Annotated in this window: 800 protein-coding genes, 11 tRNA genes, 1 other RNA gene, 7 pseudogenes and 7 riboswitches (2 of these 826 running past the window's edge); of the genes and pseudogenes, 453 read left to right on the forward strand and 366 right to left on the reverse strand. The window is 69.2% G+C overall.

Features of this window, described 5'->3' with window-relative positions:
* The 4 genes in view from FU260_RS02025 to FU260_RS02040 are tightly spaced (at most 47 nt apart) and all read left to right on the forward strand, a layout consistent with a single transcriptional unit that may run on beyond the window.
* Window positions 1–526, forward strand: partial view of a DctP family TRAP transporter solute-binding subunit gene (locus tag FU260_RS02025; RefSeq protein ID WP_244951264.1) — the 3' portion only. It extends 488 nt beyond the left edge of the window; 526 of the gene's 1014 nt are visible here — the last part of the coding sequence; its start codon lies off the left edge, out of view; it ends in the stop codon at window positions 524–526.
* Entirely contained in the window at window positions 523–1131 is a 609-nt protein-coding gene (locus FU260_RS02030) for a TRAP transporter small permease (protein WP_147915549.1), read from the forward strand. The genes FU260_RS02025 and FU260_RS02030 overlap by 4 nt, the downstream gene beginning before the upstream one ends.
* Window positions 1128–2408 (forward strand): TRAP transporter large permease, encoded by a 1281-nt coding sequence (locus FU260_RS02035; protein ID WP_147915550.1) that lies wholly within the window; start codon window positions 1128–1130, stop codon window positions 2406–2408. Before FU260_RS02030 ends, FU260_RS02035 begins: the two co-directional genes overlap by 4 nt.
* Window positions 2409–2455: 47 nt before the next feature.
* Window positions 2456–3559: a mandelate racemase/muconate lactonizing enzyme family protein gene (locus FU260_RS02040; protein ID WP_147915551.1), complete on the forward strand. Its 1104-nt coding sequence runs from the start codon at window positions 2456–2458 to the stop codon at window positions 3557–3559.
* A 1-nt stretch (window position 3560) separates the two neighbouring features.
* Here the strand turns inward: FU260_RS02040 and FU260_RS02045 are convergent, their stop codons facing one another.
* From FU260_RS02045 to FU260_RS02060, 4 genes are all read right to left on the reverse strand, one after another.
* Window positions 3561–4259, reverse strand: coding sequence for a GntR family transcriptional regulator (locus tag FU260_RS02045; RefSeq protein WP_147915552.1), 699 nt, complete (start codon window positions 4257–4259; stop codon window positions 3561–3563).
* Complete coding sequence (locus tag FU260_RS02050; protein ID WP_147915553.1) at window positions 4256–5707, reverse strand: aldehyde dehydrogenase (NADP(+)); 1452 nt, start codon at window positions 5705–5707, stop codon at window positions 4256–4258. The genes FU260_RS02045 and FU260_RS02050 overlap by 4 nt, the downstream gene beginning before the upstream one ends.
* A gap of 7 nt (window positions 5708–5714) precedes the next feature.
* Complete coding sequence (locus FU260_RS02055) at window positions 5715–7031, reverse strand: enolase C-terminal domain-like protein (protein WP_147915554.1); 1317 nt, start codon at window positions 7029–7031, stop codon at window positions 5715–5717.
* A 181-nt stretch (window positions 7032–7212) separates the two neighbouring features.
* The gene (locus FU260_RS02060; protein WP_147915555.1) at window positions 7213–8832 is read right to left on the reverse strand and encodes an HNH endonuclease signature motif containing protein; all 1620 of its coding nucleotides are present in this window, start codon (window positions 8830–8832) and stop codon (window positions 7213–7215) included.
* A 500-nt stretch (window positions 8833–9332) separates the two neighbouring features.
* Between FU260_RS02060 and FU260_RS02065 the strand changes: the two genes are divergently transcribed.
* Both FU260_RS02065 and FU260_RS02070 read left to right on the forward strand, forming a co-directional pair.
* A complete protein-coding gene (locus FU260_RS02065; RefSeq protein WP_210418177.1) occupies window positions 9333–9623 on the forward strand; it encodes an MDR/zinc-dependent alcohol dehydrogenase-like family protein in 291 nt (96 codons plus the stop codon).
* Between the two features lie 149 nt (window positions 9624–9772).
* Window positions 9773–10981 carry a DUF1593 domain-containing protein gene (locus FU260_RS02070; protein ID WP_147915556.1) on the forward strand — a complete coding sequence of 403 codons (1209 nt, stop codon included), beginning with the start codon at window positions 9773–9775 and terminating at the stop codon, window positions 10979–10981.
* Between the two features lie 15 nt (window positions 10982–10996).
* Here the strand turns inward: FU260_RS02070 and FU260_RS02075 are convergent, their stop codons facing one another.
* Window positions 10997–11485, reverse strand: a complete 489-nt coding sequence (locus FU260_RS02075; protein WP_147915557.1) for a hypothetical protein — start codon at window positions 11483–11485, stop codon at window positions 10997–10999.
* A 189-nt stretch (window positions 11486–11674) separates the two neighbouring features.
* A complete protein-coding gene (locus FU260_RS02080; RefSeq protein ID WP_147915558.1) occupies window positions 11675–12595 on the reverse strand; it encodes an oxygenase MpaB family protein in 921 nt (306 codons plus the stop codon).
* 149 nt (window positions 12596–12744) lie between these two features.
* Between FU260_RS02080 and FU260_RS02085 the strand changes: the two genes are divergently transcribed.
* Window positions 12745–13134, forward strand: coding sequence for an LbetaH domain-containing protein (locus tag FU260_RS02085; protein WP_147915559.1), 390 nt, complete (start codon window positions 12745–12747; stop codon window positions 13132–13134).
* Between the two features lie 185 nt (window positions 13135–13319).
* Window positions 13320–13700, forward strand: a complete 381-nt coding sequence (locus tag FU260_RS02090; protein WP_210418178.1) for a DUF1330 domain-containing protein — start codon at window positions 13320–13322, stop codon at window positions 13698–13700.
* A 61-nt stretch (window positions 13701–13761) separates the two neighbouring features.
* Here FU260_RS02090 and FU260_RS02095 read toward each other — a convergent pair whose 3' ends face one another.
* The 3 genes from FU260_RS02095 to FU260_RS02105 all read right to left on the reverse strand — a co-directional run bounded on the left by FU260_RS02095 (window position 13762) and on the right by FU260_RS02105 (window position 16635).
* Entirely contained in the window at window positions 13762–15123 is a 1362-nt protein-coding gene (locus FU260_RS02095; RefSeq protein WP_147915560.1) for a helicase C-terminal domain-containing protein, read from the reverse strand.
* 52 nt (window positions 15124–15175) lie between these two features.
* Window positions 15176–16303, reverse strand: coding sequence for a hypothetical protein (locus FU260_RS02100; RefSeq protein WP_147915561.1), 1128 nt, complete (start codon window positions 16301–16303; stop codon window positions 15176–15178).
* An 89-nt stretch (window positions 16304–16392) separates the two neighbouring features.
* Window positions 16393–16635: a hypothetical protein gene (locus FU260_RS02105; protein WP_147915562.1), complete on the reverse strand. Its 243-nt coding sequence runs from the start codon at window positions 16633–16635 to the stop codon at window positions 16393–16395.
* Window positions 16636–16884: 249 nt separating this feature from the next.
* On the opposite strand from FU260_RS02105, the gene FU260_RS02110 reads away from it, so the two are divergent.
* The 7 genes from FU260_RS02110 to FU260_RS02140 all read left to right on the forward strand — a co-directional run bounded on the left by FU260_RS02110 (window position 16885) and on the right by FU260_RS02140 (window position 28010).
* Entirely contained in the window at window positions 16885–18339 is a 1455-nt protein-coding gene (locus FU260_RS02110) for a sulfatase-like hydrolase/transferase (protein ID WP_147915563.1), read from the forward strand.
* 52 nt (window positions 18340–18391) lie between these two features.
* Window positions 18392–19897, forward strand: coding sequence for an ABC transporter substrate-binding protein (locus FU260_RS02115; protein ID WP_147915564.1), 1506 nt, complete (start codon window positions 18392–18394; stop codon window positions 19895–19897).
* Complete coding sequence (locus FU260_RS02120; RefSeq protein ID WP_147915565.1) at window positions 19894–20859, forward strand: carbohydrate ABC transporter permease; 966 nt, start codon at window positions 19894–19896, stop codon at window positions 20857–20859. The genes FU260_RS02115 and FU260_RS02120 overlap by 4 nt, the downstream gene beginning before the upstream one ends.
* Window positions 20856–21734 carry a carbohydrate ABC transporter permease gene (locus FU260_RS02125; RefSeq protein WP_235912150.1) on the forward strand — a complete coding sequence of 293 codons (879 nt, stop codon included), beginning with the start codon at window positions 20856–20858 and terminating at the stop codon, window positions 21732–21734. Before FU260_RS02120 ends, FU260_RS02125 begins: the two co-directional genes overlap by 4 nt.
* 106 nt (window positions 21735–21840) lie before the next feature.
* Complete coding sequence (locus FU260_RS02130; protein ID WP_168211609.1) at window positions 21841–25833, forward strand: glycoside hydrolase family 2 TIM barrel-domain containing protein; 3993 nt, start codon at window positions 21841–21843, stop codon at window positions 25831–25833.
* Window positions 25826–26944, forward strand: coding sequence for an enolase C-terminal domain-like protein (locus FU260_RS02135; RefSeq protein ID WP_147915567.1), 1119 nt, complete (start codon window positions 25826–25828; stop codon window positions 26942–26944). The genes FU260_RS02130 and FU260_RS02135 overlap by 8 nt, the downstream gene beginning before the upstream one ends.
* A gap of 19 nt (window positions 26945–26963) precedes the next feature.
* Window positions 26964–28010, forward strand: coding sequence for a LacI family DNA-binding transcriptional regulator (locus FU260_RS02140; RefSeq protein ID WP_147915568.1), 1047 nt, complete (start codon window positions 26964–26966; stop codon window positions 28008–28010).
* A 52-nt stretch (window positions 28011–28062) separates the two neighbouring features.
* On the opposite strand, the gene FU260_RS02145 is transcribed toward FU260_RS02140, so the two are convergent.
* The 5 genes from FU260_RS02145 to FU260_RS02165 all read right to left on the reverse strand — a co-directional run bounded on the left by FU260_RS02145 (window position 28063) and on the right by FU260_RS02165 (window position 33976).
* Window positions 28063–29076, reverse strand: a complete 1014-nt coding sequence (locus FU260_RS02145; protein ID WP_147915569.1) for a Gfo/Idh/MocA family protein — start codon at window positions 29074–29076, stop codon at window positions 28063–28065.
* Window positions 29073–30362, reverse strand: coding sequence for a sulfatase family protein (locus FU260_RS02150; RefSeq protein ID WP_147915570.1), 1290 nt, complete (start codon window positions 30360–30362; stop codon window positions 29073–29075). Before FU260_RS02150 ends, FU260_RS02145 begins: the two co-directional genes overlap by 4 nt.
* Window positions 30359–31984, reverse strand: a complete 1626-nt coding sequence (locus FU260_RS02155) for an extracellular solute-binding protein (RefSeq protein ID WP_147915571.1) — start codon at window positions 31982–31984, stop codon at window positions 30359–30361. The genes FU260_RS02150 and FU260_RS02155 overlap by 4 nt, the downstream gene beginning before the upstream one ends.
* A 64-nt stretch (window positions 31985–32048) precedes the next feature.
* Window positions 32049–32996 carry a carbohydrate ABC transporter permease gene (locus FU260_RS02160; RefSeq protein ID WP_147915572.1) on the reverse strand — a complete coding sequence of 316 codons (948 nt, stop codon included), beginning with the start codon at window positions 32994–32996 and terminating at the stop codon, window positions 32049–32051.
* Window positions 32993–33976, reverse strand: coding sequence for an ABC transporter permease (locus FU260_RS02165; protein ID WP_235912151.1), 984 nt, complete (start codon window positions 33974–33976; stop codon window positions 32993–32995). The genes FU260_RS02160 and FU260_RS02165 overlap by 4 nt, the downstream gene beginning before the upstream one ends.
* A 155-nt stretch (window positions 33977–34131) precedes the next feature.
* Between FU260_RS02165 and FU260_RS02170 the strand changes: the two genes are divergently transcribed.
* Entirely contained in the window at window positions 34132–35130 is a 999-nt protein-coding gene (locus tag FU260_RS02170) for a LacI family DNA-binding transcriptional regulator (RefSeq protein ID WP_235912152.1), read from the forward strand.
* 145 nt (window positions 35131–35275) lie between these two features.
* Here the strand turns inward: FU260_RS02170 and FU260_RS02175 are convergent, their stop codons facing one another.
* The 17 genes from FU260_RS02175 to FU260_RS02260 all read right to left on the reverse strand — a co-directional run bounded on the left by FU260_RS02175 (window position 35276) and on the right by FU260_RS02260 (window position 59157).
* Window positions 35276–37084 carry a glycoside hydrolase family 2 protein gene (locus FU260_RS02175; protein ID WP_147915574.1) on the reverse strand — a complete coding sequence of 603 codons (1809 nt, stop codon included), beginning with the start codon at window positions 37082–37084 and terminating at the stop codon, window positions 35276–35278.
* A 74-nt stretch (window positions 37085–37158) separates the two neighbouring features.
* Complete coding sequence (locus tag FU260_RS02180; protein WP_147915575.1) at window positions 37159–39027, reverse strand: FUSC family protein; 1869 nt, start codon at window positions 39025–39027, stop codon at window positions 37159–37161.
* 19 nt (window positions 39028–39046) lie between these two features.
* Window positions 39047–39982, reverse strand: coding sequence for an L-lactate dehydrogenase (locus FU260_RS02185; RefSeq protein ID WP_147915576.1), 936 nt, complete (start codon window positions 39980–39982; stop codon window positions 39047–39049).
* A 186-nt stretch (window positions 39983–40168) separates the two neighbouring features.
* Window positions 40169–40987, reverse strand: coding sequence for a glycerophosphodiester phosphodiesterase (locus FU260_RS02190; protein ID WP_235912361.1), 819 nt, complete (start codon window positions 40985–40987; stop codon window positions 40169–40171).
* Between the two features lie 86 nt (window positions 40988–41073).
* Entirely contained in the window at window positions 41074–42468 is a 1395-nt protein-coding gene (locus FU260_RS02200; protein ID WP_147915577.1) for an ABC transporter substrate-binding protein, read from the reverse strand.
* A 35-nt stretch (window positions 42469–42503) separates the two neighbouring features.
* A complete protein-coding gene (locus FU260_RS02205) occupies window positions 42504–43406 on the reverse strand; it encodes a carbohydrate ABC transporter permease (protein ID WP_147915578.1) in 903 nt (300 codons plus the stop codon).
* Complete coding sequence (locus tag FU260_RS02210) at window positions 43403–44308, reverse strand: carbohydrate ABC transporter permease (protein WP_147919271.1); 906 nt, start codon at window positions 44306–44308, stop codon at window positions 43403–43405. Before FU260_RS02210 ends, FU260_RS02205 begins: the two co-directional genes overlap by 4 nt.
* Window positions 44309–44913: 605 nt before the next feature.
* A complete protein-coding gene (locus tag FU260_RS02215; protein ID WP_147915579.1) occupies window positions 44914–47166 on the reverse strand; it encodes an FAD-dependent oxidoreductase in 2253 nt (750 codons plus the stop codon).
* A 7-nt stretch (window positions 47167–47173) separates the two neighbouring features.
* Window positions 47174–48103, reverse strand: a complete 930-nt coding sequence (locus tag FU260_RS02220) for a MurR/RpiR family transcriptional regulator (RefSeq protein ID WP_147915580.1) — start codon at window positions 48101–48103, stop codon at window positions 47174–47176.
* Between the two features lie 98 nt (window positions 48104–48201).
* On the reverse strand, window positions 48202–49107 hold the full coding sequence (locus FU260_RS02225) for a carbohydrate ABC transporter permease (protein ID WP_147915581.1): 906 nt from the start codon (window positions 49105–49107) through the stop codon (window positions 48202–48204).
* Entirely contained in the window at window positions 49100–50032 is a 933-nt protein-coding gene (locus FU260_RS02230) for a carbohydrate ABC transporter permease (protein ID WP_147915582.1), read from the reverse strand. Before FU260_RS02230 ends, FU260_RS02225 begins: the two co-directional genes overlap by 8 nt.
* On the reverse strand, window positions 50032–51342 hold the full coding sequence (locus FU260_RS02235) for an ABC transporter substrate-binding protein (protein WP_147915583.1): 1311 nt from the start codon (window positions 51340–51342) through the stop codon (window positions 50032–50034). The genes FU260_RS02230 and FU260_RS02235 overlap by 1 nt, the downstream gene beginning before the upstream one ends.
* 194 nt (window positions 51343–51536) lie before the next feature.
* Window positions 51537–53207 carry an acyltransferase gene (locus FU260_RS24325; protein ID WP_147915584.1) on the reverse strand — a complete coding sequence of 557 codons (1671 nt, stop codon included), beginning with the start codon at window positions 53205–53207 and terminating at the stop codon, window positions 51537–51539.
* Entirely contained in the window at window positions 53204–55957 is a 2754-nt protein-coding gene (locus tag FU260_RS02245; protein ID WP_147915585.1) for a hypothetical protein, read from the reverse strand. Before FU260_RS02245 ends, FU260_RS24325 begins: the two co-directional genes overlap by 4 nt.
* Before the next feature lie 20 nt (window positions 55958–55977).
* Complete coding sequence (locus FU260_RS02250) at window positions 55978–56904, reverse strand: carbohydrate ABC transporter permease (RefSeq protein ID WP_147915586.1); 927 nt, start codon at window positions 56902–56904, stop codon at window positions 55978–55980.
* The gene (locus FU260_RS02255; protein ID WP_413038347.1) at window positions 56894–57844 is read right to left on the reverse strand and encodes a carbohydrate ABC transporter permease; all 951 of its coding nucleotides are present in this window, start codon (window positions 57842–57844) and stop codon (window positions 56894–56896) included. Before FU260_RS02255 ends, FU260_RS02250 begins: the two co-directional genes overlap by 11 nt.
* Window positions 57841–59157, reverse strand: a complete 1317-nt coding sequence (locus FU260_RS02260) for an ABC transporter substrate-binding protein (RefSeq protein WP_147915587.1) — start codon at window positions 59155–59157, stop codon at window positions 57841–57843. The genes FU260_RS02255 and FU260_RS02260 overlap by 4 nt, the downstream gene beginning before the upstream one ends.
* A gap of 116 nt (window positions 59158–59273) precedes the next feature.
* Between FU260_RS02260 and FU260_RS02265 the strand changes: the two genes are divergently transcribed.
* From FU260_RS02265 to FU260_RS02275, 3 genes are all read left to right on the forward strand, one after another.
* Window positions 59274–60365, forward strand: a complete 1092-nt coding sequence (locus FU260_RS02265) for a substrate-binding domain-containing protein (protein WP_147915588.1) — start codon at window positions 59274–59276, stop codon at window positions 60363–60365.
* Window positions 60366–60598: 233 nt separating this feature from the next.
* The gene (locus FU260_RS02270) at window positions 60599–60991 is read left to right on the forward strand and encodes a hypothetical protein (protein ID WP_147915589.1); all 393 of its coding nucleotides are present in this window, start codon (window positions 60599–60601) and stop codon (window positions 60989–60991) included.
* Between the two features lie 20 nt (window positions 60992–61011).
* Window positions 61012–61677 carry an RES family NAD+ phosphorylase gene (locus FU260_RS02275; RefSeq protein WP_235912386.1) on the forward strand — a complete coding sequence of 222 codons (666 nt, stop codon included), beginning with the start codon at window positions 61012–61014 and terminating at the stop codon, window positions 61675–61677.
* 171 nt (window positions 61678–61848) lie between these two features.
* On the opposite strand, the gene FU260_RS02280 is transcribed toward FU260_RS02275, so the two are convergent.
* The gene (locus FU260_RS02280) at window positions 61849–62604 is read right to left on the reverse strand and encodes a FadR/GntR family transcriptional regulator (RefSeq protein ID WP_147915591.1); all 756 of its coding nucleotides are present in this window, start codon (window positions 62602–62604) and stop codon (window positions 61849–61851) included.
* Window positions 62605–62709: 105 nt separating this feature from the next.
* Here FU260_RS02280 and FU260_RS02285 point away from each other — a divergent pair, with 105 nt between their 5' ends.
* The 8 genes from FU260_RS02285 to FU260_RS02320 are packed head-to-tail and all read left to right on the forward strand — an operon-like array spanning window position 62710 to window position 71812.
* A complete protein-coding gene (locus FU260_RS02285) occupies window positions 62710–63864 on the forward strand; it encodes a mandelate racemase/muconate lactonizing enzyme family protein (protein WP_147915592.1) in 1155 nt (384 codons plus the stop codon).
* On the forward strand, window positions 63864–64823 hold the full coding sequence (locus FU260_RS02290) for an MBL fold metallo-hydrolase (RefSeq protein WP_168211611.1): 960 nt from the start codon (window positions 63864–63866) through the stop codon (window positions 64821–64823). The genes FU260_RS02285 and FU260_RS02290 overlap by 1 nt, the downstream gene beginning before the upstream one ends.
* Window positions 64820–65869, forward strand: a complete 1050-nt coding sequence (locus tag FU260_RS02295; RefSeq protein ID WP_147915594.1) for a Gfo/Idh/MocA family protein — start codon at window positions 64820–64822, stop codon at window positions 65867–65869. The genes FU260_RS02290 and FU260_RS02295 overlap by 4 nt, the downstream gene beginning before the upstream one ends.
* A 59-nt stretch (window positions 65870–65928) precedes the next feature.
* Window positions 65929–67149, forward strand: coding sequence for a CaiB/BaiF CoA transferase family protein (locus FU260_RS02300; protein WP_147915595.1), 1221 nt, complete (start codon window positions 65929–65931; stop codon window positions 67147–67149).
* The gene (locus tag FU260_RS02305) at window positions 67146–68267 is read left to right on the forward strand and encodes a carbohydrate ABC transporter substrate-binding protein (protein WP_147915596.1); all 1122 of its coding nucleotides are present in this window, start codon (window positions 67146–67148) and stop codon (window positions 68265–68267) included. The genes FU260_RS02300 and FU260_RS02305 overlap by 4 nt, the downstream gene beginning before the upstream one ends.
* Window positions 68264–69046, forward strand: a complete 783-nt coding sequence (locus FU260_RS02310) for an enoyl-CoA hydratase/isomerase family protein (RefSeq protein WP_147915597.1) — start codon at window positions 68264–68266, stop codon at window positions 69044–69046. Before FU260_RS02305 ends, FU260_RS02310 begins: the two co-directional genes overlap by 4 nt.
* Before the next feature lie 58 nt (window positions 69047–69104).
* Window positions 69105–70301, forward strand: a complete 1197-nt coding sequence (locus FU260_RS02315; RefSeq protein ID WP_147915598.1) for a fumarylacetoacetate hydrolase family protein — start codon at window positions 69105–69107, stop codon at window positions 70299–70301.
* On the forward strand, window positions 70298–71812 hold the full coding sequence (locus FU260_RS02320; protein WP_147915599.1) for an aldehyde dehydrogenase (NADP(+)): 1515 nt from the start codon (window positions 70298–70300) through the stop codon (window positions 71810–71812). Before FU260_RS02315 ends, FU260_RS02320 begins: the two co-directional genes overlap by 4 nt.
* An 88-nt stretch (window positions 71813–71900) precedes the next feature.
* Here FU260_RS02320 and FU260_RS02325 read toward each other — a convergent pair whose 3' ends face one another.
* The 4 genes from FU260_RS02325 to FU260_RS02340 are packed head-to-tail and all read right to left on the reverse strand — an operon-like array spanning window position 71901 to window position 76971.
* Window positions 71901–74057, reverse strand: a complete 2157-nt coding sequence (locus FU260_RS02325; protein ID WP_147915600.1) for a right-handed parallel beta-helix repeat-containing protein — start codon at window positions 74055–74057, stop codon at window positions 71901–71903.
* Between the two features lie 51 nt (window positions 74058–74108).
* A complete protein-coding gene (locus FU260_RS02330) occupies window positions 74109–75008 on the reverse strand; it encodes a dihydrodipicolinate synthase family protein (protein WP_147915601.1) in 900 nt (299 codons plus the stop codon).
* Window positions 75005–75814, reverse strand: a complete 810-nt coding sequence (locus tag FU260_RS02335; RefSeq protein ID WP_147915602.1) for an SDR family NAD(P)-dependent oxidoreductase — start codon at window positions 75812–75814, stop codon at window positions 75005–75007. The genes FU260_RS02330 and FU260_RS02335 overlap by 4 nt, the downstream gene beginning before the upstream one ends.
* Window positions 75811–76971 carry a mandelate racemase/muconate lactonizing enzyme family protein gene (locus tag FU260_RS02340; RefSeq protein ID WP_210418179.1) on the reverse strand — a complete coding sequence of 387 codons (1161 nt, stop codon included), beginning with the start codon at window positions 76969–76971 and terminating at the stop codon, window positions 75811–75813. The genes FU260_RS02335 and FU260_RS02340 overlap by 4 nt, the downstream gene beginning before the upstream one ends.
* Before the next feature lie 172 nt (window positions 76972–77143).
* Between FU260_RS02340 and FU260_RS02345 the strand changes: the two genes are divergently transcribed.
* Genes FU260_RS02345 through FU260_RS02365 form a run of 5 tightly spaced genes read left to right on the forward strand, consistent with a single transcriptional unit; the run spans window position 77144 to window position 82355 of the window.
* Complete coding sequence (locus tag FU260_RS02345; protein ID WP_147915604.1) at window positions 77144–78061, forward strand: nucleoside hydrolase; 918 nt, start codon at window positions 77144–77146, stop codon at window positions 78059–78061.
* Complete coding sequence (locus FU260_RS02350) at window positions 78058–78933, forward strand: transketolase (RefSeq protein WP_147915605.1); 876 nt, start codon at window positions 78058–78060, stop codon at window positions 78931–78933. The genes FU260_RS02345 and FU260_RS02350 overlap by 4 nt, the downstream gene beginning before the upstream one ends.
* Entirely contained in the window at window positions 78930–79883 is a 954-nt protein-coding gene (locus FU260_RS02355) for a transketolase family protein (RefSeq protein WP_147915606.1), read from the forward strand. The genes FU260_RS02350 and FU260_RS02355 overlap by 4 nt, the downstream gene beginning before the upstream one ends.
* Complete coding sequence (locus FU260_RS02360; protein ID WP_147915607.1) at window positions 79880–81355, forward strand: FGGY family carbohydrate kinase; 1476 nt, start codon at window positions 79880–79882, stop codon at window positions 81353–81355. Before FU260_RS02355 ends, FU260_RS02360 begins: the two co-directional genes overlap by 4 nt.
* A gap of 25 nt (window positions 81356–81380) precedes the next feature.
* Window positions 81381–82355, forward strand: a complete 975-nt coding sequence (locus FU260_RS02365) for a sugar phosphate isomerase/epimerase family protein (RefSeq protein ID WP_147915608.1) — start codon at window positions 81381–81383, stop codon at window positions 82353–82355.
* A gap of 77 nt (window positions 82356–82432) precedes the next feature.
* Here FU260_RS02365 and FU260_RS02370 read toward each other — a convergent pair whose 3' ends face one another.
* Window positions 82433–82669, reverse strand: coding sequence for a DUF1272 domain-containing protein (locus FU260_RS02370; protein ID WP_147915609.1), 237 nt, complete (start codon window positions 82667–82669; stop codon window positions 82433–82435).
* A gap of 112 nt (window positions 82670–82781) precedes the next feature.
* Between FU260_RS02370 and FU260_RS02375 the strand changes: the two genes are divergently transcribed.
* The 3 genes from FU260_RS02375 (at window position 82782) to FU260_RS02385 (ending at window position 86623) form a co-directional block, all read left to right on the forward strand.
* A complete protein-coding gene (locus tag FU260_RS02375) occupies window positions 82782–83393 on the forward strand; it encodes a TetR/AcrR family transcriptional regulator (RefSeq protein WP_147915610.1) in 612 nt (203 codons plus the stop codon).
* Between the two features lie 210 nt (window positions 83394–83603).
* Window positions 83604–84584 (forward strand): sugar-binding transcriptional regulator, encoded by a 981-nt coding sequence (locus FU260_RS02380; RefSeq protein ID WP_210418180.1) that lies wholly within the window; start codon window positions 83604–83606, stop codon window positions 84582–84584.
* 2 nt (window positions 84585–84586) lie between these two features.
* Window positions 84587–86623: a beta-galactosidase gene (locus FU260_RS02385; protein WP_210418181.1), complete on the forward strand. Its 2037-nt coding sequence runs from the start codon at window positions 84587–84589 to the stop codon at window positions 86621–86623.
* Window positions 86624–86738: 115 nt separating this feature from the next.
* Here FU260_RS02385 and FU260_RS02390 read toward each other — a convergent pair whose 3' ends face one another.
* From FU260_RS02390 to FU260_RS02400, 3 genes are all read right to left on the reverse strand, one after another.
* Window positions 86739–87740 (reverse strand): glycoside hydrolase family protein, encoded by a 1002-nt coding sequence (locus tag FU260_RS02390; RefSeq protein ID WP_147915611.1) that lies wholly within the window; start codon window positions 87738–87740, stop codon window positions 86739–86741.
* Window positions 87737–89977, reverse strand: coding sequence for a family 78 glycoside hydrolase catalytic domain (locus FU260_RS02395; protein ID WP_147915612.1), 2241 nt, complete (start codon window positions 89975–89977; stop codon window positions 87737–87739). Before FU260_RS02395 ends, FU260_RS02390 begins: the two co-directional genes overlap by 4 nt.
* Before the next feature lie 79 nt (window positions 89978–90056).
* Window positions 90057–92132 carry a hypothetical protein gene (locus tag FU260_RS02400; protein ID WP_147915613.1) on the reverse strand — a complete coding sequence of 692 codons (2076 nt, stop codon included), beginning with the start codon at window positions 92130–92132 and terminating at the stop codon, window positions 90057–90059.
* 79 nt (window positions 92133–92211) lie between these two features.
* On the opposite strand from FU260_RS02400, the gene FU260_RS02405 reads away from it, so the two are divergent.
* A complete protein-coding gene (locus tag FU260_RS02405; RefSeq protein ID WP_147915614.1) occupies window positions 92212–93228 on the forward strand; it encodes a LacI family DNA-binding transcriptional regulator in 1017 nt (338 codons plus the stop codon).
* A 1-nt stretch (window position 93229) separates the two neighbouring features.
* On the opposite strand, the gene FU260_RS02410 is transcribed toward FU260_RS02405, so the two are convergent.
* The 7 genes and pseudogenes from FU260_RS02410 to FU260_RS24535 form a co-directional block, all read right to left on the reverse strand.
* Window positions 93230–94300: a Gfo/Idh/MocA family protein gene (locus tag FU260_RS02410; protein WP_147915615.1), complete on the reverse strand. Its 1071-nt coding sequence runs from the start codon at window positions 94298–94300 to the stop codon at window positions 93230–93232.
* Complete coding sequence (locus tag FU260_RS02415; protein ID WP_147915616.1) at window positions 94297–95154, reverse strand: amidohydrolase family protein; 858 nt, start codon at window positions 95152–95154, stop codon at window positions 94297–94299. Before FU260_RS02415 ends, FU260_RS02410 begins: the two co-directional genes overlap by 4 nt.
* Window positions 95151–95609 carry a MaoC family dehydratase gene (locus FU260_RS02420; RefSeq protein ID WP_147915617.1) on the reverse strand — a complete coding sequence of 153 codons (459 nt, stop codon included), beginning with the start codon at window positions 95607–95609 and terminating at the stop codon, window positions 95151–95153. The genes FU260_RS02415 and FU260_RS02420 overlap by 4 nt, the downstream gene beginning before the upstream one ends.
* Window positions 95596–96717, reverse strand: a complete 1122-nt coding sequence (locus tag FU260_RS02425) for an extracellular solute-binding protein (RefSeq protein ID WP_168211612.1) — start codon at window positions 96715–96717, stop codon at window positions 95596–95598. Before FU260_RS02425 ends, FU260_RS02420 begins: the two co-directional genes overlap by 14 nt.
* On the reverse strand, window positions 96714–97910 hold the full coding sequence (locus tag FU260_RS24525; RefSeq protein WP_148239416.1) for a CaiB/BaiF CoA transferase family protein: 1197 nt from the start codon (window positions 97908–97910) through the stop codon (window positions 96714–96716). Before FU260_RS24525 ends, FU260_RS02425 begins: the two co-directional genes overlap by 4 nt.
* 2 nt (window positions 97911–97912) lie before the next feature.
* Window positions 97913–98344: a glycoside hydrolase family 95-like protein gene (locus FU260_RS24530; RefSeq protein WP_425328563.1), complete on the reverse strand. Its 432-nt coding sequence runs from the start codon at window positions 98342–98344 to the stop codon at window positions 97913–97915.
* Window positions 98244–100469, reverse strand: a pseudogene (locus FU260_RS24535) (glycosyl hydrolase family 95 catalytic domain-containing protein); the annotation flags it as partial. The pseudogene FU260_RS24535 and the gene FU260_RS24530, both read right to left, overlap by 101 nt.
* Before the next feature lie 259 nt (window positions 100470–100728).
* Between FU260_RS24535 and FU260_RS02435 the strand changes: the two are divergent.
* The 6 genes from FU260_RS02435 to FU260_RS02460 all read left to right on the forward strand — a co-directional run bounded on the left by FU260_RS02435 (window position 100729) and on the right by FU260_RS02460 (window position 111276).
* Window positions 100729–101706, forward strand: a complete 978-nt coding sequence (locus tag FU260_RS02435) for an ABC transporter permease (RefSeq protein WP_147915620.1) — start codon at window positions 100729–100731, stop codon at window positions 101704–101706.
* A gap of 77 nt (window positions 101707–101783) precedes the next feature.
* A complete protein-coding gene (locus FU260_RS02440; protein ID WP_147915621.1) occupies window positions 101784–102626 on the forward strand; it encodes a carbohydrate ABC transporter permease in 843 nt (280 codons plus the stop codon).
* Between the two features lie 65 nt (window positions 102627–102691).
* Entirely contained in the window at window positions 102692–104353 is a 1662-nt protein-coding gene (locus FU260_RS02445) for a type 2 periplasmic-binding domain-containing protein (RefSeq protein WP_147915622.1), read from the forward strand.
* Window positions 104354–104574: 221 nt separating this feature from the next.
* Window positions 104575–105477, forward strand: a complete 903-nt coding sequence (locus FU260_RS02450; protein ID WP_147915623.1) for an aldo/keto reductase — start codon at window positions 104575–104577, stop codon at window positions 105475–105477.
* A 40-nt stretch (window positions 105478–105517) separates the two neighbouring features.
* Window positions 105518–108550, forward strand: coding sequence for a glycoside hydrolase family 2 TIM barrel-domain containing protein (locus tag FU260_RS02455; RefSeq protein WP_147915624.1), 3033 nt, complete (start codon window positions 105518–105520; stop codon window positions 108548–108550).
* A 35-nt stretch (window positions 108551–108585) separates the two neighbouring features.
* Window positions 108586–111276, forward strand: coding sequence for an alpha-L-rhamnosidase (locus FU260_RS02460; RefSeq protein ID WP_147915625.1), 2691 nt, complete (start codon window positions 108586–108588; stop codon window positions 111274–111276).
* 59 nt (window positions 111277–111335) lie between these two features.
* On the opposite strand, the gene FU260_RS02465 is transcribed toward FU260_RS02460, so the two are convergent.
* The 4 genes from FU260_RS02465 to FU260_RS02480 form a co-directional block, all read right to left on the reverse strand.
* Window positions 111336–113987 (reverse strand): beta-L-arabinofuranosidase domain-containing protein, encoded by a 2652-nt coding sequence (locus tag FU260_RS02465; RefSeq protein WP_147915626.1) that lies wholly within the window; start codon window positions 113985–113987, stop codon window positions 111336–111338.
* Window positions 113981–115342: a four-carbon acid sugar kinase family protein gene (locus tag FU260_RS02470; RefSeq protein WP_147915627.1), complete on the reverse strand. Its 1362-nt coding sequence runs from the start codon at window positions 115340–115342 to the stop codon at window positions 113981–113983. The genes FU260_RS02465 and FU260_RS02470 overlap by 7 nt, the downstream gene beginning before the upstream one ends.
* Window positions 115339–116586: a RuBisCO large subunit C-terminal-like domain-containing protein gene (locus FU260_RS02475; protein WP_147915628.1), complete on the reverse strand. Its 1248-nt coding sequence runs from the start codon at window positions 116584–116586 to the stop codon at window positions 115339–115341. The genes FU260_RS02470 and FU260_RS02475 overlap by 4 nt, the downstream gene beginning before the upstream one ends.
* A 137-nt stretch (window positions 116587–116723) precedes the next feature.
* A complete protein-coding gene (locus FU260_RS02480; protein WP_147915629.1) occupies window positions 116724–118082 on the reverse strand; it encodes a pectinesterase family protein in 1359 nt (452 codons plus the stop codon).
* Between the two features lie 136 nt (window positions 118083–118218).
* On the opposite strand from FU260_RS02480, the gene FU260_RS02485 reads away from it, so the two are divergent.
* Window positions 118219–119553, forward strand: a complete 1335-nt coding sequence (locus FU260_RS02485) for a glycoside hydrolase family 28 protein (protein WP_147915630.1) — start codon at window positions 118219–118221, stop codon at window positions 119551–119553.
* A 1961-nt stretch (window positions 119554–121514) separates the two neighbouring features.
* Here FU260_RS02485 and FU260_RS02490 read toward each other — a convergent pair.
* Genes FU260_RS02490 through FU260_RS02520 form a run of 7 tightly spaced genes read right to left on the reverse strand, consistent with a single transcriptional unit; the run spans window position 121515 to window position 129848 of the window.
* On the reverse strand, window positions 121515–122828 hold the full coding sequence (locus tag FU260_RS02490; protein WP_147915631.1) for a DUF5605 domain-containing protein: 1314 nt from the start codon (window positions 122826–122828) through the stop codon (window positions 121515–121517).
* A complete protein-coding gene (locus FU260_RS02495; protein WP_147915632.1) occupies window positions 122825–124243 on the reverse strand; it encodes a DUF5060 domain-containing protein in 1419 nt (472 codons plus the stop codon). Before FU260_RS02495 ends, FU260_RS02490 begins: the two co-directional genes overlap by 4 nt.
* Window positions 124240–125349: a sialidase family protein gene (locus FU260_RS02500; RefSeq protein ID WP_147915633.1), complete on the reverse strand. Its 1110-nt coding sequence runs from the start codon at window positions 125347–125349 to the stop codon at window positions 124240–124242. Before FU260_RS02500 ends, FU260_RS02495 begins: the two co-directional genes overlap by 4 nt.
* Before the next feature lie 41 nt (window positions 125350–125390).
* A complete protein-coding gene (locus FU260_RS02505) occupies window positions 125391–126464 on the reverse strand; it encodes an ABC transporter ATP-binding protein (RefSeq protein ID WP_147915634.1) in 1074 nt (357 codons plus the stop codon).
* Window positions 126461–127603: an ABC transporter ATP-binding protein gene (locus tag FU260_RS02510; RefSeq protein ID WP_147915635.1), complete on the reverse strand. Its 1143-nt coding sequence runs from the start codon at window positions 127601–127603 to the stop codon at window positions 126461–126463. Before FU260_RS02510 ends, FU260_RS02505 begins: the two co-directional genes overlap by 4 nt.
* On the reverse strand, window positions 127581–128846 hold the full coding sequence (locus tag FU260_RS02515) for an ABC transporter permease (protein WP_210418183.1): 1266 nt from the start codon (window positions 128844–128846) through the stop codon (window positions 127581–127583). The genes FU260_RS02510 and FU260_RS02515 overlap by 23 nt, the downstream gene beginning before the upstream one ends.
* Window positions 128847–128849: 3 nt before the next feature.
* A complete protein-coding gene (locus tag FU260_RS02520; RefSeq protein ID WP_147915636.1) occupies window positions 128850–129848 on the reverse strand; it encodes an ABC transporter permease in 999 nt (332 codons plus the stop codon).
* A gap of 446 nt (window positions 129849–130294) precedes the next feature.
* Here FU260_RS02520 and FU260_RS02525 point away from each other — a divergent pair, with 446 nt between their 5' ends.
* Complete coding sequence (locus FU260_RS02525; protein WP_147915637.1) at window positions 130295–132610, forward strand: Ig-like domain-containing protein; 2316 nt, start codon at window positions 130295–130297, stop codon at window positions 132608–132610.
* Between the two features lie 111 nt (window positions 132611–132721).
* Here the strand turns inward: FU260_RS02525 and FU260_RS02530 are convergent, their stop codons facing one another.
* Together FU260_RS02530 and FU260_RS02535 are read right to left on the reverse strand one after the other, a co-directional pair.
* The gene (locus FU260_RS02530; protein WP_147915638.1) at window positions 132722–133825 is read right to left on the reverse strand and encodes a hypothetical protein; all 1104 of its coding nucleotides are present in this window, start codon (window positions 133823–133825) and stop codon (window positions 132722–132724) included.
* Entirely contained in the window at window positions 133822–134514 is a 693-nt protein-coding gene (locus FU260_RS02535) for a GntR family transcriptional regulator (RefSeq protein ID WP_168211613.1), read from the reverse strand. Before FU260_RS02535 ends, FU260_RS02530 begins: the two co-directional genes overlap by 4 nt.
* 218 nt (window positions 134515–134732) lie before the next feature.
* Between FU260_RS02535 and FU260_RS02540 the strand changes: the two genes are divergently transcribed.
* Both FU260_RS02540 and FU260_RS02545 read left to right on the forward strand, forming a co-directional pair.
* Window positions 134733–135710 carry a dihydrodipicolinate synthase family protein gene (locus tag FU260_RS02540; protein WP_168211614.1) on the forward strand — a complete coding sequence of 326 codons (978 nt, stop codon included), beginning with the start codon at window positions 134733–134735 and terminating at the stop codon, window positions 135708–135710.
* A 50-nt stretch (window positions 135711–135760) separates the two neighbouring features.
* Window positions 135761–137776 carry an ABC transporter substrate-binding protein gene (locus FU260_RS02545; protein WP_168211615.1) on the forward strand — a complete coding sequence of 672 codons (2016 nt, stop codon included), beginning with the start codon at window positions 135761–135763 and terminating at the stop codon, window positions 137774–137776.
* Window positions 137777–137890: 114 nt separating this feature from the next.
* On the opposite strand, the gene pdxA is transcribed toward FU260_RS02545, so the two are convergent.
* From pdxA to FU260_RS02560, 3 genes are read right to left on the reverse strand one after another with little or no spacing between them, the layout of a single operon-like run.
* The gene (gene pdxA, locus FU260_RS02550; protein ID WP_235912363.1) at window positions 137891–138916 is read right to left on the reverse strand and encodes a 4-hydroxythreonine-4-phosphate dehydrogenase PdxA; all 1026 of its coding nucleotides are present in this window, start codon (window positions 138914–138916) and stop codon (window positions 137891–137893) included.
* Complete coding sequence (locus FU260_RS02555) at window positions 138903–140102, reverse strand: four-carbon acid sugar kinase family protein (protein WP_147915642.1); 1200 nt, start codon at window positions 140100–140102, stop codon at window positions 138903–138905. The genes pdxA and FU260_RS02555 overlap by 14 nt, the downstream gene beginning before the upstream one ends.
* Window positions 140099–140887, reverse strand: a complete 789-nt coding sequence (locus FU260_RS02560) for a DeoR/GlpR family DNA-binding transcription regulator (RefSeq protein WP_147915643.1) — start codon at window positions 140885–140887, stop codon at window positions 140099–140101. The genes FU260_RS02555 and FU260_RS02560 overlap by 4 nt, the downstream gene beginning before the upstream one ends.
* A gap of 117 nt (window positions 140888–141004) precedes the next feature.
* Here FU260_RS02560 and FU260_RS02565 point away from each other — a divergent pair, with 117 nt between their 5' ends.
* A complete protein-coding gene (locus tag FU260_RS02565; protein ID WP_147915644.1) occupies window positions 141005–141982 on the forward strand; it encodes an aldo/keto reductase in 978 nt (325 codons plus the stop codon).
* Between the two features lie 34 nt (window positions 141983–142016).
* Window positions 142017–144134 carry an MGH1-like glycoside hydrolase domain-containing protein gene (locus tag FU260_RS02570; protein WP_147915645.1) on the forward strand — a complete coding sequence of 706 codons (2118 nt, stop codon included), beginning with the start codon at window positions 142017–142019 and terminating at the stop codon, window positions 144132–144134.
* A 100-nt stretch (window positions 144135–144234) separates the two neighbouring features.
* Here FU260_RS02570 and FU260_RS02575 read toward each other — a convergent pair whose 3' ends face one another.
* The 4 genes from FU260_RS02575 to FU260_RS02590 all read right to left on the reverse strand — a co-directional run bounded on the left by FU260_RS02575 (window position 144235) and on the right by FU260_RS02590 (window position 147993).
* Window positions 144235–144570 (reverse strand): type II toxin-antitoxin system PemK/MazF family toxin, encoded by a 336-nt coding sequence (locus tag FU260_RS02575; protein WP_147915646.1) that lies wholly within the window; start codon window positions 144568–144570, stop codon window positions 144235–144237.
* Window positions 144567–144803, reverse strand: a complete 237-nt coding sequence (locus FU260_RS02580) for a hypothetical protein (protein WP_147915647.1) — start codon at window positions 144801–144803, stop codon at window positions 144567–144569. Before FU260_RS02580 ends, FU260_RS02575 begins: the two co-directional genes overlap by 4 nt.
* Window positions 144804–144853: 50 nt before the next feature.
* The gene (locus tag FU260_RS02585) at window positions 144854–145399 is read right to left on the reverse strand and encodes a P-loop nucleotide/nucleoside kinase family protein (RefSeq protein ID WP_147915648.1); all 546 of its coding nucleotides are present in this window, start codon (window positions 145397–145399) and stop codon (window positions 144854–144856) included.
* Between the two features lie 161 nt (window positions 145400–145560).
* Window positions 145561–147993: a glycoside hydrolase family 95 protein gene (locus FU260_RS02590; protein ID WP_147915649.1), complete on the reverse strand. Its 2433-nt coding sequence runs from the start codon at window positions 147991–147993 to the stop codon at window positions 145561–145563.
* Window positions 147994–148386: 393 nt separating this feature from the next.
* Here FU260_RS02590 and FU260_RS02595 point away from each other — a divergent pair, with 393 nt between their 5' ends.
* Both FU260_RS02595 and FU260_RS02600 read left to right on the forward strand, forming a co-directional pair.
* Entirely contained in the window at window positions 148387–150045 is a 1659-nt protein-coding gene (locus FU260_RS02595; protein WP_235912364.1) for a TIGR04028 family ABC transporter substrate-binding protein, read from the forward strand.
* Between the two features lie 81 nt (window positions 150046–150126).
* Window positions 150127–151071 carry an ABC transporter permease gene (locus FU260_RS02600; protein ID WP_244951265.1) on the forward strand — a complete coding sequence of 315 codons (945 nt, stop codon included), beginning with the start codon at window positions 150127–150129 and terminating at the stop codon, window positions 151069–151071.
* Here FU260_RS02600 and FU260_RS02605 read toward each other — a convergent pair.
* The 3 genes from FU260_RS02605 to FU260_RS02615 are packed head-to-tail and all read right to left on the reverse strand — an operon-like array spanning window position 151068 to window position 153433.
* Window positions 151068–151685, reverse strand: a complete 618-nt coding sequence (locus tag FU260_RS02605; protein WP_235912365.1) for an NAD(P)H-dependent oxidoreductase — start codon at window positions 151683–151685, stop codon at window positions 151068–151070. The genes FU260_RS02600 and FU260_RS02605 overlap by 4 nt on opposite strands.
* Window positions 151682–152743 (reverse strand): LLM class flavin-dependent oxidoreductase, encoded by a 1062-nt coding sequence (locus FU260_RS02610; protein WP_147915650.1) that lies wholly within the window; start codon window positions 152741–152743, stop codon window positions 151682–151684. Before FU260_RS02610 ends, FU260_RS02605 begins: the two co-directional genes overlap by 4 nt.
* Before the next feature lie 42 nt (window positions 152744–152785).
* The gene (locus tag FU260_RS02615; RefSeq protein WP_147915651.1) at window positions 152786–153433 is read right to left on the reverse strand and encodes an FMN-dependent NADH-azoreductase; all 648 of its coding nucleotides are present in this window, start codon (window positions 153431–153433) and stop codon (window positions 152786–152788) included.
* 107 nt (window positions 153434–153540) lie between these two features.
* Here FU260_RS02615 and FU260_RS02620 point away from each other — a divergent pair, with 107 nt between their 5' ends.
* Complete coding sequence (locus tag FU260_RS02620; RefSeq protein WP_210418184.1) at window positions 153541–153987, forward strand: MarR family winged helix-turn-helix transcriptional regulator; 447 nt, start codon at window positions 153541–153543, stop codon at window positions 153985–153987.
* A 122-nt stretch (window positions 153988–154109) separates the two neighbouring features.
* Window positions 154110–155192 carry an IS110 family RNA-guided transposase gene (locus FU260_RS02625; RefSeq protein ID WP_147915652.1) on the forward strand — a complete coding sequence of 361 codons (1083 nt, stop codon included), beginning with the start codon at window positions 154110–154112 and terminating at the stop codon, window positions 155190–155192.
* Window positions 155193–155506: 314 nt separating this feature from the next.
* Here FU260_RS02625 and FU260_RS02630 read toward each other — a convergent pair whose 3' ends face one another.
* Genes FU260_RS02630 through FU260_RS02640 form a run of 3 tightly spaced genes read right to left on the reverse strand, consistent with a single transcriptional unit; the run spans window position 155507 to window position 157910 of the window.
* On the reverse strand, window positions 155507–156142 hold the full coding sequence (locus FU260_RS02630) for a TM7S3/TM198-like domain-containing protein (RefSeq protein ID WP_168211616.1): 636 nt from the start codon (window positions 156140–156142) through the stop codon (window positions 155507–155509).
* A gap of 43 nt (window positions 156143–156185) precedes the next feature.
* On the reverse strand, window positions 156186–157559 hold the full coding sequence (locus FU260_RS02635; protein WP_235912366.1) for an RNA polymerase sigma factor: 1374 nt from the start codon (window positions 157557–157559) through the stop codon (window positions 156186–156188).
* A 3-nt stretch (window positions 157560–157562) separates the two neighbouring features.
* Window positions 157563–157910 carry a YciI family protein gene (locus tag FU260_RS02640; RefSeq protein WP_147915654.1) on the reverse strand — a complete coding sequence of 116 codons (348 nt, stop codon included), beginning with the start codon at window positions 157908–157910 and terminating at the stop codon, window positions 157563–157565.
* 310 nt (window positions 157911–158220) lie between these two features.
* Between FU260_RS02640 and FU260_RS02645 the strand changes: the two genes are divergently transcribed.
* From FU260_RS02645 to FU260_RS02690, 11 genes are all read left to right on the forward strand, one after another.
* Window positions 158221–159099 (forward strand): ABC transporter permease, encoded by an 879-nt coding sequence (locus FU260_RS02645; protein ID WP_235912367.1) that lies wholly within the window; start codon window positions 158221–158223, stop codon window positions 159097–159099.
* Window positions 159096–160808 carry a dipeptide ABC transporter ATP-binding protein gene (locus FU260_RS02650; RefSeq protein ID WP_147915655.1) on the forward strand — a complete coding sequence of 571 codons (1713 nt, stop codon included), beginning with the start codon at window positions 159096–159098 and terminating at the stop codon, window positions 160806–160808. The genes FU260_RS02645 and FU260_RS02650 overlap by 4 nt, the downstream gene beginning before the upstream one ends.
* The gene (locus FU260_RS02655; protein ID WP_147915656.1) at window positions 160805–161833 is read left to right on the forward strand and encodes a putative FMN-dependent luciferase-like monooxygenase; all 1029 of its coding nucleotides are present in this window, start codon (window positions 160805–160807) and stop codon (window positions 161831–161833) included. The genes FU260_RS02650 and FU260_RS02655 overlap by 4 nt, the downstream gene beginning before the upstream one ends.
* Window positions 161830–162726: a CMD domain protein gene (locus FU260_RS23985; RefSeq protein WP_235912368.1), complete on the forward strand. Its 897-nt coding sequence runs from the start codon at window positions 161830–161832 to the stop codon at window positions 162724–162726. Before FU260_RS02655 ends, FU260_RS23985 begins: the two co-directional genes overlap by 4 nt.
* Window positions 162727–163263: an alkylhydroperoxidase domain protein gene (locus FU260_RS23990; RefSeq protein ID WP_235912369.1), complete on the forward strand. Its 537-nt coding sequence runs from the start codon at window positions 162727–162729 to the stop codon at window positions 163261–163263.
* A gap of 374 nt (window positions 163264–163637) precedes the next feature.
* Window positions 163638–165878: a sigma-70 family RNA polymerase sigma factor gene (locus FU260_RS02665; RefSeq protein ID WP_147915657.1), complete on the forward strand. Its 2241-nt coding sequence runs from the start codon at window positions 163638–163640 to the stop codon at window positions 165876–165878.
* A 339-nt stretch (window positions 165879–166217) separates the two neighbouring features.
* Window positions 166218–167558, forward strand: a complete 1341-nt coding sequence (locus FU260_RS02670; RefSeq protein ID WP_210418185.1) for an amidohydrolase — start codon at window positions 166218–166220, stop codon at window positions 167556–167558.
* 114 nt (window positions 167559–167672) lie between these two features.
* Complete coding sequence (locus FU260_RS02675) at window positions 167673–168614, forward strand: cation diffusion facilitator family transporter (protein ID WP_147915658.1); 942 nt, start codon at window positions 167673–167675, stop codon at window positions 168612–168614.
* Window positions 168615–168845: 231 nt separating this feature from the next.
* A complete protein-coding gene (locus FU260_RS02680; protein ID WP_147915659.1) occupies window positions 168846–169880 on the forward strand; it encodes a TRAP transporter substrate-binding protein in 1035 nt (344 codons plus the stop codon).
* The gene (locus tag FU260_RS02685; RefSeq protein ID WP_147915660.1) at window positions 169877–170413 is read left to right on the forward strand and encodes a TRAP transporter small permease; all 537 of its coding nucleotides are present in this window, start codon (window positions 169877–169879) and stop codon (window positions 170411–170413) included. Before FU260_RS02680 ends, FU260_RS02685 begins: the two co-directional genes overlap by 4 nt.
* Window positions 170413–171690 (forward strand): TRAP transporter large permease, encoded by a 1278-nt coding sequence (locus FU260_RS02690; protein ID WP_147915661.1) that lies wholly within the window; start codon window positions 170413–170415, stop codon window positions 171688–171690. Before FU260_RS02685 ends, FU260_RS02690 begins: the two co-directional genes overlap by 1 nt.
* An 82-nt stretch (window positions 171691–171772) precedes the next feature.
* Here the strand turns inward: FU260_RS02690 and FU260_RS02695 are convergent, their stop codons facing one another.
* Window positions 171773–172801 carry a LacI family DNA-binding transcriptional regulator gene (locus tag FU260_RS02695; RefSeq protein WP_147915662.1) on the reverse strand — a complete coding sequence of 343 codons (1029 nt, stop codon included), beginning with the start codon at window positions 172799–172801 and terminating at the stop codon, window positions 171773–171775.
* A gap of 281 nt (window positions 172802–173082) precedes the next feature.
* Between FU260_RS02695 and FU260_RS02700 the strand changes: the two genes are divergently transcribed.
* From FU260_RS02700 to FU260_RS02720, 5 genes are read left to right on the forward strand one after another with little or no spacing between them, the layout of a single operon-like run.
* Window positions 173083–174282, forward strand: coding sequence for a CaiB/BaiF CoA transferase family protein (locus tag FU260_RS02700; RefSeq protein WP_168211617.1), 1200 nt, complete (start codon window positions 173083–173085; stop codon window positions 174280–174282).
* Window positions 174279–174707, forward strand: coding sequence for a MaoC family dehydratase (locus tag FU260_RS02705; protein ID WP_147915664.1), 429 nt, complete (start codon window positions 174279–174281; stop codon window positions 174705–174707). The genes FU260_RS02700 and FU260_RS02705 overlap by 4 nt, the downstream gene beginning before the upstream one ends.
* On the forward strand, window positions 174704–175864 hold the full coding sequence (locus tag FU260_RS02710; protein ID WP_147915665.1) for an acyl-CoA dehydrogenase family protein: 1161 nt from the start codon (window positions 174704–174706) through the stop codon (window positions 175862–175864). Before FU260_RS02705 ends, FU260_RS02710 begins: the two co-directional genes overlap by 4 nt.
* The gene (locus FU260_RS02715) at window positions 175861–176622 is read left to right on the forward strand and encodes an SDR family NAD(P)-dependent oxidoreductase (RefSeq protein WP_147915666.1); all 762 of its coding nucleotides are present in this window, start codon (window positions 175861–175863) and stop codon (window positions 176620–176622) included. Before FU260_RS02710 ends, FU260_RS02715 begins: the two co-directional genes overlap by 4 nt.
* Complete coding sequence (locus FU260_RS02720) at window positions 176619–177842, forward strand: AGE family epimerase/isomerase (RefSeq protein ID WP_147915667.1); 1224 nt, start codon at window positions 176619–176621, stop codon at window positions 177840–177842. Before FU260_RS02715 ends, FU260_RS02720 begins: the two co-directional genes overlap by 4 nt.
* Window positions 177843–177924: 82 nt before the next feature.
* On the opposite strand, the gene ald is transcribed toward FU260_RS02720, so the two are convergent.
* Complete coding sequence (ald, locus tag FU260_RS02725; RefSeq protein ID WP_147915668.1) at window positions 177925–179025, reverse strand: alanine dehydrogenase; 1101 nt, start codon at window positions 179023–179025, stop codon at window positions 177925–177927.
* Between the two features lie 252 nt (window positions 179026–179277).
* Here ald and FU260_RS02730 point away from each other — a divergent pair, with 252 nt between their 5' ends.
* Window positions 179278–181572 (forward strand): heavy metal translocating P-type ATPase, encoded by a 2295-nt coding sequence (locus FU260_RS02730; RefSeq protein ID WP_147915669.1) that lies wholly within the window; start codon window positions 179278–179280, stop codon window positions 181570–181572.
* On the opposite strand, the gene FU260_RS02735 is transcribed toward FU260_RS02730, so the two are convergent.
* The 3 genes from FU260_RS02735 to FU260_RS02745 form a co-directional block, all read right to left on the reverse strand.
* Window positions 181560–182465 carry an ADP-ribosylglycohydrolase family protein gene (locus tag FU260_RS02735; protein WP_147915670.1) on the reverse strand — a complete coding sequence of 302 codons (906 nt, stop codon included), beginning with the start codon at window positions 182463–182465 and terminating at the stop codon, window positions 181560–181562. The genes FU260_RS02730 and FU260_RS02735 overlap by 13 nt on opposite strands.
* 146 nt (window positions 182466–182611) lie before the next feature.
* Window positions 182612–183601 (reverse strand): diacylglycerol/lipid kinase family protein, encoded by a 990-nt coding sequence (locus FU260_RS02740; protein ID WP_168211618.1) that lies wholly within the window; start codon window positions 183599–183601, stop codon window positions 182612–182614.
* A gap of 66 nt (window positions 183602–183667) precedes the next feature.
* Complete coding sequence (locus FU260_RS02745) at window positions 183668–185290, reverse strand: patatin-like phospholipase family protein (RefSeq protein WP_147915672.1); 1623 nt, start codon at window positions 185288–185290, stop codon at window positions 183668–183670.
* 139 nt (window positions 185291–185429) lie between these two features.
* On the opposite strand from FU260_RS02745, the gene FU260_RS02750 reads away from it, so the two are divergent.
* A complete protein-coding gene (locus FU260_RS02750; protein ID WP_147915673.1) occupies window positions 185430–186242 on the forward strand; it encodes an MBL fold metallo-hydrolase in 813 nt (270 codons plus the stop codon).
* A 133-nt stretch (window positions 186243–186375) separates the two neighbouring features.
* Here FU260_RS02750 and FU260_RS02755 read toward each other — a convergent pair whose 3' ends face one another.
* Window positions 186376–187332 (reverse strand): LLM class flavin-dependent oxidoreductase, encoded by a 957-nt coding sequence (locus FU260_RS02755; protein ID WP_147915674.1) that lies wholly within the window; start codon window positions 187330–187332, stop codon window positions 186376–186378.
* Between the two features lie 237 nt (window positions 187333–187569).
* Between FU260_RS02755 and FU260_RS02760 the strand changes: the two genes are divergently transcribed.
* Window positions 187570–187848 (forward strand): HesB/IscA family protein, encoded by a 279-nt coding sequence (locus FU260_RS02760; RefSeq protein ID WP_147915675.1) that lies wholly within the window; start codon window positions 187570–187572, stop codon window positions 187846–187848.
* Window positions 187849–187965: 117 nt separating this feature from the next.
* Window positions 187966–188670 carry a VOC family protein gene (locus FU260_RS02765; RefSeq protein ID WP_147915676.1) on the forward strand — a complete coding sequence of 235 codons (705 nt, stop codon included), beginning with the start codon at window positions 187966–187968 and terminating at the stop codon, window positions 188668–188670.
* A 96-nt stretch (window positions 188671–188766) separates the two neighbouring features.
* Here FU260_RS02765 and FU260_RS02770 read toward each other — a convergent pair whose 3' ends face one another.
* From FU260_RS02770 to FU260_RS02780, 3 genes are all read right to left on the reverse strand, one after another.
* A complete protein-coding gene (locus tag FU260_RS02770) occupies window positions 188767–190269 on the reverse strand; it encodes a hypothetical protein (protein WP_147915677.1) in 1503 nt (500 codons plus the stop codon).
* A 346-nt stretch (window positions 190270–190615) separates the two neighbouring features.
* Complete coding sequence (locus FU260_RS02775) at window positions 190616–192610, reverse strand: thioredoxin domain-containing protein (RefSeq protein WP_147915678.1); 1995 nt, start codon at window positions 192608–192610, stop codon at window positions 190616–190618.
* 162 nt (window positions 192611–192772) lie between these two features.
* Window positions 192773–193855: a Fic family protein gene (locus FU260_RS02780; RefSeq protein ID WP_147915679.1), complete on the reverse strand. Its 1083-nt coding sequence runs from the start codon at window positions 193853–193855 to the stop codon at window positions 192773–192775.
* Between the two features lie 211 nt (window positions 193856–194066).
* On the opposite strand from FU260_RS02780, the gene FU260_RS02785 reads away from it, so the two are divergent.
* Entirely contained in the window at window positions 194067–194795 is a 729-nt protein-coding gene (locus tag FU260_RS02785; RefSeq protein WP_168211619.1) for an NAD-dependent epimerase/dehydratase family protein, read from the forward strand.
* Window positions 194796–194804: 9 nt separating this feature from the next.
* On the opposite strand, the gene FU260_RS02790 is transcribed toward FU260_RS02785, so the two are convergent.
* From FU260_RS02790 to FU260_RS02810, 5 genes are all read right to left on the reverse strand, one after another.
* A complete protein-coding gene (locus FU260_RS02790) occupies window positions 194805–195740 on the reverse strand; it encodes a pyridoxal-phosphate dependent enzyme (RefSeq protein ID WP_147915681.1) in 936 nt (311 codons plus the stop codon).
* Window positions 195741–195850: 110 nt separating this feature from the next.
* Entirely contained in the window at window positions 195851–196903 is a 1053-nt protein-coding gene (locus FU260_RS02795; RefSeq protein ID WP_147915682.1) for a LacI family DNA-binding transcriptional regulator, read from the reverse strand.
* Between the two features lie 17 nt (window positions 196904–196920).
* Window positions 196921–198432 carry a sulfatase family protein gene (locus FU260_RS02800; protein WP_147915683.1) on the reverse strand — a complete coding sequence of 504 codons (1512 nt, stop codon included), beginning with the start codon at window positions 198430–198432 and terminating at the stop codon, window positions 196921–196923.
* 8 nt (window positions 198433–198440) lie between these two features.
* A complete protein-coding gene (locus tag FU260_RS02805) occupies window positions 198441–198764 on the reverse strand; it encodes a hypothetical protein (RefSeq protein ID WP_210418186.1) in 324 nt (107 codons plus the stop codon).
* 5 nt (window positions 198765–198769) lie between these two features.
* Window positions 198770–199735 (reverse strand): DUF6772 family protein, encoded by a 966-nt coding sequence (locus FU260_RS02810; RefSeq protein WP_210418187.1) that lies wholly within the window; start codon window positions 199733–199735, stop codon window positions 198770–198772.
* Between the two features lie 305 nt (window positions 199736–200040).
* Between FU260_RS02810 and nikB the strand changes: the two genes are divergently transcribed.
* The 8 genes from nikB (at window position 200041) to FU260_RS24330 (ending at window position 207143) form a co-directional block, all read left to right on the forward strand.
* A complete protein-coding gene (gene nikB / locus FU260_RS02815) occupies window positions 200041–200967 on the forward strand; it encodes a nickel ABC transporter permease (protein WP_147915684.1) in 927 nt (308 codons plus the stop codon).
* Window positions 200964–201866: an ABC transporter permease gene (locus tag FU260_RS02820; protein WP_147915685.1), complete on the forward strand. Its 903-nt coding sequence runs from the start codon at window positions 200964–200966 to the stop codon at window positions 201864–201866. Before nikB ends, FU260_RS02820 begins: the two co-directional genes overlap by 4 nt.
* The gene (locus FU260_RS02825; protein WP_147915686.1) at window positions 201866–202861 is read left to right on the forward strand and encodes an ABC transporter ATP-binding protein; all 996 of its coding nucleotides are present in this window, start codon (window positions 201866–201868) and stop codon (window positions 202859–202861) included. Before FU260_RS02820 ends, FU260_RS02825 begins: the two co-directional genes overlap by 1 nt.
* Entirely contained in the window at window positions 202854–203672 is an 819-nt protein-coding gene (locus FU260_RS02830; protein ID WP_147915687.1) for an ABC transporter ATP-binding protein, read from the forward strand. The genes FU260_RS02825 and FU260_RS02830 overlap by 8 nt, the downstream gene beginning before the upstream one ends.
* Complete coding sequence (locus tag FU260_RS02835) at window positions 203669–204313, forward strand: histidine phosphatase family protein (protein WP_147915688.1); 645 nt, start codon at window positions 203669–203671, stop codon at window positions 204311–204313. Before FU260_RS02830 ends, FU260_RS02835 begins: the two co-directional genes overlap by 4 nt.
* Window positions 204310–205089 carry an exonuclease/endonuclease/phosphatase family protein gene (locus FU260_RS02840; protein WP_147915689.1) on the forward strand — a complete coding sequence of 260 codons (780 nt, stop codon included), beginning with the start codon at window positions 204310–204312 and terminating at the stop codon, window positions 205087–205089. The genes FU260_RS02835 and FU260_RS02840 overlap by 4 nt, the downstream gene beginning before the upstream one ends.
* 207 nt (window positions 205090–205296) lie before the next feature.
* Window positions 205297–206820 (forward strand): ABC transporter substrate-binding protein, encoded by a 1524-nt coding sequence (locus FU260_RS02845; RefSeq protein ID WP_147915690.1) that lies wholly within the window; start codon window positions 205297–205299, stop codon window positions 206818–206820.
* Window positions 206821–207014: 194 nt separating this feature from the next.
* Window positions 207015–207143 carry a hypothetical protein gene (locus FU260_RS24330; protein WP_268957799.1) on the forward strand — a complete coding sequence of 43 codons (129 nt, stop codon included), beginning with the start codon at window positions 207015–207017 and terminating at the stop codon, window positions 207141–207143.
* 32 nt (window positions 207144–207175) lie between these two features.
* Here FU260_RS24330 and FU260_RS02850 read toward each other — a convergent pair whose 3' ends face one another.
* Window positions 207176–208171: a helix-turn-helix transcriptional regulator gene (locus FU260_RS02850; RefSeq protein ID WP_147915691.1), complete on the reverse strand. Its 996-nt coding sequence runs from the start codon at window positions 208169–208171 to the stop codon at window positions 207176–207178.
* An 84-nt stretch (window positions 208172–208255) separates the two neighbouring features.
* Here FU260_RS02850 and FU260_RS02855 point away from each other — a divergent pair, with 84 nt between their 5' ends.
* The gene (locus tag FU260_RS02855; RefSeq protein ID WP_147915692.1) at window positions 208256–208825 is read left to right on the forward strand and encodes a DinB family protein; all 570 of its coding nucleotides are present in this window, start codon (window positions 208256–208258) and stop codon (window positions 208823–208825) included.
* 67 nt (window positions 208826–208892) lie between these two features.
* Here the strand turns inward: FU260_RS02855 and FU260_RS02860 are convergent, their stop codons facing one another.
* Window positions 208893–209789: a class I SAM-dependent methyltransferase gene (locus FU260_RS02860; RefSeq protein ID WP_147915693.1), complete on the reverse strand. Its 897-nt coding sequence runs from the start codon at window positions 209787–209789 to the stop codon at window positions 208893–208895.
* Between the two features lie 164 nt (window positions 209790–209953).
* Here FU260_RS02860 and FU260_RS02865 point away from each other — a divergent pair, with 164 nt between their 5' ends.
* Window positions 209954–210226 (forward strand): DUF7218 family protein, encoded by a 273-nt coding sequence (locus tag FU260_RS02865; RefSeq protein WP_147919286.1) that lies wholly within the window; start codon window positions 209954–209956, stop codon window positions 210224–210226.
* Between the two features lie 142 nt (window positions 210227–210368).
* On the opposite strand, the gene pgm is transcribed toward FU260_RS02865, so the two are convergent.
* Window positions 210369–212045, reverse strand: coding sequence for a phosphoglucomutase (alpha-D-glucose-1,6-bisphosphate-dependent) (gene pgm, locus FU260_RS02870; protein ID WP_147915694.1), 1677 nt, complete (start codon window positions 212043–212045; stop codon window positions 210369–210371).
* A 284-nt stretch (window positions 212046–212329) separates the two neighbouring features.
* On the opposite strand from pgm, the gene FU260_RS02875 reads away from it, so the two are divergent.
* From FU260_RS02875 to FU260_RS02895, 5 genes and pseudogenes are all read left to right on the forward strand, one after another.
* On the forward strand, window positions 212330–213292 hold the full coding sequence (locus tag FU260_RS02875; protein WP_413038348.1) for an alcohol dehydrogenase catalytic domain-containing protein: 963 nt from the start codon (window positions 212330–212332) through the stop codon (window positions 213290–213292).
* Window positions 213289–214065 carry an SDR family NAD(P)-dependent oxidoreductase gene (locus FU260_RS02880; protein WP_147915695.1) on the forward strand — a complete coding sequence of 259 codons (777 nt, stop codon included), beginning with the start codon at window positions 213289–213291 and terminating at the stop codon, window positions 214063–214065. Before FU260_RS02875 ends, FU260_RS02880 begins: the two co-directional genes overlap by 4 nt.
* A complete protein-coding gene (locus tag FU260_RS02885) occupies window positions 214046–214858 on the forward strand; it encodes a nucleoside/nucleotide kinase family protein (protein ID WP_342355249.1) in 813 nt (270 codons plus the stop codon). Before FU260_RS02880 ends, FU260_RS02885 begins: the two co-directional genes overlap by 20 nt.
* 75 nt (window positions 214859–214933) lie before the next feature.
* Window positions 214934–215833, forward strand: a complete 900-nt coding sequence (locus FU260_RS02890; protein WP_222847990.1) for a DUF5926 family protein — start codon at window positions 214934–214936, stop codon at window positions 215831–215833.
* Between the two features lie 93 nt (window positions 215834–215926).
* A pseudogene (locus FU260_RS02895) lies at window positions 215927–216643 on the forward strand (glycosyltransferase family 2 protein); the annotation flags it as partial.
* Between the two features lie 185 nt (window positions 216644–216828).
* Here FU260_RS02895 and FU260_RS02900 read toward each other — a convergent pair.
* Window positions 216829–219285, reverse strand: a complete 2457-nt coding sequence (locus FU260_RS02900) for an alkaline phosphatase family protein (protein ID WP_147915696.1) — start codon at window positions 219283–219285, stop codon at window positions 216829–216831.
* An 85-nt stretch (window positions 219286–219370) separates the two neighbouring features.
* On the reverse strand, window positions 219371–220546 hold the full coding sequence (locus FU260_RS02905) for a diacylglycerol/lipid kinase family protein (protein WP_147915697.1): 1176 nt from the start codon (window positions 220544–220546) through the stop codon (window positions 219371–219373).
* A 283-nt stretch (window positions 220547–220829) separates the two neighbouring features.
* On the opposite strand from FU260_RS02905, the gene serS reads away from it, so the two are divergent.
* From serS to FU260_RS02935, 6 genes are all read left to right on the forward strand, one after another.
* Window positions 220830–222104: a serine--tRNA ligase gene (gene serS, locus FU260_RS02910; protein WP_147915698.1), complete on the forward strand. Its 1275-nt coding sequence runs from the start codon at window positions 220830–220832 to the stop codon at window positions 222102–222104.
* A 16-nt stretch (window positions 222105–222120) separates the two neighbouring features.
* The gene (locus FU260_RS02915) at window positions 222121–222975 is read left to right on the forward strand and encodes an HAD family hydrolase (protein ID WP_235912370.1); all 855 of its coding nucleotides are present in this window, start codon (window positions 222121–222123) and stop codon (window positions 222973–222975) included.
* A 16-nt stretch (window positions 222976–222991) separates the two neighbouring features.
* The gene (locus FU260_RS02920) at window positions 222992–224002 is read left to right on the forward strand and encodes a LacI family DNA-binding transcriptional regulator (RefSeq protein WP_147915699.1); all 1011 of its coding nucleotides are present in this window, start codon (window positions 222992–222994) and stop codon (window positions 224000–224002) included.
* A gap of 434 nt (window positions 224003–224436) precedes the next feature.
* Window positions 224437–225813, forward strand: coding sequence for an ABC transporter substrate-binding protein (locus tag FU260_RS02925; protein WP_328593011.1), 1377 nt, complete (start codon window positions 224437–224439; stop codon window positions 225811–225813).
* 80 nt (window positions 225814–225893) lie between these two features.
* Entirely contained in the window at window positions 225894–226877 is a 984-nt protein-coding gene (locus tag FU260_RS02930) for a carbohydrate ABC transporter permease (protein ID WP_235912371.1), read from the forward strand.
* Window positions 226874–227794 (forward strand): carbohydrate ABC transporter permease, encoded by a 921-nt coding sequence (locus FU260_RS02935; protein ID WP_147915700.1) that lies wholly within the window; start codon window positions 226874–226876, stop codon window positions 227792–227794. Before FU260_RS02930 ends, FU260_RS02935 begins: the two co-directional genes overlap by 4 nt.
* Before the next feature lie 186 nt (window positions 227795–227980).
* On the opposite strand, the gene FU260_RS02940 is transcribed toward FU260_RS02935, so the two are convergent.
* Complete coding sequence (locus FU260_RS02940) at window positions 227981–228592, reverse strand: bacterial proteasome activator family protein (RefSeq protein ID WP_147915701.1); 612 nt, start codon at window positions 228590–228592, stop codon at window positions 227981–227983.
* Between the two features lie 78 nt (window positions 228593–228670).
* Between FU260_RS02940 and FU260_RS02945 the strand changes: the two genes are divergently transcribed.
* Entirely contained in the window at window positions 228671–229903 is a 1233-nt protein-coding gene (locus FU260_RS02945; protein ID WP_147915702.1) for an AGE family epimerase/isomerase, read from the forward strand.
* A gap of 63 nt (window positions 229904–229966) precedes the next feature.
* On the opposite strand, the gene FU260_RS02950 is transcribed toward FU260_RS02945, so the two are convergent.
* The gene (locus FU260_RS02950; protein WP_147915703.1) at window positions 229967–231313 is read right to left on the reverse strand and encodes an MFS transporter; all 1347 of its coding nucleotides are present in this window, start codon (window positions 231311–231313) and stop codon (window positions 229967–229969) included.
* Between FU260_RS02950 and FU260_RS02955 the strand changes: the two genes are divergently transcribed.
* Window positions 231300–232073: a hypothetical protein gene (locus FU260_RS02955; protein WP_147915704.1), complete on the forward strand. Its 774-nt coding sequence runs from the start codon at window positions 231300–231302 to the stop codon at window positions 232071–232073. The two genes, FU260_RS02950 and FU260_RS02955, sit on opposite strands and share 14 nt — an antisense overlap.
* A gap of 25 nt (window positions 232074–232098) precedes the next feature.
* Here FU260_RS02955 and FU260_RS02960 read toward each other — a convergent pair whose 3' ends face one another.
* Window positions 232099–233139 carry an NAD(P)H-quinone oxidoreductase gene (locus tag FU260_RS02960; RefSeq protein WP_147915705.1) on the reverse strand — a complete coding sequence of 347 codons (1041 nt, stop codon included), beginning with the start codon at window positions 233137–233139 and terminating at the stop codon, window positions 232099–232101.
* Between the two features lie 89 nt (window positions 233140–233228).
* Here FU260_RS02960 and FU260_RS02965 point away from each other — a divergent pair.
* Window positions 233229–233311, forward strand: a tRNA-Ser gene (locus FU260_RS02965).
* A 37-nt stretch (window positions 233312–233348) separates the two neighbouring features.
* The gene (locus tag FU260_RS02970; protein WP_147915706.1) at window positions 233349–234278 is read left to right on the forward strand and encodes a hypothetical protein; all 930 of its coding nucleotides are present in this window, start codon (window positions 233349–233351) and stop codon (window positions 234276–234278) included.
* A 3-nt stretch (window positions 234279–234281) separates the two neighbouring features.
* Here the strand turns inward: FU260_RS02970 and FU260_RS02975 are convergent, their stop codons facing one another.
* Window positions 234282–234962: a DUF5701 family protein gene (locus FU260_RS02975; RefSeq protein WP_147915707.1), complete on the reverse strand. Its 681-nt coding sequence runs from the start codon at window positions 234960–234962 to the stop codon at window positions 234282–234284.
* 91 nt (window positions 234963–235053) lie between these two features.
* Here FU260_RS02975 and FU260_RS02980 point away from each other — a divergent pair, with 91 nt between their 5' ends.
* The 8 genes from FU260_RS02980 (at window position 235054) to FU260_RS03015 (ending at window position 240698) form a co-directional block, all read left to right on the forward strand.
* Entirely contained in the window at window positions 235054–235707 is a 654-nt protein-coding gene (locus tag FU260_RS02980; RefSeq protein WP_147915708.1) for a TetR/AcrR family transcriptional regulator, read from the forward strand.
* Between the two features lie 83 nt (window positions 235708–235790).
* A tRNA-Ser gene (locus FU260_RS02985) sits at window positions 235791–235879 on the forward strand.
* A gap of 248 nt (window positions 235880–236127) precedes the next feature.
* Complete coding sequence (locus FU260_RS02990; RefSeq protein ID WP_168211621.1) at window positions 236128–237234, forward strand: tyrosine-type recombinase/integrase; 1107 nt, start codon at window positions 236128–236130, stop codon at window positions 237232–237234.
* A 70-nt stretch (window positions 237235–237304) separates the two neighbouring features.
* A complete protein-coding gene (locus FU260_RS02995) occupies window positions 237305–237565 on the forward strand; it encodes a hypothetical protein (RefSeq protein ID WP_147915710.1) in 261 nt (86 codons plus the stop codon).
* A gap of 43 nt (window positions 237566–237608) precedes the next feature.
* On the forward strand, window positions 237609–238382 hold the full coding sequence (locus FU260_RS03000; RefSeq protein ID WP_147915711.1) for a hypothetical protein: 774 nt from the start codon (window positions 237609–237611) through the stop codon (window positions 238380–238382).
* 432 nt (window positions 238383–238814) lie between these two features.
* Window positions 238815–239399, forward strand: a complete 585-nt coding sequence (locus tag FU260_RS03005) for a type IV toxin-antitoxin system AbiEi family antitoxin domain-containing protein (protein ID WP_147915712.1) — start codon at window positions 238815–238817, stop codon at window positions 239397–239399.
* Between the two features lie 95 nt (window positions 239400–239494).
* Complete coding sequence (locus FU260_RS03010) at window positions 239495–240301, forward strand: nucleotidyl transferase AbiEii/AbiGii toxin family protein (protein ID WP_235912372.1); 807 nt, start codon at window positions 239495–239497, stop codon at window positions 240299–240301.
* 40 nt (window positions 240302–240341) lie between these two features.
* Window positions 240342–240698 (forward strand): hypothetical protein, encoded by a 357-nt coding sequence (locus tag FU260_RS03015; protein ID WP_147915714.1) that lies wholly within the window; start codon window positions 240342–240344, stop codon window positions 240696–240698.
* 152 nt (window positions 240699–240850) lie between these two features.
* Here FU260_RS03015 and FU260_RS24540 read toward each other — a convergent pair whose 3' ends face one another.
* The 8 genes from FU260_RS24540 to FU260_RS03050 all read right to left on the reverse strand — a co-directional run bounded on the left by FU260_RS24540 (window position 240851) and on the right by FU260_RS03050 (window position 257645).
* Window positions 240851–241144 (reverse strand): helix-turn-helix domain-containing protein, encoded by a 294-nt coding sequence (locus tag FU260_RS24540; RefSeq protein ID WP_147915715.1) that lies wholly within the window; start codon window positions 241142–241144, stop codon window positions 240851–240853.
* Between the two features lie 151 nt (window positions 241145–241295).
* Window positions 241296–241958: an AMIN-like domain-containing (lipo)protein gene (locus FU260_RS03025; RefSeq protein WP_147915716.1), complete on the reverse strand. Its 663-nt coding sequence runs from the start codon at window positions 241956–241958 to the stop codon at window positions 241296–241298.
* Between the two features lie 209 nt (window positions 241959–242167).
* The gene (gene mobF / locus FU260_RS03030; protein ID WP_147915717.1) at window positions 242168–245941 is read right to left on the reverse strand and encodes a MobF family relaxase; all 3774 of its coding nucleotides are present in this window, start codon (window positions 245939–245941) and stop codon (window positions 242168–242170) included.
* 293 nt (window positions 245942–246234) lie between these two features.
* The gene (locus tag FU260_RS03035; protein WP_147915718.1) at window positions 246235–246801 is read right to left on the reverse strand and encodes a hypothetical protein; all 567 of its coding nucleotides are present in this window, start codon (window positions 246799–246801) and stop codon (window positions 246235–246237) included.
* A gap of 648 nt (window positions 246802–247449) precedes the next feature.
* Window positions 247450–248268: a hypothetical protein gene (locus FU260_RS03040; protein ID WP_147915719.1), complete on the reverse strand. Its 819-nt coding sequence runs from the start codon at window positions 248266–248268 to the stop codon at window positions 247450–247452.
* Window positions 248258–254719 carry an ATP-binding protein gene (locus tag FU260_RS03045; RefSeq protein ID WP_147915720.1) on the reverse strand — a complete coding sequence of 2154 codons (6462 nt, stop codon included), beginning with the start codon at window positions 254717–254719 and terminating at the stop codon, window positions 248258–248260. Before FU260_RS03045 ends, FU260_RS03040 begins: the two co-directional genes overlap by 11 nt.
* Window positions 254720–255640: 921 nt before the next feature.
* Window positions 255641–255811: a helix-turn-helix domain-containing protein gene (locus FU260_RS23460; protein WP_168211622.1), complete on the reverse strand. Its 171-nt coding sequence runs from the start codon at window positions 255809–255811 to the stop codon at window positions 255641–255643.
* Window positions 255812–256094: 283 nt separating this feature from the next.
* Window positions 256095–257645: an alkaline phosphatase D family protein gene (locus FU260_RS03050; protein ID WP_187368398.1), complete on the reverse strand. Its 1551-nt coding sequence runs from the start codon at window positions 257643–257645 to the stop codon at window positions 256095–256097.
* A 607-nt stretch (window positions 257646–258252) separates the two neighbouring features.
* Between FU260_RS03050 and FU260_RS03055 the strand changes: the two genes are divergently transcribed.
* From FU260_RS03055 to FU260_RS03065, 3 genes are all read left to right on the forward strand, one after another.
* On the forward strand, window positions 258253–260664 hold the full coding sequence (locus FU260_RS03055) for a DUF7507 domain-containing protein (protein ID WP_147915722.1): 2412 nt from the start codon (window positions 258253–258255) through the stop codon (window positions 260662–260664).
* Between the two features lie 238 nt (window positions 260665–260902).
* The gene (locus tag FU260_RS03060; RefSeq protein WP_147915723.1) at window positions 260903–261595 is read left to right on the forward strand and encodes a histidine phosphatase family protein; all 693 of its coding nucleotides are present in this window, start codon (window positions 260903–260905) and stop codon (window positions 261593–261595) included.
* Complete coding sequence (locus FU260_RS03065; protein ID WP_147915724.1) at window positions 261582–262382, forward strand: endonuclease/exonuclease/phosphatase family protein; 801 nt, start codon at window positions 261582–261584, stop codon at window positions 262380–262382. Before FU260_RS03060 ends, FU260_RS03065 begins: the two co-directional genes overlap by 14 nt.
* Here FU260_RS03065 and FU260_RS03070 read toward each other — a convergent pair.
* The gene (locus FU260_RS03070; RefSeq protein WP_210418189.1) at window positions 262379–263176 is read right to left on the reverse strand and encodes a DeoR/GlpR family DNA-binding transcription regulator; all 798 of its coding nucleotides are present in this window, start codon (window positions 263174–263176) and stop codon (window positions 262379–262381) included. The two genes, FU260_RS03065 and FU260_RS03070, sit on opposite strands and share 4 nt — an antisense overlap.
* Window positions 263177–263348: 172 nt before the next feature.
* Here FU260_RS03070 and FU260_RS03075 point away from each other — a divergent pair, with 172 nt between their 5' ends.
* The 3 genes from FU260_RS03075 (at window position 263349) to FU260_RS03085 (ending at window position 266619) form a co-directional block, all read left to right on the forward strand.
* Window positions 263349–264335, forward strand: a complete 987-nt coding sequence (locus FU260_RS03075) for a carbohydrate ABC transporter permease (RefSeq protein WP_210418190.1) — start codon at window positions 263349–263351, stop codon at window positions 264333–264335.
* Complete coding sequence (locus tag FU260_RS03080) at window positions 264332–265216, forward strand: carbohydrate ABC transporter permease (protein WP_210418191.1); 885 nt, start codon at window positions 264332–264334, stop codon at window positions 265214–265216. Before FU260_RS03075 ends, FU260_RS03080 begins: the two co-directional genes overlap by 4 nt.
* A 92-nt stretch (window positions 265217–265308) precedes the next feature.
* Complete coding sequence (locus FU260_RS03085; protein ID WP_168211623.1) at window positions 265309–266619, forward strand: ABC transporter substrate-binding protein; 1311 nt, start codon at window positions 265309–265311, stop codon at window positions 266617–266619.
* 128 nt (window positions 266620–266747) lie between these two features.
* Here FU260_RS03085 and FU260_RS03090 read toward each other — a convergent pair whose 3' ends face one another.
* The 4 genes from FU260_RS03090 to FU260_RS03105 form a co-directional block, all read right to left on the reverse strand.
* Window positions 266748–268208 carry a sulfatase family protein gene (locus tag FU260_RS03090; protein WP_147915728.1) on the reverse strand — a complete coding sequence of 487 codons (1461 nt, stop codon included), beginning with the start codon at window positions 268206–268208 and terminating at the stop codon, window positions 266748–266750.
* Between the two features lie 35 nt (window positions 268209–268243).
* Window positions 268244–269077, reverse strand: coding sequence for a carbohydrate ABC transporter permease (locus FU260_RS03095; protein ID WP_168211624.1), 834 nt, complete (start codon window positions 269075–269077; stop codon window positions 268244–268246).
* Entirely contained in the window at window positions 269074–269964 is an 891-nt protein-coding gene (locus FU260_RS03100; RefSeq protein ID WP_168211625.1) for a carbohydrate ABC transporter permease, read from the reverse strand. Before FU260_RS03100 ends, FU260_RS03095 begins: the two co-directional genes overlap by 4 nt.
* 85 nt (window positions 269965–270049) lie before the next feature.
* Window positions 270050–271459, reverse strand: a complete 1410-nt coding sequence (locus tag FU260_RS03105; RefSeq protein ID WP_168211626.1) for an ABC transporter substrate-binding protein — start codon at window positions 271457–271459, stop codon at window positions 270050–270052.
* A 103-nt stretch (window positions 271460–271562) separates the two neighbouring features.
* Between FU260_RS03105 and FU260_RS03110 the strand changes: the two genes are divergently transcribed.
* Window positions 271563–272519 carry a sugar-binding transcriptional regulator gene (locus FU260_RS03110; RefSeq protein WP_147915732.1) on the forward strand — a complete coding sequence of 319 codons (957 nt, stop codon included), beginning with the start codon at window positions 271563–271565 and terminating at the stop codon, window positions 272517–272519.
* A gap of 154 nt (window positions 272520–272673) precedes the next feature.
* Here the strand turns inward: FU260_RS03110 and FU260_RS03115 are convergent, their stop codons facing one another.
* On the reverse strand, window positions 272674–273552 hold the full coding sequence (locus FU260_RS03115; RefSeq protein ID WP_147915733.1) for a M48 family metalloprotease: 879 nt from the start codon (window positions 273550–273552) through the stop codon (window positions 272674–272676).
* 161 nt (window positions 273553–273713) lie between these two features.
* Window positions 273714–274073 (reverse strand): BlaI/MecI/CopY family transcriptional regulator, encoded by a 360-nt coding sequence (locus FU260_RS03120; RefSeq protein ID WP_147915734.1) that lies wholly within the window; start codon window positions 274071–274073, stop codon window positions 273714–273716.
* Window positions 274074–274190: 117 nt separating this feature from the next.
* On the opposite strand from FU260_RS03120, the gene FU260_RS03125 reads away from it, so the two are divergent.
* Genes FU260_RS03125 through cydC form a run of 3 tightly spaced genes read left to right on the forward strand, consistent with a single transcriptional unit; the run spans window position 274191 to window position 280103 of the window.
* Window positions 274191–275621, forward strand: a complete 1431-nt coding sequence (locus tag FU260_RS03125; RefSeq protein ID WP_147915735.1) for a cytochrome ubiquinol oxidase subunit I — start codon at window positions 274191–274193, stop codon at window positions 275619–275621.
* Between the two features lie 13 nt (window positions 275622–275634).
* Window positions 275635–276633, forward strand: a complete 999-nt coding sequence (cydB, locus tag FU260_RS03130) for a cytochrome d ubiquinol oxidase subunit II (RefSeq protein WP_147915736.1) — start codon at window positions 275635–275637, stop codon at window positions 276631–276633.
* Window positions 276630–280103, forward strand: a complete 3474-nt coding sequence (gene cydC / locus FU260_RS03135; RefSeq protein WP_147915737.1) for a thiol reductant ABC exporter subunit CydC — start codon at window positions 276630–276632, stop codon at window positions 280101–280103. The genes cydB and cydC overlap by 4 nt, the downstream gene beginning before the upstream one ends.
* On the opposite strand, the gene FU260_RS03140 is transcribed toward cydC, so the two are convergent.
* Window positions 280093–280497, reverse strand: coding sequence for a PIN domain-containing protein (locus FU260_RS03140; RefSeq protein WP_147915738.1), 405 nt, complete (start codon window positions 280495–280497; stop codon window positions 280093–280095). The genes cydC and FU260_RS03140 overlap by 11 nt on opposite strands.
* The gene (locus FU260_RS03145; RefSeq protein ID WP_147915739.1) at window positions 280485–280751 is read right to left on the reverse strand and encodes a type II toxin-antitoxin system Phd/YefM family antitoxin; all 267 of its coding nucleotides are present in this window, start codon (window positions 280749–280751) and stop codon (window positions 280485–280487) included. The genes FU260_RS03140 and FU260_RS03145 overlap by 13 nt, the downstream gene beginning before the upstream one ends.
* Window positions 280752–281016: 265 nt before the next feature.
* Here FU260_RS03145 and FU260_RS03150 point away from each other — a divergent pair, with 265 nt between their 5' ends.
* Window positions 281017–282270 carry a glycosyltransferase gene (locus FU260_RS03150; RefSeq protein ID WP_147915740.1) on the forward strand — a complete coding sequence of 418 codons (1254 nt, stop codon included), beginning with the start codon at window positions 281017–281019 and terminating at the stop codon, window positions 282268–282270.
* Between the two features lie 110 nt (window positions 282271–282380).
* Here the strand turns inward: FU260_RS03150 and FU260_RS03155 are convergent, their stop codons facing one another.
* Window positions 282381–283046 (reverse strand): GntR family transcriptional regulator, encoded by a 666-nt coding sequence (locus FU260_RS03155; protein WP_168211627.1) that lies wholly within the window; start codon window positions 283044–283046, stop codon window positions 282381–282383.
* Between the two features lie 99 nt (window positions 283047–283145).
* On the opposite strand from FU260_RS03155, the gene FU260_RS03160 reads away from it, so the two are divergent.
* From FU260_RS03160 to FU260_RS03210, 11 genes are all read left to right on the forward strand, one after another.
* A complete protein-coding gene (locus FU260_RS03160; protein ID WP_168211628.1) occupies window positions 283146–284150 on the forward strand; it encodes a substrate-binding domain-containing protein in 1005 nt (334 codons plus the stop codon).
* Window positions 284151–284185: 35 nt separating this feature from the next.
* Window positions 284186–285709 (forward strand): sugar ABC transporter ATP-binding protein, encoded by a 1524-nt coding sequence (locus FU260_RS03165; RefSeq protein WP_147915743.1) that lies wholly within the window; start codon window positions 284186–284188, stop codon window positions 285707–285709.
* Window positions 285706–286713: an ABC transporter permease gene (locus FU260_RS03170; protein ID WP_147915744.1), complete on the forward strand. Its 1008-nt coding sequence runs from the start codon at window positions 285706–285708 to the stop codon at window positions 286711–286713. The genes FU260_RS03165 and FU260_RS03170 overlap by 4 nt, the downstream gene beginning before the upstream one ends.
* A complete protein-coding gene (locus FU260_RS03175) occupies window positions 286710–287471 on the forward strand; it encodes an SDR family NAD(P)-dependent oxidoreductase (protein ID WP_147915745.1) in 762 nt (253 codons plus the stop codon). Before FU260_RS03170 ends, FU260_RS03175 begins: the two co-directional genes overlap by 4 nt.
* A gap of 47 nt (window positions 287472–287518) precedes the next feature.
* Window positions 287519–288718, forward strand: a complete 1200-nt coding sequence (locus tag FU260_RS03180) for an enolase C-terminal domain-like protein (protein ID WP_147915746.1) — start codon at window positions 287519–287521, stop codon at window positions 288716–288718.
* 48 nt (window positions 288719–288766) lie between these two features.
* Window positions 288767–290002 carry an AGE family epimerase/isomerase gene (locus tag FU260_RS03185; RefSeq protein ID WP_147915747.1) on the forward strand — a complete coding sequence of 412 codons (1236 nt, stop codon included), beginning with the start codon at window positions 288767–288769 and terminating at the stop codon, window positions 290000–290002.
* A 17-nt stretch (window positions 290003–290019) separates the two neighbouring features.
* Window positions 290020–291015 carry an alcohol dehydrogenase catalytic domain-containing protein gene (locus FU260_RS03190; protein WP_147915748.1) on the forward strand — a complete coding sequence of 332 codons (996 nt, stop codon included), beginning with the start codon at window positions 290020–290022 and terminating at the stop codon, window positions 291013–291015.
* 48 nt (window positions 291016–291063) lie between these two features.
* The gene (locus FU260_RS03195; RefSeq protein WP_147915749.1) at window positions 291064–291741 is read left to right on the forward strand and encodes an RraA family protein; all 678 of its coding nucleotides are present in this window, start codon (window positions 291064–291066) and stop codon (window positions 291739–291741) included.
* Window positions 291742–291855: 114 nt separating this feature from the next.
* Window positions 291856–292986, forward strand: coding sequence for a Gfo/Idh/MocA family protein (locus FU260_RS03200; protein WP_147915750.1), 1131 nt, complete (start codon window positions 291856–291858; stop codon window positions 292984–292986).
* Window positions 292983–293708, forward strand: coding sequence for a ThuA domain-containing protein (locus FU260_RS03205; protein ID WP_147915751.1), 726 nt, complete (start codon window positions 292983–292985; stop codon window positions 293706–293708). The genes FU260_RS03200 and FU260_RS03205 overlap by 4 nt, the downstream gene beginning before the upstream one ends.
* A gap of 49 nt (window positions 293709–293757) precedes the next feature.
* Entirely contained in the window at window positions 293758–296019 is a 2262-nt protein-coding gene (locus FU260_RS03210; protein WP_147915752.1) for an alpha-glucosidase, read from the forward strand.
* Between the two features lie 58 nt (window positions 296020–296077).
* On the opposite strand, the gene FU260_RS03215 is transcribed toward FU260_RS03210, so the two are convergent.
* The gene (locus FU260_RS03215) at window positions 296078–297073 is read right to left on the reverse strand and encodes a helix-turn-helix transcriptional regulator (RefSeq protein WP_235912373.1); all 996 of its coding nucleotides are present in this window, start codon (window positions 297071–297073) and stop codon (window positions 296078–296080) included.
* 32 nt (window positions 297074–297105) lie between these two features.
* Here FU260_RS03215 and FU260_RS03220 point away from each other — a divergent pair, with 32 nt between their 5' ends.
* The 3 genes from FU260_RS03220 (at window position 297106) to FU260_RS03230 (ending at window position 299833) form a co-directional block, all read left to right on the forward strand.
* Window positions 297106–297447 (forward strand): YdeI/OmpD-associated family protein, encoded by a 342-nt coding sequence (locus FU260_RS03220; protein WP_147915753.1) that lies wholly within the window; start codon window positions 297106–297108, stop codon window positions 297445–297447.
* A gap of 84 nt (window positions 297448–297531) precedes the next feature.
* Window positions 297532–297957 (forward strand): VOC family protein, encoded by a 426-nt coding sequence (locus tag FU260_RS03225; protein ID WP_147915754.1) that lies wholly within the window; start codon window positions 297532–297534, stop codon window positions 297955–297957.
* A 442-nt stretch (window positions 297958–298399) separates the two neighbouring features.
* Complete coding sequence (locus FU260_RS03230; protein WP_147915755.1) at window positions 298400–299833, forward strand: HNH endonuclease; 1434 nt, start codon at window positions 298400–298402, stop codon at window positions 299831–299833.
* Window positions 299834–299892: 59 nt separating this feature from the next.
* Here the strand turns inward: FU260_RS03230 and FU260_RS03235 are convergent, their stop codons facing one another.
* The 5 genes from FU260_RS03235 to FU260_RS03255 form a co-directional block, all read right to left on the reverse strand.
* Window positions 299893–300627 carry a ubiquinone/menaquinone biosynthesis methyltransferase gene (locus FU260_RS03235; RefSeq protein ID WP_147915756.1) on the reverse strand — a complete coding sequence of 245 codons (735 nt, stop codon included), beginning with the start codon at window positions 300625–300627 and terminating at the stop codon, window positions 299893–299895.
* 167 nt (window positions 300628–300794) lie between these two features.
* Window positions 300795–302792 carry an FtsX-like permease family protein gene (locus FU260_RS03240; protein ID WP_147915757.1) on the reverse strand — a complete coding sequence of 666 codons (1998 nt, stop codon included), beginning with the start codon at window positions 302790–302792 and terminating at the stop codon, window positions 300795–300797.
* Window positions 302789–303544, reverse strand: coding sequence for an ABC transporter ATP-binding protein (locus FU260_RS03245; protein ID WP_147915758.1), 756 nt, complete (start codon window positions 303542–303544; stop codon window positions 302789–302791). The genes FU260_RS03240 and FU260_RS03245 overlap by 4 nt, the downstream gene beginning before the upstream one ends.
* Before the next feature lie 119 nt (window positions 303545–303663).
* Complete coding sequence (locus FU260_RS03250) at window positions 303664–304353, reverse strand: response regulator (protein WP_147915759.1); 690 nt, start codon at window positions 304351–304353, stop codon at window positions 303664–303666.
* Window positions 304350–305597: a sensor histidine kinase gene (locus FU260_RS03255; RefSeq protein ID WP_147915760.1), complete on the reverse strand. Its 1248-nt coding sequence runs from the start codon at window positions 305595–305597 to the stop codon at window positions 304350–304352. The genes FU260_RS03250 and FU260_RS03255 overlap by 4 nt, the downstream gene beginning before the upstream one ends.
* A 183-nt stretch (window positions 305598–305780) precedes the next feature.
* Between FU260_RS03255 and FU260_RS03260 the strand changes: the two genes are divergently transcribed.
* Window positions 305781–306383 carry a hypothetical protein gene (locus tag FU260_RS03260; protein WP_210418193.1) on the forward strand — a complete coding sequence of 201 codons (603 nt, stop codon included), beginning with the start codon at window positions 305781–305783 and terminating at the stop codon, window positions 306381–306383.
* A gap of 5 nt (window positions 306384–306388) precedes the next feature.
* Window positions 306389–307498, forward strand: coding sequence for a hypothetical protein (locus FU260_RS03265; RefSeq protein ID WP_210418194.1), 1110 nt, complete (start codon window positions 306389–306391; stop codon window positions 307496–307498).
* Between the two features lie 380 nt (window positions 307499–307878).
* On the opposite strand, the gene FU260_RS03270 is transcribed toward FU260_RS03265, so the two are convergent.
* Window positions 307879–308820 carry a GlxA family transcriptional regulator gene (locus FU260_RS03270; protein ID WP_147915761.1) on the reverse strand — a complete coding sequence of 314 codons (942 nt, stop codon included), beginning with the start codon at window positions 308818–308820 and terminating at the stop codon, window positions 307879–307881.
* A gap of 108 nt (window positions 308821–308928) precedes the next feature.
* On the opposite strand from FU260_RS03270, the gene FU260_RS03275 reads away from it, so the two are divergent.
* The 6 genes and pseudogenes from FU260_RS03275 to FU260_RS03300 all read left to right on the forward strand — a co-directional run bounded on the left by FU260_RS03275 (window position 308929) and on the right by FU260_RS03300 (window position 313963).
* Window positions 308929–309240: a putative quinol monooxygenase gene (locus FU260_RS03275; protein ID WP_068102119.1), complete on the forward strand. Its 312-nt coding sequence runs from the start codon at window positions 308929–308931 to the stop codon at window positions 309238–309240.
* Window positions 309241–309395: 155 nt separating this feature from the next.
* Complete coding sequence (locus FU260_RS03280) at window positions 309396–309782, forward strand: GlcG/HbpS family heme-binding protein (RefSeq protein ID WP_235912374.1); 387 nt, start codon at window positions 309396–309398, stop codon at window positions 309780–309782.
* Between the two features lie 140 nt (window positions 309783–309922).
* Window positions 309923–310201: pseudogene (locus tag FU260_RS03285) on the forward strand (transposase); the annotation flags it as partial.
* 238 nt (window positions 310202–310439) lie between these two features.
* Window positions 310440–311510, forward strand: coding sequence for an IS110 family RNA-guided transposase (locus tag FU260_RS03290; protein ID WP_147915764.1), 1071 nt, complete (start codon window positions 310440–310442; stop codon window positions 311508–311510).
* Window positions 311511–311524: 14 nt separating this feature from the next.
* Window positions 311525–312520: pseudogene (locus FU260_RS03295) on the forward strand (IS3 family transposase); the annotation flags it as partial.
* A gap of 111 nt (window positions 312521–312631) precedes the next feature.
* Window positions 312632–313963: an ISL3 family transposase gene (locus tag FU260_RS03300; RefSeq protein WP_147915765.1), complete on the forward strand. Its 1332-nt coding sequence runs from the start codon at window positions 312632–312634 to the stop codon at window positions 313961–313963.
* Window positions 313964–313998: 35 nt separating this feature from the next.
* Here FU260_RS03300 and FU260_RS03305 read toward each other — a convergent pair whose 3' ends face one another.
* Window positions 313999–314541 carry a TetR/AcrR family transcriptional regulator gene (locus FU260_RS03305; RefSeq protein WP_168211629.1) on the reverse strand — a complete coding sequence of 181 codons (543 nt, stop codon included), beginning with the start codon at window positions 314539–314541 and terminating at the stop codon, window positions 313999–314001.
* Window positions 314542–314606: 65 nt separating this feature from the next.
* Here FU260_RS03305 and FU260_RS03310 point away from each other — a divergent pair, with 65 nt between their 5' ends.
* A complete protein-coding gene (locus FU260_RS03310) occupies window positions 314607–316433 on the forward strand; it encodes an amidohydrolase family protein (protein WP_147915767.1) in 1827 nt (608 codons plus the stop codon).
* Between the two features lie 13 nt (window positions 316434–316446).
* Here the strand turns inward: FU260_RS03310 and FU260_RS03315 are convergent, their stop codons facing one another.
* From FU260_RS03315 to FU260_RS03340, 6 genes are all read right to left on the reverse strand, one after another.
* Entirely contained in the window at window positions 316447–317565 is a 1119-nt protein-coding gene (locus FU260_RS03315) for a phage baseplate protein (RefSeq protein ID WP_147915768.1), read from the reverse strand.
* Between the two features lie 105 nt (window positions 317566–317670).
* Window positions 317671–319017, reverse strand: a complete 1347-nt coding sequence (locus FU260_RS03320) for an alkaline phosphatase family protein (protein ID WP_147915769.1) — start codon at window positions 319015–319017, stop codon at window positions 317671–317673.
* A gap of 73 nt (window positions 319018–319090) precedes the next feature.
* Entirely contained in the window at window positions 319091–319765 is a 675-nt protein-coding gene (locus FU260_RS03325) for a glycerophosphodiester phosphodiesterase (RefSeq protein WP_187368399.1), read from the reverse strand.
* Window positions 319766–319794: 29 nt separating this feature from the next.
* Window positions 319795–321180, reverse strand: a complete 1386-nt coding sequence (locus FU260_RS03330) for an extracellular solute-binding protein (protein ID WP_147915771.1) — start codon at window positions 321178–321180, stop codon at window positions 319795–319797.
* 78 nt (window positions 321181–321258) lie between these two features.
* Entirely contained in the window at window positions 321259–322212 is a 954-nt protein-coding gene (locus FU260_RS03335; RefSeq protein ID WP_147915772.1) for a carbohydrate ABC transporter permease, read from the reverse strand.
* Window positions 322209–323174 (reverse strand): carbohydrate ABC transporter permease, encoded by a 966-nt coding sequence (locus FU260_RS03340; protein WP_147915773.1) that lies wholly within the window; start codon window positions 323172–323174, stop codon window positions 322209–322211. The genes FU260_RS03335 and FU260_RS03340 overlap by 4 nt, the downstream gene beginning before the upstream one ends.
* A gap of 229 nt (window positions 323175–323403) precedes the next feature.
* Between FU260_RS03340 and FU260_RS03345 the strand changes: the two genes are divergently transcribed.
* Complete coding sequence (locus FU260_RS03345) at window positions 323404–324357, forward strand: bile acid:sodium symporter family protein (protein ID WP_147915774.1); 954 nt, start codon at window positions 323404–323406, stop codon at window positions 324355–324357.
* Window positions 324358–324382: 25 nt separating this feature from the next.
* Here the strand turns inward: FU260_RS03345 and FU260_RS03350 are convergent, their stop codons facing one another.
* Complete coding sequence (locus tag FU260_RS03350; protein WP_147915775.1) at window positions 324383–325354, reverse strand: helix-turn-helix transcriptional regulator; 972 nt, start codon at window positions 325352–325354, stop codon at window positions 324383–324385.
* A gap of 62 nt (window positions 325355–325416) precedes the next feature.
* Between FU260_RS03350 and FU260_RS03355 the strand changes: the two genes are divergently transcribed.
* Both FU260_RS03355 and FU260_RS03360 read left to right on the forward strand, forming a co-directional pair.
* Window positions 325417–326643: an epoxide hydrolase family protein gene (locus tag FU260_RS03355; protein WP_147915776.1), complete on the forward strand. Its 1227-nt coding sequence runs from the start codon at window positions 325417–325419 to the stop codon at window positions 326641–326643.
* 302 nt (window positions 326644–326945) lie between these two features.
* Complete coding sequence (locus FU260_RS03360; protein ID WP_222847994.1) at window positions 326946–328349, forward strand: MDR family MFS transporter; 1404 nt, start codon at window positions 326946–326948, stop codon at window positions 328347–328349.
* 4 nt (window positions 328350–328353) lie between these two features.
* Here FU260_RS03360 and FU260_RS03365 read toward each other — a convergent pair whose 3' ends face one another.
* Together FU260_RS03365 and FU260_RS03370 are read right to left on the reverse strand one after the other, a co-directional pair.
* A complete protein-coding gene (locus tag FU260_RS03365; protein ID WP_147915778.1) occupies window positions 328354–329676 on the reverse strand; it encodes an FtsX-like permease family protein in 1323 nt (440 codons plus the stop codon).
* Window positions 329673–330587, reverse strand: coding sequence for an ABC transporter ATP-binding protein (locus tag FU260_RS03370; RefSeq protein ID WP_147915779.1), 915 nt, complete (start codon window positions 330585–330587; stop codon window positions 329673–329675). Before FU260_RS03370 ends, FU260_RS03365 begins: the two co-directional genes overlap by 4 nt.
* A gap of 250 nt (window positions 330588–330837) precedes the next feature.
* On the opposite strand from FU260_RS03370, the gene FU260_RS03375 reads away from it, so the two are divergent.
* Window positions 330838–330910, forward strand: a tRNA-Arg gene (locus FU260_RS03375).
* 111 nt (window positions 330911–331021) lie between these two features.
* On the opposite strand, the gene FU260_RS03380 is transcribed toward FU260_RS03375, so the two are convergent.
* The 3 genes from FU260_RS03380 to FU260_RS03390 form a co-directional block, all read right to left on the reverse strand.
* Window positions 331022–331780: a hypothetical protein gene (locus FU260_RS03380; RefSeq protein WP_147915780.1), complete on the reverse strand. Its 759-nt coding sequence runs from the start codon at window positions 331778–331780 to the stop codon at window positions 331022–331024.
* Window positions 331777–332271, reverse strand: a complete 495-nt coding sequence (locus FU260_RS03385) for a hypothetical protein (protein ID WP_147915781.1) — start codon at window positions 332269–332271, stop codon at window positions 331777–331779. Before FU260_RS03385 ends, FU260_RS03380 begins: the two co-directional genes overlap by 4 nt.
* A gap of 257 nt (window positions 332272–332528) precedes the next feature.
* A complete protein-coding gene (locus FU260_RS03390) occupies window positions 332529–333098 on the reverse strand; it encodes a TetR/AcrR family transcriptional regulator (protein ID WP_168211630.1) in 570 nt (189 codons plus the stop codon).
* A 67-nt stretch (window positions 333099–333165) separates the two neighbouring features.
* Between FU260_RS03390 and FU260_RS03395 the strand changes: the two genes are divergently transcribed.
* The gene (locus FU260_RS03395) at window positions 333166–334500 is read left to right on the forward strand and encodes a cytochrome P450 (protein ID WP_147915783.1); all 1335 of its coding nucleotides are present in this window, start codon (window positions 333166–333168) and stop codon (window positions 334498–334500) included.
* Here FU260_RS03395 and FU260_RS03400 read toward each other — a convergent pair.
* On the reverse strand, window positions 334497–334940 hold the full coding sequence (locus FU260_RS03400) for a hypothetical protein (protein ID WP_147915784.1): 444 nt from the start codon (window positions 334938–334940) through the stop codon (window positions 334497–334499). The genes FU260_RS03395 and FU260_RS03400 overlap by 4 nt on opposite strands.
* 184 nt (window positions 334941–335124) lie before the next feature.
* On the opposite strand from FU260_RS03400, the gene FU260_RS03405 reads away from it, so the two are divergent.
* From FU260_RS03405 to ribH, 8 genes are all read left to right on the forward strand, one after another.
* Window positions 335125–335523: a hypothetical protein gene (locus tag FU260_RS03405; protein ID WP_147915785.1), complete on the forward strand. Its 399-nt coding sequence runs from the start codon at window positions 335125–335127 to the stop codon at window positions 335521–335523.
* 96 nt (window positions 335524–335619) lie between these two features.
* A complete protein-coding gene (locus FU260_RS03410; RefSeq protein WP_147915786.1) occupies window positions 335620–336360 on the forward strand; it encodes a sugar phosphate isomerase/epimerase family protein in 741 nt (246 codons plus the stop codon).
* Between the two features lie 41 nt (window positions 336361–336401).
* Window positions 336402–337487, forward strand: coding sequence for a Gfo/Idh/MocA family protein (locus tag FU260_RS03415; RefSeq protein WP_235912378.1), 1086 nt, complete (start codon window positions 336402–336404; stop codon window positions 337485–337487).
* Between the two features lie 232 nt (window positions 337488–337719).
* Complete coding sequence (locus tag FU260_RS03420; RefSeq protein ID WP_147915788.1) at window positions 337720–339087, forward strand: dicarboxylate/amino acid:cation symporter; 1368 nt, start codon at window positions 337720–337722, stop codon at window positions 339085–339087.
* Between the two features lie 200 nt (window positions 339088–339287).
* Window positions 339288–339830, forward strand: coding sequence for a MarR family winged helix-turn-helix transcriptional regulator (locus FU260_RS03425; RefSeq protein WP_147915789.1), 543 nt, complete (start codon window positions 339288–339290; stop codon window positions 339828–339830).
* 111 nt (window positions 339831–339941) lie between these two features.
* Window positions 339942–340072, forward strand: a riboswitch (FMN riboswitch).
* Window positions 340073–340168: 96 nt separating this feature from the next.
* Window positions 340169–341365: a bifunctional diaminohydroxyphosphoribosylaminopyrimidine deaminase/5-amino-6-(5-phosphoribosylamino)uracil reductase RibD gene (gene ribD, locus FU260_RS03430; protein ID WP_235912379.1), complete on the forward strand. Its 1197-nt coding sequence runs from the start codon at window positions 340169–340171 to the stop codon at window positions 341363–341365.
* A complete protein-coding gene (ribB, locus tag FU260_RS03435; RefSeq protein WP_210418195.1) occupies window positions 341358–342809 on the forward strand; it encodes a 3,4-dihydroxy-2-butanone-4-phosphate synthase in 1452 nt (483 codons plus the stop codon). Before ribD ends, ribB begins: the two co-directional genes overlap by 8 nt.
* Window positions 342806–343309, forward strand: coding sequence for a 6,7-dimethyl-8-ribityllumazine synthase (gene ribH / locus FU260_RS03440; protein WP_147915791.1), 504 nt, complete (start codon window positions 342806–342808; stop codon window positions 343307–343309). Before ribB ends, ribH begins: the two co-directional genes overlap by 4 nt.
* A gap of 78 nt (window positions 343310–343387) precedes the next feature.
* Here ribH and FU260_RS03445 read toward each other — a convergent pair whose 3' ends face one another.
* Window positions 343388–343696, reverse strand: a complete 309-nt coding sequence (locus FU260_RS03445; protein ID WP_147915792.1) for a helix-turn-helix domain-containing protein — start codon at window positions 343694–343696, stop codon at window positions 343388–343390.
* A 54-nt stretch (window positions 343697–343750) separates the two neighbouring features.
* Between FU260_RS03445 and FU260_RS03450 the strand changes: the two genes are divergently transcribed.
* Window positions 343751–347173 (forward strand): helicase-related protein, encoded by a 3423-nt coding sequence (locus FU260_RS03450; protein WP_244951266.1) that lies wholly within the window; start codon window positions 343751–343753, stop codon window positions 347171–347173.
* Window positions 347174–347236: 63 nt separating this feature from the next.
* Here the strand turns inward: FU260_RS03450 and FU260_RS03455 are convergent, their stop codons facing one another.
* The 3 genes from FU260_RS03455 to FU260_RS03465 all read right to left on the reverse strand — a co-directional run bounded on the left by FU260_RS03455 (window position 347237) and on the right by FU260_RS03465 (window position 349331).
* The gene (locus FU260_RS03455) at window positions 347237–347566 is read right to left on the reverse strand and encodes a PIN-like domain-containing protein (RefSeq protein ID WP_147915793.1); all 330 of its coding nucleotides are present in this window, start codon (window positions 347564–347566) and stop codon (window positions 347237–347239) included.
* Between the two features lie 111 nt (window positions 347567–347677).
* Window positions 347678–348358 (reverse strand): DUF433 domain-containing protein, encoded by a 681-nt coding sequence (locus FU260_RS03460; RefSeq protein ID WP_147915794.1) that lies wholly within the window; start codon window positions 348356–348358, stop codon window positions 347678–347680.
* Window positions 348359–348437: 79 nt separating this feature from the next.
* Window positions 348438–349331 carry an HNH endonuclease gene (locus FU260_RS03465; RefSeq protein WP_147915795.1) on the reverse strand — a complete coding sequence of 298 codons (894 nt, stop codon included), beginning with the start codon at window positions 349329–349331 and terminating at the stop codon, window positions 348438–348440.
* 330 nt (window positions 349332–349661) lie between these two features.
* Between FU260_RS03465 and FU260_RS03470 the strand changes: the two genes are divergently transcribed.
* From FU260_RS03470 to FU260_RS03480, 3 genes are read left to right on the forward strand one after another with little or no spacing between them, the layout of a single operon-like run.
* Complete coding sequence (locus FU260_RS03470; protein ID WP_147915796.1) at window positions 349662–352448, forward strand: DUF1156 domain-containing protein; 2787 nt, start codon at window positions 349662–349664, stop codon at window positions 352446–352448.
* Window positions 352449–352468: 20 nt separating this feature from the next.
* Window positions 352469–354424 (forward strand): DUF262 domain-containing protein, encoded by a 1956-nt coding sequence (locus FU260_RS03475; protein ID WP_147915797.1) that lies wholly within the window; start codon window positions 352469–352471, stop codon window positions 354422–354424.
* 1 nt (window position 354425) lies between these two features.
* Complete coding sequence (locus FU260_RS03480; RefSeq protein WP_187368407.1) at window positions 354426–357827, forward strand: DUF499 domain-containing protein; 3402 nt, start codon at window positions 354426–354428, stop codon at window positions 357825–357827.
* A 97-nt stretch (window positions 357828–357924) separates the two neighbouring features.
* Here the strand turns inward: FU260_RS03480 and FU260_RS03485 are convergent, their stop codons facing one another.
* Complete coding sequence (locus FU260_RS03485; protein WP_147915798.1) at window positions 357925–358656, reverse strand: glycerophosphodiester phosphodiesterase; 732 nt, start codon at window positions 358654–358656, stop codon at window positions 357925–357927.
* 219 nt (window positions 358657–358875) lie between these two features.
* Window positions 358876–359547: a trimeric intracellular cation channel family protein gene (locus tag FU260_RS03490; protein ID WP_147915799.1), complete on the reverse strand. Its 672-nt coding sequence runs from the start codon at window positions 359545–359547 to the stop codon at window positions 358876–358878.
* A gap of 132 nt (window positions 359548–359679) precedes the next feature.
* Between FU260_RS03490 and FU260_RS03495 the strand changes: the two genes are divergently transcribed.
* A complete protein-coding gene (locus tag FU260_RS03495) occupies window positions 359680–360291 on the forward strand; it encodes a GNAT family N-acetyltransferase (protein WP_235912381.1) in 612 nt (203 codons plus the stop codon).
* 26 nt (window positions 360292–360317) lie between these two features.
* On the opposite strand, the gene FU260_RS03500 is transcribed toward FU260_RS03495, so the two are convergent.
* Window positions 360318–360632: a histone-like nucleoid-structuring protein Lsr2 gene (locus FU260_RS03500; RefSeq protein WP_147915800.1), complete on the reverse strand. Its 315-nt coding sequence runs from the start codon at window positions 360630–360632 to the stop codon at window positions 360318–360320.
* Between the two features lie 112 nt (window positions 360633–360744).
* Here FU260_RS03500 and FU260_RS03505 point away from each other — a divergent pair, with 112 nt between their 5' ends.
* From FU260_RS03505 to FU260_RS03515, 3 genes are all read left to right on the forward strand, one after another.
* Entirely contained in the window at window positions 360745–361389 is a 645-nt protein-coding gene (locus FU260_RS03505) for a hypothetical protein (protein ID WP_147915801.1), read from the forward strand.
* Window positions 361386–362093 carry a hypothetical protein gene (locus FU260_RS03510; protein WP_147915802.1) on the forward strand — a complete coding sequence of 236 codons (708 nt, stop codon included), beginning with the start codon at window positions 361386–361388 and terminating at the stop codon, window positions 362091–362093. The genes FU260_RS03505 and FU260_RS03510 overlap by 4 nt, the downstream gene beginning before the upstream one ends.
* A gap of 215 nt (window positions 362094–362308) precedes the next feature.
* Window positions 362309–362815, forward strand: coding sequence for a hypothetical protein (locus tag FU260_RS03515; RefSeq protein ID WP_147915803.1), 507 nt, complete (start codon window positions 362309–362311; stop codon window positions 362813–362815).
* Here FU260_RS03515 and FU260_RS03520 read toward each other — a convergent pair.
* The 3 genes from FU260_RS03520 to FU260_RS03530 form a co-directional block, all read right to left on the reverse strand.
* Window positions 362724–364322, reverse strand: a complete 1599-nt coding sequence (locus FU260_RS03520; protein ID WP_147915804.1) for a hypothetical protein — start codon at window positions 364320–364322, stop codon at window positions 362724–362726. The two genes, FU260_RS03515 and FU260_RS03520, sit on opposite strands and share 92 nt — an antisense overlap.
* Window positions 364323–364359: 37 nt before the next feature.
* Window positions 364360–365334, reverse strand: a complete 975-nt coding sequence (locus FU260_RS03525) for an alpha/beta hydrolase (protein WP_147915805.1) — start codon at window positions 365332–365334, stop codon at window positions 364360–364362.
* A gap of 230 nt (window positions 365335–365564) precedes the next feature.
* Window positions 365565–366986 (reverse strand): aminotransferase class V-fold PLP-dependent enzyme, encoded by a 1422-nt coding sequence (locus tag FU260_RS03530; RefSeq protein WP_147915806.1) that lies wholly within the window; start codon window positions 366984–366986, stop codon window positions 365565–365567.
* A 30-nt stretch (window positions 366987–367016) separates the two neighbouring features.
* Window positions 367017–367132, reverse strand: a riboswitch (SAM riboswitch).
* A 236-nt stretch (window positions 367133–367368) separates the two neighbouring features.
* On the opposite strand from FU260_RS03530, the gene FU260_RS03535 reads away from it, so the two are divergent.
* The 7 genes from FU260_RS03535 (at window position 367369) to FU260_RS03565 (ending at window position 374787) form a co-directional block, all read left to right on the forward strand.
* Window positions 367369–368133, forward strand: a complete 765-nt coding sequence (locus FU260_RS03535) for a hypothetical protein (RefSeq protein ID WP_147915807.1) — start codon at window positions 367369–367371, stop codon at window positions 368131–368133.
* A 259-nt stretch (window positions 368134–368392) separates the two neighbouring features.
* Window positions 368393–369112: a hypothetical protein gene (locus FU260_RS03540; RefSeq protein WP_147915808.1), complete on the forward strand. Its 720-nt coding sequence runs from the start codon at window positions 368393–368395 to the stop codon at window positions 369110–369112.
* 275 nt (window positions 369113–369387) lie between these two features.
* The gene (locus tag FU260_RS03545; RefSeq protein WP_147915809.1) at window positions 369388–369579 is read left to right on the forward strand and encodes a hypothetical protein; all 192 of its coding nucleotides are present in this window, start codon (window positions 369388–369390) and stop codon (window positions 369577–369579) included.
* A gap of 153 nt (window positions 369580–369732) precedes the next feature.
* On the forward strand, window positions 369733–372630 hold the full coding sequence (locus FU260_RS03550; RefSeq protein ID WP_168211632.1) for a helix-turn-helix transcriptional regulator: 2898 nt from the start codon (window positions 369733–369735) through the stop codon (window positions 372628–372630).
* A 135-nt stretch (window positions 372631–372765) separates the two neighbouring features.
* A riboswitch (SAM riboswitch) is annotated at window positions 372766–372864 on the forward strand.
* Complete coding sequence (locus FU260_RS03555) at window positions 372858–373154, forward strand: DUF1737 domain-containing protein (RefSeq protein WP_147915811.1); 297 nt, start codon at window positions 372858–372860, stop codon at window positions 373152–373154. It overlaps the preceding riboswitch by 7 nt.
* A complete protein-coding gene (locus FU260_RS03560; protein WP_147915812.1) occupies window positions 373151–373564 on the forward strand; it encodes a rhodanese-like domain-containing protein in 414 nt (137 codons plus the stop codon). The genes FU260_RS03555 and FU260_RS03560 overlap by 4 nt, the downstream gene beginning before the upstream one ends.
* Complete coding sequence (locus FU260_RS03565; protein ID WP_147915813.1) at window positions 373561–374787, forward strand: O-succinylhomoserine sulfhydrylase; 1227 nt, start codon at window positions 373561–373563, stop codon at window positions 374785–374787. The genes FU260_RS03560 and FU260_RS03565 overlap by 4 nt, the downstream gene beginning before the upstream one ends.
* Window positions 374788–374907: 120 nt before the next feature.
* Here FU260_RS03565 and upp read toward each other — a convergent pair whose 3' ends face one another.
* From upp to FU260_RS03580, 3 genes are all read right to left on the reverse strand, one after another.
* Window positions 374908–375546, reverse strand: a complete 639-nt coding sequence (gene upp, locus FU260_RS03570; protein WP_147915814.1) for a uracil phosphoribosyltransferase — start codon at window positions 375544–375546, stop codon at window positions 374908–374910.
* Window positions 375547–375682: 136 nt separating this feature from the next.
* Window positions 375683–375988, reverse strand: a complete 306-nt coding sequence (locus FU260_RS23995) for a UBP-type zinc finger domain-containing protein (protein WP_147915815.1) — start codon at window positions 375986–375988, stop codon at window positions 375683–375685.
* A gap of 34 nt (window positions 375989–376022) precedes the next feature.
* Entirely contained in the window at window positions 376023–377531 is a 1509-nt protein-coding gene (locus tag FU260_RS03580; RefSeq protein ID WP_147915816.1) for an MFS transporter, read from the reverse strand.
* Between the two features lie 150 nt (window positions 377532–377681).
* On the opposite strand from FU260_RS03580, the gene tadA reads away from it, so the two are divergent.
* Window positions 377682–378170 carry a tRNA adenosine(34) deaminase TadA gene (gene tadA, locus FU260_RS03585; protein ID WP_147915817.1) on the forward strand — a complete coding sequence of 163 codons (489 nt, stop codon included), beginning with the start codon at window positions 377682–377684 and terminating at the stop codon, window positions 378168–378170.
* 5 nt (window positions 378171–378175) lie between these two features.
* On the opposite strand, the gene FU260_RS03590 is transcribed toward tadA, so the two are convergent.
* A complete protein-coding gene (locus FU260_RS03590) occupies window positions 378176–379000 on the reverse strand; it encodes an NAD-dependent protein deacetylase (protein WP_235912382.1) in 825 nt (274 codons plus the stop codon).
* 125 nt (window positions 379001–379125) lie between these two features.
* Here FU260_RS03590 and FU260_RS03595 point away from each other — a divergent pair.
* A tRNA-Ser gene (locus FU260_RS03595) sits at window positions 379126–379214 on the forward strand.
* 215 nt (window positions 379215–379429) lie between these two features.
* On the opposite strand, the gene FU260_RS23465 is transcribed toward FU260_RS03595, so the two are convergent.
* A complete protein-coding gene (locus tag FU260_RS23465) occupies window positions 379430–379600 on the reverse strand; it encodes a hypothetical protein (protein ID WP_168211633.1) in 171 nt (56 codons plus the stop codon).
* Between the two features lie 307 nt (window positions 379601–379907).
* Here FU260_RS23465 and FU260_RS03600 point away from each other — a divergent pair, with 307 nt between their 5' ends.
* Complete coding sequence (locus FU260_RS03600) at window positions 379908–380651, forward strand: DUF8017 domain-containing protein (RefSeq protein WP_483407250.1); 744 nt, start codon at window positions 379908–379910, stop codon at window positions 380649–380651.
* 99 nt (window positions 380652–380750) lie between these two features.
* On the opposite strand, the gene FU260_RS24000 is transcribed toward FU260_RS03600, so the two are convergent.
* Window positions 380751–381578, reverse strand: a complete 828-nt coding sequence (locus FU260_RS24000; protein ID WP_235912383.1) for a C40 family peptidase — start codon at window positions 381576–381578, stop codon at window positions 380751–380753.
* Window positions 381578–381729, reverse strand: a riboswitch (cyclic di-AMP (ydaO/yuaA leader). Its footprint overlaps the gene before it by 1 nt.
* Window positions 381730–382208: 479 nt before the next feature.
* On the opposite strand from FU260_RS24000, the gene FU260_RS03610 reads away from it, so the two are divergent.
* The gene (locus FU260_RS03610; protein ID WP_147915820.1) at window positions 382209–382934 is read left to right on the forward strand and encodes a TetR/AcrR family transcriptional regulator; all 726 of its coding nucleotides are present in this window, start codon (window positions 382209–382211) and stop codon (window positions 382932–382934) included.
* Between the two features lie 145 nt (window positions 382935–383079).
* On the opposite strand, the gene FU260_RS03615 is transcribed toward FU260_RS03610, so the two are convergent.
* Genes FU260_RS03615 through FU260_RS03630 form a run of 4 tightly spaced genes read right to left on the reverse strand, consistent with a single transcriptional unit; the run spans window position 383080 to window position 385111 of the window.
* Window positions 383080–383814, reverse strand: a complete 735-nt coding sequence (locus FU260_RS03615) for a glutamine amidotransferase (RefSeq protein WP_147915821.1) — start codon at window positions 383812–383814, stop codon at window positions 383080–383082.
* Window positions 383815–383822: 8 nt separating this feature from the next.
* The gene (locus tag FU260_RS03620) at window positions 383823–384143 is read right to left on the reverse strand and encodes a DUF4190 domain-containing protein (RefSeq protein WP_147915822.1); all 321 of its coding nucleotides are present in this window, start codon (window positions 384141–384143) and stop codon (window positions 383823–383825) included.
* 1 nt (window position 384144) lies between these two features.
* Entirely contained in the window at window positions 384145–384768 is a 624-nt protein-coding gene (locus FU260_RS03625; RefSeq protein WP_147915823.1) for a LytR C-terminal domain-containing protein, read from the reverse strand.
* A 49-nt stretch (window positions 384769–384817) separates the two neighbouring features.
* On the reverse strand, window positions 384818–385111 hold the full coding sequence (locus tag FU260_RS03630) for a type II toxin-antitoxin system VapB family antitoxin (protein WP_147915824.1): 294 nt from the start codon (window positions 385109–385111) through the stop codon (window positions 384818–384820).
* A 151-nt stretch (window positions 385112–385262) separates the two neighbouring features.
* Here FU260_RS03630 and FU260_RS03635 point away from each other — a divergent pair, with 151 nt between their 5' ends.
* Window positions 385263–385466, forward strand: coding sequence for a hypothetical protein (locus tag FU260_RS03635; RefSeq protein ID WP_147915825.1), 204 nt, complete (start codon window positions 385263–385265; stop codon window positions 385464–385466).
* Window positions 385467–385515: 49 nt separating this feature from the next.
* Here the strand turns inward: FU260_RS03635 and FU260_RS03640 are convergent, their stop codons facing one another.
* Window positions 385516–386541 carry an FAD-dependent monooxygenase gene (locus FU260_RS03640; RefSeq protein ID WP_168211635.1) on the reverse strand — a complete coding sequence of 342 codons (1026 nt, stop codon included), beginning with the start codon at window positions 386539–386541 and terminating at the stop codon, window positions 385516–385518.
* A 38-nt stretch (window positions 386542–386579) separates the two neighbouring features.
* On the opposite strand from FU260_RS03640, the gene FU260_RS03645 reads away from it, so the two are divergent.
* Complete coding sequence (locus FU260_RS03645) at window positions 386580–387173, forward strand: TetR/AcrR family transcriptional regulator (protein ID WP_147915827.1); 594 nt, start codon at window positions 386580–386582, stop codon at window positions 387171–387173.
* Here FU260_RS03645 and FU260_RS03650 read toward each other — a convergent pair.
* The 3 genes from FU260_RS03650 to FU260_RS03660 form a co-directional block, all read right to left on the reverse strand.
* Window positions 387141–387596 carry an SgcJ/EcaC family oxidoreductase gene (locus tag FU260_RS03650; RefSeq protein ID WP_147915828.1) on the reverse strand — a complete coding sequence of 152 codons (456 nt, stop codon included), beginning with the start codon at window positions 387594–387596 and terminating at the stop codon, window positions 387141–387143. The genes FU260_RS03645 and FU260_RS03650 overlap by 33 nt on opposite strands.
* 81 nt (window positions 387597–387677) lie before the next feature.
* Window positions 387678–388514 carry an SDR family oxidoreductase gene (locus FU260_RS03655; RefSeq protein WP_147915829.1) on the reverse strand — a complete coding sequence of 279 codons (837 nt, stop codon included), beginning with the start codon at window positions 388512–388514 and terminating at the stop codon, window positions 387678–387680.
* Complete coding sequence (locus FU260_RS03660) at window positions 388511–388855, reverse strand: DoxX family protein (RefSeq protein ID WP_147915830.1); 345 nt, start codon at window positions 388853–388855, stop codon at window positions 388511–388513. Before FU260_RS03660 ends, FU260_RS03655 begins: the two co-directional genes overlap by 4 nt.
* A gap of 159 nt (window positions 388856–389014) precedes the next feature.
* Between FU260_RS03660 and sigJ the strand changes: the two genes are divergently transcribed.
* From sigJ to FU260_RS03685, 5 genes are all read left to right on the forward strand, one after another.
* Window positions 389015–389914 carry an RNA polymerase sigma factor SigJ gene (gene sigJ, locus FU260_RS03665; RefSeq protein WP_147915831.1) on the forward strand — a complete coding sequence of 300 codons (900 nt, stop codon included), beginning with the start codon at window positions 389015–389017 and terminating at the stop codon, window positions 389912–389914.
* A gap of 103 nt (window positions 389915–390017) precedes the next feature.
* A complete protein-coding gene (locus tag FU260_RS03670) occupies window positions 390018–390956 on the forward strand; it encodes an ABC transporter ATP-binding protein (RefSeq protein WP_187368408.1) in 939 nt (312 codons plus the stop codon).
* A complete protein-coding gene (locus FU260_RS03675; protein ID WP_147915832.1) occupies window positions 390953–392569 on the forward strand; it encodes an ABC transporter permease in 1617 nt (538 codons plus the stop codon). The genes FU260_RS03670 and FU260_RS03675 overlap by 4 nt, the downstream gene beginning before the upstream one ends.
* Window positions 392566–393090 carry a GbsR/MarR family transcriptional regulator gene (locus FU260_RS03680; protein WP_147915833.1) on the forward strand — a complete coding sequence of 175 codons (525 nt, stop codon included), beginning with the start codon at window positions 392566–392568 and terminating at the stop codon, window positions 393088–393090. The genes FU260_RS03675 and FU260_RS03680 overlap by 4 nt, the downstream gene beginning before the upstream one ends.
* Complete coding sequence (locus FU260_RS03685) at window positions 393090–394334, forward strand: glycosyltransferase (protein WP_147915834.1); 1245 nt, start codon at window positions 393090–393092, stop codon at window positions 394332–394334. The genes FU260_RS03680 and FU260_RS03685 overlap by 1 nt, the downstream gene beginning before the upstream one ends.
* Window positions 394335–394415: 81 nt before the next feature.
* Here FU260_RS03685 and FU260_RS03690 read toward each other — a convergent pair whose 3' ends face one another.
* Entirely contained in the window at window positions 394416–395069 is a 654-nt protein-coding gene (locus FU260_RS03690) for an NADPH-dependent F420 reductase (RefSeq protein WP_147915835.1), read from the reverse strand.
* 90 nt (window positions 395070–395159) lie between these two features.
* Here FU260_RS03690 and FU260_RS03695 point away from each other — a divergent pair, with 90 nt between their 5' ends.
* The 4 genes from FU260_RS03695 to FU260_RS03710 all read left to right on the forward strand — a co-directional run bounded on the left by FU260_RS03695 (window position 395160) and on the right by FU260_RS03710 (window position 397866).
* Window positions 395160–395513: a winged helix-turn-helix transcriptional regulator gene (locus tag FU260_RS03695; protein WP_147915836.1), complete on the forward strand. Its 354-nt coding sequence runs from the start codon at window positions 395160–395162 to the stop codon at window positions 395511–395513.
* A gap of 58 nt (window positions 395514–395571) precedes the next feature.
* A complete protein-coding gene (locus FU260_RS03700; protein WP_147915837.1) occupies window positions 395572–396162 on the forward strand; it encodes a TIGR03086 family metal-binding protein in 591 nt (196 codons plus the stop codon).
* A 92-nt stretch (window positions 396163–396254) separates the two neighbouring features.
* Window positions 396255–397061: an aminoglycoside adenylyltransferase domain-containing protein gene (locus tag FU260_RS03705; RefSeq protein ID WP_147915838.1), complete on the forward strand. Its 807-nt coding sequence runs from the start codon at window positions 396255–396257 to the stop codon at window positions 397059–397061.
* Window positions 397062–397110: 49 nt separating this feature from the next.
* Window positions 397111–397866 carry a phosphotransferase family protein gene (locus FU260_RS03710; RefSeq protein ID WP_210418197.1) on the forward strand — a complete coding sequence of 252 codons (756 nt, stop codon included), beginning with the start codon at window positions 397111–397113 and terminating at the stop codon, window positions 397864–397866.
* Window positions 397867–398614: 748 nt separating this feature from the next.
* Here the strand turns inward: FU260_RS03710 and FU260_RS03715 are convergent.
* The 3 genes from FU260_RS03715 to FU260_RS24545 all read right to left on the reverse strand — a co-directional run bounded on the left by FU260_RS03715 (window position 398615) and on the right by FU260_RS24545 (window position 400571).
* A complete protein-coding gene (locus FU260_RS03715) occupies window positions 398615–398989 on the reverse strand; it encodes a hypothetical protein (protein ID WP_147915839.1) in 375 nt (124 codons plus the stop codon).
* 291 nt (window positions 398990–399280) lie between these two features.
* A complete protein-coding gene (gene lepB / locus FU260_RS03720) occupies window positions 399281–400042 on the reverse strand; it encodes a signal peptidase I (protein WP_147915840.1) in 762 nt (253 codons plus the stop codon).
* A 124-nt stretch (window positions 400043–400166) separates the two neighbouring features.
* A complete protein-coding gene (locus FU260_RS24545; protein WP_425328561.1) occupies window positions 400167–400571 on the reverse strand; it encodes an AMIN-like domain-containing (lipo)protein in 405 nt (134 codons plus the stop codon).
* Window positions 400572–400601: 30 nt separating this feature from the next.
* On the opposite strand from FU260_RS24545, the gene FU260_RS03730 reads away from it, so the two are divergent.
* The 3 genes and pseudogenes from FU260_RS03730 to FU260_RS03740 all read left to right on the forward strand — a co-directional run bounded on the left by FU260_RS03730 (window position 400602) and on the right by FU260_RS03740 (window position 404739).
* Window positions 400602–401390 carry a hypothetical protein gene (locus FU260_RS03730; RefSeq protein ID WP_147915842.1) on the forward strand — a complete coding sequence of 263 codons (789 nt, stop codon included), beginning with the start codon at window positions 400602–400604 and terminating at the stop codon, window positions 401388–401390.
* Window positions 401391–401712: 322 nt separating this feature from the next.
* Window positions 401713–402555 (forward strand): annotated as a pseudogene (locus FU260_RS24685) (recombinase family protein).
* A 1098-nt stretch (window positions 402556–403653) separates the two neighbouring features.
* Window positions 403654–404739, forward strand: a complete 1086-nt coding sequence (locus FU260_RS03740) for a Fic family protein (RefSeq protein WP_210418198.1) — start codon at window positions 403654–403656, stop codon at window positions 404737–404739.
* Window positions 404740–405095: 356 nt separating this feature from the next.
* Here the strand turns inward: FU260_RS03740 and FU260_RS03745 are convergent, their stop codons facing one another.
* The 3 genes from FU260_RS03745 to FU260_RS03755 form a co-directional block, all read right to left on the reverse strand.
* Entirely contained in the window at window positions 405096–406007 is a 912-nt protein-coding gene (locus FU260_RS03745) for a DUF2971 domain-containing protein (RefSeq protein ID WP_147915844.1), read from the reverse strand.
* A gap of 378 nt (window positions 406008–406385) precedes the next feature.
* The gene (locus FU260_RS03750) at window positions 406386–407621 is read right to left on the reverse strand and encodes a tyrosine-type recombinase/integrase (protein ID WP_147915845.1); all 1236 of its coding nucleotides are present in this window, start codon (window positions 407619–407621) and stop codon (window positions 406386–406388) included.
* Between the two features lie 142 nt (window positions 407622–407763).
* A tRNA-Ser gene (locus FU260_RS03755) sits at window positions 407764–407851 on the reverse strand.
* Between the two features lie 129 nt (window positions 407852–407980).
* On the opposite strand from FU260_RS03755, the gene ffs reads away from it, so the two are divergent.
* From ffs to FU260_RS03790, 7 genes are all read left to right on the forward strand, one after another.
* An RNA gene (gene ffs, locus FU260_RS03760) (signal recognition particle sRNA small type) lies at window positions 407981–408077 on the forward strand.
* 85 nt (window positions 408078–408162) lie between these two features.
* A complete protein-coding gene (locus FU260_RS03765; RefSeq protein ID WP_235912384.1) occupies window positions 408163–411306 on the forward strand; it encodes a DNA polymerase III subunit gamma and tau in 3144 nt (1047 codons plus the stop codon).
* A complete protein-coding gene (gene recR / locus FU260_RS03770) occupies window positions 411303–411908 on the forward strand; it encodes a recombination mediator RecR (protein ID WP_147915847.1) in 606 nt (201 codons plus the stop codon). The genes FU260_RS03765 and recR overlap by 4 nt, the downstream gene beginning before the upstream one ends.
* On the forward strand, window positions 411901–412479 hold the full coding sequence (locus tag FU260_RS03775; RefSeq protein WP_147915848.1) for a DUF5063 domain-containing protein: 579 nt from the start codon (window positions 411901–411903) through the stop codon (window positions 412477–412479). Before recR ends, FU260_RS03775 begins: the two co-directional genes overlap by 8 nt.
* A gap of 69 nt (window positions 412480–412548) precedes the next feature.
* Window positions 412549–413379, forward strand: coding sequence for a TSUP family transporter (locus tag FU260_RS03780; protein ID WP_413038349.1), 831 nt, complete (start codon window positions 412549–412551; stop codon window positions 413377–413379).
* Window positions 413380–413681: 302 nt separating this feature from the next.
* The gene (locus FU260_RS03785) at window positions 413682–414953 is read left to right on the forward strand and encodes an IS110 family RNA-guided transposase (protein WP_147915849.1); all 1272 of its coding nucleotides are present in this window, start codon (window positions 413682–413684) and stop codon (window positions 414951–414953) included.
* Window positions 414954–415184: 231 nt separating this feature from the next.
* On the forward strand, window positions 415185–416231 hold the full coding sequence (locus FU260_RS03790) for a hypothetical protein (RefSeq protein WP_147915850.1): 1047 nt from the start codon (window positions 415185–415187) through the stop codon (window positions 416229–416231).
* Between the two features lie 173 nt (window positions 416232–416404).
* Here FU260_RS03790 and FU260_RS03795 read toward each other — a convergent pair whose 3' ends face one another.
* Window positions 416405–417676 carry an IS110 family RNA-guided transposase gene (locus FU260_RS03795; RefSeq protein WP_147915851.1) on the reverse strand — a complete coding sequence of 424 codons (1272 nt, stop codon included), beginning with the start codon at window positions 417674–417676 and terminating at the stop codon, window positions 416405–416407.
* A gap of 425 nt (window positions 417677–418101) precedes the next feature.
* Here FU260_RS03795 and FU260_RS03800 point away from each other — a divergent pair, with 425 nt between their 5' ends.
* From FU260_RS03800 to FU260_RS03820, 5 genes are all read left to right on the forward strand, one after another.
* Window positions 418102–419370 carry an aspartate kinase gene (locus FU260_RS03800; RefSeq protein ID WP_147915852.1) on the forward strand — a complete coding sequence of 423 codons (1269 nt, stop codon included), beginning with the start codon at window positions 418102–418104 and terminating at the stop codon, window positions 419368–419370.
* Window positions 419367–420410 carry an aspartate-semialdehyde dehydrogenase gene (locus tag FU260_RS03805; RefSeq protein WP_147915853.1) on the forward strand — a complete coding sequence of 348 codons (1044 nt, stop codon included), beginning with the start codon at window positions 419367–419369 and terminating at the stop codon, window positions 420408–420410. The genes FU260_RS03800 and FU260_RS03805 overlap by 4 nt, the downstream gene beginning before the upstream one ends.
* Before the next feature lie 6 nt (window positions 420411–420416).
* Complete coding sequence (locus FU260_RS03810) at window positions 420417–421046, forward strand: IMPACT family protein (protein ID WP_147915854.1); 630 nt, start codon at window positions 420417–420419, stop codon at window positions 421044–421046.
* Window positions 421047–421304: 258 nt separating this feature from the next.
* Entirely contained in the window at window positions 421305–421694 is a 390-nt protein-coding gene (locus tag FU260_RS03815; RefSeq protein WP_210418199.1) for a hypothetical protein, read from the forward strand.
* A 105-nt stretch (window positions 421695–421799) separates the two neighbouring features.
* Window positions 421800–422549 (forward strand): DinB family protein, encoded by a 750-nt coding sequence (locus FU260_RS03820; protein ID WP_147915855.1) that lies wholly within the window; start codon window positions 421800–421802, stop codon window positions 422547–422549.
* A gap of 113 nt (window positions 422550–422662) precedes the next feature.
* Here FU260_RS03820 and FU260_RS03825 read toward each other — a convergent pair whose 3' ends face one another.
* Both FU260_RS03825 and FU260_RS03830 read right to left on the reverse strand, forming a co-directional pair.
* Window positions 422663–424210 carry an MFS transporter gene (locus FU260_RS03825; protein WP_235912415.1) on the reverse strand — a complete coding sequence of 516 codons (1548 nt, stop codon included), beginning with the start codon at window positions 424208–424210 and terminating at the stop codon, window positions 422663–422665.
* An 8-nt stretch (window positions 424211–424218) separates the two neighbouring features.
* Entirely contained in the window at window positions 424219–425619 is a 1401-nt protein-coding gene (locus FU260_RS03830) for an amidohydrolase family protein (protein WP_147915857.1), read from the reverse strand.
* A 134-nt stretch (window positions 425620–425753) separates the two neighbouring features.
* Between FU260_RS03830 and FU260_RS03835 the strand changes: the two genes are divergently transcribed.
* The gene (locus FU260_RS03835; protein WP_147915858.1) at window positions 425754–426659 is read left to right on the forward strand and encodes a GntR family transcriptional regulator; all 906 of its coding nucleotides are present in this window, start codon (window positions 425754–425756) and stop codon (window positions 426657–426659) included.
* An 88-nt stretch (window positions 426660–426747) separates the two neighbouring features.
* Here the strand turns inward: FU260_RS03835 and FU260_RS03840 are convergent, their stop codons facing one another.
* The gene (locus FU260_RS03840) at window positions 426748–428550 is read right to left on the reverse strand and encodes a prolyl oligopeptidase family serine peptidase (protein WP_147915859.1); all 1803 of its coding nucleotides are present in this window, start codon (window positions 428548–428550) and stop codon (window positions 426748–426750) included.
* The gene (locus FU260_RS03845; protein WP_147915860.1) at window positions 428547–429266 is read right to left on the reverse strand and encodes a copper resistance CopC family protein; all 720 of its coding nucleotides are present in this window, start codon (window positions 429264–429266) and stop codon (window positions 428547–428549) included. Before FU260_RS03845 ends, FU260_RS03840 begins: the two co-directional genes overlap by 4 nt.
* Window positions 429267–429491: 225 nt before the next feature.
* On the opposite strand from FU260_RS03845, the gene FU260_RS03850 reads away from it, so the two are divergent.
* The 9 genes from FU260_RS03850 (at window position 429492) to FU260_RS03890 (ending at window position 436533) form a co-directional block, all read left to right on the forward strand.
* Complete coding sequence (locus tag FU260_RS03850) at window positions 429492–431009, forward strand: MmgE/PrpD family protein (RefSeq protein ID WP_147915861.1); 1518 nt, start codon at window positions 429492–429494, stop codon at window positions 431007–431009.
* Between the two features lie 58 nt (window positions 431010–431067).
* Window positions 431068–431982 (forward strand): methylisocitrate lyase, encoded by a 915-nt coding sequence (prpB, locus tag FU260_RS03855; RefSeq protein WP_147915862.1) that lies wholly within the window; start codon window positions 431068–431070, stop codon window positions 431980–431982.
* Between the two features lie 61 nt (window positions 431983–432043).
* Window positions 432044–433165, forward strand: a complete 1122-nt coding sequence (locus FU260_RS03860; RefSeq protein ID WP_147915863.1) for a bifunctional 2-methylcitrate synthase/citrate synthase — start codon at window positions 432044–432046, stop codon at window positions 433163–433165.
* 71 nt (window positions 433166–433236) lie between these two features.
* A complete protein-coding gene (locus FU260_RS23765; RefSeq protein WP_187368418.1) occupies window positions 433237–433380 on the forward strand; it encodes a hypothetical protein in 144 nt (47 codons plus the stop codon).
* 33 nt (window positions 433381–433413) lie between these two features.
* Entirely contained in the window at window positions 433414–433698 is a 285-nt protein-coding gene (locus tag FU260_RS03870; protein WP_147915864.1) for an ArsR/SmtB family transcription factor, read from the forward strand.
* A 2-nt stretch (window positions 433699–433700) separates the two neighbouring features.
* Window positions 433701–434090, forward strand: a complete 390-nt coding sequence (locus FU260_RS03875; protein ID WP_147915865.1) for a VOC family protein — start codon at window positions 433701–433703, stop codon at window positions 434088–434090.
* 319 nt (window positions 434091–434409) lie between these two features.
* Window positions 434410–435480 carry a 3-deoxy-7-phosphoheptulonate synthase gene (locus tag FU260_RS03880; protein WP_147915866.1) on the forward strand — a complete coding sequence of 357 codons (1071 nt, stop codon included), beginning with the start codon at window positions 434410–434412 and terminating at the stop codon, window positions 435478–435480.
* A 135-nt stretch (window positions 435481–435615) separates the two neighbouring features.
* On the forward strand, window positions 435616–435993 hold the full coding sequence (locus FU260_RS03885) for a DUF4342 domain-containing protein (protein ID WP_147915867.1): 378 nt from the start codon (window positions 435616–435618) through the stop codon (window positions 435991–435993).
* A 60-nt stretch (window positions 435994–436053) separates the two neighbouring features.
* On the forward strand, window positions 436054–436533 hold the full coding sequence (locus FU260_RS03890; protein WP_147915868.1) for an NUDIX hydrolase: 480 nt from the start codon (window positions 436054–436056) through the stop codon (window positions 436531–436533).
* Between the two features lie 24 nt (window positions 436534–436557).
* Here the strand turns inward: FU260_RS03890 and FU260_RS03895 are convergent, their stop codons facing one another.
* The 4 genes from FU260_RS03895 to FU260_RS03910 all read right to left on the reverse strand — a co-directional run bounded on the left by FU260_RS03895 (window position 436558) and on the right by FU260_RS03910 (window position 441862).
* On the reverse strand, window positions 436558–437580 hold the full coding sequence (locus FU260_RS03895; RefSeq protein WP_168211636.1) for a LacI family DNA-binding transcriptional regulator: 1023 nt from the start codon (window positions 437578–437580) through the stop codon (window positions 436558–436560).
* 69 nt (window positions 437581–437649) lie between these two features.
* Window positions 437650–438654 carry an adenosine deaminase gene (gene add / locus FU260_RS03900; RefSeq protein WP_147915870.1) on the reverse strand — a complete coding sequence of 335 codons (1005 nt, stop codon included), beginning with the start codon at window positions 438652–438654 and terminating at the stop codon, window positions 437650–437652.
* Window positions 438655–438692: 38 nt separating this feature from the next.
* On the reverse strand, window positions 438693–440456 hold the full coding sequence (locus FU260_RS03905; RefSeq protein ID WP_147915871.1) for an adenine deaminase C-terminal domain-containing protein: 1764 nt from the start codon (window positions 440454–440456) through the stop codon (window positions 438693–438695).
* Complete coding sequence (locus FU260_RS03910) at window positions 440456–441862, reverse strand: purine-cytosine permease family protein (RefSeq protein ID WP_147915872.1); 1407 nt, start codon at window positions 441860–441862, stop codon at window positions 440456–440458. The genes FU260_RS03905 and FU260_RS03910 overlap by 1 nt, the downstream gene beginning before the upstream one ends.
* 291 nt (window positions 441863–442153) lie before the next feature.
* Between FU260_RS03910 and FU260_RS03915 the strand changes: the two genes are divergently transcribed.
* Window positions 442154–443452, forward strand: a complete 1299-nt coding sequence (locus tag FU260_RS03915; protein ID WP_147915873.1) for a uracil-xanthine permease family protein — start codon at window positions 442154–442156, stop codon at window positions 443450–443452.
* A 283-nt stretch (window positions 443453–443735) separates the two neighbouring features.
* Here the strand turns inward: FU260_RS03915 and FU260_RS03920 are convergent, their stop codons facing one another.
* Together FU260_RS03920 and FU260_RS03925 are read right to left on the reverse strand one after the other, a co-directional pair.
* A complete protein-coding gene (locus tag FU260_RS03920; RefSeq protein WP_147915874.1) occupies window positions 443736–444389 on the reverse strand; it encodes a response regulator in 654 nt (217 codons plus the stop codon).
* Window positions 444389–445540: a sensor histidine kinase gene (locus tag FU260_RS03925; RefSeq protein ID WP_147915875.1), complete on the reverse strand. Its 1152-nt coding sequence runs from the start codon at window positions 445538–445540 to the stop codon at window positions 444389–444391. Before FU260_RS03925 ends, FU260_RS03920 begins: the two co-directional genes overlap by 1 nt.
* 185 nt (window positions 445541–445725) lie before the next feature.
* Between FU260_RS03925 and FU260_RS03930 the strand changes: the two genes are divergently transcribed.
* Window positions 445726–446145: a DUF6069 family protein gene (locus FU260_RS03930; RefSeq protein ID WP_147915876.1), complete on the forward strand. Its 420-nt coding sequence runs from the start codon at window positions 445726–445728 to the stop codon at window positions 446143–446145.
* A 103-nt stretch (window positions 446146–446248) separates the two neighbouring features.
* Here the strand turns inward: FU260_RS03930 and FU260_RS03935 are convergent, their stop codons facing one another.
* From FU260_RS03935 to FU260_RS03950, 4 genes are all read right to left on the reverse strand, one after another.
* Window positions 446249–446800, reverse strand: a complete 552-nt coding sequence (locus FU260_RS03935; RefSeq protein ID WP_210418200.1) for a Uma2 family endonuclease — start codon at window positions 446798–446800, stop codon at window positions 446249–446251.
* Window positions 446801–447027: 227 nt separating this feature from the next.
* Window positions 447028–447101: transfer RNA gene (locus FU260_RS03940), tRNA-Pro, on the reverse strand.
* 116 nt (window positions 447102–447217) lie between these two features.
* Complete coding sequence (locus FU260_RS03945) at window positions 447218–448195, reverse strand: metallophosphoesterase (protein ID WP_342355250.1); 978 nt, start codon at window positions 448193–448195, stop codon at window positions 447218–447220.
* A gap of 12 nt (window positions 448196–448207) precedes the next feature.
* The gene (locus FU260_RS03950) at window positions 448208–450739 is read right to left on the reverse strand and encodes a penicillin-binding protein (protein ID WP_147915878.1); all 2532 of its coding nucleotides are present in this window, start codon (window positions 450737–450739) and stop codon (window positions 448208–448210) included.
* 189 nt (window positions 450740–450928) lie between these two features.
* Between FU260_RS03950 and FU260_RS24550 the strand changes: the two genes are divergently transcribed.
* From FU260_RS24550 to FU260_RS03965, 3 genes are read left to right on the forward strand one after another with little or no spacing between them, the layout of a single operon-like run.
* Window positions 450929–451357 (forward strand): WhiB family transcriptional regulator, encoded by a 429-nt coding sequence (locus tag FU260_RS24550; RefSeq protein ID WP_147915879.1) that lies wholly within the window; start codon window positions 450929–450931, stop codon window positions 451355–451357.
* Between the two features lie 10 nt (window positions 451358–451367).
* Window positions 451368–451523, forward strand: a complete 156-nt coding sequence (gene sp36 / locus FU260_RS03960) for a Sp36 family protein (protein ID WP_147915880.1) — start codon at window positions 451368–451370, stop codon at window positions 451521–451523.
* Window positions 451520–451987, forward strand: coding sequence for a RidA family protein (locus FU260_RS03965; RefSeq protein WP_147915881.1), 468 nt, complete (start codon window positions 451520–451522; stop codon window positions 451985–451987). Before sp36 ends, FU260_RS03965 begins: the two co-directional genes overlap by 4 nt.
* 161 nt (window positions 451988–452148) lie before the next feature.
* Here FU260_RS03965 and FU260_RS03970 read toward each other — a convergent pair whose 3' ends face one another.
* The 4 genes from FU260_RS03970 to FU260_RS03985 form a co-directional block, all read right to left on the reverse strand.
* Window positions 452149–452826: a Crp/Fnr family transcriptional regulator gene (locus FU260_RS03970; protein WP_147915882.1), complete on the reverse strand. Its 678-nt coding sequence runs from the start codon at window positions 452824–452826 to the stop codon at window positions 452149–452151.
* A gap of 133 nt (window positions 452827–452959) precedes the next feature.
* Window positions 452960–453868 carry an alpha/beta fold hydrolase gene (locus FU260_RS03975; protein WP_235912417.1) on the reverse strand — a complete coding sequence of 303 codons (909 nt, stop codon included), beginning with the start codon at window positions 453866–453868 and terminating at the stop codon, window positions 452960–452962.
* A gap of 127 nt (window positions 453869–453995) precedes the next feature.
* Window positions 453996–455975, reverse strand: a complete 1980-nt coding sequence (gene acs / locus FU260_RS03980) for an acetate--CoA ligase (RefSeq protein ID WP_147915883.1) — start codon at window positions 455973–455975, stop codon at window positions 453996–453998.
* A gap of 255 nt (window positions 455976–456230) precedes the next feature.
* The gene (locus FU260_RS03985) at window positions 456231–457403 is read right to left on the reverse strand and encodes a hypothetical protein (protein WP_147915884.1); all 1173 of its coding nucleotides are present in this window, start codon (window positions 457401–457403) and stop codon (window positions 456231–456233) included.
* Window positions 457404–457855: 452 nt separating this feature from the next.
* Between FU260_RS03985 and ssd the strand changes: the two genes are divergently transcribed.
* The 4 genes from ssd to FU260_RS04005 are packed head-to-tail and all read left to right on the forward strand — an operon-like array spanning window position 457856 to window position 461308.
* Window positions 457856–458854 (forward strand): septum site-determining protein Ssd, encoded by a 999-nt coding sequence (gene ssd / locus FU260_RS03990; protein WP_168211637.1) that lies wholly within the window; start codon window positions 457856–457858, stop codon window positions 458852–458854.
* On the forward strand, window positions 458854–460029 hold the full coding sequence (locus FU260_RS03995) for a TadA family conjugal transfer-associated ATPase (protein WP_147915886.1): 1176 nt from the start codon (window positions 458854–458856) through the stop codon (window positions 460027–460029). The genes ssd and FU260_RS03995 overlap by 1 nt, the downstream gene beginning before the upstream one ends.
* A complete protein-coding gene (locus tag FU260_RS04000) occupies window positions 460026–460751 on the forward strand; it encodes a hypothetical protein (RefSeq protein WP_147915887.1) in 726 nt (241 codons plus the stop codon). Before FU260_RS03995 ends, FU260_RS04000 begins: the two co-directional genes overlap by 4 nt.
* Window positions 460751–461308, forward strand: a complete 558-nt coding sequence (locus FU260_RS04005) for a type II secretion system F family protein (protein ID WP_147915888.1) — start codon at window positions 460751–460753, stop codon at window positions 461306–461308. Before FU260_RS04000 ends, FU260_RS04005 begins: the two co-directional genes overlap by 1 nt.
* 169 nt (window positions 461309–461477) lie before the next feature.
* Here FU260_RS04005 and FU260_RS04010 read toward each other — a convergent pair whose 3' ends face one another.
* A complete protein-coding gene (locus FU260_RS04010; protein WP_147915889.1) occupies window positions 461478–462329 on the reverse strand; it encodes a phytanoyl-CoA dioxygenase family protein in 852 nt (283 codons plus the stop codon).
* Between the two features lie 179 nt (window positions 462330–462508).
* On the opposite strand from FU260_RS04010, the gene FU260_RS04015 reads away from it, so the two are divergent.
* The 7 genes from FU260_RS04015 to FU260_RS04045 all read left to right on the forward strand — a co-directional run bounded on the left by FU260_RS04015 (window position 462509) and on the right by FU260_RS04045 (window position 467389).
* Window positions 462509–463249 (forward strand): helix-turn-helix domain-containing protein, encoded by a 741-nt coding sequence (locus FU260_RS04015; RefSeq protein ID WP_147915890.1) that lies wholly within the window; start codon window positions 462509–462511, stop codon window positions 463247–463249.
* Window positions 463250–463344: 95 nt separating this feature from the next.
* Complete coding sequence (locus FU260_RS04020) at window positions 463345–465012, forward strand: DUF4091 domain-containing protein (RefSeq protein WP_147915891.1); 1668 nt, start codon at window positions 463345–463347, stop codon at window positions 465010–465012.
* Window positions 465013–465129: 117 nt separating this feature from the next.
* Window positions 465130–465840 carry a hypothetical protein gene (locus FU260_RS04025; protein ID WP_147915892.1) on the forward strand — a complete coding sequence of 237 codons (711 nt, stop codon included), beginning with the start codon at window positions 465130–465132 and terminating at the stop codon, window positions 465838–465840.
* A gap of 115 nt (window positions 465841–465955) precedes the next feature.
* The gene (locus FU260_RS04030; protein ID WP_147915893.1) at window positions 465956–466189 is read left to right on the forward strand and encodes a DUF4244 domain-containing protein; all 234 of its coding nucleotides are present in this window, start codon (window positions 465956–465958) and stop codon (window positions 466187–466189) included.
* Window positions 466190–466265: 76 nt separating this feature from the next.
* Entirely contained in the window at window positions 466266–466625 is a 360-nt protein-coding gene (locus tag FU260_RS04035) for a TadE family type IV pilus minor pilin (RefSeq protein WP_187368419.1), read from the forward strand.
* A gap of 62 nt (window positions 466626–466687) precedes the next feature.
* Entirely contained in the window at window positions 466688–467014 is a 327-nt protein-coding gene (locus tag FU260_RS04040; RefSeq protein WP_168211638.1) for an Rv3654c family TadE-like protein, read from the forward strand.
* Window positions 467015–467125: 111 nt separating this feature from the next.
* The gene (locus FU260_RS04045; RefSeq protein WP_147915895.1) at window positions 467126–467389 is read left to right on the forward strand and encodes a type II toxin-antitoxin system prevent-host-death family antitoxin; all 264 of its coding nucleotides are present in this window, start codon (window positions 467126–467128) and stop codon (window positions 467387–467389) included.
* A 400-nt stretch (window positions 467390–467789) separates the two neighbouring features.
* Here the strand turns inward: FU260_RS04045 and FU260_RS04050 are convergent, their stop codons facing one another.
* Window positions 467790–468521 (reverse strand): NYN domain-containing protein, encoded by a 732-nt coding sequence (locus FU260_RS04050; protein WP_147915896.1) that lies wholly within the window; start codon window positions 468519–468521, stop codon window positions 467790–467792.
* A gap of 369 nt (window positions 468522–468890) precedes the next feature.
* Here FU260_RS04050 and FU260_RS24335 point away from each other — a divergent pair, with 369 nt between their 5' ends.
* Together FU260_RS24335 and FU260_RS04055 are read left to right on the forward strand one after the other, a co-directional pair.
* Window positions 468891–469025: a hypothetical protein gene (locus FU260_RS24335; RefSeq protein ID WP_268957808.1), complete on the forward strand. Its 135-nt coding sequence runs from the start codon at window positions 468891–468893 to the stop codon at window positions 469023–469025.
* A 308-nt stretch (window positions 469026–469333) separates the two neighbouring features.
* The gene (locus FU260_RS04055) at window positions 469334–471757 is read left to right on the forward strand and encodes a DEAD/DEAH box helicase (RefSeq protein ID WP_328593013.1); all 2424 of its coding nucleotides are present in this window, start codon (window positions 469334–469336) and stop codon (window positions 471755–471757) included.
* 66 nt (window positions 471758–471823) lie between these two features.
* Here FU260_RS04055 and FU260_RS04060 read toward each other — a convergent pair whose 3' ends face one another.
* From FU260_RS04060 to FU260_RS04070, 3 genes are all read right to left on the reverse strand, one after another.
* Window positions 471824–472576: a nucleotidyltransferase family protein gene (locus FU260_RS04060; RefSeq protein ID WP_168211639.1), complete on the reverse strand. Its 753-nt coding sequence runs from the start codon at window positions 472574–472576 to the stop codon at window positions 471824–471826.
* A gap of 193 nt (window positions 472577–472769) precedes the next feature.
* Entirely contained in the window at window positions 472770–474002 is a 1233-nt protein-coding gene (locus FU260_RS23475) for a hypothetical protein (RefSeq protein WP_168211640.1), read from the reverse strand.
* The gene (locus FU260_RS04070) at window positions 473999–474502 is read right to left on the reverse strand and encodes a sigma-70 family RNA polymerase sigma factor (RefSeq protein WP_147915897.1); all 504 of its coding nucleotides are present in this window, start codon (window positions 474500–474502) and stop codon (window positions 473999–474001) included. The genes FU260_RS23475 and FU260_RS04070 overlap by 4 nt, the downstream gene beginning before the upstream one ends.
* 241 nt (window positions 474503–474743) lie before the next feature.
* On the opposite strand from FU260_RS04070, the gene FU260_RS04075 reads away from it, so the two are divergent.
* Together FU260_RS04075 and FU260_RS04080 are read left to right on the forward strand one after the other, a co-directional pair.
* Window positions 474744–477047, forward strand: a complete 2304-nt coding sequence (locus tag FU260_RS04075; RefSeq protein WP_147915898.1) for a sodium-translocating pyrophosphatase — start codon at window positions 474744–474746, stop codon at window positions 477045–477047.
* Between the two features lie 70 nt (window positions 477048–477117).
* Window positions 477118–477921, forward strand: coding sequence for an SDR family NAD(P)-dependent oxidoreductase (locus tag FU260_RS04080; RefSeq protein ID WP_235912418.1), 804 nt, complete (start codon window positions 477118–477120; stop codon window positions 477919–477921).
* On the opposite strand, the gene FU260_RS04085 is transcribed toward FU260_RS04080, so the two are convergent.
* Window positions 477896–479242, reverse strand: a complete 1347-nt coding sequence (locus FU260_RS04085; protein ID WP_147915900.1) for an MFS transporter — start codon at window positions 479240–479242, stop codon at window positions 477896–477898. The genes FU260_RS04080 and FU260_RS04085 overlap by 26 nt on opposite strands.
* A gap of 150 nt (window positions 479243–479392) precedes the next feature.
* Between FU260_RS04085 and FU260_RS04090 the strand changes: the two genes are divergently transcribed.
* From FU260_RS04090 to topA, 3 genes are all read left to right on the forward strand, one after another.
* Window positions 479393–480961, forward strand: coding sequence for a DUF7059 domain-containing protein (locus tag FU260_RS04090; RefSeq protein WP_235912419.1), 1569 nt, complete (start codon window positions 479393–479395; stop codon window positions 480959–480961).
* A complete protein-coding gene (locus FU260_RS04095; RefSeq protein WP_147915902.1) occupies window positions 480958–481635 on the forward strand; it encodes a phosphatase PAP2 family protein in 678 nt (225 codons plus the stop codon). Before FU260_RS04090 ends, FU260_RS04095 begins: the two co-directional genes overlap by 4 nt.
* 216 nt (window positions 481636–481851) lie before the next feature.
* Entirely contained in the window at window positions 481852–484536 is a 2685-nt protein-coding gene (topA, locus tag FU260_RS04100; protein ID WP_235912420.1) for a type I DNA topoisomerase, read from the forward strand.
* A gap of 233 nt (window positions 484537–484769) precedes the next feature.
* Here topA and FU260_RS04105 read toward each other — a convergent pair whose 3' ends face one another.
* Window positions 484770–485243 carry an SRPBCC family protein gene (locus FU260_RS04105; RefSeq protein WP_147915904.1) on the reverse strand — a complete coding sequence of 158 codons (474 nt, stop codon included), beginning with the start codon at window positions 485241–485243 and terminating at the stop codon, window positions 484770–484772.
* Window positions 485240–485626: an ArsR/SmtB family transcription factor gene (locus FU260_RS04110; protein ID WP_147915905.1), complete on the reverse strand. Its 387-nt coding sequence runs from the start codon at window positions 485624–485626 to the stop codon at window positions 485240–485242. The genes FU260_RS04105 and FU260_RS04110 overlap by 4 nt, the downstream gene beginning before the upstream one ends.
* Window positions 485627–485791: 165 nt before the next feature.
* Here FU260_RS04110 and FU260_RS04115 point away from each other — a divergent pair, with 165 nt between their 5' ends.
* The 7 genes from FU260_RS04115 to FU260_RS04145 all read left to right on the forward strand — a co-directional run bounded on the left by FU260_RS04115 (window position 485792) and on the right by FU260_RS04145 (window position 491730).
* Window positions 485792–486814, forward strand: a complete 1023-nt coding sequence (locus FU260_RS04115) for a Gfo/Idh/MocA family protein (protein WP_147915906.1) — start codon at window positions 485792–485794, stop codon at window positions 486812–486814.
* A gap of 52 nt (window positions 486815–486866) precedes the next feature.
* The gene (gene tmk, locus FU260_RS04120) at window positions 486867–487487 is read left to right on the forward strand and encodes a dTMP kinase (RefSeq protein WP_147915907.1); all 621 of its coding nucleotides are present in this window, start codon (window positions 486867–486869) and stop codon (window positions 487485–487487) included.
* On the forward strand, window positions 487484–488620 hold the full coding sequence (locus FU260_RS04125; protein WP_147915908.1) for a DNA polymerase III subunit delta': 1137 nt from the start codon (window positions 487484–487486) through the stop codon (window positions 488618–488620). Before tmk ends, FU260_RS04125 begins: the two co-directional genes overlap by 4 nt.
* A gap of 23 nt (window positions 488621–488643) precedes the next feature.
* The gene (locus FU260_RS04130; RefSeq protein ID WP_147915909.1) at window positions 488644–490161 is read left to right on the forward strand and encodes an alpha/beta hydrolase; all 1518 of its coding nucleotides are present in this window, start codon (window positions 488644–488646) and stop codon (window positions 490159–490161) included.
* Between the two features lie 82 nt (window positions 490162–490243).
* A tRNA-Thr gene (locus FU260_RS04135) sits at window positions 490244–490319 on the forward strand.
* Between the two features lie 164 nt (window positions 490320–490483).
* A complete protein-coding gene (locus tag FU260_RS24020; protein WP_147915910.1) occupies window positions 490484–491164 on the forward strand; it encodes an excalibur calcium-binding domain-containing protein in 681 nt (226 codons plus the stop codon).
* A 158-nt stretch (window positions 491165–491322) separates the two neighbouring features.
* Window positions 491323–491730, forward strand: coding sequence for a GNAT family N-acetyltransferase (locus FU260_RS04145; RefSeq protein ID WP_210418201.1), 408 nt, complete (start codon window positions 491323–491325; stop codon window positions 491728–491730).
* Between the two features lie 99 nt (window positions 491731–491829).
* On the opposite strand, the pseudogene FU260_RS24555 reads toward FU260_RS04145, so the two are convergent.
* The 5 genes and pseudogenes from FU260_RS24555 to FU260_RS04170 form a co-directional block, all read right to left on the reverse strand.
* Window positions 491830–492123, reverse strand: a pseudogene (locus FU260_RS24555) (type II toxin-antitoxin system RelE/ParE family toxin); the annotation flags it as partial.
* Window positions 492084–492338, reverse strand: coding sequence for a ribbon-helix-helix protein, CopG family (locus FU260_RS04155; RefSeq protein WP_147915911.1), 255 nt, complete (start codon window positions 492336–492338; stop codon window positions 492084–492086). The gene FU260_RS04155 and the pseudogene FU260_RS24555, both read right to left, overlap by 40 nt.
* A gap of 317 nt (window positions 492339–492655) precedes the next feature.
* Window positions 492656–493297 (reverse strand): response regulator, encoded by a 642-nt coding sequence (locus tag FU260_RS04160; protein WP_147919311.1) that lies wholly within the window; start codon window positions 493295–493297, stop codon window positions 492656–492658.
* 8 nt (window positions 493298–493305) lie between these two features.
* A complete protein-coding gene (locus tag FU260_RS04165) occupies window positions 493306–494577 on the reverse strand; it encodes a sensor histidine kinase (RefSeq protein WP_147915912.1) in 1272 nt (423 codons plus the stop codon).
* 8 nt (window positions 494578–494585) lie between these two features.
* On the reverse strand, window positions 494586–495653 hold the full coding sequence (locus tag FU260_RS04170; RefSeq protein WP_147915913.1) for a hypothetical protein: 1068 nt from the start codon (window positions 495651–495653) through the stop codon (window positions 494586–494588).
* Between the two features lie 207 nt (window positions 495654–495860).
* Between FU260_RS04170 and FU260_RS04175 the strand changes: the two genes are divergently transcribed.
* Complete coding sequence (locus FU260_RS04175; RefSeq protein WP_147915914.1) at window positions 495861–497063, forward strand: NAD(P)/FAD-dependent oxidoreductase; 1203 nt, start codon at window positions 495861–495863, stop codon at window positions 497061–497063.
* On the opposite strand, the gene FU260_RS04180 is transcribed toward FU260_RS04175, so the two are convergent.
* Entirely contained in the window at window positions 497060–497539 is a 480-nt protein-coding gene (locus tag FU260_RS04180; RefSeq protein WP_147915915.1) for a hypothetical protein, read from the reverse strand. The genes FU260_RS04175 and FU260_RS04180 overlap by 4 nt on opposite strands.
* A 38-nt stretch (window positions 497540–497577) precedes the next feature.
* Window positions 497578–497696: riboswitch (SAM riboswitch) on the reverse strand.
* A gap of 450 nt (window positions 497697–498146) precedes the next feature.
* Between FU260_RS04180 and FU260_RS04185 the strand changes: the two genes are divergently transcribed.
* Entirely contained in the window at window positions 498147–498689 is a 543-nt protein-coding gene (locus FU260_RS04185) for an RNA polymerase sigma factor (protein WP_147915916.1), read from the forward strand.
* 165 nt (window positions 498690–498854) lie between these two features.
* On the opposite strand, the gene FU260_RS04190 is transcribed toward FU260_RS04185, so the two are convergent.
* The 4 genes from FU260_RS04190 to FU260_RS04205 form a co-directional block, all read right to left on the reverse strand.
* Entirely contained in the window at window positions 498855–499889 is a 1035-nt protein-coding gene (locus FU260_RS04190; RefSeq protein ID WP_147915917.1) for a Gfo/Idh/MocA family protein, read from the reverse strand.
* Window positions 499890–499898: 9 nt separating this feature from the next.
* Window positions 499899–500753 carry a Gfo/Idh/MocA family protein gene (locus FU260_RS04195; protein WP_168211641.1) on the reverse strand — a complete coding sequence of 285 codons (855 nt, stop codon included), beginning with the start codon at window positions 500751–500753 and terminating at the stop codon, window positions 499899–499901.
* 115 nt (window positions 500754–500868) lie between these two features.
* Window positions 500869–504621, reverse strand: a complete 3753-nt coding sequence (locus FU260_RS04200) for a hypothetical protein (RefSeq protein ID WP_147915919.1) — start codon at window positions 504619–504621, stop codon at window positions 500869–500871.
* Between the two features lie 106 nt (window positions 504622–504727).
* Entirely contained in the window at window positions 504728–507127 is a 2400-nt protein-coding gene (locus FU260_RS04205) for an NHL repeat-containing protein (RefSeq protein ID WP_147915920.1), read from the reverse strand.
* 659 nt (window positions 507128–507786) lie between these two features.
* Between FU260_RS04205 and FU260_RS04210 the strand changes: the two genes are divergently transcribed.
* The 7 genes from FU260_RS04210 to FU260_RS04240 all read left to right on the forward strand — a co-directional run bounded on the left by FU260_RS04210 (window position 507787) and on the right by FU260_RS04240 (window position 517929).
* Complete coding sequence (locus tag FU260_RS04210) at window positions 507787–510147, forward strand: FIMAH domain-containing protein (RefSeq protein ID WP_147915921.1); 2361 nt, start codon at window positions 507787–507789, stop codon at window positions 510145–510147.
* A gap of 253 nt (window positions 510148–510400) precedes the next feature.
* Complete coding sequence (locus FU260_RS04215) at window positions 510401–512164, forward strand: peptide ABC transporter substrate-binding protein (RefSeq protein ID WP_147915922.1); 1764 nt, start codon at window positions 510401–510403, stop codon at window positions 512162–512164.
* Between the two features lie 54 nt (window positions 512165–512218).
* Window positions 512219–513271: an ABC transporter permease gene (locus tag FU260_RS04220; protein WP_147915923.1), complete on the forward strand. Its 1053-nt coding sequence runs from the start codon at window positions 512219–512221 to the stop codon at window positions 513269–513271.
* Window positions 513268–514155: an ABC transporter permease gene (locus FU260_RS04225; protein ID WP_147915924.1), complete on the forward strand. Its 888-nt coding sequence runs from the start codon at window positions 513268–513270 to the stop codon at window positions 514153–514155. Before FU260_RS04220 ends, FU260_RS04225 begins: the two co-directional genes overlap by 4 nt.
* Window positions 514145–515803, forward strand: a complete 1659-nt coding sequence (locus FU260_RS04230) for a dipeptide ABC transporter ATP-binding protein (RefSeq protein WP_168211642.1) — start codon at window positions 514145–514147, stop codon at window positions 515801–515803. The genes FU260_RS04225 and FU260_RS04230 overlap by 11 nt, the downstream gene beginning before the upstream one ends.
* A 109-nt stretch (window positions 515804–515912) precedes the next feature.
* Window positions 515913–516935 (forward strand): Gfo/Idh/MocA family protein, encoded by a 1023-nt coding sequence (locus tag FU260_RS04235; RefSeq protein ID WP_147915926.1) that lies wholly within the window; start codon window positions 515913–515915, stop codon window positions 516933–516935.
* Between the two features lies 1 nt (window position 516936).
* Window positions 516937–517929 (forward strand): Gfo/Idh/MocA family protein, encoded by a 993-nt coding sequence (locus FU260_RS04240; protein WP_147915927.1) that lies wholly within the window; start codon window positions 516937–516939, stop codon window positions 517927–517929.
* A gap of 83 nt (window positions 517930–518012) precedes the next feature.
* Here the strand turns inward: FU260_RS04240 and FU260_RS04245 are convergent, their stop codons facing one another.
* Window positions 518013–518948, reverse strand: a complete 936-nt coding sequence (locus FU260_RS04245; protein WP_147915928.1) for a CPBP family intramembrane glutamic endopeptidase — start codon at window positions 518946–518948, stop codon at window positions 518013–518015.
* A gap of 164 nt (window positions 518949–519112) precedes the next feature.
* On the opposite strand from FU260_RS04245, the gene FU260_RS04250 reads away from it, so the two are divergent.
* The 3 genes from FU260_RS04250 (at window position 519113) to FU260_RS04260 (ending at window position 527234) form a co-directional block, all read left to right on the forward strand.
* On the forward strand, window positions 519113–521653 hold the full coding sequence (locus FU260_RS04250) for an NHL repeat-containing protein (protein WP_147915929.1): 2541 nt from the start codon (window positions 519113–519115) through the stop codon (window positions 521651–521653).
* 122 nt (window positions 521654–521775) lie between these two features.
* The gene (locus FU260_RS04255; RefSeq protein ID WP_147915930.1) at window positions 521776–524634 is read left to right on the forward strand and encodes a carbohydrate binding domain-containing protein; all 2859 of its coding nucleotides are present in this window, start codon (window positions 521776–521778) and stop codon (window positions 524632–524634) included.
* Window positions 524635–524690: 56 nt separating this feature from the next.
* Window positions 524691–527234, forward strand: coding sequence for a hypothetical protein (locus tag FU260_RS04260; protein WP_147915931.1), 2544 nt, complete (start codon window positions 524691–524693; stop codon window positions 527232–527234).
* Window positions 527235–527324: 90 nt separating this feature from the next.
* On the opposite strand, the gene FU260_RS04265 is transcribed toward FU260_RS04260, so the two are convergent.
* The 3 genes from FU260_RS04265 to FU260_RS04275 form a co-directional block, all read right to left on the reverse strand.
* Window positions 527325–528203 (reverse strand): carbohydrate ABC transporter permease, encoded by an 879-nt coding sequence (locus FU260_RS04265; RefSeq protein ID WP_147915932.1) that lies wholly within the window; start codon window positions 528201–528203, stop codon window positions 527325–527327.
* Window positions 528200–529114: a carbohydrate ABC transporter permease gene (locus FU260_RS04270; RefSeq protein WP_210418202.1), complete on the reverse strand. Its 915-nt coding sequence runs from the start codon at window positions 529112–529114 to the stop codon at window positions 528200–528202. The genes FU260_RS04265 and FU260_RS04270 overlap by 4 nt, the downstream gene beginning before the upstream one ends.
* Before the next feature lie 81 nt (window positions 529115–529195).
* Window positions 529196–530452, reverse strand: a complete 1257-nt coding sequence (locus tag FU260_RS04275) for an ABC transporter substrate-binding protein (protein ID WP_147915933.1) — start codon at window positions 530450–530452, stop codon at window positions 529196–529198.
* A gap of 277 nt (window positions 530453–530729) precedes the next feature.
* Between FU260_RS04275 and FU260_RS04280 the strand changes: the two genes are divergently transcribed.
* From FU260_RS04280 to FU260_RS04295, 4 genes are all read left to right on the forward strand, one after another.
* Window positions 530730–531725 (forward strand): LacI family DNA-binding transcriptional regulator, encoded by a 996-nt coding sequence (locus FU260_RS04280; RefSeq protein WP_147915934.1) that lies wholly within the window; start codon window positions 530730–530732, stop codon window positions 531723–531725.
* Between the two features lie 248 nt (window positions 531726–531973).
* A complete protein-coding gene (locus tag FU260_RS04285; RefSeq protein ID WP_147915935.1) occupies window positions 531974–532972 on the forward strand; it encodes a hydroxyacid dehydrogenase in 999 nt (332 codons plus the stop codon).
* 18 nt (window positions 532973–532990) lie between these two features.
* Window positions 532991–534331, forward strand: a complete 1341-nt coding sequence (locus tag FU260_RS04290) for a mandelate racemase/muconate lactonizing enzyme family protein (protein ID WP_147915936.1) — start codon at window positions 532991–532993, stop codon at window positions 534329–534331.
* The gene (locus FU260_RS04295; protein ID WP_147915937.1) at window positions 534328–535284 is read left to right on the forward strand and encodes a prolyl oligopeptidase family serine peptidase; all 957 of its coding nucleotides are present in this window, start codon (window positions 534328–534330) and stop codon (window positions 535282–535284) included. The genes FU260_RS04290 and FU260_RS04295 overlap by 4 nt, the downstream gene beginning before the upstream one ends.
* Here FU260_RS04295 and FU260_RS04300 read toward each other — a convergent pair.
* Window positions 535217–536491, reverse strand: a complete 1275-nt coding sequence (locus FU260_RS04300; protein WP_147915938.1) for an AGE family epimerase/isomerase — start codon at window positions 536489–536491, stop codon at window positions 535217–535219. The genes FU260_RS04295 and FU260_RS04300 overlap by 68 nt on opposite strands.
* A gap of 267 nt (window positions 536492–536758) precedes the next feature.
* Between FU260_RS04300 and FU260_RS04305 the strand changes: the two genes are divergently transcribed.
* The 4 genes from FU260_RS04305 (at window position 536759) to FU260_RS04320 (ending at window position 543312) form a co-directional block, all read left to right on the forward strand.
* Window positions 536759–537502: a 6-phosphogluconolactonase gene (locus FU260_RS04305; RefSeq protein WP_168211643.1), complete on the forward strand. Its 744-nt coding sequence runs from the start codon at window positions 536759–536761 to the stop codon at window positions 537500–537502.
* Window positions 537503–537577: 75 nt separating this feature from the next.
* Window positions 537578–538969 carry a hypothetical protein gene (locus FU260_RS04310; protein WP_147915940.1) on the forward strand — a complete coding sequence of 464 codons (1392 nt, stop codon included), beginning with the start codon at window positions 537578–537580 and terminating at the stop codon, window positions 538967–538969.
* 149 nt (window positions 538970–539118) lie between these two features.
* The gene (locus tag FU260_RS04315; protein ID WP_413038351.1) at window positions 539119–542049 is read left to right on the forward strand and encodes an FAD-binding and (Fe-S)-binding domain-containing protein; all 2931 of its coding nucleotides are present in this window, start codon (window positions 539119–539121) and stop codon (window positions 542047–542049) included.
* Between the two features lie 54 nt (window positions 542050–542103).
* On the forward strand, window positions 542104–543312 hold the full coding sequence (locus FU260_RS04320) for a hypothetical protein (protein WP_147915941.1): 1209 nt from the start codon (window positions 542104–542106) through the stop codon (window positions 543310–543312).
* Window positions 543313–543328: 16 nt separating this feature from the next.
* On the opposite strand, the gene FU260_RS04325 is transcribed toward FU260_RS04320, so the two are convergent.
* On the reverse strand, window positions 543329–544030 hold the full coding sequence (locus FU260_RS04325; protein ID WP_147915942.1) for a maleylpyruvate isomerase N-terminal domain-containing protein: 702 nt from the start codon (window positions 544028–544030) through the stop codon (window positions 543329–543331).
* Window positions 544031–544126: 96 nt separating this feature from the next.
* Between FU260_RS04325 and FU260_RS04330 the strand changes: the two genes are divergently transcribed.
* Window positions 544127–545122 carry a Gfo/Idh/MocA family protein gene (locus FU260_RS04330; protein ID WP_235912422.1) on the forward strand — a complete coding sequence of 332 codons (996 nt, stop codon included), beginning with the start codon at window positions 544127–544129 and terminating at the stop codon, window positions 545120–545122.
* Between the two features lie 191 nt (window positions 545123–545313).
* Here FU260_RS04330 and metX read toward each other — a convergent pair whose 3' ends face one another.
* Together metX and FU260_RS04340 are read right to left on the reverse strand one after the other, a co-directional pair.
* The gene (metX, locus tag FU260_RS04335) at window positions 545314–546522 is read right to left on the reverse strand and encodes a homoserine O-acetyltransferase MetX (RefSeq protein WP_425328562.1); all 1209 of its coding nucleotides are present in this window, start codon (window positions 546520–546522) and stop codon (window positions 545314–545316) included.
* 26 nt (window positions 546523–546548) lie between these two features.
* On the reverse strand, window positions 546549–547901 hold the full coding sequence (locus FU260_RS04340; RefSeq protein WP_147915945.1) for a bifunctional o-acetylhomoserine/o-acetylserine sulfhydrylase: 1353 nt from the start codon (window positions 547899–547901) through the stop codon (window positions 546549–546551).
* 417 nt (window positions 547902–548318) lie between these two features.
* Here FU260_RS04340 and FU260_RS04345 point away from each other — a divergent pair, with 417 nt between their 5' ends.
* The 4 genes from FU260_RS04345 (at window position 548319) to FU260_RS04360 (ending at window position 552033) form a co-directional block, all read left to right on the forward strand.
* Complete coding sequence (locus FU260_RS04345; protein WP_147915946.1) at window positions 548319–548945, forward strand: winged helix-turn-helix domain-containing protein; 627 nt, start codon at window positions 548319–548321, stop codon at window positions 548943–548945.
* Window positions 548942–549400 carry an SRPBCC family protein gene (locus tag FU260_RS04350; protein ID WP_147915947.1) on the forward strand — a complete coding sequence of 153 codons (459 nt, stop codon included), beginning with the start codon at window positions 548942–548944 and terminating at the stop codon, window positions 549398–549400. The genes FU260_RS04345 and FU260_RS04350 overlap by 4 nt, the downstream gene beginning before the upstream one ends.
* A 61-nt stretch (window positions 549401–549461) precedes the next feature.
* Window positions 549462–550268: an SDR family NAD(P)-dependent oxidoreductase gene (locus FU260_RS04355; protein ID WP_147915948.1), complete on the forward strand. Its 807-nt coding sequence runs from the start codon at window positions 549462–549464 to the stop codon at window positions 550266–550268.
* A 289-nt stretch (window positions 550269–550557) separates the two neighbouring features.
* Complete coding sequence (locus FU260_RS04360; RefSeq protein ID WP_147915949.1) at window positions 550558–552033, forward strand: C40 family peptidase; 1476 nt, start codon at window positions 550558–550560, stop codon at window positions 552031–552033.
* A gap of 14 nt (window positions 552034–552047) precedes the next feature.
* Here FU260_RS04360 and FU260_RS04365 read toward each other — a convergent pair whose 3' ends face one another.
* Window positions 552048–552593, reverse strand: a complete 546-nt coding sequence (locus tag FU260_RS04365) for a dihydrofolate reductase family protein (protein ID WP_147915950.1) — start codon at window positions 552591–552593, stop codon at window positions 552048–552050.
* Window positions 552594–552761: 168 nt separating this feature from the next.
* The gene (locus FU260_RS04370) at window positions 552762–553277 is read right to left on the reverse strand and encodes an inorganic diphosphatase (RefSeq protein WP_147915951.1); all 516 of its coding nucleotides are present in this window, start codon (window positions 553275–553277) and stop codon (window positions 552762–552764) included.
* Window positions 553278–553504: 227 nt separating this feature from the next.
* Here FU260_RS04370 and dacB point away from each other — a divergent pair, with 227 nt between their 5' ends.
* Window positions 553505–554902 (forward strand): D-alanyl-D-alanine carboxypeptidase/D-alanyl-D-alanine endopeptidase, encoded by a 1398-nt coding sequence (gene dacB / locus FU260_RS04375; RefSeq protein WP_147915952.1) that lies wholly within the window; start codon window positions 553505–553507, stop codon window positions 554900–554902.
* Window positions 554903–554921: 19 nt separating this feature from the next.
* Here dacB and FU260_RS04380 read toward each other — a convergent pair whose 3' ends face one another.
* A complete protein-coding gene (locus tag FU260_RS04380) occupies window positions 554922–556472 on the reverse strand; it encodes an NCS1 family nucleobase:cation symporter-1 (protein WP_147915953.1) in 1551 nt (516 codons plus the stop codon).
* 276 nt (window positions 556473–556748) lie between these two features.
* Between FU260_RS04380 and FU260_RS04385 the strand changes: the two genes are divergently transcribed.
* The 17 genes from FU260_RS04385 (at window position 556749) to FU260_RS04460 (ending at window position 574994) form a co-directional block, all read left to right on the forward strand.
* Complete coding sequence (locus tag FU260_RS04385) at window positions 556749–557840, forward strand: zinc-dependent metalloprotease (protein WP_147915954.1); 1092 nt, start codon at window positions 556749–556751, stop codon at window positions 557838–557840.
* Window positions 557840–558994, forward strand: coding sequence for a tRNA lysidine(34) synthetase (locus tag FU260_RS04390; RefSeq protein ID WP_147915955.1), 1155 nt, complete (start codon window positions 557840–557842; stop codon window positions 558992–558994). Before FU260_RS04385 ends, FU260_RS04390 begins: the two co-directional genes overlap by 1 nt.
* Window positions 558995–559549 carry a hypoxanthine phosphoribosyltransferase gene (gene hpt, locus FU260_RS04395; RefSeq protein WP_147915956.1) on the forward strand — a complete coding sequence of 185 codons (555 nt, stop codon included), beginning with the start codon at window positions 558995–558997 and terminating at the stop codon, window positions 559547–559549.
* Window positions 559550–559663: 114 nt separating this feature from the next.
* Window positions 559664–561955 (forward strand): ATP-dependent zinc metalloprotease FtsH, encoded by a 2292-nt coding sequence (ftsH, locus tag FU260_RS04400; protein ID WP_147915957.1) that lies wholly within the window; start codon window positions 559664–559666, stop codon window positions 561953–561955.
* Window positions 561956–561993: 38 nt separating this feature from the next.
* Complete coding sequence (gene folE / locus FU260_RS04405; protein WP_210418282.1) at window positions 561994–562581, forward strand: GTP cyclohydrolase I FolE; 588 nt, start codon at window positions 561994–561996, stop codon at window positions 562579–562581.
* Window positions 562582–562609: 28 nt separating this feature from the next.
* Window positions 562610–563434, forward strand: a complete 825-nt coding sequence (gene folP, locus FU260_RS04410; protein ID WP_413038352.1) for a dihydropteroate synthase — start codon at window positions 562610–562612, stop codon at window positions 563432–563434.
* Window positions 563435–563480: 46 nt separating this feature from the next.
* Window positions 563481–565472, forward strand: a complete 1992-nt coding sequence (gene folK / locus FU260_RS24025) for a 2-amino-4-hydroxy-6-hydroxymethyldihydropteridine diphosphokinase (RefSeq protein WP_168211644.1) — start codon at window positions 563481–563483, stop codon at window positions 565470–565472.
* A gap of 32 nt (window positions 565473–565504) precedes the next feature.
* Window positions 565505–565951, forward strand: a complete 447-nt coding sequence (locus FU260_RS04420; protein WP_168211645.1) for a DUF3180 domain-containing protein — start codon at window positions 565505–565507, stop codon at window positions 565949–565951.
* 127 nt (window positions 565952–566078) lie between these two features.
* Window positions 566079–566567 carry a PH domain-containing protein gene (locus FU260_RS04425; protein WP_147915960.1) on the forward strand — a complete coding sequence of 163 codons (489 nt, stop codon included), beginning with the start codon at window positions 566079–566081 and terminating at the stop codon, window positions 566565–566567.
* A 131-nt stretch (window positions 566568–566698) separates the two neighbouring features.
* Complete coding sequence (locus FU260_RS04430; protein WP_147915961.1) at window positions 566699–568525, forward strand: PH domain-containing protein; 1827 nt, start codon at window positions 566699–566701, stop codon at window positions 568523–568525.
* A gap of 54 nt (window positions 568526–568579) precedes the next feature.
* Window positions 568580–570511, forward strand: a complete 1932-nt coding sequence (gene panC, locus FU260_RS24455; RefSeq protein ID WP_328593014.1) for a pantoate--beta-alanine ligase — start codon at window positions 568580–568582, stop codon at window positions 570509–570511.
* Window positions 570508–570945: an aspartate 1-decarboxylase gene (gene panD / locus FU260_RS04440; protein ID WP_187368420.1), complete on the forward strand. Its 438-nt coding sequence runs from the start codon at window positions 570508–570510 to the stop codon at window positions 570943–570945. The genes panC and panD overlap by 4 nt, the downstream gene beginning before the upstream one ends.
* Window positions 570946–570974: 29 nt before the next feature.
* On the forward strand, window positions 570975–572525 hold the full coding sequence (lysS, locus tag FU260_RS04445) for a lysine--tRNA ligase (RefSeq protein WP_147915963.1): 1551 nt from the start codon (window positions 570975–570977) through the stop codon (window positions 572523–572525).
* Entirely contained in the window at window positions 572525–572695 is a 171-nt protein-coding gene (locus FU260_RS23495; RefSeq protein WP_168211646.1) for a hypothetical protein, read from the forward strand. Before lysS ends, FU260_RS23495 begins: the two co-directional genes overlap by 1 nt.
* Before the next feature lie 97 nt (window positions 572696–572792).
* Window positions 572793–573119 carry a histone-like nucleoid-structuring protein Lsr2 gene (locus tag FU260_RS04450; protein WP_147915964.1) on the forward strand — a complete coding sequence of 109 codons (327 nt, stop codon included), beginning with the start codon at window positions 572793–572795 and terminating at the stop codon, window positions 573117–573119.
* A 46-nt stretch (window positions 573120–573165) separates the two neighbouring features.
* Entirely contained in the window at window positions 573166–574182 is a 1017-nt protein-coding gene (locus FU260_RS04455) for a lactonase family protein (RefSeq protein ID WP_168211647.1), read from the forward strand.
* 74 nt (window positions 574183–574256) lie between these two features.
* The gene (locus FU260_RS04460) at window positions 574257–574994 is read left to right on the forward strand and encodes a phosphoglyceromutase (RefSeq protein WP_147915966.1); all 738 of its coding nucleotides are present in this window, start codon (window positions 574257–574259) and stop codon (window positions 574992–574994) included.
* 203 nt (window positions 574995–575197) lie between these two features.
* Here FU260_RS04460 and phoU read toward each other — a convergent pair whose 3' ends face one another.
* Window positions 575198–575854 (reverse strand): phosphate signaling complex protein PhoU, encoded by a 657-nt coding sequence (gene phoU / locus FU260_RS04465; protein ID WP_147915967.1) that lies wholly within the window; start codon window positions 575852–575854, stop codon window positions 575198–575200.
* 161 nt (window positions 575855–576015) lie between these two features.
* Between phoU and FU260_RS04470 the strand changes: the two genes are divergently transcribed.
* Window positions 576016–577203 (forward strand): sensor histidine kinase, encoded by a 1188-nt coding sequence (locus FU260_RS04470; RefSeq protein ID WP_147919316.1) that lies wholly within the window; start codon window positions 576016–576018, stop codon window positions 577201–577203.
* Complete coding sequence (locus tag FU260_RS04475; protein ID WP_147915968.1) at window positions 577200–577889, forward strand: response regulator transcription factor; 690 nt, start codon at window positions 577200–577202, stop codon at window positions 577887–577889. Before FU260_RS04470 ends, FU260_RS04475 begins: the two co-directional genes overlap by 4 nt.
* 6 nt (window positions 577890–577895) lie before the next feature.
* Here FU260_RS04475 and FU260_RS04480 read toward each other — a convergent pair whose 3' ends face one another.
* On the reverse strand, window positions 577896–578375 hold the full coding sequence (locus FU260_RS04480) for a hypothetical protein (RefSeq protein ID WP_147915969.1): 480 nt from the start codon (window positions 578373–578375) through the stop codon (window positions 577896–577898).
* 252 nt (window positions 578376–578627) lie between these two features.
* On the opposite strand from FU260_RS04480, the gene FU260_RS04485 reads away from it, so the two are divergent.
* The 4 genes from FU260_RS04485 to FU260_RS04500 all read left to right on the forward strand — a co-directional run bounded on the left by FU260_RS04485 (window position 578628) and on the right by FU260_RS04500 (window position 581298).
* Complete coding sequence (locus FU260_RS04485) at window positions 578628–579110, forward strand: CarD family transcriptional regulator (protein ID WP_147915970.1); 483 nt, start codon at window positions 578628–578630, stop codon at window positions 579108–579110.
* Window positions 579111–579133: 23 nt separating this feature from the next.
* Entirely contained in the window at window positions 579134–579841 is a 708-nt protein-coding gene (ispD, locus tag FU260_RS04490) for a 2-C-methyl-D-erythritol 4-phosphate cytidylyltransferase (RefSeq protein WP_147915971.1), read from the forward strand.
* Window positions 579838–580341, forward strand: a complete 504-nt coding sequence (gene ispF, locus FU260_RS04495) for a 2-C-methyl-D-erythritol 2,4-cyclodiphosphate synthase (RefSeq protein ID WP_147915972.1) — start codon at window positions 579838–579840, stop codon at window positions 580339–580341. Before ispD ends, ispF begins: the two co-directional genes overlap by 4 nt.
* A gap of 126 nt (window positions 580342–580467) precedes the next feature.
* Entirely contained in the window at window positions 580468–581298 is an 831-nt protein-coding gene (locus FU260_RS04500) for a type II CAAX endopeptidase family protein (RefSeq protein WP_168211648.1), read from the forward strand.
* 95 nt (window positions 581299–581393) lie between these two features.
* Here the strand turns inward: FU260_RS04500 and FU260_RS24340 are convergent, their stop codons facing one another.
* A complete protein-coding gene (locus FU260_RS24340; protein WP_187368422.1) occupies window positions 581394–581843 on the reverse strand; it encodes a MarR family winged helix-turn-helix transcriptional regulator in 450 nt (149 codons plus the stop codon).
* 91 nt (window positions 581844–581934) lie between these two features.
* Between FU260_RS24340 and FU260_RS04510 the strand changes: the two genes are divergently transcribed.
* Window positions 581935–583737, forward strand: coding sequence for an ABC transporter ATP-binding protein (locus tag FU260_RS04510; RefSeq protein ID WP_147915974.1), 1803 nt, complete (start codon window positions 581935–581937; stop codon window positions 583735–583737).
* A gap of 9 nt (window positions 583738–583746) precedes the next feature.
* On the opposite strand, the gene FU260_RS04515 is transcribed toward FU260_RS04510, so the two are convergent.
* Together FU260_RS04515 and FU260_RS04520 are read right to left on the reverse strand one after the other, a co-directional pair.
* Entirely contained in the window at window positions 583747–584226 is a 480-nt protein-coding gene (locus FU260_RS04515; RefSeq protein ID WP_147915975.1) for a methylated-DNA--[protein]-cysteine S-methyltransferase, read from the reverse strand.
* A gap of 191 nt (window positions 584227–584417) precedes the next feature.
* Window positions 584418–585281 (reverse strand): DNA-3-methyladenine glycosylase family protein, encoded by an 864-nt coding sequence (locus FU260_RS04520; RefSeq protein WP_168211649.1) that lies wholly within the window; start codon window positions 585279–585281, stop codon window positions 584418–584420.
* A gap of 76 nt (window positions 585282–585357) precedes the next feature.
* On the opposite strand from FU260_RS04520, the gene FU260_RS04525 reads away from it, so the two are divergent.
* From FU260_RS04525 to FU260_RS24465, 7 genes are all read left to right on the forward strand, one after another.
* Entirely contained in the window at window positions 585358–585759 is a 402-nt protein-coding gene (locus tag FU260_RS04525; protein WP_147915977.1) for a PPOX class F420-dependent oxidoreductase, read from the forward strand.
* An 89-nt stretch (window positions 585760–585848) separates the two neighbouring features.
* Window positions 585849–587279, forward strand: coding sequence for a cysteine--tRNA ligase (gene cysS / locus FU260_RS04530; protein WP_147915978.1), 1431 nt, complete (start codon window positions 585849–585851; stop codon window positions 587277–587279).
* Entirely contained in the window at window positions 587269–588240 is a 972-nt protein-coding gene (rlmB, locus tag FU260_RS04535; protein WP_147919318.1) for a 23S rRNA (guanosine(2251)-2'-O)-methyltransferase RlmB, read from the forward strand. Before cysS ends, rlmB begins: the two co-directional genes overlap by 11 nt.
* 156 nt (window positions 588241–588396) lie before the next feature.
* Window positions 588397–589653: a hypothetical protein gene (locus FU260_RS04540; RefSeq protein ID WP_147915979.1), complete on the forward strand. Its 1257-nt coding sequence runs from the start codon at window positions 588397–588399 to the stop codon at window positions 589651–589653.
* 228 nt (window positions 589654–589881) lie between these two features.
* Window positions 589882–590583, forward strand: a complete 702-nt coding sequence (locus FU260_RS04545) for a ThuA domain-containing protein (protein ID WP_413038353.1) — start codon at window positions 589882–589884, stop codon at window positions 590581–590583.
* The gene (locus FU260_RS24460; RefSeq protein ID WP_328593015.1) at window positions 590580–591158 is read left to right on the forward strand and encodes a Gfo/Idh/MocA family protein; all 579 of its coding nucleotides are present in this window, start codon (window positions 590580–590582) and stop codon (window positions 591156–591158) included. The genes FU260_RS04545 and FU260_RS24460 overlap by 4 nt, the downstream gene beginning before the upstream one ends.
* Entirely contained in the window at window positions 591140–591691 is a 552-nt protein-coding gene (locus FU260_RS24465; RefSeq protein ID WP_328593016.1) for a Gfo/Idh/MocA family protein, read from the forward strand. Before FU260_RS24460 ends, FU260_RS24465 begins: the two co-directional genes overlap by 19 nt.
* A 104-nt stretch (window positions 591692–591795) precedes the next feature.
* Here FU260_RS24465 and FU260_RS04555 read toward each other — a convergent pair whose 3' ends face one another.
* The 4 genes from FU260_RS04555 to FU260_RS04570 form a co-directional block, all read right to left on the reverse strand.
* Window positions 591796–593043 (reverse strand): DUF4032 domain-containing protein, encoded by a 1248-nt coding sequence (locus FU260_RS04555; RefSeq protein WP_147915981.1) that lies wholly within the window; start codon window positions 593041–593043, stop codon window positions 591796–591798.
* Between the two features lie 86 nt (window positions 593044–593129).
* Complete coding sequence (locus FU260_RS04560; protein ID WP_147915982.1) at window positions 593130–594254, reverse strand: ABC transporter ATP-binding protein; 1125 nt, start codon at window positions 594252–594254, stop codon at window positions 593130–593132.
* 120 nt (window positions 594255–594374) lie between these two features.
* Window positions 594375–595175 (reverse strand): trehalose-phosphatase, encoded by an 801-nt coding sequence (gene otsB / locus FU260_RS04565; RefSeq protein ID WP_147915983.1) that lies wholly within the window; start codon window positions 595173–595175, stop codon window positions 594375–594377.
* Window positions 595168–596589: an alpha,alpha-trehalose-phosphate synthase (UDP-forming) gene (locus FU260_RS04570; protein ID WP_147915984.1), complete on the reverse strand. Its 1422-nt coding sequence runs from the start codon at window positions 596587–596589 to the stop codon at window positions 595168–595170. Before FU260_RS04570 ends, otsB begins: the two co-directional genes overlap by 8 nt.
* A gap of 299 nt (window positions 596590–596888) precedes the next feature.
* Here FU260_RS04570 and FU260_RS04575 point away from each other — a divergent pair, with 299 nt between their 5' ends.
* From FU260_RS04575 to FU260_RS04600, 6 genes are all read left to right on the forward strand, one after another.
* Window positions 596889–598571, forward strand: coding sequence for a serine/threonine-protein kinase (locus FU260_RS04575; RefSeq protein WP_147915985.1), 1683 nt, complete (start codon window positions 596889–596891; stop codon window positions 598569–598571).
* A 148-nt stretch (window positions 598572–598719) separates the two neighbouring features.
* Window positions 598720–599280: a hypothetical protein gene (locus tag FU260_RS04580; protein WP_147915986.1), complete on the forward strand. Its 561-nt coding sequence runs from the start codon at window positions 598720–598722 to the stop codon at window positions 599278–599280.
* Window positions 599281–599412: 132 nt separating this feature from the next.
* Window positions 599413–600180, forward strand: coding sequence for a DsbA family protein (locus FU260_RS04585; RefSeq protein WP_147915987.1), 768 nt, complete (start codon window positions 599413–599415; stop codon window positions 600178–600180).
* A gap of 246 nt (window positions 600181–600426) precedes the next feature.
* Window positions 600427–600502: transfer RNA gene (locus tag FU260_RS04590), tRNA-Thr, on the forward strand.
* Window positions 600503–600622: 120 nt separating this feature from the next.
* Window positions 600623–601465: a hydroxymethylpyrimidine/phosphomethylpyrimidine kinase gene (locus FU260_RS04595; protein WP_147915988.1), complete on the forward strand. Its 843-nt coding sequence runs from the start codon at window positions 600623–600625 to the stop codon at window positions 601463–601465.
* Between the two features lie 102 nt (window positions 601466–601567).
* On the forward strand, window positions 601568–603664 hold the full coding sequence (locus FU260_RS04600; protein ID WP_147915989.1) for an alpha/beta hydrolase family protein: 2097 nt from the start codon (window positions 601568–601570) through the stop codon (window positions 603662–603664).
* Between the two features lie 6 nt (window positions 603665–603670).
* Here the strand turns inward: FU260_RS04600 and FU260_RS04605 are convergent, their stop codons facing one another.
* Window positions 603671–605578 carry an acyl-CoA dehydrogenase family protein gene (locus FU260_RS04605; protein ID WP_147915990.1) on the reverse strand — a complete coding sequence of 636 codons (1908 nt, stop codon included), beginning with the start codon at window positions 605576–605578 and terminating at the stop codon, window positions 603671–603673.
* Window positions 605579–605731: 153 nt separating this feature from the next.
* Between FU260_RS04605 and FU260_RS04610 the strand changes: the two genes are divergently transcribed.
* Window positions 605732–606613 carry an alpha/beta fold hydrolase gene (locus FU260_RS04610; protein WP_147915991.1) on the forward strand — a complete coding sequence of 294 codons (882 nt, stop codon included), beginning with the start codon at window positions 605732–605734 and terminating at the stop codon, window positions 606611–606613.
* Between the two features lie 110 nt (window positions 606614–606723).
* Here FU260_RS04610 and FU260_RS04615 read toward each other — a convergent pair whose 3' ends face one another.
* From FU260_RS04615 to FU260_RS04635, 5 genes are all read right to left on the reverse strand, one after another.
* Window positions 606724–607176, reverse strand: coding sequence for a nuclear transport factor 2 family protein (locus FU260_RS04615; protein ID WP_147915992.1), 453 nt, complete (start codon window positions 607174–607176; stop codon window positions 606724–606726).
* A gap of 64 nt (window positions 607177–607240) precedes the next feature.
* Entirely contained in the window at window positions 607241–607828 is a 588-nt protein-coding gene (locus tag FU260_RS04620) for a TetR/AcrR family transcriptional regulator (RefSeq protein ID WP_187368423.1), read from the reverse strand.
* A 103-nt stretch (window positions 607829–607931) separates the two neighbouring features.
* The gene (locus tag FU260_RS04625; protein WP_147915993.1) at window positions 607932–608156 is read right to left on the reverse strand and encodes a hypothetical protein; all 225 of its coding nucleotides are present in this window, start codon (window positions 608154–608156) and stop codon (window positions 607932–607934) included.
* Window positions 608149–609054 carry an SGNH/GDSL hydrolase family protein gene (locus FU260_RS04630; RefSeq protein ID WP_268957810.1) on the reverse strand — a complete coding sequence of 302 codons (906 nt, stop codon included), beginning with the start codon at window positions 609052–609054 and terminating at the stop codon, window positions 608149–608151. The genes FU260_RS04625 and FU260_RS04630 overlap by 8 nt, the downstream gene beginning before the upstream one ends.
* A complete protein-coding gene (locus FU260_RS04635; RefSeq protein ID WP_147915994.1) occupies window positions 609051–609773 on the reverse strand; it encodes a uracil-DNA glycosylase in 723 nt (240 codons plus the stop codon). The genes FU260_RS04630 and FU260_RS04635 overlap by 4 nt, the downstream gene beginning before the upstream one ends.
* A 107-nt stretch (window positions 609774–609880) precedes the next feature.
* Between FU260_RS04635 and FU260_RS04640 the strand changes: the two genes are divergently transcribed.
* Together FU260_RS04640 and FU260_RS04645 are read left to right on the forward strand one after the other, a co-directional pair.
* The gene (locus FU260_RS04640) at window positions 609881–610177 is read left to right on the forward strand and encodes a DUF3263 domain-containing protein (protein WP_210418203.1); all 297 of its coding nucleotides are present in this window, start codon (window positions 609881–609883) and stop codon (window positions 610175–610177) included.
* A gap of 28 nt (window positions 610178–610205) precedes the next feature.
* Window positions 610206–610844 carry a LytR C-terminal domain-containing protein gene (locus tag FU260_RS04645; protein WP_147915996.1) on the forward strand — a complete coding sequence of 213 codons (639 nt, stop codon included), beginning with the start codon at window positions 610206–610208 and terminating at the stop codon, window positions 610842–610844.
* A gap of 144 nt (window positions 610845–610988) precedes the next feature.
* Here the strand turns inward: FU260_RS04645 and FU260_RS04650 are convergent, their stop codons facing one another.
* The gene (locus tag FU260_RS04650) at window positions 610989–612311 is read right to left on the reverse strand and encodes a glycoside hydrolase family 15 protein (protein WP_147915997.1); all 1323 of its coding nucleotides are present in this window, start codon (window positions 612309–612311) and stop codon (window positions 610989–610991) included.
* A gap of 374 nt (window positions 612312–612685) precedes the next feature.
* On the opposite strand from FU260_RS04650, the gene FU260_RS04655 reads away from it, so the two are divergent.
* The 10 genes from FU260_RS04655 (at window position 612686) to FU260_RS04700 (ending at window position 626805) form a co-directional block, all read left to right on the forward strand.
* On the forward strand, window positions 612686–617569 hold the full coding sequence (locus tag FU260_RS04655; protein ID WP_168211650.1) for a YPDG domain-containing protein: 4884 nt from the start codon (window positions 612686–612688) through the stop codon (window positions 617567–617569).
* A gap of 124 nt (window positions 617570–617693) precedes the next feature.
* A complete protein-coding gene (locus FU260_RS04660) occupies window positions 617694–618497 on the forward strand; it encodes a DUF5819 family protein (protein WP_222847996.1) in 804 nt (267 codons plus the stop codon).
* Entirely contained in the window at window positions 618494–619732 is a 1239-nt protein-coding gene (locus FU260_RS04665; RefSeq protein ID WP_235912423.1) for an HTTM domain-containing protein, read from the forward strand. Before FU260_RS04660 ends, FU260_RS04665 begins: the two co-directional genes overlap by 4 nt.
* Window positions 619729–621204 carry a phytoene desaturase family protein gene (locus tag FU260_RS04670; RefSeq protein WP_147915999.1) on the forward strand — a complete coding sequence of 492 codons (1476 nt, stop codon included), beginning with the start codon at window positions 619729–619731 and terminating at the stop codon, window positions 621202–621204. Before FU260_RS04665 ends, FU260_RS04670 begins: the two co-directional genes overlap by 4 nt.
* Before the next feature lie 276 nt (window positions 621205–621480).
* On the forward strand, window positions 621481–622458 hold the full coding sequence (locus FU260_RS04675; RefSeq protein WP_168211651.1) for a tripartite tricarboxylate transporter substrate binding protein: 978 nt from the start codon (window positions 621481–621483) through the stop codon (window positions 622456–622458).
* Window positions 622455–623015 (forward strand): tripartite tricarboxylate transporter TctB family protein, encoded by a 561-nt coding sequence (locus FU260_RS04680; RefSeq protein ID WP_147916001.1) that lies wholly within the window; start codon window positions 622455–622457, stop codon window positions 623013–623015. Before FU260_RS04675 ends, FU260_RS04680 begins: the two co-directional genes overlap by 4 nt.
* Window positions 623015–624517: a tripartite tricarboxylate transporter permease gene (locus tag FU260_RS04685; protein WP_147916002.1), complete on the forward strand. Its 1503-nt coding sequence runs from the start codon at window positions 623015–623017 to the stop codon at window positions 624515–624517. Before FU260_RS04680 ends, FU260_RS04685 begins: the two co-directional genes overlap by 1 nt.
* Entirely contained in the window at window positions 624514–625296 is a 783-nt protein-coding gene (locus FU260_RS04690) for a VOC family protein (protein ID WP_147916003.1), read from the forward strand. The genes FU260_RS04685 and FU260_RS04690 overlap by 4 nt, the downstream gene beginning before the upstream one ends.
* A gap of 62 nt (window positions 625297–625358) precedes the next feature.
* Window positions 625359–626387 carry a quinone oxidoreductase family protein gene (locus FU260_RS04695; RefSeq protein WP_187368425.1) on the forward strand — a complete coding sequence of 343 codons (1029 nt, stop codon included), beginning with the start codon at window positions 625359–625361 and terminating at the stop codon, window positions 626385–626387.
* The gene (locus FU260_RS04700) at window positions 626380–626805 is read left to right on the forward strand and encodes a PaaI family thioesterase (protein WP_147916005.1); all 426 of its coding nucleotides are present in this window, start codon (window positions 626380–626382) and stop codon (window positions 626803–626805) included. The genes FU260_RS04695 and FU260_RS04700 overlap by 8 nt, the downstream gene beginning before the upstream one ends.
* A 24-nt stretch (window positions 626806–626829) precedes the next feature.
* Here the strand turns inward: FU260_RS04700 and FU260_RS04705 are convergent, their stop codons facing one another.
* Window positions 626830–627609, reverse strand: a complete 780-nt coding sequence (locus FU260_RS04705) for a GntR family transcriptional regulator (protein ID WP_147916006.1) — start codon at window positions 627607–627609, stop codon at window positions 626830–626832.
* Between the two features lie 59 nt (window positions 627610–627668).
* Here FU260_RS04705 and FU260_RS04710 point away from each other — a divergent pair, with 59 nt between their 5' ends.
* Window positions 627669–630173, forward strand: coding sequence for a GcvT family protein (locus tag FU260_RS04710; RefSeq protein WP_147916007.1), 2505 nt, complete (start codon window positions 627669–627671; stop codon window positions 630171–630173).
* A gap of 97 nt (window positions 630174–630270) precedes the next feature.
* Window positions 630271–630780: a cyclodeaminase/cyclohydrolase family protein gene (locus FU260_RS04715; RefSeq protein WP_147916008.1), complete on the forward strand. Its 510-nt coding sequence runs from the start codon at window positions 630271–630273 to the stop codon at window positions 630778–630780.
* 134 nt (window positions 630781–630914) lie between these two features.
* Here the strand turns inward: FU260_RS04715 and FU260_RS04720 are convergent, their stop codons facing one another.
* Window positions 630915–631691, reverse strand: a complete 777-nt coding sequence (locus FU260_RS04720; RefSeq protein WP_147916009.1) for an IclR family transcriptional regulator — start codon at window positions 631689–631691, stop codon at window positions 630915–630917.
* A 138-nt stretch (window positions 631692–631829) separates the two neighbouring features.
* On the opposite strand from FU260_RS04720, the gene FU260_RS04725 reads away from it, so the two are divergent.
* The 7 genes from FU260_RS04725 (at window position 631830) to FU260_RS04755 (ending at window position 640728) form a co-directional block, all read left to right on the forward strand.
* Complete coding sequence (locus FU260_RS04725; protein WP_147916010.1) at window positions 631830–633059, forward strand: glycine cleavage T C-terminal barrel domain-containing protein; 1230 nt, start codon at window positions 631830–631832, stop codon at window positions 633057–633059.
* 52 nt (window positions 633060–633111) lie between these two features.
* Window positions 633112–635673 (forward strand): formate--tetrahydrofolate ligase, encoded by a 2562-nt coding sequence (locus tag FU260_RS04730; protein WP_342355251.1) that lies wholly within the window; start codon window positions 633112–633114, stop codon window positions 635671–635673.
* A 115-nt stretch (window positions 635674–635788) separates the two neighbouring features.
* Window positions 635789–636742 carry a protein kinase family protein gene (locus FU260_RS04735; RefSeq protein WP_147916012.1) on the forward strand — a complete coding sequence of 318 codons (954 nt, stop codon included), beginning with the start codon at window positions 635789–635791 and terminating at the stop codon, window positions 636740–636742.
* A 318-nt stretch (window positions 636743–637060) separates the two neighbouring features.
* Entirely contained in the window at window positions 637061–638689 is a 1629-nt protein-coding gene (gene groL, locus FU260_RS04740) for a chaperonin GroEL (RefSeq protein ID WP_147916013.1), read from the forward strand.
* 127 nt (window positions 638690–638816) lie between these two features.
* The gene (locus FU260_RS04745) at window positions 638817–639428 is read left to right on the forward strand and encodes a hypothetical protein (RefSeq protein ID WP_147916014.1); all 612 of its coding nucleotides are present in this window, start codon (window positions 638817–638819) and stop codon (window positions 639426–639428) included.
* Window positions 639429–639466: 38 nt separating this feature from the next.
* Window positions 639467–640114, forward strand: a complete 648-nt coding sequence (locus tag FU260_RS04750; protein ID WP_147916015.1) for a hypothetical protein — start codon at window positions 639467–639469, stop codon at window positions 640112–640114.
* A gap of 107 nt (window positions 640115–640221) precedes the next feature.
* Window positions 640222–640728: a hypothetical protein gene (locus FU260_RS04755; RefSeq protein WP_147916016.1), complete on the forward strand. Its 507-nt coding sequence runs from the start codon at window positions 640222–640224 to the stop codon at window positions 640726–640728.
* Here FU260_RS04755 and FU260_RS04760 read toward each other — a convergent pair.
* The 3 genes from FU260_RS04760 to FU260_RS23780 all read right to left on the reverse strand — a co-directional run bounded on the left by FU260_RS04760 (window position 640715) and on the right by FU260_RS23780 (window position 643803).
* On the reverse strand, window positions 640715–641617 hold the full coding sequence (locus FU260_RS04760) for a DUF4031 domain-containing protein (protein ID WP_235912424.1): 903 nt from the start codon (window positions 641615–641617) through the stop codon (window positions 640715–640717). The genes FU260_RS04755 and FU260_RS04760 overlap by 14 nt on opposite strands.
* A 178-nt stretch (window positions 641618–641795) precedes the next feature.
* Complete coding sequence (locus FU260_RS04765) at window positions 641796–642086, reverse strand: WXG100 family type VII secretion target (RefSeq protein WP_147916018.1); 291 nt, start codon at window positions 642084–642086, stop codon at window positions 641796–641798.
* 151 nt (window positions 642087–642237) lie between these two features.
* A complete protein-coding gene (locus FU260_RS23780) occupies window positions 642238–643803 on the reverse strand; it encodes a hypothetical protein (protein ID WP_187368426.1) in 1566 nt (521 codons plus the stop codon).
* A 169-nt stretch (window positions 643804–643972) separates the two neighbouring features.
* On the opposite strand from FU260_RS23780, the gene FU260_RS04775 reads away from it, so the two are divergent.
* The 5 genes from FU260_RS04775 (at window position 643973) to FU260_RS04795 (ending at window position 647481) form a co-directional block, all read left to right on the forward strand.
* On the forward strand, window positions 643973–644455 hold the full coding sequence (locus FU260_RS04775; protein ID WP_147916019.1) for a MogA/MoaB family molybdenum cofactor biosynthesis protein: 483 nt from the start codon (window positions 643973–643975) through the stop codon (window positions 644453–644455).
* Complete coding sequence (locus FU260_RS04780) at window positions 644455–644880, forward strand: molybdenum cofactor biosynthesis protein MoaE (RefSeq protein WP_147916020.1); 426 nt, start codon at window positions 644455–644457, stop codon at window positions 644878–644880. The genes FU260_RS04775 and FU260_RS04780 overlap by 1 nt, the downstream gene beginning before the upstream one ends.
* Before the next feature lie 178 nt (window positions 644881–645058).
* Window positions 645059–646075, forward strand: a complete 1017-nt coding sequence (gene moaA, locus FU260_RS04785) for a GTP 3',8-cyclase MoaA (protein ID WP_147916021.1) — start codon at window positions 645059–645061, stop codon at window positions 646073–646075.
* Window positions 646076–646173: 98 nt separating this feature from the next.
* Window positions 646174–646668, forward strand: a complete 495-nt coding sequence (locus FU260_RS04790) for a hypothetical protein (RefSeq protein ID WP_147916022.1) — start codon at window positions 646174–646176, stop codon at window positions 646666–646668.
* Between the two features lie 27 nt (window positions 646669–646695).
* Window positions 646696–647481 carry an inositol monophosphatase family protein gene (locus tag FU260_RS04795; protein WP_147916023.1) on the forward strand — a complete coding sequence of 262 codons (786 nt, stop codon included), beginning with the start codon at window positions 646696–646698 and terminating at the stop codon, window positions 647479–647481.
* Window positions 647482–647649: 168 nt separating this feature from the next.
* Here the strand turns inward: FU260_RS04795 and FU260_RS04800 are convergent, their stop codons facing one another.
* Entirely contained in the window at window positions 647650–647886 is a 237-nt protein-coding gene (locus FU260_RS04800; protein WP_147916024.1) for a MoaD/ThiS family protein, read from the reverse strand.
* Between the two features lie 161 nt (window positions 647887–648047).
* Between FU260_RS04800 and FU260_RS04805 the strand changes: the two genes are divergently transcribed.
* The 3 genes from FU260_RS04805 to FU260_RS04815 are packed head-to-tail and all read left to right on the forward strand — an operon-like array spanning window position 648048 to window position 650493.
* Window positions 648048–649508, forward strand: coding sequence for an alpha/beta fold hydrolase (locus tag FU260_RS04805; RefSeq protein ID WP_168211652.1), 1461 nt, complete (start codon window positions 648048–648050; stop codon window positions 649506–649508).
* Window positions 649505–650026 (forward strand): RNA polymerase sigma factor, encoded by a 522-nt coding sequence (locus FU260_RS04810; protein WP_147916026.1) that lies wholly within the window; start codon window positions 649505–649507, stop codon window positions 650024–650026. Before FU260_RS04805 ends, FU260_RS04810 begins: the two co-directional genes overlap by 4 nt.
* Window positions 650023–650493, forward strand: coding sequence for an SRPBCC family protein (locus FU260_RS04815; RefSeq protein WP_147916027.1), 471 nt, complete (start codon window positions 650023–650025; stop codon window positions 650491–650493). The genes FU260_RS04810 and FU260_RS04815 overlap by 4 nt, the downstream gene beginning before the upstream one ends.
* Before the next feature lie 76 nt (window positions 650494–650569).
* Here the strand turns inward: FU260_RS04815 and moaC are convergent, their stop codons facing one another.
* The 4 genes from moaC to FU260_RS04835 all read right to left on the reverse strand — a co-directional run bounded on the left by moaC (window position 650570) and on the right by FU260_RS04835 (window position 654401).
* The gene (gene moaC, locus FU260_RS04820) at window positions 650570–651043 is read right to left on the reverse strand and encodes a cyclic pyranopterin monophosphate synthase MoaC (RefSeq protein ID WP_147916028.1); all 474 of its coding nucleotides are present in this window, start codon (window positions 651041–651043) and stop codon (window positions 650570–650572) included.
* Window positions 651043–652290, reverse strand: a complete 1248-nt coding sequence (locus tag FU260_RS04825) for a molybdopterin molybdotransferase MoeA (RefSeq protein ID WP_147916029.1) — start codon at window positions 652288–652290, stop codon at window positions 651043–651045. The genes moaC and FU260_RS04825 overlap by 1 nt, the downstream gene beginning before the upstream one ends.
* A complete protein-coding gene (locus FU260_RS04830; protein ID WP_147916030.1) occupies window positions 652287–653543 on the reverse strand; it encodes a ThiF family adenylyltransferase in 1257 nt (418 codons plus the stop codon). Before FU260_RS04830 ends, FU260_RS04825 begins: the two co-directional genes overlap by 4 nt.
* Before the next feature lie 87 nt (window positions 653544–653630).
* The gene (locus tag FU260_RS04835) at window positions 653631–654401 is read right to left on the reverse strand and encodes an SDR family NAD(P)-dependent oxidoreductase (protein ID WP_147916031.1); all 771 of its coding nucleotides are present in this window, start codon (window positions 654399–654401) and stop codon (window positions 653631–653633) included.
* A 244-nt stretch (window positions 654402–654645) separates the two neighbouring features.
* On the opposite strand from FU260_RS04835, the gene FU260_RS04840 reads away from it, so the two are divergent.
* Genes FU260_RS04840 through FU260_RS04855 form a run of 4 tightly spaced genes read left to right on the forward strand, consistent with a single transcriptional unit; the run spans window position 654646 to window position 657965 of the window.
* On the forward strand, window positions 654646–655032 hold the full coding sequence (locus FU260_RS04840; protein WP_147916032.1) for a TOBE domain-containing protein: 387 nt from the start codon (window positions 654646–654648) through the stop codon (window positions 655030–655032).
* A complete protein-coding gene (gene modA, locus FU260_RS04845) occupies window positions 655029–655934 on the forward strand; it encodes a molybdate ABC transporter substrate-binding protein (RefSeq protein ID WP_147916033.1) in 906 nt (301 codons plus the stop codon). Before FU260_RS04840 ends, modA begins: the two co-directional genes overlap by 4 nt.
* Window positions 655931–656791, forward strand: a complete 861-nt coding sequence (locus FU260_RS04850) for an ABC transporter permease (RefSeq protein ID WP_413038354.1) — start codon at window positions 655931–655933, stop codon at window positions 656789–656791. Before modA ends, FU260_RS04850 begins: the two co-directional genes overlap by 4 nt.
* Before the next feature lie 13 nt (window positions 656792–656804).
* Entirely contained in the window at window positions 656805–657965 is a 1161-nt protein-coding gene (locus tag FU260_RS04855; RefSeq protein WP_222847997.1) for an ABC transporter ATP-binding protein, read from the forward strand.
* On the opposite strand, the gene FU260_RS04860 is transcribed toward FU260_RS04855, so the two are convergent.
* From FU260_RS04860 to FU260_RS04920, 13 genes are all read right to left on the reverse strand, one after another.
* Complete coding sequence (locus FU260_RS04860) at window positions 657932–659455, reverse strand: sensor histidine kinase (protein ID WP_235912425.1); 1524 nt, start codon at window positions 659453–659455, stop codon at window positions 657932–657934. The genes FU260_RS04855 and FU260_RS04860 overlap by 34 nt on opposite strands.
* Entirely contained in the window at window positions 659442–660173 is a 732-nt protein-coding gene (locus tag FU260_RS04865) for a response regulator transcription factor (RefSeq protein ID WP_147916034.1), read from the reverse strand. Before FU260_RS04865 ends, FU260_RS04860 begins: the two co-directional genes overlap by 14 nt.
* Before the next feature lie 108 nt (window positions 660174–660281).
* The gene (locus tag FU260_RS04870) at window positions 660282–661292 is read right to left on the reverse strand and encodes a glycoside hydrolase family 43 protein (protein WP_147916035.1); all 1011 of its coding nucleotides are present in this window, start codon (window positions 661290–661292) and stop codon (window positions 660282–660284) included.
* Between the two features lie 203 nt (window positions 661293–661495).
* A complete protein-coding gene (locus FU260_RS04875) occupies window positions 661496–663304 on the reverse strand; it encodes a glycoside hydrolase family 2 protein (RefSeq protein ID WP_147916036.1) in 1809 nt (602 codons plus the stop codon).
* Between the two features lie 88 nt (window positions 663305–663392).
* Entirely contained in the window at window positions 663393–665771 is a 2379-nt protein-coding gene (locus tag FU260_RS04880; RefSeq protein WP_168211653.1) for a glycoside hydrolase family 43 protein, read from the reverse strand.
* Window positions 665772–665798: 27 nt separating this feature from the next.
* Window positions 665799–666794: a LacI family DNA-binding transcriptional regulator gene (locus FU260_RS04885; protein ID WP_147916038.1), complete on the reverse strand. Its 996-nt coding sequence runs from the start codon at window positions 666792–666794 to the stop codon at window positions 665799–665801.
* 55 nt (window positions 666795–666849) lie between these two features.
* Entirely contained in the window at window positions 666850–667905 is a 1056-nt protein-coding gene (locus tag FU260_RS04890) for a glycoside hydrolase family 43 protein (protein WP_147916039.1), read from the reverse strand.
* A gap of 31 nt (window positions 667906–667936) precedes the next feature.
* Window positions 667937–668821 (reverse strand): carbohydrate ABC transporter permease, encoded by an 885-nt coding sequence (locus FU260_RS04895; RefSeq protein WP_147916040.1) that lies wholly within the window; start codon window positions 668819–668821, stop codon window positions 667937–667939.
* The gene (locus FU260_RS04900) at window positions 668818–669849 is read right to left on the reverse strand and encodes a carbohydrate ABC transporter permease (protein WP_147916041.1); all 1032 of its coding nucleotides are present in this window, start codon (window positions 669847–669849) and stop codon (window positions 668818–668820) included. Before FU260_RS04900 ends, FU260_RS04895 begins: the two co-directional genes overlap by 4 nt.
* On the reverse strand, window positions 669849–671198 hold the full coding sequence (locus tag FU260_RS04905) for an ABC transporter substrate-binding protein (protein WP_168211654.1): 1350 nt from the start codon (window positions 671196–671198) through the stop codon (window positions 669849–669851). The genes FU260_RS04900 and FU260_RS04905 overlap by 1 nt, the downstream gene beginning before the upstream one ends.
* Window positions 671199–671513: 315 nt before the next feature.
* Window positions 671514–672086: an NYN domain-containing protein gene (locus FU260_RS04910; protein WP_147916042.1), complete on the reverse strand. Its 573-nt coding sequence runs from the start codon at window positions 672084–672086 to the stop codon at window positions 671514–671516.
* A 254-nt stretch (window positions 672087–672340) separates the two neighbouring features.
* Window positions 672341–673093 carry a PspA/IM30 family protein gene (locus FU260_RS04915; RefSeq protein WP_147916043.1) on the reverse strand — a complete coding sequence of 251 codons (753 nt, stop codon included), beginning with the start codon at window positions 673091–673093 and terminating at the stop codon, window positions 672341–672343.
* Between the two features lie 68 nt (window positions 673094–673161).
* Window positions 673162–675228, reverse strand: a complete 2067-nt coding sequence (locus tag FU260_RS04920) for a TPM domain-containing protein (protein ID WP_147916044.1) — start codon at window positions 675226–675228, stop codon at window positions 673162–673164.
* A gap of 203 nt (window positions 675229–675431) precedes the next feature.
* Here FU260_RS04920 and FU260_RS04925 point away from each other — a divergent pair, with 203 nt between their 5' ends.
* Window positions 675432–676187 (forward strand): type 1 glutamine amidotransferase, encoded by a 756-nt coding sequence (locus FU260_RS04925; RefSeq protein ID WP_235912428.1) that lies wholly within the window; start codon window positions 675432–675434, stop codon window positions 676185–676187.
* An 82-nt stretch (window positions 676188–676269) separates the two neighbouring features.
* On the opposite strand, the gene FU260_RS04930 is transcribed toward FU260_RS04925, so the two are convergent.
* Together FU260_RS04930 and FU260_RS04935 are read right to left on the reverse strand one after the other, a co-directional pair.
* Complete coding sequence (locus tag FU260_RS04930) at window positions 676270–677415, reverse strand: alpha/beta hydrolase family protein (protein ID WP_147916045.1); 1146 nt, start codon at window positions 677413–677415, stop codon at window positions 676270–676272.
* Window positions 677416–677474: 59 nt separating this feature from the next.
* Entirely contained in the window at window positions 677475–678182 is a 708-nt protein-coding gene (locus FU260_RS04935; RefSeq protein ID WP_168211655.1) for a head GIN domain-containing protein, read from the reverse strand.
* A gap of 178 nt (window positions 678183–678360) precedes the next feature.
* On the opposite strand from FU260_RS04935, the gene FU260_RS04940 reads away from it, so the two are divergent.
* Complete coding sequence (locus FU260_RS04940) at window positions 678361–679077, forward strand: YqeB family protein (protein ID WP_147916047.1); 717 nt, start codon at window positions 678361–678363, stop codon at window positions 679075–679077.
* Entirely contained in the window at window positions 679046–679642 is a 597-nt protein-coding gene (locus FU260_RS04945) for a TetR/AcrR family transcriptional regulator (protein ID WP_147916048.1), read from the forward strand. Before FU260_RS04940 ends, FU260_RS04945 begins: the two co-directional genes overlap by 32 nt.
* 42 nt (window positions 679643–679684) lie before the next feature.
* On the opposite strand, the gene FU260_RS04950 is transcribed toward FU260_RS04945, so the two are convergent.
* The 11 genes and pseudogenes from FU260_RS04950 to FU260_RS04995 all read right to left on the reverse strand — a co-directional run bounded on the left by FU260_RS04950 (window position 679685) and on the right by FU260_RS04995 (window position 690987).
* Window positions 679685–680662 carry an ABC transporter permease gene (locus FU260_RS04950; RefSeq protein ID WP_147916049.1) on the reverse strand — a complete coding sequence of 326 codons (978 nt, stop codon included), beginning with the start codon at window positions 680660–680662 and terminating at the stop codon, window positions 679685–679687.
* A gap of 5 nt (window positions 680663–680667) precedes the next feature.
* The gene (locus FU260_RS04955; protein ID WP_147916050.1) at window positions 680668–682188 is read right to left on the reverse strand and encodes a sugar ABC transporter ATP-binding protein; all 1521 of its coding nucleotides are present in this window, start codon (window positions 682186–682188) and stop codon (window positions 680668–680670) included.
* Window positions 682185–684311 carry a glycoside hydrolase family 20 zincin-like fold domain-containing protein gene (locus tag FU260_RS04960; RefSeq protein ID WP_147916051.1) on the reverse strand — a complete coding sequence of 709 codons (2127 nt, stop codon included), beginning with the start codon at window positions 684309–684311 and terminating at the stop codon, window positions 682185–682187. Before FU260_RS04960 ends, FU260_RS04955 begins: the two co-directional genes overlap by 4 nt.
* A 39-nt stretch (window positions 684312–684350) precedes the next feature.
* Window positions 684351–685406: a sugar ABC transporter substrate-binding protein gene (locus FU260_RS04965; protein ID WP_147916052.1), complete on the reverse strand. Its 1056-nt coding sequence runs from the start codon at window positions 685404–685406 to the stop codon at window positions 684351–684353.
* The gene (locus FU260_RS04970) at window positions 685403–685873 is read right to left on the reverse strand and encodes a RidA family protein (protein WP_147916053.1); all 471 of its coding nucleotides are present in this window, start codon (window positions 685871–685873) and stop codon (window positions 685403–685405) included. Before FU260_RS04970 ends, FU260_RS04965 begins: the two co-directional genes overlap by 4 nt.
* A gap of 8 nt (window positions 685874–685881) precedes the next feature.
* Window positions 685882–686841: a DUF4432 family protein gene (locus FU260_RS04975; RefSeq protein WP_168211656.1), complete on the reverse strand. Its 960-nt coding sequence runs from the start codon at window positions 686839–686841 to the stop codon at window positions 685882–685884.
* A gap of 64 nt (window positions 686842–686905) precedes the next feature.
* On the reverse strand, window positions 686906–687499 hold the full coding sequence (locus tag FU260_RS04980) for a Gfo/Idh/MocA family protein (protein WP_425328564.1): 594 nt from the start codon (window positions 687497–687499) through the stop codon (window positions 686906–686908).
* 57 nt (window positions 687500–687556) lie between these two features.
* A pseudogene (locus FU260_RS24560) lies at window positions 687557–687846 on the reverse strand (Gfo/Idh/MocA family oxidoreductase); the annotation flags it as partial.
* A complete protein-coding gene (locus tag FU260_RS04985; protein ID WP_147916055.1) occupies window positions 687843–689042 on the reverse strand; it encodes a M20 family metallopeptidase in 1200 nt (399 codons plus the stop codon). The pseudogene FU260_RS24560 and the gene FU260_RS04985, both read right to left, overlap by 4 nt.
* The gene (locus FU260_RS04990; RefSeq protein WP_147916056.1) at window positions 689039–690187 is read right to left on the reverse strand and encodes an aminotransferase class V-fold PLP-dependent enzyme; all 1149 of its coding nucleotides are present in this window, start codon (window positions 690185–690187) and stop codon (window positions 689039–689041) included. Before FU260_RS04990 ends, FU260_RS04985 begins: the two co-directional genes overlap by 4 nt.
* Complete coding sequence (locus tag FU260_RS04995) at window positions 690184–690987, reverse strand: amidohydrolase family protein (protein WP_168211658.1); 804 nt, start codon at window positions 690985–690987, stop codon at window positions 690184–690186. The genes FU260_RS04990 and FU260_RS04995 overlap by 4 nt, the downstream gene beginning before the upstream one ends.
* 311 nt (window positions 690988–691298) lie before the next feature.
* Here FU260_RS04995 and FU260_RS05000 point away from each other — a divergent pair, with 311 nt between their 5' ends.
* Together FU260_RS05000 and FU260_RS05005 are read left to right on the forward strand one after the other, a co-directional pair.
* Window positions 691299–691862, forward strand: coding sequence for a CGNR zinc finger domain-containing protein (locus FU260_RS05000; protein ID WP_147916058.1), 564 nt, complete (start codon window positions 691299–691301; stop codon window positions 691860–691862).
* Between the two features lie 231 nt (window positions 691863–692093).
* Window positions 692094–692306, forward strand: coding sequence for a type II toxin-antitoxin system VapC family toxin (locus FU260_RS05005; protein ID WP_147916059.1), 213 nt, complete (start codon window positions 692094–692096; stop codon window positions 692304–692306).
* 81 nt (window positions 692307–692387) lie between these two features.
* Here FU260_RS05005 and FU260_RS05010 read toward each other — a convergent pair whose 3' ends face one another.
* On the reverse strand, window positions 692388–694037 hold the full coding sequence (locus FU260_RS05010; protein ID WP_147916060.1) for a DNA repair helicase XPB: 1650 nt from the start codon (window positions 694035–694037) through the stop codon (window positions 692388–692390).
* Window positions 694038–694147: 110 nt separating this feature from the next.
* Window positions 694148–694462 (reverse strand): hypothetical protein, encoded by a 315-nt coding sequence (locus tag FU260_RS05015; RefSeq protein ID WP_147916061.1) that lies wholly within the window; start codon window positions 694460–694462, stop codon window positions 694148–694150.
* A gap of 387 nt (window positions 694463–694849) precedes the next feature.
* Between FU260_RS05015 and FU260_RS05020 the strand changes: the two genes are divergently transcribed.
* The 6 genes from FU260_RS05020 to FU260_RS05045 all read left to right on the forward strand — a co-directional run bounded on the left by FU260_RS05020 (window position 694850) and on the right by FU260_RS05045 (window position 700609).
* On the forward strand, window positions 694850–696388 hold the full coding sequence (locus FU260_RS05020) for a sugar ABC transporter ATP-binding protein (RefSeq protein ID WP_147916062.1): 1539 nt from the start codon (window positions 694850–694852) through the stop codon (window positions 696386–696388).
* Window positions 696385–697398, forward strand: coding sequence for an ABC transporter permease (locus FU260_RS05025; RefSeq protein ID WP_147916063.1), 1014 nt, complete (start codon window positions 696385–696387; stop codon window positions 697396–697398). Before FU260_RS05020 ends, FU260_RS05025 begins: the two co-directional genes overlap by 4 nt.
* 45 nt (window positions 697399–697443) lie before the next feature.
* Window positions 697444–698421 carry an ABC transporter substrate-binding protein gene (locus FU260_RS05030; protein ID WP_147916064.1) on the forward strand — a complete coding sequence of 326 codons (978 nt, stop codon included), beginning with the start codon at window positions 697444–697446 and terminating at the stop codon, window positions 698419–698421.
* 13 nt (window positions 698422–698434) lie between these two features.
* A complete protein-coding gene (locus tag FU260_RS05035) occupies window positions 698435–698827 on the forward strand; it encodes an MmcQ/YjbR family DNA-binding protein (protein ID WP_147916065.1) in 393 nt (130 codons plus the stop codon).
* On the forward strand, window positions 698824–699192 hold the full coding sequence (locus FU260_RS05040; protein ID WP_147916066.1) for an MmcQ/YjbR family DNA-binding protein: 369 nt from the start codon (window positions 698824–698826) through the stop codon (window positions 699190–699192). The genes FU260_RS05035 and FU260_RS05040 overlap by 4 nt, the downstream gene beginning before the upstream one ends.
* A gap of 133 nt (window positions 699193–699325) precedes the next feature.
* Window positions 699326–700609 (forward strand): guanine deaminase, encoded by a 1284-nt coding sequence (locus FU260_RS05045; protein ID WP_235912429.1) that lies wholly within the window; start codon window positions 699326–699328, stop codon window positions 700607–700609.
* A 62-nt stretch (window positions 700610–700671) separates the two neighbouring features.
* Here the strand turns inward: FU260_RS05045 and FU260_RS05050 are convergent, their stop codons facing one another.
* The gene (locus tag FU260_RS05050; RefSeq protein ID WP_147916067.1) at window positions 700672–701322 is read right to left on the reverse strand and encodes a TetR/AcrR family transcriptional regulator; all 651 of its coding nucleotides are present in this window, start codon (window positions 701320–701322) and stop codon (window positions 700672–700674) included.
* Window positions 701323–701427: 105 nt separating this feature from the next.
* On the opposite strand from FU260_RS05050, the gene FU260_RS05055 reads away from it, so the two are divergent.
* Window positions 701428–701970 carry a dihydrofolate reductase family protein gene (locus FU260_RS05055; protein WP_147916068.1) on the forward strand — a complete coding sequence of 181 codons (543 nt, stop codon included), beginning with the start codon at window positions 701428–701430 and terminating at the stop codon, window positions 701968–701970.
* Window positions 701971–702271: 301 nt separating this feature from the next.
* On the opposite strand, the gene FU260_RS05065 is transcribed toward FU260_RS05055, so the two are convergent.
* Window positions 702272–702553 carry a PIN domain-containing protein gene (locus FU260_RS05065; protein ID WP_147916069.1) on the reverse strand — a complete coding sequence of 94 codons (282 nt, stop codon included), beginning with the start codon at window positions 702551–702553 and terminating at the stop codon, window positions 702272–702274.
* A 216-nt stretch (window positions 702554–702769) separates the two neighbouring features.
* Between FU260_RS05065 and FU260_RS05075 the strand changes: the two genes are divergently transcribed.
* The gene (locus FU260_RS05075; protein WP_147916070.1) at window positions 702770–703291 is read left to right on the forward strand and encodes a hypothetical protein; all 522 of its coding nucleotides are present in this window, start codon (window positions 702770–702772) and stop codon (window positions 703289–703291) included.
* A gap of 77 nt (window positions 703292–703368) precedes the next feature.
* Window positions 703369–704352, forward strand: coding sequence for a beta propeller repeat protein (locus FU260_RS05080; RefSeq protein WP_147916071.1), 984 nt, complete (start codon window positions 703369–703371; stop codon window positions 704350–704352).
* A gap of 10 nt (window positions 704353–704362) precedes the next feature.
* On the opposite strand, the gene FU260_RS05085 is transcribed toward FU260_RS05080, so the two are convergent.
* Together FU260_RS05085 and FU260_RS05090 are read right to left on the reverse strand one after the other, a co-directional pair.
* Window positions 704363–705412 carry an LCP family protein gene (locus FU260_RS05085; protein ID WP_147916072.1) on the reverse strand — a complete coding sequence of 350 codons (1050 nt, stop codon included), beginning with the start codon at window positions 705410–705412 and terminating at the stop codon, window positions 704363–704365.
* Window positions 705413–705418: 6 nt separating this feature from the next.
* Window positions 705419–705997, reverse strand: coding sequence for an arsenate reductase/protein-tyrosine-phosphatase family protein (locus FU260_RS05090; protein WP_147916073.1), 579 nt, complete (start codon window positions 705995–705997; stop codon window positions 705419–705421).
* A gap of 178 nt (window positions 705998–706175) precedes the next feature.
* On the opposite strand from FU260_RS05090, the gene FU260_RS05095 reads away from it, so the two are divergent.
* Window positions 706176–707258, forward strand: coding sequence for an IS110 family RNA-guided transposase (locus FU260_RS05095; RefSeq protein ID WP_147915652.1), 1083 nt, complete (start codon window positions 706176–706178; stop codon window positions 707256–707258).
* 281 nt (window positions 707259–707539) lie between these two features.
* Here FU260_RS05095 and FU260_RS05100 read toward each other — a convergent pair whose 3' ends face one another.
* Window positions 707540–709228, reverse strand: a complete 1689-nt coding sequence (locus FU260_RS05100; protein ID WP_168211659.1) for a tyrosine-protein kinase domain-containing protein — start codon at window positions 709226–709228, stop codon at window positions 707540–707542.
* A 354-nt stretch (window positions 709229–709582) separates the two neighbouring features.
* Between FU260_RS05100 and FU260_RS05105 the strand changes: the two genes are divergently transcribed.
* A complete protein-coding gene (locus FU260_RS05105; protein WP_147916075.1) occupies window positions 709583–710773 on the forward strand; it encodes a glycosyltransferase family 4 protein in 1191 nt (396 codons plus the stop codon).
* Window positions 710774–710894: 121 nt separating this feature from the next.
* On the opposite strand, the gene FU260_RS05110 is transcribed toward FU260_RS05105, so the two are convergent.
* From FU260_RS05110 to FU260_RS24345, 11 genes are all read right to left on the reverse strand, one after another.
* Window positions 710895–711494 (reverse strand): glycosyltransferase, encoded by a 600-nt coding sequence (locus tag FU260_RS05110; RefSeq protein ID WP_147916076.1) that lies wholly within the window; start codon window positions 711492–711494, stop codon window positions 710895–710897.
* 443 nt (window positions 711495–711937) lie between these two features.
* Window positions 711938–712777 carry a D-glucuronyl C5-epimerase family protein gene (locus FU260_RS05115; RefSeq protein ID WP_168211660.1) on the reverse strand — a complete coding sequence of 280 codons (840 nt, stop codon included), beginning with the start codon at window positions 712775–712777 and terminating at the stop codon, window positions 711938–711940.
* Window positions 712778–712833: 56 nt separating this feature from the next.
* Window positions 712834–713982, reverse strand: coding sequence for a glycosyltransferase family 4 protein (locus tag FU260_RS05120; protein WP_147916078.1), 1149 nt, complete (start codon window positions 713980–713982; stop codon window positions 712834–712836).
* A complete protein-coding gene (locus tag FU260_RS05125; RefSeq protein WP_147916079.1) occupies window positions 713979–715088 on the reverse strand; it encodes an O-antigen ligase family protein in 1110 nt (369 codons plus the stop codon). Before FU260_RS05125 ends, FU260_RS05120 begins: the two co-directional genes overlap by 4 nt.
* Before the next feature lie 62 nt (window positions 715089–715150).
* Window positions 715151–716470, reverse strand: a complete 1320-nt coding sequence (locus FU260_RS05130; RefSeq protein ID WP_268957812.1) for an oligosaccharide flippase family protein — start codon at window positions 716468–716470, stop codon at window positions 715151–715153.
* Window positions 716467–717108, reverse strand: coding sequence for a NeuD/PglB/VioB family sugar acetyltransferase (locus FU260_RS05135; protein WP_147916081.1), 642 nt, complete (start codon window positions 717106–717108; stop codon window positions 716467–716469). The genes FU260_RS05130 and FU260_RS05135 overlap by 4 nt, the downstream gene beginning before the upstream one ends.
* Window positions 717105–717719: a sugar transferase gene (locus FU260_RS05140; RefSeq protein ID WP_147916082.1), complete on the reverse strand. Its 615-nt coding sequence runs from the start codon at window positions 717717–717719 to the stop codon at window positions 717105–717107. Before FU260_RS05140 ends, FU260_RS05135 begins: the two co-directional genes overlap by 4 nt.
* Entirely contained in the window at window positions 717716–718843 is a 1128-nt protein-coding gene (locus tag FU260_RS05145) for a DegT/DnrJ/EryC1/StrS family aminotransferase (RefSeq protein ID WP_147916083.1), read from the reverse strand. Before FU260_RS05145 ends, FU260_RS05140 begins: the two co-directional genes overlap by 4 nt.
* The gene (locus tag FU260_RS05150; protein ID WP_147916084.1) at window positions 718840–720636 is read right to left on the reverse strand and encodes a nucleoside-diphosphate sugar epimerase/dehydratase; all 1797 of its coding nucleotides are present in this window, start codon (window positions 720634–720636) and stop codon (window positions 718840–718842) included. The genes FU260_RS05145 and FU260_RS05150 overlap by 4 nt, the downstream gene beginning before the upstream one ends.
* Before the next feature lie 247 nt (window positions 720637–720883).
* Complete coding sequence (locus FU260_RS05155; protein WP_147916085.1) at window positions 720884–721924, reverse strand: aldo/keto reductase; 1041 nt, start codon at window positions 721922–721924, stop codon at window positions 720884–720886.
* A 32-nt stretch (window positions 721925–721956) separates the two neighbouring features.
* On the reverse strand, window positions 721957–724212 hold the full coding sequence (locus FU260_RS24345) for a helicase-associated domain-containing protein (RefSeq protein ID WP_147916086.1): 2256 nt from the start codon (window positions 724210–724212) through the stop codon (window positions 721957–721959).
* A 101-nt stretch (window positions 724213–724313) separates the two neighbouring features.
* Between FU260_RS24345 and FU260_RS05165 the strand changes: the two genes are divergently transcribed.
* From FU260_RS05165 to FU260_RS05180, 4 genes are all read left to right on the forward strand, one after another.
* The gene (locus FU260_RS05165) at window positions 724314–724697 is read left to right on the forward strand and encodes a cold-shock protein (protein ID WP_147916087.1); all 384 of its coding nucleotides are present in this window, start codon (window positions 724314–724316) and stop codon (window positions 724695–724697) included.
* Window positions 724698–724725: 28 nt separating this feature from the next.
* Window positions 724726–725802 (forward strand): DUF3027 domain-containing protein, encoded by a 1077-nt coding sequence (locus FU260_RS05170; RefSeq protein WP_147916088.1) that lies wholly within the window; start codon window positions 724726–724728, stop codon window positions 725800–725802.
* A 151-nt stretch (window positions 725803–725953) separates the two neighbouring features.
* A complete protein-coding gene (locus FU260_RS05175) occupies window positions 725954–726277 on the forward strand; it encodes a hypothetical protein (RefSeq protein WP_147916089.1) in 324 nt (107 codons plus the stop codon).
* Window positions 726278–726389: 112 nt separating this feature from the next.
* Entirely contained in the window at window positions 726390–727628 is a 1239-nt protein-coding gene (locus FU260_RS05180) for an MFS transporter (RefSeq protein ID WP_235912430.1), read from the forward strand.
* A 33-nt stretch (window positions 727629–727661) separates the two neighbouring features.
* Here FU260_RS05180 and FU260_RS05185 read toward each other — a convergent pair whose 3' ends face one another.
* Window positions 727662–728096: a hypothetical protein gene (locus tag FU260_RS05185; RefSeq protein ID WP_147916090.1), complete on the reverse strand. Its 435-nt coding sequence runs from the start codon at window positions 728094–728096 to the stop codon at window positions 727662–727664.
* A 189-nt stretch (window positions 728097–728285) separates the two neighbouring features.
* Here FU260_RS05185 and FU260_RS05190 point away from each other — a divergent pair, with 189 nt between their 5' ends.
* The 4 genes from FU260_RS05190 to FU260_RS05205 all read left to right on the forward strand — a co-directional run bounded on the left by FU260_RS05190 (window position 728286) and on the right by FU260_RS05205 (window position 733021).
* Window positions 728286–729140, forward strand: coding sequence for a Vgb family protein (locus FU260_RS05190; RefSeq protein ID WP_147916091.1), 855 nt, complete (start codon window positions 728286–728288; stop codon window positions 729138–729140).
* A 77-nt stretch (window positions 729141–729217) separates the two neighbouring features.
* The gene (locus FU260_RS05195) at window positions 729218–729814 is read left to right on the forward strand and encodes a hypothetical protein (RefSeq protein WP_147916092.1); all 597 of its coding nucleotides are present in this window, start codon (window positions 729218–729220) and stop codon (window positions 729812–729814) included.
* A 159-nt stretch (window positions 729815–729973) separates the two neighbouring features.
* Window positions 729974–731812 (forward strand): HNH endonuclease signature motif containing protein, encoded by a 1839-nt coding sequence (locus FU260_RS24350; protein ID WP_147916093.1) that lies wholly within the window; start codon window positions 729974–729976, stop codon window positions 731810–731812.
* 219 nt (window positions 731813–732031) lie between these two features.
* Window positions 732032–733021 (forward strand): adenosine deaminase, encoded by a 990-nt coding sequence (locus FU260_RS05205; protein ID WP_147916094.1) that lies wholly within the window; start codon window positions 732032–732034, stop codon window positions 733019–733021.
* A 49-nt stretch (window positions 733022–733070) separates the two neighbouring features.
* On the opposite strand, the gene FU260_RS05210 is transcribed toward FU260_RS05205, so the two are convergent.
* Window positions 733071–733673 carry a TetR/AcrR family transcriptional regulator gene (locus FU260_RS05210; protein WP_147916095.1) on the reverse strand — a complete coding sequence of 201 codons (603 nt, stop codon included), beginning with the start codon at window positions 733671–733673 and terminating at the stop codon, window positions 733071–733073.
* A 96-nt stretch (window positions 733674–733769) separates the two neighbouring features.
* On the opposite strand from FU260_RS05210, the gene FU260_RS05215 reads away from it, so the two are divergent.
* The 3 genes from FU260_RS05215 (at window position 733770) to FU260_RS05225 (ending at window position 736538) form a co-directional block, all read left to right on the forward strand.
* Window positions 733770–734651 carry an SDR family oxidoreductase gene (locus FU260_RS05215; protein WP_147916096.1) on the forward strand — a complete coding sequence of 294 codons (882 nt, stop codon included), beginning with the start codon at window positions 733770–733772 and terminating at the stop codon, window positions 734649–734651.
* 43 nt (window positions 734652–734694) lie between these two features.
* A complete protein-coding gene (locus FU260_RS05220; RefSeq protein ID WP_147916097.1) occupies window positions 734695–734985 on the forward strand; it encodes an EthD family reductase in 291 nt (96 codons plus the stop codon).
* Window positions 734986–735224: 239 nt separating this feature from the next.
* Complete coding sequence (locus FU260_RS05225; RefSeq protein ID WP_147916098.1) at window positions 735225–736538, forward strand: exo-beta-N-acetylmuramidase NamZ family protein; 1314 nt, start codon at window positions 735225–735227, stop codon at window positions 736536–736538.
* Here the strand turns inward: FU260_RS05225 and FU260_RS05230 are convergent.
* From FU260_RS05230 to FU260_RS05240, 3 genes are all read right to left on the reverse strand, one after another.
* Window positions 736520–737566, reverse strand: a complete 1047-nt coding sequence (locus tag FU260_RS05230) for a hypothetical protein (RefSeq protein WP_147916099.1) — start codon at window positions 737564–737566, stop codon at window positions 736520–736522. The two genes, FU260_RS05225 and FU260_RS05230, sit on opposite strands and share 19 nt — an antisense overlap.
* A gap of 102 nt (window positions 737567–737668) precedes the next feature.
* On the reverse strand, window positions 737669–738598 hold the full coding sequence (locus FU260_RS05235) for an NAD(P)-dependent oxidoreductase (RefSeq protein ID WP_328593018.1): 930 nt from the start codon (window positions 738596–738598) through the stop codon (window positions 737669–737671).
* A 2-nt stretch (window positions 738599–738600) separates the two neighbouring features.
* Window positions 738601–738849, reverse strand: a complete 249-nt coding sequence (locus FU260_RS05240; RefSeq protein WP_147916101.1) for a DUF2530 domain-containing protein — start codon at window positions 738847–738849, stop codon at window positions 738601–738603.
* Between the two features lie 447 nt (window positions 738850–739296).
* Here FU260_RS05240 and FU260_RS05245 point away from each other — a divergent pair, with 447 nt between their 5' ends.
* Window positions 739297–739698: a MarR family winged helix-turn-helix transcriptional regulator gene (locus tag FU260_RS05245; RefSeq protein WP_235912432.1), complete on the forward strand. Its 402-nt coding sequence runs from the start codon at window positions 739297–739299 to the stop codon at window positions 739696–739698.
* On the forward strand, window positions 739695–741026 hold the full coding sequence (locus FU260_RS05250; RefSeq protein WP_147916103.1) for an MFS transporter: 1332 nt from the start codon (window positions 739695–739697) through the stop codon (window positions 741024–741026). The genes FU260_RS05245 and FU260_RS05250 overlap by 4 nt, the downstream gene beginning before the upstream one ends.
* A gap of 145 nt (window positions 741027–741171) precedes the next feature.
* On the opposite strand, the gene FU260_RS05255 is transcribed toward FU260_RS05250, so the two are convergent.
* Window positions 741172–741687, reverse strand: coding sequence for a hypothetical protein (locus FU260_RS05255; RefSeq protein WP_147916104.1), 516 nt, complete (start codon window positions 741685–741687; stop codon window positions 741172–741174).
* A 179-nt stretch (window positions 741688–741866) separates the two neighbouring features.
* Window positions 741867–741978: riboswitch (TPP riboswitch) on the forward strand.
* Window positions 741979–742046: 68 nt separating this feature from the next.
* Here FU260_RS05255 and FU260_RS05260 point away from each other — a divergent pair.
* From FU260_RS05260 to FU260_RS05270, 3 genes are read left to right on the forward strand one after another with little or no spacing between them, the layout of a single operon-like run.
* Window positions 742047–742682, forward strand: coding sequence for a YkoF family thiamine/hydroxymethylpyrimidine-binding protein (locus tag FU260_RS05260; protein ID WP_147916105.1), 636 nt, complete (start codon window positions 742047–742049; stop codon window positions 742680–742682).
* Complete coding sequence (locus tag FU260_RS05265; protein ID WP_147916106.1) at window positions 742679–743332, forward strand: ECF transporter S component; 654 nt, start codon at window positions 742679–742681, stop codon at window positions 743330–743332. The genes FU260_RS05260 and FU260_RS05265 overlap by 4 nt, the downstream gene beginning before the upstream one ends.
* Window positions 743325–745808 carry an ATP-binding cassette domain-containing protein gene (locus FU260_RS05270; protein ID WP_168211661.1) on the forward strand — a complete coding sequence of 828 codons (2484 nt, stop codon included), beginning with the start codon at window positions 743325–743327 and terminating at the stop codon, window positions 745806–745808. The genes FU260_RS05265 and FU260_RS05270 overlap by 8 nt, the downstream gene beginning before the upstream one ends.
* A 217-nt stretch (window positions 745809–746025) precedes the next feature.
* Here the strand turns inward: FU260_RS05270 and serC are convergent, their stop codons facing one another.
* Window positions 746026–747129 carry a phosphoserine transaminase gene (serC, locus tag FU260_RS05275; RefSeq protein ID WP_147916108.1) on the reverse strand — a complete coding sequence of 368 codons (1104 nt, stop codon included), beginning with the start codon at window positions 747127–747129 and terminating at the stop codon, window positions 746026–746028.
* Between the two features lie 146 nt (window positions 747130–747275).
* Here serC and FU260_RS05280 point away from each other — a divergent pair, with 146 nt between their 5' ends.
* From FU260_RS05280 to FU260_RS05290, 3 genes are all read left to right on the forward strand, one after another.
* Window positions 747276–747959 (forward strand): iron-dependent transcriptional repressor DtxR, encoded by a 684-nt coding sequence (locus FU260_RS05280; protein ID WP_147916109.1) that lies wholly within the window; start codon window positions 747276–747278, stop codon window positions 747957–747959.
* Window positions 747960–748101: 142 nt separating this feature from the next.
* Window positions 748102–748287, forward strand: a riboswitch (cyclic di-AMP (ydaO/yuaA leader).
* 3 nt (window positions 748288–748290) lie between these two features.
* Complete coding sequence (locus FU260_RS24355; RefSeq protein ID WP_147916110.1) at window positions 748291–749127, forward strand: C40 family peptidase; 837 nt, start codon at window positions 748291–748293, stop codon at window positions 749125–749127.
* A gap of 209 nt (window positions 749128–749336) precedes the next feature.
* Window positions 749337–750281 carry a universal stress protein gene (locus FU260_RS05290; protein WP_147916111.1) on the forward strand — a complete coding sequence of 315 codons (945 nt, stop codon included), beginning with the start codon at window positions 749337–749339 and terminating at the stop codon, window positions 750279–750281.
* A gap of 16 nt (window positions 750282–750297) precedes the next feature.
* Here the strand turns inward: FU260_RS05290 and FU260_RS05295 are convergent, their stop codons facing one another.
* From FU260_RS05295 to FU260_RS05320, 6 genes are all read right to left on the reverse strand, one after another.
* Window positions 750298–751194, reverse strand: coding sequence for an RNA polymerase sigma-70 factor (locus FU260_RS05295; RefSeq protein WP_147916112.1), 897 nt, complete (start codon window positions 751192–751194; stop codon window positions 750298–750300).
* Between the two features lie 77 nt (window positions 751195–751271).
* Window positions 751272–752522, reverse strand: a complete 1251-nt coding sequence (locus FU260_RS05300; protein ID WP_147916113.1) for an NAD(P)/FAD-dependent oxidoreductase — start codon at window positions 752520–752522, stop codon at window positions 751272–751274.
* A gap of 182 nt (window positions 752523–752704) precedes the next feature.
* Entirely contained in the window at window positions 752705–753601 is an 897-nt protein-coding gene (locus FU260_RS05305) for an RNA polymerase sigma-70 factor (protein WP_147916114.1), read from the reverse strand.
* A gap of 23 nt (window positions 753602–753624) precedes the next feature.
* The gene (locus FU260_RS05310) at window positions 753625–754857 is read right to left on the reverse strand and encodes an NAD(P)/FAD-dependent oxidoreductase (protein ID WP_147916115.1); all 1233 of its coding nucleotides are present in this window, start codon (window positions 754855–754857) and stop codon (window positions 753625–753627) included.
* 132 nt (window positions 754858–754989) lie between these two features.
* Window positions 754990–756198 carry an ornithine--oxo-acid transaminase gene (rocD, locus tag FU260_RS05315; protein ID WP_147916116.1) on the reverse strand — a complete coding sequence of 403 codons (1209 nt, stop codon included), beginning with the start codon at window positions 756196–756198 and terminating at the stop codon, window positions 754990–754992.
* A 119-nt stretch (window positions 756199–756317) separates the two neighbouring features.
* The gene (locus FU260_RS05320; RefSeq protein WP_147916117.1) at window positions 756318–756770 is read right to left on the reverse strand and encodes an SRPBCC family protein; all 453 of its coding nucleotides are present in this window, start codon (window positions 756768–756770) and stop codon (window positions 756318–756320) included.
* Between the two features lie 98 nt (window positions 756771–756868).
* Between FU260_RS05320 and FU260_RS05325 the strand changes: the two genes are divergently transcribed.
* From FU260_RS05325 to FU260_RS05380, 12 genes are all read left to right on the forward strand, one after another.
* Window positions 756869–756944, forward strand: a tRNA-Arg gene (locus FU260_RS05325).
* Between the two features lie 207 nt (window positions 756945–757151).
* Window positions 757152–757565: a GNAT family N-acetyltransferase gene (locus tag FU260_RS05330; RefSeq protein WP_328593019.1), complete on the forward strand. Its 414-nt coding sequence runs from the start codon at window positions 757152–757154 to the stop codon at window positions 757563–757565.
* Between the two features lie 594 nt (window positions 757566–758159).
* The gene (locus tag FU260_RS05335; protein WP_147916119.1) at window positions 758160–759131 is read left to right on the forward strand and encodes a GlxA family transcriptional regulator; all 972 of its coding nucleotides are present in this window, start codon (window positions 758160–758162) and stop codon (window positions 759129–759131) included.
* Window positions 759132–759225: 94 nt separating this feature from the next.
* Window positions 759226–759399, forward strand: a complete 174-nt coding sequence (locus tag FU260_RS24565; protein WP_210418204.1) for a ribbon-helix-helix domain-containing protein — start codon at window positions 759226–759228, stop codon at window positions 759397–759399.
* A 349-nt stretch (window positions 759400–759748) separates the two neighbouring features.
* Window positions 759749–760387 (forward strand): nucleotidyltransferase family protein, encoded by a 639-nt coding sequence (locus FU260_RS05345; RefSeq protein ID WP_147916120.1) that lies wholly within the window; start codon window positions 759749–759751, stop codon window positions 760385–760387.
* Window positions 760387–760791 carry a hypothetical protein gene (locus FU260_RS05350; protein WP_147916121.1) on the forward strand — a complete coding sequence of 135 codons (405 nt, stop codon included), beginning with the start codon at window positions 760387–760389 and terminating at the stop codon, window positions 760789–760791. Before FU260_RS05345 ends, FU260_RS05350 begins: the two co-directional genes overlap by 1 nt.
* A gap of 282 nt (window positions 760792–761073) precedes the next feature.
* Window positions 761074–761877 (forward strand): AbiTii domain-containing protein, encoded by an 804-nt coding sequence (locus FU260_RS05355; protein WP_147916122.1) that lies wholly within the window; start codon window positions 761074–761076, stop codon window positions 761875–761877.
* Window positions 761878–762296: 419 nt separating this feature from the next.
* Complete coding sequence (locus FU260_RS05360; protein WP_147916123.1) at window positions 762297–764585, forward strand: AAA family ATPase; 2289 nt, start codon at window positions 762297–762299, stop codon at window positions 764583–764585.
* A gap of 361 nt (window positions 764586–764946) precedes the next feature.
* Complete coding sequence (locus FU260_RS05365; protein ID WP_168211662.1) at window positions 764947–765951, forward strand: quinone oxidoreductase family protein; 1005 nt, start codon at window positions 764947–764949, stop codon at window positions 765949–765951.
* 79 nt (window positions 765952–766030) lie between these two features.
* Complete coding sequence (locus FU260_RS05370; RefSeq protein ID WP_147916125.1) at window positions 766031–766783, forward strand: MerR family transcriptional regulator; 753 nt, start codon at window positions 766031–766033, stop codon at window positions 766781–766783.
* Window positions 766784–766888: 105 nt separating this feature from the next.
* Entirely contained in the window at window positions 766889–767407 is a 519-nt protein-coding gene (locus FU260_RS05375; protein WP_235912433.1) for a small multidrug efflux protein, read from the forward strand.
* Window positions 767404–768105: a GOLPH3/VPS74 family protein gene (locus FU260_RS05380; RefSeq protein WP_147916126.1), complete on the forward strand. Its 702-nt coding sequence runs from the start codon at window positions 767404–767406 to the stop codon at window positions 768103–768105. The genes FU260_RS05375 and FU260_RS05380 overlap by 4 nt, the downstream gene beginning before the upstream one ends.
* A gap of 30 nt (window positions 768106–768135) precedes the next feature.
* Here the strand turns inward: FU260_RS05380 and FU260_RS05385 are convergent, their stop codons facing one another.
* On the reverse strand, window positions 768136–768987 hold the full coding sequence (locus FU260_RS05385; RefSeq protein ID WP_210418205.1) for a TIGR03619 family F420-dependent LLM class oxidoreductase: 852 nt from the start codon (window positions 768985–768987) through the stop codon (window positions 768136–768138).
* A 72-nt stretch (window positions 768988–769059) separates the two neighbouring features.
* Between FU260_RS05385 and FU260_RS05390 the strand changes: the two genes are divergently transcribed.
* Window positions 769060–769908, forward strand: a complete 849-nt coding sequence (locus FU260_RS05390; RefSeq protein WP_147916127.1) for an alpha/beta fold hydrolase — start codon at window positions 769060–769062, stop codon at window positions 769906–769908.
* 23 nt (window positions 769909–769931) lie between these two features.
* Here FU260_RS05390 and FU260_RS05395 read toward each other — a convergent pair whose 3' ends face one another.
* Window positions 769932–770537, reverse strand: coding sequence for a TetR/AcrR family transcriptional regulator (locus FU260_RS05395; protein WP_147916128.1), 606 nt, complete (start codon window positions 770535–770537; stop codon window positions 769932–769934).
* Window positions 770538–770664: 127 nt separating this feature from the next.
* Here FU260_RS05395 and FU260_RS05400 point away from each other — a divergent pair, with 127 nt between their 5' ends.
* From FU260_RS05400 to FU260_RS05440, 9 genes are all read left to right on the forward strand, one after another.
* Window positions 770665–771231, forward strand: coding sequence for a hypothetical protein (locus tag FU260_RS05400; RefSeq protein ID WP_147916129.1), 567 nt, complete (start codon window positions 770665–770667; stop codon window positions 771229–771231).
* Between the two features lie 27 nt (window positions 771232–771258).
* Entirely contained in the window at window positions 771259–773274 is a 2016-nt protein-coding gene (locus FU260_RS05405; protein WP_147916130.1) for a S9 family peptidase, read from the forward strand.
* 184 nt (window positions 773275–773458) lie between these two features.
* Window positions 773459–774481, forward strand: a complete 1023-nt coding sequence (locus FU260_RS05410; RefSeq protein WP_147916131.1) for a LacI family DNA-binding transcriptional regulator — start codon at window positions 773459–773461, stop codon at window positions 774479–774481.
* Window positions 774482–774611: 130 nt separating this feature from the next.
* Entirely contained in the window at window positions 774612–775877 is a 1266-nt protein-coding gene (locus FU260_RS05415; protein WP_147916132.1) for a sugar ABC transporter substrate-binding protein, read from the forward strand.
* Window positions 775878–775939: 62 nt separating this feature from the next.
* Window positions 775940–776920 carry a carbohydrate ABC transporter permease gene (locus FU260_RS05420; protein WP_147916133.1) on the forward strand — a complete coding sequence of 327 codons (981 nt, stop codon included), beginning with the start codon at window positions 775940–775942 and terminating at the stop codon, window positions 776918–776920.
* Entirely contained in the window at window positions 776917–777747 is an 831-nt protein-coding gene (locus FU260_RS05425) for a carbohydrate ABC transporter permease (RefSeq protein ID WP_147916134.1), read from the forward strand. Before FU260_RS05420 ends, FU260_RS05425 begins: the two co-directional genes overlap by 4 nt.
* Before the next feature lie 15 nt (window positions 777748–777762).
* Window positions 777763–779736, forward strand: a complete 1974-nt coding sequence (locus FU260_RS05430; RefSeq protein ID WP_147916135.1) for a glycoside hydrolase family 127 protein — start codon at window positions 777763–777765, stop codon at window positions 779734–779736.
* Between the two features lie 38 nt (window positions 779737–779774).
* The gene (locus FU260_RS05435; RefSeq protein WP_235912434.1) at window positions 779775–781862 is read left to right on the forward strand and encodes a glycoside hydrolase family 31 protein; all 2088 of its coding nucleotides are present in this window, start codon (window positions 779775–779777) and stop codon (window positions 781860–781862) included.
* A 211-nt stretch (window positions 781863–782073) separates the two neighbouring features.
* A complete protein-coding gene (locus FU260_RS05440) occupies window positions 782074–784836 on the forward strand; it encodes a LamG-like jellyroll fold domain-containing protein (protein WP_147916136.1) in 2763 nt (920 codons plus the stop codon).
* Window positions 784837–784904: 68 nt separating this feature from the next.
* Here the strand turns inward: FU260_RS05440 and FU260_RS05445 are convergent, their stop codons facing one another.
* From FU260_RS05445 to FU260_RS05455, 3 genes are all read right to left on the reverse strand, one after another.
* Window positions 784905–786110 (reverse strand): acyltransferase family protein, encoded by a 1206-nt coding sequence (locus tag FU260_RS05445; RefSeq protein WP_168211663.1) that lies wholly within the window; start codon window positions 786108–786110, stop codon window positions 784905–784907.
* Between the two features lie 349 nt (window positions 786111–786459).
* Window positions 786460–787122 carry a response regulator gene (locus FU260_RS05450; RefSeq protein ID WP_147916138.1) on the reverse strand — a complete coding sequence of 221 codons (663 nt, stop codon included), beginning with the start codon at window positions 787120–787122 and terminating at the stop codon, window positions 786460–786462.
* A 198-nt stretch (window positions 787123–787320) separates the two neighbouring features.
* Window positions 787321–788676: a sensor histidine kinase gene (locus FU260_RS05455; RefSeq protein ID WP_235912435.1), complete on the reverse strand. Its 1356-nt coding sequence runs from the start codon at window positions 788674–788676 to the stop codon at window positions 787321–787323.
* Between the two features lie 318 nt (window positions 788677–788994).
* On the opposite strand from FU260_RS05455, the gene FU260_RS05460 reads away from it, so the two are divergent.
* The 3 genes from FU260_RS05460 to FU260_RS05470 are packed head-to-tail and all read left to right on the forward strand — an operon-like array spanning window position 788995 to window position 793805.
* A complete protein-coding gene (locus FU260_RS05460; protein WP_147916139.1) occupies window positions 788995–791250 on the forward strand; it encodes a hypothetical protein in 2256 nt (751 codons plus the stop codon).
* A complete protein-coding gene (locus FU260_RS05465) occupies window positions 791138–793579 on the forward strand; it encodes a hypothetical protein (protein WP_147916140.1) in 2442 nt (813 codons plus the stop codon). The genes FU260_RS05460 and FU260_RS05465 overlap by 113 nt, the downstream gene beginning before the upstream one ends.
* Window positions 793548–793805 carry a hypothetical protein gene (locus FU260_RS05470; RefSeq protein ID WP_147916141.1) on the forward strand — a complete coding sequence of 86 codons (258 nt, stop codon included), beginning with the start codon at window positions 793548–793550 and terminating at the stop codon, window positions 793803–793805. The genes FU260_RS05465 and FU260_RS05470 overlap by 32 nt, the downstream gene beginning before the upstream one ends.
* Before the next feature lie 103 nt (window positions 793806–793908).
* On the opposite strand, the gene mscL is transcribed toward FU260_RS05470, so the two are convergent.
* The 3 genes from mscL to FU260_RS05485 all read right to left on the reverse strand — a co-directional run bounded on the left by mscL (window position 793909) and on the right by FU260_RS05485 (window position 795487).
* On the reverse strand, window positions 793909–794334 hold the full coding sequence (gene mscL / locus FU260_RS05475; protein WP_235912436.1) for a large conductance mechanosensitive channel protein MscL: 426 nt from the start codon (window positions 794332–794334) through the stop codon (window positions 793909–793911).
* 8 nt (window positions 794335–794342) lie between these two features.
* Entirely contained in the window at window positions 794343–795041 is a 699-nt protein-coding gene (locus tag FU260_RS05480) for an SAF domain-containing protein (protein ID WP_147916142.1), read from the reverse strand.
* Window positions 795042–795136: 95 nt separating this feature from the next.
* Entirely contained in the window at window positions 795137–795487 is a 351-nt protein-coding gene (locus FU260_RS05485) for an FmdB family zinc ribbon protein (protein WP_147916143.1), read from the reverse strand.
* 121 nt (window positions 795488–795608) lie between these two features.
* Here FU260_RS05485 and FU260_RS05490 point away from each other — a divergent pair, with 121 nt between their 5' ends.
* Window positions 795609–798326 carry a penicillin acylase family protein gene (locus FU260_RS05490; RefSeq protein WP_147916144.1) on the forward strand — a complete coding sequence of 906 codons (2718 nt, stop codon included), beginning with the start codon at window positions 795609–795611 and terminating at the stop codon, window positions 798324–798326.
* A gap of 167 nt (window positions 798327–798493) precedes the next feature.
* On the opposite strand, the gene FU260_RS05495 is transcribed toward FU260_RS05490, so the two are convergent.
* Window positions 798494–799114, reverse strand: coding sequence for a 5-formyltetrahydrofolate cyclo-ligase (locus tag FU260_RS05495; protein WP_147916145.1), 621 nt, complete (start codon window positions 799112–799114; stop codon window positions 798494–798496).
* A 158-nt stretch (window positions 799115–799272) separates the two neighbouring features.
* Between FU260_RS05495 and FU260_RS05500 the strand changes: the two genes are divergently transcribed.
* The 5 genes from FU260_RS05500 to FU260_RS05520 all read left to right on the forward strand — a co-directional run bounded on the left by FU260_RS05500 (window position 799273) and on the right by FU260_RS05520 (window position 803277).
* Window positions 799273–800166, forward strand: a complete 894-nt coding sequence (locus tag FU260_RS05500; protein WP_147916146.1) for a UTP--glucose-1-phosphate uridylyltransferase — start codon at window positions 799273–799275, stop codon at window positions 800164–800166.
* 4 nt (window positions 800167–800170) lie between these two features.
* Window positions 800171–801388 carry a molybdopterin molybdotransferase MoeA gene (locus tag FU260_RS05505; protein ID WP_147916147.1) on the forward strand — a complete coding sequence of 406 codons (1218 nt, stop codon included), beginning with the start codon at window positions 800171–800173 and terminating at the stop codon, window positions 801386–801388.
* Window positions 801388–801960 (forward strand): GNAT family N-acetyltransferase, encoded by a 573-nt coding sequence (locus FU260_RS05510; protein ID WP_147916148.1) that lies wholly within the window; start codon window positions 801388–801390, stop codon window positions 801958–801960. Before FU260_RS05505 ends, FU260_RS05510 begins: the two co-directional genes overlap by 1 nt.
* A 394-nt stretch (window positions 801961–802354) precedes the next feature.
* Window positions 802355–803098, forward strand: coding sequence for a hypothetical protein (locus FU260_RS05515; RefSeq protein WP_147916149.1), 744 nt, complete (start codon window positions 802355–802357; stop codon window positions 803096–803098).
* Between the two features lie 103 nt (window positions 803099–803201).
* Window positions 803202–803277, forward strand: a tRNA-Ala gene (locus FU260_RS05520).
* A 165-nt stretch (window positions 803278–803442) separates the two neighbouring features.
* Here the strand turns inward: FU260_RS05520 and FU260_RS23505 are convergent.
* From FU260_RS23505 to FU260_RS05530, 3 genes are all read right to left on the reverse strand, one after another.
* Complete coding sequence (locus tag FU260_RS23505; RefSeq protein WP_168211664.1) at window positions 803443–803580, reverse strand: hypothetical protein; 138 nt, start codon at window positions 803578–803580, stop codon at window positions 803443–803445.
* A 226-nt stretch (window positions 803581–803806) separates the two neighbouring features.
* Window positions 803807–804451 carry a DsbA family oxidoreductase gene (locus FU260_RS05525; protein WP_147916150.1) on the reverse strand — a complete coding sequence of 215 codons (645 nt, stop codon included), beginning with the start codon at window positions 804449–804451 and terminating at the stop codon, window positions 803807–803809.
* Between the two features lie 41 nt (window positions 804452–804492).
* On the reverse strand, window positions 804493–806118 hold the full coding sequence (locus FU260_RS05530; protein ID WP_210418206.1) for an MFS transporter: 1626 nt from the start codon (window positions 806116–806118) through the stop codon (window positions 804493–804495).
* Between the two features lie 164 nt (window positions 806119–806282).
* Here FU260_RS05530 and FU260_RS05535 point away from each other — a divergent pair, with 164 nt between their 5' ends.
* The gene (locus FU260_RS05535) at window positions 806283–806870 is read left to right on the forward strand and encodes a helix-turn-helix domain-containing protein (RefSeq protein WP_147916151.1); all 588 of its coding nucleotides are present in this window, start codon (window positions 806283–806285) and stop codon (window positions 806868–806870) included.
* Between the two features lie 194 nt (window positions 806871–807064).
* Window positions 807065–807205 (forward strand): MerR family DNA-binding transcriptional regulator, encoded by a 141-nt coding sequence (locus FU260_RS05540; protein WP_147919338.1) that lies wholly within the window; start codon window positions 807065–807067, stop codon window positions 807203–807205.
* Between the two features lie 97 nt (window positions 807206–807302).
* On the opposite strand, the gene fmdA is transcribed toward FU260_RS05540, so the two are convergent.
* From fmdA to FU260_RS05560, 4 genes are all read right to left on the reverse strand, one after another.
* Complete coding sequence (gene fmdA, locus FU260_RS05545; RefSeq protein ID WP_147916152.1) at window positions 807303–808550, reverse strand: formamidase; 1248 nt, start codon at window positions 808548–808550, stop codon at window positions 807303–807305.
* Between the two features lie 72 nt (window positions 808551–808622).
* Entirely contained in the window at window positions 808623–809234 is a 612-nt protein-coding gene (locus FU260_RS05550) for an AmiS/UreI family transporter (RefSeq protein WP_147916153.1), read from the reverse strand.
* A 3-nt stretch (window positions 809235–809237) separates the two neighbouring features.
* A complete protein-coding gene (locus FU260_RS24570) occupies window positions 809238–809522 on the reverse strand; it encodes a zinc ribbon domain-containing protein (RefSeq protein WP_147916154.1) in 285 nt (94 codons plus the stop codon).
* A gap of 138 nt (window positions 809523–809660) precedes the next feature.
* Entirely contained in the window at window positions 809661–810770 is a 1110-nt protein-coding gene (locus FU260_RS05560) for a substrate-binding domain-containing protein (RefSeq protein WP_235912438.1), read from the reverse strand.
* Window positions 810771–810935: 165 nt separating this feature from the next.
* Between FU260_RS05560 and FU260_RS05565 the strand changes: the two genes are divergently transcribed.
* Entirely contained in the window at window positions 810936–811337 is a 402-nt protein-coding gene (locus tag FU260_RS05565) for a MarR family winged helix-turn-helix transcriptional regulator (RefSeq protein WP_168211665.1), read from the forward strand.
* 86 nt (window positions 811338–811423) lie between these two features.
* Here the strand turns inward: FU260_RS05565 and FU260_RS05570 are convergent, their stop codons facing one another.
* The 9 genes from FU260_RS05570 to FU260_RS05610 form a co-directional block, all read right to left on the reverse strand.
* On the reverse strand, window positions 811424–812110 hold the full coding sequence (locus FU260_RS05570) for an AroM family protein (protein WP_147916156.1): 687 nt from the start codon (window positions 812108–812110) through the stop codon (window positions 811424–811426).
* Between the two features lie 15 nt (window positions 812111–812125).
* Window positions 812126–813406 carry an alpha/beta fold hydrolase gene (locus FU260_RS05575; protein ID WP_147916157.1) on the reverse strand — a complete coding sequence of 427 codons (1281 nt, stop codon included), beginning with the start codon at window positions 813404–813406 and terminating at the stop codon, window positions 812126–812128.
* Between the two features lie 2 nt (window positions 813407–813408).
* Window positions 813409–814476, reverse strand: a complete 1068-nt coding sequence (locus tag FU260_RS05580; RefSeq protein WP_147916158.1) for a 2,5-dihydroxypyridine 5,6-dioxygenase NicX family protein — start codon at window positions 814474–814476, stop codon at window positions 813409–813411.
* A 41-nt stretch (window positions 814477–814517) separates the two neighbouring features.
* On the reverse strand, window positions 814518–816200 hold the full coding sequence (locus FU260_RS05585; protein WP_147916159.1) for an OPT/YSL family transporter: 1683 nt from the start codon (window positions 816198–816200) through the stop codon (window positions 814518–814520).
* 28 nt (window positions 816201–816228) lie between these two features.
* A complete protein-coding gene (locus tag FU260_RS05590) occupies window positions 816229–816984 on the reverse strand; it encodes an IclR family transcriptional regulator (RefSeq protein ID WP_147916160.1) in 756 nt (251 codons plus the stop codon).
* A 122-nt stretch (window positions 816985–817106) separates the two neighbouring features.
* Window positions 817107–818051, reverse strand: coding sequence for a DUF1177 domain-containing protein (locus FU260_RS05595; protein WP_147916161.1), 945 nt, complete (start codon window positions 818049–818051; stop codon window positions 817107–817109).
* 9 nt (window positions 818052–818060) lie between these two features.
* Window positions 818061–818771, reverse strand: a complete 711-nt coding sequence (gene pepE / locus FU260_RS05600; RefSeq protein ID WP_147916162.1) for a dipeptidase PepE — start codon at window positions 818769–818771, stop codon at window positions 818061–818063.
* 80 nt (window positions 818772–818851) lie between these two features.
* On the reverse strand, window positions 818852–819493 hold the full coding sequence (locus FU260_RS05605; protein WP_147916163.1) for an NAD(P)-dependent oxidoreductase: 642 nt from the start codon (window positions 819491–819493) through the stop codon (window positions 818852–818854).
* Entirely contained in the window at window positions 819490–820404 is a 915-nt protein-coding gene (locus FU260_RS05610; protein WP_328593022.1) for an EamA family transporter, read from the reverse strand. The genes FU260_RS05605 and FU260_RS05610 overlap by 4 nt, the downstream gene beginning before the upstream one ends.
* A gap of 79 nt (window positions 820405–820483) precedes the next feature.
* Between FU260_RS05610 and FU260_RS05615 the strand changes: the two genes are divergently transcribed.
* Window positions 820484–821356 carry a LysR family transcriptional regulator gene (locus tag FU260_RS05615; RefSeq protein ID WP_147916164.1) on the forward strand — a complete coding sequence of 291 codons (873 nt, stop codon included), beginning with the start codon at window positions 820484–820486 and terminating at the stop codon, window positions 821354–821356.
* Between the two features lie 32 nt (window positions 821357–821388).
* Here the strand turns inward: FU260_RS05615 and FU260_RS05620 are convergent, their stop codons facing one another.
* Window positions 821389–821964 carry a TetR/AcrR family transcriptional regulator gene (locus FU260_RS05620; RefSeq protein WP_147916165.1) on the reverse strand — a complete coding sequence of 192 codons (576 nt, stop codon included), beginning with the start codon at window positions 821962–821964 and terminating at the stop codon, window positions 821389–821391.
* A gap of 37 nt (window positions 821965–822001) precedes the next feature.
* Here FU260_RS05620 and FU260_RS05625 point away from each other — a divergent pair, with 37 nt between their 5' ends.
* Window positions 822002–822988, forward strand: a complete 987-nt coding sequence (locus tag FU260_RS05625; protein ID WP_147919341.1) for an alpha/beta fold hydrolase — start codon at window positions 822002–822004, stop codon at window positions 822986–822988.
* Window positions 822989–822997: 9 nt separating this feature from the next.
* Here the strand turns inward: FU260_RS05625 and FU260_RS05630 are convergent, their stop codons facing one another.
* Window positions 822998–823549 (reverse strand): CGNR zinc finger domain-containing protein, encoded by a 552-nt coding sequence (locus FU260_RS05630; protein ID WP_147916166.1) that lies wholly within the window; start codon window positions 823547–823549, stop codon window positions 822998–823000.
* A 25-nt stretch (window positions 823550–823574) separates the two neighbouring features.
* Here FU260_RS05630 and FU260_RS05635 point away from each other — a divergent pair, with 25 nt between their 5' ends.
* The gene (locus FU260_RS05635) at window positions 823575–823781 is read left to right on the forward strand and encodes a hypothetical protein (RefSeq protein WP_147916167.1); all 207 of its coding nucleotides are present in this window, start codon (window positions 823575–823577) and stop codon (window positions 823779–823781) included.
* A 22-nt stretch (window positions 823782–823803) separates the two neighbouring features.
* Here the strand turns inward: FU260_RS05635 and FU260_RS23510 are convergent, their stop codons facing one another.
* Window positions 823804–824388, reverse strand: coding sequence for a TetR family transcriptional regulator (locus FU260_RS23510; protein ID WP_168211666.1), 585 nt, complete (start codon window positions 824386–824388; stop codon window positions 823804–823806).
* A 92-nt stretch (window positions 824389–824480) separates the two neighbouring features.
* Between FU260_RS23510 and FU260_RS05645 the strand changes: the two genes are divergently transcribed.
* Complete coding sequence (locus FU260_RS05645; protein ID WP_147916168.1) at window positions 824481–825356, forward strand: SDR family oxidoreductase; 876 nt, start codon at window positions 824481–824483, stop codon at window positions 825354–825356.
* A complete protein-coding gene (locus FU260_RS05650; protein ID WP_147916169.1) occupies window positions 825353–826549 on the forward strand; it encodes an FAD-dependent monooxygenase in 1197 nt (398 codons plus the stop codon). Before FU260_RS05645 ends, FU260_RS05650 begins: the two co-directional genes overlap by 4 nt.
* A gap of 6 nt (window positions 826550–826555) precedes the next feature.
* Here the strand turns inward: FU260_RS05650 and FU260_RS05655 are convergent, their stop codons facing one another.
* Window positions 826556–827113 carry a TetR/AcrR family transcriptional regulator gene (locus FU260_RS05655; protein WP_147916170.1) on the reverse strand — a complete coding sequence of 186 codons (558 nt, stop codon included), beginning with the start codon at window positions 827111–827113 and terminating at the stop codon, window positions 826556–826558.
* Window positions 827114–827193: 80 nt separating this feature from the next.
* Between FU260_RS05655 and FU260_RS05660 the strand changes: the two genes are divergently transcribed.
* Together FU260_RS05660 and FU260_RS05665 are read left to right on the forward strand one after the other, a co-directional pair.
* Window positions 827194–828237, forward strand: a complete 1044-nt coding sequence (locus tag FU260_RS05660) for a DUF2867 domain-containing protein (protein ID WP_147916171.1) — start codon at window positions 827194–827196, stop codon at window positions 828235–828237.
* 128 nt (window positions 828238–828365) lie between these two features.
* The gene (locus FU260_RS05665) at window positions 828366–831470 is read left to right on the forward strand and encodes a putative Ig domain-containing protein (protein WP_235912443.1); all 3105 of its coding nucleotides are present in this window, start codon (window positions 828366–828368) and stop codon (window positions 831468–831470) included.
* Between the two features lie 36 nt (window positions 831471–831506).
* Here the strand turns inward: FU260_RS05665 and FU260_RS05670 are convergent, their stop codons facing one another.
* Window positions 831507–832343 (reverse strand): carbohydrate deacetylase, encoded by an 837-nt coding sequence (locus FU260_RS05670; RefSeq protein ID WP_147916173.1) that lies wholly within the window; start codon window positions 832341–832343, stop codon window positions 831507–831509.
* A gap of 324 nt (window positions 832344–832667) precedes the next feature.
* Between FU260_RS05670 and fdhD the strand changes: the two genes are divergently transcribed.
* From fdhD to FU260_RS05695, 5 genes are all read left to right on the forward strand, one after another.
* Window positions 832668–833516 carry a formate dehydrogenase accessory sulfurtransferase FdhD gene (gene fdhD / locus FU260_RS05675; protein ID WP_147916174.1) on the forward strand — a complete coding sequence of 283 codons (849 nt, stop codon included), beginning with the start codon at window positions 832668–832670 and terminating at the stop codon, window positions 833514–833516.
* A gap of 74 nt (window positions 833517–833590) precedes the next feature.
* Complete coding sequence (locus tag FU260_RS05680; RefSeq protein WP_147916175.1) at window positions 833591–833896, forward strand: nucleotidyltransferase family protein; 306 nt, start codon at window positions 833591–833593, stop codon at window positions 833894–833896.
* Window positions 833880–834284: a HepT-like ribonuclease domain-containing protein gene (locus tag FU260_RS05685; RefSeq protein WP_210418209.1), complete on the forward strand. Its 405-nt coding sequence runs from the start codon at window positions 833880–833882 to the stop codon at window positions 834282–834284. The genes FU260_RS05680 and FU260_RS05685 overlap by 17 nt, the downstream gene beginning before the upstream one ends.
* Window positions 834285–834557: 273 nt before the next feature.
* Window positions 834558–835901: an MFS transporter gene (locus FU260_RS05690; RefSeq protein ID WP_147916176.1), complete on the forward strand. Its 1344-nt coding sequence runs from the start codon at window positions 834558–834560 to the stop codon at window positions 835899–835901.
* 126 nt (window positions 835902–836027) lie between these two features.
* Window positions 836028–836852 carry an LLM class F420-dependent oxidoreductase gene (locus FU260_RS05695; RefSeq protein WP_147916177.1) on the forward strand — a complete coding sequence of 275 codons (825 nt, stop codon included), beginning with the start codon at window positions 836028–836030 and terminating at the stop codon, window positions 836850–836852.
* 53 nt (window positions 836853–836905) lie between these two features.
* On the opposite strand, the gene selB is transcribed toward FU260_RS05695, so the two are convergent.
* From selB to FU260_RS05710, 3 genes are all read right to left on the reverse strand, one after another.
* Window positions 836906–838714 carry a selenocysteine-specific translation elongation factor gene (gene selB / locus FU260_RS05700; RefSeq protein ID WP_147916178.1) on the reverse strand — a complete coding sequence of 603 codons (1809 nt, stop codon included), beginning with the start codon at window positions 838712–838714 and terminating at the stop codon, window positions 836906–836908.
* 84 nt (window positions 838715–838798) lie between these two features.
* Window positions 838799–840157 (reverse strand): L-seryl-tRNA(Sec) selenium transferase, encoded by a 1359-nt coding sequence (selA, locus tag FU260_RS05705; protein ID WP_147916179.1) that lies wholly within the window; start codon window positions 840155–840157, stop codon window positions 838799–838801.
* A gap of 18 nt (window positions 840158–840175) precedes the next feature.
* Window positions 840176–840271, reverse strand: a tRNA-Sec gene (locus tag FU260_RS05710).
* Between the two features lie 315 nt (window positions 840272–840586).
* Between FU260_RS05710 and selD the strand changes: the two genes are divergently transcribed.
* Window positions 840587–841570 carry a selenide, water dikinase SelD gene (selD, locus tag FU260_RS05715; RefSeq protein WP_147916180.1) on the forward strand — a complete coding sequence of 328 codons (984 nt, stop codon included), beginning with the start codon at window positions 840587–840589 and terminating at the stop codon, window positions 841568–841570.
* Window positions 841571–841630: 60 nt separating this feature from the next.
* Here the strand turns inward: selD and nrfD are convergent, their stop codons facing one another.
* From nrfD to FU260_RS05735, 4 genes are read right to left on the reverse strand one after another with little or no spacing between them, the layout of a single operon-like run.
* Window positions 841631–842719, reverse strand: a complete 1089-nt coding sequence (nrfD, locus tag FU260_RS05720) for an NrfD/PsrC family molybdoenzyme membrane anchor subunit (RefSeq protein ID WP_147916181.1) — start codon at window positions 842717–842719, stop codon at window positions 841631–841633.
* A complete protein-coding gene (locus tag FU260_RS05725) occupies window positions 842716–843816 on the reverse strand; it encodes a 4Fe-4S dicluster domain-containing protein (RefSeq protein ID WP_147916182.1) in 1101 nt (366 codons plus the stop codon). Before FU260_RS05725 ends, nrfD begins: the two co-directional genes overlap by 4 nt.
* Window positions 843817–843850: 34 nt before the next feature.
* Window positions 843851–847177 (reverse strand): formate dehydrogenase, encoded by a 3327-nt coding sequence (gene fdh / locus FU260_RS05730; protein ID WP_147916183.1) that lies wholly within the window; start codon window positions 847175–847177, stop codon window positions 843851–843853.
* Between the two features lie 40 nt (window positions 847178–847217).
* Window positions 847218–847757, reverse strand: coding sequence for a hypothetical protein (locus tag FU260_RS05735; protein WP_147916184.1), 540 nt, complete (start codon window positions 847755–847757; stop codon window positions 847218–847220).
* A gap of 68 nt (window positions 847758–847825) precedes the next feature.
* Between FU260_RS05735 and FU260_RS05740 the strand changes: the two genes are divergently transcribed.
* From FU260_RS05740 to FU260_RS05750, 4 genes are all read left to right on the forward strand, one after another.
* A complete protein-coding gene (locus FU260_RS05740; RefSeq protein ID WP_147916185.1) occupies window positions 847826–848422 on the forward strand; it encodes a class I SAM-dependent methyltransferase in 597 nt (198 codons plus the stop codon).
* Window positions 848423–848531: 109 nt separating this feature from the next.
* The gene (locus FU260_RS24070) at window positions 848532–849035 is read left to right on the forward strand and encodes a PadR family transcriptional regulator (RefSeq protein WP_147916186.1); all 504 of its coding nucleotides are present in this window, start codon (window positions 848532–848534) and stop codon (window positions 849033–849035) included.
* 13 nt (window positions 849036–849048) lie between these two features.
* Entirely contained in the window at window positions 849049–849813 is a 765-nt protein-coding gene (locus FU260_RS23515) for an ABC transporter ATP-binding protein (protein WP_148239491.1), read from the forward strand.
* Window positions 849810–851780: an FtsX-like permease family protein gene (locus FU260_RS05750; RefSeq protein ID WP_147916187.1), complete on the forward strand. Its 1971-nt coding sequence runs from the start codon at window positions 849810–849812 to the stop codon at window positions 851778–851780. Before FU260_RS23515 ends, FU260_RS05750 begins: the two co-directional genes overlap by 4 nt.
* 31 nt (window positions 851781–851811) lie before the next feature.
* Here the strand turns inward: FU260_RS05750 and FU260_RS05755 are convergent, their stop codons facing one another.
* From FU260_RS05755 to FU260_RS05770, 4 genes are all read right to left on the reverse strand, one after another.
* Complete coding sequence (locus tag FU260_RS05755) at window positions 851812–852660, reverse strand: amino acid ABC transporter permease (protein WP_147916188.1); 849 nt, start codon at window positions 852658–852660, stop codon at window positions 851812–851814.
* A gap of 28 nt (window positions 852661–852688) precedes the next feature.
* Window positions 852689–853336, reverse strand: coding sequence for an amino acid ABC transporter permease (locus FU260_RS05760; protein ID WP_147916189.1), 648 nt, complete (start codon window positions 853334–853336; stop codon window positions 852689–852691).
* A 72-nt stretch (window positions 853337–853408) separates the two neighbouring features.
* On the reverse strand, window positions 853409–854347 hold the full coding sequence (locus FU260_RS05765; protein ID WP_235912439.1) for a transporter substrate-binding domain-containing protein: 939 nt from the start codon (window positions 854345–854347) through the stop codon (window positions 853409–853411).
* Window positions 854348–854643: 296 nt separating this feature from the next.
* The gene (locus tag FU260_RS05770) at window positions 854644–855450 is read right to left on the reverse strand and encodes an NAD(P)H-dependent oxidoreductase (RefSeq protein WP_187368429.1); all 807 of its coding nucleotides are present in this window, start codon (window positions 855448–855450) and stop codon (window positions 854644–854646) included.
* Between the two features lie 70 nt (window positions 855451–855520).
* On the opposite strand from FU260_RS05770, the gene FU260_RS05775 reads away from it, so the two are divergent.
* Window positions 855521–855889: a winged helix-turn-helix transcriptional regulator gene (locus tag FU260_RS05775; RefSeq protein WP_147916191.1), complete on the forward strand. Its 369-nt coding sequence runs from the start codon at window positions 855521–855523 to the stop codon at window positions 855887–855889.
* Window positions 855890–856006: 117 nt separating this feature from the next.
* On the opposite strand, the gene FU260_RS05780 is transcribed toward FU260_RS05775, so the two are convergent.
* From FU260_RS05780 to FU260_RS05790, 3 genes are all read right to left on the reverse strand, one after another.
* A complete protein-coding gene (locus tag FU260_RS05780; protein WP_147915851.1) occupies window positions 856007–857278 on the reverse strand; it encodes an IS110 family RNA-guided transposase in 1272 nt (423 codons plus the stop codon).
* Between the two features lie 266 nt (window positions 857279–857544).
* On the reverse strand, window positions 857545–858378 hold the full coding sequence (locus FU260_RS05785) for a phosphosulfolactate synthase (protein WP_147916192.1): 834 nt from the start codon (window positions 858376–858378) through the stop codon (window positions 857545–857547).
* Window positions 858379–858438: 60 nt separating this feature from the next.
* Window positions 858439–859815 carry an MmgE/PrpD family protein gene (locus FU260_RS05790; protein WP_147916193.1) on the reverse strand — a complete coding sequence of 459 codons (1377 nt, stop codon included), beginning with the start codon at window positions 859813–859815 and terminating at the stop codon, window positions 858439–858441.
* A gap of 190 nt (window positions 859816–860005) precedes the next feature.
* Here FU260_RS05790 and FU260_RS05795 point away from each other — a divergent pair, with 190 nt between their 5' ends.
* The gene (locus FU260_RS05795; protein WP_147916194.1) at window positions 860006–860722 is read left to right on the forward strand and encodes a TetR/AcrR family transcriptional regulator; all 717 of its coding nucleotides are present in this window, start codon (window positions 860006–860008) and stop codon (window positions 860720–860722) included.
* A 68-nt stretch (window positions 860723–860790) separates the two neighbouring features.
* On the opposite strand, the gene FU260_RS05800 is transcribed toward FU260_RS05795, so the two are convergent.
* Both FU260_RS05800 and FU260_RS05805 read right to left on the reverse strand, forming a co-directional pair.
* A complete protein-coding gene (locus tag FU260_RS05800) occupies window positions 860791–861312 on the reverse strand; it encodes a hemerythrin domain-containing protein (RefSeq protein WP_147916195.1) in 522 nt (173 codons plus the stop codon).
* Between the two features lie 82 nt (window positions 861313–861394).
* Complete coding sequence (locus FU260_RS05805) at window positions 861395–861841, reverse strand: OsmC family peroxiredoxin (RefSeq protein WP_147916196.1); 447 nt, start codon at window positions 861839–861841, stop codon at window positions 861395–861397.
* A 308-nt stretch (window positions 861842–862149) separates the two neighbouring features.
* Between FU260_RS05805 and aztD the strand changes: the two genes are divergently transcribed.
* The 3 genes from aztD (at window position 862150) to FU260_RS05820 (ending at window position 865226) form a co-directional block, all read left to right on the forward strand.
* Window positions 862150–863586, forward strand: a complete 1437-nt coding sequence (gene aztD / locus FU260_RS05810) for a zinc metallochaperone AztD (protein ID WP_147916197.1) — start codon at window positions 862150–862152, stop codon at window positions 863584–863586.
* Window positions 863579–864460: a metal ABC transporter substrate-binding protein gene (locus tag FU260_RS05815; RefSeq protein WP_147916198.1), complete on the forward strand. Its 882-nt coding sequence runs from the start codon at window positions 863579–863581 to the stop codon at window positions 864458–864460. The genes aztD and FU260_RS05815 overlap by 8 nt, the downstream gene beginning before the upstream one ends.
* A 109-nt stretch (window positions 864461–864569) precedes the next feature.
* Window positions 864570–865226: an SGNH/GDSL hydrolase family protein gene (locus tag FU260_RS05820; RefSeq protein ID WP_147916199.1), complete on the forward strand. Its 657-nt coding sequence runs from the start codon at window positions 864570–864572 to the stop codon at window positions 865224–865226.
* Between the two features lie 39 nt (window positions 865227–865265).
* Here FU260_RS05820 and FU260_RS05825 read toward each other — a convergent pair whose 3' ends face one another.
* The 3 genes from FU260_RS05825 to FU260_RS05835 form a co-directional block, all read right to left on the reverse strand.
* Window positions 865266–866183, reverse strand: coding sequence for an alpha/beta fold hydrolase (locus tag FU260_RS05825; RefSeq protein WP_147916200.1), 918 nt, complete (start codon window positions 866181–866183; stop codon window positions 865266–865268).
* A gap of 14 nt (window positions 866184–866197) precedes the next feature.
* The gene (locus FU260_RS05830) at window positions 866198–866866 is read right to left on the reverse strand and encodes a TetR/AcrR family transcriptional regulator (RefSeq protein ID WP_210418211.1); all 669 of its coding nucleotides are present in this window, start codon (window positions 866864–866866) and stop codon (window positions 866198–866200) included.
* Window positions 866867–866970: 104 nt separating this feature from the next.
* Window positions 866971–868770 carry an FAD-dependent oxidoreductase gene (locus FU260_RS05835; RefSeq protein WP_147916202.1) on the reverse strand — a complete coding sequence of 600 codons (1800 nt, stop codon included), beginning with the start codon at window positions 868768–868770 and terminating at the stop codon, window positions 866971–866973.
* 47 nt (window positions 868771–868817) lie between these two features.
* Between FU260_RS05835 and FU260_RS05840 the strand changes: the two genes are divergently transcribed.
* A complete protein-coding gene (locus FU260_RS05840; protein WP_147916203.1) occupies window positions 868818–869390 on the forward strand; it encodes a helix-turn-helix domain-containing protein in 573 nt (190 codons plus the stop codon).
* A gap of 209 nt (window positions 869391–869599) precedes the next feature.
* Window positions 869600–871468 carry an HNH endonuclease signature motif containing protein gene (locus tag FU260_RS05845; RefSeq protein WP_147916204.1) on the forward strand — a complete coding sequence of 623 codons (1869 nt, stop codon included), beginning with the start codon at window positions 869600–869602 and terminating at the stop codon, window positions 871466–871468.
* 156 nt (window positions 871469–871624) lie between these two features.
* On the opposite strand, the gene FU260_RS05850 is transcribed toward FU260_RS05845, so the two are convergent.
* Window positions 871625–874864, reverse strand: a complete 3240-nt coding sequence (locus tag FU260_RS05850) for an efflux RND transporter permease subunit (RefSeq protein ID WP_147916205.1) — start codon at window positions 874862–874864, stop codon at window positions 871625–871627.
* Window positions 874865–874944: 80 nt separating this feature from the next.
* Between FU260_RS05850 and FU260_RS05855 the strand changes: the two genes are divergently transcribed.
* Complete coding sequence (locus FU260_RS05855) at window positions 874945–875403, forward strand: MarR family winged helix-turn-helix transcriptional regulator (protein ID WP_168211669.1); 459 nt, start codon at window positions 874945–874947, stop codon at window positions 875401–875403.
* A gap of 2 nt (window positions 875404–875405) precedes the next feature.
* On the opposite strand, the gene FU260_RS05860 is transcribed toward FU260_RS05855, so the two are convergent.
* On the reverse strand, window positions 875406–876482 hold the full coding sequence (locus FU260_RS05860; protein ID WP_147916207.1) for a YeiH family protein: 1077 nt from the start codon (window positions 876480–876482) through the stop codon (window positions 875406–875408).
* A 100-nt stretch (window positions 876483–876582) separates the two neighbouring features.
* On the opposite strand from FU260_RS05860, the gene FU260_RS05865 reads away from it, so the two are divergent.
* The 3 genes from FU260_RS05865 (at window position 876583) to FU260_RS05875 (ending at window position 879775) form a co-directional block, all read left to right on the forward strand.
* Window positions 876583–877467 carry a LysR family transcriptional regulator gene (locus tag FU260_RS05865; protein ID WP_147916208.1) on the forward strand — a complete coding sequence of 295 codons (885 nt, stop codon included), beginning with the start codon at window positions 876583–876585 and terminating at the stop codon, window positions 877465–877467.
* Between the two features lie 299 nt (window positions 877468–877766).
* On the forward strand, window positions 877767–878450 hold the full coding sequence (locus FU260_RS23790; RefSeq protein ID WP_187368370.1) for an ArsR/SmtB family transcription factor: 684 nt from the start codon (window positions 877767–877769) through the stop codon (window positions 878448–878450).
* Complete coding sequence (locus FU260_RS05875; protein WP_147916209.1) at window positions 878447–879775, forward strand: MFS transporter; 1329 nt, start codon at window positions 878447–878449, stop codon at window positions 879773–879775. The genes FU260_RS23790 and FU260_RS05875 overlap by 4 nt, the downstream gene beginning before the upstream one ends.
* Window positions 879776–880137: 362 nt before the next feature.
* On the opposite strand, the gene FU260_RS05885 is transcribed toward FU260_RS05875, so the two are convergent.
* The 3 genes from FU260_RS05885 to FU260_RS05895 all read right to left on the reverse strand — a co-directional run bounded on the left by FU260_RS05885 (window position 880138) and on the right by FU260_RS05895 (window position 883943).
* Complete coding sequence (locus FU260_RS05885; protein WP_168211670.1) at window positions 880138–881784, reverse strand: MFS transporter; 1647 nt, start codon at window positions 881782–881784, stop codon at window positions 880138–880140.
* Window positions 881781–882797, reverse strand: a complete 1017-nt coding sequence (glsA, locus tag FU260_RS05890; protein WP_147916211.1) for a glutaminase A — start codon at window positions 882795–882797, stop codon at window positions 881781–881783. The genes FU260_RS05885 and glsA overlap by 4 nt, the downstream gene beginning before the upstream one ends.
* Window positions 882798–882908: 111 nt before the next feature.
* Entirely contained in the window at window positions 882909–883943 is a 1035-nt protein-coding gene (locus tag FU260_RS05895) for a glutathione S-transferase family protein (protein ID WP_147916212.1), read from the reverse strand.
* A gap of 104 nt (window positions 883944–884047) precedes the next feature.
* Between FU260_RS05895 and FU260_RS05900 the strand changes: the two genes are divergently transcribed.
* A complete protein-coding gene (locus FU260_RS05900) occupies window positions 884048–884845 on the forward strand; it encodes a siderophore-interacting protein (protein ID WP_147916213.1) in 798 nt (265 codons plus the stop codon).
* A gap of 69 nt (window positions 884846–884914) precedes the next feature.
* Window positions 884915–886366 (forward strand): family 20 glycosylhydrolase, encoded by a 1452-nt coding sequence (locus tag FU260_RS05905; protein WP_168211671.1) that lies wholly within the window; start codon window positions 884915–884917, stop codon window positions 886364–886366.
* 25 nt (window positions 886367–886391) lie between these two features.
* Here FU260_RS05905 and FU260_RS05910 read toward each other — a convergent pair whose 3' ends face one another.
* Window positions 886392–887519: an epoxide hydrolase family protein gene (locus tag FU260_RS05910; protein ID WP_147916215.1), complete on the reverse strand. Its 1128-nt coding sequence runs from the start codon at window positions 887517–887519 to the stop codon at window positions 886392–886394.
* A gap of 94 nt (window positions 887520–887613) precedes the next feature.
* On the opposite strand from FU260_RS05910, the gene FU260_RS05915 reads away from it, so the two are divergent.
* Window positions 887614–888252, forward strand: a complete 639-nt coding sequence (locus FU260_RS05915; RefSeq protein WP_147916216.1) for a TetR/AcrR family transcriptional regulator — start codon at window positions 887614–887616, stop codon at window positions 888250–888252.
* 22 nt (window positions 888253–888274) lie between these two features.
* Here FU260_RS05915 and FU260_RS05920 read toward each other — a convergent pair whose 3' ends face one another.
* The 5 genes from FU260_RS05920 to FU260_RS05940 are packed head-to-tail and all read right to left on the reverse strand — an operon-like array spanning window position 888275 to window position 893928.
* Entirely contained in the window at window positions 888275–889855 is a 1581-nt protein-coding gene (locus FU260_RS05920; RefSeq protein ID WP_147916217.1) for an inositol monophosphatase family protein, read from the reverse strand.
* The gene (locus FU260_RS05925; RefSeq protein ID WP_328592992.1) at window positions 889852–890910 is read right to left on the reverse strand and encodes an ABC transporter ATP-binding protein; all 1059 of its coding nucleotides are present in this window, start codon (window positions 890908–890910) and stop codon (window positions 889852–889854) included. The genes FU260_RS05920 and FU260_RS05925 overlap by 4 nt, the downstream gene beginning before the upstream one ends.
* A gap of 14 nt (window positions 890911–890924) precedes the next feature.
* A complete protein-coding gene (locus FU260_RS05930; RefSeq protein WP_147916218.1) occupies window positions 890925–891746 on the reverse strand; it encodes an ABC transporter permease in 822 nt (273 codons plus the stop codon).
* On the reverse strand, window positions 891746–892717 hold the full coding sequence (locus FU260_RS05935) for an ABC transporter permease (RefSeq protein ID WP_147916219.1): 972 nt from the start codon (window positions 892715–892717) through the stop codon (window positions 891746–891748). Before FU260_RS05935 ends, FU260_RS05930 begins: the two co-directional genes overlap by 1 nt.
* Window positions 892714–893928, reverse strand: coding sequence for an extracellular solute-binding protein (locus FU260_RS05940; protein WP_147916220.1), 1215 nt, complete (start codon window positions 893926–893928; stop codon window positions 892714–892716). The genes FU260_RS05935 and FU260_RS05940 overlap by 4 nt, the downstream gene beginning before the upstream one ends.
* A 168-nt stretch (window positions 893929–894096) precedes the next feature.
* On the opposite strand from FU260_RS05940, the gene FU260_RS05945 reads away from it, so the two are divergent.
* On the forward strand, window positions 894097–895176 hold the full coding sequence (locus FU260_RS05945; protein WP_147916221.1) for a LacI family DNA-binding transcriptional regulator: 1080 nt from the start codon (window positions 894097–894099) through the stop codon (window positions 895174–895176).
* Between the two features lie 12 nt (window positions 895177–895188).
* Here the strand turns inward: FU260_RS05945 and FU260_RS05950 are convergent, their stop codons facing one another.
* From FU260_RS05950 to FU260_RS05960, 3 genes are all read right to left on the reverse strand, one after another.
* Window positions 895189–895626 carry a DUF1905 domain-containing protein gene (locus FU260_RS05950; protein ID WP_147916222.1) on the reverse strand — a complete coding sequence of 146 codons (438 nt, stop codon included), beginning with the start codon at window positions 895624–895626 and terminating at the stop codon, window positions 895189–895191.
* Window positions 895623–896141 carry a DoxX family protein gene (locus tag FU260_RS05955; RefSeq protein WP_147916223.1) on the reverse strand — a complete coding sequence of 173 codons (519 nt, stop codon included), beginning with the start codon at window positions 896139–896141 and terminating at the stop codon, window positions 895623–895625. Before FU260_RS05955 ends, FU260_RS05950 begins: the two co-directional genes overlap by 4 nt.
* Before the next feature lie 139 nt (window positions 896142–896280).
* A complete protein-coding gene (locus tag FU260_RS05960; RefSeq protein ID WP_147916224.1) occupies window positions 896281–896895 on the reverse strand; it encodes a TetR/AcrR family transcriptional regulator in 615 nt (204 codons plus the stop codon).
* Between the two features lie 107 nt (window positions 896896–897002).
* Between FU260_RS05960 and FU260_RS05965 the strand changes: the two genes are divergently transcribed.
* A complete protein-coding gene (locus FU260_RS05965) occupies window positions 897003–897905 on the forward strand; it encodes an aldo/keto reductase (RefSeq protein ID WP_147916225.1) in 903 nt (300 codons plus the stop codon).
* A gap of 23 nt (window positions 897906–897928) precedes the next feature.
* On the opposite strand, the gene FU260_RS05970 is transcribed toward FU260_RS05965, so the two are convergent.
* Window positions 897929–899707 carry a dolichyl-phosphate-mannose--protein mannosyltransferase gene (locus tag FU260_RS05970; RefSeq protein WP_168211673.1) on the reverse strand — a complete coding sequence of 593 codons (1779 nt, stop codon included), beginning with the start codon at window positions 899705–899707 and terminating at the stop codon, window positions 897929–897931.
* Between the two features lie 129 nt (window positions 899708–899836).
* On the opposite strand from FU260_RS05970, the gene FU260_RS05975 reads away from it, so the two are divergent.
* Window positions 899837–900481 (forward strand): thymidine kinase, encoded by a 645-nt coding sequence (locus FU260_RS05975; RefSeq protein ID WP_147916227.1) that lies wholly within the window; start codon window positions 899837–899839, stop codon window positions 900479–900481.
* A 43-nt stretch (window positions 900482–900524) separates the two neighbouring features.
* Window positions 900525–901367, forward strand: a complete 843-nt coding sequence (rsmI, locus tag FU260_RS05980) for a 16S rRNA (cytidine(1402)-2'-O)-methyltransferase (RefSeq protein WP_147916228.1) — start codon at window positions 900525–900527, stop codon at window positions 901365–901367.
* Window positions 901368–901400: 33 nt separating this feature from the next.
* On the opposite strand, the gene FU260_RS05985 is transcribed toward rsmI, so the two are convergent.
* Together FU260_RS05985 and FU260_RS05990 are read right to left on the reverse strand one after the other, a co-directional pair.
* Window positions 901401–902114: a hypothetical protein gene (locus tag FU260_RS05985; protein WP_147916229.1), complete on the reverse strand. Its 714-nt coding sequence runs from the start codon at window positions 902112–902114 to the stop codon at window positions 901401–901403.
* A 55-nt stretch (window positions 902115–902169) separates the two neighbouring features.
* Window positions 902170–902745, reverse strand: a complete 576-nt coding sequence (locus FU260_RS05990) for an isochorismatase family protein (protein ID WP_147916230.1) — start codon at window positions 902743–902745, stop codon at window positions 902170–902172.
* 34 nt (window positions 902746–902779) lie between these two features.
* Here FU260_RS05990 and FU260_RS05995 point away from each other — a divergent pair, with 34 nt between their 5' ends.
* The 9 genes from FU260_RS05995 to FU260_RS06035 all read left to right on the forward strand — a co-directional run bounded on the left by FU260_RS05995 (window position 902780) and on the right by FU260_RS06035 (window position 913372).
* The gene (locus tag FU260_RS05995; RefSeq protein ID WP_147916231.1) at window positions 902780–903550 is read left to right on the forward strand and encodes an SDR family NAD(P)-dependent oxidoreductase; all 771 of its coding nucleotides are present in this window, start codon (window positions 902780–902782) and stop codon (window positions 903548–903550) included.
* On the forward strand, window positions 903550–904440 hold the full coding sequence (gene folP / locus FU260_RS06000) for a dihydropteroate synthase (RefSeq protein WP_147916232.1): 891 nt from the start codon (window positions 903550–903552) through the stop codon (window positions 904438–904440). The genes FU260_RS05995 and folP (FU260_RS06000) overlap by 1 nt, the downstream gene beginning before the upstream one ends.
* On the forward strand, window positions 904437–905249 hold the full coding sequence (locus FU260_RS06005; protein WP_168211674.1) for a pyrimidine reductase family protein: 813 nt from the start codon (window positions 904437–904439) through the stop codon (window positions 905247–905249). The genes folP (FU260_RS06000) and FU260_RS06005 overlap by 4 nt, the downstream gene beginning before the upstream one ends.
* 331 nt (window positions 905250–905580) lie before the next feature.
* Window positions 905581–907377 carry a methionine--tRNA ligase gene (metG, locus tag FU260_RS06010; protein ID WP_147916234.1) on the forward strand — a complete coding sequence of 599 codons (1797 nt, stop codon included), beginning with the start codon at window positions 905581–905583 and terminating at the stop codon, window positions 907375–907377.
* Window positions 907367–908275 carry a TatD family hydrolase gene (locus FU260_RS06015; RefSeq protein WP_147916235.1) on the forward strand — a complete coding sequence of 303 codons (909 nt, stop codon included), beginning with the start codon at window positions 907367–907369 and terminating at the stop codon, window positions 908273–908275. Before metG ends, FU260_RS06015 begins: the two co-directional genes overlap by 11 nt.
* A gap of 190 nt (window positions 908276–908465) precedes the next feature.
* Window positions 908466–909578, forward strand: coding sequence for a resuscitation-promoting factor (locus tag FU260_RS06020; RefSeq protein ID WP_147916236.1), 1113 nt, complete (start codon window positions 908466–908468; stop codon window positions 909576–909578).
* A gap of 301 nt (window positions 909579–909879) precedes the next feature.
* Entirely contained in the window at window positions 909880–911475 is a 1596-nt protein-coding gene (locus FU260_RS24360) for a resuscitation-promoting factor (RefSeq protein WP_280527387.1), read from the forward strand.
* A gap of 56 nt (window positions 911476–911531) precedes the next feature.
* Window positions 911532–912437 (forward strand): 16S rRNA (adenine(1518)-N(6)/adenine(1519)-N(6))-dimethyltransferase RsmA, encoded by a 906-nt coding sequence (gene rsmA, locus FU260_RS06030; protein ID WP_210418212.1) that lies wholly within the window; start codon window positions 911532–911534, stop codon window positions 912435–912437.
* Window positions 912434–913372: a 4-(cytidine 5'-diphospho)-2-C-methyl-D-erythritol kinase gene (locus tag FU260_RS06035; protein ID WP_147916238.1), complete on the forward strand. Its 939-nt coding sequence runs from the start codon at window positions 912434–912436 to the stop codon at window positions 913370–913372. Before rsmA ends, FU260_RS06035 begins: the two co-directional genes overlap by 4 nt.
* A gap of 7 nt (window positions 913373–913379) precedes the next feature.
* Here the strand turns inward: FU260_RS06035 and FU260_RS06040 are convergent, their stop codons facing one another.
* On the reverse strand, window positions 913380–915137 hold the full coding sequence (locus tag FU260_RS06040; RefSeq protein ID WP_147916239.1) for a siderophore-interacting protein: 1758 nt from the start codon (window positions 915135–915137) through the stop codon (window positions 913380–913382).
* A 1-nt stretch (window position 915138) separates the two neighbouring features.
* On the reverse strand, window positions 915139–916104 hold the full coding sequence (locus FU260_RS06045; protein WP_235912221.1) for an ABC transporter substrate-binding protein: 966 nt from the start codon (window positions 916102–916104) through the stop codon (window positions 915139–915141).
* Window positions 916105–916245: 141 nt separating this feature from the next.
* Between FU260_RS06045 and FU260_RS06050 the strand changes: the two genes are divergently transcribed.
* Genes FU260_RS06050 through FU260_RS06060 form a run of 3 tightly spaced genes read left to right on the forward strand, consistent with a single transcriptional unit; the run spans window position 916246 to window position 919192 of the window.
* Window positions 916246–917316, forward strand: coding sequence for an iron chelate uptake ABC transporter family permease subunit (locus FU260_RS06050; RefSeq protein ID WP_147916241.1), 1071 nt, complete (start codon window positions 916246–916248; stop codon window positions 917314–917316).
* Window positions 917313–918365: a FecCD family ABC transporter permease gene (locus tag FU260_RS06055; protein WP_147916242.1), complete on the forward strand. Its 1053-nt coding sequence runs from the start codon at window positions 917313–917315 to the stop codon at window positions 918363–918365. Before FU260_RS06050 ends, FU260_RS06055 begins: the two co-directional genes overlap by 4 nt.
* On the forward strand, window positions 918362–919192 hold the full coding sequence (locus FU260_RS06060) for an ABC transporter ATP-binding protein (protein ID WP_147916243.1): 831 nt from the start codon (window positions 918362–918364) through the stop codon (window positions 919190–919192). Before FU260_RS06055 ends, FU260_RS06060 begins: the two co-directional genes overlap by 4 nt.
* Here FU260_RS06060 and FU260_RS06065 read toward each other — a convergent pair.
* Window positions 919189–920733: an HNH endonuclease signature motif containing protein gene (locus FU260_RS06065; protein ID WP_168211675.1), complete on the reverse strand. Its 1545-nt coding sequence runs from the start codon at window positions 920731–920733 to the stop codon at window positions 919189–919191. The genes FU260_RS06060 and FU260_RS06065 overlap by 4 nt on opposite strands.
* Window positions 920734–920999: 266 nt before the next feature.
* On the opposite strand from FU260_RS06065, the gene FU260_RS06070 reads away from it, so the two are divergent.
* Window positions 921000–921827: a carbohydrate ABC transporter permease gene (locus FU260_RS06070; RefSeq protein WP_147916245.1), complete on the forward strand. Its 828-nt coding sequence runs from the start codon at window positions 921000–921002 to the stop codon at window positions 921825–921827.
* A gap of 156 nt (window positions 921828–921983) precedes the next feature.
* On the forward strand, window positions 921984–922746 hold the 5' portion of the coding sequence (locus tag FU260_RS06075; protein WP_147916246.1) for an ABC transporter ATP-binding protein. 203 nt of this gene lie beyond the right edge of the window; 763 of the gene's 966 nt are visible here — the first part of the coding sequence; its start codon is at window positions 921984–921986; its stop codon lies beyond the right edge, outside the window.

Consider the following 922746-nt stretch of genomic DNA (forward strand, 5'->3'; position numbering starts at 1 on the left):
CCAGATCACGTCCAACGTGGAAGTCACGGTCCCCGCAGATCTCGAAGGACTGAAGATCCGGACCCCCGACGCACCGCTGTATCTGGATGTGATCGAGCTGATGGGCGGGACCGGGACGCCGATGGCACTCGGCGAGGTGTACACCGCACTTCAGCAGGGCACGATCGACGCGCAGGAGAACCCGGTGCCGACGATCGCCTCGTCCGGGTTCCAGGAAGTGCAGGACTACATCAACATCACCAACCACATCGTGCAGTCGGTGGAGATCGTGACGACCGATGCGGTGACCGAGCAGCTGGACGCTGAGCAGCAGGAGGCCCTGCAGTCCGCGCTGGATGCTGGCTCCGAGGCCACGCAGGAGTGCATCGTGGCGCAGGCGGAGGAGACGCTGGACGAATGGCGGGACTCGGGAGAGATCACCGTGAATGAGGACGTCGACCAGGAAGCGTTCGAAGAGGCCGTCGCTGGCGGTCTGCCCGACCGGGTCGAGTGGGGTGACCTGTACGAGGAGATCCGGAACTCGTGACCGGGCCTGAGCCGGATGCGACCGGGGACGAGTCGTCCCAGGTCGACATCGATCCTGAGGGCGATCCGACCACACCGGACCCTTTGGAAGAGAGGTCTCGGGCCTACCACGGCCTGGTGGTAGCGGAGCGGGCCCTCTCCGTGTTCTTGTTGGCGGCACTGTTCGTGACCGTGCTGCTCCAGGTGTTCACGCGCTACGCGCTCGGCCTGCCGCTGCCCTGGACGGAGGAGATCGCGCGGTATCTGCTCATCTGGACCACGTTCATCGCTGCGGCCTATGTGGGTGCACGGCGGCTGCACATCTCGGTGGACCTACTGGTCGCCAAGCTGCGCCCGGCGGCGGCCACGGTGGTGGACGTGCTGGCGCAGGTCATCGTGGTGGCGATCTGCGCCGTCCTGGCCACGGGCGCCACGACGGCGGCCTATCAGTTGGCGGATGTCACGTCACCGGCCACCAACACGCCGATGTGGGTGGTCTACGGCTCGGCCGTGCTCGGGTTCGGCCTCATCGGCCTGCACGCGTGCTTCGGCATCTATATGGACCTTCGGTACAAGGACGCAAGGCCCGAAGCGTTCGAGGGCATCGAGCGAGGGAGTGCGTTTTGACGCTGCTGCTCATGGTCGGGGCCCTCCTGCTCCTGCTCTTCATCAGGGTGCCGGTGGCGTTCGCGCTACTGGTGCCGGCGGTCGGGTATGTGCTCCTGGACGAGACCGCATCGACGAACACCGCTGTCCAGCAGACGCTCGCCGGTGTGAATCAGTTCCCCGTGCTGGCAGTGCCGATGTTCATCCTGCTCGGGAACCTGGCGAACCAGTCCGGCGCGACCGATCGCATCTATGACACTGCGATCGCGTTCCTCGGCCGCATTCGCGGAAGCCTGGGCTATGTCAACGTCGCGACCAGCTTCGGCTTCTCCTGGATGTCCGGTGCGGCGATCGCCGACGCTGCCGCGATGGGCCGGGTGCAGGTGCCGGCGATGATCAAGCGCGGGTACGACCCGCGGTTCTCCGTCGGCATCACCGGTGGATCGTCGATCATCGCGCCGCTGATCCCGCCCAGCATCCCGGCGATCATCTATGCGGTCACTGCCGGGCTTTCGGTCGGGGCGCTGTTCCTGACCGGCATCGTGCCGGCGCTGGTGCTGATCCTGGTGCTGTGCCTCCTCGTCTTCTGGTTCACCCGGAAGCAGGAGCCGGCCAGCGGTCCGAAGCCGAGCTGGGCTGCTCGCGGGAAGAGCCTGCTCGCCGCGATCCCGGTGGCGGGGGCCGCTGTGGTGATCCTCGGTGGCATCCTCAGCGGGATCGTCACACCGACAGAGGCATCCGCAGTGGGCGTGCTGTACATCCTCATCCTGTCCGTGATCTACCGGCAGATGACGTGGAAGAAGCTGTACCACGTCGCGATCCGCACGCTCGAGACCACCGGATCGGTGCTCCTCATCGTGTGCGCCGCTGCGCTCTTCGGGTGGGTCCTCGCCAGGGAGCGGGCGCCGCAGGAGGTGTCCGAGCTCATCCTCAGCATCACGAACAATCCGATCGTCTTCCTGTTGCTGGTGAACGTCTTCCTGATCCTCGTCGGCGCCCTGCTCGAGCCCACCTCCGCGATCCTCATCGTGGTTCCGGTGCTGGCACCGATCGCGGACACGTTCAGTATCGATCCGCTGCACTTCGCGGCGATCGTGATCTTCAACCTGATGCTCGGGCTGTTGACGCCACCGGTCGGACTTGTCCTCTTTGTGCTCTCCAGCGTCACCGGTATGTCCGTACCCCATGTGGTGCGGGGCGTGATGCCTTTCTTCGCCGCGATGCTGGTCGTGCTGCTGGCGATCACCTATATCCCGGCGCTGAGCCTGTGGCTGCCTGGGGTGTTCGGGGTCGGGTAGGCAGTCCTCGGCAGCGATGGAGAACCGACCGTGAGAGGAAGTAGAAGATGGCACGAATCGTCAAGGTGAGCGCGCGGCTGGTGAACATCCCGGTGGAGACCGAGCGCACGGACGCGATCCAGGCGTTCCTGGTGCAGGAGACTCCGTTCGTGGAGATCGAGACCGACGACGGTCTGGTCGGCCGCGGGTACAGCTACACCATCGGCACCGGAGGATCGGCGGTGCTCGCGCTGCTGCACGACGTGTTCCAGCCCCGGTTGATCGGAGCGGACGCCCGCGCCGTCGAGGCGCTCTGGCACACGCTCTGGTCCTCCACCCGGGCCACCACGCCAGGTACGTTGACCGCGTTGGCGCTCGCCGCCGTCGACACCGCCCTCTGGGACTTGCGTTGCCAGCGGAACGCGGAGCCACTGTGGATCGCTGCCGGGGGATATCGGCAGCAGATTCCCGCCTACGACACCGAGCACGGCTGGCTACACCTAAGCGAGGCAGAACTGGTCGACGGGATGCGTTCGCTGGTGGATGCAGGCTGGACTGCAGCCAAGATGAAGGTCGGCCGGGAGTTGCTGCCGGAGGACGTCCGCCGGGTGCGGCGGGTACGCGAGGCGGTCGGGGAGGACTTCACCCTCTTCGTCGACGCCAACCAGGGGTTCACCCGCTCCGAGGCGCTCCGCCGGGCGCGGGCGATCGAGCCCTTCGATATCGCCTGGCTGGAGGAGCCGCTACCGGCCGACGACCGCGAGGGTCACGCCTGGCTCGCCGGGCAGACCGGGATACCGATCGCCGTGGGCGAGACCCTGAACACGATCGCGCAGTGCGTGGCGTACCTGAGCAGCGGCGCCGCGAGCATCATGCAGGTCGACGCCGCTCGGGTCGGGGGAGTGACCCCGTGGCTCAAGGTGGCCCATGCCGCAGAGGCGATGAATATCGACATCTGCCCGCACTTCCTGATGGAGCTGCATGTCAGCCTGGCCGGCGCCACCCCGGCGGGCACCTGGGTGGAGCACATCCCGCAGCTGCGGTCGGTGACCAGGACGGAGGTGCAGGTGGAGGCGGGCGTGGCCTATGTCCCCGATACTCCGGGTCTCGGGATCGACTGGGATATGACGAAGATCGACGAGTTCACGGTGAGCCCGATCCTGACCGTCTGACTCAGAAGACCTGGTGCGGATCCTGTTCCCGGAGCGCGGGCATCGTGGTGTCGAACGCCGCGGCGAATCGTGCGTAGGCGTTGGTCAGGTGGGTGCGCATGGCGTGCTCTGCGGCGTCCGGGTCGCAGGCGTCGATGGCGGCCTGGATGGCTTCGTGCTCGGCGAGCGTCAGCGAGCCGTCAGCGTCGGCGGAGTAGAGGCGGAAGGTGTGCAGGTGGGTGTGCGTCTGTTCGTGGGCGCCACGGATCACTTCGTTTCCGACTGCCTGCAGGATGAAGCCGTGGAACCGGGTGTCGTGTGTGACCAGCTCGCGCGGTACGTCGACGTTATCGCCCTGTAGTGCGCTGAACCGGCGGATCTCGTCCCCGAGCACCGGGCCGGGGTTCGACAGCCGGTTCACCGCGACCGAGCGGGCTGACCAGACCTCCACTAGCAGGCGAAACTCGAAGAGGTCGCGCAGGCCATCGAGGTCGAGCAGCGGTGTGGTCTGGTACCCCTTGCCGGGGACCCGTACGACCAGCTGGTCGCCCTCCAACTGACGGATCGCCTCACGTACGGGGGTCTGGGAGACCCCCAGGTCACGGGCGACGGCGTCGATTCCGATCCGCTCGCCCGGCGCCATCCGATTCTCCAGGATCTGGGTACGGAGCCGGTGGTAGACATCCTCCGAGGCGTTGCGCCGCAGCCTCTCGCCGGTCATCGGGGTTGCCAGCGCCCGTCGACTCGGCGAGCGATGCCCCACGAATTCTCCTCGCGCAACGCCGCCGGCAGCGCCTCGGTGGGGAAGTCCTGGAACGCGACCGGGCGGAGGAAGCGCCGGATCGCGGCGGTCCCGACTGAGGTGGTGCCGGGAGCGGTGGTCGCGGGATGGGGTCCGCCGTGTTGTTGCGCGTAGGAGACGGTGACGCCGGTGGGCCAGCCGTTCCAGAGCACCCGGCCCGCCTTGGCCACCAGGAGGTCGACGAGCTCGGCCGGGCGTTCGCCGGATTCACCGTGGATCGTTGCGGTGAGCTGTCCGTCCAGCAGCGCCGCGAGCTCCGGGAGCCGGTCCTCCTCGCCGTACTGGATCACGAGGCCGGCCGGTCCGAACATCTCCGTGCTGAGCAGTTCCGGGTTGGCGCGGACCTCGTCGGCGCCGGTGAGGAGCAGGCTCGGGGCGGGGGCAGGGCCGTGCTCGCCGTCGATCAGCGTCTCGACGCCGTCGGTCGCCGCGACCGTGGCGACAGCACTTCCGTAGCCCTCGGCGAGGCGTTCGCTGAGCATCTCGAACCGTGGCGCAGCGGAGAAGGTCTCCTCGAGGGCGGTGCGCGCCGAGTCGTCGAGCTCCGGGACGAACAGCAGGCCGGGCTTCGTGCAGAACTGGCCCATCCCCAGCGTCAGCGACGCCGCGTATCCGGAAATGATCTCCTCGGAGCGTTCCTCCCACGCACGCCGGGTGACGAAGACCGGATTGGTGCTGCCCAGCTCCCCGAAGAACGGGATCGGTTCGGGCCGCGCCGCTGCCCGCTCGCTGAGCAGCATGCCGACTCGGGTGGAGCCGGTGAAGCCGATCGCGCGGACCAGCGGATGGTCCACCAGCGCCTCACCAGCCTGGCGTCCAGTGACGGCGGCGAAGAGACCCTTCGGTGCAGAGGTGCCGGCCAGCGCAGCGACGACGATCTCCGCGGTCCGGGTGCCCAGGCGCTGGTGTGCCTCGTGGATCTTGTGCACCACGGCGCAGCCGGCCGCCAGTGCCGAGGCGGAGTCGCCGCCGAGCACGGAGAAGGCGAACGGGAAGTTGGACGCACCGAAGACGCCGACCACGCCGAGCGGCACGTTCACCCGCCGGAGGTCTGGTCGAGGTCCCATGCCCCAGTCCGGGTCGGCATGGTCGATCGTCGCCTCCAGGTGGTGGCCGGCGGCGATCTCTTCGCCGAGCAGGCGCAGCTGGAACGTGGTCCGGGTCAGTTCTCCGCGCAGCCGCGGCCCCGGCAGGTGGGTCTCCTCCTGCGCGAGCGGCACGAGCTCGTCGGCGGCGCCGTCCAGTGCGTCGGCGATCGCGGTCAGCCACCCGGCGCGCACCGTCGGAGCGACGGCGGACGCCTCTCGATAGGCGGTGTGCGCGGACTGGACCAGCCCGTCCAACTCAGACGGCGTCGTCGTGCTCATCACCGGTTCACTCCTTCAGTGCTGTCGGCTTCGCACCGGCCCAACCGGGACCGGTCGGGAACTGCCAGGTGGCGACCGAGTCAGCGTACATTTGCGCGCCGATCCCGGGCTCGGTCGGAGCGAGATACCGCCCGCCCTGCACCCGCACCGGAGTGACGAAGTGCTCGTGCAGGTGATCGACGTATTCGATCGCCCGGCCGGCCATCGAGCCGGACAGGGCCGCGTAGTCGAAGAAGGAGAAGTGCTGGACGAGCTCGCACAGCCCCACACCGCCGGCGTGCGGGCAGACCGGCACGCCGAACTTGGCGGCGAGCAGCAGGTTCGCGAGGTTCTCGTTCACCCCACCCACCCGGGTCGCGTCGATCTGCAGCACATCGATCGCCTCGGCCTGCAGCAGCTGCTTGAACACGATCCGGTTGGCGACGGCCTCCCCGGTAGCCACCTTGATCGGCGCGATACCCCGGCGGATCTCGGCATGGCCGAGGATGTCGTCGGTGGAGGTGGGCTCCTCGATCCAGTACGGGTCGAACTCCGCGAGCTGGCCGAGCCAGTCGATCGCCTCGCCCACCTCCCATCGTTGGTTCGCGTCGATGCTGATCCGGATGTCTGGGCCGACGGCTTCGCGCGCCAGCTGCATCCGCTCCCGGTCCTCGGCAATGTTCCCGCCGACCTTGAGCTTGATCATCTCGAAACCGTCGGCCACGGCCTCCTTGCTCAGCCGGACCAGCTTCTCGTTGCTGTAGCCGAGCCAGCCGGGGGTGGTGGTGTAGGCGGGGAAGCCGCGCTCGCGGAGCTCGGCGATCCGCTCGGCCTTGCCGGCCTCGCCGCGGCGGAGCAGCTCGAGTGCCTCGTCCTTGGTGAGCGCATTGCTCAGGTGGGTGAAGTCAACAGCGGAGATGATCTCTTCCGGAGTCATCTCGGCCAGGAGCAGCCATAGTGGCTTGTCTGCCCGGCGGCACTTCAGGTCCCACAGGGCTCCGAGCAGGCCCCCGGCTGCCATCTGCTGGACCCCTTTCTCCGGGCCCAGCCAGCGCAGCTGGGAATCATGCACCAGCAGCCTGGACGCGCCGCCGAGATCTGCCAGCAGCGCCTCGGTGTCCATGCCGATCAGGAGTGCGCCGAAGCTCTCCATCGCGCGGCACACGATGTCGTTGCCGCGACCGACGGTGAAGACCAGGTTGTGCCCCTGCTCGCCGTCGGAGGTGGTCAGCGTCAGGTAGGCGGCGGAGTAGTCCGGATCGACGTTCACTGCATCAGAACCGTCCAGGTCCAGGGAGGTCGGGAAGCGCACGTCCCGGACGTCGACAGAACTGATGTGAGACATGCGTGCTCCTCGGGCTGGGGGTGGCCGCTCGCGTCCAAAATCTACCTATAGGAATCGGTCATAGCCTATATGTCTTGGTATTGCGCGAGCAACTGCTCAGTCTGTGGGCGGCAGGCGTTCCGATGGTCATGGCTACATCGACTGACTCGGCTACCTCGCCAGCGCGACGGGAGGGACACGGCTAGCCGGTGTCTGGCCAATCTCGGTGCTTGGCTGGTGGGTCGAGGTTGGTGTTGATGGTGGTGCCGTTGGGGTGGGTGAAGATCCATACCCCGTTTTGTCGGGTCATGGTGATGGTGCGGGCGTCGACGACGGTGTGGTGGTGGTAGCAGAGCAGGGCGCCGTTGGTGGTGTTGGTGGGTCCGCCGTTGGCCCAGTGGATGCGGGCGTGGTGGGATTCGCAGATTGCTGGTGGTGCGGTGCAGCCGGGCCAGGTGCAGCCTTGGTCGCGGGCGATGAGCGCGCGTCGTTGTGCTGGGGTGAAGAGTCGGCGGGTGCGGCCGAGGTTGATGACTTCGCCTTCGGGGGAGAACAGGACGCGGTAGAGGTCTCCGCAGGTGGCGAGTCGGCGTAGTAGTGCTGGTGGGACGGGGCCGGTGCCGTCGTCGAAGGTTGGTGGCTGGTTGTTGAGTTGGGTGGCCCAGTCGATGCCGATCAGGTTGTGTAGCGGGATGGTGTCCCAGCGGCTGTCACCGGGGGCGGGAGTGGAGCAGGGGGTTTGTTCTGTCGGCGCGGTGGTGTGTTCGCGTGCTTGGCGGAGGAGCCTGTCGAGGTCGGTGGGGTTGATCAGGACGCCGAGGTGGGGTCGGACGGAGGCGTGGGTTCCGGCCAGGCCTTGGTCGAGGGCGAGGTGGGCGAGGTCGGCGAGGGCTTGTGCGCGGCGCTGGTCGCCGGTGCGCTGGTCATCGGGCGCGGGTGGGGTGATGACGGCGTCCATGGCGGCGCGCACCAGGCGTCCGTTCTCTTCGGTGAGGAAGCCGGACAGGTGCCAGCCGTCCAGGGTGCGGGCTAGTTCGAGGTATTCGCGTTCTTTGGCTTGGCGGTAGCCGCGCTCATCGGCCTCGGGGTCGGCGACCTGGGCGAAGTGCTTACCGAGCCGGCGGATCTGGTCCACCCGCATGTCCTGGGCCTGCGCGAGGAGAAAGTCCTCCACCGTCTGAGCAGTGTTGTCGGTGGCTGCCTCCTCGCGCCCAGTCTCATCCACGGTTCCGTTCCCGGCCTCGTCGCCGGCCGCGTTCCCGGTCTCGTCCGCTTCCACGTCGGCGTCGGATTCACCTGCCCCCGGACTCTCCGCGGTCGTGGCATCCGTGGTGATGGGTTCGGCGAGGGCTGCGATGCGGGTTGGTGAGGTCAGGGCGGTGGTTGCTAGGGCGTCGATCTGGTCGGGCCCGATCTGTCCGGCTCGTAGGGCGGCGCCGAAGCGGGGGATGTCATCGCGTAGTTGGCGGGCCAGGCGCACACTGCGGCGCGCGTTGGCGTAGGAGATGCCATGGGTGTGGGCAACGTGCGAGGCATAGGTGCGGGGGTGGAACGCGGTGGTGGCCCACCGCCCGTCTGCTTCCTCCACGGTCAGCCATTGGTAGCGCTTGCCGGTCAGCCGGGTGCACAGGCGGTGCACTCGCACGCTCGCCACGCCGAGTTCGGGTCCGGTGTGCAGGTCACGTTCGTCCTGGAGGTCGCCGGCGGTGATCGCAGTGCCTAGGGCTTCCAGGGCCGCGAGGCGGGTGGGTAGATCGGCCTCGATGAGCTCGCCCAGGGGTGTGCCATGCAGGACGTCGGCACTCATCGTGGAGTCCGTCACCGTTGCTCACCTCCTTATGGGCTGCTCTGCCATGTGCTCGTACATCCATTCTACGAGAAAGTTGGTGTTGTGTGGGGTGGACACGCGTGCGTGTTGAATCTGTGGACCGTCCACCACTTATCCACAGAATCATGGTGATGGCCTGCTTTCGCCCGCAGAATGTCGGTACTACGTGGTAGCCGCAACCACGGACCTCCGTGTGTGTGGCGATGCTGCGCCGATTTTCGCTCACATCAACGTTCGCCAATCGTCGTTGCGCGAATTGTTTTGTTAATTCCCGGAATGATTGGAAAGCTATCGCCCGATGCGCGCACGAGACTAACCGCCGCCGTCGATAGCGGAGTGGCGGCCACGATCGACAGCCATCACGGTCATCTCGATCGGCCACGGCCGGAACGTCCCCAGCCCGGCCTGACTGGAGAAGTAGCCGGGAACACGACGTCGTCATCGACACCATCTCTGCACCCCACTACCTCGCCCCCTATCTGAAGGTGGTGGCGATGGACGGCACGCTGAGCCTCCTGGGATATCTGGGCCCAGTCAGTGCCGAGGTGATGGACCTGCTCCTTGGCCGGAAGAAGCTCAGCTCCGCTGGCAGCGGTGGGCGCCCCGCGACGGCCGAGATGCGCCAATTCTGCGCCGACCACGGTATTGGCGCTGACGTCGAAGTGCTCCCCTCCGCTCGCGTGGACACGGCACTCGACCGGCTGCGGCGAAACGACGTGCGCTTCCGCTTCGTACTCGACCTGTCCGACCTGGACGGGAGAACCGGCGAGCCGCCCGCGGCCTGAGACGACCCCGACCCGGGGCGACCAGACAACGCCACGCATGCTCCGCCGTCGGGCAGCGATGCATTTTCAGTCACTCAGGACTGACGGCGCGCCGTTGGCCTAGGATGGCTGCTGCCCGGTGCTGAGATCCGGCGAGGAGAGGTCCGCCGATGCCCGCTTCCCGCCCGCGCGTGCTGGTCAGTACCGACATCGGCGGCACGGACCCGGATGACTTCCAGTCTATGGTTCACCTGCTGCTGTACGCGGACGTCCTGGACATCGAGGGGCTGATCGCCTCCCCCTACGGCAAGGGCCGGGCGGCGGACATCCACCGCGTGATCGACCACTACGCGCATGATCTCGACCAGCTCCGCCGGCACGCCGACTACCCCGATCCGGCGGCCCTGCGCGCGGTCGTCAAACAAGGCTCCGAGCACCTGGCGGACCACACGGGCGCTACCGGCGCCACCGAGGGGTCGGAGTGGATCGTCCAACGAGCGCGCGACGGCGATCCTCGCCTTCTCGAGGTACTGGTCTGGGGCGGTCTGGACGACGTGGCCCAGGCCCTGCACGACGCCCCCGACATCGCTGACCGCCTCCGGGTGCACTACATCGGCGGGCCGAACACGATGTGGAGCGTCAACGCCTACGACTATCTCGAGCAGCAGCACCCCACGCTGCGGATGATCGAGTCGAACTCGACCTATCGCGGGTTCTTCGAGCAGCACCCGGAGGATCCGGAGGGCCCGGACAACGCGGAGTTCGTCCGCCGGCACGCAGCCGGGAACGGCGCCCTCGGGGCGTTCTTCGCCGCACAGCTGCCCGAGCTGAAGATGGGCGACTCGCCGACGGTCACCTGGCTGCTGCACGGTCCCCGGGACCCGGCGGTCCCGAGCTGGGGCGGGAAGTTCGTTCCGCTCTGGGCCGGTCGGAAGCGGACCTTCGACCGGCTGACGACGATCGATGATCTGGTCGAGGTCAATGCCGTGGTGGAGATCTCGCTGCTGAAGTCGGCGGACTACTCCGAGGCCGACCATGCCCGGCTGGTGGTGGACGAGCGGATGCAGGGACCGTTCCCGGCCGGGATCGACGAGGGAGAGCAGCTACGGTTCCGGCTGAGCGTGTACCACGCCGGCGTGGTGACCTACCGGGTGCAGAGCTCGCACGCGGAGCTGGACGGACTGGCCGGTTCGTTGACCGCAGTGCTTCCGAGCGTGGCCACCGCTGCGACGGCATCGACCCGGCACCCCCGGTGGTGGAGCGATGACCCCGACCCCGACCAGGCGATCGGGCCGTGGCCCGGGGCGCGGTGGATCAGCGCGTACCGCCAGGAGTTCCTCGGTGACTTCGCCAAGCGGCTGGGGTGGTGCGGCCCGTAGGCGTGCCGAGGCGGGCTAGTCGATCAGGCGCCGCAGGCCCAGCGGCGGGCAGCGGATTTCGCCACCCGGGAAGCGGCCGGTGGGGTGATCCAGGTGGACGATCGCGTTGTGGTGGGCCCAGCCGGTCACGGTGCCCGTCGCGCCCTGCAGGTACAGGGGGCGGATGCCCTCGGTGAGCGCAACGCGGTCACCAATCTGGAACTGTGCAGCCGCCTGGTTGGACGCGTCCCGCCTGCGGTCCTGGTGACGCTTGCTGATGGCCGCCTGCAGCGTGCCGAGATGCGCATCGAGCGTGCCGGTGGTGATCAGCCCGACCATGACCTGGAGCTGAGCGGCCGCGTTGCCGGACTGGTCGCTGGCGCCGGACTGAGCACCCGCGGTGGCGGGGCTGGTGAGCTGGCCGGAGCGAGGCTCCGGACGCGGCCGGGTTCCGCTGCTGGGCCGGCGGTTACCGCCGCCTGAGGGACGTTGCCGATTGTGGTGGCGACGCTTCTTCTTGCTCATCGCTCCAGCGTGCCGGACCTTGGCTGAGGGCGTGAGGGTGGGTGTGGATAACCGGCGAAGGCGGCGCCCAGGGCGCGGACGTCCGGGGAGACGTGGATAGGGGTGATAGCCCGTCCTACCGCAATGCTGGGCGTACGGGCGAAGAGCCGGGCAGCTCACCGGCCGCGGCCTGTTGGTCCGAGCTCGTGCTCAGCCCGGGGTCACCGGCGCCACGCTGCCTGCCTGGTTCCGGATCTCGCTTGGGTCGCCGGTCGCCCACCCCACCACCGAGGTGCCCAGCTGGCCGAGCGGGATTGCCATCCTGCGCATCACCGCAGTGTCCGCCCGCCGCAGCGGGCCGCGCAGCCGCAGTCCGAGCAGGTCCCGGGCGTAGCCGGGCAGAAGGCCGACTGCACCCGCGGCGAGCAGGGCGAAGCCGGGGCGGGCGGCGCGGGGGAGGGGTGGCTCGCGGAGCAGGAAGCGCACCACGTCCAGTGCGCCCGGGGATGCTTCCAGCTCGGGGCGGTAGTCCGCCAGTTGCACGTGCAGTTCGGTCACCGTGCGTGGCGGGTCGGTGATCCCGAGTCGGGTGGCCACATACGCAGTCTGGTCCACGTACCGGTCCGCCTCGGCCGGGGTGAGCGGCGTGCGAGCGTAGTGCTGGTGTGCAGTGAGGAAGCTGTCGATCTCCGCCACGTGCACCCAGGCGAGCAGGTGCGGATCGGTCGCCGAGTAGGGCCGGCCCTCGCGGTCGGTGCCGGAGACCGTCTCGTGGATCCGGTTGATCTTGTCCAGCATCCGCTCGGCGGAGTCCACGGGTCCGAACGTAGTCATCGCGAGGAACTCGCTGGTGCGCTGCAGTCGGCCCCACGGGTCGTCCCGGTAGCCGGAGTGCTCGCCCACACCGGCCATTGCCAGCGGGTGTAATGCCTGCAGGAGCAGTGCTCGGATACCGCCGGGATACATCGCGGCATGTCCCTGCACCCGGCAGATCGGGGCATCCGGGGCGAACCGCCGCTCGCCGGGCGCTAGCCAGATCGCCTTCGAGCGGCGCTCGGCCTGCGGCCCGGCGACCCGGTCGCGCAGCGAGCGCGCCAGTTTGGCGCGGGCGGCGGCGATGGGTGAGATCACTTGATCACGATAACCCGAGCAGGGGTGTCAGGAGCTGGTCGCGCGGCGACACTGCTGGCATCCGTTGTCGGCGTCGCCGATCGGGAATGCAGTGCCAGCCGACGGTGTTATGTCATTCAGTGCACACATCATCGAAGGAAGGGGTGCCGATGGCCAGGAAGAAGTACGAGGAGCTCGAACTCGACGACGGCACGATCGTCCGGTATCGCCGGCACGAGAACGGCGGCGGCATGGTCGCGACCCGTTCCGCCGTGGACCCGAGCGCACGCATCGAGGAGAACGCCTGGATCGACCAGGGCGCGAGCGTCGGCGCCGAGGCACGCCTGGGCGCCGGGTGTTGGCTGGAGCCAGGGGCGCAGGTCGGGGCCGGCGCCTATCTGGAGACCGCCGTGCGGGTGGGCCCGGGCGCCGTGGTGGGCGAGCGTGCGCGCATCGGCAGCCGCAGCCACATCGGCGCGGGTGCGCAGCTGCGCCCGGGCGCATTCGTCGGCCCGGACTCGGACATCCCAGCGGGCGGGCAGTACACCCGCGCCGCGTGAGCGGGCATAGCCCCGCCCGCAGGGCTCTTCCGGTGTGATTCCGACGCACCCATGCGTTGGAACCGCACCGCAGGGGCTCCTCGGTCCCGGCGGCCATGACCTCAGAGGTCATCGCCAGCCCGACTCCAGACTGCCACGCTGACCAGATCCGCAGCACCGCGGGCCTCCTCGGAAGGACAGTAGCGATGAACGATGTGATGGCTCAGAACGTGGCGACACCCCGCGGCTACGCCGTGGCCCTGCTTCGCGACGTCGAGCTCGGCCCGGAGATCTGGCAGTACATGGAGACCATCGAGGCCACCTTCGCTCCGTTCGGCGGCGAGTGGGTCATCCATGGCACGTCGCCGCACGTCGTCGAAGGCGTCTGGCCCGGCGACCTGGTGATCATCGGCTTCCCGTCCCTGGACGCCGCGCGGGCCTGGTACGACTCCGCCGAGTACGCGGCGATCCTCGCCCTGCGCGCGGACCACTCCGAGGGCGCGGTCGCGCTGGTGGAAGGAGTGCCGGACGGCTACCGCGCCGCGAGCACCGTCGCCGGGATGAAGGCTGCGGCTGCAGTTGGGTGAGTTGCTCGACGCTCACCACGTCAGGGTCGGCACTGTCTCGTGGGCGATGATGCGTCGCGGGTCAGAAGGGCGCCGGTGACACGGCCAGGATCTGATCGAGGCGGAAGGTGCGGTCGCCCTGTTTGCTGTGGCAGTAGCCGGCCAAGTGCCCACCCAGCACCTCCAACTCTGACACCACCCGCATGCTCACTCCGTCAGCGGCCGAGCGGTAGCGGATCTGCACCGGTCGGGACTGCTGCACCGCGTCGGCGAGCTCGTGCACCTCCGCCGACGTCAGGTGCCGGGCATCGGCAGCGATCTGCTGCTCCAGGCCTCCCTCCTCGCCGGGAGTGTCGGGTGCGCCGGCTCCGGTGATCAGTCGCTGCGCGACCTCGGCAGCAGTCTCCGGCTCTGGTCGCGGCCGCGACGGCTGCTGTTCGCCACGTATCGAGGCAAGGAAATCCTCGACGGTCGCCTGAAAATCGTCCTCGGCGGGCTCGTCCACCTCGTCGAGATCATCGAGTCCCGCGCCCGGACCGGACGTGTCGCCTGGCTCAGCCGGCTCGCCGGACTCGGCCATGCCGGCCGGGCGACGGAGCTGCACCACCGGAGCGCCGCCGTCGTCCATCTCCACCGGCAGGTACCCGGCCTTACGCAACGAGGCGAGCACCTGCTCCACCGGCCGATCGGAGACCGCCACGGTGGGCGCCACCATGCTCAGGCCCAGGGTGCGGACGCTCTTCGATGCCACCACCTCGGCCAGCAGCGGCTCATCGGCCGAGGTGATCACCGCCGCGGCAGGACGCACTTCCAAGTGCCCGTGCTTCCGGGCGACATCCCGCAGGAGGTACTCCAGCGCCTGCGGCAGGTCCTGGCCGGCCAGCCGGCGCAGCGCCACGATCAGATCCTCGACGGCGTAGCCCGAGTCGAGCGCGCCACGCACCGATCCTTCGCTCACCCGCCAGGTCCCCACCACTCCGTGGCCCTCCCGGGCAGCAAGAACGTCGAGCAGGTCTACAGCGGCCGGGTCCGGACTTCCTGGGATCACGATCGTCAGGTCGGAACCGAACATCACCTGGTTGCTCTGCGCGGGCAGCACCTGGTCCAGCAGCTCGGTCGCGGCCTCGTTATCCCCCGTGGAGACTGCGGCGCCCAGCGGGGTGAGCGCGCCGTCGGCGAACAGGCCGAGCTGGTGCGCCTCGGCCCAGGTGTGCTCGATGGAGCCGGGCACCGTATTGGCAACCGGGTGATACCAGCGGAGCAGCGCGGCGACATCGTCGGCGGAGACGACACCCTCGCCGGGGAGGGTGGAGAGCAGCCGGCAGAGCACGAGACCGACCGGCAGCCCGGAGTCCGCCGGCGCCCGCCCGAACGCCGTCAGATAGGTCCCGTCCGGATCGCGCTCCAGGGTGGGCGCCAGGCTCATCGGCAGCCAGGCGGACACCAGGTCGGTGGCCCGCTGGGCGGGTGAGTTGTGCCGCCACCGGTCGAAATCGTCAGTGGTGGACAGCTGGGTGGGGCCGGTCTGGTTGATCAGGTGCAGCGTGGCGGCCAGGTATGAGGGTGAGCCGCAGAGTGGTCACCTCGGTGCCTAGTTGTTTGGCGTACCGGGCGAGCTCACGGGCGCCGACACCGCCACTCTTGTTCACCTTCAGGCCTTGCCGCGCGATCCCTTCGAGGATCGCCATCGCCGTGCCGAGGAACTCCGACAGCGCCGCCGCATAGCTGCGTTCCACCTGTTCCGCAGGTGCCGGGACGGTGGCCACCACCGGGGTGTCCGGGGCAAACGCGACCCGGAACTCTGGTGGCGCGAGCGCCAGGTACGCCTCGGTGGGCAGCTCGGCCTCGTAGACGAAACCGAATCCGGTGTAGCCGAAGGCCAGCCCCGCGGAGGCGGCCCACTGCCACATCGCCTTCTCTGCGGCGTAGGTGTGGGGGTCGAAGGTGTAATCGTCCTCGAAGTCCTCGGCGGTCAGGTCCGAGGAGGTGACGGTGCTTGACTCGGCCAGGCGCTTGGTCACGTGCGCGGTGAGTGCGGTGAAGACATCCTCCGGGGCGGTGCCGGCGATACGGCGCAGGGCTGCGGTATCGGCGAAGCAACGGCGCACCGCAGCGATCCTCTCGGGCTTGCGCGCGGGTGCCTTCACTTCCCAGGCGCGCAGGATCTGCTGCAGCTTGTCAGTCGTCTCCTCTGCCAGAACGGCTCGCACCGGTCGGGACAGGGCCAGCGGTCCGACGATCAGCTGGTCCAGGCCGGGATTCACCCGGACATGTTCGCCGTCGAGCCAGACCAGGGCGGTTGCCGTTGCCACGCCGAGCCAGTGTTCGACCTGGGCGCGGTGTGCCTCCCGGACCGCGCCGCCGGTGCTGAGCAGCTCAGTCAGTCGGTCCAGGGTGGCGGCCTCACCGAGGGCGCTCGCGGTCTCTACCAGTTGCAGCAGCGGTGCGGGGGCGCTCATCACCGCCTGGCTGACCATCGACGGGTGCTGCAACCGCATCGCGAGCTCGTCCAGGTCCCGCACCTGTGCACCACGAAGGGTGAGCGGGCTGTGCTCGAGGACTGTTTCCAGCTGGTCGGAATCGAGGGTGTCGAGCCAGGCGCGCAGCGTGGTGCGATCCGTCATGGACACCAGTGTGCGGCAACGGGCACATCGGTGGGAACGGGCTGTGGATGCTGCCCGGAGCGGTCAGTCGACGAGCAACTGCGGCTCGGTCACTCGTGCTCCAGCCGTTCCAGGTGCAGTTCGTCGCGGGACCAGCGTGGTCCGGGCTCGCTGCTTCCCGGCTCCGATCGGGCGATCGCGAGGAAGGTATCGGCGGCGTATGTACTGCCGCTCGACGCGTAACGGGCGAGCTCTTCGCGCAGCACCGCGTTCACCGACGTGCCCTGGTGGGCCGCCCGCACCCGCGCGCGACGAAGTGTGGTGTCGTCCACGGCGATCGTGAGCTTGGCCATCAGTCAACGATGACACGGGAGCAGTGCGACGGCGAGAGTGGTGAGGCGGGGTGTGGGTCGAGTTGTGCGGGTCGATGTGCGGGAGCCGCGGAGCTCTGCCGAAGTAAGCGCTAGAACGTTCTGCCGCGAAGTTCTGGACAAATCAGATTACAGCGCTGTAATGTTTCGATGCAGAACCGGACAGACAGGGTCCGAGGTTGGACCGAACGGGGTGCGATGCGCGCGCCGGAAGAGGGAACAGAGGCGTTCATGACATCGAGCACGCGGCCGAACATCGTCCTGGTGATGACCGATCAGCAGCGGGCCGGACTCACCGGCGGTGAGGGCGGCCCGGACACGATGCCCCGCCTCGACGCGCTCCTGGCCGACGGAGTCCGATTCGACCGCGCCTACACCAGCTCCCCGGCCTGCGTGCCGGCCCGCACCAGCCTGCTCACCGGCCGGTTCCCCAGCGCACACCACGTGCGGCAGAACAGCACCGGCCGGCACGCCCAGTACGCCACCGACTTGCTCGATGTGCTCCGTGGCGCCGGCTACGCACTGCACTTCAGCGGCAAGCCGCATATGCATCCCGGGCCGGAGGACTTCGATACCTTCCACGGCCCGTTCCTGCACGACGGCGGTCCTCAGGCCGGGCAACAGCACGCCGCCTTCGATACGTGGTTGAGCGAGCTGGACCACTCGGTCTCGGAGGAGCCCACACCGTTCCCGGTGGAGAGCCAGCTGCCCTACCGGATCGTCGACGGTGCGATCGACGCGGTCGCAGACGAGGAGGATCAGCCGTTCTTCCTCTGGCTGTCCTTCCCGGAGCCGCACAATCCGTATCAGGTTGCTGAGCCGTACTTCAGCATGTTCGACGAGGCCGAGGTTCCCGAGCGGCTCGCCGGTCCGGAGGCGTTGGAGCGGCTCGGCTGGCGCTACCGCTGGCTGCACCGGCTGATCGAGGAGAAGCGGCCCGGCTTCGACCAGGAGTGGCGGCGCTACCGAGCGAACTACCTTGGCATGCTCCGCCTGATCGACGACCAGATCGGCCGGCTCCTGGACCACCTCGGCGAGAGGGCCGAGAACACCGTGTTCCTTTTCCTCAGCGACCACGGTGACTACTTCGGTGACTACGGGTTGCAGCGCAAGGGCGCCGGGATGCCGGACGCACTGATGCGCATCCCGCTCGCGATCAGCGGGCCCGGGATCACCTCCCAGCACCGCACCGAGCTCGTCTCCATGGTGGACCTGCTCCCCACGATCGCCGAGTGGCTGGAGGAGCCGATCCCCGCCGGAGTGCAGGGCCGGTCACTGGCTCCTCTGCTGCGGGGCTTGGAAGCCCCGGCCACCGAGTTCGGCAGCGTCCTCGGCGAAGCAGGCTACGGCGGCGTCTCCTACACCGAGCACGACCGCCCGCCGCTGCACTTCCCTTACGAGGGCTCCACCTTCGACGAGCTGAACAGCGTCACCCAGAGCGGTGAGATGCGCATGGTCGTCGAAGGCCGCTTCAAGCTGATCGTCGACGATCGCGGTGAGGACGTGCTCTACGACCTAGCCGACGATCCCGCCGAGACCGAGAACCTCAGCGACGACCCCGCCTACCGCGAGGTTCGCGAGGCTCTCTACCGCAGGCTCGTCCAGTGGCTGATGCGCGCCGCTGACGACCTGCCTGAAGGGCATTACACCCCGAACGTCCGGGCCCACAACTGGCGTTGGGCCTGAACCCACGAGGAGTGCGGGTTGCGGCCCGCGCCCCAGAGACGAAGGAGTCTTCATGAGTGCACGGCAAACCCCCACATCCAGCGTCCCCGAATGGCTTTCGCTCGATCGCCGACGGTTCCTCGGAGTCACCGGAAGCGGTGCGTTAGCAGCAGTCCTGGCGAGCTGTACCGGTGGTGGTCAGAGCGCATCGGAGGAGGACGGTGAAGGCGGAGGGGACGGCACGATCCAGTGGTGGGACCAGTTCCGCCCGTTGACCCAGATGCTCCAGGAGGACCTGTTCGACCCCTACATGGCCGAGCACTCCGGCGTCACCATCGAGCGGCGCCAGCTCGCCGCCGCCGACCTCGGGCAAGCACTGCAGGTAGCGCGTCGGAGCAATCAGCTCCCCGATGTGCATACTCTGGTCGGGTTGGACTCGGCGCCAGCGGCGTTGGTCAGCGAGGACTGGTTCCAGCCGATCAGCGAGTTCGTCGATATCGAGTCCAGCCCGGTGGCCGACCAGATCTTCGACGGCATGCACCGGTTCGACGGCGCCGTCTACTCGGTGCCGCTGTTCTCCGCGCGCCAGCACCAGACCATCCCCTGGTATAACACCGAATTGCTCACCCAGGCCGGCGTCGACCCGGAGGACGAGCCGGTCACCTGGGATGACCTGCGCGCGGTGGCGCGCCAGGTGAATGACACTACCGACGCCTTCGGGATCTTCATCCCGGCGCAGAACCCCGGCTACCTCAGCACCGTGGTGAACCAGCTCGCGATGACCGCAGGTGCGCCCGGGGAGATCGACTGGCGCACGGGCGAGTACATCCAGGACTCCGACGCGTTCGTGGCGGCCGTGGAGTTCCTGCTGGCACTGCAACAGGACGGGCTGGTGCACCCGGCCTCTGCGGCGATGATCCCGCGGGACGCGCTCGCTCGCTGGGCAGCCGGCGAAGGAGCGATCTTTCCGTGGGGACCGTGGTTCATCGGCGACCTGATTACCGAGTCCCCGGAGATCGTGGACCGCGGCCTGGGCTGCTGGTCCATCCCGCGACCGGACGCTGAGCGCCGGTCCGTGCGCGCCGCGCCGGCCGGTGGCGTGTTCTGGGTCTCGGTGGACTCCGGCCAGCCCGAGGTTGCGGCCGACATCCTCCTGCAGATGACCGGTGCGGAGTTCCAGGCAGCGCTGGCCGGTGCTATGGATCAGCCGCCGGCGCTGCTGGAGGCGGTCGAGACCGCTGATGTGCACCCCGCCTACCAGGACTGCGTCGCCCGGTTCGCCGAGGACGTCCGGATCGCACCGGCACCGGCGATCGGTCACCCGGAGGCCTGGCGGGTGATCGCCGAGATGCGCCCGATCGACCGCGACCTCGGCATCATCCTGCAGTCCGCGCTCAGCGGGGAGGACATCGACGTCGCCAGCGAGCTGACCACCTACCGGGACGCGATCAGTGCCGAGCGGGACCGCGCCCTGGCTGCGGTCCAGGAAGAGGGCATCGACGTTGATCTCGATGCCTGGGTGTTCTCCAACTGGGAGCCCGAGTCCGACTACGCGATCGAGGACTACGACGCACGATGACGGCTGACCCGACTCGCCTGGCTGAACCCCCAGGGGCGACGGCCCGCACCAGCGGTGGTGTGCTGCGCCGGCTGCGCAAGGACTGGTGGATCTACCTGTTCCTGCTGCCGACGGTGCTGGGCTACGGCGCGTACACGGTGTACCCGCTCGTCGCCTCGTGGTGGTTCGCCCTCCTGGACTGGCCCGGCTTCGCCGATCAGGGCACCTTCATCGGCATCGAGAACTTCGAGCTGCTGTTCGCCGACGGACTGTTCTGGAACTCCTTCCGGCACTCGCTGGTGTTCCTGGTGGCCGCCGTTCCCCTGCGGGTCGGTCTCGCCCTGTTCCTCGCCATCCTGCTGAACCGGAAACAGACACCGTTCAAGGGATTGCTGCGCACGCTGTTCTTCCTGCCGGTAGTCACCACCGGGGCGATCATCGGCGTCGCTTTCACGCTGCTGCTCGACGGCGGCGGGCCGATCAGCCTCGCGCTGGTCAAGTCCGGACTACTGGACTCGCCAGTCAACTTCGTCGCCGACACTGGCACCTCCCTGTTCGCCGGTGCTGCGGTCTGGGTCTGGAAATGGCTGGGGATCACGATGATCTACTGGCTCGCCGCACTGCAGACGATCCCACAGGACGTGCACGAGGCAGCGATGCTCGACGGCGCTGGTCCCGGCCGGGAGTTCCGGTACATCACCTTGCCGCTGCTCGTGCCCTTCTTGGTGATCATCACCCTGATCGACACCGTCGGTGCGCTGAACGTGTTCGACCTGATGTACACGCTCACCGCAGGAGGGCCCGCCTTCTCCTCGGAGGTCATCGAGATCTTCATCTACCGGACGGCCTTCGGCGCCAGCGTCCCGCAGCTCGGCTACGCCTCGGCAGCGGCGGTGCTGTTCGGACTGATCACGATGGGTCTGGCCGTGGCGCAGGCAGTCGGGTTGCGCTGGGCGCGCCGGGCGACGGGAGGGATGAAATGAGGCGCGCGGTGGCCGGCGGCCTCGCCCGCGCGCAAGGATGGCGCCGAGTGTTCGCTCGGCCCGGGAACACGATGACCTTCCTTGGCCTGCTACTGCTCGGCGTGATGTGGATCTACCCGTTCATCTGGCTGCTCTCGGCATCGCTGAAGACCCAGCCGGAGATCTTCGGCTCCGGTCTGGGTCTGCTGCCCGATCAGCCGATCTGGGAGAACTACGCCAGGGCCTGGACGACCGTCGGCTTCGACCGCTACTTCCTGAACACGGTGATCATCACCGGCGGCACCGTGCTGCTCATCGTGGTCCGTAGCGCACTCGCCGGCTACGTACTCGGCCGGTACAAGTTCATCGGCAAGAAGGTCCTGATCGTCGTCTTCGTGGTGACCTTCTTCCTGCCGGAGGGGTACACGATCATCCCGGTGGTCCAGCTGACCGACCAGCTCGGCCTGCTGAACACCTATCTCGGGGTGATCCTCGGCCTCGGCGCAGGCGGCCAGGTGGCTGCGACGCTGCTGTACGCCGGGTACTTCAGTGGGCTGCCCAAGGAGCTCGAGGAGAGCGCCCGGATCGACGGCGCCGGACCGTTCCGGATCTTCGCCCAGGTGATGCTGCCGCTGTCCTGGCCGATCACCGCCACGGTAGTGATCCTGAACTTCCTGTTCGCCTGGAACACCTACCTGCTCCCGTTGGTATTCACTCTCAGCGAGCCGGCGATGCGCACCCTCGCGGTCGGGATGACTGCGTTCGTCGGGGAGTACAGCACCGACTGGTCCGGCCTCGCCGCCGCGGCGATGATCTCGCTGGTCCCAGTGATGGCCGTGTTCATCGCGCTGCAGCGGAAATTCGTGGACAGCATCGCTGGAGCAGTCAAGCAATGAGGCCAACCACCTACGCGCCTGGAGAGGCACCATGTCGAGAAGATCAGCCAGGTACTCCGTCCGAGCAGGGGCGACCTTCGTCGCGGTGTGCGCACTGCTGCTTCCGATGACCGTAGCCAGTGCTTCGCCTGGCGCCGCACCGCAGCCGCCCGCCGACGAACCGGACGGCGCAACGGTGACCGTGCGCGGTCAGGTGACCGACGCCACCACGGGCGACCCGATCGAGGGCGCGAGCGTGCACGCCTCTCGCACCGACGTCGTCGCCACCTCCCAGTCGGACGGCACCTTCGTGCTCGAGGAGGTGCCCGCGGAGGCGGCGCTGGTGATCGCCGCCAAGGAGGGCTACGCCTTCACCTCCACCACGGTGAGAAACTCAGTGCTCCTGGAGCTGGAGCCCGATACCGATCCGGCTCGGGGGGAGTACCCCCGCCCGGACGCGGACCGCCGGCCGTTCACCGACGACGCCTGGCTCTCCCTGAACGGCACCTGGTCGTTCGCCTTCGACCCGGAGGACGTCGGTGAGGCCGAGCAGTGGTACGACCCGGGCCATCGGCTCGGCCGGGCCATCCGAGTGCCGTTCGGCTATCAGTCCCTGGCGGCCTGGGGTGAGGAGGAACTCGCGACCACCGAGATCTTTCACGGCGCCTACGCCGACTACCGCGGCCCGGTCTGGTACCAGCGGTCCTTCACCGTGCCGGCCGATTTCCCCCGCGATGCACCTGTGCGTCTGCGCATCGGCGCCGCGGACTTTGGCGCCGCTGTCTGGCTGGACGGCGAACCGGTGCTGCCCTACTCCGGCGACGGCTACACCGAGATCAGCGCCGACCTGGGTGACCTGGAGCCTGGATCCACCCACACGCTGGCGATCCGGGTAGTCGCGCCGTCCACCGATGCCCAGACTCCCTACCCGCAGGGCAAGCAGACCGGTGACCCGCCGATCGAAGGAGCCAGCGAGGGGTGGTTCAGCGACGTCGGTGGCATCTGGCAGTCGGTGTGGATCGAGCCCTATCCCGGGGCACGGCTCACCCAGACCCACGTCACCCCGGAGCTGATCTTCGAGCCAGACTCCAGAACGCCGTCGGAAGCGTTCGTGACGATCGATGTGAGCGCCGAAGGCGTTCGCGGACGGCCAACGGTGACGGTGACGATCAAGGACCCGGACGGGCGCACGGTGTTCGCCCGGGTCCGGGTGCCGCTGACCGATGGTCGCGGCAGCGTCCGGTTGCCGATCGAGAATCCGCACCTGTGGGATATCGACGACCCCGCGATGTACACCGCGGACTTCAGGTTGCTGGACGAGGACGGGGTCCGGACGTTTTTCGGCATGCGCAGCATCGAACGAGACTGGGCTCCCGGGCAGGAGGGGGAGTACCAGTACCTGTACCTGAACAACCGGCCCCTCTACGTGCGCGGAGTCCTGGACCAGGGCTACAACCCGTGGGGGCTGTACACCTACACCGGCGTCACCGCCGGCCCCGACCTGCACACCGGGACCGTGGCAGACCCAGGGCGGGGGTCGATGGTGGGGGACCTGCAGAACGCCCGCGACCTCGGCTTCAACGTGGTCCGGCACCACCTCAAGGTCAACGAACCGGCCTACTACCACTGGGCGGACACGCTCGGGCTGCTGATCTGGTACGACATGCCCAACGCCGGCTGGGAGTCCCAGGGTGACCCGCAGGCCGAGCGGCTCTACGAGGAGCTGCTGACCAACACCCTGCACCGCGATCACAACCATCCCTCGATCGTGATCTGGACCGTGTTCAACGAGGCCTGGGGACTGGCTGACCGGCCGTTCCAGCAACCGATCCCGCCCCAGGCGTTCGACTACGTCCGGCGAATAGTGGACCTGACCCGGGAGAACGATCCGTCCCGGCTGGTCGTGGACAACTCTCCGTGCTGTCAGAACGGGCACCTCGAGGGCAGTACCGATCTGAACGACTTCCACTTCTACCTGGACACCTACGATGCCTGGAAAGACCTGCTCGACCGGTTCGCCGCTCAGCTGGAACCGGGCTCGAGCTGGAACTTCAACGACGGCGTCCAGGAGGGCCAGCCCTGGCTGAACTCCGAGTTCGCCGTGAAGAGCGGTCAGTTCCAGCACAACGTCAGCCTGTTCCGCAGCTACCCCGAGATGACCGGCTACGTCGGCGTGCAGCTGGCCGAGACCGAGCAGGAGGTGCAGAGCCCGTTCCGCTACGACCGGCAGCCCAACGCTGCCGAGTTCCTCGACCACGAGGGCAACGCCCGGACGATCGAGATGTTCCAGCAGGACGACGCGATCGCTCTGATGACACCGACCTCGCACACCCTCGAACGTGGCGAGAGCATCGACGTGCCGGTCCGGATCAGCCACTACAGCGACCTGGACCTCTCCGGAGCGCAGCTGCACTGGCGGATCGGCGGCTACGACGACGCCGGCCGCTGGCACGGCGACGTGACCAGCGGCGCCCAGGGAATCGACGCGGAGCGGTACACGGTGACCGAGGCCGGCACGATCTCGGTGAGCACTCCGGAGCACCTGCGCAACGGATACGTCTGGTTCTGGATCGAGGTCGACGGCGAGACCGCCGCCGAGCAGTACCTCACCTTCGACACCCCGGGAGAAGAGAGCGAGGCAGGGTTCTCTCCCACGGACGTCGCCGACCATGCATGGACCGGTGGGGTCGCCACACACGGCAGCTCCGACTGGGTCACCGGGTACGGCCGCGGCCACTTCGACTACGACGTGACCGTGCCGGAGGAGGTCCGCAGCGGGCAGGCCGATGAGGCCACCCTGGTGCTCGAGGTGGCCTCGGCCCAGGCGGACGGGCGCTATGACCGCAACCTCATCACCAGCGCTCGCCGGTACCCGACGAACCTCACCGTCTCGGTCGGTGGCGAGGAGTTGCCGGCGGTCCTGCTGCCGGACGATCCGAACGGCCCGCTGGCCTTGGCCGGGCGGTCCCGAGGCACGCCGACCGGCGACTTCGGCAACCGGTACGGGTACCGGATCGCGGTGCCGATCAGCGCCGAACAGCTCGGCACCGAGAACACGGTCAGAGTACGGCTCGCCAGTGACGGCGGAGGGTTGTCGGTCTTCGGCGCCCAGTCTGGTCGTCACGGCCAGCCGCCGGTGCTGCTGAGCTCAGACGTGAGCGTCACCGATGAGCGGCCCAGTCACGAAGGGGTGGACACTCGGCTGTCCGTCTACCAGACCGGCGCGCAGATCTCGCCGGCGACCGGGTCCGGCACTGCGGTCGTCTCGGTGGTCAACGACACGGCCGAGCAGGTCGAGGACGTCGAGGTACGCCTCGACGCTCCGGCCGGCTGGACGGCCAGCGCCCAGGACCCGACGACGATCGGGGCCCTGGAACCAGGCGAGGGGCGGCACGTGGCGTTCTCGGTCGAGACCGACGCTGAGCTGTCCTCCGGGGAGGCGGTGGATCTCACTGCTACCGCGGGCTGGGGTGATCACGCCATCCAAGCCGTGGGTTCCTCGACGGTGGTCTTCGACCCCGCTGCGTACTCCGAGGTCGGGGTGATCGATGGCTTCGACGCCGACAGCAGCGCCGAGTACACCCTGCACTCACCGCCGGGGAGCCCGCTGCTTCCGGAGGTGAGCATCGATTCCGGCAGGCTACGGACCCAGGCGGACTCGCCCTACTTCGGGATGCTCGCCCACCAGGCCGGGCCGGTGGGATCACAGGCGGTGGTCGTCGTGGAGCACGGGAGGTTCGCCGACAACGGCATCACCCCGGACGCCCAGTTCAACGGGCTGCTGAAGGACGAGGACAACTACGTGATGGCCTGGACCGGGATCGGTGGGAACTTCGGCATCGATCTGATGATCGACGGCGAGCTCACGAACTCCTGCTGCACCCCGTACCGGATCCAACCAGGGGACCGGTGGGCGTTCGTACTGGACGGCAACTCGATCGCCATCTGGATCGACGGTGGGCTGGGCTGGTCACGACTACGGGCCGCTACCACGCAGGGCCGGATCGACTTCACCGCACCGGGCGCGCTGGACGGTTGGCACTACGCTGTCGGGATGCGCAGCGGTGGGATGCAGAGCATCGCCTCCTTGGCGGGTCGCAGCCGAGCCAGCGATGAGTAGCCCCGCCCTGGCGAGGCTCGCGGACGAACGGTTGACCGCCGTCGAGCCGAGCACCCTCGGCGTCCGCTACCCGCGGACCGTGGGCCGCAACGCCCGACTAGGCAGTCACGGCTCCGGCTTTTCCACCACCGCCATCACGCTGCGCACCCACTCCGGGCATAGTGGCTGGGGTCTGGTGGAGGGCGGCGCCGGCGAGTTGCAGCAGTGGGTGGGCCGGCCGGTTGGGGAACTGTTCGACTCGGCCGTGGGTGTCCTGGACGCGGCCGCCGCTCCGCTCGACTTCGCGCTGCACGACCTGGCCGCGCGCATCCTCGCTCAGCCCGCGCACGAACTGCTCGGCGGGCACGGCGAGCCGACGGTGTCCTGCTACTCGGGTGCGATCTACTTCGACGACCTCGACCCTGAGGACACCCCACGCGGGATCGCGGCCGTACTGGCGAACTGTGCTGCAGACTGGGCCGCCGGCTATCGGGCCGTCAAGCTGAAGATCGGTCGCGGGTACCGGTGGATGGACAGGCGCGCCGGGTTCGCGCGGGACATCGAGGTCACCCGCGCGGTGCGCGAGGCCTACCCGGCCGCGCGGATCCTGGTGGATGCCAACAACGGCTACACCCCCGCTGAGACCGTGGAGTACCTCCGGGCGGTCAGCGACTGTGGGTTGTTCTGGATCGAGGAGCCGTTCCAGGAGGAGATGGCCGGCCTCGGACTGGTGCGCGAGTACCTCCGGGAGTCCGGCTCGACCGTGCTGGTAGCGGACGGGGAGTTCGAACCGGACGAGCAGCAGGTCCTTGAGCTGGCTCGCCTCGGGCTCGTCGACGTACTGCTGATGGACGTGATCTCGTACGGGCTGACGGCCTGGCGGCGGGTGATGCCGATCCTTGCCGAGATCGGGGTAGCGGCCTCGCCCCATGCCTGGGGCCAGCCGGTGAAGACGGCCTACGCCGCACAACTGGCCGCGGGACTGGGCAACGTGCTGACCGTGGAAGGCGTACCCGGGCGTACCGACGGGGTCGATGCCGAGGCGTTCACCGTGCACGACGGTGCCATTACTGTCCCGGACACAGTCGGATTTGGTCTGTCCCTGACCGGTCGACGGCCTCACGCGGAATGAACCGGGTAGCCTGACCGCCGTGGCACAGGACCGGAGGTCACCGCAGCCTCGCCTCACCGATGTCGCCGAGATCGCCGGCGTCTCGATGAAGACTGTCTCCAACGTGATCAACGGCAACGTTCGCGTCGCCGAGAGCACCCGCGAGCGGGTGCTGGCAGCAGTGCAGACAGTCGGTTACCGGCCCAACCTGTCCGCGCGAAACCTGGCGCGAGGGCGCTCCGGGGTGATCGCCCTGGTGGTGCCGCGGTTGGAGATGCCCTACTTTGCCGCCCTCGCCGGGCGGGTGATCGACCACGCGGAGGCGCGCGGGTGGTTCGTGCTGATCCACGAGACCGGTTGGGACCGGGCGGCCGAGCGCGCCGCGCTCGAGGCGCAGTTCCCGCAGCGGATCGACGGCCTGATCGTCAGTGCACAGCAGTTGCAGCTCTCTGATCTGCAGGAGCGGACGGCCACCACACCGCTGGTGCTGCTCGGTGAACGCACCTTCGGCGATGCCGCCCACCACGTGGCGATCGATAACGCAGCCGCCGCGCAGCTGGCGGTGGAGCACCTGATCGCCCAGGGCCGCCGCAGGATCGCGATGGTCGGCTCCTCGGAGAACATCGGTGACGACCCGCGGATGCGCGGCTACCTCCAGGCGCTCGAGGCGGCCGGTCTGGCGGCGGACCCGGAGCTGATGCTGCCGATCCGGGAGAACTCCGGTGAGGAGGGCGAGCTGGTGGTCCGCACCCTGCTGGAGTCCCAGGTGGAGCCCCCGGACGGGATCTTCGCGGCCACCGACTGGGTGGCGCTCGGCGTGATGCGGGCACTGCACCTGCACGGTGTGCACGTGCCGGACGAGGTGGCCCTCGTCGGGTTCGACGACATCCCGTACGCCCGGGCGGTGACGCCGTCGCTCACCACGATCGCCCCGGACCGGTCCGCGCTTGCCGAGCTGGCGCTGCGCATGCTCGAGGCCCAGATCAACGCCACCGGCGGCCTGGCCGATCCGGTGGACGAGACCGTGCCGTTCGAGCTCGTCGTCCGGGAGAGCACCACCCAGATCGGCGGCGCCGGCACCTCCTGACCAACCAGGGCCGGCCCGCCGAATGTCGCCGCATGGTGCGCGGCGGGTGCGTTCAGCGTGCCGCGACCGCCCGGGTAGTGGCGTCCAACGCAAGCCGCGTCGCCGCGAGCCCGTCCCGCCCGGTCGGCAGGGCGTGCTCCTCACCGTGCAGCGCGGCGGCCAGGTCCAGGTACATCCCATCGAACGACTTCTCCGGTGCCCAGTCGAGCTCGTGCGTCCCGGCGCTGTCGACGAGCACGAAGTCTCGCTCCTCGCGGCGGTAGCGGATGACGCCGTCGGTCCCGATCACCTCGTAGCCGAACGACAGCAGCCTCGTCGGCGAGCGGTGGCTGTAGGCGAAGCTCACCTCGACGAGGACGTGGGCGCCGCCACCGGACAGGTGGGTGGTCAGGTGTTCGGGGGCGTCCACGCCGTCGAGGTCGTCGAACCAGATCCCTCGCGCATGCTCGACATGGAGTTCGCTGCCGAGCCACCACCGCGCCAGGTCGATCTGATGCACACCACAGTCGACCAGCGGCCCACCCTCAAGCATCCGTCCGATCCGGCGCTCGTTCACGCCGGTCCGTGCCTGCCGGTCCTCGAACGCCCCGTGCAGGTCCCAGAGGTAGACCATCCGCAACGACCGGACGTCGCCGACCGCTCCCGTAGCCACCAGTTCCTGGATCCGCCGCGCGACCGGCGAGAACCGGTACGTGAAGCCGACCCAGAGCGCCGCGCCGGCCGCCTCCATCTGCTCGATCATCGCGACCGCCGCCTGCTCGTCCAGCGCGATCGGCTTCTCGCACAGCACCGGCACACCGCACCCTGCCGCCCACGCGACATGCTCCGCGTGCACGCCGGCCGGTGAGGTGATCACCAGCGCGTCGAGGTCGGGCATCTCGTCCAACGAGGTGCAGCGTGCCACCTCCGCCGGGACCGGTGCTGCCGCGAGTCGATCGGTCGACACGTCGCACACTCCGACGAGCTCGAGTCGCTCGGCTCGCAGGAGGGCCGGGAGGTGGCCATAGCGCGCCACCTCCCCGCATCCGACCACACCGATCCTGCGCGGGCGCGCGGAGATCGTCATCGAGCGACTCCGGAGGCGTCGGGGACCGGTGCGGGGATGGGGCCGCGGAGCAAGGGGTCCTCGGTCAGGGTCATAAAAGTGTCGAGGCGCTCGCGGAGGTCGCCCAGTACCTCGACGAGAGCGGGATCGTCGACGGCGTTGGTGGACTCGGTCGGATCGGCGGTGAGGTCGTAGAGCTCCTCGCTCGCTCTCGGTGCCAGGTGTGCATCGCCCATCCCGCGTCGCGTGCTCGAGGACTCGAGGTCGGGAGGCAGCGCGAGCTTGGGCCGAGGCTCGAAGTTGCGGATGTACTTGTAGGAGTCGGTCCGGATCGCTCGGATCGGGTCGTAGTCCGCGTGGTACGTCTTCTCCAGGAACACCTCGTGCCGCCGCAGTGGCGAGTCGTCCCGGAGGGTGTCGGCGAAGCTCGTGCCCTGGACGTCGTCGGGAATGTCCGCTCCGGCCAGCTCGAGCAGCGTCGGAACCAGGTCGACGTGGCTGACCAGCCCCGGTTCGCGGCGCGGCTGCGGGGCGGCGGATCGCGCCGGCATCCGCATCATCAGGGCGACGTGCACCCCAGGGTCGTACAGCGTGCTCTTGGCGCCTGGGAAGGGGGCGCCATGATCAGTGGTGAAGATGACCACGGTGTTCTCGTCCAGACCGCTGCGCTCCAGTGCCGCCAGGATGTCGCCCAGACCGCGGTCTGCGACGGCGATCGACCCACCGAACGCTGCGAGGTCCTCCCGGGTGAACTCGTTGTCCGGGAGATAGTCCGGCACGTCGACCTCATCGAGGGGAGCCGGTGGATACCGGTCGGCGGGCCAGTCCCGGTGCACCTCGAGCATCCCGCACACCAGTAGGAACGGATCGTCGCCGGAGCCCTGATCGTCGAGCCACGACGATGCGGCCTCGGCGACGTCCGCGGCATGCGGGCGTCCGCGGGACAGATGTTCGTCGAAGCCCAGCCGGCCGACGTCGCGGGTCTCGTGCTGGAGGCCGGCGAGAACAGTGCGGTACCCGGCGGCCCGGAGCTGCGCCGGTAGCGGGCGCTCGCCCTCGCCGTACTCCCAGCCGCGATGCGTCAGTCCCTGCAGTCCGTTGCTGTGCGGGTAGCGACCGGTCCAGAGTGCACCGCGGGCCGGGCTGCACAACGGGCTGGTGCTGAAGCACTGCTCGAACAGCGTCGACTGGCTGGCGAGTGCCTCGGTGTGCGGTGCCTCGACGCGATGACCGTAGGACGGCAGATAGGTCCCGAGGTCATGCCAGTGCACGATGAGGATGTTCGGTGGGCGCATGGCTGTGCTCATCCTTGGCTCTGCTCGTATGCCTCAGTCAGTTCATCGCGGATCTTGTCGCCGCCGTCGCGCTTCCAGCGTTCCACAGCATCGGTCCAGGAGGACACCGGTTCGCGTCCCTCCAGGATGTCTGTCTGTGCACTGCCGAGCGCGCTTCCGATCTGGGACCCCTTGCGTGATTCGGTCTCGCTGAACAACGCCGACGCGGGGTTGCCGATCGCAGTCGGGACTAGGGCGGTCTGAGTATCGAACTGTGCTTCGGCCACTTCGGGCTTGCCGGGCACGTAGTTCACCCACGGTCCTTCGGCGACGTACTTGAGACCGAGCTGGGTCTCGCTCTGGCCCTTCTCGGTGAGTACCGGGTCGCCATCGACCATCGTGTGGTGCTCGCCGTCGAGCCCATAGTTCTTGAACAGGTGCTCCTCGCTGCCGAACGGAGCCGCCAGGTAGTTCAGAACCTCGAGTAGCGCGGGGGCCCGGTCGGCGGAACCGATACTGATGCCGGTCAGGTTGTGAGTCGCCGGTCCCAGCCAGATCGGCATGGTTCCGCCGCCGTCGACCTTGGGCGGAACCATCACGCCGAGACGCATCTGGCCGGCATTAGGCCGGGCCGCCAGACTCGACCAGGCGGCGTACGTGCCCTCGAAGAACAGCGTGCGGCCGCCGACGACCCACGCCTGCCGTTGCTGGTTGTCCGACGACGTGGTGTCCGGGTGCACCACACCCTTCTCCACCAGCTCCCGGCCCTTCTCCAGAGCGTCGAGCTGGCGCTCGTCCTCGTTGGTGCTCACCAGCATGCCGTCAGAGCCCAGCTCCCAGCCGTTCGCGATGCCATGGGCTTGCCGGATCAGCTGCATCGGAACGTTCGACAGCGCCCAGGTGTTGCCCCCGGTCAGCTCCTCGAAGATGGTCACCAGATCGGCCCAGCTCTGAACCTCGGGATCGAGACCTTGCTCCTCGAGCACGTCATCTCGCCGGTAGAGCGCCGGGCTGCTCTGTGCGCCACGTGCGATCGGGACGCCGTAGATCCGACCGCCGTAGATGGAGTACTGCCAGCTCTCGGTCGGGATGTTGGCGAGGAAGGGGTAGTCCTGGATGGCGTCCCCACTGAGGAGGTCGGTGAGATCGGCAGCACGCTCCTGCAGCAGGGACGGCAGCCCGGGGATGCCACCTGGGAAGTAGGTGAACAGGTCCGGAAGCTGATCGCCGGCGACCGTCGTCTGAAAGCGGTCGGTGAAGTCGCCACTCGGTACCAGGGAGACGTCCAGGGTGAACCCGAGGCGCTCGTTCAGCGCTTGCCAGTAGGCGTTCTGGTCCATGGACGGCGGCACCGGGGTGTTGGTCACGGCGAAGACGCCGACGTCCTCGCCGTCTCCCGGTGGACCGTCGGTCACGGCAACGGGATCGGCCGGGTAGTGCAGCACGGTGTCGCTGACGCCGTCCTCGCCCTTGAAATCGGGTTCGAAGCCGGTGTACGGGATATAGGTGGGCAACTCGACGCTGTTGTTCTCCGCCTGTGAGCCGGCTCCACCCCGGCCCTCGTTGCTGCAGCCGGTGAGCCCGAGGGCGGCGAGGCCACCCATGGCGAGAGTGCCCTGCAGCAGACGGCGTCGGGCGATGATGGGTTCAGACATGGTGGTGCTCCTTGTCGGTCGTGGCCGTCAGGCGGCCGGATCGGGGGTGTCTTCTGGTGCGGGGTCAGCCCTTGACGGCGCCAGTGAGCATGCCCTTGGCGAAGTGGCGCTGCAGGAACGGGTAGACGATCAGCACCGGCACGATCGAGATGACCAGAATCGCCATCTGCAGTGAGGTCTGCGGCGGGAGAGTCACCTCCGCGCCGAGGTCCTGGATGCCGATCTGGTTGCCGTCGACGACGTAGGTGCGCAGGACCAGCTGCATGGGCCACTTCGAGGTGTCGGAGATGTACAGCAGGGCGTTGAAGAAGGCATTCCAGTACCCGACGCCGTAGAACAGCCCGATCACGGCCAGCACCGGCTTGGCCAGAGGTAGGCCCATGTACCGGAACATCTGCCACTCGCTCGCGCCGTCGATGCGGGCGCTGTCCATCACCTCCTGCGGGAGGCCGACGAAGAAGGCCCGGACGACGATCACGTTGAAGGCCGAGACCGACGTCGGGATGATCAGCGCCCACAGACTGTTCAGCAGCCCGAGCTGCTGGACCACCAGGTAGCTCGGAATGATGCCGGGGCTGAACAGCAGGCTCACCAGGACCAGCACCAGCAGCTGACGGTTGCCGACGCTGCCGCGACGGCTGAGCGCCCAGCCCAGCATCGCCGTCATCGTGAGGCTGATCAGGGTGCCGACCAACGTCACGAACATGCTGACGCCCAGCGCCTGCGTGACGACCCCGCCGGCGAAGACGGAGCGGTAGGCGGTGAGATCGATGCCCTCCGGGAACAGGACGAAGCCACCCGCCTCGACCACCTGCTCCGGCGTGGCGAGCGATGTCGAGATGATCCCGAGGAACGGCAGCACCACCAGGAGGCAGGCGATGCCGAGCACGATGGCTTTGATGAAGGTCTCGACCGGTCCGGGCCGAGGCACCCCGTCGATGAGGGCGCCGCTGCGCCGACGCCGCTTGCGCTGCTGCCGGGCACTGGGCGCGTCGGTGTGAGTCGCGGTCATGCCTTGTACACCCCTTCCTCGCCGAAGATGTGAGCCACCTTGTTCGCGACCAGCACGAGCACCAGCCCGACCAGTCCCTTCACGAGACCGACAGCGGCCGAGACGCCCCACGCACCGCCGACCACGCCGTTGTTGTAGACGTAGGTATCGAGCACTTGGGCGACGTCTAGCCCGACGGCCTGCTGCTGCAGCAAGAGCTGTTCGAAGCCGACGGACAACGAGTCACCGAGCTTGAGGATGAACAGCAGGATGATGATGGGGCGCATCCCCGGCAGCGTCACGTGCCAGGTCTGCCGCCACCGGGTCGCGCCATCCATCGCCGAGGCCTCGTACAGCGACCGGTCGATCTGGGAGAGCACCGCGAGGAAGAGGATCGTTGCCCAGCCGGTGTCCTTCCAGATGATCTGAGAGGTGATGAGGGCGTAGAACACATCGCTGTTGCCGATGATGTCGATGTTTTCCCAGCCGCGGGCACGGAGCCAGTTGTTCAGCATCCCGGCACCGCCGAGCATCTGCTGGAAGATCGCCACGACGATCACCCAGGAGAGGAAGTGCGGCAGGTAGAGCACCGACTGCACGGCCTGCTTCACCCGGTTGGACACCAGGCTGTTCAGCAGCAGCGCCAGCACAATCGGTGCCGGGAACACAAAGAGGGTTTGCAGCGCTGTAATAAAAAGCGTGTTTCGCAGCGCTCGCAAGAACTCCGGGTCGCCGTTGAACAGGATCGAGAAGTTCTCGAAGCCCACCCAGAGCGAGCGGTCGATGCCGAGGTAGGGCTGGAAGTCCTGGAAGGCGATGACGTTGCCACCGAGGGCGATGTACTGGAACACCACGATCACCGTCATGGCCGGTAGCGCCAGCAACAGGACCGTGCGGTCTCGCACGATACGGCGCCACAGTGGCATCCGGCGGCGTGGTTCGCCAGCTGCGGGGGTCTTTGCCTGAGCGAGCTTCTTGGGGCGGTTGGTGGTGGTCGTCACGAGGCGGCCACCGGAGAATGGGGTTGCGCCACGGCGGGGCAGCATGACCGGTGCACAGCACTCCTTCGAGCTAGTGGGTCTGGTCGACACGTCATAGTGATCGTTCACTTCACGATAAGGTGATCGTTCACTCTGAGTCAACTAGGATGCGAACAATGGAGCACCGACGCCCGACTCTTCGGGAGGTGGCGAGCCTCGCTGGAGTCTCGCACCAGACGGTCTCGCGGTACCTGCGGCACGAAGGCGGGTTGCGTGACAAGACCGTCGAGCAGGTCGAGGCCGCGATCAGCGAGCTCGGCTATCGGCCGAATCTGGTCGCGCGGTCGATGCGGACCCGCCAGACCGGTCTGCTGGCCATCGTGCTGCCAGGCTGGGCCGGTGCTGAACGCACGATGGCCGCTGCCTCCGAAGAGGCGCGTGCAGCGGGCTACCGGGTCGAAGTGGTGATCGCCGTCGGGGAGGATCCGGCCGCGCTGGGGACGCATGCCCGGGACCTGTTGGCAGCCGGTCTGGTGGACGGCGTCCTGTCCGTCACCCCGATCCCGCCCGCACCGCCGGACGATGAGCTGCTGGTCCAAGTAGGCGAGTACGACACGCTGCTGCGCGCCGTCGATGCGGTCGCTGATGACACCACCACGATGGAGGATCTGGTGGAGAAGCTTGCCGGGATGGGGCACCGTCACCTGCTGCATATCGGTGGTCCCGAGGACTGGCTCTCGGCCCGACTTCGTCTCGAGGGATATCGCAATGCCGTCGCCCGGCTGGGCCTGGTCTCGCACGGAGAGCTGCCGGGGCCGTGGCTGCCCGCGCGAGGCCTCGAGGTGGTCTCGGCGTTGCCGGAGGACAGCCCCGTCACTGCGGTGGTCGCGGCCAGCGATCACATTGCCATCGGAGCGGTCCGCGCGGCGCTGCAGCGCGGCTGGTCTGTACCGGAGCGGCTGAGTGTCACCGGGTGGGACGACTTGTGGCTAGCCCGGTTCGTGACGCCCGCCCTCTCCACAGTCGTGGTGGATCGCGAGAGCGCGGGGCGGCACTCGATGCGTCGGCTGATCGCTGCCGTGCGCGGTGAGCCGGAGCCCGAGCCGCCCAGCGGTCCCCTCACCCAGATCACGTTTCGCGAGACGACTGCGCCGCCGGCAGACCAGGCGCCGTGAGGGCCTGCACCTCACCATGACCGGGCCTCCGTGTCGCGAACGCGTGCCTCCTCCTCTCCCCCGTTGGAACGCCCTTAGCGCATTCGAACCTGTTTACGGGGTGGTTTGAGTGCGCCGAGGGTGTTCCGATGTGGTTGTGGGTGGGTTATTGCTGTTCGTAGGCGGCGGGTTGTTGTTGGGCGGTGCGGATGCGGGTGGTGTTGAGTTTCTGGGTGCGGTCGAAGTGGTAGATGCCGTTTTGTTCTTGGAAGGTGTCGGTGAGTTGGGTGTAGCAGTAGCCGAACATGTGGGGGTTGTTGAGTAGTACTGCGGTCAGGCCGGTGAAGCGTTGGTGGAACTCTTCTTCGGTGGCTACGCGTTGGCCGTAGCCCCAGGAGGCGTCGCGTTGTTCGCCGCTGGCGTGGGCGGCGGCGAGTTCGGCGTTCCACCAGATGCCGCCGTATTCGGAGACGAAGAAGGGTTGGCCGGCATAGGGCAGGGAGAATTCGCCGTCGGCGGGTTTGTTGCGCTGCGGGTGGCCGTGGGCGAGGCCGGCTTGTTCGGCGGCGAAGGCTGTGGGGTCTTGTTCGTAGGAGTGGGAGTCATAGACGTCGGTCTCGGCGACGCGGTGGGAGTAGCCGGAGGCGTCGATGACTGGTCGGGTGGTGTCGGCGGCTTTGGTGGCGAGGAACATGCCGCGGGTGATGTCGTCCAGGACGGTGATGCGGTCGTGGATGACTTGGTGGGTCTCGTTCAGGGGGCACCAGCCGATGATCGCGGGTTGGTTGTAGTCGCGTTCGAGGACTTCCAGCCATTGGGTGGTGAAGGAGGCGGTGGGTTGCTGGTTGTGCCCGCGGGTTCCTTGTCCGGACACGCCCCAGTCGCCGAACTCGCCCCAGAGGAGGTAGCCGAGGCGGGCGGCGTGGTAGAGGTAGCGTTCCTCGGCGACTTTCTGGTGGATTCGGGCGCCGTTGAACCCGGCCGCGATGCCGAGTTCGATGTCGCGGACCAGCGCCTCATCGCTCGGGGCCGTCATCAGCGTCTGGGGCCAGTAGCCCTGGTCCAGGACCAGGCGTTGGAACACCGGTTTGCCGTTCAGTAGTAGGTGTTGGCCGTCGATGCTGACCGAGCGCAGCCCGGCGTAGCTCTCGACGGCGTCCATCACCTGGTCTGTCTCGTCCAGCAGTTCGATGTGGAGGTCGTACAGGTGTGGGTCGGTCGGGGACCACAGGCGCACGCTCTCGGCCGGGATGGTGAGCTGTAGGGCGGGGGCGAGGTCTAGATCCGCCCGGACCTGCGCCGTCGTGATCTCGATCCCGTTCGCGCTCAGGGTGGCGCGCAGGCGGTACCCGGCCCGGTTGGCGCTGACCGGTGCCTCGATACGGAAACACTCGCCGCCGACATCGGGGGTGATCCGCGGGCGCTTGAGGTGCACGGGTGGGACTGGTTCGGCCCAGACGGTCTGCCAGATTCCGGTGGTGCGGGTGTACTGGCAGTGCGTGTTCGAGTACCAGGTGGCCTGTTTGCCGCGGGCCTGGACCTCTTCGCGCAGGTCCCGGGCCCGTACGGTGATGGTGCCGCGGCCATCGGTGAGGGTGTCGGTGATGTCGGCGGTGAACGGGGAGAACCCGCCACGGTGGCGGACCACTTCGGTGCCGCCCACCCACACCGTGGTGTCGTGATCGACCGCGCCGAAGTGCAGCAGCACCCGCTGCCCGGCCCAGTGCTCGGGCACCGCGATCTCCCGCCGGTACCAGACCGCCTGCAGGAAGTCGGTCTCCCCGATCCCGGAAGCCTGCGACTCCGGAGCGAACGGCACCAGGATGCTCCGAGTCAACGGCGCCTCGACCAGGCCCCGCTCCAGACCCGAATCACCCTGATCGACCTCGAAGTCCCACCAACCATTCAAGTTCAACCACTCCGAACGCACCATCTGCGGACGCGGATACTCGGGTCGAGGGATCTGGTTGGACATGACGTCTCCATCGTTGAAGCGAAAGTGTGGTGGCAATCTAGCAAGAATTGCAGCGCTGTAAAAACAGTACGGCACTACCCGTCAGCCGGCGTCAAGCAGTCGTGAAGGTTGGCCAGCTCGCGCTCGAGGACAGGCGGCAACGGCCCGAGCGGTGCAGGCGAACGGCCCTCGATGATCGCCTCCGTCAGTACCGCCAGCGCGGCCCGAAACTCGGCCTCACCGTGTGTGCCGAAGAGTTCGAGACACCGGGCCGGCACCTGCTCGGGTGCCTCGTGCTCCAGGAACCAGCACAGCGCGAGCGTGCGGTAGGCCAGCTGCTGGGTCGCTGCGATCACCGGCCAGGAGTGCTCGGCCAGTCGACGTTGTGCAGCCGAGGCGGACACGGCCACGTGGTAGGTGTCGTCGAGCACGAAGGTCCCGTGCTGCAGGTCCCGGCGCACTGCCCGGGCTCGTTCGGAGGTGACGTCGCCCGTGGCTACGTGCGGGGCCAGGGTGTCGAGCCTGCGCAGCAGCCGGACCATCAGGCTGGGCAGCGCGGGGGCGGATCGCGGCCGGATCGTCAGGCAGACCAGCAAGGCCACAGTGCAGCCGACCGCGGTGTCGATGCCACGCGCCAACACGAACGCCCCTACATCGGGTACCCGGTGCCCACCGCTGGCCAGGACCAGCGCTGCCGAGGTGATGAACACGACGGCGAGCGAGTAGGTGCGCAGCACCAGCATCTCGATCGTGAACTGCAGCACCAGCACGACGAGCGCCAGCATGACGCCCTCGGGGTGCAGCAGCAAGATCCCGGCCGCCAGCAGTAGACCGATCCAGGTTCCGGTGATCCGTTCCACCGCGCGAACGGCAGTCCGCTTCCAGTCGAAGCCCTGGTGGAGGATCAGCACTGCGGCGGCCACCGCCCAGTAGGAGCGCTCCAGGTGAAACTGGGTCCCGATCACGCCGACGACCGCTGCCGCGACGCCCACTCTGAGTACTGCGGTCCGGATCGAGGCACCCGGTGCCAGCGCATCGGTCAGCGCGGCCAGCGGCCCCGGGTGGCCGAGCGGGACCACCCCTGGTGCCATCCCCGGGGGTAGTGCGTCCGCAGGCACCTTGCCCTTGCCGCGGGCGAGCGCCTGCAGCGTACGTACTTCCTCGAGTAGCGACTCCGGTGCAGGATCGCCGCGAGCGCCGGCGTGGACGGCATCGGCGAACAGTGCGTGCAGCCGGCGGTTGACCGCCCGCAGCGACGCCAGCGTCTCGGTTGACCGCACCCGGGAGGGCTGTTGGTTGACCAGCACGGTCCACGCCCGGTGCAGGGCCCGGGCCGCCGCATGCCGAGCGGAGGACTGCTGATCGGTGCCGAGGGCCTGAGCGTGCGCTGCCACGGCATCACCGGCTGCTAGCACCACTGTGCGCTCCGGGCCGCGGGGCGTGGCGACGGCACCGATCAGGCTGAGCAGCCAGGCAAAGCCGCCACCGGCCAGCACCAGCAGACCTGCGGTCAGTGGGTCACCCGCCTGGTTGAGACCACTGCTCGCCGCGGCGGTGGCGAGCAGGAACATGTAGGGGCCCGGCGGACCGATCTGGAAAGCGTTGCCGAGCCAGGTGGCAATCATCGCGATCAATGCCAGGGTGATCGTCACGGCCACGCTGCCGAGCGGATAGACCGCCAAGCCCACCGTCGTCGCGGTAGCAAACCCGAGCGCGATCAGCGCGAGCTCACGGGCACGGCTCAGGTACGGCCGGCCCCCTCCGTACAAGGCGGTGAAACCACCGGTGGCGGCCACCATCCCTGCCTCGGGATGACCCAGCAGCCATCCGACCAGGATCGGTACAGCCATGCAGACTCCGGCCCGCAGCGCGAACAACCACCGGCGCGGCGGTGCGCTGCCCGGCCGGAGAAGTCCGCGAAACTGCTGACCGACGCCCGGCGGGCCAGGGGGTGGAGTGGACACGATCGGACGATACGCGCGATCAGAACCCGAGGCTGCGTGCGACCGCGCGGATCTCCTCCGCACTGGCGCGCAGCCCCGCGATCTCGTGGTCGGTCATCGGCACGTGCAGCTGGCGCTCGATCCCGCTCGCACCGACGACCGACGGCATGGACAGGCAGACGTCCTCGATGCCGAGATGGCCGTCGACCCTCGCGGATACCGGCAGCACACGGTGCTCATCACGCAGGACGGCTTCGAGGATCCGGCCTGCAGAGACGCCGATGGCGTAGTTGGTCGCCCCCTTGCCGGCGATGATCTCGTAGGCGGCGTGGACGACGTCGGAGGCCATCTGGTCACGTTCGGCCTCGTCGATCAGGTCGGTGACCGGGATCGCTCCCGCCGTCGCGGTACTCCACAGCGGGATCTCGCTGTCCCCGTGCTCGCCCACGATGTAGGCGTGCACGTTCTGCACGGCGATCCCGCAGCGCGAGGCGATCAGGCCGCGCAGCCGCGCCGAGTCCAGCACAGTGCCCGACCCGAACAGCCGCTGCGGTGCCAGACCGGTCAGCTTCTGCGCCACGTAGGTGATGACGTCGACCGGGTTGGTCACCATGACGATGATCGCCTCCGGAGCAACCTCCACCAGCTGCGGCATCAGCGTCCGCATCAGCGCCGTGGTCGAGGCTGCGAGGTCCACCCGGGTCTGGCCGGGCTGCTGCTTTGCACCCGCCGTGACCGCGATGACGTCGGCGCCGGCGCAGACTCCGATGTCGTCAGAACCCTCGACGTGCGCCGCCGGGACGAACTGTAGCCCCTGGCGCAGGTCCAGCGCCTCCGCGCGCACCTTGGTGGCATTGACGTCATACAGCGCGACCGATCGCGCCAGGCCGCGGATCAGGGCGGCGTAGGCGAGCGTCGAGCCGACCGAGCCGGCCCCGACGATCGCGAGCTTCGTTCCCGTGCTGCTCTCGATCACCCGTCCATGCTGTCAGGCGTGGCGTGATCTGTCCGGTCAGACTGAGCGGGCGGCGTCCTGGCACCCGCTCAGTCTGACGGAGGCACCTTCCGGGATCGGAGCCAAGGTAGAACCTGGCTCCGATCCCGGAGGTTGCCTCCGATAGGGGCCGACGGCGGTGATCCGGCCGTGAGCTGGCGCGCGGGGCTACACCACGGCCGGGGCCGGCCGCGGCACGCCCGTCGTCGCGGTCAGCCAGCCGGCGAGCCGGTCCGGACGGTCGGTGATGATCCCGTCCACGCCCCAGGCCAGTGCCTGCGCCCACTGCTCCGGCTCGTTCAGCGTCCAGACGAACACCTGCATCCCAGCCGCGTGGATCTCATCTACCACCTCCGGGTGGCGGGCGATCAGATCGTAGCGCGGGTTGCACGCGAACGCCCCCACCTCGGTGCTCAGCGGCAGCATCACGCTGTCCGGGGCCACATGACTGCCCACCAGCAGTCCGAGGCGCACGCCTGAGTCCGTGGCGCGCAGCGACCGGATCGTCTGCGGCCAGAACGTCTGCACCACGGTGCGGTCACTCATGCCTGCGGCGGCCAGAGTGCTCAACACTCCGGCGGCCTGCGCCTCGGTGTAGTCGCCTTTCAGCTCGAGCAGCAGGTCGGTGCCCGGGTGGTCGGCAAGAAACTCCGCCACGTCCGCCAGCAGCGGCACGCCCGTTCCGGCAAACACGGACGAGAACGGGGTGCCGGCGTCCAGCCGTGCCAGCTCGGTCGCGCTCATCCGGCTCACTTCCCCGGCCGCGGTGGTGGTCCGGTCCACAGTGGCGTCGTGGATCACCACCCCGATCCCTTCCTGAGTCAGGCGGAGGTCCACCTCCACCAGGTCGGCCCCGGCGCGCCAAGCGCCCTCCACGGCCGGCATGGTGTTGCCCGGGGCTACCGAGGCGTTGCCCCGGTGTGCGATCACGAGCAGGCCGGGCTCCGCCGTCGTGCTGGGGGCGGGCTCCCCGCCGGGGGCGGGCACCGCCGAAGCGGCACCCGCCCCTGAAGCGGCACCCGCCCCTGAAGCGGCATCCGCCCCTGAAGCGGCACCCGCTACCCCGTCCCCACTCACAGGTACGGCTCGACGTTGTCCTCGTAGGCACGGTCGAGCTGGGTGGTCACCTGCGGGAACACGTCCTCCGGGGTGCCGCCACCGAGCACCAGCTCCTCGATGCCGTCGGTGATGATCTGGTCCCCGCCGGGGGTGAACACGCGCACCCAGTCCTGCACCCGGGTCTTCTGCTGCAGCTGGTCCACCGAGGTGCGGAACTGCGGCGTCTCCTCGTACACGGAAGCCATCGTCTCGCCCTCGATCGCCGAGGTGCGGACCGGCATGTAGCCGGTCTCTTGGGAGAAGACCGCGGTGTTCTCGGTCTCGGTGAGGAACTTCAGGAACATCGCCGCGGCCAGCTGCTGCTCCGGGGAGCGCGAGGACGGGATGGCCAGGCCGGTGCCGCCGGTGGGCACGTTCGGCACATCCTCCGGACCGTTCGGCAGGAACGAGGTGCCCACCTCGAAGTCGGCGGCCTCCAGGTGTCCGGTCAGCGACCCGGTGGAGCCGATCAGCGAGGCGAAGATCTCGGTCTGGAAGTCGGCGTTGGTGTCCGAGCCGAACCCGGCGAAGGCGTTGTCGCCGTTGTACATCTCGACCACGAAGTTCCCGGCGGCGATCGCTTCCTCGGTGTCCAGCGTGACGGTCCAGTCGTCGCTCATCGCGCCGCCCTGGCCCCAGATCACGTTGGAGAACCACCAGCCGGACCAGGACGGGCCGATGCTCAGCGCGAGCGCCGCGCCGTCGCCGGGCACCTGCTCCTTCAGCGCCGGTGCCCACTCCTGGAGCTCGTCCCAGGTCTCCGGGCCGCGGTCCGGCAGCCCGGCGGCGGACCAGATGTCCCGGTTGTAGTAGAACAGCGGCGTCGAGCGGGCGTAGGGCGCCGCGTAGTGCTTGCCCTCGTACTCGTAGTCGCTGAACAGGGTCTCCACGTAGTCGCCCGTGTCCACACCGAGGTGCTCGAACACGCTGTCGATCGCCATGATCTGGCCGTTCACGAAGTACCGGAACCACCACACGTCCGAGGCGATCACCAGGTCCGGGATCTCGTCCGTGCCGGACGCCGCCTGGAACCGCTGGGCGATCTCGTCATAGCCCGCGCCGGCGGTCACGTGGTTGATCGTGATCTCCGGGTACTCCTCGTTGAACGCCTCGATGTAGGAGGCCTCCAGGTCCTTGGTGTTGCCCGGGTGGTTGGACCACCAGGTGATCTCCGAGGCAGGCTCGATGCTGGCCCAGTCGATCTCGTCGGCGGGGTCCTCCTCCTCGCCACCACCGCCGCCGAGGGAGGGGCCGCAGGCGGCCAGCATGCCCGCGGCGGCACCGGCGCCGGTGAACTGCAGTAGCTGGCGTCGGGTGGGGCGGGCGAGCCGGCGGCTCGGGACGGTGAGGCGGTTACGCGATGAGGACATGGTCGTCTCCTTGGGGGTGATGAGGCGGGGGTCGGTCAGCCGGTCACAGCACCGGCGGTGAGTCCGGCGACCAGCCGGCGTTGCAGGATGAGGAAGATGAGCAGCATCGGCAGGGTGACCACCACAGTGGCGGCCATCAGCACACCCCAGGCCTGCATGCCGTCCAGGCTCTGCAGCAGGGTCAGCCCGACCGGCAGGGTCATCGTGTCGGTGTTGTCGGTGACCAGCATCGGCCACAGGTAGTCGTTCCACTCGTTCACCAGCGAGATCAGCCCGACTGCCGCGATCGTGGGCACCGACATCGGCACCACGAACTTCCACAGCCGGCGCCAGTGGTTAGCACCGTCCACCTGCGCCGCCTCGAGGACGGAGATCGGCAGGGAGAGGAAGTGCTGGCGGAACAGGAACGTGCCGAACGCGCTGGCCAGCCCGGGCACCAGGATGCCTTGGTAGGTGTTCAGCCAGCCGAGGTTAGCGATCAGCTCGTAGTTCGGGATGATGGTGATCTGGCCCGGGATGAGCAGGGCGAACAGCACCACCACGAACACGGCCTTGCGGAACGGCACGTCGATGAACACCACGGCGTAGGCGCAGCACAGGCCGAGGAAAACCTTCAGCCCGGCACCGGCGATGGTGATGCCCACACTGTTCAGGAACATCCGCCCGATCGGGATGCTGGTGGCCACCTGGTCATAGTTGAAGAAGGCGAACTGGTCGGGCAGCCACTGCAACGGCATCGAGTAGATCTCGCCGTTGTCCTTGAAGCTGGCCAGGAACATCCAGATCAGCGGAACGGACATCACCAGGATCGCGGCGATCATGGTCAGGTACAGCCCGGCGTCCAGATGTGCACGGAACGGCCGACGGCGTTTGTTCGGTGTGGTCTGGCCGGGTGGGTCGGTCTGTGCTGCTTGGGTGCGCTGCGCGGTGGTGGTCATGCGTAGTGCACCTTCTTCTCCATGTACTTGAGCTGCACGGCGGTGATCACCAGCAGGATGATGAACAGGATCGTGGCCGAGGCCGAGGCGTATCCGGCGCGGCCGGTCTGGAAGCCCTCGATGTAGATCTGGTACATCAGGGTGGTGGTCGATCCCAGCGGTCCACCGTCGGTCATCGCCTTGATCAGGTCGAAGGACTGCAGCGAGGACAGGATCGTGGTGATCAGCAGGAAGAAGGTCACCGGACCGAGCAGCGGCAGCACGATCGAGCCGAAGGTGCGCACCTTGGTAGCACCGTCCAGGGAGGCGGCATCGCGCAGGTCCTGCGGGATCCCCTGCAGTCCGGCCAGGTAGATCAGCGCGACGTACCCGATGTGTTTCCACAGGTACACGATGATGATCATGATCAGCGCCCAGGGGGAGGTGGTGTACCACTGCGGGGAGTCCAGGCCGATCGCGCCGAGCAAGGTGGACAGCAGGCCGTACCGGGGGTCGAAGATGTACAGCCAGAGCATGCCGACGGCGATCCCGGACAGGACGTACGGCGCGAACACCACGGTGCGGGCCACACCGCGGCCCCAGAGCTTGCGGTTCAGCAGCAACGCCATCGCCAGCCCGAGTACCAGCGCCCCACCCACAGTGGCGACGGCGAAGATCGCCGTGGTGCCCATGATCTGTGGGGTGTCCGGGTCGGTGAACCAGCGGATGTAGTTCTGCAGGCCGACGAACCGGGCCACCGAGGAGCCCATGTTCCACTGCAGCAGCGAGTAGTAGAAGCTCAGCAGCAGCGGCCGGTAGACGAACACCAGCAGCAGTACCACGTTCGGTCCGGCGAGCAGGGCGAAGATGCCCAAGTTGCGCAGGCGGCGGCGATTGATCAGGGCCCGGCGGTCCTTGGGCATGCCCGTGTTCCGGGCGGCCTTCGGTGCCGTCGGCGCTTGCGCCGTCACCGGCGGCACCGCGCCACAGTGGGCGTCACGGCTAACAGTCGTGGAAACACAGTCTCTCCCTCGGGACCAGCATCTCGAACGGCACCACTGCGGCGCGTCCGTCTCGCGCCGGACCGCACCGTAGCGGACCAGTGGCTGACGGCGATCCAGCGCGATGAGGTCCACAACGTATACAAGCCGCAGCCGGTATAGCAATAGCCAACATCGTCCGAACGAACGGTGAAAACTAGTAACTCGGGGTCGGCCACCCGGACATTTATGGCGTGTTCTTCGCATCGGCCGGCCGATCCTGGCTCAGACCGGTGGCCCGATGCTGAGCAAACGTGCTCTCATCCGCTCGTTCGTTGAGCAATTGTGCTGCGCTGTCGGTCACGGTAGCGGCGGTGAACGACGGTCACCATGGATGATCGGGCTACCATACTTGGACTATTCCAGCGTTGGCACACGGCCAGCGCCGCGACCCTTCTCTGGTGCGCCAGGAACGCCTGCTCTGGTGCGCCAGGAACGCGTTTTCTGGCCACACCAGAGCAGGCTCGGGGACACGGGGACGGGCGAGGTCAGCTGGCCCAGGTGCGCAGGGAGACCACTCGTGCGCTCTCGGCACCGTTGGTGGCCTCGACCACCAGCCGGACGCCGTCGACCTCGATCGGTTCGGTGAGCCGGTGCCGACGGTGCCGGTGCCGGTTCTCGGTCACCTGCGCCAGCGTCTGCCACCGGTCACCGGAGCGGGCCTCGATCCGGTAGTCGCGGACCAGGGTGGGCAGCACGTCGAACGGAGTGCGGTGGTGGTGCAGGTTGATCAGGTCCTCGTCCAGGTCGTCATCGAAGACCGCGGCTACCTCGGCCACGGTCACCGGCTCGTCCCAGGCCAGCTCCAGATGCGGCGCCGGGTCATGGTCCAGCGGGGCGGAGATCCACAGCTGCGGACCTCCCCACGGTCGCGCGTACCCGCCCACGGCCCGCTGGGCAGCGAACGCGTCGGTCGCCTCGAGCAACCGCAGGCACACCGAGGAGCGCTGCAGCACCTGCTTCCACTCCCGCCACTGCTCGGTGTAGGCCTCCTCCGCCGGCAGATCTCGGTGAGTGAGCGTGAGCACGCCCGGTAGTGCGCCGTCGGCGGTGTGCAGCCGGACCTGAGCATTCGCCCGGAGCACCACGAACGCGTTCTGCGGATCCTCGAGGTCCCAGTCCAGTGGCAGCGTCACCCACTGCTTCTCCCCGGCGGCCACCTTCACGGTGACGGTGCCCACCTTCCGGTGCGGGACGTAGTTCTGCGGCCGGCGGACCTCGTGTACCTCGACCACCAGCTCGGTATCGGCAGCGGCGTCCAGGAGTACTTCCAGGTCTGCCACGGCCGGGTCGGCCGGCAGTACGATCGCCAGATGGTCGGTCAGCGACCAGTGCCCCGTCGGCGGTCCGGCAGCGAGCGTGCGCAGCGTGGAGGAGGCGCTCACCCGAGCGCGCACCGCGTGGTCGTCCGGATCGTCGTGGAGCACGCCCAGCACCGAGGCGTCGGAGCGCACCAGCGCACGGTGCACGCTCGCCATCCGCTCGGCAGCGAGCTCGCGCGGCGTCACCTGCTGCTGCACCGCCAGTGCGGCTGCGGTTCCCGCCGCTTCACCGATGACGGCGCAGGTCGCCATCACCCGAGTCGTCCCGAAGGCCACGTGGGAGGCGGAGATCGTCCGCCCCGCCAGCCACAGGTTCGTCACGTTCTGCGAGTACAGGCTGCGCAGCGGGATGTGATAGTTCCCGTCCGGGTGCCAGTGCCGCGAGCCCTTCTCGCTCGCGTACATCCCACCCGGAGGATGCAGGTCGATCGACCAGCCACCATGGGCGACCCGGTCATCGAAATGCACCTGGTCGAGGACCTCGTCCTGGACCAGGGTGTGGTCGCCGATGAACCGCCGGTACTCGCGTTTACCGGGCACTGCACCGATCCACTCCAGGGTGAGGGTGTCCGCGTCGTACTCACCGGAGTTCTTGATGTGGTCCCAGATGCCGTAGATCACGCCCTGCAGCTCGTCCCGGATGCGCTCGTTGTCGGCGACCACGTCCAGCTCGCCGCCCCACTCGATCCACCAGTAGTCGCAGCCGTTCGCCTCCACCCGGATACCGCGCAGCTCCGGGATCGGGGTGGTGGTGATGTCCTTGGCGAACGAGGGCGGCACGAACTTCTCCGGCCGTCCGGTGTCCTTGGTGTAGAACAGGATCGTCGAGCCCAGGGTGTTGTCGTCCGGAACCTCCGGCGCCCAGGACTCGCCGAACACCGAGCGGGCTTCCCGTCCGGTGCGGAACCGGGCTCCGGCGAGGTAGCCGACCAGCCCGTCCCCGCTGGCGTCCACGAACGCCGGTGAGGTGAACTGCAGCGAGCGCTCCGAGCCCATCTGCCAGCCGGTGACCGACTCGATCCTGCGGTCGGATTCGGGTCCGGTGGCGCGCACGTGCCGGATGTCGGTGTTCAGGAACAGCTCGATGTTCTCCTCGGCGCGCACGGCCTCGAGCACCACCAGGTCCCAGTAGTAGGGGTTGCCCTCCGGGTTGGTGAACTGGTTCTGGACGAACAGCTCGCCCATGATCCCGGTCTCCCGGGCATAGTGCTGCGCCCCGTGTGCGGTCGCCCCGCAGACCCAGACTCGCACCTCGGACGAGGAGTTGCCGCCGAGGACGGGGCGGTTCTGCACCAACGCCACGTGGGTCCCTTGCCGGGCCGCGGCGATCGCTGCGCACACGCCCGCCAGGCCACCGCCGACGACGGTCAGGTCGGTGGCGATCTCCTCGGTGGGGATGTCTCGGTCTGGGGTGGTCATCGGCTCCTCAGCTTTTCGTCGATGGTGGGGGAGGGGGTACGGATCCGGTGTCCGGGCCGATCACGAACTCGATCCCGAGCGCGTCCGGGATGCGCTGGGCCACCAGGACCCAGAGCAGCGCGGCGGTCAGGGTGTCGCTCGCCCGGCCGGCGAAGTAGTCGGTCCAGGCGCTGCCCTCGCGGGTGCCGGTGTACAGGGCTACTTCCACCTCGCGGGCGAGCGTGCAGCCCGGATCGCTGATGATGGCGACTGTGTGCGCGCCACGTGCCGCGGACAGTCGGCAGAACTCCAGGGCGGCCACATCCTCGGTGGAGCGGGCGAGCACCAGGGCCACATCGCCGGGACCCATCAGGCTCGCGGCGACCCGGCTCGCCTGCTGGCTCTCGTGCCGCCACACCGGCCGGCCGATGCGCAACAGTCGCAGGTACAGCTCGTGCAGGGCGACCGAGTCGCCCCACTCGCCGTGCAGGTGGATCCGGCCGGCCGCGGCGATCCATCCGGCAGCGCGCGAGGCGCCGTCCAGGTCGAGGGCACCCATCAGATGGCGGGCGGCCCGGGTCTGCGCCGAGACGAGTACTCCGAGCACGTCCTCGGCGGTGTCCGCCGGGTTGATCGCGGTGCCGATGTCCCGCTGCCAGCCGCCCTGCACCTCTCGGCCGTGCTCGGTGGCGATCGCCGCTCGCAGCGCCGGGAAGCCGGAGTAGCCGAGGACTCCGGCCAGCCGGGTCAGGGTGGCCGGCGAGACGTCCGAGGCGGCGGCCAGATGGGTGATCGACATCCCGCTCACCTCGGCCGGGGAGGCGACGATATGTGCGGCCGCGCGTGCGGTGGCACCGCTGAGCGTGGGCAGCGTGTCCCGCAGCGCCTGCAGCGGGCTGGCGTCGTCCGCCTGTGATCGTCGCGGGCGGGCGGGGTGGTCGGGCTTGTCCTGGGCCATCGGGGCTCCCGGTTACGTGGAGTACAGCTGAGCAGTGGGATGGCCGCCATTCTCGCCGACCCGCTGCGCGCCGGGTGTGGCCGGGGCTGCGATCGTGCTCATTTGATCCCGGTATGGGTGAGTGCTCGGATGAACCGCTTCTGCAGCACCAGGAAGACGATCAGCACCGGAATGATCGAGACCACCGAGGCGGCCATGGTCAGGTTCGCGGAGATCGCCCCCTGCTCGTCGGTGAAGCCGGCCAGCGCCAGGGGCAGCGTGTAGGTCTCCGGGCTGGAGATCAGCACCAACGGGGTCTCATAGTCGTTCCAGGACCAGACGAAGGTGAGAATGCCCAGTGCGCTCATCACCGGGGTGGCCATCGGCAGGTACAGCCGCCAGAAGATCTGCCACTCGTTCGCGCCGTCGATCCGAGCAGCCTCGGCGAACGCCGCCGGCTGACCGACGAAGAACTGGCGCATCAGGAACGTACCGAGCACGGTGAACATCCCGGGCAGGATCAGCGCCCAGAGTGTGTCGTAGAGGCCGAGCTGCTGGAAGTAGATGAACCGCGGTACCAGCAGGAGCTGAGCCGGAATGATCGACGTGGCCAGATAGGCCAGGAACACCTTGTCCCGGCCGCGGAAGTACAGCCGGGCGAACGCATAACCGGCCATCGTGGCGGTGAACACCTCACCGAGAACCCGCACGGTGGCCACGATCACCGAGTTGGCGAACGCCGGCAGGATCGAACCCTCACCGGTGAGTACCTCCACGAAGGCGTCCCAGTGCACGGGGTCCGGGATCCACTCCATCGGTACGACGAAGGCTTCGGCATTGGTCTTCAGCGAGGTGGAGAGCATCCAGACGAACGGCAGCAGGAACGCCAGCGCGAGCAGCCACATCGGGATCGCCCACAGCCACCGGCTCCGGGCAGCGCGGCGCTGGCGTGGCGTGCGGCCGGTGCGGTCTCGGGTCGAGGCGGCGGCGGGTGTGGGTCGGGGGCGCACAGCGGTGTCAGTCATGCAAGGCCCTTCCTCGTTGTGCCCGCCACATCGCCAGGGTCAGCAGCAGCACCCCGACGAAGGTGACCAGCCCGATCGCGGCCGCATAGCCGAACCGGTAGAACTGAAAACCGGTCTGATACATGTAGTACGGCAGCACGGTGGTGGAGTCGCCCGGGCCGCCGGAGGTGAGCAGCGCCACCAGACCGAACCCCTGAGACGTACCGATGAACAGGGTGACCAGCAGGAACACGGTGGTGGGCAGCAGCGAGGGCCAGGTGATGGCGCGGAACCTACGCCACGGTCCTGCGCCGTCGACCTCTGCCGCCTCGTACAGATCGGTCGGAGCATCCTGGAGCGCCGAGAGATAGATGACTGCTGCGTACCCCAGACCGCTCCAGATCGCGACGATGATCAACGCCGGCAACGCCCAGTAGGAGGAGGCGAACCAGCCGGGTAGATCGGCGAGCCCGAGGAGGGAGAGGAACTGGTTTACCACTCCGGCGGAGGGGTTCATCAGCATCAGCCAGGTCATCCCGACGGCTACGGTCGAGACGATGTACGGCATGAAGAACATCGCCCGCAGCACGCCGCGTCCCGGAATGTCGCGGTCCAGGGCGAGAGAGAGGGCAAGGCCGCAGACGACGGTCATCGGCACGCTCACCCCGGCGTAGATGACCGTGCGCCCGACGCTGCCCCAGAACGTCGGGTCCTGGAGCACGTTGACGAAGTTGTCCGCGCCGATGAACTCGATCCCACCGAGGCCAGAGACCAGGTTCCAGTCGGTGAACGCCAGCACCACCACTGAGAGCAGGGGGACGAACGTGAACAGCGTGACTCCCACCAGGTTCGGCAGGATGAACAGCCAGCCGGCGCGGGCGCGTGGGCCCGCCTGGCTCGCCGGGGGTGTTGGAGCTGCGGGTGCCTGTGCGGCGGTGACCACCATCAGCTCTGCTCCCCGAACCGGTCGATCGCGGCCTGAGCCTGCGAATCGATCGAGTCGATCGCCGCCTGCGGCGACCGCTCACCGAGCCAGCACACGTCGCGCTGCTGCTGGTAGGCGAGATCGATCTCGGGATAGGCGGTCAGGTTCGTGTCCACGTACAGCTCGGTCTCGTCCTCGAAGAACACCCGCCGGAAGGAGTCGACGTCGAACCACTCATCGGCGTCCTCACCGAGCAGGCCGGTCAGGACGGTCTCATCGTCGACGTTCTCCAGGGTGGGGATCCGTCCCCCTGGTGCCAGGTAGGGCGGGCCCTCCTTGATGTAGAAGCGGATGAACTCCCAGGCGAGGTCCTGCTTGGTGGATTTCGGGTTGATCATCATGAAGTCCCCGAACGGTCCGCCGTTCCAGCTGTCCGGGCCGACAGTGGGCATCGGAGCCGCGGCGACGGTGAAGTCGTGCGGGTACTCCTCAGGGTCATAGAGGTAGCGCAGGCTGTAGGGCTCGGTGGCCCACAGGCTGAACTCCTCGGCAACGAACCCGTTCTGCTGAAAGACCTCCAGCTGTCGGGCGAGTACCTCGGTCCACGGGAAGAGGACGCCCTCGTCGATCATCGTGCGACTGAGCTGCATGTGCTCCAGGAATGCCGGGTGGGAGAGGTTGGAGTCTCCGCTGTCGGTGTACCAGTAGTTCGGGCCGAGCTCGAGCCGGGGCAGGTCCGGCAGGCGGTAGCAGCCGAACCGTTCGCCGGTGGTCAGCTCGCGCGACATGGCGACGAACTCCTCCACGGTCCACTCGGTCGGCACCTCCAGCCCGGCAGCGTCCAGGTGTGCCGTGTTCAGCAGGATGAGCGCCCGAGAGCGGGCCGTGGCCAGCGCGGTGATCCGCCCGTCCTGCCAGTAGGCCTTCGGGGTCTCGGTGTCCAGGAAGGGCTCGAAGCCGGGCTCCGTCTCGACCCGGTCGGTCAGGTCCAGTCCCATCCCCGAGCCGGACCGCAGCGCCAGCGACTTCATCGGATAGGTGATGTAGACGTCGATGTCCACGCCACCCTGCAACGCGGTGTCGAGCTTGAGGTTGCCCCGGTCATCGTTGATGAACCGGGTGTAGTTCACCGTGTACTCGGGGTAGGCCTCCTCGAATGCCGCGATCACGTCGGCCGGCCCGGACTCGGCGGGTACACCGCCCCAGACGTTCAGCGTGGTGGCAGCCGAGGACGCTCGTCCACCGCCGCAACCGGTCAGTGCGGTGAGGGCGGTGGCGCCCAGGCCGCCAGCGAGGAGGTTGCGGCGGCTGAGCCGCGGTGCGGCGCTCACCCGCGCGCTCGCTGCGGTGTTGTGAGGTGCTGCATCGGATCTCCCTCGATCGGGTCTGCAAGAAGTTACCGACCAAGAGGAGAGAAATCAAGACATCATGAAAATTACTTGCGAACCGTGGGTTCGCGAACGCTTGCTCGTGCGGCATTCTGGGCGATTTGCCGCGCCAGGCAGCGTTCGCGGAAAGGTCTGGGTCAGCCGAGGTGGGCGGGTTCGGGCCGGTGCACACCGCGGGGCCGGTAGCCGAGGGCGCCGGCGAGGCCGAGCAGGTCGGCGAGCAGCCAGATAATGGTCAACCACATCTCCGTGCCCTGCAGTCCGGGCTCGGCATCGGCTCGGGAACCATCGGCGCCGCCCGCGCTGAACCCGAACCCCGCGCTGTCTTGCCAGCGCGCCAATGCCTCGCGGAGCAGCCGCTCGGCGAGCCGGGTCTGGTCGTCCTTGCGGTAGCCGGTAGTGCGCACCAGCCACAGCGGGTGCGCGACGTCGAGCACGTTGCAGGCGTTCTGCCGCTCGGCGGTGAAGTACCGAGCATCCTGGGCATGCCGGAGCACGGTGTCGACGATCCGTTCCGGATGCGGCACAGCGATCCCGAACTGGGCAAAGGTGCCTCGGCTGGCCCGGTAGAAGCCGTTCACCGGCTGCAGCAGGCCGTCCTCGCCTGGCTGGCCCCACATCCCGGTCTGCGGGTCCGCCCGGCGCACCAACCAACCGATCAGTGCATCGAGCGGTGCTGCCGGCGGGGTCGGGCTGCGCCGGCTGTTCCACAGCATCGCGGTACCGAGCGCATCCACCCAGTGGCCCGCACGCCACGCTTTGCGCTGCCACGGCAGGCCCGCCACGAAGCTGACCACCTCCTCCGCCGACAGGTCCGCCACCGCGTGCACACCGGTGAGGAACTCGCTGCCGAGGATGTCGAGCGCGTAGCCGACGCTGAGCACGTGGTAGGCGGCTGGCGGGTCGGAGAGGGACAGCGGCTGCGCCGGGTCCCGGCCCAGCTCGCCGACCAGTCCGGTGCGCGGGTCCTGCCAGCCGCGGAGCAGCGCGATCGTCTCCTCGCCCGAGCGTTGCACCGGGGGTGCGCCGGTAAGCAGATCACTGATCTCCACCGCGTCGCACTGGGCGCGCACCGTGACCGGGCTGCCGGGCTTGTCGCCGAACAGGGCGGCTTCGGCGTTCCAGGCCCGGTCCAGGACCTGCGCTGCCTGCTCTCGTGCCCGGTCGGCGAAGTCCCGCAGCCGCTGCTCCAGGTCGCCTGCCGGAGCAGTAGGCGATCCGGGAACGGGGCGGTGACCGTCGGCCAGCTCCGGAACCCGCCAGCGCAACACCCGGGCGGGATTGCCACCCACCACAGCGCCGGCGGGTACGTCCTTGGTGACCACGGCACCCGCGGCGATCACCGAGCGGTCCCCGATCTGCACGCCGTCGAGGATCACGCAGTGCGACCCGATCCAGACGTCATCACCGATCTCGATGCCTCGTTCGCTGATCGGCTGGCGGAACACCTCCACGTCCGGATCGGTCATCGTGTGGTTGAAGCCGATGATTGAGGTGTGCGCACCCACGCGGACCGCGCTGCCGAACCGGACCGGCCCGCGGATGATCGAGTATGCGTTGATCGTGCAGTGTCGGCCCATCTCGATCGCACCGGTGACCAGTGCGCCGGCAGCGATGTAGCTGCTGCGCCCCATCGTCAGCGCCGAGCACTGCACCGAGGCGAGCGCGGAGACGAAGGCCTTCTCCGCGAACTGGTAGTCCGGGGCGGTGGCGCTCAGCTCGGCCTGCACGGCGAGTTGTTCGGCCTGTTCGGTCTCGGTGGCCTCCGCCCAGAACCGCCAGGGGGAGAACTCGAGGTCCCGGTTCATCGGGTGGCTCCTTCCGGGAGCTGGCTGGTGAGCAGGTGCTGGAGCAGGTCGGGTGGTGCGTCGCCTTCGTCGCCGGCGTCCCGGTGGCTGAACTCCTGATCGGCGGCAACGGCGCCGAGTACCAGATAAGCGCCGGGTCCCGGGGTGAAGGTGTGCTGGCCCGCCGGGAAGCGGAACGCGTGCACGTCCACCCAGAGCCGACGAGTCTCGTCGGATCGGGCGGCCGGGATCGAGACCTCGAGCGCCGACTTCAGCACCGGGTCGAGCCCGCCCTGATCGTCCGCGTGGGTGTTCACCTCCAGGTCCGGCACCTGCAGCCACTCCGGGTCCGGGCTCTGCACGTAGCCGATGAGCAGGTGGCCGGATTCTGGCAGGTCAACCTCCAGCGCCACCTGGGCGGCGCTCGAGGCCTCGAAGGAGATCCGGGACGCGGTGACGCCCGCGAGCTCGGGGGCAATGCGCTCGATCAGCACACTGCGGTCGGTGAACACCGACTGCCCGGCGATCAGGTCGAAGCCCTCGGCCGGGGTCACGTCCACCTCCGCGGCGCGGAACGGGACCACGTCGGCGCCCTCGGGCACCGACCCGGGTAGGGGCCAGCCCTGTGCGGCGATCTCGCGGGTCGCCGCCGCGAACGCCACCGCCTCCTGCTCGAACTCCGGCAGGCACGCCGTCCAGTGGCCATAGACCTTGCCGTTCCGAAACGGCACCCGGCGTTGCGGTGTGCGCATGCTGTTCGCGTACCGGTAGGTCTGTTCGGTGAGCTCGGCCAGCTCGCGGTAGCGTGCCACGCTCTCGGCGATGAGGTCCGCGGCGTGGGTCAGCTGCGCGGGGTCCACCTGCCCGCCGCGCACGGACAGCGCCCGCTGGGTCAGCACGATCGCCGCCGCCTCGATCCGAAGCGCGTAGAACTCCGCGATCAGTGCGAGCGCCCGGGCATCCTGACGGAGCCGGGTGAACTCCTCGGCGTCGCGGTGCACGTGCCTGTTGCCGGCGTCCGCAGCAGCGCAGGCGCGGGCGGCGAAGTGCCGGATATCGTCCACCACGTCCAACGGGGTCTCCCCGAGGTGCGCGTCCCCGCGGACCTCCCGTTCGGCGTACTCCTGCAGCCGCTCACCGCCGGGGGCGTGCGACTGCCACAGGTCCGGCCAGGTCCGGTGCGCCTCCGGCTCGAGCAGTTGGCTCATCGTCATCCCCAGGCTGAGCGTCTGCCGGTTGCCCTCGGTGATGCCCACCCGGCGCACCAGCAGCGGCGCGATCTGACCCATCGCCTCGTACGTCTCCAGGGCGGCCGCACCAGCCTCGGCAGTGCCGAACTGCTCGGCGAGCACCTCGGTCCAGTAGGCCTCCTCGGCCACCGGGTCCCGATCGGCCTGCCAGGCGTACCGGAGCCAGGCCCGGAACCAGATCGCGTCCCGGTCGATCTGGCGCAGCCGCGGCTCCGCCCGGTCCGGCGACCACGGCCAGTCCCAGTAGAACAGCGGGTACAGGTGCAGACCCTGAGCGTGCAACCGGTGCTTCATCGCCTGCGCGCTGCGCTGGATAAAGCCGACCGCGCCGAACCGGAACGGTTCGAGGTTGGCCAGGATGTGTACGTTTGCGATGTGCGTGCTCTCCAGCGAGGAGAGGAACTGGTGCTGCTCCTGCCACTCGCCCCGCGGGTTCCAGGTGGTCAGCGACTCGCCGTTGTACTTGGCTTCGGTGTACAGCCGCGGATAAACCTCGCGGGCGGCGGTGACCACCGGGAGTGGGTCGATCGCGTGACCGCGCAGGATCAGCGGCGGGAGCTCGGCCAGCCCCGCCTGCTGCACACCGTCGAGCACACCCGGAATGATCGTCTCCAGTAGCCACTCCTTGCCGTACAAGTCACCCTGCAGCACCTCACCGAGGCAGGTGTACAGGCCGATGTTCGGGTACTGCGCCACGAACGCGCCGATCGTGGCACGGGTGTAGCTGCTGGTCAGTGGCGTCGGCTGCGGCTGGCGCAGTGGGATGCCGTGGTGCTCGGCGAACGGGAGGGGGATGTGGATGTTGTAGAACTTCACCACGATCCAGATGCCGCGTCGGTCCGCCTCCTGGGTCAGCCACTGCAGCATCGACGCGTTCAGGTCCAGCTCGTCGTCGGTGACCTCCTGCGCCTCCGGAAAGTCCGGCAGCGAGACGAAGGAGGAGAACGGATGACCGCTCCACAGGTAGATCACGTTCGCACGCTGGTCGAAGAGCTCGTCCAGCACTCTCAGCCAGTGCTCGCGGTCGTAGAACCACGGAAACCGTTCCGGCGTCACCGGGTACTCGTACACCTGGCGCGGCGGCTCGACCTCGGTCTTCTGCAGCCCGATCGCAGGACCCCGCAGCACCATGTCCGGAGTCTCGCCGCGGTCCAGGTCTCGCGGGATCCTGCCGGTGCGGGTGACGATGCGAGCGAGCTCCTGGCAGCCGTAGAGCACTCCGGCGTCATCACCACCGGTGACCACCACGACGCCGCCGGGCAGGTGGGAGAGGTAGTAGCCACCCTCGCCGGGGGCGCCGGTGTTGTAGAGCAGGACGTCCTGGTCCTCCAGCTCCCGGATCTGCTCGCTCGAGGTGCGTACGCCCAGCAGGATCCGGAGCGTATCGGCGGACCGGGGCGGTAACTGACCTTCGTGGCGCACCTGGAGGCCTTGGGCCGCCAGCGCCGCTGTGATCAGCTCGAGCCCGTAGCGGATCCGCGGGCTCTCGCTCGAGGTGAGCGTGATCGATACTCGGTCCATCTTCAATTCTTGGTTCCTACCTACTTGATTCCGGTGGTGGCGATGCCGTCGACAAGGTACTTCTGGCCGGCGATGAAGAATCCGATTACCGGGGCGAGTGAGAGCGTCGACATGGCGAAGATCTGACCCCATGAGCTGAGACCCTCGGCGTTCATGAACTGCCGAAGGGCGAGGGGCACGGTGTAGAGCTCGGGACTGGTCAGGTACAGCAGTGGCGAGAAGAACTCGTTCCACGTCCAGATGAAGGTGAAGATCGCAGTGGTCGCGAACGCTGGAACGCACAGTGGCGCGACGATGGAGAGAAAGATCCGGTAGTTCCCGCAACCGTCGATCCTCGCCGCATCATCGAGTTCTTTCGGCAGGGCGCGCATGAACTGCACCATCAAGAAGATGAAGAACGCGTTGCTCGCCAGGAACGCGGGCACCACTAGCGGCAGGTAGGTGTTTAGCCAGCCGAGGTTGGAGAAGATCACGTACTGCGGCACCAGGAGCACGTGGGAGGGGAGCATCAAGGTGCCCAGCATGATGGCGAAGAACGCTTTCCTGCCGACGAACTGCAGCCGGGAGAAGGCGAACGCCGCCATCCCGCAGGAGATGACGTTCCCGATGATGCTCAACACCACGATGATGAGGGAGTTGACCAGATAGAGACCGAACGGGTGGTCGAGCGCCACCCAGCCGTCGGAGTAGTGGCTGAAGTCGAACTCGCTCGGCCACAGGCTCGAGTCGGTGAAGATCAGCCCGTCGGGTTTGACCGAGCTCGACAGCATCCACAGCAGCGGATAGAGCAGGATGATTCCGATCCCGCAGGCGGCGACGTGCCGCACGAACACTCTCCGTGAGGAGAGGCCGAACCGGTCGAGGGCCGGTAGCGTCGACCGCCGCGGTGGCGCCTTCGTGGTGGTGCGCTGAGGCGCGACAGGCCTGCTTTGCTGATCAGTTTTCATAGTAGACCCAGTACTTCTGGCCGATGAAGTTGATGGCGGTAAACGCCGCGATGACCAGCAGGAGCAGCCAGGCCATCGCGGAGGCGTACCCCATATCGAAGCTGGTGAAGCCCTGCTGGTACAGGTAGAGGTTGTAGAACAAAGTCGAGTTCGAGGGACCACCGGTGCCATTGGAGACGACGTACCCCTGGGTGAACGTCTGCATCGAGCCGATCACGGCCAGGATCAGGTTGAAGAAGATCACCGGGCTGATCAGCGGCAGGGTGACCGAACGGAACTGTCGCCACCGGGAGGCGCCGTCCAGGGCGGCGGCCTCGTAGTACGCCGCCGGCACCTGGCGCAGCGCGGCCAGGAAGATCACCATCGGTGCACCGAAGGTCCACACGTTCAAGGTGATGAGCACGCCCAGCGCCGTGTCCGGGCTGCCGATCCAGGACTGGGTGTGCTGGATGCCCAGGGTGGCAAGCAGATCGTTCACGATGCCATCGGCGCCGAAGATCGCCCGCCACAGCATCACCACGGCTACCGAGCTGCCGATCAGCGACGGGAGGTAGAAGACGGAGCGGTAGATCTTCAGCCCGGACATGCCCTTGTTCAGCAGGACAGCCACGCCCAGGGCCGCGATCAGGGAGAGCGGCACCGAGATGAACGTGTACAGAAACGTCACGCCCAGGGAGTGGTGCAACGTCGTGTCGGTGATCATCCGCTTGATGTTCGTCAGACCGGAGAACTCCGGCGGGTTGAGCAGGTTGTAGTCGGTGAACGCCAAGTAGAGGGACCACAGGAACGGGACGATGGTGAACAACATCCCGCCGAACCAGGGCAGCAGGAAGACGTAACCGGACCAGTCCTGGCGCCGGCGCCTTGAGGACGACTGAGTCCCGGCGCGCACGCGGCCGGACCGCTGGCGTGGCGTGGGGGTGAGGACGGGCGCCGTCACTCCTGCGCCCACGACTGCTGCGCTGCCTCGACGAGCGCTTCCCCCGCCTCGGCGGGCGACAGCCGGGCGAACCGGACCTCGTCGGCGATCGTCGACATCTCTTCCATGAACTCCTGTGCGCCGACTGGGGCGGGGATGGGGTCGACCAGGTCCAGCTCCCCGAGGCTGAGGATGTGCTCGTAGGCGACCTGCTCGTCCTCGTCCAGGTCCTGCACCAGGGCGGAGACCACCTCTTGGTTGGCCGGGATGCCGTTGGTGCCGGCCATGGCTTCGTTCCCGCCCAGGTCGTTGACGAGGAAGTCCACCAGGGCTACAGCTGACTCCGGCGCTGCGGTGGCCGAGCTGATCGACCAGAACAGGGCCGGAATGAGCTGCATGCCGCGGCCCGCCCCGGTCGTCTCGCCCGGCAGGTAGCCCATCTCCAACTCGCCGCCCGCTGCCGTGTTGAAGGAGGCGAACGAGTTGGACGGAATAACCTGTGCGGCGGTCAGTCCCTGAGCCAGTGCGGACTGGTCGGCCGCCGCGCCGAGGACATCGATGGCGCCGCCCGCCGGGACAGCGCCCATCGCCTCGAGCTCGACCCAGAGTTCGTACCAGGGCGTGACCTCCGGCGCGGTAAAGCCGATGCTGCCGTCCTCGTTCCAGAGGTCCAGACCCTGCTGTCGCAGCCAGGTGCCGAACGTCTGCAGCTCGCCGATGGGCAGGTCGCCGCCGTAGACCTCGCCGTTGCTGGCCTCGCTGAGCTCTGCGCTCACCTGACCGAAGTCCTCCCAGCTCCAGGAGGTCATATCGGGCGCCTCGACGCCAAACCGGGTGAAGGCGGCATGATCGATCACCATCGACATTGACGTGACCCCGCCGGCAACGCCGAGGAGCTTGCCGTCGACGAGACCGGCATTGAGTACCGACTCCGGCATCTTGTCGGTACGGAGCACGTCGGAGTACTCGTTGAAGTCGAGCAGGACGCCGCGATCGCCATAGTCCCGCAGCGACTCGCGCGCCATCCGCATGACATCCGGGGGACTGTTGGAGGCGAAGCGGATCGCCAGCTTCTGGCGATACTCCGACCCGGACTGGTACTCGGTGGAGACCTCCACGTCCGGGTGGGCTTCGATGAACAGGTCGACGGCGGCCCGCATCTGTTCTGCCCGGGTGGCATCGCCCTTCCAGACGAAGTTGAGCTCGCCGGCCGCCGCGTCGGCACCGCCGGTGTTGGTAGATCCACCGAAGCGGCCACAGCCGGCAACACCAATTCCACCTGCGGCACCCAGGCCGAGACCGAGGAGAGCGCGCCGGCTCAAGTTCGCTGTCATCGTTGACTCCAGATCGTTTCCTGTTCGGGTACCCTCAGAAAAGTCCAGATACGCACGCGTTACAACCAGATCGCACAGACTCGCACAGGCAGTTGTTCGAGTCCGGAGGATCTCCGATGACTGCAGAACGCCCCGATCCGCTGCCCGGTCAACGGCAGGAACGGCTGCTGCGCGCGCTCCGAGCCACCGGGTCGGTCGTGGTGAGCACCCTTGCACCCGAGCTCGGTGTCTCGGAGATGACCTTGCGCCGCGATCTCAATGCCTTGGCAGCGCGGGGGCTGGCGGTGCGCGTGCATGGCGGCGCCACCCTGCCGGATGCGCCGGGCCAGGAGGGTGTCGGCCCGGGGTCGGAGGCGCCCCAGCTGACCATCGGCCTGGTCCTTCCCGGCGTGGAGTACTACTGGTCGCCCGTAGTGGTCGGTGCTCGTGAGGCCGCGGCGCGGGTCAATGCCCGGTTGATCCTGCGGTGTACGGGTTACGACCCCATCGAGGACCGCAAGCAGGTGCAGTCGCTGCTGTCCTACGCCAATGTCGACGGCCTGATCATGGCGCCGACGCTCGACTCCCTCGAGAACGGTGAGCTGGTGACCTGGCTCGATTCGCTTCCGGTGCCGGTGGTGCTCGCGGACCGGAGATCAACGGCGGTCCCGGTGCGCAACCTCGAGTGGGTGACCTCCGACCATGCGGCCGGTGGTGCACTGGCGGTGCAGCACCTGGTGGCCCAGGGGCACCGCAGGATCGCGGTCTGCTCCGGGCCGACGGCCACGACTGACCAGCTCCTTGGCGGGTGGCATCGTGAGTCGATCCGGCTCGGGCTGGACCCGGCCGAACAGTTCGCGATGCGCACCGACCTGACCGAGCGCGATCGGCGGCACGCCGCGGACGAGCTGCTGGAGCGGTGCACCAGTACTGGTACGACCGCGGTGATCGTCCACCCGGACATCCTCACGCTCACTCTGGTGCAGCAGTGCTTGGATGCCGGCATCGCCATCCCGGACGATCTCGCCGTGGTCAGCTATGACGACGAGGTCGCGGCTCTCGCTGATCCGCCGCTGAGTGCCGTGATGCCACTGAAGCAGGATGTGGGGCGGATGGCGATGGAGATGGTGCACGCCCGGCTGATGGCCGGCGACCGGCGCCCGCCCAACCGGCTCACCGTGATGCCAGTGCTGAACGTCCGCAGGTCCAGCACCACGCGCCGCGGCTAGGAAGCCATCATGGGCCCCACTGACATCGACGTAGTGCGTCGCCGGGCCGTCACGGGCCCGGCTGGAGTCCGTGTTCGTGCGGGTGGCAGGCCCGAATGCGGACAGCGAAGCGAACTTGAGGTCGCTCTTGAGGTCGGATCGCATGCGCGTATCTCGGCAATGTTGTATCGTAACCGTGTCGGAACGCTCTCGGAAGTCGATCGAAGCGGCCGGCTGACGAAGGAGAGTGCGCGATGGCTGCCGCGACCCACACCAGGAGTCACGCCCCAGTAGCAGGCGAAACGCCGCGGCGACCCGAGGACTGGAGCGTGCCGGAGATCGCTGAGTTCCTGAACGAGAACCTCGGCCCGAAGCTGACGGCATACCTGGTCGGCAAGGACCCGCAGACCGTAGCTCGCTGGATCAAGCGTGAGCAGATTTCGCCGCAGCCAGATGTAGAGCGGAAGCTGCGCGGGGTGTTCCAGATCTTCGACCTGCTGGTCAAGACCGACTCTCGGCACGTCGTGCGCGCATGGTTCATCGGAATGAACCCCCAGCTCGACGATCACTCGCCCGCCGAGGTGCTTGCCGGCGGTGACACGCGTTCGGCGATGGCTGCCGCTCGGTCGTTCTCGGCAGGCGGGTGAGTGTTCCGGGGCCCGCCGTGGTGTGGCCTCCAGGGCTCTTGTGGCGGGTCGCCCGGACAGGCAGGGGCTTCACTTTCGCTGAGGTCGATCTGGATGATGCCATGGAAGGGCGAGGTGTCAACCGGTTCGATGTCGCTGGTTCCGGCGTCCTGTACGCATCCACCGACATCGAAGGCTGTTTCCGGGAGGTGTTGGCCCGGATGCGCCCCGCGCGTGGCATGGCCGACCTGGACGAGGACAACTCGAACGCATTCATGGGAGCGGGCCAGCTGCCGGCGTCCTGGCGCGAGAACCGACGCCGGTTCGCACTCGCCGTCGACAGCGATCTGCCCTTCGTCGACGTGGAACAGCAGGTCACGTGGAACGCGATCGAGGCCACTCCGGGTGCGCTGCCGCCGTTCGACCCCAAGAAGGACGACGGGCACCTGGATATCGGTGACATCCGCGGGAGTGATCGTCGCCTGACGCAGCGAATCGCGCGTTGGGCCTACGACGAAGAGTCGATCGATGGCAAGCCCCGCTATGCCGGGATCCGCTACATGTCCCGCACCGGTCATTTTGAGTGCTGGGCGATCTTCCAGCGTCCGGCGGTGCAGGTGGTCGAGGTCCGACCCGCGGGCGAGATCGACATGAGCGACCCCGACCTCAGTAGGGTCTGCCGCGCGTTCGAGTTGACCCCGCACTAGTTTTTCGCGCGATCAGTCAAGAGTGAGGACCGGCGTGCGGCATCGGCCGAGCGGGGTGAGTAGCGCGCTCTCTTGAGGCAAAGCGCGCCATTCTCGATCAGCTGAGTCAGGTGACCGGCTCCATCGCACGGCTGCCGGGTTAGGGCTAGCAGCGCCGCGGTCAGCCGCGCCTCACCGCCGCGAGCGCCGCTTCGCCGACGGCAGCCGGCGCCGCTGCCAGGAGTTGAGGATGTGCTCGCTCATCGCGATCCGGGCTGCCTCCCGGTCTCCCGCCGAGATCGCCTCGACGATCTGCTCGTGCTCGGTGAGGGTGAGCTCGAAGGCGTGCGCGGGGTCGAGGCCGGTGTAGCGCTCGCTGCCGACGGCGTGGGCGATCAGCGTGCGCGCGATGTTCTCCGCGAGGGTGTTGTCCGAGAGCTCCATCACGGCGAGGTGGAACTGCACGTCGGCATCACGGAAGGCGGTGGAGTCCTCGATCAGCTCGGCCATCACCTCTAAGCGCTCGGCCAACTGGGCGCGAGCCTCGTCGGTCACGGCTCCAGCGGCTGCGGCGGCCATCGCAGCCTCGAGCGAGCCGCGGACCACGCTGAGGTCGTCCAGCACCCCGAGCGTGCTGTCATTTCCGATCATCGTGGCCAGTACCAGCGGGTCGAGGACGTTCCAGTTGGTGCTCGGCAGCACGTGCGTCCCCCGGCCCTGGACGACGGTGATCATACCCTTCTCCTGAAGGCGCTTCATCGTCTCCCGGATCACCGTGCGGCTCACCCCGAACTCGGTGCTGAGCACGGCCTCGGGCGGCAGGATGTCACCGGCGGCGTACTCGGCGGTGACGATCGAGCGGACGAGCTCGTTCAGGACGGTCACCCCGATGCGGTCGATCGGCGGTCTGGTCCGGCCGGGCGATCCCGGTCCTAACAGTTCAGGCATGGGACCAATCTATTGATGTTTTCGGCCGAGGGGTGCAGGACACCCCAAAACCTAAGACATATGATGTATGCTGGCTGCTCTTCCGGTCTCCACCTCGAGGACGATATGAAGGTCACTGGCTATCGCACGCTGCGGACGGTCCACCGCTGGGGTCGCCCGGTCGGCGACGTCAACGGGTTCATCGCCTCCGGCGTGACCGACGTGCCGGTGGTGATCGTGGAGACCGACGTCGGCATCGAAGGCGTCGCGATCGGTTCGCACGCCGATCTCGACCGACTCTTCCCGGCGATCGAGGGGCAGGACCCGCGAGCGGTCACAACGCTGTACGACGCCATGCTGGCGCGGGTGTTCAAGTCCTCGCACGCCGGGGCGACCTTCGGCGGCCTTGGCACGCTCGACAGCGCGCTGTGGGACATCAAAGCCAAGGCGGCTGGCGAACCGCTGTGGCGGCTCCTCGGCGCCGGGGACCGGTTCGTGCACGGCTACGCCTCCGGTCTTGACGCCGCACTCTCCGCTGAGCAGCTCGAGACGTTGTACCGCTCCTTCGCCGAGCGTTCCTTCACCTCGGCCAAGCTGAAGGGCGGGCGCAACGTCGAGGCGGATCTACGCCGGTTCGCCGTCCTGACCGACGTGCTCTCCGTCAACACGCCGACGCCCGCGCTGATGCTCGATGTGAACGAGTGCTGGAACCTCAAGCAGGCCGTGCGCTACGTGAGCACCCTGGAGGAGCAGGTCGACCTCACCTGGATCGAGGAACCGCTCCGGCGCTGGGACGCCACCGGGCACGCCCGGCTGAGCCGGTCGGTCAAGGCTGCCGTGGCGACCGGGGAGAACCTCACCGGACTGGAGCTGTACCGTCCGCTGCTGGACGCGGGCGGCGCCGACATCGTCCAGGCGGGTGCGATCTGGGGAATCACGCACTTCCTCCGGGTGGCTGTGGCCGCGCACAGCCGGGACCTCCCGGTCTCACCGGTGGGCCTGACCGCGAACTACGCCGTCGCCGCTGCCGCAGCCGCCGTTCCGAACCATCTGTCCGCAGAGGTCCAGGATCTCGGTGTGCCGGTGGGGCTGGCGCTGGACCAGCAGATCGTCGACGGCGGGATCGTCCTGGGGGACCGGCCCGGCGGCGGGATCGAAGTCGACCAGCACCTGATCGCCGCGGCGCGCGAGGCCGGCGACTGGGAAGAACCCGCAGGCCCGCACGTCCGCCCGATCCGGGCCGGCCTGCGGCTGGTGGACAACGGAACGTGGGGAGAATGATGGAACTGCGACCAGGACTGCACCGAATCCAGGCACCGCTGGGCGAACGCTTCATCGCGATGTATCTGCTCACCGGTCCCGATGGTGCCCTGCTCTTCGACACCGGTGTGGCCGAGTCGGTACCAGGCACCCTCGCGCCCTATCTCCAGCGCATCGGCTTCGACCCGGCCGGGCTGCGCTGGGTGATCAGCTCGCACTGCGACTTCGACCACACCGGTGGCAACGCCGCGCTACGCGAGCTGGCACCGCACGCCGAGCTTGCCGCCGGCCGCGCCGATGTGCCGATGACCGAGGACCTCGAGCTGCTGATCACCGGGCGCTACGGCGAGTTCGCCGCGCTGGACCGGTTCGATGATCCCCCGGAGACCACCGCCGAGATCCGGCGCAGCACGGCACTGGTCGGCGTCGATCGTGCCCTGGACGGAGGGGAGAGCTTCGACCTCGGCGGCGGCCGGCAGATCGAGGTGATCGCCGCACCCGGGCACTCGCCCGGCCACCTGGCGCTCTGGGATCCGGCCAACAGTGCACTGCTGATCTCCGATGCGGTACTCGGCGAGACGGTACCGACCGCGGACGGCCAGCCCGCCTTCCCGCCGACCTACCGGGACACCAGCGCCTACGTGCAGACCATCCGCACGCTCGGCGAGTACCCGGCGGACCTGCTGCTGACCGCCCATTACCCGATCTACGAAGGCAGCGAGGTGAGCACCTTCCTCGCCACCTCGCTCGCCTACACCGAGCGGGTCGACGCCGTGATCGCCGAGGTCCTTGCCGCCGGGGAGGAGCTGACCTCGCTGGAGCTGATCCACCGCAGCGCGAAGGCGCTCGGCCCCTGGAACGCCGAAGCCTGCGAGTACCTGATCTTCCCGATGACCGGAAACCTGGAACGACTGACCCGGGACGGCCGGGTCGTCGAGGGCACCCGGGACGGCCTGCGGACCTGGCGGTGGGCAGCATGAGCGCGGTACGCCTGGGCGCGATCGGCGCCGGCTGGTGGGCCACCAGCAACCACTTCCCGCTGTTCGCGGCACGCAAGGACGTCGAGCTGGTCGGGGTGTGCGGGCGCGGCCCGGGACTGGAGGACATCCGCGCGCAGTTCGGCTTCGACTTCGCCACCGAAGACGCTGACGAGCTGCTCGCCGCGGACATCGACGCCGTCGTGATCTCCACTCCGCACGACCTGCACCACCCGCTCGCCGCACAAGCGCTCGACCGCGGACTGCACGTGCTCTGTGAGAAGCCGATGACCTTACGCGCCGATCAGGCGTGGGACCTTGCCGATCGCGCGGAGCGCGCGGGCACCGTGTTCCTGGTGCCGTACGGCTGGAACTACAAGCCGTTCACCGTGGCAGCCAAACAGATGCTCGACGGCGGTCGCATCGGTCAGATCCAGTACGTGCTCTGTCATATGGCCTCACCCACCCGCGGGCTGTTCGGCAGCGACCCGACCCACATGCTGGCGCGGTGGAACTCCGATACCGCCCCGAACCCGACCACCTGGTCCAGCCCAGAACACGGCGGCGGGTACGCCCACGGTCAGGTCACGCACTCCTCGGCCCTGCTGTTCTGGCTCACCGGCCTGCGCGCCGCCACGGTCGCGGGCCGGGTGAGCAATGCCGGCGCCGCGGTGGACCTGTTCGATGCCGGTGTGGTCCGGTTCGACAACGGAGCCCTCGGCACCCTCTCCGGCGCAGCGACCCTCGCCGACGGCGACCGGTACCAGGTGGACATCCGGCTGTTCGGCACCGAAGGCGTGCTGATGATCGACGCCGAACGGGAACGGGTCAGCCTGAGCCGCTACGACGGGCAGCGCGAAGACATTCCGATCGCCCCCGAGGAGGGCGACTACGAGTGCCTGGTCCCACCGGCGCGGTTCATCGACCTGATCACCGGAGCCAGCCAGGAGAACAATTCCGACGCCGCGGTGGCAGCGCGCTCGGTCGAGCTGATCGACGCGCTGCTGCGTTCCTCGGCCGCCGAGGGGCGCGAGACCCCCGTGCACTGAGAAGCCATCGCTGCACTGGGCAGCCACCGCACCACCCCGACCGACCAGTAGAGGAAGTCATGGCAGAGAAGTCCACCGGCAAGATCCTGGACGGCTACCGGGTGATCGACTGCTCGATCGCCATGGCCGGCCCGTTCGCCGCCCAGCGTCTGGGTGACCTCGGCGCCGATGTCCTCAAGGTCGAACCGACCAAGGGGGAGTGGCAGCGGTACGCCGCGGCCGGTGGCGCCCAGGGGAACACGGTGAACGTCTCGTTCCTCTCCCTGAACCGCAATAAGCGCTCCCTGGCCGTGGACCTGAAGTCCGACGACGGTCGACAGATCGTCCGTGACCTGATCGCCACCGCGGACGTCTTCCTGCAGAACTACCGGCCCGGCGTCGCCGCCCGGCTCGGCCTGGACTACGAGACTCTCGCGGCGATCAACCCCTCGCTGGTGTACGTGTCGATATCCGGCTACGGCGAGGACGGACCTTACCGGGACCGCCCAGGCCAGGACCTGATCCTGCAGGCGATGACCGGGGCGATGCTCTCCGCCGGCCGCGCCGGTGAGCCGCCCACACCCGCCGGTCTGTTCCTCGCCGACGCCGTCACCGCCTCCACCGCCTTCGAAGGAGTGCTCGCCGCCCTGCTGCACCGGGAGCGCACCGGGGAGGGGCAGCTGGTCACCGTGAACATGCTCGACGCCCTGACCACGCTGCAGATGCAGGAGTTGTCCGTCTACACCGTGGGCGGAGTGCCGCAGGAGCGCGGCGAGGAGCCGAACGCACACGTCTACATCCGCGCCCCGTACGGGGTGTTCGCCACCAGCGACGGCTACCTCGCGCTCGCGTTCGCGGACCTGAGCACCCTCAGCGAGGTGCTCGACGAACCCTCGCTGGCCGGGCTCGACCCGGAAGAGCACGGCTGGACCCACCGCGACGAGCTGTACGCCACAGTGGCGCGCCACCTCAAGGACCGGACCACCCAGCACTGGCTTGATGTGCTGCTCCCGGCCGGGCTGTGGGTCGGGCCGGTGCAGGGTTACGCGGACCTGGTCGAGGACCCGCAGATCCTCCACAACGGCACCTTCGTCGAGTACGAGCACCCCACCGAGGGGTGGGTGAAAACCCCCGGGTTCCCCTACAGGTTCGCCAAGACCCCGCCGTCGGTGGACCGCGGCGCCCCGCTGGTCGGTGAGCACACCCGGGAGATCCTCACCGAGCTTGGCATCGAGTCCGAGCGGGTGCAGGCTCTGGAAGAATCTGGCGCGATCGCCGCCACCGCCCCGGTGCGGCAGTGACCGACTTCCTCGGGCTGACCTGGGACCACCCGCGCGGCCGGAACGCCCTGGCGGCAGCCGCCCCTCGGCTCGGCGGCGGCGACCGCCTGCACTGGCACGTCCAGCCGCTGGAGGGGTTCGAGTCCGCACCGATCGACGAGCTCGCCCGCAGCTACGATCTGCTCGTGCTGGACCACCCGCACCTCGGTGACGCGCTCGCCACCGCCAGCCTGCGGCCGTTGGACGAGCTGGTCGACGCCGAGCAGATCCGTGCCTGGGAGCAGGCGGCGATCGGGCCGACGCTCGCCTCCTACCGGATGGCCGGGCAGCTGTGGGCGCTGCCGCTGGACGCCGCGACGCAGGTCTCCGCCCGGCGCCGGGACCTGGTCCCGGACGCCCCGACCACGTGGGGTGAGGCAGAGCAGCTGGCCGAGCGGGGCCTCCTCGCTCTGAGCCTGGCCGGACCGCACGCCTTCCTCTCCCTCTGTTCGGTCGCCGTTTCCTTCGGGGACAACCCGGGCAGCACGCCCGGCGGGCTGTTCCACCGCCCGACGGCGCAGCGCGCCCTGGCACTGCTGACTCACCTGGCCGCTCGCGCACCCGAAGGCACGGAGCTGCTCAACCCGATCGGGCTGCTGGGCCGGATGCGCGATCACGGCGATATCGGCTACCTGCCACTGGTGTACGGCTACGTCACCTACTCCGCACCGGAGCTGGCCTTCGGCACCGTGCCGACCGAGAACGGGCGGATCGGCTCCACTCTGGGTGGCACCGGGATCGCCGTCACCCGCCGGTCGGAGCCGTCGCCGGCGCTGCTGGACCACCTGCGCTGGTTGCTCCGGGAGCAGACACAGCGCACCTTCATCCCCGCCCACGACGGCCAGCCGGGCATCCGCGCAGCCTGGACCGACCTGGACGTCGATACCGCGGCGCACGGCTTCTACTCCGGCACCCGCGCAGTGCTCGAGGCCGCCTGGGTCCGGCCCCGCCTCCCGGGCTACATCCCGTTCCAGTCCGCGGCGTCGGCCATCGTGCGCGCGGCGATCAGCGGCGGACGCAGCGGCGCCAGCGCGCTGGACGAGCTTGAGGAACGCTTCGCGCAGCTCGGCACGCACCCCAGCAGAGAGGACCTGCCATGACTGTCACCTCCGACACCGACCTGATCGTGGTCGAGACCACCGGCGCCGTCGCCACTGTGCGGCTGAACCGGCCGGAGAAGCTGAACGCCGTCACCCAGGCGATGAGCGACTCCCTGGTCCGGATCGTCCGCGCCCTGAACGAGGACCCCGGCATCCGCGCGGTGGTCTACACCGGCACCGGCCGCGCGTTCAGCGCCGGTTCGGACATCGCCACCCTCGACCAGTACGCCACGCCCTGGCAGTTCCGGAACCGGTGGGACTACTGCGATGCGCTCCGCGAGCTGCGCAAGCCGGTGATCGCCGCGGTGAACGGGTACGCCTTCGGCGGAGGCCTGGAGGCCGCCCTGACCTGCGACATCCGGCTGGCCGCCGAGACCGCCACGTTCGCTGCACCGGAGATCAAGCTCGGCTGGATCGGCGGCGGCGGGATGTCACCGCTGCTCGCGCAGTCCGTGGGCGCGAGCAACGCCGCGCTGATGCTGATGACCGGCGACCCGATCGACGCCGCGCGCGCCCTCTCCTGGGGGCTGATCAGCGAGGCAGTCCCCGCTGCGGACCTCCTGGCCCGGGCGCAGCAGCTCGCCGCCACCATCGCCGCCCGGCCACCGATCGCCGCCGAGACCGGGAAGGCCAACCTGCGGGCGTCCTGGAACCTTCCCCTGGACCAGGCGATCGGCTACGAACGAGAGATGCAGGCGATCACCTTCGCCACCCAGGATGCGGCCGAAGGCCGCGCCGCCTTCGCCGAGAAGCGAACCGGTACGTTTCAAGGACACTGACGCTCCGCCGTCGACCTGTGTGCAGTCCCGCGGGTGAGGGCCTCGAACAAGGAGAGAGATGACCGAAAGCTGGGCCGGGCCGGTCGAGACCGTGCTGCCCGACGATGCCGACGATGCACTGCTGGCCGGGCGGGTGTGGCTGCCGGAGGTCGGTGGGCCTGCGGTCGTCGTCTGCCGCAACGGCCAGGTGCTGGACCTGTCTGGCTCGTTTGCCACGATGCGGGATCTGACGGAGGAGGCGGACCCGGCGGTCGCCCTGCGCGGCGCGGACGGTCCGGTGGTCGGTTCACTCGCGGATCTGTGGGCGAACACGAACCCGGACGCTCGGGACCCGCGCCGGCCGTGGCTGCTGTCGCCGATCGACCTGCACGTAGTCAAGGCGGCCGGGGTCACCTTCCCGGTCTCCATGCTGGAGCGGGTGATCGAGGAGCGGGCCGGTGGTGAGGCGGAGTCGGCCCAGGGAATCCGGGAGACCGTGCTGGCGGCGCTCGGCGGGGACATCCGCGATCTGGTGCCCGGTTCGGACCAGGCCGCCCGGCTCAAGGAGGTGCTGGTCGCCGAAGGGCTGTGGAGCCAGTACCTGGAGGTGGGGATCGGGCCGGATGCGGAGATCTTCACCAAGGCGCCGGTGCTGGCCACGGTCGGCGGCGGGGTGGACGTCGGCGTGCTCGCCGAGTCGGAGTGGAACAACCCGGAACCCGAGGTGGTGCTGGCGGTCTCCGCCGCCGGAACGATCGTGGGCGCGACGCTCGGTAACGATGTGAACCTGCGCGATATCGAGGGGCGCTCGGCGCTGCTGCTCGGCCGGGCGAAGGACAACAACGCCTCCGCCTCGCTCGGACCGTTCCTCCGGCTCTTCGACGACCGCTTCGACCTGGCGGACGTGCGCGAGGCGACCGTGCAGCTCACCGTGACCGGAGCGGACGGGTTCGCCATGTCCGCCAGCTCGCACATGGACCAGATCAGCCGCGACCCCGCCGATCTGGTGCAGCAGGCGATCGGGAGGCACCACGCCTACCCGGACGGGTTCGTGCTCTACCTGGGCACGATGTTCGCCCCGGTGGAGGACCGCGACGAACCGGGGCACGGCTTCACCCATCACCTCGGCGACGTGGTCCGGATCTCCTCCCCGCGGCTCGGCGCCCTGGTGAACCGGGTACAGCACAGCGAGTCGCTCGAACCCTGGAGCTTCGGGATCTCCGCGTTGATCACCAGCCTCGCCGAACGAGGCCTCGTCGGAAGGACACGACCGTGACCACCCTCACCACCACCGACCCCCGCACCGGCACCAGCCGCGACACCGACCTGACCAAGACCGGAGCCGAGGAGGTCGCGGCGATCACCGAACACGCCAGTGCGGCCTTCGCCCAGTTGCACGAGCAGCCGCGCAGCTGGCGCGCCGGTCTGCTCCGTGCGCTGGCCGACGGCCTGGAGGCCGACCGGGACGGCCTGGTGGAGGCGGCGATGAGCGAGACCGGGCTGCCCGAGGCCCGGCTGAACGGCGAGCTGAGCCGCAGCGCGTTCCAGTTCCGGCTTTTCGCCGACGCCGTGGCCGAGGGCGGGTACCTCGAGGCGATCATCGATCACGCCGGTCCGACCCCGCTCGGCCCCGGCCCGGATGTGCGCCGGATTCTGGTGCCGATCGGCCCGGTGGCCGTGTTCGGTGCGAGCAACTTCCCGTTCGCGTTCTCGGTGGTGGGCGGGGACACCGCCTCGGCGCTCGCCGCCGGGAACCCGGTGGTGATCAAGGCGCACAGCTCGCACCCGGTCACCTCACAGCGATCCTTCGCCGCGCTCGAGCGCGCAGCCGCTGCGTACGGCGCACCGGCCGGCACCTTCGGGATCGTCTACGGCCAGAAGGCCGGCTCGGCGCTGGTGGCCGACCCGCGGATCGCCGCCGTGGGATTCACCGGATCGCTGTCCACCGGCAAGATCCTGCAGCGGATCATCGACGAACGACCCACGCCGATCCCGTTCTACGGAGAGCTCTCCAGCCTGAACCCGCTGGTGATCACTGCCGGCGCTGCTGCCGCACGCACCGCCGCGCTCGGTGAAGGACTGTTCACCTCGGTGACCGGTTCGGCCGGCCAGCTGTGCACCAAGCCCGGACTGGCCTTCGTCCCTGCTGGTGCTGCCGGTGACGAGCTGGTGGCGGACGTCGTCTCCCGCGCCTCTGCCGCGGGGGCGCAGACCCTGCTCAACGCGCGCATCCACAGCGCCTTCGACGAGATCCGCAGCCGGCTGATCGGCGACGGGCAGGCGCGCAGCCTGGTGGCGCCTCAGCACGGGGATGCGGGGTTCTCGCTCACCCCCGGCGTCCTCGAGATCGACGCCGCCGACGTCACCGCCGCGGTGACCGAAGAAGCCTTCGGACCCCTGGTGGTCCTGGTGCGCTACCGCAGCATCGAGGAGATCCGCACTGCGCTGCAGGCGGTGCCGCACTCGCTGACCGCCACGATCCACTCCACGGCCGAGGAGACGCAGCAACGCGCTGCGCTGACCGAGGCGGTCACGCCCCTGGTCGGGCGGATCGTCTACGACGGCTTCCCCACCGGGGTGCGCGTCTCCTGGGGGATGCACCACGGCGGGCCGTGGCCGGCCACGAACACCCAGCACACGTCAGTGGGGGTGACGGCGATCCGCCGGTTCCTGCGCCCGCTCGCCTGGCAGGACGCACCGGCCGACGTCCTGCCGGCGGAGCTGCGGGACGGGACGGTGGACCTTCCGCGCCGGGTGGACGGGGTGCTGCAGCTCGCCGGGAGCTGAACAACGGCTATCGCTGCGCGGCGCAGCGCCTGCCACGATCAGCGCGTCCCAAGCCGGGAGGCGCCGGCGCCCGGCGGTGCCCGCCCGGTCAGAACACCGACCGGGCCCGGGTCGGCGGCTGCGGATCGGGCAGCGTCGGCTGACCGAGCGGATGCCGGCGTTCGGCCGGCGGGCGGGGTCCGGCATCAGCAGTCCCGTGCAGCCGTCGGATGAGCTCGTGCGCCGGTGATCCCGGCCGGAGCGAGAAGTCCCGGGACTGCGGATCTGCGAGCAGCGGGTCCGCCACCACCGAGTGCCGGTCGCGCCCGGCGGCGAGCCAGTCGTCGTCGGCTGGGCCGGTGAGCTGCCAGCGCCGGGCTCCGTCAGCATCTGGCGCTGAAGTGCCGTTGGCCGCGATCACTGCGCCAGCGGCGGGGGAGTAGTCCCAGACCAGGTTCAGGTCGCTGCGCACGTTCAGGGACCGGACGTCATCGGGACGGCCCTCGTGGCCGGTGAACGCCGGCCGGCCAGATCCGAGCAGCATGTTGCCCAGCAGGGTCAGCCCCACGTGCTCCTCCGGCCTGCTCACCGTGACCTGACCGTGGCCGCCGAACGCGAAGAGGTTGTCCCGCACGATGTTCTCCCGGCCGTAGTGCAGGTGCAGGCACTGGCTGGAGGAGTCATGCACGGTGTTCTGCTCGATCACCACGTGGGAGGACGCCTCGTCCAGGTAGATGCCCCAGCCGCCGTAGTTGCGGCAGCGGACGTCGTGGATGTGGTTACCGCGGACGATGGTCCCGGGGGCGATCCCGAGCAGGTAGACGCCGCCCATATCGTTCAGCTCGCCCTGCCCGAGGTGGTGCAGGTGATTGCCCTCGACGAGATTCCCCACCGACGCACTGGGGTGGTAGTCCCACACCCAGCCGATGGACACCGCGCTGTAGTAGAAGTCCGCAACCTCGTTATAGGCCACGATGTGGTGCGCAGCGTGCTGGAGCAGGATGGCCACGCAGCCGGGGTAGACGCGGCCGCCGGAGCGGATCGTGCAGTCGCTGATCTCGTTGTGGCTGACGAACCCGGGGCTGGCGGGATCGGCAGAGCCGCCGGCCCGCACCGCCCCGGCGCCGAGGTCGGTGAAGGAACTTCCCGAGATCAGCGCGCCGCGGGTTCCGTCGCCGAGCTCGATACCGTACCCGCCGATGTGCTCGAGGGCGCAGTCGAGGAACACGCACCCGTGGGCGTAGCGCAGCTGGACGGCGGCCGGCACCTGGCTCGCGGCCTGCACCTCCGTGCCGTACTCACCGGCCGGCAGTATCGGGTCCTCTCGGACCCCGAACGGCGGCACAGCCGGCGGTGAAGTCGTGAAGTCGGCGTAGGCGAAGTGCACCTGCTCGAACCGCACCTCCCGAACCGGATCGGACTCGTGGCCGGCCACAGTCACGAACGCCTCCACCACCGGCAGCCGGGCCTGGAGGTTCTCCGCTGTCTCGTTTGCGCGGGGCACGTAGAGCACATGGGCACCGTCGAGCCCGCAGACGGCGCCGGTCGCGTCCAGGTACCACTCACCCGGTTCGTCGCCCAGGGCCTCCGCGACGTTGTCGAGGTAGTAGGTGGCGAACGTCTTCGCAGCGTCGTCGCGCAGCGCGAACAGGCTCCGATACGGGCTGACGATGGTGCGGGTGCCGTAGTCGATGCTGCCGATCGGCAGACGTTCCTGCACCCAGTAGTGCGGGACGACCACCTCGACCCGGTCCGGTTCGGACAGTTCCGGGAGGTCGCCGTCGGCGTAGGTGAAGGTGTCACCGCCGTCGAACATGGTGCCGACTCCGTGCGCGTGGGGATCGAGCCCGCCGGCACTGGCCATCTGCAGCCGCCGGCCGCGGGGGAGTCGCGGTCGTGGCCGTCGTTCCCCGTCGACGTAGAGCGACTTTCCGCCGTCGGCCGGGGCCGGTGCGGCGAGCATCGACCGGCCGTTGACTCGCACGGACCGCCAGTCGGTGACCGGCACCGATCCGTCGAAGACTGGCGGGTTCGCGGGATCGATTGCCACGAACGAGGTAAAGGAGTCCGCCGGGCCGAGGCTGAGCGTCTCGTGGTGCCGGTAACGGCCGCCGGCGATCCAGACGACCGCGCGCTGGCCCACCTCGCGGCGGGCTCGGATCACCTGAATCGCTCCGTGCAGGTCGCCCACCGGATAGCCCTGCGACCCGTCGCCGTACCGTGACCCGCTCGGGTGGACGAACACTTCGATCCGGTGGGTGACCATTCCTCGACTCCAGTGGCGATCGGTGCGCAGCGGGCGCAGGTAAAGCTCTCGTCAGCGCGGGCTTCCCGCAGTGGTGGCCGTGGACCGGACGACGCCGAGCCGGGAGCGTGCGTCCTCGTCGAGCTCGGCGTGCGGGGGGCGCACTCCACCAGCCTCGATCCCCTGCCAGCGCAGCAGCTGCTTGATCGTCGCGACGTTGTACCGCCCACCGTGCTCGGCGCGGAGTGCTTCGACCGGTTCCACGAAGTCACGCACCAGGTCACGGAGCTGGCCGAGGTCACCGTCGGTGACCGCTCGGTGCACGGCGAGGGCGATGTCCGGGCGGGCGTTCGCGATACCAGACGTGAACGACGTCACGCCCAGCGCGCCGAAGGACGCCACTGCCGACTCCGCGAGCCCGTTGATCCAGGTGCATTGCTCGCCTGCCGGTCCGGCCAGCAGCGTGGCCAGCGTGTGCAGGTCGTTGCGGGCGTACTTGACGCCGACGACCGCCGGGAGCGCGGCCAGCTCGGCGAGGTGGGTTGGCTGCAGCCGGGTGGATCGCAGATAGAGGACGGTCGGCAGGGCCGAGGTCTGGGCCAGCTGCCGGTAGAAGGAGGTCAGGCTGTCCGGATCGCCGAACGGGTCTGCGGGTTCGTGCACCATAGCGGCGTGGTAGCCCAGCTCCCGGGCCGTCTCGATCTCGGACAGCATCGTCGGCATGCCGCCGCAGACTCCGGCGATTCGAGTGACCGGCTGGTCGACTGCCGCCACCGCCCTCAGCACCGCCAGTCGCTCATCCGGCCCGAGCTGCTGGACCTCCGCCGTGTTGCCGAGCGCCGTCAGCACCGGGACACCGGCCGCAGCGGCCCGAGCGGCGATAGCGGTGACGGTGTCCTCGTCGACCTGCGCGGTACCCTCGCGGTAAGCGGTGATGAGCACGGCGGTGACGCCGTCGAGGTCGGTAGTCACTGGTCTTTACCTGCTTCCGTGTCGATCTCGATCTCCGAGGAGGCCTGCCGCACCTGAGCGGTGAGACCGCCGTCGACAGTGATCACCTGACCGGTGATGTAGGCGGCGTCGGCAGAGGCGAGGAACGCTGCGAGACCGGCAACATCAGCGCCGCTGCCCGCGCGGCCGAGCGGGATGGGGGCGACCTCCCGAGCCTGGACCGCCGGATCCAGGCCCTGGAACCGGGCGTTCGAGATGGCTCCCGGCGCGATCGCATTCACCAAGATGCCGCGGGTGGCCAGCTCGAGCGCTGCCGCGCGGGTGAAAGCCTCGATCGCCCCCTTGCTGGCGTCGTAGGCTACGGCGGCCCGGTGCGCTTTGGTGGCACCCACCGAGGAGATGTTGATGACTCGGCCGCCGGTTCCCATCAGCTGCGCAGCCGCATGCGTGCACAGGTAGGTGCCGCGGGCGGCGACGTCGAACTGCCGGTCCCACTCGGCCAGGGTGAGCTCGAAGAACGGTACTCGCCCCAGCATCGGCAGGGCGGCGTTGTTCACCAGCACATCGAGGCCACCGAGCTCATCGCCGATCGCGGTGAACATCTGCGCCACCTGGTCCGGGTCGGAGACGTCCGCCGGCATCGCGATGGCGCTCTGGCCGGCGCCGCGGAGCTCGGCGGCGAGGCTCTCTGCCTCACCGGGCACCACGGAGTTGATGGCAACGTGGGCCCCTTCGGCCGCGAAGCGTTCGACGATCGCGCGGCCGATGTTCCGCGAGCCGCCGGTGACCAGCACACGGGTTCCGCGCTGCCGCAGCTCGGTGCTCATGAGCTGGTCCCCGCGCGGTCGATGATCGAGGTGGTCGCGCCCGCGTCCCACCGCAACGGCCCGGCGACCTCCTGCAGTCGCTCGGGGTCGATCTCCATCCCGAGGCCCGGTCCGGTAGGAGCAAGGAGCTCACCACCGGAGTAGGTCACCGGCGCCGCGACCACATCGGATCGGTACAGCAGCGGGCCGACCGGGTCGCTGGCGATGGTGACGCACTCGGTGGCCACGCCGAGGTGGACAGCTGCCGCTGTACCGATCGACAGCTCCTGGGTCGTGCCGATCAGGCACTCCACCTGCGCGGCCTCCGCGATCGCGATCACCCTCAGCGCCGGGGTGATGCCGCCGAGGGCGAACAGGCCCACGTTCAGCACATCGACGGCACGGGCGGACACCAGCCGCAGTGCAGCGGAGGCGTCGTAGACATGCTCGCTCACCGGGACGAGCGCTCGACGACGTACCTGGGCCAGGCCGTCGAGGTCACCTTCGTGCGCCGGTGCTTCGACCAGAGCGTAGCCCACGTCCAGAGTGCGCTCGATGAACCGGGTCGCGGCGGCGGCGTCGAGCAGGTTGGAGAAGTCCAGGGACTTGATCTCGATACGGTCGCCGAAATGGTCGCGAAGCGCGCGCAGGAACAGCTCGTCGAGCCCGAGGTCGCCGCCGACGTAGACCCGGAACATCGTGAAGCCCTCGTCCAACCGGTTCGCGACGAGCTCCAGGTTCGCCTCGATATCGGCTGCGCTGCGCTGGCGGAAGATCGGGTAGGCCACCGGCAGGGCGTTCCGAACGGCCCCACCGAGCAGCGAGCCGACGCTGCGGCCGCTCACCTTTCCGCGCAGGTCCCACAGGGCGATGTCGATACCGCAGCGGATGACAGCGCCTTTGTCGTAGAGCGAGCCGCTGGAGGGGAAGGACCCCTCCAGCAGTCCGGAGATCTGGTTCGCCGCCCAGAGGTCGATCCCGGTGAGCATCGCGGTGAGCGTGCTGGTCAGATCGCCGATATCGGGGTGGAACCGGGGGAGGTGCTGGAAGTCCGACATCTCACCGATGCCGGTCTGCCCGTCGTCGGTATCCAGTTCCACGATGACGTGACCGCAGACCACCCCGGTCGTCCGGGCGACGTTGACCGGGGTGAGCCGCACCGCGGTGATCCTGGTCAACGTCTCTTCCCGTCCATATCGGCACCCTAGCAGTCGAGTGCATACACAGCGAAAGACGAATAGATATGCCGTCTCGCGTTGACAAGAGAGTTCGGCATACGGCAAGATCGGCGCAATAGCAGGCGAGGATGAATAAATATGCATCCCTTGGCCCCAGCGAACAAGGAGCGGGATGGCCCAGGACCTACGGCGGCGGGTGATCGTCAACACCGACGCGAAGAACGAGGCGGACGACCAGTTCGCGATCGTGCACGCGCTGCTCTCGCCGACCCTGGATATTCGAGGGCTTGTTGCCGCTCACTTCGGTCGCCATCGCTCCGCCCACAGCATGGCGGACAGCCGCACCGAGATCGACCTGCTGCTCGACCTGCTGCAGCTCGAGCACGAGGTGCCGGTGGCCGACGGCGCTGAGCACCAGCTCCCGGACGAGCGCACCCCGGTGGACTCGCAGGGTGCCCGGCTGATCATCTCCGAGGCGCACGAGGACGGCGAAGGTCCGCTCTACCTGGCCTTCCTCGGCCCGCTCACCGATATGGCCAGCGCGCTGCTGCTCGATCCGAGCATCGCCGAGCGCGAGCTGGTGCTGATCTGGATCGGCGGCCACCACTACTACGACCCCACGGCGCCGATCGAGCCGAAGGTGGAGTTCAACCTCGGCAATGACATCGCTGCGGCGAACGTGGTGATGGCCTCGTCCCTGACCGTCTGGCAGGTGCCCAGCTCCACCTACCGGCTGGTCGGTGTGGGCTATGCCGAACTCGACGCACGCGTTGCTCCGCACGGTCGGATCGGGCGCTACCTGGTCGATCAGCTGCACGACTGGAACGCCGCCCACCACAACGGTCCGATCGAGCACCGCTCCCTCGGCGACTCACCCGCGATCGGGCTGATGCTGAACCCGCACAGTGCCCGCTTCTCCGTGCGCACCGCTCCCGTGTTCGCCGCCGACGGCACTACCACCGGGGTGGCCGACGCCGAGCGCACCATTCGAGTGGTGGAGAACTACGACACCCGCTGGCTGCTCGAGGACATGTTCCACAAGATCGCCCAGCACGCCCAGCACGCCCAGCCGAACGGCGGCCCGGCATGATCGCCGATGCGGGCCAGGTACAGGCCTGGCGACAGCTACGCGTCGAGGCAGCGGCAGCATCCGAGAGTCACCGAGCGACGTTGCTGGCTGACCAGTCCCAGGCCATCCGCCGCGCGGTGCTGACCATGATCGACGGTGCCCGAGCCGGCCATATCGGTGGTGACTTCTCGGTCACCGACATCCTGACCACCCTATTCTTCGGGGTGCTCCGGATCGATCCCGCGCAGCCGGCGGCGCCCGTCCGGGACCGGTTCATCCTCTCCAAGGGGCACTGCTCCGCCTCGCTGTACGCGACGCTCGCCTTCTGCGGCTACTTCAGCCTCGACGAGCTCGGCACGTTCATGGCGCCGCACTCCTCGCTGAACGGGCACCCGAACCGCACCAAGGTTCCCGGCGTGGAGACCAACACCGGCCCGCTCGGCCACGGACTCCCGGTGGCGGTCGGGGAGGCGATCGGCACCCGGCTGCTTGGCCAGGACTCCCGCGTCTACGTCGTCTGCGGCGACGGCGAGATGCAGGAGGGCAGCAACTGGGAGGCTCTGATGGCGGCGGCGCACTACCAGCTGGACAACCTCACCGTGGTGATCGATCGCAACCGGCTGCAACAGGGCGCACGCACCGAGGAGACCAACGCCCTCGACCCGCTCGCGGACAAGCTGGTCGCCTTCGGCTGCGAGGTGCGCGAGGTCGACGGCCACGACCACCTCGCCCTGCTCGAGGCGTTCACCACGCCGGGCGCCGGCCGGCCGATCGCCGTCATCGCCCACACCATCAAGGGCAAAGGCGTCTCGTTCATCGAAGATCGGGTCGAGTGGCACCACAAGGTACCCACCGCCGAGCAGGTCGCGCTCGCGGCGAAGGAGCTGGCATGACCCTCACCGACGCGGCCGTGCCCGTGTACGACAACCGCACCGCCTTCGCCGAGGAGCTGGTGGCGCTCGCCACCGAGAACCCGCGCATCGTGGCGGTCTGCAACGACTCGGTGGGCTCCTCCAACCTGGTGGCTTTCCGCGAGGCGTTCCCGGACCGGCTGATCAACGTCGGCATCGCCGAGCAGAACATGGTGGGGGTCGGGGCCGGGCTGGCTGCCGCCGGACTGGTGCCGTTCGTCTGCGCCGCCGGGCCGTTCCTCACCGGTCGAGCGCTGGAGCAGATCAAGGCCGACATCGTCTACAGCCGCCATGACGTGATCCTCTGCGGCATGAGCCCGGGGATGGCCTACGGCGAGCTGGGCCCGACGCACCACTCCGTGGAAGATCTCTCCTGGCTGCGCGCACTACCCGGGCTGGACATCGTGGTCCCCGCCGACCGGCACCAGACCCGGCAGGCGGTACGACAGGCGGCGGCCGACCCGCGCCCCACCTACATCCGGGTCGGCCGGTTCAAGGTCCCGGACGTCACCGACGCCAGCGATCCGCTCACCCGTGGCACGTTCCTGCTCGCCCGGCCGGGCATCGACGCCACCATCATCGCCACTGGCACCCTGGTCTCCCACGCCCTCCAGGCCGCCGAGACCCTTGCCGAAGAGGGCGTCAGCGTTCGGGTGCTGAACGCCAGCTATATCGCCCCGCTGGACGAGGCGGCGATCCGGTCCGCCGCCGCCGAGACCCACGCTGTCATCACCGCCGAGGAGGCCACGGCCTCCGGCGGGCTCGGCGCCGGAGTCGCGCTCACCGTGGCAGCCGAGGGCAGCAGTGTCCCGGTGAGAGCATTGGGTCTGACCGAGTTCGCCCCGACCGGGAGTACCGAGATGCTGCTGGAGCACTTCGGCCTCAGCGCCACCGCGCTCGCTGCTGCAGTCCGGGAGGCGCTCAGGGCATGACGGGGCCGGGGGAGTCCGGCACCGATGCCGGCCAGGGCGTGATCGTCGCGATCGATCAAGGCACGTCTGCCACCAAGGCGATCGCGCTCGACGGCGGAGGCCACCTGGTCACGTCCGTCACCGTGCCAGTCACTCAGTCGCATCCCCGCCCCGGCTGGGTGGAACAGGATGCGACCGCGATCCTCGCTTCGGTCCGGGACGCCGTGCGGCAGCTGGTCGCGCAGTTGGATATACCGGTGCTCGGCGTGGGCATCAGCTCCCAGCGCGAGTCCGCGCTGCTCTGGGACACCGGTACCGGGCAGCCCCTTGGCCCGATGCTCGGCTGGCAGGACCGGCGCACCAGCGCCGCCGCGGCTGCGCTGGCCGAGAACGCTGACCTCGTCCGGCAGCGCACCGGACTGCCCCTGGACCCGATGTTCTCGGCGTTGAAGCTGTCCTGGCTGCTGGACCAGGTGGACCCCGACCGCCGCCGCAGTGCTCGGGGGGAGATCGCCGCGGGCACGGTGGACTCGTGGCTGGTATACGCCCTCACCGGCGAGCACCGGATCGAGATCGGTAACGCCAGCCGCACCCAACTGCTGAACCTGGTCACCGGCACCTGGGATCCGGACCTGCTGGACCTGTTCCGGATTCCCGCCGCTGTGCTGCCCGCGGTGTTTCCCTCTACGGCAGCCACCGGGCCGTCCGATCTTCCCGGTGCGCCCGCGATCCACGCAGTGCTCGGCGACTCCCACTCCGCGCTCTACGCCCACGGCATCCGCACCCCGGGCCAGGTGAAGGTCGGCTACGGCAGCGGATCTTCGGTGATGGGCCTGACCGCCGGCCAGGAGGCGGCGCCAGAAGGGCTGACCACCACGATCGCCTGGCAGCTTGGCGGTGCCGCCCACCAGCTGGCGTTCGAGGGCAACATCCTTTCCACCGGGGCCACGGTCGCGTGGCTCTCCCGACTGCTGAACCGGCCGGTCGGCGAACTGATGACGCTGGCCCGCTCCGCGGAGCCTGGTCCGGTCTTTCTGGTGCCGGCGTTCGCCGGGCTCGGCGCGCCCTGGTGGGATCCTGGTGCGAGTGCCGTGCTCAGCGGGTTCGATCTGGGTACCGATGCCGGCACACTCGCCCGCGCCGGAGCAGAGTCGATCGTGCACCAGGTGGAGGACGTGCTCGCTGCTGCCGACTCTCAGGCCCCGGTCACCGAGATCCTCGCTGACGGCGGACCGGCGGCGGACGACTGGCTGATGCAGCTGCAGGCCGATATCAGCGGCCGGCCGGTGCGCCGCGAATCCCGAGCGGAGCTGTCCGCGTGGGGTGTGGCGCTGCTGGCCGCCGAGGGACTCGGGCTGACCATCCCGGGAGCGGGTCCGGGTGCGATGTTCACTCCCATCGCAGCGCCGGAGACGATCCGATCCCGCCACGACGCGTGGCGTGACGCCGTCGCACTCGCGCGAGCAACGCCGTCGGGCAGGACAACACCGTGATGAGCCGACCACCAGAGGAGACCCTATGAGTACCCAACGCTACGGCGCCGGCATCTGGCACTTCGCCACCTACGTGGACCGGTACGCCACCGACGGCTACGGCGATCCGCGCACCGTGCTGGATGCGATCGAGCTCGCCGGACGGGTCCGCGACCTGTCCGTGGTGGACCTGAACTATCCGTTCTTCGGCGGTGAGTTCAGCAACGAGCAGGTCGGCGCCGCACTGGAGACCGCCGGCCTGGACGTCATCGGCATCACCCCGGAGATCTACACCCGCACCTTCTCCCGCGGCTCGTTCACCAGTCCGGACCCGGGCGTGCGACGGCTCACCCACGAGCTGTGCACCGAGGCGGCCGACGTCGTTCGCCACTTCGGCGCGGAGTACGTCAAGCTCTGGCCGGGTCAGGACGGCTGGGACTACCCGTTCCAGGTGGACCACGGCGCCCTCTGGAAGGCCTCCCTGGACGGAGTCGGCCAGCTGGCGAGCGAGAACCCGGACCTGAAGTTCGTGATCGAGTACAAGCCGCGCGAGCCGCGGGTGCACATGAGCTTCGACTCGGTGGCCCGCACCCTGCTCGGCATCGAGAAGATCGGGCTGCCGAACGTGGGCATCCTGCTCGATTTCGGCCACTCTCTCTTCGGTGGCGAGTCCCCGGCCGATGCGGCGCAGCTGGCGATCGACTACGGGCGGCTGTTCGGGATGGACGTCAATGACAACCTGCGCGGCTGGGACGACGACATGATCGCCGGCACCGTGCACCCGATCGAGCTGTTCGAGTTCTTCTACACCCTGCGCAAGAACGGCTGGGAAGGCGTCTGGCAGCTGGACCAGTTCCCGTTCCGGGAGGACTCGGTGGCCGCCGCCGACCTGGCGATCGACTTCCTGAAGAAGATCGAGCGCGGCCTGGACACCCTGGACATGGCCGCCGTCGCCGAAGCTCAGTCCCGCCAGGACGCGGTGGCCGCGATGCGGCTCGTCCAGCAGGTGCTGTTCGCCTGAGCCGGTTCGGCTGGCGCGGTCATCGGAGGTGCCGGGTGTGATCGGAGGGAGGCGCGGCGTCCCTCCGATCGCCGGAGCTACCTCCGATCGCGGGCGAGCCGGCGCCGTGCTCGAGCGGGTAGGCGGCCCGCGATCGCCGCTGCGCCGGTGGTGCGCTTCGGTCGCCGCACCAGCTCACCGCCGCAATTGGGGCAATCGGTGTGACTGCGCGCGCACGCGGTGCAGTACGTGCACTCGTAGCTGCAGATCCAGGCCTCACCGGCCCGCTCCACACCGCCAGCGCAGAGCTCGCAGCGATCATGCATCTTCAACATCGTCAACTCCTGCTCAGGTACCTCGACGGAAAGGCAACGGTGCGTTGCATATCGTCAGAGTAGGACTAGTCCTAGGTCGGATGCAACGCTACGTTGCATTAAGGTGGGGCCTATGAAGGTCACGGTCAGCAAGCCGCGGAAGGCGCAAGCCATCTTCGCCGCGACGCTCGAGCTGCTTGCGGAGCGTGGCTACGACGCATTGGCGATCGAAGCTGTCGCGGCCAGGGCGGGGGTGAACAAGACGACGATCTATCGGTCATGGGCCGCCAAGGACGAGCTCCTCGCCGCTGCCTTTCGCGATGCTCCGGTGCTTGCGCTCCAGGTGCCCGACACCGGGAGTCTGCGCGGTGACCTGATCGACGTGGCGCAGCAGATCGCGACGCTGCTCAGCGAGGAGCCGAGCCGTCGCATTGCCGCCGTCATGCTCGCCGCTGCGCCCGACCGACCTGCCACTGCACAGGTGACCGCAGCGTTCTTCGCGGATCGACTCCAACAAGAACGCTGCATTTTCGAACGCGCCGAGCATCGGCGCGAGCTGAAACCCGGAACTGACCCCGCCGCGATCATGGACCTGCTCGGCGGCGCCCTGTGGTTCCGGATCTTGATCCGCTCCGAACCGGCGGGCGCGGGCTACATCGCTGCTCTCGTCGACGCGATCTTGGCTGGCGTCGCCAGCGGTGTGGCCGGGCCGGCCATCGGAGGTCACCCACGCGATCGGAGATAGGCGCGGGCGTACCTCCGATCGCGTGGGTGACCGCTGACGGCGGGAGAGCCGGCCTCTTGTCTCCGTGGCGCTACGACGTGGCACGTTGGGGTGCAACAAGGGTCACGGATGAATTACTATTCATGTGGCGTCCATCCGTGCGATCCTGGCTGCGGCTACGCCTGAACTTGTCCGCTCCCGCCAGGAAGGTGGCGCAGTAGGGTGCACTCCATGTCTGCAGGTTCCCCCAGTCCCGCGCGCGTCTCCGGCGACCGGATGTCGCTGCTGGTCAAGATCGCCCGGATGTACCACGAACAGGGTCTGCGCCAGCCGGACATCGCCGCACGGCTGCACATCTCCCAGTCCCGCGTCTCCCGCTTCCTGAAGGAGGCGGTCTCGCTGGGCATCGTGCGCACTGTGGTGGTCCCGCCGCCGGGCACCTTCTCCGAGCTGGAGGAGGCGGTCCAGGAGCGGTACGGACTGGCCGATGTGGTGGTGGCCGGCCCCTCCACCGATGACGAGTCGGCGGTCCTGGCCGCGATCGGCGGCGCAGGTGCCGCCTACCTGGAGACCACGCTGCTGGGCAGTGAACGCGTGGGAATCTCGTCCTGGTCGGCGTCGCTGCTCGCCGTGGTGGAGGCCATGGCCCCCCGAGCCACTCGCAGCGCCGAGGTCGTGGTCCAGCTCCTCGGCGGCGTCGGCGACCCCCAGGCACAGGTCCGCGCGACGCGGCTGGCCGACCGGCTGGGGCAGGCCACCGGAGGAACGGCGATGTACTTCCCGGCACCCGGTGTGGTGGCCTCGCCGGTGGTGCGCGATGCCCTGATCGCCGATCCGTACATCTCCGACGTCGCCGAGGCGTGGGCCTCGCTGAGTGTGGTGCTGCTCGGGATCGGTTCTGTCCAGCCGTCCCCGTTGCTGGCCGCCTCAGGTAACGCTCTGCCCGAATCGGATCTGGATGCGTTGCGCACCGCCGGCGCCGTGGGGGATGTCTGCCTGCGGTTCTTCGACGCCGACGGCTCCCTGGTCTCGACCGACCTGCACGAGCGGGTGCTCGGTATCGGTGCCGACACCCTGCGCGCCATCCCGCGCAAGATCGGAGTGGCCGGTGGGCCGCGGAAGTTCGAGGCGATCCGCGCCGCCGTGTTGGGCGGCTGGATCGACGTGCTGATCACCGACAGCTTCACCGCCCGCCGCCTGGTCGAGCAGTGAGCGTGGGGGTCGGATTCGGGGCTGCGTACTACACCGAGTACCAGCCCAGCCCGCGCCTGGCCGAGGACATGCGGCTGATGCAGGAGGCAGGCTTCAGCGTGATCCGCGTCGGTGAGTCGACGTGGAGCACCTGGGAGCCCGAGGACGGCCGCTTCGAGACCGGCTGGATGACCGAGGTCCTCGACGCGGCGCACTCCCACGGCATCGAGGTCCTCCTCGGCACACCCACCTACGCGGTGCCGCCGTGGCTGGCCCGCGCGCACCCCGAGATCGCCGCCGAGACCAAGACGGGTGTGCGCCGTCCCTGGGGTGCCCGCCAGGAGATCGACATCACCCACCCGACCTTCCGGCAGTACGCCGAGCGGGTGATCGCCACGATGGTGACAGAGTTCGCAGACCATCCGGCCGTCGTCGGATACCAGCTCGACAACGAGCCCGGTGTACTGCTCCTGCACAACGAGGGCGTGTTCGCCGGTTTCAAGACCTGGCTTGCGAACCAGTTCGACGACGTCACCACGATCAACGACCGCTGGGGCCTGGCCTACTGGTCCCACCGGCTGAGCACCTGGGACGACCTCTGGCGCCCGGACGGCAACGCCCAGCCCCAGTACGACCTGGCATGGCGGCTGTACCAGGCGGAAGTCGTCGCGGAGTTCATCGCCTGGCAGGCCAGGATCATGCGTGAGCTCGCCCGGCCCGAGCAGTGGCTGACCACGTGCATCGCCTACGACCGGGTTGCCGCTGACGACCTGCGCATCGCCGCGGAGCTCGACATCGCCTCGGGCAACGCGTACTACCGGATGCAGGACGGGCTCGCTCACCCGGCCACCACTCGGCCGCAGACGTGGATGAGCGACGGCACCTGGAGCGTATTCCTGCAGGCGGACCGCATGTTCGGCTCGAAGCAGGCGCCGTTCCTGGTCACCGAGACCAATGCGGGCGCGATCAACTTCGCCAACGTCAGCGAACCCGGCTGGGACGGGCAGTGGCGGCAGGCCGCCTGGGCGCAGATCGGCCGCGGCGCGCGGCTGATCGAATACTGGCACTGGCACACCAACCACTACGGCACCGAGACCCACTGGGTGGGCGTGCTTCCGCACGACCAGCTCCCGGGCCGGGTGTACCGCAACATTGCCGAGCTCGGGCAGGAGATCCAGGACATCGGTGAGCGAGTGGCCGCCACCACACCCGATGCCGATCTCGCCTTCGTGTTCTCCACGCCGTCCAAGTACGCGCTCGCATTCGAGCCGGTCTTCGGTGACGAGGGCGCGGCGCCGCACTCGCGCGGCTACCAGCGGATCTTCGAGGCGTTCTACAAGGGTGCCTTCGACGCCGGACTGCAAGCGCACGTGCTGCACGACCGCGCACTGCCCAGCGGGGCCGAGCTGGCCGAGCGGTATCCGGTGCTGGTGGTGCCCGGGTTGTACAGCGCACCCGACGGCGTCCTGGCCACCCTGCGCGAGTACCACGCCGCGGGAGGCCATCTCGTGCTCGGACCTCGCACCGGGTACGCCGACGAGTGGGCCGTGGTGCGCCGAGACCCCCAGCCCGGCGGCCTCGCCGATCTCGCCGGTACCCGCTACCAGGAGTTCACTACCCTGCGCGCGCCGGTGCCGATCATCGGCCGGGACGGTGCGACGCTCGGCGCTGCGCACGGCTGGACCGATCTCCTCGAGCCCGACGTCGCGGAGCCGATCGCCCGGTTCGACCACCCCGAGCTCGGGGCGTTCGCGGCCGCGACCACGATGACGTACGGACCCGGCCGCGTGACCACGGTGGGTTTCGTACCGGACGATGCGGCCGCCGTCGCGCTCCTGGAGACGGTCAGCGAGCTGAGCAATCTGCGCCCGTTCAGGTGCAACGCGCCCTCGGTCACGCACAGCTCCGCGACCGGTGAGCACGAGCGCTTGCACTTCTACTTCAACTGGTCCGGCGAGCCCGTCACGATCGGCTGGCCGGCCGGTCAGCACAGCGACGACGGCAGCAGCCAGCCGCAGCTGGAGCTCGGCGCCTGGGACGTGCAGCTCCTCTGGGAGTGACTCGGCTGAGCGCCCCGCCGATGCACCGACTGCATCTGGTGGGTGGGATTTCCGTCGCTCGCGGCCCGAAAAGCGACGGAAACCTCACCCGCGGATGATGACCACTGGGTGAGCGTCAGGACCGGGCGACGGCGATCCCGCGCCGCTCCCGCTGCCGGAAGTCACCGATCAGCACCGGCTCCGCCAGCCGGGCGACCGCGCAGTAGTAGTGCTCCAGCCGGCCGTCGGTGGTGATCACCGCCGGTTTGTGTGCGTAGGCGGAGTCGATGCTCCCGTCCGGGCCGACGTCGATCAGCACGTGTTCGGACCGCTGCCAGGTGAGCAGATCCGTGGACGTCGCGAACGTCTCCCGGGCGCGGCCGTCGCTGCACAGCCCGAAGTAGAACATCACCCACAGATCACCGTCGCGCAGCACGCACGGGTCGGAAGCGAACCGGTCGTCGATCGCGCCGGGCTCCCCGTTGCGGACCAGCGGCTGGCTGCCCACCCGTTCCCAGTGGTGCAGGTCGGTAGAGCGCGCCGCTCCGGTCTGTTCCTGCCAGCCGCGGGGGGAGGCGTCCTTGGCGTTGTAGAACAGCCAGAACTCACCTTCGTGATGCATCAGCCAGGACTTGTACAGACCACCCCGTTCCCACGCTGCACCATCCTGCGGGCGGAGCAGCCCGCCGTACTCCTGCCAGTGGCGTAGGTCGCGGCTGCGGACGATGCCGACGACGCCCGGACCCTCCTCGTACCCCGCACCCGGATAGGCGTGATAGGTGCCGTAGTACCAGCCGTCGACGGCGAGCAGCTCACCGTCGCCAGCCAGGTCCACCTCCCGCATGATCGAGGTGAGAGCCGCGTTGTACCGGCGGTGCGCGGACGAGGGGTCGCGGCCGAAGACCAGCTCGGGCTCGGACCACGCACTGCCGTCGAACCAGGACAGACCACTCTGGTAGCCGATCCCGTCCCAGCCGATCACCGTCATTCCCAGGCGGCCCTGGTGCCGGAACACGAACGGGCAGTCCACGCCGTGGGAGTAGAAGTCGCCCGCCCGGAAGCTGGGGGCGAGCACCAGCTCGCCCTCCTTGTGCGGGGTGGCCAGCCGCTCCGTGAGCCGTCCGGTGGGTGCCGTCATCGGGCCCTCCTGGTGTAGGTGATCTCATGCCGGCCGGAGCCGCGGACCTCGACCGGCCCGGAGTAGCCGGGCGGTGGCACACACTGGGCCTCGGCCTGCGCCGGGACGTCGAGACGGATACGCAGCTGATCGGCCTCGCGCTGCCAGTCGAGTACGTAGGTACCGCCCGGGCTGTCGAACGTCAGCGACGCCGTCGGCACCGAGTCGAGCGGGCGAGGTGAGACGACGGCGCGCCGCCAGCCCACGCCGTCGGAAGCGTGCCGCAGCCCGGCCACCGACTCCAGGAACCAGGTGCCGATCGCGCCGAGCATGAAGTGGTTCGCCGACTTCCGGCTGCGCATACCGGTCCAGTGCTCGACGAGCGCCGTGGCACCGTCGGCGAGCATCTGCCCGTAGCTCGGACCGGCGGTCTGGGTGACGAACCGGTAGATCTGCTCGTGTTCCTCGGCCGCTACCAGCGTGCGGAGCACGGCCGGCAGAGCGATCTCGCCGACAGTGAGCTGGTCGTCGCCCTCCCGCAGCAGGGTGATCAGGTGGTCCACGGCGCGTGCCTGGTTGTCCTCGTCAAGCGCGCCCGAGTCGGCCAGCAGCGCCGCAGTGGCCTGTGAGCCGGACGCCAGCTCCCCGGTGTACTGCTCAGCGATCTGCCCGCGCACCTCGGCTGCGCGGCTGCGCATCCGGCGTTCGTCGGCCGGCCGGCCGAGGGCCCGGGCGAGGGTCGCGGCGCTGTCCAGTACGCGGGCGTGCCCCCAGGCGGCGACCAGCGGCCGGGGAGTGCTCTCGTCCAGGGCGATCCAGTCACCGAGCCCGGTGGCGAGCAGACCGTCACCGGCGCGGTCGTCGAGATAGGACAGGTAGCGCAGCCCTGCTTCCCACGCCTGTTCAGCGGGTTCCAGAGTGCCGTAGTGCCGCCACAGCAGCGCGGGCAGGTGCCAGATCGCGCCGCCCCAGTTCACGTCGTCGCGAAAGCCCGGCTCCCAGTCGAAATCGAACACGACGAGCTCGGGCGCGATGTCCGGGATCAGCCCGGTGCTGGTCTGGGCGTCGCCCATGTGCGTGATCATGTCGTGGAAGTGCTCGCGCACGTCCCACCGGAAGGCCAGCGGCTCGAACACCAGGTGCAGCTGCTCCAGCCAGCCGAGCTTCTCCCGGTGCGGGCAGTCGGTCGGTACCGTCATCAGGTTCGACTGGGCCGCGTTCGTGATCAGGTCATCGATGCCCTGCAGCACCGGATCGCCCAAGTGCAGCGCCCCGGTGGGGCGGTCATCGGTCATCACCTGCAGCGCCTGCACGCGGATCTGCTCCGGGTCGGGCGCCACCGGCCGGCCGGCGGGATCGCGCTGCTCGACCTGGAGATACTGGAAGCCGTGGTAGACCAACTGGGTTTGCCACACTGCCGGTGTTCCGGCGCTGGTGTAGGTGTCCAGGATCGGCGACCCGGTCGAGCACTGGTCCACCTGCCCCTCGCTCAGGTACTCGGCGGGCCGCAGGACGAGGCTCGCGCCGCGGTCCAGGCCGGTGATGGTCACCTTCGGCACCCCGGCGATGTTCCGGCCCAGGTCCACCACGAACGAGGTGGGGTGGCGGGTGATCGCGGCTGGCTCCACCACCTGCTGCACGCGCATCGCCGGTGCCCGGCGGCGCCACGGCGTCGGGCCGTCGGCGGGGCCGCCGAGCACGGCGACCGGCCCCCAGCCGTCGTTGCTCGTGGTCGCGGTGAGCCAGCCCGCCGGCTCGAGGCGCGCGTCGTAGTCCTCGCCGCCGTACCAGTGGCAGAACACGGTCGGACCCAGGCGTGCCTGCCAGCCGCTGTCGGAGCCGAGCAGGTGCCGCCCGGTGGCGTCCTCGAGCTCGAGTACCACCCGGGCGCGGGGGCCGAGGGTGCCGCCGACGAACTTGGTGTACCGGCCGGGAGCGGCCCGCACATGGGCAGGCCCTTCGCCGAGCTGCAGCACCAGCTCGTTCTCCCCGGCGCGCAGCAGGCCCGTCACGTCGTAGCTGCGGGCGCTCACCCGCGTCTCGAACGTGCTCACCCCCGGTTCCAGCAGGTCGGCGCTCACCGGGACGCCGCCGATCCGCGCGTGCCAGACGCCGAGCCCGAGCACGTGCAGCACGGCTCGAACCGGGGGACCGGCGAGGTGCCACCGGGTGCGCAGAGTCGGCTGTTCCCAGGGTGGGTCATCGCTGGCCCACGCGGGGTGCGTCACCCACTCGCCATGGCTGGTCAGGGCATCCATCGGTGGAGGGCTCCTCGTCTCGGTCGGGCTCAGGTCAAGTCGGCGTGGTGTGCGCGTTCCCCGTCACCATCACGCGTGGTCATGGTCGGGCCGGAAAGCCCTCGGCGACGGCGGCCCATCCGGTGGGTAGGTCGGCTCGCCTGGGGGTGCCGTCGGCGCCGGTCCAACCACCGAACAACAGGGCGGCGGCCATCAGCAGGGCGCCGTTGCCGGGCAGGTACAGCGGCATCCGGTGCGGCACCTGCCGGTTGTGCCCGTTCGCCAGGAAGGTGTTCTTGTCCTCGGTACGCAGCAGCGCGTCGAGGGCGATGTCGGCGCGGCCCAGCCGGGTCGCGCACATCGCGATCATCGGGAAGTCCCAGCCCCACGCACTGCGCCACTCCCAGCGCTCGCAGGCACGCTCCAGCGTGCGCAGCATCGCGGCGTGGTCGATCGCCCCGGTATCGGGCACCACCCCGAGGGCGCCGAGCATCGCCGGATGGTCGGTGTAGACGGTGCGCGGCGGGTCCTGTACGGCGTCGTAGTGGCCGTCGTCGCTGACCACCGGGCGCAGCCCGGCCGCCACCTGTGCCCACTCCGACGGCTCCTCGCGGCCGTCGGCCCGGCGCCAGCCCAGGGCCACCTGCAGCGCCCAGCGCACGTAGGACACCTCGAACAGCGGGTCCCACGTGCGCGCGGCGCCGTACACCTCCTGGGCCGGCATCAGCGGCGGCGGCAGGTGGTAGCTGCCATCGGATCCCGCCAGCGCGAACGAGACGAGGAACTCCGCCGTCTCGTCCACCAGCTCGCGGTACCGGTCCCGCACAGTGCCCGGACGGGCGGCCGAGGCCCGGAGCAGCTCTGCGTAGTGGATCACATGCGGCTGCTGCCAGAGCAGCAGCGGCCCGATCTCGTTCGGGCTCTCCACGCCTTCGGGCCCGACATGCTTGGGCCACCGGGCTCCGCGGAACCCCTGAGCGGCGGCGATGCGCCGGGCCACCGGGAGGATGGCGGCGTACCAGCCGAGGCTGCGCTCGAGCAGCTCTGGGCGGCCCCACGCGGGGAAGTGTGCGGCGTGCCACCAGTGCATCTCCAGGTGGAAGGTGCCACCCCAGCTGTTGCACACCAGACCGGTCTCCTGCGGCGGTGTGCTACCGGAGCAGTGCACCGCGGTCTGGTATTGGGAGAGCACGATCCGTCGCTCCAGCTCCCGCGCCCGCGGGTCGCTGCTGGCGTCCAGGTCGAGCGCGGCGCCACGGGTCCAGAACTGCTCCCAGCCGCGGGCTGAGCGGTCGAAGACCGCCCGGGCGTCGTCGAGCACCTCGGCACCCAGAGCGGGGGCGAGCTCGACGACGGCGCGCAACGTGTCGCCGTCGGGCGTGAGTACCCAGTGGTGCCCTTCGCCGGTGACGGCGAAGGTACCGGCCGCGCGCACCTGGTAGGTCGCCTCATCGAGGCGGCGATCCCACACCTGCGCGCCGGCCTCGCTCCGGGAGGAGGTGCTGTGCGCCTCCGGCCGGTCCCAGACCGGCGGCGCTTCGAAGCTCTCCTGCACGTACGGGAACGCGATCTCGACGGCCAGGCGCCCGTCGGCGAGCAGGGGCGAGGCGACCTCGACGGCGATCGCATCGCGGTCGGGGTCGACGGCGGTGCGCACCTCGACGCCGATGCCGGCCAGGTCGAAATGGCTGACCACCAGGCCGGTCCACAGGTCCAGTTCCTGCGAGCGGGCGCGCACCTGGTCCCACTTCGGGGCACGGCCATCCAGCAGGAGGCCGATCCGGGCCAGGTGCAGCCGCTGCGGGTTGGTCCAGAAGTAGTAGCCGGCCCCGCGCCCGGAAGCCTCGGAGGCGGCTCGATCCTCGCGGAAGTCGTACGCCGTCGGGTACTGGATCGGCCCGCGCGGGCTGGAGTAGGCCTCCGAGGTGTCGCTCAGCCGGTAGCCCTCGGGGTTGGGTGCCCAGTGGTAGCCCCACTGGGCCTGGGTACCCAACGGCGTGGCAGCCTCACCGCGCTCGCGGGCGGCGTCGCGTTCGTACCGGTCGGCGAAGGTCTGCAGACCGGTGTGGTCCACGGTGAAGGCCAGCTCACCGTTGCCCACGGACAGCGGTGCCTCCGGCTCCGGCTGCTGGTAGCGGATCGAGTGACGGCGGACGACGGCTTCTCGGTCGATCACAGGAGGGACTCCGATCGGGGGACGAACTCGTTGGTGAATCGTTTGTGCACCGGGCGCCCAGCGCTACTACGATCCGAGGATGGTGACGCTGCGAGATGTGGCCGGCCACGCCGGGGTGTCGGTGTCGGTCGTCTCACGCGTGCTCAACTCCGACCCGTCGATCAGGATCCGGCCTCAGACCCGCGAACGTGTGCTGGCCTCGGCCCGGCTGCTGCGCTACGCCCCGAACTCCGCCGGCCGGTCGCTGCGCCGCTCGCGCACGCATCTGCTCGCGCTCGTGGTCCCGGATGTCACCAACGCGACCTTCACCGACCTGGTCAACGGCGTGGAGTCGCGCGCTCTGGACCAGGACTACTCGGTGCTGCTGGCGTCCAGCCCGCGGATGCAGCCCGGCAGTGACGGGTTCACCCGCCTGCTCAGCGAACGGCTGGTGGACGGTGTGCTGCTGCAGAAGGGCGACGATGCCCCCGCCGAACTCGTCGCCCAGGCGCTCGGCCGGCCGGAGCGTACGGTGATGATCAACTCCGGCCCGGTACCGGGGGTGGCGACGGTCGCCATCGACGACACCGCGGCCGGCGTCCTGGCCACCCGCCATCTGCTCGAGCTCGGGCACACCGTGATCGGTTACGTCGGTGGCGTTCGAACCTCCGACACCAACGACCGCCGTCGAGCCGGAGTGGTGCAGACCCTCGCTGAGGCCGGGCTCACGCTTGCACCGGCACACCAGACCAGCCTGGGCTACACCTACCGGTCGGCACGGGACGCGGTCCGGCTGCTGCTCAGCCGCGAACCGACCCCGACCGCCCTCGTGGTCGGTAACGTCAACGCCGGTATCGGCGCCCTGACCGAGGCTGGCCAGATGGGCTTCGACGTGCCCCGGGACCTCTCCGTGGTGGCGATCCACGACATCTGGCCGGCGATCACCTGCGCGCCAGCGCTGACCACGATCCGGCTGCCGATGGCCGCACTGGGCTCCACAGCGGTGGATGTCTTGCTCGCCGGCCTGCAGACACCGGACAGCCGCAGCCGGATCATCGACGATCCGGCTGCAGAGCTCATCCTGCGGGCGTCGACCGCACCGCCCGGCGGGAGCTGAGTCACGGCAGCGGATGGCCACCTGCCTGACCGGCGGTGTGTGCCGCCTCGAGCACGGCCATGGTCCGCAGCGCGTCGGTGGCCGCCGTCGGCAGGGTGGCCGCCTCGCCGGTCACATAGCGTTGCAGCGCGCCCATCGAGCCGATGAAGGCGTCCGGGAACCAGGAGCCGTCCACCTCGATCGCCCGCCAGCCTGTGCCGGTGGTCACCTCGAGCAGGTCCGGTCCGCCGCGCGGGTAGTCCAGCAGCAGCCCGAGCTGGGCGCGGATCGCCCCTTCGGTGCCGTGCCAGAGCACCGCGGCCTCCTGGTGCGCCGGCCCGAACGTGTGGTCGTGGTTCGTGCTGACCGTCACCCGCAGCGGGCGGTGGGCGTAGTGCAGCAGGTAGGCGCTGCGGGTGCTGGCGAGCTTCTTGTCCGGATGGGCCGTCGTCATCGCGCTGACACCGGTGGGGTCGCCGACGAAGGAGCGGACCAGGTCCACGTAGTGCACCGAATGCATCGGCATCTCCATCCGGTCCAGCGCGAACACGCTCGGGAACAGCTCCCACCGGGTCTCCACCCGCACCAGCACCTCGAGGTCGATCAGCTCACCGATCGTCCCGGCGGCGATCAGCCGGCGGGCGGCGGCCACCTGGGGTGCGAACCGCAGCTGGGTGTTTACTGCGGCGACCAAGTTCTTGCGGGTGACGAGGTCGACCAGTTCGCCGGCCTGGGCGTAGGTGTAACCGAGCGGCTTCTGCAGCTGCACCGCCGCGCCGTCGGGCAGGGCTTCGAGGATCGAGGCGAAGGCGTCCGGCATCACCGCGACGTCATAGACCACGTCTCGGCCGTGGGCGGCGACAGCCTCGGCGATGTCGGTGTGGGTGGTCGGTACGCCGAAGTCGGCGGCGAGGCCCGCCGCGCGGTCGCCGTCGACGTCGACGATGGCGGCCACCGGAAATTGCGCCTTGCGGTAGGCGGGCAGGTGCGCGTCCCGAGCGATCCCGCCGGCACCGACGAGCACGATCGGCACCGGTTCGCTCGGCGGCCCGGCCAAGTAGGCGGGGTCCGGGTCGCGATCGATGAGCGTCATCGGTTGTCCTGTGGCGCTGCGCGGTCCAGTCCGTACACCCGCGAGGCCGTATCCGCGCGCAGCGCCTGCGCCTGCTCCGGCGGCAGCCGGTCGACGGCAGCGGTGAGCACGTTCATCGTCACCTCGGTGCCACCGGAGACGGTGCACATCGGCCAGTCGCTGCCGATCATCAGCCGGTCAGCGGAGAACACGGCCAGCGCGGTGGCCAGTACGGCATCCATCTCCTGGGCGGAGACGGCCGCGCCATCGGCCCGGTAGATCCCGGACACCTTGGCCACCACATTGGCCAGCGACCCGAGCTCGGCGAGCTGATCCTGCCACCGGCGGTAGTCGCCGTCGAGCCCCACCGGCGGCTTGCCGAGATGATCCAGCACGAAGGGGAGGCCGGGATGGTCGCGAGCGAGCCGGATGAGGTTCTCCAGGTGCCGCGGCAGTACGGACACATAGTCGAGCGGGACGCCAGCCTCCTCGATCAGCGCGAGGCTGCGGCGTTGATCGGTACCCAGGATCCAGTCCGGGTCGCTCCGGTCGTGGGTGAGGTTGCGGATCCCGACGAAGTCCGGCGTCGCGGTGAGCACCGGCAGTTGCGCCGCGACGGTCTCCGGGTCCTCCAGCGGCAGGTAGCAGACGGCGCCGGCCAGGCGAGGGTCCGCGGCCACCAGCTCGAGCAGATAGTCGGTCTCGGCGAGCGTCTCGTCGGCCTGCACGAGCACGGCCTGCTCCACCCCGGCCCCGGTCAGGGCCTCGAAGGCCTGTGCCAGCGAGTGGTCGGCGCGCAGCGGTTCAGGCGCGCCGTCCAGCCAGGCGTACCGCGACCGCGCCCGGTCCCAGACGTGCAGGTGGGCGTCGATCACGTGCGTTCACCCCGCTTGTTGACCACGTACAGATGCACCAGCGAGAGCACGATATCGCCGTCGGAGTTCGTCACCGTCACCTGCTCGTCCACCCGGCCGAGCTCGGGGCGGCGGGGATGGTCGGCGATCTCGGTGATCTCCGCCCGGACGGTGATGCTATCGCCCAGGTAGACGGGTTTGATGAACCGGATCCGGTCGTAGCCGTAGCTCATCGCCTGCGGGTTGACGTCCCCGGCGGTCATCCCCACGGCGATCGAGATGATCAGCGTGCCGTGCGCGATCCGGCCCGGCAGACCGGCCTCCTCGATGCACCAGCGTTCGTCCATGTGGTGCGGGAAGAAGTCGCCGGTCTGGCCGGCGTGCAGGACCACGTCCGCTTCGGTGATCTGGCGGCCGAGCGTGCGCCGCTCCTCGCCGAGGCGGTAGTCCTCCAGGTAGCGGTCAACGACCTGCATGCTCGGCCTCCTCTGCCAAAGCTGTGAACATCCGGTCCAGGTCTTCGAGCACCGGGGCTGCCGCCTCGCGCTCCCACAGCCCCCGGTGCACCCGCTCGCAGGCGGCGTCCTGCACCGCCATGAAGTCCGGGTGCTGGGGACGCAGGCTGGCCTGGTCGAGGGTGCGGCGGGTGCCGGAGAAGAAGCCGTGGGTGAGGGCGTCCAGGTCCGGGTCCATCCACGCGGTCAGGTGCCCGGGCTGGCCGCCGCCGAGCGCGTACACCCCGCGCTGCACCAGGCCGGTGGCCACCCAGGTGGCGAAGGCGATCGCCTCCTCCGGATGGGCGGTCCGGGCGGAGACCGCCAGCCCGGCACCGCCGAGCATCGAGCCCCGCGGCTGGCCGTCGATCTCCGGGATGTCCCTCCAGCACAGCAGCTGGTCGCGGAACCCGGGGCGGGAGTAGTTCGTGTACCCGTACAGCAGCGGTGCGTAGGCCCAGCGGTTCTCGGTCGCCATCCGGTCGGCCACCTGGATCGGGTTCGCGCTACGGCACTCGGGCGGGACCAGATCGCGCAGCCGGCCAAGCAGGTGCCAGGCCTCGGCGAACGCGGCCGGGTCCGCGAAGCGGCCCTGGCCCGCGTCCGCGCCCTGCAGGCCCGAGACGAGCGTGAAGGTGGAGGCGAACGCGTCGATCGGCTTCGCCGGCCAGAGCACGACGCCGTCCCTCGCCAGGTCGAGCACTTCCGCCCAGGTGCGTGGGGGCTCGGGGAGGAGGTCCGGCCGGTAGGCCGCGACCTGGGCGGCCGCATCGATGGCCAGGCCGTACCGGGCGCCCTGCCAGCAGTAGCTCTGCGCACTGCGACCGACGAACTCCGCTGGACCGTCGCCGTCGGGCAGGGCAGCGAGCAGCCCGGCGTGCGCCGCCTCGGGGATGTGCGGGTGATCGATGACCAGCAGGTCGTAGGACTCGGTGAGCGAAGCCAGACCCTGGTCGGCGAACGCCTGCAGCGAGCGGGCGTCCCAGTCGATCTGCACGCCGCTGCTCGCCGCATAGGCCCGGCTGGCGGCCACGATGCTGCCGTGACCACGGGGATGGTCCCAGGTGATCCCGCGCAGTCGGAGGGTCACGGCAGGCTCCCGGCCACCTGCGGGGCAAGCTCGCCGTGCACCTGCTCGGTGTCCGCACCGAGCACCGGGGCACCGCCGCGGCCCCAGACGCGCTGGCCGTCCAGACGGATCGGCAGCCGGGTGGTGGTCACCTCGGTGCGGGCGCCATCGGCTTCGTCACGGGTGAGGGTCTGCACCATGTCGATCGCGTGAAAACCTTCGTGCTCGACCAGCTCGTCCACGGTGTGCAACGGGGCGCACCAGACGTCGGCGGCATCCAGCACCGCGAGCCAGTGCTCCGTACTGGCGGTGCGCAGCCGGGCGGCGAGCAGCATCTCGATCCGCTCGCGCTCGGTCCACCAGGTCTCCGGTTCGGTCAGCACGGTCAGCTCGGGGATCTCCAGCAGCTCACCGAGCTGCGGCACCGGGTTCATCGCGATCGACAGGTGACCATTCGCGGTCGGGTACACCCCGTAGGGCGCGGGGAGGTAGGTATGGGCACTGTGCGGGCCCCGCGGGCGAGAGGTGATCGCCCCCGGTTCGGTCAGCCGCACCGACAGCATCTCGAACTGCAGGTCGAGCATCGCCTCCAGCAGCGAGGTCTGCACCTGGCCGCCGATCCCCGTACGCAGCCGGCGCAGCAGCAGCGCGGTGATGCCGTGCGCGAGGTGGCAGGAGGCCAGGTGGTCGGCGATCGAGATCCCGAACGCGTTCGGTTCGGGATCGGCCTGCAACCAGGGCAGGCCGGAGATCGACTGGGCGAGCAGATCCTGACCGGGCCGGTCCACCCAGGGGCCGGCATCGCCGTACCCGGTGATCGAGCCGTACACCACCCCGGGGTTCACCGCCCGGATCGCGTCGTAGTCCAGTCCGAGGCGGGTCATCACTCCGGGGCGGAAGTTCTCCACCACCACATCGGCCTGTTCCACCAGGCGGCGTACGAAGGCGAGCTGCTCGGGGTCCTTGAGGTCGGCGGCCACGCTCTGCTTACCTCGGTTCATGGCGTGGAACGAGACGGTGTCGCCACCGGCCCGGGCGCCGGCGAACGCCAGGCCGCGGCCGATGTCGCCAGTGCCGGGACGCTCGATCTTGATCACCCGGGCGCCGAGATCGGCGAGCCGGAGTGCCGCCACCGGTCCGGCGAGGAACTGGCTGAAGTCGAGGACCAGGAACCCCTCCAACGGCAGGGGAGCTCCGGGCTGAGGGACTGTCATGGCTAGGACTCCTGAGAGAGGTCGGCGCCGGTGAGTACGGCTGAGCCGGTGGGTGGAAGGTCGACGGTGAGCTCGTCTGCGCCGCAGCGCACCCGCACCGTCTGGGGCTCGCGGTTCTCGGAGGTGATCCGCGCCTCGGTGAGCTCTCCGGCACGCCACTGCAGGTCGACGCTCAGCCCGGTGCGGGCGCGCAAGCCCCGGACCTGACCATCGGGCAGGTGCGGCGGCAGCGCCGGGAGCAGATCGAGAGCACCCGCATGCGACTGCAGCAGGCACTCGGCGAGCGCCGCGACGATGCCGAGGTTGCCGTCGATCTGGAACGGGGTGGGCGGAGAACAGGTTCGGGTAGAGCCCGCCACGCCAACGGCCGCCGGTAGGCCCGGGCTCGACCTCCACTGCACGGCGGATGAACTTCTCGAGCAGCCGGCCGGCACCGTCGGCCTGGTGCAGTCGTGCTCGCATCGCCATTTTCCAGGCGAGCGACCAGCCGGTGCCCTCGTCGCCGCGGGCGTCCAGGCTTCGGCTCGCTGCCGCTGCGACCGGTTCCGACGGCGTTCGGTCAGTCGGGTGGATCGCCACCAGGTGGGCGATGTGTCGGTGGTGCGGGTCGGCCATCTGCTCCACGTCGGCCCACTCGCGGAGCAAGCCGGCGCTGTCCACGCCGGGGGTGAGGATCCGAGGCAGCGCAGCCTCGGCTTCCTGGCACAGCTCGGGGCTGCTGGCGCGCAGCGCGTAGGTGTCCGCCAGCCGCAGCAGTGAGTCGAGCAGGTGGCGGGAGAGCACCAGGTCCATCGTGGCGTCGGCGGCGACCGAGGAGGTCTGGTCGGTGCCGGGGACCAGGAACCGGTTCTCCGGTGAGGTGGCCGGCGAGGTGCCGAGCGACCCGTCCGCGCGCGGCTCGAGCCAGTCGAGCACGAATCTGGCCGCACCGCACAGGGTGGGCCAGAACCGGCGGGCGGCGGCCTCGTCGCGGCTGAACGTGACCCGGTCCACCAGGTGCGTGGTCAGCCATACGCCCGCGAACGGCCAGAAGGCCCAGGCCGGGTCGTGGTGGCCGTCCCCCATCGGGTCGGCGAAGGCCCAGATGTCGCTGGCGTGGTGTGCCACCCAACCGGACGAGCCGTAGATCCGGCGGGCCGGTTCGCGGCCCCGTCCGGCGAGCGCCTCGATGAACTCGAAGAGCGGCTCGGCGCACTCGGCCAGGCCGGTGGTCTCGGCCAGCCAGTAGTTCATCTCCAGGTTGATGTTCATCGTGAAGTTCGAGCTCCACGGTGGCTGCATCCGCTGGTTCCAGATGCCCTGCAGGTTGGCCGGTGTGCCACCTGGGCGGGAGCTGGAGATCAGCAGGTACCGGCCGTACTGGAACAGCAGCGCGACCAGCTCCGGGCCGCCGGCGGCAGCCGCGCCGCCGGCATCGGCGGCGTCGATCAGCGCGGTGGTGTTCGTGGGACCGGCGTTCGCCCCGGTGCGGGTGCCGAGCTGCAGTTCGGCACGGTCGTAGAGCTCCCGGTGTGCCGCGACGTGCTTGCCGTGCACTTCCTCCAGACCGGCAGCCACCGCGTCCCGGCAGAGCTGGCGCGCCCGTGCGAGTGCCGGGCCGACATCGTCGGCAGGATCCTGACCCAGGTGCGTGAACGTGGTGCGCACCGCCACGACCAAGGTGGCATCGCCGTCGACCTCGATCACCAGCCCGTCCGCCGTGGCCCGGGTGCGGGCAGCACCACCGAGCACGCGCATGACGACCGCTGCCTGCACCCCGCGCGGGTCCGCCGCCCAGCGGATCGGATCCGGCTCGCGCTGCACGGCGGGAAGGACATCGTCCGGGGCGCGGAGCACGGCCCAGGCCTCAGTATCCTCAGTGCCGGTCTGTTCCAGCTGGAGCGGTGAGTCCAGCGTGAAAGAGACTCCTCCGCGGGCGCCGGCGACGTCGATGACCAGCACCTGGTGCGGTGCACTGGCGAAGACTCGCTGACTGATCGTGGCACCGGCCGCATGGGCCGAACTGACTGCACCGGCCCGGGTCCAGGCCGTCGCGGTTCGCAGGTCCAGACCACGGGCGTAGCCCTCCGGCGCGACAGCGCTCACCGCACCGGCGTCGCTGACCGCGCCGGCGTCCTGTGCCGGCACCACCTCCGCCTGTCCGGCGGGCTCGGCCGCCGGAGCGCCGATTCGCCGGCGCAGCCGCGCCAACGGCTGGAAAGACTGTGGGGAGGAGTGTTGCAGTGCGTGCAGTGCGTGCTCGGCGGCGACGTAGTCCCCGGCCGTTGCCGCGGTCCGGGCGGCAGAGAGCGCCGCTCGCGCCGTCTCCGGGGTGACCGGGTGCGGCTGCGGCCGCCGCGGCGGCCCCGACCACACCGTGCCCTCGCTCAGCCAGATCAACTCGTCGTCGGCTCCGCCGTACACCATCGCGCCGAGGCGGCCGTTTCCCACCGGCATCGCCTCCACCCACTCGGCCGCCGGAGTGCTCAGCTCGAGGCAGTGTGCAGAGTCGGCGGACTCGGGGACCGCCGCTGAGCCGCTCGGCTGAACTGTGGACGAGAACGTTGACGACACCGTCACCTCGGAGAATCGATTTTACTGAGTGGAGACACCATAGACCGTAGCCAGGTAATCCTGGCAACCCCTTCATACAAGCCTATTCAACGAATCTGTAGTTGGGGGTTGCGAATCGCTAGTAAGACATATTACCATCTGGACAAACGATTCACCAGACGAAGCGGTCACAGGTGCGCGACCCGGCTCCCGAGTCGCACGCGCCACGGCCGGGCGCTCATCGAGAGGAGCACGTAGCGGTGCAGACACAGGCCGGGCGTCGGCGATGACACAAGCGCCTCCACTGCCCACCCTCGCGGCGAACAAGTTGCCGGCTGACCCGACGCCGCACCGGCGACCCGGACGGCTGCGCAAGGCGCTGCGCCGGCGCTGGCAGCTCTACCTGCTGGTGATACCGCCGCTGGCCTACTTCGTGATGTTCCAGTACGTGCCGATGGCGAACGGGATCATTGCGTTCAAGCACTACAACGTGATCGAGGGCATCTGGGGCAGCGACTGGGCCGGCCTGGAGTACTTCGAGCGGTTCTTCACGAACCCGATGTTCACCACAGTGGTCAGCAATACCTTCCTGCTGAGCCTGTACGCGCTGATCGCGAGCTTCCCGATCCCGATCATCCTCGCGCTCGCGCTGAATGAGATCCGCGGCCGCTTCTTCAAGCGGACCGTGCAGATGGTCACCTACGCGCCGTACTTCATCTCCACGGTGATCGTGGTGTCGATGGCGATCCTTATTCTCTCCCCGAGGATCGGGCTGATCAGTGAAGTGACCGGCTTCTTCGGGCTGCCGGCCACCGACTACCTGGCCCAACCGGACTTCTTCCGACATGTCTATGTCTGGACCGAGGTGTGGCAGACGGCCGGCTACTCCGCGGTGATCTACCTGGCCGCGCTCGCCGGTGTCGACCCCGCCTTGTACGAGGCGGCGAAGGTCGACGGCGCGAACCGGCTGCAGAAGATCTGGCACGTGGATCTGCCCAGCATCACTCCCACGATCGTGGTGGTGCTGATCCTTTCGGTCGGCAGCATCATGGCGGTCGGCTTCGAGAAGGCCTTCCTGCTGCAGAACCCGCTGAACCTGTCCCAGTCGGAGATCATCGCCACCTACACCTACAAGCTGGGCATCCAGAATGCCGACTTCAGCCTGGCGACGGCCGTGGGGCTGTTCAACTCGGTGATCAACCTGGTGCTGCTCCTCGTGGTGAACAAAGTGTCCAAGCGAGTGACGGGGAGCGGACTGTGGTGAACCTGCTGACTGCCCGACGGCGTTCTCGCTCCCGGCGGCCTACCCGGCCACGGGAGTCGCCCGTCGACCGAGTCTTTATGATCGGCGTCTACATCCTGTTGGTCACCTTCCTGCTCGTGGTGCTGCTGCCGCTGTGGTACATCGTGGTCAGCTCGGTGAGCAGCCCGGGGGCGGTCTCCGCCGGCCGTGTGTTCCTCTGGCCGGTGGAGTTCACCCTTCGTGGCTACGAGGTCGCGCTGACCAATCCGAAGATCCTCAGCGGCTTCGCCAACTCGCTGTTCTACACCGCGGTCGGAACTCTCCTCAGCGTCGCGCTGACGGTGATGCTCGCCTATCCGCTCTCCCGGGCGGACTTCGTCGGTCGCAAAGTGCTCACCGGGGCGGTCGTGTTCACCATGCTGTTCGCCGGCGGGATGATCCCGACCTACCTGGTGGTGCAGGCCACCGGGATGCTCGATACCCGCTGGGCGATGATCATTCCGAAAGCGGTGGCGGTCTGGCCGGCGATCCTGGCGATCACCTACTTCCGGTCAGCGATCCCGGACGACGTCCGCGAGGCCGGGGAGATCGACGGTGCCAGTGACCTGCGCATCCTGTGGAAGCTGATCCTTCCGCTTGCCACGCCGATGATCGCGGTGATCGCGCTGATGTACGCGATCGGACAGTGGAACTCCTACTTCGATGCGCTGATCTATCTGCGCGACGACAGCCTCTACCCCTTGCAGCTGGTGCTGCGCAACATCCTCATCCTCAATACCGACTCCGGCGCCGATGCCGCCTCGGCCCTGGAGCGACAACAGTTGGCGAACTTGCTGAAGTACTCCCTCATCGTGATCTCGACGGTCCCGATGATGCTCATCTATCCGTTCGTCGCCCGTTACTTCACCAAGGGTCTGCTCCTCGGCGCGGTCAAGGGCTGACCCCCGTGTACATCCCCTGCCGTCGACCCTCGCCGGCACCCCCTCACAACGAAGAGAGGCACCATATGACACGCCGACACCGGATTGCGGCGGCGACGATCGCTACCGGCCTGGCCCTGACCATCGCTGCCTGTGCACCAGGCGGAGGAGGAGGTGGCGGCGATGGTGGTGGCGAAGATGACGGTGTCATCACCATCTACAGTCAGCAGGGCCCGGAATCGGATCTGAACACCAACGAGCTCACCCTGCTGCTCGAGGAGGAGTTCGACGTCGACCTGCAGTTCGAGACCACCACCTGGGACGCGGGTGCAGCCTCGGAGTCCCGCCAGATCACCCTCGCCAGCGGCGACTACCCGGATGCGTTCCTGCTGATCCCGTGGGTGGATCAGTTCACCCCTGCTGAGCTGCTCAAGCTCGGTGACCAGGGAGTGATCCGGCCGCTGAACGATCTGCTCACCGAGAATGCCCCGAACCTCCAGGCGGCCTGGGAGCAGACACCGGAGTGGGAACAGCTCTCCACCGCGCCGGACGGGACGGTCTGGGGCCTGCCGCAGTGGAACGACTGCTTCCACTGCACCTACCCGTCCAAGCTGTGGATGAACTCCGCCTGGCTGGACGCCGTCGGGATGGAGCAGCCGACCACGCCGGAAGAGTTGCGGGCGGTGCTCACCGCCTTCAAGGAGGACGACCCGAACGGGAACGGCCAGGCGGACGAGATCCCGATGACTGGCTTCTCCAGCTCGGTACTGCCGTACTTGATGAACCCGTTCGTCTACATGGCCTCGCCCACCGATGACGGCGTCATCCCGGCCTCGCTGGCCCTCGACGGCGACACGGTCACGCTGCAGCCGACCCTCGACGCCTGGCGTGAGGGGCTGACCTACGTCCACGCCCTGTACGAGGACGGCCTGCTGGACGAGTCCACCTTCACGCAGAACCAGGATGCCCTGCTCGCTACCGGCGACGTCGCGGGAGACCCGATCCTGGGCTCGACGGTGGTCGGCCACCCGGGCGTGTTCGTCACCATCGGCCAGGAGGACGGCCGGGACCGGAACTACGATCCGGTGCCGCCGTTGACCGGACCGAACGGGTCGCCGGCCTCGGAGATGCTCTCCTCGGTGGTGGGAGCGTCCTTCGCGATCACGTCGAATGCCAGTGATGAGGAAGCCGCGACGCTGGTGCAGATCGTCGACTGGATGATCGATTACGACAACCACCTCCGTGCCGAGTTCGGCGAGGAGGGCGTCGCCTGGGACTACCCCGAGGAAGGGGACGTCGCACTGGACGAGTCGCTGGACCCGCTGTTCGTGCGACACCGGCTCAGCGGTGCAGAGGCCACCGAGAACAGCAATGTGGCCTGGGGTCCGATCGCGCAGTACTACGGCGACGAGGTGTTCCGCGGCTCCCAGGTGGTCGGCGAGGACATCTATGAACTCGCCAGCTATGAGCGGCGGCTGTTCGAGGCCACTGAGCCGTACGCGGAGAACAGCCCGGACGCGGCCTTCCCGTACTGGAATCTGTGGATCCCGGCGGAAAGTTCGGCCGAGTTGTCCACGGCACAGACCAATGTGGAGAACCTGGTGCTGCAGGCTGACGCCGAGTTCATCACCGGTGTGCGGGATATCGACAGTGATGCCGACTGGCAGGAGTTCCAGGATGCCCTGGTGGCCAACGGCAGTGAGCAGTACCTGCAGATCTACCAAGAGGCGTACGACGCCGCTGGCTGATCAGCGCGCCCACGGGGACGGTCCGGTGCGCCAGGTACCGGGCCGTCCTCGTGGGGCGAGCCTCGGGGCCCGCGACCTGTGCAGGCATATATATTCACATGTGCACGGAGTTGACAGTGAGATGTGGGCGCTCCTACCATCCGTTGAATCGCTTCAAAACAGGAAGCAGTTTCGAGGAGAAAACATGGTCAGCCAGAAGATCATGAAGGGACTGACTTCCGGTGCCGTCAAGGGCTGACGCGACACTCACCCCCTCGGCCATCACGCTGGGAACCTCCGGCCTCGGTGACCGGGCCGATGCAGTGGCGACCGCCCGGGCCCTCCTCCGGACCGAGCACGCCATGATCGACACCTCGAACGCCTACGACGGTGGGCGCAGCGAGCAGGTCATCGGCCGGGCGATCGCCGACCTCGGCGGGCTGCCCGCACACGTCCAGGTGATCTCCAAGGCCGATCGGGATCTCGGAACGGGCACCTTCGACCGGGACCGGGTGCTGCGCTCGTTCGAGGAGTCGACCTCCCGTCTCGGCCTGGACAGCCTGCCGCTGTACCAGCTGCACGATCCGTACACGATCACCGTGGCCGAGGCGATGGCACCGGGCGGCGCGGTGCAAGGACTGGTGGAGCTGCGGGAGCAGGGGGCGGTCGGCGCGATCGGGGTGGCGGCCGGCCCGTCGGCCCTGCTCACCGCGTACCTGGAGACCGGGGCGTTCGACGCTGTGCTCAGCCACAACCGGTTCACCTTGGTGGACCGCTCCGCGGCGGACCTGTTCGATCGCGCCCGGCGGCGCGGCATCGTGGTCTTCAACGCCGCCCCGTTCGGCGGGGGCATGCTTGCCGACGGCGCTCGTTCCGGTGCTCGGTATGCCTACCGGGATGCGCCGGCCGAGCTGCTCGCCTGGGTACAGCGCGCCGACGAGGTCTGCGCGAGGCATCGGGTGCCGCTGGCCGCTGCGGCGCTCGCCTTCTCCACCCGCCAGGTGATGATCTCCTCCACGGTGGTGGGGCTGGGCTCGCAGGCTCGGCTGACCGAACTGGCTGCCCTGCTGGCCACGCCGATCCCTGAGGACCTCTGGCCCGCCCTGGACGCGCTCGGCCCACCGCCGTCGCCACTGACCGACTGACTGCACCCAACTGACTGCACCGACTGACTGCACCCGAGGATTGGACCTGAGCTCCGTGCCGTACTACGACGACCCGGCCCCTGGTTCCGGGCGCCGCCACCCCCGCGCCGACTTCACCTCCGACGCCGCCCGGCTGAACCTGAACGGACAGTGGGCCTTTGCGCTCAGCCCCACGGCAGCCGGCACGGGGGAGAGCTTCTCCGACCCGGACCTGGACCTGACCGGCTGGGGCGAGATCGACGTCCCCTCGCACTGGGTGCTGCGTGGCCACGATGTGCCGCTCTACACCAACACCGCATTCCCGTTCCCGATCGATCCCCCCTACGCGCCGACGGCGAACCCCACCGGGGACTATCGGCGCACCTTCGACCTTCCGGCCGGGTGGCGCGCCGAGGGCAGCGTGCTCCGGTTCCAAGGAGTGGACTCCTGCGGGCGGGTCTGGCTGAACGGGGTGGAGCTGGGGCACTCGAAAGGCAGCCGGCTGCCGTTCGAGTTCGACACCGGCGCCGCCCTGCGGGAGTCCGGCAACGTGCTCTGCGTCCGGGTGCACCGGTGGTCCTCCGGCAGCTACCTGGAGGATCAGGACATGTGGTGGCTGCCCGGGATCTTCCGGGACGTCGAGCTGCTCGAGCGGCCGGCCGGCTGCCTGGACGACCTGTTCGTGTATGCCGATTACGACCACCACACTGGCGCCGGCCGGCTCCGGGTGGAGACCACCGGGCGTGGCGGCGCTGCGGTCACCGGAGAGCTGAGCATCCCCGAGGTCGGCCTGGTCGGTGTACCCACCAACGCTGACCACCGGATCGCCCACGTTGAGCCCTGGAGTGCCGAGGTGCCGCGGCTGTACCAGGCCACGGTGCAGGTCGGCGCCGAGCAGGTGGACGTGCCGGTGGGCTTTCGCACGATCAGCGTGGCTGACGGTGTGCTGCGGGTGAACGGCCGCCAGGTGCACCTGCGTGGCGTCAACCGGCACGAGCACGACCCGGACCACGGCCGGGCACTGAGTGTGGCCACGATGCGCCAGGACATCCTGATGATGAAGCAGCACAACCTGAACGCGGTGCGCACCGCCCACTACCCACCGCACCCGGAGTTCCTCCGCCTGTGCGACAAGCTCGGGCTGTGGGTGGTGGACGAGAGCGACCTGGAGACGCACGGCTTCATCTACGCCGACTGGGACGGTAACCCGGTCGACGACCCCACCTGGGAGCCGGCGCTGCTGGACCGCACCGCCCGGATGGTGGAGCGGGACAAGAACCATCCGTCGGTGATCATTTGGTCGCTCGGCAACGAGAGCGAAGGCGGCAGTGGCTTCGCCGCGATCGAACGCTGGCTGCGCGAGCGGGATCCGAGCCGGCCGCTGCACTACGAGCGTGACAGGACCTACGCCCAGTCCGACTTCTACTCCCTGATGTACCCCTCCCTGGACGATCTGCGTGCGATCGCACAGCGCACCGAGCCTCCCCCGGAGGCGCTGGCCGATGACCCGGCGCTGGAGGAACGCCGTCGAGCCCTCCCGTTCCTGCTCTGCGAGTACGCCCATGCCATGGGCAACGGCCCCGGCTCGCTGGCCGACTATCAGGAGATCCTGGAATCCTCGGACCGGATGGCCGGGGCGTTCGTGTGGGAGTGGATCGACCACGGCATCCGCCGCACCGAGCCCGATGGCTCGCACGACTTCTGGCACGGTGGCCGATTCGACTATGAACCGAACGGGGGCAGCTTCTGCCTCGACGGGCTGGTCCGTCCCGATCGCACGCCCTCGCCCGGTCTGATCGAGCTGGCCAAAGTGCTCGAACCGGTGCGGCTGAGCGTGACCGAGCAGGCCGTGCTGGTGCGGAACGCCCACGACGTGCTCAGCAGCGCCCACCTCGACTTCGTCTGGGAGATCACCCGGGACGGTGAGGTGTGCGGCAGCGGGGAGCTTCCGGTGCCAGTGCTCGAGCCTGGCGCGCAGGCCAGCGTGCCGTTGCCCACGCTGCCGGAGCCGGTCGAGGGGCCGGGAGAGGTCTGGCTCACCGTGTCCGCGCGGCTGCGCGCCCCGACGCCGTGGGCCGAGGCTGAGCACGAGGTGGCGTGGGGGCAGGGCCGGCTCACCCCGGAGCTACGCACTCCGCCGCAGAGCCCGGCCGCCGCCGGCCGCATGACCGGGAACGCACCTGCTGGCGCGGCCGCCGGGAACCCACCTGTTGGCGCCGCCCCCGGGAATGCACCTGCTGGCGCCAGACCCGCCGTGCTGCAGGTCGGCCCGGCGCGTCTGGATGCTCGGACCGGGGAGGTGCTCGCTCTCGGTGACTGGGAAGTCAGTGGCTTCGGACTGCACGTGTGGCGCGCCCCGACGGAGAACGACCGGGGCCAGGGAGAGCTGAACAACCTGGTGAAGGTGTGGCGCGCCGTCGGCCTGGACCGGATGGCCCACCGCACTACCAGCGTGACACCGCTCGAGCAGGGTCTGCAGGTCAGCGCACGGGTGGCGCCCGCCACCCAGGCGTTCGGGCTGGACGTCACCTACACCTGGACTCCGGCCGAGGACCACTCCGTGCGCCTGCAGGTGGGGGTCGCGCCCTATGGGCCGTGGCAGGACACCCCGATCGGTCACCATCAGGTGACGCTGCCGCGGCTGGGTCTGCGCCTGGAACTTCCCGCTGGACTGGACCAGGTGAGCTGGTTCGGGCTGGGCCCGGGGGAGAGTTACCGGGATAGCCACACTGCCGCCAAGGTGGGCAGCTACCGCGCCCGGATCGACGATCTGGACTTCGGCTACGTGGTGCCGCAGGAGAGTGGGAACCGGCACCGCACCCGCCGGCTCGAGCTCATCGGCCCGGGCTTCGCCCCGCTGCGGGTCAGCGGCGTGCCGACTTTCGACTTCAGCGCGCGCCGATGGTCGGACGAAGCACTCGACACCGCGGTCGCCGCGTACCAGCTCCGCGCCGAGGACCGGGTGTACCTGCATCTCGACCACGCCCAGCACGGCCTCGGCAGTTCCTCCTGCGGGCCCGCCACCCCGGCGCGCTACCGGGTCGAGCCCGCGGCCACCACGTTCACGGTGGTCTTCGCCACCGACGCACCCTGACGCCGATCACGAGCAACGAGAGAGTGACCCGATAGATGACCAGCCTTGAACCGTACGCCCTCCGCGTCGAGCACCTGAGGAGCCCACTCGGCCTGGACGAGCCGCGGCCGCGCTTTGCCTGGCGACTGCGCAGCACACGAGGCGGCGCCCGGCAGAGCGCGTACCGCCTGGTGGTCTCGGCCGGGCAGCAGACCTGGGACAGCGGAAAAGTGGCCTCTGCCGAGCAGCTCGAGATCGCCTATGCCGGGACCGACCTGCAGCCGTACACGCGCTACACCTGGACGCTGCAGGTCTGGGACGAGAACGATCAGCCCAGCGAGCCGAGCGACTCCTGGTTCGAGACCGGGCGGCTCGGGCGCCCCTGGGTGGCCCGCTGGATCGGCCGCGACTCCCGGGACCGGTCAGCCTTCCTCGCCCCGGTCGACGACGACCTGACCTGGAACAGTCGCCCGCTCGCCCCGCCGGCACTGCTGCGGACCACGTTCACGCCACGCCGCGACGTAGTCTCGGCACGGCTGCACATCACCGCGCGCGGACTGTACGAGGCCCGCGTGAATGGCAGGACGGTCGGGGACAGCACCCTCAACCCCGGGTGGACCGACTACCGCCGCCGGATCCACTACCAGACCTACGACGTCACCGAGGCGGTGCGAGCCGAGGAGAACGTCCTGGCCGTGGCACTCGCCGATGGGTGGTGGAGCGGATTCGTCGGCTACGACCCGCGCAACGCTGGCCGGCTCTATGGTGACGCCCCGGCCCTGCTCGCCGAGCTGCACCTGGTGGCCGCCGACGGCGCCACCGAAGTGATCCGCACCGACGACTCCTGGCGCGAGTCGGCCGGGGAGTGGCTCTACGCGGACCTGCTGATGGGTGAGGGGGTGGACGCCCGCCGGCGTCCGGCCGGGTGGGACTCGCCGGGTTTCGACGACGCCAGTTGGCGGCGTGCCCGAGTGCTCGGCGACGACACCGCCACAGTGACCGGGTCGGTGACGCCACCGGTGCGCCCGGTCGCTGAGCTCACGCCGGTGAGCATCGAGCCGGAACCTGGCTCCGACGCCTGGCTGGTGGACTTCGGGCAGAACCTGGTGGGCCATGTGCGCCTGCGGCTGCACCGGCCGGTCGCCGGGCAGCTGATCGAGCTCACCCACGGCGAGACCGTGGACGCCGACGGCCGGCTGTACACCGACAACCTGCGCCGGGCCGAGGCCAGGGATCTGTACTACCCGCGCGGGGAGGAGACCGAGACCTTCGAACCGCGGTTCACCTTCCACGGGTTCCGCTACCTGCGGATCGCCGGCCTGGCTGGGCCGCCCGCGGCCGCGGACGTCACCGCGATCGTGGTCAGCAGCGACCTGGAGGAGACCGGTAGCTTCGACTGCGATAACCCCGATGTGCTCCAGATCGTCGCGAACACTCGGTGGAGCCAGCGGGGCAACTTCCTCTCCGTGCCCACCGACTGCCCGCAGCGGGACGAGCGCCTCGGCTGGCTGGCTGACGCCCAGGTGTTCCTGCCTACTTCGGCGCGGCTGTGTGACGTGTCCGCGTTCTTCGCGAACTGGATGACCGATGTGATCGGTGGCCAGAGCTCCGACGGCGCGTTCGGGGACATCGCACCGGCCGGCCCGTGGATGGGCGAGGGAGCACCGGCGTGGGGCGATGCCGGGGTGATCATCCCGATGGCGCTGTTCGACCTCTACGGCGACCGCCGCCAGCTGCAGCGCAGCTTCGGCGCGATGGCGGGCTGGGTGGAGCACATCCGCCGGGCGAACCCTGACCTGATCTGGCGCAAGCGGGTGGGCTCGAACTACGGCGACTGGCTGCATGTGGGCCCGGAGACCGACCGGGCCGTGCTGGCCACCGCCTACTTCGCGAACTCCGCCTCGCTGGTGGCCAGGGCCGCTGCGGTCCTCGGCCGGGACGCTGAGGTGCAGGAGTACACCGAGCTGGCGCAGCAGATCCGGGTGGCGTTCAACGCCGAGTTCGTCGACGGCACCGTGATCACCTCGGATACCCAGACCTGCTACCTGCTCGCCCTGGACTACGATCTGCTTCCCGCTGAGGCGGTGCCGGCCGCGGTGGACCGGTTGGTGGAGCTGGTCCGCGAGGCGGGGAACCGACTCACCATCGGGTTCGTCGGCGTCTCCAAGATCTGCCGGGTGCTTAGCGAGCACGGGCACGACGACCTCGCGCACGCGCTGCTGGTGCAGGAGGCCTATCCGAGCTGGCTGTTCCCGATCAGGCACGGCGCCACCACGGTCTGGGAGCGCTGGGACGGCTGGACCCCTGAGGGCGGCTTCCAGTCGGTGACGATGAACTCCTTCAACCACTACAGCCTGGGTGCGGTGGTGGACTGGATCTACTCCTGCCTCGGCGGGATCGATCAGGCCCCCGGATCGACGGCTTACCGCGAGCTGCTCATCCGGCCGCGGCCAGGCGCCGGGGTGAGTCGGGCGTCCGCGGCGCTGGAGACCCCGCTCGGCCGGGTCGCGACCCGGTGGGAAATCTCCGGCGAGAGGTTCGAGCTGGACGTGGAGGTCCCGCCCGGTGCCCGCGCCCTGCTGTCCTTGCCGGCGGCGGACCTTGACTCAGTCACCGGGGTGTCCGGTGCGCCGGAGCTGGCCGCCGACGGCAGTGTGCAGGTGCGGGTGGGCAGTGGCCGGCACCGGGTGAGTGCCGCCTACCGGCCCGCCGCAGCTCTGGTCGGGTCACTCGACCGGCGAAAGTGACGGAGATATGACACGCGGTGGGCCATACGGCCATGCGTGACGTATATCCGTCACTTGCACTACTGCGAGCCGAGTAGCGCCGCCGCGCGGCGCACGCCCAGCTCGGGGCTGGTCAGCACCGGGGTGTCGACCGCCGCTGCCGCGCTGGCCATCGAGGCCTGGGCGAGCACCACCACATCAGCCTGCGAGGCCCGCTTGGTGATCGCCTCGGCGACCAGCCGGTCGTGACCGGTCTGGTCCCCGGTGCTGACCGCCTCGAACGCGCCCTGGACCAGCACTTCCGCCACCTCGATCTCCTTCCCGGCCAGTTCCGCCCGCTCGTGCAGCAGGGCGACGGTCGGCGCCAGCGTGGTGGGCAGGGTGGCGAGCACGGCGATCCGTGTGCCGAGACCGGCCGCTTCGTCGGCCATCGCCTCGTCGATGCGCAGCACCGGGAGGTCCAGCTCGGCCTGCAGACCGGCCGCGAAGCCGGAGATCGAGGAGCAGGAGAACATCACCGCATCGGCACCGCCGCGCTTGGCGGCGTGCACCAGGTCGCGGAGCCGGTCCCGCACGCCGCTGCCCTCTGGGTCGCGGCCGAGGTCGGCGACGATCTTGTCGTCGAGCAGGTGGTGGGTCTCTACGCCGGGCAGGTGGTCGGCGGCCAGGGCGCTGATGGTGGGGATCACCACGGCCCCGGTGTGGATGAACGAGAGGCGGGTCATGAGTCTCCTCCGGAGAGTCGGACAGAGCGGAGCAACGGCAGCCAGACGGTCATCTCGCCCGGGGCCGCGGTTCGCCCAGTGGGCGTAGGGGACGAGCACCAGGTCCAGCTCGGTGCCCGGCTGCTCGACCAGCTCGCCGTACAGCGTGCCGTGCGGGACGGTGGCGGGCAGCGTCACGGCTCGGGTGCGCAGCAGCACCTGGTCGGTGAACAGCCCGGTACCGGCTTGTTCCTGCCACTCGGCCGGGAACGGTAGGTGCACGGACTCGATCCCGAGACTGTCGGGCAGGTCGGCACTCTCCACGCAGTACACCACCGGTCCGCGCACGACGGCGGCCTGGTTGGTGCTCTCCTCGAGGAAGTGGTGGGCCACCGTCACCCGGGGCCGCAGCGGGATCTCCACGGAGATCTCCTCATCGCTCCAGGTGCGATCGATCACCAGGTAACCGTTCTCGACGGCGGTGACCGGCTCTGACTGGACCCGCACCTCGGTCCCCGGGGCCCACCCGGGCCGCCGGATCCGGATGCTCGCTCGTACCGGGGACTGTGCCTTCACCCGGATCCGGATGCTGCCCTCGCTCGGGTACCGGGTGGTCTGGGTGATCTCCAGTGGTACCCCGGCCACCTCCAGCTGCGCCGTTCCGGGCACGAACTGGTGCACCCACACCGACTCGGCGTCCTGGGAGTAGAGGTAGTACGGCAGCTCGGCGATCACCCGGGCAATGTTCGGCGGGCAGCAGAAGCAGTTCGTCATGTACTCCTGGCGGGAGCGGTCGTCCGACGCGGGGGGAGTGGTGCGTTCCGGGTCCCCCGCCCGGCGCATCGGGAACGGCAGGTCGCGCACCTGGCGCAGCGGGTTGGTGTAGAAGTAGGCGAGGCCCTCGGCGTCGAGCATCGCCGGGAGGGAGTTGAACAGCACTCGTTCGATCTCGTCGGCGAACCGGGCCTCACCGGTGAGTAGCAGCATTCGCCAGGACCACAGCACGAAGCCGAGCGTCGCGCAGGACTCGTTGTACGCCGTCGTGTGCGGCAGCTGGTAGGGCCGGCCGTACGCCTGGTGCGTTTTCGAGATCGTGCTGTAGTCCTGGGCGGCATCCGGGGAAGCGCCGTCGTACACGGCGCCGCAGCCACCGGTGAGATAGAGCTTGCTGGCGACCACGTCCTCCCATAGCCGGGTGACGGCGGCCCGGAACTCCTCGTCCCCGCTCTCCAGGGCGTAGTCGGTCATCCCGGCGAACAGGTAATTGGCGCGCACGGCGTGCCCGGTGGCCACCGGTTGGTCCTGCACCGGGTAGACGTCCTGGTTGTCGTCCCCGCCGGCGCCGCCTTTCCCGCCGTGCAGGTCCAGCAGCGTGCGCGCGAGAGTGAGATAGCGCTCGTCCCGGGTGCTGCGGTACAGCTCGATCACGGCCATGTAGTGCGAGGGGCAGATGTTGCAGTCCGCGATCGCCTCCGGCTGCTCGCGCACCGCCTGGAGCAGGTAGTCGGCGGCCCGGACCGCCATCGCGAAGTAGGTCTCGTCGCCGGTCAGGCGCCGGTGCAGGCAGCCCAGGGTGATCAGATGGCCGAGGTTGTAGGTCTCGAAGTTCAGCCGGTCGGTCAGCGGGGCGATCGCGCGGTCGGTGCGGGCAGCGATCGTGGTCTTGGTGTGCACGTACCCGTCCGGCTGCTGCGCCGCTGCGATCACATCGAGCGCTTCGGCCACCCGGCCGGCGAGCTGTGGTGCGTCCGGTGCGGCGACGACCGCGGACTCGAGCCACTTGTACAGGTCGCCGTCCATGAACGGTGCGGCCCGATGCTCCCCCTCGGCGCGGCCGGCGGCGATCCGGAAGTTCTCCACGGCGTGGGCGATGTCCGGATCGAACATCAGCTCGCCCATCGAGGGAATCGTGACGTCGAGGGCTCGCTGGCGCAGCCGGCCGAGCGGGCCGGTCGCGGTCATCGTCACCGACCCCGCCGGTAGCGAGGTCATCACGGCGAAGCGGCTCGTGGCGGTGTCGGTCAGCATCGGCTGGTCTCCTTCTCTGGCGGGTCCATCGGTTCAGGTGGCCGGCTCGATGATGTGGCTGGTTCGGTGGTGTGGCCGCGGCGGACGTCCTCGAGCAGGTCCACGTGGCCCATCTGGCCACCTTTGAGCACCACCTCGACACTGTCGTAGCCGCGGCCGGGTGCCTGCGCGGCGCAGAGCGCCACATTGCCCCACGGGCAGCTCTCGATCGTCAGCGCGGCCACTCCGAGCCGGCGCAGCACCGTGCCGCTGGTGTCGCCACCGCAGAGCAGCAGCCGGGTGCGCGGTGCGGCCTGCAGGCGGGGTAGCGCCACCTCGAGCAGCGCCTCGGTCACCTCGGCGGCCTGGAGCTGCCCGCCGCCGGGGGTGCTGGAGTGGAACACCGTGTCCGCACCGGCGGCGTGTGCGGCGATCGCGCGGGCTGCGGCGCCGGGCCCCCGCAGGTCGATGCAGGTCCAGCCGGCGTGGGTGGCGGCCTCGATCTGCGCCCAGGTGCGCGCCGAGCGGCTGCCGCTGAGTGCCAGGCACGGACCGTCGGCAGCACTGGCCCGCTCGGGCAGCGGCGCAGCCGTGCCGCCGATCGCTCGGCCGAGACCCAGACTCAGTCCGCCGGCACCGAGGACGAAGCGGGTGCCAAGCTGGTCTGTCCCGGCTCCATCGCTGCTGGCGGTGCTGCCGAGCTGACCGGAGCGGTGGCTGATCGCGCGACCGAGGAGGTCCAGGTGGGCGTCGGTGAACCCGTCGCAGACCACAGCAGCAGCGCCGGACTCGGCCAGCGTCTGCGCTACGTGGCGGGCCGGGTCCGGGCCGGTCTCGTACTGCGGCCAGGCGAGGGCGCCGATCGGCAGCTCGGTCTGTGCCCCGAGATGGCGGGCCAGGTCCGACTCCGTGCTCGGGGTGCTCGGATGATCGCGCATGGTCGGCTGCCGGTCCAGGCGGAATACCCGGTCGTCGTCTCGGGCGAAGTGGTGGCCGAAGAAGGTGTACCGACCGAAGTCCGGCTGGGCGAACACCGCCGGGACCGCAGCGGCGCCGAACACCTCTCGGCCGAGCTCGATCACTTTGCCCAGGCTGCCGACCTCGGGCGAGGAGTCAGCGGTGGAGCAGGCCTTGTACTGCACGATCGGGGCGCCGCGGCCGGCGAACCAGCGCAGCGCCGGCAGCACCTCGGCGGGCAGGTCGGCAGTACGCAGCGAACGGGCCACCCCGGCGATGCCGACAGCCTCGGAGTCGCTGCGCAGCGACTCGGCGTGTGCCACCGAGGTCGCGAGCACCCCGGTGAGCCCGGCGCGGCGCAGCTGGAGCAGAGCGTCGATCGAGCCGGTGAAGTCGTCACCGTAGAAGCCGACCTTCACCGTGGCGGTCCGAACGTGTCCAGCGCCTCGGCCAGCTCTGGCACCTGCTCGGCCCGTTCGGCCAGCTCGACCCCCTCCAGCGCCGCCTCCCAGGCCGCCCGCATCGCCCGCACCCCCGATGCGGAACCGCTCGGGTGACCGTGGATACCGCCGCCGGCGAGCACCAACAGTCGCTGCGAGGCGACCTGCTGGTAGGTACGGGTGGCGAGTGCCGCCGTCTGCCCGGAGGAGAGCACCGGGACTGCGCCGTAACCGCCGAGGAACGGCGTCTGCACGGCGGCGATCGAGGCGAGCACCTGCTCGTCGGTCTCGTAGAACTTATTGCTCAGGCCGTTGGTGTGTACATGGTCGGAGCCGAGCAGCCGGGAGAGCTTCTGGAACACCTGGAAGTCGATGCCCAGCTGGGGTGAGCGGGAGTAGGCGCCGAACATGGTGCGGTGGCCGTGGATCGGCAGCTCGGAGCGGGCGCGCAGATACTGCAGCCCGGCCAGACCCACGGTGTTCACGCAGACCATCACACACCTGCCGCCGGCAGCCGCGACCAGATCGTGGTTCGGGCCGAGCCGGTCGATATCGTCGGTGATGTTGAAGGCGTACATCGGCATCCGGCCGTTGCGGTCGGCAGCCGCCTGCAGCGCACCGGTCACCACTCGCACCCGTTCGGCCAGCGGCAGGTGTGGAGCGTTGCCCTGCAACTCGTCGTCCTTGATGAAGTCGATCCCGGCGTCGGCGAGCTCGGTGACCAGATCGGCAAGCTGATCGGCGTCCAGACCGATGCTCGGCTTGACGATCGTGCCGAGCAGCGGGCCGGAGGTCCGGCCGGTCAGCCGCGCCGTCCCGTCCCAGCCGAACTGTGGTCCCGGGTAGGCGGCAGCGAACTCCTCGGGCAGGTCGAGGTCGACCAACCGTAGGGCGCCCACCTCACGGATCTCGAACAGGTTGCCGGCGACGGCGGCGAGCAGGTTCGGTACCGACGGGCCAAAGTTGTCCAGTGGGAACTCGATGCTCACCCGGGCCCGGCGTACGTCGGTCCAGTCGCCGGAGGCCCCGGGCAGCGGTGGACGACCGCTCGCCGGCAGCTCGGTGATGTTGGTGACCCGGGCAGCGAAGCGCCGCTTGAGCTCGTCAGTCTCCCGAGCGACGGAGACGAATGTGCCGCTGGACTGCTCCGAGGCCATCACGGCGGCGGCCCGCTCCGGCGGCAGCGCGGTCTCGATCTCGTAGTCCGCGGTGACGACGCTCATCGGTACCTCGTGCTCTCTGAGCGTTGCATCAATGCTCCTTCGCATGGCTACCCGAGGACTGGGTGGCCACTCCACCCTCAAGCCTATGCATCAATGAATGGACGTGCAACCACGTCCGCGGGCCGGACGCCGTAGCCTCAGCGAGGGTCCCAGCCGCCCAGCAGGGAGGCAGGGTTCCGGAAACGTGCGGCCTCCTCGGCAGTCAGGGGGCTCGCCACGCTCGAGCGTTCGCTGAGATCGAGCGGACGGCCGTCCAGGTCGGTGCTGCCGTGCTCCTGCAGGCGCAGCCTTGAGGTGTCCCACTGGTCGCCGGCATCGGTGGTGACCCAGCCTGTGGCGGCGATGTGCGCGTCCATCGCGGTATCGATGAACACCACCTGGCTCCAGCCGAACCGGGAGAGCTCCACTCTGCTCAGGTAGCTCGCCCCGTCCGGCACGCCTGGACCCCTGGTCAGCTGAACGTCGGCGAAGACCGCCCCCGGACCGCCGTCGACGTTCCGGATCTGGGTGTAGTAACCCGGGCCGAGCGCCTTCAGCTCGGTTCGTTCGACGAACAGCCCCCCGGTTCCCCAGACGAAGTCCACATCGCCCTCGATATAGCTGTCCGCCACGTAGCAGCGGCCCTGCAGGCGCAGGGTGTCCTGATGGCTGTGCAACGAGATGCGGCGCGCGATGATCCGTTCGCCGTTGCCTCGTAGCGCCTCGGCCTGGCCTCCGCCTGCCGGGGTGCTGTTCCGGATGGTCAGGTTCTCCACTCGTACGTCGTCGGCATCGATGCCGAACACGGCGCGCCAGCAGTTGAACCGGTCCGAGCGCTCGATCACCCGTTTCGGGCAGCAGGCGATCTCGATCGGCTCCTCGCGCATCGCCGCGTCCCCGTTGAGCACGTCGTTGTTCGCGTAGCTGATCACGGTCCGACGGCGGTCCTCGCCGCGGAAGGTCAGCTGCGGTTTGGTCTGCGGTACATAGATGATCTCGGTGTAGGTCCCGGCCGCGATCGCGATCAGCACCTCCTGCTCGTTCTGCTCCGGGACGAAGTCGACCGCGCCCTGCACCGTGCAGAAGTCCCCCCCGCCGGCCGCGTCCACCACGATCCGGGTGGCGCCGGCCGGGGGTAGGCTTCGGGTGCTGAAGTGCCAGCCGTCCTCCTGCGTGATGCCGCTGTGGCCGCGGACGAAATCGGCGTCCATCGTGACGTCATAGTCCTGGTCCGGATCGAGGCTGCGGTGCAGGACGATGGTCACGTTCTGGTCCTCGACGAGCACCGGGTGGTAATTCCACAGGTGGAGCTCGCCATAGTCGGAGCGGGCACCGCCGATCGGTCGCTTGCCCACCTCCGGATCGGCGAGGTCGATGGTCTCGACCACGGCGCCGTCGCCGCGATGCACCTGCAGCCGGCCGCGCGGGCCGATCTCGACCGGATGGTCGAAGGACAGCTGTAGGCCAGCGTCCACACAGATGCCTGCGCCGGTCGGTGACAGCCGAGCGCCGTCCATGCCGATTCACCCCACTGATGCCAAAGGCCGTCACGATGTGGCGGGCGACCGTCCATCCGCGACCGATCCTCCGCCGTCTGCGCAGTATACGCATTTGCCGCTAGGCTTACTGCGCAGATTGCGCGAAGGGAGCACGATGAGTGACGTCAGTCCGGCTCGACCGATCAGCGCCGAGGCGCGGGCCACGCAGATCCTGGCCCGGGTGTCCCCACCGGTGTTCCCCGACCGGGTCCTGGACGTCACCACCTTCGGCGCCATCGGGGACGGAGCGACCGACTGCACAGCGGCGATCGCGGCTGCGATCGCGGCCTGCTCTGCGGCCGGCGGAGGGCGGGTGCACGTGCCGGCCGGGACGTTCCGCACCGGCGCTGTTCATCTGCTCGACGACGTGGAGCTGCACCTGGCCGCCGGAGCGGTGCTGGCCTTCAGCCAGGAACCCGAGGACTACCTGCCTGTGGTCCGCACCCGTTACGAGGGGGTCGACTGCTACAACTACTCGCCGTTCCTCTATGCCGTCGGGCGGCGCAACATTGCCCTGACCGGCGAGGGGGTGGTGGACGGCGGCGCCGATGAGCAGCACTGGTGGAACTGGGTGAAAGCACCGGCGCCGCACGAGGGGCCGGCCAAGCAACGGCTCCTGGCAACCGCCGCTGCGGGAATGCCCGCCGGTGAGCGGGTGTTCGGCGAAGGGAGCCACCTGCGCCCGAACCTGCTGCAGTTCCTCGAGTGCGAGAACGTGCTGATCTCCGGGGTGACGTTCCGGCGTTCACCGATGTGGACCATCCACCCCCTCCGCTGCCGCAACGTGACCATCCGCGGGGTGCTGGTGGACAGCCACGGGCCGAACAACGACGGCTGCAACCCGGAGTCCTCCCGCGATGTGCTGATCGAGGACTGCACCTTCGATACCGGTGACGACTGCATCGCGATCAAGTCCGGGAAAGGTCCGGACGGCTGGCAGCCCGGTCAGGCCACCACCGGTGTGGTGGTGCGGGACTGCCGGATGCGGGCGGGCCACGGCGGGGTCACCATCGGCAGCGAGGCAAGCGGGGGAGTCTCGGACGTGGTGGCCTACCGCTGCCAGATGTCCAGCCCCGAGCTGAAACGGGCGCTGCGGATCAAGACCAATGCCGAACGCGGGGGCTACATCCGGGACATCCTGTTCGCCGATATCGAGGTCGGCGTGGTGCGCCAGGCGGCGTTGGAGATCGCCCTGGACTACGGCCGGGTGAGTGAAGGCTCGCACCCGCCGGAGGTCGCCGATATCGAGGTGCAGCGCCTCAGCGCCGAGTCCGCCGGCTGTGGTCTGCGGCTGATCGGCCTGCCGGACGCGCCGATCCAGCGGCTACAGCTGCGGGACTGCTCCTTCGGCGCGGTCAGCGGGCCGGACGTCGTCCAGCACGTGATCAACTCCGTCGGCGTCGGCGTCGGCGTCGGCCGCGGCGAAGCGGAGCAGCTGCCACAGCGGTAGCGCGATCACCCAGGACGGGTTCCAGGTATTGCTGTGGCCGCGGTCCTGCCAATTCGTGACGAAGAACGCCTCCGCCTGCTCACCGACCACCCCGAAGCCCCACTCGCCAGGTTCGGTGCATACCCCCTGGCCCATCGCCGCCACGATCGTGCGCGCCCAGTGCTGCAGGTGAGCCTCGCCGGTGAGCCGGCCCAGCCGCCACAGGTCGAAGGTCGGGAAGAACACGTCCAGATGGTGGTTCTGCACACTGACCCCGGGCCAGCCGGTCGCGGTGAAGCCGGCCTCGCGCAGTGGTGCTCCCCGGTCGTGCTGCGGGTTCCAGTGGTAGACCCAGCTGAGTAGCCAGTCCGCCACCACTTGCGCGCGGGGTAGGTACCTCTGGTCGCCGGTGAGGTCGTGCAGTGTCATCAGCAGCTCGAAATAGGCGAGGCCGCCCTCCTTGTCCTCACAGGCAGCGTCCAGGGTGGAGTGAGCGAACGGCCGGAAGGTCCGCCCGTGCAGCTCGTGGTACGCCTCGGCAAGCTCCACGGCCCGGGCGAGCAGCTGCGGCTGCGCGCAGACCTGGGCGGCCTTGGCCACGGCGCGCACGGCCGGGATGCCGGCCGACCATGGCGGGTCGGTCACTGGTGTCCCGTCATCACTCCACCCGAGGGGAACCAGGCCTGATTCCAGCGTGGACGCGGTCATGAACTCGGCGGACTCCTGCAGTGCCGCGGTCCAGGCCGGCGGCACCGGCTCCCGGTAGTCGCGGAGCAGGGTGATCAGGTCGGCGAGATCGCTCATCGTCTCGCCGTGCGCCCGTGCGGAGATCACCTCGCGGCCCTGGCGGCGCAGCCCTTGCCAGCGGAGCTCGTCGTGCAGGTAGGAGTTGTATCGCAGACCAGGCACACCGGTACTGGACCCGGTCAGGTAGAAGTCGGTGACGGAACGGGCCCGCTGGAGGCGGTCGGGTTCGCCACGGTCCAGACCCACCCACGCCTCACACCAGGCCAGCCGCAGGCACTGCCCGGTCCAGCCGTAGAGGAAGTCGACCTCCGGACGGCCGGCGCGTTTGCGTGGCTCGCCCCAGGCGGGGAACTTCAGATAGCCGGCCACGTCGCCGTCGACGAATGCCCGGGCATCCAGGGCGGCCAGGCGCAGGTCGAGATGACGGCGATCGGCCAACGGACCGGGCAGCGCACGCTCACCGCCGCCGAACAGGGTGCGACCGAGCCGTACCAGCTGCCGGAACCCGTGGCCGGGTGCTACCTGTCCCCGGTGCACCAGGAATCGTTGGTGCAGCGACTGGCCCGGGAGCAGCTCCCGGTAGCCCGCCTCGGTCGGCGCCGTGCGCGCCTTGTGCACGTAGGTGATGTCCGGCTCGCCGTCGAACAGGGTGACTCCGCTCAGCCCGAGGGCATAGGTGCCCTCGCCGGCCACCGCGCCGAGCGAGCCGTAGCGCACCCGGCCTGCAGCGTCCTCGTCGGCGTCCGGCCAGGACACCAGGGTCAGCGTGTCGCCGCTGGCGTCCTGCAGACAGACCGCAGGGATCGGCAGCCGGTGCAGCTCGGTGACGAAACCGCCCCGGCTGACATGCGGCACCACCCGGGCGGGATCGGCGGACGGATTATCGTGCTGGATCACCTGCGGGATCGTCACCTGGGCATCGGCCGGGCCGGGCAGCCGCAGCCCGACCACCAGATCCTCGATGCCGGACGCGGCGTCGTTCTGCCACTCCAGGTCCAGCTCGAGGATCGCCTCGGTCAGCTGCGCGCGGACCTGTACCTGCACCGGACCGACCCGGCCGGTGACCTGCAGGGCCTCGCCGGCAGGAGTGGTCTGGGCATGGGTCAGTCCCGGTGTCTGCTCCCGCCATGGGCGCCCGGTGGAGAGCACGAGCATCCGGCCGAGCAGCGCTGGCCAGTCCGGCAGGTCTGCGGTGGCCGGGTGCCCGGTGAGGAAGGCGGTCAGGGAGTCCGGGTTCAGCACCGGGTGATCCGCACTGCCAGGTAGGGCTGGCGCGGCAGGTCGAGCACGAACTCGCCGCTGAACGTCCCCGGCAACCGTTCGACGCTCAGGTTCCAGGTATCCAGCAGCTCGACGATGAACTCGGCATCGTCGGGCACGGAGTAGGCATGGGTGGAGTAGCGGTGCAGCCCGTGGTACTGCAGGTAGTACTGCCCGGGCTGGGACAGAGTGAAGGTCTTCGACTCCTCGGGGTCGCGCGCCAGATCGGCCGGAGCGCCGGCGAGTACCTCGCGCAGGAACGCCAGCTGCGGGACACACTCCCCGTGCAGCTGGCCGCCGTGCCGGCTCCAGGAATGCCGCGCGAACTCCTCGGCGTGCCAGAAGTAGCCGCCGCGCACCAGCGCCCACCACGCGAGCGAGACCAGCTCCTGCGCGGTCCGGCCGCCGGTCGGGGTCGGGAGATCACCTTCGGTGCCCACATCCAGCAACGCCGGTTTGCCGAACGCGCGCACCGGGTCGATCGCGTCCAGCTGGAGGTCGTCGCGCACGCTGGTATGGCTGATCAGGCGGCGGCCGAAGTCGAACCTCGGTCCGGCATGGATGGTCAGCGGCCGCCGGCCGTGGTCCGCCTCGGCGACCAGGCGTAGCGCCTCGTCCCAGGTCCAGGAGTCGACGTCGGACCGGTCCGCATCCAGCGCGAGGCACCACCACACGTTCCGGTACGCCGCGAACCGGTGCACGATCTCGCGCAGGTACTCGGCCCAGCCCGGTCGCCCCGGAGCCTGCGCGCCGGCGGCGAAGAGCACCAGCTCGGCTTGGAACCCGGTGTCCCGCAGCGCCACCACAGCCCGTTCCAGCTCGTCCAGCTCGCCGGGCGTGGGCCAGCCGGTCGCACCGGGAGCGAGCACGGACATCCGCACCCCGGTGAATGGTGAGCGCGCCAGGGCGGCCAGTGTGCCCGCCCGGGTCTGCGCATCCTGGCGGTGCCAGCACAGAGCGGTAGTGCCGAGCGGATGGTGCGCGGCGCCGTCGGCCGTGCAGAACCGGGTGCCGGCAACGCGCACCGGGCCGGGGTCCTCACCCTGCGCGGCGATGCACTCCAGCGACCCGGTGGAGAGCGGGCGGCCGTCAGCATCGGCCACCGTGTACTCCCAGGCGCCGATCGCCTCCGGTGCGAACCGGACCAGGCGCCGGCCGCCGACGGTCACCGGTTCGACCACGGCCTCCCGGTCGGCGTGGGTGAAGGTGGCGGCTGCTGCTGCGTCGGTGACGTCGAGCTCGATCAGGTCCCACTGCCGGGCGGTGGGTGCGGAGGCGGTGGTGCTCATCGGACCCTCCGAACCCGGATAGCAAGATCGGTGCGGTCCGGCAGCGGGATCCGGCACCGGCCGCGGTAGCTGCCGGGCAGCGGGGTCACGGTCATCTCCCAGGTGTCGATCAGGTCCACAGTGTGCTCTGCCTCGTCCAGTTCCAGGTCGTGGTAGGCGTACCGGCGCTCGCCCAGGTAGTCCAACCGGTAGCCGTCGGCGCGGGCCGCGATCCAGTCCGGCGGGCCCTCGGCAATCACTTCGCGCAGGAACGCGATCCGTGCGGGACTGGTGCCGATCAGGCGCCCGCCGGCGGAGATCCAGGCGGGCTTGGAGTCCACGTAGCACTCGCCATGGCCGGCGTAGCCGCCATCTGCCACGATCTGCCAGCACCGGCGGGTCATGTCGCGTCCGCTCAGGTTGCCCCACCGGCGGTCGATGTCACCCTCGTAGCCGATCTCGTCGATCACTACCGGGCCGGCGTTCTGGCGGCGCCAGTCGGCGGTGAACCGAGCCTCCCAGTGCTGGATGCTCTGGTGTGTCGTCCACGGCTTGCTGAAGTCGTAGACGGAGGCGTGGATGTACATCGCGGTGCCGTTGTGGATCGAGGCCAACCGGCGGTAGGGGTCGATCCGTTGCAGGTACTGCAGCAGCTCGTCCCAGTCGGTCATCGTCTTCGCGTCGTTGAAGTCGAACTCGTTCGCGATCGACCACCACACGTTGCGCATCGCTGCCATCCGGGCGACGACGTAACGCACGAACCGCCGGTCCTCCTCGGCGGTCATGTTGTCCACTCCCCACTCACCCTTGTCATAGGGGTGGAACAGGATCAGGTCCGCCTCGATGCCGAGCCGCTGCAGGTCCAGCACCCGCTCTTCGAAGTGGCGGAAGAACTCCGGGTCGAAGCGGGTCTTGTCCAGCCGGCCGGGCTCGTCACCGAGGAATGCCAGCCGTGGCGGGCGCATCCCCCCGGTGGGGAGGAGGCACATGCGCACCTTGTTGAAGGGGGAGCCGGCGAGCGAGGCAAGGGTCTCCTCCTCGTGCGCCCGGTCGCCGGTGTGCGTCCAGTGGTAGCAGGTGGTGCCGAACGATTCGTGCCGGGTGCCGTCGGCATAGCGGAAGGTCGATCGTCCAGCGACGTGCACCGGGCCATGGTTGCCCGCTGCGGGTGGGGTGACCTGGAGCTCTCCGGTCACACTATCCAGCTCCGCTGCGGAGCTGCGGGTACGGAACGTCCACCGCCCCTCCTGATCGGGGCTGAACCGGATCCGGTAGGTGCCGTCGCCGTCGTAGAAACCGTCGACGTTCACCTCTCGGTTGCGATAGGTGAACGTGGCCGTCAGCTCCACGTCGAGGAACGGGTTGCCAGCCGAGGGGCCGCTCAGCTCGATCTCGTGCAGGCCCCACCGTTCGACGGCGGAGGTCTGGATGGTCATGTCGCGTCCTCGGTCGTATCCAGCGCCGGACCCTCATCTTCCTGCGCCGCGATCCAGTCCGGCTCCAGCCGGACGTGCTTGATCGTCTTGCGCAGATAGGAGTACGCGACGTGCAGCGCACCGTCCGAGGCCTGGATGATCGTCGGGTAGGAGTAGCCGGTGGGGCGATCCTTGTACTCGATATCGGCCACCTGAAGGTTGCGCTGGTGGGGCCAGGACCGGCCGCCGTCCTCGGACAACGCGATGGTGAGCGGGGTGCGGACGGCCTTCTTCCTCCAGCCATCCCCCGAGGGGACGAACCGGAACTGGTCGCGTTCCATCGTCGCGTTGTTGAAGACCACGGCGAGCCGGCCGTCGGCCAGGGCGATCTGGTGCACGGCGGAGTTGTTGTTCGGCAGCGCGGTGCGCACCGGCGGCGTCCAGGTGCGGCCCAGATCGGTCGACTCCGAGGCGTAGACCCAGTCGGCTGCGCGGGAGCGGAACAGACCGAGCAGGCTGCCATCGGTGCGCACGGCGATGCTCATCTGCACGCGGTGCCGACTGCCCGGCACCTCGCGGACCTCCCAGCTGCGGCCCTGGTCGCTGCTGTGCGCCACCACGCTGTACTCGCCGTCGGCATCGACCTGGTAGGCCGGCAGCAGCCAGGTGCCGTCCGGGAGGAAGAGCGGCGGGTTGCGCAGGAAGAAGCCCGGACCGGCGAACAAGGTCTGTGCTGGCGACCAGCTGGACCCATCGTCGTCGGAGATGCGGGCGAGCACCTGGGCATCGGTGCGCTGATGCGGGGTGTTGGCGGTGTGCAGCAACCAGATCCGGTCGTCCGGGTCGCGGAACAGGACCGGGTTCTGCTCGGACCGGTCCGGGTCGGCGGACATCGGCCGGGGCTGCTCCCACTGATCGGAGCCGGCGGGCAGCCGGGACAGCACCACATTGGTCTGCCGGTCCCCCTCCTGCGGGCCGTTGAACCAGGCGCAGAGCAGATCGCCGCTGTGGGTCTCGACCAACGCCGCCGCGTGGCTGTCCACGGGGTGCAGCACTGGCAGGAGCGCTTCGCTCAGCTGCGGATCCGTGCCGGAGGGCGCAAGCTTTCCGGTCAGTCGCGAGTCCATCTCAGCCTTTCTGGTGCTCAGGTCAGGATCGGCGGCAGCCCTCATGCCGCGCCCAGGTCCTCGATACCGCGCAGGCCGAGCTGCTCGCTGAAGTGGCAGGCCACGCGGCGCCCTGGTGCGACCTCGCGGAGCTCCGGCACCTCCGTGCTGCACTTCTCCTGCGCGTAGGCGCACCGGGTGCGGAACGGGCAGCCGGACGGGACGTTGCTCGGGTCCGCGACCTCCCCCTGGAGCACGATCCGGTCCCGGCCGCGGGCCGAGGACGGGTCGGGGTTCGGTACCGCCGAGAGCAAGGCCTCGGTGTAGGGGTGCTGCGGGCGGCGATACAGCTCGGCGGTCGGACCGGTCTCGACTACATGGCCGACGTACATCACCACGACCTCATCGGCCATGTACTCCACCATGCTCAGGTCGTGGGAGATGAACAGGTAGGTCAAGTCCTCATCGTCCTGCAGGTCCTTCATCAGGTTGAGGATCTGGGCGCGGACCGAGACGTCGAGGGCGCTGACCGCCTCGTCGGCGACGACCAGGCGAGGGTCCAGGGCGAGCGCTCGGGCCAGCCCGACGCGCTGCCGTTCGCCACCGCTGAAGGCGTTCGGATAGCGGCGCAGGTACTCCGGGCGCAGCCCGACCCGGCGGAGCAGCCCGGCCACCCGGTCCTCGACCTCCGACTCCTTCACCACGTTGTTCACCCGCAGGGGCTCGCCGACGATGTCGGCGAGCGTCATCCGCGGATTCAGGGAGGAGAACGGATCCTGGAAGATCATCCGGATATCCGGCCGGTACGGCTTGAGCTGGCGCTCGCTCAGCGGAGCCAGGTCCACCACAGTGCCGTCGGCTTTGCGGTAGAGGATCTCTCCGGAGGTGGGTTCGTAGGCGCGCAGGATGCATCGGCCCAGCGTGCTCTTCCCGCAACCGGACTCACCGACCAGGCCCACGGTCTGGCCCTGCTTGACCTGCAGGTCGACCCCGTCGACGGCCTTGACGTGACCGACGGTGCGTCCCCACATGCCCTTCTTGATTGGGAAGTACTTGCTCAGCTTGCGGGTCTCCAGCAGCAGGTCGGAGGTGTCCGCCTCGGCATCCTCGCGCACTTCCTGGGTGTCCTGGCTCATTTCGTCTCCTCGTAGAGCACGCAGCGAACTTCGTGGCCCTGCTCGTCGCGGATCAGCGGTGGTGGTGCGGTATCGCACCGACCGGGCTGGAAGAAGTCGCACCGGTCGTGGAACGGACACCCGCTCGGCCGGGCGAACGGGTGCGGAACCATCCCGCGCACCGGTGCCAGCCGGGTCTGGTTCCCCTGGCCCAGCTTCGGGATCGAGCGCAGCAGTGCCTGGGTGTAGGGATGGCGAGGGTTGCGGAAGAGCTCCGCGAGGTCCCCGCGCTCGACCACGTTGCCCAGGTACATCACCGCCACCGAGTCGGCGAGCTGTGCGGCCACACCGAGGTCGTGGGTGATCAGCATGATCGCCATCCCGCGTTCATCGCGAAGCGAGGCGAGCAGCTCCAGGATCTGTGCCTGGGTGGTGACGTCGAGGGCTGTGGTCGGTTCGTCGGCGATGAGCAGCTCGGGGTCGCAGGAGAGGGCCATCGCGATCATCACCCGCTGCCGCATCCCACCGCTGAGCTCGAACGGATAGGAGTCGACCCGCGTCTCCGGCGCGGCGATGCCGACCCGGTCGAGGAGGTCGATCGCCCGCTCTCGGGCGACCTCGTCGCTCACCGGGTCATGCAGCTGGATCGCCTCGATGATCTGGTCGCCCACCTTGTGCACGGTGGACAGGGACGTCATCGGTTCCTGGAACACCATCGCGATGCGCTTCCCCCGCACCGCGCGGATCACGGCCGGGTCGGCGCCGATCATGCCGACCATTCCCTCGGGGGCATCGCTGGCGTCCACCTCGGGCTTGATCGTCCGCCGGCGCTTCCTGCGGAAGAAGGCGGACCTGCGCGCGGTCTCCTCCACCTCGGCGGCCGGGGGGCGCGGCACCCACACCTGGCCGCCGACGATCTTCCCGGGCCGGTCCACCAGCTGCAGGATCGAGCGGGCCATCACACTCTTCCCGCAGCCGGACTCGCCGACTACGGCGAGGGTCTCGCCACGATGGATGGTGAGGTTGACGCCGTCGACGGCTTGGACCACGCCGTCCTCGAGCTGGAACTCGGTCCGCAAGCCGCTGAGCTCAAGCACCGGTGGTGCGTCAGGATCCAGCCGCCGCTCGGCTACCGGGTCACTTGTAGGGGTCTGCTGCATCACGCAATCCATCTCCGACGAAGTTCATGGCCAGGACAGTGATAAAGAGCGCCAGGCCGGGGAGCATCAGCCAGGGTGCGGTCTCGATGGTTCGGATGTTCTGTGCGTCCTGGAGGAGCACACCCCAGCTCACCGCGGGTGACTGGAGGCCGAGTCCGAGGAAGCTCAGTGCCGTCTCGCCCAGGATCATTCCGGGCACCGACATGGTGAGTGATGCGATCAGGTGGCTGGAGAAGGACGGCACCATGTGCCGGAAGATGATCCGGGGTCTGCTGCAGCCATCCAGCAGCGCGGCAGTGATGAAGTCCTCCTCTCGTAAGGAGAGGAATTTCCCTCGCACTTCTCTGGCCATGCCGGTCCAGCCGATCACCGACAAGATGGCGGTGATCGCGAAGTATCTCCCCAGGGGCCCCCAGGTGGCTGGAATAGCTGCCGAGAGCGCCAGCCAGAGCGGCATCGTCGGGATCGACATCAGGAACTCGATGATCCGCTGGATCAGCGTGTCCGGCTTTCCGCCGTAGTAGCCGGAGATGCCGCCCAGGGCCACGCCCAGGATCAGGCTCACCCCGACACCGACCAGACCGATCGACAGCGAGATCCGGGAGCCGTAGATGATTCGGCTCAGCGAATCTCGCCCGGCCCGGTCGGCTCCCCAGAGGAACATCGGCTGGTCCGGGTCTTCGGGACCGATGAGGTGCAGGTCCATCGGGAACAGGCCCCACAGCTCGTACGGTGTACCACTGACGAACAGCCCGACGGGGATGTAGCTGTCCTCGTCGATCTCAAACTCGTTCGCGAAGGTCTCCGAGTTCCGCGTGACGGTGAAGTCGTTCACGTAGAGACCGAAGCCCTCGGTCTCGTGGTAGATGTGCAGCTGCTGGGGCGGAGCGTAGGTGTACTCCGGGCGCTGTGCCGTGGCCGTGGTCGGCGCCAGGATCTCAGCGAACGCCACCACGAAGTAGATGGCTATCACCACCCAGACGGAGACGAAAGCGACCTTGTGCCGGCGGAAGCGTCGGTAGATCAGGCGCCACTGCGACTGTGTCCCACCCTGCACGGCCGCAGTGCGGCTCGGTGCGGGGGACTTCGAGGTGACCGCTGCGTCGTCCCCGGGGGCGGGGGTGGGGATCTCCATCCCGTCCTGCGCCATCGTGGTGCCCTCAGCAGCCGAACTGCTCACCTCGAGATCGTCGGTGGTGGTGCTCCCGACCCGGTCGAGGCTACGGTCTGTCTCTTCCGTCATGGTTCAGCTCTCTTGGTAGCGGCGTCGGATTCGGGGGTCCCACCAGGCGAGTGCCAAGTCGCTGATCAGCGTCCCGATCACAGTGAGCGCACTGAGGATCAGGATGAAGCTGCCGACCAGGTACATGTCTTGACTGAGCGTCCCTCCGAACAGCAGGGGTCCGGTGGTGGGCAGGCTGAGCACGATCGAGATGATCGTCTCGCCGCTGATCAGGCCGGGCAGCAGCCACCCGATCGTGCTGAAGAACGGGCTCAGTGACATCCGCACCGGGTACTTCAGCAGCAGCTTCCACTCCGGCAGGCCCTTGGCTCGTGCCGTGATCACGTACGGCTTGTAGAGCTCGTCCAGCAGATTGGCTCGGGTAATGCGGATCAGCCCGGCGGTTCCGGAGATACCGATGATCAGGATCGGTAGCCACAGGTGCGCGAGCAGGTCGAGCACCTTGCCGAGGTTCCAGGCCGCATCGACGTACTCCGGTGAGAAGAGTCCACCGGCACTCTGATCGAAATATCTGACTCCCAACCAGAGGAAGAACAGCGCCATCAGGAAGCTCGGGATTGCCATGCCCACGAAGCCGAAGAAGGTGGCGACGTAGTCACCGATGGAGTACTGCTTCACCGCGGAGTAGATGCCGACCGGGAAGGCGACCGCCCAGACGAACAGCAGGGTGCTGATCGAGAGGAAGAAGGAGAGTGCGACCCGATCCCAGATCAGCGTCGAGACCGGCCGGTTCCAGGCGAAGGACTGGCCGAAGTCGCCGTGGAAGATGATGTTGGAGATCCAGTTCCAGTACTGCACCAGGAACGGATCGTCCAAGCCGTACCGGGCTCGTAGCGCTGCCATCTGCTCGGGCGAGATGACCTCACCGCGAGACTCCGCCTGCGCCACGATGGTGGATACGTAGTCGCCTGGTGGCAGCTGGATGATCCAGAAGGTGACGAACGAGATGGCGGCCAGCGTGATCAGCATCAGACCCACGCGCCGGATCATGTACTTGCCCATTGGACCGTCCCTTCCCAGCGTTAGTGCGCAGCGGCCTGAGGCGCGGTGACTGTGGTGTGCTGTGCGCGGCTGATGGCCGCCGCCGGTCGGGTCGTGGTCGACCGCCGGGGCCCCTCACCGTGCCGACGCGCGGCGTTGACCGACCGCTTCAGCGTCTGGCTGATCGGTGTGAGCGGCCAGATCCGGCGCGGATCGGTCGTCGCGTGAGTGTGCAGCACACTGGCTCCTTTGCATATATACCCACATGGTCGTGAACATGCGGTTTGGCGATGCTAACCGGTGATCGTGGTGCTGTGCAACACACGATGTCACCAAAACAGCCCTGACGGGCACTAAACGGCATCTGGCTGGCATTCCGCAAGAACAGCCAAATAGCCTGAGGGTTGACGGTCGCTACGTCACAGCCATACGTTCGATGGCATGCCACCGGTATTGGAGGAGCAATGATGACCACCCCAGAAACATCCGGACTGAGTCGGCGAGGACTGATCGCCGGCGCTGCCGTGGCCGGAACCGCACTGGTCGCGATCGACCAGCTGAGCAGCTCCGGCGCATCCGCCGCCCCTGACGCCCCGTCGGCGGATCCGATCAGTTACGCCGATCCGCCACCGCAGCCCGCTGCGGTGGTCGGCAACACTGTGCCGGCCTTTCCCGGGGCGGAGGGAGCGGGCAAGCTCACCACCGGCGGGCGGGGAGGTGAGGTCTACGAGGTCACCACCCTGGCCGACTCGGGAGAGGGATCGCTTCGGGAAGCGTTATCCGGCGACGATCGGATCGTCGTCTTCCGGGTGGGCGGCACGATCGAGCTCGAGTCCGGGCTCGATGTCACCGGGTCGAACATCACCGTCGCCGGGCAGACCGCCCCAGGTGACGGGATCTCGGTGATCAACAACGAGTTCTCGATCAAGGGCGACAACATCATCATCCGCTACCTGCGGGTGCGAGCCGGTGACAGCATGCAGGCGCCGGTCGACGCCTTCAAGGCGGAAGACCGACGGAACCTCGTGATCGACCACTGCTCGGTCTCCTGGGGGGTGGACGAGTGCTTCTCCCTGTACGGCAACTACGACGTCACCGTGCAGTACTGCATCTTGGCCGAGGGGCTCACGATGTCCGCGCACGAGAAGGGCCGACACGGCTACGGCGGCCTCTGGGGCGGCCAGAACGTGACCTATCACCACAACCTGCTCATCCACCAGGGGGGACGTAACCCGCGGTACAGCTTCGTGGAGGACATGAAGCAGCTGGTCGACCAGCGCTATAACGTCATCTACAACCACGGCTTTACCACGGCCTACGGCGGCGAGTGGGCCGAGGGCATCAACATGGTCGGGAACTATTACAAGCCCGGTCCGGCCACCTTGTCCGAGGTCGCCTCGAAGATCCTCACAGCGGACCGTGGCGGCAGCTGGTATGTGGCCGAGAATCTGATCGAGGGCGACGAGGAGGTGACCGCCGACAACGAGAAGGGGATCGGCTTCCCGGCGGGTGGGATCAGCCTGCTCAGCGAACCGGTGGAGTTCGTCAACGCCGTTCCGGACCAGACTGCCGAGGAGGCCTACGAGGACGTCCTCGCCGACGTCGGCTGCAACATTCCTCGGTACGACTCGGTGGACGCACGGCTGCTCGCCGATGTCCGCCATGGCACCGGTCGGCTGATCAACTCCCAGACCGAGGTGGGCGGGTATCCGGTGATCGATGGCGGTGAGCCGCTGGTCGACTCCGACCATGACGGCATCCCGGACGACTGGGAGGCGGAGAACGGACTGGACCCGCAGGACCCGGCCGATGCCGCGGCGCTGGCCGACGACGGTTCCGGGTACACGAATCTGGAGCTGTACCTGAACTCGATCACCGGGACCGGCGCCAGCCCTACGGTGGCGATCGCCTCGCCGGCGCCCCATCAGGTGTTCTCCTCGACCGCCGACATCCAGCAGGTGACTATCACTGCTGAGGCCGAGGGTCAGGACGGAGCGGCGATCGAGAACGTGGACTTCTTCGTCAACGACGAGCTTGTCGGCAGCGCCACCAGTGCGCCGTTCGAGTTCACCTGGCCGGCCGCGACGGATGGCACCTACTACCTCATCGCCCGAGCCCGGGACGAGCATGGGGCAAAGGTGGACTCGACGGGTACACCGATCCACGTCAACCAGACCTCCGATCTCGGCGCCTGGACCTCGACGGACATCGGAGACGTGGCGATCCCCGGCTCGGCTTTCATCGACGACGTGCGCGGCGACATCGTGCTCAAGGGGGCCGGCAAGATCCGCGGCCGGCAGGACGACTTCCAGTTCCTGCACCAACGGGTGCGCGCCAGGGAGAACGACGTCGTGGAGATCATTGCTCGGATCGACGGGATCGACCGGACCTACGAGGGTGCGTACGCCGGACTGATGATCCGGGAGTCGCTGGAGGCCGACTCGCCGTACTTCACCGGCGGGCTGTGCTGGGAAGCGAGCGGCTACAAAGGCCGGGTGTCCAGAATCAGCTACGACGGCGACCAGGCGAGCGTGGGGGGCTACCCCTATGACGACTCCGAGCTCGATGTGAAGGAGTACTGGATCCGGATCATCAAGCGCGGGACCGAGTTCGAGTGCCACCTCGGCACCGACTCGTTGCAGTGGACCCGGATCGGCTATGAACGGATCCCGATGCGCAGCGACCGTATGTACATCGGACTGGCCGTCGATGCGAACAAGGAGGCGAACGCGGTCGAGAACTACACGGTGGGCCGCTTCGCCTCGGTGCGGATCAACAGCTGACCTAGCGCCCGCCCGCGGTGCCCCAGTTCGCCGAGCTGGGGCACCACGGGGCCCTGCGCCGCCTCGTTGGCGGCTGCCGTGCTCTCTCCGCCCAGCGCAGGACCGACCCGCTCAGCGCTGCCGAGCAGAAGCGAGCGAGTGCTGGTCCAACTCGTACGCGAACTGCGCGACGGCGTGGGGCGAGACCTGGTGCACACCGTGCGTGGCGTCGTCGACCACCTCCCAGTCCCCGCCCAGGAGCGTGGCCCGGTCCCGGACCGGCTGGGCATAGCTGCGATACCCGACCCCGGGAAAGCAGGACGGGTCGAACCGGTTGAGGATCTGCAGTTGGCGCCGTCCGTTGCCGGTCGCCCCCAACACGTAGAGGTCGAGGTAGCCGGCGATGTCGTACAACGCCGGCAGGCTCTCCCGGCGTTGCTCCCAATCGCCGAAGTTCGGGTGGTCGGCAGGGTGGGAGCGCAGGTAGAACGGCCAGGTACCGGCCACCTGGACGCTCAACGTGACCCGTGGGTCGATAGCGGCGTGCAGCACAGTGGTCCACGCGCCGCCGGAGAAGCCAAAGGTCACCACCTCGGTCAGCTCGTGGAGCTCTGCCGCGTAGTTGATCAGCGTCAGGACCGGATCGAGATAGTAGGTAGCTGCGCAGAAGTCCGCGCGTTGGTACCGGGCAAACCGCTCGTGGCTCGCCGGATCCGGTGTCGGCGGGCCATCGTCGGCAGGCGGGTCCATCTGCGTGGAGTTCCAGCCCTGGAGCGGCATGTCCACGGCCGCGACCCGGTAGCCGCGCTCGAGGAAGGTGCGCATCACCGCGAGCTGGGGCAGGTGGTATACCGGCTTGCGGGCATTGCCGTGCCCGGCGAGAAAGACGCCGAACCGCCCGGGTATCGGATCGTGAGGGTGGACGAGGTAGCTGGTCGACGTCAGTCCGTTCGGCATCGACAGTGTGGCCCGGTCCACTGCGGCGCTCGGCAGTGGCTCCAGCTCGGGAACGGCGACGTTCTCCTCGATGCGAGGGGTGGACGTCGGGATGCCCGCCCCTTTCCACAGCTCCTCGATCAACCGCTGCCGACGGTCTGCGGCATCCGCCGCGGTACGGATCGTGATCAGCTGGTCGACATCGACGCCGACCGCCGCCTCGGGCAGGGTCCGCCACTGCGGTCCAAAACTCGCCTCGATCTCAGGGTTGACCACCGGGCGGGGACGCGCCCCGGTCACCGGGTGAAGCCGCCGACGGTGGGTCGCGGACGGGACATGAACACGATCGTCTGGTCCCGGACCCGCAGGATGTGCGATTCGAGCGCCGCACGGGCAGCGGGGCCATCGCCGGCGTTGAGTGCGTCGACGATCTCCCGGTGTTCGGCGACCGCGGCATCCAGCCGTTCCCGATTCATCGGAGCTTCCAGGCCGGCCCGGGTGACGTGGATGCTCAGGTGCAGGTCGTCATGCAGCGCCACCAGTCGAGGCAGACCGGACATCTCCACCAGCGCGCGGTGGAACCTGCTGTCGTTCTCGCGGAAGGCGATGTACTGCGCAGGATCCTGCAGGGCCGCTCCGGCGAGCTCGGTCGCCTCGGTGACCAGGTCGTCCAGGAGCGGTGGTGCGGTGGGGCCCTCCTGCTCGGTGTACCGGCGCACGCTGTGCGACTCGATCATCACGCGCAATTCGAACAGCTCATACAGAGAGCTGAGCGAGGGGACGGCCACCGTGAAGCCGGCGATGGAGTCATAGGAGAGGAGGCCGCGCTCGTGCAACCGGCCGACGGCGCTGCGTACCGGCGTGCGGCTCATCCCCAGCTTTCGGGAGAACTCCCGGATCGGCACCGTCTGACCCGGTTGCGGGTGCTCCTCGGTCAGCCAGGTCACCAACGCATCATGCGCACGGTTCTCCAGCGTCGTCTGACTCACCGGTTCCTGTAGCCGCGTACCAGCCGTCGACATTGCCACCTAGGTCCTCCCATCTGCACCGGAAGCCGGTGCGCTCGCGTCTGCTCCCCACCATGGATCCATGGTATGCCATTCAACTTCCAGTGGTAGTCCCGTTCCGGGCGCAGGCGGCGTCGTTATCAACCTGTATCCGTCGGTGTGCTTGACAACCAGGCGGTCGAGGTCAAAGGATGGCCTACATGCCAGTGGCATTCACCCCCTCCAAAACGACCGCTTCCGCCGACCTGTCCGGTGTGCTGCCCCCGGTCGTGCTGCCGATGACCCCGGAGGGCGAGGTGGACTCGCCCTCGCTGCAGTCGCACGTCAGCCACCTGGTGTCCTCCGGTGTGCACGGACTCTGGGCAAACGGCACCACCGGCGAGTTCTATGCCCTGGACGGTGATGGCCGGGCCGAGGTGGTACGCCAGTGCGTCAAGGCCGCAGCCGGCCGTGTGCCGGTGGTGGCCCACGTTGGCGACACCACGACGAGCCTCACCGTGCGCCATGCGCGGGAAGCGCTTGCCGCTGGTGCTACCTTCGTCTCGGTGCTGCCGCCGTACTTCGTCAGCTTCGGACAGGAGGAACTCAAACGTCACTTCCGCGAGCTCGCGCACGCGATCGGCGTTCCCGTCCTCGCCTACCACCTGCCCCAGTTCATCCCGGCCACGCTGAGCATCGACTCGATCGTGGAGCTGACCGTCGAAGGCGTGCTCTGCGGAGCCAAGGACAGCAGCTCGAACATGGTCTGGTTCCGCCAGCTGCAGCGCCGTCTGCGCGCAGAGGGAGTGTCGCTGCCGTGCCTGACCGGCGGCTCGAGCGTCGCCGATCTCGGCTATCTGCTCGGGGCGGTCGGCTCGGTCTCGTCGACCGGGAACCTCACCCCTGCGCACCTGGTACGCCAGTACGAGGCCGCACAACAGGGCGACTGGACACGCGTCCTGGCGCTGCAGGAGCAGAGCGAGGAGCTGATCGAGCTGTTGACGCCCCCGGGCGCCACGCCCGGTCCCGGCCTGAGTGCCACGGTCTACAAGTACCTGCTGGCCAAGCAGGGGCGAATCGACTGCGAGTTCAGCGCCGCACCCCTGACCCAGCTCTCGCCGGAACAGTGCCGGTACTTGGACGAGCAGGTCCTGCCCGTCATCGCCCGCGTGGAGAGCCCGGCCGCCGAGCTCGTCTGAACCCAGCCATCTGCCACTGGCATACCGCCCCCACAATGAAGAGGAGAACGATGATGTTTCCACCCACTCCAGAAGCGGGTGCTCCAGGCCGGATCTGGTCGAGCGCCGTGAGCCGCCGGTCGCTGCTGCTGACCGGAGGAGGGCTGGTAGCCACCGCCTCGTTGGCCGGCTGCTCGTTCTTCGATACCGACCCCGCACAAGGCCAGAACAACGGCGGCGCCGCCGGGCCCAAGGGTGCAGAAGCGCCGTCCCTGGCAGCCCAGGTAGAAGCCGGTGACCTGCCACCGGTCGAGGAGCGACTGCCGAGCACACCACTGGTGGTGGAGCCGCTGAACGAGATCGGCCAGTACGGCGGCACCTGGCGGTCGGCGATGGTCACCGAAGAGGACCGGACCTGGCTCGAGCAGGCCATCGGCTACGAGCCGCTGATCCGGTGGATCCCGGGCTGGACCGATCAGCCAGGCACCGAGGAGATCATCCCGAACCTCTGCGAGAGCTACGAGGAGCTCGAAGAGGGCCGGGTGTTCCAGTTCACCCTGCGCGAGGGGATGAAGTGGTCGGACGGTGAGCCGGTCACCGATGAGGACTTCCGGTTCGCCTTCGAGGACGTGAATGTCTATCCCGACCTGCACCCGGGCGGCATCTACACCCTCTGGACGAACGTGAACGACCCGGAGAAGCCGGCCACGTTCGAAAGTGACGGCACCGTCATCCGCTACGTCTTCGACGATCCGAAGCCGGGCTTCCTCGAGGAGATCGCGTCCGGGACCACGATGGTGCTGCCCAAGCACTACTTCGAGCAGTTCCACGACAAGTACAACGACAATGTCGCCGAGCTGGTGTCCGAGGCCAACCTGGACGACTGGGTGCAGCTGTGGGAGTCCAAGAACGAGGCGTTCACCGATGTGGATCGGCCCACGCTGTACGCCTGGACGCTCACTGCCGCACTGGGCGATGGCAGCTACGTCGAGGCAGAGCGCAACCCGTACTTCTGGAAGGTGGATCCGGACGGCAGCCAGCTGCCGTACTTCGACTCGGTCCGCTGTGAGATCTTGCAGGACGTCGAGGTCGAGCTGTTGAAGATCACCAACGGTGAGCTGGACATGCAGATGCGCAACTTCGACACCATCCGGAACCTCCCGGTGGTCTCGGAGAACCAGGAGAGTGGCGACTACCGGCTGTTCAGTACGTCCCCGCAGGGTCCGAACGCGATGGTGATCGGATTCAACCAGAACTTGGAGAATGACCGGAAGCGGGAGATCTACGCCAACAAGGACTTCCGCGTCGGACTGTCCTATGCGATCAACCGGCAGCGCATCATCGACACCATCTATGCCGGCCAGACCATTCCCTGGCAGTGTGCCCCGGTGGAAGGTCACCCCGCCTACAACGAGGAGTTCGGCACGCAGTACACCGAGTACTCGGTGGAGAAGGCGAACGAGGCGCTGGACCGGGCCGGTTACACCGAGACGGACGAGAGCGGTTTCCGGCTCAGCGAGGGTGAACGGATCAACATGACCGTGCTCGTCCCGGCCACGATGCCCGACCACCTCGATGCCTTCGAGATGATCAAGGCAGACTGGGCCGAGGTCGGCGTGGAGGTCAATGTCACGCCGTTGGCCGAGACCTTGTACTGGGAGCGGGTGGAGGCGAACCAGGCCGAGCTCTCCACCTGGACCGGGGGCGGCTTCGAGATCCGCGCCACGCAGGGTTCGAACCACTACTTCGTGCCCTCCAACCCGCGGGGTTCGTCCCGTTACGGCCACGACTGGGCCAAGTGGTATCGGGGGGAGAGCAGCGAGGAGCCACCGGAGATCATCCAGGAGCAGCTCGCGCTGTTCGATGAGATGCGGACCACCTACGATGCCGACGACGCGATCGAGCTGGCCCGCCAGGTCCTGGAGATCGCCAAGGACGAGTTCTTCTACATCGGCATCTGCACGGAGCCCGATGGTTATGGCGTGGTGAAGAACAACGTCGGAAACGTGCCGGAGGAGATGCCCGGTGACGTCGGCTACCAGCCGCCGGGGCCGACCAACCCGGAGACGTACTACTTCTCCAGCTGAGCTCCCCGGTCACCGCACGATCGACGGCGCCGCGCAGGCTGTCCTGCGCGGCGCCGTCGGTACGTCTGCGCAGCCCGGGCCCGTCCCACTGCAGCCGGTCCAGGCTCGTCCCCTTCAGACGGTGGCGTGCGGCGCTCGCCCGGCGAGCGCTGCGGCTTGCCGCAGTGCTTCGGCCATGCTGGCCGTGGTGACCGTGCCGGTGCCGGCGATGTCAAAGGCGGTGCCGTGGTCCACGGAGGTGCGGATGACGGGCAGACCGACCGTGATGTTCACGCCGTCATCGATGCCGAGCACCTTCACCGGCCCGTGGCCCTGGTCGTGGTACATCGCCACGATCAGGTCGAAGTCTCCTCGAGTGGCCAGGAAGAAGGCGGTGTCCGCGGGTAGCGGCCCGTGCACGTCATGGCCGAGGGCCAGCAGCTCGTCGATGGCCGGCTGGATCTTCTCCGCTTCCTCGCCGTAGCCGAACAGCCCGTTTTCGCCCGCGTGCGGGTTGATCCCACACACCCCCACCCGCGGACGGGTGATGCCGGCGCGTTCCAGGGCGTCGATGCCGCGGCTGATCGTGCGCTGCACCAGTGGGGGGTCGATCCGGTGGACCGCGTCCAGCAGGCCGATGTGCGTGGTGACATGGATGACCTTCAGCGTGGGCGTGCTGAGCATCATCGACACCTCCGACACCCCGGTCAGGTGTGCCAGCAGCTCGGTGTGCCCCGGGAACAGGTGACCGCCGGCGTGCAGGGCGGCCTTGTTCAGCGGGGCGGTGGCGATCGCTGCCACGTCCCCCTCGTTCGCGTAGGCGGCGGCCCGCTCGATGTAGGTGTAGGCGGCATGGCCGGCGATCGGGCTGACCGCACCGAACGGGAGGTCCGCGGGAAGCTCACCCACACCGATCGTTTCGATCGTTGCCGGGCTCCCGAGGGACTCGCTCGGGTGCTGGATCTCACGTATCGGTGCGCGCACGTTCATCAGAGACGCCGCGTGCCGCATTCGTGGCAGGTCCCCGATCAGCACCGGGCGGCAGACGGCGAGAACCGTCGGGTCGAGGAGCGCGCTGGCGCAGATCTCGGGTCCGACGCCGGCCGGGTCGCCCATGGTCACCGCGATCACCGGAAGGGATGTGGGGTCAGGTGTGGCCACCGGGGGGCTCCTTATCAGGGGTCGGGGTGTGGTCCGCAGGTGCGGGGGTGGTCAGGTCGAGCAGCGTGTGTCGATCGCCGTAGCTGCCCGGTTTGGTCAGGACCGTGCGCCCGTCCACGGCGATCAGGCGAGCAACGGCGCCATGGCCGTGGGGCGCGGTGCGCAGCGTGGTGAGTCCGAGCTGCTCCAGCACCCGGCGCGCCGTATGTCCGCCGCTGAGGTAGAGGGCGACGGCGTTTCCCACACCGGCGATCGCGGCGCGGCAGGTGGTGGCGAGGGCCGTCATGGCCAGGCTGCTGCGGTACGCCGCGCGGCGTGGCTCCGGAGCCGGGGTCAGCACGGTGTGCGCTCCCCGGGCCAGTGCCTCGCGCACCTGCCGGGCAGCGGCGGCAATCGCGTGCGGATCCGGAGCGGGCGGTGCCTGCACGACCGCCGTCTGCGGGTCCCGCTGCCGGAGCGCGGCCACCTGAACCTGCCCGGCCGGCTCGGTGCTGCCGATCACCGCGAGCAGCTGTCGCACCGGAGCCGGTGTCCGCTCCGGTTCGGCGGCCGCAGAAACCGACCGGCCGTGCCCACCGGTATACCCCTGCGCCAACGCGCCGAGGAACGGAGCCGATCCAGCGGCGTGTGCCGGTGGACTGATCCGGCAGTGCCGGGCCAGCCGGTCCAGCTCTGCGGCACTGGAGACGTCGGCAGTAACCAGGACCGGCGACGACGCGCTGAGCAGCTCGGGCAGTTGCCCGTACTCAGAAGCGGCCAGGTGGCGCTGGGGGAGCCCGGCGAACAGTGTGCGCAGCGCCGTGGCCGTGCCAGCGCCCGGTACGTGGTGGCGACCCTCGGCGGTGATCCTGCCGAGTGCCGGATTGGCGGCCGAGAGCACCACGGACCGGCCGGTGGCGAGCAGTGCCGCGGCATAGGCGCGTACGGGGCCGCGCAGCTGAGAGTCCAGCTTGAAGAACACGCAACTGTCCTGGTCGAGGCGGGCGAGAGCAGGGGTGAGCCGGGATCGCGCCCGGACCTCGCCCTCGTGCCGCAGGTCCAGGTCCCAGACCGCCCCCGCTGCCGTGGGGAGACGGTCGCCGGTGCCGAGGTGGATCCGGATACTCTCCCCGGACGCCTGCTGCCAGGTGTCGGCTGCCTCGGCCGCGCCGCTGAGATCGTCCGCCCAGACGAGCGAGAAGGTCATCGGCGGGCGGGTTCGGCAGCAGAGGTGACGATGACCTCGCGCTCGGCACTGCGGAACTCGGCCAGGAAGTCCGGATCGGCGCCGTCATCGGTGACCAAGGTCCAGGGCTGGGAGATCCTCGCCCAGCTGTGGAACGGTGACCGGCCCAGCTTGGTCGAGTGGGCGAGCACGTAGACCTGGCGGGAGCGCCGTGCCATCAGCTCCTTCAACCTGGTCTGGTCGAGCTCTGCCTCGCAGATCGCCCCGTCCGCGCTGACACCGTCAGTGCCGAGGAACAACCGGTCGAAGCTCAGCCGCTCCAGGTTCTGCTCGGTCAGCGGACCGACGAAGGCATCGGACAGCTCGCGCAGCCGCCCGCCGAGCGCAACCAGGTTCACCTCCGGTCGAGATCGGAGCAGGCTGATCACCGGGATGCTGGCGGTAGTGACGGTCAGAGCGTCCAGCGGCGGTAGCCGCCGGGCGAGCAGAGCAACGGTGGAGCCGGCATCGAGCAGGATGGACTCCCCGGCCCGGACCTGCTCGGCGGCCCAGCTCGCGATCGCGGACTTCGCGTTGAAGCCCTCGTGCTCTCGCTGCGGGAGGGAGGTCTCGGTGCGATCGCCCGCGGCGATCGCCCCGCCGTAGGTGCGGGCCAGCTGGCCCGACCGGCTCAACAGGGCGAGGTCGCGGCGGATCGTCGAAGCAGTGACACCGAAACGGACGGCAAGATCGTCCACGCTGGCCAAGCCCATCTCGGCCGCCAGAGCGACGATCTCTGCGCGACGCTGTTCCGTCTTGCTGGCCATCACCTGTCCCCTTCCGTCCGGACGAGCAGAGCTGCTTCTGCGGCTCGATCTTCTCACGAAGTGCGCATTCTGTGCTAGTTTTGTTGCGCAAAGTGCGCAATATTCCAGGGAGGATTCATGGCCGACGTGGCAGCAGACGCAGGGACGCGAGCGGAGCCTGTCCGCCTTGTGCTCGGCACCATGTCCTTCGGGGACACTGTGCCGGAAGCGACCGCTCGAGCCATCGTCGAGACCGCCGTCGCCGCCGGGATCAACGAGGTCGACACGGCGAATACCTATGCGGGCGGCGCCGGCGAGCCGATGATCGGCCGCATTCTGGCCGAGAAGCTCGGTAGCGTGGCGGTCTCCTCCAAGGTGGGGATGCAGCCGGCCGCCGGCGCGGGCCGTGGTCCGTTGAGCCGAGCGGCGATCATTGCCTCTGCCGAAGCCAGCGTGGACCACGTGGGCGGCGCCCTGGACACCCTCTACCTGCACCAACCCGATCGCAGCACAGCGCTGGAGGAGACACTCACCGGCGTCGCCGAGGTCCTGGACCGAGGGCTCGCGGCCCGGTTCGGCCTCTCGAACTACTCCGCCTGGGAGATGGTGGAGATCCAGGAGCTGAGCGAGCGCCTGGACCTGCCGGCACCACGGCGAGCCCAGCAGCTCTACAACCTGCTCGCCCGGCGACTCGAGCTCGAGTTCCTGCCCTACGCCGTCAGCCGGGGGATCGAGACGGTTGTGTACAACCCGCTGGCCGGTGGCTTGCTCACCGGCCGGTACAGCCGCGATGACCAGCCCGATGAAGGGCGGTTCGGCGATTCGGCGCTGGCCTCGATGTACCGGAACCGCTACTGGAAGCCCGCTCCGTTCACTGCGCTGGCGCAGCTGCAGTCGATCGCCGCGCAGGTCGGCGTGCCGATGATCGAGCTGGCGCTGCGGTGGCTGATCGATGCCCCGGGGGTGAGCGCGATCCTGCTCGGCGCCTCCACACCGGAACAGCTGACGGCGAACATCGAGGCGGTCGGGCGCGGCCCGCTGGACACCGAGGTGCGCTCGGCGCTCGATGCGGCCACCGGGCAGCTGCTCTCGGACTCCCCGCACTATGCGCGGTGACCTGCCGTGCGCTGGGTGCTGAGGGGGTGAGGACGTGGATATCGATCGGTCACTGACCGGTCCGCATCGCGGTCTGCGCTCGCGGCCTGGCACGCTGCTGCTCGGCCCGTCCGGCCGCCGGCTGTGGGCCGACTATCTCGAGGACCGGCCGGGGTTCGCCGGCCGGATCGACTACATCCACAAGCTGAACATGCCGCTGCTGTTCACCGTGCATCCCGGCTACGCCTCCGATCCCCAGCGCAGCATCGGGCAGTGGTTGCCCTCGCAGCTGCGCACCGAGCAATCCTTCGGTGCCGTGCGGCTGGCCGAGACTCGGTTCATCACCTGGGACGACCGGGCCGTGTCGATCCAGCACTGGCGCAACGAGGGCAGCTCGCCGATCACGCTGCGCGCCGAGTACGACCCCGAGCTGATCACGGACACCGGGCCCGGCGGGCTCCGCGGCCGGCGCTACATCGACCAGCACGACTTCACCCTGCTGGTCCAGCTCACCGCCTCTCGCGAGGACCTCTGGGACGGGATCCGGCTCGAACCCGGCGCTGCGTGCGAGCTGACCCTGATGGCGACCGTGGGGCACCTCCCCGGCGAGGCCGCCGCGGCCCCGGAGGGGGAGGCCGGCCGTTCACCGGCGCCCGCACTACCCACCGGTGCCGCACTGCTGGCCGCGCACCAGCGTGAGTACCAGGACTGGTTCTCCTCGGTGCCGACCCTGACCAGCAGCAACGAACTGCTGGACCGACTCTGGGCCTACCGCTGGTACATCCTGCGCAACTCACTCAGCGAACCAGGCCTGGGCCATCTGCCCGGGCGGGTGATGTACGAGGGCCGCTCGCACAAGATGGCCAAGGAGCCCTGGCGACCCAAGGGCTGGGAGTTCAGCAAGCTCATCCCGCTGTCCACGTCGCTGCACGTGCAGGACCTGCGCTGGCGCGCCGATGCGGCGGACACGATCGAGGTGCTGGCCTCGGCCGCGCGGCTGCAGGGCGCGGACGGCCAGCTCTACTCGCACACCGTCACTCAGCGGATGAAGCCGTACGCCAACTACTTCGGGCACGCGATGGCGTTGTTCGCCCAGCTGCACGGCGCCGACGCGGTGCCCGACGCGGTACTGGCCGCGGCGAAGGAGCAGGTCCGTGGCGACCGGCGCCAGCTCGCCACCTCCAGCGATGAGCTGCCGGTCCAGTACGACCACAAGCGGACCGGTAAGGAGTACCAGCCCAGCTACTGGTACTTCCACGACTATCCCGCTAACGCCAAGGACAAGGCCACCTACACCCCGCTGAAGCGCGTCGACCGCGCGGTCTACCAGTACCTGAACGCGACCGGAGTCGCCTCCCTCTGCGTCAGCCGGAACGACCCGGACGAGCAGGAGTTCGCCGACCTGGCTGACCGCCTCGCCGCCGCCATTCTGGCCAAGCAGTGGGATCCGGACACCGAGTTCTTCTACGACCTGCACCACCGCTCCGGCGAGATCGCCCAGGTGCGTAACGTCGTCGGCTTCTATCCCTGGTGGGCCGGTCTGACCGATGATCAGCACACGGCGGGGCTACGCCGCGCGCTCGGTCCGGACTACTTCGGCGGGGCCGAGGCCTACCCGTCCGTGGCCCAGGACTGCCCGGCGTTCCGGCCGGGCGGCGGCTGGCTGGGGAACTTCTTCAAGGGCCGCAACGGGTGCATGTGGAACGGCCCCAGCTGGCCGTACACCACGGCGATCACCCTGGATGCGATCGGGCGGAATGTGGGCTCGGCGCCGGATCTGGCCGAAGAGTTCGCGGCCGGATTCTGGGCGCTCGCGCGCCAGCACTTCCGTGACGGCGATGTGGCGGTGCCCTATCTGGTGGAGCACTATGACGGGCTCACCGGGGAGCCGATCAGCGATGAGCCGGACTACAACCACTCCTACCTGATCGACCTGATCGTGCAGTACGTGGCCGGGCTGCGGGTCGAGCCGGACGGACTGTTCCTGGAACCGGTGGAGATCGACCTGGGGGAGTTGCACCTGGCGGGCCTGCCAGTCGGGACGCACCGGTTCACGATCGAGCTGACCGGGCAGGGCGAGGGTCGTGTCGCCCGGGTGGGCTGCGGCGACCAGGTCCTGTTCGACGGGCCCGTCCGCGGCCGGGTGCAGATCCCGAAGTGCGCGCACGCCTGAGCGGGGAGGGTCGGCGAGGCGCTGCCTGCCGGTGCCGGGTGCGGGACTCCTCAGCGCTCGATTCAGTTCTAGTTCCGCCGCCTGCCACTGGTGCTGACGCTCACAGGTCGAGGACGAAACGTAGCGCCTGGTCAATGACACGCATCTGGTCGGGGGCGACCATCCCGCGGCGGGACGACAGCCTTGCTGTCGAGATCACCCGCAGTTGGTCGCAGCGCGCGTAGGAGGTGTGGCCTAGCCCGCTGCTTCCTTGCTCGACCTCGACATGGCTGCGCAACCCGTAAGCAGCCGACGTGATCGGCACGACCATGACCAGCTGGCCGGGGCTGTTGTTCAGGATGTCAACCGAGACCACCACGGCAGGCCGCCGGAAGGCCGGCTCGTGACCGACTGGCTGACCCAGATCGACGTCATAGACCTCCCCTCGCCAGATCACGCGAGGTCGTCCCACTCCTGCCGCTCGGCCAGATACCGCTCCCAGCGCTCGGGGTCATCGCGCAGTCGCTGGTAGTCCTGACCCAGACCGCGAAGGAACTCTTGCCGCTCCAGGGCATCGATAGCCGCGTGCAGCACATCGATGACTGCGGTCTGCCGGGACTTGGCAAGGGACTGCAGGCGTTCGGAGTCTGGTCGGCGAACACGAACGGTGGTGGTGTCTGCGGCTGCCATGGCTCCAGTGTAGACGAAATGTAGACGGACCGTCCCGTAGGCCGATCCCGCTATGGATAGGCCTCGTCGATGCGCCCCAGTTGTGCTTGAACAGCCCGGACAAGAGAATGAAGGTCGATAGGTTCGCGGGTATCCACGCGCATCACGGGTCCCAGGGCAAGCGGCTCGGCCTGTTCGGCCCAGGTTTCCCAGTCCAATGTCAGGCGCCGGTCGTCCTCGTGCACTGCGTGGCGGGTGCGCCGTGCATATCGTGTGCGCGCCAGCTCGACAGGTACGTCGCACCACACCTCGACCACCGAGCGCGCCCCCGCGGTGCGTATGCCCTCCTCGGCAAATCGCAGGTCTCGGGGCCGGAACCAGAAGGACTCGATCACAACGGTGCCTGATGCGGCGCCTGCTAGTGCCCAGGTGGTATCCATCGCGATGGCTCCCAATTGCGGCACCGCCCAGGTGGTCGCTACAAGCATGTCGGCCAAGGCTTCCTTGACGCCATCCTTGGAGAGCAGTTGGGCGCCCAGGTCAACGGCCAGAGGCCCAGCGAGCGTCGTCTTACCTGATCCCGGCATTCCGTTGATCAGAACTAGTGAATCGGCCACACCAGGCACCCTGCCAGATTGGCGTGGTCCGGAACGCGCTGCGCGCACCTGACGGCAAGCACCCGGAGGTGGACGTGTCCTGAGCGGCAGGCCGGGGAGGCCCGGGTCACCACGACGACGGCGGAGCCTCCGGTGCCCAGGTGCGACCCGCCGTCGTACCCCTACCGTGCGGGGTGGATCCGGAACTGGTCACCGGTGGTGGATGCGAACGCCACCACCCCCGGCTCCGGCCGGTCCAGCTCGGGGTCTGCGCCGCGGAGTGCCTCCACCTGGACGTCCCCTGCGGTGCGCAGGCGCACCGGCGCACCCCGCAGCGAGGTGATGACCGCCTCGGTCAGTGTTCCCTGCGACCACTGCAGATCGACCTCGAAACCGCCGCGGGCGCGCAGGCCGCGCACCTTGCCCTCGGCAAACGCTTCCGGCACGGCCGGGAGCAGGAACAGCTCACCGGAGTGGCTCTGCAGGATCATCTCGTTGATCCCGGACACCCCGCCGAAGTTGCCGTCGATCTGGAACGGCGGATGCAGGTCGAAGAGGTTCGGCGCAGTCCGCTCCGGTTCGATCAGCTGGGTCAGGTGTAGCCAGACATTCTCCGGCTCCAGCAGCCGGGCGCGCAGGTTCAGCTTCCAGGCCAGCGACCAGCCGGTGGTCACCTCCGGGCCGCGCAGCTCCAGCGATCTGCGCACCGCGTCAGCCAGCTCGGGCGTGCGCTGCGGGGTGATCTGGTCGCTCGGGAAGGCGCCCCACAGGTGGGAAACGTGCCGGTTCTGCTCCAGTGCCCCCTCCTCCCAGTCGATCAGCCACTCCTGCAGCTGGCCGAGGTGACCGATCTGGTTCGGGGGCAGTTTTTCTCGGGCTGCCTGGGCCTCAGCGACCATCGGATCCTCGATGCCGAGGGCATCGGCCGAGTCGGCGAACGCCTGGAACAGGTCGCGCAGGATCTGGCAGTCCATCGTCGGGCCGGCGCAGATGCTGACCCCGTCGCCGTCGAAGTCGTGGTGCTGCACCTCCGGCGAGTGGGACGGGTTGGTGACCAGGTACCCGGTGGTCTCGTCGGTCTGCAGCGTGGCGAGGAAGAACTCCACGGCACCGCGCAGCACCGGGAAGTTCTGCCGGAGGCGCTCGCGGTCGCCGGTGTAGCTGTAGTGCTCCCAGAACAACAGGGACAACCAGGCGCCGCCCATCGGCCACACACCGTAGAAGGCGAAGTCCACCGGTGCGCTGCCACGCCAGCCGTCGGTGTTGTGGTGTGCCACCCAGCCCGGTGCGTTGTACATCGCGCGGGCGGTGCGCGCACCGGACTCGGCGAGTTCGGCGATCATCGCGAACATCGGGTCCCAGCACTCGGCGAGGTTGGCCGGACCGGCCGGCCAGTAGTTCATCTCGGCGTTGATGTTCAGAGTGAACTTCGACTGCCACTCCGGCAGCATCTTGTAGCTCCAGATGCCCTGCAGGTTCGCGGGCTGCCCGGGGCTGCGGGAGCTGGAGATGAGCAGGTAGCGGCCGAACTGGTAGTACAGCGCCGCGAGCTGAGGGTCGGTGCCACCGGCGAAGTGCTTGATCCGCTCATCGGTCTCCTGCTGCACGGCCGGCGAGGTGCCCAGGTCGACGCTGGTCCGCTCGAACAGGCGCCGATAGTCGGCCACGTGCCGCCGGCGCAGCTGCTGATAGCTCAGTCGCGACGTGCGCCGCAGGGGCCGTTCGGCCCGGGCGACCGGATCGGCGGAGACGTCCTGCCAGTCCCGATAACTGGTGCCCATGCTCACCCGCAGGGTCACCTCGTCCGCCCCGCGCACGCTCAGGCGCTCGTTGTCGACCTGCACGGTCCCACCCTCGGCTGCAGCGCGCAGCAGTGCCGTGAACCGCACCTGGCCCTCGAGGCCTTCGGCCTCACCGCTGATGCCGTTCAGTGCCAGGGTCTGTTCGTCGAACTGTCGCAGGGTGGTCTCCTGCGGCGAGGTGAAGCTCGCATCGACGTCGATCGCGCCGGGCTGGTCGGCGCTCAGGTGCACCAGCAGCACCTGGTCCGGGTGACTGCACAGCACCTCCCGGCGATAACGCACCCCGCCGATCGTGTACTCCACGCTGCTGGTCGCACTGTCCAGGTCCAACGTGCGCAGGTAGTCCTGCGCCGGGCCGGTGATGGTCGGAAAGCTGAGGTCGAGGTCGCCGACCGGCTGGTACTGCATCTGCTCCGTGGGCTCACCCATGAATCGCTCATCGGCGAGGTTCTGCGCTTCCAGCCACTTCTCCTCGTTGATCAGTGAACGGATCTCCTCGACCACTGTGTGCGAGTCCGGATCCGCGTAGTCGTGCGGGCCGCCGGCCCAGACCGAGTCCTCATTCAGCTGCAGGCGTTCGGTCTCGACTCCGCCGAAGACCATCGCGCCCATCCGACCGTTGCCGACAGCGAGTGCCTCCAGCCACTCCTGGGCAGGTCGCCGGTACCAGAGCACCATCGGGTTCGGCTCGGTCTGGGCCTCCTCCGGGGTGACTGCGGCCGATGCCGCGGTGGCTGAGGTGCCGACCAGCGCGCCGCCGGCAGCGGTCCCGCCGGCCATCTTCAGCACCGAGCGTCTGGAGAATCCGATCATGAGTTCCTCACTCGTCGTTGGGTGACTTCGGCTGGGGCTCGTGGGTGCGGGTCGGCACCGTCTGGTGCCCGGTGGTCCGGGTCCGCACGCCGACGGCGTACCCCGTGAGATTGCCTGGTCCCGGAATCAGAGGTAGTCCTGATTGACTATTCGCCCCTGCTTATAAATGTATTGACGGTGCTCGGAAGTGTCAAGGCGCCGCGAACCATTGCCTGCATCAGGACCCCTGCCCACTATTTGAGACGCGAGATCCGCCCATTGAACGCTTGGGTCAACGCGCGGACTCTTATCTGCACACCGGCACCTGACCGGTGGCGCCGACCGGCGCTCTCCCGTCCGCCTCGCCCGGCTACAGCCGGCGGGCCGGGCGGATCCGATCTGAAGGAACCTCGCATGAGCCCCAGACGTCATCGCACCGCTGCTCGAGGCGCCGCGCTCGCCACCGCCGCTGCTCTGATGCTGGCCGCCTGTGGTGGCTCCGGAGACGCTGCGGACACCGGAGGGTCCGGGGAGCCGGTCGCCGGCGGCACTCTGGTCTACCTGGACAAGGGCACCTTCGACACTCTCTACCCGCCGGAGGCCGGCTTCTACCCGAACGGCGGGCTGGTCAACAACATCACCGACCGGCTGGTCCACCAGAACCCGCAGACGCTGGAGTTCGAGCCGTGGCTGGCCACCGACTGGGAGATCAACGAGGACGCCACCGAGTACACCTTCACCCTCCGGGACGACGTCACTTTCTCCGACGGCACGCCGCTGACCGCTGAGGCGGTGGCCGCCAACTTTGACCTGTACGGCCTGGGCGATGACGACCGTGCGCTGATCGTGTCCGAGGCGGTGAACAACTACGAATCCAGCGAGGTGATCGACGATACGCACGTCACCTTCCACTTCTCCGTCCCCGCGCCCGGATTCCTGCAGGCCACCGCGACGATCAACTCCGGCATCCTCGCCCCGAGTACCCTCGCGTTCGCCTATGAGGACTTCGGCCCGGGCAACGCCACCGCGGTCATCGGCACGGGTCCGTTCGTGATCAGCGACGAGGAGATCGGCGCCTCGGTCACGCTCACCGCCCGCGAGGACTACGACTGGGCGCCGGAATCGGCCGACCACCAGGGCCGGGCCTATCTGGACGAGGTGCAGGTCCAGGTCACCCCGGAGGCCTCGGTGCGCGTCGGCGCGCTGCTCTCCGGCCAGGCCGACATCGTGCGCGAGGTGCCCGCGCAGGACGAGGAGCGGGTCGCCGGTGCGGGGTTGGACCTGTTCGCCCCGCAGACCCGTGGGGTGAACAACGTCCTCAGCCTGCGTATCGGCAACGATATCCTCGCCGATCTGCGGGTGCGTCAGGCGTTGATCGCGGGCATCGACCGGGAGGCGGTGACCGACACGTTGTTCACCGAGAACTACCCGCTGGCCACCTCGATCCTGTCCAGCGAGGCGACCGGCTATATCGACACCAGCGAGTACTACGCCTACGACCCCGAGCGGGCCGCGGAGCTGCTGGACGAGGCCGGCTGGGAGGTCGGACCGGACGGTATCCGGGTCAAGGATGGCGAACCGCTGACCATCACGGTGAACGAGGCGCTGCCGCAGCCGCGGTCCTTCGATGTGGTCACCCAGATCAGCCAGCAGCTGCGGGAGATCGGCGTCGACCTGCAGATCCTGCGTGCCGATGCCGGGACCTACGCCCAGGCGATCCAGGATCCCGACCAGGTGCAGATCTACCACTCGATGGTCGGCCGCGCGGATATGGACGTGATCAAGAGCCAGCTCTACTCCGCGAACCGCAACTCCCTGCTCAACCGGGACCCGGAGACCGACGAGATCACCGATCCCGAGCTGGAGACCTTGCTGGAGGCCGTGGCTGCCGAGCCGAACCACGAGGACCGGATCGCCGCGTCCCAGGCGGTGCAGGTCTATGTCGCCGAGAACGCCTACGTGATCCCGCTGTTCGAGGAGCCGCAGGTGTTCGGTGCGCAGCCGGACACCCACGGCTTCGGCACGGAGTCGGTCGGTCGGCCCAGCTTCTACGGGGTGTGGCTTGACCGCTGAGGCCGGCGCGCTGGGAGTGGGCGGCACCGCACCCCGGCTCCCCAGCCGCCCGCTCCGGCCGGCGACGGCGCCCGGTCGCCGGTGCGGCGCGCGCTCACCGGCCGTATCGCCCGGCGTCTCTACCAGGCGGTCGGCGTGCTGCTGCTGGCGTTCACCGCCGCGTTCCTGCTGCTGCAGACGATGCCCGGGGACGCGCTGCTGATCCGGTTCGAGAATCCCGAGCTGGGGCTCTCCCCGGAGCAGATCGCCGAGCTGCGCACGGCCTATGGCGCCGACCGGCCGGTGGTGGTGCAGTTCTTCCACACCCTCGGCGCCTTCCTCACTGGCGACTTCGGTTACTCGGTGCAGTCCGGCACATCGGTGCGCACGTTGGTCGCCGAGGCACTACCGCAGACGGCGGTGCTCGCCCTGGTCAGCTTCGTCACTGCGGTGGTGGTCGCTTTCGGGATCGCCTTTGCCTCCTCCTACCGGCGCTTCGCCTGGATCGCCGACGTGCTCCGCGCCGTGCCCTCGCTGTTCGTGGCGGTGCCGGTGTTCTGGCTGGGCATCATGTTGATCCAGGTGTTCTCCTTCCAGCTCGGCTGGGTGGGGGTGATCAACCCGGAGCCGGTGGAGGGGTTGATCCTGCCGGTGCTGACCATCGCGGTGCCGATCTCGGCGCCGCTGGCGCAGATCTTGGTGCGCAGCATCGACCAGGTGAGCACGTCACCGTTCGTCGCGGTGGTGCGTGCCAAAGGAGCGTCCTGGTCCTGGGTGCTCTGGCGCAACGTGCTGCGGAATGCGATGCTGCCGGCGCTGACGATGGCGGGCATCCTGTTCGGGGAGCTGATCGGCGGGGCGGTGGTGACCGAGACGGTGTTCGGCCGCGCCGGCATCGGGCGGATCACCGAGCAGGCGGTGTCGAACCAGGACACCCCGGTGCTGCAGGCGGTGGTGCTGCTGGCGGCGCTGATCTTCGTGGTCATCAACCTGATCGTCGATCTGGTCTACCCGCTGCTGGACCCGCGGTTGCGCACCCGCCGCTAGCTGCGGGTAGCGCGGGCCCTGAGGAGGTCGGCGACATCCGCCAGGCCGGTCTCGATGCGCCCGTAGACGCGCGGGTTGAGCAGCGTGACGCCGTCGAAGTCCCCGGCATTCGCGAAGATCGCCACCGGCACGGTCATCGCCTGGAAGAAGGCGAAGAGTGGCCGCAACTCATGGTCCAGGACGAGCGCGTGGTGGTCTCCGCCGCCGGTCGCCACTAGCAGCACCGGCTTGTTCGCCAGCGCGTACTGGTCGATGAGATCGAAGAAGTGCTTGAACATGCCGGGATAGGAGCCTCGGAACACCGGTATCGCCGCGACCAGCAGGTCTGCGTCTTCGGCGAGCCGGAGCGTGGCCTCGACCTCGGGCGTGACGTCGTCGCGCTCGAGGGCTCCGGTGAAACCGGGACCCAGGCGGTAGACGTCGATCTGGGACGACTGCACCGGCAGCATCATGCCCAGCGTGTCCAGGACCACGCCGGCCAGCCCGACGGTCTTGGACTGACGACTGGGGCTGCCGTTGACGACCACGACCCGGAGCGCTGGGGCGGCCATAGGCACGGTGCCGTCCGTGTGCACCTCCGCTGCGCCGTCGACGGCGGTGAGCCCCGTGGTCATGCTGCCAGCCCCTGACGTGCCGCCACCTCGCGGCGCACGACGGGCGCCACCTCGGTCCCAAGCCGTTCGATCGCCTTGAGGTGCTCGGCCTGCGGGAGCCCGCCGAAGCCCATCTGGATGATCGCGCGGTTCAGGCCGTAGAGCTCGTGATAGGCGAGCAGCTTGTCGATGACTTCCTGCGGGCTGCCGACCAGCAGGCCGGCCGCGGGTGCGGCCTGCGCCTCGAACGCGGCCCGCGGAATCATGAGTCCCTCGCCCCGTTGGTGATTGTTCTCCATCATCCCCTTCGCGAAGTAGGGGTACATCACCTCCCGCGCCTGCTGGCTGGTGCGCCCCACGAACCCGTGCGTGTTGATGCTGATCGGCAGGGCGTGAGCATCGTGCCCGGCCTGCTCAGCCGCGGAGCGGTACAGCTCCACGGTCCGCTCGTGGGCGTTCAACGGTCCGAGGAGGAGGGCCAGTGCCATCGGCAAACCGAGGCGCCCGGTGCTGATCGCGGACGCCGGCGACCCGCCGACCCCCACCCAGATCGGCAGGGTGTCGCCGTCGGCGCGTGGGGCGATATCGGCATCGACGAGTTCGGCGCGGAAGCGCCCGGACCAGGTGAGTGGATTCTGCTCGCGAATGGCCAGCAGCAGATCGAGCTTCTCCCGGAACAGGTCGGCATAGTCCTGCAGGTCGTAACCGAACAGTGGGAACGATTCGGTGTACGAGCCGCGGCCGGCGATGATCTCCGCCCGACCGGCGGAGAGCAGGTCGATGGTGGCGAACTGCTGCCAGACTCGCACGGGATCCTCCGAGCTCAGCACGGTGACGGCGCTGGTCAGGTGGATCCGCTCGGTCGCCTGGGCGGCGGCCGCCAGCAGGATCGATGGCGCCGACCCGACGAAGTCAGAACGGTGGTGCTCGCCGACTCCGAACACGTCCAGACCCACCTGGTCAGCGACCTGCGCCTGCTCGATGGTCTCTCGCGCGCGTTCGCGCGGTGACGGCGTGCGCCCGGTGGTGGGATCTTCCGTCACCTCGCCGAAGGTCATGATGCCGATCTCGAATGTCATCCCTCTCGTCCTTTCTGCTCAGACTCAGACCAATACCCGTCTTCACACCAGTGCCGTCGCCGGCGACCAGATCGCATCGCACGCGGCTTCGGCCCGGCGGCGGCTCTCCTGCGCCATCGGCACCAGGTCGGACATTGCCGGTACGACCGCGGCGAGGGTCAGCTCCACGCTGACGAACCGCGGTACCAGTCCGGTCTGGGCCAGGCCGTGCGGTAGCCACGCGGTCGCGTGGTCCCATCCCTGCTTCGGGGCGCCCTCGCTGTACCCGCCGCCGCGGGAGACGACCGCGACGAAGTCACGACCGCTGAGCAGGCCCTCGCCGGTCTCGGGGTCGAACGACAGGCCGGGAGCGTGCAGGTGATCCACCCAAGCCTTCACCGTGCTCGGCGCGCCGTAGTTGTACAGCGGGAAGCCGAGCAGGACCGCGTCGGAGTCGGCGATCTCGCCGACCAGCTCCTCGGTCAGTGCCCAGGACGCCTGCTGTGCCGGCGAGCGCTGCTCCGGCGGTACGAGCCGGCCGAGACCACCTGCGCTGTCCAGGTGGGGGATCGGATCGGCCCCGAGGTCGCGATAGACCACGGTGCCGCCGGGGTGCGCCTCGCGCCAGGCGTCGGCGGCGCGGGAGGTGAGCCGCCGGCTCACCGACCCCTCGCCCTGGATGCTGGCGTCGATGTGGAGCAGCTGCGTCATTCTTTCGTCCTCTCCCGATATAGTTGCTTGCGCAGACAACTATAAGAGAGGGGTTCGACGATGGCAAGGGGGGTTCTGACCAAAGGCGAGTGGGTTACTGTGCCGCCATGGCGACCGAGCGGCTGGGAGATCTCGAGGACGAGGCATGGAAGGGTTTCCTGCTGACCCACGACCGCATCTGGCGCACGCTGGAGGCGCGGCTCGCGCCGCTGAACGTGAGCATGGCCGAGTACAGCGTGCTGGCCCTGCTCGGCGAGGCCGGGCGGCAGGGGATGAGGATGTCCGAGCTCGCCGAGCGCAGTCTGATGTCCAGCGGTGGATTCACCCGCCTGGCCGACCGGCTGGAACGGCGGGGGATCATTGAACGCCGACGTTCAGCTGCCGACGGTCGAGGGTTCGAGGCCGTGTTGACGAACGAGGGACGTCGTCAGCTGCGCACGGCCTGGCGCCAGCAGCACAGCGACCTGCGGGAGCTCTTCTTCGATCGCTTGGACGACGATGATCTGCGCCATCTCGCCGCTATCTGGGCGCGGCTCGATCCCGGGCAGGACTAGACGGTATGTAGTGACCTGTCCGGCGTGGAGGGGTTGCGGGCCGGGGCCTCTCTCACACATGTTCGTGGGTTACCGAGCAGGGGCCGCCTGCTCGGCCTATCCGACAGTTGTGGGAGGCCCCGGTGTTTACCGAGCGTACGAGTGTGGGGCTCGACGTGCACGCAAGGTCGGTCGTTGCTGCAGCGATCGATGGCGTCACGGGCGAGTTCTTCCGAACTAGATTGACGCCTTCGCATGAGGAGATCCGATCCTGGGTGAACGACCTGCCTGGCCCGGCGGCGGTCGCTTATGAGGCTGGCCCGACAGGGTTCGGGTTGTATCGGCATCTGATGGCGACTGGGATCCGGTGCGAGGTGGTGGCGCCGTCGAAGTTGCAGCGCCCCAGTGGCGATCGTGTGAAGACCGATGCCAGGGACGCGGTGCATCTGGCGCGGTTGCTCCGGCTGGATGAGTTCACCGCCGTGAGGGTCCCGACCGTGGACGAGGAAAATGCTCGTGATCTGGTCCGTGCTCGTGAGGACGCCCGTGGTGATCTGATGCGGGCTCGCCACCGGCTCTCCAAGCTGCTGCTGCGCCATGGGCTCGTCTATTCCGATGGGCGGGCCTGGACCGGCGTGCATGAGGCGTGGCTACGCCGACAGCGGTTCGAGTCGCACGCACTGCAGTTGACTTATGAGTCTGACTTCGAGGCTGTGTTGACGGTCCAGGCGCGCCGGGACCGCCTCAATGAAGCGATCGCGGCGATGGCCGCGGACAGTGAATTCACTCCGATCGTGCGACGCCTTGGCTGCCTGCGCGGGATCGGCGACCTGACCGGACTGGCCCTGGCGGTCGAGGTTGGCGACTGGCACCGCTTCACCGGAAACAGCATCGGCTCGTTCGTCGGCCTTGTCCCTTCGGAGTACTCCTCCGGTGCCTCCCGGGTCCAGGGCTCGATCACCAAGACCGGCAACACTCACGTGCGGCGGCTCCTGGTCGAAGCCGCCTGGCACCACCGAGCCCGCTACGTGATCGGCAAGACCATCCAGGACCGCTGGGAACTGGCCCCACCGGCTGCCCGGGCCCGTGGCGATGCCGGGAACCGGCGCCTGCACCAGCGCTGGAACACCTTCCGCGAACGCCGCAAGCGCCACGTGGTCGCCAACGTCGCCATCGCCCGAGAACTGGCCGGCTGGTGCTGGTCCCTGGCAGTACTCGAGGAATAGTCCCCACAGACCGCTTCGCCGACCAACGCGGTGGGAGCAGCGCGTGGAGCGACCCGCGACACAGCTATGAGCAACCGGGCCCCTGGGCCAGGCCACGCTCGACCCTAGACACGCGGACCGCTCCTGCCGAACACCCCGTCCTGCGGTAACCAACCCGCGCATATCAGTCTGACCGCGCGTCGCCAACGACACGCTCACCACCTACCCAGGCCGGCGAAGCAGAGGCGCCCGCCCCCAGTAACGGGGGACGGGCGCCTCACCCTGCCACTTGACAAAAACGGCTACATATCAGCTGGACCGATCCTCGACGGTGACTAGCGGGGCGATGCGGACCACGACTGCCGGACCGAACCTGGGCTGCGCCGTCGAGAGTGTCGGACCTGCACGATGATGCCGGCGACAGCCAGCGCGAGCTGGCCGAGGTACCACAAGGGCTGGTCTGCGATCCGAAGCTCGGCCTCGGTCCAGCTACCGAGGTCGACGGCACCGAGGAGGAGCGCGAGGCCGCTCACGGCGAGGCTGGCCCCGGCGAGTGCGCTGACGACGATGAGCACCAGCTCGGGGAGGTTGGTAGCGATCGCCAGCACACCGAGTGCGACGCCACCGATCAAGCCCGCGCCGATGAGCAACCACGGCTGCGAGGCGCCGAGAGCTGCGGCGAGCAGCTGCGCGAGCACGTAGCCCATCGAGGCGAACGCCAGGACGACGGCGACCGCGTAGAAGAGGTAGGCAAGGACCCCGAACACCAACGCCAGGGCGATCGCCGCCAGCCAGGCGGCCGCGGTGGCGAGAGGGCCCTGGTCGGTCAGCGCGGCGACCAGCACCGCGCCGAGGCCGAACCCGAGGAGTCCGCCCCACACGGCGAGCAGCACCCGCATCGCGACAGCGCCGCGAAAGCACAGCAGTAGGCCGAACAACAGCGCGAGTACACCCAGAAGGACATCGGTCATGATGGTCAAGCCTAAGCCGAGAGGCCATCGCCCGAATTTCGGGTCAGCCGTCCTCGAGCCCCGCCAGCGTCGCCGCCAGGTACGCATCTTCTGCTTCGTTGCCCGGCAGCTCAAGTGCACGCCGGTAGGCCTCGGCCGCCCCGGTCGGATTGTCGAGCTGCTCCAGAGTAACCGCCCGGGCGGTGTGGAACGGCCGGAACCGCGCCAGTGCTGCATCGTCGGCGAGCTCGTCCAGCCGGCGTAGCCCTACCTCCGGTCCGCGGGCTCGGCCCAGGGCCACAGCCCGGCCCAACCGCACCACCGGCCCGGGCTCCCGTTCCTCGAGCAGCCGGTACAGCACCGCGATCTGGTCCCAGTCCGTCTCCGAGTAGCTGGACGCCTCGGCGTGCACGGCGGCGATCGCCGCCTGGATCGCGTACGGGCCCGCTCCCGCCGCCGCGGCGGCCTGCTCGGCGAGCGCGACCCCCTCAGCGATCAGGTGGCTGTCCCACTGGACTCGGTCCTGCTCGGGCAGTGGCACCGGTCGTCCCCGGGGGTCGGTGCGCGCGGGCCGACGAGCCTCGGTGAGCACGAGCAGGGCGAGTAGCCCGGTGACCTCCGCCGTCGCCGGCATCAGCCGGTGCAGGACGCGGGCCAGCCGGAGTGCCTCGGTGGTGAGGTCTTCGCGCAGGTGCGCCGAGCCGGTGGACCGGGCGAATCCCTCGGCGTAGAGCAGGTACACCACCCGCTGTACGCCGGCGAGGCGTGCGGCGAGATCCTCCGGACGCGGCGTCTCGAACGGGACGCCCAGGCTCCGGATCCGCTTCTTCGCCCGGACTATCCGCTGCTGCATGGTCGATACCGGCACCAGCAGCGCATGCGCGACCTCCGGCGTCTGCAGCCCGGCGAGGAATCGGAGGGTCAGGGCGATCCGGTCCTCGGGTGTGAGCACCGGGTGTGCGCAGGCGAAGAACAGCCCGAGCCGGTCGTCCGGTACCGGATCCGGGCGGCCTGGTCCGATCTGGTCAGCAGGGTCGGCGAAATCGGTGGCGCCCGGCGCCCGCTCCTCCTCGATCCGCAGCCGGGCCAGCTTCTGCGCCAGCACGTTCTCCCGTCGGACCACATCGAGCGCCTTGCGCCGAGCCGTGGTGTGCAGCCACGCCTCCGGCGCATCGGGAATCCTGGTCTGCGGCCAGCTGTGCAGCGCCTGGGCGAACGCTTCCTGGAGCATGTCCTCGGCCAGGTCCAGATCGCCGAACCGGCGCGCGAGCGTGGCCAGGATGCGGGCCCGGGCATCTCGATCGATCGCCGCGACGGCGGTGCGTGCGGCTGCCACTGGATCCGCGTCCGCCACCGGATCCGCGCTCGCCACCGGAGCCACCGGCGTGGAGCCGAGGACCGGTGCGTCCTCGGCTCCACCGGGAGGTGTGGGGTGCACGGCTCAGTACGGGGCGAGCGGGCGGATCTCCACGTGCCCGCCGGGTGCGGACGCCGGGCTCTTCTGCGCCCAGGCGATCGCCTCGTCGATGTTCGCGACGTCGATGATGTAGCCGCCGCCGACGAACTCCTGTACCTCGGCGAACGGCCCGGACGAGACGACGCGCTCGCCGTCGGCATCGCTGCGCACCGCTACCCCCAGCTCCGGGTCCTCGAGGGCGAACGAGGAGACCACCACACCGGCGGCGGTGATCTCTTGGTCGAAGGTGAAGAACTCCTCGGGGCTGGCGCCGCCGTCTTCACCGCAGGCCGGATCGTTGCTGTGGCCCATCAACAGTAGTGCGTACTTCATTGCATCTCCTCTACTCTCCCGCACCGGTGCGCTCGCAGCGCCGGTGCGGGTGCGGATGCCGGACCGGGCGGCCCGACACCATCTTGACGTACGGCTGTCGCCGAGATCGACAGGTCTCCCGCAATGAGTTTCGGCGAGTTCCTCGCCCAGCCTCGCCGAGTGGCCAGCTGTGGTGGGTGTGCGGGCATGAACACCCACCACCACTGGCCACTCGGCAGGTGCGCGAGCGGCAGTGTACCCAGCCGGCTCACCATGTGAGACGCGCCGATCCATCACCCCACTCGGCCCGCCGGGCCGCAACTCTGGTGTGGTGACCGGAACCCCCGTGCTCGAGGCCCTGCCCGAGAGGACCACCACGCCAGCCGCGGCGACCACGCCGCGCACGCACCGCCGTCGCCCGCGCCCGAAAGCCCTCACCGTGCTGCCCTGGCTGGTGATCGTGGCCGCCGTGGCGATGGCCGTGGCCCCCGGCCTGTTCACCTCGGCCGACCCGCTCGCCGGCAACGCCGCCGCAGCCCTTGCCCCACCGAGCGCCGAGCACTGGTTCGGTACCGACGCCACCGGCCGGGACGTGTTCGCCCGGGTGGCCTACGGCGCGATCCATTCCCTGTCCGCTGCCCTGATCGCCGTCAGCGTGGGTCTGGTGCTAGGCACCACGATCGGCGTGCTGGCCGGCTCGGTCGGCGGCGTGGTGGAGGACGCGCTGATGCGGGTGGTGGACGTACTGTTGGCGATCCCGACCCTGCTGCTCAGCCTCAGCGTGATCATCCTGCTCGGTTTCGGCACCACCCAGGCGGCGGTCGCAGTGGGCGCGGCAAGCGTGGCCGCCTTCGCCCGGCTGGCCCGCTCGGAGGTGGTTCGCGTGCGCCAGGCCGAGTTCGTGGAGGCGGCGTTCGGCTCCGGCGGGCGCCCCGCCGCCGTGATCGCCCGGCACGTGCTGCCGAACTCGCTCACGGCGGTCCTCGCCCTCGCGGCCCTGCACTTCGGAACCGCGATCCTGGCGATCGCCACGCTCGGCTTCCTTGGCTACGGCGCACCGCCGCCCACTCCGGAGTGGGGTCTGATGATCGCCGAGGGCCGCAACTACGTGGCCACCGCCTGGTGGCTGACCACGCTGCCCGGCCTGGTGGTGGTGGCCGTGGTGCTCGCCGCCAACCGGATCAGCGTGAACCTCGGGAGAACGTCATGAGCACGACGGCGGAGCCCGCCCTGGGTGGTGTGCCCCGCCGCGGGAGCGGCGCACCTGCTGTGCTGCAGGTGCGCGAGCTGAGCGTGGCCTACGCCACCGGGCGCGGCCGGCTCGGCCAGGTCACCCACGAGGTGTCGCTGAGCATCGGTGCCGGGGACGTGGTGGCCCTGGTGGGGGAGTCCGGGTCCGGGAAGACCACCACCGCCCAGTCGATCATCGGACTGTTGCCCGGAACGGGTGCGATCGTCGGGGGCCAGGTGCTGCTGGCCGGCACCGACATCACCGGCTGGTCGGACCAGCGGATGGCCGATATCCGCGGTTCGCGCATCGGCTGGATCCCGCAGGACCCGAACAACTCGCTGAACCCGGTGAAGCGAATCGGGGACTCCCTCGCCGAGGTGCTGCAGATCCACAGGTGGGCCGACAAGGCGGCCATCGCCGAGCGGGTGATCGAGCTGCTGAGGCGGGTCGGCATCCCGGAACCGGCGGAGCGAGCCCGGCAGTACCCGCACGAGCTCTCCGGTGGGATGAAGCAGCGGGTGCTGATCGCGTCGGCCATTGCCCTCAAGCCGGCGCTGATCATCGCCGACGAGGCCACCAGCGCCCTGGACGTCACCGTGCAGCGCACCATCCTGGACCTGCTGGACGAGCTCCGTGAGGAGACCGGTGCGGCGATCCTGCTGGTCACCCACGATCTCGCCGTGGCCGCGGACCGGGCCACTGAGGTGGTGGTGCTCTCCGGCGGTCGGGTGGTCGAGTCCGGACCCAAGCAGCAGGTGCTCTCCCACCCGCGCTCGGATGTCACCCGGCAGCTGCTCGCCGACGCCCCCGCGTTCGCGCGCCACGCCCGCCGCGGCGTGGCCGAGGTGCGGGAGAAGCTCGCGGCAGCGGCCGAGCAGCCCCCGGCGATCGAAGCGATCGACCTGGTCCAGGACTTCCGCCTCGGGGCGCGGTCGCTGCGCGCAGTGGACCGGGTCTCCTTCACGGTGGCACCGGGCACCACCCATGCGCTGGTGGGGGAGTCCGGATCGGGCAAGACCACTACCGCCCGGGCGGTGATGGCGTTCACCCGGCCCACCTCCGGGCAGGTGCGCATCGCCGGCACGGACGTGCTCGCCCTCGGCTCGAAGCAGCTGCGACAGTTCCGCGCCCGGGTGCAGATGGTCTACCAGAATCCGTTCTCCTCCCTGGACCCGCGGCAGAGCGTGGCCGAGATCGTCGGTGAGCCGCTGCGTAACTTCGGACCCCGCGGTCGGGCCGGCCGCCGGGTGCGCGCGGACCGGGTGTCCGAGCTGCTGGAGTCGGTGGCGCTGCCAGGCGAGCTGGGCCGGCGCCGCCCGGCGGCACTCTCCGGCGGGCAGCGCCAGCGGGTGGCGATCGCCCGAGCGCTGGCGCCGAATCCGGAGGTACTGGTGCTGGACGAGGCGGTGTCCGCGCTGGACGTCAGCGTGCAGGCACAGATCCTCGACCTGCTTGCCCGGCTGCAGGACGAGCTTGGAGTGAGCTACCTGTTCATCTCCCACGACCTCGCCGTGGTGCGCGACCTCGCCCACACGGTCAGCGTGCTCAGCGCCGGGCGGGTCGTGGAGTCGGGCATCACCGAAGAAGTGTTCGCCCACCCGGCCCAGCCCTACACCCAGGCCCTGCTGGAGGCGATCCCCGGGCGCGCCGGGCTCGCACCGGCCGGCGCCGCTGAGGAGACACGATGACCACCGCCCCCGCGAAGCAGCTCGGCTTCTTCACCCGCCTGCTCGATGATGTTCCGCCGGCCGAGCGCTACCGGCTTGCCCTGGAGCAGATCACCCGGGCGGAAGCCGCAGGGTATGACGCGATCGCCGTCGCCCAGCACCACTTCGATGCTGCCGAGGGCGGGCTACCGTCCCCGCTGCCGTTTCTCGCCTACGCCGCCGCACACACCTCCCGGGTGCGGCTGACCACCGGAGTGGTGACCCTCGCTCTGGAGAGCCCGGTACGGGTGGCGGAGGACGCCGTCGTGCTCGATGCGCTCAGCGGTGGCCGGCTGGAGCTGGGCTTCGCCTCCGGCGGGTCCCCGGGCGCGTTCACGGCGCTCGGGCTGGACTTCGCCGACCGCCGGGAGATCTTCGAGGCGAACCTGGCCACAGTGCAGCGGGGGCTCGCGGGTGAGCCGGTCACCGGCACGGAGGGCGGGCCGTTGCTCTACCCGCCGGGTGGCACCCTGGCGCAGCGGATCTGGATCGCCACGTTCTCCCTACCGTGGGCGATCGAGGCGGGCCGGCGCGGGCACGGACTGATGCTCTCCCGCACCCAGCCGCGACCCGAGGACACCCCGGACGCACCGCTTGCAGACCTGCAGAACCCACTGATCGATGCCTACCTGGAGCATCTACCCGCGGGCGCGACGCCGCGGATCAGCGTGGCCCGGTCGGTGTTCGTGGCCGAGGACGGTGAGCATGCCCGGGACCTCGCGCTGGCCGGGCTGCGCCGCGCCCCGTTCGTGGCCAAGACCCTCGGCACCGACCCGGCGCAGGCGCCGCTGGAACGCCTGCTCGCCGCCACCGACGCGCACACCGGCGACCCGGCCGATGTCCGCGCGACCTTGGCCGCCGACACCGCGCTGGCCCGCGCCACCCACCTGTCCTTCCAGGTGCACTCGATCGACCCGCCGCACCAGGACGTCCTGCGGTCCATCGACCTGATCGCTACCGAGGTGGCACCCCACCTGGGCTGGAGCCCCTCCGGAGGAACCGCATGACCACGGCTACCACCAGCGCCGACCCGGGCCCCGATGTGACCGGGCCCGCCGACCTGATCGATGCGCTGCTCGGCATCGCGCCTGGTGACCGTCTGGATGCGATCCGCCGTGCCCGGCCGGCCCAGCGCGAGCACACCCAGCGCGCGTACCAGGCGTTGGTGCGCCCGGTGGACGCTACCCACGTTTCGGTGACCGAGCGGCTGGTGGTGGCCTGGTACGTGGCGGAGCTGCACCGGCATGTGGGGCTGGCGGCGCACTACCGTGCGCTGTTGGAGAACCATGGCGCCGACGGCGGAGCCTCCTCGGGTGCCTCGCTCACCGGTGCCGTGCTTGAGCTGGTCCGGGTGAGCGCGGGGTCCGGGCCGTACGGGCGGTACCGGGAGCCGGGGCTGGCGGGGGAGTCCACCGACGGCCCGCGGCTGCGGATCGGCGCCGCGCTCGGGGATGGGGTTGCGGAACTGTTCGGACCGCGCCTGACGGCGGCCCTGGAGCACGCGCACCTGCTGACCTTCCGGCCCCGGGAGTCCTCAGCGCAGGCACTGCAGGCCTTGCTCGAGGCGGGCTGGTCGGCCACCGGGGTGGTGACGCTGTCCCAGCTGGTGGCGTTCGGCAGCTACCAGGTGCGAGTGGTGGATTCAATGGCGGTTCTCGCTGGGTATGACGAGCAGCGGGTGGGCGTGCGCGGCGGCAGTGCGGCCGCCAGGGGTGCCGCGGCAGGAATCGGGGATGGGGCTGCCGCGGGCTCTGCTCAGGGCGCTTCAGCAGAAGCGGGGACCGGTAGCGCTCCCGCGGCAGCCCGAAGCGCTTCCGCTGAAGCGCCGTCGGGTGACCAGGTGGTCACCTACCCCGACCTGGACCGACCGGAGGCCTTCACCCAGGAGCCGCTCGGCTAGGTGCCCTGGTTGGAGCCGCTGGCCGAGGACGAGCTCACCGAGCGGCACTACGACGGGCTGGTGGAGCGCGCCCGCGGGAAAAACCCGTACTTCGCCCTGCTCGCCCGCGACCCGGAGGTGCTCGGCGCACGCACCCGCGCCGACCTGGACATCTTCACCAACGCCGACGGCGGACTCGGCCGGGCCGAGCGCGAACTGGCTGCCGCCGCCACCTCCCGGGTGAACGGCTGTGTCTTCTGCGCGCACGTGCATGCGCGCGTGGCCGCTCGGGAGTCGGGCCGGGTCGAGGACGTGCAGCGGCTGCTGGATGAGGGCGCGGAGGCGCGCGTCGATGCCACCTGGGATGCGGTGATCGACGCTTCCGCCGCGCTCGCAGCCACCCCGCCGTCGTTGGGTCCAGCCCAGGTGGACCAGCTCCGGGCGGTGGGCCTGGACGATCAGGCCGTGGCCGATGCGCTCAGCAGCGCGGCGTTCTTCAACTGGGCGAACCGGTTGATGCTCTCCCTCGGCGAACCGCGCGTCCCGCGCCGCCGCTGAGTGACCGGTACGTAGCCGGCCTCGCCGCCTATTGCGAGCCCGGACGTCCGCCAGTTCACCGCGGGGGCGCTGCGAGTGGTCAAAATTTGTTGCTGAGATCGCGCCCAGGCAACGGATTCCGTCCAGTCGGTACCGTCTGGCCAGGGACTCGGTAGGTCTGGCCACCGTGACTCGGCGACCGGACCGGACGGAGCGTAATCGCCGCCACAAATGCGCGCAACCCATGCAGTTCAGCCATTTCGACCGTATCCTGAACCGTCGGCTGAGTCGCGTTTGTCCCGAGCGGTAGCTGGCGCGGGCCCGGAACCGTCCCTTGGGTCGCGCCTGTTGTGCAGCCGACCTGCCCCCACCGTCCATTGCGAACCAGGAGCCTGATGTCGGTCGCGCAGCAGCAGCCTGCTCCGACCTCGGAACCCGGAAGTGACCGGGCCGTGGTCGAGGCCGTGCGTGCCGGCGAGATCAGCCAGTTCGCGCTGCTCTACGAACGCTACAGCCGTGAGGCGATGGGCATCGCCCGCCGGCAGGTCGGCGCCGATGAAGCGCAGGACCTGGTGCAGGAGACGTTTGCGAAGGTGCTGCGCGCGATCCAGAACGGTGGCGGGCCCACGGAGGACGTTGCCGGATACATCTTCCGGACGCTGCGCAACCTGAGGATCGACCGCGGCGGGCAGCGCGAGTTCGCCACCGACGATGTGGAGAGCGCGGGCCCCGCCGGACTCTGGGTGGTGCCGGACACCTCCGACGAGGTCCTCGACCGGGGGCTGGTCTCCGATGCGTTCGCCGAACTACCGCCGCGTTGGCGCGAGGTGCTCTGGCTCACCGAGGTGGAGGGGGTCGGTCCCGGGGAGCTCTCCGACCGGATGGGGATCAAGGCGACGGCGGTCTCCACCCTGTCGTTGCGCGCTCGCGCGGGGTTCCGGTCCGCCTGGCTGCAGGCACACGTGCGCGCGGGGTCGGCACCGAGCGGATGCCGACCAGTGGTCACCCGCCTGGGGGACTATCAGACGGGGCGGCTGTCCAGTCGGCGGCGGGCGCAGGTGGAGTCGCACCTGGACGAGTGCGACCACTGCCCGGCCGTGGTGGCCGAGCTGGCGGCGGTCTCCGGGCACATGGGCGCGCTGCTGCTGCCCGTTGTGGTGCTGGCGCCGAAGGCTCTGTGGTGGGTGTTCGGCGGCTGGGGCGTCAAGGCCGGTTTCCTGCTCTGGGGCACGAAGGCGACGCTGAACCGGCTGCGGGACCCGAAGGTGGCTGCTGGCTCGGTGGGCGGCGCGGCGACCGTGGCGGTGGTGACCGCTGTGGCGATGGCGATGACTGCGCCGCCGGAGCCCCCTCCGGCGGCGGGCCCTGCGCCGAGTGCCAGTGCTCCCGCGCCGAACAGCTCGGGACAGAGCTCCTCCAGCTCAGGCTCGTCCACCGGCGACGACCAGGCCGAGCCCGATGATGCTGAGGAGCCCGCCGACCAGCCGGAGCCGGCTGACTCTCCAGCATCTGTTCCGGCGGCGCCGGTCGACCCCGGCCCTGAGCCGGTTGATCCAGCGCCGGTGCAGCAGGATTCTCCGGCGCCGGCAGAAGAGCCAGTGGATGAGCCGACACAGGCGTCGGAGCCCGACGACCCGGCGCCGGAGCCGGAAGAACCGACCGACGAACCGACAGATCCCGCACCAGAGCCAGAAGAGCCGGAGACCACGGCTCCCGATGCCCCCATCGTCACCGATGCGCCAGCTGGACAGACCACCATGGTCTACGGGGGCACGCTCGAGCTGACCGGTACCGACGCGGTCCCGGGCGCGAGGATCACAGCGACCGATGCCGACGGTGACCCGGTGGCGGAGGGCCAGGTCGATGACGACGGCAACTGGACCCTCGAGATAGGAAATCCCGGGTCCGGGGGCGAGCCCGGCGGTGGGATGCCCGGGCTGGCCAGCGGCGGGACGGCATCGAGGAGCGTGACCGCTCGCGGACTTGCTGACGTCGCTGCCGAGCGCGGTGATGAGGACGACGACGACCGCGGCGATGGAGGCGATGATGATGAGGGCGACGAGGGTGCTGGCGACGACGACGCAGGCGACGGTGTGGCCGAGGACGGTGAGGGCACGACTGACGGGGGCCACTACTTCACGCTGACTCAGACGGTCCCGGACGGGGCTTCCGACGAGTATGCGGGGGCGTCCGAGCCGGTGACAGTGGGGCCGTTCAGCTGGGTGGCTCCGCTCGCGGTGCTCAGTCCGGAGGACGGCGGCGAAGCAGAAGTCACCCAATCAGGCGGCGGGTGGGCCGACTACATCTGGGTGGAGTACCAGCACGACTGCCGGTTCGACGTTCAGTTCTTCCTCAACGGGAGCCCGGTGGAACTCCACGACCTTGTGCCGATCGATGTATGTGATCCGACCTCGGGTCTGCTGACCGGCAGGGACCATCTTCATGGCGTCACGTCTCGCTCGTACGAGCTCGCCATGCAGTACGTGGACGACGATGGTGAACTCGTCGGCAACCCGGCCACCGTGTGCTTTACCGCCGTCTCTACCAGGGACGCGGGCGAGGACGACGGTGATGGCGACGATTCCGGCGACGACCGCGACTGTCCCGAGCCAGACTCCGAGCCCACCGGTAGCTAACTCCTCCCGCGCTGTGACTTAGTTCACATCCATTCTCGCGTGACATTCGACGACAGACCCGGTCGTACCTCATATCAAGCCACCTCGTGACTTGAAGCAGGACGGCTGGGTGTCATCGAACGTCGCAGTGCCGCAGGGGGGTACTGGATCGGAGACGGCACCGCAGCCGAGTACGTCGCCACGGGCGGGTTCGGAGGCACAACCGGACCCGTCCGGGGCGTCGGTTGGGGGTGGGCCGCCGCGGCGGCGGGGTTTGCACGGCCCCGTCGCCGGGCCCACCACGCACACCCACCCCACCGACCATGGCGACCTCACCTGGTCCTCGTACGCTCCGCCGTCGTGATCTGGCTGCCTGCGCACCTGCGCGGCACAGACCCTGGTGCGACGATGGCCAGCATGGACCGCGCACACCGCAACGACGGCTTCGCCGACCTGATCCAGCTCCGCCGGGACCTGCACCGCCGCCCCGAGCTGGGCTTCACCGAGATCGAGACCGCCGCCCGGGTGATCACCGAGCTCACCGGCGTGGCCGACGACGTCCGCTACGGCTCGGACGTGCTGGACACCGCTGCGGCACCCAGTCTGCCCGCCGACGCGGAGCTCGCTGAGGCGCGCGAGCGCGCGAGGACCGCCGGAGTGCGCGCGGATCTGGTCGAGGCGCTCGGCTACGGGGCTACCGGCGTGGTGGCCACCGTCGCCGGCGACCGGCCCGGACCGGTGCTAGCGCTGCGGTTCGACATGGACGCCCTCCCGGTCACCGAAGATGACTCCGACGCTCACCTGCCGGTCCGGGAAGGTTTCGCCTCCCAGCGAGCAGGGTTGATGCACGCCTGCGGCCACGACGGCCACACCGCGATCGGGGTGGAGCTGGTCCGCCGGCTGGCGGCCGAGCGACACTTCGCCGGCACGGTGCGGGCGATCTTCCAACCCGCGGAGGAAGGGGTCCGCGGTGCCACTCCGATGGTCGCCGCGGGCGTGCTCGACGGTGTGGAGGTGATGTTCGGGGTGCACCTGGGCCTGAATCTGCCGGTCGGAGAGGTCTCTGGCGGGGTGGAGGGTGTGATGGCCACGCGTAAGTTCACCGCTGCCTTCACCGGCCAGGCTGCGCACGCGGCGCTCGCCCCGGCCGAAGGGCGCAATGCGCTCCTCGCCGGTGCCAGCGCGGCGCTCGGTCTGCATGCTCTGCCGCCGATCTCCGGGGCCACTACCCGGGTGAACGTGGGCCGGATGATCGCCGGCACCACGCCCAACGTGATCGCCGAACACGCGTTGCTCGCGTGCGAGATCCGCGCCTCCGACGACGCCGCCCTCGCGGCCCTGGACGCGCGCGCCGAGCAGGTGATCGCCGGTGCAGCGACCATGTATGACGTGGCAGCCACCGTTCGCACCACCGGGGCCTCGCTGGTCGCCCAGTGCGACGCCACCGTCGTCGACCCGATGCTCGCCGCGGCTGAGACTGTGCCCGGTATCGAGCGAGCCCACCGGTCCGCGGTGATGAATGCCAGCGACGACATCACCGTGATGATGCACGCCGTACAAGAAGCCGGCGGCCGGGGAACCTACGCCGTGGTCGGCGCGAGTAATCCGGCACCGCACCACAACCGCCGCTTCGATGTGGACGAGGCCGCGTTGCCCCTGGCGGTGGACTGGCTCGAGGCCGCCGTGCGCATGGGTATGTGAGCGTGCGTACGGGTATGTGAGCGAGGGCACGGCCGGAGCAGTGACTTCCGCCGCACGGTCGGGAAGAGTGGGGGCAGCAGTGCTGCGGGTCGCTGCGTGCGAGAGAGGACGGACATGAAGAGGCAGCCCCCTACCCATGGGCGTGACCACAGCCACAATCACGCCGTGACCGCCACCAGCGCGAACCGGCGCAAGCTGGTTGCGGTGCTGGCGATCACCCTCTCCGTGATGGTGGTCCAGGCGATCGGCGCCTGGATCTCCGGTTCGTTGTCCCTGCTCGCGGACGCCGGGCACATGCTCACCGACTCCGCCGGTGTGGCGATCGCGCTGCTCGCCGCCACTCTGGCCACACGGCCGGCCACCGACCTACGCACCTTCGGCTGGCAACGCGCGGAGATCCTCGCGGCCCTGGCGAACGCCACCGTGCTGTGCGCCGTCGGGGTGCTGGTGATCCGGGAAGCCTTCCTGCGCTGGGGCGCCGAGCCGGAAGTGGAGTCCGGCATCATGCTCGGCGCCGCCGTGCTCGGCGCGATCGCCAACCTGGTCTCCCTGGCCATCCTCACCAAGGCGCGCGGGCAGAGCCTGAACATGCGCGGCGCCTACCTGGAGGTGTTCGGCGACCTGCTCGGCTCGGTTGCCGTGATCGCCGCCGCCATCGTGATCATGACCACCGGCTGGGTCCGGGCCGACGCCATCGCCTCGTTCGCGATCGGACTGCTCATCCTGCCCCGGGCGATCCTGCTGCTCAAGGATGTGGCGGACGTTCTGCTGGAGTCCACCCCCAAAGATGTGGACCTGACCCGGGTGCGCGAGCACATCGCCGGCATCCCGGGCGTGGTGGACGTGCACGACCTGCACGCCTGGACCATCACCAGCGGAGTGCCAGTGCTCTCCGCGCACGTGGTCCTCGATGCCGATGAGGTGGACTACGAGCTCGGCTGCCGCACCCTGGACGCGCTCGACGAGTGCCTGGAGGGCCACTTCGACGTGGCGCACTGCACCTTCCAGCTCGAGCCGAAGGGACACCTGCGGCACGAGCGTGCCGTGCACGACTGAGCGCTCGGGACGCCGACTTCCCGAGCAAACGGTAGATCGCTCTAATGATCTGTCGCGATGCCGGAGGGCGTGACCGATCCGTGCTGGAGTCCGTGCTGATTCCGGCATTGACAGTGCTTGGCAGCTATCCTAATGTGATCGATCTACCAAGGGTGATGAGCAGACCGCTCAGCGTCCGCAGGCGTCCTTGGTACGAAACGCAGCTCACTGTCGACTGAGAAGGGTCACCCCATGAGTACCCCGTTCACCCGCCGCCACCTTCTGGTGACCACCACTGCCTCCGTGCTCGTGCTCGGTCTCGCGGCGTGCAGCCAAGATGCCATCGATGGCGAAGCAGCTGAGGGAGAGACGTTCACCCTCGTCGCCGGCCACCAGCTTGCTGCAGACACCCCCTTCGACGAGGGCCTGGACCACTTCGCCGAACTGGTCGAGGAGTACACCGACGGTCAGGTGACCGTCGAGGTGCATCCGAATGCCGAGCTCGGCACCGAGACGGAGATGTTCCAGGCGATGCAGTCCGGGACGATGGACGTCGCGATCGTCGCCCCCGGCTCGATCGCAGAGTTCGTTCCGGAGACCTCGATCTTGTCCATGCCCTTCCTGGTCACCACCCGGGAACAGCGGGACGCGATCATCGAGGGACCGATTGCCGAGGAACTGGCCGGCTCGATGGAGGAGACCGCCGGGATCTTCCCGATGACCTACTTCGGTGGCGGGATCCGGCAGATGTTCTTCACCGAGCCGGCGCAGAGTCTGCAGGACGTGGAGGGCCGCCTGTTCCGGGTCCAGCCCTCTGAGGTGCTCACCGACTCCTTCGCTGCCGTCGGTCTGGAACCGACGGTGGTCGCCTACAACGAGCTCTACAACGGTCTGCAGACCGGTGTGGTGGACGGAGCGGAGAACGAGTCGGTGTTCATCGACTCGCAGAAGTTCTACGAGCCGGCCCCGAACATCCTGGTGACCAACCACGAGGTGACCATCCGACCGCTCGTCGTCGCGCGGGCGTCGCTGGACCGGTTGCCGGAGGACGTGCAGGAGCAGGTACTCCAGGCCGCGACCGAGGCCGGTGAGTTCGAGCGCGACCTCGAGGCAGAGACCGATGACGAGATCCTCCAGCAGCTGGGGGAGATGGAGGGCGTCACGCTTGAGGAGGCCGATGTCTCCGGTGCGATCGACGACGTTCGCCCAGTCTGGGAGGAGTACGCCGCCCAGTGGGGCGCAGAGGACATGCTCCAGCAGATCATTGACCTGCGGGAGGACGCATGACGGCGGTGGCCGATCGCCTCTACCGCGTTCTCCTGGTCGCCGTCACGGCTCTCCTCGGGGTGCTGACGGTGGTGGTCTCGTATCAGGTGATCGGACGGTACATCTCCTTCATCCCACGGGCGCTGTGGACGGAGGAGATCGCGCGGCTGTGCCTGGCGTGGTTGGTGTTCCTCGGAGCGGCACTCGCCGTGCGCCGGCATGAGCACTTCCTCATCGACGTGATCCCCGCGAAGGTGGCGGAGCGCATCCGCAAGCCTCTGCAGCTGACCATCATCGTGATCACAGCGCTGGGTGCGTTGGTGCTGCTCATCGGGGGGCTGCAGTTTGCCGGCACCGGTGCCTCGCGCGTCTCCACCACTTCGGGGATCAGGCTGGTGTGGGCGTACGCGTCCATGCCGGTGGCCGGCCTGAGCATGCTCATCTTCCTCGCCGAGCTCGCTCTTCGCACGCTCCGTGGGGAGAAGGTCGAGGAGATCGGCTCGGCCCTCGTCGAGGCCGATACACCCGGCATCGCTGATGAGGAGGCCAGCTGATGGTTGTTGTCGCCCTGAGCCTCTTGGCGATCTTCATCGTTCTGTGCCTGCTGCGAGTGCCGATCGCCTTCGCGCTGATGCTCGCGTGCGTGCCGTTCTTCCTGATGGCGGACCGGCTGAACCTGGAGCTGCTCACCCAGCGTGCCTACGCCGGTGTGGACTCATTCGTGCTGCTCGCCGTGCCATTCTTCGTTCTGGCCGGCGCGATCATGAATGCGTCAAAGGTCACCGACCGGCTGCTGACCCTGGCTCAGGCCATCGTCGGCTGGGTCCGCGGTGGCCTCGGCATGGTTAACGTGGCCGCCTCGATGGGCTTCGGTGGGGTCTCCGGTTCGTCCACTGCAGACGTCGCCGGTCTCGGTTCGATCCTCATCCCGCAGATGCAGCGCCGGGGTTATACCGCCGGCTTCGCGGTGGGCATCACCGCGGCCTCGGCCGTGATCGGCACTATCATCCCGCCGTCCATCCAGATGGTGGTGTGGGGCTCGCTGACCAACACCTCGATCGGAGCGATGTTCCTCGGCGGGGCCATTCCGGGTATCGCCATCGGCGTCGGGATGATGGGTGTGGCTTATATCCAGGCTCGCCGGCACGGTTACCCCCGGGAGAACCGGCCACCGTTCCGGGACGTGCTCGTCGCCCTGCGCGACTCCGCGCTCGCGCTGGTGATGATCGTGATCGTCCTCGGCGGCATCGTCGGTGGTTTCGTCACCGCCACGGAGGCAGCGGTGCTCGCCGTGCTCTATGCGCTCTTCCTTGGCCTGGTGGTCTATCGCACCATCAAGATCCGGGATCTGCCACGCATCCTGCGGGAGGCGGCTCTGCTGACCGCGCTGCCGCTGTTCGCGCTGGCGGCGGCGGGAGTGTTCGCCTACCTGCTGGCCTTCTACCGGATTCCGTTCATCTTCGAGGATGCTCTGGCTGACGTGCCGAGCTGGGCGATCCTGTGGGTCGTCGTGCTGATCTTCATGCTGCTCGGTACCTTCCTGGACGCTCTACCGGCGATGGCGATCATGATCCCGGTGCTCGCGCCGGCAGTGACGGCAGCGGGGGTGGATCCCGTGCACTACGGCGTGGTCTCGGTCCTCGCGCTGGCTTTCGGCTTGATCACGCCACCGTACGGGCTGTGCCTGCTGCTAGCGGCGAAGATCGGAAAGATCCCAGTGGCGAGGGCGATCAGACCGATGCTGCCGTTCGCCGCAGTCATCGTCGGGGTGATCGTGCTCGCCGTTCTCTTCCCGCAGTTCGTGCTCTGGCTACCTGGCCTGGGCGCGTAGTCCGCATCGTTCGAGGGGCCGGTCCGGCACAGTCCGGCCCGGCCCTTCGTCCGTCCCGCCACCGGCCGGTGGCAGGGTCCGCTCAGCTCACCGTGCGCGGACGCCAGCCGAGCGTGGAGTTCCGCAGCCGCAGAGCAGGATCGATCAGCTGCCACTCCGGTTCGAACTGGGCCCCCTCCTCGATGGCCCGAAGCACCAATTCGGAGGCGGCGGTGCCCACCTGTTCGGACCACATCGCTACCGAGGTCAGCGGTGGGGTGAGCCAGGACGACATCATGATGTCGTCGAACCCGGCCACCGCTACGTCCTGCCCGGGCTGGAGGCCGCGGCGGTTGATCTCCACATACATCCCCATCGCCACGATGTCGCTGTAGCCGACGACGGCGTCCGGCAGCTGGCCTTGGTCGAAGACTTGGGCCATCGCAAGTTGGCCGACGTCGGAGTAGTTGGTCTGGGTGGCGGTTGCGCCACCGGCGTCGAACTCGATGTCCTCGCCCAAGCCGGCCCGGAGGCCGGCTGTGCGGTCGGTACGCGCGGAAGACTCGCTCGGTCCGCCCACCAGGGTGACCGAGCGGACCCCGAGCGAGCGCAGGTGCTCGCCGAGCAGGCGGCCGGCCATCTCGTTGTCCGGCCCCACATAGGCAAGCGTCTCCTCCAGGTGACGCATCGTGGTCACGATCGGGATGTTGAACTGCTTGGTGTATCGATCAAGCACCCCAAGGCCATGCTTCTGGGACGGGTGCACGATGATGCCGTCCACTCGCCGCTCAGCCAAGGTGGCGAGGATCTCGGCCTCGCGTTCGGCGTCGTCGCTGGTGTGGCTGATCAGCGAGGTGTAGCCGCGCACGCGGAGGGTCCGTTCGATCGTCATCAGCAGGTCCGCCAAGTACGGGTTCCGAATCTCCGGCACGATCACGCCGATCGTCATTGTCTTTGCGCCCCGCATCTGCGCGGCGGCGCGGTCATAGACATAGCCGAGGTCCTTCATCGCTTGTTGCACCCGGGCCGTCGTGGCCGGGGAGATGCGCGAGCTGCCGCGCACCACCAAAGATGCCGTGGCCCGGGAGACCCCGGCGGCTTTGCTTACGTCGTTCAGGGTCACTCGCCCCATGTGTACCTGCTCCTGTTGCGTGCTTCCTTGCCCACTTCTGTTAGATCGATATACTCTGGCGTCTCAGCAGTCATTCGTCAATGTTCGTCCGGATTCGACGGCCAGGGAGGGTCTCGATGCACAGAGGCTACGGGAACACGGAGGCAGAGGCGGGCGATCGTGGGCCGGGGACACTGGACGAGTCAGCTGGCCTTGGTAGGCCGGCTGTCGCTGCTGGTACTTCTTCGCACGATTCGGAGCTGGCGTCTGAGCGTGAAAGTACGCCCGCCGCTCAGCCTGGGATGCTCGCCGGCGTCCGGGTGCTCGATCTCTCGCACATGATGCAGGGCCCGTGGGCCACCGAGATGCTCGCCGACATGGGTGCGGACGTGATCAAGGTTGAGCATGCCACCCACGGTGAGCGCGGCCGCGAGTCCGGGAGCATCCGGCTCGGCGGGCACTCGGCCATGTACTTGGCGATGAACCGGAACAAGCGCTCGATCGGTGTGGACCTGAAGACCGACGCCGGCCGGCGCCTGCTCTGGCAGCTCATCGAGACCGCCGACGTCCTGGTGCAGAACTTCCGGCCGGGTACGCTCGCCCGCCTGGGCTTCGGCTGGGACGCCGTGCACGCGACGAACCCTGCGCTGATCTACTGTTCCGGTTCCGGGTACGGCGCGGACGAGGTGAATCTGCCCGGTCAGGACCTGCTCGCCCAGGCGCGCAGCGGCACGATGCACCTGACCGGTGCCGACGGGAGCCCTCCGGCCCCGAACGGCGTCTTCCTCGCCGATGCCCACGCCGCTACGGTGCTCGCCTCCGGGATCTGCGCCGCGCTGTTCGAGCGCACCCGCACCGGGCGGGGCCGCCACCTGGAGGTCGACCTGATCGGGTCGATGGTGCACCAGATGACGCAGGAGCTGGTGGCCCACCACAACGCCGATGGCACACCGGAGCGCTCACCGGCGCCGGGCAACCCGTTCATGGAGGCGCCCTACGGCGTCTACCCGACCGCCGACGGCGATGTGGCAGTCTCCATCTGCCCGATCTCCCAGCTGGCCGCCGCACTGGCAGCGCCCGCTCTGGCCGGGCGCTTCACCGATCAGGACGCGGTGACCCGACGGGCCGAGGTGAGCTCCGCCGTCGCAGATCTGCTCGCTCCGCTGCACACCGATGAGGCACTGCGTCTTCTCCAGGCCGGCGAGGTGTGGTGTGCACCGGTGAACGACTTCGACGCGATGGCCACCGATCCCGCAGTGGGCTGGCACCGGCGCCACTCCCGGGTTCACCACCCCGGGATCGGTGAGCTGGTGCTGGTGCACCATCCGCTCTCGGTGGACGGGCAGCAGCTGCCGATCCACCGACCGGCGCCCCGGTTGGGTGAGCACACCGCCGAGGTGCTCGCCGAGCTCGGCTACCCGGCAGCGGACCAGGCCGAGCTCGCCCGCACCGGCACGGTCGCCGCTGCCCCGATTCCTGAACACGAAGGAGGACACCGATGACCCGGTACCCGGCGGTCGGCGCACAGGCGTCGTTCGCGAAGACCGTCACCGAGACGGACGTGACCCTGTTCGCCGGCATCACCGGCGACCTCGCCCCGCACCACATCAATGCCGCGTTCATGGCCGACCACCCGCTCGGCCAGCGCGTCGCGCACGGTGTGCTCACCCTCGGCATCGCCTCCACGGCCACCTCTGCGCTGTGCGCTGCCGAAGGCGTGCTTGCCCTCTCTTACGGGTACGACCGGCTGCGCTTCCTCAAACCCGTGTTCCTCGGGGACACCGTCACGGTCACCGCGACCGTGTCCCGGATCGATGCCGAGCGCAGCATCGCCGTTGCCGAGGTCCGTGCCACCAACCCTGCCGGTGACCTGCTGCTCGTGGCAGACCACCTGCTCTACTGCTACGACGACGAGGAGTCCCGATGACCCTGCTGGAGGACCTGGACGAGCTGATCGCCACCACGGTGGCGCCCCGGGCGGCCGAGATCGACCGCACGAACGAGTTCCCCCACGATGTCGTCCGCGCCGCTGCGGAGATCGGCGTGCAGCGGATCCTCGTCGACCCCGACGGCAGCCTGGATGTGAGCCGGGCGGCGCTGGTGCACGAGACCTCCGAGCGGATCGCGATGTACTCGATGGGCTCCGCGGTGACGATCGCCAACGGCCGCCTCGCCACCTACCTGCTGCTGAAGTACGCACCCGAGCACCTGGTGCAGCAGTGGGTGGAGCCCACGCTGTCCGGTGAGACGTTCGGCGCGTTCGCCATCACCGAAGCGCACGCCGGTACCGATGTTCGCGGCATCGCGACCGTCGCCCGCCGTGACGGCGGTGACTATGTGCTCACCGGGGAGAAGCACTGGGTGGGCTATGCCCCCAACGGTCAGTTCGCGATCGTGCTGGCCAAGCTGGAGGACGACGCCCGCGACGCCGCCACTGTTGCTCTGGTGGTGGATACCTCCGCGCCGGGCGTCAGCCAAAGGCCCGGGCCGGCGCTGGCCGGCCTGCGCGGGATGCCGAACGGGGTGCTCGGCTTCGACCGGGTGCGGGTGCCCGCCGCTGATCGCCTCGACGTGGACGGCTTCGGCGGGATGATGGACGGGCTGAACATGGCCCGGATCGACGCGGCCGCCTACGCCTGTGGTCTGCTCCGCGGGTCACTGCGGGCGAGCATCGATCGCGCCGCCGACCGGGAGGTCTTCGGTCGTCCGCTCGGTGAGCTGCCCTCCGTCCAGGCCAAGATCGGCCGGATGGCCGCCGCCTACCAGGCCGCTCGTGCCCTCACCAGCCGCGCCGCCCAGTCCTTCGCTGCCGGTGATGGCGGCGACCAGGACCTGATCTCGATGGCGAAGATGTTCGCCTCCGACGCTGCCCGAGAGCACACCAACCAGGCCGTGCAGATCCACGGCGCGGAGGGCATGGTCGCCTCCTCCTGGGTGAACCGGCTGGACCGGGACGCCAAGGTGACCCAGATCTTCGACGGCACCAGCGAGATCCACGAGACCATGCTCGGCCGCCGTGCCGTCCGAGCGGCGATTCGCGGGAAGGACCTCCAGGCGTTCCTCGGCCGCGGAGTGCCGGGATGAGCGAACCCGCCGGACGCGTCGTGGTGATCACCGGGGCTACCGGTGGGATCGGGGCGGCCACCGCCCGCGCTGCTGCCCGGGCCGGTGCGATCCCTGTGCTGGTGCACTACCGGGACGCCGAGCGCGCCGAGCAGCTCGCGGCAGAGCTCACCGGACTGGTGCCGTCGGGTGGCGCGCCGGCACTGGTTGCGGTCGCGGACGTCCGCGACCGCAACCAGGTCGCCGCGATGGTCGCGGCCGTGACCGACCGGTACGGCCGGATCGACGTGCTGGTGAACAACGCGGGCCTGATGGACGAGATCGCCTTCACCGAGATGACCGATGCCGACTGGGACCGGACCATCGGCACCGACCTGACCGGCGTGTTCCAGGTGACCCAGCAGGTGGTGCCGGTGATGCAGGCAGCGGGGTCGGGCGTGGTGATCTCGGTCGCCTCCCAGCTCGCGCTGAAGGGAGCGGCCGGGTACACCGCGTACTGCGCCGCCAAGGCCGGGGTGATCGGGCTGACCCGCGCGCTGGCCCGAGAGATCGGCCCGGCGGTGCGAGTGTGCGCGATCGCGCCGGGCCCCGTCCGTACACCGATGACCGCGCCCTACCTGACCGAGGAGTGGGTCGACGAGCGGGCCGGATCGCTGGTCAGCGGGCGGCTCGCCGAACCGGAGGAGATTGCCGCAGCCATCTGGTACCTCGCCGGGGATGGTGCCGCCCTGATGCACGGGCAGACGTTGCACGCCAATGGCGGGGGAGTGTTCGAGTGATCGCAGAGCCCGAGCACCACAGCGCGCTGAGCCAGCAGGTGGAGGCGCTGTTGAAGTTCGGGCGCGCTGCCCGGGTACCGGGAGGGTTCGGCTGGCTGGACGATCGGGGCCAGCCCACGCGGGGCCAACCGCTGAAGCTCTACGTCACCGCGCGGATGACGCACGTGTACTCCCTCGCGGCCGTTCTCGGCCACCCGGGTGCGGCAGCGCTCGCCCAGCACGGGCGGGACAGTCTGGTGGAAACCTTCGCCGACGGCGTCCACGGCGGGTGGTACGCGGCCGTCGCGGGCCCCGAGGGCGGGGCAGGCGACACGACCAAGGCGGGCTATCCGCACGCGTTCGTCATGCTCGCCGCAGCGTCCGCGACCACAGCCGGGATCCCTGCCGCAGCCGAGCTGCTCGATCGGTCCAGCACGCTCTACCTGGACCAGTTCTGGGACCAGGCGCAGGCGATGCCGGTGGAGGACTGGGACCGGTGCTTCACCCACTGTTCGGCATACCGCGGCGCCAACTCCTCGATGCACGCCGTGGAGGCGATGGTCGCCGTCGCTGAGGCCACCGGCGATACTCGGTGGCTCGAGCGGGTCGAAGCAGTCGCCGGGCGCCTGATGGCGGTGGCTCGCGACCACCACTGGCGTCTACCCGAGCACTATGACGCGCAGTGGAACCCCGACCTCACCCTGGGCCAGGACACCCCCGAGGATCCGGTGCGCCCGTACGGCTCCACCCCGGGCCACGGACTGGAGTGGGCGCGGCTGCTGGTGCAGCTGCAGGTGGCAGGAGAGCGAGCCGGCCGCACGTCGGCACAGGACTGGACGGCGGTGGCGGCGGCGCTCGCGGACCGCGCGGTGGCCGATGGCTGGGCTGCCGACGGCGCTGAGGGTTTCGTGTACACGGTCGACTTCGAGGGTGCCCCCGTGGTGCGGGCCCGGATGCACTGGGTGCTCTGCGAGGCGCTCGGAGCGGCTACGGTGCTCTGGCAACGCACCGGCGAGGAGCGGTACGCGCACTGGTATCGGCAGTGGTGGCGGTTCGCCGTGGATCACCAGATCGATCACGACGGCGGCTCCTGGCACCACGAGCTCGGCCCTGATCTGCAGCCCTCGGCCCGGATCCGCCCCGGTAAGGCGGACTTGTACCACGCGGTGCAGGCCTGCCTACTGCCGAGTCTGCCGCTCACCGGGTCGCTGGCCTCGGCGGTCCGTAGCTCTCGGGGGTGAGGTTTCCGTCGCTTCGAGGCGCTGCAGCGACGGAAAGCTCACCCACCGCGGGTGGGACGCGGCAGTGTGTTGCCGGTGCAGCCTAGAGCTCCTCAGCTGCCATCCCGTGCGCGTCGGCCACCGCCTGGTTCACCAGTCGCCCACCGGTCACGTTCACGCCGCGGGCGAGCGCAGCGTCGTCGGCCACGGCCTGCTGCCAGCCGGCGTCGGCGACCGCCAGGGCATAGGGGAGAGTGACGTTGGTCAGCGCCACGGTGGCGGTCACCGGGACGGCGCCGGGCATGTTCGCCACGCAGTAGTACAGGCTCTGGCCCACGGTGAACACCGGATCGTCGTGGGTGGTGGGGCGTGAGGCGGAGAAGCAGCCGCCCTGGTCGATCGCGATGTCCACCAGCACCGACCCGGGCCGCATCGTGGCGCTCATCTCCTCGGTGACCAGCCGCGGCGCCTGCGCGCCCGGGATCAGTACAGCGCCGATCACCAGGTCTGCCTCGCGCAGCTGCTCGGCCACCACGTACGGGCTGGACCGTGCGGTGGAGAGCCGGTTGCCGAACCGTTCGTCGAGCACCCGCAGTCGCGGGAGGGAGACGTCCAGCACGGTGACGTTCGCCTGCATCCCGATCGCCACCCGGATCGCCTGCTCACCGGCTGCACCGCCGCCGAGGACCAGCACATTGCCACGCGGGGCTCCCGGCACACCGCCGAGCAGCTGACCGCGGCCACGGTGCGGGCGCATCAGATGGTAGGCACCCACCTGCACGGCGAGCCGGCCGGCGATCTCGCTCATCGGCGCCAGCAGCGGCAGGGCGCCGGAGTCCAGCTGCACCGTCTCGTACGCGATCGCAGTCACCCCGGAGTCGAGCAGGGCCCGCGTCAGCTCCGCGTCGGCGGCCAGGTGCAGGTAGGTCAACAGCACCAGGTCCTCGCGCAGGTAGTGGTACTCCGACTGCTCCGGCTCCTTGACCTTGAGCACCAGCTCGGCCCACGGCCACACCTCGTCGGCCGAGCCGACCACCTCGCCTCCGGCCTCGGCATAGGCAGCGTCGTCGAAGGCGGACTCGGTGCCGGCGCCGGCCTGGACCCGCACCTGATGTCCGGCGGAGACCAGCTCGTGCACCCCGGCAGGGGTCGCAGCAACCCGGAACTCGCTGTTCTTCACCTCAGTGGGGATTCCGACGCGCACTTCTGCTCCACTCTCCTTCGCACCCGCTGCTCGGCCGGCGGCCGAACGCTCCAGTGTTCCACGGCACAGCGGCGTCGTACGCCTTGCCCTCCCGATACCCTATGGGGGTATAGTGACGTTGTCAGATACTCCGCAGAGGCATAGCGCCGGAGGAAGGGTGGATCACGCGATGCGAGTGCCGGTCAAGCTCGGCCTGTTCGGTGCCGCGCTGATCATAGTCTTCGCCCTCGGCTACCTGCTTGGAGCGGTGCTATGACCACCCAGACCCCGGAGACCGACCAGCAACGCATCGACCTCGCCGTCGGGGGGATGACCTGCGCCTCCTGCGCGGCCCGGGTGGAGAAGAAGCTGAACAAGCTCGACGGCGCGGTCGCCACGGTCAACTACGCCACCGAGAAGGCCCGCGTTCTGGCCGGTCCCTCGGTCACCGTGGCCGAGCTGGTCACCGCTGTGGAACAGGCCGGGTACACCGCCCAGCCGCTCACCCCCACCCGTCCCGACGGCGCAACCACCGCGGGCGAGTCGGGCGGCACCGCCGTAGCCGATGCCGCGGACGCCACCCGGGCCGCCGAGCTCGAGCTGCTCCGCCGGCGCACCGTGATCAGCGGGCTGCTGTCGGTGCCGGTGATCCTGCTCGCGATGATCCCCGCGTGGCAGTTCACCTCCTGGCAGTGGCTGTCCCTCACCCTGGCGGCCCCGGTGGTGGTCTGGGGTGCGTGGCCGTTCCACCGCGCCGCCTGGACCAACCTGCGCCACGGCGCGGCCACGATGGACACGCTGATCTCCATCGGCACCCTCGCCGCACTCGGCTGGTCGCTGTACGCGCTGTTCTTCGGCACCGCCGGGATGCCGGGGATGACCCACGAGTTCACGCTGACCATCGCCCCCGGGGACGCCACGGCGAACATCTACCTAGAGGTAGCCGCCGGGGTGACCACGTTCATCCTGCTCGGCCGCTACTTCGAGCTGCGCGCCCGGCGTCGCGCCGGGGACGCGCTGCGCGCGCTGCTCGACCTCGGCGCCAAGGACGTCACGTTGCTGCACGGCACCGTCGAGGTGCGCCGCCCGGCGAGCGAGCTGACCGCAGGCGACGAGTTCGTGGTCCGCCCGGGCGAGAAGATCGCCACCGACGGCGTGGTGATCTCCGGACGCTCCGCCGTCGACGTCTCGATGCTGACCGGAGAATCGGTGCCGGTCGAGGTCGCGGCGGGGGACGCCGTCGTCGGCGCTTCGTTGAACCAGGGCGGGCGGATCGTGGTCCGCGCCACCCGGGTGGGGGCCGACACCCAGCTGGCGCAGATGGCCGAGCTGGTGGAGGAGGCCCAGAACGGCAAGGCTGAGGTGCAGCGGCTCGCGGACCGGATCTCCGCAGTGTTCGTGCCCGTGGTGCTGTTGATCGCCGCCGGGACGCTGGGCTTCTGGCTGGCGAGCTCGGGTGCCGCGGCGCCGGCGTTCACCGCCGCTGTGGCGGTGCTGATCATCGCCTGCCCGTGCGCCCTCGGCCTGGCCACCCCGACGGCGTTGCTGGTGGGGACCGGGCGCGGAGCACAGATGGGGGTGCTGATCCGCGGCCCGGAGGTGCTGGAGTCCACCCGCCGGATCGACACTGTGGTGCTGGACAAGACCGGCACGGTGACCACCGGTGTGATGACGGTCCACGGCGTGCACCCGGCCGGTGGCGTGAGCGCCGAGGAGGTGCTGCGCCTGGCCGGAGCCGTGGAGCACGCCTCCGAGCACCCGATCGGCGCGGCGATCGCCGCAGCGGCCGCTGAGCAGGGGGAGCTACCCGAGGTCACCGGGTTCGAGAACCTCGCCGGACGCGGTGTGCGCGGCCAGGTGGAGGGGGCCGCGGTGCTGGTCGGCCGGCCCAGCCTGTTCGGCGACTCCCGTGCCGATGCCGCCATCACCCGCGCGCGTGCGGAGGCGGACGAGCGCGGGCTGACCGTGATCGCGGTCGGCTGGGATGACGCAGTGCGCGGTCTGATCGAAGTGGGTGACACGGTCAAGGACAGCTCGGCTGCGGCGATCGCCCGGCTGGCCGAGCTCGGGCTGCGCCCGGTGCTGCTCACCGGTGACAACCGTGCCACCGCCGAGCGGGTCGCCGCCGAGGTCGGGATCGAGGAGGTGCTCGCCGAGGTGCTGCCCGCCGAGAAGGTGGACGCCATCCGCGATCTGCAGGCCCGCGGAGCGGTGGTCGCGATGATCGGCGACGGCGTGAACGACGCCGCCGCGCTCGCGACCGCGGACCTCGGCCTGGCGATGGGCACCGGCACCGATGCGGCGATCCAGGCCGGGGACATCACCCTGGTCCGGGGTGACCTGCGCGCCGCAGTGGACGCCGTCCGGCTCTCCCGCCGCACGCTGAGCACGATCAAGGGGAACCTGTTCTGGGCGTTCGCCTACAACGTGGCCGCGATCCCGGTGGCCGCCGCCGGGCTGCTGAACCCGATGCTCGCCGGTGCCGCGATGGCGTTCTCCTCAGTGTTCGTGGTGACCAACAGCCTGCGGCTGCGCCGGTTCCGCTCCGAAGCCGCTCAGGTGCGCTGATCGAGCAGTTGCCGCGCCAGGCTCACCGAGCACACCGAGTTGACGTTCTCCACGTGCACCCGCCACTGGCTCGCCACGGCAGTCCGCCCGCGCACCGCGCCGGCCATCGCGGTGGCCAGTGCACCGATCCTCGACGTCTCCCCGCCCAGGTTCGCCGCCAGCACGCTGGTGTGGGTCGGGTCCGCCTCGGCGCGGATGAGGAGCCCGATCGCTGCCGGTACCGACTCTGCGGCCGCTTTGGACACCCCGACCACGTCGTAGAGCCGGGTGAGGAATGCTTCGTCGTCGGGGGCGCGCACAGCGATCTCCCGGGCGAGCAGGGAGCGTTCGATCACCGAGGGTGCGACGTCCGCTCGCCCCCGGCCCTCGATCTCCTCCATCGCACGGAACCCCATCTCCAGGTGTGCGGCGAGGAACATCGGGTCGGTCGCCCCTTCCGGAGCGTCCACGGCCGAGGAGATCACCCCGGCCACCAGCGTCGCGGCGGCCAGCGCCGAGGACGTGGCGCGGGTTCCGCTGAGCGAGGCGATGTGCGCGGCGATCGCCTCGGCGTCCCGGCACGCGATCCCGATCGGCAGCAAGCGGTGTGCGGCCAGGCTGGTGCCGTCCGGGCGGGTGGGTCGGCTGCTCAACCGGGAGCGCGGGCCCAGTGGCCAGTGTGCTGCCAGCGTGAACGCGGCACGGGTGGTGGCCCCCATCGTGCCGACCGGGCCGTCCCCGGGTCGGGGCACCGGTGCAGCGGACAGATCGGTGATCCAGCCGAGCTGGCCGCGGATTTGGTGCTGCGGCCAGCCCCTGCCGGGCCGCCCCATGGCGTCACCGAGCGCGAGTCCGAGCAGTGCCCCCGCAGCGCGGTCGAGCGTGTGCTCAGTGGACTGGCTCAACAAGGCCACGTCAGGTCCTCCCGATCGCTGCGGTGCGAAGAGAGTGGGGCACGGCCGACGTCAGCATCACGGCCGTGTAGTGCAGAGAGTCTTCGCACGTCGCTGTTCATGGTAGAGCGAGCAGGTCCCGCCGGGAAGCGAAATGAAGAATTTCGCTATCTGGACAGTTCCGGCACCCGCACCCGCAGGGTTCCGTGCTGGACGATGGCCCGCACGGCCACCGCCCGTCCGATGTACTCCCCGTCCAGCTGGAAATCCTCCGGATGGCGCAGCCGCAGGCGGATGTCCCGGGCCTCGAAGAGCTGCACCGAGGGGCCGGTGCGCAGCGGACGGCGCCGCCCGCTGCGGCGCATCAGGCGCCGGACCACACCGTTCTCCTGGACGAACCAGGAAGCCATGTCCCGCCAGCCCCGGACCCCGTCGGGGCGCAGCAGCAGCACGTCGAGCACGCCGTCGTCGATGCGCGCATCCGGCAACAGCACGAGGCCGGCCGGCAACAGGCCACCGTTGCCCACCGCCAGGGTGAACAAGCGGGCGTCCTGTGGCTTGCTGCCATCCAGGGAGTAGGTCACGTCGAACCGGTCCGGGCGGGACATTCCTTTGCGGACCCCGTCCACGTACGCCAGCCAGCCGAACTGCGCCTTCGCCTGGTCGGAGGTGTGCACCACCATCTGCGCGTCCACCCCGAACCCGGCCAGCACCAGGCTGGTCCGCCGCACCCGGGTGCCGTCGTCGAGCACCGCGGTCACTGCCACAGTGTCCACCAGCCGTTCGGTGCGGCCGAGGGCGGCGCGCAGTCCGGCGGCGGGATCCAGTGCGGGCAGCTCGAGGTTTCGGGCGAACAGGTTGGTCGATCCCACCGGCCACAGGCCCAGCGACTGGCCGGTGAGCATCGCGGTCTCGGCTGCCAGCCGCACGGTGCCGTCGCCACCGGCGCCGATCAGCACGTCGGTGTTCCCGGCACCCGCCTCGCGTAGCCGGTCCCGCAGCGTGGTGGCGTCATCGTCGGCCTGGGTGGGCACCCACAGGCTCGGCGAGCGGTGCGTCCGCTGCTCTTCGCGCTTGAGGATGCGCTGCCAGCGCGAGCCGTGGAACTTGCCGGGGTGATAGACGACGGCGGCGCGTGCGTCGTTCAGGTCCCTCACCTCCCCGATCGAGTTCTGTGGTCACAGTATCGCCTGGCAGGTCGGCCCGGCTCGCCGAGGGAATGGTCAGGTGACCCAGTCCGGCTCCAGCCCGACCGGGTAGGGGTGCCGTTCGAAGGTGCGCCACCAGGTGTGCGCACCGGGTGGCAGCAGGGCGCCGTCGGCCGCATCGACTCCAGAGCGGAGCTGATGCTTGAGGTCGGCGATGTCCGGTGGCATCGCGGCACCGGCGGACGCCCGGTTCCTCGTGTTCTGGCCATCGCCCGTGCGCGGACGCAGCGCCAGGTCCTCGACGGACCAGATGTGCCGGCGTAGCTCGTAGAGGTCGCGTACCTGCGCGCCGGCGGCGTCGGAGGCCCCGGTGCAGACCTCGGCGGCGCGGCTCCAGCCATAGTCGATCGCGATGGCTGTCAGCCCGGGATCGATGGTGAGGATGTCGTGGATATCCAGCTCCGGCTGGATGATCGTGGCGCCGTTCTCGGCGGCCCGGCGCACCTCGTCGGTGAGGATCTCGTCGGTCATGATCCCGAACCCGGAGCGCATCACGATCTCCAGCATGTCCTTCTCGGCGAAGTCCTCGGACCGGGGGAGCCCGATCGAGGAGGCGACCACCGCGTAGCAGCGCGCGGCACCCAGCCGTGCCATGGCCACCTCGACGGGCAAGGACTCCCGGGCTCCGCCGTCGACGTAGTGCTCCGAACCCAGCCGGACCGGCGCGAACACCGCCGGAATCGCGCACGAGGCGCGGATAGCGGCCACCAGATCCACCCGCGGCTCCCCGGCCACCGGTCGATCCTGGCGATCCCGGATCTCACCGGACTCGGTGACGTAGCGCAGCTCCCCGGACTCCAGCCCCACGGCGGCGATCCGCAGGGAGAGCCCCGAGGCTGCCACTGCGGCAGGGTCGAACACGGCAGGATCGACGAGCTGCTCGACGATCGGCCCGGGGGTGAACGCCGCCCGCTCCTGCTGCGAGCCGGAGAGGATCAGCTCCAGATCGGTGCTGGTGCGGCCCGCCTCCCAGAGCGTGGAGAGAGTGTCCAGCACGTTCGTGACCGACCAGGCCAGACCATGCTCGGTGCCCTCCGGCGTGACGTCCTCGCTCGCTGGTGTCGTGACAGCGCGGGCTTCGTCGGCGCCGCCGTGCTCAGCGCTGCCAGCCGCAGGCGAGAGCGGTCCGCGCCGACCACGGGTCGGCTCCGCCTGCCCGGCCGCGGCGCTCGGCATCGAGCGGTTGCGCCCCCCGCGCGGCAGCACCGCGCTGAGCCCACCAACCCGCGGCGAATGCTGCGAGGACCGGTTGCGTAGCGCCATCACCTTGCGCCAGGTGGGCATGTGCTCGTTCAGCTTGGTGAACCAGGGCAGCTCGGCGAACATGTCGGAGGAGTCGCGCATGTCCAGCCACAGCTGGCACAGGTCGGCGACCGCCTGGCGCTGCCCGGCCGGGTCGGGATGCTGGGCGATCACCGCGGCCAGGATCGAACCCGCCGAGGTGCCGGCGATGATCGTGGGTTCGATCCGCTCGCGCTCGTAGAGGTAGCGCAGTGCGCCGAGCTCAAAACTGGACCGCGCCCCGCCGCCGGAGATCACCAATGCAGTGGTATCGCTGGCCGGCTCCGGTGGCACCTGCCCCCCGAGTGCGCGGATGAGGCGATGGCGCAGACCGGTGACCGGGCCAGGTGCGGACATATCTCCACACTAGAGGAGAGGTCGGCCGCCTGCTGGCGGGCCAGTGCAACCAGACGGCTTGCGCATCGGGCTGGCCCGAGGGCTGTCAGGCCCCACGTGCGCTAATGTCCCACGTCACCGGTCGACCCAGGAGAGAGACATGCGAATCTGCGCCACCTGTGCTGTGGAGTACGACGAGGACAGCCTGCCCGCAGTCTGCCCGATCTGTGCTGACGAGCGGCAGTGGGTGCCAGCGGCGGGCCAGCTGTGGACGGACCTGGTCGGCTTGCGCGAGGCCGGCCAACGGCTCACCTGGGCCGAGGCCGAGCCCCACCGGATCGAGATCGCTGCCGAGCCGAAGGTCGGCATCGGGCAGACCGCCCAGCTGGTGCGCACTCCGGCCGGGCAGCTGCTCTGGGACCCACCCGGGTACCTCGACGAGCAGACCGTGGCTCGGGTCCGCGAGCTCGGGCCGGTGCTGGCCGTGGCCGCGAGCCACCCGCACATGTTCGGGGTGCAGACCGAATGGGGTGCGGCGCTGGAGGCGCCGGTGCTGGTGTGCGAACCGGATGCGCGGTGGCTGGGCCGGTCCTCGGCGCGGGTTCAGCTCTGGGACCGTGACCTGGAGCTGACGCCCGGGTTGAGCCTGCACCGGGTCGGCGGGCACTTCCCCGGTGCGGCCGTGGCGCTGTGGGCGGCGGGCGCCGACGGCAGGGGAGTGCTGCTCAGCGGGGACACCGTGTTCCCGAACCCGGACCGGTCCTCAGTGGGCTTCATGCGCAGCTACCCGAACAAGATCCCGATGTCTGCGGCCGTGGTGGAGCGGATCGCCGCCCGACTCGCGCCACTGACGTTCGACCGGGTGATCGGCAACTTCGGCAATGCGATCGACACCGGCGGGCACCCTGCGGTGCAGCGCTCCGCCGAGCGGCACGCCGCCTGGGTGCGCGGCGACTACGACGACCTGACCTGAGCCCGGCGACCGCCGTCGTGGTCGGGGTACCTCGCTTGCGGGTGCGGTCCCACCGCCTTCCCCGCTCGTCACGTGGCTCGTCATGTCACCCGTGGCCTATAGCGCACCCCTGACATGACGACCCGGGGAAAGATCAGCGGTCGGCGAGCCGGATCACGTCCGCGAGCTGGTCCCGGGCCACCGCCGGATCGGGGGCGGGGACGAACATCACCGCATCGGCACCCGCCTGTTCGAGTGCGGCCAGGTGTGCGGCGGCGTCGTCCAGGGTGCCGATGGCGCCGAGCTCGGCCCACCAATCGGCGGGAACCTCCACCAGCGCCTCGGTGCCACCGGTCTCGTACCGACTGGCCAGCTCGGCGTAGAACGGAGCGGCGGTGAGGCTGGCCGTCGGTGCGTCGAGCTGATCGGCGAGCCACCCGGAGGCCAGCGTGTACGCCTCGCGGCGAGTGGGCGCCGTGATCAGCGGTGCGAACACGGACACCTGAAAGTTCGCCGGGCTTCCGGCCTGCTCGCGGGCGATCGGGATGAAACCAGGGCCGGCGGAATCGGCGACTAGCACCCCGTCGGCGCTGCGCCCGGCCACAGCCATCGACTTCGGGCCCCGGATCCCGGCGAGCACCGGGGGGACCGGGTCCGGCAGGTGCTCGAGCTGCACGTCCTGCAGGGTGACGTACCGGCCCTGTACCGTCAGCCGTTCACCGGCCAGCAGGGCGCGCACCGCGTCCAGCACCTCGGTCAGTGCGGTCAGCGGCGAGGCCGGACGCACGCCCATCTGCCCCATCCAGGACTGCACGCCGTGCCCGATCCCGCCGATCACCCGGCCGGGTGCGAGCGAGGACAGCGTGGCGATCTCCATCGCGGTGACCGCAGCGGTGCGGGCTACTGCGGGCAGGATGCCCAGCCCGACTCGCAGCTCCTCGGTGACCGCCAGGGCTGCCGCAGCCAGCGGCGGGGCAGTGGTGTAGAAGCAGTCCTCGATCAGCCAGAGCTCATCCACCTTGCCGTCCACCTCGCGGGCGAACTCGGTGACGAGCGAGGCGGGAAAGGAGCGGTCGAAGGTGACGCCGACGGCGGCTGGTGTGGTGGCCATCCCCCGACCGTACCCACGAGCTTCCTCCGCGAACGCTCTCCCGTGCGGCGGGTCAGCGCCCGCCTGCTACGGGAGCGGGCGTTCGCCGGACCGCAGCGGGGCGGGGCCCGCCGTCGGCGCTCCTCGGCGGTTGCATGCGCGGCCAGTAACTGTGACGGTGGAAGGTGCCCGAGGCGCACGCGTGTAGTGAGCCGCTGCTCGTCAAGCGTCAATGCCGAAGGAAACGAGGGAGCAGCCATGCTCACCCTGACCGAGAACGCCCAGACAGCGATCAAGACCATCACCAGCCAGGCGGGCCTGCCGGAGGACGGCGGCGTACGCATCGCCATGTCCGAGGGCGGGTCGGACCTGCAGATGGCCCTCTCCCCGGAGCCGGCCGTCGGTGACCAGGTGATCGAGAACGACGGTGCCCGCGTCTTCGTCGCCGAGGAGACCTCCACGATGTTGGAGTCCCAGGAGCTGGACGCGAGCGAGACCGAGGAGGGGACCGGCTTCAGCCTGCGCCAGCAGGCCTGATCGTGCCCCGACGACTCGTGTGTGACTGTGCTGTGGTGATGGCCCCAGCAAAGTCACACACGAGAGTCGCGGGGCCCTGCGATTGCCGGTCCGGGCGACCGGCGGCAGGGTGAACAGATGCCACATCTGGACTCGATCGTCATCGACGCGCAGGACCCCGCCCGACTGGCCGGCTTCTGGGCGGTGGCCCTGGACGCGCCGGTCGCCTACCAGGGCGACGACGGTACTCGGCTGCTGCTGCCCGAACAGTTCGAGCTGTTCCTGGACTTCGTCCCTGTGTCCGAGCGCCTGGAGCGACCGCACCGGCTGCACCTAGACCTCTATGGCGGTGCCGAGCACACCGAGGTAGCCCGGCAGCTGACCGAGCTCGGCGCCGCCCCGGTGGACATCGGGCAGGGTCAGGTGCCGTGGGTGGTGCTGACCGACCCCGACGACTACGCCTTCTGCGTGCTGCCGGGGCAGGTGGAGGGCATCGATCCCGGATCCATCATGGCGGTCACGATCGAGGCCGACGACAAGGATGCCGCCTTCGCGTTCTGGCGGGAGGCGACCGGATGGTTACCGGCGCAGGAGGAGTACACGCTGCGGCATCCCTCCGGCGCCGGCCTCCTGCTCGCTTTCTTCGACTCGGTGGAGCCCAAACGCGGGAAGAACCCGATGCACCTGGACCTGCGCACCGGGCCCGAGGAGGACTACGACGCCGTGCTGCGCGGCTTGCTCGACCGCGGCGCCACGCTCGCCGAGCACGACTGGGGCCAGCTGCCGTGGACGGTACTGATCGACCCCGGCGGGAACGAGTGCTGCCTCCTGCGCGCCGACTGACCGCGACGCCGACCTGCCGCCGGTACCCGCACTCTCGGGGGCGGCCCCGATGTCGAAATGTCGACGATTCTCGACATCGAGGCCCCCTCGCGCCGGTCATGCTGCGTCGGCTCCGCCGTCTTCATCCGGCTCGGCGACGTCGTAGGCGACCAGCCGGCCCGGATGGGACACCAGCGTGACTGTCCCGGTGCTGGCGCCGACCTCCAGCACAGCGGCCTCCGACGGCGGTCCGCCCACCTCCGTACCGTCCGCTGCGCACGTGGTGTAGACGCGGCCGCCGACCCAGGTGTCCTCCTCCGGTTCCTCGGCGTCCCAGTGCAGGCGGTGCCCGATCTCGGTCGATTCGCCACACAGGTAGGTCCAGGTCTCCGGCACGTCGCGGACCTCGCCGGTCGCCGGATCGAGGAGCAAGGCCCCGTCCGCCGTCGGCACGACCACCGCGCTGCTGAAGCTGTCGGGCGGCTCAGTGGTCAACGGGGTCGCGTCCGCGCCGAGCGGGAGCGTCCAGGTGGTGCTGCCGTCGTCGGCGAACCCTTCCAAGGTGAGATCGAAGTCCTCGTACTCGTTCGGCCCGTCGCCGGTGAGGTGCTCCACCCCGGTCGCACGGCACCGTACGCCGGCAATGAGGAAGTCGTAGGGACACCGGTACGCATACCCCGATCCCCACCAGAGGGCCTCGCCGGTGTCTGCGTCGAGAAGGTAGGTGCTCTGGTCCTGCAGGTCGACAGTGTCCCGGGACTCGAGAGTCTTGCGGAACACCGACCCGTAACGAAGGGCGATCGGCCGCCAGGGTGTCTCCTCCGGTGGTGTGCTGACGCTCAGATCGGGCCAGTCTCTGGTTCCGGGAAGCTCGGAGACGCGTACCCGCCAGAGCGATTCGCCGTCGCTGACCCGGGAGAGGGCCCAGTCCCCGTCGTCCAGGTACTCGGCGGAGATGTCGCCGCCGAGCTCGTCGATCTGGTGCGGATGCTCCTGCAGACGCGAGGAGTTGGCGCCGAAGTACGCGCGATAGTAGTGATCGTCGTCGTAGACCCACAGGCACGCGGCCGCCCGATCCCCGCAACGCACCGGTGAGCTCGAGACCCATCGGCGGTCGGGCATCCGTGCGACGATCTCGCCCGTGCTGATGTCGGCGACCGCCACCCGGTTCTCGGAGAGCCGGGTGCTGGTGCTCCGGCTGTCCGGCTCGAGGAAGGCCACGTAGCTGGCGTCGTCGTCGCTGAACGCCACCGGCTCGATCGCCGACGATGACGGTCGTACCGCCCCGCGCCCCGCCTCGTGCTCCCACACCGTGCTGCCGTCCGCTGTGCTCAGCCCGACCAGGGTGAGGTCGCCGTCCTCTGCTGCGGTGTAGGTGACCGCGACCTCCTCGGTGGTGATGACCCCACCCGCGAGGGGAAGGTCGCGCTGCCACGCCACCTCGGCCGCGGTCTCGGCCGGGCGCTCTGTCTCGGTGAGGGTGCGTGGCGGTGCACAGCCGGTGAGTAGGAGCGCCACTGCGGCCAGCAGGGCAAGGGAGGATCGCCGACGGCGGAGCGCACCTGCCCAGCGTTCCGCGGGTGTGGATGGGCTCGGGCTGGTGTGGTCCTCGTTGGTCACCCCTCCAGTGAAGGGCAGTGAGCGCCGCTATGGGGGCGGCGCTAGAAAACTGTGGATAACTTACCGGCGAGGAGCGCCTGCTTGGATAGGGCCCAGTCGGGTTCTGGCTTACCACCCTCGTGGAACTGCGCCATGAGTCGTTGTCCGGCCTCTGCTCGCGCCGCAGGGCTGGGCGCCAGGTGCTCGTTCGATCGCAGCACGAATGATGGCGGCTACGGAAACGCCGCGGATGGCAGCCTCCGCCTCACGACGGTGGAACTGCCCCTCGTCGATAGGTACGTGCCCTCCTGGCTGTCCGGTGTGGCTCGACGGTAGATCGGCCCCGACCGGCACAAGCGCAAATCGTTCAGGCCAGCTCCGCGCGCAGCGCCTCCGCGGACGTGACCGGCAGGTCGCAGACGAAGCCGCGGCACACGTACGCCGCTGACGCCCCGCCCACCAGCGGCCGGTCGGCAAGCAGCGGATGGGCCGCGCCGTCTCCGGTGAGGGTGCCGTCCCCCGGTCCGGTGGCGAGCACCAGTCCGGGGCTGGCCGACTCTCGCACGATCCGCACCAGGGTCTCGGCCGCCTCATCCGTGCCGACGACGGCGACCTGCAGTGGCCCGGTCACGCTCGCCTCGGCTGCGGCGAGGGTCCAGCCGGCGAACCGCGGGTCGATCCGCGCCACTGCCATCCCCGCCGTGATCGCGGCATCCGCTGCGTCCCGGTGTTCGCCGGTCAGCGCCGAGTAGGTCAGCAGCGCCTCCGCCAGCGCGGAGGTGCCGCACGGTTCGGCATTGTCCGAGGTGCCGCGCACCCGCACCACGAGCTGCTCCCCGTCGGCCGCCGTGTCGAAGAACGCACCGTCGGAGGAGGCGAACTGTTCCAGAGCGGTGCCCAGCAGGGCGCCGGCCCGGTCCAGCCACAGCCCCTCACCGGTGGCCTGGTGCAGCGCGAGCAACCCGCCCGCCAGGTTGCCGTAGTCATCGGCCACCCCCGCTGCTCCGCCTGCTCGACCTCTACGGGAGGAGCGACGCAGACGCACCCCGGCTGCGCCGTCGTCGGCATGTTCGGCCCAGAGGAACTCGGCGCAGCGACGCGCCGCCGCCACCCACTCCAGCTCACCCAGGAGCACTCCGGCCTCGGCCAGCGCCGCGATCGTGAGCCCGTTCCAGGAGGTGACCACCTTGTCATCCAGCTCCGGCTGCACCCGCGCCCCGCGGGCCGCCAGCAGCGCCGAGCGCCAGCCGGGCCACTCCTGCGGGGGCTCGCTGAGCATCCGCAGCGTGGAGGCGCCGGCTTCGAAGGTGCCCGCCTCGGTCACGCCGAGCAGCTCCGCAGCCCGCGCACCCGCCTCCGGGCCGAGCACCTCGGCGAGTTGGCCGGGGGTCCACACATAGGTACTGCCCTCCACCCCGTCGGCATCGGCATCGAGGGAGGAGGCGAACCCGCCCTCGGACGTGCGCAGGTCGCGGAGCAGGAACTTCGCGGTCTCTGTGACCACCCGCCGCGCCAGCTCGGATCCGCTGGTCCGGTACCAGTGCAGATACGCGCGCAGCAGCAGCGCATTGTCGTAGAGCATCTTCTCGAAGTGCGGCACCACCCAGCCGCCGTCCACGCTGTATCGGGCGAAGCCGCCGCCGAGCTGGTCGTAGATTCCGCCGGTGGCCATCGCCGTGCAGGTGCGCTCGGCCATCTCCAGCGCCGCCGGGCTGCCGGTCCGCCCGTGGTGGCGCAGCAGGAACTCCAGCACCATCGACGGCGGAAACTTCGGCGCATCCCCGAAACCACCGCGGCGCGTGTCGAACCCCTCCGCGAGCGTGTCTACCGCCCCGGCCAGCGCTGCCGGGTCTGCCGCCGCGGGGCCGGTGCGCAGCTGCTGGGCACTGCGCAGCCGAGCGGTGATCCGCTCCGCGCTGCCGGTCACCTCGTCGCGCTCCGTGGTCCAGACTCGCTCGATCGCGGCCAGCAGCTGCAGGAACTGCGGCTTCGGGTAGTAGGTGCCGCAGAAGAACGGGTCGCCCTCGGCGGTGAGGAAGCAGGTCATCGGCCAGCCGCCCTGCCCGGTCATCGCCGTGGTGGCCTGCATGTAGACGGCGTCCACGTCCGGGCGCTCCTCGCGGTCCACCTTGATCGCGACGAAACCGGCGTTGATCGCGGCGGCGACCTGCTCGTCCTCGAACGACTCGTGGGCCATCACGTGGCACCAGTGGCAGGCGGCGTAGCCGACGCTGAGCAGGATCGGCACGTCCCGGCGGCGCGCCTCGGCGAAGGCTTCCGGACCCCACTCCTGCCAGTGCACCGGGTTGTCGGCGTGCTGGAGTAGGTAGGGGCTGGTCGATGCGGTGAGACGGTTGGCCATGCGGCTGACTCCTGACGAGCGGCACGTGCCTCAGCCTCGGTGCAGGGGAGGCGTGAGGGGGAGCGAGGCGGGGCTCCTCCTCCAGCGTAGGCCGCTCGGTGGGTAGGCCTCATGTCGGAATGCTGTCCGCGCGACCGGGCGGCCGATGCCCGCCCCGTGTGCTCACTCGGGTCGAGTCAACACCTCGAGGAACTCGTGGTTGACGAAGAGGACCTCCCGGCCGACCTTGACGTCGCTCAGGAGCCCCGCTGCCACCAGGGCGTGCAGCCACGACGATGCGGTCTGGCGCGAGACGCCGCATCTTTCCGCGACGTTGTTGATGCGGCAGTAGGGCTGCTCGAGGAGGATGGCCAAGAACTGTGCATCTCGGCCGCCCGCAGTGGCTACGCGAGCTCGCTCGGCAATCTCCTCCTGGCACGCGCGGATGGCTTCGATCTTCCGTATCGTCGACGCGGCAGAGTCGCGAATGACGTCAAGCATGTAAAGGACCCATTCGATCCAGGCGCCGTCAGCTGTCACGGCTCGCAGGAGTCGGTAGTAGTCGCTCTTGCGGGCGATGATGGCCCGGGAGAGGTACAGGATCGGATCGTGCAGCAGACCGGCCTCGATCAACATCAGGATGTTGATGATGCGTCCGGTGCGCCCGTTACCGTCGTGGAACGGGTGGATCGCTTCGAACTGGTAATGGGCCACTGCCATGCGCACGAGCGGGTCGAGATCACGCTCAGCGTGGATGAAGCGCTCCCAGTCCGAGAGCTTCTCGCGAATGCGGTCGGCCCCTTCGGGCGGGGCGTACAGCACCTGCCGAGTACTGGGGTTCGCGATCCGCGTGCCGGGTACGGCGCGCACCGCCCTCTCCCGACCCTGCAGCTCGGAGCAGATGCGAGCCGCAGTCGCAGACGTGAGCGGCCGGCTTCGGATCGAGGCGACCCCTGTGAACAGCGCGCTGCGGTAGCGCAGCGCCTCCTTGGTGGCGGGATCTCCCCCGCCGGAACCGACGTGCATGAACAACTCATCCGCAGTGGTCACGATGTTCTCGACCTCTGAGCTGGCCTGTGCCTCGAGCAGCGGGACGGCGTGGATCAGGATGTGTGGATTCGGCAGCAGCTGACCGGCCTGGGCGAGCGTGGCCAGCGCCGTCCGCGCTTCGATGGTGGCCTTGAGAACGGGTTTTGGTTCGAGGTCGAGGCCGGCGGGCGGTAGTGGTGGCAGGTCGTTGAACGGGAGGTCAGGGCTCCAACTCACGTGTCAACTCCTCCAACCCATCTGCAGAATATGTTAGGTATTTCTAGTAAACCTCACACGTTATTCGGATATGGAAGGTGACGTGACAGGTGGGGTCCTGAGCCGAAGCCGTACCCGTGCCCGCGACCGGTCCGGTCGTGGGCTGCGCGGCACGCAACTACAGTCGAGTACTGCGCGGTAGCCCATGCGACCGCCAAGGAGAGTGCATGCGATGAACGTCGTGGTGATCGGCGGAGCCGGGGTGGTGGGATCGCTGATTGTGCGCACTCTCGCCCAGAGTCACCGCGTACGCCTCGCTGACCTTGAGCCCACGGAGGGGACCGGGGCTGCGGAGTCCATGACCGTTGACGTGACCGACATCGAGCAGGTGCGCCGCGCCGTCGAGGGCCAGGACGGGCTCCTCTATCTCGCCATGGGGCGGCATCGCCCGTGGGGAGAGGTCGGCGGCTGGGTGGAGAGCCACTTCGACGTGAACGTCAAAGGCCTCTACCTCACCCTGCGCGCAGCCGCCGATGCGGGCCTGCGCCAGTGCGTGTATGCGAGCTCGCTATCGATCTTTGAGGACTACCTGGCCTGGGGTGACCAGCTCGAGCACCGCGAACCGGACGCGACCCATGGGTATGGACTGACCAAACGCCTCGGTGAGCAGGTATGTGAGTCGGTGAGCCGCGAGCGCAACCTCCCGGTGGTCTCGTTGCGGCTGTGCCACCCGATGCCGGACGAGGAATGGCTGGACTTTTCCGGACCGGCGGCAGAAACCATGACAGCGGCCAGCGATGTCGCGCGGGCCTTCGACCGGGCGCTGGAGTACTGCGCTTCCGGCCACGAGCCCTTCATCATCACCGGCGACCATGCCGAAGCCTCCATCGCGGCTCGCCGTACCCGGGAGGTGCTGGGCTGGGTGCCCCAGATGCGCCGTGACGCTGAGTCAGACGGGTGAGGCGCTGACTCAGAAGGGTGAGGTGACGTTCGCCCCGCACAGCACGAAGAGCGGGAGCTCACCCGCGCCCACGCGGTAGGCACCGGTCATCGTCGCCGCTACGGGGCAGGCCGCGGAGGGCTCGACGAGCAGCCGGTAGGTGTCCCAGAGGTAGTGCTGCGCGGTGATGATCGCCTCGTCGGTGACGAGCACGGACTGCAGCTCGGCGCCTCGGCAGATTTCCCAGGGTCCGGCGCCCAGGCGGTTGGCGCCGAGGGAGTCCTTGGCGATCGTGTCCACCGCCACATCGACAGGTTCCCCGGCGGCCAGCGCCGCGTGCAGCGTGGGAGCGCCGACGGGCTCCACGGCCACCGCGCGCACCCCGGTCTCCTGCGCGCTGAGCGCTGTCCCGGCCATCAGCCCACCGCCGCCCACGGACACGAGAACCGAGGTCAGCTCCGGCTCCTGCTCGACCGCCTCGAGCAGAAGCGTGCCGGCACCGGCCACCACGTCCGGGTGGTCGAAGGCATGCAGCCGGAGCGCCCCGGTCCGGGCGGCGAGCGTGTCTGCCTCCGCGTTGCTGGTGGGATGGTCCGGGAAATGGTTCAGCACCGTGGCCCCGAGGCTGCGGATGCGCTGCACCTTCGCCGCCGGCGCGTCCTGTGCGGTGGTGACGGTGACCGGCACGCCCAGAGCGGCTCCCGCGAGGGCGAGGGCGATCCCGGCGTTCCCGCCGGAGGAGATCACCAGTCCGGCCGCGGGCAGCCACCCCTCCTCGTGCGCACGCACAGCGGCGTTGACCATGCCTCGGTCCTTGAACGTGCCGGAGAGCTGGGTCTGCTCCAGCTTGAGCACCACCTCGACCTCGCCGTCCGGGGTGGGGACGAGTGCCCGCATCGTCGGGGTGCGGCGGACCCGGCCGCGCAGGCGCTCGGCCGCGCGGCGGACGTCGTCGATCTGCACCATCAGCACTCCAGCGCGCACTCCGGCAACATTCGCGCGCCGAGAACGGCGCGGTCACTCAGCATCCCACCGCGGCACGCTACGCGTCGAGCGCTATCCGGAGGCCGGTGCAGTCACACCCCGGTGGAGCTCCGGGTGACCAGCTCGGGTTGCACCAGGATCGGTTCGGTGGGTGGCGGATCGTCGCCACGGATCCGCTGCAGCAGCAGCTCCACGGCGGTGCGGCCCACCTCTGCGGCCGGGAGCCGCACTGTGGACAGCGGCGGATCCAAGAACTCGGCGAACGGGTAGTCCCCGAAACCGACCACGAACGTGTCGTCCGGACACCGCAGGCCGCGTTCGCGCAGCGCCCGATACAACCCGAGCGCAAAGTAGTCGTTGCCCACCACGAAGGCATCGGGCCGATGGCCTCGGGAGAGCAGGTCCACGGTCATCCGGTAGGCATCCCCTGCCTGCCACGGAAGGACCACCCGGTCCTGGCGGCGGGTGGGCACCATGAGAATCTGACTGTCGTCACAAGGCAATGACGCCTCGGTGAGCGCATCGCGAAAGCCCTGGATCCGTTGATGGATCGTGGTGATCGTCAGGTCCTCCTCGAGCATCACGATCGAGCGCGCACCCTGGGAGATCACATGCGCGGTCGCGGCGTGGGCGCCGGCGTAGTTGTCCGTGGCCACAGTGTCGACCGCCAGGTCGTCGAGCCGGCGGTTGACCACCACGAACGGCATCCCGGCGCGAGCCACCTGGCGCCACGGATTGGTGGGCCCCTGCACGGGCACCACGATCACGCCGTCCAGACCGGACTGGATGACGTTCTCCGCAGCGGCGAGCTCGCGCGCCGGCGACTCCTCGCTGAGGAACAGGACGATGTGGTACCCCTCCTCGGCGGCGCGGAGCTCGATCGCACTGATCAGCTCGGCGTAGAACGGGTTGGAGACGTTGGTGATGACCAGCCCGATCGTGCGATGGCTGCCCAGGACCAGCGAGCGGGCGTGCACGTTCGGCACATAGCCAAGGCGTTCTGCGGCTTGCCTGATCCGCTCGCGGGTCGCCTCGCTCACCCCCGACTGGCCCCGCAGGGCACGCGAGACGGTGTTCGCGGACAGGCCGACGTCGGTCGCGACGTCCTGCAAGGTGCGTCGCCTGCGCGGTACGTGCTCTGCCATCCTGGCCCCCTCCTTGATCAGCTGTCCTCGCGTGGGGCCGTACTCGGGCGGTAGCTGGAGTCGAGTGTCTTCTGCGACTCCGGTCCGTGGAACGCCGCAACCCCGGGGAGCCCCACGATATCGACCTGGCCCCGTCCGGTGATCGCTTGGGTGCGGCCATCGCGTTTCGGGTCCGTGTATCGGTCGAACCACTCTTCGAGCTGTCGGCGCAGCTGCGCGGCCTGTTCGTCGCGGTGGTCTCCGGCCGGGTCCCACACCCGCTGGTCGGCGAGAAGGTTGACGCGTTCTCCCGGATCATGCTGCAGGTCGTAGAGCTCGTGCGGACCGTAGGGGTACCGGTGCACGTACTTCCACCGGCGGTTCCGGATCATCCGCGTGGGTCCGAACTCGTCAAAGATGACCACGGGGCGGTCGGTGAGGGCAGCACCGCCCTCGAGAGCGGTGCGGAAGCTGCGGCCCGGAAGGTCGGCTGGTACTTCGTGCCCCAGGCCGACGAGATCGAGCACAGTGGGCATCACGTCGTAGCCACTGAGCATCTCTTCGACGACGTGGCCCGCCGGGATCCGTCCAGGGAGCGTGGCAACGAATGGCACCTTGACGGACGTGTCGTACATGTTCTGTGGAAAGGTGGCGTTCCCCTTGCCCCAGATGCCGTGATGGCCGCAGTTGAAGCCGTTGTCGCTGGTGAAGATCACCAGGGTGTCCTCCTCCAGACCCAGCTCGTGCAGGTCCGCGCGCAGCCGCCCGACCTGCCGGTCCAGTGCCGTGACCGCGGCGAAGTAGCCCTGCAGCTCGTCGCGAACGGTGACCACCGGGCGGTCCGTTGAGGCGTTCTGCTCGGAGTTGTCGAGCTCGATCGGGTGAGCGGGGGCCCAGGGGTGTCGAGGTTCTTGGGGGCAGGAGTCGAAAACGCAGTCGGCGTAGGAGCTGACGAGATCGGCGGGATGCTGGTCCACCCATGGACTGTGCGGTGCGGTGAATGTGACCCACAGGTGGAACGGCCGCTGGTCGGCGGCCCGCTCGGCGAGGAAGGCGGACGCGTCGTCGGCGAGCACGTCGGTGAGGTACCCCTGGGTGCGTACCAGCTCACCGTTGCGGTACATCTCGGCGTCGTTGTACCGCCCGCCGCCCGAGGGGTGCGCGAACCAGTGCTCGTGCCCGTGCTGGGGATGCGGGCTGTCGCCGAGATGCCACTTCCCGCTCAGCCCACAGGAATAGCCGGCGGCGGCGAGCACATCCGTGGTGGTCAGCTCGTCCTCGAGGTACCGGATCGCGCGGTCACCGCGCCCGTTGCCGGACCGGATCCAGTCCTGCACACCGTGCCGGGAGGGAATCTGCCCGGTCAGCAGGGACGCACGCGAGGGTGAACAGACCGGTGACGTGCAGTAGAACTCGGTGAACCGCACTCCCTCGCGCGCCATGGCGTCGATGTGCGGTGTGCGGATCTCGGAGTTTCCGTAACAACCCAGGCCCCAGACCGCCAGATCATCGGCGACGATGAACAGGACGTTGGTCCGGGGCTGGGTCATTGCGGCGGTCAGCTCTTCAGGGCCACGTAGATCCGGACCTTGACCGAGCCGGATGCGACGCTTCCGCGGATGCGCAGCCAGTGGCCGAACTCGCGCACCGGCCAGCTGGTCAGCTCGCCGGTCGTCTGATGCACCTCCTCCAGGTCCACCCAGGTGAGCCCGTCGGGGGAGACCTGGGTGGCGAGCTCGACCTGGGGCGCTCCGTCGCTGGTCAGCACCTGGAAGAACCAGCGGGCTTCGCGCGCCCACCCGGTCTCGAACGGTTCGGTGGCGAAGTCACCGGAGAGCGTGACGTTTCGCTCCAGGATCGCGGTCTGGGATTGCAGCATCATACGAATCACCAATCGGCAGAGATGACAACGGAGTCGAGGTAGAGGAAGTTGCGCACCCCGGAGAGGGTGCGGACGGAGAAGTAGAAGTTCAGCAGGTTGTCGAGAGACTCGTACGGTTCGTCGTAGGCGGGCACGGGGACGTCGCTCATGTCGATCAGCCGGTCGTTGAGCTGGAACTCCACGTTCGTCCGGGTCTCGGTGTCGATGACCCACCGCAGGTAGTGCCAGTTCACCTTCGTGGGCACCTCGTTGAAGCACATCTCGATCGGCTCGCCGAGGTAGCGCCAGTCATCGGGGTTGGGCGCGGTGAAATCAGCCGCGTACGGGAGGGCGAACTTTCCCTCGAGGTGCTCCTTCGGCGTCGGCTCGGTGACCAGCGGATAGCTGAGCCGGCGCACCAGGTTGCCGTCGGTGTCGGTGTTCTGGAACCGGGCCACGGTGTGATAGCGGATCCCGCCGTCACCGCACAGGTCGGTCGCCACGGTGAACGCACCGAACTGCGCCTCGGACGGGTGCAGGTTTCCGTCCCACTCCACGCCGCCGTACTGGTCGTCAGACTCCTCGCCGCCCAGCTGGGCCTCAGCCTTGTAGGTGAGATACGCCTCGATCTGCAGTCGGCCGCGACCGGCCATGGTGAGCCGTCGGATCGCGGTCGAGGTGTGCCCGGGATACGGGCGGGTGGCGAGCTTGAGCGAGTAAGTGCCAGTCATCGCGCCGTGCGTGCCGGTGTCGAAGAAGGTCGCGTTGGACAGCTGCGGCGGACGGAAGTCGCGCATGTGGGCATCCACGGTGTCCAGATCGCCGCGACCGTTGAAGTTGCCGATCAGCTCGGTCCACCCGTTCGTGCCCTCGTTGAAGTCGTCGAGGGTGAGGATCCGCGGCAGCGGATTGAATTTCGAGAGCCGGACGTCGGAGGCGCGGATGGCGGTGCGCATCGCCGAGGTCAGGGCAGCGGTGTCGACCGAGGTCACCTGGTTCACTCCTTGCTCGCCCGCTGGGGGCGTAGGACTCATACCGGCGGATGCCGGAACAGCAACATTAGCGCTAATGCTTGGTGATTGGCAAGGGTGGTGGCTCGACGCGCGATTGGTGGCGATTACTGCATGACCTCGGCGGCCTGAAAACGTATAGAGGCAGGTCAGAGCCATAGTTTGCAGATCCTGTTGACCTTCGTCGGCTCGGGTGCCAGACTGCGTGAACGCTAATGTTAATGTTTTGAGAGGCGTTCGAGGGAGAACATGACGCGCTTGCTGAAGCACCCGGTCGAGGAGGCCTGATGGGTGCCTATCTCGTCCGGAGGCTGGTGTTCTCCGTCTTCATCCTCTGGGGTGCGGTGTCGATCATCTTCGTGGTGCTCCGGCTGATCCCGTCCGATCCGGCGCGGCTGATCCTGGGCTCCGACGCCACCGAGGCCGAGGTGGAGGTGCTGCGCGATCAGATGGGACTGAACGAGCCGCTGATCGCCCAGTACTGGACCTACGTCCGAGACCTCGTCCGGCTCGACTTCGGTGACTCCTACCGGCAGCAACGAGACGCCTTCGAGCTGGTCCTCGAGCGCCTGCCGGCCACGTTGGAGCTGGCCATCGTCGCCCTCGTCATCGCACTGGTGACCGGCGTCCTGCTCGGGGTCCTGGCCGCGCTGAAGGTGAACAAGCTCACCGACCGAATCGTCTCGGTCGCCTCGCTCCTGGCGCAGTCGCTGCCGTCCTTCTGGATCGGCATCGTGTTCATCCTGGTCTTCTCCCGGGGCCTCCAGGTGCTGCCGAGCGGCGGCACCGGATCGCCGGCGCACATGGTGCTGCCGGCGGTCACGTTGGCGATGCCCATGCTCGCGATCCTGATCAGGATGACCCGCAGTGGACTGCTGGAGGTCATCCACGAGGGCTACATCCAGACGGCCCGTGCGAAGGGGCTGTCCGAGCGAGTGGTGATCTTTCCGCATGCGATCCGCAATGCACTGATCCCGATCGTGACCATCGTCGGCCTGCAGTTCGGTGGACTGCTGGCCGGCTCGGTGATCGTGGAGATGGTGTTCAGCTGGCCGGGCATCGGGCGGCTGCTCATCGAGTCGATCGGCCAGCGGGACTACAACGTGGTCCAGGCCGCGATCCTGGTGATCGCCGCCGGGTTCGTGTTCGCGAACCTCCTGGTCGACATCCTCTACGGCTACCTCGACCCGCGAGTGAGGTTGGTATCCCGATGACTACAGAGACTGCAGGTGTCGAGCGTGAGGTCAGCCGGTCGTTCGCGCGGCTGAGGCGCCGTTCGTCGAACACCGCCGGCCGCCGGCGGATCATCGTCTGCCTGATCATCGTGGCCGGCTACGTCCTGGTCGCGATCGTGGGGCCGATGCTGGTGGACTACAACCCGGTACAGACCTACACCCAGGACCGGCTGCTGCCCCCGGGGAGCACCACCTCCCAAGGGATAGCCCTGCTCGGGACCGACCAGGTGGGTCAGGACATCCTGAGCCAGATGATGCTCGGTGCACGGGTCTCGATCACTGTCGGCGCCGGGACGTTGCTGCTGGCCGGCATCATCGGCGTCACCGTCGGACTGATCGCGGGATACCGCGGTGGCTGGGTCGACGCCGTTCTGATGCGGCTGGCTGACATCCAGCTCTCCTTCCCGTCGATCCTGCTCGCCATCCTGATCGCGGCCGTGGTCGGCCCGAGCGTGGTGAACGTGATCGTGGTGCTGGCGATCACCAACTGGGTGACGTTCGCTCGGGTGACGCGCAGTCAGGTGCTGACCGTGAAGAACCGGGAGTACGTGGACGCGGCGCGGACTCTCGGTGCCGGGCACCTGCACCTGGCGATCCGGACCATCTTCCCGGCCTGCCTAGCGCCCATCCTGGTCGTCGCCACTGTCGAGCTGGGGCACGTCATCCTCGCCGAGGCCTCCCTGTCGTTCCTCGGACTCGGCGTCCCCACGGATGTCCCGAGCTGGGGTACCACGATCGCCAACGGCCGCTCCTATCTCGGCGACGCGTGGTGGATCTCCACACTGCCGGGGTTGGCCCTGGCCGGTCTGGTGCTCACCTGCGGGCTGCTCGGCGATGCGATGCGAGACCGGTACGACCCGAAGCTGAGGAGCATGTGATGGGCGAGGCGCTGCTCGCGATCGACAGTCTCCAGGTGGAGTTCGCCACCCGGGACGGGCGGATCCGCCCGCTCGACGGGGTGAGTCTGGAGATCGCCGCCGGTGAGACCGTGGCGCTGCTCGGCGAGTCGGGCAGTGGAAAGTCGGTCACTGCGCAGGCGATCATGGGGTTGCTGCCGCAGCCGGCCGGGCAGATCGTCGGCGGGCGGATCGCCTTCGATGGGCACGAGCTCACCGCGCTGGCACCGGAAAAGGTGCGCGCACTGTGCGGCACCCGGATCGCGATGATCTTCCAGGACCCGCTGAGCTCGCTCAACCCGGTATTCCGGGTAGGTGACCAGGTGGCGGAGCCGTTGCGGCGTCGGCTCGGGATGGGACGGCGCGAGGCGAGGGGCCGCGCCCTGGAGCTGCTCCACCGGGTCGGGATCCCGGACGCTGAGCACCGGATGCAGCACTACCCGCACCAGTTCTCGGGCGGGCAGCGGCAACGGATCATGATCGCGATGGCGCTCACCCTCGACCCCGATCTGCTGATCGCCGACGAGCCGACCACCGCGCTGGACGTGACGGTGCAGGCGCAGATCATGAACCTGCTGCGAGAGCTGCAGGACGAGCGGGGAATGGCGATCATGCTGATCACCCACGACCTCGGCGTGGTGGCCGATGTCGCCTCTCGGGCCGTCGTGCTCTACGCCGGCCGGGTGGCCGAGCAGGGCCCGATCCGGGAGGTCTACGACCACTCCGCACATCCCTACACCGAAGGTCTGCTGGCCTCCATCCCGCAGTCGGAGCAGGGCAGAGGCCGGTTGACGCCGATCACCGGGGTGCCGCCGAACCCGGTCGCGTTCCCGCCGGGCTGCCGCTTCCACCCGCGCTGCCCCTACGCCCAGGACCGGTGCCTCGAGGACCTGCCGGAGCTCCGGCACCCCGAGGGCTGGGCCGCGGACCAGTCGGCGGCGTGCCACTTCACGGAGGAGGTGCTCGGTCGTGGCTGAACCGCTACTGCGAGTACGTGACCTGGTCACCACCTATCCGATCCGCTCGGCGCTGCTGCGTCGAACGATCGGTGAGGTGCGCGCCGTCGACGGCGTGAGCTTCGACATCCCCCGCGGCCAGACTGTTGGTCTGGTGGGCGAGTCCGGGTCCGGCAAGTCCACCCTTGCCCGGACGGTGGTCGGCCTGGAACGGGCGGACGCGGGCACGATCGAGTTCGACGGGCATGACCTCGTCGGCCTGTCGCCGAAGCAGATGCGGCCGCTGCGCCGGGACATCCAGATGGTCTTCCAGGATCCGTACACCGCACTCAACCCGCGGCTGACCGTGCGGGAGATCCTGTCCGAGGCCTGGCGTATCCATCCCGACCTGTTGCCGGCGAAGGACTGGGAGGAGGAGGTGCGCCACCTGCTGGACATCGTCGGGCTCGACCCGCTCTATGCCGACCGCTACCCGCACCAGTTCTCCGGCGGGCAGCGCCAGCGCATCGGGATCGCGCGTGCGCTCGCGGTCCGGCCGAAGCTCATCGTCTGTGACGAGGCGGTCTCCGCTCTCGACGTCTCGGTGCAGGCACAGGTGCTGAACCTGCTCGACGATCTGCAGGCCGAGCTCGGCCTGACGTACCTGTTCATCGCGCATGACCTGTCGGTCGTGCGGCACATCAGCGACGAGGTGATCGTGATGAACCACGGTGAGGTCGTCGAGCACGCGTCGACCGAGCAGCTGTTCGCCCATCCGCAGCACGACTACACGAAGACCCTGCTGGCCGCCGTCCCGGTGGTACGGCCCTGGAGCTCGGGGAGCGCAGCATGACGGTGATCATCCACCTCGTCCGGCACGGCGAGGCCGTGTGGAACGCTGAGGGCAAGTACCAGGGTCAGGCCGACTCCGGACTCACCGCTCTCGGTCGCCAGCAGGCGCAGAGCGCCGCAGCGTGGCTGCAGGAGCTGCCCCGTCTCGACGGCGTGGCGTGCAGTGATCTGCCCCGTGTGCGGGATACCGCCGCGCCCTTCCTCGCGGCAACGGGACAGCAGGCGAGGATCGATGCGCGGCTGCGGGAGATCGATGTCGGGACCTGGGCCGGGCGCACCTTCGGCGACGTCGCTCGAGACGAACCGGACGTCGTCGCCGCCGTAGCCCGGGGTGAGGACCTGCGCCGTGGCGGCGGAGAGACGTTCGCCGAAACCCGCCACCGGGTGACGTCCGCACTGGACGACCTCGCCGCCGCGCACGAGAGCGGTGCCGTGCTGGTCGTCTTCAGCCATGGCGGCCCGATCCGGCTCGCTGCGGCGGCAGCGCTGGGACTGCCCAGTCCTGGCCACCACCGGATCGCCTCCCCGGGCAACTGCTCGGTCACCACCCTGACCTGGGGACCGCCGGCCCTGCTCGGCTACAACTGCCCGACCGAGCGGGGCGCTGGTCCCGCCCCAGCCCGCCGAGAGGAGTCAGCATGACACTGACCGCCACCACCTTCATCGCCCAGACCCACAATCTCTGGGGTGACCATGCCGCCGCGGAGCGTTCGGACTCGCTCGAGGCGCTCTACCGGCAACGCCAGCCGGACCTGCTCGCCACCCAGGAGCAGCGATCCTGGTCCCGCGACCTGATCGATGCCGCGATGCCTGAGCACGACCGGGTCCAGGACGACTTCGCCGGCTGGTCCACCCAGAGCTGCCTGTGGTGGCGCCGGGAGGCGTTCGAGTACCTCGAGCACGGTGCCGACGACGTCGGCATCCTCTCCCCGGATGCGCGCCTGTTCTGGGTGCGGCTGGCCACGGCCGCCGGGCCGGTGCTGCTCAGCACGGCTCATCTGACCTGGCCCGGTCACCCCCAGGAGCAGGAGAGCGGGGTCAATCAGCGCACGCCGCAGGCGCGGGCGATCGTCCGGCGTCTCGCCGAGCTCAGCGGGAACGACGCCTGCCTGTTCACCGTGGACATCAACGACATCGGACCGCCGAGCTGGGAACTCGGCAACGGCGGCTTCCTGGACTCGTTCACGGCCCTCGGCCGGCACTCGCCGGTGACTCACCCGGTGGTCCCGAGCGGGTTTGCCGAGTCGATCGGCACCGGCCTGTCCCCACTGGCCTCACCCCGCAAGGCGATCGACTGGATCTTCCTGCGTGGGCCGGTCCAGGCGCGCGCCAGTGAGGTGGTCGAGTTCTACCACCGCGGCATCGCCCCCAGCGATCACTACCCCGTGGCCGCCACGCTCACCCTCACCCGGGACTAGGCCCCAGGGCCGTTCCGGACACGATCACACACGCTCACCCTCACCCGGGACTAGGCCCGTTAGAGCAGTCCCGGACCCGATCCAACACGCTCACCCTCACCCGGGACTAGGCCCGTTAGAGCAGTCCCGGACCCGATCCAACACGCTCACCCTCACCCGGGACTAGGCCCGCTAGAGCAGTCCCGGACCCGATCAAAGGAGATGACGATGAGAATGACCAGACGCCGTGCCGGACTCGCCGCGGCCTTCGTGGCCACGGCGCTCGCCGTGACCGGATGTACCACCACGAGCCAGGGCGGTGGTGGTGGCGATGACGTGCCACAGGAGGTTACCTACGTGCCGGCCTTCTTCCCGGTCTCGCTGGACCCGCACAACTTCCCCGCGGAGGAGGGGACGCAGGTCGCCGCCCAGCAGACCCTCGAGACGCTGGTCACCTACAACGACGGTGAGGCGGCTCCGCTGCTCGCCGAATCGTGGGAGTACTCCGACGACGAGCTCACCTTGACCTTCACCCTGCGCGACGACGTGACGTTCAGCGACGGCAGTCCGTTCACCGCCGAGGACGTCAAGGCATCGCTGGACCGGCTGATCGAGCTGGACAAGGCGCTCGCTCCGTTGTTCGCCGAGGTCACCGAGACCCGCGCCGACGATGAGCACACCTTCTCGATCGTCACCAGCCAGCCGCTCGGCACCCTGCTCGCCTCGATGTCGCTGGTGTTCATCGGCCAGGCCGACGCCATGGACGATGAGGCCTACTGGCAGGCTCCGATCGGTACGGGACCGTTCGTCGTCGACGACTACGTGGCCGACGATCACGTCACCTACTCCCGGAACGACGACTACTGGGGCGAACCGGCCCAGCTGGACTCGCTCGAGATGGTCAACATGCCCGAAGTCGCTGCCCGGATGACCGCACTGGAGACCGGTGAGGTCGACGTGGTCTCCTCGATCCCACCGGACCAGGTGTCCAGCATCGAAGGGCAGGAGGGCATCGAGTTTACTCAGGACCCCGGCTACCTGTATTACTTCATCTGGTTCAACAACAACGAGCCCCCGTTCGACGACGTTCGCGTGCGGCAGGCGATGTGGCACGCCGTGGACATCGAGGGCATCGTCGCCGACCTCTACGGCGAGGGCGCCACTCCCGCGGCCGCACCGATCCCGCAGGCCGCGTTCGGCGCCACCGAGAACGAGCCCTACTCCTACGACCCGGAGCTCGCACGAGACCTGCTTGCCGAGGCCGGATATGCCGATGGATTCCAGACGTCGATGCACTGGCCACGGGAGGGCGGGCCGAACATCCGCTCGCTCGCCCAGGCGTTCATCTCGGCGTGGGCCGACGTCGGCATCGAGGTCGAACCCCTGGAGAAGGAGCGCGCTGCCTGGCTGGAGGACTTCGGTTCGATGAACTGGGACCTGAACCTGCAGACGAACGCCACGGCCACCGGGGATGCCGACTTCACCCTGAACCGGCTCTACACCTGCGAAGCGGACCGCCTGGGCTACTGCAACCCGGAGCTCGACGATACCCTCGCCCAGGCCCGCGCCTCGTTGGATCCGGACGAACGGCTCGAGCTTTACGCCCAGGCGAACGAGATCATGTGGGAGGACGCCCCGGGCATCTTCCCGGCCGACCTGATGAACAACCTGGCCTATCGCTCGCAGGTGCAGGGACTGGAGCTGCCGCCCACCAACCGGCCGTACTTCGCCTCGGTCTCGGTCGTGGAGTAACGCCGCTGGTCAGCTGCCCACCCCTGAGCGTCGAGCCTCGGCCCGGTCGATCGTTTTCGGCCGGGCCGGGCCGGGCCGGTCCCAGGGAGCGGGTGGGATCGCCGTGGTACCGCTCGCTGGCGCTTCTCGGCGCCTGACCGCGCGCCGCGACCGTCCTCACGCTACGGTCGGGGCACTCGCGTGAGGAGGTCATGATGTCGTCACCAGCCGAGCCCGCCAACGACTACGAGGACGTGCCGTTGCTCGAGGAGGACGAGAACATCCCGCCACGGCCGGAGGAGGAAGTCGCCGACCTGCTGCGCGCCAAGCCGGACGAGCACTGACCGGCGATCGCGACTGCGTCGTGTGGAACCGGTCACCCGTGACCGGTTCCACACGACCTTGACGCTCGGGGTTGCGACCGCACGGAGCCCAGCCGCCGGGACCAGTCGCCGAGCATCTCTCGCAGTGCGGCCGGCTCGGCCCACTCCACCTGCGCGCCGGCGGCGGCCAGCGCGAATGCTGCCCACTCCGGGTTCCCCGCCGGGAAGTCCACCCGGCAGCGTCCCGCGCCGGTCGCGGTCACCTGCGCCCACCGGCCGATCTGCTCCTGCACCTGCTCCGCCGACCCGGCCAGCCCGGCGCTGAACTCGTCCCCACTCCCGCCGCGGGCTCGGCTGCGCTCGACGAACGCCGCAGCATCGCCGCCCGGAACCGCCCGCGGGGCAAAGCGTTGACCGGTCAGGCTCACCGCCGCCATCCGGTCCAGCCGGAAGCTACGCCAGTCGGCCCGGTCGACGTCGAAGCAGACCAGATACCAGCGCCGCCCCACCACCACCAGCTGGACCGGCTCCACGGTCCGCGCACTGGTGCGCTCCGCAGCATCCGTGTAGCTGAAGCCTGCCCGCACCTGGTCCCGGCAGGCCTGCGCCAGGGTGAGCAGAGTATCCGCACCCGCCTGTGGGCCAGGGTCGCCGAGCCCCGGGCTGACCAACGCCGCCCGCAACGCCTCCGCTCGCCGCCGCAACCGGCCGGGCATCACCTGGATCGCTTTCGCCAGTGCGCGGACGGCGCTCTCGGCGATCCCGGAGACAGTGGCCTGCGCGGCCAGGTGCAGGCCCACCGTCAGCGCCACCGCCTCATCGTCGTCCAGCACCAGCGGCGGCATCGCGGCACCCGGCGCCATCTGGTACCCGCCGCCGACCCCGCGGTCGGCATCGACCGGGTAGCCGAGCTCGCGCAGCCGGTCCACGTCCCGGCGCAGCGTGCGCAGCGAGGTACCGAGCCGGTCGGCGAGCTCCTGCCCGGACCAGTAGCGGTGGCTCTGCAGCAGGGAGAGCAGCTGGAGGGTACGAACGCTGGTATCGGCCATCTCTCCATCATCACAAAATTAGTGACAGAAACTGGCACTAATGCTCTTTAGCGTGGAAATCACCAACCCGAAGAGGAGCCCACGATGACCACGCAGACCACAGACCACGGCACCGCAGTCGACCAGGCGAGCTCCGCCGTCGAGCGGGCGGATCTGCTCGCAGCGCTCGCGCACGCCCGCTTCTACCTGCGGTTCACCACCCGTGACCTGACCGACGACCAGGCCCGGATGCGCACCACCGCGAGCGCGTTCACTCTCGCCGGGGTGATCAAGCATGTCACCGAGGTGGAGCGGGGTTGGGCTGAGTTCCTGGTCCGCGGCAAGGCGGCGATGGCGAACAAGGACGGCAAGGACTTCATCGACTGGTCCGCGGAAGACTTCACCGAGCTGCGGCAGAGTGAGGTGATGGGGCCGGAGGAGACTCTCGCCGATGTCCTGGCCGAGCACGAGCGGGTGGCAGCCGCCACGGACGCCACCATTCGCGGGCTCGGTTCCCTCGACACGGCCTACCCGCTGCCGAAGGCCCCGTGGCCGATGGACGAGGCATGGAGCCTGCGCCGCACGATCCTGCACATCCTCGCCGAGACCACCCAGCACGCCGGCCACGCGGACATCATCCGCGAGTCGCTCGACGGTGCGAAGTCGATGGGCTGACCCCACTGGCCGCCGCTGCGTCACGCAATAGCGGGCACCCGTGACCGGTACTGCGCGACCTTAACTCTCAGCGCTTGCGGGCCACCACGCTCAGCGCCAGCGGCACCTGCTGCCGCCACGGCTGCGGCAGCACGAAGACACCGTTCTCCTCGACCATCACCGGCAGTGCCGGCCAGTTCAGCCGGTCGTGCTCGCCGACGGCTACCAGTTCCAGCCCGGCGTCGAGCAGTGACTGCAGGATCTCCGAAACCGGATGCGGCCACTCGTAGGTGCGCGTCGCGGTGATCTGGCTGTGGTCGCCATCGGTGTAGGTGGTGCCGTCCGCGGAGGTCCACGCCTGGCCCGGGGGCAGGGCGAAGTAGCGGTAGCCGAGCACGACGGCGTCGCTCACCGTGTCGTCGAACGTCGCCAGGGCCGGGTGGCCGTCGCGGAAGAAGAACGTGCCGCCGGGGCGCAGCAGCGCCGCCACGGTGCGGGCCCAGGCGGACAGGTCCTGCAGCCAGGTGATCGTGCCGATCGAGGTGTGCACGTGATCGAAGGTGGCCCCCACCGCGGGCGCGGCGGCGGTCACCTCGGACTCCACGTAACGGATCTCCGCCCCGGCACGATCGGCCACGTCCCGCGCGATCGCCAACGACGCCGGGGACAGGTCCACACCGGTCAGCCGGCCGCCGGCCCGGGCCAGGGACAGGGTGTCCGTGCCGATGTGGCACTGCAGGTGGCACACGTCCAGACCGGCGAGTGGGTGGTCGGGGTCGCCGCTGGGGTGAAGGTGGGGCGTGAGGATCGCCAGGTCCTCGGCGATCACCGAGGAGATCCGCCCCGGGTCGGCGATCAGCCCGTCCAGGTCGTACTCCCGGCTGGCGGCGTGCACCTGTGCACGGTCGTCCCAATTGGCGCGGTTCGCCGCATAGGCAGAGCCGATATCGACGTCGGTCTCGGTGAGCGGGTCCAGATCGGCCATGGTGGTGAATCTAGGCCGGCCGCCATTGCCGCGGCCAGCTGATTCCCGAGCACATGCGCCTCCGGGCCAGCGGTGTGAGGCTGGTGTGGAGCCAGCACACCCTCGCGTGGTTGGTGCAGCTACCGCGGCTCGGCCTGGTGGCAACCGCAGGAGAGGAGTGGCAGATGCCCGGCAAGCGGTCACCAGGACCCAGTGTCAAAGACAAGAAGCTCTACGAAGACCTCCGCGAGGAGGGAAACTCCAAGGGGAAGTCGGCGCGCATCGCCAACCAGTCGGCCAAGCAGTCGCGCTCGAAGGTGGGCAGGAAGGGTGGCAAGGCCGGCGCCTACGACGACTGGACGGTCGACCAGCTGCGCAAGCGTGCCGCCGAGATCGGCGTCGACGGCAGGTCCACGATGCGCAAAGGTGAGCTGATCTCCGCGCTGCGCAACTCCTGAGCCAGGCCCGCGGACGTCCCTCCTGCTGGTCGGATTCCGCTCGCCAAGCCCGCCCACCTCCCCGCTTCGGAATCCAGTTGGCGCCTCGGAATCCAGTCGCAACCGGATTCCGAGGGGCGATCTCTCCCGGGGATCCGTCCGGTCAGGAGCCGAGCGCGGCGTCCACCACATCCTTGGCGGCCGCCTGCACCTGCGCCAGGTGATCGGCAGAGACGAAGGACTCGGCGTAGATCTTGTACACGTCCTCGGTACCCGAGGGGCGGGCGGCGAACCAGGCATCGGCGGTGGTGACCTTCAGCCCGCCGATCGGGGCATCGTTGCCCGGGGCGTGGACCATCTTGGCGGTGATCTCCTGGCCGGCCAGCTCGGTGGCCCTCACGTCCTCCGGGGCCAACCTGGCCAGCGTGGCTTTCTGCTCCCGGGTGGCCGGGGCGTCCACGCGGGCGTACCAGCTCTCGCCGTGGGCGGCCACCTGCTCCTCGTGCAGCTGACTGGGCGAGCGGCCGGTCACGGCGAGGATCTCCGCTCCGAGCAGCGCGAGCAGGATGCCGTCCTTGTCCGTGGTCCACACGGTGCCGTCGGTGCGCAGGAACGAGGCCCCGGCCGACTCCTCCCCGCCGAACGCCACCGACGCATCCAGCAGCCCGGGCACGAAGTACTTGAACCCCACCGGCACCTCCACCAGGCGCCGCCCGGTCGCTGCCACCACCCGGTCGATCAGGGCGGAGGAGACCAGCGTCTTGCCCACCGCGGCCTCGGCCGGCCACTGGGGTCGGTGGGTGAACAGGTACCCGATCGCCACGGCGAGGTAGTGGTTCGGGTTCATCAGCCCGCCGTCCGGGGTGACGATGCCGTGCCGGTCGGAGTCGGCATCGTTCCCGGTGGCGATATCGAATGCCGGCGGACCGTCGCCGCGCATCCGCGCCACCAGCGAGGCCATCGCCGACGGGGAGGAGCAGTCCATCCGGATCTTACCGTCCCAGTCCAGCGTCATGAACGACCAGCGCGGATCCACCTGCGGATTCACCACGGTCAGGTCCAGGTTGTGCCGCTCGGCGATCGCCGCCCAGTACTCCACCGACGCCCCACCGAGGGGGTCGGCGCCGATGCGCACCCCCGCCTCGCGGATGGCATCCAGGTCCAGCGCCTGGTCCAGGTCATCGACGTAGGTGAGCAGGTAGTCGTGCTTGGCCACGTTGTCCGCATCCACCGCCCGTTCATACGGGGTGCGGGCCACCTTCTCGACGCCGGAGCGCAGCAGCTCGTTCGCCCTCGCCGCGATCTGGGCGGTAGCGTCCGAGCCGGCCGGTCCGCCGTGCGGCGGGTTGTACTTGAAGCCGCCATCGCGTGGGGGGTTGTGCGAGGGGGTCACCACGATGCCGTCGGCCACCCCGGGCCCCTGGGTGCGCACTCCTTCGCTGGAACCTGCGCCGTTGTGCCGCAGGATCGAGTGGGACAGCGCCGGAGTAGGTGTCCAGGAGTCACGGGCGTCGATCCGCACCTGCACGCCCGCGGCGGCGAGGACCTCCAGAGCGGTGCGCTGCGCCGGGCCGGAGAGGGCGTGCGTGTCCCGGCCGATGTAGAGCGGGCCGTCGATCTCAGCGGCGGCGCGGTACTCCACGATCGCCTGGGTGATCGCCACGATGTGCGCCTCGTTGAACGCACCGTCCAGGCTGGAACCGCGGTGCCCGGACGTGCCGAACGCCACCTGCTGCGCCGGATCGTCAGCATCGGGCGAGCGGTCGTAGTAGGCGCCCACCACAGCGTCGGTATCGATGAGGTCCTCGGGGCGGGCCACCTGCCCTGCTCGCTCGTGCATACCCGCCATCGTGCCACCCCACCGTCGCACGGTCGATCCGAACGAAAACACCTATCGCGCGGCTGCTCCCACCCGGGTGCCTGCGAACCGGTCGAGCAGCGCCGCGAACCGGCTCGTGACGGCGTCCGGTGGCGCCGATAGTTGCCGGAGTAGCCATCGGGGCGGTCCAATGACCCCAGCGGAAGGAGACGCACTGATGCACAACAGGGCCGCCGTCATGCACGGGCTCAACGACATCCGACTGGAGGACCGCGAGGTCCGCCCCCCCCGGCGCAGAGGAGGCGGTGGTGCGCGTAGAAGCGGTGGGCGTGTGCGGATCAGACACCGCCTACCTGAGGCTCGGGCGGATCGGGAACTATGTGGTCGAGGCACCGATCGTGCTCGGGCACGAGGCAGCCGGGGTGGTTAGTGCAGTAGGGGAGGAGGTCCGCAACGTCGCCGTGGGCGACCGGGTCGCGATCGAACCGGGCACACCCTGCTACACCTGCGCCGAGTGCCGGGCCGGGCGCTACCACCTCTGCCCGGATCTGCAGTTCCTCGCCACACCCCCGTTCGACGGCGCACTGCAGCAGTTCATGACGGTGGACTCGCGTACGTTGTTCGTGCTCCCCGAGGCGATGACCTTCGAGGAGGGCGCACTGCTGGAACCGCTGTCGGTGGGCCTGTGGGCCTGCCGGCGCGCACAGCTGGAACCGGGAGACCGGGTCCTGGTCAGCGGTGCCGGTCCGGTCGGGCTGCTGGCCGCCGCCGCTGCCCTGGCGCTGGGCGCGAGCGAGGTCACCGTCACCGACCTCTCCGAGTTCCGCCTCGGACTGGCCCGCGACCTGGGCTGCGAGACCGAGCTGGTCGGCGAGGCAGCCGGAGACAGGTTCGATGTGCTGCTGGAGTGCTCCGGCGCCCCCGGAGCGCTCGCCGATGGTCTGCACCGGCTGGGCCAGGCCGGGCGTGCTGCCGTGGTCGGTATCGCCAAGGACGAGACGGTCGCCCTCCCGCTGCCCCAGCTCAACCCGCGCGAGCTGACCATCAGCCTGGTCAACCGGTACGCCCACACCTGGCCCACGGCGATCGCGTTGGTGGCCTCGGGGCGGATCAAGGTGGCGCAGCTGGTCACGCACCGGTTCGAGCTCGCCGAGACCGCCGCTGCCCTGATGGTGGGCACAACTGAGCACGACTCGGTGAAGGCGGTCATCTATCCGAACGGAGTGCCGGCCACATCCGGCGGCACTGACGCTGGCGGACCGCGATGACCACATCCGAGCAGCTCTTCACCGGCCGCACAGCAGTCGTCACCGGCGGAGCCCGCGGACTGGGGCTGGCGATGGCGAGCGCGCTGGCCCGGCACGGAGCCCAAGTGGCACTGCTCGACGTGCTCGAGGACGTCGCCGCCTCCGCCCGTGCACTGAGCGAGGAGACCGGTGCGGCCGCGATCGGATTGCACTGCGACGTGACCGAGGAAGATTCGATCGGCGCAGCGCTGGACGGGGTCGAGACCGAGCTGGGGGTGGCGACCGTGTTGGTCAACGCCGCTGGGATCGCCTCACCCACCCCTGCCCTGGACATCGGCCGCGCCGAGTGGGACCGCATGCTCGCGGTGAACATCACCGGGACGTTCCTGCCCGCCCAGCAGTTCGCCCGCCGCGCGATCGCTGCCGGGCTGGAAGGCGCCGTGGTGAACGTCTCGTCGATGTCCGGCGAGATCGTCAACGTGCCGCAGACCCAGGCCGCCTACAACACCAGCAAGGCGGCGGTCGCGATGCTCACCAAGAGTCTCGCGGTCGAGTGGCTGCCGGCGGGGATTCGGGTGAATGCGATCGCGCCCGGCTACTTCGCCTCCGACATGACCCGGGACGTGGCGGCCAGCGATCCGCAGATGGCGCAGGAGTGGCACTCCCGGATTCCGTCCGGCCGGATGGGTGAACCGGACGAGCTCGGCGACCTGGTGGTCTACCTCGCTTCCGACCGGTCCCGCTACGTAGTGGGCCAGAATGTGGTGATCGATGGTGGCTACACCCTCCTCTGAGGACGGCGCAGCGGTAGCGGACGGCGCTGTGCACGGTGCAGCGTCTGGCGACGACGCAGCAGTTGCCCACGGCGGTGCGCACGGCGGTGCGCACGGCGCTGCGTCTGGCGACGACGCAGCGATGACCGCCCCAGACGCCATCCCGGCGATCCGGCTCCCGGACACGCTCCGCCAGCGTGCCGACGCGCTCGCGAGGGCCCCGCAGCGCACGATCCTCGGACTCACCGGCCCACCCGGAGCGGGCAAGTCCACCCTCGCCGAGGCCCTGATCCGGTACCTCAACCAGGACGGTGAGGTGGCCGTGCTGGTGCCGATGGACGGCTTCCACCTCGCCGATGTGGAGCTCACCCGCCTCGGCCGCGCCGACCGCAAGGGCGCCATCGACACCTTCGACGGGCACGGCTACCTCGCCCTTCTGCGCCGCATTCGCCTCGAGCAGCAGCACGTGGTCTACGCCCCCGGGTTCGAACGCACGCTGGAGCAACCGATCAGCGGCACGATCCCGGTGCTGGCCCAGCATCGCCTGGTCATCACCGAGGGCAACTACCTACTCGCCGGAACTGGGCCCTGGCAGGAGCTGCCCGCCGAGCTCGCGGAGGTCTGGTACTGCCAGACCCCACCCGAGCTCCGCCGTCGTCGACTGTTGGCGCGGCACATCCGCTTCGGCAAGAACCCCGCCGCTGCCGCGCAGTGGATCCGCGACGTGGACGAGGCCAATGCGCAGCTGGTGGAGGGGACCCGGGAGCGCGCCGATCTGGTGGTCCGCGAGGACGACGGGTTCGAACCGGCGTAACGGCCTGTCCGTCTGGGTGCCTCCCGAACGGTTCAGCCGCACCGGCAGCCGCGCCACGGCGACTAGGCTTGCCTCATGGCGAAACGGAAGAAGAAGGGCCCGGTCAACGAGAAGGTGGCGGCTCGGCGGGCGGCGCGCAAGGCCGCAGCCGCACAGTCCGCGAACCCCGCGCCGCGGCGCTCCTTCGAGGGACTGCCCGGTGAGGCCGACTGGGTGGCGCTGCGCGAGGTGGTCCCGGCCGCCACCGCCCAGGTGCACACCACAGCGGAGTACGGCGACCGGGACGTGACCATCGCGACGGTGCTGCCCGGGATGATCCCCGCGATGCACCGCGAGGATGGCGCCATCCTGATCGCCCTGCAGAGCGTCACCAGCAGTGGTGACCCCAGCCGCGACCTGGCCTCGGCGCTGGAGCAGATGCTCGACTCCGAGCCCGGCACCAGCCTGAACCACCTCGACCTCCCCGGCCCCGGTCCACGGTTGCAGGACATGCTGGAGGTCGACCGGCCGTTCGAGGTCACCGTGCACGACACGTTCGACTTCGTCGTTCCGCCGGATACCGAGCCCACCGCGGAGCTGTCCGCCGCGCTGGAGGAGTTCGCCGGCGCGATCGTGCCCACGGTCAAGCTCGAGTCCGTACCGAGTGCGTACTGGTGCCGGATGGGCCCACGCGAGTTCCTGCGCTGGTCCCGCGTCGAGGAAGAGGAGAACCTCCTGGACGCGCTGGCCCGGTTGCGCGCTGCCGGCACCTCCGCCTTGGACGAGGGGTCGAAGTTCATCGGCGCCTTCCGTTCCTGTGGGCTGGTCATCCCGGTCTGGGAGCTGGCTCCGGGAACCGAGGCCGAGGAGCTGGAGGCCCCGGCCCCGGTGTTCGCCGACCGCCTGGCCGAGGCGCTCGCCGTCACCGATCCGCTGAATGCCGATGAGCGACGCGCCCGCGCCGGGATCGTGTCACGGCAGGTCACACTGCGCTGAGACCGATAGGCTGACACTGTGAGCCGGGAGCAGGGCGACGGAGGACGAAATCCGCTGCGCGTGATCCGGCGTCGCACACCCGACACGGGGCCGATGCCGGTACCGCGCTATGACCCGACCACAGTGCGGGTCGCTGCGGTGATCCCGGCCAAGGACGAGGAAGACCGGATCGCCGCCACGGTGCGCGCCGTCCGGGCGATCCCGCACGTCGACCTGGTGCTCGTGGTGGACGACGGCAGTGAGGACGACACCCAGCACCTCGCCCGCCGCGCCGGCGCGGTGGTGGTGCGGCACTCGGTCAACCGCGGCAAGGCTTCGGCGATGGAGACCGGTGCCTCCGTGGTGGCGATGCGCGATGCCGAGGACCTGCCGCCGCGGTTGCTGCTGTTCGTCGACGCCGACCTGGGCGCCACAGCGGTGAACGCCGCCCCACTGGTGCCTCCGGTCCTGGCCGGCAAGGCGGACATGTCGATCGCGGTGCTGCCCAAGCAGCCTGGAGCAGGCGGGCGCGGGCTCGTCACCGGGCTGGCCCGCCGGTCCATCCACAAGGCCACCGGCTGGGCGCCGACGCAACCGCTCTCCGGGCAGCGCTGCCTGACCCGCGCCGCGTTCGACGCCGCCACCCCACTCGCCCGCGGCTGGGGCGTGGAGACCGGGATGACGATGGACGTGCTGAAGCAGGGCTTCGCCGTGGTGGAGGTGCCCTGCGACCTCAGCCACCGTGCCAGCGGCAGCGATATGGCCGGTCAGCTGCACCGCGCCGCGCAGTACCGGGACGTGATGATGGCGGTGGCTGCTCGCCGGTTCCGGCACTACAAGCACAAGATCGCCCGGGATGCCGAGATCGAGGACGACGGCGGTGCTGGGCGGGCAGAGCCGGCTCACCCGGGTAACAGCTCATCCGGGGCGGAGGCTGGTGGATCTCGGCCGGACCAGGTGGCTGCGAGTGGCGAGCAGGACTCCGCTGAGCCGAGGGCCGCGCGTTCTCCTGCGGATCAGGACTCCCCGCGCTCCGACGCGGACTGAGACTCCCGCGCTCGTCTCGCCTCGACCACGTCGGCTGCCTCCACCGAGCCGGAGGCTTCGGTCACCTCGGGCAGGTCCCGCAGGCTGAGCATCCAGGTGGTGGTGGCCGCGATCAGCAACGGCACGCCTAGGGAGACCCCGATCGCGGCGATCGCGATACCGGAGTCGTTGATCGCCATTCCGGTGCCCAGTGCAACGGCGAGCGCCGCCAGACCGGGCTTGAGCATCGGCGCATCCCTGCCCATCAGCGAGATCGGGTTCCCCGCCGAGAGCCAGGCGAACTCGCCGCCGCGCGGTGAGGACAGCGCGGTGCGAATCGGCCGGGCGAGGACGTACACCACGGTGAGCACCCCGCAGATCGCCAGGATGGTCAGCGGGCGGTTGCCGAACACGATGGAGATGTTCTGGTCCAGCTTGCGCCAGATCACCTCCCAGAGTCCGCCGTCCAGCACGGTCTGGAAGAACCGGCCCAGGTGGGTGCGGTCGGCCGGGGGGCGCAGCCAGTCCACGAACGCCAGCGCTACCGACGCCATCCCGGCCAGGACCACCACCCCCAGCACCCGCTTCCAGTTCAGCCGTACCCCGAGGGCGAGCAGCGCCAGCACCCCGAACGCGGCGAGGATCGCGGGCGGGCCACCGAAGTCTGCGCCGAAGGCCGGAGCGCCGTCCAGGGCGGCGACCACTACGCCGATCACCATCACCAGAACGGCCGCGATACGCCGTCGCCCGGCGAGGACCAGCGGGTTGGCGATCACGATCGTCACCATCAGCGAGGCCACAGTAAAAAGAGCGAACGAGGTGTTGTTCATGCCGTAGAACCGGGCCCCGACCAGTGCGGAGACCCCCATCACCGCGGAGATCTGCATCGTGGCTCCCGTGACCACATCCACGGCCAGCACGACCGCGGTCACCCCGGCCACGAGGGCCGCCGGGCCGAAGGTGTGGCGCCGCCATGGTCCGATCAGGGAGAGGATCACGATCAGCGCGTCGATGGCCACGATCAGCGCGGCCAGGGCCAGCACCGGCGGCTGGGCCCGCCACCAGGGCAGCAGGTTCGCGAGGAAGGAGGCGATCGGCATCGCGCCGATACCGAGCGCCACGATCCGCAGGGTGTGCAGTGCCGGTACCGGCCGGTTCAGCCGGTAGCGCACCCACTCCACGCCGCGTCGTTTGCCGAACCGGCGGGAGAGCGCCATCCCGATCCGGTTGGCGGTGGAGCGTTTCAGGATCAGGGTGACCGTGGCGAACAACGCCAGGTTCAGCAGCACCAGCAGCAGGAAATACGCCGGCACGATCGGTTGGACCGCTTGGGCATGCACATCGGCATCGATGACCTCCTGCAGGCGAGCTCCGCCGTCGTCGACCGGACCGGGAGCGACCTGGATGGGCGAGCCCATCGTGGCCCCGGCGGGCACCTGGTCATTGAGGCCGAAATGCGTGACCACGGTAGTGAACAGGTCAGTGCTCATCACGTACCCCGGCTGCCGCGTGGAGCTGGCACTGAGCAGTCCGGCGGGGGCGCCGTGGCCGGTCACGGCGACCGTGCGCAGCCCGGACTCGCCCGAGTCGGCGATCCCGGCGAGCAGCACCGTGGGTAGCTCCCCGTCCGGGGAGGCGGTCTGCAGACCGGCGAGGATCTGCGCCAACCGGTCATCGATCAGCTGGACCTGGTCCTCGCGAGGCAGCGGCTCGGGGCGGACCACCTCGTTCGCATCCTCGGCCTCCTCCACGTCCTCCGGGTCGATGATCGTGCCGGCGTCGATCACCAGCAGGTCCGCCGAGCCGGCGGCCTCGCTCACCTGATCGGCCAGCTCGTCGGTGCGGGCCAGCGGTTGGTAGCCCTCCACCCCACCCTCGGCACCGGCCAGGGCGATCGCCGCACCCGGGCCGATCGGGGTGGCGCGCACGCCGCCGTCGTCCATGGTGGAGCGGAGCAGGCCGAGCCGGGCATCGTAGCTCTGGTCCGCCACCTCGGCGGTGTAGTCCTCCCAGTCCGGGACCTGTCCGTCGACCGGATCCGCCAGCGTGCGGCACTGACCGCGGGCGTCGGCGGCGCGGGAGCCGGAGGTGAGGCTGAGCCAGCCGTCGGCGGGGCAGGTGACCGAGTGCACGCTACGCACCACCAGCGAGCCGATCCCGCCGGAGGAGAGGTCCTCCAGAGCGGGGGTGTCCTCGTTCAGATCGGACCAGGACAACCCGGCGACGCCGATCACCACCATCGGGGTGTCAGTGTCCGAGCCGGCGGCGGGCTCGGCCGGTAGGCGAGTCGACGCCGGCGCCGGAGCGGACCCGGCCGGATCAGCGCTGCTGCCGGCCCGTGCGGTGGGTGTCCCGGCCAGCAACGCGACCAGGACGGCGAGCAGGACGACCGCCGCCGCGGCCAGAGCAGCTCGAGGGCGGAGGTAGATCCGGGTGGACGCAGGCATCCGCACCAGACTAGAGCGCCGGTGCGGAGAAACGGTGAGGGAGTGGAGGTGAGGCAGCGCGGAGAGGGTGACAGACGCCGTCGACCTAGCGGGTACGCACCCGCAGCCCGGACGCCTGCACGCGCACGCTGAGCCGGTTCGCCTCCCCGATCAGATCGCCGTCCACCTGCACCTGGTCGGGCCGGTCGCTGATCACCTGCATCTCGCGGCCCCGCCAGAACTCGATCGAGCTCGGTGCCGGCAGCTGGCGGCGGATACCCAGGCCCTGCAGCACCACCTTCCCGAACAGCGAGGCCCAACCGAGCACACCGCCGCGGGTGTCCAGGGCGGCGACGTCGAGCCAGCCGTCGTCGAGCTCGGCGTCGGGCAGCAACACGATCCCACCGGGGAGGCGGCCACAGTTGGCGAACAGCAGACTGCGCACCTGTAGCGGACGCACCTCACCTTCGCCGACCTGCATCTGGAGCCGGGTCTTGCGCCCGTGCAAGTGCCGGGCTCCGGCGAGGAAGTAGGCGAACCAGCCCATCCTGGCCTTCAGCTCGTCCCCGGCGCCGGCCACCATCTGCGCGTCGAAACCGATGCCGGCCATGACGAGAAAGAGGTGCTCGGGGGCGGGGCTGGTGTCTTCGGCCGGTGCCGTTTCGCCACCGTCCGCGGGCGCCGCCGTTGTCTCGGCATCGTCGGCGGACACCGGGACGTTCTCGGCGCGAATCCAGCCCAGGTCGATCGAGTGGTCCACACCACCGAGAGCGGTGTGGATGAGCAGCTCGGTGCTGGCCAGTGGCAGATCCAGGTTGCGGGCGAGCAGGTTGCCGGTGCCCAGCGGCAGCAGGGCCATCGGTATCTCGGTGCCGGCCAGCACCTCGGCCACCGTGCGGACCGTGCCGTCACCGCCGGCGGCTACCACCACCGAAGCGCCGGCGGCGATCGCCGCCCGCGTCTGCCCGACGCCCGGGTCCTCGACAGTGGTCTCGAACCAGAGTGGCTCCGGCATCGCCAGGTCGGCAGCGATCTCCGCCGCCCGGCGGCGCAGTGCGGGGCCGTCGGCCTTGATCGGGTTCAGCACGAACGCTGCCGGGCCCGGTGGGGCGGGCTCTTCCTCCGGCGTGGTTCCGTCCTGTGGTGCCGGCTCGTTCTCGCGGGTCAGCGGCGCCACCCGTGCCCCGCGCTCGCGGATCTTGCCCAGGATGATGATCCCGACCACCAGGGCGGCCAGCGCCACCACCAGTGCCACCACGCTCACGGTCTGCTCCCACGTCATGGCGCAAAGGTATCCGGCGGGGCCGCTTCCGGCACCCTGTTCGCGGTGCTGCCTTGCGCCAGGCGCCGGATCGGGGGCTCCCGCAGCCGCGGGCGTACCGGATTGCCGGACCGAGCGCCGAAATTCTGGTCCTCAGTCCGCACTCGGGTACTCAGCCGCCGCTGGGCTGGGCGGCCAAGTGCCTGGGCTGCCCAGTGCCTGGGCAGCCTCCTGTTGTCCCTGGTCCTCGGCGCGGTGCTCGCTCGGCGGCATCCGCCCCGCCGGGCCAGATACCCTCGGAGGTGTGATCGATCTGAAGAGCCTGCGTGAGGACCCCGACGTCGCCCGCGCGAGCCAGCGTGCCCGCGGCGCCGACCCCGAGCTGGTGGACCGGGTCCTCGATGCCGACGAGAGCCGCCGCGCACTGCTCGCCGCGTTCGAGAACCAGCGAGCCGAGCAGAAGGTGATCTCCAAGTCCGTGGGCAAAGCCTCCCCGGAGGAGCGGCCCGCGGTGCTGGCGAAGGCCAAAGCGTTCGCCGAGCAGGTCAAGTCCGCCGAGACGGAGGCGAACGAGGCACAGGCCCACCTGGACGCCCTGCTCGCCACGCTGCCCAATCTCGTGCTCGACGGCGTCCCGCCCGGCGGCGAGGACGACTACGTGGTGCTGCGCACCGAGGGCACCCCGCGGGACTTCGCCGCCGAGGGCTTCACCCCCGCGGATCATCTGGACCTGGGCCAGCGGCTCGGCGCGATCGACACCGAACGCGGCGCCAAGGTCTCCGGTGCCCGGTTCTACTACCTCACCGGCGTCGGCGCGCAGCTGGAGCTCGCGCTGCTGAACGCCGCTATCGCCAAGGCCACCAGCGCCGGGTTCACCCCCGTGATCACCCCCACGCTGGTCAAGCCCGAGATCATGGCCGGTACCGGCTTCCTCGGTGAGCACGCCGACGAGATCTACCACCTGCCCGCGGACGACCTGTACCTGGTCGGTACCTCCGAGGTCGCGCTGGCCGGCTACCACTCCGGCGAGATCCTCGACCTGTCTGCCGGCCCGAAGCGCTACGCCGGCTGGTCGGCCTGCTACCGCCGCGAGGCCGGCTCCTACGGCAAGGACACCCGCGGCATCATCCGGGTGCACCAGTTCCACAAGGTGGAGATGTTCAGCTACGTCCGGATCGAGGACGCCGCCGCTGAGCATGAGCGCCTGCTCGCCTGGGAGGAGGAGATGCTCGCCCTGGTGGAGCTGCCCTACCGGGTGATCGATACCGCTGCCGGGGACCTGGGCACCAGCGCCGCCCGCAAGTACGACTGCGAGGCCTGGCTGCCCACCCAGGAGCGCTACCTGGAGCTGACCTCCACCTCGAACTGCACCACGTACCAGGCTCGGCGGCTCGGCATCCGGGAGCGCACCGAGTCCGGCAACCGGCCGGTGGCCACGCTGAACGGCACCCTCGGCACCACCCGCTGGATCGTGGCCCTCCTGGAGAACCACCAGCTCCCGGACGGCAGCGTCCGGGTACCGGAGGGGCTGCGGCCGTTCCTCGGTGGGCGCGAGGTGCTGGAACCGGTGGCCTCATGAGCGGGCAGGAGGCACGGTGAGCGTCAGCTTCGAGCCGGTCGCGCTCACTGAGATCACCCCGGGACCCAGCTCCTTGGTGGCGCTGGACATCGACGGCACGATCCTGCACCACGACGGCAGGATCTCCGAGGAGGTGCGCACCGCCGTCCGGCGGGTGGCCGGCTCCGGGACCCATGTGGTGCTCTCCACCGGCCGCTCCACACATGCGACTCTGCCGGTGCTCGCCGAGCTGGGCCTGGACACCGGCTGGGCGGTCTGCTCCAACGGGGCGGTGGTGGTCCGGCTGGATCCGCAGATCTCCGGCGGCGGCTACGAGTTCACCGATGTGGTCACCTTCGACCCCGGCCCCTCGCTGAGGCTGCTGCGCGAGCACCTGCCCGAGGGGATCTTCGCCGTGGAGGACCTGGGCCGCGGGTACGCGGTCACCTCCGAGTTCCCGATCGGCGAGCTGTCCGGAGTGGTGCGGGTGATCGACTTCGAGCAGATGTGCGCGGAGCCGGCGGTTCGGGTGACCGTGCGCGCTCCGGGACTGCAGTCCCAGGACTTCCACGACCTGGTCGCCCGATCGGGCCTGCACGGGGTGAGCTACGCCGTCGGCTGGACCGCCTGGCTGGACATCGCCCCGGACGGTATCTCCAAGGCCAGCGGGCTGGAGCTGGTGCGCGAGCGGCTCGGTGTGGCAGCCGAGGCCACCCTGGCTGCTGGCGACGGGCAGAACGACATCGAGATGTTCGGCTGGGCCGCGGTGAGCGTGGCGATGGGCGGTGCGGACGAGACCACCCGGGCCGCAGCACGCTGGCACACCGGGCCGGTCGAGGCCGACGGTCTCGTCCCAGTCCTTGACGCCGTGCTGCGCGAGCCGGGCCACTAGGGCACACTGACCTGCCGTGAACGCTGCCATCGACGATGTGGCACGGGCCGCCGGCGTCTCCACGGCCACGGTCTCGCGCGCCCTGCGGGATCTGCCCGGGGTGAGTGAGTCCACCCGAGCCCGTGTGCTGGAGGTTGCCCGCGGGCTCGGGTATGCGCCGAGCGCCTCGGCCTCCTCGCTAGCCAGCGGCCGCACGCGCACGATCGGGGTGCTCACCCCGTGGATCCGGCGCTGGTTCCACGGCAGCGTGACCGAGGGCATCGAGCGGACCCTGCGCGGGGAGGGCTTCGATGCGCTGCTGTACTCCTTCGAGCGCGCCGACGGGACCGAGCGCAACCGCCTGGACCCGTTCGTGCTGCGCCGGCGGGTGGACGCAGTGCTCGTGGTCGGGATGCCGGTGGATTCCGACGAGGAAGCGATCCTGGACGGGTTGGGCGTGCCGGTGGTGTTCATCAGTGCGGGTCCGCCCGGCCGGGTCACGGTCCGTATCGATGACGACGGCGCAGCCCGGGTGGCGATGGATCATCTCCTTGGTCTGGGGCACCGCAGGATCGCCCTGCTCACCGCCTCCGGTGAGGAGCAGACGCCCTGGTCTCCGCCGGCGCTGCGTCAGCGGGCCTACGAGGAGGTGCTGACCGCGGCCGGAGTAGCGGTCGACCCGCAGCTGGTGGTGCCCGGTGACTTCGGCCAGACCGACGCCCGGGAACGGATGGCCGAGCTGTTGCGCGCGCGGCCGGACGTGACGGCGGTGTTCGCCATCTCCGACGATATGGCGTTCGGTGTGCTGCAGGCGGCGCGAGATGTCGGCCGTGCGGTGCCCGAGGAGCTGAGCGTGATCGGCATCGACGGGCACGATATGTCCGATCTGGTGAACCTCACCACTGTGCGCCAGGACGCTGCCGAGCTGGGCGCCGCCGGCGCTGCTCTGGTGCTGGAGATGCTGACCGGCGCCCGGGTGGCCGAGGAGCTGATCTTCCCGGTCGAACTCGTGGTCCGCGGTACCACCGGCCCGCCGCCGGTCGGCTGACCACTCGCAGTCCCGGTCGGATCCACCTGGGGGCGCGGTGGCGACGAGCGTGACCTGATCGTTATCTTCCCGGTGCACCAAACCCCTTGCATTCCCGTAACGTAAGCGCTTGCATAGAGGTCCGGCGTCAGTGCAGACCCCTCTGACGCTCGCCCGACGGCCAAGGAGTGAGCGAAGCGAGCCCCGCCAGGCCGGCGGCAATAGGAGAGTCGGCCAAGGAGTGAGCGAAGCGAGCCCCGCCAGGCCGGCGGCAATAGGAGAGTCGGCCAAGGAGTGAGCGAAGCGAGCCCCGCCAGGCCGGCGGCAATAGGAGAGTCGGCCAAGGAGTGAGCGAAGCGAGCCCCGCCAGGCCGGCGGCAACAGATTCAGACGGCGGAGTGAGCGATACCGCCCCGTTCCGGCTTCTCGCACCACTAGTTCAGGAGGACGTCCAAGTGATCTCATCTACGATGCGGCGCGCGAGCGCTGCGGCAGCGGGCGGTGCGGCTCTCGCGCTCGCCCTGACGGCGTGTGCCGGCGACGATCTCGGTGGCGGCGGCGACGGCGGTGGCGGGGGAGAGGCCGACGCCGACTGTGCCGCCTTCGAGCAGTACGGCACCTTCGACGGCGAGACGGTGTCGATCTCCTCGACGATCTCCGACCAGGAAGCCGACCAGCTCGAGGAGTCCTGGGCGGACTTCATCGCCTGCACGGGTATCACCATCGAGCACAACGGTACGAACGAGTTCGAGTCGCAGATCTTCGTGCAGGTGGAGGGTGGCAACGCCCCCGACCTGGCGATCTTCCCCCAGCCCGGCCTGATCCAGCGGATGGTCGAAGGCGACCATCTGGTACCGGCCGGAGATGCGGCGATGGAGCAGGCCGGTGCGAACTACACCGAGGACTGGCTGACGTACGGCAACATCGACGGCGAGCAGTACGGCATCCCGATCATGGGCTCGGTGAAGTCCTTCGTCTGGTACTCCCCGAGTACGTTCGAGGAGAACGGGTACGAGGTCCCGGAGACCTGGGACGACATGATGGCCCTGACCGACACGATCGTGGCCGACCATGGCAGCGACTCGGTCAAGCCCTGGTGCTTCGGAATCGAGTCCGGTGGCGCCACCGGCTGGCCGGCGACCGACTTCCTCGAGGACTCGGTGCTGCGCGAGGCCGGGCCGGACGTCTACGACCAGTGGGTCGACCACGAGATCCCGTTCGACGACCCGCAGATCCTGGCGTCGCTGCAGCGGGTGGGCGACATCCTGCAGAACCCGGACTACGTCAACGGTGGCATCGGCGACCCGCGGTCCATCGCGGCCACTGCCTGGGCCGATGCGGGCCTGCAGGTGCTCGAGGACAACTGCTTCATGTTCCGCGCCGCGTCCTTCTTCGAGGCGCAGATGCCCGAGGGCACCGACGTCGGCCCGGACGGTGACATCTTCGCCTTCTACCTGCCGGCAGACTCCGCCGACGAGCAGCCGCTGCTGGTGGCCGGTGACAACGTGGCCGCCTTCAACGACAACGAGGCCACGCAGGCCGTCGCGGCCTACCTGGCCTCCGCCGAGTGGGCGAACTCGCGAGTGTCCATCGGTGGTGTGGTCAGCCCGAACCAGGGTGTCGACCCGGCCAACGCCTCCTCGGACGTGCTGCGACTGACCCTGGAGCTGATGCAGGACGACAGTGCGGTGGTGCGCTTCGACGGTTCGGACCTGATGCCCTCGTCCGTGGGTGCCGGGACCTTCTGGTCGGAGATGACCAAGTGGATCGACGGTCAGGTGGATGCTGAGCAGGCGCTCACCGCGATCGAGGACAGCTGGCCGCAGGGCTGAGCACGAGGTGGGCCGGGGCGCGCTGAGCGCCCCGGCCCACCCCTGCCGTCCTCGACTCCGACCACCCCGGGAGGCGCGTCGTGGGGTTCTTCCTCTATTCCAAGAACGGCCAGCTGATCCTTGCGATCCTGGCCTTCGCTGCGGTGATGGCCGTCCTGCTGCTGGTAGCTCGGCTGGCCGACCGGGCCAAGGGACGGCGCACTGTGGGCGTGATGGTGGCGGTCTTCGCCGGCCCGGCCCTGCTGCTGCTCGTACTCGGTCAGATCTACCCGGCGGTGCGCACGCTCTGGATGTCCGTGATGGACAAGCGCAGCGAGGCCTTCGTCGGCCTGGACAACTACGCCTACCTGTGGGAGAACCCGGCCGGCATCATCGCGATCCGGAACACGTTGCTCTGGGTGGTGCTGGTGCCGCTGCTGTCCACGGCGATCGGCCTGGTGTACGCGGTGCTGGTGGACAAGTCGCGGCTGGAGAAGGTGGCCAAGTCCCTGCTCTTCCTGCCGATGGCGATCTCCTTCGTGGGGGCCGGCATCATCTGGAAGTTCGTCTACGAGTACCGCGGTGCGGCACAGGACCAGATCGGACTGTTGAACGCACTGATCACCTGGCTCGGCTTCGAACCGGTGCGCTTCCTCCAGGACGCACCGATGAACACGGTGTTCCTGATCCTGGTGCTGGTCTGGATCGAGGCCGGGTTCGCGATGGTGGTGCTCTCGGCGGCGATCAAGGCGGTCCCGAATGACATCATCGAGGCGGCCCGGTTGGACGGGGTGAGCGGCTGGCAGATGTTCTGGCGGATCACCGTGCCGAGCATCCGGCCCTCGCTGGTGGTGGTGCTGACCACGATCTCGATCGCGACGCTGAAGATCTTCGATATCACCCGGACGATGACCGGTGCCGAGTTCAACACCCAGGTGCTGGCCAACGAGATGTACGAGTGGTCCTTCACCTTCGGTGACAACGGCATCGGGTCCGCGATGGCGGTGGTGATCTTCCTCCTGGTCATCCCGCTGGTGGCCTACAACGTGCGACAGATGACGAAGAACAAGGCGGTGCGGGGATGACTACGGACACGAGGACGTCATCGAAACCGTCCGCGCCAGTGGTCCGGCGCTCCGCTGCCACCGGGTTCAAGCGGCGCGCGTCGAACCGGATCGGCAGTGCGATCGCGCTGGTGATCGCGGTGCTGTGGACCGTGCCCACCTTCGGGCTGTTCGTCTCCTCGCTGCGCCCGGAGGCGGAGATCAAGTCCTCGGGCTGGTGGACCATCCTGTCTGACCCGCAGTTCACCCTGGAGAACTACCAGCGGATCCTCGGTGGGGCGACGTCCACGAACCTGGCGGTGTACTTCCAGAACTCGCTGGTGATCACCATCCCGGCCACGATCGCGCCGCTGGTGCTGGCGATCATGGCCTCGTACGCGTTCTCCGTGCTGAAGTGGCGCGGGCGGGACGCCGTGTTCGTTGCCGTGTTCACGCTGCAGATCGTGCCGTTGCAGATGGCGCTCATCCCGCTGCTGCGGATCTTCTCCGGTACGGCGGTCAACGACATGTTCCCGTTCGTGTCCTTATGGGTGGCGCACACCCTGTTCGGGCTACCGTTGGCGATCTTCCTGCTGCACAACTTCATGTCCGAGGTTCCGCGGGACCTGATCGAGGCGGCCCGGATCGACGGTGCCGGGCACGTGACGGTGTTCGGCCGGGTGATGCTGCCGCTGATGATGCCGGCGATCGCAAGCTACGCGATCTTCCAGTTCCTCTGGGTCTGGAACGACCTGCTGGTCGGGCTGACCTTCTCCGGCGGCTCTCGCACCGTGCAGCCGCTGACCGCAGCGCTGGCAGCGATGACCGGCGACCGCGGCCAGGACTGGCATCTGCTCACCGCGGGCGCGTTCATCTCGATCCTGCTACCGCTGGTGGTGTTCTTCGCGCTGCAGCGCTACTTCGTCCGCGGCCTGCTCGCCGGCTCGGTCAAGGGCTGAGGCTCCGTCGCCACCCACCCCCATAGCCAACCACTCATAATCCCCATCCCCATATCCCCGACCCCCACCGAAGCTGAATCGAATCAGTCGTTACTGCGCGCAGCGTTTCGTGCGCGCGGGTATCGCTTCATCGCAGGAAGTAACGAACGGCCCAGCCCGGTGCCGTGATCGCCGCTCCCGGCCCGCCTAGAGGTACTGCCCGGTGCCGGTCTCGCCCCGCTCCGTCTGGCCCGACAGCCCCATCTGCGGCATACCCTGCTGCGGCGCGACCCCCGGCGGCAGCGCCTTGCGCATCTGCACCAGCTGGTTCTGTGCCGCCATCTGCTGGGCCACCAGCGCCGTCTGGATGCCGTGGAACAGGCCCTCGAGCCAGCCGACCAGCTGGGCCTGGGCGATCCGCAGCTCGGCGTCGGAGGGGGAGCGGTCGTCGGTGAACGGCAGCGTGATCCGGTGCAGCTCGGCGATCAGCTCCTCGCTCAGCCCGTCCTCCAGCTCGTGCAGGGACCGTTCGTGGATCTGCGCCATCCGCTCCCGGGCGGCGTCGTCCAGCGGTGCGGCGCGCACCTCGTCGAGGAGCTGCTTGATCATCGTGCCGATCCGCATCACCTTGGCCGGCTCCTCGACCATCGCGGACGGGTCGGCATTCTCGCCGTCGGCGGCCACCCCGAGCCCGGCGGCGGAGGAGACGACCACCTTGGGACTGGAGGACTGCTCGCCCGAGCCGTTCTCCGCAGAACCTTCCTGGCCCTGAGGCTCCTGCTCGCTCGGCCGGCCGGTGTTCTCGTTCGCAGTACCCATGCCCCCATCATGCCAAGGTGAGGCCGGATGCGCGGGTGGGCTGCGCCGTCGACGGCCGGAACCTACTAGCCTGCCAGTATGAACTGGTTGACCAACCCGGCCCACGCCCGCTGGCTCGAGCGCGAGTCCGACGCCCTGCTGGGGTTCGCCGCCGGCTCCTATGTGGACGAGGGCTTCGGCTACCTCGGCTCCGACGGATTCGTGCTGCCCGAGCACGGTTCACACCTGTGGGTGACCTGCCGGATGATCCACTCCTTCGCCCTCGGCACCCTGCTCGGGCGCCCCGGATCGGCGAGCATGGTCGACCACGGGCTGCGGGCGCTGGCGGCCAGCTTCCGGGACCCGGCCCATGGCGGCTGGTACGCCCAGGTGGGTCCACACGGCCCGATCGATGACAGCAAGGCCGCCTACGCACACGCGTTCGTGATCCTCGCGGCCTCCTCCGCCGCCTCGGCCGGCCGGCCCGGCGGCAAGGAGCTGCTCGAGGAGGCGCTGACCGTCTCGCTGCAGCGGTTCTGGAGCGAGGAGGACGGGATGGTGGTGGAGTCCTGGAACGCCGACTTCACCCTGCTCGAGGACTACCGCGGCGTAAACGCCAACATGCACACGGTGGAGGCCTACCTCGCCGCCGCCGACGTCACCGGTGACGATTCCTGGCTGGAGCGGGCCACCCGGATCACCCGCCGCGTGATCGACGGCTTCGCCCGGTCCCACTCCTGGCGCATCCCGGAGCACTTCGACGCATCCTGGACCCCGCAGACCGACTACAACTCCGACACCCCCGCGGACCAGTTCCGCCCGGCCGGCGCCACGATCGGGCACTGGTTCGAGTGGTGCCGGCTCGCACTGCACGTGCGCGCCGCCTGGGCCGCCCGCGGAGTGGCCGCCGAGGACTGGATGCTCGAGGGCGCGCAGGCACTGTTCGACATGGGGGTGTCCGAGGGCTGGGACGTGGACGGGGCGGACGGTTTCGTCTACACCGTGGACTTCACCGGTACCCCGCTGGTGCAGGAGCGGATGCACTGGGTGGTCACCGAGGCGCTCGGTGCGGCGGCGGCGCTGTACCGGGTGACCGGGGATGCGAACCTGGCTGCCTGGTATCAGCTGTGGTGGGAGTACGCCGCCGTGCACCTGATCGATGAGGAGCACGGGTCCTGGTTCCACGAGCTCGGCCCGGACAATGGCCCCAGCGCCACGGTGTGGGCGGGGAAGCCGGACATCTACCACGCGCTGCAGGCCACGCTGATCCCGCGCCTGCCGCTCTCCCCGGTGCTCGCACCGGCGCTCGCCCAGGGGCTGCTGGATTCCTGAGGAGCACGCCGACGGCGGAGCCTCCGGGGTAGGGGAGGGTCGCCGTGCACTCGGGGTGAGTCGCTAGCGGCCAGCTGCGCTGCGCCGTCCGTGCGCGAAGAAGTACACCACGGCACCGATCAGGGTGAGACCGGCGAGCAGCAGGTACATGGTGCGGAAGCTGGTCGCTCCGGCGAGCAGGCCGAGAGCGACCGGGCCGAGGCCCACCCCGGCGTCGAGCACAACGAAGAACGTGGCGATCACTTTGCCGACGTTCTGGATCGGGGCGCTGGCCACCGCGATCGCCTGCCCGCCGGAGAGGATCGTGCCCCAGCCGGCGCCCATCAGCGCCGCTGACACCAGGAACGCGAGCCCGGTCTGGGCCAGGGCGAGCACCACCAGCCCGGCGGCGAAGGCCACGATCGCCGGGTAGAGCACCACATTGTCCCCGCGCAGGTCCTGCAACCGCCCGATCGGTAGTCGCAGCGCGAGCACCACCACCGAGTAGACCAGGAAGAACACCGCCGCCGCGGAGGTCAGGTCGAGCTGTTCGGCGTAGGAGTTCAGGAACGCCAGCACGCCGGAGTAGGCGATACCGACAGTGAGCATGAACAGCGCGATCGGCACGGCACGCGGTTCCAGCAGCGCCCCGAGCCGGCGCGGGCGAGGGTGTGCTGCGGTGGCGGGTTCGGCCGCCGGGTGGGGCAGGCGCAGCAGGAGCATGCCGCCGAGCGCGAGCACGCCGCCGGCCACTGCGGTGGTGAACAGGCCCGGGCCGCCGGCCGAGCGCAGCAGCAGCACGGCGATCAGCGGGCCGATGGCGGTGGCCAGGGTGCTGCTCGCGCCGAAATATCCGGTGCCCTCGGCCCGCCGTGAGCTCGGGATCAGCGACTGTGCGATCGCGCTGATGGCGGTGTGCGCGGTCCCGAAGGACATCCCGTGCAGCACCCGCACCACGAGCAGCACGGCCAGGCTGTCGACGAGGAAGTAGGCGGCCCCGGAGAGCACGAACAGCACCAGCGCCACCAGCGTGACCCGGCGCCGGCCCAGCCGGTCCGCGGCGGCGCCGGCGAACAACCGGGCGGAGACGGCGCCGACCACGAAGATCGAGGAGGCCAGTCCGGCGGCGGCATCACCGGCGCCGAACTCCTCCGCGGCGTACAGCGCCATCGTGGTGATCAGCAGGTAGAAGACGGTGGAGATGCAGAAGCCGACCCCGAGGACCAGGACGAAGCCCTTGGTCCACAGTCTGTCTCGCACTGGCCCGAGGATACGGTGCTTTCCGCTGCGGTGTGATTCCGACGCATGGGGCGCGGTGAGCGAGCACCGTAGTGGCTCCGGGGGCTCGGTGCCGGGCTGTCCACAACCCCTCCGGAGTGCCGGGATCGGGGCGGTGCGGTACTGCCAGGCTGACCGGATGGCACAGCGCAGCGATCTCGGCGATTCAGCGCTGCAGGAGTTGCTGGCGCTGCAGGACGGGGTGGTAGCCCGGCGTCAGCTGCTCGACGCCGGGGCGCGGTCGCACGACCTTGATCGGATGGTGCGCCGGCGTGAGCTGCGGCGGGTGCACCCTGGGATCTACGTGGCGCATACCGGCGAGCTGACCCGCCGCCAGCGGGAGTGGACGGCGATCCTGTCCGCCAGGATCCGCGCCGGCGACATCTCCGGAGCCTTCAGTCGGCTGGCCGATGTGGTGCACGCCCGCCGGACCACGGTGCCTCGGCTTCTCGATGCATTGGCGGAGCGCGAGCGGATCACTGGGCGCCGTCTCATTGTGGCGATGCTCACCGATATCGGCGACGGCCTCAGCTCGGTGCTGGAACGTGGTTATCGGGACCGTGTCGAGCGTGCGCACGGGTTGCCGACGGCTACTCGGCAGAGGGTGAGCACTGCGACCGGCTCGAGGACCCACCAGGACGTCTATTACCGCAAGTACTCTCTCGTGGTCGAGCTCGACGGTCACCTGTTCCACAGCTCGACCGCTCGCCGCGATGCCGATGCCGGACGGGACCTGGCCGAGCTGGCAGCCTCGGGGGCGCCGACCGCGCGGGTGACGTACGGCCTGGTGTTCGCGACGCCGTGCCGAACTGCCGCCTGGATCGCCGCGATCTTGCGCACGCGGGGCTGGCGGGGCACATTGCTGACCTGTCCCCGCTGCCCGCCGGGCGTGACGGGCCGGCCTACGGTGTGAATCCACCGCACCCCACGCGGTGAAATCACACCGGAAGAAGCAAGACCTTCCCGAACGCCACGCCGTCGGCAAGGAGACGGTGACCTTCTCCGGCCTCGGTGAGCGGGAGGCGCTGGTGCACCACCGCACCCACGGTGGCAGAGCAGACCAACGGCCAGACCCGCCGTCGCACATCGGCCATGATCACCGCCTTCTCCGCGGCCGGCCGGCCCCGCAGGCCGGTGCCGTGCACGGTGAGCCACTTGCCGAGCAGCCGGGCGAGGTTCAGCGTGCCCTTGGTGCCCTTCTGCATCCCGATGATGGCCAGGTGGCCGTGGGGGGCGAGCACGGAGATGTTCTGCTCCAGGTAGGCGGCGCCGATCGGATCGAGCACGGCGTCCACCCCGCGGCCGTCGGTGAGGTCGCGGACCCGCTCGACGAAGTCCTCGCTGCGGTGGTCGATCGCAGCGTCGGCGCCCAGCTCGAGGCAGCGGGCGGTGCGCTCCGGCCCGCCGGCGGTGGTGAGCACCCGGGCGCCGAGGGAGGTGAACAGCTGGAGCGCGATCGTGCCCACTCCGCCGGAACCGCCGTGGACGAGGAGGGTGCGGCCGGTGGCGAGTTCCTCGGGCGCGGTCTCGGGCGCGGTGTCGGACGCGGTGTCCGGCCGGATGAGCGCGGCCGGGCCGTCCAGACCAGGGATCGCCACCAGGTTGGACCACAGCGTGCCGAGCGCTTCCGGGAAGCTCGCGGCGTCGACCAGGTCGAGCTCGGCCGGGACCGGGAGGAGGTTGTCCGCGCGGGCGAGTGCGAGCTCCGCGTAACCACCGCCGTCGAGCAGCGCGCAGACCCTCTCGCCCACGGACCAGCCGGTGACGTCCGGGCCGAGTGCGCGGATCGTGCCCGAGACCTCCAGGCCCGGCCACTCCGCGGCCCCAGGTGGTGGTGGGTGCAGGCCCTGGAGCTGGAGCAGGTCGGCGCGGTTCACCCCGGCTGCGGCCACCTCGATCAGGACCTCACCAGTCCCGGGCTCGGGCTCGGGTACGTCAGCGGAGGTCAGGGAGCCGTCGGTGATCACCATGGCGCGCATCTGGCCAGGATACGAACTAGACCGGTGGTAGACGCGCTGGACTCGGTTTGGGCGGCGAGCACGGCATGGGGAAGAATGGGCCGGCACCGGGAGGGTTGACAGAGCGGCCGAATGTGACGGTCTTGAAAACCGTTGTGCGAAAGCACCAAGGGTTCGAATCCCTTACCCTCCGCCGATGAGACCGGGACGTAGACCGCGAGGGGACGCAGGTGAAGTCCAAGGGAGAGCAGGGGATGCGGCGTCGCGCCGGTGCAGTGGTGCCGGTGGTGCTCGCGGCGTTGGTGTTGTTGCTCGGTGGCTGTGGGCCGGGTGAGAGAGATCTGCCGGAGCGGCCGGCGCTGGCCGAACTTCAGGTGATCGACCTGTGTGCCCTCGCCCCGCCGGACCAGGTGACCGCCGAAGTCAGCGACGCTCTCGGGCGCGGCTGGATGCGCAGCACGCTGGGGGAGTGCTGGTTCACGTCGCCGAGCGGCGCGTTCTGGTTGAAGCTGGCGCCGGACGAGCTACCCGACCAGGTGGCCGAGGACGACCCGGAGGTGCCGGTCGAGGACGTGGACGGCGGACGGATCCTGGACACCACAAGCCCGAGTGCGGACTGCTTGGAGCGCACTCTGGTCAGCGATGCCGACTACATCCTCCAGCTGAACGGCCCGGTCAGCGCCGGGGATGGTACCTGCGAGATTCTCGATGGCCTCGGGGAACTGGTGCTGGCCAACCTCGCGGCCGACGTGCCCACGATCGACTGGCCGGACGGGACGAGTGGGACCGTCGACCTGTGCGCCGCCGTGGAGGAGCACGGGATCGGCGAGGCGCTCGGGATCGAGGATGAGGTGACGGTGCGGTCGGCGAACCACTTCGACTGCGCGGTGGGCGCGTCCTGGGACGTGGAGATCTCCTTTGACACTCGCGTGAGCCTGGCGGAGGGGAGCGAACAGACGCCAGCCGAGGTGGCTGGCCGCCCGGCGCTCTCGACCGACGGCGGATGCACCCTCGCGATCGACCTCGGCCAGAACCCGGTGCTCGCCGACATGATCGAGGACGGGCGGGACACCCTGGATGTGAGCACCGACTCGGCCGATGTGGACTGCGCCGACCTTCCGGCCGCGCTGGAGGGGCTGGTGGGCTCGCTGGCGCACTGAGGTTCAGAGTGTGGTCGGATCAGGCGCGGGCGCCTCGCGTCCGGTGGTGGAGCCGAAGCCGAGCCAGGTGTGCCGGTTGCGCCACCAGCACCAGCCGACCTTCGGAGCGTTGCGGCGCTCGCGGCCGTCCCGGCCGGTGCCGTTGCTGATCCAGACGGCGGGCGTGCGGGCGTCGTAGTTGCCGTTCGCCTTGCGCAGCCGGGAGCCGATCGTCATGAAGCACTGGTTGCGCGCGAGCGCATCGGCCTGCTGCAGCACCCAGTGGATCCCTTCGGTGAGCAGGAGGGGCGTCCGGTTTTTCCCGGTGAGCTCGGGCAGCGCTTCCTCGGGGCTCCAGTTGGCGAGGTGGTCGCCGCGGTCGAGGCCGTGCACGAGGTACATCGGTGCGTCGGGGATCTCGGCCGCATACGGGGTGAACTGGTCCACATCGGGCATGTCCGTCACCACGAAGCCGGGCTTGTCGCCGCGGCGGAGGAGCGGGGTGAGGGCAGAGGCTGGTGCGAGGCTGTGATGGATCACCAGGAGCGCGTCCTGGCGATCGGCGCCCGCCTGCGTGGTGAACGTGTGGAGATCGGCCGCGGACAGGCCGGCGGACTTGGTGATGCCGAGGGCGATCAGGTTCTCCGCCTGAGTGCGTAGCGCGGGGAGGCCGGGAGTGTGGTCGGCGGACGGAGTCTGGGGCACGTGCTCTCCTGATGCGACTGTGGGACGGGCTGGGTGTGTACTATGATGGTAAGTTTACTGTCATAGTATTTATTCCGATGAGGTGAAGTCTGTGTCGAGCGGGTCTGCCGGGGGTGCTGTCCCTGGGTTGCGGGAGAGTAAGAAGCAGGCGACCCGGCAGCAGATCTCCGATCACGCGACCCGGCTGTTTCTCGCGCAGGGCTTCGAGCAGACAACCATCGCCGAGATCGCCACGTCCGCCGGCGTGGCGGCGAAGACGGTGACGAACTACTTCGCGCGCAAGGAGGATCTCGCTCTCGACCGGCAGGACGAGTTCGTGAGCTCGCTGGCCGCGGCTGTTGCCTCCCGGCGCTCCGGTCAGTCCGCGCTCGCCGCACTGCGGACCGCGTTCGACGGCGCCGTCCAGGTGCAGGACCCGGTCGCCGGTTTCTCCGGGCCGAGCTTTGCCCGCATGGTCGCGCAGAGCCCAACGCTCACCGCGCGGCTGCGCCGGTTGCACGACGAGCGCGAGGTGGCGCTGGTCGAGGCGCTCGCTGATGCAGTAGGTAGGGGACCCGCCGATATCGAGGTGCGTACCGCGGGTGCGGTGCTCGGGGCGGTGCACCGGATCCTGTTCCAGCGGATCCAGGAGCTCACCCTCGGTGGGGAGCGCGCGGAGCTGATCGCGGACGCTGTTGCGGCGGATGCTGCGCAGGCCTTCGGCCTGCTCGAACCGGCTCTCGGCGAGTTCGCCGTAGCCCCCTGAGCGGTGCGGTGGGCGGGGTTGGAGGTCGTCGACGGCGGTGGTTCGCATCTGCTCGATCGGACCGCTATCCTGGATGCCGTCTAGGAGACGTCGCATAGTCTGGTCTAGTGCGCATCCCTGCTAAGGATGTGACGGGGCAACCCGTCCGTGGGTTCAAATCCCACCGTCTCCGCAGCGAAGCCCCGGTTCCCCTCTTGGAACCGGGGTTTTTCGTTGGTATGATGCGGTTTGCAGGCGGTGGCGTCGTACGCAGGAGTAGGCAGTGGATAGCACCGTGTGGCAGGAATATCGCCCCAAAACTGCCACGTGACAGCCACCGTAGTTGGCCGGAGCGAGGGGCTGGAGGGCACGATGGCGAGACCAGCGAAGTTGCCTCGTGGGATCAGTCTGCACGGCGATCGGTACCGCGTCAGGCTCTCCGTGGATGGAGTGATCCACTCGCTCGGCGTCTACGACACCCTCACGGATGCTCGCGCCGCGCTCACGCTCGCGCGGGCCGAGGAGGTGCGCGGCACATTTGTCCCGCCGGCGCAGGCGCGTGCGGAGCGGCGCGCGATGATCGAGCAGGCTGAGCGCGACGCGGTGACGCTCGCACAGTGGGCCGAGGAGTGGCTGGAGCATCTGGACGAGAAGGGTGGTGCGGAGTCCTCGATCGTCACGCATCGGTCGGTGCTCCGGGCGCACGTGCTGCCGGTGCTCGGTGACGCGCCGCTGATCGACATCGCGCCCGTCGACATCGATGAGCTGATCGCTGGGGTGCGGGCACTTCCGTCCAAGCGGAACCCGAAGGCGAAGGCCAACGGGGTGGCGCCGAACGTGCTGCGGACGCTGCGCGCGTGTCTGAATGTCGCGGTCAAGCGGGGGCTGCTCAGTGTGTCGCCGGTGCGGGCGGAGGCACCGGCCCGCCGGGTGCGCCCAGCCGATCCTGACGGGGACGTCGCGACGCCTGAGGAGGTGGCCGCGATGGCGGAGGCAATGCCGGCTCACTTGCGGATCGCGATCCCGCTGGCGTCCTGGTGCTCACTACGGCTGGGGGAGGTGCTGGGGCTGCAGCGGGGCGACCTGCAGCACCTGGACGATCCTGATCGCGCGGTGCTGCAGGTGCGGCGGCAGGTGAACTCGAAGGCGCCGGGTGCACCGCTGACGCCTCCCAAGGCGGAGAGCGTGCGGAGCATCGCGATCCCGTCGTTCATGCTCAATGACTTGCTGGAGCATCTCGAGGCTCACGTCGGCGGTGAGCGTGATGTGCCGGTGCTGACCCACCCCAAGCGGAAGCGAGAGCGAGTGTCACAGACGACGTTCGACCGTCACTGGCGTGCGGCGCGGGCTGCGGCCGGGCGGCCGACGTTCCGGTTCCACGATCTGCGCCACACCGGCCTGACGATGTATGCCCAGCAGGGCGCCACGCTCGCCGAGCTCCTCCACCGCGGCGGCCACACCGATGTCTCCGTCGCCCTCCGCTACCAGCACGCGACGGCGGAGCGCGACCGCGCACTGACGAAGCGGCTGGCAGCGGCTCTGGGATGACTTTCTGGTCCAACGAAACTCTGGTACTTTGGTACTTGGGTTCCGATCGGAACCGCAGAGGAGAACTGCCATGGCTACGGCAACCGCGCCGATCAAGGTCGATGCTGCGACGGACGAACTCGTGTCGCAAGCTGCTCACTTCATGTCGCGTTCGAAGAAGGACATCGTCGACGCCGCCGTGCGCGAGTACATCGACGCACACCGCGACGAGATCAACGCAGGTGTCAAAGCAGCCCTCGGCCAGCTCAACGGTACGGACGCAGCCGCCGTCTCGATGATGACCGGCTTGAGCCCTGAGGAGCTCGACGACCTTGGCGGTCTGCCCGGCTGAGGTCGCACTGGGGCGTGTCGGTGCCTCCCCATATGTTGAGTGCATGGCTCGAAACTCCGCTGGTGTTCGCCCCACACGACGCAGCCTCGCCGATCTCAGCCAGGTGGTTCCTAACCTCGGCACTCCTCTCGACGAGCTCGACCATGTGGTGGTCACTGTCGCGCAGACGGTTCCAGAACAACGTCAGGCCGGTGGCGCACAGCGCATCCTCGCGCTGAAGGATCGCGTCTGGTTCAAGGTCAAGGTGGGCGATCAGCGCGCCGTCGTCACCGAATTGTCGGACAGTGAGCGGGCCGAGGACTACCCGCAGGGAGTGGGCAACTGGTGGATCGGTGCGGCCGGTCATCGTCAGGCTGATAGTCCGCAGCGCGACTTCTACGACTCGATCACGCGTGAGTGCACGGCGGGGAAGGCCCTCTCCACGGTTGGCCTCCTTCCGACCGGGTGGGACTGGAAGCGCCTCACCGCCGAACGGGCCGTCGCTTGGCGTGTCGAGATGAAGCGCATGGTGATCCGCCTGATCGCGATGTCGTTGACGTCAGGCAAGGTGGCGGTCGCGGAGTTCCAGCGGCACAGAATCAAGGCGTTGGTTAGAGCGGACAATGGGCACGAGGCCTACTTGGCGATCATCGCAGAGGGCATCCCGAACCCCGAGGTCTTCGCACTGTTGCTGGACTGTGTACCGGGAATCTCACCCGACGACTGGCAACTGGAGCCCTCACAGGTGGCCGAGCTGGATCCGTCGCGGGGCGAGATAGTCTGGTCGACCCTGTTCCCGCGCGAAGTCGCTAGCGCCATCCTCGCATTGGACGAATGACCGGCGGTGCTCCGGCTCCTTCGGTTCACGTCGCGGTGGGGATTCTCATGGTGGCGGTGCGACTGAGCGGCAGCACAGCGCCGATGCTCGCCCTACCAGGTGCAACCCGGAGCGGGTGTCACAGACGACGTTTTCGACCGCTACTGGCGCGCCGCCGGCGCCGCGGCTGGCCGCCCGAAGTTCCGGTTCCACGACCTACGCCACACCGGCCTGACGATGTAGGCCAGCAGGGCTCAACCCTTGCCGCGCTGCTCACCGCGGTGGGCGCACCGATGTGTCAGTCGCGCTGCGTTACCAGCACGCCACTGCTGAACGGGATCGGGCGCGGACGAAGGGGCTGGCAGCGGCGCTGGGGTAGGCCCGTATGGAGATGTGGCCGAACGATGGATAGAACCCTTGCTCTCAGCCGATCAATGTGTAAGGCTTTTATCCATGAGGAGATTGGCTGATCTGCCTCCCACCTTCAGCACGGAGGTAGCGCTGACGCATGGGGTGCATCCGCGTGACCTCTATGCCTGGCGCGACGAGGGCAGCATCCTCCAACTGTCCCGGGGAGTGTTCCGCCGGGCGGATGCTCTACCGGCGTCGTATCCCGACGCCCTGGCCGTGGCTTACAGGACGCCTCGCGCGATCGTGTGTTGCGTGTCGGCGGCAGTGGTCCATGAACTGACAGACGAGATGCCGGCTACCACGCAGATCGCGGTCCCGAAGCGATCTCATGCCCCGCAGATCGACTACCCGCCGGTGACGGTTTTCCGCTTCGAGGAGCGGACCTTCCCGGTGGGCTTGTCCTCGTTCGAGGCAGCCCCGGATGAACGGGTACGGGTTTACGACGCTGCCAGGACTGTGACGGACCTGATGCGTTTCCGGCGCAGGTTTGGCGAGCCGGTGGCGCACGCTGCCCTGCACCGTTACCTCGGCTCGGGTGGTCGCCCGGCGCTGCTGCTGGAGTACGCGCAGGCTCTCGGCGTTCTCGGACCGATGCGCGCAGCCCTCGATGTAGCGAGCGCCCGATGAGCCGACCGACACGAGCGAGTTCTGCTGGGCGCGCATACCTAGACCTGCAGAACCGCGCGCGCCGGGAGAGGCGGGGGACCCAAGAACTGCTGACGATGTACGTCGTCGAAAGGTGGCTTGCGCGTCTCGCTCGTTCGCCGTATGTCGAGGACTTCGTACTGAAAGGCGGGATGCTGCTGGCCTCGTTCGGAACCCGACGCCCGACCGTGGATGCCGACGCGCTTGCCCGGAACATGGCCGCCGACGCCGATGCGGTCGCTGAGCGAGTTGCCGAGATAGCAGCGCTTCCCGATCGGGACGACGGCGTCGAGTTCGACACCAGCAGTACCGCTACGGCTCCGATCCGTGAGGGAGCGCTCTACTCAGGAGTGCGGGTCACCATGGTTGCCCGACTTGCGACTGCTGCGGTCAAGCTCCGGCTCGATATCAACTTCGGTGATCCAGTGACACCGGCTCCGCGACTTGTCGAACTGCCCGCGCTTCGGCCCGGTGGTGATCCGATCCGAGTCTTGGGCTATCCAGTTGAGACCGTGCTGGCCGAGAAGCTCGTCACAGCTATCGACCTGGGTATCGCCAACACACGAGTGCGGGACTTCGCTGACGTCTACGTTCTGACTGGGACCCAAACGGTCGAGAGCGTCGCATTTCGTGAAGCGCTCGAGGCTACGGCGGGGTTCCGCGGCGTCAGCCTGCGGCCACTGCACGACGCAGCACAGGGCCTGGCCGCTCTGCGTGCCTCCACGTACCAGGCTTACCGGCGCGGTCTCGGCGCCTCGGCGACGGACCTGCCTGAGTCGTTCCAGGAGACCGTCAGTGCGGCCGTTGCTTTCGTGGACCCGGTCGTCGGAGGACTGGGCGACCGTGCCGTCTGGAGTCCGTCGAGGCGTCAATGGGCTCCGTGAGTCCGGCTCGTCGGGCGACCTAGATCGCGCGCTGCTGCGCGTGCGACGGCGGGTCGACCCCAAGGCGGCCCTGAGCCACGAGACGGCCCTGGACATATACGACGTCAGTGACCTCATCCCCGATCGCTACCACGTGACGGTGCCACAGGCTCGACGAATCCGCCGTGCCGACAACGCCGCGTACGTAGTACACGAGGGGGTCCTTGCCCCCGGTCAGGTCACTTGGTGGGAGCAGATGAGGGTTGTCACACTAGCCGCGGCGATCGAGCAGTGCTTGGGATTCGGCACGCCGGCCTACCTGCTGCGTCAGGCGATCGGGCGCGGCGCCGCTAAGGGATGGCTACGGCACGCAGACCGTGCGCGACTGGCCGAGAGGATGGAGCGCGAGCGGGGATGACGATCGTCCGGCTCGCCTTCTCGCCCAAGCCATTATCAGGAGCGGCAAATGCCGCACCTGATAATGAGTACCGCCGACGGCGCATCTGTCGGGAGCCGCGGCAGGGCGACGCAAGATTCATGGGCGCGCGTTGACCTTGAGTCCGGGCTCAGTCAGCGCGCCGACCGACGGGTGGACCACTGCTGCCACGTCTCGCCAGGGCGGCGACCGGAGGGAGCGCGATCCTTCGAAGCCGGTATCGCGGCGTCCCAGCTTCTGCTCAGTCTGCTGACAGGCCGCCCGGCTCGTGCGACCTCGCCGGTCGCGACGCGGATGAGTCGGCCGAACCGGACCGCGCGCATCTCTCCTCGCGCGATCAATCTGCGCACCGTGTCCGGTGAGCAGCTCAGAGCTTCTGCCACCTCGGGAACGGTCAGGTACGGCGTGATCGGGGTCGTGTCAGACATGCGGGCTCCTTCCGATACCTGACCACGTGCGCAGCCTGGACCGACGATCGAGACCGATAGCGCTGGGCCCTCGATGTGCAGCGGGCGCTACGTCCCGGTTCGATCTACCGGCGCCCCGCGGCGACGAACGCCATCCGTCCGCCGTGCGGGCTCAGGGAGTTCGCACCTCGATGACCACTCGGTACGGGTCCGTCTCGGTGTGAGTGCGGATCCTGGCGTCGCTGCTCGTGAAACCGACGTAGAGGCCGTGGCCGCCACCGCTGCCCTCGAAGTAGCGCACATCCGCAATCGGTCCCCCAGTCGCCTTCGGCGCATAGACGTCACTGCCCAGGTCTCGACCGGGCTTCCAACTCACACCCACGATCGAGAACGACGCAATCGCCTCGCCATCGAAGTCCAGCTCCTCCCCGGTCGCGGGCTGACGCGCGCTCTCGGTCGGTTCAACCCACACGCCGGGCCCCCGTGTGGTTGACCGGTCTGGATCGCTGTACTCCAGCGTCAGCCGATCGGTGCTCTCGTCCACTGCCTCGAGTTCAATCGCGGTCAGAATCAACCCATTACTCATCTGGCACTGGATCAGACCGTGGTAATCGGCCGCGCGGTGGAACACGTCCGGGTCGAACTCTTCACTGGCAGGCCCCAGCGCACCGATGTACTCCGCATCATCGTCCGACGAGGACTGGCCAACATCGCTGGTGTTGTTCTGAGATGTCGGGGATGGCTCGGGAGGTGTCGGATCGGTATCAGCAGGTGTGCAACCGGATACCAGTAGCAACGCCCCACAGGCGGCGGCCACGAACCTCGCACGCCACACGCGAGCACCTCCATCCGTTCCCTCATCGGTTCGGCAATACGCAACCAAGCCCCACGTTCTGCTACGACGATACGACGACCTATGCCACCTCCGACTCCGATTCGTCCACCGGATCACACGACCAGAATTCGCCCTCATGCACCAGTGGACAGCCTGAAGCCATTCGCGACTCGCAGACGGACTAGCACACTGATACCGCGCTCAGCTGTCTAGCCGAGACCCGGCCCAGCACCGTCACCAAGGACGTTGAGGTGCTGATGGATCGGGTCGAGAAGGTCAATCGGCCCGCCCTGCAGCGACGCGAGGCTGACCTCCGTCTGCTCCAACGCCTGCTCCCGCTCCGCCTGCCGAAGCCGCTCGACCTCAGCGGCGCTCGGCGACTCGTTCCCAGCGCCGAGCCTGGCAAGCGCCGCCTCAGCGGCCGCCCTCGCGCGCCCCATCGGGCTGTCCGTAGAAACCTGCCGTCCGAGGGGCGAGTCTGTGTCGATCGCGTAGCGGTCGCGGTAGGCGATGATCTGGCGGACCTGCTGTTCCCACACGAGGCGATCGGGGGAGTCGGCGTCCGGCGCAGCTGGGAGCGCCGCCGCCCACACGGGCGGGCGCTCGGCGGTTCGCAGAGTGAGCTCGTCGAGGCGATCGCTGATCCGTCGCGCTTGTGCGCGCAGCCAGTCGGCCACCGCCGGATCTTCCGTGGGTCGGGGCTCATGCCCGACGGCGTCGCGTCCGTTGGCAGGTCGGCTCTCCTCTGGCGGTGGTGGGCCGATCCAAGCAGGAAGGCGGTTCCGTCCGCCCGCGATGACAGGTTCGTCGACCTGCCAGGCGAGCAGCGCGGCGGGCGAGCGTGCGCCGACCATGCTCTCGAGGTGCCCGGCCAACAGCTCCGCCAGCTCGGCGCCCGTTCGCTGGTGCCGGTAGAGCAGCCCGGCCAGGTGCGGCCAGGCGTCGTCGTCCAGGATCCGGCCGGCGTCCTCGGGTGGGAAGGCGGCGCGGATCGCGTCGCCCATGCTCGCGACGGCGGCGGGATCGAGCGCGGTCGCGTACGCGTCCTCGTAGGCGGGCACGAGGGTGGCGAGCGAGGCCGCTGCTTCGCGCTCGCCTACCACCGCGGTCAGGGCTGCGGCGTCGTTGGAGTCGCCTCGTGCGAGAACGCCTTCCAGGACCTCGCGGGCTGCGGCGTCGGGGCGTGGCTGGTGGTGCAGCGAGACGTCGAGGAGTTCCTCGGTGACGACGTACAGGTGGTTGCTGGACCGGCCGCGGGTGATGCCCGTGTAGAGGTGCTCGCGGGCCATCGACCCATCGACGAGCACCCGGGCGATGTCGACGGTCATGCCCTGGCAGCGGTGCACCGTGGTGGCGTAGCCGAGCTGTACGTGCTCGCGCACGTAGGCGTCGGGAAGCACGGTGCGGGTGCGGTGCTCGCGGTGCTGCACGGCGAGTGCGCCGTCGTCGCGGATGCCGGTGACGGTCCAGAGGTCGCCGTTCTTGACGTAGTCGGTGCTGCCGTGACGCAACAGCCGGTCGTTGTGGCGGGTCACGACGACGTCGCCGACCCCGGCGGTCGTGCCGTCGGCGAGCGGGACGCCGTCGGCGGCAACCTCCTGGCCGGCCACACGATGAAGGCGAGCGCGCTCGTTGAGGTAAGTGACGTCGTCGTTTGTGGCGGCGACCATGACCGAGGTGCGGCCCTGCGCGATGTCGCCGACCCAGGCGGCGTGCAGGTCCTCGAGCGCGGCTTCGCGAGTGCCGGAGCGGACGCGGCCGTGGTCGACGTAGAAGTCGAGGCCCGCGCTGCGGCCATCGCGGACGAGGAGGCCAGCGGCATCCTCGCCGGGGGTGGTGAAGCGGTGGACGTCGCGGAGCTCGGCGGCGCCGACCGTGCTGGCAATGAGCCGCAGCGCACCACCGGCTCCCACGGCGCCGAGCTGGCTCGGGTCGCCGAGCAGCCGGACCGACGCACCCGCGCCCTGGGCGATGCGGAGCACACGCTGCAACTCGAGCGTGCCGGCCATCCCGGCCTCGTCGACCAGCAGCACGGTGCGCCCGTCGACCCGCAGGTGCTCCGGGATCGAGCCGCCGCGATCCCGGCCGGCGATGAACCTGTGCAGCGTCTCGGCAGGGACGCCGCGGTCGTCACCGCGCACCTGCGCCGCCACGGCCGACGGCCCCAGCGCCACGACCTTCCCACCCGCGCCGGTGACGGCCGCGACGAAGGCTCGCATCGCCGTCGTCTTCCCTGCGCCGGCCGGACCGATGCCGACGACGAGCTGCTCGCCACTGCACGCGAACTGTCGCGCCATCGCGATCTGGTGGGCGTCCATGCGGCGTCGCGAATCGATCTGGACGTCGGCGACTGCGGATTCGAAGACGCCTCCACGCACGCTGAAGCCACCACGGGATTGTGCTGCGTGGAGGAGGTCCGCCTCGGCGTCGAGCACCTGCTGGGAGGTGTACGCCGTCGTCCCGTGCTGCGAGTAGATCGACATCCCGTCGGCGCGGGTCAACGCCGCCGGTGTGGGGACGGGATCCGCCGGGGTGAGCCGGAGCGAGGCGTCCAAGGTCGCTGCCGCGACGGCCTGCGCGGCCTCGGTGACCGACCATGCCCCTTCCTGGACGGCCGGCAGGGGGCGGACCACGCGCGTCGCCTCGGCGAGGACGTGGAATGCGGTCCAGGTGGCGCGCCGCTCGCCGAGCAGCACGAGCACCCGGTCGACGGCGTCGCGTGTGACCGCGCCGTCGTCGAGCAGCAGGGCGGGCTGGCTAGGCCGGCGATGCAGGACCGCTGCGAGCCGTCGGTGGACTGCGTCGGTCGAGCCGAGCATTTCGACGGCGCGGGCTCGCCAGTCGAGAACGCGTTCCGTGAGCGGTCGGCCGGGTTCTTTGCCGGTGCGGGTAGCCAGCGTGGCGGCCTGGGCGAGGCGGTACTGCTCGCTGCGGGGTGGCTCGTGACCGTGTCTTGCTCGGTACTCGGCGACCATCTCCTCATACGACGCGGTGATCGCTGCACGTCGCTGTGAGAACAGGGCGACGAGGTCGGCTCCGATGCCGTCGATCTCGCGAACGGGGACCTTGCGACCGGGCCGAGGCGTGGGCATGAACTGCACCCCGAGCCGTTGCACGAGCTGCTCCTCGACGAGCGCGTTGTACCTCTCTGAGGCGGCCACCTTCAGGCGAAACAGCACGCGGGCGTCGAGGCTGCGCCACTTGCCGTCGACGCCGAGGACCTTCGACGAAACGGTGACGTGGGTGTGCAGATTCGGGTCGCTGGCGCGTGAGTCGAGATGGTCGAACGCGGCCGCGGTCAGACCGCTCGTGTCGATCTGCTTCAGCCCGCCATGACCGGTGCGGGTGACGGCGGCTTCATGCTCGATCCAGGCGAGGGTCTGCTGCCACGCCTCCGCGTGCGCCTGGCTGATCTGCTCGCGCACGTTGTCGTCGGCCAGCGCCCACAGCACAGATACCGACTTGGCGGGCGTGAAGACGAGATCGAAGCCGGAGACCCCCTCCCGATCGGCGGGCGAGCGGTGTGCGAGGAAGCGGGCGACTTCTGACTCTGACGGCTCGGCGCCGTCGAGGCTCTGGCGCACCATCCCGGTGGCGACCTGCCACCGGATGCGCTCGCGCTCAGCACCGGCACGAGGCGCACGATCGTGCTCAGTGGCGAACGCCGAGAACGCCTGGTCGAGCGCGACGATGAAGGGGTTGCCCTCCGGCTCCCGACGGCGCAGGAACGGCCTGCCGAGCATATGGGCCTCGTCGTTAGGATGCGCGCCGAACCCGAACAGGCTCCGCATCTGCGCCACGTCGACCTGCCCCGCGACCTGCATCGCCCGCGTGCCACTCCCGACCCACCGCCCGGGCGGGTTGCCGTGCGCGTTGTAGTAGTCGGTAAGCGACAGCCCGCGGCGCACCTCATCGCCGCTCGCTACCTGCCGAGTCAGGTACTCGTACCCGGTCCCGGCATGCAGCGCATGGAGCGTCATCATGCCTACTCCACGCGCACCCGCGCGACGAGGCGCTGGTACCAATACCGCGCCACTCACCCGTGGTGCACCAGGTGTGTGACTCTCGGAGGCCTGGCTCTTGAGGGATCCGGCCGTGCGGCGGTGGCGACCTGAGGATTTCGAGGCACAGCGTCAGTACATGCCGGCGATGTGTGGATGGGTCAGGTTGTTGACCGCTGCCCACGGAATACCGGAGCACCTGCGGATCGCGATCATGCTGGCATCTGCGCCCTGGTCTCCACGCCGGCCAGGGCTGTTGGTTGCCTATCGCTCGCCTAGCGACCCCACCTCATCGGAACCTCGCTTGCCACGATGGTCGGCGTCGCGATGTCGGCCGACTGGCAAAGAGCGCGGAGGGTCTCGCTGATGGTATCGAAATACGGGGTGGGGCCTACGGTCACACCGGTGACGGGCAACCGTCGAATGTCCTTGTCGTCGTTCATGGCGAAGTATCTGCTGGTGACCCTGTCATCCGCTGCGAGTCTCATGTACCGGATAGGCAGCTCGTCGTTAGCCCGGTACTGAACCAGTTGGTCGGGTCGAGCCGCCGTCACGATCGCTCGCGCTTCGCGTTCGGCGTGGAACCCCTCCGGCTTCATCAGCGCTGAGGCGATCAGGATCGCGCTGGCGAGGTCCGTGTCGATGCGGGCACGCGCCTCGCTCGCGGAGTCGCTCATCGCTGCTTCTTCCTCCGAACCATCCGGAGCTGCCGTGGCCCTTGCGAGGTCGTCGTCGACTTCCTGGCGACCGCCAACGTTCCTCGCCCGAGCCCACCTGATCAGGTCGGTGACCAGCCGCTGCTTGTTCGCGTGGGTGTAGGCGACGGTGTACCACCGCTCCACCCGCGAGTTGCGACCGAACGTACTCCCTAACGAAGTCGTCTGGCCCTGCTCTCGGTTGGAGCAACGACTCGAAGCGCGATGCAGGTGTCGATGTGGAGTGCGTAGCCAGAACGCGGCCCGCAGTACAGGCGCCACTGCGCCGCGTCGTCATCCTCGAGCGAAGCACAGAGCACGAACACTTGGGACTGTCGTCCGGGTGGACCGTCCGCGGGTCGGAGATGCGCACGAGTTCGTCGAGCAATTTGTCTCCCGGGTCGCGGTCCGATTCTTCGCGGATCCGGCCGTGAATGAACCGCCGGCCCTCGGCCACTTCCGACAGGTCGTTGAGGCTCGTTGTCGCGCTGGCCCACATCGCCCGGTCGTTCATAATCCCAACCAGTCCTGTGGCGGATGCATAGTGATAGACAGTGCTGCCGGTCGGGACGGCAGGCGGTGTCCACGGGGCGGTTCTCGGGTCCATGGCCTGACGATCTAGGCCGCTGCAAGGGCGTTGATGACATCGTCTCCGAGTGCGTTTGACGCAATGCATCAGATCTGCGGCAGTCACGAGGCGTTCGACGACGACGGCGAACAGCCGTCCAAGGCGCATCTACGCATCGCCAGGGACTCAACTCGCACCAATTGGCGCAGTCTCATGGAACTGAACGGTCACTCTGCGGTCTGGCCGGTGGACTCCTCCATGACGGCCCCGGGCGCCTCGCCGACCAAGTCTGCGACCAGGTCGAAGACACGCCGACATCGGTTAACCGCGGCTTGCAGTTCAAGGAGAAGCACATCGCTAGACGCGAACGCATCGGCATCTGCCAGGTCGTTGGCACCGTCGGCGCTCGGCTCGCTTGCGGCTGGGTGCGGGGGACCGCTACTGGACGATTCCTCAGGTTCTTCGACACCATCAAGGTGCGAGATGGCCAAGTTGGTACGTGGAACGGGCTCGGCCTGAAGCCGGAGGCGGCGCTCGAGGCGCTGGAGCGCCTGGACCGCCCGGTCCTCTTCGGTTTGGGCCGTTGCTAGCGCAGAGATAACCCACGCGTCTTCGCGGGCGGAGGCTTCGCGGGCTGCGACAGCCACGCCGAACCGAATGAGCTGGCCAACTTCGCGGTCGATATCGCTCATGGCCCGCAGCAATGGGTATGTCGTCAATGCCTCCGTCGGGGGTGAGTCGTCGGTGAACGCGCGGTAGAACGCCCAGGGCTCCGGGTCTGGATCTAGCCGAGCGATGGCCCGGAGGATCGGCCGCAGGTATGCGTACGGCTCGCTGTCGAAGACTGCACCCCGCTTTCGTTCCCATAGCATCAGAACCACATTCCGGGTGGTCGTGGCCAGTTCGGCATCGTTCGGGTCCGCTTCGCACTGCGATATGAGATCCGCCAGGTGATGTGACATCCAGCGGCCGACAACGTCACTGCGGTCGAGTGCGTCCGCGAGGTCCCGTCCGAGCTGAAGTACCGGGTCGTTGTCAGAACTCATGAGCGTCTCCCGCGGTGTCGAAGAGGAAGTACTTGGTGTAGGGCTGCAAGAAGCGCATTCGGTCGTCCTCGTCGTCCCCATCGTCTCGCCAACCGCGGAGCGGCGAACTGTCTTCCGACCGGCGCTGCACCTCGACTTCCACGATGAGCCATCTGTCGAGGGTGCGAAGGGTGGCAGTTAGCCACGAGAGGTCGACCGTGAGGCTGTGGCCGGCCGAGCCGACCGTCTGCCTCGCATCCGTGTAGTTGCTCCACTGTGTGGAGGTCGCTACAACCCTCGTGCCAGTGCTCCAAATGCGGTAGTCGGTGTCGGCCGTGACCGACCCTAGCCGCGGGATCGGTTCAGCAAACTGGATCGGTGGGAACTCCATCGACCCCGCGTACGGATCTTGGCAGTCGCGTCCGGAGGTGTAGACGGGAGAGTTGATCCAACCTGTGAGTTCGAACCCAGGGACGGCGGAGCTGTACTCCTCGTCGTCAGCGTCCGGTATCCGGAAGGCGTGTTTGTCGGGTGCCGTCTGGAGCGCTCGGATCAGGGCGGTCGCCGTGCTCGGGTTGACCAGGGCTGAATGAACGCTGACCCGCTCGCTTCGAGAGTAGTATTGAGAGTATCGAGATTCCCACACGACGACCTGATCCGGCGAGGGGCGCAGTTCCTCGTTGAACCGGGCTGAGTTGATCTGATAGATCCAATACGGATCCTGGCCGGACGTCTCTGGGCCGGAACGATCGTGCTCCTCGATGATGGCCCTGGCCGGCTCCGAATCCTGTCGATCGGACAGCCACCGTCCATCAGCCCGGCTGGGGATGTGCCGCTCCAGAAAGCGACCGTATTCGGAGTCCCCTGCATCCGCGTCATCGTCGGATCGGAACACGACAGGGCGATGCGCCAGGAGCATGCCAGCGACCTCGTAGAGCGCCTGAACTGCAAGGTAGAAGTCAAGGTCCTCCTCCCCGGGCCACTCGCTCTTGTGGGAGTAGCCGCTACTCGGATACAGATCGAGCTTGTGCCGCGGGTCGTCCTCGGCGCGACCACGGGATGCAACTGCCCATCGATCGATCAGCACCTCCGAAACGAGGCGCTCGACAGAGCCTTCCGTAAGAGCGAACGCCTCGCCAAGCGGCTTGCACCAGTACTGGCGGAAGTCGAAGAAGAAATGGAACCGCTCGCGCTCCTCGCTGGTGTTCGCTTCGCCGCTGGCTGGTCCTGCCCCAGTACATGCACCCAAAAGGGGTTCGTCCTTGCCACTGGCGTGGGCAATCCCTGCATCTTGTGGGGTGGTGAGCTGAGCGAGCGAACTGAGCTCGTCAAGTTCGCTCCCCCAGTCACGGCGAACGGTCCCAATCGGTCTGCATGCTCCCTCGATCCGTGCTTTCTCTCTAGGATCCAGCGTGAGGAAGCCACCGGCCTGAAGGCGGAGCAGGATGTCTCGCGCGGTCTGAGTATTGACCGCGTGCGGGCTGCCATTGAGGGTCTGTACCAGGAACTCGAGGAACAGCGCTGCCGTCGGGAGCCCTGACGGCTCCGCAGCGGCTCGACTGATGCCGAACAGAAGCCACTGGCGGGCATGCCGTTCATAGAACTCAAGCCGAGCGTCGAGGAACGGTCCGGGATCGGTCCGTCCAAGCGCGAGTTCCAGCAAGTGCGACGCGATGCCGGTGTGGCCAAGAACGAGTGCGAGGTGCACGCAGTGTGCCGCCCGCCATCGGGCTTGCCCCGCAGGGTCGCCCAGGGCGGTCCAGATGACCGAGGCAGTCGCGGCGTTCGGATCCCAGCCGACAGTTGACCCGTGTGGCCGCAGCCCGTCAAGCGCATCCTCGGGCGCGATCTCGTCGAAGAGTGCAGCGGCGGCATCGAAGATCTCAAGGGCATCGTCGGATTCGAGGCGTCGGGCGAGGTTGGTTGCCAGCGCGTAGGCCTCTTCGGCTGTGAATGCCTGCCGATCGGCCAACGCCCTACTGGCGACGTGCTCGTAGTCCGTGTCCGTTCCGGTCGTGGCGTGGGCATGGTCGAGATCCAGCGTCCGCCAGGTGACGAGCAGAAAGTTGGGCGCGAATCGTCGTAATCCAGCAACGAGCACCTCGTCGAGCACTGCTTGCGATGCCATGGATAGAGGCTGGCTGAGCAGTGACTCCAACAGTCGCCTGAGGTCCCAGAAGCTGACTGTGGGACACGCCGCGAATGCGCGCAGGATGTCCGGCGTGGCGCCGCGACTACGGACAACGTAGGCGAAGATGTCTTCTGGGGCGTGGACTTGTCGACCTCGTTCTAGTCCTTTCGCCCATCCTTCTATAGTGGTGAGGTCGAGGTCGTCGAAAGTCGCTCGATCTGGACGATCGGACCATCTGCTGGAGTGGTCCCCGGCCCTCCTAGGCTCACTGGTCCACAGCAGCGACGGGTCGACCCGCTCCAGAGTTTCTCGCGTGATTCCCGAGGCGGTCAGCAGTTCCTCGAGCCCGTTTGCGGTGGGAGGGTGTGCGCGTCGAAACCGAAGGTAGGCGAGCACTGCCGGGAATGGTTCGCTCGACGTACTCGCCAACGACGTGCCCAAGGCGCTTTGGTCCGGGTAACGCCGGCCCAGCGGAAGTAGGATGAGAGTTGCAAGTGGGTCAGCGTTCAATAAGATCGACGGGGTCGTTACGATCGCGTCCGCGAGGTCGCCGATTGGGCTGATCCGGCGGTCTCGCCAGCGTGACCCTATGGCGAGTGCCTCCGGGAGCGACAGGCGCGCCGCCGCCGTGAGAATGTCGGCATGGTAGACGTCGTCGCCCAGATAGTGCTCGATACTCTCAGCGATCTGACCCAACCGGTAGGCGCGGCCTGGCTGGTACCCGCTGTTCGCACCGGCGCTGTTGGCAATCGCCAACAGCGCCGACCATCGGGTCCAAGCATCGTCGCCGATGGCGTTGGTGATCTCCAGCGCTGCCCGAAAGTGGACCGCAGCTTCATCGCTCGAAGTCCGTTGGGTGGCGCGCGCGAGTTGCACGAAGTCGGCGGCGAGGTCTCCGGCATCTTCCCTTGCATTTGACAGATGCCGGTGACAGTCCGCGGCGATCTGCGAGGACAGTGCGTGAAGACTTGGTTGCGTGGCGGCCTGTTGGGTGAGATATGTAAGGGTGCGCCGGTTGATCACTTCGCCGTGGGTGCGTTCATATGCAATAAGTGCCGAATGGTCGACGATCTCGGGATGCCGGGCGATCGCGCGGCCGATGATCCGCAGTACGACGTTGACCCTTGTGTGGTCGATCCGTTCGCGTCCCCATTCCAGTGGAGCGGCCTGCAAGAACCCCGATGCGCGTGCTCCGAAGGTGGCGGTGCGCTCAGCGGACGTGCCGAGGTCGAGATCGAGCCACGCCGCAGCCCAGGAGACAAGGGGTTCGATGTTCTCTCGGTACTCTCGCAGCTCGCGGGAGGACTCGAAGTTCTCGCGTTCGCGGGCGTCGCGGATCCGCGCGCCCTGGATCTCTAGGGGATCCAACGTGCGGCCCTCTAGGCGAGCGAGAAGTGTGAACCCCAAGATGAGTTGCCACACGTCCCGGTCGTACCGTCCGCCGGTTCGGTGGCCTAGATTCTCCGGCAGATACCGACGCAACAGCTGGGTGGCCCGGGATGGTGTGATAATCGCCTCGGCGATGGCGCGGCTGATTAACCAGTTGACGGCGGTGAGGCCACCGTGGACCGGGTCTCCGACTGTTGGCCGGAAGTCGTCGTGGCGGGTCGGACGAATCGGCCTCTTCCGCCGAATGACAGGACGGAGAAGACGCTCGATGATATCTGTGCCGAGTTCGACGTTGCGCTCGGCACACACATGAGCAACCGCCAGCTTGAGGTAACGCCCCTTAGCAAGGCGTGCCAGATCGTCTAGGTCCGCAAGGCGCCCCGCGTCGAGGAGCCGACGGACAATCACTACCCCGACGTCGAACGCGAGGGTGCGGGGTCGCCAGCTGCGCAGGAAGCTCACACACGCGGTGGGACCGTCGGTGTTGAGTAAGCCCCAGGCGACCTGGAGTATGTCGAGCTCGCCGACGCCGGACGCGGCGTCGTCTCGTCTTGACTGACGGACCCAGGCATGCATCCAGGAGACCGCGCTCCGCAGTCGATTTCGTGCCTGGGCTGTCTGCCCGTCGGCTCCTGAGAGAAGGGCGCCCTCAATCGGCAGATTCGAATTGGGCCAACCAGCGGTGATGCTTCGCGTGGCAACGAGTTGCTCGAGGACGCTCGGATCCAGGAAGCGGGCAGCCAAGTCGGTGTGATCCCGGATTAGGTCTAGGCGCCGTGTACGCCCGGCGGTCAGCGCCCCGAGTCTGAGGGCGAGTTGCGCAGCCTCGAAGTCCCTGTCGGCCCGCAATGCTGCGGTGAGCGCAAAGTGAGTCCGCTGTTGCGCGATCTCCCGGCGCTGAATCTCGTTCCGTTTGGCAGCGGGGAGCGCAGTGCCGGGCAGGCGATCATCGGAGAGCGCAAGCCTCACGAGATCGCTAAACCGATTTGCTTCGAAGAGCAGCGCAGGTAGCGAGGCTGCCACGTAGGCATCTTGATCCGCAATGGGAGCCAGGCGCGTGATTAGTGCCTCCAGTTCCAGTCCTTTGGGGCGGTACCGGTCGCGAAACCACGTCTCGGTGGGTTCGTCGCGGAACTGCACTGAGCCGCCGTCAACCAGCAAGGGGCGGCCTAGGTCGGAGACGAAGCTCAAGACGACCGATACATGCACGCCGGCCAACTCGGCCAGCACGCGCACCGGGATCATCGGTCGCAGGGCCGCAAGCCCAACACAGATGGCATCGATCTCGGCACCCGCCCCATGCTGACGGTCCCGAAGGTCTGCGACCTGACGTTCGATCAGCGAATCGAGTGCGTCGCCGGCCGAGACCGGGTTCGGCGCCAACCATGTCAGCGCTTCATGCAAGCTGTCGGTGGCGTCAAGGACCGTCGCCTGCACACGCGGATTCCGGCTGGTCCGTGCATGGAACTCGGAAGCGTCTGCATCGGAGACTGATGCGTAGACCGTCCTCAGGTGGTCACGGGTCTCGTCGAGGTCGAATCCCCGGAGCGCGACGTCCTGGTAGCCGCTAGGCAGTCCCAATAGCGAGATCCGCCCCGAACGACTGGTGACCAGAAGCCGGACGTTCGGCGGGAGCCGCTCACGCACCAAGCCCTGAGCGAAGGAGCGCTCGCCCATCTCCTCAGCGATCATCGCGGCATTGTCCGCGGCGTCGACAACGATCGTCAGCAGCGCATCCGGGTCAGTGACCGAGAGATTTGCTGAGGCCTTGCTTAGCCGGCCCAGGAACGCGCGTGCATAGTCGGCCTCGTCAGCGGTGGCGGAGGGGATGATGGGATCGCACAACCTCCGTCCAGCGAGCTCGTTCACGAGCTGTACGAATCCCTGCTTTGGGCGATGGCGGGGCGCGCTGGGGCGTCGGTACGAACCGTTGCCGAAGCAATCGAAGACGATGGTGACAGAACCGTGCGGTAGGTGGTCTGCGAGGGCCTCAGCGAGGACGCTCTTGCCCACCCCGCCCGGCCCGTGCACGAGAGTCGGCACTCCCGGCGCTTGCTTGACCATTAGAGCGATCTCGGTGAAGTGGTGCCGGGTGATCGGACGCCGCGGGGGGTCAATAAGGTTGGGCGCCGGGAGCAGTTGATCTTCGGACGTCCTCAATGCTGCTAGTACGTCTTCGCGGCGAACGGTCGGGTCACTCCCGGCGATCGAGGTCGCGCGGCTGGAAATCATTTCCCTCAGCAGGAGCGCCTGTTCGGCCGGGGCTCCAGGTAGCAGGTCGGCGACTTCCAGGTCGAGCAGGTTGCGAAGTTTGAGCAGGGACGGCGCGCGCTCGTCGACAACGGTCCGCTTGCACAGATCGGTGATCTCGGCCGCGTCGAGGATTTTCTCGAGGGCAGACCTGATCGGCCTGGTGCCCGTGGAGAGGGTGCCCGCGCTGAGGTCGCGGAGACCACGTAGGGCTGAAGGGGCCGGGGCGCGGTTGCTAATGAACTCGAACCGAGTCCGCTCCAACGCGGCCGGATGGTTGGCTTTCAGTGCTCGGTACTTACGGGCGAAGCCGATCAGCGTCTTGGAAAGGAACGAAAGTGTCCAGGGTGTGTCGGCGTGCCGGGTCGAGTGCTTGAACTGACGGTAGACCACCCGGTTTGCCTGGTCGATGTCGCTGGAACCCCAGTACTCAGAGAGGTCGATAACCTCATCGCCAGTTGACTGGTGGGCCGTCCAGGCCGCCGGTTGAGCCTGCGGCCTCCAGTCACCGTCGGTCGTCGACGCGTCGGGGGATGAGCTCGGTTCGGGATTCGCCGCCTGCTCACTGGGATCTACTCCCTCGACGATGAGCGTGTGAAGCCCGGATCGCTCGTCGAGTAGCCGCAAGGACTGGCGAGCGGCCCATGTGTAGTGGAACTGGTCGCCATCCCGACTTGGCCGGAGCAGGTCGGGTGCGGTCATCGCGAGAAAGTCCTTGCTGGAGCGGTCGCCACTCTCCGTAGCGTCATGTCTGCACCACTGCACCACTGCACCACTGCGGCAAGCACGGGAACGTTGCCGATCGCCAGAGTTTGCGGACTCCGAACAAACTGGATGGTGGTTCGATCGGCTGGGGACTCACCAGCGCTCGGCCGACCGGCACTCGTGGTCTCCGGCGCGGGTCGCTTCCGATCCGAACGAATGCGTCGTGCGGCGATGCCGCGATCTACGAACCCGACCATCACACTCCACCACGTAGCATTCCGGCTAGGGGCTCCGCCGGGCTGGTATCGATGCTCCCACGCATGCATTGGGATCTCGCGAGCCACACCGACGCCGGTGCAAGTGACGCACTAGTCACGCCATGCGATCAACTACCGGCGCAGCGCTATCGCATGGGGCTCCGCCTGATCGGAATCTGATCTGGAATGACAATGCGTCGGGGTGAGGCTCCCGTGCACGGTGGCTCGCGAGGCTGTGATGTCGGGGTGGTGGTTGAGGCGCAGGCGGGCCTCGTCGCTGGTACCCGAACTCGCCGTTGATAAGGTCCCGGTGCGCCAACGCCACAACTAGTTCGAAGGCCAGGTGCTGTATAGCGAGGACTGTCACAGGGCTGACACGCTCCTCACCGTATCCATGAATATGCAGGTCAGAGCGTTGTGAGGGAGACTCCCACCGTCTCCGCCATTGTGATGTCTCGGGACATCGTGAACGGCTGAACCCCCGGTTGTGGGGGGTTCAGCCGTTTTTTGGTTGGTCGGTGTGGGTGGGGTTGAGGGTGTGATCGGTGAGGATCTGCCCGGTGGTGGCGTCGATGACGGTGGCGTGGTCGGTGTGGATCAGGGCGATGATTTCGGTGCGGGCGTGGGCGCGGGGCGATGCCGAGGTGGAGCATGTCGTCCTTCAGTGGCGCAACCTGATCTTTCGGGGGTGGTAGGCGTCTTCGCCTTCGGTCAGCCATCGGTGGTGGAGCTTGTGCACGAGGGTCTTGGAGACCCCGTAGCGGTCGGCGACCTGCCCGTAGGTGAGGTTCTGGATGGTCACGGCTTTGATCAGGACTTCGTACTTGGCCACCGTTCACGATGTCGTGAGACATCCCAGCGCCGGTCACCGCCGCGTTCACGATGACGCGAGACATGCGTTCACGATGTCCTGAAACCAGACACCACCGTCTCCGCCAAATATTGAAGAGCCCCGCCCATGGGTTTCGGGCGGGGCTCTTCAATATTCGGCACCTGACAGGCGGCGGGATTCAGGAGGAGCCGAGCGGCTCACGACGAAGGAGCTGGCCGCGGGAGTGTGACTCGGCGACGGTTGGCCAGCAGTGGGGCGTCAGTGCGCTGTCAGTGCGGCAGGCTCAGTCGGGAACGCCTCCAGGGACGCCGTTCTCGACAACGAAGCTGGCACGCGTGTGGATTGGCGCGCCGGGCTCCGAGATGTACGGCACGACGCGGTAGTCGGACCTCATCGTCTCCGGCGTCAGCGTGACGACGTTGTAGCCGCGCTGGAAGTTGCAGAACAACATGTGCGGGTTCTCGGCAAGGTAGGTTTCGCCGATCGGGAGCATGTCCGCACCATCTCGGCCGCTCGCGAGGGACGTGCCGACGATCTCCGTACCCAGCACGGGCGAGTCTGGATCTTCGTAATCCGCCTTCAGGTGCATGAAGTAGTTGTTGTGGCGGTCGCCCGTGACCACGACGATATTCTCGACGCCGCGCTCGCGTGCCTCGGTGAGCACGTGCTCGCGCTCGACGTTGTAGTTGTCCCAGGCTGCGCCGTAGGTGATGGCGTCGGGGTCTGGGTCGCGATCGATCTGGGCCATGGGCTGCTGGTTTCCGATGATCTGCCACCTCGCCTCGGAGGAGGAGAAGCCCTCGACCAACCAGTCGCGTTGTGCACCGCCGAGCATGGTGGCTGAAGCGTCGTCCCGACCGCGTTCGGACCGATACTGGCGTGAGTCGAGCATCGTGAAGTCCGCGAGCGTGCCATAGCCGATGCGTCGGTGGATGCGGATGCCCGGGCCGGCAGGCATCTGCGTGTGGCGCAGCGGCTGGTTCTCGTACATCGCCTGAAATGCGTCGGCCTTGCGCTGCGCGAACACGGCAGGATCCTGATCCGGCTCGTCATCGTGCTCGGACCGCGGTCCGAGCCAGTTGTTCTCGACCTCATGATCGTCGAACGTCGTCAGCCAGGGGCACATCGCGTGAGCCGCCTGCAGATGTGGATCGGACTTGTACAGGCCGTACTGCAGCCGGTAGCGGTCGAGATCGAAGCACTCGGTCCGCAGGTAGTCGGGCATCGGGGTGCCGTCGTGCAGGATCGGCTCGGGGACGTAGGACTCCTCGTAGATGTAGTCGCCGAGGTGTACCACGAGGTCGAGGTCTTCCTCGGCCATGTGCTGCAGGCTCGTGTAGAACCCAGCTTCGTAGCTCTGGCACGAGGCGGTCGCGAATCGGAGTGACGCCGGCATCGTTCCCGGAGCGGGCGCGGTTCGGGTGCGACCGACGGGCGAGACCTCCCTGCCCACCCGGAATCGGTACCAGTACTCCCGGTCAGGGCGTAGACCGCCGACCTCGGGGTGCACGGAGTGCCCGAGTTCGGGTGTCGCGAACGCCACGCCGGCGCGCACCACGCGTCGGAAGCGCTCATCCTCGGCTACCTGGTACTGCACGGGAATCTTCCTGTTCGGCATGCCGCCCCGTCCGTCCGGTGCCAACGGGTCCAGCGCGAGCCGGGTCCACAGCACCACGCTGTCTGCGAGCGGGTCACCTGAGGCAATCCCCAGCGTGAACGGGTACCCGCGTACGCCAGCCGATGCCTCCGCGTCCGGTACTGCGCCGATCCCTAACAGAACCGCTGCCGCGCCCGCGCCCGAGTAACCGAGGAACCGCCGTCGAGTAGTTCTCATCGATCCGACCGTGCCCATCTATGCGCCTCCATTGTTTCGCCGCCAACTGAAATCCCGTTCAGCCTTCGAGACAGCACTGTTCAGATGTGACTCGTCTATGTCAAGAATCTAATTCAAATTAGTAACTAGGAAGGGTTCTATCTCGAACATGCGACTTCTTTGCAGTTCGTCGACACGGCTTCATGAGCGCTATCTCATGCGGATTGGAGGCGTGAGACGGTCTTGGCGGCGTGACAATCGCCCGCATCGCGGGCGTCCCCAGGCGGCGGTGGGCTCGCTCGCACTCCCACCACACAGCCCGGCAGCCTGGAACTGCGTGGCCGCACTGGCGGGTGGGGCCAGATCTCCGCGCTCTGTGGATCGATCCCGTGCAGCCCGCGGCCGCCGTTGCCGCACTTCTGGCTCGGCGGTGGCGAACGCGGCAGTGAATCTCCGCTACTGCTGGCAGCCTGAAGAGGGCATTCCTGAGGCCATGGGGTTGCTGAGCCTGCGGTGACATCGTTGCCCGATCGGGCAACGATGCGGTAACGGTTGTTCAAAAGCGCCCATCGGCCCGCGGGATGCCGCTACTCTCCAGGGGTCACTGCCGACTTCCGAGGGACTGCCCGTGTCATTGACTTCAGCGGTACCCCGCGCGAACGCGCCCACCAGGGCCGTCCGCGCCGCAATCCTCCTCGCCATTGCGGCGCTGGCGCTGCTGCTCATGCGGCCGACTTCTGCGAATGCTGAGGTCTCCGACCTGACGCCGCCGCCGGACGGTTGCCTCGCCTACGATGTCGGTGCCGTCGCGATGGAGGACGCCACCGACGTGCAGACGCTCAGCCTTGATCTCGAGGGGCCGGTCGTCCAGGTCATCATCGAGTGGGCCGGGATCTGGCAGCCTGCACCGCTTGACCCCACGATCGGCGTCGAGGTGGACGGACCGGGCGGTGCCCTCTCCGACTCGTACCTCGGCACAGAGTCGACGGACGCGACTGCCCTGCCCGGTAGTCCGGAGGCCGTTGCTTACGGCTACGTCGCGGACATCACCGACCTCTTCTCCGGCGGCGTTGCCGGGAACTACACGGTGAACGTGACTCCACCGGTCGATGGCATCGACGGAGGAGAGAACCGCTGGGGTGGCGCTACGATCACCGCCGTTTACGACAGTTCACCGTGCGAGGACGTCGCCACGGTGATCTGGAAGGCCGGCGCCGACTTCTACTTCGGCGGCAACTCCACGTCGTCGCCGACGACCGAACTGATCGTGTACGACTGGGGCTACCCGCTGGCCGAGGATTACACGGCCTCGTTCTCCACCTCGATGGCCGGCTCCGACGACGAAGCCACCGACTGCCGAGTCTCTTCGATCTGGGTCGCCAGCGGGACCGGAACGGCTCCCGCGGCCACTGACGATCTCGTTGACGACGACGGCGTCGCGAACGATGCGTTGAACGGGGTCGAGGGCATCGTGAATCCGTTCACGCCGCCGAACCAGCCCTGCCCGGAAGCGGCGATCGAGGCGCCGGTGGTGTCTTTCACCCCCGGGAATGTGGGTCCGGAGCAGGCGCTCGTGAAGTTCGACATGGAGATTCCGGCGGGTTCCACCTGGGCTGCGTTCCAGCTCGAGTCTCCTCGGGACAACGGCGGCCACGCGGGGCTGCCGGAGTCGGGCGCCTGGAGCGGCGCCGGCCTGCTGATCCTGCCGGCGTTCGTACCGCCGGTTCCGGACATCGCGCTGGAGAAGACGGTTCTTGATGGCGCCGGCGCCGCCTGCCCCGGCGTCGAGGGCACCGACGAACTCGTCACCGGCGAAGTCGGCGACCCGGTGACCTACTGCTTCAAGATCACCAACACCGGTGAGGTGCCGCTCAACCCGGTGGACCTGGACGACCCGGATTTGGCCATCACGCACGACGACATGACCCTCGTTTCTGGCGACAACACCGTGAACTTGGAGCCGGGCGGCGAGCTCGTCTACTCCTACGACTCCACGATCACCTCGGAGCTGGTGAACACCGCCACGGTGACCGGCTACCCGGTCGATGAGGGCGAACCGGTCACCGATACCAACGACGCAGCGGTCGAGCCGCTGCCGATGTCGCCGGACATCGCACTGGAGAAGACGGTGCTCGATGGCGCTGGCGCCACCTGTCCCGGGGTTGAGGGCACCGACGAACTCGTGGCTGGCGAGGTCAATACGGCGGTGACCTACTGCTTCAAGGTCACCAACACCGGTGAGGTGCCGCTCAGCCCGGTCAAGTTGGACGACCCGGACCTGGGTATCACCCACGAGGACATGACCCTCGTTTCCGGCGACGACACGGTGCCATTCGCGCCAGGTGACGAGTTGGTCTACTCCTACGAGTCCACGATCACGACCGACCTGGTGAACACCGCGACCGTGACCGGCTACCCGGAGAGCGGCGACCCGGTCACCGACACGAACGACGCCGAAGTGCAGATGTACGTGATCTCCGGGTCCGTCACCCCGGTCTGTGAGGCGGACGCTCCGTATCTCGGGTATGACATCCAGACCAACGCACCCGGGGCGACGGCGGAGATCACCTTCGTCGGTGACGGCGGCTCCGAGACCGTGACAGTTCCGGTCGGTACGGGTGAGGTGCTCTGGCCGGGTGCGGTGGTCGGCCCTGACGGGGCCGGAATCGACTGGCCCGGCTGGGACCAGGATGCCAGCGGCAACTGGTTCGAGAACCCCGACAACCCCTACGCCTGGGCGCGCCCGGACGTGGAGATCGCCGTGACCGTGAACCCGACCACGGAGCCGGTGACGGTCGCCTACCCGCCGGGCACGCCGACCTGCTCGACGGCGCCCCCGCCGAACGATCCACCGGCGTCGACCCCGCCTCCGAATGAGCCGCCGCCGAACGCGGGCCCCCCGGCGTCGAGCCCGCCCGCGCTCGCCGCGACCGGGGCCGACGACCCAGCCGGCCCGGTCGGCCTGGCCGCCGCGCTGGCGCTGATGGGCGCCACGCTCGTGGTGTTCTCCCGCAGGTTGGCGTTCCTGGCCCGACGCTGAACCAGCGCGTGGTCACGCCCTCAGGTCGCGACGTTTAGCCACGGCCGCGACAGCGCTCCATGCGCGGCTCCAGGCCCGAGAGGTCCACCGAGCCGCCGTTCTCCTGCAGCGTCGTCGCCCGGGCCAACTTTCAGACGCCGGGTGGTGCCTGCCCGCGCCGTGCCGCTGCGCACACCTGTCACGCTCCTCTCGCGGTCTGATAACGTACCGCGATGGGACAATATCAGGAGTTTATGTGATGGATGGATCGGTCGACATTGTCCTAATCCGCCATGCGCAGTCGCAGTGGAACGCCGAGTCGCGATTTCAGGGTCATGAGTGCGCGGGTCTGAGTGCTCTCGGCCATCGACAGGCTGGCCGTCTCGCGGCCGCCCTCACCGAGTCCTTCCCGAAGGTGCACACCGTCGTCGCCAGCGACTTGCAGCGCGTGCGGGAGACCGCGGCCCCCTATCTCGCCGCCACCGGGCGCAGTGCACGGTACGACCGCCGTCTACGCGAGATCGACGTCGGCACCTGGGCTGGGATGAGTCGCGAGCAGGTCCGGGAGATTCACCCCGAGCAGATGGCGGCCCTTGATCGCGGCGAGGACCTGGCACGTGGCGGCGGAGAGACTTTCGCGGAGCTGAGGGCTCGGATCTGGGGCGCCCTCACCGATATCGCGGCCGAATCGATCGCTGAACAGGCGGAGATCGCGGCCCCAGCACCGGTCCTCGTTTTCGCACATGGCGGCCCGCTCCGGGTGGCGGCGGCCGCCGCACTCGGGCTCCCGCCGATGGGACGCCGCTGGATAGTCGAACCCGCCAACTGCGCGCTCAGCCACATCCGGATGGACCTGGTCGATGCCTCCTGCACCTCTGCAACGCTCGTCGATCACGACGTCCGTCTGATCGCCACCACCCGAGAAGGAGTTCTCGTCGATGACGTTGCCTGATGATGCACTCGGGACGGTCAGTTTCACGACCATGACCTACAACCTCTGGGGCGATCACTTCATCGAGGAACGAGTGGACGCCCTCCGAGCGCTGTTCGCCATCCGACCGCCGGACATCCTCGGCACGCAGGAGCTCACCCCTCGCCTCCAGGCTCTCCTCGATGAGGCTCTTCCTGACCACGACCGCGTCCACGACGACTTCCCCGGCTGGTCCACCAGGAGCAATATCTGGTGGCGCCGGGAGATGTTCGAGCTGATCGAGCACGGCCACGAGGACATCGGCATTCTCGTCAAGCACGGCGCGCTCTTCTGGGCACGGTTGCGGCCCAGGGGCGTTCCGTCTCAGGAGCTGCTCTTCTCGACCTCTCACCTCACCTTCCAGCGCAATCCCGCTGAACTCGCCGATCTGCGGAACCGCCGGGTGCCGCAGGCGCGCGCGGCGATCGCTGAACTGGAGCGGCTCTCGCCCGACGGCACGGTGATCTTCACGGCCGATATCAACGACGTCGCCCCCGCCCAGCTCGAATTCGGCCTCGCCGGGTACCGAGACTGCTTCACCGCGCTGGGACGTCACATGCCGCCCACCCACCCGGTTCCCGCATCGGTCAGTCTCGAAGGAGTCTGGAGTCCCGAGTCGCCGATCGCCGGCGCGGCCAAGGGTATCGACGTCATCTTCGCCCGCGGCGCACTGGCGGCCCGTACGGCGGAGGCCGTCGAGTTCTTCCACCGCGGCAAGGTGGCCTCGGACCACATGCCCGTGGTCGCGACCTACACCTTCACTGGCTAGCGGTTCTCCCCACTCAGCTGCACATTCGGGTGCTGCTCGCGCAGTGCCCGGACCTTCTCGGGGTCGGCGCCGGAGTCGGTGATGACGTCGTCGAACATCGTCAGCGGCCCGACCGAGTGAACGGCTGTGCGGCCGATCTTGGTGTGGTCGAGAACTAGCACGGACCGCTCTGCCGCGGCGACCATCGCGCGCATCAGCAGCACAACGGTGGGGTCGGGCTGGTACGCGCGGTTGGCGGTGATGCCCGACGTCGAGCTGAAGTGGATGTCCGCGTGCACCGACTCCAGCGCGTCGATGCACGCCAGGCCGAGGTAGGCATCGTGGCTCCTGGAGTAGGTACCGCCGAGTACGAGCAACTCGATCTCGTCGAGATCCGCGAACACCTCCACCACGCGAGGAAAGTTCGTGATCACGGTCAGAGGCGCGATCCCGACCAGCGCCTCGGCAACAGCGAATGCGGTGGTCGAGTCTTCGATCAGTACGGACATACCAGGTTCGACGAACGTCGCGGCGAGCGCGGCGATCTCCGCCTTCTCGGTTAGTCGTGATCGCTCTCGGAAGGTGATGTTCGCCCCGAACGAGGCGCCCGGCTGTGCACTCACGCCGCCATGGAACCTCCGCACCACGCCGGTGCGTGCCAACGCGTCCAGGTCGCGATGCGCCGTCATGACGCTGACCCCGAACACATCGGCGATCTCGCGCGCCGAGATCGTGCCGCGTTCCAGCACGATCTGCATCACCCGGTCGCGTCGTTCCTCGGGTGACTGCGGCGCATCCGGTTCACTGTCGCTCACTTGGGCACTCCTCTCACAGCCTGCTCGCTACTCCATCGTGCGGCCCTATGACGTTCCACCGCTACCGCATTGCACCACAGGTTCACCAGAAATTCACTCCCAAACGTTTGAAAGTCACATTGTGACGCGATACTCTCTCCTCGGAGGATGTCTACCGACACGAGGAGGTCCGGTGACAGTACGCCAGGTGGGCGAGCCCGATGCGGCCAAGGCGGCCACGGATGCTGGTCCCAGTGCCGCGAGCCAGCCCATCGACCTCCGTGAGCGCAACGCCGGCAAGCGGCGCGCGCGGCGCCGCGAGTACTGGCTGTTCGCCGCGTTCGCGGTGCCGAACGTCCTCGTGATCGCCGTGTTCGGTATCTGGCCGCTGCTGGTCAACGCGGTGCTCTCGTTCACGCGCTGGGACTTCATCTCACCGTGGCCTATCTTCGTGGGCCTCGAGAACTATCGGTGGATCCTCACCTCACCTGCGTTCCTCTCGGTGATCAAGACCACCATCATCTTCACCGGGGCGGTGGTCGCGGCGAGCGTGACCATCGGGCTCGCCGTCGCTCTCCTGCTCAACCAGCGCCTCGTCGGCCGCAACATCGTCCGAACCGTGACGTTTGCGCCGCACGTGCTCAGCGGGGCCGCTGTCGCCATGATCTGGCTGTTCATCTTCGACCCGAACTTCGGCCTGGCCCGCATACTGTTCGACCTGCTCGGGATGACGTCGCCGAACTGGGTAGCGCAGTCCAGCACCGCGCTGATCGCCATCACCATCGTCCACATCTGGAAGGGCATCGGCTTCAACGCGATCGTCTACCTCTCCGCGCTGCAGGGCTTGCCCACGGAATTGTACGAGGCCGCGGAGATCGATGGCGCCGGAGCGTGGCGCCGCCACCGCGCACTCACCATCCCGCTCCTCTCGCCCACGACGTTCTTCCTGGTCACGGTGGAGACGATCGGGGCCACCAAGGCCTTCGACATCATCGCCGTGATGACCGGCGGTGGCCCGGGCGACGCCACCACGGTGCTCAGCTGGTTCATCTACGAAGCTGCCTTCGAGTCCTTCCAGGTGGGCCGCGCCGCCGCCGGCGCCATGGTTCTGTTCATCACGCTGCTCGGGATCTTCGCGATCCAGCGCCGCTTCGTGGAGCGAAAGGTGCACTACCAGTGAACGCACCCATCATCCAGGCCCCCAGCGGTACCCGTCGTTCGAGCCAAGTCAGCGGACGTCACATCGCCACGTCGGTACTGCACTACGGGTTGCTCATCGTGGTGGCACTGGTCTTCCTGGTGCCTCTGTACTGGCTCTTCACCTCCGCCTTCAAGGACAACACCGAGATCTACCAGTGGCCTCCGGTGTGGCTGCCATCGAGCCTGGACCCTGGCAACTTCGTGCGGGCGTGGCAGGCGGCGCCGTTCGGCCAGTTCCTGCTCAACTCCGCGCTCATGACGACGGTCGGCACGGTGGCCAAGACCGTGCTCGCGTGCACTACGGCCTACGCGTTCGTGTACCTGCGGTTCCCTGCCAAGAACGTGCTCTTCGTCGTCCTGCTCTCGGCGATCATGATCCCGGGCAACGTCTCGATCATCGTGAACTACCTGACCGTCAGCGGTCTCGGTTGGGTGAACACCTACCTCGGCCTCATCGTGCCCGGCATCGGGTCGGTGTTCGGCACCTTCCTGCTCCGTCAGCACATGCTCACGCTTCCGCGTGAGCTCCTCGAAGCGGCCCAGGTCGACGGCGCAAGTCACCTCCGCAGGCTGGTCCAGATCGTGCTGCCCATCTCTCGCCCGATCGTGGTGACCGTGGCGATCCTCGCTGTCATCGACGAGTGGAACAGCTTCATCTGGCCCCTGATCGTCACGAACACCGACTCGATGCGCACGTTGCCCATCGGCTTGTACTTCCTCAAGGCTGAGGAGGGCGGCGTGGCCGACTGGGGCCTCATCATGGCCGGCACCGTCTTCGTGCTACTCCCGATGCTCGTGATCTTCCTGCTCGCTCAACGCTTCATCGTCTCCGGCCTCGTCAGCGGCGCCGTCAAGGGCTGACCAGCCCGCACAGATCTGCCACCACCACTCAGCACAGGAGTAACGACATGAATCATCGATACCGAGGCCTTGACCGACGGAGGTTCCTGGCCTTGACCGGCACCGGCATGGGCGCGGCGATGCTCACCGCCTGTGGGGATGGGATTGGCACCGGCGGCGGCCAGGGCTCGGGAGGCTTCAGCCAGCCCGATGGCGATACTCCTGCCGAGTACGCCGGCCGCCAGCGGATCGTGCTGTGGTCCACCTTCGGCGAGGCCAAGGGTGCCCTGGTGGACGAGCTTGCCACGCAGTTCAACGAGTCCCAGGAAGACATCTACGTCGAGGTTCAGTTCCAGGGCAGCTACGGGGACAATCTCAAGAAGCTCACGGCGGCGATCCTGGCCCAGCAGGTCCCGGACCTCGCAGTCCTCAGCGGCGGATGGCGCAGCCTGTACCTCAGCGGTGCACTCGCACCTCTCGATGACTATTACGGCGACGACTTCGCGCTCGAGGACTACAACGAGGGTTTGCTCGCCGAAGGTCAGGTCGATGGAACGACTTACTGGGTGCCGTTCGCCCGCAGCACACCGCTCTTCTACTACAACAAGGACCTCTTCGCAGCGGCCGGGCTGCCCGACCGCGCACCGGAGACCTGGTCCGAACTGCGGGAGTGGGCGCCCACCTTCATGAGCGAGAGCGAGGAGGCAAAGCTGTACGGCGTCTCCATGCAGGACTCCGACTGGCAGTTCCGGGGCATGCTTTGGAACTTCGGCGCTTCGGTGGCTGATGGCTTCGCGCCGACCCTCACCACCCCGGAAGCCATCGCTACCGGCGAGTACACCCGCGCTCTCATCCATGACGACGGCGCCGCCTCCACTCCGTCCAACATCGTCGCGGACTTCCAGAACGGCCTGGTCGCCGCGGCCTCGATGTCCACGGCGGCATTGGGCAATCTCTTCGGCCTCGTGGACTTCGAGATCGGTGCCGCCTTCATGCCCGGTGAGCTGGAGCGCGCTGTCCCGACCGGCGGCGGCGGTCTGTCGATCCCTGCCGGAGTGCCGGAGGAGCGGCGCGAGGCCGCGGTGAAATTCCTGAAGTTTCTCGCCGCACCGCCGCAGGCGGCACGGTGGTCCGTGGAGACGGGGTACATCCTGGCCTCCTCTGCCGCCGCGGAGGAGGAGGTTTATCAGGACCGATTGGCTGAGAGTCCGCTGTTTGGGCTGGCCGCGGAGCAACTCCAGTACGTACGGGCCGGCGATCCGCTACGCGCTTGGGTGCCCCAGGTCGGTAGTGCCCTGTTCGGCACGTTGCAGGAAATCTGGGGCGACGGTGCCGACCCGGCCGAACTGTTCGAACCCCTCAACGAGGAGTTGCAGTCAATGTCCGACGAGTTCCTGCTTGAGCACGGCGACACGTTCGGCTGAGCCACGACAGGAGCGGGGAGTCGCACGTGCTGCGACTCCCCGCTCTTCGCATGTGCCGGTGGCGCTGCGCGCCGCACTCCGGCTGCTCGCCTAGTGGCCCGGCGAACGCAGGTTGGGCGAGAGGCGCATCACCAAGGGGCCACCCGCGGCGCATGCCGGTCCTCGTGCCGGACCTCGAGGTCGAGAGCCTCGGCAGACAACTGCAGGCGAAGATCCCGGTAGTCCGGATCGTCCCAGTGGTTGACGAGTTCGTCGGGGTCGGTAGTGAGATCGTAGAGCTCGCCGGTCTGCGGCACTCCGGCGTCGGGGTCACCGTGCCAGATGACGACCTTCGCTTCCTCCGTGCGATACATCGTGGTCATCGCTGGAGGATCGTAGGGGTAGCCGGAGTCGCGATACTCCGCCCAGGCATACCGGCGTCCGTTCCGCTCGCCACGCGTCACCGCGGTGAGGTCGAGCCCCTGGTCGCGCTCGTAGGCTTCCAGTCCTGCAGCGGCGCGGATCGTGCGCGCCACGTCATGGACACCGACGAAGTCCCTCACGCGGTGCCCGGCCGGGACGTGCTCGGGCCACGACACGATGAGCGGGACGCGCACCGCCGGGTCATACAGCATCGGCCCCTTGAGCAGCAGTGCGTGATCGCCGAGCATTTCGCCGTGGTCGCTGACAAATATGACGAGCGTGTCTCGCTCCAGGCCCTGGCTGCGCAGTACGTCGAGTAGCTGCCCGATACCATCGTCGACCTGGCTGATCATCGCGTAGTAGGTCCGACGGATCTCGTCGATCTGCTCCGAAGTGAAGTCCTGGAACGACGGCCCGTGACCGCGGTAGCTGGCTACCGAGGCATCCCTCTGGCGCGCCGGCTTGCTGGCCAGGTTCTCCACCCCTCCGACCGGTGGTGGTACCGAACCCGGTGGGTACTTCTCGAAATACTCCGGTGGGGCGGCGAACGGATGGTGTGGTGCGAAGTAGTTCGCGAGCAGGAAGAACGGCCGGTCGTCTGCATCCTCGAGAAATGCGCTGGTCCGCTCGGTGACCCAGGTGGTGTAGCTCGCCTGCGTCGGCATCTCGTCGAACAGTGTGTTCGCGTGCGTGAAGTTTTCCAGCTCGGGGGTGACGACGTCGCCCATCGCCTCCGCCCACAGGTCCGGGTGCCGCTCTTGGAGCCACTGGTGGTAGGCGTTGTCGGGGGAGCCGTGGAACGGGTCGTGCGCCCATTCGTAGGTCTCGAAGCCGTCGTCGAGCCGCTCCTCGGTGCGGCCCTGGAACGCCGCCCCGAGGTGAAACTTGCCGACCAGGCCGCACCGGTAGCCGGCATCGGCGAGCTCGCGCGAGACCAAGCTGCGGGAATCGGGAAGCGTCACTCCGTTCGCCCACAGCCCGTGCGAACTCGGGTACTCACCGGTGAGCATCGACGCACGGGTGGGGGAGCAGACCGGGTTCGGTGCGTAGCAGTGCTCGAAGACCGTTCCTCGCCGGGACAGCTCGAGGAGGTTCGGGGTGATCGCGACGCTGCCGGGGTGGGTACCGACAGCGTCGAACCGGTGCTGGTCGGTGCAGATGACGAGGATGTGAGGTCGGGCGCTCATCGTTGGTGGGTCCTCCTGGTGCAGGGGTTGTGGGTTCACTTGACGCTTCCCGCCGCTAGACCGCCGACCATGTACTTGCCGAAGATCGCGCCGAGCACGATGAGCGGCAAGGACAGCAGCACCACTCCGGCCATCACCTGGTTCCACTGCAACGTGTAGCTGCCCAGGAACTTCTGCAGCACCAGCGGGATCGTGGCCGACCGCGAACCGGTCAGCACCAGCGGGAAGAGGAAGTTGTTCCAGGCGAACAGGAACGTCATGATCGTGACCGACGCCAGGCCCGGGCGGGCGACCGGCAGCACGATCCGCAGCATGGTGCGCAGCGGGCTGGCGCCGTCGATGGCTGCTGCCTCGTCCAGTTCGCGCGGGATGCCGTCGATGAAGACCTTCAGCATGATCGTCGCCAGCGCGACGTTGAACGGTAGGTAGACCAGCAGCAGTGCCACGATCGTGTCGGAGAGGCCGATGCGGGTGAAGATCGCATAGGCCGGGATCGCCAGACCGATCGCCGGCAACGCCCGCGCGGCCAGTAGCCACATGCCCAGCACGCCCGAGGAGGACACGTGCGCGCGGCTGAGGGCGTACGCCGCTGGAGCGCAGATCACCAGCGCCAGTACGGCTGAGCCGACGCTCGACTGGAGGCTGTTCAGCACCGGACCCAGGAAGGACGAGTCTTCGAACAGAGAGACGAAGTTGTCGAGTGTCGGGGTGAAGATCCACTGCGGCACGGGGTTGAGGCTGACACTCGCCGGCTGGAGCGACGTCAGCACCGCGTACAGCGTGGGCAACGTGAACGCCACCAGCACGAGCGTGATGTAAACATAGGCCGCGGCCCGGGAGGCGATGTGCGGTCGGCTTGTCCGTGTCATGCCCATGCCTTCTCTGCTCGCCGCTGGATGCGGGTGAAGACCGTGACGCACACCAGCGTGAAGATGACGACGAACACTGCGATCGCCGCGCCCTGCCCGAACTGCAACTGCCCGAAGAAGACCTGGAAGTTGTAGTAGGTGAGCAACTGTGTACTGGATCCAGGTCCACCGCGGGTGAGGACGTAGATCGTCGGAAACACCTGGATCGCGTCGATGAACCGTAGGAGTGCGATCGCGATCACGGCTGGGCGGATGATGGGCATCACCAGGCTCCAGGCGGTGCGCACCCAGCCTGCGCCGTCGAGCTGGGCAGCTTCGAGCACCTCTTCGGGGACGCTCTTGAGCGCCGCCAGGGTGAGCAGGATGACGAACGGGGTGTACTGCCAGACGTCGATGCCGATGATCACCGCCATCGCCGAGCTGGGCTGGGTCAGCCACTCCTGGTGGATACCGACGAGGCCGAGGTAGTACGACAACATCCCGATATCGCCCTGCAGGATGTACTTGAACACCAGCGCCACGGCGATCGGCGGCAGCACCGCCGGCCACAGCAGCACCACACGGAGCGCATTCCGGTTCGGCAAGAACTGGTCGAGCACCAGTGCGGTGAACACGCCGAGGCCAAGCTCCAACGCGAGGGCCCCCACCAGGAACACGATCGCCAACCACAGCGCCGCCCACACGTCCCCCCTCTCCAGCACCGCCTGGATGTTCCCGGTTCCGAAGGGGCTCTGCGGTACCAAGCTGGCGTCCGAACTACCGAGCGCGAGAGCGAGCGCATAGGCGATCGGAAGCAACGTCGTCGCCGTGAGTACCGCGAGCAACGGGGCCGTGAAACCCCATTGCCAGCCTCGTAGCCGGCCGTCGACCTGGTTCCTCGAGGTCACGAGCGCGAGCCGCCTCTCCCTGTCGTTGGTAGTGCTGTCCGGGCTCGCCGGCCCCGCACCGATCCGATGCGTGGCCGGCGGCTGGTTACTCGAGGTAGGTGGCCGCGGTACTCAACGCTTCTTCGACCGAGACCTGGCCAGTCACGGCCTTGCTCAGCTCCTCGGCGATCTGCTGGCCGACCGTTGCCCAGTCGGTGGTCGCGGGCAGATAGTTCGGATCGCCCTCGAAGGGGGAGACCCCGCCGTCATTGGCGATCTCCATCGTGCCGATGACGGAAGGGACGAAGTTGTTGAAGCCGTACTTCTCCTCGTACTCGGGAGAGGAATAGACGTCGGCCAACGGCGGTGCACCGAAGTTCGCGTCGGTCTGGGTAGCCGCCGTCAGCGTCTGTGCCAGGGTGGCCCACTGGGTGAACAACCACGCCGCGTCGGTCGCACCGCTGTTCGCCGCGATCGTCCAGCCGTGCGTGTTGTACGGGACGAACGACCCGGCGGGCCCGGAGGGCAAGGTGAAGGCGTCGATGTCGCCAGCCACCTGCGAGGAGTCGGGGTTGTCGAAGGTGCCGCCGAAGACCGCACCCTCCTGGACGATCGCAACGCGCCCGGTCGCGAAGGCGCGCGTGACGTCGTCGACACTCCAGTTGGTCGCGCCCGAGGGCGCGTAGTTCTGGACCAGATCGGTGTAGGTGGTCAGCGACTCGATCGCCTCGGGAGAATCCAGTGCCGAGCCGGAGTAGCTGCCGTCGTCATACTCGGCGTAGTAGGAGCCGCCATTGGCGTACAGCCACGCCGACCAGACGAAAAGGAGCTGCGACGGGCTGGGTGCGGTGCGCAGCGCAATGCCGGCGACGTCGTCGCTGTGGATCTCCTGCACGACGTCGACGAGCTCGTCGTACGTTGTCGGTACCTCCTCGATGCCGTGTTCTTCGAACACATCGGTGCGGTAGTAGAACATCTGCGTACCAATGAACATCGGTACGCCGTAGACCTCTTCGTCGCGGGCGAGGAGCGACGTCGTCCCCTCACCGAACGCTTCAAGACTCCAGCCGGGAACGATGCTCTCGGTGTCCTGGGCCAGCGGACCGATCGGCTCCAGCCAGCCCCGGTCGACATAGGTAGGGATGAAGCCGGACGGCGTCTGCAGCACATCGAAGCCGCCGTCACCGGAACCGAGCGCGACGGCAGCCCGGTTCTCCGTCGACTGCTCGTCCAGGATGGTCCAGTCGACAGTGATGCCGGTGAGCTCGGTGAACTGTCCGCTGATCTGCTGGATCGCGTCGGCCTGGGGTGAGCTCTGTGCCAGCACACTGATGCTGTCGACGCCGAGTTCCTCACCTCGTGCGCTGAGGAAGTCCTCGGCCGAAACATCGAGGTCCGCGGCATCGTCGGTAGTGGTGCTACCCGTGCCACCGCCGGCACCGCACGCGGTGATCAGCAGTGGTGCGGCGATGGCCAGGGCTCCGAGGCCGGCCATCTTGGTGGACGTCTTTCGCATCACGAACCTCCTTGTTCGATCGCCGGGTCCGAGCGCCCGGGCTCGAGACCCAGTCAAGACAATCCCCTGCTCCGATTCAAGCATCTGAGCGAAAATTGCTCGGATGAGCGATACTGGAGTGATGGAAGACGTTCGCGAGCTAGCCCTGATGGCGCACATCGCCCGCCGCTTCTACTTCGCCGGCCGAACCAAGAGCGAGATCGCCGACGAGCTCTTTCTGAGTCGGTTCAAGGTGGCGCGGCTTCTCGACGCGGCCCACCGCGCGGGGATCGTGGAGATCACCATCAATGTGCCCGGTGACTCGAACGCCGACGTCGCCCGCGAGCTCGAGGAGGCGTGCAACCTGAGGCGCGCAGTGGTCATCGACGATCCCGAAGGAGACGAGAACACGCTCCTGGCTCTCCTCGGTGAGGCTGCCATCGCCACGCTCAGCGACGTCGTCAGAGAAGGCGACCGGGTGGGGATCGCCTCGACTCGCACGATGCTCGCGATCCATGAAGCTCCCCGGGTGGCGTTGCCGCGGTGTACATTCCTCCAGCTCACTGGTGAGATCCCGCGCGACGACGCTGCCAATGTGATGGGTGTCATCCGGATCCTCACCCGTCGCGCTGCCGGAAACGCGAAGGTCTTCTACGCGCCGATGATCGCGGGGGACGAGGGAGCCTGGCGCAGCTACATGTCGCTGCCTGAGGTGCGCGCGGCGTTCGCCGAGTTCGCGAGGCTGGACGTTGCCGTGACCGGTGTCGGCGCATGGGCCCCCGGGCTGTCGATCATCCACGACCACCTCAGCCCCGCGGTGCGGGACGAGGCGGCGGCGGCCGGCGCAGTGGCGGAGGTGGCGGGGATCCCGATCGATGCTCAGGGCCGCACGGTCCAGGGTGCAGCTCGGCGTCGGGTCGTCGCACCCGACGTCGAAGTCCTGATGCGCGCCCGGGAGCGCATCGGCGTCGTTTTTGATTCTGCCCGCGCGGGTGGCTTGCGGGTAGCGGCGCACGCCGGCGTCATCACGACGGTCGTCACCCAGCGCTCGAACGCCGAGGCCTTGCTGTCACGCTGTTGACGGCCCGAGGCGCCGGGGCATCGGTGCAGGGCTCGTGCTGACACTGCTCCGGTCGGACGGGTGACCGGTGGCGCTCGCCGGCTCCATCGTGACCAGCGGACTGCAAGCCGGGTCCCACTTCGGGTTGCGGCAGTGACGCTGCCCGCCCACCTGGTCAGCGCCCGATCGCCGCCATCGCCGCCCGGAGCCACGGCTCCACCAGCACCAGAGTGGGCACGGCGAGCACCGCGACGGCGGAGAGGTAGGCGCCGGCGCCGGCCAGCTGTCCGTGGGCCGGGTGACCCGCCTGGAGCCGGGCTCGGCGAACCTGGATGGCGTCGCTCTCGGCCGTACTGCCCAGCTTGGCCAGAGCGGAACTGAGCGTCTGGGGATCCACTCGCGCCGCCGCGGCGTCGTCGGCAAGCATCTCCAGCAACCGGTGCACGGCATCGAGGGCCGCGCGGCTGCGCGCGAACCGAGGGAACGAGACGTGCAGAGCTGTGAAGGCCTCAAGCACCAGATCGTGTCGTGCGCGCAGGTGCGCGCGTTCGTGCTCGATCACCGCATCGATCTCGGCAGCGTCCAGGAGGGCCAGTGCGGCGTCGGTGACCACCACCTTCTGGCTCCGCCCGGGGATGCAGTAGGCCATCGGCACCGGCCCGGTGAGCACATGCATGCGCAGGTCGTCAGGATCAGCAGTATCGAGCAGGTGCAACAGCTCGGCATGGCGGGCGCGCCGCCGCCGGGTGCGCAGTCCGAGCCGGATCGTCACCCAGACCAGGCGGACCACGATCACCCCGGCCAGCACGGCCGCCAACCCAGCGGCGAGCAGGAGGCCGGCGCCGAACTCCACTGAACCGGTCCAGGCGCGTAGCGCTTCTTCCGGGGCGGCCAGTGCCGCCCCGACGGCAGCGAGCACGGCAGCGAGGGCGAGCGCCTGCCAGAGCACCACCCCCGCTCGCGGAGCGCGTTCCACCCACGCCGATCGGGCCAGCGCGCTCGGTGCCGGCCAGGCCAGCAGTACGGCCAGCACTGCCAGCGCGATGCCGGTCATGACGCCCCCGGGTTGCCGCCGCGCACCCGGGCGCTGTCGCCGCCCCGGGTGCTGTCGCCCCGGGTGCTGCGATCGCCCCGCGCGCTCCAGCCCTCCGGGGCGTTGCCGCCGCCACGCGCGCTGCCACCCGGTGCAGGGGCGCGCCGGCCGGCGCTCCAGCGTCAGTCCGTGCCATCCAGTGCCGCCCGGATCGCCGCTGCTTCGCCGGGGCTGACCCGGCCCACGAAGTGCTGCAGGGCGGCCACCCGGGCCGCCGGGTCGGTGGTGTCTTGGAGTGCATCGAGCATGAGCTCCGCGGTGAGCTGCTCGCGGGTAGATCTCGGGGAGTACTGAAAGGCTCGCCCATCGCGCCGCTGGCTGACCATGTCCTTCTTCGCCAGCCGATCCAGCACGGTCATCACCGTGGTGTAGGCGAGCGGGCGGGTCGCCGTGAGCGTCTCATGGACCTCACGCACGGTCTGCGGGCGCCCGGCGTCCCACAGCTGCGCCATCACCGCGCTCTCCAGCTCACCCATCGCCATGACGCCAGGGTACTACGCCAACAGGTAGTACTACGGGAAAAGTACTACACAACAAGTACTACGATGTGTAATAGTTGCCGAGGCGTCACCGACAGGCGTCAGAGGAGGAAGCAGGCGATGGACACCCTCGATCTGTCCCGGCTGCAGTTCGCCGTGGTGACGATCTACCACTACTTCTTCGTGCCGATGTCGATCGCCCTGGCGGCCCTGACCGCCGGGTTGCAGACCGCCTGGCGGCGCACCGGCAAGCAGCGCTACCGGGATTTGACGATGCTGGTGGGCAAGCTGCTGATGGCGACCTTCGCCGTCGGGATCGTCACCGGACTGGTCCAGGAGTTCCAGTTCGGCCTGTCCTGGAGCGAGTTCGCCCGCTTCTACGGGGACGTGTTCGGACCCACGCTGGCGATCGAGGGGATGCTGGCGTTTTTCCTCGAGGCCACCTTCCTCGGCCTGTGGTTCTTCGGCTGGGACCGGCTGAGCCCACGACTCCACCTGGCCACGATCTGGATCGTCTCGATCGGGACGGTGATCTCGGCCTTCGTGATCTTGGCCGCCAACTCCTTCATGCAGAACCCGGTGGCCTATGACATCGATCCGGAGACCGGGCGGGCCCGGTTGGAGAACTTCAGCGACCTCCTGCTCAACCCGGTGAATCTCGCCGCCTTCCCGCACACTATCGCCGGAGCGGCGATGACCGGTGGTGCGCTGCTGCTGACGATCGGGGCCTGGCGGGCCTGGCGCTCCCCGGGCGCACTCACCCACCGCGACCATCACTCCTGGCGGCTGCTGGCCCGGCTCGGCGCCTGGGTCAGTCTCGTTGCCGGGGTGGCGGTAGCGATCACCGGTGATCACCTCGGCAAGGTGATCACCCAGGTGCAGCCGATGAAGATGGCTGCAGCCGAAGCCCTCTACCGCACCGAGTCCGGCGCCCCGTTCTCCATCTTCGCCCTCGGCGGGGCCGATGGCGGTGAGCCCTTCTTCAGCCTGGACATCCCCTACCTGCTGTCCATCCTGGCCATCGGTGACCCGACCGCCACGGTGCTCGGCATCGACGACCTGCAGGCGCAGTACGTGGAGCTGTACGGCCCCGGCAACTACGTCCCGTGGATACCGGTGGCCTACTGGAGCTTCCGGCTGATGATCGGGGCCGGCATGCTCGTCGCCGCGATCGCTGCACTGGTGCTGTGGCGCACCCGCAAGATGCGGCCGTTGGACCGCTCCGGCCGGGTGGGTCGGCTGCTGCTGGCCAGCCTTCCCGTGCTCCCGCTGCTGCCACTGGCCGCCAACACCTTCGGCTGGATCTTCACCGAGACCGCCCGACAACCCTGGTTGGCCTTCGGCCTGTTCTTCACCGCCGACGGCGTCTCACCAGGTCTGACCGAGGCGGAAGTGCTCGCCTCCCTGCTCGCCTTCACGGTGCTTTACGGGATCCTCGCCGTGATCTGGACCCGGCTGATACTCCACCTCGCCCGCCAGGACCTGAGCCCGGACCCGGACGCGCCGGCATCCGACAGCCGCGATCACGCCACCAGCGCACCGTCCTACTAGTAAGGAGTCTGCGATGGACCTCGCCACCGTCTGGTTCGCCCTGATCGCCTTGTGCTGGGTGCTGTTCTTCGTCCTGGAGGGGTTCGACTTCGGCGTCGGGATGCTGGCGCCGATCCTCGGCCGGGGCAGCGACCAGCGTGGGGCGGCAGTGCGCACCATCGGCCCGGTGTGGGACGGTAATGAGGTCTGGCTGGTGGCAGCGATCGGGGTGATGTTCGCGGCCTTCCCAGACTGGTACGCCGCCCTGCTCTCTGGCTTGTATCTACCGTTCGTGCTGATCCTGCTTGCCCTGGCGGTGCGCGGGATCGCCCTGGAGTTTCGGGGGAAGAAGGACGACGGCGGATGGCGGCGCCGTTGTGACCTCGCCCTGGCGGGCAGCTCACTCGCCGCTGCGGCGCTGTTCGGGGCGGTCTTCGGCGCCTTCGCCGGTGGGCTGCCGCTCGGGGCTGACGGCGAGGTTGCGGCCAGCGGGGGAGCGCTCGCCCGGTCCTTGGCCGGGCTGGGCAGTCCGGCCGCGCTGCTCGGTGCCGTCACCGGGGTGCTGCTGGCCGGGCTGCTGGGGTCGACCTACCTGGGCCTGCGCACCACCGGACCGGTGCGCGACCGTGCCCGGGCCGTGGCCCCGGTGCTGGCAGCAGTGCTGATCGTGCTGGCGGGCGTGGCGGCGCTGTTCGGGCCGCTGTCGATCGGCGGCCTCGCGCTGGTGATCGTTGCCCTGGCGGGCGTCGCGGTGCTGGCCCGGGCCGGCCGGGAGGCGCTGGCGTTCGCGGTGACCGCCCTGGTGATGGCAGCGGTGACCGTGGCGATCCTGGTGGCGGACTTCCCGGTGCTGCTGGCCAGCAGCCTGGACCCGGCGTGGTCGGTCACGCTCGCAGGCGCCGCCGCCAGCCCGATGGCGCTGCGCACGATCAGCATCGCCGGAATCGTGGTGTTGCCCGGGGTGATCGCCTATCAGGCCTTCGCCTACTGGGTGTTCCGCAAGCGGGTGGCCAGTGAACCGGTGCCGACATGACTGGCTCGGCAGCCGACCGAGCCGGCAAAGGCCCCGTCGACCTGCGCCTGCTCCGGCTGGCGGCCCGGCACCGCGGGCAGCTGGTCTGGCTGATCACCCTGTCGGTGACGTACGCCCTGACCATGGTGGCGACCGCCTTGGCAGGCGCCTACGCCGTCGTGCTGATCCTGCATGGCGGCCCCTGGCCGACTGCACTGCTCGCCCTCGGTGGGGCACTGCTGGTGCGGGCCCTCGTGCTGCGGCTGCGGCCGCTGGCCGCGCACCGGATCGCCACCAGCGTCATCACCACTGCCCGGACGGAGGCGCTGAACACCGTGGCGCGGCAGGGGCCGGCCTGGGTGGCCAGCCGCGGTGCCCGACCGGAGCCGGTCGACGTGGCCGGCCTGCTCGCCACCGGGCTGGACCCGCTCCGCCCGTGGTTCTCCGCCTACCTGCCGAGCCTGGTGGTGGCGGTGGTGCTGCCGCCGTCCGTCCTGGTGCTGATGGCATGGCTGGATCTGTCCTCGATGCTGGTGGTAGCGCTGACCCTGCCGCTGGTGCCCGTCTTCGGCGCACTCGTCGGCTGGGCCACCCAGCGCCGGGCGAAGGCGCAGTACGACCGGGGCGGGAACCTGGCCGGGCACTTCCTGGACGTGGTCCGCGGTCTGGCCACCCTGAAGCTGGTCGACCGCGCCGAGCGGCAGGTGGAGGGGGTGCGGGAGAGCTCCAGCCAGTACGCCCGGTCCACCACCCGGGTGCTGTCGGTGGCGTTCCTGTCCTCCACGGCACTGGACCTGGTCGCCACCCTCTCCGTGGGCCTGGTGGCAGTGGGTGCCGGGGTGCGACTGGCCGGGGGAGAGATGCTGCTCTGGCCGGCGCTGGCGGTGATCCTGCTCGCGCCCGAGGCCTACCGGCCGTTGCGCGAGGCCGGCGCGCAGTTCCACGAGTCCGCCCAGGCCAGCGCCGTGATGGATCAGCTGGAGGCATTCGCCGGCCACGCGGCCGAACCGGAGTCTGCCGGCCAGCCGGCCGCGCCGGTTGGTGCCCGCGGTCTGCAGGTGAGGTATCCAGGCCGGAGTACCCGGTTGTCGTTACCCGATCTCGAGATCAGCCCTGGGGAGCTGGTGGTGCTGTCCGGCCCCTCCGGCACCGGCAAGACCACGTTGTTGCGGGTGCTCGCCGGCGCCCAGCTCGCTGACTCCGGTGACGCCTGGGCGCCGGACGCCCAGTACGTCCCGCAGCGCCCAGCGCTGCCGCTCGCCCGTACGGCGGGTGAGGCGCTCGCCGTCGAACCAGGCCGAGAAGGCGACGCGGAGCGGGTGCTGGCGGGACTGGGTCTGCCGATCGAGTCCCTCGTGCAGGGCTTGGCCACACCGTTGGGCGACGACGGCGCCGGACTGTCGGCCGGGCAACGGCACCGGCTCGCGCTCGCCCGCGCCATCCTGGCCGCCACTGGGCCGGATGCGCCCAGCACCCCGGTGCTGCTGCTCGACGAACCCACCGCGCACCTCGACGCCGACACCGAGGCGGCAGTGGTGTCCTTCCTGCGCGAGCTGGCTGACCAAGGGATCACCGTCCTCGCCGCCGCCCACCGCAGCCAGCTGCTCACCGTGGCCGACCGCACCATCGATATCGCTGCGCAGTCTCCGACGGGTCCCTCTGAGGGTGCACTAGGGCCTGCCGGTCCCGGCGGCGCTTACCCGGCTGGCGCAGCAGTGAACCGGGGCCGCCCCGCCCCCGATGATCAAGTGCGCTCGCGCAGCCGACCGCAACTGCTGGCCCGTACCCGCCGGTGGTGGTCGGGGCTCACGCCGCGCACCCGGTTCCTTCTCGCGGCGGCGGCCGGGGCCGCCTCGATGCTCTCCGGCATCGGGCTGACCGTGGCGGCCAGCTGGCTGATCGTCCGGGCCGAGTCCCAGCCGCCGATCCTCACCCTCTCGATCGCCGTGGTCGCCGTGCGCGCCTTCGCCCTCACCCGGCCGCTGCTGGGCTACGCCCAGCGTCTTGCCGCGCACGACGGCGGTCTGTCGCTGTTGGCAGCATGGCGTTCCCAGGTCGTGGCCGACCTTGTGCCGCGGGTGCCCGGCCGATTGACCGAACGGCGCGGCCGGCTGCTTGGGCGCGTGCTGCAGGATGTCGACCAACGCCTGTCCGGTGTGGTGGCCGGTGCGGTGCCGCTGGCTGCGGCCGTCCTCACCCTGGCGGTGGTAGCTGGCTGGCTGGCGTGGCTGGCGCCGGTGGCCCTGGTGCCGTTGCTGGCGGCACTCGCCCTGGCCGGGGTGCTGGTGCCCGGTTGGGCAGTGCGCGCCGATGCGCGCAGCGCCGCAGCTCGTGACCAGGCGCAGAGCGAGCTGCACGACGGACTGGTCGGGGCCGTGGAGAGCGCAGACGAGCTCGCCGGGCCACGCGGCCGGCAGCTGCGGGCGGTGCTGGACCAGCGCGGGGGCCGGCTGGAGCAGACCGAGGCGGCCGCGGCCCGGACCGACGGCTGGAGCAGCGCCGCCGGCGAGATCGGCACCGGGTTGTTGGTGCTCGGGGCCAGTGTGCTCGCGGCGGTCGCGTGGAGTGCTGGGACCCTGAGCGCCGAGCTGGCCGGCATCCTGGTGCTCGGCGCGCTGGTGGTCAGTGAACCGGTGCAGGCCATCCTGCCGGCAGTGCGCGAAGCCGCTGCGGGCCGGCGCGCCCGCCACCGCCTCGAGGATCTTCGCGCGACGCCGCCTGCTGGGCCCGCCTCCGTGGGAGCCGGTACCGAGCACCGCCCAGCAATTCCCGATCCCGCACCGGACCGGTCCGGACTGGTCCTCGATGAGGTGGTCGCCGCCTGGGGCGAGGTCGCCCCGGTACGGGGGCTGAGCCTGCAGGTCCAGCCGGGCGAGGCGGTGCTCATCGAGGGTGAGTCCGGCTCCGGAAAGTCCACGCTGGCTGCCGCGATCACTGGTCTGCTGCCAGTCCGGGCGGGCCAGATCACCCTGCATGGTCGACCGATCGATGCGGTACCGGGCCAGCAGTGGCGAGAATCGGTGGGCTTGGCCGGCGACCTGGACCACGTCTTCGCCAGCACCGTGCGCCAGAACCTGCTCCTCGCCCACCCGCAGGCCAGCGACCGAGACCTCGAAGCGGCCCTGACCGCCGCACAGCTCGGGCCCTGGCTGCGCGGGCTGAGCGCGGGCCTGGATACCTGGCTGGACTCTGGCGGGCGGGTGCTCTCCGGCGGCGAGCGCCGGCGCCTGGTGCTGGCTCGCGCTCTGCTGCGTCAGCCAGAGGTGCTCATCCTGGATGAGCCTACGGAAGGGCTCGATGCCGAGACCGCGCAGCGACTGCTCTCCGTGCTGCTGGCCCGGGCCGGCGCTCGCGGGCAGATGCTGGTGATCTTCAGTCACCGGCTGGAAGGGCTGGACCAGGTGCACCGGCGCTACCGGCTGCGGGACGGGCAGCTGCTGGGTTCCCTGGCTGGGGTGTCAGGAGCCGGTGGCCGAACGACTACGTGCTGACCAGGCGGGCGCTGACGCCCGGAAGTTCGGCGAATTGCGCGCGTTCGTCGGTGGTGACCACGATCCGGTTCGTGGCGCATGCAGTGGCGGCGATGATCAGGTCGTGCGCTCCCCGCTTGCGGCCGGTCTGCTGAACATGGGCGAGCAGCGTGGCGTGGTGGGTCACGACGTCCTGGTCATAGTCGTGCACCGGGAGCACCTGCAGCACCTCGTCGAGGAACGCGCGCTGGGCGACGGAACGAGCGCGGTCGGCATCGAGCAGGGTGCCGGCAAGATACTCCGCCACGGCAAGGGCCGGCAGCGCCACGTCGTCCGTGTCGGCGAGTGCGGTGACATCAAGCTGTCCACGTACCCCCGCAATGATCACGCCGGTGTCCAGGATCAGTCGTGCCACGGATCAGAGTCCAGATCGGCCGAGGCGGCCTCGCGGGCGGCCGCCACTCGGGTGGCGAGCGTGTCATCGAGGGCAGGGTTCCCGTGCCAGCGAGTGAATACCTCACGAAGCGCGGCGCCGTTGGCCGCCGGCGCCGGCGCGATTGTGGCCACACGCTTTCCTGCGCGGGTGACGACGATGGTTTCGCCGTGCTCAGCGGAGTCCAGCACGGCCGAGAAGCTGCGGGAAGCTTCTGAAGCGGTGATCTCACGCATAGAATCAGAATATCAGATTCACTGGCAGTGACTCGTTGAGCTGTCATCACGAATCGTCACGCAGCGCTCGAACGCTGAAGGGCTACTGTCGCACCACTGACGAGCGGGCGCTACGAGCACCACTTCCTCAGAGCGTGAGTGGAGCATCGCGACAGCCGGCAAAGACGTTGTCCCCCGGATCGCTGGGGTCCTAGCCTCGTAGCGGCAAGTCCAGCAGGTAACGATATGTGGTCGGGGCGTCGCCCCGGCTGAGGGTGGGGCCCTTGTGCGTGTTCTGATCATGGCGTTCGGTACTCGTGGTGACATCCAGCCGTACGTGGCGCTGGGACGGGCGCTGCTCGACCGGGGGCACACGCCGACTCTGGCCATCCCGGAGGGATTCCGGGGTATGGCCGAGCAAGCGGGATTGCGCTTCTTCCCGGCGGGTTCGCGCATGCTCAAGACGATCCGGACGGTGATGCCGGAAGTCTCTGGTGCCATGGACAGTCTGCGTGCTCTTGGCTCGATGCGCTCGGCGATGGTGGAGCATATGGGCGACCAGCGGTCGGCTGCTGAGGCGGTGCGCCCCGATGTCGTGGTGTATCACCCGAAGTGTCTGGCCGGCCCGCACCTGGCCGAGGCGCTCGAGGTGCCCGGTGTACTCTCGATCCCCCTGCCGTTCTATACACCGACCCGAGCATTTCCGGTCCCCTTCCTCGCCCGGTCGCTTGGCGGCCTGGGCAACCGCGGTTCGTACGGGTTCACCCGTGCGGCGACCGTGATGTACGGAGGGATGATCAACGACCTGCGACGTGACCTCGGCTTGTCCAGGGCGAGGCGGCTGGCCGACCCGCTACGCGGACCGGGCGGTGATCCGGTGCACGTGCTGTACCCGTTCAGCCGGCACGTGGTCCCGGTGCCGGCTGACTATCCCTCCTCGGCCCATGTCACCGGCTATCTCTCTCCGCAAGCTGAGGACCGTTGGCAGCCCGATCGGCGGTTGGCCGACTTCCTGGAGGCAGGGCCTCCGCCGATCTACATCGGCTTCGGATCGATGGGCTTCGGGAAAGGGGCGGAGGAGCGGAGCGACGCTGTGCTGTCGGCGCTGACATCGGCCGGAGTCCGTGGAGTCGTCGCGACCGGGTGGGGCGGACTCACCGCACCGGACGCTCCGACCGACGACATTCTGATGCTCGACGCTGTGCCGCACGACTGGCTTTTTGATCACGTGGCTGCTGTGGTGCACCACGGCGGAGCCGGGACCACAGCGGCGGGGCTGAGGGCTGGGCGCCCTACTCTGATCTGTCCGTTCCTCGGGGATCAGCCCTTCTGGGGTAAGCGAGTGCACGCCCTAGGTGCAGGTCCGGAGCCCCTGCCATCGAAGCGGATCGCCACAGGTCTGGCGAGCCGACTCAGGAAGTTGGTCAACGAGCCCAGCTACCGGTATCAGGCAGCAGCGGTCGGGAGACGAATCGGTGACGAGGATGCGGCCGGAGCTGCCGTCACTGTGCTGGAGCGAATCGCCGATCCCGTCGGATAACTGGCTCTAAGGCCGGTGACCCCTCGGGCTCACTGCGATCACCGGATCGTGGGGAACGCCGCGTACGTCGAGATTCAGGCATCTGTTTGGGTTGACGTGTCCGAGGTGGTTCACTGGCCCAGATTCTCCACCTTGGACCACACCTGGGTGACATGGTCGAGGAACAGGTCCGGAGTGGCCGGGTTCTTGTCCTTGAGCGCGTCTACCAATGGCTGATGGGTCAGTGCCACTTCTTCTAGATCGCTGTAGTAGAGCGGTTTGCTCTTGTCCGCGGAGTTGCGTACGCGAGCCTCGAGGAGCGGCCAGATCTTTTCGACCATCGGCCAAACCTTCGGCAATAGCTCGTTCTGTGACCGCCACCAGACGATTCGGTGGAACGCGATGTCCTGCTCCAACACCCGGGCGAGGTCACCTTCCTGGGCGGCCTGCAGCATCGCGTCTGCGATCTCCTGCAACTCACCGAGCACCGCATCATCTGCGCAGCTGAGGAGCTCCCGCGCCGCCAGTGGCTCCAGTGCCACGCGCACGTGGTAGGCGTCGGCTGCATCTTTGGCCGAGATGCCCTCCACGAATGTGCCTCGACGCGGCTCGTATCGCGTCAGCCCGGATTCGGTCAGTTTCCGTAGACCATCGCGGACCGGCGCCTGACTGATGCCCATCCGTCGCGCCAGCTCGGATTCCACCAGGCGCTCGCCGGGCGCGAACTCACCCGCGAGTATCCGTTGGCGCAGCTGGGCATACACCTGGTCGGAGAGGAGTGTCGTCTCGACTCTCATCGGATCCATAGCCACGGGCTGTCCCTTCGGTTGATTGACAACTACGTTACCAGCGGTCGATACTCGTTAGGCGATCATCGACAATCGATTGGAGCCATCGTGCGACGTCGCCGAAGCACTTTTCTCGCTGCCCTGTCCACGGCCACCGCCGTGACACTGTTGGCAGCAGCCTGCTCGGGAGCCACTTCCGACCCCACAGCCGGAGAGGAGACCGGAGGGGAGACCACAGCGCTGCAGATCGGCGTCACCATCCACCAGGCCGATGTGTACTTCCAATCAATCGCCGATGTCGTGGCCTCCACCGTCGAAGCCGACGGCGGCTCGATGACCCTGGTGAACACGCAGACTGATGCGTCTACGGAGGCCACCGGTTTCCAGAACCTGATCTCCGCGCAGGTTGACGGCATCGTGACCTCCCCGCTCTCACCGGAGGGCAGCCTGGCGAGCGTGCAGGCCGCTGCCGATGCCGGCATCCCGATCATTTGCTACAACACGTGCTTGGGCGATGCGAGTGAGGACGTTGCCGAGGCCTTCATCGAGTCCGATCAGTACGACCTCGGCGCGCAGACCGGTGAGTATGCCGCGGCCGCGCTCGAGGAGGACGGCGAATCGACTGCGGTGTTGGCCATGCTGAACTGCAACCGGTTCGAAGCGTGCCAGGCCCGCCAGGAGGGCTTCCTGGCGGCGCTCGAGGAGGCCGGCATCACCGTTGAGATTGTGAACGACCAGGAGGCGCTCGCTGCGGATGAAGCGACCGGGATCGCCACCGACATGCTGACCGCGAACCAGGACATCAACGTGATGTGGGCTTCCAGCCAGAGCGCGACCGAAGGCATGGTCGCCGCTGTGCAGGCAGCCGGACGTGATGACCTGGCCCTCTTCGGCACGGACGTCAGCCCGAGCATCGTGAACTCCATCAAGGACGGCACCCTGCAGGCGGTGACCGGGCAGAACAGTGCCGAGACCGGTGAGCTCGCGGTGGAGTACATCCGTAGTGCCATCAACGGCGAGGAGATCTCGCCGTTCAGCGTGGAGATTCCAGGCGTGCTCTACAGCGCCGACGAGCCTGAGGCCCTCGACGCCTACCTCGAAGAGCAGAGCTGACCAGCAGGACGTCGACGCCACCCGGGAGAAGAAGCATGGAGTCACCTCCAGATCCAACTCCGCTGCTCGAGGTCATGGATCTTGTCAAGGACTACGGCAGCGGGAACGTGCTCAAACAGATGAATCTCACCCTGCGTCGTGGTGAAGTGCGTGCCTTGATGGGCGTCAACGGCGCAGGCAAGTCCACCCTGGTGAAGATTCTCGGTGGTGTCGTGCAACCCACGGCGGGTGCTCTTCGGCTTGAAGGCGCGGATTACCACCCGCAGAATCCTGGCGAAGGAAGTGACGCCGGGGTGGCCATCGTCCACCAGGAACTGAGTCTGGTGCCCGGGCTGAGTGTGGCCGAGAACATCACCCTCGGCCAATGGCCGATGCGGTCGTTCGGGCCGTTGAGCGTGGTGAGCGTCAAGGCGATGCGAGCCCGCGCCCAGCGTGCGCTGGAGAAACTGGGCGAGGAGATCCCTCTCGGGCTCAAGGTGAGTAGTCTCTCGCCAGCGAAACAGCAGTTGGTGGAGATCGCCAAAGCGCTGTTGTCCGACCCCAAGGTCCTCATTCTCGACGAACCGACGAGCTCCTTGGCCGCCCATGAGGCGAATCAGTTGCTTGGCACGGTACGCCGCCTGGCGACAGGCGGGGTCGCGATCGTCTACGTTTCGCACCGCATGGACGAGATTCCGCGTGTCGCCGACACGGTGACGGTGATGCGGGACGGTCGGGAGGTAGCGACCGATGGGATCGACTCGATGGGCACTGGCCGGATCGCTGAACTGATGCTCGGTGCGGAGGTGGCGAGCAGGCCAGAAGCGGCTGAGGTCAGTCTGGGACCGAAGGTGCTCGAGGTCGACGGTCTGTCTCGCCCGGGTGTGATCGAGAACGCTACTTTCTCCGTTCGCGCTGGCGAGGTGGTCGGCATCGTCGGACTGATGGGTGCCGGTCGCACCGAGATCCTGCGAGCGATCTTCGGCCTGGACCCCGCCGAGGGCTCCGTGAGCGTCCATGGCAAAGCCATGTCACACCGCACTCCACGGTCGATGATCGGTGCCGGTGTGGGGTTCACCCCCGAGGATCGCAAAGGCCAAGGCCTCGTTCTCGGCCTTTCGGTGACTGAGAACCTGGTGATGACCTGCTACGACCTCATCCGTAGCCGATTCGGCACCCTCTCCCGAGGGAAGCAGGCCGAGATGGCGCGACATTCGATCGCTCAGCAGGGGATCAGCACGCCATCGGCCGCCACGCTTGCCGGCCGGCTCTCTGGAGGGAACCAACAGAAGATCGTGATCGGCAAGTGGATCAACCGCGGGGCCGACATCCTGCTCATGGACGAGCCCACCCGCGGCGTCGACGTCCATGCCAAGTCACAGACCTATGACGCGATCACGGCTCGTGCCCGGGCCGGTGCCGCTGTGGTGTTCGTCTCCTCCGAGGTGGAAGAAGTGTTCCTCGTCTGCCAGCGCGTGCTCATCGTTCGCGCGGGCCGCATCGTGGCCGAGCGGCAGATCGAAGACACCACGGCCCAGGAAGTCCTCGCGCTCTCGATGAAGGAAGTGAACGCTGCATGACGAACGACACCGTCCTCACACCAGCAGGACCGGCCCCTGCGGCGAACCCCAACCGGCTCATGACCATGTTCCGCTGGTTGCGCACCGAGGGAACGCTGCTGGTTGCACTGATCGTGCTGCTGCTGATCCTGACTGCTGTCGCCCCGAACTTCATGACCCTGGGTAACGTGCTGAACATCGTGCGTGAAGCCGCCTTCGTCGGCATCATCGCCTGGGGGATGACGCTGGTCATCATCTCTGGTGAGATCGATATCAGCGTCGGCTCGAACGTGGCACTCAGCTCGGCACTCCTTGGGGTTCTGGTCGCCAAACAAGGCGTGCCGATCCTCCCGGCGGTCCTCATCGTTCTCGTCGTTGGCACCTTGATCGGTGTCTTTGCCGGGATCTTCCGGTCCCTGTTGAACGTGCCCTCCTTCATCGTCACCCTTGCGCTCTATCTGGGGTTGAAAGGGTTGGCCCTGTTCATCACGAACGCCTTCCCCAACTCGATTTCGTCCGCGACTTTCAACTACTTCGGTGCCGGGTTCTTCTTCGGTATCCCCGTGCCCGCCCTTATTCTCTTCTTGCTGTTCCTGGTGTTCTTGTTCATCAGCAGGAAGACGGCGTTCGGCAGGTCGGTCTACGCGGTCGGTGGTAATGCTGAAGCAGCCCGACTCTCGGGAATCAGTGTCGCCCGCGTGCGGATCGTGGTGTTCACGATGACCGGACTGTTGGCCGCGCTGGTCGGCGTGCTGCTCTCTGCTCGGCTCTCGTCAGGAAACCCAGGCATCGGTACCGGGCTGGAGTTCGACGTCATCGCGGCCGTGATCATTGGGGGAGCGAGCCTCGCCGGCGGCCGGGGCACGATGCTCGGCACCCTGCTCGGTGTGCTCTTCGTGACCGTTCTGAGCAATGGTCTGGTACTCCTCGGTGTGAACGCCTACGTCCAGGACATCGCCAGCGGGGCGATCGTGCTGATCGCCGTCCTGCTCTCGTCGATCCGGAAGGAAACTGAACATCGATGAATACAGCATCTCCAGAAGCCACCGTGGTGATCGTCACCGGCGCCGCGAGCGGAATCGGTCACAGCATTGCGCTGCACCAGGCGAGTCTTGGCCACACCGTGGTCGCCTTCGACCGTGAACCCACCCCAGAAGCGGACCGCATCGTCCCCGTTCGTGGCGACGTTCGCACGTCCGCGGACTGTGAGCAAGCGGTCGAGACTGCCGCATCGCTCGGCCAGCTGATCGGACTGGTGAACAACGCCGGGGTCGAGCGGCACGGATCCGTGGTCACGATGGACTCCGATACCTGGGACCTGATCATCGATGTGAACCTCAACGCGCACGCGCGAATGAGCCGGTTCGCCATCCCGGTGATGGCCGACGGCGGTGGTGGCTCGATCGTGAACATGGCATCGGCGCAAGGGTTGGCGACGCAGAAGAATGTCGCTGCCTACGCCGCAGCCAAGGGTGGGGTTATTGCGCTCACCCGCGCGATGGCCCTCGACCACGCCGATGACGGGATCCGCGTCAACGCCGTATCTCCGGGCACTATCGGTACCGACCTCGTGGTAGCGAACGCCGCCAGCCTCAATCCGCAGGACCCCCAGGGACAGCTGGCCCGCTGGGGCAACATGCACGCACTCCGCCGGGTCGGTACGCCGGCCGAGGTCGCCGAACTGGTCGACTTCCTGCTCAGTCCACGTGCCTCCTTCGTGACGGGAGCCAACTACCTCGTCGACGGCGGACTGCTCGCATCCTTCGGCGGACCAGACCTCTGAGGCTGACCAGCCTCCAACCACCCCTCGCGCTGCAGAAGAGGACCAACGTGAAAATCTCTCGCATCGATGCCTACGCCGTCACCGTGCCGATCGAGGCGCCGATCAGGCACTCCTACGGAGTTCACCTGGCATTCACCCGCACCATCGTCGAGCTGCACACCGACGAGGGCATCGTCGGACTCGCTGAGACGGCGGCCTCCCCGGAGCAGGTGATGAGTTCCGGTGGGGCAGCCATCGGTCTCAACCCTTTCGACCTCGAGGTGATCCGGCAACGTGTCAGTGGACGGTTCTACTGGAGCCAGGACCCGCTCGTCGCGGCGGCTGTGGAGATCGCCTGCGTAGACATCATGGGCAAAGCGCTCGGCGAGCCGGCGTACCGCATCCTTGGTGGCAAGGTGCGCGACGGCATGACCGTCGCGGCCTACCTCTTCTACCGCTACGCCAGCGGGGGGCAGCCCGATGTCGGCACACCGGAGGAGATGAGCGACCACGCGCAGAGTCTGGTCGACCGGTTCGGGTTCGGCACGGTGAAGCTCAAGGGTGGCGTGCTGGATCCGGAGATGGAGGTTCGTACCATCGAACGGCTCCGGGAAGACCTGCCGGAGGACACCAAGCTCCGGTTCGATCCCAACGCCGCATGGGTGCCCGCCACGGCGACCCGGTATGCCCCACGGTTCGAGGCGGCGGGTCTGGAGTATTACGAAGACCCGGCGCCCGGCATCGAAGGTATGGCGACCGTGCGCTCGCGCACCAACCTGCCGCTAGCCACCAACATGTGCGTGGTGGACTTCCCCCAACTGGTTCCCGCGGTGCGCCGTGGCGCCATCGACGTGGTCCTGTCCGACCCCTGGTACTGGGGTGGCCCCACACGTACCCGCACGTTGGCCCAGATGTGCCACACCCTCGGTATCAGCATGGGCATGCACAGCAGTATCGAACTCGGTATCGGCATGGCCGTCATGGCCCACACCGGCGTGACCATCCCCAACCTCACCCTGGCGGCGGACGCGCACTACCACCACGCTACTGACGACATCATCGCCGGCGACATGCTGCTACCCAGCAACGGGATCGTCACACCGCCTGAGGGGCCCGGCTGGGGCGTGGAGCTCGACCCGGAGAAGGTCACGCGCTACCGGCGACTTCACGATGAAGGCAGCTACGCGAACGTGTACGTCGCCGCCGACAGCACCGCCGGTCCGGATGAGCGGCGGCCAGGTTGGCGACCGGTCATGCCGGCCTGGTGACGGCGAGCGAAGACACATCCACTGACGAGAGAACTGTGAGGTCTCACGATGCACCCTGGCTGGATCGGCAACGGACAGCACTCCCGATGGCTCGCGGCGCAGACCGACGCGCTGCTGACCTTCTACGCCCGCGGTTGCCCGGACACCGAGCACGGTGGCTTCTTCTGGGTCGACGGCAAGGGCGAACCGGTAGCGTCCGAGGGCAAGCAGCTCTGGATCAATGCCCGGATGACCTACGCGTTCCTGCTCGGCGACCTGCTCGGCATCCCTGGCTGTGCGCCGCGGGCTCAAGCGGGCCTCGACTACCTCCGCGAAGGACCGCTGCACGACACCGCGAACGGTGGATGGTTCTGGGCCGTTGACGCCGACGGCCGCCCGACCGACGACAGCAAGCAGGCCTACGGACACGCGTTCGTGATGCTGGCAGCGGCGGCCGGTCGAGCGGCAGGGTATGACACTCACGACCTGTGGACTGAGGTCACGGCACTGCTCGACAGCAAATTCTGGAACGAGGCCGACGGTCTGTTCGTCGATACCTGGGACGCCACGTTCACCGACCTCGAGGCCTACCGTGGTCAAAACGCCAACATGCACCTGGTGGAAGCGATGATGCTCGCCTGGGAGGTCTCGGGTGAGCCGGTCTTCCTGGACCGAGCGCAGAGCGTAGCCGAACGGCTGATCCATCGCCTGGCGGCAGGAAACGGGTGGCGGCTGCCCGAGCACTATGACGAGAGGTGGCACCCGGACCTGGACTACGGCAAGGGCCCGGACGCAGAGCTGTTCCGACCGTACGGATCAACGATCGGGCACTGGCTGGAGTGGTCGCGTCTGCTGCTGCAGCTGCACGGACTGGACCCGGCGCGCACCTCATGGGCACCGGACGCCGCCACCACTCTCTTCGCCCGCGCACTCCAGGAGGGCTGGGATGAGGAGCGAGGAGGCTTCGCCTTCAGCACCGACTGGGACGGGCGCATCTGGGATGCGGACAGGTACCACTGGGTGATCGCCGAGGCGATCGGGGCCGCGGTAGCGCTGCGGGCGCACACCGGCGATCCCGAGTACGACCGTTGGTACCGCCGATTCTGGGAGTTCGCCGACGCCCACGTGATCGATGCTGAGAATCGCAGTTGGATCCACCAGCTCGACGGTGAGAACCAACCTAGCAGCGATGCTTGGGACGGTAAGCCCGACCTCTACCACGCGTTGCAGGCGACGCTATTCGCCCGGGTACCTTTCGAAGGCAGTCTGGTCACCCGGGTCGCCGCCGGAGACGTCACGGCGTGAGCACCCCTCCAGTAACGATGCGAGCTGCAGTCCTACACGGGATCGGCGACCTACGCATCGAGGACCGCACCCGGCCCGCAGTGGGTGCGTCCGAGGTGTTGCTCCAGGTGATGGTGGTCGGCGTCTGCGGATCCGACCTGCACTTCTATGAGGAAGGACGCTCCGGGAGCGCCGTCGTGGCGGGACCGACTGTTCTCGGCCACGAGTTCTCCGGTCGGATCATCGGGGTGGGCACGGGTGTACCGACCAGTCGGATCGGCGAACGAGTCGCCGTAGAGCCGGGCACTCCCTGCGGATCGTGCCAGGCCTGCACGGTCGATGCGTACAACCACTGCGAGCGGATCCGGTTCGTGGGTGCCGCCACTATCGACGGCGCGATGCAGGAGTACATCACCGTTCCAGCCGGAAGTGCCTACCCGGTGCCCGCTCCCGTCAGTGACGCGGCGGCAGCCATGATCGAACCACTCTCGGTTGCTGTGCACGCTGTAGGCAGGGCACCGATCGGTCCAGCACAGCATGTCCTCGTCAGTGGCGCCGGACCCATCGGTCACCTCGTCGCGCAGCTTGCACACCGACGCGGTGCAGCCTCGGTCTGGCTCGTCGACCCGAACAGGGACCGTCTTGCGCATGCCCACGACCCGATCCGGATCGCAACTCCGGACGAGTGGGCAGCAGGTGGCCGACGCGTCGACGTCGCCTTCGAATGCTCAGGCTCACCCAACGGGCTCACTGCCGCACTGACATCGCTTCGGTACGAGGCCTCGCTCGTCATCGTCGGAGTCGGACCGCGAACCCTCGAGCTGCCGATGGACGCGATCCAGGAAGGTGAACTGACGATCACCGGCTCGCACCGGTACCGCCACACCTGGCCCGAAGCCATCCAGATGGTCGCCCGGGCCGACGTCGATCTGGACGCGCTGATTACGCACACCTTCCCGCTCGACGATGCCGCAGCCGCGCTTCGTGTGACCCGCACTGAGAATGCTGCCCTGAAGGCAGTCATCCGCCTCTAGACCAGCGTCGCTCGACGCACTCTCTTCTGTGAAAGGAACCAGTCCAGCGTGACCGACCAGACCCAGCTTCCTACGACCGATGCCGAGAAGTTCGCACTCATCCGTGACCGGCTCTATACCCCAGTCGTCGGGGACAGCCTCGATGCCCTCGGTTACTACCACCAGTTCCTGCCACCCGAGATTCACGGGATCACTCGCGAGACACGGCTGGTGGGGCGGGCGATGCCAGTGCAGATCGCCGATGTGTTCGGCCCCCAGCCCCAACCATTCGGTCGGCTCACCGAGGCCCTGGACCAGCTCGAGCCCGGTGAGATCTACATCGCTAGGAACGGGGAGCGGCCCACCTCAGCGTGGGGCGAAGTACTGACCGCCACCGCTAAAGCGCGGGGCGCCAACGGCGCGGTGCTCGATGGTTACCATCGGGACACCCCACAGGTTCTGGAGCAGAACTGGCCGGTATTCAGCTGGGGTCGCTATGCCCAGGACGCAGAGGTCCGCAAGGTGGTGACCGACTATCGCTGCCCGATCGAGATCGGCCAGGTCACCATCACCCCTGGTGACCTGATCTTCGGCGACTGTGACGGTGTCCTTGTGGTGCCGCGCGCCATCGAGGACGAAGTCCTCCAACGAGCCCTGACCAAGTCCGCCGGAGAGAACAAGGTGCGCTCCGCCATCGAAGCGGGGATGTCATCCACCGACGCATTCCGAGAGTTCGGTGTGCTCTAGATGTACCCGGCCAGACGGCAGGCGTGCCTCGTCCCGTAGCGGCTGCACGCCTGAGAACCCGAAATTGCCGATCTCCTCTGGTCGGCGCGCAGCCGAGGCTGACAGGATGCAGGAATGGCCCAGGATGCGAGCAGCGGAAATCAGCCCTTGCGGGTAGGAGTGGTCGGTCTGGGCTGGGCCGGTCAGCAGCACATGAATCGGTACGCGCAGCGGCCGGAGGTGCAGCTGGTGGGGATCGCCGGTCTGGAGGAGGAGCAGCGCGCCGAGCTGGCGCAGCGGTACGAGGTTCCGCTGGCCGTGGCGGACTGGCAGGAGCTGATCGCCCGCGGTGAGCTGGACGCGGTCAGCGTCGCCACGCCGACCTTCCTGCACGCACCGGTCGCGATCGCTGCGCTGGAGGCCGGGGCGCACGTGCTCACCGAGAAGCCGATGGCCCGCACCAGCATCGAGGCAGATGCGATGGTCGCCGCAGCCCGCTCCGCCGGGCGCGTGCTCCAGGTGGCCTTCAACTACCGCTACCGCGGGGACATCTCCGCCCTGGGTGAGCAGGTCGCCGAGGGAGTGCTCGGCCGCGTCTACCACGCCCGGGCGTGGTGGCTACGCCGGGCCGGCATCCCCACCCTCGGCAGCTGGTTCACCAACCGGGAGATGGCCGGCGGCGGGCCGCTGATCGACCTGGGCGTGCACGTGCTCGATGCGACGCTGCAGCTGATGGGCCGCCCGGAGGTAGCCGCGGTCAGTGCCCTCACCCACGCCGAGCTGGGCCAGCGGGGCCTCGGCGGCGCGAAGTCGCAGAAGCAGACGGTCGGCTCCGCGTACGAGGTCGAGGACCTGGCGGTCGTCCTGCTCCGGATGACCAACGGCAGCTCGCTGGCCCTCGAGGCGTCCTGGGCCACCCATCGCCCACAGGGGGACGAGCTGGCGATCACGCTCTACGGCACCGAGGCCGGAGCCGACCTGAAGATCGTGGACTACGCACCCCAGACCACAGTGCGGATCTACAAGAGAGCGCCGGACGGCACCGAGGACGTGGAGCTGCCCGGGCGCCCCGGGACCGGGCACACCGGAGTCGTCGACAGTTTCCTGGACGCAGTGGCCGACCCGTCCGGATGGCCTCAGCACGACGGTTCAGCTGCCGCCGAGCTGACCCGGGTGATCGAGGCCTGCTACCTCTCCGCCGACCTCAACCGCGAAGTGCAGCTGGCCGAGCTGAGCCAGGAGAACTCTCCGGGAGCAGCACGATGATCCGGGTACTGGTGTGGAACGAGAACTGGCACGAATCCGCTCAGCCACATGTGGCCGAGCTCTATCCCGACGGTATCCACGGCGCGATCGCGGCCGGGCTGACGGAACTGCTCGGTGACGAGGTCGAGGTTCGTACGGCCACTCTGGACGAGCCCGAGCACGGCCTGACCGAAGAGGCGCTCGCCGGTACTGACGTGCTGCTCTGGTGGGGGCACGTCAAACACGGGGACGTGGCCGATGAGGTAGCCGCCCGCGTGCACGAGCATGTGCTCGGCGGGCTCGGACTGATCGTGCTGCACTCCGGTCACTACTCGAGAATCTTCAGGGCACTGATGGGTACCACCTGTGGGCTCTCCTGGCGTAACGAAGGGGAGAGGGAGATCGTCTGGACGATCGATCCCACCCACCCGATCGCCGTCGGGATCGAGCAGCCGTTCGTGATCGAGGCACAGGAGATGTACGGCGAGCACTTTGACGTGCCACCGCCGGAAGAGCTGGTGTTCGCCTCCTGGTTCGCCGGCGGCGAGGTGTTCCGGTCCGGGATGACGTTCCGCCGGGGCCGAGGCAAGATCTTCTACTTCTCTCCCGGGGACCAGGAGTACCCCGTGTACCGCCACCCGCAGGTACAGCAGGTACTCGCCAACGCCGTGCGCTGGGCAGTGCCGGTACCCGGGGAGCGAACGGCCCGCGAGGCCCCGAACCAGCCCCGCACCTGGGCGTAGCCCAGCGGGGGTGGCGGTTGTGGCGTCCCGGCGCTGCGAAGATGAACCCATGCCAGAGCCGCGCTCCCGACGGCGTCGCCTCGCTCTCGTAGCAGTCGTCGCCGTGCTCGCCCTGGTGGTCGGGTCCGGGGTGGTGACCTGGTGGCGGATCCCACGCGATGACGTGGAGATGCTCGCGGCGGGCAGCCTGCAGGTCAGCGAGGCCATCCCGGAGACCAGCACCGCCGACGGGGTCACCGTCACGATCAGCACCGACCCGGCCCCGCAGGTCACCGTCGATACCGAGAACGGCACCGTCTGGAGCAGCGATGCCGGCCATGCCTTCCTCGGCGCCGGCCGCGGCGGCCTCGAGGTCGAGGAACACCGCGGCTACTTCTGGATGCAGACCGAGCACGATCACACCTGGACCACGCAGACACTGGAGGCCGTGAGCACCGCGAGCGACGCCGTCGTGCTGAGCGGGCAGCTGCTGGACGCCGACGGCACCGCCGGGCCGACCTGGCGGGCCGAGCTCACCGCCACCGACCGGGGCGCGATGCTGCATGCGACCCTGACCGGCGACGGCGAGCCCACCTCGCTCGCCTTCTGGAGCGGGCGCTCCGACCGGTCCGCCGTGCACGGGTTCGGCGAGCAGTTCACCGACTTCGACCTGGACGGCCGGCTGCTGCCGATCCTGGTCCGCGAGCAAGGGGTGGGCCGCGGGGAACAGCCGCTCACCCTGCTCGCCGACGTCACCAACCACGGCGCCGGCGGTACCGAGGTGATGACCTACGCGGCGCAGGCCTCCTGGGTGACCGAGGATCTCCGCGGCGTTCGGCTCGATCCCGCACTGCCCGATTCGCACGCACCGGCAGTGGCCGACACCAGAACTGCAGGCCAGGTGGGTCTGGAGGTCCAGGCCACCAGGCTGCGCGCCGAGCTGGTCACCGCGGACACCCCCCTTGAGCTGATCGCACAGCAGCAACAGGGAACCGGCCGCCCGGAGCTCGCGAGCTGGACCGGCGACGGCGCGATCGTGGGCATCCAGGGCGGTACCGAGGAGGTGCGCAGCACTGTCGCAGCGCTCCAGGACGCCGGCACCGAGATCGCCGGGGTCTGGCTGCAGGACTGGACCGGACAGCGCACCACCTCCTTCGGCGAGCGGCTGTGGTGGACCTGGCAGCTCGACACCCAGCGCTACCCCGGCTGGCGCGACCTGGTGACCGACCTGGCCGCCGAGGACATCACGGTGACCACCTACGTGAACCCGTTCCTGGTGGACCCGGCGAACATGGACTCCGCGCCCTCGCGCAACCTGTTCGCCGAAGCCGCCGAGGCCGGCTACCTGGTCACCGACAAGGCCGGCGAGCCCTATGCCCTGGACCAGGGCGGGTTCGACGCCTACCTGGTGGACCTGACCCATGCGGCTGCCCGGGCCTGGTACGCGGAGGTGATTGCCACCGAGGTGCTGGCCGATGGGGTGCGCGGGTTCATGGCGGACTTCGCCGAAGGGCTGCCGCTGGACGCGTCCTTGGCCGACGGCGATCCGCAGCTGATGCACAACCGCTGGCCGGCGCTGTGGGCCGAGACGGTGCGGGAGGCGTGCGAACGCGCCGAGCAGCCGGACTGTGTCACCTGGTTCCGCACCGGGGCACTGGGGATGGATGCAGAGACCCCGATGTTCTGGAACGGTGACCAGCTCACCTCCTTCGGTGCCGAGGACGGGCTCGCCTCCGTGCTGCTCGGCACCTTCTCCGCCGGGGTCTCCGGCTGGCCCCTGGTGCACTCCGACGTCGGCGGCTACACCTCGATCGACGCGAAGATCAAGAACTATGTGCGCTCTGAGGAGCTGCTCGCCCGCTGGGCAGAGCTCAGCGCCTTCGGGGTGATGATGCGCACCCATGAGGGCAATCGGCCGGCAGAGAACCTCCAGGTCGCCGACACCGCCGCGACCCGTGCGCAGTTCGCCCGGATGACCCAGATCTTTGCTGCGCTGAGCGACTACCGCGCCGAGGTGGTCACTGCCGCGACCGAGACCGGCGTGCCGGCGATCCGGCACGGCTGGTTGAACGCGCCGGGTACCGCGGCCGCCGAGGTAGATACCCAGTTCTTCTTCGGCCCGTCCATCCTGGTGGCCCCGGTGCTCACCGAAGGAGCGAGCGAGGTGGAGGTCACCTTCCCGCCAGGGCGCTGGCGGCATCTGCTCACCGGCCAGGAGTACGACGGCGGAGCCTCCGTGGTCGTCCCCGCTCCAGTCGGTACGCCGGCCGCCTTCGTCGAGACCTCGGATCCGTGGGCGGATCGGCTCACCGCGGCGCTGACGGGCCTGTAGGCGGAGCGTGCGGTGCCCGGCTCAGCTGGGCAGCGCGGGCGGACCGAAGTGGCGTGGGTCAGTTGCTGCTAGCCACAGCACCGTAGGCCGCGATGAGCTCGGCGCCGATGATCGCCAGCTCGCGGCGGACCGATTCCGGCTGGAGCACCTCGACCGTGGTACCCCAGCCGGCGAGCTGTTCCGCGATCGAACGGGCGGTGTGCGCCGCAACGCTCACCTCGATCCGACCGTCCTCGAGTTCGTCGACGTGATCCAGGTAGCTGCCGAAGTGATCGCGCAGCACCCACAGGTACCGGCGGGGAAGGCGCAGGGTGGCGCGCACCCGGGAGCGTTGGTCATCCACGAAGGCGGAGATCCGCTGCCACTCACGGTCCAGGTCGAAGTCCGCCGGCCGCTCGGCGGGCTCGGTGGTCACCTCGACGCTGCGGGTGCGGTCCATCCGGTAGGTCCTGGTCCCCTCGGTGCCGGCTCGCGTGGCCACCAGATACCAGTGGTTGCCCTTGACCACCAGGCCGAGCGGGCTGACCGTCGCCGTGCTGTGCTCGCCGGTCCGGCGGGTGTAGTCGAGCCGCACCTGGAGCTGGTCGACGATCGCCTGCTGCACCGACTCCACAGCCGCGGGGCGCTCGACCGCCAGCCCGCCCCAGCCCGCACCCTCCCGGCGGATCGCGGCAGCGGCAGCCTCGGCATCGCCACGAAACGGACCGGGCAGCGCCCGCACCAGCTTGCGCACCGCCGAGGCGGTCTCCGGCGAGGCATCCTCGGCGGCGCCGAGCAGCGAGAAGAGCGCTCGCGACTCACCCGCCGTCAAGCCGGTCAGGTCGGTGCGGGCGCCACCCACCAGGGACCACCCGCCCCGGCGGCCCGCCTGCGGGTAGATCGGCACCCCGGACATGGCCAGTGCCTCCAGGTCCCGCCGCGCGGTGGAGACCGAGATCTCCAGCTCGGCGGCCAGCTCGCCCGCCGTGATCCGGCCGCGGGACTGCAGCAGCAGCAGGGTGGAGATCATCCGGTCGGCGCGCATGAAAGAAAGTCTGCCAAACAAAGTGCTCATTCCGTGAACACTTTGACTGACAGAGTCGTCATATGGACGAAATCACCGCAACGGACTCCCGGCAGTGGGAGGCCTGGCTCGAGAGCCACTACGACACCGTCACGGAGGTGTGGATCCGGATCGCGAAGAAGTCCTCCGGCCGCGCGTCCGTCCAACCGCCTGAGGCCACCGAGGTGGCGCTGTGCTTCGGCTGGATCGACAGCCACCGCCGCGCCGGTGACGAGACCACCTACCTGCAGCGGTACTCCCCGCGCCGGCGGGGCAGCCGTTGGTCGGACCTGAACATCGCCGCCGCTCGGCGGCTGATCGCCGAGGGCCGGATGCGCCCGGCCGGGCTGGCCGAGTTCGAGAAGCGCCCCGCCGACCGGGCGTGACGCCGGACCCCGCTCCGGCCTGAACCAGCCACCATCCCCGCAGATCGACAACCCGTACCCCAGCCCCATCGACAGGAGATCACCATGCTTCGCGGATTCACCACCATCAACTACTACGTCGACGATGTTGCCAAGGCCGCCGCCTGGTACGCCGAGTTCCTCGGTATCGAGCCCTACTTCATCCGCCCGACGTCTCAGGACCCGGCCTACATCGAGTTCCGCGTCGGCGACTCGCAGGACGAACTCGCGCTGATCAGCAGCCGCTACCGGCCGGAGGGCTACCTGGTGGGGCAGCCCGCCGGTGCCGTCATGTACTGGCACGTGGACGATGTTCCGGCCACGGTCGCGCGTCTGGTCGATCTCGGGGCCACCCAGCTCGAGCCGCCGACCCAGCGCGGCGACGAGGGCTGGGTGACCGCCACTGTGGCCGATCCGTTCGGCAACGTGCTCGGGCTGATGTACAGCCCGCACTACCTCGAGCTTCTCGACCGGACGCGGGCACAGGCGTGACCGCGTCGCACAGCACCCGGCGAAAACCCTGCTGGCCGACGGCGACCACCGTCATATCGGCCCGGAGCCAAGCTGAGCGCGATGGCGGGACAATGCGCGATCATCCCTGCGGGTAGGGATCGGAGGTGCGTGATCTCGGGATTGCGAGCACGACACTGTCGATCTATTGCCACGTTTTCCACAACCCCTCCGTGGCCGGTGTCGGGTGTGCTATGGGTGTGGGCATCATGGTTCTGGGCGGGACTCGTAGGCGCCGACGGCGGCAATTCTGTGGGTTGTCTTCCGTTTCGTTCGCCAGGAAAACGGCTCCATCTGGTGAGTTGCTCAGTGCGGGCATCCTGCCGAGTAATTGTCGGTGGGAGGACGTAGTCTAGAAGCGGTACTCGAACATACGATCTATGACGGTTCGTCGTTGTTGATCGATGAATGGAGGTGAACGAGGTTGACGCTGATCACCGAGCCAACGGTGCCGGTCGCAGCTGATGAGTTGTGCGATCGGCTCGGGCAGGTCCGTGCTGAGCTGGCTGCGTTGGCCCAGTCCTCGTTCATGACCTTCTCCCAGGAGGAGGCCGCTAGCGTTGCCGGCGGTGTGGAGCAGGTGACTCGAGGGGTGGAGGCGCTGCAGTACCAGTGCGTCGGCGGAATCGAAGCCGGCCAGGCATGGAGCGCTTCCGGGTATCGCTCGTTCGCTCGCTGGTGGACCGTGCACACCCATCGCAAACAGCGCACGTCGAGCGCCGCACACCTACTGGCTCGAGACCTGCGCGACCGGCTGCCGCTGACCGCCGACGCTTTGCTGGAGGGCCGCCTGGGGATCGAGCACGCGAACGCGATGGCTGCTTTCACCAAGACCGAAGCCCATCGTCAGCAGCTCCTCGATGATGGGGTGGGGGAGGCGTTCCTGGTCGCAGAAGCAGCGAAGCTGGAGGCGGACGAGTTCGCCCGACTGGTCAAGGAGTGGGCCACCCGCACCGATCCGGGGGCGGCGGACCGGAGCTGGCGCGAACAGACCGCCCAGCGCGAGCTGTTCATCTCCCAGGTGCTGGACGGTACTGACATCCGCGGCTGGTTGGGTGCCGAAGAGGGTCAGCTGGTCAGCGAGGCATTGAGAGCGGTCATCGGGACTCCGAGTGTCGATGATGAGCGGAGCCCGGCCCAACGCCGAGCCGATGCACTTGTGCAGCTGTGCCGCTCTCACCTGGACTCCGGTGACCTCCAGCCCGGAGCCCGGATCCGGCCGCATATCGCGATCACCGTGGACTATGCGACCCTCGAGCGCCTGATCAACGCCACCAGGACGGGTGGGACCGCCTGCTCCGGGGCTGATGCATTCGGCCTCCCGACCACTCCCGTGACACCCGGCAACGACGCCGGTCATGGTCCGATGATCCCGGCCGGTCTCGACTACGATCTGCTAGTCGGAGCGACGCCGGGGACCTTCGCGAATGGAACTCCGATCCCGCACGGCCAGTTGGCGAAACTGTTGTGCGATGGTGAGTTCCACCGGGTCGTCTTCGGTCCTGAAGGGGAGATTCTCGACTCTGGACGGACCCAACGACTGTTCACCGCAGCGCAGACGCGGGCGATTATCGCCCGGGACCGGCACTGTCAGTACCCGGGCTGCACTGCGCCGCCCGGGATCGGTGAGATCCATCATTGTCTGTGGTGGTATCACCAGGGCGGCACCAGCACCGACAACGGGATTCTCCTGTGCTGGTGGCATCACACCGTGGTGCACCAGCGTCACCTGACTATCACCCAGCAGCGGAATGGCCCGAGCTCGACAGGCTGGGTCTTCACCGACCTCGACGGACGGGATCTCGGCCCAGCCCCGCCGCCGGCCCCTGCTCTGCCGCGACCACCGCCGCGGGAGTAGGGCTCGTTCCGGCGAACCTGAGAGGTAGCCTGTACCAGCTGGAGATCCTTGCCCATCCGCTACGGCTGCGCCGCCGACCCGGGGGTCGATCCGGGCTTGCGGGCCCAGATGATCATGTTCGTGGTGAGGAACCGGCGCCGCCAGCCGACGTCGGTGAAGCCGATCCCCTCCAGGGTTGCTGCGACCTGCTCCGGCCGGGCGAAGCCCAGCGAGGTTCGCGCCAGGTAGCTGTAGGCGGTCTTGTTCCCGGCCAGCAACCGCCCAGCGAGCGGGATCACCGTGCGCATCCCGAGTGCCACCGGGAGCTTGAGGATCCCGCGCGGGGGACAGGTCTCCAGCACCACGACGCGCCCACCCGGGCGCAGCACGCGGTACTGCTCGCGGAGCACGCCGGCCACGTCCTCCACGTTGCGCAGCAGGTAGCCCTGAGTGACGGCGTCGAAGGACTCATCGTCGAAGCGGAGGCTGTTCGCGTCCATCGGCTCCCAGGTGATGCTCTCGGCAGCGGGCCGCCGGGCGGCCAGGTCCAGCATTGCCTGGGAGAAGTCCCCGGCGGTGATCTGCGCCGAGGGGTAGAGCCGGCGTGCCGCCTGAGCGATCACCCCGGTGCCGGTGGCCAGGTCGAGCAGGTGGCCGTCGGCGGGAAGCTGGGCCCGCCGGGCCACCTCGGTGCACCATGCAGCGTGCCGGCCCAGGGTCATCACCGCGTTCATCCGGTCGTAGTCGGCGGTGATGGCGTCGAACATCTGGCGCACGTCCTCGCCGTGGGAGCTGGGCTCGGAGGTCGCGCTCATCGACTGTCCCTTTCCGGTCGTGACGGCTGCTGCAGGTCAGTGGAGAGGCGCCGCCAGATCTCTCGCGCCCACAGATCGTAACCGGCCGCACCGGCTGGGCAGCCATCGTGGGTGGAGAAACAGGGGGGCGTCGTTGCCGGAGACCGCGGCCAGCTCCAGCTGCCGCCTCACGCCGCGTGGCGGATCCTGCTGACCCGCCACGTCACTGCCATCACGGCACTGATCGCGATCAGCGTGACTGTCAGGGCGAGCCAGCCGTACGCCGCAAGGTCGACGGCGGACGCCGGATTGCCGAGCAGGCCGATTCCCGCACCAGCCAGGGCCGGGACGACCGCCGCAGTGCCGATCACGAGCGCCGCGACGGTGACGATCCCCGCCTCCACACCGGCGGTGGCCAGCAGCTGAGCCCGGGTCGCGCCGACCCGGTGCAGGAGTTGGAACTCGCTGCGCCGGCTACCGGTGAGCATGGCGAGCGTGTTCAGGGAGGCCAGTCCCACGAAGACCAGCAGCACCAGGGACAGGGTGGCCGAGAGCTGCTGCGAACCAGTGCCGGCTGCCGTGGCCTCGGCGGCGAACTCGGCCGGGTCCATCGAGGTGAGTCCCAGAGCGGCGGCTTCGGCCTGGATGTGGGACCCGGCGCCGGGAGCCAGCTCGATCAACGCGGTCGCGCCCGGAGCGGGGGCACCGATCTGCGCAGCGGTCGCCGCACCGACCAGATAGTCGCCGAAGCCCAGCCCGCGCCCGTGCACGGCGACGATCCGCAGTGCCTCCTCCTGCCCGGACACGCGCAGATCCACAGTTCCACCGAGGCCGTTCCCGGAGCCGGTGAGTACCTCCTCGCTGACGGCGACCGTGCCCGGTTCTCTCAGCGCGGACAGTGTCCCGGCGCTCACCTGGGGATCGAGAAGGAAGCTGCCGTCCGCAGCGGAGAGCGTGCGCACGGCTGTTGGCTCCCAGAGCAGCGAACCGAGGGCCTCGAGCTCCTCGTCCCGGTCGATCCGGGCCTCGGCCGGGAACGTAGCGGTGGCGGTCAGTCCGCTCACTCCCGGGGCACTGGCCAGCTGCGCTACCTGGGCCGGGGTCAGACCGGCCACGGACGTGACCACCAGATCTGCCTGCACCCCCGTACGCAGCTGGACCTGCGCCGTCGCGAGCAGTCCGGCATTGAGCCCTGCCTGCACCGAGCCCAGGGCGAGGAGCAAGGCCAACGGGACGACCGCCGTCGTCAGCCGCCGGGAGAACCCCCGCGCATTGGCGACCGCGAGGATCAGCGCCGGGCGGCGGGTGGGCCGGACCAGCCGGGCGGCCCACTGCGCACCCTGGTGCACCAGCAGCGGTCCGGCGAAGGCGGCGGCGGTGATCAGGAGCAGTGCTGAGGAGGCTCCAGGCGCGCTCCCGATGGTGCCGGGGAGTACGAGCGGTGTTCCAGCGCTGAGCAGCCCGGCGGCCGCGGTGACCAGGGCAGCGATACGCCGCGGCCGGCTCAACACCGAGGCCTCCTGACCGGTGCTGCCCAGCGCCCGGACCGGGCTGGCCCGCAGGATCGGCCGGGTGGCCAGGCGGGCGGCGAGCAACCCGGTGGGCACCAGGATCGCCAGCACGGCCACGATCGACACGGCCGGGAATCCGACGGTGAACCCCTCGGGCACCAGCCTGCCGCGCTCCAGCAGCGGGGTCGCCAGCCGGGCCGCCAGTACCCCGGGGACGACTCCCAGTGGCGCCGCGACCGCGAACACCAGCAGGGTCTCGGCGCTGGTCTGGCGGCGAACCTGCTCCGGCGTGGCGCCGAGCGTGCGCAACAGCGCGAACTCCTTGGCCCGCTGCCGCAACGCAGCCGCAAAGGTGCTGGCCACCACAAGGATGACGATCAGCACTGTGGTACCCGCGAAAGAGGTGGCGATCGTGGTGAGGAACCCGGCCTGCGTGGCGCCGGCCGCGGAGGCGGCGATCCCGGTCTCGATCCAGGTACCGGTCGCGGTCAGCAACGCGGTCGCGAGCCAGACGATGACGAAGGTGCCCGCCAGGCTCGAGCGATTCCCCCGGACCGCAGAGCGGGCCAGGGGCCAGATAGTGCTCAGGTCTGCTGGTTGCGAGGGACGCTGTGGTGCCTCGCTCCGGTCCACCTGGTTCCTCGGCGTCCCTGCGCGAGGGCTCCGCACGTTCATCGAGCCAGCTCCTCGAGGTGCCTGCGGATCTGGCCCGCTGAGGGTGCCTGCAGGTGGGAGACGAAGCTTCCGTCGGCAAGGAAGAGCACGTCATCGGCCATCGAGGCCACCTGGGCGTCGTGGGTGACCAGCACCAGGGTCTGGTCGAGCCGGCGGGCCGTGGTCCGCAGCACGTCCAGAACCTCAGCACCGGTCCGGGCGTCCAGAGCACCGGTCGGTTCGTCGGCGAAGACCACTGTGGGGCGCGCGATCAGCGCGCGGGCGATCGCCACCCGCTGGCGCTGCCCGCCGGACAGCTCGCTCGGGCGCCGCTGGGCCATCCCGTCCAGCCCCACCGCGGTGAGCAGGTACTGCTGCCACGCCGGATCTGGTCGCCGGCCGTCCAGCAGGAGCGGTAGGTGGATGTTCTCGGCGACGCTCAGGTGCTCGATCAGGTTGTAGGACTGAAAGACGAAGCCCACCCGCGATCGGCGCAGCCGGGTCACCTGCTCCGGTGCCAAGGTGGTCAGGTCGGTATCGCCGATGAAGACCTGGCCGCTACTCGGCGTCTCGAGGCCGGCAGCGATGGTGAGGAAAGTGGACTTGCCCGAACCCGAGGGCCCCATCACCGCAGTGCTGGAACCGGGCACGAGGGCGAGCGAGACCGAGCGCAGCGCCTCGATGGTGTCAGGTCCGTTCGGGTAGCGCTTGCGCACCTGCACGAGCCTGACGGCCGTGTCCAGACCGGTGGTGGCCGATGGGGCGATACTCATGCGATGTTCCCTCCGTCGCGGACGGGATCTCCGTCTCTCTTCGACGCTAGGGAGTGGCGCCCGAGGGTTCTAGCGGCCCCCGATGGCACTCATCAGATTGCATCCTTTGATGCAACACCTCATCCCGGCGGCTCGGACGCACCGGTCGGCGCCGCGGTGACGATGTGGTTCTGATACGCCCACACCACCGCCTGGAGCCGGGAGCGCACCCCGATCTTGGGCAGCATCCGGGCCAGGTGGGACTTCACCGTGGCCACCTCCACCACCAGCGAACGGGCGATCTCCTCGTTCGACATCCCCTCGGCCAGGAGCAGCAGGATGTCCCGCTCGCGGTGGGTGAGCAGCTCGGCGCCACGCTGCGCCGTGACCGGCTGCAGGGACCGGCGCTGAGCGAACTCGCGCAGCACCCGGCGGGTCAGCGACTGGTCGATCGTGCCCAGGCCGGCGGCCACCTGCCGCACCGCTGCCACGATGGTCTCCGGGGCGGAGTCCTTGAGCAGGAATCCCGAGACGCCGGCCTCCAGGGCCCCGAACACGTAGTCGTCCAGGTCGAACGTGGTCAGCACGAGAACGGGGATCGGGTCGGTGACCTCAGGCCCGCACAGCTCCCGGGCCGCGCTGATCCCGTCCCGGCCTGGCATCCGCACGTCCAGGCAGGCGACGTCGGGACGCAGTGACGTGGCCAGCTCGACCGCCTCGATACCGTCCGCAGCCGTGGCCACCACCTCGATGTCCGGTTCGGATGCGAGCAGGGCCTGGAGTCCGGCGCGGGCGAGGGCGTGGTCATCGGCGATGAGTACCCGGATCATGTCGCCTCCTGGGCGCTGGTGCGCGGGATGGTCAGCTCGACCTGCCAGCCGCCGTCGACCACCGGGCCGTAGCTGAGCTCTGCGCCGATCAGCTCGGCACGTTCATGCATCCCGCGCAGCCCGAAACCATCGCGGCCCGGCGGGCTGGCGGCCTCCGCCGGCCCGTTGCGCACGGTGATCACCACAGTGTTCTCACCGCGGTCGTCCAGCTCGACCGATCGAGCGGCGCCGGCGGCGTGCAGCTGGGTGTTCGCCAACGACTCCTGCACCATCCGGTAGCCGGTCAGGTGCGCGGCTGGGCCCAGGTCCGCACCGAGCATGCCGGCGTCCGGGGCGCGGACGGTCAGCTCGATCGGGTGCTCGGAGGTACTGAACTGCTGCACCAGCTCCGGCACCGCCGCGAGAGTGGCAGGCCCCTCGTCGTCGTCCTCCTCCCGCAGCAGGCCGACCAGCCGGCGCAGATCGTCCAGCACCAGACTGCTCTGCGCGCGGATCTGCTGCACCCCGGCTCGTGCGGCCGATGGATCGGTGTCGATCTGCAGGTCGACCGCTGCGGCCATCAGGGAGAGGCCGGAGAGGTGGTGCGCGGCAATGTCATGCAGCTCGCGGGCCATCGTGGTGCGCTGGGTGGCGATCGCGGCCTGGATGATCGCATCGCGTTCACCGGCGAGGGCGCGTAGCTCTTCGCGGTGTGCTTCACGGGCGGCGCGCCGGGCGGCCACCAGGAGAGCGATCACCAGGGGCCCGCCGACCACCAGCACCGCCTGCAGCAGCGCTGCGGCCACTGCCGGGCCCGGGCCGATGCCGGCCGGGTCGAGCAGCTGGTTCGCGGCGTAGCCGGCACCGAACAGCAGCACTGCTGCGGTAAGTCCCGCGCGCAGCCGGGGGAGCGGGTGGGAGACGGCGGCGAGGTAGACGGTCACCATCACCGGTAACGAGGTGAGCCCGAACCCGTCCCCCCGGGCCAGCCAGACCGCCAACAGCGGAAGACCGGCCACCGCCAGTACCGCCACCACCGGGAACGAGCGTGCCGCAGCGACGGTGACCGACTGGAGTACGAACAGGGCGACCAGCCACCACCAGCCGGGCTCCGCCGGATGCGGGCTCGCCGTGTCTCCGGCCAGGGCGACCAGCACCGGCAGGACGAACAGCAGCACCAGGGTCACCAGCGCGGTGCCGAGGGCCGCGAAGGCGTCCCGCCGACCGACCACAGCGGCGAGCCGATGCATCGCAGATCCCTTCACCTCGTGTCCTGGTGGGAGCCTATGCCACCGCTGTTCCGGCGGACTCGGGGCGGGGCTCGTGGCGCTTCGCCCGAGGTGGCCTGGCCGGCGTTCCCGGACCGGCCGTGAAGGTCCTCCTCAGGGAGGACCCGGTCGGCCCACAGGGACGATGCCGTCGGCCGGCTCCGGCGGGAGGGTGAGGGCATGCCCTCACCACGAGCAGAATCCCGGCGACGCCGACGGCGGTCGATCCGTTGGCCCGACACTGTGCCCGGCACTCCGCGTTGGGCCGTGCTGGCGGCCTACGCCGTGCCGCTTTGCATCCTGCCCTCAGCGCTCTGGCGCACGGTCGGGGCGCTCGACGGCAGCCTGTCCGTGGACGGCACTCCGCTCTGGTACGTGCTGATGCTCAGCGCGCTCTCCGTCGGCCTGGGGCTGCTCACCCTCGGCCTGGTCCATTCCTGGGGAGAGCGGGTGCCCTCGTGGGTGCCCCGCCTCGGTGGCCGGCGTGTGCCGGCCCGGGCGGCCGTGCTCCCAGCGGGCATCGGTGCGTTGCTGCTCGCTGGGATCATCGCCGTCGCAATCTATCGCTGGAACACCTTTGCGGCGATTGATCCGGACTCACCCCTGACGTGGATGAGCGATCGAGACCTGATGACGGATCTGCGGCCGCTGTCCCAGCGGGAGGAGGCCGGCATCGTGCTCTGGACCTACGCCCCGATGATCGCCTGGCCGGTGTTGCTGGCGGCAGTGACCTGGGCCTACCGGTGGCGGCGTACCGGCGGTAGCCCGATGGTGAAGGGCTGACGGCGGTGGTCGACCTGTCGCCGGTGGATACTCCTGCCGCCTCGCCATTGTCACGAAAGGGCTGGCCGCACCGGATCCCGCGGGCGGGGGTGCTCTGGGCGGCGTGCTACGCGGCGGTCCAGCTGGTCTGGGTGATCAGCGGGACGGACGTGCCGTGGTCGCCACAGGTGTCCGAACCGTCCTGGCTGCTGCTCGTCCGCGGCCTGCTCGCCGTGCTCGCCGGAGCTGCCTGCCTGGCGGTCGCCCGACGGCGCAGCGTGGGCCGGCGCTGGTTCGTCCGGCCGGCGCTGCTGGTCGCCATCCCCGCGCTCGCCTCCGGGATGATCAGTCTTCCGGCCCAGCTGGTCACGGTGGCCGCCGGGGCCGGGGTGGACAGTGTCCCGGCCGCCGTCCAGGTGCTGCTCAGCACGATAGGTCTGTGCCTGCTCGGACCCACTGTGCTGGTCTCCGAACGTGATGCGCGGGGAGCCTGCGCGCGTTGCGGCCGGCAGCACGCAGGTGAGGCGAACACGGTGCGGCACCCGAGCGCGACGCCCGCCTCGCGCAGGACCACAACCCTCGCTGGCATCCTGGCCGCGGGCCTGCTGCCCTGGGCACTGACGAAGACCGTCTGGTGGCTCGGCGGAACCATCTTGGGCGCACCTGCCGAGGCCTGGCGGGCCGCCAACTCGGCGGAGACTCCGGTCGTGGCAGCGCTCGGTGCCCTCGGTATCGATGTGACGGTGCTGGCGGCCGGGGTTGCCGTGGTTCTGCTGCTGGCCCTGCTGTACACCTGGGGTCAGGTGTTTCCGAGGTGGGTCCCCTTCGGTGGTGGGCGTCGGGTACCGCGACTGACGGTACTGCTGCCGGCCTGGTTGTGCGGGTTCCCCCTGGCGACCTACGGCGCCGTCCTGGTGGTCTACGTCCTGCTGATCGGCGCCGGTCTGCTGCCGGCGCCGGAGGTCTCCGCACCGTTCACCTCGACTGCCGGGGTGACCTGGATGACCCTTTTCGGCGGCCTCGCCTTCGGCGGACTGGGTGGCGGTCTGCTCGTTGCCGCTCGCTCGTACGCACGCCGGACCCGCCCGTGGTGCGGACGGCCGGAAGGAGCGACCAAACGGGCTCTTCCCAGATGAGGGTGTAGGTCGGCCGGGCGCGTCGGTCCGCAGGTAGACGTCGAGGTCTCCCGACGATGGAGGTTCCTACGCCATCCATCCGAAAGACCTCGACGTGACCGACGCTACCCCGCCGGCCGGCTTCGGCCGCCTTGACCTGAGCGCCTTCGCGTCTCATCCCAATCGACCCTGATCGGGTCTGCTGATCCTCTCGACGAGAACGCAGCGACACATCACAGCCACCCGACCCCGACCGTCCGGGAAGCCGGGGCACGTCACATGGGCTGTGCTGCGGGCGTGTCGAGTGGGTAGTCCAGGGGCGACGCAGGAGCGTCGACGCGACGTGCTGAGAGGTGGTTCCAGTCGAGCACTAGGACACCGGCTACAGGCATGGCGATAGGTCAGGAACGGCGTCGCTCCCTGCGCAGGAGGGAGCGCAGAGTCTCGGCGTTTGCGTAGCCGACCCGTAGCGCGATCTCGGCGGAGGTGAGGTCCGTGGTTGCTGAGAGGTGTCGAGCTCGTTCGGTGCGAAGCCGTTGGACGAACCCGAGCGGAGTGAGGTTGAGCGCCGCACGGACTCGTCGTTCGAGGGTGCGCCGGCTGGTGCCGAGCGACTGCGCGACGAAGGCGACGTTGAACGGTTCGTCCAGGCGGGCGCGCACGAAGCGTTCGAACTCGACGACGATCGGGTCCTCGTGCCGGAGATGTTCGTAGGCGACGAAGGCCGCCTGCGACGGGCGCTCGTCGATGATGAGGAGCTTGGCGACACGTTGGGCCAGGTCGGGGCTGATCGATCGCACGAGTGAGAGCGCGAGGTCGATGTGGGCGAACGCGGCGCCGGCGGTGACGAGGTTCCCGTCGACCACGACCATGGTGTCGAGATCGAGGGCGACGGTCGGATAGCGCTTCAGGAACTCCGGCCCCAGGAACCAGCTGGTCGTCGCCCGCCGATGATGCATCCGTCCGGTCTCGGCGACGGCGAACACGCCGGTGCACGCCGCGGCGATCCGGGTGGTCGCCTCGTCGAGGCGCCCGAGCGAGGCGATGACCGAACGAGCATCTCGGCTCTGGAGGGCGTCGTGGGTAGCGGCGGCCGTGAGGGTTCCAAGCGCAGGGACGACGACCACGTCGAACTCTGCGGACTCCGACAGCGGGTGGTCCACCGACAGGGTCATCGATGTTGTCGTGGTCACTCGCCGTTTCGGTCCGAGGATGGCGAGTTCGATCGGGTCGATCCGCGGGTCGACATCGCTGCGGGCTCCGTCGGCCACCCGCACGATGTCGATGATCGACGCGACAGCCGAACCGAAGCAGCCGTCGATCGCGATCAGTCCGATACGCATGGCGTGAACAATAGCAATACTGTCGTATACGCCACTTCTCACATGCCCTTGCTCGTCATACGCTGAACTCGCTTCACCAAGAAACCTCGACACCTAGGAGAACCCCTCATGTCCACACCCGCATCACTTCCGTATGCCTTCGTCGCCAAGATCGTCGCGGCCGATGGACAGCACGACGCGCTCGCCGATCTGCTCGCCGGCGCTGTCGCCCTCGCCAACGAAGAAGTAGGAACGATTGTCTGGTTCGCGGTCAGGACCCACGCCGACACCTTCTGGATCTTCGATGCATTCCCCGACGAGGCCGCTCGCGACGCCCACGCCAACGGCGCCATCGTCGCAGCCCTGACGGCCAACCAGCACCTCCTCGGCGCAGCACCCGAGATCCTGCCGGCCGACGTCCTCGCGTCCAAGCTCCCGTAGTCCGCCCACGCACGTTCGCAACGCGAAGCACAACACGAGCGCTGTCGGTCACAAACTCAACAGGCAAACCAACGGGCGGCTCTGGAGCGGCTCGAGCCACAAAGCGCACGCCACATTCGAAGGAGCAATTGATGCTATCTATTCCTACATTGTCGTTGGACGACGCCAAACGTGTCATCGCGGCAGCAGAAGCTGAATCCAGCACGCAGGGTCAGCCCAGTAACATCGCCGTCGTCGATGCCGGCGGCAATCTCGTCGCTCACGTACGGATGGACGGAGCGTGGCTGGGCAGCATCGACATCTCGATCAACAAAGCCTTCACGGCCCGCGCGTTCGACACAGCCACCAAAGACCTCGGCGACCTCGCCCAACCCGGTGAGCAGTTCTACGGCATCCACGCCTCCAACGACGGTCGGGTGATGATCTTCGCCGGTGGCATCCCGCTCGAGCGCGACGGCCAGGTCGTCGGCGCCGTCGGCGTCAGCGGAGGAACCGGTGACCAAGACCAGGCCGTCGCCGAAGTCGCCGCCAGCGCCTTCTGAGACCGACCCGCACCGAACCCGGCCCCCGGCCGGCAGCCCACCCCCCGAAGGAGCCGCACCATGCGTGCTCTCGTGTACCACGGTTGTGAAGCGCCCCAGGTTTGATGCCGCTCCCTTCTGAGTCCAGGAGGATGAGCACCATGCCGAAGAAGATCGATCCCGAGCTGCGTGAGCGCGCGGTGCGGATGGTGCGTGAGCACCAGCAGGACTACCCGTCGGTGACGGCCGCGTCGAAGGCCGTGGCCGAGCGGCTCGGATTGGGCCGAGAGAGCGTGCGTCGCTGGGTGGCCCAAGCCGAGATCGACGCGGGCGCCAAGCCGGGCGTGACGAGCGAGGAGCACGCTGAGATCAAGCGGCTCAAGGCCGAGAACAAGCGGCTGCGCGAGGACGTGGAGATCCTCCGCGCGGCAACGACTTTCTTCGTGTCAATGTCAAAGTGATCGTGCCCGATCGGGGTTCGCTCGTTTCTTCGCTGCCCCGGGTTACGAACGGCACTCGGTGGCTTCTCTCCGATGTGCGGCCTCGGTCGGGCGCCCTGTCGGCAGCGGGTGCGTGGCTTGATAGGAGCCTGCCTGCGAGTTTCGCGCTGAATTGAGGCGTGCCCGCCTCGCTGCCGACAGGGCGCCCGAATAGCCCGTCGACGTAGGAGGTCCCTGGATGGTCATGATCGGCACCGACTCGCACAAGCGCACCCACACGGTCGTGGCGCTCGACGAAGTCGGCAGAAGACTCGGCACCAAGACGGTCCGGACCAACGCCGAGGGCCACCTCGCGCTGGTCGAGTGGGCCACACAGTTCGCCGACCACGACGAGCACGGCGTCAGGTTCGCCTTGGAGGACTGCCGCCACCTCACCCGCCGGCTGGAATCCGACCTCTTGGCTGCGGGTCAACGCGTGCTGCGGGTGCCGACTCGGCTCATGGCCGGTGCTCGCCGCAGCAGCCGCGAACCTGGTAAGTCCGACCCGATCGACGCCGAGGCCGTAGCCCTGGCTGCGCTACGTCACCCCGACCTTCCCGTCGCTGAGCTGGACGGACCTGCGCGTGAGGTCAAGCTTCTGTCTGATCACCGTCATGACCTGGTGGTTCAGCGGTCCCGCATCGCTCAACAGGTTCGCTGGCACCTCCACGAGCTGGACCCGGACCTGATGATCCCCAGCCGCGGCCTGCGACGCCAGAAGGTCGTACGTGAGCTGCTGGCGGAACTGGAACGCTTCGACGGCGTCGTGGCCAGGCTTGCCCGGCGACACCTGCTGCGCTGCCAGGAGCTGACTACACAGATCAACGACCTCGAGCGAGAGTTGCGGGACCTGGTTCGTCGGCTCGCTCCCTCGCTACTTGAGATCCCCGGCTGCGGCGTGCTGTCCGCAGCCGTGATCGTCGGCGAGACAGCCGGAGTGCACCGCTTCCGCGACAAGGACGCCTACGCCCGCTTCACAGGCACAGCGCCGGTGCCGGTCTGGTCGGGATCCAGCGCGGGCAAGGTTCGGCTCAACCGAGGCGGCAATCGGTCCGTCAACTGCGCCCTGCACATGATCGCCGTGACCCAGGCCCGCGGCGTCGGGCCGGGCCGGCCCTACCTCGACAAGCAGTTGGCCCGCGGCAAGGACCGCGTAGCCGCCCTGAGGCTGTTGCGCCGGCGCCTTTCCGATGTCGTCTTTGCGGCTCTTCGCGCCGACCTACGTGCAGCCCAGCAGCCCGCCGCGTCGCCTGTTCAACTCGCGGCTTGACATAGGAGCATCGGGGAGCTCGACCCCCGCAACCGCTGATCGCGGCGTTCATCGACGATCAGCGCTCCCAGGGGCACGCGGTCGAGTCGATCTGCCGGGTCCTGCGCGAGCAGGGCCTTCAGATCGCCGCGCGCACCTACCGGTCCTGGAAGCAGGCCGGCCGGACGGTCGCTGCTCGCACTGTCACCGACGCCCAGGTGATCGACGCGGTCCGGGAGCTGGCGTGGACCATCGACGTCCACGGCCGGCGCCGGCTCGCGGCCGAAGGCCTCTACGGGCGGCGGAAGATGACCGCCCTGGTGCGCCGCACCGTGCTGCCCGAGGCTTCGGCGGGCGCGGTGGACCGGGCCATGCACACGTTGGGCCTAGCGGGGGTGCGCCGCGACAAGGGCGTGCGGACCACGATCCCGGCCAAGGACGGCAAGCGGGCCGGTGACCTGCTGGACCGGGACTTCACCGCCGCAGCGCCCAACCGGACCTGGGTCACCGACTTCACCTACGTCCGTACGTGGGCCGGGTTCGTCTACGTCGCCTTCATCGTCGACGTCTTCGCCCAGCGGATCGTGGCCTGGCATGTCGCCACGACCAAGCAGACCGACCTGGTCATGGTGCCGCTGCGCATGGCGTTGTGGCACCGCGACCGCGAAGGACGTCCGACGGTCGTCGGGGAGCTGATCCACCACTCCGATGCCGGGTCCCAGTACACGTCCATCCGGCTCACCGAGCACCTCGAGCTCGAGGGCATCCGGCCCTCGATCGGATCGGTCGGGGATGCCTACGACAACGCGCTGATGGAGACGATCAACGGCTTGTACAAGGCCGAGTGCATCCGCACCACCGTCTTCCACGACGGGCCCTACAAGACCATCGCCGACGTCGAGTACGCGACCGCCGGCTGGGTCGAGTGGTACAACAACAGGCGCCTGCACGGGACGCTGGGAATGATGACCCCAGTCGAGTACGAGCAGGACCACTACGCAGCCCTCAACCGAGAGCCGCAACCCGTATAGGGGCTCATCCCGGTTGTGGGTGTAGCAGGCGTTGGCGTGGCGGTCCCGGGATAGACGTCGAGGTCTCCCGAGGATGAAGGCTCCTACACGCTCATCCTGAAAGACCTCGACGTGCCCGACGCTACCGCCGGCGACCGCTCACGCGCGTTCGCCCACCCAGATCTGACCACCTTCTGCCGACTCGACGAGCTCGGCCTCGTCGTCACCGGCCAACGCCTCGAGTCCGACCGTGCGGTCGTCGCGTGCCGGGTCGCCGAAACCGACCAGTGGTGCCGCCGATGCGGCTGCGAAGGAACCCCGCGGGACACGGTCACCAGGCAGCTGGCCCACGAACCACTCGGCTGGCGACCTACCACGCTGCTGCTCACCATCCGCCGCTACCGATGCGCTGGCTGCGGGCACGTGTGGCGCCAAGACACCTCCCGGGCGGCCGAACCTCGGGCGAAGCTCTCGCGTCGCGGGCTGCGGTGGGCACTTGAGGGGATCGTGATCGCTCACCTCACCGTCGCCCGGGTCGCCGAGGGTCTCGGGGTTGCCTGGGACACCGCTAACGACGCCGTCGTGGCCGAGGGCAAGCGGGTCCTGATCGACGACCCGGCACGGTTCGAGGGTGTCCGAGTCGTTGGCGTCGATGAACACGTGTGGCGCCACACCAGGCGTGGCGACAAGTACGTCACCGTGATCATCGACCTCACCCCGATCCGTGATGGCACCGGCCCGGCACGGCTCCTGGACATGGTCGAGGGTCGCTCGAAGCAGGTGTTCAAGACCTGGCTCGCCACCCGGAGCGACACCTGGCGTGACGGCGTGGAAGTCGTCGCGATGGACGGGTTCAGCGGCTTCAAGACCGCCACCACCGAGGAGCTCCCCGACGCTGTCGCGGTCATGGATCCCTTCCACGTGGTCCGGTTGGCCGGCGACGCGTTGGACCGGTGTCGACGCCGGGTCCAGCAGGCCATCCACGGTCACCGCGGCCACAAGGGTGACCCGCTCTACTCCGCACGGCGAACGCTGCACACCGGTGCTGGGCTGCTCACTGACAAGCAGGCCAGCCGACTACGGGCACTGTTCGCCGGTGATGAGCACGTGCAGGTCGAGGCGACCTGGGGGATCTATCAGCGGATGATCGCGGCCTACCGCCACGAGGACCGACGCCAGGGCCGCGAGCTCATGACCAAGCTGATCGAGTCGGTCAGCGACGGCGTCCCGGCCGCGCTGATCGAGGTCATCACGCTGGGCCGGACGTTGAAGAAGCGGGCCGCCGACGTGCTGGCCTACTTCGACCGCCCCGGCACCAGCAACGGGCCTACGGAGGCGATCAACGGCCGGCTCGAACACCTCCGCGGCTCAGCCCTCGGGTTCCGCAACCTCACCAACTACATCGCCAGGTCCCTGCTCGAGATCGGCGGCTTCAGACCGCGACTACACCCTGGAATCGGATGAGCCCTGAAACGTACCGCCAGCACGAGGGGGCGGGTTCAGCCGTCCTCGCTGAGCAGGTTCGCGATCGCCTCGGTAGCGGTCATCGCCCTCATGTCGACGGCCAGCGCCTGCAGCTGGACGATGAGCGCGCCGCGGGCGAGGAAGCCGGTGAGATCCTCGGCACTCGCCCCGGTGCGCTCCCGGACGGCGCTCAGCGTGGTGGCCAGCCGGCGCAGGTAGCGGGCGGCGATCTCCGGATCGGTGCGAGCAGCGGCCAACGCCTGGATGGAGAAGCTGCCGAGCGTCCCGTCCCCGACCAGACCACGGAACCGTGCCCCCAGCTCCTCGAAGGTCTCCTCGGACCGGGTCTCATCGCCGGTGAAGGCCTGGAGCTCCCGTGCCTCGAGCTCGTCCATACAAGCGAGGAAGAAGTCCCGCTTACCGCCGAACAGGCGGAAGATGTACGGCTGGGAGACACCGATCTCGGCCGCCACCTCGGTGATCGCTGTGGTGGTCAGGCCGTGCTCTCCGAACGCCCTGAGCCCGGCGTCCACCGCTTGAGCACGCCGAACCTCCGCCGTCGACCTTGCTTCTGTCATGCTGATCATACTAGCGTTGTTAGTGACTACTTACTAACTACTCGAGCAACGAGGTGCTGACCCGCATGCCCGGACTTTTCCTGCTCCGCAGCGCCCACGTGGTCACCGGTGACGGCCGCGAGCTACCCGAGGCGGATGTGGTGATCGCGGACCGGCGGATCCTGCAGATCAGCGACCAGCGCCAGGAGGTGCCGGGGGCGGAGGTCATCGATGGCCGCGGCAAGACCCTCATCCCGGGATTGATCGATGCGCACACCCACCTGGATTTCCTCTCCGTGCGCAGCACCGTGCACAGCTGGATCCAGACCCGGTTCGTGCTGCCCCGCGCCCTGGCAGAGCTGGTCCGGCACGGCGTCACCGCTATCCGGTGCATGGCCGATCCGCTCACCCCGGTGCGGCGGGTGCGGCGCAGGATCACCGCCGGGCGCACCGTGGGCCCGCGGATGGTGATCGCAGGACCGGCGCTGACCGCCCCCGGTGGGCACCCCGAGGCCACCCTGGCCAAGGACAACCGGTGGTTGCAGGCCCGGATCGCCCGCCGGCTGGACGGCCCCGAGCAGGCACGCAGGGCGGTGCGTGAGCTGCACGCCGGTGGGGTCGACCTGATCAAGTTCGTCTACCAGGGCGGGGTCTACGGTCCGGACCGGGTCGCGCTGCAGCAGCTGTCGGTCGAGGTCGCCCAGGCGATCATCACCGAAGCCCACCGGCTGGGGCTGCCGGTCAGTGCGCACACGCACTACCAGGACGATGTGGACACGCTGCTCGAGCTCGGGGTGGACAGCATCGAACACGGGGTGCTCGAGCACGACCTGGCCGAGAACGAGGGCCTACAGATGTGGTCGAACAGCGGGACGCCCCTGGTGCCGACGTTGGCGATCGCCGCGCTGTTCGCGGGCCCGGACGGCGAGCTCTACCTCGACCAGGCGAGCCGGAACCTCACCCGCGCACACCGGGCCGGGGTGCGGATCGTCGCCGGGACGGACTCCATGACTGGAGCGATGCCGGCGAACTCGATGCACGAGGAGCTCCGGCTGATGGTCGAGGCCGGGATGACCGAGGCGGAGGCGCTCCGTGCGGCCACCACCGACGCCGCTGCGCTGCTCGGCCTGAACGATCGCGGCGGGATCGCTGAGGGTAAGGCGGCCGATCTTGTCCTGCTCGGCTCGAACCCGCTGGAGCGGATCGAGAACGTGGCCGATATCGACCTGGTGTTCGCAGGCGGGGTGCTCGTGCACCGGGCCCCGGATCGGCCGCGACCGCCGGAGCTGGCGGAGTACTCGGTCACCGGCCCGGACGTCCTGGAGTACATCGACCGCACCGAAGCGACACTGCCCGGCGAGGTGGTGCTGCGTTACGACCGGAGCAGGTTCGCCGCCGAGGGGGTTCGCTCGCTCCTCGCCATCGCTGCCGACTCCGAGGTGCTGCGCACCGAGACCGTCACCTCCGGCACCGACCTGGTCACGCAGGAGTGGACCTGCGAGATCCCGGCGGAGGAGACGAGCCTTCATGCCGTCGCCGGCGCCCGGCAGATCAGCCTGACCGGGACCCTGCGCGGGAAGCCCGTGACCCGGAGCTACCCGCTCCGCGGCCGGACCTGGATGCAGCTTCTTCAGTTCGACCCGGCCACGTTCATCACCTCGACCGAGCAGAGCCTGGCCCTGGTGTCCATCGGCGCCAGTGGCCGTGGTGCGCTGCAGCTGACCGACTTCGAGCTCACCAAGACCGGTCCCAGCAGACCGGACCCGGAGCAGGTCGAGACGGAGCTGGTCATGCCCCGGTGGCGCCGATTCTGGGGAGCAGTGCTGCGCCACGACGCCGGAACCGGCGATCTGCTGCACCAGCACGTCCGCGGGAAGGAAGAGCAGAGTCTCGAGCCGGCAGCCCGCGCCTGACCCACGAGCCGAGTCAGCCCCCCGCGAGGTCGCGGTAGTAGATCGTGCACAGCCGGTCCGCGTCCCCGCTCTCGTGCCCGCTGGTGGCGAACCCGGTGTACAGGCGTACCTGCTCCCGCCCGCCGTGCCCGCGTCCTCGTCCGCGCTCGGTGACGGCGACGTGCAGTCCCTCCGGCTCCCGGCGGTGATGGCCGAGCCCACTGGTCTCCAGCTTGTGCTTCTCCACCTCGCCGGTGCGCCAGTTCACCCGGGTGAGGTGGGCGTTCCCGCGGCCCTCCGGCGGGGGTGGGTTGTCCGCGTTGTGCGCGGTGCCGTCCAGCAGGTAGAGGTGATCACCGAGGGTGGCATACCCCTGGAAGACATTGGTGGCCATCACTTCTGGAGTACCGACGTCGTAGAGCGGCTGGTAGCTGGTCTTCTCCTGCTTCACCACGTCCAGGTCGTACAGCGCCAGCCGGAACTCGTCCCCGGTCCAGTAGCGCATCGTCAGCGTGTGGTGCACCGGGTCGATGTTGCAGGTGTTCTGGGTGGAGTCCGGGATCAGGTCACGGCGCCACAGGGTGTCGTCGTGCTCAGCGTCCAGCAGGGCTCCGTCCTCGAACTGGAACCGGGTCAGCTTGGAGCCCCGGCCCTGACCGTCGGACTCCTTGGGCACGGAGTCGATCTCGGTCCAGAACCACAGATCGTCACCGTCACGCTCCAGGGCCATCGATACGCCGTGGCCGAAGAACTTCAGGATCATGTGCCCCAGGCGCTCGCCAGCCAGGGTCATTTTCGTCAGCGTGAGGTCACCCCGGACCACGCGGCGGTCGTAGGCCTCGTCCCCCTCCTCATCGCCCGGCAGCGGCGTACCCGCCTGCACGATCTGCAGCACGTAGAGGTGCTCCTTCTCCGTGTCGATCACGAACGACTGCATCGCCGTGCGGACCCAGGTCAGGTACTTGTTGGAGAGCAGCTCCCGCCCTGGCCTGGCCGGGTCGAACACCGGGTCCCGCCGGCCCGGACGGCGCAGCGGTGCCGCGGCAGCACCGGACTGGCCGACGCCCATGGCCACCACAGAGAGCGGCACCGCGCCGCTCGCCTGAAGGAACCGCCGCCGGCTCACCCTTCCCGATCGCGCGCGCTGTGCCATGACTACTCTCCTCGTCATCGTGGATAGAACGCACAGGAGAGTAGCGTGATCAGATCGTGACCTGGCCGGTCGTGCTCGGATGAGCGACTATCGACAGGACGGCGCTCAGACCTGTGCCGTCTGCCGGGTGGCTTCCGAGGCGGGTTCCTCGCGCGGCACGAGGACGTCGTGCAGCACCGCACCCTCGGCATCCGGCAGCGCCAGACCGAGCACGGCGGCGAACGTGGGTGCCTCGTCCAGCATGCTCCGCCGGCCCAGGTCCACGTCGGGGCGGAACGCCGGACCGGTAGCGATGAACACCGGCTGCCCGCCGTACCGCGGAGCGTGCCCGTGCGCGCCCACCGGCGCCGGGTAGTCAGCCTCCCCACGCACCAGCACCGGGCGGCGGTTCCAGAGCATCCCGACGATCACGCCGGGCTCGGACTCCACCACCCATTCGAACGGGCCGTCCAGTCCGTAGTCCCGGCGAGCCTCGGCAGCGGTCCAGAACTTCTCGATCCGGTACGCCGGGTCCGCCTCGATCTCGGCCAGCAGCTCTTCCACCTGCGCGCGGCGCTCGGCGGTGATGCCCTCGGCGAGGAACAGCTGCCCGGACAGGCCTGCACCCAGGCAGAACACGTCGTAGTCGATCAGCGAGCCGTCCTCGGCAGTGCGGAGGAACCCGCGCTCGGCGAAGACCGTGTTCAGGTTGGTGTGCTGCTCGGTGTCCAGGTGCCCATGGTCGGAGACCAGGACGATGTTGGTCCGTGCCAGGTCTCCGGTCTGCTCCAGCGCCGCGAGGTAGCTGCCGAGTGTGGCGTCCACTTCGCGCAGCGCCTGCTCCACGTGCGGCCCGTAGGACCCGTGGGCGTGCCGGGCGGTGTCCACCTCCACCAGGTGCACGAACATCATGTCCGGCCGCTCCTCGCGCAGGATCTGCGCGGAGACGTGGTTCACGAAGTCGAAGTACCGGCCCTTGCGTCCCGCCGGGTGCACCAGGTGCAGGTTCGGCAGGATGTACCGCTGCAGCGACTGCTCGTTCGTGGTCTGCCGGTACTGGTCCTCCAGCCCGTCGAACATCGGTGGGCCGGGGATCTCCGGAACCAGGTGGTCCACGTGCTGCTCGTTCGCGGTCACCGGCCACTGCACAGCGGCCGTGGTCAGCCCGGCCCGATTCGCCGCGGCGAAGATCGTCGGCACCCGGATCAGCCCGGCATCCCAGAACCATTCCGACGCATCCCCGCGACCCGGCTGGAACTGCAGGTTGTTGAAGATCCCGCTGGTGGCCGGCGGGCAGCCGGTGGTCTGCGCGGTGTGGTTCGGGTAGGTCACCGAGGGGTAGATCCCCTCGATCTCGGCCACTGACGCGTGGCTGAGGATGCGGGAGAACGCAGGCAGCGTGCGGGCGAAGGGGATGTCGTCGGTGTGCATCGCGTCGATGGAGATGACCAGCAGCTTCTCGGGGGTAGGCATCAGGCCCTCTTTCTCTCGGAGTCGGTCTCGGAATCAGTAGCGGGTGTCCTCGGGGCGCTCCGGGACCACCCGATCAGACCTCAGCGCCGGCCAGGGCAGCCAGCCGCTCGCGGCACCACGCCGGGTCGTCGGCGGTGACCAGGTCCACACCGGCAGCCAGCGCCTGCGCCAGCTCGCCTTCGGTGCGCACCGGCCACCCGCACACCTGCACCCCGGCCGATTGCAGCCGGCCGGTGAGCTCCGGGTCCAGGTGCGCCGACCCGGCGGCCAACGCCGCCGCGTCCAACTGCCGCACCGCGGCCAGCGCTGCCGCCGTCGGCTCCGTGCAGATCACGCCGAGCCGGAGCCGGGTGCTGCGCCGGCGCACCTCGGCGAGGGCGCCGACGTCGAAGCTGGTCAGCATCACCCGGTCCTGCAGGTCCTCGCGCAGCACCAGCTCAGCGGCCTGCAGGGCGGCGGCGGGGTCCTTGATCTCCACGTGCACCTCGGTGCGCACCACCCCCAGGGCCGCCTCCAGCGAGGGGATCCGCTGCCCCTCGCCCAGCTCCACCTGCTGCAGCTCGGCCCAGGTGAGCTCGGCGACCACACCCTGCCGGCGCCCGGCCACGGCGGTGCGATCCACGGCCGCATCGTGGATCACCACCAGCCGGGCGTCCACGGACAGACGCACGTCCAGCTCGATGGCGACTGCGCCGTCCCGGGTGGCCCGGTCGAACGAGGCGAGAGTGTTCTCGGCACAGACGGCCATCGCACCCCGGTGGCCGACGACCCCGACCATCAGATCCCCAGGGCCTCGAGGTCTTCGCGGTTGTCCTCGAGCACGTCCTCATACGCCGCGCGCAGGGTGTCCATCGACGCCTGCACCTCACCGTTGTCCCCGGTGATCGTGCCGAACGACTCGGTGAGCGCGTTGACCCCGGACTGGAACCAGTTCACCGGCGCCACCGTCTGGGCGTTCTCCAGCTGCTCGAGGGCCACAGTGAAATTCGGGTCCTCCTCGTGCAGGGCGACCACCTCGGGCTCGTCCCGGGCCGCCTCCACGATCGGCACATACCCGGAGTTGATGTGCCACCACCCGGACATCTCCGCCGAGCCGAGGAACTTCATCAGTGCCGCGGTGGCGTCCTGCCGTTCCTGTGACTCGGTCTTCACCAGGGAGAACCCGGACCCGCCGGTGGGCACCGACGGCGGCTGGTTGATCTCACCGGGCATGAACGCGGCGCCGAGCTCGAAGTCGACCGCTTCGGTCAGCCCGCGCATCGAGGCCGTGGAGCCGTGCACCGCAGCCACCAGTCCGGTCTGGAAGTCGGTGTGCGCCGACTGTGCGCTGTAGGCGTGGCCGTCCACGTGCACCCACTCCTTCGCGAACGTCATCAGCTCCCGGATCGGCTCCTCGTCGGGCATCACCTCGAAGCCGTTGGACCACTCGCCGTCGAACGCCCACAGCCATGCTGAGGCGTTCCAGGCGCCGCCGCCGCCGGCATAGGCGAAGGTCTTCACCGGCTGACCGGACGCGGTGGCCGAGGCGATCTCCGGGCCGAACTCGCGCAGCTGCGACCAGGTGTACTGCGTGTCCACCGGCAGACCGAGCTCGTTGAACAGCGTCTTGTTGTAGTAGAACAAGGGGTTCGACCGGGCGAACGGCACCACGTAGGTCTCCTCGCCCGCCTTGCCTTCCTCCACGTAGGTCGGCAGGTAGATGTCGGTGTTCCACTCGTCGTCGAAGTGCGGGTCCAGCGGGGTGAGCGCCCCGGCGAAGTAGAACTGCAGCCACTGCATCTCCGGGAAGCACACCATGTCCGGCACCGCCTTGGCCTGCAGTGCGGCGGTGAAGGCGGTGTTCAGGTCCGCGTAACCGCCCACGGACTCGATCGCCGCGTAGATGTCCTCCTGGGAGTCGTTGAACTTGGTGAACAGCTCGGAGACCGCCTCGAACAGGCCACCGGTCCAGGGCGCCCAGAACAGGATGTTCGTGCGTCCGGAGTACTGCGAGGGGATCTCGCCGAGTGCGGCTTGGCCCATGTCGTTGCGCAGGTTGCTGGTCTCGCCGCCGGAGTCGCTGTCGGCCGTGGCGAGCCCGGCGCAACCGGCCAGTGCGGCGGTACCGGCACCCAGCCCGAGGGCGGAGAGCAGGTGGCGGCGGGTGAGGGAAAGATCGTGCACGACGGCGCTCCTTCAGTGGTCATTCATCGGTTGACGTGGTTTGTTCTCGAGTGGGGTGGGCGATCGCGCATCGGGGCGTCAGCCCTTCAGCGCACCGGCGGTCAGTCCGCCGATGATCCGGCGCTGCGCGAGGAAGAACACCGCCAGCATCGGCAGGGCGACGATCACCGTGCCGGCCATCACCGGACCCCAGGAGTCGTAGCCCTCCTGGCTGCGCAGGAACATCAGCCCGATCGGCAGGGTGCGCATATCCGAGGTGGAGGTGACGATCAGCGGCCAGACGAAGTCGTTCCACTTGGCGATCAGCACGATCAGGGTGGCGGTGAGGATCATCGGCCTGCAGATGGGGATGATCACGGTGACCATCCGGCGGAGGTGACCTGCGCCGTCGACCATGGCTGCATCCACCAGCTCGGGCGGAACCTGCCGCATCTGCTGGTAGAGGAGGAACATCGCGAACGCCGAGCCGATCCCGGGCAGGATCAGGCCCTGGTAGGTGTTCAGCCAGCCCAGGTTGGACACGGTGATGTAGTTGACCAGCAAGGTGATGTGCCCGGGCAGCATCAGCGAACCCACCATCAGGGCGAAGACCAGCATCTTGCCCCGGAAGTACACGAACGCGAACGCGTAGGCGGACAGCAGCGCCACCCCGATCTCCAGGGTGGTACCGGCGGTGGTGGTGATGATCGAGTTCTTCAGGAACGCGCCGAACGGGGCCGAGGTCCACGCCTCAGCGAAGTTCTGCCAGGCCAGCTCGCTCGGCAGCCAGGTGAGCGGGAAGGTGTAGATCTCGTTCTCCGGCTTCAACGCCGAGCTGAACAACCAGAAGACCGGCACGGCGAACACGGCGAACGTGAACGCCACCAGCACGTACAGCGCGATCGTGGCTGGCAGCGGGCGGCGCGGCCCGCCACCGGAGCGGCGGGAGGCGCTCCCGCGGCCCCGCGGTGGCCGGGCGCCGGTCGACGGCTCGGCGGTCTGCGCGCGGTCGGTGGCCGCGGGTGCGGTGGGCTTGGGGGCAGTCAGCGTCATGAGTAGTGCACCTGCTTGTTCGCGAATTTCACCTGGACGAGGGTGACGATGAGAAGGAGCACGAACATCACCGTGGCGGTGGCCGCCGAGGTGCCGATGTTGAAGTCGACGAACGCCTGGTCGTAGATCATCCACGGCAAGGTGGTGCTCGAGGTGCCCGGCCCGCCATTGGTGAGCGTGGCGATGATGTCGAAGGTCTGTGCGGCGGCGATGATGCCAGTGACCACGAGGAAGAACGTGACCGGGCTGAGCAGCGGGAGCGTGAGGTGACGGAACAGCTTCCAGCCTCGTGCGCCGTCGAGCGATGCAGCCTCGTAGACGTCCTTGGGCAGGTCGAGGATCGCCGTGTAGTAGATGATCGCCACGAAGCCGAGCCGCTGCCACGCGTAGGCGATGGTGATCGCCCAGAGGGAGAACTCCGAGGTGGTGGTCCAGTGCGGGGAGTCCATCCCGAACATCTCGAACAGCCAGCGGCTCAGCCCGTAGTTCGGGTCGAACATGAACAGCCAGAGCACACCGATCGCGGCGCCGGGCAGCATGTGCGGAGCGAACGCCATCGTGCGCACCAGACCGGTGAACCGCAGCTTCTGGGCGAGCAGAGCGCCGATCGCCATCCCGCCGAACAGGGTGCCGATCACGGCGACCAGCACGAAGATGGCGGTGTTGCTCAGCGCACCCATCAGCATCGAGCCGGGCTGGAACAGCTCGATGTAGTTCTCCAGCCCGACGATCACCGGGGCCGGCTGCACGAAGTCCCACTCGGTGAAGCTGAGCACGAAGTTGTACAGCGTGGGGTAGTAGCCGAATAGGATGATCGCCGCCAGGTTCGGGGCGATCAGCGCCCAGAACAGCAGACCTTCCTTCCGGTTCCGCCGGCTGATCTGTGCGGACTTGCGCTGCGGCACCTTGGCGCTGCCCTTGCTGGGCTGCGGCCGGCGTACCGGCTGCAGGAGCACGCTCATGAGACCTCGTTTCCGTGGGCTCGGCTGGGGCGTTGCCCGGGTGCGGGCGGGCCCTGGTGGTAGACGTTCTCGGCCATCGCCTGTCAGTGAAGCGGGCACAGGTGAGCCGGCCGCGAGCAGCGCGTGACCTGTAGGGGACGGGTGGGTGAACGTCCGCCGTCACCGGTGGGCCGGGTGAGCATTACGCTGGCGGGATGGTCGGATCGTTCCGCGGCCGGGTCGGCCGACGATGAGGCGCGTGCGCGCGTGGGTCGACCCGTTCGTGGTGATGATCCTGGTGGCGCTGGCGCTCGGGCTGGTGCTTCCGCTGCCGGACCCGGTGATCGGCGGGGTCGAGCGGGTCGGCGATGTGGCGATCTTTCTGCTCTTCTTGGTCTACGGCCTGCGGCTGTCCACCCGCGAAGTGCTCGGCGGCCTGAAGAACTGGCGGCTGCAGGGTGGCGTCTTCGCTTCCACGTATGTGCTCTTCCCGCTGCTCGGGCTGCTCATCGCGGCGGTCGCCGAACCGATGCTCGGTGCAGCGCTGGCTACCGGGATGCTCTATCTGACCCTGCTGCCTTCCACAGTGCAGTCCTCGGTGGCGTTCGTCTCGGTGGCCCGCGGGAACGTGGCCGGGGCGATCTGTGCCGCCACCATCTCGAACGTGGCCGGGATGGTGATCACCCCACTGCTGGTGCTGTGGCTGATGGGGGCCTCCGGCACCCAGGGGATGGGCGGGATCCAGGCGGTGCTGCTGCAGCTGCTGCTGCCGTTCGTGGTGGGTCAGCTGCTGCAGCCGTTCCTCGGGAACTGGGTACGGGCGCACTCGGCGATCACCAAGGTGCTGGACCGGGGGACGGTGGTGCTGCTGGTGTTCGGTGCCGTGCTCTCCGCGACCGCCGACGGTGTCTGGCAGCAGGTGTCCCCGCTGATGCTCGTGGCCCTGCTCGGACTGAGCGGGGTGCTGCTCGCGGTGATGCTCGTGGTGACCTGGTACGGCGGTCGTGGGCTCGGCCTGGACCACGGTGACCGGATCGCGCTGCTGATGTGCGGGTCGAAGAAGTCCCTGGCTACCGGTCTGCCGATGGCGCTGGTGCTGTTCACTCCGGCAGTGGCGGCCACGATCGCGGTGCCGGTGATCGTGTTCCACCAGCTCCAGCTCGTGGTCTGCGCGGCCCTGGCGCGGCGGCTCGCCCGCGACTGACCGCTACTGGGGCGGGCGGTGAGGGCTAGGGACCCTCCGGTGCAGCGCCGGCGGCACGTGCGTAGCGCACGCCCAGCGCCAGAACGTGATCGACCAGTTCCGGCGGGTCCAGAACGTCGAAGTCCACGCCGAGCAGTCCCAGGTACACCACAAGCGTGTCCAGCGAGCTGGCGCCGGTGCGGAACTCACAGTGGCCGGCGTCGATCGGTGCGATGGTGCCGATATTCGGGGTGACCCGCGCAGTCATCTCCGCGGCTGGGGCGTGCAGCCGGATTCGTGCCTGGTGTTCCCAGATCGCGGCTCCGGTGCCCGCACTCACATAGTCTGCGAGGTTCTCGGCAGGTGGCTCGCGGGGAATGAACCGCGGACCGGTGGGGACCTTCGGGTCGAGCCGGTCGGCCCGGAAGGTGCGCCAGCCGCTACGTTCGATGTCCCATCCCACCAGGTACCACCTGGCACCCGTGTGCACGAGGGAGAGCGGTTCGACCTCTCGCCGGGTCACGGAGTCGTTGTGGCTGGTGTAGTCGAACCGCAGCCGCTGGTGCTCGCGTGCGGCCGCGGCGATCACGGTGAGCACGTCCACAGTCACAGTGGGCTCCGTCGTCGGCACGGGCACCACGGCACCAGCGAGGTCAGCCACCCGGTGCCGCAGCCGGCGGGGCAGCACCTGTTCGAGCTTGGCGAGTGCCTGGAGCGATGACTCTTCGATCCCGCGGACGGCGCCGGTGGCGGCCGAGCGTAATCCGACTGCGACGGCCACTGCCTCTTCGTCCTCGAGCAGGAGTGGCGGCAGGTTCGCTCCGGCGGCTAGCCGGTACCCACCGCTGCGGCCCGGCCTCGCGTCCACCGGGTAGCCCAGCTCGCGTAGCCGGCCGACGTCCGCGCGGATCGTGCGGCCGCTGACGGCCAGCCGTTCGGAAAGCTCGGCGCTCGACCACGAACGATGCGTGTGCAGCAGTGAGAGCAGACGGAGCAGCCGTGCCGAGGTGGTGAGCATCCCCTGATGGTGGCACGATATGCGGAAGGGAATCGGCCGCATAGATCTCTACGGTGATGATCATGGAAACCCACACAGAGATCAGGCCCTCCCGCATCGACATCCCGCAGGCGGCACTCGACGACCTGCACGAGCGCCTCGCTCGCACCCGGTGGCCTGTCGCGCTGCCCGGCGTGGGCTGGGAACGCGGCACCCCGATCGGGTACCTGCGCGAGCTCGCGGACTACTGGCGTACCGGTTTCGACTGGCGTGCCGAGGAGGAGCGGTTGAACGCCTATCCGCAGTACACGACCGAGATCGACGGGCAAGAGATCCACTTCCTGCACGTGCGCTCGCCCGAGCCGGACGCACTGCCGCTGCTGATGAGCCACGGCTGGCCGAGCACCGCGGTCGAGTTCGAGAAGGTGATCGGCCCGCTCACCGACCCGCGCCGGCACGGCGGCAACCCGAGCCGGGCGTTCCATCTGGTGATCCCGAGCCTGCCTGGTTTCGGGCTCTCGCCCGAGGTTGTCACGACCGGCTGGGGCCTACCGCGCACCGTCGATGCGTACGCGGAACTGATGCGGCGCCTGGGTTACGACCGGTACGGCACGCAGGGCGGGGACATCGGAGCCGGGGTGGCCGGGATGCTCGCCGGTGCCGCCCCGGAGGCCGTAGTGGGGGTGCACATGAACGGACCGACGAACTTCACCAAGCCACAGGCGGGGCAGGAGTTCACCGAGCGGGAGCAGGAGCGGCTGCGGGTGGCGGAGGACTTCGGCACGAACGGCAGTGGATATCTGGCGCTGCAGAGCAATCAGCCGTCCACCATCGCGGTTGCGCTGACCGACTCACCGGTCGCGCAGCTCGCTTGGATCGTGGAGAAGTTCCAGGCGTGGACGGACCCGGCGAAGCAGTTGCCCGAGGAGGCCGTGGACCGGGACCAGTTGCTCGCCAGCGTCACGGCGACCTGGTTCTCCCAGGGCGGCGCCGGTTCGGCGAACTTCGTCTACGAAAGCATGAACGGCGAGCTCGACTGGAGCCCGCCCGGCGCGGAGGATGATCAGCGCCCCGACGCGGAGGAAGAGGACGGGCAGGGCCAGGGCGGAGAGGAGGCCGACTGGGCCGCAGGCCCGTCCGTGCCGACCGCTGTTGCCGTGTTCGCCGCGGACATGTCCGTGCGCGCGCTGATCGACAGCGGCCAGATCACCCGGTGGACCGAGTATGAGGTGGGCGGTCACTTCGCGGCGATGGAGGCTCCCGACGAGCTCGTCGGCGATATCCGCGAGTTCTTCGCCACCGTGCGTTGAGGCTGCGCTGCCGTCGGAGCACAGCTGGGCGTCAGCATCCGACTACGGATCAGAAGATCGGGGGCTCGAGCCCCTCCGTGCGCGCAGGAAGCGATCGGGCCTCAGGCGACCGGGTCGTTGCGCACATCTGAGGTGAGGGCCCACGTTCGTGGGCACACCGAGATCAGGCGTAGAGTGCCACTGCCCGACGCCCCGACCCCAGCAGGTTCGTGTGCACGCGACGGCCACCGCGGTGACCGCCCGGGCAAGCCCCGATGGCGACCTACGCCTCGCAGGATGAACAGCGATGAACGAGGATGTGTATGCCCGGAGCAGCCAGCTCCAAGCCAGTCAACCGCAACGTCGTCTTGGCAGTCCTCCTCTCCGGCGGCTTCATCGCGATCCTGAACCAGACGCTGCTGGCCACGGCCCTGCCGGTATTCATGCGGGACCTGGACATCACCGCGAACACGGCGCAGTGGTTGACCACGATCTTCATGCTCGTCAACGGGGTGATGATTCCGGTCACGGCCTTCCTCATCCAGAAGTTCACCACCCGGTCGCTGTTCCTCACGGCGATGGGTCTGTTCACCGCCGGAACGGTGATCTGCATGCTCGCCCCGTCGTTCGCAGTGCTGCTCGCCGGGCGAGTGGTGCAGGCCTCCGGGGCGGGGATCATCATGCCGCTGATGCAGACGATCCTGTTCGCCATCTTCCCGGTGCACAAACGAGGCACCGTGATGGGCACCTTCGGGCTGGTGATCGCGTTCGCACCGGCGATCGGGCCGAGCCTGTCCGGGTGGATCGTGGACCACTACCCGTGGCAGACGCTGTTCCAGATGATCCTGCCGTTCGCAGTGGTGGACATGATCGTGGCCTACTTCATCCTGCGGAACGTCACCGAGCGCACTTTCCCCAAGCTGGACGTGCCCTCGATCATCATGTCCTGCCTCGGTTTCGGCGGGCTGCTGTACGGGTTCAGCATCGCGGGCGGGCTCGGCTGGTCCAGCCCCACGGTGTTGGTGGCCCTGATCGGCGGCGCACTCGTCCTCGTCCTGTTCATCCGGCGCCAGCTCCGGCTGAAGCAACCGATCCTGGAGTTCCGGGTGTTCCGGTACCGCATGTTCACCCTGAACACGGCGATCGGCATGGTGGTGTTCATCGTGATGATCGGCGGGACGACCGTGCTGCCGCTGTACATGCAGAACATGCGCGGGCTACCGGCGGTGGAGTCGGGACTGGTGCTGTTGCCTGGTGCGCTGGTGATGGGGTTGAGCTCGCCGATCACCGGGCGGGTGTTCGACGCGTTCGGCGCCAAGTGGCTGGCGCTGGGCGGCACCGTGATCGTGACGGTGACGACCTTCCTGTACACGGTGCTGACCGTCGACACGTCCTTCGCCTACCTCGCGATCGTCAACACGGTGCGGATGTTCGGCACGGCGATGGTGGTGATGCCGGTGACGACGGCGGCGCTGAACGAGCTGCCGATGTCCCTGATCCCGCACGGTACGGCGATGAACAACACGATGCGCCAGATCGCGGCGTCGATCGGCACTGCCGTGCTGATCACGGTGATGACCTCCACCGCACTCGATACCGGCGGAAAGGAGGGACTGGTGCACGGAGCGAACATCTCGTTCCTGGTCGCGGGGTGCATCGGTCTAGCCGGCGTCGTGATGTCCTTCTTCATTCGCAAGCTCGACGAGGCGCCGCGCGAACCGGCCTGAACCGCTAGGCGAGCACCATCCGCACCACGCGGCGGGAGGCGAACGAGCCGAGCAGCACCAAGGCGCACGCCCCGAGCACGCTGAGCGCGAACTGCAGCCCCACCTCCGGTGAGGTCACCACGGCCATACCGAGCGCGGGCAGCAGGAACACCAGCGCCGCCCCGGTGGCGAGTGCGACCGCGGCCACCAGGGGCACTGCGGTCTCGCGCAGCCGGGCCTCGTCCAGCACCCGAAGGTCGGTGCCGGCCAGGTGTAGGGCCCGGTACTCGCTGCGCCGGTCGATCACGCCGCCGGCCTGCATCACCCCGGTGGAGACTGCGGCCACCACTCCGGCGATCGCCAGCGTGAGGAACCCGCCGGTGGCCATGTCGGTGAACAGCTGCGCCTCTTCCGGGCTGCTGGTGCCAACTGAGCTGAACAGCGCGACGGCGGCGGTCATCCCGGCGATGAAGGTGGCCAGTGCGACTCCCCCCACGGAGCGCCAGGCGGTCTTCGGGGCGTCGATGATCCGCCGGCCGGCTACCAGCTGGGCGGCGGTCTTGGCGCGCCGGGCGCTCAGCTTCCCCACCAACGACATCACCAGCGGGCCGATGGCGTTCATCATGGCGAACCCGCCGGCCACCAGGAGCACCAGCACCATGATCCCGGCCTGCCCGTAGTTCCAGAGGATGGCGAACGCGGCGGCGAAGCCCACGATCGGCACCACCCGGGACCAGTGCAGCGGGTTCGGGCTGGTGCGCGCCGCCACGCCGAGCGGGGTGATGGCGACCTTGCGCAGGCTCGCACCGGCGGAGACCAGCGCGATCGCGGTGACTGCACCGATCGTGGCCAGGTAGGTCCACCACGGCGGCAGCAGCTCGCCGTAGCTGAACGCGCGGCCCTGGAACTCGATCGGCAGCACCAGCGGGATCAGGGCGAACATCCCGGCGGCGCCGATCACCGCACCGGTCAGCGCCTGTACCGAGGCGTCCAGGATGGTGATCGTGGAGACCTGAGCCGGGGTCGCCCCTGCGAGCCGCAGCGCCGCGAGTCGGGCGTCCCGGCGGGCGACGGCGAGCCGGGCCGCTGCCCCACCAAGGGTCACCAGCGGCACGAGCAGCAGCACGGAGGCGGTGCCGGCGAGGAGTACGTAGAAGCCGTCGTCGTCGCTTGCACCCGGTGCCTGGGCACGGGCGGCGAAGGCGAGGAACCCGCCGACCACCACGAGCACCACGGCAGTGGTCACCGCGAACGCGAGGATCGCCAGGCCACCGGTGAGCCGGTGCGGGTCGGAGTCGGAGGAGCTGCGCCGGCGCAGCAGCAGCCAGAGGTCCAGGGCCGCCTTCATCGGGGCACCGCCTGGGTGTGCGTCGGGAAGGTGGGCGACGGCGCAGCCTGGCCGGGCCAGGTGTTCTCACCGTGGGTGGGCGCTCCCGCGGGAGCGTTCGACGGCGCAGCCTGGGGCGCGTAGGTGACCGCACCTGGGTGGGGCGCAGCCTGGGGCGCGTAGGTGACCGCACCTGGGTGCGGCGCACCCGGGTGAGTGGCTTGACCAGCGGCAGCTCCGCCGTCGGCGGTATCGGCTACGACCCGGCCATCGCGCATCTGCACAGTGCGTGAGCACCAGGCGGCCACCTGGGGATCATGGGTGACGATCACGAGAGCGGCACCGGTGGCCCGGGTGGCCTCGGTGAGCACCTGGAGCACCTCGTACCCGGTGTGCTGGTCGAGTGCGCCGGTGGGCTCATCGGCGAACACCACGCCGGGGGAGCCGACCAGGGCGCGCGCGATCGCGACCCGTTGTGCTTGTCCACCGGAGAGCTCGCCGGGGCGGCGGGTCTCCATCCCGGCCAGGCCGAGGTAGGCGAGCCAGCGGCGGGCGATGTCGGTGGCCTGGGAGCGCGAGGTGCCAGCGAGCATCAGCGGCAGGGCGGCGTTCTCGTCGGCAGGGAGCTCGGGGAGCAGCTGGCCGGACTGGAACACGAACCCGAAGTCCGTGCGGCGCAGCCCGGTGCGGGCGGTCTCGGACAGGCCGGTGAGATCCTGGCCGGCCCAGAGCACCTGCCCGCTGGTGGGCGGGAGTACGCCGGCCAGGCAGTGCAACAGAGTGGTCTTGCCGGAGCCCGAGGGGCCCATCACGGCGACCGACTCGCCCGGGTTCACTGCCAGGCTGACGCCGGCGAGTGCGGTGGTGAGCACCCCGGCGGTGCCGTAGGTCTTCACCAGGTTGTGGGCGGTGAGAGCAGATCGTGTGGTCATGGCATCCAGCCTGCTCGGGTGCCGCCCATCTGGCGTCCGGCTACGGACTGGACCTGCCGACGGCGTGCTCCACCGGTGGGTGGGTGCGGTGTCCACCTGTGGTCGTAGCAGGCGTGGTCACTGCGAGGCTACGCGCGCGGATCTGGCTGGGTGCGGGAGGTGCGATCCGGCACACACTTGCCGGTTTCGAGCCCTGTGGATTGGTCAGCGCTGCCCGGAAGCGGGTACAGTGGTTCGCGGTCCAACACCGGCGCCCGTAGCTTAATGGATAGAGCATCTGACTACGGATCAGAAGGTTGGGGGTTCGAGTCCCTCCGGGCGCGCAGGAATCGGCCAGATCTTACCGGATCTGGTCGTTTTTCGTTTCCGGGCCAAGGATTGCTGCCCAGGCGTCGCCGACCGATTCCGGAAGGTGCTGGTGCGACCTGTGCTGACTAGGTGTTCGGATGCGAGGCGGGTGCGGTCCGCTGGCGCACTGCCGAGCGGATCATGTTCAGCCCGCGTCGGGCTCCGTCGACCTCGTGCTCCAGGCCTGCCTGGGAGACCAGGTGCAGCATATTTCCCAGGTAGGAGGCATCGCGCTTGGAGATCGTCTCGGCGCGCAGGTCGGCGGCGGACAGCAGCGAGGCCAGTACCGCGAAGTCTGCGGCGTGGCGCTGCGCGCCCGGGTCGATGAGAATCTCGCTGGTGGCTGCCTTGCCGACGAGTGCGCCGAGCAGGTTCGGCCGGCAGATCTGGCCCTCCTGGTCACCGACTCTCACCAGCACCTTCTCGGTGCGGTCCAGCGCCTGCTGGGTGCCGGGTGCCTCGATAGTCGTTGCGCCGGTCGCGCCTCGGCGCTTGGATGCTCGATCGCCGAGATGGCGCGGGATGAGGAGATCGAACTGGGCACCGTCTGGGCGTAGCCAGCGGTGTTCGTGACCCGCGGCGCTGCGGCCGGCGCTAGTGAAGCCGAGGTCGAGCAGTGCCTCGGTGAACTGCCGCAGCATCGATCGGTGTCCGCGGATGTCCAGAACCGTATCCAGATCAGTGGTGGGGCGGGTAGGGGACTGGCCCCGCTCCACGCAGTGCAGGTGCACAAGCTGGCCTCCGACCAGGGACCAGCCCACGGGGATGCGTTGTGAGACTTCGAGTAGGGCGAGCCAGCCGGAGGTCTGTTTGGGGACCATGGGTGGCATGACGATGGCGTTCATGCGCGCCCGAGTAGGTGCATGGCTGCCTGGGTCTCCCGAGGGCCGCCGTGGTCGATCAGGTCGGCCGCGCTGAGCAGGCGGGGTGTCGGGTTCGAGGGTGTGTCGACTACGTGCAGGAAGACGTTGGGTCGCTCGTGCTCGGCCTCCAGGTCGAGGAAGTGGTCGTCGGCGAAAACGGCTAGGTCGGTGCGTGCGATATACCCCTCGGCGACCGCAGCCGCCGCGAGGTCGGTCCGTGGATCGCTGAGTCCGGAGGGGAGCAGTCTGGAGTCCTCCCGGATCGATGTGATATCGGCCGGTGCTACCTCGACTCCGATCGCAGCAGCCCGTGAGGCCATCCATGCGCGGATGAGGTCGACCACCTCCTCAGCCGGCCTGGTGGCGATAACGGCGGACTTCGTGCGCAGGCGCGACAGTTGGCTGGCGAAGAGGCCTTCGGGTCGGCGATCCTCGATGATCTCAGCCAGGGCCAGGGCCATCGCTGCTGACATCGGTCGGGTACGACGAGGAGAAGTGAGGCTTGATGAGTCCACGAGCCAAGAGTGTCTCGATCGCTCGCCCCTGACCGATCCGTCGCGCAGTCTGGCGTAGACGCGGTAGCGCGAAACGCCGAGCCGGCGCGCGGCTTCGGACACGCTGATCATCTCCGCCATAACAGAACTATACACGATTGTATATAGAAGTGTTAGAAGGGGTGCAAGTTCGGAGTGTGTCGGCGCGCTCCACCCCGCCGCCTGCTGCCCAACGCCTACGCCTCCTGCTCGACCGCGATCGTCGCCGCGGCGCCGCCCGCGGCCAGCAGGTAGCGACCGGCGAAGCGTTCGACCGTCCGGCTCGGCGCGGACACCTGGTCTAGCAGGATTCCGTCGACCACCGCGCAGACGAAGCGGGCTGCGGCCGCCGAGCTCGGACCGGGGAGCGACTCGGCCACCTGGGCGACGAGCCGGTCGCGTGCCGCAGTGACCAGGGCCTGCCATCGCGGGTGGCCGGCCGCGTGCAGGTACAGGTGCAGCCGGGCGCGCACGTAGTCGGGTTGGGCCAGCATCTCTTTCGCGACCTGCTGGGCGTGCCGGAGCAGGATCTCTCCCGCACCCTTCTCAGCGGCCTCCCGTTCGGCCGGGGACACGGTGAGCACGAGCGGCAGGCTCTGATCTGCCAGGTGCTGCAGGATGCCCTCGACCAGCGCGTCGGAGGATCCGAAGTAGTACTTGACCGATCCTTGCGCGAGCCCGGCGCGCTGCTCCACCTTGCGATGGGTGAGCCCCGGGACCCCAGCGCTGGAGAGTTGCAGCACCGCAGCCTCAAGGAGTCGGCTCACGGCGGCCTGTCGTTGTTGGGCGCGCCCGGTTCGACCTGTCCGGGCTGGTGCGATATCTTCCACAGTTATGGAAGATATCGCATTGTGTCGCTCTCGGCCCGGAGATTGGTTGGTGCGGCGGGCGGCGCGCGGTGACTCGGTGGTCCGCCTCCGGCTCGGTCGGCAACGACTGGTCTATCTGCTCGGGCCGGAGGCGAACGCCGCAGTGTTTCGCCACGACGAGCGGTTCCGGGCTCGGGAGGCGTTCGCCGCATTGGAGATCGTGGACGGACCCACCTCCGTGGTGCTCTCCGACGGTGCGGATCATGCTCGCCGTCGCGGTCTGATCCGGCCGGCAGTAGCGCCGCGCCGAATCGACGGTTACCTGCAGACGATGGGCGAAGCTGCGGACGAAGGCCTCGACGAGGTCGTACCAGGTTCCTCCTACGACGCCTATGCGCTGTTTCGCCGGGCGGTGCGCCGCTCGACCCTGCGAGTGCTCTTTGGCGCGGAGCTGGCGCGCCGCGCCGATGAGATCGGCACCATGCTGCAGCCGCTGCTCGACCTCACCGACAAGCTGCCGCAGGTGCTGGACTGGCACCGGCGGTTGCGTACCCCGGCCTGGCGGCGGGCCGCCTCTGCGCGGGTTGCCATCGATGCGTTCGTGAACGACCAGATCGCATCGCAGCGCGAGCGCCCGAGCGAAACGGGAGCAGCGCAGGGATCCGGGCCGATGCTCCCGCTGCTGGTGCACGGCCGGGACGGTGCGGGCTCCGGCCTCGATGATCAGGAGATCCGGGACCAGGCGATCACCATGATCGCGGCCGGCTACGAGACGACCGGTGCCGCGATGGGCTGGATCGTCTACCTGCTCGGGGCCCACCCGCACTGGCAGCGCCGCGCGCGTGAGGAGGTCCGCACCGTGCTCGGAGCGCGCGCGCCGGCTCCGCCGGACTTGGAGCACCTGTCCTTGCTGCGCGCGATCGTGACCGAGGCCCTGCGGCTCTATCCGCCGGCGATGATCTCAGCGCGCTACACCGTCGAGGGCTTCGACCACGACGGCCATCGGATCCGGCCGGGTGACCTGGTGATCTTCAGCGCGTACGCGACGCACCGGGATGCACGCGTCTACGACGACCCACTCCGGTTCGACCCCGGCCGGTGGGTGGATCAGCCCCGCCGCCGGCCGGAGGAGTTTCTCCCGTTCGGGGGCGGTAAGCATCGATGCCTCGGGTCCGGGCTGGCGATGACCGAGCTGACCGTGATGCTGAGCCGGTTGCTGGCGCGCGGGGAGTACATCCTCGACCGGCCACCGGTGCGAGCGCGCGGATTTGCGGCCATGGCGCCGGAGCCCGGCGTGGTGATTACCCACCGGGATGAGAGCGGCAGGGCCGCCGGCCCCACCCGACTCGCGGGAGCCTAGGCCTCGAGCGGTTCGTAGTCGCTGTTCGCGTATCCGGTCGGGCCGCCGTCGAGATGGTTGTGGATCAGCAGCGCCAGGGCCCCGGAGAGGCGGACCTGGCCGGCGAACTCGGCGGAGGGCTCGGCGTCGCCGTCCACCTCCAAGGTCTCCAGATCGTCCAGGCGGAGCTCGGTCTGCGCGGTCAGGTGTGGCTCTTCGGACGGGTCATCGTCAGAATCCAGCTCCAGAGCCCAGCCAGTGGCCGTAGCCAGGTGCACGACCGAGGACTCGATCCAGAACACCTCGAAGGCGAGGTAGGGCAGCCCGCCCCGCGAGGAGTCCTCGACGCAGCGGAGGAAGGTGGTGGCCGGAAGGTCGAGCTGGGTGATCCCGTCCTGCGTGCGGGCCCAGTAGCTCAGTGGGCGCCAACCGGTCGGGAGTACAAGCGGAGCATCAGCCATAGTGGCGAGCGTACTGGTCGGTGCAGTGGAGCGTGCCGCTGCGCCTGGTGCGCGGGTGCAGGAGTCGCTACCTTCTCCAGATGGGGTCGCGCGCCACAGCGCCATTTACCTGAAATGTGAAGCACTTCACACTAGATTGGCATGACAGGTCACAACCTGAACAGTCGTACCGGGTGTGGGTGGAGTGGAGTATCTGCGGACGGCCGATGATGCGGCCAAGCTGACCGACCGGCTGGGCGCCGGTCGGCGCGATGGCGCCGTGGTGGTGGTCGTGAGCATCGCGCGGGTCACCGGGCGTTCCTATGTCGACGAGCTCCGACTCGAGGCGGCGGTGGGGGAGCGCGCCGACCTCTACGTCGTCAGCCCGGACGTGAGCCGCCTGCTCCGGACCGCAGTTCCTGCCCTCCGGCACGTGTTCGGCGGGGCCGCCCAGGCTTTCGCACCGGTCGGCCCGGGGCGACCGCTGGCCAGCCGACCGCTGCGGGTGGCGTTCGGGCCCGCGGACGTGGACCGGATGACCGAAGAGCTGATCGCCGACGTCCGCGCCCTGACCGCGGGTCCGGCAGCTCCTGCCGATGACTGACCACGGCGCGAATCGAAACGATTCGTGCGCTGCGCCGTCGTGCTTGTACTCTGACCGAGCACGGCAGCCACTACTCATGCGCTGAGGAGCATTCACATGACCGGAGCCGAGATCTCCGTCCAGCTGTACTCCGTCCGAGAGGCGATCGCCGACGATCTTCCCGCCGCGATTGCCCGGATCGCTCAGTTGGGCTTCACCCACGTGGAGCCCTGGGGCTTCGTGGACAAGGTGGACCAGTTTCGCGAGGCCCTGACCCAGAACAACCTGACCGCACCCTCGGCGCACGCCCGCCTGGTCACCGCCGAGGAGGTGCAGCCCACCTTCGCCGCTGCCGCTGCCCTCGGCGTACGTACCCTGATCGACCCGATGGTCCCGGCTGAACGCTGGACCACCCGCGAGGATGTGCAGGCCACCGCCGACCGGCTCGCCGAGCTGGCCGGCCCGGCAGCGGAGCACGGCCTGACCATCGGCTACCACAACCACTCGTGGGAGCTCGCGGAGCAGGTCGAGGGGCGCCCCGCGCTGGAGGTCTTCGCCGACCTGCTCGACGAGCGCGTGGTGCTCGAGGTGGACACCTACTGGGCCGCCGTCGGCGGGGTGCCTGCACCTGAGCTGCTCGCGCGGCTGGGCGAGCGGGTGAAATTCCTGCACGTCAAGGACGGCCCGATCACGGACGACCCGAAGGCACAGCTGCCCGCAGGGACGGGTGCGATGGACGTGCCGGCGGTGCTCGCCGCGGCGCCGGACGCCCTGCGCGTGATCGAGTTCGATGCCTACGCCGGCGACATCTTCGAGGGCCTGGCGGCGAGCCTCGCGTACCTGCGGGGGCTCGCGTGAGCGCGAGGAGCCCCCGCGGAGGGCACAGCGCGAGCACGAAAGTGGGCGTCGGCATCATCGGCGCCGGGGTGATCAGCAGCCAGTACCTGACCAACCTCACCACCTTCGCTGATCTCGACGTGCTCTTCATCGCCGACCTGGACACCGACCGGGCCCGCGAGCGTGCCGAGGAGTTCGGGATCCCCGGGCATGGCACCGTCGCCGAGCTGCTGGCGACGGCGGAGGTCGAGGTGGTCGTGAATCTCACCCTCCCGTCGGTGCACGTGGAGGTCGGCGAGCAGATCGTCGCCGCCGGCAAGCACGTGTGGAGTGAGAAGCCGCTCGCCCTGGACCGGGAGAGTGGCCAGGCGCTGCTGCAGGCGGCCGATGCGGCCGGGGTACGGGTCGCCTGTGCCCCGGACACGATGCTCGGCGCCTCGTTCCAGACGGCGCTGCGCACGGTGCGCTCCGGCCGGATCGGGGATGTGCTGAACGCCCTGGTGCTGCTGCAGAGCCCCGGGCCGGAGGCGTGGCACCCCAGCCCGGAGTTCCTCTTCGACGTCGGTGCCGGGCCGCTGTTCGATATCGGCCCGTATTACCTGACGGCGTTGGTCCACCTGCTCGGCCCGGTCGCCCGGGTGAGCGCAACCTCCTCCATCGCCCGGCCGACCCGGGTGATCGGATCCGGACCGAAGGCCGGCACCGAGTTCCCGGTCAACGTGCCCACTCACCACGCGGCGCTGATCGAGTTCGCCGGCGGCGGTGCAGCGCAAGCGGTATTCAGCTTCGAGTCCTCGATCCGGCGCACGCTGCTGGAGCTGACCGGTACCGCCGGTTCGATGGCGGTGGCCGACCCGAACGGCTTCGACAAGCCCAGCGACCTCTGGGAGCTCGGTGCCACTGAGGCCGAGGTCATCGAGGCGTCCGGATCGAGCGCCACCCGCGGGGTCGGCGTGGTGGAGCTCGCCCGGGCGATCCGCGCCGGAGTGCCCGAGCGGGCCTCAGGTGAGCTGGCCTACCACGTGCTGGACGTGATGATCTCGATCTCCGAGGCCGCCGAGACCCGCCAAGCGGTGGGGCTGGCGAGCACGGTGGAGGTACCGCCGTTGCTACCCGAGGACTGGGACCCGGCCGCCGCCACGCTCTGAACGGGAGCCGCTAGCCGCGCGAGGGTGGCCTCGATGTCGTTTCTGGCCGCAGAACGACATCAAGGCCACCCTCGCGGCGTTCCGAGGGGTGCTGCGCCGGCGACATGTCCACTATGTGGACGGTTGAGGGGGGTCTCTGCGGGGGCAGGGTGTGGCGTCGGATGATAGGCGCTGCCCAAGGCCGCGGATCGTTGATGCGATCGGTGGCCGCCGCGCGCGAGAAAGGCCCACCGTGTCCGCCGACACGTCTACCAAGCGCAAGCTGCGCTTCCCCTCCTTCAGCGTCCAGATCCTCCTTGGCCTCGTCATCGGCGTCGCTCTCGGCTACCTGGCCCTGCGCCTCGGCCCGGTCGACGAGGAGACGGAGAACTGGCTCACCGTCACGCTGGACACCATCGGGTCCTCGTTCGTCGGTCTGCTCCGCGCGATCGTGCCGCCGTTGGTGTTCACTGCCATCGTCGCCTCGATCGCGAATCTGCGGAAGGTCACCAACGCCGCCCGGCTGGCTGGCCAGACCCTGCTCTGGTTCGCTATCACCGCGGGCATCGCGGTAGCGATCGGCATGGCGCTGGGTCTGATCACCCGGCCCGGGGAGAACACCTCCATCGGTGCCGAGCACGCCGAGGCCCCCGGCCGCACCGGTAGCTGGGTGGACTTCCTCACCGGCCTGCTGCCCTCGAACTTCCTCGGAATCGAGGCCTCACTGCGTGGCGACAGCGTCTCGCTGGGCTTCAACGTGCTGCAGATCGTGGTGATCTCGCTGGTGATCGGCATCGCCGCGTTGCGGGCCGGAAACAAGGCGGAGCCGTTCCTCAGCTTCAACGCCTCGGCGCTGTCGATCATCCAGAAGGTGCTCTGGTGGGTCATCCGGCTCGCCCCGATCGGCACCCTCGGACTGATCGGGAACGCTGTGGCCACCTACGGCTCGGATCTGTTCGCCCCGCTGGCGACCTACACGGCCGCGATCTACATCGGCCTGGTCCTGGTGCTGTTCGTGGTCTACCCGATCCTGCTGCGCAGCCACCGACTCTCCATCCTGCAGTACTTCCGCGGCGCGTGGCCGGCGATCCAGCTCGCGTTCGTCTCCCGGTCCTCGATCGGCACGCTGCCGGTGACCGAGCGGGTCACCGAACGCAACCTCGGTGTCCCGCGCGCCTACGCCTCGTTCGCCGTGCCGCTAGGTGCCACCACCAAGATGGACGGCTGCGCCGCGATCTACCCGGCCATCTCTGCGATCTTCGTGGCCCAGTTCTACGGCATCGACCTGCAGATCACCGACTATCTGCTGATCGCCTTCGTCTCCGTGGTCGGCTCGGCCGCCACCGCTGGGATGACCGGGGCCGTGGTCATGCTCACCCTGACGCTGTCCACCCTCGGGCTCCCGCTGGAGGGTGTGGGCCTGCTGCTGGCCGTCGACCCGATCCTGGACATGGGCCGCACCGCGGTGAACGTCGCCGGACAGGCGCTGGTGCCCACCATCGTGTCCAAGCGCGAGGGCATCCTGGATCAGGAGCGCTACGACGCCGGAAACGCCGAGCACCTGTTCGACGACGATGAGGCAGGCGCGGTAGCCGACGAGGAGCTGGCCACCGCCCGCTGAGCCCTGCCGCCGGGGCCGTGCGGGTGGTCTGAGCGTCGCGCTTCGCAACGAGGTCGCGGCCCTCGGGCAACCCGCACGGTGCTGCCTGCGGGGGTGGCCAAAGGCTGTTTGCGGGCGTGGCCAACGCCCGGAGGTACGCGAAAATTCCAGGCTGATCGGGGAACTATTTGACCGGTGCGCGCGTTGGGCTGGGTGTGAGCATGATCGACGAGGACCTGAGCCGAGCGGCCGCCCTCCTACCCGGCGCCGTGCACGAGATCGGCCCGAGCAAAGTTCGTGAAGCCGTGCCGACCACCGCTGTCGGAGAGATTCTCGGGCTCGCGGACGAACTCACCCGGATCGGCTCCGCAGGTACCCAGCTCGCCCGCCGGATCGAGTCCGTGACCGGTCTGCGTGGCGGCGAGGTGCAGGTGCTCGCTGCGGTCGACGCCGGCTCGGTCCATGCCCGCGGCATTGCCGAGGTGATCGGACAGGTGGTTGAGGCCGCCGAGGCGACGGTGAACGCACTGGTAGAGCGCGGACTGCTCGACCGGCACGCGCACACTTCCGACCCGGCCGGTGAGCTCGCACTGGTGCACCTGACCGCACCGGGCCGAGCGGTGCTCGAGCAGGTGGAGGCGGTGCAGATCCGGTTGGCCGACGCGCTGGCCACCACGCTGGGAGCCGAGCAGACCCGCACTCTGCGCAGCACGCTGGGCACGGTAGCCGATGTGCTCGACCGGCCCGCACTGCCGGCCGACTGATTGCTCCCTCCCAACCCCCACCCCCACCTCAGGTCGTCATGTCAGGGGTGCGCTATAGCGCACCCCTGACATGACGACCCATGTGGCACACTGGCGGGGTCGAACTGAAGTTCGCGCACTCCGGGGTCGGTGTAATTCCGAACCGGCGGTAATAGTCCGCGACCCGACCGCAGCCAGCGGCCGGTTGACCAGGTGGAACTCCTGGACCGACGGTGAAAGTCCGGATGGGAGGTAGTGCGCGCACGGCGGTCGGCGCCGGGTCGCCATCCGTGGCCGGCCGGGCGTGCGGTCGTCGTCGCCGTCCCCGGGGCTTGCGCCCGAGCGCATGAGGAGACCCGGTGGCGATTCCCGACGGCGGAGCAACTGTTGCTCCGTCCGGTGACCTGGATCGTGTGGTCGGCGCGCTCCGGCGGGCCATCGAGCTGAGTGCCCGCGGGCTCGGCCGGACCAGTCCGAACCCGGCGGTCGGGTGCATCCTGCTGGATCCTGCGGGCGAGGTGGTCGGGCACGGCTGGCACGAGCGCGCCGGCGGGCCGCACGCCGAGATCGCCGCCCTGGCCGACGCCTCGGTCGATGCACCGCCGCGGGCTGTGGCCGGCGGGACCGCAGTGGTCACCCTCGAACCCTGTGCACACGCCGGCCGCACCGGCCCGTGCACCCAGGCGCTCCTGAACGCGGGCATCGCGCGGGTGGTCTACGCCGTGGCCGACCCGGTCTACGGCGGCGGAGCCGAGGCGCTCCACCAGGCAGGCGTCCAGGTGCACGGACCCGGCAGCCGCTTGGTCCCCGACACCCTCGCCACTGAGGCCGCCGCGATGAACCAGGCCTGGTTGACGGCGCAGCGCACCGGCCGCCCGCACGTCACCTGGAAGTTCGCCGCCACTCTGGATGGTCGGTCGGCCGCTGTCGACGGCACCAGCCGATGGATCACCGGCGAGGCGGCCCGCGCCGATGTGCACCGTCTCCGGGATACTGCGGACGCTGTGCTCGTCGGCGCCGGCACCCAGCGCGCCGACGACCCGCAGCTGACCGTCCGCCCCGCTCCGGCCGACGGCCGCCAGCCGCTCCGAGTCGTGCTCGACCCCACCGGAGGAACCCGGCCCGGCGCCCGCGTCCTCGACCGGTCCGCGCCGACGATGCTCGTTCTGGCTGCCGGCGCGAGCCCGCTGGGCCTGCCGAGCCACGTGCTGACCGAGCAGGTCCCGCGCCGCGCACCAGGGGCGCTCGACCTGGAGGCCGTGCTCGCCCTGCTACACGAGTGCGGCATCCGTTCCGTGCTCCTCGAGGGCGGTCCGCGCCTGGCCGGTGCCTTCCTCGCCGCCCGCCTGGTCGACCGGGTGGTGGCCTACCTCGCACCCGCACTCCTCGGTGCTGGACCCGCGGCGCTGGCCGAGGCCGGTGTCGGCACCATTGCGCAGGCCCATCACCTGGAACCGACCGACGTGCGCGTGCTGGGGCCCGATGTCCGGATCGCCGCCCAGGTCCGAGCGCAGGAAGACCAACCGACCACTGCGAAAGGAACGACTCGTGACTGAGGTGACCCGCGCCGTCGCAGCGATAGCGGCTGGTCGGATGGTGATCGTCACCGACGACGCCGACCGGGAGAATGAGGGCGACCTGGTGGCCGCGGCTGATGCGGTCACGCCCGAGATCGTGGCGTTCATGGCCACCCACGGCCGCGGACTGATCTGCGCGCCGATCACGGCCCAGACCGCCGGCCGGCTCGACCTGCCACCGATGGCCCGCCGGAACACCGAGGCCCATGGCACTGCGTTCACCGTCTCCGTGGACGCTGCGGCGGGGATCAGTACCGGGATCAGCGCCGCCGACCGGGCTCGGACGATCCGACTGCTTGCCGACCCGGCGACCGGTCCGGCGGATCTCGCCCGGCCCGGGCACGTCTTCCCGCTGGTCGCGCACCCGCGCGGTGTGCTCGGCCGGACCGGCCACACCGAAGCGGGTGTGGATCTGGCCCGTATGGCCGGGCGTGCACCGGCTGCTGTGATCTGCGAGATGCTCACCCCCGACGGCGTCCCGTACCGGGGCGAGCAGCTGCGTACCGTGGCAGCGGGGCACGGGCTGCCGCTGGTCAGCGTCGCCCAGCTGGTGGCCTACCGGTCGGCCGGATCTGGCGTGGCCGACGGGATGCCCGCACGGCTCGACGGGATGCCCGCACGGCTCGACGGGATGGCCGCACGGCTCGACGGGATGCCCGCACGGCTCGACGGGATGGCCGCCCGCGGTGACGTGATGGCGGCCGGTGGTACCGCGAAGCCGGGAGGGGCCGGTGGGGGCGAAGCTCTACCGCCGAGAGCGGAGCGAGTACCGGCAGGTCGAGTACAGCGGGAGGCGGTTGCCCTCCTGCCGACCCCCGCCGGGAAGTTCCGGGCGATGGTGTTCAGCGACGAGGCCGGCACCGAGCACGTGGCGCTGTGCCTAGGCCTCGATGGCGGCGACCGCTTCTCCGGCGGCGCGGACGTGCTGGTGCGGGTGCACTCCGAGTGCCTGACCGGTGAAGCATTTGCCTCGCTGCGCTGTGACTGTGGGCCGCAGCTGGCCGATGCGCTGGCCCGGATCGCCGCCGTAGGTCGCGGGGTAGTGGTCTACCTGCGCGGCCATGAAGGCCGCGGGACCGGACTGAGTGCCAAGATCCGCGCCTACGCCCTGCAGGAGCAGGGCCGGGACACTGTGCAGGCCAACCTCGAACAGGGGCTGCCGGCCGATTCCCGCGACTATGCTGCCGCCGGCGCGATCTTGCTGGACCTGGGCGCCGGTGCGGTGCGGTTGCAGTCGAACAACCCGGCAAAGTCCGAGGCCCTGACCCGCGCGGGTGTGCTGGTGCGCGAGCGCGTCCCGGCACCGGCGCCGATCGGTGCCGACAACCTGCCCTACCTGCGCACCAAAGCTGAACGGTTAGGGCACCTGCTGCCCTGGCTTCCGGCCCGGACCCACCCGACCACTCAGGAGACCCGCCGATGAGCACCACTGCGACACCGACCACCCCCGCCCCGCACACCGGACCACAGCTCCCGGTGCCTTCAGGGAGCCACCTGCGCGTCGCCGTCGTGGCCGCGTGCTGGCACGAGGAGATCACCACGGCCCTGCTCGATGGAGCGCTCCGGGCCTTGACCGAGGCGGGGATCGGCCGGCCGCAGGTAGTGCGGGTCCCCGGGAGTTTCGAGCTGCCGGTGGCCGCTGCCCGGCTCGCCCGCAGCGGCATCGACGCGGTCGTGGCACTCGGGATGGTGCTGCAGGGCACCACTGCGCACTTCGAGTACGTCTGCCAGGGGGTGACGACCGGGCTCACCCAGGTCGCGACCTCGACCGGTGTCCCGGTTGGGTTCGGGGTACTGACCGTCGCGGACGAGGCGCAGGCTCAGGACCGTGCCGGGCTGCCGGGATCGCGTCAGGACCTCGGCTACGAGGCGACCGTGGCAGCCCTGACCACGGCGGTTGCGCTCGCCGACGCCGGCGTCTGAACGCTCAGGATGGCACAGGAGCGAGCCACTGTGAGGTGCGGCTGATCGTGGTGGGAGCCTGCTGAGTCGGGCGGACGTTCATCGCACGGACGTGTTCGGACTACCCGCCTCGATCACCGCGAACAACTCACTGGGGCGCAGGCCGAACGCCTGCGCCAACTTCACGACCGAGTCCAACGTCGGATTTCCGGGACCCGGCCGACCCGACGAGTCACGCTGGTTGTTCCGCGCATGCTCGATGTTCTGGACCTGATTCCGGCTGAGCTGGGTGCGTTCAGCGAGCTCCTCCTGCGTCCATTCCCGCTCTTCGCGAAGGGTGCGGATGTGGTTCCCGAACCGCACGGCGATGTGCTCCGGATCCCAATGGAAATCGGGATTCGGCGGCATGCGATCCACTGTGTCGCCGGGCGTCGATAGAGTCCGCACAACACATTGGGCAACATGGAGGATGCTGTGCAGCTCGAGGATCTGGCCGCCGGTCAACGCGTGAGCGGTGTCCGCCCGGGGGAATCGGTGACCGTGGTGGCGGTGACCTGGCACGGAACCGGCGCCGTCGAGCTGGTCTACAAGGCTGGTGCTGCCCTTGGCCAAGCGGTGCTCTATCGCGACCACGAGGAAGCCCTCGCGCTCGCGGACGACGCCTCGCGAGGGTTCACGGCGGAGGCAGCCCGGTTCAAGCTCGTGGCCGAGGCGCAACGGATCCGCCTTGCCGGGGCATTCGACCCCATGCTGGCCGTGGCCACCAGCGCCGTGGAGCCGCTGCCGCACCAGATCCGGGCTGTGTACGGGGAGATGTTGCCGCGCACCCCGCTGCGCTTCCTGCTTGCCGATGACCCAGGCGCCGGGAAGACGATCATGGCGGGCCTGTACATCAAGGAACTGCTGCTGCGCGAGGACGCTAAGCGGGTGCTGATCGTCGCGCCCGGCGGATTGGTCGAGCAGTGGCAGGACGAGCTGTTCGAGAAGTTTGGGATGCGGTTCGCGCTGCTCACCTCGCAGAGCGCCGAGTCACGGGTGGGTGGATCGGTGTTCGACGATCAGCCGCTGCTCATCGCCCGGATGGATCAGCTGGCCCGGAACGAGGAGCTCCAGGCGCAGCTCGCCGACTCCCACTGGGACCTGGTGGTGGTGGACGAGGCGCACCGGATGGCGGCGCACTACTTCGGGCACAAGCTGGAGAAGACGCGTCGCTTTCACCTGGGCGAGTTGCTTGGCCGGTGCGCCCGCCACCTGCTGCAGATGACGGCGACTCCGCACTCCGGCAGTGACGAAGACTTCCAGCTGTTCCTGAGTCTGCTCGACCGGGATCGATTCGAGGGCAAGTTCCGGCGCGGGGTGCACTCGCCCAGCTCCGAGGGCCTGATGCGCCGGATGGTGAAGGAGGACCTGCTCACCTTCGAGGGGCGGCCGCTGTTCCCCGAGCGGGTGGCCGAAACCGTGCCGTATCACCTCACCGACGCCGAGGCGCAACTGTACGAGCAGGTCACCGACTATGTGCGGCACGAGATGAACCGAGCGCAGAAGCTCGACGGCAAACGCCGCAACACGGTGGGCTTCGCGCTCACGGTGCTACAACGGCGGCTGGCGTCCAGCCCGGAAGCGATCTACCGATCGTTGGTCCGCCGTGCCGAACGGCTGGAGCGCCACAAGGACGCCGTACTGGACGGGGTCGACCCATGGACACCAGCGGGCGACGCCTGGATCGACGAGGTGGACGAGCACACGGCTGCCGAGATCGAGGAGGTGGAGGAGGAGCTTGTCGACGCCGCCACCTCAGCACGGACGGTGGCCGAGCTGGACGCGGAGCTGGCCGTGCTCGCCGGGCTGATCCAGTCTGCCAAGCGGGTGCGAGACCTTGGCACCGACCGTAAGTGGTCCGAGCTGCGCACGATCCTGGAAGGCCACGCCCTGGCCGCGGGCGACGGTCAGCGGCGCAAGCTGATCATCTTCACCGAGCACCGGGACACGCTGTCGTACCTGGAGTCGCGTATCCGGACCCTGCTCGGCCGGGCGGAGGCGGTGCGGTCGATCCACGGCGAGGTGAAGCGTACCGATCGTCGTGAGATCACCGAGGAGTTCACGAAGAACCCGGACTGTCAGATCCTGCTCGCCACCGATGCCGCCGGAGAGGGGCTCAACCTGCAGGCGGCGCACTTGATGGTCAACTACGACTTGCCCTGGAATCCGAACCGGATCGAGCAGCGATTCGGTCGCATCCACCGCATCGGGCAGACCGAGGTGTGCCGGTTGTGGAATCTGGTGGCCACCAACACCCGCGAGGGCGAGGTGTTCACGAAGCTGCTGGCGAAGATCGAGGAGCAGCGCGTTGCCTATGGGGGCAAGGTGTTCGATGTGCTCGGCGGAGCGTTCCGGGAGAAGCCGCTGCGGGACCTGTTGCTGGAGGCCATCCGGTACGGCGACCAGCCCGAGGTCCGGGCCCGGATGGGGCAGGTGATCGACGACCAGGTGGCCGAAGGGCTGCGGGAGACGCTCCAGGAGCGCGCGTTGGCCACGGAGACCCTCGCGGCCCAGCAGCTGGAGGAATTGCGCGCACGGATGGACGACGCGCGTGCCCGGCGGCTACAGCCGCACTACATCGACCTGGCGTTCCGGGCGGCGTTCGCCGCGCTCGGTGGCCGGCTACGCCGTCGGGAGAAGGGGCGGTACGAGATCACGAACGTACCAGCCGCTGTGCGGCAGCGCGGCGGGCACGCTCCGGTGGCCACGCGGTACGAGCGGGTCACCTTCGAGCTGGAGCGGATAGAGCACGACGGCGGCCCTTCCGCTGATCTGCTGGCTCCCGGTCATCCGTTGCATGACAGTGTGATGGACGAGGTGGTCGAGCGGTGGGGATCCGTGCTGGCGGAGGGTGCGGTGCTGGTGGCCTCCGATCTGGAGGAACCGCACCTGCTGCTCGGTGTGGTGGAGGAAGTGGTGGACGGTCAGGACCGGGCTGTGGCGCGCCGGTTCGGCTACGCGTTGGTGGACTCTTCTGGCGAGGTGCGCGACGCCGGCCCGGCGCCCTACCTCGATGTGGTGGCGGCTCCTGAGTCCGCCGCTGAGAAGGCGCGGAGACTGCCCTGGCTCGGGCAGGCAGAGGAGGCTGGCACGAGCTGGATCATCGCCCACCGATTGCCCTCGTTCCTCACCGAGACCCGGGCGCGCCGACTACCCGAGCTGTTCCGCACCCGCGAGGCGGTGCGGCACCGGTTGACGCAGGAGTCCAACCGGCTCGCGACGGAGGCTCTGGCGGCCAGCGAGAAGCAGGCACGCGGAGAGCGGCTGCGCGAGTCGCCGGAGACGCTGGAACGCCGGTCGGAGGAGCTGCAGGTGCGGATGGAGACCCGGATGGCTGAGCTGGATGTGGAGGCGCAGATGAGCACGCGCCCGGTGCAGGTGACTGCGGCCGCGGTGGTGCTTCCGCTGAGCCAGGTGGAAGGCGACCTGCCTGCCGAGGCGCCGATCCGGGCGGTGGCCACCAAGGAGGTGGAGCGGCGCGGTGTGGAGGCGGTGCTGGCCGCGGAGCAGGCGCTGGGGCGCCGGCCGATCGAGCAGGCATTCAACAATCCCGGTTACGACGTGCTCTCCGAGCGGGACGACGGCTTGCCGCTGCGGATCGAGGTGAAGGCGCGGCTTGCTGGCGCGGACGACTTCTTCGTCACCCACAACGAAGTGCTGATGGGGCGGAACATGGCGCCCGACTACCGGCTGGCGCTGGTGCGGGTAGATCCCGACGGTCCCCAGGGCGACCAGGTGCGCTACCTCGACAACCCGTTCGTCGGAACAGAACTAGGCTCATTCATCTCCACCGGGATCAAGGGGAACTGGCCGAAGATGTGGGCGCGGGGGCGGGAGCCGTTCTGACCGTGGACATCGTGACTGCTTGCGAGACACGTCTCCGGCCAGATGACCAGGGTCGCTAGAATTTCAGCCGCGCCGTGGCTGGAGTTCCTGCATTCTGCTCCGCGTCACCGTGTAGATGAACGGCCCCGGCCGCTCGTGGAGTGCCTCGATCCGTCGCCAGTGCCGCATCACGATCTCGAGCTGGCTCCAGGTACTGATGCCTTCATTGCCCGAGATCGTGATTTGGCGGCCACCGTGTCCGAAGACTGCCTGCGTTTCCCAGGGGCGGCGGGAGATCTTGCTGTCGCGCGTGATGGCGATCCAGTGCTGCTGGGCAACGAGGGGAATCCACTCAGAGTCGCGGGTCGACGGCTCCGCGATGAGACAGGCTGGGCGCATCCGACCCTTGATCACACCACCAGGATCACCGGGGTATGTGCAGTCCGGTCGTAGCCGGCACACGGTGTGGGCAAGTCCGAGCACGTCGGCGTCGAAGTAGAACCTGACGGCCGCCGTGCGCATTGCTTATGCGGCCTGGATGGTGTTCTCGAACGTGATCGCCCAGGAAACGTCTGACTTCGACAACGCGTACTCCTCGGCAATCTCCGCCTCGGTGTATCCGTCCTCCGAGTACTCCCACAGCACCTCGGTGCTGATGCCGTGTACGGACGGCCGCCCGAAGCGGCGGTCTGGGTCAATGACCACGGGCGAGTCCGATTCCGGATCGGGGCGCCATCGAGCGGCGACATCGTTCTCCCAGTCGACGCGGTCGAGAAATTTCTGTCCCGGTGGCAGCAGCACTTGCTGGCCGCCGACGGGTGCGTAGACCCAGAGATCGTCGGGCAGACCGGACCGGTCTTGCGCCTCGATCACCAACTTCTTCTCCACCGACCAGGGCCGGAAGGTGGCGAGCGGCGACGGTACGCCGAGCTCGTCCCGGAGGATGGCGATGAACTGCCGGAGTTCTGGCATCGGGACGCGTAGGTCGCGTCGGTATTGGCGCAGGAAGCCGGCCTCCACGAACTCGGCCCAGGTCACCGTGCGGGTGTCGGTGGGTTCAGGCCGCAGGACAGGGAGGTAGGTCGTACCGCGTCGCGTGCCGCCTTCGAGCCAGTAGTGCAGGGTGCTCGGAGGCACACGGAGGAGCCGGGCGGCCTCAGCCTCGGTATACATCTCCCGTTCGAGCAGGGACACAGACGCGATCACATTGTCAGTCTGACAGAAGGAGCCTGGAAGGTCGCCGCGATATCCACAGCCTGTTCGTGCGCAGTGGCGGTGACCGTCATTACCGCAGGAACACCTCGTCCATGTGCCACGTCACCGCATCTGGCTCGGGCCGATCCGCTCGCTTCGCCGGCACCGCGATCGGCTCCCCGGCCCGCGCGTAGAACTCGGTCCCGTTTCCGAACTCGGTGCGCAACTTTGGACTCACGTGCAGCCGGTGCTTCTCGTCGATGCCAAGGTAGCCCTCGTCGAACAGCGTGTGTACGTCCGATCGCAGCAGCAGCCCGTTGCTCACCCGGTGCTTGCCCTCCCGTGAGATCGGCCGGATGTGCGCCGCCTGCAGTACCGGTCGGATCCGATCGCCGGTGATCGCGCACCGCCGCTGGTAGGCGTCGAGCACGAGCCCACGGAATGCGATCTGCCCGACCCGCGGCACCATCAGCCTCGGGTCTCCGTACGTGGGGGAGTCCCCGCCCCGCGGGAGCGACCGTGCCAGTAGCGCGACCATCGCCTCCTCGATGGTGCTCCCGTCGGCTGCGTACGACTTCCACTGCACGATGTTCTTGGCGAAGTCGGCCGGGCCGTCGAGCTCGGTACCTTCCCGCGCGAAGAACAGGTCGCGCAGCAGCAAACACCCGATCAGTGGGTCCGGGTCCCGGTCCTTGCGATAGGCGGCGATCGCCCGCAGCAGATCCGCGTGGCTCTCGACGCCGTTCCCCTCCCCGAAGAGCTCCCACGCCTCGCTCACCCGCAACTGGGCGTAGCCACTGACGAACCCGCCGCCGACGAGTTGGTTCGCCGGCCAGTGCGTCTTGAACAAGAACGCTGACCCTTGGTCGGCCACCCGCCACGTCGCCCGCGGCCGTGGCACCCAGAAGTTCGCCTCCGTCAGATGGGGCCGGTCGCGGAGGTAGGCGGCCCAGTTGGCATCCGTCACTCCGATGGCTGCCTTCATGGCCGTATAATAGGCGTCCGTTCCGAAGGCCGGCAGCCCTCTGCATTGGGCATCCGGCGACGGCGTCCCGTGCGTGATCACGTTTACTCACCGTGCGCTGGTCGCATCGCGATGGCGGTTCGGGTGCCGGTTTGACGCACCAGGTGCCTCGGAATCGCACCCGAACCACGAGAGGCCGACGACCGCATCTATGCACCGGATGTCGGTGTCCTCTGCGATAGTGGACACGTGCCCAATGGAGTGGGCGCGCTGAGGTGTCACGTCACGAGTTGGTAGGCGTTCGTGCGCGCATCGAAGCCCAATACATTGGGTGTTGAAGGAGTAGTACGGGTGGAGCCGAAGCGGAAATTGATCGAGGTCGCACTACCGCTGGAGGTGATCAACGCCGAGTCGGCTCGGGAGAAGTCGATCCGGCATGGGCACCCCTCCACACTGCACCTGTGGTGGGCGCGGCGCCCCCTTGCGGCAGCCCGCGCCGTGCTGTTCGCTCAGCTCGTCGACGACCCGTCCGCTCACCCGGACCGTTTCCCCACCGCAGAGGAGCAGCAGGTTGAGCGGAACCGGCTCCACGACATCATCGAGCGGTTGGTGGTCTGGGAGAACGTCAGGGATGAGAAGCTGCTTGCCGAGGCACGGGACGAGATCATGGCGTCCACTCGCGGGAACCCGCCACCGATCTTGGATCCGTTCGCTGGCGGCGGCACGATTCCGTTGGAGGCACAGCGTCTTGGCCTGGAGGCGCACGCCTCGGACCTGAATTCGGTCGCTGTGCTGATCAACAAGGCGCTGATCGAGATCCCGCCCCGGTTCCGGGACCAGGCACCCGTGTCACCGGGGTTGGCCGACTCCGAGATCCGCACCTGGCGCGGCGCCGAAGGTCTCGCGGCTGACGTGCGCGCCTACGGCGAGTGGATGCGCGAGGAGGCCGAGCGCCGCATCGGTCACCTGTATCCGAAGGCGAACGTCGACGGGAAGCCGGCGACCGTTATCGCCTGGATCTGGGCCAGGACCGTCACCTGCCCGAACCCGGCCTGCCGGATCGAGATGCCGCTGGTCCGATCCTGGTGGCTCGGCAAGAAGAAGGGCAAGGAGGCCTACGTCGTCCCCGAGGTCGTCGGCGACCCCGATCACCCGAGCGGGCGGCGGATGGCGTACCGGATCGGGCACGATGCGAGCGGTCCGGTCAGCGACGGTACGGTCGGACGTCAGGGCGCCGAGTGCGTTGCGTGTAGCACTGGCGTCTCGCTGGAGTACATCCGCGAGGAAGGCAGAGCCGGCCGGATCGGTGCCCAACTCATGGCGACAGTTGCCGAGGGGAACCGGCGGCGGGTGTACCTCGAACCCGATGCCAAGCATGCTGCCGCCGCCGAGGTGGAAAAGCCGGTGGATGTGCCAGATGGCGAGCTTCCGATGGAGGCTCTTGGTTTCCGCGTGCAGAACTATGGGTTGACACGATGGGTGGACCTCTTCACCAATCGCCAGCTCGTGGCGCTCACCACCTTCAGCGACATGGTCGCCGAGGCCCGAGAACGTGTGGTCGCCGATGCGGTCACGGCGGGGATGTCGCGTGGGGAACGCTTCACCGATGGTGGCACCGGCGCAGAGGCCTACGGTGACGCGGTGGCGACCTACCTGGGGTTGGGCGTGAGTCGGCTGGCAGATATCGCGAACGGGCTTGCGCGGTGGGAAAACACCAGGGAACAGATCCGCAACCTCTTCAGCCGGCAGGTGATTCCGATGATATGGGACTTCGCCGAGACCACGCCTTTCGGGACGGCAGCCGGTTCCTACGAGGTCAGCCTGGGAAGCCTTTGCAAGGCGATCCGCGATACTGGCGGGCCGGCTTCTATCACGAAACAGGCTGACGCATCGGCCCGCTCCTACGCGGGCGCCCTCATCTCCACCGATCCGCCTTACTACGACAATGTCCCTTATGCGGATCTGTCCGACTTCTTCTACGTCTGGCAGCGCCGAACGCTCCAAGACGTTCACCCGGACCTCTTTCGCACGCTGCTCGTGCCTAAAGCTGAGGAACTCGTCGCCGAGCCGTTCAGACACGGGGGTAAGGATGGGGCTAAGTCGTTCTTCGAGGATGGATTCCGGAGCGTGTTCGCCCGCGCGCGTGAGGCGGCGCTGCCCGACTATCCGATCACCGTCTACTACGCCTTCAAGCAGTCCGACACGAACGCTGAAGGCACCTCGTCATCAGGTTGGGAGACCCTGCTCGAGGGCATGATCCGTTCCGGTTGGGCGATCACCGCTACGTGGCCGGTGCGAAGTGAATTGTCCAATCGCATGCGTGGCCAAGGAGCCAACGCGTTGGCGTCCTCCATCGTCCTCGCCCTCCGCCCGCGTCCGGAGGATGCCCCTGCGACGGATCGACGCGGTTTCATCACCGACCTGCAGGACGAGTTGCCGCAAGCCCTCCGGGAGCTGCAGCACGGACGCATCGCCGCCGTCGACCTGCCGCAAGCGGCGATCGGCCCCGGGATGGCGGTCTTCTCCCGCTACTCCGCGGTCCACGAACCGGACGGCTCACCTATGACCGTCCGCTCCGCCCTGGCACGGATCAACGAGATCCTCGACCAGGTGCTCAACGAGCAGGAGGGCGACTTCGACGCCGCCACCCGGTTCGCCATCGCCTGGTACCGCGCCCACGGCTACTCAACGGGGCAGTTTGGCGACGCCGACAACATGGCCCGCTCCCGGAACACTGCCGTCGCCACCCTCGACCGCGGCGGCATCCTCACCAGCCGCGCCGGCAAGGTCACCCTCCTCAGACCCGACGACCTGCCCGCCGAGTATGACGTGGCCGGTGATGACCACACCGGCACGTGGGAAGCAGCGCATCACCTCATCCGGCTACTCAGCACCGAGGGAATCCCCGCCGCCGGCGCCTTCCTCGCCGCTGCCCGCAACCGTCCGGACGGCGCCGTCGAGGATGACCAGGTGAAGGAGCTCGCCTACCTGCTCTTCCACATCGCCGAGCAACATGGCCGCACCGGCGACGCCCTCGCCTTCAACACCCTCGTCACCTCCTGGGGAGACATCCTTGACGCCGCGAGAAGCGCTGGCCCGGCCTACGCCCAGTCCGCCATGGACCTCACCGACATCTGATTCCCAGGGGGAGAACACCGATGGGTTTCCAGACCCCGCAGAACCCGCTCAAGGACCTGATCAGCAAGATCCGGCGCGGCAGAATCCAACTTCCCGACTTCCAGCGCGGCTATGTCTGGGACGACGAACGGATCCGTTCCCTGCTGGTGACCATCCTCCAGGGGCACCCGCTCGGGGTGATCATGACCCTGGAGACCGGCAACGAGAACGTCCGCTTCAAACCCAGCCCGATCGAGGGCTCCGGCATCGCCCCGGACACAGTCGAACCCGAACTGCTCGTACTCGACGGTCAGCAGCGGCTCACCTCCCTGTGTCAGGCGCTCACGGGACCTGTCGCCACGGTGAACGCCAACGGCAAGCAGGTCGATCGTCGCTACTACCTCGACCTCACCCGGGCCCTGAACGCCCCCGATGACCTGGACGCCGCCGTCCGTTCCCTGCCCGCGGACGGCAAGCTGAAGGAGAACTTCGACCGTGACGTCGTCCTTGACGTCTCCACCCGGGAGAACCAGATCGCCGAAGGGCTCTTCCCGCTGAGCCTTACCTACGCCGACGAAGGCACCGACTGGCTCTGGGACTACCCCGACTCCACCGCCGCGCGCACCGTCCTCAACACGCTGATCAGACCGGCGCAGGGCTATCAGATTCCCTCGATCCAGCTCGACCGCTCCACGAGCAAAGCGGCTGTGACGACCGTTTTCGAGAAGGTCAATCAAGGCGGAATGAAGCTCACCGTCTTCGAGCTCCTGACCGCAAAGTTCGCCGGCGATCCCGACTACTTCCGCGAGTACGGTCGCGACTTCCGACTCAAGTCCGACTGGGACGAGACCGCCGCCGTGATCCGCCACCACCCGGTGCTCGAGGGTGTCGGGTCGACCGAGTTCCTGCAGGCCGTCACGCTGCTGGCATCCCTGCGCTCCGACGGTGCGACCACGGCTCGCAAGGAAGACGTGCTCGACCTCGAGCTCTCCGACTACCTCACGTGGGCGCCGCGCGTACGCGGGGCTCTGCCGTGGGTGGCGGCCTTCCTCGAGGACCAGCACATCCACAGCGGGCGTGACGTTCCCTATCCCACCCAGATCGTCTCCCTCGCCACGGTGCGCGTGGTGCTGGGGGAGGACATGGACGTGCACGGGGTGCGCCGTCGGCTTGCGCACTGGTACTGGTGCGGCGTGCTGGGGGAGCTGTACTCCTCTAGCACGGAGACCCGGTTCGCCCGCGACCTCGAACAGGTGCCCGAATGGGCGCGCGACCTCGACGGCGCCACCGCGGCACGCCCGCGCACGGTCGAGGACGCGAACTTCGTCGAGTCGCGGCTACTCTCCCTGCGCACCCGCAACGCTGCCGCCTACAAGGGGATCTATGCGCTCCTGATGGCGCAGGACACCCGCGACTGGCTGTTCAACCAGCCGTTCGACCGGGCCCACTACCGCGACCTGGCCGTGGATATCCACCACATTTTCCCCAAGGCGTGGTGCCTGAAGAACGACATCGACCCGGCGCTGCGGGAGAGCATCGTCAACAAGACGCCGCTCGCGCGCAAGACCAACCAGGCCGTCGGTGGAGTGTCTCCGGCCGTCTACATGCCGCGGCTGTACGGGCGAGTCGGCATCCCACCCGAGGACCTGGACGCGATCGTCGCTGCGCACCAGATTGACGTCGCAGCCCTGCGGGCCGGTGACTTCACCACCTTCTTCACCCACCGCCGGGAAGCGCTCTTGCAACTGATCGAGACTGCGATGGGCAAACGGGCCGCACGGGACCTCGACGACGACGAACTGCTCGGCGGGAGCGAGGCTCCCGACCTATACGCGGCCGAGCCCGACGACCCTGAGGATGGCGTCGACGAGCCGGACGAGGCGGGCCCGCCCCGCGATGCCCGTCCGCCCGACTACGCCGGCTGGCACGACGGCCCGGCACAGCCAGTCACACCGGCGTCCGTCACCGCCGATAGATCGAACATGGGAGGCAACTGACATGGCCACGTCCAACCGCGACCGCATCGGGAAGATGTTCGACTTGCTCTCCCCGAACCTGGAGGCCTTCATTCACCGCGCTGTCGGCTCCGAGCTGACCGCCGGGACCACCTGGGTGGATCTCGTCCGCCTGCGCGACCAGGACAAGGGCAACAAGGGTAAGGAGTACGCGGCAGAGGACCCGTACCTGCAGCTGCGCTTCATCACTCAGGGCATCGCGAACCAGGTCAAGCGCGGCTGGTGGCCGTTCAGCAAGCTTCTCTCCCGAGTGGAGGAGAGCCATGCGAGTGAGTTGTTCGGAGTACGCAACGACTGGGCACACGGGAAGTCATTCACCGACGACGACGCCTACCGAGCTCTTGACACCGCGGAGCGGTTCACCCGTGCCATCGGCGCACCCAAGGCTGCCGATGAGGTCCGCGACTTGCGGCTCAGTCTGCGCCGCGTGACCGCCGAGAAGGACGACCGGCGCAGCATCCGCAGCTCGGTGGTCAGCCCGGAGGTCTCCGGTCGCCGACCCTGGCGGGAAGTGCTGCCGCCGCACGAGGACGTCGCCACCGGCAACTTCCAGGCAGCCCAGTTTGCCGCCGACCTCTACCAGGTAGCCACCAACACTGAGGCGAACGCCGCCTATGCCGACCCGGTCGAGTTCTTCTCCCGCACCTACCTCACCGAGGGCTTGCAGGATCTCGTCGGCCGAGCCGTCCGGCGCCTGGCCGGAGACCAGAATGCTTCCCCGGTGGTGAACCTGCAGACCAACTTCGGTGGTGGCAAGACCCACTCGATGCTCGCTCTCTGGCACCTCGCAGCCGGGCGACCAGCCGCCGACTACCCCCAGGACGTTCAGGAGCTGCTCGCGCAGCACGGATACGACGCCACCACCGATGTGCGGCGGGTGGCCCTGGTCGGTCAGCACCTCGCCGTCTCCGGACAGGTGAAGGAGGACGGCACCCGCGTCAACACCCTCTGGGGCGAGCTCGCCTGGCAGCTCGGCGGTCGGGACGCCTACGAGATCGTCCGCGCCAGCGACGAAGCGAGCACCGCCCCCGGGGAAGCCCTGCATCGGTTACTGCGCAGCCACGCACCGGCGCTGATCCTGATCGACGAATGGGTCGCCTACGCCCGCCAGCTCATCAGCCCCGAGACCCAGGCTGGCGGGGCGTTCGACACCCAGTTCACCTTCGCCCAATCCCTGACCGAAGCGGCGGCCGCGATCCCCGGGCTGTTCCTGGCCATCTCCATCCCTGCCTCCCACCAGAGCGAGTCGGCCGGCGCCGTCGTCGGTAACGAAGAAGAGGTAGGCGGAGCACACGGCCAGGAGGCGCTGCGCCGCTTGCAGAACGTGGTGCGCCGGGTCGCCGACCAGTGGCGGCCAGCGTCCTCCAACGAGGCATATCACATCGTGCGGCAGCGGCTGTTCGTACAACCGGACGCCCAAGCGCTCGCCGAGATCCGGTCCGTGGCGCGCCAGTTCGGCGAGATGTACCGGGCCAACCCGGGCGACTTCCCCACGGATGCCCGCGATAGTGAGTACGAGGCCCGGATTCGGCAGACCTACCCGATCCATCCGGAACTGTTCGACCGGCTGTATGAGGACTGGTCGTCCCTAGAGCGGTTCCAGCGCACCCGTGGTGTGCTGCGGCTGCTGAACGTAGTGATCCACGCGCTCTGGGTAGGTGAGGATGCCTCTCCGCTGATTCTTCCCGGGTCCGTGCCGCTGGCCGCCGGGGACGTGAACTCCGAGCTCACCCAGTACCTGCCGGATTCGTGGAAGGCGGTCATCGACGCCGATGTGGACGGGCCGCAGTCCGAACCCGCCCGGATCGATGCCGGGCGGCCGGTGTTCGGGCAGCGGTCGGTGACCAAGCGGCTCGCTCGCACCGTGTTCATCGGCTCCGCACCCCGGCTCGGTAGTGCGCAGAAGGGGATCGAGACCACCAGGGTGTTCCTCGGCACGGCAGTCCCCGGCGATGTGACCGGCAACTTCCACTCCGCGCTCGCGGCGCTTGGCGACCGGGCCACCTACTTTTACTCCGGTGCCGGGAAATTCTGGTATGACCTGCAGGCGAACATCTCTCGCCGCGCGAAGGACCACGCCGAACGCCTACATGACGAAGAGGTTTGGGCCGAGATCCAGCGGCTCCTCAAGGACCAGTCGATGCAGCGGGGCGATTTCGCCGGCGTGCACGTGTGCCCGGAGGAGAACGCTGACATCCCGGATACCGATGAAGCCCGGCTGGTGATCCTGCACCCCCAGTACGCGCACAAGCGCGACGACCAGGACTCCACCGCTCGCGCGTTCGCCCGCCAGGCCGCCGAACGCCGCGGCTCGGCCGCCCGCACCTACCGGAACATGGTGGTGTTCCTCGCCGCCGACTCCGGCCGCATGACTGAGCTGAACGCCGCGGTGCGTGAGTTCCTCGGCTGGAGCGAGGTGGCCGACCACGCCACTGACCTCGATCTGACTGAGAACCAGAAGAACCAGGCGATCGAGCGGCGACGGCAGGCCGGGGAGACCGCCCGATCGCGACTACTGAACACCTACCAGTGGGCGCTGCTGCCTACTGAGCGGGAGGCCGGCACGGGGTTCCGCATCTCCGAGCGAAAAGTGGAGGGCTCGGCTGACTCGCTCGCCGAACGAGTGACCCGGCGGCTCGGCAACGACGGTGAACTGAACACCCGGCAGGCGGCGGTGAACATCCGCCGTCAACTGGATCGGATCCCTCAACTGTGGGCGGCCGGGCACGTGAGCGTCGGGGAGCTCTGGGCGGCGTTCGCCAGCTACCCGTACCTGAGCCGGTTGCGAGACCAGCAGGTGCTCGGGCAGGGAGTGACCGACCACCTCGTCACCTGGGACCGGGACGGATTCGCGCTCGCCGAGGCATGGGACGAATCAACCGAGCGATATGGAGGCCTGTGGCTGCCTGACGACGCAAGTTCCGCTCCTATGGTCACGGCCAGCACACTCGTGGTCCAGTCGGAGCGGGCGCGTGCCCAGCGGGAGAAGGATCAGGCCGAGGAGGCCGAGCGCCGTTCCCGCGCCGACCAGGGCGGAACAGCCACGGTGCCCGCAGGGAGAGGTGAGCCAGACGGTGGAACTCAGGGGACGCCGTCGCCCGCTGGGGCGAACCCCGTGGGCGGGACGGCTGTGCCACCTACGGAGCCAGCCCCGAAGACCAGGTTCTTCGGCTCGCGCGAGCTGCGGCCCGATGCGCTCGGACTCGACTTCAGGAAGGTGCACGACGAGGTACTTGCCCATCTCGCGCAGCCGGGAGTGCAGCTCACCGTGCGCATCGACGTTGAGGCCATCAAGAGCGAGGGGTTCGATGCCGGCCAGGTGCGGACCGTCTCGGAGAACGCCCGCACCTTGAAATTCGACCAGTCCGGGTTCGAGGAGGCGTGAGCCCTACCCGGCTTCCCGGGTCGTCCTGTCAGAGGTGCGCCATAGCGCACGTCTGACATGACGACCGCGGGTGGGGGTGGGTGGGTGGTGTGGGGCGTCAGGATTGGGCGGCCAGCCAGCCGCGGAGGCGGTCTGGGCGGTCGGTGATGATGCCGTCCACCCCGGCGGCCACCAGTGCGGCCCAGTCGGCCGGCTCGTTCGCGGTCCACGGGTAGGTCTTCAGGCCAGCCTCGTGCATCCGCTGCACCGACGCCGGGTCCTCGATCACGCTGCGCAGGTTCGGGTTGCACGCGACCAGGCCCAGGTCGCGGCAGATCGCGATGGTCTCGGCGTCGCCTGCCCGCGCCAGCCCGCCGCAGGGAATCGTCGGGGCGAGTTCGCGCAGGGTGCGCACCGTCTCCAGGTCGAAGCTCTGCACGATGGTGCGGTCGGCCACCGCCGTGGCGGCCAGTGCATCGAGCAGGTCACCGGCGGGGCCGGGCGCCCAGGTGCCCTTGAACTCCAGCAGCAACCCCACCTCCGGGAATCGGCCGAGCAGCTCAAGCACGTGCGCAAACATCGGCACCGCGGCACCGGCGTACGCCGGGTCCAGCCAGCCCCCGGCTTCCAGACGCGCCACCTCGGCAGTGTCCAGCGCGTTCACCGGACCGGCGGCATCGGTGGTGCGGTCCACCAAGTCGTCGTGGATCACCACCCCGGCGCCGTCGCGGCCCACCTGCACATCGATCTCGATCATGTCTGCACCGGCGAAGCCGGCGGCGGCAAGGGCGGGCAGGGTGTTTTCCGGGGCCACCGAGGAGTTCCCCCGGTGGGCGATCACGAGCGTCATGGCAGCGGGTTCCTTCGTGCTGATCGAGTACTGTCTTCAGGCTAACCGGCCGGTGGTGCGGGCCACCGCTTGCGCGCACCGGTGCACCAACCTTTCAGCCACTGTTTACCGGGCCGCCCCCGCGCCACCACCATCGGCCCGCTGACCGAGTTTCCGGTCATGCACAGTCCAGCTGCCGCACACCTGCGCGTTTGCGAGCACTCGATTCCTGCGGCGCCGTCAGGACTTCTTCCGCCGGGGCAGGATCCGGCGGAACGAGGGCCGCGGCGGCCGCCACCCGGTACCCGCCGGCAGCACCCAGCCCCGGTACCGGGCGAGCAGACACAGCCCCGCACCGACCGCCGTCGCCACGAAGCTGGCGAGAGTGGACAGCCCGAGCCCGGTGAGCAGCACAGCCACCCCGGCCGCGGCCAGTGCACAGGTGGCATACAGCGTGCTGCCACCCAGGATGGTGGGAATGCGGCGCAGCACCATGTCCCGGACGAATCCGCCGCCTACCGCGGTCACCATCCCCAGGATGATCGCGGCGAGGGGGCCCAAGCCTACTGCGAGCGTTTTCTGCGCACCGACCACCGCCCAGACCCCGAGGGCGAGCGCGTCGATCGGCGGGTACGCCCGGTCCCACGCCCGCCCCTCCAGCCGGATCGAGAACGCGATCGCCGCCCCCACCAGCGCCGTGAACACGTAGGCGTTGTCCGTGAACGCCACCGGCGGCCCAGCCTGCAGCAATGTGTCCCGGATGATGCCGCCGCCCAGGCCGGAAAGTACTGCCAGCACGGCGAAGCCGATCGGATCGAGCCGGTGCTCGCGGGCCACGACGCCACCGAGGATCGCGTTGAAGAACACACCGGACAGGTCCAGCCAACGGATCACCGCTTCCGGATCGAGCACGCCTGCACCTCCTGGTTCCACCGCCCAGCCGCGTCAAGCGTGCCAGACCAGGCCCGCCACCGCCGTCGGAATCTTGGCCCGGCATCAGCACACTCCTTGGCAATTGCCGCCGAGCAGGGCAGTCTGAGGAAGGTGAGCGCTGCCGCCGACCAGGTCAGCTACACCATCGTGCCCGCGAACGAGGCACCCTGGGCGGACCTGCAGCAGGTGGTCGGCTCCTGCGCGAGCGCGGGCCGCTGCCAGTGCCAGCGCTACAAGCTGGCCCGTGGTGAGTCCTTCGCCCGCCTCGGCCCCGAGGAGCTCAGCCACCGGTTGCGCGCCGAAACCGACCCGGGTCGACCGGACGCCCCAAGCACCACCGGCCTGCTCGCCTATGCCGGCACCGAGCCGGTGGGTTGGTGCGCCCTCGAGCCGCGCACTGCCTACCCGGGCCTGCTCCGGGTGGCGAAGGTGCCCTGGGCGGGCCGGACCGAGAACAAGGCCGACGACGGCGTGTGGGCCGTGACCTGTTTCGTCACCCGGGCAGGATTCCGCCGGCGCGGGGTGGCCGGCGCGCTCGCGCGGGCGGCGGTCGAGCACGCTCGGCGGCGTGGAGCGCATGCGCTCGAGGGATACCCGATCGTCACCACGGCGGTGATCAGCGAGGAGCTGCACGTCGGGCTGGTGGGCATGTTCGAGGCTGCCGGGTTCCGGCAGGTGAGCACGCCGACGCTGCGCCGCGCCGTGATGCGGATCGACTTCTGAGCGGTGAGGTCCGGGCAGCGGAGCGGCTAGTTCCCGGCCGCGCGGTACTGCTCGACCACCCGGTCCGGGATCCGCCCGCGCGCGGGCACCTCGATATCGTTCACTCGGGCCCATTCGCGTACTGCCCGGGCATCGACCGGAGTGGCCCCGCCGGCGGAGCCCGCACGATGGACTCGCCGCGCGGCGGCGGCGAACGGCGCCATCGCACCGACGAGCTTGTCTCGGTTGGCCGAGTTCAGGTCGATCTCGTAGATGGAGTCCTCGAGCGCGAACCGCACCGTGTGCTGCGCGGGCGTGCCGTCGAGGTCATCGCTGAGCTCGACGATGGTCTTGGTTGCCAAAGGGGGCTCCCTCACTGTTGTCCGGTGCCTCTATTCTATGCAGCGGTTGGCAGAATTCGGGTCCGTGCTCGGTACGCTGCTGCCACGAGGACGTTCAGCCCCGGAGAGGCCAGTGACCAACCAGCTCGATGTGCCACCCACGCTGTGGGCTGCGGTGCGCAGTGCCGGCCGCGGGTTGGTGCGTACCTGGCCGCGCCGGATCGTGCTGGGTGTACTGGTGCTGGTACCGGCCCTGGTGGCGGCTCTGGGCGGATTCCGCACCGTCGAGCTACCTCCGCCGCCGCAGCTCGCCGCGGGGGAGTCCTTCGATCTCGGGCCTGCTGTGGTGCGAGCCGAATCGTTCTTCGTCTCCGACCGGGTGCTCACCAGTTTCCTGCCGGACGAGGCGCAGGCCTGGGTCGGGGTGATCGTCGATCTGGACCTGGGCGTCGACGACGAGTGGCGGGTTCCCGATGAAGTGTTCACTATCGAGGGGGTCGCAGACGGCGGCTACGAGCACGCGGTGCTCACCTCGGACGACTCGCTGCTGGACACGCTCAAACCTGGCGTCCCGCAGCAGGTGGCAGTGCTGTTCCCGGTCAGCGATCCCGACTCGGTGGGCGACACGGTGCAGTTCGGGCTGACCGCCCTGTATGAGATGCGGTCCTTCTTCGAGGGCACGATGCGCTGGTGGGTCGAGGAGGAGGTCTCCGCCTACGTCGACGTGCCCCGCGACGACGAGGTGCCGCCGGCCCTGGTGGAGGAGGAGGACTCGTGACGGCCGGCCCGGCGCGCTTCCCCGACCCGCACGAGAGGCACGCCCCCGATGTGCCGGCCGATCCCGGCGCGGAACTGGCGGCCGGCGGAGCGCGGCAGGCACCGGTGGCGATGGTGCAACGGCGGCGGACCCGGCGTGGGGCGTGGCTGACTGCTGCTGTCCTGGTGGTGCTGCTCGCGATCGGGGTGGTGGTGGACGATCTCGCCGAGGAGGACAACCCGCACACCGGCCACGCGGTGAGCTTCGCGATCGGGGAGGACGTCACCCTGCGCAACTTCCAGGTGCATGTGCACGAGGCACAGCTGGCCGAGGAACTGGTCGGGGACGAGACCGTGCTGGTCACCGAGGGGATGTGGGTGGTCCTCGACCTGTCCTATGCCACGGTCAATGATCCGGAGGTCCTCAGCGACCTGGGCATCCGCGACTCCCAGGGACGCACCTACAGCCTCAGCTCCCGCTACATCTCGAGTACCTGGGAGGCGAGCCCGGATACCTGGTTCCGCGGCGAAGTGGTGTTCGAAGTGGCGCGGGATTCGGCCGACTCCGGCGAACTCACCCTGTTCGTGTGGCCGGACGGACGCAGCAACGCCGAGACCTACCCGATGTCCTACGGCGTCGCCGAGCTTCCCGTGGACCCCGCCGCGATAGCGACCGATCCGATCCAGGTAGCGGAGTCCGAGATCGTGCCGGCAGGCGAGCGATGACCGAACCGGACCGGGCACACACGCCGGGGGCCGCGCCGTCGCCGTATCCTGCGCCGGATGCCGAACGGCAGCCGGCCCCGATCCTGCCTGAGCCGTCCCCTCGGCCAGGGCCGAGGCCCGTGGACCCGGCGACGCTCCCGCCGCCTCGTGCCGAGCACCGGGTGGCCGCACCACCGCCACCGAGCCACCTCCCTCCCCGCAGCAGGAAGCGGACGATGGCGCTCGTACTGGCCGGCATCCTGGTCACCGGTGCGCTCGGCTGGCACGCCTCGGAGGATGCGCGGGAGAACTGGTGGTCCGGCCAACCGCACGAACCGGTCGGCGCGGGCGAGGAGCTGCGAGGGATCACCATCACCGCCGCCGAGGTGACTGCCCTGGACGCCGTGGAGACCTGGGACGGTCCGTGGCCGATCCCGGAGGGGTTCCAGCTCTGGGAGGTCAGCCTCGCCGTGCAGACCAACCAGCAGGAGATCACCACCACCACGGTGTACCTGGAGGACACCGACGGCCGGCGGTTCGCTGCGGGCTCGAACGTGCCGTGGAGTGTCGACGGCTACGAGAGCTACCTCACCGTGGACGAGCCCGAGGCCGATGACGATCCGCTGCCGGAGGTGCAGCGGATGATGGTGCTCACCCCGGCGGACGCGGTGCCGGCGGCGGTTCGGGTGGAGGGGTCGTACGAGCTGAATCCGCAGTATTTCCGTCTTCCGGTGGAGGGCTGACCTCGGGTCCGGGTGCCGGGCTAGCCTCGGCCTGCGGTGCCGGGCTGGCCTCGGGTCCGGGTGCCGGGCTAGCCTCGGCCTGCGGTGCCGGACGAGCCTCGACCGGCGCGGCACCAGGGCCGTGCGCGGCAGCAGGGGTGTGCGCAGCAACAGAAGCCTGCGCGTCCGCTTGCGCCGCGGGCCGCTTCTTCCGGCGCCGGCGCTGCACCAGGCGCAGCCCGGTCGGGGCGCCGAAGCGGTGCAACAGCCGGTCCGAGGCGGCAGCGAGCAGAGCGGCACTGAGCACCAGGGTGAGTACCTCGGCGGCGGAGCTGATGGTCACCTCCCAGGCGCGCCAGCCGGTCATGTCCAGACCGGGCAGCAGGGCTCGCGCCACCCCCCATACGAGATAGGGCACCAGGGTGATGAGCACATAGAGCAGGCAGTACACGCTGATCAGCGCCCACCCGGCCCGGGAGATCATCCCGATCGCCCCCACCAGCATCCCGAACCGACCCTTCGGCTCGGTGATCCGCAGCCAGGAGCGGAGCACCCGCGGATCCTGCACCGTGGCCGCCACCCGCGTCATCAGCGGCCGCTGGGCACCGGGAAGTCCATCCAGAGTGACGACGTCCCGGGCCCGGATGCCGTAGATCAGCACGCCCACCAGCAGCCAGGCCAGCGGCACCACCAGCATCGTGCCGACCGCGCCGATCACCGCATCGACACCGGAGACGAACGCGCCGACACCCTCCGCCAGCGCGGGCAGCTGCACGGACACGCCCTGCCACCAGGTGTCCACCCCGTGCACCACCGCTCTGGTCCGCCACCAGCCGGCGAGTCCGCTCACCAGGTAGGTCACCACGAACGCGCCGAGCACGATCCAGACCAGCTCGCAGTAGCCGGCCACTACCTGCAGCGCCATCCGGCGCGGATCTTCCTGGTCCCGCCAGAGCGAGTCCCGCTCCGCGAGTCGCTCGGCGATCACCCGCAGCACCAGCGCTACGGCCACGATCGAGAGAACCACCAGCGACGTCGCCTCCGGGATCCGCGGCGTACCGGTCAGATTCTCGATCCCGAGCCGGTCCACGTCGTCCCAGAATCCGGCCAGCATGTAGGAGCGCATGTCCTCGGTGAGCCCACCACCACGGCCGCTCTGGTACACCACCAGGAACGGCAGCAGCACTCCGCCGAGGGCGGCGATCAGGTCCCTGCCGACCGTGCGCGATTGCACTCTGCGGCGCAGCACCAGCAGCATCCCGATCAGGGTGAGCAGAGTGGAGAACGGCACCAGGGCGAGCCCGAGCAGCCCCGGTACCGCACCGAACCGGCCGAGGATGATCGCGAGCTCGCTCAGGTACGCATGGGCCGCCACCCCGGCGATCGCGATCACCAGCAGCGCCAGCCACTGCATCCGCAGCAGCCGGAGCACAGAACCCACCACCGCCCGTGACTCCGCCCAGAGGGTCACCGCGCTCAGCGGTTGCGGGCGCGCGGGAACTCGCTGCCCCGCGCCGAGAGTGCTCATGCCGCCCAAGGATAGTGACGTCGAGCACCCGCGTGGGTCAGCGGGCGGGCAGACGGCGGCTGAGCCAACTGAACACCGCCTCTTCGTAGGCGCGTCGAGCGGGAGGTGCGGAGAGAGCGAGATCGTGCCGACCGCCGTCGATCGTGGCCATGCGCACGTCCGGACCCAACCGCGGCCCGCGCGCGTGCATGTGCGCCACGTTCAGCACACAGTCCGCGCCGGCCAGGTCCACCGCGCTCGGCCGGGACCGGTGCCCGGACCGACCGGAGGTGCACACCAGCACCGGCACCCTCAGGTCGAGCCCGCGCCCCACTCGAGCATGCCCACGGCGAATCGCGCGCAGCCATGCGGCGTACACCGGGACATCGACCATCGGCTTCCAGGCCAGGTCGTAGTCCCAGTCCCCACCGGTCGAGACGTGCAGGTGTCGCCCGTATGCCTCGCCCAGGGTGCTCACCTTCAGGCGCGGCACCCACATTGCCACCGCGTCCAGGACCCGGGTCAGGACCACCCGGTCCAGCCAGCTCGAGTTCAGGTCCAGCCACGGGCTGTTCAGCACCAGCGCATCGACGGCGTCCGGGAACCGGTCGGTGTACAGGGCCGCGATCAGGCCGCCGGTGGAGTGGCCGAGCAGCACCACCTGGTCGTAGCCGTGTTCCCGGACGGCGGTCAGCGCCGCTGTGACGTCCTCGTCGTAGGTAGTGAGGTCGGTGATCCAGCCGGGGGTGCGCCCTGGCCGGATGGAGCGGCCGTAGTCACGCAGGTCGACGGCGTAGAAGTCGTAACCGTGGGCCGTCCAGGCCTGCGCATGGTCGGCCTGGAAGAAATAGTCGGTGAACCCGTGCAGGTACAGCACTGCACGCCTGCGTGTGCCGGTCTCGGTGCGGTGCACGAGGGTCGCGACCGGGCCCGGGGCGCCGGCGGTGGTCCGGGCATGGGTGCGGCCGACGCCGTCGGGAGCCAACGGCAGGGTTCGGGCCACCCAACCCGGCCCGAGTACATCCTCGGTCATGACCCGCACCCTAGCCGCCACCCTGACTCCGCCACACGTCCGCCAGGGTGTGGTCTCCCTCGGAATCCGGTTGGAAGTGGATTCCGCGCGGGTGCAGGGGCGCGGTGACGGGAGGCGGGGGTCACCGGGGCAGTACGTCAGTGGGGCAGTGGGTCAGTTGCCTCAGTTGCCTCAGTTGCCTCAGTGGGTCAGTGGGGCAGTGCCTCAGTTGCCTCAGTGGGCCAGTTGCGTCAGTGGGTCAGTGCGGAGTCGGCGGCGGCAGGTTCCTCGGCCGGGGGAGTGGCAGGTTCGTCGACCGGAGTGCACGCGCCGCCGGCGGCAGCGGTCGCCAGCACCGACGGTGCACCCACATCCGCGTGCAGGTCCTGCAGCAGCGCGATCGCCTCGGGGAGCTCGCGCTGATCGTCGGCAGGCTGCCAGCGGCCGGCCACCACCTCGTACTGCCCACGCGGTCCGGCGGACAGGTAGGCCTGGAGTGCGCGGAGCAGCCGGTCAATGTGTTCGGCAGTGGTACCCAACCCGATACTGGCCCGCAACCCCGCACTCAGGCCGCGCCCCGTGAGCAGTGGATGGGCGCAGAACCGGCCGTCCCGCACCCCGATGCCGTGCTCGGCGGACAGGTAGGCCGCGACCAGCCCGGCATCGTGACCGGGCAGAGTGAAGGAGACTACGGCTACCGGCTCGGTGGCATCGGGCCACAGGTGCAGCACGTCGGCGCCGTCGATCGCCTCGAGGCCGGTCACCAAGCGATCCCGGAGCCCACGGTCATGTGCGGCGAGCTGCTCGCTGACCTGCCCCAGCTGAGTGCAGGCGACCCCGAGCGCGAGCGCGCCGATGACGTTCGGGCTCCCCGCTTCGTGCCGCTGCGGGGCCGGCTCCCACGTGGTGTGGCGTACCTGCACCTCGGTGACGGCACCGCCACCGGCGAGGTAGGGCGTGCCCTCATCCAGCCAGTCCCGCCGGCCGACCAGGGCACCGGCGCCGTAGGGCGCGTAGAGCTTGTGCCCGGACAGTGCCACGTAGTCGGCACCGGTCTCGGTGAGGGAGAACGGCCGGTGCGGGGCGAGCTGGGCGGCGTCGACCACCACTCGGGTGCCGGCAGCGTGCGCAACCTGGACCACCTCCGCCACCGGCAGTGCCTCACCGGTCACGTTGGAGGCACCGGTGATGGCCAGCAACCGGTAGTTGTGGGTGGCCAACGTGCTGGCCACGGCGTTCAGGGTCTCGGTGACCGTGGCCCGGGCGGTGATGACGTCCGCACCATGGCGCTGCCAGGGGAGCAGGTTCGCGTGGTGCTCGATGTCCAGCACCAGTACGCGGGCACCGTCCGGGACGCAGCCAGCGAGCAGGTTGAGGGAGTCGGTGGTGTTGCGGGTGATCACCACGACGTCGTCGGCGCGGGCGCCGACGAATGCGCCCACTGCGGCGCGGGCCTGCTCGTACAGCGCTGTGGACACCTGGGACAGGTATCCGGCACCACGGTGCACGCTCGCATAGAGGGGAAGGGCGCGATCCACCGCGTCCCCGACAGCGGCCAGGGCGGGGGCCGACGCGGCGTAGTCGAGATTGGCGTACGGCACGGACGTGGCGCCGTCGAGCGGGTGGGTGAGCGGAACCTCGGTGTGCTCACCGAGAAGCGGGAGAAGAGCCATGATGATCCTCCTGTGGTCCGACGGACCAGAGGCCCGCGCTTGCCGCACGCCACCTCGGCGCCGGCCAGGTCGTCACCCGGGGCACCCCACCGCGGTTGGAGGGTTGCCGGCCAGCGAGCCGGGGCTTCGCGCTGGCGCTCATGACCTTGAGAACAAGCATGCCACAGCCCGGCGGCGGTGCCACGTACCAACCGGACCCGGTCCACGATGTGGTCAGCCTTGGCGTGCAGGTTCACCTGCGGGTGCGACGACGGCCGGCGATGGGTCCTCCTGCCCATTTTGCTCAACCCGGGTGCAGTTCTACGCTGCTCGTGGGGCCGCGGTAGCTCTTCGATCCCGAAATGGGGGGATGTGGGGCACCGCCAGAGGGAAGGAGAGCTCCGTGACGAGCACATTGATGACTGGTGCCCGCAGGGCGACGGCAGTCGCTGCTGCCGCACTACTGCTGGTGGCAGGGTGTGATGACGGCGCCGACCAGGCGGCACCGCCGGAAGCGCCCGCTGAGCAGGAGACCGAGGCCGCCGGCGAAGAGCCGACCGACGCCGCCGAGGATGCACCCGATGACGGTTCGGCTGAGGAGGAAGGCGCCGACGCCGGGGAGGACGCGGGCGGCGAGGACGAAGCAGGCAGCGACGGCGAGGAGCCGGCTGAGGACGCGTCGGCCGAACGGATCTCCGGCGACCCCTGCACCGACCTCAGCGCGGACGAGGTGGGCGGGGTGCTCGGCAACGAGGTCGGCGACCGCGAGGAAGTACCCGGCCAGGACGCGCCAGCGCCCGAGGGTGCCGGCGGCGAAGGCATGGTGATCTGCGCCTATCACGCGGACACTCCGGACGTCCCCTCGGCAGTGCTCTACTGGGTGATGCCGATGGACTACCCCGACGAGATGCCGGAAGACGTGCAGGCGGAGCAGGACGAGAACCGGGTCAGCCAGTTCGTCGCCGGAGGTGAGGAGATCGACGTCGAGGGCGCCTCGCAGGCCACGGTGGAGATCAGCAGCGGTGGCAACGTGATGCAGGTCACCATCATGGCCGCTGTCGGTGGCGCGGTGCTGAACACCAGCCTGGTGGCCGAGGACGGCGCGCTCGACGAGAGCGACATCGCGACGGCGGTCGAACTCGCGGAGCTCGCCATCTCGAAGGCCTGACGGTGCGGTCCCCGAGGGCGGGGTGACGCCGTCTTCGAGGGTTCGAGGGCTTCCTCTCGCCCGGCCGAGCATTCACCGGCAGGGGCCGGGCTCCGCGCGCACGTCCGCAGCCTGGCCGGTGGCCGTGATGGGCAGATCACCCCATCGCGGCCACCGGCGCAGGGTGGTTACTGTACGAGTGGGCCGTACAGGCGGCCGGGTTCCGAATATCCGGCCGATCAATGCCTGGTGCGCGCAGGGAGACTAGGGAGACAAACAGGTGAAGACTTCGACAGTGCGTGGCGTGCGTTCCGCGGTTGCTGCCAGCGGTGTCGCGCTGCTGATGTTCGTGGCCGGCTGCGGTGGCTCGGACGATGCCGGCGACGGTAACCGCGACGAGCAGTCCGCCGAGGCCGACGCGAACGGCGAGGAGCCGGCGGAGGACGACTCGGCCGCCGAGGAAGAGCCCGCTGAAGATGACGCGGCCGCCGACGAGGAGCCGGTGGAGGACGACTCGGCCGCCGAGGAAGAGCCCGCTGAGGACGACGGCGGTTCCGATGCGGCCGCATCCGGTGCGGTCGCCCCCGGTGACGACTTCGACCCCTGCACCGTGGTCGATGCTGCCGGCGTGTCCGACGCTGTCGGCTTTGAGGTGGAGGACGGCCAGTCCGACGAGCTCATGGGCGGCATGAACTGCACGTTCGTGGGCACGGGCGGCGACCCGACCAGCGTGCTGGTGCAGTGGATCCCGGTGGAGACCGAGCTCGACGTGATGATCGAGAGCGTGGGGTCCACGTACGACAACATGAGCGACCCGGAGGAACTGGACCTACCCGGTGCTGCGGATGCACGCGGTTTCACCGCTGAGGTGATGTCGCAGGAGGCCGCGGTGGTCTTCTCCCAGGTCGACGGCGGCGTGTTCCAGGTGATGGTGATGTCCCCGGACGGCACGGTGGAGGGCGCCACGGCGCTGACCGAGCTGACCCTCTCCAGCATCTGATCCATAGTGTTCGACTGAAGGGCCGCCGCCGGGGACACCTGGCGGCGGCCCTTCCGCATGTCCACAGCCAGATGTGCACAGCGAGAGGTGCGCAGCGAGGTGACGCGGCGCACGCCTTACCCGTGACGTGGTGTGCGTGCTCACACCCCTTACCCCCGAACAGGGGAGGGAGCGGGAGAAGGTAAGGCCCGCCGTCGTGATCCGGCGTGATCGGCTGATGCCGGGAGCGTGTTCCTCAGCGGAAGTGTGGAGGCACTACCACCGAGGAGCACGCCATGGACACCTACGCTGACGGCTACACCAACTACCGGGCCGACCTGGAATACCGGCGCGAGCAGCTCGTGGCCGGCCTCGACGCCGGTCGCAAGGCGCGCCGGAACCGGCGCAGCCTCCGCTCGATGCTGACCAGCGCCACACCCGCGGGCAGCAATCGTCCGGCTCGCAGCCACTTCGCGCGCAGCGCCTGACCACCCACCGACATTGCTCGTCGATCCGGTTGCCCACCCTGGCCAGATCGACGAGCAATCTCGCCTGATGAGCCGGGAGGAGTCCGCGAGGTGATCGAAGTGTTACCTCAAACCCGTGGGGCCGCGTCCGTGCCTCATGACAAGATGCGCCCTGTGGCACAGGTCGGCTCGCAGATCGCGTTGGTGGCGCGCACCGAGGAGCTCGCGCGCCTGCGGGAGCTCTGGCAGCGGTGCCGCACCGGCTCGGCAGCGGCCGTGCTGCTCCCCGGTGAAGCGGGGGTCGGCAAGACCCGCCTGGTGTGCGAGTTCTCGGCGCTCGCCGAAGCCGACGGCGGGCTCGTGCTCACCGGGCACTGCGTCGGCCTCGGTGAAGCGGCGCCGCCCTACCTGCCCGTGGTCGAGGTGCTCGAACAGGTGCGGGATGTGGACCCCGCTCTGCTGGCCGAGGCCCCGGTGCTGACCAACCTGGTCTCGCGTTCCGGGAGCGAGCGGGACACCAACCAGCTCCAGCTCTTCGATGCGTTCCTGGCCCTGCTCACCGCGCTCGCTGAGAAGCGCCCGGTGCTGCTGGTGGTCGAAGACCTGCACTGGGCCGATGCCTCGACTCGGGACCTGCTCACCTTCCTGCTCGCGCGGATGTCCGACGAAGCGCTGACCGTGGTGCTCACCTATCGCTCCGACGAACTGCACCGCCGACACCCGCTGCGCCCCCTGGTCACCGAGCTCGGCCGGATGCGCAGGGTGGAACGGCTCACCCTGGAACCGTTCGAGCCGCAGGACGCCCGCGACTTCATCGGGGCACTGGCGCGACTCGAAGGGGAGGCGGTAGCGGAGTCGCTGGTCGCCGAGATCGCCGAGCGTTCGGAGGGGAATGCGTTCTTCGCCGAAGAGCTGTTTGCCGACGGCGGTGGTTCTGCGATGGCCGGACCGCTCGCCGATGTGCTGCTCGGCCGGATCGAACGTCTCGGTGCGGACGCCCAGCGGGTGGTCCGGGTGGCGTCGGTGGCCGGGCAGAGCCGGGTACGGCACTCCACCATGCTCGCGGTCACCGGCCTGGACGAGGACACCCTGGAACCTGCGCTCCGAGAGTGCGTGCACCACTACGTGCTCGTGGTGGCCCCGGACGAGACCTATGAGTTCCGGCACTCGTTGCTGCGCGAGGCGGTCTATGCCGACCTGCTGCCGGGGGAGCGACGCCGGGTGCATGCAGCGTTCGTGGACCTCCTCGGCCGGGCCCAGAACTCCGGATGGCGCGGGGCGCAGGCACACCATGCCACCGAGGCGAACGATCTGCCCACTGCCCTGCTGGCGCGGATCGGTGCCGCTGCCGATGCGCAGCAGGTCGGTGCTACAGCGGACGTGCTGCACCACCTGGAAGGCGCGCTCGCACTCTGGGAGGCGGTACCGGACGCCGCGGAGCTGACCGGCACCGGTGAGCTTGCCTTGATGATCCGCGCAGCGGACGCCGCCGTCGCTGCTGGGCGAACTGAACGAGCGCGAGCGTTCCTGTCCTCGGCGCTGGAGCTGGCCGACGCCGGAACGGACCCGGTGGTCCAGGCAGCCGTGCGCCGGCGGCTGGCCAAAGTCCACTATGCCGATGACGACCTGGACGGCGGACTGCCCTGGATCGCCCAGGCGTGGGAGCTGATCCGGGATACCCCACCGAGTGCAGAGCGAGCCTGGGTGCTGGCGACCCGGGCGTTGGAAGAGGTCCTGGGGAACCGCGCCGATGTGGCCGAGGAGGCAATCGCCGACGCCCGCGCCGTGGGGGAGGCCGGTGCCGAGGCGGACGCGTTGATCTCGCTGTCCTTCCACCGATTGCGCTCCGGGGACCACGAAGGCGCGATCGAGGTGCTCGACTGCGCACGTGCGCGTGCGCAGGAGACCGGTGCCTTCGAGGTGGAGTTGCGGGCCTACTTCAACCTGACGATCGGGGAGTTCGAGGCCGGGCGCGTCTCAGTTGCGGCGGAGCATGTCCGCCGGGGCCTGCAGCGAGCCCGGGAGGAGGGGCTGGTCTGGGCGACCTACGGCCGGGAGCTGGCCTGGATGGCCGTCCAGGTGCTGTACGCCCAGGGTTCCTGGGACGAGGTGGCCGAGCTCGCCTCACCGCCGGGGGAGCAGGCCCCGGACTGGCTCTCGATCGTGCTGCACGCGTCCGCGGCGATGCTCGCGGCCAGTCGCGGGCAGTGGGAACAGGTCGAGATGCGGCTGCGTTCGGACGTGCTGCGCCGCCACGACGGCGAACCCGCCAAGGTGCTGGCCTATGCGATCGCCGAAGTGGGGACGTGGCAGCACCGCGGCCGGGAGACCACCGACCAGCTGGAGCGGATGATCGCCGAGGTTCGGGCCAGCGAGGACAGCGTGCCGATGTCCCTGCTGCGGATCGGCGCACTCGGCATCTCCCTTGCTGCCGATACAGCGGCCCGCGCCCGCCAGGTGGGGCAGACCGAGGCGGAGCAGGAGGCCCGGGCCGCAGCGGACAGGTTCGCCGCGCAGGTGGCCGACGCCCGCGAGCACAGCACCACCCGCGCCCAGGACTGGGGCCCGGAAGCGCGTGCCTGGCTGAGCCGCGCCCACGCCGAGGAGACCCGAGCGCGCGGTGAGCAGGACGTGGCGGCCTGGACCGCCGTCGTCGACGCCTTCGGCTACGGCGATGTGTACCAGCGCGCCATCGGCCAGTACCGCCTCGCCGAGGCCCTGCTCGCCCACGGCCGCACCGAGCCGGGCGATGCCGCGCTGACCGAAGCGCTGACCACCGCTCGTCAGCTCGGCGCCCAGCCGTTGACCGGTGCACTGGAATCGGTGGCGCGGCGGTACCGCCGCCCGGTAGCCGGGGTGCGGATGGTCTCGGCAGACGTGCTGACCCCGCGGGAACGGTCGGTGCTGGAGCTGGTGGCCCGCGGGCTGACCAACCGGGGCGTCGGCGCCGAGCTGTTCATCAGCGAGAAGACGGTCAGCGTGCACCTGAGCCGGGCGATGGCCAAGCTCGGCGCGCACTCGCGCACCGAGGCGGTCGCATTGGCGCTGCGGGACGGCCTGATCGACACCTGAGGTGGCCCGGCCGCAGGGCCCATTCCCGGGGCCCGACTGCCGGGCCCGCCTCGGCCGGTGCCCTGATCTCCCGGTCGCCGTCTCGCAAGGCAGAACGGGTCTTCAGCACCTGGCGGCACCCCTTACGATGGTTTCGACCCATCCAGAGCAGCTGAGAGATCTGGCTCGTTGACGCTGCAGCAACCTCGCCCGGCGAAGGTGCTACCGCCAGAACCGATGGAGGAGAGATGAGTGACGCTGGCCCGTCCACTGCCCCGCCCGGGCATCGCTACCGGCTGCTGACCGGCCCCGACGACGCCACTTTCTGCGCTCGGGTGAGTGACGCCCTGGCCGAGGGCTACCAGCTCTACGGGTCGCCGTCCCTGACTTTTGACGGCGAGCGGGTGGTCGCGGCCCAAGCCGTGCTCTGGCCAGGCCGGGCCACCCAGGCGGGCGCCGCCGACGCACCACCAGCCCCGCACGCCACCACCAACCCCGCGGCGGCCCCCACCACCACCAGCCCCCAGAACGGAGACGACCGATGACCTACACCGGAGACCTGACCCCCACCCAGGCCTGGGAGCTGCTGCAGCAGAACCCCCACGCCGTTCTGGTGGATGTGCGCACCCAGGCCGAGTGGTCCTTCGTCGGCGTGCCAGACACTGCCGAGATCGGCCGCCCGGCGGTGTTCGCCGAGTGGAACACCTTCCCGGACGGCGCTCGCAACCCGCAGTTCCTCGACCAGCTCGCCGAGGCGGGCATCACCGGTGAGGAGCCGGTGCTGTTCCTGTGCCGGTCCGGGGCCCGCTCGATCGCCGCCGCCGAGGCCGCTACCGCCGCTGGGCTGGGACCGGCCTACAACGTGCTCGACGGGTTCGAGGGCGCCACCAACACCGACGGGCACCGCGGGGACGCCGGCTGGCGCGCCGAGGGCCTGCCCTGGAAGCAGTCATGAGCGACCCGCGGCCGATCTCCCGGCTGCCCGAGGGGCTCGGCCCGGACACCCTCGCCATCCGCGGGGGCCAGCAGCGCACCGAGTTCGGGGAGACCGCTGAGCCGATCTTCCTCACCCAGGGCTACGTGTACGAGCATGCCGCCGATGCCGAGGCGGCGTTCGCCGGTGAGGCGGACCGGTTCATCTACTCCCGCTACGGCAATCCGACCGTGTCCGCGTTCGAGGAGCGGATGCGGCTGATCGAGGGCGCTGAGGCCTGCTACGCCACCGCCACCGGGATGTCCGCAGTGTTCACTTCGCTGGCCGCACTGGTGAAGTCCGGCAGCCGGATCGTGGCCGGGAACGCCCTGTTCGGCGCCACGTTCACCGTGCTGAACCAGATCCTCGGCAAGTGGGGCGTGCAGACCGACTACGTCCGCGCGCACGTGCTCGCCGACTGGGAGGCCGCGCTCGCGACCCCGGCGGACGTGGTGCTGTTCGAGACCCCGTCCAACCCGATGCAGGACGTGGTGGACGTGGCCAAGGTGAGCGAGCTGGCCCACCGGGCGGGCGCCGTCGTCATCCTCGACAACGTGTTCGCCACCCCGGTGCTGCAGAAGCCCCTGGAGCTCGGCGTGGATGTGGTGGTCTACTCCGCTACCAAGCACATCGACGGCCAGGGCCGGGTGCTCGGCGGCGCGATCCTCGGCACCCGGGACTACGTCGAGGGACCGGTCAAGCAGATTGTCCGGGCGACCGGCCCCACGCTCAGCCCGTTCAATGCTTGGGTGCTGCTCAAGGGCCTGGAGACGCTGTCGCTACGGGTGCGCGCCCAGTCCGCCGCGGCGCTGGATCTGGCCCGGTGGCTGGAGGAGCAGCCGCTGGTGCGCGGGGTGCGCTACCCGTTCCTGGACTCCCACCCGCAGGCTGCGCTCGCCCGGGAGCAGATGAGTGGCGGGGGCACCGTGGTCACGCTGGATCTGGATCTCGACGGCGATCCCTTGGTGGTCAAGGAGCGCACCTTCGCGTTCCTGGACTCGTTGCGGCTGGTGGACGTCTCGAACAATCTCGGTGACCTGAAGTCACTGGCTACTCATCCAGCGACCACCACGCACTCCAAGATTGCCCGCGAGGACCGGTTGGCGGTGGGGATCACCGACTCCACGGTGCGGCTCTCGGTGGGGCTGGAGGACCCGGTGGATCTTCGCGCGGACCTGACGCAGGCCTTCGCCGCACTCAGGTAGCCGACGCCGCCAGATCCGCAGCCCTCCAGACAGGTGTCTGAGTACCTCCCGGACATCGGAGGACCGAATATTCGGCCCTCAGATGTCCAATCGGTACTCAGACACGCGTGTAGCGGTGGCTCAGTCCACCACGCCGTAGAGCCGGTCGCCGGCGTCGCCCAGACCCGGGATGATGTAGCCCTTCTCGTTCAACCGCTCGTCCACAGCCGCGGTGACGATCTGCACATCGGGCCGGTCGCCCACAGCCTCCCGCACCGTGCGCACACCCTCCGGCGCGGCCAGCAGGCACACCATGGTCACGTCCTTCGCGCCGCGTTCGAACAAGTACTCGATCGCCGCGACCAGGGTGCCGCCGGTGGCCAACATCGGGTCGAGCACGTAGCACTGCCGTCCGGCGAGGTTGTCCGGGAGCCGGTTGGCGTAGGTGAACGCCTGCAGCGTCTCCTCGTTGCGCTGCAGGCCGAGGAAGCCGACCTCGGCAGTGGGCAGCAGCCGGGTCATCCCCTCGAGCATCCCCAGGCCGGCACGCAGGATCGGCACCACGATCGGTCGCGGCTCCGCCAGCGCGACGCCGGTGGTGCGTGCTATCGGGGTGTCGATCTCCACCTCTTCGGTGCGAATATCCCGAGTGGCCTCGTAGGCGAGCAGGGTGACGAGCTCCTCGGTGAGCTGGCGGAAGATCGGTGACGGAGTGCTCACATCGCGGAGCACGGTGAGCTTGTGGGCGATGAGCGGGTGGTCGGCGACGTGCAAGCGCATGGGCACAGTGTAGAAGGCACGATGCGATGAGAGGGTGCCGGCGGTGGCCGCCCACAGTGGGTGCCGTCGGTCGGCGGGTTCGGTGGCCGGCAAGAGTGGTACCGGCAGAGGGTGCCGGCTCAGCCGGGTAGTGCGGTCAGTCTCCCGGCGCGTACGACGGTGCCGGTGCTGCTCCGGCCACCCGGAAGACCAGGGAGTCCGGGTAGCACCACCACCAGTTCTCACCCGGCTCGAAGGAACGGACCAGCGGATGATCTTGATTGCTGTGCCAGTGCCCGGTGGCGTGCTGGCCCGGGGAACTGTCGCAACACCCGACGTGCCCGCAACTCATACAGATGCGCAGGTGTACCCACGAACCGCCGCTGCGCAGGCAGTCCTCGCACCCGTTCGCTGAGGGCGTCACCTCGCGGGCGAGCCCGACGTGTTCGCAAGGAGTGTTCACGTGCCGTGCTCCTTCACCCGGGTGCGTGTGCCACCTACGGTAGCTCGGTCTTGCGGGCTTCGCTCACGCCGAGCGGTGTCGCGTCCACTGCGCAGTGACGGCGCGGACACGTCGGCCCGGGGCTCGGCAGTTCGGCCGGGCCCCGGATCATCAGCCCTGCGCCGACTCCGGCCACCACGAGCACGCCCGCGCAGATCGCCATCGCTGTCGTGAACGCCGGGCCCAGGGCCTCGGCGTCACTGAAGCCTTCGCCGCCGAGGCCGGTGAGTGCGGGCATGGCTGCGACGAGCACCAGGCCGCCGGTCCGCGCTACCGCGTTGTTGACACCGCTGGCCAGGCCGGCACGGGCCTCGTCCACTGCGCCGAGGACCGTGGCGGTCAACGGGGTGACGGTCAGGGTCAGGCCAGCGCCGAGAAGGGTCACCGGGAGAAGAACGTCAGTCACGATGGCGGGGTGGGGCCCCACCCGGCTGAGCAGGGCCACACCGGCGGCGGCCACGAGCGGCCCGAGGGTCATCGGGATCCGGGGGCCCCACCGGTTGCTGGCCAGGCCGGCCGCGGGAGAGAAGAACAGCATGAGGACCGTCACCGGCAGCAGCGCCAGACCCGCTGCCAACGGCGTCCATCCGGACACCACCTGCAGAGCAAGCACCAGCCAGAAGAACACTGTGCCCAGCGCGGCATACACCAGGAAGGTGGCAGCGTTCGTGGCTCCGAATCGAGGAGCGCGGAAGATGTCGAGCGGCAGCAGCGGATCGGCGGCCGTCCGCTCTCGATACAAGAACCCGGCGAGGGCCAGCACCCCCAGTCCTCCTCCGGCGGCGACCGTCAGCCAGTGGCCATCCTGCTCCGAGGAGACCGTCAGGGCGTAGGTCAGCAGCCCGAGCGTGAGCGCGGCCAGACTTGCGCCACCGAGGTCGAGCCTGCCGCGGGCTGCCACGTGGCGGGACTCGGGCACGTGTCGGTGGGCGATGACCAGAACCACCAGGACGACGGGCACGTTGATGAGGAAGATCCATCGCCAGGACGCCAGCTCGATGAGCCAGCCGCCGAGCAGGGGCCCGACCGCCCCGGTGATGCCCGCCAGTCCCGACCACGCTCCGATCGCCCGGGCGCGGTCCTCGGCACGGAACGCGGCTTGCAAGATGGCGAGCGCCACCGGGGTGAGTAGCGCCGCCCCGATGCCTTGGAGGGCGCGGAAGGTGACCAGCATCCCGATATTCGTCGCGAGCGCGCAGGCGAGCGAGGTCAGTCCGAACCAGGCCACGCCGACCATGAAGACCCGGCGTCGCCCGTAACGATCTCCGAGCGATCCGCCGATCAGGACGAAGGCAGCCAGCGTCAGGTTGTAGGCGTTCACGGTCCAGGTCAGTCCGGCGACTCCAGCGGACAGCTGCTGGTCGATCGCCGGCAGCGCGATATTGACTACGGTCGCATCGAGGAACGCGACCGAGGATCCGAGCACTGTTGAGGCGAGCACCCAGCGTCCGGCCGGCTCGCCGTACTTCAGCGGCCGCGACTGCGGGACGCTCTCACCGGCCATCGGTCAGCCCTGGCCCGCACCGGCTGTGCACGGCACCGACCGGGTCGGAGTCCTCGTTCGCGGCGGCGCTCATGCTGACAACGTAGAAGAGGAGCTGTGCCACGGCCAGTGCTCGTGGCGGCACAAGGGGCGGCCGGGCAGACTAGAGGGATGAGCACGGACGAGGACGCGATGGGTCTGGCGCTCGCGCAGGCGCGTGCGGCGGGGGAGCGCGGTGACGTGCCGGTGGGTGCGGTCCTGCTCGGCTCGAGCGGTGAAGTGCTGGCCGCGGCCGGGAACCGCCGCCAGGTCGACGGCGATCCCACGGCTCATGCGGAGATCCTCGCGTTGCGAGCAGCGGGGGTGGCGCAGGGTGACTGGCGGATGGCCGGGTGCACGCTGGTGGTCACCCTGGAGCCGTGCACGATGTGCGCCGGCGCGATCGTGCTGGCCCGGACCGACCGGCTGGTGCTCGGTGCCTGGGACGAGAAGGCCGGTGCATGCGGATCTACCCGGGATGTGGTGCGTGACTCCCGGCTGAACCACCAGGTCCAGGTGACCGGTGGGGTCCGCGCGGACGAGTCGACCCGGCTGCTCACCGATTTCTTCGCGGCGCGGCGCGGCGGCGCACGGGAGGAGCCGCCCCGGCCGGTGGGCTGACGCTGTCAGCGCAGGTCGGGCAGGGCCTCCGCAAGAGCGCGGAGGGTGGGAGAGGTGCCGGCGTCCAGCCGGACGTCGGCGAGCTCGTCACCGCGCGTGGGGCCGTGGTTGACGATGGCCACCGGCCGCCGGTCCCGGTGGGCGCGGCGGACGAACCGCAGCCCGGACATGACCGTCAGGCTCGATCCGGCCACCAGCAGCGCCTCGCTCTGGTCCACCAGCTCGAATGCGGCGGCGACGCGTTCTTTGGGCACGTTCTCCCCGAAGTAGACAATGTTCGGCTTGAGGATTCCGCCGCACCGCGGGCACGGCTGCACCCGGAAGCCCTCGGTCGAGGCGATCACCGCGTCCGCGTCCGGGGCGATCTCCACATCGGCGACCGCTTCGGTGAAATCGGGGTTGAGGGCGGTCAGCATCCGGTCCAGCTCGGTGCGGGAGAGGACCAGGCCGCAGCTCAGGCAGATCACCTCGTTGTAGTGGCCGTGCAGGTCGATCACGCGGGTGGAGCCGGCGGCCTGGTGCAGCAGGTCCACGTTCTGGGTGATCACCCCAGTGACCAGGCCGCGGTCCTCCAGCTGGGCGAGCGCTTCATGACCGGCGTTCGCCCGGGTGGCACGCATGTGCTGCCAGCCGACGTGGTTGCGGGCCCAGTAGTGGCGCCGGAACGCTTCGTCGGAGACGAACTGGTCGTAGGTCATCGGGGTGCGCTGCGGTGAGTGCGGGCCGCGATAGTCCGGGATGCCGGAGTCGGTGGAGATACCGGCACCGGTGAGTACGGCGAAGCGCAGGCCCCGCAGCAGGTCTACCAGCGCGGACAGGTCTGTGCTCACCGCCGTCACTTTTCTCCGTTCCTCGAGGATTGGTATCGAGCCTACGGCCGACGCCGGAACTCACCCTAGGCGGCCGGGTCGCGGTTTTGGTCAGCGGCGCCGCTCCGAGTACTCTGGTCCGGCTAGGTAGCGTGTCCGAGCGGCCGAAGGTGCAGCACTCGAAATGCTGTGTGGTTCATAGCCACCGTGGGTTCAAATCCCACCGCTACCGCCATTGTGATGTCTCGCGACATCGTGAACGGCTGAACCCCCGGTTGTGGGGGTTCAGCCGTTTTTTGGTTGGTAGGTGTGGGTGGGGTTGAGGGTGTGTTCGGTGAGGATCTGCCCGGTGGTGGCGTCGATGACGGTGGCGTGGTCGGTGTGGATCAGGGCGATGATTTCGGTGCGGGCGTGGGCGCGGGGCGATGCCGAGGTGGAGCATGTCGTCCTTCAGTGGCGCAAACTGATCTTTCGGGGGTGGTAGGCGTCTTCGCCTTCGGCCAGCCCGCGGTGGTGGAGCTTGTGTACGAGGGTCTTGGAGACCCCGTAGCGGTCGGCGACTTGCCCGTAGGAGAGGTTCTGGATGGTCACGGCTTTGGTCAGGACTTCGTACTTGGCCACCGTTCACGATGTCGTGAGACATCCCAACGCCGCTCACCGCACCGTTCACGATGACCCGAGACATGCGTTCACGATGTCCTGAAACCAGACACCACCGCTACCGCCATGTGATGAGGCTCCGCCCAGGCTTTTCGGGCGGGGCCTCGTCACGTTTCTGGCTGGGGCGGCAGGGGCGAGGGCTGTGCCGCGCGCTTGGCATGCTTCCCACCGCCGGTGCCGCGCGCTAATCCTCTGTCCGGATCGCACGCCCGCGGCTACGCTGACACCGCAAAGGGGGGCGGACTGATGAGCGGGGTAAGTGGAAACGATGCGGTTTCGTACACGAAGTGGCGCGGCAGTGGCGGCTGCGGTTGTGGCGGTAGCAATGCTGGGGGCATGTGCCGACGAGGCGATCGACGATCCGGAGCCGGCGCCGTCGGGATCGATTGCCGAACCCTCTGAGAGCGCGGGGGCCGATGAGCCGGCAGTGGGTAGGGAGAGCCCGTCGGAGGCGCCGGTCGACGACGCCGAGTCACCAGCCGACGCCGAGACGCCAGCTGAGGGCGGCACTGCGCCCGATACGCCGGATGGCTGGCAGACGGTCGAGTACAACGGAAGCTCGTTCTCCGTCCCGGAGTCCTGGGACGTGCCGTCTGAAGAGAGCGATGGGCAAGAAGTCCCTCGCCCCACCTACGGCAAGGGCTTCTGCCAGGATGCGCCGGACGAAGTGCTCGGATTCGCGACCCTGACCTGGGCTGAAGGCGTCACTGACCCTGCGGAGGCGGTCACGACCGAGGTCGAGCGGGCCGCCGAGATGTTGTTCTCCGACCGCGCGTCGGAGTTGCAGCTCGGCGACGTTCGCCAGTCCGAGAGCTGGGCGTCCGTCCCCGCTACCCTGCAGCTCGCGCCGTCCGACGATCCGTGCGAGGGCAGCGAAGCACTGGTGATAGCCATGGGGTTCGCGTATGAGGACGGCTCGGGCACCGGCCTGCTCATCGTGGTCGGGGAGCTCGGGCTGCCCGATTCGCCCACTCCGGAAGACCTGGTCGAGATCGCCAACAGCTTCGGGTGAGTGCGTCGGAGCAGCGAATCAGGCTCCGCCGTCAGCACATCGGCCCGCCCCCAGCAGGTGGAGACGGGCCGATGTGGACGTTCGGCGATGCTCAGCCGATCAGGCCACCCGGATGAAGGTGGGGTTGTCGATCCAGATCGGGCCCTCCTCCAATGGTGTGCCAGGGTTGCGGGCCGCGATGTGCTGGCCGTCGCCGGTGTAGATGCCCACGTGCCCGGGCGCCCAGACCAGATCGCCGGGCTGGGCCTCAGCTGCCGACACGACCTGTCCCGCGTTGCGCTGGGCGTCGGTGGTCCGGGGCAGATCGATCCCGACCTGCGCGAAGACGTACTGGGTGAAGCCGGAGCAGTCGAAGCCGGACGGGCTCGAGCCACCCCAGACGTACGGCGTGCCGATGTACTGGCGGGCGACATCGAGGATGTCGTTGCTGGCACTGGAGCCGGAGGAGCTGGATGCCTCCTCCTCCACCTCGCCGCCGGAGCTGCCTGCGCCGTCGACGGAGGAGGACTCGGTGGACGAGCCGGAGCCGCCGGGGATGGTCAGCTCGTCGCCGACGAAGATCAGCGCATTGGCGCCGAGGCCGTTGGCGTCGATGATGGACGAGACGCTGGAGCCGTTGGCCGCGGCAATCTCGCCGACCGTGTCACCGGCGCTGACGGTGACCGTGGTCCCGCTCTCAGCACCGCCGCTTCCCGTGCCGCCGCCCTCAGCGGAGACGCTTGCGGAGCCGCCGCCCTGGCTGTCGCTGGGACCACCGGCGGGCTCGGATGCGGATGCACCGGGCGCGACGAGGCCGAAGGCAAGTCCGGCGGTGGCAACGCCGAGCGTGCCGCGGCGGGCGACGGAGGAAAGTCGTGTCGACGAGAGGAACGTCGTGGGTCGCACGTCGGCACGGTGCCGAGCGCGCGCAGTGTTGCTCATGGTCATGCTGCTACTCCTGTTGCCTGCGGGGTTAGCTGTCGGATTCGGGTCGGATAAACCCGGTTCGGTCGGAACCGAACTTCACCCCAAGGGACCGGCGCACCGGACCCGGTATGTGGTTCCCCCACCCCTGCCTGGTTGTGGGCCGCGGAAAGAGGCAGGGTTCGGCAGCAATCCGCGCTCTCCCCACTGAGTGGCAGTGGGGAGCACGGCGACGATAACCACGCGACCGCCCGTATGTCACGTTTCGATAACGGCTGCTCGGTGAGGCGGTCGCGGCGGAGGCTGGCGTGCACGGTGGCGCGGACCGGTCGCAGCCCCGGCGGTAGGCGGGCGGTTCTGGGCCCACTATCGGCACCAGGTAGCGAAAACCGGGGTGAACGTCCCCGGTCCCTGCGCCCTGCGTCCCCGGCGGGGTGGTCGCCCGATGAAGGGACACTGTGCCGCATCGATCGGCCGAAATGGTGAAAAATGTCACGGACCGGTCTCAAACTGGTTGCGGCACGGTAACGGTGAGATATCGGCACGATAACGGCGAATCGTCGCGACGGGCCCGGTGAATCAGCATGGGGAGATCTCCCCATCTGGGCATTCTCGGCGGGTGCTTCCCAGTTTTCGGCAGTACTCTCTCGATCCATGGGCAGGCATGACACCGACCGCGGACGCTCGTACAGCGCCGCCGTCCAGAGCCAGATGTTGACCGCTACGGCGCCGGGTGGGCCCGTCACCGCACCCGGTGCTGCCGACAATGCGCGGGACCGGATCCGGGAAGCCGCGATCGAGTCCTTCGCCTACGAGGGATTCGACGTCGGGATGCGGGCGATCGCTGCCCGTGCCGGCGTGACGGCAGGATTGATCACCCACTACTACCGGTCGAAGGCCAGGCTGCGTCAGGAGTGCGACGAGTACATGTTGCAGTACTCCTCCTCTCGCCTGCCCAGCAGCCTTGAGCTCGGCAGCGTGGAGCAGACCCTCACCGGCGACTTGGACTTCCTCACCCAGGCCGTGCACTACACGATCCGCAGCCTGCGCGAGGGCGGGCTGTTCTGCGACACGTTCCTGACGTTCGTGCTGGAGAACACCCGCGAGCGCATCGGGGCAGGAATCGCCAGTGGCGCCCTGCAGCCGAGCGACGACGAGGACGCCCGTGCTCGGGTGGTGGTGCGGCACTGCCTCGGTGCCGCGCTGCTCGACTTCGCCCTCGATGCGCCGCGCACCACGGACGCCACGGTGGAGTTCCTCCGGGAGTTCTGGACGCACCTGATGGAGCCGATGCTGCACCTGACGAACGGGCGGTCCTTCCGCACCGTGCCCGGATCGGGCGGCTACCTCGAACGCGCCGGTTTCGCCTCGGCGGACTGACTACTCCTGCGGCACTCGACGGCGCAGCCTCACCCGGGCTGCGCCGTCGTTGCGTGCAGGAACACCCCCATCAGGGCGACGGCGGTGCTCGCCCGGCGAGGAACGCCGTCGCCGTGGCGGGCGGGCTGCTCCGGCCAGGGGCGCGTCAGTGGCGTGCGTAACGACGCACGAACGCCTTCAGCACGCCCGCCGCGTGGGAGACGTCCGCGCGGCGGGCGGCGGAGGCGACCGCGTCAGCCTGGGCCGGTGGGAAATAGCCGTGCCGGTCGTACACCGCGATCCGGGTGATCAGTCCGTCCGCGTCCAGCTCGGGGTGGAACTGGGTGGCGTACACGTTCTGCCCGACCCGGAACATCTGCACCGGGCACCGGGGCGAGGTGGCCAGCAGCACGGCATCCTCGGGGAGCACCCGGCAGGCCTCCTTGTGCCCGACGAACGCATGGAAGGTCTCCGGGACCTCGGCCAGCAGCGGATCGGCCAGACCGGCCGGGGTCTGCTCGATGAGCACCGCCCCGACCGGTTCGCCATAGACGGTGTCGATCACCCCGCCCCGATGGTTGCTCAGCGCCGCAATGCCGTAACAGGCGCCGAGGAACGGGAAGTCGCGGGCGACCACCTCGTCCAGCAGTGCGGCCATCTCAGCCTCCACCCGATGCTGCACCGGCGACTTGAGCTCGTTGGCGTCCGTGGCGTTGAACGGGCTACCGCCCACGATCACCCCGGAGTAGTCGGAGAGCTGGATCTGCGGTAGCGGTGACGCTTCCATCCGCACCCGGTGCAGCTGGTCGGTGCTGAGCCCGCCGTAGTGCCCGAATGCCTCGTACTCGGCGTCGGCGGCACGATCCTCGGCGCGGCTGGCCAGCAGCAGGAAGGGCTTCACGGCCGGACTCAGGTAATGAGGAAGAAGGCGGCCAGCATCGCCGACCAGCTGAGCAGCACGAGCGCCCCTAGTGCCACCGCCGCCTCCGCGAGTCCGCGGCCCCGGAGCCGGTTCCGGGCGATCTGCCGCAGCGCGATGATGCCCACGATGACCGCGGCCAGGGACGGTATGAAGGTGATGATGCCCAGCAGGGCGCAGAGGAACGCGACCATTGCTGCCGCACTGGACTTCGGCTGCGGGGTGAAGTAGCCAGGGCCGGCGAAGGTGACGGCCGGATCGGGCATCGGCAACGTGTAGGCGTTGTCGTAGGGGGAGGTGCCGACGCTCATCTCAGCCCTCCGCCTGCTCACCGGAGTCGGTCGGCGTGGCCGTGGCCAGCGGGGTGCACTCCGCGGCGGCCGGGATCGGCGCCTCCGGATCGATGGCGATCTCGTCGTCGGCGCGCAGGTCCTCGAACTCCGCACCGATCACGACGTCGATGGTCTCGCCGCTGCGGGAGTCCACCTCGATGGTCGCGTCGGCGAACAGCTGGGCCGCTGTGAAGGCCGCCGGCAGGCCCTGAGGCCCGGCAATGATCCGAGCCTCACCGGCGAACCGGGACTCGGCGTTCGCCTGGTTGCCGACCGCGATCCCCTGCTCGGTGAGAGCGGTGGCAGCGGTGGCGGCCAGACCCTGGCGGTCGGTGCCGTTGAGCACGTTCGCGGAGATCTCCGAGAGCGGGACGAACGTCGCGTTCTCCGGTGGGCACGGCATGCTCGCACCGGCGTCGGTGGGCTCCGGCGAGTTGATGGCCACGGTGAACGGGCTGGGCAGGATGCCCGTCCAGATCGCGCCGGCCGCTAGTCCGCCGACCAACATCACGGCGATCAGGGTGCCGAAAATGACGGTCTGCCGTTGCTGCAGGTGCCGGCGCCGTGCGGCGCGGGCACGGACCCGGGACTGCTGCGTGCTCACGTGCTGAACCTACACGTGCGGCACCGCAAGTTTGCGGCAGACATCGCTCTTACAGCTCCAGGACGCGGGCGTGCAGGATGTTCCGCTGGTGCAGCGCCGCGCGCAGCGCCCGGTGCAGGCCGTCCTCGAGGTAGAGCTGACCGCGCCACTGCACCACGTGGGCGAACAGGTCACCATAGAAGGTGGAGTCTTCGGAAAGCAGGCTGCGCAGGTCGAGAGTGGACTTGGTGGTGATCAGTTCGTCAAGGCGGATCTGGCGCGGCGGCACTTCCGCCCACTCCTTCGGGGTGCGCAGCCCGTGGTCGGGGTAGGGGCGTTGGTCGCCCACGGACTTGAAGATCACTCAGCCGATCCTAGGCGAGAACAGCAGGTGGGGCCTCATCCTCTCGGGGGATTCCCGACTGTGCGGAGTAGTCCGGGAGAGGTGGTGACGGTCAGGACCGTGTCCCGGTGAGGTGGGTCGGCGGGCGGGGGGCGGTCGTTAGGCTGAGGTGATGTCAGCACGGCGAGACTCCCAGCCCGGTTCAGCGATCCAGATCATTGCGCCTGCCGCGGTGGGCATCGGGTGCGGTATCGCGATGAGCGAGCTGACCGAGTGGCAGTGGTGGATCAGGTATCCGCTGATCCTGGTGGCCGTGTTCGTCGCTGCGCTGCTGGTCCAAGGGCTTCGGGAGCGGCGCACGCGAACGCGGTCCTGACCGGGCGCTGACGCGCCGGCGGGGGAGCGGGGCCGAGCTGTCCGCACCCTCACCCGCGGGTGAGGGTGCGGACGAGGCTGTTGCGGGTCCGGGCGCTGCGCCCTGAGGCCAGTGCCACATTCATCAGAATGCTGGACGTGGCCCTGATCAGCTGCGGGGACACCAGGCGGCGCCAGCGGTACCGGCGCAGTGCCTCGGCGGGTGGGTAGTGATTCAGCAGGGTGCCGAGGGCGACGGCGTCGAGTATCGATTCGCAGGCACCTCGTCCGGCGTTCGGGGTCATCGCATGGGCGGCATCGCCGATCAGCACCGTGCGGCCGCGGACGAGCGCGGGCAGGGTACGGGAGATGTGGATCCCGTTGATGAGAGTCTGGTCAGGCCGGGCAGCGGCGAGAGTGTCCTGCACCTGTGCGGGGAAGTGCCCGCTGGTGTGCCTCAGGTGGCGCAGACCGTGCTCGGTGCTCTCGAAGCGCTGCTCGGGGAACGCGGTGAACCAGTTGGTGTGGTGTGCCGAGACCGGGGTGATGCCGAACAGCTGACCGTTGCCCCAGTACTCGGTGACCTCGCCGTGGGCGAGGTCACTCTCGATCACGCCTCGGATGACTGTGGTGCCGGGTGATCGAGCGGCGGCTCTCCTGCCCCAGTGGTCGCGGCGGACCACGCTGCGGGCACCGTCGGCGCCGACGATGACCTCGCCGGTGAGGAGTCGGCTGTCCGAGACTCGTCCCGCTCGCTGGTGCGCGCGTGCTGGCAGCGCTGTGCGCAGGAGGTGATGCAGCGTGGTGCGGGCAATCATCACCACGTCCTGCCGAGGAAGGTGGATCAGCGCGCGGTCATCGGCGGTTCGGATCGTCGCCGTCGCGGCGTGCACGCCGCGGTCGCGGACGGCCGCGCCGATGCCGATCTGGTCCAGTGCCGTCATCGCCGGTGGCCAGAGCCCGAACGCCGTTCCCACCTCGCGCTCCTCGGGTCGGCGCCGGTGTTCGTGCACGATGACGTCCCACTCGGGGCGCTGCAGCGTGAGTGCCAGGGTCAGTCCGGCGATCCCGCCTCCGACGATGTGAATGGTCGTCATGCCGCCACGATACAACATTTGTTGTTAGCCTGGAAGGTATGGGACGACGGGACGATCTGATGGCCGCCGCACTGCTGGTCCTGGCCGAGGGTGGGCTGAAGGGCCTGACGCACCGGGCCGTCGACGCCCGGGCCGGCTTGCCCAGCGGGAGCGCGGCGAACCTCTTCCGGACCCGGGAGAGTCTGGTGCGGGCGTTGCTCGAGGAGATGGAGCGTCAGGACTGGGGCTACGTCACTGCGGCCGGTGGCCCGGGAGGCTCGCGCGACACCGAGGAGCTGGTGCGGATGCTAGCCGATGTCACGGTGCAGATGGCCGAACCGGCCCAGGCGCCGGTGACTCGGGCGCGACTGTCCCTCTCGCTTGCCTACCCGGACGATGTCCGTGCCGGTCATGCCCGACTCCTCGCCAGCTTGGTGCGGTTGCTGGCATCAGCGGGGATCGATGATCCGCAGCTGCGCGCGGTGGGAGTCGCGGCGCTGCTCGATGGCACCCTCCTGCACACTCTGACCGTCTCGCCCGGGCCGGTGGATCGGGCGGGGCTCGAGCGCAGTATTCGCCGGCTGTTGGCCGAGCCGGTCGCCGGTGATGGATCGGCCCGGTCAGGCGGCACTGAAGACCGGTCGGTCAGGTGAGACCTCCTCGTCGTCGGGAACACCCATGTTTTGGCAGGCCGACAGCAGCCACCGGCCCTGCTCTTTCGCCAGGATCCACAGCGGCGACCCCACGTCGGTGCCGTCGGGCGCCCGGTACACCTGGCGCAGCTTGACCGCCGCGACGTCCGGCCGAATGAACATCACATGCTCGAGGGTGAAGGTCACCGAGAGGCCGGTCATGCCGCCGGGCAGTGTCCGGCGAGTGAACGAGGCGATCGCCTCGAGGCCGTACAGGCGCTTGCCGCCGCCGGTGGTCCAGATCGCATCGGGTCGGAAGAGCTCGAGGAACTCTTCGGGTTGCTCGTTGTTCTGGGCGTGTTCGACGGTGGCCACGACGTCTCGGATGGCGTCGAGCTCGCTCGTGGATCCTTCGGGCGGCGAGGTGGTTGCTGTGCTGTTCATGACGTGGATTCCTTTCGTGGGGTTGAGATCTACGGTGGGGCCGAGCTCAATGGTGGGTTGAGGTCAGCGGTGAGGTTGAGATCAACCGAGATGATCGCCTTCGGCGTGCGGGTGGGTTGCCGGACTGCTGGAGCGGGGCTCCCCGTAGCGGGCGGAGAGATAGCCGCGCCAGGTACGCACGCCGCGAGGTGCCGCCGACGTGGTGAGGTGACCGGCCCGGAACGCCTTCCCCAGCTTTCCCCGGACGCGCACGGGGAGGATGTAGCGGCGGGTACCGGTCGCCGTCGACCACTGCTCGGCCGCGAGGCGAAGGTCGAGTACCTCCGGGCCGGCGAACTCCTCGATCCGGCTGCTCGGTCCAGCGCGTGTGGCCGCGTGGATCCGTTCGGCGACGTCTGCGGTGTCGACCGGTTGGGCGAGCACTCTGCGGTCGCCGACCAGGAGGCCGGCCCTGGCGAGCGAGTGGAACGTCTGGTCGACGAAGTCGTGAAACTGCCCCAGCCGCAGGATGCTCGCGGGGACCGGCCCACTGGCGACCACGCGCTCCGCCTCGGTCTTGGTGCGGAAGTATCCCCAGGGGATCCGGTCACACCCGATGATCGAGGTATAGAGGAGGTGCGCGACGTTGGCCGCGGCTGCCTCCTCGAGCAGTCGCCGGGTGCCGTGGACCTCCACCTCGCGGGTGTAGCCCCGCCGGTAAGGGGCCGAGGCCAGGTGGATGATGGCGCCCACTCCGTCGACCGCTCGAGCAATCCCCGCTCCGGTGGTGACGTCGCCGGTGAGCCAGCTGACTGCTGCGGAGGGCTGCTGCTGCCCTCGACTCAGTGCCCGCACCGGCGTACCTGCGGCGACCAGCCGGGCGATGACCGCCCGGCCGAGCATGCCCGTCGCACCCGTGACCAGGACTGGTGACGTCATCGGACGATGGCGAGCGCGAGCGTGGTGACCGCGAGGGCGAGGAACAGTAGCGGACTGGCCAGGCTGCGATGGGCGCCGGCTCGAAGGTGGGTGATCACCGCCCCCAGGAAGTACAGAACGAGACCGGTGGCAGCGGCGAGCCCGATGGCGGGTAGCCCGAGCAGGCCCAGCAGCAGACCGAGCGCCCCGGCCGCCTGAAGGCTCGCCAGAACGGGTAGCCAGCGTGGCTGCACCTTGATCTCGGTGAGCGTGTCGGTGATGAACCTGGCGCCCGTGAAGGAGGCGAGGGCCCCGGCAGCATTCACCGCAATGGTGACGATGGTGATGATCGTGTAGAAGATGGTCTGAGCCGTTTCTCTCCGGAAGCGTCAGGGGCGACGCTCTACCGGTGATGACGACGTAGCCCCGGCAAGTGTGACGTCGGGTGGTTGGCGGCCACGTCACGTTCCGGGTCTCTGGATCGTCATGTGGAGTAGTGGCTGGAAGAGAGAGGAAGGGTGATGGAGGAGGTCTTCGAGGACAAGGCGCTGTTGATGAATATCGCCTACCGACTGCTCGGCACGGTTTCCGAGGCGGAGGATGCTGTCCAGGACGCGTTCGTGCGGTGGTACTCGCTGGAGGAGGGGGAGCGGGACCGGGTCGCCTCGCCCACCGGCTGGCTGGTCACGGTCACGACGAGGATCTGCCTGGACGTGCTCGGCTCTGCCCGGGTGCGACGCGAGCGCTACGTGGGGGAGTGGTTGCCGGAGCCGGTGCCGACGGCCGCGCGCTGGACCAGCCACAGTGTCACCGATCAGGCGATCGACCCCGCCGACAGGGTCTCTCTCGACGAGTCGCTGGGCATGGCGCTCCTGGTGGTGCTGGAATCGATGACACCTGCCGAGCGGGTCTCGTTCACCTTGCACGACGTGTTCGGGTACACCTTCGCCGAGGTCGGCGCGATGGTCGGCCGCTCGGAACAGGCCTGCCGGCGGCTCGCCTCCTCGGCGCGGCATCGCGTGCGACAGGCTCGCCGTGCTCGGGCCACCGCGAGTGAGCATGCGCTCGTCGTCTCCCGGTTCAAGGAGGCGCTGGTGACCGGTGATCTCGACGGGCTGATGGCCTCCCTCGACCCGGAGGCGACAGTGGTTCCCGACGGCCGTGGCATCGTTGCTGCCGCTCTCGAGCCTGTCGTTGGCGCAGAGCGCATCGCGAGCTACCTGCTCGCCATCCGCGAGCAGGTGCCCGAGATGACCGTCACCGTGACGGCGGTGAACGGACGCGCCGGACTGGTCAGTCGCGACGGGGCAGGGCATCCGCTCGCGGTGATGGCGGTCGACGTCGCCGGCGACCGGATCGTCTGCCTCTGGGCGATCCGGAATCCGGAGAAGCTCAGCGCGTACGCAACTGAGGAGCCGTGATCCCGGCGGGCGGACCGCCGTCGTGCTGTACCAGAAGCGCAGGGCGCAGGACCGCTCGCTACACATAATTCACAAACTAGTGAAATCAGTGTAAGTTGACCCTATGACAGCAGTGCTAGAGGCCGTGGGCCTGCGCAAGACCTTCGGGTCGTTCTCGGCGCTCGACGGACTCGATCTGCAGGCGGACCAGGGCGAGGTCCACGGCTTCCTGGGCCCGAACGGAGCAGGGAAGTCGACGACCATCCGGGTGCTGTTCGGCCTGTACCGGCCCTGTGGCGGTGAGGTGCGGCTGTTCGGGCAGAACCCCTGGGATCGGCCGGACCAGCTCCACCGGCGGCTGGCGTACGTGCCCGGTGATGTCAATCTGTGGCCCTCGCTCACCGGTGGTGAGGCCATCGATCTGCTCATCGGGCTACGAGGTGGTGCTCCGGCATCCTCCGATCGTGCTCGTCTGATCGAGGCGTTCGAGTTCGATCCGACCAAGCGCATCCGCACCTACTCCAAGGGCAACCGGCAGAAGGTCGCGCTGATCGCGGCGTTTGCGCTGCCGGCCGAGCTGTACATCTTCGACGAACCGACCTCCGGCTTGGACCCGTTGATGGCGCAGCGCTTCCAGGATGAAGTAGCGCGGGTGGCTTCCGGCGGGGCCTCGGTGCTGTTGTCCAGCCATATCCTGGCCGAGGTCGAAGAGGTCGCCGATCGGATCTCGATCATCCGCCAGGGGCGCCGCGTGGAAACCGGCACGTTGGCGCAGCTACGCCACCTGACCCGCACGACGTACACGATCCCGGTGCGGCTGCCACCAGGCGATGCCGATCGGCTGGCGCGAGTTGCGCATGACATCACCGCGGGGGACGGGCGGACCACCTTCACGGTCGAGCCGGAGGACACGTCGAAGGTTCTTGCGGTGCTGGCCAAGGCCGAGGTACCCGGGGTGACCGCGCACCCGCCGTCTCTGGAGGAGCTGTTCCTGCGTCACTACGGTGACGAGCAGCCTGTCGCGCACCCGCCGGCTCCGAACGTCGATGCGGCCCGACGGTGACCGGATCGTTGCTGCTGACCAGGGTGGCGCTTCGGCGCGACAGCGGGCAGCTGCTGGTGTGGACGATCGGCCTGCTGGCGTTCGCCGCGGTGTGCGCAGTGCACGTGGGCAGCGGGTTCGGTGCGCAGGCGCAGCGCGTGGCCTCGCTGGAGATCGCCCTGGACAGCCCGGCACTGCTGGTCGGCCGCGGGCTGCCGATGGGGACGTCCGAAGGTGCTTTCCTGTTCTATACCTACGGCGTGGTGCTGGCGACGTGCTTCGCACTCTTCGCGACGCTGTTCGCGGTCCGCCATGGCCGAGCTGAGGAGGACGACGGCACCCGAGAGCTGGTGCGCGCCGCTGCCACGGGCCGGCTGTCCAGCCTGACCGCCGCCTTCGTCGCCGGGGCGCTGGCGACGGCGGTTCTGGCCCTGGCGATGGTCCTCGGCCTGGTCCTCGGTGGGGCAGATCCGGGTGGGTCGGTGTGGGCGGCGCTGATCTGCTTGTTCGTCGGGGTGCTGTTCCTGGTGGTCGGCACGCTGCTCGGCCAGCTGGCACCCTCCGCTCGGGCGGCCACCGGTCTGGGCGCGGCCACGATCCTGGCGTTCTTCGCCGTCCGGGTCGTCGCCGATCTGCAGGCGGAGATCGACCCGCAGACCCTGATCGGCACGCCGGTCTTCCTCAGCTGGATCTCGCCGTTCAGTCTGGCCGGGGTCGCAGCCCCCTACGGGGACGTGAACCCGTGGCCGTTCGTCGTCCTTGCGGCCGCTGCCGCACTGGGCGCCGGTAGCGCCGCTGTCCTCGAACAACGGCGGGAGTTCGGCGCATCGCTGCTCCCCCCGCGCCCCGGCCCGGCGCACGCTCCCGCCACGCTGCGGTCTGGCTTCCGGCTCACGCTCCGGCTGCAGCGCGGCACGCTGCTGGCGATGATGGGCGCAGGCGCGGGGGTCGGTGCGTTCGCCGCGGTCCTCGCCGGCCTCGCCCTGACCGGCGACGGACAGAATGCGGCAGTCGGGGAGACCATCCGCCAGCTGGTGGGTGGCGACGGCCGGCTCTACGACCTCCTGCTCAGTTACGTGATGGTCCTGGTCGGCGAGTGCGCAGCGATCGCGGGCGTGCTGGTCGTCCTGCGCGCCAGGCGTGAGGAAGTGGCCGGCAACGTCGAGATGGTCCGTGGCGCCGCCACCGGTCCCGGCCGGTGGTTCGGCGCCGTGCTGGCCGTCGGCGGTGTCTCGATCGTGGCGGTGCTGGCCAGCGCCTGGGTCGGTGCCGCGGCGGTCTATCTCGCCCAGGGGATGAGCGCCAGCGCCATCTGGCAGGTGCTCGGCGCGACTGTCGCGCAGGTGCCGGCCACCGCCCTCTACCTCGGGATCATCGCGCTTGTTTTCGCGCTGCTGCCCCGCCTGACCGGTGCCCTGGCCTGGACTATTCTCGCCGTGGGCGTTGTGCTGGCCGAGCTCGGCGGACGCCTCGGCCTGCCCGACTGGGCGATCGCGATCTCTCCGTTCATGCACACCCCGCTCGTCACCACGGCGCACCCGGACTGGAGTGGTGCGGTCTGGATGAGCACGGCAGCCGTAGCCACGACAGCGCTTGGCGTGGCGTTCTACCGCAGAAGGGATCTGCAGCCATGACAGTTCCACGGGACCGCGAGGCGGGGAATGAGCCTGCGAGCGAGCCGCTGGTCGATCACCCCACCCGGCACTATGCCGAGGGGCTGGCCGCCTTGCTCGACGCCGCCGGCTTCCCCCGCATGCCTGCGCGCACTCTGATGGCCCTGCTGACCAGCCCCGAGGGTGAGCTCACCGCGGAACAGATCAGTCAGGCGCTCGACGTCAGCCCTGCTGCAGTCTCCGGAGCGATCCGCTATCTGCAGTCCGTGCACGTGATCCGGGTGGGATCACTGCCGAGGACGCGCCGCCGGATCTACGGTCTCGCACCGCACTGGTACACCATCACCCTCACCAGGCGGACCCTGTACGCAGAGCTCTCTGATGCTGCGGAGCAGCGGCCGCCGGCGATCGGCCCGGAAACCGCCGCGGGCCACCGCGTGCAGGAGATGGCCGACTTCTACCGGTTCCTCAGCCAGAAGTTCCCCGAGATCCTGCACGAGTGGGAGACCCTGCGAGCCCACCGTGCGGATGGAGGCAGTTGATGCGCATCGCGATCATCACCATCGGCTCCACCGGTGACGTGCTGCCCTATACCGGGTTGGCGGCCAGGCTGCAGTCGGACGGCCACGAGGTGGCGATCGCGACCCATGCGCCCTTCGAGGACCTGGTGCGATCCCGGGGCATCGATTTCCGGCCGCTGCCGATGAACATGCAGGCCGAGCTGGGCTCGGCGCGCGGACAGCGTGCGCTGCGCACCTCAGCGGCCGGGTCGACCGGGAGCATCGCGCTCTACGTCCGCCACTGGCGGGAGATGGGCGAGGCGATCGTCAAGGCAGCGACCGGTGCGGACCTCCTGCTGGTCTCCACCCTGGGCTGGCAGGGCATCCATGTGGCCGAAGGCCTGAAGATCCCGAGCATGGGGGTCTACCTGCAGCCGATGGACCCGACGGCGGCTTTCCCGCCCTGGATGCTCACCCAGCGCTCGCTCGGACGATGGGGCAACCGGGTGGCGGCTCGTACGGTGCGGAACCTGGGCCAGCTGCCGTTCCGCTCGGCCACACGTGAGCTGCGCGGTGAGCTTGGCCTGCAGCCGGTGGGGATCCGGGAGCACTTCGCGAAGTTGGAAGCCCAACGCTGGCCCGCCGTCTACGGCTACAGCCCCTCGGTGCTGCCGGTGCCGGCCGACTGGCCGGCCTGGCGCCCGGTGGTCGGGTTCTGGTGGCCGGTCGGTGAACCGGACTGGCAGCCGCCGGCAGAGCTGACCGAGTTCCTAGCCGCGGGAGAACCGCCCGTGCTGGTGACGCTGGGGAGCATGACCCCGGCTGATTCCGAGGCGAGCGTCATCAGCATCCAGCAGGCGCTCGCGGCCACTGGCCGGCGCGCGATCGTGCAGTCTGGCTGGGCGGCCCTGGGAGTGGAAGCTGATGAACGCCTGCTGGTGGTGGGCGCCGTCCCGCACGACTGGCTTTTTCCCCAGGTCGCGGCGGTGGTGCACCACGCCGGTGCCGGCACCACTGCGGCGGGGCTGCGCGCCGGGCTGCCGACTATCCCGCTTCCACTCGCTGCCGATCAGCCGCTGTGGGCGCGGCGCCTGGTCGAGATCGGCGCCGCGCCCACGGCCATTCCACTGCCCGGCCTTGACTCCGAGAGGCTCGCCCATGCGATCAACCGGGCGACGACCGAACCCCGGTTTCGACGGCGTGCCCGGGAGCTCGCGAATCAGCTCGCTGCTGAGGATGGGGCCGGTGTGGTGGCTGAGGCGATTGCCTCCGGCCGGTACTGGTGACCGGTGGCCTGGGGAGCGTGCTCCCTGGCTTCGCCAGCCGATTGCCGACGGCGGAGCACGCCGTGGTCACGGCGCCTCACCTCAGGAGGCCTCGTCCAGCCTGGCGGGATCGACGTCCGGGACTGCTCGGCGCGGGTTGCCTCCGGCGGCGGCAACTCGCGTGATGAAGCCGGCCGCCTCCTCGGCTTGGCGGGCTGCGCCGAGGCCCCCGATCACGAGTGGCTGCGCCCCGAGCGCAGCCACCAGCGTGCTGGCCTGCTCGAGGGCGGCGGCGTCGTCACCGCAGAGGGCGACGACGGGCGATTCGTCCCGATCGCCGGTAAACGGCCACGTGGTGCCGGCGAACAGATGCAGCGCTTTGACCACCTGCGCCCCGGGCGCAGCGGCTGCCACGACCTCGGCGGCGGAGCCGGTGGCCGGCAGAAGGTCGCCGGTAGTGAAGTCGACGGCGTTGGTGCAGTCGATCACTGTCCTGCCTGCCAGTGCGCCGCTTGGCCCGTCGAGGAGCGAGAGTGCTGGCTGCAGTCCCTCCCATCTGATCGCTACGACGATGACGTCGACGTTCGCCGCCAGTGACTGGGCGTTTGTCGCGATCGCGCCGGCAGCGATCTGTCCCGCAGCGCGGGTCGCGCTGTGCCGATCGCGTCCGGTGACCACGATCCGATGCCCAGCGCTGGCCCAGGCCGTGCCGAGCGCGATCGCCATGTTTCCGGTTCCGAGCAGTCCGATTCTCATTCGCTTCTCCTTGGTGAGCTGGTCTGTCCCACCGACGCTAGAGCGCACCTTCCTACCGCTTGGTCGGAAGAATGCTGAGAGGCTCAGGACGTGATCGATCGAGGCTGCGAGCCATTCATCGCCGACTGCCACGTCCGCGCCGCCGTCGAGCTCATCAGCCACACCTGGGATCCGGTGGTGATCTCGGCCCTGCGCCTCGGCCCGACCCGTCGAGCTGTGCTGCTGAAGCGGATCGCTGGTGTCAGCGACAAAGTGCTGACCGAGTCGCTACGCCGCTTGTGCCAGCGCGGGCTGGTAGGGAAAGTGGCGGGCCCCGCCGGCCGTGCTGCGGTGGTCTACGAGCTCACCGACCTGGGCTCATCGCTCGCTCATGGGCCGGTGTCGCACCTCGCGCAGTGGGCGGCTGAGCACCGGGCCGAACTCGCGGCGGTGCCCACAGACTGAGTGTCAGTGCCTGCCAGCATCCTGGGTCGGAACGTCTATCCCATTTCAGGAGGTTCTGATGGCAGTAGTTGATGCCACGGTTGATCCGCGTCCGCAGCTCGCTCGAGCGCTCGACCAGGTCGAGCACCAGATCGCAGAACTGCGGCCACACGACTTCGGTAGATCGACGCCGTGTGCCGAGTACGACGCGCGGACCCTGCTCGCCCACCTCGTTGCCGTCCTTCGCAAGTTGGAAGTCGTCAGGCACGGTGGCGATATGACCCAGGTGAACGACCCGGCGACCGACCTCCACGGGGATGAGGACGCGGCCTTTCGCCACGCTCGGACCGCCTTCGAACGCGCCTGGGAAGCCGATTCGGCCCTCGGTCCTGACTACACCCTGGCCTGGGGCACGATGCCCGGCCGCGCGCTGCTCGACGCGTACACCCACGAGTTCACCGTCCACGCGTGGGATCTGTCCCAAGTCACCGGCCGGGGTGATGACCTCGACCCTGTCCTGGCGCACGCAGCACTCGACTGGTTCTCGCGCAATGTGCCCGCGGAGGATCGCAGCGAGGATGGTCCGTTCGCGCCGGTGGTGGCCATCGCGAACGACGCGGGCCCCTACGCTCGGCTCGCCGCCTTTGTCGGCCGCCAGGCAGCGCTCTGATAGGGACGGCCTGGACGCCGGCGCCAGGGATCCCGTCGTCGGCGGCTGGATTCAGATCGTGGATTGCCCGAGGCGACTCCTACCATCAGTGCATGGCCGCGTCCGACGTCATCACGCCATACGCCGATCTCAATGAGGTCCTCACAGAACTGCTGGGGTACTGGCGGCGCATCCTCGGCGAGAACCTGGCCGGCGCCTACGTCCAGGGATCGTTCGCGCTCGGCGCCGGAGACCTTCACAGTGACTGTGACTGGCTCGTCACCACCAACGAGGCGTTGACCGAGCCGCAAATCGCGCAGCTACGGGAGCTCCATGACGAGATCCCCACGCGCGAGGGGCGCTGGTGGCAGGACCTGGAGGGATCCTACGGGCCGGTCGAGGAGGTCGCGTCGGTCGATCACCTCGGCGGGAAGTGGCTCTTCAACGACCACGGGCATCGCACCCTGGAGTGGGACGATCACTGCAACCGGGCCTACACCCGCTGGATCCTGCGCGAACACGGCATCACGCTCGCCGGGCCCACACCGCGCTCGTTCATGTCCACCGTCCCCGCCGACCTGCTACGTCGCGAGGCGGCCGCGTCGCTACCGACGCTCGTCGATGACCTTTCGACCTGGGTCGACATCGACGCCCTCGCTTGGGGGCAGCGCTATGCAGTCGTCACGACCTGCCGGGTTCTCTACACGCTCAAGACGGCCGAGGTCGCGAGCAAGTCGGGAGCGCTGGAGTGGGCACTGCGCACCCTCGACCCTTCGTGGCGACCGCTCCTGGGACAGGTCCGAGATGAGCGCGGCCTCGGCTGGGACCCCAGCCATCCGCCGCGGCCCGGGGAGGCCGATGCTGCTCGTGGGTTCGTCGCGGATGCGCTCACTTGGGCCGCTCAGACTGGCGTTCTTTAGCAGAGCCGCTTCGGATTTTCCGGTGACAGTGGCGGTCGAGGTCGTCAGGATGACCGGCATGAAGGACGTTGAAGTTGTCGTCGCACATAGTGGGCGCGCGACATTGCGCGTCGGCGACGTGTTTTTGAAGGTCGACGGAGATCCGGCAAACGCTGACATCGAGGTGCAGGCGATCGGCTTGGCACCCGTCCCGACCCCCACGGTCCTCTGGCGGGAGGATCCAGTCCTCGCGATCGCCGCCGTGCCCGGACGGGCGCTGGGAGCACTCGGTGAGCCCTCGACTGCCTCGCCAGCAGCATGGGCCGCCGCAGGAGCCGCCATCCGGACACTGCACGATGCCCCACTGCCGCCGTGGCCGGGGCCCGATCTCAGCGATATCAGGTCAAAGCTCGATCGTGAGTGCGAGTGGCTCCTTGCCAACGCTGTTCTACCGGCCGATGTCATCCGCCTGAACCGCGATATCGCGGACGCCGCGCTGCGCCCCTACGCGCCGGCGTTCATTCACGGCGACCTGCAGATCGCGCACGTGTTCGTCGAGCATGACGAAGTAGTCGGCATCATCGATTGGTCCGGAGCGTCCCGGGGCGATGCCATGTTCGACGTGGCGACCGTGACCCTCGGCCACGAGGAACATCTCGACGACCTCCTCGTCGGCTATGGCGAAGGTGCCGACCGAGAGGTGATCCGTGCCTGGTGGTCGCTGCGCAGCCTCAACATCTCGCGCTGGCTGATCGAGCACGGCTTCGATCCGAACGTGCGAGGGTGCGAGTTCGACGTCCTCAGAGCACGGGCGCAGGAACGGTAGCGAGCCTGTCCCGGACCGCATCGTCTCGATCGGTGTGCCGGAGGCCGTGGAAGCGGCTCGTAGCCTTTCCCGCGCATAAGTCGAGGCACGATGTTGGTCGTCCTACAGCCGCGCTCCCTGCCCACGAGTTGACCACGAAGAAACCCCGGAATCTCGCCAAAACTACTCATTATGGCGAGATTTCGGGGCGCTGGCGGAGGATGGGGGAGTAGAACCGAAAGGCCTGTGACCTGGGCTTTTGCGTCCCACTTGAGCGCTGTGTCAGCAGTGTGTCAGGTTGACGGTGCTGTCCGCGGCCGGGCATCTGGCAACGCGGGCTCGGTCGAGCTTGCCATCACCACTTCCGTCCGCCGGTGCTCTGACATTGTTCATTTCGTTAGTGCGTGAGTTTCAGGCCCCGGAACGCATCGAGGGCGTTTGCTGCTCGTCGGGAATCGCGGGGCAGAGGTCCGTGTGGTGCCGTTGACCGCGACGGTCGCTGAACGCAGAGCACGTAGCTGGCGGGTGATGCTGCGGATGCTCAGCCCGGTGCGGTCCTGGGATTCGCGGAAGAGTGCCGGTGCGGTGAAGGCGATGGTCAGGTGGCCGGCGACCCGGCGCTGTTGCGGGTCCAGGTCGAAACAACGGGCGCTTCTCCGGCCGAGGCTCAGGTTCCCGACGGCGTACGAGAACCGGGCCCGCACCCGCAACATCCACCGTCCCACCTACCCACGCGATCTCTCAGCTAAGCCAAATGGTCCAACTCAGGTCATCTGGTCGTTAACACCACGATAAGAATTATCGCCAGGGAGTAAACCACAAAGCACGTAACGTGCCAGCGCATCCTTGTGATGGCAGCGGTGATCGCCATGGCCGCAATCGTAACCAGCCCCACCAGGACAAGACCGCCGCGAATCGAGTACCACCTATCGGCTAAGAAGCAGTTCTCCACGGCGGGCGTCACCGGCGCACAGAGTTCGGGCCCGGCGTAGACCCACACGAGCTGAACTGCGACGCAGAGCACCGCGACCACCAGAGTCAGTGCCAGCCACAGCAGCGGAACTGGCCTCACAGGCCAGTTCCGCTGCTGGCGGGAAGATCTGCCGTTCACTTGGCCCTCTCGACATCTGGCGGCCTTCGCCACGATGCTCGCTACCTCAAGGGATGCTAACTGCTGCCGCCGTCACGCCAATCCAGATGACAACCCGTAGTCGATCATCGTGGTCCTATCCGCCAGGTAGGCGTTGGTTTGCCAGACGTCCAAGTTGATCCCCAAACCGTAGCAGCGCGCGAAGCGAAGTGGTCGCAGGGCATGGCCCGACCTCGACTTCCGACTGCTTTACCTCACGCCGACCCACTGCCTCGATTTGATACAGGCAATCGGGGCCATGGTGCTCTGGTTCTGCAGTTGCAGACGGGTGGGGCGGACTGGGTCTCACGAGTCGGGTACGTCGGTGAACGTGTCGGTGGGGTTGCTCAACCATTCGATGCGATCCAGCGGCCAGGTGATGACAAATGCTCTGCCCACCACATTACGTACGGGCACGAACCCTCCGCCCACGGCATCGGGGTGTGCACGTGAGTCGCCTGAACGGGGTCGGTTGTCGCCGAGCACGAACAGGTGGTCCTCCGGGACCATCACGTCAAAGGTCCGCTCGCTCGGCTCCGCGCCGGGCACCACGTACGGCTCGGTAATCGGTTCGCCGTTCACCGCGATCAGACCCTCGTCGGTGCAACAGGTCACGTGGTCGCCGCCGGTGCCGACCACCCGCTTGATCACGTGCTCGTCGGCATGCTCGGGCAGCAGCCCGATCCAGGTGAGCACCTGCTCGGCAGCGTTCAGCTCGTGCGGTTCGGTGTCCAACCAGCCGCCGGGGTCGAGGAAGACCACCACGTCACCGCGTTCCAGGTCCATCACCTGCGGGGCGAGCTTGTTCACCACCAGCCGGTCCCCGACCATCAGCGTCGGCTCCATCGACACGCTCGGGATGAAGAACGCCTGCGCCAGGAACGTCTTGATGACCAGAGACAGGATCAGCGCCGAGACCACCACGATCGCCGACTCACGCAGGAACGCCCGCACCGGATGACGGCGCTTGCCGTCCTTGCTGTCGTGATGCGCCGCATCGGCACCGCCGTCGTCGGCCGTGGGGTTGTCGTGCGGCCGTCGCCCCTCCCCGTGGTGATCGCCCGTCATCCCCGAATACCGTTCATTTGGCCGCCCGTTAACCCCGTTGTGATTACTTACCAGCTGCGAGACCTTCACCCGCGTCGACGACTGGGGCAGTGGTTCCCGCTCGCGCGCAGGAGAACTTCAGCCGCTAGGCGTCAGTCCGCCGCACATCTATCATGACCCGGTACGGGTCGTTCGTACTGGACAGACGATATTCCGTCTCGCCGCTGTTCAGACCGAGGTGCAGGTTCCCGCCCCCTTCGAAGCCGGTGTGCACGACGGCCTGCACGAGTCCATCCTCCAGGATGGTGACCGCTTTCAGCGGGCCCTCGAGACGTGGTGACATTCCGGGAATGCTGATTGAAAGCACGAACCCCCCCTCCATGGGTATGGGTCTGCCCGACCCCTCCGCGACCCGGACCGCGGCATGACGGATGCAGAAGCGAGCGAGTGCCGTCTCGAGCGCCTCGAGCCTGCCGCGGTCTGCCGTGGCGAAAGCGGTGGGTGATCGTAGCGGCCTTCGAGGACGCTGGCGAGGCCTCCTCACGAACATGTTCCGTTCGGGCCCCGCTATTATGCTGGCGTGCGTTTGCTCGCGCGCTACGTTGCCTGCGCACTCGCCGCCGTAGGAGCGGTCGCACTCGCCGGCTGCTCCTCGCCCGCGTCCCTGGGCGAGGAGTACGCGAGGAACTCCATCGACAACCTGCTGGCACCGACGGTCTTCCACTCGCACGCTTACGACATTGTGCCGTTCGCTGAGCACGTCCAAGCGGCTACCGAGGACAGCGGGATCGTCATGCTCGGCGTTGACGAGGCGGATGACGCCGACAGCGAGGCGGCCGACGAGGCGATCGGCTGGATCACCTTGGGTCTCATCGCGCCCGACACACGAGCACCGCAAGGGTACTGGGACTCACCGTCCGAGCAGGACCCGGGTCCCTACTGCTTCCGGGTCGGCTTCAACCATTGGGGTGTGGATGACGTCCGCGGCGTGGATTGTCCCGACGAACTCGTGGCTGTACCCGCGCCGCCGTCTCAGCGTCCCCGTGTCGCAGTTAACGCCGAGGAGGCTGTGCGGTCGGTCCTGACGGCCCTGCCCGACGACCTGCGGCCAGAGGCGGACGTCGTCGCGGCGGTGACGGTGCTTCTGGAGCCGCACCCGAACGGCGTCACGCCGCTCGCAGAGGTCACGGCGAGTATTGAGGGTCGGGTGGTCGCGGTTGCCACGGGCGACGATGATGACTGCGTCCTCGTGCTCCGCACTGGGACCGGCGAGGTAGATGACGTGCACGTTCCGTCGATCTACCTGAATCGCGGAGAGCTCGGCTGCAGGGCCAGCACCGCGTTCGCAGATCTGCGGCCGCCGCACTGACCGCCTCCTCGGCACCTCCGAGAGCTTGTCGCGAAGGCAGCAGGGAGTCAGGACGCCGGCCCGCCATTCACTGGCAGTGGAACTCGCGGCCGGCTTCCGCAGCAACAGTGCGCCGGCCGAAAGAGCCCAGACGAGGGGTATCTCGTAAATCTACAGTTCTATGGGACAGTCGCCGGGCGGTCGCGCTCATGCGCGTCCGCAGTGCAGTCCTGTACGCGCTGGTCTCTTGTGAACTCATCTCGCAGTGAAGTGCCTCATGATGATGAGTTCGAGGGGTTTGAGAGGCGAACTGGTCGGCATGAGGCATCTCGGCTGCACCCGCGTGAGCACGGCCACGCAGGACGCGCAGCTCCAGGTCGATACGCTCCTGGCTGCCGGGGTGCAGCAGCGGGACGTGTTCTCCGATGTCACCTCCGGCCGCAGGACCACGGCGAGCGGCCGGGGATGAAGCGCCTGATCGAGTACGGCCCAGGATGGTGACACGATCGTGGTCTGGCGCATCGACCGGTTGGGCCGGTCCCTGATCGATGTCCTGAACGCCGTCAACTTGCTGCGTGAGAAGGGGGTGAAGATCCGGTCGGTCTCGGACGGCATCGACCTGGAGACCTCGGTGGGCAGGATGATGCTGGGGATGTTGGCCACCTTGGCCGAGTACGAGCGCGAACTCATCACCGCACGGGTCAATGTCGGTATCGACGCAGCGAAGCAGAACGGCACTCGATTCGGGCGGCCGCCGGTAGACCCGGACGCGATCGCCGAGAAGCTCGCGATCGCCCAAGACGCCCGCGCGAAGGGCCGTACCGCTGAAGAAGCCGCCCGGCTGGTCACGCGCCACGCTCTCGCCCTTAGCACGCCGCCCGCGCGCGCGAAGCCGTTTCCCAGCAGGTGTGAGATGGACGGGCTGGAGCGGTGGCGCATCCTCCGGCTGCACGTCGAGGACGGCATCGCGCTGACGGCCCTGGCACGGGAGACCGGTACCGCCGTGCGTACCCTGCAACGCTGGAACCGTCGCTACCAACACCGCGCCACGGCGAACCGGACACGGACCGTGTTCGACACCCCCGGAGATCGATGTCTCCGAGATTCGCGTCTACGACCACGACAACTTCGCCTCACCGACGACGTCATCGAAGCAGCCGCCAGCATCCTCGTAATCGGAAACTAGCGCTACCAAGCGATCACGGAAGACCGCCCACCAAGCGATGGAGTCCACAGCCAACGGGGATTCTGAACAACCCGAGGCCGATGGGGCAGCGGACTGCTACCTCGTCCCTGGCAGTCGCTTAGGCTTGCTGCGGCTTACTGCCGCACCGTGTCTGTGAGGGGGTCGCGTGGCCTCGTCGCGAGTGAGCATCTCGGCGACTACGTCCTGCCACTGCGGCTCAGCTAGTTCACCGTCGCGCAGTCGTCGGGACAGTTCGCGTAGGACCTTGCGGCAGGCCACCGGAGAGGCCAGCACCCGCGCAATAGTCTCGTCCCACGACAGCTCCGTGCGCTTCACCACGACTTCGCTCGCGATCGCCCCGTTGGTTGCTGCTCGCCGTTCCTCGTACGCCGCGCGCCGACAACGCTGCGAACACCACACTCGTGGCCGACCACGACCGCTGGTGCTTCTCGGAACATCACCGCCGCACCGCGGACACGTATTGCCGAGCAGCGTCGACTCGTGAGAGTCCGTGTCGCGGTGCTCGCTGGCGGCGATGCGTTGCCGCCGAGCGCGCTCCCGCGCCGCCGCTTTGCGTCGATTCGAAGCCATAGCCAACCTCCCGAACGATTACGTACGGACGAAAGTCCCAGCGTAGTGCAAGAGGTGTGCAGGCCTCGTCGTCTGTACAGCGGAACATGCATTGCCGTTGGGCGGGTGCCTGTACGGCAGTGCTTTCATGCGACGAAAGAAGCAAGAGGGGCAAGCGGAACCGTGGGGCCTCGGGTGTGCCGGTGACGTGGGCGTGTGATGGCACTGCTGGTTTGGTGGTGTCGGCAGGCTCGCCTTGCAGACGGGTCCCCATGCGGAGGTGTTCCGGCCGTTAGCGGATTGGGTCCAGCAACCTGAAACGCGCTCACGAGTTATTTCAGCTTGTGTCGTAGACTGAAACAACGCCGCGTCGTATTTCAGGAGGATCCGATGGGCTCTCGTACCCGCAGGGCAGAGTCCCGGGCTTGGCCTGCCCTGAGGTGGCAGACGCACAACTGGGAACCGAGCGGGAACGCCCTACTGTCCCGCCGAAAGCGGGAGGCTGCCACTGGGCGGTATAAGTCGGCGGTGGTGCCGAAGATCGCCAGCCAGCCAGTGCGTCTGCCCACGGGCCTCCTTGCCGAGGCCGAGGAAGCTGCCGTTGAGATCGCCCGCTTTGACGTCGAGGCATCGGCAGTTCTGGGGGACGGGGAGATCGCCCCTATCACCACGATGCTGATGCGTAGCGAGTCTTCAGCCTCCTCTCAGATCGAGAACCTCACCGTCGGTGCTCGCCAGTTGGCCCTGGCTGAACTGGGAGAGGAAGCCAGTGCCAACGCTCGGATGGTCGCCGGGAACGTGGCCGCGATGAGGGCAGCCGTGGAGTTGGCCGGTGAGATCTCCGCCGACACCATCGTGGGCATGCACGCGGCGCTGATGTCGGGTCAGCAAGGGGTGATACCTAGCCAGTGGCGTCAACAGCAAGTCTGGATCGGCGGGAGCGATGCTGGCCCGCACCAGGCCACGTTCGTACCGCCGCATCGTTCCCTCGTTCCGGCAGCTGTGGCCGACCTGGTGGAGTTCACTGCTCGCACCGACGTCCCCGTCATCTCGCATGCGGCGATCGCTCACGCTCAGTTCGAGACCATCCACCCCTTCACTGACGGCAATGGACGCACGGGCCGTGCGCTGGTGCACGCCATGGTGCAGCGTGCGGGACTGACCCGGAGGGTCACCGTGCCGATCTCTGCAGGGCTTCTGTCAGACACAGCGGCCTATGTGGACTGCCTGACCGCGTACCGCGACGGCGACCTGGCCCCGATCGTCGGTGCCATCACCGATGCCACGTTCCGGTCCCTGGGCAACGGACGCAAACTCCTCGCAGAGATCAGTGAGATCCACGCCCGGTGGAGTCAGCAGATCAACGCCCGTCGCGGCGTCGCCGTCTGGCGAACACTCGACCTGCTCATCGGGCAGCCGGTCGTGACCGTGCGCTACGTGGAGAGTGCGCTGGGCGTCGCCTTCAACACCGCTCAAGCCGCGATCGACCTCCTCGAAGAGGCCGGTATCGTGCATCAGGCAGTCGCCGGCCGACGCCGGAACCGCACATGGCACGCTCGGGAAGTCACGTCCGCCCTGGACTCCTTCGCCGAACGCGCCGGACGCAGGGGCTGAACCCGCCACGCCAAGACATGGACCCACCAACTGCCTACGCGGCGGTTGGACGCACCTTCTAAAGGCGTGGGTAACGTTGGTCTCCTCCGATTGCGTGCCATCAACGGCAGGATGGCGTCCGTGAGCGAAGGCAACCAATAGGGGCGATCCTGGCCCGAAGTGAGGCCGAGACCCGTCACTGTGGGTTGCCCTGGTGGAAGCCGGGTGAGCGCCTAACGTTCTGGAGGGCAGGTCCGCGAACTTCACGACACTACGCGAGTGGATCGGCCTCTCAGGGAGCCAAGAAGTCCTGAGGCGAGACGAGTTACCAGCATTGGGGCACAGCAGACCGGTAGACATAGCGCGCAGAATGGGTGTCAGCGCATAGCGAGCGGGCTGAAGTGAATGAGTGACTCCTCGCCCTGGCCGCGATCGGGTGAACGGTAGGGCATCCGTGCGCGATGGGGAGCGGCACCCGCCTGACGGAGGAGAACCTCAAGACCGGTCGCGCGTTCCAGCTGCCCGTCGGTAGGCCCGATCCAGACCGATTCGAGCCAGTCATCGACGTGGCTCCCCTTCTCAGCTCCCCCATAGGTCCAATCGTCTTCTGAGGTCGGCGGGGACCACATCTTGACTTCGAGGTACGGAACCGGGCCGTGCAGAGAGGGCCTGCATCTAAGTGACTGCTCTCGGTCGTAACCACAGAATGTGTGATGGGTGATCACGAGTCGCCATTCGTCTTCGTGACTCCACGGCGGGCTCTTGAGTGCTGCAGCCTGGTCTAGGATCTCGTTCGCGCTCCATCCTTCCGCGAACTGCGGGTCGTCGCTCTCCTCCTCAACGACCATGGCACTGGCCAGACGGTCGATGTTCGCGGCGGCGACCGAGTGGTCGTAGCTGACTCTACGCAGCGCGGGCCTACGATCGGCGACGCCGAGCACTGTGGCGTCCGTCAACTTCTCGGTTCTGATGCCAATCGCGTAGCCGCCGCCGGCCGCCGCCGCGTACGTCGACCACATGGGGATCATCGACGGCGACGTACAGAAGCAGCTAACAAAGACTCGGTCATCGTCCTTGTCTCGCAACTCCTCAAGCACTCGATGAGCCTTGTGTTCTTCAAGCACCTTTGTCAGGGCTCTTAGGCCGGGACCCAGCTCAAGCCGATCGTTCAACTGGGTGATCAACGTTGCACGAAGCGTGCCCGAGGTGAGAATGCCGATCAAGCCCTCGAGCGACGTGTAGTGATACAGCACGGACGGAGGCGCCTGGCTCGGCTCATCGTTGATCACCGTCAGATGTTCTCACTGCGAATCGACCTTGTCTGATGGATCCAGGCCGAAGTGGTGATCTGCTTGGTCCTGCCCTCCCTAATCCGTCATAGTGGGCGGTAGGCACCTGAGTTGGCTCACTCGGTTGATACGACGAATCGGCCAAGGGGCGAACCCCAATGGGGACGCTCGCGGCCGCGGGGTCGGGGCCGTCCGTCCGGATCTATCACGACGGATCGTATGTGCCGTTGATCAGCATCATGGTCCGGAGGTGAAGTGTGGTGGGCGTCGTCAGCGTCGACGCCGTGCTTGGCGCGGACAGGTGACACGACAACGGGCAAGGGGTAGCTGGAGCGGGGTGCCGTTGCGGGCAAGGGTCCGGCGCTCGAATGCCGAGCGTCACCCGCCGCCGCCTCCTGCGACCACGACCACGACCACGACCTCATCCAACCGAGCCGTCAGTTCCCGGTCCCGCTGCGCGGAAGCGTGCTGGTACTTGAGCGCCACCGACACATCCGTGTGCCCGCCCCGCTCCAACAGGTCCGCGAGCGTCGCTCCCTGGCGGGCGTACTCGGTCAGCCCGGTGTGCCGCAGGCTGTGGAACCGAAATGTCGGGCGGCCGGCCGCCTTCCGGGCATCGCGCCAGTAGCCGTCGAACGAAGTCTGCGAGATCCGCCGGCCCCGACGCCCAGTTGGCGTGAACACTGGCTCGTCTGACTCCCGAGCGGCATGGGCGTCCAGGTGCTCCCGCAACACCGGCACCAAAGAAGCAGGGATCGCCACCCTGCGGGTGCTCCCGCGCTTGGGTTCGGTCAGCCGCACGGCCTTGGTGTTCCACTGCCGCCGCACGTGCAGGATCGCTCGCTGTGGATCGTCGAGGTGCTCGAGGTCATGGCGTTCCAGCCCGAGCACCTCGCCCAGCCGTAGCGCGCACCACGCTGCCAGCAGCACCGCCGCGCGCAGGTGCTCGGGCATCGCCGCGGCCATCGCTGCCACCTGCTCGGGCGTCGCGATGTCGCCGTCAACCTCATCGGGGCGCACCCGCGACTGCGACGGTGCCTCGGGGAAGGCGAACGAGTCCAGTGCTACGTCCGGTCGCTTGATGGCCGCGTTCAGGCACGAGCGCAGCACCCGCGCGGCGTTCGGTGCCACGCCGTTGGCTCGCGCACCGGGGTGGCGCCGGGACGGCATCGCCCGCAGCGTCGCCAGATGAGCAGCAACTTGCGCCGGCGTGAGATCCACCAGGCGTGTCGCACCTAGCTCGGGCAGCACGTGGGTGCGCAGCACGGACCGGTAGGAGACCACTGTCGAGGGGGAGCGGTCCGGGTTCGCCGCCAGCTCCTCCAGCCACCGCTCCGCCCACTCGCCGAGGGTCAGCCGCTCCGTCTCCGCCCGCACCTCTGCTGCGCGCCGCTCGGCTCGCTGCATGCTCGGCGGGATGAACGTGCCTCGCGCCCGTTCACCCTTCGCGATCTCGAGCGCCGCTCGCGCGTCTCGCACGGTGTCGAAGACGCCGATGCTGTGCGTGCCGCCGTAGGCGTCGATCCGCACTCGGTAGCGCCCGCGGAAGCGGGTGATCCCACGGGGGAGCTTGGCGGCGACCATCTCCGCATCCTCCGCCTCCAGGACGGACACGGCAACCGTGCTGTGTCAGGTATGTGTCAGAAATTTCGGCATATATCGCATATTCCTGCACACCTGTGCACACGAAGCGATCATGAAAAAACCCCGGAATCTAGCCAAAAACTGCTGATTCTGGCGAGATCCCGGGGCTGGCTGGCGGAGGATGGGGGATTCGAACCCCCGAGGGCTTGCACCCAACACGCTTTCCAAGCGTGCGCCATAGGCCACTAGGCGAATCCTCCAAGCGGGTGACATCCTACCCGTTCTCCCGGGCGCGGAGCGAACCGGTGAGCAGTGATGCTCCTGACAGCGCAGCCCAGGCGTTGCCGACGCTCGTGGCCAGCACTCCCGCACGGCAGGTAGACTCAGGCCCAGACCCCTCGTGCGGCGTCATCTCGCTGAACTCCCCCAGGGCCGGAAGGCAGCAAGGGCAGGTGAGCTCTGGCGGGTGCGCGAGGGGTCCTTTCGTGTCCGGAGGAGTCGTCGGCGCCGGGCGGCCCGGCCGTGCACAGGTGGCTGCGCGATGTCAGCGGAGCCGCCTATTGTGAGACGCGTGAGCACCGCCCTGTATCGCCGCTACCGGCCAGAGACGTTCGCCGACGTCATCGGACAAGAGCACGTCACGGGGCCGCTGATGGCCGCGTTGGACAACGGACGGGTCACCCACGCGTACCTGTTCTCCGGTCCGCGCGGCTGCGGGAAGACCACCTCGGCGCGGATCTTCGCGCGCTGTCTGAACTGCGCGCAGGGGCCCACCAGCACCCCCTGCGGAACGTGCGACAGCTGTACGGAGCTGGCCCGTGGCGGTGCTGGTTCGATCGACGTGGTGGAGATGGACGCCGCCTCCCACGGTGGCGTGGACGACGCCCGGGAACTGCGGGAGCGGGCAGCGTTCGCCCCGGCCCGGGACCGGTTCAAGGTGTTCATCATCGACGAGGCGCACATGGTCTCCACCCAGGGCTTCAACGCGCTGCTGAAGCTGGTGGAGGAGCCTCCGCCGCATGTGAAATTCGTGTTCGCCACGACTGAGCCGGAAAAGGTCATCGGCACGATCCGGTCGCGCACGCACCACTACCCGTTCCGGCTGGTGCCGCCGGAGCAGCTCACCGGCTACCTGGAGTCGCTCGCCGAGGCCGAAGGGGTGCAGGTGGATTCCGGGGTGCTGCCGTTGGTGGTGCGTGCCGGTGGCGGATCGGTGCGGGACAGCCTGTCCGTTCTCGATCAGCTCATCGCGGGCACCGACGGCGGCGCACTCGGCTACGAGCGTGCGGTCGCCTTGCTCGGGTTCACCCATGGCACGCTCCTGGACGACACGGTTGACGCGCTCGCGGCGCGGGACGGGGCGAGTCTGTTCCGGGTGGTGGATCGGGTGATCGAGTCTGGTCATGCCCCGCGCCGGTTCGTGGAAGACCTGTTGGAGCGGCTCCGGGATCTGATCGTGGTGCGCGCGGCCGGTGAGCAGGCGGGGAGTGTGTTGCGCGCCGTTCCAGCGGACCAGCTCGAGCGGATGAGAACGCAGGCTTCGCACCTGAGCGCGGCCACCCTCTCTCGCGCGGCGGATCTGGTGAACGAGGCACTCACCGAGATGGCCGGCGCTACCTCGCCGCGGCTCCAGCTCGAGCTGCTCTGCGCTCGGCTACTGCTTCCCGCTGCCGACGACGGTACGGAGGGTTTCGCAGTCCGGCTCGACCGGCTAGAAGGTGCAGTGGGGTCGGGGCAGGGCGGCGCCGGCAGCAGTGCACCGACCAGGGCACCGAGCGCCGCAGTGCCGGCACCTACGCCTGCACCTGCACCGGCAGCTGCGATCCCGCCCGCGGCAGAGCCATCGGCGCCGCATCCCGCCTCGCAACCTGCTGCCACGGCACCCGAGGCTCTCGGGAGGTCTGGCGCTGGTGCGCAGGCTGCCACATCTGATGCCGGCCCACCGGCTGCCGCGCCTGGCGCCGGTGCACCTACCGCCGCGCCGGACGCCGACGGATCCGCTGCCACACCTCCCGCCAGCCCGCCTGCTACTTCGGCACCGACCGGCGAGGAGCTGGCGCCGTCGGGGTCTATGGACCCCGTGGCGGAGGAGTCTGCGGCGCCCCCCGCACCGGAGCGCACGCGGTCTGGAGAGGGTGGGCCGGCTGCGCCGCAGGTCCCGCCCGCTGCACCCGAGAGCCCGCCGACTGCCCCGAGCCCGGCCGCAGCAGCACCCGTATCAGGAGCCGGCGCCGGTGGGCTCAGCACCGCCGAGGTCCGCCGTCGCTGGCCGGAGGTGCTGGATACCTTGGCCCGGATCAAGCGCACCACCTGGGCGCTGATCTCCCAGGACGCACAGATCGTGGATCTGGACGCTGCCACCCTGCAGCTCGGGTTCTCCACGTCGGGTCTGGCGTCGGCGTTCCGCAACGGTCAGCATGCCGACTTCCTGCAGCGAGCCCTGGTGGAGACCCTCGGGCTCGACGTCCGGATCGAGCCGATCGTGGCCGACGGGTCTGCCGGTGCCAGTGGCTTCGGTGGACCGGGTGGCTCCGGTGGCGGATCCAGCGGCTTCGGCGGGCCCGGTGGACCAAGTGGCGGGGCCAGCGGTTCAGGCGGACCGGGAGGGCCAGGTGGCGGGGCCGGCGGACCGGGAGGTCCGCCTGGGGGTGGGTCCGGCGCTGCTGGTCCGGTCGGGAGCGGTCCGGCGGCCAGCTGGGACACGCCGGCTGCCCCGCCGGCGCAGGCCGACCCCTCCTGGGACCCGCCCGCGGCCTCGTCGCCGGGCGGCAGCCCATCGAGTGCGGCCGCGCCCCCGCCGCCCTGGGACGTGACCGAGGAGGACCCCTCCGCAGACTCGGAGGGGGACAGAAACTCCGCAGCCGCACTGCCCGCCGCGGCGGAGCCGTCCGAATCCGGCTCCGCGGGCGAGGCTGTCGCATGGAGTGCGGGGGAGGGAGCAGCCGCTTCGAGCTCACCCGAGGTGTCGCCCGGTTCGAGCCCGACGGACGCGGCGCCTGTTGCGGGTCCGGCGGACGAGGCGACTGGACCGGGAACTACCGGCGGAGCATCACCCGCTGCCACTGCGCCGCCCTGGGATGAGCCGGCATCTCCGCCCGTAAGCGCGGCGGCACCACCGGGTGCCGCACCCGGTGGAGGGGACGCTGCCACCGAAGCGGCTCCCGAGGCCGTCGGCGGGGACCCCACCAAGGATCCGGCCCCCGAGGTCGTCGGCGGGGACCCCACCACGGACGCGGCTCCCGAGGCGGCCGATGCCGGCGAAGCTGGCGGACCCACTCGCGGTGCCTGGTCCGCGCCCGCCGCTCCACCTGCCGCGCCCGGCACTCCACCTGCGGCATCCGACGTTCCACCTGCGGCACCGGACTGGGGTTCCCCCGAGCCCCCCTCGGCGCCGGGGCGGCCCCAAGAACCCCAGCATCCGGCGACGCCGAACCAGGCCGGCGACCCTCCGCCGTCGGGCCCTACCGCCAGCTCCACCTCGCCCCGAGAGCAGGCGCTCGCTGCCGCCCGCGAAGCACGCGGCGCCTCACTCTCCCGGCACACACCGGCGGCCAGCGCACCCGAGGCCCCGGACCCGGGCGCGGACTACGACCCGGACCCCGACGATCCCGACATCGAGTCCACCGGTCTCGCGGGCGCGCCGCTGGTCGCGCGGCTGCTCGGCGGCACCGTGATCGACGAGATCCTCGAATCCCCTGAGGGCGGTGACCGGTGAACGCATACGACGGCGTGGTCCAAGAACTGATCGACGAGCTCGGCCAGCTGCCGGGGGTCGGGCCCAAGAGTGCGCAGCGGATCGCGTTCTACATTCTCGGCGCCGACCCCGAACAGGTCCAGCGCCTCGCCACTGCGCTCACCGAGGTGAAGGCACGGGTCCGGTTCTGCGAGATCTGCGGGAACGTGTCCGAGGAGACCCAGTGCCGGATCTGCCGCGACCCGCGCCGCAACGCCGCCCTGCTCTGTGTGGTCGAGGAGCCCAAGGACGTCGTCGCGATCGAGCGCACCCGGGAGTTCCGTGGCCGCTACCACGTGCTCGGCGGAGCGATCAACCCGATCGACGGCGTGGGCCCGGACGACTTGCGCATCCGGGAGCTGATGACCCGTCTGGCCGACGGCGAGGTCACCGAGATCATCATCGCCACCGACCCGAACGTCGAGGGCGAGGCGACCGCCACCTACCTGGCCCGGATGCTCCGGCCGATGGGGCTCACCGTGTCCCGGCTCGCTTCCGGACTGCCCGTCGGGGGAGACTTGGAGTACGCGGACGAGATCACCCTCGGCCGGGCGTTCGAAGGACGGAGGAGCATCGATGTCTGAGGGACCGGAGCTGGACCAGGACCTGGTGGTGCTCGGCACGGCGCTGGCTGCAGCGTCCGAACAGTACCTGGAGACGGTGCGCAAGGTGGCCTCTGGGGACACTCCGGACGCTGCCATCCCGCTGCTGCTGCTTGCCGCCTCGGACCTCAGTGCCGCGGGTGCGCGCCTCGGCGCGATCGAGGACGTGGTGCCCGCGGAGCGGTTCGAGCCCGACGACGGCCCCGAGGTGGACATCGAGCCCCTGCGCGTCTCCCTCGCCAACGTGCTCGAAGGGATCGACGAGTACCACGAGGTGGACGATCCCCTGGTGGGACCGCAGGTGAGCACCGAGAGTCTCAGCAACGATCTGGCCGACATCGCTCAGGCGCTCTCCGTGGGGCTGCGCCACCACCGGGCCGGGCACGCCTCCGAAGCGCTGTGGTGGTGGCAGTTCTCCTATCTGTCCGAGTGGGGTGAGTCCGCTGCCAGCGCCACCCGGGTGCTGCTCGGCCTGATCGCCCATCTGCGCCTGGACGTGGACGACGAGGTGGCCGCCGAGGCGGAGTTCGACGCCTTGTACATCCCGGACTGAGCGGGGCGGCCGCTGCCGGCTGTGCGCGCTGATTCGGCGCCTAAGCCCGAGCGGTGGTAAGACTTCGCTGTGCCTGATCTCGCCGTGCTCAGCGAGTACTCGTTGACCCTTCCGGGGTCGGCGGGCCTTGAGCTGAGCGCGTGGACGTTGTTGCTGCTCGTGCTGGCGGGCCTGGCGGCAGGATTCGTGGACGCCGTGGTCGGTGGCGGCGGACTGATCCAGCTGCCCACCCTCCTGCTCATCCCCGGGATCAGCCCGGTGCAGGCGCTGGCCACGAACAAGGTCGGCTCGATCCTGGGCACCTCCACCAGTGCGCTCACCTATTACCGGCGGATCCAGCCAGACCTGCGCACGGCCGCGCCGATGGCACTGGCTGCGCTGCTCGCGGCGATCGGCGGCGCCGCGCTGGCCGTGTATCTCCCGGCGGAGGCACTGAAGCCGATCATCATCGTGGTGCTGGTCCTGGTGGCCATCTACGTGGTGGCCAAGCCCAAGGTCGGCACCGCCACCGAGCTGCGCTGGAGCGGGAACCACCACTACGGGATGGCGGTGCTGCTCGGTGCCGTGATCGGCCTCTACGACGGGCTGCTCGGGCCGGGCACCGGCAGCTTCCTGGTGATCGCGCTGGTGAGTGTGCTCGGCTACGCGTTCCTGCCGGCGTCCGCGTTGGCGAAGATCGTGAACTTCGCCACCAACCTGGGCGCGCTGGTGTTCTTCGTCCCGAACGGGGCGGTGCTCTGGGGCATCGGTCTGATGCTCGGGGTGGCGAACATGGTCGGTGCCTATCTTGGTGCGCGCACAGCGGTGGCCCGGGGCAGCCGGTTCATCCGGGTGGCGTTCGTGGTGGTGGTGACGGTGCTGATCGTGCGACTCGTCTGGGACGTGCTGCACGGCGGCTGAGTGCGCGGGGCGTGCGGGCGCGACATCTGCCCGGTCACCCGTTGGCCGCCCGCTCCGCCCGCCTGACGATCTGAGTAGTGGGGCTCGGCTGTCGCTGAGGCCCTTCCGGGCGGAAAATCGGGTTGTGGTCGCCTGTTTACGTCGCGGTACTTTGGTGGTTGACGCCGTGTCTGAGTAGGACGCTGGGAGGTCGTTGTGGGCCCTTCATTGTTGCTTCGAGCACGCGGGTCAGATTCGTTGGTGCCTGATCCTCCCCGGGCGGCCACGCCTATCGGGTTCTCTGGTCAGAGGTGGTGGTGGCGGTGTATGAGGAAGCTGATGATGGTGAGGTAGTTGTCGCGCGGGTGGCCGCGCTGGATGTGGGCAAGGCCGAGGTGGTCGCGTGTGTGCGGATCCCGGGTGAGTCGGGTCGGCGGGTCCAGGAGATCCAGTCTTATTCCACGATGACGGGCTCGTTGTTGGCGATGTGTGATCACTTCCGGTGCGAGCAGGTGTCTCTGGTGGTGATGGAGGCCACCGGGGACTACTGGAAGGCCCCGTTCTATTTGCTGGAGCAGGCGGGGTTCACCGTGTGGGTGGTCAACGCTCGCGATGTCAAGCACCTGCCCGGGCGGGCCAAGACCGACAAGCTGGACGCGGCTTGGTTGTGCAAGGTTGCTGAGCGAAAGATGCTGCGACCGAGTTTCGTTCCACCGGCACCGATTCGGGTGCTGCGGGATCTGACGCGCTATCGGGTCGATCTGATTACCGCGCGCACGGCGGAGAAGCAGCGGGTGGAGAAGGTCCTCGATACTGCCGGGGTCAAGGTCTCGGTCGTGGCCTCGGATATCTTCGGGGTCTCCGGGCGAGCGATGCTGCACGCGCTCATCGATGGTCAGCGCGATCCGAAGGCTCTGGCCGAGTTGGCCAAAGGCAGCCTGCGAGGTTCAGCCAAGCGGGCCGCTCTGGAAGAGGCCTTCACGGCCAGGTTCTTCACCGACCACCATGCCTTCCTGCTGGCCACGATGATGTCCCGGGTGGAGCGTCTGGATGCTGATATCGCTGCCGTGGAGGCCAGGATCGAGGCCGAGCTGGTCCCTTTTGCCGATCAGGTCGCATCCCTGGATGAGATTCCCGGGATCGGACGCCATGCGGCCGCGGCGATCATCGCTGAGATCGGGGTGGACATGAGCCGCTTCCCCACCGCTGGGCACCTGTGCTCGTGGGCCCGATACGCCCCGGTCATCTCCCAGTCCGCGGGTAGGTCCCACGGCAAGAACGCCACCGGTAAAGGCGATCGATACCTCGCCCGCGCCCTGGGCGATGCGGCCGTGAACGCGGCCCGGACCCACACCTTCCTCGGCGAGCGTTACCGCCGCCTGGCACGCCGGCGCGGGAAGTTGCGCGCCAACGTCGCCGTGGGACGCTCCATGCTCGTGATCATCTGGCACCTCCTGTCCGATCCCCAGGCCCGATTCAACGACCTCGGTCCGGACTACTACGAACAACGCATCCGCCCCGACCGGCGCCGCGACAACCACGTCCGCGCCCTACAACAACTCGGCTACTACGTCACCCTCGAAGCCGCCGCCTGAAACCCACCAACCCACCCCAGCACCCGGGTCACGACCCCGGGCGAACCACCCTGCACACCGAACCTACGATTTTCGGGTCAGTACCGTTTGCACATCTGAGGGCCGAAACTTCGGTACTCCGATGTCCAGGAGGTACTCAGATGGATTCGGCACCCGGCGGTGTTGCCAGTCAATCCACAACCCCGGCGGCTATCGCGGACCTGAGTGTGCCGACTGTGATGGCCTCACCTGATGGACGACCTCACACGCAGTGAAAGCAGCGGCGGGCGCGATCGATCCGTCGAGGACGGTCCGATCGGCTCGGCAGCAGAGCACCTTCCGGCCGACCCGCACGGTTTGATCGCCTATGCGGATGCTCTGAGAGCTGGGCAGACCCGCACCCTCTATACCCTGAACCGTGCTGGCTCCCTGCACCGGATCTGGCCCGGGGTCTATCAGGATCTGGCCGCGGGGCGGGGCAATCGTCCCGGAGCGGAAGCCAAGGCGCTGAGCTATCGTCGGCGAGTTCTTGCCGCAGCGCGGCGGCTGCGCGACCCGGTGTTCACCTCGTGGTCGGCGGCTGCCCTGCTGCGACTGCCGATCATCGGGGACTGGCCGGAGGAGGTCTATGTCCTCTCCGGAAGCGCGACCGGTTCCCGGCGTGGCGCCATCGTCCGGGTGGCGACGCGCTCGGGGGCACCGGAGGTGCGGGTCGATGGGGTGCGGGTGACCTCGGTCGAGTACACGATTATCCAGCTGGCCCGGCACGCCCGGCTCGGTGCGGCCCTCGTCGCAGCCGACGCTGCGCTGCGCGATATGCCGTTCCTGGGCGAGCCGCCGCTGACTACGAGGACCAAGCTGTTCGAGATGCACGATCAGCTGCGGCCCTACCACCGCTCCCGGCGGGCAGAAGCTGTGCTGCACCGAGCCACGCACCTCTCGGGCAGTCCGCTGGAGACGGTGAGCCGGCTGGCCATGGAGGAACTGGGATTCGCAGCGCCGCTGCTCCAAGTGTGCATTCCGCTCGAAGGCTGGGCGGACGCTTACCTGGACTTCTACTGGGACGATGATATCGGTGGTGAGTCCGACGGCGACAGCAAGTACACCGCTGGCGACGACAGCGCCGAGACCAGCGCGAGGCTGCTGGCGGAGAAGGCCCGTGAGGACGAGCTGCGGCGCCGGCTGAAGAAACTGGCCAGGTGGGGGTGGCGGGACGCCTGGACGGGCCGGCCGCTGGAACGCAAGCTGCTTCGTGTGGGTGTACCCCGGGTGCGGCCCGCAGTTCCGCGATTCTGGTGAGTCGGCGATCTGAGTCGGCCATCGCGCTGCAGTCTGAGTACCGTTTGCACATCTGAGGGCCGAAACTTCGGTACTCCGATGTCCAGGAGGTACTGACCCGAAAAGCGTAGGTTGGGTGTGCAGGGTGGTTCGCCCGGGGTCGTGACCCGGGTGTTGGGGTGGGTTGGTGGGTTTCAGGCGGCGGCTTCGAGGGTGACGTAGTAGCCGAGTTGTTGTAGGGCGCGGACGTGGTTGTCGCGGCGCCGGTCGGGGCGGATGCGTTGTTCGTAGTAGTCCGGACCGAGGTCGTTGAATCGGGCCTGGGGATCGGACAGGAGGTGCCAGATGATCACGAGCATGGAGCGTCCCACGGCGACGTTGGCGCGCAACTTCCCGCGCCGGCGTGCCAGGCGGCGGTAACGCTCGCCGAGGAAGGTGTGGGTCCGGGCCGCGTTCACGGCCGCATCGCCCAGGGCGCGGGCGAGGTATCGATCGCCTTTACCGGTGGCGTTCTTGCCGTGGGACTTACCCGCGGACTGGGAGATGACCGGGGCGTATCGGGCCCACGAGCACAGGTGCCCAGCGGTGGGGAAGCGGCTCATGTCCACCCCGATCTCAGCGATGATCGCCGCGGCCGCATGGCGTCCGATCCCGGGAATCTCATCCAGGGATGCGACCTGATCGGCAAAAGGGACCAGCTCGGCCTCGATCCTGGCCTCCACGGCAGCGATATCAGCATCCAGACGCTCCACCCGGGACATCATCGTGGCCAGCAGGAAGGCATGGTGGTCGGTGAAGAACCTGGCCGTGAAGGCCTCTTCCAGAGCGGCCCGCTTGGCTGAACCTCGCAGGCTGCCTTTGGCCAACTCGGCCAGAGCCTTCGGATCGCGCTGACCATCGATGAGCGCGTGCAGCATCGCTCGCCCGGAGACCCCGAAGATATCCGAGGCCACGACCGAGACCTTGACCCCGGCAGTATCGAGGACCTTCTCCACCCGCTGCTTCTCCGCCGTGCGCGCGGTAATCAGATCGACCCGATAGCGCGTCAGATCCCGCAGCACCCGAATCGGTGCCGGTGGAACGAAACTCGGTCGCAGCATCTTTCGCTCAGCAACCTTGCACAACCAAGCCGCGTCCAGCTTGTCGGTCTTGGCCCGCCCGGGCAGGTGCTTGACATCGCGAGCGTTGACCACCCACACGGTGAACCCCGCCTGCTCCAGCAAATAGAACGGGGCCTTCCAGTAGTCCCCGGTGGCCTCCATCACCACCAGAGACACCTGCTCGCACCGGAAGTGATCACACATCGCCAACAACGAGCCCGTCATCGTGGAATAAGACTGGATCTCCTGGACCCGCCGACCCGACTCACCCGGGATCCGCACACACGCGACCACCTCGGCCTTGCCCACATCCAGCGCGGCCACCCGCGCGACAACTACCTCACCATCATCAGCTTCCTCATACACCGCCACCACCACCTCTGACCAGAGAACCCGATAGGCGTGGCCGCCCGGGGAGGATCAGGCACCAACGAATCTGACCCGCGTGCTCGAAGCAACAATGAAGGGCCCACAACGACCTCCCAGCGTCCTACTCAGACACGGCGTCAACCACCAAAGTACCGCGACGTAAACAGGCGACCACAACCCGATTTTCCGCCCGGAAGGGCCTCAGCGACAGCCGAGCCCCACTACTCAGACAGCCGTCTGCCGCCGGCGCCCGCCGCCCAGCCACCGCCGCAGCTGCACCCGCACCCGCACCCACACCCGCACCCGGCCCGCCGCCACCGCCATGAGCACAAACTTCCCGGATGGCGGACGGCGAAGAGTCCACCCCTTGGTCCCCCTTAGAATCGAGTGTCTGACTCTCTAGCCCTCAACCCGGAGCGCCCGTGGCACTCATTGTCCAGAAGTTCGGTGGATCGTCCGTTTCTGATGCCGAGAGCATCAAGCGCGTCGCTAGACGGATCGCGCACACGAAGGCGGCTGGTAACGACGTCGTCGTGGTGGTTTCCGCCATGGGCGACACCACCGACGACCTGCTCGACCTCGCCGGGCAGATCACCCCCACCCCGCCCCAGCGCGAGATGGATATCCTGCTCACCGCCGGTGAGCGGATCTCGATGGCGCTGCTGTCGATGGCGATCCACGAGCTGGACGTCGACGCGCAGGCCTTTACCGGGCAGCAGGCCGGGGTGATCACCGACACCTCCTACGGCAACGCCCGCATCATCGACGTCTCGCCGAGCCGCATCCAGCGCACGCTGGACGAGGGCGCCGTGGCGATCGTGGCCGGCTTCCAGGGGGTCACCCAGTTCACCAACGACGTCACCACCCTCGGTCGTGGCGGCTCGGACACCACCGCAGTCGCGCTCGCCGCAGGGCTCGAGGCCTCGGTCTGCGAGATCTACACCGACGTCGACGGCCTGTTCACGGCCGACCCGCGCATCGTGCCTAGCGCACGGCGCATCGACCGCATCTCCACGGAGGAGACCCTGGAGCTGGCGGCCCACGGCGCGAAGATCCTGCATCTGCGCGCTGTCGAGTACGCCCGCCGCTACCAGGTGCCCATCCACGTGCGTAGCTCGTTCTCCGAGAACGAAGGCACGCTCGTGATCGATAACGACGAAGAAGGACCTATGGAACACCCGCTCATCTCCGGTGTGGCGCACGACAGCTCCCAGGCCAAGATCACCGTCGTCGGTGTCCCGGACGTTCCCGGCAGCGCGGCCCAGCTCTTCGAAGCCGTGGCCGCCGCGGGCGTGAACATCGACATGATCGTGCAGAACGTCTCCGTGCACCACTCCGGCGTCACCGACATCTCCTTCACTCTGCCGCACGAGCAGGGCGAGGCCGCGCGCACCGCGTTGGAGGCGATGGCCGCCAAGCACGGCTACGCCGACGTCAAGTATGACGACGGCGTGGGCAAGGTCTCCCTGGTCGGCGCCGGGATGCGGTCGCACCCAGGCGTCTCCTCCCGGCTGTTCTCCGCGCTGTACGAGGCGGGGATCAACATCGAGATGATCTCCACCTCCGAGATCCGGATCTCCGTGGTCACCCGCAGCGAGGACCTGCCGGAGGCAGTGCGCGCCATCCACACCGCGTTCGACCTGGACGCGTCCGAGGTCGAAGCCGTGGTCTACGGCGGATCGGGGCGATGAACATGGGCCTGACTCTCGCCGTCGTCGGCGCCACCGGGCAGGTCGGCAAGGTCCTGCGCGACCTGCTCGCCGAACGCGACTTCCCGCTGGAGACCATCCGCTACTTCGCCTCCGCCCGCTCCGCCGGTAAGACCTTGGACTGGCGCGGGCAGCCGGTGGTGGTCGAGGACGTGGCCACAGCGGACCTGTCCGGGATCGACATCGCCCTGTTCTCCGCCGGTGGCGCGACCTCCCGCGCCCAGGCCGAACGGTTCGCCGAGGCCGGGGCCACTGTGGTGGACAACTCCTCCGCCTGGCGGATGGACCCCGATGTGCCGCTCGTGGTGGCCGAGGTCAATCCGGAGGCGATCGATCAGGCCCGCAAGGGCATCATCGCCAACCCGAACTGCACCACGATGGCCGCAATGCCGGCGCTGAAGGTGCTCGACGCCGAGGCCGGTCTGCAGCGGCTGATCGTCTCCACCTACCAGGCGGTCTCCGGTAGCGGGCTGGCCGGGGTGAGCGAGCTCGAGGGTCAGCTCCGCGCGTCGATGGACCAGGACCTGACCGCCCTGGTGCGGGACGGATCCGCCGTCACCGTGCCCGAACCGGAGACCTACGTGGCACCGATCGCGCACAACGTGATCGCGCTGGCCGGCAAACTGGTCGACGACGGCTCCGGGGAGACCGACGAGGACCAGAAGCTGCGCAACGAGTCCCGCAAGATCCTCGACCTGCCGGACCTGCTGGTCTCCGGCACCTGCGTGCGGGTGCCGGTGTTCACCGGGCACGCGCTCTCCATCAACGCCGAGTTCGCCCGGTCGATCAGCCCGGAGCAGGCTCGGGAGCTGCTCGCCACCGCACCCGGGGTGGAGCTGGCCGATGTGCCTACTCCGCTGATGGCCGCGGGGAAGGATGCCACGTTCGTGGGCCGGATCCGACAGGATCCAGGTGCACCGGACGGCCGCGGTCTGGCGATGTTCGTGGCCGGTGACAACCTGCGCAAGGGTGCCGCCCTGAACACGATCCAGATCGCCGAGCTGGTGGCTGCGAAGCGCTGATCCGCTGTGCCGGCCGCTTACCGCACGATCACCGGCGAGGCTGTCGCCGAGATCGAAGCCAAGCGCTCCGTGTTCCGCGCGACGCTCGCCCGGGCCGGCTCCGAGGAGCAGGCCCGGGCGCTGATCGAACGGGTGCGCTCGGCGCACCGGGATGCCCGGCATCACTGCACGGCCATGGTGATCGGTCCGCAGGGCCGTCTGCAGCGCACTAACGACGACGGTGAGCCGGCCGGGACTGCCGGCTCACCGATGCTTGAGGTGCTGCGCGGCGAGGATCTCTCGGATGTGGTCGCGGTGGTCACCCGATGGTTCGGTGGCACTCTGCTCGGCACCGGGGGACTGGTGCGGGCCTACTCCGATGCGGTGCGGGCCGCGGTGGCGGGCGCCCAGGTGGTGCGGCGCGAGCCGGTGGAGATCTACCAGCTGGCCCTGCCGCATGCCGTCGCCGGCCGGGTGGAGCACGAGCTCCGCTCCCGGGGACTGGACCTTCGCGTGGACTATGGGGAGCAGGCTGTCCTCCGGTTCGGGGTGGGTGTCGAGGAGGCCGACGGCGTAGCCGCCCTGGTTGCGCAGGTCACCGGGGGAGGGGTGTTGGGTGATCCGGTCGATTGCGGCTGGACCGACCACCCTGTCTGACCGGAAGCCCCTGCCCGCCCTCTGCCTGGACGCCGTCTTCCTGGACGCCGTCTGACTGGGCGCCCCAGCCCGCCCTCTGAACGGGCGCCCCAGCCCGCCCCCAACTTCGGGGACGCCCCGCGGTGCGGCGTGCGAGCCGATCGTGCCGCGCGATCGAGCGCGTGCGCGGGGTGACTATATGTTCGTGTAAGGGCTGTGTAAGGACGCCCTGGCAACGTCGAGGATGCCAACATCGTCTACCGAAAGGAATGTCTGGTCATGACCGCATCTCGAGTGCGCCGAACCCTCACCGGGGTCTTGGCGTCCTTGGCACTTTCCGTGACTGCCGTCGTCGGAGTCTCGGGTGCCGCTCAGGCCCAGGATGGGCCGAGCGCGCAGGCGACTCACGGCTGCCCCAGCGGCGCCGTGTGCATCTATCCCGACGACAGCTGGAACGGCGGCCAGCCGTCGCACGCCTTCTACAGCTACGGGGGCCACAACTTCTCCAACCAGTTCGGAGACCACCGCGTCTTCAACAACCAGCACAGTGGCGCCATGGCGTGGGTGTGCTGGGGCCAGGGCGGGACGTCGTGCCCGACCTACATCTGGCCCGGCTACTACCGGGACATGAACCTGACCCCGTTCAACTCCGTGCTGCTGACTCGGTAATCGAACCTCACCCCTCGCGAGCTCTCGCCAGCGCGGCCGTACTGCGCGCCCATGCCGCGGGATCGAGCGCACGCGAGGGGTGGGCCAGGTCTACGCTCGACCTCCATGGCGACCTTCACCGGTGAAGACGATCTCGAACGGGCCCAGTTCCGCGGCACCAGCCTACGCGGGGCGCGGTTCGTGGCGTGCGACCTGTCCGGGGTGGTGGCCCGAGCGGTCGACCTGGACGGTGCCGACCTCGATTCGCCTTGGCTGATGGAGGGCGGTGCTTCGCTAACGGTCAATGGCGTGGATGTGGTGCCGTTCATCGAGGCCGAGCTGAACCGGCGCTTCCCCGGCCGGGAGCAGCGCCAGGCTGCCGACCCGGACGGGCTACGCAACGCCTGGGCGGCACTGGAACGGACCTGGACAACCACGATGGACCGGGCGGCGCAACTGCCTCCCGGCACCGTTGAGGTCTCGGTCGACGGCGAGTGGTCGTTCGCGCAGACGCTACGGCACCTGGTGATGGCCACCGACACCTGGCTGGGTAAGGCCGTTCTGGAGCTTCAAAGCCCGTACCACCCGATCGGGCAGCCGGACGCCTCGTTCGGTGATCCGAGCTCGGTGTTCGACTCCGGTACGCCGCGATACCAGGACGTGCTCGAGGTCCGGGCAGCGCGGCAGGCGATGGTGCGCGACTTCCTCGCCACCGTGACCGCTGGCGAGCTCAACGCCGAGCGGCGCAACCCGCACGCTCCGCAGTACCCCGAGACCGTGCTGTCCTGCCTGCACACTATCCTCGAGGAGGAGTGGGCCCACCACCAGTACGCGGTCCGGGACCTGACGGCGATCGAGAACGACGGCGCTCGCTGATCCGATCCGCCGGTGCGGACCGGACTGCCTGTGCGGACGGTGCTGTTGCGGACGGTGCTGCCTGTGCCGACTGTGAAGCATGTGCGGATCGACCCGATCGTGTTCGCACACACTCAGCCGGCAGAACCGACTCGGTGGCCCTCCTCCTGGGCGCCGGGAACCGGTGGAGCCGGCACTCTGCGGAGCAACAGACCGGTACCGATGGCCGCGACCGCGAGCACGGCCGCGCCCACCAGTGCGGCGACCGTGAAGCCCTCGGTGTAGGCGGTGAAGGCCTGCTGGAGGAGCGGCGTGGCGAGATGCTCCGGCAGCTCCTGGGCAACGGCAACAGCACCTCCGATGGTGTCGGCCGCCGCAGCGCTCACCTGCTCGGCCACATCGGGGTGGTCAGTCATCGAGGTGCGGTAGACAGCCCCGGTGACGGTGCCCAGGACAGCGATGCCGACTGCTCCGCCGAACTCGCTGCTCGTCTCGGCGAGCGCGGATGCGGCCCCGGCGTCCTCCGGTGGTGCGGTGGTCAGCACCAGGGAGGTCGCGAGGGTGGCGGTCAGGCCGACGCCGAGGGTCAGTGCGCTGTAGCCGGCGACGAGCATCCCGATGTGCGAGCTCGGGGTGACGAGGCTGATGCCGGCAAACCCACCGGCCGCGATCAGCAGCCCGAGCGGAACCAGCGTTCTGGCGGAGATCGTGCGCGCGAGCACGGAGGCACCTGCCACTCCGATGAAGCTGCCCGCCACCGTGGGCAGCATCCACACTGCGGCGGCGAACGGCGCGTAGTCCAGCACAGTCTGCGTGTAGCTCGCGGCCAGCAGCCCCATCCCGGCGGCGGCGAACACGACCGCACCATTGGAGATGATCGAGCCCGCGAAGGCGGGACGTCGGAGCAGCCGGATGTCGATCATGGGCCGGTCGGCCTTCAGCTGGCGAGCAACGAAGAGCCCGCCGAAGCCGGCACCGATCACGATCGGCGCCACTGCGGTCCAATCCGCACCACGCTCGGCTGCCGTTTTGATGCCGTAGACCACGGGCAGGATGGACATCAGTGACAGCACGGCGCTGAGGAGGTCGAACTTTCCTGGCGTCGGATCACGAGACTCGCGGATGAGTACCGGTGCCACGAGCAGCAGCAGCACCATCACGGGCACGTTGATCAAGAAGACCGAGCCCCACCAGAAGTGCTCCAGGAGGAGGCCGCCGACGATCGGGCCGACCGAGACCCCACCGATGAACGCACTGGTCCAGATGCCGACGGCGATGCGTCGCTGGGAGTCGTCGAGAAACATTCCGCGGATGAGCGAGAGGGTGGACGGCGCCAGGGTGGCGCCACCCAGACCGAGGAGCGCGCGTGCAGCAATCAACAGCTGGGCACTGGTGGCAAAGGCGGCCAGCGCCGACGCAGCGCCGAACGCCGCCGCCCCGATGAGCAGCAGTCTGCGCCGCCCGATCCTGTCGCCGAGGCTACCCATGGTGATCAGCAGTCCCGCCATCATGAAGCCGTAGATGTCCATGATCCAGAGGAACTGGGTGGCGCTCGGCTGCAGATCGGCACTGATCCACGGCGAAGCCATGAACAGCACCGACAGGTCCATCGAGGCCAGGAGCGCGGGGAGCACGAGCACCGCCATGCCGAGCCAGTCCCGGACCGAGGCCTGGGTGGGCATTGACCCGCTCATCGAGCACCGCCCGCGATGCTCTTTGCGGTCGCCAGCAGCCTGGCCCGTTCCTCGGGACCGATGTGGTGGCCATCGACCATGACGGTGTGGATGCGCTGGGTGTTGCGGATGTCGGCTAGAGGATCGGCATCAAGGATGAGCAGATCCGCGACCCGCCCGGCTTGGACAGTGCCTGCCCAGTGGTCGCGGCCCAGGTACCTGGCCGGTTCCAGGGTGGCGCACTGCAGCGCCCGGAGCGGGGACAGGCCGGCAGCGACGAGTTCCGCCAGCTCGGTGTGCAGGCTGAACCCCGGAATCAGGCCGGGCGCTACCGAGTCGGTCCCGGCGAGCAGACGCACTCCCGCCTGCTCCATCGCGCCCACCGTCGCGCGCCGCCACTGGAGCAGCTCGCGTCCCCGGGCCGCCTCCTGCACGGATCGACCACCGTTGCAGTAGATGTGCGTCCGCAGGAAGTCCCAGGACTCCGGGGTGTGCGGAACCAGGTACTCCATCCTGGGGTCGCCGAGCGTGATCAAGTCCGGCCGGTCGACCACTGCGTGCACGGCGAGGGTCGGCGTGTAGGCGACCTCCGCGGCGACCAGGCGCTCGAAGACGCCGGCCGCGCGGGCAGGGTCGTAGGCCGCGACCGCCTCCCACTCGATCTCGCTGACCCGCTTCATCCAGCTGCCCAGGTGGAACTCGGGGGACGTCTCGATCCGGGCCATGGCCGCCTCGAGCCGCTCGATCTGCGGCGAGGCCGCTGGCCAGAGGCCACCGAACATGTGCTCGAAGGAACGCTGACCAGATTCGATCTGCTCGCCGAACGGCACGTTGTCCGACCGGTGGCCGGCCACCACGATGTCTCGCCGGCGCGCCTCGGCAAGGATCGCCCAGTAGGCATCCGGGGCCAGCCGCGAGTACACCTTGATGAAGTCCGCCCCAGCCTCGATCGCCTCGGCCACCGCTCGGCGCGCCTGTTCGGGCGAGGTGATCGTCACCACCGGCGCATCAGGGACATCGGACCAGAGGGCGGGGGCGCCGTCGAGGAGCTGGCTGGCGATGGTCATCCGCGGCCCGAGCAGCTCGCCGGACTCGATCTTCTGCCGAATCTGGTGCAGCACCGGCCGCCCCCACATCTCCCGGACGGCGGTCACGCCGTTGGCGATGTACAAGCTGGCGAAGTGCCTGGGGTCCTCGGTCTCAGACTCACTGTGCACATGCATATCGGTGAGTCCTGGGATGAGGTGCTTGCCGTGGACGTCATGCACCTGCACACCCGCCGGGACGGGCACCTGCGCGGCGGGCCCCACGGTGGTGATCATCCGGTCGGCGACTATCACGGTCTGGTTCGGGCGCGGCGGGGCGCCGGTGGCGTCGACCACCGTAGCGCCCACGTAGGCGTGTAGTTGAGCGGTCATGCGTACACCGTATTGATGTACTAGCCCCGAACCAGAGGGAGGCAGTGCACCGCATCGGGCCTCCACCAAAGCGCACTATCAGCTGACCGGAACGGAGCTGGCCGCCGGCCAACTGCACTAGTACGATCGGGAGGGTGTCCGCACCGCACCAGCAGCCCTCGCAGCGCATTGCGGCAGCACTGCGAGAGAAGATCACCACCGGCGAGCTCCGCCCCGGTGATCGGGTTCCGTCCACCCGCCAGCTGGTCCGTGACTGGGGAGTGGCGATGGCGACGGCGAGTCGTGCCCTTGCCCTGCTCCAGGAGGAGGGCATGGTGACCTCCCGGACGGGTTCGGGCACAGTGGTCCGTGGCACCCCGGCGCCGGCTCCGCCACCCCTGACCCGCACGCGCATCCTCGCGGTAGCGGTCCGGCTCGCCGACCGCGAGGGCCTGGAGGCGGTGTCGATGCGCCGACTGGCCGGTGCACTGAAAGTGGCACCGATGTCGCTCTACCGGTACGTCGCCGGTCGCGATGAGCTGGAGACGTTGATGGTCCGGGCGGTGTTCCGGTCCAGCCCGCTGCCCGACCCGATGCCGCCAGGGTGGCGGCGGCGACTGGAAACGGTCTATCAGCTGCAGTGGCAGCTGTACCGGTCCCACCCCTGGCTAGCCGAGCTGACCTTGGTGACCCGCCCACCACTCGCGCCGGAGGCGATGCTGCACACCGAATGGACGCTTGAAGCGCTCGCCGAGCTGCCGTTGGACCGAGCGGCACGGATCCGCACGGCACTGGCCCTGCCGGCCCTGGTGCACGGCCTGGCGCTGGGAGCTCTGCACGAGGTCCGAGCCGAGCAGCTGAGCCACCTGCGCAACGAGGAGTGGTGGGCGACCATCGAGGCCGAGGCAGCCGAGATGCTCCTGGGTCCCGACTTCCCCCGACTTGGCGAACTCGATGCGTTCCCGGCCCACGCCTTCGGCCTCACCGGGCTGGACGAGGCGTTCGAGCTCGCGCTCGGGCACTACCTGGACGGACTGGCGGCCTGGCATCCCGCACCTTGACCGCGGCGCGGTACCTCGATCGCAGGGAGCGCTTCGCTCAGGGCTGGATCGGGCGCTCGCGCTCGGAGTCGCCGGCGGTGCCGCAGCGTCAGCCGCCGAGGTGCCGGGCCACGAAGTCGAGCTCGAGGTGCATCTGCCGCACACGCTCGTCGTCGACCATCGAGGAGTGCCCGGCATCGTAGGTGTCCAGCTCCACGGTGCCGCCGTGCTCGCGCAGCATGCCGACATAGTTCTCGATCTGCCGCAGCGGGCAGCGCGGATCGTTCTTCCCGGCCAGGATCAGCACCGGCGCTGCCACCTGGCCCACATAGGTCAGCGGTGAGGACCGCCGGTAGGCCTCCGGCGCCTCGGCCGGCGACCCGCCGAACAAGGACCGGTCGAACGCCTTCAACGACTCCGTCTCGTCGGCGTAGGCGGCCTCGTAGTCAGCCACCGGAACTCCCGCCAGGCCGAGCCGCCATCGCTCCGGCTGGATGCCCAGCCCCAGCAGCACCAGGTACCCGCCCCAGGAGGCGCCGGCCAGGATCGACCGGTCGCGGTCCAGCACCCCCTCAGCGCAGAGCGCTTCGTGCACGGCGGCGATATCGGCCAGCTCGGTGTGCCCCACCTGCCCGGTGAGCGCGTCCCGCCAGGCACTGCCGTACCCGGTCGAGCCCCGGTAGTTCACCGAGAGCACCGCGTAGCCGTGGTCCACCCAGGCCGCGGCATAGGGGGAGAAGGAGTCGGAGTCGTGCGCGCTCGGCCCACCGTGCACGTCCACCACCACCGGGCAAGGCGCACTCACCCCTGGCGGGCGGCGCAGCAGCGCATGGATCCGCCCGCCGGGGCCGTCCGCCCACACATCCTCCACGCCCACCGACGGCGGCACCCAGCTCCCGCTCAGCTGCACCAGCGCCTGCCCGCTGCGGCCGCTGATCACCTCCCGCGGTTCGCCCGCCGAGGACCGCGCCACCCAGACATCCCCGTCCGGGCGGGCGGTCGCCGCTGAGACCGTGCCGATCGCCGAACCGACCTGCCGCACCGACCCATCGGCCAGGTCGTAGCGGTAGAGCAGGGTCCGGGCCTCATGGTCGATCGCCACCAGCACCGACCGGCAGTCCGGGTACCAGTGCGCATCCGCCACATCTCCCGGCAACCCCAGGTCCAACGGCCGGAGCAGGGAGGTGGCGACGTCCCAGATCATCAGCCGGGCATACCCGGTGCGCTCATGACTGACCAGCAGCCGGGTATCACCCGGGCGCGGTGCGAACGCCAACGCCCACAGACCAAGGCCGGGTCCGTCGTCGAGCTCGGCCACCGGAGCACCGGTGTCCACCCGCAGCACCCGCAGCGCCGGGTGGATGGAGTCGCCGCGCTCGGAGTGCTCGATCGCCACCAGGTTGCCGTCCTGGCTCAGCGCTGCCACCTCGGCATCCTGCCGGTGCGCGTACAGCAGCCGCGGTTCGGTACCGGCCGAGACCGGGCCCACATACACAGCATGGATCTGCGTGCCGTAGCTCTCGTCGCTGCGGCCGATGACGGCGGTCCCGTCGGCGGCGAGCAGCAGTCCGGCGTCGTAGGCCGCGGGCAGGGCGATCGGACGCTGGGTACGAGTCTGTGCCGGGGAGTCGAACGGCTGGCGCCGCCAGACCCCGTGCTCGTTGCCGTCGGTGTCGTCGAACCACCAGACCCAGTCCCCGCGCGGGTCGATGAGGGCCTCGGTGGTGCCCTGCGGCCGGTCGGTGGCGCGCACCATCCGTTGCGCCGACGGCGTCCAGGAGTGCACCTGCTGCACCCCGCCCGCCGTGGCAACCACCACGGCGCGATCCGGATTCAGCGTGGCCCAGTCCGGCAGGGCGACCCGCCGGGCCCGGAACCGCCGCTCCCAGTCCGGCGGCGGCCAGTCGGTCACTGCTGCCTGCGCATCCGCACGATCAGAGCGGTGACGCCACCGATCACGGCCAGCGCGATGACCACGAAGATCGCGATCTGAGCACCGGATGTGCCGCCGTCGTCCGCGGTACCTGCCCCGGCCTGCGCATCGGCGGCATCAGAGGCATCCGCCTCGGCCTGGTCACCCTCGCTGCCGTCGCTGCCGTTCTCCCCAGCGCCGGCGTCCTCGGACGCCGTGGCATCGTCCGGGCTCTCGCTCGGCGGTTCCTCACTCTCGGCCGCCTCCTCAGTGGGCTCCTCTGCGCCGGCACCACCGGTCGCCGCACTCTCGGTCAGGGTGAAGGTCAGCTCGCCGTCGATCGGGTGCCCGTCCGCGGAGACCGCCCGCCAGGTGACGCTGTACTGGCCGGCGGCCAGCTCGTCGGACAGCTGCCGGGTCACCTCGGCACCGTCGATCTCGGTCTCCCCGCCCGCGGCGTCCTCACCGTCCGGTCCGGAGATCACGATGTCCGTGCCCAGATCGGTGATGTTCTCGTTGAAGGTCAGCACGACGGCGTCCGGCGCCTCGTCGAGCTCGGCCCCGTCCTCGGGGGTCGACGAGAGCAGAGACGAGTGCGCTGCCGCCGGGAGTGCGGTCAGCCCAGCGAGCAGCAGGGCGCCGAACGTCGCCAGAGCGAGCAGCGGGAGCAGCCGGAAGGTGGGCCGCTGGTGAGCGACAGCGGAGTGGAGGGCCATGGCACCAGCCTACGACCGACGGCGGGGGCCACTGCACCAGCCGACGACCGACCAAGGAGCCCACCAGTCGACGACCGACCGCGGGGGCCACTGCACCACTGAATCGAGACCCTCGCGCCACCCCTCCCGCGTTCGAACACCCTTAGCGCATGGGAACCAGGGTGTACAGGGTGGTTCGAATGCGCGAAGCGTGTTCCAATGCGGATCAAGAGAAGGGAACCCCATATGCCGATCACCCATGAGGTGCGCGTCCACCCCAGCTCCGCTGACCTGCCGCGCACCGAGCAGCTCGCCTGGCGCCTGGCCGAGCTCGCCGCCGACCCGGCGCCAGTGCCGGCGGAGGTCACCGACATGGTGATCAACCGGGTGATCGACAACGCCGCAGTAGCCACCGCCTCGCTGCTGCGCGAACCGGTGGTCGCCGCCCGCGCTCAGGCCCTGGCCCATCCGTATGCCACCGGCGCGACCGTGTTCGGGCGCAGCAGCGAGCTGAGGGTCAGCCCGGAGTGGGCGGCCTGGGCGAACGGGGTGGCGGTGCGCGAGCTGGACTTCCACGACACCTACCTGGCCGCCGACTACTCCCACCCCGGTGACAACATCCCGCCGATCCTCGCCGTCGCCCAGCACACCGGCGCCACCGGTGAGCAGCTGATCCGGGCGCTGGCCACTGCGTACGAGGTGCAGGTCGCGCTGGTGGATGCGATCAGCCTGCACAAGCACAAGATCGACCACGTCGCCCACCTCGGCCCGAGCGTGGCCGCCGGACTGGGCACCCTGCTCGGGCTGGACACAGCCACCACGTTCGCCGCGATCGGGCAGGCGCTGCACACCACCACCGCCACCCGGCAGTCCCGCAAGGGCCGGATCTCCACCTGGAAGGCCTATGCGCCCGCATTCGCCGGAAAGGTCGCGATCGAGGCAGTGGACCGGGCGATCCGCGGGCAGAGCTCACCCGAGCCGATCTACGAGGGCGAGGACGGCGTGATCGCCTGGCTGCTGGACGGCCCGGAGGCCCGCTACTCGGTCACCCTGCCCGCACCGGGCGAGCCGAAAACCGCCATCCTGCGCACCTACACCAAGGAGCACTCCGCGGAGTACCAGTCCCAGGCGCTGATCGATCTAGCCCGGCGGCTGCACCGCACCCACCCGGAACTGACCGATCCGGCCAATGTGGCTTCCGTGGTGATCCACACCAGCCACCACACCCACTACGTGATCGGCTCCGGCGCCAACGACCCGCAGAAGTACGACCCGCGGGCTACCCGGGAAACCCTGGACCACTCGATCCCCTACATCGTGGCCGTGGCCCTGCAGGACGGCGACTGGCACCACGAGCGCTCCTACGCCCCGGAGCGCGCCCAGCGAAGGGACACGGTGGACCTCTGGCAGAAGATCACCACCGCCGAGGACCCAGCCTGGACCCGCCGCTACCACAGCGAGGACCCCGCCGAGAAGGCGTTCGGCGGCCGGATGGAGATCACCCTGACCGACGGGCGCACCCTCACCGAGGAGATCGCGATGGCCGATGCGCACCCGCTCGGTGCCCGTCCGTTCGCGCGCGAGCAGTACGTGGCCAAGTTCCACACCCTGGCCGACGGCGTCGCCGAGCCGGAGGAGGTCTCTCGCTTTCTCGAGGTGGTCGCCCGGCTGCCCGAGCTCATGCCGGAGGAACTGTTCGGTCTTACGGTCACCGCCGCGCCCGGTCTGCTCGGCCGGGTGCCCAGCCCGCAGGGGCTGTTCTGATGTTGTCCGCCACCACCGGCCGGCCGGGCCAGGCACCCGCTCGGAGGGAGAGGTCCTGATGTTGCACGCCACCACCGCACCGGCGCAGAAGCGGCATGCGCTGCGCGAGTCGCTCGCCACCGGTGAGCTGCTCCGGTTCCCCGGCGCGATGAACCCGCTGTCCGCGCGGCTGATCGCCGAGCACGGCTTCGAAGGCGTGTACGTCTCCGGGGCGGTGCTCTCGGCCGATCTGGGCCTGCCGGACATCGGCCTGACCACGCTCACCGAAGTCGCCACCCGCGCCGGTCAGATCGCCCGGATGAGCGACCTGCCCACCCTCGTGGACGCCGACACCGGGTTCGGGGAGCCGATGAACGTGGCCCGTACCGTGCAGAGCCTGGAGGACGCCGGTCTGTCCGGCTGCCACATCGAGGACCAGGTGAACCCGAAGCGGTGCGGGCACCTGGAGGGGAAGCAGGTGGTCGAGGCCGAGACCGCCGTGCGCCGCATCCGGGCGGCGGTCAGTGCCCGCCGGGACGAGAACTTCCTGATCATGGCGCGCACCGACGTGCGCGCGACCGACGGCCTGGACGCGATGATCGAGCGGGCCCGCGCGTACGCCGACGCCGGCGCAGACGCGATCTTCCCGGAAGCCCTACGCGACGCGGCGGAATTCGAGAAGGTGAGCTCCGCCGTCGACGTGCCCGTGCTGGCGAACATGACCGAGTTCGGCAAGTCCGACCTGCTCACCACCAGCCAGCTCGCCGACGCCGGCGTGCAGATCGTGATCTACCCGGTCACCCTGTTCCGGCTCGCGATGGGCGCGGCCGAAGCCGGGCTCGCCGAGATGGCCGCCGAGGGCACCCAGCAGGCGCTGGTCGGCCAGATGCAGACCCGCGCCAGGCTGTACGAGCTGGTCGACTACGCCGGCTACGCAGCCTTCGACAACGACATCTTCACCTCCACCGACCCCGAACGCAGCACCTGGTCCTGACCCGAGAAGGTCCTGAATCGACCCGGGCCACCGGCCCCACCCGATGCGAAGGAGCACGACGATGAGCGAGACCCCCGAGATCCGCAAGGGCCTGGCCGGAGTGGTGGTGGACGTCACCGCCATCTCCAAGGTCAACCCGGAGACCAACTCGCTGCTCTATCGCGGCTACCCGGTGCAGGAGCTGGCCGCCGGGGTGAGCTTCGAGGAGGTCGCCTACCTGCTCTGGCACGGGGAGCTACCGACCCCGGAACAACTCGCCGAGCAGAACCGCGCCGAACGCGCCCAGCGGGCCCTGGACCCCGGGGTGATCGAGGCGATCGAGGCGCTGCCCACCACCTGCCACCCGATGGACGTGTGCCGCACCGCAGTCAGCGTGATCGGTGCGCACGACCCGGCCGCCGAGGACGACTCGGTAGCGGCGAACCTGGCCAAGTCGCTGCGACTGTTCGCCCAGCTGCCGGCCGTGGTGGCCTTCGACCAGCGGCGCCGGCGCGGGGAGCAGCTCGTGCCGCCGCGCGAGGACCTCAGCTATGCGGAGAACTTCCTCGCGATGACCTTCGGCGAGGTGCCCAGCCCGGAGGTGGTGCGGGCGTTCGAGGTCTCGCTCGTGCTCTACGCCGAGCACTCCTTCAACGCCTCCACCTTCACCGCCCGGGTGATCACCTCCACGTTGGCCGACCTGTACTCGGCTGTGACCGGCGCCATCGGTGCGCTGAAGGGCCCGCTGCACGGCGGAGCGAACGAAGCGGTGATGGCCACCTTCGGCGAGATCGGGTCTGCGGAGAACGTGCATGCCTGGCTGGAGGAGGCGCTGGCGAACAAGACGAAGATCATGGGCTTCGGGCACCGGGTGTACAAGAACGGCGACTCCCGGGTGCCGACGATGAAGGCTGTGCTCGACGATCTGGTGGCGCATTACGACCGGGCGGACCTGGGCGAGCTGTATGCAGCGCTGGAGGCCGAGATGGCCGAGCGGAAGAACATCAAGCCCAATCTGGACTACCCGGCCGGGCCGGCCTACCACCTGATGGGCTTCGACACCCAGACGTTCACCCCGCTGTTCGTCGCCTCTCGGGTGACCGGGTGGACGGCGCACATCATGGAGCAGCTCGCCTCGAACGCATTGATCCGGCCGCTGAGCGAGTACGTCGGCCCGGAGCAGCGGGAGGTGCCGGCGCAATAGTCCGGTGATGCGGTGATGCGGTGATGCGGTGATGCGGTGATGCGGTGATGCGGTGATGCGGTGATGTTGTGATGCGAACGACGCTCGACATCGATCCGGTGGTGCTCAGTGCCGCCCGCGCCAAGGCGGCCGCCGAGCGCATCTCGCTGGGGCGTGCGGTGGGGGAGGTTCGCAGCTCACCGGGGGCTGGCGGGCCGCCGCTGTCTCGTCCTTGACACGCAAGTAGCGACTTGCCTATCGTTGTTCCTGTGAGTGATGACCTGTTCAAGGCACTGGCCGACCCGACCCGGCGGACCATTCTCGATGAGCTCGTCGACACCGACGGGCAGACGCTGTTCGAGCTCTGTGGACGGCTGGCGATGAAGCACGGACTGAGTTCGTCGCGTCAGGCGATCTCCCAGCACCTGGGTGTGCTCGAAGCGGCCGGCCTGGTCAGCACTCGCCGGGAGGGGCGGTACAAGTTCCACTACCTCGACGCCACCCCGCTGCACTCGATCGCCGCCCGGTGGATCGACCCCACAGAGAGGACCTAGCGATGCCCCGTATCACCGTCAGCAGCGTGTTCGTCGACGACCAGGAGAAGGCCCGGCGGTTCTACACCGACGTGCTCGGCTTCCAGGTGAAGCACGACGTGCCGCTCGGCGACGCCCGGTGGCTCACCGTGGTCTCCCCGGAGGTCCCGGACGGTACCGAGCTGCTCCTGGAGCCGGACGGGCACCCTGCGGTGCGGCCGTACAAGGATGCTCTGGTGGCCGACGGAATCCCGGCCACCTACTTCGAGGTCGACGATGTGCGCGCCGAGGCCGATCGGCTGCGCGGGGCGGGAGTGCGGTTCACGCAGGAGCCGGCGGAGATGGGTGAGGTGATCGTCGCCGTCCTCGATGACACCTGCGGCAACCTCATCCAGCTGCTGCAGCACGCCTGAGCTGCCGATCAGCGGCCGCCCGCAGCGGCCGCTGGAGCACCGCGTCTGCCTCGTGTGTGCGATGGGTGGGGTGCTAGCCCCAGCGATCGCACACACGAGGCCGTCGACGACGCACCCCCGGGTGCGGTGTAGACTCGCCGCATGCACACCGCACGTTGGTATTGGCGCTTTGCGTCGGCTCCGGCCGCCGCGAGCATCTGCTGACGCGCGCGACCGGAGCCGACCCAGGCGTGGACCGACAGGTCCGCGCCTTCGCCATTTCAAGGCGGGCGCTCCGGAACTAGCGGTGGGTCCGCCGTCACGAGACGAAGGACCGAAGATGACCGCTACCACCGCTACTGAGCAGCGCACCGACGATCTCCGCGTGCTGCGGATGGACCCCCTCCCGACGCCGACCGAGGTGCGCACCCGCCTGCCCCTGCCCGCGCACTCGGCCGAACTGGTGGCCCGCACCCGCCGGGAGGCAGCCGATGTGCTGGCCGGCCACGACGACCGCCTGCTGGTAGTGGTCGGCCCGTGCAGTGTGCATGATCCCGACGCCGCCATCGAGTACGCCCACCGGCTCGCCGCCACCGCCGACCGGCTGTCCGAGGACCTGCTGGTGGTGATGCGGGTGTACTTCGAGAAGCCGCGCACCACGATCGGCTGGAAGGGCCTGATCAACGATCCGGGCCTGGACGGCAGCTACGACATCCCGCGCGGTCTGCGCCTTGCCCGGCAGGTGCTGGTGGACGTGCTCGAGGCCGGCGTGCCGGCCGGGTGTGAGTTCCTGGAGACCACCTCACCGCAGTACATCGCCGACACGGTCTCCTACGGCGCGATCGGTGCCCGCACCGTGGAGTCGCAGGTGCATCGCCAGCTCGCCTCCGGACTCTCCATGCCGATCGGGTTCAAGAACTCCTCCGACGGCGATGTGCAGGCGGCGATCGACGGTTGCCGTGCCGCCGCCGCTGCCCAGGCGTTCCTCGGGGTGGATGTCGAGGCGCGTGCAGCGCTGGTGGAGACCTCCGGGAACCCGGATGCGCACGTGATCCTGCGGGGCGGGCGAACGGGCCCGAACTACGGCCCCGAGCACATCCGTGCCGCCACCGAGAAGCTGGCCGCCGCCGGGCGGGAGCCGCGGGTGATGGTCGATGCCAGCCATGGCAACTCCGGTAAGGACCACGTGCGCCAGGCCGAGGTGGCCGCCGAGATCGCCGACCAGGTGGCGGCCGGTGAGCACGGGATCGCCGGGCTGATGCTGGAGAGCTTCCTCGTGGCCGGGCGGCAGGAGCCGGCACCGGCCGGCCTCACCTACGGCCAGTCGGTCACCGATGCCTGCATGTCCTGGGAGGTGACCGAGGGCGTGCTGGACCAGCTCGCCCAGGCCGCCGCCCGCCGTCGTTCATAACCTGGACCACCAGCCGGTCGAGGGAGGAAGCCCAGGGCGCGGACGAGGGGCTTCCCGCACTCGCCACCAGGACCCGGCTCTGACACTCTAGAACCGCGACCAGCGCACGCAGGCGATGGCAGAGAAGGGGTCAGCATGAACGACGAGTCCAGCAACACCTCCGGCGGCGACCAGACCAGCACGGGGTCGAGCACCTGGTACGAAGAGTTCAAGGTCTCCAGCGACAACCTGGTGGCGAAGGTGCGTGAGCTCATCCGCGAGGGCAACGTCCGGCGGGTCTACATCAAGAACGAGAGCGGTGAGACGCTGCTGGAGATCCCGCTGACGGCCGGGGTGGCGGTCACGGTGATCACTGCGGCGGTCGCTCCCATCCTGGTGGCGGTCGGTGCGGTCGCGGCTCTGCTCACCCAAGTCACCGTGGGCGTCGAACGGGGCGAGGATCCTGCGCCGCCTTCGCCTGAGGACGGCGCAGCGGGCTCCGGACCGACCGAGATCGGCCCACCCGCGGACTGAGAACCCCAGCGCCCGGCAGGCCGGCGCCAGGTCAGGCGTTCCTGCTGACAGGATGGGTGTATGCCTGTTCCTGAGTTCATCTCCGCGCTGCGCCGGCACGTCGGCACCGAGCTGCTCTGGCTCTCCGGGGTCAGTGCCGTGGTGCGGGACGAGCAGGGCCGGATCCTGCTCGGCCGGCGCGCCGACACTGGCCGCTGGGCGGTGCCCAGCGGGATCCTCGAACCGGGGGAGCAGCCCGCGCAGGCGATCGTGCGCGAGGTGCTGGAGGAGACCGGGATCCACGCGGAGGTGGAGCTGCTGGCCAGTGTGTTCACCGGCGAGCGGGTCGACTACCCGAACGGTGACCAGGCGCAGTACCTGGACCTGACGTTCCGGTGCCGGCAGGTCGGCGGTGCGGCGGTGGTGGGCGATGACGAGTCGCTCGAGGTGGGCTGGTTCGCCGCCGACAGCCTCCCCGAACCGCTGACCGAGTCTTCCCGGCACCGGATCGACGATGCGCTGAGCTACGACCCGGTGGCCGGGCCGCGGTTTGCCCGCTGATCGGCGCCCGTCGCGCGGACGAGGTCACGACGAGTCGGTCACCGGTGACCGGCCCTGCGCGACCGTGTCGAGCAACGCCGAGGGCACCAGCCGCAGCTCCGGCCGCACCGGGCGCCCCTCGATCGCGTCGACGAGGAGGGCGACGCCGTTGCTGCCCTGGGCCTGAGCGCTCACCGTCATCTGCGCGATCGTCGGCAGTCCGGCGGCCAGGTCGGCCGACTCGGTGAAGCAGCCGACGCGCACGTCCTCCGGGCTGCGCAGGCCGGCCCGGTGCGCCTCCTCCGCGAGGATCGGCGCGTGGTAGTCCTCCAGACCGATCACGGCATCGGGGTGGTCGGTACTGGCCAGCAGGTCCCGGACCACGCTGCGGGTCTCGTCGAGATCCTTGGTGCCCCGGACCACCACCGGCTCCCGGCCGTGCGCGCGGCACCAGGCCTCGTAGACGGCGCGGCAGGCGGCGGTGTAGGCATCGTCACCGTCGGAGGTCAGCAGCACCGGAGCGCGGTCGCGGTCGCCGGAGAGGTGGTCGCAGATCGCTGTCACGGCCTCCTCGTGGTCGAAGTCGACCCAGGGATCGCCGGCCCGTGCCGCGTTTGCCCGGTCGGCCACCACCGGCATACCTCGCCGGCGGGCCGCCGCCACGATCGGATCGGCGCGCAGCGGGTCGAGCACCAGGAGGCCGTCCAGCGGGAAGGACAGGACGAAGTCGGCACCGGAGTCCGCCGGCAGCACCGTGAGTGCGTAGCCGCGGTCGAGGGCGGCGTTCATCGCGGCGTCGATCGCGTTGGCGAAGTACGGCAGCCGGGTGAACGTCCAGGCCGTCTGGCCGTACTTGGTCACCAGCACACCCAGGAGCTGCGACCGGCCGGCGCGCAGGCTCCGGGCCAGGGAGCTGGGCCGGTAGCCGAGGTCCTGCGCCACACGGTGCACCCTGTCCCGGGTGGCTGGGCTGATCCGACCCTTGCCGTTCAGGGCGTCGGACACGGTGGTGACCGAGACCCCGGCTGCCACCGCAACGTCGCGGATTCCGGGGGCACTGGCACTCATGGGGGCATCGTGGCACATGGCGTGGTGCGCGGCGGCCGGAGGGGCCGGCTGCCGCGCACCCGCCGGTCCTCAGTCGAGAACGTCCAGCCGGGCTCGGAGGTCGTCCTTCACCTGTGGCGGCGCCCAGGCGATGTCGACGGCGTTGCGCTGCAGCTGGATCAGGTCCGTCTCGGTGAGTCCGGCCTCCTCGGCGAGCACCGCAAGGTTCTCCTGGACGTACCCACCGAAGTAGGCCGGGTCATCGGAGTTGATGGTGATCTTCACCCCGCGCCGAAGCAGCTCGGCGATCTCGGCGGCCTTGGTACCGTCGCTGACCCATCGGTTGGAGATCGGGCAGGAGGTCAACCCGATACTCCGGTCGATCAGCTCCTGCACCAGCGACTCGTCCTCCAGCACGTTCGTGCCGTGGTCGATCCGTTCCACCCCGATCTCGTGCAGCACTTGGCGGATGTGCTCGATCGACCCGTCTTGGTCCACATCGCAGTGCATGGTGAGCCGGTAACCCTCCTGGCGCGCCCGCGCGAACACGGCAGCGAACTTGCTCGGCGGGTTGCCCCGCTCGTCCGAGTCCAGTCCCACGCCGGTGATCCACTCGCGGTAGGGCAGCGAGGCCACCAGTGTGGCCATCGCGAACTCCGCCTGGAAGTCCCGGAGGAAGCACATGATCAGTGCGCTGCGGATCCCCAGCCGGTTCTCGGCATCCTGCTGGGCCCGGCGCAGACCTCGGATCACCACATCGAACGGCACACCCCGGGCGGTGTGCGCCTGCGGGTCGAAGAAGATCTCCACGTAGGCGAGGTTCTGCGCGGCCACCCGCTCGAAGTAGGTCCGGGCCAGGTCGTAGAAGTCCGGCTCGGTGCGCAACACCTCCATCCCTGCGTAGTAGCTGGCCAGGAACGAGCCGAGATCGTGGAACTGGTAGGAGGCGCGGACCTCCTCCGGTGTGGCGTACTCGAGCTCGATCCCGTTGCGCTCGGCGAGCTCGAACCGTAGCTCGGGCTCGAGCGTGCCCTCGATGTGCAGGTGCAGCTCGGACTTGGGCAGTGCGGCGAGAAACTCGGCGCTGACGGTCATGGTCGTCCTCTCTGTGGGTCGCGGCTCAGGTCGCAGGCTCAGCTGCTGGTGGCTTCGAGGACCGGGCTGACCGGCTCCAGCACGCGGCAGTCGATCAGCCCGAGGTCGGTGATCGCATAGTCCGGGATCGCGGTGATCGACAGGAACATCAGGTACCAGAACGGCGAGGGCAGCGTGCTGCCGAGCCGCTGGGCCTTGGCGTCCAGGGCGCGTTCGCGTGCGGCCATCTCCTCGGGCTGCAGATCGGCGACGATCCCCCCGACCGGGAGCGGGAGCAGGTCGAGCACCTCACCGTCGGCCACCACCACCTGGCCGCCGCCGGCCCGGCCGAGCTCGTTGATCGCCAGTGCCATGTCGTCACGGTTGGTGCCCACGCAGACGACGTTGTTGTCGTCCGGGGACGCCGAGGTCGCGATCGCGCCGCGGCTGAGCCCGAACCCGTGCACGAACGCCACTGGCAGGTTGTCGGTCTTGCCGTACCGCTCCGCGACCGTCACATAGAGCACGTCCTGGTCGGTATCGGCACAGATGGCACCATCGCGCACCGGCAGGCGTGCGTCCTTGCGGGTACGCACGAACGCCACCTCCGCACTCAGTGCCATCGCCAGCACCGACGCGCTGTCTCCCTCGGCCGGCAGGCGCAGATCGTCGGCAGCCACCGGTCGGCGCTTCATCGACTCGAGCAGGACGGCGGAGCGCTCCGGTGCCTGTGCCTGCTGCAGCGGCGCCCCGTTCTCGGCGATCACCCGCCCGCCGGCGACCACCCGCTGGGCACGGAAGTCCGCCAGGTCGTCCACCAGCAGGACGTCGGCGAACCGGCCCGGGGCCAGAGACCCGACGTGCTCGTCGATCCGGTACATCGTGGCGCAGTTGATGGTGGCCATCTGGATGGCGGTCATCGGCGGCAGGCCGATCTCGATGGCCTGCCGCACCAGGGCGTCCAGGTGCCCGTGGTCGAGGATCTCGCTCGCAGAGACGTCATCGGTGCAGAACGCCACCCGGCCCGGCTGGGCCCCGAACTCGGTGATCACCCGGATGTTCTCCGCGAGGAACGGCGCCGCCGTGGACTGGCGGATGATCACGTTGATGCCGTTACGGAGCTTCTCCAGCGTTTCCTCGGCCGAGTAGGACTCATGGTCCAGGGCGATGCCGGCGGCTGCCTGTCCGGCGATCCTCCGGGCATCGGCCAAGGGTGCACAACCGAACGGACGCAGCCGGTTCTTCCGGCCCATGTCGATCGCGGTGAGGACCTCCTCGTCACCGTGCTCGATGAACTCCTGCACCGTCTCCCACAGCCCGTAGCACTCCTCCCAGGTCTGCGCGATGCGGTGCTCCTCGGGACCGAACCGGTGGCCCACATTCGACTCCGGCACGGTGTAGGGAGCCTTGGCGGGGGCGCCCCAGAAGATGCGGAAGTCAGAGTCGCGGGCCTCGTCGAGGAACTCGCGCACGCCGTCGAGGCCCGCCACCACGAGGACCTGGTCGAGACCGGAGAGCGCGCTGGTGGTGCCGTATCGGGAGACCAGGCTGCCGAACATGGTCACGGACAGCTTGCTGCACTCGACGTGCAGGTGCCCGTCGATCAAGCCCGGCACCAGGTACTGGCCGGTGGCATCGATGATCGCGGTCTCCGGCCCGCGCCGGTCGGCCACATCACCCGTGGCGGCGATCCGCCCGTTGGTGATGGCCAGGTCCGCAGCGTAGATCTCGCCGCTGAGGACGTTCACCAGGGTGCCGCCGGTGATGAGGGTATCGGCGGGGGCGCGGCCGAACGCGGTGTCCAGCAGTGCGGTGTCGGTCATCAGTGTGCTCCTTCGGTCTGCTTGGGGGAGGGCTGGGCCTGCTCGTGCTCGCGTCGAGCCAGCAGCCAGTAGAGGAGGGCCGCGACCGCGATGCCGGCAGGGATGCTCAGGTCGGCGCCGCCGGTGAGGGTGGCGAGCGGGCCGACGTAAGTGGTCGTGTTCACCCAGAGCGCGGCCACCACCATCCCGACCGCTTGGGCCACCAGTCCGGACAGCCGATATCCGCCTCGGCCCCAGTACCGGCCGCCGGTCTCACTGGCCAGCGAGGGCAGGTCGTATCGACCCCGGCGCATCAACCAGTCGGTCACGTAGATCGCCACCCAGGGAGCGAGCCAGATCACCAGCAGGCTGAGGAACGCGTTCAGCAGGTCGTAGAACGATTGCCCGACGACGGCGATGTAGGTGATCACGGCGCAGATCACCGTGTCGATCACCACCATGGTCACGCGGGAGACCTTGATTCCGGCGGTCTGCAGGTTGAGGCCGGAGGAGTACAGGTTGGTGCTGTTCTGCACCAGCAGCGAGACCATCGCCAGGACCAGGTACGGCACCACGAACCACGCCGGCAGGACCGCCGGGAGGCCGGAGATCGGATCGGCGACATCCAGGGTGATCGAGGCGGTCGCCGCGCCGAGGATCTGGAGCAGCACGTACGGCAGGAACCCGCCGACAGCGGCATAGGTCCCGACGGCACGCTTGGAGCTGCCTACCGGCAGGTAGCGGGAGAAGTTCGACCCGGCCGGTGCCCAGGACAGCCCGCCGGAGGCCATGATCAGCGCGATGCCGACGATCATTGTGGACGCCGAGGCGCCGGACCCGTCGGTGCTGCTCAGCTCGACCTTCGGCAGCACGAGGATGGCCATCACCAGGAAGGCGAGCGCGAAGATCGCGGAGAAGTACTTCTGCGCCCGCATCATCACCGAGTGCCCGAACAGCGGCAGCAGCAGCTGGACCCCGGCAAGGACCACGATGGTGAGGATCTGGACCGGGGTGCTGGCCGCGATCCCGGCGCCGTCGAGCAGGGTGAGCGCGGCGAACACCACCAGGATAAGGCCACCGGCCTCGAAGCCAACCAGGGTCAACCAGGCGAACACGCCGAGGATCCGGCCCCCTCGCGGGCCATAGGACGAGCGGGAGATGGTCAGCGTCGTCGTCCCGGTCCTCGGGCCCTGCACGCTTGCCAGCCCGAGCAGCGGATAGGCGAGCAGGTTCCCGATGATGATCACCACGACGGACTGCGCGAAGCTCAGCCCGAGCGCCACCACGAAGGCGCCGTAGACCACGGTGAACACGGTGGTGGTGGTTCCCGCCCAGAGGAACATCAGGTCTCGCGGCTTGCCGTATCGCGCGGACTCTGGGACGAGATCGATACCGCGTCGCTCGATAGATCCCTGGCTGTCGGTCATCTGGGCTCCTTTGCCATCGCTGGTCGTGGCGAGACTAGGTGAAGAAACGTTTCGGCACAAGCATGGCAGAAGTGGCTCGGTCGTTGCTGTGGTGTGGCGATGACCCGGGGTCTGGCGTGGGGCCCGCACGCCGCGCAGATAGGGTCGTGTGGAGTCGGTCACCGGTGACCGACCCTGCGCGACCTTGTCGAGCAGCGGCGAGGGCGCCGGCTGGAGTGCGCCCGGTACGATGCCGGGCGGGCCACGGGGCGTGGCCGACCTATCTGGCCGGACAAGACACTGAGGTGAGTCGTGGCGATCTGGACGCTGTACCGAGATGGCAAGACCATCGTCCCGGGTGAGGTGGTGGCGCCAGGGCAGCGACTCTCCTGGCCGCGCACTATCGGCATCGGGGCGCAGCACGTGGTGGCGATGTTCGGGGCCACCTTCCTAGTGCCCCTGCTCACCGGCTTCCCGCCCGCCACCACGCTGTTCTTCTCCGCGATCGGCACTGCCGGCTTCTTGCTGATCACCCGCGGGCGGGTGCCCAGCTACCTCGGCTCCAGCTTCGCCTTCCTCGCCCCGATGGGGGCAGGCACAGCCGCGCAGCTGCCGATGTCGGTGGCGCTCGGCGGGATCCTGGTCACCGGTGTGCTGCTGGCAATCGTCGGTCTGGTGGTGCACCTGGCCGGGGCGAAGTGGATCGACATCGCGATGCCGCCGGCGGTGACCGGCACGATCGTCGCGCTGATCGGGCTGAACCTCGCGCCCACTGCCTGGACCAATGTGCAGGAGGCACCGGTGACGGCGGTGGTCACCCTGGGCTCGATCGTGCTGATCACGGTGCTGTTCCGCGGCATGATCGGGCGGCTCGCCATCCTGCTGGGCGTGCTGGTGGGGTACCTGGTGGCGGTCCTGCGCAGCGAGGTGGATTTCACTGACGTGAGCAACGCCGCCTGGGTCGGGCTGCCGCAGTTCACCGCACCCACCTTCGACGTCAGCGTCCTCGGGCTGTTCGTGCCGGTGGTGATGGTGCTGATCGCCGAGAACGTCGGCCATGTGAAGTCGGTGGCCGCGATGACCGGGGAGAACCTCGACGGCGTCACCGGCCGGGCGCTGATCGCCGACGGGCTGGCCACGACCTTTGCCGGCCTGGGCGGCGGCTCCGGGACCACCACCTACGCCGAGAACATCGGGGTGATGGCCGCGACCCGGGTTTACTCCACTGCCGCCTACGGGGTGGCTGCGGCCTGTGCCCTGCTGCTGAGCATGTCCCCGAAGTTCGGTGCGCTGATCGCCACTGTGCCGGCCGGGGTGCTCGGCGGGGCCGCCACCGTGCTCTACGGCATGATCGGCATCCTCGGTGCTCGGATCTGGGTGCAGAACAAGGTGGACTTCTCCGACCCGGTGAACCTCACGACGGCCGGTATCGCCCTGGTGGTGGGCATCGCGAACTACACCTGGGTGGCCGGCGGGCTGCGGTTCGAGGGCATCGCGCTCGGTACCGCCGCGGCGTTCGGGATCTACCACGTGATGCGGGCGATCGGCCGGTGGCGGGGGACCACGGCGCAGCCCGCATCGCCGGCGTCGGTGCCCGACCCGCCGGACTGACCCCGCGCCAGTGCTGGTCCGCGGGACTGATCCCGCGCCAGTGCTGGTCCGCGGGACTGATCCCGCGCCGGAGGTACCTTGCGGGATCGGAGTCAGTCTCTACCTTGGCTCCGATCCCACAGGTTGCCTCCGTTGCCGGTGGGCGGGGCGAGTGGGTGCGGGGGTGGTGGTGCGCGAGTTCCGGGTGTGGTGTTGCGCGAGTTCCGGTGCCGCGAGCGGGTTCCGGTGCTGGTGTGGGGGCGCTGGTGCCGGTGCCGGTGCCGGCACCCCGGTGCAGGGTGGGTCAGTCCAGGCCGGCGTCCCGGATCAGCAGCGCCACCTGGGTGCGGTTGTTCAGATCCAGCTTGGTCAGGATCCGGGAGATGTGCGCCTTGACGGTGGCCATGCTCATCAGCAGCGCCGCCGCGATCTCCGCGTTCGACTGCCCCTGACCCACCGCCACTGCCACCTCGCGCTCCCGCGGGGAGAGCCGGCCCAGTGCCGCGCGCGCCTGATCGGCCGATCCGGAGCTGTCGATCGCTTGGTCCATCAGCCGGCGCAGCACCCCGGAGGAGAGGATCGGCTCACCGGCTGCCACCCGCTGCACCGCGGAGACGATCTGCTCCGGCGGGGCATCCTTGACCAGGAATCCGCTGGCCCCGGCGCGCAGCGCCCGGAGCACGTTGTCGTCGGAGTCGAAGGTGGTCAGCACCACCACCTCCGGCGGGTTCGGCCGGGCCCGGAGCCGGGCAGTGGCGCGAATCCCGTCCACCTGGGGCATCCGCAGATCCATCAGCACCACGTCCGGGTGGTGGGCATCCACGGCAGCGGGCACCTCGGCGCCATCGCCGGCCTCGGCCACCACCTCGATTCCGGAGTCCCCACCGAGCAGCATCGCCAGCCCGGCCCGCACCAACGGGTCGTCGTCCACCAGCAGCAGCCGCACAGGGGTTGTCATCACCTCCACGGTAGCCGGGCCTCCACCTCGAAGTCCTGCGGGCCGGCCCGGTGCTCCAGCTGTCCGCCGACCAGGCGGGCACGCTCGGCCAGCCCCACGAGTCCGGTACCGGACCCGGGAAGGCGAGCTCCGCCGTCGGCGATCAACCGATTGCTCACGCACGCAGTGAGCTCGCCCTGCCCGGCATCGCCGGCCAGCGTGATCGCCACCGGGGCGCCGCTCGCGTGCTTGCGGGCATTCGTGAGTGCCTCCTGCACGATCCGGTAGGCGGCTCGTCCGATCGTCGACGGCGGATCCCCCGTGGTCTCGTCCGTCACCGTGACCTGCATGCCGGCGTTGCGGCACTCGGCTACCAGGGCGGGCAGGTCGCCGAGCGTGGGCTGTGGGCGGGTGCCGTCTTCGCCTGCCTCGGCGGGGTCGTCCCGGAGCACGGCGATCACCTCCCGAAGCTCCTCCAGGGCCTCGTGCACGCCGGTCCGGATCACCCCGGCCGCTTGCGCGCGCTGCTCGGCGGGTGCGTCCGGGCGGTACTCCATCGCACCGGCGTAGGTGGCCAGCAGCGACAACCGGTGCGCGAGCACGTCATGCATCTCCCGGGCGATCAGCGTGCGCTCCTGGGCCCGTGCCTCGGCGACCCGCCGGGCCTGCTCCGTCTCCGCCCGCCGGGCACGCTCAGCGAGCGAGGCGATCAGGCGCTGACGGACGCGCGCCTGGGCGCCCCAGCCGAACAGTGCCGCATGCGCCGCGAGCACCAGGATCACCCACCAACCGAACGTCAGGCCCGGATAGGGGCGCCAGATCCAGCGCAGCAGGTGCGCGGCCACCCCAGCGGCGGCCAGGGCAGCAGCCGGCCAGAACCGCTCCCGCCAGGCAGTATTGATCGTCGCGATGGTCGAACCCGGAGTACCCGCAGGGGAGAGCGCCGCGAGCACCGCCTGCAGGCCGGCGCCGAGGAGCCGTCGGCGGTTCAGCACCGGCATCAGCGCCACCGAGACCCCCAGCACGGCACAGTCCAGAATCAATGGGGCGGCGGCGGTCTGAGCCCATTCCCCGATCAGGGTGAGCACCCCGAGAACCAGCGTGGCACCAATGAGGATCGCATCGCCGGTGGTGCGTGCGGCGCGGGCTGACCGGGCAGAGCTGGGGTTCATGACCTGGTTGAGACTAGGCGGTGCGGGCCGGGGCGACTACAGCCGAAAGTCGGTAATGGCCCCGTCATGAGGCGCGCCGCGATAGCCGGGTGACCGATGCCGCCTGCCTGGCCTGGGGAACAGGGTGAGGACTCGTCACACCCCGTGCACCGCCGTCACTGGTGCCAGACCTGAGGAGATCGACCATGACCACATCGACCACTACCGCGACCGCCACGCGTACCGAGCACCGTGGCCGTCGCCGGCTCGCTGTGCTGGGCGTGACCGTGCTCGCCGGCCTGCTCACCTGGGCTGTGCTCGACCCGCTGCTCGGGATCGACCTGCGCGCTCAGACCGGATCGGCCATCAGGGCTGTGGGTCCGGCGGCGATCGTGTTCGCCGCGCTGCTGGCCGGGGCGGCCGGATGGGCGTCACTGGCTCTGCTGGAACGGGTGACGATCCACGCTCGCCGGGTCTGGACGGTGCTTGCCGGCGTAGTGCTCGCCGGTTCGTTGCTGGGGGCGCTCGGTGGAGTCAGCGCGGCCGCGATCGGCGGGCTGATGGCCCTGCACCTGGTGGTCGGGCTGACGGTCCTCCTCGGGCTGCGCGGCCGGGCTCGGAAGTGACGGAACGCCCGGTTCAGGACGCCAAGTGACCCGTCGCTGTGGAAGCCGCGCCCACCTCCGCAGGCCACCTATCGAACTGGGGGTACCTACTTCGGGGTCGGAGCTACGGTGCCGGACGGACGAGGTCGCCCGGAACCACGGTGATCGGGAACGGCCGGTCGAGGTCCGCGCGATCCGTGCCGCGAACCTCGATGCTGGTGACGTACCTGTCGTCGTCGAGGTCGAGCGCGAGCAGGGACGGCTCGACCGGGTCGATGATCCAGTAGTGGCTCACCCCGCACTCCTCGTACTTCGAGCGCTTCAGCACGAGATCCTTGCGCCGCGTGGACGGGGAGAGGACCTCGACGGCGAGCACCAGGGGAGCGGTGACGTTCGCCGGCCCAACGTCCTCGTTGCGCACCACGAGCAGATCGGGCTGGAGCGAGGTGCGCAGATCCGGGCGCCAGTCCAGCGGCGCGAGGAACACCTCGTACCCCGGCGGGCAGGCAGCCCGCAGGAGCAGATAGAGGTTCCCGATGACGCGCTGATGAACCGGGACAGGTGCGGGCGTCACGAGCAGCAACCCGTCGAGGAGTTCGTACTGCAGGCCGTCGTCGGGGAGGCGGTCGAGGTCATCGACCGTCCACTCCCCGCCCGTTCGCGGCATCACCGTCATGACACCCATGGTGCTCCTCGTCGGGTCGGCTGTCACTCTCTCCCACAGGACCACTGTGGCGGTGTGACACCCGACGCCGCAGCGGTGGACGGTGGGGGCTGTGGATAGCGGGGCATCGCTTGCGGAAGCGCGGGGTGACAGGAGCCGTCGCTAGCGCTCCGGCTCCTGCAGTGCCACAAAAGGCTGAGGACCACCCTCGTTCCTCGGGTGGTCCTCAGCCTTATCAGTCGGGGTGACAGGATTTGAACCTGCGACCTCCTCGTCCCGAACGAGGCGCGCTACCAAGCTGCGCCACACCCCGATGCAGCCTGGTCAGGATAGCGTCTCTGCACCCTCGGAGTGAAACTGGCCTGTGGTCGGGATCACATGGTCAACTCGTGAGTGGGATGACTGGTGTCATGGCACCAGTAATCCCACTCACGAGCTGGGCGCCGTCAGCGTCATCAGGGTCACGCTGGGGCGGCAGGCGAGGCGCACCGGGGTGTACGGATTGGTGCCCATCCCGTTGCTCACGTGCAGCCACAGGTTCCCCGGCCCAGGCGCCTCGCCGGGCCATGGGTGCAGGCCACTGGCGCGGCCGGTGTTCAGATCGCAATTGGTCACGACGGCGCCGTAGCCGGGCAGGCAGAGCTGGCCACCGTGGGTGTGGCCGGCCAGCACCAGCTCGCAGCCCAGCCCCTGCATCCCGCGGAGCACCCGCAGGTAAGGGGCATGAGCCACACCGATACGCAACGCTTCCTGCGCTGGCACGGAGGTCCCGCTGTCGCCCGTTTCCGCCCGGGCCGGCCATGCCTGGGGCAACTCATCTCGATCCAGGTGCGGATCGTCCACACCGATGAAGTCCAAGCGCTGACCGCGTACCTCGAGCGAACCCGACTGGTTGGTCAGGTCCTGCCAGCCGCATGCCGCGAAGGCATAGCCGAGCTCCCGCCCGGGCAGGTCCTCGGCGCGCTCCTCGCCCTGCTCGTCATCCTGCCGCCGGCGCGGGTCCGGCAGCAGGTAGCGGGCCGGGTTGCTCGGTTTGGGTGAGAAGTAGTCGTTCGACCCCATCACGAAAACGCCGGGCCGCTGCAACAGCGGCTCCAACGCCGCGAGCACCGCCGGCAGCGCCTCGCGGTGGGCCATGTTGTCACCGGTGTTGACCACCACGTCCGGCTCCAGCGCCTCCAGATCGCGCAGCCAGCCGATCTTGCGGCCCTGGCGGGGGAGGAGGTGCAGATCGGACAGATGCAGCACCCGGATGGGGTCCGCCCCCGCGGGCAGTACCGGGACGTGCACTCGGCGCACGGTAAACGCCTGTGCCTCGACCAGTGACCAGGTCAGGCCGACTGCGGCAGCACCGGCCAGCACGCCGGCGGCTCGCCGAAGCGGCCGGCCGGGGAGAGCACTCAGCACGGTGCGGCGAGGTCAGTCATCGTCCCTGTTCCCGCCGTTCCCGTTCCCGTTATTGCCATTGTTGCCGTTGCCCCCATTGCCATTGCCGTTGCCATTGCCGTTATTGCCGTTGCCCCCGTTGTTGCCGTTGCCGTTATTGCCGTTGCCGCCGTTCCCGTTCCCGCCGTCGTCATCGTCATCGTCGTCCGGTTCGGGTCCGGAGCTGATCGTCATCGTGACAGTGGAACCCGGCGACACCCGGGAACCGGAGGACGGGCTGGTGGAGATCACCGAACCTTCGGACACGTCGTCGCTGTGCTCGCTGTCGCCCTCCTGGGGGTTGAAGCCAGCCCCACTGAGCCGGTCAGCAGCGTCATCACTGGACATCCCGGCGACACTCGGCACCGGTTCCCGGTCGCCGTAGACCTCATCGTCGTTCGGGTCCTCGAACTCCTGGACCTCCATACCGTCGGTGACCTCGCTCATGTAGTCCTGCCAGATCGGGGCAGCGATCCGGCCACCGTAGACGAGGTTGTAGAACGTGCCGTCGATGGTCGTGTCCATCATCGAGCCGGTTGCCTCGGAGTATCCCACCCAGACGGCAGTGGCCATCTGCGGGACGTATCCGACGAACCAGGCCGCGGAGTCGTCGTTTGCGGTACCGGTCTTCCCGGCGGCCGGGCGGTCGTCGAGGACGGCGTTCTCACCGGTAGCACCGTCGGAGACCACGTGGTTCAGCGCATAGTTCATCGCGTTCGCGATGGACTGGTCGAGCGCCCTTTCGCAGCCGGCTTCTGGCACCTCGAGGTCTTCACCATCTGCTGTGGTGACGGAGTCGATCGCGATAGGCCGGCAGTGGATACCACCGGACGCGTAGGTGGCAAACGCTTCCGCCATCGTCAGCGGCGCCACCTCGTTCGCGCCGAGTGCCATCGACGGGATGACCGCCATCGAGTAGTCGCCATAGGTGGCCCCGGAGGAGGTGACGTACTGTTCGCCCGGGTTGACCGTCGCGTGGTGGTAGCCCATCGACTGCACCGTGTCGGCGATGTCGCACTGGTTCATCTGGTTCGACATGTTCACGAATGCGGTGTTCACCGACTCTTCGGTGGCCGCGAGCACTCGCATCGGCCCGGTCCCGATCCCTTCCAGGTTCTTCGGGTCGTAGTCGTCGGCGTGCTCAGGCAGACAGGTGTCCCAGGATGATCGGGAGAAGTGCTGGCCCTGCGAACCATCCACCATGTCTTGTAGCGAGTGCCCGTCGATGAGCCACTGGGTGAGGATGAACGCCTTGAACGTCGACCCGGTCTGGAATCCTCGGGAGCCACCGTGTGCCTGGTCGCCGTTGTAGTTCACCTGGGTGGCACGTGGATCGTCATCGGTAGGCGATCCGTAATGCGTGTTCTGTGCCATCGCGAGGATGCGTCCGGTGCCCGGCTCCACAGTGGACATCGCGTTGGAGATCCCGGACTCGTCGTCGACCGGGATCGCGTCTCGCAGCGAATCCCACGCCTCGTGCTGCATCTCCGGGTTGATCGTGGTCTGGATCTGCAAGCCGCCGGTCTGCAGCAGCTGCACCCGCTCAGCTCGAGTCTCCCCGAAAGCGGGGTCGGAGAGGATCTCCGCTCGCACGTAGTCGCAGAAGTACGCGGCACTGCCGGCGGTGTCGCACCCACGCGGTGTGGGGTTCACTTCCAGCATGTCATCGATCGGGATCTCGATCGCCTCGTTGTACTGCTCTTCGGTGATCATCTCCTGACCGAGCATCAGACCGAGAACGGTGTTCCGCCGCCGCTCGGCATTTTCCGGGTTGCGCACCGGGTCCCACTTTCCCGGCGACTGGGTGATGCCGGCGAGCAGCGCGGACTCAGCGACCGTCAGGTTCGCGGCGCGGTGGCTGAAGTAGTAGCGCGAGGCCGCCTCGACCCCGTACTGCGACGGGCCGAACTGGGCGATGTTCAGATAGCCCTGCAGGATCTCGTCCTTGCTGCGCTGCTGTTCGAGCGCGATCGCCAGCTTGGCCTCGCGCAGCTTGCGCCCCATGCTCGTCTCGGTGGCCGCTTCGATCGCCTCGGCGTCCTCGGTGCGCCGGCCCGCCTCGATCAGGACGTTCTTCACGTACTGCTGGGTGAGCGTGGAACCACCCTGCGTGCTGGTGCCGAGGAGGTTCTGCACGGCGGCGCGCATGATGCCCTCCGGGTCCACGCCGCCATGCTCGTAGAAGCGCCGGTCCTCCGTGGCCACCACCGCGTCCCGCATCGGCTCGGCCACCTGGTCGAGCTCGACGCTGATCCGGTTCCAGTCCCAGAGCCGGGCAAGGACCGAGCCATCGGCGGCGTACATCACCGTCTGCTGCGACATCTCCTCGCTGCCCAGCTCTGTGGGCAGTTCCTCGAACAACCGGTCACCAGCGTCGGTGGCCGCACCCAGCGTCGCTACCGCCGGCATCATGAACCCGGCGGAGAGGACGCCACCGACCCCCGCGACCATCAGGAACGCGAGGAACATCGAGACCAGCTGTGCGGAATTGACCGTGCGAGAGGTCGATCGCGACGTAGGAGGCATGGCCTCTAGGGTACGGCGCAAAACTGGGAACCCCGTGCAGGAACTGACAAACCCGCGAGAAAGGTGTATAACGCAGAGACCAACAAGGGGGCAGTTGCACCAAGTGGCATCTCATCCCCTAGAATCAGTCAAGAAGTTGCCAAGGAGGGGCCTTGGCACAAAAGCCGCTCAACGTAGAGAGGTGGGGAAGTGAACGCGAAGTTCGATGAGGAGTGGACTCTTCGGGCCGCCTGCGCCCAGCGTTCTCCGGACGACCTATTCGTCCAGGGAGCAGCGCAGCGCCAGGCCAGAGAGGTCTGTTTCGACTGTCCGGTGCGGTTGGAGTGCTTAGTCGACGCCCTGGACAACCGGATCCAGTACGGAGTCTGGGGCGGGATGACCGAACGGGAGCGTCGCGCACTGTTGCGCCGCGCGCCCGCAGTGGAGTCCTGGCGGAGCACCCTGGACGGGGTCGATCGGACCGAGATCAGCGAGGAGATCGGCCGACGGTGGCCGGCTCCTCGCCCGCGGCGCCGTACCGATCCTGCGTCGCCGGCGGCCTCGGATTCGGGGGCGCCGCCGGGATCGGCGACACCGCCGTTGTCGGACGTACCGGCGGCCGTCGCGCGGGGTGCGTAACATCACTGGCATGACACGCTGGGAATACGCAACTGTTCCGCTGATCATCCACGCCACCAAGCAGATCCTCGACCAGTGGGGTGAGGACGGCTGGGAACTCGTTCAGGTGGTGCCCGGGCCCGACGGCCAGGGCCTGGTCGCCTACCTGAAGCGGGAGAAGCAGTGAGCGTCGCCGCACGCCTCGCGGAGCTCGAGCTCACCCTTCCCGAGGTGGTTCCGCCGGTGGCTGCCTATGTGCCCGCGGTGCGCCAGGGCGACCTGGTCTACACCGCGGGCCAGCTCCCGATGGTCAACGGTGAACTGCCGGCGACCGGGAAGGTCGGGACCGGGGTGGGCCTGGTCGACCCGGAGCAGGCACAGGCCCTGGCCCGCCAGGCTGCCCTCAACGGTCTCGCCGCGGCTGCGTCTTTGGTGGGGGACGTGGAGAAGATCACCCGGGTGGTCAAGGTGGTCGGGTTCGTCGCTTCCGACGTGACCTTCACCGGACAGCCCCAGGTGATCAACGGCGCCTCCCAGGTGCTGCAGGAGATTTTCGGCGACGCCGGAGTGCACGCCCGCTCCGCCGTCGGCGTGGCTGTGCTCCCGATGGACGCACCGGTCGAGGTGGAGCTCATCCTCGAGGTGGCCTGACCGGGGCTGTGCGCTCGCGACAACAGGTCGTGACTCGGTGCGCTCGCGACAGCAGGTCGTTACTCGGCCCGCCCGTGCGTTACCGCAATGCACGACCGGGCGGGCCAACTAACGAGCGAATGGATTCAGCTGGCGGGTAGGCCGAGCTGGGAGGCTGGTGCTCAGCGGGCCCGGTGGGTGAGCCGGTCGATGTCGACCAGCACCACGGTCCGGCCCTGGAGCTGCAGCCAGCCGCGGTTGGAGAACTCCGCCAGCGCCTTGTTCACCGTCTCCCGGGTGGCACCGACCAGCTGGGCCAGCTCTTCCTGGGTGAGGTCGTGGGTGACGCGCAGCCCGGACTCGGTGCGCTCGCCGAACCGGCGGCCCAGGTCCAGCAGCGCCTTCGCCACCCGGCCGGGCACATCGGAGAAGATCAGGTCGGCGACCTTGTTGTTGGTCCGCCGCAGTCGCAGGGCGAGGGAACGCAGCAGGTGCTGGGAGACCTCGGGTCGAGCGTCCAGGATCTTCAGCAGACCCTGGTGGGAAAGCTCGACCAGCCCGCTGGTGGCCAGCGCGGTCGCGGTCGCAGTGCGCTTGCCCGGGTCGTACAGAGACACCTCACCGAGGATCTCCCCGGGACCGAGGATGGCGAGCAGGTGCTCGCGCCCGTCGGGCGCCATATGACCAAGCTTGACCTTCCCAGACCCGATCACGAACAACCGGTCACCTTGGGCGCCCTCGTGGAAGATCTCCTCGCCACGACGGAACGTGAGTTCGGTGGTGCGCTCCCGGACCGCGCGATAGCTCTCATCGCTGAGCTCGGCGAAGAGCGGAGCGGATCGGACCACGGCCTCGTCCATCGTGAGGTTCCCTTCGTCTCGGTGTGAGGTCAGCCACAGTCTGCCATTCTTCCAGCCTGCGGGCTGCCCGCAACGCTACAGGCACCGCGACTGAGGGCGCTCGATCATCGAGCGACGCCTGCGGGGCGAGTGGTCAGTCCAGACCCTCGAGCCACTCGGCAAGCAGCTCGGTGACCTCCTCCGGGGCCTCTTCGGGCAGGAAATGCCCGGCACCGTCCACACTCACCTGGGAGTAGCGGGCGCGCACATAGTCCTTGTCCCGGTGATAGGCACCGCGCCGGTAGACCGGGTCCGCACCGCCGTACAGGCTCAGCACCGGCACCGTCACCGGCCGGTTCACCGCCGCGAGATAGCGCCGCCCATCCAGGCGCGGGGTGGACCGCACCGACCACCGCAACTGCTCCATCGCACTGTGCGCCACGAACGGCAGCCGCATCGCGTCGGTGTACAGGTCCACGTGCTCACAGCTGTGGCCAGGGGCGCTCCAGTCGGCCAGCAGCCGAGCCACCAGGTCCCTCTGGGTGATCGAACGCTCCGGGAACCAGGGCACCTGGAAGTAGCTGAGCGTCTTCATGGTGGCCGAGGTGGCTACTCGGCCGGTCTGCCGGTGCAGCGGCACCGGGTGCGGGGCAGAGAGCACGCCGACGGCGCGGGTCACCTGGGGTGCGATCGCCGGCATGGACCAGGCCACCTGCCCGCCCAGGCCGTGACCGATCACGACGGCGGAGGCCGCCCCGAGCGAGCGGATCACCCCACGGACGTCGGCCGCCATGGAGGGCACCGCGTACGCCGAGGGCGGCTTGTCCGACCCGGCGTATCCCCGCAGGTCCATCGCGGCGACCCGGTAGCCCCGTGCGGCCAGACCGGCCAGCTGGGCCCGCCATGCCCACCAGAACTGCGGAAAGGCGTGCAGGAGCACCACGAGGGGAGCTTCGCCGTCGTGCGCACCGGAGACCGCCAGGTGGAACCGCCCCCCGTTCGCGGCCACCATCCGGTGAGACCACGGGCCCTCCCGCAGAATGATGGACGGATCGACGCTCACAGGTGCGAGGTTACCCGCGCGGGTGGTGGCGGGGAATCAGCCGCCAGGTGGATCCGCCGTCGGCCGAAATGACGAGGCCGGCACCCGGACGAATCCGGGCACCGGCCTTCCGCCGTGGGGAGGCGGGTCAGTCGCCGCCGCCGGCCATCCCGGCAGAGATGGAGTCCATCACGGTGCTGTCAGCGAGCGTGGTGACATCGCCCACCTCGCGGTTCTCGGCCACGTCCCGCAGCAGCCGGCGCATGATCTTGCCGGAGCGGGTCTTCGGCAGCTCGGCGACCACCAGGATGGAGCGCGGCTTGGCGATCGGGCCGATCTCACCGGCCACGTGCGCCCGCAACGCGCCGACCACCTTGTCCCCGCCCTCGGCCTCGGCTGCTTCGAGCGCCTCGCCTCGCAGGATCACGAACGCCACCACGGCCTGACCGGTGGTGTCGTCCTTGGCGCCTACGACAGCGGCCTCGGCCACCCACTCGTGCGAGACCAGCGCGGACTCGATCTCCGTGGTGGACAGCCGGTGCCCGGACACGTTCATCACGTCGTCCACCCGGCCGAGCAGCCACACGTCGCCGTCGTCATCGAACTTCGCACCGTCGCCGGCGAAGTAGGTGCCGGGGAAGCGGGACCAGTAGGTCTCCTTGAACCGTTCCTCATCGCCCCAGATCCCGCGCAGCATCGACGGCCACGGTTCGTTGATCACCAGGTAGCCACCGCCACCAGGACCGACCGCCTTGCCCGCGTCGTCCCAGATCTCCACCTCGATACCGGGCAGTGCGGTTTGGGCCGAGCCCGGCTTGGCGGCGGTGACACCGGGCAGCGGGGAGATCATGATCGCCCCGGTCTCGGTCTGCCACCAGGTGTCCACCACCGGGGTCCGGTCGCCGCCGATTACCCGGCGGTACCACATCCAGGCCTCCGGGTTGATCGGCTCGCCCACGCTGCCCAGCACCCGCAGCGTGGACAGGTCGAACTCCGCCGGAACGTCCTCGCCCCACTTCATGCAGGTGCGGATCGCGGTCGGGGCGGTGTAGAGGATGGTCACCTTGTGCTTGGCCACGATCTCCCACCAGCGGCCCTTGTGCGGGGTGTCCGGGGTGCCCTCGTAGATCACCTGGGTGGCGCCGTTGATCAGCGGTCCGTAGGTGACGTAGGAGTGGCCGGTGACCCAGCCGACGTCGGCGGTGCACCAGTACACGTCCGACTCCGGCTTGAGGTCGAAGGTGTAGTAGGTGGTGTAGGCCGCCTGGGTGAGGTAACCACCCGTGGTGTGCAGGATGCCCTTGGGCTTCCCGGTGGTGCCGGAGGTGTAGAGGATGAACAGCGGGTGCTCGGCCTCCACCGGCACCGGGGTGTGCTCGGCCGAGGCCGCCTCGAGCGCCTCGTGCCACCAGATGTCGCGCCCATCGGTCCAGGCGACGTCCTGCCCGGTGCGGCGCACCACGAGCACGTTGGTCACTGTGGTGGTGCCCTTGGTCAGCGCCTCGTCCACTGCGGGCTTGAGCGAGCTGGGCTTGCCGCGGCGGTAGCCGCCGTCGGCGGTGATCACCAGCTTGGCGTCGGCGTCGATGATCCGGGAGTACAGGGCTTCGGCGGAGAAGCCGCCGAACACCACCGAGTGGGTGGCACCGATCCGGGCACAGGCGAGCATGGCGATGACCGCTTCGGGGATCATCGGCAGGTAGATGGCCACCCGGTCCCCGGTCGTCACCCCCAGCGCCTCGATCGCGTTGGCCGCCTGGGAGACCTCACGCTGGAGGTCGGCGTAGGTGATCTCGCGAGTGTCCCCGGGCTCACCTTCGAACAGGATCGCGACCCGGTCCCCGTTGCCCGCCTCCACGTGCCGGTCGACGGCGTTGTAGGTCGCGTTCAGCGTGCCGTCACCGAACCAGCGCGCCTTCGGCGCATCGGAGAAGTCGAGGACCTCGCTGAACGGCTTGTCCCAGGTGAGGAAGCGCCGGGCCTGGTCGGCCCAGAACTCGAGACGGTCCGCCTTGGCCTGCTCGTACAGCTCCGGCGTGGAGTTCGCCTGAGCGGCGAACTCGGCACTGGGCGGGAACGAGCGGGTCTCCGTGAGCAGGTTCTCCAGAGCGGGGTTGTGGTCGGTCACAGTTCCTCCGAGCAGCTTCTGTGGTGCGTGTGTGTACCCGCTCAGCCTATGCCTGATGGCGCCGAGACCGAAGTGCGATCGTCCGAAGGCCGCAGGACTGCGGCCGGTGGCCCCGAGGTTGCGTCCGGCGGTCGGCCGCGAGTGGTGCCTCAGACCTTCACCGGGCACGGCCAGGTGAGCGACCCGCGGCCGTGAAACGACAGCAGGCCCTGCCCGCAGTCGGGCAGGACCTGCTTCTCCAGAGCGGTCGAACGGTCAGAGACCGAGGGCGGCCCTGCGGCGCTCCTCGCGCCGCCCCTGCCGCCGCGCCCCGTGGGAGACCACGCCGATGAAGATGAACGCGACGCCGTAGACCAGCAGCCGGCCGGAGTGCCCGTCGGCGACGAGGTGGTCGAAGACGTTCGTGCCGAACTGCCCGAGCCGGTCGAAGATCATCGACTGGGAAGCGAGGAAGTCGGCCACGATCTGCGGAATCACCAGGAACGCAGCACCGATCAGGGCGCCGATCGAGCCGATGATGATCGAGCCCACGGAGGACCACCGGGCCGCCATCAGCAAGAGGATCAAGGTGAGCAGTCCACCGCCGAGCTCCACCAGCCCCATCACGTTGATCGACTCGAGGTTCTGGCTGAGCGCGTAGGAGATCCGCTCGCCACCATCGGCGATCAGGTACCAGGTGACCGGCCCGAACACCACGGCGATCAGGATGCCCCACCAGTGCGCGGCGGCACGGGAGCGTGGCCCCTCGTCGAAGTCGCGGAACGGGTCGTCATCCTCCGCGGCGACAGCAGTGCCGTCGGCCGGGAGCGCGGTCGTCCGGTCGGGGTCGGAGGCCGCTGCATACCCGACACCCGCACCCGCTCCTGCGCCCGCGGCAGCGCCACCAGCCACGACCGTGTCCGAGTGGTCCGACTCCACGGGGTCACTCCCGGAAGAGGCGACTCGGCCGAACCGGCGCGCACGTTCGGCGCGCAGCGCCTCGTCCTCCTCCTCAGTGGGGAGCTGACGGGTAGCCGGATCCTCGCGGATCGGCGCTGGCGTCCCGCCAGTGGGGACGGCTGCGGTCTCCTCAGCCGGGAAAGCGCTCGTGGCCGGCTCGCTCGCGGTGGGGTCGCTCGCGGTGGGGTCGCTCGCGGGCGGTGCGGCAGCGTGCACTCCCTCGCCAGGGTGCACGCCCGCACCAGCACCCGCACCAGGGTGCACGCCCGCACCAGCACCCGCACCAGCGGGCGCAGCGGGAGAAGCCGCCGCGGGCAGATCGTTCTCCGCAGCACCCGGAGCAGATTCGGGCGCGGCTGTTCCCGGGATCTCCCCGGCCGGCGGTTCCTGCGTCGGTGCCGGCGGCGCGGGCGGCGGGACGGCCGACGTCTCCGGGGCGACGTCGGGCGTCTCGTCGGGGTCGTTGCTGTTCGGCGGGACGGTGCTCACTGTGTCCTCCACGGTGGGTGATGCAATCACGGTAGCGACGCATCGGCCGAGGACGGGCAGGGGCGCGCCGGTGGGCTGCCATCGCCGCCGAACGGCGCGGACGGCCCCGAGCGCAACCAGCGGCCCGGAACGCAACAACGGCGCCTCGTGCGAAGCGCCGTTGTCACCTTCACTGGTGCGGGCTATCAGGCGTGCATCCTCAGGTGGTCGTACCGGGCAAGCCCGCTCGACCGGTCCTTCACGTGGACCAAACGCGCGTGGGTTCCCACTCCCAGATGAAGTTGTTCTTCTTGTATACACCCTCCCTACCCCGTGCGAAAGAGGAACGGAGCAGACCACCTCCACCTCCGCCGTCGTGCCACGTTGTCCACAACCCCCTCGCAGCGATCCGCACGGTCCGCCCGGCCCCGGCCATCCTGAGATCGGCACGCAGCAACGGAACGGGAGATCCGATGGACCAGACGGCAGGAGCAGTAGCGCTGCGTTCGGCGGATGCCGAGCTGATCGAGGAGGTGCGGGCGGTGCTCGCGCTCGCCGATATCCCGGTGGTGATCCATCCGCCCGGGTCCCTGGCGCCGCGGGCCGCGCTGCTGCTGGACAGCGCCGCCGAACTGCAGGCCGAGGACGAACTCTGGGTTGCCCCGGGCCGGCGCGCGGTGTGGGTGGGTCTGTCGGAGCTCACCATGCCCGACGGCGGTCGCCCGCTTGCTCTGCCCGCGCAGGCGGAAGAACTGCTCACCCGGGCACGCTCGGCCTGCCAGCCGCGCCGGGCCACCGTGGTGGGGGTGGTCGGCGCCCGTGGTGGGGTCGGGGCCTCCTCCCTGGCGGCAGTGCTCGCCCGGGCCTGCGTGAACGAACAGCTCGCCGTCGCCCTGGTGGACCTGGACCGCAGCGGCCCGGGGCTGGACCTGACCCTGGGCATCGAGCACGAGGGTGGGTTGCGCTGGGCGGACCTGGACGGCAGTGACGGCACCCTGCCCGGCCGGGCGCTGGAGGAGGCCCTGCCGGTCTGGCGCGGGGTGCACGTGCTCTCCGCGGACTGGCGCGGCGGCCCGGCGCAGTCGCTGGCGCTGGGCGCGGTCGACGCGCTCGCGGCCGGGCACGACGTTGTGGTGTTGGACGTACCGCGAGCGGACGCGCACTGGGCGATGCACTGCGCGCTGGTGCTGATCGTCGCCACCTGCGATGTGGTGACCGGTGAGGCGGTCCGCGCCGCCCGCAGCGCCTGGGAGGGGGTCCAGGCCCGGCTCGTGGTGCGCGGGCCAGCACCCGGCGGCCTCACTCCGGCCGAGATCGCCGAGGCGGCCGGGGTGCCGCTCGCCGTGGCGATGCGCCCCGAACGGGGCCTGCAGGCTGGAGTCGAACGCGGGGTGGCACCGGGGGACAACCGGCGCGGAGCGTTGATCCGTGGCGCTCGCCGGTTGGTCGCCGACCTCGGGCTGGCCTCCTGATGTCCGGCTCCGGAATCGAGCAGGTGCGCCGGCGTGTGATCGGTGCTGGTGGTCCCGGAGGCGGCGGATCACCACCGGGCCCGGGTGCGGTCACCCGGGCGGTTCGCGCCACTCCGGGGGTGCGTACCGATGCCGCTCAGCTCGACCTGGACCGGGCGGCGCGGACCGAGCTGCTCGGGGCGGGGCCGGTGGTGCAGCCGCTGTTGGAGGATCCGGCCGTGACCGACGTGCTGATCAACGGTGACGGCAGCGTGTGGGTGGACCGCGGCCGGGGCCTGACCGTGGAGCGGGACCGGCTGCCGGACCCGCGGCGGCTGGCCACCCGGTTGGCCGGGACCGCCGGCCAGCGCCTGGATGACGCGGCGCCAGTCGCAGAAGGCAGGCTGCCGGACGGCACCCGCCTGCACGCCGTACTCGCTCCGCTCAGCGCCGAGGGTGCGGTGATCTCGCTGCGCACGATCCGGCGCCGGGCGTTCACCCTGCCCGAGCTGGCCGAGGCCGGTCTGACTGGGCCGCGCGGTGTGCAGGTGCTCGAGGCGCTGGTGGCGCTGCGCGCGAACGTGCTGGTCAGTGGCGCCACCGGGAGCGGCAAGACCACCCTGGTGGCGAGCATGCTCTCCCGGGTGCCCAGCACCGAACGGATCATCTGCATCGAGGAGGCCACCGAGCAGCGCCCCACCCACCCGCATGTGCTGCACCTGCAGGTCCGCCGCGCCAACGTGCAGGGCGCCGGCGAGGTCGACCTGGCGCAGCTGGTGCGCACGGCGATGCGGATGCGCCCGGACCGGCTGGTGCTGGGGGAGTGCCGCGGCGCGGAGGTGCGGGAGGTGCTCGGCGCACTGAACACCGGCCACGACGGCGGCTGGGCGACAGTGCACGCCAATGCCGCATCGGATGTGCCGGCCCGACTGGTCGCGCTCGGTGCACTGGCGGGACTCTCCCCGTCGGCGGTGGCGGTCCAAGCGCTCAGCGCGGTCGATGCGGTGCTGCACCTGCACCGGGACGCCCAGGGTCGCCATCTTGCTCAGGTGGCGGTGTTCACCGGCGACGGCGCAGGTGGGCTGCGCAGCGACCTCGCCCTGGTCCGGGGTCAGGCAGGCGATCTGGAGCCCGCCGCGGCCTGGCAACAGCTCGCCCGGCGATTGGATGCGGCCACCTGGGCGGAGGCGGGATGAGTACGTGGCTGCCGGTGCTGCCGGTGCTGCTGGTCGCGGTGGCCGTGGCGTTGCTGACGGCGCCGGGGCGGCGGGCCCGGTCGGCCGCCGGAGGTGTGCAGCAGCGGGCGGGACGGGCGGCGACTGTGCCGATCGGCTCCGACGCTGCTGCTTCGGAACGCGGGCGTCGGGGGCCTCTCTGGCGAAGTGGTCGGCGTGGGCGGGGTGGACAGCACGGTGAAGCTGACCTGCCGTTCGGATCGGTGCTGGTGGAGGTGGCTGCCCGGCTGCGCACAGGAGCCGCGCTGCCGGCGGCCTGGCAAGCCACTCTCGCGGGGCAACCGGGCGCTCCGGCCACGCTGGCGGAGCTGGCCGATTCGGTTCCCACCGGGCCGCGCGCTGATGCGGTGGCCGGGGCGCGCACCGCGGTGGCAGTGGCCGACCGGCTCGGCACTCCGGTGGCCGATGTGCTGGAGTGCTGCGCCCAGGGTCTCGCCGAGGCGGAGGAAGGCGCCGGCCAGCGGCGCACCGCGATGGCGGCACCTCGCGCCACTGCCCGGCTGCTCGCCTGGTTGCCGCTCGCCGGGCTCGGCCTCGGGGTGCTGCTCGGAGTGGATCCGATCGCCGTGTTCGCAGACGGTGGGTCCGGCACCGCCAGCTTGCTGCTCGGGTTGGCGATGATGGCACTTGGCCGGAAGTGGTCCGCGGCGCTGGTGCGCCGGGCCGAGCAGGCAGGGATCTGATGTCCACGGTCGCGGCGGTCGCGGTGGTGCTGCTGAGCGCCCTCGCCGTGCTGCCGTGGGCGTGCGGGCCGCGCTCGCTGGCCGAGCAAGGAGTGCCGGGGCAGGGCCGGCCGAGTGAACCGGCGCGGCAGGTCGATGCTGCGGTCCTGCTGGATATCACCAGGGCCGCGGTGGTCGCCGGCGCCAGCGTGCCTGGTGCCCTGGCGGCGCTCGCCGAGGCACTCCCGCCGGCGCAAGGCGGGCCACTGGACCGAGTGGTGACGGCACTACGGCTGGGCGCGTCCTGGCCGGAGGCCTGGCACGGGACGCCGCAGGGATACCGGAATCTGCAGCACGCCCTGGAACCGGCCTGGACCGGTGGCGTCTCTCCGGTGCCGTTGCTGCGTCAGGCTGCGGACACAGTTCGGGTGCGGCGCACCTCCCGGGCGCGGGAGGCAGCCGCTCGGCTCGGCGTCCGGTTGGTGCTGCCACTCGGCCTGTGCCTGCTGCCGGCGTTCGTGCTGCTCGGGCTGGTCCCGGTGCTGCTATCCACCGGCGCCGGGCTGTTCGGCGGCTGAGGCGGTGTGGTCCGCTGCCGCCGGGAGATTCGGCGGCTGAGGCGGTGTGCTCCACCGCCACCGGGAGATTCTTCGCTGGAGACCAGCCGGACGCGACATCGGCACGGTATGCCCCCGGACCTGTGGTCAGAGTCCGTCGTGGTCGTGCCGGTGCTCCTGCCAGCGCCAGTCAGAGTCCGTCGTGGTCGTGCCAGTGCTCCTGCCAGCGCCAGTCGATCGGCTCGTCCAGCCGCTGGTAGCGGATGTCGGTGGAGAGCCGCATCCGGCCAGTCGTGTCCACGTTGTCCAGGGCGGCGTGCACCAGGTGAGCCGAATGCACCATCACATCGCCGGCGCGGTAGTCGGTGACCAGCCAGCGGGCGCCGTACTCCTCGGCCAGTCCGGGCAGGTCGGCCGTGATCGAGGCCGCCGGCCGCTTCAGCCGGCCCTCGCGCTCCTCGGCCATGATCGCGTGGTGGGTACCCTCCAAGTAGGTCAGCCCGCCGAGCGAGGTCGGGCAGTCGCCGAGCGGGATCCACATCGACAGCACCCGGTCGGTGCCCTCACGCAGGTAGACCAGGTCGTAGTGCGCCTGGGTGGCCGTGCCGATGCCGTTTTCCCCCGGCTGGGTGTGGCGCAGGATCTTGCGCCGGTGCAGGTGCACGTCACCGGCAAGGAACCAGCGGAACCAGCCGCCGACCGCCGGCGAGGCACAGAACGCCTGGTACTGCGGCGATGGGACTATCTCGTCGAACAAGATGCGCCGGTAGGTGGCACTGTCCACCGGTCCGGCGCCGGCGATCCCCTCGACCGGGTCGGTCGTGGCGTCCAGGACACCGGTACCGTTCAGCGCGGAGAAGTAGAAGTCCCGGAAGGCGAGCACGTCTTCGGTCGGGATCTGGTCCCGGAGCAGCAGATAGCCCTGGGAGCGCAACCGCTGCCACAATCCGTCTCGATCGTGGCGTTCGGCGTCGGGAGTCTCGGTGAGGCTGCCGAGTCGGTCGGGGCGCTCGTCCAGCACATAGCCGTTCGAAGTGAGCATGTCGGCAGCCTAGGCTGGTCACCCGAGGCAGGACATGGGTGATCGAGGAGCAACACTTGGACAATTCAGGGCTGGGTTCCGCTGACGAGCTCCCGTGGTCTGCCTACCTGAACGTCGCGCGTACTTTGCGGGACAGCGGGTTGAGCTGCCGTGGCGCTGGGCAGCAGTGGGGACGTCCGATGCCCGAACCACGGTTTCGCCGGCTGTCCACGCACGCACTGGTGTTCGTGACCGCGGGCTCCGGGCGTTATCTCGACGAGAATCGCAGGAACGGACTCGCGGTGCCGGCGCCGTCGATCATCTGGCTGACACCCGGGGCGGCCCACGCCTACGGGCCGGGCCCGGACGGGTGGCGGGAGCACTGGGTACTCTTCGAGGGCACGATGACGCGCGTGTTCGACGGCGTCGACGGCTGGCCGCCCAGCCAGCCGGTGCGGCCCGCTGACCCCGGGAAGCTGGCGGGACTGCGGGAGGCGTTTGCTCGACTGCGCCAAGCGCTGGCGCTGCCGAACCAGCGCTCGCAGCTCGTCGCAGCCACCGTGGTGGCGCAGCTGGTCGGGATGGCCTTGGACGCCACTGCTCGGGGACCGCGGCAGCGCGCCAGGTCGGCTGTGGACGGGTTGCTGGAGTCGGCCTTCACGCCGCTGTCCGTAGCCGAGCGTGCCGCCGCCCTCGGGCTGACTGTCGACACCCTGCATGCAGTCATCCGCGAGGCGACCGGCCTGAGTCCGCACGAGTTCATCATCCAGACCCGGCTCGGCCGTGCCCAGCAACTGCTCGCCGACACCACCAGCGATGTGGCAGCGATCGCCGCCCAGGTGGGCTATGACGATCCGGCCTACTTCTCCCGACTGTTTCGCCGCCGGGTAGGTATCTCACCGGTCCAGTTCCGGCGGCAGGAGGCCGCGCGCCGGAGCTGAGGCGACCGACCGCTACCGCCTTACGGAGTGGTTCCGACGTACCCCGTAAGTTGAAGGCACACCGTAAGGACTCTCACCGCTACCGAAGGAATGCGATGCGCCCGGACTGGACCTTTCACACCGTGGACTCGTTGACGAAGGTGTTTGCCGACGAACCACCCCGCCCGGCAGCGGCCGGCGCCAGCCTCTCCGGGTTCCTCGGGGAGGTGCTGTCGGTACAGATCGCGTTCCTGCCGCCGGCAACGGAGAGCCTGAACGCCCTCCCGGCGCTGCGGGTGAGCCTGGGCGGAGCCGTGGCCGAGCACGTCCGGCTGAGCACGGTGGAGCTGGTACCGGCCACGCTGCTCGCCTTCGACGGCCACGACGAGGGCTACCTGCGGGACACTCCGGGGCTGTATCCGGACCTGCTCCGACCGCTCGGGCCGGAGGCGACGATCCCGCCGGCGATCGGTTACTGGCGGGCACTGTGGATCGACCTGTGCGTCGACGACGAGGAACTCGCCGGGAGCAGCGAGCTGACGGTGCAGCTCTCGGATGCGGAGTCCGGCGCCGTACTCCACCAGACGACGATCCCGGTGCAGGTGCACCCGCACCGGCTGCCGGAGCTGGACATCGTCAACACCCATTGGCTGCACGCGGACTGCCTCGCCGACTACTACCGCGTGCAGCCGTTCGGGGAGGAGCACTGGCGTGTGGTCGATGCGTTCATCGGCGCCGCGGCCGGCATGGGCGTCAACTCGGTGCTCACCCCCACCTGGACCCCGCCGCTGGACACGGCCGTGGGGCACACCCGCACCCCGGTGCAGCTGGTGCAGATCTCCCACGACGGCGGTGGGTACCAGTTCCGGTTCGACCTCCTGGGCAGGTGGTTGCGTCTGTGCGTGAAGCACGGCATGCGCGCGGTGGAGATCGCGCACCTGTTCACCCAGTGGGGTGCCACGGCTACTCCCGCGATCTACGTGGACACGCCCGCGGGCACCGAGCAGTGGTTCGGCTGGGAGGTGCCGGCCACTGACCCGCGGTACCGGGAGCTGATGGCCGCTCTGCTCCCGCAGCTACGCGCCTACCTCGCCGAGCACTGGAGCGGTGAGGTGATCTTCCACATCAGCGACGAACCACGTGAGCAGATGCTTCCCGACTACCGAGCGGCACGGGAGGTGGTGGCGGATCTGCTCGACGGGGCGCTGGTGGCCGATGCGCTCAGCGACTATGCGTTCGCCCGGGAGGGGGTGGTGGACACTCCGATCGTGGCGACCAACCATGTGGGGGAGTTCCTCGCCGCCGGGGTCAGTCCCTGGGTCTACTACTGCGTCTCCCAGCACCGGGACGTCGCGAACCGGTTCATCTCGATGCCTTCACTGCGTAACCGGGTGCTCGGACGGCAGCTGTTCGCCGCCGCTGCACCAGGCTTCCTGCACTGGGGCTTCAACTTCTGGAACGCCCAGTTCTCCCTCGGTCAGGTGGACCCGTTCACTGACACCAGTGCCCGGGGAGCGTTCCCGGCGGGCGATGCGTTCATCGTCTACCCCGGCGAGGACGGCACCGCGCTGGCCTCGATCCGCTACCGGGTGTTCGCCCAGGCGATGGCCGACCATCGGGCGCTGCAGCTGCTCCGGGACCTGACCGACACCGAGACCGCGCGGGCGATGATCGACCAGGACGGCACTCTGGGCTATGACACGTTCAGCTACGACTCCGAGCACTATCTCACCTCCCGGCGAGCGGTCGACGAGCGGATCGTGACTGAGCTCGCCCGGCGGTAGGGCGCATCCTGGGCCCGGCGGTTCGGCGGTTCGGCGGCTCGGCGGCCACGGGGCACGAATCGTCGGAGTGGCTCTCCTTCGGGCCCTCCGGGGGCAATCGCCTGCAAGACTGGCGCGATGACCGACGCCGGGGGTAAGACGCGCACGCCCGCAGCGAGCCTCTGGGTGACCTTTCGATCCGATGGTGCGCTGCTGCTCGAACTACTCGCGGACTGGTACACGATGCTCGGAATAGCCGAGAGCCACGTCGAGGATCCGGAAGGTAGTGCGGCGGTCCTGAGGTCGTGGGCGCAGGGCCCGCGAGTCGAAGAGCCTTCGCGGCACTATCACGGGCCTGGTCTGCGCCGCTCGGACTTCGCCGAGTTCCAGCACGCCTACTCACGAGGCGTCCCGGTCGCATTCGTCGGCGCCGAGCAGCGCGACAGGTCCGCGATGGGTGGCTTCTACCGGGACGCGGAGCTCTTCGTGGAGGTGTTCGGGAGCCAGAGCCCTGCCGATGAGAGACGCCTCGAGCGATTCGTGGTCAGACTCACGGGCGAGATGCGCACCTTCTTCCGGCGTACGCGCACCAAGGCAGAGCATCGGCTCGCCGGAGGCGCGTACTTGGCCGTCCTGACCGGCTATCTCGACGAGCTGCGCGCCATGCGTTCCGACCCGTCTGCCTATCGGCTGCTCGAGCACACGCTCCTCTCGATCATCAAGGAGGAGCGCTACCTGCACCTCGCCGAGGACGGTCGTGCCCGAGAGCTCATCGCGAAGCTCGACGACGAAGTGAGCGTCCTGTACTCGCGGTACATGGACTTCGAACACGGTGGCCAGGTGCGCTGACCCCCGATGCCAGGTTGTCCACACCCCGGGGGAGTGGCCCCGGCGGCGATCCGGCGGAGCGGTCAGGCTCGACCTCGTGGGACCAACACCGGTCCCGCAGAGGAGAGGAGAGCCGATGAATACCGATTGCGGACGTTCCGCGTGGCGGCGCCGGATCCGAGCTGCCGGCCGGCAGCGGTGGTCGGTGGTGCGCCGCACTGCCGAGGCTGGGATGGCAACCGCCGAGTATGCGATTGCCACGCTCGCCGCGGTGGCGTTCGCTGCCCTGCTGATGACCGTCCTGCGCAGCGACGAGGTCCGGGGAATGTTGCTCGGCATCGTCCGCCAGGCGCTGTCGATCGGCGGCTGATATGGGCCGCGTCCGCGCGCCGCACCCTCGTCGGTACGCCCGGCGCCCTTCATCCGGCAGTCGCGACCGGGGCTCGGTGACCGCTGAGCTCGCGGTGCTGCTGCCGGGGGTGGTGCTGGCGATCGTGGTGATCCTGGTGGTTGCCTCCGCCGGCGTGATGCAGGTGCGGTGCGCGGACGCGGCACGGGCCGGCGCGCGTGCTGCCGCCCTGGGCGAGGATGAGGCAGAGGTAGCCGCGATTGTGCAGCACCTGGCTGGCGACGACGCCCAGGTCACCATCACCCGGTCCGAGGAGTGGGTGGATGTCCGAGTCTCGGCCGAGGTGCCACTCGGTCCGCTGAGCGGCGTGCTGCACACCGATGTGGTGTTCTCCGCGCTGCCCGAGCCCACGGGGTCGTCGCCGATCGGGACCGCAGGGGGCGGAGACGGCGGATGACGTGGCCGAGGCGGCAGGTGAGGAGGCCAGGTCCGCCTGGGGCCGGCCGGGATCGTGGATCGATGACCGTGCTGATGCTCGGCGTGATCGCCGGCGCCTTGGTGCTCGCCGTGTTGGTGGGTGGCTTGGTGCGCGGCATCACCGCACGGGGGCAGGCTCAGGCCGCCGCGGACCTCGGCGCGCTCGCGGCCGGAGAGGTCGCCGCCGTCGGCGGGCCGAGCCCGTGCGACGTGGCGAGCCGAGTGGTGGAGCGAAACGGTGGCGTGCTCGCGGCCTGCGAGGTGGGCGACGGCGGAATGGTCCAGGTGACCACGACCGTCGCCGTGCAGCCGCTCCCCGGGTGGCAGGAGATGGCGCGCGCCACAGCCCGCGCCGGGCCGGTCGGGTAGGGACCCGGACCGGGCGGGCAGGGATAAGGGTGCTCTGGAGTGTGGATCGACCTGCAGAAAACTAGATGTGTACACAGTTTCAAGAATGGACGAAAGCGCTATGATCAGGAGATGGATACCGTGAGCCAGGAGGTCTCGACTCGAGAGTTGCGCAACCAGCTCTCAGACGTGCTCGGCCGCGCCATGTATGCGGGCGAACGGATTGGCGTGACCCGTCACGGCAAGCTCGCCGCGGTGGTGATCAGCGTGGCTGACCTGGAGGCGCTCGAGGCGTTCGAAATGGCACAGGACGTCGCGGCCTATCGTGACGCGATGGCTGCCGATGACGGCGAGCGAGTGTCGCTCGAGGAACTTCGCCGCGACCTGGCGCCGTGACCCATCGGGTCCAGTTCACTACCGCAGCAGCTCGGCAGGTGCGAAAACTCCCGCTTGATCCTGTGGGGGACACGCGGGCTGCATCGTTCCCCTCCCCACCACAGAACCACAAGATCGAAGCGACTACCGCCCGCGCGTCACCGACAGCGGTCACCTCCACAGTGCAGCTGGGCCGCTACGGCACGACGCCGGCCACGTCTGGCATATCCCGGGCGTTGACGAGCGGGTGTACGCCGCCAAGACTCGCTCCCCGGAGAACGCCTTGCTCGATGGCTGGAACAGCCGGGGACGCTATCCGGGCAGCCACGCATGTCGCGCCCTTACTTAGCGACAAAAAAGACCCGCCCTCACGAGGAGGACGGGTTGGTAGCACCGAGCATACAGCAGTTCGGCCCGCGCGTCACCACGTAGGAGGCTTTGAGATCGAGCCCACACGATCCGGCATCTGGCACTGCTGTAGGGCTTCAGTCTCAAGCCTCACCCACCAGTGCCGGCCGACGCCGTCGCTCGGGTTCCCCTTCAGAGCTCCCGCGAGGGGCTTCGACTTCTGCGGGTTGATCACGCCTACCGGGACATAGTTACGTGCAGTGCGGATGGGCAGCGCCAGGTCGGAGTCGTTCGAAATGACGATCGCGGCATCCACCGCACCCGTCAGCACGTCGGTCAGCAGGTGGGTGGCAACGTTGACGTCTGATCCCTTCTCTTCCCGCTTGCGTACCGTTGCGAACATCAGCCCTGCATGATTGCGGCGAAGGCGCAGCTCGGGGGACCATGAGAAGGTAGCCGCAGCATCACGGAACGGTGTGGGGGAGCGGGTACCAGGGGGATCATGAGTCATGACCTGTTCTTTGGCCCAGGAAGAGTAGTACCCCTCTTCAATCACGTCGACCGACCCATACGCTCGGAGCGCATCGAGGTACAGGGCCTGCCGTTGAGTCTGATTCAGATCGTCGGGATCGTTGACGCGCGCCGTGCAGTACACGACTCGGTGCACCTCAGCGTCTCGCCACCTCGCATACCAACTCACGAGAGCGCGAAGGTTCATCCACTTCCAGCCGGTGCCCGCAACTCCCAGGTGGGATCGGCCGCCGTAGTAGAGATTGAACCCATCGATATACGCGCCAACTCGCATGGACCGAATCTAACGCACCCAAAGTGCAGCTGGTTCGGGAAACGATCGATTCGGAGCCACTGTCCAGCCTGTGTGCGACACGCGCGCCGCAGCGAGGCGGCGACCGCAAGTTCTCGCGGCCGCCCGTGTAGGCGTGTGTGCGGATTGGTCACCTTTTGGGTTCGTGTGGTGGCGAGGTGACACCTTACTCGCCAATCCGCCTGCGCATCGCCTGGCCCTGGTGCTCCACCTGCGTGTGCACTCGGAGTGTCGGAGGGGTCGGAATCTCGGAGACGATCAAGCAGACCTTCTTCGCCTGCGGCAGCGTTTGGGCCAGCCTCCAGGCGATCTTGTGATCTCAACGAACCATTCCAACGTGGGAGGGCAGTGATGGACTACGGTTTTCTGATCTACGCAACTGTCATCGCGGCCGCGGCCGCGGCCGTGGTGGTGGTGCTGGGTGTTCGGTTCCTATTCAAGCGGAGCCGCGCACGCACGCAGGACAACAACTCCAGCGTGCAGTAGCTGCTCCCAGAGATAGAGACGCCGTAGCAATTCTGCATCATGCGCGAGAGCGGGTGCTGGCGGTGGCGGTGCTTGCCGACGAACCGAGGCCACCCGGCGCGACAAACCTTCGTCGGTGAACGCATCCGCCTGGCGCCTCCGGGTGGGAGAGTTCCGAGTGATCTACGACGTGGTTGCCGAGAGCCCCACGGTCACACTGGTACGGGCAGCTCACCGGCGCGAGGTGTACCGGCGGTAGGAGGTGTCCGGCGTGACCGGGCACCGGCGGACCGGGCTGGCGCGTCGGTACCGGCTGCCAGAATGCTGGTGTGGATGCCAGCACTGGGAGCAGCGAGCGAGACACCCTCGCCACGCTGCTCACCCCGCTGCGGGCGCAGGACTGTCTGGTACACACCCACCACCTGCTGCCGCAGGACGGCCAGCACGCCGACTGGCCGGACTGGGCCGATCCCGAGCTGGTGGCTGCCTACCGCAGGCGGGGCGTCGAGAAGCCCTGGCGGCACCAGGTCACCGCGGCCGAGGCCAGCTGGGCCGGCCGGCACGTGGTGCTGGCCACTGCCACCGGCTCCGGGAAGTCCATGGCCGCCTGGCTACCGGCGATCAGCGCGATCCGCTCCGCCCAGCTCGGCACCAGCATCGCCAGCCTGCAACGCCGGCCCAGCGTGCTCTACCTCAGCCCCACCAAGGCGCTCGCCGCCGATCAGCTGCACGGTCTGCAGGCCGTACTGACTGCCGGCCAGATCACCGACGTGCGGGTGGCTACCTGCGACGGCGACACCCCCACCGACGAACGCACCTGGATCCGTGACCACGCCGACGTCGTGCTGTCCAACCCGGATTTCCTGCACTTCTCCCTCCTGCCCGGCCACCGGCGCTGGCAACGGCTGCTCCGCGGCCTGCGCTACGTCGTCGTGGATGAGTGCCACGCCTACCGGGGGGTGCTCGGCGCGCATGTGGCCCTCGTGCTGCGCCGCCTGCTCCGCCTCGCGGAGCACTACGGCGCCTCCCCGGTGGCCGTGCTCGCCTCCGCGACCACGGGCGAACCCGAGGTGAGTGCCGCTCGACTGCTCGGCGTCGACCCGACGACCGTGACCGCCGTCGCCGAGAGCAGCGCACCCCGTGGCCACACCACGGTGGCGCTGTGGCAGCCGGCGATCCTGCCCGGCGCCGAAGAACAGGTGTGGGCGCAGGAGAGCCCGGGCGGGCCGCCCGCGTGGCGCCCCAGCGGCACCCCGGAGGATGTCCCGCGCCGCTCCGCGCTCGCCGAGACCTCCGAGCTGCTCACCGATCTGGTCCGGGCCGGCAAGCGCACTCTGGCATTCGTCCGCTCCCGCGTGGGCGCCGAGGCGATCGCCGACCAGACCCGCTCCCGGCTCGCCGACCGGTCCGGGCCCGACCTTGCCGGCCGGGTGGCGGCCTACCGTGGCGGCTACCTGCCCGAGGAACGCCGCGAGCTGGAGCGCGCGCTGCGCACCGGGGACCTGCTTGCCCTGTCCTCCACGAACGCCCTCGAGCTCGGCGTGGACATCTCCGGGCTGGACGCGGTGCTGATCGCCGGCTGGCCCGGCACCCGGGTCTCGCTCTGGCAGCAGATCGGCCGGGCCGGACGTGCCGGCGCCGATGGCCTCGCGGTCCTGGTCGCCAGCGACAACCCGTTGGACACCTACCTGGTGCACCACCCGGAGGCGATCTTCGAGACCGGGGTGGAGGCGACCGCGTTCGACCCGGGCAACCCGTACGTGCTCGCCCCGCACCTGTGTGCCGCGGCCTCCGAAACACCGCTGCTGCCGACGGATATCGACCGGTTCGGTCCCGGCACCCCTGCGCTGCTGCGGGATCTGGTGGCTCGCGGGTTTCTGCGCGAGCGCCCGAACGGGTGGTACTGGAACTACTCCCGGCCGGAGGCGCCCACGGACCTGACTGACCTGCGCGGCGGGTCCGGGGCACCGGTGCAGGTGGTGGAGGCCGGGACCGGGCGGGTGCTGGGCACAGTCGACGCCGGCCGGGCCGATGCCACTGTGCACACGGGTGCGATCTATGTGCACCAGGGCCGCACGTTTCGGGTGGAGTCCTACCAGGACGACGTCGCCGTGGTCACCGAACAGTCCGTGGGGTACCGCACCCGCCCGCATGTGGACAAGCACGTCTCCGTGGTGCGGACCGGGACTGAGATGGCCTGGGGGCCGATCACCTGGGGGTACGGGGTGGTGGACGTGACCGAACAGGTCACCGGATACGACCGACGGCGGATCCCCGGGATGGACCTGATCGGCACCTATTCGTTGGAGCTGCCCACGCATACGCTGCGCACCACCGCCTGCTGGTGGCACGCCGACCCAGGGGTGCTCGCCGAGGCCGGAGTGGCCCCTCGTGACCTGCCCGGGGCGCTGCACGCCGCCGAGCATGCTGCGATCGGGCTACTCGGACTGATCGCCACCTGCGACCGGTGGGACATCGGCGGACTGTCCACCGCCGTGCATTCCGACACCCTGGAGCCGACAGTGTTCGTCTACGACGGCTACCCCGGCGGGGCCGGCTTCGCCCAGCGTGGCTACTCGGCCGCCGCCCGATGGATGGCCGCCACCCGGGACGCGATCGCCTCCTGCCCGTGTGCCACCGGCTGCCCGAGCTGTGTGCAGTCACCCAAGTGCGGGAACAACAACTCTCCGCTGGACAAGGCTGGCGCGTTGCTGCTGTTGACCATGCTTACCGGTTTCGCCCCGGGAAGCTGAGCCGCCCGCGCATCCGCCACCGGAAGATCGCCCGCGGAGCGCGAGCTCATCCGCCGGGCCGGGGAGTCAGGCGGCGCCGGGGAGCAGCGCGAGCGCGTGCAGCGGGCTGGAGAGGCGGGTCGCGAGTGCCGCATCGTGTTCAGCGACCTCGGCAGCGAACAGGTCGAGCAGCCTGCGGTGGGAGCGGGCCAGATCGGTCACCGAGGTCGAGGTGGCGTGGGCATCAGCGAGCCCGGCCAGCAGATCGGCCGGGAGTCGATCTGCCTCGCGGCCGTGGTGCGGGTTCAGGTCGAAACGGACGCAGGCGAGGGCGAGCAGCTGGTCGCGCAGATGATCGAGCATCATCACCGCCTGCCAGGTGCGGGACCGGGCGATGGCCGAGCGTGCATGCAGTGCATACAACCAGGCCATCCCCACCAGGTGGCCGACGTCCGGATTCTTCGGGGAGGTGGAGGGCTGCGGTGTCCCGAACAGCAGCTCGAACTCGGGCTCGGTGCCGCGGAACTCGTCCTCCGGCCAGAAGGACAGATCCACCTGCAGTGACGAGGCGAGCAGGAACACCCGGTACAGCACCCCACCGGCGATCACGTCCAGGTGGTCGGCCGCGCCCTCGCGGTAGAGCCGGTCGGTCCACCGCGCCGCCACCGCGTCCGGGTCGGCGTCCCGAGCGATCTGCAGCACCAGGTCAATGTCCGACCAGACATCCTCCCGGCCGGCGGCCGCGGACCCGACGAGAGCGGCTCCGACCACCTCCGGGTCGTCGTGGGCTGCCTCGATCAACGCCTCGCGCAGCCGGGTTCGTTCGGTCGGGGTGAACATGGGCGCACGCTACCGGAGGCAGACGTGCTGTCGGGGCGCCCGCCACACGTGCGGCGGACGCCCCTCCTGCGTCCGCCGCACGTGCGCCCTGGTCCGGGTGACCGCCCCCGCGGGTCGCGAATGCTCTCCGGTGCGGCCAGACCAGCAGGTTCAGCCGCTTCATCGAGCCTTCGCGACGGGGGTGGTCACTCGGTCACTCGGTCACCTCGATGGTCTGCCCCTCGGTGACTGCGAGCACTGCTCGCTCGCCGCTGTCCCAGTACGGGCCGGCGTCCAGCAGCAGCACGTAGGCGGTGTACGCACCGGCCGGCACGCTCGGCCCGACCCCGTTCCAGGAGTCGTCGCAGACGTCCCACAGCTGGTGACCGCCGGACTGGGTGATCTCCGCACCGGGCGGCAGGCTGGTCTCCACCACATGGTCGCTGCCGAGCATCGCGGGGGAGACCACCGTTCCGTCCTGAACCAGCACCACCTGGGTGTAGGTGTCTGCGGTCAGCTCCTCCGCGGAGGTGTTCGCCAAGGTGAGTTCGGTGCTCAACCCGCCGGTCGATCCGTCCGGGGACGCCTGGTAGGGCCCGGAGTCGAAGTCCGCGGTCACGTCCCAACCGGTGTTGCCGGTGGGCGGCTCCCACGCCTGCCCACAGGTCGGCTCATATGACTCCGGCGCAGAGATCTCCGCACCCGAATCGGGCGACTCGCTCTCGTCGTCGGAGGCGTCGGAGTCGTCCGAGGTGTCCTCCCCCGACTCGTCGCGGGTGGCCGTGATCTCGCCGTTCTCGAACGTCATTTCGATCGGATCGGCGAGCTGCCAGGTGCCTCCGGCATCGGTGGCAAAGGCATCGGTGGAGAACGTGCCCACCGCCAGCTCTGCGGTCCCGGAGAAGCCGTCTTCGCACAGCACCAGATCATCCAGACCGCGGGTGAGGGAGGCACCCTCCCCGGCAGAGAGCGCGAGCTCCCCGTCGGCAGCACCCTCGGAGTAGGCGATCACCTCGTTGCTCCCGGGCGCGGTGACCGCCAGGTCCACCGCCGGGGACAGGGTCAGCTCGTGCTCCGAACGGATGGTGATATCCAGGGTGAGGTCACCGCTCAGCTGTGCTTCGCCGTCGAGAATCTGTGCATCCCCGGCGATCGAGTCCAGACCCGCCCCGCACCAGTGGGCGTCCACCGGTGCAGTGCTCTGCTCCTCGGTGGGCGCCGGAACCGGCGGGTCGGTGGCCGGCGGGGGAGCGGGCCGGTCCCACGGCCCGCCCACCTGCCAGACCACCAGGCCCGCGGCTACCACGGTCACCGCACCAGCCGCCTGGGTGGCGGCCCGGCGCCGGCGGCGGCGCCGCACCCGGTCCACCAGGCCCCCGAGCCGCGCTTCCAGCGGGTTGCCGGCATCGCGCTGGGCATCGGCCTGCAGCCATTCCTCGATGTTCATGCCCGCTCTCCTTCCAGCTGCAGCTGGGCAGCCAGCCGCTGGTTCGCCTCGTGCAGGTACCGCTTCACGGTCCCGGTCGCCAGCCCCAGCTCGTCCCCGGTCTGCTCGATCGTCAGATCGGCGTAGAACCGCAGCACCACACAGGCCCGTTGCCGTGGCGGCAGGGTAGTCAGCGCTCTGGCCACGTCCACCCGGGTGCCCGCCGACTCGTCGTGGTGCTCCTGGCCCGAGTCGAACAGGTGCTGTACCGCCCGCCAGCGTCTACCCCGGCGGTAGGTGTCCAGGTACAGCGTCATGATCGCGCGGCGCACGTAGGCCTCGGCGTACTCCGGTCCCTCCGCGCTCTGGCTGCGGCGGAACCGGGTGAACACTTTGGTCAGCGCCTCCTGCACCAGGTCCTCGCCGTCACTGGTGTTCCCGCACAGCAACGCGGCGTACCTGGTCAAGGTTGCTCCCCGGGCGCGCACCAGTTCGGTGAGCACTCCCTCCCAATGTGCCAACTCCCCCTCCTCGGGTCAGCCGTACGGGCTTTCACTGAGGTCAACGCTCAGCTCGACGCGATGGTTGGGTCTGATTCTGGATCAGTTTCCACCGGGTCCGCCCGGTGATTTTGCCCGCGGCGTGCCTGCTCGACGACTCGCGCTTGGCGAACAATGGATTCAGGCACCCCGATTTGGTGGATACACTCGCACCGTTCCCGGATTTCCCCGGGGGAGAACCCGGTTTCGTCGAGGAGGACGGATGCTCACGCTCGGAACCACGAGCCTCGTCATCGTGTCGGTGATCGCAGCTATCGCGATCGCAGCCCTGGTCTTCGCTGTCGCCCTCCGGCGGCAGGTGCTGGCCGCAGGGGAGGGCACCAGCGCGATGCAAACGATCGCCACTGCTATCCAAGAGGGCGCATCGGCTTACCTGAACCGACAGTTCCGCACCCTGGCGCTGTTCGCCGTCGTCGTGTTCGGCCTACTCTTCCTGCTCCCGGGAGACACCGGGATCAGGGTCGGCCGTTCGATCGCATTCCTCTTCGGGGCCGCGTTCTCAGCCGCGATCGGTTACCTCGGCATGTCCCTGGCCACCCGCGCGAACCTGCGGGTGGCCGCGGCGGCCACCGGCAAGAACGGGATGGCCGAAGGGTCTCGAATCGCGTTCCGCACCGGCGGAGTGGTCGGGATGTGCGTGGTGGGCCTCGGCCTGCTGGGCGCCGCAGCGGTGGTGCTGATCTTCCGTGGCGACGCGCCCGCAGTGCTGGAGGGCTTCGGCTTCGGCGCCGCCCTGCTGGCAATGTTCATGCGGGTCGGCGGCGGGATCTTCACCAAGGCCGCCGACGTCGGTGCCGACCTGGTCGGCAAGGTCGAGCAGGGTATCCCGGAGGACGACCCGCGCAACGCCGCCACTATCGCCGACAACGTCGGCGACAACGTGGGCGACTGCGCCGGGATGGCTGCCGACCTGTTCGAGTCCTATGCGGTCACGCTGGTGGCCGCCCTCATCCTCGGTAAGGCCACGATGGGCGAGGCCGGTCTGGTCTTCCCGCTGATCGTCACCGCGATCGGCGCCCTGGTCGCCGTGCTCGGTGTCTTCATCACCAAGGTCCGCGGCAGTGAGAACGGTCTGACGGCGATCTACCGCGGCTTCTACATCTCCGCCCTGATCGGGGCGGTGCTGGCGGCGATCGCGGCGTTCGTCTACCTGCCTTCCAGCTTCGGCGCGCTCGACGGTGTGGGTGAGGCGCTCGCCGACCACGGCGGCGATCCTCGCCTCGTCTCGGCGCTCGCCGTGGTGGTCGGCGTGGTGCTCGCCGGGGTGATCCTCGCGGTCACCGGGCACTTCACCGGGACCACCTCGAAGCCCACCCGCACCGTGGCCGCCACCTCCAAGACCGGTGCAGCCACTGTGGTGCTCTCCGGCATCGGAGTAGGATTCGAGTCCGCGGTCTACACCGCAGGCATCATCGCCGCCGCCCTGTGCGGGCTGTTCCTGCTCGCCGGCGGCTCGGTGTGGCTGTCCCTGTTCCTGATCGCACTGGCCGGCTGCGGTCTGCTCACCACGGTGGGCGTGATCGTGGCGATGGACACGTTCGGCCCGGTCAGCGACAACGCCCAGGGCATCGCCGAGATGTCCGGCGATGTGGACGAAGAGGGCGCCCAGATCCTCACCGACCTGGACGCCGCCGGCAACACCACCAAGGCGATCACCAAGGGCATCGCGATCGCGACTGCCGTGCTCGCCGCCACCGCACTGTTCGGCTCCTACGGTGACGCGGTCAGCACCGCGATCGCCTCCGCCGGTGCGAACGTGGCCGATATGTCCGATGGCATGATCGCCGCGATGGTGAGCTACGAGATCATCTCCCCGGTCACGCTGGTCGGGGTGATTCTCGGCGCGGCCGTGGTGTTCCTGTTCTCCGGACTGGCCGTGGATGCGGTCACCCGGGCGGCCGGCGCGATCGTGATGGAGGTGCGCCGGCAGTTCAAGGAGCACCCCGGCATCATGACCGGCGAGACCCGCCCCGAGTACGGCCGGGTGGTGGACATCTGCACCAAGGACTCCCTGCGCGAGCTGGTCACCCCGGGGCTGCTGGCTGCGTTCGCACCGATCGCCGTGGGCTTCGGCCTCGGGGTCGGGCCACTGGCCGGGTTCCTCGGTGGCGCGATCGCCGCCGGTGTACTGATGGCGGTGTTCCTGGCCAACTCCGGCGGCGCGTGGGACAACGCGAAGAAGATCGTCGAGGACGGGCACTACGGCGGGAAGAACTCCAGCGCGCACGAAGCCACGATCATCGGTGACACCGTCGGTGACCCGTTCAAGGACACCGCTGGGCCGGCGATCAACCCGCTGATCAAGGTGATGAACCTGGTGTCGCTGCTGATCGCCCCTGCAGTCGTGGTGATGAGCGTGCCGGCGGATGCCAACCACACCCTGCGGATCGTGATCGCGCTGGTCGCCGGGCTGATCGCGGTCGGTGCGATCGCCGTCTCCAAGATCCGGGGCACCGGTGTGGTGCTTGAGGACGGCGTGGACGAGAAGGCCGGCGCCCGCCCCTGACTGGCCCGGCCGCCCACCCGGTGGGCTCGCTGGCGCCGGGGCTCGCCGCCGAGTGGGGGAGACTGGGGTGGTGAGTGCTCCCGTCCCCGCTGCCCGCACCGCCCTGGTCACCGGCGCCTCTCGCGGGATCGGCGCCGCACTGGCCCGCAGCCTCGCGGCCGCCGGGCTGGACGTAGCGCTGCTGGCCCGCGATGCCGACCGGCTCACCGGCGTGGCCGCGGAGGTCGAAGCGGCCGGCCGGCGGGCGGTGGCGCTCGCCGCCGACGTCACCGACCGAGTGGCCGTGGAGGCGGCGGTGAACGAAGCCGAGTTCGCCCTCGGCAGCATCGACCTGCTGGTGAACAACGCCGGGCTGGTCGACACCGAGGTCCCGCTCTGGGAAGCCGACCCGGAGGAGTTCGCCCGGGTGCTCACCACCAACGTCTACGGTCCGTTCCTGCTCGCCCGCGCCGTGGTGCCAGGAATGCTGGCCCGCGGCGGCGGCCGAGTGGTGGACCTCAGCTCCGGCTCCGGCACCCGCGACTCACCGGTGATGCCCGGCTACAACACCTCCAAGACCGCCTTGTTCCGGATCGGCGGTGGGCTGCACGCCGCCGGCTTCGATCGCGGGCTGCGTGCCTTCGAGGTCGCACCTGGGGTGGTGGCCACCGATATGTCCACCGGGATGGCGATGCACGCCGACCGCACCGACTGGACCCCGCCGGAGGCCGTCGGCGAGCTCGTGGCAGCGATCGCTGCCGGTGACCTGGACCCCCTGTCCGGCTGCTACCTGCGCGCCGGTACCGACACCCTCGCCGCACTGCGCGAGCGTGCCGCTGCCGGCCCTCCGGCCGGGCGGCGCCTGGTGGTCACCGACTGGGATTCTCCGAGCTGACCTTCACGAACAGCATCAGCACCGCCCCCACGGCCAGCACCAGCACGATCCCGAGGATCCCCCAGTACTGCGCCTCCTGAGCGGTGGCCAGCCCGGTCACTGCCATCCCGACGGTGATCGCCACCGACCACATCCCCGGGGCCATGAAGCTCACCGCCCGGCCGGTGGTGGCGTACAGCCCGAACACCTCCCCTTCCCGCCCGGCCGGGATAAGCCGCGCGAGGAACGTACGGGAAGCGGACTGCGCCGGCCCCACACAGACCGCCATGATCAGGCCGAGGGACCAGAACACGGTAGGTCCGCCGTCGTGCAGGATAAAGATCGCTACACCCAGGATCACCATCGTGATCAGCGAGGTGAGGATCACCACCCGCGGCCCGACGGCGTCGTCGATCCGGCCGGCGAGGATCGTGGCGATCCCAGCCACCACATTGGCCACCACACCGAAGATGATCACGTCCCCCGCGCTGAACCCGAACGCCCCGGCGGCGATCACCCCGGCGAAGGTGAACACTCCGGCCAGCCCATCGCGGAACACGGCCGAGGCGAGCAGGAAGTAGACCGTGTTCCGGTCCGCCCGCCACAGGCCGACGATGGTGCCCCACAGCCGCTGGTAGGCGCCGATCAGTCCCACTTTCTCCCGGGTGCGCGACTTCTCCCGAGCATCCTTGACCACCCGCAGCACCGGGATGGAGAAGAGCAGCGTCCAGGCGGCGCAGAACAGCATGCTCACCCGCACGTCCAGACCGTTCTCCCCGGTCACGCCGAACAGGCCCACGTCCGGGTTGATGAACCCGAAGTACACGAACAGCAGCAACACGATGCCGCCGAGATAGCCCATTCCCCAGCCGAGCCCGGAGACCCGGCCCACGTTCTCCCGGGTGGAGACCTCGGACAGCATCGCGTTGTAGTTCACCCCGGCGAACTCGAAGGCGATGTTTCCCGCCGCCAGCAGCACCAGGCCCAGCCAGAGGTACTCCGGAGCGGGCAGCACGAAGAACAGACCCGCGGAAGCGAGGATCACCAGCACCGTGTTCACCCCGAGCCACAGGGTGCGCCGCCCGGCACGGTCCGCGCTCTGCCCGGCGACCGGGGCGAACAGCGCGATCAGCAGCCCGGCGCCGGCGAGCACCCAGCCCAGGTTCCGGTCCGCCTCTGGCCCGAACGCGTCCGAGGTGATGTACACCGTGAACACGAACGTGGTGATCACTGCGTTGAACGCCGCCGACCCCCAGTCCCACAACGACCAGGCGAGCACCGGAACTGTGAGCAGCCGGCGGGGGCGGGTCGGGTCCGCGTCCGCCGAGGAGGGGGTGGTCATGCCCCCACCGTATGGACCGCGGGCACCGATCGGGCCAATTTGCCCCCGACATCCGGTGAACGTGCTCCTCGATGTGGCTACGCTGCAGCGACCAGGCCGTGCAGCAACGTCAGAAGGGGGCAGGCGATGGATGGGTGGCAGGACCGCCCCGTGGAGCTGGGACGCGCGCTGCGCGAGGACTTCCGCGCCGCGGACTACACCGTGGACCGGCTGGCTGAGCTCCTCGGCGAGCCGGCCACCGCCGCGATGGGCCGCGAGCAGGTGATCCCGGCGGTGCGCCGCGCCCGCACCCTGACCGACCCGGCGGCCACCCTGGCCCGGCTGTTCATGCTCGGCGACGAGATCCGCCCCAGTGACCTGCGGGCCGCCCTACCCCGCAGCGCTGACCACGCCGTGGAACTCGGCCTGGTGGCCCCGCGTGCCGGCGGTGCGCTGCGCGCGCTGATGGACCTGCGCCCGGTGGAGCTGGGGGAGGAGCCGCTGTACCTCGCCGCCGACCTCGGCGAGGCGACCACCGGCCAGGCCGTGGCCGCTGAGCACGTGCTCGGCCTCGGCGGCGCCTCTCGGACGTTGGTCGAGCTGACCGTGCCTGGTCCGGCCGGCCGGGTGCTGGACCTCGGTACCGGCTGCGGGGTGCAGGCACTCACTCTGGCCGCTCGCGCACGCAGCGTGGGGAGCGTCGGGGATGTCGGTCCCGCTGGCGACCCCCGCGGCGCCGGCCGGGTCACCGCCACCGACCTCTCCACCCGGGCGCTGGCCTACGCCGGGTTCAACGCCGCCCTGAACGACCTCGACCTGGACCTGCGGGAGGGGTCGATGCTGGATCCGGTCGCCGGCGAGCAGTTCGACCTGGTGGTCTCCAACCCGCCGTTCGTGATCACCCCGCGCACCCCCGGCGCCCTGCCCGCCTACACCTACCGGGATGCCGGCGGCACCGGGGACGCGATGGCGCGCGACCTGGTCACCGGGCTGGCCGACCACCTGGCGCCCGGCGGCATCGCCCAGCTGCTGCTGAACTGGGAGATCCACGATGCGGGCGACCCGTTCGCCCGAGTGCGCGCCTGGTGCGAGGCCTCGGGCCTGGATGCCTGGGTGATCGGCCGGCAGCGGACCGACCCCTGCGAGTACGCCGAGACCTGGCTACGCGATGGCGGCATCACCCCGGAGCGGGATCCGGAGGCCTGGCAGCGCGGCTACCTCGCATGGCTGGCGGACTTCGAGGCTCGCGGGGTGGCGGAGATCGGCTTCGGCTACCTCACCCTGCACCGGCCCGACCATGGCCCGCACCAGCCGCGGCCGCAGTGGCTGCGCACCGAGGAGGTCGGCCACCGCCCGCCCGGGCCCCTGGGCCACACCATCGCCGCCACTCTGGCCGCCAAGGACGCCCTCGCGGGCCTGGACGACCGGGCGCTCGCCGGTCTCGCCCTCACCGTGGCACCGGACGTCACTGAGGAGCGGCACTACCGGCCGGGCAGCGCCCACCCCGAGGTGATCATGCTGCACCAGGGCGGCGGGCTGGGCCGGAGCGTGCGCGCCGACACGGCGCTGGCTGCCGTGGTCGGGGCCAGCGACGGCGACCTCACCGTGACCCAGATCGCCGCTGGTGTGGCGGTGCTCACTGATACCGACCCGGAGGCGGTCGCAGAGAGTGTGATTGCTGACATTCGAGGCCTGGTGCTTGACGGATTCCTGCACCTGCCGGGTTACCGTGAAGAATGACCACTGTGCTACCGACCCGGGCGAACGCCGCACCGCCGAGTCCTGAGCGCCACCCCTCGTGGGCTCAGGTCGTCGCGCGGCTGTGCGCTGCCGTGGTCTCTGCCGGCGTGGTGCTGGTGCTGCACCAAGTGTTCGTGGCCAGCGGTCAGGGGCAGCACTGGGACGAGTCGGGGGCGGCCACCGCGGCGAGCGACCAGGGAACGCTGGCCCGTGTCGGCGCCTTCTTCCTGGAGGATGTGACCGTACCGGTGCTGCTCGGCGGTCTGGCCGTAGCGGTGCTGGTGGCACTGGTCCGCCGCCGGGTGAGTGCCGCGATCGGCGCCGTGGTGCTGATGGCCGCCGCCAACCTGACCACGCAGGTGCTCAAGCACGTGCTGCTGGACCGCCCGGACCTGGGCGTGACCTATGACCTGGCGAACTCCTTCCCCTCCGGGCACACCACCGCCGCCGCCACTGTGGCCGCCGTGCTCGTGCTGGTGACCGCACCACGATGGCGCCCGCTGGTGCTTCTCGGCGGTGGCGCGTACGCGGTGCTCTGCGGCTGGGCCACGCTGACCAACGGCTGGCACCGCCCTTCGGACGTGCTCGCCGCGTTCGCGGTGGTGGCCGCCTGGTACTTCCTCGTGCGGGCCGCACTGCTGTGGATCTCACCGGAGCCGGCCCGACGGCGGTAGTCGCCGTGCTCCCTGGCCGTAGCCCTGGTCTGGTGTAGAGCAGGTGGACAGAGCGCGTATGGTGTGAACCGCTCCCCAGGATGCGACCAGGGTCGGTAGACCCGCCGGGTTACCGATCCGCATCGGGCCGCGATGGCATCTGCGTTGTACTGTCGGCCGCTAGGAGCGCCCCCGTCGTGCCGGGCCGGCACGAAGCCTGGAGTGAGGAAGGTCCGCGTGAGCAGCACTGCCCGCAAGCTGGTGATCGTCGAGTCCCCGGCCAAGGCACGCACGATCGCCGGTTACCTCGGCTCGGGTTTCGAGGTCGAGGCGAGCGTGGGCCACATCCGTGACCTGGCCCAGCCCTCGGAGCTGCCCGCGGAGATGAAGAAGGGGCCGTACAAGAAGTTCGCGATCGATGTGGACAACGGCTTCGACCCCTACTACGTGGTGGACGCGGACAAGAAGAAGAAGGTCGCCGAGCTGAAGAAGCTGCTCAAGGAGGCCGACGAGCTCTACCTCGCCACCGATGAGGACCGCGAGGGGGAGGCCATCGCGTGGCACCTGCTCGAGGTTCTCAAGCCGAAGGTGCCGGTCAAGCGGATGGTCTTCCACGAGATCACTCGGGAGGCGATCGACCGCGCCCTGGCCTCCACCCGGGACCTGGACACCCGGTTGGTGGATGCCCAGGAGACCCGCCGGTTGCTGGACCGGCTGTACGGCTACGAGGTCTCCCCGGTGCTCTGGCGCAAGGTCCGCCAAGGCCTGAGCGCGGGCCGGGTGCAGTCCGTGGCCACTCGGATGGTGGTCGAGCGCGAACGCGAGCGGATGGCCTTCCGGTCCGCCGAGTACTGGGACGTGCGCGGGGAGTTCACCGGCGGCCGGGGGGCCACGGCCGGCACCACCTTCGGCGCCCGGCTGGTGAGTGTGGACTCCCAGCGGGTCGCCACCGGTAAGGACTTCCGCGACGACGCCACCTTGCGCTCCAGCTCCGTGCTGCACCTGGATGAACAGGCTGCGCACGCCCTGGTGACCGCCCTGGAGAACACCCAGGTCGCCGTCACCTCGGTGGAGGAGAAGCCCTACACCCGCCGCCCGGCGGCACCGTTCACCACCTCCACGCTGCAGCAGGAGGCCTCCCGGAAGCTGCGGATGAACTCCCGCCAGGCGATGCGGGTGGCGCAGGGCCTGTACGAGAACGGGTACATCACCTACATGCGTACCGACTCGGTGGCGCTGTCCGGGCAGGCGATCAACGCCGCCCGCCGCCAGGCCACCGAGCTGTACGGCGGGGACTTCGTGCCGGAGAAGCCGCGCTTCTACGCCTCCAAGTCCAAGGGGGCGCAGGAGGCACACGAAGCGATCCGGCCCGCCGGGGACTCCTTCCGTACCCCCGCTCAGGTCTCCGGCGCGCTGCGCGGGGACGAGTTCCGCCTGTACGAGCTGATCTGGAAGCGCACCGTCGCCTCGCAGATGGCCGATGCGAAGGGCTCGACGGCGTCGGTCCGGCTGGCCGGGACCGCTGCCGATGGCCGCGTGGCCGAGTTCGCCGCCTCCGGCACCGTGATCACGTTCCGCGGTTTCCTCGCCGCTTACGAGGAGGGCCGGGACGCCGGCCGGTACGAGGAGGGCGACGGCAAGAATGCCCGGCTGCCCGACCTGCAGGCCAAGGACGAGGTGGCCACTGAGTCGCTGACCGCAGACGGGCACGAGACCTCCCCGCCGCCGCGGTACACCGAAGCCAGCCTGGTCAAGGCGCTGGAGGAGCGCGGTATCGGCCGTCCGTCCACGTACGCGGCGACGATCTCGGTGATCACCGACCGCGGCTATGTCCTCCGACGTGGGCAGGCGCTGGTGCCCAGCTGGGTGGCGTTCTCCGTGGTGCGGCTGCTCGAGGCGCACTTCCCGCGGCTGATCGACTACGACTTCACCGCAGAGATGGAGTCCGACCTGGACCGGATCGCCGCCGGCGAGGCGGACCGGGTCGACTGGCTGGCCGGCTTCTACTTCGGCCACGACGGCGCCGAAGGGCTCCAGTCGCTGGTGGAGGACCTCGGGGAGATCGACGCCCGAGCGATCAACTCCATCGATCTGGGCGACGGCATCACCCTGCGGGTCGGGCGCTACGGTCCCTACCTCGAGGGGCCACCGGCCGAAGAGGGCGGGCAGGCCAAGCGCGCTTCGGTCCCCGATGACATCGCGCCCGACGAGCTCACTCTGGCCCGGGCCGCCGAGCTGTTCGAGGCGAGTGCCGAGGACGGCCGCGAGCTGGGCACGGACCCAGGCACCGGGCACACCATCATCGCGAAGAACGGCCGGTTCGGCCCGTACGTGACCGAGGTGCTCCCGGAGAGTGCGGAGCCGGCACCGGCGAAGGGGTCGAAGAAGGCCGCCAAGGCCAAGCCGCGCACCGCGTCCCTGTTCAAGAGCATGGACCTGGCGACCGTGGACCTGGAAGCCGCCCTGCGGCTGCTGTCCCTTCCCCGGGTGGTAGGTACCGATCCGGAGTCCGGGGACGAGATCACCGCCCAGAACGGCCGCTACGGCCCGTACCTGAAGAAGGGCACCGACTCTCGGTCGCTGACCAGCGAGGAGCAGCTCTTCGACCTGACGCTGGCCGAGGCGCTGGAGATCTACGCCCAGCCCAAGCGCGGCCGGGGAGCGAGCAGTGCCAAGGCACTCAAGGAGTTCGGCGAGGACCCGGTCTCCGGTAAGCAGGTGGTGGTCAAGGACGGCCGGTTCGGCGCGTACGTGACCGACGGCAGCACGAACGCGACGCTGCGGCAGGCGGACCCGGTGGAGACCCTCACCGCCGAGCGGGCCTATGAGCTGATCGCGGAGAAGCGGGCCAAGGGGCCGGCGAAGAAGCCAGCCAAGAAGGCACCGGCGAAGAAGAAGGCACCGGCGAAGAAGAAGGCGTGAACTGACGGATATACGGCACGCTGTGCCACATATGGCACACCCTGCCGTATATCCGTCACTTTGCCGGTCGCGGAGGCTGACGATGCCGCGCCTCGCGCCTCGAGCTCGCGGGAGGAGAACACTCCCACAGCAGCTGCGGGGCGCGAGGGTTGGACCATGGTGCTCAGCGTGCCGGACCGGCGCCCCCGCTGCGGTGGGCCTGTGGACAGCCGGCACGGGTCAGCCCGACCACCCTAGGTCGCGAGCAGCTCCTCGAGCCGGTCGAAGCCGTCGGTCATCCCGGTCTCCATCCCGGAGGAGACCATGCCGTCGCGCGCCTCCAGCGAGGGGTAGACCGCATGACCGCTCAGCTGGGTGCGCCCCTCCCCGAGGTCCTCGAAGCGGAGGGTCTCGATGCTGACCACGTCCGGGAAGCCGAGGAACTCGAACGTCTGGATGGCGATCTCGTTCTCCCGGACCGTGTGCAGGCTGCCGCGGAACTGGTACTCGTCGCCGCTCGGGTCGACGTGGGTGTAGGCGTAGGAGCCACCGGTGTGGAAGTCGTAGTGGTCGACCCGCATCTCGTAGCCCCGCGGGCCAAGCCACTGGGAGACCCGGTCGGCGTCGGCGTAGGTGCTGAACACCTGCTCGACCGGGTAGTCGAACTCCCGGGTGAAGTCGACGAACGGGAGGCCGTCGGGGGCGGTGACGGTCAGTGCGTTGCTCATGATCTGCTCCTTGGTGTGTCCGGGCCGCTGGTGCGCCCCGGGGTGGTGTCGGTGTCTCGTGCGAGGACCGCATCGAGGTTGCGGAACTGGCTCTCCTTGACCAGCCGGTACTGATCGATCCAGGAGGTCATCGCCTCCAGTCGCGCGGGGTTGAGGTGCACGGGCCGGCGCTGCGCATCACGAGTGCGGGTGACCAGGCCGGCTTGTTCGAGTACCTGGATGTGTTTCGAGACCGCCTGGGTGGAGATGGGGAACGGCTCGGCGAGCTCGTTCACTGTGGCCGATCCCCGGCTCAGGCGGGCGATGAGCTGCCGCCGTACCGGATCGGCGAGCGCCATGAACGTGCGGTCCAGGCTCTCGTCGGTGTCGCCACTGTCGGCCATGACATCGTATCCAACCTGCTAGTTGTTCAACGGCTTGATTGAATAAGGATGGCGCGGGCGAGTGCCGATGTCAAGGGGTAGTGGCGCGGGTAGGTGCCGATGTCAAGAAGTAGTGTGATGAGATGCCGGGCCACGTTCTCCCCCGGCCGCTCTACCCTGGGCCCTATGCCGAGCCATGATGCTTCCTTCGGTCCTGCCCCTGCCGACGCTCCGCCACTGCGCTGGGGCATCCTCGGACCAGGTGGGATCGCGCGCCGGTTCGCCGGCGACATCCCCGTCCACACCGCCGCGCAGATCGTCGCCGTCGGTTCCCGCAGCGCAGCGCGAGCGGCCGCGTTCGCGGCCGAATTCGACATCCCGACGGCGTACGGCAGCTACGCCGAGCTCGTCGCCGATCCGGGCGTGGAGGCGGTCTATATCGCCACCCCGCACTCTGAGCATCTGGAGCATGCGTTGCTGGCGCTCGCGGCCGGCAAGCCGGTGCTGGTGGAGAAGTCGCTGACCCGGAACGCTGCCGAGGCGCGGGCGTTGTTCGATGCCGCCGCCGAGCGGAACCTGTTCGCGATGGAGGCGATGTGGACCCGGTTCCTGCCGCACATGATCGCCCTGCGCGCGATCATCGCCGCCGGGGAGATCGGACAGGTGCGCATGCTCACGGCCGAGCACGGGCAGGGACTGGACCACGTGGCCGATACCCACCGGCTGAAGAACCCGGCGCTGGCCGGTGGCGCGATGCTGGACCTGACCGTCTACCCGGTCTCCTTCGCCCACGACGTGCTCGGCGTCCCGGACGAGGTGAGGGCACTGGGCACGCTCACCGACACCGGCGTGGACGCCAGCGAGGCGATCACCCTGCGCTACGGCGACACCGCCCTGGCGATCCTCGGCGCGAGCCTGACTGCGGCCACACCGAATGCCGCAGCGGTGACCGGGAGCGCTGGACGGGTCGAGATCGCCGGGACCTTCTACGCCCCCACCACCCTGACCATCCGCCCCCGGGAGGGCGAAGAGCGGCAGCTGTGCCCCGCCGTCGGCAGTGGCTTCGAGTACCAGGCGGCCGAGGTGGCCCGCCGGGTGCACGCCGGTGACCGGGAGTCGCCGCTGCACACCTGGGCCGGGACGGTCGAGGTGATGGCCACGATGGACGAGGCGCGGCGTCAGCTCGGGGTGCGGCTGCCGGGGGAGTGACGGCCTGGGGCGGAGCGGACCGAGTGTGGGCGGTTCCGGTTAGGGTGCTCGGGTGAGCGGACTTTTCATCTCCTTCGAGGGCGGCGACGGCGCAGGGAAGACCACGCAGTTGACCCGCCTGGCCGAGTGGGTCGCCCAAGCGACCGGTCAGGAGGTGGTGCGCACCCGCGAGCCCGGCGGTACCGAGCTGGGCCGCTCGCTGCGGCAGGTGCTGTTGCACGGCTCGGAGATCGACGCGCGCACCGAGGCGCTGCTGTTCGCCGCCGACCGGGCACACCACGTGGCGGCGCTGATCCGGCCGGCGCTGGCGCGCGGTGCCGTGGTGCTCACCGACCGGTACCTGGACTCGTCGGTGGCCTACCAGGGCGGCGGTCGGGAGCTGTCTGCGGAGCAGGTGGAAGAGCTGTCCCTGTTCGCCACCGACCACCTGCTGCCGGCGGTGACCGTGCTGCTGGACCTGGACCCGGTCCACCTGCCCGAGCGGCTCACCGGTGACCCGGACCGGCTGGAACGCGCCGGCGGCGAGTTCCACCGGCGCACTCGCGCAGCGTTCTTGGACCGGGCCGCACGGGACCCGGAGCGTTGGCTCGTGCTGGACGCCGCGCAGCCGGTGGACGTGCTGCACGCGCAGATCCGCGCACGGGTGGCGCCGCTGCTGGGGGGTGACCAGTGAGCGTCTGGGGCGACCTGGTGGGGCAGGACCAGGCGGTCAGCACCCTGAGCAATGCGGTAGCCAATCCGACCGCGATGACCCATGCCTGGCTGATCACCGGCCCGCCCGGGTCGGGGCGGTCGGTGGCCGCCCGTGCCTTCGCCGCTGCCCTGCAGGACCCGGCGGACACGGCAGGGGAGGGCCACCAGGTCCGCACCGCGCTGGCTGGTACGCATGCGGATGTCACCGTGCTGACCACGGACAAGCCCAGCTTCGCCATCGACGAGGTGCGCGACTGGGTGCTGCTCGCGCAGCGGTCGCCGTCCCAGGGGCGCTACCGGGTGCTGATCGTGGAGGATGCCGACCGGATGCTCGAGCGCACCTCGAACGTGCTGTTGAAGGCGATCGAGGAGCCGCCGGCGCGCACGGTGTGGATCCTCTGCGCACCGAGCCCGGTGGACGTGCTGCCCACGATCCGCTCCCGCTGCCGGCTGGTGAATCTGCGCGTGCCTCCGGTGCAGGCGGTCGCCGATCTGCTGCACACCCGCGATGGCGTGGACCCTGAGCTGGCGCTCGCCAGTGCCCGCGCCGCGCAGAGCCACATCGGAGTCGCCCGCCGGCTCGCACTTCACCCCGAGGAGCGTGCCTACCGTGGCAAGGTCCTGCACCTGGCCACCGGGATCCGCGGGGTCGGGGATGCGGTGCTGGCCGCCCAGGAACTGGTCGATGACGCCACGGAGCAGGCCAAGGCAGCCACCACCGAACGGGACGCGACAGAACGGGCTGAGCTGCTGCGGGCGCTCGGTGTGGAGCACGGTGCCCGGGTGCCGCCAGCGCTGCGCGCTCAGGTGCGTGGCCTGGAAGAGGATCAGAAGCGCCGGTCCAAACGCGCGCTCACGGATCTGCTCGATCGGTCGATGGTGGATCTGCTCTCCTTCTACCGGGACGTGCTGGTGATCCAGCTGCAAACGGGGACGGAGCTGGTGAACACCACCGAGGCGGATGCTGTGGCCGCACAGGCGCGCAGCACTTCTGCCGAGCAGTCGCTGCGCCGGATGCAGGCGGTGGGGCTGGCCCGTACCAGGATCGCCACGAACGCGGCCCCGCTGCTGGCGATGGAAGCGCTCGCCGTGGCCCTGCGTCCGCAGGGCTGAGTCCGCATGCATAGACTGCGCCTGTGGTCTTGAGAAACTCGCGCCCCGTCACCGCCGCGCTCGCAACTGCCGGGGTGATCGCTCTGCTCGCTGGGTGCGCGACCTCCGCTCCGATGATCCAGCCGACAGCGGATGCTGCCCCGGTGCCGGAAGGCCTGGAGACCTACTACACCCAGGAGGTGGAGTGGAGCGAGTGCGGGGACGGGTTCGAGTGCGCGGACGTCACCGTGCCGATGGACTACGAGGAGCCGGAGGGGGAGACCATCACCATCGCCCTGAAGGTGCTGCAGGCCTCCGGGGAGTCCCGCGGATCGCTGTTCATCAACCCGGGCGGGCCCGGTGGTTCCGGTGTCGAGATGGTGGAGACCGCGGGGTCGTACTTCGGGGACGCGCTGCTGAGCAACTACGACATCGTCGGCTTCGACCCGCGCGGAGTGGGGGAATCGACAGCGGTGCGCTGCTATGACAGCGCCCAGCTGGACGAGATGTTCTCCCGCACCTACGACCTGACCACCAATCGCGGCTTCGACCGCTACGAGGCCGACCTGACTGCCTATGGCGAGGCCTGCGAGGCGAATACCGGCGAGCTCATCCACCACCTGGACACGGTGACGGCCGCACGCGACCTGGACGTGCTGCGGGCAGTGATGCAGCAGGCCACGCTCACCTACCTCGGCTTCTCCTACGGCACCTTCCTCGGCGCGATCTACGCCGAGCACTTCCCGGACAGCGTCGGGCGGCTGGTCCTCGATGGTGCCGTGGACCCGGCGCTGAACTACAACGAGATCACCCAGGGGCAGATCGGCGGGTTCGAAGTGGCCTACCGCTCCTATCTGGAGGACTGCCTGAGCGGGACCGACTGCCCGTTCACCGGTGATGTGGATGCGGCGATGCGCCAGACGGTCGAACTTGTCGCGCAGCTCACCGACACCCCCGCCGACAGCGGTGATCCGGACCGGCCGGCCACGGACTCCGACCTGTACAACGCGATCGTGATCGCGTTGTACAGCCCGCAGTCCTGGCAGGTACTCACGAGTGCACTGACCGCGCTGATCCAGGATGACGACGGTTCCCAGATCCGATACCTGTCCGACTTCGCGATGGAGCGTGACGACAATGGCGAGTACCCGGAGGACGAAGGCGCGTTCCGACTGATCGACTGCTCGGACTACCCGGTGGAGGTCAACCGTGCCGAGAGCCGGCAGCAGGCCGAGGCGAATGCGGAGCGCTCCGAACTTTTCGGCGAGGCGCTGAGCTACGGCGAGGTCGGCTGTGCCGCGATGCCGGTCGAGTCCGATGCAGTGCGCGAGCCGATCCACGCCGAGGGCACCCCGCCGATCGTGGTGGTCGGCACCTCCCGTGACCCGGCCACCCCGTATGAGTGGGCGGAGTCGATGGCCGAGCAGCTCGAATCCGGGGTGCTGATCAGCTACGACGGTGACGGGCACACTGCCTATGGCGGCGCGAGCCAGTGCGTGGACGAAGCCGTTGAGGCCTACCTCGTGGACGGTGTGGTGCCGGAGGACGGGCTGGCCTGCTGAGGAGAAGTGTGGGCAGGCTCATGCTGAGCCGTTTTGCTCGGCGGTCTGGCCGCCAGGTACAGTGAGGCCCGCTGTTCTCAGCGCCGCCTTAGCTCAGTCGGCAGAGCGATTCACTCGTAATGAATAGGTCATCGGTTCGATTCCGATAGGCGGCTCCACCTCTGATCGGCCCGGTCACTGACGAGAGTCAGGACCGGGCCCGATTTTCATCCCGGCCTGACGGTCAGGTCTTGTTGTGGCGCGACCCCGTCAAGTCGATCACACGAGCAGTTGGTCAGGTGTACTGTGTCCCTCCAGGCAATGGAGCCTTAGGAGGATCACCATGAGTACGGGTCCCTATCAAGCGATGCCGCCACCGCAGTCGCACCCGCCCCTACCGCAGCCGCCACCGCCGCCCGGCAAGACGCATAAGACGCGTAACCGCGTGGTGGTCGGGATCGCCATCTTCTTCGCGTTCCTTCTCGGGATCGGAATTGGTGGCGCACCACCCGATCCCACTGCCAGCGCCGAGTATCAAGAGCTCGAGCGGGAGCTCATGCAAGCGCAGACGGCGTTACGAGCTGCCGAGGGTGAAGTCACCGAACTGTCCGAGTCACAGCTGGCTGCCCTGCAGGAGGCAGAGGACGCACAAAGTGAAGCCGCGTCGATCGAGTCCTCCGTCGAAGTTCGCCAAGCGGAGCTGGACGAGCGTGAGGGCGAGCTGGACACCCGCGCCACAGAACTCGACGAGCGAGACTCCCTGCTCGAAGAGGCTCGGCTGGAGGTCGACGCGCGGGAAGAGGCAGTGGAGGCCGCCGAGGCAGCGGCGGCGAGTGCTCCGTCGCAGCCAGAGTCGTCGGACACGTCAGACACCTCGGACACGTCAGACACCTCGGACACGCCCGATGCGTACTACGAGAACTGTGACGCGGCCCGTGCCGCAGGTGCTGCCCCCGTCTACGCCGGCGAGGCCGGTTATGGCGGGCATCTCGACCGGGATGGCGACGGCGTGGGTTGCGAGTAGCTGATCGGGGCGGGGATGCTCAGTTGCTGGCTTGCGACGGGACGGTGCTTGACGCGCGTCGGTCCGCAGCCGCCGCACCGCGGCGACAGTGGCCATGAGGCCCAGGCTCCGCGGGGCTGCCGCTGAGTTTGTGTGTATCGTTCTCGGGGGTGAGGCCGATGAAGGAACCCCGACTGGCAGTCATGGCGCGGGTCAGCGACCACGAGCTCAACGAACTGCACGCTGCGGCTTTCGAGCACGAGTTGGCTGCGGTCCCGTGGAATGAGCGGTTGAAGCGTCACAGTCTCTTTTGGGTCACTGCCCGGTGGCAAGGATCGTTGATTGGTTTTGTGAACGTCATCGGTGACGGTGGCGCGCACGCGGTCCTTCTCGATACCTGCGTGCATCCCCACTCTCAGGGCGAGGGCATCGGGCGGGCACTCGTCCGTTCGGCAGCGGAGGAAGCCCAACGTCTCGGCTGCCATTGGCTGCACGCCGACTACGAGCCTGACCTCGTCGACTTCTACGAGCGCGTGAGCGGTCTGAGTCATACCGAGGCAGGTCTGCTCAGGCTCGGATCCGGGTAACGAGAGAGGAGTCTTCGGCCGATCGCCATGCCCCAGTGGCACCGGTTGAGGCTCGGGCACGCTAACTGTCGAGGGCACTGGGCGGTGGCGTCGAGAGTGCAGCACCCGGACGACGAGTAGGTCGCCAGTGGGAGTCTGCAGGTAGAAGATTCCGTAGGGGAATCGCCGCATCCGGGCCCTGCGGAGCCCGTCGAACCCTTCAACCACCGGGGCTCCACGAGGGAACATCACCATCCGCTCGATGGCCGCGTCGACGTCCTCGGTGAAGCGTGTGCTGAGCTCGGGGTCGATGCCGGAGTAATAGTCATACGCCTCTTCGACGTCGCTCGCCGCGTGCCGGGTGAGGACGACCCTCACTTTTGGCCGGTGAGGTCCTTGCGGACGTCGGACCACTCGCGCAGTGACTCCGGGTCCGCCTGGGCAGCATCCAGTGCCGCAACGAGAGCCGCACGTTCCTCGTCGGTCGGCCGGTACGTCGGCTCACCGAAATGGGTGCGTAAGGCCTCCTGGATGATCTCCGAACGACTGCGGTGCTCTACCGAGCGAGCCTGCTCCACCAAGGTGTACAGCTCCTCGGGGAGCGTCACCGCTACCTTGCGCACCGCCATGCCTACCTCCTCAGTATGACTTGATCATACCCACCGATGCCCTGCTGTGCTGGCGCGACCGGGGTCGGCGATGGCGTGGGCTGCGAGTAGCCCTGCTGTCGGCGCAACCGGTCTCACCGGACGAGACGGCCGGAGAATCAACGAGTGCGGCAGCCCCGACGGTGTTACCGTTTTGTTATTCACGGGGGTACACCAAGCGTCCCTCCCGGCCGCAGGTGGCCGGGAGGGACGCAGTTTTTTGCTCAGCCGCTCCGGTCCGTACGATCCGAGCCCCGGGGCGACCCAGTCGGTGCAATCTCGGCCCCACCCGCCCCCGGTCACCTCGACCCAGGCCGCACCACTCCGGACTCGTAGGCGAGCACCACCGCCTGCACCCGGTCGCGCAGCCGCAGCTTGGTCAGGATCCTGCCCACATGTGTCTTCACCGTGGTTTCGGACAGGTACAGCCGCGCGCCGATCTCCGCATTCGACGCCCCGCGGGCGAGCTCACCGAACACCTCCTGCTCGCGCTCAGTGAGCATCTGGAGCACGGCCGTGGGATCGGTCTCGCGCTGGTCCACCAGCTGCGCGACCAGCCGACGGGTAGTAGCCGGAGCGATGATCGCATCGCCGGCGTGCACGTGCCGGATCGCCGCGATGATCTCTTCGCCCGGGGCATCTTTGAGCAGGAACCCGCTCGCCCCGGCGCGCAGCGCGCCGAGCGCATGCTCGTCCAGGTCGAACGTGGTCAGCACGAGTACGCGCGGCGGTCGGCTCAGCTTCTGGATCTGCGCCGTCGCCCGGACCCCGTCCATCCGCGGCATCCGCACATCCATCACCACCACGTCCACCGCCCGGCTGGCAAGGACGTCGAGCGCCTCCTGCCCGTCGCCGGCCTCGGCCACCAGCTCCAGATCGGGCTGGGAGTCGATCACCATCGCCAGCCCACGGCGGAGCAGCTCCTGGTCGTCGACGATCATCACCGTGATCACCGGCTACTCCTCCCGTCATACGGCAGCGTGGCTCGCACCCGGAAGCCCCCACCGTCGGGCGCTTCGGCGTCCAGCGTGCCACCTACCAGGCGGGTCCGCTCCCGCATGCCGGTCAGGCCCACTCCCGCGTGCAGCACCCGAGCACCTGCGCCGTCGTCGGTCACGGTCAGCACCAGTTCGTCCTCCTGCCAGGTGAGCATGACCTGTGCCTGGACCCCCTGACCGGCATGCTTGAACACATTCGTGAGGGCCTCCTGCACCACCCGGAACGCGGCGAGCTCGGCCGCCGGCCGCAGCTCCCGGGGCGTGCCGTGATGCTCCACGGTGACCGCCAGCCCCGCGGCCGTCACGCGCTCGGCCAGGTCCGGAACGTCGGCCAGCCGCGGCTGCGGGTCGGTGCCGGTGGCCGTCTCTCTCCCGGCGGCCGGCTCGTCCTGGAGCACACCGAGCAGGGCGCGCATGTCCCGCAAAGACTCCCGGCCCACCTGGCCGATCGTGGCGAACGCCCGCGCACCCGGCCCGTCCGGATCCTGCAGCCGGCCTCCCTCGGCATGGCTGACGATCACCGCCAGCGAGTGTGAGACCACATCGTGCATCTCCCGCCGGATCCGGTCCCGTTCGGCCCGCGCCGCCTCCGCCCGCTCTCGCCGCCGGTCCTGCTCAGCCCGCTCGGCCTTCTCCCGCAGCCCCTCCAGGAACAGCCGCCGGACCCCGCTGAGCCGCCCGAGCGCCCACAGCGTCGCCACCACGGCAGCGAGCGCCACCCCGAGCCCGAACCGCCACACCCACGGCTCGTAGCTCCCGGTCGACCCACCCCAGGATGCCGGATCCCACAACCGCACCAGCACTGCCACCACACCTACCAGCGCGACGCCCAGCGCACCGAGGGCCACTGTGCGACCCACCTGACCGGCCACGGTGTACAGCATCAGGGCGAACACCATCGAGCTGGGCAGCAGCACCGTGGCGTAGGCGAACCCGGTCGGATCCTGCAACGGAGGCAACAGCACCAGCACCAGCAGCGCCGCCGCGGCCACCAGGTACGCGATCACCGGGGACCGCCGCCGCCAGAGGATGCACCCGTGCAGCACCAGCAGGCACCCGGCCGCCACCGGCACCACCGGCTGCGGATTCACCGCACTGCGCAGCAGGCTCGCCGACATCGGGCCAAGCACCACCGCAAGCAGTACGGCCAACGCGGCGTCGGCGACCATGGGGCGGGCGAGGAGCGCATCGAGCGTCGCTCCGCGGCTGGCAGGGGCGGTCATCGGCCCCATTATCGACTGTCACCGCTGAAGTACAGGCCGTGGCCACGCCGGAGCAGGTAGGCCAGCGCGGCCACGGTCAGTGCCGCGGCCCAGATCGGCCAGAGCATCTCCGGCAGCCAGGCACCCAGCTCCGTCTCCGCGCCCGGAGGGCCGATCTGTACACCGGCAATCACCTTGCGGATGTACATCAGGCCCGCCGCCGCGATCGGCACCGCCACCGCCAGTGCGGCCCACGCCGGCCCTCGAGCCGGGATCTCCCGGCCACGCAGCACCGGGACCCACCGGGGCCAGACCTCACCCCACCGCTGCACCAGGCCAAGGGTGAGTACAGCGCCGATCAGGGCGAGCGTGCCCAGACCTGCACCGATCGGAGTGATCTCGCTGATCGTGGCCAGGAACTCCTCACTGATCCCGACCGGGACACCGAGCAGCCAGCCGAGCCGCGTGGTCGCATACCCGATCGGCACGACCATCGCCACGGCCACCGCCACCCGACCGACCCGCAGTGCACGAGCCGGATCGACGTTGTGCAGGCGCGCCATGACCTGGCGCATCCCGAGCACGGTCAGGCTCACTCCGGCGACCATCATCAGCAGCAGGTTGACCGCGGGCCAGTTCGCCATCGCCGCGATAGTCGCACCGTCGATGCTGCCAGTGGCCAGCGCCACCAGCATCACCGGGAGGTAGCCCATGGTCATCAGGATCCGCACGTCGGTGAGTACCACGGCCAGCACCAGGCCGGTGATCACGGCCAGCACCGCGGTGGCCCGGTCGGTGTGCCCACGTACCAGCCGGAGGGTGAGGATCCCCATCCCGACGGCGATCCCTGCGATGGTCAGTCCGCTCACCAGGGCGGTGGTCTGGTCGAGCAGGCTGGTCGCCGGAATGAGCGTGCTCTGCCCGGCGAACGGGTATCCCGGGCCGCCGAACGCCCAGACGATGCCGAGCACGGCGTAGGCCAGCGACCAGGCGCCGGCGACCAGCGCCGGGAGGCGGCCGCGCCGGTCCGTGGTGAGGCGGACGGAGGGCGCCCGATCACGGCCGGCGCGGCGTGGAACAGGGGTGGTGGTCTTCATGTCTCCACCCTCGCGACCGGCCGCCGGTGGGCACATCGTCACCGAGTACCGACCCCGTCCTCCGCAGGAACGACCCGCACCCACCGGCGAGGCTGACCCATGCCGCGAACTCGTGTGATGTCGAACCCGGTGTCAGAGTGGGGGCAGCGCTCCGCTCCGCCTCCGACCACGGAGCAGCCGGGGCGCGCCGATCCCTAGGAGAAGAAGATGACCCATGTTGACCTGCTGATCGCCGGGGCTGGACTGGCTGCCGCATCGCTGATCGACGAGCTCCGGGATCGGGGCGACGACCGCTCAGTACTTCTGGTGGGTGACGAGGGCGAGCGCCCCTATGAGCGGCCACCGCTGTCCAAGGAGGTACTGCTCGGGCAGGAGCCGGTGGAGTCGGCCTACGTGCACGATCTAGCGCACTACGAGACCCACGGCGTGCAGACCACCTTGAGCGACGCCGTCGCCGGTATCGCCCCGGACAGCCGGAGGATCCAGCTGGCTTCCGGTACCGAGGTGGGCTATACCGATCTGGTGCTCGCCACCGGCGCCACCCCGCGCAGGCTGCCGATCGACGGGATGGATCTGCCGGGAGTGCACACGCTGCGCCGGATCGGTGATGCCGAGGCGATCAAGGCGACCTTCGGCGAAGGCAGGCGTCTGGTGGTGATCGGTGCCGGCTGGATCGGCCTCGAGGTAGCCGCGGCCGCCCGGCAGGCGGGTACTCAGGTGACCGTGCTGGAGGCGGCAGACGTACCGTTGCAGGCCACGATGGGTGCCGAGCTCGGGAGCTACTTCGCTCGGCTGCACACCTCCCGCGGCGTGGACCTGCGCACCGGGACCGCCGCAACCGCGATCGAGGGTGCGGACCGGGTCACCGGAGTGCAGGTCGACGGAAAGACGCTGCCGGCCGATACCGTGCTGGTGGCAGTCGGCGCGGCCCCGAACACCGGACTCGCCGAGTCGGCCGAGCTGGATGTGGAGAACGGGATCCTGGTGGACGAACGGCTGCGCGCGGCGGACCACATCTACGCGATCGGGGACGTGGCCCATGCCGTGAACACCGCACTCGGGCAGCGGGTGCGGGTGGAGCACTGGGACAACGCGATCCGGCAAGGCAAGCTCGCCGCGAAGGTCTTGATCGGCACCGACGAGGTCTACGACTGGCAGCCCTACTTCTTCACCGACCAGTACGACCTGGGGATGGAATACGTCGGTCGTGGACTGCCGGAGGACCGCGTGGTGATCCGCGGTGAGCTTGAGTCCGGGGAGTTTCTCGCCTTCTGGCTGCGCTCCGGGGTGCTCACCGCCGCGATGAACGTCAATATCTGGGACGTCTCCGATCAGCTGCGCGCGCACATCGGCCGCGAGATCGCACCGGAGCGGCTCGCCGATGAGGCGGTTCCGCTGGCCGACCTCTAGCCGGCCGCGCCAGGGCGCAGATGATCGAGGGGGAGTGCACGTCCGGTGTGGTTGTCCACCGCGGCCCTTCTCGGCTCGGCGTGCCAGAGGCTCGGGTGGGCCGGTGCGGGAACGGCACCGGAACCGTCGCGGTGCACCACGTTGAACCAGCCTGCGGGTGAGCCCAGCACGTGAAACTGCTCGTGCAGCCGCACCGGCGCCCCAGGGCAGAGCACGTCGGTGAGGGCGGTGTGGGACCAGATGCGGGGGTGGGCCTCGGCGTCGAGATAGCTCAGGTGCAGCCAGCCACTCTGCATCCCGCGGAGGACGGCGTCCCGCCAGCCCCACGGTGTCTGCGCCACCAGCTGGGCCTGGATGATGTGAACCCGGTGGCCGGGCCGGTAGCTGGTGCAGCGCGGCTCGACGCACTTCGTGGGTGCGGCGGCGGTCTGCGGGGTGTTGGCAACGTTCGCCATGTTCCCGGTGTTCTCCGGCATGGTCGTACTCCACGTGGTCGTGGCTCCCGGCGCCGCCGGGACCCGTCGTGACGTTGGCCGGACGGCCCGCGCCCAGGTCTTCTCCGGAAGGCACCGTGCCAGGTGGCGCGGTTGCCGCTCGACCACGTCCGGAGGCGTGCGGCCGAGGCTCTTGACCAGTGGGATCGAGGGTAGCTCGAGGGCCCGACATCGACGGCGGAGCGGTCCTGCACCAGGTGTGCGTCAGTGGGTGGTGTCTGGACCCAAGGGTGCCCGGCCCTGCAAGCCGGCGGGCCGGAAGCGGCGACTCGTGGACCCGGTAGCCGCCGAACGGGTCGCTACGGGGTGATTTCGACGCGCCCGGTACGTCAAAACGACACCACAGCTCGATGAACGCCGAACGCGCGAGCCCCCACTCTCTGCGGAACGACCCCCGGTGGGTGTCCTCGCATCGGATGGTGGAGTGGACCACCACGATGGGCGCTGACCTGCGCACACGCTCACGCACCACATCCATGACCCACACCCTCCTGCACTAGTGCGCCATCCGGGCCCCGTGCAACGATCGGGACCGCGAGGACATAGACACGATGAGGTCTGTGGTCGAGCGGAATCCGGGGAGGTGGCGATGACCGACGCCGAGGAGGCCGGCGCACCGCCCCACCCTGCCCGCGCCGGGGGAGTGCGCGAGCGAGCCTGGTTCGACGACCTGTTCGCCACGCATGTGGACGCCCTGCACCGATACTTCGTGCGCCGCGGCGCCGGGCCGGATTCCGAGGACCTGTGCGCCGATGTGTTCGCCACCGCATGGCGCCGCCGCGCCGACCTGCCGGACGAGCACGAGCTGGCCTGGTTGTACCGGACAGCGGGCTACCTGCTGGCGAACTTCCGGCGCAAGGGTCGGCCCGAACCGATGGAGCACCTGCCCGAGGACGACGACAGCGAATACGCTGCCGACCCGGCCGACCTTGCCGTCGAAGACGCCTTGGTGCGGGAGGTCCTCGCCCAGCTCAGCGCGAAGGACCGTCAAGTGCTGCTGCTGCACGCCTGGGAGGGGCTCGACGGCGAAGGGTTGGCGCACGCTCTTGGCCTCACCAGGGGTGGAGCGGCCGCTGCGCTCTCCCGGGCGCGAGCGCGGCTCCGTCGGGCATGGCGGGAGCAGGCCGGCTGAACGTCGCGCTACCGGTCGCGGGGGTCAGGACTGGCTGCCGACCGCGAGGGGGTAGGACTGGCTGCCGACCGCGAGGGGGTAGGACTGGCTACCGACCGCGAGGGTCAGGGCCGGCCGGCCCGGGGCGTGCTCGCACTCGACGAGCACGCCCCGGACCGGGTGCGGTCATCGCGGCTGGACGGGACGACCGGTCCGGGCCGAGGTGTACGCCGCCTCGATGAACGCCACGGCGGCGCGCGCTTCCGTCGAGCGGACCAGCGGCGGAGCGCCGGTGGTGACCGCGGTGACAAAGTCCGTCAGCTGACCGAGCTGCTGGTCCACCGGTTCGAACTCGGGGATGTCGGCGCCGTCCTGGGTGATGAGGTGGGTGAACTTCTCCGAGAGCGTGACTGCGGTGCCGCCATCGCCCATCACCGCCACCCGCAGCGGCAGGTTGCCGTACGCGGTGGTAGTGGCCAGGAAGGTGAGCATGGCGCCGCTGGTGAACCGTGCGGTGATCGTGATGGTGTCCTCCACCTCGATCCGCTCGTGCGCGAGCAGGCCGCTGTGCGCGTAGACCTCTTCGACGTCGCCGAGCAGCCACAGGGCCAGGTCCACCAGGTGCACGCCCTGGTTCATCAGCGCGCCGCCGCCGTCCAGGGCCCAGGTGCCGCGCCAGGCGCCGGAGTCGTAGTACTCCTGGGTACGCCAGAGGGCGATCTCGATGCTCGCTGCGGTCGGCCGGCCCAGTCGCCCGGACCTGATGGCCTCGTGCAGGAACTGGTTCTCCGGGGCGAACCGCCGCTGGCTGACCACGGACAGGGTCTTGCCGGAGGCCTGCTCGGCGGCGATGATGCGGTCCGCAGCGTCCACGGTGACGTCGATCGGCTTCTCCAGGAGCACATGCTTGCCTGCTTCCAGTGCGGCGATAGCGACGTCGGCGTGCAGACCCGAGGGGATCGCGATGATCACCGCGTCGACATCGTCGCTGGCCAGCAGGGCGTCGACGGACGCTGCCACCGGGGCGCTCAGGTCGGCCCCGACCGCCTCGGCCGCCTCGGTGCTCGCATCGGCGATAGCGATCAGCTGTGCGGGCGAGGCGTCGGACTGCAGACGCTTGATGTGCGCCTTGCCGACGACCCCGACGCCGATGACGCCGAGACGGAGCCGGTCGGTGGGTGCTTGCGCTGTGGACGTGGTGGTAGTGGCAGGTGTAGTCACGGGAGGTCCTTACTCGTTGGCGAGGGCGTCGGCGATCGCGCTCAGCACCACGATTGGGCTGAGCAGCTCGGCGGCAGACATCGGGGAGCTGCCGCCGGAGATCGCGTCGACGAAGCGGGCCACCGACGGGGCGTTGTAGTCCGGGCCGAGGACCAGCTCGCGGGCAGTGACGCTGTCGGTGCGGGTGGCGACGGCGTAGAACGGCACGCGGACGCCGTCACCGGGCACGACGAAGGTGAAGGAGACCTCCACGCCGGCGATCCGGGTCAGCGCCACAGTGGTGTCGCCGTGCCGGGAGAGGTGCACCTGCACGGAGCCGGGCTCGACGGTGGGGTTGCCGACGATCTCCAGTGCCGCCTCGACGTGGTGGATGCCGTAGAAGAACAGACCCGAGTACGGGCTGTCCGGATCAGCCGGGCCGATCAGGCTGAGCTGACGCAGGGACTCGGTGCCACCCTCGCTGACCTCCGCGATCTGCGGCAGAAAGCGCAGTGCGGAGCTGGACAGCAGCACCGAGCCCGACTCCTGACCCGCGGCGATGATCGCCTGGGCGTCCTCGACGCTGGTGGCGAGGGGCTTGTCCACCAGCACCGGCATCCCGGCCCGCAGCAGCGGTTCGGCCTGCTCGCGATGCAGTGCTCCGTCCCGGGTGGAGATGATGGCGGCGTCGACCTTGCCGATGAGATCCTCCGGCGCGTCCACGATGTCCAGCTCGCCGCCGGCCGAGAGCTTGTCATTGCGCTCGGAGGCGCCGCCGGCGAGTGCGGCAGCACGGAAACCGGGGTGGCGGGCCTCCGCGTTGAGGAACCGGATGAAGTGGTCGGTGTGGGAGTTTTCCGTGCCGATGAAGCCGATGCTTGTCACGGGCGAGCGATCCAATCACGATCGGGGATGAATAGAACTAGCCTGGCTTGCAATCGGTTGCACGTCAAGCCTCTTCGGTGACGAATCCGTCGCCACGATCTCCGCCAGCGGTCGGCTAGCCCAGGGCGAGCATGGTGCCGTCCCGGAGCACCACCGTCAGTGTGCCGGTCACAGCGGCACCGACGATCGGCTCGGAGAACCGCCAGCGGCCGGTCTCGGCGCCGTCGGTGTCGAGGCGGACCAGGAGCCCGTGATCGGCCAGGGCCAGGTAGCCCTCGCCGGGAAGTGGGATCACCTGCAGCACCCGGTCACCGATCGGAGTGCGGAACCGGGGAGCTCCCTCGACATCCAGCGACCAGACGTGGAAACCGCTGGTACCGAGCACGATCTCGGCGCCGACCGAGTCGTGAAAGATGCCGCAGCGCAGGTCGTTGACCTGGCCGCCGACGTTGTACTCCCAGACCGGGTCGGGCCGGTCCCCGGAATAGGTCACGGCACTCACGAGGCTCTGCTTGGTCCCGTACACCACCAGCGGTGCAGCCTCGTCGGACAGGTGCACGCCGACGCTGGTGAAGCCCGGCCCCTCCGCAGAAGCGCCCCGGTGCTCGACGTTGTCGTCCCAGATCGAGGTATTGAAGTATTCGAGCGCGAAGGCGCCTTCGTCGACACCGTCACCGTCCAAATCGGCGAACACCGCATCCTCGATGCCGTAGTAGTACAGCATCATCTCGTTCTGGATCTCACCCGCGAAGTCCACGGTGTAGACCCAGCGGAACTGGGTGCCGACCATCAGCGACGGCGCCCGGTCCTGACCGTTGACATAGCCGGTGCGCACTGCGGTGATGCCGAGCAGGTTGCCCTTGCGCTCGCGGCGGCCGGGGTCGTCGGGGATGGCGCACACCCAGCGCTGGGTGCCGTCGCGGTTCAGCGCGTGCACCCGGTAGTCCTCGGTGGCCACCACGATCAGCTCATCCTGGTCGTGGACGTGGTGGGTGATCTCGTTCACCCTGCCCTGCACGGCTGCGGTCCACTGCGGCGTGCCATCGAGGCTGACGGCGCTCACCTGACCATCGGCGGTCCCGGAAAGCAGCAGCGCGGGCGCTGAACCGGTCGCCGGGATCTCGGTCATCTCGGTGACCGTGCCGGCCACCTGCCCGAGCAGCGACCAACCGCTCGGAATCTCCGCACCCACGGGCAACCCGCGTTCGCCCGGCCGCCAGGGTCGTTCCGCTGCCCGCACCGCCCCGACCACGCGCGCGGTGCTGCCGGAGGACCAGGTCAACGACCCCTCGTCGACCGGACCAGGCCGGATCGGTTCGCCGACCTCGTCATAGTGCACGTGGTCACGGCGCACCGGGTACGCCGCCCACCGCTTCGTGGTGGTGTCCAGGTGCCACACCACCGGTTCGTCGAAGGTGTAGCTCGACGTGCCGATCGTGACCCGCTTCGCCCCGGACAGCGTGATCCGGTCCGGCCCCAGGACCGACAGGGCGGCATCGGTGCTCAGTACCCCGCTGTCCACCGGGCCGTTGATGAACCACCACGGTGCGCCGTCGACCGTGACCTGCCAGAGCCGCTCATTCCATCGGCGGGAGGCCACGGCCGGGTCGTCGTCACCCGAACCAGTGGCGATCACGTTGACGAACGAGAGCCGGTCGCCCGCCGAACGCGCCTGCTCGTCGTAAACCTGACTGAGCACCGTCTCGGCCTCCGCGTACTCGTACGCGTTGTCGCTGCGGTAGTACTTCACGAAGTGCCCGTAGCGATCGACCGTGGACTGCACGGAGGCGTCCATGCTGTCGATGACCATCGTCACGCCGTCCTGCCGGCAGCGGTACCGGGCCCCGTCCACCTCGCCGGCGCCGAGCGTCTGCCACTGGTTCTTCACCAGGTAGGAGCCGCTCTCGGTGACGTCCAGCTCGTCCAGGACCAGATGGAAGCCACCGTCAGCGGTGAAGATCGTGCGGGTCCAGTCGGTGCCGTTCCAGCCGACGAGCCGGGACCGGCTCACCGAGGCCCCGTCCACGTCGGCCACCCAGTCGATGGCGGCGAACTCGGGTTTGACCGGTTGCTCACCGTCGCGCACCACCACCAGGCCGGAGTGGTGTTCTGGAGTGTTCTCCATGTAGTCGCGGTCGGTCAGCAGGATCCGGCTGCGTGCGGTGTAGCCGATGATCGCGTTGCTGTCCTGATGGTTGTGCCGGCCACCGGCGAAGCCGTCGACCATCAGCGTCGGATCGTCGACATCGAGACCGGCACGGAAGGCCATCTTGTGAAACGTCCGCTCCAGGTCAACCTCGGTGGGCCGTTCCTCGGTCACATGGGAGTAGACGCCCTCCTCCACCGGGTAGGCCATCACCGCCGGCAGGGACAGGTCCCCGTCGTCCCCCTCATCGCTGTCGGCATCGACCTGATAGCGGTGCAGCGGATTGGCGAGGTCGGAGTTCCGGTTGTTGCTGAACGGGCCGGTGCGGGCGCGCTCGAGCAGCAGGCCGTAGATCGGCTCGGGGAACAGCCACGACGCGGCGTGCATCACCTGCGAGTGCCCCCAGGAATACACCCCGGAGTAGCCGTACGGGTACACGTCACCACCGCCGACCATCGAGCCGCCGTTGTCGATCATCAGTACGTGCAGATCGGCGCTCGGACGCAACGTGCGGGTGAGGAACTCGTACTGACCGGTCAGCATCGCGTAGTCCATCGTGATGATCGGCAGATGCATCAGATAGTCAGCGCCCTCATCCAGGCTGATCACCGAGGTGCTGCCCTGGAAGATGCGGTCGCCCAGCGCGTGCCAGTCCTGCGCCTCGGGCAGGTCATGGTGGCGTTGGAAGTAGCTGGCTCCGGCCACCAGGGACAAGGCGGGGTAGGCCTCGTGGTTCCACCGGGGAGCCTCCGGCTCCGCGCTGTTCAGGTAGCCGTCATTGGCATTAGCCGCGAAGGTCAGCTGGATGGCTTCGAGTGCCTTCTCGCGCTCAGCATCGCTGAACAGGTCAACGGTCTCCATCATTGCCCAGACGCTGATCAGCTCCTCGCCGTCGGTCCACATGTTCGCCCGCTCGTTGAGCTGGTCGGTCGCCTCGGCTGGGTGCGCCAGCACGAAGTCCGCATACCCGGTGATCAGCAGGTGGTAGAGCTCGGCGAAACCGGCATCCGCGGTCAGCAGGTGCGCTTCACCCGCACCCCTGAGCTCGGACAGGATGCGGTGCAGGCTCTTGGCATCCGCCTCATTGCCGGTGGAGGGCACCAGAGCATCCAGCCGGGCCTGCAGTGCCGCGCGCTCGGCGGCGAGGTAGTCGGCGTCGGTCGCACCGCCGTTGGGCAGCACTTCCAGCACCGAGTCCGCGAGCGAAGCCTGGTGCAGGCGGGGCACGGTCTGCTCCTCGACCGCCCCGATCACCAGATCGATGCCGGCTCGGGCGCCGTCGAGATCGCTGGCGCCGACCACCAGGGAGTTCCCACCCGCGCCGAACGGGTCAACCACTGTGCACACCCAGTGGCCGCCGGGCCCAGGCATCCACGAGTCGACCATCGCGAAGCGCATCCCGTACAGCCGGGCGAGCTCGAAGTTGTTCCCCAGATTGCCGAGCAGGATGACATCGCCCTCCCAGCCACTGGCGAACCGGTCCTGCTGTGGAGCATGCACCTGCGGCGGCGCCACCCCGGTCGCTTCGGCAAGCCGATTGGCGAGGTCCTCGGCCAGAGCGTGCCACTCGGCTTGTTCCGGGGCAACGATCACCACCGTGCCCGGATCGACCTCAGTGATGCGTGACCGGCGTCCGGTAGCTCGTGCGGCTGGGACACCGAGGGTCAGGGCGGCTCCGGCGGCGCCGGCTCCGAGGATCAACGTGCGGCGTGAGAGCTCCATCGGTCTTCTCCGTCTCAAGGTTCAGGTGTGCTGCGGTCGAACAGGGAACGCGGGGGATGCGCGGGGCGGCGCACTCGTGGTCGGCCGCCCCGCGCACCCGATTCAGCTACAGGTCACGGCACTGACCCGACTGTGGACCCCGTACGGTGTTCGGGCTACCGAGGTCCAACGGTGCTGGGTCGTTGCCGGAGCAGCTGAGCGGACCACGGATCTCGTTGCCGGACAGGACGGTCGAGGCCGTCGTCCCGGAGATGCTCACCGGACCGTGGATGCTCGAGTCGACGATCTCCACGGCCGACGCACCAGTGCTGTGCAGCGGACCGAACAGCTCGGCATCGTTGGCGATCAGCGAGGCGCCAGCCTGAACCGTGATCGGTCCGCGTACGCTGCCGGACTCGATGCAGGTGACGCCTTCGCTGACCGTCAGCGGTCCGGCGTGCCGGCCGTCGATCGTCTCCGTGCACTCGGCGCCGGCGCCACCGACAGTGATCTCGAACAGATGGGTGTCGTCGAGGGCGTAGATGGTCCCGTCCGGTGCGATGTCCATCCGCTTGTAGCTGAGATCATCGAGCAGGATCTGCTGCTCCTGCGTCTCCGGGTCGAAGGCGAAGATGCTGCCACCGGCGATGCCGTAGAGCAGCCCGTCGGCAGGGTTGAGCTGCACGGTGCTCCCCAGCCCCCACGGCGAGGCGCTGTGCTCGGTGCCGAGATCGTAGGTGTTCACCACCTCCTGGGTGGTGGTGTCGAACTCGAACAGGTCACCACTGTTGGTCACGCCCCAGATGCTGTCCCCGATCGGAACCAGCCCGGAGACTACGTCGTTACCTTCCACCGGGATGACGGCGCCCGTCACCGTGCCCTGCTCCGGATCGAAGGTCACCAGGTGCGCATCCAACGGGCTGTTGTCGCTGGAGAGCCCACCGCGGATCGAGGTACCGGCGTAGATCAGGCCGTCGTTGCCGAAGGCGACCGAGGCTGTGCTCTGTGCCTCGACGAGATCGCGGTAGGTCGTGCCGCTGTCGGTCATGTCCGTGATCGTCAGTCCGCCGCCCTGCACGCCGTAGTCGGCCACTGTGGCGATCGCCACCGTGTCACCGTCGGTCGCCATCTGGATCACTCGGTCCTGCTGCTCACCGATCAGGCGGAACTGTTGGGCCGGATTGGTGTCCCACTCCCACTCGGCGAACGGGTCACCCTGGTGGATCACGGCGTTGCCATAGCTGCCGATCAGCAGCTGATCGTCGAAGGTCAGCCAGGAGTCGGCCTGACTCGGGCCGCTGATCTGCTCGATCTCTTCCGTGGCCGGGTCGTAGCGACCCAGTACCTGCGGGCTCAGGTAGATGCCCATGTAGACCTGCTCGTCCGGTCCGACGTGGATGGAGTGCGCGGTCAGCGCCGAGCCGGTCACCTGGCTCTCGAAGAACTCGTGCTCACCAGTGGCAGGGTCGAAGTTCCAGAACGAGCCATCCCGGTTCAGCCCGAGCAGCAGGTGCTCGGAGCCATCGGCCGAGTTGACCAACCCCAGAGTGCGGTGGGTCCCGGTGTCGGCGAGGTCGGTGTCGATCCAGCCGGTGGGGCTGACCGAGCAGTCGGTGGAGTCGAACTCCCAGATCTCGTCGTTCGCCTTGTAGTAGAACCTGCCGTCCTCAGTGGGCTCGCTGTAGGGGTTGTTCAGGCTGACGAAGGAGTCGATCGCGCCCTCGCACGCGAGCTCCTGGTTGGCGGTGTCCCAGAACAGGGTGTTGGTGCCACCGGAGATCCCGGGGGAGAAGGCCATGGCGATCAGATCACCGACCTGCTGGAACCGGTAGAACCGGGTGATCTGGTCATACTCGGCCGGCAGCTCGATCTCGGTCTTCTCGCCGCTGTCCAGGTCAACGGTGACGAAGTGCCCGTTCTGCATGCCGGTTCCGACGTAGGCGGTGCCATCGTGCACCGAGAAGCCTTCGGCGTAGCTGTCGCTGTCCCCGGAATCGAGGATGTTGCCGTAGTCGCGCTCCTCGCCGGTCTCCGGATCGTAGGAGAACACCCGGGTGTTCGGATAGGTAGAGCCGTAGAGCAGGCCGTCATCCCCGAGCTGCAGCTCGCGCACGAGCCGGCCGCCGGCCGGGTTCTCCAACGCCTCGGTGATCTCGTGGGTCTCGGCGTCCCAGTGATAGATGATCAAGCCGGAACCGTCCCGAAGGCCGAAGAACGCGCTGCCATCCGGGAGTGGCTGGATCGGGCTGCCGATACTCTTCGGCGGAACGTCGGCGGCGAAGATCAGCTCGCCGGTCTCGGCGTTCACCACGGTGAAGCTCGCCGGCTCGCCGGAGCCGCCGATATACAGCACCGGGGTGCCGTCCGGCAGGGTGCCGGCCTCGGAGACGCTCGTGCTGACCTCCGTCGCCACGAGGCCGTGGTCGGTCACCTCGGCGGTGAGGCCGAGTCCGTCGGTGGTGTCGTCGCCTGCTGCGGCAGAGGCCAGCCCGAGCGAGGCGACGGCGGCGACTGCGGTGGCCGCCAATAGTCGGGTGTGCGGTCTGGTCGGTTGGGCGTGAGGTCTCATCGGTGAATGGCTCACCCGTACTCCTCCATGGTCGTGCGGACCGCACTCGTTGCGGCACGCTCGGTCACGGTTGCCGGTCGGGACTTGGAACCAGCGATGACCCTCAGCCCCGAGGATCTTTGCAACCGGTTGTAGGAACCGTAGAGGTGCGGCATCGCCGGCGTCAAGGGTGAGGAGATCGAGGTGGCGGGTCGCCTCGATCGGTCTGCTCGGACCTGAGCGAGTGCGACCTTGACGCCCGACCACCGTTGCCGCTACGTTGCCAGAGCAACCGGTTGCAACCAGCTCGGCGTCGAGGATGTGCGGGTGATCCCCGCCTGTGCCGAGCACTGCTCACCTGCTGAGTGCTGCCCACCCACCGAGCCCGCTGATACGCCAGGCATTGCCCACCAGTCGAGTTCTACTCACCCGTCGAGCACGCCTACACGTCGGGCACGGTCCACCCACCGAGCCCGGAGATGCACCGGGCAGCGCCCACCAGCCGAGCCCGGAGATGCACCGGGCAGCGCCCACCAGCTGAGCCTTGCTCACCCGTCGGGTACTCCGACACGCGCGGAGTTGCCCGGACGCCATGCACGACCCACCCGTTGTACCAAGTACCGCTGGAGGTACGGTTCATGAGTTCTTCATCGCCACCCCCGATTGGCCGGCGCATCGCTACCGGTGCGCTCGCCGCAGCAGTCTCGCTCGGTCTGGTTGCCACCGGTGCAGCCGCCGACGGACCTACCGCAGACGAGCCCGCCCAGGAGGGTCTCGACCTGTCCGTCGAGATCACCGACCACGGCCTGGTCGCTACCGAGACGAGCATCAGCAGCGCTGACGTCGGCACTCTGCCCGACGGCACCCATGTGCAGTACCTGCCTGCCGCCGGGAATCCGGCCAGCTTCAGCGTGGTGAATATCGAGACCGGCGAGCTGATCGACCACCAGAGCATCCCGCCGAAGACTCTGGCCGGACCGACCGAGATCCTTCCCGACGGCAGCGCCTACTTCGCGTTGCGTGACGGGGGCGGGGTGATCCTCTACCACTGGGATGCCGAGACGCACGAGATCACCGAGGTGCTGGAGAACCCAGCCGGTGAGCTGCTGATCCGCGGCTTGCAGATGCACGACGGCATCCTCTACGGGAACACCTACGCCCGCGCCAAGGTGTTCTCTTACGACCCGGCGACCGGCGACGTACGGGACTACGGCTCCGTGGCCAGTGACGACGACTACGCCTGGGGCCTGTCCGTCGTCGACGGAACCGCCTACACCGGGACCGGAATGCAGACCGGCCATGCGGTCGCCGTCGACCTGGACAGTGGCGAGATGACCGAGCTAGAACTGCCGGCCGAGTACGACGAGGTGATTACCTACTTCTACTCCTTCCAGCAGGTCGGTGACCTGATCGCCATGGGCTTCTCGCCCTCGCTGAACGGCAGCTACGAGGGTGTGAACACCCTGTTCTGGGACACCGCCGCCGGCGACTGGGCCTGCGAGGGGGCGATCGGGAGCTTCCTCAGCTTGAATGCCCCGTTCACCGACCAGACCGAGCGCGGCACGATGTTCTTCAAGTCCGAGGGCGAGATCTGGGAGTTCGACTCCGCCGACTGCTCGGTCAGCCCCACCGGGTGGATCGACACCGGGCTCGAGGACACCGGCAACCATCGCGCGCTGAACCTGCTCACCACTGCCGACGGCGAGGAGGTCCTGGTTGGTCTGAACCGGGATGGTTCCTTCTGGCGCTTCACCCCGGCCACCGGCGAGCACGAGGTGTTCGACGGCGTGGTCCCCGGCGCCCCGCTGACCGCCCACTCTGTGCACGTCGCCTCGGACGACCGGGTCTACATGGGCACCTACAACGGGCCCGGGACCCTGGGCCGGTTCGACCCTGCGACCCAGGAGATGGACCAGATCGACGGACCGAGTCAGGCAGACTCCTGGCTGAACTTCCAGGACCAGCTCGTCCTCGGCAGCTACGGCAACGCCGTCGTGCACATGGGCGACCCGGCCGCTGAGTGGGACTACGGCACCAACCCTGCCGAACAGTTCCGGCTCATCGACGAGGAGCAGGACCGGATCATCGACATGGCGACCAACGGCGACATCGTCGCGATGGCCACCGTCTCCGACTATGGCGTGCGGGGTGGTGGCTTGACGCTCACCGATATGACCGACCGCGGGGTTACCTACCGCGACCTCGTGGAGGCGCAGAGCACGACGGCGGTCACCTTCGGTGGGGACGGCCTGATCTACGCCGGCACCTCGGTCCAGGGTGGCTTGTCCAGCCCGGACAGTCCGCAGGATGCGCACCTGGTGGTAGTCGACCCGGAGACCGGTGAGGTGCTGGACTCAGTGGTGCCGGTACCGGATAACCGCGTGGTGGCTGAAGTTGTCGCGCTGGGCGAGACGATTTGGGCGCTCACCACTACCGGCGACCTGGTCGAGTACGACACCACCACCCGGGAGGTGGTGGAGGTCTATGACGTCGGCGCGGACACCAGCGCTTCTACGTGGGGTCTGGGCAGCACGATCCAGGTGAACCCCGCCGACGGGTTGCTCTACGGGATCGCCGGCACCGATGTGTTCGCCTTCGACCCGGAGACCCGCGACCTGCAGATCCTCGCCGAGGACGGCTACAAGCGGATGGACATCGCCGAGGACGGCACCGTCTACGTCATCGATGCCACCAATCTGTACTCCTTCGACGTCAGCGGCGCCGAGCAGGGACCGGTGGAACAGCTCGAGGCGCTGAGCGCTGCGACCGAGGGCTACATCGAAGCCGGTGACATCACTGGCCCGATCGCCCATCAGTTGCAGCGGGCGTTGGACCAGGCGGAGAAGCACCTGAGTGCCGACCGCACCGTGCCGGCCGTCCGAGCGTTGGAGCGGTTCGTCCGACACCTGGACAACGCCAAGGTGCCAGACACGGTCACCGAGGAGGCTCGCGCCGGCCTGGTGGAGCGGGCCGAGGCGATCCTGGACGCCCTCGGCTGATGCCGCGCGGCGGTGGTGCGGATCGGACCGCACCACCGCGGCGGCGCTGTCGCCGCGCCCCACGCGGTAGCGGCACGGCGCCACCGCGCCCATCGCAAGACGGCACGACCACCGGATCGCGGTACCGGGGTCCTGACGGGTTGACCACTCGGCAGTTCTCCGTCTAGCATATTTGCAATCGGTTGCATTTTGAGTCCATATAACCAGAGAGACGACGAAGTCGCAGGGACGGAGAGGTCCCGGAGGAGCCACGATGACGGACAACAGATTCATGATCACGCGCCGACTGTTCCTGGGCGGCGGCGCCGCAGGAGCGGCTGTCGCGCTGGGTGGGTGCAACTTCCAGGGCGGTTCGGATTCGGCTGCGGATGACGCGGCGGGCGGTGACGGTAGCGGGCCGACCGGAACGGTCCGGATGAGCATGGGGTCGATCGAGTCGCTCGACCCGCACTACGTCAACAACGCGATGCTGGTCGTGCCAGCCGGGCTGCTCGAAGGGTTGACGTTCTCCAACGACGAGGGCACCGAGGCGATTCCTGCCGCAGCAGAATCCTGGGAGGTCTCCGATGATGGCCTCACCTACACGTTCGCCATGCGGCAGGGGGCCACCTGGTCCAACGGTGACCCGGTCACCGCACCCGATGCCGAATGGTGCTTCCAGCGCCTGCTCACGCCGACCGGCGCCGGATCCAACTACGCGGCAGGCGCGTCCAGCTACCTCAACGGCCTGAACATCAAGGGCGCGTCGGAGTTCCTCGGCGCCGAGACCGACGACTGGTCCACTGTGGGGATCACCGCGCCGGACGACAGCACCCTGCAGATCGAGCTCGCCTCACCGAACAGCGACTTCCTGCTGCTGTTGTCCCACTACTCGATGGTGCTGGTGCACCCGCCGAGCCTCGAAGACGGTGGCCAGGAGTGGATGCAGCCGGAGAACTGGGTCGGTAACGGTGCCTACGTGCCGGAGTTCTGGGAGCCGACGACCTCTCTGCAGATGGTGGCCAACGACGCCTACTGGGACTACGAGAACGTCGGCGTCCAGACGATCGAGCTGGTGATCGGCATGGACGAGACCGCCCGGGCGGCATCCTTCGATGCGGGCGAGATCGACATCACTGGTGCCAGCGCCACCACCGTCGCCGAACGTGAGGACCTGCAGGAGCTGGTCGCCCAGGTGGACGGGTACAGCGTCCGCTACCTGCAGCGGATGTGGGGCGGGCACGAGGCCTCGAGCGATGTACGGGTTCGTCAGGCACTGTCGATGGCGATCGACCGGGAGGCGATCGCTGCGATCAAGTCCACTGACGAGGCGGGCACCTCGCTCGTCCCGGGCAACGTCGTGCCCGGCTGGGACGAGTCGATCGCCAGAGAGTACGACGTCGACGGCGCACGAGCGCTGATGGCCGACGCCGGCCTCGACCAGGTCCCGAGCCTGCGGATCCAGTACAACTTTGAGGATCCGTGGCTGTCCGTCCTGGCCGACCAGTGGCAAGAAGCTTTCGATACCGACGTCACGATCGACATCCTGGAAAGCGGTGTGCACAGCGACACGCGCTGGCAGCCCTACGAGGACGACTCGGTGATCAGCCTGTACGGCGGCACCTTCTCCGGGCTGCCGACCATGACCAACTGGGTCAACAACATCTTCCCGCCGAGCTACGTGATGCAGTTCAGCATGTCGACGGCTGACTGGCTGGAGTATCAGGAGATCCAGGCGGAGGAAGGTCTGAGCGATCTGGACCGAGCCGTCGCGCTGGACGAGAAGCTGCGCAGCAGCGCCGATCCGAAGGCAGTGGAGTTCGCCGACCAAGCGGCAGAGGCGATGGGCATCCTCGACGATGCAGAGCGGACTGCCGCCTATCTCGCCGCCGCGCAAACTCGGGAGGACATCTCCTACACGATTCCGATCTCGTGGAGTGGCCGCATGATGCTGGTCGCCGAGAACGTTTCGGGGTTCCACCTGCGGCCCTCTCCCGAGTACGCCTACTACAAGTACCTCACCGTCGATGAGGCGTGAGTCCCCTGTGACAGAAAGCAGCTCGTGACCGCGGTAGAGGAGGGGAGGCGATAAATGAGAGTCGTGGTCTTCATCGGGCGACGCGTCGTGCGGATGGTGTTGTGCCTGATCGCAGTCTCGTTGCTGACCTGGACGCTGCTGCAGCTCGCACCAGGCGACTTCGCGAGTATTCAAGCGGTCGGCGGGGGCGACGTCGGGCTGGCTCAGCAGGCATCGGCGGAACAACAGTCCGGACTGGTTGAGCGCTACGGTCCGGACATTCCGTCCTGGCAGCAGTATCTGACCTTCATGGCAGGCGCCGTGACCGGCGATATGGGCCCCAGCTATCGCTACACGCATCTGACGGTGGAGCAGATCATCGCCGGCGCCTTTCCGATCTCTGCTGGACTGGCGCTGGGTGCGGTCACTATCGCGGTAGCCGTGGCCGTTCCGCTCGGGATCCTGGCCGCAGTGCGCCGGAAGACGATCTGGGACACCGGCACGATGTTCACCGTCACCCTCGGGCACGGGCTGCCGAACTACCTGGCCGGTCTGGTCCTGGTGCTGATCTTCTCCTCCGCCCTCGGGCTGCTGCCGCCGTTCGGCTGGCGCGGGCCGGAGAACGTCATCCTGCCGATGGTGGCCCTCGCGGTGTCGCCGATCGCGATGCTCGCCCGCTACGTACGCAACTCGGTCCTGGAGAACCTCCGGGAAGAGTACGTCGTCGCTGCGAGGGCCAGAGGTGGCCGGTTCCGCACGATCATGACCCGCCATGTACTGCGCAACTCGATGATGCCGTTGGTGACGGTCATCGGCCCGATGTTTGCCGGGCTGGCGACTGGGACGATCTTCATCGAGTCGATCTTCGGCATCCCCGGCCTGGGCCGCTACTTCACCGAGGCGGCGGCGCAACGGGACATGCCCCTGCTGATGGGCTCCTCGCTGTTCTTCGCCGCGCTGCTGATGGTGATGAATCTCGCGGTGGACCTGGTGTACGCGTTGCTGGACCCGCGGGTGCGGGCGAGCTTGAACCTGACCCCGACCGGTGAGGACGTGGCGAAGAAGATCGGAATCGGAGGCGATGTGCCGTCCCGGGCGCAGTCGCCGCAGGGAGAGGCGGCACTATGACCGCGACAGATGCCAGCACAGCAGCCGGTCAGCACGGTAAACCACGCTCCGAGTGGTCCCGCCGGTGGGCACGGTTCCGGCGGAACAGGCTCGCCGTCGTCGGGCTCGTCATCGTCGTCATCGCCTGTATCGCCGCAGCGGGCGCACCGCTGTTCGCCCCGTACCACTACGCCACGCTCGGCCCAGGCGACGAGTTCCTGCCCACCGGGTCTCCCGGGCACCTCATGGGCACCGACATCCTTGGCCGGGACATCCTCTCCCGCGTGCTGTACAGCCTCCGGACGGCCCTGTTCATCGCCGTGGTCGCGGAGCTGCTGTCGCTGATCCTGTCCTTCGCGATCGGTCTGTTCGCCGGGTACAAGGGCGGAAAGATCGACCAGTGGCTGATGGCGGGTACCGACATCATGTTCGCGTTCCCGGGGTACCTGTTCGCTGTCCTGCTCGTCGCCGTTCTCGGTCGAAGCACCTCGGCGGTGATCCTCGCGCTGACGATCGGTAGCTGGGTGGGCCTGTCCCGGCTGCTGCGGGCACAGATCCTGAAGTTCAAGACCCTGGAGTTCGTCGAAGCCGGGCGCGCCATGGGCGCGACCGGCTGGACGCTGGTGATGCGCTACATGGTCCCCGGCGCGATGGGCCCGGTCCTGGTCAGCTCGAGCTTCGGGATCCCCGCCAACATGCTGGCGGAGTCGGGGCTGGCGCTCCTCGGACTCGGGGTCGCGCCGCCGATGCCGAGTGTCGGCACGATGATCAACGACGGCTATCGGTACGTGCAGTCCTTCCCGCACCTGATCGGGTGGCCGGTGCTCGTGTTCGTGCTCATCATGTTGGCCTTCACCTGGGTAGGAGACGGATTCCGTGATGCATTCGACGTCGATGAGAGCTGAGGGCGCGGCCGTGCGGTCGGAGCCGACCGGCCCGTTGCTGGACATTCGCGACCTCACCGTGGGCTTCGCGCTGCCGGACGGTGTCAAGGACGTGGTGCACGGCCTGGACCTCGCCATGCCGCACTCGGGAGCCCTGGCGCTGGTCGGTGAGTCGGGCAGCGGCAAGAGCGTCTCGATGCGCGCGGTCCTCGGCTTGCTCCCCTCCAACGCGCGGGTACGCGGATCCGCCACCCTCGCACCCCAGGACGGCCCCGCCCAGGAGCTGATCTCGCTGAGCGAGCCGAAGCTGCGACGGGTGCGGGGAAACCAGATCGGCATGGTGTTCCAGAACGCGATGGAGGCGTTCAACCCGTCGGTGCCGTTGGGGCGGCAGCTGGCCGAGGCGCTGCTCTGGCACGGTGCCTGTGATCGCCGCACCGCCAATCGCCGGGCGGTCGAGGCACTGGCGGATGTGGGCATCCCCGAACCCGAGCGCCGGGTCAAGATGTACCCGTTCCAGCTCTCCGGCGGGATGCGCCAACGCGCCATGATCGCGATGGCGATCATCGGCCGCCCGCAACTGATCATCGCGGACGAGCCCACGACGGCGCTCGACGTCACGGTGCAGAAGCAGATCCTGGATCTGCTGGTGGAGCTGCGGGATCGGGGGATGGCCCTGTTGATGATCACCCACGACCTCGGAGTGGCGCGCTATGTCTGCGATGACGCCATCGTGCTGCGCGACGGCCGGCTCGTTGAGCAGGCACCGGTCGAACAACTGCTCACCGGTGCACGCGAGAAGTACAGTCAGTCGCTGGTCGACTCGGCTCTCGACCTGGGGCTGAGCTCGCCGGAGCGGGAGCAGGCTACCGAGACGGATGCTGGCGCGCTGGTCCGCGCCGAGAACCTCACCAAGGTGTTCAGTAGCCGCGGCGGACACGTGGTGGCAGTGGACGACGTGTCCTTCAGTCTCAATCCCGGCCGCACGCTGAGCGTGGTCGGCGAATCGGGCTCTGGGAAGTCCACGCTGGCTCGGATGGCGCTGCACCTGATCGAACCCACCTCGGGGGAGGTGACCTTCGATGAGCATCCCCTGGCACAGCTGCCCGCCAAGAAGCTGCGCCTGGTGCGCCGGGACATGCAGATGGTGTTCCAGTCCCCGTACGGGTCACTGCTGCCCTCGGCCACCGTGTCCGAGAACATTGGTGAACCGCTACGGATCAACCGCATCGGCACCAAGATCGAACGTCGGGACAAGGCTGCCGAGCTGTTGCGGCTGGTGGAGCTGGACACCGACCACCTGGACTTCTATCCCCGCCAGCTCTCCGGCGGCCAGCAGCAACGGGTAGCGATTGCCCGCGCGCTGGCGCTGGAGCCCAAGTTCCTGGTGGCGGACGAGCCGACCTCAGCACTGGACGCCTCGGTACAGGTACAGGTGCTGGACCTGCTGCACGGGCTGCAGGACCAGCTCGGCTTCGCAATGCTGCTGATCACCCACAACCTCGCCGTCGCTGAACGCCTCGCACACGAGGTGCTGGTGATGCGCAGCGGCAGAGTGGTTGAGCACGGGCCGACCGAGCAGGTCTTCCGGAACCCGGAGCACGAGTACACCCGCGACCTGCTGGACGCGGTGCTGCCGGTCCGGATCGGTCTGGACCGGCCGGCATGAGAGAACCGGCGGTGGCCCGCAGCGCGGGTCGCCTGACAGGCTGGGTACCGGAGGAACGAGGTGCCCCGGAGCGAGGCACCGCAGCACGCAGACAAGGAAAGTAGAGAGTATGAGTGACGAGGTAGGCGTCGGCATCCTGGGGCTGGGTGGGATCGGACTCACCCACGCTCGCGCGCTGCGGGAGCTGGCACCGGACCTCCGGCTGCGTGCCTTCAGCGGCGGAGACGCGGCACGCGCGCAGGAGGCGGGCTGGCCCGAGGCCGTCCAGGTGGAGCCGGACGAGCTGGCCGACACCCCCGGCGTCGACGTGGTGGCCATCTGCTCGCCGAGCGAGCAGCACGCCGCCCACGCCCTGGCTGCCCTGAACGCCGGGCGGCACGTGGTGGTGGAGAAGCCACTCGCCCTGCAGGTCAGTGATGCGGAACGGATCGTTGCGCTCGCCACCGAGACCGGCGCCGTCGCCGCGGTGATCTCTCAACGCCGGCTGGAACCGGAGTACGCCGCGCTGCAGGAGGCACTCGCGGCCGGGTCTCTGGGGCAGATCAGGCTGGCCACCACCCAGGTGCACTGGTGGCGGGACGAGGAGTACTACCAGGCCGCGCCATGGCGCACGGCGATGGCGGGCGGTGGCGGCTCGCTGATGAACCAGGGCGTGCACAATGTGGATCTGCTGCGCTGGCTGTGTGGTCCGGTCACCGACGTGACCGCCCAGTACGGCACCCTGGCGCACGCGATGGACGCCGAGGACACCACAGTGGCGACGCTCCGCTTCGCCAGCGGGGCGCTGGGGATGATCAGCACCTCGACCGCGACGCCGCCCGGTTCGCCGGCCACTGTCACCCTGCACACCGACCGCGGCGTCGTCGAGCTCGGTCAGGGTGAGGTGCTGCGCTGGGACATGCAGGGAGTACCTGCACCGACGGCGGCCAGTGGGATCAGCAGCGGCGCCGCGGATCCGCGGGCCATCGGCATTGCTGGACATGTGCAGCAGTGGGGCGACGTCCTGACGGCGATCCGCACCGGCGGCGCCCCGGTGGTCAGCGCTGCCGACGGTGCGGAGACTGTCCGGCTGCTGTGCGCCGTCTACCGTGCCGCCGAGACTGGCCGCACCGTGCGGCCCGAGGAGCTCTGAGATGAAGGTCGCGATCGTTGGCGCCGCTCACCCGCACGCTGCCTACGCCCTGGACGAGGTCGCCGCACGCGCCGATCTCGAACTGGTGGCTGTGTGCGAACCGGACGAGCAGCTGCGCCGTGCCTACCTCCCCGAGAATCTCACCGCCCCGATCTACGACACGGCTGCCGGTCTCTTCGACGCCCACGATGTCGACGTCGCCCTGGTGGCCGGTGTCTATGGCCGGCGCGGGGAGGACACCCGCCTGGCGCTGGAGGCCGGAGCGCACGTGCTGGCCGACAAACCGCTGTGCACCAGCCTGTCCGAGCTGGACGAGATCGCCGCGGCCGCCGAACGTACCGGCCGGTATGTCTCGGTGGTGTTCGAGAAGCGGGCCTACCCGCCGACGCTGGCGCTGCGGCGACTGCTCGCCGACGGGGTGCTCGGTGAGCTCGCCCTGGTGGCGAGCACCGGACCGCACAAGTTGAACCAGTCCAGCAGGCCGCCGTGGTTCCTCAGCCGTGCCGGATACGGCGGGATCGCCGGAGACCTCCCGGTGCATGACATCGACCTGGTGCTGTTCCTGACCGGCGCCACCACTGGGTCGGTCACCGCCGTGACCGGGAACGCCCGCCGCCAGGACCATCCGGAGTTCGACGATCACGTGGCCGTGCTGCTGCAGGCGGGGGAGGTGGCGGCAACGATCGAGGCCAACTGGCTGTCCCCGCAGGCCGCGGAGGTGCACGGGCACTATCGGATGCGGTTGACCGGGTCGGAGGGGACTGCCGAGCTGGACTGGGCCTACAACACGCTCACGGTGGCCACCCACGACCGCGCACCCTGGCAGGAGCCGCTCGAGGAGGCGCGCCGGCCCGCGGCGTACTTCTTCGATGCGCTGGCTGCGGGTGCCGAACCGGAGATCGGCACCGCTGCCAGCCTGCTCGCCACGCGGGTGGCACTGCTGGCCCAGCGCAGCGCCGATTCCGGTGGCCGCCCGGAGAAGTTCGGCACCTGACCTGGCGGCATGCGGAGCCGTGCGGCTGGCGCCGGCGAAGGGCGGTAGCCGCACGAGGGCGCTGGCCGCCGTCTCCCGGTGGGCTAGCCGGTGAGCAGCATCCCGACGTCGACCGCAGCTTCGGGTGCGCAGTGCAGGAGGAACGCCGGCCACACGCTGCGGGTGTAGGCCCAGATCCACGCCAGCAGCACGCCCATCAGAGCCGCGAAGATGCCGCCGGACACGCTCAGCGAGAACTCTCCGTTGGCGCTGAGCAGGATCAGATGACCGGCGCCGAAGGCCACGCTGGTGACGACCAGACCCCACCCGACGGGTGCACCGGCCAGGCGCCACGGCGTGCCGAAGGCGCGATCGAGCACGGCGAGCATCGCGGCCCGCCAGATGAGCTCCTCGGTGAGGTTCGGGATCGTGGTGTTGTACAGCAGCTGTTCGGCGCCCACCTGCTGGTGCATGGCTGGATCGATCGACACGGACATCACAGTCAGACCGGCGAACAGGACGAACACCGCTCCGATCACGATCAGCGCGGTGCGCCCGCTGCCTGGCCGGGTCCGCCAGGTCAGGTGGGCATCGTCGCGTGCCCAACGCCAGAGCACGGCGAACAGGATGCCGACCCAGAGCAGGTCGACCACCTTGCCCTGCCAGTTGTGCTCGAACTGGGCGAAGAACGCCAGCCGCGGGGTCCTGCCGGCCAGCGCGGTCAACACCAGGAATCCGCTCACCACCAGCAGGGCCGGCAGCACCCGGCCGGGAGCCGCGCGGCCGACACCCCCTGCGCGCTTCGCCGGGCGCACACTGCCGAAGAGCAAGGGCAGGACACCCACGCCGATCGTGATCAACACCAGGATCACGGCCCACAGCGCAGCGGAGCGAACAACGTCGGAGAACTGCACCCCCTCGGGCATCGGCGCGAGCAGCCCGGAAGCCACGAGCACGGCGAGGGCCGGTGCCAGTACCGGTGCGATCCAACGCGCGCTGGTGACCGGCGTGGCTGCCACCGACGGCGCAGACGGGTCCATGAGGCGTCACCCTAACCGCGACTGGGGAGGCGTCGAGGGGTTGTCCAGTTTTTGCAACCGGATGCTAGACGGGTGAGACGCCGGCCTGCTAAGTTCATTGCGACCGGTTGCAAACTGAAGCGGCTGGACTACCTCCGCCGCAGTCAGGAACACCAGGAGGAGCAATGAAGCCCAATGTCCCACGGTCTGGCCGACGGCGTTTCGGTCTGGTTGCCGCGGCGCTGACCGCCGCGCTCGCGCTGGTGGCCGCGCCGACCCAGGCCGCACCCGGTGCGGACGCCGATGCCGGCAGCGCGCAGACCGCCACAGCCGCGAGCGAGGCTCCCACCCCGGTCGTCGAGGACCTGGGCCCAGCGGTGATGTCGGTGAACGTCCGCTCGGCGACCTTCGGTGAGCTGGCCGACGGCACGCCGGTGGCGTACGCGATCTCCAACGGCAACCCCGCCACGTTCACCATGGTCGATGCCACGACTGGCGAGGCGCTGTTCAGCAGCGAGATCGAGGGCACCACCCTCGGTGGCTGGATCCTCGTCGACGACGACGGCATGGTCTACTTCACCGCTCGGCACCCGATGTCCGCCGGCCTGTTCTCCTTCAACCCGGAGACCGGTGAGCTCACCAACCTCGAGGAGCGGGTGGCCGGGGAGCTGGTGCTCTACAGCGGCAGCTGGGGTCCGGATGGTCGCATCTACTTCGGTACCTATCCGAACGCGAAGGTGGTGGCGTTCGACCCGGAGACCGGTGAGATCCAGGACTACGGCACGCAGACCGAGGATGCCTCCTACGTCTTCTCCCTAGGTGTGGTCAACGGCGAGATCTGGGCCGGCACGGGCCCGGTCCCGCACCTGTACGTGATCGACGCGGCCAGCGGGGACCGGCGGGAGATTCAGCCCCCGGACCACGTGATGGCCAATACCCAGTGGTTCATTGGGATCGACCAGCGAGCCGATCAGGCGCTGATCCGGCTTTCACCCCGGGGAAACTACGACACCGCGGTGCTCGATCTGGACACCGGCGAGTGGTCGGAGCAGATCATCCCCAGCGTGTTCGGCTCCGGGCCGACCAACCTGGACGCCGACGGCCGAACGTACCTGTTCTCCGAAGGCGTGGTGACCAGCTACGACACCACCAGCGGCGAGCTGGTACCGACGGGCTGGGCCGATGCCGACCTGCCCGAGCTGCTCGCGGACCAGGTGGGCACCTATGACATGGCGGTCCTCGAGCTGCCCGGCACCGAGGGCGAGACCCTGGTCGGGATCAGCACCGACGGCGACCTGTGGACCTACCACCTCAGCACCGGGGAGACCACCTTCACCCGCGCAGAGATCGAGCCGGCACCGGCGGAGGCGCACGGACTCGGGGTCGGGCCGGACGGCAACGCCTACATCGGCGCCTACCTGTCCAGCGGTTCGATGACCCAGGTCGACGCCCAGTCCCTCGAGCTGACCCCGCTGCGCGGCCCGAAGCAGGCGGACGCGATCGCCACTCACGGCGACGAGCTGATCGTCACCTCCTACCCGGGGGCAGTGATGCACGCCGGCGACCTCGAGCAGGAGTGGGACTGGGGTACCAACCCCCGGCACGTGCTCACCCTGGAGCGAGGCGAGCCGCACTTCCAGGACCGGATCAACGGCGTCGTCTCCATCGGTGACCGGGTCGCCCTGGGCACGGTGCCGGACTACGGCGAGCTCGGTGGCGCTCTCACGCTGGTAGACACCGAGAATGGTGAGTTCGAGTTCCACCGCAACGTGGTGCCGGACCAGAGCATCATCTCCCTCGCGTACGCCGACGGTCTGATCTACGGCGGTACCTCGATCAACGGCGGGCTGTCCTCTGACCCGACCGCGGACTCGGCGGAGCTGTTCGTCTGGGACGTGGACGCACAGGAGGTGCTCTGGTCGGAGCCGCTCACCGATCAGGCCGGCTACCTGGCCGGACTGTCCTGGGGCGCCGAGGGCCAGCTCGTCGGGGCCACCTCGGACGGTGTGCTGTTCGAGTTCGACCCGAAGGAACGGGAGGTCACCTGGTCGGTCCGCCTGTTCGAACCCGATCAAGGCAGCCACGGCGGCTGGGGCTACTCCACCAAGACGATCTGGGACGAGCGCACCGGCTCCTACCTGGTCACCCTGAACGGCACCCTCTACCAGGTGCATCGCACCTCCGGGGAGTTCGAGGTGGTCGCCGAGGAGATGGAGCAGATCACCCGGGATGGCGCCGGCAACATCATCGGTCTCGACCTCACCCACGCCTACCGCATCGACATCGACGGCGCAGACGTCACCTGCGATGAGACGATCACCGGTGACCACCGGGGGCCGCTGCGGCTCACCGAGGGCGTGACGTGTGTGGATGATGCCACCCTGCGCGGACCGGTCACCGTCGCCTCTGGTGCGAGCCTGGTCATGACCGACTCGGAGCTGTCCGGTCCGCTGCGGGCCGACGGCGCCAGTGTGGTGCACCTGGTCGACTCCGTGGTGAGCGGCCCGGTGCGGATCGACGGGACCAGCGAGGACCTGGTGCTGCGCGGCACCACGGTGCGCGGCCCGGTCGAGCTGACCACCAGCAGTACCGCGTTGGCACCTCTGGTCAGCCAGAACACGGTGAACGGCCCGCTGTCCTGCTCGGGCAACGACCCGGCACCGGTGAACGCCGGCCTCGGTAACGAGGTCAGCGGGCCCAGCAGCGGGCAGTGCGCCGTGCTCTAGCGGCATCCGGCCGGGTCGGCTCCTGATCAGGATCCGACCCGGCCGTTTCCCCACTGCGGGGAGGGGTCGACGAGGATCCGCGGCCCTGGCGATCGTGGCCAGAGACTGGACGAGGGAGTGCGATGAGAGGCAACAGCAGAGCGGGGACGCTCGTCGGAGCGGCAGCGGCCCTGGCGGTACTGACCGTCACAGCGGTGGCAGGTTCGCCCGCCGAAGCAGATCCGACCGCCGAGGACAACCTGCTGGCCAATGCGAGCTTCGAACAGCTCGACGACCAGGGGTGGCCGACCGGCTGGCAGCCGATGTGGGCCAGCTCGACCGAGGCGTTCTGGTCCGACAGCGACCAGGCCAGCGACGGCTCGACGAGCATGCGCGTGCTGGATGAGAGCGACGCCCGCGGCTATGCGATCCGCAGTGACACCCTCTCGGTCACCGAAGGGGACAGCCATCGCCTCGCTCTGGACGTGCGGCTGGACTCGGGCACCCTACAGCCCTCGGTGCTCTACCTCGACGAGGACGGTGAACGTGTCTCGCTCGACCATCAGAGAGTCCGGTCGACCGACGGCGCCTGGTCCAGCCAGGGTTTCCTGTTCACCGTACCCGAGGGAGCCACCCAGGCCCAGGTACTCCTCGACACCACGATCGCGTTCGTCTCCGACGGATGGGTGGACAACGTGACGTTCTCGCCAGCCACACCCGACGAGGCCACCGGCACCGAAGAAGACCTAGGACAGCCGATCACTGGTCTGACCAACGCCGGCGCCGGGTACACCGAGGACGCCCAGGGCCGGGACATCGGCCTGGTGGTGGCCGGCGGCTCACCGTCACAGTTCAGCGCCGTGGACCTGATCACCGGTGAGCGGCTGATGACCGAGACCATCGAGGGCAGCACCCTGACCTGGGCGTATGCGACCACGCCGGACCGCATGGTGTACCTGGCCACGGCCTCCGGGCAGGTCTACCGCTTCGACCCGGATGCGCTCACCCTGACCCAGATCGCCGACCAGCCGTTGGGGGAGACCTACTTCTGGGAAGCCGGCGTCAATGCCGACGGCGACCTCTTCTTCGCCACCTACCCTGGCGGCAAGCTGCTCGGCTACCAGCCGGAGACCGACACCTGGCAGGACTACGGCACTCTGGTCGAGGGCAACAGCTACGCCCGCAGCCTGGCGGTGGCCGGTGACGACGTCTATGTCGGCGGTGGCACCGCGACTCCGTCCCTGACCCGCGTGGACACGGCCACCGGAGGGACCGAGAGCATCGAGCTACCCGCCGAGTACGCCGACCAGGAGTTCGTCTACGACGTCAGCCTCGCCGGCGACACCCTGTTCGCCCGGGTCAGCCCGGCCAACACCGTCCTGGTGTACTCGCTGACCGACGGCGCCTGGGTGGACACGATCGAGAATGCCGTGGGCCTGGAGGTCTCGCCGGCCGTGACCACCTCCGATTCCGGCACCGAACGCACCGAGGTGCTCATCCCGGAGATCGGCGGCGGAATGATCGCCTACGACCTGGACACGAGGGAGCAGCGGGCGGTCTCGATCGACCTCGGTGGTGCCTCCGCACGGGGCTGGGCGGTGATGGACGTCGGGCTCGAGGGCTTCCCGGGCGAGTCGTTGGTGACCGCCACCAGCAAGGCGGTGTTCCACGTCTGGAATCCGCAGACCGGCGAAACTCGCCTGATGCGCACCGATGCGATGCCCACCCCGTTCCAGATCCGTTCGTTGGGCACGGGACCCCAGGGCGACGCCTGGGTCGGTGGCTATGCCTCTCCTCCCGGGATCGCGCAGGTGGACGCCGAGACCGGGCAGTCCGTGCTGCGGCCGGGGCCCGGTCAGGTGGAGGGCATGGTCGCCCACGGTGACGACCTGGTGATCGGTACCTACCCCGGCGCGCTGCTCTATACCTACGACAGCACCCAGGACTGGGAGAACGGCACCAACCCGCCCGAGCGGGTCAGTATCGAGCACGGCCAGGACCGTCCGGTGGCCTGGGTCTCCGCTGGTGAGAGTGTCGCGATCGGTACCGTGCCCGACTACGGACACCTCGGCGGGGCGCTCACCTTCTTCGACCCGGACACGCAGCAGATGAGCGTGGTCGAGGGGGTCATCGAGGATCAGACCGTGATCAGCCTGGCCTACGCCGACGGGTTGGTCTATGGCGGGACTGGGATCTGGGGCGGGCTCGGCATCGATCCCTCGACGAGCGAGGGCCAGCTGTTCATCTTCGACCCGAGCACCGGAGAGGTCGTCTATCAGGACGTCCCGGTACCCGGGGAGGAGAACGTGTCCGGGCTGGCGTTCGGTCCGGACGGAGACCTCTGGGGGATCACCGCGAACACCCTGTTCCGGTTCGACCCCGAGACCCGGGAGATCGTCGAGCGGCAGCGCTACTTCGACGTGGACGATTCGGCCGCCTACTGGACCACCCGGGAGCTGGTCTTCCGCGGCGACCGGCTGGTCGGACAGACTGCTGGCCGAGTCTTCGAGATCGATCCGCAGACGCTGCAGATGACCGTGATCGCCACCGGCACCCAGAACTTGGCCGTCGACCGGCTCGGCAGCTACTACTACAACCGGGGCGGCACCCTGTACCGATGGGTGCCAGACGCGCCGGCACCGGCCTGCGACCGAACCATCACCGGCAGGCATGCGGGCCCCCTGCGGGTCGAGGACGAAGTGCTGTGTGTGACCGGCGGTGAGCTGGCCGGGCCGGTGCGTATCACCACCGGCGCCTCGATCGTGATGACCGACTCCTCGGTGGTCGGCCCGATCAGCGCGGACGGTGCCGATACGGTGCAGCTGCGTTCCAGCCACATCACCGGGCCAGTCTCGGTCACCGGAACGGTGGGCGAGGTGCTGATCGCGGGGAACACGATCATCGGGCCGCTGCGGTGCGACGGCAACATCAGTGAGCCGACCAACGGTGGCGAGGCGAACACCGTCACCGGCCCGGCCGCGGGGCAGTGCGCCGGGCTCTGACCGGCCCGATCGCGCCCAACGCAGGTACCTGTCCATCGTGTCGAAGGAGATGCATTATGAGCGCACGACCTGTCCACCGTCCTGGGGCCAGCGGGTTGTCCCGCCGTGGCTTCGTCACGGGCACGCTCGGCGCCGGACTGGGCGCGAGCGTGTGGGGGACGACGGCTCTGGGTAGTGGTCCCGCCCGAGCAGCTGAGCAGGCGATTGGACCGGTCAACGGAGGCTTCGAGGAAGCAGTCGTCGACGGCGTGATCCCGGGATGGTCCCAGTCCTACGGTGGAGGAGGCGCCGGTTCTTTGAGCGTCGTCGAAACCCACGCGTTCGAGGGGCAGGCCAGCCTGCAGATCCACGATCCGGATTCCGATCAAGCTTATGGGTTGCTCAGCGATGCGATGCCGGTGACGGCCGGGGAAGACTACGAGCTCACCCTGCGCGTCCGGTTGCCGGAGTCCACCGAGCCGAATGACACCATCCATGGCAAGGCCTATCTGTATTTCTACGCCGAGTCCGGTAGCCGGGTCGGCTCGTCTAGTGCCCATTTCCGAGATTTGCCGCATGGCGAGTGGGCCTCGGTCCGGCTCGGAGCGACAGCCCCGGAGCAGGCCACGACCGTCTCGGTCCTGCTCTATGCGACGCCGGCAGACTCCTCGACCTTCTATATCGACGATGTCCGTCTCAAGCACAACCCACCCTTAGAGATCACCGACCTAGGGGTGGCGATGTACACGGCGAATGTGCGGTTGGGCCGGGCTGACGTGCTTCCCGACGGGAGTGCTGTGGCCTACGTGTTCAACAACGGCGAGCCGCTCAGCCTCAACGTGGTCGACCTGAACTCCGGCGAGGTGCTGGAGGTGCACGAGGTGAGTGGAAGCAGGGTGATCAGTACCGCCGCGATCGGGGATGATCACATGCTGTACTTCAGCGGTCGGAGCCCGGATCCCGGTGCCCTTTGGCGGTATGACCCGTTCAGTAGGGAGGTGGAGCAGCTGGCCGCAGCGCCTGCCGGCGAGACTGCTGTCAACGATCTGCTGGTGGACGGCGGCACCGTCTACGGCAGCACGTACCCGAACGCCAAGGTCTGGGCGTACGACACTCTCACTGGCGACTTGCGCGACTACGGGCAGGTCACGGACCTGGGCAGCTACGCGCGCAAGATGACGATGGTTGACGGCGACCTATGGATAGGGACCTCCACCAGCCCCGAGCTCCTGCGGATGGACACGGAGACGGGTGAGCGAACCGAACTTCCACTACCCCCTGACATGGTGGGGACGGCCGACTTCTTCAGCGAGCTGACTACCCATGAGGATCTTGTCCTCGCCCGTTACTCACCGTCGGATGAGGCCAGCGGGGCAATCTACGACCTCAGCGCGGGGGAGTGGTATGGCCAACTCGATACGGGGTGGTGGACTTACACCACGGTCGACGGTGCCTTCTTCTATGCCGAGGCCAATACGGTCCGTGCTTTCGACATCGCGACTCGCCAGTCCCGATCCATCGGGTGGGAGGACAGTGCGCTGGCCGAGGAGTATGGCGGCACAGCCAGAATAAATGTTGTTGATCTGAGTATCGATGGCTTCCCGGGCTCAACGCTGGTGGGCTTCCGCGATGACGGCAGCATCTGGCGCTTCAATCTCCAGACAGCGCACGGCGACATCCTGACGCCCGATATCGATGGGGCGCCGGCAAAGGTTCAGTCAGTCGGGCACGGCGCAGACGGCAACATCTATTTCGGTGCCTACCTGAGCTCGGGGGTGATCTCCCGCATCGTGGTCGACACCGGCGAGCTCGAGCAACTGAGTGGACCCAGCCAAGCTGACAGTATCGTCGGACACCACAACCAGACGGTTGTCGGTACGTATCCCGGGGCAGGGTTCTACGCCGGTCATAGGAACAAGACTTGGCAGTGGGGCACCAACCCGTCGCACCTGTTCTCGGTCGGTCGGGACAACGGCCAGGACCGAGCCGCGACGATGGTGGCCGCTGGTCCGAGAGTGGCGGCTGGGACGATCCCCAACTTCGGCGAGCTGGGTGGAGCACTTGTCCTCGTGAATCCCAACAGCGGCAAGTACGACATCTACCGGAACATCGTCCCCGACCAGAGCGTGACTGCGCTCGCCTACCAGGATGGCATCGTCTACGGTGGCACCGGCATTTATGGTGGCCTGGACAGTGAGCCCACTGCAGAGACGGCTGAGCTCTTCGCCTGGGACACACGCCGCGACCGCCTCGTGACTCGCAACGCGGTGGTCGCAGGCGCTGAGATCATCCACGCGCTCGCGTTCGACTCGGTGGGGCGCCTGTGGGGTATGGGAGACGAGGGCACGCTTTTCCAGTGCGACGTGCGGACGCTTCAGGCGGTCCGAAATCTCGATACGGGCATACGTAACGCCAACATCTGGGGTCGGTTGAGCGAGCTGTACCAGCACCCGGTCGACGGTCTGATGTACGGCAACGCTGGTGGCCGGTTGTTCCGGTTCGATCCCGAGCAGCCGGACTTCACTGTTCTCGGCCCCGGCGGTGTGCGGTATTCAGCGGTTGACGCCAAGGGCGTGATCTACTTCGCCAACGACACGAACGTGTTTCGCTGGCTGCCGTGACTCGGTCAGGCGCGCGTCCCGCTGTGCTTGTGGTGCGCACCGACGACGGCGGAACTCACCTGCCCAGGTGAGCTCCGCCGTCGTGAGTGGTTACTTGATCCCCGACATCATCACGCCGCGCACGAAGTAGCGCTGCAGCACGATGAACACCAGCAGGGCCGGGATGAAGGTGATCACCGAACCAGCCATGATCGTGGCCAGCGGCGCCTCCTGCTCCTGCATCGAGCTCAGGCCCACGGTGAGCACGTAGTTGGTGGGGGACTGCTGAGAGACCAGCGGCCAGAGGAAATCGTTCCAGTGCCAGAGGAACACGAACGTGCCCAGGGTGGCCATGATCGGCTTGGTCTGCGGCAGGATGATCGTCCAGTAGATCCGGAACTCGCCGGCGCCGTCGATCCGGGCGGCATCGATCAGCTCGTCCGGGATGTCCTGGATGAACTGCCGCATCAGGAACATCGCCTGGGCGTTGGCGATCGTCGGCAGGATCATCCCCCACATCGTGTTCAGCCCGTCCAGCTCTGAGACCACCAGGTACTGCGGGATGATCGTCAGGTGGTAGGGCAGCATCAGCATCGCCACGAAGACCCAGAAGATGAGCTCTCGGCCGAAGAAGCGCTTCTTCGCGAACGCGTAGCCGGCCATCGAGGCGAACAGCAGCACCAGGAACACCGAGACCACCGAGTAGATGGTGGAGTTCAGTGCCCAGGTGGGGATGGAGCGAGAGCCCATCGCCTCGGCGTAGGCGCCGAAGGACGGGGCAGTGGGCAGCAGCGAACCGGGGAGCTCGACCGCCTCACCGGGCTGCAGGGAGAGCGCGACCATGGCGTAGAACGGGAACGCGGTCAGCAGCGCCGCGACGATCAGTAGCAGGTGCAGGCGCCAGGTGCGCTTGCGCCGCTTGGCCGGGACCGGACTGATTGGCGCCGAGGCGCCGGCGGGCCTGCTCGGAGCGGTCGACGTGGCAGTCATGCGGACCTCCCGACGAGGCGTCGTTGGATCAGCGAGAAGATCAGCGTGATCACCAGCAGCACCACACCGGCCGCGCTGGCGTAGCCGAAGTCGAAGTACCCGAAGCCCTGGTCGTAGATCATGTAGGTCAACGTGTAGCTGGCCCGCACCGGACCACCGGAGGTCATCACATAGATGGTGTCGAACACCTGGAAGGACTTCACCGTCTCCAGCACCAGCACGAAGAACAGGGCGGGCTTGAGCAGCGGCATCGTCACGTTCCGGAACCGTTGCCAGGAGTTGGCACCGTCCAGGGAGGCGGCCTCGTAGTAGTCGATCGGGATCGCCAGCATGCCCGCCAGCAGGATGAGCATGTTGTAGCCGAAGTTCATCCACGCGCTCACCAGCGCCAGGGAGGGCAGCACCCAGAAGCTGCTCTGCAACCAGTTCACCCCGCCGATCCCGACTCCGTCCAGCACCCAGTTCAGGGGGCCGTCCGGGCTGAAGATCCAGACGAACACGAGACCGGAGAGGACCGGGGAGGTCACGACCGGGAGGAAGAAGATCGAGCGGTAGAAGGACATCCCGCGCAGTACCCGGTTGCACAGCTGCGCCATCGCCAGGGAGATCGCCACGGTGAGGGGGATCGCCACGAACGCGTAGACGCCGGTGGCTCGGAGCGCGTTCCAGAAGATCGGGTCGGCGAAGAGCCGCTCGAAGTTGTCCAGACCGAGCAGCTCGAAGGTCCCGTTGAGCTTGTAGTCACCGAGGCTGAGCATCATCCCGTACAGCGCCGGGATGATCCGGAAGATGGTGAAGAAGACAACGTACGGGCCGATGAAGACGTAGGCAGCCAGCGCGGTCTTGGAGGTGAGCACGCGCCGTCGGCGTTCTTTGCGGAGTTCTGGACTGGGGGCGGAGATCGTCGCCACGTTCGGTACCTTCTCGACTCGTTGACTGCTCTCAAGGGGCGCGCCGAGCCAGCTGGCCCGGCACGCCCCCCGATGGGCTGATCAGCCTCGTTCCAGCAGAGCGTTGACCTCTTGCTCGGCGGTGTCGAGGGCGGCCTGCGGGTCGTTGCCGTTCACCAGCACGGACTGGATGTGTGGCCGGATGGTGTCGATGATCTGGCGTGCCTGCGGGTGCATGATCCCGACTCGGACCTGGTCCAGGTAGTCCATCCCCTGAGCGGTCTGCGGGTCGTCCTCGAAGAGATCGTCGATCGACTCCCGCGGGGGCAGGTAGCCGGTGTCGGCGAGGAAGTCGCGCATGAAGTCCTCTTCGGAGAGGAAGCGCACCCAGGCGCGGGCAGCGTCGGGGTTCTCGGTGGTGTTGAAGATGGACCACGCACCGACCGACCCGCCGGCCACCTGCTCGACGTTCTGCAGCGGTGGCACGACCTCGATGATCTCGGGGTCGACCAGCTCGCGGGTCTGGGTCAGGTTTCCACCCATCACATAGCCGACCTCGCCCTGGCCCACTGCGGTCTGCTCGAAGGGCTCCATCACCGTGAGCGGCTGCTGCGGGACCCATTCGTTCTCGGTCATCTCCTGGATCAGCTCCAGTGCCTCCAGACCCTCCGGGCTGTTGAACGCGGCGGTGGTCATGTCCTCGGAGAGCACCTGACCGCCGGCCTGCCAGAGGAACATGTAGAACGTGTGGTTCAGCGTGGAGGTGCCGGAGTACTCGGTGGCGTAGTAGCCCGCGTCGACGAACTTCGGTGCGGCCTCGCGGAACTCGTCCCAGTTGGTGGGGCACTCCACCTCAGCTGCTTCCAGGGCTTCGGTGTTGCAGTAGGAGGTCATCATCTGCATCAGCAGCGGTGCGCCGTAGAGGGTGTCCTCCCAGGTGTTCGCCTCGAGCGCGGAGTCGTAGAAGTCGTCCCAGTCCTCGCGCAGGTCGTCCAGAGGCATGAGCATGTCCTCTTCGGCCCACTGGGGGATGAAGTCCGGGTTGAAGTAGATGACGTCCGGCGCGTTCTGGCCGGCGACCGCCGTGACGATCGCGTCTTCCCGGTTGCTGAAGGACTGGGGCACCAGCTCGATGTTGACGTTCGGGTACTCCTCGTTGAACTCCGCGACGTGCGGCTCCCACCAGTCGGTGGTCTCTGAGACGCCGACCGGGTAGAACCAGAACGTCACGTCACCAGAGACCTCCTCGGGGTTCGCGGGCTCGCCTCCCGAGCCGTCGTCGCCTCCGCCACAGGCGGCGACGAGCATCATCGCCGCAGCGGCCATCCCGGTGAGCTTTGCTCCCGTTGTGCGCTTCATGCGCCCTCCCAGTCAGTCTTCATCCTTGAACACCATGTGATGCAAGCGGTTGCAGGCACGCTAACGAAGCCGTCTTTCGGATGTCAAGGCTTCTCGCCCAGGCTCGGGGTAACGTTCTGGTCTCAGCGGCGTCCGGGAGCGTTCCGTGGCTCGCTGGGTGGCGGCCCGCTGCGGATGCAACCGGTGGAACGTTCGGTACCGGCGCGCGGCGTGAATGTGTCACTCTTGACCTCTACTGCACGGGGTCTGCAGCAAGTGCTGATGGAAGGAGCGGCTGATGAGGCGAGCCACGATCTATTCGATCGCCGCCGAGCTGGGGATTTCGGCCTCGACGGTCTCGCGGGCGTTTTCCCGGCCGGATCTGGTGCGCGACTCCGTCCGGCAACGAATCCTCGATGCGGCCGACCAGATCGGCTATCAGCCGAGCCGGGCCGCGCGGAGCGTGGCCACCGGGCGCACCGGCCTGGTGGGCCTGCTCGTCCCGGACATCACGAACCCCTTCGTGCCACCGCTGGTGCGGGCGATCGAGATGGCCGCGGCCGAGCGGCAAGCGGGCGTGCTGTTGGTCGATGCTCGGGCGAACGGTGCCGCCGAGCCGGGTCTGGTGGTCCAGCTCAAGGCACAGGTCGATGGGCTGGTGATCGTCTCTCCGCGGGCTAGTGCTAGTGCATTGAGTGGGGCGCTCGGCTCCACCGCAGCGGTAGTGGTGAACCGGGTGATGCGGGGGATGGCCAGTGTGGTCTGCGACAACACCGTTGCCATCGAACGGGCGGTCCAGGCGCTGGTGGCAGACGGGCATGAGACGCTCGCCTTGCTCCGCGGCCCGGCCGACGCCTGGGCCTCGAAGCGCCGGGCCGAGGCGTTCCGCCGTGCTGCTGCCGACGCCGGCGTGCGCCTGCTCGAGCACGGCCCGTTCGAGGCTCAGTTCGAGGATGGCCGAGCGGCGGCGGAGGCCGTGGCCGCGTCCGAGGCCTCCGCGGTCCTCGCTTTCGACGACCTGATGGCCTGTGGGGTGATCGCTGGCCTGACCGACGCCGGTCTGCGGGTGCCGTATGACGTGAGCGTTCTGGGCTGCGATGACGTGCTGCTCGCTCGCACGATGACGCCGGCGCTGAGCACCATCAGTGCTCCGATCGGCGGTCTGGGGGAGCGGGCCGTCGAGCTGCTGGACGAGGTGATGGCCGGTGCGCGCATCCGCCAGGAGCGGCTCGAGGGCGCCTTGGCGCTGCGGGGGACGACGGCGGTCGCTCGCCCGCGAAAGTCCGCCGCCTGAGCGCTGCCAGTCCGCGCGAGGCTGTCGCTTCACCGTTGCTGGGCCGCGCGAGGCTGTCGCTTCACCGTTGCTGGGCCGCGCGAGGCTGTCGCCTCACCGTCGCTCGGCCGTGCGAGCGCGCACCCTGCCCGCGGGTGTCGCACGGATCCCGGTGTCGGATCGCATGGCTGCAACCGCTTGCAAGAAAGGGGCGGTGATCGCTACGGTGTGCATCGGGCCGTGCTGACCCACCACCCGATGGAGGACCGATGACCGACAGGCGTACGTACGTGGCGATGCGGCCGGAGGAGTTCGACCGGCTCTTCTCCCCTGAGGCGGCCGCCGAGCTCGGCCAGCTGACCCAGGTGGACTACGCCTCCGGTGAGGGGAAGGTCCCGGTACCCGAGGACATCGCCGAACGGTACGACGTGCTGATCACCTCCTGGAGCACGCAGCGGTTCCCACCCGAGCAGTTGCAGGGCAGCCGACTCCGGCTGGTGGTGCACGCGGCCGGTTCGGTGCGCACGCTCTTCCCCCGGGAGGTGCTGGACGGCCAGGTTCAGCTCGCTCAGGGTGGGGCGGACGCGATGGCCGTGGCGGTCGCGGAGCTGTCGGTGACGTTGGCCCTGGTGCTGCTGCGCAACGTGCACAGCCACGACCGCGGCCTGCAGGGGACGCGGGACTGGGTGACCGGGGGGCGCGGAATGCTGGGCCGGTCGGTGCACGACCAGCGAGTGGGCGTCGTCGGCCTGTCCCGGGTGGGCCGACAGGCCGCCCGGATGATGCAGGGACTCGGCGTCACCCGGCTGAGTGCTTACGATCCCTACGCCGCTCCGGAGAGTGCCCCGGGGATCGATCTGCTCCCGCTCGATGAGCTCTGCGCCACCAGCGATGTGTTGCTGGTGTGCGCACCGGTCACCCCCGAGACGCGCGGTCTGCTCGGTGCCCGGGAGTTCGCGGCGCTCCCGGACGGCGCCGTGCTGATCAACGCCGGGCGTTCCGCGGTCACCAACGAGGCAGCCCTGGTGGCGGAGCTGCGTAGCGGGCGGATCAGCGCCGGTCTGGACGTGTTCGACACCGAACCGCTACCCGCCGACAGCCCGCTGTTCGGCCTGGACAACGTGGTGCTCACCCCGCATGTGGCCGGTGGTACCACCTGGTCGCGCCTGGAGCAGGGGCGTGCCGTCGTCGAGGAGGTGGGCCGATTCCTTCGTGGCCAGCCCCTGGCGCACGAGGTGACCGCCCAGAACTACGACCGGCTCGCCTGAGCGAGGGGAGGGCCGGGGATGCGTGCCTGTGATGTCCGGGTGCTGGCTGCGACCGTCGCGTTCCACGCGGTTCAGCTGGACCAGCCGCTCTCGATCAGTGGCCGGGCGATCGCCTGGTTCACCATGGCGGAGGTCGAGCTCCAGGTCGCGGACCGGTCCGGACGCCGCGGGTCCGGCCGAGGCGCCACCATCCTCTCCGTGCCCTGGGCCTGGCCGGTCGCCGCGATCGACATCGAGGATCGCGACCGCGCGCTGCGCGAGCTGACCGAGGAACTGGCCGCGGCCACGGTGGCGAGCGGCCCGGCCGACCCGATCGAGCACTGGCGGGTGCTCTACGGCGATCTCGACACCCGCCTGCACCGGTTGGCCTCCCGGTACGGCGTGGCCCAGGTGCCTCGGTTGGCCGGACTGCTCGCCCTCGGCGCTGTGGACAGTGCCGTCCACGATGCTTGGGCGATGACCGCGGGTCGACCGGCGAGCACGATGTACGACGCCGCGCACCTGGGCAGCGACCTCGGCTGGTTCGACCCCGCCCTGGCGGGCCGCTACCCGGGGGAGTTCCTCGGCCGGGGGCGCCGGCGGCTGCCGGTGCAGCATGTGGTGGGAGTGAGTGACCCGCTCACGGCGGCCGAGGCGGGTGCCGAGGCACGACCGCTGACCGACTGGCTGCGCACGGAGGGAGTGCACCACCTGAAAGTCAAGGTGAGTGGAGATCGGCCGGAGCAGGATGCGCAGCGGGTGGTGGACGTTGCCCGGCTCGGTCTTGCCGAGGCGGGGCAGGTCGCGGTGGCGGTGGATCCGAACGAGGGCTGCGCAGACGCCTCAGCAGCGCTGCACCTGGTCGACGAGATCGACCGGATCGCCCCCGAGGTGACGCCCCTGCTGCGGTACCTGGAGCAGCCCGTCCCTCGGGACGCACCCGCCGAACCGGAGGCGATGGCACGCCTCGGTGATCGGCTTCCCGTGCTCCTGGACGAGGGGTTCAGCGATCTGTCGATGCTCCCTCAGCTTCGGGACCAGGGCTGGTCCGGAGTCGTGATCAAGGCCGCCAAGGGCCACAGCCTGGCGCTGCTGACCCATGCCTACGCTCGATGCCATCGGCTCTGGGTGGCCGTGCAGGACCTGACGGCGTTGTCCTGGGCGCTGGTGCACTCGGCGCGGCTGGTCAGCACGTTCGAGCTGTCCGCCCCGCACCTGGAGTACAACAGCCGGCAGTACGCCCCCCGCGCCGCCCAGGAGCTGCTGAGCACCCTGCCCGAGCTGGCCCACGTCCGCGACGGTCAGGTGCACCTGCCGAGCAGCAGTGGCCCCGGTCTGTACGAGCTGCCCTCCTCAACCACAGTGAACGGAGCGGGATGATCGACATCCAGGATGGAAACAGCCGCCGGCTGCGCCAGTGGTGGCGCGACTGGCTCGGCGCCGAACGCGACTCCCACGGCACCTGGACCACGCGCCGGCGCCCGGACGACCCCCGCGGGTGGCAGGACAGCGACCTGGTGCTGCACTCGTTCGGCAGCGACCTCGGCGCACGCCTGCTCCGCCCGACACCGTCGCGGCCGGGGGAGCGGAGCCCGGTGGTGATCGTGCCGTTCTACGAGACGGCCTCGCTGGTGGGCGAACCCTGCGCACGCACAGCGCACCGGCCACCGGACCGCCCCACCCAGGCCTACGCCGTCGAGCTGGCGCGGCGCGGACTGGCAGCCCTGGCCGTGCCGTGGTGGTTCGAGGTCGCGGCTGCCCACTCGCCTGCTCGTAACCTCTCCGAGCGGTACGGCCCGCCCGCTGCGGCGCACGCCGCCGCTCAGGACCGCACGGCGCTGGGCCGCAGCCTCGGCGACCTCTTCCTCGCCGTCGACGCGTTGCTCGACCAGGACTGGGTGGACCCGGCCCGGATCGGCGTCCACGGACACTCTCTGGGCGGGAAGCTTGCCCTGCACCTGACGGCGCTCGACGAACGGGTGGCGGCCGGCGTCGCGCACGAACCAGGGCTAGGCCTGCAGCACTCGAACTGGGACGCCCCTTGGTACCTCGGCGCGCATCAGCCGGCCGGGCGCGACCACGACGAGCTGCTCGGGCTGGTCGCGCCGCGGCCGTTCCTGATCGGTGCCGGTGGGGACTCCGACGGTGACCACAATGCCGATCTGGTCCAGCGAGCCACCGAGTGGTGGCCGGCCGGTCAGGGGCCGGAGGTGCTCCGGCACGATGGTGGGCACCCGCTCACGGAGGACGTGCTGGCAGGCACGATCACCTGGCTGAGTGAGGCGCTCGACCGGCCGAGTCCAGCTCCGCCCCCAGCTCCACCAGCTGCATGAGGTTGCGGGTGATGTGGAACGGGTCCTTGACCGGGAGGGCGACCACCTCGTCCTTGGGGTTGCCCTGGCGGTCTCGGATCTGGATCCACTCCCGCCCCTGGTCACCGGCCGGGAACGTGCGCAGCGTATAGTCCCAGAGCCGTTCGAACCACGGCCGGGCGGCCTCCGAGGCGTACCGCCGGTGGGCGATCGCGGTGGTGGCGCACGCCTCCGAGTGCACCCACCAGAGCTTGGTGTCCCAGGTGGCCAGAACGCCGTCGAGATACGGGGTCGGCTCTGCTGCCCCCGCGGGCCGCGTGGGCCCGGCGGCATCGGTGTACCGGAGCAGGCCTTCGTACTCGGGGTCCCAGGCCAGAGCGCACAGCGCCGGCACGCTCTCCAGCGCCGATGTGCGGTGGTCGTCGGTGCCGAGCAGCTCGCCCGCCGCCAGCACCATCCAGATCGCCTCGATCGCATGCCCCGGCACCCGGTGACGGTCGACCTGGGTCTCGGGGACGTCCGGCGGCCTCGGCTCGGTCCGACGCATCTCCACGAAGGTCCCATCCGCTGCCCGGAACGACATCACATGGGCAGCCTCGGCAGCAAGGGCCTGGCGGGTCCCGCTGCTCTCGACACCGAGTGTCTGCTCCGCCTGAGCCAGCACGAGCAGCGCGTTCAACAAGATCATGTGCGGACCAAGCGCATCGCGGCCCTCGGGGACGGCGTACGGCGGGGTGGGGGCGGTGCCGGCATGGATGTCCGCGCTGGCGCGGTCGAGCACCAGCCGCGCCGGGGCCAAGTCCGTGGGCCGACCGGTGCGCCCGGCGAGCTCGGCCAGACCCATCACCACGAACAGATCCGCGTAGACGCTCCGCTCCGGTGCGCTGCCGTCCTCGATCGGGGCGCCATCGCGGTGCACGGCGTACCGGGTCGTCCCGTCGGGGCGGATGGTGTGCTCGGTGAGGAACTGTGCGCCGCGCACAGCCCACTGGGTCAGCTGGTCCGCATCCGCGGTGAGGAGGCCACGCTCGGCCAGGGTGGCCGCGTGGGCCAGCAACCAGACGAATCGTCCCTGGGACCAGGTGAACTTGGTCTCGGCCGTTCTGTCCCGGCCCCGGTTGTCGAAGCAGGTGTGGAACCCGCCCAGCTCGTGGTCGATGCCGAGCTCGTACCAGAACGGGAGGATCACCTGTTCCAGCTCGGCTCGGGCGCGGGTCGCGAACGTCATCCAGCCTCCTCGCAGCTGACGGGAGCGCAGCTCGCCCCGCTCGGTTCGAGCCTAGGTCAACCGGGCCAGGATCTGCAAGCGGTTGCAGGTCCTGGATGGGTGCACGGGGGCCGAGAGGCCCGAAGATGCGGCGTTGCCCCGGCCGCTTGCGGGGTTGCGCGGTATTGACCGGCGCCGTTTGGCTCGCTAGGGTTTGTTGCAACCGATTGCAAATGGAGAATGAGAATGGTCCTGACGGAGTCTGTCGTGCACCCACCCACGGTCCGCATGGGAGCGACCGTGGCGGAGGTCGCCGACGCTGCTGCCGCGCGCGCCGCCGAGGGGATCCTGGCGGCTATCCACGCCCGCGGCTCGGCCCGCGTGCTCTTCGCCAGCGCGCCCTCGCAAGAAGCAATGATCGCGCGGCTGGGCAGCGATTCGCGGATCGACTGGTCGCTGGTGCGCTCGTTCCACCTGGACGAGTACGTCGGCCTGTCGGCCGCCGCTCCCCAGTCCTTCGGTCAGTGGCTCGAGGACCGGCTCCCCGCCGCGGCGCTGCCGGGATTTTTCCGGATGCACGCCGAGGCCGAGGACGGCGTGCCCGCCGAGATCGAGCGCTACGGCGCCCTGATCGAGGAGTCGCCGATCGATGTGACCTGCCTGGGTATCGGCGTGAACGGGCACATCGCTTTCAACGAGCCTGGGGTCTCGCACCTGGCGGATTCCGCGCTGGCTCGGCGCGTGGATCTGGACCTGGCCTCCCGCCAACAGCAGGTGGACGAAGGTCTGTTCGCCACGCTCGCGGACGTCCCGACCTCTGCGCTCACGCTGACCGTACCCGCGGTCACCGGCGCCGGGATACTGGTCTGCACGGTGCTTGGCGAGCACAAGGCGGCGGCGGTCGCTCAGGCGCTGGAGGGCCCGATCACCCGGGATTGCCCAGGCAGTCTGATGCAGGCGCATCCAGCGGCGTTCTGGTTCGTGGACGGCGCCGCGGCCGCGCAGCTGACCCAGCGGCATGTCGATCGCTGAAGCGGTGCAACACCAGCGGGCTTGAGCACATAGACCCAGTGGACCCAAGCACTACTTGATCTGCTGGAGGCTGTGATGACCCGCAGCAACGACGAGGACCCGCTGCAGCGGTTGCGTGCCGCCGACCCTGCCGCCGGCAGCAGTGCGCCGGACCACCGCCGTATTCGTGCGGCCGTGGACCGCCGGCTCGCCGAGACCGGCAGGCCCAGCGGTGCGGCACCGGAGGCCGCGGACCGGGAACGAGCCGCCGGCTCGGACGCCGGCAGGGATGAACTCAGCGGGCGCCGTCGGCGCCGTCAACCGCTGCGGTATGCCGCGGCAGCAGTCGGTGCCGTGCTGCTCCTGGGTGGTGGCTATGCCGCCGGGTCCGGTACCGGTGGGCTCAACGCCGGCAGCACAGCCGACGTCGCCTCGGGGGAGTCGCAGGCAGAGGACGCCGGTCCGGAGGGGGCGCCGGATCTCGCCACGCCGGAACCCGGCGATGGCGGCGACTCGACCAGCGGGTCCGGTCAGGAGCCCGCACTCGAGCCGCAGCGCACCGTGTTCACCGCCGGCGATCTACCCGAGGGGCCGGCCCAGGCCCCGGTCTACTCGCTGGGGGCGTCCGCGAGCGAGACCGGCGAGCAGGCTGCCCGGTTGGCCGCGGCTCTGGAGCTGGCCGGGGACCCGGAGGAGGAGAACGGCACCTGGGTGGTCGGCGGTGACGACGGCGACTCCGCGACGCTGCGGCTCCACCCGGCGGGCCTGCTGGAATATGCCGACCCCGGGCTGCAGGGCTGGGACTGCCAGCCGGTGCAACCGCAGACAGAACCCGACTCTCCGACATCCTCGCCGCAGGAGGATGGCCAGAGCGCAGCGGCGGACTGCGCCGACGTCCCCGCCCCACCGGACGCCGCAGCGACCTTCGCCGCGTTCCTCACCGACGCCGGGCTGGACGCCGAGCAGTACGAGATCCGTACCGACGATTCCAGTCCCGGGGCGAGTGTCACCGCCACCCTGCGCCTCGGCGAGCTGGAGAGCGATCTGCGGATCTCTGCCACCATCGTGCCGGACGGGATCGCCGCCGTCGGGGGCACCGTCGCCACCCCCGCGGATCTGGGTGAGTACCCCCTGATCAGCCCGACCGAGGCGGTGGAGCGGCTGATGGATCCGCGGTTCACCGGTTCCTCCGACGTCCTCGCTGTGCCCGACCCGCGGTTCACCGACCGCGCCGACGGCTCCAGTGGGGTGGTGGCTGTGCCCGACCCGCGGTTCTCTGGCCCGGCGCCGTCCGCCGGCTCCCCGGTCCCGTGGCCGGTGCGGCAGGTAGAGATCACGACGGCGGAGCTCACCCTGGTCTCGGTACTCACCTCTACCGGGGTGCTCGTGCTGCCCACCTACCAGCTCACCGGTACCGATACCGGCGGCACCGAGGGCACCTGGACCGTGCCGGCACTGACCGAGGATGACTTCGACTTCACCGGCTGACCCGCTCCCGCTGAACCCACCACCATCGCTTGCCGCGTTCTGTCGCCTTGGCGCACGTGGATGCGACGAACGTGGGCAAAGCGATGTTTGGCGGGCTCGCGACGCGGACCACCGGGAATCGGAGTCGGCGGGCGTGGCACACTGCAAGGGTGTCGAGCGTGACTGGAACGGATACCGCCACCGAGTTGACCACTGCGCTGCGTTCGGCGCTCGAGGGCGAGGTGGATGCGAGCAGCCGGCGCCGTGCCGAGTACTCCACCGACGCCTCCAACTACCGGGTGGTGCCCGAGGTGGTGGTCTTCCCCCGGTCCACCCAGGATGTGCTCACTGCGCTGGAGATCGCGCGAGCGCACGCTGTGCCGGTCACCGCCCGCGGCGGCGGCACCTCGATCGCCGGGAACTCGGTGGGGCCCGGGATGATCCTGGAGTTCTCCCGGCACCTGAACCAGATCCTCGAGGTCGATCCGGAGGCACGCACCGCCCGCGTGCAGCCCGGGGTGATCATGACCGACCTGCAGAAGGCAGCCGCTGCGCACGGGCTCCGGTTCGGCCCGGACCCGTCCAGCCAGGCGCGCGCCACGATGGGTGGCCTGATCGGTAACAACGCCTGTGGCCCGCACGCCGTCGCCTACGGCCACACGGCCAGCCAGGTGATCTCCCTGGAGGTGGTGGACGGCCAGGGCCGCCGGTTCACCGCCGGTGCCGGAGACCTGGACCCGGTGCCCGGGCTGGCCGAGCTGGTGCAGGCGAACCTGGCCACGATCCGCACCGAGTTCGCTCGGTTCTCCCGGCAGCTCTCCGGCTACTCGCTGGAACATCTCCTGCCGGAGAACGGCAGCGATCTGGCGAAGTTCCTGGTCGGTACCGAGGGCACGCTGGTGACTGTCCTCGAGGCGACCGTACGGCTGGTGCCGTTGGCCACCTCCCCGGTGTTGCTCGCCCTGGGGTACCCGGACATGCCCTCGGCCGCTGATGCGGTGCCGGCGATGCTCAGCCACGACGTGCTCGCCGTCGAAGGGCTGGACGCCGAGCTGGTGGAGGTGGTGCGCCAGCACCACGGCGACCACGCGGTACCAGACCTGCCCGAGGGCGGTGGCTGGCTGCTGATCGAGGTCGGCGGCGAGAGTCCGGAGCACGCGCTGGAGAAGGCACAGGCCGTGGCCGCCGACGCTGGTACCGACGCGGTCCAGGTGATCCCCGCCGGCCCGGAGGCCGCAGCGATGTGGCAGATCCGTGCTGACGGTGCCGGACTGGCCGGGCGCACCGCCGCTGGCGCACAGGCGTGGCCCGGCTGGGAGGATGCGGCGGTGCCGCCGGAGAACCTCGGCACCTACCTGCGCGAGTTCCAGGCGCTGATGGCCTCCCACGGCGTGACCGGCCTGCCCTACGGGCACTTCGGCGACGGCTGCATCCACATTCGGATCGACTTCCCGCTGGCCGACCAGGCCGGAGCCGACGCGTTCCGCATGTTCATGCTGGACGCCGCCGCCCTGGTGGCCAGGCATGGTGGCTCGCTCTCCGGTGAGCACGGCGACGGCCGCGCCCGCGGCGAGCTGCTCACCGCGATCTACTCACCCACGGCGATCGGCCTGTTCGAGCAGATCAAGACCCTGCTCGATCCCGCCGAGCTGCTCAACCCCGGCGTGGTGGTCCGGCCCCGACCGGTGGATGCGGACCTGCGCCGCCCGCATGCGAAGCCGCTGCCGCTGCTGACCGGATCCGGCTTCTCCTTCGCCCATGACGGCGGTGACATGACCAACGCGGTGCACCGCTGCGTCGGTTTGGGCAAGTGCCGCGCCGATCTGCCGAGCTCGTTCATGTGCCCCTCCTACCTGGCCACCCGGGACGAGAAAGACTCCACCCGCGGACGTGCCCGGGTGCTGCAGGAGATGGCCAACGGCACCCTGGTGCAGGGCTGGGATGCGCCCGAGGTGCACGAGTCCCTCGACCTGTGTCTGTCCTGCAAGGCCTGCTCCAGCGACTGCCCGGCCGGGGTGGACATGGCGCAGTACAAGTCGGAGGTGCTGCACCGCACCTACCAGGGCAAGCGTCGCCCGGTGAGCCACTACGCGCTCGGCTGGCTGCCCCGCTGGGCCCGGATGATCACCACCGTCCCGGCGCTCGCCCGGCTGGTCAACGCCGTGCTCGGGGTACGCCCGATCGGCAAGGCCGTGCTCGCCGCCGGCGGGATGGACACCCGGCGGCAGATGGTCTCCTTCGCCGGAGAGTCCTTCCACCGGTGGTGGCGCCGCCGGAAGGACGACCCTGCTGGCACGGTGAGCCGACCGGCTCCCGGCGAGCAGCGCCGTCAGGAAGACGACCCTGCTGGCACGGCGAGCGAACCTCCGCCCGGTACTGGCCGCCGTCGGGAAGTGCTGCTCTGGGCCGACTCGTTCTCCGCGTACCTGGACACCTCCGGTGCCCGGGCCGTGGTGGACGTGCTGGAGCAGGCCGGCTACACCGTGCGGGTGCCGGAATCCGCCGCCTGCTGCGGTCTCACCTGGATCTCCACGGGCCAGCTCGACGGCGCCCGGTCACGGTTGCGGCAGACGATGGACGTGCTCTCTCCGTACGCCCGCGCCGGTATCCCGATCGTGGGTATCGAACCGTCCTGTACGGCGGTGCTGCGTTCGGACCTGGTGGACCTGTTCCCGGACGACGAGCGCGCCCGGCTCCTCGCCGAGCACACGTACACGCTGGCCGAGCTGCTCACCGGAGCCGAGGCACCCCCGGACTGGCAACCACGAGATCTGACCGGCACCACGATCATCGCCCAGCCGCACTGCCACCAGCACGCGGTGATCGGCTACCAGGCGGACCTGGACCTGCTCCGCCGGGCCGGCGCGGAGGTGACCACGCTGACCACGTGCTGCGGACTGGCCGGGAACTTCGGTATGGAGAAGGGGCACTACGACGTCTCCGTGGGCGTCGCGGAGCAGTCGCTGCTGCCGACACTGCGCGCTGCGCCGGACGATGCGGTGTACTTGGCGGACGGGTTTTCCTGCCGCACCCAGGCCAGTCAACTGGCTGGCGTGGAGGGGCTACACTTGGCGGAGTTGCTCAGGCGAGCAGGGGCGTAGTTGGGCATCTGTTGACTACTCGTTCACCCACGGTCCGATGAGAGGCCCCTCTCCATGCCGTCGTTCGCCTTCGAGTCCGGCTATCTCGTTCCCGCCTCGATCGGGCAGCCGAGCACAAGTCCGCTGAGCCCCGATGTCCGCAAGGCGCTGCGCGACTATCTCCTGGACGTGATCGAGGCCGATCTGTTCCCGATCGAGTGGAGCGGTGAGGACGATCCGGTGCTGACCGCGATGGACGTCGCCGGTCAGGTGGTCACCGCTGTGGTCACCGACCGGCTGGACGGCGACCGGCTGCTGGCCGCGCTCTCGCGGGCCGGGGAGGCGACGTCGACGCCCTGGCTGACCATCGCCGGGCGCTACCCCAGCGGAGTGGCCGGCTTCCGGCGGGACTGGAACGCGTTCCGCGAGTCCCGCCCACCTGGCGCGAAGCCCGGGCCGCAGCTGTACGTGGTGGCCGGGGAGGTGTCCCGGGAGGTGCTCGAAGCCACCCGGGTGCTGCACGGCGTGCAGGTGTTCGCCGTGGATGCGCGGGAGTCGGTGACCGGACAACAGCTCCTGGACGTCACCGCGGTGCAGCCGGCCACGGTCCGGGTGCTCGACGGTGCCGTGGTGCACGAGATCGAACCCGCGATCACCGCGGCGAGCCCGAGGGCAGACGAGGCCCTCTCGGCACCGACCCCGGCTGCAGACCAGGCCCTCTCGGCACCGACCCCGGTGGCGGCGCTGGAGGAGACGGTCAGCGCCGCGGCACCGCCTCCGGTCGCGCGTACGGCGGAGGAGCCGCCCGAGCTGCAGGGTGCCGAAAGTCGGCCGGTGCCGGATCAGTCCCCGGGGGAAGCCAGCGTGCCCACTCCGGAGACCGCCACCCATCCCACTGTGGCACCGGACCTGGATGCGGCCGCGCCCGCGCAGCAAGGATCGTTCCCGGAGCGCGCCCGCGCCGCTGAGCCGGACCCGGAGCCAGTATCCGTGGACCCGCAGCTGCGCGCCGTGGCCCGGTTGGTCGGCGCTCCGATGCCGATCGAGCTGCGGCACGCCGGGCAGGTGCAGCACGCCGTGCTCACCGCCGAGGGCGCGTTGCAGGTAGGAGAGGCGACTGTGGCCACTATCGAGCGAGCCACCGAGATCCTCGGCGGTGAACCCAGCCACGCGTGGACCTCCTGGCATGTGGCCGGGTTCCCGATGTCCGAAGCCCGTGCCGAGGCGACTCGTGCCGTCGCCCCGGTGCGCGCCTCGGGCCGGCGCCGCCACCGGAACCGCTGAGCAGGACCCGCCGCGCTCAGAGCAACGGCAGGTTCGCACCCAGGTCCGGGACGCCGTCGCTGAGGTACTCCGGGCGCACCGCGCCCCGGGCGACCGCTTCGTCCCAGCCGATCCGGCCGGAGGCAGCCAGGATCCATGCCTCCTCGTCGTCGACGATCAGGCGATAGCCGGCCCGGTCGGCCACGATCTGTACCAGGGCCTCGGCCACCAGGTGCCGGGCGCCGGTGTCCACCGGTACCGGGTCGACCAGCACCGGGGCCAGGTCATAGGTGTGCACCACCAGTTCGAGCAGCCGGGTGAGCAGGAAGTCAGCGGTGCTGATCACGCCGCGACTGGTGCGCACCATCGCCTTCGGCCCGGCCGCGACCAGCTCGTCCAGCCGCTCCAGCGCGCGGTCGGCCACCTCGTCCACTGCGTCGAAGACGTCGCGGCCGAGTCCGGCGGAGTAGTCCAGCACCCGGTCGGAGATCCGTTCGGCATCCTCGGCACAGGCGGCCAGGTAGCCGGCGAACGTGAGCGGTTCCGGGTCCTGCGCCACCAGCTCGCACCGGCTGATCAGATCGAGGCTCAGACCGAGGTGCGCCACCAGGTCGCGGACGCTCCAGCCGGGCAGCGAGCTCGGCTCGTCCAGGACCGTATCGGCGGTGTCCTCGAGCCGGGTGCGGAGCAGGTCCCACTGGTCGCGGAGCTCGTCGGCGATCTGCGCTGGGGAGGTCATCTGCCCATCATGGCCCAACCGGTACGCCGGCGGTGCGCGGACAGTGTGGCCCGGTCCGATAGCCTCCAACAGTCGACCGAGGAGAGGCGGGACGCCGTGACACTGCGCTGGGGACTGATCGGACCGGGACGGATCGCGGCCAAGGTGGCGGCCGACTTCCCGCAGGTGACCAATGGCCGGCTGGAGGCCGTGGCTTCCCGCAGCCGGGAGCGGGCCGAGGCGTTCGCCACTGAGCACGCCGCTCTGGCCGGCCATCCGGTGCGCGCTCTCGAGGGGTACGACGCGCTCTTTGCTGACCCGGAGATCGACGCGGTCTACATCGCCACCCCGCACAGCGACCATGCCCGGCAGGCGATCGCCGCCATCGAGGCCGGCAAAGCGGTCCTGGTGGAGAAGTCCTTCGCCGCTACGCTCGACGGCGCCCGGAGCATCACCGAGGCAGCTCACGCTCACCAGGTGTTCGTGATGGAAGCGATGTGGACCCGCTTCCAGCCGGCGGTCCAGCGGGCCAAGGCATTGATTGCCGACGGCGCGATCGGGCAGGTCCGTGCCGTTGCGGCTGATCTGGGGGTGCGTCGCGAGTTCGACGCCGAGGACCGGATGTTCGCCCGCGAGCTGGGCGGGGGCGCGCTGCTGGACCTCGGGGTGTATGTGGTCTCGTTCGCCCAGCACATCCTCGGCGCGCCGGACCGGGTGCATGCCACCGGATCCCTGCTGCCGGAGACCGGGGTGGATGCCGAGGCCGGGATCCTGCTCGGCTACGCCGATGGCCGCAGCGCCACTCTGCAGATCTCGTTCCGGCTTCCGCTTCCGGGCAACGCGCGGATCTATGGCACCGAGGGCTGGATCGACATCCCGCCCCGGTTCCACCACCCGGACCGGGTGGTGCTGCACCGCTCCGGTCAGGAACCGGTGACCGAGGAGCTGCCGCCACCGGGTGCCGGGTACGCGCTGGAGTTCATCGAGGTGGGGGAGTGCCTGCAGGCGGGGCGGCAGGAGAGCGCCACGATGCCGCTTGCGGACACTCTGGTGGTGCAGGCGGTGCTGCAGCAGGCCGCCGACCAGCTGGGCGTCGCCCTCGAGGACCGCTGACCCCGCCCCGGGTTGAATCCATTCACTCGTCACTCCCTGCGCCGACTCGTGCTCGCGGGTATCGACTCCGCAGCAGCGGTGACGAGCGCGCGCCGACAGGGTGTGCGCCGGCAGGGTGCACGCCGGCAGGGTGTGCGCGCCGGCAGGGTGCGGCCGGGCAGGGCGCGCGGGGAGCCGGCGCTCAGCCGAGCTCAGCTGCGGGCGGCGGCGAGGAACTCGGTGAGGATCGCCCCCACCTGATCGTTCTCGATCAGGAAACCATCGTGACCATGATCGGAACGGAGCTCTCGATACACGCCGCGACTGACGCCGTCGGCAATCCTGCGCGACTGCGACGGCGGGAAGAGCCGGTCGGTATCCACGGCCAGGGCTAGGGTGCGGGCACTGATCGAGGCGAGCGCTTCCTCCACGCCGCCGCGGTCCCGGCCCAGGTCGTGGGTGAGCATCGACTCGGTGAGCGCCACGTAGGAGTTCGCGTCGAACCGGCGGGACAGCTTGTCCGCGTGGTGGTCCAGGTAGGACTGCACGGCGAACCGGCCACCGCCACCGAGCGGGTTCTCCCCACCCTGCGGGATCCGCCCGAACCGCTCGTCCAGCTCGTGCGCACTGCGATAGGTGGTGTGCGCGATCTGCCGGGCGATGCCCAGGCCCACATGCGGACCGTCGCCGTCGGCAGCGTCGTAGTAGTCCCCACCGCGGAACTGCGGGTCGGCCCGGATCGCGCCGAGCTGAGCGTGTGCCCAGGCGATCTGGTCAGCGGAGGTCTGCGCGGCGGTGGCGATCGCGGCGATCGCGGCCACCCGCTCCGGGGCGGTCACCGCCCACTCCAGCACTCGGTGCCCACCCATCGAGGCACCGATCACCAGCTGCCACGCACCCACGCCCAAATGGTCGGCGAGCTCCAGCTCAGCGGCCACCTGGTCCCGCACCGTGACGTACGGGAACCTGCTGCCCCACGGGGTGCCGTTCGGGGCGGGGGAGGACGGACCGGTGCTGCCCTGACAGCCGCCGAGCACGTTCGGGGCGACCACGAAGTACCGATCGGTGTCCAGCGGCAGGCCCGGGCCCACCAGACTGGACCACCAGCCCGCGGAGGCGTGCCCCTCCTCGGCGTCACCGACGACGTGGCTGTCCCCGGTGAGGGCGTGCAGGATCAGGATCGCGTTGTCCCCCGTGGGGCTCAGCTCACCCCACGTCTCGTAGGCGAGGGTGACGTTCGGCAGCTGGCCGCCGGCCTCGAGCGGCAGCGGGCCGAGGTCGACGAACTGCCGGTTGCCGACCGGGAGATCCTCCCGCCAGGCCCCGCTCGCGGGGATCGGCTTGGTGGGAGTGTGCCGCCGCCGGGCAGGCCGGGTCGGCCGGACGATGCGTCCGGCCGACCTGATCTGGCGACTTGTCACGGGGTACACGGTAGTTGCTCCTGGGCTCAGGCGCCGACTGTCGACCCGGCGGCGTCCTGCGCCGACGTGGCTGCAGCGGCGGCGAAGCCGGTCTCCAGGTCGGCGAGGATGTCGTCGATGTGCTCCAGTCCCACGGAAAGGCGCACCAGACCGGGGGTGACGGCGCTCGCGGCCTGCTCCTCCGGGGTGAGCTGGGAATGGGTGGTCGACGCCGGGTGGATTACCAGCGAGCGGACGTCACCGATGTTGGCGACCAGGGAGTGCAGCTCCAGGCCGTCCACGAACGCCTTGCCCGCCTCGAGGCCGCCGGCGATCTCGAAGGCGAGTACGGCACCGGGGCCAGCCGGCGTGTACTTCTGTGCCAGCTGGAAGTACGGGCTGGACGGCAGGCCGGCGTAGTTCACCTTGACGACGTCGGAGCGAGCCTCGAGCCACTCGGCCACCTTCTTCGCGTTCTCCACGTGCCGCTCCATCCGCAGCGAGAGAGTCTCCAGCCCCTGCAGCAGCAGGAAGGAGTTGAACGGCGAGGCCGCCGGGCCGAGGTCGCGCAGCAGCTGCACCCGAGCCTTGAGGATGAAGGACAGGTTCACCCCGAAGGCGCCGCCCTCGCCCAGGTCGCGGGCGTAGACCAGCCCGTGGTAGCTCGGGTCCGGCTGGTTGTAGTTCGGGAACTTCTCCGGGTAATCGGCGTAGTTGAACGAACCGGCGTCCACGATCGCACCACCGATGGAGGTGCCGTGCCCGCCCAGATACTTGGTGGTGGAGTGGACCACCACGTCCGCGCCGTGCTCCAGGGGCCGCACCAGGTACGGGGTGGCCACTGTGTTGTCCACGATCAGGGGTACACCGATCTCATGCGCGACGGCGGAGACCGCCTCGATGTCCAGCACGTCACCCTTGGGATTGGGGATGGTCTCGCCGAAGAACAGCTTGGTGTTCTCCTGTGCGGCCGCGCGCCAGGAGGCAGCATCATCCGGGTTCTCCACGAAGCTCACCGAGAGTCCGAGCTTGGGCAGGGTGTAGTGCAGCAGGTTGTAGGTGCCGCCGTACAGCGACGGGCTGGCGACCACGTGGTCACCGGCCTCGGCGACGTTCAGGATCGCGAGGGTCTCCGCGGCCTGGCCAGAGGCCACCACGAGTGCACCCACGCCGCCTTCGAGCGAGGCAAGCCGGTCCTCGACGACGCCGTTGGTGGGGTTGTTCAGTCGGGTGTAGATCGGGCCCAGTTCGGCGAGGGCGAACCGCTTGCCCGCCTCGTCCGTGTTCTTGAACACGAAGGAGGTGGTCTGGTGGATCGGCACGGCGCGCGAGCCGGTGTCGGCGTCCGGGGCCTGGCCGGCGTGGATCTGTCGGGTATCGAAGTGCCAGGTGTTGCTCATCACGGTCTCTCTTCTAGGGGTAGACCGGGATAGCTGGCTCGACCTGCGTCGAACCGACCATCCCGGCGGGGGTGGTCGGTGCACGTTGGTCGCACCGGCGCGGGCTCCCGAGTGGAGACTCATCGCGCGGAGGGCATGCCGAACGTGCGCTTCAGCGACACATTCGGCAGAACATGTGCTTCACAGTACGGGCGAGCCCGGGTTCTGGATAGATCGTCTCGCAGTGTGGACCGGGCGCGGGAAACCGGCCCGGCCGGGGAACATCGGGCACTTTCCGCCCGCCGAATCGCCAGTGGTAGGTGTGCGATCAGCACCCTGCACTCCTGACCGCTCGACGAGAGGGGTGGACGCCCGTGCGGTGTTTCGGAGGTGTCGAGAACCCTTGACAAATATTCTTGTCAAGGGTTTCATCGACACATGCAAGACATGCAGATCGTGACCGACCCCAAGGCAGCCGCGCTGTTGCTGGACCCGGTGCGGCGGCAGTTGCTCGCCGCGGCCGGGGAGCCGGCGTCCGCTGCGCAGCTCGCCCAGCGGGTGGGGCTGAGCCGGCAGAAGGTGAACTATCACGTGCGGGCCCTGGAGGAGCGCGGGTTGTTGCAGCAGGTGGAGGAACGCCGCTGGGGCGGGATCACCGAACGGCTGCTAGTGGCCACCGCGATCTCCTATGTGGTCTCCCCGGAGGCGCTCGGCGAAGTGCGAGCGGACCCGCGCAAGGTCACCGACCGTCTCTCGGCCCAGTACCTCGTTGCGCTCGCGACCCGCGCGGTGCGGGAGGTCGGTGAGCTCCTGCGGCGCGCCGGAGCGGAGGGGCAGCAGGTCGCCACGCTCTCGGTCGACTCCGTGGTGCGGTTTCGATCCGCCGGTGAACGGGCCCAGTTCGCCGATGACCTCGGAGCTGCCGTGCGCTCGCTGGTCGCGCGCTACCACGCGGCCGACGCGGCTGATGGGCGCGAGCACCGACTCGTGATCGCGGTCCATCCGATCCCGGCCGATTCCCAGTCCGACACACCTGTTGCAGTCAGAGGTAAGGAGCAGTCATGAACGAGCAAGACGCCCACACGAATGCACGCGGCATCGATCTGGAGATCGAGGTACCGGGCACTCCGGAACAGGTCTGGGAGGCCATCGCCACCGGTGCAGGGGTGTCCGCCTGGATGCACCCGACCCAGATCGAGGAGCACGCCGGAGGTAGCTACTCCTTCGACATGCAGCTCGGCGCGGGCAGCAACGATACCGGGCGCGTCGCGGACTATGACCGCCCGCACCGGTTCGCCACTGACGGCGTCGTGTGGCAACCACAAGGGGATGCTCCCCCGGCCACGCTGGCAACCGAGTGGTTCATCGAGGCCCGCGATGGCGGCAGCTGCACCGTGCGGATGGTGATGAGTGGGTTCGGCACCGGCGATGTCTGGGACGAGGAGATCGACGGCATGACCGCCGGGATGGGACAGGCGCTGCAGGCGCTGCGCAGCTACCTGCAGGCGGCTGTGCGATGAGCGGTCAGACCGCCGCGGCGGTACAGAACCCGAAGAGTGCGAACGAAGGAGAGGCGAGCTGATGCTGCTCGAGGACAAGGTGGCCGTGGTGTACGGAGCGGGCGGGGCTGTCGGGAGCGCAGTCGCACAGGTGCTGGCGCGAGAGGGGGCTGAGGTGTTCCTCGCCGGCCGGACGAGAGTCAAGCTGGATCGGGCTGCCGAGGCGGTGGAGGCCTCGGGGCGACGTCGTGCTCAGGTTGCGACCGTCGATGCCCTGGACGAGGACGACGTCGGCCGACACCTGGACTCTGTGCTGAATGTTGCCGGCCGGGTCGACATCAGCGTCAACGCCGTCGGCTTCGATAACGGTGAGCAGGGCATCCCGCTCACCGACCTGACTGCCGATGACTACTGCAGACCGATCGCCGAGTACACGCGTACCCACTTTGTCACCGCCAAGGCGGCCGGCAGGCAGATGGTGGCGCAGCGCAGGGGCGTGATCATCGCCCTGTCCAATCCGATGGCCAAGGCGCCTGCGGCATTGTCCGGGTGCTTCGGCCAGTACGCGGCTGCGGTAGAGGGCCTGGCTACCCAGCTGGCGGCTGAGCTCGGACCGGACGGCGTCCGGTCCCTCTGCCTGCGGCCCACCGGGATGCCCGCCTCGGCCCTGGAGCACGACAGTGCACCGGGGCGGATGTGGCGTAGGGCGGCAGAGCGATTCGGTATTGGCATCGACGAGCTGCTCGAGACGATCGGCGGCGGCACGTTGAGCGGTGAGCCGGTCAGCACCGGCGATGTCGCCGAGGCCGCGGCATTCGTAGCCTCCGACCGCGCCAAGGGTCTGACCGGCACGGTTATCAACGTCACCGGTGGCGCGGTCGCTGACTGAGGGGCTCGGCCCGCGATGCCAGTGGTGCAGGGTGGTCGGCGACCAGCACCCTGCACCACTGGCGTCTCACGGGGTGGCGGAGGCGCAGGCCTGAGTCGCCTCTGTGACTGATGTGAATGTTGTGAATAAAGGGGCTGGTGTTCACAAAATCTACTAAATCGAGTACGTTGGGGCGCGGTTCATCGTCAACGTCAATGCGACACGCCGTGTTGCTGCGGTTTGATGGAGATGACGAGCCCCCCGCGCAGGTGCGTGGGTGTTCAGAACACGACGAGGAGCAGACTCGGTGGTGACCCGGACCAAGTGGCGTAGCGCCGTCGCTGCGCTTGCCGCAGGTGTGCTTGCCGGCACGTTGTCAGCGGCACCCGCGCAGGCGGACCCGGACTACCCCAGCGAAGACGACATCGCCCAGGCCGAGCAGGCGGAGCAGTCCACCGCCGATCGGGTCCGGACGATCGAGGTCCAGCTGGCGGCCAATAACGCCGAACTGGAACAGACCCGGGTCGACGCCCAGGTCGCCGCCGAGGCCTACAACCAGGCTTCGGTAGCGCTCGAGCAAGCGCAGGCCGATGCCGATGCGGCCGCCACGGACGCCGAGCAGGCGGACGCCGACGTGCTCGCGGCACAGCAGCAGGTCGCGCAGATCGCGATGGCCTCCTACCGCAACAACGGCGAGGTCCAACAGCTGTCGATGTTCTTCAGCGCCGACGACTTCGAGCAGGCGCTCGACCGGGCGACGATGTTCGAGGTCCTCGGGTCCGATGCCGACGACGCCCATCAGCGACTCGATGCCGCCGAACGGGTGGCCGAGGTGATGCACCTGCGCGCGGACGAGACGCTCGCAGACGCCGAGGCCGCCGCGCAGCTCCGGGAGGAGGCGTCCCGGGACGCCGATGCCGCAGCCCTGGTTGCCCAGAACGCGGTAGAGAGCACCGCCAGTGAGCGGAACTCCCTGATCACCGAGCTCGCGAGCCTGCGCGAGACGACCGTGGAGCTCGAGGACGAGCGCCAGGCAGGTATCGAGGCCGAGCAGCGCGAGCGGGAGAACGCGGCCGCCGCTGCGGCCCTCGAGGCGCAGGCGGAGCAGGAGGCGGCCGAGGAGGCTGCGCGGGCCGAAGCAGCCGAGGAGCAGGAGACGGCTCGGGATCGTTCCACCGAGGACAGCCAGTCCTCCTCCAGCAGTTCCGACGACCGGTCCGAGCGGCCACGCAACACCGACTCCGGTTCCAGTGGCAGCTCCGGTGGGAACAGTTCAGGCTCCTCCAGCAGTGGTGACAGCGGCAGCTCCGGTGGCAGCGGTTCCGACTCCGGCAGCAGCAGTTCCGGCTCTTCCGGTGGCAGCAGTTCCGACTCCGGCAGCGGCAACTCCGGCTCGGACAGCGGTGGCTCGACCGCGCCCTCGAGCGTGGGCCGGACAGCGCTGAACTGGGCAATGACCCAGATCGGCAAGCCCTACGTCTGGGGTGCGGACGGGCCGAACAGCTACGACTGCTCCGGGCTGACCATGCGGGCCTTCCAAAACGCCGGGGTGAACCTGCCCCGTACCACTGGGGCACAGTACGCCGCCACCACCCACGTGCCGGTCGGTGACATGCGGCCCGGAGACCTGATCTTCTACTCCAGCAACGGCTCGGCCTCGGGCATCTACCACGTGGCCATCTATGCCGGGAACGGGATGCGGGTGCACGCCCCCTCGCCCGGGAGCAATGTGGAGCACGTGCAGATCTGGTGGACCAACGTGCTGCCCTACGCCGGCCGGGTCTGACCGACCGGCCCGGCTCAGCCGCGCAGCGAGTAGGTCAGCACGGCGTTGCCCGCCGAGGTGACCGTGCTGTCCACCAAGTTCAGCCGGGTCACCGGCACGGAGTCGTCGAAGAGCCGGCGGCCAGTGCCCACGGCCGGATGCACGGTGAGCGTGAGGGTGTCGACCACACCGGCGAGGAACAGCGTCCGCACGGTCTCGATCCCGCCGGCCACGGTGATCCCGCCCTCGCCGGCGTGGGTCAGGTCCCGCACGTAGGCGACCGGGTCCCCGTCGATCGCGGTACTGTTCCAGCCCAGATCGCCGCCGCCCGCGGAGGTGAGCACGTGCTTGCGGGCCGGGTTGATGAAGGCGGCGAACGGGTCGCCGTCAGCGTGCGGTGGCCAGTATTCGCTCCACTCTTGCCAGAGCACCCGGCCGATCACCACATCGGTGACGCCGGCCAGAGTCGCCCCCATCAGCTGCCCCTCCTCGGGGCCGAAGGCGTCGAACTGGAACTTGTCCGGAGATTCCACCACGCCGTTCACAGCGCAGAACAAATGGGCGGTGACAGAGCGGGTCATGGCGAGGTCCTTTCCTCGAGGTCGCCGCCCAGCGCTGGTCGCGGAGCGGACACCAGTAGGTACGCCCGGAGGCGGGCGAACTCATCGGCACCCACGGTATTGCCCGGCCGGCCTCCTCACTAGGCCGGGCCGAACGCATCCGGTCGCCGCGCTCCGCCGTCGCGCTCCTCAGAAGCCGATATGCGGCTGTGGGTGGGTGTACCCGGTGTCCTTGGCACGCTGGAATGACCGGCGGATCTCCTCCTCGGCCGCTTCGCGGTCCACCCAGTGCGCGCCTTCGACCGACTTGCCCGGCTCCAGGTCCTTGTACACCTCGAAGAAGTGCTGGATCTCCAGCCGGTGGAACTCGGAGACGTCGTCGATGTCGCTGCGCCAGCTGGCCCGCTGATCCCCGACCGGTACGCAGAGCACCTTGTCGTCACCACCGGCCTCGTCCCGCATCCGGAACATGCCCAGGGCGCGGCACCGGATCAGGCATCCCGGGAACGTGGGTTCCTCGAGCAGGACCAACGCGTCCAGTGGGTCGTCGTCCTCACCCAAGGTGCCGTCGATATAGCCGTAGTCGTCCGGATAGCGGGTCGAGGTGAACAGCATCCGGTCCAACCGGATCCGCCCGGTCTCGTGATCCACCTCGTACTTGTTCCGCTGCCCCTTGGGGATCTCGATGGTGACGTCGAATTCCACAGCCTGTCTCTTCTCACTTCGCCGATGTGCTTCCCCTAGTGTGGCGTACGGTCGGCCGATTCGGGTGAGCCGGAAGGAACGAAGGGCAAAGTGTGGTGAAGACGGCAGGTGCGGGGCGGCGCCCCACCTCGCAGCGGCAGGCAGGCTCGGCCGCACGAGCGACCTCCGGCCGACCCCCAGCGGGCCGTCCGCCACGGTCGAGCGCGAGCAGCAGGCGCCGCGCCCGGATGTACCGGCGGCGCCGCATCACCGTCGGTCTGGCGCTGCTGCTGGTCCTCGGAACCGGCTACGCGGCACTCGATGCTGCCGACATTGCCCCCGGTGTGCTGACTACCACCGACCCGTGGCCGGAGGCGGAGCCCTTCCCCACACCGGCACTGCCGGGCCCAGTTGCCGAGGCGGCCGTCCCCGGCCTGGCCGAGGACGCGCCGATGCCCACCACCGAGGCGCTGACCGAACTCACCGCCGACCTTCTGCCTTCCTCCGTGGCCGGCCCGGAGCCGGGGGTGATGGTGGTGGACGTGGCCAGCGGGACCGAGCTGTTGGCCCAGAACGTGGCCGACGGCTACGTGCCCGCTTCCACGCTGAAGGTCGTGGTGGCGCTCGCCGCCGTCGCCTCCTACGGCGACCAGCACCGGTTCGAGACGACCGTCAGCACCGGCGGGGACGGGCAGATCACGCTGGTGGCCGGCGGGGACCTCACCCTGGCCGAAGGAGCCGGCAACCCGGATGCGGTGGTCGGGCACGCCGGCCTGGCTGACCTCGCCGAGCAGACCGCAGAAGCGCTGAGCGAGCAGGGTCAGGACAGTGTGCAGCTCGCCCTGGACGACACCCTGTTCACCGGCGACACGTTGGCACCCCGGTGGGCGGACGTGGACCTGGCGAACGGCTGGGCGATGCATATGGCGCCGCTCGCAGTGGATATCGGCCGCATCGACGGGCAACTGCCCCGCTCCACCGACGCTGCGATGGACGCCGCCGAATCCTTTGCCGACGCACTCTCCGACGCCGGTATCACCGTGGCGGGGGACATCGCCCGCGCCCCTGCCGCGGAGGACGCCACCCCGCTCGCCACCGTCTCCTCGGCCACTCTCGGGGAGATCGTCGCTTACACGCTGCAACACTCGGAGAACATCCTCTCCGAAGCCCTGGGTCGGATGACGGCGGTGGCCACCGGGCACGAGGCAAGTTTCGCCGGTGCGAGCGAGGCGGTCCTCGCCGTGCTGACCGAGCTGGGGCTGGACACTAGTGGGGCCACGATGGTGGACGCCTCTGGGGTGTCCTCGGCCAGCCAGCTCACCCCGCAGCTGCTCACCGGCGCCGTGCGGCTGGCAGCGGACGGCTCTCATCCGGAGTTGCTCGCCATTGCCGACGGCGTTCCGGTCGCTGGTCTGGAAGGCACCCTCGCGACCCGGTTGGGTCAGGCCCCGGCCGCGGGGCTGCTGCGCGCTAAGACCGGCACGTTGCCGCAGGCGATCTCGCTCGCCGGTCTGGTCACCACGGCCGATGGCCGGCTGCTCGCGTTCACCGTGCTGGCGAACGACTTCGAGTCCGGTGGCGCCTGGGGTGTGCGCGCCGCCGTGGACGAGTGGGCCGCCGAGCTGGCCGCCTGCGGTTGCCGCTGAGCGGCCAGCTCGGGACCCCTCAGTTGATCTCCGGTGCCGACTCCTCCTGGGTAGCGTCCTGGCCCGCGGCCACCTCCGGCCGCTCGATCACCACCCGGCCGCGCATCGCGATGTAGTGGAACAGGCCGCCCAGGAGGGCGCCAATGAGCCAGGCGAAGCCACCGAGCGCCGTCAGGGCCGGCACCCACACGGCCGCGATGGAGAAGATCGCCGCCAGCCCGCCAGCGGCGAGGGCGCGCCGGTTCCAGCCGTTGCGGTACCAGTACACCCCGGCCGGATCGCCGGAGAACATGTCCGGCACGCTCAGCCGGCCGCGGCGGAGCACGTAGTAGTCGACCACCAGGATGCCGTACAGCGGCGCGAGGATCGCTCCGAGCGTATCCACGAAAGCCGGCAGCCCCATGTTCCCGATCGCGGCCACCCACAGGCCACCGATGATGAACCCGAAGACCGCTGTGATCGCGCCACCCACTTTGAAGCTGATCTTGGACGGCATCAGGTTGGCCAGGTCGTAGGCGGGTGGAATGAAGTTCGCCACCAGGTTGATGCCCACAGTGGCGAGCAGGAAGGTGATCGCTGCGATCACGATGAGGAAGGGATTTCCCACCTGGGCCACGATGTCCGCCGGGTTGGTCAGCGGCTCACCGGTGCTGTCCTGGTAGACGATGTAGGCGCCGGCGGTGGTGAACAGGGACAGGAAGGTGAAGAACGCCAGCGAGACCGGCAGGCCGAGGAAGTTTCCACGCCGCATCGCCCGAGTGGTCCGGGTGAACCGGGCGAAGTCCCCGAAGTTCACCACCACGGCAGCGAAGTAGGCCACCATCGTGCCGGTGACGCCGAAGAACGCCAGCACCGCCGCCATGCCGGTCTTGCCGCCTTCGAACAGGCTGCCGACGCCGGAGATCATCTCCCCGCCGGCCTGCACCCAGATCGCGATCAGCAGCAGCACCATCACCACGTACACCGCCGGTCCGGCGAAGTTCAGGAACTTGGCGATCCAGTCCAGGCCGCGGGCGAACAGCGCCACCTGGAAGGCGGCCACCAGGATGTAGGAGATCCAGTCGACCACCGTCATGCCCAGGAACGTGCCGGTCGGGCCGGTGCCGACGATCGCATGCAGTGCCAGGGCCACTGCCGTGGAGGCGAAGTAGGTCTGTGCGCCGTACCAGAACATCCCGACGATGCCGCGTAGCAGTGCCGGGAACTTGGCGCCGAAGACTCCCATGCTGGTGCGGGCCATCACCGCGTACGGCACGCCGTAGCGCACGCTCGGGCGGCCGGACAGTCCCACCAGGCCCATCACGATGAACCCGGCCAGGATGATGGCGGCGAACACGTACCAGCCGCTGATGCCGGCGGTGATGAACAGACTGGCGGCGAGGGTGTAGCCGGCCAGGGACTGCACGTCGTTGGTCCAGACGTTGAAGATCGCGAACGAGCCCCATTTCCGGCCGGCCGGTGGTACCGGAGCGAGGTCCTCGTTATAGAGACGCTTGTCCTTGTCGGTCACGGTGTAGTGGTGAATCGGCAGGAGTTCGTCGTGAGCTTTGATGGTGCGTCGCGGAGCCATTGTTCTCCCTACTCGTCTTTGAGTTACACGTAATGGAAATAATAGCCCAAGATATGAAATCTTGGGAGGGAACTGTGGGTGCAGTCACCGTACGACGGCGGAGGTCGCCTTCACCTGCCGCGTCGCCGTAGTTGCGGGGGTAGGTGGGGATGGCCGGGCCCGCGGGGGTGGGCGTTGGCCGGGCGACCTGGCCGGCACGTGTGGGGGTTGGCGGGGCGACCGGGCCCGCGGGTGCTGGGGCGCACGGGCGCCAGGCGGAGTCCGTAAGGTGGGGGAATGGCAACAGAGCCCGGAGCAGCACCCGCCGCCGACGCCCCGCCCGAGCCGCCGCGCCCCGCCGTGGACTGGGAGCTGGCGTCCCGCCGAGCCCGGCAGCTCGCCCGCCCCGGGCCGGCTGTGCCCCCGGCGGAGGCTCGCGAATTCGTTGCCGAACTTCGGGAATCGGCGCTGGCCGCCCCGGCCCACGTCGGTGCGGTCACCGGCCTGCTCGAACCGGCGCTGCGCGCCGGCGCGGGCCCGGTGTACGTGCTCGACCGGCCGCGCTGGGTCGACGCCAACCTGACCATGTTCCGCTCGCTGATCGGCGATGTGCTCCCCACCCCGACCGGGCCGTGGGGCGCGCAGGCCACCGGGGTGGAGCTCGCCGGCGTCCTCGCGTTGCTCTCCTCCCGAGTGCTCGGCCAGTACGACCCCTACACCACCACCTCGGCCGGCACCGGGCGGCTCGTCCTGGTCGCACCCACCATCCTGAAGATTCAGACCGAGCTCGGTCTGCGTCGCCGCGACTTCGGCCTCTGGGTGTGCCTGCACGAGCAGACCCACGCCCTGCAGTTCGCCGCCGCCCCCTGGCTCGCCGACCACCTGCGCACCACGATGCGAGAGCTGCTCGGCACCCTCGCCGAGACTGGCGACGGTGCCGACCGGCTGGAGCAGTTCGTCCGCGCCCTGCCTCGAGTGCTCCGCGGCGAACGCTCCGACGCCACCTCCTCCTCGCTGTTGGATGCCGTGCTCAACGAACCGGAACGCGACCTGATGGCCGAGGCGATGGCCACCATGTCCCTGCTCGAGGGGCACGCCGATGTGGTGATGGACGAGGTCGGCCCCCAGGTGGTGCCCACCGTGCGCAAGATCCGCCGCGCCTTCGAACGACGACGCTCGGGCACGTCGCCGATGGATGTGCTGGTGCGCCGGCTGCTCGGTCTGGACGCCAAGCTCGCGCAATACCGCAACGGCGCGAAGTTCGTCCGCAGCGTGGTCGACCAGGTGGGCCACGACGGCTTCAACGCGGTGTGGGCTGCCCCGGAGCACCTACCGCGGGCGGTCGAACTCGCCGACCCCCAGGCGTGGGTGCGGCGCGTGCACGGCTGATGGCCGGCCCACCCGGACCCATCGCCCGGGTCCGGTACGCGGTGCGCACCTTCCTCACCGACCGGATCGAGTCCGGGGAGGTAGCGCCGGGTGACCTGGTGCTCGTCGCCTGCTCCGGCGGTCCGGACTCCCTCGCCCTGGCCGCTGCCACCGCGTTCGTGGCCCCACGCCTGGGCCTGCGCGCCGGCGCGGTGCACGTCGATCACGGCCTGCAGCCCGAGAGCGCCCAGGTCGCCGAACAGACCGTAGCTGCCTGCACCGCCCTCGGCCTCGAGCCCAGTCTGAGTGTGCGGCCGCCGCACCCGGATGCCCCGCCGGGGCCCGGCGTGACCGGCCAGCCCGCGACCGGTGCCCCCGCCCCCGCCACGGGTCCGCCCGAACCGGGCGGACCCGAGGCCAGGGCGCGCAGCCTGCGGTACACAGCGCTCGAGGCGGTCCGGCAGGAACAGCGAGCCTGCGCCGTCGTGCTGGGACATACCGAGGACGACCAGGCCGAGACCGTGCTGCTCGCCCTCGCCCGCGGCTCCGGTATTCGGGCAGTGTCCGGGATGGCGCCGGTGCGCCAGAGGCTGTGGCGCCCGCTGCTGACCATCACCCGGGCGGACACCGAACAGATGTGCCGGCTGGCGGAGCTGCCGGCCTGGCAGGACCCGACCAACGCCCTGGACGGTCCGTGGCGCACTGCCGCAGGTGACCCGCTGCCCCGCTCGGCGATCCGGCACCGCGTGCTCCCGGTGCTGCAGGAGGTGCTCGGACCCGGTGTGCGGGCGGCGCTGGCCCGCACGGCCGCGCTCGCCCGGGACGACGCCGACCACCTCGACGTGCTCGCCGAGGAGCTGGCCGCCCGCGCCATCGACCACCCACCGGAGCAGGTCCGCCTGGATGCTGCTGTGCTGGCTCAGGCACCATCGGCCCTGCGCAGCCGGGTGCTGCACCAGGCAGCACTGCGTGCCGGCTGCCCTGCCGGAGCGCTCGCATCAGTGCACGTGGGCCAGCTCGAAGCGCTGGTGATCGACTGGCACGGCCAGGGGGCGGTCCACCTGCCCGGGGGCCTCGAAGGGGTGCGAGAATGTGGCAGGCTTGTGCTGCGCGCGGCTCCGTCGGCCCGGACCGGTGGCGGGCGCCCGGACCCGACCGTCGACCTGGAGAAGTGAGTGGACGCCACCGATATGGGCTCGGACCTGGAGAAGGTCCTGCTCACCGAGGAACAGATCGCCGCTCGCTTGGACGAGCTGGCGGCGCAGATCGACGCCGACTACGACGGTCGGGAGATCCTGCTCGTCGGGGTCCTCAAGGGTGCGGTGATGGTGATGGCCGACCTCTCCCGCCGGATGCACACCGAGCTGCGGATGGACTGGATGGCGGTCTCCTCCTACGGTTCCGGTACCAAGTCCTCCGGTGTGGTGCGCATCCTCAAGGACCTGGACACCGATATCGACGGGAAGCACGTCCTCATCGCCGAGGACATCATCGACTCCGGGCTGACCCTGTCCTGGCTGGTGAGCAACCTGCGCAGCCGTAACCCCGCCTCGGTGGAGGTGGCGGCACTGCTGCGCAAGCCGGAGTCGGCCAAGGTGGACGTGGACGTGCGCTATATCGGCTTCGACGTGCCCTCGGAGTTCGTGGTGGGTTACGGCCTGGACTACGCCGGCCGGTACCGCAACCTTCCGTTCGTGGGCACTCTCGCCCCGCACGTCTATCAGCGCTGAACGGCCAGGAGCGCTCATGCCCTCGGCGAACAGAGACCAGATTTGGCTGCCGCGTCGTATAGCGTCACCTGAGGAACTGCTAGCAGGAGGGACCCCGGCCACCGGGATCAGGCGATGAATCTGAAGAAGTTGCTGCGCGGTCCGCTGATCTGGATCCTCATCCCGATCATCGTGATCATCGTGAGTTTTCAGCTCATGGGCGGCGGCGGTGTGCGCGAGATCGACACCTCCGCCGGTCTGGAGCTGCTCTCCGGTGAGACGGTGGAGCAGGCGGAGATCACCGACGGCGAGCAGCGCGTCAGCCTCACCCTGACCGAGGACTATGTCGCCGAGGACGGCGAGAACTACGGCCAGCAGGTGGAGTTCTACTACGTCGCCCCGCAGGGGGAGACGGTCGCGACGGCAGTCGCCGACGCTGCGCCGGCCCAGGGTTACAACTCCGTGGTTCCGCAGACTCCGTGGTGGTCCAGCCTGCTGATGACCATGCTCACCGTGCTGCTGCTGGTGGGTGTGTTCTGGTTCATCATGTCGCGGATGCAGGGCGGCAACTCCCGGATGATGAACTTCGGGAAGTCCAAGGCCAAGCAGGTCACCAAGGAGACGCCGAAGGTCACCTTCTCGGACGTCGCCGGGGTGGACGAGGCCGTCGAGGAGCTCGAGGAGATCAAGGACTTCCTCTCCGACCCGGCCCGGTTCCAGGCGGTCGGGGCGAAGATCCCCAAGGGCGTGCTGCTGTACGGCCCGCCCGGTACCGGTAAGACCCTGATGGCCCGGTCGGTGGCTGGGGAGGCCGGGGTGCCGTTCTACTCCATCTCCGGTTCGGACTTCGTGGAGATGTTCGTGGGTGTGGGTGCCTCCCGGGTGCGCGACCTGTTCGAGCAGGCGAAGAACAACTCACCGGCGATCATCTTCGTGGACGAGATCGACGCCGTCGGCCGCCAGCGTGGCGCCGGCCTGGGCGGCGGGCACGACGAGCGCGAGCAGACCCTGAACCAGCTCCTGGTGGAGATGGACGGGTTCGATGTGAACACCAATGTCATCCTCATCGCCGCGACCAACCGGCCGGACATCCTCGACCCGGCGCTGTTGCGTCCGGGCCGGTTCGACCGGCAGATCGCCGTGGAGTCCCCGGACCTGAAGGGCCGCGAGGAGATCCTGCGGGTGCACTCCCAGGGCAAGCCGATGGCCCCGGACGTGGATCTGCACGCGTTCGCCAAGCGCACCCCGGGCTTCACCGGAGCTGACCTGGCGAACGTGCTGAACGAGGCCGCGCTGCTCACCGCCCGGCAGAACGGCACGCTGATCGGCAACTACGAGCTGGACGAGGCTGTCGACCGGGTGATCGCCGGGCCGCAGAAGAAGACCCGGGTGATGAACGAGAAGGAGCGCAAGCTCACCGCCTACCACGAGGGTGGGCACGCCCTGGTGGCGGCCGCGCTGCGCTACACCGACCCGGTGACCAAGGTGACCATCCTGCCGCGCGGGCGCGCCCTCGGATACACGATGGTGATGCCGGCCGAGGACAAGTACTCCACCACCCGGAACGAGCTGCTCGACCAGCTCGCTTACGCCATGGGTGGTCGGGTGGCCGAGGAGATCGTCTTCCACGATCCGACCACCGGTGCCTCCAACGACATCGAGAAGGCCACCGCCACCGCGCGGAAGATGGTCAAGGAGTTCGGGATGAGCGAACGGGTCGGCGCGATCCGGCTCGGCACTCCGGACGGTGAGGTGTTCCTCGGCCGGGACATGGGCCATCAGCGGGAGTACTCCGAGGACGTCGCGGGGCTGGTGGACGACGAGGTGCGCCGGATGATCGACTCCGCGCACGACGAGGCCTGGCACATCCTGAACGAGTACCGGCACGTGCTGGACAGCCTGGCCAGCGAGCTGCTGGAGCGGGAGACGCTGAACCAGGCCGAGCTGGCCGAGGTGTTCACCGCGGTGATCAAGCGCGATCCGCGGCCGGTGTGGCTGTCCAGCCAGGACCGCCCGGTCAGCGATATCCCGCCGGTGCAGAGCCGGTTGGAGCTGGCCCAGGGCCAGCAGCCGATGCAGCCGCAGGATCAGGCTGCGGCCGCCGGTGACGAGACCATCGCCGGCCCGATCGCCCCGGGCGGGGAGCCCGCGCCGGGCACCGCGCGTCCGGAGGAGAGTGGCGCCTCGGGTCTCTATGACCAGACTGCCGACGGCGGCGCGCACCCTGGTACGAATCCGCAGGACGGCGGGGCGCACCCGGGTACGAGTCCGCAGGACGGCGTGGCGCACCCGGGTGGTTCGCCCGCCGAGGCCTGGGGTCAACCCGGTGGGGCCGTTCCAGGCCCGGAGCAGCCGGGTCCGTCCGGCCCCAGCGAACCGGGAGCACCCGGTGCCGGTGAGGGCGGCCCGCCCGAGGAGTCTCGGTGACCGATCACCAGCCCGGCACCGTCGAGCGGGATGCCGGTGTGCCCTACGGCGCCACCGAGCACCACTACGACGCCGACGGCGTCGAGCGTGCCGTGCGGGATCTGCTCCGGGCGGTGGGAGAGGACCCGGACCGGCCCGGTCTGCGGGAAACCCCCGCGCGAATGGCGCGCGCGTACACGGAGATCTTCGCGGGGCTGCGCCAGGACCCTGAGGACGTCGTGCACACCTTCTTCGACATCGATCACGAGGAGATGGTGATCGTGCGCGATATCGAGGTCTACTCCACCTGCGAGCACCACCTGCTGCCTTTCCACGGGGTCGCGCACGTCGGCTACATCCCCTCTGCCGCCGGCACGGTGACGGGGCTGAGCAAGCTCGCCCGACTGGTGGACGTCTTCGCGAAGCGGCCGCAGGTCCAAGAACGGCTGACCACGCAGATCGCCGACGCTCTGGTCCGCCTTCTCGACGCCCGCGGGGTGATCGTGGTGGTGGAGTGCGAGCACCTGTGCATGTCCATGCGCGGGGTCCGCAAGCCCGGGTCGCGTACGGTGACCTCCGCGGTCCGCGGGATGATGCGCACCAGTGCCACTCGCGCCGAGGCGATGAGCTTGATCGCCAGGGCGTGAGGGTTACCGGCGCAGATAGGGTGTTCGGGTGACCTCACGGACGTTGGTGATGGGGGTGGTGAACGTGACCCCCGACTCTTTCAGCGACGGCGGCCAGTGGTTCGAGACCGACGTCGCCATCGCCCACGGCCGCACGCTCCTGGAGCAGGGTGCGGACATCGTGGACGTCGGCGGTGAGTCCACCCGACCCGGCGCCGAGCGGGTGCCCGAGAGGGAAGAACTCGATCGGGTCATTCCCGTGGTGGAAGCGATGACCGGCCGCGGTGCTCAGGTCAGTGTGGACACGATGCGCGCCGCCGTCGCCGATGCCGCGTTGGCGGCCGGCGCCGGCCTGATCAACGACGTGTCCGGCGGCCTGGCCGATCCGGATATGCCCGGTGTGCTGGCCGCACACGGCGCGCGGTACGTCCTCTCCCACTGGCGCGGGCACTCCGATGTGATGACCGGCCGTGCCGTCTACACCGACGTCACCGCCGAGGTGCTGGCCGAGCTCTCCGACCGGGTGAGGGCGATCCGGGCCGCCGGGGTGCGCGCCGATCAGATCGTGCTCGACCCGGGCCTGGGATTCGCCAAGAATGCCAAGCATAACTGGCGGCTGCTGGCCGACCTGGACCAGGTGAAAGCCCTCGGCTACCCGGTGCTCATCGGCGCGTCTCGCAAGCGCTTCCTCGGTCAGATTCTCGCTGAGGCCGGAGCCGAGTCGCTTCCGGCTTTCCGGGACCGGGCGACGGCCGCCGTCAGCGCTCTGGCTGCTGCCAAAGGCGTGTGGGCGGTGCGGGTGCACGATGTGGCCGGTAGCGTCGACGCTATCCGGGTAGCTCAGGCATGGCGGGAGGCTGAGAATGAGCGGTGAGAATCCCATGGCGGAGGAGCCGGAGAACCAGAAGGACCTGGAGACTATGACGCGAGCAGCCCCCGTGCACGAGCCGATCCTCGGCGCACCGACCCGTGCCGGGGAGACCGGTACCTACGGAGCGAACGACCAGATCCGGCTGACCGGTGTCGCCGGGATCGGTCACCACGGTGTGCTCGAGGAGGAGCGCCGGGACGGCCAGCCCTTCCTCGCCGATCTCGTACTGACCGTGGACACTCGAGCGGCCGCCGCCGATGACGACCTCACCCGGACCGTCAACTACGCCGAGGTGGCCCAGCAGGTGGTGGCCGTGATCGAGGGGGAGCCGGCCAACCTGATTGAGACCCTGGCCGCCCGGATCGCGGCGGTAGCGCTGCGCCACGAGGGCGTGCAGCAGGCGAGCGTGACCGTGCACAAGCCGGAAGCGCCGGTGGGTGTGCCCTTCACCGATGTCGAGGTGACGATCACCCGCACCCCGGCGGACGACCTGCCGGAGGTCGACCTTGGCTCCGCTGAGCAGTCCGCTGCACCGGCGCCATTGCCGCCGCTGCCACCCACTGTGCTGCCACCTGCGGCCGCCGCGACGCCCGAGCCGGTCTCGGACGAGCCGGAATCCTCGGCCGCCGGTGCGGATCTGCACGCCGAGCCGGAGCAACCGGTGCCGGTGGTGATCGCCCTGGGTGGGAACGTCGGTGATGTCCGCACCACACTCCGTGCCGTGGTGGCCGATCTCCGCGCGATGCCCGGCTTGTCCGTCGAGGAGGTGTCCCCGCTGGCCCGCACGGCCGCTGTCCTCGCGCCAGACGCCGTCGCCCAGCCGGACTACTTGAACGCGGTGGTGCTGGCCACCACCGCCATGGCACCGATGGCCCTGCTGGAATCGATGCAGGGACTGGAGAATGCCTACGGTCGGCGGCGCGCGGAGCGCTGGGGGGAACGCACTCTGGACCTCGACCTGATCGTCTACGACGGCGTCAGCTCCACCGATCCGGAGCTGTCGCTGCCGCACCCGCGCGCCAGTGAGCGGGCCTTCGTGCTGGTGCCCTGGGCGCAGGTCGCCCCGGATGCTTTCCTGCCCGGGCTCGGCGGTGGGCCGGTGGCCACGCTCGCGGAGACCGCGCCGGACCGCGGTGGGGTGCGCTGGTTGGCGCTGGACTGGCTGGAAGACCCGGCCCGACCAGCGCCCGCACCGGAGCCCTCCCCGGCGCCGGATCCAGCCGCACCTGCGCCGGCAGCCGACTCGGATCCAGCCGTACCTGCGCCGGCAGCTGACTCAGCCGCAGCAGCGCCGCCGCCAGTCGTGGCACCCGAGGGAGCCCCAGCGGCGCCTGCGCCACGAGTGGCACCTCAGGCCGCCGTCGCAGCACCCGCCCCGGTGCCGGAATCGGCCCCCGCAGCGCCCGCCCCGGATGGGGCCAGCACGGCCGCCGCAGCGGAGGTCGATGACGCGGAGCAGGACTGGCCCGAGAACGACGCCGAACAGCCTGTCGACAACGCCTCCGCGCAGCCCGTGCCTCCTGCCGCCGGCGAGGAACGGGTGAGCCAGTGGGCGCCGCAGAGGCCGGAGGATCTGGAGCACCAGGAGAGCAGGGAGAGCCAGGACGACCTGGAGCTGCTCGCCCACGGCGACCCCGACCCGGAACCACCACCACCGGTGCTGCCGCCAGCCGGCCGGCCGGCTCGGGCAAGCTTCCCACCGCCGCAGGCACCCGCACCGGCCGCCTCCGCTCCGGCACCGGTCTCGGCGCCAGATGCTGGGCCCTGGGGAGAACCGGGAGCCGCCGAGCCCGACCGGGCACCGCAGCCGGCCCCAGAACCGCAGGCTCACCCAGAACCGGAGCCCGAGCCCGAGGATGAGCCCCAGGCCGAGAACGATCCCGAGGATGGCCCGGGGTCCTGGTTCGAGCAGTCCGCGGCACGGGCCGAGGCTGACCAGCGGCGTCAATCGAGCTTGCCCTGGGTCACCTCACCTGAGGAAGGGCAGGCACCGCGGCTGGCGCCGAAGTGGCAGCCGCTGCGCCGCCACGACGACACCTGATGGGCCGGTTGCGCTGGTCCACTCTGGGCGCAGTGACGATTGTCGCCGGAACGATCTCCGTTGTGGCGTTGCGCTGGTGGACCACGCGTGGCCACCTGCCGGTGAATGTACCGATCGTGCTCGCCGGCGTGCTGCTGGCCCTCGCCGTGCTGGTGCTGATCTTCGGGCTGCGGGTGCGCGCCGCGGTGCGCAACCACACGCTGGATGATCCGGTCGGGGCGAGCCGCGTGCTCGTGCTCGGTCAATCCGCCGCTGTCACCGCGGCGGTGCATGTGGGCTACCTGCTGGCCCAGCTCGGGTTGGCCCTGCCGCGCTGGGAGGCGCCGGAACCGCGCGCCCAGGTGCTCCGCGTTGTTGTCTGCCTGGTTGCTGCGCTAGGGCTCGCTGCGGCCGGGATGCTCACCCAGCATTTCTGCCGGGTCCCGCCCGAGGATGACGACGACGAGCAGGGCCCACGCCCCCCGGGCGCCACTGCCTGACCACCCGCAGCTGCTCGAGGGGCCACTCGTGTCGCTCACCGGCAGCGGGCGCGACAACGAGTGGCACCTCGTGGTCTCCGTCGTGGGGTTGACGCGGCGGCTTGTCGGTATCGGCAAGAATGGCACGATGGACTCCGACGCAGCCTTCGACCTGGACGGCATCACCTGGATCCCGGTCTCACCCAAGCTCACCCCGGTGCGGGTGACGATCGCCGCCATCGCGATCGGCATTCCGCTGGTCGCCGGTCTGGCGCTCGCGATCATCTTCGGCGGATGGCTGTGGACCGCCCCGGTGGCGATCGCACTGCTGCTGGTCTGGGTGATGTGGCTGGTGCCGCGTCAGGTGCGCGCGATCGGGTATGCCGAGCTGGACGAGGACCTGCTCATCCGCAAGGGCGTGATGTTCCGCTCGCTCGTGGTGGTCCCGTACGGGCGGATGCAGTACGTGGAGGTGCAGGCTGGACCGGTGGCCCGGTCTCGCGGCATCGCCGAGGTACAGCTGCACACCGCCTCCGCCCAGTCCGATGCGTCGATCCCCGGTCTGCCGGAGGCCGAGGCGGCCCGGTTGCGTGATCAGCTCTCCGCTCGTGGCGAAGCACGGCTGGCGGGCCTGTGAGCACTCCACACCGGCCTCCCGAGGAGTTCGGCCCCGGCCCGGATCCCGCCGCGCCCGGGTCGCCGGGCGGCGACCACCGTCCGGATCCCGCCCCGCCTGGAGCGCCGGGGCCTGATTCCACCTCCGCGGCGATGCCGGCTGCACCCGCTGCACCACCCGCTGCACCACCGCCTGCACCGGACCAGCTGCCGCCCCCCGCGGCTGGTGCGGCCGGCACCCATGACGCGGCCAGCGCGCGCGACGAGGACGGCACCCGCGACGAGGACGGCACCCGCGACGAGGACGGCACCCGCGACGAGGACGGCACCCGCGACGAGGACGGCGTCCAGTGGCACCGCGTGCACCGGGTCACCCCGTTCCTGAACGCCTGGAAGGTGGCCGCGGCACTGTTCGCGGTCTTCGTCTGGCAGTACAGCGACACTCTGGGCCAGCTGGACCTTCCCGTTGTCCAGATCCTGCTGATCGTGCTGGGGGTGATCGTGCTCGGCTCCCTCATCGGCCTCGGCATCTCCACGCTCGCGTGGTCTCGCACCAAGTACGCACTCTCCGACGAGAGCGTGTTCCTCCACTCGGGGATCTTGTTCCGGCAGCAACGGCACGTGCGTCTGGACCGAATGCAGACGGTGGACGTCACCCAGCCGCTGCTCGCCCGGATCGCCGGATTCTCCGCACTGAAGATCGAGAGCGCGGGTGGTGCGGGCTCCAACCTGACGCTGCAGTTCTTGCGGGAGGAGACCGCCAAGCAGCTGCGCAACGACCTGCTCGCTCGCGCGGCCGGCCTGCGCGTGGGCCGCGGCCAGGCGGGCCGCCCTGCGCCGGGATCAGTGCCGGGCGCCTCGACCCCAGCGGCAGCCGGGGCGCCGGGGAGCACGTTCGCACCAGAGGCTCCGGAGCGGCCGGTGCTCACTCTGATGGCGTCCCGGCTGCTCGGCTCGCTGGCCCTGTCGATGGGTATCGTGCTCCTGCTGCTCTTCTTCATCGGTCTCGTGGTGCTGGTGATCGTGACCGGGAACGTCGGCGTCCTGTTCGGGGTCGGTGTGCCGATGCTCGGTGGTGCGGCCTACTGGTGGGGCCGGTTTGCCGGCGAGTTCTCCTTCCGGGTGGCCACCTCACCCGATGGCATCCGGGTACGCCAGGGGCTGCTGGAGACCAAGGCACGGACCATCCCACCCGGCCGGGTGCAGGCAGTCCAGCTCACCCAGGCGCCGATGTGGCGGCTTAAGGACTGGTGGCGGATCACCGTGAACATCGCCGGCTACGGGCCGGAGGAGACCACCAGCACGGTGCTCTATCCGGTGGCCACTGAGGCAGAGGCTGCCCAGCTGCTCTACCTGGTGCAACCGGACCTGGGTACCGAGGCGCCGCTGGACCTGCTGCACGCTGGGCTGGTCGGCACGGCCGACGATGCCGGGTTCGTCACCACACCCCGACGCGCCCGCTGGCTGGACCCGCTGATCTGGCGTCGGAACGGGTACCGGCTGACCGACACGGTGACCCTGCTGCGCACCGGCCGGTGGTGGCGCACCCTCGTGCTCGTCCCGCATGAGCGGGTGCAGTCTCTGGGGATGGAGCAGGGGCCGATTGCCCGGAAGATCTCGTTGGCCGACATCGCCCTGCACTCCACCCCGGGCCCGATCACTCCGCGGGTGGCGCACCTCGACGTGGCCGCAGCACAGGGCCTGTTGGTGGAGCTGACCGAGCGGGCGCGCCGGGCCCGCCACAGTGCCGGCCCCGAACGCTGGATGGAAGAGAGCCCTGTGGTGGGAATCGCGCCGACGGGCGAGGCGGAGGACATTCCGGTCGACGCCGCCAGCGTGCGGGCCCGCTTCGGTGGGATCCTGCCGGGTCCCAGCGCGCCACCGGCGTGGAGTGCCCCGTCCGCTGCGGCTGTCCGTTCACCCGAGGCCACCCAGGCCACCGACGCCACCCAGGCCACCGACGCCAACCCATCCCCCTGACCTCCTGGTCACGCTGGCGCGGAGCGCTGCTGCCAGTGCGACACAATGGCGCGTGTGAATACTCGACCTGGACGCCTCGGGGTCGGCGTGGTCGGCGCCGGCCGCGTGGGCACCGTTCTGGCCAATGCCCTGCGCTCCACCGGCCACGCCGTGGTCGGGGTCAGCGCCACCTCCCAGGACTCCCGAGACCGTGCCGATGCACTGCTCCCAGGGGTGCCGGTGCTCGAGGTCCCGGACGTGGTGGAGCGCAGCGAGCTGGTGCTGCTCACCGTGCCGGACGATGTCCTCAGTGACCTGGTCACCGGGCTCGCCTCCCTGGGCGCGTTCCAGCCCGGTCAGCTCCTCGTGCACACCGCCGGGCGGTACGGCGTGGACATCCTCGCCCCAGCACGGGCCTGCGGAGCGATCCCGCTCGCGATCCACCCGGCGATGACGTTCACCGGGACCAGCGTGGACCTCGGCCGGCTCATCGGTGCCCCGTTCGCGGTGACGGCGGACGCACCGGTGCTGCCGATCGCGCAGGCCCTCGTCGTGGAGATCGGCGGGGAGCCCGTGGTGCTGCCAGAGGCCGCCCGCGGCCTGTACCACGCGGCCCTCGCCCACGGGGCGAACCACCTGGTCACCTTGACCAGCCAGGCGATCCGGGTGCTCGGGGCAGCCGGGATCGAGGACGGCGGCACTTTGCTCACCCCGCTGCTCACCGCTGCGCTGGACGGCGCGTTGCGCGGCGGGGAGTCCAACCTCACCGGCCCGATCGTGCGTGGCGACGCGGGGACCGTGGCCGAGCACCTGGCCGCTCTCGGCGCTCTGGCCGGTGCGCACCCGGATCTCGCGGACCTGCCCGCCAGTTACCACACCCTCGCCCGGGCCACGGTGCAGCGGGCCCTGGCCAACCTCCGCATCGACGAAGCACAGGCCGCGGCCCTGCTGGACGCCCTCGCCGCGCCCGGCGGAAGCACACCTGCTGGCGGCAGCCCTGCATCCGCCGAGGTGACCCGGAACGAGGAGGCGATGCCCCCGCCCGCCGGTACGTCCAGTACCTCAGCTGCAGGCGAGATGACCGACCCTGACGGTCCCGCCGTCGTGCACACGATCTCCGAGCTACGCGCGGTGCGCTCGCAGTGGCAGGCGACCACCGCCGTCGTGATGACCTTGGGGGCCCTGCACGAGGGGCATCTGGGGCTGGTGCGTCGCGCCCGAGCGGAGGCGGAACGGGTGATCGTGACGATCTTCGTGAACCCGCTGCAGTTCGGACCGGGCGAGGACTTCGACCGCTACCCGCGCGATCTGGAGGCCGACCTGCGGGTGCTGGCAGGGGAGGGGGTGGACCTGGTGTTCGCGCCCTCAGTGGCGCAGATGTACCCCGACGGCGATCCTCGGGTCTGGGTGCGTGCGGGCGCCATGGGTGAGGTGCTCGAGGGGGCCGCCCGTCCGGGGCACTTCGACGGCATGCTCACCGTGGTGAACAAGCTGCTGCACCTGACCGCCGCCGACGTGACCGTGTTCGGGCAGAAGGATGCCCAGCAGCTGGCTCTGGTGCGCCGGATGGTGCACGACCAGAACCTCCCGGTGCGCGTGGAGGCGATCCCGACCGCCCGCGAACAGGACGGACTGGCCAGCTCCAGTCGGAACCGCTACCTCAGCACCGAGGAACGCCAGCAGGCCACCGTGCTCTCCCGGGCGGTGACCGCGGCTGCGGCTGCGGCGGCTGCCGGCCACCCGGCCGATGAGGTGCGGACGGCCGCGCAGCGCGAGTTCGCCGGGCCGACCGACGCCTCTGTCGGTGCTGTCGACAGCGTGAGTTTGGTCACGACGGACTACCTAGAACTCGTCGATGAGGGCACGATGGAACCAGTAGCAGCACAGCGACGCAGCGGGCGCGCACTACTGGTAGTCGCCGCCCGCGTGGGAAGCACCCGGTTGCTGGATAACACGATCGTGCGCTGGCCGGATGCCGGCGGGGCGGCGACAGGAGAGGACTCATGAGCTCACTGATGCGTCCGATGATGATGGGCAAGATCCACCGCGCCACGGTGACCCAGGCGGACCTGCACTACGTCGGGTCGGTCACCATCGATGCCGACCTGCTCACCGCCGCCGATCTGCTCGAAGGTCAGCAGGTGGACGTCGTCGACATCACCAACGGCTCCCGGCTGACCACCTACGCCATCGCCGGTCCGGCCGGCTCGGGCGAGGTGTGCATCAACGGCGCCGCCGCCCACCAGGTCCATCCCGGCGACCTGGTGATCATCATCGGCTATGGGCTGATGTCCGACGCCGAAGCCCGCAGCTACGACCCGCACGTCGTGCACGTGGACGCCGAGAACCGGATCCAGGCGCTCGGTAGCGACCCCGGCGCAGTCCCCGCCGGCAGCGGTCTGGCCACAGCTGCGGTGAGCTGGCACGGGGGAGTGCACTGACCCCAGCCGGGTGATCGTACGATTGAGGGGTGACCGAGACCGCCGAGAACCCCGCCACCGCCCCCGCCGAGGCTGATCACACTGCCGTCGACGGCGCTTCCGCACCCGAGCAGGTCCGGGTGCGCCTGGCCAAGCGCGAGCGGATGCTGGCGGCCGGAACCGAGCCCTACCCGGTCGCCGTGCCGGTCACCCACAGCATCGCCGAGGTGCGCCAGCGGTACGCCGATGCCCTCGCGCCCGGGGAGGAGACCGAGGACCAGGTGGGAGTATCCGGCCGGGTGGTGTACCTGCGCAACACTGGCAAGCTGTGCTTCGCCACGGTGCAGGACGGTGCCGGGAACACCCTGCAGTACATGATCTCCCAGCGCGAGATCGGCGATGACTCGATGGCGCAGTTCAAGGCGGATATCGACCTGGGGGACCACCTGTTCGCTCACGGCCGGGTGATCGCCTCCCGGCGTGGGGAACTGTCCCTCTTCGTCGACTCCTGGACGCTGGCCGCGAAAGCGCTCCGGCCTCTGCCGGCCCTGCACAAGGAGTCCTCGGAGGAGAACCGGGTGCGCCGCCGGCATGTGGACCTGATCACCCGTCCGGCCGCACGGGACATGATCCGCCTGCGTGCCGCCGTGGTGCGATCCCTGCGCGAGACGTTCCACCAGCGGGACTTTCTCGAGCTGGAGACACCGATGCTGCAAACGATGCACGGCGGCGCCACTGCTCGTCCGTTCATGACGCACATGAATGCGTTCGACTTGGATCTGTATCTGCGGATCGCACCTGAACTGTTCCTCAAGCGGGCGGTAGTGGGTGGAATCGAGCGGGTCTTCGAGATCAACCGCAACTTCCGCAACGAAGGTGCTGATTCCAGCCATTCTCCGGAATTCGCGATGCTGGAGGCGTACGAGGCATACGGCGACTACAACTCGATGGCTGTGCTCACCCGGCACCTGGTGGTGACCGCAGCAGAAGAAGCACTCGGCACCACCGTCCTCACCCTTGGCGACGGCAGCGAGTACGACATCGGTGGCGAATGGTCCGATATTCAACTGTATCCCTCACTCTCGGCAGCATGTGGCGAAGAGATCACCCCCGAGACGCCGCTGGAACACCTTCTTGCCCTGGCCGACCGAGTAGGTCTGTCCATCGATCCCAAGACCGCGATCAGCGGAAAGGTCGCCGAAGAACTCTGGGAGCACTTTGTGGGCGATGCGCTGCACGCTCCCACCTTCGTGCGAGACTTCCCGATCGATACCTCACCGTTGACCCGCGGACACCGTTCCATCCCTGGTGTGGCCGAGAAATGGGATCTCTATGTGCGCGGCTTCGAGCTCGCCACGGCCTATTCGGAGCTGGTGGACCCGGTGGTGCAGCGGGAGCGGTTCGAAGCCCAGGCGCGCCTGGCTGCACGCGGGGATGCAGAAGCGATGAGCGTGGACGAGGAGTTCCTCCAGGCGATGGAGTACGGAATGCCCCCCTCCGGAGGAATGGGGATGGGGCTTGATCGATTGCTGATGGCCCTGACCGGTCTCGGTATCCGCGAAACGATTCCCTTCCCGCTGGTGAAGCCGGTGGAAAACTGATGGCGAGCTTCACCGACATCGTCGTGGCGCTGGCACCACCCTTGGGTCTGGCCACGTTGTTTATCATTGCCATTCGCACGATGATCACCGCAGACCGGAGGGAACGGCGGGCGCAAGCACGTCTCGACGCCGAACAGGACGCGGAGACTAACCAGTCCGCCGATTCCTGATCTCTGCGATATCTTTTGACATCACTACCAGCGTCGTGACAATGTAGTTTCCCGCGTGGCACTCGCCGCGACGAAATCTGCGACGAAGGAATGTGCGATGGCCCAGAAGGTTCGCGTCCTGCTCATCGATGATGTCGATGGGTCGGATGCAGAAGAGACGGTGACGTTTGCGCTGGACGGCGTCACCTACGAGATCGACCTGAACGTTAAGAACGCCGCAAAGTTGCGTGATGCTTTCGCGCCATGGGTCGCCTCGGGCCGACGCAGCGGTGGCCGAAAGATCTCCGGCCGTCGGGGCACTGTGCGTAGCGGCCCCTCGGAATCCCAGAAGATTCGGGAATGGGCCAAGGAGAATGGCTACAAGGTCAGCGACCGGGGCCGCGTCTCCGCCGAGATCCGTGAGGCCTACGCCAAGGCGCACTGATCGAGAAGTCAGCAGTTCATGGCACTCCATCGTAGGGTGGGGTGCCATGAACACGTTGAGGCAGTTCTGGATCGGTACGAAGGCCCAGGACAACTCCAGCGGGATCTGGCGATTCCAGCGCGAATCGGGTAGTTCCTGGAGTGAGGTCACCGCCAAGCTGATGGCCGTGGCGCCGATGCCGACCTTCCTTGCCGTCCACCCGCACGCCGAGCGTCTCTACGCCGTGGGTGAAGGGAAGAGGGGTGGAGTCGCGTCCTACGACGTCGGCACCGACTGCACGCTGCACCGCACCGGCACCGTCGCCAGCGGGGGACAGGGCCCCTGCCACCTGCTGGTCCACCCGCAGGGGCACTGGGTGTACGTGGCGAACTACGGTGACGGCACCCTCGGTGCCATCGAGCTCACCGAGGCCGGCAACGTCGACGAGCACGTGCGCACCTACACCCACAGCGGCTCCGGCCCGGTGGCGGACCGGCAGGAGCGCTCACACGCGCACTTCTGCGCGCTCAGCCCCGGCGGTGACTGGCTGATCGTGACCGACCTGGGCACCGATGAGCTGCGTGCCTACCCGCTCGACGACGGTCTGCCGGAGGACGAGCCGGTCCTGACCCAGCTCCCGGCCGGGTTCGGGCCGCGACACCTCGCGATGGCCGGGGAGCACGTGTACGTGGCCGGTGAGCTCAGTGGCGAGGTAGCCACGCTCGCCTGGGACGAGGGCACCGGGCAGGGTGAGGTCCTGCACCAGGAGCCTGCTTCAGTGGCCGAGGGGCTGCACCAGCTGTCGCACATCGAGCGTGCCGGTGACCGGCTCTTCGTCGGTGTCCGCGGCGCGGACACGCTCGCTACGTTGGGCGATCGCCGAGGACGGTGCCAGCACTACGCTGCTCGGCGAGGTCGCCACCGGCGCCTGGCCGCGCCACCTCAACGTCGCCGGCGACGTTGTGCTGGTGGCCGGAGAGAACGCCGACGTCGTTGCCGTGCACCCGATCGTCGACGGGCAGGCACGCGAGGCGACACCGAGGAGATCGCGGTCCCCGGACCGATGTGCGTGCTGCCGATGTGAGCGGCGCCCGGCCGGCGGCTGGGCAATGAGGTGGGTGGCGGCAAGCGGTGCCCGTGATGCGGCACACTGGAACCATGACGTACACGCTGGTACTGCTCCGCCATGGCGAGAGCGAATGGAACGCGAAGAACCTCTTCACCGGTTGGGTGGATGTGCCGCTCTCGGAGAAGGGGGTCGCCGAGGCTGAACGGGGCGGGAAGCTGCTCACCGACGCGGGGGTGCTGCCCGACGTCGTGCACACCTCCCTGCTCCGCCGGGCGATCACCACCGCGAACCTCTCCCTGAATGCCGCCGACCGGCACTGGATCGACGTCAAGCGGTCCTGGCGGCTGAACGAGCGGCACTACGGCGCGCTCCAGGGCAAGGACAAGAAGCAGGTCCGGGACGAGTTCGGCGAAGAGCAGTTCATGACCTGGCGTCGCTCCTACGATGTGCCGCCGCCGCCGATCGAGTCCGGCTCGGAGTACTCCCAGGCTGCCGATCCGCGGTACGCCGGTGAGCCGATCCCGGCCACGGAGTGCCTCAAGGATGTTCTTGGCCGCGCACTGCCCTACTGGGAGAGCGAGGTCGTGCCCGACCTGCGCGCCGGCAAGGTGGTGCTGGTGGCCGCGCACGGCAACTCGCTGCGCGCCATCATCAAGCACCTGGACGGCATCGACGACGAGACGATCGCGGGTCTGAACGTGCCGACCGGGATCCCGCTGGTTTATGAGCTGGACGAGGCCTTCAGGCCGACGGTGCCCGGTGGTCAGTACCTGGACCCGGAGGCCGCCAAGGACGCGATCGCGGCGGTCGCCAACCAGGGCCGCTGACCCGGGCTTCCGCCGTCCAGCAGTCACCGGCTGAATCGATGCAGTCGTTACGGCGCGCGGTCAGTAGTGCTCCCGGGTATCGCCTGACCGGGCGCACTGCCGAATCGGTCGGCCCGCTGGGCGTGCGGCGCCAGGCCCGCTGACCGTGCGGCGCCGAGCCCGCTGGCGCGCCGGGCGGTCTGCGGAGCCGCGCTGGCCTGCGGTCAGTCGGCGGTGACGTTCTCCAGCTCGCCGGTGACCAGGTAGGCGATCCGCTGCGCGACCGAGACTGCGTGGTCACCGAACCGCTCGTAGAACCGGGCCAACAAGGTCACGTCTACGGTCTGGGTGGTGCTGCCCTCCCAGTCGGCCGCCAACGTGGTGGCGAAGGTGCGCTGGTGCAGGGTGTCGAGCATGTCGTCGTCGGACTCCACCTGGGCGGCCAGGGCCACATCGTGAGTCTCCAGCAGCCGGACCACGTTACCGGCGACGGTGTTCGCCGCCTCCGCCAGCTCGGCGAACACGTCCTCGGCCTGCCCCGGGAGCACCTGGGCCGGGTAGCGCAGCCGGGTCACCTGGGCGATATGCCGGGCGAGGTCACCCATCCGCTCGATCGATGCGCTGATCCGCAGACCGGAAACGATCACGCGCAGGTCGGTGGCCACCGGCTGCTGGCGGGCCAGCAGAGTGATGCACCGCTCGTCCAGGTCGCGCTCGATCGCGTCGATCGCTCCGTCCGCGGCGATCACCTCCTCCGCTAGCTGCAGGTCGGCCGTGGCTAGCGCGATCGAGGCTTCGCGCACCCCCGTCTGTACCTGTCTCGCCATCTGCAGCAGGCCCTCGCCCACCTGACTGAGCTCCTGCTCGAAGATCGCGCGCATCCTGGTCCATCCTCTCCTGGGCATCGGTAGATGCCACACACGCTCCAACGATCTCACGCGGACGTGAACGGGGGTCGGCGGGGGAGTGAACATCTGGTCGCTACCAGGCCAGGGGCCCAGAGTCGCGTCCGGCCCGCACTAGTCTGACCCCTGTGGAGCAGATGTGGCTAGTGGTCGGGGTCGGTCTGCTGGGCCTGTTCGTCGGCGCCAGCGCGGTCCTGGCCTTCCGCGTCTCCGAAGCCGCCCAACGGAGCGAGCGCCCCGCTGCTGCGACGCCGGCCAGCGTGTCCGACGACGTCGCCGCCCTGCTCTCCGCACTACGGTCCACCTCGATCCTGCTGGGCCCGGACGACGAGGTGTTGCGCGCCACCCCGGATGCCTACAGCGCCGGCCTGGTGCGGGCTGGGCACCTGACGCATCCGGCCCTGACCGAGCTGGCGGCACGGGTGCGCCGAACCGGTACGAGTGCTGATGAGCCGATGCTGGTACCGCGCTCGAGCGTGCCCGGATCGGACCGACTCGCCTTTGAAGTGCGGATCGCCCCACTGAGCGGCGGCCGGATGCTGGTGCTCGCGGAGGACCGGACCGCCGAACGCCGGGTGGAAGAGGTCCGCCGGGACTTCGTGGCCAACGTCTCGCACGAGCTGAAGACCCCGGTGGGCGCGATCGCGCTGCTGGCAGAGACCGCTGCGGACGCGGCCGACGACCCCGACGCCGTGCGGCACTTCGCTGCCAGCATGCAGCGCGAGTCCACTCGGCTGTCCGCCCTGGTTCAGGAGATCATCGAGCTGTCCCGGCTCCAGGCTCCGGAACAGGACGTGGACTTCGTCCACGTTGCCCTCGACGAGGTGATCGCCGAGTCCGTGGACCGCGTACGGGTGGAGGCCGACGCACGGCAGGTGAGTATCGCCGTCGGCGGACGCAGTGATCTGCACGTGCTCGGTGACCACGGCCTCGTGGTGACCGCACTGCGTAACCTGCTCGACAACGCACTGCGCTACTCACCCGATGGCACGCAGGTGAGCATCGGGGTGCGCAGCACCGGCGAGATCGCTGAGATCGCAGTGGTGGACCAGGGGGTGGGGCTCACCCCGGAGCAGCAGGAGCGGGTGTTCGAACGCTTCTACCGGGTGGATCACGCCCGCTCCCGCGAGACCGGCGGTACCGGCCTGGGGCTGAGCATCGTCAAGCACGTGGCCGCCAACCATGGCGGCGAGGTTCGGCTCTGGTCCGCACCTGGCCGAGGATCGACCTTCACCCTGCGCATCCCGTTGGCCGACGCCGACGCCGCACAGGCCCCATCAGCAGACAGCCCCGCGCCCGACGGCGCAGAAGGAGAGAACCAGTGACCCGCATTCTGCTCGTCGAGGACGAGGAGTCCTACCGGGAGCCGTTGACCTACCAGCTCACCCGCGAAGGGTACGAGGTGAAGGCCGTGGCCGACGGCGCCGAGGCGCTGGTCGAGTTCGCCCGCACCGAGCCTGATCTGGTGCTGCTGGACCTGATGTTGCCCGGGATGTCCGGGGTGGAGGTCTGCCGTGAGCTGCGGCGCACGTCTTCGGTGCCGGTGATCATGCTCACGGCCAAGGACAGCGAGATCGACAAGGTCGTCGGCTTGGAGATCGGGGCCGATGACTACGTGACCAAGCCGTACTCCTTCCGCGAGCTGCTGGCCAGGATCCGTGCGGTGCTGCGCCGTGGCACGGAGTCCGGCGAGCACACCGACGACGCCCACCTGGCGGTGGGCCGGATCCGGATGGACACCGACCGGCACGAGGTTCAGGTCGACGGCGCCGAGGTAGCCCTGCCGCTCCGCGAGTTCGAGCTCCTCGAGCTGTTCCTGCGCAACCCGGACCGGGTGCTCACCCGGGGTCAGCTGATCGACCGGGTGTGGGGTGCGGACTATGTCGGCGACACCAAGACCCTCGACGTGCACGTGAAGCGGCTGCGCGCCAAGATCGAGCAGGACCCGGTCAGCCCGACAGTGCTGGTCACCGTGCGCGGGCTCGGCTACAAGCTGGTCGCCTCGGACTGAGGAGGGTTACTCCTCCGGAGCGGCCGGGACGTACTCCTCGTAGGCCGGGAGGGTGCCGTCCAGCACCGGCACATCGAGGGTGATCGAGCCCGACTCCGGAGTGGAGACCTGGACGCTCGTCACCGCGCCCGGTGCCACGGGAACGGTCGGTACGGTCACGGTTTCGTGGTCCGGACCGAGCAGCAAGGTGTCCTGCGCGGGAACGCTCAGCTGCTGGCCGCCGCTCACGCCGTCGATCGCCAGACTGACGTCCACCGGACTCGTGGTCTCGTTCACCAGGGCCCCGAGCACAGTGCCCTCTGCGCCTTCGGCGGGGCTCAGGATCATCAGGTTCTCCACCCGGAGCTGGTCGCCAAGGTCGCCGCGCACGCCGTCGCTGGGGGCGTAGGAGTTCATCGTGGTGATCGGGCTGCACGCTCCGACCCCCAATGCCGTCGCACCGGTGAGCAGCAAGGCAGCCGCGAGACGACGGGTACTGCGAGCCACGGGGCTCTCCTTTCGGTTCCAGCCTGAGGGCGCGTCCAGCGCCCGCCGAGTCCACCCTAATGCCTCTCGCGCGCGTGAGGCGCCCGGACCGGGCGGCACCTTCACCAGCTCTGCACATCCGAGGCGGGTCTCCGCCGCGAGCAGACCCGTGTCCATCCACACCGAGTCACCAGTGCAAAAGTGCCTTGCTCGGCGGCTGAGGCAGCTGAGGAGCGTGGTAAACTCATGGCTGCGAAAGGGGAGTGCGAGCACATGACCTTCACAGTCGGCGAGACCGTCGTCTACCCGCACCACGGTGCAGCTCTCATCGAGGAGATCTCGAAACGAATCATCCGAGGGGAGGAGAAACTCTACCTCCGCCTCAAGGTGGCACAGGGTGACCTGACGATCGAGGTCCCGGCCGAGAACGTCGATCTGGTCGGCGTGCGTGACGTCGTCGGCAAAGAAGGTTTGGAGAAGGTGTTCGACGTGCTGCGCGCGCCCTACACCGAGGAACCGACCAACTGGTCCCGCCGGTACAAGGCGAACGTGGAGAAGATCGCCTCCGGTGATGTCATCAAGGTCGCCGAGGTAGTGCGTGACCTCTCTCGCCGGGACGCCGATCGTGGCCTGTCTGCCGGGGAGAAGCGGATGCTCGCCCGGGCCCGCCAGATCCTGGTCTCCGAGCTCGCGCTGGCAGAGAAGACCGAGGAAGAGCAGGCCGAAGCGCGCCTCGACGAGGTCCTCGCGTCCTGAATCTCGGGTCTGGTGCGGCGGCCATGAGGTCCGCTGGTGCTGTCCTGACTGCCGCCGGAAGCGGGTCTCGCCTCGGCGCCGCTGTGCCCAAGGCACTGGTGGAGCTGGCCGGGACTACCTTGGTGGCCCACGCCGCAGCACGTCTGGCCGGTTCTGGCCGGGTGCGGCATCTCGTGGTGACCGGCCCTGGTGACCAGCTCACCGAGGTACGTGCCGCAGTGAGGGCGGTCTGTGCGATCCCGGTCGAGGTCGTCCCCGGCGGGCCGACCAGGCAGGCATCTGTGGCCGCCGGGCTGGCGGCTCTGGACGCCAGCAACGAGATCGTCCTGGTCCACGATGCCGCTCGTCCGTTGGCGTCGACCGCACTGATCGCCCAACTGATCGATACGGTGGCGAGCGGTCACGACGCCGTGGTCCCGGCTCTGCCGGTCACGGACACCATCAAAGAGGTCGACGACGCCGATCCGCCCCGTGCGGTGCGCACCATCGCCCGGGAACGACTCCGTGCGGTACAAACGCCGCAGGCGTTTCGCGCCTCGCTCCTGCGCACGGCGCACCGTGATGCCGCGCTCCTCGCCGCCGATGAGCACACCGCCGTCAGCGACGACGCAGGTCTGGTGGAACGTCTCGGCCACGAGGTGCGGGTGATCGAGGGGGAGTCCCGCGCACTCAAGATCACCACCCGTCACGACCTGGCGATCGCTGCCCTGTTCCTGGAGGAGGAATCATGACACTGCCCCGCACCGGCATCGGGATGGATGTGCACGCCTTCGCGGCCGATGGTCGCACGGGCCTCGCGGTGGCCGGCCTGCGGTTCCCGGACGAACCCGCGCTGGAGGGCCATTCCGATGGTGACGTGGCGGCCCACGCCGCTGCGGACGCCCTGTTCAGCGCCGCCTCGTTGGGAGACCTGGGTTCTCAGTTCGGCACCGACGACCCGGAGTGGGCCGGCGCGGCCGGGACGATGCTGCTCTCCGAGGCCGCGGTGCGGGTGCGCGCCGCCGGATTCGAGATCGGCAACATCGCTATCCAGGTGATCGGCAATCGCCCCCGCCTGGGGCCCCGACGAGAAGAAGCGCAGCGGCTGCTCAGCCAGGCGGCGGGTGCACAGGTGACAGTGTCGGCCACCACGACCGACACCCTCGGCTTCACCGGTCGTGGTGAAGGCCTGGCGGCGATCGCGACCGCCCTGATCGTGCCGCCGCCGGACGAATTCAGCCTGCCGGTCTGAGGCAGGGCCGCTACGACAATCCGGGCTGCAGCTGCTCGCCGTTGCTGGTGGGGGTAGGGCCAGCCCTACCGCCTCTCGGGTGCCCACCCCATGGTCCCGGGCGGTGGTATCGACTTCGCTGGTCCCATGACCTCAACCACAGCCGCGGCCACTGCGCGCAACTCCGCGACGTACACCGGCCGGATACCGGGTTTCCTCGCCCTCACCTTCGGAATCAGCTGGCTCGCCTGGGCGACGGCGTTGCTCCTCGGTGGCGACCTCTCCTCACCTGTCGTGTTCGTGTTCTTCGCGCTCGGCGGTGCCGGGCCGAGTTTGGCCGCACTGATCTACCGGCTGCGCGGAGTAGGCAGCCCGCGGATGGCCCGAGCAGGTTCTACGGTGCGCTGGCTCCCGGTCGCGATCGTGTGCGCGGCGGCGCCGGCCGTGCTGGCCGCGGTGCTCGGACCGGTGTTCGGTGCACCGGCGTTGACCGGTGCTGAGCCGGCTGCCGTGCTCGCGGACAATGGCGGCCTGCTGCTGTTCCTGGCGACCTCCGCCTTCGCAGGGCCGCTCTCGGAGGAGTTCGGTTGGCGTGGTTACCTGCAACCCCGGTTGCGCACCCGGTTCTCCCCCGTGGTCACCACGCTGGTGCTCGGCACCATCTGGGCGCTGTGGCACACTCCGCTGTTCCTGCTCGCTGGTACCTGGCAGTCCGGTCTGGGACTGGGGCAGGGGCTGGGATTCCTGGTCACCATGGTGCCGATGTCGTTGACCTACTGGTTCGTCAGCGAGCGGTTGCGCGGCGGGGTGCCGGGCGCCGTGGTGTTCCATCTGGTCGGCAACGTGATGCTGACGCTGCTGCCCTTCACCGCGCTGGCCGGCGGGGTGGTCTATCTCGCTACTGTCCTGGTCATCGCCCTGGTCGTCCTCGTCCTCCCGGGGAGTGGTGCCCGCTCCTCGGCCCGACTTCTCCGGTGACCCGACGGCGGAGGTATCCGCGTCGGCCCGCGCGCTGGCCAGCGCGTCGGCCCGCGCGTCGGACTGCGTGAGCCCGCTGCGGACCCTGCCGCGATCTAGTCGCGGGCGATGAGCGCACGCAGCAGATGCTCGAGCTGCTCACGTTCGCCGTCGTCGAGCCGGTCGAACATGGCCAGCTGCGTCTCTTTCCGGGCTCCCTCCACCCGGGCGGCGAGCGCTCGGCCCTCCTCGGTCACCTGCACCAGCACCGCGCGCCGGTCGGTGGGCGAGGGGCAGCGGCGGACCAGGCCCCGCTCCTCCAGGCCGTCCACTACCTCGGTCGCGGAGCGCGCAGCGATCCGGAGCCGGGTGGCCAGGTCGGAGACCCGTCCGCCATCCTCGGCGTCGGCGGTGCGCAACGCCATCGCCTGATGCGGGGACAGGTCCCACTCGGCCAGCGACTGTGCCCAGCCGTGCCGCATCTGGTGTGCGGCGTGCAGCAGCAGCTCGCTCAGGTCCGCCTCCGGCCCGGGTGGCTCGCGGTGACGGTGTGGCCACGATCTCATAGCGCCACCATAGCGCTCTCACTACATAATGAGGTAACCTCACAATCGGCCTACCTCAGTAACTCATCGTTTTCGTGGAAGGAGGGTGCCCATGCGACCGGATTCCGCCACCCGCATCGACCCTCGCGATACCGCCCAGCTCGCCACCCACCCGGTCTCCGGTCGGCGCGTACTGGCCCTGTTCCGCCCACACGCCGGTTCCCTCGCCCTGGTGCTGGTGCTGATCGTGGCCACCTCCCTGGTGGGGCTGGCGAACCCGTTCCTCACCCAGCGCGCCATCGACGACGCCCTCGCCCACCAGGACCTGCGCCTGCTGGGCATCCTCGTGGCGCTGATGATCGCCGTCACCGTGGTCACGACTGTGCTCGGGGTGGTGCAGACCTGGCGGTCCACCGTGGTGGGCCAACGGGTGATGCACGGCCTGCGCACCAAGGTCTTCGCGCACCTGCAGCGCCAGCCGCTCGCCTTCTTCACCCGCACCCGTGGCGGGGAGGTGCAGTCCCGGCTCACCAACGACATCTCCGCCATGCAGTCGGTGGTCACGACTGCGGCGACTTCGGTGGCCTCCAACGTGACCACGGCCGTCGGCACCATCGTCGCGATGGTGGCGCTGAGCTGGCAGCTTTCCCTGTTCTCCCTGGTGGTGCTGCCGCCGGCCATCTGGCTGACCCGCAGGGTGGCGCAGATGCGGCGGGAGATTACCGCGCAGCGACAGCAGACGATGGCCGGGCTGCACTCCCAGATCGAGGAGTCCCTCTCCGTCAGTGGCGCGATGCTCGGGAAGACTCTGGGCGCCACCGAGTACCTCACCGACCGGTTCACCGTCTCCTCCCGCGAACTGCTCGGCCTGGAGGTGCGCTCCCAGCTCGCCGGCCGTTGGCTGATGGCCACGATGAGCATCGCCATCGGAGTGATCCCCGCCCTGCTCTACCTGGCCGCCGGACTACCGATCGGCGAGCACATCACCATCGGCACCCTGGTCGCCTTCGTCGCGTTGCAGGCCGGGCTGTTCCGGCCGTTGATGGGGGTGCTGAACGTGGGCGTGCAGGTGGTCAGCTCGATGGCACTGTTCTCCCGGATCTTCGAATTCCTCGACCTGCCGGTGCCGATCGACGACCCAGCGGACCCCGTCACTCTGGACCCGGCCGGCAGTGCCGGACATCTGCGCCTGGAGGACGTCAGCTACCGCTACCCGGGGGCCGAGCAGGACGCCGTGCACGCGCTGGACCTGGAGGTGCCCGCCGGGTCGAACATCGCTCTGGTGGGGGAGTCCGGCGCTGGGAAGAGCACCGTGGCAGCCCTGCTCGCGCGGCTGCACGATGTGGACGCCGGCGCGATCACCATCGATGGTGTGGACCTGCGTGATCTGCGGCTGACGAACGTCGCGGCGCTCGTCGGTACAGTGTCCCAGGAGACCTATCTGCTGCACGACACCATCCGGGAGAACCTGCGCTACGCGCGCCCCGATGCCACCGATGCGCAGATCGAGCGCGCCGCTCGCGACGCCCAGATCCACGGCTTGATCGCCGCGCTGCCCGACGGTTACGACACGATGGTGGGCTCGCGCGGCTACCGCTTCTCCGGTGGTGAGAAGCAGCGCATCGCTCTCGCCCGCACCCTGCTGCGCGATCCGCCGGTACTGGTGCTGGACGAGGCCACCAGCGCGCTGGACAACGACACCGAACGAGCGGTGCAGGCTGCCCTCGAGGTGGTCAGCCGCGGGCGTACCACGGTGACCATCGCCCACCGGCTCTCCACTGTCCGCGAGGCCGACCGGATCGTGGTGCTGGACCATGGTCAGGTGCTCGAGCAAGGTACCCACGAGGAGCTGATCGCCCACGGCGGGCGATACGCATCGCTGGCCGCGCGCGAGCCCGCCGTCGCCGGGCGGTGAGTCCCCCCGTCAGAACAGCGTGTGGCCGCGGGACTCCAGGTCGAGCAGGTACCGCTTGGCCTCGATACCGCCGCCGTAGCCGGTCAGTGAGCCGTCCGCACCGATCACTCGGTGGCACGGCACGATGATCGAGATCGGATTGCGGTTGTTCGCCAGCCCGACCGCCCGGGCCGCACCCGGCTGACCCAGCGCCGAGGCGATCTCACCGTAGCTGCGGGTCTGCCCGTAGCCGATCGCCTGCAGCTCCGCCCAGCAGGCGAGCTGGAACGGCGTGCCGCGAGGCGCCAGTGGCAGATCGAACGAGGTTCGCTCACCCGCGAAGTACTCCTCCAGCTGGTTCACGACGGCGGAGAAGGGCGTGGCATCATCCCTCACCTCGGTCTCGGCTCGCCCGGGGTGACGTGGGTAGTACACCGCGGTGAGTGCCTCGCCGTCACCGAGCAGCACCAGGGGACCGATCGGTGAGGCGATCTCGTGCCGGTAGGTCATCGCTGTCCCTCCCTGTGCTGGGCTCGGCTCCGGTGGCCGAGGTCGCCCTGTGACGCGGAGGTCCGATAATGCGACCTCAGTAGGAGAAAACTACCTCGGCGCCCAGGCGTGTGGGGAGTGCGAGCGCGAGGCGTGTGGGGAGTGCGAGCGCGAGGCGTGTGGGGTGTGCGAGCGCGAGACGCGTGGGGGAGTCATGTCCGCGCCAGCTGCGCCGCCCGCCACAGGTGATGGGCGGCATAGGTTCGCCAGGGCGCGAACTCGGCCCCGGTCGGGTCCAGCGCGGCGCCGCTGAGCCGCTCGGCGGTGCGCCGCAGTACCAGGTCGCTCCCGCAGAAAGCATCCGGGTCGTCCAGCGCCCGCATCCGCACGTACTGCTCCGTCCAGGGACCGATCCCGGGCAGGGCGAGCAGTGCGCGCCCCACCTCCGCCGGCGCACCGCGGTCCAGGTCCAGCCCGCCGGCGGCAGCGTCTGCCAACGCGAGCACGGCGCGACGTCGCGCCGTCGGCATGGCCAAGGCTGCGCCGTCGTCGGCAACGGAGAGCACTTGTGCGGGGGTGGGGAACAGATGCGTGATCGGCCCCACCGGCACCGGCAGCTCGCTGCCGACCGCCTGCACCAGGCGGCCGGTGACCGTGCGGGCCGCGCGGAGGGAGACCTGCTGGGCGACGATCGCGCGCAGCGCGACCTCGAACCCGCCCGGGTGCCGGGGTGCCCGTAGCCCCGGGCGGGCGCGAACCAGCTCGCCCAGCCACGGGTGGGCGCCCAGCTGCTCGCGCACGGCGGACGGGTCGGCACCGGCGTCGATCGTGCGCAGCATTATGTCCCGAGCCGCCTCGGCGTCGGCGAGGTCGGTCAGCAGCGCACCGGCACGCAGCTCCGATCCGGTGCGCTCGATGCGCAGCACCGCCGGACCACCGGGCAGCGGCACCGCGCGCTGATAGACCTGATCGTCGCAGTGCTCCACTGCGGAGATCACCCGCGCTGCCCAGTAGTCCCAGAGGGCGTCCACATCTAGCGGTGGGGTGTAGGCGACGTCGAGATCCACCGGTTGCATGGGGCGATCCTCGCATGCCGGTACCCGCACCGGACCCCGGCTGCGACCGGCACCAGGCTGGGGTAGCGTCACGGATATGACAGCCATGTCGGAGCAGGCCAAACGGCTCCTCGATGAGCCCGAGTACGCGGTCCTGGCCACGCTGGAACCGGACGGGCAGCCGCAGCTGTCGGTGGTGTGGATGGCTCGGCACCACGACGAAGTGCTCGTCTCCACGGTGCGCGGCCGGCGCAAAGAGCAGAACCTGCGCCGTGACCCCCGGGCCACCATGCTCCTCTACCCCGCGGACAACCCGCAGGAGTATGTGGAGGTTCGCGGGGAGGCGACCCTGGAGGACGATCCGACCGGATCCCTGATTCAGGCACTGAGCCAGAAGTACACCGGGCAGCCGTTCACCGGCGACACCGGCACCGACAACGAACGCGTGCTGGTCCGGATCCGTCCCCAGCATGTGGTGCACCGCACCGAGCCCGCGTAGCGCCGCACCGGGCCCGCGTAGCGCCGCACCGGGCCCGCGTAGCGCCGCACCGGGCACTGAGCACGCGTAGCACCGGTAAACTGCGCCAGGTGAGTGTTCGCCTGCATGATTCCGCCACCCGTGAGGTCCGTGACCTCACCCCCCGCACGTCCGGCCATGTGGGGATCTACCTGTGTGGCGCCACCGTGCAGGGTGCCCCGCACGTCGGTCACCTGCGCAGCGCGATCGCCTTCGACATCCTGGTGCGCTGGCTGCGCCGGTCCGGTCTGGACGTCACCCTGGTGCGCAACGTCACCGATATCGACGACAAGATCCTGATCAAGTCCGCGGAGGCGGGGGCGCCCTGGTGGGCCTGGGCGCACCGGTTCGAGCGGGAGTTCAACGACGCCTACGACGCGCTCGGCGTGCTGCCGCCGGACTACGAGCCTCGGGCGACCGGGCACGTTCCGGAGATGGTCGAGCTGATCGATCGGTTGATCGCCCGCGGCCACGCCTACACCGGCAACGAGGGAAACGTCTACTTCGACGTGCGCTCCTGGGGTGCCTACGGCGAGCTCACCCGCCAGCTGCTGGAGAACCTCACCACGGAGGAAGAGGACGCCTCCGATAAGCGCGACCCCCGGGACTTCGCGCTCTGGAAGGCCACCAAGGACACCGACCCGCCCGGGGCGAGCTGGGCCACCCCCTGGGGGCGCGGGCGTCCCGGCTGGCACCTGGAGTGCTCGGCGATGGCCCGCAAGTACCTGGGCGAGGGTTTCGACATCCACGGTGGCGGCATCGACCTGCGGTTCCCGCACCACGAGAACGAGATCGCCCAGTCGAAGGCCGCCGGCTGGGACTTCGCGGGGTTGTGGATGCACAACGCGTGGGTGACCGTCGGCGGGGAGAAGATGAGCAAGTCGCTCGGCAACTCCCTGACCGTGTCCGCGGTGCTGCAGCGGGCCGATCCGGTGGTGCTGCGCTACGCCCTCGGTGCGGTGCACTACCGCTCCACCCTGGAGTTCACCGACACCACGCTGGCCGAGTCCGCTGCCGCCTGGGAGCGGATCGCCACGTTCGTGACCAAGGCCGCGGAGCGGACCGGGACCGCCAGCGATGAGGAAGTGCGCACCGCCGAGCTGCCGGCAGGCTTCGTCGCCGCTCTGGACGAGGACCTGAACGTTTCCGCGGCCCTCGCAGTGCTGCACGAGCATCTGCGGAAGGCCAACACCGCGCTCGCGGCCGGAGCCGATGCCGAGGTGTCCGCCGCTCAGCGGGAGATCAGGGGGATGCTGGACATCCTTGGTCTTGATCCGCTCGCCGAGCAGTGGGCGTCCGGTTCAGCCGGCGACGGCGCAGCGCAGCACGCGCTGTCCACTCTCGTGGATCATGTGCTCGCCGAGCGTGCCGCGGCCCGGGCGGAGCGGGACTTCGCGCGCGCGGACGCGCTGCGCGATCAGCTCACGGCCGCCGGTGTGGTGGTCGAGGACGGCGCCGACGGTGCCCGATGGAGCCTACGTGGAGGTCATGATGGCCGGTAACTCCAGGCGGCCGGGCGCAGTGCGCAAGGCCGGCAGCAAGAAGGGGGCGCAGGTCGGTACCGGCGGCCACGGCCGCAAGGCCCTGCGCGGTAAAAAGCCCACGCCGAAGGCGGAGGACCGCCCTTACCACCCGGCCGGCAAGCGTAAGGCTGCGGAGGAGAAGAAGACCCGGAACCAGCCGAAGGCGCGGGCCAGGACTTCCAGCGGCAACGAGGTGGTCGCCGGCCGGAACGCCGTGCTCGAAGCACTGCGCGCCGAGCTGCCGGCCCAGGCGGTGTACCTGGCCACTGCTGCGGATGCTGACGAGCGCACCCGGGAGATCATGGATCTGGCCGCGTCCGCCGGCGCTCCGGTGCACCAGGCGAGCCGTGCGGATCTGGACGGTCTCACCGGCGGCAGCGTGCACCAGGGCGTGGCGATCGAGGTGCCCGAGTACCGCTACGCCGAGCCGGAGGAGCTGCTGGACCAGGCGGCCCGCGCTGCCCACGCCCCGCTGATCGTTGCCCTGGACGGCATCACCGACCCGCGCAACCTCGGCGCAGCACTTCGTTCCGCCGGTGCGTTCGGCGTGGATGGAGTGGTGGTGCCGGGCCGCCGCGCAGCGGGGGTGACCGTGGCGGCATGGAAGGTCTCGGCCGGTGCCGCTGCCCGGGTGCCGGTGGCCCGCGCTACCAATTTGGTGCGCACGCTGGAGGCCTACAAGAAGGCCGGCTGCTTCGTGGTCGGACTCGACGGCGAGGGGGCCACCACGATCGGGGACCTCGAGCTCGCCACCGAGCCCCTCGTGCTGGTGCTCGGCTCCGAGGGCAAGGGGCTGGGCCGGCTGGTGCAGCAGACCTGTGACCTCGTGGTCTCGATCCCGATCGCCTCGGCGGTGGAGTCCCTGAATGCCGGCACCGCGATCGGGATCGCCCTGTATGAGGTGGCCCGCAAGCGGGCGCTGAGCACCGGCCGTCGCTGACCACCACCGCGACGTGAATCCATTCACTCGCTACCTGCTGCGTGGAGTCGTGCCCGCGGGTATCGCCTGGCCGGGCGAAGTGTCGATTGTGTGCGGTGACGTGTGGATCGTGTGCCGGGGAGCGCTGGCCGGTCGACGCTGGGTAGGGTGAGACGTATGAGCACGTGGCAGCGCACATCCGGGCAGGTCGATGCGCCCGCCTCACGGGTGCACCGCAGCACGGGTTTCCTCGACGGAGCCCAGGTGGTGGCCCGACTGGAGTACGACCCCCAGGATCCGACGACAGCGTGGGTGACGGTCGCCGTCGACGAGGAGCACCGGGTGGCAGTGCTCGGCGAAGGTGGTGAGCAGGTGGTCCCTGGCCCGCCGTTAGCGGAGCTGGTCACCGCGCTCGCGCAGGAGTGCCAGGGGGTGGTGACGTTCGCGGAGGAGTCGGCCAGTGCGATTCCTCCGGGGGAGGGGGACGAGGACGGGGACGACGACCCGTTCGACCCGCAGATCGGCATCGCTGTGGTCGCCGACCGCGCCCTGGTGTGCACCATCGCCGACCATGCCGGCCTGGAGCGACTCGCTACCGGCGCCGAGACCACACTGCACGCAGTACCCACGGACTCCGGTCACACAGTGGTGGTGGAGGACGGCCCCGCGGTCGGCGACCTGCCGCTGGCCGAGCTCGGGGCGCCGGCGCTGGTTCTGCAACAGGCCGCCGACTATCCCGCACTCGGCGTTGCCGGGGACGAGGAGTACCAGTACGTCTGGGGGCTGCAGCACGCGGTGGTACCGCTGGACGCGCCGGTTGCCGAGCAGTTTGCCGACCGTCATCTCGGTACCGGGGCACTGGTCGATCAGGTGCTGGCGGCCGTGCCGGGTGCCGATGCCGGCCGGCTCCGGGCTGCGATCGATGCCGGCGCCGGTCCTGCGGACGTGCTCCCGGTGCTCGGGCTGGGCCCGGAGGTGACGGGTCAGCTGTCCGAGTTCCTCAACGGTCAGCGCGGCGCCGCCGACGTGGTCGGCGTGGCCGCCATCCACCCGGTTCCGCTCGGCGAGATGATGCGCCGGCGGGCCCAGGAGGCCGCCGATGATGCCCGCCGGGCTGCCGACGACACCCGCCGCCGTGCCCAGCTGGCCGCCGAGGACGCCCGCCGGATGGCCGAGGAGGCTCGGGCGAGTGCCGCCGCATTCGCTGACGCCGCGGAAGAGCCGGTGCGTACCTGGGCGCCGTGGGTGGCCGCCGGTGCGGATGTGCTGGTGGGGGCGTTGCTCTGGCGCCGGTCCGGCCGGGCGCCTCGAGCCGGTGAGTCGATGGGTGCCGGTGCCAAGGTGGTGCGCGGGGTGAGCGTGCTGCTGTTCGCCGCCGCCGCAGCGAACGTGACCGGGGCTGTGCTGGACGGTCGGCGTCGCGCTGATAGTTGAGCGGGCCGGATCGAGTGGGCTCTCCGCTGGAGAGTGCTTTCAGCAGACTCGACTATTCGGGTGCGGCCCAACACTCTCCGAGCAGTGATCACGATGTGCTCGGCGAACTCGCCTGGTCGCGGATGCAGGCCCTGATCCAGGGCGCGACGCCGGACCTCCGCGCGGAGTAGGTCATTGATTGCGCGGTGCAACTATGCTGGGTGGACCCGAGAATCGATGAGGATCATAGTGACTTCTGCATCTGTACCCACCCGGCGCGCGCTCGTGGTCCGGGGCGGTTGGGACGGGCACGCACCCGTGGCGACCACCGACCTGTTCATCGGCTACCTGCGCGAGGCGGGCTTCGCCGTCGACGTCCACGAGAACCTGGACATCTACACCGACACCGCCACCATGGCCGGCACGGACCTGATCGTGCAGTGCTGGACCATGGGCACGATCACGGCGGATCAACTACGCGGCCTGCGCACCGCCGTCGAGAACGGCACCGGTCTGGCGGGCTGGCACGGCGGGATCGCCGACTCCTTCCGCGCCAGCTCCGACTACCTGCACCTGATCGGCGGCCAGTTCGCCACCCATCCGGCCTTACCTGCGGGTCAACGCCCTGGCGGTCCGGCAGACCACTACCTCACGCACACCGTCCAGATCACCGACCAGCACCCGATCGTGGCCGGCATCGAGGACTTCGAGCTCACCACCGAGCAGTACTGGGTGCTCACCGACGACCTGAGCGATGTGCACGCCACCACCACCCACCCGGCCCGCGAGGACCAGCCCTGGCACCGGGAGGTGACCTGCCCGGCGGTGTGGACCCGGCAGTGGGGGAGGGGCCGCATCTTCGTGGCCACCCCCGGGCATTCGGTCGACGTGCTCGAGCACCCGAGCGTGCGCACGATCGTCGAGCGTGGCCTGCTCTGGGCGGCGCGGTGAACGCCGCGGCCGATCCGCGGTGGCGGGAGGCCGGCGAGGTCCGGATCGGCATCGTCGGGCTGGGAACGATCCTCGGCCAGTACCTGGACACCTTCGACCGGGCCGCCGGAGCCCGGGTCGTGGCCGTCGCGGACCTGGACCCGGTACGCACCGCCGAGGTGGCCGCGCGTACCGGCGCCCGCCCACTCACCGCGGCCGAGTTGATGGCCGACGGCGAGGTGGACGTGGTGCTGAACCTCACCGTGCCGGCAGCGCATGCGGAGATCGCACAGGCGGCGGTGGCCGCCGGGAAGCCGGTGTACGGGGAGAAGCCGCTCACGGCCACTGGCGAGCAGGCGCATCAGCTGCTCGGTGCGGCAGAGAGCACCGGGGTGCGGCTGGGTGGCGCCCCGGACACGGTGCTCGGTACCGGGGTGCAGACCGCACGCGCGGTGATCGACGCCGGCACGATCGGCACTCCGGTCGCGGCGAACGCGACCTTCGCCGCCCCCGGACACGAACGCTGGCACCCGAACCCCGACTTCTACTATCTGCCCGGCGGCGGGCCGCTGATGGCATGGGCCCGTACTACCTGACGGCGCTGGTCACCCTGCTCGGCGAGGTCACCTCGGTGATCGGATCGGTACGTACCTCCGCCCCGCAGCGCACGATCGGCTCCGGACCGCGCTCCGGTGAGACGATCCCGGTTCAGGTGGCCACGCACGTGACCGGGGTCCTCACCCACGCCGAGGGGGCTCTCTCCACGATCGTGATGAGCTTCGACTCCGTGGCCACCGAGTCACCGCGGATCGAGGTGCACGGCACCGCCGGGTCACTGAGCGTGGGCGACCCGAACAGGTTCGACGAACAGGTGCGGCTACGCACCTGGAGCGATGACGGATGGCAGGAGGTTGCGCCGTCGGCGGGGTATCTCGAGGCAGGCCGAGGTGTGGGTCTGCTGGACCTGGTGCGCGCCCCGAACCGGGAGCAGGTGCGCGCCTCCGGCGGGCTCGCCGCGCATGTGCTGGAGGTGATGGAGGGTGTGTTGGCCGCCGCGGAACAAGGCCGGTCGGTGCCGATCGCGAGCAGGCCCGGCCGCCCGGCGCCGGTGCCGCTCACGCAGATCTGACCCGGCGCGGTCGCGGAGGTTCTGTTGTGACACTGAGGTGCACCATGCAGACCTCAGTGCCACAGGAGTACCTCCGCGGGCCGAGCCCCGGACGCGCCGCCCGCTCACTCCCCTTCGATAGCGCGCAGCGTGGCCGTGTCCAGCCCCAGCACCGCTTCCTCATCGGGCCGGTGCTGCAGCACGTTCTCGATGTAGGAGTCCACTGCCTGCGGCATCGCGATATCGTGCCCGGCGTTCTGTGCCATGAACCATCGGTGTTCGAGCAGCTCGTGGAAGAACTCCGCCGGCTCCAGCTTCCCGCGCAGGTGTCGGGGGATGGACCGCACGGTCGGCTCGAATACCTCGGCCAGCCACTCGTGCGCCACGAACTCTTCGTCCTCACCGAGCTGGTCGGTGGCGGCCTGGTAGGTGTCCATGTCGTTCAGCAGGCGGCGGGCCTGGTTCTCCGAGACATCCAGCCCGGTCAGCCGCATCAACCGCCGGTGGTGATGCCCGGCGTCCACCACCTTGGGCTGGATCTGCAGCGTGGTGCCGTCGATGTCGGTGGTCATCTGTAGCTCGCCCACGTCATACCCGAGCTGGTTCAGCTTTCGGATCCGGTCCGCCACCCGCCAGCGCTCGGTGGTGCCGAACTCCTCCACCGCGGTGAGCTCGTTCCACAGGTCGCGGTAGCGGCTGACGATCATCTCGCCCACTGCGACCGTGTCCACCTCCTCGAGCAGCAGCGCCCCCGCCTCCAGGTCCATCAGCTCGCCGATGATGTTCACCCGGGCGATCTCCAGGTCGTACTCGCGCTGCCCGTTGGTCAGCGAGTCGTGCAGCTCGCCGGTCTCGGCATCGACCAGATAGGCGGCAAACTCGCCCGCGTCCCGGCGGAACAACGTGTTCGAGAGCGACACATCGCCCCAGTAGAAGCCGAGGAGGTGCAACCGGACGAGCAGCACGGCCAGGGCGTCGATCAGCCGGGTAGCGGTATCCGGGGCCAGGTAGCGGCTGAACAGCGCCCGATAGGGCAGGGAGAACTTCAGATGCTTCGTGATCAGCACCGAGTTCAGCTCCGCCCCCTCCGGCGTGGTGCGGCCGGTGATCACACCGACCGGCTCCACCGAAGGCACGCCCAGGCGGCTGAGGTCCCGGAGTAGCTGGTACTCCCGGTGTGCCACCGACTCGCCGATCTCCTTGACCGCGAGCACCCGGCCGGAGAGTCGCACGAACCGCACCACGTGCCGGGAGATGCCGCGGGGGAGGGCAGCGAGGGTGTCTTCTGGCCAGCCCTCCAGGGCGATGTGCCAAGGCAGGTCCAGCAGGGCCGGGTCCGGCGCGGCCGCGGTGATCTTCAGTGCCGAGGGCATGGTCTCAGTCTGTCAGGCCTCGCCCAGGAGAAATGACGAACGGGGCAGGTCCGCGCTGGACCTGCCCCGTTCGAGAGAGCGCGAGCCTACTGGGGCAGACGCTCGCCGGTGGCGGAGGAGAAGACGTGCTTCTGGCCCTCGCGGATGACGACGTGGATCATGTCACCCTTCATCGGCGGGTTCTTCGGGTTCACTCGGACGATCACCTGGGAGTCGTCCTCGCCGGAGCCGATGTTCTCGGCTGCCTCGCGGTTGGCGAGCTCGCCGTACACGAACGCGTCCGAGCCGAGCTCCTCGACCAGGTTCACGTTGATGCCGAACGCACCGTCGGTGCCCTCGGAGACCACATCCAAGGCCTCCGGGCGGAAGCCCAGGGTGATCTCGTTCTTGTCCGCGTCGGTGAGCGCGTCCTGAGTCGTGCGGGTCAGCGGGATCGACGCCCCACCGAGGGTGGCGTTGCCGTCCTTCACGTTGAACGAGCCCAGGTTCATCGCCGGGGAGCCGATGAAACCAGCCACGAACACGTTCTGCGGGGTGTCGTACATCTCCCGCGGGTTGGCCAGCTGCTGCAGCACACCGTCCTTGAGCACCGCGATGCGGTCACCCATGGTCAGGGCCTCGGTCTGGTCGTGGGTCACGTACACGGTGGTGACCCCGAGTCGCCGCTGGAGCGAGGCGATCTGGGTGCGGGTCTGCACCCGCAGCTTCGCGTCCAGGTTGGACAGCGGCTCGTCCATCAGGAACACCTGCGGGTCCCGCACGATCGCACGGCCCATCGCCACACGCTGACGCTGACCACCGGAGAGCGCCTTCGGCTTGCGGTCCAGGTACTCGCTCAGGTCCAGGATCTTGGCGGCCTCTTCGACCTTCTCGCGGATCTTGGCCTTGGGGTTACCGGCGATCTTCAGCGCGAAGCCCATGTTGTCAGCGACGGTCATGTGCGGGTACAGCGCGTAGTTCTGGAACACCATCGCGATGTCCCGGTCCTTGGGCTGCACGTCGGTGACATCGCGGTCACCGATCAGGATCCGGCCGGAGTTGACGTCCTCCAGGCCGGCGAGCATCCGCAGCGAGGTGGACTTACCGCAACCAGAGGGACCGACGAGGACGAGGAACTCGCCATCCTCGACCTCGAGGTTGAGTGCGTCCACTGCGGGGCGCTCCGTTCCCGGGTAGACCCGGGTGGCGTGGTCAAAAGTGACAGTTGCCATGGTGGATTACTTTCCCTTCACCGGCAGGTACGTGCCGGACGATCCGTTGTGAAGAGTGTCAGAGTGTCTCCGCTGACACAGCACGCCTGGGTGGCCGCGCCGCTAGCATCATGCCACATCTCAGGCCAGGTGCCGTGACGCCCGCCACATCGCAAGACGGGCCAGCAGGGCGGCCACCGCTGCCTCGTCGGCCACGCGATAACCGGCCACGCTCGGGGCGGTGCCGACCTTCACTCCGACGTCGCCGCTGCCGAGCACGGCGAGCGCCGTCTCGTCGGTGACGTCATCACCCGCGTAGAGCGCCGGCACACCCACCAGAGGCGCCCGTAGGGCCTGCAGCGACTCGCCCTTGGTGGCGTCGACCACGGCGAGCTCGACCACCTGGTTGCCGTGGATCGGGTGCACCCCGGGCCAGGCACCCGGCCCGGCCATCGCAGCGGCCAGAACCGGCTCGGCCTGGTCCTCCGGAAGCGCTCGGGTATGCACGACGGCGGCAGCCGGCTTGTGCTCGATCCACACCCCCGGGTGCGTATCCGCAAGTTGCTCGACGGCGGAGCTCACCCTCGCGAGCAGGTCGGCCTGGTCGTCGGTCAGGGTGACCGGGGTGAGGTGCAGTGCACCTGCCTGATCCACCTCACCGTGCTCTGCTCCGTGGCTGCCTACCAGCACGGTGCCCGCGGGCGGGCCGGCGAGCCGGTGCAGTTCGGCCACCGGGCGGCCGGAGACCAGTGCCAGGTGCACCCCGGGGAGCGCGGCCAGGGAGCGCAACGCGTCGGCCGCTTCCGGGAGCGGCCGAGCATCGGCGGGGTCGAGCACGAACGGGGCGAGGCAGCCGTCGAAATCCAGTGCCACGAGCACCTCCGGCTGCCGGGCGAACTCGCGCAGCGCCGCAGCCACCTCTGGCCCGACCGGCTCAGTCATGCGCGCGACGGTCCTCAGCCAGAGCGGCGAGGAACTTCTCCGCCCAGGCTTGCACATCCCCAGACATGACCCGCTTACGCAAGGCGCGCATCCGCCGTCGGCGTTCTGGCGGTTCCATCGTGGCCGCACGCATGATCGCGGACTTCAGTCCCTCGATATCGTGCGGGTTGATCAGCAGCGCCTGGCCGAGCTCGTCCGCGGCTCCGGCGAACTCGCTGAGCACGAGCACACCGCCCAGGTCGTGCCGGGCAGCGACATACTCCTTGGCCACCAGGTTCATCCCGTCCCGCAGCGCGGTCACCAGCATCACGTCCGCCGCCCGGTAGAGCGCGACCATCTCCTCCTGCGGATAGGAGTGGTGCATGTAGTAGATCGCCGATCGTCCCCAGGAGCCGTAGTCGCCGTTGATGTTGCCGACCATCACCTCCACCTCCTGGCGGAGTGTCTTGTACTGCGCCACCTGCTCCCGGCTCGGGCTGGCCACCTGCACCAGGGCCGTGGACGGGACCGTGACCCGCTTCTCCCGGAGCAGCTCACCGAAGGCCTTGATCCGGTGCCGGATGCCCTTGGTGTAGTCCAGCCGGTCCACGCCGAGCAGCAGGACGTCCGGATCACCCAGCTCCCGGCGCAGCTCGGCGGCCCGCTCTTCGGTCTTCTTGCTCCGCGCCAGCTCGTCCACCTGCGAGGAGTCGATGGAGATACCGAACGTGCCCACCCGCACATGCCGCTCCGGCCGGGTCCAGTGCTGGCCGATGGTCACGCTCTGCCCGCGCGGGCTGTAGTCGGTGAACCGGCGCACTGCGCGCAGGAAGTTCGCGGCGTCGCCGGTGCGCTGGAACCCGATCAGGTCCGCGCCGAGCAGCCCGTCGACCACCTCCTTGCGCCAGGTGAGCTGACCGAACAGCTCCACCGGCGGGAACGGGATGTGGTTGAAGAAACCGATCCGCACGTCCGGGCGCAGCCGGCGGAGCATCTGCGGGACGAGCTGGAGCTGGTAGTCGTGCACCCATACTGTGGCGTGCTCGGCGGCCGCTTCGGCAGCAGCCTCGGAGAATCGGCGATTCACCTCCAGGTAGGCGTTCCACCAGTAGCGGTGATAGGTCGGGTCGACGATCACGTCGTGGTAGAGCGGCCACAGGGTGGCGTTGGAGAACCCTTCGTAATAGTTCTCCACCTCCTGGGCGCTCAGCGGTACCGGAACCAGATGCATCCCGTCCGCCTCGAACGGGTCCAGATCGGTGTCCGCGCGGCCGGACCAGCCCACCCAGGCGCCGTCCTGGGACTGCATCACCGGGTGCAGTGCGGTGACCAGGCCCCCTGGGGAACGGTCCCAGGAGACCTTGCCCTTGCTGCTGACCTGCACGTCTACCGGCAGACGGTTGGCGACGACGACGAACTCGTGCGATCCAGTCATGTCCCTCACTCTTCGGTTGCCTTCCGCCAGGCTAGCCGGGGTGATGGGCCGGCGCAGCGCCGCCCCCAACGACGTCGACCCGCCCACCTCGGTTTGCCCGGCATCGTCGCTTTGCCCGGCATCGTCGCTTTGCTCGGTACCGTCGCTTCCTCGGTCGCGGAACCGACAGATCGTGGCACACCGATGGCGGGGATCGCGTGTGGCCGGGAGCACGGTGGCTGCGAGGGACCTGTGCAGGTGTCGGGGGTGCCCGGTGTGGGTCACCGCCCGGCGCCCGACGGTGGCGTAAGTTGCCTCGTATGACGGGCGAGTCGGGCGATCAGCAGTCGCCGACCCGGGAGGTCGGGGGCTATCGCCTGCTGCACGCGCTCGGCACCGGCGGGATGGGGACGGTCTACGACGCGATCGATGCCGAGGGCCGGCATGTGGCCCTCAAGCTGCTGCACCCAGCGTTCAGCGCCGACGAGGCCGCCCGGGAGCGGCTGCGCCGAGAGGTCGCCACTCTGCACCGGGTCAAAGGCGAGTCGGTGGCACGGGTACTGGACGCGGAGGCGGAGTCCGAAGAGGCGTTCATCGTCACCGAACTGATCGACGGGCAGTCGCTGGAGGAGTCGATCCGAGAGCACGGGCAGATGGACGCCGAGGAGCTCGCCGACCTGGCCGCCGGGCTTGCCGGTGCGCTGGAGTCGATTCACGGTGCCGGCGTGCTGCACCGCGACCTCAAACCCGGCAATGTGATGCTCACCGACGACGGTCCGGTGGTGATCGACTTCGGCATCTCCCAGCTCGCCGACGACCCGCGGATCACCCAGACTGGTCTGGTCACCGGGACGCCGGGTTACGTGGACCCGCAGGTGATGCACGGCGCGAACCCCAATGCCGCCGGCGACTGGTGGGGCTGGGCCGCCGTCCTGGTGTTCGCCGCGACCGGACGGCAGCCGTTCGGCCGCGGCCCCGGGGTCCTGATGCGGGTGGAGTCCGGCCGGGTGGACACCGAGGACCTGTCTCCACGGGTGGCGCAGGTGCTGCGGCGCGCGTTGCATCCGGACCCCGAACGCCGGATGCGGCAGGAGGTGGTGTGCACCGCGCTCGCTGAGCATGCAGCGGGCCGGGACGTGACCGCGCTGCTCGCCGATCACGAGGAACAGGTCACCGGTGCCGACGGGGAACCGGAGCGGGCCGACGCCCCCGCAGTGCTGCCGCCGTCCTACGCGCCTGGGACGGGAGCAACCGGCGCGGTTCCGGCCGAAGTCCTCGGACCGCGGACGGCCTATCTGCCCACCTCGATGCAGCCCGGCGGCGCTCCGGCTCCACCACCGCAAACCGCGATGCCTCCCGGCCCGCCCCCGGGCCAACCGGTGTGGCAGGCGACCGACGGGCAGTGGCCCGGCGGCCCAGCGGAGGCACAGCTGCCTGCCTGGTTCCGGCCGCCGCCGGGACGCGGCTGGATCTCGCTGGCCTGGCTGATGGCCGTCGTGGCCCTCGGCCTGGTCTACCCCTCGTGGGTGCTGCTCACCCTGGTCGCCGTGACCGCCTTGCTCGGCGGGATCGGGTCGGCTGCGCAGGCGCTGCGGCAGCGCCGGCTGGAACGCGGCCCCGGGCGCTGGGACCGCACCCGGGTAGCGGCATCGTTCCCGGGACACCTGCTGCTGGGCATCTTGCTCACCCTGCCCGGGGTGATCGTCGGAGCTGCCGGCGGAGCGATCGTCTGGATCCTCGCCGTGGACACAGTGCCGGTGGCAGCGGTGCTGCCGATCACGGTGGCCGTGGTGGCGCTGCTGGTCTGGTGGACCCCGTCCAGCGGACGGGCCCGGGAGGGTGAGCGGGTCGTGCTGCAGCACATCGCACCGCTCGGGTTGGGCGGGGCGCTCTGGGCTCTGATCGCGCTCGCGGTGGCGCTCGGTGGCCTGATGATCTACTTCCTCGGCGGCAACGCGCCGCAGTGGGCACCGTTCCCCGCCCCACCCACCTCGTTCTTCTGACCGGCCATGGGGTGTCTGCCCGATCGGTGAGTGGTCACTGCTGCGGGGTGGGGTCCACCAGCACCGGCGCACTTCTGCCCACTCGGCGTAGGGATGGCGCGGCGGCCGTGGGTTCCGACGACCGCGGTGGGCTGCGTATCCTGGGCGGATGGTCCGGCGGATATCGGCACAGGTGCGCGCTCGTGCGCGCCCGCGCTCTGGCGCTGGCCTCACCGGCCCGCGCTCCGGTGGCGGACTGACTGCTCTTGCGCGCCCGCGCTCCGGTGGCACCCTCGCCGCGGTGGGTCTGGCCTGGTCGGCGCTGACCGTGCTGCTCTCCACGGTGCTGCGTCCGGCGGACTGCGTCGAAGCGGCCGGTATCACCGGTTTCGTTGCCCGCAACCTTGCCCAGATGCGGATGGCCGCCGAGTGCCCCACCGGCACCCTCGGCTACGGCCCGCACACTATGGCCGCAGTCGGCGCCGCCAGTGCGCTGCTGGCCAGCCTGGTGATCGCGCATGCCGCCGCTGGCGTGCTCGCGTACTGGCTCGGCCGCGCCGGCCGGGCGACCCGCGCGCTCATCGCCACTCTCAGCCGTCCTCTGCCCCGGCTACTGCGCCGCTGGCCCACCCCGGCCCGGGTGACGCTGCCGGACTGGCGAGGTACCGCCGTCGTGCCCGCTTTCCTGAACCCCCCGGTGTGGCGGCGCGGCCCTCCGCTGCCGGCCTGATCGCCCCTCCCTGCCAGCACGCAGGCCGACCCGGCGCGATCCTCTCGGCGGCCAGCTCCGCCACCGGCCTCAGCGGCCCAGCCGCGCCCCTACTTCGCCGCCCAGACCGCGGCCCGACCAAGGACACACTCGATGGCACAGTCCAATAAGCTCAGCAAGACCGAGCGGCGCGAAGCCGCACGAAAAGAAGCCGAACGGCTCCGCAAGATCCAGGCGGCGAAAGAGAAGCGCAGCCGCCGGATCCTGATCGGCGTGGTGGCCGCCGTGCTCGCGCTGATCATCGCCGCTGTGGTGGTGATCGCGCTCCAGGCCAACCGCACCCTGCTGTCCGACTTCGAGGGCGCCACCCCAGCCGGCTCCGATCTGAACGGCGGCATCCCGATCGGTGCAGACGGTGCCGGCTCGGCGAACGAGGGCGCCCCGGAGCTCGACGTCTACGTGGATTTCATGTGCCCGCACTGCGGCACGTTCGAGCAGATCAACGGTGAGGACCTCACCCAGGCTGCTGCCGACGGTGAAGTCACCGTGATCTACCACCCGGTGAGCTTCCTCAGCGACTACTCCGCGCGCGCCGCTGCCGCCTTCGCCGAGGTGGCCAACAGCGCACCGGAGAACGCGATGGACTTCATGAACATCCTGTTCGCGAACCAGCCGACTGAGGGCGGGGACGGGCTGACCGATGAGCAGATCGCCGAGTTCGCGGTCGAGGCCGGCGTCCCGCAGGACGTGGCAGACACCCTGGCGGACGGCACCTATGCCGAGTGGGTGGATATCGCCACTCAGCAGGCCAGCCGGGACGGGGCCAGCAGCACCCCGACCGTGCTGCTCGACGGCGACGAGTGGGGTGGCAACTGGAACAACCCCGGTGAGCTGCTCGCCGCTGTGCAGGAGGCCGGCTGACCTAGAGCCGGCCGCGGCGCCGGAGCCCTCCGCGCCCACGGCGATAGTGCCGTGGGCGCGGAGGGTGATTGTTGAGCGCGGGCGGTGGGTCGCCTCGCCCAGCGGCAGGGGCACGTGGGCGGCTGCGGCGCCGAGCGCGCTTCTGCCGAACTGCCGACGGCGGAGCGCACCGGGATCTGTCCGGTTTCGCCTTCCGCCGGGCGCATCTGGCACACTTTCTGAGTCCGGCGCGCTGCCGCCGGGCGCGCCACCTTAGCTCAGTTGGTAGAGCACTCGCCTTGTAAGCGAACGGTCGTCGGTTCGAGTCCGACAGGTGGCTCCACGGGACACGGCACTGCACTCTCACGCACCCGGCGACCGTTGCGGCGTGACCTGGTCGCCGAGCACTGGCCCGGTAGTCCCCAGTGACGCTGGCGGCGCCCGGCGGGCGTACCGTAGAGGGGTGACTTCTCCTCTCCCCTACGTGATCGCCGGGTCCGAGGCCACCGGCGGTGCTGGCATCCAGGTGGACCTGAAAACCTTCCAGGCGCTGGGCACCTACGGCATGGGCACGCTCACCTGCATCGTCTCCTTCGACCCGAAGAACGGCTGGGCGCACCGGTTCGTCCCGGTCGAGGCGCAAGTGATCGCTGACCAGATCGAGGCCGCCACCTCCTGCCACGACCTGGACGTGGTGAAGATCGGCATGCTCGGCACCCCGGCCACGATCGACGCTGTGGCCGCCGGGCTGGCCACCCAGCAGTGGCGGCACGTGGTGCTCGACCCGGTGCTGATCTGCAAGGGGCAGGAGCCCGGTGCCGCTCTGGACACCGATAACGCGCTGAAGGCGCAGATCCTCCCCGCCGCCACCGTGGTCACCCCGAACCATTTCGAGGCCCGCACCCTGGCCGGGATGGACCGGATCGACTCGGTGGCGGACCTGGCCGAGGCGGCCCGACGCATCCACGACCTCGGCCCCAGGTACGTCATTGCCAAGGGTGGGGTCGAGCTGGGCGGACCGGACGCCGTCGACGTGCTCTACGACGGTGAGCGCACCACTGTGCTCGCCACCCCGAAGATCGGCGAGGAGCGGGCCAGCGGCGCGGGCTGCACGTTCGCGGCCGCAGTCACCGCCGAGCTGGCGAAGGGCACCGACATCCACGATGCCACGCTGATCGCCAAGCAGGTGGTCACCCAGGGCATCCTCGACCGGCGCGCCTCACACGCCCCGTTCGACGCGGTCTACTTCGACGGCACCCTGCGGGCGGACGTGGCAGCCCTGGTGACAGTTTCCACACTGGCCTGAGACTCACCCGGTGGCGACTCACGTGTTCCAACTCGAGCAGGCGGCGCGGGTGGTGGGCACGGATCCGCTGGGTAGGCAGCGCCCCGGCCATAGGGTTAGGCCATGCGTCCTGAACACCTGAGCCTCTTCCGTATGCCCGGCCGCGCCGCGGTGCACCCCGACGGCACCTGGGCAGTGGTCTCCATCGCCCGACCGGACACCGAGGAGGACACCTACCCGGCCACCCTCTGGCGAGTGGACCTCACCGACGGCTCCACCACGCCGTTCAGCCACGGGTGGCGGGATACCCAACCGACTTTCTCCCCGGATGGCAAGCGGCTCGCCTATCTCCGGCAGGCCAAGGGCGACAAGCCGCAGCTCGCCCTGCTGGACCTGACCGGCGGGGAGCCGGAGGTGCTCACCAGCCATCCGCTCGGCGTCTCCGGTGCACCCGAGTTCTCTCCGGACTCGACCAGGATCGCCTACACCGCCCGGGTTCCGGAGCAGGGCAGGTACGGCACGGTCGACGGCGTAGGTCCGGGTGCGGAGCCGCCTCGCCACATCACCCGGTTCAGCTACCGGCGGGATGGGGCCGGCTTCTACCTCGACCGGCCCCAGCACGTGTTCGTCGTCGAGGTGCCCGATCCGGCGGACCCGACCGCCGATCTGCCCCGCCGGGACGCGACGGGAACTGTGGCCCGTGGGGGTGGCGACGCGCAGCGCGGCGGCGACGATCAGAGTGCGCACACCGACGCCGGCGCAGCAGGCAGTGCGAAAGACACCGACAAGGACCAGCCGAAGCCGGTGACCCGGCCAGGGGTGAGCGGCCGGCAGATCACCACGGTCGACGAGGATCACGACAGTCCGGTGTGGACCCCGGACGGGACGCACCTGGTGGTGGCACGGTCCCGGCCGGACGCACTCGCCGGGGTCCTCGCGGTGCACGCCGACCAGCCGGGATCGCCCGACCAGAGCCTGGAGGTCGGCCAGCTGGTCCCCGGTCCGGTCGCGTTCAGCACCGACGGGAGCACACTCTGGCTGCTGCTGTCCGACTACGGCCCGGACCAGAGGGATTTCATCGGCCCTGCTCCGGCGCTGCACCGCGCCGACTGGGACAGCGCCCGCGTGCAGCTCGCACCCGGCTCGCTGCAGCGGCTCACCGACCCGGAGGAGATGCCGCTGGCCGGCGCCCTCGAGGTGGCCGGCACCGATGTGCTGCTCGGCCGGCAGCACCGCGGCACCACCGAGGTGCTGCGCTACCGGGCCGGGGAGCTGAGCACCGCCTACTCGGGTGAGGTGGAGACCAGCGCAGTGCGCGCCGTCGGCCCCGACGGCGCCGCCGTGGTGACCGCCGCGAGCGCGGACAGCGCCGGCGACCTCTGGCTGCTGCCGGCCGGGGGCGAGGCCACGCGGTTGACCGACCTCGGCGCCCGCCTGCGCGCCGAAGCGGGAGTGATCAGCCCCGAGGAGCGGGAAGCCACCAGCCCGGACGGGTACCCGGTGCACGGCTGGGTCGCCGTACCGGAGGGGGAGGGGCCGCACCCGGTGCTGCTGCTGATCCACGGTGGACCGCACGCCCAGTACACGCCCACGTTCTTCGACGAGGTGCAGACCTACGCCGGTGCCGGCTACGCCGTCGTGTTCTGCAACCCGCGGGGTTCTGCCGGGTACGGGCGCGCGCACGGCCGCGCGATCACCGGTGGCTTCGGCGACAGGGATGCGGCGGACGTCCTCGCCTTTCTCGATGATGCGCTGACCGATCCGCGGTTGGACGCCCAGCGCGTCGGCGTGCTCGGTGGTTCCTACGGCGGCTACATGACCGCCTGGCTGACCACCCGCACCGACCGGTTCGCCGCGGCCATCGTCGAACGCGGGTTCCTCGACCCGGCCAGCTTCGTCGGCTCGGCGGACATCGGCTGGTTCTTCTCCCAGGCCTACGTCGGCTCCGATCCGGAGCAGGTAGCCGCGCAGAGTCCGATGGCCCACCTGGACAAAGTCAGCACCCCCACGCTGGTGATCCACTCCGAGCAGGACTGGCGCTGCCCGGTGGAGCAGGGCCAGCGCTGGTACGTGGGGCTGAAGCAGCGGGGTGTACCGACCGAGCTGCTGCTGTTCTCCGGTGAGGGGCACGAGCTCAGCCGGGCCGGGACCCCCAAGCACCGGCTGGCGCGGTTCGAGCACATCCTGCGCTGGTGGGAGAGGTACCTGCCGGTGGGCTGAGCAGGCTTACCGGTAGCGGCGCCGCACCCCTGGCTCAGTGGACGGGCCGTGCTGGGGGTCGGCGATCCACGGTCCGGTACCCTCGCTCGGGTCGAGCACCCCGGCCTCGGCCCAGGTGAGGTCCCCGGCGAGCACCCGGGCAGCGAGCTTCTCGTCCGGTGCGTCGGTGTTCACCCACAGCGCCCGGAACAGGGCCTCCACCCGCAGCCGGGACTGTCGGCAGAAGCCGTCGACCAGTGCTTGCGCCGAATCGTCGGCGCCGGGGCGGGCCGCGTAGGCGGACACGGCGGTGATCGCGAACAGCTCGGCACCGATGTCCACGATCCGGCCGAGGAAACCCTGCTTGTGCTCCAGACCGCCCTGCCAGCGGGCCATCCCGTAGAACGTGGACCGGGCCAGCCGGCGGCTCGCGCGCTCTACGTACCGCAGGTGCCGGGCGGACGGGCCGAGGTCGGCGTAGGAGGTCGGAGTATTGCCCGGTCCGGTGAGCAGGCGCGGCAACCAGGAGGCGTAGAACTTCGCCGCCGCCACCAGGGCCTGGGAACGCTGCGCGGACGTGGCCTCGGGATCGATGATGTCCCCGGCCACGGCGAGGTGGGTGTCCACTGCCTCCCGCGCGATCAGCAGATGCATGATCTCGCTGGATCCCTCGAAGACGCGGTTGATCCGCAGGTCCCGGAGCAGCTGCTCGGCCGGCACGGCTCGTTCCCCACGGGCGGCCAGCGAGGCGGCCGTCTCGTAGCCGCGGCCGCCACGCAGCTGCACCAGATCGTCGGCCACCTGCCACGCCATCTCCGAGCACCACAGCTTGGCCAGCGCGGCCTCGATCCGGATATCGGCGGCACCGGAGTCACTCAGCTCCCCGGCGATCTCCACCACGGCCTCCTGCGCATAGGCGGTGGCGGCCATGAACGCCAGCTTGTGCGCGACCGCCGGGTGCCGCCCGATCGGCCGGCCCCACTGCACCCGTTCGTTGCTCCACTCCCGGGCGATCTTCAGCGACCACTTGCTTGCCGCGACGCACAGCGCCGGGATGGACAGCCGCCCGGTGTTCAGCGTGGTCAGCGCGATCTTCAGGCCCTGTCCCTCCCGCCCGACGACGTTCCTCGCGGGTACCCGGACCTGGTGGAACCGGGTGAGCCCGTTCTCCAGTCCTTTCAGCCCCATGAACGAGTTGCGCCGTTCGACGGTGATGCCCTCCGCGTCCCCCGCCACGACGAAGGCGGTGATGCCACCCTTGCCCCCCGCGTGCTCGGGCACCCGGGCCATCACCACCAGCAGCTCGGCCAGCACTCCGTTCGTGGTCCACAGCTTGACCCCGTCGAGCAGGTAGTCGCCGTCGGCGGTGGGAGTGGCGGTGGCGCGCAGTCGGGCCGGGTCGGAGCCGACGTCCGGCTCGGTGAGCAGGAACGCCGAGATGGCTCCGGCCGCGCAGCGCGGCAGGTACTCGGCCTTGAGTTCCTCGGACCCGAACTGCTTCACCGGTTCGGGTACCCCGATCGACTGGTGTGCCGAGATCAGGGCGCCGAGGCTGGGATGCGCCGACCCGATCAACATCAGCGCACGGTTGTAGTGCACCTGGCTCAGCCCGAGGCCGCCGTAGGCGGTGGGGATCTTGATGCCGAAGGTGCCGAGGTCGATCAGCCCGGCGAGCACCTCGTCACTGATGGAGTCCTCGGCCTCGATCCGTGCGCCGTCGACGTGCTCGCTCAGGTGGCTGGCCAGCCGGTCCAGGAAGGCCTCACCCCGGGCGTGCTGCTCCGGGTCGGCCGCTACTCGTGGCCAGACCAGGTCCGGGCGGAAGTCACCGAGGTAGAGCTGCTTGGCGAACGACTCGTTCGCCCACTCGCTCTGCCGGGACTGCTCGGCTACCCGGCGCGCGTCGCGCTCGGTGACCTTCGGGGTGGTGCTCATTATCGCCTCCTCGCGATATCCGGTACTGGCAGTATGCGCTACTTTTCCAGGCTCCGCCCGGGAGACGGCGCAACCTCGTCCTTCGCCACACCTTGAACGATCATTCGAAACAAGGTATAACAGCCTAGAACGATCATTCAAGGAGGTGCCGGTGTGGAGACCGTGACGTTGGCGGCTGGTCCCATCGACTACGTGGATACGGGTGGCCCAGGGCCGGTGATAGTGCTCACGCACGGCTTCCCCATGAATCACCTGCAGTGGCGCAAAGTCCTTCCCCTGTTGGGTGACTTCCGTTGCATCCTGCCCACACTCCCGCTAGGCGCCCACCGGCTGCCGATGAACCCCGGGGTCGATCTCGGTCAAGGCGGACAAGCGCAGATCCTGGCCGACTTCCTTGACGCCCTAGAACTTCGGGATGTCACGCTAGTGATGAACGACTGGGGCGGCCCTCAGTTCCTCATCGCCCTGGGCCGCGCCCAGCGGATCGCGCGGATGGTCTTCGTCGCGTGCGAGGCATTCGACAACTTCCCGCCGAAGCGGGCTCGGCCAGCGATGCGGTTGACGCGTGCACCCGGTGGCACGTGGCTCCTCATGCAACTTCTCCGCATGGCGTTCTTCCGGCACAGTCGCAGAACGTGGGGGGCGTTGAGCCACACGCGGATTCCCGAGGGCGTGCTCGATCAATGGTTCGCGCCGGCGCAGGGGAGCAGAGCGATCAGACGCGACCTTCGTGCATTTGCCGTCGGTGCGCCACGGCGTCGGACATTGCTGGCGTGGAGCCAGGCGCTCGGAGAATTTGCCTCTCCGGCGCTCATTGTCTGGGCTTCAGAAGATCTCATGATGCCTAGCGAGCACGGACAGCGCCTCGCCGACCTCCTCCCACAGGGCCGCCTGGTTGAGGTGCACGATTCGGGCACCTTGATCCCTGAGGATCAACCCGAAGAATTGGCACGGATACTGTGCGACTTCCTGGATCAGGACGCGTCTGTTCCAGGCCCGTCCGAGACAGAGGCAGGGCCAAGAAAGAAACGGTGATCAGCAGTGAGTCACGATCCTTCAGCGGTGGCAGCGATGACCCTGCGAAGGTGACGAGACGAGGGCGACCCCTGATGGTTGTGCGAAGGTCTGCGGACGGTGGGGGCAGATCAGTCCTCGATGGGGTCTGCGAGTGCCTCGCTGTCACCGGCTGTGGCGACCGCGTGCAGGGCGCGCTGAAGCACCTGCAGGTCCTCGAGGGTCTCTACCGACGTGACTTTGCCCCACCTCAGGCTGATGAATTGGAACACGGTGTTCGCGTAGTGCTCGTCCCCGGGGAGAGGGCCGGACACGTGGGAGCGCACAGCGACGCGTGTTCGCCAGGGCCCGCCGTTCACGAGAATGTCATCGATGGAGAACCGGACGCCGGGCATCAGTCGCAAGACTCGTTCCCACCACCGCACCATCGCCGCTCGGCTGGTTCGATGGCCCCCGAGTGCATGGTCGCCATGGAACCGGTACTCGAATGTGGGCGCGAGTCCGTCGACCATAGGCAGGTAGTCACCGTCGTTGATGCTCTCGAACGTCGAGCGGACCTTGGCTCTGACGAAGCGTTTGTACATTGCTCTCCCGGGTATTCGGTGGTTCCGGTGCGTTCGCGCATGACGGGCCGCGGCCGCTCCGCTCTCAGGTGGCGTCGGCCATCGTCTGTGCCAGTTGGGTCATCGACCGACCCGCTGCAAGGAGGGGAGCTTGGGAGCGTTGGGCGCGTGCCAGGATGAACCCTCCCTCCAGGCTCGTCAGGATCGCGATCGCCAGATCGCGCGAGCGGTGCGGGTCATCGACTATGGCGCGACACCATGAGGACAGGTCGTCGGTCCACGCAGCGAAGACGTCCGCCGTTGCTTGCCTGATGGTGTCGTGGGTGCTGGCCGCCTCCAGTGCCACGGTGGCGATCGGGCACGCATCGGCGTAGTCGGACTGCTCCAGATCTCTGGCCGCCTGGGTGAACATCGCTCCGATTGCATCGACCGGGGCGGGAGATCCGTCATTCAGTACGCCCAGCACCATGGCTCCGTAGGCAGCGCCACCGGTGCGGACGACCTCCTCAGCCAGAGCTTCCTTGCCGTCAAAGAAGTGGTAGACGGAGCCGATCCTCGCGTCTGACTCGACCGCGATCTCCTTCAGTCCGGTCCCGGTGTATCCCTGTCGTCGGAACAGGATGCTGGTCGCCGTCAGAATGCGCTCGCGCGTACCGATCCTCACGCTGGTCATCCACCCTCCCGCTGCATCGCCTGCGCCCAGGATATCAGTTCGCTTGAATAGTTGTTCAAGCGCAATGGGGCAAGCGATGCGGCGCGCAGCTCCTCGGGCTGGCTCAGCGGCGGCCCTGGTTGCGCGGGTGCTGCTTCGCGACGCGCTCGTTGCCACGCCGGTAGTTCCCGGTCAGTCGTGCCATCAGCTCCTGCGGGTCCTCCCGGTCCACCCGGGCCAAGAACTCCGCGGCCCGCTGCCCGCGCAGTGTGGTGGCGTGCACACCGTGGTGGGTGATCCGGACCTTTCCGTCCCGTTCGGAGTACTCGAATCCGCCGGCGTCAGCCATCGTCACCCACCCCGTTCGTCGGGCCGGCCCCATCGGCCGATCCGCCGTGTTCGGCTGAACCGTCCGGCCCGGCCCGTTCGTCCGCCCCGGCCGATCCGTCCGGCTCCATCGCGGCCAGTGGCGCCGCGTCCGGGCGCTTGGCGGAGCGCCCATCGCCGGAGGACCGCCCGCGCAGGTGCCGCCGTGCCCAAGGGTAGACCTCCCGGCGCAGCCAGGCGGCATCGGTGCGCCACTGGTCCCGCACCGGGATCGGCTCGGCGGCCGGCAGCGGCCGGGCCCAGTCCGGGTCCTCCGGCGGCAGGCCGAGCGCTACCAGGGCGGCTTGCGCCACCCGGTGATGCCCCTCGGGGCTGAGGTGGATCCGGTCCTGCGCCCACATCCGCCAGTCCTGCAGTGCGCGCAACCCCCACACGTCCACCACGTCTGCCCCGGTCCGCCGGGCGATCGACCAGATGTGGGCGTTGTACACCGCCACCTTCGGCCGGATCGCCCCGAGCAGTGGGGCGCGGCGAGGGTCGGTACCGGTGGCCAGCAGCACCTGCGCGCCGGCCGCCCGTGCGCTGCGCACCGCCCGCTCCAACCGCACGGCGAGCCGGTCCGGGTCCGCGTTCGGCCGGAGCAGATCGTTGCCACCGCCCACGATGGACACCAAGTCCGGTCCGGCGGCGAGGGCCTCGGGGAGCTGGACGTCCAGGATCGGCCCCAGCAGCCGGCCACGCACGGCGAGATTTGCGTACTCCAGGCGAGCTCCGCCGTCGGCGACCCGCCGCGCGGACAACGCGGCGGCCAGCCGGTCCGCCCAGCCCCGCAGTTGCTCCCCCTCCTCGGCGTAGGGGTCCCACAGGCCCTCGGTCATCGAGTCCCCGACGGCGATATAGCGGTGCCAGCTCACACTCACGGCAGCTGCCAGTCCACCGGCTCGGCCCCGGCCGCCACCAGCAGCTCGTTCGCGCGGGAGAACGGCCGCGAGCCGAAGAACCCGCGGGAGGCCGACAGCGGGCTGGGGTGCACGCTGGCGATGATCGGCGTCTGCCCGAGCAGCGGCGAGAGCGACTGCGCGTCCCGGCCCCAGAGGATCGCCACCATCGGCTCCTCGCGCGCCACGAGCGCCCGGATCGCCGCATCGGTGACCCGTTCCCAGCCTTTGCCCCGGTGCGAGGCGGGCTGCCCAGGTTGCACGGTCAGGCTCCGGTTCAGCAGCAGCACCCCGGCGTGTGCCCAGGCGGACAGGTCGCCGGTGGTCGGCGTCGGCAGGCCGAGATCGCTGGTCAGCTCCTTGTAGATGTTCTGCAGTGACCGCGGGATCGGCCGCACGTCCTCCTGCACCGAGAAGGACAGCCCCATCGCATGGCCCGGTGTGGGGTAGGGGTCCTGACCGACGATCAGCACCCGCACCTGCTCGAACGGGTGGGTGAAGGCACGCAGCACATTCTCGCCAGCCGGCAGATAGCCGCGCCCGGCCGCGATCTCGGCGCGCAGGAACCCGCCCATCGTATGGATATCGCCTTCGACGTCGGCCAGCGCACGCGCCCAGCCGGGGTCGACCAGCTCCGTCAACGGTTGGGGACTGCTTGTCGCTGAGGTCTGCACAACACTAGCGTGGCACGGCCGCGCCATGAAGCGCGCACTGTTATCACAGCACTCGCCGCCGAGGCTGAATGACACGCGTGTCGTTTCCCCCTAGGATGGGCGACGCAGCACCGAGGACAACGCGAGGAGGACCGATGTCGGCAGTTCGTCCGCTGACCACCGAGAGCACGACCGCCGCTGGCGACCTCAGCGAGCGGGACGCGCAGATCCTCGCGTTCGAGCGGCAGTGGTGGAAGTACGCCGGCGCGAAGGAGAGCGCGATCCGCGAGCTCTTCGACATGTCCGCTACCCGCTACTACCAGGTGCTGAACACGCTGATCGATGACCCGGCGGCGCTCGCCGCCGAGCCGATGCTGGTCAAGCGGCTGCGCCGGATGCGGTCCACCCGGCAGCGCGAGCGGACGGCCCGCCGCCTCGGCAATGACCTGTAAGAGCGTGCGGACCGGTTAGCCTTCCTCAGTGAGCAAGCAGCCGTACGCCTACGACGAGGATGAGTTCGACGCGCTCGGCGCCGACCGCGTCCCCGTTGGGGTCCACCGCCGACCTGTGCCGTGGTGGCGGCACGCACTGCCGTTCCTGGTGGTGCTGGTCCTGGCGCCGATCCTCGCGTTCGGTGTGGTGCAGATCTGGTCGCAGGAGGCCGGACCGAACTCCGACCCCACGCCCACGGCTGGTGCCGATGACAGTGGCGCCGACGGCTCCGGGGACACCGGCGGCGAGGAGCCCTCAGGCGAGGGCACCGATGAGACCGGCGAGTCCGATGCCGACGCTGACGCCAGCGAGTCGCCCGAGGAGGAGACCACCCCGGAGGACGACCTGGACCGCGATCTCGGCGTCTGGATACTCAACGGGAGTGCGACGGTCGGGCTGGCCGGTGAGGCCGCCAGCCAGCTCGAAGCCGACGACTGGACCAACATCGACACGGCCGACTACAGCAACGAGCTGCCCACGGAGAGCGCGGTCTTCTACACCACAGCGGAGATGGCCGAAGAAGCGGAGGCCATCGGGGAAGCACTGGGGATCGGCGCGCTGTATGAGGACCCCGAGGCTGCCTCGAACGGGGTCGTGATCGTGCTGCGGTCGGACTTCGAGCAGTAAGAACGTCCCGACGGCGCAGCTCGCCTCGGGCGAGCGCCGCGCTGCCTGTCTGCGCTACGCGCTCCGGCCGGCGACGGCGCAGCTCACCGTGGCGGGCTCAGCTCGGCTGGCACTGCCGGTCCGGTTCGCTGGGCGTGGTTGGGGTCAGCGCGGTTCGTCCAGCTCGGCCAGGGTGAGCAGCACCAGAGCGCAGCTCCAGGTCAGTGGGGCGACGTGCGCGGGGGAGCCGTCCGGGCCCACCTTCTCCGGGATCGAACCGGTAGCCGTGCGGTGCTCATCGATCCACTCGATCCACTGCCACGCGAGGGCGTCCTGGCCGTTGCTGGCGGCGGCCCAGGCATAGAGCGCAGTCTCCGGGGTCCAGGACATGGACGGCTCGCGCCAGGAGGAGCCGGGCGCGAGCCCGCCGGCCGGGCGCTGCATCGCGCCGATCGACGTCTGCCAGGCGACCAGCGCACCGGGCAGCGGCTCGGCGAGGAACGGTGGCAGGGTGAACGCCGTTGCCGCGTCCTGGGCGGTGCGGCTCGGGTAGCGGCCATAGCCGTACTGCCCGAAATCGTCGGTGATGGCTCCGCGCAGCTGCTCGGTGCGGGTGACTACGTCGTCGGCCTGCTGTGCCAGCCCGGCTCCGCGGTAGATCCGTTCCGATGCTTCCAGGCCGGCGAGTACCGGGGCGGCGGTGCCGAGGGTCACCTGGGACTCCTGACGCTCCCAGTAGTCGGCGGACGGCAGCGGTAGTCCGCTCTCGGTGTTGGTCTGGCTGAGCAGGTAGTCGGTGGACCGTTCGATCATCGGGGTGAACTGGTCCCGCAGGGCCGCCACGTCTAGCCCGAGCTCGGGCGCTGCGGCCAGCAGTCGGTCCAGAGCCCACAGCACCCAGGCGGTGCCGTCGGTCTGCAGTCCGCGCTCGTCCGGCACACCCGAACCGTCGGGCAGGTAACGGGCGTGGAAGGAGCCGTCGTCCTCCTGGACCTGCTGCAGGAACTCCAGGATCGAGATCGCGTCGGCCGGATGCCCGGTGGCGGTGTAGGCGGCCACCACGAAGGAGGCGTCTCGCGGCCAGACGTAGCGCCAGTTGGTCGACGGGCCGGCGAGCACGGCGCCGTCGTCGCTGGTCAGAGTCCGCAGGTCGAGCAGAGCGGTGGTGGCCAGCTCGGCGTAATCGTGCCCGGCGCCGGGGATCTGGCCTTCGGCGAGCCACTGGTGGCTCTCCGAAGCCAGGATCTCGGCAGCCTCGAGCTGGTCACCGGGGCCCGGGTCGAGGATCCGCGTGCCGGCCAGGTACTGCGGTTGCTCGCCCGCGGCAATGATCGTGGGGTTCCCCTCGGCGTCGACAGCGACACCGTTCTGGTAGAGGGAGTTGTGCGCGACCGGTGCCCGGGGTTTCACCAGTGCCGCAGCAGCCACCAGCGCGACGGCCACCACCAGGGTGGCCACCACGGTGAGCGGTCGCAGACGAGATGTCATCTGCGTAAGCCTAAATCAGCGAGTATCGGCCGCGCCGTCTCAGTGTGCGGACTGGTCGATGCCCTGTGCGGTGAGACCCCGTGTTCAGAAGGTGACTTTGTTATCAATTCGTGATGCTGAATGGTCGAGTAATCGGCTGCGCGAACGTACAGTGACTGGCGTCAGGAGCGCCAGGACGGCGTTCCTGCTGTCTGTACAACGTCGAGTCCGCGCCCGGTTCCGTCCAGGGCTGACGCGGGCACGGCCCATATCGACAGGCTCGGGGGAGTCACGTGCAACCAAGGCAGAAGACTGCGCGCTCATCGGCGCGTGCTCAGTGGCGTAAGCCGCTGGCAATCGCTACGGCGTCCGTCGCCGCTGTAGCGCTCGGCGCGGTGGGGCTCACCCACGTGCCCCCACCGGCCGCGGCCGAGCCGGGTGACGACAGCGAGGCGCTCGCCCAGCTCATCGACGGTTCGGTGCTGGAGGGGCTGGATGCCGACGCGCTGGCTGACCTGGTGGCGGCCGTCAGCACTGAGTCCGGCAATCCCAGCGATGTGGGGCCGAACCCCGCGACCATCGACGCCGCTCTGCTCGATGAGACCGCTCTGCTCGATCTCGGATTGCTGAGCCTCCCGCTGATCGGGGACGGCAGCAACGGTGGACTGCTGAATCTCGGTCCAGATGCTGCTGCGGGCCTCCTGAACGGCTACGCGGCTTCGCCCACGGCGGAGGAGTCCCTGGCTGCCTCTGGCGCGGTCGGTGCCGACGGCTCGATCGATGCCGACGCCGGCAGCAGCACCGAAGCCGCGACCTTGGACCTCACGGCGCTGCTCGGCCAGGTGGGTGTCGACGGGCTGACCGATGAGATCGTCGACCAGGTCGCCCTCGAACTGGGTGCACTGGCCTCCCGCGCCGAGCAGACTCAGCCGGGCGACCCGGCGGGCGAGTACCTGCTCGCCGGCGCCGAGGTGCAGCTGCACAGCCCACTGGTTGACGGCCTCGCCGGCACAGTGCAGGACACTGTGGGCGAGCTTGAGGGCACGGTGAACGGCGCCCTTGGCCCGGATGGCGCGGTGCAGGGCCTGCTGGACGCGGTGACTATCGCTCCGGCTAACCTCGGTGTTGGCCCGATTAGCCTGGCCACAGTCGACTTCGGTGCGCCGACTGTCGACGCCACGGTGGATCTGACCGCAGTCACGGACGACATCCTCGTCGGCCAGATCAGCGAGGGCGCGGTCACGATCGACCTGTCCACGGGCACGATCGCGATCGATCTGGAGCAGCTGCACGCCGACGGGCTGAACGGACTCGACCCGAACACGAACTTGCTCACCACCGGTGAGATCAACCAGGTCACCACGGCGATCACGAACCTGCTCGACGATCTGCTGGACAACGTCGCGCAGGCGCTCGACGACGCCATTCTGGGTACTGCCGTCACCGTCGACCTCCACCCGAGCGTCACTCTGCTCAGCGGCGTCGTCGGCGATGCAAATGTTGGTGCGACGCTCGCCGGGACGCTCGGAGACTTCCTCGGTGTGACCGAGACCGACCCGGACCTGGATGTCACGGGCTCCGTCTCCCTCAGCCTTCTTGTCACAGAGCTCGAGCTCGATGCAAGCGGCCTGCTGAACCTGCTGGAGCCTGTGATCACGGCCGCGCTGGGCGCAGTCGGCGGGGCCTTCGACAGCCTCCTGAACCCGGACGACACCGAGGGCACCCCCGCGCTCGGCGTCGTCGCTGCCCTGCAGACGACGCTCAGCGAGCTGCTCGACGGCCTGGACGTCATCAACCCGCTGCTCGAGCAGCTGCTCACCCTGACGGTGAACGCGCAGCCGACCGAGCTCGAGCCGCCGGCTGAGGGCGACCTCGGTGAAGACTCCTTCACGGTGCGGGCGCTCTCGGTGGAACTGCTGCCGAACGTGCTCGGCGGTGTGGTGCTGGACCTGGCCTCGTCCACGATCCGTACCGCCCAGGCGCCGACCACTGCCGAGACCCTGGACGTCACCTACACCCCGACCGAGGCGGCACCGGGCACGGAGGCGGTCTCCGACGCGCCGACCTTCACCCTCACCGAGGGTGGCGACCCGGCGACAGCCCCGGAGGGCACCACGTTCGCGTTCGGCCCGGATGCCCCAGAGGGCGCAACGATCGACCCGGACACCGGTGTGATCACCTGGACCCCGGGCGTCGAGAACGCGAACAGCACGGTAGACATCCCGGTCGTCGTGACCTACCCGGATGAGTCGGCCGACACCGCGGTGGCACCGTTCCAGGTGGCCGACGTCTCGGCGAACCTGCTCGACCCGGCCTACGAGCCGACCGACGCCACACCCGGTGTGGAGACCACGACCGGTCCGCCGACGTTCACCGATGGTGACGGCGCTACAGTCGCCCCGCCGGCGGGCACCACGTTCGAGCTCGGCCCGGACGCTCCGGCGGATGCGACGATCGACCCGGACACCGGTGTGATCACCTGGACCCCCGGCGTCGAGGACGCGAACGACACCACGTCCATCCCGGTGGTGGTGACCTACCCGGACACCTCCACGGACGACACGACCGCGGACTTCGTGGTCGCCGCTCTGGCGGACTCGCTCACCCCGGCCTACACGGACACTCTCGCCGAGATCGGCGTGGAGGCCTCCTCCGAGGCGCCGACGTTCACCGATGGTGCGGGTGCTGATGCTGAGGCTCCGGTGGGCACCACCTACAGCCTGGGTGAGGGTGCACCGGAGGGTGCGACCATCGACCCGGACACCGGTGTCGTCACCTGGACCCCCGGCGTCGAGAACGCGAACAGCACCGAGGAGATCCCGGTGCTGGTGACCTATCCGGACGACTCGACCGGCAACGTCCTCGCACCGTTCCAGGTGGGCGACGTGACCGCAGCGGACCTCGAGCCGGCCTACGAGACCACCCCGGCTGAGGTGGGCGTACCGGCCGAGTCCACCGCGCCGACGTTCACGGACAGTGAGGGTGCGGAGGCGGAGGCACCGGAAGGCACGGCCTACGGCCTCGGTGAGGGTGCACCGGAGGGGGCGACGATCGACCCGGACACCGGTGTGATCACCTGGACCCCCGCCGTCGAGGATGCCAACGACATCACGCTGATCCCCGTGGTGGTCACCTACCCGGACACCTCGGTCGACTCGCTGGACGCACCCTTCGAGGTGGCCGCGCTGGCGGACACGCTGGCCCCGGCCTACACCGACACACCGGCTCAGGTGGGTGTCGAAGCGGTCTCCGACCCGCCGACGTTCACCGATGGTGAGGGTGCGGACGCGGAGGCACCAGAGGGCACGACCTACAGCCTGGGTGAGGGTGCACCGGAGGGTGCGTCCATCGACCCGGACACCGGCGTGATCAGCTGGACCCCGTCCGAGGAGGACGCGGACACCCTGGTGGAGATCCCCGTGGTGGTGACGTACCCGGACAACTCGACCGACGACGCCACCGCTGCGTTCGACGTCGACGAGTACAACGGCAACGCCTCGGCCTCGGCTGCGGCATCGGCGAACGCCGACGATGAGTCGAACGCCTCGGCGGAGGCTGCTGCTGAGGTAGCGGCCAATGCCGATGCGACCACCACGTCCTCGGCTGCTGCCGATGTCGATGCCACGGCGGCTGCTCAGGCGGCGGCGAACGAGGATGCGTCCTCGGACGCGTCGGCCGACGTTGAGGTGGATGCGAACGCCTCGGCTGCTGCTGCGGCTCAGGCTGCGGCGAACGCGGACAACACCGCGGACGCCAACGCTGCCGCCAGCGCCGATCAGTCGGCACAGACGGACACCGACACCTCGGCGAACGCGAACTCCGCTGCCGCCGCTGAAGCTGCCTCGACCGCGGACTCGTCCTCGGAGGCCTCAGCGAACGCCACGGCGGAAGCGGACTCGAACACCAACGCCTCGGCGTCGGCTGCAGCGTCGGCGAATGCGGACGATGACTCGAACGCTTCGGCGGAGGTGGCTGCTCAGGCTGCTGCCAACGATGATGCGTCGAGCACGTCCTCGGCTGCTGCCGATGCTGACGCCACGGCGGCTGCCCAGTCGGCGGCGAACGAGGATGCGTCCTCGGACGCGTCGGCCGACGTTGAGGTGGATGCGAACGCCTCGGCCGCTGCTGCGGCTCAGGCTGCGGCGAATGCGAACAACGAGTCCGACACCAACGCGGAGGCCTCGGCCGCTGCGGACGCCACCGCCGAGAACGATGCCAACTCGAACTCGGCATCCGCTGCCAACGCTGCCGCCACCGCGGACTCCTCCGCGGAGGCCTCGGCTGCGGCGACTGCTGATTCGAACGCCTCCTCGGACGATGCCGCGGATCCGGACGGTTCGGCGGACGACTCCACCGACCCGGAGGCGGACGACTCGTCCGACTCGGACGCGAACACCAACGCCTCGGCCTCGGCTGCGGCGTCGGCGAACGCGGACGACGACTCCAACGCCGCTGCTGAGGCTGCTGCTCAGGCCGCTGCTGACCCGGACGCGGACACCGCAGCCTCCGCAGCTGCTGACCAGGACGCCACTGCGGCGGCCCAGTCGGCAGCGAACGAGGACGCGTCCTCGGACGCCTCGGCGAACGTGGACAGCGACGCCAACGCGGCTGCTGCCGCAGCGGCACAGGCTGCGGCGAACACGGACAATGACTCGGACAGCAACGCGGAGGCCTCGGCTGCCGCGTCTGCCGAGGCAGAGGCTGACGCCAACGCTGCGGCCTCGGCCGCCGCTGAGGCTGCGTCCACGGCGGACTCCTCCGCGGAGGCCTCTGCTGCCGCATCGGCGAACGCCAGCTCGGCTGCCGACGGTGACGAGTCCGGCCTGGCGGCCACCGTCCGGTACGCGGAGATCGTCCGCGACACCGGCGTGGTCCAGGAGGTCTACGGCACCGGGTTCGCCGCCGGTGAGTCGGTGACCGCCACGGTGAACTCCACCCCGTTCGACCTCACGGCTACCGCCAACGAGGACGGCGACGTGACGTTCGCCTTCGAGGTCGACTCCGACTTCGAGCTGGGTGAGCACTACGTGATCGTGGTGGGCGAGACCTCGGGCGAGGTTCCCGAGGCGAACACCGCCACCGACTTCGTGGTGGTGGCTGCCGGCAGCGGCGGCGCGAGTGCCTCCGGGAGCTCGGACGCCTCCGGTAGCGGTGCCGATCTGCCGGACACCGGGGCGAACCTGAACCCGGGTCTGCTGATCGGAGCCCTGCTCCTCCTCCTGGTCGGTGCTGGCCTGGCGGTCGCCGCCAAGCTCCGCCGTCGCGGACAGGAAGGCTGACCCAAGCCGGCGCAGGTCCTGGCTACGATGCGAGGCCCGGTCCCGAGGCACACCCTCGGGACTGGGCCTCGCCGCTGGTCATCACCGGCATGATGGGCAGGACGAACCGGTCCGGGAGAAGACGATGACGAAGTCGGACAGCCAGGAGGCTGCGCCAGATACCGAGGAACCGCGCGAGCACACCAGGCTCACCACCGTCAAACGGGTGGTCATCCTGCTCGGCGCGTTCTTCACCGCCTGGCACATCTTCGCCACGTTCCTGTGGATCGCCCCCGGCTCCGGGCTGCGCGACGTGGTGCCCGGCACCCTGTTGCACGACTACATGATCCCGATGCACGGGCAGAGCTGGAGCGTGTTCGCACCGAACCCGATCAACGGTGACTACCGGCTGCAGGTGCGGGCCGTGACCGGCTCGGGCGAGGACGCAGTCGAGACCGAGTGGGTGGACGCCACTGCTGCCGAGATCACCATGCTCACCCACAACCTCTTTCCGCCGCGGGCATCCAATGCCGCGATGGACGTCGCCTCCCGGTTCAAGGGGGCCTTCGACGACCTGAACGAGGCGCAGCAGGAGATCGTCGCGCTGGGCTACTACCAGGGTGAGGACTGGCGAGATCGGCTCCAGGCGGCCCTGCTGGAGCACGGGAACGAGGCCGCCGTGATGGAGTACCTGGAGACCGAACGCCTCGCCGGCGCCTACTCCACCCAGGTGGCGCAGGCGCTGTGGGGCGAGGACGTGCAGCAGGTGCAGTTCATCGTCAGCCGGCAGAACGTGATCCCGTTCGCCGAACGGAACAACCCGGATGCCGAGCGGCCCGCCGTCCAGCCCGCACCCACCGGCTGGCGCGGGCCGATCGTCGAACCCGGCCAGTCCCAGGAGCGCTTCGCCGAGATCTTCCTCACCGGGGTGGAGGAGTCCGGGCAGTGAGCGCCAAGAACGCCACGAACGCGAAGAAGAACGACGGCGCTCCCGCCGCGGCCACGTCTGCGTCACCGCCCGCAGGGCGCGGGCAGCGCAGGTCGGTGCCCGCCGCCGGTGCGCAGACGCTCGCAGTGCTGATCGGCGAGCTGCTCCGGATGATCGGGTCCCTGGTGGACCGCGGCATCGCTTTCGTCGAGTCCTGGTTGGTGGACGCCAAACGGGCTCGCTACGGCCTCGCGATCACCCGGATCCTGCTCGGCGTGACCGGGCTCGGACTGCTCGCCACCAACTTCCGCACCCGGTACTACGCATTCGGCAGCGGATCCGCCTGGAACGGTGAGGCCGCCCAGCCGGTCAGCGACTTCCCGCAGATCCCGATCTTCAGCGGTTTCCACCGCGTTGCCCTGAACGACACCGCCTTCACCGCCGCCTACCTGGCGCTGGCCGCTCTGGCGGTGCTGGTGATCCTGGGCTGGCGGATGAAGATCGTGCTGCCGGTCTACTTCGTCGCCTGGGTGTCCTTCATCGAGATGAACGACAGCCTCGGCGACCAGGGCGACAACATGTACCGGATCACCCTGCTGGCGCTGCTGTTCGCCGACACCGCCGGCCGCTGGTCCCTGGACGCCCGCCGCCGCGCCCGGCTCCCGGAGGGCGGCACCTGGTGGCAGCGTGCCTGGCGCGGTGGGCCGTTCGTCCCGGCCTGGATCACCAACTCCGCGCACAACCTGGTGCTGGTGGCGGTGGCCTGCCACGTCTGCTTCGTCTACGCCTCCGGCGCGCTGTACAAGGCCGGCGGCGAGCCGTGGCAGCACGGCTACGCGATCTACAACCCGCTGCACACCCAGCGGTTCGGCACCTGGCCTGAGCTGAGCGAGCTGTTCACCACCTGGTCGCCGATGGTCACCGCGATCTCGTGGAGCTCGATCATCCTGCAGATGGCCTTCCCGATGATGTTGCTGCGCCGGTTTACCCGGGTGATCGCGCTGGTCGGCATCGGCTCCTTCCACCTGGGGATCGCGATCCTGATGGGGCTGCCCTGGTTCTCCCTGGCGATGATCGCCATCGACGCGATCTTCATCCGGGACGTCACCTGGAAGGCGGTCGGGACGAGGATCGGCACCGTCTGGCGAGAATCCCGGGATCGCGCCGATCCACCGGAACAGGACCCGCCCCCGGATGCCGAACCAGACGAGCCGGCCGTGACTGCCCCCGCCCGATCGGAGACAATGGCGAGATGACTCGCCCCAGCACGGACGCCGTCGTCATCGGTTCCGGACCGAACGGACTGGCCGGTGCGGTGACCCTGGCCCGGGCCGGGCTCGAGGTGACTGTGCTGGAAGCACAGCCGGTGGCCGGGGGAGGGGCGCGCACCCTGGACTCCGAGCTCGCCGACGGGCTGCGGCACGACGTCTGCTCGGCGGTGCACGCCCTGGCACTGGCCAGCCCGTTCTTCCGAGACTTCGACCTGTCCGCCCGGGGGGTGGACCTGGTGGTCCCGGAGATCTCTTACGCCCAGCCGTTGGACGGTGGGCGTGCCGCCGTCGCGTACCGCTCGCTGGAGCGCACTGCGACAGAGCTGGGGGTCGACGGCGGAGCGTGGCGGGACCTGTTCGCTCCCCTGGTGGAGAACGAACAGCTCCTCACTGCGCTGATCCTCGGCAACCGCCGGGAGGTCCCGCCGGGGCTGCTCACCGGCCCCGGACTGAAGGCCCTCGGAGCCGCCGTGCTGCGGTTGCTCGAGCAGGGCACCCCCGCATGGAACCTGCGGTTCCGCGGCGACGAGGCACCGGCGCTGTTCTCCGGTGTGTCGGCGCACGCGATCGCCACCCTGCCCTCGCTCGCCGCGGCCGGTACCTCGATCATGCTCGCCACCAACGCCCACGGCGCCGGCTGGCCGATCCCGGTGGGGGGTTCGCAGGCCATCACGGCAGCGCTCATCGCTGACTTGGAGGCCCACGGCGGCCGGGTGGTCACCGGCAGCGAGGTGACCAGCTGGCGGCAGCTGCCGCGGGCACGCACCTACCTGGCCGACCTGGCCCCGGCCGGTCTGCTCCGGATCTGGGGGGAGCGGATGCGACCGTCGGTGCGCAGCGCGCTGGCCCGGTTCCGGTACGGCAATGCCGCCGCCAAGGTGGACTTCGTGCTCTCCGGCCCGGTGCCCTGGGCGGACGAGCGGATGGCCGGAGCGGGCACTGTGCACGTGGCCGGCAGCAGGGCCGATATGGCCCGCGCCGAGGCGCAGGTGGCGGGCGGTGTGCTGCCGGCACGGCCGATGATGCTGTTCAGTGATCCCGCACTGCATGACCCGAGCCGCGAGGTGGGCGGGCTGCGGCCGGGCTGGGCCTACGCGCACGTGCCTGCCGGGTGTCCGGTAGACGTCACCGAGCTGGTCACCGCGCAGATCGAACGATTCGCCCCCGGCTTCCGGGACGTCGTGGTCGACGCCCGGTGCACCCCCGCGGACCGGATGGCCGAGCACAACGCGAACTACGTGCGCGGCGACATCGCCGCCGGGGGGCTGAGTACCTGGGGGATGCTCGCTCGACCGCGGTTGACCACGAACCCGTACGCCGCCGGGATCCCCGGGGTCTACCTGTGCTCCCAGTCCACTCCGCCTGGACCGGGGGTGCACGGGATGAGTGGTTGGCACGCCGCCCGGATGGCGCTGCAGCAGCGGTTCGGCCTCCCGGCCCCCGATCTGGCTCCCTGATCCCACCCCGAACCCCGGTACGGCGACGGTATCTGACCTGCCTTGCACCGGCCGTAGTTTCGCCGGACGCGACCTGGCCGGCCGAGCGAGTCGGCGGTGAGTGGTCCGGCTCGGCGAGGGGTCGCGAGGCCGCGAGAGTGCGCCTCCTGACCACTCAGTGAGACAAATCGGCACGTTCGCACACGAGTCTGGGGAGTGTGCCGAGAATGGCTACCGGCCGACGCCGGAGGCGCCCGATGCGGGCTCCGGTTCCTCTCGACGATGCAAGGAGTACATGTGCGTACTACCCCGGGAACTGGGCGACGCTCTGCGGCACCGTGGATCGCTGCCGCCGTAGCCGTGGGCACGATCCTGTCCGGTTGCGGTGCGGCGGGCCCCTACCCCGACGGCACAGTGGAGCTGATGATTCCGTGGTCGGCGGGCGGGGGATCCGACCTCTCGGCGCGGCTGTTCGTCAGCGAGCTCGAAGAGCCGCTGTCCGCCACCATCAGCCCGGCCAACGAGCCGGGCGCCAACGGTGCGATCGGGTGGGGAAGCCTGGCACAGGCGGACAACGACGGGTACTCCGTGGGCCTGCTCACCTACGACGTGCTGAGCAACGAGATCCTGGACCCGACCTCGCCCGCGCTGGAAGATTTCGACATCCTGGCCCAGTACGAGCAGCAGGAGCTGTACTTCTACGTTCCCAGCGACAGCCCGTACGAGACGGCTGCCGACCTCGAGGGGAGCAACCTGACCGTCGGTACCTCCGGGATGGGCGGGATCGACCATCAGGCCCCGGCAGCCCTGGCCCGAGAGCTGGGGGTGGAGTGGGAGTACGTCCCGTTCGATGGTCAGGCCGACGGTCTGACCAACCTGCTCGGCGGAAACATCGATGCCTTCGTCTTCACCCCGACGGTCGCGGCCCAGTACGTCGAGGACGGGACGTTGCGCATCCTGGGGACCTTCGCCAGTGAGCGCACCGAGGAGTACCCGGACACAGCGACCTTCGTCGAGCAGGGGTACGACGTGCCCCCGATCGCGTCCTTCCGGGGAATCGCGGCACCGGCTGGGCTCGATGAGGAGGTCCGGGCCACTCTCGTGGAGGCGATCGAGACCACGGCGCAGGACGAGGAGTATCTCGCCGCGGCTGCCGAGGCCGGGAACACGCCGCGGTACCGAACCGGTGAGGATTTCGAGGCGTACATGAATGAGCTTCGGCCCACGATCGCCGACCTGCTGCAAGAGATGGGCCTCGCCCAGGCGGCCGGATGAGCGACGACGTCCGTGCGCCGGCAGCGACTGCACGACACCCCGGACGCGGTCCCCGCAACGAGTCCGTGCTGAAGATCGCCTTCCCCGGCGTGCTGTTCGTCTTCTCCGTGGCCATCGTCGTGCAAGCGGTCCAGCTGACCGGGCCACTCGCCGAGTCCAACGCGCAGCTGTATCCGATCGTGGTGGCGAGTCTGCTGGCTCTCGGTTCAGTGGTCTCCATCATCGGCGCGGTCCGCGGCACCGGCGAGCCGCTGCCGCACACCGTGGCCGCCGCGGGCACCGATGAGCCGGACGAGGCAGCAGAGCAGGACCGCGGCGGGCGTACCCGTGCGCTCGTGGTGCTGATCGCCAGTGTGGCGTACCCGCTGGCCATGCCCGTGCTCGGCTTTCACCTGACGACGGTGGTGTATGCGAGTGCACTGAGCTACCTGCTGCAGGAACGGTCCTGGCGCGGACGGGCGGTAGCCGCCGCCACCGGCGTGGGGATCACGCTCTTCTGCCACCTCACCTTCGTGCTGGTGCTGCAGGCCAGGTTGCCTACTGGGGTGATCTTCTGATGGAGCTGGCAGCCACGCTGGGCAACGTGTTCACGCCGGCAAGCCTGATGTGGATCGTCATCGGTGCCTCCGCCGGCATCATCGTCGGCGTCATCCCCGGCCTGACCGCCACGGTGGCGATCGCGTTGCTGGTGCCGTTGACCCTCGACCTGGACCCGTTGCACTCGATGCTCATGCTGACCGGGATCTTCGCCGGCAGCCAGTACTCCAACTCGATCACCTCGATCATGCTGCGTACCCCGGGCAACCCTGCCGGTGCGGTGACGATCTTCGATGGCTACCCGATGGCGCTGAAGGGCGAGGCTGGCCGTGCCATCGGGCTGGGGGCGTGGGCGAGCGCCTTCGGCGGAATCTTCTCGGTGCTGGTGCTGTGGGCTTTCTCCCAGCTGTTGGCGAGCGTGGCGCTGAAATTCTCGCCGGTGGAGTACTTCTCCGTCGCGGTCCTCGGGCTGACCACTGCCGTCGCCGTCACCGGGACCTCGAAAGCCCGCAGCCTCACGGCGACCGCACTGGGGTTGCTGGTGGGAGTGATCGGCACCGACCCGCTGGTGAACCTGCCCCGGTTCACCTTCGGCCTGCCCGAGCTCCGGCTGGGGGTGCCGTTCCTGGCGGCGATCATCGGCGTGTTCGCGATGGCAGAGGTGCTGCGACTGGCCGAGGTCCCCGGCCGCAAGACCCGGATGGTGACCACGATCGGACGGATCCTTCCCTCATGGGCGGATATCCGGCGCACCTTCCGGCCGGTCTTCCGCGGCTCGGTGATCGGCACGATCGTCGGCATCCTGCCCGGCGGCGGTGGGGCGATGGCCTCCTTCATTGCCTACGGGGAGGCCAAGCGTGTCTCGAAGAAGCCGGAGGAGTTCGGCAAGGGGTCGATCGAGGGGCTCACCGCGCCGGACGCCGCCGGCAACGGGGTTGCCGGTGGTGCCATGGTGCCGCTGCTCAGCCTGGGCATTCCGGGCGACGCTGCCACTGCGGTGATGCTCGGAGCGCTGGTCATCCAGGGGATCACCCCCGGTCCGGCACTGTTCGACGGCCGGGGAGCAGACCTGGTCTACCCCCTCTTTGCCGGGATGCTGCTGGCGAACGTCGCGATGCTGATCATGGGCCTGACCCTAGCCCGCCCGCTGGCCAGTGTGGCGCTGTTGCCCCGCAGTATCCTGCTTCCGGCGATCGCGACCCTGTCCTTCACCGGCGCGTTCATCGCCACCGGGCAGACCTACCTGCTGTGGGTGACGCTGGTCTTCGGCGTGATCGGGTATCTGATGGTGCGGTTCGACTATCCGGTCGCCGCCCTCGCTCTCGGCCTGGTGCTCGGGCCGATCCTGGAGTCCAACCTGCGCCGTGGGCTGATGCTGCACGACGGCGACGCTTCCGTCTTCCTCACTCGGCCCATCTCGGCAGTGCTGCTCCTCGCCGCCGTGGCGCTGCTGGTCGTGAGTATCTGGGGATCGCGGCGCTCCCGGAAAAAGGCGGCCGCCAAGGAGCTGAGCACAGTATGAGCACTCCGGGCACTGGCACCGGGATCTGCTTCGACCATGCCGTACTCGGAGTACGGGACCTGTCCGCGGCCACGGCTGCGCTCACCTCGGCCGGGCTGAGGTACGCCGGTGGCGGTGAGCACATCGGGCGGGGGACCGCCAACAGCCTGTTCGCGTTGGCCGAGGGATACCTGGAGCTGCTCACCGTCACCGATCCGGACCTCGCCCGGTCGCACTCGACGAACCGTGCCCAGGTGGCCGATGCCCTCGACACCCACGCGGCTCTTCCGCTCGGGTTCGCCTTCCAGGTGGCCGATGTTGCCGCAGCCGGGGAAGCGCTGCAGAAGTCCGGCCTGCGGGTCGAAGGGCCGGTGCCGATGTCCCGGCGAAACCCGGACGGCACCGTCCTGACCTGGCGAAACCTGTATGTCGGTACCACCCAGTGGCGCACCCTCCTGCCATTCCTGATCACCTGGGATGCCCCGCACGACCTGAGCGATGCCGAGGCGCCCCGGCTGCACCGCCTGGAGCTGGCCGAGCCCGGCGACCCGGCCACCTCGCCCTCCGGCGGGTTGCCGGCTGCTGTGCACGGCTACCACCAGCTCGGCGCCACCCAGAGCGCTCCTGACCGGCTCCGCCTGAGCGGGCTCGACCTGGTCTTCACCAGGCCGGAGGGGGCGGCAGGCGAAGGCCTGACCCGGATCCAGCTGGCCGGTGGGCACCGCCGAGGAGGTCTCGGCGGGCTCGAGGACTTTCTCACCTGGACCAGCCCGGGTCACGGCTCGTCCCACTCATCCTGAACCACGCCGCCTCCGAGCGGCACCCGGCACCAACGAAGGGAAACATCACTGTGCCAGGCACTATGAATGCGCTCGTCCTGACCGAGCACGGCGGACTCGACCAGCTCGCGGTGGTCTCCGACCACCCACGGCCGCAGCTCCGCGACGGGCATGTCGTGCTCAAGGTCACTGCCAGCGCGTACAACTACCACGACCTGTTCACGGTCAAGGGCATGCCCGGGATCAAGGTCCCGCTGCCGATCGTGCCGGGCCTGGACCTTGCCGGGGAGATCGCCGAGGTGGCCGAGGATGTCACCGGCTGGCGCGCCGGGGACCGGGTGCTGGTGCACCCCCGGCACCCGGAGAAGGGCCTGATGGGTGAGATGCTCGACGGAGGGATGGCCGAGTACGCGCTGGTCCACGCCAGCCAGCTCATCCGGATCCCGGACGCGGTCAGCGACGTCCAAGCGGCTGCACTCCCGGTCGCCTACGGCACCGCCCACCGGATGATCATGGGCAAGGGCGAGATCAAGGCCGGCGACACGGTCCTGGTCCTCGGTGCCTCCGGCGGTGTCGGGACGGCCTCAGTCGTGCTGGCCAAGAAGCTCGGCGCGCATGTCATCGCCGCCGCTGGTAGTGCCGAGAAGTGCCAGGCCCTGCTCGAGATCGGGGCCGACGAGGTGATCAACTACCGGGAGGAAGACTTCTACCAGTGGGTCAAGACCCACTACGGCAAGCCGCACCGGCTCACCGGGGAGGGCGGGGTCGACGTCGTCATCAACTTCACCGGCGGGGACACCTGGGCCCCCACACTACGAAGCGTGAAGCTCGGCGGCTCGATCCTGGTCTGCGGCGCCACGGCCGGGTACGACCCGAAGGAGGATCTGCGCTACATCTGGAGCTTCGAGCTACGGGTGATCGGCTCGAACAGCTTCCGCACCGAGGACTTCGAGGCACTGCTGCAGCTGTGTGCCACCGGTGAGCTCGACCCCCCGGTCAGTCATGTCCTCCCGCTGAGCGAGGCCGTGGAAGGCCTGCGCAAGGTCCGGGACCGGGAGGTCCTCGGCAAGATCGTGATCACCCCGTCCACCCAGGAGACCGACAATGTCTGAGCAGCCCACCCTGACCGCACCGGAACTGCAGCAGCGTCTGCGCGAGGCCCCCTTCCACGACTGGCTCGGCCTGGAGGTCCGCTCCGTCACCGACACGGGGTTGGAACTGACGGCGACGTGGCGTCCGGAGTGGGCGAACTCCGTCGGGAAGACCCACGGCGGCATCCTCAGCTCCTTGCTGGACCTGGCCGCCGACTGGGCACTGGTCGCGACCCAGGGCGTTCCGGCCCCGACGATCGACTTCACCGTGCACTACCTGCGGGCCGCCGCCCCGGGCGACCTCACCGTGCGTGCCCGGCTCGTGCGCGCCGGTCGTTCCCTGACGGTGGCGGAGGCCGAGGTCCTCGACGCCAGCGGGAAGACGCTGGCCGTGGGCCGGGGCACCTACGCTTCGTTCGCCACCCGGAAGAACGAGTAAGGGAACTGTTCCGGGCGGTCCCGGTCAGGTCGTCAGCACCTGCCGGATCTCGTCCCAGAAGCCGGTGACGTGAGCGCGGGCGGCGCCTTCCGCCGCATCGCGATCACCCTCGAGCACCGCGGTGAGCAGGCCGCGGTGCTCGTCGACGGCTTCGTCGAGCCGGTGCACCTGCGCCAGTCCGAGGAACCAGAGCCGCAGGCTCAGGGTGAGGTACTCGGACAGCGAGGCCTGGAGGTAGCGGTTGTGGGTGGCGTGGTGCACGCAGTGGTGCACGCGCTGGTCCAGCCGGATCAGCCCGCGCTGGCCTTCGGCACCGGAACCCAGGTCGGCGAGCAGCCGGGAGGCGTTCTCCCGGTCCGCGGGATCGGCACGTTCGACGGCGAGCCGGGCCGCCAGCCCCTCGAGCTCGACCCGCACCTCCGAGACGCGCGCCAGGTCGCGCACCTCCACCGGAGCGACGACGGTCCCGCGCCGAGCGTAGATCGCGACCAGCCCCTCGTCAGCCAACCGCCGGAGCGCTTCGCGCACGGGAGTACGCCCGAGGTGGAGTCGCGCCATCAGGTCCCGTTCGTCCAGAGCGGTACCTGGCGCCAGCTCGAGCGTGACGATCAGGTCGCGGAGGTGGAAGTAGGCGACAGCGGAGCGGGACTCGATCGGCGCGCCCGGCGGGGGCGGGACGGTCAGGTCGGCAAGGGCGGTCTGATCGGTCCACGAGGAGGCGGTCGGCGGCTGAGCCGTCGGCGCGGGAGGCAGGCGGGCTGCCGGAGTGGTCGCCGGCCCGGCATCGGGTTCCGTTCGAACCATGGCCAACACCTCTCTCCTGATATATCTTGAGAGTATCAGGGCTGGTCGAGGAGGACGCCATGGCACAGTTGCCGGAGCGAGCGGACGTCGTCGTCATCGGAGCGGGAGTGGTCGGCAACTCCGTGGTGCACCATCTGGCCGACCAGGGCTGGCGCAACCTCGTCCTGCTCGACAAGGGACCGTTGCCCGACCCTGGCGGATCCACGGGGCACGCCTCGAACTTCGTGTTCCCGGTGGACCACTCCAAGGAGATCACCGATCTCACCGTGGACTCGATGCGCCAGTACGCCGAACTGGGCGTGCTCACCGCCTGCGGTGGTATCGAGGTGGCCCGATCGACCGAGCGCGCCCAGGAGCTGCGCCGCCGGATGACCTCCGCCCGGTCCTGGGGCATCGAGGCGGAGCTGCTGACTCCTCGGCAGATCAAGGACCTGGTGCCGTACTGCGACACCGACCTGCTGGTCGCCGGCTTCCACACCCCCACCGGCGCGATCGTGGACCCGGTACGGGCCGGGGCCCTGATGCGCGAGCAGGCCGAGCAGCTCGGCGCGCTCACCGTCTGCGCCGAGACCGAGGTGGTCGACCTCGCGGTCTCCGGCGGCCGGGTGCGCAGCGTCGTCACCGACCGGGGCGCCATCGAGACCGAGATCGTGGTGGTGGCCTGCGGGGTCTGGAGCTCGGCCGTGGCCGCGCTGGCCGGTGCGCGTATCCCGCTCACCCCGGCAGTGCACCAGATGATCGACGTCGGGCCGATCCCGGAGCTGGAAGCCAGCGGGGAGTGGATCGGCTTCCCCCTGGTGCGGGACATGGACTGCCTGATGTACGAACGGCAACGGGGCGCGAATCTGGAGATCGGGTCCTACGCCCACCGACCCATCCTGCACAGCCCGGGTCAGATCCCCCCGGTCGGGGCGCCCGGCCAGGAGAGCCCGACCAGCTTCCCGTTCACCGCTGAGGACTTCGCGCCGCAGCTGCGCCAGGCCCAGGAGCTCTTTCCCGGCCTGCTCGGCGGGCCCACCCCGCAGCCGCACAAGGCGTTGAACGGACTGCTCTCCCTCACCCCCGACGGCGGACCGCTCCTCGGCGAAACCCCGGAGGTCGCCGGACTGTGGTCAGCCGCAGCAGTGTGGATCAAAGAGGCGCCCAGCGTCGGACGGATGATCGCACAATGGCTCACCGAGGGATCGACCGACATCGATCTGCACAGTGCGGATATCTCCCGGTTCTACCCGCACGCCCGCACCGAGGCGCACGTGCGCGCCCGCACCGCCGAGGGCTTCGGCAAGATCTACGGCATCACCCACCCGCGCGAGCAGTGGCTGAGCAACCGGCCGGTGCGCACCAGCCCGTTCCACCCCCGCACCAGCGCACTCGGCGCGGTGTACTTCGAAGCCGGCGGCTGGGAACGCCCGCAGTGGTATGAGGCCAATGCCGGTCTGGTCCAGGAGTACGCGGCCTGGATCCCGCAACGCAGCGCCGAGTGGGACGCGCGCTGGTGGTCGCCGATCATCGAGGCGGAGCATCTGGCGATGCGGGACCGGGTGGCGATGATCGACCTGAGTGCCTTCGCCGTGTTCGACGTCACCGGAGCGGGCGCGCTCGGCTATGTGCAGCGGATGGCGATGGCCCAGGTCGACCGGCCCATCGGGCGCGGTATCTACACCCCGCTGCTCGCGCCCGACGGCGGGTTCCGTTCCGACCTGACGATCGTGCGCCGGGGCGAGCAGGACTTCCGGATCATCACCGGCGGCGCCGACGGTGCACGGGACCTAGCCTGGTTTCGGGCGCACCTCCCGGCCGACGGCTCGGTCCACCTGGTCGACATGACCTCAGCGGTGTGCACGGTCGGCATCTGGGGCCCGCGGGCGCGCGAGGTGGTGGCCGGGCTCACCGACGACGACGTCAGCGACGCCGGATTCGGCTTCGGGACCGCACGGGACGTGGTGCTCGGTGGCCTGCCGGTCTCGATGCTGCGCATCTCCTACGTCGGTGACCTCGGCTGGGAGATCCACGCGCCCACGGAGTATGGACTCCAGCTCTGGGACCTGCTCTGGGAGGCGGGCGAGCGCCACGGGATGATCGCCGCCGGGATCGGCGTCTACGGCACCACCGGCCGCCTGGAGAAGGCGCACCGGCTGATGGGTGCGGAGCTGACCGGGGAGTACAACCCGGTGGAGGCGGGCCTGGCACTGCCGCGGGTGAAGAACCCGGAATTCATCGGGAAGGCGGCCTATCTGGCCGCCCGCGAGGCGGCACCGGCGGCCACACTGTGCACGCTGGCGCTGGACCCGGGGGCGGGCCGGTTCATGACCGGGAATGAACCGATCCTCACCCGGAGTGGGGAGCCGATCGTCGACGGCGTAGGTCGCCGGTCGTACGTCACCTCAGCCGGGCCCGCGCCCTCGCTGGGCAGATATCTGTTGCTCGCGTACCTGCCGCCGGAGCATGCCGTCGCCGGCGGTGAGCTGCTGGTGGAGTATCTCGGCGACCGGTACCCGGTGACCGTCCTGACCGTGGGACGCACCGCCCCCTTCGACCCTGACCTGGCCCGGGTGAAGGGATGAGCGTGCGGCGCGATTCCATCGGAACCCCCTTGGCGCATGGGAACCTGGTGACACCGTGGTTCCTCTCCGCCAAGGGGGTTCGAATGTGGGTGACCGGATGAGGGACGAGTCGGTCGCCGAGGTGCTGGCGCAGATGGCCTCCGGCGCGCCGGGTCCGTCCGCCGGGTCGGCGGCGGGTCTCGCCGCCGCGATGGCTGCGGCCCTGGTGGCGAAAACGGCGCGGCTCTCCGGCCGCCAGCTCGCCGCCGCCGACGAGCTCGCTGACGCCGACGAGCTCGCCGAGGAAGCAGACACCTGGCGCGAGCGGGCACTGGCGCTGGCCGAGGCCGATGCCGCAGGCGTCCGGGCGCTACTGACCTCCGGCACTGACGCTCCGACCGACCCGAGTGCGATCCCGGCCCAGATCGGCGAGGTGGCCGCCGCTGTCGAACGGCTCGCCGCGACCCTGGCCGAGCAGGGCAACCCCCGCCTGCACGCTGACGCCGTCGCCGCCGGGCAGCTGGCGGGCGCCGCCGGCATCAGCATCGACGCCATCCTGCGCAGCAATGCTGGCGCACCCGGTGCACCGCTCGATTCCACCGACCCGCACGCCGGCGAGCCCGGCTGAACCGGCGGAACCCACAGAACCCATTTGACCCGCTGAACCCACTGAACCGCTTGGCACGGTGACGTACGCAGCACACCGGCGGCTGCGCCGTCGGCCGGATGAGCGTGCACAGGAGCGGCGCCGGTACGGCCCTCTCAGGACTGTGCGACGACCGGCTGGTAGCCCATCCGCCGGGAGATGGCTTCGCCCGCCCGCGCGACGGTGACCGCTGCCTCCGGCAGCCGCTCGGGACTGAGTCGGTAGGTCGGGCCCGCCACGCTGATCGCGGCGATCACCGCGCCGTCGTGCCCGCGGATCGGCGCGGCGACCGCGTTCAGGCCGGTCTCCAACTCCTCGACGGCGGTGGCCCACCCGGTCTCTCGCACCGTCTGTAGCTCGCGGCGCAAGTCCGCCGCGGAGGTGAGAGTGTGCTCGGTGAAGCGCTCCAGCGGGGCGGTGAGCCGTCCGTCGCGCTCCTCGTCGTCGAGATGAGCAAGCAGGACCTTGCCGCTGGAGGTGGCGTGCAACACCGTGCGTTGCCCCACCCAGTTCTGCATCGCGACGGTGCTCGTTCCCTCTGCCTGGCAGACGTTCGTGGCTGCCTCCCCGGTCAGGACGGCGACGTTGACGGTCTCGCCGAGCTCCTCGGCCAGGCCGTCGCAGACCGGTTGTGCCTGCGTGGTCACATCGAGTCGGGACGCCGTCGCACCGGCGAGCCGGAGGAGGCCGACGCCGAGCCGGACCCGCCGGGTGTCGGCCAGGCGTTCGACGAGCTCGTGCCCGGAGAGCGCCGTGATCAGCCGGGAGGCGGTGGAGCTGTGCACGCCGAGCTCTCGGGCGACCTCGGCCACGCCGGCCTCACCCTCGCGCGCCAGCAGCTCCAGCACCTGCACCGCTCGGTCGACCGACTGCACCGATCCCGTGTCTCGCATGGCTCTGAGAGTAGTCCCGTTGCGGCCCAGTCGTGCAGTAAATGATGCGCAATACGCACGCCCTTGCGCTATACGCTCCACGGGGGAGACACTGGGGCACGGGACCACCTGGTGGCCGTGGCTGAATCGGAGGCAATGATGTCCGTGCACACCCACCCAGAAATTCTTCTCTACCCGCGCATCCGCAAGTCCCCGTTCTTCTACGCCTCTCGGCGTCATGGGGTCGCGATGTACAGCGTCTACAACCGCACCTATCACCCCCGTCACTACGGCGACCCGGTGGCGGAGTACTGGGCGCTGCTGAACGGCGTCACCCTGTGGGACGTCGGTGTCGAACGGCAGATCGAGATCACCGGTCCGGACGCCTTCGACTTCACCAACCTGCTCGTCACCCGCGACCTGTCCACCTGCCAGGTAGGTCAGTGCAAGTACGTCTTCCTCACCGACGACGATGGCGGCATCCTCAACGACCCGGTGCTGCTGCGGCTCGGCGAGAACCACTTCTGGCTCTCCCTGGCGGACAGCGACATCCTGCTCTGGGCCCGCGGCGTGGCCTACCGCTCCGGATTCGACGTGCAGATCCGCGAGGCCGATGTTGCTCCGGTCCAGGTCCAGGGCCCGAAGTCGGCCGCAGTCATGCGGGATCTCTTCGGTGATGCCGTGCTCGACATCGGCTACTACTACCTGCACGAGTTCACCCTCGACGGCCTCGAGGTGATTGTTTCCCGGACCGGGTACACCGCTGAGCTCGGCTATGAGATCTACGTGCGGGATGCGAGTCTGCATGCGATGCGGGTCTGGGACCTGATCTGGCAGGCGGGCCAGCCGCACGGGCTGCAGGTCATCGGCCCCTGTCATATCCGCCGGATCGAGGGCGGAATCCTCGCCCACGGCTGCGATATCACCTTCGACACCAACCCGTTCGAAGTGGGGATGGGTTATGACTGGATGGTCAGCCTGGACAAGGCGGGCGACTTCATCGGCAAGGAGGCGCTGACCCGGATCCGGGCCGAAGGCCCCCGCCGCAAGCTCGCCGGGGTGGAGATCGGCGGTCCGTCGCTGGGTTCCTTCAACGACGGCTCGATGATCGACGTCTACGGCGTCCACCACGACGGCCGGCGAGTCGGGGAGGTGACCTCGGCGTGCTACTCGCCCCGGCTGGAGAAGAACATCGGTTACGCGATGGTCCCGGTCGAACTCACTGCACTCGGCACCGCGCTGACGGTGGACACCGGAAGCGAGGTGAGAGACGCTGTCGTCGTGGCCAAGCCGTTCATCGATCCGACCAAGGAGCAGCCCAAGCAGGACGTCAACTCCCTGGTAGCCGCGGGTACGGCGGCCGCGGACCCGGCGGCGCGCCAGGTCTGACATGCTCGCCCGGCGGCGTCTGCCACGCTCATCGAGACGGTGGGCCGACGCGATGGCGGGCGAGCCGCACTTCGAGGTGATCCCGCTCCCGGGCATCGAGGACGAGATCGAGGAGTACCTGCCCGCCCGTGCGACGGTCACCGTGACCGCGTCGCCGCGCCAGGGACTGGCAGCGACCCTCGAGCTCACCACCCGGCTCGCCCTGCGGGGCATCGACGCCGTCCCGCACCTGGCCGCGCGCCAGGTGCGGGATGTCGCGGGGCTGCGGGGCATCCTGCGGGACCTCGATGCCGCCGGAGTTCGTGAGGTGTTCGTGATCGGCGGTGACCAGAAGGAGCCCGTCGGTGACTTCGGCAGCGCACTGGAGCTGCTCCGGGCGATGCAGGGCATCGGACACGAGTTCACTGTGGGGATCGCCGGTTACCCGGAGACGCACCCGATGATCATCGACGACGTCGCTGTGCAGGCGATGTGGGACAAGCAGGTGCACGCGTCCTATCTCGTCAGCCAGATGACCTTCGACGCCCGGGTGCTGCTCGAGTGGGTCCGGCGGCTGCGCCGGCGCGGCATCACCTTGCCCGTCCGGGTCGGTGTCGCCGGGCCGGTCGGCACGGCGCGGTTGCTCCGGGTGGGGGCCAAGGTCGGGGTCGGGGACTCGCTCCGGGTACTGAGCAAGCACCGCGGTGTGCTGCGGCACCTGTCCGGGACCTGGACGCCCGCTCGCCTGCTCGAGGACCTCACCCCGGCGTTCGCCGACCCGGGCTACGGCCTGGCCGGCGTGCACGTGTACACCTTCAACGCGTTGGCCCGACCGCCCAGTGGTGGCAGCAGGCGACCAGTCAGCGGTCCGGCTGGGCGGTCGATGGCGGGCCGGTGGACCACACACCAGGGAGATGAACAGATGGCACAGACCACCACGACACCGGGGAACCTGGAGATCGCACGCGGTGCAGCACTGCAGCCGATCGAGGAGGTCGCCGCCGGAATGGGGCTGGGTCCGCACCTGCTGGAGCACTACGGGCGCGGGGTGGCGAAGATCGACCTCGCGGCGATCGAGGAGGTGGCCGACCGTCCGCCGGCCAAGTACATCGTCGTCAGCGCGATCACGCCGACACCTCTGGGCGAGGGCAAGACGACTACCACTGTCGGTCTGGGGCAGGGGCTCGCCCGCACCGGCCGCCGGGCGACGATCGCGATCCGGCAGGCCTCGATGGGCCCCACGCTGGGGATCAAGGGCGGGGCCGCCGGCGGCGGGTACAGCCAGGTGGTGCCGATGGAACGGCTGAACCTCCATCTCACCGGGGACATGCATGCGGTCACCGCTGCGCACAACCAGCTCGCCGCGATGATCGACAACGAGCTGTTCCGCGGCAACCCGCTCGGGATCGACCCGGATGCCGTCAGCTGGCGGCGCGTGCTGGACGTCAATGATCGTGCGCTGCGGGACATCGTCACCGGGCTGGGCCCGCGCACGAACGGCCCGCCCCGGCAGACCGGGTTCGACATCACCGCAGCCTCGGAGCTGATGGCCACTCTGGCGATGGCCACCTCGCTGCGCGATCTGCGCGAACGTCTCGGCCGGACCGTGGTCGGCTTCACCCGGGACGGTGGTGAACCGGTGACGGCGGAGCAGATCCGCGCCGCCGGTGCGATGACGGTGCTGCTGCGCGAAGCGCTCAAACCGAACCTGCTGCAGACCCTGGAGAACACCCCCGCTCTGGTGCACGCCGGGCCGTTCGGGAACATTGCCACGGGCAATTCTTCGGTGGTGGCGGACCTGATCGGGATCCGGACCGGGGACTACCTCGTCACCGAGGCCGGGTTCGGTGCAGACATGGGCGCCGAACGCTTCTTCAACATCAAGTGCCGGGTTTCCTCTCTGGTGCCTGACGCCGGCGTGGTGGTCGCCACCGTGCGGGCGCTGAAGGTGCACTCCGGCCGGCACACCGTGGTTGCCGGGCGCCCGTTGCCTACCGAGCTGCTGGCCGAGAACCCCGACGACGTCTACGCCGGCGGGGACAACCTGCGTGCGCAGATCGCGAACATCCGCCGGCACGGGGTCACCCCGGTAGTGGCGATCAACGCCTTCGGTGGTGACTACGCCTCCGAGCACGAGGCGATCCGGGCCATCGCAGCCGAGGCAGGGGTGCGGTGCGCGCTGTCCACGCACTTTTCCGAGGGTGGCGCCGGGGCGGTCGAGCTGGCCGAAGCGGTAGCCGAGGCAGCCGAGGAACCGAGCGAGTTCCATCACCTCTACCCGGCCGAGGCGGGGCTGCGGGAGAAGATCGAGACCATCGCCACGCAGGTCTACGGCGCCGACGGTGTGGAGTACTCGACGGTCGCGGCCCGCTCGCTGGACCTGTTCGAGCGCAGCGGGTGGGGGGATCTGCCGATCTGCATGGCCAAGACCCACCTGTCCCTGTCTGCGGATCCGACTCTACGCGGCGCTCCGACCGGGTGGACGTTGCCCGTGCGGGAGGTGCGCGCCTCGGTCGGCGCGGGCTTCATCTACCCGATCTGCGGGCAGATGCAGACGATGCCCGGCCTCGGTTCGGACCCGGCTGCCGTCCATATCGACATCAACGACGACGGCGAGACGGTCGGCCTGTTCTGAGCGCTGGGCAACCGTGGGACGGCGAACGCTCGCCGAGACGATGCGCGCCGGGCGGAGCCGGAGAGCTGGCGGACGGTCCTGAGGGTGAGATCCACGTGCGCCGTATGCTCGCGGGATGTCGTCGACCCGGTCGCATCGTGGCCAGCAGCTGGGCGGCGTGCTCGCCGGACTCGATGACTCCGCGCTGCTGACGCTGCTCGCGCGCGGGGAGCCGTTGGCTACCGGGATCGGTGGATCCACTCTTCGCGTGCAGGTCGAGGGCTCGCCGGTCTTCGTGAAGCAGATGCCGCTCTCCGCCCTCGAGAAGTCCGATCTGCGCTCGACCGCGAACCGTTTCGGCCTGCCGGCGGTCTGCCACTACGGAATCGGCAGCCCCGGATTCGGAGTGGGACGCGAGCTGGCAACCCACGAGCTGACCACGGGCTGGGTGCACGACGGCGCCTGCGACCTCTTCCCGCTCCTGCTGCACTGGCGCGTTCTGGACCAGGGGTGTCCGACCGACACCTCCGAGTTCGAGGGTCTCGGCATGGCACGAAAGTGGGGGCACCACTGGCCCCGGGTGCGCGACCGAGCAGATGCACTGCGCGCGGCCGAGTCGAGTGTGGTCCTGTTCCTCGAGCATGTTCCAGACACACTGGAATCCTGCCTCCGACGGCAGTTCGCGACCGGTCCGCGCGCGGCCGGGGCTGCGTTCGCCGAAGCGCTGGGACAGCTCATCAACGCCACGGCTTGGATGGGCGCCCGCGGCCTGCAGCACCTGGACGAGCGCAGCTTCTTCGCCAGTCATGGCCACTACGACCACGACGCAGGAGTGACCAGCCTGCTGCACTGGACACTCGCCGAGGTGGGCGTGTGCCCTCGCGCAGACCGGCTGGCCACGTTGCGGGCGGTAGCGGCTGGTCGAGGAGCTGAGTACCTCGGTCGCGTCCGGACGCGGGTGAGCGGCGCTGCCGAGTCGTTCGAGGAACACGCGCAGACGGCGGTCGCGGTCACCGAACTGTTCGATCGGCTGATGACCGATGCCACCGCCGCAGGCTATGGCGCCCCGAACAGCGCGAGTGCTCCTTGATCCGGCCGGCTGGTGCTGCAACCTCCCCTCGCCCGCGAGGCCGAAGCTGCCGCGCGGGCGAGCGTTCGCAGGAGGGGGAGCGGCCCGCACAGGTTCACCTGTGCGCGAAACCTCGGCTCCGCCGTCGGACGCTCCTTGCACTCGCACAGGGAGAGTGCCAATATTGGCGTTAGCACTCTCACTACGAGAGTGACAATCGTGGTCAGCGAGATGAGGCGCTGGGCGGGTGCGTGACGTGAACGCCCCCGGACCATCGCCGTCCGTCGCGGGCGTCACGCCGACCGTGCCAGAAGCCAGTACCGGAGGATCAAACCGCCAATGGCCAAGATCATTGCCTTCGACGAGGAGGCCCGCCGCGGGATGGAGCGTGGGCTCAACACCCTCGCCGACACCGTGAAGGTCACCCTCGGCCCGAAGGGACGCAACGTCGTCCTGGAGAAGAAGTGGGGCGCCCCGACGATCACCAACGATGGCGTGTCCATCGCCAAGGAGATCGAGCTCGAGGAGCCGTACGAGAAGATTGGTGCAGAGCTCGTCAAGGAGGTCGCGAAGAAGACCGACGACGTCGCGGGCGACGGCACCACTACCGCAACCGTGCTTGCTCAGGCGCTCGTCAGCGAGGGTCTGCGTAACGTGGCGGCCGGCGCCAACCCGATCGCCCTCAAGCGGGGCATCGAGAAGGCCGTCGAGGCTGTCACCGCCGAGCTGCTGCGGACCGCCACCGAGGTGGAGACCAAGGAGCAGATCGCGGCGACCGCCGGCATCTCCGCCGGTGACCCGCAGATCGGTGAACTGATCGCCGAAGCCCTGGACAAGGTGGGCAAGGAAGGCGTCATCACCGTCGAGGAGTCCAACGCCCTGGGCCTGGAGCTCGAGCTCACCGAGGGTATGCGCTTCGACAAGGGCTACCTGTCGGCGTACTTCGTCACCGACCAGGACCGCCAGGAGGCTGTCCTGGAGGACGCCTACGTCCTGCTCGTCGAGTCCAAGATCACCAACGTCAAGGACGTGCTGCCGCTGCTGGAGAAGGTCATCCAGTCCGGTAAGCCGCTGCTGATCATCTCCGAGGACGTCGAGGGCGAAGCCCTGGCGACCCTGGTGCTGAACAAGATCCGTGGCACCTTCAAGTCCGTGGCCGTCAAGGCACCGGGCTTCGGCGACCGCCGCAAGGCCATGCTCAACGACATCGCCATCCTCACCGGTGGTCAGGTCGTCTCCGAGACCGTGGGCCTGAAGCTGGACAACGTGGGCCTCGAGGTCCTCGGCACCGCGCGCAAGGTCGTGGTGACCAAGGACGAGACCACCATCGTCGAGGGCGCCGGCGAAGCCGACGCCATCGCCGGTCGCGTGGCCCAGATCCGCGCCGAGATCGACAACTCCGACTCCGACTACGACCGGGAGAAGCTCCAGGAGCGTCTCGCGAAGCTGGCCGGAGGTGTGGCCGTCATCCGTGCGGGTGCCGCCACCGAGGTGGAGCTCAAGGAGCGCAAGCACCGCATCGAGGACGCCGTGCGCAACGCGAAGGCCGCTGTGGAGGAGGGGATCGTCGCCGGTGGTGGCGTGGCCCTGCTGCAGGCCATCGACGCTGCGTTCAGCAACCTCGAGGTCAGCGACGACGAGGCGACGGGCGCGAACATCGTGCGCTTCGCTTCCGCCGCCCCGCTGCGTCAGATCGCCGTGAACGCCGGCCTTGAGGGTGGCGTCGTGGTGGAGAAGGTGCGCAACCTGCCCGCCGGTGAGGGCCTGAACGCCCAGACCGGTGAGTACGAGGGCCTCCTCGCTGCCGGGATCAACGACCCGGTCAAGGTGACCCGCTCTGCGCTGCAGAACGCCGCCTCGATCGCCGGTCTGTTCCTGACCACCGAGGCGATCGTGGCCGACAAGCCGGAGCCCGAGGCCGCGGCCCCGGCCGGCGGTGCGCCCGACATGGGTGGCATGGGCTTCTGACGAAGCACGGAGCGGAGGTTGGGCGCTAGCCCAGCAACGCTCACTGCCTGACGAAGGCCCCCGGTTCCCACGTGGAGCCGGGGGTCTTCGTCTGTTTGGGGACCACAGCCGTTCTACAGTGCAGACCATGCGTGGTTCCTCCGGTGCTCACCGCGGATGGTCGCCCCCGCCGCGGCGCGGCTCGGCTCCGTCCCCAGACACCGGCGGGTACTGGGTCGTCGTCAAGCCGTCCGGTCGCCGCGTGGTCGGTTTGTTCGCCGCGATCGTCGGGATGCTGCTGCTGGGCGCGTTCCTCATCCTGCTGGCGATCGTCGGTGAGCAGCCACGTGCCGGGATGACCACGCGGATCGCGTCCCATGCAGCGGGCGGGTTCTTGATTCTCGTCGCGATCTACCTCACCGTGATTGCCCCGCGCACGCTGCGCGGGTCCCGGTTCGGGTACACCCGCGCCGCCTTCGCGTATGTCGCCGATTCACAGGACAGCAGCACGATTCCCTGGACCGACATCTCCGCCGTGACGATCTGCTTGGCGGAGAATCCAGGGGGCCGGGAATCGCGCCTCCCGAGCGTGGACATCGAAATGCCGGCCGAGGTACGGGCGCAGTATCCGCAGCTCCGGGATTTCTGGCGCGACGATCGCTATGCGCTGCCCTTCCTGGCCTACCCGGACCTGCTGGCAGCGATGGAGTACGGCTGCCGGACCTATGCCGGGCATCGCTATCGCGGATTCAGCCGGTAGCGCCACGGCGGCTCGTCCTCGTGAGTACTCTGCAGGGCATGGAACCTGTGGGGGGATCGCGCGATCACGATGCGCCGCCGAGCCGGTATGACCCGGGGGCACCGGTCGAGGGCGCGGGCAGGCACCAGGTCAAGGTGACGCCGAACAGCAAGAACAAGGCGACGCAGATCTTCGCCGCGCTGTTCTGCCTGGTGATCGGCTTCGGAGCACTGGCCTATGCGATCGCGAACCCGCAGCTACCAGACCGCGCGGTGCCGGTCGTGGCCGGCAGCATCGTCGGCGTGGTGGGGCTGTTGCTGTGCCTGATGCTCAAACGCGTGCTGCACACCCGCACCTACACGTTCACCGACTCGGCGTTCGAAGGTGAGGACTACAGCCACCGCACTTTTGAGCTGCCCTGGAGCGACGTCGCCGAGATCACGATCCAGGCGTACAAGAAACGATCGTTCCTGCGCAGTCTGTGGATGTCGCTGTTCGTTCGCCGGGCCTTCCGGAACCCGTCGACTGCGTACCTGCGCCTCCGGCTCCGGCAGCCGGTCGACCGCGGGAAGGCGTTGACCTCCCTGGGAGCGCGCCAGGGGACGGTCAAGGTGCCGTTCTGGAACCAGCCCGAGCTGATCGACTCCCTCGCCCATGGCTGCCGGACCTACGCAGCGGATCGATTCCGCGGGGTGGACATGTCATGACGGATGCAGCCGACGGATCGCCGAGTCCGTATGACCCGGGAGTGCCCGTCACGCCATCGCCCTCGGTCCATCGGGTCGTGGTGAGACCTGCTCTGAAGGACGTGCTCGTGCAGAGCCTTACCGGTGGGATCTGCCTGGTGGCTGGCTTCGGCGTCGTGATCGTCGCCATCCTCAGGCCACCGATGGAGGGCCGGCCGATGGCGCTGGTGGTCGGCAGCATCTTTGGCCTGATCGGATTGCTGATCTGCTTCACGCTGACCCGGGTCCTGCGTGCCCGCACCTACACGTTCACCGAGTCGGCGCTAGAAGGCGCGGACGCGGCCGGGCACGCGTTTCGGCTGCCGTGGCGCGACCTGGAGAGCATCACCATCGACAGCTCACAGCCGGCTGGCTACTGGCACTATCTTCGGGTTCGGCGCTACCAGAGCCGGGTGCACGCCTACCTGCGGATCAAGGTCCGGCCCGGGGCAGAGTTCACCGGCACCATGGCGGTGCGGTCGAAGTGGAAGGAAGTTCGGCTGCCGTTCTGGAACCGACACGAGCTGGTCCACTCCTTCGCCTACGGCTGCCGCACCTTCGCCGGACCGAAGTTCCAGGGCGTCAAGGTGAACTGACCGGGGTTCCGCCGCCGGCCAGAGCGTGGAGCTCGCGCTCCAGATTTCGCCGGGCCGTCGATTCCCACCGGGCGGCGCCGACCGTAGAGTGGAACAGCGGCTGGAGGGCCAGGAGGTGCTTCGCGACGGCGCTCCTTCCGGTGCGCCAGTCCGGCTCGTTGACGTGGGCATACTCGGCGCGCACCTGCTGCAGGTACCGGGCATAGCCGGCGCTGTCCCGGCCGAGGACCGCCAGATCAGCGTCACAGAGCAGGGCACCGGGGGTGTCACCGGATGCGGGGGAGTGGGATCGGGTGAGGAGCACCAGGCGGACCACCTCGGCGATGTCGTCCGGGGGAAGTCCGGTGGCGGGCAACGTGTGGGCGGCCAGCTCCGCCGACGCCTGTTCGTCCGCACCGGAAGCCCCGGTGTAGACGGCATCGTGGTACCAGGCTGCGAGCGCCGTCACCGCTGGTGGCGGTGACGGTGTACAGAGCTGATCCAGCGCGGTGAGGACATCGAGGAGGTGGGTGCCGGTGTGGTAGCGCCGGTGCGGTTCACTCCAGCGGTCCAGCAGCTCGGCACCCAGCCCGGGCTGCCCGGGCATCAGGTTCTGCCACCGGCTCGTGAGCACGGCCTGCACCCGCTCGGGCCGAGCGCGTGCAGGCAGCCGCAGGCCGCTGTTCCGCAACCGGCGGATCAGCTCACCGGCACTGACCGGTGCCGCACCTAGGCGGACGAGCTGGCCGTGCCGTTCTTCCGGGACGTCGTAGTGATCACCATCGAAAGCACGCTCAGCCAGCCCGGCCGCAGCAGCGAAGCGGTGCAGCTCGGCCAGGGTGTGGTCCGAGACCAGGTGCGAGAACCGAGTGCCGTGCGCGGGCCACATCGGCGGATCGATGAGGATCACGCCGTCGAGCCTAGCGGCGCGGCGAGCAATTCCGGTGTGCTCTCCGTGACTGCCCGTCGGAATCCACGTCGAGCCTCGGAGTCCACTTTGAGCCTCGGAGTCCACTTTGAGCCTCGGAACCCGGTGAGAAGTGGATTCCGAGGGGCCAACCGGATTCCGGAGTAGCGATTCGCTGCCGTCAGCGACTGAACATGCGCAGGTTACTGCTCTCCACATCCGCGTACTGACGGGCGCTGGCATCCAGGGCATGCGAGATGTTGTCCAACGAGGCCTCCACCTGCCGCTGGGTCGCCCGCCAGTCCGTGATCAGTGCGCCGAACGCCGACGACGCCCCGCCTCGCCAGGAGGACTGCAGCGCGGTGAGATGGCGCATCATGTTCGTCACCTCGGTGTTGATGATGGTGGCGGAGGCGCGGGCCGATGCACCCGCCCGGGCGACCTCGGCACTGTCGACTTCGAAACGCGGCATGATCTCTCCTCGATCCGGGCTGCACCCGATGCGCAGCCGATGATCTCGACGCTAGGAGAGTGCCCTCATCCGGTGCCTGACCCCGGGGGAGGGCTGTGGATAGCGAGGCATCGGGCCAGGGGCTGGGTCCGAGGTGGCCGGTGCTGGGCGCTCAGGTGTCCTCGGGGGAGCGGGCCCCCTCGGGGGAGCGATCCGGCCCGCTGGTGCGGCGCTTGATCGCAGGCATCCGCGGCGGACGGCTCAGCGAAGAGGTCTCGTCGAAGTCGTCCGAGGCCCCTGGTACGCCTTCATTTGCCCCAGTATCGCCGACCCCGGGCTCCAGCGGAGAGGGTGCACTGGTGCCGCGCCGGTGGACATGGCCGGCCGTGCGGCCAGCCCGCTGGGCCGCCTCCTGGTCGGCCGCTTCGCGGGCGAGATGCTCGGCCCAGCGGCGCTGGCTGCGTTCGGCAACGGTTTCCGTGGGTGAGGCGCCGGAGTCGGCCGCGGTCCGATCCTCGGCAGCGCTTGCGCGCCTGGCCGCCCTGCCGTCCACGGGCGCACTCTCGATCGAGGCGCCGTCGATCCCGCCGGCACCCTCGATCCCGCCGGCGCCGTCGAAATTCTCGGGTCCCTCGGCGTCCCCAGTGCCCGCATCGCGCTCGGCGCCCGGACTCCCCTCAGCCGCACGGGTCCTCCGCTCGACGGCCCCCGGATCCTCCACCGCGCGCGGCTCGAACCCGCTGGGACCGGGACCGCCGTCGGGCAGTTCCACCTCATCGGGAACGGCAGGAGTGCTTGCCACGCCCGCACCCGGGACCGGTGGGGAGACGGGGGCTGCGCCGTCGTCGGCAACCTGCGCATCCCCAGCGGTAGGTGCGGCCACCGTACCCGCAGGAGCTGCGCCGTCGCCGGCTTGCTCAGGCGTGCCCGGACTTGGCACTGACATGCCCGGACTTGACGCTGACGCGCCCGGACTTGGCACTGACGCCCCCGGATCTGGCGCTGACCTGTCCGTGGGCCCGGCCCCGGAAGCCTCCGTTCCCTCCGCGGTGAGCCGCGCGGCCTCGGCGGTGAGCCGGTCCAGCTCGGCGGTGAGGTTCTCCCGTGCGGCGTCCTCCCAGTCCTGGGCCATCGGGCTCTGGAACAGATACGCACGGCCGAGCAGCTTGGTCACGATCGCCAGCCGAGCGCGCACGTAGTCCTCCCGTGGGATGTGCGCGTACTCGGCCCGCACCTCCTTGCGGTACCCGGCATAGCGTTGCGGCTCGGCCGCCAGACCACCCAGATCCGCGTCGCAGAGCGCCTGAGCGTCGATATCGCCCTTCGGTGCAGTGTGCCGGGCGATCCCTAGGATGAGCGCGGCGATCCGGTCCACCACCGCCGGCGGCACCCCGAGCTCAGTCAACTCGGTGCGCGCCAGCTCGGCCGAGGCCGGCTCGTCCACCCCGCCGCGATGGGCGTACGCGTGCTGTGCGGCGGCGTTGAACACGGCGCCGTGATACCACGCGGCCAACCGCACCACATCCGGGTTGTGCGTCTCCGGCGCCAGCTCGTCCACCCGTGCCAGCACGGCGATCAGCCGGCGGAGGTTGTGGTGGATCCGCTCCGGCGCGGACCACCGCTCGATCATCCGCTCGCCGTAGGCCTCCAGCGTGGGTCGGTCCGCAGTGGCGCCGACATCCTGGAGACTCCGCCGCCACGCTGCCAACATCCACGCAGGTGCGTCGCAGACGCCCATGACGCTCTCGTTCCCCGTTCGCTCGATCGGACACGTCATCGTAGCCCTGAGGTGTCCCGATCCGCGCTGTGAGAGGTGTTGCCTCGGTCACGCCTGACCGGGCCCGGTGCACAGCAGACCGAAGGGCCGCCAGGCTCCGGAATGACCCTTCCGCAGTTAGTCTGGAGGTATGGCGGACCAGGTGCAGGCGACGGTGATCACGGTCTCGGACCGGTGCGCCCGGGGAGACCGGGAAGACCGGTCCGGACCCGAGGCAGCACGCCGCCTCACCGAGGCTGGATACGCCGTGGGGCCAGTGGTGGTGATCCCGGACGGCGAGCTGTCCGTGGCCGAAGCGATCACCGCCGCAGTATCCTCCGGCGCCCGGCTGGTGCTGACCAGCGGCGGCACCGGGGTGGCCCCGCGTGACCTGACCCCGGAGGGCACCCGCCGCGTGCTGGACCGAGTGCTGCCGGGGGTGGCCGAGGAGATCCGCCGGCGAGAGGTCGCCAGCGTGCCCACCTCCGCGCTCGGGCGTGGTCTGACCGGCACCTGTGGGCGGGCGTTCGTGGTGAACGCCCCCGGGTCGCTCGGTGGGGTGAGCACCGCGGTCGAGGTCATCCTTCCGCTGATTCCGCACGTGCTCTCCCAGGTCGACGGCGGTGACCACTGATGGTCGTCGCGCTCACCTCGATCTCGGCTACTGATCTCGATCTGGCCGAGCACCTGGACGCAGTCAGCGGGTCAGAACAGGGCGCGCTGACCAGTTTTGTCGGCACAGTGCGCGACCACAGCCCGGACGCCGCCGGCACCGTCACCCACTTGGAGTATGTCGCCCACCCGGACGCCGAGGCGGTCCTGGGCCGGATCGCTGCCGAGGTCGCTGCCGGGTACCCGGAGGTGACGTTGGCAGCCAGCCACCGGACCGGCACCGTGGCCGTGGGCGGGCTGGCGATCGTGGTCTGCGCCGGCTCAGCGCACCGGGTTGATGTGTTCGACGCCTGCCGTCAGCTCGTGGAGCGGATCAAGGCCGAGCTGCCGATGTGGAAGAAGCAGGTGCTGACCGACGGGTCGCACACCTGGGTGGGATCGGCATGAGCGCGCACCGCGCCGACCGCGCCGCACCCGCACCCAGCCCCGCACCCAGCCCCATCGGAATCCACTTAGACCCTCGGAATCCAGTTGCACCTGAATTCCGAGGCTGGAAGTGGATTCCGAGGCATGCGCCCGCTGTCCGGGCGACGCGTGCGCCGGTCGCCGGCAAAGGAAGGACATCATGACCGTCTCCAGCCATCTCGCCCGCCCTCTGGTGGACTCCTTCGGGCGCGTGCACCGCGACCTGCGCATCTCCCTGACCGACGTCTGCAACCTGCGCTGCACCTACTGCATGCCCGCCGAAGGGGTGCCCTGGCTGGCTCGGGAGAACATCCTGGCCACCGAGGAGCTGGTCCGGGTGGCTGAGGTGGCGGCCGCGCTGGGCATCGTCGAGGTCCGGCTCACCGGCGGCGAACCGCTGCTGCGCCGCGACGCGGTGGACGTGGTGCGCCAGATGGCCGCGATCGAAGGCGAAGACGGCCCGCTCGAGGTCTCGATGACCACCAACGCACTGCGCCTGGTCAAGCTCGCCGGCCCGCTGGCCGAAGCAGGCCTGGCGCGAGTGAACATCAGCCTGGACACCATCCGCGCCGAGCGGTTCGCCGAGCTCACCCGCCGGGACCGGCTGCAGGACGTGCTGGACGGTATCGACGCCGCCATCGAGGCCGGGTTCGCACCGATCAAGCTGAACGCCGTCGCGATGCGGGACGTGAACGACGACGAGCTCGTGGACCTGGTGCGCTTCGCCGTGGACAAGGGCTGCGAGATCCGGTTCATCGAGCAGATGCCGCTGGATGCCGGGCACATCTGGTCCCGGGTGAAGATGGTCACCGGTGAGGAGATCCTCGCCCAGCTCGGGGAGGCGTTCGAGCTGACTCCGGTGGGGGAGCGCGGCGCCGCTCCGGCCGAGCAGTTCCGGATCGACGGCGGGCCCTCCACGGTGGGCGTCATCCGATCGGTCTCGAAGCCGTTCTGCGGAGCGTGCGACCGGGTGCGGATCACCGCCGACGGTCAGCTGCGCAACTGCCTGTTCGCCCGGGAGGAGTCCGATCTGCTGTCCGTGCTGCGTGCCGACGGCAGCGATGACGATCTGGCCGAGATGATGCACACCTGCATCGCCGGCAAGCTACCCGGCCACGGCATCAACGATCCCGGGTTCCTGCAGCCGGACCGGCCGATGAGCGCCATCGGCGGATGAGCGTGCCTGCTCCGATGCCCGACGGCGGAGCCTCCGGGGACCGGACAGGTCACCCGGATGTGGGGGTCGTTCGGGTGTTGCACGACGGCGGAGCGTAGGTGGCTCCGGCTCCGCACCCGCCGCTGGTGGTTGTCCAGGCGCTCTTCGCGGCACTGGCCGCACGCGGCCAGGTGGTCCTCGGCGGTTCGGCCCTGCTGTATGCGCTCGGGCTGACGGGGACGGTGCGGGACTGGGATCTGGTCACCGACGTTCCTGCCGATCAGGTCGCCGAGGTGCTGGCGGCCCGAGGCCTGCCGGCAGTGCTCCGGAGCGGGGACTCACCCCAGTTCGCCACCGCAGCCTTGTTCCAGGTGGACGCCGGCGACCACGACATCGACGTCCTGGTGGACTTCGCGATCCGCTCCGGCGGCGAGGCGGTGCCGATCCCGCCTCGGGCCTGGCGCTCCTGGAACCAGATGATGCTTGCCGCCCCGCAGGACTGGGAGCGCGCCTACCGGCTGATGGGCCGGGTGCAGAAGGCGGAGCTGCTCCGTGACTGGCTGGTGAACGGCGATGGACCCACGAGTGCCGGCGATGGACAGATTCGAGCCTGACCGGCGAACTCTGGCAGATTGGAGGCCATGGACACCGACGCGATTCTCGATCTGCTCAAGGAAACCGCCGCAGAGTTCATCACCCCGCGGTTCCGGGCGCTGGCCGAGCACGAGGTGATGGAGAAGGCACCCGGGGACCTGGTCACCGTGGCCGACCGCGAGTCCGAGATCGCCATCACCGCACGGCTGCGCGAGCACTACCCGGACGCACTCATCCTCGGTGAGGAGGCGACCCAGACCCAGGCCGGGCTGCTCACCGCGTTCGCCGGCGCCGAGCACGCGTTCACGATCGACCCGGTGGATGGCACCAAGAACTTCGTCAATGGCTCACCGGACCACGCGGTGATGGTCTCCGAGCTGCGGGACGGACGGGCTCTGCGCGGCTGGATCTGGCAGCCGGAGCACCAGGTCGCGTTCGTGGCCGAAGCCGGTGCCGGGGTGTCTCGCAACGGGGAGCAGCTCTCCGCCCTGCCGCGCGCGAGCGAGCCGGCAGAGATTCGCGGGGCGAGTTCGACCGATCTGCACGGCCTGGCCCCGGGACCGTTCGCCGAGGTCACCGACTCCTGGTGGTGCGCCGGCGTGGACTACCCCCAGGTGATCACCGGTGGCGTCGACTACATGCTGTTCCGCAAGGACTGGCCCTGGGACCACGTGCCCGGTGCGCTGATGGTGGCCGAGCTCGGCGGGCGTACCGGCCGGTTGGACGGCAGCGAGTACGACTCGCGGCAGCGTCAGGAGTGGCTGTTGACCGCTGCCACCGAGGAACTCTTCGAGCAGGTCCGCGGCCCGGTCGCCGCAGCACTCGGCCTTTGAGCGGGGTGGCCTCAGCGGAGGCCACCCACCGACAGCCCCGTCACCCCACCGGCCGCGCTCCTGACCGGGCCCGGCCCGAGGCGGTCGTGACCGAACTCGGTGAGTAGCTACCCGAGAGCACGAGCGAGTGCGACCGGTGACGTGTGGATCGATTCAGCGAATCTGGGCTCAGCCGCCGGCGAACGGCGGCAGCACGTCCACCACATCGGTGGCGCCCAGGGTGGTGTCCGGCTCGGCGGCCACCCCGTCCACGAGCAGCGAGCAGGTGGTCAGCACCCGCTCCAGCTGCTCCCCGTGCCGGTCCACCATCAGGGCACGCAGCTCACCGATGGTCCCGGCGGCCAAGGACTCACCCTGGCGCCCAGCCGCCTCCGCGGCAGCCGCGAAGTACCGAACTTCGGTCACGACTCCTCCTTCGACGGGGCCCGGCGGGCGGGCCCGGATCTCTGCTCTCGAGTCTGCCAGAGGATGGGCGCTCGCGGGCGCGTGGTGCGCGTCGGGCCGGTCCTCGTCGCAAGTTCACGAACTCGATGGAACCGATCGGCGCGACGGTCCCTCTTGTGGGTATGAGCACCCTCACCCGAGCCGCGGGCCGGCCCACGATCGGCAACCGTCCGCGCGTCAGCACCCCAACCTCCGACCGACGGGAGCGTCGCCTCGGCCTCGGCATGGCCGCGGTCCTGCTGGTCGATGCGGCCCTGCACCTGTACTGGGCGACCGGGGCTGTCTGGCCGGCACCGGACGAGTTCTCCCTCTCGGTCGCGGTGCTCGGCTTCGGTGTCGACTTCCGGCCCGGTCTGCTGATTCCGCTGGCCGTGCTGGTCAGCGTGGGCGCCGGCCTGGTGGCCGCCCGGGCTCTGCTCGGGCGCGGCCACCGGCTCGGGCTGTTGTGGCAGCTCGGCACCGCAGCGGTCACTGCCGGAGTGCTGACCCGAGGGCTGCTGGGTGTGCTCTGGGCTATCCCCGCCACCGGTCACCTGCCCGACGGCTTCTACTGGATCAACCTGCTCGCCTACACGCCGCTGTGCCTGGCGATGGCCATCGCCGGCTTCCGGCTGCTCCGCCCGGCCCGCGCTACCGGCTGGCGTCGCACAGTCGCCGTGCGGACGTGGGCCCTCGCGCTGCCCGTCGTACTGGTTGCCCTGCTGGTGTACGGCGCCTATGGGCTCACCCCGCGGGTCGTGGAGGACTACGCGCCGGTCCACGGTCTCGGCGGGCTCCAGTCGCAGTATGTCGACACCGAGCTGGCCCGCTTCCACTACGTCCAGCACGGCCAAGGGTCACCGGTCGTGCTGCTCTCCCCGGGCGCCGCCTGGATCTCCTCCTGGCTTCCGCAGATCCGCGCGCTGGCCGCCGACCACACGGTCTACGCGGTGGACCTGCCCGGGCAGGGGTTCACCGACCTGCACGATGAGGAGTTCCGCTTCGACCTGCCTGGAATGACCTCTGCTGTGCAGACCTTTCTGGACGCCGTCGGCCTCGAGCGGACGGCACTGGCCGGCAGCTCGTGGAGCGGGGGCTGGGCGCTGTCCTTCGCCCAGCAACACCCCGAGCGGGTCTCCCGTCTGATGCTGCTGGCACCCTCCGGGCTGGATCGGCCCGACCCGACCAGCTGGGAGATGCTGAAGCTGCCAGTCATCGGGCGCGCTCTGACGAGGCTCGGTGCGAGCAGCCGAGCGACCGCCGATTCCAGTCTGGAGAGCTTGTTCGTCCACGACGACCGGATCACGGACGAGCTGGCGGAGGGATTCTTCGCGGCGCAGACCCGCCCGGATAACGTGCGCTCGATGTATGAGCTGCAAGCCCGGCTCGACTGGAGCACGGTCGAGGCCGGACTTGCCACAACCGAGCAGCCGACCCTGGTCCTCTGGGGCGGCCAAGACTCCGTGCTGCCAGTCGATCGGGCGGCGGTGTTCGGGCAGTTGCTGCCGAACGCCACCGTGCGGGTGTTCGACGACTGCGGGCACGGCCTGCCGTTGGATTGCCCTGGTCGGATCTCCACCCAGATGGTGGAATTCTTGCCGTGACCCTCGACCTTCCGATCCAGCGCGGCGCGGATCTGGTCCGTGCCGTGCAGGGCGGTGACACGCTTGCTCTGGTCGAGCTGCTCGACCTGCTCGAGCCGTATGTCGGGCGGATCTGCGGCGCGATCGCGCTCGACGCGGGTGCGGATGCTGCGCAGGAGGCGTTGATGATCGTGCTGCGCCGACTGCCCACGCTGCGGGAGCCGGTGACGTTGTACGCCTGGGTCCGGACCATCGCCGTCCGGGAGGCGCTGCGGCACGCGGGGGGAACGGGCCGGGCGCTGGCCGTCGACCCGACCGGCCTCGACGCGGTGCCCAAGCCAGGAGATCCCGAGCTCGCCACCGATGTGCGGGACGTCCTTCACCGGCTCCGACCGGAGCACCGCGCCGTCCTCGTGCTCCGGGATCTGCACGGCATGGACGAAGCAACTGCAGCGGGCTACCTCGAGGTGCCGCCCGGGACCGTGAAATCGCGGCTGCACCGAGCGAGGGCAGCCTTCAGGAAAGCGTGGACCTCATGAACCCCCACTGGCCCAGCACGAGCCTCGATCCGGTGCAGCGTCTGCACACAGTCGCCGCCGGAGTCCCCGGGGCGGCGGTGACCGAACGTGTCGTCGCCGCCGAGTTCGACTCGGTGTGGTCCACCCTGACCGACTTCCCGGGCGGCTTCACCCAGGTCCAGCCGGACATGCGGCGGGTGCAGGTCCTGTCCCGGGACGGCGACCGGGTGCGGCTGCTCGCCAGCAGCCGCCGCGGAATGCGCGCACTGCTGGTCGGCATCGAGCGACCCGGCTGGTGCTGGCTGCAGAGCAGGTTCCTCATCATCGCGATGGCCGCCACACCGCACAGCTCTGGCGGCACTCGGGTAGCGCTGACCGGTGGTGTCCGGGTTCCCGGGCGGGCGAGGATCGTGCCGATCGGGGTACGCCACGAAGCGAGGCGCTCCCTCGACGCGCTCGCCCAGCTCCTGGACAACCCTTCGTCCTGACTACCAACACCACCGGTCCCGTCGACCTCACCTGCCCGCGGAGGAAGGCAGGTCTTGGGGCTCGGCGGGTGGTGGGTCAGGGCTCGCGGTGCCAGTCGCCGGACTTGCCGCCGGTCTTGGCGATCAGGCGTACCGACTCGATCGAGGTGGACTTGTCCAGCGCCTTGACCATGTCCACCACGTTCAGCGCGGCCACGCTGACCGCGGTCAGCGCCTCCATCTCCACCCCGGTGCGGTCGGCGGTGCGCGCGGTCGCGGTCAGCTCCACCCCGTCGTCGGTGACCTCGGCGTCCAGCACCACGCCGTGCACACCGATCACATGCGCCAGCGGCAGCAGCTCCGGAGTGCGCTTCGCGCCGGCGATCCCCGCCACCCGGGCCACAGCGAGCACATCCCCCTTGGGTACCGAACCGTCGCGCAGCGCCGCCACCACGTGCGGGGCGCAGCGCACCAGGCCGGTGGCAGTGGCCGAGCGCACCGTCGGGGTCTTCTCGGTGACGTCGACCATCCGGGCCTGACCGGCCTCGTCCAGGTGGGTGAACTTGCTCATCAGCCGGGGGTCCTCTCGGTCCGCAGAATCTGTACCGTCTCGCCGGCAGCCACCTGGTCAACCTCGGCCGGCACCCGGGCGAGTGCCTGCGCACCGGCGAGGCTGGCCACCAGGTGTGAGCCGGATCCCCGCGGTGTCACCGGGCGCACTGCGGGCAGCCCGCCCCGGTCGTTGGCCGGGTCCACCACGACCGGGATGTACTGCTCCCGTCCGGAAGGCGAGCGCCACCCGACGGCGACCGTCGCCTCCTCAAGGTGGGCTCCGCCGTCGTCCTGGCCAGCCATCCGGGCCAGCGCCGGGCGGACGAACACTTCGAAGGAGACGTGCACGCTCACCGGGTTCCCCGGCAGCGCCACCACCACCGGCCCCTTGGGCAGGCGGCCCAGCCCTTGCGGCTTACCGGGCTGCATCGCCACCGGACCGAACCACATCGTCGCCAGCGGCGCGAGCACCTCCTTGACCACGTCATAGGCGCCCACGCTGACCCCACCGGAGCAGATGATCAGGTCTACCTCGCCGGACACCTGGCGCAACGTGGCAGCGAAGGCGTCGGCGTCGTCGGGCACCGCGCCGAGCCGGGTCGCCGCACCACCGGCCTCGCGCACCGCCTGAGCGAGCAGATGGGAGTTGGAGTCCGGGATCTGACCCCAGGCACATGGTTCCCCGGCCGGCACGAGCTCCGAGCCGGTGGAGATCACGGCCACCCGGGGTCGCGGGTGCACCAGCAGCTCGCCGTGCCCGCAGGCCGCGGCGGCTGCGAGCTGAGGGGCGTGCAGCACCGTGCCCGCGCGCAGCACCAGATCCCCGGCTGCCACATCTTCACCCCGGCGGCGCAGGTGTGCCGCGGGTGCGGGCTCCGCGGTGATCCGCACCTGCTCGGTGCCGGCATCGGTGTCCTCCACCGGCACGATGGCGTCCGGTCCGTCCGGCATCGGTGCGCCGGTCATGATCCGGGCGACGCTTCCGGGCCCGATCGCCGGGGCCTCGGTGGCGCCGGCGGGCAGGTCGGCCACCACGGGCAGGGTTACCGGGCGGGCCGGGCTCGCCCCGCTCAGGTCTGCGGCATGGACGGCGTACCCGTCCATCGCGGAGTTGTCGAACAGGGGGATCGGGGTGCGGCTGGTGACGTCGGCGGCGAGCACGCACCCGCCGGCCTCGGCCAGCCCCAGCGTGCGCGCCGGCAGCGGCCTGGTGAGCGCAGCGAGCGCTGCCTGGTGCTCGGCGACACTGCGCCGGTCGGCGCTCACAGCTGCTGCCAGGCGGTCATGCCCCCGGTGAGCACGGTGGTGGCGAAGCCCGCGGTAGTCAGGTCCCGGGCGGCCCGTTCCGCGCGCGGCCCGGTCGCGCAGTACACGACCACCGGCACCTGGTGGTCCAGTCCGGCCCGGCCGGACTGGGTGAGCGCCTGGGCGAGCGGCACCAGCCGGGCGCCCGGGATGGAGCGCTGGGTGTACTCCGCCGGTTCGCGCACGTCCATCAGGATGAAGTCGTCCCGGCCGTAGCGCCGGTCCTGCAGGCGCTCCTCCAGCTCGGCGGCGCTGATCCGCTCGAACGGTTCGTCCGCCGGCGGCGGCGGCGGCAGACTGCCGTTCGGTGCCGGCAGCGGCGCCGGCGAGCCCGAGGGCGGCGGCAGCGGACCCTCTCCAGGCGAGGCCCCGCCGTCGGCAGCGGTACTCGCCGCTGTACCGGAGGGCGAGGTGGGCGCCGAGACCGACCCGGGTGGCGCCGTCGTGCGTGGCCGCAACGGGATCTCGCGCCCGCTGGCGGCGAGGGTGTCCAGCACCAGCACCCGGCCGAACAGTGGATCCCCGATCCCGGCGATCAGCTTGATCGCCTCGTTCGCCATGATCGCGCCGACCTGCCCACACATCGCGCCGAGCACGCCGCCCTCGGCGCAGGAGGGGACCGACCCCTCCGGTGGCTGGTGCGGGAACAGGTCGCGCAGCGTGCGCGGCTGCTCACCGGCCGGCGGTCGGGACCAGAACACCGAGATCTGGGCGTCGGTGCGGAAGATCGATGCCCACACCAGTGGGATGCCGAGCTCGGCGCAGGCGTCGTTGACCAGGTAGCGGGTGGCGAAGTTGTCGGTGCCGTCCAGCACCAGGTCGTAGCCGGTGAGTAGCTCGGTGGCGGTCTCGGTGTCCAGGCGGACGTGGTGCCGGTGGACGGTCAGGTCCGGGCTGAGCGCGAGCAGGTGCTCGGCGCCGGAGTCCACTTTCGGGCGGCCGATGTCGTCGACGGTGTGGATCACCTGCCGGTGCAGGTTCGAGCGCTCCACCACGTCGTCGTCGAAGAGCCCGAGGGTGGCTACGCCCGCGCCGGCCAGGTACAGCAGGGCCGGCGAGCCGAGACCGCCGACACCGATCACCGCCACCTTCGCCGCGCGCAGCCGCCGCTGCCCGATCTCGCCGAGCTGGGGCAGGAACAGGTGCCGGGCGAACCGCTCCGTCTCGACGCGGTTCAGCGGCGGTCCGGGTTCGACCAGCGGAGGGAGAGCCATGGTCCCACGGTAGCCCGCGCGGGCACCGACTGGGGTGCGGGGCGGCTCCGGCTCAGCGCGCCGACCGGGGCCTCAGGCGGCGCTGGCTCAGCGAGGCGGCATCCGCAGCCCGCCGTCCAGGCGAATCACGTCGCCGTTCAGGTACGGGTTGGTCACGATGTGCTCGACCAGCGCGGCGTACTCCTCCGGGCGGCCAAGCCGGGGCGGGTGCGGGACCAGTGCCTCCAGCCCGGACTGCACCTCCTCGCCCAGGCCCGCCATCATCGGGGTGCCGAAGATGCCCGGTGCGATTCCGGCGACCCGGATGCCGTACTGCGCCAGGTCGCGCGCCGCGGTCAGCGTGAGCGAGGCGACGCCGCCCTTGGACGAGGCGTAGGCGGCCTGGCCGACCTGTCCTTCGAACGCCGCCACCGAGGCGGTCAGCACCACCACACCGCGGTCGGCGTCCTCCTTGGCGGCTTCGTTGCCGGCCATCGCCTCGGCGGCCAGCCGGAGCAGGTTGAACGTGCCGACCAGGTTGATCTCCACCACCCGCCGGTAGTCCTCCAGCGGGAGCAGGCCGCGCTTGCCGAGGATCCGGCCCGGGGTGGCCACCCCCGCGCAGGAGACTGCCACGCGCAGCTCGCCCAGGTCTCGGGCCAGCTCGACGGCGGAGCCCACCGCCTCGTCGTCGCGAACGTCGCCCGGGGCGAACCGGGCACGCTCGCCGAGCTCGGCGGCCAGGTCCGCACCGGGGGAGGAAGGCAGGTCGAGGAGCACGACGGCGCCACCCGCCGCGATCACGCGTCTCGCCGTGGCTTCGCCCAGGCCGGAGGCGCCGCCGGAGATCAGGGCCACAGTGCCGGAGGTGATCTGCATCTCACCACGCTAACGCGGGTCCGCCGGCTATGTGCTGTCTCGGGTTCGCTACCTCGGCGGCACGACCAACTGAGTACCTCCTGGACATCGGAGTACCGAAACTTTGGTACTCCGATGTCCAGGAGGTACTCAGACGAGTGTCTGCGCAGGGGATGGTAGTCGGTCGGATGGGTGCAGTCGGTGGGGCGCGTGTGCGCCACCATATGCGGATCGAACGTGCAGACGCGCCTGTATGATGGCGATCATGTCGCAGTATCGGATCAGTGAAGCGGCTGAGCTCCTCGGTGTCAGCCCGGACACGGTGCGCCGCCAGGTGGACGCCGGCTCCCTGCCCGGTGCGCGTGATGAGGCCGGCCGGTTGGTGGTCCCCGGCGAGGCGCTCGCCCGCTGGGCCCAGGAGCGGGCCGAGTCCCCGCACGTGGGCAGCGGCAGCAGTGCCCGGAACCGGTTTACCGGGCTGGTCACTGCGATCACCGCCGATGCGGTGATGGCTCAGGTGGACCTGCAGTGCGGGCCTTACCGCGTGGTGTCGCTGATGTCCGCCGAGGCGGTCCGCGACCTCGGCCTGGAGGTCGGGGACCGCGCGAGCGCCGTGGTGAAGGCCACCACCGTGATCGTGGATGCCCGATGAGCACCCGCCGTTCCCCCGCGCGCCGCCGCTACGCAAACAACCGGTCCGGCTCCGCCGCATCGCCCGCGCGTCGCGCCGCCGCATCGCCCGCGCGCCGCGCCGCCGCCACCTGGCTCGCCGCTGCCGCGATCCTCGCGCTGACTGCCGCCTGCAGCTCCGGCGACTCCGGTGATGCGGGAACTTCCGGCGATCCGGAGCCCTCGGACACGGCAGGCGAAGGTGGGGGAGACCAGACCCTGACCGTGTTCGCCGCCGCCTCGTTGACCGAGCCGATGGAGGACCTGCTGGAGATGTTCGCCGAGGACCACCCGGACGTGAGGATCGAGCCCGCTGTCTACGACGGGTCCTCCACCCTGGTCACCCAGCTCACCGAGGGCGCCCAGGCCGACGTGCTCGCCACGGCCAACACCTCCACGATGGAGGACCTGGTCGCCGCCTTCCCCGATCAGAATCTGGAACCGACCCTGTTCGCCACGAACACCCTGGTGATCGCCGTACCCGAAGGAAACCCGCTGGGGATCACGTCCCTGGCGGACCTGGACGAGGCGACCTTCGTGACCTGCGCCCCGGAAGTGCCCTGCGGTGCGGCCGCCACCGAGCTGTTCGACCTCGCCGGGTTCGGGGGAGAGCCGGTCAGCCTGGAGCAGAACGTCACCGCTGCGGCGGAGCGGGTGGTCTCCGGGGAGGTGGATGCGGCGCTGGTCTACGCCACCGACGTCACCTCCCGGGAGAACGAGCTGGAGGCTGTGGTCCCGGGCGAGGCCGCCGAGGTGGTCAACGAGTATCCGATCGTGGCGCTGCAGGACTCCGTGCTCGGCCAGGAGCTCGTGGATCTGGTGATGTCCGAGGACGGGATGCACGTGCTGGTCGGGTACGGCTTCGGAGTGCCGGAGGCGCAGTGACCACCGGGGTGCGCACCTCCGAACGGTCGACGGCGGGACTCGCCCGGCCCTCCCGGCGCGCCCAGGTGCGCGGCCGGCTTCCCGCGTGGGTGATCGCCGTCGCCGTGCTCGCGGTCGCCACCCTGGTGCTGCCGCTGGCGGCACTGTTCCCCCGGGTGGAGTGGTCGACCTTCCCGGCTGCCATCACCTCGCCGGAGGCAGTGTTCGCCCTCGGGCTCTCGCTGCGCACCGGAGCAGTCGCGGTGATCTGCTGCCTGGTCCTCGGGATACCGCTGGCGCTGCTGCTCTCCCGGGCCCCGGAAGGCCTGGCCGCGGTACTGCGCACCCTGGTCACCCTGCCGCTGGTGCTGCCACCGCTGGTGGGCGGGATGGCGCTGCTGTACCTGTTCGGCCGGAACGGTTGGCTCGGGCAGGCGCTGCAGGTGTTCGGGATCAGCGTGCCGTTCACCTCGGCCGCTGTGGTGCTCGCGCAGACCTTCGTGGCGATGCCGTTCCTGGTGCTCTCCCTCGAAGGTTCGTTGCGCACGGCCGGAAGCCGGTACGAGCAGGTGGCCGCTACCCTCGGCGCCGGTAGCTGGACGGTCCTGCGCCGGGTCACCCTCCCGCTGGTGCTGCCGGGGCTGACCGCCGGGACCGTGCTCGCCTTCGCCCGCGCGGTCGGCGAGTTCGGTGCTACCGCGATGGTCGCTGGGAACCGGCCCGGGGCGACGCAGACGGTGCCGATGGCGATCTACACCGCGTTCAACGGCGCCGGGGTGGGCCGGGACGCCGCGCTCGCGCTCGCAGTGCTGCTGGTGGTGGTGGCGTTGGTGATCCTGATCGGCCTGCGGGACTGGCGCCGGCGGGTGGCCTGGTGACGGGGTCGACGCAGTGAGCGCGCCGGACGCCATGGCGCGGGATGCGGCCACGACCGCACCTGCCGACCTGCACGCCCAGGTAGCCCTGCGGCAGGGCGACTTCCACCTCGACGTCGCCGTCGACGTCCCGGCCGGCCTGGTGCTCGCCGTGGTCGGCCCGAACGGCTCCGGTAAGTCGACGCTGCTGCACGTGATCGCCGGGCTGCTCCGCCCGGAACGAGGCACAGTCACCCTCGGCGAACGCAGCCTCACCGACGCCAGCGCCGGCACCCTCCTGCCGCCGCGGGACCGCCGGGTCGGGCTACTCTCCCAGGATCCGGCTCTGTTCCCGCACCTGAGCGCACTGGAGAACGTGGCCTTCGGACCGCGCAGCACCGGGCAGCGGCCCAGGCCGGCGCGGGAGCGCGCTCAGCACTGGCTGGAGCAGGTAGGGATGAGCGCGCACGCCCGGCACCGGCCCGGGCGCCTCTCTGGTGGCCAGCAGCAACGGGTAGCGATCGCCCGCGCGCTCGCCGCTGAGCCGGATGTGCTGCTGCTGGACGAACCGCTGGCGGCGCTGGATGTGCAGACCGCCCCGCAGGTCCGCCAGCTCCTCGCCGAGCAGGTCCGCGCCAGCGGTACCACCACGGTGATCGTCTCCCACGACGTGCTCGACGCCGTGGTGCTCGCCGACCGGATCGCCGTGCTGCACGAGGGCCGGGTAGCCGAGCAGGGGCCGGTCGCCGACGTGCTCGGCGCCCCGCGGACCCCGTTCGCAGCCACCCTCGCCGGGGTGAACCTGCTGCCCGGTGAGCTCCTGGCCGACCGCCGGGTCCGCACCTCGCTGGGCGAGTGGCAGCTCGCCGATCCCGGCGCAGACGGCTCTCCTGCCAGGATGGGCCGCGGCCAGGCGTGTGTCCTACGGATCCGGCCGTCCGCCGTCGAGATCCACGCGGAGCGCCCGGGCGAGCCGAACGTGGCGCGCACCACGGTGCGCTGGGTGGAACCGGCCGACGGCGGTGTGCGGCTTCGGCTGTCCGGCTCACCCGAGCTGGTCGCGGACGTTCCGGCCGCCCGGGTGGACCCGGCCTGGCTACGTGCCGGTGCGCAGGTGTGGTTGCGGGTGGACCCGCGGGATATCCGCGCCGGTGCTGCCGCCGATCAGGACGACGGATCGTCCGCAGCCCCGGGCTGACCCTGCGTGCTCGGCTGATCCTGCCCGCCAGGCTGCCCCTGCCCGCCGGCCTGCCCGCCAGGCTGACCCTGCGGCAGGTACACCACGATCGTCGTGCCGCCTCCGGGAGTGGGGTGATGCTCCACAGCACCGCCGTGCGCGGCGAGGATCGTCGCGACGATCGCCAGACCCAGGCCGGCGCCGCCGGAGGTGCGGGCGCGGGAAGTATCCGGCCGGTAGAACCGCTCGAAGATCCGGGCCGCCTCCTCCTCGGGGACGCCAGGGCCGTGGTCGCGTACCTCGATCCGGGCCCACCCACCCTGAGCGGCAACGGCGACCTCCACTGCGGTACCCGCCGGAGTGTGCTGCACGATGTTCCCGATCAGGTTGGTCACCACCTGCCGGATCCGGTCCCCGTCGGCGGTGACCCACACCTCTTCCGGGGCGAGCAGCTCGGTGGGACGGTCGGAGTCCAGGGCGCGCAGGTCCCCGACCGCGTCGGCGGCGACCGCCCGCAGGTCTACCGGCGCGAGCCGTAGCCCCTGACCCTCGTCCAGGCGGGCGAGCGCGAGCAGGTCGTTGACCAGAGTGCCCATCCGGATCGCCTCGGACTCGATCCGGGAGAACGTGGCCGGCAGCTGCTCGTCCGGTACCGCACCCATCCGGTACAGCTCGCCGTAGCCGCGGATCGAGGCCAGTGGGGTGCGCAGCTCGTGCGAGGCGTCGGCGACGAACCGGCGCATGCGCGCCTCGGAGGCCGCCTGGGCGGCGAACGCGGTCTCCAGGTTCGCCACCATCGCATTGAACGACGATCCCAGCCGGCCCACCTCGGTGGAGTCCGGTGCCACCGGAGCGCGCCGGGTCAGGTCGCCGTAGGTGACCACCTCGGCGGCCGTGTCCTCGATCGCGCGCAGCCCGCGCAGCGACCGGTGCACCGCCGCGTACCCGGTGACCCCGGCCAGCAGCACCATCCCCAGTCCCACCAGCATGATGAACAGCTGCATCTGCGCGAGCGTGCTGTTCACGGCATCCAGCGGAAGGGCGATCGCCACCGAGACCGGGGTGCCGAACTCGTCCACCCCACGCACCATCACCATCCGCCACTCGGTAGCGCCCTCCACCGAGCCGACAGTGCGCACGTCTCCGGCCACCTGCAGCATCTCGTCGTAGGTGATCGGTGGAATATCCGGCACCGCATCGGTGCCGGTAGTGGCGGGTGCGTCCAAGTAGGCCGATCCGTCCGCGGACATCACCCGCATGTAGAAGGTGGTCGGCTGATCGTTGGTCGGCGCATTGGCCGGCCAGGACCCGCGCGCCTCGAGCAGCTGCACCGCGTTGTCCAGGTTGTCGTCCACCTGGTTGATCAGGGACCGCTTCAGCAGGGTCAGGGTGACCACGGCCGTCACCGCCAGCGCGAGCACCAGCAGCGCGGACAGGATGAGCACCAGCCGGACGCGCAGCGGCATCCGGTCCATCGCGCGCTCCTTGGCCGCCGGGCTACTGCTGTTCACGAAGGACGTATCCCACCCCGCGCTTGGTGTGGATCAGCGGCGGCGAGTCCGGGGTGAATGGGGTGTCCACCTTGCGGCGCAGATAGGAGATGTAGGACTCCACGATCGCGCCGTCGCCGCCCCAGTTGTAGGCCCACACATGGTCCAGGATCTGCGCTTTGGAGAGCACTCGACCGGAGTTCAGCATCAGGTAGCGCAGCAGGGTGAACTCGGTGGGGGACAGTTCGATCTCGGCGCCCCCGCGGCGCACCTCGTGCGCGTCCTCGTCCATCTCCAGGTCACCGACCCGCAGCAGCGAGTCCTCGGTCATCGCCGCGGTGGCGGCCGCCCGGCGCAGGATCGCCCGAATCCGTGCGATCACCTCGTCCAGGCTGAACGGTTTGGTGACGTAGTCGTCCCCGCCCACGGTCAGACCGGCGATCTTGTCCGCCGTCTCGTCCTTGGCGGTGAGGAACAGCACCGGGACACGTACGCCCTTGTCCCGCAGCCGGCGGGTCACGGTGAAACCGTCCATATCCGGCATCATCACGTCCAGCACGATCAGGTCCGGGGTACTCGCCGCTACCTGGCGCAGTGCCTCGTTGCCGTCGGCCGCCACGGTCACGTCGAAGCCGGCGAACCGCAGCGAGGCGGACAGCAGCTCGCGGATGTTCGGTTCGTCGTCGACGACCAGCAGGTGCGCCTCCGGCGCCTTCTGGGCAGCCTCAGATGAGTTCATCGCTCCAGTGTGCGCGCACTGGCTGAAAGTTTCCTGGGAGCGGGCTGGGCGTATCCCGTCCTGTCGTCGGGGTGTGGTTCGCGCGCTTGGGTTCGCCCCATGCTCCGCTCAGGGGTGGGTGTCGACCTCTAGGGATGGCTCCGCCAGCACCGGCTCGCCCTCATCGGTCCAGGTCAGCGGGGTGAGCCACAGCTGCCGGCCGGGCACCGGCTCGTCGACGGCATCGGGTGGCCACGCGTGGTGGACGTACCAGGTGCCGGTCTCGGTCTCGACGACCATGCCGTGGCCGGGGCCGACGGCTACGTCGTTCGAGGCCAGCAAAGGTTCGTCGGCAGGTTTGGTGTAGGGGCCCAGGACGTCCTCGGCGACCGCGTACCCCACGCCGTACTCGGGTGAGCCGTAGCCGTTCGCCGAGTAGAACAGGTAGTACTTCCCGTCCTTGAGCCACAGGGACGGCCCCTCCACAAGGACGCCCTCCCAGTCCTGGTCGTTGGAGATCAGTCGGGTCGGGCCCTCACCCACCAGGGACATCCCGTCCGGGGACAGCTCCTGGGCGTAGACCCACGTGGTAGAGCCGATCAGGTTGCCGTCGTTCTTCCAGAGCAGGTACGGGGTGCCGTCGGCATCGATGAACGGAGATGCGTCGATCGATCCGCCCTGGTCCTCCTGGCAGATGAACGGCTCCTCCGCCTCGTCGATGAAGGGGCCCTCGGGGGACTCGGCGGCGGCGATGCCGAGGCACTGGAGCCCGGACTCGCCGTCCATCGCGGTGTAGTAGGCGAGGTAGCGGTCGCCGATCTTCGCCACTTCGGGAGCCCAGTTCCGGCCGACGCTGGCCCAAGGGGCGAGCTCAGGCATACCGTTTCCGACCGTCGTCCACGAGATGAGGTCATCCGAGCGGAGGATTGGCATCGCGCCCGCGGTCGCTTGGGTGGAGTAGGCGTACCACTGCCCGTCCGCCTCCAGCACGAACGGGTCCGGGAAGTCCTGGTCGTACACGGGATTGGTGTAGGACGTCGCGTCCTCGGCGTCCGGGGTGGTCTGGTCCGGACCGCAGCCGGCCAGCAGGAGCGCCGGGCCGAGCACGAGGGCGACCGCGGTGAGGGGGAAGCGTCTCATCTGTCCTTCCGTGGACCTCGGCTCGAAGCGTGCGCTCCTCACTTTCTCCCGATGCCCCGCCCCATCGGTCGACGTGCTCATCTGAGCGGTGAGGAACCCCGCCGTCCTCCTCCTTCCCCCGTTGGAACGCCCTGAGCGCATTCGAACCTGTCTACGGGGTGGTTCGAGTGCGCCGAGGGTGTTCCGACGCGGTTGTGGGCGGGTTAGTGCTGTTCGTAGGCGGCGGGTTGTTGTTGGGCGTCGCGGATGCGGGTGGTGTCGAGCTTCTGGGTGCGGTCGAAGTGGTAGATGCCGTTTTGTTCTTGGAAGGTGTCGGTGAGTTGGGTGTAGCAGTAGCCGAACATGTGGGGGTTGTTGAGTAGTACTGCGGTGAGGCCGGTGAAGCGTTGGTGGAACTCTTCTTCGGTGGCTACGCGTTGGCCGTAGCCCCAGGAGGCGTCGCGTTGTTCGCCGCTGGCGTGGGCGGCGGCGAGTTCGGCGTTCCACCAGATGCCGCCGTATTCGGAGACGAAGAAGGGTTGGCCGGCGTAGGGCAGGGAGAATTCGCCGTCGGCGGGTTTGTTGCGCTGCGGGTGGCCGTGGGCGAGGCCGGCTTGTTCGGCGGCGAAGGCCGTGGGGTCTTGTTCGTAGGAGTGGGAGTCATAGACGTCGGTTTCGGCGACGCGGTGGGAGTAGCCGGAGGCGTCGATGACTGGTCGGGTGGTGTCGGCGGCTTTGGTGGCGAGGAACATGCCGCGGGTGATGTCGTCCAGGACGGTGATGCGGTCGTGGATGACTTGGTGGGTCTCGTTCAGGGGGCACCAGCCGATGATCGCGGGTTGGTTGTAGTCGCGTTCGAGGACTTCCAGCCATTGGGTGGTGAAGGAGGCGGTGGGTTGCTGGTTGTGTCCGCGGGTTCCTTGTCCGCTCACGCCCCAGTCGCCGAACTCGCCCCAGAGGAGGTAGCCCAGGCGGGCGGCGTGGTAGAGGTAGCGTTCCTCGGCGACTTTCTGGTGGATTCGGGCGCCGTTGAACCCGGCCGCGATGCCGAGTTCGATGTCGCGGACCAGCGCCTCATCGCTCGGGGCCGTCATCAAGGATTCGGGCCAGTAGCCCTGGTCCAGGACCAGGCGCTGGAACACCGGTTTGCCGTTCAGTAGTAGGTGTTGGCCGTCGATGCTCACCGAACGCAGCCCGGCATAGCTCTCGACGGCGTCCATCACCTGGTCTGTCTCGTCCAGCAGTTCGATGCGGAGGTCGTACAGGTGTGGGTCGGTCGGGGACCACAGGCGCACGCTCTCGACCGGAATGGTGAGCTGTAGGGCGGGGGCCAGGTCTAGATCCGCCCGGACCTGCGCCGTCGTGAGCTCGATCCCGTTCGCGCTCAGGGTGGCGCGCAGGCGGTACCCGGCCCGGTTGGCGCTGACCGGTGCCTGGATGCGGAAACACTCGCCGCCGACATCGGGGGTGATCCGCGGGCGCTTGAGGTGCACGGGTGGGACCGGTTCGGCCCAGACGGTCTGCCAGATTCCGGTGGTGCGGGTGTACTGGCAGTGCGTGTTCGAATACCAGGTCGCCTGCTTCCCGCGGGCCTGGACCTCTTCACGCAGGTCCCGGGCCCGCACGGTGATGGTGCCGCGGCCATCGGTGAGGGCGTCGGTGATGTCGGCGGTGAACGGGGAGAACCCGCCGCGGTGGCGGGTCACTTCGGTGCCGTCCACCCACACCGTGGTGTCATGATCGACCGCGCCGAAGTGCAGCAGCACCCGCTGCCCCGCCCAGTGCTCGGGCACCGAGATCTCCCGCCGGTACCAGACCGCCTGCAGGAAGTCGGTCTCCCCGATCCCGGAAGCCTGCGACTCCGGAGCGAACGGCACCAGGATGCTCCGAGTCAACGGCGCCTCGACCAGGCCCCGCTCCAGACCCGAATCACCCTGATCGACCTCGAAGTCCCACCAACCATTCAAGTTCAACCACTCCGAACGCACCATCTGCGGACGCGGATACTCCGGGCGTGGACAAGATTCGGGCATAGCTCACTCTCTTTGTGGATCAAGGGGTGCCTCCGGTGCCGGCTCGCGCCGGCACCGGAGGCGCTGTGGTTGCGGAACTGATGGCTGCTCAGTCATCCACCGTGTGGAAGGAGACCGACTCGAACTCCGCCACGGTGGCGGGCTCGCTGCCCCCGCCGGCGTAGAGACCGACCTGAGGATCGGCGTCGGCCGGCAGGGTCCAGGTCGCTCCCCAACGCCAGTTCTCACCGTCGGTGGAGCTGGCGCTGCGGTAGAGCAGATCGCCGGTGTCCGGATCGACCGTGTGGTGCAGTCGCAGCCACATGGTGGTCGCGGTCGGGCCGCCCAGGTGAGCGCCCCAGTCCAACCGGTCGCCGGTGCTCAGCTCCTTACCGAACTCCACCTGGCGGGTCGCCTGGAGTGCCACTGTGCCCAGCCGGAGGAAGTCGTCGTCATCGCTGTGCACGATCAGACCGGCCTGCTGGAAGTTGCGGATCTCGTCCTCACCGACGTCCAGGGTCAGCTCGGTGTCCATGATCCACTCGCCCTCCGGTGCGTCCCGCAGCAGCAGGGCACCGGTGTTGTTCGAGCCGACGATGTCCGCACCGGCGAGCGGCCAGTTCAGCGCGCCGTCGCTGACGGTGACATCCTCCTGCGGGCGCACCCACTGCCATCCGGGCGCCAGATCGCCGTCGAACTCTTCGGTGAATAGCGCTTCGCCGGCCTGCGGTGTCGGCACGGCTTCGGCGACCGGCTCGTGGGCCGGGGCCACGCTCAGGTTGTCCACCTGAACGGCGCTGCCGGTAGCGGTCATCGCCAGGTGTTGCCGCGGCATCGCGCCGGTGACCTCCAGCTGCACCTGCGCCAGCGGGTCACCCAGGCGACTCTCGGTCAGTCGTGCGGACACGCTGCCCTCGCGGATCTCGACGATCAGACCGGTGAATGCCTCCGGGTCGAACGTGGCCGGCAGGTCCGTGACGGCACTGTCGCCGTGCCGAGGGCTGTCCACCCATGCGCGCAGCTCGCCGGCGTCGGTGTCGATCTCCACGCCGAGGTTGTGCGGTCCTGCCCTGCTCAGGTCCACGGTGAAGGTTCCCTCCCCGCTGGGGAAGCGGACATCGGACTCGATCCGCGCCTCGCGCGGGATCGGCCGCTGGGTCTCCACCCGGGCCGGGTCCTCATCAGGTGCCAGTAGGCCCACGTTTCCGGCCTCGTTCAGCTCCTCGGGTTCGGAGTCCCAGCTGCCGGAGACCGTGCGCAGCGACTCGCTCGCCGCCGGATCGGCCATCACGATGCCCTGGTCGGAGCCAGTGGTGGGCCCGGTCAGGGAGCCTTCGGTGGGGCCAGCCCCGGCCGCGACCACCGGCCACTCGTCGATCCAGTCGAGGCGGTCGATGAAGGTGGGCCGCTCGTTGACGCCGCCGGGGGCATCGAGCCAGGCGTCATCGCGTTCGATCCCGTGGTAGAGGATCCAGTCCTGGCCGGTGGTGTCGGAGAAGAACGCGTGGTGGCCCACGCCGATGATGGAGTTACCGTTCTGCGCCAGCACCTGGGTGCCGCCCACCCGGGAGTCGGCCATCGAGACGCCTTCGTGGTCCACGAACGGTCCAGTCGGGGAGGTGGAGCGCCCGGCGTAGACGCTGTACCCGGTCACCGGCCCCGCGCAGCAGTTGGCCGACGAGGCGGTGAGGTAGTAGTAGCCGTCCCGCTTGACCACGTAGGCGCCCTCGTACCGGTCGGCCACGGTGATCTGGACCGGGTCGCCGACCGCCCGCAGGCCCGTCTCGTCCATCTCGGTCACCGAGATGCCGCCGTTGTATCCGCCGTAGTAGAGGTACCGGCTGCCGTCATCATCGGTGAGCAGCGCGGGGTCGATCGTGTTGAAGTAGCCCCCGTTGCCGTCCGGCCGGGGATCCACGACGGCTTCGTCGGTGGGCGTCCACGGTCCGTGCGGGGTGGGGGAGGTGGCCGCGCCGATGGCGTAGTTCCACTCGCCGGGATCGGCCACAGTGTCGGTCACGGTGAAGTACATGACGTACTCGCCGCCGACGTAGCGGATGTCCGGCGCCCAGAACATCGAGGAATCCGTGGCCCACTCCGGGCGGTTGTCCTCGTCGAAGATCTCGCCCAGGTACTCCCACTCGGTGAAGTCCTGGGTGCGGGCCACGTGCATCAGGCCGAACTTGCTGGGTGCCTCGGTGAGCGGGTCGCTGGTGGCGTACAGGTACCAGTAGCCGTCCTTGCCGCGGATCACCGCCGGGTCGGCGTAGGTGTCGGAGAAGACGTCGGAGATCGGATTGGTCACCTCCACCGGTTCGGCTGGCCAGGTATCTGCCTGCGCGGCGCTGGCCGGCTGGGTGAGGGCCGGCTGAGCTCCGGCATCGCTGCCGGTTGCTGCACCGGAGTCGGCCGACGCGGGCACCGTCGCCCCCAAGGTCAGGGCGCCGATACCGGCGAGGGCCGCGCCCAGGACATGTCTGCTACGCATCATTCTCCATTCAGGTCGCACTCGGAATCAGGTGGTGGTGCTCTGGCGGACGTCGATCGTGAACGGCACCTCGACCTGCTCGGCCGGGGCACCGGGTTCCTCGGCCCGGCGCACCAGCAGCCGGACCGCTTCGGTGGCAAGGAACTGCACATCGGGTGCCACCGTGGTCAGGGTGGGGTGGGCGAAGCGGCCGTCCTCGATGTTGTCGAAGCCGGCGACGGCGATCGTGTCCGGGATCGCCACCCCCGCCTCGCGTAGGGTGCGCATCGCGCCGAGAGCGAGGAGGTCGTTGAAGCAGAGCACGGCATCGATCGGCTCCGGGCTCTGCAGCAGGTGGGCCATCGCGCCGGCGCCATCCTCGCGCCGGAAGGCGCCGACCTCCGCGGCGTGCCCAGGGGCGGGCTCCAGCCCGGCCGACTGCAGGGCGCGCAGGTAGCCGAGCCAGCGCTGCCGGCCGGTGCCGTCGGGCTCGTAGCCGATGGTCGCGATCCGCCGGCGCCCGGTCTGGAGCAGGTGCTGGGTCATCTCCTCGGCAGCCCGGACGCTGTCCATCGCCACATGATCGGCGTCGATCGGGTACCGGTGCTCACCGATCATCAGCAACGGGGTGCTGCCGAGGCGGTCCTCGAGCACCTCCCGGGGGGTGGCCAGCGGGGAGAAGATGATGCCGTCCACCAGGCTGGTGCTCAGCCCGTCCAGCGCCTCCTGCTCCCGGTCCAGGTCTCCGCCGGTCTCCTCGATCACCACGGTGCGCCCATACGCCTTCGCCGCCCGGCTCACCTCCGAGGCGAGGGTGGAGAAGTACGGCGAGGCGAGCTCGGGCACGGCGAGAGCGAGGAACCCGGAGCGCCCGTGCCGCAGGCTGCGGGCGCTCTGGTTCGGCCGATACTGCAGGGCCGCGATCGACGCGAGCACCTTGGTGCGGGTCTTCTCCGTGACGTGCGGGTGGTGGTTGATCACGTTGGAGACCGTCTTGAAGGACACGCCGGCGTGCTCGGCCACGTCTCGAAGCGTCACTCGCATTATTGCCACCACCTTCCTCCTCGCGCTTGCCGCCTGGTCTCGGACCCGGAAGGCGTCAGGGCTGGGTCTCCACGTCGTGGGCGGGCTCGGCCAGTACCGGTGTTCCGTCCTCGGTCCAGGTCAGCGGAGTCAGCCACATCTGCCGGCCTGGCACGGCGGACCCGACCGCGTCCGGTGGCCAGGAGTGATGCACGTACCAGGTGCCGCCCTCGGTCTCGACGACCATGCCGTGCCCCGGCCCCGCCGCGACGTCGTTGGAGGACATCAGTGGTTCTTCCGCCGGCTTGGTGTACGGGCCGAGAAGGTCCTCGGCGACGGCGTAACTCACCCCGTAGGCGTCCGAGCCGTAGTCGTTCGCGGAGTAGAACAGGTAGTAGCGCCCGTCGCGCGGCCAGAGGAACGGGCCCTCCACGAGGTCGCCCTCCCAGTCCTGGTCGTGGGTGATCAGCGACGTCGGTTCGTCCCCGACGAGGCTGAGGCCGTCCTCGGCGAGCTCTTGGATGTAGATCCAGCTCCGGGTGCCGATGTGATTGCCGTCGTTCTTCCACATCAGGTACGGCGTACCGTCGGCGTCGATGAACGGTGAGGCATCGATCGAGCCGCCCTCGTCGAACTGGCAGATGAACGGCTCCTCCGACTCGTCCACGAACGGACCCTCGGGGGAGTCGGAGACCGCCACCCCCAGGCACTGCTGCTGAGTCTCGCGCTCCATCGCGGTGTAGTAGGCGAGGTAGCGGTCGCCGATCTTCGCCACCTCCGGCGCCCAGTGCCGCCCGGCAGCGGTCCACGGGGCGAGAGTGGGCATCCCGTTGCCGACCACGGACCAGGTGACCAGGTCCTCCGATCGCAGGATCGGAAAGGTGCCGAAGGTGCCCTGGGTGGCGTAGGCGTACCAGTGGTCGTCGGCGCGCAGCACGAACGGGTCGGGAAAGTTGCTGTCGTAGACGGGGTTGGTGAAAGCCACGTCAGACTCCTCTGCATCGGTGGGCTCGGTCGAGTCGGCCGGGGTGTTGCCGCCCTCTGCGGGCGGATCGCTCGGGCCGCAGGCGGCCAGCAGCAGAGCACTGCCCAGTACGACGGCGGTCGTGGCAGCGGAGAGGGGACGTCTCATCTGTCCTTCCCGCTGGTCGGGCGGTGCGGGGTCATCCCTTGAGTCCGCTCCGGGCGACGCCCTCGATGATGTACCGCTGCGTGAAGATGAACAGGATCAGTACCGGGACGCTGGCCACGAACGCACCGGCCATGATCACCGGATAGTCGGTCACATAGGCACCCTGCAACAGCTTCAGACCCGCCGGGAGCGTGAGCCGCTCCGGACTGAACAGTACATAGACCGGCCAGATGTAGTCGTTCCAGTTCGCGAGGAAGGACAGCACCGCCAGTGTGGCCAGCGCGGGCTTCGCGTTCGGCAGGATCACCCGGGTGAAGATCTGCCAGTGGTTGGCGCCGTCGAGCGCTGCCGCCTCCTCCAGCTCGGTGGGGATCGCGACGAAGAACTGCCGGAGGAAGAAGACGCCGAAGGCGCCTGCAGCTCCGGGCACGATCAGTGCCCAGATCGTGTTCAACCAGCCCAGCTGATCGATGATCAGGTAGTTCGGCATGATGAACACGAACCCGGGAACGAACAGCGTGGACACGATCAGGGCGAAGATCAGTCCACGGCCCCGGAACTGCAACCGGGCCAGCGCGTAGGCAGCCATCGAGGCGACCACGAGCACGAGCAGCATGTGCCCGAGAGCAGCCACCAGGGAGTTCAGCACCCAGCGCAGGACGGGGTACTGGCCGTCCAGGCTGAGCAACGTGTCGTAGGCGGAGGTGTCGAAGGTCGAGGGCAGGATGGTCGGCGGGATCGAGGTCGCCTCGCCGTAGGTCTTCAGCGAGGTGGTGCCCATCCACAGGATCGGCCCGAAGAACGTGACGAACAGTGCCGCCAGCATCAGCCAGAACATCGAGCTGCGCAGCAGCATGCCTGCACTCATCCGGGGGCGGGTGCTCCGCGCGGTCGGTCGGGAGACGGTCGTGGTCATAGCGCGCTGCCCTTCGCTGCGGCCTTCCTGCGGCGCCGGCGAGGCCGATCCCTGTCCCGCAGGGCGAGGAAGTTGATGATCGAGATGATGCCGAGCACCACGGAGAGCAGGTAACCCATCGCGGCAGCCGAGCCCATCCGGTAGGCGCCGAGACCCTCGTCGAGGATCACCATCAGCACCGTGCGGGTGCTGTCACCGGGCCCGCCGGCGGTGACCAGGTCGGACTGGCCGAACATGTTCGCCGAGGCGAGCACGGTGAGCGTGACGATGAAGACCATCACCGGTCGCAGCCCCGGCATGGTGACGTAGCGGAACTGCTGCCCGCGGGAGGCGCCGTCCACCTTGGCTGCGTCGTAGAGCTCGGCGGGGATGTCCTGCAGCCCGGCGATGTAGATGATCGTGTTGAAGCCGAGGGTCCACCACACGGTCAGCCCCACCAGGGAGATCCACGCCCAGGGCTGGGCGGTGATCCACGGGATCGGGGCGTCGACGCCGAACAGTCCGAACACGTGGATCAGTCCGGAACTCTCGATCAGGAAGTTCAGGATGCCGATGTTCGGGTCCAGGATGAAGCGGAACAGCACGCCGACCACTGCCACTCCCAGCACGTACGGCATGAAGATCACCGCGCGCATGAAGGTGCGCCCCGGGAACTTCCGGTTCAGCAACAGTGCCATCAGCAGGGGCAGCACGATCAGCAAGGGCACCGAAGCCACCACGAACGTCCCGGTGGCGAGCATCCCTTCCCAGAACCGGCTGAACGCCGAGGCGGCCGAGTTGAACAGGTCGAGGTAGTTGTCCAGGCCGACGAACGGCTTGTTCGGCATCAGGTAGTCCCAGTCGTGCAGGGACATCCACACGCCGAGGATGGCGGGGAAGGCCACGAACGTGCCGAAGATCGCCAGGAACGGTGCGAGGAACGCGTACGGGGTCCACCACGCGTGTCGGCGGACCTTGCGGCCCGCCCGCGGCTGCGGCTGTTCGGCAGCCGGCCGTGGGCGGGCGGACGTGACGGACTGCTGGGTCATCAGGAGCCGTACCGCTCGCGGTTCTCTTCAAGGATCGTGTTCGCCCGGCTCGCTGCCTCCTGCAGGGCTGGAGCCGGGTCGTTGGTCAGCAGGACCGCCTCGTTGAGTGCGGTGTTCAACTCGGCCATCGCGTCCGCGATACCCGGGATCGCGGGTGGGAACCGCAGCGCCTCGGCCTGCTCAGCGATCGCCGCCTGAGGCTCCATCGCCGCGAACTCCTCCGACTCGCGCACCGAGTTCCGGGCTGGGACCTGACCGCCTGCCGCCCAGGCGATCGACTGCTGGGAGACCCAGTTGATGAACACACGGGAGGCTTCGAGCTGGTCGTCGGTGGTGCCCCGCTGCTCGGTCATCACGAAGTTGTGCGAGCCTGCCCAGGCGGCATCCTCCCCGCCGATGTTGGGCAGGCGTGCCACACCCCAGTCCAGGTCCTCGATCTCGTTCAGGGTGTTGATGGACCAGATGCCGTTCCAGTTGAATGCGGTCTGCCCGTTCTGCAGGGCGATCATGTCCGCGTCCTGGCCGACGTCCCGCACGCTCCAGCCCTTCTGGATGGCGTCGACCATCCAGGTCAGGGCCTCCACCCCAGGGTCCTCGGCCCACATGGCGGTGGCACCGTCCGCATCGAACAGTTCGCCGCCGAACTGCCAGATCAGCGACTGCAGGGTGTGCCCGCCGGTGAACAGGTGCGGGCTCATCCAGTGCCCGGCGATGTCGTTCTCCAGCAGCGTGTCCAGCGCGGCCTCGTAGGACTCCCGGTCCATCGGCGGGTTCTCCGGGTCCAGCCCGGCATCGGCCATCACGGTCTTGTTGTAGAAGAAGCCGGTGGGGTGTACATCGAGGGGGATTCCGAACCGCGAGCCGTCGTAGAGGCCGGCTTCCCACACCGGGGCGAGGAAGTCGCTCTCGGTGATCTCCAGCGCCTCCGAGACGTCGTCGAGCGGGCGGAGCAGCCCGCGTGCGGCGGAGGTGGCGAGCGAGTCGAGGTGGTGGATCGCCACCTGCGGGCCGTCCCCGGAGGTCAGCGCGGCCGGCAGGCGGGAGTGGAAGTCCGCCCACTCCATCACGGTGGTCTTTACGGTGATGTTCTCGTGCTCGTTGTTGAACTGATCCACCAGTTCCTGCATCACCGGACCGTCACCACCGGTGAAACCGTTCCAGAAGTTCAGCTCGACAGCGGCACCGTCGTAGGACTCACCACCGCCACCAGTGGCGCCGTTGCCACCACCACCGCCGCCACCGCCGCCGGAGCAGGCAGCCAGCGCGGCGCCACCACCGGCGGCGGAGAGTGCGGTGAGGAACCCGCGGCGGGTCAGTGCGGGGTATCGGCTCTGAGATGTCGGATGCACACGAACTCCCTTGTCATGTCTGACGGTCGACGCGAACGGCTGTCGCTGGGACGAGCCGCCGTCCGTTGCTGCTTTACAACGGATAACCACGGCTAGGTTAACCGAAGTTTTCCTCCGTTGTAAAGAGCGCGCAGCAACTGGCCACAGCGACCGATGGGTCGGCTGAGCGTGCGCGGCAACGCGCGTCCTCTAGTGACCGGCGAGTCGGTGGGGAGTACGCAGCAACGCACGTCCTGGAGCGCCCGACGCGCCGGTTGCGGGACGTGGGTTGCGGGTGCTCCGTTTTGTGGGCGGGTCTGCTGTAGGCGGGTCGGCTCAGAGGTAGCGGAGCGGGTCGAACGCGTCCAGCGGAATGACCCGCACCCGCGGCAGCGGCACGGTGAACGCGTGCACATCGTCCTCGAGGTCCACCAGCTGCACCCCGCGTTCGGTCAGCTCGCTCAGACGAGCATTGACGAACTCGCGGAAGCACATCACGCCGAGGCGCCGCTCGCCGTCGATCAAGTCCTCCAGCTGCGGCAGGAAGTCACCGTCGTGGCTGGCCAGCAGCACATCCCCTGGCCGGTCCTTGAGGGCCTCGAGGGTGCGCTGGATACCGACGTCCACCACCTTCTCGGTACCGCTCCCAGCCAGCGGGATCGGGTGATAGCCCATGGCCAGCAGCGCCTGCACGAAGTTCATCGGCAGCTGCCCGCTGGTGGCGTTCAGGAAGAACAGCGCGCGCACCGGCTGGTCCCACAGGGTGCGGGCATGCTCGGTGACTCGGTCCCAGCGGGGCCGCTCGTCCGGGTTGGGCCGGTGCCCCAGCACACTCATGCCCAGGGTGGCGTCGATGTTCTCGCCGTCCACCAGCAGGTAGGTCTGGCGCGGGGGTTCGGTCTCGGACATGCAGGACACTCTATGCCGCAGCGTCCCCCGACGGCGGCACGCGCCGCACCCATCCACCCCTCGCGGTAGGGCCCCACCCTCCCGCACTCGATCGCAATCCCGCACCGGCACCACCCTCCCGCACCGGCACCACCCTCCCGACAATGCAGACGGAGGCAACCTGTGGGATCGGAGCTAGGTTGTACCTTGACTCCGATCCCACAGATTGCCTCCGTGGACCTGCGCCCCGAGGTCAAGCAGGGATCAGGCGATGGTCAGGCCTGCGGGGTGGTGCCGATCTGACCGGCGGATCCGCCACCGGCCTTCAGCGCGGCGAACCGGGCGTCCACCTCGAGGCTGTCCTCGTCCGCCTCCAGCTCGGCGAACTGGGCGTCCAGCGAGGTGGCGTTGATCTCGGCCTTGCCGGCCACCAGGGCTTCCTGGCGGCGGATCTGCTCCTCGTACCGGCCGATCTCGCTGGTCGGGTCGAGCACGTTCATCGACCCGATCGCGTCCTGCACTCGTGCCTGCGCCTGCGCGGTCTTCGCCCGGGCGGCGAGCTGGTCGCGCTTGACCTTCAGGTCGCCGAGCTTGCCCTTCATCACGGTGAGCCCGTGCTTGAGCTTGTCCACCACCTCGCGCTGCGACGCGAGCATCGGCTCGGAGCTCTTCACTTCCTGCTCGTAGCCGATCTGCTTCTGCAGGGCGATCTTGGTGAGCTCGTCGTAGCGGTTGGCGCCTGCGGCGTCCCCGGTGCTGCGCAGCTCGTCGGCCTTGCGGGAGGCGGCCAGTGCCTTGTTCTGCCACTCGGTCACGGCGGCGACGTCGGCGTTGTAGTCCTGCTCGGCCAGGCGCAGGTTGCCGATCGTCTGGGCCACGGCCTGCTCGGCCTCGGCGATGTTGTTGGTGTAGTCGCGCACCAGCTGGTCCAGCATCAGCTGCGGGTCCTCGGCCTTGTCGATCAGCGCGTTGATGTTCGCCTTGGTGAGCTGGGCGATGCGGCCCAGGATGCTCTGCTTCTCTGCCATCGGTGTGTCCTTTGCTGTGTCGATGCCTGCTGTGTCGAAGGTGCGCTGTGGTCGAGCCTATTCGCGGATCAGAATGCGCCGCCACCTCCCATGTCGCCGCCGCCGAAGCCCCCGCCACCGCCGAAGCCGCCCCCGCCGCCGTTCCAGCCGCTGCCGCCGAAGCCGCCGCCGAAGCCGCCGCCGAGAGCGCCGCCGATCAGCCCACCGAGGATCAGCGAACCGACGTCCATCCCGGACCGCCTGCCGCCGTACCTGCCGTAGCCGCCGCCGTAGCCTCCCCGGCCATAGCCTTCGCCGTAGCCGCCGCCGATCCCCAGCGGCGTCTGCGCGTGCCACCGGTCCACATCGGCGGTCGCCAGCTCCCGTGCCCGGGAGGCCGCCGCCCAGGCACGGTTCACCAGCTCGACCGCCTGCTGCGGCTGGCTCTGCTGGATCCGCTCGGCTTCCTGTAGCGCGCGGGAGGCGTTCGAGAGCCGGGTACGGGCCTCCGGTCCGACGGCGCCCCGGTTGGTGGCGATGTAGTCGTTCGTGGACCGGATGAAGGCGTGCGTGCGCTGGATCCCGGCGGCCAGCTTGCCAGCGGCCCGCTGATCGGACTCCACCTGCTCGCGGTGCGGGGCGAGGGCGTCGTCCAGGGCGTCCTCGGCGCCGGTGATCTCGGCCAGGGCAGCGATCGGGTCGCCGCCCTCCCGGGCCTGCGTGGCCTGGGTGATCGCCGCCTCGGCGCGCGGGACGAGCGCCTGCACCTTCGAATCGTTCCCTGCCAGCTTGTCGACGTCGATCAGGTCCGAACGGATCGAAGCCACTGCCGGATTCAGCTTCTCGCGGGCCTCGGCGAGCGCGGCGCCGCCCTGGTGCACCGACTCGATCAGCGACACCGCGTGCTGGAGCGCGTTCTCTGCGGTCCGGGCATAGGCCACCGCACCGGCGCGGTCCGACTCGGTGAGCTCGTCCCGCCCGGCCAGCACGGCCTCGCGGGCGGCAGTCAGCAAGGCACGCGCCTGCTCGGGGGCTCGGGCCACCGACTCCAGCGCGCTCGCCGGGTAGGTGGCGTGCAGCTGGGTCAGCGCCAGCTCGGCGGGCGGGATCGTGTTCTCGATCTCGCCGGCGCGCTGCTCGATGTCGTCCAGGGCCTGCGGGGCGTTCTCCCGAAGGTTGCGCAGGTGCGCGAACGACTCGGCCTGTTCGTCCAGCAGTGCATCCGCCTTCGCGCAGTCCAGCACGATCTCGGTGAGCATCTCCCGCCGCTCGGCGTCGCTCTCCGGAGTCGCGTCCTCCAGCTTCGCCTGGATCTCGAAGGCGTCGGCGAGCTGCGTGCTGGCCGTGGTGAGCGCCTTGCGGAACTCCTGGGTGGCCTGCAGCCCGAACTGTGCTTCGGCGAATGCGAGCTCCTGCTCCGAGGTGCGTACCGAGTCGTCCAGCGCCACCAGCGTGGAGCCGGCGCGAGTGGCCAGATCCTCCAGCGACAGGTTCGCGAGCTTGGCTTCGAGCGAGTTCGGCGGTGGCGGTGGCGGACCAGCCGGAGCCGCGGCCCCACGATGCGCACCGGCGCCGACCGCAGCCTGCTTCTTCCGCCGCGCACGCACCCAGAGCAGCACCAGGACCACCACCACGATCAGCGCGCCGATCACCAGCACCGTCGTCAGAGCGGACCCACCACCGTTGGCGGCGGACTCCAGCTCGTCGGCGAACGTGACGGCACCGGCCGCCCAGTCGCCCGCGGCGAAGTCGTCCTGGGCCCGGCTCATCGCGCGGTTGAACTGATCCTCGGTCAGATCGGAGGCCTCCGCTGCCGACCAGCCGCTCTGCCGGTCCTCGGTCGCGACGGCGAGCAGCACATCGAAGTTCCCCAGGCCGGTCATCTCGGCGGTCTCACTGGACCAGGCCTCGGCCGATGTGCCATCGAAGGAGTCGACGAACACGACGAACAGGTCCAGGTCGGTACTGGAGCCCAGCTCCTCGATCGCGGCCTCCACCTCCGGCGATTGCCCGTCCAGCACGCCGTCACTGGTGCGATCGACCACCGGACCATCGAGCTGGAACGGTTCGTCCGCCGTCGCCGGTAGAGCCATCAGGATGAGGGCGAGGAGCGCCGTGGCCAGCGCGGCGAGAGTGCGGGGGAGGGTACGTGTCACACCCTTGATCTTCGCCGCTGAGCGACTCCCGCGCAACGAATTCGCCGTTCGCACGTCACGATTTCGCGCAGGGCGTGCTCAGCCGGTCCGTCGGGAACTTCTTCGCCCGGGCAGACGTTGGGGCCCGGTGCGCCAGGTGCGGGCAGGGTGCCGCAGAGGCAAGGAGTTTCCGATCTGGAGGTTCGTGGAGTACCTTGCTCGCCGTGTCAGAGAACTCGAACCCGATCGCCGCGGCCACCGATTCCGGGCCCGCGATCACTGTGGTGCAGCATCAGGAGTCCGTACCGCTCGGCCTCCTCACAGATGCGCTGGCGGGCGCCCGGCTGCACATCGTGCGCCCGGACGCCGGTGAGCCGTTGCCCGGCGCCGAAGGGCTGGAGGCCCTGATCGTGCTGGGTGGCAGCATGGCCGCGCACGATGAACAGGACCACCCGTGGCTCGCCGCGGAACGGGATCTGCTCAGCGCCGCGGTGCAGCACGGGGTGCCGACGCTTGCCGTCTGCCTGGGCGCGCAACAGCTGGCGATGGCCCGCGGCGGGCAGGTGGAGAAGTCCGCCCCGACCGGTCCGGAGCAGGGGGTGATCGAGGTGCGGATGCGCCCGGATGCGGTCACCGATCCGGTGCTCGGCCCCGTGGTGGCCGCTCTCGGCCGGGACATTCCAGCTCCCTCGATGCACGCCGATGCCGTCACCGCTCTTCCGGCAGAGGCCACCTGGCTGGCCAGCTCGCAGCAGTACCCGTTCCAGGCGTTCCGGGTCGGGAGTGCCGTGGGTGTGCAGTTCCACCCGGAGGCGGGGGAGGACGTGATACGCCGTTGGGCCGAGAACCGGGGTCTGGACGTCGAGGAGGTCACGGCCGGCTACCGGCCGAACGCCGAGGCGCTGACCACCCTGGTCACCGAGCTCGGCGCCGCTTTCCTCGCCCAGATCGCCGACCGGTCGCGGCTCGCCGTCCGGTAAGGCACCTCGACGCCCATGAAGTGACGGATATACGGCCGGGCTGTGCCCCTATGTGGCACAGCGCGGGCGTATATCCGTCACTTCACGACGTGAACACCTCGTCGAAGAACTCCCCGACCTGCTGCTGCAGCGCAGGCGGGAACGAGTGCGGCGCATCCACGAACACGCTCCGGTACGCATCCCGCGCCCCCGCTGCGGTATACCGGGCCGCGATCAGCTCATCCGCAGCGCGCATCCCGGCGAGGGGGAACAGCCCGTCCCGCTCGGCGTAGCCGACGAACAGCGGCCGGGGTCGGCGGGCGGCGGCGATGTCCGGCCAGTCCGCGACCCGGCCGATCCCCGGGTTCATCATCAGCCAGGCGTGTGAGTGCACGTAGCCGTCCAGCAGATGCTCCATCGTGGACATCATCGCGATCACGGCTGCGGCGCGAACGTTCTCGTTCAACGCCGTGGCCAGTGCCGCCCGGGCGCCGCCACCGGAGAGGCCCACCACCCCCACTCCGCCCGGGAGGACGTCCGCTCGGGAGTCGAGGAGGTCGACGGCGATGCTGTCCTCCCGCGCGACCGCACCTCCCCAGGAGGTACCCAGGATGCCGAGCAGCTTGGCCATCGCGTCCTCGTGCGGCCAGGCGTAGGCGTCATACCGGGCCGCTTCGGTGAGGATCTCACCCGCCTGTTCGCGGGCAGCGACGGCGAGTTCCCCAGCCCGGCGGGTACGGCCCGGCATGTCCTCGATCGGGATGCGGCGGCTGCCCCAGCCGAAGGCGTCCGGGACCAGTACCGCGTAGCCCCGGCGGGCCAGCTCGTTGGCATAGGGGATGCCGCCGTAGAGCTCCGCCCGGGCGGCCAAAGCGCCCGGTTCGGTGGGCCGCGGCCCGTCGGCGATCTTCTCCTTGCCGTAGTACTTCACCCCGCCATGGCAGTGCAGGGCGACCACGCCCGGCAGCGGGCGGGCCTCGCCGGCCGGGCGGAGCAGCCAGCCCACGCTCGGCGCGCCGAAGCCGACGTCCCAGCGCAGCACGGCGGCGTCCACGCCGCCGGAGGACCAGGTCGCGGCCGTCTCCGGTTCCACCCGGTCCGGTACGGGAAGTAGGCCGAGGGTGGTGCGCAATCGGGAGCGGACAGCTGCGCCGTCGGGAGTGTCGGAGGAGAACAACGGGCCGGCACTCCGGGCCAGTTCCCACAGGCCGGACAGGGAACGCAGATCGGCGGGGGAGGAGTCGGTCACGATGCTCACGCTAGTGGGCGGAGGCCGCGCTGTGGCCGGCTCGGATGCTTCGACAGATCTCAGTCGGCGACAATCTCGCCGCCACCGTCGATGTGCTCGGTGACTTCGGCGCCACCGGTGTGCCGGGTGGTGCCGGAGCCGGAGATGGAGGCGTCCAGGGTGTCGGTCGCATGGACCTCGATGTCGCCGGAGCCCTCGATGGCGGTTGCCGCGGTGGTGGCCTCGAGGCGATCGCCGTGGAACTCGCCGCTGCCCTCGATGAGCACGTCCAGGTGTTCGGCCGTTCCCTCCAGTTCGACCGAGCCGCTGCCGGAGATCACTACCCGCACCTCGTCGGCGTCGATCTCGGTGAGGTCGATGTCGCCGGAACCATCGATGTGCACGGTCAGCTGGTCGGCGGGCGCTACGACACCGGACACCGAGCCCGATCCGGCGATCTCCACCGCGTCCAGCTCCGGCAGGCTCAGCTCGTAGTCGATCGGTCCGGGGCTGTTCAGGAAGCCGCCGTCCACGTCCAGCGCCAGCACGCCGGCGCGTTCCTCGGTCTCGATCCTCTCCAGGGTGTTGCGGCCGGCCGTCACCGCCAGCGCGGGGTCGCCCGGCTGGAAAGTGACGTCGCCCGTGCCCTCGACACGCACCCCGGTTGCGCCCGCGGGTACGTCGCGATTCTCGGTGGCCGTCGGGCCGGCGGAGACGAAGCCACAGCCGGCGAGCCCCACCCCGCCCACGCCTAGCGCCAGGGCGACGGTCAGGATGCGTCGAACCATCATTGCTCCTCCTCGGAAAGTGGGCGGCCCGCCCCTCCAGCGGGCCTGGTACCACTCTGATGCTCGGGGTGTTCCCGGGGGTATCGGGGACCACCCCGGTCCAACCCTGGCTCTGGGCTCGGGGTGGCACTGAACGCCCCTCTAGAATTATTAGAGTGTGCACTCTAGTATTGGGGTCATGGAACCGACCGAGCTTCGTCAGTCTCGCGCCATTCCCGCGCTGTTCGGTGCCGGGGTGCTGGCGCTCGGCGCAGTGGTCGGGGTCGTCGCCGGCCCGGCGGCCGCCCGGCTGGTGGCCCTCATCGAGCGCACCCCGATCCCCTCACCCCGGCTGCTCGAGGTCCTCGCCGAGCTGCCCCTCGGCTGGACCCTGCCGATCGGGCTGGTGCTGGGCGCTGGGGCGGGTGTGCTGCTCGCCGGGGTGATCACCCACGAAAGTCTGAAGCTCACGGTGAGCACAGACGGTCTGGAGTACCGGCAGAAGGACCGGGAGGGCTGGCTCGACCACCACGACGTGGCGAGCGTGCATCGCGACGGACGCTACGCCGTCGTCTGCGATCGCGAGCGGGGCGTCCTTGCCCGGCTGGACGCGGACGGCCTCAGTAGCGAACGGCTCCGGGCGGCACTCCAGGCGCACGGCTATCGCTGGTTGCCAGCGGACCCGTTCGACGCCGACTACCGGCGCTGGCAGGACGGCCGCCCCGCGTTCACCGACGCCGAACACCGGCTGATCCGCAGCTGGCGCAAGGCCGGCAAGGACGAGGAGGAGCGGGCCGAGGCCGAGGTCGACCTACGCGCGGCGCACCTGGCTGTCCGGGAGCGCGATGGTCGCATCCAGGTCCGCCGCACAGGACAATCGAGACATGGCACGCACCGTCGACCCGCAACGCCATGAGGCGCGGCGGCTGCAGATCATCGACGCTGCCCTGACCGTGATCGCCGCGCGCGGCTACGAGGGTGCTACGACAGCCGCCATCTGCCGCGAGGCCCGGATCGGCTCGGGCACGTTCTTCCACTACTTCCCGACCAAGGTGGAACTACTGCTGGCGATTCTGACGTTGGGTACCGACGAGGTGAGTGAGCTCGGCGATGAGCTCGCCGGATTCGAGGATCCGCTGGCGGCGATCGGGCGGATCGTCGACCAGGCGATCGCCGACGCCGCCGACCCACGCATTGGCGGATTCGTGCTCGCCGTGGCTGCGGTGATGCACCAGCCGCAGGTGGCGGCGGCCTTGCAGGCCGATGAGGACGCCCAGGCCCGCTTGCTGGTGGACTGGCTCGCCCGCGCCCAGGAGGCGGGCCAGATCCGCACGGACCTGCCCGCCGCACGGCTCGGTTCCTGGGTGCGGCTGCTGCTGGACGGTTTTCTGGAGCGGATCGCCACCGAGGAGGGCTTCACCGCGGAGCGGGAGGCGCCGGTGCTGCGGGAGGCGGTGTTCGAGTTTCTGGCGGCCTCCTGATCCTGAAGCCCGATGGCCGGGCTCCAGAACCAGGAGGGACGGTCACGACTTGCGCGAGTTGGCGTCGATGTAGACGACCACGATGAGGATGGCGCCCTTGATGATCCATTGGAAGTAGGTGTCGATCCCCAGCAGCACCATGGCGTTCGTGATCACGCCGAGCAGCAGTGCCGCCACGATCACACCAAACACGTTCCCGCGGCCGCCGAACAGCGAGGTGCCGCCGAGGATCACCACGGTGATGATGTCGAAGAGCATCCCCTCACCGAGCGAGGCACCGCCGGACATGGTGCGGGAGGTGACCCCGATGGAAGCGAGGGTGGTCAGCACGGAGGCGATCACGAAGGCCAGCATGATGACCCAGCGGACGTTGATACCACTCAGCCGGCTGGCCTCCTCGTTGCCGCCGACGGCGTAGAACGAGCGTCCCAGTGCGGTGCGGTTGGTAAAGATCGAGCAAAGCACCGCGATGATCACCATCGCGTAGACGGGCACCGGGATCATGAAGAGGTAGCCCATCCCGAAGTAGTTGAACCAGCTCGGCAGACCGCCGATCGGCAGCCCGCGCGAGTACAGGTACGCCACGCCCATCAGCACGTTCATCATCACCAGCGTGCAGATGAACGCAGGCACCTTCCCCAGCACCACCACCACACCGTTGACCAGGCCGATCACGATGGACAGGGCCAGGACGGCGAGGACGGAGGCCCACATCGGCCACGAGTGGTTCGCGACCAGGCCGGCGAGGAGCACGGACGTCAGTCCGATCGAGGACCCGACGGAGAGGTCCAGCTTGGCGACGAGGATGACGAAGAACTGGCCCAGTCCGGCAATGGCCAGGAACGAGACTTGGCGGGCAATGTTCAGCAGGTTGCCGAGGTCCCGGAAGCCGTCGATCGCGATCGAGCAGATGAGCACGAGGGCGACGAACAGGACGACGATCATCCACTCGTTCGCGTACCGCTGCACGGTGGCGGCCAGTGGCGCTCGTCGGGTCGCAGTCAGTGTTGGAGACGTCATAGCAGTCAGATCCCTAGAATTCCGGCGGTGATAGTGGGCTGGTCCTTGCGCGCGCCAGTCACGACATCGCGGACCTTTCCCTCGTAGAGGATGTAGACGCGGTTCGAGAGCCCGATCAGCTCTTCGACCTCGGGTGAGACCAGCAGCACGGCCTTTCCTGCTGCCGTCAGCTCGGTGATCAGCTCGTAGATCGCCGACTTGGCACCGACGTCGATGCCGCGGGTGGGCTCGTCCATCAGGAAGATGTCGGTGTCGGCGAGCAGCCACTTCGCGATGACGACCTTCTGCTGGTTGCCGCCGGAGAGGCTGAGGATCCCCTGGGTGAGGGACCGGTACTTGAGCCCGAGCTTCGCCAAGATGGCTCGCGCTGCCGTGTTTTCCTGGCGGCGAGAGACGAACGGGCCGGTGGAGAACTTCCGGATCGCCGACAGGCTCGCGTTGCGGCCGACGCTGAGCGCGCCGTTGACACCGAGCGACTTGCGGTCGTCGGGAATGTAGCCGAGTCCGTGGGCGATCGCCTTGCGCGGTGTCAACCGGGTCAGTCGCTTGCCCTTGACCGTGATCGTTCCCTTCTCCAGGGCGTAGTCGCCGAACAGCGCGCGCAGCAGCTCTGTCTTGCCCGCGCCGACCAGACCGGCTACGCCCACGACCTCGCCGGCGTTTACGGTCAGACCGACGTCGGTGAAGCTGTCGCTGGTCAGCTCGGAGACCTCCAGCAGGGGGACTGGTTGAGGCGAGGCGATCGGTGGGAAGACCGAGTCGAGCGGCCGGCCGGCCACCAGCTCGACGAGGCGATCCTTGGTGAGGCCGGCGACGTTCCCGTTCTCGACGTGCTCGCCATCGCGCAGCACCGTGTAGGTGTCACAGATCTCGAAGATCTCGTCCAGCCGGTGCGAGATGTAGATGATGCCCTTGCCGGCCGCTTTGAGGCGACTGATGATCGCCATGATCTTCTCGATGTCCTCTTCCGGCAGCACTGCGGTCAGCTCGTCGAGGACGATCAGCGAGGCGTCGGAGGCGAGCGCCCGGGCCAGTTGGACGAACTGCTTCTCCACCGTCCGCAGATCCTTCACCCGCGCGTTCAGGGGCATCGTGACGCCGAGGTCGTCCAGTAGCTCGGCAGCACGGGCACGCTGTGCTGCGCGGTCGACGAACGGGCCACGGGTGAGGTACTTGCCCATGAAGATGTTCTCGACGACGGTGAGCTCGGGGGCGAGCTGCAGCTCCTGGTGGACCGCTGCGATGCCACGCTTCTGGCTGTCGGCCACATCGAAGTGCGGCGACATGACCTCCCCGCCGATGAGCACCTCACCGGAGGTTCGGGAGTACTCCCCGATGACGCATTTGCACAGGGTCGACTTGCCTGCCCCGTTCTCGCCGACCAGGGCGTGGCACTCGCCCGCTCCGACGGTGAACGAGACCCGCTTCAGCGCATCGACTCCGGGGAAGGACTTGCTCAGCTCGCGGACCTCCAGGATCGGCACGGCCGGTGCTGCGCGCCGGTCGGTGGCCAGTTCCGCGGTCATGCCTTCTCTCCCTCGAGCCACAGCCAGCCCAGCGCTTCGATCCCGGAGGAGACGACGCTGTCGTCGGTGGCTTCAGGGTGCAAGACGTTCCCGATCAGCCGGTTCAGCTCGTGGTAGGGGTACATCGAGCTCTTCACGCCGGTGAAGTTCACCGGGAGGATGTCGAAGAACATCTCTTTGACGATGTCGAAGTCGGCCTCGTTCAGCTCCAGGATCCGGTGCAGGAGTTCACGCTTGCGCTCCGGATCTTCTCCCTGCTCGTAGTCGAGCGAGGTGAGTGCCATGTCGTAGATGACGCGGTTGCGACGCTGCGCATTGCGCAGCCGCTCGAAGTGCGGCACCCACCGGCTCAACCTCGCCTCGGCGCGCAGTTCGCTCTCCACGGCCTCGATACTGGCCAGGAGCGAGGGATGTGCCTCGATCGCGCGCCTGATCGCCGGCCGATCGCCTTCGGCGAGCACATTCGACTGGAACGGGAACGGCGTGGTGTACAGGGCGAGTTGGCTCTCGTGGATGGTGAGCATGCCCTGCAGGATCGCCAGGACCCGATCGCCGAGGTCCGTACCGAACTGCGCGCGGCACACTCGGCTGAAGAACTCCGCCTGGTCCATCCGCGAGCCCCAGGCATAGTTCGCATGGGCCCACTGGTGCATGAACAGCCCGGCCCACTCGAACATGTACCCGTTCACCCCGTGCACACCGTGCTGCACGCTGCCGACGTGCTGTTCGATGTCCCGCTCGATGGTCTGCACGTTCGCCTCGTCGGAGTACCGCAACAGGTTCGACTCGAACGTCCGGTACAGCCGGCCCATCGTCGACGTGATCGAGTTCGACTCGGTGTCCCGGCCCCAGATGCGGTGCGCGCCGAAGGCCTCCACCCACTTGGTGAACTCGGCCTCCGGCACGTACAGGCCTGGTGCCCAGAACAGCACCACATCGTCGGGAATCGTCTCGGCCACCTCTCGTAGCCACTGCGGATCCTTCTCCAGCGGTGGTTGCCGGAATGCACGGATGCCGACGACGATGTCTGCCTTGACGCTGCGTACCTCACGGTAGATCTGATGCAGCAGGTCGAGGTTCGCGGCGTGCTTGGCCTCGCCCGGGGAGACGTTCTGGCCGCCCCACCGTGCCTGGCACCGATCGCACTGGCAGAACCAGAAGCCTTCTTCGCTCTCCTCCAGGGCGTAGCCGTCGAAGCCGAGCTCGGCGATCCTGCGCATGGCCGCGAGGATGTAGTCCACGGTCTCCGGGTCGGACAGGCAGGCAGAGTCGAAATCGTTGAGGAAGCCACTGCCGACCGGGGGGATCATTCGCTTCTCGGGGTGCGCGATCGTCCAGCCGCCGTTGTAGGAGTTCAGGCCGACGTAGGCGAACAGCTTCACACCATAGGTATGGGCGTACTCGAGGAGTTCGGGCAGGAAGTCTGCTGCGATGTTCGGGTGGGAGAACTTGATGTCCAGGAACCGATTGACTTCCTTCGCCCAGACCTTCATCGGGATGTCCTGATAGACCGTCTCGGGGTAGCCCTCGAGCGCAAATGGCCAGTACCCGTACATCACCATGTTCAGCTGGTTGATCTTGCCGTCCAGGCAGGTACGGATGTAGGCCTTCCAGTCCTCGAGGCCCCACAGCTGCATGTCGAAGCCCATCCGGCCATAGCCGGCGTACCAGGAGAACGTCGGGGCGACGGCCCGCACGGGAACGTCCGGATAGTCCACCACCTGGCACTGCGGCAGTTGGAGCGCCGTCCGGCCGGGGTGGTGGGTTCGGGTGTAGTCGGCGATCACCTTGAGGGTGCTCAGTCCGTGTACCAGACCGGCCCTGGTCCCGGTGTGCAGCGTCGTGGCGGACTCGGTGATCTCCAGGACGTAGCCCTGCTGTGCGAAGAGTTCCAGCTTCGCCTGGTCCACGTCCCAGGCCGCCGGGTCGAACGCCACGATTCGGAGCCGATAGCCGGAGCCGGTGACGTCGGCGTGGTCGGCCAGCCGTTCGGTGACGATCGCCGAGATCTCTGCAGCCGATACGTCCGGCAGGCTGTCGTGGGACAGCGCGATGGTCTCGATCTCGACGGTGACCTGGTCGTCGTCCCGGATCTGCTGGGGTTCGGGGAAAATGTCGATCATGCCAACTCCAAAGTGGTCGCAGAGCGTGCGGGCGGACGGTTAGCCGATCCAGTCCCAGGACTGCCAGTCGGTGTCGTCGATGGTGTCCGGGGTGATTGCTTCGGGCTCCGGGAGCTCGGTCTGCTCGGGCAGGTCCTCACCTTCGGCCATCGACTGCCACAGGGCGTCCATGGCGGTGTAGCCGAGCTCCACCGGGTCCTGGAGGACTTCCCCGAGCCAGGACGGGTTACCGTCCTGGATGTACTGCAGGACCTCGCGATCCCCGCCGATACCGACGAAGCCCATCTCTTCGGCGCGTCCGGCGCCGACGGCGGCGTTGTACGCGCCCAGAACCTCGGCATCGTTGTGGCCGGCCACCACGTCGATCGAGTCTTCCCGCTGAAGCACGTTCGCCATCAGGTCCTGTGCGGAGTTCCGGTCGGCCGCCCCCGTGTCGCCCTCGTCGATGATGGTCGCATCCGGATACTCGGCGAGCACCGTGTCCGTGAAGCCCTCCAACCGGGCCGCGCTCGCCTCGCCGGACGTCGGCACGGAGATGTACACGATGGTCGGATCCTCGATGTTCTCGGCCTGTAGGTGCTCGACCGCCACCTGCCCCGCCACCTCGCCGAGGGCGACCATGTCGTGTCCGACGAACGTGTTCCACACGGCGTCCTCCGGGGTGGACGGCTCCTGGGGGTAGTCGCCGACAACGAACTGGGTTCCCTCGCGCCCGTGCAGATCCACCATGGTCGGGATGATGGCGGTGGAGTCGGTCGGGAATACGACGATCCCCTGCGCCCCGGCAGCCACGAGGTTCTCCAGGTTCTGGATATTCGTCTGAATGTCCTGCTGGCTGTCCTCGAACTGGAACCTCACGTTCGCGTCCGGGTGTTCCTCCCCCCACTGCTCCATGCCCTGCTGGGCACCCAGGAACCATGCGTACTGGAGCGTGAACAGGCTGCCGCCGATGAGGGTCTCGTCCTCACCGAACACATGGTCGCCGGCAGCCGCTCCAGACTCCTCATTCGCCAGCGGATCCTGAGTGGCATTGCTGCATGCGGCGAGCATCGCGCTGGCTGCCAGCGCCGCGATTGCGAGAGTGCGCTTCTTCATCGTGCTTCTCCTATCCGGTCCGGAATCTCCTGTGATTCCGCTGTGTGGTTCGAACTCTGGTCATCGGTCAGCACGGCGAGGGCGTCGATCTCGACGAGCATCTCGTCGAGCGGTAGGCCCACCATCACCGTGGTGCGGGCCGGGGGAACGCCGTCGCCGAGGTGTGTGGCCATGAACTCCTCGTAGGCACTGTTCATCGGCGCGAAGTGGGAGCGGTCGGTCAGGTAGACGCGAAGCATGATCAGGTCGCTGACGTCGGCACCACCGGACCGGAGGATGTCGCGCACCCGCTCCAACGTGGCGGTGGTCTGGGCGCCGACGTCGTCGGGGTGCAGCACCGTGCCGCTGCCGGCGTCGAGTGGGCCCTGCCCAGCAACCTGGACGATGTTTCCGGCGCGGACGCCTGCGGAGAAGCTGGACAGTGGGGCGGGAGCTAGTGCCGTGGTCAGGGGGAGTCGGTCGGTCATGATGCTCCTTATCTGGTCGGGGGAAGCGGTTCTTCTGGTGCCAGGGCGCCGTGTCGGAAGCGGGCGACGAGGCCGTCACGATGCTGGTAGTGCACGACGTCCCCCTTCTGTTCGGCACGGCTGTAGCCATCCGGTTCCGCGGTTGCGGGGATGGCGAACGCGAAGGCGTCGTCGTCGGGCGAGCGGCGCATCCACCGGATGGTGTGGGTCAGGTCGCCGACGTAGTGCTCGACGACGTCGCTCGAGGCGTCCGGGTGCACTTGTCGGCTGGTGCGCCACCCATCGACGCCGGTCCGCAATGGCACGGTCTGCACCAGTTCGGGAGTGACTCGGCGGCCCGGTGCGAGGAGTGCTGACGTCGGGGCGCGCGGGGTGCCTGTCCCGTCCCGGGTGGTGATCGACTGACCGGGGGAGAGCTCCTCGTCCAGATGTCCGCCGATCGCGGGGCGGAAGTTCAGATGGGCGAGATACATCAGCGGTGCGGGGTCGCCGCTGAGATTGGTGAGACGGACCACCGAGTCCATCAGTCCGCTGCCGGCGGCGATCGTCAACTCGAGCTGGGCGGAGAACCAGGGGCCGAAGGCGACTCGGTGGGTCAGCGTGCTGACGATCGTGACGGTTTCACCGGCCGTGTCGGTGCTGGGACTCCATCGCAGGGACGCGGAGTCGAGTCGTGCGTTGGGGAGCTCACCGTGCAAGGGGTGGCGATCGTGCGGGCCGGGGTTGCCCATGGCGCTTCCGCCGCAGTGGATCAAGTAGGCACCGTTGTTATGCAGGTACTCGGTGGTTGCCACCGGGTGGTCGAACGAGTGCCGCATCGTGAGGGGGCGGCCGTGGAAGTGTGCGTCCCAGATCTGCTGGCCGACGAACGGCAGCACGGTGACGCGACCGACACCGTTGTGGATCTCCAGTACCTCGATACCGTTCTCCAGCGACCAGGCGTCGAGGCGGAGCTCGGCTGTTTCCATCACGGAACGGCGCGTGCTGGTGAAGAGCTGTCGGTACAGGGGGAGGAGCGCTGCACGGCTGAGATCAGGAGCCAACGACCTGCACACCTCCTTCTGAGAGCGACGCCAGAAGTGCATCGGCGACTCGGACGGAGCCAGCGGCGGCGTCCAGGTCGAAGCTCGTCGGCACTCCGGGGGAGTGGATGCGGTCGACAAAGTGGGCGAGCTCTGCGCGCAGGGCAAGGTCGTACACGACCTGCGCACCAGCGAAGCGACGGGTAGAGCCGTTCGGCGCAGTGAGGTCGGCGTCGGTGTCGGCGATCCGCAGGCTCGCGCCGGCGACGGCCATCGTGTCCTCGTCCGCGCCGTCCCAGCCAGCGTGGCAGTCCCAGGTGCCGCCACCGGAGAGGGTGAGGTGGGCGTCCACCGAGGACCACCGGCCGTCCCTGGAGCGAACGCCGTGCGCTTGCACCCGTTCCACGCGTTCGCCTGTGATCCAGGCGATCGCATCGAGGTCGTGGATCATGGTCAGGCCCACGACGTTCTCGCTCGGGTAGTCGTCGAGGTGGTCGGCGGGCCGCGTGCGTGAGGAGGTTCCCCGCCAGGGGCCGCCTGCCTCCCGGGCGGTGGCGCGCAATTCTCGGTACGGATCCGCGAAGCGCAGGACGTGGCCGACCATCGCCCTGCTGTCGTCGAGCTGGTGGGCGAGCCTGGCCGCAGTGGCTCCGTCTGCGGCGAGCGGCTTCTCGATCAGCACCGCGCAGCCGTGCCCGGTGACCGTCTCGATGAGATCACCGCGGCGGGTGGCGGGCACGGCCACGGAGACGGCGTCCGGTCGCGCCCGCGTGAGCAGCCCCTCAAGTGAGCTGAAGGCAGGCACTCCGAACCGGTGGCCCACCCCTCGGCCCGTGCCTGGTCGGCATCGAGCACGCCCACGAGCTGCACCTGGTCAAGAGCCTCGTAGGTGCGGAGGTGTTCCACGCCGAAACGGCCCACGCCGACGACGGCGATCCGGGTGGCGCTCATGGGGCACCACTGGAGGTGATGGGTGCGTGGAGGTCTTCGGCGTCGAGCGACCGTGCGATCGCCACGATCCGCTCGGCGGCCATGGTCACATCGCGCAGATCGACCCACTCGTCGTCCGCGTGCGCCTGGTCGATGGAGCCGGGGCCGAACACGATGGTCGGTACGCCGGCCCGGGCCAGCTTGCTGCCGTCGGTACCGAACGGCACTCGTGCCGGCGCTTCGTCCTCACCGCCGGAACGCAGCGCGGCGCGCACGATCGGGGTCTGGGCCGGCGTCGCCATCCCGGCATCGAGGAGTAGCTGGGTGACAGTCACGGAGAGGCCGTCGCCGGCACGGTCGTTGATCTCCTCGACCATGGTGGCGAGCACCTCGTGCGGGTCTTCCCAGGGCAGGACCCGCAGGTCGACCCCGAAGGCGCAGCTTTCCGGCACGATGTTGATCGCCGTTCCGCCAGAAACCGTGGTCACCGCCATGATCCGGCCGCCGGACCGGTCGTTCCAGGCTTCGAGATGGTCGATGACGCGCAAGGCGCCGAGGATCGCGTTGCGGCCTTCCTCGGGGCGTGAGGTGTGCGCGGCCCTGCCAGTGATGCCGATCTCGACCCGCAGCACCCCGTGGTGCTCGTGCACGACCTGCAGCTGTGTCGGTTCGAGCACGATCGCCGCGTTCGGCCCGTGCTGGTCGGTGAGGTGCTCGGCGATGTAAGAGGTGACCCCCCGGAACTGGTACTCCTCGTCGATGGCACCGAGCAGCACGACGTCCAGCGAACGCAGCGGCTGCGCGGCAAGCTGCTGCATGGCGAGCAACGCCGCGGTCAAACCGCCCTTGACGTCGCAGGCGCCCCGGCCATACATCCGGTCCCCACGCACCTCGGCCCGGGACATGTCGAGCTGGCGGTCGTTCGTCCGGGCGGTGGGGAGGCTGACCGTATCCAGGTGTGCCTCGATGAGCAGGGACTTCTCCGAGGTCGCCGAAGTCAGGCGTGCCAGGGTGTTACGGCGACCGTCGACGACGTCAGTCGTCGTCACAGTGCAGCCGAACGAGCGGCACAGCTCACCGACGGCGTCCCCGAGCATGTTCTCTCCCGGGGAGGCGGCATCGTAGGCTGGGTTGACAGACGGGATCTCGATCAGCTCGGCGAGCAGCTGCGTCACCGCCGCGTGGTCGATCCCGGCCGGAACGGTCAGTGCGGTCATGACGAGCCTCCGTGCCGGAGCGCACGCAGCGTCGTCTCGACCTCGGCGTGGGTGTTGAACCCGTGCACGGAGAATCGGAGCCGACCGTCGCCTCCCCAGGCACGCACCCCGGAGCGGAACAGTTGCTCGGCAAGGTGAGCTCCGCCGTCGACGGCCACACTGATGTTCGTGCCACGCCGATCCTGCTCACGTGGGGTGAGCAGGGTGTACCCCTGGCGGAGGAGACCATCGAGGAGTGCCTCGCTGACTGCCATTGCATGACGTTCCATGGCAGCGGCGTCCACGGTGCGTAGCGTGTCCATCGCCTCGGCGAGGAGGTAGGCGCTGGGAAAGCTCGGGAAGCCGAGCTCGAACCGCCGCGCATCGGGGTGGGCGTGGATTGCCTCCAACCGATCGGGCGCGAACACGTCCGTGACCGAACGCCACCCTGCGCCGTCGAGACGGTCACTGAACGCTTCCGGCCGGGTCAGGTGCAGCAGACCCATCCCGTGCGGCCCGAGAAGCCACTTGTACGTGCTGCACACGATCGCGTCGGCATCATCAGCATCGACCCGGATGACGCCGAGAGACTGGGTGACGTCGAGGATGAACGCGGCTCCGTTGCGCCGAGCAAGGGCAGCGATAGCAGGTGCGTCGATACGAGCACCGGTGACGTAGCTGACGTGGCTCGCGATGATCAGGCGAGTGCGCTCGTCCACCTGATCGGCGACATCCTCCGGGGAGACAGCGCCGTCACGGGAGCGGACGATGCGGACCTGGACCCCCTGTTCGCGCAGGGCCAGCAGGGTCAGGACACCCGAGGGGAACTCGATGTCGGAGGTGATCACGTTGTCGCCGGGAGCGAAGCGCATCGTTCGGACGAGCCGGTAGAGGGCATCGGAGGTGTTGCCGAGCGCTGCGACGGCGTCAGAGCGGCCCGACAGCATCGCCGCGGTGAGCTCACGGACGCGATCGAGCTCGGCTTCGGCCCGCTGTCTGCCAGCCTCACCATCGGCTTTGTCGTCCAGGTAGCGCAGCGCCGCGGCGCGCTGGCTACGCAGAGGCGGTCCCTCAGCACCGGTGTAGAAGTAGGCCATCTCATCGATGCCCTCGACCTCGTCGCGGAGGAATGGACCGGTGGTCGCGTCTGCCGGGGTTGCCGTCATGCGTTCGCTCCTGCGAATAGCTCGAAGTTCTGGTGCGCGTTCTGGAAGTAGATGGCGTGTGCCTCCTCGGTGGTGACACCGGCCGGGAGTACGCAGTCGACGGCCTGGTCGAAGGTGATGAAATCCAGGCAGGGGGAGAAGTCCGAGCCCCAGACGAGCGCGTTGATCCCGAGGACCTCGGCGAGCGTGTCGACGATCGGCTGCACGTCGGTGTGCGGGTGCCCGCCGGTGGTCGCGGCGTACTGGCCGGAGAGCTTGACCGTGACGTTCGCCGTGCCCGCGAGCGAGAGCACCGGAGCGAGGCGGTCACGTACCTCGGCAGGATTGGTGATCGGCCCGGGGAGGCCGAGGTGGGCGATGAGGAACCAGGTGTTCTCCAGCTGCCTGATCGCTGGGGTGAGCGCGGCCACGGCAGCTGGTGGTGCGTTGAGCGAAACGATGGATGGCGCACGACCGGCGCTGGCCTGCGCGATCAGCTGTGCGGCGAGCTGCTCAGCGTGCTTCGGATCGCCGGGGTAGGCGGAGGCGCGTGTGGCGACCTCGCCGCCGTTCGGGGTGAACCGCAGTGGGCTCAGCCACTCACGCGTGGCAGCGAGTGTGCCCAGGTAGCCGCTGTTGCCGGCGTACCCACCCTCGTCATAGCCGACGACGAGGGAGTGCTCGATCCCGGCGCTGCGCCGGAACCGCTGATAAGCGTCGAGTTCCTCGTCGTGCGCGGGCATGCGCACCCCGTTCGGTCCCTCGAAGCCAGTCTCGAAAAGATGGCAGTGGGTGTCGAACAACTTCGCTGGGGTCGGCATCGACCACGCTCCTCGGCCTCGTCGTCGGAATCGCACCGCTATTCGGTGCGTGAGTGGCAAAACGTGTTTTGCCAGTGATGATTGCGTCAGTCTGGCCCAGGGTGGGGCGCACGTCAAGAGGGGTGCAGGCAGCTGGTGAGACTCGGCAAGCTGCCCTTGGATTACTGTGCTCGGAGGCGCGTCCGAGGCTCTCCGGGTGGTGGCGCCGCCTTGACGGCGTCCGCCGTCAGCGCCGATACTCACGTGGCAATCCGATTGACGGTAATGATGACAACGCATACGCTCGACAGACTCGAGCAGGGAAGGTCGGCATGATCAAGAGGGGTGAGTGGCATCATCTCGGCCACGTGCTCGGGACCATCACCGCTCTGGTCAACTCCGCCCCGCCGGCTGCGGACGTGGACACCCTGGTCGACCTGGAATCGCTCCAGCAGTTCATCAAGGCGCGAGTGATTACCGAGGTCGAACCGCCCACACTCGCTGATCTTGATGGGGTGCACGCCCTGCGTTCACAGCTGCGGGCCGCGTTCGTGGCGCCAGATGACGACGCCCGCAAGGTGGTGATCAACCGTCTCCTCGCGACAGCGCCGATCACCCCGAGGATCACCGATCATGATGGGCTCGGGATGCACCTGCACTACTTTGCGCCCTACTCCACGCTTCCCCAGCACCTGCTGGCCGACTGCGCCATGGCGCTCGCGACGCTGGTGACTGCGGGAGATGGGAACCGCCTGCGTGTGTGCGCGGCGGCCGACTGTGCACGAGTGATGGTGGACCGTTCCCGAAACCGCTCCCGCACGTTCTGCGACAGTGGGCGCTGCGCCAACCGGATCAATGCCGCGGCCTACCGAGAGCGCCAGCGCCAGCAGGCGTGAGGCGCGGTCCGGCCGGTACCGAGAGGTGACTGAACGTCACCGTGATGGCATCAAGGGCCACCTGGTGTACCACCGCGAGTGTGCTGATTGCCTTCCTGAACCCTCAGAACGCTCACCATGAGGCGGCCACTGCTTACCTGCGCGATTCGGTGGGGGAGCGGTTGGTCATCCACTCGCTGAACCTGACCGAGGTGCTGGTGGGGGGGCACGTGGGTGGACCGCGGGCAGGAAATGCTGTCCGACCTGCAGGCCATCGGGATCGAGGTGGCCGACCACCCCGAGGGCGAGCCGTTGCGACTCGCACGCCTTCGTGTGCAGTGTGGCCTCAGGTTGCCCGATTGCTGCGCGCTCGATACGGCCCTCGCCACCGAGTCCACTCTGGCCACGTTCGATGGCGCCCTGGCAAGGGCCGCACGCGACCTGGGCGTCGCCGTCGCGCCCTGAATGCTGACCCCAGATCCGCGCACGCTGACCTGGGGCCCGCAGTCAAGCCCCCAGTCGCCTGGCTCCGCCGGCGCTACCGGCTCAGCTCGCCTCGGCCGCCAGGTCCTCCGCGTCCAGGATCGAGTACGCATACCCCTGCTCGGCGAGGAACCGCTGCCGGTGTGCGGCGAAGTCCTGGTCCACCGTGTCCCGGGTGACCACCGCGTAGAAGTGCGCCGTGCGGCCGTCGGCCTTCGGGCGCATCAGCCGGCCGAGCCGCTGCGCCTCCTCCTGCCGGGACCCGAACGACCCGGACACCTGCACCGCCACCGCCGCCTCGGGCAGGTCGATGGAAAAGTTCGCCACCTTGCTCACCACCAGCGTGGTCAGCTCGCCGTTGCGGAACGCCTCGAACAGTCGCTGGCGCTCGGGCACGGTGGTGGCACCGGTGATCACCGGTGCGTCGATGTGCTCGCCGAGCTCGGTGAGCTGGTCCAGGTACTGCCCGATCACCAGCGTCTGCTCGCCGGCGTGCCGGGCAAGGATCTGCTCCACCACGGCCTGCTTGCCCGGTGCCGTGGCAGCCAGCCGGTACCGGTCCTCCGGTTCGGCCATCGCGTAGGTCATCCGGTCGGTGTGGGACAGGTCCAGGCGGACCTCCACGCACTCCGCCGGTGCGATGTAGCCCTGCGCCTCGATGTCCTTCCACGGTGCGTCGTAGCGTTTCGGTCCGATCAGGGAGAACACCTCGTCCTCCCGGCCGTCCTCGCGCACCAGCGTGGCGGTCAGCCCGAGGCGTCTACGCGCCTGTAGGTCCGCCGTCATCCGGAAGATCGGTGCGGGCAGCAGGTGCACCTCGTCGTAGACGATCAGTCCCCAGTCCCGGGCATCGAGCAGCTCCAGGTGCGGGTAGACGCCCTTCCGCTTGGTGGTCAGCACCTGGTAGGTGGCGATCGTCACCGGGCGCACCTCCTTGCGCGAGCCCGAGTACTCACCGATCTCCTCCGGGCTCAGGCTGGTGCGCTTGACCAGCTCGTCGCGCCACTGGCGGGCGCTCACGGTGTTCGTCACCAGGATCAGGGTGGTGGTGCCGGAGCGGGCCATCGCCCCCGCTCCCACCAGGGTCTTGCCTGCCCCACAGGGAAGGACGACGACGCCGCTCCCGCCGTGCCAGAATCCGTCCACTGCCTCGTTCTGGTAGGGGCGTAGCGACCATTCGCTGGTGTCCAGGGTGATCTCGTGCGCCTCACCGTCCACGTACCCGGCGAGGTCCTCGGCGGGCCAGCCGAGCTTGACCAATACCTGTTTGAGGTGGCCGCGTTCGCTCGGGTGGACGATCACGGTGTCGTCGTCGACCTTGTCCCCGAGAAGGCCCTGGGTGCGCTTCGACCGCATCACCTCGGCGAGCACCGGGGCGTCGAGTGCGTGCAGCAGCAGCCCGTGGGTGGGGTGGGTGAGCAACTGCAGCCGCCCGTACCGGGACATCGTCTCGGCGATGTCCACCAGCAGGGCGTGCGGCACCGGGTAGCGGGAGTACTTGATCAGCGCGTCGACCACCTGCTCGGCGTCGTGGCCGGCCGCCCGGGCATTCCACAGGCCGAGCGGGGTGAGCCGGTAGGTGTGCACGTGCTCTGGGGCGCGTTCCAGCTCCGCGAACGGGGCGATCGCGCGGCGGCACTCGGCCGCCTGGTCATGGTCGACTTCGAGCAGGAGGGACTTGTCGGACTGGACGATCAACGGGCCGGTAGGCATCCGGCTATTCTCCCACGCGCGGCCGGGATATCCCTGGTGCGCTCGGTCACCCCGCCAGTACCTCGCGCAGTGGCGTGCCGATCGAGAAGTGACGCGCAGGCCGCTGGCGGTCAGGCCACGTCCCCCTTGGCCACGAGCCGTCGGAGCCGGTCGGCGTCTGCGGCGAGGCGATCAATGGCGGTTCGTAGTGAGGTGCCTCGTTCTTCTGCCAGGCCAGCGAGTATCCAGCCTCGGATCAGCGCGCTGACCGGTACGCCAAGCTCGGCGGCCAACCGCTCGATACCGTCCGAGTCGGCCTCGGAAAGGCGCACGGACTGCACCACTGACTTGCTGCGGCGCTGGCCGCGCACCTGTTCGGGCAGTGGCACCTCTTTGCTTGCCTCGGACTCGAGCTGGGCGGCTTCCACGTCACGTTGAGCGTTCATCACTCGCCCCTCTCATGCCGGGTATTAGCCGATGACTCGCACTCCTCGCCCAGAGCGGCTGTGCGGGTCTGGGTGGAACCACAGCGCATCGATGTCAGCAACCGCCTCGTCTGCCTCGGCAATGGCGACCCGATGGTGGTCCCACATGTGCTTCGCACCATGGCGCCAGTCTACCGCGAACATGTTTACGAAACTACTACGACGTCGATGGCCCTACTGGGAGGGCTGTGGATATCCGGGGTGCGCTCCGCGAGCCCCTTCGAAGCGGCCGTAGAAGCCAGTTCGGCTGTGGACGTCGCCGTCGATCCGGGTGTACGGTCGGCCTCTGGAAGTAAACGATTACCAATGGTGGTCGATGACTATGGCGTCTGGCAAGGAAGTGATCCGATGACGGAGCCGCTGCTGTCGCTCGAGGGCGTGTCCAAAGGGTTCCCCGGAGTGCAGGCGCTGGATGACATGCACCTGCACGTCAACCGTGGCGAGGTTCTTGCCTTGGTCGGGGAGAACGGGGCCGGCAAGTCCACCCTGATGAAGCTGCTCTCCGGCATCTATACCCCGGACTCGGGAACCTTTCAGCTGGACGGGCAGGAGTACACCCCCTCGGGTCCCAAGCATGCCGAAGAGCTGGGCATCGGCATCATCCACCAGGAATTCCACCTGATGCCCGATCTCACCGTCGCCCAGAACATCTACATCGGCCGCGAACCGAAACGTGCGGGCGTGTTCACCGACGACCGCGAGCTGAACCGGATGACCAGCGAGCTGCTCACTCGGCTCGGTCTCGATCTGGATCCGCGCACCACCGTCGGCTCCCTCACGGTGGCCAAGCAGCAGATGGTCGAGATCGCCAAGGCGCTCAGTGACGACGCCACCAAGGTGCTGATCATGGACGAGCCCACCGCGGCGCTGAACAACGCCGAGGTCGCCACGCTGCACGACCTCATCCGGCGGTTCGTCACCCCGGACACGGCCGTCATCTATATCTCCCACCGGATGGATGAGCTGCGCGCCATCGCCGACCGGATCACCGTGATCCGGGACGGCAAGTACATCGACACTGTCACCACCGCCGAGACCACGATGGCGGAGGTCATCTCGCTCATGGTCGGCCGGGAGATCGACACCAGCGTCGGCCCGCAGAACGTGCAGGACGGGCGCGAGGTCGTTCTCACCGTGCAGAACCTGTCCACCAAGGACTTTCTCCACGAGGTCTCCTTCGAGCTCCGCCAAGGTGAGATTCTCGGCTTCGCCGGGCTGATGGGAGCCGGACGCACCGAGGTCGCCCGCGCGATCGTCGGTGCTGACCCGATCACCAGCGGCACGATCACGTTGCACGGCAAGCCGGTCCGGATCCCGCACCCGGCCCGGGCGAACGACTACGGCATCGGCTACCTGTCCGAGGACCGGAAACGCTACGGCCTGCTGCTGAACCTGAGCGTCGCGGACAACATCGCCCTCTCCGCACTGCGGGAGAAATTCACCTCAGCGGGTTTTGTGCGCTCCACCGCGATCGCTCAGGCGGCCCGCGAGCGGGTGCAGTCCCTGGGCATCCGCACCCCGTCCGTCCGGCAGGTGGTCAGCAACCTCTCCGGGGGGAACCAGCAGAAGGTGGTCATCGCCAAATGGCTGACCAAGGACTGCGACATCCTCATCTTCGACGAGCCCACCCGCGGTATCGACGTCGGCGCCAAGGACGAGATCTACACCTTGTTGAACCAGCTCGCCGCGGCCGGCAAGTCGATCATCATGATCTCCTCCGAGCTGCCCGAAGTGCTCCGGATGGCCCACCGCGTGGTGGTGATGAGCGAAGGCCGGATCACCGGCGAGCTGGACCACGGCCACACCACCCAGGAGAACGTGATGGAGCTCGCCACGCTCCGCCCCGACTCCGCTCCCACTGTGATCAGCGAAGCAGGACACGAATGAGTACACCGACCACCGCTCCGGACCAGACCACCCCGGCACAGGGACTGACCAGGCACCTGCGGGCCGGGCTGCAGCAGCTGCTCGCCTTCGCCGGCCTCATCGTCATCATGATCGTGTTCTCCTTTGCCTCCCCGGTGTTCTTCACCTTCGGCAACATCGTCGGGAACATGCTCTTCTCCACTGTGGTGATCGGCACGCTCGCCCTGGGCACCACCTTCGTGATCATCACCGCCGGCATCGACCTGTCCATCGGTACCGGGATGGCACTGTGCGCCGTGATGGCCGGCAACTTCATCACTACCATGGGCTTGCCCTGGCAGCTCGGCGTCGTGCTCGCGATCGCGTTCGGCGGAGTGGTCGGACTGGTCAACGGGATCCTGGTGGCGGTGGCAAAGCTGCCACCGTTCATCGCCACTCTGGCGATGATGATGGTGGCCGAAGGACTCGCCCTCGTGCTGTCGAACAGCGCCCCGATCTACATCGACGGCGAGAGCGCCGGCGGGTTCATGAACCTGTCCACCGGAAGCCTCATCCCCAAGGTGCCGAACGCCGTCCTGGTGTTCATCGTGGTGGCGGTGATCGCGGGCATCGTGCTGAACCGCACCATCCTCGGTCGCTACACCTACGCCCTCGGTTCGAACGAGGAGGCCACGGCGATCTCCGGAGTGAACGTGACCAAGTGGAAGCTGATCATCTACTCCTTCGCCGGGCTGTTCACCGGACTCGCGGGTGTGCTGATCGCCGCGCGGCTGGGCTCGGCGCAGCCGGCGATCGGGATGGGGTACGAACTGCAGGCCATTGCCGCCGTCGTCATCGGGGGGACCTCGCTGATGGGTGGGCGAGGTTCGATCGTCGGCACCGTGATCGGCGCGCTGATCATCTCGGTGATCAACAACGGGCTGCAGCTGATGTCGGTACCCCAGGAGTGGCAGAACGTGATTCTCGGTGCCGTGATCGTCGTCTCGGTCTTGATCGACACGGTGCGTAAGCGCGCCGCCACTACGACCTAACCCCTACCCGGCCCCACCGGGGCCCCTATCGAAGGAGCACTTACTATGCGCAGACGGACACTGTTGATCGGCACCGCTGCCGGCGCCGTCACCGTGGGCCTGGTCGGCTGTTCGGAGGACGGCGAGGCCGGAGGCGACGGTGGTGGCGACGGCGAGCTGCCCTACATCGCGATCGTCTCCAAGGGCTTCCAGCACCAGTTCTGGCAGGCGGTGAAGACCGGCGCCGAGCAGGGCGCTGAAGGCAAGGCCACGATCACGTTCGAAGGGCCCGCCACGGAGACCGACGTCGAGGAGCAGATCAACATGCTCCAGACAGCGATCGCCAAGAGCCCCGATGCGATCGCGTTCGCGGCACTGGACTCCCGAGCGGCCGAGGGGCTGCTCCAGCAGGCGCAGAGCCAGGACATCCCGGTGATCGCCTTCGACTCCGGGGTGGACTCGGACATCCCGCTGACCACCGTCTCTACGGACAACAAGGCCGCTGCGGCTGCGGCGGCCGAGCACATGGCCGAGCTGATCGGCAACGAGGGCACGGTGGCCATGGTGGTCCACGACCAGACCTCGGGTTCGGGTCAGCAACGCCGGGACGGCTTTATCGAGTGGATGGAAGAGAACGCCCCGGACATCGAGCTGCTGGAGCCCCAGTACGGCGATGGCGACCAGAACACCTCGGCGAACATCACCAAGTCCATCCTCACCTCCAACCCGGATCTGGCCGGTATCTACGGCTCGAACGAGGGGTCGGCGATCGGTGTGATCAAGGGCGTCCAGGAGTCCGGGATGGAAGGCGAGGTCGTGATCGTCGGCTTCGACTCCGGCCAGGCGCAGATCGACGCGATCGAGTCCGGGGTGATGGCCGGTGCGATCACCCAGAACCCGGTCGGGATGGGCGAGCAGCTCATCGAGGCCGCGCTGAAGGCCATCAACGGTGAGGAGCTGGAGGAAGCGATCGATACCGGCTTCTTCTGGTACGACGCGGACAACATCGACGACCCGGAGATCCAGGAGGCGATCTACGAGTGAGACGATAACCGTCGTGAACGGGCGGAAACTGCAGGACGTGGCCCGCGAGGTGGCCGAGGAGTTGCCGGCGTCGACGATGGGCCATCCCTTTGGGCCCGAGTACGAGGTCTTCAAGGTCAGCGGCAAGGTCTTCATGCTGCTGACTGAGGTCCCTGGCGAGCCCGTCGTGGTGCTGAAGGCTGACCCGGAGGACTCCGAGGCGCTGCGCCAGCAGCACAGCGACATCACGCCGGGCTATCACATGAACAAGAGGCACTGGATCACGCTCGCACCGGGACAGACCGTGGACCCGGGCCTGGTCCGGGAGCTGGTGACGGAGTCGTACCGGCTCGTCGTGGCCGGACTTCCCCGGGCTGACCAGCCCGTCGATCCCGAGCGTTTCGGCATCGCGGAGGAGGACGGATGAGCCGCTCTGGTGAGCACGTCCAGCAGATCGCCCGCCGCACGGCCGGCTCCCTGCCCGGGGTGTCGAACGGACGACCTTTCACCGAATCTCTGGACGTGTACAAGGTTGCGGACAAGGTCTTCATGATCGTCACCGATGACCCGGACGAACTGATCATCACGGTCAAGGCCGAACCCGACCGCGGCAACGCCCTCCGCCGGGAGTATCCGACCATCACCCGCGGACGCTATCTGGACAAGGAACACTGGGTGAGTGTCGGCAGCGACAATCGGATCAGCGAGCAGCTGATCAAGGACCTGGTGGAAGGGTCCTACGAGCTCGTTCGCGACTCGCTGCCGGAGAGAGATCAACCCGACGGCACCTGATCGAGTCGCCCGTGGATGGCTGGGATGTGATCGTGGTCGGTGCCGGGTCATGGGCGCCCCGCGCGCCTCAACCCGCTAGTATGTGGAAGCAGTAATCCGTCAGGCGGAAACACAAGGACGTGCGGAGGAAGGCGTGACCACCATCATCTACCGGGCGCGGGTGCTCGATGTGCCCACCAGCCCGTTCACCGGCGGCGAGCTCCGCGCCGACGAGGACGTCGCCCTCACCGTCACCGACGGCACGATCACCGCCCGCGGGCCGCTGGCCGACGCCCGCGCCCAGGCACCCGACGCCGAGGTCATCGACCTCCGCAGCGGCATCCTGCTGCCCGGGTTCGTGGACACCCACGTGCACTACCCGCAGGTCCGCGCGATCGGCGGGCTCGGAATGCCGCTGCTGGACTGGCTGGACCAGTGCGCCCTCCCGGAGGAGGAGCACATGGCCGACGCCGCCTACGCCGGCCAGGTGGCCGAGGAGTTCCTCACCGGGCTGAAGCGCGCCGGCACCACCAGCGCACTCGTGTTCGGCGCCCACCAGGCCAGCGCCATGGACCTGTTCTTCGCCGCCGCAGACCGGTCCCAGTTGCGAATCACCGCCGGACTGGTGGTGGGCGACCGGCTACTCAAGGACGCGCTGCACACCACGCCCGCGACCGCCGTCGCGCAGGCACAGCACCTGATCGAGAGCTGGCACGGCCACGGCCGGCTGCGCTACGCCGTCACCCCGCGGTTCTCCCTGTCCGCCACCGACGAGCTGCTCGACGCCTGCGCGCAGACCTTCGCCTCCCGCGACGACCTGTACTTCACCAGCCACATCAACGAGAACCCTGCCGAGGTGGCCACGGTCGCCGAGCTGTTTCCGCAGGCCGCGCACTACCTGGACACCTACGACCGGCACGGCCTGCTCGGAGCGCGCTCGATCCTCGCCCACGATGTGCACCCCACGGCGCCCGAGCTGACTCGGATGGCCGAGACTGGCACCACCGTGTCGCACTGCCCGAGCTCGAACGCCTCGCTGGGCAGCGGGCTGTTCCCGATGCGTGCGCACCTGGACGCCGGAGTGCACCTGGCGCTCGGCTCGGACGTGGGCGGCGGCACCGGGTTCAGCTTGATGAAGGAGGGCTTGTTGGCGTACTTCGCCCAGCAGAACCGGGCCGACGGCGTCCCGCTCGCGCCCGAGCATCTGCTGCACCTGGCCACGGCTGCTGGGGCGCAGGCGCTCGGCCTGGACCAGGTCGGTCACCTGTCCGTGGGGATGGCTTTCGACGGCGTTCTTGTCCGTCCGCAGGACGGTTCCACCTTCGAGGTGGTGCTCCGGCATGCGGACAGCTCCAGCGATGCGCTCGCGAAGGTCTTCTCGCTCGGTACTCCGGCGGACGTTGCCGGGGTGTGGGTGAGTGGCGAGCAGGTGCACTAACGCGCTCCCCGGGCTGACCTGGCGGTGGGTCATGAAGGATATACAGGGGCGACTCGGCACGCCTATGTCCGAGCCTGACGAGTCCGATCTCCGGGCGCGGCGTAGCGTGCAGTGATCGTGTCAGCGGCTTCATCGACGGCGCGGAGCTGCTCATCATCGGTGATCGACCAGGTGCCGTGCACGAGGCGCGGCCAGAAGATCGCGGACGCGATCATGCCGAGGAACTGGGCGGACGCGACATCCGGGTCCTCGATGTCGGCGGTTCCCGCCGCGTGCTCCGCTCGAAGATAGCGCCCGAGGGTCGCGAGTACGGGCAGCGTGCCGAAATCGAAGGTGCGCTCGCGCAGTTCCGGGAACCTCGGCGACTCGGCGATCACGGTACGCATCAGGGCGACCATGCGAGGGCGGGTCAGCACCTCCGCATACGCGCGACCCAGCGCGACCAGGCCCGCGCGGAAACCCCCGGTCGGGAGGTCCACGGGCTCGGCGTCTGGCGACCCGCCTGCGGCGAGCACGGTCGCCTCGAAGAGCTCGGCCTTCGTCGGGAACTGCTTGAACAGGGTCGCCTTGGAGACGCCCGCGCCCTCGGCGACGCGTGCCAGTGACGTGCGGTCGTAACCGGACTCGAGGAACAGTCGCAGGGCCGCGTCGAGGATCATCCCGCGATTCGTCGCGGCGACCTCACGGTGGTACGAGGAGAGCTCGCGTGACATTCGCCCAGTATCCCATGAGGTGAGTCGCTTGACTCACTTCATGTTTGCTCGATACGTTGCTAGAGGCGAGTTGCCCGACTCGCCTCTAGCGAGAAGGAGCAGCTCATGGCGCAAGTGATCGTTCATGCGACAGTGACCGTCGATGGATTCATCGCAGATGCGGACGGCGGGATCGACTGGATGTTCGGTCGGCCCTCCGTCCCCGAAGACGGCGCCGTCGTCGAGAAGGTCATCGAGCGCATCGGCGCCGTGGTCGGGGGAGCGAATAAGACGCAGACCATCGAAGACGGTGAGATCCCCTACGGCGGCATGCTGAAGGTGCCGGTGTACCTCATGACGCACAGCGATCATGAGCCGATCGAGCGGGACGGCGTCACGTACACCTTCGTGGTCGACGACATCGCGCAGGCGGTCGAGTCCGCCAAGCAGGCGGCGGGGGAGAAGTGGGTCAGTCTGCTCGGGGGAAGCGTCTCGCGGCAGTGCCTCCTGCTCGGACTCGTCGACGAGCTCCACCTCGACGTGGCGCCGGTCCTGCTCGGCGAGGGCGTCTCGCTGTTCGCCGGGCTGGGGCGGCGCATCGAGCTGGAGCGCGTCGAGACATCGGCCTTCGCGAGCGAGAGCCACCACCGTTACCGCGTCCTGCGCTAGTGAGGCTCCACGGTGCTCGAGGAGGTGCGCCGGCGCGCTGAGGCCGACGATCGATCGCTCTCCTCCTGGATCCGTCGCGCGGGTGAACACGAGATGCGCGGCTCTGCTCGTCATGCGCGATGCGACCCTCGTCAGGGCCGGCCTCGACCGTATCCCGCGCTGGCGCCGGAGGGTATCTCGGTCTGCTGAGGAAGGTCTGCTGGGGTACGTCACCGCTCAGAACCAGCCCGACGGCGTTCGTCCCGTCCGCAGGACGGATCCGTTTTCGAGGTGGTGCTCCGGTGTGGAGCGAGTGTCAGAACTACTGGCGGTACGCCCAGGGATCCAGCGCTGCCACTCCTGTCGGCTGAAAATCCTTCAGGTTGCGCGTCACGACCGTCAGGCCATGGACGCCTGCAGTCGCCGCAATATAAGCATCACGTTCGGGACGGGGGTCCGGTACGTGTAGATGCGCCGCGTGCAGGGCAACTTCGAGACTGACAGGCAGGATGCGACCGGCGAACCCGGCCAGCACGCCCGACTCCATCCATTGCCTCAGAACGGCAGCCTGGTGCTGATCGGGCAAGGGCTCGAGTTGACTCATGAAAAGTCTCCGCTTGTGCGGGGTCGTTGCCTCAGGTTGGAACCTTCGGGTGAGTGTGTCGTTGCCTCAGGTAAGTACCTCCGCGTGGGCAGCATCGCGGATGGAGCTGACGATGAGTCAACGCAAGGCAGTGACGAAGAAGAAGGCGCTGGCCTATCGGGGTGCGGACAGGGCCGGGAAAACTCGGATCCTGGATGAGCTGGTGGAACTGACCGGATGGCACCGCGACTCCCGGCCGACCAGCTCGACGAATGGGCCAGTGTGGGGGAGTGGCTGATCGGACGCGTGGGTTCCGGCTACCTCGCAGTGGCGACGCCTGGCGGGTTCCGGCCGGTCCGTGCCGGGGACCAGGCCTGGCAGGAGTGGACGCCGGAGCAGGATGGAAGGGCGTGGGCCTGCTTGGTCGGCGACGTGGACCGGGACGGCACGTTCGCCGAGTTCGCGGCCACGGTGGAGGCCACCGAGGTGGTGTGGACCGCCGAGCGGGACAACCCCGGCGTGCGAGTGGTGCGGTCGGGGCGACCCGTGCTGGCCGTGGAGTTCGATGGGCTGTTCACGATCGACGGCGCGCCGGGGGGCCTGGACGGTGAGGGTCGCCCGGAGGAGCCGGGCCAGTGGGAGAATCCGGCCATGACCGCGGCGTTCGGAGCCGACCGGGCGCAGGTGGCTTGGGGTGGGGCGGAGCACGACCTCGATGTCGGGGCAGCGCTGAGGATGCTGGGTGATTCCGGTAGGTAGCCGGTGCCCGAAACTAGTGGCCGGGGATGTGATCGATCCACTCCTGAGGTCTGCCCGCCGGACTAGAATCGGCTGCCATGCGCTGGCTCAAGGACAACCGTCTCGCGGCCATCGGCCTCGCGGCGCTGTTCGTGGTGACGGCCGTTCTGGTGGGCTTCGCGCTGCGTCCGGTGCAGGCTCCGGCCAGCGACGGAACGCCGTTTACGCCACCGCCCACGAACTCATCCACGGCCGAAGAAAGCCCGTCGGAGGAGCCCAGCCCGTCGGAGATGGCGAGCGAGGAGCCCACTCAGGAGCCGACCGGAGAGTCGACTGACGAACCGCCGGAGCCGGTACCCACCACGCGGTTGCTCACCGCCGCTTCCGCCGACCGCGCCTGGCGCGCCAGTGCCGGCAACTGCGAGGATCCGGGCACCCTGGAGGTCACCGCAGACGGCGGCCAGTCCTGGGATGCCGTCGACCCCGGCCTGGGGCCGATCGTGCGCGTCAAGGCGCTCGATGAGGACACCATGTTCGCCATCGGCGGCGACGCCGAGTGCAGTCCGAACTTCCAGATCTCCGCCTCCGCGGGTGCCGAGTGGCAGGAGTTGAACGAGGAGCTCGGGGGCTCCTGGTACACCGAGCCCGCTGACCGGAACACCATCGTGGGTCCGGCCGGCGAGGCGGTCCCGTGCGAGGCGGACATGGTGGACTTCGCCGGGCTGAGCAACACCGTGGCGATGGTGCTGTGCACCGATAGCGACCTGCAGGCCACCACCGACTCCGGGGCCTCCTGGGGGTCTGTGGGCAGTGCCGAGGGAGGGGTGGCGATCGCACCCCAGCTCGATCCCGACTCCGAAGTGCAGTCCTACGTGCTGGCCTCGCTGGAAGCGGGCTGCGACGGCGTCGCCGTCCGGGTGATCGGCACCTCCGGCGGGGGAGCGGGCGGAACCCCCACCGGTTGCGCCGAGGTCGGTCACGTGGAGGCAGGAAATGTTGCCGTGGCGCTGAACGGTGAGATGGCGTGGCTGTGGGCGGGCGACGAGGTGCTGGTCTCCACGGACGGCGGGGCGAGTTGGTGAGCGGGCCGCGCTACTCCACCGAGGAGCCGAGCTGCTCGACCTCCGGGTTGTCCTCGAGGTAGTCGGCGATCCGGTCCTCGGCGAACGCCTCGGACACCTCCTCCAGAACGTCAGGATCGAGGTTGACGATCGACTGGCTACCGTCCGGGCTCCACCCGGTACCCAGCACCGGTGCACTGATGAAGTTGACGTCTCCGGGCCGGATATCCCGCATGGAGAGCGCCAGACTGCGCATCTCCCCGATGGTGAACCCTTCGTCCACAGACACGTTCTCCGCCACCACCGTGAGCAGATCATTGAGTTGGACCGGATTCGTGAGCACATCCCGGTCGAACGCGGAGGCGAGCATGGCGCGCATCCAGTTCTGCTGACGCTCCATCCGAGAGAAGTCACCACCGGAGAGGCCGTGTCGCTGCCGGGTGTAGGCCAGTGCTTCCTCACCGGTCAGCGTGTGCTTGCCCTCGTCGAGCGTTGCCCCGCCCGGTACGTCGAGCGGTTGGGAGAGCGTGATCTCCACTCCGCCGAGCTCGTCGGTGATGTCCTGGAAGGACTCGAAGTCGGTCACCACCATGTGATCGATGCGGATATCGGTGAGGTCCTCCACGGCCTGGATCATCAGGGCCGGCCCACCGAAGGAGTAGGCCGCGTTGATCTTGTTCTCGCCGTGGCCGGGAATGGGCACCCAGGAGTCGCGCGGAATGGACATCATCGTCACCGACTCCCGGTCCCCGCTGACCGATGCGATCATGATCGCATCGGTGCGTTGCGCGCCGGCCTGCCACTGGGACGGGTCGCCGGCGGAGATCCGGCTGTCCGAGCCGAGCATCAGGATGTTCACCGGATCACCGTCTTCGCTCTCCTCCTCCGACGGCGCCGGCACGGTCGGGCGGTCGGTGCCCAGATCGGCGAACGGGTCGCCGAAGCGCTCCATGGCGCTGTCCAGCCGGTGCTGGATGATCAGCGCGCCAGCCACGGCACCCACCACCAGTACTGCCACGAGCGAGAGCGAGATCACCAGTGCCAGCTTGGTGCGGGAACGGCGCTTAGTGTGCGTGGACATTTCCGTCTACCGCCCTTGCGCGACGTCCGCGATCGATGTGACCGCTTCTCGAATGGCGGCGAACGCCTCGCGGTAGACCTCTTCGTCTCGCCCGTACGGGTCGATCACGTCATCGGCATCCGGTGATGTCGGCACGATCTGTCCGCGAAGCACGGCAGCCTGGGGGAGTGCTGCGGTCAGGCGTTCTGCGGCTGAGGCCCGAGCCGGCAGTTCTGCAGGGTCCACGAGCTGCAGCGCGCGAGCGAGCTCGGCGAGCGTGAACGTGCGCCGCACCGCGCCGGGCCAAAGGTCCACGACCGAGGCGCGGTGGTGTCGGGTGAGGGTGAGGATCAGGTCCGCCTGGCGCACCGTGGACTCGGTCAGTTGCGTGGCGCGGAAGCCGTCGACGGCGGCACCCACCGCGGTGAGGAGCGTCGCCATCGGTGGATGGATCGGTTCCCCGACCAGCGCGTGAGTTCCGGCGCTGCGAACCTCCACGCTGGCATCCAGGGCACTACCCAGCAGGCGTTCCACCGCTGGGGACCGGCAGATGTTGCCGGTGCACACCGCGAGGATCCGGTACGGCGGCATGCCGGCTGTAGTCATCGCGACGACTCCTCCCCGATCCTGGACGCTAGCGTGTCAGGGACGTCGACGACTAGACGGTATGTAGTGACCTGTCCGGCGTGGAGGGGTTGCGGGCCGGGGCCTCTCTCACACATGTTCGTGGGTTACCGAGCAGGGGCCGCCTGCTCGGCCTATCCGACAGTTGTGGGAGGCCCCGGTGTTTACCGAGCGTACGAGTGTGGGGCTCGACGTGCACGCAAGGTCGGTCGTTGCTGCAGCGATCGATGGCGTCACGGGCGAGTTCTTCCGAACTAGATTGACGCCTTCGCATGAGGAGATCCGATCCTGGGTGAACGACCTGCCTGGCCCGGCGGCGGTCGCTTATGAGGCTGGCCCGACAGGGTTCGGGTTGTATCGGCATCTGATGGCGACTGGGATCCGGTGCGAGGTGGTGGCGCCGTCGAAGTTGCAGCGCCCCAGTGGCGATCGTGTGAAGACCGATGCCAGGGACGCGGTGCATCTGGCGCGGTTGCTCCGGCTGGATGAGTTCACCGCCGTGAGGGTCCCGACCGTGGACGAGGAAAATGCTCGTGATCTGGTCCGTGCTCGTGAGGACGCCCGTGGTGATCTGATGCGGGCTCGCCACCGGCTCTCCAAGCTGCTGCTGCGCCATGGGCTCGTCTATTCCGATGGGCGGGCCTGGACCGGCGTGCATGAGGCGTGGCTACGCCGACAGCGGTTCGAGTCGCACGCACTGCAGTTGACTTATGAGTCTGACTTCGAGGCTGTGTTGACGGTCCAGGCGCGCCGGGACCGCCTCAATGAAGCGATCGCGGCGATGGCCGCGGACAGTGAATTCACTCCGATCGTGCGACGCCTTGGCTGCCTGCGCGGGATCGGCGACCTGACCGGACTGGCCCTGGCGGTCGAGGTTGGCGACTGGCACCGCTTCACCGGAAACAGCATCGGCTCGTTCGTCGGCCTTGTCCCTTCGGAGTACTCCTCCGGTGCCTCCCGGGTCCAGGGCTCGATCACCAAGACCGGCAACACTCACGTGCGGCGGCTCCTGGTCGAAGCCGCCTGGCACCACCGAGCCCGCTACGTGATCGGCAAGACCATCCAGGACCGCTGGGAACTGGCCCCACCGGCTGCCCGGGCCCGTGGCGATGCCGGGAACCGGCGCCTGCACCAGCGCTGGAACACCTTCCGCGAACGCCGCAAGCGCCACGTGGTCGCCAACGTCGCCATCGCCCGAGAACTGGCCGGCTGGTGCTGGTCCCTGGCAGTACTCGAGGAATAGTCCCCACAGACCGCTTCGCCGACCAACGCGGTGGGAGCAGCGCGTGGAGCGACCCGCGACACAGCTATGAGCAACCGGGCCCCTGGGCCAGGCCACGCTCGACCCTAGACACGCGGACCGCTCCTGCCGAACACCCCGTCCTGCGGTAACCAACCCGCGCATATCAGTCTGACCGCGCGTCGCCAACGACACGCTCACCACCTACCCAGGCCGGCGAAGCAGAGGCGCCCGCCCCCAGTAACGGGGGACGGGCGCCTCACCCTGCCACTTGACAAAAACGGCTACATATCAGCTGGCGAGGCATGTCGCGGCGGAGCTGCCTCTCGCCCGGTCTCCGCCAGTTCGTCACCAGATACCCGCGCTGGGATCGGATCTGGCTCGCCGCTGGCTTCGACAGCATGGCCAGGCGGAGACGCGGCCGCACGATCACGAGGGACTCGCTGCCGCTCTCTTCGCTTCTCTCGAGATCGCGCGTCGCTTTCCGTACGCGAGCTGTAGGTCGGGTGGTAGTGGTAGGCGGTGTAACCGTCGGTGTGCTTCTTCTGCACTTTGTTCAACACCAGCCCGAGAACCCGGCCGTCAACCGCTTCCAGTGTCTGCAACGACTTGGTCAACTGTGCCTGGTGGACGATGTTGCTGCCCACGACCAACAGGGCACCGCTTGCCCTGCTTGCAAGGATGGCGCCATCGGTGACCGGGAGCAACGGAGCGGAGTCGAGCAGCACGACGTCGTACTGCTCCGCGGCCGTGTCGATGAGCTGTTCCATGGCCTGCGAGCCGAGTACCTCGCTCGGGTTCGGTGGGATACGGCCGGAGGGGAGGACATGAAGATTGTTGTTTCCCCACGGCTGCACGACACTGGCCAGGGTGGCTCGGCCAATCAACACAGTGGTCAAGCCCACCTTACCCTCGATCTGCATGTACTTAGCCACCTGTGGGCGCCGTAGATCCGCGTCCACCACCAGCACGCGGGTGCCGGCTTCGGCGAGCGCAATCGCGAGATTGATCGCCGTGGTGGTCTTTCCCTCCTGTGGCAGGGAAGACGTGATCACGATCGTGCCGGCTTCGTCGGCGAGGTCAAGAAACTGCAGGTTCGTCCGAAGGCGGCGATACGACTCGGACCGCGCCGAGTCGGGAGCTGCATGAACGGTGAGCGGATGGGCCGAGGCGGTGTCGTCATAGCCGATCGTCGCCACGACTGAGGCATCGGTGACCCGGGCAGCGTCAGTCTCGGTGCGCACCTTGGTGTTCAGCACCTCGAACAGCAGGGCCAGGCCGACGCCGGCGAAGAGACCGAGCACGAGTCCGAGGGCGAGGTTGCGCGGGGTGTTCGGAGAGGAGGGACTCCCCGGGGCGGTCGCAGCCGAGATCATCGTCGCCCGGATCGACTCACCCTGCTCCCCGCCATCGGGGGAGAGGTCACTGACAGCGGCAGCGAGTTCGGTACCGACAGCGTTGGCGAGGTCAGCCGCCTGCTGAGGTTCTTCGCTTTCTACCGCGATCTCGATGATTACGGTGTTCTCGGGCACGGTGACGTCGATCTGCTGGGCAAGTGTCTCAACGTCAGTACCCAGGCCGAGCGTCTCGATCACGGGTTCGAGCACATAGGGGGAGGTCGCCACCTCGGAATACGACTCCACCTGGCGCTGGGTGTATGTGGTCCCTTGAGCGAGGTCGGAAACGGACGCGCTGCCCTCCACGGCGAAGAACAGGCTCGTCCGCGCCGTGTAGGTTGCGGTGGCTGCGAGCGTCACGGCCGCACTCAGTGCGAGTACGCCCAGTGTGACCGTCACGATGGCTAGCCATCGCTTGCGGATGACGGTCAGGTAGTCGCGCAACTCCACAGGGTCTCCAGAGACGGGTCGATGACTGCTGACATAGTCGCACAGGATCGGTCGCGTCATCGGGAAGCAACTAGAGGAGACGCCCATCGATATGCTCGAGACCATGCGTGATGCCACCTGCCGCACTCCGTTCCGGCGGATCGGGTTCACTATCAACCCGGCAGCGTCTTTCGAAGCCTCCATCACCGGTCTAGCGGACCACCCGGCACCCACCGCAAGAGCATCACGAATCCTCGCAGGGGGAGACGTGCGGCCCGGCGGGACAGCCACGCTCCTTGACGCCGGCGGAAGAGATCGACCATCCCAAATTCCAAACGGAGCATCAGGAAGCTCCGCGGAGTTCGCGACGTGCGCTCCTGCTCGTGCGGGTGCTCACTTCTCAACACATTGCCACAGCCGGCCAGCCGGCCAGGCGCCGGGCGACGACTGCCTGACCCGAGCGGGCGGTAACGGACAAGCCTTCTCCGGTGATGTAAGAACATGAAGAACGTCCTTGTGCTCAACCAGTTCGCTCTGCCACGTGACCAGGGAGGCGGAACCCGGCACGCCGAACTCTTCGATCATCTCGAAGAGTGGACGGTACGCATCATGGCTGGAAATCGAAACCACTACAGCCAGGAGCGATTTACCACAACAGACAACAGGTTTGACCTGATCCCGGTTCCAGCGCAAGCGGGCCATCCCGCTCAGCGTGTGGCAGGCTGGTTGGTGTATGCGGCCCGAGTGGTTGTTCGTAGTTTTCGCAGCAGGCCACTGGACCTCGTGTATGCCTCGAGTCCGCACCTGTTTGCACCTGCGGCTGGCGTGATCATCTCACGGGTGAGGCGCGTCCCCCTGATCGTCGAGGTGCGTGACCTTTGGCCAGAATCAATGGTCGCTGCTGGAGTCATTCGTCGTGATAGCAAGATCCACAGGATGCTCTCCTCTCTGGAAAGGCGCGTTCTGAACGCGGCGGATCACATCGTCGCGGTGACGCCCGGGTGGCGCGAACATTTCTCCTCGCTCGGCATCCAGGACTCTCGCGTGACCGTCGTGCCGAACGGGACCGATCCTTGGGTCGTCCCCATGGATTATGATCGATCAGCCATGCGTCAGAAGCTTGGCCTTGCCGGCTTCTCCGCGATATTCGCCGGAGCCCATGGCCCAGCGAACGGTCTGCACCTGGTTCTGGATGCGGCTCGTGAACTTCCTGACGTCAAGTTCGTGCTCATGGGCAACGGCCCGGCGAAAGCGCAAATCATGGCCCAGGCCATGGCAGAGCATCTCGCGAACGTTGAGTTCTGGGACGGTGTTTCTAAGTCCGCGCTGATGGAGATCCTGGCAGCGTTTGACGTCGGTATTCACTCCCTGGCGCCGATGTCTGTCCTCGAGAAGGGGATGAGTCCAAATAAGCTCTTCGACTACGTTGCTGCTGGTATTCCGGCGGTAAGCAATTGCGAGAAGGGCTTACGCCTAGTGTTCCCCGAGGACGAGTCCGTCCTCTTGGGTCCAGCAGATTCGCTCGCTGAAACGGTTTCGCGTGTCAAAAAAATGAGCCGTGGCGAAAGGAGCGCAAGAGTTGCGGCTGGGAGTCGAATCCTGGACTCCGACTACTCTCGCACGAACTCCCGACGGAAGTTGCAGGGCGTTATCACGGAAGTCCTCCGTACTTCCAAATCTGGTACGCGTTAACTCGACGAGCGAGAGCCGGGAGCGGATCTGGTACCAAAGAGCGGTATGGACGCGAATTCGTCTGGGAGTGGCCGGGTCGACACCTCGGTCTGTCGACGGATCCACGATGATTTGCGGATGGTCAGTGCCGGATCGCTCCCGTGCACAGTTGCACGATCTCGTCGAAGAGCGCGTGACGGTCTTCCTTCATGCGAGCCCAGTCCCGGTTGGCTCCCACGCGGACGCCGACCGTTCCTGGTGACGTCAATGCATGGGTGAGCGATTCGACCAGCGGCTCCGCGAGCAGCGTGACGCTCGCTCCATCGTCCGCGAGCTCGCGATATACGGGCAGGTCATTGAGCAGCACGGGCACACCGGACGCGATCGCCTCAAGAACTGTCGTTGACCGCTGATCGGCTCGCGGCACCGAAATGACGGCGTCGGCCGCGGCGAAGAGATCGAGCAAGTCATCGTGCGGCTGCCGCGGCAGCGTGAGCGTTTCATCCGTGCGATGCACGACGGCTCGGCCGGCATGCCCGACTGTCGTATCGATCTCGATGAGACGAAGTTCTGGTCGGGCGGCGTGGGCAGCGGTGAACGCGTGCCGGACCTCGTCGTGACGGTAGACGGTACCCAGGCCGCGTGGCGCCAGCACAAGGAGGTGCTTCTCAGACAGCCCAAGGCGAGCGCGAACTGCCGCCCGGACGTCGTCGGTGCGTTCGGTGAGTGCGGTCTCTGCCACGCCCCAGGAACGGACCTCGGTGGCGGCTCTGGTAGGCGGCCAAACTCTCGCGACTGTCGTTGCCATATCGCGTGATGTCATCAGCACCAGGTTCGCTCGCCGGAGGACGAAGGCGGCGATTCGACGCCGTGCGGTGGACCGGGTCGCTGCCTCGACCTCGCTGCCCCACGGCACCACGACGGTGCGGGATGCGCGGGGAAGGAGCGCCCCGAGCAGTCCATGGGTCCCGAGTGAGTGGACGATGGAGACCTGCGGGCGGCGGCGCAGCCACTCCGTGATTACGCACGGCAGAAGGCGTCGGCGTGAGACCGGGGAGTTCGCCGTGCTCAGCCCGACCATTCGGACGTCCCAGCCCCGCCCGCGCAACTCCTCGACCCACAGCGTGATGTGGGCCGATGCTTGTGGGCCAACCACACGGACGATCCTCGTCTCGTTCGCCACCGTCAGACCTTCGTGACGAACAGTCGGTCCACTGCCAACAGCATACGGGCGCGTAGCCGGGAGGGTAGACGGCGCTCGTACTCGTGAAATCGTCGGGCATAGGTGCCGAACTCCATGCCGTAGAGCTCCTCGAGAACGGACAGAAGGGCAATGTGCAGCCGGTGGTAGTCCGGCGAACTCGGTGACTGGCCGAGTAGGTCGTATCGAGAGTAGTAGCCGATGTCCCATCGTGGCAGCAGGTCGTTCAGGCGGTGCGCGGTACTAGCGGCGACATCTTCGCCGGTGGCACGCGCATAGTCGTGCAGACCCAGCAGAGCGAAGGCTGCGCCGTTGAGGATGTACGGCGCAGGTGTCGCCGGGCACTCCTCAGGGAACGGCCTCCCCTCGGGGTCATACGTGCTGCACCCGCCGTCCTCGACCGGAAGCAGGAGATGGGCGACCGCCGCGTGGATGCGCTCATGTGCGACCGCCGATTCTGCGTCCGGCAGGACGTCCGCGCTCCTCAGCAATGCGGATGTGGCCAGCCCCTGCGCCATCGCGGAGGACCATCCAGGCGCCACGCCGTAGCGGGCTACGCTCACCGGGTATCGCCAGGACCCGTCCTTCTGCTGAGCCGCCATCAGTGCTCGCACAGCACTGGTTACGGCACCCCTGTTCGATTCGGTGAGACCGTCGTCGACCTGCAGGCGGGCGAGGATCCGGAAGGACGTGGCAACCGGGTGGAGAAACTCAGTGCCGTCGTCGCCGGGCCGGCGGACCGCGAGCGTGTGGTCGGCCAACTGCAGGCCGAAGACAGTGCAGTCGATGGGGTACAGGGTCGCCCACCGTGTTCGCGGCAGCATTCGGTACTGCGTGCCGGAGGCGAGAGCCCGCCGAACGAGACGGCCAAGTCGTGTCGTCATAGCTCGACAGCCTCCCGATAGATCTCCTCGAGAGTGGAGACCGTCTTGGTGATGTCGAACATCTCCCGCACGTGGGAGCGGCCCTCCCTCCCCATCCGTTGGCGAGCCTTCGGGTCGTCGGCGAGGCGTCGCACGGCGTGCGCCAGAGCTTCGGCGTCCCCCGGGGGCACGAGCAAGCCAGTCCGACCATCGACGATGGTATCGGGGAGCCCACCCACCCGGGAACCGATCACCGGCCGCCGCATGAGCGAAGCCTCGATCATCGTGTACGACGCCGACTCGCTCAGCGAGGGGTTGGCCAGGATATCCAGCCCGGCGAGGATGTCAGGCATGTCGGTTCGATGTCCGAGGAAATGCATCCGACCGCTGTCGATCAGCGGCGCCGCACGGCGTTCCAGCTCACGCCGGTAACTCCCGTCACCAACGAACTCGTCGCCCACAATGAAGAAGCGCAGGCGTGAGTCTTGCTCGGCCAGCGCCAGGGCAGCGTCGATGAACACCTCGTGGCCCTTGACACCGATATTTCTGAACGACTTCAGCTGCGTGGGGTACATATGGGCGATGAGGCCGACGGCGACGTCGGTCGGGGCCAGCCCGTACTGGTCGCGCAGGGCAGTGCCTGACGTGGCGGGGTTGAACCGTTCGGTGCGGCAACCGTAGAAGCTCACCGCTGTACGCCGCGAGCCGCGCCGAGCATAGGTCCGGGCGAACTCGGTGCACGATCCGACAAGGATCGTGTCCCACCGCAGCGTCGCCCTGTCGATCGCGGCGAGGGGCCGGCTCTGCAGGTGGACAGTGCCGGCGACCTGTGTCACGAGCCGCGGTGCGCGCCGGCCCCGCAGAATCACGCGTGCCAGGATGAAGGACTTGAAGAGGTGAGCGTGCACGATGTCCCAGGACCCGTTCCGGATGAGGGCGCTGAGGTCACGGTAGGCGCGGATGAGCCGGCGCAGATCCTTGGGGTGATAGCCGCGAAAAGGGATGACGTGCACACGGGTCCCCGTCCGCGTCAGCCGCTCCTTGACCGTACCGTCGCCCGGGACCACCGCCTCGATCTGGTAGCCGCGCCTTTCGAGCTCCGTGACCTGATCGACGAACCACGATGCTCCGTCTGCTGACCCACACACTTGCAGGACCCGCATCATGTCGTATCCCCCGCACTGCGCTCCCGGGGCAGGCCCAGCAGGGTCGCGAGCGGGACGATCGTGATCGGCGTGAGCAGCGGCTCGCCGAAGAAGGAACAGACGGCCGCTGCGGTGACGGCGAGCATGGCGGCGAGGTTGGTGCTTGAGCCGCCGAGCTGCGCTGCACGGAACCGACGCAGCCACGCGGCGGTGATCGTCCCAAGGACCAGCAGCCCGATTGGAAGGCCGAAGCCCGCCAGCAGCGATAGGTAGCTGTTGTGCGCGAACGTGTACCCAGCCGGCCCGCCTTGCTCCTCGATGGCCAACGAGAGCGCGTGGATTCCACTGCCGAGCAGTGGCGTTTCGGCGATCACGCCCAGTGCGGACTCCCACAGGTCGAGCCGGGCGGAGGAGGAAGGATCCAGGCCACCGGTGGCGGTCGTGAACTCGATGCGGTCGCGTACGGAACTCGGTACGACAGTCAGTAGCAGCGTCGCGAGCGCAGCGACGGCGAGGATGGCCTTTCGCCGTACTACGGTGAGGATCAGGAGCATCACCGCGAGAGCCAGGTAGCCGCTGCGAGAGAAGGTCATCAGCAGACCGCCCGCGCACAGGGCGCCTGTGACCAGGTGCAGGAGCGAGCGGGTCGTCGAGAATATCCGCGCCAGCGCGACTGCGAACCCGATGAGGAAGAGGAGGGCGAGGGCGTTCCCGTTGAGCCACTGGCCACCTGTGGCTACGTCCACCCAGGCGTACCGAGACTGCGAGCCCAGCCGCGGCACCGCGTAGGACAAGTAGGCGACCGCGAGAGCGGCGGTGCCCAGCAATAGCGCGCGTTCCGCGCTGCGCGGGCACAGGCGGCGGGCGATCTCGGTGACGGTGATCCAGGCGGTGGCAACGGTGACCCCGAGGAGCACTATGACCTCAAGGTTTCCGGGCCGTAGCCACGCGGTCACCAGAATTTGCAACGGCAACAGCACGTGGAGCACAACGACGTGCATCTGTGGTCTGCTAAGACGCTCGGTGCGCGAGGTCAGCCCCATGATGAGTCCTGCTGTGACCAGCAGGCTGGCGGCGAGGTAGGGCCCTATCGTCGAGGTGCCCGCCGTCATAGCCGTGGCAATCACCAGGACAACGGGAATGAGGCGCGGCACAGCGCGCGAGCCTTGCAGCAATTCCGTACCGGCACTCACGTGGCTTCCTCCGCCCGTAGGCGCGGAGTGCAGATGACCACGAACATCGTCGCGTAGCCCGCAGAAACCGCCAGTGCGCCGCCGACAGGCCCGAGCGCCGGACTTGCGGCGCACTGCACGAGGACGCTCGTGATGACGGAGAGCACGCTCGCCCACAGCACTAGGCGGTAGCGCGAGCGCGAGACGAGATAGCTCTGCAGCACTCGCGCATAGGAGAAGAGGACGACCCCCGGCACCATGATCTGGAGCACCAGTGCGGCGCTGGAGTAGTCGGCGCCGTAAAGCAAGGGCACGAGCCATGGTGCCGTCACCGCGGCCAGCGCCCCGACGGCTGCAGTGAGGGCTGCAATCCGGAGGGCACTGCGGCGCACCGCCGTGGGCGTTGTGTCGGAGCTGTAGTACCGGGGCAGTAGCACTGTTCCGGCTGCGACCGGCAGCACGAGCAGGAGGTCGGCAACGGGGGAAGCCACGGCGAGAAGTCCCACGGCAGCTGTGCCCGACAACGCCTGCAGCAGTGGCACCTGCAATCGCATGAAAAGCGCCTGCGAGATGGTGATAGCGCGGGTTCGTGAGGCTGTGTGCACTACAGCTGACGTGCGGTTGGTGCGCCGGTCGTGCGGCTGGTGACGGACCACTCGCACGAGGCAGACGAGCGCTACCAGGTATCCGGTGAGAAAAGCCAACTGATAGGGCGCGACGCCTGCGTGTCCGGTGGCGGCGATCAGCGCGGACGCCAGGAGGTAGATGACGGCGTTCATGAGCGTGGCCACCACCCAGGCCCGCCAGCGCCGCAGTCCCAGAATCGCGTTGCCGTAGAGCTGAACGGCCACCACCGGTGGGATCGAGACGAGGCAGATGACCAGGTGCCACCTGCTGAGCCCCAGGACGCTGAACGGGATGAGGAGAGCAGCGGTGACGAGGACGAGGACGATCGTGGCGATGATGATGAGACGCCGCATGATGAGGCCGAAAACCTCGGCGCGCTGATCGCGGTTCGCGGTGCGCAAGGCGGCCGTCTCGAGGCCGGCGCTGACGACGATCGCCGGGACCGCCGTCAATGTCAGCGCCACGGCGTAGATGCCACGATCCGCCGGAACCATCGACCGTGCGAGCATGACGCCGACCAGCACCGACAGCCCCATAGCGAGATAACGAGACAGCGTGACGCGCGCGATAGCGCGAGGACTGCCGGAGTCAGGCTCCTTTGGCTCCGGATGGTCTTCGACGTCAGGGACTCGGCCCGGTGCAGGGCGGGACCGGTGGACAAGGGGAAGTCGGCTCGGGACGTTCGTATGCCGCGAGCGCCGGGCGTTCACCGAGCAGGCACCCCCTTGACCGTCGTGTGCCGGGCCACATCCCGTACGACCACAGCACCGGCGCCTATGGTGGCATGCGGTTCCAGATGGAGATTCTGCAGCACTGTCGCATTTGCTCCGATGTAACAGGACTCACCGATCTGCACGCCACCAGATAGGCACGCAGCAGGATTGAGCCTGGTGAAGGATCCCACCGTCGAGTCGTGTCCGATCGTGACATTCTGATCGACCTGCACATGGTCACCGAGGGTGATGTCGACGCTGAGCCGGGCGCCTGCTGCAACAACGCAACCAGCACCGATCTGAACACTCTCGGCGACTGTGGCGTCCGGATGGATCGCAGTGCCATATGAGGCTGCTTGCGGTAGTCGTCTCACGATCTGACTTCGCAGCTGCGGGTCACCGACGGCGATGATCACATCGGTTGCGGCACCCACCGCATGGAGACTGGCATCTACTGCACCGAGAAACCGAGTCCGGGAACGCTCGAGCGATTCGAGTGACTCGGCCGAGGGCGCATCGTCGGCTACGCCCAACAGCCGCCACGACGGGCGCACCCTGTTCACGGCTCGGACGATCTCGACCACCTCGCGTCCGAAGCCGCCGGCGCCGACGATCACCAAGGGGTGCGCGGTCATGAGTGCGGTGGACCTGACTCGGCGCGAAAGACGGGCACAGTCGCTTCACCATCTGCCGTGATGCCCCGTCGCTGCAGCACTCGCAGCACGGTGAGGAGCAAAATGCTGAGATCTTGGCGCAGGTCGTGATGATCGACGTACGCAAGATCGAGGGCGAAGCGTTCGGACCAGCTGATCGAATTGCGCCCCCTCACCTGCGCAAGTCCCGTCAGTCCTGGCCGTACGTTGTGCCGACGTGCCTGTTCGGGCGTGTACTCGCCAAGGTATTGCATCAGCAGAGGGCGAGGGCCGACGAGGCTCATGTCGCCGCGGATCACGTTGACGAGGGTGGGTAGTTCGTCCACGCTACTCGCTCTGAGGACGCGCCCCACTCTTGTCAGTCGGGACGCATCGTCGGTTCTTTCGGAGGCGGGATCTACTGCGTGCATAGTCCGCAGCTTCAGCATCGTGAACGGTCTGCCGTGTAGCCCGGGCCGTGCTTGGCGAAAGAAGGCGGGAGCTCCCATCGTGACTCGGACCGCTATCGCGCCCGCCAAGGTCAGGGGCAGAGTGACGACGAGGGCAGGTACCGCGACCGCTACGTCGACCGCGCGCTTTCCTCGGTAACTCATGCTTTCGCCGCCAGGTTCGCCCGGATGGAGTGCAGAACCCTGGTGAGGTCGTCATCGGTCAGAGTTGAGCCACTCGGCAGCGCGATCCCCCGGGTGAAGAGTCCTGCGGCGATGTCTGACCCGAAGAACCGTTTTGAGGCAAAGACTGGCTGAAGGTGCATGGGTTTCCACAAGTGCCTTGCCTCGATCCCGTCCTCGCTGAGGGACCGGATCAATTCCGTCACGTCGGTAGACCGATCGTCGACAGTGAGCGTGGTGAGCCAACAATTATCGCGCTCGTCGGCGCCGTCGCTCCCAAGGAACTGCGCAGGTAGCTGAGACAGCTCATGCACGTAGGTTCGGCGGATCGCCCGCCGTCGAGCGATCATCGCATCTAGTCGGGAGAGCTGGCCGCGCCCCAACGCCGCGAGCAGGTTGGACAACCGGTAGTTGTAGCCGACCTCCTCGTGCTCGTACCACGGCACCGGTTCACGAGCTTGAGTGGAGAGCTTACGGGCGTGAGCGATCAGATCGCGATCGTTGCTGACGAGCATTCCGCCGCCGGAGGTGGTCATGATCTTGTTGCCGTTGAAGGACAGCACGGCAGCGTGACCGAAGGAGCCTGCGGCCCGACCTTGATAGATCGCGCCGAATGCCTCGGCAGCGTCCTCGAGCAACGAGACACCGCGCTCCGCAAGTGCCGGTTCAATCGTCGAGTAGTCGCAAGTGCGGCCGAACAGATCCACGGTCATCGCGGCCACGACCTCGCGGCCCTCGGCCTGCAGCGTGTCTACTGCGTCAAGTAGCGGCCCAGGGTCGACGTTGCCGTCCTCAGCCAGGCTGTCCACAAAGACGGGCTCCGCACCGGTGTAGACCACGGCGTTGGCCGAGGCAGCGAAGGTCATGCTCGGCAGGACCACCACAGTGCCGGGCCGAGCGCCAAGGTGGATCAGCGCCAGGTGCAAGGCCGCAGTGCCGGAGGAGAGGGCCAGTGCGTGCCTCACGCCGATGCGCTCGGCCACCTCGCGTTCGAACGCGTCCACATGCGGGCCCAGCGGTGCGACCCAGCCGGACCGGATCGCGTCGAGGATGTACTCCTCCTCCGTCTCGGTGATATCGGGCGTGGAGAGCAGGATGCGGCTCATCGACTACCGGCGCTCTCGCTGGTCGAGCCGAAGGCTGCCAGGAGGGCGAGGTCCTCTGGGTCGACCGGTGGTACCGAGACGTGACTGATCATCGGGTGCTGCCGCTTCTCTCCGGCTTCGTTCTCGGAAAACAGGATCTCGTGCATCTTCTCACCGGTCCGAAGCCCAGTGAACACGATGTCCACCTCTGCCTGGGCGTTGTCGATCAGTCGGCGGGCGACGTCAAGGATGAGTACCGGTTCGCCCATGTCCAGCACCAGTACCTCTCCGTCGGCGCCGATGGCGCCGGCCTGGATCACCAACTCACACGCCTCCGGGATGGTCATGAAGTAGCGGGTGACCTCGGGATGGGTGACGGTGACCGGCCCCCCTGCTGCGATCTGAGTGGTAAAGGTGTGCAGCATCGATCCGCGGGAGCCGAGCACATTGCCGAACCGGACGGAGATGTAGGTACCGGGGGAGTGGGCCCCGTACCAGGCCGTCAACTGCTCGGCAGTGCGCTTGGTGGTGCCGAGCACACTGGTCGGGCTGGCCGCCTTGTCCGTGGAGATGTTGACGACCCGGACCGCACCGTGACGCTGGGCAGCCTCGAGCACGTTCAAAGTGCCGAGCACGTTGGTCTTCCAGCCCTCGTTGGGGAAGCGTTCCAGCAGAGGCAGGTGCTTCAGCGCGGCAGTGTGGAAGACGACGTCGGGCTTGTGCATCGCGAACACCTCGTCGATCACGTCCCGATCGCGGATGTTGGCAAGGACGATGTCCTCGCTGTCCAGCAGGCCCTGGCCGTAGATGGACAACTGCACGCTGTGCAGGGCGGACTCGTCCCGGTCGAGCAGGACCAGCTTTCTCGGGCCGAGCCGATGCAGCTGGCGCGCCAGCTCGGAGCCGATCGAGCCACCGGCGCCGGTGACCAGTACGCAGTGCCCAGTGAGGTAACCAGCGATCTCATCGAGATTGGTCTCCACCTGGTGCCTGCCGAGGATGTCTGTGATGTCCACCTCGCGCACATCCTTGAGCTGGACCCGCCCGTTGATGAGCTCGGAGACCGGGGGGAGCACGAGGAACCGGGCGCCGGCGTTCTCCACGGCGGCTGCCGCATCGTTGATCAGGGCAGTGTCCGCGCGGGTGATCGCCAGGATCACCGTATCGATCTCGTGCTTCTCGATCAGCTCCGGCAGCTGCCCGCCCTGGCCGAGGACCGGCACCCCGAGTAACCGCAGGTGGCGTTTCGTGGGGCTGTCGTCCACGAGACCGATCACGTGGAAGGGGGAGTCCTCGTGCGTGTGGATCAGCCTGAGGAGCTGGTGCCCGGCATCACCGGCACCATAGATGAGGACCCGGTCGGTGCCGGTGACGTTGTGGTGCGACTGTCGATACCACAGTCGCCAGGTCAGGCGACCGGCGGCCATCGAGAGCAGCGCGATGGGTGGCGCGAGAATAGCGATTCCGCGGGGCAGGGCATCCAGTCCCGCGGGCAGAAAAGCGACGGCGAGGCTCGCGCCCACGATCAGCGTGGTCAGTGCGACCGCGGGGACTTCGTCGAAGCTTGCCGTGCGGTAGCGGCCCTGGTACAGCTTGAGCAGCAGTCCCACCACGAGCTGCAGGAAACACGCGGCCAGCAGGTAGAGCGCGATGGCGTTCCAACGCATCACTTCGAGCTCGAACGTGTACCGCACCCCGGCCACAGCGACTATGGCGCAGAACCAACTGAAGCAGTCCCAGAGCGCTTTGAGCATCCTTCGCGTCAACGGCCGTTCGAAAACGGTTCCGCGTTCCTCCGCTGTCACCGTGATCATCTCCCCCGAGAGAGTCCGTGGTAGCCGTCACGCTAACAACTCCCCGGGATGCTCGCCTGTTCGCACGTCTGGCCATCGACGCGGACCGGCGCGGGTGGCCGATGGGTGAGGTGAACAGCAGAGCACCCCGGGGAGCTGTGAAGCAGTGAACGCGGCCTGCCGACTCCGGTGGGTCGTTCAGGGTGGTCGGCTCAGTGCATGACGGTGCCCGGCAGCACCCCTCGGGGGTCTGCGCCTGGGCGCAGCCCTACCGAACGAAGATCTCCTTCAGCGCAGCCACCTGCTCCTCGGTCAGCTCCAGAGTGCCGGCGGCGGCGTTGTCCTCGAGCTGAGCCACGCTGGAGGAGCTCGGGATCTGCGTGCCCATCCCGTCCAGGGTGAGGATGTAGGCGAGGGTCAGCGTGCTGACCTTGACCTCCCAGTCCCGGGCCAGCTCGCCGAGCTTGCGCACGGCAGCGAGCTTCTCCTCCGCGATACCGGCGAAGCTGCCCTCGTCGAAGAGCCGGTCGCCCGGGCCCACCTTGTCCGGGTCGAGGTAGCGCTCGGTGAGCAGACCTTGAGCCAGCGGGGAGTAGGGCACGAAGGAAACGCCCTCGCGGGCGCACAGGTCCAGCACCCCGGGCAGGCTCTCGCCGTTCAGCGGGTCGAACCTGTTCTGCACCGCGATCGGCCGGGTCCGGCGGGACAGGGTCTCGCTGACCCGCAGGCACTCGCTCAGCTGCGCGGCGGTGAAGTTGGAGACGGCGAGGTAGCGCACCACGCCCTGGCTGACCAGGTCCTCCACAGTCTCCAGGCTCTCCTCCAGCGGCACCTGCTCGTCGAACCGGTGGAACCAGAGCACATCCAGGTAGTCCGTCTGCAGCCGCTCCAGGGAGGCCTTCACCGACTCGACGATCTGCAGTCGGGACAGCCCCGCGTGGTTCGGCGTCCAGCCGTCCATCCCGCCGTGCGTCTTGGTGGCCAGCACCACGTCCCGGCGGCGCTCCGGGTGGTCGGCCAGCCAGCGGCCGATCAGCCGCTCGGAGTTACCCGAGGCCGCGTTGTACCGGTTCGCGGTGTCCCAGAACATCACGCCGAGCTCACAGGCGCGGTCCATGATCTCGGCGGCACCCTCGGGATCGATCCGGGCGCCGTCGCCGGTGTCCGGGAACCCGAACTTCCAGGTGCCCAGCCCGATCGCGGGGCCCTGCAGGCCACTGCGGCCCAGGTACCGGTAGGGCATCGACTGGTAGTCGTGCGCCTGATAGGTGACGTTGTACAGATCGGTATTCGGGGTGAGAGGGTCCATGTCTCGATCCTGGCACACCAGAGAGCGGTTGCTCAGCCGGTAGCCACCGGCCGGACGGCGGCGATCCGGTGCGCGGCGACAGTGATCTCCGCGTCCCGGCGCACATCCAGGACCCGGATCCGTCCGGAGTCGACCGTCAGCGGGCGCACCACCCGGGACTGCACCCCACCCTGCGCACCGGCCATCACCAGCTCCACGCTGCCACCCCGGGAGGCCGCCAGCCGGAGCGCCTCCAGCGTGTCCGCCGGCGCTCCGGGCTCCTCGTTCCGGGACCGGAGCAGGTCCTGGGCACGCCGTTCACCGGCACGCATCTGGGCGATCACCTGTTCTGCCGGTTCAGCTTCATCGCCGCGGGGCTGACCCGGGCGCACCGCCCGGACCGCCGGCCGCACCGTGGCCGGGAGGGTCAGCGGCTGGCCGTCCGGCCCCTCGAGCACACCGGTCAGTCCGGCCTCCGCCAGCGCCTCGCTCACCTCCCGCGCCCCGGCTCGGGCCACCAGCGCGGTGGGGGCGATCGCCTGCAGCCCCAGATGGGCCAGCCCCGGGTGAGCGACCACCCGGGCCAGCGCCGACGGGTCCTCCGCTCGCAGATACGCCCCCACCCCGCCGATCCGGACCGCGCCGTGCGAGCGGGCCACGTCCCGCACCAGATACTCCAGCGGCTGCGGCAGTGGCGTGAGCGAGGCGGCACGGAGCCGGTCGAGCAGCTCGTCGGCGTCGGTGCCGCTGTCCAGCGCGCGGCGGACCGAGTCCGCCGAGAACCGCACGGTCATCCCGGGACCGCGGCTCTCCACATCGGCCACCAGGTCCACGAGCTCACGCAGCTGCGCCGAAGGGCGCCCCGGCACGACGGCGGTGAGGTCACCTTGGATGATCATCTCCGCCACTGCTGGGGGGATAGCCTCCGCCATCGCTGCGGCCAACGTGGCCGGGTCGGCATCCTGGAGCAGCAACCGTCCCGCCGGGGTGAGCCCGCCGGCGCCGGTCAGCCCCAGGGCAGCGGCCTCGGCGAGGATCGCCTGCACCGCCGGCAGCGGCGGCACCGCTTTGGCCGTGTACCAGCCGAGATGGGTGCGGACCTGTTCCGCACTGGGTGCGGAGTTCTCCGGCCAGGCGGCCAGCGCGGCCAGCACCCGGCGGCGCAGCACCGGCGCCCAGTGCCGCTCCAGGTCCGGTTCCAGCGCAGCACGGAGCACACCGCGCTCGGTGCGGGTGCCGGCCAGCCAGGGCGTACGCGCCCAGTCCGTCCAACCCAGCACCAGCTCCGCCCAGCGCTGCGCCAGGTCGGTCACCGCCCAGTCCTCGGCATCCACCGTGGCGGTCCACCAGGAGCCGTCCTCATCCATCCGGTGCCCGAGCAGCCCGCGCGCTGCGGTGAGCTCGACGACCAGGGCGAGCTCCGCCGTCGTGAGCTGGAAAGACGAGGCGAGCTGACGCAGCTCGCGTACCCCCACCCCGCCGGAGCGCAGCACCGGAACGGGGCGGGTTCGCCAGCTGCGGACCAGCGCCTCGATCTGGTCCAGGATCTCCTCGGCGGCGCGCGCCGATTCCGCCAGGACGGTCTCGGGGGCCCGCACCGGCGCCTCCGGTAGAGGCGCCGCCGGCGGGACCGCCGGAGTCAGCCGGGCGCCGCGGGCGGCGAGCGCCACCTCGCGTGGCAGCACCAGCTCGGTGGCAGAGGTCCGCACCAGGAGGTGATTGTCCAGCAACCAGCGTGCACCGGGCGGGATGTCGTGGGAGACGGTGCCCACCGGCGGCCCCCAGGTGAGCGCTTCGAGCATTCGACGGGCGGGTTCGGGAGCCTTCGCCAGAGCCGAGCGTACGGCTCGCGGGGTGGTGGGCCACCCTTCCGCCGGTGGCACGCCCAGGTCCGCCAGGCGCGGTCCGAGTCCGAGCGGGTGCGGGCCCAGGGTCTCGCGCAGCACCGGAACCGGGGTCAGTTGGTCACCGGTCTCGAGCACCAGGGCGAGCTGGACGAGCTCGGCCACCTGCTCGGTCGGGTCCTGGCTACCAGCGGCCTCGACGTCGGCACGGGTCGGTGGCCGCGACTCGGCCAGCACCACGATCGTCTCCAGCACGCCCAGGGTGGGGGCGTCCAGGGTGGTCAGCGCCCGGGAGACCGAGGCCCGCGCTCCGGCGCGGGAGGCGAGCGCGGTCAACGACGACGGCGCCGGCCGGGCCAGGTCGGGGCGGCGGCGCAGCAGGTGGTCCAGCCGTTCGTCATCCCAGGTCCGCACCGCCTCGGCGAGATCGGGTGAGGACCCTGCGGTGGGAGTTCGGCTGGGCATCCGCACTAGTCTACGACGGCGCCATCTGCAGTAAACTGGTGCGCAGGCGCACTGCGTGCGTCAGCGTTTCCCCTCCCCACGACAGAAAGTCAGGAATCCTCGTGCCCACCGGCAAGGTCAAGTTCTTCGACGCCGACCGCGGCTTCGGGTTCATCGGCGCGGACGACGGCGGCGAAGTCTTCCTGCATGCCTCCGCGCTGCCAGAAGGATCACCCGCCCCGAGGCCGGGCACCCGGGTGGAGTTCGGTGTGGCCGACGGCCGCCGTGGCCCGCAAGCCCTGTCCGTGACGCTCCTCGACCCCGCACCGTCGGTGGTGCGCGCTCAGCGCCGCCCGGCCGAGGACATGGGACCGATCGTGGAAGACCTCATCCGTTTGCTCGACCGCGCCGGTAACCGGCTGCGGGCCGGCCGCTACCCCGACCGCGAAGAGTCCGCCAAGCTGGCGCGGCTGCTGCGTGTGGTCGCCGACGAGTTCGACGCCTGACTATGAGTAAGAGCAAGGAGTGTGGTGCATGAGCGCCGCTGCAGCTACCCGCCCGGCCGCCGGACGTAAGTTGACCGGTGACAGTGTGCTCGAGGGAGCCGTGGAGCTGGCGCGCGCCGCCCTGGGCGAGGAGCAGGTGGGCGAACACCTCGGCTTCGCCCTGGAGGCCGAACGCCTCGGCACCCACTACTTCGCTGCGACCGCACCCGGCTACCGGGGATGGCGCTGGTATGTGAGCCTGTCCCGGATCCCGCGCTCCCGGAACGCGACCGTGTGCGAGTCCGGGCTGCTGCCGGGGGATGAGTCGCTGACCGCTCCGGCCTGGCTGCCGTGGGCCGAACGGCTCGCACCGGGTGACCTCGGCCCCACGGACCGGCTGCCCTACGTGCCCGGCGACGACCGGCTCGAGCCGGGGTGGGTCGCCGGTACCGGCGACGAGGAGACCGATCACCTGGCGCTGCGGGAGCTCGGCCTCGGCCGGGACCGGGTGCTCAACCGCAAGGCGATCGACGCCGCAGCCACCCGTTGGCACGAAGGCTCCCGTGGGCCGGACACGGCTGGAGCAAAGGCCGCGGGAGCGTCCTGCGCGAGCTGCGGTTTCATCGTGCCGCTCGCCGGATCGCTCGGCACCGTGTTCGGCGTCTGCGCGAACGAGTGGTCGCCCGACGATGGCAAAGTGGTCGCACTGGACCATGGCTGCGGTGCGCACTCCGAGACCGATGTGCCGGAGGACGGGCACGAGTGGGACCAGCCGGACCTGCACCTGAACGAGTTCGATCTCGAGGTGCTGGCGCAGCCGGAGCCTGAGTCGAGTGCGCAGCCGGAGGCGAGTGCCGCGCCGGAGGCTGAGCCGGAGCCGGAGCCGGGTGCGGCTGATGACGCGGGCAGCGGTGAGGATGCCGCGGAGACGCCGGCCGCCGAAGGCGCTGAAGCTGACGCCGAGACGCCGGCCACGAACGATGCTGGGGGCACGGCGATCGACGCCGCCGCCGAGGGCACCGCGGATGCTGCCGAGAGCACCGCGGACGCCGCCGAGACGCCGGCCGCAGACGCGCCCGCTGAGGCCGGTCACCCACCGGCTGAAGGTTCCTCGAATCACTCCTGATCGGCGCCATCTCGCCGTATAATCCCGAGTGCGTGGTACCTCCACGTATCGGCCGTAGAGCCGGATCCTGCACGGGCGGTCTGCGATGTGCTCCGCTACAGTGTGAAGGACCCGTCTCTCGGGGGACTACTGGCTAAGGAGCCGAGAGAATATGAGCGAAAAGATGACACGTCGGGCCCGATGGGCAGCGGTTGCCGGCGGTGCGGTGTGCGCGGTGCTACTGATGGCACCGGGAGCATCCGCATCCACCACAGCAGGGTGGGGTGACGAGCTCATCCAGCTCAACCCCGGCGGCTCGCAGGTTCAGGGTTGGGGCGACGAGCTGATCAACGGTGGTGGTGGCAACCAGGCACTGGGCTGGGGCGACGAGCTGATCAACGGTGGTGGTGGCAACCAGGCACTGGGCTGGGGCGACGAGCTGATCAACGGCGGTGGCGGCTACCAGACCCTCGGTTGGGGCGACGAACTCATCTGAGTCCGGCTCGGCCGAGTTTCCCCGCAGCTGTCACAGATGGCCGCGTCCGTGAGTCGGACGCGGCCATCTGCCTGTCCAGGCCCTCTGGCATCATGGCGGCCGTGATGAGTCGGTGAGCGTGTCTGGGCAGTACACCTCACTACGCCCGCTGATCCCCGGGGTCTATCTGCCGTCGCTGCTGTTCAGCATCGGGATCGGTGCGATGACGCCGATGATCGCGGTCAGTGCTGTGGGGCTCGGTTCCGGTGCTGCTGGTGCAGCGCTCCTGGTGGCCCTCGTCCCGGTCGGCCAGATCATCGCCGATGTGCCCGCCGGGGTTCTCGCCGCGCGCCTGGGGGACCGGAGCGCGATGATCGCCTCCTCGCTGGTGGCGATGCTGGCCCTGGCCGGCTGTGCGCTCGCGCCCAACCTGGCCACGCTTGCCGTGGCGGTCCTGCTCACCGGAGCCACGAACTCGGTGTACGGCTTGGCCCGGCAGGCGCACCTGACCGAGGTGATCGCGCCGATGCGGCGGGCCCGGGCGATGTCCGCGCTCGGCGGGGTCGCCCGGATCGGCCTGTTCATCGGCCCGTTCGCCGGTGCCGCCCTGGTGCACGGGGCCGGTGGGCCGGCCCCGTCCTACTGGCTCGGCGTGGCCACCTCGCTGATCTCCGCGCTGGTGGTCTGGTTCGTGGTGCCGGCCGAGGGCAAGGACCACGACGGATCGGGCGCCACCCCGCGCCCGCGGATCTCCACGCTGCAGGTGCTGCGTGACTTTCGCGGCATCTTCACCACCCTGGGCATCGCCGTGCTGCTGGTGGGGGCGGTACGCGGCGCCCGGCAGACCGTGCTGCCGCTGTGGACCGAGCACCTCAACTACGCCCCGGCCACCACCAGCCTGGTGTTCGGCCTCGCCGGCGCGGTGGACATGCTGCTGTTCTACCCGGCCGGCAAGGTGATGGACCGGCTGGGCCGGCTGTGGGTGGCCGTGCCGTCGATGCTGGTGATGACCGTGGCGATGGTGCTGCTGCCGTTCACCCAGTCGCTGCCCGCTGTGATCACCGTGGCCCTCGTGCTGGGGATCGGCAACGGCATCGGGTCCGGGATCCTGATGACTCTCGGGGCTGATACCGCACCGGAGCACGCCCGCGCCCAGTACCTGGGCATCTGGCGACTGTTCGGCGATACCGGCAACGCCGGCGGCCCGCTGGGAGTCTCCCTCGGTGCCGCTCTCGGCTCGCTCGGGGCCGGGATCATGGCGATGGGCGGCATCGGCGTGCTCGCTGCTGCGGCGCTGTGGCGATGGGTGCCCCGCTGGACCGACCATGCCAACGCCACCACCCGCCGTCGGGCTGGACTGACCGGACACTGACTGGATACTGGCCGGGACGCGCGGCGAGCACCCTCACCGCCGAAAGTCGATGCGGCCACCGGTGTGTGCGCCGTCGATGCGCGTGTGGTTCACGATGAGGCCGACCCACGGCCGGGTGATCTCCGGTGCGCTGAGGTTGAGGTAGCGACCGACCAGCCACCGATCACCGTTGTCTCGCGCCTCGATCAGCCCCTGGCACGCCCCGTCGTCCCAGTCGAACCAGAGGTAGATCGTGCGCGAGGCCACGCTGAGTCGGGCGTGACCCCGCCGCCAAGCCAGACGATCGCTGTACCACCGGCTGGACCACCTACCCGCGATGCTCCCGGGAGCATAGGTGATCGGATCGGCCCAGGTGGGTGCATTGTCGTCGGTGGCCGGCCCGGTCAGCCGGACGTTTCGGGCGAACTCCTTCACGTCGGCACCATCCGGGTCAGGGACGTCTTGCACGCCGAACGGGTTGCGAGTCATGGGCTCCTCCTGGGTACGGATCTGGTCTTCTGTCCGCTCCTATGGCAGACGGCGGACGGCCCCGTGGTGTGAGGTCAGATCGTGGGTCCGAGGGTGCTCGGCTGAAATCCCGTTGACCTGGGGCGCGCGGACCCCGATCTTGTCTGGGGTAGAAGGCGCGATCGGGCCGGAGAGGAAGTAGCCGTGCGAGTGACTGAACATGAGGTCGGACCGGGTGCGTACGGGGTCGGTATCGCAGCCGACGGCGCCGTGTGGACCAGTCTCGTTCCCGGCGGTGAGCTGGTGCGCCTGGACCCGGACGGCCGCTCTGCCCGGATAGAGCTGGACTCGCCGCAGAGCCGGCCCATGGTGCTGACCAGCGGGACCGACGGCGACCTGTGGTTCAGCCGCGGAGACGGGTTCCTCGGCCACATCGATCACGCCGGCACGATTTCCTCGCATCCGCTCACCACCAGCGCGACGCCCTATGGCATCTGCGCCGGACCCGAGCAGACGCTCTGGTACACCCTTGTCGACGGGGACCGCGTCGGACGGATGACCGCCGATGGGCACGCGGAGGAGTTCCCGGTGCCCGCCGGCAGCATGCCTTCGCTCCTCTCCGCAGGTGCCGACGGCACGCTCTGGCTCACGCTGAACCAGGCCAACGCCGTGGGCACCCTCTCCCTGACCGGCGCGCTGACGACCTACGAGCTGCCCACCGCCGACGGCGCACCCGTCGGTATCTGCGCCAGCCCGGACGGCGCCTGGTTCGCTGAGATCGGAGCCGGCCAGATCGGGCACATCGGCATCGACGGAGCCATCGAGGAGTTCCCGTTGCCCGACCGGTCCAGCAAGCCGCACGCCGTCGCCACCACCAGCGACGGCGGCTGCTGGGCCACGCTGTGGGCGAGCAGTTCCGCGGTCAGGCTCGACCGGCAGGGCCGCATCGTCGACGAGGTGCACTTCACTACCGGTGGCGAACCACACGGCGTGGCGATCGCGGCCGATGGGTCCGCCTGGGTCGCGCTCCAAGCCGGGTCTCTCGCGCACATCGCTGCTGGCTGACCAGGCCACCGCGCGCCCACCTGCACAGCTGTGTGTGACGTGGGACACTTCCGCTGAGGCCATCAGTGGAGGCAGAGATGATTGCAACCAGTGACGCAGTGGCGCCCGACGGCCGCCCCAACGGCTCGCCGGCGTTCACGCGAGTGCTCGCCTACGGGCGCAAAGTCGCCCGCGACCTCGCGCTCACCGGAGTCCCTGAGGACTCCTATGCCGTGCAGGAGGAGCGACAGCCTCCGCGCAAGGAGGAGTTCGGCTTCTACGGCTTCGGCGACGACATCCGGGTGCCCATCCGGGAGCGCCGGTTGAGCCTCGGCGGCTGGCGAGTGCACCACCGACTGCTGGACGAGACCATCCGGCTGGACGAGGTGGGCAGCCAGGTAGGTCCGGCCACTGCCCGCACGGTGCGGGAGATCTGGCTGTTGCGCAGCGGTGGGCTGCAGGAGGCGGTGCTGCATACCGAGGCCGACGGCGCTACGTCAGCGCAGTCGGCACCGTTGACCGAGGGGGTCGCGGCCTCGATCAACGACACCGAGCAGTGGCGTCAGGAACGGTCCAGTCACGCTGGTGTGCGGTTACTACGGCGTACGGCGATCCTCACCCCGGGTGCCGTGGATCCGGAGCTTGGCGCTTTGGAGGGGGCGCTTGACGAGTTGCGGGAGCGGATGAATCGCTGAGGGCGGGTGCGCGCCGAGTGGTCGCAGCTCGGCACGGTGGCGGTCTGCCTTCGTGGAGGGCACTGCGGTCCGCAGTGTGGCAGCGCCGCCGAGCAGCATTCGTCCACATTTCTGCTCGACCCTCTAGCGTACGGGTGTTCGAAATAGTACACTAGTTCTATGGGCGGCGACATCGATATCTTCTCGGAGGGCTCCGGTGATGGGGGCTCCGGGCGGGGTGGTGCTGTGGGGGTGATGGCTCGGTTGTTGACTGAGTTCGAGGGTTTGGGCGTGGATGAGCAGCTGGTGCGGATGGGTACTGGTGGTGCGTTGTTGGAGCGGTTGCTGGCGTTGGATCTGGACGCGGTCGGGGATGGGGCGCTGGTGGAGGCGGTTGCTGCGGCGAACCGGATCTCGGCGTGTGCGGAGGCGGTGAGGGCGCAGGCGGCGGGGGTGCTTGCGGAGCGGGCGTCGATGAATCCGCCGGCGTTGGCGGTCGAGAGTGTTGATGCCGACACCGGTCGGGTTACTGCGATGGATGCGGAGAAGGGGTGTACTGCGCCGGAGGAGTTGGCGGTGCGGTTGGGGTGGACGCGGGGGCAGTGTCGGGATCTGGTGCGGCGGGGCCGGGCGTGGGGTACTCATCTGGTGAATACGGGTGAGGCGCTGCGATGGGGGTGGATCGATGCTGGGCGTGGGCGGGTGATCGCTGATGGGTTGGCGGATTCGTCTTGGCAGGTGGCGATGGCGGTGGAGGATGAGGTGTTGCCGGGGGCTTCGGGGCAGACTGCGGGGCAGTTGCGCCGTGATATTGCTCGGGCGTTGATCGCTGTGGATCCGGCTGAGGCTGAGGCTCGTGCGCAGCGGCGTCGGGCGCGGCGGCGGGTGAGTCGGCCGCGGGTGTTGGCTGATGAGGTGGCGGCGATGACGATCGAGGGTCCGGCTGCTGATGTGCTTGCGTTGGATCAGGCGTTGCATGCTCACGCGAAAGCGGCCAAGCGTGAAGGGGACTCGCGCACCATGGGCCAGCTGCGCTTCGATGCTCTCGCGGGGGTGGGTTCTCAGGCTTTGGTGAGTGGGCATCTGGGTCCGAAGCACTTGGGCCTGTCACTGGCTCAGAGCGAGGGGCGCAAGCCGGAGGTTCATGTCACGGTCCCGATCAGCCACCTGATCCCGGACACCCCGGCACAGGCCAACGCCGGAACCAGCACCAGTACCGGGGCCAGCACCGGTACCGGAGCCCGCGCCAACCCCGATCCCGATCTCGATCCAGGTGCGGGGGTTGATTGTGGTGATGAGGCGGGTGTGCTGCGCCGGATGCTGACCGCACCACCCGCACCCGCACCCGCACCCGCACCCGCGCCCGTGCCTGGCGCCGGGTCGACGTGTACGTGTGGTGGCCGCCGGATCGGACCGGCAGAACTGGCAGGATCGGCAGGATCGGCAGGACCGGCAGACCAGACCGGGTCGGGTGTGTCGGCTGGTCTGGAGGCGCCGTGGTATATGCCGAGTGAGACTGTGATCGACGTGGGTCCCAGCATCAGCGGCGAGGCGGTGCCGTTCCTGAGTGGGTATGGGCCGATCACTCCTGCTACTGCTCGTGCGTTGGCTGCGGGTGGGATTTGGCGCCGGTTGGTGACCGACCCGGTCACCGATCAGTTGCTGGACCTGGGTCATACCCGGTATCGGCCCTCGAGTGCGTTGGCCGACCATGTCCGGGCCCGAGATGTCTCTTGTGTGCGGCCCGGGTGCTCCACCCCGGCGACCGAGTGCCAGCTCGATCACACCCAGGCGTGGGACCACACCGACCCGGGCGAGGGTGGGGCGACGGCTCCGGCGAATCTGGGGCCGTTGTGCCAGCGGGACCACCAGGCCAAGACCCACGGCGATTTCGAGCTCGAGCAGACCGCTCCCGGGGTCTTCGAATGGACCACCCCCACCGGGCACCGCTACCGCCGCAACCCCGACGGCAGCACCACCCCACTGAGCCACCACCCCGACACCCCACCCCCGTTCTAGGGCCGAGGTGTTCGGCGGCGTGTCACGTTCTCCCGGGTGGACGGTGCACCCCGCGGTGCGGATCGCTCAGAGCACAGCGACCTTCCATCGGCTGCACGCAGGTGCGCCTGGCCGAGCTGGGCGTGTGGGCCGGGGCGCATGGAGCACTGCTGCAAGCGGCCGAGGTGGGGTGAGGCTGAGGCTGGGTGACGCCCTGGTGGCCGTGGTTAGGGTAGGTCGATGACCACCCCGCCGTGCGCCGAGCTGCATCTGCACCTGGAAGGAACCCTCGAACCCGATCTGGTGTTTGCGCTCGCTGAGCGGAACAAGATCGAGCTGGACTACCGCGACCCTGATGAACTGCGTGCGGCGAAGGAGTTCACCGATCTGCAGTCATTCCTCGACCTCTACTACTCCTGCATGCAGGTGTTGCGTACCGAGGAGGACTTCGCCGACCTGACCCGCGCGTATCTGCGCCGGGCCCGTGAAGCGGGGGTGTGGCATGCGGAGATCATGGTGGACCCGCAGGCGCACATGGTCCGCGGTGTGCCGCTGCCGACGGTGATCGAAGGGGTAGGCGGCGCGCTCGCCGAGAGCGAGCGCGAGTTCGGGATCAGCACCGGCCTGATCGCCGCGTTCCTGCGGGACCGGCCCGCAGCCGAAGCGCTCGAGGTGCTCGACGATCTGCTCGTGATGGACGCACCACTGCTGGGCATCGGCCTCGACTCGGCCGAGGTGGGCTACCCACCCTCGCTGTTCACGCACGTCTATGACCGCGCCCGCAGCGCCGGACTGCACCTGATCGCGCATGCGGGGGAGGAGGGGCCAGCGGAGTACGTCCGGGAGGCGCTGGACCTGCTCGGTGTCGAGCGGATCGACCACGGCATCCGGTCGATGGACGATCCGGACCTGGTGCAGCGGCTGGTCCGCGAGCAGGTCCCGCTGACCGGGTGCCCGCTCTCGAACGTGCGCCTGCGCGCTGTGCCCAGCCTGGCCGAGCACCCGCTCCCCGCGATGCTGGCGGCCGGGCTGCTGGTCACGATCAACTCCGACGACCCGGCGTACTTCGGCGGCTACGTGGACGACAACTACGCCGCTATCGCCGAGCAGTTCGGCCTCGGCCGCGACCAGCTCGCCGCGCTCGCAGAGAACTCGGTGCGTGCGTCGTTCGCGAGCGAGGCGCGCAAGACGGAGCTGCTGGGTGAGGTGGAGACCTGGCGGGTCGGCTAGGTTCGCCGGTCAGCCATTGCATAGAGCTCGAAGAGATCGCGGCTGGTCGTTAGCCATAGTGACCGGCTCGGCAGCGGAACCCCACGGTCTCGAGTACCGCTTCGATGTAGGACTTCGGGTCGGTATCCGGAGCAAGGTCGCCCCAGAGTAGCAGTCGTTGGATCAGGGCACCGGCGAGCAGGTCCTGCATGAGCTCGGGATCGAGGGCGGGATCGATCTGGCCGTCGTCTTGTGCCTCTCTGATCCTGGCGGCGAAGGCCCCGCGCCTGGGAGCGAACATCTCCACGAGGTAGGTCTGGGTGATCGCGCTGCCGTCGGGGCCGAGCGCCACCAGCTGACGTAGAAGGTTTCGAGCGAACTCATCCTCGAGAGCTGTGGCGGCACGGGCGACGAACAGATCGAGGATCTCCTCGAGCGTCCCGTCAGCCCAGTCTTCCAGGCCTGCTTCGGACTCGGCGCGAAAGGCCAGCAGGGCGGAGGCGACCAGTTCCTCGCGGGTGTCCCATCGCCGGTAGATCGCGGTACGGCTGGCCCCCGCCCGTCGGGCCACCTGGTCGAAGCTCACCGCCGCTCGCCCGCCCTCCGCGAAGAGCGACAGGGCTGCGCGCTGAAGTCGGCGATCGACGTCTGCACTACGCGGTCGGCCAGCCATGACGCCTACCGTCTCACACCCCTTTACGGTTTCGCTACACCTCTGTACCGTAATCGCGGGGCACCCACCCGCGACCTCGACGCGAGGAGAAGTCCGATGCGGACAGTTTCTGACAGCACGGCGTTCATCACAGGCGGAGCCAGTGGTATCGGGCTCGGCATGGCACGCGCCTTCGCGGCCGAGGGAGCGAGGCTCGCCTTGGTCGACCTCGATGCCGCTGCCCTCCGTGAGGCCCAACGCGAGCTTGCTGACGTGACCGAGGTCATCACGATCACCCTCGATGTCCGTGACCGCGAGGCGATGGCGGCAGCTGCCGATCGCACCGAGAGCGAGCTCGGTTCCGTCCGGGTCCTCTGCAACAACGCCGGTGTCGGTAGCGGGATGGGTGGTATGAATCTCGAGACGATGAAGTACGAGCACTGGGACCATACCCTGGGGGTGAACCTCGGCGGTGTGGTGAACGGCGTGCAGACGTTCGTGCCGCGAATGGTCGAGCGGGGTGGGCCGGCGCATGTCGTCAACACCTCGTCGGGCTCCGGGCTCGCCGTGACCGGCGGGGCGCAATTCATGTACTGCGCGTCGAAGTACGCGGTGACCGGCCTTTCCGAGGCGATCGTCAACCTGCTGAAGCGGTACGGCATCGGTCTGACTTTGGTGAGCCCGGGGTTCGTCGACACCCGGATCGCGGAGACGACCCGTCGGCTCGACCCAGCTGCAGCCGAGGCCGACGCCATGGATTCGGACTATCGAGAGAAGCTGGAGCGATTCGAGGCCCTCTTCGAACCGTTGGGGCAGGACCCCGACGACGTCGGTGCCATGGTGCTGGACGCCATCCACCATGACCGGCTCTACTGCCAGCCGGATCGACTGATGGCAGAACCGGTCCGGGCGCGCTGCAGCGCCCTGCTCGAGGCCATGCCCCCGGAGACCGAGCGGGATCGACAGATGGTCGAGATGATCCAGAAGGTTCGTCAGTAGCGTGGGGTGACGGCCGGCCCGATCAGCATGCGACACTCGGCGAATGATCCGGGTGACTTTTCTCTATCCCAAGACCGACGTGTCGACATTCGACATGAACTACTACACGTCGACGCACATGCCGATGCTCGCCGCCGCCCTCGGCGACGACTGTCAGAGCTGGGGCGCCGACAGGATCACCAGCGGCCCATACGAGGCGATCGGTTGGGCGCTCGTCTCGAGCGCCGAGGCGTTCGGCGCAGCGATGACCGAGAAGGGTGCCGAGATCAGGGCTGATGTCGCCAACTACACCAACATGCGCCCCGACGTCGTCATGGGAGACGTTGTCAGATAGGGGTGACGGCTGCTGGCGCAGCTGATCTGACATCTCGACGATCGCCACGCGGACAGCGCCCTCATGACCGGATCCTGAGCAGGTCCGCCTCGAAGTCTGCTAGGTACCGTCGACGTTGAATCTTGACACCGTAAACGACTTGCGGCACTGTCGGTCAGCAGGTAGGTAGTTTACATCGCAGAGGGGCGATGGAGCCGGTCGCAGCCGACCGGGTCCCGCCGGACGAGGAGCAGTTGATCATGAATCCTTCAGTTTCCCGCCGCGGCATGCTGGCCGCCGCCGGCATCGGCGCGGTCGCGACAGCCGCCACCGTGCTGCCAGGCACTAGCAGCGCCCACGCCGCTCCGCCCATCGGCCGGGGCCCGACGGTGCTGCCCGGCGCCGATGTCGCTCATGCCGATGACTGGCAGGTCTTCAACGGTCGCCGGATCGGCATCATCACCAACCCCACCGGCGTCGTCCGAGACGGACTGAGAAGCATCGTGGACGCCATGCACGAATCCGGCAGGGTGGACATCGGCGCGGTGTTCGGTCCGGAGCACGGCTTCCGTGGCACTGCCCAGGCCGGCGAATCGGAAGGTACCTACGTCGATGAGCGCACCGGCGTCACGGTCTACGACGCCTACGGTGCGGACTCCGCCAAGTTCGAGCAGTTCTTCAACGACTCCGGGGTCGACACGATCGTCTTCGACATCCAGGACGTCGGGGTGCGCTTCTACACCTACATCTGGACGATGTACGAGGCGATGATCGCCGCGGCCAGGACCGGCAAGGATTTCATCGTGCTCGACCGGCCCAACCCCGTCGGTGGCACGCCCCACGGCACGATGATGACCGACGGCTACACCTCCGGTGTCGGCAAGGACAAGATCCTGCAGGCACACGGGATGACGGTCGGCGAGGTCGCCCGCTTCTTCAACGGCGAACTGCTGGAGGAAGCCGGGGGAGCGACGCTCGACGAGGTGCAGGTGGTCCAGATCGAGCGCTGGAAACCCGAGCAGTTGTTCGCCGAGACCGAGCTGCCGTTTGTGATGCCCAGCCCGAACATGCCGACGGCGGACACGGCGTTGCTCTACTACGGCACCGGGATGTTCGAGGCCACCAACATGTCGGAGGGCCGCGGCACCACCCGTCCGTTCGAGCTGATCGGTGCGCCGTATGCGGACCACCGCTGGGCTGCCACGCTGAACGAGCGGGAGATCCCTGGGGTGGAGTTCCGCGAGGCATATTTCAACCCGACGTTCTCCAAGCACCAGGGGGAGATCTGCGCTGGCGTCCAGGTGCACATCACCGACCCCCGCGAGGTCTCATCGATCAATGTCGCGACGCACATGATGACCGCGGCCCGGGACCTGTACGACGACTTCGGATGGCGTGCACTCGATGGAGACAACCCGGGGCGCTGGATCGGTCTTCTCACCGGGTCCAGCCGCTTCCAGAGCCTGCTCGAGGGCGGCGCATCGGCTGAGTCGATGATCCGGTCCTGGATGGCTGACGAGCGTACCTTCGAGCGGCAGCGTCGCCCGTACCTGATCTACCGGCGCGCGCGCTGACCCTGCTCACCGGGTCCGGGCGCTCTGGGCGCTGGGGCCCCGTGACCGTCACCGGGCTCAGCCCGCCGGTGGACCACGACCAGTAGGACCACAGCAAGGGTGAGAAGTACGCCGCTGTGGGTGAACTTTGCTGCGTGCGTGACGCCGTCGGGTACAGGGGTGGCGAAGCCGGTGAGCGTCCCTGCCAGGACGACCCCCGCGCCGAGCAGGCCGATCTCTCGCGCGCCCCATCGGCCTTGGCGGACGCACCAGCCGAGGGTAGCCCCGCTGATCGCGACGATGGCGGCCAGGCTCACCGTTCCGGCCCAGGTTGGCGGCAACAGGTCCGTGGTTCCCTTGAGCACCATCGCCCCCAGGACCACCGCAGCCGCTGGGACGCGGCGGCCAGTCGACGCGCTCGTCACCGGGCCGCCGAGTCGGGTGAACGTGAGTGCCGCGATGACTGTCACGACGGCGAGGACGGTGACCACCTGGACGACCGATGGCGTGTATCCGTACGTCTGTCGGCCATCCTGATGCACCGCCACCACGACCAGAGCCGCTGCGGCGACCGTGAGCGGCAGGCCGACCTTACCGAGGAGCGGGCGGCCGCGATGGGCCGGCGCCAACGCGTACAGCAGGGCGAGTGGAGCACCGATGCTCATCATGACGTGGCCGAGTGTCCAGCTCAGTGCAGGGAAGACGCTGAACCCTAGTGAGGGGACCAGTGTGGGTTCGCGCAGCTCCGACCAGAACGCCACATCGGCCCGATCCTCACCGAACAGCGCGAGGTCGATCACGCCGGGCATAGCCAGGCCGAACGCTGCGGCGAGCACGAGGGTCCCGGCCCAGCCGCACCCGGTGCGCACGGAGGCCTCCCGGATCAGCAACGCCGCCCCGCCATAGAGGGGTGCGAAGAAGAGCAGGGTGGCTAGTGACGTCCAGAGGTCACCGGTGAAGGAGAGGTAGGCGGACAGGTACTCCGCAGTGATCGGCGCGACCAGGAACACGCTCAGCACTGGTACGAGGCGACGCCGCAGAGGGAGCATGCTCACAAATTACCAGAGTGGCTACTCTATTAATCGCGAATAGGGCCGCGCAAGGCGGACGCAGAATGACCAGCAGTGCATGTGTGGGCCACCTGGCCCTGGTCAGACCAGGTTCGCCAGCTCCTCACCGGCGAGCAGCCGACGCAGGTTCTCCTCGATCAACGCCTCCGGTGCCTGCGGCCGGCCTCCGGCGCAGTGCGGGGTGAGGATGGCGTTCGGCGCGTGCCACAGCGGCGAGGACTCCGGCAGCGGCTCGGTGGCGAACACGTCCAGTGCGGCACCGGCGATCGAGCCGGTAGCCAGGGCCTCGATCAGATCGCCCTCCACGACCGTGGCGCCCCGGCCCACGTTCACCAGCCAGGCCCGCTCGGGCAGCGCAGCTAGCACGGCGGCGTCCACGATCCCCTCGGTGTGCGCCGTCGCCGGCAAGATGTTCACCAGCACGTCCGCCGTGGGCAGTACCCGGTCCAGCTCGGCCTCGGTGACCACCGGGTACCCGTCGCGCTCGCCGGCGGACCGGGCCACCCCGGTCACCCGGGCGCCGAGCATGCTCAGGTATCCGGCCAGCCGGGTACCGATCCCGCCGAAGCCCCAGATCACCACCTGCGCGCCGGTGAGCGTGGTGAACGCCTCCGGTGAGCCGAACGGAAGATTCGCGTCCTGGGACGGGTGCCAACCGCCGTCGGCCTGGGCTGCCACCGTGCGGTCCAGGCGGCGGGCCGCCGCCAGGATGAGTGCCAGCGTGTGCTCGGCGACCGGTGCATCATGCAGGCCTCGGCCGGAGGTCAGCTGCACCCCAGGATCGAAGCCGGCCGCCTCGATCGCATCGGTGCCGGCCATCAGCGACTGGATCCACCGCAGCCGGGGCAGCTCGCCAGGCATCGTGGCCAACCGCTGCGCGGGAGACTGCCAGATCACCACCACCTCGGCGTCGCGATGCTCGGGCGGGATCGGCCGGTGCACGTCGTAGACCACGGAGGTGATGCCGTCGGGCAGGTGAACGGACAACGGGATGGAACTGGGCAGCAGCACCTTCACTCGCTCATCCCCTCATCATCGATCAGGTGCGCCTTGTGTGCCCACCAGTAGCCCGTGGCGCCCAACAGGATCCCGGCGACGCACACCCAGCCGAGGCGACCATCCGGGGAGCGGCCGGCCAAGAACGCCACACCGACGCCGAGCAGCCCGGCCAGCCAGGCGATCGTGCCGATCAGGAACAGCGCCTTGGCGTTCACCTTGGCCGCACGGAGCGGGGGCGGGCTTTCAGGTTGCGGATCGGGCACACGGCGATCGTAGTCATCTGCCGGACGGAACGGCGCATCCGCCCGCGAGGCGGACCGTCCACAGCCGCTCCCAGACGTGCCACCTTGACGCCGGTATCGTGCGAATCCTGGCCTCGCTCGCCACCCCGTGGAGCGCGGCGTGCGGGGCTCGCCGGCCGGTTGGTCGACGCTGGGGTTCGTGGTTCGCATCCGCCAGGGCGTGCGGACCCGCCAGGGCGTGCGGACCCGCCAGGGCGTGCGCATCCACCAGGGTGTCCGGACCCACCAGACGCGCCCGGTCGCTATCTTTACTTAGGCTAAGTAATAGTCTAGGATGGCGTATCGATGGCTTCCGAGCGCGATGATTCCGCAGCTGGAGGCGATCCTGTAGGGGTCCGGCGAGTTCGATCCGGTGGTCGCGAGGGACAGCCTCGCCCCGGAAAGGGTGCGCCCCGACCACCCGGGGGATTGGCCTCCAGGCTTCGACTGACCCTGCTCCGCACGGCGCGCAAGCTACGCGCCGAACGGGCGGGCCGACTGTCCGAGACGCAGCACGCGGTGATCAGCGCAGTGGTGGCCCACGGCCCGTTCACCCCCAGTGCGCTGGCCGCGCGCGAGCACGTCCAGCCGCCGTCGATGACCCGGACCATCCAGGCCCTGGAGAGCGAAGGCCTGCTGAAGCGCACCGCGCACCCCACCGACCGCCGTCAGGTACTGGTGACCAGCACCGAAGCCGGCCGGGAGTACGTGGCCGAGACCCGCCGTCGCCGGGACAAGTGGTTGTCCCGCCGGCTGGCCGCCCTCACCCCTGAAGAGCGACAGATCCTGTCCCAGGCAGAGGAGATCTTGAGGAGGATCACCACCCAGTGAGCACCATGTTCGCGTCGCTACGCCAGTTCAACTATCGCCTGTGGTTCGGCGGGGCCCTGGTGGCGAACGTTGGTACCTGGATGCAGCGTGTCGCACAGGACTGGCTGGTGCTCGCCTATCTCTCCGACGATTCCGGCACCGCCGTGGGGATCGTGACCGCTCTGCAGTTCGTCCCCTCGTTGCTGCTCAGCCCGTTCGCGGGAGTGCTCGCCGACCGGGTGGACCAGCGCAAGCTACTGATGATCACCCAGGGGCTGATGGGTGTGCTGGCGGCCGGGCTGGGCATCCTGGTGCTCGGTGGCCATGCCGAGCTGTGGCAGGTGTACGTCTTCGCGGTGCTGCTCGGGATCGCGACGGCGATCGATGCACCGGCCCGGCAGACGTTCGTGGCCGAGTTGGTGCCCGCCGATGGCCTGGCCAACGCTGTGGCGCTGAACAGCGCGTCGTTCAACGCGGCCCGGCTGATCGGCCCGGGCCTGGCCGGTCTGCTGATCGCCGTGGTCGGCCCGGGCTGGGTGTTCATCATCAATGCGGTCTCGTTCGCCGGGACCATCGGCGCGGTCCTGGCGATGCGCACCGGCGAGCTGCGGCGCGTACCGCGCACGAAGAAGGCCAAGGGGCAGCTGCGCGAAGGGCTGTCCTATGTCCGGCACCGCCGGGACATCATCTTGATCATGGCGGTGGTGTTCCTGGTCGGCGGCATTGGCCTGAAGTTCCAGCTCACCTCCGCGGTGATGGCGCGGGTGGAGTTCGGTAAGGATGCGGGGGAGTACGGGGTGCTTGGCTCGATCCTGGCGATCGGCTCGCTGGCCGGAGCGCTGATGGCGGCCCGGCGCAAGCAGCCGCGGGTGCGTACCGTGATCATCGCCGCAGGAGGCTTCGCCGCATCCACCACGCTGCTCGCTCTGGCGCCCACCTATGAGCTGTTCGCCCTCGCATGCATCCCGGTCGGGTTCACCTCGCTGACCATGCTCACTTCGGCCAACGCCGCGATCCAGATCAGCACCGATCCGGCGATGCGGGGGCGGGTGATGAGCTTGTACATGATGGTGCTGTTCGCCGGGAACCCGATCGGCGCGCCGCTGGTCGGCTGGGTGGCCGACGCCTGGGGACCGCGCTGGTCGATCGGCATCGGCGCGATTGTCGCTGCCGTGGTGGTCACCGTGGCCGCCCTGTGGGCGCGCAAGCACTGGCAGGTGCAGGTGCGGTATTCGCTGCGCCAGCGTCCGCACATGATGCTCACGAATGCGGAGGAGCGCGCCGCGCGCCGGGCAGCGAAGGTCGATGCTGCCGTGCAGGAAGGCTCGGACGCTACGAACGCTGCCTGAGTGTGCGGCTTGGTGCGGCCCGGCCAGGCCCGCCGGTGCTGCGATCTGAGGTAGGTCCCGCGATCGGAGGTAGTCCGCACTTACCTCCGATCGCGGGAGCTACCTCCGATGGTGGGCTGGGCTCGGGTGACTTCCGGTGACGGGTTCAGGCCGGCCCGCCCGCGCCGAACACCTCCGACTGCAGCCGGTCCAAGGCCTTCTCGCAGGTGCGCTGCTTGATCATGCCCTCTCGCGCGTGCGCCACGACCTGCAGTCCGGAGGGATCCCAGAGTGCCTCGACGACGCACGGGTTCAGGTTCATCGAGCCGGAGCCGACGATCGCGGACAGCCCGACCACCGGGGAACCATCGGGTGCGCTGAGCTGTCGCTGCTGTGGGCCCCGGAGGAACTGCTGCAGCCGATGGAGGTGCACCGGAGTGCTCGGCTGCGGCCAGTAACGCCGCTGACTGTCCAGCTTGGTGAACCGGGCGCCGAGCCGCCCGCCGAATCTTCCGCCGCTCGCCCCACCGGCGGCACCGGCCGCCCCAGCAGCCGGTCCGGCACCGAGGGCGCCACCGAGCCCACCGCCGAATGCCCCGCCCGCGGCTCCTAGGTCGCCCAGCCGGCCTTCCAGCGCCGCAGCGATCTCTGCGGCGGACAGGAACAGTGATGCCTCGGACACACGGCCAGCGTAACGGCCGGCTCTTGCGGCGCGGGCCGAGCGCTCCGCGGAAGTCGCATTCCGACGCGGAGGCCCCTGTGGCACCTCCGCGTTCGGAAAGTGCCTCCGCGGCTCGCGCGTTCCGCCACCAGGTGGACGCCCGTGGCCACCAGGCCGCGCCCCGCGGTACGGTGGCCGGGACAAAGCCCCCGGGGAGCGCGTAGGCGCTGAGAGTGCGGTCGGTACACCGGCCGCAGACCCGAGGAACCTGACCTGGTTAGCACCAGCGTAGGGAGATGGGCAGCAGAGTCCGCCGCGTGCACCCGTGCGTGGCGGTGCCTGCACGCGGCGCCCGGGGGCCTTCGATACCAGGAGGCCCTATGCCCACCCCACCCACCACCGTATTCACCGCCACGTCCTACGGTGTCGGCGCACGCTTCAGCCTGCACCCGATGACCGACGGCTTCGCCGATCTCATCCTGACCGCACTGCGGGAGACCGACTCCCGCGGCCTGCAGATCAGCACCGACGAGGTCTCCACGTTCCTGCGCGGCCCCGAGGATGACCTGCTCGCCTACTTGGCGGACACGATCGGCGCCGTCGCCCGCACCGGGGTGCACACCGCCGCGCACGTGCTGTTCTCCCGAGGCTGCCCCGGTGAGGTGGAGTGCACTGTGGCCGACGGCACCGCCCAGGCACCCGCGGCGCTCACACGCCCGGCCCCGGCCCACGTCCAGGCGGCCGCGCACTGGGCGCTCTATCCGCTGGAAGACAGCCCCACAGCGGATCACATGGCCGCCATCTACGCGGCGATCGAGCATGCCCGCGACCTCGGCGTGCTCACCGGCTCCGAGCACTACGTCACCCGGCTGGACGGCGATCTGGCCGACGTGCTCTACGCCGTCACCGACGGCTGGCGGGAGGTCGGCACACAGGTGCGGCATGTGGCCAGCCACCTGAGCCTGTCGCTGAACTCACCCACCACCACGCACTCACCCGCGGCAGGTGCCCGATGACGGCACGCACCGAGGCCACTGGCCGCCGCCCGATCACCCTGCACGATCTGGTGCTTCTCGCCGTGCTCGCCGTGGTGTTCGGCTTCCTCTACTGGGCGCTGGTGCAGGTGTGGGGCTGGCTGCAGGTGGTGATGGGCCCCTTCGGCGATCTGGCTCAGAACGTGCTCGTCGGCGGCTGGATGGTGGTCGCCCCGCTCGCCCTCTACATCGTCCGCAAGCCCGGTGTGGGCATCCTGGTGGAGATCATCGCCTCGATCGTGGAGGTGGTCTTCCTCGCCTCCCCAGTGGGGCCGATGCTCATCCTCGTCGGCTTCATCCAGGGGGCCGGGGCGGAGGTGGCGTTCGCCGTCACCCGGTACCGCCGCTATGGCTGGGCCGTGTTCGTTGCCTCCGGGGCGACGGCGGCACTCGCCAACCTCGTACTCGGCATGGTGCGTATGGGCTGGGCCGGGCAGGAGCTGTTCGAGCTCCGGGTGGTCTTCCAGCTCGCCTCCGGTGTGCTGCTCTGCGGGCTGCTCGCGAAGGTGATCGGGGATGCGTTGCTGCGCACCGGGGTGCTGGACAACTACGCGATCGGCCGCGCGGCCCGGGCCAACCAGGCCGCTCGTTCCAGCAGTGCAGCCGGCAGCGGTCAGGCCAGCGATGGCTGACCTGGTCCGCACCGAGCAGCTCACCGTGACCTACCCCGGCGCCCGGGCGCCGCACCTACGGCAGGTCAGCATCGCCGTCGGGCAGGACGAACGAGTGCTGCTGCTCGGACCCTCCGGAGCCGGCAAGTCCACCCTGCTGCGCACGCTCGCCGGGGTGGTGCCGCAGACCGTGGACGCCGAGGTGACCGGCCAGGTCAGCGTGTGTGCCAGCGATCCGCGCAGCACCCCGGTGCCGCAGCTGGCCGGGCAGGTCGCCACGCTCATGCAGGACCCAGCCGATCAGCTCTGCCTGCCCACTGTGGCCGAGGAGGTGGCCTTCGCCTTGGAGAATCGGGCGGTGCCGGCCGAGCAGATGCCGCCGCGGGTCACCGCCGCACTGCAGGCGGTGGGGGCCGGGCACCTGGGTGGGCGGCGTACCAGTGAGCTCTCCGGTGGGGAGGGGCAGCGGGTCGCGCTCGCCGCTGCTCTGGTGGCCGGCCCGCGGCTGCTGCTCCTGGACGAGCCCACTGCGCTGCTCGATCCGGCCGGTGCCCGCTCGATCGGTGCTCTGCTGGCCGGCCTGGACGGGGCGAGCCTGTTGATCGAGCACCGGTTGGACGAGCTCGGCCCGCTACCCACGCGCTGTGTGGTGTTCGACCGCTGCGGCAGCGTGGTGGCGGATGGGCCGAGCGCGGCCGTGCTCACCTCAGGTGAGGTGGCCGCCACGGGCTCCTGGTTACCGGCGACGGCGGAGCTCACCCGGGTACTGCGGCGTCCGGTCTCCCCGGCTCAGCTAGGTGGCGCACTCACCGAGCTCGCCGGTCGCGCGCCGCGGCCGGCTCCGCGTCCGGCCGGTCCGGTGCTGCTCGCCGCCAGGGACGCCGAGGTGCGGCGCGGGGAGTCCGTGGCGGTGGCCGGGGTGGACCTGGAGCTGCGGGCCGGGCAGATCACCGCAGTGCTCGGGGTGAACGGTTCCGGGAAGAGCTCGCTGCTGCTCGGCCTGGCGGGGTTGCTGCCGGCTGCTGGTGTGCGTGGGCTGGCGCGGGTCGGGATGGTGTTCCAGAACCCCGAGCACCAGTTCCTCACCCGCACCGTCGCCGACGAGATCGGCTACGGGCTGCCGGCCGGTGCTGGTGCTCCTGCTGGTGCTGGTCCCGGTGCTGCGGTCGGGTCGGTGCTGGAGCGCTACCAGCTGACCGGGCTCGCCGCTGCGGACCCGTTCCGGCTCTCCGGCGGTCAGCAACGCCGGCTCTCCCTGGCGGCGATGACCGTGATGGCCGATGACGTGCTGCTCGCCGACGAGCCGACCTTCGGTCAGGACCGGCGCACCGCCGCCGGGATCGGCGCCGAGCTCGCCCGGCTCGCCGGGGAGGGCCGCGCAGTGGTCCTGGCCAGCCACGACCTGCGCCTGGTGGCCGCGCTCGCCGACCAGGTGCTGCTGCTCGCCGGTGGCCGCCCGGTCGCCGTCGGCACTGTGGACGAGGTGCTCACCCCCCGTGCTCGCCCGCGCCGGACTGCACCTGCCGCCGCTGCTGGCCGCCTGGCCTGGCCCGCTCGGTGCGGCCCGGGATGCGCTCGCCCTGCTGGAGCGCGAGGCAGCGCCGGTGGGGGTGGCGGCATGAGTGGCGGCGTCGAGGCGCGACCGCAGCCGGCCGCGAGGGCAAGGGGCAGTGCCAGGGTGCGGGGCAGTGCCCGGCCCGCTTTCGGACGACCGTTGCCGGGGGACTCGGTGCTGCACCGCCGCGATCCCGTGGTCAAGCTCGCTGTGCTGCTGGTGATCTGCCTGGTGCTGACCGCGGTGACCGATCCGGTGACCCCCGCTGTGCTTTACCTGCTCACCTGGCCGGTCGCCCTGGCCGCCGGGCGGATTCCGGCGGGCACCCTGTTGCGCGCCCACCTGCTGTTCGTCGCCTTCGCGTTCAGCCTGCTGATGGTGAACGCGTTCACCCGGCCCGGGCAGGCGGTGGCGCACGTGGGGCCGGCGGCGATCAGCGCCGAGGGCCTGAGCATCGGTGCCGGGCTGGCGATCCGGACCCTGTTCATCGGCGTCGCCTCGGTGACCTTCGTGTTCACCACCGACGGCGCCCGGCTGATGACCAGCCTGCACCAGCACCTGCGTCTGGACGGACGCTTCGCCTACGCGGTGCTGGCTGGCTACCGGCTGCTCGAACAGCTACCGGAGACCTGGGCCACGATCCGGGCGGCCCAGGCGGTCCGCGACCCGCGCCGCCGCGGGATATCCCGGTCGCCGCGGGCACTGACCCGGGCGGCGTTCACTCTGCTGGTCACCTCGCTGCGCCGCGCCGAACGGATGTCGATCGCCCTGGAGACCCGTGGCCTGGGCGCCGGCCGCCGCACGATCGCCGCACCCAGCCCGCTCGGGCGCGCCGATGCCCTGCTGGCCGGGACAGCTCTGGTGAGCACCGCCGTCGTGCTCTATGCCTCCTGGCAGGCCGGCACGCTCCGCGGGCTGGGTGCGCTTGGGGTGTTCGGCTGACGCCGCCACCCCACTACACCGCCACCACCACCACCACCACCGTCGCCACCACCGTCGCCACCGCCACCACCACCACCACCAACGGAGGTAGGTACGGCGATCGGAGGTACGTTTGTACTTACCTCCGATCGCCGTACCTACCTCCGATCGGCGCGGGGACGGTGGAAACTCGGGTGCGGGTGCGGGTGCGGGTGCCGGGGGTTGAGCGGGGTCTAGCTCAGAGCCGCTCGACCACCCAGTCCACGCACGCGGTGAGCGCCTGCACGTCGGCCGGGTCCACCGACGGGTACATCCCCACCCGGATCTGGTTCCGGCCGAGCTTGCGGTACGGCTCGATGTCCACCACCCCGTTCTCCCGCAGGATCGCGCACACCCGGGCGGCGTCCACCTCCGCCTCGAAGTCGATCGTGCCGACCACGGGGGAGCGGGCCTGCGCCTGCTGCACGAACGGGGTGGCGTACTCGGCGCGCTCGGCCCAGGAGTAGAGGATTTGCGCCGAGGCGGCACTGCGCCCGGCGGCAAAGTCCAGCCCGCCCCCGGCGAGCAGCCAGTCGATCTGTTCGGCCATCAGCACCAGGGTGGCGATCGCCGGAGTGTTCAGCGTCTGGTCCTTCCGGGAGTTCGCCACCGCCGCGGCCAGGGAGAGGGACTCGGGCACCCAGCGGCTGCCGAGCTCGGCGATCCGCTCCAGCGCGGCGGGGGAGAGCACAGCCAGCCACAGCCCGCCGTCGGAGCCGAACGCCTTCTGCGGGGCGAAGTAGTACGCATCGGTCTCGGCCAGGTCGGCGCGCACACCACCGGCGGCCGAGGTGGCATCGACCAGCATCAGCGCATCGGCGCTCACCCGCTGCACCGGCGCGATCACCCCGGTGGAGGTCTCGTTCTGCGCCCAGGCGTAGGCGTCCACACCCTCGGCCAGAGACGGTACGGCGAGCGTGCCCGGTTCGGCCCGGACCACCTGCGGCTCGTCCAGGAACGGGGCCCGGGCGGCAGCGGTGGCGAACTTCGCGCCGAACTCGCCCGTGCTCACGTGCTGGGAACGCTGCCGGATCAGGGCGAAGGTGGCCGCGTCCCAGAAGAAAGTGGAGCCGCCGTTGCCGAGCACCACCTCGTAGCCCTCCGGCACGGCCAGCAGCTCGCGCAGTCCCTCCCGCACCCGGGCCACCAGGGCCTTCACCGGCGGCTGCCGGTGCGAGGTGCCCATCAGCACCGGGCCCAGCGCCGCCAGCGCCGCCGACTGGCCGGGCCGGATCCGGCTCGGTCCAGAACCGAAGCGGCCATCGGCGGGCAGGAGGTCGGTGGGCACGGCCAGCGTCGTCATACCGGCATCATCCCAGGTGCCGACGGCGTTCCTCGCCCGGGTCCGGATCGTGACCGGGCTGCGCTGGTCGAGAAATCCGAGGGCCCGGACCGGGCGGTCCGGTTAGGGTGGAGTCGGCATTGGCTGGCATGAAGGGGAAGGGCCCCGTGAGCGATCTCATCGATACGACGGAGATGTACCTGAAGACGGTCTTCGAGCTGCTCGAGGACGGGATCGTGCCGCTGCGGGCCCGGATCGCCGAGCGTCTGGGACACTCCGGGCCGACGGTCTCCCAGACCGTGGCGCGACTGGAGCGGGACGGTCTGATGGTGGTGACCGGGGACCGGCACCTGGAGCTCACCGACGAGGGGCTGGCCCGCGCCACCCGGGTGATGCGCAAGCACCGGCTGGCCGAGCGGCTGCTCACCGATGTGATCGGCCTGGACTGGCCGCATGTGCACGAAGAGGCCTGCCGCTGGGAGCACGTGATGAGCGATCAGGTGGAACAGCGCTTGATCGGCCTGCTCGATCACCCCCAGCGAGACCCGTACGGCAACTCGATCCCCGGGCTGGAAGAGCTCGGGGAGCAGTCGCTGGACGCCGCCTACGGCGCGGCGCTCGCCGATCTGCTGCCGACCGGTGCGGCCACCTACCGGATCACCCGGATCGGGGAGCCGCTGCAGGTGGATGTGGCCCTGCTGCGGCAGCTGCAGGAAGCGGGCCTGGCGCCAGGGGCCACGATCCAGGCGACCCGCGGCAAGGACACCTTCGCCGTGCAGGTCTCCGGCGTCGAGACCGTGCTGGACCTGCCGGAGGACACCGCCCGGCACGTGTTCGTCACCACCGACTGACCGAATCCGACGGGATCGCGACACGCCGCAGATTCGTGCCACCAGTCACATCCGGGACCGAATTGTGACCGGAACGTGACAATCGGCCCAGTGCTGAGGTAGCGTCTGTTCCGCTCGCAGAAACCCTCCTTCAGCGAGTACCCCGGACAGACGCCGAACCCTGTCACTGCCCGAGGTCAGATCGAACCCGTGACAGGGGCGGGGGACCCAAATCTTGCGGTGCTGTGAAGCACCTTGGGGTGAAGTCCACCGGCCGAGCGGCAGGCGGACCGGGTGCTACCTCCACCCGAACCCGACAGCTCACCTCGTAGGCGGCAGGAGAGGCAATACTTTGACCGACATCAAAAATGGGCGGCACCGCGCAGCATGCCGCCCGGTAACCCCGCTGAGCACCTTCGGCCAGGCCGTCACCGGGACCGTGGGCAAGCGGACCGCCGTCGCGCTGGCCACATCGGGAGCGCTTCTGGCGCTCAGCGCCCCCGGCGCTCTCGCCGCCCCGACCACCGCCGACGCCCCCGTTCGCACCGCGAACCTCGCGTCGGCTATCGCCCCAGACACGGCGAACGAGGATGCCGTGGGCACCTCCGCCACCGTCAGCGTCGACGCTGACGTGAGCTGGAACCTGGGCACGAACGTCGAGGTGGAGTCTGAGGCTCCGCCGCCGCCCCCGGAGCCAGAGCCAGAGCCGGAGCCGGAGCCGACCTACGAGCGGACCACTACCGAGACCTCGCGCAGCAACGACCGCACCGAGGCCGCGACCGAGTCTAGCGACTCGGACGAGGGTGAGTCCGAGGAGTCCAGCGAGCCCGCCTCCACCACCAGCGCCAGCGGAATCGGCGCGCAGATCGTGGAGATCGCCCATCGCTACGTGGGTACTCCGTACGTGCACGGTGGTTCGACCCCGGCCGGGTTCGACTGCTCCGGCTTCACCGCCTACGTGTACGCCCAGGTGGGCATCAGCCTGCCGCGTTCCTCCGGTGCCCAGGCCGGTGCCGGTCAGCAGGTGTCCGCCTCCGAGGCGCGCCCCGGTGACCTGGTCTGGTGGCCTGGACACGTGGGCATCTACCTCGGTGGCGACCAGCACATTGCTGCCCGTAACCCCAGCAGCCCGCTGCACGCCAGCCAGATGTGGCGGTCCAACCCGACGTTCATCCGCGTCACCGGCTGAGCCTCATCGCGTCAGCACAGTGGCCCGTCTCTGCATCGGCAGAGGCGGGCCATTGTCGTTGTCTGGCCCCGACGGTACAGCGAGTGCTGCCCGGGTAGTACGCGAGTGCTGCCCGGCGCACAGTTGATTCGCGTTTTGGTGCGCAGCATCGCCTCCGACAGGGCACACTTGAGGCCAAGAGATCACCAACGACCGGGGGTGTACTGGTCATGGAGCACGAACAGGTCGTTCTGGTAGGGGTCGATGGATCACCGGCCAGCCTGAACGCACTGGAATGGGCCGTCGCCCAGGCGCGGCAGGTGGGCTGGCGGCTGCACCTGGTGTGCGCCTACGCCGTGCCCACGTTCGCTGCTGCCTCCCTGGACGGTGGCTACGCCGCACTGGACGACACCGCCATCCGCGAAGGTGCGCAGGCAGTGCTGGACGAGGCGGTCGCGCGGGTCTCGCAACGTGACGTGGAGGTGACCAGCGCCCTGGAGACCGGTGACCCGGCCGGGGTGCTGGTGGACCTGAGCAAGCAGGTCTGCCTGGTGGTGGTCGGGACCCGGGGGCGCAGCGGCTTCGCCGAGCGTGTCCTGGGCACCGTTTCCTCGGCCCTGCCGGCCCACGCGCACTGCCCGACCGTGGTGGTGCCCCTGCTGGACGGTGAGGACGATGACACCACTCCGCCGCTGCCGATCAACCGGATCGTGGTGGGTGTGGACGGGTCCGATTCGGCGAAGGTGGCGCTGAACCGGGCGATCGAGCAGGCCGAGGTCTGGCAGGCCGAGCTCACCGCTGTGGTGGCGGTGCCGATCGGCGCCGGTGCCGGCGTGCTCGGCTGGCTGCCGGCCGCGGTGGACCGGGAGAGCGTGCTCGCCGACGTCAAGGAGGGCCTGAACGTCACGGTCGACCGGGCGTTGGAAGGCCGCGAGCTGGTGGTGCGCCGGCACGCGCTGGACGGTAACGGAGCGGCCCTGCTCTCGGAGTTCTCCACCGCGGTGGACCTCGTGGTGGTCGGCTCCCGCGGGCGTGGCGGGTTCGCCGGCATGCTGCTCGGGTCCACCTCGCAGCAGGTGCTGCACCACACCGCATGCCCGGTGATGGTGGTGCCCAGCCGGATCCAGGATGAGGGCCTGCCGCCGATGGAGCGTGGCTGGAGGCGGCGCAAGTAGCCGGCTTTCCCCGTGCTCAGCCCAGGCGCACGGGCACCCCGCGGGCGATCCGGGCGAGCTTCTCCGGGTTGCGCACGTAGTAGATCCCGGTGATCTTCCCCTCGCGTACGGCGATCGACACCACGCCGTCGAGCTCACCGCCCACGTACGCGATCAGCGCCGGGTCCCCATTGATCGAGGTGAGGGTCATCTCGATCGTGCCGGCGGCCTTGGTCGCGACCCCCTGGACGTAGCGCAGCACCCGCTCCGCGCCCACGATCGGGTGTCGTGCGGCCGTGCGCACCCCACCGCCGTCCGCGAGGCACACCACATCCGGGGCGAGCACATCCACCAGGTGCTGCAGGTCACCGGTCTGCAGCGCATGCTGGAAGCTCTCGACGGCGGAGCGCGCCTCGGTCGGTGAGGTCGCCTGCCGAGGGCGCCGGGCGTGCACGTGCTGGCGCGCCCGGTGGGCGATCTGACGCACCGCGGCCGGGGTCTTGTCCACGGCCGCGGCGATCTCGGCGTAGTCGAAGCCGAACGCCTCCCGGAGCACGAACACGGCTCGCTCGGTGGGGGAGAGGGTCTCCAGCACCAGCATGAGCGCCATCGAGACGGTGTCGGCGCGCTCGACGTCCTCGGCCACGTCCGGTGTGGTGAGCAACGGCTCGGGCAGCCACGGGCCCACGTAGGTCTCCCGGCGCCGGCTCATCGTCCGCAGCCGGTTCAACGCCTGCCGGGTGGTGATCCGGACCAGGTAGGCGCGCGGTTCCTGCACCTGCTCCAGGTCCACGCCTACCCAGCGCAGCCACGTCTCCTGGAGCACATCCTCGGCGTCGGCCGTCGAGCCGAGCACCTCATAGGCCACGGTGAACAGCAGGTTGCGGTGGGCCATGAACGTGACGGTGGCCGCCTCCACAGCTGGTTCGGTCACGATGATCTCCTCTGCCTGGTGCCCCGGTTGCTGCTGCCGGCGGCCCGGGCGTGCTGACTCCACGGTACGCACCGCCGTCAGCGCGCTTCCTCGGCGGTGACCCGTGCGGCTGGTGCGCCGGCAACCGGTGGGACTGATGCGCCGGCGGCGGCCAGCCGGCGGCGCCGGGCCGGGTCGGTGAGGCGCATCGTGACTCGGCCCGGGAAGCGGGCCTCGAGCTTGAGCTGCCAGATGATCCCGGAGCAGATCAGCTCCTTGATCGCCGCACCCGGCCGGCCGGCCAGGTAGGTGCGCCGCGCCGTGTCGTTCAGGTGGGTCAGCTGCAGCAGGCCGTCACGTCGGCCCAGGCTGACGCACTGGCTGACGAAGGCGAGGCTGAGCCGGTCCGGCTGCTTGCCGGCGATCAGGGCGAGTACAGTCTCGGCCGCCTGCGGGCCTACCTGCACCGCCGCCTGGCAGCTCATCCGCGCCGGTAGGTCGGACGGGGCAGCGGCGTCGCCGGTGGCCACGATCCGCTCATCGTCCAGACTGACCCAGCTCTCATCGGTGCGCAGCCGGCCGAGGGCGTCGGTGGACAGCCCGCTGTCCCTGGCCAGGGCAGGCACGCTGAAGCCCGCCGTCCAGATGGTCAGGGCACTGTCCAGGCGGCGCCCGGCGGCCAGCAGCACCGCGTCCGGCTCCACAGCGCGCACCCGGGAGGGAACACCGTCCAGCAGCTCCACCCCGAGCGCGGCCAGTCGCTGCGCCGCCGACCGCCGGCCGCGCTCGTGCAGGGTCGCGGCGAGCACGCCGCCGGTGAGCAGCCGCACCTGCCGGCCGGACTCGGCGAGCTCGGCAGCGGTCTCGATCCCGGTCAGGCCACCACCGACCACGGTCACCGGGGCGTGGTCCGGCAGCTCGGTCAGCGCGGCCTGCAGGCGCTGGGCCTCCTCCAGGGTGCCGATCGGGTAGGTGTGCTCGGCGCCGGGCACGTCCGAGGCGGCGCTGTGGCTGCCGACGGCGTAGATGAGGTAGTCGTAGGCGAGGCTGCCTCCGCCGGCCAGCTCGATGCTGCGAGTGGCGGCATCGATCCTGGTGGCGGTGTCGACCACCAGGTGCACTCGCTCGGCGAGCACGTCGCGTAGGTCGTGGGTGGCGCTGTGCGAGCCGCCGACCAGCTGGTGCAGCCGGATCCGTTCCACGAACGTGGGCCGCGGGTTGATCAGCGTCACGGTGACGTTCTCGCCCTGGGTCAGGCGGTTGGCCGCCATCACGCCGGCGTAGCCGCCACCGATCACGACGGCGTTCCGTGGCTGGCTCCGTGTGGTCTCGGGGCGTTGGTCTCGCATCGGGTGCTCCTCCGCAGTTGTTGGGTGACCCATGTCGTTCGGTGACCCATGTCGTTCGGTTACCCATGGGACACCGGTGCACCCGGATCTGTGACACCCCTACGGCAGAAGAGCTTTGCTCACCCCGGCGAGCTCCGCCGTCGGCGGCTGAGCGTATGGCCTGGCCGGCGGTGAGTGGCCGGTCAGGATCGGCTGAGCGGAGTCTCAGCGCTGATCCGGGAGAGCTTCTCCGGATTGCGCATGTAGTACATGCGAGCGATCCGTGCGTCGTGCACGGCCACGGCGAAAATGCCGTCCAGCTCGTCGTCCATCGTGATCAGCAGCGCTGGGGAGCCATTGATCGTGGTGAGCCGCGCCGACAGGACTCCGGGCGCCTTGCGCAGGCCGCCGAGGAACAGCCGCGCGACCGGGTCGGCACCACGGACCGGGTTGGGGACGGCCTGCTTGAGGCCGCCGCCGTCGGAGAGGACCACGACATCCGGAGCCAGCACGTCCATGAGTGCGCGCAGATCGCCGGTCTCGATCGAGACCACGAACGCCTCGAGCACCTCCCGGGTCTCGGCCGCACTGGCCGGTCGGCGGGGACGGCGGGACTCGACGTGGCTGCGGGCGCGATGCGCGATCTGGCGCACGGCGGCGGGGGACTTCTCAACCGCGTCCGCTATCTCGGCATAGTCGAAGCCGAACGACTCGCGCAGGACGAACACCGCGCGCTCGGTGGGGGAGAGAGTTTCCAGCACCACCATCAGCGCCATCGAGACGCTCTCTGCCAGCAGGACGTCCTCGGCGACATCGGGGGAGGTCAGCAGGGGCTCGGGCAGCCACTGCCCGACGTAGTCCTCCCGGCGCCGCTGCAACGTCCGCAGCCGGTTGAGGGCCTGTCGAGTGGTGATGCGGACCAGGTAGGCACGCCGGTCCCACACCTCGGCGAGGTCGACGCCCACCCAGCGCAGCCAGGTCTCCTGCAGGACGTCCTCGGCGTCGGCGCCCGAGCCGAGAATCTCATACGCCACGGTGAAGAGCAGGTTGCGGTGGGCGACGAAGGTCTCGGTCGCGGTCTCCGCGGGCTCGTCGGTCATGATCGACCTCTCGGGTGGGGGACCTACTCTGCCAGCGACTGGCGGCTCTCGACAGAGGTTTTTGCTGTGCTGAGCAGCTGCGCACGCCGAGGGTCCTGGACCATGGTGAGGCTGGAGATGAGGTGGGGGCGGCGCGACATCGTGTGCAGCCCCTTGACGGTGCCCGCGCAGACGGCTTCCTTGACACCGGCGCCGATCCGGCCGCCGACGAAGACGCCGATCGCGGAGTCGTCGCGCCGGGCGAACTGGAGTACGCCTGCCTTCCGGCCCAGACTCAGGCACTGTCCCGGAATCGGCACCGAGAACGGCGCCGGGTCCCGCCCCGCGATGCGCCGGAGCACCGTCGCGGCAGCATGCGCGCCGAGCGGCTGCGCGGCGGCGCAGCACATCCGGTAGGGCACGTCGGACGGAGCGGCCGCGTCCCCACCGGCGAAGATGCGCTCGTCGTCGATACTGGTCAGCGTCTCGTCGGTGACGAGGCGGCCGAGGGCGTCGGTGGTGAGCCCGCTGCGGGACGCGAGGTCCGGCACACCGAACCCGGCGGTCCAGACGGTGACGGCGCTCGGCAGCGTGCGACCGTCGGCGAGGTGTACGGCACCGGGGCCTACCTCCGTCACCCGTGCGCCCACGCCCGCCAGGACGGTGACGCCGAGCCGGGCCAGCTGCTTCGCGACCTCGCGCCGCGCTCGCGGGTGCAGGTAGGGTCCGAGCTGCTCGCCGCAGACCAGCGTGACTGGGTGGCCGAGCTCGGCGAGCTCGGCGGCGGTCTCGATCCCGGTCGCCCCGCCGCCGACGACGGTGACTGGCGCCGACGGTCCCGCGGTGGCGAGCCGCCGGCGGAGGGCGTCGGCCTGCTCGAGGGTGCTCAGTGGGTGGGCGTGCTCGGTGGTGCCCGGCACGACCGGCGGCGCGTCGTGGCTGCCGACCGTGTAGACCAGGTAGTCGTAGTGCACTGCCTGGCCGGAGGCGAGTTCGAGCGTGCGGGAGGGGGCATCGATCCGCCTCACCGTGTCGACGGTGAGGCGGACGGTCGGTGCCAGCACCTGCGCGAAGTCGGTCGCCGCTTCGTGGGAGCCGCCGACCCGCTGGTGCAGCCGGATCCGCTCGACGAATGTGGGCCGCGGGTTGATCAGCGTGACGGTGAGGTCCTCGCGCCGGGTGAGGTGATTGGCGGCAACCACGCCGGCGTAGCCGCCACCGATCACGACGGCGTGGCTCGCCTGGGTCTGTGTGGTCTCGGGGCGTTGGTCTCGCATCGGGTGCTCCTCCGCAGTGGTTCGGTGACCCAGGTTGTTCGGTTACCCATGAAGACACCGGTGCACCCGGATCTGTGACACCCCTACGGCGCGGGAGCTCTGCTCGCCCCGGCGAGCTCCGCCGTCGGCGGCCTAGCGCACCGCCTGGGCGAGGGCGTCCATCACCTGGTGCAGCTCCGCCTCGGTGATGGTCAGCGGTGGCGCGAGCCGGATCGTGTTCCCGTGCGTCTCCTTGGCGATCACGCCGTGGGTGGCCATCCGCTCGCTCACCTCACGGCCGGAGCGGTGGGCCACGTCCACGCCCAGCCAGAGCCCCAGGCAACGCACCTCGCCGACCAGGCCCGCCTCGGCCAGCTCGCCGGCACGTCCGGCCAGGATCGGGTGCAGGGTGCGGGCCCGCTCCTGGTACTCACCGGTGGCCAGCAGCTCGGTGACCGCCAGGCCCACCGCGCAGGCCATCGGGTTCCCACCGAACGTGGACCCGTGGGTGCCGGGGGTGAGCACGCCGAGCACGTCCGCGCGGCCGATCACCCCGGAGGAGGGCAGGATGCCGCCGCCGAGGGCCTTGCCGAGCATGGTCAGATCGGCCTCGACGCCGGCCAGGTCCTGGGCGAGGGTGGCGCCGGTGCGGCCGAGCCCGGACTGGATCTCGTCGAGCAGCAGCAGGGCACCGGCCTGCGTGCACAGCCGGCGCAGCTCGGGCAGGTACCCCGTGGAGGGGATGATCACCCCGGACTCGCCCTGAACGGGTTCGACCAGTACGGCGACGGTGGTGTCGTCGATCGCCTCGGCGACCGCCGCGGCATCGTCGTAGGGCACCACCCGGAAGCCGGGAGCGTAGGGGCCGAAGCCGGTGCGGGCCTCCGGGTCGGTGGACATCGAGACGATCGTGGTGGTGCGGCCGTGGAAGGCGCCGGCAGCGACCACGATGGTGGCCTGGTCGGCGGGCACACCCTTGACCTCGTAGCCCCACTTGCGGGCCGCCTTGATCGCCGTCTCCACGGCTTCGGCGCCAGTGTTCATCGGCAGGAACATCTCGGTGTGGGTGAGCACGGTGATCGCCTCGGCGAACGGCTCGAGGAGGTCGTGCTGGAGGGCGCGGGAGGTGAGCGTGAGCCGGTCCAGCTGGCGGTGGGCGGCGGCGATGAGGTCCGGGTGCCGGTGGCCGAAGTTCAGCGCGGAGTAGCCAGCCAGGCAGTCCAGGTAACGCCGGCCGGCGGTATCGGTGACCCAGCAGCCCTCGGCGGCGGTGATCTCGATAGGCAAGGGGGCGTAGTTGGCGGCGAGAGCGGTCACGGGCACGGTCACGGGCACCTCCTGGGTCGGGTCGATGCCGTCCATTCTCACATCGTGAGACGCGCTCTGCTGGCAATCCGCACCCGGACCGCGCCAGTCTGCACCCAGAACACGAGGGTGGGCTGATGGTTGCGATTTCGCTGGATCCGATCGCAACCATGAGGTCACCTTGGTGAGGGTGGATCAGTGCGCAGGTGCAGGTCGAACAGGCGCAGCGCGCGCCGGGTCATGGCGGCGAGCACCCGGTCCACGAGTGGGTCGGCCCAGCGCAGCGGGGGAGCGAGGTGCACGTCCTCGGTCCAGTCCACCCGGCAGGTGCTCGCGCCGAGCGGCGTGACGGCGATCCGCGCCTGGCCGAGCAGGATCGGCCCAGCCTTGGCGAAGGTCACGACGCCTCGCTGGTTGTTGCCGGGTGGCCGGGCGAACGTCACCAGCATGGTGTCCCGGAGCAGACCGAGGGAGGTGGCCACGATCCGGTCCCCGCGGCGTACCGGAGGAGGGGGCGCGTCCACCTGGGTGAACGGGATGAGGTCGCGGTGGAACTCCAGGGCGGTGATCGCCGCGAAGACCTGCTCGGCGTCGGAGTCGATCACTCGGGACGCCCAGCTGCTGGTCACCAGCGCAGCGTCCCACACTGGGGCGGCGGGGGCGAGTGCCCGGACGGTCGGTACCCGATTCCGACGGCGGGGGTCAGCAACGATAGGCTGCACCCCGGGCCCCCGTAGCTCAGGGGATAGAGCAACCGCCTCCTAAGCGGTAGGTCGCCAGTTCGAATCTGGCCGGGGGCGCCACGGTGTGCGCCACTGTCGTCGACTCGAAGCCTGGACCTCAGCAAAACTCTGTTGACGACAGGCAGAGCGACGCGGGACAGTTCCACGGTGTTGATCCGACGCGAGCACTCCGAGGACGTTGAGGCGATCCGGTCAGTCACGGGTGCCGCATTCCGAAGTGCCGCTTACAGCGCTCCACCGGTGGAACCAGGCGGCGACCCTGGCGAAGTGACGCTGCTGTCGTGGCTGCGAGCCGACGTCGGGCGGATCCCCGAGCTGTCCTTCGTGGCCGCCGAGGACGGGCTGGTGGTTGGTCATGTGGTCGCTTCGCGCGCCCGCGTCGAGGACCGGCCTGCCCTGGGCCTCGGGCCGCTGAGTGTTCTCCCGCACCGGCAGAGATCTGGAATCGGCGCTGCCCTGATGCAGGCTGTTCTTGGTGCGGCCGATGCCTTGGACGAGCCCTTGGTGGGGCTGCTCGGCGACCCGGCCTACTACCGCCGGTTCGGCTTCGTACCAGCACAGACGACCGGGATAACCGCACCGGATCCCTCATGGGGCGACTATTTCCAGGTCCGCACCCTTACCCGGTACGACGGCCAGAGCGGGCGCTTCCACTACGCCGCACCGTTCGACGGGTTCTGAACAACACCACATGCGCGCGGCGCATCTGTGCCCGCCACGGTCACCGACCTGCGACGAATCGCCGTTCCTGTAGGGCTCTTCTTCCTGACCGCCGCATCATTCGGGCGGTCACCACCTTCCTTCCCCTCTCCGGACCAAGCGCCGGGCAGGCTTCGGTGCGTGCCAGAACGTGTCCTTCGTCGGACGGTCCAGCGACTTGTCCCTACTCGGACCGCTACCGCCAGCACGGTGTGGAATATGGCCTGCGACGGCGGCCCCGGGTGTGGCGCATGTACCGGTCATCCCGCCGCGCGTGGACTGACCTCTCAAGGTCGCGAGCGATCGGGCAGCCGTCGGGGTCGGCTGCGGACACCGTGCCCCGGGGCAACGGAGAAGGCGCTCACTCGCCGAGCGACCTGACGGATGCGGCTCCACACGGTGCGGCGCCGGCGTCGGTGGGGTTGGGTGGCGTCCACAGGGTGCAGGGACGCCGGGTCGCTGGTCTTGAGCATCTGCTGAGCGAGGAAGTCGTCGATGTGCATGTCTCGAGCCTCGCAACCAACGCCGCGCTACGGGAGTGGCAAGAATGACACAAACTGTTAGAATTTTGCCACTATGGTTCACCGGCGCCCGACGATCGCGATCCCGGTCATTGACGGGATGACCCTCTTCGAGATCGGCATGCCGCTGGAGGCCTTGGGCTATGACTGGGACCCCGAGCATGGTCCGCTCTATGACGTGGTGCTGTGCGGGGACTTGCGCGGGGTGCGCACGCACACGGGGGTCCGGCTGAGCCCGGAGCGGCCGCTCAGCGCGATAGCGGAGAGCGACACAGTGCTCGTGCCCGCAGTGCCACCAGGGCGGTCCGTCGGCTCCGGGCTGGTCCGTGAGCTGCGGCGCGCGGCCAACCGTGGCGCCCGCATAGTGGCCCTGTGCAGCGGCGCGTTCGCCCTCGCCGAGGCCGGCCTGCTCGATGGCCGCCGGGCCGCCACCCACTGGCGGCACGCCCCGCTGCTGCAGCGGATGTATCCCGAGATCGACGTGGACGCGCGCGCGATCTACGTGGAGGACGATGGCGTCTTCACCAGCGCCGGCTCAGCCGCGGGCCTCGACCTCTGCCTGCACCTGATCCGGCGCGACCACGGGGTGCGCGCCGCGAATGCCACCGCGCGTTACCTCGTGATCGCCTCCCACCGCGACGGTGATCAGGCGCAGTACGTCCGCGCGGAACCGCTGGAGGAGAGTGCCACCTGGTTGGACGACCTCCGCGGCTGGCTGCTGGAGAACCTGCGCCTCCCGGTGACGTTGGCCGAGCTGGGGCGGGCAGCGCACCTTTCGCCGCGCACCCTCGCTCGCCGGTTCGAGCTGGACGTCGGCACCACACCGATGCGCTGGGTCGCCAGCGAACGGATCGCGGTGGCCAAGGAGCTCCTCGAGGCCACCACCCTGACCGTCGACCGAATCTCGTCCGAGGTGGGCTTCGGATCGCCGGTCACGTTCCGAACCGCCTTCACCCAGGAGGTCGGCATCTCCCCGGGGCGTTACCGCTCGCGGTTCGCTGCCGGGCTCGGCGTCCCTGCCGGGTGACGCCGCAGAGTCAGGTTGGTAGCGCCGCCTTACCCATCGGCGCGTGCGGCATGGCAGTCCACAGGCCCGATGGCACAAATTGTCGGTGGAGGTGGTGAGCCTGCCGACCCGCAACGCCGTCCTCACCGATCATCAGCAGGAATTCATCGAGGCCCTGGTGGCCTCGGGGCGCTACCAGAACCCCAGTGCGGTCTTGCGGGAGTGCCCCCGAGGCGGGCGAGGGTGTGCGTCGTTGGCGCCTGCGGCAGAGCCGCCACCACGCCCATAGACCTATGGTGCGCCGCCCCGCGGCATGTCGTGTTCTACACCTTCAACTAGGGTGTAGTCCTCATTGTGCGCGTCCTGCACGACGCCATGGAACCCAGCCAGCGTCTCGGACCCGACAGGCCCGACAGACCGGACGAATGATTCGAGGGATCGCCTGCCCGTGGTGCTGACGGACGGCAGCCTCTCGTCCTGCGGGTGCCTAGCGCCGCCGCATCCCGCCGCCTCGCCGCGGTAAGGCGCGACCATCCGGAGTCAAGCGGGGCCATGGTGGTCGAAGCAGGGAATTGCGCTGCGGTTCTCGTCGTCGTGTCCAGGCGAAGCCAACTATAGTTGACTCATACCAATAATAGTTGGATGATAACGATGTGGACCTCTCCTTCCCGCTTGCGGCCATCACGCCTACCCTCGATGCCGGGGTGCTGCAGGTGCTGGCGGCCACAACCACAGGATGTACAGCGGCTGAGGTTCATCGTCGCCTCGGCCGCGGCAGCGATGAGGGAGTCCGCAAAGTGTTGGCCCGCCTGGTGAGGCAGGGGGTGGTGCTCGTCGAGACGCCTGCCCGTTACCCGGTGTATCGACTGAACCGCGACCACGTGGCCGTGCGTCACATTGAGGCGCTGACCCGGGTCAGGGACGAGATCGTGGGCAACATCCAGACGGAGGTGGCGGGCTGGGAGGTCGCGCCGAGTCACGCCGGCCTGTTCGGGTCCTTCGCGAGGGGGGACGCTGATAACGGCAGCGATATCGACGTTCTACTCGTGCGCCCAGAGCCGCCGGCCGAGCTTGACGAGGACGCTTGGCTCGAACAACTCGACCGCCTTGACCGCCGGGTCCGAGCCTGGACGGGCAATGCCGCACAGATCTTCGATCTCGCCCCCGCCACATTAGGCCTGATGGCTCGCCAGAGGGACCCCCTGGTCGGCTCGTGGCGTGCCGAGATCATTCACGTCCACGGCGAGAACCTTCGAGATCTGCTCCGGAGACTGTGATGAACCCTCGTCACTCCGGTCGCATCGTCACGTGCACGGCCGCGGAGTGCCGTGCGCGCCGCGACCAAGCGCGAGCGTTTCTCGAGGTTGCCGAACTGGTCCTGACCGAAGACCGCCGCGAGGCTCACGTCGCGGCCGCGCTTGCCGTCCTGGCCGGCATTGCGGCCACCGATGCCATCTGCGGGCTCAGCCTCGGCAAATGGAGCCGCGGCCAGGACCACAACCAGGCAGCGGATCTGCTGGGGGAAGTTGCGTTGCGTGAGACCACACTGCCAGCCAAACTCAGGCGCTTGCTCGCGGACAAGGACGCGGCGCATTACTCCCCGAACCTCATCACTGTCGACAAGGCCACAAGCATGGTGCGCCAAGCCACCGCACTACTGGCCGAAGCTGAGGCGCGATGAACCAGCTCGCGACTGCGTGCGCGACGACGGATCGCGGGCCCTCGCAAGGGCCGACTCGCGGCTAGGTCAAGCAGTCGCTTTGCGGCGAAATGACGCATACCCTCGATGTTGCTGATCCTGGCATTGCCGCGTGTTCACGATTAGCTCAAGCGCGACATCTAGCCGCATCTGGGCCGAACTGGACGGCGACGGATTTCGGTCAGCGTCTTCTCGGCGGCTGACGGGCACGGGGCCAAGTTGCGTCGACGATCCGGTGTCGGCGCGGTGGGAGAGAATGTGCGCGTGTCCAACTACCTTGCTCGGGCCATCGAAGGACTATCAACGCCCGGCGTCGAACTCCCTGACGCGCTGCGCGGGCTCTACGTGGTGTCTCGCAGGCTTCGCGCCGACGACCTTACGGCCTGGCTCCGCGCAGAGCTCGACGGTTACCCGGACGACCGGCCAGCGCCGCCGTACCGGACCGCGGAGCAGTTGCCCATCGAGCTCCACTTCGACGGAATGATGCGCACCTCGGACACCATGCGAGTCGCCGGCAACGACCTTCCTGAGGGCCTCGGAGCCGCGCTGCGAGAGCGGCCGATGCGGCAGCCAGTTGCCGAGCTCGCGGCGCTCGCGGCGAGTGACCGTGAGGTCGGAAGTGATCTGCCCCCGACGTGGGTCGATCTGTACCGACAGCACATCGAGACCGGCAGCATCCCGCACATTCAGATGATGGTGCTGAACCGGGCCCGCGTCCTGGTGCCACACACCTACCTACTCGGCATTCTGGACCGGGTGAAGTCCAACGCCCTCGACCTGGCGCTTGACCTCGAGCAGGTCGCGGTGGACGCCGGTGACGCCGGCGGCCCCACGATCAACGACGAGCCAACGCTGGCGGAGGTGGTCACCCAGCACATGACGACGTTGTTTGCACCAAGCGCGACCATCGTGCTCCGGGGGAAATGCGGCCATCGCATCTGGCGCCGGAGGTGCCGCGGTCCAGACAGTCGGCGCCGACCTAGAGGGCCTGCTGAAGGCTGTCGAGGAACTGCTCGACCAGCAAGGACGCAACGACCTCCAGGCTGCGCTGCAGAGCGACGGCGGTGAGCCGGCCGAGAAGACTCGAGGGTTTCTGGAGAAGGTGAAGGGCGGCGCATACGTTCTCGCGGGTGGCCTAACGACTAACGGGGCGTATGACGGTCTTGTTGCGCTAATCAAGTCCGTGTTCGGCGGCTTCACCGGCTGAGCGCTCCGGCCTGTCGCTCTGCATGCTCGGTGCCAGCCACCCTGTGCAGACATCCTGATGCCCGGGTACTGACGGCACAAATCTCGACGTGGCGGAGTGCGGCATGAGCGGATGGTCGTCGAAGCCAAGCTCTGAGCGGAAAGTTCACGTCGCACGCGGCTACGCGCCAGCAGTGTCACAGGCCACCGAAGGCCAGGATCTGTCGTCACCAATCGATGCAGCAGTCCCGATATTCCAAGTAACGCCGCGCAGTGTCGGCGATGGCAACTAGGTTCTAACCATGCTGCGCAGACTCGATGTCAAGGCCCCTTGGCGGTCACTGGATAGCGGTTTCTGGCCCGAAGATCTCCCAGCTGGCTGCAAGACGGTCGTCTACGGCCACAATGGCAGCGGCAAGTCCACCTTGTCGGAGCTACTCCTGAGCCTCGCCGAGGGATCCTCGGCGACCGGCGTCGTGTGGGAAGACGACCACAAGCAGCGCACCAATGTCACGACGGGTGCTTCGAGTCCGTCTCCGGCCATGGCGGTCTTCACCCGCAAGTGGGTCGGAGAGAACCTGTCGGCGTTCCTCGACGGCGCCAACGCTTCGGCGATCGTGACGCTGGGTCGCGAGGCGATCGATGCCAAGGAGGAGGAGGAGCGTCTGGTTGGTGAAATCGAGACGCTCCACGAGCAGGCGGGCGAGGCCGAGAAGCAACGCAGCACGGCCACCGCCAAGGTGGAGGCGTTGGTGCGCAGCGTGCAAGACCAGATCGTTTCCCAACTCAGGGCGTTCGACTACAACCACTTCACGAGGAACCGCTACAGCGTGCCTAAGGTCCAGGAGGATCTCCGGTCGTATCAGGGCGAGTTCCCCGACAGCGACGCCCACGCCGAGGCCTTGAAGCGACTCGGCGAAGGTGCGCCCGCACTGGCCGATGACGTCCCTCCGCCTCCCAGTGGCATTGCCGCGAGGCTCGCTGGCTTGTCGGAGCTTCTCGCAGAGACGCCGACACGGGTGGCGATCGCGACGCTCGACGGCAACCCGACAGCTCAGGCATGGGTCGAGCATGGACTCGCGCTGCACGAAGGAGTCGACCGCTGCCGCTTCTGCGACGGCGAGATCACGAAGGAACGGCGGGCGCAACTGGCACGGCACTTCGATGAGAGTTGGCTCCAGATCCGCGGTAAGGCCAAGGATCTGCTCGGCGCCGTGACGCGCGAGAAGCAGACGCTCGGAGGCTGGCTCGCCTCATTGCCGGCGACCACGAGTCTCGCTGGCGAACTTCAGCCGGTGTACGAGCAGGCCCTCAAGCAGGCCAAGGACGAGATCGACACGCGCGTAACCACGCTTGAAGCCGTGGAGTTTGCGCTCGACGCCAAAGCCACCGATCCCAGCGACGCTCCGGGGGCACCGCATTGGTCGGTACTCTCCACGGCGTTGACCGCCACGGTGCTTGCTCAGGCGGTCAGCGAACACAATGACCAGGCGCGTCGCCACGAAGAGGTGACGGCTGAGCGAAAGCAGGCCGTCCTCGACCACCTCATCGGGTCCCAGAGCCAGGCCATCCGAACGCTTGAGCAGCAGGCCAAGGACCTCACTGACAAAAGCACGACGAGTAAAAAGGCGGCGGTTCTGGCCGAACGCAGTCTGGACAAGGTTCGCCAGGCGCAGTTCACCACCAAGGACATGGCCGACACGCTCACCCGCGATCTCGCCCGTGTCTACGGCAAGGACCACCTCAGCGTGGCGGTCACCGACGACGGCAAGTCGTACGCCTGTCGACGCGGAGACAAGCCCGGTACCGACCTCAGCGAGGGAGAGCGAACCACTCTCTCGCTGCTCTATTTCCTACGGAATCTGGAAGATGAGCAGCAGCCTGGCTGTGACCCGTCTCAGCGGATCGTGGTCATCGATGACCCGTCGAGTTCCCTCGACCGGGAGGCCCTATTCGCCACACACCAATGGCTCATCGACACGCTCAACGGATTCGGGCAGTACATCGTGCTGACGCACGATTTCAGCCTGCTCCGGCTGTTCATCAAGTCACAGAACAACGCCTGGGGCAAGTCCATGAAGCGGATCACCCAGGGTGATGCCGACGAGGTCCGCTTCCCCAAGGTGTCGTTCTTGGAGATGTACGCAGCATCAGCGAACAGCGAGCGTCGAGCCAAGGTGGGGAAGCTCCCGCGGCTGCTGCTCAACAGCACCTCGGAGTACGCCTACCTCTTCGCCATGGTGATGTCCGGCGTGTCCGACTCTGAGGACCACGAGCGCCTCTTCCTGCTACCGAACGCAACACGACGAGTTCTGGAGGTGTTCGCTAGCTATAAGGCACCGCACCTAACGGACTTCTTGCCAGCACTGGAGGTAATGGTGAAGGAGCAGGATGGCGAGCCCTTCCGCGACGTCTACGACTTCTGTAACCGCTACTCCCATGGTGAGGGAAGCGAGACCGTGGATGTCCTTGATGCCCGCGCAGTTCACGGCCAGATCCGACGCTGCATGGAGTTCCTACGAGCGGTCGATGCCGAACACTTCCAACGCATGTGTAAGGCGACCGGAGTTGACCCGACGACGCTTGGCTAGCGCCGTCTCATGCCGCTGAACTTCTGGCCGGTCGCCGAGTTCGATCCATTGCTATTCCGCCGGTGTCTGGACGGCAACGACACGGTTGACAGGTTCGTCGTTCTAGATGGGGAGGCGGAAGTGACCAGGGAGATCAGAGACCGATCTCGATCTCTATTCGCTCCGTCGAGCTGACCCGTCCCGGCGTGTCCGGAGACGCGGTGGGGCTGCACGTGCGTCTTTGTGGGCGGAATGCAGCTGGTCTGGGTCCCGCGTGCGTCGAACTATCACGCGACCCGATCAGCGTGCTCGAAGGCGCACCGGCGCCCGTGGGGGCTGCCCTGGGCACCCCGCCCGCCCACCGCGCGGCTATGATCTGCATGTGCGTGCAGCGTTGCGGGTGCGATACGGCGGCCCCGAGGCCATTAGCTTCGGCAATGTCCCCGAGCCAGTTCCCAGCCGAGGCGAGATCTTGGTGCGCGTGGCCGCCACCACTGTGAACCGCACCGACTGTGCGTACCGGTCCGGGCGCCCGTGGATCAACCGGGTGGTCTGTGGGTGGCCGCGTCCCCGAGTCCAGGTGTTGGGGTCGGAGTACGCCGGCGTGGTGGTCGGCCTCGGGGAGGGCGTCGAGGCCTTCGCCGTGGGCGACCGTGTGTTCGGGTTCGTCGACGGCCGTCCCGGCGCCCATGCCGAACTGGTCACTGTTCCCGTGAACGGGTTGGTCGCCCCGGTGCCCGGGAACTGGGAGCTGGCTGACGCCGCGCCAGGTATGGAGGGCGCGCACTACGCACATGCCTGTCTCCGGGTGACGAACATCGGCCCGGGTGATCGGGCTCTGGTCCACGGTGCCACCGGGGCCATTGGTACCGCACTCGTCCAGCTGCTTCACGCCGAGGGAGTGCAGGTCACTGCGGTATGCGACCGGCTTCCCCCGGGCCGGCCGGACCTGCTGACCGAGCTTGGCGCCGCACACGTCGTCCAGCTGCGCGATGCAGCCGGGCGGACCTCGTTCGGGAGCGGGTTCGATGCCGTCTTCGACGCTACCGGGCACTTTTCGTTCGCTGCTGCTCGCCCGCTACTCCGACCCGGAGGCAGCTACAGCTCCTCCGACCTGGGGCGTGGCGGTCAGAACATCCTGCTCGCCACAGCGGGACCGATGGCCCGGGCGCTGGGCCGCCGCCAGGTGCTGTTCCCGTTGCCTCAAGGCAACGCTGCCCTGGCACGGCACCTGGGCCAGCTGATGGACCGCGGCGCCTACCGTCCAGTGGTGGACCGCACCTTCGACTTCGACGAGCTGCGAGAGGCGTACACCTATGTCGACGCGGGCCGGAAGGTGGGCAACGTCGTGGTCACCATGCCCGCGGCCGGCCGCAACCTGGGCTGAACTTCCCGCCCCGGTACGGCGAGGCACTGCAGTGTTAAGATTCGTGCAGACAACGGGATATCGCACCAGGGAGCACACGATGGCGTGGAGCACGCGCGAACTTGCCGAACTGGCGGGGACGACCGTGAACACGGTGCGGCACTATCACCGGCTCGGTCTGATGAAGGAGCCCGAGCGCCGCTACAACGGCTACAAGCAGTACTCGGTGCCCGATCTCGTGCGGCTGCTCCGAATCCGGCGGCTCGCCGAGCTCGGCGTCCCGCTCTCGCAGATCGCGGAGGTTGAGGCCGCCGGCGATGCCACCCCGGAGGCGCTGCAGGCGGTCGACGCGGAACTCGCCGCGAACGTCGAGAAGCTCCGTCAGGCGCGGGCGGACATCGCGGCCATCCTGCGCGACCAGGCACCGGCGGATGTCCCGCCGGGCTTCGAGGCCGTCGCGAACCGTCTGTCGGAGGCTGATAGCTCGATCCTGCACATCTACCGAAAGCTCTATGACGAAGACGCGATGGCGGACATGCGGCGCATGGTCGAGGCCGACTCCGACGAAGTCAGCAAGGAACTCGACGCGTTGTCGGAGGACGCCGATGAAGAGACGCGGCAGCGCCTGGCGGAGGAGCTCGCGACGAGCCTCGCGCAGAACATGCGGGCCTACCCGTGGCTGACTGACCCGGTCGGCCACCTGTCGAAGAGTGCGCGCGTGACGCAGCAGACCTTCATCGAAGCGATCGTCGAGCTCTACAACCCCGCTCAGCGGGACGTCATGGCACGAGCAGGAATCCTCGCGAGGGAGCAGGTCAGTGCCGAGCAGGGGATTGCCGAGACCCCGGAATGAGAGTCCTGTCACACCGGGCTTGACCCTGTTCTAAGAACACAGACTCTACTGGCGGTCCGAGCCCAGAAGGACTCGGATTTCGCTGCAGAACAAGGAGTCTTTCCCGTGAATCCCATCGCGGACCTCATCCAGAACTTCCAGGAACTGATGGCCCAGGTGCCAGAGTTCCTCCAGCCGTTCATCGTCCTGCTCGGCGGCATGATCCCCTTCATCGAGGGTGACGCCGGCGGCGTCATCGGGGTGCTGGGCGGTATCAATCCCTTCGTCGCCGGGGCCGCCGCAGCCGCCGGGAACCTCATCGCCGTCAGCGCCGTGGTGTACCTCAGCTCGCGAGCCCGTACGGCAGTTGTGGCCAGCCGCTCGGGAGGAGTGCAGACCCTCGAGGAGCCCAAACCCGAGTCGAAGGGAAGACAGCGCGTCCAGAGGTGGCTAGTCCGCTTCGGCGTTCCGGGAGCGAGCCTTCTGGCGCCGGTCGCGATCCCGTCGCACTTCACCGCCGCCCTGTTCGTCGCCTCGGGGGCGCCGCGCCGCTGGGTCTTACTGTGGCAAGCCGTGGCGATCGTGGCCTGGACCGCCCTGACGACGACCCTTATCTGGGTCGGGCTGAACACGGTGCTGATGTGACAGGGCGCCCCGCACAACCCAGCCTCGCCGAGGACCTCCTGCTCCTGCTCTTCCAGCCGAACTCCGGGTCCCAGGGCGCAGGGACCATCGCTGGCGAGAACACGCTGTTCTACATCCTCGCCGGCGCGGCCCTGGCCGACCTCGGGCTCGGTGAGCACGTGCGAACCACCAGCCGCCGGTTCGCCGGCACACTCGTGGAGGCGATCGAAGGCCGTCCGCCCGGCGACGACATCCTGCGCTCGGTGTGGGACTACGTCGCCAAGAAGCCCCGCGGCGTGCAGACGATCCTCGCCGCGGTCGGCCCACGACTGCGCGAACCGCTGCTCGACCGGCTCATCCACCGCGGCGACATTCAGCGCAGCACCCACAGAACCCTCGGCCTGTTCGACACGCAGGTCCTCGAGGGCAGCGGCGGTGAACGACGGGAGAGCCTCATCGCGGCCGTGCGCGCGGTGCTCGTCGACGGTGCGGAGCCCACCCCGCGGGTCGCCGCCCTCGCCGCACTGATCTCGGGCAGCGGGACGCTTCCGCAGTTCCACAAGGAGATCCCCTGGACCTCCGCTGTCATCACCAGGGCCAAGGAACTTGAGCAAGGCAACTGGGGAGCCGAGGCTGCCGCCGAGGCCGTGGCTCGTACCGTCACCGCGGTGATCGTCAACAACGTGATCATCGCTGCGGCAGTACAGCCGAGGACGTAAGAGCCCGGCGGATGCCTGCGGACGCCCCCATCAGACGCGCTCGGCCAGCTTCTCGGCCAGCGCCTCCATCCGGCCGAACGTCCCGGAGTACTCGCCAAAGTGCACCGCCACTTGCGCCGCACCCGCCTCGCGGTAGGCGAGGACGGAGTCCGCGATCTGCTCGACCGGCTCGTCGTTGTCCCACCCGATCCGCAACGACGGCGTGATCGTGCGTTCCGAGGCCAGCTCGGCCAACGCCGTCGCCCGCTCGGCGAACCGCTCCGGACTGGCCGGCAGGCCCTGCCAGATGTCCCCGTAGCGCGCCGCCCGGCGCAGTGCGGCGTCGCTGTTCCCACCGATCATGATCGGCGGCTGCTCGGCCGGCACCGGCGCGAACACCCCCTGCTCGTAGCCGAACCGCCGCCCGCGGTACGGGGCCTGGCCACCAGCGAACAGATGGCGCAGCAGCGCCAGGACATCGTCGGTGACCGCGCCGCGACGAGAGATGTCCGCGCCCAGAGCCTTGAACTCCGGCGCGCTCCAGCCCACGCCGAGTCCGAGAATCACCCGCCCGCCGGAGAGCTCGTGCAGCGTGACCACCTGCTTCGCCAGGACGAACGGGTTCCGCAGCGGCGCCACCAGCACCGACGTGCCGAAGCGCAGGTGCTCGGTCACCGCACTCAGGTGCCCGATCGTCACCAGTGGTTCGTAGACGCCCCCGAAGGTCGGCCCGTACTCGGCCGGCGGCAGAATATGCTCCGGGAGCCACGCCGTCGCGTAGCCCAACTGTTCTGCAGCCCGCGCCAGATCCACCAGAGTTCGTGCCGGCATCTGCGGGGATTCATCGGGCAGGATCACCTGGAGCTCCATACCCGGGCCGAACCACCAATCGGCCACGGACATTCCCACGGAACGACGCCCGGGCACCGAGAAAAAGGATGCGGCCGGCCGACGCCGCCCGGCTACCCTCACCGCATGTCTCCCACCTTCGTGCTCGTCCACGGTGCCTTCAGCAGTTCGTTCACCTTCGCGCCCCTACAGGCCGAACTGGCCCTACAGGGACACCGCTCCCTCGCCGTCGACCTGCCGGGCCACGGCTTCGAGGCGACGTACTCCGCGCACTACCAGGCCCCGCAGGACCTCGAAAAGCTGGCCACGGTGCCGAGCAGCATCGCCGGCGTCACTCTCGCCGACAACGCCGCCCGCGTGATCGAGGTACTCGAACGCGTCAAGGAGCATGGCCCGGTGATCCTGGTCGGCCACAGCCGCGGCGGCATCACGATCACCGCCGTCGCCAACGCCCGGCCCGATCTGATCGACCGGATCGTCTACATCTGCGCATGGGCGCCGGTCGAGCTGGACGTCGGCGACTACTACAACGAGCCGGAGATGGCCGACTCCGACGCCGCCGCCCTCGCCGGCGCCATGATCGCCAACCCGGCCGAGCTCGGTGCGCTGCGGTCCAACTTCCGCACCGCGGACGCCGACGTGCTCGCTGGCTTCAAGCACGCCTTCCTCGCCGACGGCACCGACGAGGAGTTCCTCGCCTTCATGAACACCTTCCAGCCGGACGAGAACCTCGACGTCGGCGGCAGCGCAGACCGCGCCCAAGCCGACACCTGGGGCACGATCCCGAAAACCTACGTGCGTCTCAGCGAAGACACCAGCTGTCCACCGGCGATGCAGGATCGGATGATCCGGGAAGGTAACGCGCTCACCCCGGACAACCCGTACCAGGTGCACACGCTCACCTCGAGCCACCTACGCTGGCTGGTCCACCCCCGCCCCGCCGCCGAGCTGCTCGCCGGGATCGCTTCGGACTGAGGGTGCGGGGCGCTCCGGCCGGGTCAGCCCTCCAGTGCCACGGCGGCGACGAGTCGACGGGCGAGCGATGCGGGCTCGGCGATCGCTTCACCCGCATAGGTGGCCAGGAACGCTTCGTGCAGGGCAGCTCCCGTGAGCAGACGCGCGACAGCGTCGGTGTCGATCTCGGGCAGCCGGCCGAGGCCCACCTCCTCATCGAGGTACCGGTGCACGATCTGTGCGGGGCCGTGCGGTCCCACGCCACGTGCCGCCATCACCTCCCGGTGCGCGGTGAGCAGCTCCGCACTGCTGAAGATCGAGACGGCGATGGTGAAGCCTTGTGCGTAGAACGCCAGCAGGTTCGCCACCAGGTGCTCGAGATTGCCGGCCACAGCGCCGGAACCGGGCGATCCGCCGGCCAGATCGAGACGAGGCGAACGCTCGGTCAGGACCTGCACGAAAATGTCGTGCTTGTCCGGGAAGTGCTTGTACAGCAGTGCCTCCGAACATCCGGCCTCGCGGGCGATCTCCTTGGTGGTGGCGTGCACCAGTCCGTCACGGCGCATGATCACTGCCGCGGCGTCGAGAATTCGCTCTCGCGCCGGCGGCGTCCTCGTGTGGTCGGCAGGGGTTGACGCAGGCGTGACCATACTGCCATCGTAGGGGTGAGTGAACACTCACTCACCCATGATGGAGGATCATGCTGACTGCAGAGCGCGTGAGCGTCCCGTTACCGAACGCTTCCTGTGACCGGCTCGTCCCGACGGACGGCGGCGCATGGGTGAGCACGTGACGCGCCGCAGGTTCCTCTGGCCGGCGGTCGCGCTCGCGGTCCTGGTGATCGAGTTGGGCGCGACCCTCGGCACCGTCAACGGCGAGCCGTTCTCACCGGTCGCCGGTTGGGGGCCGACCCGCCCCGCCGATGCCCTCGCCTTCGCGGCCGTGGTACTCGGCTGTGGCGCCCTCGCGCTCATCGACCGCTTCCCGCGCACCGTCGCGGTCGTCGCCACCGGCTCGTACGTCGTCTTCGCCCTCCGTGACCATGAGCTCGGGATGTTCTTGCCGCCGATGGTGGCCACCTTCGCCCTCGCGGCACTGACTCGGCACCGCCGTACTGCGATCGTGTCCGCTCTGACCAGCCTGGCTGCCGCGATGATCTGGGTGGCCGGCCGAACCGGGACGATCGCGGATTCGGGGGTCGCGCTGCTCGGCTGGGTGGCGTTCGCCGCCGTGCTCGCTGTGTTCTTCCTGGTGCCGCTGCTGATCGGTGAGATCGTCCGCACTCGGTCACTGCTCCGGGCAGCTCGAAGCCGGCCAGTAGCAGTACTGCCGCCTCTGGGCTGACTCGGTGGCCGCAGGTAGTGTGCTGGCGTGCCGGAAACCACCACGCCCGCAGCGCCCGCCAGTTTCGCCGACTTCACCGACGTCGACGCCTTTCTCCGCATCCCGCGGCTGACCGCCCTCGCGGCCGGACCTCGGGGCCGAGCCGTCGCCGTGATCGCCGAGTGCGACGAGCACGGGTCGAAGCTTCTCTCCTCACTCTGGGAGCTCGATCCGGCCGGCGAGCAGCCCGCGCGCCGGCTCACCTTCTCCGCGAAGGGGGAGTCCGCGCCGCTGTTCGCCCCGGACGGCAGCCTGCTGTTCACCTCGGCCCGACCGGACCCGCAGGGCGAGGACGATGACGAGACTGCCGCGATCTGGCGGCTGCCGGTCACCGGGGAGGCCAGCGTGGTCGCCACTGCCCCCGGCGGGCTGAACCTGGTCGCGGTCGCCGACGACGGCACCATCCTGGCCACCACCACCATCCTGCCCGGCACCAGCATCGACGAGGACGCCGAGGCCCGCAAGGCGCGCAAGGACGCCGGCCGCACCACCATCTGGCACACGGGGATGCCGGTGCGGTTCTGGGACCACGAGGTCGACGACCTCAGCACCCGACTGGTGCTCATCGCCCCGGACGGCAACCTGCGAGACCTGACCTCCGCCGTCGGCACGGTGGAGCTGCGCAATGCCAGCGCCGACCTCTCCCCGGACGGGCGGACCGTGGCGACCACCTGGATCGAGCGCATCCGCGGCGGCGAGACCCGCACCTCGCTGGTGCTGATCGACACTGCGACGGGGGAGCGGACCCCGTTCCTGACCGCCGACCAGTCCAACCAGTACTCCGGTCCGAGGTTCTCCCCGGACGGCAACCGGATTGCGGTCACCCGCAGCACGATCGGCACCCCCACCGACACCACGTACTCCTTCCTGGAGATCCATCCGGTCGGCAGCGGTGAGAAGGTCAGCGTGGACGTCGGCGATCTCACCGCCAGCGAGTACGTCTGGACCGAGGCCGGCACCCTCCTGGTCACCGGGGACCTGCACTCCTCCGGTGCGATCCTCGCCGTGGATCCGGCCACCGGGGCGGTCAGCACGATTGCCGACGGCGGCGTCTACTCGTCTCTGAGCACGTCCGGTTCCGCAGTGCTCGCCCTGCGAAACGACATGGCCACCCCGGCCCGGCCGGTGCGCCTCGAGGGCAGCGTCGTGACCGAGCTGGCGGCACCGGGCGCGGTCAACACCCTTCCGGGCTCGCTGGAGTGGGTGAGTACAGAGGTGGACGGCGTGGCCCTGGGCGGCTGGCTGTGCGTGCCCGCCGGTGCGAGCGCCGACGATCCCGCACCCGTGATGCTCTGGATCCACGGCGGCCCGCACGGCTCCTACAACGCCTGGAGCTGGCGCTGGTGCCCCTGGCTGGCTGTCGCTCGCGGCTACGCCGTGCTGCTGCCGGACCCGGCGATGTCCACCGGCTACGGCCACGCCGGGCTGAACCGCGGCTGGCCGCGCCTCCCGGATGTGGTCTACCGCGAGTGCGAGACGCTGTTCGACCAGGTGCTCGCCCGCGCGGAGCTGGACGAACGGCGGACCGCGATGCTCGGTGCCTCCTTCGGCGGCTTCATGGCGAACTGGATCGCCGGGCACACCGACCGGTTCGACGCGATCGTCACCCACGCCGGCCTGTGGGCCCTGGACCAGCAGCACCGCACCACCGACGCCGCCGCCGGCAAGATGCGAGTGCACGGCCACGAGGAGACGAACGCGGACTGGTACCGGGCGTACTCTCCGCACCACGCCGCTGGTGAGATCCGGACGCCGGTGCTGATCACCCACGGCAACCGGGACTACCGGGTGCCGATCAGCGAGGCGCTGCGGATGTGGTGGGACCTGGTCTCCGGCTGGGACGGGGAGCCGGAGACGATGCCGCACCGGTTCCTGCAGCTGACCAGCGAGAACCACTGGGTGCTCACCCCCGCCAACGCCCGCACCTGGAACGAGACCGTGCTCGCGTTCTGCGACCAGCACGTGCGCGGCGGGGAGCCGGTGCCGGACGTGCTGGGCTGGTAGGACCTATCGCTGCGCTGGGACGGTGAGGCTCGCGCTCAGCTGGACGCGGAGTCGATTCAATGGCGAACCGGTTCTCTGACATCCGACGTCACTGGCCGTATATCAACACAATCTGAGTCTTGCACCGCCTGTACCTCGACAGATAGAGTCGAACCGGTTCGCAGGATCTACGTGAGGAGGCGCTATGGTCACCATCGGTGATGTCGCCTCGACTGCACGAGTTTCGCGGAGTACGGCGTCGTACGCGTTGTCGGGAAAGCGTTCGGTCTCGACCGAGGTGCGCAGTCGGGTGGAAGCCGCGGTCCGCGAGCTCGGATACACGCCGAACGCGGGTGCGCGTGCTCTGGCTACCTCGCAGACCCATGTGATCGGCTTGCTGGCACAGTTCCTCGCTGACGAGTTCGCTCCCGCGATGCTCCAGTACATGCTGGGCGTCTCGAACACGGCACGCGAGCTCGGCTACGACATCCTCCTCGCCACGGAGGAGGATGGTCGCAACGCACTGCGGCGGATGACCGATTCGCGCATGGTCGACGGCATCGTCTTGTTGAACGTCGCCGAACATGACGACCGCTTGCCGATCCTCCGCAGCGCGGCACAACCGGGAGCGCTCGTCGGGCTCCCGGCCGACTGCTCCGGGGTCGACGTCTTCGACCTCGACTTCGAAGAGGCCGGCCGGCTGATGGTCGAGCATCTACGCACTCTCGGTCACCGGGAACTGATCCTGGTCTCCCAGCCGGAGCACGTCGTCGACCGCGGTGGCGCCTATGTCTGGCGTCTGCAGAACGCGGCCATCGCGGCAGCCCGGCGATCCGGTGTGCACCTGCACGCGGCGTTCGCACCGTCGCGCCAGCCTGAGGTCGGACGTGACCTGAATGCCTTGCTCGATGCACACCCGGGTGCGACCGGGCTGCTGATCAACAACGAGGCCGCCGCGGCTGCACTGCCTTCTGTCCTGCATGAGCGCAGTGTCAGCGCACCGGCGGACCTCTCCGTCATCGGGCGTTACTCCGACGAGTTCGCCCGCACGTTCTCCCTGCCGTACTCCTCGATCGAGAGCGCTCCCGACCGACTCGGTCGGATGGCCGTCCGTGAACTCGTTCGCCGGATCGAGGGCGAGGTGGGACACGACGATTCGCACGTGGTGCGGTTCGTCACGCCCGAACTGGTCGACCGCGGTAGCACCGCGTCCCCACCGGAGGTCTGATTTCCACGTCCGATCGATTCGGACTTGTGCCAGCACGTCGAGCGAACCGGTTCGACAGGCGCTCGCCCGACAGCTCGAACACTTCTCGCGGTCCCGAAGCCCTCGGCGGCCATCGTTCAAGGAGGAACTCATGCAACAGCCCACGCGCAGATCAACCGTCCTCACCGCCACGGCGGCTCTGGCCGCCGCCAGCATGGCTGTGCTCGGCGCCTGTTCATCAGCCGGCAGCAGCTCCGGTGGCGAATCGGCCGCCGACGGAACGTACACCTGGTGGGATCCCTACCCCCAGCACGACGGGTCTTCGGACTGGGAAGCCCGCGTCCAGACTTGTGGCGAGGAAGCGGGTGTCAGCATCGAGCGCACCGCTTACGACACCACTGCACTGACCAACCAGGCACTCCTCTCGGCGCAGGAAGGGTCCTCGCCGGATGTCATCCTTATTGACAACCCAGCAGTGTCGACACTCGCTGAGACCGGGATGCTGACCACGGTCAGCGAGTTCGGGCTGGACACCTCCTCGATCGAGGAGAACCTGCTCGACGCCGGTGTGGTCGACGGTGAGGCCTACGGCATCCCGATCGGCGCGAACACCCTGTCTCTCTACTACAACGCCGACGTGCTCGAGAACGCCGGCGTGGACCCGACCTCAGTCACTGACTGGGAGTCGCTGACTGCAGCTCTGGCCCAGATCACCGATGCCGGCGACAAGGGAATCACCTTCGCCGCGATCGGGACCGAGGAAGGCACGTTCCAGTTCCTCCCCTGGTTCTGGGGCGCGGGCGCCGACCTGGAGGACCTGGACTCGCCCGAGGGCGTTGCCGCACTCGAGTTGTGGAAGGGCTGGCTCGACGAGGGATACGCACCGAACTCGATCATCAACAACTCGCAGAACACCACCTGGGAGGAGTTCCTCACCGGTGACTTCGGGTTCGCCGAGAACGGCACCTGGCAGGTCAACAGCGCCGCAGAGGCTGAGTTCGAGACCGGGATCATCCAGCTGCCGGCCCGAGACGGGGGAGTTGCCCCGGCGCCCACCGGCGGCGAGTTCATCGTCGCCCCGGTGCAGTCGAATACCGCTCGCTACGACGTGACTCGCCAGATCGTCGAGTGCATGACCACACCGGAGGGCTTCGTCGAGACTGCGACGACGTTCGCGTACTACATCCCGCCAACGGCCGAGGGCCAGGAACAGCTGCTGACGCAGAATCCGGAGCTCGAGCCCTGGGTCGAGGCCGTCAACAACGCTCAGGGTCGCACCGGTAACGGACTGGGCACCGACTATCCGCTGATCTCCGAGGCGCTGTGGACCGCCGTGCAGAACGCGCTCTCCGGTGTGTCCACACCGCAAGAAGCGCTGGAGACCGCACAGGCCGACGCCGAGGCCGCGACCAGCTAGTTCCCCGACCGCCGGTGCTGAACGGTGTGCCCTCGGGCGCGCCAATCAGCAGGAAGAGGATCATGACGAGCATCTCTCCCACCGCTCGCCCCGGCGCGGGTGAGCATGGTGCGGCGGGTGGCGAACCCGCCGCACCACGTCGCCGCCGGCGCCGCAGCACACTGAACCCGAGCCAGTGGTCCGCCGTAGCCTTCGCCGCACCGCTGTTGATATATCTCGTGCTGTTCTACGCCTACCCGTTGTGGCGCAACATCGACCTGTCGGTCCACGACTACACCGTCCGCGCGTTCGTGCAGGGCGACGCCGAGTTCGTCGGGTGGCAGAACTACGTCGAGGTGATCCGGTCTCCGACCTTCCCGACGGCGCTGAGGAACACCGCGCTGTTCACTCTGGGGTCGATCGCCGTGCAGTTCACGCTCGGGCTAGGTTTGGCGGTGTTCTTCCGGGCCAACTTCCGGCTCTCCGGCGTGCTGCGCGCACTGTTCCTGGTGCCCTGGCTGCTGCCGCTGATCGTGTCGGCATCGACCTGGGCGTGGATGCTCAACAGTGACAACGGCATCGTGAACTCGGTACTGACCGCGTTCGGGTTCGACCCGGTCAACTGGCTCACCTCTCCGGGGATGTCGCTGCTGTCGGTGACCTTGGCCAACATCTGGTTGGGCATCCCGTTCAACCTGGTGATCCTCTACTCCGGTCTGCAGAACATCCCGGACGACATGTACGAGGCGGCGGCACTGGACGGCGCGGGTGCGTGGCGCCGCTTCCGCAGCATCACCCTGCCGTTGCTGCGCGCAGTCTCGGCGATCACTCTCCTGCTCGGGCTGATCTACACGCTGAAGGTCGTGGACGTGATCTGGGTGATGACCACGGGTGGGCCAGGCGACACCTCGACGACGCTTGCCATCTGGTCCTACCGCGAGGCATTCGGTACCGGACAGCCCGACTTCTCCCCAGCCGCTGCTGTGGGTAGCCTGCTCATCCTCATCGCTCTGGTGTTCGGATTCCTCCACCTGCAGCTTCAACGGCGACAGGAGGACTCATGACACCCCGACGCCGACTGCCGAAGAACTGGTGGAAGACGGCACTCGGCCTGCTGTTCACGGCCATCATGCTCTTCCCCGCCTACTGGATGCTGAACGTCTCCCTCACCCGCACCGGTGACCTGCGTGCAGATCCGCCGCACTGGTTCCCGTGGGACCCCACGCTCGAGGGCTACCAGGCGGTCTTCGACCAGCAGATCCCGGCACTGGGCACGTCGTTGTTCGTCGGCCTCGGCAGTGTGCTGCTCACCGTGGTGATCGCAGCCCCGGCCGGCTACGCACTGGCCCTGCTGCACCTGCGTGGCGGCCGAACCCTGAACTTTCTCCTGCTCGTGGCGCAGATGATCCCGGCAGTGGTGATGGCGATGGGCTTCTACGCCGTCTACAACAACCTCGGGCTGCTGAACAGCATCGGCGGGCTGATCATTGCCGACACCACGATCGCCGTACCGTTCGGCGTGCTGCTGTTCACCGCATTCATGTCGGGGATCCCGCGCGAGCTGCTCCAGGCCGCCCGGGTGGACGGTGCCGGAACGTGGCGCACCTTCCGCTCGATCGTGCTCCCGGTGAGCCGGAACTCGGTCCTGACCGTCTCGCTGTTCGCCTTCCTCTGGGCGTGGTCGGACTTCATCTTCGCCTCGACGCTCAGCCGCAACGCCGACTTCATCCCGATCACGCTGAGCATCTACAACTACATCGGCAACAACACCACGCAATGGAACGCCATCATGGCGACCGCCGTCGTCGCCTCGGTGCCGGCAGCGGTCCTGCTGGTGGTCGCGCAACGCTATGTGGCCGCTGGCGTGACCGCCGGTGCTGTCAAGGACTGACGAAGGGCAACTGAAGTGACTAACCTGACCCGCCGCCCCCACCGCGCACGCCCGGTCGCCCCTCCGGGTGCCCGTCGCGGTCTCGGGATCGGTGAGTTCCGCCTCGATGGCGGATTTTGGGGGACGCGTCAGGCGACGAACGCTCGTGCCACCCTGCAGCACTGCCACGACTGGATGGAGCAGCTCGGTTGGCTGGCGAACTTTGACCGGGTCGCGAATGGCACGACCGGTGCCGACCGTCCCGGTTGGCCGTTCTCGGACTCAGAGGTGTACAAGCTCCTGGAGGCGATCGCCTGGGAGATCGGGCGCTCCGGCGACCCGGGCGCGGAATGGATGTGGGACTCGCTCGTCGATCGCGTTGCCGCTGCACAGGACGAGGACGGCTACCTCAGCACCTGCTTCGGGCATCCCGGCCGCCCCGGCCGCTACACCGACCTCTCCAACGGGCACGAGCTGTACTGCCTAGGACACCTGTTCCAAGCGGCAGTCGCACGATTGCGTTCCTACGGCCCGGACCGCCTGGTCGAGGTGGCCCGCCGTGCTGCCGACCACGTCTGCCAGGAGTTCGGACCCGAGGGGCGCGCCGACCTCTGCGGGCACCCCGGGATCGAGGTAGGCCTGGCCGAGCTCGGCCGCGCCCTGAACGAACCCCGCTACCTCGAGCAGGCCCGGCTGTTCGTGGAGCGCCGCGGGCACGGCACCCTCCCGCTGATCCCACTGCGCGGGTCTGCCTACTTCCAGGATGACGTCCCGGTGCGGCAGGCGAGCGTGTTGCGCGGGCATGCGGTGCGTGCCCTCTACCTCGCTGCGGGAGCTGTGGACATCGCGGTCGACACTGGTGACCGGGAGTTGCAGGACGCGATTGAGCGGCAGTGGGCCGCCACCGTGGAACGGCGCACCTACATCACGGGCGGGATGGGTTCGCGCCACCAGGACGAGGCCTTCGGCGACGACTGGGAGCTGCCGCCGGACCGGGCCTACTGCGAGACCTGTGCCGGTGTGGCCTCGGTGATGCTGTCCTGGCGGCTGCTGCTGGCGACCGATGATGTCCGGTACGCCGACTTGACCGAACGTACCCTCTTCAACGTCGTTGCCACATCCCTGCGGTCCGACGGTCGAGGCTTCTTCTACGCCAACCCGTTGCAGCAGCGCGAGCCGGGCACCGAGGTGCGACCGGATGCGGTCAATCCGCGTGCCGAAGGAGGGGTACGGGCGCCGTGGTTCGACGTCTCATGCTGTCCCACCAACGTCGCCCGCACCCTCTCGTCCTGGCACACCTACGCTGCGACGATCGAGCAGACCGGGGCACAGGTGCTGGTCACTATCAGCCAGTATGCCGCCGGCGACCTGCGGATCACCCTGGACGACGGTCAGACGGTGGTGCTGCGAGTGGACACCGCCTATCCCGACGAGGGTACGGTGCGCGTCGAGGTGGCGCAGGTCCCGGCATCGGTACAGCTCGCCGTCCGGCTGCGGGTTCCGGACTGGGCCGACGGCGCCACTCTGGTTGGCACCGATGGTCACCCGGATCCGGTCGAGCCGGGGTGGGTCACCGGTCCTGACCGGTTGCCCGCCGGGGCTGTAGTCACCCTGGAGATTCCCCTGCCGCCACGACTGACTCGCCCGGACCCGCGCCTGGACGCCACCCGCGGCACTGTGGCGGTCGAGCGTGGCCCGTTGGTGCTGTGCCTGGAGTCCGTGGACCTCCCTGACGGGACCGTGCTGGAGCAGGTGCGACTGCCTACCCGGGCCGAGATCGGTGCGGCGGGGGACGGCGCGCGCGTCAACGCCCGCGCCGTCGCCCTGCCCGGGACCGGTGACGGCACGCTGCCCTTCTATCCCGTCGGCGCCGAACCCCGGCGGCAGGAGGACGTCCTCGCGCAGGCACCCGCAGACGATGAGGCTGGCCTGGAACTGACTCTGGTGCCCTACCACAGGTGGGCAGAACGCGGCCCCTCGACCATGCGAGTGTTCCTGCCCACCGACTGACCCACACGCCCCACCCCGCCCGAGTCGAAGGAGACCCGATGATCGAGTCGACTATGAGTCCGATCCACGTCGATGGCCACGTGCTGACTTGGCGCGGTGGAGGGGAGACCATCGTCATCGAACCCTGGGGACGGGACAGTCTCCGAGTGCGGGCCACGGTGATGGGCGACGTCGTCGACACGGACTGGGCACTGCTGCCACCGGATGCGGACGCACACGCGGATATCCAGGTGGAGGTCCGTGACGGCGGTGCCTCGTTGCGTAACGGTGCGATCCGCGTCGAAGTGGAGACCTCGTGCTGGTTCCACGAACCGGTGGGCTATGAGGTGTTCTGGTGCACGCTGGCGTTCTACGACGCCAGCGACCGGCTGCTGTTCCGAGAGCTTGGCCGTGGCGGCTCGCTCGATCTGCGGGCCCGGAACTTCCGGCCCCACTTGGGCAGTGATGGGTACGCCCTCACCGCCGCGTTCGAGGCAGACCCGGCGGAGCACCTCGCCGGGATGGGGCAGTACCAGCAGCACCTGCTCGACCTGAAGGGCGCCACCTTCGAGCTGGCGCACCGCAACTCCCAGGCGAGCGTGCCGTTCGTGGTCTCCAGCGCCGGATACGGGTTCCTCTGGCACAACCCAGGTATCGGGCGGGCGACCTTCGCGCGCAACCGCACCGAGTGGCACGCCGAGTCCACCGACCAGCTCGACTACTGGGTGACGGCCGGGTCCACGCCGGCACGAATCTCCGCCAACTATGCCCGCGCCACTGGGCATGCGCCGATGATGCCGGAACGCGGGCTGGGGTTCTGGCAGTGCAAGCTGCGCTACTGGAACGCCGACCAGCTGCTCGAAGTGGCCCGGGAGCACCGCCGCCGGGGTCTGCCCTTGGACGTCATCGTGGCGGACTTCTTCCACTGGCCACGGATGGGTGACTACCGGTTCGAGGAAGAGTTCTGGCCGGACCCGGCTGCCATGGTGGCCGAGCTGCGCGACCTCGGCGTGGAGCTGATGGTCTCTGTGTGGCCTCAGGTGTCGATGACCTCGGAGAACATCCGGCACCTGCGATCGAACAATCTGCTCCTGCGGGCCGAGCGTGGCCTCGACATCCAGATGGCGTTCGAGGGCCCGAGTGCTTTCCTCGACGTGCTGAACCCTCGGAGCCGCGCGTGGCTGGCGGACCAGCTCCGGGAAAACTACGGGACCCACGGGATCCGCACCTTCTGGCTCGACGAGGCGGAACCGGAGTTCGGTGTGTACGACCACGACGGGTACCGCACCCACCTGGGTCCGTACCAGCGGGTCGGAAACCTTTATCCGCAGTCCTTCGCCCGTGCCGTCTTCGACGGACAGCGCAGCGCTGGTGAGACCGAGATCGTCAATCTGGTCCGCTGCGCCTGGGCGGGCAGCCAGCGCTACGGGGCGCTTGCCTGGTCCGGTGATATCTCCTCCACCTTCGAGGACATGGCCCGGCAGATCACCGCCGGAATCCACATGGGCGTGGCCGGGATCCCCTGGTTCACCACAGATATCGGCGGCTTCCACCACGGAGATGTCACCGACCCCGACTTCCACGAGCTCCTGGTCCGCTGGTTCCAGCTCGGCACATTCAGCCCAGTCATGCGGCTGCACGGTGACCGGCTGCCGTATGAAGAGGTGACCGCCGCGGACGGCACCCGGCGGCTGCGCTCGGGCGGGCCGAACGAACTATGGAGCTTCGGCGAGGAGATCTACCTGATCCTGGAACGCTACGTGCACCTGCGGGAGGCCCTACGGCCCTACCTGCGCGAGGTCATGCGCGCGGCGCACACCGACGGACAGCCGGTGATGCGTGGGCTGTTCCACGAGTTCCCGAACGACCCGCACGCCTGGCAGGTGGACGATCAGTACCTGCTCGGCCCGGACATTCTGATCGCCCCGGTGGTGACCGCCGGGGCCCGGGAACGGGGCGTGTACCTGCCACTCGGGGAGTGCTGGACCGACGCCTCCACCGGCGAGGTGCACCAGGGCGGCACCACCGTCCAGGCGTCCGCCCCGCTGGAGATCGTGCCCGTCTTCCTGCGAGCGGAGGCACTCCGGCACCTCGTCGGGTGGACGTCCGCACGGCGCGCGGAGCTGGAAACCCCAGCCCCGAGCTGATCCGGCAGCCGGCCCAGCGGTGCCGTCCCACCGCCACTAGCGAACCGGTTCGACAGCACAACCGAACGGAGAGGATCAGCGATGAGAGCCGCAGCACGGAGTCCACCCCACACCCACCGGAGTTCGGCCCATGCCCGCGCCAGCGCCGGCGTCGACGAACGGCCGCACGCCGTTCCTCCTCTGCACCCACCCTCGAGAACGGAGTAGGACGATGACCCTCAGACCTATCCCTGCGGCGTCGCACGCGCGGCGTCGCCCCACCCCTGCAGCGAGTGCCTCGGTACTGGCTGCGCTGGCGATGACCGCCGCGGCCGTCATCGTCCCGGCGAGCACTGCCGGGGCGGAACCGGACGCAGAAGACACCCTGCTGGTTTCCGCCGACCAACCGTTTCGAACCGTCACCCACCTGGCGAGCGGTTCGCTCTATGGCATTGCCGACGAGGGAGTGCCTTCGGACGATCTGATCGCGCCGATCGATCCGCACACCTTCGTGCAGATGCCGCCGCACGGAACTCAGCAGCCGACCGGTGACGTCCTCGACGTCTGGCAAACGGCAGCGCGACACGACGCCGGGATCGTGGTGCGGATCGTGGACTACTACCCGGGCTGGCCCTACCAGTTCTCCTGGGAGAACACCGAAGACCGCAAGGCTTGGGAAGACGTCATCCGGGATGTCGTCGCCGACGTCGAGGCATCCGGGGCGACGAACATCGTCGCCTGGGCGCCGTGGAACGAGTCCGACCAGACCTGGCTCGAGGAGAACGGGACTTTCGAGGAGTTGTGGGAGTTCAGCTACCGCGTCCTGCGTGAGGAGCTCGGCCCGGACGCGGTGATCCAGGGACCGAGCTTCTCGGACAACATCACCGATATGCGCCAGTTCCTGGAGTTCGCCAAGGAGACCGGCACGATGCCGGACGTGCTGGAGTGGCACGAGCTCATTCGCGACGACAAGATCCAAGGCGACGTCGAGCAGGTACGCGCGATCCTCGACGATCTTGACCTGGGCGATATGCCCATCGACATTGCCGAGTACGGCCATCCCCAGGAGGTCGGTATCCCCGGCGCCCTGGTCGGCTACATCGCCAAGTTCGAACGCTTCGGGATCGACCGCGCCGAACTCGCGTTCTGGAATCAGTCGGGCACCCTCGGCGATCTCCTCGTCGAGCGCGGCGGTGAACCGAACGGCGCCTACTGGCTCTACACCTGGTACGCAGACATGACCGGTCAGATGGTGACCACTACCCCGCCCTCGAACGAGAGCCCGCTCGACGGGGCCGCGTCGGTCAACGATGCACAGGACGAGGTCCAGGTCATCACCGGCGGCAATAGCGGTCCGACCACCGTGCGGGTGGAAGGCCTCGAGGCCCTGGACCTCGGCGACGAGGTGACCGTAGAGGTGCAGGTGTCCCCGTCGTACGGCCGCACGACGCCGACTGAAGGACCCATCTCCATCTCGACCACCACGTACGAGGTGGGTGAGGACGGCACCATCGACGTCCCGATCGTGATGAACCCCGCCTACGGCTACCGCGTGCTGGTCACCGATGGCGGCGAAGCGGAGAGCCTGGCCGGGGCCTACACGGTAGACAACGCCAACAGCGGTCTCGCTCTGGACATTGCGGACGGCGCTGTTGTGCAGTCGGATGCCGCAGGATCGGACCTCTCCACCTGGGAGCTGGTCGAGGCAGGTTCCGGGCTGTATCGGATCGTCGACACCGAGAGCGGTCTGCTCCTCGGTGTGGACGGCGGGGCCAGTCAGAATGGTGCACCGGCCACCGTCCGTGCGGATGACGGGGCGGACGATCTGCTCTGGCAGCTCGTGCCGGACGGGCACGGGAACGTGCGCCTGGCGAACTACGGCACCGGAATGACTCTCGGTGTGGACGAGATGAGCACCGAGAGCGGCGCGGCCATCATCCAGTGGACAGACGGTTCGCCCACGTCCAACTGCACTGCGGACGGAGAGCGGCAGCCCGGCAGGATCGGAACCGCGCTGGACTTCTGCCACAGTGCCTCCCACGTGACCGTCCCGGACGGCACGTTGAGCAACCTCGACGGCGACTGGTCGATCTCTACCTGGATCCAGCCGGCGGCGCTGGAGACCTGGTCGCGGGTGTTCGATCTCGGGGCAGGTTCGGGTAGCAGCATGTTCCTCACCGTCAACGCGGGCAGCGGCCCCCGCTTCGCCATCACCACCGGCGGGGCCGGAGGAGAGCAGCTCCTCTCCTACGACGGGCAGAACTTCTCGCTCGACACCTGGTCGCACGTGGCCGTCACGGTCTCGGGTACCACGGGCACGCTGTACATCGACGGCGAGCCGGTGGCCACGAATGACGAGATCACGATCTCTCCAGCGGATCTGGGCGATACGACCGGCCGCAACTACCTGGGCAAATCCCAGTACGGTTCGGACCCGGCGTTCGACGGTGCGTTGGACGACTTCGCGATCTACTCCCGCGCGCTGAGCAGCGCGGATGTCACCGCGCTCGCCGGCGGCCAGGCCGCGGCCGGCGACGTCCTGAACTACGCCTTCGACGAGACCGAGGGCGCTACCGTCACGGATTCCTCGGGCAACGGCCGGGACGGGACGATCGTCGTGGGCAGCGGCGTGGGTGGAAGCACCACCGCGACCGACGAAGAGACTGCGGACCGGTTCTGGACGTTGGAGCCGGTGCAGTCTGGGCCGGACGCGTGGGCGCCGGAGAGCGTGTACACCGAGGGTGACCGGGTCAGCTTCGACGGCTCCGAGTGGGAGGCGATGTGGTGGACCCAGAGTCAGGAGCCCGGAGATCCGCACGGCCCATGGCAGGAGATCGTGGTCGACGACTCCGGCCGCGACGTCTGGACGCCGTCACGCATCTTCGACGAGGGTGACGTGGTGGTCTACCAGGGGACCGAGTATGAGGCCCAGTGGTGGACCCGCAACCAGGAACCGGGCGATCCGCATGGTCCCTGGCAGGTGATCGACGGCTGAAGCACGGCAGCGTCGGTGACCCTGTGGGGTCACCGACGCTGCTCTTGTCACTTATTAGCTGGTGAGTCTCAGCGGCGCACCGGGCCGGTCTCGAACCGGTGGTACACCCGGACCAGCGCGATCAGCACCGCTGCCGCCGCCGCGCACCACAGCGGCCACTGGGCGAACCAGGCCGGCGTCCACGCGGTGGGCACCTCCAGCCCCAGGCCGAGCAGTGCGACGCCCACCACCGTGAACATCGCCGTGAGGTGCCACAGGTAGAGGGTCATCGACCGCGCACTCACCCAGCTCACTGCGCGCCGCACCGGGCCGGCCGCCAGCCGGGTCAGCGGTCCGCGCAGCGCGAGCGCCACCGTGGTGAGCAGCACGCCGTGGGCGAGCGCGGCCAGGGTCGGCGGGCCGAGGTTGGAGATCGCATCGCCGGGCATGCCGATCATGCTGATCGGGTACGGCCCCGCGGTGGTCAGGGTGATCAGGGCCACCAGGGCGACGGCGGAGGTCACCCACCAGGTTCGTGCGCCCAGCCGAGGCTCGCCACGGCGGGCGTAGGCCAGGCCGATCGTGTACGGCACTGTCCAGACGGCGAGCAGGTTCAGCCACGCGAGCTGCGGCGCCACCCCGGTGAACCGGAGCAGGTCCACCGCCACCGGGACCAGGGTGAGCGCCACCGGGGCAGCCCACCCCACGGCGTCGACCAGGCGGCGCAGCAATGGCGTGAGGATCATCAGGGCCAGGTACACCCCGAGGAACCACAACGGCTGGGGAACGATCCGGATCACCCGTTCCACCGCCGTCGCCGGTACGCCGAGAAGGGGGAGCAGGAGCGCGGCCAGCAGCCAGGTACCGGCCAGCGCGAGTACCGGCAGCACCAGGCGCGGCAGCCGGCGGCGCAGGGTGTGGGTGATGGGGCGAGGGCGTTCCAGCCCAGCGGCGGCGCCCGCTGCGAAGAACAGCAGCGGCAGCACCTGCAGCACCCAGGTGACCAGCCAGCCGGCGCCCTCGCTCAGGCTGTTGCCGATGCTCAGCGTAGAACCGTCCCAGGCCACCTGCGGCATCAGCCAGTGCACGCTGAGCACCGCGACGGTGGCCCCGGCGCGGACCAGGTCGATGAACGGATCTCGGGCGCGCCGGTGCGGCGCCCGGGTCTTGGGTGGGGTGGCCACTGCCGGCAGGGTCTCCACGGCCGTGGCGTGCACCCCGGTGAGCGGGGTCTCGATGGCCGGCGCGGTGGGGCTGAGCCGGGTGGGTGATGGGGGAGCGAGGGTGCTGGCCACGATGGTCCTGCCGGTCGGGAATCAAGGTCCCTCCCAGTCTTCGAATCGGGCGGGCCCGGCACTATGGAGGAAGCCGCCGCTGCCGGGGTGGCCGGCCCGAGCGGCTCGCGGGGGACAGCCCCACTGGTGGGCCCTACCGCTGAGACCGCGCCGTCGCACCCACCGCCGCTAGGCCGCGGTGACTGACGGGTCGCTCGTTACCTGGCTCGCTGACTCGATACCCGGGAGCACGACTCACCGCGCCAGGTCACTACTGCATCGATTCACGCGGCGGCGGGCGTGGAGGCGTGGCAGGCGTGGCGGGCGTGGTGGGTGGGTGGGTGCGGGCTGGGTTGCTGCGGCGGGTGGGTCAGGCCTGCTGCAGGTAGCGGACCACCGCCAGCACGCGGCGGTGCGCGGCGTCGTCGGAGGGCAGGTCGAGCTTGCCGAAGATCGAGGAGATGTTCTTCTCCACCGCCCCGGCGGACAGGTACAGCGACTTGGCGATCGCGGAGTTGGTCCGGCCCAGCGCCATCAGCTCCAGCACTTCGCGCTCGCGCGGGGTGAGCCGGTCCAGAGCAGCACGGTCGGGACTGGAGCGCAGCAGCTGGCTGATCACCTCCGGGTCCAGCACGGTCTGACCGGCGGCGATCCGCTCCAGGGCATCGACGAACTCGCTCACATCCGCCACCCGGTCCTTGAGCAGGTACCCGATCGCACGGGCATCCCCGCGCAGCAGCTCGGTAGCGAACCGGGTCTCCACGTACTGGGAGAACAGCAGCACGCCGTGTTCGGGATACCGGCCGCGCAGCTCCAGGGCGGTGCGCAGGCCTTCGTCGGTGAACGTGGGTGGCATCCGGATGTCGATCACCGCCACATCGCAGGGGGTGCCCGCATCCGCCTGCTCACCGGCGACGGCGAGCAGCTCCGTGCCGTTGTCCACTGCTGCGACCACGTCGTGCCCCCGCCGGTGCAGCAGCGCGATCAGCCCGTCGCGCAGAATGGCCGAGTCCTCGGCGATCGCGATCCGCATACCGGACACGGTAGCGGTCCCGGCAGGCGCGGCAGTCCCGGCGGTCCCGGCTGGCGCGGCTGACCGCGGCCGCACCGACGCGGGCGGGACGGCCACCGCCCGGATTGTCGGCGCCCCGCCCCGCCCCGCCCCGGGGCGGCTGGCGGGCTGGGACGGCTGGCGGGCTGGGTCAGTGCTTGCGTGCTCGCGCGGGCTGGGTCAGCGGTCGCGCACCTGCATCGGCAGCGTGATGGTCACTACGGTCGGGCCGCCTTCGGGGCTGTCCACGTGCAGGGTCCCGTCCACCGAGTCCACCCGATCGCGCAGTCCGGCGAGCCCGCTGCCGTGCCCGTCCGCGCTGGGCACGCCGATCGCCGCGCCGCCGAGGCCGTCGTCGCGCACGCGCAGCCAGAGCTGGCGCTTGCGTTGCTCCGCCAGCACGTACACCCCGGTGGCGCCGGAGTGCTTGACCGCATTGGTGATCAGCTCGGCGATGCTGAAGTAGGCGATCGACTCGATCGACGGGGCCGGGCGCAGGTCCTCGGGCACGTCCACGGTCACCGGCAGCGAGCTGCGCGCGGCCAGCGTCTCCACCGCTACGGTCAGTCCGGCCTCCAGCGCTGGCGGGCGGATGCCCCGGGCCAGCTCGCGCAGCTCGGTCAACGCGTCCTTGGTGGCGACGTGTGCCGCTGCGACCAGGGTCCGCGCCTCGTCCGGGTCCGTCTCCAGCGACTCTTTTGCCTCGCCCAGCTGCATCGCCAAGGCCACCAGCCGGGCCTGGGTGCCGTCGTGCAGGTCCCGCTCGATCCAGCGCAGCTTGGCGTCGGCGTTCTCCACCGTGCGGCCTCGTGAGGTCTGCAGCTTGGCCACCCGCAGGCTGTACCGGGTGGGTCCCAGCAGCAGCCCGATCAGCGCGGTCCACACGGCCGCGAAGCCACGGGCGAGCTGTGGCCAGAGGAACCACAGGATCAGCCCGACCGCGGCATAGGCGGCGATCCCGGCCGGAGAGTCCATCGGAGTGCCGTCCCAGAGCATGGCGCCTCGGTGCCAGGTACCGTCCGCGGCCTGCTGCAGTGGCAGGAACCGATACCAGATCCCGTAGGTCAGGCAGCCGAGCGCCGTCACCAGGAAAACGATCACCAGCACGGCACTCAGGATCGCCAGCGGGAACGCGATGAACAGGAACAGCACCGCGCGCCAGCCCGCGCCGTCGCCGATCGTGCGGCCCAGCCCGCGCCAGAACCCCTTCCCCCGGCGCCGCGGCAGCGGCGCGCGCACATCGACGCCGAGGAGCCGCGCGAACCCCCGGAACATGCCACCCCAGCCGCGGGCCCCTAGCACCAGCCAGCCCGGCACGTACAGGCCCACCACGGTGACCGCCAGCGCCGCGGTGAGCACCACAGTCAGCACGGCGTAGGCGAAGCCGAACGGTGCTACCAGGAGGATCAGCAGGTGGGTGCCGAAATCGCTCCAGGCGCGCGGGCGGAAGGGAGCGGACCAGAACTTCTGTGGCCCGCGCCGGCTCGACACCGTCGGCTCCACTGTGATGTCGGTCATAGTAGCGGTAGTGCTCATGTGATCATTCAAGTCCCGTCATCGCAGCTGGACCAGGTGGTTGTCCCCCGTGTGCTAGTGGGGGTGGCCCCCAGCGGGCGCCAACCGAGGCCCGGGCTGCCACCAGAGATGTTTGCGTCCGCCCCCGGTGTGGGCCAAACTTGGGCCAGGACGGTGTGCGTCGCCTGCCCCCTGCGTGGCGCACGCCGTCCGCTCCAACTCACCGGACGGCCACCCGTTCCCTGGAAAGTAGTTGTTCCCGGCGAGAACTCGCCCTGGAAGAGTACCTCTCGGCGGGTCCAGCGCTGCGAAACCGGCAGCAGTCGTTAGCGTGGACGCGTGAGGTCTTCCGTGCGCAATCCCTTTGCTGGCTCCGGCCGCCAGCGCGCTGCGGAATCGGCTGGTGCCGAAGCCGCCGAGCGCAGCGCTGCCACTCCCCGCGAACTGCAGGTGGAGGCGGCGGCCACTCGATGGCGCGCCCGGCTGGCTGACCTGGCCGGTAACAGCCCGCTGTGGGACATCAGCACCCTCGGGGATGCGATCGTCGATCTGACCGCCGCTCACCCCTCCGGTATCGCCCAGCTGTACGCGGGCCGGTCCACTCCGCTGAGCAACCTGGTGCGGGAGGGCTCTGCGCTCACCAATGCGCGCCGGCGCGCGCGGGTGGTGCTCGCCCGCACCGACGAGCTCGCTCAGCGGTTCGGCGTCGCACCCACGTACGTGGCCATGGGTGTGGCCACCTGGCAGAGCGACGGCGCAGCTCACCCGGAGGGGGAGGGCAGCGCTGCCGCAGCCGGTTCAGCGGAGATCGACGACGAACCTGGCAGCACCCCGGCGCTGGCGGACCCGAACGGGCCGCCGCCCTCGGCGGCCCCCGCCGTAGTGCACGCCCCGGTGCTGCTGCGCCCGGTCCGCCTGGGGGTGCACGGACCAGAGGCGGAGATCGACCTCGAGCTGGATCCCGCCGTCGAGATCAACAGCCTGTTCGTGCGCGAGCTGAGGGCGCACGGGGTGAACGTCGATCCGGCGGCGATCGCGCGCTCCACGATGGTCGAGCACGGTTTCACCCCGCGCCCCGCCCTGGAGACCCTGGCCGAGCTGGGGCAGGCGCTCCCGGGTTTCACCCTCGAGCCACGGATCGTGCTCGGCGCCTTCGTGCACCCCGGGCAGGCGCTCGCCGAGGACCTGCACGATCACGAACGCGACCTGGCCACGCACGATCTGGTGGCCGCGCTCGCCGGCGTGAGCGCCGCCCGCTCCGCCGTCTCCCTGGACCTGCCCGAGCCCGACCCGACCGACCGTGACCCGGACGCCGAACGCGGCATCGGGGACCTGGACCCGGCCCAGCAGGACGTCCTGGATGCGGTGGCCACCGGCGCCCACCTGCTGGTGGACTCCCCACCCGGCACCGACGCCGCAGGCACTGTGGCCGCCACCGTGGCCCAAGCCGCCGCAGACGGCCGCCGGGTGCTGTACGTGCCCGGCACCCGCCGCGCCGGGCAGGCGCTGGTGGACGCGCTGCGGCGGGTGGGCCTCGGCGACCTCACCCTGGACCTGAGCAACGACCCGCGCTGGACCACCACTGCCGCCGGGCACCTCCTGGACGGGCTGAACCCGCCCGAGCCGGAGACCGACACCGAGCAACGGGACCAGGACCGCGAGGCGCTGCGGGCTGCCCGCCGCGAGCTGAGCGACTACCTGAACGCCCTGCACACGGCGCGCGCCCCGTGGGACGCGTCCGGCTATGACGCCCTGCAGGCGCTGGCCGAACTCACCTCCAGCCGGCCGGGGCCGCGTACCACGGTCCGGGTTCCCTCTGACGCCGTCCGTTCGATGGGACCCGAGCAGCGCCAGCACGCCCGCGAGCAGCTCGCTCGTGCCGCAGCGCTGGGCGCGTTCCGGCTCCGGGCCGCCGATACCCCCTGGTTCGGTGCCCGGCTGACCTCGGCCGAGCACGCCACCGCGACGATGGAGCGGGTGCGTGAGCTGGACGAGCTGATGCCCGCGCTCACCGAGCAGCTCGCCCGCACCGCCGCCCAGACCGGGCTGGACGAGGCGGCCACGCTGGCCGAGTGGTCCGAACAGCTGATCCTGCTGGACGGGATCCGCTCCTCGCTGGACGTGTTCACCCCGCAGGTGTTCGAGCGCTCGGCAGCCGATCTGGTCGCCGCGACCGCTACCCGCGCCTGGCGCGCCCAGCACGGGGCCGACCTGGGCTGGGCTGCCCGCCGCCGACTGCGCAAACAGGCCAAGGACCTGCTCCGGCCCGGGGTGGCAGTGGGCGATCTGCATGCCGAGCTGCTGGACGTGCAGTCTCGGCGGGACGTGTGGCGCCGGCACTGTGCGAGCGGTGGCTGGCCCCGCCTACCGGAGGGGATGAGCGACATCCTCGCCACCGAGAAGCGCGCGACCGACCTGGTGGCTGAGCTCAACCCGGTACTGCGCGGTTCGCTCGGGGGAGCGCACGCTCGAGGAGCTGCCCTTGGCCGAGCTCGCTGCTCGGGTATCGCGACTCGGCGCCGACGACGCCACGCTGCGCCAGCTGCCCGAGCGCGCCGCGGTGCTCGCTCAGCTCAGCGAGATGGGTCTCGGTGACCTGCTCGAGGACCTCAGCCACCGGCGCGTGCCCACGGAGCTGGTCGGCGCGGAGTTCGACCTGGCCTGGTGGTCCAGCGTGCTCGAGGAGATCCTCTCCGACGATCCGGTGCTCGCCGGTCTGGACTCCTCCACGCTCGACGCCTCCGCCCAGACGCTGCTGGAGAAGGACCTGGCGCAGGTGGAGAGCCTGACCACTCCGGTACTGATCGCGGTGCGGGAGCACATCCGGGCCGTGATCGCCGAGGACCGGCCCCGCGCGCAGGAGTTCTACCGCGCCGTGCGCCGCGGCGTGAACGACCTGAAGGAGCTGCTCACCACCTATGCCGCTGCGGCTTGGGCGCCGCGGCCGGTGTGGGTGGTGCCGCCGATGGTGGTGCCCCAGGTGCTCCCGGCTGCCCGGGACGTGGACCTGCTCGTGCTCGATGCGGTGCAGCACGTTCCGGTGGAGCAGACGGTGTCGGCGATCGTGCGCTCCCGGCAGGTGGTGGTGGTCGGGGATACCCGCCGCGGCGGTACCGGGCTGATCGGCTCCCTGGACTTCCTCCCGCGGCTCACGTTGCCGGCCAGCCGGTCCAGTCAGGACGCACACCTGGCGGGGTTCCTGGCCGCGCACGGATACGACGAGGTAGTGCGCCCGCTGCCGGAGCCCCCGGGCCCGGCGCGGATCGACCTGGATGTGGTCGACGGCACGGGAATGCCGGCACCGGGCGTGAACGTGGTGGAGAGCGTGCAGGCCGAGGTGGACCGAGTGGTGGACCTGGTGATCGACCATGCCCTCACCCGCCCGGACGAGACACTCGCGGTGATCGCGCTGAATACCCGGCACGCCGACCGGGTGCGCGAGGCCGTGCTCTCGGTGGCCGCCGGCAGTGCGAGCGTGGCCTCGTTCTTCGATGCCGACCGTCCGGAGGCATTCACCGTGGTGGACATCGAGTCCGCCGCCGGGCTGCGCCGGGACGCGATCATCCTCACCCTCGGTTTCGGCAAGACCCCGCACGGGCGAGTGCTGCACCGGTTCGGGGTGTTGTCCGGACCGGACGGTGCGGAGTTCCTGGTGGACGCCCTCGATGCGGTCCGTACCCGGCTCACCGTGGTCAGCTGCCTGCAACCGGACGACCTGGATCCCGAACGTCTGCGTGCGGCCGGATCGCAGATGCTCCGCGACCTGCTGCAGCTGGCGGCCGACGGCAAGGCGCAGGACGAGCCGGAGGAGACCGCACCGGAGGTGGACCGGCTGCTGGTGGACCTGGCCGAGCGGCTCTGGCGGCGCGGGCTGACCGTGGTGCCCCGGTTCGGCCGGCCCGGTGGGGTGCGCATCCCGTTGGCGGTGGGGCACCCGGCCCTGCCCGGTGAGCTGTTGCTGGCCGTCCTCACCGACGACGCGGAGTACATGGGCGAACCGAGTCTGCGCCGCCGGGACCGGCACTGGATCGAACGGCTCGCCGCGCGCGGCTGGGCGGTGCGGACCGTGTACTCCAGCGCCGTGTTCATGGACCCGCAGGGCGAGGCGGAGAAGATCGGCACGGCAGTGGACGAGATCGTTGCCGCGCGCAGCGATGGCACCGGCGGCCCGGCGCAGGTGTCGCTGCCCGACCGGGTGGAGGAAGATGCCGACCCGGCCGAGGCGGGACCCACCGCCGATGCTGGTGCCGGAGCTGGTGCGGCCGGTGGCACCGGTGCGGCCGGAGGCGTTGGGGGCGTCGGTAGCGGCAGCGGAGAGCCCGCAGACACGGCGCCGACCACTATTTCCGCTCGCGGACTGGCGATGGTGGGTGCGGGTGAGGTGCGACGGTCGAGCAGCGCACCGGGAGATCGTGGCCCCCGGCCGGAGGTGCGCCCGGGGCAACCGCTGAGCCGCTACGGCGACGACGACTTCGATGCCCTGGTGGTCTGGATCAGCGCCGACGGGCAACCACGGACCGTGCCGGAGCTGCGGGATGCGCTCCGCGCCGAGCTCGGGATCGCCCGTCGGGGAACCCATGTGGACGCCGTGCTCGGCGCTGCAGCGCGGCGCTCCGGGCTGGCCGTGGAGCCGCCGAGCACGGAGGCAGCGGAGGCCGTTGCTGACACCGATGCTGAGGACGCCGAGACAGCGAGGGCTGACGGCGACGCTGACGCTGACGCTGAGGTCACCGAGGCAGTGGCTGTCGACGTCGAGGTCGACCCCGCCGAGGCCGAGATGCCACCGGCGACCTCACCCGGTACATCCGAGGCTGATGCTGACGCCGAGCCCGCCGCTCCGGTTGCTGACGCTGGTGTTGCTGACGCCGGTCCTGCTGGCGCCGAGCCCGCCGATGACACCGCCGACCACGACGGTGACCGGTGAGCCGCCGCCGATGAGCGCCACTCCGCCGGAACCAGCCGACCCGGAGGCCGAGCAGCCACCGCGCAAGCGCCGGCCACGTCGCGCCGTCGACCCCGGTCGCGGCCCGGAACCGGTCTGGCACGGTGCCGCCTGGGAGGACGACCCGCGCGCCTGGGGCGACCGGGGCGAGGATCCGGACCAGGAGTCCGACGAGCGGATCCTGCGGGAGCGGCCCCCGCACTGGTGAGGCAGTCGGCGCGCTCATGAGTGGGATTGGTGGGGCTCACACCCCAGCAATCCCACCCACGAGTAGTGCCACGCCCGGCGAGGAGCCGGGCGTGGCGGGCAGGTTATACCTTCGGCTGGGCGAGCAGGTCGCGGATCTCGGTCAGCAACGCGACATCCTCGGCCGGCGGCTCCGGCTCCTCTTCCTCTCCCCGGGCGCGGCGCTCGGCCAGCTTGTTCAGCGGCATCACCACGCAGAAGTAGATCGCGGCGGCGACGAGGAGGAAGTTGATCAACGCCGTCAGTACTGCTCCGAAGAGCACCTCGGTCGGCTCTCCGCCACCCACGGCCGGGCTGAGCGTGATCACCCAGATCCGGTCCAGGTTCGGCTGGCCGAAGATCCCGCCGATCAGCGGGTTGAGCACGTTGTCCACGAGTGCCGTGACTACGGCACCGAAGGCGGCACCGATGACCACACCAACGGCGAGGTCGACGGCATTGCCTCGAGCGATGAAATCCTTGAACCCCTGCAGCACGGCATTCCCTCTCATTGATCCTGCTAGACGTCCGGAACCACCACGGCCCGGAAGGACGCCAATCCGCTGGCGCCGGTTAGCAGAGTAGCGTCCCCAGCGTCAACCGACACGATGATCACGCCGTTATCCGCGCCACTTCCGGTATCCAGCAATCCGTCGGCGGCCTCGGCGCCGTCGAGAATGCTGAGCACCAGTGCCCCGGAGGTGACCAGCTCGGCCTGGTGGGCTCCGCCCAGGTCACTCACCGCGGGGGCCAGGTAGAGGTCGAGCCGATCGCCCACCTGCAGCAGCTGCAGCAACGCCGGATCGGCCAGCCGGATCGGGGTGACCACAGTGCCCGGCGGTGCGCCGGAGGCTACTCCGGGGCCGACCAGCAGGGTCTCCACCAGCGGCAGCCCGGCCGGCACCCCGACGGCGAGCCGCCGCCCGATCAGGCGCTCGCGGCTCGCCACGCCGTCGGGCACCTCTGCCAGCTCGATCTCGGCCAGGTCACCGGCGCCGAGCTCGGCACCGGCCGGCAGGTCGCGTTCGGCAACCAGCACTGTGTGCGACGGTGCGGGCGGCCGCAGCGCCGGCACCAGCAGCACCACGACCCAGGCCAGGCACAGTGCGGCCAGCAGAAACCGGGACCGCCACAGCACCGGCCGCAGTCGGCGCAGCGATCGGCGAGAGAGCAGCCGGTGGCGCACACCTGGCCGTTGCCGGGAGGAATCTGAACCCATGGCCAGACGCTACGGCGCGCGACCGAGGGAAGTTCCGCCGTCGGGAGGGGGATGTGGAAAGTGGGGCATCGCCCCGATGTGCCCGGCGGGCCAGGTCAGCTGGAGGCGGCCGCCTTGGCAGGCGCTGCAGACGAACCGGACTTCTCGCTGGACTTCGTGGCCGGCTTGGCGTCGGAGCCCGAGCCGGTCGTGCTCTCGCTCTTGCTCTCGGTCTTACCCTCGCTGGTCGACTCACTCTTCGCAGCCGGTGAGCTGGAGCTCTCCGAGGACCGCGAGTCGTTCCGGTAGAAGCCGGACCCCTTGAACACCACACCCACCGAGGAGTACACCTTGCGCAGCGACTGCTGGGCGCACTCGGGGCAGATGGTGAGGGCGTCCTCCGTGAACGACTGGTAGATGTCGAACCGGTGAGAGCACTGTGAGCACGCATACGCGTAGGTAGGCACCGAATCCTCCGCTCGGATCAACGGATCCGCGCCAAGTCGCGGTCCGCCGAGTATTCTAACGCGGCGCGGCGCTCGGATGTTCCTCCCGCAGCATCCCCAGCGGCGCGGCTAGGCTCAGCATGTGCCTGGGAAGTCCATCGTCCGCCGAGTCCTGCTGGCCATCTCCGCCCTCCTCGTGGTGGTGCTGGTGATCGGCACTGTGACCACATTCACCTTCATTCGCCGCCCGCTGCCTGCGGAGTCCGGCGATATCACCATCCCCGGGCTCTCCGGCGACATTGAGGTGATCCGGGACGAGCGCGGCATCCCACAGATCTACGCCGATGATCCGGTCGACCTGTTCATGGCGCAGGGCTACGTCAACGCCCAGGACCGGTTCTTCGAGATGGACTACCGCCGGCACCTGACCGCCGGGCGGATGGCCGAGCTGGTGGGCAACGTGGAGACCGCGATCAACGCCGACCGCGCGATTCGCACGATGGGCTGGCGGGACGTTGCCGAGCAGGAGTGGGAGCTGCTCGACGCCGATACCCGCGCCTACCTCACCGCCTACGCCGACGGGGTGAACGCCTACCTCGCCGACCGAGCCCCGAGCGAGACCGCGCTGGAGTACACCGTGCTCGGGCTGAACGTCGAGGTCACCGACATCGAACCGTGGCACCCGGTCGACTCGCTCGCCTGGCTGAAGGCGATGGCCTGGGACCTGATGGGTAACTACAGCGATGAGCTGAACCGGGCATCGGTGTACGGGCGCACCGGCGAGGTGGACATGGTGGAGGCGATCTATCCGGACTACCCGATCGGGGAGAACCTGCCGATCCTGCCTACCCCGGAAGAGATCGCGAACCAGCAGGAACAAGCCGCAGCCGGGGGGTCGCCGGGAGTGGCGGGGCAGGCCTGGGGTGCGGGGTCGCCGCAGGCTGCCGACGACGGCGCAGCCTCCCAGCCAGGTGAGGTCACCTCGCCGGAGGCTACAGCGGGCACCGCCGGGCGCGCCGGTCCGGGAACGCTTACCGCGATCGAGGACGCCCTGGACGCGCTGCGGGCAGTACCGCATCCGATGGGGGGTGGTGACGGCATCGGCTCGAACTCCTGGGTGGTCTCCGGTGAGCACACCGCGACCGGGATGCCGATGCTGGCCAACGACCCGCACCTGGCGCCGTCCGCACCCGGGATCTGGTACCAGCAGGGGCTGCACTGCCGCACCGTGAGCGCCGACTGCCCGTTCGACGTGGCCGGGTTCGGGTTCGCCGGGATGCCCGGCGTGGTGATCGGGCACAACGCGAACCTGGCCTGGGGGCTGACCAACCTCGCCTCGGACTCCTCGGACTTCTTCCTCGAACGGGTCTTCAGCGACGGCACCTACCTCTACGACGACGAACGTCTGCCGCTGACCGAGCGCACCGAGGTGATCGAGGTGAACGGCGCGGATCCGATCGAGGTCACCGTGCGCTCCACCGAGCACGGCCCGCTGATCTCGGACGCCATCGGCGCGACCCGAGCCGCCGGAGAGGCACCGCTGGCCGAGAACGCTCCCGCTCCCGGGCCGGACGGCTACGGCGTGGCGCTGTCCTGGACCGCACTGCAGCCCGGTCGCACGATGGACGCGGTGTTCATGTTCAACACCGCCGCCGGCCCGGAGGACATCGCTGCCGCGGCCGAGAGGTTCGAGGTGCCCACCCAGAACATCATCTATGCCACGACCGACGGTGATATCGGCTACCAGGCCCCCGGCACCATCCCGGTGCGGAACCGGGTGACCGGTGGCCCGGTGCCCTCGGACGGCACCTGGCCCCGGCCCGGCTGGGACCCGGCCTATGACTGGCAGGGGTTCCTGGACTTCGAGGACCTCCCGGCGGAGGTCAACCCGGAGGCGGGGATCATCGTCGCCGCCAACCAGCCGGTGCAGAACCTGCGCCGGCACTCCGAGCTGGGCGTGGACTTCGACTACGGCTACCGGGCCCAGGAGATCCGGGACCAGCTCGAGCAACGCATCGAAGCGGGCCAGCTGATCACCGCGGCGGACATGAACGACATCCAGATGGTGGAGACGAACCCGGCCGCCGAGATGCTCGTGCCCACCCTGCAGGAGGTGCGGATCGAGGAAGAGAGCGCCGACTTCGTCCATCAAGCAGTGGACCTGTTCGACGACTGGGACTACGTGAACAGTGCCGACTCGGCCGCAGCCGCCTACTTCTCCTCGGTGTGGGCGAACGTGCTCCGGCTGACCTTCTGGGACCAGGTCCCGCAAGCGCAGCGGCCGAGCGGGAACAGCCGCTCGATCGCCGTGGTGGCGGAGCTGCTCGACGACGAGGACAGTCCGTGGTGGGACGACCGGGCCACCCTGAACGTGGTGGAGCAGCGCGACGAGATCCTGGCGCAGGCGCTGGTGGATGCCCGTGCCCAGCTGACCGTGTCCCTGGGGATGGAGCCGACCGACTGGCGCTGGGGGCGGCTGCACGAGCTCACCCCGACCCATGCGGTGCTCGGCGGGGACGCGGTCCCGGGCTTCGTGGCCGACTACGTCAACCTGCCTAGGACCGAGCTGGGCGGCGGGCCGTCGATCGTGAACGCCACCGGGTGGAGCGCGGCGGAGTGGGATGAGGACGGGTACCCGCAGTTCTCGGTGAACTGGGTGCCGTCGATGCGGATGGTGGTGGACACCGCGGATCTGGATGCTTCCACCTGGGTGAATCTGACCGGTAACTCCGGGCACCCGGCGTCCTCGCACTACGACGACCAGTACCAGGCCTGGGCCGACGGCGAGACGTTTGCCTGGCCGTTCACCCGGGCCGCTGTGGAGGAAGCCGGGGCGGAGACGCTGCGGCTGCACCCCTAGCCCCTACTTCGCGCGACCCACCTGCCCATGCCCCCGCCCAGCACCCACCCGCGCCCCCCACTCCGCGCTGAATCGATTCACTCGTTACCGGCCGCGCTCAGTCGTGCTCGCGGGTAACTACTCACCGCAGCCGGTAACGAATGGCCTTGGTGATGTGCCGCTCACGCTCAGCCGCCGAGCAGTTCCCAGCCGGAAGGAGTGAGCACGCCGTCCACCGGGCGGTCGTGCGGAGCCGAGGGCAACGGGTCGCTGGATCGCTCGTCGTCGAAGATCACCGCGAACACGCGGGTGCCCGGGCGCACGAAGCGCAGCACGCGGTCGTACCAGCCGCCGCCCTGCCCGAGCCGGATGCCCTGGGTGTCCACGCTGAGCGCCGGGGCGAACACCACGTCCGCACGGGTGATCGCGTCCTCACCGAGACCGGGGCCCTCCGGGTCCGGTGGGCGGCCCGGGGCGCGCACCTCGAGCTGGTCTCCCGGATGGTAGACCGCCCAGTCCCGGCTCAGGCCCGGTCCGAGCATCGGCAGCAGGATCTCCACTCCGGCGTCGTCCAGCACGCGCAGCAGCGCAGTGGTTTCCGGCTCGGTGGGCCGGGCGGCATAGGCAGCGGCGCAGCGCACACCGTCGAGCAGCTCGCGAGCGTGCTCGGCGATCTGCTCGGCAGCAGCGTGATGCTCCTTCTCCGACCGCTTCTTCCGGTGCTGGTGCACCGAGGCACGCAGCAACTGCTTGGCGTCGTCGAGCTCCAGCCCGTCGTAGTGCGGGAGAGAGCTGGCCAGGGACCACATACTCCAAGAATGGCAGGCTCTGATCCGGTCCGCTAGCAATCCGCTGTCCGCGAAACCGCCGAATCCACCTCGGGTCGTTCTCACCTTCAGCCGGGTACACCGGTGCCGCGCCCGGGTTCCAGGCGACGCCACCGGCTCGCACCGTCTAGCCTTCGACCATGACCACTGTGACCAAGACCGTGATCCCGGTGGCCGGCCTGGCCACCCGGTTCCAGCCCGCAACCAAGGCCATCCCGAAGGCGATGCTGCCGGTGGTGGACGCACCGTCGATCGAGTATGTGGTGGCCGAGGCCGCAGCAGCCGGGATCAGCGACGCCCTCCTGATCACCGGTCGCGGTCAGGGTGCGATCGCCGACCACTTCGACTCCGCCCCCGAGCTGGAGCAGGCCCTGGCGGACAAGGGTGACGAGGAGCGGCTCGCGAAGGTGCAGGCCACCAACGACCTGGCCCGCATCCATGTGGTCCGTCAGGGGGAGGCGCTCGGCCTCGGCCATGCGGTCCTCACCGCTGCCGACCACGTGGGCGAGGTGCCGTTCGCTGTGCAGCTCGGCGATGACCTGATCGACCCCAGGGACGAGATCCTCCCGGCGATGATCGCCGCGCAGGCCGAGCTCGGCGGTTCGGTGATCGCACTGATGGAGGTAGCACCGGAACAGATCAGCCTCTACGGGAGCGCCGCCGTCGAGCCGGTACAGACCCACCTGCCGGATACGGACGTGGTGCGGGTGAGCTACATGGTGGAGAAGCCTGCCCCGGAGGATGCGCCGAGCAACCTCGCGATGATCGGCCGGTACGTGCTCGGCCCGGGAATCTTCGACGTGCTGCGCACTACTGCCCCCGGGCGGGGGAACGAGATCCAGCTCACCGACGCGCTGCAGAACCTGGCGGCGTCCGGCACACACCCGGTGCACGGGGTGGTCTTCCGTGGCCGCCGTTACGACACCGGTAACCCGCTGGACTACCTGAAGACGGTCGTCTCCCTCGGCGCGGACCACCCGGATCTGGGTGAGGACTTCCTCGCCTGGCTGCGCGACTACGTCGCCGGTCGGTGACCCGGTGGCCAAGAGCGTCTCCGCGCACCTGAAGGCTGTCCTCGAGCTGCTTGGCCCGTTGCCGCCGCTGGACGTGATGCTCACCGATGCCTCCGGGTGCATCCTCGCCGAGGACGTCTCGGCCGGTGGCGACCTCCCGCCGACGGACCTGGCGGCCTATGACGGCTACGCCGTGCGCTCCCGGGACGTCGACGGCGCCTCCGCGAGCAGCCCGGTCACGGTGCGCGTGCTGGGCGACCTGCTCGCCGGCGCCACCCACACCGAACGCCTGGTCGCGCACAGCGGAGTCCGGGTGGCCTCCGGCGCCCATCTGCCCGCCGAGGCCGACGCGGTGGTCCCGATCACCGGCACCGATGAGGGTGCGGCCTCGGTGACCGTCTACGCGGACGCACCGGCCGGCGCCGGGATCCGCCGCACCGGGGAGGACCTGCGCTCCGGTGAGCTTGCCCTGGCGTCCGGCCGCCGGGTGGGGGACCGGCAGATCGCCTTGCTCGGTGCCCTGGGCCGGGCCCGGGTGGCCGTGCATCCGCGCCCTCGGGTGGTGGTGCTGCCGGTCGGGGACGAGCTGCGTTCGCCCGGGCTGCCGAGTGGCTCCGGTGGGGTCTATGACGCGAACGGGCATGCCCTCGCCACCGGGGTGCAGGACGTCGGTGGCCGCCCGTTCCGCGCCGCACCGGTGGGCGATGACCACGGCGTGCTGCGCGAGACCCTCGAGGACCAGCTGGTGCGGGCGGACCTGATCCTGACCACCGGCGGACTCAGCGACGGCGCCCACGACACCGTCAAAGAGGTGCTCGCCCTGCTCGGTGAGGTGCGGTTCGACAACGTCGCCATCCATCCCGGCCGCCAGTTCGGGATCGGCACGATCGGTGAGGGCACCCCGATCGTCTGCCTCCCGGGGGATCCGGCGACGGCGCAGATCGCCTTCGAGGTTTTCGTCCGTCCCGCTCTGCTCGCCATGGCCGGGCACAGTGAGCTGTACCGGCCCACCGTGACTGCCGCGGTGGCGAGGGGCTGGACCTCGGCCGACGAACGCCGTCAGTTCGTCCCGGTGACTTTGACCGGCAGCCCCGACGCCGGGTACCGGGCCAGCCCGCTGGGACCACCGGAGCGACCGTCTCTGAATGCGATGTCGCGAGCGAACGCGCTCGCCGTGGTGCCGGAGAACATCACCGAGGTGGCTGCCGGGGACACCTTCGCCTGCCTGGTGCTCGAGAGCTGATGGACCTGCGCAGCGGGGCGATCCGGCTGCGGCCCCTGCAGCGCCGGGACCGGGACGCCTGGCAGCGGCTGCGCCGCCGCAATGTGGCCTGGCTGCTGCCCTGGGAGGCTACCGCACCGGACGGCAACCCGCAGCGGGCCACGTTCAGCGGGTACGTCCGCCAGCTGAATCGGGCCGCCCGCCAGGACACCGGCTACGCGTTCGCCGTGGAGTACCGCGGGGAGCTGGTGGGCCAGGTGACGATCGCGTCGGTGACCCGCGGCTCGCTGCAGTCCGCCTCGGTCGGGTACTGGATCTCCGAGCACGTGGCCGGGCTGGGCATCATCCCGACGGCGGTGGCGATGCTCACCGACTACTGCTTCTCCGAGCTCGGTCTGCACCGGGTGGAGATCAACATCCGGCCGGAGAACTCGGCGAGCCTGCGGGTGGTGACCAAGCTCGGCTTCCGTGACGAGGGCGTGCGCCAGGCGTTCCTGCACATCCAGGGCCGGTGGACCGATCACCGCAGCTTCGCCCTCACCGCCGAGGAGCTCGACGGGAGCATGCTCGAGCGCTGGCTCGCCGCCCACTGACGCCCGCCCGCAAGCCCGCGTGAATCCATTCACTCGTTACTTCCCGTGCCTGGTCGTGCTCCCGGGTATCGCCTGAGCGGGCGCACTGCCGAACCGGTGTAGCGTCCCAGCCCCGACACGCCGCAGGGGATCAGCGATTCCACCCCCGTTCGGCTCTACGGTCAGGACTGTGGAGTTCGCCGGATGGGTCGCGCTGGCGATCGGGGTGCTCACCCTCGGTTACCTGCTACCGGCCGCAATCCGGTCGCGTCAGGTGGTCGTCGATTCTCGGGTAGCTGACAGGTTCTCCGAGGACCTACGAGTACTGGCGACGGCTGGGACGAGCACCACGCCACAACCGGAGACCAGTCGCGGATATCTCCACCGGCCGCGGACCGAAACCACGGAGGACACCATGCACTCGCCCGCCACCCAGCGGCTCGCAGCCGCCGATGCGCGCCGCGCCGCTGCGGCACGCGCCACGCGGGCAGCAGCAGCCAGCCGGCGGGCAGCCGCCGCGGCTCGGCGGCTCGTGCTCACCCTCCTGCTCCTCGCCGCCACTGCCGCGGCCTGGGTGCTGTTCGCTATCGCCTCCGCGCCGATTGCCCTGGCGATCGTGCCCAGTGTGCTGTTTCTGACCGTGCTGGTGCTCGGCCGCCGCGCCGCCGCCCAGGCGAAGATCGCCGACGCCAGGCTGGCCGAGGAGATCGAGCGGGCCCGCAGCGCCGACCACGCTCGCGCCACTCGGGTGGCTGCCACGAAGGCCGCCCGTGAGGTGGAGGTGCCGCAGTCGAAGTCCAGCCTGCGTATCGACGTCGACCCCACCAAGCTGCTGGAGGAGGACGCCGAGACCACAGCGGTGCTCGATCTGCCCGAGGGTGAGGGCTGGACCCCGGTGCCGGTGCCCGCCCCCGTGTACACGATGAAGGCGGCCGCTCCGCGGCGTGAGGTGGAGCCGTTGGCCCCGGAGGCCATCGCAGCTCAGTCCGTCGCTTCGGCGGAGGACGACGGCGCAGCTCAGGTTTCCGCCGACGCCTCGCCTTCTGTCAGTGTCGAGGCGGCACCGAACGCTTCCGCGGAAGCGCCCGCAGGCCCGACGGTTGCGCCGTCCGTGAACCTGCAGGCAGTGCTCGAGCGCCGCCGCGCAGTGGGGGAGTAGGGGACTTTCTCAGACCGGTGACGGCGGGTGGTTCCGGTGATCAGGACCACCCCGTGCGGTGCCGGTGGCAGGGTGGCGAGGTGTTATCCTGATGCACGGTTCTGGGGCTATGGCGCAGTTGGTAGCGCGTCTCGTTCGCAACGAGAAGGTCGGGGGTTCGAATCCCCCTAGCTCCACCAGATGCGTCAGGCCCGACCACGTTTTTCGGTCGGGCCTGAGGCATCTCTCTCGGGAACTGTGGATTCGGGAGGAGGAGCGAGGGACGAGCGACGACGGCTCCCCCTAGCTCCACTCATGTGATGTGTCGCGACCTCGTGAACGGCTGAACCCCCGGTTGTGGGGGCTCAGCCGTTTTTCACTTGGTAGGTGCGGGCGGGGTCGAGGGTGTGTTCGGTGAGGATCTCGCCGGTGGTGGCGTCGATGACCGTGGCGTGGTCGCGGTGGCCACAAGGTGAGCGCTGGAGCGAGGCCACGGTCATCATTCGGGTGATGACCGTTGGGAGGGCGACCGCTACCTGCTCAACTCGCTTCTCTTGGAATCACTCTCTGGGTGAGGGCTGGTGCGGTGATCCTTTGATGTGACGGTCGGGCCACCACCACTAGGAGGGATCGAGGGAAGTTCGCAGGTGCCGCCGGCGCAGGCGGGCTCGGGGGTATCTACGTCGGGGCTCACCGGCTCGGAGATGAGGAAAACGAGCTCGCCGTTGCTCACGCATCCACCGCTTTCTTCAGAGCGTTGAGGTAGGTCTGGACTGATTGCGCTCCTGAGATTCCCCATTGACCATCGATGACGTAGAGCGGTACGCCGCGCGCCCCGAGTGCGCGGAGTCGGTCGCTGTCCTGGTCTACCGCGTCCCGGTAGCGGCGGTCTGTGAGCGCCTCCCGTGCCTTCTCGCGGTTGAGGCCGACTTCGTGGGCAAGGTCGGGGAGTTCGTCGATATCTCCGATGTGGCGACCTTCGGTGAAGTACGCGGTGGAGAGCCTGTGGGTCAGCGCAGCCCGGTACCCGGTCTCGTTTGCATGGTGGAGGAGTTCGAGGGCGAGGCGCGAGTTCGTCGGTCGGGTCAGGTCAGGACGGTAGCTGATTCCTTCAGCACGGGCGAGTTCGGTGAGCTGCGCGTTGACCGCCGTGACGCGATCAAGGTTCGCTCCGGCGTGCTGCGCGATCTGCTGTTCTTTGTCGATCTCGACCTGCGCATCGGGGCGAAGCTCGAAGGAGCGGTAGGTGACCTCGACCATGCCTTCGAACGCGGCGACGGCTTTCTCGAATCTCGGGTGGGCGATAAAGCACCACACGCACTGGGGGTCGGACCGGATCTCGACCTGCACAGGAGCCGAAGCTGCGATTGTCATGAGAAGAATTCCTTTCGTTCGTAGCGAGGTCAGCTATCGCGCTAGACGGTGAGAGCACCGGACGGATCGTGAACTGCGTCCTCGGGGTCGTCGACGGGCTCGGTAGTCGTGGTGGTGTTCTTCGGTCCGCGGAAGAGGACGAAGAATACGAGGGCAGTCATGACGGCGACGCCAACCCACATGGCCTGCTGCCAGCCGGCGATGAATGCCTCGTTCGCGGCAGTGAGTATCTGTTCGGCGTGGACTCCGGCGTTCTGACTGACGGCGGCGGCGTTGGCGATGCCTTCACTGGCAGCGGATGCGAGGTCCGCGGGCACGCCAGTTAGGCGACCGGCGATCGCGCTCTGGTATTCCGCTACGAGCAGCCCGCCCAGAAGTGCGATTCCCAGGGCGGCTCCGAGCTCTCGGGTGAGGTCGTTCAGCGCGGAGGCGATGCCCTGCTGTTCGCGCGGAAGCGAGGAAGTGATGGCCTCGGTCGAGGGTGTCATCGCCAAGCCGGCGCCGAGACCCATGGCCGTGAGACCCGGAAGGACGCTGAGGTATCCGCCATCGGCCGAGACGAGACCGGCCATGAGCGCGAGCCCTGCGGCGGCGATGGTGAGCCCGGTGACCATGCCGGCGCGTGCGCCGATGCGTGCGGCGAGGCGGGGTGCGAGTCCGGAGGCGAGCATCATCAGCAGCGCCATCGGCATCATTCCAACGGTGGCGAGCAGTCCGCTCCAGCCGAGAAGCACTTGGAAGAACGGGTAGAGCACCAGGGACACGCCACCTTGCACACCGAACAAGACCAGCAGCAGTGTGGTGCCGGAGGACAGGCCGCGGGTGCGGAAGTGTCGGATGTCCAGCAGTGGGAACGGGGTGCGCAGCTCCCACAGGATGAACACGACGGTGGCGAGCACGGCAACGGTGAGCGTGATGAACACGCGAGGGTCGGCCCAACCGAGGGATGGTGCTTCGTGGAGGGCGAAGGTGAATCCGACAGTGGCGCTGATCGAGGTAAGCGCTCCGAGCCTGTCGAACCGGCCTGGCGTTTTCTCGCGGGAGTTCGGGACTGCGCGGGCACCGATCAGCAGTGCTGCGACGGTGAGCACGATGGGCAGGGCGAACAGCCACCGCCACGACGCGATATCGACCAGTAGTGCGGAAAGGTACATGCCCAGGATTCCGCCGCCTCCCGCCACCGCGGCCCACATCCCGATCGCTCGGGAGCGCTCCTTGCCGGGGAAGGAGGACGTGATCACAGACAGCGTGACGGGCATGATCATCGCCGCACCAATACCGCTGAGCAGGCGCGCGGCGAGCATGACTTCCATGACCGGGGCTACGGGGGCAGCGATGTTCGCGAGCCCGAACACCGCGAGCCCGGCGATCAGAACAGGCTTGCGACCCAGTCGATCGCCGATCGCTCCCATGGGCAGCAGGAGGGCCGCCAGGGTGAGGGTGTAGGTGTTGATGATCCACAGCACCTGCCCCTGGGAGGCGTCGAACGTCGTCGCAAGCTGCGGCTGGGCGACATTGAGCCCAGAGACGGAGGCGACGACGGCCATCAGAGCGATGCAAACGGCCAGGAGGATCGCACGCCTACGCCGGGGATCGTCGATGACCGGCGCCGACGTGTCCACATCGTTGGAGCCCTCGAACAAGTTCGCGACCCCCTCCAGCGTCACCGTCGCATCTTCGGGACGGCCGTGACCACCGTGATCGCCGTGTTGGTGGCCGTCGTGTGCTGTGCCCACTGCGCTGTCCTCCTACGTACTCGTGATGTCTGCTTCAGAATCACTCACCGCGGCGGGCATGGCAATTATCTTTGCCGAATGGCAAACTCGTAGGTATGGACGAACCCGCAGGCCAAACTCTGGACACCGTCGGCCCACGCTTGAAGCACCTACGGCTGCGCCGCGACGTCACGCTGACCACGCTCGCTGAGGAGACTGGCATCTCCGCGAGCACCCTGTCTCGTTTGGAGGCGGGGCTGCGCCGCCCGACATTAGAGCAGCTGCTGCCTCTGGCTCGCTACTACGGGGTCACCCTCGACTCCTTGGTCGATGCACCCCGCACCGCCAACCCTCGTATCGACCTGCGTCCTCTGTCGTGCACCGACGGGTCGATCATCATTCCGCTGACTCGCCGGCCCGGCGGCATCCAGGCGTACAAGTTCGTTCTCCCCACAGGCAGTGATGACACGGCCCCCGACCTGCATTCTCACGAAGGCTTCGACTGGGCCTATGTGCTGAATGGCACACTGCGGCTCGTTCTCGGCGACCAGGACGTGCTCCTGCAGGCGGGAGAGGCAGCCGAGTTCGACACACGAACGCCGCACTGGTTCGGAGCCACCAGCGCCGGGCCAGTCGAATACCTCAGCCTCGTCGGACGGCAAGGACAGCGCGCTCACGTACGCGCCTCCACCAGCGATCATTAGCGGCTTCGCATCCGCTCCCTTGTCTTGCGGATGCGGGGCCTGGCCCTCGAGCGTCAGCGCGACTGGGCGAGACGATCGAACGGCTCTACCCGCAGGCCGCTGTGACAGGGGCGTGAGAGCGAGCACGGTGAGTAGCGCAGCTCCGCCTCACGGCCGCTACGCCGACCGCCATCGGGCTTGTTGACGCGGACATGATGCCGCGGATCGGTGAAGTTGCCCAATGGGCCAGGGTGAGTGTGCGCCCCCTGCGCTACGACGAGCAGCAGGGGCTGCTCCAGGCCGAGCGCAGCCCTGCCGGTCAGCGACTGTTCGAGGCGAGGGCGGTGGACCGGTGATCAGGCGGTGAGGGCAGGGGCTGAGGTCTGTCTGCAGCGCGCCGACGCCGCCGGTCCGGACGATCGCTCGGACCGGCGGCGTTTCTGGCGCAGCAGGTCAGGAGGTGACAGCCACCTGGCCGCGGTCCTTCTTGACCGGCCCGTCGCCGCCCGGGCGGATCTCGAAGTCGAAGATCTCCGTCGGGAGGAACACCGTGCAGCAGGCGTTCGGGATGTCGACCACGCTGCTGAGCCGGCCCTGGATGGGCGAGGTGCCGAGGATCAGATACGCCTGCTCGCCGGTGTAGCCCCACTTCTCCAGGTAGGTGATCGCGTTCAGGCAGGCGTTGCGGTAGGCCTCGGTCGCGTCCATGTACAGGTTCGTGTCGTCGCGGTGGTCTACCGAGATGCCGGTGAAGGTCAACCACTCGGAGTACACCGGCTCGACCCGGCTGGGCATGAAGATCGGGTTGTGGGTGACCCCGTAGGTATCCATCCCACCCTTGATCAGCTCGACGTGGAGGTCGACGAAGCCGCCCATCTCGATGGCGCCACAGAAGTTGATCTCCCCGTCACCCTGGCTGAAGTGCAGGTCGCCGATGGAGAAGTTCGCCCCGTTGACGTACACCGGGTAGAAGACCCGACTTCCTCGGGTGAAGTTCATGATGTCCATGTTTCCGCCGTGCTCCCGTGGCGGAACGGTCCGGGCGCCGTCCCGGGCGACCTGCTCAGCGATCTCTGCGCTCGCGGTCCCGGCGAGAGTGCCCGGCACCGTCGGCGGGATCGCCAGCGGCGGCACCCGGTCCGGTTGGGTGTCGATCAGAGTCTGTTCCCGGCGGTTCCACTGCGCCAGAAGTTCCGGTGATGGTGCGGTTCCGGCCAGGCCGGGGTGCTGGATCCCGGTGTAGCGCACGCCGGGAATGTGCCGGGAGGAGCATTCTTGGCCGGTGAAGTCCCAGATGGCCTTGTACGCGTCCGGGTAGTAGTCGGTCAGAAACCCGCCGCCGTTCACCTTCGCGAAGATTCCCGAGTAGCCCCAGCCTTCGCCGCAGTTGTCGCCCTGCGTCTGGGGAACGGGGCCGATGTCGACGATATCGACGACGAGCAGGTCGCCCGGCTCCGCGCCTTCGATCGCGAACGGACCGGAGAGCATGTGGTTGAAGTCGAGGTTGACGTCACGGACGTCGTTGGCCGAATCGTTGTTGCCGATCTGGCCGTTCGTCCACTCCTTGCACTCGATGCGGAAGGTCGATCCCGGCTTGACCGTCGCCGCCGGCGGGATGTCCGGATGCCAGCGGTTGTGCCCCGGTACGGCCTGGTCGGTCATGGACTTGGACTGATCGACGCTGAAGATCACTTCGGGCATGGCTAATCACCAATCTGTCTGCAGGGGAGGAAACTCACCCGGTGGCCGGGCTAGCGGTAGCAGAGCGCCGAATCAATCGACCACCTCCTTGACTGGTGCGGTCAGTGGACGTGCAGCGGGTGCGGATACCGCGAGGGCGAGCACGCCGACCACGGCGATCACGATCGCCACGGTCCAGCTACCACTCCATCCGTCGAGCAAGGTCATCAGGGCAGCCACAGTCGTGATCACCCCGATGACGACGGTGTAGACACCGGTCGCGGGGGCGAGGTGCTGCCGTTCGAGGCCGAGGACGAGGAAGAACAGGAACCAGAGGATGCCCCAGAGCAGCCAGATCACGCCGAAGGCGGCGTCCTGGGCACGGAGGAAGCTCTCTGCTGCATAGACGAGGGTGCACAGCGCGACCAGCAGCGCGAACCAGCCGAAGCCGCGGTTGCTGTAGTCCTTGACGGCGTTGATCCCGACCCACAGGTAGGTGAAGCCGAACAGGTAGATCCCCGAGGCGGCGAAGATCGCGTTCAGGTCACCACCGGCGACGAAGATCAGGTAGGTGGGGGTCAGCACCTGCAGCGCACCGACGAACAGGTTGAGCGGGCCTGCTTCCCTGGGTGTCAACCAGCCGAGGAGCAGGAGGCCGTTGACGATGAGGACAGTGCCCACGTAGATGAGGCCGACGGCGGACATGGATCACGGTCTCGGTAGGGCCGGAAAGCCTGGTCGCTGCGTAGTGGCAGAGGTTGGCTGCGCCATGGCGGGGATATGTCGGGTGACTTGTGGCGTTTCGCTGCTGAGGCCAGCCTGTGTCGCTGCGCGATCGAGGGAGGGGGAGAGTCGGCTCAGGTGTGGTGAGCTGAGTGCGCGGGCCCCGAGGCAATCGCAGTCTGGACAGTGTGCCGGGTCCGTGCGGCGGGCGATGGTGCGCAGCAGCTCGAAATCTCCGCAACGTGGGCAGGTGTAGGAGTAGGTCGGCACGAGATACCTCCATTGGTTTCAATGACAATATTTCCAAATGAAAGCAAATGTCAAGGTAGCGCCGCTGCGGTGCTGGGCGGGTCGGGCAGAGGTCTCGCTGGCACGCTGTGCGGGTCGGGCGCTGGAACGCGGCGCGGATCAGGCGGAGATGCCTCGTGGCAGCGAGGTGACGACCTCGAAGTCCGTGACATCTGCCCGGGCGAGGTAGACCGATTGCCGGAGGTGGCCTGACCGTAGCTCCATAGAGCCACGTGGCCCGTCATACCCCAGCCCTTCCGACACGCGCAGGATCGCCTCGATAGAGGTGTCCTGGGCTGTGGCGAAGAGGGCGGTGAGGAGCTGGAGTCCTTCGTAGCAGGACTCGCCCTGGTTGTTCAGCGGCGGTGCATCGGGTCCGAAGGCGGCGGCGTAATCGCCGACGAAGTCGAGCGAGTTGCCGGTGGGCAGAGAGCGGAAGTAGCCGGCTGCCACGTACAGGTCGCGGGTCGCTGCAGGACCGGAGGCGAGCAGCATGTTCTCCTCCATCAGCGGTGTCAGTCGAACGAGCCCGTCATCGAGGCCGCGTGCGGCGAACTGTCGGTTGAAGCGGACCGCGTCCTGACCGACCAGGAACATCAGCACACCGTCGGCGCGCGGTCCGCGCTCGATCCCGTCCAACACGGTCGCGAAGTGCTCAGAGTCAAAGTGGGTGAGAGTGGTGCTCAGTACGTCCAGGCCGAGCGCCTCGGCATAGCCGCAGGCGGCTTGTGCCGAGCGCCTGGGCCAGACGTAGTCCGAGCCGACGATGTGCCAGCGACGCACGTTCGCTTCGTCCCGGAGCCAGGCGAGAGCAGGTGCGATCTGGTCTCCCGGGGTCTCGCCGACGCAGAAGACGCCCGGGCGATTCTCGCCACCCTCGTACAACGAGGTGTACACATACGGGATGCGTCCCTGGGTGATGGGTGCGACAGCCTCCCGGACTGACGAGATGTGCCACCCCGTCAGGGCGTCGATATGGCCGGCATCGACCAGGCTCCGGACGGTACGGGCGACCTTCTCCGGCCGCTGACCCGCGTCGATCACCTCGAACTCGACGGGGCGACCGAGCACGCCGGAGGCGTCCGCCTGCCGCCGATAGAGCTCGGCAACCGCCTCACACGACGGGCCGAAGATACCGCCGGGCCCTTGGAGCGGGATGGCGAGGCCGATTCGGATCGCGTCTGCCCCGACAGCGCTCCGGTGGCCCCGACCCGCCGAGTGCATGTGCATGTTCACCACCACGGGTGCATCAGATAGTATTTTCATCTGAAAGGGATGTGACCAACGTAGAACATTGGTCGCCAGTTGGGAAGGACCCGGATGGTTGGGGCATCAGTGAGTGGGCCGGTTCAGTCACCGCCGCGTGGCGGTCTCGACGTCCGCCTGCTGACCCTGGTGACGGCTCGTGTCCATCGAGATGTCGCCGCCACACTCGCTACCGAGGAGCTCTCCGTCGACCAGTGGACTGTGCTCGACTACCTCGACGACGTCGGGCCGTGCACGATGACGGCACTGGCAGGTGCGACCGGGACCAACGGTGCCACGCTGACGCGCATCGTCGATCGGTTGGTGAGTCGGGCCCTGGTCTATCGGAACGCCGATTCTGGGGACCGTCGCCGCGTGCTGGTGCACGTTTCCGAGCGTGGCCGAGAGATGACCCGCGACCTGCGACCGCGTGTGCGTGCCGCGGAGCAGCGCGCGACGTCCGAACTGACCGAGGGCGAGCGCGACGAGCTCGGGCGGATGCTGCAGCGAATCTCGACTCCGCCGCGGACGGCCGACGATCCAGGCGGCTGAGAAGAGCCTGGCCTCGCGGATGGCGGAGTCAGCTCGGGGATGGCGAAGCCAGGGGCGCAGAGTGGGCACCGGCGGCGCTGTCGCCGTCAGAGCATCGAGGCGAGCAACCGTCCGGCCACCGAGCGCACGGTGACCACGGGGACGTCAGCACAGGCAGCCACGGCGGCCTCGCGCATCGCCTCGTCGTAGCCGATGCAGTCGAGTACCACCAGGTCGCTGACCGTCGCGACCTCTGCGGCGGCCGTGGCGATTGCCTCGGCGGAGTCCGTGTACGGGCTGGCTGCGCCGACCGCTGCCGGCCGCACACCGATCGACTGCTGCCAGTGGCCGTAGGCATCGGCTACCTGCTCCGGGAGCGGGCTCAGCACACCCAGACGACCACCACCTCGGGCGAGGCCACTGAGCAAGCCTCGAACGCCGTCGTGCGCGAGACGCTCCACCAGGAACAGCGGCCGTTCGTGACGAACGTCGGGGAACTCCCCGGAGCACACGAGCAGGCTCAGGTCGGCGCCGTCCGCTTCCCCGCGGGCAATAGCCTGTTCGACCAGGGGGATCGACTGGTCGTGGCCGAATATGGCCGAACTGCCGTCACGCAGCCGCGAGGTGAACGCATGCTCCCCAGTCCGGGGCGCGAGCGCGGCGATCTGTGCGGCATCCAGGCCGTCCAGCCCGCCGTGCTCGATCAGCTCGGTGCCGGCGGGGAGGATGCCCGCCAGCTCAGGCGTGAGGTCAGAGCGGGGCGACTGCCCGATCGTGATCACGGCTAGCTTCATGGATCGCTCCCGTCCTCAGCGGTGCAGCAGGGTGAGTAGCCGGTCCAGCAGCCGGTACCCGTCGGCGCGGATGCCGTCGTGCTGATACTCGTTGGTCACCAGCGGCCGCAGCCCGCGAATCGCCTCGGCTGTTGCCACCGAGGCCTCGCGGGGGACGAACATGTCGTCGGAGTAGATCGCTGCCGCTACCGGCACCTCGTTCGCCGCCAGTGCGTCGAGGTCGTACAGCGCCGGGAAGTCCTCGCGCTGGGCGAGCAGGTCCGCAACCTCGGCCAGCGGCGCCAGAGCGGGATCCTCCTCGAGCTGCCACGGGAAGATGTGCTCCCCGGTCAGTAGCGGCCGGTCCAGGCCGGGGTCGAACTCGGGGAGCGAGCGTCGGACCCGGTGTGCTGCCCAGGCGGTCGCCCCGTGGGAGGCGTCGCCCTGGGCATAGATCGTCTCGTGCATCACGGCATACAGCGGGTTGCCCGCGAAGGAGACGACGCCGCCCACCTCCCGCAGGAACCGCTCCCGCAGCCGGCGTTCACCGCCGACGGTGACGAACGGGTCCTCGAGCAGGTAGTGCAGGGCCTCGAACCCGGTGGAGGAACCGAGCGTGAGGCCGATCTGCAGGAGGCGGGGCACGGACAGTGCTTCACCGGTCGGCAGCAGCTCCTCGCCCGAGCGCAGGTGCGCCACGACCTCGGCCACCGTTGTCGCATCGTGCGGGTAGCGGGCGAAGAACGCGGCGTTGCGGCGGGCGGTCTGTGCGAACGTCAGCCGGTACACCTCGTCCGCCGGGCCGGTCAGGGCTGGGAGGCCGGCGGTGATCAGCACCTCCCGCAGCCCGTGCGGGGCGCTGGACAGGTACGCGGTGGCGATGAATCCGCCGTAGGACTGGCCGAGCACGGTCCACGGATCGTCGCCAAGGGCAAGGCGCAGCGCCTCGGCGTCGGCCACGATCGAGTCGGCACGGAAGTGGCTCAGGTAGGCGGCCTGGGCGGCCCCGGTCATCCCGGCCAGCGTCTGCCGGTCCGCCGGAGTGGACCGGCCGGTGCCGCGCTGGTCCAGCAGCACCACCCGGTACTCCTGCAGGCCACGGTCCAGCCAGCCACCGATCGATGTGGGCCGGTTCGCGCGGTTGCCCGGCCCGCCCTGGAACCACACCAGGCGCGGGCGGTCCGCGCCGCCGTCCCGGACGACCTCCCGGGCGAAGATCTCGATGCTCCCCGGGGACGCGCCCGTGTGGTCCAGCGGCACGGTGAGGGTGTGCTCATGGACGTCATGTCCGTCGATGCGGTGGCTGTGGGTCTGCATGATCAGTAGCCGTCCACTCCGAGGCGGCGGCAGATCTCGACGAGCTCGGGGTGGACGTACCTGCCGCTCTCCTCCAAAGCCACACCGTCCACATAGATCGACGGGGCCACGTTGGATCCGTCCGAGTGTGCGGGGGCAACCCAGGATTCGCCGCCGATCCAGGCTCCCTTAGTGCCGATACCGAACTCCACGCAGCCGAAGACGCGTTCGTCCTCGACGATCCGCCCGGTGGACTTGGTGACGCCCGGGTTGTAACCCAGGGACCAGTGCGCGACCCGGTACATGTTCGGATCGTCTTGTGCGGCGAGCCAGGAGCGGTAGACGTCGGCGTCCCGGCCGGTGCCGGCCACGTCGGTGACCACACCGTTCTCCACGGTCAGCGTGATCGGGTTCGTGATCAGGCCGTTCTCGTCCGGGGGCCAGGCGGCGCCGTCAAAGACGATAGTGCCGTTCTGCGTCTCCTCGATCGGGTTCCAGGAGATCTGCCCGGCGAGCATCACCGACATTCCGGGCTTGTCTGCCGGGATGCCGCGCACATGGATCGGGCGGTCGCCGGTGCGGCCGGTGATGTCCATCCCATTGGCGGACGTGATCCGGATCTCCTCGCCGGCGCTCATCAGGTCCACCAGCTTGTCCCCGAGCTCGCGCACCCCTTGGTAGTCCACCTTGGCGACCGTGTCCACGAGCATCTGCACGTCCAGCCCGGTCAGGCAGGTGTACCGCGTCCCGCGGTCCATCGCTGCGCGGAACGCGTCCGAGTGCATGATGTAGCCGAGCTGGAGCTCGATCCAGACATCGGCGCCGAGAGCGGCGCCGGCGACCGGGGCCGGCGGTTCGATGGCGGACTGCCAACGGGTCTCGTACCGAACGATCACCGGATGAGCGCCCACCGCCATGGCCGCGCCGCCGAGCAGCTCGGCCACGCGCATGTCCGAGGAGGTGTCGGTGGTGATGAGGACGTCCTCGCCCTCCTGCACGCACATGATCTCCTCGATCAGCTTGCGGGCGCCGACGAATGCCTCGAACGCGAGGTACTCGCCCCGCGACTCGATCCGGTTGGTGACCTCCATGGGTCTGTCCTTTCGGTAGTGGGGGACTGGGTGCGGGCCGGTCAGCGGATGATGCGGCCGAGTGAGGCCAGGGCATCACCGGCGATCAGTCCGGCACCGAACAGGTTGAGGTCGTCCTCCGCCTTACGGCCCTTGGTACGGCGGATGATCACCCGGACCAGCAGTGCGGCGAACACCAGCCAACAGGCATAGGGCGAGGAGATCAGCAGACCGGTGGCGAGCATGATGCCCATCTGCCGGGTCGAGCCGCCGAGTGCCTGGATGAGCGCCCCGGGGATGGCCCAGATCACCAGGTTCTGCACAGCCTGTGGGTTGGTCAGACCGGCACTGATCGTGTCGGCGAAGACCACGGACACCGGAGGCAGGGAGCCGGCTTCGAAGTAGGAGCGCCACAGCAGGGCGACCATCACCAGCGCGACGACGAACCCGATGATCGCCGAGTAGTACTGCTGCTTGCGGCCAGACATCTCGTACCGGGTGTACTCGGGGTGCCGGGAGTGGATCCGGCGCAGCATCCAGCCCGCCTTGAAGTCGTAGCCCAGATCGGCGAAGGCAGGTCCGGTGGCGGCGCAGTAGCCGACCAGCACCACCAGTGGCACCTCCGGCAGACCGAGCACCAAGCCGAGGACCAGGAAGATCAGCGTCACCGCGAAGGCCGGGAACCAGCCGGAGTGCATCGCTGCCAGCCCCACGATGATCTCGTGCACGAACGCGGCGACGGCGGCGAAGACGACCCAGCCGATCAACGCAGGGATGCTCAGATCGGCGATGATTCCGGAGAGGAGCGCCAGCGCGACCGCGACCAGCAGGAACAGCACCACACCGGAGCCGAGGCCGCGGCCGAGCTCGGTGGCGGTGCGCGAGTGGTAGAAGGCGGGGTCGATGCTCTCGTCCACCTCGGCGGCGGCCGGACGTGCCATTCCGTGCCGCTCGGCATCTGTCTTGGCGTCGGCGGCCTTCTTCTTCTGCCGGTTGGTGAGGATCAAGATTGCCTGGATCAGCGCGACGACTCCGGCGCCGATCATCACCCCGTGTGGGATGTACTCATCGGAGAGGGAGATGTTCTCCAGGCCAGGGATGATCGGTGCGTACTGGTTGACCATCAGCCCGACACCGAACATCAGCAGCGCGACGATGTTGCCGATCAGAGCGACGCCGGCGGCCGAGCCGCTCAGGCCGAACCAGGAGAGCGCTGCGCCGACCACACCGCCGCCGACGAGGATCTTGGCGCGCCGGCCACCTTCGTCACCGGCCTTGATCGTCTCTGCCGCGGCGATACCGGGGGGCCAGGCAGCGGTCGCCGGCAGGAACCGGGACCCGAACGTCTGGAACAGCACCCAGGAGTCGACGGCCAGACCGGCACCGGCACCGAGCAGCAACGGCCAGATCAGGTCCGGCCGGCCGAACGCCCAGCCGATGGCGATCGGCGTGAGGAGTGCGTTGGCCGCACCGAAGGTGGCCGAAGAGATCGCGGTCTGGGCGAGATTCTGCCGGTTGATATCGCGGAACCTGTGCAGACCCCAGATACCGGCTCGGCCGATGACCATCGCGACCAGCGCGCCGATCACCGAGGTGTTCGCGGAGATGCCCAGGGTGGTGACCAGGTGGAGGCCGATAAAAGCACCGAGCACGGAGAGCAGGACCGTGACGATCAAGGTCCGCGGAGCGAAGGCGCTCGGGTGGCGGAGTGGTTCAGTGCTCGTGGACGCAGCGTCGTGCGACATGACGAAGTCTCGTTTCGTGCGTGTGGGGTCAGGCGGTGACTGGGCGCAGTGCCCGTCCGAGCTGGTCCGCGCTGTGCAGCACGGCACCGACGATCTCCTCCGTCTGCGGCGTCATGTACGCCGGTGGCCCGAGGACGCTCACGGAGCCGAAAATGGCACCGTCGAGCAGAACCGGTGCGGAGATCGCCATCACCCGGGCATCGAACTCGCCCTCGCTGATGGCATAGCCGTGCTGCCGGACCTGCTCGTGGCGGCGGGTCAGCTCGGCAACCGCATCGGGGTCAGGCTTGTGGCCGTCGGCACCGAGCAGATCCGGTGCGGATGCGGTGGGGTGGAAGGCAAAGATGGCGTGCCCGGTGGACCCGAGGTGGCCGGGATAGGACCGGCCCAGGGCGGTGGCGTAGCGCAGCATGCCCGGTCCGTCGCAGGCGGCGATCGTCCGGTACCGGAACCCGTCCGGAACGCAGACCACCACCGACTCTCCGGCAGCGGCGGCGAGCTCCTCCAGAATGGGCTCGAGCTGGTGCCGCAGCCCGGGGCTGCCCTCGGCCTGCCGGCCGAGCTGGACCAGCGTAGGGCCGAGGGTGTACCTGCGGGTCGCCGGGTCCACCACGGTGAAACCCTGGCCGGCCAAGGTGGCCAGCATCCGTTGCACCTGAGACTTGTCCAGCCCTAGCTCGTCCGCCAGCTCGGTCACGCCCCGAGTGGGGCGATCCTCGGTGAAGGCGCGCAGGACCCGCAGAGCGCGGCTCACAGTGAGCAGTTCTCCAGGTCGAGCAGTCATGGGCACCCTTCGTTGCGATGTCTGAGAACTATTTCCCTATATCTGCATCCTGTCAAGCGGACGACACGAGAACGGCGCCCGCTCGGATCGAGCGGACGCCGTTCTGGTGGAACGCTTGGGGTCTAGCGCGACACCCGCTGCAAGTGGGTCGCGGGACCGTACAGCTCTTCCAGCCGGGCGAACTCGTCACCGTCGCGGAACTGCAGGCTGCCGGCGCCCAGCTCCTTCGCCACCTCGAGGCAGAACCGCGCAGCCAGCGCGATATCGGTCTCGTGGCTCGCTCCGGGCGCGGACCCGGCCACAGTGGTCTCGGTGGTCAGGGCCAGCCCCACCACCGGCACCTCGGCAGCGGTTGCTGGCTGCAGGATCGAGTTGATGTGGTACAGCCCGTTGGCGTACGGCGTGATGTCCTGGGTGGCCAGTGGAAACACCTGGGCGGGGATACCGCAGACCGTCTCGTAGACCGACACCAGATCGGGGCTGACCGGCAGAATGTAGCCCTGCTGCACCGTGGGGGAGATGGCGATACCCCGGTGGTTGATCACCCGGTTGCCCTTGGTCGTGTCGATGGAGACGATCGCATCCATCTCCGGCAGCACCTCATGGGCGTTCATCGTGGACATGTCCACCGGTGAGTCCATGAACGGCACTGGATCGTGCGGGCGCGTCGGTGCGTCCGGGCAGACATGTGTGCCGATCACCAGGTCTCCGGGGAGCTGGTCGCCGCGGCTGAACATCTCCAACGCCTTGGCCGCCAGCGAGAGGGCCGCTGTGGCGCCGTCGCCGTCGGAGACGTAGCCGATGCGTTCCGGCCGTGCGCCGATCCCGCCGAGCCGGCCGATCACCCCCAGGGTGCGTGCCGAACCGCCACCCGTCTTCCCGGCTGATCCCGGGATCTTCACGGTGACGAAGTCGGTGCTGCCCTTGGGCCCGGTCACGGTCTGGCTGGTCACCTCGACCTCACCGGCGCGGCCGCCGGCAGCGTCGGTGAGCGCGGCGACGACCGATGTGCCGCTCGCAGCCGGGTCGTCGAGCAGGTCGAGAATGGTCAGGACGTGCTTGAGCATGAGACTCCTTCAGCGTGGGGAACAGGTGAGCAGGTGGCTCAGGTCCGCGCCGGTGGCGAGGTCGACCGGTTCGCTGCCGCGGTCGAACAGCCGAGCCCCGGCGGGTTCGCCTGCGAGGGTGAGGATATGCCCCTTCCGGCGCAGCCAGGTTCCTTCGCGCAACCCCAGCACCGGTCCTGGGTTCTCCTCCAGGTATTGCAGCAGTCGTAGTTCGCGGGTCTCTCCCTGGTGGGTGGAGTCGGGATCCGGGTCCAGGTAGTGCGGGTTGATCTGGAACGGCACCAGGCCCAGTGCCGCGAACGAGTCCGGCTCCACGATCGGCATGTCGTTCGTCGTCTTCAGCGAGGGCGTCGCCACGTTGGTTCCGGCCGAGGAGCCGATGTAGGGCATACCACTCTCGACGGCGGAGCGAACTTTGTCGATCAGCCCTTCCGTGTGCAGCCGGGCCACCAGGCGAAACGTGTTTCCGCCGCCGATGAAGATCGCCTCGGCCTGGCGCACCAGGTCCGCCGGCGGACCGGTGTGTGCGCCGGTGACCCGCACACCGAACGGTTCGAGTGCGCGGGCCACCTGGGCGGTGTAGCCATCGTGGTCGGCGAGTGCGTAGGGGACGAAGACGAGCTCGGTGATCGGCTCCAGAATCTCGGCGAGCGCATCCCGAGCATGCTCCAGGTAGCCGCGCCCGGGTGCCGTGGAGTTGGACAGCAGCAGTAGGTCCATCGGTGTGAGTCCTTCCGGTGATGGTCCGGATCAGCGTAACCACGCACCGGGGCAGGGCTATGCAGTGCCCGCGGCGTCGCTCAGCCCGCGTGCACCACGGTGAAGTGCCGGTCCATCCCTGGGCTCTCGAACTCGTCGAGCACAGCAATGGCGAGGTCGGCGGCGCTGATCCGCGACGTGCCGTCGGCACGGGTCAGGAGCTGGGAGGTGCCACGGCGGTAGGAGCCGGTCCGTGCCCCGGGCTCTAGGACTGCCGGCGGGCTCAGGTAGACCCAGTCGGCGTCAGCGTGCCGCCGGCAGGCGTGGAACTGGTCCAGGCTGGCTTGGGCGATAGACCGCCACTGCGGTGGGACATGTGCCGGGTCGTCGATCACGAGCCGATCCGGGTCGGTGGGCGAACGCAACGGCGCCGACCCGCCGACCACCAGGATCCTGGTGCCGGTCCGGGCGGCGGCATCGAGTACGCGGGTGGTCGCCGGCGCGAGGCGATGGTGCTCGTCGACCGGGAACCGCACGGTGAGTACAGCGGCGTCGCACTCGGCGAAGGCCGGGTCGAGCTCGCCCGCTCTCGCGAGGTCCAACGGGAGCTGCCTGACCCGCTCCTCCTGCGCCGTCGCCCTGGCCGTACGGGAGATGGCGGTGAGCTCGTGGCCCCGCACCAGAGCTTCGCTGACGATGGCGCTCCCGGCCATCCCGGTGGCGCCGAACACGGAGATCTTCATGATGTGAGCAGGTCCTTCTTTCTGCGTGGGGTGAGCTGGCCGGCGACCATCGCTGCCAGCGCCAGTGCGAATCCGCAGATCTGCACCGGAGTGAGCAGCTCGCCGAGGAGGAGGACGCCGAGCACGGCCGCAACCAACGGCGAGAGCAGGCCGAGCAGCGCCGTCGCCGTCACCGGAAGCCGCCGGATTCCGGCGAACCACAGGGAGTAGGTGACCAGCCCGCCGATCAGCCCGAGCCACAGATAGCCCGCCACTGCCGGACCGTCTACGTGTTCCGGGATGCCCTCGAACAGCAGGGTCGGCAGCAGCAGCACAAGGCCGCCCGCGGTGAGCTGCCAGCCGGCCAGGGTGATGGCACCTACCCCCACGGGGCGCCCCCACCGCTTGATCAGGACCACTCCCAGGCCCATCGAGAGGGCCCCGCCCACGCCGGCGAGCACGCCGATCACATCGATCCCTGCCCCGGGTCCGAGGACCACCATCCCCACACCGGCAACACCGACGACCCCCCACCCGACTCGCCAGCGGGAAAACCGTTCATGCAGGATCACCACCACCAGGAGGGCGACGATGATCGGCTGGCTGGCGCCCAGCGTCGCGGCCACTCCGCCCGGTAGGCGCTCCGCAGTGATGAAGAGCAGCGGCAGGAAGATCCCGAAATTGAGGGTGCCCAGCACCGCGATCTTCCACCACCAGTCGCCATGGGGCAGCCTGCGGGAGATCAGCAGGGCCAGAATTCCCGCGGGAAGTGCGCGCAGGAGGGCCGCGAACAGGGGGTGGCCGGCCGGTAGCAGCTCGGTGGTCACGATGTAGGTGGTGCCCCACACCATCGGCGCCAGAGCGGTCCGCGCGGTCAGGCCGGCCCGGGTGCCGGCGCCGATCGGTGCGGCTGCTGTTGTTGTCGTCGTCACCGGACCATCGTGCGGCCTCAAGGATCAATGAGTCCAACACATGCTTGTCATCTTATCTATCGTGAATCATGATTGATTGATGGAGCTGCAGCAGCTGAGGTACGTCTTGGCCGTCGCGGAGGAGGCCAGCTTCACCCGAGCGGCAGCCCGGTGCTTCGTGGTGCAGTCGGCGCTCAGCCACCAGGTCAAGTCGCTGGAGCAGGAGCTCGGCCTCGTGCTGTTCGCCCGCACCAGCCGGAGGGTCGAGCTCACCGCGGCGGGGGAGGCCTTCCTGCCCGCGGCTCGGGCGAGCCTCGAGGCCGCCGAGCGGGCCGCCGTCGATGCGGCGGCAGCGACCGGTCTGGTGCGCGGACAGCTGCGGGTGGGAATCATCCCGACCGTCACCGCCGTGGATGTGCCCGGCGCCCTCGGCGCGTTTCGCCAGACGCACCCCCAGGTGCGGATCGCGTTGCAGGTCTCCGGGAGCGACGCCCAGGAGGCGGCGATCGTCCGCGGCGAGCTCGATATCGGCCTGCTCGGGCTCCCGGAGAACCGCCGCCCCCGCGGTGTGGCCTGGCGCAGCCTGGGCACCGACCGGCATGTCGCCGTCCTCAGCCGCGAGCACGGGCTCGCTACCCACGGCGAGGTGAGCCTGCACGATCTGGAGCAGGAGCCGTTCGTCGATTTCACCGCCGGCTCCCCGGGGCGCGCACAGAGCGATATGGCGTTCGATGCTGCGGGGATCGCTCGGGATGTGGCGTTCGAGGTGATGGCCACTGACCTGATGATCGACCTGGTCCGGCAGAACCTCGCTGTGGTGCTCTTGCCGTCCCGCTATGCACCGCGTGCTCGTGGTCTGATCAGTATCCCGATCACCGACGGGCCGACTCGAGCCGAGTATCTCGCCTGGAGCAACTTCAACCCCAGTCCCGCTGCCCGCGCCTTCCTGGACATCATCGAGCGGGAGGCGTGAGCCGGGTCGCCCCCGGGCCTCGCCAGCGGGTACTAGCCCGCGCGCCCGAGCGCACGCTCGATCGTCGCCCGCAGTGTTCGTTCGGCCGCGCGTGCGGACAGTCCGCCGGTCAGCACCCGCATCCCGAGGCCATCGGCGGCGGCGATCAGCGACCGTGCCACCGTGCGGGGATTCTGCACGTGCCCAGCGATCCGGGTGATCAGCCGCGCCGCCTCCCGCTCGGCGCTGTCCTTGGCCTCGGCCAGCAGCTTCGCCAACGCGGGGTGGTTGATCCCGGCCGCCACGTACTGATGGAAGATCGCCACACCGGCACGGGCCGCCGTGGTCCGCGGTATCGGATGGGCGATCAACTGCCAGAGCGCTTCGGCGTCACCGGCATCGGCGCTCGCCCGGGCGTATCGGTCGGCCGCACCGGAGAGCATCGCCGCCAGGCTGCTGTGGAGCAGCTCGTCCTTGGTGTGGAACCGGTACTGGATCCTGCCCACCGAGACGCCGGCAGCGGCAGCGACCGTGCGCATCGACACTCCTGCCATGCCCCGTTCGGCGATCACCTGCCACACCGCTGCGATGATCGCGGCGTGGCGTTCGTCGACGTCAGAGCTGGTCATCTCGCCATCGTAACGGTGAAAAGTACGGGTGTATCGAATGGTGGGTAGACTCGATCTACACCACTTCAACACGACTGTATTTATCGGCGAAGGGAGTGTGGTGGCACAGTCGAACCGCAGCCGTCGCGCAGCAGAGGCTGGGTACTGGCGCAGCGAGGTCGGTTTCGAGGCCTACAAGGCGGCCTATGACGAAGCGATGGCCACCATGCCGCCACCGACCCGTACCCGCGATGTGCCCATCGAGCTCGGCAGCGTGCGTGTCTACGAATGGGCGCCCCGCGAGGAAGGCGAGACCGATGCGCTGCCGGTGATCCTGGTTCCCGGGATCCGCTCCGGCGTGCCGATGTGGGCCGAGAACCTGCGGTACTGGCTCGGTGAGCGCACCCTTTACGCGATGGATGCGGTCGGCGATGCCGGGCTGTCCACCCACACCGTGCCATTCGAGTCCTTCGACCATCAGGTGGGCTGGCTGGAGCAGGCGCTCGCTGGGCTGGGGATCGAGCAGGCGCACGTGGTGGGCCACTCCTTCGGCGGTGCGATCGCTGCCACCCATGCTCTGCACCACGCTGGCCGAGTTCGTTCGCTCACGTTGCTCGAGCCGGTGATGGTGCTGCACACCATGCCGCTGTCGATCTATCTCTGGGCCTCCGTGCTGCTGCTTCCGCTCCCGCAGTCGTGGAAGGATCGCGCACTGGCGGAGATCGGCGGGGTCACCATAGCCGAGGTCCAGGAGCGCACGCCGATGTCGGTGATGATCGACGAGGGGTCGAAGCACTACGCCGCTGCCGCTCTGACCCCGCGCACCCTGACCGACGCCGAGTGGCGCTCGATGTCGATGCCGATCCGGGTCGAGATCGCCAGTGACAAATCGCTGGCCGGCGGTGCGAAGGCCGCCGAGCGAGCGCGCTCGCTCGGGGTCGATCCGACCATCGTCCGGCCGAACACCACCCACTCGTTGCCCATGCAGGCGGCGGAAGCGCTCGGGCGGGAGCTGCCGGCCTACTGGGCCAGCCACGACCGCTGAGGGGCAGGGTCAGGACTTCGAGGAGGCCGGCGTGCTGCGGGCGCGGTGCCGCCGTACCGCCGCCCGGTTGGCGCAGCGCACCGAGCAGTACTGCTGGCGACCGTTGCGGGTCACGTCCACCACGACGGCGGAGCACGGGTCGCGTGGTGCCGCTCCGGCAGCACATCGGCCGAGCCGGTGCATCCCGCGGGTACTCAGGTGCAGCGCCGTGCCGACGCTGATCACCGATACCAGCACTTCGGGCAGCGAGTCGCGTTCGTCGCGGTAGTGCAGGTGCCAGCCCTCGTCGTCGTGGTCGGTGAGCCGGGGGTAGGCGGCGGCCGCCGCCAGCTGTGCGTTCAGCAGTGCAGCACGCTGCTGCGGCCCGGGAGCGTCGACGACGTCGAGCCAGTTGTCGATCACCTCGCGGGTGCGCTGGTGGTCCCCAGCTGCCGCGGAGAAGCCCATCGTCATGCCGAACTCGCGCGTGCGGGCCACGATCCCGGCCCGGTCTGCGGGCCAGTCGTTGGCGAGGGTGGCCGCCAGGAGGACCGCGTACTCGCCGTAAGGGTTGAGATGCATAAGGCCATTACATCACGGTAGGACTATGACAGTTCTTCACGACCGGGCCGGTGCCGGATCGACCCGCGACGAGCAGCTCCACGACTGGCTGGTGGAGTCCCGTCACGACATTTCCACCGGCACTGTGGTCTACGTGTGCTGTACCCGGTGCGGCGTGCGCCGGGTCGAGCTCCAGGAGTCGCCGTGGCTCCCGCCGCTGGCGATCAGTCGGGAGCTGCCGCAGCGCCGGTGACCCAGGCGCCGAGGCCGGCGTGCTAGGCGCCGAGTCCGCGGCGGAGCCGGTCGAGCCCGTCGTCGACGAGCTCCAGGAGGGGGTCGGCGTAGTCGGTGCTGTACCAGTAGGTGAGGGCGCCGAGCACGGTGCCGAAGATCGCGCCCCAGGTGGTCTGTGCCTCGAATTGCGCCGCGCTGGCGCGCTCGGCGGATTCCTCGCTTGCCGTCCCGTGTAGCCACTCGATCATCCGCTGGGAGAACTCTGCCTGGACGGCTGGCACCTCCATCAGGTACTGGACGCGTCGGCGACTGACCGTGTGCACCGCTTGGCTGCCGAGGTACTCGCGGACGGCGCGTCGGGCGAGGTCGACCGGGTGCTCGTCGCCGCGGGTCGGCACGCGCCGGGCAGCGGGTGCGGGCGTCCGGTCGGCGTCCACAAGAATCAGGCCGGCCTTCGTGCCGAAGTAGCGGTAGACCGAGCTCGGTGAGACCTCCGCGGCTTGGGCGACCTGCTCGATGGTGACGGCGTCGAACCCGTGGGCGTCGAACAGGTCCAGTCCGACCTGCTGGACGTGGGTCATCGCCGCACGGCGCTTGCGTTGCCGGAGTCCCAGATCGTCTGCCACGCAACGACCGTAACAAAATTGTGAGAGTCACTTGCACTTTCTCGATCAACCCCGCATGATGTGAGAGTCACTATCACTTTGAAAGGGGTGCGATGGACGTCAACGGCAGGGTCGCCTTCATCACCGGGGCGGCGAGCGGGATCGGATTCGCCATCGCGACGGCGTTCGCCCGCGCGGGTGCGCACGTCGCGCTGGCGGACGTGGATGAGCAGGCGGTGCACCGCGCTGTCGCGCGGCTCCAGAGCCTCTCCCTGGAGCGTGAGGTGACCGCCGTCGTGCTCGATGTCCGGGACCGCGACGCCTTCGCACAGGCTGCCGATGCGGTCGAAGAACGGCTCGGGCCGATCGAGATCCTGTGCAACAACGCAGGTGTGGGGTCCACAGTGCCGATCGCGGAACTGACCTACGACACCTGGGACCTCGTCCTTGGGATCAACCTCGGTGGTGTGGTCAATGGGGTGCAGACCGTGCTGCCGCGGCTGCTCGCCCGCGGAGGTCCGGGCCACATCGTCAACGTCGCCTCCGGTGCAGGCCTGGTACCGAGCGAGATCACCAGCTACGTCGCGTCGAAGTTTGCGGTGGTCGGACTGACCGAATCGCTGGCGCTGCAGCACGAGCTGGCCGCCGCGAGCATCGGCGTCACCGTCGTCTGCCCGGGCATCGTCCGCACCGAGGTGCTACGCAACAGTCGCGACCATGTCCAGGGCAGCTCCGCCGTCGACGATCACGGCCATGCCCTGCTCCAACGCTACGGGCTGGACCCGGCCATCGTGGGGGATCTGGTACTCGCCGGTATCCACACAGGCCAGCTCCACGTCCTCACCGACCGGTACATCGAACCGTTGCTGGAGCAGCGGGCCAAAGACCTGGCCGCAGCCTTGCCGGAGGAGACCGAACGGGACCGGGAGCTGGCCGAGCTGCTTCGCCAGCGGACCGCTGACCGCGTCCAGCGAGAGCCGGCGCGATGAGCGCGCGGGTGCTGATCGTCGGCGCTGGGGTTGCGGGGCAGGTCGCGGCCTACGAACTGGCTCGTGCTGGGGCCGAGGTCACCGTCCTCGAGCAGGCAGCAACCTTGCGGCGCACCGGGGGGCATGCGGTCGACCTCGCCGATGTGGCCACCGACATCATCGAGCGGATGGGGCTTCTCGACGCGGTCACCGCGGCCCGGGTCGATCGTGACCTTCTGGTCTTTCGCGAGGGCGCGTCGCGCCGCCTGGAGATGTCGCGGGTGAGCGCGGCGATCAGTGCGCGCCACATCGAGATCCAGCGTGAGGATCTGTGCGAGATCCTCTACGCCGGCAACCGAGCGGCAGTCGAGTACCGATTCGGCGACACGGTCACCGAGCTGGCCGAGCATGCTGACGGCGTCGACGTGACGTTTCGCGAGGGGAGGTCGGAGCGCTACGACATCGTGATCGGCGCGGACGGGCTGCACTCCGTCGTCCGGCGGCTCGTCTTCGGGCCCGAGGCACAGTTCCGGCACGATCTCGGTGCAGCGCTGTCCGTGTTCAGCTATCCCAATCCAGGCATCCCGGACCGGCAGGTGCACGCTGTCGCCGACGTCGATCTGAGCGGATTCGTCTACCCGGTCGACGACGGCACGCAGGCCCGCGCACTGCTGCTGTTCCGGACCGCGGGGGAACCGCCGATCCACTACCGGGACCGCGCCGGACAGCTCGCTCGCGCGGTCGCTGCCGTCGAACTGCTCTCCGACCGGCTCCCGATCACTGCCGCCGCTGCCGAGGGTGCGGACGACTTCTACTACGACAGCATCGCGCAGATCCGGATGGACTCCTGGTCCTCCGCCCGCGTCGCCCTGGTCGGTGATGCCGGCTACTCGCCCGGTCCGGCCGTCGGTGGCGGTAATGCGGTGGCCGTGCTCGGCGGATATGTGCTCGCGTCCCAGCTCGCGCACCACAGCTTCGACAGTGCGCACGCGTTCAGTGCCACCGAGCAGGTCATGGCCCCGATCGTCAGTCAGGCGCGAAAGGTTGCGCCGAGCACGCTGCGCCAGCTCGTACCCACCGGGCGGCTCGGGGCCTGGTTGCTGCCCCGCGCGCTGCGTGCTCTCACGAGCCTTCCCGCGGGCCTGACCCAGAAGCTCGCCGCACTGGGCGCGAAGAGGGGCCGCACGCTCGCCGACTACGATCCCGAGGCCTGACCGACTTCAGCTCAGCAGCTCGCGGACCACCAGCTCGACGACTTCCTCGTGCGCACGGCCGGGGTGGCCGAAGTCCATGAAGTAGCTCGTCAGCCGCACGGAGACCGCGACCGCGGTGCGCGCATCGGCCTCCTCCGGTGAGCAGAACTCGCCGAACAGGCCCCGCAGGTAGGCGGTCCGCTGCTGGTCCACGCGCGCGAGGACTTCGGCGGCCGCAACGTCTCTGCGGGCCCACTCCCGGATGGCCACCTCCGTGTCCACGCGCATCGTGACCCGGTCCGGAACATTGATCGCCAGTGCTAGTCGGCGCACCCGCTCGCGAGCCTCGTGTCCACTGTCGGCCTCGACGACGGCGATGACTCCCTCGGTCACGTCCGTCTCCCAGGTGCTCAGCATCTCTGCGAGCAGCTGGTCGCGCCCGGAGAAGTAGCCGTAGAAGCCGCCCTTGGTCACCCCGAGCTGCGCTGCGATCGGTTCGACGCGGACGGCATCCACGCCGCCCGCGGCCAGCGCCTCCAGGCCGCGATCGATCCAGGACGTGCGCGGTGTTCGTGCGTGAGCCATGATCGCCAGCCTATCTGTACGGCTGCGTATATTCTTGCTAAGATGCCTTCTATACGGCAGCGTATAGAAAGGAGGGGCGGATGCCCAGGATCGATACAGCGACGTTTCGCTGCCAACCGTGGCGGATCCACGAGTTCGCCTCCGACTTCCAGGTCGAAGACGTGTGGTGGATCCCGACCCCCGGAGCCGGCCGAGATGATTTTGCCCGGGTGCGGGCCGCCGTCGAGAAGGGTGGCGACCTCGACACGTTCGGTCCGCTGACCCGCGGTCTTTTCGCCGTGCGCTGGTGGCTGGGTGCTCGGCTGGGCTGGGACCGGCCCGGCAGCGGGCTCGAGGAACGGGTGCCCTCGCTGCGTCACCGGCTGCCCGCAGACCTCGAGGCGGCCGCAACCGGCGAACCGGGCCTCCTGTCGCCGGTCTATGCCACCGACCGGGAAGCAGTCTCGGAGATGGCCAGCAGCACGGTGCATGCTCTCCTGCATCTCGGTTGGCCCGAGGGTGGTGAACCAGGCCTCCTCGTCACCGTCCTGACCAGGACGAGCGGCCGGATGGGAGCGCTCTACCTGCGCGCGATCGCCCCCTTTCGGCACCTGATCGTCTGGCCCGCGCTGACCGCCTCCTGGGAACGAGCCTGGCGCGATCGCGAACCGGTATCCGGGGCTCTCGGCCGGCGCGCGGTTGACCCCCGCTCGCTGGAGCTGCTGGATCTGAGCCCTGACTACGCCGACGAGTTCGTGCTCACCACCACCGCTCCCGATGGCGCCCGAGACTGGGCGAGGGCCATGTTCGAGGAGTCGATCGACCGGAAGAGCCGGAGGCTGATCTTCGAGACCCTCCTCCGGATGCAGATCGCACCCGACGGTACTGCCGGGACGATCGCCGGCTGGCAGGTGATCTCCGCATCCGGCACGCACGTGCTGATGGGGGCAGCCGGCCGGCTGCTGGACTGCCGGCTGCTGGTGCACCGGGCCGGCGACCAGGTGCGGCTGATCACGGCGATGCGATACCGCCGTCGCCGTGGACGGCTGGTGTGGACCGTGCTCAGCCACCAGCACCGCGGACTCGCACCTGGGCTGCTGCGGCAGGCCGCCGGTCGGCTGGCCGCTGCCGCGCGCCTGGTCTAGTCCAGCGCCCAGGGCGGCCGCCGGTAGAGCCCTCCGAATGTTAGACCCCTGTACAGCACCGACCTGTTCGGGTGTATGTTGCTGGGTGCAGGCGGGGTCGCCTGCGCGACTTCGGGGAGAAACCTGTGATGCAGACGGTTCGGCCTGGGCCTGCGACGCGACGACGCGGAGACTCCGGGCGAGCAGGGAAGGCCCGCGCTGGTGCCGCCGCGCTCGGCGCCGGTGCCTTGGTCCTGCTCGGTGCAGTCGCGCCGGCTGCGGCAGCGGGTGCCACCTGGTACGTGGACGCGGCGAACGGCGCGGACACGCCAGACTGCGGCGAGCAGGCCAGTGCCGCGTGCGCCACGATCGGTGCAGCGCTCGATCAGTCGACCGCTGATGACACGGTCTCCATCGCGCCAGGGACCTATGTGGAGTCCTTGGTGCTGAGCTCCCCGGTCGCCCTCGTGGGGAGCGCGGATGCTGTGCTCGTCTCCGACGGAGCGGGTCCCGCCGTCTCGGTCCAGGGCGCCGGCATCGCGAGCGTCACCGGGCTGACCATCTCACCCGACCTGGACGGGCTCGAGTACGCGGTGGTGGCGGACGGCGGTAGCACCGTCGAACTGACTCAGGTGAGCATCGAGCACCAGGACGGCGCTACCGAGCTCGGCCCCGGAGTCCGCGCGCAGAACAACAGCTCAGTGGTTCTCACCGACACCGCTGTCCAGGCTGCCGGTTCCCTCGATCCGGACGGTGGCGAACCGCGAGTCGGCGTCAGCGCCAGCAACGGCAGCGACCTGACGATCGCGAGCAGTATCATCACGCCCGCTACAGCCGCGGGAGACGACGAGACCGGGTCGTTCGCGGGCATCATGCTGGGCGGGTTCACCGACACTGGTGGCCCGAGCACACTGACCATGACCGGGTCCACTGTGTCCGCCGGTGGCTTCGCCAACGTGTTGATCTTCCAGGGCTCTGCAACCATCGCGGACACCTCGATCCCCGCGTCCGAACCAGCCAGCACTGCCGGTGGGTATGGGATCAGTATCTTCGATGGCAGCGTGGACGTCACGGGTGGTGAGATCACCGGTCACGCAGGAGGGGGAATCGTGCACGGCGGTATGGCCGGCCCATTGGGTCTGGCGCAGGTGACCGTGAACGGCACGAGGATCGCCGATAACGGCACCGATGGTGAGGCCAGGACCGGCGGCATCGCGATGCTCAGGCAAGACGCCACCACTGGTCCGGTCGGATCGCTCGACGTGACGAATGCCCACCTGATCGACAACTCCAACGCGATCGTGACCCACGGTGTGCCGACCACGGTGACCGCCTCGGACATCTCCGGCAGCAGCAGCGGCATCGTGGCTCAAGATGCTGACCTCGCCGTGATGGATAGTCAGCTGGTGGGTGACAGCGCAGCCGCTGATCAGCTCGACAGCGGGGTGAGATCCGGCAATCGCGGCGAAGAGCCGGTCACGCTCACCATCACCGACACCGAGATCTCGAACTATCCGGTCGGACTGTCCGCCTCCGCGGTGAGAGTCGACGTGAGTGCCAGCACGATCGCAGACAACTACGGCGCCGGGATCGTCGCGCAGCCTGGCGTTGTGCCCGAGAATCCGGACGCCGGTGATATGAGCATCAGTGACACGGAGATCACCGGCAATGGCTCGCTGGGGGTGGGCCCCTTCGGTGCCGGCCTGGTGATCGGCGGTGGTTCCTTCACTGCCACGGGGGTGACGATCGCTGACAACTCCAACGGAATGATCGTGGGCACCGGCGACGTGACCCTGGCGGACAGTTCGGTGACCGGCAGTGGCGCCGATGCGCCCGACGATGAGGCAGCGGCCGGTTTCGGCATCCTCAGCCTCGACGGCTCGAGCAATCCCGATGCTGACTTCACCATCACCGGCAGTGAGATCTCCGGTAATCGCGCCGGTTTGGGACTGGCTCGCTCGACCGTGGTGCGCAACAGCACGATCGCAGACAACACCTGGTACGGGATCAACGCCCAGGCACAGACTCCGGGAGCGACCATCTACCTGACGCTGTCCGCCAGCACGATGACCGGCAACGGCACTGAAGCCAATCCGGAAGCAGACGCTCCGCCGTTCGGACTGGGGATCGGCCCCGGGGTTCAGACTCTGCTGGCGGGCAGTGTCCTTGCTAGTCCCTCGGCTGGGAGTGCGTGCTACGTCGACGGTTCCAGCGGCGTCCTCACCGACGGCGGCTACAACGTGGTCTCCGACGCCACCTGTGCCTTGACCGAGGACACCAGCCTGGCGGATACGGACCCGCTGCTCGGCGTGCTCGGCGACAACGGGGGTACCACCCAGACGGTGCTGCCGGCTGTGGATTCTCCGGCGGTGGACCTGATCCCCGTGGGCAGTACCGCTCCTGGCACAGCCCTGGAGCTGTGCCTCGAGGGCAGCATGGACCAGCGGGGAGCGGGGTTCACCCGGCCCGTCGGCCAAGCCTGTGACGCTGGGGCCGTCGAGGTGGTGTTTGAGCCGGCGCAGATCACCACGGAGACGTTGCCGGGCGGGATCGTCGGACAGGCCTACACCGGGCTCGTTGAAGCCACCGGTGGTGCGGGCGAGCCGTACTCGTGGGCGGTGACCGAGGGCGACCTGCCGGATGGGCTGGAGCTGGATGCGGCCACCGGCGAGATCACCGGGCAGCCGACCGAGGCGGGCACGTTCGAGTTCTCGATCCAGGTCGACGGCGTGACCTCCGCAGACTTCTCCGTCACCGTGCTGCCGGAGCTGGTCATCGTCACGGACACGCTGCCCGAGGGCACAGTGGGGGAGCCGTACACGGCGACCCTGGAGGCCACCGGCGGCGATGGCGGCCCGTATACCTGGGGCATCGACTCCGGTGACCTGCCCGAGGGCCTCGAGCTGGATGCTGCCACCGGCGAGATCACCGGGACGCCCACGTCGGCCGAGAGCTACACCTTCACCGTCGTGGTCGGCGATCCGGTGTACAAGGAGTTCACCCTCGAGGTAGTACCTGCCGAGCAGGAGGAGACGCCGCCACCCGAGGAGACCGCGCCACCCGAGGAGACCGCGCCGCCTGCGGACACGCCGGACGAACCGGGCGACGAGGCTCCGGCAGCCGAGGACGGCGAGCTGGCGGTCAGCGGCATCGAGGCACCGCTGACCGGGCTGGCGGTCGCCGCCCTGGCCCTGCTGATGGGCTCGCTGCTGCTGGTGCTGCGCAAGGCCGGGCGACTCAACCTGGACCGGTGAGCTCCGCCGTCGAGCAGGGGTGCGCCGGAAAGCCCGCTACCAGGCCGGCACCACCTCGATACCGGCGCGCTGCAGCGCGCGGTGGAACACGTCGTCGCGGAGCAGTCGTAGCTCCCAGAGGCGCTTGCGGGCCTCGGCGGCGGGCAGCCACTGGGCGGCAGAGGCCGGGGACGGGTGCAGCATCAGCTCCGAGGTTCCGGCGGGCAGTCGCCGCAGCTGGTGCAGCACCTCTGTGCGCAACTGCCCGTAGCTGAGCACCATCCGGCCGGGGAGCCACGAGCTCACCAGCAGTTCCGGGAGCCGCACCCGCAGCGCGTCCGCCTGCTGGACGGCACTGCGGTGCGCCCGGCGCAGCCCGCGCACCGCGAGGGTGACCGTGCGCTGCAGAGTGCGCGGGAGACGGAAGTCGAGGTCGTGGGCCGCGCAGAAGTCGACCGCTGCCGTGGCCAGCGATCGCCCGCGGAGCCCGTACAGGCTGCCCGAGTGCGAGTCCAAACCGGTGGGCTGCAGTCCGGCCTGGTGCATCCAGCGGAGCTGGGCGAACAGCTCAGTGGTCAGATCGGTCAGTGTGGCCCCGCGCTCCGCGACTCCAGCGTCGACCGGGAAGGTCCCATCCCGGCCGGTCAGTGACCGGACCTCGGGGGACAGCGGCCGCCATGGCGGCATCTCCCGCGAGGAGGAGAGCGTCAGGTGCAGGCGCGGTGCGGGCAGGCCGGCTTGCCGGATCCGGTGGACGGCGTCCTGCGCGGCGCAGGCCACCGGGATCAGTGTGGTGGCCGAGATCAGCCCCTCGCGCAGCAGCTCGACGATGGTCGCGTTCGTGTCCGGATCGACGCCGAGGTCGTCAGCGGTGATCACGAGCCTGCGCTCCATCGGGGCCTCTCGAGTGGGGGACTGGGACCTTTTCCAGGATACGCGGCGATCGGGCGCGGAAACTCCTCGCAGTTTTCGCGTGACAGCTGCCCGCCGGGCCAGTCGTACCCAGTGTTGGACCGCTTGCACATCAGGTGTGCACGGGAGACCAGAGGAGGCAGGAAGATGTGGACTGAGTCAACACGGGGAGTGCTGGTGCTGCGGCTGGCGATCCTCGCGGGCCTGACCGCGATGCTGACCGTGAACGTGCTGAGCGGGATCGGCTTCTAGACCCTTCCCACCCTGCACTGTCCCGGCGATCAGTGGCGGTGTACCGTCGCTGCCATGGGTCGCATCACCACGCGCCGCACGGTGGTGAAGATCACCGTCGGCGGCCAGGCGCGCCACCGCCAGGACACCCTCGCGGTGGAGGAGCCGTTGGAGCTCCGGGTCTCCGGAGAGCCGCTCGCCGTCACGATGCGCACCCCCGGGCACGATGTCGAGCTCGCCGCCGGGTTTCTCGTCTCCGAGGGGATCGTGGCCCGCGGTGAGCAGTTCCACACCGCGATCCACTGCGGCGGACCGGGCACCGGCGGAGGCGAGAACACCTACAACGTGCTCGATATCGCCCTCGCCCCTGGCGTTGCTCCGCCACCGCCGGAGGCAGCGCGCGCCTTCTACACCACCAGTTCCTGCGGCCTGTGCGGCAAGCGCAGCATCGAGGCCGTCCGCACTGTCTCGAGCTTCGACGTGGCCGCCGACGCCACCCGGATCGGTGCCGAGCGGCTGGTCACCTTTCCGGATCGGCTGCGCGAGCAGCAGGCGGTGTTCGACAAGACCGGCGGGCTGCACGCGGCGGGCCTGTTCGACGCCGCCACTGGGGAGCTGCTCGTGGTGCGGGAGGATGTGGGGCGGCATAACGCGGTCGACAAAGTGGTCGGCTGGGCGCTGCTGAACAACCACCTCCCGCTGACCGGCACGGTGCTGCAGGTCTCCGGCCGGGCCAGCTTCGAGCTGGTGCAGAAGGCGGTGATGGCCGGTATCCCGATGCTCACCGCCGTCTCCGCGGCGTCCTCGCTCGCGGTGGACCTGGCGGAGGAGGCGGGCCTGACCCTGATCGGGTTCCTGCGCGGGGACTCGATGAACGTGTACTCCCATCCGCAGCGGGTCGACGGCGGAGCTACCGCGCCGTAGGTCGGCTCACCGGTCGTGGGTGCGCGGAGCGCGCCGGAGGCGTACACCCAGCGTCGGCATGGAACACTGGAACTATGGATACGGCGTCGCACCTCGACATCGAGGCCATTCGCCATGCCAGTAAGCGGTACGGCGTGCAGCGGCTCCGGGTGTTCGGATCGGTACTCGAGGATCACTTCGATCCGGCGCGCAGCGACATCGACTTCCTGGTGGATTTCCTGCCGGGGCGCGATGACGCGTTCGACGATTACTTCGGACTTCGCGAGGCGCTGACCGAGATCGTTGGCCGCGATGTCGATCTGGTCGTCGCCCGTACGGTCAGGAACCCCTATTTCAAGGCGGCTGCCTTCAATAGTGCGCAGGATGTCTATGCGGCCTGAGTCCGCCGCCCGGATCTGGGATGCCGCCGCAGCCGCGAGGGCCGTACTCGAATTCGCGGCAGATCGAACGAAGCCCGAGTTTCTCGCCGATCTGATGCTGCGTTCCGCAGTGGAGCGTCAACTCGAGATCCTCGGCGAAGCGCTGAGCCACCTCCGCAAGGAGGATCGTGAGACCGCTCGACGTGTGCCAGAACTGGACAGAATCGTTGGGATGCGGAACGTCATTGCTCACGAGTACGGCGATGTCGACTACGCGATCGTCTGGGCCGCTGTGACCCGCCGAGTCCCCGAGCTACTTCCTGTCCTAGATGCGCTGTTGGAGGAAGCCGGCCCAGCACCGGAGGTTGCTGAGCAGCCAGCGGTCGACGGCGAAACGCCCGCGCCGTAGGTCGGCCCGTCTGTCGCCCCTGGTAGCGTTGCGGCCATGTCAGCAGCTTCCGCGGCCGGCTGTGCCGCAGTGAACGAGACGTCCCGCTAGCGGCGGGCGTCTCAGCGATTCTCTTCACCTCGCCCAGCCGCTCCCTGGTCAGATTCGGAGCGGCACTCTTCGTGCTGCTCGGAAACCTCTCTCTGAGCAACGGAGTACCTGGTGTTCTCAACTCTTCGCACTTCCCGTGGACGGAACTCGTCCCCGGCACGCGCATGGCTGGTGCTGTGCGCGATGTCGATGTTGCAGTTCTTCATCGCGGTCGACGTGACCGTGGTCAACATTGCGCTGCCGTCGATCGGCGACAACTTCGGTGTTGACGCCCATTCCCTCACCTGGGTGGTGGTGGGATACACCATCACCGGCGGCGGGCTGCTGATGCTGGGCGGCCGCCTGGGCGACCTGCTCGGCCGGCGCCGTACCCTGCTGACCGGCACCGCCCTGTTCGGTGCCGCATCTCTGCTGGCTGGTCTGGCCCCGTCGTTCGGGCTGTTGGTCCTGGCCCGCCTGCTGCAGGGCGCCGGTGAGGCGATCGCACTACCCGCTGCGATGGCAACGATCGTGCTGATGTTCCCCGAGGGACCGCGCCGGTCCCGGGCACTGAGTGTGTGGGCGGCCGTCGCCAGCTGCGGTCTGGTGCTCGGCTTCGTGCTGTCCGGGATCATCACCGCCCATCTCGGGTGGCGCTGGATCTTCTTGATCTCCGTGCCGTTCATCCTGATCGTCCTGCTGGCCGGCCTCTTCCTGGTCGAGCGGGACCGGCCGATACATCGCGGCACCGAACCGTTGGACGTTCCGGGCGCTGTGCTGTTGACCGCGTGCCCGTTGCTGTTCACCTTCGGGGTGGTGGAGGCGGGCGAGCCCGGCACGCCCGGGTGGGTCGCTCCGGCGGCCTTGGTGGGGGCGGTGTTGGCCGGAGTCGGATTCGTGCGGGTGCAGGCACGTTCGCGGAATCCGTTGCTGCCGCTGGGCTTCTTCGCCAACCGCGCCCGGGTAGCAGCCAATCTGACCACGATGCTACTCAGCGGCGCGCTGTCCACCTCGTTCCTGTTGTTCACGTTCTACCTGCAGGACCGGCTGGAGATCGGGCCGATCGGTGCCGGGGTGACGATGGTGCCGCTGGCGGTCGCCCTCATCGCGTTCTCCATGCTGGTGCCCCGGTTGTTGAGCAGATGGGGAGCGCGAGCCTGCATCCTGGCAGGCCTCGCGTTCACCGCGGCCGCGCTGGCGGTGATCGCGCTGGTCGCAGTCCTCGGTGCAGGTGCGGCAGCGATGGTCCCGGCGATGCTGTTGATCGCGGCCGGGATGGGCCTTGGCCTCGTAGGCCTGCAGTATGTGGCGGTCAGCGGCGTGACCGACGAGGACGCAGGCACTGCCTCGGGTGTGCAGCGGGCGGCCGACCAGCTCGGCGGTTCCAGCGGGGTGGCGGTCTGCGTCGGAATCGGCTTCGCGCCCACGCTGCATGCCGGCGACCCGTTCCTGGTCGCCACTGTGCTCGCCGGGATCGGGCTGGTCGTCGGGGTGGTGGTGGTCGGGCGCTTGCCCGCACCTGCTCCCGTCCAGAATCAGCAGGAGTGAGCACCCGCCCTGCCGTCGGGTCCTTGAGTACCGAGGGGTCGACGGCGGGGCTCTCCTGCCGTAGGTCGGCTCGCTGACCTCGGGCTGCTCGGGAATGCTGGGTGATCCTGGCTGGTTGGTGCGGATATGTCTGCAGAACTCGGCCGATACGGAATCTGGGCGCGCCCCGAGCACGCCACCACCGAGCTGGCGCGCGAGATGGAGCACCTCGGCTACGGCACGCTGTGGATCGGCGGCAGCCCCTCGGAGCTGACCGAGATCGAGCCGGCGCTCGATGCCACCGAGCACCTGGTGGTGGCCACCGGCATCATCAATATGTGGCAGGTGCCGCCGGACGAGGCCGCCGCTTGGTTCCACCGGCTCGAGGAACTGCACCCGAGCCGGTTCCTGCTCGGCCTGGGCATCGGCCACCGGGAGGCGACCGCCGAGTACCGCAGCCCGTACGCCACCATCGTGGAGTACCTGGACCGGCTGGATGCCGACGGGGTGCCGGCCGAGCGCCGCGTGCTCGCCGCCCTCGGTCCCCGGGTGCTCGCCCTGGCCGCAGAGCGCGCTGCCGGCGCGCACCCGTACCTGGCCACCCCGGAGCACACCGCCATCGCGCGGGAGGTGATGGGCGCCGGGGCGTTGCTCGCACCGGAGCACAAGGTGCTGCTGCAGACCGATGCCGCCGCTGCCCGCGAGGTGGCCCGGCCAGTCGTCGAGCGCTACCTGCAGATGACCAACTACCGCAGCAACCTGCAGCGGCTCGGCTTCACCGAGGAGGACTTCGCCGACGGTGGCAGCGACGCCCTGGTGGATGCGCTCGTCGCCCACGGCGAGCTCGAGGTAGTCGCTGCCGCGCTTACCGCGCACCTGGATGCCGGCGCCGACCACGTCGCGGTCCAGTTCCTCGACGAGGACCCGCTCGCCGCTGCGCGTACTCTCGCCGAATCTCTCGACCTCAGCTGATCGCGCCAGGTCGCACCAGCGGATTGGCCGGTTCACGCCGCCACGGTGACCCGCTAGTGCCGCGGCCGCACCACCTCGCGCCTGCTCGCATCCACGCGCCGGGTCCAGCCGCGCCCGTCCAGGTACTCCAGCAGCGGGATCACCACCCGACGAGTGGTGCCCAGCACCTGTTTGGCCGCGCTCGCGGTGAACGGCTGCGGCAGCGCCGCCAGCTCGCGCATCGCCCGCGCGGGAGCATCGGGGAGCAGCACGACCTCACCGGGCAGCCGGAGCAGCCGGCCCGCCCGCTCGGCCGCCGCCAGCTCGCGGGACCCCAGACCCAGCACCACCAGGTCCGCAGCTTCCGGTGCTCGGAACGGCGCCGCCCGCAGTCGAGTCTCCAGCTCTGCCACACCAGGCTCGGCCGGGCCCAGGTCCGCACGGTGCCCCGGCCGGGCCAGGAGACCACCATGCTCCTCGAGCCCGGCGGCAGCGACCACGGCAGCGAGTAGGTCTGCGCTCGGTAGACCGAGGGCATCGACCGCTGCGCCGCGGGAGAGGCCCGCGGCCAGCGGCTCCCGCTCGTGCAGGGTGGCTACCAGCTCCGCCAGCTGCTGCTGCCAGCGGTGCAGCGCCGCCGGGTCCACCCACCAGTCGCCGACCACCTGGACCTCCACCGGCGCCGGGGCGCCGACGCTGATCAGCCCGAGCGCTACCAGCCGTTCCACGGGCATCGCCCCGCGCCGGGCCACCTCCGCGGCCACATCGCCCTCCGGGCCCACCGCCGCGAGCGTGTCCGCGCGGCGGCGCCCGTCCCCGCGCCGGGCCAGCGCCGGCGGGTCGGCATCGAGGACCACGGCGCCGGCCCGCACCCGGCGGCTGCCCGCTGAGCGCAGCACCACCCGGTCGCCGAGCACCACCGGCACCGGGTGGTCGAACGTGATCCGGGCGTGCTCGCCGTCGAACGGGCGGAGCCGCCCGGGCAGCGCCGCCGTGCCGACATGGACGTTCACCTGCTCCAGGGATGTGCCGAACTCCGCCCCGCTGGTCCGCCGCACATCCACCGCCGAGGTGGCCGGCCACGCCTGCGGGGTGAGCAGGGCATCGCCGCGGCCGACCTGGCCCGGCTCGATACCACGCAGGTTGACCGCCACCCGGTTCGTCGGCCCGATCTGCTCGCAGTCCTCGCCCCGGCTCTGCAGCCCACGCACACCGGCCGGGACCAGATCCCCTGCACCGGCGACGGTGAGCCAGTCGCCGCGCCGGATCGTGCCGGCTGCGAGCGTGCCGGTGACCACGGTGCCCGCCCCGGCGATGCTGAACGAGCGGTCCAGCCAGAGTCGCACCCGCGCGTCCGCATCCGGCGGGCCGGCGTCGGCGAGCACACCGGCGAGCACCTCACGCAGCTCGGGCAGCCCGGCACCGGTCACCGCTGAGGTCACCACTGCCGGTGCATCCGCCAGCCCGGTGCCGGCTAGCTCCGTGCGCGCCTGGGCAAGCACCTCCTCGGCGCGGGCTGCATCGGCCCGGTCCGCGCGACTGAGCACCAGCACACCGCGGTCGATGCCCAGCGCCGCCACCGCGTCCCGATGGTCGCTGGACTGTGCCTGCCAGCCTTCGTCGGCGGCTACCACGAAGCAGACCACCGGCGCCGGCCCCAGCCCGGCGAGCATGTTGGCGAGGAACCGCTCGTGCCCGGGCACGTCCACGAACGCCACCTCGCAGCCGGGCACCAGCGCGGTCCAGGCGAAGCCCAGGTCCACGGTCAGGCCGCGGCGACGCTCCTCGGCCAGCCGGTCCGGTTCGATCCCGGTCAGCGCTCGCACCAACGCCGACTTGCCGTGGTCCACATGCCCGGCCGTGGCCACCACGTCGCTGCTCACCGGTGGGCCTCCCGTCCTACCTGCTGCACGTCATTGGAACCGGCTTGGCGCATTCGAACCCGGTTCTACGCGGGTTCGAATGCGCTACGCGGGTTCCAACCGACTCGGCTCGGCTCCTGCACCCGTCAGCGCTCGCCGCACCGCACCGGCAAGTACGCCGTCCTCGGCCGGCGGCACACAGCGCAGGTCCACCAGGCATCCGCCGTCGTGCACCCGCGCGAGCACGGCAGGCTCCCCAAGCCGCAGGCGGCGGGCCGTGACCTCCGGGAGCCGCAGTGCCCAGCCCGGTAGCTCCCGACCCGGGGCGCCGCCCCCACCGACCCGACCAGGGTGCGGCACCACCGCCACCTGAGCTCCGCCGTCGACGGCGGCCGCGAGGCGCTCGGTCCGATCCCGCAGGGCCTCCGGATCGGCACGCACGTATTCGCCTGCTGGCGCCGGGCCAGCGATCAGCGTGGCCTCCAGCGCCGCCAGGGCGAGCTTGTCCGCGCGCACGGCCCGGGCCAACGGGTGCCGAGCCAGGGTCGCGATCACCTCCGCCCGGCCGAGCAGCAGCCCGGCCTGCGGTCCGCCAAGCAGCTTGTCCCCGCTGGCGATCACCAGGTCCGCGCCCGCTTCGAGAGCAGTGGTGGCGTCCGGCTCGTCCGGCAGCACCGGCTCGGGGGTGAGCAGTCCGCTGCCCAGATCCGCCACCAGCGGCACGCCTTGCTCGTCGGCCAGGGTGCGCAGCTCGGCCAGGGAGACCTCCGCGGTGAAGCCGTGCACCCGGAAGTTACTCGGGTGCACCTTGAGCAGGCTGCCGGTCTCCGGGCCGACGGCGCGGGCGTAGTCGAGCAGGTGCGTGCGGTTGGTCGTGCCGACTTCACGCAGCCGGGCGCCGGTCGAGGTGATCAGGTCCGGCAGCCGGAACCCGGCGCCGATCTCGATCAGCTCACCCCGGCTGATTACCACCTCGCGGCCGGCGGCGAGCGCCGTGGTGGCCAGCACCAAGGCTGCGGCGCCGTTGTTCACCACCAGCGCGTCCTCGGCGGCCGGGCAGGCGGCCAGCAGCGCCGCCCGGGCACCCAGTCCGCGCTTGCTGCGGGTGCCGGTGGCCAGGTCCAGCTCCACGTCCACGTAGCCGGCGGCCGTGACCAGGGCCTCGACGGCTGCAGGGGAGAGCGGCGCCCGGCCGAGGTTGGTGTGCACCACCACGCCGGTGGCGTTCAGCACCGGGGTGAGGGAGGTGCTGCGCCGGGTGGTCAAGGCCGCGACCAGAGCCGCCGGGACATCCTCGGGCGCGAGGTCACCGGCCCGGGCTCGGTCCTGCTGCTGCCGGACCAGGGTCCGCACAGCGCCGGTACCCAGACGTTCGGCTGCCGCCGTGGCTTCGGGCAGGGCGAGCAGGTGGTCGGTGCGCGGGATCCGGCGGCGTGGGTCGTGCTCGCTGGTCGGATCGGTCACCGAATCGCCTCCTCGATGTGGCGGAGGCGGACGGGAATCGAACCCGCCAGGCCGAGATACTCGGTCTCACCGGTGTTGAAGACCGGGGGGCCCACCAGGAACCCTGACGCCTCCCTGCGCCGCGAGCCTAGCAACAAGCACGTGACCGGGGTGGCATGACAGGTAACCCTGTGGGGTAGGCCTTGAGCCGATCGTCCTGGACAGTGCGCATCGGCACGGTGTCGCAGATTGTTCATCGGCCCAGACGAGACTGGCACACTCGTTGAGGTCGGTGTCGTGGAGTGGCACGGCGTCATCGCTATCGCACACGCTATGCGTCCGGCACGATCCACGTATGTGAGCCGCGCGCCAGCGTTACGGCTCAGATGCTTCGCGGGTTTAACCCCCGCCTCCGTTCGCGAGCGGGAGAACGGTGGCTAGGGTGGCGCTATGGAGAGACTGACGTCCTTCGCCCGCGGCGGCGGGTGCGCGTGCAAGATCCCGCCCGGTGAGCTTGAGGACGCGGTCGGCGCGCTGACCGGGCAGGTCGGCGGCGCGGATGCGCGCGTGCTGGTCGGCCTGGACGACGGCGACGACGCCGCCGCCGTGCTGGTCCGCGAGGATCTCGCCGTGCTGTCCACTGCGGACTTCTTCACCCCGGTGGTGGACGACGCCTACGACTGGGGCCGGATCGCCGCAGCGAACGCCCTCTCCGACATCTATGCCATGGGCGGCACCCCGGTGATGGCGATCAACCTGGTCGGCTGGCCCCGGGAGCGGCTGCCGATGGAGCTGATGACCGAGGTGCTCCGCGGCGGGCTGGACATCGCCACCGAAGCGAGCTGCCCGGTGATCGGTGGGCACTCCATCGACGACCCGGAGCCGAAGTACGGCATGGCCGTCACCGGCATCGCCGACCCGGCCCGGCTGCTTCGCATCGACGCCGCCGCCCCCGGTCAGCCACTCACGCTGACCAAGCCGATCGGCGTCGGCATCCTGAACAACCGCCATAAGGCGACCGGGGAGGTCTTCGCCGAGGCGACCGCCTCGATGACTCGGCTGAACCGCGATGCCGGTCGCTCCGCCGTCGAGAACGGCCTGAAAGCCGCTACCGACGTGACCGGTTTCGGCCTGCTCGGCCACCTGCACAAGCTCTGCCGCGCCTCCGGTGTGGGGGCGGTGATCGACCGGGCCGCTGTGCCGGTGTTCCAGGCCGCACTGGACGCGCTCGCCGACGGGTATGTGCCCGGCGGCAGCCGACGCAACCTGGACTGGGTGAGACCGCACCTGACCACCGGGCCGGGGATCACCGACGATGACCTGGTGCTGCTCGCGGACGCGCAGACCTCCGGCGGGTTGCTGGTTGCCGGCGAGCTGCCCGGGCACCCGGTGATCGGGCACACCGTGGCCGGGTCGGGGATCACCGTCCGCTAACCCCCCGCGGGTCGTCCTGTCAGGAGTGCGCCCTGGCGCACGGGTGACATGACGACCCGGTCAAGGGCCGGTGGTGATCGAGTCGTCGGTGGTCCCGGCTGCGCGGCGCTCGGCGAGCCGGCGCTTCTGCGGTTCCACGGTGTACTTGGGGTCCTCGGCCGAGCGCAGCCCCGCCTCGAAGAACCCGAGCCGGGTGAGCGCGGAGGACGCCAGCAGGGCCACCCCGGAGATCACTCCAGCCGCCCGCCACCGCCCGGCGAGCAGGGTGCCCAGCCCACCGGCAGCCGCCAGCGCCTTGCTCACCTGCAGCATCGTGCCTGCCCGGCCCTGGTGCAGCGTCTCCGCGACGGTCTCGTCCATCCGCCGCTCCATTACCTCCGACGCCGCCAGCTCGCTCGCTACGCCGACGACGGCGAGCACCCGCGCCGGCCCCGCCTGCGCGCTCGAGGTGGTGATCATCGCCAACCCGCCCGCTGCCAGGCTCGCCGAGCCGACGAACACGAACGGCAGCTCCTCCCGGGCCTCGTTCCAGGTGGGCACCGCCGTGTCGGAGAGCAGCACCGCGGTGTAGGCCGCGAGCGGGGGAGCGAGCAGCCCGGCGCCGAGCCCGCCCGCTGTTCCTGCCCCGCGGAGCAGAGGGCGCAGCCGGCCCAGCGGGAGGCGCCCACCGGTGGTGCGGTCCACCTCGTCGGCAGCGGCGAGGCCGGCGCAGCCGCTGAACCCGGCGAGGATCCACGAACCCACGCTCATCGGTGAGGTGAGCTTGAGAGTCCGCAGCATGTTCAGGAACCGTTCCGGCCGGCCTAGATCGCGCACCAGCGCCACGGCACCCAGTCCGGCGGCACCGATCGCGGCGAACCGGCTGCTGCGGCGCAGCTGGTCCTGCCCGGTGAGCTCGGCCCCGGCAGCGAGCAGCGCAGAACCGCCGGCGAGCCCGCCGAGGAACAGGTAGGCGGCCACATCCGTCTCCCACGGCGGTGCCTTGACCACCGGGCGGCCGTAGTAGGAGCCGAACTCGGCGTCCGGCACCACCGGCATCTCTCGGGAACCGTCCCCGCCACGCGGCCCTCCAGCACGACGGCGGCGCTTGCCTTTTCGCCGCCGGTCCGGCTCGGGTGGGCGGTAGCTGTCGTAGGAGGAGGTGCTCACCGGCGCCTCCCGGCGAAGGCCACCGCCGCGGCGGCGAGCATCCCGGCGGCGGCCAGCCCCGCGCGGGCGAACATCTGCGGCAGGTCCGCTGTCGGCACCCGCGGGTCCGGCGGGAGACCGTAGGTTTCCGGCTCGTCCAGCAGCAGGAACACCGAGCCGGTGCCACCCACGCCGTCGAGCTCGTTCGCGCCGTACAGCCGCGCCTCGGTCATCCCCTGCTCGTGCAGCTGGGCGACCCGTTCCCGGGCGGTGGCGACCATGTCCTCGTGGTCACCGAACTTGATCGACTCGGTCGGGCAGGTCTGCGCGCAGGCGGGCGTCTGGCCGTCGGTGAGCCGGTCGTAGCAGAGCGTGCACTTCTGCGCGATGCCGGTCTCGCGCAGGCTCTCCTGCTGCGGGCGCTGCTCACCGGGGCCGGCGGTGCCGTCTGAGCGGCGCTCGATCACCCCGAACGGGCAGGCGGCCACGCAGGTGCCGCAGCCGTTGCAGACATCGTCCTGGACCACCACGGTGCCGAACTCGGTGCGGAACAGCGCCCCGGTCGGGCACACGTCCAAGCAGCCGGCGTGGGTGCAGTGCTTGCACACATCCGAGGACATCAGCCAACGGAACTCCGGGGTGTCCGGGGGAGCGGTGTCGGTGGGGCTGTCCCCGGGCACGCCGGAGGAGACCGGCGGGCCGAGTGTGGCGGCGTCGTGCAGGTCGCGGCCGCCCGCGTTGCCTGGGCTGCCTGGACTGCCCGGGCTGCCCGGGCTTCCTGGGCTGCCGACGCGCGCCGCCGGCGGACCCACACTCGGCATGCCCAAGTCCACCAGCGCCTGCCCACTGCGCCGTGCCGCGCTGATCCGGTCGGCGTCCTGCTCCACGAACGCCACATGCCGCCAGGTGTTCGCTCCCAGCCCGCCGGTGTTGTCGTAGGAGGAGCCGAGCAGCTGCGGATCCGGATCGCTCGGGACGTGGTTCCACTCCTTGCAGGCCACCTCACACGCCTTGCAGCCGATGCAGATCGAGGTGTCGGTGAAGAAACCTTTGCGCGTACTGGTCTGCGGCCATCGGGCATCCGTCGCCGGGTCGCTGGGTCCGAACAGCTGGCCCATCAGCTCCTCCTCTCCTCGTCGGTGTTCACGGCTGTCAGCCTTCCTTGGTCGGGTCGTCCTCGGACGGCGGTGGTTCGATCGTCTCCTGCTTCGGGGCGGTCAGGTGCGCGTTGCCAGTCTCCTCGGTGATCCCGGCGTGCCGTTGGTAGCGGGCCACCAGGTCGAGCAGCGCCGGCCCGCGAGGCCGGCGGCCCGGGCGAATATCGCAGGACCCGGCCTTGGACTCCTGGATCAGCACGTTCGGGTCCAGGGTCACGCCGAGCAGATCGTTGGCGGCGTCCCCGGTGACGCCGGCATCGGACCCCACCCCCCAGTGGTAGGGCAGCCCGATCTGGTGCACGGTGCGCTCGCCCAGGTTCAGCGGCCGCACCCGCTCTGTCACCAGCACTCGCGCCTCGATCGCAGCACGGGCGGAGACGATCGTCGCCCAGCCGTAGTTGCTCAGGCCCCGTTCGGCGGCCAGCTCCGGGGACACCTCGCAGAACATCTCCGGCTGCAACTCGGACAGGTACGGCAACCACCGGCTCATCCCGCCGGCGGTGTGGTGCTCGGTGAGCCGGTAGGTGGTGAACACGTACGGGTACATCTCGCTGCCGTCGGTGCCGGCGCTCGGCGCGGACAAGTTGTCCGGGTGGGGGTAGACCAGGCGCGCCGGGCTGGCCTGCTGTGGGTAGAGCGGGTTGGCCACCGGGGACTCCTGCGGTTCGTAGTGCGTGGGCAACGGCCCGTCCACCAGTCCGCGCGGAACGTACAGCCAGCCCTTCCCGTCGGCCTGCATCACGAACGGGTCGTCCCCGGCCAGCGCATCGGGTCCGCCGGCCTCCGGGCCGGGCCGGGCATCAGGAGCCCGGTCCGCCACGAAGTCCGGCACGTCCAGACCGGTCCAGGTGCCGTTCTCGGCATCCCACCAGACGTGCTTCTTCCGCTCGCTCCACGGCTTGCCCTGCGGATCGGCCGAGGCGCGGTTGTACAGGATCCGCCGGTTCGCCGGCCAGGCCCAGCCCCATTCCAGCGCGGTCTGGTCCTGCTCGGAGCCCGGTTTGCGGCGGGCCGCCTGGTTCACCCCGGCGGCATAGACGCCGGTGTAGATCCAGCAGCCGGCAGCCGTGGTGCCGTCCGGGCGGAGCTCGGTGTAGGAGGACAGCGGCTGCCCGGCGTCGTCGCCGGTGACGAAGGACCCGTTGATCTCGGCGAGCACCGACTCCGGATCCGGTTCACCGTCCTCCAGTTCCGGGTAGTCCCAGGTCAGGTCGAGCAGCGGGCGGTCTCGTTCGTCGGTGGAGCCAGCCAGCCGGGCGCGGATCCGTTTGCCCAGCTCGAAGAAGAACTGCAGTTCGCTCATCGCCTCACCGGGCGGAGCCACCGCCTGGTGTCGCCACTGCAGCAGCCGCTGGGTCTGGGTGAAGGATCCGGCCTTCTCCACGTGCCCGGCCGCGGGCAGGAAGAACACCTCGGTCTCGATGTCCTCAGTCCGCAGTTCCCCGGTCGCGATCTCCGGCCCGTCCTTCCAGAACGTGGCGGACTCGATCATCTGCAGGTCGCGGACCACCAGCCACTTCAGGTGCGCCATGCCCATCCGCTGCATCCGCCCGTTGGCCGAGCCGACCGCCGGGTTCTGCCCGAGCAGGAAGTAGCCCTCCACCTCGTCCTCAAGCATGGACAGCACGGTCTGGTAGGTGCCGTGCGGGCCGGTGAGCTTGGGCAGGTAGTCGAACGCCCAGTCGTTGTCCGCGGTGGCCGCATCACCCCACCACGACTTCAGCAGGCTGATCGTGTACGCGTCCGCGTTCGCCCAGAAGCCCTTCTGCTGCTTGGACGCGATCGACGCCAGGTAGGTCTGCAGGTCCTCGTGCTGATCGACGGTCGGCATCGGCAGGTAGCCGGGGAGCAGGTTGAACAGGGTGGGGATGTCGGTGGACCCCTGGATGCTCGCGTGCCCGCGCAGCGCCATGATCCCGCCACCCGGGCGACCCACGTTGCCCAGCAGCAGCTGCAGGATCGCGGCGGCGCGGATGAACTGGGCACCGAGGGTGTGCTGGGTCCAGCCGACGGCGTAGACGAACGCGGTGGTCCGCTCTCGCCCGGAGTTCTCGGTCACCGCCCGGGCCAGGTACTCGAAGTCCTCGGCGGAGATGCCGCAGGTCTGCTGCACCATCTCCGGGGTATACCGGGAGTAGTGCCGCTTGAGGATCTGGAACACGGTCCGGGGGTGCTGCAGCGTCTCGTCCCGGTCCACCTCGGCGGTCTCCAGCGGGGGTCCGCCGCTGCCGTGGGTGTCCCCGGCGGCGCGTGCGGCGGCATCCTCGCCGTGTTCGTGGTGCCGGTCCGGGGTATCGGCGCCGCCCTCGGCCTCGGCGTAGGCCCAGGTGGTCGGGTCGTACTGACCGGTCTCCGGGTCGAAGCCGGAGAACAGCCCGCCGGTGTCCTCGGTGTCCTCGAAGTCCTCGCTGATCAGCGTGGCGGCGTTGGTGTAGGCCACCACATAGTCGTGGAAGTGCAGCTCGCGGCTGAGCACGTAGTTGATCAGCGCACCGAGCAGCACCACATCCGAGCCGGCCCGGATCGGCAGGTGCCGGTCCGCCACCGCAGTGGTGCGGGTGAACCGCGGGTCGACGTGAATGACCTTGGCACCCCGCGCCTGGGCTTCGGTCACCCACTGGAAGCCCACCGGGTGGCACTCGGCCATGTTCGAACCCTGGATCACGATGCAGTCAGAGTTGGCGAGGTCCTGCAGGTATTGGGTGGCGCCCCCGCGCCCGTACGAGGTTCCCAGACCGGGAACCGTGGAGGAGTGTCAAATCCGCGCCTGGTTCTCGATCTGGATCGCCCCGGCTGCGGTGAACAGCTTCTTGATCAGGTAGTTCTCTTCGTTGTCCAGCGTGGCACCGCCGAGGGAGGCGATCCCCATCGTGCGGCGCAGCGCCCGGCCCTGGTCATCGGTGTCCTGCCAGGTGCGCCGGCGCGATTCCACGAACCGGTCGGCGATCATCTCCATCGCGGTCTCCGGGTCCAGCCGCTGCCACTGGCGCCCACGCGGCGGGCGGTAGAGCACCTGGGTCTGCCGGCCGGGGGCGTTGATCAGCTGCTCGCTGGCAGCACCCTTCGGGCACAGCCGCCCGCGGGAGATGGGGGAGTCCGGGTCGCCCTCGATCCCGATGACCTTTTCGCCGGAGACGAACACTCGCTGCCCGCAGCCGACTGCGCAGTAGGGGCACACGCTCTGCACCGACCGGTCCGCGGTGGCCGTACGTGGCACCGTCGCCCGGGTCTTGGCGGAGGTGACCGCCGGGCCGCGCCCGAGCAGGTCTCCGGAGCGCAACTGCCGGACCACCGGCCACTCCAGCGGACTCCATCGTGCCATGGCGCCACTATAGGCACGGGCCGGCGATTACACACCCGCATCAGCGCCGGGCGCGCCCGAAGGCGGCGGCGAAAACCAGCAGCACCACCCCCGCGGTCACGCCGGCCACACCGGACCCGGTTGCCCCGAACAGGATCGCCAGCACCGCACCCACCAGCGCCAGGGCGATCAGTACCCAGCCGAGCGCGGCGTAGGCCCGGTGGCCGAACGCCGTCGCGAACGGGAGGAAGTGCACCCCCACCACGGCGATCACCCAGAGCACCCCGAACTCGCCCAGGCCGAACCTGCCGAGCAGAAAGGTGCCGGCGACGATCGCGATCCCCTCGATACCGACCCAACGCCAGTAGGTGCGCATCGCGCTCGGCCCGGGTCGGGGCGCCGGAGCCACGGCGCCGGTCAGCACGCGGGCCGCCACGGCTGCGGTGAGCAGCACCCCGGCCACGCGGACTCCGAGCGGCCACGGCGCGGGCAGTGAGCCGGCGTTGATCAGCAGGAACAGCAGCCCGAAGCCGGCACCGATCAGCGCCGGCAGTCGGGTGGCCACGAACGAGGTGTCGCTCGCGGGGGCGGCGCCGGTCATCCAGGCATCGTCGCACGACGGCGGAGCCGGGCTGGCGTAGGCCGGCGGGTGGTGGAACGGTGGTCGCCATGGCACACGCAGGTCACGACTGGGACGCGATGTACACCGCCGCCGAGGCGCCGCCGTGGGATATCGGCGAGGTGCAGCCCGCGCTCGCGGCGTATCTCGCACACGCCTCGATCGCCGACCCGGTGCTGGACGCTGGCTGCGGTACTGGGGAACTGGCGCTGCTGCTGGCCGAACGGGGCCGCCGGGTGCTCGGGTTCGACTTCTCCGAACCGGCGATCGCCGCTGCCCGGGCCAAGGCGCAGGAGCGCGGCCTCGCCCTCGATCTCCAGGTCGCCGACGCCGCTCAGGTGCGGAACCTGGCGATCCGCCCGCGCACGGTGCTGGACTCCGGGCTGCTGCACAGTCTCGACGAGGTCGCTGCGGCGGCTTATGTCGGCGGGCTGGCAGCGATCTGCGAACCGGGGGCGCTGGTGTGCGTGCTGGCGATGTCGGCCGAGGCGGGTCAGGGCTGGGGGCAGACCGAGGCGAGCCTGCGGATGAGGTTCGCCGAACCGGACTGGGTGAGCTCCGCCGTCGACGGCATCCAGATCAGTGCCCGCTGGCAGGGTGAGGACCTGTCCATGCCTGGCTTCCTGCTCACCACCCACCGAGCGTAGGTCGTCATGTCAGGGGTGCGGTATAGCGCACCCCTGACATGACGACCGCAGGAAGTGGTGGGGCGGCCGATATTCGCTCGGTGTATACACTCAGTGTATAGTTGGTCGCATGAGTGTACCGATGGCGCTGCTCGCCCTGCTCGACGACGGACCTGCCCACGGCTTCGACCTGAAACGCCGCTACGACGCCCTCCTCGGTCACGGCCGTGAGCTCAAGTACGGCCAGGTGTATGCGACCCTGCAACGGCTGGAGCGAGACGGGCTCACCGCCGGGGTCGGTGTGGAGGCAGGCTCCGGTGCGGACCGCAAGCTGTACGCCGTCACCCCGGACGGCGTCTCGGAGCTGGATACCTGGCTGGTCAGCGCGCAGCCGATCAGCGGGAGACCCGCCGAACTGTTCACCCGGGTGGTGCTCGCTCTGGCATCGGGACGGTCGGCCACAGCCGTGCTGGACGCGCACCGCAGGCTCTTCCTGGACCGTATGCGCGAACTCACCGCAGCCCGGCACGACGGTGACGCGATCGACCGCCTTGCCGGTGACTACGAGATCGCCCATCTGGAGGCCGACCTGCAGTGGATCGAGCTCGCCGCCGCCCGGTTGTGGCCGATCTGAGCGAGGCTGTCCGGTGAGCGCGCCGATCCTTGCCGGCCGGCACCTGGGCCACTCCTACGGAGCCGAGCCGGTGCTGACCGACGTGAGCATCGGCGTCGAGCCCGGCGAGGTAGTGGCAGTGATGGGCCCCTCCGGCTCCGGGAAGTCCACGTTGCTGCACCTGCTTGCCGGCCTGCTTCGCCCGGACTCGGGGGAGGTGTACCTGGCCGGGGAGCGGATCGACCGGCTGCCGGAGCAGGCCCGCTCCCGGCTCCGGCTGCGGCAGATGGGCTTCGTGTTCCAGTTCGGTGACCTGATCCCGGAGCTGACCATCGCCGAGAACGTCGAGTTGCCGCTGCGGCTCACCGGCACTCGTGCGGGCCGGGCTCGACGGCGCGCGAGGTTGATGCTGGAACGGCTCGAGATCGCGGCGCACGCGGACAAACGGATCAGCGAGGTGTCCGGTGGGCAGGCGCAGCGGGCGGCGGTGGCCCGAGCGCTCGTGCACTCTCCGGCAGTGGTGCTCGCCGACGAACCGACCGGCTCGCTGGACACCACGGCGGGCGAACTGGTGCTGGAGGCACTGATCGGGGCGGCGCGGGAGAGCGAGACCGCGGTGGTGCTGGTCACCCACGAGCTGCGGGTCGCTTCCTGGGCGGCGCGAGACGTGTTGCTGCGCGACGGCCGAGTGGTCGGCGATACGCCGGTGGCCGGCTCCCCGGCCCAGCCCGTCCTCGCGAGTGCTCCAGGTAGTCCTGCTGCAGATGGGTCGGCACGAGCGGGCAGGTTCAGCCGATGACGGCGGTGCTCGCCCTGGGCCTGCGCCTCGCCAAGGCCGGGGGTCGGCTCCGCGCATTGTCGATCGTGGCGGGGAACGCGTTCGGCGTGGTGCTCCTGCTTGTCGCGCTGTCCTTGCCCGCAGCGCTCTACCCGGATCCTGCCGAGCGTGCCGAGCTGCAGGTGCAGATCTTCGGGATCCTGCTGTTCCTGCTGGTGCCAGCCGTGATCCTGCTGGTTACCGTGGGCCGGCTCTCCTCCGCGGTGCGAGACCGGCGGCTGGCGGCGCTGCGGCTACTCGGCCTATCGCCGTGGCGGACGCGACTGGTGGCGGCCGTGGAGAACGGCGTGCTCGCGCTCGTCGGTGCGCTGCTCGGGGCCGGTGTGATGGCACTCGTGCTGGCGTGGCTGGGCCCGGCGCTCGTCGACACCGGCTGGATGGACCAGGCGCCGCGGACCTCGGTGGTCGCTGGGGTGACGGTCGTGCTTGTGGTGACCGTGGTGTCGGTGCTCGTTGGCACGGCCTCGACATGGGAGCGGGAGCTGCCCGGCCGTGGTCGCGCCGAGGCCACCCGCCACACGCCGGGGATCTGGCGGTTGGGCGTGCTGCTCGTCGGGCTGGGGTTGCTCGGTGGGCTGTGGATGCTCGAACCCCACACACGCCTCCAGGTGTGGCTGTTCGCCCCGTTCCTGCTCGGTGGCGGTGTGTTGACCGCCGTCGGGATCGCACTGACGATCCCGCTGCTCACTTCCTGGTGCGCTCGCGGCCTGGTTCGCTCGGCGCGGGTGGCTCCCCGACTGGCTGGCCGGGCGATCCAGAACGACCCAGTGGGACCATCCCGGGTAGTGGCCGGGCTCGGTGTAGTGACGTTCCTGACGGTTGCCGCGCTGGCGTTCCTCGGTGCCTTCGAGAACATGCCCAACTATCGGTACGCGCTCCAGGTGGTCGGTGAGGGACCGCAGGAGATGGGGGTCTACGCCGAGGATGACGGACCGTTGGTGGGGCTGGACGAGCTGGCCGAGATCCCCGGTGTCCAGGCGGTGATCCCGGATCATGCGGTGACGATCCCGTGTGCTGACCTGGACTCGATGCCTGAGCCGCTCGATGGTGAGCAGTGCGGTGGGCTAGTGTTCGTGGGCACCTGCGGCCAGCTGGCGCAGATCATGACGATGAGCGGCTGTGATGACTCCCGATCGGCACGGATCGATCCGGTCTCCGGGGCCGTCTATTCTCCGTCGTGGAGCATGGACACCTTTCACGGCGACGCCGTGGATCTGACCATCCTTTCGGGTGAGGACCTGACGCGCCGGACGATCGATCTCACCGGGGACCCGATCACGATGGACGCCTGGGCCACAGTCGGGGAGTGGGCCTGGCCGGCGAGTGCGGAAGTGTTCGTTCCAGTGGCGCTGGTCGATGACATTCTGGGCCCGGTGACGCGGGTGCGGGTGAACGCCGACGGTGGCCTCGCAGTGCAGGAGCGGGTTGCCGAGTGGGCATCGGCCCGCGGCTACACGTCCTTCGCTAACCCGATGATGGACTTCGAGGCGGTGCAGACCACAAGAATTGCAGTGTGGTCGTTGTCTGGGGTGGCGCTGGGCACCGGGCTGCTGCTGTTCGCCCTCACTGCCGCGGACCGGGCGCGAGAACGGCGTCGGCACGTGGCCCGGCAGATCATGGTCGGCGTACCGGTGCGGGTGCTGCGCGCCAGCCAGAGCCTGCAGCTGGTCATCCCGGTGCTCACCACCAGCGCACTGGCGATCCTGGCCGGTCTCGTGCTCGCAGGTGGGTACGCGCGCCAGGCGCAATACGTCCCGCCTTCCCAGGGCGGTCTCATGGGCGCCATCGAGGAGACCTTCGCAGTGATCAGCCTGCAGTCCTGGTTGGTGCTCGCCGGGATGATCGCGCTCGCGGTACTGCTCGCCGTCGCCAGCACGGTGCCGTTGATCCGCACCCGGCTGCGCCCGGAGCTGCTCCGCCGAGAGTGACCCACCGGGGGCGGCCGCAACAGGTGGGCCGCTAGGCGATCCCGCCCATCCGGCGGGGTGCCGCCAGGGAGAGGCCGCGGGCGCCGGTGCGGCCCATCCGCCGGTCCAAGGCTCGGGCACCCCAGGAGATCAGCATGTTCACCAGGATGTACACGATGGTGACCACCAGGTAGGTCTGCACCAGGTCACCGGTGTTCGCGATCAGCACCCGTCCGCTCTGCAGCAGCTCGGCGTAGGAGACCACGTACCCGAACGCGGTGTCCTTGACCACGATCACCGCCTGCGCCACCAGCGCCGGGATCACGATCCGCAGCGCCTGCGGCAGCACGATGGTGCGGAACGTCTGCCCGTCGGTGAGACCCACGGACAGGCCCGCCTCGGTCTGCCCCCGGGGGAGGGCGAGCACTCCGGCGCGGAACACCTCTGCCAGGGTGGCCGCCGCGCACAACGTGATCGGGATGACCAGCTTGGCGAACGTGCTCGCCTCGATGCCGTAGGCGGGTAGGGCGAACATGAACACGTAGATGATCAGCAGCACCGGCACGGCGCGGAACAGCTCGATGATGCCGGTGCACAGCCAGCGCAGCGGGAGGACCTTGGAGAGCCGGCCCAGCGCGAGCAGCAGCCCCAGCGGTAGTGCGGCGGCGCCCGCCACGCCGGCGGCCAGCATCGTGTTCTTCAGCGCCGTGCCCAGATAGCGCAGCGTGCCCGGCTCGGTGAAGGTGCGCCATTTCGACGGCGCCAGGGCACCGGAGGCGTAGAACTGGTAGTAGGCCAGGGCGAACAGGCCGAGGATCAGCAGCACGCTGAGCACGGTGATGATCCGGATCCACCGCTGGGCGCGAGGGCCGGCGGTGTCGAACATCGCGTGCGCGTTCATCGGAGCACCCCGCGCCGGTAGGGCGATGTCATCGGAGCACCCGGAACTTCTTCTCCGCCGCAGCACCGACGCCGGCGGCTCCCAGTGAGATCGCCGCATACGCGGCCGCCGCCACGGCGAAGGTGATCAGCCCGAGGGCCTCCTTGTTGTTGATCAGCGACGCGGTGTAGGTCAGGTCCGCCTGCCCCACCACTGCGGCCATCGAGGAGCTGAGCAGGATGCCGATGAACAGCGTCACCATCGGGCCGATCACACTCCGTGCGGCCTGGGGGACCACCACGTCGCGCATGATCCCGGAGAACGTCAGCCCGATCGACCGCGCCGCCTCGATCTGCCCGGCGCCGACCGCGTTCGCGCCGGTGCGCAGCGTCTCGCACGCGAACGCCGCACCCACGGAGGTGGTCGCCAGCATCACCCCGGGAAGGAAACCTGGGTTCAGCCCGATCTCCGGCAGCCCGTAGACCACCAGCACCACCAGTGCCACCAGCGGCACGTTCCGGAAGATCTCCACATACACGCTCGCCGCCGCCCGAAGCGGTGGGATCGGACTGATCCGGCAGGTAGCGAGGAGCGTGCCCAGGATCAGCGCTCCGACGAACGAGACCCCGGTGATCTGCACGGTCACCCACAGTCCGGAAAGCAGTTCGGGCAGATAGTTCCCGAAGAGCACACCCATGTGGCTTCCTTCCCTGGCTGGGAGAACGAACGTCAGGCGGGGCGCGGCCCGGCGCCCCGCGCTGGGCGGTGTCTACAGCCCGGTGTCGCCCGGGGTCGGGGGCGTCGGCACGTCCGGGATGTCTGCCCGGTCGCCGATGGTCAGCTGCCACAGGTCTGCCCACAGGCCGCTGTCCTCGATCTCGGTGAGGAAGGTGTTGATGAAGTCCACCGCATCCGAGTCCTGGTTCACTCCGATGCCGTAGGGGTCTTCGGGGCCGAACGGCTCGCCGACGATCTGCACATCGTCGTTGGCCACTACGGCGTTCATCAGCAGCGTCTGGTCGATCACGTAGGCGTCCGCATTGCCCTGCTGCACCGCGGCCAGCGCCTGCGCGTGGTCCGGCAGCGCGAGGATCTCCGCCTCCGGTGCTTCCTCTTCCAGCAGTGTGACCCCGGTGGAGTTCGCCTGGGTCGCCACCGTGCGCCCGGCCAGGTCGTCGACGCCCTGGATGTCGGTGGTGTCCGTCGAGACCAGGATGCCGGCCTGGGAGCTGTAGTACGGCCCGGCGAACGCGACCCGCTCAGCCCGTTCCGGAGTGATCGAGTAGGTCGCGATCACCGTGTCGACCGTGTTCGACTCGAGCACCTGCTCGCGGGTGTCCACGGTCACCTGCTGCAGCTCCATGTTCACCTCGCCGAGGATGTACTGGCTGAGCATCTGCTGGATCCCGGAGTCGAACCCGCGAGTCTCACCGGTGGTCGGGTCCAGCAGGGAGAACAGCTCGGAGGTTTCCGTGCCGCCGACGGTGAGCACCCCGGCCTCACGAACGGCACTGGCCCATTCGTTGCCTTCCACTGCGGCGTCGTCGGCCACCGGCCCGGAGCCGACCAACTCGGTGTAGGCGTCGCCGCCCCCCTCGTCGGCGCCCTCGTCCGCGGGGTCCTCGGGGGAACAGGCGGCCAGGGCCAGGGTGGACAGGGCTACGGCCGTCAGCGTGGCCAGCACTCTGCTGCGAGCGGTAGTGCGCATCGTCATCTCCGTCTGTTCCAGGCATGCGGCCGGGTGGCCGCTCGTTCACGGTAGTAGTAGTAGTAGTAGTGAACCGACTCCATCCCGGTGCGCGCCACTCGTTTCACCAAACGGTTACCTACTGAGATACCCACGACGGCGGAGCGAACCTGGGCACGGCGCGCTCCGCCGTCGTGCATCGTGCCCGTGCGAATCGACGGAGTACGTCCTGAACATCGGAGTACCGAAACTCCGGTACTCCGATGTCCATTCGGTACTCAGATGGCCGCACCGGGGCCGGGGCGGGCCGGGGCCGCTCAGGCGCAGAGGTGGGCGGCGAGCCCGGTCCGACCGGGCGCGACGTGCGGGTGCAGCTCCCAGTCCTCGGTGTAGTCGCCGGTGAACTGCTCTCGGTAGCTGATCGGCTCCTCGTCGAAGAGACCTTTCAGCCGGGTGGCCAGCGAGTCCCGCACCGCGCTGAAGCCCTCCTCGGAGGTGAAGTCCGCACTCGGCAGGATCCACGGCTGCAGCGCCGACATCCCGGTGTAAGCGAACGTGCCGTGCAGCAGGCCGTAGAACAGCTCGGTCGGCGGGCCGCTGATCCCGCGGGGCCCCAGCGCGCCCGGCCGGTCGCCGGCAGTGATCACTGCCAGGGCCCGCATCCCGCGGAACGGACCCTGCTCGAACCGCAGCCGCCGCCCGGTGACCGGGTCGCTGCCGAAGGCGAATCCGCTGACGAACACCCGGTCGAACCAGCCCTTGAGGATGGCCGGCATGCCGTACCACCACAGCGGGAACTGGATCACGAGTGCGTCCGCGCGGCGGAGCTTGTCCTGCTCGCGGGCCACATCCTCGGTGAGGGCATCCTCCAGGTAGGCGGCGCGCCCATGCCTGGTCACCTCCACCCGGCCGGTCAGCCCGCGGCGGTCCAGATTGTCCCGGCGGACCACCGCGTCCCAGCCCATCGCGTACAGGTCCGAGGTGAGCACCTCGTGGCCCTGCTCGCGCAGCGTCTGGGCACCGCTACGAGCGAGGGAGGCGGTGAGCGAGGCCGGTTCCGGATGGGCGCTGACCCACAGCACGGTGCGCGGCTCGGTGTTCTGGTTCAGGTGTGACGGATGCATATGTCCATGCTGAGGCGTTAGGGCCGAAGTGAACAGTACGGACATTTGTGTCCCCAGAAGGGGAGTGGCGATGCGTCTTCCGGTGCAGCGGGCGGTCGAGGTGTGCCCGGTGGAGGTGGCGGTCTCCGTGCTCGGTGGCACGTGGAAGCTGACGCTGATCAAGCATCTCGCGGAGGGGGAGCGGCGGTTCGGGGAGCTCGGCCGGTTGGTGCCGCTGGCGAACCGAAAGACCCTGACCCGCCAGCTTCGTGAGCTCGAGGAGGACGGCGTGCTGGTGCGCACTGTCCATCCCGAGGTGCCGCCGCGGGTGGAGTACGCGCTGACCGATCTCGGCCGGAGCCTGATGCCGGTGGTGGCGGCGATGGATGCGTGGGGCGGACATTTCGCGCAGGTGAGCGGTCTGGTGGCTGCGACCGGCGACGAGCAGACGACCGTCTGAGGACCTCCTGAACATCTGAGGGCCGAAAATTCGGTACTGACCCGAAAATCGTAGGTTCGGTGTGCAGGGTGGTTCGCCCGGGGTCGTGACCCGGGTGTTGGGGTGGGTTGGTGGGTTTCAGGCGGCGGCTTCGAGGGTGACGTAGTAGCCGAGTTGTTGTAGGGCGCGGACGTGGTTGTCGCGGCGCCGGTCGGGGCGGATGCGTTGTTCGTAGTAGTCCGGACCGAGGTCGTTGAATCGGGCCTGGGGATCGGACAGGAGGTGCCAGATGATCACGAGCATGGAGCGTCCCACGGCGACGTTGGCGCGCAACTTCCCGCGCCGGCGTGCCAGGCGGCGGTAACGCTCGCCGAGGAAGGTGTGGGTCCGGGCCGCGTTCACGGCCGCATCGCCCAGGGCGCGGGCGAGGTATCGATCGCCTTTACCGGTGGCGTTCTTGCCGTGGGACTTACCCGCGGACTGGGAGATGACCGGGGCGTATCGGGCCCACGAGCACAGGTGCCCAGCGGTGGGGAAGCGGCTCATGTCCACCCCGATCTCAGCGATGATCGCCGCGGCCGCATGGCGTCCGATCCCGGGAATCTCATCCAGGGATGCGACCTGATCGGCAAAAGGGACCAGCTCGGCCTCGATCCTGGCCTCCACGGCAGCGATATCAGCATCCAGACGCTCCACCCGGGACATCATCGTGGCCAGCAGGAAGGCATGGTGGTCGGTGAAGAACCTGGCCGTGAAGGCCTCTTCCAGAGCGGCCCGCTTGGCTGAACCTCGCAGGCTGCCTTTGGCCAACTCGGCCAGAGCCTTCGGATCGCGCTGACCATCGATGAGCGCGTGCAGCATCGCTCGCCCGGAGACCCCGAAGATATCCGAGGCCACGACCGAGACCTTGACCCCGGCAGTATCGAGGACCTTCTCCACCCGCTGCTTCTCCGCCGTGCGCGCGGTAATCAGATCGACCCGATAGCGCGTCAGATCCCGCAGCACCCGAATCGGTGCCGGTGGAACGAAACTCGGTCGCAGCATCTTTCGCTCAGCAACCTTGCACAACCAAGCCGCGTCCAGCTTGTCGGTCTTGGCCCGCCCGGGCAGGTGCTTGACATCGCGAGCGTTGACCACCCACACGGTGAACCCCGCCTGCTCCAGCAAATAGAACGGGGCCTTCCAGTAGTCCCCGGTGGCCTCCATCACCACCAGAGACACCTGCTCGCACCGGAAGTGATCACACATCGCCAACAACGAGCCCGTCATCGTGGAATAAGACTGGATCTCCTGGACCCGCCGACCCGACTCACCCGGGATCCGCACACACGCGACCACCTCGGCCTTGCCCACATCCAGCGCGGCCACCCGCGCGACAACTACCTCACCATCATCAGCTTCCTCATACACCGCCACCACCACCTCTGACCAGAGAACCCGATAGGCGTGGCCGCCCGGGGAGGATCAGGCACCAACGAATCTGACCCGCGTGCTCGAAGCAACAATGAAGGGCCCACAACGACCTCCCAGCGTCCTACTCAGACACGGCGTCAACCACCAAAGTACCGCGACGTAAACAGGCGACCACAACCCGATTTTCCGCCCGGAAGGGCCTCAGCGACAGCCGAGCCCCACTACTCAGATGTGGGTTTGGTCCTCAGACGGGTGTATCACCTCTACGGCGCGGGGTTGATCACTCGGCCCCAGGTCGACTTGTTCCCCCAGATGTTCTGCCGTAGGCCCTCCAGCTGCAGGATCTGGGTGTGGTCGACGAACAGGTTCACCTCGTTGCCGTAGTTCTTCACGTACCACTCGAAGACCGGGCCGTCGGCGGCCTCGAACATGACGTTCTCCAGGCCGAGGCCGTTGATGATCGAGGCGGCCGCGCCGGTGTTCCACTCGGTGACGTTCTCGGTGATGCCCTCGGACTCGATCATGATGATCGAGGCGCCGGCGTCCAGCGCCCGTTTGCCGCGGTCCACCAGGTCGCCGATGTCCTTCTTGCTCTCCGCAGCCAGCTCGGCCTCGCCGGAGTCGCCGCCGGAGCCGATCTGGATGCCGAGCTCGGGCTTGGCCTTCAGCCCGGCCTTGACGACTTTCTCCACCAGGCGCTCCAGGCCGGAGGTGGGCAACATGATGAAGCCGGTGGAGATCTCGATGGTGTCGAAGCCGACCTCCTTGGCCTCCTTCAGGTAGGCGTCGACCGCATCATCGCCGTAGCGCAGCACGGTCTCGATCCAGCCGCCGGAGGAGACATAGGAATCATGAGCGTGGGCGATCTCGCTGAACGCCTTCACCTGCTCGGTGGGCAGCAGGGCGAACGAGCCGCCGGCCCACTTGATGCCGTCCACCCACTGCCCGGCGACGTCGAAGACGTCCTGCAGGTGGCGGGTGCCGAAGGTGTCGTAGTAGGGCGCACGGATCTCGGTGATCCCGTGGCTACGCGGTTTCGTCGGCCGGTAGGCGCGGGGGACGAAGTCGAAGGACACATCGTGTGCTGTGCGGGTCATGATGAGACTCCTTTTCTTGGTCTTCTCTCCTTGCGCTGCGGGGCGGTGTGTACGGCCCCCTCAGGTGGTGCGGGTACTCGAGACGCTGGCGAGCGCAGCAGTGAGCGTCGCGGTCGGCTGGTGTTCCAGGTCGCGCACGATCGCGACGATCTCCTGGCGCAGGCTCGCATCGGCGAATGGGCTGGTCAGGCGGGTGAACTTGTCCTCGACGGCGTCCCATCCGGCGGGCTGGGAGTGGAACCCCTCGTAGGTGTGGTGGGTGGCCTGGAAGGTGGTGCCGTCGGTGAGGATGATCGTCAGCTCAGCGGGCATCTCGTTCGGGAAACGCGCGGAGAGGGCCTCGTCGGGACTGATGGCCACCTTGTGCAGCAAGGCTTGTACGTCACCTGCGATCACGCGCTCCGGGACGTACTGCGCCGGGGTGAGCTCACCGTCCAGCAGGGTGACGGCGAGCATCCACGGCAGGGAGTGGTCCGCCTCCTCCTTGGTGCGGACGGTGCGCTTGTCGCCCTCTTCGCCGCCGCCGATGATCGAGTAGGCGACGTCGAAAGTGGACAGGTCGATGGCGGCGATGTCCTCGACGCGGAATCCTTCCTGGCCGCGGACGTCCAGCGCCGCCTCCAGGGCGGACTGGGAGTGGATCTCGGCGTTGTACTTCTTGATGATGGTGCGGGTGACGTTCTCCAGATCCTCGGCGGACCAGTCGATCTGGAACGGGCCGGCGATGGAGTCCTTGAAGCCCTTATTGCCCTCGAACACCTCGGCGGGGCCGGTGATACCGCGTTGGGCGAGCAGTGCAGCGAACATGCCTTCTTTGGCCACCTGTGGGTAGGCGAGACCCTTCCAGTTGCTCAAGGACCCGGTACGGGTGACGCGCAGCGCGTTGTTCGCCGTTCCGGAGATAGCGATCGCGTGCGCGATCTGCTCGGCCGGCAGACGCAGCGCCTTGGCGGCTGCGGCCGCTGCGGCATAGGCGCCCTGGGTGGTGTGGTCGAAGCCCTTGGCGCGAACCGGGGCGACGTCGGACAGGCGGGTGTGCACCTGATAGGCGACCGCCAGCGCTGTGAGCAGCTCGGCGCCGCTGGCACCGGAGTGCTCGGCCGCAGCGAGCACCGCACCCAGGTTGTCCGAGGGGTGGTTGGTCTCGCCCCTGGCCAGGTACGAGTCCATGAAGTCCAGGTAGCGGCTGAGGCCGGAGTTGTAGAAGGCGGCGCGTTCGGGGGAGGTCTTCCCGCCGCCGATCAATGTGGCGCTCGGAGTTCCGCCCAGATCGTCGACCAGGCCGCGGATGGCCCGCATCGGGGCAGCGTCGAGGGCACCGATCGCCACCCCCACGGTGTCTAGTACACGGATCTTCAGCTGTTCCCGTGCGGTTGGGCTGAGCTGGTCGAGGCTGGCCCTCGCGGTGAAGTCCGCCAGCTCCTCTACCTCTGTCATGGTGGCTCCCTTCTGCGTGGCCGGCGGCGTCCGCCCGGACCTGCGTGACGGCCGAGGTCGGCCTTGCCACCACCATGCGCTCTATTTATCTCGATGTCAAGATATTCGCAAAGGTAAGGATATTTCGTGAGGGGGTCCGGTCGGCGGCGAGGGTGTAGCGCCGATCAGCGGGACGGACTATTCTCACGCCATGCCTGATCTGTCCACATCGGCGCACACTCGCCAGGCGATCCTCGAAGCCGCTGCGCACGAGGTGCTAGAGCACGGCTACGCGGGGGCGTCGCTGTCCAGCATCGCTGGCCGGCTGGGGCTGACGAAGGGGGCACTGGCCTACCACTTCCCCACGAAGGACCGCATCATCACCGCGCTCCTGGAGCGCTTCCAGAGCGTGCTCGCCGAGTCCGACAACGCCGCGGCCGAGGTGTTCGGCGACAGCCCGTCGCGAGCCTGTGTCGCACTCGTGGTGAACGTCGGACATGCGGCCGGGACGGATATCGTGACCACGGCCGCGATGTCCTTGTTCTCCGACCCGTCGGTTTCTCGAGACGGGTTGATCGGGGCGATGACCGACTGGGTCGACCGCGTCCTGGCCCACCTGCAGGCCATGGTGGCCGAGGAGGGGTACACGTTCGGGGTGGATCTGCACGATGCGGCAGAGTTCTTCATCGCCACCCTCGGCGGCACCTGGATGACGGCCCGGTACTTCCCGCGGACCGCTGCTCGCCCTCGGCTGCAGTTCACCCAGCTCGCGCTCGAGGCGATCGGACTGCCTCCGGCGGTCACCGATGCGGTGGTCGCCGACGTCCTCGCTGCAGCGCGGGATCAGCGGGTACGGATTGCGCCGGTAGAACTGATGACCGGTGAGCCGCTGCAGTTCCGGTACGGGCCGCCGGACGCGGGTTCCTGAGCTGATGGTCGGGTGTGGCGCTCGCAGTGGTGGGGCAGTGGGTCGCGCGTGCTTGCGGCCGCTGCCGGTCAGCCGGCGGCGCGCTCGCAGACCCACCCCGGTGGCGTGCTGCCGGTGCGGAGGAACCGGGCAAGCTCGGCGTGTGCAGCCTCGGACAGGTCCACATCGGCCCGGCTATAGATGATCGGCTCTTCTTTGCTGTTGTGTGCCTCGAGGAGTTCGAGCATGGTGCCGCAGCGGGTGACGAGATTGTGGCGCAGGCAGGAGTCCCCAGTGCCGCTCTCCAGTGCTTCCCCGAGCTGGTCCATCGCCCGCCACAGCTCGCCGTGTTCGCGCAGCATCACCATGATCGGCATCATCAGGCCGGCGGCCCGGATCGGCGGGAAGAGGAAGGCCTCCTCGAGGTAGATGTGCCGCCGCAGCGCGGTCATCGCGTCCAGGAGCGGGGCGACCCAGTTGCCGGTGGCGTCCTCGGCGCCGTTTCGGGCGCGGGCGACGAAGGCCTCGATGCCCGCATCGATCTCGCGGTGCTCTCGCGTGAGTAGCTCGCCGATCGAGATGCTCGCAGGGTTACTGGCTGGTGCCGGCATAGTCGTCGTTCCTTCGGGAGGTGCCGCTGCGGCACTCGGGGCGCGTCCGCAGGTCCCGGTGCCGCAGCGTGCTTTTCTGGCCTCAGGCGGTCTCGAGTGCGGCGTCGACGGTGATGGTGGCCCCGGCGAACAGCCGCGAGATCGGGCACAGCGCGGAGGCGTCGTCCACAACCTTCGCGAAGCCTGCCTCGTCCAGCCCCGGGACCTGGGCGCGCACGCGCAGCGCCGAGGTGGTCACGGTGGGTGCGCCGTCCACCTCGTCCAAGGTGACGCTCGCCGTCACCGTCAGCTGCTGCGCCGGCGTCTGGTTCTCACCGAGCTTGAGCGAGAGCGCCATCGAGTAGCAGGAGGAGTGCGCGGCGGCGGCCAGCTCCTCGGGGCTGGTCTTGCCTCCCGGGCCCTCGGTGCGTGCCGCCCAGGTGACCTTCTGATCGTCCAGTACTCCGCTGCTGCTGTTGCTCAGCGTGCCGACGCCCGCTGCCAAGGAGCCTGCCCAGGTGGTCTGCGCGCTCCGAACCGCGATGCTCATCGTGCCCTTCTTTCCACTGCACTCGTCAGTTTATACAAGTAGTACTTGTGTAAATGGTACACGTCGATAGCCGCGGCGATAGGGGGCCGCCGAGCCGAGGATGGTGTGCGGGTGTGGGTGTGGGTGTGGGTGTGGGTGCGGGTGTGGGTGTGGTGGCTGCGGGTGCGGACGGCGCGCGGGTGCGGGGGTCGGCCTGCGCATTGACCGCATCTCGATATCGATAATGATAACGACTCGCATTACTGGTAATGTCCGGACCACTCAAACCGGAAGGGAGTGGGCCGACTGTTCTGTCGGCCCGATTGCACATGTCCACCACATCTCTCCTCAGCCGCCGGCGCGGCACCGCTATCGCCCTGTTCGCTCTGGCACCGTTCGTCCTCGCAGCCTGTGCCGAACAACCGGACCCCGCCGGCGGGGCCGGCCCAGCCGAGACCGAGCAGGCCGCGGAGCCCGCCGAGGTGGCCGCGGTCAGCCCCCGTCTGCTGCTCAGCTACGACGGCGGAATCCAGGTGCTCGACGCCACCACCCTTGAGACCGTGGGGGACCTGCCTGCCGACGGCTTCCTCCGCCTGAACACTGCCGGCAACGGCCGGCATGCCCTGGTCTCCACCGGCGGTGGCTTCCAACTGCTCGACGCCGGAGCATGGGCCGAACCGCACGGCGACCACTCGCACTACTACACCGCCGCCCCGGAGCTCACCGACATCACCTACGCGGCCGAGGCTCCCGGGCACGTGATCAGCCACGACGGACAGGTGTCGTTGTTCGACGACGGCACCGGGGCGGTCACGGTGCTGGATGCGGCGCAGATCGCGGCCGGTCCCGAGGGGTCCGTGCTGCGCGAGTACGTCACGCCCGCGCCGCACCACGGCGTGGCCATCGCTCTCGAAGACGACTCCCTGGTGGTCACCGAAGGTACGGAGGAGGAGCGCAGCAGCCTCCTGGTGCTGGACGCCGAGGGTGCAGAGATCGCAGCCTCCGATGACTGCCCCGGAGTCCACGGCGCCGAGGTGGCTGCCGACGGCGCAGTCGTGGCCGGCTGTGAGGACGGTGCGTTGGTCTACCGCGACGGGCAGATCACCCACGCCGACAGCCCGGACGACTACGGCCGGATCGGCAACCAGGCCGCCGCCCCGAACTCGCCGATCGTGCTCGGGGACTACAAGAGCGACCCGGATGCCGAGCTGGAGCGGCCCACCCAGGTGTCTCTGATCGACACGCGCACCGCGGAGGTCTCGCTGGTGGAGCTCCCGGCCTCCTACTCCTTCCGCTCCCTGGCCCGCGGTGACGACGGCGAGGCGCTCGTGCTCGGCACCGACGGTGCGATCCACGTGATCGACCCGGAGGCCGGTGAGCTGGAGCGTTCGATCCCGGTGATCGAGGCGTGGGAAGAGCCGGGTGAGTGGCAGCAGCCCCGGCCCACGATCGCCGTCGGCGGCGGAACCGCCTACGTGAGTGACCCGAACGCCCAGGCGATCTACGCCGTCGACCTGGAGAGCGGCGAAGTGTGGAACAGCGCGCAGCTGCCCGTGGCCGGCAACGAGCTGGCACTGATCAGCGGGGACGCCGAGGCCGCTGAGCACGGTGACGGTGGCGACGCCGGCCACGAGCACGAGGACCACGAGCATGAGCACGGTGACGGTGGCGACGCCGGTCACGAGCACGAGGACGAGCACGAGCACGAGGACCACGAGCACGGGGACCACGAGCACGAGCACGAGGACCACGGCCACGATGACTGACCGTCTCCGGCCGGCGGCCGCCCTGGTGGCGGTCGCCGGCCTGCTCGGCGCAGCGGCGTGCACTCCAGGAGATACCGGCGACGGCGGAACTTCCGTTCTCGCCTCGTTCTACCCGTTGGTGTTCGTCGCCGAAGAGGTGGGTGGACCGGAGGTCGAGGTGGAGAGCCTGACTCCGGCCGGAGGCGATCCGCACAGCCTAGAGCTGTCCCCGGCGCAGATCATGCAGCTCGACCAGGCGGATCTGGTCGTCTACAGCGCCGGACTGCAGGCGGCAGTGGACGAGGCGATCGCCACCCAGGCCCCGGAGGATGTGATCGATGCCATGGCGGCGGCCGGCCTCACCGGTGACACGGCCGAGAGTCGTGATCCGCACTTCTGGCTCGATCCGACGCTGCTGGAGCCGGTGGCGACGGAGGTGGCCGAGCAGCTGGGTGCCGCCGACCCCGACCATGCGCAGGAGTACGCGGCGCGGGCCGAGGAGCTGGTGGCCGAGCTCGCCGAGCTGGACCAGCACTACAGCGACGAGCTGGCCGCATGCCAAGGTGCCGTGCTGATCACCTCGCACGAGGCGTTCGGCTATCTCGCCGACCGGTACGGGCTGCAACAGGAAGGTATCGCCGGGATCGACCCCGAGGTCGAGACATCGCCGGCCCGGGTGCGCGAGGTGGGGGAGCTGGTCCGCGACCACGAAGTGCGCACGCTGTACTTCGAGACGATCGCCTCGCCACGGGTGACCGAACAGCTGGCCGCCGAGCTCGACGTCGATACCGCAGTGCTTGATCCACTGGAGAGCCCGCCCGCCGAGGGGGACTACCTGACGGCGATGACGGCCAACCTGGAGGCGCTCACCAGCGGACTGACCTGTGGGGACTGAGACCCGGCGCCGGAGGGCCCCTCGGCGCCCGGATACGGTGTGGTGATCAGCGGCGACGGCCGGACGACCGGCGCTGCCTGTCTCAGTTGACGATCAGGATGGAGCGGCAATGACGGCCTCGCGCAGGATCATGTGTTTCGGCGACTCCCTCACTTGGGGGTGGGTACCGGTCGAGGGTGGCGCACCCAGCTGGCGCTACGGCCCCGATCAGCGCTGGACCGGACTCCTGGCGGCCGAGCTGGGCGCCGAGGTGGCGGTGATCGAGGAAGGGCTCTCCGCCCGGGTGGCTGCCGGTCCGGACCCGACCGATCCCCGCCTGTTCGCCCAGGACCACCTGCCCAGCCTGCTCGCCTCCCACCTGCCGCTGGACCTGGTGATCCTCATGCTCGGCACCAATGACGCCAAGGCGTACCTGGACCGCACTCCGGTGCAGATCGCCGCCGGCGTCTCGACGCTGCTCGGTCAGGTGGCCGCCTCGGCCGGGGGAGTGGGCACCAGCTATCCTGCTCCGCAGGTGCTCCTGGTCAGCCCACCGCCACTGGCGCCGATGCCGCATCCCTGGTTCGCCGAGATCTTCGCCGGGGGCCGGGAGAAGACCCTCGCGCTGCCCGGCCTGTATCGGGCGCTCGCGGACTTCACCGGGGTCGCATTCTTCGATGCCGGTGAGGCGACGGCCACCAACGGTGTGGATGGGATCCACTTCAGTGAGCAGGACAACCGGGACCTGGCCGCCGGGCTCACCCCGGTGGTACGCGGCCTCCTCTGAACGCGCCTGGCCGAGCACGGCGCGGACCGATCGCTCGACTTAGCGCGCGGCGCTGGTCGCAGGCGGGGTGGCGGCCTGACGCCGGGCCAGGGTGGTGATGAAGGTGGCGACCTCCCCGGGGTTCTCTTCGGCCATGAAGTGCCCGGATGCGGTCGCCTTATAGGTCAGGTCCGGCGCCCAGGCCCGCCAGAGCGCTGCGGCGTCGAATCCGAGCTGCGCACCCCAGTCCTGAGAGATGACGCCCACCGGCATGGCCAGCTGTCTGCCGTCGGCCCGGTCGGCCCGGTCCATGTCGAGGTCGATGCCGGCGGAGGCGCGGTAGTCGGCCACGATCGAGTCGACGGCGGCGACCGCGCTGTCGATGTAGTAGTCGCGCTCCTGCGCGGTGAAGGTCGACCCGTCGGTGTCCCAGGTGTCCAGGAAGGAGGCGAAGAACTCGGGGGCGACGGCGGCGATCATCTTCTCGGGCAGGCCCACCGGCTGCGCCATCAGGTAGAGGTGCCAGGCGACCTTGGCGTCCACCCCGTGTAGAACGGACCAGGTGTCCAGGGTCGGCAGCACATCGAGGATGCCGAGGTAGTCGATGGTCTCCGGGTGGTCCAGGCCGGCGCGTACGGCCACCAGGGCTCCGCGGTCGTGGCCGATCAGGCCGAAGTGGTCGAAGCCGAGAGCCCCGGTGATGTTCACGACGTCGTTGGCCATGGTGCGTTTGGAGTAGGTCTGCGGCCCGTCTTCGGCAGGCTTGTCGCTGCGGCCGTAGCCGCGCAGGTCCGGAACGATGACCGTGTGTGTGCTGGCGAGCTGCCGGGCGACGTGCCGCCACATGTAGTGCGTCTGGGGGAAGCCGTGCAGGAGCACCACGGCCGGCCCGTTGCCACCGACGGCCACCTGGATCTGGACGTCGCCTGCTCCGGGCAGAGTGCGGGAGGTGAAGCCGTCGATGGTCAGAGCGTTCATGGGTTCTCCTGTGATCACGATGCTGGGCTTGGCTGGGAAAGGCTGGACGGGTCGCCGGAGAAGATTCCGGCGGGAAGCGGGCCGCGGCTCTCGGCGCTGGCGTGCAGTGCCGGCAGCACGATCGTGTCGATGAGGGCGGCGAGATAGGTGTCATCGACGAGCAGGCCGTTCACCCGGCGGAGGAGCAGGGCCGCACCGACCACCTCCTCGAACCCGAAGGGGCGGACGCCGGGCGGTAGTTCCCCGCGCGCTGCGGCGGCCTCGAGCATCTCGACCGGCAGCCGGGCGCCAGTGGGTCCCACTGCGGTCTCGATGGCGTCGCACAGTTCCGGATCCTCCAGGCCCGCCTGGAGCAGGAGCATCGCGGTCTGGCTGTCGGCCGCGCGCAGGGTGCGATCGAGCCGGCGGCACAGCGCCAGCAGGTCTCCGCGCAGGGTCCCGGTGTCGATCCGGTCAGCGGTGTTGTGCCGCGCCGGTCCTGCCTTGATCGCAGCGATCACCATGTCCCGCTTCGCCGACCACCGTCGGTACAGGCTCGCCTTGGACGCGCCACACCGGCGAGCGACCGCTTCGAAGGTGACACCGTCGTAGCCCTGCTCCGCCAGGAGCGAGTTCACCGCCTCGACGATGCGTTCCTGCAGGTGCTCATCTCGGGGGCGACCACGACGGGGTGACTCGTTCACCTTATTACTATACGGCACGTCTCGTATAGTAATGCATGGTCGGGACCTTCCCGATCAGTGTTCCCGGGTCGTGCAGGCCGCCGGCACTCGCTCGTTGCGATCGATCACCGTCGGACTCGGCGTGCCTGGACGGCGCGGCCGAGGTCGCTGAAGGCGAGGTCGCCGTGGACGGCCGCTCCCGCCGTCACGCCCGCTGCTGTCGCAGTCATCAGCATGGCCATCGGTTCGCTGGCGTTGCCGATGGCCCAGACCCCCGGGATCGCGGTCATGCCGCGCTGGTCGGCCTGGATCTGACGGCCGAACGGCGTCGCCGTCGGCTCACCACCGAGCCCTTCGAACAACTCGGTCCGCGCGTGGAACTTCGGCGCGATGACTACGGCATCGGCCTCGAAGGTCCGCCCGCCTTCGATCTCCACCGCTCGGACCTGCGTGCCGTCAACGACGAGGCGCTCGACGCGGGGCCGCACTACGGAGACGTCCAGAGCGGCCAACTGCTCCCACTGTTCCTCGGTGGGCTCTGCCGCCTGGTGCAGGAACAGTGTGACCTGCTCGCTGAGCTGGCGGAACAGCAGCGCCTGGTGGACCGCTACCTCGTCGCGGGCCAGGATCGCGATGCGCTGATCACGAACCTCCCAGCCATGGCAGAAGGGGCAGTGCAGCACCGTGTGCCCCCATGCCTGTGCTACGCCGGGAACATCCGGGAGATCATCGACGAGGCCGGTCGCGAGGACGAGGCGACGAGCGTGGACCAGGTGGGAACCGCCGTCGACCTCGATCGTGAAGTCATCGACAGCGCCGGAGGCTGCGGTGGCATGCCCGGACATGAACCGCACACCATAGGCGTGCGCCTCCGCGCGCCCGCGCGCGAGAAGGTCCAGCGGAGAGATCCCCTCATTGCCGAGCACGTTGTGCGCACCCTCGGCCGGAGCGTTTCGCGGCTGCCCGGCATCGATCACGACGACGTCGCGTCGCGAGCGGGCGAGCGCAACGGCGGCTGCCAACCCCGCGGAGCCACCACCGACGACCACGACCTCGGCCTCCACCTGCTCGCGGGCAGGCTCCGGGCGAGTGGCCACCCACACCGCCCGACCAGCAGTGAACGAGAGGTCGGACGTGCCCGCATCGAGTGCGTCGATGGCGCCATCAACAGCTGCTCGGTCATCGCTGGACGCGTCATCGACCAGCTGGTCGCGGTGGGCCTGGAGCCGCGTCATCAGGTAACGGGCTCCGTCCGGCGACTGGCCGGACGCGGCGAAGGTGTGTTCGTGGTGCTGGACGGGAGCGAACCCGGCTTCAGCGAGCGCACCCGTCCAGTCCGTGGCCGCGGGATGGCTGTGCCCTGTCGGTGCACTCAGGAGACGGTCGTCCAGACCCGGACGGCCGCTACCCAGGTCCGCCGGCTCGAACGTTTCTGTACCGGACAGCTCCGTGAGGACCAGCACGCCCCCAGGGCGCAGGGCCGCACCTGCTTGCCGCAGTACCTTCGCGGGATCGGCGACGTGGTGCAACGACAGTGCCGCCCAGACCAGGTCCACCTCAGCGGGTAGTGCCGCCGGCCAGTCGCCGTCGAGGTCGACCTGGTGGCTGTGGACTCTGTCTGCCACATCGGCTGCCGCCGCGGCGGTGCGGAGTCGCTCGAGTAGTTCCGCCGAGACGTCCAGGCTGTGAATACGCGCCTCCGGGAATCGCGTGGCAAGGGCGATCGTTCCGGCGCCGGTCCCGGCGCCGAGATCAACGATGGTCGTGGGGGTGGTCGCCAATGCGGTGGCTGCCGCGGTGAGCGCTTTGTCCAGGATCGGGGTACTCAGCCTTGCTTCGCGCTCGAGGTGCTCCGCGAGGCCTGCGGGAAGGTCGTGCCAGGGCTCCTGACCGGGATGCGGGGAATGTGTGTGGCGTTGACTCATATCGAGAACGATACTCAATATTGCGGTAAGAGGATACGATCTTGCATATGACGCAAGAAGAGACCGAAGCCATCGTTCGTTACCGCATCCGCGGGCTGCGGCTAGCGCGGGGCTGGACGCTCGACACCCTCGCCCGGCGCTGCTACCTCTCCCCGTCCACGCTGAGCCGGATCGAGACCGGCCAGCAACGCCTCGCACTCGAGCAGCTCGTCAGCATCGCCAGGGCGCTCGGCACCTCGCTCGATCAGCTCGTCGAACCGGAGGGCAATGAGGACGTCGTCATTCGCCCCGAACCCGAGTCCAGCGGTGGCACCACGCTCTGGTTGCTCTCGCGGGAGCGCGACCGCCGGGGAGTCACGATCGCCAAGATGCGGATCACTGAGGAGCGAGAACAGCGCGGGCCGCAGGTACACCCCGGTTATGAGTGGTTCACCGTGCTCAGCGGAACGGTGCGGCTCCAGCTCGGCACCCGAACGATCCTCGTCCAGGAGGGGCAGGCGGCGGAATTCTCCACCATGACGCCACACGCGATCGAGGCTCATGAGGGCGCCGTAGAGATCCTCACCATCTTCGACCAGGACGGCGAGCACGCTCACCTGCCGGGGCATCGCGACGACTAGTTGCATGCTCGCCGTTGGCGGGTTGGCGGGTTGGCGGGTTGGCGGGTTGGCTGGCTGGCCTCCTGGCTGCTCGGGCGGTGGTGGCGGCGCTCGACGAGCGAAGGCCTATCGCCCCGCGACCAGCACATCACACTGACGGCGGAGGTCGAGTTTTCGTTGATTTCTCGCCGTCTGTCATCAGTGTCAGTGGTCGGTGCTTGACTGATTTCATGGTCGCACAGCCGCTCTCGACGCTCCCGGGTCACCTCCCGGGTGAGGGCAGCGTGCTGTCTGATCTGGTCGCGATCGAGTCCGGGATCGACGAGGGGCTGCTGGCGCGGGCGGAGACGTTGCTGGACTGGGTCGAGGAGCAGGAGATGGCCCCGTTCGCCGACCTGAGCTCGGCGGAGTTGGACGCCGGGCTTGATCCCTATGCCGAGGCCGAAGTCGAGGAGTTCCTCGGGCGGGCGCGCACAGGTGGTCCGCTGGAAGGGCCACCGACGGGACGTCCGGTGGCGATTGCCGGTGAGGGTGCGCCGATGGTCTCCGACCTCGCGCTGGTGGATCTGGCGGTGACGTTGCGTCGCAGTGTGGTCTCAGCGACTCGCCTGGTGGGTGGGGTGTGTGAGCTGGCCTACCGGTTGCCGCTTGTCTGGGCTCGGATCCGCGGCGGTGAGGTCGCACTTTGGCGAGGGCTCCGCGTGGCGGAGAAGACGATCAGACTCGCCTGGGTCGCTGCGGCGGACGTCGACGCCGAGTTGGTCAGCGTGGTCGGCTCGTGCTCGTGGGCGCTGGTGGACCGGTGCGTACAGGCGGCGATCGAGCGCCACCGTTTCGAGGAGGAGGCTGCGGATACCGAGGATGATCCGCGGGATGCTGAGCCGGTCGAGGACGACCGTGGCTTCGATGTGCACCTGCGCGATGCGGGGAACGGCGACTACCTGTTCACGGGCAGTGACTCCAGCGGTATCGGGCTGATCGGTGCCGAGGGCATTCTCGAGGCTGCTGATGCGCTCGATGTCGAGCATGCGATCCGGGATCTGGCGCAGCGATTGGCGGATGCAGGATCGAGTGAGCCGTTAGGGGCGCGGCGGGCGAAGGCGTTGGGGATGCTCGCCCGCGGTGAGGTGGCGCTGCCGGTCGGCGACCCGCCCAGCGCCACCAGCACCGAGGGCACCGGCCAGAGCGAGCAGCCCGGCCAGACCGAGCGGCCCGGCCAGGGCGAGCGGCCCGGCCAGGGCGAGCGGCCCGGCCAGGGTGCGGCGTTTGGCCTACCCGCGGCCCCCGGAACGCCTACCGGCCCGATCGCTACCGGCCCGGGCGGTACGGGTCCGATCGGTACTGTGCCGGTTGCGCCGGGTTCGCGTCGGCAGGTGCTGCTGGTGCTGCACCTGAGCGAGAACGCGATCGGTGGCCTGGAGCGGGTGGGACGGTGTGAGAACACCCTCGCCCCTGTCAGTGTGGATCAGATCAAGGCCTGGTGCGCCGGAGCGAAGGTCAAGGTCCAGCCCGTCCTGGATATCGCTGACCACCACCCGGTGGGTACCTATGAGATTCCCGACCGGATCCGAGCCCAAGTCTCCTACCGCGACACCGAGTGCATCTTCCCGCACTGCCACACCCCGGTACGCTCCTGCGACCTGGACCACGTCACCCCCTACCCCCAGGGTCCGACCTGCGCCTGCAACCTCGCGCCGTTATGCCGCCGCCATCACCGGGTCAAGACCGCCCGGCGGTGGGCCTATGTGATGGTCCACCCCGGCAGCTACTACTGGCGCGCCCCGTCGGGGGCCACCTACCTCGTCGATGCCCACGGCACCCACCTCCTCCCCGACCTCACCGAAGAAGGCGCCGCCAACCGCTACCGACACCGCTGCCCCAGCGAATCCGGGCTGCCCACTGCGGGTCAGCAGGAGCGACCGGGGGTGAGTCGCCAGCGGAGCCGGTCACGCGCTGGACCACGGCGGAGTGCCGGGCCGCCGTCGCGAGGCAGTGCCGCACCATTGCGCGGTACCGAGCGAACATCCGCGGGGCCTGACTCGCCGCCCACGAGACCGGATCCGCCACCCGCGAGACCGGATCCGCCACCTCCATTCTGAGCAGCGGGGTGCTGCCCGCCGAAGGGCGCGAGTCAGTGGGTGACGGACCGGACCGGGCCGGACTCGCGTCGGACGGTCAGGGGCCGGACTTGCGTCGGACGGTCAGGGGCCGGACTTGCGTCGGACGGTCGGGAAGGTGCGGCTAGGAAGGATCGGTCAGCGCGCTGCGTGCCGTCCGCTCCGTGATGCGGTCGCCGTCCCTCCATCGCGGTCTTCCGACGAGCTGTCCACCTCGCTGGCCGGTCCGCTGCCCGCTTCCGCGGCGCCGTCGGCGGCCTCGGCCTCCGCACCGCCCGCGCCACCTGCACCGCCAGCGCCACCAGGTGCTTCGCCACCAGCCGCTCGCTCCTGGGTGCGTCGCCGCTCACCGCGGCGCTCCACCAGCAGGTAGAGCACCGGGACGAGCAGCAGCGTGAGGAATGTCGAGGTGACCAGACCGCCGATCACCACCAGCGCGAGCGGCTGGGAGATGAACGCGCTGCCCCCGGTCAGCCCGATCGCCATCGGAGTCAGGGCGCCGATCGTCGCCGCCGCGGTCATCAGAATCGGCTGCAGCCGGTGTCGGCCGCCCTCGGCGATCGCCTCAGCCAGACCCATGCCTTGCTTGCGATACTGGTTGATCAGGTCGATGAGCACGATGGCATTGGTGACCACCACCCCCACCAGCATGAGCGCACCGATCAGCGCCGCGACACCCAACGCCGTGCCGGTGGCCAGCAGCAGCGCCACCGCGCCGGTGGCGGCGAACGGTACGGACACCAGCAGGATCAGCGGCTGGATCAGTGAGTTGAACGTCGCCACCATCACCAGGTAGACGATCAGGATCGAGGCCAGCAGGGCCAGCCCGAGCTGACCGAAGGCCTCCTCCTGGTCGGCACTGACCCCACCGATCTCCGCGTTCACCCCTTCCGGCAGTTGCACCTCGTCCAGAGCCGTCTGCAGATCGGCGGTCACCGCACCGAGGTCCTCGGCAGTGGCAGTCGCCGTCACGGTGACGCTGCGCAGCCCGTCGGCCCGGGTGATCTCCACCGGCTGGTCCACCACGGTGACCTCGGCCACCTCCGAGAGCGGCACGCTGCCGGCCGGGCCGGTCAGCTCGAGCGCCTCGATCTCGCCCCGGTCGGCCGGCACCTCGCCCACATGCATCACGATCTCTTCGCGACCGGTATCGGTGTTCAGCGAACCCACGGTGGTGCCCTGCAGCGCACCCGAGACCGTCTGGCCGATCTGTGCCTCGGTGAGCCCGAGTGCCGCCGCAGCCTCCCGATCCACATCCACGGTGACCGTCGGCAGTTCCGCGGCGAGGTTCGAGATCACGTCCGTGGCGCCGTCGATGCCTTGGACCGCCTCCAGCACCTGCGCCGACGCCTCGTCGACTGCTTGGCCGTCCGCTCCGGAGACGATCACCTCCAGACCGCTCATGAAGCCGGCGGACATCCCGGTGGCCACGGTCAGGGTGCCGGCGTCGTCGAGCTGCTCCAGCTCGCCGCGCAGCTGCTCCTCCACCGCCGCGGCGTCCGCATCCAGCTCCAGGGTGATCGAGAAGGTGGTGCTTCCGCTGCTGCCGAAGAACGCCATCGAGCTGTCGCCGGAGCCGCCGGTCACCTGGTAGGTCTCCACCCCGGGCAGATCGGCGAGCACCTCCTCCACAGCGGTGGCGGCCTCGTCGGCTGCCGCCAGGGAAGTGCCGGCTGGCAGTTCCTGGCTCACACTCAGGGTGTTTTCCCCGGTGTCGCCGATGAAGTCGGTCTTCAGCTGGGTGGCCATCCCCGCGGTCCCGGCCATCACCACCACAGCGGCCACGATCGCGACCCACGGCCGCGCCAACCCACCGCGCAGCATCCGCAGGTAGGACCGCTGCAGCAGGGTGCGGCGCTCCTTCTCCTCCGCCGCGGCTCGAGCCTCCTCGCTCAGGGCTCCGTCGGCGGGCGGGCGCACGAACCAGTACGCCAACGTCGGCACGATCGTCAGGGCCACCAGCAGCGAGGCCAGCAGAGCCAGCGCAATGGTGAACGCGAATGGCCGGAACAGCTCGCCGACCATTCCGCCCACCAGGCCCATCGGCACGAACACTGCGGCGGTGGCGATGGTCGAGGCGGTGATCGCCCCGGCCACCTCCCGGACCGCATCGATGATCGCTCGGGCCCGGGTCTTGCCGTAGCTCAGATGTCGGCTGATGTTCTCGATCACCACGATCGAGTCGTCCACCACCCGCCCGATCGAGACGGTCAACGCAGCCAGGGTGAACAGGTTGAGGGAGAAGCCCACCACCTTCAGCCCGATCAGTGCCACCAGGAGGGAGAGCGGGATGGACAGCGCGGTGACCGTGGTGGGCCGGATCTTGCGCAGGAAGAGCAGGATGATGATCACGGCGAAGACCAGTCCGAGCAGGCCTTCCACGGTCAGGTCCTCCACCGACTGCTCGATGAACGGCGCCTGGTCGAAGATCACGGTGACCGAACCGCCGTCACCGAGGGACGCCTCGAACTCGGTCAACCGTTCCTGGACCGCTTCGGAGATGTCGACCGTGTTGCCGTCCGGAGTCTTGGTGACTGCGATCCCGAAGGCCTGCTCGCCGTCGGTGCGGGTGAACGATGTCGGTGCGACACGTTCGGCACTGACCTCGGCGATCTCCGCCAGCGGCACCGGCCCCGACTCGCTGGGGATCGGGACGTCCGCGACGTCCTCGGCCGATCCGAGCTCGCCGCCGGTCTGCACCGACATGGTCTGCTGGTCCTCAGTGATCTCACCACCGGGGACCACCACCCCGTTCGCCTGCAGTGCACCCTGTACGGCGTCCGGGGTGATCCCGGCGGCAGCCATCGCGGCGGGGTCCACATCGATGGTGACCTGACGGTCGCGCACACCGGTCAGCTGGACGTCCCGGACGCCGTCGATCCGCTCGATCTCGGGGATGATCGCGGTGCGCAGCACCTCGATCGCAGCGTCCGGGTCCTCGGTTGCGGCCACGGACAGCTGGATCACCGGCAGGTCGTCCACGCCGCCACTGATCACCTGCGTATCCGCATCCTCCGGCAGCGTGTTCGACATCCGGCTGACCGCGGCCTGCAGCTCCTGCTGAGCGTTGGTGACATCCGTGCCGTACTCCAGCTCGAGCATCACCACTGACATGTTCGCGCTCGAGGTGGAGGTGGTCTGCTCCAGCCCGGTGACTGCACCCGCCGCCTGCTCCACGGTGTCGGTCACCTGTTGCTCCACCACCTCGGGGGAGGCGCCGGGGTAGCTGGTGATCGCCGCGACGATCGGCAGGTTCAGCGAGGGCATCAGCTCTTGCTTCAGCGCCGTGGTGGACCACAGCCCGGCGAGCACCGCCATGATCGTGGCAAGGGCCACCAGGGCGCGGTTGGCCAGGCTGAAGCGAGCGAGTGCGGACATCAGGGCTCCGGATGTGGGAGAGTGAGCGGCACAAGGTAGTTAGCCGAAGGCTAATGATTAGTGCTAGGCGAAGGTATCACGTGGACCAGCGGGACGAACTCATCGAGCGGGTGCTCACCGCTCACGAGCAGGCGGCTCGGGTGCTGCTCAGCGAGGACCTGTCCGAGCTGTTCGATGCCACGCTGACCATGCAGCAGATCAAGTTGATGGTGGTGCTGCACCGCGACGGTCCGACCAGTGGCCACGAGCTCGCCGATGATCTGGCGGTGTCCACCCCGACGGTCTCCGGCATGGTGGACCGGCTGGTTGAGCGCGGCATGCTCGAACGGCGCAGCGACGACCGGGACCGCCGGGTCCGGCTGGTCGCCCTCACCACCACCGGTGAGCAGCTGGTGGCGAGCGTGCACGAAGCGGGCTGGCGAATCGGCCGCGAGGTGATGGACCGGATGGCGCTGACCGACCTCCGGGCGCTCGCCCAGGGGCTGAGCGCCATGGCCCGCGCCGCGCACCTGCGCGCGGCGGAGTCCGCTGACGGCTGAGCTCAGAGCGTCCCGGTGAGCGCCTGTAGTCCCAGGCTGGTGCCCGCCACCACCGCCCAGAGCAACGCTCCCAGCAGCAACGGGCGCGCCCCTGCCCGGCGCAGTCCGGGAAGGTCCGTGGACAGCCCGATGGCGACCAACGCCGTCGTGATCAGGAACGAGGAGAGCCCGCCGAGGGTGCTCTGCACGCCGCCCGGGATCCAGCCGAGCGTGTTCACCGCGGTGACCAGCACGAACCCCACCAGGAACCACGGCACCAGCCGGTAGAGAGGGCGACGGCGGAGCTCGGCCGGGCCGTTCGCCTCGCCCTGCGCTGTGCGTGCGCGGGCCTCGCGCCGGGCCACGAGATAGGTCAGCGCCAGGCAGACAGGGATGATCGCCAGCGTCCGGGTGAGCTTGACGACGATCGCCGTGTGCGCGGCGCCGTCGCCGAATGCCGTGGCGGCGGCCACCACGGAGGAGGTGTCGTTCACCGCCGTGCCGGCGAAGACCCCGAACGCCTCCGGGCTCATCCCGAGCAGATGCCCGAGCGTGGGGAAGATCAGCACAGCGGCCACGTTGAAGGCGAAGATCGTGGACATCGCGTAGGCGACAGTGCCGGCTTTGGGCCGCAGGACCGGGGTGATGGCAGCGATGGCGGATGCGCCACAGATCGCGGTGCCCACCCCGATGAGGGTGCGCAGGTCGCTCTCGACCCGCAGCGCCCGGCCGATCAGCGCGGCGCCGACCAGGCAGGCGGCCAGTGTGCCCAGCAGCACCGGCAGCGACTGTGCGCCGGCGTCGGCCACCTCGCCGAGGCTGAGCTGCGCCCCGAGCAGCACCACGGCGATCTGCAGCCCCCAGGTGCTGGCAAGGCGGAGGCCGGGAGCCCAGACGTCACGGCGCTGCCCTCGGGTGGCCGCGGCGACCAGAACCCCGGCGAGCACGCCGATGACCGGCGCGCCCACCACCGGGGCCAGCGTGCCCAGTGCGGTAGCGATCGCCGCCAGCAGCACGCACAGCACCAGTCCGGCGACGGTGCCCGGCTGGGGGCGGCGGCGGGCGGCGGGCGCACTCGCGCGGTCGAAGTCCTCAGGCACGCCTTCGATGGTGACAACATCGCGGGTGGTCCGGTACCTACCGGTTGGTGAGATACCTATAGGCTCAGGCTATGGTCGGGGAGGAGGTGCGGGCGAAGGGATGAGTGGCGACGTCACCCTGGAAGGGCTGCGGCTGCTGGTCGCAGTGGCCGAGCATGGCAGCATCTCCGCCGCCGCGCGCGGGGCCGGGATCAGTCAGCCCTCGGCCAGCGCGCGGATGAAGGACCTGGAGCGCCGCCTCGGCCTGGAACTGCTCGACCGGCGCACCCGCGGCGCCGAGCTCACCGCCGATGGCCGGGCGGTCACCGACTGGGCGTGCGCGGTGGTGGATGCCGCGGATGTGTTGCTCACCGGGTCGGAGGCCCTGGCGACCCGGCGGGAGGCGCGGCTGAGTATCGCCGCCAGTCAGACGGTGGGGGAGTACCTGATGCCAGCGTGGCTGGCCGCGCACCGCCGCAGCCGGCCGGATCGCGCGGTACGGCTGCAGGTGATGAATTCCCGGGACGTGGTCGCCGCGCTGCGCGCCCGGGAGATCGACCTCGGCTTCATCGAGACCCCGGTGGTGCCCAGTGACTTGGCCCGGCGCAAGGTGGGGGCGGACCGGCTCACGCTGGTGGTCGGGCCCAGCCACCCGCTCGCCCGCCGACGGCGCAGCCTCGGCCGGGAGGATCTCCTCGCCTTGGCGCTGGCCTCCCGGGAGGACGGGTCGGGGACGCGGGAGGCGCTCAGCCGCGCACTCGGCACCCCGGTGCAACCGGCGCTGGAGCTGGACTCGAACGCTGCGGTGAAGGTCGAGGTGGCATCCGGCGGCTATCCGGCAGTGCTCAGCGAGCTGGCGGTTGCCGGTGAGCTGCGCGACCGGCGGCTGGTCGAGGTGGAGCTGGCGGACGTGGACCTGCGCCGAACGCTGCACGCCATCTGGCGCCGGCCGGGCCGGCTGGCGCCCGCGGCCGCCGGCTTCCTCGCCGAGGTTCTCGGCCGCTGAGCAGCCCGCGCCGCCGCCATCCCGCGCCGGTCTGGACGGTGCGCGCCCGTCGATCTCGCCGACTTGAGCAGCCCCGCGCCCATCAACCCCGCTGACTTGAGCAGCCCCCCGTCAACTGCCGGGTGAGGTTTCCGTCGCAAACCTGGCCGATTCCGACGGTTATCACACCCTGGTTGGCGCTAGCGAGGCGTTGCGAGGCCGGCGTGGCGTGCAGGTGCTGGCGAGGTGTGGCGCAGTGGGGTGAACTCAATCTGAAAGGAGTATTGCGAAAGAAGGCTTTCAGGTCTACGGTGGCTGCTATGAAGCTGACCGACGCTCGTGCGATGCGTGCCCTGGCCCACCCGCTGCGGATCGAGCTCTTCGAGCGGCTCGCGATCATCGGGAGCGCTACGGCGAGCGACCTGGCCCCGCTGGTGGGGAGCACGCCGTCGAACTGTTCCTTCCACCTGCGCACGCTTGCCGAGGCGGGCTTCATCGAACGGGTGCCCGGGCACAGTGGAAGGCAGCGGCCCTGGCAGGTGCTGGACATCCGGCAGAGCTGGGAGAAGCCCACGGACGACGACTCCGACCTCGCCGGGGCGGCCACCGCACTGGACAGCTCGTTCCGGGAGTGGGAGTTCGAGCGGATCCGTCAGGCTGCCGCACGAACGGACCCACCGGACTGGCGCGGTGCGCTGGCCACCACCGGCGCCACCATGTTCCTGACCCCTGATGAGGCGCGCGACATCGGCACCAGGATCGCGGAGATCGTCAACGAGTACACCGGGCGCTGGGACCACCCCGAACAGCGGCCTGCCGATGGCCGCCCGGTGCGGATGTACAGCACCACCTATCTGGTGCAGGCAGCCGGGGAGGCCGGCGCCGGCGATGACCCCGGCGCCGCTGGCGCAGACGCCGCTGACACGACCACTGACGACATCTCGACCGACGACACCGACGACACCGGCGACACCGGCGACACCGGCGAAGGAGCCGACTCATGAAGGATCTCCTGCGGATCGGCACCTTTCGCCGCCTGCTCGGTGGCTGGTCGATCGGTAACCTGGCCGACTCCGCCCTGTTCCTCACCCTGGCCATCTGGGCGAAAGATCTCACCGGCAGCTCTGCCGCGGCCGGGATGGTGTTCTTCGCCCTTGGCGCGCCGGCCCTGTTCGTGCCGTTGCTCGGTCTGCTCGTGGACCGGGTACACCGCAAGTCGCTGATGGTCGTCGCCAACCTGGTTGCGGCCGGGGCAGCCGCCTCCCTGGTGCTGGTGGAGGATGTCTCGACGATCTGGCTGCTGTATGCCGTCACCGTGGTCTATGGCGCCCTGGGAATCCTGAACGGGTCGGCGCTGTCTGGCCTACTCCGTGACCTGCTGCCGGATGACAAGCTCGACGAGGCGAATTCGATCTTGTCCACGATCGACCAGGGCCTGCGGATCGTCACCCCGATGTTCGGTGCCGGCCTGTATGTGCTCTGGGGTGGCCAGGCGCTCGGTCTAGGAGTCGCGACACTGCTGGTGATCACGGCGATCGTGCTGGCCACCGTTCGGGCGAAGGAGTCCGAGCCGGAGCGAGAATCGACGTCCTTCTGGAGTCAGACCACAGCCGGGTTCCGGCACCTACGCTCCGTGCCGGTGCTCTGGCAGATCGTCACTGTGACGGCAGTCGCCTTCGGTGTGGTCGGCTTCTTCGACACCATGCTGTTCGAGGTGATCGAGCACGGGCTCGGTATGCCGTCGGCGTTCTTCGGCGTGCTCGCCAGCATCCAGGGGGCCGGATCGATCCTCGGCGGGGTGACCTCCGCGCGGATGCTGCGCCGGTGGGGACCGCAACGCGTGGTCGGTACCAGCCTCGGCGTGCTCGGGATCTCAGCGCTGGTCGCCGCAGGCGAGGTGCTCGGGTCGGCGCTCCTTCCGGCGATGATCGTGGCGGTGTTCGCCGCGGGCGCGGCCATCCCGTGGATGGTGGTGGCCTTGGTGACCACCCGGCAACGCCTCACTCCAGCCCGGCTGCAGGGCCGTACGGCAGCGGCAACGAACTTAGCGATGAATGTGCCGCAGATCGCCTCGATCGCCGTCGGTGCCGGACTGGCGACACTGGTGGACTACCGGATTCCGCTGCTGGTGGCCTGCGTGGTGCTGGTGGCCTGCGCGGCGGCGCTGCTGCGGGCGGCCCGGATCGCGCCGGTCGAGGCCGAGGAGCCGGCGGCAGCCGAGGAAGCGGCGGAGGGCGAGACGCCTGCGGGTGTTGAGGAACTTGTGGAAGCCGACGCGGCGACTGTGCCCGCGACCGAGGCTGCCGAGCCCATCACCCCATCGGCCTGACCAGACCCGCGAGGGTGACCTCGATGTCGAAGATTCGCCGGATCTCGACATCGAGGCCACCCTCGTGAGCCTTCTCACCGCGCCGGGATCGATAGAATCGATGCCGGTTCCGATCTTAGGAGAATTTATGTGCCGACGCGTCACTTGCTCCACCTGCTACAAGCCCACCTGGGAAGGCTGTGGCGATCACGTCGAGGAAGCGCTCGCGGGAGTCGCCGAATCAGACCGCTGCAGCTGCCGCTGACGGGTCCAGCACCGTACTGACCGGTGCGCCCGCTGCCCCGAGCGGCAGTCACCCCGCAGGCAGCCCCCGGTCGGGGGCCACCCCGCCCGCGGCCCCGGAGCGACCGCGCCCGGCTCGCCTACTTCGGCGGCGCCGCAGCCACTGGCGCCGGATCCGGAATCTCGTCCGGACGGTAGCGCGGCAGCCGGCTCGCCGGCAGGATGGCCGTCGCGCTGATCCCCGCCAGTATCAGCAGCCCGCGCTTGAGGGCAGTCAGTCGCGCCTCTTCGTTCACCTGGACCGCGGCCTCGACCTGCGCGTCGTCGGCGCTGGTTTCCGACAGCACCGTGCGCAGTTCGTCGTTGGAGACGAAGTTCACGTCGTCGAGGTTCACCTGGGCCACCAGCTCCTCCGGTAGCTCGACGTGCTCGGCGACCGCCCGCCCGATGTTCACGCTGAGGATCGTCACCAGCAGTGCCCCCACCAGTGCGGTCCCTACCGCGGAGGCGAGGTTCTGGGTGGTGCCGCGGATCGAGCCGACATCCCCGGCGAGCTCCTTCGGCGCAGCGGTGACCAGCACGTTGAACACCAGCGTGACCAGTGCGCCCTGGCCGATCCCGAAGACGATCAGCCCACCGATCGTCGCGAGCGTCTCCCAGTTGTTCGTCACCACGAAGGACAGCCACACCAGCGCCGCCGTGGTCAGCGTGAACGAGAAGACCCCGATCGTGCGCGGGCTGTACTTGGAGTAGAACCGCACGATCAGGGTCGCCGTGATGAACACCGTGAGGTTGAACGGCATCATCGCCAGCGACGTGTCGAACGGCGTACGGCCCTGCACGATCTGGATATACAGCGGCACGGTGAAGTTCAGCGCGGCTTCCAAGGACACCACGATGAACATCGCATACACCGCGGCCCGCTCACTCGGCTCGCCGAGCACGCTCAGGTCCACCAGCGGGGTCTTACCGCTGGCCATCCGGCGCCGGGTCCACCAGAAGAATGTCTGACCGAGCACGATCCCGAGCACGATGAACACCGGGGCGGGGGAGAGGCCGACCAGGTGGAACGGCGCACCGGGGGTCGCGGTGAACATCCCCCAGGCATTCAGGTTGTTGAAGCCGAGGGTGAGCAGCACGATCGCGCCGCCGATCAGGACCGAGGCCACCAGATCGATCCGGATCCCGGCATCGCCGCGGTCTCCGCGCAGCCGGAAGCTGAACACGAACACCAGCACCGCCAGGCCGAGCACGATGGCGAACACCGGCCGCCAGCCCACCAGCGTGCCGAGCGCACCCCCGATGAAGAACGCGCTCATCCCGGAGATCGCCCGCGCTGAGCCGAGTGTGCCGATCGCCGTGGCCTGCTGGGCACCGCGGTAGTTCTCCGCGATCAGCGCGACCAGCGCCGGCACGATGATCGCCGCCGATGCGCCCGCCAGCGCTTGGCCGGCAATCGCCCAGCCAACAGTGGGCGAGAGGATCATCAGCAGCGAGGAGCAGGCGAAAATCGCCACCACCACGCGGAACATCAGCACCCAGCCCACTCGCTGGCCGAGCTTGGCTCCGGTCATCACCAGCGCGGCGACGGCGAGCCCGTAGACCACGATCGTGGAGCTGACCACAGTGGGCGGGACACCGAAATCCTCCACCATCCCGCCCAAGGACACCGGCAGCGCGGCAACGTTGAAGGACATCAGCACCTGAGCGAGGAACAAGCCCACCATCGGGACCCAGGAGCGCTTCTCCTCCTCGCCGGTCGCGGGCTGGGGTGCCGTCGTGGTCATCGATCCTGCTCCTGCCGTTCGGGGCTGCGGGCGGTTGACGCAAAGACGTTCAGGCCGAGGGTGCGGGACAGGTGGGCGGCCGCACGCTGGCCGCGCACGCTGTTGCCCGCGGCATCCAGTCGGGGCGAGAACGTGCCGAGCGCACCTTTGCCCGGTGCGATGGCCACGATCCCGCCGGACACACCGGACTTCGCGGGCAGGCCGATCTCGAACAGCCACTCGCCGGAGTTCTCATACATCCCGGTGGAGGCGAGCACCGCCAGGGTGTCCGTGCATACCTGCGCCGAGACCACGCGTTCGCCGGTGAGCGGGTTCACGCCGCCGTCGGCCAGCGTGGCACCCATCACCGCCAGGTCGCGTGCGCTCACCCGCAGGGAGCACTGCCGGGTGTAGGTGTCCACCACCTCGAGCGGGTCGACGGCGATCCGTCCGTAACTCTGCAGGAGTCGCCCGATCGCCCGGTTGCGCAGGTTCGTGGCCGCTTCGGAGCGGTAGACCTCCTCGTCCAGCTCCAGCGGGTGGCCGGCGAAGCGAGAGAGCCCGTCCCGGATCTGCTGCCACTGCTCCGCCGGGGTGGCACCCGGCATCATCGCCGTGGTGGCGATCGCGCCGGCATTGACCATCGGATTGCGTGGATGGCCGCCGTTCAGCTCCACCGCCATCACCGAGTTGAACGCCAGCCCGGTGTTGTTCACACCCACCCGCTCCAGCACCTCTTCGTGCCCGAACGTCTCGCAGACGAGTGCATACACGAACGCCTTGGAGATGGACTGGATGGAGAACGTCACCTCCGCATCGCCCACCTGGTGCAGCCCGCCGTCGACCTCGGCCACGCACAGGCCGAACAGCTCCGGGTCGGCGGCGGCGAGCACCGGGATGTAGTCCGCGACCGCTCCGGCAGTGGCGGAGGAGTAGGTCTGGTGCGCCTCGCGCACCAGCGCTTCTACCCGGTCCCACCCCGGCAGCCTGCCGGTCGAGACCTGTTGTGCGACGCCGTCGACGTCGATGTCCACCTCAACCCCCGCTGCCGTGACGAGTTCGCTCGAACCTGCCCCCCGGTGAATCAAATACTTGCAGAGCTGAGGGTTTTGCGCCAGCACCGGCGGGTGCCGACCTCAGGGCGCTCAGCGCAGCGGCGTCGCCTCCGCCGGCACCTGCTCACCGTCGCGGACCGGGCCGGGCGGGGTGCCGTCGCCGAACGGTCGCCCGCCGAGCTGTTCCCGGAAGTGCGGCTCCAACCAGTTCGTCAGGTCCGGACCCTGGGGCACGATTTGGCTCGGGTTCACGTCCTGGTGCACCACGTAGTAGTGCTCCTTGATCTGGGCGAAGTCCACCGTATCCCCGAAGCCGGGGGTGGTGAACAGGTCGCGGGCGTACGCCCACAGCACGTCCATCTCGCTCAGCTTGGACCGGTTGCACTTGAAGTGCCCGTGGTAGACGGCGTCGAACCGGGCGAGCGTGGTGAACAGCCGCACATCGGCCTCGGTGATCGTGTCCCCGACCAGGTAGCGCTGCGTGGAGAGCCGGTCGCTGAGCCAGTCCAGCCGGGTGAACAGCCGGTCGTAGGCATGGTTGTAGGAGCGTTGCGACCCGGCGAACCCGCACCGGTACACGCCGTTGTTCACATCCCGGTAGACCAGGTCCGCCACCTCGTCGATCTCCGCCCGCAGGTGCTCCGGATACAGCTCGGGTGCGCCCTCGCGGTGGAACGCGGTCCACTCGGTGGACAGGTCCAGCGTCATCTGGGCGAAGTCGTTGGTCGCCACCGCGCCGCTGGGCACGTCCACGATCGCCGGCACGGTAATCCCGCGCGGGTAGTCCGGCACCCGCCGGAAGTAGGCCTCCTGCAGCCGCTCGATACCGAGCACCGGGTCCACCCCGCCCGGATCCAGATCGAAGGTCCAGGAGCGGGCGTCATGAGTCGGCCCGGTCAGACCCATGGAGAGGGCGTCCTCCAGGCCGAGCAGCCGACGCACGATGATCGCCCGGTTCGCCCACGGGCAGGCTCGGGCGGCCACCAGGCGGTACCGCCCGGGTTCCACCGGATAGCCGTCGCGGCCATCGGCGGTGATCCGGGTCTCGATGTAACGGGTGTCCCGGGTGTACTCCTGCCCGGGCTCCACGTAGGTGCCACCTGCAGTCTCGGCGTTGGAGTTCATCACACCAGCGTAGACCGCCGATCGCGGGGCACCGGGCCGAGACCGCGAAGCATTCTGACGCGCTATGGTTAGCCTTACCTAATCTTCCAGCGATTGCGAAGGTCATGAGCAACATCACCGTCACTCACGCGGCGTCCGGCCTGGTGCAGGTCGAGGTGCTGCGCAGCGAACGGGTCACCCCGCACATGACGCGGGTGACCTTCGGTGGGGCGGGCCTGGCGCGCTTCGATTACCGGGGTTTCGACCAGTGGTTCCGGCTCGCGATCGGGGTGCACCATGACGACCGGTTCGACAACCTCCCGGCCACCTTCGGCTTCGGCGGCTACCTGAAATACCTCAGCCTGCCGAAGGGGACCCGACCGGTGATCCGCAACTACACGGTCCGCCAGTTCCGCACCGACCCGCTCGAGCTGGACGTCGACTTCCTCGTCCACGGCAGCGAGGGGACCGCCGGCCCCTGGGCCGCCGAGGTCGAGCCCGGCACGCACGCGGCGCTGATCGACCAGGGCTGCGGCTGGCAGCCGCTGCCTGCGGCCCAGACCGTGCTGGTCGCCGATGAGAGCGGGCTGCCCGCCGTTGCCGGCATCCTGCGCGACATGCCCCGCGATGCGGTCGGGCACGCCCTGATCGAGCTGTACGACCCGGCCGACCGGCAGCAGCTCCTCCCGCCGGCGGGGATGAGCGTGCACTGGCTGGAGCGAGACCCCGGTGCCACGCCCGGGTCGGTGGCGTTGTCCACGCTCGCCGCGCTCGACCTGGACGCCGAAGACCTGCAGGGGTTCGCCGTCGGGGAGGCGGGCCTGGCGACCGGAGCCCGGCGGCACCTGGTCCGCGAGCGTGGCGTGGGCAAGGACCGCGTCACCTTCTCCGGCTATTGGCGGCTGGGCCGCGCCGCCGGCTGAGCGGCAGCGACGAGCGCAGGCGGTAGCGTGAGGCGGAGACCACACCTGTTCGCCGAAGGAGACGCCCGCGTGACCCTGCCGCTCGTGCCCCTGCCCACGTCGATCACCGAGCACGAGGAAGCACCGGTGGTCCTGGATGCCGCCACGCGTCTGGTGGCCGAGCAAGACCTGGCCACGGTCGCCGCCTCGGTCCTCGGCCTGCCCACGCCGGAAGCCGGCGACGGCGCCCCCTCGGCGGAGCAGACCAGCCCACGCTCCGTCGTCGTGCTGGAGGAGCGGGACGAGGAGGACGGCCTCGATCCCGACGGCGAAGCGTACCTGCTGCGCACCGGTGGCACTCGCGTAGAGCTCACCGGGACCAGGTCAGGCCTGCTGCGCGGACTGGCCACGCTCGCGCAGCTGAGCGAGCTGGATCTGCCCGGCGCGCCGCGCGGGCAGGTTCCTGCGGTGACCATCGAGGACCGGCCCCGACTGGCCCACCGCGGGCTGATGGTCGACATCACCCGGCACTTCTTCGGGGTGCCCACGCTGATGAAGGTCATCGACCTGATGGCCGCGTACAAGCTGAACGTGCTGCACCTGCACCTGTCCGACGACCAGGGCTGGCGGATCGAGATCCCGGACCGCCCCGAGCTGACCGAGATCTCCGGTCGCACCCAGGTGGGCCAGGGCCCCGGTGGGTACCTGAGCGTGGACGAGTTCGCCCAGCTGGTGCACTATGCCGAGGCCCGCGGAATCGCCGTGGTGCCAGAGATCGACATGCCCGGGCATGTGAACGCCGCCCAGCATGCGATCGGCGCGCTCACCGAGACCGGGGAGCCCGCCGAGGCCTACCGCGGCACCGAGGTGGGCTTCTCCAAGCTCTCCCTGGACAACCCGGCCACCGCACCGTTCATCGACGATGTCCTCCAGGCGCTGGTCAAGCTGACCGGCGGATCCTTGCACGTCGGTGGGGACGAGGTGCACACCATGCCGCGGGCGGAGTACGAGGCATTCGTGGAGCACCTGGCGGACGCCGCGATCCGGGCCGGGAGTCTGCCCACGTTCTGGGGCGAGGCGGCGGGAGCGGAGCTGCCGATGGGGACGATCCTGCAGCTGTGGGACTCGAACGCCGACCCGGCGCCGATCGCGGCCGCAGCTCGTGCCGGCACCCGGGTGGTGCTCAGCCCGGGCAACCGCGTCTACCTGGACATGCAGTACTACGAGGGATTCCCGCTCGGGCAGCACTGGGCGGGCTACGTCGAGGTGCGCGACTCCTACGACTGGGACCCCGCAGCCCACGTGGACGACCTCCCGTCCGCGGCGATCGAAGGCGTCGAGGCCGCGATCTGGACCGAGTGGATCATCACCGAGGACGACCTGTTCACCATGCTGCTGCCCCGGCTGGCCGCAGTGGCCGAGGTCGGCTGGTCCGCGCAGGAGGACCGGGACTGGGACGGCTTCGCGGGTCGGCTGCGCGCGCACGCTCCGCTGTGGGACGCGCAGGGGCTGGCCTACCACCGCAGCGAGCAGGTGTTCTGAGCCGCGGTGGAGGCCAGCCGCCTTCTCATACCAGCGAGTCGTAGAACTCGACCATGTCCGCGGCCAGCACCTGCGGAGCCTGGTGCGCGGCATAGTGCCCCGGAGTGTCGTAGACGTTCCAGCGCACGATGTTCGCGTGGTCTCGATCGGCGAACCGGCGGATGGACAAGAAGTCGTTGGTCGAGCCGGCCAACGCCGTCGGCACCGTGGTGGGCCCGGACGCCTGCTGCTCGGCCTTCGACATCTCGTAGTACAGCCGGATCGAGGAGCCGGTCGTGCCGGTCAGCCAGTACAGCGCCACGTTCGCGACCGCGAACTCGGCGTCCACACCGATCAGCAGCTGCCCGTTCCAGCCGAGTAGCCCCACCGGGGAGTCGGCGAGCGCGTGCGCCACGGTCTGCGGGGCTTGGGAGAGCATCATGTTGAACGCCCCCATGTTCTCCCAGAACCAGGTGAGGTGCTCGATGCCTGCCTGCTCCTCGGCGGTCAGGTCCGCCAGCTCCGCCGGGTCGCCCGATGGGAAGGAGAACAGCTGGCTCACGTGCACCCCGATCACGTGCTCCGGATCGAGCCGGCCCACCTCGGGGGAGATCAACGATCCGCCATCGTTGCCGGCGGCACCGTAACGCTGGTAGCCGAGCCGGGCCATCAGCTCCACCCAGGCGCCAGCGATCCGGTGCACGTTCCAGCCACGCTCGGTGGTGGGCCCGGAGAAGCCGAAGCCTGGGACCGACGGGATCACCACGTCATACCCGGCCGCGACCAGCGGGTCGATCACGTCCAGGAACTCCAGCACCGAACCGGGCCAGCCGTGGGTGAGGATCAGGCCGACCGCATCCGGGCGTCCGGACCGGACCTGCAGGAAGTGGATGTTCTGGCCGTCGATCTCGGTGGTGAACTGCGGGTAGGCGTTCAACCGCTGCTCCACCCGGCGCCAGTCGAACACGGTCCGCCAGTACTCGGTCCACTCCTGGACCAGGGCCAGGCTGACCCCGTAGTCCGAGCCGGCGCCGGGGAGCTCGTCGGTGAAGCGCACGCGGTCCAGGCGCTCGTGGAGATCGTCGAGGTCGGCCTGGGGAATGGCGATGGTGGTCGGCGTGACGGCGGTGGCAGCTCCTTGCGAGGCCCGGCGTGCGGTGGTCTGGGTGTTCATGAGGTCTCCTGACATTATGGAACGGAACAATCTGTTCCGGTGAGTTTTCACCGTAACGGAATGATTCATTCCGCACAAGAGGTAGGGTGGCGGTATGGACGAGAAGCCGCTGCCCGGGCGGCAGGCGCAGGCCGCGCGTAACGACGCCGCGATCCTGGCCGCCGCGCGCACGGTGTTCCTTCGGGATCCGAGCGCACCTATCTCGGCGGTCGCCGCCGAGGCAGGGGTGGGGATCAGTGCCTTGTACCACCGCTACGCCGGCAAGGAGGAGCTGCTCCGCCAGTTGTGCGTGGCTGGTCTCGTCGAGTTCATCTCGATTGCCCGCGGTGTGCTCACTCGCGACGGTGACCCTTGGCAGGACTTTGTCGCGTTCGTCACCGAGATCGTCATCGCCGATGTGCACGCCATCACGGTGAAGCTCGCCGGCACGTTCACTCCCGATGCGCAGCTGGGCGCTCTCGCCGAGCAGGCGAGTGAGCTGACCGCCCAGATCTTCGACCAGGTGATGCGCGCCGGGGTAGTGCGTCCAGAGCTGCGGGTGGAAGACCTGGGCCTGCTGTTCGAACAGCTCACAGCAGTGCGGGCGTCGGAACCTGCCCGTACCCGGGAACTGCGACACCGGTACCTGGCAATCCTTCTGGATGGTGTCCGCGTGGATGCCGCCACCGGTGTGCTGCCCGGTCCTGCGCCCGGCGCGGGAGAGTTCGCAGGGCGGTGGGCGCCGCGGGCCTGACCGGGGACTGGGCGGGCCGGGGCTACCGCACCGCCTGCCACTGCTCCCAGAGCGATGTGGCAGCGCGGGCGTCCGCCGCGGCGACGATGGCGCCACCGACCGGGTGCGGGTTGGGCCGTCCGGTCTCGTCCAGCACCGCGCCCCCGGCCTCAAGCACCACCAGGGCCGCGGCGGCGTGGTCCATCGGGCTGTACCGGTGGATGATCGCCGCGACGCCGCGCCCCATCGCGATCCCCGCCAGCGTGGCTGTGCCGGAGCCGGGGATCCGTACCGTGCAGTGCCGCGCGCCGAGGGCATCGAGCAACTCGTGCAGTCCGGGCCAGGTCCGGGCGCCGTCGAGCTCGGTGATCACCAGCGCCCCGGAGAGCGGATCGTCCCCCTGGGCAGTGGTTGCCGTCAGCCGTTTCCCGAGGCGCCAGCTGCCGCGCCCCGCCACGGCCACCACGGGCACCGGTGCCGGCGCGCCCTCAAGCGTGCCTCCGACCGGGTCGAACACCACCCCCACGACCGGCCGGCCGTCCTCGACCAGCGCGAGGGAGAAGCTGGTCCACGGGAACCCGTTCGCCAGGTTCGCGGTGCCGTCGACCGGGTCCAGGTACCAGCACGGACGATGGCCGTCGCCGGTGCCGCCGTACTCCTCGCCGACGATGTCGTGCTCGGGGAACTGTGCCCCCAAGGCGGCCCGCACCCCGCGTTCGATCTTCCGGTCCACCTCGGTGACGTGATCGGCCGGGCCGGTCTTGGTCTCGACGCTGCCGATCCCGTCCCGCCGCGCCCGTGCGGTCAGCTCGGCGGCCTGTTCGGCCAGCTCCAGGGCGACGGCGGCCTGCCGGGACCGGTCATCGACCGTGCCCTGCCGTAGGGCGTGCTGGATCGTCTCCACCTTGTTGGTGGTGATCGAGTCCACCCCGATCCGGGCCAGGTGCGCGGCCTGGGACGCATCATCGACTGTCCAGACCGCGACCTGGACACCGTGGGCGTGCACGGCGTCCACGAACGCCGGAGAGACCAGCAGGTGCTGCACGTTGATCAGGCTCACGCCCACCAGGTCGGCCGCGCCCGGCGGCTCGGTGGAGTACCAGGGCGTCCAGATCGCTGCCTCCGGCAGCACCTCGCGGACCTGGCGCATCGAGTCCGGATGGCCGCACCAGGCGGTCTGCGCACCGCTTGGATCGGCAGCGGCCGCCTGAGCGGCAGGCCGCGCGACCGAGGGTTCGTCGATGTCGATCAGCAGGGTGGCACCGGTGCCGGCCACCAGGTCCAGGGCCTCGGTGAGCAGGGGGATCCGCCGGTCACCGCCACCGAGCTCGCCCAGCTCGGCCAGCGTCACCTCGGTGACTGCACGCGAGTCACCCCACAACCGCTCCAAGGTGGCGTCGTGCAGCAGCACGACCGCACCATCCCGGCTGACTCGGACGTCGATCTCGATCCAGGTGGCGCCGGCGGCTACGGCGGCACGGATCGCGGCGAGGGTGTTCTCCCGGGCTCCGCCGGTGCCTTCGGCGTGTAGGCCACGATGGGCGACGATCCGCGGGGCGGTCGCGGGCAGGCGGGTACCGCTGCGGTCACTGGCGGCGCGCGGCAGGGCGGCGGACTTGCTCACACCGACACCTCCACCGTGGTCTCGTCCAGCACGCCGTCGGTGTAGCGAAGACCGCGGGCGATCCGCACGCCGACCTCATCGCCGGGTTGCGGGGTCTGGCCGGTGACGAATGCGCGCAGCATCGTGCCGCTGGCGTCGATCACCACCTCCGCGTAGTGCCCGTGCGGCAGCACCCGGGTAACCACGCCCGGCATCCCGGCCGGGTCGATCCGGATGTCCTCCGGGCGGACCATCCACTCCACCCCGGGCTCACCCTCGCCCAGGTCAAGTGCGGCGATCCGGTTGCTGGAGCCGATAAAGCCCGCGACGAACTCAGTAGCCGGAGCCCGGTACAGCTCGGCTGGTGTGGACACCTGCTCGATCCGCCCCTCGCTCATCACCGCGACCCGGTCCGAGATGGACAGCGCCTCCTCCTGGTCGTGGGTGACCAGCACGGTGGTGATCCCGAGTCGCTGCTGGATGTCCCGGATCTCTTCGCGCACCCGCACCCGCAGCTTGGCGTCCAGATTGGACAACGGCTCGTCGAGCAGCAGCAGCTTCGGCCGCTGCACCAGCGCCCGGGCGAGCGCGGCCCGCTGCTGCTCGCCACCGGAGATCCGGGCCGGCCGGGAGCTGGCGTGGTGGGAGAGCCCGACCATCTCCAGCACCTCCGCGACCCGCTGGTCGATCTGTGCCCGCGGCACCCGGGCGACCTTGAGCGGGAAGGCGACGTTCTTGGCCACCGTCATATGCGGCCAGAGCGCGTAGTTCTGGAACACCATCGCGCTCGGGCGCCGTTCCGGGCCGAGACGGGTGATGTCCGTGCCGGCGACCTGCACACCGCCAGCGTCGGGATAGAGGAAGCCGGCGATCAGCCGCAGGGTGGTGGTCTTCCCGCAGCCGGACGGGCCCAGCAGCGAGACCATCTCACCGGAGGCGATGTCCAGGTTGAGGTCGTCGACGATCGTGCGGCCGCCGAGCACCTTGGTGATCCCGGACAGCCGTAGCCCGGGCGGTGTGTGGTCGGTCCCGCTCGGCGGTGTGGTCTGGGTGGTGGGTGGCACGTCGGTCCTCACGGATCTGGTCGTTGCTAACGGATCTGGAAGCCCTCGGCGAGCTGTCCGCCCATGATGTGGCGGCGGGTCAGCAGCAGAAGGAGCACGGACGGGATGGAGAGCAGGATGGCGAACACCGCAGCGACCTGCTTGGGGTAGTTGAGCACCAGGGAGTACATCTCGGTGGGCATCGTCATGTAAGACGGAGCCCCCACCAGGTAGGTGCCCTGCGCTTCGTCGAAGGACGCCAGGAAGGACATCACCGCGGCGACCAGGATGCCCGGCATCGCCAGGGGCAGGGTCACGGTGAGGAACACGCGGATCTTCCCGGCACCGGCATCGCGTGCCGCTTCCTCGAGCGATCGGGGCACCGAGGAGAACGCCGCGGCCGGGATCCAGGTCATGAACACGACAGTGCCCATCAGGTGCACGATGACGATCCCCAGGGCGGTCTCCATCAGCTGCAGGCCATAGAAGACGGTCGCCATCGCGACGAACAGGCCCATCTTCGGGAACGCGTTGGTGGCGAACAGTCCGATGAGGAAGATCCTGCGGCCGGGGAAGGAGAATCGGGAGAACGCGTAGGCCGCAGGCAGGCAGATCAGTGCGGAGAGCGCCACAGTGATCGGTGCGAAGAACAAGGTGTTCTGCATCGCGCCGAACAGCTCCGGCTCGGCGAACACCACCCGCCACCACTGGAGCGTCAGTCCCTCGGGGAGCAGGTTGGGGTAGTGCCACTCGGTGGCGAACGCGTGCATCCCGAGCCAGATCAGCGGGCCGAGGATGAATCCCGCGACCAGCAGGAGCAGCACGGCGGTGAGGATCTTCCCGGCGATCAGGCGGCCGGCCGACGGCATCAGACGCGTCCTTCCTGCTTGGCGGAACGGAAGTTGGCCCAGACGTACAGGACCGCAACCCCGGAGGCGATCACGAAGACGATCACCGCGATCGCGGCCGCCTGCTGCGGCTGGTTGAAGGACTGGAAGTACTTGGCGATGTCCACACCGAGCTGCTGCGGGGCGTTCGGGCCGGTGAAGTACGGCACGGTGAACTGGCCGAGGACGCCGATCGCGGTAAAGGTGCCCGCGATGATCAGCGGGATGCTCGCCAGCGGCACCAGGATCCGGTACACGATCGTCAGCGTGCCGGCGCCAGCGTCCCGGGCAGCATCGATGAGGGCATCGGGGACGGCCTGCATCCCGGAGGCGGCCATCAGCAGCGCGAACGGCAGGTTCACCCAGATCGAGGCGATCACCACCCCGGTGACGGTGAAGCCGAAGATCGGCCCGTCCAGCCCGACCTGTGCGAACAGGCTGCGCAGGAAGCCGTCACCGGAGTAGAAGGTCAGGATCGCCCAGGACGCGATCACCACCGGGATGAACAGCGGGACCACGCCCAGACCCGAGAGCAGCGAGGCCGCCCAGCCTCCGCGCAGCCGGAGCAGCACCGCGATGCCGATCGCCACGGCCAGGGTCACCGTCGTGGTCACGGTGGTGACCAGCACGGTGGCCGCGAGGTCGCGCGGGAATCGGGGATCGGCGAACAGCTGCTCATAGGCCGCAGTGGTGAACAGGCCCGGTGCCGTGTAGACGTCCTGACCGATCATCGCAGCCGTCCGGTTCAGTCCACCGGTCATCCCGAAGCTGAAGCCGATCGCCAGCAGCACCGGCAGACCCACGAACAGCGCGATCACCACCACCGGCGGCAGCGCCATCGAGAACCCGACCGCGGAGCGGCGGCGTTCGGCCCGCCGGGCGGCGTTGCTCGGTCGGGCTCGGCCGGCGTCCGCCGTGGCTGGCCTCTTGGTCTTCTCCTTCAGTGCAGTCATGGGACGAGCTGGTCCCAGAGGTTGTTCATGTCATCGTTGTTCTCGCTGTAGTAGCTCGGCCGTAGCGCCGTCGGATCGGCATCGGCGAACTGCTCGACGATCTCTTCCGGCAGCTGATCGAGCGAGATCACCGGGTAGCCGGAGATCTGCTCGGCGATGATCGTCTGCCCCTCCGGGCTGAGGACGAAGTTCGCCAGGTCGATCGCCCCCTCGGTGTTGTCGCTGGTGCGCGGGATGCCGAGGTAGGAGGCGCTGCCGGTGAAGCTGGGGTCGCTGATCTGGGTGTAGTGCACGTTCTCCGAGACCAGCCCGTTCTCCGCGGCAGTGATGAACTGGTCGCTCCACACCGGGGCCATCGAGATGGCCCCGTCGCCGAGCAGCTCGAGCACCTGGGAGTTGCCGTTCGGGTAGACGCCACCCTGGTAGACCGAGGGGCCGAGCTCGGCGAGCCGGTCGAAGCCCTCGGTCCAGCCTTCCTGCAGCCCTTCGTCATAGCCGACGCGCAACGCTTCCTGGTCCTCCGCGGAGAGGTAGCTGTCCAGCACTGTGGTGACGAACGCACCGCCGGAGCCACCGGTGGACGGAGAGTTGTAAGCGAACTCACCGGGGTTGTCCTCGATCCAGGTGAGCAGCTCGTCCAGAGTCTCCGGTGGAGTCTCCACCACCGCGTTGTCGTAGGCGAGCAGCACCGAGGACGCGCGGTAGGGGATACCGACGCCCTTACCGGCCGTCACAGTGTTTTCCGCTACGTCGGCCAGACCGGTGAGCTCGTCCGGCCCGACCTCCAGCATCGTTCCGGCCTCGGCAGCACTGGAGATGACGAAGCCGGCGTCGACCAGGTCGAAGCCCGGATCGTCTCCGGCCTCGGTCGAGGTGATCAGCTTCGCGACGGTCTGCTGGTCGTGCTCACCGTGCAGGTCGAGAGTCACGTTCACCTGCACACCGGGGTTCGCCTCCTCGTAGGCAGGGATGATGCCCTGCTCCCACAGGTCCTGCAGGTTGGTGTCCCCGGAGATGAAGATCGTGATGGTGCTGGCCGCGTCACCGTCGTCGCCGCCCGCCGCATCGGCGGCCGAGCCGTCCGAGGCGACAGGCCCGCAGGCGGTGGTGAGCGCGACCGCGCAGAAGCCGGCCAGCCCGGCGGTCAGAAGTCGCTTCGTGATCACGGTGGTGTTCCCTTCGTCAGGAGCAAGCAGTGACGCGACGGACATCGCATCGTTGCAATCGAAAGCCGTCGCGGTATCCACCAGGTGAACGTCGGGCGACGAGACCCGGAGTGCCCGGAGAATTCATCGCAACGTTGCGATCCATGGTGCGAAGGAGCGTATCGCATCGTTGCGATCGTTGCTAGGGTGCGAGTGAAGAAAGGGGCACCGCCGATGCCTGGTCGTGGACGTCAAGGGCGGGCGACGATCGCCGACGTCGCCGCGATCGCCGGGGTGTCCACCTCGACCGCCTCCCTGGTGTTCCGCAGCCAGGACCGGGTCGCACCGGGCACCCGGGACCGGATCCTGGCCGCCGCCGAGGCTGTCGGCTACCAGGGCCCGCACCCGGTCGCCAGCTCGCTGCGCAGCGGCCGCAGCGGGATCGTCGGGATCGTCATCGCCGAACGCGTGCGTCAGGCGTTCCAGAACCCGGTGGCGGTGGCGACCATGGACGGCCTCTCCGATGTGCTCGACGGTGAGGGTTTCGGCCAGCTGCTCCTCCCCGGGCGGGCCGATCCGGTCATGAACCGGCCCGAGCCGCTGCGGATGCTGCCGGTCGATGCCGTGGTCTTCGCCACCCGGGGTGAGGAGTTCGACGATCTGCTGCCAGTGGTGCGGGCACGGGGGGTGCCGATCGTCGGGATCGAGGGGCCGCATGCGCCGGACGTGACCCTGGTGGAGGTCGATGACGTCGGTGGGATGACCGCCATGGCCGAGCATGTCGCCGCGCTTGGGCACCGCCGGGTCGGCGTCATCATGCGCACCACCAGGCTCGGCCGATCCGATGCGCCGGGCCCGACCGAGCCTGTCGGCGCGCGGCTCGGCGAGATCGTCAACCGGACGATCCGCGGCCGGCTCGAAGCGGTACAGCGTGTCTTCCCCGGCGCTGTCCGGGTCGAGGCAGGCGGGCGTGACTCCGCCGCCGGTGCCGCTGCTGCGTTGCGGTTGCTCGAGATCGGCGACCGCCCGACGGCGTTGCTCGCCCAGAACGACCAGCTCGCAGCTGGAGCGCTCGGTGCGGCAGCGCAGCTGGGCTTGCGGGTTCCCGAGGACGTGACGGTGACCGGCTTCGACGGCGTCGAGATGCCGTGGTTGGGTCGGACCCTCAGCACCGTCCGCCAGCCTCTGCACGAGCGTGGCCGCCGGGCAGGCGAGCTGGTCACCGCCTTGCTGCGCGGTGAGGAGGTGCCGGCGCACACGATGCTGCCGGTGGAGCTGGTCGCCGGAGAGACCGCGGGGCCCCCGCCTGGGTGAGGGCCCACGCACTCAGCCGCCGAGCTGGTCGAGCACCTTCGCCACCCGTCGGGCCTTGGTCTCGGCAGCCTTCGCCTCGGCGACGCTGCGGGCGGACTCCTTGCGGCGACTGTAGGACCAGCCGGCGAACGCCTCGGTCAGTCCGGCGCCGGTGAGGGCGTCGGACAGCTCGCCGGGCAGGTCGACAGTGCGCTCGGCCTGGTCCGGTGCGATCGCCGCCTCCACCTCGTCACCGGTCTGCACGCCGAGCTGGGCGCGGGCCGCCTTGCTCATCCCGATCAGATTCTCACCACCCATCCGGGCCAGCCGGAGTCGGGCGGTCCTGCCGGCGATGGTCACGGTCACCGGTGCGGTCTTCGCCGTGCCGAGCTCGGCGACCTGGTCGTCGGTGAGCACGATCGCGGCGGCCGGGCCGCGAGCAGCGAGGGTGGTGCGCATGGTCAGGGTCATCGTTGCTCCTGAAGGTGTGGAGCACCGATTCTAGCGACCGCGGTGCGGGCGGTAGCTGACTGCCGGTGCGTGCGCCACCGGTGCCCCAGCACAGTGCCGGTCGCGCCGAGGAAGAGGACCTGGAGGATCGTTCGGGGAACGAGCTGGTCCCACCACGGCAGGTCGGCGCCAGTGAGGGCAAGGTGCACGTTGGCCGGAAACATCACCACGAGGAGCAGGGTCAGGCCGGCGGAGGCGGGCAGCACCGTCCGGGACCAGAGCAGCCCCACCGCCCCGGCGATCTCCGCGATGCCGGTCAGGGTGATGATCAGATCGGGCGCCGGGACCCACGCCGGCACCATTGCGACCAGGTCGGCGCGCATACCGACGAAGTGCGAGATGCCGGTCATGGCGAACATCGCGGCCAGCCCGCCGCGCAGCGCCAGGGGCACGCTCCGCAGCTGTGGCCGCCACCGGGCCCGACCGAGGATCAGCAGCACGCCGGTCACTGCTACCAGGGCGATCAGCGGGGCCATCTCCACACACCTCACTAGGCCAACGAGCAATCTTGTCACTGACAAGACTAGGAGTGAGATGAGAAACTTGTCAATGACAAGTTGCCTGGGCGGTGGTGTCAGTCAGGCGTGGCGTGGGCCCGGGAGGTCCTGCGGCCGGTCAGGCGTGGCGTGGGCCCGGGAGGTCCTGCGGCCGGTCAGGCGTGGCGTGAGCTCCGAACAGGAACGTGGAGATGGAGCGAAAGGCCTGCTCCGGCGACTCGCCGAGGCCGGGAGGCAGCATCTGCTGCAGCCAGAGCGTGGTGAAGCCGTGCACCAGGGACCACGCGCTGATCCGCGCCAGTTCCGGATCCGCACCGCGGCGTTCAGGCGGCAGTGCGGCGACGCCATGGCGCAGTGCCGCTCCGGCTCGTTGCTGTGCCGCAACGAGCGCGGGGTCGTCGCTGCGATAGAGGTCTGGGCGGAACATCACGTCGAAATGGGCGCGATGTCCGGTGGCGAAGGAGACATAGGCGGCACCCAGCCGGTAGATATCGGCCGGCGGATGGGCAGCCTCCAACTCGTCCGCCAACAGGTCGAAGCCTTCGGCTGCCATCGCGGTGAGCAGGCCAGTCTTGTCTGCGAAGTGGTGCGCAGGTGCGGCATGGGAGACCCCGGCTCGGCGTGCCAGATCGCGCAGGCTGACCGCTGCCGTTCCGCTCTCTTCGACCACATCCACCGCCGCTGCCAGTAGCGCGCGGCGCAGGTTTCCGTGGTGGTACGGTCGCTCGTCCATCCGGCCCTCCGTCCAACTAGACGTTGGCAAGACTACTGGTCGGGCGGCCGCGCGGTTCGCGGGTGTCCCTGCGGCCGGCGCACCGCCCGCAGGGACCGACTAGCGGAATGGGCCGGTCCGCAGCGGCGGGAGTCGTTAGGGTGAGGTGCGTGACTGAGACGACTATTCCCCGCGTCGCGCTGCGCGACGGTAACGAGATCCCCCAGCTCGGTTACGGCGTCTGGCGCGTGCCGGACGACGAGGCGGAGACCGCCACCGCCGAGGCGCTCCGGGTGGGCTACCGGCTGATCGACACCGCTGCCGACTACGGCAACGAGGCGGGCGTGGGTCGCGCGATCGCCGCGTCCGGCCTCCCGCGGGACGAGCTGTTCGTCACCACCAAGCTGAACAACCCCGATCAGGGGTATGAGGCCACGCTGCGTGCCTTCGACGTCTCGATGGACAAGCTCGGCCTGGAGACTCTGGACCTGTACCTGATCCACTGGCCGTGCCCGCGCGCCGAGCTGTACGCCGAGTCCTGGAAGGCGTTCGTGGCGCTGGCCGAATCCGGACGGGTGCGATCGATCGGCGTCTCCAACTTCCACCGCGCGCACCTGGACCGGATCATCGACGAGACCGGCGTGACTCCCGTGCTGAACCAGATCGAGGTGCACCCCTACCTGCAGCAGAACGAGATGCGCGGGATCAACTCCTCCCACCAGATCGTCACCGAGGCATGGTCCCCGCTGGGGTCGGGGCACGGGCTGCTGAACGACCCGGTGCTGGCCCAGATCGCCCAGCGGCACGAGGCCACTGTGGCTCAGGTCGTGCTTGCCTGGCACCTGCAGGTCGGCAACGTGGTGATCCCCAAGTCCGTGACGCCGTCGCGGATCGCAGAGAACTTCCAGGCGCCCAAGGTGAGGCTCACGGCCGAGGACCTGGCGCAGATCGAGACCGTGGACTCCGGCACCCGCTACGGCGGAAACCCGGACACCGCGCACTTCGGCATGCCGGAGTTCGCCGACCACTGAGCGCTGGCGGCGAGCGCGCGGGATCAGACCCAGCTCGGCAGCAGCATGTGCAGCCGCCAGAACCAGTACGGCACCCACTGGTTGGACCAGATCGGCCAGTAGAACGCGGCCACCAGCACAGCCAGCACGACGATGCCGGCAGCCGTCCAGATACCCGGTCGTCGCTCGCGCAGGGGCCAGCTGGGCCTGCCCCACAGCGTCGCGATCGCGAAGGTGAGGGTCAGCGCCACGAACGGCGCCAGCGCCACCGTGTAGAAGGTGAAGATGGTGCGGTCGGTATAGGCGAACCAGGGAAGATACGTCGCCCCGTACCCGGCCAGGACCGCCCAGGCGCGCCAGTCCCGGTGCCGCACGGCCAGCCAGAGCACCAGCAGCAGCGCGAGCGCTCCGCCCCACCACAGGACCGGGTTGCCCACGGACGAGATTGCCCCGACGCACCGGCTGGCGCCGCACAGGTCCATCGAGGTGCCGTCCTCGACATCTCGCCAGGCGAACGAGGTGGGCCGCCACTGCACCAGCCAGCCGAGCGGGTGGGACATGTAGGTGTGCTCGGAGTCCAGGTTGTTGTGGAAGTCCCACATCTTCAGGTGGTACTCCCACCAGGAGTTCAGCCAGTCCGGCATCCAGGTGCGTTGTGGAACGTCGGCGACGGCGTTCACCTCGCTGGCCCACTGCCGGTTGTAGGAGTTCGGGTTCAGCCACCAGGGCAGCCAGGTGAGGACGTACACCGCCGCCGCAGTGGGGACGAGCACGAAGAACGCCCGGGCGCCGTCCCTGATCAGCCCGGCACCGGCCCACAGCCGTACGGACACCTCCCGCCGCGCGGTGATCGACCACGCGACGGCCACCAGCCCGAACACGGCGAGGGCATAGATCCCGGACCACTTCACCCCGCTGGCCAGGCCCAGGCACACCCCGGCCACCAGCAGCCAGCCGCGCAGTCCCGCTTTCGGGCCCCACGGGTCGGCATAGGAACCGCGGGTGGCCAACTCGTCCGCGGCCAGGTGAGCGAGCCGTCTTCGGTGTGATTCCCGGTCCAGCAGCAGGGCCGCGAAGCCGGCCAGGATCCAGAACTGCAGGAAGATGTCCAGGATCGAGACCCGGGAGAGGGAGATGTGCGCACCGTCCACTGCGAGCAGCAGGGCGGCGGTGCAACCGAGCAGGTTCGAGGAGAACAGCCGGCGGGCGATCCGGGCGAGGAGCAGCACGGACAGGGTGCCGATCACTGCGGCACTGATCCGCCAGCCCCACGGGTTCTCTGGGCCAAGCAGGCGCATCCCGATGGCGATCATCCATTTGCCGACGCTCGGGTGCACCACGTAGTCGGCGGTGCGGTTGAGGTCGGAGAAGTCGCCGGCGGCGAAGTTCTCGTCCGGCTCCTCGTTCCAGTCCCCCTCGTAACCCAGCGTCAGCAGGGAGTAGGCCTGCTTGACGTAGTAGGTCTCGTCGAAGACCAGCCGGGCCGGCCGTTCCAGGTGCACCAGCCGGAGCACACCGGCCACCGCCGTCACCAGCAGAGCCCCGATCCAGCCCCAGAGCCGGGAGCCGGGGGCGGGGGAGAGGAGCCGATCGTGCAGTGCGGACCGGATCTCGGCGGCGCTGGTATGGGTGTTCGGGAGATCGGGACGGCCGGCCAACCTGCGTAGTTGCTGCCACCGGTCCGGGGCGCCGGCCGAGTGCCGGGCCGTGGCGAGGGTGCCTGGGGTTACCGAACCCGGCGGTACAGCATCAGGAGCGTTCCGGGCCGACGGCGTGACCTCGGTTGCGCGTGCCGACTCCCCCTGAGGGCCCTCTGCTCTCACGCCGGACAGTGTATGGGCGTGCGCTGGCAGGATCGGCCTCGACCGAGATCGGCGCCCCGGCCGGGTCCGCGCCCGCCCGGGGCGCCGATAGGCTGTGCCTCGCGTTGACGGCAGCGGAGGGAGGAGAGCGTGGCCAAGCTCCATTTCAAGTACGGCGCGATGAACAGTGGCAAGTCCGACACCCTGATCAAGACGGCGTACAACTATCAGGAGCGGGGCCTGCGGATCGTGGTCGTGAAACCTGCGACCGACACGAAGTCCGATTCCGCAGTCGTGGCCCGCGGCGGGGCTTCTCGGGCGGTAGACATCCTCGCCCACGCCGGCGATGATCTGCGGGCCCTGATCCTGCAGGCGCAGGAGGGCAGCGGGGCATTCGCGGGGCTGTGGAATCCCTCGGAGGACGAGCTGGCCACCGTCTCTTGCGTGCTGGTGGACGAGGCCCAGTTCCTCGAGGAGGAGCAGATCGACCAGCTCTTCGACGTGGCGAAGCGGGACGGGATCAGCGTGATCTGCTACGGCCTGCGCACCGATTTCCTCGCCCGGGTGTTTCCGGGCTCGCGGCGGCTGTTCGAGCTGGCCGACAACTTCGAGAAGCTGCCGACGATGTGCCGCTGCGGTTCGCAGGCAGAGTTCAACTGCCGCCGGTCCGGGGACAACTTCGTGTTCGAGGGGGACGCCGTCGCGATCGACGGCGAGGATGTGATCAGCTACGAGTCGCTGTGCGGCGCATGCTACCGCCGGGAGCGGGACCGGGCGATGAAGGCGGCACTGTGATCAGGCGGAGCGCCGCGGCGACGGTCACGGACGGAGGGGCGGCGTGAGTGACCGGACCGGCGCTGGTGTCATCGTGCTCGCCGCCACCCCGATCGGTGACGTCGAGGACGCCTCGGCCCGGCTCGTCCGTCTGCTCGGCGAAGCCGACCTGATCGCCGCCGAAGACACCCGGCGGCTGCGCGCGCTGGCCAGTCGGCTCGGCGTGCAGGTCAGTGCCCGGGTGCTCAGCTACCACGAGCACAACGAACAGGCCCGGGCCGACGCCGTGCTCCAGGTCGCCGCGGACGGCGGCACAGTGCTCGTGGTCACCGATGCCGGGATGCCCGCCGTCTCCGATCCCGGGTTCCGGTTGGTCCGGGCCGCCGCCGAGGCCGGTGTCCGAGTGACCGCCGCCCCCGGGCCCAGTGCTGCGCTGACCGCGCTGGCACTCTCCGGGCTACCCAGTGACCGGTTCTGCTTCGAGGGCTTCCTGCCCCGCAAGCCGGGGGAGCGGGACCGGATGCTGGCCGAGCTCGCCGAGGAGCGGCGCACGATGATCTTCTTCGAGTCCCCGCACCGGATCGCCGCCGCGCTGGCAGCGATGGCGGCGGCGTTCGGCGCGGACCGGGACGCGGCGGTCTGCCGGGAACTCACCAAGACCTATGAGGAGATCCGCCGCGGGCCGCTGGCCGAGCTCGTCGACTGGGCGGCCGGGCAGGTGCGCGGTGAGCTGAGCATCGTGGTGGCCGGCGCCGACCCCGCCCCGCCGCAGGTCGAGGACCTGGTGGCCGAGGTGCTGCGCCGGACCGCTGAGGGGCAGCGGCTGAAAGAGGCCACGGCCCAGGTGTCGGTGCGTGCGGGGGTCAGCCGCCGGGAGCTGTACGAGGCCGCGCTGCGCGCCCGCTGAGTGCGCCAGCTGACCCCGCCCACCAACCGATGCTCAGGCCCCCAGCGACATCGGCAGCATCGCCAGCGAGATCACCACGAAGATCGCGCAGATCGCGAGGCAGATCAGCGTCGGCACTCGGCGCCGGTGCAGCACGGTGCGGGCGATCCACTGGCCGACAGGCAACGTGACCATACCGGCGAAGATTGCCACGATGGTCAGCAGCCACGGATCGATGCCCATGGCCAGGCAGGAGACATAGGCCAACCCGGCGAACAGGGCGGTGCCGACCAACCAGACGAGCTTGCCCATGCCCTCGAAGTCGATCTTGCGCACCAGGTACAGCAGTCCCACCAGGATCTCGGCGTAGATCGCTACGCCGAGCACGATGAACCCGGCGCCGGCGAGAGCGGCCTGCACCGCGGCTCCGCTCTGGCTGAGGAACGGCAGCACCGCGGACAGCGCCAGGCCGATCAGTCCGAAGCCTGCCGGGTAGGTCACCCAGTACGAGGTCAGCCCGTGCCACCGGCTCGCCTCGCGGCGCGGATCGGCGGGAGAGGGCGGGCCATAGTCGGCAGGCGGTACGCCGTAGCTGGTGGCCGGAGCCGGAGCCGGGGCCGGGGCCGGGGCCGGGGTGGCGTCGTAGCCGGGCGCCGGGGTGGCGTCGGCAGGGGGTACGTCGTAGCCGGGCGCCGGGGTGGCATCGACCGGCGAGTACGGCACGGCCGGTGGTGGGGTCTGGTCTGGGGCTGGGGCGGGTGTGGTCACAAGCGCTCAGCGTAGAGGGCGCGGGCCCGAAGAGCGATGGGCAGAAGGACCCGTCTCAGCCGTCCGTGGAGCGGATGATCCGGACCCCCGCGGCCGCCATCGCCTCGCGCGCTACCGCACCCTGCTCCGCGGTGACCGGCACGGTCAGATCGCCCAGCACCCGGGTGCCCAGCCCTTCGGCGACGGCATCCAACGCGGTCTCCTTCACACAGTGCGACTCGGCGATGCCCACCACGTCCACCTCGGTGACCCCGGCCCGGGTGAGGATCTGTGCCAAGGAGGCTCCGCCGTCGTCCACACCCTCGAAACCCGAGTACGCCGCGGCGTACGCCCCCTTCTTCACCGACGCATCCGGGGCGAGGTGGGCCAGCGCCGGGTGCAGCTCCGCCTCCGGTGTGCCCGCCACCCCGTGCGGCGGCCAGGTGTCGACGAAGTCCGGAGTCTCGGAGAAATGCGCACCGGGGTCGATGTGCCAGTCCTGGGTGGTCACCACCAGGTCATAGCTGTTCCGGTGGTTGGCCGCATACCCGGCGATTGCCTCGGCGACGGCGTTCCCTCCGTCCACAGCGAGCGCGCCACCCTCGCAGAACGTGGGCTGAACATCGACCACCAGCAGCGCGCGCGAAGCCATACAGTCACTGTGCCACGCCAACTACGCTGAGGCCATGCCGACCGCCCTCGTCACCGGTGCCTCCTCCGGGATCGGACTGACCTTCGCCCGCCATCTCGCTCAGCGAGGCCTCAGCCTGGTGCTGGTAGCCCGCCGCACCGGCCGGCTCGAGCAGGTGGCGGCCGAGTGCCACGCGATGGGCGCCCCCGAGGTGGAGGTGCTCGGTGCGGACCTGGGCACCGAGGCCGGTATCGAGGCGGTGGCCGAGCGACTGCGCACCGGTGATGTGCACACGCTGGTGAACAATGCCGGCCTGTCCGTGGGCAAGGAGTTCGGCGAGGCCGGGATCGACGAGCTCAGCGGTCAGCTGCGGGTGAACGTCGAGGCCGTGCTCCGGCTGAGCCACGCGGTGCTGCCGAGCCTGACGGCCCGCGGCGCCGGTGCGATCATCAACATCGCGTCGATCGCGGGGCTGCTCCCCGGGCGAGGCAGCACCTACTCGGCCAGCAAGGCCTGGGTGATCAGCTTCACCGAGGGGCTGGCAGCCGATCTGGCCGGTACCGGGGTGCGGGTACAGGCGCTCTGCCCGGGTTTTGTGCGCACCGAGTTCCACGAGTCGGCCGGGATCGACATGCGCCGCACCCCGGACTGGCTGTACGTGGACGCCGACCACCTGGTAGCCACCTCGTTGCGCGATCTGGCCCGCGGCACCGTGCTCAGCGTGCCCGGCGCCCAGTACGCCGCCATCGCGACCGCCTCCCGGCTGGTGCCACGCTCGCTGTTGCGCCGGCTGGCGGCCGGGGTGAAGTCGAGGGGTCGGGACTGATGCGCGCACCGGCTGCCGTCGCGCAGCTCCCGCCGCGGCGGATCGGGGCCCGGGAGTTCGACTTCGCCCGCCAGGTGGCGGTGATGGCGATCGTGAACCGCACCCCGGACTCCTTCTATGACAACGGCCGCACCTATGCACTTCAGGCGGCGGTGGACTCCGCGCTGCGTGCCGCGGCCGAAGGTGCGGACTGGGTGGATATCGGCGGGATGGCGTTCTCCCCGGACACCGCCGAGATCAGCCCTGCCGAGGAACTGGACCGGGTGCTCGGGGTGATCGAAGCGGTCCGCGCGGCCAGTGATGTGGTGATCTCGGTGGACACCCAGCGGCCCGAGGTGGCCCGGGCGTGCGTGGCCGCCGGTGCGGACGTGGTCAACGACACCACCGGGCTGCGGGTGGCGGGGATGGCCGAGGTGGTCGCCGAGACCGGGGCTGCCGTGGTGATTGCGCACTCGGTGGCCGAACCGCACCAGCACCTTCCTCGGCCGCAGTACACCGATGTGGTGGCCGAGGTGGCCGAGTTCCTCGGCCGGCAGGTGCAGCTCGCGCTGGACGCCGGCGTGCCGGAGGAGGCGATCATCATCGATCCGGGGCACGACCTGAACAAGAACACCCGACACTCCCTGGAGCTGGTCCGCCGGCTGGACGAGATCACCGGGATCGGGCCGCCGACGCTGGTGGCGCTCTCGAACAAGGACTTCATCGGGGAGGCCCTGGGCCGCGATCGCGGGGAGCGGGTCTCCGGCACTCTGGCGGCCACGGCGATGTGCGTGGAGCGGGGCGCCCGGATCGTGCGCGCGCACGAGGTGGCGGCCACTGTGGACGCGGTGCGGATGACCGAGGCGGTGCTCGGGCTGCGGGAGCCCGCATGGTTGAGGCACAACGTATGAGGAACGGCGCGTCCGAGGAGACCGGGTCTGGCCGGCGACCCCCGTCCGAGGAGGCCGAGCCAGGCCCGCAGCCGGCGTTCGAGGAGGCCGAGCCAGGCCCACAGCCAGCATTCGAGGAGGCCGAGCTGCTCGCCACCTACCGGGTGGCCGACCGCAGCCGGGCCCACCTGCGTGCGAACATGATCGCCAGCATCGACGGCGCCGCCACCCACCAGGGCCTCTCCGGCGGGCTGAACGGGCCCGCGGACAAGCAGGTGTTCGATCTGCTGCGCCGGCTCGCGGACGTGATCATCGTCGGCGCCGGCACCGTGCGCGCCGAGGGGTACGGGGCGATGCGGCTCACCCAGGAGGACGTGACCTGGCGCCGCACCCAGGGGCTGAGCGACCACCCGGTGTTCGCGATCGTCTCCGGCCGGCTCGACCTGGACCCGTCCTCTCCGGTGTTCATCGAGGCGCCGGTGCGGCCGTTGGTCTTCACCCACGGCGGATCGCCGACGGCGCAGCGCACCCGGCTCTCGGACGTTGCCGAGATCGTGGTGTGCGGTGCGCAGGAACTCGACCCGGCGGCGATGCGCCTCGCCCTGCAGGCTCGGGGCCTGTCCCAGATGCTCACCGAGGGCGGCCCGCGCCTGCTCGGCACCCTGGCCGGCGCCGGTGTCCTCGATGAGATCTGTCTGACCATCAGCCCGCTGCTCGAGGGCGGCGATGCGGTCCGGATCACCCGGGACGCCCCGCCAGTGCACACCGGGATGCGGCTGACCGGCATGCTCAGCGCCGAGGACATGGTGATGCTGCGTTACCAGCGCTGAGGAGATTGTCGGCTACGACGACCAGGGCATCCCCGCGTGATCGTGGTCGATACCTCCGCGCTGGTGGCGATCGTCCTCGGTGAGGGCGACCTGGAACGGTTCGCGGCGATCATGTCGCGGGAGGTCTGCCTGGTCAGTGGCGCGAGCCTGACCGAAGCTGCCCTCGTCGTCGGTGCCCGGCAGGGTCCGGATGCGGTCGCGGTCCGTGCCGCTGCTTTTCAAGGGCGAGGACTTCAGCCAGACGGACGTCGACCAGGCACGATAACGGCTGCCAGTTCGCCCTCTGGGACACCGGAGATTCCGCTAGCCGCAGGGCATTACGATCGATCCCATGACCCACATCCTCTCCGCTGTGGCTTGGCCTTACGCCAACGGCCCACGGCACATCGGCCACGTCGCCGGCTTCGGCGTCCCCTCCGACGTGTTCAGCCGGCACATGCGGATGGCCGGTCACGAGGTGCTGATGGTTTCCGGCACGGACGAGCACGGCACTCCGATCCTGGTCCAGGCCGAGCAGGAGGGTGTCGCCCCGCAGGAGCTGGCGGACCGGTACAACCGGGTGATCGTGGAGGACCTCACCTCCTTGGGCTTGTCCTACGACCTGTTCACTCGGACCACGACGCGCAACCACTACGCCGTCGTGCAGGAGATGTTCCGCACGGTGCACAAGAACGGCTACATGGTGGAGCAGACCACGATGGGCGCGATCTCGCCGTCCACCGGGCGCACCCTGCCGGACCGGTTCATCGAGGGCACCTGCCCGATCTGCGGCTACGACGGCGCCCGCGGGGACCAGTGCGACAACTGCGGGAACCAGCTCGACCCGATCGACCTGAAGAACCCGCGCAGCCGGATCAACGGCGAAGCCCCGAAGTTCGTCGAGTCCAACCACTTCTTCCTCGACCTGCCCGCCCTGGTGGACACCCTCGCCGGCTGGTTGGAGACCCGCAGCGGCTGGCGCCCGAACGTCCTGAACTTCAGTCGCAACCTGCTCGAGGATGTCCGCCCGCGGGCGATGACCCGGGATATCGACTGGGGTATCCCGATCCCGCTGCCCGGCTGGGCGGAGAACGGCAATAAGCGGTTGTACGTGTGGTTCGACGCGGTGATCGGGTACCTGTCCGCGAGCATCGAGTGGGCCCGCCGCAGCGGCGACCCTGAGGCCTGGCGCGCCTGGTGGACCAGCCCGGAGGCCCAGTCCTACTACTTCATGGGTAAGGACAACATCACCTTCCACTCCCAGATCTGGCCCGCTGAGCTGCTCGCCTACGACGGCCGCGGCAGCAAGGGCGGCGCGGCGGGGGAGTACGGCGAGCTGCAGCTGCCCACCGAGGTGGTCTCGAGTGAGTTCCTGAACGTGGAGGGGAAGAAGTTCTCCTCCTCCCGCGGCCTGGTGATCTACGTGCGGGACATGCTCGCTCGGTACCAGCCGGACGCGTTCCGCTACTACGTGGCCGCTGCCGGCCCGGAGAACCAGGACGTGGACTTCACCTGGGAGTCCTTCGTCCGGCGCACCAACGACGAGCTGGTGGCCGGCTGGGGCAACCTGGTCAATCGCACCGCCACGATGGTGCACAAGAACTTCGGTCAGATCCCCACCCCGGGTGAGCTCACCGAGACCGACCGCGACGTGCTCGCCACCACCTCGGGCGCGTTCGCGGAGATCGGCGCCCAGATCCAGACCAACCGGCAGCGCGGCGCGATCGCCGCGGCGATGCACGTGGTGGCCGATGTGAACCGGTACGTCTCCGAGACCCAGCCGTGGAAGCTCAAGTCCGACCCCGAGCGGCTGGCCACCGTGCTGCACACCGTCACCCAGGCGGTCAGCGACTGCAACACCCTGCTCTCCCCGTTCCTGCCGCACTCGGCGCAGCAGGTGCACGAGGTGCTCGGCGGCACCGGGGAGTTCGCGCCGCAGCCGCGGATCGAGGAGGTCACCGATCTGGACGACGAGAGCCGCCACTACCCGGTGATCACCGGCGATTACGAGAAGTTCCCGGCGTGGGAGTCGCGTCCGGTTCGTGCAGGCACCCCGATCGCGAAGCCGGCTCCGGTGTTCACCAAGCTGGATGAGTCCGTGGTGGAGGAGGAGCTGGACCGGCTGCGGGAGAGCGACGATGGCGCGTAAGCGCGAACGCGGCTTCCCGCCTGCAGCTGAGCCGCTGCCGGTTCCGGTGGTGGACAACCACACCCACCTGGAGGCGATCGCAGGCGTCCTGCCCGACGGCGTAGCCGACCCCGGTCTGATCGGTCACCTCGCGCAGGCGGAGCGAGTAGGCGTCCGGGCGGTGGTGCAGATCGGCTGCGATCTGGACTCGGCTGCCCCGAGCGTGGCGATGGCCGAGCAGCACCGGCAGATCGTCGCCGGAGTCGCGATCCACCCGAACGAGGCCGTGTTGCACGCCGGCGTGCGCGAGCTGGCACCGGACGGGCTGGAGCCTGACCCCGCACCGCGGCACGAGGTGCCGCTGGCCGAGGCGATCGAGCAGATTGCCGCCCTCGCCCGGGCCGACCGGGTGCGAACGGTGGGGGAGACCGGGCTGGACTACTTCCGCGCCGGACCGCAGGGCCGGGCAGTGCAGCGGGAGTCGTTCCGGGCGCACATCGCGCTGGCCAAGGAGCTCGGGCTGCCGCTGCAGATCCACGACCGGGAGGCACACGCCGACGTGCTCGAGGTGCTCGCCGCCGATGGCGCCCCGGAGGCCACCGTGTTCCACTGCTTCTCCGGGGACGCGGAGATGGCCGCTGAGTGCATCCGCCGCGGCTACTACCTGTCCTTCGCGGGCAGCGTGACCTTCCGCAACGCCGAGGAGGTGCGCCAGGCCGCCGCCGCGACCCCGCTCAGTCAGCTACTGGTGGAGACCGACGCGCCCTACCTGACTCCGCACCCGTGGCGCGGGCAGCCGAACGCTCCCTCGGTGGCGGCCGCGACCGTGCGCGCCCTCGCCGAGACCAAGGGAGCGGACCTGACCGAGGTGTGCTCCGCCGTCGACGGTAACGCCGAAAGCCTGTACGGACCGTGGTGACCCGGGGTGCAGAGCGGCCGGTGAGAGGTGCCCGTCCGGGCACCGAATCGGCCCGATCGGACGGTCGCTGGAGCGTGACGTCGTACACAGGTTCCGGCCAGGTACTGGAAATCGAGGTCACAAATCGGTTACGGTCGCATCTGGCCCGTCCCTCCCGGGCTTGACACAGCAAGAACAGGACCCCTCCTCCGTGCCCGCTGCAAACTCCACGTCACGCCATCGCGCTGACGCCCCCGTCACCACCACTCTGCCCCGCTCCGTGCGCCGCGCTCTCGGCGCCGGTGGGCTCGCCGTCGTTCTGGCGGGCTCGTTGGCATTCGCCGCGAACCAGCCGGGCGGAGCCGCAGAGACCGATGCCGCCGACCCGTTCGGTGGTGGGTCCGCCGAGGACGCTCAGTCCTATCTCGCCGGCCGCAGTGAGCTGTGGGACCAGGCCTCGCGCAGCGGTGACGGCACTCGCGACATCCCCGCCGGTCTGCTCGACGAGGCAGGCCCGGCGGTGCAGTTCCAGGCGACGGTGGACGGCGAGACCTACGACATCGAGTCCAACGCCGGGACGGTCGCCGATGCGCTGATCGAGAACGGCATCGTGGTGGGCCTGGACGACAACGTCTCGGTGCAGATGAACAGCGTGCCCACCGACGGCGCAGACATCAGCATCGAGCGGGTCGGTACCCAGTACGGCACCGAGACCGAGACGCTGGAGTACGAGACCGTGCGGCAGGAGACATCGTCGCTGCCGCGTGGGACCGAGGAGGTGGAGACCGAGGGCCAGGAAGGCTCGCGAGTGATCGCCTACACCGCCGAGTACCGTGACGGCGAGGAAGTCTCGCGTGAGGTGCAGGCGGAGATCATGGTCTCCGAGCCGGTCGACGAGGTGGTCCTGGTGGGCACCGCGCCGCCGAGCACCCCGAGCTCCGATTCGTCGAACTCCTCGGAATCTTCGGGGTCGTCGGACTCCTCCGACAGCGAGTCCAGCGCCCCGTCGGGCGACTACTCGGGCACTGATCCGCGCTCGATCGCGCAGGAGCTGCTCGCCGCCCGTGGATGGGGCTCGGGCGAGTGGAGCTGCCTCAACCAGCTCTGGGAGCGGGAGAGCAACTGGAACCCGCATGCGCAGAACCCCTCGTCCGGCGCCTACGGAATCCCGCAGTCGCTGCCCGCCTCCAAGATGGCCTCCGCCGGTGCCGACTACCGCACCAACCCGGCCACCCAGATCACCTGGGGTCTGAACTACATCTCCGGCCGGTATGGCACGCCATGCGGCGCCTGGGGCCACTCGCAGTCGGTGGGCTGGTACTGACCGGTCCCGCTGGTCGGGCCCGCGGACAGGTCCCGCTGACTGGCTCGGCGCACCCGCCTGGCTCACCAGGCCTGCTGACTGGTTCGGCGCACCACGTGGCGGCTATACCGATTCATTGCCGACGACGGACCGTTCGTTGGCATGACAGGCCGGGTGTTGTGCCGATCCTCACAGGTTTCGCGGATTTAGTTGACCTCGATGGTAACGATCTGGTTACAGTCGAACGTTCGCCTGCGTGTCCTACCCCGATGTAGCCACCTGCTGCGCGCTCCCTCCCCTCCCGACCGTAGGATTTCAGCCCGTGTCTTTCTTCGAACGATTCCGCCGCTCCGACGCGTCTGCGGGCCCTGACGGCCCCGAGACCGATCCGATCGAGGCGACCGACGAGCCGGACCTGGACCAGACCACCGAGCTCGACCTCGGCGGGACTGCCGGCGACACCGCCGCGGTCGACTCCGCTGCCGGCGAGGCGGCCACCGGTGGGCCGGAGGCGGAGCCCGATGTGGCGGAGGCTGGTGAGCCAGGGGCTAGTGAGCCGGAGGCAGAGACGGCGGGGATCGCCGCTCTCGGCGTGAGCGACGACGCCGGTACCCACGACGACGCAGCGTCCGGGGGCGAGGCAGCCTCCGGGGCCGCAGCTGCGACCGGCGGCAAGCGGCGCCGTCCGCGCCGCGCACGCCGTCGTGTCCTCCTCGGGACCGCCGCGGCCACTGTGCTGCTGCTCGCCGGGTCCGGGGCCGTCGTGGCCTCCGCGCACAAGACCGTGGAGGTAGACCTCGACGGTGAGACCTATACGTTCAGCACGTTCGCCGGATCGGTCGACGGTCTGCTCGACGAAGCCGGGATCAACCTCGGCGAGCACGATTCTGTGGTGCCGGGCACTGAAGAGGCGCTCAGCGACGGGTCCGACGTAGTGGTGCGCACCGGCGACCAGATCACCATCACTGCCGACGGTGAGCAGAGCCAGGTGTGGACCACCGCCCTCACCGCTGATGAGGCCCTGGCCCAGTTCCTCGGTGACGGCCGCGACGTGTCCCTGGAAGCGTCCCGCTCCGGTGACGGCCGGACCGAGCTGGAGCTGCCGTTGGTCACCGACGGCCCGGTCACGATCGTCGCGGACGGTGACGAGCGGACAGTGCAGGTGGACGGTAGCGCCACGCTGGGAGAGGTCCTGATCCGCGCCGAGATCGAGCTCAACGGTCGGGACGAGGCGGTCGTCACCGTAGGTGAGGACGGAAGCCCGGTGGTGACCGTGGTCCGGCACACGACAGAGACGCGTACCCGCACCCGCGACATCGAGTACGACACGGTGCAGCGCGAGACCGACGACCTCTACCAGGGGGAGTCCCGCGTGGTCGAGGAGGGCAGCGACGGCGAGCGCACCATCACGTTGCAGGACCACCTCGTCGACGGTGAGGTCTCTTCCACGAAGCGGCTCTCCAACGAGGTCACCACCCGGGCGGAGGACCGCGTGGTCGAGGTCGGCACCGCCGAACGGCCCGCACCTGAGCCCGAGCCCGAGCCGGAGGAGGACTCCGGGGACTCGGGCGATTCCGGTAGCTCCGAGGACTCGGGCAGCTCCGAGGGGTCCGGAGGATCCGAGGACTCCGGTGACGACTCGAGTGAGGATTCCGGCGGCGACTCCGGTGGTGACGCCGGCAGCGGTGTCTGGGCGGCGCTCGCCGAGTGTGAGTCCGGTGGCGACCCGACGACCAACACGGGCAACGGGTACTACGGCCTCTACCAGTTCTCCCTGCCTACGTGGCAGGCGGTCGGCGGCTCCGGCCTGCCGAGCGAAGCGTCCGCAGCCGAGCAGACCAGCCGCGCGCAGACCCTGCAGCAGCAGAGTGGGTGGGGCCAGTGGCCCGCCTGCGCGGCCTCGCTCGGGCTGCTCTGACCTGACCGGGAAGCATCGGCCTCACGCGCTGAGCGCTGCCCAGTAGGCTCGTCGCTGTGAGCACCCCTGATGCAGATCCCGCCGCAACCCGGCTGCTGACTGCCTCGAGCGTGCGCGCCCTGGCTGAGCAGCTCGGGATCCGGCCGACCAAGAGCCTCGGGCAGAACTTCGTGATCGACCCGGGCACGGTGCGCAAGATCGTCCGCACAGCCGGTGTGCAGCCGGGGGAGACCGTGGTGGAGATCGGTCCCGGACTCGGGTCGCTCACCCTCGGACTGCTCGAGGCCGGTGCGCAGGTGCTTGCGGTGGAGATCGACCCGGTGCTCGCCGGCGCGCTGCGCGAGACTGTGGCCGGCCGTGCTCCGGCTGCCGCGGACCGGCTCACCGTGATCGCCGCGGACGCGCTCACCATCGGTGACCTCCCGGCCGAGCCGACGCGGCTGGTGGCCAACCTGCCCTACAACGTGGCTGTCCCGGTGCTGCTCACCTTCCTCGAGCAGCAGCGGAGCCTGCAGGAGGTGCTGGTGATGGTGCAGGCCGAGGTTGCGGACCGGCTTGCCGCCCCGCCCGGTTCGCGCACCTATGGGGTGCCCTCCGCCAAGGCCGCCTGGTACGCCTCGGCACGGCGGGCGGGAACGATCTCGCGCAGCATCTTCTGGCCGGTGCCGAACGTGGACTCGGCGCTGGTGCGACTGGTCCGCCGGGACCCACCACCCAGCGCCGCCTCCCGCGAGGAGGTGTTCGCGTGCATCGATGCTGCCTTCGCCCAGCGCCGGAAGACGTTGCGCGCCGCACTGGCCACCTGGGCCGGTTCACCGCAGCAGGCCGAACAGCTGCTTCGGGTCGCCGGGATCGACCCGGCCAGCCGTGGTGAGCGCCTGGACATCGCCCAGTTCGCCGCCCTCGCCTCGGCCCGCACTGCCGTCCAGGGCACGTCCAGTCCGCACGGAGGCTCCCGATGAGGGCGGTCCCGACCGTGCAGCAGGCCGTGCATGTGCGCGCGCCGGCCAAGATCAACCTGGTGCTCCGGGTCGGCGCGCGAGAACCGAGCGGTTACCACCAGCTGGCCACGGTGTTCCAGGCGGTGTCCCTGTTCGAGGATGTCGTGGCCAGTCCGGCCGAGGAGATCAGCACCAGTACCACCGGGCGGTGGGCCGAGCACGTTCGCGACGACGAGAGCAACTTGGCCTACCGCGCCGCCAGCCTGCTCGCCGAAGCCTCCGGCACTCGCACCGGTGTGCACCTGGAGATCACCAAACGCGTCCCGGTAGCCGGTGGGATGGCGGGAGGCTCCGCAGACGCCGCCGCGACGCTGCTCGCCTGCGACCTGCTCTGGCAGACCGGCCTCGCCCGGGAAGAGCTCGGCCACCTGGCCGCCGAGCTCGGTGCGGATGTCCCGTTCGCGCTGACCGGTGGAACGGCCGTCGGTCTCGGCCGCGGGGACGTGCTCACCCCCGCACTCGCCCGCGGTGCTTACCACTGGGTCCTGGCGATCTCTGAGCAGGGCTTGTCCACCCCCGAGGTGTTCGAGGAGTGGGACCGGCTCCACCCGGAATACGCCGAGCATCCGAGCATCGACGACGCTGTGATGGCCGCCCTCATCTCCGGTGACGCCCATCGCCTGGCCGAGGTCCTGGTGAACGACCTGGACGCAGCGGCCGGCAATCTCGCACCGGGGGTGGAGCGCATCCAGCAGGTGCTGGCCGACAGCCCTGCACTCGCCACGCTCGTCTCCGGTTCGGGCCCTACGGTCGCTGCCCTTGCCCCGGATCACCCCACCGCCGTCGAGATCGCCGAGACGGTGCGGGCGATGGACGTGGCCGACGAGGTCGAGGTGGTGACCGGTCCCGCTCCTGGTGCGCGGCTGCTGGAGTCGGTGCGCGAGGACGAGGGGTAGCCGGCCTTCAGCGCAGGACGGTCGCCTGCACACCCCAGCCCAGCGGGACCACGCGGTGGACCTGCCATCCGGCGGCGCCGGCCAGTTCGGCGATCGCGTCCGGGTCGCGCAGGCCCCGGCCGATCCGGGCGTAGGAGCGCAGCGACACCTCGTGCCCGCCGGACCCGAGCGCATCAGGCTGCCCGGCCTCGATGATCAGGGCGGTCGCAGCTTCAGCACGTAACCGGCCGAGGAGGGCCGCCGCCTCGGCGTCGGTGCGGTGCGCCAGCGCATGCGCTGCCACCGCGAGATCTGCTCGGACCTGTTCGTTCTCGCCCACCCAGATCGTCGACGCCGGTTCGGTCAGCTCGTCCTGGAGCGCTCGGGTGAGTACGGGGTCAGCCCGTACCCGCACCTGGGCCGGGTGGCAGCGCCGGTGCAGCGCCTCGGCGACTACATGGCTGCCTGGGCCGAGCAGCAGCACTTCGCGGGCCCTGGCCCAGACCTCGTCGGACAGTGCGGCGTCGAGGAGGAAGCTCAGTGACTCCGAACTCTCCACCAGTTCCGTCACCAGCTCCTCCGCGCGGGCGGAGGTGCCGGCCGGCTCGGTGCCGGTGATCTGGTCCAGCAGCGTGCTGCCGGTCCGTAGCTGCCACGGGACCTGGCCAGTGCGCAGTGCCGGTGCCAGCTCGCCGAGGGCCAGCACCAGCTCGGCGTCCAGCCCGTCGAACTCTTCGGCCGCGTGCTCATCGCCCGCCAGCTCCTCACCGGCCGGTCCGAGCCGGAGCTCGCGGGCGTCACCGGCGAGCAGCCCGTAGCGCACCAGGATCGGGAGTAACAGTCCGAGCGGCTCCGCCGGGACGTCGAGCGTGGACGCCACCTCAGCCAGAGGCCGCGCCGGCGTTGCGGCGACGGCGTCGAGCAGACCCAGCTGCACCGCCGCCCGGGTGGCCAGCCACGGCAGTGGGGAAGGGATCGCGGCCTGGGCCGAGGTGCGCGCGGCGGCGTGCCAGTAGCCGGTCACGTTCATCCGGTCCTTCGGCAGGTTGCGCACGTTTTTCAGCTCGCGCCGGACCGGGAGCAGCGCCCGGCTCTCCGCCCCGGCCCAGACGTAGCCGTTGCCGTCGGGCAGGTCCACGGCACCGAATGCGTCCGCAAGGGCCTGAGGGTCGTCCGGTGCGGCCACGATCCACGTGAGTCGGTCCTGCGCCCGCACGGCAAGCTCCTGCCGAGCGACCGGATCGGACACGCTGACCAGCACCTGCACCGGCAGGTCCACCGGGCGTTCGTCCAGGAAGCGGCCGATGGCGGGCAGGGCCGTCTCGTCCCCGACGAGCACCAGCCAGTCCAACTCCGGAGGTAGCACGGTGGAGGACTTCGGCCCGACCATGTGCAGGTCGTCCCCCGGTGCGGCGTCGCGGGCCCAGGCGGCCGCTGGGCCGTGGCCGTGCAGGACGAAGTCCAGGTCCACCTCACCGGCGTCGAGGTCGACTCGGCGGGGGGTGTAGTCGCGCGCCACCCGGGTGGTGGACGCCGGCCACTCGATGCCATGCTCCAGCTGCGTGGGCAGGGCCCCGAGGATGTCGCCGTCGGAGGCGAAGATCAGCTTGACGTGGTCGTCGAACCCAGGGGAGGCGAACGCCGGCTGCGGGTGGTCGCCGGAGGTGAACTCACCCAGCTGCGGCCCACTGACGGTGATCCGCCGCATTCGCGGGTTCAGGTCGATCACCCGCCGGACGCTGACCTGGCGAACGGTGAGCGGGTGGGTGCGGAAGGTGCGTGCCATGTCAGCTGAACTGTTCGTCGACGATGTCCAGCAGGGCCATCGTCTCGTCGAAGTCCCCCCGCAGCACCCAGTACGGCAGGTCGTAGGCGCGCTCGTTCTGGAATGCGGGCAGCGCCGCGTACACCGGGTTCTCGGACAGGGTGGCCACATCGGTGGTGTCGCCGTTGAAGCCCATCACGAACACGCTCGGCTGGGTGATCACCTGACCCACTTGTTCGGTGGACAGCTCGAACATGTCCCCGCCTCCGCCGTAGACCTCGAAGTCTCCATCGGCGAAGATCGGCGCCGGCTCGATACCCAGATCCGCGAACACTGTCGGCAGACCGACGCTCTCCACGAGCGCGTACGCGGTGCCGTCGCCCACGATGGATAGGAATGCGGCCGGCAGTTCCGGTGGTGTGATCGACTCCCGTACCTCCGTGACCCGTGCCTCGTAAGCTTCGACCGCCTCCGTGTACACCTCCGGCTTGTCGAACACGTCCTCGGCGAGGAAGGAGTACTGGGCCTCCCAGGTGGTCAGCTCGCTGCCGACCAGCACGGTCGGGGCGATGTCGGTCAGCTCGTCGTAGGCCTCTTCGGCCTGGAACAGCGGGAACCCGATCCCACCACCGATGATCAGATCCGGCTCGGCCGCCAGGATCGCCTCCAGGTCGAATCCGTCGACGCTCCACGGGAGGAACTCGGTGCCGTCCTCGTTCGCCTGGTCCGCCCAGAATGACGAGAACTCACCCTGGTCGGCATCGGCGTCCTCCGGGATGGTCGCGGTCACCGGGATGTCCAGGTCGTAGAGGTAGCCAGCGAGGGCATAGTTGAGCACGACGACGCGCTGCGGGTCGGCGGGAACGGTGACCGTCCCGTAGTCGGTCTCTACGTCGTGACTGCCTGCGGCCGGCTCCTCCCCGCTGCCGCCGCCGGCGTCCGAGCCGTCACCGGAGGAGCAGCCGACGAGCAGGAGACCGACTGCCACCACAGCGGCAATCGATCTGGGTAACACGCGGGACCGGGTGCTCATTTCAGGCAGACCTCATTCACGGAAACGATCAGGGATTTGGTAAGGTTAGCCTACGCTTAATGAGGAGGTCGACCGCCAGGGAAGGACCCGCTTGCTATGCCGACAGCGACCGACGCCGTCGCGCGCACGTCCGACCGCCACCCGGCGAGAGATGCCACCAGCCGGTCTGTGCCGCGTCGGCGGCGCTGGCTCGGGCTCGCACTGGCCGTGCTCGCGCTGTGCACCGCGATCGTGCTCAGTGTGGCGGTCGGCTCGGCGATCCTGCCGCTGGACATGGTCTTGCGCGCCTTCACCGACCCGGATGGTTCGGTCGCCCAGATCACGGTGAGCGTCGCGCGCGTGGACCGCACGATCCTCGGCCTGCTGGTCGGCGCTGCCCTCGGCGGGGCGGGGGCACTGATCCAGGCACTGACCCGGAACCCGTTGGCCGATCCGGGCATTCTCGGGGTGAACGCCGGGGCCGGCTTCGCGGTTGCGCTCGCGGTTGCGTTCCTGGGCGTGACCCGGATCAGCCAGTACCTGCCGTTCGCGCTGCTCGGGGCGGTCGGCGCCGCCGTGGTGGTGTATGCGATCGCCGGTGGCGGGAGGAACTCACCGACGCCGCTGCGGCTCACCCTGGTCGGCGTGGCCTTCGGTGCGGTGCTGATGGGGATGACCCAGGCGCTCGCCCTTATCGATACCGAGACCTTCGACCGGATGCGGTTCTGGGGGGCGGGTACCCTCTCCGACCGTCCGGGTGGCACCATCGCTGCGATCGCCCCGTTCGTACTCGTCGGCTTGCTGCTCGCGGTAGTGTGCGCGCACCCGCTGAACCAGGTCGCCCTCGGGGATGACTCGGCTCGCGCCGCCGGTGTGCGGGTGGGCCTGCTCCGCGTCGGGGTGGTACTCGCCGTGACTCTGCTCTGTGGGGCTGCGACCGCGGCGGCCGGTCCGATCTCATTCGTGGGGCTGATGGTCCCGCACGCTGTGCGCTGGTTCACCGGGCCTGACTGGCGCAAGGTGATCGTCTTCTCCATCCTCGTTGCTCCCGCCTTCCTGCTCAGTGCTGACGTCCTGGGCCGGCTCCTCGTCTGGCCGAGCGAGCTGCAGGTCGGGGTGACGACGGCGCTCCTCGGTGCGCCGGTGCTGGTCGCCCTGGTGCGCCGGTCAAAGGCCAAAGCACTGTGACCGGCGGCCTGGTCCTGCGCTGGCGTCGCGCCAGCGTCCGGCTGCATCCGCGCACGCTCGTGGTGTGCGCTGTGCTCGGTGGGCTCACCCTGGTGCTCGCGCTGTGGTCGGTCACGCTCGGCACCATGCCGCTCTCCATCGGCGAGGTGGTGACCGCACTCACCGGCGGCGGCGACGAACAGCTGAACAAGGTGGTGCTGGAGTGGCGGCTGCCGCGGGTGGTCGGTGCCCTGCTGTTCGGCGCTGCCCTGGGGATCAGCGGTGCGGTGTTCCAGTCGCTGACCCGCAACCCGCTCGGCAGCCCGGACGTGATCGGCTTCACCACCGGCGCCTTCACCGGAGTGGTGCTCACTCTCCTGGCCGGTCTGACCAGCTACGCCGCACTCACCGCCGGAGCCCTCGCCGGTGGTCTGGTGACTGCCTTCGCGGTCTACCTGTTCGCCTTCCGGCGCGGAGTCCAGGGGTTTCGGTTCATCATCGTCGGCATCGCCGTGAGTGCCTTCCTTGGTGGGGTGAACACCTGGTTCTCCGTGAAGGTCGATCTGGACGTGGCGCTCCGGGCGGCGGTCTGGGGGGCAGGGTCGCTGTCCGTGGTGGACTGGCCGGCGATCCGGGTCGGCGCCGTGGTGCTCGCGGTGGTCCTGATCGCTGCGCCGGCGGCCCAGCGCCGGATGCGCCGGCTGGAGCTGGGGGACGACACGGCGGCGATGCTTGGGGTCCCGGTCGAGACTTCGAAGGCCCTGCTGATCCTCCTCGGCGTCATCGCGATCGCGCTGGTGACCGCGGTGGCGGGCCCGATCGCGTTCGTCGCGCTGGCCGCCCCACAGATTGCGCGCCGGCTCACCCGGCAGGGCACCTCGGTGGACCTGGCGGGCTCGGCCATGGTCGGTTCATTGCTGCTGCTCGGTGCGGACATCATCGCCCAGCACGCGATCCCCGGCGTGCGCCTGCCCACCGGAGCAGTGACCGTGGCAATCGGTGGCGCCTACCTGGTGTGGCTGCTGGCGCGGGAGAGCCGACGTTCCCTGGACACGACTGGAGCAGGATGAGACTCACCGCCCACACCCTGAACGCAGGCTACGGCGACCGGCAGGTGCTCGAGGGCATCGACCTGGAACTTCCGGACGGGGAGTTCACCGTGATCGTCGGACCGAACGCGTGCGGCAAATCCACCCTGCTGCGCACGCTGGCACGCCTACTGCGCCCGACCGGTGGCCACGTGCTGCTCGACGGGCAGGATGTCCGCCGGCTGCCCACCAAGCAGGTTGCCCGCAAGATCGGGCTCCTACCGCAGACCTCGATCGCACCTGAGGGCATCACCGTGTTCGATCTTGTGGCGCGCGGGCGCTACCCGCACCAGTCGATGCTGGCCGGCTGGTCCGAAGCGGACGAAGCCGCAGTCGACGCTGCGCTCGCGGACACCAACGTCACAGACCTGGCAGACCGGCCGGTAGACGAGCTCTCCGGCGGTCAGCGCCAGCGGGTCTGGATCGCCATGGTGCTCGCGCAGGAGACACCGCTGGTGCTGCTGGACGAGCCGACCACCTTCCTGGACATCGCCCACCAACTCGAGGTGCTCGAGCTGGTCCAGCGGCTGCGCACTGCGGGTCGCACCGTGGTGGCGGTGCTGCACGACATCAACCAGGCAGCCCGCTACGGCAGCCACCTGATCGCGATGAGCGAGGGACGGATCGTGGCCCACGGCTCGCCGCACCAGGTGGTGACGGCCGAGCGGATCGAGGAGGTCTTCGGGCTCCGTTGCCGGGTGATCGCGGACCCGGACACCGGGGACCCGGTGATCCTGCCCCGGTCGGTCGCGACGCCTGCGGCGGAGCGGACGCTCCGCGCAGCCGGCCTGCATGTACCTCGCCGTTAGCCGGTGTCTGGCCAATCTCGGTGCTTGGCTGGTGGGTCGAGGTTGGTGTTGATGGTGGTGCCGTCGGGGCGGGTGAAGATCCATACGCCGTCGTGCCGGGTCATGGTGATGGTGCGGGCGTCGACGACGGTGTGATGGTGGTAGCACAGGAGTGCGCCGTTGGCGGTGTTGGTGGGTCCGCCGTCGGCCCAGTGGATGCGGGCGTGGTGTGATTCGCAGATCGCCGGTGGCGCGGTGCAGCCGGGCCACGTGCAGCCTTGGTCGCGTGCGATGAGCGCGCGTCGTTGTGCTGGGGTGAACAGCCGGCGGGATCGGCCGAGGTTGATGACTTCGCCTTCGGGGGAGAACAGGACGCGGTAGAGGTCTCCGCAGGTGGCGAGTCGGCGGAGGAGTGCTGGTGGGACGGGCCCGGTGCCGTCGTCGAACGTCGGTGGTTGGTTGTTGAGCTGGGTCGCCCAGTCGATACCGATCAGGTCGCGTAGTGGGATGGTGTCCCAGCGGCTGCTGCCGGGGGTGGGAGTGGAGCAGGGGGTTTGTTCTGTCGGCGCGGTGGTGCCTTCGCGTGCTTCGCGCAGGAGTCGGTCGAGGTCGGTGGGGTTGATCAGGACGCCGAGGTGGGGTCGGACGGAGGCGTGGGTTCCGGCTAGGCCTTGGTCGAGGACGAGGTGGGCGAGGTCGGCGAGGGCTTGTGCGCGGCGCTGATCGGCGGTGCGCTGATCGTCGGGCGCGGGTGGGGTGATCACGGCGTCCATGGCGGCGCGCACCAGGCGTCCGTTCTCCTCGGTGAGAAAGCCGGACAGGTGCCACCCGTCCAGGGTGCGGACCAGCTCGACGTATTCGCGTTCTTTGGCTTGGCGGTAGCCGCGCTCATCGGCCTCGGGGTCAGCGACCTGAGCGAAGTGCTTACCCAACCGGCGGATCTGGTCCACCCGCATGTCCTGGGCCTGCGCGAGGAGAAAGTCCTCCACCGTCTGAGCAGTGTCATCGGTGGCTGCCTCCTCGAAATCCGATTCCCCTGCCTCCGCACCCTCCGCGGCCGAGGCGTCGGTGGTGATGGGTTCGGCTAGTGCTGCGATGCGGGTGGGTGAGGTCAGGGCGGTGGTTGCTAGGGCGTCGATCTGGTCGGGGCCGATCTGTCCGGCTCGTAGGGCGGCGCCGAAGCGGGGGATGTCATCGCGCAGTTGGCGGGCCAGGCGCACGCTGCGGCGGGCGTTGGCGTAGGAGATGCCATGGGTGTGGGCAACGTGGGAGGCGTAGGTGCGGGGGTGGAACGCGGTGGTGGCCCACCGCCCGTCTGCTTCTTCCACGGTCAGCCATTGGTAGCGCTTGCCGGTCAGCCGGGTGCACAGGCGGTGCACTCGCACGCTCGCGATGCCGAGTTCGGGTCCGGTGTGCAGGTCACGCTCGTCCTGGAGGTCGGCGCTGGTGATCGCACCACCGAGGGCTTCCAGGGCCGCGAGGCGGGTGGGTAGATCGGCCTCGAGGAGCTCGCCCAGGGGTGTGCCATGCAGGACCTCGGCACTGATCGTGGAGTCGCTCACCACTGCTCACCTCCCGTCGATTCTATGACCTGTGCTCGTACATCCATTCTACGAGAGAGTGGGTGTCATGTGGGGTGAACACGCGTGCGTGTTGAATCTGTGGACCGTCCACCACTTATCCACAAAATCGTGGTGATGATGCCCTTCCGCCCGCAGAATGTCGGTGCTACGTGGTATGCGCCCATCCACCCGCAAACGTTCTCTTATGTGGCAGATTTGACGTGCTCCAGCCGACCACCCCGCGCCCGCAGCCAGGTGGTCGCCGCATGCGGCAGGTGCGCGCCGCGGCCAAGCACACGATGCTGATCGTGCTGTGCGCTGTGATGATCTACCCGCTGATCTGGTTGGTGGTCTCCAGCTTCAAGCCGAACAGCGAGATCTTTCGCGACCTGAGCATCTTCACCACCGATCTGACCGCAGAGAACTACGCGAACGGCTGGAACGATCTGCAGCACCCGTTCAGCGTGTTCCTCATCAACTCCTCGATCATCGCGCTCGGCTCGATCGTGGGGAATCTCGTCTCCTGCTCACTGGCCGCCTATGCATTCGCCCGGCTGCGCTTTCGCGGCAAGAACCTGTTCTTTGCGCTGATGCTCGGCTCGATCATGCTGCCCTTCCAGGTGCTGCTGGTGCCGCAGTTCCTCATCTACAAAGAACTCGGCTGGCTGAACACGTTCCTGCCGTTGATCGCGCCGAAGTTCCTGGCCACCGAGGCGTTCTTCCTGTTCCTCATGGTCCAGTTCATCCGCAGTCTGCCCAAGGAGATCTTCGAGGCGGCCCGGATCGACGGCGCCGGTCACTTCCGCTGCTACGTCCAGATCGTGCTCCCGCTGGTGGTCCCGGCGCTGGCCACGACGGCGATCTTCACCTTCATCTGGACCTGGGGCGACTTCTTCGGCCCACTGGTCTACCTCCGGTTGCCGGAGACCTGGCCGGTCTCGGTAGCGCTGACGGGGTTCCTCGATGCCCAGACCAGTTCCTCCTACGGCTCGATGTTCGCCACGAGTGTGGTCTCCCTGCCGCCGAAGTTCCTGGTGTTCCTGTTCGGTCAGCGGTTCCTGATCAAAGGCGTCACCACCACCGGGTTGAAGTAGGCGCCGGGGCGATCAGCACATGCCGGGCACCGTCGCTGCCCTGGTCGAAGTTCTCCAGCGAACCCGCGGCCCCGCCTGTGGCGCATCCCGCACCGTCGCACATAGGGTCGATGACGACTCAAGTCCGGCGATTCGTGACGATCGGGAAAGTTGCTCATGCCTCAACTCGAGTTCGACCACCTCACCAAGTCCTACGGTTCGCTCAAGGCCCTGGATGACCTCGCCTTCAGCGTGCAGGCCGGCGAGATCTTCGGCTTCGTCGGCTCGAACGGGGCCGGCAAGACGACGGCGATGCGGATCGCACTCGGCGTGCTCGCCGCCGACTCGGGGCAGGTGCGCTGGCAGGACCGCCCGCTGGACCTCACGATGCGTCGCCGGGTCGGGTACATGCCCGAAGAGCGCGGTCTCTATCCCAAGATGAAGGTCGGCGACCAGCTCGTCTATCTGGCCCGGCTCCATGGCATGTCACCCGATCAGGCGACCACCTCGATGCAGCGGTGGACCGAGCGGCTCGGGGTCGGGTCCCGCCGGGACGACGACGTCGAGGCGCTCTCCCTGGGCAACCAGCAGCGGGTCCAGCTTGCCGCAGCGCTGGTGCACGACCCGGAGATTCTCGTGCTCGACGAGCCGTTCTCCGGCCTGGACCCAGTGGCGGTCGAGGTGATGAGCGCCGTCCTTCAGGAGCGGGCGGCGGACGGCGTGCCGGTGATCTTCTCCTCCCACCAGCTCGAGCTCGTCGAGAGGCTGTGCGACCGCGTCGGGATCATCCGCGCCGGCAGACTGGTCGCCGTCGGTACGCGCGAGAAGCTGCGCCGCACCGAGAACGTGCGCTGGCGGGCGGTCGTGGACGGTGCCCCGACCGGCTGGGTGAACGAGGTGCCGGGCGCCACGGTCATCAGCGACGACGGCCGCGAGGTGA

This window comes from Ruania zhangjianzhongii (assembly GCF_008000995.1).
Taxonomy (GTDB): Bacteria; Actinomycetota; Actinomycetes; order Actinomycetales; family Beutenbergiaceae; genus Ruania; species Ruania zhangjianzhongii.

Bases quoted from the DNA above. Each gene is read 5' to 3' on its own strand.
- FU260_RS02040 (WP_147915551.1), top strand. From the start codon at position 2,456: ATGGCACGAATCGTCAAGGTGAGCGCGCGGCTGGTGAACATCCCGGTG.
- FU260_RS02045 (WP_147915552.1), bottom strand. From the start codon at position 4,259: ATGACCGGCGAGAGGCTGCGGCGCAACGCCTCGGAGGATGTCTACCAC.
- FU260_RS02050 (WP_147915553.1), bottom strand. From the start codon at position 5,707: ATGAGCACGACGACGCCGTCTGAGTTGGACGGGCTGGTCCAGTCCGCG.
- FU260_RS02055 (WP_147915554.1), bottom strand. From the start codon at position 7,031: ATGTCTCACATCAGTTCTGTCGACGTCCGGGACGTGCGCTTCCCGACC.
- FU260_RS02065 (WP_210418177.1), top strand. From the start codon at position 9,333: ATGGACGGCACGCTGAGCCTCCTGGGATATCTGGGCCCAGTCAGTGCC.
- FU260_RS02070 (WP_147915556.1), top strand. From the start codon at position 9,773: ATGCCCGCTTCCCGCCCGCGCGTGCTGGTCAGTACCGACATCGGCGGC.
- FU260_RS02075 (WP_147915557.1), bottom strand. From the start codon at position 11,485: ATGAGCAAGAAGAAGCGTCGCCACCACAATCGGCAACGTCCCTCAGGC.
- FU260_RS02085 (WP_147915559.1), top strand. From the start codon at position 12,745: ATGGCCAGGAAGAAGTACGAGGAGCTCGAACTCGACGACGGCACGATC.
- FU260_RS02090 (WP_210418178.1), top strand. From the start codon at position 13,320: ATGAACGATGTGATGGCTCAGAACGTGGCGACACCCCGCGGCTACGCC.
- FU260_RS02100 (WP_147915561.1), bottom strand. From the start codon at position 16,303: ATGACGGATCGCACCACGCTGCGCGCCTGGCTCGACACCCTCGATTCC.
- FU260_RS02105 (WP_147915562.1), bottom strand. From the start codon at position 16,635: ATGGCCAAGCTCACGATCGCCGTGGACGACACCACACTTCGTCGCGCG.
- FU260_RS02110 (WP_147915563.1), top strand. From the start codon at position 16,885: ATGACATCGAGCACGCGGCCGAACATCGTCCTGGTGATGACCGATCAG.
- FU260_RS02115 (WP_147915564.1), top strand. From the start codon at position 18,392: ATGAGTGCACGGCAAACCCCCACATCCAGCGTCCCCGAATGGCTTTCG.
- FU260_RS02120 (WP_147915565.1), top strand. From the start codon at position 19,894: ATGACGGCTGACCCGACTCGCCTGGCTGAACCCCCAGGGGCGACGGCC.
- FU260_RS02125 (WP_235912150.1), top strand. From the start codon at position 20,856: ATGAGGCGCGCGGTGGCCGGCGGCCTCGCCCGCGCGCAAGGATGGCGC.
- FU260_RS02130 (WP_168211609.1), top strand. From the start codon at position 21,841: ATGACCGTAGCCAGTGCTTCGCCTGGCGCCGCACCGCAGCCGCCCGCC.
- FU260_RS02135 (WP_147915567.1), top strand. From the start codon at position 25,826: ATGAGTAGCCCCGCCCTGGCGAGGCTCGCGGACGAACGGTTGACCGCC.
- FU260_RS02145 (WP_147915569.1), bottom strand. From the start codon at position 29,076: ATGACGATCTCCGCGCGCCCGCGCAGGATCGGTGTGGTCGGATGCGGG.
- FU260_RS02150 (WP_147915570.1), bottom strand. From the start codon at position 30,362: ATGAGCACAGCCATGCGCCCACCGAACATCCTCATCGTGCACTGGCAT.
- FU260_RS02155 (WP_147915571.1), bottom strand. From the start codon at position 31,984: ATGTCTGAACCCATCATCGCCCGACGCCGTCTGCTGCAGGGCACTCTC.
- FU260_RS02160 (WP_147915572.1), bottom strand. From the start codon at position 32,996: ATGACCGCGACTCACACCGACGCGCCCAGTGCCCGGCAGCAGCGCAAG.
- FU260_RS02170 (WP_235912152.1), top strand. From the start codon at position 34,132: ATGGAGCACCGACGCCCGACTCTTCGGGAGGTGGCGAGCCTCGCTGGA.
- FU260_RS02175 (WP_147915574.1), bottom strand. From the start codon at position 37,084: ATGTCCAACCAGATCCCTCGACCCGAGTATCCGCGTCCGCAGATGGTG.
- FU260_RS02200 (WP_147915577.1), bottom strand. From the start codon at position 42,468: ATGTCCTCATCGCGTAACCGCCTCACCGTCCCGAGCCGCCGGCTCGCC.
- FU260_RS02205 (WP_147915578.1), bottom strand. From the start codon at position 43,406: ATGACCACCACCGCGCAGCGCACCCAAGCAGCACAGACCGACCCACCC.
- FU260_RS02210 (WP_147919271.1), bottom strand. From the start codon at position 44,308: ATGCCCAAGGACCGCCGGGCCCTGATCAATCGCCGCCGCCTGCGCAAC.
- FU260_RS02215 (WP_147915579.1), bottom strand. From the start codon at position 47,166: ATGACCACCCCAGACCGAGACATCCCCACCGAGGAGATCGCCACCGAC.
- FU260_RS02220 (WP_147915580.1), bottom strand. From the start codon at position 48,103: ATGGCCCAGGACAAGCCCGACCACCCCGCCCGCCCGCGACGATCACAG.
- FU260_RS02225 (WP_147915581.1), bottom strand. From the start codon at position 49,107: ATGACTGACACCGCTGTGCGCCCCCGACCCACACCCGCCGCCGCCTCG.
- FU260_RS02230 (WP_147915582.1), bottom strand. From the start codon at position 50,032: ATGGTGGTCACCGCCGCACAGGCACCCGCAGCTCCAACACCCCCGGCG.
- FU260_RS24325 (WP_147915584.1), bottom strand. From the start codon at position 53,207: ATGAACCGGGACCTCGAGTTCTCCCCCTGGCGGTTCTGGGCGGAGGCC.
- FU260_RS02245 (WP_147915585.1), bottom strand. From the start codon at position 55,957: ATGGACCGAGTATCGATCACGCTCACCTCGAGCGAGAGCCCGCGGATC.
- FU260_RS02250 (WP_147915586.1), bottom strand. From the start codon at position 56,904: ATGAAAACTGATCAGCAAAGCAGGCCTGTCGCGCCTCAGCGCACCACC.
- FU260_RS02260 (WP_147915587.1), bottom strand. From the start codon at position 59,157: ATGACAGCGAACTTGAGCCGGCGCGCTCTCCTCGGTCTCGGCCTGGGT.
- FU260_RS02265 (WP_147915588.1), top strand. From the start codon at position 59,274: ATGACTGCAGAACGCCCCGATCCGCTGCCCGGTCAACGGCAGGAACGG.
- FU260_RS02270 (WP_147915589.1), top strand. From the start codon at position 60,599: ATGGCTGCCGCGACCCACACCAGGAGTCACGCCCCAGTAGCAGGCGAA.
- FU260_RS02280 (WP_147915591.1), bottom strand. From the start codon at position 62,604: ATGCCTGAACTGTTAGGACCGGGATCGCCCGGCCGGACCAGACCGCCG.
- FU260_RS02285 (WP_147915592.1), top strand. From the start codon at position 62,710: ATGAAGGTCACTGGCTATCGCACGCTGCGGACGGTCCACCGCTGGGGT.
- FU260_RS02290 (WP_168211611.1), top strand. From the start codon at position 63,864: ATGGAACTGCGACCAGGACTGCACCGAATCCAGGCACCGCTGGGCGAA.
- FU260_RS02295 (WP_147915594.1), top strand. From the start codon at position 64,820: ATGAGCGCGGTACGCCTGGGCGCGATCGGCGCCGGCTGGTGGGCCACC.
- FU260_RS02300 (WP_147915595.1), top strand. From the start codon at position 65,929: ATGGCAGAGAAGTCCACCGGCAAGATCCTGGACGGCTACCGGGTGATC.
- FU260_RS02310 (WP_147915597.1), top strand. From the start codon at position 68,264: ATGACTGTCACCTCCGACACCGACCTGATCGTGGTCGAGACCACCGGC.
- FU260_RS02315 (WP_147915598.1), top strand. From the start codon at position 69,105: ATGACCGAAAGCTGGGCCGGGCCGGTCGAGACCGTGCTGCCCGACGAT.
- FU260_RS02325 (WP_147915600.1), bottom strand. From the start codon at position 74,057: ATGGTCACCCACCGGATCGAAGTGTTCGTCCACCCGAGCGGGTCACGG.
- FU260_RS02335 (WP_147915602.1), bottom strand. From the start codon at position 75,814: ATGAGCACCGAGCTGCGGCAGCGCGGAACCCGTGTGCTGGTCACCGGC.
- FU260_RS02345 (WP_147915604.1), top strand. From the start codon at position 77,144: ATGGCCCAGGACCTACGGCGGCGGGTGATCGTCAACACCGACGCGAAG.
- FU260_RS02350 (WP_147915605.1), top strand. From the start codon at position 78,058: ATGATCGCCGATGCGGGCCAGGTACAGGCCTGGCGACAGCTACGCGTC.
- FU260_RS02355 (WP_147915606.1), top strand. From the start codon at position 78,930: ATGACCCTCACCGACGCGGCCGTGCCCGTGTACGACAACCGCACCGCC.
- FU260_RS02360 (WP_147915607.1), top strand. From the start codon at position 79,880: ATGACGGGGCCGGGGGAGTCCGGCACCGATGCCGGCCAGGGCGTGATC.
- FU260_RS02365 (WP_147915608.1), top strand. From the start codon at position 81,381: ATGAGTACCCAACGCTACGGCGCCGGCATCTGGCACTTCGCCACCTAC.
- FU260_RS02370 (WP_147915609.1), bottom strand. From the start codon at position 82,669: ATGTTGAAGATGCATGATCGCTGCGAGCTCTGCGCTGGCGGTGTGGAG.
- FU260_RS02375 (WP_147915610.1), top strand. From the start codon at position 82,782: ATGAAGGTCACGGTCAGCAAGCCGCGGAAGGCGCAAGCCATCTTCGCC.
- FU260_RS02380 (WP_210418180.1), top strand. From the start codon at position 83,604: ATGTCTGCAGGTTCCCCCAGTCCCGCGCGCGTCTCCGGCGACCGGATG.
- FU260_RS02390 (WP_147915611.1), bottom strand. From the start codon at position 87,740: ATGACGGCACCCACCGGACGGCTCACGGAGCGGCTGGCCACCCCGCAC.
- FU260_RS02395 (WP_147915612.1), bottom strand. From the start codon at position 89,977: ATGGATGCCCTGACCAGCCATGGCGAGTGGGTGACGCACCCCGCGTGG.
- FU260_RS02405 (WP_147915614.1), top strand. From the start codon at position 92,212: ATGGTGACGCTGCGAGATGTGGCCGGCCACGCCGGGGTGTCGGTGTCG.
- FU260_RS02410 (WP_147915615.1), bottom strand. From the start codon at position 94,300: ATGACGCTCATCGATCGCGACCCGGACCCCGCCTACTTGGCCGGGCCG.
- FU260_RS02420 (WP_147915617.1), bottom strand. From the start codon at position 95,609: ATGCAGGTCGTTGACCGCTACCTGGAGGACTACCGCCTCGGCGAGGAG.
- FU260_RS24525 (WP_148239416.1), bottom strand. From the start codon at position 97,910: ATGACAGTCCCTCAGCCCGGAGCTCCCCTGCCGTTGGAGGGGTTCCTG.
- FU260_RS02435 (WP_147915620.1), top strand. From the start codon at position 100,729: ATGACACAAGCGCCTCCACTGCCCACCCTCGCGGCGAACAAGTTGCCG.
- FU260_RS02440 (WP_147915621.1), top strand. From the start codon at position 101,784: ATGATCGGCGTCTACATCCTGTTGGTCACCTTCCTGCTCGTGGTGCTG.
- FU260_RS02445 (WP_147915622.1), top strand. From the start codon at position 102,692: ATGACACGCCGACACCGGATTGCGGCGGCGACGATCGCTACCGGCCTG.
- FU260_RS02460 (WP_147915625.1), top strand. From the start codon at position 108,586: ATGACCAGCCTTGAACCGTACGCCCTCCGCGTCGAGCACCTGAGGAGC.
- FU260_RS02465 (WP_147915626.1), bottom strand. From the start codon at position 113,987: ATGCTGACCGACACCGCCACGAGCCGCTTCGCCGTGATGACCTCGCTA.
- FU260_RS02475 (WP_147915628.1), bottom strand. From the start codon at position 116,586: ATGAGCGTCGTCACCGCGGACTACGAGATCGAGACCGCGCTGCCGCCG.
- FU260_RS02480 (WP_147915629.1), bottom strand. From the start codon at position 118,082: ATGGACGGCGCTCGGCTGTCACCGACCGGCGCAGGCATCTGTGTGGAC.
- FU260_RS02485 (WP_147915630.1), top strand. From the start codon at position 118,219: ATGAGTGACGTCAGTCCGGCTCGACCGATCAGCGCCGAGGCGCGGGCC.
- FU260_RS02490 (WP_147915631.1), bottom strand. From the start codon at position 122,828: ATGAGCACCACCGCCTCCGCACCCACCGCCCGGCAGTGGGACCTGATC.
- FU260_RS02495 (WP_147915632.1), bottom strand. From the start codon at position 124,243: ATGACCATCCAGACCTCCGCCGTCGAACGGTGGGGCCTGCACGAGATC.
- FU260_RS02500 (WP_147915633.1), bottom strand. From the start codon at position 125,349: ATGGACTCGCGACTGACCGGAAAGCTTGCGCCCTCCGGCACGGATCCG.
- FU260_RS02505 (WP_147915634.1), bottom strand. From the start codon at position 126,464: ATGAGCCAGGACACCCAGGAAGTGCGCGAGGATGCCGAGGCGGACACC.
- FU260_RS02510 (WP_147915635.1), bottom strand. From the start codon at position 127,603: ATGCAGCAGACCCCTACAAGTGACCCGGTAGCCGAGCGGCGGCTGGAT.
- FU260_RS02515 (WP_210418183.1), bottom strand. From the start codon at position 128,846: ATGACGGAAGAGACAGACCGTAGCCTCGACCGGGTCGGGAGCACCACC.
- FU260_RS02520 (WP_147915636.1), bottom strand. From the start codon at position 129,848: ATGGGCAAGTACATGATCCGGCGCGTGGGTCTGATGCTGATCACGCTG.
- FU260_RS02525 (WP_147915637.1), top strand. From the start codon at position 130,295: ATGACCACCCCAGAAACATCCGGACTGAGTCGGCGAGGACTGATCGCC.
- FU260_RS02540 (WP_168211614.1), top strand. From the start codon at position 134,733: ATGCCAGTGGCATTCACCCCCTCCAAAACGACCGCTTCCGCCGACCTG.
- FU260_RS02545 (WP_168211615.1), top strand. From the start codon at position 135,761: ATGATGTTTCCACCCACTCCAGAAGCGGGTGCTCCAGGCCGGATCTGG.
- FU260_RS02555 (WP_147915642.1), bottom strand. From the start codon at position 140,102: ATGACCTTCTCGCTCGTCTGGGCGGACGATCTCAGCGGCGCGGCCGAG.
- FU260_RS02560 (WP_147915643.1), bottom strand. From the start codon at position 140,887: ATGGCCAGCAAGACGGAACAGCGTCGCGCAGAGATCGTCGCTCTGGCG.
- FU260_RS02565 (WP_147915644.1), top strand. From the start codon at position 141,005: ATGGCCGACGTGGCAGCAGACGCAGGGACGCGAGCGGAGCCTGTCCGC.
- FU260_RS02580 (WP_147915647.1), bottom strand. From the start codon at position 144,803: ATGGCAGCCGCAGACACCACCACCGTTCGTGTTCGCCGACCAGACTCC.
- FU260_RS02590 (WP_147915649.1), bottom strand. From the start codon at position 147,993: ATGATCGGATTCTCCAGACGCTCGGTGCTGAAGATGGCCGGCGGGACC.
- FU260_RS02595 (WP_235912364.1), top strand. From the start codon at position 148,387: ATGAGCCCCAGACGTCATCGCACCGCTGCTCGAGGCGCCGCGCTCGCC.
- FU260_RS02605 (WP_235912365.1), bottom strand. From the start codon at position 151,685: ATGACCACGGGGCTCACCGCCGTCGACGGCGCAGCGGAGGTGCACACG.
- FU260_RS02610 (WP_147915650.1), bottom strand. From the start codon at position 152,743: ATGACATTCGAGATCGGCATCATGACCTTCGGCGAGGTGACGGAAGAT.
- FU260_RS02615 (WP_147915651.1), bottom strand. From the start codon at position 153,433: ATGACGCAGCTGCTCCACATCGACGCCAGCATCCAGGGCGAGGGGTCG.
- FU260_RS02620 (WP_210418184.1), top strand. From the start codon at position 153,541: ATGGCGACCGAGCGGCTGGGAGATCTCGAGGACGAGGCATGGAAGGGT.
- FU260_RS02630 (WP_168211616.1), bottom strand. From the start codon at position 156,142: ATGACCGATGTCCTTCTGGGTGTACTCGCGCTGTTGTTCGGCCTACTG.
- FU260_RS02640 (WP_147915654.1), bottom strand. From the start codon at position 157,910: ATGAAGTACGCACTACTGTTGATGGGCCACAGCAACGATCCGGCCTGC.
- FU260_RS02650 (WP_147915655.1), top strand. From the start codon at position 159,096: ATGAGCACGACGGCGGAGCCCGCCCTGGGTGGTGTGCCCCGCCGCGGG.
- FU260_RS02655 (WP_147915656.1), top strand. From the start codon at position 160,805: ATGACCACCGCCCCCGCGAAGCAGCTCGGCTTCTTCACCCGCCTGCTC.
- FU260_RS23985 (WP_235912368.1), top strand. From the start codon at position 161,830: ATGACCACGGCTACCACCAGCGCCGACCCGGGCCCCGATGTGACCGGG.
- FU260_RS02665 (WP_147915657.1), top strand. From the start codon at position 163,638: ATGTCGGTCGCGCAGCAGCAGCCTGCTCCGACCTCGGAACCCGGAAGT.
- FU260_RS02675 (WP_147915658.1), top strand. From the start codon at position 167,673: ATGAAGAGGCAGCCCCCTACCCATGGGCGTGACCACAGCCACAATCAC.
- FU260_RS02680 (WP_147915659.1), top strand. From the start codon at position 168,846: ATGAGTACCCCGTTCACCCGCCGCCACCTTCTGGTGACCACCACTGCC.
- FU260_RS02685 (WP_147915660.1), top strand. From the start codon at position 169,877: ATGACGGCGGTGGCCGATCGCCTCTACCGCGTTCTCCTGGTCGCCGTC.
- FU260_RS02690 (WP_147915661.1), top strand. From the start codon at position 170,413: ATGGTTGTTGTCGCCCTGAGCCTCTTGGCGATCTTCATCGTTCTGTGC.
- FU260_RS02695 (WP_147915662.1), bottom strand. From the start codon at position 172,801: ATGGGGCGAGTGACCCTGAACGACGTAAGCAAAGCCGCCGGGGTCTCC.
- FU260_RS02700 (WP_168211617.1), top strand. From the start codon at position 173,083: ATGCTCGCCGGCGTCCGGGTGCTCGATCTCTCGCACATGATGCAGGGC.
- FU260_RS02705 (WP_147915664.1), top strand. From the start codon at position 174,279: ATGACCCGGTACCCGGCGGTCGGCGCACAGGCGTCGTTCGCGAAGACC.
- FU260_RS02710 (WP_147915665.1), top strand. From the start codon at position 174,704: ATGACCCTGCTGGAGGACCTGGACGAGCTGATCGCCACCACGGTGGCG.
- FU260_RS02715 (WP_147915666.1), top strand. From the start codon at position 175,861: ATGAGCGAACCCGCCGGACGCGTCGTGGTGATCACCGGGGCTACCGGT.
- FU260_RS02730 (WP_147915669.1), top strand. From the start codon at position 179,278: ATGACCACCCAGACCCCGGAGACCGACCAGCAACGCATCGACCTCGCC.
- FU260_RS02745 (WP_147915672.1), bottom strand. From the start codon at position 185,290: ATGTCCGCACCTGGCCCGGTCACCGGTCTGCGCCATCGCCTCATCCGC.
- FU260_RS02750 (WP_147915673.1), top strand. From the start codon at position 185,430: ATGCGAATCTGCGCCACCTGTGCTGTGGAGTACGACGAGGACAGCCTG.
- FU260_RS02755 (WP_147915674.1), bottom strand. From the start codon at position 187,332: ATGGCCACCACACCAGCCGCCGTCGGCGTCACCTTCGACCGCTCCTTT.
- FU260_RS02760 (WP_147915675.1), top strand. From the start codon at position 187,570: ATGCTCACCCTGACCGAGAACGCCCAGACAGCGATCAAGACCATCACC.
- FU260_RS02765 (WP_147915676.1), top strand. From the start codon at position 187,966: ATGCCACATCTGGACTCGATCGTCATCGACGCGCAGGACCCCGCCCGA.
- FU260_RS02775 (WP_147915678.1), bottom strand. From the start codon at position 192,610: ATGGCCAACCGTCTCACCGCATCGACCAGCCCCTACCTACTCCAGCAC.
- FU260_RS02785 (WP_168211619.1), top strand. From the start codon at position 194,067: ATGAACGTCGTGGTGATCGGCGGAGCCGGGGTGGTGGGATCGCTGATT.
- FU260_RS02790 (WP_147915681.1), bottom strand. From the start codon at position 195,740: ATGGTGCAGATCGACGACGTCCGCCGCGCGGCCGAGCGCCTGCGCGGC.
- FU260_RS02795 (WP_147915682.1), bottom strand. From the start codon at position 196,903: ATGGCAGAGCACGTACCGCGCAGGCGACGCACCTTGCAGGACGTCGCG.
- FU260_RS02800 (WP_147915683.1), bottom strand. From the start codon at position 198,432: ATGACCCAGCCCCGGACCAACGTCCTGTTCATCGTCGCCGATGATCTG.
- FU260_RS02805 (WP_210418186.1), bottom strand. From the start codon at position 198,764: ATGATGCTGCAATCCCAGACCGCGATCCTGGAGCGAAACGTCACGCTC.
- nikB (WP_147915684.1), top strand. From the start codon at position 200,041: ATGGGTGCCTATCTCGTCCGGAGGCTGGTGTTCTCCGTCTTCATCCTC.
- FU260_RS02820 (WP_147915685.1), top strand. From the start codon at position 200,964: ATGACTACAGAGACTGCAGGTGTCGAGCGTGAGGTCAGCCGGTCGTTC.
- FU260_RS02825 (WP_147915686.1), top strand. From the start codon at position 201,866: ATGGGCGAGGCGCTGCTCGCGATCGACAGTCTCCAGGTGGAGTTCGCC.
- FU260_RS02835 (WP_147915688.1), top strand. From the start codon at position 203,669: ATGACGGTGATCATCCACCTCGTCCGGCACGGCGAGGCCGTGTGGAAC.
- FU260_RS02840 (WP_147915689.1), top strand. From the start codon at position 204,310: ATGACACTGACCGCCACCACCTTCATCGCCCAGACCCACAATCTCTGG.
- FU260_RS02845 (WP_147915690.1), top strand. From the start codon at position 205,297: ATGAGAATGACCAGACGCCGTGCCGGACTCGCCGCGGCCTTCGTGGCC.
- FU260_RS24330 (WP_268957799.1), top strand. From the start codon at position 207,015: ATGTCGTCACCAGCCGAGCCCGCCAACGACTACGAGGACGTGCCGTTG.
- FU260_RS02850 (WP_147915691.1), bottom strand. From the start codon at position 208,171: ATGGCCGATACCAGCGTTCGTACCCTCCAGCTGCTCTCCCTGCTGCAG.
- FU260_RS02855 (WP_147915692.1), top strand. From the start codon at position 208,256: ATGACCACGCAGACCACAGACCACGGCACCGCAGTCGACCAGGCGAGC.
- FU260_RS02860 (WP_147915693.1), bottom strand. From the start codon at position 209,789: ATGGCCGATCTGGACCCGCTCACCGAGACCGACGTCGATATCGGCTCT.
- FU260_RS02865 (WP_147919286.1), top strand. From the start codon at position 209,954: ATGCCCGGCAAGCGGTCACCAGGACCCAGTGTCAAAGACAAGAAGCTC.
- pgm (WP_147915694.1), bottom strand. From the start codon at position 212,045: ATGCACGAGCGAGCAGGGCAGGTGGCCCGCCCCGAGGACCTCATCGAT.
- FU260_RS02880 (WP_147915695.1), top strand. From the start codon at position 213,289: ATGACCACATCCGAGCAGCTCTTCACCGGCCGCACAGCAGTCGTCACC.
- FU260_RS02890 (WP_222847990.1), top strand. From the start codon at position 214,934: ATGGCGAAACGGAAGAAGAAGGGCCCGGTCAACGAGAAGGTGGCGGCT.
- FU260_RS02900 (WP_147915696.1), bottom strand. From the start codon at position 219,285: ATGCCTGCGTCCACCCGGATCTACCTCCGCCCTCGAGCTGCTCTGGCC.
- FU260_RS02905 (WP_147915697.1), bottom strand. From the start codon at position 220,546: ATGACGTGGGAGCAGACCGTGAGCGTGGTGGCACTGGTGGTGGCGCTG.
- FU260_RS02935 (WP_147915700.1), top strand. From the start codon at position 226,874: ATGACTACGGACACGAGGACGTCATCGAAACCGTCCGCGCCAGTGGTC.
- FU260_RS02940 (WP_147915701.1), bottom strand. From the start codon at position 228,592: ATGGGTACTGCGAACGAGAACACCGGCCGGCCGAGCGAGCAGGAGCCT.
- FU260_RS02945 (WP_147915702.1), top strand. From the start codon at position 228,671: ATGAACTGGTTGACCAACCCGGCCCACGCCCGCTGGCTCGAGCGCGAG.
- FU260_RS02955 (WP_147915704.1), top strand. From the start codon at position 231,300: ATGGCACAGCGCAGCGATCTCGGCGATTCAGCGCTGCAGGAGTTGCTG.
- FU260_RS02960 (WP_147915705.1), bottom strand. From the start codon at position 233,139: ATGCGCGCCATGGTGATCACCGACGGCTCCCTGACCTCCGCTGACGTA.
- FU260_RS02995 (WP_147915710.1), top strand. From the start codon at position 237,305: ATGGCTACGGCAACCGCGCCGATCAAGGTCGATGCTGCGACGGACGAA.
- FU260_RS03000 (WP_147915711.1), top strand. From the start codon at position 237,609: ATGGCTCGAAACTCCGCTGGTGTTCGCCCCACACGACGCAGCCTCGCC.
- FU260_RS03005 (WP_147915712.1), top strand. From the start codon at position 238,815: ATGAGGAGATTGGCTGATCTGCCTCCCACCTTCAGCACGGAGGTAGCG.
- FU260_RS03010 (WP_235912372.1), top strand. From the start codon at position 239,495: ATGTACGTCGTCGAAAGGTGGCTTGCGCGTCTCGCTCGTTCGCCGTAT.
- FU260_RS24540 (WP_147915715.1), bottom strand. From the start codon at position 241,144: ATGTCTGACACGACCCCGATCACGCCGTACCTGACCGTTCCCGAGGTG.
- mobF (WP_147915717.1), bottom strand. From the start codon at position 245,941: ATGATGACGCTCCATGCGCTGCATGCCGGGACCGGGTACGAGTACCTG.
- FU260_RS03040 (WP_147915719.1), bottom strand. From the start codon at position 248,268: ATGAGTTCTGACAACGACCCGGTACTTCAGCTCGGACGGGACCTCGCG.
- FU260_RS03045 (WP_147915720.1), bottom strand. From the start codon at position 254,719: ATGACCGCACCCGACCTGCTCCGGCCAAGTCGGGATGGCGACCAGTTC.
- FU260_RS03050 (WP_187368398.1), bottom strand. From the start codon at position 257,645: ATGAGAACTACTCGACGGCGGTTCCTCGGTTACTCGGGCGCGGGCGCG.
- FU260_RS03060 (WP_147915723.1), top strand. From the start codon at position 260,903: ATGGATGGATCGGTCGACATTGTCCTAATCCGCCATGCGCAGTCGCAG.
- FU260_RS03065 (WP_147915724.1), top strand. From the start codon at position 261,582: ATGACGTTGCCTGATGATGCACTCGGGACGGTCAGTTTCACGACCATG.
- FU260_RS03090 (WP_147915728.1), bottom strand. From the start codon at position 268,208: ATGAGCGCCCGACCTCACATCCTCGTCATCTGCACCGACCAGCACCGG.
- FU260_RS03095 (WP_168211624.1), bottom strand. From the start codon at position 269,077: ATGACACGGACAAGCCGACCGCACATCGCCTCCCGGGCCGCGGCCTAT.
- FU260_RS03105 (WP_168211626.1), bottom strand. From the start codon at position 271,459: ATGCGAAAGACGTCCACCAAGATGGCCGGCCTCGGAGCCCTGGCCATC.
- FU260_RS03110 (WP_147915732.1), top strand. From the start codon at position 271,563: ATGAGCGATACTGGAGTGATGGAAGACGTTCGCGAGCTAGCCCTGATG.
- FU260_RS03115 (WP_147915733.1), bottom strand. From the start codon at position 273,552: ATGACCGGCATCGCGCTGGCAGTGCTGGCCGTACTGCTGGCCTGGCCG.
- FU260_RS03120 (WP_147915734.1), bottom strand. From the start codon at position 274,073: ATGGCGATGGGTGAGCTGGAGAGCGCGGTGATGGCGCAGCTGTGGGAC.
- FU260_RS03125 (WP_147915735.1), top strand. From the start codon at position 274,191: ATGGACACCCTCGATCTGTCCCGGCTGCAGTTCGCCGTGGTGACGATC.
- cydB (WP_147915736.1), top strand. From the start codon at position 275,635: ATGGACCTCGCCACCGTCTGGTTCGCCCTGATCGCCTTGTGCTGGGTG.
- cydC (WP_147915737.1), top strand. From the start codon at position 276,630: ATGACTGGCTCGGCAGCCGACCGAGCCGGCAAAGGCCCCGTCGACCTG.
- FU260_RS03145 (WP_147915739.1), bottom strand. From the start codon at position 280,751: ATGCGTGAGATCACCGCTTCAGAAGCTTCCCGCAGCTTCTCGGCCGTG.
- FU260_RS03155 (WP_168211627.1), bottom strand. From the start codon at position 283,046: ATGAGAGTCGAGACGACACTCCTCTCCGACCAGGTGTATGCCCAGCTG.
- FU260_RS03165 (WP_147915743.1), top strand. From the start codon at position 284,186: ATGGAGTCACCTCCAGATCCAACTCCGCTGCTCGAGGTCATGGATCTT.
- FU260_RS03170 (WP_147915744.1), top strand. From the start codon at position 285,706: ATGACGAACGACACCGTCCTCACACCAGCAGGACCGGCCCCTGCGGCG.
- FU260_RS03175 (WP_147915745.1), top strand. From the start codon at position 286,710: ATGAATACAGCATCTCCAGAAGCCACCGTGGTGATCGTCACCGGCGCC.
- FU260_RS03185 (WP_147915747.1), top strand. From the start codon at position 288,767: ATGCACCCTGGCTGGATCGGCAACGGACAGCACTCCCGATGGCTCGCG.
- FU260_RS03190 (WP_147915748.1), top strand. From the start codon at position 290,020: ATGCGAGCTGCAGTCCTACACGGGATCGGCGACCTACGCATCGAGGAC.
- FU260_RS03200 (WP_147915750.1), top strand. From the start codon at position 291,856: ATGGCCCAGGATGCGAGCAGCGGAAATCAGCCCTTGCGGGTAGGAGTG.
- FU260_RS03205 (WP_147915751.1), top strand. From the start codon at position 292,983: ATGATCCGGGTACTGGTGTGGAACGAGAACTGGCACGAATCCGCTCAG.
- FU260_RS03210 (WP_147915752.1), top strand. From the start codon at position 293,758: ATGCCAGAGCCGCGCTCCCGACGGCGTCGCCTCGCTCTCGTAGCAGTC.
- FU260_RS03215 (WP_235912373.1), bottom strand. From the start codon at position 297,073: ATGAGCACTTTGTTTGGCAGACTTTCTTTCATGCGCGCCGACCGGATG.
- FU260_RS03220 (WP_147915753.1), top strand. From the start codon at position 297,106: ATGGACGAAATCACCGCAACGGACTCCCGGCAGTGGGAGGCCTGGCTC.
- FU260_RS03225 (WP_147915754.1), top strand. From the start codon at position 297,532: ATGCTTCGCGGATTCACCACCATCAACTACTACGTCGACGATGTTGCC.
- FU260_RS03235 (WP_147915756.1), bottom strand. From the start codon at position 300,627: ATGAGCGCGACCTCCGAGCCCAGCTCCCACGGCGAGGACGTGCGCCAG.
- FU260_RS03240 (WP_147915757.1), bottom strand. From the start codon at position 302,792: ATGAACGTGCGGAGCCCTCGCGCAGGGACGCCGAGGAACCAGGTGGAC.
- FU260_RS03245 (WP_147915758.1), bottom strand. From the start codon at position 303,544: ATGAGTATCGCCCCATCGGCCACCACCGGTCTGGACACGGCCGTCAGG.
- FU260_RS03250 (WP_147915759.1), bottom strand. From the start codon at position 304,353: ATGATCCGGGTACTCATCGCCGATGACCACGCCCTCGCCCGCGCCGGA.
- FU260_RS03260 (WP_210418193.1), top strand. From the start codon at position 305,781: ATGCCCTCACCACGAGCAGAATCCCGGCGACGCCGACGGCGGTCGATC.
- FU260_RS03270 (WP_147915761.1), bottom strand. From the start codon at position 308,820: ATGCGTATCGGACTGATCGCGATCGACGGCTGCTTCGGTTCGGCTGTC.
- FU260_RS03275 (WP_068102119.1), top strand. From the start codon at position 308,929: ATGTCCACACCCGCATCACTTCCGTATGCCTTCGTCGCCAAGATCGTC.
- FU260_RS03290 (WP_147915764.1), top strand. From the start codon at position 310,440: ATGGTCATGATCGGCACCGACTCGCACAAGCGCACCCACACGGTCGTG.
- FU260_RS03305 (WP_168211629.1), bottom strand. From the start codon at position 314,541: ATGACAGAAGCAAGGTCGACGGCGGAGGTTCGGCGTGCTCAAGCGGTG.
- FU260_RS03310 (WP_147915767.1), top strand. From the start codon at position 314,607: ATGCCCGGACTTTTCCTGCTCCGCAGCGCCCACGTGGTCACCGGTGAC.
- FU260_RS03315 (WP_147915768.1), bottom strand. From the start codon at position 317,565: ATGGCACAGCGCGCGCGATCGGGAAGGGTGAGCCGGCGGCGGTTCCTT.
- FU260_RS03320 (WP_147915769.1), bottom strand. From the start codon at position 319,017: ATGCCTACCCCCGAGAAGCTGCTGGTCATCTCCATCGACGCGATGCAC.
- FU260_RS03325 (WP_187368399.1), bottom strand. From the start codon at position 319,765: ATGGCCGTCTGTGCCGAGAACACTCTCGCCTCGTTCGACCGGGCCACC.
- FU260_RS03335 (WP_147915772.1), bottom strand. From the start codon at position 322,212: ATGACGCTGACTGCCCCCAAGCCCACCGCACCCGCGGCCACCGACCGC.
- FU260_RS03340 (WP_147915773.1), bottom strand. From the start codon at position 323,174: ATGAGCGTGCTCCTGCAGCCGGTACGCCGGCCGCAGCCCAGCAAGGGC.
- FU260_RS03345 (WP_147915774.1), top strand. From the start codon at position 323,404: ATGAGGCGCGTGCGCGCGTGGGTCGACCCGTTCGTGGTGATGATCCTG.
- FU260_RS03350 (WP_147915775.1), bottom strand. From the start codon at position 325,354: ATGCTCACCACCTCGGCACGGCTGCTCCGTCTGCTCTCACTGCTGCAC.
- FU260_RS03355 (WP_147915776.1), top strand. From the start codon at position 325,417: ATGGAAACCCACACAGAGATCAGGCCCTCCCGCATCGACATCCCGCAG.
- FU260_RS03360 (WP_222847994.1), top strand. From the start codon at position 326,946: ATGCCCGGAGCAGCCAGCTCCAAGCCAGTCAACCGCAACGTCGTCTTG.
- FU260_RS03365 (WP_147915778.1), bottom strand. From the start codon at position 329,676: ATGAAGGCGGCCCTGGACCTCTGGCTGCTGCTGCGCCGGCGCAGCTCC.
- FU260_RS03370 (WP_147915779.1), bottom strand. From the start codon at position 330,587: ATGACCACACGATCTGCTCTCACCGCCCACAACCTGGTGAAGACCTAC.
- FU260_RS03380 (WP_147915780.1), bottom strand. From the start codon at position 331,780: ATGAACGCCATCGTCATGCCACCCATGGTCCCCAAACAGACCTCCGGC.
- FU260_RS03385 (WP_147915781.1), bottom strand. From the start codon at position 332,271: ATGTCAGCAGCGATGGCCCTGGCCCTGGCTGAGATCATCGAGGATCGC.
- FU260_RS03395 (WP_147915783.1), top strand. From the start codon at position 333,166: ATGGAAGATATCGCATTGTGTCGCTCTCGGCCCGGAGATTGGTTGGTG.
- FU260_RS03400 (WP_147915784.1), bottom strand. From the start codon at position 334,940: ATGGCTGATGCTCCGCTTGTACTCCCGACCGGTTGGCGCCCACTGAGC.
- FU260_RS03410 (WP_147915786.1), top strand. From the start codon at position 335,620: ATGACCGGAGCCGAGATCTCCGTCCAGCTGTACTCCGTCCGAGAGGCG.
- FU260_RS03425 (WP_147915789.1), top strand. From the start codon at position 339,288: ATGATCGACGAGGACCTGAGCCGAGCGGCCGCCCTCCTACCCGGCGCC.
- ribH (WP_147915791.1), top strand. From the start codon at position 342,806: ATGAGCACCACTGCGACACCGACCACCCCCGCCCCGCACACCGGACCA.
- FU260_RS03445 (WP_147915792.1), bottom strand. From the start codon at position 343,696: ATGCCGCCGAATCCCGATTTCCATTGGGATCCGGAGCACATCGCCGTG.
- FU260_RS03450 (WP_244951266.1), top strand. From the start codon at position 343,751: ATGGAGGATGCTGTGCAGCTCGAGGATCTGGCCGCCGGTCAACGCGTG.
- FU260_RS03465 (WP_147915795.1), bottom strand. From the start codon at position 349,331: ATGAAGGCAGCCATCGGAGTGACGGATGCCAACTGGGCCGCCTACCTC.
- FU260_RS03475 (WP_147915797.1), top strand. From the start codon at position 352,469: ATGGGTTTCCAGACCCCGCAGAACCCGCTCAAGGACCTGATCAGCAAG.
- FU260_RS03480 (WP_187368407.1), top strand. From the start codon at position 354,426: ATGGCCACGTCCAACCGCGACCGCATCGGGAAGATGTTCGACTTGCTC.
- FU260_RS03485 (WP_147915798.1), bottom strand. From the start codon at position 358,656: ATGACGCTCGTGATCGCCCACCGGGGGAACTCCTCGGTGGCCCCGGAA.
- FU260_RS03515 (WP_147915803.1), top strand. From the start codon at position 362,309: ATGGCGCTCGTACTGGCCGGCATCCTGGTCACCGGTGCGCTCGGCTGG.
- FU260_RS03520 (WP_147915804.1), bottom strand. From the start codon at position 364,322: ATGAGCACTCTCGGCGCGGGGCAGCGAGTTCCCGCGCGCCCGCAACCG.
- FU260_RS03525 (WP_147915805.1), bottom strand. From the start codon at position 365,334: ATGACCGAGGATGTACTCGGGCCGGGTTGGGTGGCCCGAACCCTGCCG.
- FU260_RS03530 (WP_147915806.1), bottom strand. From the start codon at position 366,986: ATGGCTCTTCTCCCGCTTCTCGGTGAGCACACCGAGGTTCCGCTCACC.
- FU260_RS03545 (WP_147915809.1), top strand. From the start codon at position 369,388: ATGGACACCTACGCTGACGGCTACACCAACTACCGGGCCGACCTGGAA.
- FU260_RS03555 (WP_147915811.1), top strand. From the start codon at position 372,858: ATGAGTGACGCTGGCCCGTCCACTGCCCCGCCCGGGCATCGCTACCGG.
- FU260_RS03560 (WP_147915812.1), top strand. From the start codon at position 373,151: ATGACCTACACCGGAGACCTGACCCCCACCCAGGCCTGGGAGCTGCTG.
- FU260_RS03565 (WP_147915813.1), top strand. From the start codon at position 373,561: ATGAGCGACCCGCGGCCGATCTCCCGGCTGCCCGAGGGGCTCGGCCCG.
- upp (WP_147915814.1), bottom strand. From the start codon at position 375,546: ATGCGCTTGCACGTCGCCGACCACCCGCTCATCGCCCACAAGCTCACC.
- FU260_RS03580 (WP_147915816.1), bottom strand. From the start codon at position 377,531: ATGGCCGGTGAGAGCGTCCCGCAGTCGCGGCCGCTGAAGTACGGCGAG.
- tadA (WP_147915817.1), top strand. From the start codon at position 377,682: ATGAGCACGGACGAGGACGCGATGGGTCTGGCGCTCGCGCAGGCGCGT.
- FU260_RS03600 (WP_483407250.1), top strand. From the start codon at position 379,908: ATGCGGTTTCGTACACGAAGTGGCGCGGCAGTGGCGGCTGCGGTTGTG.
- FU260_RS24000 (WP_235912383.1), bottom strand. From the start codon at position 381,578: ATGACCATGAGCAACACTGCGCGCGCTCGGCACCGTGCCGACGTGCGA.
- FU260_RS03610 (WP_147915820.1), top strand. From the start codon at position 382,209: ATGGGCAGGCATGACACCGACCGCGGACGCTCGTACAGCGCCGCCGTC.
- FU260_RS03620 (WP_147915822.1), bottom strand. From the start codon at position 384,143: ATGAGCGTCGGCACCTCCCCCTACGACAACGCCTACACGTTGCCGATG.
- FU260_RS03635 (WP_147915825.1), top strand. From the start codon at position 385,263: ATGTCAGCACGGCGAGACTCCCAGCCCGGTTCAGCGATCCAGATCATT.
- FU260_RS03640 (WP_168211635.1), bottom strand. From the start codon at position 386,541: ATGACGACCATTCACATCGTCGGAGGCGGGATCGCCGGACTGACCCTG.
- FU260_RS03645 (WP_147915827.1), top strand. From the start codon at position 386,580: ATGGGACGACGGGACGATCTGATGGCCGCCGCACTGCTGGTCCTGGCC.
- FU260_RS03650 (WP_147915828.1), bottom strand. From the start codon at position 387,596: ATGAACAGCACAGCAACCACCTCGCCGCCCGAAGGATCCACGAGCGAG.
- FU260_RS03655 (WP_147915829.1), bottom strand. From the start codon at position 388,514: ATGACGTCACCAGTCCTGGTCACGGGTGCGACGGGCATGCTCGGCCGG.
- sigJ (WP_147915831.1), top strand. From the start codon at position 389,015: ATGGAGGAGGTCTTCGAGGACAAGGCGCTGTTGATGAATATCGCCTAC.
- FU260_RS03670 (WP_187368408.1), top strand. From the start codon at position 390,018: ATGACAGCAGTGCTAGAGGCCGTGGGCCTGCGCAAGACCTTCGGGTCG.
- FU260_RS03680 (WP_147915833.1), top strand. From the start codon at position 392,566: ATGACAGTTCCACGGGACCGCGAGGCGGGGAATGAGCCTGCGAGCGAG.
- FU260_RS03685 (WP_147915834.1), top strand. From the start codon at position 393,090: ATGCGCATCGCGATCATCACCATCGGCTCCACCGGTGACGTGCTGCCC.
- FU260_RS03690 (WP_147915835.1), bottom strand. From the start codon at position 395,069: ATGAGAATCGGACTGCTCGGAACCGGAAACATGGCGATCGCGCTCGGC.
- FU260_RS03700 (WP_147915837.1), top strand. From the start codon at position 395,572: ATGGCAGTAGTTGATGCCACGGTTGATCCGCGTCCGCAGCTCGCTCGA.
- FU260_RS03705 (WP_147915838.1), top strand. From the start codon at position 396,255: ATGGCCGCGTCCGACGTCATCACGCCATACGCCGATCTCAATGAGGTC.
- FU260_RS03710 (WP_210418197.1), top strand. From the start codon at position 397,111: ATGACCGGCATGAAGGACGTTGAAGTTGTCGTCGCACATAGTGGGCGC.
- lepB (WP_147915840.1), bottom strand. From the start codon at position 400,042: ATGACGGGCGATCACCACGGGGAGGGGCGACGGCCGCACGACAACCCC.
- FU260_RS24545 (WP_425328561.1), bottom strand. From the start codon at position 400,571: ATGTTCGTGAGGAGGCCTCGCCAGCGTCCTCGAAGGCCGCTACGATCA.
- FU260_RS03775 (WP_147915848.1), top strand. From the start codon at position 411,901: ATGTCTGAGGGACCGGAGCTGGACCAGGACCTGGTGGTGCTCGGCACG.
- FU260_RS03790 (WP_147915850.1), top strand. From the start codon at position 415,185: ATGGACGACCTCACACGCAGTGAAAGCAGCGGCGGGCGCGATCGATCC.
- FU260_RS03805 (WP_147915853.1), top strand. From the start codon at position 419,367: ATGAACATGGGCCTGACTCTCGCCGTCGTCGGCGCCACCGGGCAGGTC.
- FU260_RS03815 (WP_210418199.1), top strand. From the start codon at position 421,305: ATGACCGCATCTCGAGTGCGCCGAACCCTCACCGGGGTCTTGGCGTCC.
- FU260_RS03820 (WP_147915855.1), top strand. From the start codon at position 421,800: ATGGCGACCTTCACCGGTGAAGACGATCTCGAACGGGCCCAGTTCCGC.
- FU260_RS03825 (WP_235912415.1), bottom strand. From the start codon at position 424,210: ATGCCCACCCAGGCCTCGGTCCGGGACTGGCTCGGCATGGCGGTGCTC.
- FU260_RS03830 (WP_147915857.1), bottom strand. From the start codon at position 425,619: ATGACCGCTCAACTACACGCCTACGTGGGCGCTACGGTGGTCGACGCC.
- FU260_RS03845 (WP_147915860.1), bottom strand. From the start codon at position 429,266: ATGGCCCTCCACTCCGCTGTCGCTCACCAGCGGCCCACCTTCCGGCTG.
- FU260_RS03850 (WP_147915861.1), top strand. From the start codon at position 429,492: ATGCCGATCACCCATGAGGTGCGCGTCCACCCCAGCTCCGCTGACCTG.
- prpB (WP_147915862.1), top strand. From the start codon at position 431,068: ATGTTGCACGCCACCACCGCACCGGCGCAGAAGCGGCATGCGCTGCGC.
- FU260_RS03860 (WP_147915863.1), top strand. From the start codon at position 432,044: ATGAGCGAGACCCCCGAGATCCGCAAGGGCCTGGCCGGAGTGGTGGTG.
- FU260_RS23765 (WP_187368418.1), top strand. From the start codon at position 433,237: ATGCGAACGACGCTCGACATCGATCCGGTGGTGCTCAGTGCCGCCCGC.
- FU260_RS03875 (WP_147915865.1), top strand. From the start codon at position 433,701: ATGCCCCGTATCACCGTCAGCAGCGTGTTCGTCGACGACCAGGAGAAG.
- FU260_RS03880 (WP_147915866.1), top strand. From the start codon at position 434,410: ATGACCGCTACCACCGCTACTGAGCAGCGCACCGACGATCTCCGCGTG.
- FU260_RS03885 (WP_147915867.1), top strand. From the start codon at position 435,616: ATGAACGACGAGTCCAGCAACACCTCCGGCGGCGACCAGACCAGCACG.
- FU260_RS03890 (WP_147915868.1), top strand. From the start codon at position 436,054: ATGCCTGTTCCTGAGTTCATCTCCGCGCTGCGCCGGCACGTCGGCACC.
- FU260_RS03895 (WP_168211636.1), bottom strand. From the start codon at position 437,580: ATGAGTGCCAGTGCCCCCGGAATCCGCGACGTTGCGGTGGCAGCCGGG.
- add (WP_147915870.1), bottom strand. From the start codon at position 438,654: ATGACCGTCAGCGCCGAGTTTCTCGCCGCACTGCCCAAGTCCGAGCTG.
- FU260_RS03905 (WP_147915871.1), bottom strand. From the start codon at position 440,456: ATGACCGACACCGCACTGCTGGACACCGCGTTCGGCCGCGCCCCCGCC.
- FU260_RS03910 (WP_147915872.1), bottom strand. From the start codon at position 441,862: ATGACCGACAGCCAGGGATCTATCGAGCGACGCGGTATCGATCTCGTC.
- FU260_RS03920 (WP_147915874.1), bottom strand. From the start codon at position 444,389: ATGACAACCCCTGTGCGGCTGCTGCTGGTGGACGACGACCCGTTGGTG.
- FU260_RS03925 (WP_147915875.1), bottom strand. From the start codon at position 445,540: ATGAACCCCAGCTCTGCCCGGTCAGCCCGCGCCGCACGCACCACCGGC.
- FU260_RS03930 (WP_147915876.1), top strand. From the start codon at position 445,726: ATGACCACATCGACCACTACCGCGACCGCCACGCGTACCGAGCACCGT.
- FU260_RS03935 (WP_210418200.1), bottom strand. From the start codon at position 446,800: ATGACGGTGATGCCGCGAACGGGCGGGGAGTGGACGGTCGATGACCTC.
- FU260_RS03950 (WP_147915878.1), bottom strand. From the start codon at position 450,739: ATGCCTCCTACGTCGCGATCGACCTCTCGCACGGTCAATTCCGCACAG.
- sp36 (WP_147915880.1), top strand. From the start codon at position 451,368: ATGACACGCTGGGAATACGCAACTGTTCCGCTGATCATCCACGCCACC.
- FU260_RS03970 (WP_147915882.1), bottom strand. From the start codon at position 452,826: ATGGACGAGGCCGTGGTCCGATCCGCTCCGCTCTTCGCCGAGCTCAGC.
- ssd (WP_168211637.1), top strand. From the start codon at position 457,856: ATGGACCAGACGGCAGGAGCAGTAGCGCTGCGTTCGGCGGATGCCGAG.
- FU260_RS03995 (WP_147915886.1), top strand. From the start codon at position 458,854: ATGTCCGGCTCCGGAATCGAGCAGGTGCGCCGGCGTGTGATCGGTGCT.
- FU260_RS04000 (WP_147915887.1), top strand. From the start codon at position 460,026: ATGAGTACGTGGCTGCCGGTGCTGCCGGTGCTGCTGGTCGCGGTGGCC.
- FU260_RS04005 (WP_147915888.1), top strand. From the start codon at position 460,751: ATGTCCACGGTCGCGGCGGTCGCGGTGGTGCTGCTGAGCGCCCTCGCC.
- FU260_RS04010 (WP_147915889.1), bottom strand. From the start codon at position 462,329: ATGCTCACTTCGAACGGCTATGTGCTGGACGAGCGCCCCGACCGACTC.
- FU260_RS04015 (WP_147915890.1), top strand. From the start codon at position 462,509: ATGCCCGAACCACGGTTTCGCCGGCTGTCCACGCACGCACTGGTGTTC.
- FU260_RS04020 (WP_147915891.1), top strand. From the start codon at position 463,345: ATGCGCCCGGACTGGACCTTTCACACCGTGGACTCGTTGACGAAGGTG.
- FU260_RS04025 (WP_147915892.1), top strand. From the start codon at position 465,130: ATGACCGACGCCGGGGGTAAGACGCGCACGCCCGCAGCGAGCCTCTGG.
- FU260_RS04030 (WP_147915893.1), top strand. From the start codon at position 465,956: ATGAATACCGATTGCGGACGTTCCGCGTGGCGGCGCCGGATCCGAGCT.
- FU260_RS04040 (WP_168211638.1), top strand. From the start codon at position 466,688: ATGACCGTGCTGATGCTCGGCGTGATCGCCGGCGCCTTGGTGCTCGCC.
- FU260_RS04045 (WP_147915895.1), top strand. From the start codon at position 467,126: ATGGATACCGTGAGCCAGGAGGTCTCGACTCGAGAGTTGCGCAACCAG.
- FU260_RS04050 (WP_147915896.1), bottom strand. From the start codon at position 468,521: ATGCGAGTTGGCGCGTATATCGATGGGTTCAATCTCTACTACGGCGGC.
- FU260_RS24335 (WP_268957808.1), top strand. From the start codon at position 468,891: ATGGACTACGGTTTTCTGATCTACGCAACTGTCATCGCGGCCGCGGCC.
- FU260_RS04060 (WP_168211639.1), bottom strand. From the start codon at position 472,576: ATGTTCACCCCGACCGAACGAACCCGGCTGCGCGAGGCGTTGATCGAG.
- FU260_RS23475 (WP_168211640.1), bottom strand. From the start codon at position 474,002: ATGAACATCGAGGAATGGCTGCAGGCCGATGCCCAGCGCGATGCCGGC.
- FU260_RS04075 (WP_147915898.1), top strand. From the start codon at position 474,744: ATGCTCACGCTCGGAACCACGAGCCTCGTCATCGTGTCGGTGATCGCA.
- FU260_RS04085 (WP_147915900.1), bottom strand. From the start codon at position 479,242: ATGACCACCCCCTCCTCGGCGGACGCGGACCCGACCCGCCCCCGCCGG.
- FU260_RS04095 (WP_147915902.1), top strand. From the start codon at position 480,958: ATGACCACTGTGCTACCGACCCGGGCGAACGCCGCACCGCCGAGTCCT.
- FU260_RS04105 (WP_147915904.1), bottom strand. From the start codon at position 485,243: ATGAGCAACGCACTGACCGTCACCGCCCCCGACGGCCTCCCGTTCGTC.
- FU260_RS04110 (WP_147915905.1), bottom strand. From the start codon at position 485,626: ATGGCCGACAGTGGCGACACCGACGAGAGCCTGGACCGCACGTTCATG.
- FU260_RS04115 (WP_147915906.1), top strand. From the start codon at position 485,792: ATGCCGAGCCATGATGCTTCCTTCGGTCCTGCCCCTGCCGACGCTCCG.
- FU260_RS24020 (WP_147915910.1), top strand. From the start codon at position 490,484: ATGAGTACGGGTCCCTATCAAGCGATGCCGCCACCGCAGTCGCACCCG.
- FU260_RS04145 (WP_210418201.1), top strand. From the start codon at position 491,323: ATGAAGGAACCCCGACTGGCAGTCATGGCGCGGGTCAGCGACCACGAG.
- FU260_RS04155 (WP_147915911.1), bottom strand. From the start codon at position 492,338: ATGGCGGTGCGCAAGGTAGCGGTGACGCTCCCCGAGGAGCTGTACACC.
- FU260_RS04160 (WP_147919311.1), bottom strand. From the start codon at position 493,297: ATGATCGTCGACGACCAGGAGCTGCTCCGCCGTGGGCTGGCGATGGTG.
- FU260_RS04165 (WP_147915912.1), bottom strand. From the start codon at position 494,577: ATGACCGCCCCTGCCAGCCGCGGAGCGACGCTCGATGCGCTCCTCGCC.
- FU260_RS04170 (WP_147915913.1), bottom strand. From the start codon at position 495,653: ATGAAGACCACCACCCCTGTTCCACGCCGCGCCGGCCGTGATCGGGCG.
- FU260_RS04175 (WP_147915914.1), top strand. From the start codon at position 495,861: ATGACCCATGTTGACCTGCTGATCGCCGGGGCTGGACTGGCTGCCGCA.
- FU260_RS04180 (WP_147915915.1), bottom strand. From the start codon at position 497,539: ATGCCGGAGAACACCGGGAACATGGCGAACGTTGCCAACACCCCGCAG.
- FU260_RS04185 (WP_147915916.1), top strand. From the start codon at position 498,147: ATGACCGACGCCGAGGAGGCCGGCGCACCGCCCCACCCTGCCCGCGCC.
- FU260_RS04200 (WP_147915919.1), bottom strand. From the start codon at position 504,621: ATGGAGCTCTCACGCCGCACGTTGATCCTCGGAGCCGGCGCCGCCGGA.
- FU260_RS04210 (WP_147915921.1), top strand. From the start codon at position 507,787: ATGAGTTCTTCATCGCCACCCCCGATTGGCCGGCGCATCGCTACCGGT.
- FU260_RS04215 (WP_147915922.1), top strand. From the start codon at position 510,401: ATGACGGACAACAGATTCATGATCACGCGCCGACTGTTCCTGGGCGGC.
- FU260_RS04220 (WP_147915923.1), top strand. From the start codon at position 512,219: ATGAGAGTCGTGGTCTTCATCGGGCGACGCGTCGTGCGGATGGTGTTG.
- FU260_RS04225 (WP_147915924.1), top strand. From the start codon at position 513,268: ATGACCGCGACAGATGCCAGCACAGCAGCCGGTCAGCACGGTAAACCA.
- FU260_RS04230 (WP_168211642.1), top strand. From the start codon at position 514,145: ATGAGAGCTGAGGGCGCGGCCGTGCGGTCGGAGCCGACCGGCCCGTTG.
- FU260_RS04235 (WP_147915926.1), top strand. From the start codon at position 515,913: ATGAGTGACGAGGTAGGCGTCGGCATCCTGGGGCTGGGTGGGATCGGA.
- FU260_RS04240 (WP_147915927.1), top strand. From the start codon at position 516,937: ATGAAGGTCGCGATCGTTGGCGCCGCTCACCCGCACGCTGCCTACGCC.
- FU260_RS04245 (WP_147915928.1), bottom strand. From the start codon at position 518,948: ATGGACCCGTCTGCGCCGTCGGTGGCAGCCACGCCGGTCACCAGCGCG.
- FU260_RS04250 (WP_147915929.1), top strand. From the start codon at position 519,113: ATGAAGCCCAATGTCCCACGGTCTGGCCGACGGCGTTTCGGTCTGGTT.
- FU260_RS04255 (WP_147915930.1), top strand. From the start codon at position 521,776: ATGAGAGGCAACAGCAGAGCGGGGACGCTCGTCGGAGCGGCAGCGGCC.
- FU260_RS04260 (WP_147915931.1), top strand. From the start codon at position 524,691: ATGAGCGCACGACCTGTCCACCGTCCTGGGGCCAGCGGGTTGTCCCGC.
- FU260_RS04265 (WP_147915932.1), bottom strand. From the start codon at position 528,203: ATGACTGCCACGTCGACCGCTCCGAGCAGGCCCGCCGGCGCCTCGGCG.
- FU260_RS04275 (WP_147915933.1), bottom strand. From the start codon at position 530,452: ATGAAGCGCACAACGGGAGCAAAGCTCACCGGGATGGCCGCTGCGGCG.
- FU260_RS04280 (WP_147915934.1), top strand. From the start codon at position 530,730: ATGAGGCGAGCCACGATCTATTCGATCGCCGCCGAGCTGGGGATTTCG.
- FU260_RS04285 (WP_147915935.1), top strand. From the start codon at position 531,974: ATGACCGACAGGCGTACGTACGTGGCGATGCGGCCGGAGGAGTTCGAC.
- FU260_RS04290 (WP_147915936.1), top strand. From the start codon at position 532,991: ATGCGTGCCTGTGATGTCCGGGTGCTGGCTGCGACCGTCGCGTTCCAC.
- FU260_RS04295 (WP_147915937.1), top strand. From the start codon at position 534,328: ATGATCGACATCCAGGATGGAAACAGCCGCCGGCTGCGCCAGTGGTGG.
- FU260_RS04300 (WP_147915938.1), bottom strand. From the start codon at position 536,491: ATGACGTTCGCGACCCGCGCCCGAGCCGAGCTGGAACAGGTGATCCTC.
- FU260_RS04305 (WP_168211643.1), top strand. From the start codon at position 536,759: ATGGGAGCGACCGTGGCGGAGGTCGCCGACGCTGCTGCCGCGCGCGCC.
- FU260_RS04310 (WP_147915940.1), top strand. From the start codon at position 537,578: ATGACCCGCAGCAACGACGAGGACCCGCTGCAGCGGTTGCGTGCCGCC.
- FU260_RS04320 (WP_147915941.1), top strand. From the start codon at position 542,104: ATGCCGTCGTTCGCCTTCGAGTCCGGCTATCTCGTTCCCGCCTCGATC.
- FU260_RS04325 (WP_147915942.1), bottom strand. From the start codon at position 544,030: ATGACCTCCCCAGCGCAGATCGCCGACGAGCTCCGCGACCAGTGGGAC.
- FU260_RS04340 (WP_147915945.1), bottom strand. From the start codon at position 547,901: ATGAGCAACACCTGGCACTTCGATACCCGACAGATCCACGCCGGCCAG.
- FU260_RS04345 (WP_147915946.1), top strand. From the start codon at position 548,319: ATGCAAGACATGCAGATCGTGACCGACCCCAAGGCAGCCGCGCTGTTG.
- FU260_RS04350 (WP_147915947.1), top strand. From the start codon at position 548,942: ATGAACGAGCAAGACGCCCACACGAATGCACGCGGCATCGATCTGGAG.
- FU260_RS04355 (WP_147915948.1), top strand. From the start codon at position 549,462: ATGCTGCTCGAGGACAAGGTGGCCGTGGTGTACGGAGCGGGCGGGGCT.
- FU260_RS04365 (WP_147915950.1), bottom strand. From the start codon at position 552,593: ATGACCCGCTCTGTCACCGCCCATTTGTTCTGCGCTGTGAACGGCGTG.
- dacB (WP_147915952.1), top strand. From the start codon at position 553,505: ATGTACCGGCGGCGCCGCATCACCGTCGGTCTGGCGCTGCTGCTGGTC.
- FU260_RS04380 (WP_147915953.1), bottom strand. From the start codon at position 556,472: ATGGCTCCGCGACGCACCATCAAAGCTCACGACGAACTCCTGCCGATT.
- FU260_RS04385 (WP_147915954.1), top strand. From the start codon at position 556,749: ATGGCAACAGAGCCCGGAGCAGCACCCGCCGCCGACGCCCCGCCCGAG.
- FU260_RS04390 (WP_147915955.1), top strand. From the start codon at position 557,840: ATGGCCGGCCCACCCGGACCCATCGCCCGGGTCCGGTACGCGGTGCGC.
- ftsH (WP_147915957.1), top strand. From the start codon at position 559,664: ATGAATCTGAAGAAGTTGCTGCGCGGTCCGCTGATCTGGATCCTCATC.
- folK (WP_168211644.1), top strand. From the start codon at position 563,481: ATGACGCGAGCAGCCCCCGTGCACGAGCCGATCCTCGGCGCACCGACC.
- FU260_RS04425 (WP_147915960.1), top strand. From the start codon at position 566,079: ATGGACTCCGACGCAGCCTTCGACCTGGACGGCATCACCTGGATCCCG.
- FU260_RS04430 (WP_147915961.1), top strand. From the start codon at position 566,699: ATGCCGGCTGCACCCGCTGCACCACCCGCTGCACCACCGCCTGCACCG.
- panD (WP_187368420.1), top strand. From the start codon at position 570,508: ATGAGCTCACTGATGCGTCCGATGATGATGGGCAAGATCCACCGCGCC.
- FU260_RS23495 (WP_168211646.1), top strand. From the start codon at position 572,525: ATGGCGAGCTTCACCGACATCGTCGTGGCGCTGGCACCACCCTTGGGT.
- FU260_RS04450 (WP_147915964.1), top strand. From the start codon at position 572,793: ATGGCCCAGAAGGTTCGCGTCCTGCTCATCGATGATGTCGATGGGTCG.
- FU260_RS04455 (WP_168211647.1), top strand. From the start codon at position 573,166: ATGAACACGTTGAGGCAGTTCTGGATCGGTACGAAGGCCCAGGACAAC.
- FU260_RS04460 (WP_147915966.1), top strand. From the start codon at position 574,257: ATGACGTACACGCTGGTACTGCTCCGCCATGGCGAGAGCGAATGGAAC.
- phoU (WP_147915967.1), bottom strand. From the start codon at position 575,854: ATGCGCGCGATCTTCGAGCAGGAGCTCAGTCAGGTGGGCGAGGGCCTG.
- FU260_RS04470 (WP_147919316.1), top strand. From the start codon at position 576,016: ATGTGGCTAGTGGTCGGGGTCGGTCTGCTGGGCCTGTTCGTCGGCGCC.
- FU260_RS04485 (WP_147915970.1), top strand. From the start codon at position 578,628: ATGACCTTCACAGTCGGCGAGACCGTCGTCTACCCGCACCACGGTGCA.
- ispD (WP_147915971.1), top strand. From the start codon at position 579,134: ATGAGGTCCGCTGGTGCTGTCCTGACTGCCGCCGGAAGCGGGTCTCGC.
- ispF (WP_147915972.1), top strand. From the start codon at position 579,838: ATGACACTGCCCCGCACCGGCATCGGGATGGATGTGCACGCCTTCGCG.
- FU260_RS04500 (WP_168211648.1), top strand. From the start codon at position 580,468: ATGACCTCAACCACAGCCGCGGCCACTGCGCGCAACTCCGCGACGTAC.
- FU260_RS24340 (WP_187368422.1), bottom strand. From the start codon at position 581,843: ATGAGATCGTGGCCACACCGTCACCGCGAGCCACCCGGGCCGGAGGCG.
- FU260_RS04510 (WP_147915974.1), top strand. From the start codon at position 581,935: ATGCGACCGGATTCCGCCACCCGCATCGACCCTCGCGATACCGCCCAG.
- FU260_RS04515 (WP_147915975.1), bottom strand. From the start codon at position 584,226: ATGACCTACCGGCACGAGATCGCCTCACCGATCGGTCCCCTGGTGCTG.
- FU260_RS04520 (WP_168211649.1), bottom strand. From the start codon at position 585,281: ATGCAACCGGTGGATCTCGACGTCGCCTACACCCCACCGCTAGATGTG.
- FU260_RS04525 (WP_147915977.1), top strand. From the start codon at position 585,358: ATGACAGCCATGTCGGAGCAGGCCAAACGGCTCCTCGATGAGCCCGAG.
- rlmB (WP_147919318.1), top strand. From the start codon at position 587,269: ATGGCCGGTAACTCCAGGCGGCCGGGCGCAGTGCGCAAGGCCGGCAGC.
- FU260_RS04540 (WP_147915979.1), top strand. From the start codon at position 588,397: ATGAGCACGTGGCAGCGCACATCCGGGCAGGTCGATGCGCCCGCCTCA.
- FU260_RS24465 (WP_328593016.1), top strand. From the start codon at position 591,140: ATGGGCCCGTACTACCTGACGGCGCTGGTCACCCTGCTCGGCGAGGTC.
- FU260_RS04555 (WP_147915981.1), bottom strand. From the start codon at position 593,043: ATGCCCTCGGCACTGAAGATCACCGCGGCCGCGCCGGACCCGGCCCTG.
- FU260_RS04560 (WP_147915982.1), bottom strand. From the start codon at position 594,254: ATGGCAACTGTCACTTTTGACCACGCCACCCGGGTCTACCCGGGAACG.
- otsB (WP_147915983.1), bottom strand. From the start codon at position 595,175: ATGACTGAGCCGGTCGGGCCAGAGGTGGCTGCGGCGCTGCGCGAGTTC.
- FU260_RS04570 (WP_147915984.1), bottom strand. From the start codon at position 596,589: ATGACTGGATCGCACGAGTTCGTCGTCGTCGCCAACCGTCTGCCGGTA.
- FU260_RS04575 (WP_147915985.1), top strand. From the start codon at position 596,889: ATGACGGGCGAGTCGGGCGATCAGCAGTCGCCGACCCGGGAGGTCGGG.
- FU260_RS04580 (WP_147915986.1), top strand. From the start codon at position 598,720: ATGGTCCGGCGGATATCGGCACAGGTGCGCGCTCGTGCGCGCCCGCGC.
- FU260_RS04585 (WP_147915987.1), top strand. From the start codon at position 599,413: ATGGCACAGTCCAATAAGCTCAGCAAGACCGAGCGGCGCGAAGCCGCA.
- FU260_RS04600 (WP_147915989.1), top strand. From the start codon at position 601,568: ATGCGTCCTGAACACCTGAGCCTCTTCCGTATGCCCGGCCGCGCCGCG.
- FU260_RS04605 (WP_147915990.1), bottom strand. From the start codon at position 605,578: ATGAGCACCACCCCGAAGGTCACCGAGCGCGACGCGCGCCGGGTAGCC.
- FU260_RS04615 (WP_147915992.1), bottom strand. From the start codon at position 607,176: ATGTACAAACGCTTCGTCAGAGCCAAGGTCCGCTCGACGTTCGAGAGC.
- FU260_RS04620 (WP_187368423.1), bottom strand. From the start codon at position 607,828: ATGACCAGCGTGAGGATCGGTACGCGCGAGCGCATTCTGACGGCGACC.
- FU260_RS04625 (WP_147915993.1), bottom strand. From the start codon at position 608,156: ATGGCTGACGCCGGCGGATTCGAGTACTCCGAACGGGACGGAAAGGTC.
- FU260_RS04635 (WP_147915994.1), bottom strand. From the start codon at position 609,773: ATGGCGCGGCCGTGCCACGCTAGTGTTGTGCAGACCTCAGCGACAAGC.
- FU260_RS04640 (WP_210418203.1), top strand. From the start codon at position 609,881: ATGTCGGCAGTTCGTCCGCTGACCACCGAGAGCACGACCGCCGCTGGC.
- FU260_RS04650 (WP_147915997.1), bottom strand. From the start codon at position 612,311: ATGACATCTCGTCTGCGACCGCTCACCGTGGTGGCCACCCTGGTGGTG.
- FU260_RS04660 (WP_222847996.1), top strand. From the start codon at position 617,694: ATGACGAAGTCGGACAGCCAGGAGGCTGCGCCAGATACCGAGGAACCG.
- FU260_RS04670 (WP_147915999.1), top strand. From the start codon at position 619,729: ATGACTCGCCCCAGCACGGACGCCGTCGTCATCGGTTCCGGACCGAAC.
- FU260_RS04680 (WP_147916001.1), top strand. From the start codon at position 622,455: ATGAGCGACGACGTCCGTGCGCCGGCAGCGACTGCACGACACCCCGGA.
- FU260_RS04685 (WP_147916002.1), top strand. From the start codon at position 623,015: ATGGAGCTGGCAGCCACGCTGGGCAACGTGTTCACGCCGGCAAGCCTG.
- FU260_RS04690 (WP_147916003.1), top strand. From the start codon at position 624,514: ATGAGCACTCCGGGCACTGGCACCGGGATCTGCTTCGACCATGCCGTA.
- FU260_RS04695 (WP_187368425.1), top strand. From the start codon at position 625,359: ATGAATGCGCTCGTCCTGACCGAGCACGGCGGACTCGACCAGCTCGCG.
- FU260_RS04700 (WP_147916005.1), top strand. From the start codon at position 626,380: ATGTCTGAGCAGCCCACCCTGACCGCACCGGAACTGCAGCAGCGTCTG.
- FU260_RS04705 (WP_147916006.1), bottom strand. From the start codon at position 627,609: ATGGTTCGAACGGAACCCGATGCCGGGCCGGCGACCACTCCGGCAGCC.
- FU260_RS04710 (WP_147916007.1), top strand. From the start codon at position 627,669: ATGGCACAGTTGCCGGAGCGAGCGGACGTCGTCGTCATCGGAGCGGGA.
- FU260_RS04715 (WP_147916008.1), top strand. From the start codon at position 630,271: ATGAGGGACGAGTCGGTCGCCGAGGTGCTGGCGCAGATGGCCTCCGGC.
- FU260_RS04720 (WP_147916009.1), bottom strand. From the start codon at position 631,691: ATGCGAGACACGGGATCGGTGCAGTCGGTCGACCGAGCGGTGCAGGTG.
- FU260_RS04725 (WP_147916010.1), top strand. From the start codon at position 631,830: ATGTCCGTGCACACCCACCCAGAAATTCTTCTCTACCCGCGCATCCGC.
- FU260_RS04730 (WP_342355251.1), top strand. From the start codon at position 633,112: ATGGCGGGCGAGCCGCACTTCGAGGTGATCCCGCTCCCGGGCATCGAG.
- FU260_RS04735 (WP_147916012.1), top strand. From the start codon at position 635,789: ATGTCGTCGACCCGGTCGCATCGTGGCCAGCAGCTGGGCGGCGTGCTC.
- groL (WP_147916013.1), top strand. From the start codon at position 637,061: ATGGCCAAGATCATTGCCTTCGACGAGGAGGCCCGCCGCGGGATGGAG.
- FU260_RS04745 (WP_147916014.1), top strand. From the start codon at position 638,817: ATGCGTGGTTCCTCCGGTGCTCACCGCGGATGGTCGCCCCCGCCGCGG.
- FU260_RS04750 (WP_147916015.1), top strand. From the start codon at position 639,467: ATGGAACCTGTGGGGGGATCGCGCGATCACGATGCGCCGCCGAGCCGG.
- FU260_RS04765 (WP_147916018.1), bottom strand. From the start codon at position 642,086: ATGCCGCGTTTCGAAGTCGACAGTGCCGAGGTCGCCCGGGCGGGTGCA.
- FU260_RS23780 (WP_187368426.1), bottom strand. From the start codon at position 643,803: ATGGGCGTCTGCGACGCACCTGCGTGGATGTTGGCAGCGTGGCGGCGG.
- FU260_RS04775 (WP_147916019.1), top strand. From the start codon at position 643,973: ATGGCGGACCAGGTGCAGGCGACGGTGATCACGGTCTCGGACCGGTGC.
- FU260_RS04780 (WP_147916020.1), top strand. From the start codon at position 644,455: ATGGTCGTCGCGCTCACCTCGATCTCGGCTACTGATCTCGATCTGGCC.
- moaA (WP_147916021.1), top strand. From the start codon at position 645,059: ATGACCGTCTCCAGCCATCTCGCCCGCCCTCTGGTGGACTCCTTCGGG.
- FU260_RS04795 (WP_147916023.1), top strand. From the start codon at position 646,696: ATGGACACCGACGCGATTCTCGATCTGCTCAAGGAAACCGCCGCAGAG.
- FU260_RS04805 (WP_168211652.1), top strand. From the start codon at position 648,048: ATGAGCACCCTCACCCGAGCCGCGGGCCGGCCCACGATCGGCAACCGT.
- FU260_RS04815 (WP_147916027.1), top strand. From the start codon at position 650,023: ATGAACCCCCACTGGCCCAGCACGAGCCTCGATCCGGTGCAGCGTCTG.
- moaC (WP_147916028.1), bottom strand. From the start codon at position 651,043: ATGAGCAAGTTCACCCACCTGGACGAGGCCGGTCAGGCCCGGATGGTC.
- FU260_RS04830 (WP_147916030.1), bottom strand. From the start codon at position 653,543: ATGGCTCTCCCTCCGCTGGTCGAACCCGGACCGCCGCTGAACCGCGTC.
- FU260_RS04835 (WP_147916031.1), bottom strand. From the start codon at position 654,401: ATGCAGATCACCTCCGGCACTGTGGCCCTGATCTCCGGCGGCGCCTCC.
- FU260_RS04840 (WP_147916032.1), top strand. From the start codon at position 654,646: ATGTCGCAGTATCGGATCAGTGAAGCGGCTGAGCTCCTCGGTGTCAGC.
- modA (WP_147916033.1), top strand. From the start codon at position 655,029: ATGAGCACCCGCCGTTCCCCCGCGCGCCGCCGCTACGCAAACAACCGG.
- FU260_RS04865 (WP_147916034.1), bottom strand. From the start codon at position 660,173: ATGAACTCATCTGAGGCTGCCCAGAAGGCGCCGGAGGCGCACCTGCTG.
- FU260_RS04870 (WP_147916035.1), bottom strand. From the start codon at position 661,292: ATGAGACGCTTCCCCCTCACCGCGGTCGCCCTCGTGCTCGGCCCGGCG.
- FU260_RS04875 (WP_147916036.1), bottom strand. From the start codon at position 663,304: ATGCCCGAATCTTGTCCACGCCCGGAGTATCCGCGTCCGCAGATGGTG.
- FU260_RS04880 (WP_168211653.1), bottom strand. From the start codon at position 665,771: ATGCGTAGCAGACATGTCCTGGGCGCGGCCCTCGCCGGTATCGGCGCC.
- FU260_RS04885 (WP_147916038.1), bottom strand. From the start codon at position 666,794: ATGCGAGTGACGCTTCGAGACGTGGCCGAGCACGCCGGCGTGTCCTTC.
- FU260_RS04890 (WP_147916039.1), bottom strand. From the start codon at position 667,905: ATGAGACGTCCCCTCTCCGCTGCCACGACCGCCGTCGTACTGGGCAGT.
- FU260_RS04895 (WP_147916040.1), bottom strand. From the start codon at position 668,821: ATGACCACGACCGTCTCCCGACCGACCGCGCGGAGCACCCGCCCCCGG.
- FU260_RS04900 (WP_147916041.1), bottom strand. From the start codon at position 669,849: ATGACCCAGCAGTCCGTCACGTCCGCCCGCCCACGGCCGGCTGCCGAA.
- FU260_RS04910 (WP_147916042.1), bottom strand. From the start codon at position 672,086: ATGTCCGAGACCGAACCCCCGCGCCAGACCTACCTGCTGGTGGACGGC.
- FU260_RS04915 (WP_147916043.1), bottom strand. From the start codon at position 673,093: ATGGCAGAGAAGCAGAGCATCCTGGGCCGCATCGCCCAGCTCACCAAG.
- FU260_RS04935 (WP_168211655.1), bottom strand. From the start codon at position 678,182: ATGGTTCGACGCATCCTGACCGTCGCCCTGGCGCTAGGCGTGGGCGGG.
- FU260_RS04940 (WP_147916047.1), top strand. From the start codon at position 678,361: ATGGAACCGACCGAGCTTCGTCAGTCTCGCGCCATTCCCGCGCTGTTC.
- FU260_RS04945 (WP_147916048.1), top strand. From the start codon at position 679,046: ATGGCACGCACCGTCGACCCGCAACGCCATGAGGCGCGGCGGCTGCAG.
- FU260_RS04950 (WP_147916049.1), bottom strand. From the start codon at position 680,662: ATGACGTCTCCAACACTGACTGCGACCCGACGAGCGCCACTGGCCGCC.
- FU260_RS04955 (WP_147916050.1), bottom strand. From the start codon at position 682,188: ATGACCGCGGAACTGGCCACCGACCGGCGCGCAGCACCGGCCGTGCCG.
- FU260_RS04960 (WP_147916051.1), bottom strand. From the start codon at position 684,311: ATGATCGACATTTTCCCCGAACCCCAGCAGATCCGGGACGACGACCAG.
- FU260_RS04965 (WP_147916052.1), bottom strand. From the start codon at position 685,406: ATGAAGAAGCGCACTCTCGCAATCGCGGCGCTGGCAGCCAGCGCGATG.
- FU260_RS04970 (WP_147916053.1), bottom strand. From the start codon at position 685,873: ATGACCGACCGACTCCCCCTGACCACGGCACTAGCTCCCGCCCCACTG.
- FU260_RS04975 (WP_168211656.1), bottom strand. From the start codon at position 686,841: ATGGAAACAGCCGAGCTCCGCCTCGACGCCTGGTCGCTGGAGAACGGT.
- FU260_RS04980 (WP_425328564.1), bottom strand. From the start codon at position 687,499: ATGGTCGGCCACGTCCTGCGCTTCGCGGATCCGTACCGAGAATTGCGC.
- FU260_RS04985 (WP_147916055.1), bottom strand. From the start codon at position 689,042: ATGACCGCACTGACCGTTCCGGCCGGGATCGACCACGCGGCGGTGACG.
- FU260_RS04990 (WP_147916056.1), bottom strand. From the start codon at position 690,187: ATGACGGCAACCCCGGCAGACGCGACCACCGGTCCATTCCTCCGCGAC.
- FU260_RS04995 (WP_168211658.1), bottom strand. From the start codon at position 690,987: ATGCCGACCCCAGCGAAGTTGTTCGACACCCACTGCCATCTTTTCGAG.
- FU260_RS05000 (WP_147916058.1), top strand. From the start codon at position 691,299: ATGATCAAGAGGGGTGAGTGGCATCATCTCGGCCACGTGCTCGGGACC.
- FU260_RS05005 (WP_147916059.1), top strand. From the start codon at position 692,094: ATGCTGTCCGACCTGCAGGCCATCGGGATCGAGGTGGCCGACCACCCC.
- FU260_RS05010 (WP_147916060.1), bottom strand. From the start codon at position 694,037: ATGCCTACCGGCCCGTTGATCGTCCAGTCCGACAAGTCCCTCCTGCTC.
- FU260_RS05015 (WP_147916061.1), bottom strand. From the start codon at position 694,462: ATGAACGCTCAACGTGACGTGGAAGCCGCCCAGCTCGAGTCCGAGGCA.
- FU260_RS05020 (WP_147916062.1), top strand. From the start codon at position 694,850: ATGACGGAGCCGCTGCTGTCGCTCGAGGGCGTGTCCAAAGGGTTCCCC.
- FU260_RS05025 (WP_147916063.1), top strand. From the start codon at position 696,385: ATGAGTACACCGACCACCGCTCCGGACCAGACCACCCCGGCACAGGGA.
- FU260_RS05030 (WP_147916064.1), top strand. From the start codon at position 697,444: ATGCGCAGACGGACACTGTTGATCGGCACCGCTGCCGGCGCCGTCACC.
- FU260_RS05040 (WP_147916066.1), top strand. From the start codon at position 698,824: ATGAGCCGCTCTGGTGAGCACGTCCAGCAGATCGCCCGCCGCACGGCC.
- FU260_RS05050 (WP_147916067.1), bottom strand. From the start codon at position 701,322: ATGTCACGCGAGCTCTCCTCGTACCACCGTGAGGTCGCCGCGACGAAT.
- FU260_RS05055 (WP_147916068.1), top strand. From the start codon at position 701,428: ATGGCGCAAGTGATCGTTCATGCGACAGTGACCGTCGATGGATTCATC.
- FU260_RS05065 (WP_147916069.1), bottom strand. From the start codon at position 702,553: ATGAGTCAACTCGAGCCCTTGCCCGATCAGCACCAGGCTGCCGTTCTG.
- FU260_RS05075 (WP_147916070.1), top strand. From the start codon at position 702,770: ATGGCACCGCGACTCCCGGCCGACCAGCTCGACGAATGGGCCAGTGTG.
- FU260_RS05080 (WP_147916071.1), top strand. From the start codon at position 703,369: ATGCGCTGGCTCAAGGACAACCGTCTCGCGGCCATCGGCCTCGCGGCG.
- FU260_RS05085 (WP_147916072.1), bottom strand. From the start codon at position 705,412: ATGTCCACGCACACTAAGCGCCGTTCCCGCACCAAGCTGGCACTGGTG.
- FU260_RS05090 (WP_147916073.1), bottom strand. From the start codon at position 705,997: ATGACTACAGCCGGCATGCCGCCGTACCGGATCCTCGCGGTGTGCACC.
- FU260_RS05105 (WP_147916075.1), top strand. From the start codon at position 709,583: ATGAAGAACGTCCTTGTGCTCAACCAGTTCGCTCTGCCACGTGACCAG.
- FU260_RS05115 (WP_168211660.1), bottom strand. From the start codon at position 712,777: ATGCTGCCGCGAACACGGTGGGCGACCCTGTACCCCATCGACTGCACT.
- FU260_RS05120 (WP_147916078.1), bottom strand. From the start codon at position 713,982: ATGATGCGGGTCCTGCAAGTGTGTGGGTCAGCAGACGGAGCATCGTGG.
- FU260_RS05135 (WP_147916081.1), bottom strand. From the start codon at position 717,108: ATGACCGCGCACCCCTTGGTGATCGTCGGCGCCGGCGGCTTCGGACGC.
- FU260_RS05140 (WP_147916082.1), bottom strand. From the start codon at position 717,719: ATGAGTTACCGAGGAAAGCGCGCGGTCGACGTAGCGGTCGCGGTACCT.
- FU260_RS05145 (WP_147916083.1), bottom strand. From the start codon at position 718,843: ATGAGCCGCATCCTGCTCTCCACGCCCGATATCACCGAGACGGAGGAG.
- FU260_RS05150 (WP_147916084.1), bottom strand. From the start codon at position 720,636: ATGATCACGGTGACAGCGGAGGAACGCGGAACCGTTTTCGAACGGCCG.
- FU260_RS05155 (WP_147916085.1), bottom strand. From the start codon at position 721,924: ATGGACCCTCTCACCCCGAATACCGATCTGTACAACGTCACCTATCAG.
- FU260_RS24345 (WP_147916086.1), bottom strand. From the start codon at position 724,212: ATGCCCAGCCGAACTCCCACCGCAGGGTCCTCACCCGATCTCGCCGAG.
- FU260_RS05170 (WP_147916088.1), top strand. From the start codon at position 724,726: ATGAGCGCCGCTGCAGCTACCCGCCCGGCCGCCGGACGTAAGTTGACC.
- FU260_RS05175 (WP_147916089.1), top strand. From the start codon at position 725,954: ATGAGCGAAAAGATGACACGTCGGGCCCGATGGGCAGCGGTTGCCGGC.
- FU260_RS05185 (WP_147916090.1), bottom strand. From the start codon at position 728,096: ATGACTCGCAACCCGTTCGGCGTGCAAGACGTCCCTGACCCGGATGGT.
- FU260_RS05195 (WP_147916092.1), top strand. From the start codon at position 729,218: ATGATTGCAACCAGTGACGCAGTGGCGCCCGACGGCCGCCCCAACGGC.
- FU260_RS24350 (WP_147916093.1), top strand. From the start codon at position 729,974: ATGGGCGGCGACATCGATATCTTCTCGGAGGGCTCCGGTGATGGGGGC.
- FU260_RS05205 (WP_147916094.1), top strand. From the start codon at position 732,032: ATGACCACCCCGCCGTGCGCCGAGCTGCATCTGCACCTGGAAGGAACC.
- FU260_RS05210 (WP_147916095.1), bottom strand. From the start codon at position 733,673: ATGGCTGGCCGACCGCGTAGTGCAGACGTCGATCGCCGACTTCAGCGC.
- FU260_RS05215 (WP_147916096.1), top strand. From the start codon at position 733,770: ATGCGGACAGTTTCTGACAGCACGGCGTTCATCACAGGCGGAGCCAGT.
- FU260_RS05220 (WP_147916097.1), top strand. From the start codon at position 734,695: ATGATCCGGGTGACTTTTCTCTATCCCAAGACCGACGTGTCGACATTC.
- FU260_RS05225 (WP_147916098.1), top strand. From the start codon at position 735,225: ATGAATCCTTCAGTTTCCCGCCGCGGCATGCTGGCCGCCGCCGGCATC.
- FU260_RS05230 (WP_147916099.1), bottom strand. From the start codon at position 737,566: ATGCTCCCTCTGCGGCGTCGCCTCGTACCAGTGCTGAGCGTGTTCCTG.
- FU260_RS05260 (WP_147916105.1), top strand. From the start codon at position 742,047: ATGCCCACCCCACCCACCACCGTATTCACCGCCACGTCCTACGGTGTC.
- FU260_RS05265 (WP_147916106.1), top strand. From the start codon at position 742,679: ATGACGGCACGCACCGAGGCCACTGGCCGCCGCCCGATCACCCTGCAC.
- FU260_RS05270 (WP_168211661.1), top strand. From the start codon at position 743,325: ATGGCTGACCTGGTCCGCACCGAGCAGCTCACCGTGACCTACCCCGGC.
- serC (WP_147916108.1), bottom strand. From the start codon at position 747,129: ATGACGACGCTGGCCGTGCCCACCGACCTCCTGCCCGCCGATGGCCGC.
- FU260_RS05290 (WP_147916111.1), top strand. From the start codon at position 749,337: ATGGAGCACGAACAGGTCGTTCTGGTAGGGGTCGATGGATCACCGGCC.
- FU260_RS05300 (WP_147916113.1), bottom strand. From the start codon at position 752,522: ATGCGAGACCAACGCCCCGAGACCACACGGAGCCAGCCACGGAACGCC.
- FU260_RS05305 (WP_147916114.1), bottom strand. From the start codon at position 753,601: ATGACCGACGAGCCCGCGGAGACCGCGACCGAGACCTTCGTCGCCCAC.
- FU260_RS05310 (WP_147916115.1), bottom strand. From the start codon at position 754,857: ATGCGAGACCAACGCCCCGAGACCACACAGACCCAGGCGAGCCACGCC.
- rocD (WP_147916116.1), bottom strand. From the start codon at position 756,198: ATGGACGGCATCGACCCGACCCAGGAGGTGCCCGTGACCGTGCCCGTG.
- FU260_RS05335 (WP_147916119.1), top strand. From the start codon at position 758,160: ATGGTTCACCGGCGCCCGACGATCGCGATCCCGGTCATTGACGGGATG.
- FU260_RS05350 (WP_147916121.1), top strand. From the start codon at position 760,387: ATGAACCCTCGTCACTCCGGTCGCATCGTCACGTGCACGGCCGCGGAG.
- FU260_RS05360 (WP_147916123.1), top strand. From the start codon at position 762,297: ATGCTGCGCAGACTCGATGTCAAGGCCCCTTGGCGGTCACTGGATAGC.
- FU260_RS05370 (WP_147916125.1), top strand. From the start codon at position 766,031: ATGGCGTGGAGCACGCGCGAACTTGCCGAACTGGCGGGGACGACCGTG.
- FU260_RS05385 (WP_210418205.1), bottom strand. From the start codon at position 768,987: ATGTCCGTGGCCGATTGGTGGTTCGGCCCGGGTATGGAGCTCCAGGTG.
- FU260_RS05390 (WP_147916127.1), top strand. From the start codon at position 769,060: ATGTCTCCCACCTTCGTGCTCGTCCACGGTGCCTTCAGCAGTTCGTTC.
- FU260_RS05395 (WP_147916128.1), bottom strand. From the start codon at position 770,537: ATGGTCACGCCTGCGTCAACCCCTGCCGACCACACGAGGACGCCGCCG.
- FU260_RS05400 (WP_147916129.1), top strand. From the start codon at position 770,665: ATGGGTGAGCACGTGACGCGCCGCAGGTTCCTCTGGCCGGCGGTCGCG.
- FU260_RS05410 (WP_147916131.1), top strand. From the start codon at position 773,459: ATGGTCACCATCGGTGATGTCGCCTCGACTGCACGAGTTTCGCGGAGT.
- FU260_RS05415 (WP_147916132.1), top strand. From the start codon at position 774,612: ATGCAACAGCCCACGCGCAGATCAACCGTCCTCACCGCCACGGCGGCT.
- FU260_RS05420 (WP_147916133.1), top strand. From the start codon at position 775,940: ATGACGAGCATCTCTCCCACCGCTCGCCCCGGCGCGGGTGAGCATGGT.
- FU260_RS05425 (WP_147916134.1), top strand. From the start codon at position 776,917: ATGACACCCCGACGCCGACTGCCGAAGAACTGGTGGAAGACGGCACTC.
- FU260_RS05435 (WP_235912434.1), top strand. From the start codon at position 779,775: ATGATCGAGTCGACTATGAGTCCGATCCACGTCGATGGCCACGTGCTG.
- FU260_RS05440 (WP_147916136.1), top strand. From the start codon at position 782,074: ATGACCCTCAGACCTATCCCTGCGGCGTCGCACGCGCGGCGTCGCCCC.
- FU260_RS05450 (WP_147916138.1), bottom strand. From the start codon at position 787,122: ATGCGGATCGCGATCGCCGAGGACTCGGCCATTCTGCGCGACGGGCTG.
- FU260_RS05455 (WP_235912435.1), bottom strand. From the start codon at position 788,676: ATGAGCACTACCGCTACTATGACCGACATCACAGTGGAGCCGACGGTG.
- FU260_RS05470 (WP_147916141.1), top strand. From the start codon at position 793,548: ATGACACCGCCGACCACGACGGTGACCGGTGAGCCGCCGCCGATGAGC.
- mscL (WP_235912436.1), bottom strand. From the start codon at position 794,334: ATGAGAGGGAATGCCGTGCTGCAGGGGTTCAAGGATTTCATCGCTCGA.
- FU260_RS05480 (WP_147916142.1), bottom strand. From the start codon at position 795,041: ATGGGTTCAGATTCCTCCCGGCAACGGCCAGGTGTGCGCCACCGGCTG.
- FU260_RS05495 (WP_147916145.1), bottom strand. From the start codon at position 799,114: ATGTGGTCCCTGGCCAGCTCTCTCCCGCACTACGACGGGCTGGAGCTC.
- FU260_RS05500 (WP_147916146.1), top strand. From the start codon at position 799,273: ATGACCACTGTGACCAAGACCGTGATCCCGGTGGCCGGCCTGGCCACC.
- FU260_RS05510 (WP_147916148.1), top strand. From the start codon at position 801,388: ATGGACCTGCGCAGCGGGGCGATCCGGCTGCGGCCCCTGCAGCGCCGG.
- FU260_RS05515 (WP_147916149.1), top strand. From the start codon at position 802,355: ATGCACTCGCCCGCCACCCAGCGGCTCGCAGCCGCCGATGCGCGCCGC.
- FU260_RS23505 (WP_168211664.1), bottom strand. From the start codon at position 803,580: ATGATGACCGTGGCCTCGCTCCAGCGCTCACCTTGTGGCCACCGCGAC.
- FU260_RS05525 (WP_147916150.1), bottom strand. From the start codon at position 804,451: ATGACAATCGCAGCTTCGGCTCCTGTGCAGGTCGAGATCCGGTCCGAC.
- FU260_RS05535 (WP_147916151.1), top strand. From the start codon at position 806,283: ATGGACGAACCCGCAGGCCAAACTCTGGACACCGTCGGCCCACGCTTG.
- FU260_RS05540 (WP_147919338.1), top strand. From the start codon at position 807,065: ATGCCGCGGATCGGTGAAGTTGCCCAATGGGCCAGGGTGAGTGTGCGC.
- fmdA (WP_147916152.1), bottom strand. From the start codon at position 808,550: ATGCCCGAAGTGATCTTCAGCGTCGATCAGTCCAAGTCCATGACCGAC.
- FU260_RS05550 (WP_147916153.1), bottom strand. From the start codon at position 809,234: ATGTCCGCCGTCGGCCTCATCTACGTGGGCACTGTCCTCATCGTCAAC.
- FU260_RS05560 (WP_235912438.1), bottom strand. From the start codon at position 810,770: ATGCACATGCACTCGGCGGGTCGGGGCCACCGGAGCGCTGTCGGGGCA.
- FU260_RS05570 (WP_147916156.1), bottom strand. From the start codon at position 812,110: ATGAAGCTAGCCGTGATCACGATCGGGCAGTCGCCCCGCTCTGACCTC.
- FU260_RS05575 (WP_147916157.1), bottom strand. From the start codon at position 813,406: ATGCAGACCCACAGCCACCGCATCGACGGACATGACGTCCATGAGCAC.
- FU260_RS05580 (WP_147916158.1), bottom strand. From the start codon at position 814,476: ATGGAGGTCACCAACCGGATCGAGTCGCGGGGCGAGTACCTCGCGTTC.
- FU260_RS05585 (WP_147916159.1), bottom strand. From the start codon at position 816,200: ATGTCGCACGACGCTGCGTCCACGAGCACTGAACCACTCCGCCACCCG.
- FU260_RS05590 (WP_147916160.1), bottom strand. From the start codon at position 816,984: ATGACTGCTCGACCTGGAGAACTGCTCACTGTGAGCCGCGCTCTGCGG.
- FU260_RS05595 (WP_147916161.1), bottom strand. From the start codon at position 818,051: ATGCTCAAGCACGTCCTGACCATTCTCGACCTGCTCGACGACCCGGCT.
- pepE (WP_147916162.1), bottom strand. From the start codon at position 818,771: ATGGACCTACTGCTGCTGTCCAACTCCACGGCACCCGGGCGCGGCTAC.
- FU260_RS05605 (WP_147916163.1), bottom strand. From the start codon at position 819,493: ATGAAGATCTCCGTGTTCGGCGCCACCGGGATGGCCGGGAGCGCCATC.
- FU260_RS05615 (WP_147916164.1), top strand. From the start codon at position 820,484: ATGGAGCTGCAGCAGCTGAGGTACGTCTTGGCCGTCGCGGAGGAGGCC.
- FU260_RS05620 (WP_147916165.1), bottom strand. From the start codon at position 821,964: ATGACCAGCTCTGACGTCGACGAACGCCACGCCGCGATCATCGCAGCG.
- FU260_RS05625 (WP_147919341.1), top strand. From the start codon at position 822,002: ATGGTGGGTAGACTCGATCTACACCACTTCAACACGACTGTATTTATC.
- FU260_RS05630 (WP_147916166.1), bottom strand. From the start codon at position 823,549: ATGCATCTCAACCCTTACGGCGAGTACGCGGTCCTCCTGGCGGCCACC.
- FU260_RS05635 (WP_147916167.1), top strand. From the start codon at position 823,575: ATGACAGTTCTTCACGACCGGGCCGGTGCCGGATCGACCCGCGACGAG.
- FU260_RS05645 (WP_147916168.1), top strand. From the start codon at position 824,481: ATGGACGTCAACGGCAGGGTCGCCTTCATCACCGGGGCGGCGAGCGGG.
- FU260_RS05650 (WP_147916169.1), top strand. From the start codon at position 825,353: ATGAGCGCGCGGGTGCTGATCGTCGGCGCTGGGGTTGCGGGGCAGGTC.
- FU260_RS05655 (WP_147916170.1), bottom strand. From the start codon at position 827,113: ATGGCTCACGCACGAACACCGCGCACGTCCTGGATCGATCGCGGCCTG.
- FU260_RS05660 (WP_147916171.1), top strand. From the start codon at position 827,194: ATGCCCAGGATCGATACAGCGACGTTTCGCTGCCAACCGTGGCGGATC.
- FU260_RS05665 (WP_235912443.1), top strand. From the start codon at position 828,366: ATGCAGACGGTTCGGCCTGGGCCTGCGACGCGACGACGCGGAGACTCC.
- FU260_RS05670 (WP_147916173.1), bottom strand. From the start codon at position 832,343: ATGGAGCGCAGGCTCGTGATCACCGCTGACGACCTCGGCGTCGATCCG.
- fdhD (WP_147916174.1), top strand. From the start codon at position 832,668: ATGGGTCGCATCACCACGCGCCGCACGGTGGTGAAGATCACCGTCGGC.
- FU260_RS05680 (WP_147916175.1), top strand. From the start codon at position 833,591: ATGGATACGGCGTCGCACCTCGACATCGAGGCCATTCGCCATGCCAGT.
- FU260_RS05685 (WP_210418209.1), top strand. From the start codon at position 833,880: ATGTCTATGCGGCCTGAGTCCGCCGCCCGGATCTGGGATGCCGCCGCA.
- FU260_RS05690 (WP_147916176.1), top strand. From the start codon at position 834,558: ATGTCGATGTTGCAGTTCTTCATCGCGGTCGACGTGACCGTGGTCAAC.
- FU260_RS05695 (WP_147916177.1), top strand. From the start codon at position 836,028: ATGTCTGCAGAACTCGGCCGATACGGAATCTGGGCGCGCCCCGAGCAC.
- selD (WP_147916180.1), top strand. From the start codon at position 840,587: ATGGAGAGACTGACGTCCTTCGCCCGCGGCGGCGGGTGCGCGTGCAAG.
- FU260_RS05725 (WP_147916182.1), bottom strand. From the start codon at position 843,816: ATGGGCCAGCTGTTCGGACCCAGCGACCCGGCGACGGATGCCCGATGG.
- FU260_RS05735 (WP_147916184.1), bottom strand. From the start codon at position 847,757: ATGACCGGCGCCGCCCCCGCGAGCGACACCTCGTTCGTGGCCACCCGA.
- FU260_RS05740 (WP_147916185.1), top strand. From the start codon at position 847,826: ATGGCACACGCAGGTCACGACTGGGACGCGATGTACACCGCCGCCGAG.
- FU260_RS24070 (WP_147916186.1), top strand. From the start codon at position 848,532: ATGAGTGTACCGATGGCGCTGCTCGCCCTGCTCGACGACGGACCTGCC.
- FU260_RS05750 (WP_147916187.1), top strand. From the start codon at position 849,810: ATGACGGCGGTGCTCGCCCTGGGCCTGCGCCTCGCCAAGGCCGGGGGT.
- FU260_RS05755 (WP_147916188.1), bottom strand. From the start codon at position 852,660: ATGAACGCGCACGCGATGTTCGACACCGCCGGCCCTCGCGCCCAGCGG.
- FU260_RS05760 (WP_147916189.1), bottom strand. From the start codon at position 853,336: ATGGGTGTGCTCTTCGGGAACTATCTGCCCGAACTGCTTTCCGGACTG.
- FU260_RS05765 (WP_235912439.1), bottom strand. From the start codon at position 854,347: ATGCGCACTACCGCTCGCAGCAGAGTGCTGGCCACGCTGACGGCCGTA.
- FU260_RS05770 (WP_187368429.1), bottom strand. From the start codon at position 855,450: ATGCATCCGTCACACCTGAACCAGAACACCGAGCCGCGCACCGTGCTG.
- FU260_RS05775 (WP_147916191.1), top strand. From the start codon at position 855,521: ATGCGTCTTCCGGTGCAGCGGGCGGTCGAGGTGTGCCCGGTGGAGGTG.
- FU260_RS05785 (WP_147916192.1), bottom strand. From the start codon at position 858,378: ATGACCCGCACAGCACACGATGTGTCCTTCGACTTCGTCCCCCGCGCC.
- FU260_RS05790 (WP_147916193.1), bottom strand. From the start codon at position 859,815: ATGACAGAGGTAGAGGAGCTGGCGGACTTCACCGCGAGGGCCAGCCTC.
- FU260_RS05795 (WP_147916194.1), top strand. From the start codon at position 860,006: ATGCCTGATCTGTCCACATCGGCGCACACTCGCCAGGCGATCCTCGAA.
- FU260_RS05800 (WP_147916195.1), bottom strand. From the start codon at position 861,312: ATGCCGGCACCAGCCAGTAACCCTGCGAGCATCTCGATCGGCGAGCTA.
- FU260_RS05805 (WP_147916196.1), bottom strand. From the start codon at position 861,841: ATGAGCATCGCGGTTCGGAGCGCGCAGACCACCTGGGCAGGCTCCTTG.
- aztD (WP_147916197.1), top strand. From the start codon at position 862,150: ATGTCCACCACATCTCTCCTCAGCCGCCGGCGCGGCACCGCTATCGCC.
- FU260_RS05815 (WP_147916198.1), top strand. From the start codon at position 863,579: ATGACTGACCGTCTCCGGCCGGCGGCCGCCCTGGTGGCGGTCGCCGGC.
- FU260_RS05820 (WP_147916199.1), top strand. From the start codon at position 864,570: ATGACGGCCTCGCGCAGGATCATGTGTTTCGGCGACTCCCTCACTTGG.
- FU260_RS05825 (WP_147916200.1), bottom strand. From the start codon at position 866,183: ATGAACGCTCTGACCATCGACGGCTTCACCTCCCGCACTCTGCCCGGA.
- FU260_RS05835 (WP_147916202.1), bottom strand. From the start codon at position 868,770: ATGAGTCAACGCCACACACATTCCCCGCATCCCGGTCAGGAGCCCTGG.
- FU260_RS05840 (WP_147916203.1), top strand. From the start codon at position 868,818: ATGACGCAAGAAGAGACCGAAGCCATCGTTCGTTACCGCATCCGCGGG.
- FU260_RS05845 (WP_147916204.1), top strand. From the start codon at position 869,600: ATGGTCGCACAGCCGCTCTCGACGCTCCCGGGTCACCTCCCGGGTGAG.
- FU260_RS05850 (WP_147916205.1), bottom strand. From the start codon at position 874,864: ATGTCCGCACTCGCTCGCTTCAGCCTGGCCAACCGCGCCCTGGTGGCC.
- FU260_RS05865 (WP_147916208.1), top strand. From the start codon at position 876,583: ATGAGTGGCGACGTCACCCTGGAAGGGCTGCGGCTGCTGGTCGCAGTG.
- FU260_RS23790 (WP_187368370.1), top strand. From the start codon at position 877,767: ATGAAGCTGACCGACGCTCGTGCGATGCGTGCCCTGGCCCACCCGCTG.
- FU260_RS05875 (WP_147916209.1), top strand. From the start codon at position 878,447: ATGAAGGATCTCCTGCGGATCGGCACCTTTCGCCGCCTGCTCGGTGGC.
- FU260_RS05885 (WP_168211670.1), bottom strand. From the start codon at position 881,784: ATGACCACGACGGCACCCCAGCCCGCGACCGGCGAGGAGGAGAAGCGC.
- FU260_RS05895 (WP_147916212.1), bottom strand. From the start codon at position 883,943: ATGAACTCCAACGCCGAGACTGCAGGTGGCACCTACGTGGAGCCCGGG.
- FU260_RS05900 (WP_147916213.1), top strand. From the start codon at position 884,048: ATGAGCAACATCACCGTCACTCACGCGGCGTCCGGCCTGGTGCAGGTC.
- FU260_RS05910 (WP_147916215.1), bottom strand. From the start codon at position 887,519: ATGAACACCCAGACCACCGCACGCCGGGCCTCGCAAGGAGCTGCCACC.
- FU260_RS05915 (WP_147916216.1), top strand. From the start codon at position 887,614: ATGGACGAGAAGCCGCTGCCCGGGCGGCAGGCGCAGGCCGCGCGTAAC.
- FU260_RS05930 (WP_147916218.1), bottom strand. From the start codon at position 891,746: ATGCCGTCGGCCGGCCGCCTGATCGCCGGGAAGATCCTCACCGCCGTG.
- FU260_RS05935 (WP_147916219.1), bottom strand. From the start codon at position 892,717: ATGACTGCACTGAAGGAGAAGACCAAGAGGCCAGCCACGGCGGACGCC.
- FU260_RS05940 (WP_147916220.1), bottom strand. From the start codon at position 893,928: ATGTCCGTCGCGTCACTGCTTGCTCCTGACGAAGGGAACACCACCGTG.
- FU260_RS05945 (WP_147916221.1), top strand. From the start codon at position 894,097: ATGCCTGGTCGTGGACGTCAAGGGCGGGCGACGATCGCCGACGTCGCC.
- FU260_RS05950 (WP_147916222.1), bottom strand. From the start codon at position 895,626: ATGACCCTGACCATGCGCACCACCCTCGCTGCTCGCGGCCCGGCCGCC.
- FU260_RS05955 (WP_147916223.1), bottom strand. From the start codon at position 896,141: ATGGCCCCGCTGATCGCCCTGGTAGCAGTGACCGGCGTGCTGCTGATC.
- FU260_RS05960 (WP_147916224.1), bottom strand. From the start codon at position 896,895: ATGGACGAGCGACCGTACCACCACGGAAACCTGCGCCGCGCGCTACTG.
- FU260_RS05965 (WP_147916225.1), top strand. From the start codon at position 897,003: ATGGGCCGGTCCGCAGCGGCGGGAGTCGTTAGGGTGAGGTGCGTGACT.
- FU260_RS05990 (WP_147916230.1), bottom strand. From the start codon at position 902,745: ATGGCTTCGCGCGCGCTGCTGGTGGTCGATGTTCAGCCCACGTTCTGC.
- FU260_RS05995 (WP_147916231.1), top strand. From the start codon at position 902,780: ATGCCGACCGCCCTCGTCACCGGTGCCTCCTCCGGGATCGGACTGACC.
- folP (WP_147916232.1), top strand. From the start codon at position 903,550: ATGCGCGCACCGGCTGCCGTCGCGCAGCTCCCGCCGCGGCGGATCGGG.
- FU260_RS06005 (WP_168211674.1), top strand. From the start codon at position 904,437: ATGAGGAACGGCGCGTCCGAGGAGACCGGGTCTGGCCGGCGACCCCCG.
- metG (WP_147916234.1), top strand. From the start codon at position 905,581: ATGACCCACATCCTCTCCGCTGTGGCTTGGCCTTACGCCAACGGCCCA.
- FU260_RS06015 (WP_147916235.1), top strand. From the start codon at position 907,367: ATGGCGCGTAAGCGCGAACGCGGCTTCCCGCCTGCAGCTGAGCCGCTG.
- FU260_RS06035 (WP_147916238.1), top strand. From the start codon at position 912,434: ATGAGGGCGGTCCCGACCGTGCAGCAGGCCGTGCATGTGCGCGCGCCG.
- FU260_RS06040 (WP_147916239.1), bottom strand. From the start codon at position 915,137: ATGGCACGCACCTTCCGCACCCACCCGCTCACCGTTCGCCAGGTCAGC.
- FU260_RS06050 (WP_147916241.1), top strand. From the start codon at position 916,246: ATGCCGACAGCGACCGACGCCGTCGCGCGCACGTCCGACCGCCACCCG.
- FU260_RS06060 (WP_147916243.1), top strand. From the start codon at position 918,362: ATGAGACTCACCGCCCACACCCTGAACGCAGGCTACGGCGACCGGCAG.
- FU260_RS06070 (WP_147916245.1), top strand. From the start codon at position 921,000: ATGCGGCAGGTGCGCGCCGCGGCCAAGCACACGATGCTGATCGTGCTG.